Origin of the sequence: Enterobacter sp. ECC-249 (assembly GCF_043965265.1) — a bacterium.
GTDB lineage: Bacteria > Pseudomonadota > Gammaproteobacteria > Enterobacterales > Enterobacteriaceae > Enterobacter > Enterobacter quasiroggenkampii.
Genome location: NZ_CP143660.1, coordinates 2235196 through 3157941, shown reverse-complemented (window position 1 = coordinate 3157941; position 922746 = coordinate 2235196). Strand labels below are relative to the sequence as shown.

The 922746-nt window shown below is 55.6% G+C and carries 885 protein-coding genes, 2 tRNA genes, 1 other RNA gene, 7 pseudogenes and 2 other annotated features (1 of these 897 only partly in view); of the genes and pseudogenes, 428 read left to right on the top strand and 467 right to left on the bottom strand.

The genetic code is table 11. From position 1 onward, the window contains the following. Window positions 1-40 precede the first annotated feature (40 nt). Window positions 41-676, top strand: coding sequence for a leucine efflux protein LeuE (gene leuE, locus V1587_RS15140; RefSeq protein ID WP_371898719.1), 636 nt, complete (start codon window positions 41-43; stop codon window positions 674-676). Between the two features lie 93 nt (window positions 677-769). Further along, window positions 770-1723: a GNAT family N-acetyltransferase gene (locus tag V1587_RS15135; protein ID WP_371898579.1), complete on the top strand. Its 954-nt coding sequence runs from the start codon at window positions 770-772 to the stop codon at window positions 1721-1723. A gap of 40 nt (window positions 1724-1763) precedes the next feature. On the opposite strand, the gene V1587_RS15130 is transcribed toward V1587_RS15135, so the two are convergent. Continuing rightward, the gene (locus V1587_RS15130) at window positions 1764-2060 is read right to left on the bottom strand and encodes a YciI family protein (protein ID WP_023327637.1); all 297 of its coding nucleotides are present in this window, start codon (window positions 2058-2060) and stop codon (window positions 1764-1766) included. 220 nt (window positions 2061-2280) lie between these two features. Here V1587_RS15130 and tonB point away from each other — a divergent pair, with 220 nt between their 5' ends. Next, on the top strand, window positions 2281-3003 hold the full coding sequence (tonB, locus tag V1587_RS15125) for a TonB system transport protein TonB (RefSeq protein WP_371898718.1): 723 nt from the start codon (window positions 2281-2283) through the stop codon (window positions 3001-3003). Between the two features lie 38 nt (window positions 3004-3041). On the opposite strand, the gene yciA is transcribed toward tonB, so the two are convergent. The 4 genes from yciA to V1587_RS15105 form a co-directional block, all read right to left on the bottom strand. After that, entirely contained in the window at window positions 3042-3437 is a 396-nt protein-coding gene (gene yciA / locus V1587_RS15120; protein ID WP_008502796.1) for an acyl-CoA thioester hydrolase YciA, read from the bottom strand. Between the two features lie 104 nt (window positions 3438-3541). After that, window positions 3542-4081 (bottom strand): septation protein A, encoded by a 540-nt coding sequence (locus tag V1587_RS15115; RefSeq protein WP_025756566.1) that lies wholly within the window; start codon window positions 4079-4081, stop codon window positions 3542-3544. A 57-nt stretch (window positions 4082-4138) separates the two neighbouring features. Then, window positions 4139-4882 carry a YciC family protein gene (locus V1587_RS15110; RefSeq protein ID WP_371898578.1) on the bottom strand — a complete coding sequence of 248 codons (744 nt, stop codon included), beginning with the start codon at window positions 4880-4882 and terminating at the stop codon, window positions 4139-4141. Between the two features lie 25 nt (window positions 4883-4907). Further along, on the bottom strand, window positions 4908-5312 hold the full coding sequence (locus V1587_RS15105) for a YkgJ family cysteine cluster protein (protein WP_021240310.1): 405 nt from the start codon (window positions 5310-5312) through the stop codon (window positions 4908-4910). 282 nt (window positions 5313-5594) lie between these two features. Between V1587_RS15105 and ompW the strand changes: the two genes are divergently transcribed. After that, complete coding sequence (gene ompW / locus V1587_RS15100) at window positions 5595-6227, top strand: outer membrane protein OmpW (protein ID WP_371898577.1); 633 nt, start codon at window positions 5595-5597, stop codon at window positions 6225-6227. Window positions 6228-6273: 46 nt separating this feature from the next. Here the strand turns inward: ompW and V1587_RS15095 are convergent, their stop codons facing one another. The 9 genes from V1587_RS15095 to trpL all read right to left on the bottom strand — a co-directional run bounded on the left by V1587_RS15095 (window position 6274) and on the right by trpL (window position 15033). After that, entirely contained in the window at window positions 6274-6612 is a 339-nt protein-coding gene (locus V1587_RS15095) for a hypothetical protein (protein WP_126328725.1), read from the bottom strand. A 126-nt stretch (window positions 6613-6738) separates the two neighbouring features. Then, window positions 6739-6972, bottom strand: a complete 234-nt coding sequence (yedF, locus tag V1587_RS15090; protein ID WP_371898576.1) for a sulfurtransferase-like selenium metabolism protein YedF — start codon at window positions 6970-6972, stop codon at window positions 6739-6741. Next, on the bottom strand, window positions 6969-8180 hold the full coding sequence (gene yedE / locus V1587_RS15085; RefSeq protein ID WP_371898575.1) for a selenium metabolism membrane protein YedE/FdhT: 1212 nt from the start codon (window positions 8178-8180) through the stop codon (window positions 6969-6971). The genes yedF and yedE overlap by 4 nt, the downstream gene beginning before the upstream one ends. A 181-nt stretch (window positions 8181-8361) precedes the next feature. Beyond that, window positions 8362-9171, bottom strand: a complete 810-nt coding sequence (trpA, locus tag V1587_RS15080) for a tryptophan synthase subunit alpha (protein WP_371898574.1) — start codon at window positions 9169-9171, stop codon at window positions 8362-8364. Then, window positions 9171-10364, bottom strand: a complete 1194-nt coding sequence (trpB, locus tag V1587_RS15075) for a tryptophan synthase subunit beta (RefSeq protein ID WP_024907111.1) — start codon at window positions 10362-10364, stop codon at window positions 9171-9173. The genes trpA and trpB overlap by 1 nt, the downstream gene beginning before the upstream one ends. A 10-nt stretch (window positions 10365-10374) precedes the next feature. Next, window positions 10375-11733, bottom strand: a complete 1359-nt coding sequence (gene trpCF / locus V1587_RS15070; RefSeq protein ID WP_371898573.1) for a bifunctional indole-3-glycerol-phosphate synthase TrpC/phosphoribosylanthranilate isomerase TrpF — start codon at window positions 11731-11733, stop codon at window positions 10375-10377. Window positions 11734-11736: 3 nt separating this feature from the next. Further along, entirely contained in the window at window positions 11737-13332 is a 1596-nt protein-coding gene (trpD, locus tag V1587_RS15065) for a bifunctional anthranilate synthase glutamate amidotransferase component TrpG/anthranilate phosphoribosyltransferase TrpD (protein WP_371898572.1), read from the bottom strand. Then, window positions 13332-14894: an anthranilate synthase component 1 gene (locus V1587_RS15060; protein ID WP_048990764.1), complete on the bottom strand. Its 1563-nt coding sequence runs from the start codon at window positions 14892-14894 to the stop codon at window positions 13332-13334. The genes trpD and V1587_RS15060 overlap by 1 nt, the downstream gene beginning before the upstream one ends. A gap of 23 nt (window positions 14895-14917) precedes the next feature. Then, window positions 14918-15012, bottom strand: a sequence feature (Trp leader region). After that, window positions 14989-15033, bottom strand: a complete 45-nt coding sequence (gene trpL / locus V1587_RS15055; RefSeq protein ID WP_106993556.1) for a trp operon leader peptide — start codon at window positions 15031-15033, stop codon at window positions 14989-14991. It overlaps the preceding feature by 24 nt. A 139-nt stretch (window positions 15034-15172) precedes the next feature. Here trpL and rnm point away from each other — a divergent pair, with 139 nt between their 5' ends. Beyond that, window positions 15173-16054: an RNase AM gene (gene rnm, locus V1587_RS15050; protein ID WP_371898571.1), complete on the top strand. Its 882-nt coding sequence runs from the start codon at window positions 15173-15175 to the stop codon at window positions 16052-16054. Continuing rightward, the gene (locus tag V1587_RS15045; RefSeq protein WP_003856793.1) at window positions 16051-16671 is read left to right on the top strand and encodes an L-threonylcarbamoyladenylate synthase; all 621 of its coding nucleotides are present in this window, start codon (window positions 16051-16053) and stop codon (window positions 16669-16671) included. The genes rnm and V1587_RS15045 overlap by 4 nt, the downstream gene beginning before the upstream one ends. Before the next feature lie 64 nt (window positions 16672-16735). Here V1587_RS15045 and V1587_RS15040 read toward each other — a convergent pair whose 3' ends face one another. Further along, window positions 16736-17011 (bottom strand): hypothetical protein, encoded by a 276-nt coding sequence (locus tag V1587_RS15040; protein WP_371898570.1) that lies wholly within the window; start codon window positions 17009-17011, stop codon window positions 16736-16738. Continuing rightward, window positions 16995-18146 carry a PAAR domain-containing protein gene (locus V1587_RS15035; RefSeq protein WP_371898569.1) on the bottom strand — a complete coding sequence of 384 codons (1152 nt, stop codon included), beginning with the start codon at window positions 18144-18146 and terminating at the stop codon, window positions 16995-16997. The genes V1587_RS15040 and V1587_RS15035 overlap by 17 nt, the downstream gene beginning before the upstream one ends. 383 nt (window positions 18147-18529) lie before the next feature. On the opposite strand from V1587_RS15035, the gene rluB reads away from it, so the two are divergent. Further along, window positions 18530-19405 carry a 23S rRNA pseudouridine(2605) synthase RluB gene (gene rluB / locus V1587_RS15030; RefSeq protein WP_023312076.1) on the top strand — a complete coding sequence of 292 codons (876 nt, stop codon included), beginning with the start codon at window positions 18530-18532 and terminating at the stop codon, window positions 19403-19405. A 35-nt stretch (window positions 19406-19440) separates the two neighbouring features. Here the strand turns inward: rluB and cobO are convergent, their stop codons facing one another. Together cobO and V1587_RS15020 are read right to left on the bottom strand one after the other, a co-directional pair. Beyond that, a complete protein-coding gene (gene cobO, locus V1587_RS15025; RefSeq protein WP_371898568.1) occupies window positions 19441-20031 on the bottom strand; it encodes a cob(I)yrinic acid a,c-diamide adenosyltransferase in 591 nt (196 codons plus the stop codon). Beyond that, the gene (locus V1587_RS15020) at window positions 20028-20789 is read right to left on the bottom strand and encodes a YciK family oxidoreductase (RefSeq protein WP_371898567.1); all 762 of its coding nucleotides are present in this window, start codon (window positions 20787-20789) and stop codon (window positions 20028-20030) included. Before V1587_RS15020 ends, cobO begins: the two co-directional genes overlap by 4 nt. A gap of 251 nt (window positions 20790-21040) precedes the next feature. Here V1587_RS15020 and sohB point away from each other — a divergent pair, with 251 nt between their 5' ends. After that, window positions 21041-22087, top strand: coding sequence for a protease SohB (gene sohB, locus V1587_RS15015; protein ID WP_371898566.1), 1047 nt, complete (start codon window positions 21041-21043; stop codon window positions 22085-22087). A gap of 34 nt (window positions 22088-22121) precedes the next feature. On the opposite strand, the gene V1587_RS15010 is transcribed toward sohB, so the two are convergent. After that, the gene (locus V1587_RS15010) at window positions 22122-22373 is read right to left on the bottom strand and encodes a YciN family protein (protein ID WP_023312072.1); all 252 of its coding nucleotides are present in this window, start codon (window positions 22371-22373) and stop codon (window positions 22122-22124) included. A gap of 399 nt (window positions 22374-22772) precedes the next feature. On the opposite strand from V1587_RS15010, the gene topA reads away from it, so the two are divergent. The 6 genes from topA to acnA all read left to right on the top strand — a co-directional run bounded on the left by topA (window position 22773) and on the right by acnA (window position 30258). Further along, window positions 22773-25370: a type I DNA topoisomerase gene (gene topA, locus V1587_RS15005; protein ID WP_234649576.1), complete on the top strand. Its 2598-nt coding sequence runs from the start codon at window positions 22773-22775 to the stop codon at window positions 25368-25370. Window positions 25371-25557: 187 nt separating this feature from the next. Then, on the top strand, window positions 25558-26532 hold the full coding sequence (cysB, locus tag V1587_RS15000; protein ID WP_024907120.1) for an HTH-type transcriptional regulator CysB: 975 nt from the start codon (window positions 25558-25560) through the stop codon (window positions 26530-26532). Between the two features lie 338 nt (window positions 26533-26870). Continuing rightward, entirely contained in the window at window positions 26871-27011 is a 141-nt protein-coding gene (locus V1587_RS14995) for a YmiA family putative membrane protein (RefSeq protein ID WP_213327741.1), read from the top strand. A 2-nt stretch (window positions 27012-27013) separates the two neighbouring features. Further along, window positions 27014-27184 (top strand): hypothetical protein, encoded by a 171-nt coding sequence (locus V1587_RS14990; protein ID WP_032656727.1) that lies wholly within the window; start codon window positions 27014-27016, stop codon window positions 27182-27184. Window positions 27185-27322: 138 nt separating this feature from the next. Continuing rightward, the gene (ymiC, locus tag V1587_RS14985) at window positions 27323-27421 is read left to right on the top strand and encodes a small membrane protein YmiC (protein WP_032623144.1); all 99 of its coding nucleotides are present in this window, start codon (window positions 27323-27325) and stop codon (window positions 27419-27421) included. A 161-nt stretch (window positions 27422-27582) separates the two neighbouring features. Further along, a complete protein-coding gene (acnA, locus tag V1587_RS14980) occupies window positions 27583-30258 on the top strand; it encodes an aconitate hydratase AcnA (protein ID WP_371898565.1) in 2676 nt (891 codons plus the stop codon). Between the two features lie 182 nt (window positions 30259-30440). On the opposite strand, the gene ribA is transcribed toward acnA, so the two are convergent. Beyond that, window positions 30441-31031 (bottom strand): GTP cyclohydrolase II, encoded by a 591-nt coding sequence (gene ribA / locus V1587_RS14975; RefSeq protein WP_008501210.1) that lies wholly within the window; start codon window positions 31029-31031, stop codon window positions 30441-30443. A 197-nt stretch (window positions 31032-31228) separates the two neighbouring features. Here ribA and pgpB point away from each other — a divergent pair, with 197 nt between their 5' ends. From pgpB to yciH, 5 genes are all read left to right on the top strand, one after another. Further along, a complete protein-coding gene (gene pgpB / locus V1587_RS14970) occupies window positions 31229-31996 on the top strand; it encodes a phosphatidylglycerophosphatase B (RefSeq protein ID WP_371898564.1) in 768 nt (255 codons plus the stop codon). Window positions 31997-32144: 148 nt separating this feature from the next. After that, window positions 32145-32453 (top strand): LapA family protein, encoded by a 309-nt coding sequence (locus tag V1587_RS14965; protein ID WP_023312067.1) that lies wholly within the window; start codon window positions 32145-32147, stop codon window positions 32451-32453. Between the two features lie 6 nt (window positions 32454-32459). Next, window positions 32460-33629: a lipopolysaccharide assembly protein LapB gene (gene lapB / locus V1587_RS14960; protein WP_023335944.1), complete on the top strand. Its 1170-nt coding sequence runs from the start codon at window positions 32460-32462 to the stop codon at window positions 33627-33629. Window positions 33630-33814: 185 nt separating this feature from the next. After that, entirely contained in the window at window positions 33815-34552 is a 738-nt protein-coding gene (pyrF, locus tag V1587_RS14955) for an orotidine-5'-phosphate decarboxylase (RefSeq protein ID WP_395314407.1), read from the top strand. Next, window positions 34552-34878: a stress response translation initiation inhibitor YciH gene (gene yciH, locus V1587_RS14950; protein ID WP_371898562.1), complete on the top strand. Its 327-nt coding sequence runs from the start codon at window positions 34552-34554 to the stop codon at window positions 34876-34878. The genes pyrF and yciH overlap by 1 nt, the downstream gene beginning before the upstream one ends. Before the next feature lie 105 nt (window positions 34879-34983). Here yciH and osmB read toward each other — a convergent pair whose 3' ends face one another. The 3 genes from osmB to V1587_RS14935 form a co-directional block, all read right to left on the bottom strand. After that, window positions 34984-35202 (bottom strand): osmotically-inducible lipoprotein OsmB, encoded by a 219-nt coding sequence (gene osmB / locus V1587_RS14945; RefSeq protein ID WP_008501216.1) that lies wholly within the window; start codon window positions 35200-35202, stop codon window positions 34984-34986. A gap of 263 nt (window positions 35203-35465) precedes the next feature. Then, on the bottom strand, window positions 35466-36218 hold the full coding sequence (locus V1587_RS14940; RefSeq protein ID WP_063145057.1) for a DNA-binding transcriptional regulator YciT: 753 nt from the start codon (window positions 36216-36218) through the stop codon (window positions 35466-35468). A 44-nt stretch (window positions 36219-36262) separates the two neighbouring features. Continuing rightward, window positions 36263-36445, bottom strand: a complete 183-nt coding sequence (locus V1587_RS14935; protein ID WP_371898561.1) for a hypothetical protein — start codon at window positions 36443-36445, stop codon at window positions 36263-36265. Between the two features lie 193 nt (window positions 36446-36638). Between V1587_RS14935 and V1587_RS14930 the strand changes: the two genes are divergently transcribed. Continuing rightward, complete coding sequence (locus V1587_RS14930) at window positions 36639-37508, top strand: crotonase/enoyl-CoA hydratase family protein (RefSeq protein ID WP_371898560.1); 870 nt, start codon at window positions 36639-36641, stop codon at window positions 37506-37508. Here V1587_RS14930 and pdeR read toward each other — a convergent pair. The 5 genes from pdeR to V1587_RS14905 form a co-directional block, all read right to left on the bottom strand. After that, window positions 37505-39496, bottom strand: coding sequence for a cyclic di-GMP phosphodiesterase (gene pdeR, locus V1587_RS14925; RefSeq protein WP_371898717.1), 1992 nt, complete (start codon window positions 39494-39496; stop codon window positions 37505-37507). The genes V1587_RS14930 and pdeR overlap by 4 nt on opposite strands. A 323-nt stretch (window positions 39497-39819) precedes the next feature. Beyond that, window positions 39820-41754, bottom strand: a complete 1935-nt coding sequence (locus V1587_RS14920) for an exoribonuclease II (protein ID WP_126328714.1) — start codon at window positions 41752-41754, stop codon at window positions 39820-39822. An 88-nt stretch (window positions 41755-41842) separates the two neighbouring features. Next, window positions 41843-42829: a CMD domain-containing protein gene (locus V1587_RS14915; protein ID WP_395314406.1), complete on the bottom strand. Its 987-nt coding sequence runs from the start codon at window positions 42827-42829 to the stop codon at window positions 41843-41845. A 154-nt stretch (window positions 42830-42983) separates the two neighbouring features. Continuing rightward, window positions 42984-43772: an enoyl-ACP reductase FabI gene (gene fabI, locus V1587_RS14910; RefSeq protein WP_003856831.1), complete on the bottom strand. Its 789-nt coding sequence runs from the start codon at window positions 43770-43772 to the stop codon at window positions 42984-42986. Between the two features lie 961 nt (window positions 43773-44733). Then, a complete protein-coding gene (locus V1587_RS14905; RefSeq protein WP_371898558.1) occupies window positions 44734-45471 on the bottom strand; it encodes a helix-turn-helix domain-containing protein in 738 nt (245 codons plus the stop codon). Between the two features lie 413 nt (window positions 45472-45884). On the opposite strand from V1587_RS14905, the gene V1587_RS14900 reads away from it, so the two are divergent. From V1587_RS14900 to V1587_RS14860, 9 genes are read left to right on the top strand one after another with little or no spacing between them, the layout of a single operon-like run. Next, the gene (locus V1587_RS14900) at window positions 45885-46421 is read left to right on the top strand and encodes a fimbrial protein (protein ID WP_371898557.1); all 537 of its coding nucleotides are present in this window, start codon (window positions 45885-45887) and stop codon (window positions 46419-46421) included. Window positions 46422-46476: 55 nt separating this feature from the next. Continuing rightward, the gene (locus tag V1587_RS14895; protein ID WP_371898556.1) at window positions 46477-46995 is read left to right on the top strand and encodes a fimbrial protein; all 519 of its coding nucleotides are present in this window, start codon (window positions 46477-46479) and stop codon (window positions 46993-46995) included. A gap of 19 nt (window positions 46996-47014) precedes the next feature. Next, window positions 47015-49534 (top strand): outer membrane usher protein, encoded by a 2520-nt coding sequence (locus tag V1587_RS14890; protein WP_395314405.1) that lies wholly within the window; start codon window positions 47015-47017, stop codon window positions 49532-49534. A gap of 26 nt (window positions 49535-49560) precedes the next feature. Further along, on the top strand, window positions 49561-50313 hold the full coding sequence (locus tag V1587_RS14885) for a fimbria/pilus periplasmic chaperone (protein WP_371898716.1): 753 nt from the start codon (window positions 49561-49563) through the stop codon (window positions 50311-50313). A 4-nt stretch (window positions 50314-50317) separates the two neighbouring features. After that, entirely contained in the window at window positions 50318-50887 is a 570-nt protein-coding gene (locus V1587_RS14880) for a fimbrial protein (protein ID WP_371898554.1), read from the top strand. Continuing rightward, a complete protein-coding gene (locus V1587_RS14875; protein WP_371898553.1) occupies window positions 50887-51411 on the top strand; it encodes a fimbrial protein in 525 nt (174 codons plus the stop codon). Before V1587_RS14880 ends, V1587_RS14875 begins: the two co-directional genes overlap by 1 nt. Window positions 51412-51421: 10 nt before the next feature. Beyond that, the gene (locus V1587_RS14870) at window positions 51422-51964 is read left to right on the top strand and encodes a fimbrial protein (RefSeq protein WP_371898552.1); all 543 of its coding nucleotides are present in this window, start codon (window positions 51422-51424) and stop codon (window positions 51962-51964) included. Next, on the top strand, window positions 51964-52470 hold the full coding sequence (locus V1587_RS14865; RefSeq protein WP_371898551.1) for a fimbrial protein: 507 nt from the start codon (window positions 51964-51966) through the stop codon (window positions 52468-52470). Before V1587_RS14870 ends, V1587_RS14865 begins: the two co-directional genes overlap by 1 nt. Further along, window positions 52457-53392, top strand: a complete 936-nt coding sequence (locus V1587_RS14860; RefSeq protein WP_395314404.1) for a hypothetical protein — start codon at window positions 52457-52459, stop codon at window positions 53390-53392. The genes V1587_RS14865 and V1587_RS14860 overlap by 14 nt, the downstream gene beginning before the upstream one ends. A 31-nt stretch (window positions 53393-53423) precedes the next feature. On the opposite strand, the pseudogene V1587_RS14855 reads toward V1587_RS14860, so the two are convergent. Next, a pseudogene (locus V1587_RS14855) lies at window positions 53424-53762 on the bottom strand (efflux RND transporter permease subunit); the annotation flags it as partial. A gap of 16 nt (window positions 53763-53778) precedes the next feature. Here V1587_RS14855 and V1587_RS14850 point away from each other — a divergent pair. Beyond that, on the top strand, window positions 53779-54702 hold the full coding sequence (locus tag V1587_RS14850; RefSeq protein WP_371899907.1) for a hypothetical protein: 924 nt from the start codon (window positions 53779-53781) through the stop codon (window positions 54700-54702). On the opposite strand, the pseudogene V1587_RS14845 reads toward V1587_RS14850, so the two are convergent. Next, window positions 54665-55071, bottom strand: a pseudogene (locus V1587_RS14845) (efflux RND transporter permease subunit); the annotation flags it as partial. The gene V1587_RS14850 and the pseudogene V1587_RS14845 sit on opposite strands and share 38 nt — an antisense overlap. 1 nt (window position 55072) lies before the next feature. On the opposite strand from V1587_RS14845, the gene V1587_RS14840 reads away from it, so the two are divergent. Continuing rightward, a complete protein-coding gene (locus tag V1587_RS14840) occupies window positions 55073-56008 on the top strand; it encodes a hypothetical protein (RefSeq protein WP_395314596.1) in 936 nt (311 codons plus the stop codon). A gap of 31 nt (window positions 56009-56039) precedes the next feature. Here V1587_RS14840 and V1587_RS14835 read toward each other — a convergent pair whose 3' ends face one another. Both V1587_RS14835 and V1587_RS14830 read right to left on the bottom strand, forming a co-directional pair. Further along, window positions 56040-59135, bottom strand: coding sequence for a multidrug efflux RND transporter permease subunit (locus V1587_RS14835; RefSeq protein ID WP_395314403.1), 3096 nt, complete (start codon window positions 59133-59135; stop codon window positions 56040-56042). Between the two features lie 95 nt (window positions 59136-59230). Then, complete coding sequence (locus tag V1587_RS14830) at window positions 59231-59617, bottom strand: transporter (RefSeq protein WP_371898324.1); 387 nt, start codon at window positions 59615-59617, stop codon at window positions 59231-59233. A gap of 271 nt (window positions 59618-59888) precedes the next feature. Here V1587_RS14830 and V1587_RS14825 point away from each other — a divergent pair, with 271 nt between their 5' ends. Together V1587_RS14825 and V1587_RS14820 are read left to right on the top strand one after the other, a co-directional pair. Further along, window positions 59889-60593 carry a response regulator gene (locus V1587_RS14825; protein WP_371898323.1) on the top strand — a complete coding sequence of 235 codons (705 nt, stop codon included), beginning with the start codon at window positions 59889-59891 and terminating at the stop codon, window positions 60591-60593. Beyond that, a complete protein-coding gene (locus V1587_RS14820; protein ID WP_371898322.1) occupies window positions 60590-61654 on the top strand; it encodes an ATP-binding protein in 1065 nt (354 codons plus the stop codon). The genes V1587_RS14825 and V1587_RS14820 overlap by 4 nt, the downstream gene beginning before the upstream one ends. On the opposite strand, the gene V1587_RS14815 is transcribed toward V1587_RS14820, so the two are convergent. The 10 genes from V1587_RS14815 to pspF form a co-directional block, all read right to left on the bottom strand. Beyond that, window positions 61635-62576 carry an ATP-grasp fold amidoligase family protein gene (locus tag V1587_RS14815; RefSeq protein WP_371898321.1) on the bottom strand — a complete coding sequence of 314 codons (942 nt, stop codon included), beginning with the start codon at window positions 62574-62576 and terminating at the stop codon, window positions 61635-61637. The two genes, V1587_RS14820 and V1587_RS14815, sit on opposite strands and share 20 nt — an antisense overlap. Window positions 62577-62724: 148 nt before the next feature. Next, window positions 62725-63531: a putrescine export ABC transporter ATP-binding protein SapF gene (sapF, locus tag V1587_RS14810; RefSeq protein ID WP_023312051.1), complete on the bottom strand. Its 807-nt coding sequence runs from the start codon at window positions 63529-63531 to the stop codon at window positions 62725-62727. Between the two features lies 1 nt (window position 63532). Next, complete coding sequence (sapD, locus tag V1587_RS14805; protein WP_008501228.1) at window positions 63533-64525, bottom strand: putrescine export ABC transporter ATP-binding protein SapD; 993 nt, start codon at window positions 64523-64525, stop codon at window positions 63533-63535. Further along, entirely contained in the window at window positions 64525-65415 is an 891-nt protein-coding gene (gene sapC, locus V1587_RS14800; RefSeq protein ID WP_045908876.1) for a putrescine export ABC transporter permease SapC, read from the bottom strand. Before sapC ends, sapD begins: the two co-directional genes overlap by 1 nt. Next, the gene (gene sapB / locus V1587_RS14795; RefSeq protein ID WP_395314402.1) at window positions 65402-66367 is read right to left on the bottom strand and encodes a putrescine export ABC transporter permease SapB; all 966 of its coding nucleotides are present in this window, start codon (window positions 66365-66367) and stop codon (window positions 65402-65404) included. Before sapB ends, sapC begins: the two co-directional genes overlap by 14 nt. Continuing rightward, window positions 66364-68004 (bottom strand): ABC transporter substrate-binding protein SapA, encoded by a 1641-nt coding sequence (sapA, locus tag V1587_RS14790; RefSeq protein WP_371898318.1) that lies wholly within the window; start codon window positions 68002-68004, stop codon window positions 66364-66366. Before sapA ends, sapB begins: the two co-directional genes overlap by 4 nt. Before the next feature lie 368 nt (window positions 68005-68372). Continuing rightward, a complete protein-coding gene (locus V1587_RS14785; RefSeq protein ID WP_371898317.1) occupies window positions 68373-68651 on the bottom strand; it encodes a hypothetical protein in 279 nt (92 codons plus the stop codon). Between the two features lie 15 nt (window positions 68652-68666). Further along, complete coding sequence (locus V1587_RS14780; RefSeq protein ID WP_371898316.1) at window positions 68667-68882, bottom strand: hypothetical protein; 216 nt, start codon at window positions 68880-68882, stop codon at window positions 68667-68669. Next, window positions 68879-69418 (bottom strand): DUF2778 domain-containing protein, encoded by a 540-nt coding sequence (locus V1587_RS14775; protein ID WP_370883573.1) that lies wholly within the window; start codon window positions 69416-69418, stop codon window positions 68879-68881. The genes V1587_RS14780 and V1587_RS14775 overlap by 4 nt, the downstream gene beginning before the upstream one ends. Before the next feature lie 206 nt (window positions 69419-69624). Next, entirely contained in the window at window positions 69625-70602 is a 978-nt protein-coding gene (pspF, locus tag V1587_RS14770) for a phage shock protein operon transcriptional activator (RefSeq protein WP_371898315.1), read from the bottom strand. Window positions 70603-70768: 166 nt separating this feature from the next. Here pspF and pspA point away from each other — a divergent pair, with 166 nt between their 5' ends. From pspA to V1587_RS14695, 15 genes are all read left to right on the top strand, one after another. Further along, the gene (gene pspA, locus V1587_RS14765) at window positions 70769-71437 is read left to right on the top strand and encodes a phage shock protein PspA (RefSeq protein ID WP_033145729.1); all 669 of its coding nucleotides are present in this window, start codon (window positions 70769-70771) and stop codon (window positions 71435-71437) included. Window positions 71438-71486: 49 nt separating this feature from the next. Further along, window positions 71487-71711, top strand: coding sequence for an envelope stress response membrane protein PspB (gene pspB / locus V1587_RS14760; protein ID WP_023312045.1), 225 nt, complete (start codon window positions 71487-71489; stop codon window positions 71709-71711). Beyond that, the gene (gene pspC, locus V1587_RS14755) at window positions 71711-72070 is read left to right on the top strand and encodes an envelope stress response membrane protein PspC (RefSeq protein WP_371898314.1); all 360 of its coding nucleotides are present in this window, start codon (window positions 71711-71713) and stop codon (window positions 72068-72070) included. Before pspB ends, pspC begins: the two co-directional genes overlap by 1 nt. Before the next feature lie 12 nt (window positions 72071-72082). Beyond that, entirely contained in the window at window positions 72083-72307 is a 225-nt protein-coding gene (pspD, locus tag V1587_RS14750) for a phage shock protein PspD (RefSeq protein WP_023312043.1), read from the top strand. Between the two features lie 196 nt (window positions 72308-72503). Then, window positions 72504-74201: a sugar phosphorylase gene (locus V1587_RS14745; protein ID WP_371898313.1), complete on the top strand. Its 1698-nt coding sequence runs from the start codon at window positions 72504-72506 to the stop codon at window positions 74199-74201. Between the two features lie 14 nt (window positions 74202-74215). After that, window positions 74216-75508, top strand: a complete 1293-nt coding sequence (locus V1587_RS14740; protein WP_371898312.1) for an ABC transporter substrate-binding protein — start codon at window positions 74216-74218, stop codon at window positions 75506-75508. Between the two features lie 22 nt (window positions 75509-75530). Then, window positions 75531-76412, top strand: a complete 882-nt coding sequence (locus V1587_RS14735) for a carbohydrate ABC transporter permease (RefSeq protein ID WP_371898310.1) — start codon at window positions 75531-75533, stop codon at window positions 76410-76412. After that, window positions 76399-77241 carry a carbohydrate ABC transporter permease gene (locus V1587_RS14730; RefSeq protein WP_159514331.1) on the top strand — a complete coding sequence of 281 codons (843 nt, stop codon included), beginning with the start codon at window positions 76399-76401 and terminating at the stop codon, window positions 77239-77241. Before V1587_RS14735 ends, V1587_RS14730 begins: the two co-directional genes overlap by 14 nt. A gap of 29 nt (window positions 77242-77270) precedes the next feature. Further along, complete coding sequence (locus V1587_RS14725) at window positions 77271-78323, top strand: zinc-binding alcohol dehydrogenase (RefSeq protein ID WP_371898309.1); 1053 nt, start codon at window positions 77271-77273, stop codon at window positions 78321-78323. Window positions 78324-78340: 17 nt separating this feature from the next. Beyond that, complete coding sequence (locus tag V1587_RS14720; protein WP_371898307.1) at window positions 78341-79129, top strand: sugar phosphate isomerase/epimerase family protein; 789 nt, start codon at window positions 78341-78343, stop codon at window positions 79127-79129. 11 nt (window positions 79130-79140) lie between these two features. After that, a complete protein-coding gene (locus tag V1587_RS14715) occupies window positions 79141-80199 on the top strand; it encodes a Gfo/Idh/MocA family protein (protein WP_086374937.1) in 1059 nt (352 codons plus the stop codon). Further along, window positions 80193-82472, top strand: coding sequence for a glycoside hydrolase family 65 protein (locus V1587_RS14710; RefSeq protein WP_371898306.1), 2280 nt, complete (start codon window positions 80193-80195; stop codon window positions 82470-82472). The genes V1587_RS14715 and V1587_RS14710 overlap by 7 nt, the downstream gene beginning before the upstream one ends. After that, window positions 82462-83127, top strand: a complete 666-nt coding sequence (gene pgmB / locus V1587_RS14705) for a beta-phosphoglucomutase (protein ID WP_371898305.1) — start codon at window positions 82462-82464, stop codon at window positions 83125-83127. Before V1587_RS14710 ends, pgmB begins: the two co-directional genes overlap by 11 nt. A 13-nt stretch (window positions 83128-83140) precedes the next feature. Then, on the top strand, window positions 83141-84223 hold the full coding sequence (locus tag V1587_RS14700; RefSeq protein ID WP_371898304.1) for an ABC transporter ATP-binding protein: 1083 nt from the start codon (window positions 83141-83143) through the stop codon (window positions 84221-84223). A gap of 66 nt (window positions 84224-84289) precedes the next feature. Continuing rightward, window positions 84290-85204, top strand: coding sequence for an OmpG family monomeric porin (locus tag V1587_RS14695; RefSeq protein ID WP_371898303.1), 915 nt, complete (start codon window positions 84290-84292; stop codon window positions 85202-85204). Window positions 85205-85238: 34 nt separating this feature from the next. On the opposite strand, the gene V1587_RS14690 is transcribed toward V1587_RS14695, so the two are convergent. After that, window positions 85239-86249, bottom strand: a complete 1011-nt coding sequence (locus V1587_RS14690) for a LacI family DNA-binding transcriptional regulator (RefSeq protein ID WP_371898302.1) — start codon at window positions 86247-86249, stop codon at window positions 85239-85241. Between the two features lie 155 nt (window positions 86250-86404). Here V1587_RS14690 and V1587_RS14685 point away from each other — a divergent pair, with 155 nt between their 5' ends. The 3 genes from V1587_RS14685 (at window position 86405) to tyrR (ending at window position 90505) form a co-directional block, all read left to right on the top strand. Next, window positions 86405-87802 (top strand): YcjX family protein, encoded by a 1398-nt coding sequence (locus V1587_RS14685; RefSeq protein ID WP_371898301.1) that lies wholly within the window; start codon window positions 86405-86407, stop codon window positions 87800-87802. Then, complete coding sequence (locus V1587_RS14680; RefSeq protein WP_371898300.1) at window positions 87799-88851, top strand: TIGR01620 family protein; 1053 nt, start codon at window positions 87799-87801, stop codon at window positions 88849-88851. The genes V1587_RS14685 and V1587_RS14680 overlap by 4 nt, the downstream gene beginning before the upstream one ends. Before the next feature lie 112 nt (window positions 88852-88963). Beyond that, a complete protein-coding gene (tyrR, locus tag V1587_RS14675; protein ID WP_023312028.1) occupies window positions 88964-90505 on the top strand; it encodes a transcriptional regulator TyrR in 1542 nt (513 codons plus the stop codon). A 37-nt stretch (window positions 90506-90542) separates the two neighbouring features. Here the strand turns inward: tyrR and V1587_RS14670 are convergent, their stop codons facing one another. Together V1587_RS14670 and tpx are read right to left on the bottom strand one after the other, a co-directional pair. Then, the gene (locus V1587_RS14670) at window positions 90543-91751 is read right to left on the bottom strand and encodes an aldose 1-epimerase family protein (RefSeq protein WP_371898299.1); all 1209 of its coding nucleotides are present in this window, start codon (window positions 91749-91751) and stop codon (window positions 90543-90545) included. Window positions 91752-92026: 275 nt separating this feature from the next. Further along, entirely contained in the window at window positions 92027-92533 is a 507-nt protein-coding gene (tpx, locus tag V1587_RS14665) for a thiol peroxidase (protein ID WP_023335907.1), read from the bottom strand. Window positions 92534-92640: 107 nt separating this feature from the next. On the opposite strand from tpx, the gene ycjG reads away from it, so the two are divergent. Next, window positions 92641-93606 carry an L-Ala-D/L-Glu epimerase gene (ycjG, locus tag V1587_RS14660; protein WP_371898298.1) on the top strand — a complete coding sequence of 322 codons (966 nt, stop codon included), beginning with the start codon at window positions 92641-92643 and terminating at the stop codon, window positions 93604-93606. On the opposite strand, the gene mpaA is transcribed toward ycjG, so the two are convergent. Next, complete coding sequence (mpaA, locus tag V1587_RS14655) at window positions 93597-94310, bottom strand: murein tripeptide amidase MpaA (RefSeq protein ID WP_371898297.1); 714 nt, start codon at window positions 94308-94310, stop codon at window positions 93597-93599. The two genes, ycjG and mpaA, sit on opposite strands and share 10 nt — an antisense overlap. Window positions 94311-94495: 185 nt before the next feature. Here mpaA and V1587_RS14650 point away from each other — a divergent pair, with 185 nt between their 5' ends. The 3 genes from V1587_RS14650 (at window position 94496) to V1587_RS14640 (ending at window position 99213) form a co-directional block, all read left to right on the top strand. Further along, window positions 94496-96112 carry an ABC transporter substrate-binding protein gene (locus V1587_RS14650; RefSeq protein WP_371898296.1) on the top strand — a complete coding sequence of 539 codons (1617 nt, stop codon included), beginning with the start codon at window positions 94496-94498 and terminating at the stop codon, window positions 96110-96112. Window positions 96113-96374: 262 nt separating this feature from the next. Continuing rightward, window positions 96375-98792: a glycogen/starch/alpha-glucan phosphorylase gene (locus tag V1587_RS14645; RefSeq protein ID WP_371898295.1), complete on the top strand. Its 2418-nt coding sequence runs from the start codon at window positions 96375-96377 to the stop codon at window positions 98790-98792. 82 nt (window positions 98793-98874) lie between these two features. Further along, window positions 98875-99213 (top strand): STAS domain-containing protein, encoded by a 339-nt coding sequence (locus V1587_RS14640; RefSeq protein ID WP_157189288.1) that lies wholly within the window; start codon window positions 98875-98877, stop codon window positions 99211-99213. Between the two features lie 130 nt (window positions 99214-99343). Here V1587_RS14640 and V1587_RS14635 read toward each other — a convergent pair whose 3' ends face one another. From V1587_RS14635 to V1587_RS14620, 4 genes are all read right to left on the bottom strand, one after another. Continuing rightward, complete coding sequence (locus V1587_RS14635) at window positions 99344-99910, bottom strand: DJ-1/PfpI family protein (protein ID WP_032647513.1); 567 nt, start codon at window positions 99908-99910, stop codon at window positions 99344-99346. A 217-nt stretch (window positions 99911-100127) separates the two neighbouring features. Then, entirely contained in the window at window positions 100128-100268 is a 141-nt protein-coding gene (locus V1587_RS14630) for an Ecr family regulatory small membrane protein (protein WP_021240268.1), read from the bottom strand. A 74-nt stretch (window positions 100269-100342) separates the two neighbouring features. Next, window positions 100343-101575: a diguanylate cyclase domain-containing protein gene (locus tag V1587_RS14625; RefSeq protein WP_371898294.1), complete on the bottom strand. Its 1233-nt coding sequence runs from the start codon at window positions 101573-101575 to the stop codon at window positions 100343-100345. Between the two features lie 92 nt (window positions 101576-101667). Further along, window positions 101668-103791 carry a putative bifunctional diguanylate cyclase/phosphodiesterase gene (locus V1587_RS14620; RefSeq protein WP_371898293.1) on the bottom strand — a complete coding sequence of 708 codons (2124 nt, stop codon included), beginning with the start codon at window positions 103789-103791 and terminating at the stop codon, window positions 101668-101670. Between the two features lie 456 nt (window positions 103792-104247). On the opposite strand from V1587_RS14620, the gene V1587_RS14615 reads away from it, so the two are divergent. The 4 genes from V1587_RS14615 (at window position 104248) to dbpA (ending at window position 108386) form a co-directional block, all read left to right on the top strand. After that, the gene (locus V1587_RS14615) at window positions 104248-105390 is read left to right on the top strand and encodes a methyl-accepting chemotaxis protein (RefSeq protein ID WP_371898292.1); all 1143 of its coding nucleotides are present in this window, start codon (window positions 104248-104250) and stop codon (window positions 105388-105390) included. A gap of 154 nt (window positions 105391-105544) precedes the next feature. Next, on the top strand, window positions 105545-106528 hold the full coding sequence (gene zntB / locus V1587_RS14610) for a zinc transporter ZntB (protein ID WP_371898291.1): 984 nt from the start codon (window positions 105545-105547) through the stop codon (window positions 106526-106528). A gap of 292 nt (window positions 106529-106820) precedes the next feature. Then, window positions 106821-106985, top strand: coding sequence for a hypothetical protein (locus V1587_RS14605; RefSeq protein WP_371898337.1), 165 nt, complete (start codon window positions 106821-106823; stop codon window positions 106983-106985). A gap of 27 nt (window positions 106986-107012) precedes the next feature. Then, a complete protein-coding gene (gene dbpA, locus V1587_RS14600) occupies window positions 107013-108386 on the top strand; it encodes an ATP-dependent RNA helicase DbpA (protein ID WP_371898290.1) in 1374 nt (457 codons plus the stop codon). 42 nt (window positions 108387-108428) lie between these two features. On the opposite strand, the gene ttcA is transcribed toward dbpA, so the two are convergent. The 10 genes and pseudogenes from ttcA to V1587_RS14550 all read right to left on the bottom strand — a co-directional run bounded on the left by ttcA (window position 108429) and on the right by V1587_RS14550 (window position 117696). Further along, window positions 108429-109364 carry a tRNA 2-thiocytidine(32) synthetase TtcA gene (gene ttcA / locus V1587_RS14595; RefSeq protein ID WP_395314401.1) on the bottom strand — a complete coding sequence of 312 codons (936 nt, stop codon included), beginning with the start codon at window positions 109362-109364 and terminating at the stop codon, window positions 108429-108431. A 49-nt stretch (window positions 109365-109413) separates the two neighbouring features. Then, on the bottom strand, window positions 109414-110652 hold the full coding sequence (locus V1587_RS14590; protein WP_395314400.1) for an Arm DNA-binding domain-containing protein: 1239 nt from the start codon (window positions 110650-110652) through the stop codon (window positions 109414-109416). 1 nt (window position 110653) lies between these two features. After that, window positions 110654-110866: an excisionase family protein gene (xisR, locus tag V1587_RS14585; RefSeq protein ID WP_014884030.1), complete on the bottom strand. Its 213-nt coding sequence runs from the start codon at window positions 110864-110866 to the stop codon at window positions 110654-110656. A gap of 64 nt (window positions 110867-110930) precedes the next feature. Beyond that, a complete protein-coding gene (locus V1587_RS14580) occupies window positions 110931-111173 on the bottom strand; it encodes a DUF4060 family protein (protein ID WP_020882485.1) in 243 nt (80 codons plus the stop codon). Window positions 111174-111211: 38 nt separating this feature from the next. Further along, complete coding sequence (locus V1587_RS14575) at window positions 111212-112297, bottom strand: RecT family recombinase (RefSeq protein ID WP_248211092.1); 1086 nt, start codon at window positions 112295-112297, stop codon at window positions 111212-111214. A 9-nt stretch (window positions 112298-112306) separates the two neighbouring features. Continuing rightward, the gene (locus V1587_RS14570) at window positions 112307-115444 is read right to left on the bottom strand and encodes a RecE family exodeoxyribonuclease (RefSeq protein ID WP_395314399.1); all 3138 of its coding nucleotides are present in this window, start codon (window positions 115442-115444) and stop codon (window positions 112307-112309) included. Between the two features lie 140 nt (window positions 115445-115584). Next, window positions 115585-115749, bottom strand: coding sequence for a YdaE family protein (locus tag V1587_RS14565; RefSeq protein ID WP_061098049.1), 165 nt, complete (start codon window positions 115747-115749; stop codon window positions 115585-115587). Next, a pseudogene (locus tag V1587_RS14560) lies at window positions 115742-115897 on the bottom strand (hypothetical protein); the annotation flags it as partial. The gene V1587_RS14565 and the pseudogene V1587_RS14560, both read right to left, overlap by 8 nt. A 321-nt stretch (window positions 115898-116218) precedes the next feature. Next, window positions 116219-117160 carry a hypothetical protein gene (locus tag V1587_RS14555; RefSeq protein ID WP_248211102.1) on the bottom strand — a complete coding sequence of 314 codons (942 nt, stop codon included), beginning with the start codon at window positions 117158-117160 and terminating at the stop codon, window positions 116219-116221. A 122-nt stretch (window positions 117161-117282) separates the two neighbouring features. Beyond that, window positions 117283-117696 (bottom strand): helix-turn-helix domain-containing protein, encoded by a 414-nt coding sequence (locus V1587_RS14550; protein WP_248211103.1) that lies wholly within the window; start codon window positions 117694-117696, stop codon window positions 117283-117285. 72 nt (window positions 117697-117768) lie between these two features. Here V1587_RS14550 and V1587_RS14545 point away from each other — a divergent pair, with 72 nt between their 5' ends. The 7 genes from V1587_RS14545 to V1587_RS14515 all read left to right on the top strand — a co-directional run bounded on the left by V1587_RS14545 (window position 117769) and on the right by V1587_RS14515 (window position 128060). Next, window positions 117769-117996 carry a YdaS family helix-turn-helix protein gene (locus V1587_RS14545; RefSeq protein ID WP_248211104.1) on the top strand — a complete coding sequence of 76 codons (228 nt, stop codon included), beginning with the start codon at window positions 117769-117771 and terminating at the stop codon, window positions 117994-117996. 2 nt (window positions 117997-117998) lie between these two features. Beyond that, entirely contained in the window at window positions 117999-118550 is a 552-nt protein-coding gene (locus V1587_RS14540; protein WP_248211106.1) for a toxin YdaT family protein, read from the top strand. Window positions 118551-118634: 84 nt separating this feature from the next. Further along, entirely contained in the window at window positions 118635-119552 is a 918-nt protein-coding gene (locus V1587_RS14535) for a replication protein (RefSeq protein ID WP_395314398.1), read from the top strand. After that, window positions 119549-120235, top strand: coding sequence for a replication protein P (locus V1587_RS14530; RefSeq protein WP_248211115.1), 687 nt, complete (start codon window positions 119549-119551; stop codon window positions 120233-120235). The genes V1587_RS14535 and V1587_RS14530 overlap by 4 nt, the downstream gene beginning before the upstream one ends. Window positions 120236-120791: 556 nt before the next feature. Further along, on the top strand, window positions 120792-124613 hold the full coding sequence (locus tag V1587_RS14525) for a hypothetical protein (RefSeq protein WP_248211121.1): 3822 nt from the start codon (window positions 120792-120794) through the stop codon (window positions 124611-124613). A gap of 1343 nt (window positions 124614-125956) precedes the next feature. Beyond that, complete coding sequence (locus tag V1587_RS14520) at window positions 125957-127324, top strand: DUF3696 domain-containing protein (protein ID WP_108453080.1); 1368 nt, start codon at window positions 125957-125959, stop codon at window positions 127322-127324. Between the two features lies 1 nt (window position 127325). Beyond that, window positions 127326-128060 (top strand): hypothetical protein, encoded by a 735-nt coding sequence (locus V1587_RS14515; protein WP_313148647.1) that lies wholly within the window; start codon window positions 127326-127328, stop codon window positions 128058-128060. Between the two features lie 1061 nt (window positions 128061-129121). On the opposite strand, the gene V1587_RS14510 is transcribed toward V1587_RS14515, so the two are convergent. Next, entirely contained in the window at window positions 129122-129532 is a 411-nt protein-coding gene (locus V1587_RS14510; RefSeq protein ID WP_395314397.1) for an ASCH domain-containing protein, read from the bottom strand. Window positions 129533-129739: 207 nt separating this feature from the next. Between V1587_RS14510 and V1587_RS14505 the strand changes: the two genes are divergently transcribed. The 9 genes from V1587_RS14505 (at window position 129740) to V1587_RS14465 (ending at window position 135464) form a co-directional block, all read left to right on the top strand. Then, a complete protein-coding gene (locus V1587_RS14505) occupies window positions 129740-130030 on the top strand; it encodes a hypothetical protein (RefSeq protein WP_371898241.1) in 291 nt (96 codons plus the stop codon). 203 nt (window positions 130031-130233) lie between these two features. After that, window positions 130234-131757 carry an EAL domain-containing protein gene (locus V1587_RS14500; protein ID WP_371898240.1) on the top strand — a complete coding sequence of 508 codons (1524 nt, stop codon included), beginning with the start codon at window positions 130234-130236 and terminating at the stop codon, window positions 131755-131757. 96 nt (window positions 131758-131853) lie between these two features. After that, a complete protein-coding gene (locus V1587_RS14495; protein ID WP_371898239.1) occupies window positions 131854-132195 on the top strand; it encodes a DUF1294 domain-containing protein in 342 nt (113 codons plus the stop codon). Window positions 132196-132271: 76 nt separating this feature from the next. Further along, window positions 132272-132712 (top strand): VOC family protein, encoded by a 441-nt coding sequence (locus V1587_RS14490; RefSeq protein ID WP_371898238.1) that lies wholly within the window; start codon window positions 132272-132274, stop codon window positions 132710-132712. 152 nt (window positions 132713-132864) lie between these two features. Then, window positions 132865-133314 (top strand): hypothetical protein, encoded by a 450-nt coding sequence (locus V1587_RS14485; protein ID WP_371898237.1) that lies wholly within the window; start codon window positions 132865-132867, stop codon window positions 133312-133314. Between the two features lie 258 nt (window positions 133315-133572). Next, window positions 133573-134604 (top strand): methyltransferase, encoded by a 1032-nt coding sequence (locus V1587_RS14480; RefSeq protein WP_395314396.1) that lies wholly within the window; start codon window positions 133573-133575, stop codon window positions 134602-134604. 90 nt (window positions 134605-134694) lie between these two features. After that, the gene (locus tag V1587_RS14475; protein WP_023312007.1) at window positions 134695-134892 is read left to right on the top strand and encodes a hypothetical protein; all 198 of its coding nucleotides are present in this window, start codon (window positions 134695-134697) and stop codon (window positions 134890-134892) included. Window positions 134893-134895: 3 nt separating this feature from the next. Then, window positions 134896-135318 carry a GFA family protein gene (locus V1587_RS14470; RefSeq protein WP_371898235.1) on the top strand — a complete coding sequence of 141 codons (423 nt, stop codon included), beginning with the start codon at window positions 134896-134898 and terminating at the stop codon, window positions 135316-135318. A gap of 68 nt (window positions 135319-135386) precedes the next feature. Beyond that, window positions 135387-135464, top strand: a complete 78-nt coding sequence (locus tag V1587_RS14465) for a hypothetical protein (RefSeq protein ID WP_223239581.1) — start codon at window positions 135387-135389, stop codon at window positions 135462-135464. A gap of 63 nt (window positions 135465-135527) precedes the next feature. Here the strand turns inward: V1587_RS14465 and V1587_RS14460 are convergent, their stop codons facing one another. The 3 genes from V1587_RS14460 to nifJ all read right to left on the bottom strand — a co-directional run bounded on the left by V1587_RS14460 (window position 135528) and on the right by nifJ (window position 140822). Further along, window positions 135528-135653, bottom strand: a complete 126-nt coding sequence (locus V1587_RS14460) for a hypothetical protein (RefSeq protein WP_371898234.1) — start codon at window positions 135651-135653, stop codon at window positions 135528-135530. 147 nt (window positions 135654-135800) lie between these two features. After that, a complete protein-coding gene (ompC, locus tag V1587_RS14455; protein ID WP_371898233.1) occupies window positions 135801-136910 on the bottom strand; it encodes a porin OmpC in 1110 nt (369 codons plus the stop codon). A 387-nt stretch (window positions 136911-137297) separates the two neighbouring features. Next, window positions 137298-140822: a pyruvate:ferredoxin (flavodoxin) oxidoreductase gene (gene nifJ, locus V1587_RS14450; RefSeq protein WP_371898232.1), complete on the bottom strand. Its 3525-nt coding sequence runs from the start codon at window positions 140820-140822 to the stop codon at window positions 137298-137300. A 271-nt stretch (window positions 140823-141093) separates the two neighbouring features. On the opposite strand from nifJ, the gene V1587_RS14445 reads away from it, so the two are divergent. Further along, window positions 141094-141360, top strand: coding sequence for a DUF333 domain-containing protein (locus V1587_RS14445; RefSeq protein ID WP_023312003.1), 267 nt, complete (start codon window positions 141094-141096; stop codon window positions 141358-141360). On the opposite strand, the gene hslJ is transcribed toward V1587_RS14445, so the two are convergent. The 4 genes from hslJ to V1587_RS14425 form a co-directional block, all read right to left on the bottom strand. Continuing rightward, entirely contained in the window at window positions 141361-141798 is a 438-nt protein-coding gene (hslJ, locus tag V1587_RS14440; RefSeq protein ID WP_371898231.1) for a heat shock protein HslJ, read from the bottom strand. A 128-nt stretch (window positions 141799-141926) separates the two neighbouring features. After that, window positions 141927-142055, bottom strand: coding sequence for a DUF2474 domain-containing protein (locus V1587_RS14435; RefSeq protein WP_371898230.1), 129 nt, complete (start codon window positions 142053-142055; stop codon window positions 141927-141929). Beyond that, entirely contained in the window at window positions 142055-143065 is a 1011-nt protein-coding gene (gene cydB / locus V1587_RS14430) for a cytochrome d ubiquinol oxidase subunit II (RefSeq protein WP_395314395.1), read from the bottom strand. Before cydB (V1587_RS14430) ends, V1587_RS14435 begins: the two co-directional genes overlap by 1 nt. After that, window positions 143065-144465, bottom strand: a complete 1401-nt coding sequence (locus V1587_RS14425; protein ID WP_371898228.1) for a cytochrome ubiquinol oxidase subunit I — start codon at window positions 144463-144465, stop codon at window positions 143065-143067. Before V1587_RS14425 ends, cydB (V1587_RS14430) begins: the two co-directional genes overlap by 1 nt. 391 nt (window positions 144466-144856) lie before the next feature. On the opposite strand from V1587_RS14425, the gene V1587_RS14420 reads away from it, so the two are divergent. The 9 genes from V1587_RS14420 (at window position 144857) to V1587_RS14380 (ending at window position 153374) form a co-directional block, all read left to right on the top strand. Then, window positions 144857-145045 (top strand): cold-shock protein, encoded by a 189-nt coding sequence (locus tag V1587_RS14420; RefSeq protein WP_371898227.1) that lies wholly within the window; start codon window positions 144857-144859, stop codon window positions 145043-145045. Between the two features lie 82 nt (window positions 145046-145127). Beyond that, on the top strand, window positions 145128-146537 hold the full coding sequence (locus V1587_RS14415) for a PLP-dependent aminotransferase family protein (protein ID WP_021240253.1): 1410 nt from the start codon (window positions 145128-145130) through the stop codon (window positions 146535-146537). Window positions 146538-146808: 271 nt separating this feature from the next. After that, entirely contained in the window at window positions 146809-147954 is a 1146-nt protein-coding gene (gene ydcS / locus V1587_RS14410; RefSeq protein ID WP_371898226.1) for a putative ABC transporter substrate-binding protein YdcS, read from the top strand. Between the two features lie 17 nt (window positions 147955-147971). After that, complete coding sequence (locus tag V1587_RS14405) at window positions 147972-148985, top strand: ABC transporter ATP-binding protein (protein ID WP_371898225.1); 1014 nt, start codon at window positions 147972-147974, stop codon at window positions 148983-148985. Window position 148986: 1 nt separating this feature from the next. Beyond that, a complete protein-coding gene (locus tag V1587_RS14400; protein ID WP_371898224.1) occupies window positions 148987-149931 on the top strand; it encodes an ABC transporter permease in 945 nt (314 codons plus the stop codon). Beyond that, on the top strand, window positions 149921-150727 hold the full coding sequence (locus V1587_RS14395; RefSeq protein WP_371898223.1) for an ABC transporter permease: 807 nt from the start codon (window positions 149921-149923) through the stop codon (window positions 150725-150727). Before V1587_RS14400 ends, V1587_RS14395 begins: the two co-directional genes overlap by 11 nt. 24 nt (window positions 150728-150751) lie before the next feature. Next, window positions 150752-152176 (top strand): aminobutyraldehyde dehydrogenase, encoded by a 1425-nt coding sequence (patD, locus tag V1587_RS14390; protein WP_371898222.1) that lies wholly within the window; start codon window positions 150752-150754, stop codon window positions 152174-152176. 182 nt (window positions 152177-152358) lie between these two features. Continuing rightward, on the top strand, window positions 152359-152532 hold the full coding sequence (locus tag V1587_RS14385) for a GhoT/OrtT family toxin (RefSeq protein WP_013096478.1): 174 nt from the start codon (window positions 152359-152361) through the stop codon (window positions 152530-152532). An 86-nt stretch (window positions 152533-152618) separates the two neighbouring features. Beyond that, window positions 152619-153374 (top strand): alpha/beta fold hydrolase, encoded by a 756-nt coding sequence (locus V1587_RS14380; protein WP_371898221.1) that lies wholly within the window; start codon window positions 152619-152621, stop codon window positions 153372-153374. Between the two features lie 121 nt (window positions 153375-153495). Here the strand turns inward: V1587_RS14380 and V1587_RS14375 are convergent, their stop codons facing one another. From V1587_RS14375 to V1587_RS14365, 3 genes are read right to left on the bottom strand one after another with little or no spacing between them, the layout of a single operon-like run. After that, complete coding sequence (locus V1587_RS14375) at window positions 153496-155673, bottom strand: virulence factor SrfC family protein (RefSeq protein ID WP_371898220.1); 2178 nt, start codon at window positions 155671-155673, stop codon at window positions 153496-153498. After that, window positions 155670-158651, bottom strand: coding sequence for a virulence factor SrfB (locus V1587_RS14370; RefSeq protein WP_371898219.1), 2982 nt, complete (start codon window positions 158649-158651; stop codon window positions 155670-155672). Before V1587_RS14370 ends, V1587_RS14375 begins: the two co-directional genes overlap by 4 nt. A 4-nt stretch (window positions 158652-158655) precedes the next feature. After that, the gene (locus tag V1587_RS14365) at window positions 158656-159996 is read right to left on the bottom strand and encodes an SrfA family protein (RefSeq protein WP_395314394.1); all 1341 of its coding nucleotides are present in this window, start codon (window positions 159994-159996) and stop codon (window positions 158656-158658) included. 283 nt (window positions 159997-160279) lie between these two features. Between V1587_RS14365 and V1587_RS14360 the strand changes: the two genes are divergently transcribed. Together V1587_RS14360 and V1587_RS14355 are read left to right on the top strand one after the other, a co-directional pair. Continuing rightward, entirely contained in the window at window positions 160280-161878 is a 1599-nt protein-coding gene (locus tag V1587_RS14360) for an ABC transporter substrate-binding protein (RefSeq protein WP_371898217.1), read from the top strand. A gap of 102 nt (window positions 161879-161980) precedes the next feature. Next, window positions 161981-162214, top strand: a complete 234-nt coding sequence (locus V1587_RS14355) for a YdcY family protein (RefSeq protein ID WP_371898216.1) — start codon at window positions 161981-161983, stop codon at window positions 162212-162214. A 3-nt stretch (window positions 162215-162217) separates the two neighbouring features. Here the strand turns inward: V1587_RS14355 and V1587_RS14350 are convergent, their stop codons facing one another. After that, window positions 162218-162667, bottom strand: coding sequence for a DMT family transporter (locus V1587_RS14350; RefSeq protein ID WP_008501299.1), 450 nt, complete (start codon window positions 162665-162667; stop codon window positions 162218-162220). Then, on the bottom strand, window positions 162664-163182 hold the full coding sequence (locus V1587_RS14345) for a GNAT family N-acetyltransferase (protein ID WP_023292298.1): 519 nt from the start codon (window positions 163180-163182) through the stop codon (window positions 162664-162666). Before V1587_RS14345 ends, V1587_RS14350 begins: the two co-directional genes overlap by 4 nt. Window positions 163183-163328: 146 nt before the next feature. Here V1587_RS14345 and V1587_RS14340 point away from each other — a divergent pair, with 146 nt between their 5' ends. The 3 genes from V1587_RS14340 to V1587_RS14330 all read left to right on the top strand — a co-directional run bounded on the left by V1587_RS14340 (window position 163329) and on the right by V1587_RS14330 (window position 165934). Continuing rightward, window positions 163329-163904, top strand: a complete 576-nt coding sequence (locus V1587_RS14340) for a helix-turn-helix domain-containing protein (RefSeq protein ID WP_371898215.1) — start codon at window positions 163329-163331, stop codon at window positions 163902-163904. A 65-nt stretch (window positions 163905-163969) separates the two neighbouring features. Beyond that, window positions 163970-165010: an NADP-dependent oxidoreductase gene (locus tag V1587_RS14335; protein ID WP_371898214.1), complete on the top strand. Its 1041-nt coding sequence runs from the start codon at window positions 163970-163972 to the stop codon at window positions 165008-165010. A 255-nt stretch (window positions 165011-165265) separates the two neighbouring features. After that, complete coding sequence (locus tag V1587_RS14330) at window positions 165266-165934, top strand: GntR family transcriptional regulator (protein WP_044596524.1); 669 nt, start codon at window positions 165266-165268, stop codon at window positions 165932-165934. A gap of 120 nt (window positions 165935-166054) precedes the next feature. On the opposite strand, the gene pqqU is transcribed toward V1587_RS14330, so the two are convergent. Then, window positions 166055-168169 carry a TonB-dependent receptor PqqU gene (gene pqqU, locus V1587_RS14325; RefSeq protein ID WP_371898213.1) on the bottom strand — a complete coding sequence of 705 codons (2115 nt, stop codon included), beginning with the start codon at window positions 168167-168169 and terminating at the stop codon, window positions 166055-166057. 242 nt (window positions 168170-168411) lie between these two features. On the opposite strand from pqqU, the gene V1587_RS14320 reads away from it, so the two are divergent. Next, window positions 168412-169473, top strand: coding sequence for a YncE family protein (locus V1587_RS14320; RefSeq protein WP_371898212.1), 1062 nt, complete (start codon window positions 168412-168414; stop codon window positions 169471-169473). Window positions 169474-169565: 92 nt separating this feature from the next. On the opposite strand, the gene ansP is transcribed toward V1587_RS14320, so the two are convergent. Together ansP and V1587_RS14310 are read right to left on the bottom strand one after the other, a co-directional pair. After that, on the bottom strand, window positions 169566-171062 hold the full coding sequence (gene ansP / locus V1587_RS14315) for an L-asparagine permease (RefSeq protein WP_023311978.1): 1497 nt from the start codon (window positions 171060-171062) through the stop codon (window positions 169566-169568). Window positions 171063-171366: 304 nt separating this feature from the next. Then, the gene (locus V1587_RS14310) at window positions 171367-172281 is read right to left on the bottom strand and encodes a LysR family transcriptional regulator (RefSeq protein WP_371898211.1); all 915 of its coding nucleotides are present in this window, start codon (window positions 172279-172281) and stop codon (window positions 171367-171369) included. 108 nt (window positions 172282-172389) lie between these two features. Here V1587_RS14310 and V1587_RS14305 point away from each other — a divergent pair, with 108 nt between their 5' ends. Continuing rightward, complete coding sequence (locus tag V1587_RS14305) at window positions 172390-172788, top strand: cupin domain-containing protein (RefSeq protein ID WP_235404779.1); 399 nt, start codon at window positions 172390-172392, stop codon at window positions 172786-172788. On the opposite strand, the gene V1587_RS14300 is transcribed toward V1587_RS14305, so the two are convergent. After that, window positions 172785-174320, bottom strand: coding sequence for a methyl-accepting chemotaxis protein (locus V1587_RS14300; protein WP_371898210.1), 1536 nt, complete (start codon window positions 174318-174320; stop codon window positions 172785-172787). The genes V1587_RS14305 and V1587_RS14300 overlap by 4 nt on opposite strands. Before the next feature lie 342 nt (window positions 174321-174662). Between V1587_RS14300 and V1587_RS14295 the strand changes: the two genes are divergently transcribed. The 11 genes and pseudogenes from V1587_RS14295 (at window position 174663) to V1587_RS14245 (ending at window position 184937) form a co-directional block, all read left to right on the top strand. After that, on the top strand, window positions 174663-175202 hold the full coding sequence (locus tag V1587_RS14295) for an AAA family ATPase (RefSeq protein ID WP_371898209.1): 540 nt from the start codon (window positions 174663-174665) through the stop codon (window positions 175200-175202). Window positions 175203-175312: 110 nt separating this feature from the next. Next, a complete protein-coding gene (locus tag V1587_RS14290; protein WP_371898208.1) occupies window positions 175313-176314 on the top strand; it encodes an LLM class flavin-dependent oxidoreductase in 1002 nt (333 codons plus the stop codon). Next, a complete protein-coding gene (locus tag V1587_RS14285) occupies window positions 176311-177432 on the top strand; it encodes an amidohydrolase (RefSeq protein WP_371898207.1) in 1122 nt (373 codons plus the stop codon). Before V1587_RS14290 ends, V1587_RS14285 begins: the two co-directional genes overlap by 4 nt. A 16-nt stretch (window positions 177433-177448) precedes the next feature. Then, window positions 177449-179712, top strand: a pseudogene (locus tag V1587_RS14280) (NtaA/DmoA family FMN-dependent monooxygenase). 9 nt (window positions 179713-179721) lie between these two features. Next, window positions 179722-180231 (top strand): GNAT family N-acetyltransferase, encoded by a 510-nt coding sequence (locus tag V1587_RS14275; protein WP_008501765.1) that lies wholly within the window; start codon window positions 179722-179724, stop codon window positions 180229-180231. A 9-nt stretch (window positions 180232-180240) separates the two neighbouring features. Beyond that, entirely contained in the window at window positions 180241-181167 is a 927-nt protein-coding gene (locus V1587_RS14270) for an amino acid ABC transporter permease (protein WP_371898206.1), read from the top strand. After that, window positions 181151-181924 (top strand): amino acid ABC transporter ATP-binding protein, encoded by a 774-nt coding sequence (locus tag V1587_RS14265; protein ID WP_371898205.1) that lies wholly within the window; start codon window positions 181151-181153, stop codon window positions 181922-181924. Before V1587_RS14270 ends, V1587_RS14265 begins: the two co-directional genes overlap by 17 nt. Before the next feature lie 9 nt (window positions 181925-181933). Beyond that, window positions 181934-182821 (top strand): ABC transporter substrate-binding protein, encoded by an 888-nt coding sequence (locus tag V1587_RS14260; protein ID WP_371898204.1) that lies wholly within the window; start codon window positions 181934-181936, stop codon window positions 182819-182821. Window positions 182822-182868: 47 nt separating this feature from the next. Then, on the top strand, window positions 182869-183486 hold the full coding sequence (locus tag V1587_RS14255; protein ID WP_371898203.1) for a glutathione S-transferase family protein: 618 nt from the start codon (window positions 182869-182871) through the stop codon (window positions 183484-183486). A 37-nt stretch (window positions 183487-183523) separates the two neighbouring features. Beyond that, window positions 183524-183754, top strand: coding sequence for a tautomerase PptA (gene pptA, locus V1587_RS14250; RefSeq protein ID WP_371898202.1), 231 nt, complete (start codon window positions 183524-183526; stop codon window positions 183752-183754). A 181-nt stretch (window positions 183755-183935) separates the two neighbouring features. Further along, a complete protein-coding gene (locus V1587_RS14245; protein WP_371898201.1) occupies window positions 183936-184937 on the top strand; it encodes a Kdo(2)-lipid IV(A) acyltransferase in 1002 nt (333 codons plus the stop codon). 44 nt (window positions 184938-184981) lie between these two features. Here the strand turns inward: V1587_RS14245 and V1587_RS14240 are convergent, their stop codons facing one another. After that, a complete protein-coding gene (locus V1587_RS14240; protein WP_371898200.1) occupies window positions 184982-186667 on the bottom strand; it encodes an NAD-dependent malic enzyme in 1686 nt (561 codons plus the stop codon). 412 nt (window positions 186668-187079) lie between these two features. Here V1587_RS14240 and V1587_RS14235 point away from each other — a divergent pair, with 412 nt between their 5' ends. Continuing rightward, window positions 187080-188411 (top strand): 2-hydroxycarboxylate transporter family protein, encoded by a 1332-nt coding sequence (locus V1587_RS14235; protein WP_395314393.1) that lies wholly within the window; start codon window positions 187080-187082, stop codon window positions 188409-188411. A 121-nt stretch (window positions 188412-188532) separates the two neighbouring features. Next, on the top strand, window positions 188533-189174 hold the full coding sequence (locus V1587_RS14230) for a helix-turn-helix domain-containing protein (protein ID WP_048029846.1): 642 nt from the start codon (window positions 188533-188535) through the stop codon (window positions 189172-189174). Here V1587_RS14230 and V1587_RS14225 read toward each other — a convergent pair. Next, window positions 189167-189466: a helix-turn-helix transcriptional regulator gene (locus tag V1587_RS14225; RefSeq protein WP_008501755.1), complete on the bottom strand. Its 300-nt coding sequence runs from the start codon at window positions 189464-189466 to the stop codon at window positions 189167-189169. The genes V1587_RS14230 and V1587_RS14225 overlap by 8 nt on opposite strands. 160 nt (window positions 189467-189626) lie before the next feature. On the opposite strand from V1587_RS14225, the gene fusA reads away from it, so the two are divergent. After that, complete coding sequence (gene fusA / locus V1587_RS14220; RefSeq protein WP_371898198.1) at window positions 189627-191726, top strand: elongation factor G; 2100 nt, start codon at window positions 189627-189629, stop codon at window positions 191724-191726. A gap of 77 nt (window positions 191727-191803) precedes the next feature. Here the strand turns inward: fusA and V1587_RS14215 are convergent, their stop codons facing one another. The 3 genes from V1587_RS14215 to V1587_RS14205 all read right to left on the bottom strand — a co-directional run bounded on the left by V1587_RS14215 (window position 191804) and on the right by V1587_RS14205 (window position 193290). Then, window positions 191804-192229, bottom strand: a complete 426-nt coding sequence (locus V1587_RS14215; protein ID WP_371898197.1) for a DUF3828 domain-containing protein — start codon at window positions 192227-192229, stop codon at window positions 191804-191806. Beyond that, a complete protein-coding gene (locus V1587_RS14210; protein ID WP_371898196.1) occupies window positions 192229-192591 on the bottom strand; it encodes a CHAP domain-containing protein in 363 nt (120 codons plus the stop codon). The genes V1587_RS14215 and V1587_RS14210 overlap by 1 nt, the downstream gene beginning before the upstream one ends. A 126-nt stretch (window positions 192592-192717) precedes the next feature. Further along, a complete protein-coding gene (locus V1587_RS14205) occupies window positions 192718-193290 on the bottom strand; it encodes a flavin reductase family protein (protein WP_371898195.1) in 573 nt (190 codons plus the stop codon). A gap of 108 nt (window positions 193291-193398) precedes the next feature. Between V1587_RS14205 and nhoA the strand changes: the two genes are divergently transcribed. After that, window positions 193399-194244: an N-hydroxyarylamine O-acetyltransferase gene (nhoA, locus tag V1587_RS14200; RefSeq protein WP_371898194.1), complete on the top strand. Its 846-nt coding sequence runs from the start codon at window positions 193399-193401 to the stop codon at window positions 194242-194244. A gap of 54 nt (window positions 194245-194298) precedes the next feature. Here nhoA and V1587_RS14195 read toward each other — a convergent pair whose 3' ends face one another. After that, window positions 194299-194892, bottom strand: a complete 594-nt coding sequence (locus V1587_RS14195; RefSeq protein WP_395314392.1) for a TetR family transcriptional regulator — start codon at window positions 194890-194892, stop codon at window positions 194299-194301. Window positions 194893-195008: 116 nt separating this feature from the next. Between V1587_RS14195 and V1587_RS14190 the strand changes: the two genes are divergently transcribed. Both V1587_RS14190 and V1587_RS14185 read left to right on the top strand, forming a co-directional pair. Then, complete coding sequence (locus V1587_RS14190; RefSeq protein WP_371898192.1) at window positions 195009-196496, top strand: MFS transporter; 1488 nt, start codon at window positions 195009-195011, stop codon at window positions 196494-196496. Window positions 196497-196585: 89 nt separating this feature from the next. Further along, window positions 196586-198469: a potassium transporter Kup gene (locus tag V1587_RS14185; RefSeq protein ID WP_371898335.1), complete on the top strand. Its 1884-nt coding sequence runs from the start codon at window positions 196586-196588 to the stop codon at window positions 198467-198469. 35 nt (window positions 198470-198504) lie between these two features. Here V1587_RS14185 and V1587_RS14180 read toward each other — a convergent pair whose 3' ends face one another. The 7 genes from V1587_RS14180 to V1587_RS14150 are packed head-to-tail and all read right to left on the bottom strand — an operon-like array spanning window position 198505 to window position 204955. After that, the gene (locus V1587_RS14180) at window positions 198505-199731 is read right to left on the bottom strand and encodes a Zn-dependent hydrolase (protein WP_371898191.1); all 1227 of its coding nucleotides are present in this window, start codon (window positions 199729-199731) and stop codon (window positions 198505-198507) included. After that, on the bottom strand, window positions 199728-200210 hold the full coding sequence (locus V1587_RS14175; protein ID WP_371898190.1) for an L-2-amino-thiazoline-4-carboxylic acid hydrolase: 483 nt from the start codon (window positions 200208-200210) through the stop codon (window positions 199728-199730). Before V1587_RS14175 ends, V1587_RS14180 begins: the two co-directional genes overlap by 4 nt. 17 nt (window positions 200211-200227) lie before the next feature. Beyond that, window positions 200228-201385 carry a branched-chain amino acid ABC transporter substrate-binding protein gene (locus tag V1587_RS14170; RefSeq protein WP_371898189.1) on the bottom strand — a complete coding sequence of 386 codons (1158 nt, stop codon included), beginning with the start codon at window positions 201383-201385 and terminating at the stop codon, window positions 200228-200230. A 28-nt stretch (window positions 201386-201413) separates the two neighbouring features. Then, window positions 201414-202133: an ABC transporter ATP-binding protein gene (locus V1587_RS14165; RefSeq protein ID WP_371898188.1), complete on the bottom strand. Its 720-nt coding sequence runs from the start codon at window positions 202131-202133 to the stop codon at window positions 201414-201416. Next, entirely contained in the window at window positions 202126-202893 is a 768-nt protein-coding gene (locus tag V1587_RS14160; RefSeq protein WP_371898187.1) for an ABC transporter ATP-binding protein, read from the bottom strand. The genes V1587_RS14165 and V1587_RS14160 overlap by 8 nt, the downstream gene beginning before the upstream one ends. Further along, window positions 202890-203996 (bottom strand): branched-chain amino acid ABC transporter permease, encoded by a 1107-nt coding sequence (locus V1587_RS14155; RefSeq protein ID WP_371898186.1) that lies wholly within the window; start codon window positions 203994-203996, stop codon window positions 202890-202892. The genes V1587_RS14160 and V1587_RS14155 overlap by 4 nt, the downstream gene beginning before the upstream one ends. 8 nt (window positions 203997-204004) lie before the next feature. Then, entirely contained in the window at window positions 204005-204955 is a 951-nt protein-coding gene (locus V1587_RS14150; RefSeq protein WP_395314391.1) for a branched-chain amino acid ABC transporter permease, read from the bottom strand. Window positions 204956-205125: 170 nt separating this feature from the next. On the opposite strand from V1587_RS14150, the gene V1587_RS14145 reads away from it, so the two are divergent. Next, window positions 205126-206070 (top strand): LysR substrate-binding domain-containing protein, encoded by a 945-nt coding sequence (locus tag V1587_RS14145; RefSeq protein WP_371898184.1) that lies wholly within the window; start codon window positions 205126-205128, stop codon window positions 206068-206070. Here the strand turns inward: V1587_RS14145 and V1587_RS14140 are convergent. The 3 genes from V1587_RS14140 to yddG form a co-directional block, all read right to left on the bottom strand. Further along, a complete protein-coding gene (locus V1587_RS14140; RefSeq protein WP_313148703.1) occupies window positions 206060-206500 on the bottom strand; it encodes a GFA family protein in 441 nt (146 codons plus the stop codon). The two genes, V1587_RS14145 and V1587_RS14140, sit on opposite strands and share 11 nt — an antisense overlap. Window positions 206501-206577: 77 nt before the next feature. Next, entirely contained in the window at window positions 206578-207660 is a 1083-nt protein-coding gene (gene ompC, locus V1587_RS14135) for a porin OmpC (protein WP_313148704.1), read from the bottom strand. Window positions 207661-208282: 622 nt separating this feature from the next. Beyond that, window positions 208283-209161, bottom strand: coding sequence for an aromatic amino acid DMT transporter YddG (yddG, locus tag V1587_RS14130; RefSeq protein WP_371898183.1), 879 nt, complete (start codon window positions 209159-209161; stop codon window positions 208283-208285). Window positions 209162-209382: 221 nt separating this feature from the next. Between yddG and fdnG the strand changes: the two genes are divergently transcribed. Genes fdnG through fdnI form a run of 3 tightly spaced genes read left to right on the top strand, consistent with a single transcriptional unit; the run spans window position 209383 to window position 213963 of the window. Then, window positions 209383-212430: a formate dehydrogenase-N subunit alpha gene (gene fdnG / locus V1587_RS14125; protein ID WP_395314390.1), complete on the top strand. Its 3048-nt coding sequence runs from the start codon at window positions 209383-209385 to the stop codon at window positions 212428-212430. Window positions 212431-212441: 11 nt separating this feature from the next. Next, window positions 212442-213326, top strand: a complete 885-nt coding sequence (gene fdxH, locus V1587_RS14120; protein ID WP_371898181.1) for a formate dehydrogenase subunit beta — start codon at window positions 212442-212444, stop codon at window positions 213324-213326. Continuing rightward, on the top strand, window positions 213319-213963 hold the full coding sequence (gene fdnI / locus V1587_RS14115; protein WP_395314389.1) for a formate dehydrogenase-N subunit gamma: 645 nt from the start codon (window positions 213319-213321) through the stop codon (window positions 213961-213963). The genes fdxH and fdnI overlap by 8 nt, the downstream gene beginning before the upstream one ends. A 63-nt stretch (window positions 213964-214026) precedes the next feature. Here the strand turns inward: fdnI and V1587_RS14110 are convergent, their stop codons facing one another. The 3 genes from V1587_RS14110 to ppk2 all read right to left on the bottom strand — a co-directional run bounded on the left by V1587_RS14110 (window position 214027) and on the right by ppk2 (window position 215459). Then, on the bottom strand, window positions 214027-214350 hold the full coding sequence (locus V1587_RS14110; protein WP_371898179.1) for a CcdB family protein: 324 nt from the start codon (window positions 214348-214350) through the stop codon (window positions 214027-214029). Further along, window positions 214350-214538, bottom strand: a complete 189-nt coding sequence (locus tag V1587_RS14105; RefSeq protein WP_371898178.1) for a hypothetical protein — start codon at window positions 214536-214538, stop codon at window positions 214350-214352. The genes V1587_RS14110 and V1587_RS14105 overlap by 1 nt, the downstream gene beginning before the upstream one ends. A 102-nt stretch (window positions 214539-214640) precedes the next feature. After that, window positions 214641-215459, bottom strand: coding sequence for a polyphosphate kinase 2 (gene ppk2, locus V1587_RS14100; protein WP_371898177.1), 819 nt, complete (start codon window positions 215457-215459; stop codon window positions 214641-214643). Window positions 215460-216087: 628 nt separating this feature from the next. On the opposite strand from ppk2, the gene V1587_RS14095 reads away from it, so the two are divergent. Both V1587_RS14095 and araJ read left to right on the top strand, forming a co-directional pair. After that, complete coding sequence (locus tag V1587_RS14095) at window positions 216088-216594, top strand: YbjP/YqhG family protein (protein WP_371898176.1); 507 nt, start codon at window positions 216088-216090, stop codon at window positions 216592-216594. A 189-nt stretch (window positions 216595-216783) separates the two neighbouring features. After that, window positions 216784-217959, top strand: coding sequence for an MFS transporter AraJ (gene araJ, locus V1587_RS14090; RefSeq protein ID WP_371898175.1), 1176 nt, complete (start codon window positions 216784-216786; stop codon window positions 217957-217959). Between the two features lie 6 nt (window positions 217960-217965). Here araJ and V1587_RS14085 read toward each other — a convergent pair whose 3' ends face one another. From V1587_RS14085 to V1587_RS14055, 7 genes are all read right to left on the bottom strand, one after another. Next, entirely contained in the window at window positions 217966-219057 is a 1092-nt protein-coding gene (locus V1587_RS14085) for an alkylhydroperoxidase domain protein (RefSeq protein WP_371898174.1), read from the bottom strand. Between the two features lie 10 nt (window positions 219058-219067). Then, on the bottom strand, window positions 219068-220057 hold the full coding sequence (locus V1587_RS14080) for a putative FMN-dependent luciferase-like monooxygenase (protein WP_371898173.1): 990 nt from the start codon (window positions 220055-220057) through the stop codon (window positions 219068-219070). Then, window positions 220054-221661 (bottom strand): dipeptide ABC transporter ATP-binding protein, encoded by a 1608-nt coding sequence (locus tag V1587_RS14075; RefSeq protein ID WP_371898172.1) that lies wholly within the window; start codon window positions 221659-221661, stop codon window positions 220054-220056. Before V1587_RS14075 ends, V1587_RS14080 begins: the two co-directional genes overlap by 4 nt. Beyond that, window positions 221658-222509 (bottom strand): ABC transporter permease, encoded by an 852-nt coding sequence (locus V1587_RS14070; protein ID WP_371898171.1) that lies wholly within the window; start codon window positions 222507-222509, stop codon window positions 221658-221660. Before V1587_RS14070 ends, V1587_RS14075 begins: the two co-directional genes overlap by 4 nt. Next, window positions 222506-223450, bottom strand: a complete 945-nt coding sequence (locus V1587_RS14065; RefSeq protein WP_371898170.1) for an ABC transporter permease — start codon at window positions 223448-223450, stop codon at window positions 222506-222508. The genes V1587_RS14070 and V1587_RS14065 overlap by 4 nt, the downstream gene beginning before the upstream one ends. Before the next feature lie 10 nt (window positions 223451-223460). Then, the gene (locus tag V1587_RS14060; RefSeq protein ID WP_371898169.1) at window positions 223461-225080 is read right to left on the bottom strand and encodes a TIGR04028 family ABC transporter substrate-binding protein; all 1620 of its coding nucleotides are present in this window, start codon (window positions 225078-225080) and stop codon (window positions 223461-223463) included. A 139-nt stretch (window positions 225081-225219) separates the two neighbouring features. Continuing rightward, window positions 225220-226422 carry an NAD(P)/FAD-dependent oxidoreductase gene (locus V1587_RS14055; protein WP_371898168.1) on the bottom strand — a complete coding sequence of 401 codons (1203 nt, stop codon included), beginning with the start codon at window positions 226420-226422 and terminating at the stop codon, window positions 225220-225222. A gap of 130 nt (window positions 226423-226552) precedes the next feature. Here V1587_RS14055 and V1587_RS14050 point away from each other — a divergent pair, with 130 nt between their 5' ends. Then, the gene (locus V1587_RS14050) at window positions 226553-227059 is read left to right on the top strand and encodes an Rrf2 family transcriptional regulator (protein ID WP_371898167.1); all 507 of its coding nucleotides are present in this window, start codon (window positions 226553-226555) and stop codon (window positions 227057-227059) included. Between the two features lie 41 nt (window positions 227060-227100). On the opposite strand, the gene adhP is transcribed toward V1587_RS14050, so the two are convergent. The 6 genes from adhP to V1587_RS14020 all read right to left on the bottom strand — a co-directional run bounded on the left by adhP (window position 227101) and on the right by V1587_RS14020 (window position 233851). Next, window positions 227101-228111 carry an alcohol dehydrogenase AdhP gene (adhP, locus tag V1587_RS14045; protein WP_023311899.1) on the bottom strand — a complete coding sequence of 337 codons (1011 nt, stop codon included), beginning with the start codon at window positions 228109-228111 and terminating at the stop codon, window positions 227101-227103. 196 nt (window positions 228112-228307) lie between these two features. Further along, a complete protein-coding gene (locus V1587_RS14040; RefSeq protein WP_371898166.1) occupies window positions 228308-230020 on the bottom strand; it encodes an ABC-F family ATP-binding cassette domain-containing protein in 1713 nt (570 codons plus the stop codon). Window positions 230021-230444: 424 nt separating this feature from the next. Beyond that, entirely contained in the window at window positions 230445-232142 is a 1698-nt protein-coding gene (locus tag V1587_RS14035) for an NAD-dependent malic enzyme (RefSeq protein ID WP_023311897.1), read from the bottom strand. Window positions 232143-232318: 176 nt separating this feature from the next. Continuing rightward, on the bottom strand, window positions 232319-232456 hold the full coding sequence (sra, locus tag V1587_RS14030) for a stationary-phase-induced ribosome-associated protein (protein WP_008501714.1): 138 nt from the start codon (window positions 232454-232456) through the stop codon (window positions 232319-232321). A gap of 95 nt (window positions 232457-232551) precedes the next feature. Next, window positions 232552-232767, bottom strand: a complete 216-nt coding sequence (gene bdm, locus V1587_RS14025; protein ID WP_013096534.1) for a biofilm-dependent modulation protein — start codon at window positions 232765-232767, stop codon at window positions 232552-232554. A gap of 232 nt (window positions 232768-232999) precedes the next feature. Further along, window positions 233000-233851: a Vmh family MBL fold metallo-hydrolase gene (locus V1587_RS14020; RefSeq protein ID WP_395314388.1), complete on the bottom strand. Its 852-nt coding sequence runs from the start codon at window positions 233849-233851 to the stop codon at window positions 233000-233002. Between the two features lie 110 nt (window positions 233852-233961). Between V1587_RS14020 and V1587_RS14015 the strand changes: the two genes are divergently transcribed. Both V1587_RS14015 and V1587_RS14010 read left to right on the top strand, forming a co-directional pair. Next, on the top strand, window positions 233962-234843 hold the full coding sequence (locus V1587_RS14015; protein ID WP_371898164.1) for a LysR family transcriptional regulator: 882 nt from the start codon (window positions 233962-233964) through the stop codon (window positions 234841-234843). A gap of 75 nt (window positions 234844-234918) precedes the next feature. Further along, the gene (locus V1587_RS14010; RefSeq protein ID WP_023311893.1) at window positions 234919-235347 is read left to right on the top strand and encodes an OsmC family protein; all 429 of its coding nucleotides are present in this window, start codon (window positions 234919-234921) and stop codon (window positions 235345-235347) included. Window positions 235348-235370: 23 nt separating this feature from the next. Here V1587_RS14010 and V1587_RS14005 read toward each other — a convergent pair whose 3' ends face one another. Continuing rightward, complete coding sequence (locus tag V1587_RS14005) at window positions 235371-236276, bottom strand: LysR substrate-binding domain-containing protein (protein WP_371898163.1); 906 nt, start codon at window positions 236274-236276, stop codon at window positions 235371-235373. A gap of 115 nt (window positions 236277-236391) precedes the next feature. Here V1587_RS14005 and V1587_RS14000 point away from each other — a divergent pair, with 115 nt between their 5' ends. Continuing rightward, complete coding sequence (locus V1587_RS14000; RefSeq protein WP_371898162.1) at window positions 236392-237141, top strand: SDR family NAD(P)-dependent oxidoreductase; 750 nt, start codon at window positions 236392-236394, stop codon at window positions 237139-237141. Here V1587_RS14000 and V1587_RS13995 read toward each other — a convergent pair. Genes V1587_RS13995 through V1587_RS13965 form a run of 7 tightly spaced genes read right to left on the bottom strand, consistent with a single transcriptional unit; the run spans window position 237138 to window position 243972 of the window. Beyond that, window positions 237138-238067, bottom strand: a complete 930-nt coding sequence (locus V1587_RS13995; protein ID WP_371898161.1) for an ABC transporter ATP-binding protein — start codon at window positions 238065-238067, stop codon at window positions 237138-237140. The genes V1587_RS14000 and V1587_RS13995 overlap by 4 nt on opposite strands. Continuing rightward, window positions 238060-239046 carry an ABC transporter ATP-binding protein gene (locus V1587_RS13990; protein WP_371898334.1) on the bottom strand — a complete coding sequence of 329 codons (987 nt, stop codon included), beginning with the start codon at window positions 239044-239046 and terminating at the stop codon, window positions 238060-238062. Before V1587_RS13990 ends, V1587_RS13995 begins: the two co-directional genes overlap by 8 nt. Next, window positions 239046-239939: a D,D-dipeptide ABC transporter permease gene (gene ddpC, locus V1587_RS13985; protein WP_371898160.1), complete on the bottom strand. Its 894-nt coding sequence runs from the start codon at window positions 239937-239939 to the stop codon at window positions 239046-239048. The genes V1587_RS13990 and ddpC overlap by 1 nt, the downstream gene beginning before the upstream one ends. Further along, window positions 239936-240958 carry an ABC transporter permease gene (locus V1587_RS13980; protein ID WP_371898159.1) on the bottom strand — a complete coding sequence of 341 codons (1023 nt, stop codon included), beginning with the start codon at window positions 240956-240958 and terminating at the stop codon, window positions 239936-239938. Before V1587_RS13980 ends, ddpC begins: the two co-directional genes overlap by 4 nt. Window positions 240959-240981: 23 nt before the next feature. Continuing rightward, window positions 240982-242514, bottom strand: coding sequence for an ABC transporter substrate-binding protein (locus V1587_RS13975; RefSeq protein ID WP_371898158.1), 1533 nt, complete (start codon window positions 242512-242514; stop codon window positions 240982-240984). A 15-nt stretch (window positions 242515-242529) separates the two neighbouring features. Next, entirely contained in the window at window positions 242530-243105 is a 576-nt protein-coding gene (gene ddpX / locus V1587_RS13970; RefSeq protein ID WP_371898157.1) for a D-alanyl-D-alanine dipeptidase, read from the bottom strand. A 12-nt stretch (window positions 243106-243117) separates the two neighbouring features. Beyond that, window positions 243118-243972: a MurR/RpiR family transcriptional regulator gene (locus V1587_RS13965; RefSeq protein ID WP_045410261.1), complete on the bottom strand. Its 855-nt coding sequence runs from the start codon at window positions 243970-243972 to the stop codon at window positions 243118-243120. 265 nt (window positions 243973-244237) lie between these two features. Here V1587_RS13965 and V1587_RS13960 point away from each other — a divergent pair, with 265 nt between their 5' ends. From V1587_RS13960 to V1587_RS13925, 8 genes are all read left to right on the top strand, one after another. Then, on the top strand, window positions 244238-245719 hold the full coding sequence (locus tag V1587_RS13960) for an alpha/beta hydrolase (RefSeq protein ID WP_371898155.1): 1482 nt from the start codon (window positions 244238-244240) through the stop codon (window positions 245717-245719). A gap of 95 nt (window positions 245720-245814) precedes the next feature. Continuing rightward, a complete protein-coding gene (locus tag V1587_RS13955; RefSeq protein WP_371898154.1) occupies window positions 245815-247026 on the top strand; it encodes a diguanylate phosphodiesterase in 1212 nt (403 codons plus the stop codon). A gap of 88 nt (window positions 247027-247114) precedes the next feature. Then, window positions 247115-248005, top strand: coding sequence for an aminoimidazole riboside kinase (locus tag V1587_RS13950; RefSeq protein WP_371898153.1), 891 nt, complete (start codon window positions 247115-247117; stop codon window positions 248003-248005). 172 nt (window positions 248006-248177) lie between these two features. Then, complete coding sequence (locus V1587_RS13945; RefSeq protein WP_395314387.1) at window positions 248178-249695, top strand: carbohydrate porin; 1518 nt, start codon at window positions 248178-248180, stop codon at window positions 249693-249695. Between the two features lie 66 nt (window positions 249696-249761). Continuing rightward, window positions 249762-251132, top strand: a complete 1371-nt coding sequence (locus V1587_RS13940) for a sucrose-specific PTS transporter subunit IIBC (RefSeq protein ID WP_023619263.1) — start codon at window positions 249762-249764, stop codon at window positions 251130-251132. Continuing rightward, window positions 251132-252538, top strand: a complete 1407-nt coding sequence (locus V1587_RS13935) for a sucrose-6-phosphate hydrolase (protein ID WP_371898151.1) — start codon at window positions 251132-251134, stop codon at window positions 252536-252538. Before V1587_RS13940 ends, V1587_RS13935 begins: the two co-directional genes overlap by 1 nt. A 28-nt stretch (window positions 252539-252566) precedes the next feature. Then, entirely contained in the window at window positions 252567-253583 is a 1017-nt protein-coding gene (locus V1587_RS13930; protein WP_371898149.1) for a LacI family DNA-binding transcriptional regulator, read from the top strand. Between the two features lie 89 nt (window positions 253584-253672). Next, the gene (locus V1587_RS13925; protein WP_371898148.1) at window positions 253673-255223 is read left to right on the top strand and encodes a methyl-accepting chemotaxis protein; all 1551 of its coding nucleotides are present in this window, start codon (window positions 253673-253675) and stop codon (window positions 255221-255223) included. A gap of 377 nt (window positions 255224-255600) precedes the next feature. On the opposite strand, the gene V1587_RS13920 is transcribed toward V1587_RS13925, so the two are convergent. Further along, complete coding sequence (locus tag V1587_RS13920; protein WP_371898147.1) at window positions 255601-256392, bottom strand: hypothetical protein; 792 nt, start codon at window positions 256390-256392, stop codon at window positions 255601-255603. 166 nt (window positions 256393-256558) lie between these two features. On the opposite strand from V1587_RS13920, the gene V1587_RS13915 reads away from it, so the two are divergent. The 7 genes from V1587_RS13915 to dsbG all read left to right on the top strand — a co-directional run bounded on the left by V1587_RS13915 (window position 256559) and on the right by dsbG (window position 261894). Next, window positions 256559-256798, top strand: coding sequence for a hypothetical protein (locus V1587_RS13915; RefSeq protein WP_395314386.1), 240 nt, complete (start codon window positions 256559-256561; stop codon window positions 256796-256798). Window positions 256799-256957: 159 nt separating this feature from the next. Further along, a complete protein-coding gene (locus V1587_RS13910) occupies window positions 256958-257377 on the top strand; it encodes a hypothetical protein (RefSeq protein WP_023335772.1) in 420 nt (139 codons plus the stop codon). Window positions 257378-257382: 5 nt separating this feature from the next. Continuing rightward, window positions 257383-257943 carry an RNA polymerase sigma factor gene (locus V1587_RS13905; protein ID WP_371898333.1) on the top strand — a complete coding sequence of 187 codons (561 nt, stop codon included), beginning with the start codon at window positions 257383-257385 and terminating at the stop codon, window positions 257941-257943. Window positions 257944-258030: 87 nt separating this feature from the next. Continuing rightward, the gene (locus V1587_RS13900; RefSeq protein WP_371898145.1) at window positions 258031-258402 is read left to right on the top strand and encodes a hypothetical protein; all 372 of its coding nucleotides are present in this window, start codon (window positions 258031-258033) and stop codon (window positions 258400-258402) included. 48 nt (window positions 258403-258450) lie between these two features. Continuing rightward, entirely contained in the window at window positions 258451-260475 is a 2025-nt protein-coding gene (locus V1587_RS13895) for a protein-disulfide reductase DsbD family protein (protein WP_395314385.1), read from the top strand. 7 nt (window positions 260476-260482) lie between these two features. After that, entirely contained in the window at window positions 260483-261094 is a 612-nt protein-coding gene (locus tag V1587_RS13890) for a DsbA family protein (protein ID WP_371898143.1), read from the top strand. A 41-nt stretch (window positions 261095-261135) separates the two neighbouring features. After that, window positions 261136-261894: a thiol:disulfide interchange protein DsbG gene (gene dsbG, locus V1587_RS13885; protein WP_371898142.1), complete on the top strand. Its 759-nt coding sequence runs from the start codon at window positions 261136-261138 to the stop codon at window positions 261892-261894. 40 nt (window positions 261895-261934) lie between these two features. Here the strand turns inward: dsbG and V1587_RS13880 are convergent, their stop codons facing one another. The 9 genes from V1587_RS13880 to V1587_RS13840 all read right to left on the bottom strand — a co-directional run bounded on the left by V1587_RS13880 (window position 261935) and on the right by V1587_RS13840 (window position 274944). After that, window positions 261935-263227: a glycoside hydrolase family 10 protein gene (locus tag V1587_RS13880; protein WP_371898141.1), complete on the bottom strand. Its 1293-nt coding sequence runs from the start codon at window positions 263225-263227 to the stop codon at window positions 261935-261937. 7 nt (window positions 263228-263234) lie between these two features. Continuing rightward, complete coding sequence (locus V1587_RS13875) at window positions 263235-263522, bottom strand: VF530 family DNA-binding protein (protein ID WP_045415848.1); 288 nt, start codon at window positions 263520-263522, stop codon at window positions 263235-263237. A gap of 94 nt (window positions 263523-263616) precedes the next feature. Then, the gene (locus tag V1587_RS13870; protein ID WP_371898140.1) at window positions 263617-265791 is read right to left on the bottom strand and encodes a glycoside hydrolase family 2 TIM barrel-domain containing protein; all 2175 of its coding nucleotides are present in this window, start codon (window positions 265789-265791) and stop codon (window positions 263617-263619) included. Beyond that, window positions 265788-268454 carry a response regulator gene (locus V1587_RS13865; protein ID WP_371898139.1) on the bottom strand — a complete coding sequence of 889 codons (2667 nt, stop codon included), beginning with the start codon at window positions 268452-268454 and terminating at the stop codon, window positions 265788-265790. Before V1587_RS13865 ends, V1587_RS13870 begins: the two co-directional genes overlap by 4 nt. 11 nt (window positions 268455-268465) lie before the next feature. Continuing rightward, window positions 268466-268891 carry a globin gene (locus V1587_RS13860; protein WP_371898138.1) on the bottom strand — a complete coding sequence of 142 codons (426 nt, stop codon included), beginning with the start codon at window positions 268889-268891 and terminating at the stop codon, window positions 268466-268468. Next, a complete protein-coding gene (locus tag V1587_RS13855) occupies window positions 268888-270282 on the bottom strand; it encodes a DUF3131 domain-containing protein (protein WP_371898137.1) in 1395 nt (464 codons plus the stop codon). Before V1587_RS13855 ends, V1587_RS13860 begins: the two co-directional genes overlap by 4 nt. Then, entirely contained in the window at window positions 270267-271814 is a 1548-nt protein-coding gene (locus V1587_RS13850) for a DUF3131 domain-containing protein (RefSeq protein WP_395314384.1), read from the bottom strand. The genes V1587_RS13855 and V1587_RS13850 overlap by 16 nt, the downstream gene beginning before the upstream one ends. Continuing rightward, window positions 271811-273130, bottom strand: coding sequence for a DUF3131 domain-containing protein (locus tag V1587_RS13845; RefSeq protein WP_371898136.1), 1320 nt, complete (start codon window positions 273128-273130; stop codon window positions 271811-271813). The genes V1587_RS13850 and V1587_RS13845 overlap by 4 nt, the downstream gene beginning before the upstream one ends. Beyond that, entirely contained in the window at window positions 273127-274944 is a 1818-nt protein-coding gene (locus tag V1587_RS13840) for a glycosyltransferase (protein WP_395314383.1), read from the bottom strand. Before V1587_RS13840 ends, V1587_RS13845 begins: the two co-directional genes overlap by 4 nt. A 280-nt stretch (window positions 274945-275224) precedes the next feature. Between V1587_RS13840 and opgC the strand changes: the two genes are divergently transcribed. From opgC to V1587_RS13815, 5 genes are read left to right on the top strand one after another with little or no spacing between them, the layout of a single operon-like run. Next, window positions 275225-276442 carry an OpgC domain-containing protein gene (opgC, locus tag V1587_RS13835; protein WP_371898134.1) on the top strand — a complete coding sequence of 406 codons (1218 nt, stop codon included), beginning with the start codon at window positions 275225-275227 and terminating at the stop codon, window positions 276440-276442. 11 nt (window positions 276443-276453) lie between these two features. Continuing rightward, window positions 276454-277353, top strand: a complete 900-nt coding sequence (locus V1587_RS13830; RefSeq protein WP_371898133.1) for a hypothetical protein — start codon at window positions 276454-276456, stop codon at window positions 277351-277353. 9 nt (window positions 277354-277362) lie between these two features. Then, complete coding sequence (locus V1587_RS13825) at window positions 277363-278577, top strand: PP2C family protein-serine/threonine phosphatase (protein WP_395314382.1); 1215 nt, start codon at window positions 277363-277365, stop codon at window positions 278575-278577. Continuing rightward, window positions 278567-278905, top strand: a complete 339-nt coding sequence (locus V1587_RS13820) for an STAS domain-containing protein (protein WP_371898131.1) — start codon at window positions 278567-278569, stop codon at window positions 278903-278905. The genes V1587_RS13825 and V1587_RS13820 overlap by 11 nt, the downstream gene beginning before the upstream one ends. Then, a complete protein-coding gene (locus V1587_RS13815; RefSeq protein ID WP_371898130.1) occupies window positions 278906-279331 on the top strand; it encodes an ATP-binding protein in 426 nt (141 codons plus the stop codon). A 28-nt stretch (window positions 279332-279359) separates the two neighbouring features. Here V1587_RS13815 and V1587_RS13810 read toward each other — a convergent pair whose 3' ends face one another. Beyond that, window positions 279360-280847, bottom strand: coding sequence for a UbiD family decarboxylase (locus V1587_RS13810; protein WP_371898129.1), 1488 nt, complete (start codon window positions 280845-280847; stop codon window positions 279360-279362). A gap of 113 nt (window positions 280848-280960) precedes the next feature. On the opposite strand from V1587_RS13810, the gene V1587_RS13805 reads away from it, so the two are divergent. Further along, a complete protein-coding gene (locus V1587_RS13805) occupies window positions 280961-281845 on the top strand; it encodes a LysR substrate-binding domain-containing protein (RefSeq protein ID WP_371898128.1) in 885 nt (294 codons plus the stop codon). Here V1587_RS13805 and V1587_RS13800 read toward each other — a convergent pair. The 4 genes from V1587_RS13800 to V1587_RS13785 all read right to left on the bottom strand — a co-directional run bounded on the left by V1587_RS13800 (window position 281836) and on the right by V1587_RS13785 (window position 285257). Then, window positions 281836-282747 (bottom strand): LysR family transcriptional regulator, encoded by a 912-nt coding sequence (locus V1587_RS13800; protein ID WP_371898127.1) that lies wholly within the window; start codon window positions 282745-282747, stop codon window positions 281836-281838. The two genes, V1587_RS13805 and V1587_RS13800, sit on opposite strands and share 10 nt — an antisense overlap. A gap of 4 nt (window positions 282748-282751) precedes the next feature. Continuing rightward, complete coding sequence (locus tag V1587_RS13795) at window positions 282752-283738, bottom strand: MBL fold metallo-hydrolase (RefSeq protein ID WP_126533858.1); 987 nt, start codon at window positions 283736-283738, stop codon at window positions 282752-282754. A gap of 142 nt (window positions 283739-283880) precedes the next feature. Further along, on the bottom strand, window positions 283881-284630 hold the full coding sequence (locus tag V1587_RS13790) for a 5'-nucleotidase, lipoprotein e(P4) family (RefSeq protein ID WP_371898332.1): 750 nt from the start codon (window positions 284628-284630) through the stop codon (window positions 283881-283883). Window positions 284631-284729: 99 nt separating this feature from the next. Further along, window positions 284730-285257 (bottom strand): N-acetyltransferase, encoded by a 528-nt coding sequence (locus V1587_RS13785; protein WP_041909946.1) that lies wholly within the window; start codon window positions 285255-285257, stop codon window positions 284730-284732. Between the two features lie 132 nt (window positions 285258-285389). Between V1587_RS13785 and treZ the strand changes: the two genes are divergently transcribed. From treZ to glgX, 3 genes are read left to right on the top strand one after another with little or no spacing between them, the layout of a single operon-like run. Beyond that, complete coding sequence (gene treZ / locus V1587_RS13780; protein ID WP_371898125.1) at window positions 285390-287177, top strand: malto-oligosyltrehalose trehalohydrolase; 1788 nt, start codon at window positions 285390-285392, stop codon at window positions 287175-287177. Continuing rightward, the gene (treY, locus tag V1587_RS13775; protein ID WP_395314381.1) at window positions 287174-289642 is read left to right on the top strand and encodes a malto-oligosyltrehalose synthase; all 2469 of its coding nucleotides are present in this window, start codon (window positions 287174-287176) and stop codon (window positions 289640-289642) included. The genes treZ and treY overlap by 4 nt, the downstream gene beginning before the upstream one ends. 15 nt (window positions 289643-289657) lie before the next feature. Further along, complete coding sequence (glgX, locus tag V1587_RS13770) at window positions 289658-291733, top strand: glycogen debranching protein GlgX (RefSeq protein WP_371898123.1); 2076 nt, start codon at window positions 289658-289660, stop codon at window positions 291731-291733. Here glgX and V1587_RS13765 read toward each other — a convergent pair whose 3' ends face one another. Further along, window positions 291734-292279, bottom strand: coding sequence for a winged helix DNA-binding protein (locus V1587_RS13765; protein WP_023311843.1), 546 nt, complete (start codon window positions 292277-292279; stop codon window positions 291734-291736). Between the two features lie 199 nt (window positions 292280-292478). Here V1587_RS13765 and V1587_RS13760 point away from each other — a divergent pair, with 199 nt between their 5' ends. The 6 genes from V1587_RS13760 to V1587_RS13735 all read left to right on the top strand — a co-directional run bounded on the left by V1587_RS13760 (window position 292479) and on the right by V1587_RS13735 (window position 296758). Continuing rightward, complete coding sequence (locus V1587_RS13760; RefSeq protein ID WP_023327494.1) at window positions 292479-293201, top strand: DUF969 domain-containing protein; 723 nt, start codon at window positions 292479-292481, stop codon at window positions 293199-293201. Further along, window positions 293198-294184: a DUF979 domain-containing protein gene (locus V1587_RS13755; RefSeq protein ID WP_115875082.1), complete on the top strand. Its 987-nt coding sequence runs from the start codon at window positions 293198-293200 to the stop codon at window positions 294182-294184. The genes V1587_RS13760 and V1587_RS13755 overlap by 4 nt, the downstream gene beginning before the upstream one ends. 9 nt (window positions 294185-294193) lie before the next feature. Further along, complete coding sequence (locus V1587_RS13750) at window positions 294194-295189, top strand: DUF2891 domain-containing protein (RefSeq protein WP_395314380.1); 996 nt, start codon at window positions 294194-294196, stop codon at window positions 295187-295189. A gap of 128 nt (window positions 295190-295317) precedes the next feature. After that, window positions 295318-295839 (top strand): polymorphic toxin type 44 domain-containing protein, encoded by a 522-nt coding sequence (locus V1587_RS13745; protein WP_395314379.1) that lies wholly within the window; start codon window positions 295318-295320, stop codon window positions 295837-295839. Further along, window positions 295817-296251 (top strand): hypothetical protein, encoded by a 435-nt coding sequence (locus tag V1587_RS13740; protein ID WP_371898119.1) that lies wholly within the window; start codon window positions 295817-295819, stop codon window positions 296249-296251. The genes V1587_RS13745 and V1587_RS13740 overlap by 23 nt, the downstream gene beginning before the upstream one ends. A 21-nt stretch (window positions 296252-296272) precedes the next feature. Beyond that, window positions 296273-296758, top strand: a complete 486-nt coding sequence (locus V1587_RS13735; RefSeq protein ID WP_371898118.1) for an Hcp family type VI secretion system effector — start codon at window positions 296273-296275, stop codon at window positions 296756-296758. 38 nt (window positions 296759-296796) lie between these two features. On the opposite strand, the gene V1587_RS13730 is transcribed toward V1587_RS13735, so the two are convergent. Next, entirely contained in the window at window positions 296797-298200 is a 1404-nt protein-coding gene (locus V1587_RS13730; RefSeq protein ID WP_371898117.1) for an MFS transporter, read from the bottom strand. 117 nt (window positions 298201-298317) lie between these two features. Between V1587_RS13730 and V1587_RS13725 the strand changes: the two genes are divergently transcribed. Then, window positions 298318-299223, top strand: a complete 906-nt coding sequence (locus V1587_RS13725) for a LysR family transcriptional regulator (RefSeq protein ID WP_395314378.1) — start codon at window positions 298318-298320, stop codon at window positions 299221-299223. A 3-nt stretch (window positions 299224-299226) separates the two neighbouring features. Here the strand turns inward: V1587_RS13725 and V1587_RS13720 are convergent, their stop codons facing one another. Beyond that, window positions 299227-300681 (bottom strand): Cu(+)/Ag(+) sensor histidine kinase, encoded by a 1455-nt coding sequence (locus V1587_RS13720; protein ID WP_371898116.1) that lies wholly within the window; start codon window positions 300679-300681, stop codon window positions 299227-299229. Further along, entirely contained in the window at window positions 300671-301354 is a 684-nt protein-coding gene (locus V1587_RS13715; RefSeq protein WP_371898115.1) for a copper/silver response regulator transcription factor, read from the bottom strand. The genes V1587_RS13720 and V1587_RS13715 overlap by 11 nt, the downstream gene beginning before the upstream one ends. Window positions 301355-301516: 162 nt before the next feature. On the opposite strand from V1587_RS13715, the gene V1587_RS13710 reads away from it, so the two are divergent. The 5 genes from V1587_RS13710 to yjjJ are packed head-to-tail and all read left to right on the top strand — an operon-like array spanning window position 301517 to window position 309069. Next, a complete protein-coding gene (locus V1587_RS13710; RefSeq protein ID WP_395314377.1) occupies window positions 301517-302902 on the top strand; it encodes an efflux transporter outer membrane subunit in 1386 nt (461 codons plus the stop codon). Window positions 302903-302929: 27 nt separating this feature from the next. Further along, window positions 302930-303271, top strand: a complete 342-nt coding sequence (cusF, locus tag V1587_RS13705) for a cation efflux system protein CusF (protein ID WP_371898113.1) — start codon at window positions 302930-302932, stop codon at window positions 303269-303271. 11 nt (window positions 303272-303282) lie between these two features. Next, a complete protein-coding gene (locus V1587_RS13700) occupies window positions 303283-304533 on the top strand; it encodes an efflux RND transporter periplasmic adaptor subunit (RefSeq protein WP_371898112.1) in 1251 nt (416 codons plus the stop codon). 10 nt (window positions 304534-304543) lie between these two features. After that, window positions 304544-307720 (top strand): Cu(+)/Ag(+) efflux RND transporter permease subunit SilA, encoded by a 3177-nt coding sequence (gene silA / locus V1587_RS13695; protein WP_371898331.1) that lies wholly within the window; start codon window positions 304544-304546, stop codon window positions 307718-307720. Window positions 307721-307764: 44 nt separating this feature from the next. Then, window positions 307765-309069, top strand: coding sequence for a type II toxin-antitoxin system HipA family toxin YjjJ (gene yjjJ / locus V1587_RS13690; RefSeq protein ID WP_371898111.1), 1305 nt, complete (start codon window positions 307765-307767; stop codon window positions 309067-309069). Window positions 309070-309324: 255 nt separating this feature from the next. Here yjjJ and V1587_RS13685 read toward each other — a convergent pair whose 3' ends face one another. Continuing rightward, the gene (locus V1587_RS13685) at window positions 309325-310233 is read right to left on the bottom strand and encodes a LysR family transcriptional regulator (protein WP_371898110.1); all 909 of its coding nucleotides are present in this window, start codon (window positions 310231-310233) and stop codon (window positions 309325-309327) included. 94 nt (window positions 310234-310327) lie between these two features. On the opposite strand from V1587_RS13685, the gene V1587_RS13680 reads away from it, so the two are divergent. From V1587_RS13680 to V1587_RS13665, 4 genes are all read left to right on the top strand, one after another. Next, complete coding sequence (locus tag V1587_RS13680) at window positions 310328-311290, top strand: NAD-dependent epimerase/dehydratase family protein (RefSeq protein WP_395314376.1); 963 nt, start codon at window positions 310328-310330, stop codon at window positions 311288-311290. 74 nt (window positions 311291-311364) lie between these two features. Then, complete coding sequence (locus V1587_RS13675; protein ID WP_371898108.1) at window positions 311365-311808, top strand: PACE efflux transporter; 444 nt, start codon at window positions 311365-311367, stop codon at window positions 311806-311808. 94 nt (window positions 311809-311902) lie between these two features. After that, window positions 311903-312274 (top strand): VOC family protein, encoded by a 372-nt coding sequence (locus tag V1587_RS13670; protein ID WP_371898107.1) that lies wholly within the window; start codon window positions 311903-311905, stop codon window positions 312272-312274. 149 nt (window positions 312275-312423) lie between these two features. Then, window positions 312424-312786 carry an NUDIX hydrolase gene (locus V1587_RS13665; protein ID WP_371898106.1) on the top strand — a complete coding sequence of 121 codons (363 nt, stop codon included), beginning with the start codon at window positions 312424-312426 and terminating at the stop codon, window positions 312784-312786. Window positions 312787-312824: 38 nt separating this feature from the next. Here the strand turns inward: V1587_RS13665 and V1587_RS13660 are convergent, their stop codons facing one another. Continuing rightward, window positions 312825-313598: a DeoR/GlpR family DNA-binding transcription regulator gene (locus tag V1587_RS13660; RefSeq protein WP_371898330.1), complete on the bottom strand. Its 774-nt coding sequence runs from the start codon at window positions 313596-313598 to the stop codon at window positions 312825-312827. Window positions 313599-313684: 86 nt separating this feature from the next. Here V1587_RS13660 and V1587_RS13655 point away from each other — a divergent pair, with 86 nt between their 5' ends. Further along, a complete protein-coding gene (locus V1587_RS13655; RefSeq protein WP_371898105.1) occupies window positions 313685-314269 on the top strand; it encodes a GDP-mannose pyrophosphatase in 585 nt (194 codons plus the stop codon). A 306-nt stretch (window positions 314270-314575) separates the two neighbouring features. Next, window positions 314576-315268, top strand: a complete 693-nt coding sequence (locus V1587_RS13650; RefSeq protein ID WP_371898104.1) for a LuxR C-terminal-related transcriptional regulator — start codon at window positions 314576-314578, stop codon at window positions 315266-315268. 14 nt (window positions 315269-315282) lie between these two features. On the opposite strand, the gene V1587_RS13645 is transcribed toward V1587_RS13650, so the two are convergent. Further along, complete coding sequence (locus V1587_RS13645) at window positions 315283-315921, bottom strand: acyl-homoserine-lactone synthase (protein ID WP_371898103.1); 639 nt, start codon at window positions 315919-315921, stop codon at window positions 315283-315285. 428 nt (window positions 315922-316349) lie between these two features. Between V1587_RS13645 and tam the strand changes: the two genes are divergently transcribed. After that, complete coding sequence (tam, locus tag V1587_RS13640; protein WP_048224425.1) at window positions 316350-317108, top strand: trans-aconitate 2-methyltransferase; 759 nt, start codon at window positions 316350-316352, stop codon at window positions 317106-317108. A gap of 5 nt (window positions 317109-317113) precedes the next feature. Here the strand turns inward: tam and V1587_RS13635 are convergent, their stop codons facing one another. The 7 genes from V1587_RS13635 to V1587_RS13605 form a co-directional block, all read right to left on the bottom strand. Then, window positions 317114-318304: a cytochrome c biogenesis protein/redoxin gene (locus V1587_RS13635; protein ID WP_371898102.1), complete on the bottom strand. Its 1191-nt coding sequence runs from the start codon at window positions 318302-318304 to the stop codon at window positions 317114-317116. A 140-nt stretch (window positions 318305-318444) separates the two neighbouring features. After that, window positions 318445-319743 carry an ATP-binding protein gene (locus V1587_RS13630; RefSeq protein ID WP_395314375.1) on the bottom strand — a complete coding sequence of 433 codons (1299 nt, stop codon included), beginning with the start codon at window positions 319741-319743 and terminating at the stop codon, window positions 318445-318447. Next, entirely contained in the window at window positions 319740-320480 is a 741-nt protein-coding gene (locus tag V1587_RS13625) for a response regulator (protein ID WP_371898100.1), read from the bottom strand. The genes V1587_RS13630 and V1587_RS13625 overlap by 4 nt, the downstream gene beginning before the upstream one ends. A 44-nt stretch (window positions 320481-320524) precedes the next feature. After that, window positions 320525-321520, bottom strand: coding sequence for an alpha/beta fold hydrolase (locus V1587_RS13620; protein WP_371898099.1), 996 nt, complete (start codon window positions 321518-321520; stop codon window positions 320525-320527). A gap of 145 nt (window positions 321521-321665) precedes the next feature. After that, complete coding sequence (locus V1587_RS13615) at window positions 321666-322106, bottom strand: GNAT family N-acetyltransferase (protein ID WP_395314374.1); 441 nt, start codon at window positions 322104-322106, stop codon at window positions 321666-321668. Between the two features lie 12 nt (window positions 322107-322118). Then, window positions 322119-322589 (bottom strand): GNAT family N-acetyltransferase, encoded by a 471-nt coding sequence (locus V1587_RS13610; RefSeq protein ID WP_371898097.1) that lies wholly within the window; start codon window positions 322587-322589, stop codon window positions 322119-322121. A gap of 11 nt (window positions 322590-322600) precedes the next feature. Then, window positions 322601-323176: a hypothetical protein gene (locus V1587_RS13605; RefSeq protein WP_371898096.1), complete on the bottom strand. Its 576-nt coding sequence runs from the start codon at window positions 323174-323176 to the stop codon at window positions 322601-322603. Between the two features lie 132 nt (window positions 323177-323308). Between V1587_RS13605 and V1587_RS13600 the strand changes: the two genes are divergently transcribed. Beyond that, window positions 323309-323857: a GNAT family N-acetyltransferase gene (locus V1587_RS13600; RefSeq protein ID WP_054829724.1), complete on the top strand. Its 549-nt coding sequence runs from the start codon at window positions 323309-323311 to the stop codon at window positions 323855-323857. Here the strand turns inward: V1587_RS13600 and V1587_RS13595 are convergent. The 9 genes from V1587_RS13595 to sad form a co-directional block, all read right to left on the bottom strand. Further along, a complete protein-coding gene (locus V1587_RS13595; RefSeq protein WP_371898095.1) occupies window positions 323845-324759 on the bottom strand; it encodes a bestrophin family protein in 915 nt (304 codons plus the stop codon). The genes V1587_RS13600 and V1587_RS13595 overlap by 13 nt on opposite strands. A 202-nt stretch (window positions 324760-324961) precedes the next feature. Further along, the gene (locus V1587_RS13590) at window positions 324962-326413 is read right to left on the bottom strand and encodes a tagaturonate reductase (protein WP_371898094.1); all 1452 of its coding nucleotides are present in this window, start codon (window positions 326411-326413) and stop codon (window positions 324962-324964) included. 117 nt (window positions 326414-326530) lie between these two features. After that, window positions 326531-327058: a GNAT family N-acetyltransferase gene (locus tag V1587_RS13585; protein ID WP_395314373.1), complete on the bottom strand. Its 528-nt coding sequence runs from the start codon at window positions 327056-327058 to the stop codon at window positions 326531-326533. An 82-nt stretch (window positions 327059-327140) separates the two neighbouring features. After that, window positions 327141-328106 (bottom strand): sensor domain-containing diguanylate cyclase, encoded by a 966-nt coding sequence (locus V1587_RS13580; RefSeq protein ID WP_371898092.1) that lies wholly within the window; start codon window positions 328104-328106, stop codon window positions 327141-327143. Between the two features lie 119 nt (window positions 328107-328225). Beyond that, entirely contained in the window at window positions 328226-329665 is a 1440-nt protein-coding gene (locus tag V1587_RS13575) for a GGDEF domain-containing protein (protein WP_371898091.1), read from the bottom strand. Window positions 329666-329778: 113 nt separating this feature from the next. Next, entirely contained in the window at window positions 329779-330135 is a 357-nt protein-coding gene (locus V1587_RS13570) for a DUF4186 domain-containing protein (RefSeq protein WP_371898090.1), read from the bottom strand. Continuing rightward, window positions 330135-331061 (bottom strand): glutaminase B, encoded by a 927-nt coding sequence (glsB, locus tag V1587_RS13565; RefSeq protein WP_371898089.1) that lies wholly within the window; start codon window positions 331059-331061, stop codon window positions 330135-330137. Before glsB ends, V1587_RS13570 begins: the two co-directional genes overlap by 1 nt. 62 nt (window positions 331062-331123) lie before the next feature. After that, window positions 331124-332713: a methyl-accepting chemotaxis protein gene (locus tag V1587_RS13560; protein WP_371898088.1), complete on the bottom strand. Its 1590-nt coding sequence runs from the start codon at window positions 332711-332713 to the stop codon at window positions 331124-331126. A gap of 112 nt (window positions 332714-332825) precedes the next feature. Beyond that, complete coding sequence (gene sad / locus V1587_RS13555) at window positions 332826-334214, bottom strand: succinate-semialdehyde dehydrogenase (RefSeq protein ID WP_371898087.1); 1389 nt, start codon at window positions 334212-334214, stop codon at window positions 332826-332828. Between the two features lie 98 nt (window positions 334215-334312). On the opposite strand from sad, the gene V1587_RS13550 reads away from it, so the two are divergent. After that, window positions 334313-335191, top strand: a complete 879-nt coding sequence (locus V1587_RS13550; RefSeq protein ID WP_371898086.1) for a LysR substrate-binding domain-containing protein — start codon at window positions 334313-334315, stop codon at window positions 335189-335191. Here the strand turns inward: V1587_RS13550 and V1587_RS13545 are convergent. The 3 genes from V1587_RS13545 to V1587_RS13535 form a co-directional block, all read right to left on the bottom strand. Continuing rightward, the gene (locus tag V1587_RS13545; protein WP_371898085.1) at window positions 335145-335627 is read right to left on the bottom strand and encodes a GNAT family N-acetyltransferase; all 483 of its coding nucleotides are present in this window, start codon (window positions 335625-335627) and stop codon (window positions 335145-335147) included. The genes V1587_RS13550 and V1587_RS13545 overlap by 47 nt on opposite strands. 91 nt (window positions 335628-335718) lie before the next feature. Continuing rightward, window positions 335719-336510, bottom strand: a complete 792-nt coding sequence (locus tag V1587_RS13540) for a PhzF family phenazine biosynthesis protein (protein WP_371898084.1) — start codon at window positions 336508-336510, stop codon at window positions 335719-335721. A gap of 27 nt (window positions 336511-336537) precedes the next feature. Continuing rightward, a complete protein-coding gene (locus tag V1587_RS13535; protein ID WP_371898083.1) occupies window positions 336538-337326 on the bottom strand; it encodes a PhzF family phenazine biosynthesis protein in 789 nt (262 codons plus the stop codon). 177 nt (window positions 337327-337503) lie between these two features. On the opposite strand from V1587_RS13535, the gene V1587_RS13530 reads away from it, so the two are divergent. Beyond that, window positions 337504-338700: a sugar transporter gene (locus tag V1587_RS13530; RefSeq protein ID WP_371898082.1), complete on the top strand. Its 1197-nt coding sequence runs from the start codon at window positions 337504-337506 to the stop codon at window positions 338698-338700. 95 nt (window positions 338701-338795) lie between these two features. Here the strand turns inward: V1587_RS13530 and V1587_RS13525 are convergent, their stop codons facing one another. Then, window positions 338796-339461, bottom strand: a complete 666-nt coding sequence (locus tag V1587_RS13525) for a MarC family NAAT transporter (protein ID WP_371898080.1) — start codon at window positions 339459-339461, stop codon at window positions 338796-338798. A gap of 255 nt (window positions 339462-339716) precedes the next feature. Between V1587_RS13525 and marR the strand changes: the two genes are divergently transcribed. Genes marR through marB form a run of 3 tightly spaced genes read left to right on the top strand, consistent with a single transcriptional unit; the run spans window position 339717 to window position 340804 of the window. Next, window positions 339717-340151, top strand: a complete 435-nt coding sequence (gene marR, locus V1587_RS13520) for a multiple antibiotic resistance transcriptional regulator MarR (protein WP_008502236.1) — start codon at window positions 339717-339719, stop codon at window positions 340149-340151. 20 nt (window positions 340152-340171) lie between these two features. Then, a complete protein-coding gene (gene marA, locus V1587_RS13515) occupies window positions 340172-340552 on the top strand; it encodes an MDR efflux pump AcrAB transcriptional activator MarA (protein ID WP_008502237.1) in 381 nt (126 codons plus the stop codon). 33 nt (window positions 340553-340585) lie between these two features. Next, window positions 340586-340804, top strand: a complete 219-nt coding sequence (gene marB, locus V1587_RS13510; RefSeq protein ID WP_029741246.1) for a multiple antibiotic resistance protein MarB — start codon at window positions 340586-340588, stop codon at window positions 340802-340804. Between the two features lie 32 nt (window positions 340805-340836). Here the strand turns inward: marB and eamA are convergent, their stop codons facing one another. Next, complete coding sequence (eamA, locus tag V1587_RS13505; protein WP_371898078.1) at window positions 340837-341742, bottom strand: O-acetylserine/cysteine exporter; 906 nt, start codon at window positions 341740-341742, stop codon at window positions 340837-340839. Window positions 341743-341936: 194 nt separating this feature from the next. Here eamA and ydeE point away from each other — a divergent pair, with 194 nt between their 5' ends. Next, on the top strand, window positions 341937-343154 hold the full coding sequence (gene ydeE / locus V1587_RS13500; RefSeq protein ID WP_371898077.1) for an efflux MFS transporter YdeE: 1218 nt from the start codon (window positions 341937-341939) through the stop codon (window positions 343152-343154). 47 nt (window positions 343155-343201) lie between these two features. On the opposite strand, the gene zinT is transcribed toward ydeE, so the two are convergent. The 8 genes from zinT to V1587_RS13460 form a co-directional block, all read right to left on the bottom strand. Continuing rightward, complete coding sequence (gene zinT, locus V1587_RS13495) at window positions 343202-343843, bottom strand: metal-binding protein ZinT (RefSeq protein ID WP_371898329.1); 642 nt, start codon at window positions 343841-343843, stop codon at window positions 343202-343204. A 52-nt stretch (window positions 343844-343895) separates the two neighbouring features. Continuing rightward, window positions 343896-344594: an urea ABC transporter ATP-binding subunit UrtE gene (urtE, locus tag V1587_RS13490; RefSeq protein WP_371898076.1), complete on the bottom strand. Its 699-nt coding sequence runs from the start codon at window positions 344592-344594 to the stop codon at window positions 343896-343898. 9 nt (window positions 344595-344603) lie between these two features. Beyond that, on the bottom strand, window positions 344604-345401 hold the full coding sequence (gene urtD / locus V1587_RS13485) for an urea ABC transporter ATP-binding protein UrtD (protein WP_371898075.1): 798 nt from the start codon (window positions 345399-345401) through the stop codon (window positions 344604-344606). After that, window positions 345401-346474 carry an urea ABC transporter permease subunit UrtC gene (urtC, locus tag V1587_RS13480; RefSeq protein ID WP_371898074.1) on the bottom strand — a complete coding sequence of 358 codons (1074 nt, stop codon included), beginning with the start codon at window positions 346472-346474 and terminating at the stop codon, window positions 345401-345403. Before urtC ends, urtD begins: the two co-directional genes overlap by 1 nt. Then, window positions 346474-348048, bottom strand: coding sequence for an urea ABC transporter permease subunit UrtB (gene urtB / locus V1587_RS13475; RefSeq protein ID WP_371898073.1), 1575 nt, complete (start codon window positions 348046-348048; stop codon window positions 346474-346476). The genes urtC and urtB overlap by 1 nt, the downstream gene beginning before the upstream one ends. A 24-nt stretch (window positions 348049-348072) precedes the next feature. Then, a complete protein-coding gene (urtA, locus tag V1587_RS13470; RefSeq protein WP_023618714.1) occupies window positions 348073-349344 on the bottom strand; it encodes an urea ABC transporter substrate-binding protein in 1272 nt (423 codons plus the stop codon). Window positions 349345-349546: 202 nt separating this feature from the next. Beyond that, window positions 349547-350650, bottom strand: a complete 1104-nt coding sequence (locus tag V1587_RS13465) for a cobalamin-independent methionine synthase II family protein (protein WP_069719246.1) — start codon at window positions 350648-350650, stop codon at window positions 349547-349549. A 155-nt stretch (window positions 350651-350805) separates the two neighbouring features. After that, the gene (locus V1587_RS13460; RefSeq protein WP_371898072.1) at window positions 350806-351219 is read right to left on the bottom strand and encodes a rhodanese-like domain-containing protein; all 414 of its coding nucleotides are present in this window, start codon (window positions 351217-351219) and stop codon (window positions 350806-350808) included. A 73-nt stretch (window positions 351220-351292) separates the two neighbouring features. Between V1587_RS13460 and ftrA the strand changes: the two genes are divergently transcribed. Both ftrA and V1587_RS13450 read left to right on the top strand, forming a co-directional pair. Continuing rightward, entirely contained in the window at window positions 351293-352300 is a 1008-nt protein-coding gene (ftrA, locus tag V1587_RS13455; protein WP_371898071.1) for a transcriptional regulator FtrA, read from the top strand. A 40-nt stretch (window positions 352301-352340) separates the two neighbouring features. Further along, entirely contained in the window at window positions 352341-352877 is a 537-nt protein-coding gene (locus V1587_RS13450; protein WP_395314590.1) for a dihydrofolate reductase family protein, read from the top strand. Between the two features lie 161 nt (window positions 352878-353038). Here the strand turns inward: V1587_RS13450 and V1587_RS13445 are convergent, their stop codons facing one another. Beyond that, complete coding sequence (locus V1587_RS13445) at window positions 353039-353401, bottom strand: hypothetical protein (RefSeq protein ID WP_371898070.1); 363 nt, start codon at window positions 353399-353401, stop codon at window positions 353039-353041. Between the two features lie 242 nt (window positions 353402-353643). Between V1587_RS13445 and V1587_RS13440 the strand changes: the two genes are divergently transcribed. Beyond that, the gene (locus V1587_RS13440; RefSeq protein ID WP_371898069.1) at window positions 353644-353874 is read left to right on the top strand and encodes a DUF2554 family protein; all 231 of its coding nucleotides are present in this window, start codon (window positions 353644-353646) and stop codon (window positions 353872-353874) included. Here V1587_RS13440 and V1587_RS13435 read toward each other — a convergent pair whose 3' ends face one another. Together V1587_RS13435 and V1587_RS13430 are read right to left on the bottom strand one after the other, a co-directional pair. Continuing rightward, a complete protein-coding gene (locus tag V1587_RS13435; RefSeq protein WP_371898068.1) occupies window positions 353875-355839 on the bottom strand; it encodes a U32 family peptidase in 1965 nt (654 codons plus the stop codon). An 80-nt stretch (window positions 355840-355919) separates the two neighbouring features. Then, on the bottom strand, window positions 355920-356447 hold the full coding sequence (locus tag V1587_RS13430) for a helix-turn-helix domain-containing protein (protein WP_371898067.1): 528 nt from the start codon (window positions 356445-356447) through the stop codon (window positions 355920-355922). A gap of 71 nt (window positions 356448-356518) precedes the next feature. On the opposite strand from V1587_RS13430, the gene V1587_RS13425 reads away from it, so the two are divergent. Then, window positions 356519-357706 (top strand): benzoate/H(+) symporter BenE family transporter, encoded by a 1188-nt coding sequence (locus V1587_RS13425; protein ID WP_371898327.1) that lies wholly within the window; start codon window positions 356519-356521, stop codon window positions 357704-357706. Here the strand turns inward: V1587_RS13425 and V1587_RS13420 are convergent. Next, complete coding sequence (locus V1587_RS13420; protein WP_371898066.1) at window positions 357686-358558, bottom strand: helix-turn-helix transcriptional regulator; 873 nt, start codon at window positions 358556-358558, stop codon at window positions 357686-357688. The two genes, V1587_RS13425 and V1587_RS13420, sit on opposite strands and share 21 nt — an antisense overlap. Before the next feature lie 173 nt (window positions 358559-358731). On the opposite strand from V1587_RS13420, the gene V1587_RS13415 reads away from it, so the two are divergent. After that, entirely contained in the window at window positions 358732-359628 is an 897-nt protein-coding gene (locus tag V1587_RS13415; protein ID WP_371898065.1) for a DMT family transporter, read from the top strand. Window positions 359629-359662: 34 nt separating this feature from the next. Here the strand turns inward: V1587_RS13415 and V1587_RS13410 are convergent, their stop codons facing one another. Both V1587_RS13410 and V1587_RS13405 read right to left on the bottom strand, forming a co-directional pair. Beyond that, window positions 359663-360337, bottom strand: coding sequence for a DUF3313 domain-containing protein (locus tag V1587_RS13410; RefSeq protein WP_371898064.1), 675 nt, complete (start codon window positions 360335-360337; stop codon window positions 359663-359665). A 135-nt stretch (window positions 360338-360472) separates the two neighbouring features. Further along, complete coding sequence (locus tag V1587_RS13405; RefSeq protein WP_371898326.1) at window positions 360473-362068, bottom strand: ABC transporter substrate-binding protein; 1596 nt, start codon at window positions 362066-362068, stop codon at window positions 360473-360475. Between the two features lie 111 nt (window positions 362069-362179). Between V1587_RS13405 and pepT (V1587_RS13400) the strand changes: the two genes are divergently transcribed. Next, window positions 362180-363409 (top strand): peptidase T, encoded by a 1230-nt coding sequence (gene pepT / locus V1587_RS13400; protein ID WP_395314372.1) that lies wholly within the window; start codon window positions 362180-362182, stop codon window positions 363407-363409. Here the strand turns inward: pepT (V1587_RS13400) and tehB are convergent. Next, window positions 363406-363999, bottom strand: a complete 594-nt coding sequence (gene tehB, locus V1587_RS13395; protein WP_371898062.1) for a tellurite resistance methyltransferase TehB — start codon at window positions 363997-363999, stop codon at window positions 363406-363408. The genes pepT (V1587_RS13400) and tehB overlap by 4 nt on opposite strands. 135 nt (window positions 364000-364134) lie before the next feature. On the opposite strand from tehB, the gene ydcK reads away from it, so the two are divergent. After that, a complete protein-coding gene (ydcK, locus tag V1587_RS13390; protein WP_395314371.1) occupies window positions 364135-365115 on the top strand; it encodes a YdcK family protein in 981 nt (326 codons plus the stop codon). Here the strand turns inward: ydcK and rimL are convergent. The 4 genes from rimL to V1587_RS13370 form a co-directional block, all read right to left on the bottom strand. After that, on the bottom strand, window positions 365110-365649 hold the full coding sequence (gene rimL, locus V1587_RS13385; protein WP_371898060.1) for a 50S ribosomal protein L7/L12-serine acetyltransferase: 540 nt from the start codon (window positions 365647-365649) through the stop codon (window positions 365110-365112). The two genes, ydcK and rimL, sit on opposite strands and share 6 nt — an antisense overlap. Window positions 365650-365751: 102 nt before the next feature. Further along, on the bottom strand, window positions 365752-367407 hold the full coding sequence (locus V1587_RS13380) for a glucan biosynthesis protein D (RefSeq protein ID WP_371898059.1): 1656 nt from the start codon (window positions 367405-367407) through the stop codon (window positions 365752-365754). Window positions 367408-367649: 242 nt separating this feature from the next. Beyond that, window positions 367650-368423, bottom strand: a complete 774-nt coding sequence (locus V1587_RS13375) for a transporter substrate-binding domain-containing protein (protein WP_371898058.1) — start codon at window positions 368421-368423, stop codon at window positions 367650-367652. A 22-nt stretch (window positions 368424-368445) separates the two neighbouring features. Then, on the bottom strand, window positions 368446-369615 hold the full coding sequence (locus V1587_RS13370; protein ID WP_371898057.1) for a pyridoxal phosphate-dependent aminotransferase: 1170 nt from the start codon (window positions 369613-369615) through the stop codon (window positions 368446-368448). Window positions 369616-369729: 114 nt separating this feature from the next. Here V1587_RS13370 and V1587_RS13365 point away from each other — a divergent pair, with 114 nt between their 5' ends. Continuing rightward, window positions 369730-370572 (top strand): LysR family transcriptional regulator, encoded by an 843-nt coding sequence (locus V1587_RS13365; RefSeq protein ID WP_371898056.1) that lies wholly within the window; start codon window positions 369730-369732, stop codon window positions 370570-370572. On the opposite strand, the gene V1587_RS13360 is transcribed toward V1587_RS13365, so the two are convergent. Continuing rightward, on the bottom strand, window positions 370559-372064 hold the full coding sequence (locus V1587_RS13360; protein WP_395314370.1) for a carboxylesterase/lipase family protein: 1506 nt from the start codon (window positions 372062-372064) through the stop codon (window positions 370559-370561). The genes V1587_RS13365 and V1587_RS13360 overlap by 14 nt on opposite strands. Before the next feature lie 43 nt (window positions 372065-372107). Further along, complete coding sequence (locus V1587_RS13355; RefSeq protein ID WP_371898054.1) at window positions 372108-373451, bottom strand: VOC family protein; 1344 nt, start codon at window positions 373449-373451, stop codon at window positions 372108-372110. A gap of 527 nt (window positions 373452-373978) precedes the next feature. Here V1587_RS13355 and V1587_RS13350 point away from each other — a divergent pair. From V1587_RS13350 to V1587_RS13315, 8 genes are all read left to right on the top strand, one after another. Beyond that, entirely contained in the window at window positions 373979-374164 is a 186-nt protein-coding gene (locus V1587_RS13350) for a general stress protein (protein ID WP_004150795.1), read from the top strand. A 94-nt stretch (window positions 374165-374258) separates the two neighbouring features. Next, window positions 374259-374753: a ferritin-like domain-containing protein gene (locus tag V1587_RS13345; protein WP_023311678.1), complete on the top strand. Its 495-nt coding sequence runs from the start codon at window positions 374259-374261 to the stop codon at window positions 374751-374753. Window positions 374754-374776: 23 nt separating this feature from the next. Next, window positions 374777-374980, top strand: a complete 204-nt coding sequence (locus tag V1587_RS13340) for a hypothetical protein (protein WP_013096662.1) — start codon at window positions 374777-374779, stop codon at window positions 374978-374980. Between the two features lie 25 nt (window positions 374981-375005). Next, window positions 375006-375512 carry a ferritin-like domain-containing protein gene (locus V1587_RS13335; protein WP_014883791.1) on the top strand — a complete coding sequence of 169 codons (507 nt, stop codon included), beginning with the start codon at window positions 375006-375008 and terminating at the stop codon, window positions 375510-375512. Window positions 375513-375529: 17 nt separating this feature from the next. After that, window positions 375530-376402, top strand: a complete 873-nt coding sequence (locus tag V1587_RS13330; protein ID WP_008502274.1) for a manganese catalase family protein — start codon at window positions 375530-375532, stop codon at window positions 376400-376402. 67 nt (window positions 376403-376469) lie between these two features. Next, a complete protein-coding gene (locus V1587_RS13325; RefSeq protein WP_371898052.1) occupies window positions 376470-377873 on the top strand; it encodes a cytochrome ubiquinol oxidase subunit I in 1404 nt (467 codons plus the stop codon). After that, a complete protein-coding gene (gene cydB / locus V1587_RS13320) occupies window positions 377873-378883 on the top strand; it encodes a cytochrome d ubiquinol oxidase subunit II (protein ID WP_213374098.1) in 1011 nt (336 codons plus the stop codon). Before V1587_RS13325 ends, cydB (V1587_RS13320) begins: the two co-directional genes overlap by 1 nt. A gap of 8 nt (window positions 378884-378891) precedes the next feature. After that, the gene (locus V1587_RS13315) at window positions 378892-380517 is read left to right on the top strand and encodes an alpha-amylase family protein (RefSeq protein ID WP_371898051.1); all 1626 of its coding nucleotides are present in this window, start codon (window positions 378892-378894) and stop codon (window positions 380515-380517) included. On the opposite strand, the gene V1587_RS13310 is transcribed toward V1587_RS13315, so the two are convergent. From V1587_RS13310 to V1587_RS13295, 4 genes are read right to left on the bottom strand one after another with little or no spacing between them, the layout of a single operon-like run. Continuing rightward, entirely contained in the window at window positions 380518-381504 is a 987-nt protein-coding gene (locus V1587_RS13310; protein WP_395314369.1) for an SDR family oxidoreductase, read from the bottom strand. 17 nt (window positions 381505-381521) lie between these two features. Then, the gene (locus V1587_RS13305; RefSeq protein ID WP_371898049.1) at window positions 381522-382040 is read right to left on the bottom strand and encodes a 2-oxo-tetronate isomerase; all 519 of its coding nucleotides are present in this window, start codon (window positions 382038-382040) and stop codon (window positions 381522-381524) included. Window positions 382041-382054: 14 nt separating this feature from the next. Continuing rightward, on the bottom strand, window positions 382055-382498 hold the full coding sequence (locus tag V1587_RS13300) for a DUF421 domain-containing protein (RefSeq protein WP_371898048.1): 444 nt from the start codon (window positions 382496-382498) through the stop codon (window positions 382055-382057). Window positions 382499-382507: 9 nt separating this feature from the next. Then, window positions 382508-383011, bottom strand: coding sequence for a hypothetical protein (locus V1587_RS13295; RefSeq protein ID WP_371898047.1), 504 nt, complete (start codon window positions 383009-383011; stop codon window positions 382508-382510). A gap of 138 nt (window positions 383012-383149) precedes the next feature. Between V1587_RS13295 and V1587_RS13290 the strand changes: the two genes are divergently transcribed. The 4 genes from V1587_RS13290 (at window position 383150) to V1587_RS13275 (ending at window position 388230) form a co-directional block, all read left to right on the top strand. Then, window positions 383150-383539, top strand: coding sequence for a YdeI family stress tolerance OB fold protein (locus V1587_RS13290; protein WP_063142825.1), 390 nt, complete (start codon window positions 383150-383152; stop codon window positions 383537-383539). Between the two features lie 64 nt (window positions 383540-383603). Then, on the top strand, window positions 383604-384488 hold the full coding sequence (locus tag V1587_RS13285) for an SDR family oxidoreductase (protein ID WP_045910502.1): 885 nt from the start codon (window positions 383604-383606) through the stop codon (window positions 384486-384488). 180 nt (window positions 384489-384668) lie between these two features. Next, window positions 384669-385592 (top strand): LysR substrate-binding domain-containing protein, encoded by a 924-nt coding sequence (locus tag V1587_RS13280; RefSeq protein ID WP_371898046.1) that lies wholly within the window; start codon window positions 384669-384671, stop codon window positions 385590-385592. 256 nt (window positions 385593-385848) lie between these two features. Further along, window positions 385849-388230, top strand: coding sequence for a glucose/quinate/shikimate family membrane-bound PQQ-dependent dehydrogenase (locus V1587_RS13275; RefSeq protein ID WP_371898045.1), 2382 nt, complete (start codon window positions 385849-385851; stop codon window positions 388228-388230). An 89-nt stretch (window positions 388231-388319) separates the two neighbouring features. On the opposite strand, the gene V1587_RS13270 is transcribed toward V1587_RS13275, so the two are convergent. From V1587_RS13270 to V1587_RS13260, 3 genes are all read right to left on the bottom strand, one after another. Further along, window positions 388320-390014 (bottom strand): methyl-accepting chemotaxis protein, encoded by a 1695-nt coding sequence (locus tag V1587_RS13270; RefSeq protein ID WP_371898044.1) that lies wholly within the window; start codon window positions 390012-390014, stop codon window positions 388320-388322. A 160-nt stretch (window positions 390015-390174) separates the two neighbouring features. Then, window positions 390175-391293, bottom strand: coding sequence for an S-(hydroxymethyl)glutathione dehydrogenase/class III alcohol dehydrogenase (locus tag V1587_RS13265; protein ID WP_021242543.1), 1119 nt, complete (start codon window positions 391291-391293; stop codon window positions 390175-390177). A gap of 31 nt (window positions 391294-391324) precedes the next feature. Then, a complete protein-coding gene (locus tag V1587_RS13260; RefSeq protein ID WP_008502288.1) occupies window positions 391325-391600 on the bottom strand; it encodes a metal/formaldehyde-sensitive transcriptional repressor in 276 nt (91 codons plus the stop codon). A gap of 899 nt (window positions 391601-392499) precedes the next feature. On the opposite strand from V1587_RS13260, the gene V1587_RS13255 reads away from it, so the two are divergent. From V1587_RS13255 to V1587_RS13245, 3 genes are all read left to right on the top strand, one after another. Continuing rightward, complete coding sequence (locus V1587_RS13255; protein ID WP_371898043.1) at window positions 392500-393651, top strand: LTA synthase family protein; 1152 nt, start codon at window positions 392500-392502, stop codon at window positions 393649-393651. A gap of 372 nt (window positions 393652-394023) precedes the next feature. After that, window positions 394024-394692: an epoxyqueuosine reductase QueH gene (locus tag V1587_RS13250; protein WP_048030544.1), complete on the top strand. Its 669-nt coding sequence runs from the start codon at window positions 394024-394026 to the stop codon at window positions 394690-394692. Window positions 394693-394811: 119 nt separating this feature from the next. Next, on the top strand, window positions 394812-395084 hold the full coding sequence (locus V1587_RS13245; protein WP_045910495.1) for a YqjD family protein: 273 nt from the start codon (window positions 394812-394814) through the stop codon (window positions 395082-395084). 28 nt (window positions 395085-395112) lie between these two features. Here the strand turns inward: V1587_RS13245 and V1587_RS13240 are convergent, their stop codons facing one another. After that, window positions 395113-396576 carry an EAL domain-containing protein gene (locus tag V1587_RS13240; protein WP_371898041.1) on the bottom strand — a complete coding sequence of 488 codons (1464 nt, stop codon included), beginning with the start codon at window positions 396574-396576 and terminating at the stop codon, window positions 395113-395115. Window positions 396577-396852: 276 nt separating this feature from the next. On the opposite strand from V1587_RS13240, the gene V1587_RS13235 reads away from it, so the two are divergent. Next, the gene (locus tag V1587_RS13235) at window positions 396853-397737 is read left to right on the top strand and encodes a MarR family transcriptional regulator (protein ID WP_371898040.1); all 885 of its coding nucleotides are present in this window, start codon (window positions 396853-396855) and stop codon (window positions 397735-397737) included. 35 nt (window positions 397738-397772) lie between these two features. Here V1587_RS13235 and V1587_RS13230 read toward each other — a convergent pair whose 3' ends face one another. The 4 genes from V1587_RS13230 to V1587_RS13215 form a co-directional block, all read right to left on the bottom strand. Next, the gene (locus V1587_RS13230; protein ID WP_371898039.1) at window positions 397773-398948 is read right to left on the bottom strand and encodes an HlyD family type I secretion periplasmic adaptor subunit; all 1176 of its coding nucleotides are present in this window, start codon (window positions 398946-398948) and stop codon (window positions 397773-397775) included. Further along, the gene (locus V1587_RS13225) at window positions 398945-401125 is read right to left on the bottom strand and encodes a type I secretion system permease/ATPase (RefSeq protein ID WP_371898038.1); all 2181 of its coding nucleotides are present in this window, start codon (window positions 401123-401125) and stop codon (window positions 398945-398947) included. The genes V1587_RS13230 and V1587_RS13225 overlap by 4 nt, the downstream gene beginning before the upstream one ends. A gap of 177 nt (window positions 401126-401302) precedes the next feature. Continuing rightward, the gene (locus V1587_RS13220; RefSeq protein WP_395314368.1) at window positions 401303-419308 is read right to left on the bottom strand and encodes an Ig-like domain-containing protein; all 18006 of its coding nucleotides are present in this window, start codon (window positions 419306-419308) and stop codon (window positions 401303-401305) included. 121 nt (window positions 419309-419429) lie between these two features. After that, window positions 419430-420767 (bottom strand): TolC family outer membrane protein, encoded by a 1338-nt coding sequence (locus V1587_RS13215; protein WP_371898036.1) that lies wholly within the window; start codon window positions 420765-420767, stop codon window positions 419430-419432. A gap of 739 nt (window positions 420768-421506) precedes the next feature. Here V1587_RS13215 and V1587_RS13210 point away from each other — a divergent pair. After that, window positions 421507-422250, top strand: coding sequence for a DeoR/GlpR family DNA-binding transcription regulator (locus V1587_RS13210; protein ID WP_371898035.1), 744 nt, complete (start codon window positions 421507-421509; stop codon window positions 422248-422250). A gap of 13 nt (window positions 422251-422263) precedes the next feature. After that, the gene (locus tag V1587_RS13205; RefSeq protein ID WP_395314367.1) at window positions 422264-423331 is read left to right on the top strand and encodes an oxidoreductase; all 1068 of its coding nucleotides are present in this window, start codon (window positions 422264-422266) and stop codon (window positions 423329-423331) included. A 97-nt stretch (window positions 423332-423428) separates the two neighbouring features. Here the strand turns inward: V1587_RS13205 and cybB are convergent, their stop codons facing one another. Further along, window positions 423429-423959: a cytochrome b561 gene (cybB, locus tag V1587_RS13200; RefSeq protein WP_371898033.1), complete on the bottom strand. Its 531-nt coding sequence runs from the start codon at window positions 423957-423959 to the stop codon at window positions 423429-423431. Between the two features lie 189 nt (window positions 423960-424148). Here cybB and gap point away from each other — a divergent pair, with 189 nt between their 5' ends. After that, the gene (gap, locus tag V1587_RS13195) at window positions 424149-425150 is read left to right on the top strand and encodes a type I glyceraldehyde-3-phosphate dehydrogenase (RefSeq protein ID WP_063408900.1); all 1002 of its coding nucleotides are present in this window, start codon (window positions 424149-424151) and stop codon (window positions 425148-425150) included. A 408-nt stretch (window positions 425151-425558) separates the two neighbouring features. Here the strand turns inward: gap and V1587_RS13190 are convergent, their stop codons facing one another. Further along, window positions 425559-426359 carry a YdcF family protein gene (locus V1587_RS13190; RefSeq protein WP_395314366.1) on the bottom strand — a complete coding sequence of 267 codons (801 nt, stop codon included), beginning with the start codon at window positions 426357-426359 and terminating at the stop codon, window positions 425559-425561. 326 nt (window positions 426360-426685) lie between these two features. Between V1587_RS13190 and V1587_RS13185 the strand changes: the two genes are divergently transcribed. From V1587_RS13185 to V1587_RS13165, 5 genes are all read left to right on the top strand, one after another. Next, complete coding sequence (locus V1587_RS13185; protein ID WP_395314365.1) at window positions 426686-428005, top strand: MFS transporter; 1320 nt, start codon at window positions 426686-426688, stop codon at window positions 428003-428005. A 158-nt stretch (window positions 428006-428163) separates the two neighbouring features. After that, the gene (locus tag V1587_RS13180) at window positions 428164-429816 is read left to right on the top strand and encodes an MFS transporter (RefSeq protein ID WP_395314364.1); all 1653 of its coding nucleotides are present in this window, start codon (window positions 428164-428166) and stop codon (window positions 429814-429816) included. 22 nt (window positions 429817-429838) lie between these two features. Further along, complete coding sequence (locus tag V1587_RS13175; protein ID WP_395314363.1) at window positions 429839-430918, top strand: HlyD family secretion protein; 1080 nt, start codon at window positions 429839-429841, stop codon at window positions 430916-430918. After that, a complete protein-coding gene (locus V1587_RS13170) occupies window positions 430918-432297 on the top strand; it encodes an efflux transporter outer membrane subunit (RefSeq protein WP_395314362.1) in 1380 nt (459 codons plus the stop codon). Before V1587_RS13175 ends, V1587_RS13170 begins: the two co-directional genes overlap by 1 nt. A 147-nt stretch (window positions 432298-432444) precedes the next feature. Further along, window positions 432445-433104 (top strand): O-methyltransferase, encoded by a 660-nt coding sequence (locus V1587_RS13165; RefSeq protein WP_371897477.1) that lies wholly within the window; start codon window positions 432445-432447, stop codon window positions 433102-433104. Window positions 433105-433185: 81 nt separating this feature from the next. Here V1587_RS13165 and hrpA read toward each other — a convergent pair whose 3' ends face one another. After that, a complete protein-coding gene (hrpA, locus tag V1587_RS13160; protein WP_371897478.1) occupies window positions 433186-437088 on the bottom strand; it encodes an ATP-dependent RNA helicase HrpA in 3903 nt (1300 codons plus the stop codon). A 205-nt stretch (window positions 437089-437293) separates the two neighbouring features. Between hrpA and azoR the strand changes: the two genes are divergently transcribed. Then, a complete protein-coding gene (azoR, locus tag V1587_RS13155) occupies window positions 437294-437899 on the top strand; it encodes an FMN-dependent NADH-azoreductase (protein ID WP_008502313.1) in 606 nt (201 codons plus the stop codon). A gap of 90 nt (window positions 437900-437989) precedes the next feature. Continuing rightward, window positions 437990-438676 carry an RluA family pseudouridine synthase gene (locus V1587_RS13150; RefSeq protein WP_371897479.1) on the top strand — a complete coding sequence of 229 codons (687 nt, stop codon included), beginning with the start codon at window positions 437990-437992 and terminating at the stop codon, window positions 438674-438676. A gap of 7 nt (window positions 438677-438683) precedes the next feature. On the opposite strand, the gene V1587_RS13145 is transcribed toward V1587_RS13150, so the two are convergent. Further along, on the bottom strand, window positions 438684-439223 hold the full coding sequence (locus V1587_RS13145; protein WP_021242569.1) for a DUF2058 domain-containing protein: 540 nt from the start codon (window positions 439221-439223) through the stop codon (window positions 438684-438686). 277 nt (window positions 439224-439500) lie between these two features. Here V1587_RS13145 and V1587_RS13140 point away from each other — a divergent pair, with 277 nt between their 5' ends. Together V1587_RS13140 and V1587_RS13135 are read left to right on the top strand one after the other, a co-directional pair. After that, entirely contained in the window at window positions 439501-440475 is a 975-nt protein-coding gene (locus V1587_RS13140) for a DUF1852 domain-containing protein (protein WP_395314361.1), read from the top strand. A gap of 23 nt (window positions 440476-440498) precedes the next feature. Then, the gene (locus V1587_RS13135) at window positions 440499-441530 is read left to right on the top strand and encodes a methionine synthase (protein WP_325818413.1); all 1032 of its coding nucleotides are present in this window, start codon (window positions 440499-440501) and stop codon (window positions 441528-441530) included. Window positions 441531-441577: 47 nt separating this feature from the next. Here V1587_RS13135 and V1587_RS13130 read toward each other — a convergent pair whose 3' ends face one another. From V1587_RS13130 to V1587_RS13120, 3 genes are read right to left on the bottom strand one after another with little or no spacing between them, the layout of a single operon-like run. Continuing rightward, a complete protein-coding gene (locus V1587_RS13130; protein WP_371897481.1) occupies window positions 441578-443362 on the bottom strand; it encodes an aryl-sulfate sulfotransferase in 1785 nt (594 codons plus the stop codon). Between the two features lie 29 nt (window positions 443363-443391). After that, complete coding sequence (locus V1587_RS13125; RefSeq protein WP_395314360.1) at window positions 443392-444135, bottom strand: ABC transporter ATP-binding protein; 744 nt, start codon at window positions 444133-444135, stop codon at window positions 443392-443394. Further along, window positions 444132-445700, bottom strand: a complete 1569-nt coding sequence (locus tag V1587_RS13120) for an ABC transporter permease (RefSeq protein ID WP_395314359.1) — start codon at window positions 445698-445700, stop codon at window positions 444132-444134. Before V1587_RS13120 ends, V1587_RS13125 begins: the two co-directional genes overlap by 4 nt. Before the next feature lie 221 nt (window positions 445701-445921). On the opposite strand from V1587_RS13120, the gene V1587_RS13115 reads away from it, so the two are divergent. Continuing rightward, window positions 445922-446980, top strand: coding sequence for an ABC transporter substrate-binding protein (locus V1587_RS13115; protein ID WP_371897484.1), 1059 nt, complete (start codon window positions 445922-445924; stop codon window positions 446978-446980). Here the strand turns inward: V1587_RS13115 and V1587_RS13110 are convergent. Further along, window positions 446977-447918: a LysR family transcriptional regulator gene (locus V1587_RS13110; RefSeq protein ID WP_395314358.1), complete on the bottom strand. Its 942-nt coding sequence runs from the start codon at window positions 447916-447918 to the stop codon at window positions 446977-446979. The two genes, V1587_RS13115 and V1587_RS13110, sit on opposite strands and share 4 nt — an antisense overlap. Before the next feature lie 69 nt (window positions 447919-447987). Then, on the bottom strand, window positions 447988-448929 hold the full coding sequence (locus tag V1587_RS13105) for a LysR substrate-binding domain-containing protein (RefSeq protein WP_371897486.1): 942 nt from the start codon (window positions 448927-448929) through the stop codon (window positions 447988-447990). 95 nt (window positions 448930-449024) lie between these two features. Here V1587_RS13105 and V1587_RS13100 point away from each other — a divergent pair, with 95 nt between their 5' ends. Then, a complete protein-coding gene (locus V1587_RS13100; RefSeq protein WP_127730743.1) occupies window positions 449025-449459 on the top strand; it encodes a DMT family transporter in 435 nt (144 codons plus the stop codon). Window positions 449460-449462: 3 nt separating this feature from the next. Next, the gene (locus V1587_RS13095; protein WP_371897487.1) at window positions 449463-449921 is read left to right on the top strand and encodes a DMT family transporter; all 459 of its coding nucleotides are present in this window, start codon (window positions 449463-449465) and stop codon (window positions 449919-449921) included. 424 nt (window positions 449922-450345) lie between these two features. Here V1587_RS13095 and V1587_RS13090 read toward each other — a convergent pair whose 3' ends face one another. The 8 genes from V1587_RS13090 to V1587_RS13055 are packed head-to-tail and all read right to left on the bottom strand — an operon-like array spanning window position 450346 to window position 456214. Next, entirely contained in the window at window positions 450346-450870 is a 525-nt protein-coding gene (locus V1587_RS13090; RefSeq protein ID WP_371897488.1) for a DUF3833 domain-containing protein, read from the bottom strand. Continuing rightward, on the bottom strand, window positions 450867-451388 hold the full coding sequence (locus tag V1587_RS13085; protein ID WP_262777615.1) for a chalcone isomerase family protein: 522 nt from the start codon (window positions 451386-451388) through the stop codon (window positions 450867-450869). The genes V1587_RS13090 and V1587_RS13085 overlap by 4 nt, the downstream gene beginning before the upstream one ends. Further along, complete coding sequence (locus V1587_RS13080) at window positions 451385-451870, bottom strand: DUF2878 domain-containing protein (RefSeq protein WP_069719274.1); 486 nt, start codon at window positions 451868-451870, stop codon at window positions 451385-451387. Before V1587_RS13080 ends, V1587_RS13085 begins: the two co-directional genes overlap by 4 nt. Then, window positions 451867-453087 carry a class I SAM-dependent methyltransferase gene (locus tag V1587_RS13075; protein ID WP_371897489.1) on the bottom strand — a complete coding sequence of 407 codons (1221 nt, stop codon included), beginning with the start codon at window positions 453085-453087 and terminating at the stop codon, window positions 451867-451869. Before V1587_RS13075 ends, V1587_RS13080 begins: the two co-directional genes overlap by 4 nt. Next, on the bottom strand, window positions 453084-453806 hold the full coding sequence (locus V1587_RS13070; protein ID WP_371897490.1) for a DUF1365 domain-containing protein: 723 nt from the start codon (window positions 453804-453806) through the stop codon (window positions 453084-453086). The genes V1587_RS13075 and V1587_RS13070 overlap by 4 nt, the downstream gene beginning before the upstream one ends. A gap of 1 nt (window position 453807) precedes the next feature. Further along, entirely contained in the window at window positions 453808-455067 is a 1260-nt protein-coding gene (locus tag V1587_RS13065; protein WP_371897491.1) for an NAD(P)/FAD-dependent oxidoreductase, read from the bottom strand. Next, window positions 455064-455783: an SDR family NAD(P)-dependent oxidoreductase gene (locus tag V1587_RS13060; protein ID WP_371897492.1), complete on the bottom strand. Its 720-nt coding sequence runs from the start codon at window positions 455781-455783 to the stop codon at window positions 455064-455066. Before V1587_RS13060 ends, V1587_RS13065 begins: the two co-directional genes overlap by 4 nt. Continuing rightward, window positions 455780-456214, bottom strand: a complete 435-nt coding sequence (locus tag V1587_RS13055; RefSeq protein ID WP_371897493.1) for a nuclear transport factor 2 family protein — start codon at window positions 456212-456214, stop codon at window positions 455780-455782. Before V1587_RS13055 ends, V1587_RS13060 begins: the two co-directional genes overlap by 4 nt. A gap of 257 nt (window positions 456215-456471) precedes the next feature. Here V1587_RS13055 and V1587_RS13050 point away from each other — a divergent pair, with 257 nt between their 5' ends. Together V1587_RS13050 and V1587_RS13045 are read left to right on the top strand one after the other, a co-directional pair. Further along, window positions 456472-456669, top strand: coding sequence for a hypothetical protein (locus tag V1587_RS13050; protein ID WP_008502331.1), 198 nt, complete (start codon window positions 456472-456474; stop codon window positions 456667-456669). Window position 456670: 1 nt separating this feature from the next. Next, window positions 456671-457459, top strand: a complete 789-nt coding sequence (locus V1587_RS13045; RefSeq protein ID WP_395314357.1) for a hypothetical protein — start codon at window positions 456671-456673, stop codon at window positions 457457-457459. Here the strand turns inward: V1587_RS13045 and V1587_RS13040 are convergent. From V1587_RS13040 to V1587_RS13025, 4 genes are read right to left on the bottom strand one after another with little or no spacing between them, the layout of a single operon-like run. Beyond that, complete coding sequence (locus tag V1587_RS13040) at window positions 457440-457952, bottom strand: N-acetyltransferase family protein (RefSeq protein WP_371897495.1); 513 nt, start codon at window positions 457950-457952, stop codon at window positions 457440-457442. The genes V1587_RS13045 and V1587_RS13040 overlap by 20 nt on opposite strands. An 18-nt stretch (window positions 457953-457970) precedes the next feature. Beyond that, window positions 457971-458375 carry a VOC family protein gene (locus V1587_RS13035; protein WP_028015889.1) on the bottom strand — a complete coding sequence of 135 codons (405 nt, stop codon included), beginning with the start codon at window positions 458373-458375 and terminating at the stop codon, window positions 457971-457973. A gap of 30 nt (window positions 458376-458405) precedes the next feature. Beyond that, window positions 458406-459038, bottom strand: a complete 633-nt coding sequence (locus V1587_RS13030) for a TetR/AcrR family transcriptional regulator (RefSeq protein WP_371897496.1) — start codon at window positions 459036-459038, stop codon at window positions 458406-458408. Further along, complete coding sequence (locus V1587_RS13025) at window positions 459035-459430, bottom strand: DoxX family protein (RefSeq protein ID WP_023292497.1); 396 nt, start codon at window positions 459428-459430, stop codon at window positions 459035-459037. Before V1587_RS13025 ends, V1587_RS13030 begins: the two co-directional genes overlap by 4 nt. A gap of 172 nt (window positions 459431-459602) precedes the next feature. Here V1587_RS13025 and V1587_RS13020 point away from each other — a divergent pair, with 172 nt between their 5' ends. Then, window positions 459603-460160: a histidine phosphatase family protein gene (locus V1587_RS13020; protein WP_371897497.1), complete on the top strand. Its 558-nt coding sequence runs from the start codon at window positions 459603-459605 to the stop codon at window positions 460158-460160. A gap of 113 nt (window positions 460161-460273) precedes the next feature. Here V1587_RS13020 and V1587_RS13015 read toward each other — a convergent pair whose 3' ends face one another. Next, window positions 460274-460852: a TetR/AcrR family transcriptional regulator gene (locus V1587_RS13015; RefSeq protein ID WP_371897498.1), complete on the bottom strand. Its 579-nt coding sequence runs from the start codon at window positions 460850-460852 to the stop codon at window positions 460274-460276. Window positions 460853-460956: 104 nt separating this feature from the next. On the opposite strand from V1587_RS13015, the gene V1587_RS13010 reads away from it, so the two are divergent. After that, a complete protein-coding gene (locus V1587_RS13010) occupies window positions 460957-461424 on the top strand; it encodes a nuclear transport factor 2 family protein (protein WP_032674724.1) in 468 nt (155 codons plus the stop codon). A 39-nt stretch (window positions 461425-461463) separates the two neighbouring features. Here V1587_RS13010 and V1587_RS13005 read toward each other — a convergent pair whose 3' ends face one another. The 3 genes from V1587_RS13005 to V1587_RS12995 form a co-directional block, all read right to left on the bottom strand. After that, window positions 461464-462003 (bottom strand): ester cyclase, encoded by a 540-nt coding sequence (locus V1587_RS13005; RefSeq protein ID WP_395314356.1) that lies wholly within the window; start codon window positions 462001-462003, stop codon window positions 461464-461466. 65 nt (window positions 462004-462068) lie between these two features. Further along, a complete protein-coding gene (locus V1587_RS13000; RefSeq protein WP_371897500.1) occupies window positions 462069-462788 on the bottom strand; it encodes an SDR family oxidoreductase in 720 nt (239 codons plus the stop codon). Further along, window positions 462785-463900 (bottom strand): alkene reductase, encoded by a 1116-nt coding sequence (locus V1587_RS12995; protein WP_371897501.1) that lies wholly within the window; start codon window positions 463898-463900, stop codon window positions 462785-462787. Before V1587_RS12995 ends, V1587_RS13000 begins: the two co-directional genes overlap by 4 nt. A gap of 99 nt (window positions 463901-463999) precedes the next feature. On the opposite strand from V1587_RS12995, the gene V1587_RS12990 reads away from it, so the two are divergent. The 7 genes from V1587_RS12990 (at window position 464000) to V1587_RS12960 (ending at window position 471732) form a co-directional block, all read left to right on the top strand. Then, entirely contained in the window at window positions 464000-464911 is a 912-nt protein-coding gene (locus tag V1587_RS12990; RefSeq protein WP_371897502.1) for a LysR substrate-binding domain-containing protein, read from the top strand. An 83-nt stretch (window positions 464912-464994) separates the two neighbouring features. After that, window positions 464995-465309, top strand: a complete 315-nt coding sequence (locus V1587_RS12985) for a PTS sugar transporter subunit IIB (protein WP_371897503.1) — start codon at window positions 464995-464997, stop codon at window positions 465307-465309. 237 nt (window positions 465310-465546) lie between these two features. After that, the gene (locus V1587_RS12980) at window positions 465547-466161 is read left to right on the top strand and encodes a TetR/AcrR family transcriptional regulator (RefSeq protein WP_371897504.1); all 615 of its coding nucleotides are present in this window, start codon (window positions 465547-465549) and stop codon (window positions 466159-466161) included. 74 nt (window positions 466162-466235) lie between these two features. Beyond that, window positions 466236-467345 (top strand): efflux RND transporter periplasmic adaptor subunit, encoded by a 1110-nt coding sequence (locus tag V1587_RS12975; RefSeq protein WP_371897505.1) that lies wholly within the window; start codon window positions 466236-466238, stop codon window positions 467343-467345. Then, window positions 467342-470431, top strand: a complete 3090-nt coding sequence (locus V1587_RS12970; RefSeq protein WP_395314355.1) for an efflux RND transporter permease subunit — start codon at window positions 467342-467344, stop codon at window positions 470429-470431. The genes V1587_RS12975 and V1587_RS12970 overlap by 4 nt, the downstream gene beginning before the upstream one ends. A 34-nt stretch (window positions 470432-470465) precedes the next feature. After that, on the top strand, window positions 470466-471059 hold the full coding sequence (locus V1587_RS12965; protein ID WP_371897507.1) for a TetR/AcrR family transcriptional regulator: 594 nt from the start codon (window positions 470466-470468) through the stop codon (window positions 471057-471059). A gap of 73 nt (window positions 471060-471132) precedes the next feature. Beyond that, window positions 471133-471732: an NAD(P)H-dependent oxidoreductase gene (locus tag V1587_RS12960; RefSeq protein WP_395314354.1), complete on the top strand. Its 600-nt coding sequence runs from the start codon at window positions 471133-471135 to the stop codon at window positions 471730-471732. An 84-nt stretch (window positions 471733-471816) separates the two neighbouring features. On the opposite strand, the gene V1587_RS12955 is transcribed toward V1587_RS12960, so the two are convergent. After that, on the bottom strand, window positions 471817-472293 hold the full coding sequence (locus V1587_RS12955) for a WbuC family cupin fold metalloprotein (protein ID WP_371897509.1): 477 nt from the start codon (window positions 472291-472293) through the stop codon (window positions 471817-471819). A gap of 140 nt (window positions 472294-472433) precedes the next feature. After that, on the bottom strand, window positions 472434-473111 hold the full coding sequence (locus V1587_RS12950; protein ID WP_371897510.1) for a DUF1963 domain-containing protein: 678 nt from the start codon (window positions 473109-473111) through the stop codon (window positions 472434-472436). A 250-nt stretch (window positions 473112-473361) separates the two neighbouring features. Here V1587_RS12950 and V1587_RS12945 point away from each other — a divergent pair, with 250 nt between their 5' ends. After that, entirely contained in the window at window positions 473362-473832 is a 471-nt protein-coding gene (locus V1587_RS12945; protein ID WP_371897511.1) for a hypothetical protein, read from the top strand. A 47-nt stretch (window positions 473833-473879) separates the two neighbouring features. Here the strand turns inward: V1587_RS12945 and V1587_RS12940 are convergent, their stop codons facing one another. Next, window positions 473880-474803 carry a LysR substrate-binding domain-containing protein gene (locus tag V1587_RS12940; protein WP_371897512.1) on the bottom strand — a complete coding sequence of 308 codons (924 nt, stop codon included), beginning with the start codon at window positions 474801-474803 and terminating at the stop codon, window positions 473880-473882. Window positions 474804-474827: 24 nt separating this feature from the next. Further along, the gene (locus V1587_RS12935; protein ID WP_371897513.1) at window positions 474828-475364 is read right to left on the bottom strand and encodes a MarR family winged helix-turn-helix transcriptional regulator; all 537 of its coding nucleotides are present in this window, start codon (window positions 475362-475364) and stop codon (window positions 474828-474830) included. A gap of 130 nt (window positions 475365-475494) precedes the next feature. Here V1587_RS12935 and V1587_RS12930 point away from each other — a divergent pair, with 130 nt between their 5' ends. From V1587_RS12930 to V1587_RS12915, 4 genes are all read left to right on the top strand, one after another. Continuing rightward, on the top strand, window positions 475495-476652 hold the full coding sequence (locus V1587_RS12930; RefSeq protein ID WP_371897514.1) for an MFS transporter: 1158 nt from the start codon (window positions 475495-475497) through the stop codon (window positions 476650-476652). A gap of 85 nt (window positions 476653-476737) precedes the next feature. Then, window positions 476738-477175 (top strand): VOC family protein, encoded by a 438-nt coding sequence (locus tag V1587_RS12925; RefSeq protein WP_371897515.1) that lies wholly within the window; start codon window positions 476738-476740, stop codon window positions 477173-477175. A 260-nt stretch (window positions 477176-477435) separates the two neighbouring features. Next, window positions 477436-478374: an omptin family outer membrane protease gene (locus V1587_RS12920; RefSeq protein WP_371897516.1), complete on the top strand. Its 939-nt coding sequence runs from the start codon at window positions 477436-477438 to the stop codon at window positions 478372-478374. Window positions 478375-478672: 298 nt separating this feature from the next. Then, window positions 478673-479263, top strand: coding sequence for a hypothetical protein (locus tag V1587_RS12915; protein WP_371897517.1), 591 nt, complete (start codon window positions 478673-478675; stop codon window positions 479261-479263). Between the two features lie 219 nt (window positions 479264-479482). On the opposite strand, the gene V1587_RS12910 is transcribed toward V1587_RS12915, so the two are convergent. Continuing rightward, window positions 479483-479965, bottom strand: coding sequence for a glutathione peroxidase (locus V1587_RS12910; RefSeq protein WP_371897518.1), 483 nt, complete (start codon window positions 479963-479965; stop codon window positions 479483-479485). 137 nt (window positions 479966-480102) lie between these two features. Here V1587_RS12910 and V1587_RS12905 point away from each other — a divergent pair, with 137 nt between their 5' ends. Next, window positions 480103-481338 (top strand): serine hydrolase domain-containing protein, encoded by a 1236-nt coding sequence (locus V1587_RS12905; protein WP_371897519.1) that lies wholly within the window; start codon window positions 480103-480105, stop codon window positions 481336-481338. A gap of 22 nt (window positions 481339-481360) precedes the next feature. Here the strand turns inward: V1587_RS12905 and V1587_RS12900 are convergent, their stop codons facing one another. The 14 genes from V1587_RS12900 to paaA form a co-directional block, all read right to left on the bottom strand. Continuing rightward, entirely contained in the window at window positions 481361-482104 is a 744-nt protein-coding gene (locus V1587_RS12900; protein WP_371897520.1) for an SDR family oxidoreductase, read from the bottom strand. A 102-nt stretch (window positions 482105-482206) separates the two neighbouring features. Then, on the bottom strand, window positions 482207-482803 hold the full coding sequence (gene paaY / locus V1587_RS12895) for a phenylacetic acid degradation protein PaaY (protein ID WP_023619119.1): 597 nt from the start codon (window positions 482801-482803) through the stop codon (window positions 482207-482209). Between the two features lie 9 nt (window positions 482804-482812). Beyond that, window positions 482813-483748 (bottom strand): phenylacetic acid degradation operon negative regulatory protein PaaX, encoded by a 936-nt coding sequence (paaX, locus tag V1587_RS12890; protein WP_028016008.1) that lies wholly within the window; start codon window positions 483746-483748, stop codon window positions 482813-482815. A gap of 206 nt (window positions 483749-483954) precedes the next feature. Continuing rightward, window positions 483955-485271: a phenylacetate--CoA ligase PaaK gene (gene paaK / locus V1587_RS12885; RefSeq protein WP_133294331.1), complete on the bottom strand. Its 1317-nt coding sequence runs from the start codon at window positions 485269-485271 to the stop codon at window positions 483955-483957. A 27-nt stretch (window positions 485272-485298) separates the two neighbouring features. Continuing rightward, on the bottom strand, window positions 485299-486504 hold the full coding sequence (pcaF, locus tag V1587_RS12880) for a 3-oxoadipyl-CoA thiolase (protein ID WP_371897521.1): 1206 nt from the start codon (window positions 486502-486504) through the stop codon (window positions 485299-485301). Next, window positions 486504-486926 (bottom strand): hydroxyphenylacetyl-CoA thioesterase PaaI, encoded by a 423-nt coding sequence (paaI, locus tag V1587_RS12875; RefSeq protein WP_395314353.1) that lies wholly within the window; start codon window positions 486924-486926, stop codon window positions 486504-486506. The genes pcaF and paaI overlap by 1 nt, the downstream gene beginning before the upstream one ends. Further along, entirely contained in the window at window positions 486916-488340 is a 1425-nt protein-coding gene (gene paaH / locus V1587_RS12870; protein WP_395314352.1) for a 3-hydroxyacyl-CoA dehydrogenase PaaH, read from the bottom strand. The genes paaI and paaH overlap by 11 nt, the downstream gene beginning before the upstream one ends. A gap of 1 nt (window position 488341) precedes the next feature. Beyond that, the gene (gene paaG / locus V1587_RS12865; protein ID WP_371897766.1) at window positions 488342-489130 is read right to left on the bottom strand and encodes a 2-(1,2-epoxy-1,2-dihydrophenyl)acetyl-CoA isomerase PaaG; all 789 of its coding nucleotides are present in this window, start codon (window positions 489128-489130) and stop codon (window positions 488342-488344) included. After that, window positions 489130-489897: a 2,3-dehydroadipyl-CoA hydratase PaaF gene (gene paaF / locus V1587_RS12860; protein ID WP_371897524.1), complete on the bottom strand. Its 768-nt coding sequence runs from the start codon at window positions 489895-489897 to the stop codon at window positions 489130-489132. The genes paaG and paaF overlap by 1 nt, the downstream gene beginning before the upstream one ends. Further along, window positions 489894-490964 carry a 1,2-phenylacetyl-CoA epoxidase subunit PaaE gene (paaE, locus tag V1587_RS12855; protein ID WP_371897525.1) on the bottom strand — a complete coding sequence of 357 codons (1071 nt, stop codon included), beginning with the start codon at window positions 490962-490964 and terminating at the stop codon, window positions 489894-489896. The genes paaF and paaE overlap by 4 nt, the downstream gene beginning before the upstream one ends. A gap of 7 nt (window positions 490965-490971) precedes the next feature. Beyond that, complete coding sequence (gene paaD / locus V1587_RS12850; RefSeq protein ID WP_157189095.1) at window positions 490972-491469, bottom strand: 1,2-phenylacetyl-CoA epoxidase subunit PaaD; 498 nt, start codon at window positions 491467-491469, stop codon at window positions 490972-490974. Window positions 491470-491480: 11 nt separating this feature from the next. Next, entirely contained in the window at window positions 491481-492227 is a 747-nt protein-coding gene (gene paaC / locus V1587_RS12845; RefSeq protein WP_371897526.1) for a 1,2-phenylacetyl-CoA epoxidase subunit PaaC, read from the bottom strand. Between the two features lie 8 nt (window positions 492228-492235). Continuing rightward, the gene (gene paaB / locus V1587_RS12840; RefSeq protein WP_371897527.1) at window positions 492236-492523 is read right to left on the bottom strand and encodes a 1,2-phenylacetyl-CoA epoxidase subunit PaaB; all 288 of its coding nucleotides are present in this window, start codon (window positions 492521-492523) and stop codon (window positions 492236-492238) included. 11 nt (window positions 492524-492534) lie between these two features. Continuing rightward, on the bottom strand, window positions 492535-493464 hold the full coding sequence (paaA, locus tag V1587_RS12835) for a 1,2-phenylacetyl-CoA epoxidase subunit PaaA (RefSeq protein ID WP_371897528.1): 930 nt from the start codon (window positions 493462-493464) through the stop codon (window positions 492535-492537). A 284-nt stretch (window positions 493465-493748) separates the two neighbouring features. On the opposite strand from paaA, the gene paaZ reads away from it, so the two are divergent. The 3 genes from paaZ (at window position 493749) to V1587_RS12820 (ending at window position 499985) form a co-directional block, all read left to right on the top strand. Next, a complete protein-coding gene (paaZ, locus tag V1587_RS12830) occupies window positions 493749-495791 on the top strand; it encodes a phenylacetic acid degradation bifunctional protein PaaZ (RefSeq protein WP_371897529.1) in 2043 nt (680 codons plus the stop codon). A gap of 695 nt (window positions 495792-496486) precedes the next feature. After that, a complete protein-coding gene (gene tynA, locus V1587_RS12825) occupies window positions 496487-498760 on the top strand; it encodes a primary-amine oxidase (protein WP_395314351.1) in 2274 nt (757 codons plus the stop codon). A 118-nt stretch (window positions 498761-498878) separates the two neighbouring features. After that, window positions 498879-499985: a membrane-associated sensor domain-containing protein gene (locus tag V1587_RS12820; RefSeq protein ID WP_371897531.1), complete on the top strand. Its 1107-nt coding sequence runs from the start codon at window positions 498879-498881 to the stop codon at window positions 499983-499985. Window positions 499986-500073: 88 nt separating this feature from the next. Here V1587_RS12820 and V1587_RS12815 read toward each other — a convergent pair whose 3' ends face one another. Then, entirely contained in the window at window positions 500074-501573 is a 1500-nt protein-coding gene (locus tag V1587_RS12815; protein WP_371897532.1) for an aldehyde dehydrogenase family protein, read from the bottom strand. Between the two features lie 241 nt (window positions 501574-501814). Between V1587_RS12815 and feaR the strand changes: the two genes are divergently transcribed. Further along, entirely contained in the window at window positions 501815-502723 is a 909-nt protein-coding gene (feaR, locus tag V1587_RS12810; RefSeq protein WP_371897767.1) for a transcriptional regulator FeaR, read from the top strand. Here feaR and V1587_RS12805 read toward each other — a convergent pair whose 3' ends face one another. From V1587_RS12805 to V1587_RS12790, 4 genes are all read right to left on the bottom strand, one after another. Further along, complete coding sequence (locus V1587_RS12805; RefSeq protein ID WP_371897533.1) at window positions 502724-503041, bottom strand: YdbL family protein; 318 nt, start codon at window positions 503039-503041, stop codon at window positions 502724-502726. A gap of 7 nt (window positions 503042-503048) precedes the next feature. After that, window positions 503049-503240: a YnbE family lipoprotein gene (locus V1587_RS12800; protein WP_008502388.1), complete on the bottom strand. Its 192-nt coding sequence runs from the start codon at window positions 503238-503240 to the stop codon at window positions 503049-503051. After that, the gene (locus V1587_RS12795) at window positions 503237-505876 is read right to left on the bottom strand and encodes a YdbH family protein (RefSeq protein WP_371897534.1); all 2640 of its coding nucleotides are present in this window, start codon (window positions 505874-505876) and stop codon (window positions 503237-503239) included. Before V1587_RS12795 ends, V1587_RS12800 begins: the two co-directional genes overlap by 4 nt. 215 nt (window positions 505877-506091) lie before the next feature. Then, a complete protein-coding gene (locus V1587_RS12790) occupies window positions 506092-506415 on the bottom strand; it encodes a hypothetical protein (RefSeq protein WP_371897535.1) in 324 nt (107 codons plus the stop codon). Between the two features lie 326 nt (window positions 506416-506741). Here V1587_RS12790 and V1587_RS12785 point away from each other — a divergent pair, with 326 nt between their 5' ends. After that, window positions 506742-507731: a 2-hydroxyacid dehydrogenase gene (locus tag V1587_RS12785; RefSeq protein ID WP_028013015.1), complete on the top strand. Its 990-nt coding sequence runs from the start codon at window positions 506742-506744 to the stop codon at window positions 507729-507731. Between the two features lie 19 nt (window positions 507732-507750). Here the strand turns inward: V1587_RS12785 and V1587_RS12780 are convergent, their stop codons facing one another. Next, window positions 507751-508956: an MFS transporter gene (locus V1587_RS12780; RefSeq protein ID WP_371897536.1), complete on the bottom strand. Its 1206-nt coding sequence runs from the start codon at window positions 508954-508956 to the stop codon at window positions 507751-507753. 455 nt (window positions 508957-509411) lie between these two features. Here V1587_RS12780 and V1587_RS12775 point away from each other — a divergent pair, with 455 nt between their 5' ends. Both V1587_RS12775 and V1587_RS12770 read left to right on the top strand, forming a co-directional pair. After that, window positions 509412-510083 (top strand): MgtC family protein, encoded by a 672-nt coding sequence (locus V1587_RS12775; RefSeq protein WP_371897537.1) that lies wholly within the window; start codon window positions 509412-509414, stop codon window positions 510081-510083. Window positions 510084-510105: 22 nt separating this feature from the next. Then, window positions 510106-510312 (top strand): annotated as a pseudogene (locus tag V1587_RS12770) (universal stress protein); the annotation flags it as partial. A 44-nt stretch (window positions 510313-510356) separates the two neighbouring features. Here V1587_RS12770 and dcp read toward each other — a convergent pair. Further along, window positions 510357-512390 carry a peptidyl-dipeptidase Dcp gene (gene dcp, locus V1587_RS12765; RefSeq protein WP_395314350.1) on the bottom strand — a complete coding sequence of 678 codons (2034 nt, stop codon included), beginning with the start codon at window positions 512388-512390 and terminating at the stop codon, window positions 510357-510359. Window positions 512391-512532: 142 nt separating this feature from the next. Here dcp and ydfG point away from each other — a divergent pair, with 142 nt between their 5' ends. After that, window positions 512533-513279 carry a bifunctional NADP-dependent 3-hydroxy acid dehydrogenase/3-hydroxypropionate dehydrogenase YdfG gene (ydfG, locus tag V1587_RS12760; protein WP_023292548.1) on the top strand — a complete coding sequence of 249 codons (747 nt, stop codon included), beginning with the start codon at window positions 512533-512535 and terminating at the stop codon, window positions 513277-513279. Between the two features lie 91 nt (window positions 513280-513370). Then, window positions 513371-514057 carry a GntR family transcriptional regulator gene (locus tag V1587_RS12755; protein WP_008502405.1) on the top strand — a complete coding sequence of 229 codons (687 nt, stop codon included), beginning with the start codon at window positions 513371-513373 and terminating at the stop codon, window positions 514055-514057. 35 nt (window positions 514058-514092) lie between these two features. Here the strand turns inward: V1587_RS12755 and V1587_RS12750 are convergent, their stop codons facing one another. Then, on the bottom strand, window positions 514093-514524 hold the full coding sequence (locus V1587_RS12750) for a universal stress protein (RefSeq protein ID WP_023292549.1): 432 nt from the start codon (window positions 514522-514524) through the stop codon (window positions 514093-514095). Between the two features lie 287 nt (window positions 514525-514811). Between V1587_RS12750 and ydfZ the strand changes: the two genes are divergently transcribed. Next, entirely contained in the window at window positions 514812-515015 is a 204-nt protein-coding gene (ydfZ, locus tag V1587_RS12745; protein WP_014883679.1) for a putative selenium delivery protein YdfZ, read from the top strand. Between the two features lie 43 nt (window positions 515016-515058). Here ydfZ and V1587_RS12740 read toward each other — a convergent pair whose 3' ends face one another. The 5 genes from V1587_RS12740 to V1587_RS12720 all read right to left on the bottom strand — a co-directional run bounded on the left by V1587_RS12740 (window position 515059) and on the right by V1587_RS12720 (window position 520870). Beyond that, window positions 515059-516522: a mannitol dehydrogenase family protein gene (locus V1587_RS12740; RefSeq protein ID WP_371897539.1), complete on the bottom strand. Its 1464-nt coding sequence runs from the start codon at window positions 516520-516522 to the stop codon at window positions 515059-515061. 220 nt (window positions 516523-516742) lie between these two features. Beyond that, on the bottom strand, window positions 516743-518110 hold the full coding sequence (locus V1587_RS12735; protein WP_371897540.1) for an MFS transporter: 1368 nt from the start codon (window positions 518108-518110) through the stop codon (window positions 516743-516745). Between the two features lie 73 nt (window positions 518111-518183). Next, entirely contained in the window at window positions 518184-519203 is a 1020-nt protein-coding gene (locus V1587_RS12730) for a Zn-dependent oxidoreductase (protein WP_371897541.1), read from the bottom strand. Between the two features lie 14 nt (window positions 519204-519217). Beyond that, window positions 519218-520432 carry a D-mannonate dehydratase ManD gene (gene manD / locus V1587_RS12725; protein WP_371897542.1) on the bottom strand — a complete coding sequence of 405 codons (1215 nt, stop codon included), beginning with the start codon at window positions 520430-520432 and terminating at the stop codon, window positions 519218-519220. 111 nt (window positions 520433-520543) lie between these two features. Then, complete coding sequence (locus V1587_RS12720; protein ID WP_048989542.1) at window positions 520544-520870, bottom strand: YnfA family protein; 327 nt, start codon at window positions 520868-520870, stop codon at window positions 520544-520546. 152 nt (window positions 520871-521022) lie between these two features. Between V1587_RS12720 and V1587_RS12715 the strand changes: the two genes are divergently transcribed. Next, the gene (locus tag V1587_RS12715; RefSeq protein WP_323189894.1) at window positions 521023-521361 is read left to right on the top strand and encodes a DUF1283 family protein; all 339 of its coding nucleotides are present in this window, start codon (window positions 521023-521025) and stop codon (window positions 521359-521361) included. Beyond that, window positions 521361-521921 (top strand): spermidine N1-acetyltransferase, encoded by a 561-nt coding sequence (gene speG / locus V1587_RS12710; protein WP_048030664.1) that lies wholly within the window; start codon window positions 521361-521363, stop codon window positions 521919-521921. Before V1587_RS12715 ends, speG begins: the two co-directional genes overlap by 1 nt. Before the next feature lie 17 nt (window positions 521922-521938). Here the strand turns inward: speG and V1587_RS12705 are convergent, their stop codons facing one another. Next, the gene (locus V1587_RS12705; protein WP_371897543.1) at window positions 521939-522649 is read right to left on the bottom strand and encodes a YnfC family lipoprotein; all 711 of its coding nucleotides are present in this window, start codon (window positions 522647-522649) and stop codon (window positions 521939-521941) included. A 219-nt stretch (window positions 522650-522868) separates the two neighbouring features. On the opposite strand from V1587_RS12705, the gene V1587_RS12700 reads away from it, so the two are divergent. The 4 genes from V1587_RS12700 to dmsD all read left to right on the top strand — a co-directional run bounded on the left by V1587_RS12700 (window position 522869) and on the right by dmsD (window position 527426). Beyond that, window positions 522869-523624 carry a glycosyltransferase family 25 protein gene (locus tag V1587_RS12700; protein WP_371897544.1) on the top strand — a complete coding sequence of 252 codons (756 nt, stop codon included), beginning with the start codon at window positions 522869-522871 and terminating at the stop codon, window positions 523622-523624. A gap of 132 nt (window positions 523625-523756) precedes the next feature. Then, window positions 523757-524023, top strand: a complete 267-nt coding sequence (locus V1587_RS12695; protein WP_371897545.1) for a DUF1161 domain-containing protein — start codon at window positions 523757-523759, stop codon at window positions 524021-524023. Between the two features lie 256 nt (window positions 524024-524279). Further along, on the top strand, window positions 524280-526718 hold the full coding sequence (ynfE, locus tag V1587_RS12690; RefSeq protein ID WP_395314349.1) for a selenate/tellurate reductase subunit YnfE: 2439 nt from the start codon (window positions 524280-524282) through the stop codon (window positions 526716-526718). Between the two features lie 93 nt (window positions 526719-526811). Further along, window positions 526812-527426 (top strand): Tat proofreading chaperone DmsD, encoded by a 615-nt coding sequence (dmsD, locus tag V1587_RS12685; RefSeq protein WP_371897547.1) that lies wholly within the window; start codon window positions 526812-526814, stop codon window positions 527424-527426. Window positions 527427-527466: 40 nt separating this feature from the next. Here the strand turns inward: dmsD and V1587_RS12680 are convergent, their stop codons facing one another. Beyond that, on the bottom strand, window positions 527467-529182 hold the full coding sequence (locus V1587_RS12680) for a SulP family inorganic anion transporter (protein ID WP_371897549.1): 1716 nt from the start codon (window positions 529180-529182) through the stop codon (window positions 527467-527469). A gap of 247 nt (window positions 529183-529429) precedes the next feature. After that, a complete protein-coding gene (locus V1587_RS12675; RefSeq protein ID WP_371897550.1) occupies window positions 529430-529648 on the bottom strand; it encodes a hypothetical protein in 219 nt (72 codons plus the stop codon). 221 nt (window positions 529649-529869) lie between these two features. On the opposite strand from V1587_RS12675, the gene V1587_RS12670 reads away from it, so the two are divergent. Then, a complete protein-coding gene (locus tag V1587_RS12670) occupies window positions 529870-530355 on the top strand; it encodes a GNAT family N-acetyltransferase (protein ID WP_371897551.1) in 486 nt (161 codons plus the stop codon). A gap of 192 nt (window positions 530356-530547) precedes the next feature. Here the strand turns inward: V1587_RS12670 and V1587_RS12665 are convergent, their stop codons facing one another. Next, window positions 530548-530973 (bottom strand): VOC family protein, encoded by a 426-nt coding sequence (locus V1587_RS12665; protein WP_371897552.1) that lies wholly within the window; start codon window positions 530971-530973, stop codon window positions 530548-530550. 257 nt (window positions 530974-531230) lie between these two features. On the opposite strand from V1587_RS12665, the gene V1587_RS12660 reads away from it, so the two are divergent. Further along, window positions 531231-531779 (top strand): hypothetical protein, encoded by a 549-nt coding sequence (locus tag V1587_RS12660; protein WP_371897553.1) that lies wholly within the window; start codon window positions 531231-531233, stop codon window positions 531777-531779. A gap of 123 nt (window positions 531780-531902) precedes the next feature. Here V1587_RS12660 and V1587_RS12655 read toward each other — a convergent pair whose 3' ends face one another. After that, entirely contained in the window at window positions 531903-532739 is an 837-nt protein-coding gene (locus tag V1587_RS12655; RefSeq protein WP_371897554.1) for a MipA/OmpV family protein, read from the bottom strand. 203 nt (window positions 532740-532942) lie between these two features. Here V1587_RS12655 and V1587_RS12650 point away from each other — a divergent pair, with 203 nt between their 5' ends. From V1587_RS12650 to V1587_RS12640, 3 genes are all read left to right on the top strand, one after another. Beyond that, window positions 532943-533620: a response regulator transcription factor gene (locus tag V1587_RS12650; protein WP_025911426.1), complete on the top strand. Its 678-nt coding sequence runs from the start codon at window positions 532943-532945 to the stop codon at window positions 533618-533620. Continuing rightward, a complete protein-coding gene (locus V1587_RS12645; protein ID WP_371897555.1) occupies window positions 533620-535008 on the top strand; it encodes a sensor histidine kinase in 1389 nt (462 codons plus the stop codon). Before V1587_RS12650 ends, V1587_RS12645 begins: the two co-directional genes overlap by 1 nt. A gap of 137 nt (window positions 535009-535145) precedes the next feature. Next, window positions 535146-535625 carry an Rrf2 family transcriptional regulator gene (locus V1587_RS12640; protein WP_025760257.1) on the top strand — a complete coding sequence of 160 codons (480 nt, stop codon included), beginning with the start codon at window positions 535146-535148 and terminating at the stop codon, window positions 535623-535625. Window positions 535626-535690: 65 nt separating this feature from the next. On the opposite strand, the gene oqxB is transcribed toward V1587_RS12640, so the two are convergent. Together oqxB and V1587_RS12630 are read right to left on the bottom strand one after the other, a co-directional pair. Continuing rightward, window positions 535691-538846 carry a multidrug efflux RND transporter permease subunit OqxB gene (gene oqxB / locus V1587_RS12635; RefSeq protein ID WP_371897556.1) on the bottom strand — a complete coding sequence of 1052 codons (3156 nt, stop codon included), beginning with the start codon at window positions 538844-538846 and terminating at the stop codon, window positions 535691-535693. 24 nt (window positions 538847-538870) lie between these two features. After that, entirely contained in the window at window positions 538871-540046 is a 1176-nt protein-coding gene (locus tag V1587_RS12630) for an efflux RND transporter periplasmic adaptor subunit (RefSeq protein WP_371897557.1), read from the bottom strand. A gap of 336 nt (window positions 540047-540382) precedes the next feature. Here V1587_RS12630 and V1587_RS12625 point away from each other — a divergent pair, with 336 nt between their 5' ends. Beyond that, the gene (locus tag V1587_RS12625; RefSeq protein WP_196346236.1) at window positions 540383-540736 is read left to right on the top strand and encodes a helix-turn-helix domain-containing protein; all 354 of its coding nucleotides are present in this window, start codon (window positions 540383-540385) and stop codon (window positions 540734-540736) included. Between the two features lie 70 nt (window positions 540737-540806). Further along, window positions 540807-541124 (top strand): YebG family protein, encoded by a 318-nt coding sequence (locus V1587_RS12620; RefSeq protein WP_371897558.1) that lies wholly within the window; start codon window positions 540807-540809, stop codon window positions 541122-541124. 454 nt (window positions 541125-541578) lie between these two features. Here the strand turns inward: V1587_RS12620 and V1587_RS12615 are convergent, their stop codons facing one another. Next, window positions 541579-542412 carry an HNH endonuclease gene (locus tag V1587_RS12615; protein ID WP_395314348.1) on the bottom strand — a complete coding sequence of 278 codons (834 nt, stop codon included), beginning with the start codon at window positions 542410-542412 and terminating at the stop codon, window positions 541579-541581. A 282-nt stretch (window positions 542413-542694) separates the two neighbouring features. Here V1587_RS12615 and V1587_RS12610 point away from each other — a divergent pair, with 282 nt between their 5' ends. Next, window positions 542695-543105 carry an SgcJ/EcaC family oxidoreductase gene (locus tag V1587_RS12610; RefSeq protein WP_371897560.1) on the top strand — a complete coding sequence of 137 codons (411 nt, stop codon included), beginning with the start codon at window positions 542695-542697 and terminating at the stop codon, window positions 543103-543105. A gap of 44 nt (window positions 543106-543149) precedes the next feature. Here V1587_RS12610 and V1587_RS12605 read toward each other — a convergent pair whose 3' ends face one another. Further along, entirely contained in the window at window positions 543150-543605 is a 456-nt protein-coding gene (locus V1587_RS12605) for a hypothetical protein (RefSeq protein WP_371897561.1), read from the bottom strand. Window positions 543606-544032: 427 nt separating this feature from the next. Between V1587_RS12605 and V1587_RS12600 the strand changes: the two genes are divergently transcribed. The 7 genes from V1587_RS12600 (at window position 544033) to clcB (ending at window position 550675) form a co-directional block, all read left to right on the top strand. Next, window positions 544033-544656 carry a glutathione S-transferase family protein gene (locus V1587_RS12600; RefSeq protein ID WP_371897562.1) on the top strand — a complete coding sequence of 208 codons (624 nt, stop codon included), beginning with the start codon at window positions 544033-544035 and terminating at the stop codon, window positions 544654-544656. A gap of 159 nt (window positions 544657-544815) precedes the next feature. Next, window positions 544816-545553 carry a YoaK family protein gene (locus V1587_RS12595; RefSeq protein WP_371897563.1) on the top strand — a complete coding sequence of 246 codons (738 nt, stop codon included), beginning with the start codon at window positions 544816-544818 and terminating at the stop codon, window positions 545551-545553. A gap of 276 nt (window positions 545554-545829) precedes the next feature. Beyond that, window positions 545830-546540, top strand: a complete 711-nt coding sequence (gene osmY / locus V1587_RS12590; protein WP_371897564.1) for an osmoprotectant ABC transporter permease OsmY — start codon at window positions 545830-545832, stop codon at window positions 546538-546540. Between the two features lie 18 nt (window positions 546541-546558). Beyond that, window positions 546559-547458 carry an osmoprotectant ABC transporter substrate-binding protein OsmX gene (osmX, locus tag V1587_RS12585; protein ID WP_371897565.1) on the top strand — a complete coding sequence of 300 codons (900 nt, stop codon included), beginning with the start codon at window positions 546559-546561 and terminating at the stop codon, window positions 547456-547458. Window positions 547459-547466: 8 nt separating this feature from the next. Continuing rightward, on the top strand, window positions 547467-548114 hold the full coding sequence (gene osmW, locus V1587_RS12580; protein ID WP_023311514.1) for an osmoprotectant ABC transporter permease OsmW: 648 nt from the start codon (window positions 547467-547469) through the stop codon (window positions 548112-548114). Continuing rightward, the gene (gene osmV / locus V1587_RS12575; RefSeq protein WP_371897566.1) at window positions 548114-549262 is read left to right on the top strand and encodes an osmoprotectant ABC transporter ATP-binding protein OsmV; all 1149 of its coding nucleotides are present in this window, start codon (window positions 548114-548116) and stop codon (window positions 549260-549262) included. The genes osmW and osmV overlap by 1 nt, the downstream gene beginning before the upstream one ends. A 102-nt stretch (window positions 549263-549364) precedes the next feature. Continuing rightward, the gene (clcB, locus tag V1587_RS12570; protein WP_371897567.1) at window positions 549365-550675 is read left to right on the top strand and encodes a voltage-gated ClC-type chloride channel ClcB; all 1311 of its coding nucleotides are present in this window, start codon (window positions 549365-549367) and stop codon (window positions 550673-550675) included. On the opposite strand, the gene bioD is transcribed toward clcB, so the two are convergent. From bioD to V1587_RS12555, 3 genes are all read right to left on the bottom strand, one after another. After that, complete coding sequence (gene bioD / locus V1587_RS12565) at window positions 550610-551305, bottom strand: dethiobiotin synthase (RefSeq protein ID WP_371897568.1); 696 nt, start codon at window positions 551303-551305, stop codon at window positions 550610-550612. The two genes, clcB and bioD, sit on opposite strands and share 66 nt — an antisense overlap. Before the next feature lie 130 nt (window positions 551306-551435). Continuing rightward, entirely contained in the window at window positions 551436-552656 is a 1221-nt protein-coding gene (gene mlc / locus V1587_RS12560) for a sugar metabolism global transcriptional regulator Mlc (RefSeq protein ID WP_023311510.1), read from the bottom strand. Between the two features lie 94 nt (window positions 552657-552750). Then, a complete protein-coding gene (locus V1587_RS12555) occupies window positions 552751-553683 on the bottom strand; it encodes a LysR family transcriptional regulator (protein WP_371897569.1) in 933 nt (310 codons plus the stop codon). A 121-nt stretch (window positions 553684-553804) separates the two neighbouring features. On the opposite strand from V1587_RS12555, the gene V1587_RS12550 reads away from it, so the two are divergent. Further along, the gene (locus tag V1587_RS12550) at window positions 553805-555058 is read left to right on the top strand and encodes an MFS transporter (RefSeq protein WP_371897570.1); all 1254 of its coding nucleotides are present in this window, start codon (window positions 553805-553807) and stop codon (window positions 555056-555058) included. Window positions 555059-555126: 68 nt separating this feature from the next. Here the strand turns inward: V1587_RS12550 and V1587_RS12545 are convergent, their stop codons facing one another. Both V1587_RS12545 and V1587_RS12540 read right to left on the bottom strand, forming a co-directional pair. Then, complete coding sequence (locus V1587_RS12545; RefSeq protein WP_371897571.1) at window positions 555127-556518, bottom strand: APC family permease; 1392 nt, start codon at window positions 556516-556518, stop codon at window positions 555127-555129. Window positions 556519-556874: 356 nt separating this feature from the next. Further along, a complete protein-coding gene (locus tag V1587_RS12540) occupies window positions 556875-558293 on the bottom strand; it encodes a glutamine synthetase family protein (RefSeq protein WP_371897572.1) in 1419 nt (472 codons plus the stop codon). Between the two features lie 214 nt (window positions 558294-558507). Between V1587_RS12540 and puuD the strand changes: the two genes are divergently transcribed. The 9 genes from puuD to V1587_RS12495 all read left to right on the top strand — a co-directional run bounded on the left by puuD (window position 558508) and on the right by V1587_RS12495 (window position 568157). Continuing rightward, window positions 558508-559272: a gamma-glutamyl-gamma-aminobutyrate hydrolase gene (puuD, locus tag V1587_RS12535; protein WP_371897573.1), complete on the top strand. Its 765-nt coding sequence runs from the start codon at window positions 558508-558510 to the stop codon at window positions 559270-559272. Window positions 559273-559297: 25 nt separating this feature from the next. After that, window positions 559298-559855, top strand: a complete 558-nt coding sequence (gene puuR / locus V1587_RS12530; RefSeq protein WP_008502454.1) for an HTH-type transcriptional regulator PuuR — start codon at window positions 559298-559300, stop codon at window positions 559853-559855. Window positions 559856-560012: 157 nt separating this feature from the next. Further along, window positions 560013-561506 (top strand): aldehyde dehydrogenase PuuC, encoded by a 1494-nt coding sequence (puuC, locus tag V1587_RS12525; protein WP_371897574.1) that lies wholly within the window; start codon window positions 560013-560015, stop codon window positions 561504-561506. Further along, window positions 561503-562783, top strand: coding sequence for an NAD(P)/FAD-dependent oxidoreductase (locus tag V1587_RS12520; protein ID WP_371897575.1), 1281 nt, complete (start codon window positions 561503-561505; stop codon window positions 562781-562783). The genes puuC and V1587_RS12520 overlap by 4 nt, the downstream gene beginning before the upstream one ends. Window positions 562784-562808: 25 nt before the next feature. Next, window positions 562809-564080 (top strand): 4-aminobutyrate transaminase, encoded by a 1272-nt coding sequence (gene puuE / locus V1587_RS12515; RefSeq protein WP_371897576.1) that lies wholly within the window; start codon window positions 562809-562811, stop codon window positions 564078-564080. 150 nt (window positions 564081-564230) lie between these two features. Beyond that, window positions 564231-565718, top strand: coding sequence for a carboxypeptidase M32 (locus tag V1587_RS12510; RefSeq protein WP_371897577.1), 1488 nt, complete (start codon window positions 564231-564233; stop codon window positions 565716-565718). 156 nt (window positions 565719-565874) lie between these two features. Then, window positions 565875-566414 (top strand): thioredoxin fold domain-containing protein, encoded by a 540-nt coding sequence (locus V1587_RS12505; RefSeq protein WP_371897578.1) that lies wholly within the window; start codon window positions 565875-565877, stop codon window positions 566412-566414. Between the two features lie 174 nt (window positions 566415-566588). After that, window positions 566589-567056, top strand: a complete 468-nt coding sequence (asr, locus tag V1587_RS12500; protein WP_371897579.1) for an acid resistance repetitive basic protein Asr — start codon at window positions 566589-566591, stop codon at window positions 567054-567056. A 279-nt stretch (window positions 567057-567335) separates the two neighbouring features. Continuing rightward, window positions 567336-568157 carry a serine protease gene (locus V1587_RS12495; protein ID WP_371897580.1) on the top strand — a complete coding sequence of 274 codons (822 nt, stop codon included), beginning with the start codon at window positions 567336-567338 and terminating at the stop codon, window positions 568155-568157. 1 nt (window position 568158) lies between these two features. Here V1587_RS12495 and V1587_RS12490 read toward each other — a convergent pair whose 3' ends face one another. From V1587_RS12490 to mdtJ, 3 genes are all read right to left on the bottom strand, one after another. Beyond that, window positions 568159-570321, bottom strand: a complete 2163-nt coding sequence (locus V1587_RS12490; RefSeq protein WP_395314347.1) for an EAL domain-containing protein — start codon at window positions 570319-570321, stop codon at window positions 568159-568161. A gap of 84 nt (window positions 570322-570405) precedes the next feature. Next, a complete protein-coding gene (gene mdtI / locus V1587_RS12485) occupies window positions 570406-570735 on the bottom strand; it encodes a multidrug/spermidine efflux SMR transporter subunit MdtI (RefSeq protein ID WP_008502462.1) in 330 nt (109 codons plus the stop codon). Continuing rightward, the gene (gene mdtJ / locus V1587_RS12480; RefSeq protein ID WP_371897582.1) at window positions 570722-571084 is read right to left on the bottom strand and encodes a multidrug/spermidine efflux SMR transporter subunit MdtJ; all 363 of its coding nucleotides are present in this window, start codon (window positions 571082-571084) and stop codon (window positions 570722-570724) included. The genes mdtI and mdtJ overlap by 14 nt, the downstream gene beginning before the upstream one ends. 421 nt (window positions 571085-571505) lie before the next feature. On the opposite strand from mdtJ, the gene V1587_RS12475 reads away from it, so the two are divergent. After that, window positions 571506-572540 (top strand): AI-2E family transporter, encoded by a 1035-nt coding sequence (locus V1587_RS12475; RefSeq protein WP_104948717.1) that lies wholly within the window; start codon window positions 571506-571508, stop codon window positions 572538-572540. Window positions 572541-572543: 3 nt separating this feature from the next. Here the strand turns inward: V1587_RS12475 and V1587_RS12470 are convergent, their stop codons facing one another. Continuing rightward, on the bottom strand, window positions 572544-573491 hold the full coding sequence (locus V1587_RS12470) for a zinc-dependent alcohol dehydrogenase family protein (RefSeq protein WP_371897583.1): 948 nt from the start codon (window positions 573489-573491) through the stop codon (window positions 572544-572546). A 25-nt stretch (window positions 573492-573516) separates the two neighbouring features. Next, on the bottom strand, window positions 573517-574542 hold the full coding sequence (locus tag V1587_RS12465; RefSeq protein ID WP_032651088.1) for an LLM class flavin-dependent oxidoreductase: 1026 nt from the start codon (window positions 574540-574542) through the stop codon (window positions 573517-573519). 196 nt (window positions 574543-574738) lie between these two features. Here V1587_RS12465 and V1587_RS12460 point away from each other — a divergent pair, with 196 nt between their 5' ends. The 3 genes from V1587_RS12460 (at window position 574739) to V1587_RS12450 (ending at window position 576378) form a co-directional block, all read left to right on the top strand. After that, on the top strand, window positions 574739-575632 hold the full coding sequence (locus V1587_RS12460) for a PhzF family phenazine biosynthesis protein (protein ID WP_196346222.1): 894 nt from the start codon (window positions 574739-574741) through the stop codon (window positions 575630-575632). A gap of 76 nt (window positions 575633-575708) precedes the next feature. Beyond that, a complete protein-coding gene (gene yajD, locus V1587_RS12455) occupies window positions 575709-576056 on the top strand; it encodes an HNH nuclease YajD (RefSeq protein ID WP_371897584.1) in 348 nt (115 codons plus the stop codon). A gap of 52 nt (window positions 576057-576108) precedes the next feature. After that, window positions 576109-576378: a hypothetical protein gene (locus V1587_RS12450; protein ID WP_371897586.1), complete on the top strand. Its 270-nt coding sequence runs from the start codon at window positions 576109-576111 to the stop codon at window positions 576376-576378. 12 nt (window positions 576379-576390) lie between these two features. On the opposite strand, the gene V1587_RS12445 is transcribed toward V1587_RS12450, so the two are convergent. Further along, entirely contained in the window at window positions 576391-577176 is a 786-nt protein-coding gene (locus V1587_RS12445) for a MipA/OmpV family protein (RefSeq protein ID WP_371897587.1), read from the bottom strand. A 124-nt stretch (window positions 577177-577300) separates the two neighbouring features. On the opposite strand from V1587_RS12445, the gene V1587_RS12440 reads away from it, so the two are divergent. From V1587_RS12440 to V1587_RS12425, 4 genes and pseudogenes are all read left to right on the top strand, one after another. Then, a complete protein-coding gene (locus V1587_RS12440; protein WP_371897588.1) occupies window positions 577301-577996 on the top strand; it encodes a response regulator in 696 nt (231 codons plus the stop codon). Beyond that, window positions 577993-579189 carry a sensor histidine kinase gene (locus tag V1587_RS12435; RefSeq protein ID WP_371897589.1) on the top strand — a complete coding sequence of 399 codons (1197 nt, stop codon included), beginning with the start codon at window positions 577993-577995 and terminating at the stop codon, window positions 579187-579189. Before V1587_RS12440 ends, V1587_RS12435 begins: the two co-directional genes overlap by 4 nt. A 78-nt stretch (window positions 579190-579267) precedes the next feature. After that, window positions 579268-580416 (top strand): efflux RND transporter periplasmic adaptor subunit, encoded by a 1149-nt coding sequence (locus V1587_RS12430; RefSeq protein WP_395314346.1) that lies wholly within the window; start codon window positions 579268-579270, stop codon window positions 580414-580416. Further along, window positions 580413-583490: pseudogene (locus V1587_RS12425) on the top strand (efflux RND transporter permease subunit). The gene V1587_RS12430 and the pseudogene V1587_RS12425 overlap by 4 nt, the downstream one beginning before the upstream one ends. Before the next feature lie 22 nt (window positions 583491-583512). Here the strand turns inward: V1587_RS12425 and V1587_RS12420 are convergent. Then, on the bottom strand, window positions 583513-584280 hold the full coding sequence (locus V1587_RS12420; RefSeq protein ID WP_371897592.1) for an arylamine N-acetyltransferase: 768 nt from the start codon (window positions 584278-584280) through the stop codon (window positions 583513-583515). A 96-nt stretch (window positions 584281-584376) separates the two neighbouring features. Between V1587_RS12420 and V1587_RS12415 the strand changes: the two genes are divergently transcribed. Then, complete coding sequence (locus V1587_RS12415) at window positions 584377-585831, top strand: PLP-dependent aminotransferase family protein (RefSeq protein ID WP_371897593.1); 1455 nt, start codon at window positions 584377-584379, stop codon at window positions 585829-585831. On the opposite strand, the gene V1587_RS12410 is transcribed toward V1587_RS12415, so the two are convergent. Further along, window positions 585803-586687, bottom strand: a complete 885-nt coding sequence (locus V1587_RS12410; RefSeq protein WP_371897594.1) for a LysR family transcriptional regulator — start codon at window positions 586685-586687, stop codon at window positions 585803-585805. The genes V1587_RS12415 and V1587_RS12410 overlap by 29 nt on opposite strands. A 128-nt stretch (window positions 586688-586815) precedes the next feature. Between V1587_RS12410 and V1587_RS12405 the strand changes: the two genes are divergently transcribed. Next, window positions 586816-587796, top strand: a complete 981-nt coding sequence (locus V1587_RS12405) for an NAD(P)H-dependent flavin oxidoreductase (RefSeq protein ID WP_371897595.1) — start codon at window positions 586816-586818, stop codon at window positions 587794-587796. Between the two features lie 66 nt (window positions 587797-587862). Here V1587_RS12405 and V1587_RS12400 read toward each other — a convergent pair whose 3' ends face one another. Together V1587_RS12400 and V1587_RS12395 are read right to left on the bottom strand one after the other, a co-directional pair. Beyond that, window positions 587863-588309 (bottom strand): hypothetical protein, encoded by a 447-nt coding sequence (locus V1587_RS12400; protein WP_371897596.1) that lies wholly within the window; start codon window positions 588307-588309, stop codon window positions 587863-587865. A gap of 75 nt (window positions 588310-588384) precedes the next feature. Beyond that, on the bottom strand, window positions 588385-589440 hold the full coding sequence (locus V1587_RS12395; RefSeq protein ID WP_371897597.1) for an SDR family oxidoreductase: 1056 nt from the start codon (window positions 589438-589440) through the stop codon (window positions 588385-588387). Between the two features lie 97 nt (window positions 589441-589537). Here V1587_RS12395 and V1587_RS12390 point away from each other — a divergent pair, with 97 nt between their 5' ends. Together V1587_RS12390 and V1587_RS12385 are read left to right on the top strand one after the other, a co-directional pair. Continuing rightward, window positions 589538-590425, top strand: coding sequence for a LysR family transcriptional regulator (locus tag V1587_RS12390; RefSeq protein ID WP_371897598.1), 888 nt, complete (start codon window positions 589538-589540; stop codon window positions 590423-590425). 82 nt (window positions 590426-590507) lie between these two features. Then, on the top strand, window positions 590508-590777 hold the full coding sequence (locus V1587_RS12385) for a hypothetical protein (RefSeq protein WP_371897599.1): 270 nt from the start codon (window positions 590508-590510) through the stop codon (window positions 590775-590777). 12 nt (window positions 590778-590789) lie between these two features. On the opposite strand, the gene umuC is transcribed toward V1587_RS12385, so the two are convergent. From umuC to V1587_RS12370, 3 genes are all read right to left on the bottom strand, one after another. After that, the gene (umuC, locus tag V1587_RS12380; protein WP_371897768.1) at window positions 590790-592052 is read right to left on the bottom strand and encodes a translesion error-prone DNA polymerase V subunit UmuC; all 1263 of its coding nucleotides are present in this window, start codon (window positions 592050-592052) and stop codon (window positions 590790-590792) included. After that, window positions 592036-592470 carry a translesion error-prone DNA polymerase V autoproteolytic subunit gene (gene umuD, locus V1587_RS12375; protein WP_371897600.1) on the bottom strand — a complete coding sequence of 145 codons (435 nt, stop codon included), beginning with the start codon at window positions 592468-592470 and terminating at the stop codon, window positions 592036-592038. Before umuD ends, umuC begins: the two co-directional genes overlap by 17 nt. Window positions 592471-592629: 159 nt before the next feature. Further along, window positions 592630-593496, bottom strand: a complete 867-nt coding sequence (locus tag V1587_RS12370) for an aldo/keto reductase family oxidoreductase (RefSeq protein ID WP_371897601.1) — start codon at window positions 593494-593496, stop codon at window positions 592630-592632. Window positions 593497-593640: 144 nt separating this feature from the next. Here V1587_RS12370 and V1587_RS12365 point away from each other — a divergent pair, with 144 nt between their 5' ends. Next, the gene (locus V1587_RS12365) at window positions 593641-595302 is read left to right on the top strand and encodes a methyl-accepting chemotaxis protein (protein ID WP_371897602.1); all 1662 of its coding nucleotides are present in this window, start codon (window positions 593641-593643) and stop codon (window positions 595300-595302) included. A gap of 27 nt (window positions 595303-595329) precedes the next feature. Here the strand turns inward: V1587_RS12365 and smrA are convergent, their stop codons facing one another. Both smrA and V1587_RS12355 read right to left on the bottom strand, forming a co-directional pair. Then, window positions 595330-595893 (bottom strand): DNA endonuclease SmrA, encoded by a 564-nt coding sequence (gene smrA, locus V1587_RS12360; RefSeq protein ID WP_371897603.1) that lies wholly within the window; start codon window positions 595891-595893, stop codon window positions 595330-595332. A gap of 354 nt (window positions 595894-596247) precedes the next feature. Next, window positions 596248-597159, bottom strand: coding sequence for a LysR family transcriptional regulator (locus V1587_RS12355; protein WP_371897604.1), 912 nt, complete (start codon window positions 597157-597159; stop codon window positions 596248-596250). Window positions 597160-597334: 175 nt separating this feature from the next. Between V1587_RS12355 and V1587_RS12350 the strand changes: the two genes are divergently transcribed. From V1587_RS12350 to uspE, 7 genes are all read left to right on the top strand, one after another. Then, on the top strand, window positions 597335-598645 hold the full coding sequence (locus V1587_RS12350) for a M20 family metallo-hydrolase (RefSeq protein ID WP_371897605.1): 1311 nt from the start codon (window positions 597335-597337) through the stop codon (window positions 598643-598645). Then, entirely contained in the window at window positions 598645-600090 is a 1446-nt protein-coding gene (locus V1587_RS12345; protein WP_371897606.1) for a M20 family metallopeptidase, read from the top strand. The genes V1587_RS12350 and V1587_RS12345 overlap by 1 nt, the downstream gene beginning before the upstream one ends. A 28-nt stretch (window positions 600091-600118) precedes the next feature. Beyond that, window positions 600119-601645 carry a p-aminobenzoyl-glutamate transporter gene (gene abgT / locus V1587_RS12340; protein ID WP_395314345.1) on the top strand — a complete coding sequence of 509 codons (1527 nt, stop codon included), beginning with the start codon at window positions 600119-600121 and terminating at the stop codon, window positions 601643-601645. Between the two features lie 10 nt (window positions 601646-601655). Then, on the top strand, window positions 601656-602171 hold the full coding sequence (ogt, locus tag V1587_RS12335) for a methylated-DNA--[protein]-cysteine S-methyltransferase (protein WP_045401311.1): 516 nt from the start codon (window positions 601656-601658) through the stop codon (window positions 602169-602171). Window positions 602172-602354: 183 nt separating this feature from the next. After that, entirely contained in the window at window positions 602355-603107 is a 753-nt protein-coding gene (gene fnr, locus V1587_RS12330) for a fumarate/nitrate reduction transcriptional regulator Fnr (protein WP_006174991.1), read from the top strand. Between the two features lie 146 nt (window positions 603108-603253). Continuing rightward, complete coding sequence (locus V1587_RS12325; RefSeq protein WP_014883604.1) at window positions 603254-603436, top strand: hypothetical protein; 183 nt, start codon at window positions 603254-603256, stop codon at window positions 603434-603436. 109 nt (window positions 603437-603545) lie between these two features. Beyond that, on the top strand, window positions 603546-604496 hold the full coding sequence (gene uspE, locus V1587_RS12320) for a universal stress protein UspE (RefSeq protein WP_023335478.1): 951 nt from the start codon (window positions 603546-603548) through the stop codon (window positions 604494-604496). A gap of 122 nt (window positions 604497-604618) precedes the next feature. On the opposite strand, the gene pntB is transcribed toward uspE, so the two are convergent. Together pntB and pntA are read right to left on the bottom strand one after the other, a co-directional pair. Next, the gene (gene pntB / locus V1587_RS12315; RefSeq protein WP_024909329.1) at window positions 604619-606007 is read right to left on the bottom strand and encodes a Re/Si-specific NAD(P)(+) transhydrogenase subunit beta; all 1389 of its coding nucleotides are present in this window, start codon (window positions 606005-606007) and stop codon (window positions 604619-604621) included. Window positions 606008-606017: 10 nt separating this feature from the next. Next, on the bottom strand, window positions 606018-607547 hold the full coding sequence (gene pntA, locus V1587_RS12310; RefSeq protein ID WP_371897608.1) for a Re/Si-specific NAD(P)(+) transhydrogenase subunit alpha: 1530 nt from the start codon (window positions 607545-607547) through the stop codon (window positions 606018-606020). Window positions 607548-608082: 535 nt separating this feature from the next. Between pntA and ydgH the strand changes: the two genes are divergently transcribed. From ydgH to folM, 3 genes are all read left to right on the top strand, one after another. After that, on the top strand, window positions 608083-609027 hold the full coding sequence (ydgH, locus tag V1587_RS12305; protein WP_371897609.1) for a DUF1471 family protein YdgH: 945 nt from the start codon (window positions 608083-608085) through the stop codon (window positions 609025-609027). 184 nt (window positions 609028-609211) lie between these two features. Beyond that, window positions 609212-610594, top strand: a complete 1383-nt coding sequence (locus tag V1587_RS12300) for an amino acid permease (protein WP_371897610.1) — start codon at window positions 609212-609214, stop codon at window positions 610592-610594. 39 nt (window positions 610595-610633) lie between these two features. Continuing rightward, a complete protein-coding gene (folM, locus tag V1587_RS12295; protein WP_371897611.1) occupies window positions 610634-611356 on the top strand; it encodes a dihydromonapterin reductase in 723 nt (240 codons plus the stop codon). Here the strand turns inward: folM and V1587_RS12290 are convergent. Continuing rightward, window positions 611353-611688: a GlpM family protein gene (locus V1587_RS12290; RefSeq protein ID WP_045910346.1), complete on the bottom strand. Its 336-nt coding sequence runs from the start codon at window positions 611686-611688 to the stop codon at window positions 611353-611355. The two genes, folM and V1587_RS12290, sit on opposite strands and share 4 nt — an antisense overlap. 128 nt (window positions 611689-611816) lie before the next feature. Here V1587_RS12290 and rstA point away from each other — a divergent pair, with 128 nt between their 5' ends. The 4 genes from rstA (at window position 611817) to tus (ending at window position 615417) form a co-directional block, all read left to right on the top strand. After that, complete coding sequence (rstA, locus tag V1587_RS12285) at window positions 611817-612533, top strand: two-component system response regulator RstA (RefSeq protein WP_021241154.1); 717 nt, start codon at window positions 611817-611819, stop codon at window positions 612531-612533. Window positions 612534-612779: 246 nt separating this feature from the next. Next, complete coding sequence (locus V1587_RS12280) at window positions 612780-613040, top strand: hypothetical protein (protein WP_371897612.1); 261 nt, start codon at window positions 612780-612782, stop codon at window positions 613038-613040. 75 nt (window positions 613041-613115) lie between these two features. After that, window positions 613116-614414 carry a two-component system sensor histidine kinase RstB gene (rstB, locus tag V1587_RS12275; RefSeq protein WP_045910344.1) on the top strand — a complete coding sequence of 433 codons (1299 nt, stop codon included), beginning with the start codon at window positions 613116-613118 and terminating at the stop codon, window positions 614412-614414. A 73-nt stretch (window positions 614415-614487) separates the two neighbouring features. After that, entirely contained in the window at window positions 614488-615417 is a 930-nt protein-coding gene (gene tus, locus V1587_RS12270) for a DNA replication terminus site-binding protein (protein WP_371897614.1), read from the top strand. Here the strand turns inward: tus and fumC are convergent, their stop codons facing one another. Both fumC and fumA read right to left on the bottom strand, forming a co-directional pair. Further along, on the bottom strand, window positions 615418-616812 hold the full coding sequence (gene fumC, locus V1587_RS12265; RefSeq protein ID WP_371897615.1) for a class II fumarate hydratase: 1395 nt from the start codon (window positions 616810-616812) through the stop codon (window positions 615418-615420). Window positions 616813-616994: 182 nt separating this feature from the next. Continuing rightward, complete coding sequence (fumA, locus tag V1587_RS12260; RefSeq protein WP_395314344.1) at window positions 616995-618641, bottom strand: class I fumarate hydratase FumA; 1647 nt, start codon at window positions 618639-618641, stop codon at window positions 616995-616997. Between the two features lie 199 nt (window positions 618642-618840). Between fumA and manA the strand changes: the two genes are divergently transcribed. Then, the gene (gene manA, locus V1587_RS12255; protein WP_371897616.1) at window positions 618841-620016 is read left to right on the top strand and encodes a mannose-6-phosphate isomerase; all 1176 of its coding nucleotides are present in this window, start codon (window positions 618841-618843) and stop codon (window positions 620014-620016) included. 99 nt (window positions 620017-620115) lie between these two features. Then, window positions 620116-621648 (top strand): YdgA family protein, encoded by a 1533-nt coding sequence (locus tag V1587_RS12250; RefSeq protein WP_371897617.1) that lies wholly within the window; start codon window positions 620116-620118, stop codon window positions 621646-621648. A gap of 121 nt (window positions 621649-621769) precedes the next feature. Here V1587_RS12250 and V1587_RS12245 read toward each other — a convergent pair whose 3' ends face one another. Beyond that, window positions 621770-622798 carry a Mal regulon transcriptional regulator MalI gene (locus V1587_RS12245; RefSeq protein ID WP_371897618.1) on the bottom strand — a complete coding sequence of 343 codons (1029 nt, stop codon included), beginning with the start codon at window positions 622796-622798 and terminating at the stop codon, window positions 621770-621772. Window positions 622799-622976: 178 nt separating this feature from the next. Between V1587_RS12245 and malX the strand changes: the two genes are divergently transcribed. The 3 genes from malX to add all read left to right on the top strand — a co-directional run bounded on the left by malX (window position 622977) and on the right by add (window position 626888). Beyond that, window positions 622977-624569: a maltose/glucose-specific PTS transporter subunit IIBC gene (gene malX, locus V1587_RS12240; RefSeq protein ID WP_111965675.1), complete on the top strand. Its 1593-nt coding sequence runs from the start codon at window positions 622977-622979 to the stop codon at window positions 624567-624569. A 48-nt stretch (window positions 624570-624617) separates the two neighbouring features. Further along, window positions 624618-625790 carry a MalY/PatB family protein gene (locus V1587_RS12235; RefSeq protein ID WP_371897619.1) on the top strand — a complete coding sequence of 391 codons (1173 nt, stop codon included), beginning with the start codon at window positions 624618-624620 and terminating at the stop codon, window positions 625788-625790. A gap of 96 nt (window positions 625791-625886) precedes the next feature. Then, window positions 625887-626888, top strand: a complete 1002-nt coding sequence (gene add, locus V1587_RS12230) for an adenosine deaminase (protein WP_371897620.1) — start codon at window positions 625887-625889, stop codon at window positions 626886-626888. Window positions 626889-626942: 54 nt separating this feature from the next. Here the strand turns inward: add and V1587_RS12225 are convergent, their stop codons facing one another. After that, complete coding sequence (locus V1587_RS12225; protein WP_371897621.1) at window positions 626943-627983, bottom strand: oxidoreductase; 1041 nt, start codon at window positions 627981-627983, stop codon at window positions 626943-626945. Window positions 627984-628226: 243 nt separating this feature from the next. Here V1587_RS12225 and blr point away from each other — a divergent pair, with 243 nt between their 5' ends. The 12 genes from blr to gstA all read left to right on the top strand — a co-directional run bounded on the left by blr (window position 628227) and on the right by gstA (window position 638582). Next, complete coding sequence (gene blr, locus V1587_RS12220) at window positions 628227-628352, top strand: division septum protein Blr (RefSeq protein ID WP_168112406.1); 126 nt, start codon at window positions 628227-628229, stop codon at window positions 628350-628352. A gap of 231 nt (window positions 628353-628583) precedes the next feature. After that, entirely contained in the window at window positions 628584-628799 is a 216-nt protein-coding gene (gene ydgT, locus V1587_RS12215) for a transcription modulator YdgT (protein ID WP_013096896.1), read from the top strand. A gap of 86 nt (window positions 628800-628885) precedes the next feature. Further along, window positions 628886-629326, top strand: coding sequence for a DUF2569 domain-containing protein (locus V1587_RS12210; protein WP_371897622.1), 441 nt, complete (start codon window positions 628886-628888; stop codon window positions 629324-629326). 76 nt (window positions 629327-629402) lie between these two features. Next, window positions 629403-629984, top strand: a complete 582-nt coding sequence (rsxA, locus tag V1587_RS12205) for an electron transport complex subunit RsxA (protein WP_008500564.1) — start codon at window positions 629403-629405, stop codon at window positions 629982-629984. Further along, entirely contained in the window at window positions 629984-630562 is a 579-nt protein-coding gene (gene rsxB, locus V1587_RS12200) for an electron transport complex subunit RsxB (RefSeq protein ID WP_032657710.1), read from the top strand. Before rsxA ends, rsxB begins: the two co-directional genes overlap by 1 nt. Continuing rightward, complete coding sequence (gene rsxC / locus V1587_RS12195) at window positions 630555-632768, top strand: electron transport complex subunit RsxC (RefSeq protein WP_371897623.1); 2214 nt, start codon at window positions 630555-630557, stop codon at window positions 632766-632768. Before rsxB ends, rsxC begins: the two co-directional genes overlap by 8 nt. Continuing rightward, complete coding sequence (gene rsxD / locus V1587_RS12190) at window positions 632769-633821, top strand: electron transport complex subunit RsxD (RefSeq protein ID WP_371897624.1); 1053 nt, start codon at window positions 632769-632771, stop codon at window positions 633819-633821. A gap of 10 nt (window positions 633822-633831) precedes the next feature. Further along, window positions 633832-634452 carry an electron transport complex subunit RsxG gene (gene rsxG / locus V1587_RS12185; protein ID WP_371897625.1) on the top strand — a complete coding sequence of 207 codons (621 nt, stop codon included), beginning with the start codon at window positions 633832-633834 and terminating at the stop codon, window positions 634450-634452. Between the two features lie 2 nt (window positions 634453-634454). After that, window positions 634455-635141 carry an electron transport complex subunit E gene (locus tag V1587_RS12180; protein WP_008500569.1) on the top strand — a complete coding sequence of 229 codons (687 nt, stop codon included), beginning with the start codon at window positions 634455-634457 and terminating at the stop codon, window positions 635139-635141. Then, a complete protein-coding gene (gene nth / locus V1587_RS12175) occupies window positions 635138-635773 on the top strand; it encodes an endonuclease III (RefSeq protein WP_008500570.1) in 636 nt (211 codons plus the stop codon). The genes V1587_RS12180 and nth overlap by 4 nt, the downstream gene beginning before the upstream one ends. A gap of 590 nt (window positions 635774-636363) precedes the next feature. Further along, window positions 636364-637872, top strand: a complete 1509-nt coding sequence (gene dtpA, locus V1587_RS12170; protein ID WP_023311373.1) for a dipeptide/tripeptide permease DtpA — start codon at window positions 636364-636366, stop codon at window positions 637870-637872. Between the two features lie 104 nt (window positions 637873-637976). Then, on the top strand, window positions 637977-638582 hold the full coding sequence (gstA, locus tag V1587_RS12165; RefSeq protein ID WP_371897626.1) for a glutathione transferase GstA: 606 nt from the start codon (window positions 637977-637979) through the stop codon (window positions 638580-638582). Between the two features lie 77 nt (window positions 638583-638659). On the opposite strand, the gene pdxY is transcribed toward gstA, so the two are convergent. The 5 genes from pdxY to anmK all read right to left on the bottom strand — a co-directional run bounded on the left by pdxY (window position 638660) and on the right by anmK (window position 643242). Then, a complete protein-coding gene (gene pdxY, locus V1587_RS12160) occupies window positions 638660-639520 on the bottom strand; it encodes a pyridoxal kinase PdxY (protein WP_371897627.1) in 861 nt (286 codons plus the stop codon). 66 nt (window positions 639521-639586) lie between these two features. Beyond that, window positions 639587-640861 (bottom strand): tyrosine--tRNA ligase, encoded by a 1275-nt coding sequence (gene tyrS, locus V1587_RS12155; protein ID WP_028012910.1) that lies wholly within the window; start codon window positions 640859-640861, stop codon window positions 639587-639589. A gap of 125 nt (window positions 640862-640986) precedes the next feature. Then, on the bottom strand, window positions 640987-641643 hold the full coding sequence (gene pdxH, locus V1587_RS12150) for a pyridoxamine 5'-phosphate oxidase (RefSeq protein WP_024909355.1): 657 nt from the start codon (window positions 641641-641643) through the stop codon (window positions 640987-640989). Between the two features lie 57 nt (window positions 641644-641700). After that, the gene (gene mliC / locus V1587_RS12145; protein ID WP_023311369.1) at window positions 641701-642024 is read right to left on the bottom strand and encodes a C-type lysozyme inhibitor; all 324 of its coding nucleotides are present in this window, start codon (window positions 642022-642024) and stop codon (window positions 641701-641703) included. A gap of 93 nt (window positions 642025-642117) precedes the next feature. Next, window positions 642118-643242 carry an anhydro-N-acetylmuramic acid kinase gene (anmK, locus tag V1587_RS12140; protein ID WP_371897628.1) on the bottom strand — a complete coding sequence of 375 codons (1125 nt, stop codon included), beginning with the start codon at window positions 643240-643242 and terminating at the stop codon, window positions 642118-642120. 255 nt (window positions 643243-643497) lie between these two features. On the opposite strand from anmK, the gene slyB reads away from it, so the two are divergent. Next, window positions 643498-643965 (top strand): outer membrane lipoprotein SlyB, encoded by a 468-nt coding sequence (gene slyB / locus V1587_RS12135; RefSeq protein WP_008500578.1) that lies wholly within the window; start codon window positions 643498-643500, stop codon window positions 643963-643965. A gap of 194 nt (window positions 643966-644159) precedes the next feature. Then, window positions 644160-645521: an MASE4 domain-containing protein gene (locus V1587_RS12130; protein WP_371897629.1), complete on the top strand. Its 1362-nt coding sequence runs from the start codon at window positions 644160-644162 to the stop codon at window positions 645519-645521. A gap of 35 nt (window positions 645522-645556) precedes the next feature. On the opposite strand, the gene slyA is transcribed toward V1587_RS12130, so the two are convergent. Next, a complete protein-coding gene (slyA, locus tag V1587_RS12125; RefSeq protein WP_021241135.1) occupies window positions 645557-645997 on the bottom strand; it encodes a transcriptional regulator SlyA in 441 nt (146 codons plus the stop codon). A 186-nt stretch (window positions 645998-646183) separates the two neighbouring features. Between slyA and V1587_RS12120 the strand changes: the two genes are divergently transcribed. The 3 genes from V1587_RS12120 to V1587_RS12110 are packed head-to-tail and all read left to right on the top strand — an operon-like array spanning window position 646184 to window position 649316. After that, on the top strand, window positions 646184-646420 hold the full coding sequence (locus V1587_RS12120) for a DUF1656 domain-containing protein (protein ID WP_371897630.1): 237 nt from the start codon (window positions 646184-646186) through the stop codon (window positions 646418-646420). Window positions 646421-646422: 2 nt separating this feature from the next. Next, window positions 646423-647283, top strand: a complete 861-nt coding sequence (locus V1587_RS12115) for an efflux RND transporter periplasmic adaptor subunit (protein ID WP_371897631.1) — start codon at window positions 646423-646425, stop codon at window positions 647281-647283. Beyond that, window positions 647283-649316 carry an FUSC family protein gene (locus V1587_RS12110; protein ID WP_371897632.1) on the top strand — a complete coding sequence of 678 codons (2034 nt, stop codon included), beginning with the start codon at window positions 647283-647285 and terminating at the stop codon, window positions 649314-649316. The genes V1587_RS12115 and V1587_RS12110 overlap by 1 nt, the downstream gene beginning before the upstream one ends. On the opposite strand, the gene sodC is transcribed toward V1587_RS12110, so the two are convergent. The 3 genes from sodC to V1587_RS12095 form a co-directional block, all read right to left on the bottom strand. Continuing rightward, the gene (gene sodC, locus V1587_RS12105) at window positions 649295-649813 is read right to left on the bottom strand and encodes a superoxide dismutase [Cu-Zn] SodC (protein WP_371897633.1); all 519 of its coding nucleotides are present in this window, start codon (window positions 649811-649813) and stop codon (window positions 649295-649297) included. The genes V1587_RS12110 and sodC overlap by 22 nt on opposite strands. Window positions 649814-649893: 80 nt before the next feature. Next, window positions 649894-650790 carry an aldo/keto reductase family oxidoreductase gene (locus V1587_RS12100; RefSeq protein WP_371897634.1) on the bottom strand — a complete coding sequence of 299 codons (897 nt, stop codon included), beginning with the start codon at window positions 650788-650790 and terminating at the stop codon, window positions 649894-649896. 48 nt (window positions 650791-650838) lie between these two features. Beyond that, window positions 650839-651078 (bottom strand): DUF1289 domain-containing protein, encoded by a 240-nt coding sequence (locus V1587_RS12095; protein ID WP_023335439.1) that lies wholly within the window; start codon window positions 651076-651078, stop codon window positions 650839-650841. Window positions 651079-651227: 149 nt separating this feature from the next. On the opposite strand from V1587_RS12095, the gene eptA reads away from it, so the two are divergent. The 5 genes from eptA (at window position 651228) to rnt (ending at window position 655908) form a co-directional block, all read left to right on the top strand. Then, the gene (gene eptA / locus V1587_RS12090) at window positions 651228-652853 is read left to right on the top strand and encodes a phosphoethanolamine transferase EptA (RefSeq protein WP_371897635.1); all 1626 of its coding nucleotides are present in this window, start codon (window positions 651228-651230) and stop codon (window positions 652851-652853) included. Between the two features lie 41 nt (window positions 652854-652894). Continuing rightward, window positions 652895-653494, top strand: a complete 600-nt coding sequence (locus V1587_RS12085) for a TetR/AcrR family transcriptional regulator (RefSeq protein WP_371897636.1) — start codon at window positions 652895-652897, stop codon at window positions 653492-653494. Between the two features lie 53 nt (window positions 653495-653547). After that, entirely contained in the window at window positions 653548-654645 is a 1098-nt protein-coding gene (locus V1587_RS12080; protein ID WP_371897637.1) for an alkene reductase, read from the top strand. A gap of 100 nt (window positions 654646-654745) precedes the next feature. Beyond that, window positions 654746-655153, top strand: coding sequence for a lactoylglutathione lyase (gloA, locus tag V1587_RS12075; RefSeq protein WP_048960368.1), 408 nt, complete (start codon window positions 654746-654748; stop codon window positions 655151-655153). A gap of 95 nt (window positions 655154-655248) precedes the next feature. Further along, a complete protein-coding gene (rnt, locus tag V1587_RS12070) occupies window positions 655249-655908 on the top strand; it encodes a ribonuclease T (protein WP_371897638.1) in 660 nt (219 codons plus the stop codon). A gap of 74 nt (window positions 655909-655982) precedes the next feature. Here rnt and grxD read toward each other — a convergent pair whose 3' ends face one another. Then, window positions 655983-656330: a monothiol glutaredoxin 4 gene (gene grxD, locus V1587_RS12065; RefSeq protein WP_003832760.1), complete on the bottom strand. Its 348-nt coding sequence runs from the start codon at window positions 656328-656330 to the stop codon at window positions 655983-655985. A gap of 338 nt (window positions 656331-656668) precedes the next feature. Between grxD and V1587_RS12060 the strand changes: the two genes are divergently transcribed. Continuing rightward, entirely contained in the window at window positions 656669-657442 is a 774-nt protein-coding gene (locus V1587_RS12060; RefSeq protein WP_371897639.1) for a C40 family peptidase, read from the top strand. A 122-nt stretch (window positions 657443-657564) separates the two neighbouring features. Continuing rightward, complete coding sequence (sodB, locus tag V1587_RS12055) at window positions 657565-658146, top strand: superoxide dismutase [Fe] (RefSeq protein WP_029739795.1); 582 nt, start codon at window positions 657565-657567, stop codon at window positions 658144-658146. A gap of 38 nt (window positions 658147-658184) precedes the next feature. On the opposite strand, the gene V1587_RS12050 is transcribed toward sodB, so the two are convergent. Together V1587_RS12050 and V1587_RS12045 are read right to left on the bottom strand one after the other, a co-directional pair. Further along, window positions 658185-659351, bottom strand: a complete 1167-nt coding sequence (locus V1587_RS12050; RefSeq protein ID WP_371897640.1) for an MFS transporter — start codon at window positions 659349-659351, stop codon at window positions 658185-658187. A 163-nt stretch (window positions 659352-659514) separates the two neighbouring features. Beyond that, on the bottom strand, window positions 659515-659604 hold the full coding sequence (locus tag V1587_RS12045; RefSeq protein WP_008500596.1) for a YnhF family membrane protein: 90 nt from the start codon (window positions 659602-659604) through the stop codon (window positions 659515-659517). A 297-nt stretch (window positions 659605-659901) separates the two neighbouring features. Here V1587_RS12045 and purR point away from each other — a divergent pair, with 297 nt between their 5' ends. Then, window positions 659902-660927, top strand: coding sequence for an HTH-type transcriptional repressor PurR (gene purR / locus V1587_RS12040; protein WP_008500597.1), 1026 nt, complete (start codon window positions 659902-659904; stop codon window positions 660925-660927). Window positions 660928-660944: 17 nt separating this feature from the next. Here purR and punR read toward each other — a convergent pair whose 3' ends face one another. After that, window positions 660945-661856: a DNA-binding transcriptional activator PunR gene (punR, locus tag V1587_RS12035; protein WP_023311350.1), complete on the bottom strand. Its 912-nt coding sequence runs from the start codon at window positions 661854-661856 to the stop codon at window positions 660945-660947. A 114-nt stretch (window positions 661857-661970) separates the two neighbouring features. Here punR and punC point away from each other — a divergent pair, with 114 nt between their 5' ends. Then, window positions 661971-663170, top strand: coding sequence for a purine nucleoside transporter PunC (gene punC / locus V1587_RS12030; protein WP_371897641.1), 1200 nt, complete (start codon window positions 661971-661973; stop codon window positions 663168-663170). Between the two features lie 298 nt (window positions 663171-663468). After that, window positions 663469-664617 carry a cyclopropane fatty acyl phospholipid synthase gene (gene cfa / locus V1587_RS12025; RefSeq protein WP_371897642.1) on the top strand — a complete coding sequence of 383 codons (1149 nt, stop codon included), beginning with the start codon at window positions 663469-663471 and terminating at the stop codon, window positions 664615-664617. A 31-nt stretch (window positions 664618-664648) separates the two neighbouring features. Here the strand turns inward: cfa and V1587_RS12020 are convergent, their stop codons facing one another. Further along, window positions 664649-665293 carry a riboflavin synthase subunit alpha gene (locus tag V1587_RS12020; protein ID WP_371897643.1) on the bottom strand — a complete coding sequence of 215 codons (645 nt, stop codon included), beginning with the start codon at window positions 665291-665293 and terminating at the stop codon, window positions 664649-664651. Window positions 665294-665518: 225 nt separating this feature from the next. On the opposite strand from V1587_RS12020, the gene mdtK reads away from it, so the two are divergent. The 4 genes from mdtK to V1587_RS12000 all read left to right on the top strand — a co-directional run bounded on the left by mdtK (window position 665519) and on the right by V1587_RS12000 (window position 668917). Next, window positions 665519-666892 carry an MdtK family multidrug efflux MATE transporter gene (gene mdtK / locus V1587_RS12015; protein ID WP_371897644.1) on the top strand — a complete coding sequence of 458 codons (1374 nt, stop codon included), beginning with the start codon at window positions 665519-665521 and terminating at the stop codon, window positions 666890-666892. Window positions 666893-667045: 153 nt separating this feature from the next. Continuing rightward, window positions 667046-667122, top strand: a tRNA-Val gene (locus tag V1587_RS12010). Between the two features lie 4 nt (window positions 667123-667126). Beyond that, window positions 667127-667203 (top strand) — tRNA-Val (locus V1587_RS12005). A 118-nt stretch (window positions 667204-667321) separates the two neighbouring features. Next, entirely contained in the window at window positions 667322-668917 is a 1596-nt protein-coding gene (locus V1587_RS12000; RefSeq protein ID WP_371897645.1) for an FAD-NAD(P)-binding protein, read from the top strand. Between the two features lie 28 nt (window positions 668918-668945). On the opposite strand, the gene V1587_RS11995 is transcribed toward V1587_RS12000, so the two are convergent. Together V1587_RS11995 and V1587_RS11990 are read right to left on the bottom strand one after the other, a co-directional pair. Next, window positions 668946-669581 carry a carbonic anhydrase gene (locus V1587_RS11995; RefSeq protein WP_109844381.1) on the bottom strand — a complete coding sequence of 212 codons (636 nt, stop codon included), beginning with the start codon at window positions 669579-669581 and terminating at the stop codon, window positions 668946-668948. 72 nt (window positions 669582-669653) lie between these two features. Further along, window positions 669654-670436: an MBL fold metallo-hydrolase gene (locus V1587_RS11990; RefSeq protein ID WP_395314343.1), complete on the bottom strand. Its 783-nt coding sequence runs from the start codon at window positions 670434-670436 to the stop codon at window positions 669654-669656. A 125-nt stretch (window positions 670437-670561) separates the two neighbouring features. On the opposite strand from V1587_RS11990, the gene V1587_RS11985 reads away from it, so the two are divergent. Further along, window positions 670562-670702, top strand: a complete 141-nt coding sequence (locus V1587_RS11985) for a hypothetical protein (RefSeq protein ID WP_003857665.1) — start codon at window positions 670562-670564, stop codon at window positions 670700-670702. A 92-nt stretch (window positions 670703-670794) separates the two neighbouring features. Here the strand turns inward: V1587_RS11985 and V1587_RS11980 are convergent, their stop codons facing one another. Next, window positions 670795-670962, bottom strand: coding sequence for a hypothetical protein (locus V1587_RS11980; RefSeq protein ID WP_032666818.1), 168 nt, complete (start codon window positions 670960-670962; stop codon window positions 670795-670797). 245 nt (window positions 670963-671207) lie between these two features. Here V1587_RS11980 and V1587_RS11975 point away from each other — a divergent pair, with 245 nt between their 5' ends. From V1587_RS11975 to V1587_RS11960, 4 genes are read left to right on the top strand one after another with little or no spacing between them, the layout of a single operon-like run. Beyond that, window positions 671208-672038 (top strand): ABC transporter substrate-binding protein, encoded by an 831-nt coding sequence (locus tag V1587_RS11975; protein ID WP_371897769.1) that lies wholly within the window; start codon window positions 671208-671210, stop codon window positions 672036-672038. Between the two features lie 2 nt (window positions 672039-672040). Then, window positions 672041-672856 (top strand): amino acid ABC transporter ATP-binding protein, encoded by an 816-nt coding sequence (locus tag V1587_RS11970; RefSeq protein ID WP_371897647.1) that lies wholly within the window; start codon window positions 672041-672043, stop codon window positions 672854-672856. Then, window positions 672856-673632: an amino acid ABC transporter permease gene (locus V1587_RS11965; protein ID WP_371897648.1), complete on the top strand. Its 777-nt coding sequence runs from the start codon at window positions 672856-672858 to the stop codon at window positions 673630-673632. The genes V1587_RS11970 and V1587_RS11965 overlap by 1 nt, the downstream gene beginning before the upstream one ends. After that, complete coding sequence (locus V1587_RS11960) at window positions 673616-674302, top strand: amino acid ABC transporter permease (protein ID WP_371897649.1); 687 nt, start codon at window positions 673616-673618, stop codon at window positions 674300-674302. Before V1587_RS11965 ends, V1587_RS11960 begins: the two co-directional genes overlap by 17 nt. Here V1587_RS11960 and fumD read toward each other — a convergent pair. From fumD to V1587_RS11940, 4 genes are all read right to left on the bottom strand, one after another. Further along, window positions 674283-674492 (bottom strand): fumarate hydratase FumD, encoded by a 210-nt coding sequence (gene fumD / locus V1587_RS11955; RefSeq protein WP_008500615.1) that lies wholly within the window; start codon window positions 674490-674492, stop codon window positions 674283-674285. The genes V1587_RS11960 and fumD overlap by 20 nt on opposite strands. A gap of 110 nt (window positions 674493-674602) precedes the next feature. Beyond that, window positions 674603-675415, bottom strand: a complete 813-nt coding sequence (locus tag V1587_RS11950) for a MetQ/NlpA family ABC transporter substrate-binding protein (RefSeq protein ID WP_008500616.1) — start codon at window positions 675413-675415, stop codon at window positions 674603-674605. 23 nt (window positions 675416-675438) lie between these two features. Next, the gene (locus V1587_RS11945) at window positions 675439-676107 is read right to left on the bottom strand and encodes a methionine ABC transporter permease (RefSeq protein ID WP_008500617.1); all 669 of its coding nucleotides are present in this window, start codon (window positions 676105-676107) and stop codon (window positions 675439-675441) included. Beyond that, the gene (locus V1587_RS11940; protein ID WP_371897650.1) at window positions 676100-677122 is read right to left on the bottom strand and encodes a methionine ABC transporter ATP-binding protein; all 1023 of its coding nucleotides are present in this window, start codon (window positions 677120-677122) and stop codon (window positions 676100-676102) included. The genes V1587_RS11945 and V1587_RS11940 overlap by 8 nt, the downstream gene beginning before the upstream one ends. A gap of 400 nt (window positions 677123-677522) precedes the next feature. Between V1587_RS11940 and V1587_RS11935 the strand changes: the two genes are divergently transcribed. The 4 genes from V1587_RS11935 to lpp all read left to right on the top strand — a co-directional run bounded on the left by V1587_RS11935 (window position 677523) and on the right by lpp (window position 682395). Continuing rightward, a complete protein-coding gene (locus tag V1587_RS11935) occupies window positions 677523-678893 on the top strand; it encodes a pyridoxal-phosphate dependent enzyme (RefSeq protein ID WP_395314342.1) in 1371 nt (456 codons plus the stop codon). 11 nt (window positions 678894-678904) lie between these two features. Then, a complete protein-coding gene (locus V1587_RS11930; protein WP_371897770.1) occupies window positions 678905-680050 on the top strand; it encodes a PLP-dependent aspartate aminotransferase family protein in 1146 nt (381 codons plus the stop codon). 377 nt (window positions 680051-680427) lie between these two features. Next, entirely contained in the window at window positions 680428-681849 is a 1422-nt protein-coding gene (pykF, locus tag V1587_RS11925; RefSeq protein ID WP_029739779.1) for a pyruvate kinase PykF, read from the top strand. Between the two features lie 309 nt (window positions 681850-682158). Next, entirely contained in the window at window positions 682159-682395 is a 237-nt protein-coding gene (gene lpp / locus V1587_RS11920; RefSeq protein ID WP_010430241.1) for a murein lipoprotein Lpp, read from the top strand. Between the two features lie 60 nt (window positions 682396-682455). On the opposite strand, the gene V1587_RS11915 is transcribed toward lpp, so the two are convergent. The 9 genes from V1587_RS11915 to V1587_RS11875 all read right to left on the bottom strand — a co-directional run bounded on the left by V1587_RS11915 (window position 682456) and on the right by V1587_RS11875 (window position 691535). Next, entirely contained in the window at window positions 682456-683469 is a 1014-nt protein-coding gene (locus V1587_RS11915) for a L,D-transpeptidase family protein (protein WP_371897652.1), read from the bottom strand. Between the two features lie 97 nt (window positions 683470-683566). Continuing rightward, window positions 683567-683983, bottom strand: a complete 417-nt coding sequence (gene sufE / locus V1587_RS11910) for a cysteine desulfuration protein SufE (protein WP_248098446.1) — start codon at window positions 683981-683983, stop codon at window positions 683567-683569. A gap of 14 nt (window positions 683984-683997) precedes the next feature. Then, complete coding sequence (gene sufS / locus V1587_RS11905; protein ID WP_371897653.1) at window positions 683998-685218, bottom strand: cysteine desulfurase SufS; 1221 nt, start codon at window positions 685216-685218, stop codon at window positions 683998-684000. Further along, entirely contained in the window at window positions 685215-686486 is a 1272-nt protein-coding gene (gene sufD / locus V1587_RS11900) for a Fe-S cluster assembly protein SufD (RefSeq protein ID WP_371897654.1), read from the bottom strand. Before sufD ends, sufS begins: the two co-directional genes overlap by 4 nt. Further along, entirely contained in the window at window positions 686461-687207 is a 747-nt protein-coding gene (sufC, locus tag V1587_RS11895; RefSeq protein ID WP_024909391.1) for a Fe-S cluster assembly ATPase SufC, read from the bottom strand. Before sufC ends, sufD begins: the two co-directional genes overlap by 26 nt. Before the next feature lie 9 nt (window positions 687208-687216). Beyond that, window positions 687217-688707 carry a Fe-S cluster assembly protein SufB gene (gene sufB, locus V1587_RS11890; protein WP_024909392.1) on the bottom strand — a complete coding sequence of 497 codons (1491 nt, stop codon included), beginning with the start codon at window positions 688705-688707 and terminating at the stop codon, window positions 687217-687219. Window positions 688708-688715: 8 nt separating this feature from the next. Continuing rightward, a complete protein-coding gene (sufA, locus tag V1587_RS11885) occupies window positions 688716-689084 on the bottom strand; it encodes a Fe-S cluster assembly scaffold SufA (protein ID WP_028017260.1) in 369 nt (122 codons plus the stop codon). Between the two features lie 313 nt (window positions 689085-689397). Further along, window positions 689398-690126, bottom strand: a complete 729-nt coding sequence (locus V1587_RS11880; protein WP_033145300.1) for a MerR family transcriptional regulator — start codon at window positions 690124-690126, stop codon at window positions 689398-689400. Between the two features lie 188 nt (window positions 690127-690314). Then, complete coding sequence (locus tag V1587_RS11875; RefSeq protein ID WP_395314341.1) at window positions 690315-691535, bottom strand: diguanylate phosphodiesterase; 1221 nt, start codon at window positions 691533-691535, stop codon at window positions 690315-690317. Window positions 691536-691873: 338 nt separating this feature from the next. Between V1587_RS11875 and ycgZ the strand changes: the two genes are divergently transcribed. The 4 genes from ycgZ (at window position 691874) to fdhF (ending at window position 695089) form a co-directional block, all read left to right on the top strand. Beyond that, a complete protein-coding gene (gene ycgZ, locus V1587_RS11870; RefSeq protein WP_024909397.1) occupies window positions 691874-692113 on the top strand; it encodes a regulatory protein YcgZ in 240 nt (79 codons plus the stop codon). A 4-nt stretch (window positions 692114-692117) separates the two neighbouring features. Beyond that, a complete protein-coding gene (locus tag V1587_RS11865; protein WP_371897656.1) occupies window positions 692118-692438 on the top strand; it encodes a hypothetical protein in 321 nt (106 codons plus the stop codon). 28 nt (window positions 692439-692466) lie between these two features. Beyond that, the gene (locus V1587_RS11860; protein WP_048977426.1) at window positions 692467-692745 is read left to right on the top strand and encodes a biofilm/acid-resistance regulator YmgB/AriR; all 279 of its coding nucleotides are present in this window, start codon (window positions 692467-692469) and stop codon (window positions 692743-692745) included. A gap of 193 nt (window positions 692746-692938) precedes the next feature. Beyond that, window positions 692939-695089, top strand: coding sequence for a formate dehydrogenase subunit alpha (gene fdhF, locus V1587_RS11855; protein ID WP_371897657.1), 2151 nt, complete (start codon window positions 692939-692941; stop codon window positions 695087-695089). A gap of 85 nt (window positions 695090-695174) precedes the next feature. Here the strand turns inward: fdhF and V1587_RS11850 are convergent, their stop codons facing one another. The 3 genes from V1587_RS11850 to V1587_RS11840 form a co-directional block, all read right to left on the bottom strand. Beyond that, window positions 695175-695369, bottom strand: a complete 195-nt coding sequence (locus V1587_RS11850) for a YdiH family protein (protein WP_003857766.1) — start codon at window positions 695367-695369, stop codon at window positions 695175-695177. 85 nt (window positions 695370-695454) lie between these two features. After that, the gene (gene menI / locus V1587_RS11845; protein WP_371897658.1) at window positions 695455-695865 is read right to left on the bottom strand and encodes a 1,4-dihydroxy-2-naphthoyl-CoA hydrolase; all 411 of its coding nucleotides are present in this window, start codon (window positions 695863-695865) and stop codon (window positions 695455-695457) included. Next, window positions 695862-698918 carry an FAD-binding and (Fe-S)-binding domain-containing protein gene (locus V1587_RS11840; protein ID WP_371897659.1) on the bottom strand — a complete coding sequence of 1019 codons (3057 nt, stop codon included), beginning with the start codon at window positions 698916-698918 and terminating at the stop codon, window positions 695862-695864. The genes menI and V1587_RS11840 overlap by 4 nt, the downstream gene beginning before the upstream one ends. A gap of 199 nt (window positions 698919-699117) precedes the next feature. Between V1587_RS11840 and ydiK the strand changes: the two genes are divergently transcribed. Together ydiK and rprA are read left to right on the top strand one after the other, a co-directional pair. After that, on the top strand, window positions 699118-700233 hold the full coding sequence (gene ydiK, locus V1587_RS11835) for an AI-2E family transporter YdiK (RefSeq protein WP_371897660.1): 1116 nt from the start codon (window positions 699118-699120) through the stop codon (window positions 700231-700233). A 208-nt stretch (window positions 700234-700441) separates the two neighbouring features. Next, an RNA gene (gene rprA, locus V1587_RS11830) (antisense sRNA RprA) lies at window positions 700442-700549 on the top strand. 5 nt (window positions 700550-700554) lie between these two features. On the opposite strand, the gene V1587_RS11825 is transcribed toward rprA, so the two are convergent. The 3 genes from V1587_RS11825 to ppsA all read right to left on the bottom strand — a co-directional run bounded on the left by V1587_RS11825 (window position 700555) and on the right by ppsA (window position 706946). Beyond that, a complete protein-coding gene (locus tag V1587_RS11825) occupies window positions 700555-702930 on the bottom strand; it encodes a glycoside hydrolase family 3 N-terminal domain-containing protein (RefSeq protein WP_371897661.1) in 2376 nt (791 codons plus the stop codon). 3 nt (window positions 702931-702933) lie between these two features. Continuing rightward, window positions 702934-704334, bottom strand: a complete 1401-nt coding sequence (locus V1587_RS11820) for an MFS transporter (protein WP_371897662.1) — start codon at window positions 704332-704334, stop codon at window positions 702934-702936. 233 nt (window positions 704335-704567) lie between these two features. Next, window positions 704568-706946: a phosphoenolpyruvate synthase gene (ppsA, locus tag V1587_RS11815; protein WP_371897663.1), complete on the bottom strand. Its 2379-nt coding sequence runs from the start codon at window positions 706944-706946 to the stop codon at window positions 704568-704570. Window positions 706947-707281: 335 nt separating this feature from the next. Between ppsA and V1587_RS11810 the strand changes: the two genes are divergently transcribed. The 8 genes from V1587_RS11810 (at window position 707282) to V1587_RS11775 (ending at window position 715410) form a co-directional block, all read left to right on the top strand. Next, window positions 707282-708115 (top strand): pyruvate, water dikinase regulatory protein, encoded by an 834-nt coding sequence (locus V1587_RS11810; RefSeq protein WP_023311315.1) that lies wholly within the window; start codon window positions 707282-707284, stop codon window positions 708113-708115. 152 nt (window positions 708116-708267) lie between these two features. Next, a complete protein-coding gene (gene aroH / locus V1587_RS11805) occupies window positions 708268-709314 on the top strand; it encodes a 3-deoxy-7-phosphoheptulonate synthase AroH (protein ID WP_311390632.1) in 1047 nt (348 codons plus the stop codon). Window positions 709315-709521: 207 nt separating this feature from the next. Continuing rightward, the gene (gene hemP, locus V1587_RS11800; RefSeq protein ID WP_024909414.1) at window positions 709522-709704 is read left to right on the top strand and encodes a hemin uptake protein HemP; all 183 of its coding nucleotides are present in this window, start codon (window positions 709522-709524) and stop codon (window positions 709702-709704) included. A 77-nt stretch (window positions 709705-709781) separates the two neighbouring features. Then, window positions 709782-711764 (top strand): TonB-dependent hemoglobin/transferrin/lactoferrin family receptor, encoded by a 1983-nt coding sequence (locus tag V1587_RS11795; protein WP_371897664.1) that lies wholly within the window; start codon window positions 709782-709784, stop codon window positions 711762-711764. A 35-nt stretch (window positions 711765-711799) separates the two neighbouring features. Then, on the top strand, window positions 711800-712828 hold the full coding sequence (gene chuS / locus V1587_RS11790) for a hematinate-forming heme oxygenase ChuS (RefSeq protein WP_371897665.1): 1029 nt from the start codon (window positions 711800-711802) through the stop codon (window positions 712826-712828). Further along, complete coding sequence (locus V1587_RS11785) at window positions 712825-713646, top strand: hemin ABC transporter substrate-binding protein (protein WP_371897667.1); 822 nt, start codon at window positions 712825-712827, stop codon at window positions 713644-713646. Before chuS ends, V1587_RS11785 begins: the two co-directional genes overlap by 4 nt. Beyond that, window positions 713646-714638 (top strand): FecCD family ABC transporter permease, encoded by a 993-nt coding sequence (locus V1587_RS11780; RefSeq protein ID WP_371897668.1) that lies wholly within the window; start codon window positions 713646-713648, stop codon window positions 714636-714638. Before V1587_RS11785 ends, V1587_RS11780 begins: the two co-directional genes overlap by 1 nt. Continuing rightward, window positions 714631-715410: a heme ABC transporter ATP-binding protein gene (locus tag V1587_RS11775; RefSeq protein ID WP_371897669.1), complete on the top strand. Its 780-nt coding sequence runs from the start codon at window positions 714631-714633 to the stop codon at window positions 715408-715410. The genes V1587_RS11780 and V1587_RS11775 overlap by 8 nt, the downstream gene beginning before the upstream one ends. Here the strand turns inward: V1587_RS11775 and V1587_RS11770 are convergent. Then, on the bottom strand, window positions 715356-716300 hold the full coding sequence (locus V1587_RS11770; RefSeq protein ID WP_371897670.1) for a LysR family transcriptional regulator: 945 nt from the start codon (window positions 716298-716300) through the stop codon (window positions 715356-715358). The two genes, V1587_RS11775 and V1587_RS11770, sit on opposite strands and share 55 nt — an antisense overlap. Window positions 716301-716440: 140 nt before the next feature. On the opposite strand from V1587_RS11770, the gene V1587_RS11765 reads away from it, so the two are divergent. Genes V1587_RS11765 through V1587_RS11745 form a run of 5 tightly spaced genes read left to right on the top strand, consistent with a single transcriptional unit; the run spans window position 716441 to window position 721206 of the window. After that, window positions 716441-717148, top strand: a complete 708-nt coding sequence (locus tag V1587_RS11765; RefSeq protein ID WP_371897671.1) for a CoA transferase subunit A — start codon at window positions 716441-716443, stop codon at window positions 717146-717148. Window positions 717149-717150: 2 nt separating this feature from the next. Further along, complete coding sequence (locus V1587_RS11760) at window positions 717151-717807, top strand: CoA transferase subunit B (RefSeq protein WP_371897672.1); 657 nt, start codon at window positions 717151-717153, stop codon at window positions 717805-717807. A gap of 9 nt (window positions 717808-717816) precedes the next feature. Then, the gene (locus V1587_RS11755) at window positions 717817-718998 is read left to right on the top strand and encodes an acetyl-CoA C-acetyltransferase (protein ID WP_371897673.1); all 1182 of its coding nucleotides are present in this window, start codon (window positions 717817-717819) and stop codon (window positions 718996-718998) included. Window positions 718999-719042: 44 nt separating this feature from the next. Beyond that, entirely contained in the window at window positions 719043-720425 is a 1383-nt protein-coding gene (locus tag V1587_RS11750; RefSeq protein ID WP_395314340.1) for a GntP family permease, read from the top strand. Between the two features lie 10 nt (window positions 720426-720435). Further along, window positions 720436-721206, top strand: coding sequence for a 3-hydroxybutyrate dehydrogenase (locus tag V1587_RS11745; protein WP_371897676.1), 771 nt, complete (start codon window positions 720436-720438; stop codon window positions 721204-721206). 42 nt (window positions 721207-721248) lie between these two features. On the opposite strand, the gene selO is transcribed toward V1587_RS11745, so the two are convergent. From selO to thrS, 14 genes are all read right to left on the bottom strand, one after another. Beyond that, complete coding sequence (gene selO, locus V1587_RS11740) at window positions 721249-722691, bottom strand: protein adenylyltransferase SelO (RefSeq protein ID WP_371897677.1); 1443 nt, start codon at window positions 722689-722691, stop codon at window positions 721249-721251. A 61-nt stretch (window positions 722692-722752) separates the two neighbouring features. Continuing rightward, window positions 722753-723469, bottom strand: a complete 717-nt coding sequence (locus tag V1587_RS11735; RefSeq protein WP_371897678.1) for an EAL domain-containing protein — start codon at window positions 723467-723469, stop codon at window positions 722753-722755. Between the two features lie 294 nt (window positions 723470-723763). Next, complete coding sequence (locus V1587_RS11730; protein ID WP_028017229.1) at window positions 723764-724228, bottom strand: NlpC/P60 family protein; 465 nt, start codon at window positions 724226-724228, stop codon at window positions 723764-723766. Window positions 724229-724302: 74 nt separating this feature from the next. Next, window positions 724303-725058, bottom strand: coding sequence for a vitamin B12 ABC transporter ATP-binding protein BtuD (btuD, locus tag V1587_RS11725; RefSeq protein ID WP_371897679.1), 756 nt, complete (start codon window positions 725056-725058; stop codon window positions 724303-724305). Beyond that, entirely contained in the window at window positions 725058-725609 is a 552-nt protein-coding gene (locus V1587_RS11720; RefSeq protein ID WP_371897680.1) for a glutathione peroxidase, read from the bottom strand. The genes btuD and V1587_RS11720 overlap by 1 nt, the downstream gene beginning before the upstream one ends. 22 nt (window positions 725610-725631) lie before the next feature. Then, window positions 725632-726612 (bottom strand): vitamin B12 ABC transporter permease BtuC, encoded by a 981-nt coding sequence (gene btuC, locus V1587_RS11715; RefSeq protein ID WP_371897681.1) that lies wholly within the window; start codon window positions 726610-726612, stop codon window positions 725632-725634. 103 nt (window positions 726613-726715) lie between these two features. Continuing rightward, window positions 726716-727015, bottom strand: a complete 300-nt coding sequence (gene ihfA, locus V1587_RS11710; protein ID WP_003857805.1) for an integration host factor subunit alpha — start codon at window positions 727013-727015, stop codon at window positions 726716-726718. A 4-nt stretch (window positions 727016-727019) separates the two neighbouring features. Then, entirely contained in the window at window positions 727020-729407 is a 2388-nt protein-coding gene (gene pheT / locus V1587_RS11705; protein ID WP_371897682.1) for a phenylalanine--tRNA ligase subunit beta, read from the bottom strand. A gap of 15 nt (window positions 729408-729422) precedes the next feature. After that, complete coding sequence (gene pheS, locus V1587_RS11700) at window positions 729423-730406, bottom strand: phenylalanine--tRNA ligase subunit alpha (protein WP_371897683.1); 984 nt, start codon at window positions 730404-730406, stop codon at window positions 729423-729425. A gap of 62 nt (window positions 730407-730468) precedes the next feature. Next, window positions 730469-730593, bottom strand: a sequence feature (Phe leader region). After that, complete coding sequence (gene pheM / locus V1587_RS11695; RefSeq protein ID WP_001386830.1) at window positions 730544-730588, bottom strand: pheST operon leader peptide PheM; 45 nt, start codon at window positions 730586-730588, stop codon at window positions 730544-730546. Its footprint overlaps the feature before it by 45 nt. A gap of 116 nt (window positions 730594-730709) precedes the next feature. Next, window positions 730710-731066 (bottom strand): 50S ribosomal protein L20, encoded by a 357-nt coding sequence (gene rplT, locus V1587_RS11690; RefSeq protein ID WP_000124850.1) that lies wholly within the window; start codon window positions 731064-731066, stop codon window positions 730710-730712. 51 nt (window positions 731067-731117) lie between these two features. Beyond that, window positions 731118-731315: a 50S ribosomal protein L35 gene (rpmI, locus tag V1587_RS11685; RefSeq protein WP_003030583.1), complete on the bottom strand. Its 198-nt coding sequence runs from the start codon at window positions 731313-731315 to the stop codon at window positions 731118-731120. Window positions 731316-731412: 97 nt separating this feature from the next. Further along, window positions 731413-731955 (bottom strand): translation initiation factor IF-3, encoded by a 543-nt coding sequence (infC, locus tag V1587_RS11680; RefSeq protein ID WP_014069901.1) that lies wholly within the window; start codon window positions 731953-731955, stop codon window positions 731413-731415. 3 nt (window positions 731956-731958) lie between these two features. Continuing rightward, the gene (gene thrS / locus V1587_RS11675; RefSeq protein WP_008500657.1) at window positions 731959-733887 is read right to left on the bottom strand and encodes a threonine--tRNA ligase; all 1929 of its coding nucleotides are present in this window, start codon (window positions 733885-733887) and stop codon (window positions 731959-731961) included. 214 nt (window positions 733888-734101) lie between these two features. Between thrS and yncL the strand changes: the two genes are divergently transcribed. Next, entirely contained in the window at window positions 734102-734302 is a 201-nt protein-coding gene (yncL, locus tag V1587_RS11670) for a stress response membrane protein YncL (RefSeq protein WP_395314339.1), read from the top strand. A gap of 97 nt (window positions 734303-734399) precedes the next feature. After that, window positions 734400-734507, top strand: coding sequence for a small membrane protein YniD (yniD, locus tag V1587_RS11665; RefSeq protein ID WP_008500658.1), 108 nt, complete (start codon window positions 734400-734402; stop codon window positions 734505-734507). 80 nt (window positions 734508-734587) lie between these two features. Here the strand turns inward: yniD and V1587_RS11660 are convergent, their stop codons facing one another. Next, entirely contained in the window at window positions 734588-735346 is a 759-nt protein-coding gene (locus tag V1587_RS11660) for a YdiY family protein (RefSeq protein ID WP_032639869.1), read from the bottom strand. Between the two features lie 295 nt (window positions 735347-735641). Between V1587_RS11660 and pfkB the strand changes: the two genes are divergently transcribed. The 3 genes from pfkB (at window position 735642) to V1587_RS11645 (ending at window position 737937) form a co-directional block, all read left to right on the top strand. Continuing rightward, window positions 735642-736574 (top strand): 6-phosphofructokinase II, encoded by a 933-nt coding sequence (gene pfkB, locus V1587_RS11655; protein WP_371897771.1) that lies wholly within the window; start codon window positions 735642-735644, stop codon window positions 736572-736574. Between the two features lie 106 nt (window positions 736575-736680). Continuing rightward, window positions 736681-736971 (top strand): type V toxin-antitoxin system endoribonuclease antitoxin GhoS, encoded by a 291-nt coding sequence (gene ghoS / locus V1587_RS11650; protein WP_395314338.1) that lies wholly within the window; start codon window positions 736681-736683, stop codon window positions 736969-736971. A 105-nt stretch (window positions 736972-737076) separates the two neighbouring features. Beyond that, on the top strand, window positions 737077-737937 hold the full coding sequence (locus tag V1587_RS11645; RefSeq protein ID WP_024909435.1) for a fructosamine kinase family protein: 861 nt from the start codon (window positions 737077-737079) through the stop codon (window positions 737935-737937). A 36-nt stretch (window positions 737938-737973) separates the two neighbouring features. Here V1587_RS11645 and V1587_RS11640 read toward each other — a convergent pair whose 3' ends face one another. Continuing rightward, a complete protein-coding gene (locus V1587_RS11640) occupies window positions 737974-738510 on the bottom strand; it encodes a YniB family protein (RefSeq protein WP_371897685.1) in 537 nt (178 codons plus the stop codon). A gap of 148 nt (window positions 738511-738658) precedes the next feature. On the opposite strand from V1587_RS11640, the gene hxpB reads away from it, so the two are divergent. The 3 genes from hxpB (at window position 738659) to V1587_RS11625 (ending at window position 741541) form a co-directional block, all read left to right on the top strand. Beyond that, on the top strand, window positions 738659-739330 hold the full coding sequence (gene hxpB / locus V1587_RS11635) for a hexitol phosphatase HxpB (RefSeq protein ID WP_371897686.1): 672 nt from the start codon (window positions 738659-738661) through the stop codon (window positions 739328-739330). A 101-nt stretch (window positions 739331-739431) separates the two neighbouring features. Beyond that, a complete protein-coding gene (locus V1587_RS11630; RefSeq protein ID WP_371897688.1) occupies window positions 739432-740022 on the top strand; it encodes a metal-dependent hydrolase in 591 nt (196 codons plus the stop codon). Window positions 740023-740149: 127 nt separating this feature from the next. Then, window positions 740150-741541, top strand: a complete 1392-nt coding sequence (locus V1587_RS11625; RefSeq protein ID WP_045336125.1) for an L-cystine transporter — start codon at window positions 740150-740152, stop codon at window positions 741539-741541. A gap of 48 nt (window positions 741542-741589) precedes the next feature. Here the strand turns inward: V1587_RS11625 and cedA are convergent, their stop codons facing one another. After that, complete coding sequence (cedA, locus tag V1587_RS11620; RefSeq protein WP_071786526.1) at window positions 741590-741844, bottom strand: cell division activator CedA; 255 nt, start codon at window positions 741842-741844, stop codon at window positions 741590-741592. A 188-nt stretch (window positions 741845-742032) separates the two neighbouring features. Between cedA and katE the strand changes: the two genes are divergently transcribed. Next, the gene (gene katE / locus V1587_RS11615; RefSeq protein ID WP_371897689.1) at window positions 742033-744282 is read left to right on the top strand and encodes a catalase HPII; all 2250 of its coding nucleotides are present in this window, start codon (window positions 742033-742035) and stop codon (window positions 744280-744282) included. 129 nt (window positions 744283-744411) lie between these two features. Here katE and chbG read toward each other — a convergent pair whose 3' ends face one another. The 7 genes from chbG to osmE form a co-directional block, all read right to left on the bottom strand. Then, window positions 744412-745161 (bottom strand): chitin disaccharide deacetylase, encoded by a 750-nt coding sequence (chbG, locus tag V1587_RS11610; RefSeq protein ID WP_395314337.1) that lies wholly within the window; start codon window positions 745159-745161, stop codon window positions 744412-744414. An 11-nt stretch (window positions 745162-745172) separates the two neighbouring features. Continuing rightward, window positions 745173-746528: a 6-phospho-beta-glucosidase gene (locus tag V1587_RS11605; protein ID WP_223540308.1), complete on the bottom strand. Its 1356-nt coding sequence runs from the start codon at window positions 746526-746528 to the stop codon at window positions 745173-745175. Window positions 746529-746637: 109 nt separating this feature from the next. After that, a complete protein-coding gene (gene chbR, locus V1587_RS11600; RefSeq protein ID WP_029740446.1) occupies window positions 746638-747456 on the bottom strand; it encodes a transcriptional regulator ChbR in 819 nt (272 codons plus the stop codon). A 29-nt stretch (window positions 747457-747485) separates the two neighbouring features. Then, entirely contained in the window at window positions 747486-747833 is a 348-nt protein-coding gene (gene chbA / locus V1587_RS11595; RefSeq protein ID WP_023335359.1) for a PTS N,N'-diacetylchitobiose transporter subunit IIA, read from the bottom strand. A 46-nt stretch (window positions 747834-747879) separates the two neighbouring features. Further along, the gene (chbC, locus tag V1587_RS11590; protein ID WP_371897691.1) at window positions 747880-749238 is read right to left on the bottom strand and encodes a PTS N,N'-diacetylchitobiose transporter subunit IIC; all 1359 of its coding nucleotides are present in this window, start codon (window positions 749236-749238) and stop codon (window positions 747880-747882) included. A gap of 79 nt (window positions 749239-749317) precedes the next feature. Then, on the bottom strand, window positions 749318-749635 hold the full coding sequence (gene chbB / locus V1587_RS11585; RefSeq protein WP_371897692.1) for a PTS N,N'-diacetylchitobiose transporter subunit IIB: 318 nt from the start codon (window positions 749633-749635) through the stop codon (window positions 749318-749320). A gap of 281 nt (window positions 749636-749916) precedes the next feature. Then, on the bottom strand, window positions 749917-750261 hold the full coding sequence (osmE, locus tag V1587_RS11580; protein ID WP_371897693.1) for an osmotically-inducible lipoprotein OsmE: 345 nt from the start codon (window positions 750259-750261) through the stop codon (window positions 749917-749919). 232 nt (window positions 750262-750493) lie between these two features. Between osmE and nadE the strand changes: the two genes are divergently transcribed. Both nadE and cho read left to right on the top strand, forming a co-directional pair. Then, the gene (gene nadE / locus V1587_RS11575) at window positions 750494-751318 is read left to right on the top strand and encodes an ammonia-dependent NAD(+) synthetase (protein ID WP_371897694.1); all 825 of its coding nucleotides are present in this window, start codon (window positions 750494-750496) and stop codon (window positions 751316-751318) included. Between the two features lie 180 nt (window positions 751319-751498). Further along, window positions 751499-752377 carry an excinuclease Cho gene (gene cho / locus V1587_RS11570; protein ID WP_371897695.1) on the top strand — a complete coding sequence of 293 codons (879 nt, stop codon included), beginning with the start codon at window positions 751499-751501 and terminating at the stop codon, window positions 752375-752377. Here the strand turns inward: cho and ves are convergent. The 7 genes from ves to V1587_RS11535 all read right to left on the bottom strand — a co-directional run bounded on the left by ves (window position 752355) and on the right by V1587_RS11535 (window position 760066). Then, window positions 752355-752912 carry an environmental stress-induced protein Ves gene (gene ves, locus V1587_RS11565; protein WP_371897696.1) on the bottom strand — a complete coding sequence of 186 codons (558 nt, stop codon included), beginning with the start codon at window positions 752910-752912 and terminating at the stop codon, window positions 752355-752357. The genes cho and ves overlap by 23 nt on opposite strands. A gap of 297 nt (window positions 752913-753209) precedes the next feature. Next, window positions 753210-753704, bottom strand: a complete 495-nt coding sequence (gene spy, locus V1587_RS11560; protein WP_371897697.1) for an ATP-independent periplasmic protein-refolding chaperone Spy — start codon at window positions 753702-753704, stop codon at window positions 753210-753212. Between the two features lie 338 nt (window positions 753705-754042). Then, a complete protein-coding gene (astE, locus tag V1587_RS11555) occupies window positions 754043-755008 on the bottom strand; it encodes a succinylglutamate desuccinylase (RefSeq protein WP_371897698.1) in 966 nt (321 codons plus the stop codon). Window positions 755009-755018: 10 nt separating this feature from the next. Continuing rightward, window positions 755019-756344: an N-succinylarginine dihydrolase gene (gene astB, locus V1587_RS11550; protein WP_196364725.1), complete on the bottom strand. Its 1326-nt coding sequence runs from the start codon at window positions 756342-756344 to the stop codon at window positions 755019-755021. Beyond that, window positions 756331-757818, bottom strand: coding sequence for a succinylglutamate-semialdehyde dehydrogenase (astD, locus tag V1587_RS11545; protein WP_371897700.1), 1488 nt, complete (start codon window positions 757816-757818; stop codon window positions 756331-756333). Before astD ends, astB begins: the two co-directional genes overlap by 14 nt. Next, complete coding sequence (astA, locus tag V1587_RS11540) at window positions 757815-758849, bottom strand: arginine N-succinyltransferase (protein WP_023311275.1); 1035 nt, start codon at window positions 758847-758849, stop codon at window positions 757815-757817. The genes astD and astA overlap by 4 nt, the downstream gene beginning before the upstream one ends. Continuing rightward, window positions 758846-760066: an aspartate aminotransferase family protein gene (locus tag V1587_RS11535; RefSeq protein WP_371897701.1), complete on the bottom strand. Its 1221-nt coding sequence runs from the start codon at window positions 760064-760066 to the stop codon at window positions 758846-758848. The genes astA and V1587_RS11535 overlap by 4 nt, the downstream gene beginning before the upstream one ends. A 433-nt stretch (window positions 760067-760499) precedes the next feature. Here V1587_RS11535 and xthA point away from each other — a divergent pair, with 433 nt between their 5' ends. The 6 genes from xthA (at window position 760500) to V1587_RS11505 (ending at window position 766675) form a co-directional block, all read left to right on the top strand. Then, the gene (gene xthA / locus V1587_RS11530; protein WP_032667291.1) at window positions 760500-761306 is read left to right on the top strand and encodes an exodeoxyribonuclease III; all 807 of its coding nucleotides are present in this window, start codon (window positions 760500-760502) and stop codon (window positions 761304-761306) included. 6 nt (window positions 761307-761312) lie between these two features. Continuing rightward, window positions 761313-761996: a TVP38/TMEM64 family protein gene (locus V1587_RS11525; RefSeq protein WP_371897702.1), complete on the top strand. Its 684-nt coding sequence runs from the start codon at window positions 761313-761315 to the stop codon at window positions 761994-761996. A 15-nt stretch (window positions 761997-762011) separates the two neighbouring features. Further along, a complete protein-coding gene (locus V1587_RS11520; protein WP_371897772.1) occupies window positions 762012-763172 on the top strand; it encodes an ABC transporter substrate-binding protein in 1161 nt (386 codons plus the stop codon). Then, window positions 763145-764674, top strand: coding sequence for a thiamine ABC transporter permease (locus V1587_RS11515; RefSeq protein ID WP_371897703.1), 1530 nt, complete (start codon window positions 763145-763147; stop codon window positions 764672-764674). Before V1587_RS11520 ends, V1587_RS11515 begins: the two co-directional genes overlap by 28 nt. After that, a complete protein-coding gene (locus V1587_RS11510) occupies window positions 764674-765294 on the top strand; it encodes an ATP-binding cassette domain-containing protein (protein ID WP_371897704.1) in 621 nt (206 codons plus the stop codon). The genes V1587_RS11515 and V1587_RS11510 overlap by 1 nt, the downstream gene beginning before the upstream one ends. A 73-nt stretch (window positions 765295-765367) precedes the next feature. Further along, window positions 765368-766675 carry a sulfurtransferase gene (locus tag V1587_RS11505; RefSeq protein WP_371897705.1) on the top strand — a complete coding sequence of 436 codons (1308 nt, stop codon included), beginning with the start codon at window positions 765368-765370 and terminating at the stop codon, window positions 766673-766675. On the opposite strand, the gene V1587_RS11500 is transcribed toward V1587_RS11505, so the two are convergent. Both V1587_RS11500 and V1587_RS11495 read right to left on the bottom strand, forming a co-directional pair. Continuing rightward, on the bottom strand, window positions 766672-767289 hold the full coding sequence (locus V1587_RS11500) for a CDP-alcohol phosphatidyltransferase family protein (RefSeq protein ID WP_371897706.1): 618 nt from the start codon (window positions 767287-767289) through the stop codon (window positions 766672-766674). The genes V1587_RS11505 and V1587_RS11500 overlap by 4 nt on opposite strands. Next, window positions 767282-767851: a carboxymuconolactone decarboxylase family protein gene (locus V1587_RS11495; RefSeq protein WP_371897707.1), complete on the bottom strand. Its 570-nt coding sequence runs from the start codon at window positions 767849-767851 to the stop codon at window positions 767282-767284. Before V1587_RS11495 ends, V1587_RS11500 begins: the two co-directional genes overlap by 8 nt. A gap of 75 nt (window positions 767852-767926) precedes the next feature. Between V1587_RS11495 and V1587_RS11490 the strand changes: the two genes are divergently transcribed. After that, a complete protein-coding gene (locus V1587_RS11490) occupies window positions 767927-768343 on the top strand; it encodes a pyrimidine (deoxy)nucleoside triphosphate diphosphatase (RefSeq protein ID WP_371897708.1) in 417 nt (138 codons plus the stop codon). Here V1587_RS11490 and V1587_RS11485 read toward each other — a convergent pair. Continuing rightward, window positions 768303-768581, bottom strand: coding sequence for a DUF1496 domain-containing protein (locus V1587_RS11485; RefSeq protein ID WP_371897709.1), 279 nt, complete (start codon window positions 768579-768581; stop codon window positions 768303-768305). The genes V1587_RS11490 and V1587_RS11485 overlap by 41 nt on opposite strands. A gap of 229 nt (window positions 768582-768810) precedes the next feature. On the opposite strand from V1587_RS11485, the gene gdhA reads away from it, so the two are divergent. Then, window positions 768811-770154 (top strand): NADP-specific glutamate dehydrogenase, encoded by a 1344-nt coding sequence (gene gdhA / locus V1587_RS11480; RefSeq protein ID WP_371897710.1) that lies wholly within the window; start codon window positions 768811-768813, stop codon window positions 770152-770154. Between the two features lie 71 nt (window positions 770155-770225). Here gdhA and V1587_RS11475 read toward each other — a convergent pair whose 3' ends face one another. The 3 genes from V1587_RS11475 to V1587_RS11465 all read right to left on the bottom strand — a co-directional run bounded on the left by V1587_RS11475 (window position 770226) and on the right by V1587_RS11465 (window position 773849). Continuing rightward, window positions 770226-772133, bottom strand: a complete 1908-nt coding sequence (locus V1587_RS11475; RefSeq protein ID WP_371897711.1) for a DNA topoisomerase III — start codon at window positions 772131-772133, stop codon at window positions 770226-770228. Between the two features lie 4 nt (window positions 772134-772137). Further along, window positions 772138-773181, bottom strand: coding sequence for a selenide, water dikinase SelD (gene selD / locus V1587_RS11470; RefSeq protein WP_371897712.1), 1044 nt, complete (start codon window positions 773179-773181; stop codon window positions 772138-772140). A gap of 116 nt (window positions 773182-773297) precedes the next feature. Beyond that, a complete protein-coding gene (locus V1587_RS11465) occupies window positions 773298-773849 on the bottom strand; it encodes an NAD(P)H nitroreductase (protein WP_045285253.1) in 552 nt (183 codons plus the stop codon). Between the two features lie 167 nt (window positions 773850-774016). Here V1587_RS11465 and sppA point away from each other — a divergent pair, with 167 nt between their 5' ends. From sppA to V1587_RS11445, 4 genes are all read left to right on the top strand, one after another. After that, complete coding sequence (gene sppA, locus V1587_RS11460) at window positions 774017-775873, top strand: signal peptide peptidase SppA (RefSeq protein WP_371897713.1); 1857 nt, start codon at window positions 774017-774019, stop codon at window positions 775871-775873. A gap of 63 nt (window positions 775874-775936) precedes the next feature. Further along, window positions 775937-776953, top strand: coding sequence for an asparaginase (ansA, locus tag V1587_RS11455; RefSeq protein ID WP_008500705.1), 1017 nt, complete (start codon window positions 775937-775939; stop codon window positions 776951-776953). Window positions 776954-776962: 9 nt separating this feature from the next. Next, window positions 776963-777604, top strand: a complete 642-nt coding sequence (gene pncA, locus V1587_RS11450) for a bifunctional nicotinamidase/pyrazinamidase (protein WP_325813338.1) — start codon at window positions 776963-776965, stop codon at window positions 777602-777604. A gap of 222 nt (window positions 777605-777826) precedes the next feature. Beyond that, complete coding sequence (locus tag V1587_RS11445; RefSeq protein WP_371897714.1) at window positions 777827-779083, top strand: glycoside hydrolase family 18 protein; 1257 nt, start codon at window positions 777827-777829, stop codon at window positions 779081-779083. Between the two features lie 60 nt (window positions 779084-779143). Here V1587_RS11445 and V1587_RS11440 read toward each other — a convergent pair whose 3' ends face one another. Then, a complete protein-coding gene (locus V1587_RS11440; RefSeq protein ID WP_371897715.1) occupies window positions 779144-779422 on the bottom strand; it encodes a YeaC family protein in 279 nt (92 codons plus the stop codon). A gap of 41 nt (window positions 779423-779463) precedes the next feature. Continuing rightward, entirely contained in the window at window positions 779464-779877 is a 414-nt protein-coding gene (gene msrB, locus V1587_RS11435) for a peptide-methionine (R)-S-oxide reductase MsrB (protein ID WP_395314336.1), read from the bottom strand. Between the two features lie 340 nt (window positions 779878-780217). Here msrB and gapA point away from each other — a divergent pair, with 340 nt between their 5' ends. Next, complete coding sequence (gapA, locus tag V1587_RS11430) at window positions 780218-781213, top strand: glyceraldehyde-3-phosphate dehydrogenase (protein ID WP_014831506.1); 996 nt, start codon at window positions 780218-780220, stop codon at window positions 781211-781213. A gap of 73 nt (window positions 781214-781286) precedes the next feature. Next, window positions 781287-782171, top strand: a complete 885-nt coding sequence (locus V1587_RS11425; protein WP_371897716.1) for a D-hexose-6-phosphate mutarotase — start codon at window positions 781287-781289, stop codon at window positions 782169-782171. A gap of 78 nt (window positions 782172-782249) precedes the next feature. On the opposite strand, the gene V1587_RS11420 is transcribed toward V1587_RS11425, so the two are convergent. Further along, window positions 782250-782996, bottom strand: coding sequence for a MipA/OmpV family protein (locus tag V1587_RS11420; protein ID WP_371897717.1), 747 nt, complete (start codon window positions 782994-782996; stop codon window positions 782250-782252). A gap of 430 nt (window positions 782997-783426) precedes the next feature. On the opposite strand from V1587_RS11420, the gene yeaG reads away from it, so the two are divergent. From yeaG to V1587_RS11405, 3 genes are all read left to right on the top strand, one after another. Further along, entirely contained in the window at window positions 783427-785361 is a 1935-nt protein-coding gene (gene yeaG / locus V1587_RS11415; protein WP_008500713.1) for a protein kinase YeaG, read from the top strand. Window positions 785362-785435: 74 nt separating this feature from the next. After that, window positions 785436-786719: a YeaH/YhbH family protein gene (locus V1587_RS11410; protein ID WP_371897718.1), complete on the top strand. Its 1284-nt coding sequence runs from the start codon at window positions 785436-785438 to the stop codon at window positions 786717-786719. Between the two features lie 98 nt (window positions 786720-786817). Beyond that, window positions 786818-787318 carry a YbaK/prolyl-tRNA synthetase associated domain-containing protein gene (locus tag V1587_RS11405; protein ID WP_008500735.1) on the top strand — a complete coding sequence of 167 codons (501 nt, stop codon included), beginning with the start codon at window positions 786818-786820 and terminating at the stop codon, window positions 787316-787318. A 21-nt stretch (window positions 787319-787339) separates the two neighbouring features. Here V1587_RS11405 and yoaI read toward each other — a convergent pair whose 3' ends face one another. Further along, window positions 787340-787444, bottom strand: coding sequence for a small membrane protein YoaI (yoaI, locus tag V1587_RS11400; protein ID WP_111965575.1), 105 nt, complete (start codon window positions 787442-787444; stop codon window positions 787340-787342). 145 nt (window positions 787445-787589) lie between these two features. Between yoaI and V1587_RS11395 the strand changes: the two genes are divergently transcribed. Next, window positions 787590-788036, top strand: a complete 447-nt coding sequence (locus V1587_RS11395; protein ID WP_024908579.1) for a DUF441 domain-containing protein — start codon at window positions 787590-787592, stop codon at window positions 788034-788036. Here V1587_RS11395 and V1587_RS11390 read toward each other — a convergent pair. Beyond that, on the bottom strand, window positions 788020-788811 hold the full coding sequence (locus tag V1587_RS11390; protein ID WP_371897719.1) for a helix-turn-helix transcriptional regulator: 792 nt from the start codon (window positions 788809-788811) through the stop codon (window positions 788020-788022). The genes V1587_RS11395 and V1587_RS11390 overlap by 17 nt on opposite strands. A 99-nt stretch (window positions 788812-788910) precedes the next feature. On the opposite strand from V1587_RS11390, the gene V1587_RS11385 reads away from it, so the two are divergent. Next, complete coding sequence (locus tag V1587_RS11385; RefSeq protein ID WP_371897720.1) at window positions 788911-790098, top strand: CynX/NimT family MFS transporter; 1188 nt, start codon at window positions 788911-788913, stop codon at window positions 790096-790098. A gap of 97 nt (window positions 790099-790195) precedes the next feature. Here the strand turns inward: V1587_RS11385 and V1587_RS11380 are convergent, their stop codons facing one another. Further along, entirely contained in the window at window positions 790196-790906 is a 711-nt protein-coding gene (locus V1587_RS11380; protein ID WP_371897721.1) for a CTP synthase, read from the bottom strand. Between the two features lie 101 nt (window positions 790907-791007). On the opposite strand from V1587_RS11380, the gene V1587_RS11375 reads away from it, so the two are divergent. Then, window positions 791008-791352, top strand: coding sequence for a DUF488 domain-containing protein (locus tag V1587_RS11375; protein ID WP_371897722.1), 345 nt, complete (start codon window positions 791008-791010; stop codon window positions 791350-791352). On the opposite strand, the gene V1587_RS11370 is transcribed toward V1587_RS11375, so the two are convergent. Then, window positions 791353-791658, bottom strand: coding sequence for a hypothetical protein (locus V1587_RS11370; RefSeq protein WP_371897723.1), 306 nt, complete (start codon window positions 791656-791658; stop codon window positions 791353-791355). A gap of 80 nt (window positions 791659-791738) precedes the next feature. Then, window positions 791739-791993, bottom strand: a complete 255-nt coding sequence (locus V1587_RS11365) for a DUF333 domain-containing protein (protein ID WP_371897724.1) — start codon at window positions 791991-791993, stop codon at window positions 791739-791741. A gap of 309 nt (window positions 791994-792302) precedes the next feature. On the opposite strand from V1587_RS11365, the gene V1587_RS11360 reads away from it, so the two are divergent. Beyond that, a complete protein-coding gene (locus V1587_RS11360) occupies window positions 792303-793331 on the top strand; it encodes a sensor domain-containing diguanylate cyclase (protein ID WP_371897773.1) in 1029 nt (342 codons plus the stop codon). Window positions 793332-793376: 45 nt separating this feature from the next. Continuing rightward, window positions 793377-793475: a YoaK family small membrane protein gene (locus tag V1587_RS11355; RefSeq protein WP_014883431.1), complete on the top strand. Its 99-nt coding sequence runs from the start codon at window positions 793377-793379 to the stop codon at window positions 793473-793475. A 129-nt stretch (window positions 793476-793604) separates the two neighbouring features. Here the strand turns inward: V1587_RS11355 and V1587_RS11350 are convergent, their stop codons facing one another. From V1587_RS11350 to V1587_RS11340, 3 genes are all read right to left on the bottom strand, one after another. Further along, on the bottom strand, window positions 793605-793853 hold the full coding sequence (locus tag V1587_RS11350; RefSeq protein WP_008500746.1) for a GlsB/YeaQ/YmgE family stress response membrane protein: 249 nt from the start codon (window positions 793851-793853) through the stop codon (window positions 793605-793607). A 283-nt stretch (window positions 793854-794136) separates the two neighbouring features. Continuing rightward, on the bottom strand, window positions 794137-795621 hold the full coding sequence (locus V1587_RS11345; protein ID WP_395314335.1) for a diguanylate cyclase: 1485 nt from the start codon (window positions 795619-795621) through the stop codon (window positions 794137-794139). Window positions 795622-795734: 113 nt separating this feature from the next. Continuing rightward, window positions 795735-797285, bottom strand: a complete 1551-nt coding sequence (locus V1587_RS11340) for an EAL domain-containing protein (RefSeq protein WP_395314334.1) — start codon at window positions 797283-797285, stop codon at window positions 795735-795737. 206 nt (window positions 797286-797491) lie between these two features. Between V1587_RS11340 and V1587_RS11335 the strand changes: the two genes are divergently transcribed. After that, window positions 797492-798991, top strand: a complete 1500-nt coding sequence (locus V1587_RS11335; RefSeq protein WP_371897727.1) for an EAL domain-containing protein — start codon at window positions 797492-797494, stop codon at window positions 798989-798991. A 290-nt stretch (window positions 798992-799281) separates the two neighbouring features. Here V1587_RS11335 and V1587_RS11330 read toward each other — a convergent pair whose 3' ends face one another. From V1587_RS11330 to V1587_RS11320, 3 genes and pseudogenes are all read right to left on the bottom strand, one after another. Beyond that, window positions 799282-799527: a DUF2543 family protein gene (locus V1587_RS11330; protein WP_371897728.1), complete on the bottom strand. Its 246-nt coding sequence runs from the start codon at window positions 799525-799527 to the stop codon at window positions 799282-799284. 74 nt (window positions 799528-799601) lie between these two features. Further along, window positions 799602-799949 (bottom strand): DUF1304 domain-containing protein, encoded by a 348-nt coding sequence (locus tag V1587_RS11325; protein WP_371897729.1) that lies wholly within the window; start codon window positions 799947-799949, stop codon window positions 799602-799604. Between the two features lie 77 nt (window positions 799950-800026). Further along, window positions 800027-800197 (bottom strand): annotated as a pseudogene (locus V1587_RS11320) (NADP-dependent isocitrate dehydrogenase); the annotation flags it as partial. A 221-nt stretch (window positions 800198-800418) separates the two neighbouring features. Here V1587_RS11320 and V1587_RS11315 point away from each other — a divergent pair. Together V1587_RS11315 and V1587_RS11310 are read left to right on the top strand one after the other, a co-directional pair. Further along, window positions 800419-801090 (top strand): SOS response-associated peptidase, encoded by a 672-nt coding sequence (locus V1587_RS11315; RefSeq protein WP_395314333.1) that lies wholly within the window; start codon window positions 800419-800421, stop codon window positions 801088-801090. 184 nt (window positions 801091-801274) lie between these two features. Then, window positions 801275-801523: a hypothetical protein gene (locus V1587_RS11310; protein WP_395314332.1), complete on the top strand. Its 249-nt coding sequence runs from the start codon at window positions 801275-801277 to the stop codon at window positions 801521-801523. 139 nt (window positions 801524-801662) lie between these two features. On the opposite strand, the gene V1587_RS11305 is transcribed toward V1587_RS11310, so the two are convergent. The 3 genes from V1587_RS11305 to V1587_RS11295 form a co-directional block, all read right to left on the bottom strand. Further along, window positions 801663-802931 carry a Y-family DNA polymerase gene (locus tag V1587_RS11305; protein ID WP_395314331.1) on the bottom strand — a complete coding sequence of 423 codons (1269 nt, stop codon included), beginning with the start codon at window positions 802929-802931 and terminating at the stop codon, window positions 801663-801665. A gap of 2 nt (window positions 802932-802933) precedes the next feature. After that, window positions 802934-803353, bottom strand: coding sequence for a translesion error-prone DNA polymerase V autoproteolytic subunit (locus V1587_RS11300; protein WP_020884462.1), 420 nt, complete (start codon window positions 803351-803353; stop codon window positions 802934-802936). A gap of 229 nt (window positions 803354-803582) precedes the next feature. Continuing rightward, the gene (locus V1587_RS11295) at window positions 803583-805169 is read right to left on the bottom strand and encodes a tail fiber domain-containing protein (protein WP_395314330.1); all 1587 of its coding nucleotides are present in this window, start codon (window positions 805167-805169) and stop codon (window positions 803583-803585) included. Window positions 805170-805295: 126 nt separating this feature from the next. Between V1587_RS11295 and V1587_RS11290 the strand changes: the two genes are divergently transcribed. Continuing rightward, the gene (locus V1587_RS11290) at window positions 805296-805658 is read left to right on the top strand and encodes a hypothetical protein (RefSeq protein ID WP_047364318.1); all 363 of its coding nucleotides are present in this window, start codon (window positions 805296-805298) and stop codon (window positions 805656-805658) included. Here V1587_RS11290 and V1587_RS11285 read toward each other — a convergent pair. From V1587_RS11285 to V1587_RS11135, 31 genes are all read right to left on the bottom strand, one after another. Then, the gene (locus tag V1587_RS11285) at window positions 805623-806264 is read right to left on the bottom strand and encodes a hypothetical protein (protein ID WP_047364317.1); all 642 of its coding nucleotides are present in this window, start codon (window positions 806262-806264) and stop codon (window positions 805623-805625) included. The two genes, V1587_RS11290 and V1587_RS11285, sit on opposite strands and share 36 nt — an antisense overlap. Continuing rightward, window positions 806261-806569 carry a hypothetical protein gene (locus V1587_RS11280; RefSeq protein ID WP_395314329.1) on the bottom strand — a complete coding sequence of 103 codons (309 nt, stop codon included), beginning with the start codon at window positions 806567-806569 and terminating at the stop codon, window positions 806261-806263. Before V1587_RS11280 ends, V1587_RS11285 begins: the two co-directional genes overlap by 4 nt. Next, window positions 806563-810135 carry a host specificity protein J gene (locus V1587_RS11275; protein WP_395314328.1) on the bottom strand — a complete coding sequence of 1191 codons (3573 nt, stop codon included), beginning with the start codon at window positions 810133-810135 and terminating at the stop codon, window positions 806563-806565. The genes V1587_RS11280 and V1587_RS11275 overlap by 7 nt, the downstream gene beginning before the upstream one ends. 42 nt (window positions 810136-810177) lie before the next feature. Continuing rightward, the gene (locus V1587_RS11270; protein ID WP_048993969.1) at window positions 810178-810795 is read right to left on the bottom strand and encodes a tail assembly protein; all 618 of its coding nucleotides are present in this window, start codon (window positions 810793-810795) and stop codon (window positions 810178-810180) included. Next, entirely contained in the window at window positions 810788-811507 is a 720-nt protein-coding gene (locus tag V1587_RS11265) for a C40 family peptidase (protein ID WP_395314327.1), read from the bottom strand. Before V1587_RS11265 ends, V1587_RS11270 begins: the two co-directional genes overlap by 8 nt. A gap of 2 nt (window positions 811508-811509) precedes the next feature. After that, complete coding sequence (locus tag V1587_RS11260; RefSeq protein ID WP_395314326.1) at window positions 811510-812247, bottom strand: phage minor tail protein L; 738 nt, start codon at window positions 812245-812247, stop codon at window positions 811510-811512. A gap of 55 nt (window positions 812248-812302) precedes the next feature. Then, window positions 812303-812641, bottom strand: coding sequence for a phage tail protein (locus V1587_RS11255; RefSeq protein ID WP_048980334.1), 339 nt, complete (start codon window positions 812639-812641; stop codon window positions 812303-812305). Continuing rightward, complete coding sequence (locus V1587_RS11250) at window positions 812638-815775, bottom strand: phage tail tape measure protein (protein ID WP_395314325.1); 3138 nt, start codon at window positions 815773-815775, stop codon at window positions 812638-812640. Before V1587_RS11250 ends, V1587_RS11255 begins: the two co-directional genes overlap by 4 nt. Further along, entirely contained in the window at window positions 815759-816031 is a 273-nt protein-coding gene (locus tag V1587_RS11245; protein WP_010429901.1) for a phage tail assembly protein T, read from the bottom strand. The genes V1587_RS11250 and V1587_RS11245 overlap by 17 nt, the downstream gene beginning before the upstream one ends. A 50-nt stretch (window positions 816032-816081) precedes the next feature. Further along, complete coding sequence (gene gpG, locus V1587_RS11240) at window positions 816082-816513, bottom strand: phage tail assembly chaperone G (protein ID WP_395314324.1); 432 nt, start codon at window positions 816511-816513, stop codon at window positions 816082-816084. A 10-nt stretch (window positions 816514-816523) separates the two neighbouring features. Beyond that, complete coding sequence (locus tag V1587_RS11235) at window positions 816524-817267, bottom strand: phage tail protein (RefSeq protein ID WP_395314323.1); 744 nt, start codon at window positions 817265-817267, stop codon at window positions 816524-816526. Window positions 817268-817276: 9 nt separating this feature from the next. After that, window positions 817277-817678 carry a phage minor tail U family protein gene (locus V1587_RS11230; RefSeq protein ID WP_395314322.1) on the bottom strand — a complete coding sequence of 134 codons (402 nt, stop codon included), beginning with the start codon at window positions 817676-817678 and terminating at the stop codon, window positions 817277-817279. After that, the gene (locus V1587_RS11225; protein ID WP_395314321.1) at window positions 817675-818253 is read right to left on the bottom strand and encodes a phage tail protein; all 579 of its coding nucleotides are present in this window, start codon (window positions 818251-818253) and stop codon (window positions 817675-817677) included. Before V1587_RS11225 ends, V1587_RS11230 begins: the two co-directional genes overlap by 4 nt. 9 nt (window positions 818254-818262) lie before the next feature. Next, complete coding sequence (locus tag V1587_RS11220; RefSeq protein ID WP_395314320.1) at window positions 818263-818505, bottom strand: DNA breaking-rejoining protein; 243 nt, start codon at window positions 818503-818505, stop codon at window positions 818263-818265. Window positions 818506-818530: 25 nt separating this feature from the next. Further along, window positions 818531-818857, bottom strand: a complete 327-nt coding sequence (locus V1587_RS11215; RefSeq protein WP_063118277.1) for a DUF2190 family protein — start codon at window positions 818855-818857, stop codon at window positions 818531-818533. Window positions 818858-818939: 82 nt separating this feature from the next. Beyond that, window positions 818940-820973 (bottom strand): ClpP-like prohead protease/major capsid protein fusion protein, encoded by a 2034-nt coding sequence (locus V1587_RS11210; RefSeq protein WP_395314319.1) that lies wholly within the window; start codon window positions 820971-820973, stop codon window positions 818940-818942. Continuing rightward, a complete protein-coding gene (locus V1587_RS11205) occupies window positions 820900-822399 on the bottom strand; it encodes a phage portal protein (protein ID WP_395314318.1) in 1500 nt (499 codons plus the stop codon). Before V1587_RS11205 ends, V1587_RS11210 begins: the two co-directional genes overlap by 74 nt. Continuing rightward, complete coding sequence (locus V1587_RS11200; protein WP_001704123.1) at window positions 822396-822611, bottom strand: hypothetical protein; 216 nt, start codon at window positions 822609-822611, stop codon at window positions 822396-822398. Before V1587_RS11200 ends, V1587_RS11205 begins: the two co-directional genes overlap by 4 nt. Beyond that, window positions 822608-824710 (bottom strand): phage terminase large subunit family protein, encoded by a 2103-nt coding sequence (locus V1587_RS11195; protein WP_395314317.1) that lies wholly within the window; start codon window positions 824708-824710, stop codon window positions 822608-822610. The genes V1587_RS11200 and V1587_RS11195 overlap by 4 nt, the downstream gene beginning before the upstream one ends. Continuing rightward, a complete protein-coding gene (locus V1587_RS11190; protein WP_020884621.1) occupies window positions 824710-825198 on the bottom strand; it encodes a DUF1441 family protein in 489 nt (162 codons plus the stop codon). The genes V1587_RS11195 and V1587_RS11190 overlap by 1 nt, the downstream gene beginning before the upstream one ends. Window positions 825199-825386: 188 nt before the next feature. After that, on the bottom strand, window positions 825387-825935 hold the full coding sequence (locus tag V1587_RS11185) for a hypothetical protein (RefSeq protein WP_395314316.1): 549 nt from the start codon (window positions 825933-825935) through the stop codon (window positions 825387-825389). A 42-nt stretch (window positions 825936-825977) separates the two neighbouring features. After that, window positions 825978-826532, bottom strand: a complete 555-nt coding sequence (locus V1587_RS11180; protein ID WP_395314315.1) for a hypothetical protein — start codon at window positions 826530-826532, stop codon at window positions 825978-825980. Continuing rightward, window positions 826529-827065, bottom strand: coding sequence for a lysozyme (locus V1587_RS11175; protein ID WP_395314314.1), 537 nt, complete (start codon window positions 827063-827065; stop codon window positions 826529-826531). The genes V1587_RS11180 and V1587_RS11175 overlap by 4 nt, the downstream gene beginning before the upstream one ends. After that, complete coding sequence (locus V1587_RS11170) at window positions 827062-827280, bottom strand: class II holin family protein (RefSeq protein WP_121340370.1); 219 nt, start codon at window positions 827278-827280, stop codon at window positions 827062-827064. The genes V1587_RS11175 and V1587_RS11170 overlap by 4 nt, the downstream gene beginning before the upstream one ends. 49 nt (window positions 827281-827329) lie before the next feature. Beyond that, entirely contained in the window at window positions 827330-827623 is a 294-nt protein-coding gene (locus tag V1587_RS11165; protein ID WP_395314313.1) for a hypothetical protein, read from the bottom strand. Window positions 827624-827930: 307 nt separating this feature from the next. Then, window positions 827931-828536 carry a hypothetical protein gene (locus V1587_RS11160; RefSeq protein ID WP_395314312.1) on the bottom strand — a complete coding sequence of 202 codons (606 nt, stop codon included), beginning with the start codon at window positions 828534-828536 and terminating at the stop codon, window positions 827931-827933. 13 nt (window positions 828537-828549) lie between these two features. Continuing rightward, window positions 828550-829569, bottom strand: coding sequence for a DUF968 domain-containing protein (locus tag V1587_RS11155; protein ID WP_395314589.1), 1020 nt, complete (start codon window positions 829567-829569; stop codon window positions 828550-828552). After that, entirely contained in the window at window positions 829569-829937 is a 369-nt protein-coding gene (locus tag V1587_RS11150; protein ID WP_395314311.1) for a RusA family crossover junction endodeoxyribonuclease, read from the bottom strand. The genes V1587_RS11155 and V1587_RS11150 overlap by 1 nt, the downstream gene beginning before the upstream one ends. Next, entirely contained in the window at window positions 829928-830128 is a 201-nt protein-coding gene (locus tag V1587_RS11145; RefSeq protein ID WP_395314310.1) for a hypothetical protein, read from the bottom strand. The genes V1587_RS11150 and V1587_RS11145 overlap by 10 nt, the downstream gene beginning before the upstream one ends. A gap of 130 nt (window positions 830129-830258) precedes the next feature. Further along, window positions 830259-830537 (bottom strand): hypothetical protein, encoded by a 279-nt coding sequence (locus tag V1587_RS11140; protein ID WP_395314309.1) that lies wholly within the window; start codon window positions 830535-830537, stop codon window positions 830259-830261. A 6-nt stretch (window positions 830538-830543) separates the two neighbouring features. Beyond that, window positions 830544-830777: a DinI-like family protein gene (locus tag V1587_RS11135; protein WP_395314308.1), complete on the bottom strand. Its 234-nt coding sequence runs from the start codon at window positions 830775-830777 to the stop codon at window positions 830544-830546. 289 nt (window positions 830778-831066) lie between these two features. On the opposite strand from V1587_RS11135, the gene V1587_RS11130 reads away from it, so the two are divergent. After that, window positions 831067-832401 (top strand): hypothetical protein, encoded by a 1335-nt coding sequence (locus V1587_RS11130; RefSeq protein WP_395314307.1) that lies wholly within the window; start codon window positions 831067-831069, stop codon window positions 832399-832401. A gap of 14 nt (window positions 832402-832415) precedes the next feature. Here V1587_RS11130 and V1587_RS11125 read toward each other — a convergent pair whose 3' ends face one another. The 8 genes from V1587_RS11125 to V1587_RS11090 all read right to left on the bottom strand — a co-directional run bounded on the left by V1587_RS11125 (window position 832416) and on the right by V1587_RS11090 (window position 838525). Further along, complete coding sequence (locus V1587_RS11125) at window positions 832416-833522, bottom strand: BsuBI/PstI family type II restriction endonuclease (protein ID WP_395314306.1); 1107 nt, start codon at window positions 833520-833522, stop codon at window positions 832416-832418. Next, window positions 833522-835315, bottom strand: coding sequence for a class I SAM-dependent DNA methyltransferase (locus V1587_RS11120; RefSeq protein ID WP_395314305.1), 1794 nt, complete (start codon window positions 835313-835315; stop codon window positions 833522-833524). The genes V1587_RS11125 and V1587_RS11120 overlap by 1 nt, the downstream gene beginning before the upstream one ends. 184 nt (window positions 835316-835499) lie before the next feature. Beyond that, the gene (locus tag V1587_RS11115) at window positions 835500-835751 is read right to left on the bottom strand and encodes a DUF977 family protein (RefSeq protein WP_395314304.1); all 252 of its coding nucleotides are present in this window, start codon (window positions 835749-835751) and stop codon (window positions 835500-835502) included. Between the two features lie 3 nt (window positions 835752-835754). Beyond that, window positions 835755-836174 carry a PerC family transcriptional regulator gene (locus V1587_RS11110; RefSeq protein WP_395314303.1) on the bottom strand — a complete coding sequence of 140 codons (420 nt, stop codon included), beginning with the start codon at window positions 836172-836174 and terminating at the stop codon, window positions 835755-835757. 14 nt (window positions 836175-836188) lie between these two features. Continuing rightward, on the bottom strand, window positions 836189-836734 hold the full coding sequence (locus tag V1587_RS11105) for a replication protein P (RefSeq protein WP_395314302.1): 546 nt from the start codon (window positions 836732-836734) through the stop codon (window positions 836189-836191). Next, on the bottom strand, window positions 836646-837704 hold the full coding sequence (locus V1587_RS11100) for a DnaT-like ssDNA-binding domain-containing protein (protein WP_395314301.1): 1059 nt from the start codon (window positions 837702-837704) through the stop codon (window positions 836646-836648). The genes V1587_RS11105 and V1587_RS11100 overlap by 89 nt, the downstream gene beginning before the upstream one ends. A gap of 36 nt (window positions 837705-837740) precedes the next feature. Beyond that, on the bottom strand, window positions 837741-838295 hold the full coding sequence (locus V1587_RS11095; protein WP_395314300.1) for a toxin YdaT family protein: 555 nt from the start codon (window positions 838293-838295) through the stop codon (window positions 837741-837743). A 2-nt stretch (window positions 838296-838297) separates the two neighbouring features. Further along, on the bottom strand, window positions 838298-838525 hold the full coding sequence (locus V1587_RS11090; protein ID WP_029485136.1) for a YdaS family helix-turn-helix protein: 228 nt from the start codon (window positions 838523-838525) through the stop codon (window positions 838298-838300). Window positions 838526-838656: 131 nt separating this feature from the next. Here V1587_RS11090 and V1587_RS11085 point away from each other — a divergent pair, with 131 nt between their 5' ends. The 6 genes from V1587_RS11085 to V1587_RS11060 all read left to right on the top strand — a co-directional run bounded on the left by V1587_RS11085 (window position 838657) and on the right by V1587_RS11060 (window position 841807). Then, entirely contained in the window at window positions 838657-839067 is a 411-nt protein-coding gene (locus V1587_RS11085; protein ID WP_045350084.1) for a helix-turn-helix domain-containing protein, read from the top strand. Window positions 839068-839320: 253 nt separating this feature from the next. Next, window positions 839321-839443 carry a hypothetical protein gene (locus V1587_RS11080; RefSeq protein ID WP_395314299.1) on the top strand — a complete coding sequence of 41 codons (123 nt, stop codon included), beginning with the start codon at window positions 839321-839323 and terminating at the stop codon, window positions 839441-839443. Then, window positions 839440-839622 (top strand): DUF1482 family protein, encoded by a 183-nt coding sequence (locus V1587_RS11075; RefSeq protein WP_395314298.1) that lies wholly within the window; start codon window positions 839440-839442, stop codon window positions 839620-839622. The genes V1587_RS11080 and V1587_RS11075 overlap by 4 nt, the downstream gene beginning before the upstream one ends. A 176-nt stretch (window positions 839623-839798) precedes the next feature. Beyond that, window positions 839799-840401 carry a 3'-5' exonuclease gene (locus V1587_RS11070; RefSeq protein WP_395314297.1) on the top strand — a complete coding sequence of 201 codons (603 nt, stop codon included), beginning with the start codon at window positions 839799-839801 and terminating at the stop codon, window positions 840399-840401. 52 nt (window positions 840402-840453) lie between these two features. Then, window positions 840454-840699, top strand: coding sequence for an excisionase (locus V1587_RS11065; RefSeq protein ID WP_071785721.1), 246 nt, complete (start codon window positions 840454-840456; stop codon window positions 840697-840699). Continuing rightward, window positions 840680-841807: a phage integrase Arm DNA-binding domain-containing protein gene (locus V1587_RS11060; RefSeq protein ID WP_395314296.1), complete on the top strand. Its 1128-nt coding sequence runs from the start codon at window positions 840680-840682 to the stop codon at window positions 841805-841807. The genes V1587_RS11065 and V1587_RS11060 overlap by 20 nt, the downstream gene beginning before the upstream one ends. 21 nt (window positions 841808-841828) lie before the next feature. Here V1587_RS11060 and V1587_RS11055 read toward each other — a convergent pair whose 3' ends face one another. From V1587_RS11055 to icd, 3 genes are all read right to left on the bottom strand, one after another. After that, a complete protein-coding gene (locus tag V1587_RS11055; RefSeq protein ID WP_395314295.1) occupies window positions 841829-842395 on the bottom strand; it encodes a hypothetical protein in 567 nt (188 codons plus the stop codon). After that, window positions 842392-843912 (bottom strand): AAA family ATPase, encoded by a 1521-nt coding sequence (locus V1587_RS11050; RefSeq protein WP_395314294.1) that lies wholly within the window; start codon window positions 843910-843912, stop codon window positions 842392-842394. The genes V1587_RS11055 and V1587_RS11050 overlap by 4 nt, the downstream gene beginning before the upstream one ends. 168 nt (window positions 843913-844080) lie before the next feature. Beyond that, window positions 844081-845331 carry an NADP-dependent isocitrate dehydrogenase gene (gene icd / locus V1587_RS11045; protein ID WP_003857898.1) on the bottom strand — a complete coding sequence of 417 codons (1251 nt, stop codon included), beginning with the start codon at window positions 845329-845331 and terminating at the stop codon, window positions 844081-844083. Between the two features lie 117 nt (window positions 845332-845448). Here icd and rluE point away from each other — a divergent pair, with 117 nt between their 5' ends. The 8 genes from rluE to V1587_RS11005 all read left to right on the top strand — a co-directional run bounded on the left by rluE (window position 845449) and on the right by V1587_RS11005 (window position 853256). Continuing rightward, window positions 845449-846102, top strand: a complete 654-nt coding sequence (gene rluE, locus V1587_RS11040; RefSeq protein WP_371897730.1) for a 23S rRNA pseudouridine(2457) synthase RluE — start codon at window positions 845449-845451, stop codon at window positions 846100-846102. Between the two features lie 9 nt (window positions 846103-846111). Beyond that, window positions 846112-846585 carry an NUDIX hydrolase gene (locus V1587_RS11035; protein WP_223563139.1) on the top strand — a complete coding sequence of 158 codons (474 nt, stop codon included), beginning with the start codon at window positions 846112-846114 and terminating at the stop codon, window positions 846583-846585. A gap of 40 nt (window positions 846586-846625) precedes the next feature. Then, window positions 846626-847738: a tRNA 2-thiouridine(34) synthase MnmA gene (gene mnmA, locus V1587_RS11030; protein ID WP_371897731.1), complete on the top strand. Its 1113-nt coding sequence runs from the start codon at window positions 846626-846628 to the stop codon at window positions 847736-847738. Window positions 847739-847764: 26 nt separating this feature from the next. After that, window positions 847765-848394, top strand: coding sequence for a high frequency lysogenization protein HflD (gene hflD / locus V1587_RS11025; RefSeq protein WP_013097081.1), 630 nt, complete (start codon window positions 847765-847767; stop codon window positions 848392-848394). Between the two features lie 19 nt (window positions 848395-848413). Next, window positions 848414-849784 carry an adenylosuccinate lyase gene (gene purB, locus V1587_RS11020; protein ID WP_008500757.1) on the top strand — a complete coding sequence of 457 codons (1371 nt, stop codon included), beginning with the start codon at window positions 848414-848416 and terminating at the stop codon, window positions 849782-849784. Between the two features lie 123 nt (window positions 849785-849907). Further along, complete coding sequence (gene phoP / locus V1587_RS11015) at window positions 849908-850579, top strand: two-component system response regulator PhoP (protein WP_024908594.1); 672 nt, start codon at window positions 849908-849910, stop codon at window positions 850577-850579. Next, window positions 850580-852043: a two-component system sensor histidine kinase PhoQ gene (gene phoQ, locus V1587_RS11010; protein ID WP_371897732.1), complete on the top strand. Its 1464-nt coding sequence runs from the start codon at window positions 850580-850582 to the stop codon at window positions 852041-852043. It begins immediately after the preceding gene. A gap of 91 nt (window positions 852044-852134) precedes the next feature. Further along, window positions 852135-853256, top strand: coding sequence for a cupin domain-containing protein (locus tag V1587_RS11005; RefSeq protein ID WP_045401586.1), 1122 nt, complete (start codon window positions 852135-852137; stop codon window positions 853254-853256). An 89-nt stretch (window positions 853257-853345) separates the two neighbouring features. On the opposite strand, the gene V1587_RS11000 is transcribed toward V1587_RS11005, so the two are convergent. Continuing rightward, complete coding sequence (locus V1587_RS11000) at window positions 853346-853837, bottom strand: transposase (protein WP_371897733.1); 492 nt, start codon at window positions 853835-853837, stop codon at window positions 853346-853348. 99 nt (window positions 853838-853936) lie between these two features. Continuing rightward, window positions 853937-855160: a peptidase T gene (pepT, locus tag V1587_RS10995; protein WP_371897734.1), complete on the bottom strand. Its 1224-nt coding sequence runs from the start codon at window positions 855158-855160 to the stop codon at window positions 853937-853939. Window positions 855161-855397: 237 nt separating this feature from the next. Here pepT (V1587_RS10995) and potA point away from each other — a divergent pair, with 237 nt between their 5' ends. The 4 genes from potA to potD are packed head-to-tail and all read left to right on the top strand — an operon-like array spanning window position 855398 to window position 859200. After that, window positions 855398-856540 (top strand): spermidine/putrescine ABC transporter ATP-binding protein PotA, encoded by a 1143-nt coding sequence (potA, locus tag V1587_RS10990; protein ID WP_371897774.1) that lies wholly within the window; start codon window positions 855398-855400, stop codon window positions 856538-856540. Continuing rightward, a complete protein-coding gene (gene potB / locus V1587_RS10985) occupies window positions 856524-857381 on the top strand; it encodes a spermidine/putrescine ABC transporter permease PotB (protein ID WP_290094757.1) in 858 nt (285 codons plus the stop codon). The genes potA and potB overlap by 17 nt, the downstream gene beginning before the upstream one ends. Beyond that, entirely contained in the window at window positions 857378-858169 is a 792-nt protein-coding gene (gene potC / locus V1587_RS10980) for a spermidine/putrescine ABC transporter permease PotC (protein ID WP_023617893.1), read from the top strand. Before potB ends, potC begins: the two co-directional genes overlap by 4 nt. After that, window positions 858166-859200 carry a spermidine/putrescine ABC transporter substrate-binding protein PotD gene (gene potD, locus V1587_RS10975; RefSeq protein ID WP_371897735.1) on the top strand — a complete coding sequence of 345 codons (1035 nt, stop codon included), beginning with the start codon at window positions 858166-858168 and terminating at the stop codon, window positions 859198-859200. Before potC ends, potD begins: the two co-directional genes overlap by 4 nt. A gap of 47 nt (window positions 859201-859247) precedes the next feature. On the opposite strand, the gene V1587_RS10970 is transcribed toward potD, so the two are convergent. Continuing rightward, a complete protein-coding gene (locus tag V1587_RS10970; RefSeq protein WP_371897736.1) occupies window positions 859248-860477 on the bottom strand; it encodes an EAL and HDOD domain-containing protein in 1230 nt (409 codons plus the stop codon). 237 nt (window positions 860478-860714) lie between these two features. Here V1587_RS10970 and V1587_RS10965 point away from each other — a divergent pair, with 237 nt between their 5' ends. Beyond that, entirely contained in the window at window positions 860715-862646 is a 1932-nt protein-coding gene (locus V1587_RS10965; RefSeq protein ID WP_371897737.1) for a methyl-accepting chemotaxis protein, read from the top strand. A gap of 45 nt (window positions 862647-862691) precedes the next feature. On the opposite strand, the gene cobB is transcribed toward V1587_RS10965, so the two are convergent. The 5 genes from cobB to lolC are packed head-to-tail and all read right to left on the bottom strand — an operon-like array spanning window position 862692 to window position 867630. Further along, complete coding sequence (cobB, locus tag V1587_RS10960; protein WP_032657982.1) at window positions 862692-863513, bottom strand: Sir2 family NAD+-dependent deacetylase; 822 nt, start codon at window positions 863511-863513, stop codon at window positions 862692-862694. Window positions 863514-863527: 14 nt separating this feature from the next. Further along, a complete protein-coding gene (gene nagK, locus V1587_RS10955) occupies window positions 863528-864439 on the bottom strand; it encodes an N-acetylglucosamine kinase (protein ID WP_395314293.1) in 912 nt (303 codons plus the stop codon). Between the two features lie 53 nt (window positions 864440-864492). After that, entirely contained in the window at window positions 864493-865737 is a 1245-nt protein-coding gene (lolE, locus tag V1587_RS10950; protein WP_371897739.1) for a lipoprotein-releasing ABC transporter permease subunit LolE, read from the bottom strand. Continuing rightward, window positions 865737-866438, bottom strand: coding sequence for a lipoprotein-releasing ABC transporter ATP-binding protein LolD (gene lolD / locus V1587_RS10945; protein ID WP_112781858.1), 702 nt, complete (start codon window positions 866436-866438; stop codon window positions 865737-865739). The genes lolE and lolD overlap by 1 nt, the downstream gene beginning before the upstream one ends. Next, window positions 866431-867630: a lipoprotein-releasing ABC transporter permease subunit LolC gene (gene lolC / locus V1587_RS10940; protein WP_032668182.1), complete on the bottom strand. Its 1200-nt coding sequence runs from the start codon at window positions 867628-867630 to the stop codon at window positions 866431-866433. Before lolC ends, lolD begins: the two co-directional genes overlap by 8 nt. Before the next feature lie 256 nt (window positions 867631-867886). Here lolC and V1587_RS10935 point away from each other — a divergent pair, with 256 nt between their 5' ends. The 3 genes from V1587_RS10935 to V1587_RS10925 all read left to right on the top strand — a co-directional run bounded on the left by V1587_RS10935 (window position 867887) and on the right by V1587_RS10925 (window position 874103). Next, complete coding sequence (locus V1587_RS10935) at window positions 867887-868960, top strand: acyltransferase family protein (RefSeq protein WP_371897740.1); 1074 nt, start codon at window positions 867887-867889, stop codon at window positions 868958-868960. Window positions 868961-869109: 149 nt separating this feature from the next. Next, window positions 869110-872556: a transcription-repair coupling factor gene (mfd, locus tag V1587_RS10930; protein WP_371897741.1), complete on the top strand. Its 3447-nt coding sequence runs from the start codon at window positions 869110-869112 to the stop codon at window positions 872554-872556. 581 nt (window positions 872557-873137) lie between these two features. Next, the gene (locus tag V1587_RS10925) at window positions 873138-874103 is read left to right on the top strand and encodes a L,D-transpeptidase family protein (protein ID WP_371897742.1); all 966 of its coding nucleotides are present in this window, start codon (window positions 873138-873140) and stop codon (window positions 874101-874103) included. Between the two features lie 71 nt (window positions 874104-874174). Here V1587_RS10925 and bhsA read toward each other — a convergent pair whose 3' ends face one another. After that, a complete protein-coding gene (bhsA, locus tag V1587_RS10920; RefSeq protein ID WP_045406614.1) occupies window positions 874175-874432 on the bottom strand; it encodes a multiple stress resistance protein BhsA in 258 nt (85 codons plus the stop codon). A 244-nt stretch (window positions 874433-874676) separates the two neighbouring features. Here bhsA and comR point away from each other — a divergent pair, with 244 nt between their 5' ends. After that, window positions 874677-875312 carry a TetR family copper-responsive transcriptional repressor ComR gene (gene comR, locus V1587_RS10915; protein WP_371897743.1) on the top strand — a complete coding sequence of 212 codons (636 nt, stop codon included), beginning with the start codon at window positions 874677-874679 and terminating at the stop codon, window positions 875310-875312. Window positions 875313-875371: 59 nt separating this feature from the next. Here comR and V1587_RS10910 read toward each other — a convergent pair whose 3' ends face one another. The 8 genes from V1587_RS10910 to hinT all read right to left on the bottom strand — a co-directional run bounded on the left by V1587_RS10910 (window position 875372) and on the right by hinT (window position 881460). Further along, complete coding sequence (locus V1587_RS10910) at window positions 875372-875911, bottom strand: glycine zipper 2TM domain-containing protein (protein WP_008500779.1); 540 nt, start codon at window positions 875909-875911, stop codon at window positions 875372-875374. A gap of 193 nt (window positions 875912-876104) precedes the next feature. Continuing rightward, entirely contained in the window at window positions 876105-877409 is a 1305-nt protein-coding gene (locus tag V1587_RS10905; RefSeq protein WP_024909038.1) for an NAD(P)/FAD-dependent oxidoreductase, read from the bottom strand. 238 nt (window positions 877410-877647) lie between these two features. Then, window positions 877648-878190, bottom strand: a complete 543-nt coding sequence (gene ycfP / locus V1587_RS10900; RefSeq protein WP_008500781.1) for an alpha/beta hydrolase YcfP — start codon at window positions 878188-878190, stop codon at window positions 877648-877650. A 34-nt stretch (window positions 878191-878224) separates the two neighbouring features. Continuing rightward, window positions 878225-879250, bottom strand: a complete 1026-nt coding sequence (nagZ, locus tag V1587_RS10895) for a beta-N-acetylhexosaminidase (RefSeq protein ID WP_395314588.1) — start codon at window positions 879248-879250, stop codon at window positions 878225-878227. Window positions 879251-879261: 11 nt separating this feature from the next. Next, window positions 879262-880086 (bottom strand): thiamine kinase, encoded by an 825-nt coding sequence (gene thiK, locus V1587_RS10890; RefSeq protein ID WP_371897744.1) that lies wholly within the window; start codon window positions 880084-880086, stop codon window positions 879262-879264. Then, a complete protein-coding gene (gene lpoB / locus V1587_RS10885; RefSeq protein ID WP_023311160.1) occupies window positions 880067-880714 on the bottom strand; it encodes a penicillin-binding protein activator LpoB in 648 nt (215 codons plus the stop codon). The genes thiK and lpoB overlap by 20 nt, the downstream gene beginning before the upstream one ends. A 10-nt stretch (window positions 880715-880724) precedes the next feature. After that, window positions 880725-881099, bottom strand: coding sequence for a YcfL family protein (locus V1587_RS10880; RefSeq protein WP_371897745.1), 375 nt, complete (start codon window positions 881097-881099; stop codon window positions 880725-880727). Window position 881100: 1 nt separating this feature from the next. Beyond that, window positions 881101-881460, bottom strand: coding sequence for a purine nucleoside phosphoramidase (gene hinT / locus V1587_RS10875; RefSeq protein WP_008500786.1), 360 nt, complete (start codon window positions 881458-881460; stop codon window positions 881101-881103). 350 nt (window positions 881461-881810) lie between these two features. Here hinT and fhuE point away from each other — a divergent pair, with 350 nt between their 5' ends. After that, window positions 881811-884000 (top strand): ferric-rhodotorulic acid/ferric-coprogen receptor FhuE, encoded by a 2190-nt coding sequence (gene fhuE, locus V1587_RS10870; RefSeq protein WP_395314584.1) that lies wholly within the window; start codon window positions 881811-881813, stop codon window positions 883998-884000. A gap of 141 nt (window positions 884001-884141) precedes the next feature. Here the strand turns inward: fhuE and ptsG are convergent, their stop codons facing one another. The 14 genes from ptsG to yceD form a co-directional block, all read right to left on the bottom strand. Continuing rightward, window positions 884142-885575, bottom strand: coding sequence for a PTS glucose transporter subunit IIBC (gene ptsG, locus V1587_RS10865; protein WP_023311158.1), 1434 nt, complete (start codon window positions 885573-885575; stop codon window positions 884142-884144). A 297-nt stretch (window positions 885576-885872) separates the two neighbouring features. Beyond that, a complete protein-coding gene (locus tag V1587_RS10860) occupies window positions 885873-886667 on the bottom strand; it encodes a metal-dependent hydrolase (protein WP_371897747.1) in 795 nt (264 codons plus the stop codon). Between the two features lie 10 nt (window positions 886668-886677). After that, window positions 886678-887682 (bottom strand): DNA polymerase III subunit delta', encoded by a 1005-nt coding sequence (gene holB / locus V1587_RS10855; protein WP_371897748.1) that lies wholly within the window; start codon window positions 887680-887682, stop codon window positions 886678-886680. Further along, a complete protein-coding gene (gene tmk, locus V1587_RS10850; RefSeq protein WP_134349841.1) occupies window positions 887679-888320 on the bottom strand; it encodes a dTMP kinase in 642 nt (213 codons plus the stop codon). The genes holB and tmk overlap by 4 nt, the downstream gene beginning before the upstream one ends. Beyond that, window positions 888310-889332, bottom strand: coding sequence for a cell division protein YceG (gene yceG, locus V1587_RS10845; protein ID WP_371897749.1), 1023 nt, complete (start codon window positions 889330-889332; stop codon window positions 888310-888312). The genes tmk and yceG overlap by 11 nt, the downstream gene beginning before the upstream one ends. Before the next feature lie 2 nt (window positions 889333-889334). Beyond that, on the bottom strand, window positions 889335-890144 hold the full coding sequence (gene pabC / locus V1587_RS10840) for an aminodeoxychorismate lyase (RefSeq protein WP_371897750.1): 810 nt from the start codon (window positions 890142-890144) through the stop codon (window positions 889335-889337). Window positions 890145-890264: 120 nt separating this feature from the next. Continuing rightward, entirely contained in the window at window positions 890265-891506 is a 1242-nt protein-coding gene (gene fabF / locus V1587_RS10835) for a beta-ketoacyl-ACP synthase II (RefSeq protein ID WP_371897751.1), read from the bottom strand. A gap of 91 nt (window positions 891507-891597) precedes the next feature. Next, a complete protein-coding gene (acpP, locus tag V1587_RS10830) occupies window positions 891598-891834 on the bottom strand; it encodes an acyl carrier protein (RefSeq protein ID WP_003857954.1) in 237 nt (78 codons plus the stop codon). Window positions 891835-891987: 153 nt separating this feature from the next. Beyond that, window positions 891988-892722: a 3-oxoacyl-ACP reductase FabG gene (gene fabG, locus V1587_RS10825; RefSeq protein WP_008500795.1), complete on the bottom strand. Its 735-nt coding sequence runs from the start codon at window positions 892720-892722 to the stop codon at window positions 891988-891990. 12 nt (window positions 892723-892734) lie between these two features. Continuing rightward, window positions 892735-893664: an ACP S-malonyltransferase gene (fabD, locus tag V1587_RS10820; protein ID WP_371897752.1), complete on the bottom strand. Its 930-nt coding sequence runs from the start codon at window positions 893662-893664 to the stop codon at window positions 892735-892737. Window positions 893665-893679: 15 nt separating this feature from the next. Continuing rightward, window positions 893680-894633 carry a beta-ketoacyl-ACP synthase III gene (locus V1587_RS10815; protein ID WP_008500797.1) on the bottom strand — a complete coding sequence of 318 codons (954 nt, stop codon included), beginning with the start codon at window positions 894631-894633 and terminating at the stop codon, window positions 893680-893682. A 6-nt stretch (window positions 894634-894639) separates the two neighbouring features. Then, on the bottom strand, window positions 894640-895674 hold the full coding sequence (plsX, locus tag V1587_RS10810) for a phosphate acyltransferase PlsX (protein ID WP_059290957.1): 1035 nt from the start codon (window positions 895672-895674) through the stop codon (window positions 894640-894642). Window positions 895675-895754: 80 nt separating this feature from the next. Continuing rightward, window positions 895755-895928 (bottom strand): 50S ribosomal protein L32, encoded by a 174-nt coding sequence (gene rpmF, locus V1587_RS10805; protein ID WP_003857964.1) that lies wholly within the window; start codon window positions 895926-895928, stop codon window positions 895755-895757. 16 nt (window positions 895929-895944) lie between these two features. Then, complete coding sequence (gene yceD / locus V1587_RS10800; protein ID WP_014883375.1) at window positions 895945-896466, bottom strand: 23S rRNA accumulation protein YceD; 522 nt, start codon at window positions 896464-896466, stop codon at window positions 895945-895947. Between the two features lie 140 nt (window positions 896467-896606). On the opposite strand from yceD, the gene V1587_RS10795 reads away from it, so the two are divergent. Beyond that, a complete protein-coding gene (locus V1587_RS10795) occupies window positions 896607-897191 on the top strand; it encodes a nucleoside triphosphate pyrophosphatase (RefSeq protein ID WP_371897753.1) in 585 nt (194 codons plus the stop codon). A 134-nt stretch (window positions 897192-897325) separates the two neighbouring features. Here the strand turns inward: V1587_RS10795 and rluC are convergent, their stop codons facing one another. Continuing rightward, the gene (rluC, locus tag V1587_RS10790) at window positions 897326-898273 is read right to left on the bottom strand and encodes a 23S rRNA pseudouridine(955/2504/2580) synthase RluC (RefSeq protein ID WP_021240761.1); all 948 of its coding nucleotides are present in this window, start codon (window positions 898271-898273) and stop codon (window positions 897326-897328) included. 572 nt (window positions 898274-898845) lie between these two features. On the opposite strand from rluC, the gene rne reads away from it, so the two are divergent. Beyond that, the gene (rne, locus tag V1587_RS10785) at window positions 898846-901974 is read left to right on the top strand and encodes a ribonuclease E (protein WP_371897754.1); all 3129 of its coding nucleotides are present in this window, start codon (window positions 898846-898848) and stop codon (window positions 901972-901974) included. A gap of 41 nt (window positions 901975-902015) precedes the next feature. Here rne and V1587_RS10780 read toward each other — a convergent pair whose 3' ends face one another. Next, the gene (locus V1587_RS10780; RefSeq protein ID WP_371897755.1) at window positions 902016-902918 is read right to left on the bottom strand and encodes a LysR family transcriptional regulator; all 903 of its coding nucleotides are present in this window, start codon (window positions 902916-902918) and stop codon (window positions 902016-902018) included. A gap of 145 nt (window positions 902919-903063) precedes the next feature. Here V1587_RS10780 and V1587_RS10775 point away from each other — a divergent pair, with 145 nt between their 5' ends. Beyond that, on the top strand, window positions 903064-904278 hold the full coding sequence (locus tag V1587_RS10775; protein WP_371897756.1) for an MFS transporter: 1215 nt from the start codon (window positions 903064-903066) through the stop codon (window positions 904276-904278). 75 nt (window positions 904279-904353) lie between these two features. Here the strand turns inward: V1587_RS10775 and flgL are convergent, their stop codons facing one another. From flgL to flgB, 11 genes are all read right to left on the bottom strand, one after another. Beyond that, window positions 904354-905307: a flagellar hook-associated protein FlgL gene (gene flgL / locus V1587_RS10770; protein WP_371897757.1), complete on the bottom strand. Its 954-nt coding sequence runs from the start codon at window positions 905305-905307 to the stop codon at window positions 904354-904356. A gap of 14 nt (window positions 905308-905321) precedes the next feature. Next, window positions 905322-906962: a flagellar hook-associated protein FlgK gene (gene flgK, locus V1587_RS10765; RefSeq protein ID WP_371897758.1), complete on the bottom strand. Its 1641-nt coding sequence runs from the start codon at window positions 906960-906962 to the stop codon at window positions 905322-905324. A 75-nt stretch (window positions 906963-907037) separates the two neighbouring features. Then, the gene (gene flgJ, locus V1587_RS10760; protein ID WP_371897759.1) at window positions 907038-907991 is read right to left on the bottom strand and encodes a flagellar assembly peptidoglycan hydrolase FlgJ; all 954 of its coding nucleotides are present in this window, start codon (window positions 907989-907991) and stop codon (window positions 907038-907040) included. Then, window positions 907991-909088 (bottom strand): flagellar basal body P-ring protein FlgI, encoded by a 1098-nt coding sequence (locus tag V1587_RS10755; RefSeq protein ID WP_029740346.1) that lies wholly within the window; start codon window positions 909086-909088, stop codon window positions 907991-907993. Before V1587_RS10755 ends, flgJ begins: the two co-directional genes overlap by 1 nt. 12 nt (window positions 909089-909100) lie before the next feature. After that, window positions 909101-909799 (bottom strand): flagellar basal body L-ring protein FlgH, encoded by a 699-nt coding sequence (gene flgH / locus V1587_RS10750; protein WP_024909015.1) that lies wholly within the window; start codon window positions 909797-909799, stop codon window positions 909101-909103. Between the two features lie 57 nt (window positions 909800-909856). Next, entirely contained in the window at window positions 909857-910639 is a 783-nt protein-coding gene (gene flgG, locus V1587_RS10745; protein WP_008500810.1) for a flagellar basal-body rod protein FlgG, read from the bottom strand. Window positions 910640-910650: 11 nt separating this feature from the next. Beyond that, the gene (locus V1587_RS10740) at window positions 910651-911406 is read right to left on the bottom strand and encodes a flagellar basal body rod protein FlgF (RefSeq protein ID WP_023311138.1); all 756 of its coding nucleotides are present in this window, start codon (window positions 911404-911406) and stop codon (window positions 910651-910653) included. 20 nt (window positions 911407-911426) lie between these two features. Continuing rightward, window positions 911427-912677, bottom strand: coding sequence for a flagellar hook protein FlgE (gene flgE / locus V1587_RS10735; RefSeq protein ID WP_371897760.1), 1251 nt, complete (start codon window positions 912675-912677; stop codon window positions 911427-911429). A gap of 26 nt (window positions 912678-912703) precedes the next feature. Beyond that, window positions 912704-913414 carry a flagellar hook assembly protein FlgD gene (gene flgD / locus V1587_RS10730; protein ID WP_371897761.1) on the bottom strand — a complete coding sequence of 237 codons (711 nt, stop codon included), beginning with the start codon at window positions 913412-913414 and terminating at the stop codon, window positions 912704-912706. An 11-nt stretch (window positions 913415-913425) separates the two neighbouring features. After that, window positions 913426-913830: a flagellar basal body rod protein FlgC gene (gene flgC, locus V1587_RS10725; RefSeq protein ID WP_008500814.1), complete on the bottom strand. Its 405-nt coding sequence runs from the start codon at window positions 913828-913830 to the stop codon at window positions 913426-913428. 3 nt (window positions 913831-913833) lie between these two features. Next, window positions 913834-914250: a flagellar basal body rod protein FlgB gene (flgB, locus tag V1587_RS10720; RefSeq protein ID WP_023311135.1), complete on the bottom strand. Its 417-nt coding sequence runs from the start codon at window positions 914248-914250 to the stop codon at window positions 913834-913836. 157 nt (window positions 914251-914407) lie between these two features. Here flgB and flgA point away from each other — a divergent pair, with 157 nt between their 5' ends. The 3 genes from flgA (at window position 914408) to flgN (ending at window position 915884) form a co-directional block, all read left to right on the top strand. Beyond that, the gene (gene flgA / locus V1587_RS10715) at window positions 914408-915067 is read left to right on the top strand and encodes a flagellar basal body P-ring formation chaperone FlgA (RefSeq protein ID WP_371897762.1); all 660 of its coding nucleotides are present in this window, start codon (window positions 914408-914410) and stop codon (window positions 915065-915067) included. 93 nt (window positions 915068-915160) lie between these two features. Further along, entirely contained in the window at window positions 915161-915454 is a 294-nt protein-coding gene (flgM, locus tag V1587_RS10710) for a flagellar biosynthesis anti-sigma factor FlgM (RefSeq protein WP_023335261.1), read from the top strand. 4 nt (window positions 915455-915458) lie between these two features. Further along, window positions 915459-915884 (top strand): flagella biosynthesis chaperone FlgN, encoded by a 426-nt coding sequence (gene flgN / locus V1587_RS10705; RefSeq protein WP_008500818.1) that lies wholly within the window; start codon window positions 915459-915461, stop codon window positions 915882-915884. 59 nt (window positions 915885-915943) lie between these two features. On the opposite strand, the gene murJ is transcribed toward flgN, so the two are convergent. From murJ to rimJ, 4 genes are all read right to left on the bottom strand, one after another. Continuing rightward, entirely contained in the window at window positions 915944-917479 is a 1536-nt protein-coding gene (gene murJ, locus V1587_RS10700; protein ID WP_023311131.1) for a murein biosynthesis integral membrane protein MurJ, read from the bottom strand. A 129-nt stretch (window positions 917480-917608) separates the two neighbouring features. Beyond that, a complete protein-coding gene (locus tag V1587_RS10695; RefSeq protein WP_371897763.1) occupies window positions 917609-918532 on the bottom strand; it encodes a Gfo/Idh/MocA family protein in 924 nt (307 codons plus the stop codon). A 2-nt stretch (window positions 918533-918534) separates the two neighbouring features. Next, window positions 918535-919185, bottom strand: a complete 651-nt coding sequence (locus V1587_RS10690; protein ID WP_371897764.1) for a YceH family protein — start codon at window positions 919183-919185, stop codon at window positions 918535-918537. 9 nt (window positions 919186-919194) lie between these two features. Then, entirely contained in the window at window positions 919195-919779 is a 585-nt protein-coding gene (gene rimJ / locus V1587_RS10685) for a ribosomal protein S5-alanine N-acetyltransferase (protein ID WP_008500822.1), read from the bottom strand. A gap of 236 nt (window positions 919780-920015) precedes the next feature. On the opposite strand from rimJ, the gene mdtH reads away from it, so the two are divergent. From mdtH to pyrC, 3 genes are all read left to right on the top strand, one after another. After that, a complete protein-coding gene (mdtH, locus tag V1587_RS10680; protein WP_371897765.1) occupies window positions 920016-921224 on the top strand; it encodes a multidrug efflux MFS transporter MdtH in 1209 nt (402 codons plus the stop codon). A gap of 623 nt (window positions 921225-921847) precedes the next feature. Continuing rightward, complete coding sequence (locus V1587_RS10675; RefSeq protein WP_371899875.1) at window positions 921848-922408, top strand: lipoprotein; 561 nt, start codon at window positions 921848-921850, stop codon at window positions 922406-922408. Window positions 922409-922533: 125 nt separating this feature from the next. Further along, window positions 922534-922746, top strand: partial view of a dihydroorotase gene (gene pyrC, locus V1587_RS10670; RefSeq protein WP_371899876.1) — the start only. 834 nt of this gene lie beyond the right edge of the window; the window shows 213 of its 1047 coding nt (coding positions 1-213); the start codon lies at window positions 922534-922536; its stop codon lies off the right edge, out of view.

Sequence of the window (922746 nt, the reverse complement as noted above, 5' to 3'; positions counted from 1 at the left end):
GCAGCGCTATTCCTGCTGTATTGAGCAAAAGGAGGGAGAAGTGTTTGCGGAGTTTGGCGTACTGAATTTCTGGACGTATGTTGTTGGCGCGTTGTTTATCGTGCTGGTACCGGGGCCGAATACCCTGTTTGTGCTCAAAACCGGAATTGGACACGGCGTTAAAAAAGGATATCTTGCCGCGTCAGGCGTATTTATCGGCGATGCGGTACTGATGTTTCTGGCCTGGGCGGGCGTCGCGGCATTAATTCAGACCACCCCGGTGCTGTTTAATATCGTGCGCTATCTCGGGGCTTTCTATCTGCTCTGGCTGGGGGGCAAAATGCTCTGGTCGGTGGTGAATCGTCAAAAAAACGCCCATGAGAGCGCCCCCGAACCTGCCAGTATGATCATGAAACGTTCGCTGGTGTTAAGCCTGACCAATCCCAAAGCGATTCTGTTCTACGTATCGTTCTTTGTTCAGTTCATTGACGTGAACGCACAGAGCACCGGCACCTCTTTCCTGATCCTCGCGACGACGCTGGAGTTAATAAGCTTTATGTACATGAGCTTCCTGATCTTCTCCGGTGCGTTTGTCACGCGCTATCTCAAAACGAAAAAGAAACTGGCAAAGCTGGGGAACGGGCTGATAGGGCTGCTGTTTGTCGGGTTTGCGGCGAGGTTGGCGTCGCTGCATTGATTGATGAAAGGCTCCTGCGGGAGCCTTTTTAATTCTGTTTGACAATCCCTCATCATTTGGTTGTATAGTACAACTAAATGATGAGGGCATAATATGCACAGCGAAACCCCGGTAGTCAGTGTTATTCGACGTTCCTCGCGCCTGATGGTGCGAGAGTTAGGTTTTATGGGTTCTACCCTGGCCTCAACGAATTACTCGCCTTCGGCCGTCCATACCCTGGTTGAAATTGCGCTACGCAAAGAGATGACGGCGAGTCAGCTGGTGCAACTGCTGGGTCTGGAAAAGTCCAGCGTCAGCCGGATGCTGGCTCGCCTGATCGCCGCAGGCGAACTCGAGGAAGTCATTTCTACTGAGGATGCGAGAGCAAAGAGCCTCAGGCTGACCGCGAAAGGTCACGAGACGGTCAGCAAAATTAATGCCTTCAGCAATGAGCGCGTGGTTACAGCAATAAAGCGTCTTGCTCCTGCCCAGCAGCAGACCATCTCTGAGGGGCTCTCCCTTTATGCTAACTCGCTGCTGGCATGTCGTGAAACGGGCAACGATATGCACCCCGACGAGCTGAAGATAGTGCAGGGGTATATCCCCGGCATGATTGGCCGGATCGCGGAGATGCATGGCAGCTATTATTCGCGGGAGCATAATTTTGGTCGCTTCTTCGAGGCCAAAGTGGCTTCAGGGCTGGCCGAGTTTAGTGAAAGACTGGAGAAGCCCTGTAACCAGATTTGGCTGGCGGTACTCAACGACAAAATTGTCGGCTCGGTGGCGATAGATGGCGAAGATTTGGCGCCGGGTGAAGCCCATCTTCGCTGGTTCATTCTTGATGATGGCTGTCGGGGACATGGCGTGGGGAAAAAACTGCTGAATGAAGCGATGCGGTTCTGCGACAGTGTCGGTTTTTCTGCCATGCACCTCTGGACGTTCAATAAGCTGACCGCCGCCCGACGTCTGTACGAGTCGTTTGGGTTTACGCTGGTAAAGGAGTGGGAAGGTGACCAGTGGGGAAGTCTTATTACAGAGCAGCAGTTTACCCGGTACAGAGGCGTGTAATCGCGCCTAAAAAAAGGCTCCTTTCGGAGCCGCTTTGGTATTAGAACACTTTCTTGTACGGTCTGACCGTTACTTTTGCATACACACCCGCAGCAACGTACGGGTCTGCGTCGGCCCAGGCCTGAGCGGCTTCCTGGGATTCAAATTCAGCAATAACCGTGGAGCCGGCAAAACCGGCAGCACCCGGATCGTTGCTGTCTACTGCAGGCATGGGGCCAGCGGTCAGTAATCGGCCTTCATCCTGAAGCAACTGCAAACGTGCCAGATGCGCAGGGCGCACAGACTGGCGTTTTTCGAGCGAATCAGCAACATCTTCAGAGTAAATCACGTAAAACACGGCGAAGCTCCTTAACCGGTAAAAGTGTCAGTTACGTTATGTGAAAGGGCAAACGACTGCAATGTAAAATAAAAACAATGTTAATACCCTGATCTGAATGCGCCTTTTTTGGCCTCTCAGGCGCTAAAGTTGCGCCAGAACAAAGTGTCTTATTGAATATGATTGCTATTTGCATTTAAAATCAGGGTTCGGTTTTTTAACGTTGATGAATATGACTTCGATGACCCTTGATTTACCTCGCCGCTTTCCCTGGCCGACGCTGCTTTCTGTCGTTATTCACGGTGCCGTGGTGGCGGGTCTGCTGTATACCTCGGTTCATCAGGTTATTGAAATGCCCGCGCCCGCGCAGCCGATTTCCGTGACGATGGTATCGCCAGCGGACCTTGAACCGCCGCAGGTTACCCCTCCGCCGCCACAGCCGGTGGCTGAACCGGAGCCAGAACCCGAGCCCGTTCCGGAGCCACCGAAGGAAGCCCCGGTGGTGATCCACAAACCTGAACCGAAGCCAAAACCTAAGCCGAAGCCAAAGCCGGTGAAGAAGGTCGAGGAGCGTCCGAAACGTGAGGAACGTCCGGTTGAACCGCGCGCCGCCCAGCCGGTAGAAAATGCAGCGCCTTCACGTCCGGTGATGAACAATACGGCAACGACTTCAAAGCCAACGGTTACCGCGCCTGCGGGCCCGCGAGCCGTAAGCCGCAATCAGCCTCAGTATCCGGCGCGAGCTCAGGCCTTGCGTATTGAAGGCCGCGTACGGGTGAAATTTGACGTGACCGCGGATGGACGCGTGGATAACGTGGAAATCTTGTCTGCGCAACCGTCTAATATGTTTGAGCGCGAAGTGAAATCTGCCATGCGCAGATGGCGCTATGAGCCAGGCAAGCCGGGCAGCGGATTGATCGTCAATATCGTTTTCCGCCTCAACGGCGGGGCGCAGATGGAATAAAAAAAGCCTCCGAAAGGAGGCTTTTTTTTGCCTGTCGATCAGGCCTGTGGAAGTTGACGAGGTTTGCCCTCGCTGTCCACGGCGACATAAATAAACAGCGCTTCAGTGGCCTTATAACGTTGCCCAATCGGCTCAGAAGAGACTTTCTTCACCCAGACTTCGATATTGATGGAGATGGAGGTATTACCGCGTTTCACGCAGCGCGCGTAGCAGCAAACCACATCACCCACCGCCACCGGGCGAAGGAAGGTCATGCCGTCCACTCTCACGGTAACCACGCGCCCGTGGGCGATCTCTTTTGCCAGAATTGCCCCGCCCATATCCATCTGCGACATCAGCCAGCCGCCAAAAATATCGCCATTGGCATTGGTGTCAGCGGGCATTGCCAGTGTGCGTAAAACCAGTTCGCCCTGAGGGGCGTTAGTTGTTGTCATTGTTTTAACTCGTAACGGAAGACTTCAGGCGGGATGCTACTATGATTTCACAGCGGAGAGAATAGACCAGAACGCCTGTCGTTGACGTTCTGGTCAGTCATTAATCAGTGCTTGTCGTCCTGCGGCATATGGCGATAGATGTATACACCGCTTAACAGCGTAAAGATAAGCGTCAGCGCGGTCAGGCCGAAGACCTTAAAGTTGACCCAGATATTCTGCGGCAGCCAGAAGGCGATATAGATATTAGCGAGTCCGCAGAGAATAAAGAACACCGCCCATGCGATATTCAGACGCGACCAGACTTCCTGAGGCAGCGTCAGCTCTTTGCCCAGCATGCGCTGGATCAGCGGCTTTTTCATCACCCACTGGCTGATTAACAGTGCGCCCGCAAACAGCGCGTAAATCACGGTCACTTTCCACTTGATAAATTCATCGTTGTGGAAGAACAGCGTAAGCCCGCCAAATACGGCGACCAGGACGAAGGTGACAAGCGCCATTTTTTCGACTTTACGATAGCGAACCCAGCTGTAGATCAGTACGACGGCGGTTGCAACGATCAGCGCTGTGGTCGCGGCATAAATATCGTAGAGCTTATAAAAAGCAAAAAAGACCACGAGCGGTAAAAAATCAAGAAACTGCTTCATTCTGTGATTCCATCTTATGAGCGGGGCGGGAGACTGCGATGTCTCCCCGCCTCGGGATTACTGACGAATTAACATATACAGGCGGAACAGATAGACGAGCAGTACCGCTGAAATGAGATTGCTCAGCGTATTCGCCACCACGGCGCCAACATTAGGCGTTAATACCGCAAAATTCGGCGCAAACAATAACAGCAGCGTTTTGGCCAGCAGCCAGCCGATCACGGCGGGCGCCACCAGACGCATATTAGCCCATGCCAGCCTGATGCTGCTGCGCATCGCGGTAAAAATACCCATCTTACCCTGCACGACCATCACCGGGGCAAATGAGAGCACGATAGCCAGTAATACCCCCGGCACCACGACCAGCATAATCCCCATCTGCACCAGCAGGGTGGTCAAAAAGATCAGTATAAACAGCTTAGGTAAGACCGGCGCGCTGGCACCAATCGCCCGTAAGGCGCTGACCCGGTGACCCGCCGATACCAGCTGAATCATCAGCAACACGCCGCCCGCCAGAATTGCATTACCAATCAGGCCCGAGAACGTGGATGCGGCAGAAGCGCGCAGCAGAATTTGCTGCTGTTCCGGCGTCATATTTTGCACCAGCTCAAACAGCCCCACGCTACCCGCAAGATGGTCGCCCTGGCTCAGGCTGGCAATCTGTTCTTCACTCGGTGAGAACGCATGACCCAGCACCACCGTGATAAAGGCGCAAAGCAACGCGATCAGTAAAAAGGTAATGAACTGATTGCGGAAAAAGTTTCCCGTGTCACGGTAGACAGACTTCGCCGTGATAGACATGCACTCTCCTTGAGTATTGCAGGTGTTAATTAGCCGGCAATTGTACACCGGATGCACCTGCTGTGGCAGCATCAAGGCTTGTATGGAAAAGCATATCTTTGTAAAGCGGCGGTAATCCAACGCGCGCGCGGGCTCGGTTACAGGCTTCGTTGACCTGCCCATCTTCCCCCGACATGGCAAATTCCCGGCACGGGCTGGGGCGATCCTCATAGATGGAACATCGGGTAGAGACCCCAGGCTCACCCTGTAGCGCCACGCAGCGGGCCTGCTTTTGGTTCGTGCCGCTCATGCAGCGCAAGAAGGGGGTTAACGGCTCGGTAAGATGAACCGGAACGGTACCGCCGCCATCGCTGGCTTCGGCCCAGTAGAAAGAGACTCGAAAATACGCACAACAGGCTCCGCACGTCATGCACGGGTTAATATCACTCATGGCACACCTGCAAAAGAAGAACGCATCAAATCAACTTGTGAGAGCGATAAATTATCCAGCCGCCAGAGGAAGAGCAAGAGGGGGAAAAGGGAAAATTTTGTAACTGTGAAATGCCAAAAATTGACATGGAAACAACTTATTGGTTTTGGATGCGTAACAAAAAATTAATCCAGATCAATGAATGTTAAGTTACTGGTTTTAATGTGATCTGTGGCAGATCACTTATTACTCTTTTGTGAGTATATTCTCATCCGCGATTAAAACCACAACGATGGAGTGGATATGAAAAAATTAGCGGTGGCAGCCCTTGTATTAAGCAGTCTCTCTGGCGGCGCATATGCGCATGAAGCAGGCGAATTCTTTATTCGTGCCGGTTCGGCTACGGTTCGCCCAACTGAAGGATCGGATAACGTGCTGGGAATGGGCGGTTTTAACGTCAGTAATAATACCCAGTTAGGTTTAACCTTTACCTGGATGGCGACGGATAACGTGGGCGTTGAGCTTCTCGCTGCAACGCCGTTCCGTCATCGCGTAGGTTTAGGACCAACCGGCGATATCGCCACGGTTCACCATTTACCGCCAACGCTGATGGCGCAATGGTACTTTGGCGACTCAAGCAGCAAGTTACGTCCTTATATTGGCGCCGGTGTGAACTACACCACCTTCTTTGATGAGAAATTCAACGATACCGGTAAAGAGGCGGGTCTGACGGACCTCAGCCTGAAAGATTCGTGGGGCATGGCGGGACAGGTCGGTCTGGATTACCTGATTAATCGCGACTGGCTGATCAACGCCTCGGTCTGGTATATGGATATTGATACGGATGTACGCTTCAAGGCGGGCGGTCAGCAGCAAAGCATCAATACTCGTCTGGATCCGTGGGTGTTTATGTTCTCTGCGGGTTACCGTTTCTGATCCCCCATCAAACTGGCCACAGGGTGGCCAGTTTGCTTTGCTCACTTCAAAACGACGGATAAACCGGCCGCTCATCAAGCTTTACGCAGTGCCTCAGGATCTTTTCCCCATCATATAAATAGCTAAAAGCGTCGCTGGACAGGGAATGGAAGAGAATATCGCCGTTGGCAAACGGGATAATTTCAGTATCACCCGCACGTTTATGTCCCGCGCCGGTTTCAAAATGACCGTGCCACCGTTCCTGGGTATGGTCATAAACGTGAAGAATAACCTCGACAAGTCCTCTTTGCGGACAATTAAGGCGCAGGAAGGTAGAAGAGAAATTCAGGGACAGCGCATGGAAGGGAATCAATAAGGCGAAAACCAGTAAAGCTCGTAAATACATCAAACCGCGAAAACCTCCTTCAAAAGGGAAATGAGATTTTACTTAAGTCAAAAATCGCGTTTTTGCCGTGGATCAAGATGTCTTATTATTCAATACGATAAAGGCCCCTTACGAGGCCCTTAGCGATCATTTTTGAATCAGATAGCGAATGGTTGGGCCATCCTGCTGGATATCCAGCACCATATAACCGTGGTTTTTCGCATCCAGCGGTATGTTGTTGATGGACTGCGGGCAGTCGCTGACCACCTCCAGAATCTCACCTTTCTTTAGCTGCGGTAGAGCTTCAAGCGTAGCAACCGCAGGATATGGACAGGGCTCGCCAACCATATCCAGACGATAATCAGGCACGATCTCTTTCATGCTGCATTCTCCTGCGTTTCAGTTTTAACGCTCGCACGGCGGAAGAAACGTTTCTCCTGTGCGACGACCAGTAAAAAAGCGACCAACAGCAGGGCGTAGGTGACGAGCAGGCCGCCGAGAGGCCCGAAGGCGTTTAGCAGGTTGACCTTGTCCCAGCTGGTGGCCAGAACGGGAGACACGTCATCCCAGTAGTACGCCAGGATTGTAGAGCCAATCACATTTCCCAGCCCCACCCACCAGTAGTGCACCTGGCCTTCGACGGCGCGATACATCCAGCCGGTTTCACACCCGCCAGCCAGCACGATCCCGAAGCCGAACAGCAGGCCGCCAATGACCGCGTTAGGACCGGCCCACATGATTTTCGGTTCGACGCCCAGTTGGACATAGCTGAAGATGCCGATGGCGCTGACCGCCATCCCGGCGATAATCGCCTTAGCCATCATCGTACGCCCGGTGATCCACATATCGCGAAACGCGGAGGTAAAGCAGATCTGCGCGCGTTCAATGAGCAGACCAAAACCCACGCCGAACAGCATCGCCAGACCGAGCTTAGGCTGGTTCATGGCGGTGCAGAGCGCCCATGCAACCATGGCGAAAAAGACCAGCATTCCGAGACGGAAACGGCGGCGTGCCTGAGAGAGCTTCTGGGTTAACGGAGACGCTGCGCTGACTTTCGTCATTTTCACTGGAATGCGAAACAGCGGCAGCAGGGTGAATTTTGCGCCAAAGTAAGAGCCGATGGCCGTAGCAACGGCAAAGAACCAGGCGTGAAGCGAAAACTGAGGAATCCCGGTAAAGAAGGCGGCAAGGTTACACCCCATCGCCAGGCGCGCGCCAAACCCGGCAATGATACCGCCGACGATCGCCTGCAAAATGCGGATCCGGCTTTTAGGCATCCGCAACTTAACGTTGTTTGCCCACAGCGCGGCAGCGAAACAGCCGCCGAACATGCCGATGATCATCATCCCATCGATGCGGGTAAGCGGGGTGCCGTCCAGATGAATGAGTTTAAAGTATCCCCACTCTTCGGCATGCACGCCAGCGAGCTGCAGCAGCTGTCCACCCCAGCGGGTAAACTCGCCGGTCACGGCCCAGAAGGTACCGGTGATGCCAAAATAATAAGTAGAGAGAATGCCTGCCGCGATAACGGCCGGAACGGGTGACCAGAACTTAACCAGGTAAGCCTGTTTGAAGGATTGCCATGACATGAATAAGCCTCTGAACTCAGAAGGATTAAATATAAAAAAGAGTTCAGATCATACGCTTACACGACAGTTTGAAAAGCCATTCACACCGAAAATATCGAAAGGATCAATTTTAACGTCATCCTTTTTTGATGGCGGGGAATAAAGAGTAACCGTCTGGCAGGGATGCCAGACGGTGGAGGGGTTAGGCTTTACGCGTCGCCGCTTTCATGGCGTTCACAAACGCCTTAAGCTCGGCCAGCATCTGCTCGGGCTTGTCCACGTTCTTCTCGATGATCTTCACAATTGCAGAGCCGGAAATTGCGCCCGCAGCCTTCGCGTCAATCGCCGCGGTGACCTGATCCGGAGAGGAGATCCCGAAGCCCTGCAGCGGCGGTGCGGCATGGTACTCGGCCAGCTTTTCCACCAGATGATGCAGCGGCAGGGCCGCTTTATTCTCGGCACCGGTCACGCCTGCGCGGGAGAGCAGGTAGGTGTAACCGCGCCCGTAAGAGGCAATCTGGCGCAGCAGCTCATCGTCCGCGTTTGGTGGGCAGATAAAAATAGGGGCGACATTGTGACGCATTGCCGCCTGACGGAATGGCGCAGACTCCTCAACCGGCACGTCGGCGACCAGAACGGAGTCGACGCCCACGCGCGCGCACTCTGCGTAAAACTCATCGATACCGCGGTTGAACACCAGGTTGGCGTACATCAGCAGGCCAATCGGGATAGCGGGGTGCTTCTGACGGATTGCCGCCAGCATCTCGAAGCACTGGGTCGGCGTGACGCCTGAGGCAAACGCGCGCAGCGTCGCATTCTGAATGGTCGGGCCATCCGCCAGCGGGTCAGAAAACGGGATCCCCAGCTCCAGCGCATCGGCACCGGCTTCAATCAGGGTGTCGATGATCTTCAGCGACTGTTCAGGGCCAGGGTCGCCAAGGGTGACGAAGGGAACGAACGCGCCTTCCTGGCGGGATTTCAGTTCTGCAAATACGTTATCGTAGCGTTCCATCAGATTTCCCCTCGTGCTTTCAGAATATCGTGGACGGTGAAGATATCTTTGTCACCGCGTCCGGAAAGGTTGACTACCAGCAGCTGCTCTTTTTCCGGATTGTCTTTCATCATTTTCAGCGCATGGGCCAGAGCGTGTGAAGACTCCAGCGCCGGGATGATCCCTTCGCTGCGGCACAGCGTTTTGAACGCTTCCAGCGCTTCGTCATCGGTAATGGAGACATAGTCCGCACGACCTGTGCTGTTCAGATAGGCGTGCTGCGGCCCGACGGACGGGAAATCGAGGCCGGCAGAGATAGAGTAAGACTCTTCAATCTGGCCTTCATCGGTCTGCATCATCGGGGACTTCATGCCGAAGTAGATCCCTACGCGGCCATGCTTCAGCGGCGCGCCGTGCTCGCCGGACTCAATGCCGTGTCCCGCAGGCTCGACGCCAATCAGACCCACGCTGGTGTCGTCGATAAAGTCAGCGAACATGCCGATGGCGTTAGATCCGCCGCCGACGCAGGCGATGACCGCATCCGGGAGGCGTCCCTCTTTTTCGAGGATTTGCGCCTTGGTCTCTTCCCCGATCATGCGCTGGAATTCACGCACGATGGTCGGGAACGGGTGCGGGCCCGCCGCGGTACCGAGCATATAGTGCGCGGTTTCGTAGCTGCCAGACCAGTCGCGCAGCGCTTCGTTACAGGCATCCTTCAGCGTCGCAGAGCCGCTGTGCACCGGGATCACTTCCGCACCCATCAGACGCATACGGAAAACATTTGGAGACTGACGCTCAACGTCTTTCGCCCCCATATAGATGCGGCATTTCAGACCGAGCAGGGCGCTGGCGAGCGCCGAGGCCACGCCGTGCTGGCCTGCACCGGTTTCGGCAATGATTTCGGTTTTGCCCATACGCTTCGCAAGCAGCGCCTGGCCCAGCACCTGGTTAGTCTTGTGCGCGCCGCCGTGCAGCAGGTCTTCACGCTTAAGATACAGCGTGGTTTTCGTGCCTTCCGTCAGGTTGCGGCATTTGGTCAGGGCCGTTGGGCGGCCTGCATAGTTTTTCAGCAGGTCGGTAAATTCAGCCTGAAACGCCGGATCTTTCTGCGCGCTGACAAACGCTTCTTCCAGCTGGCGCAGCGCGGGCATCAGGATTTGCGGGACGTACATCCCGCCGAACTCGCCAAAATACGGGTTAAGTAATGTCGTCATCTTCTCTTCCTTAATATGCACGCAGAGTTTTAAAAACCGAGGCCAGTTTGCTGGCATCTTTAATACCCGGCTGGGACTCTACGCCTGAATTGAAATCGAGGCCTGCGCAGCCGGTTTTCGCGGCTTCTACGCAGTTGTCCGGGCTTAATCCGCCCGCCAGCAGGACGTTGTCCAGCTTTTCGCCGTTCAACAGAGACCAGTCAAAACGCTGGCCGGTTCCGCCCCGGCCGTTATCGAGGACGTATTTATCCACGTGGTTCAGGTTACGCGGGGGTAACGTATCGTCAACGCGTTGCGCTTTCCAGATCTGTACCTGCGGTGCCAGCGCGGCGCGCAGGGCATCGATATAGGCCTGATCTTCATCGCCGTGAAGCTGCACCGCGCTAAGGGATAACGCGTCGGCTTTTTCAACCACCTCCGCGATATCCGTATTGCGGAACACGCCAACATAGCTGAGTGGTGCTGCGGCTATGACCTTACGCGCCTGCTCTTCGTTCACCGCGCGAGGAGACGAATCCACAAAAATCAGCCCGCCATAAATCGCTCCGGCTTCATATGCGGCCTGGGCGTCCTGTTCGCGGGTTAAGCCGCAGACTTTGTTTTCACCCAGCAGCACGCGGCGTACTGCCGCATTGAGATCGTCATGTTCCATCATGGCGGAGCCAATCAGGAAACCGTTGGCGAAGTGGCTCAGCTCGCGCACCTGAGCGTAGCTGTTAATGCCGGATTCGCTGATCACCGTGACGCCAGCGCCCAGACGCGGCGCCAGCTGGCGCGTGCGGTTCAGGTCAATAGACAGGTCACGCAGGTCGCGGTTGTTGATGCCAACCACTTTGGCTTCCAGCGCAATCGCGCGTTCCAGCTCCTCTTCGTTACTCACTTCGGTCAGCACGCCCATTTTCAGGCTGTGCGCGACGGCAGAGAGCTGGCGGTACTGCTCGTCGTCAAGCACCGAGAGCATCAGCAGGCAGGCGTCGGCCTGGTAAAAGCGCGCCAGCCAGATCTGATATGGGTCAATGATAAAGTCTTTGCACAGGATCGGCTGCGGCGCGATGCCGCTGACGATCGGCAGAAAATCGAAGCTGCCCTGAAAATATTTCTCATCCGTCAGCACGGAGATGGCGGACGCATGATGCTTATAAATGCCGGCAATACGTGCCGGGTCGAAATCGTCACGAATAACGCCTTTAGACGGGGACGCTTTTTTGCACTCAAGAATAAACGCGGTGCGTGCACCCTGCAGGGCATCATAGAAACGACGGCTGCTCGGGACGACGTCATTCTGGAAACTGGCAAGCGGCTGCTGATGCTTGCGGGCTTCCACCCAGATGGCCTTATCGGCAACGATTTTCGCTAAAACGGTCTGCATTCTTTACCCTCTTGCCGCAAGTGCGGTAACGCGATCGTAAGCTGCACCGGAGCGCAGTACATCCAGAACTTTTTGAACGTTGGTCTTCAGGTCTTCCTCACCGTGCAAACGCATTAGCATGGCGACGTTGGCAGCAACGGCGGCCTCATGAGCGACCTCTCCCTTACCTTGTAATAAGCGCGTCAGAATGTCACGGTTTTCTTCCGGCGTACCGCCGGCCAGCGCTTCCTGGTGATACGGGGTTAAACCAAAGTCAGCGGCTTCCAGCTGATAGCTGAGGATTTCACCGTCGCGCAGTTCGGCTACCAGCGTCGGCGCATGCAGTGACACTTCGTCCATTCCGCCGCTGTGCACCACGGCGGCACGCTGGTAACCCAGCACGCGTAGCGTCTCTGCAATCGGCAGAACCAGCTCCGGGCTGTAGACACCGATCAGCGCCAGCGGCGGGTGCGCCGGGTTGATCAGCGGGCCGAGCACGTTAAACAGCGTGCGGGTTTTAAGCTGCTGACGAACCGGCATCGCGTGGCGGAAACCGGTGTGATACTTCGGCGCAAACAGGAAGCAGACGCCCAGGTCATCCAGCGCTTCACGGGAACGCTCGGCGTTCATATCGAGATTAATGCCGAATGCGGCGAGCAAATCGGACGAACCTGACCGGCTGGACACGCTGCGGTTACCGTGTTTCGCGACCTTTAAACCACACGCCGCCGCCACGAAGGCGCTGGCGGTGGAGATATTGATGCTGTTACTGCCGTCTCCCCCGGTGCCAACGATATCGGCAAACTGATAGTCCGGGCGCGGGAACGGGGCGGCATTTTCCAGCAGGGCCGTAGCGGCACCGGCGATCTCCTGCGGGCTTTCGCCGCGGACCTTCATGCTTACCAGCGCGGCCGCCAGCTGCTCAGGCTTCAGCTCGCCGCGAACCACGGCGGAGAAGAGCTGGTGGCTCTCCTGCTGGCTCAGGGTTTGCGCCTGATACAGTTTTTCCAGAATCGGCTGCAGGGTGTTGGTCTGCTCCAGCTTCTGTAACGCCCAGTCGAGCGTCTGCTCCAGCAGGCGGGCACCGTGGGAAGTCAGGATCGATTCCGGATGGAACTGCATCCCGCAGACGCGATCCGCGTCGTGACGTACCGCCATCACCATCCCTTCAAACGAGGCGTTGATGGTCAGCCCGGCGGGAATATTGCTGCCAACCAGCGAGTGGTAGCGCGCGACCGGGAGCGGATTCGGCAGCCCGGCAAACATCGCCTGGCCGTCATGTTCGATGCTGGACGCTTTACCGTGCAGGATCTCACCCGCCTGGCCGACGTAGCCGCCGTAGGCTTCCACAATCGCCTGATGGCCCAGGCAGATGCCGATAATCGGCAGCTTGCCGCGCATGCGGGTCAGCAGCTCCGGCATACAGCCCGCTTCGCTCGGTGCCCCTGGCCCCGGGGAAAGCATCAGCACCGGGTTTTGCATGGTTGCCAGACGGTCAATCAGGGTCTGGGCCGGGACATGGTTGCGGTAGATAACGACGTTGTGGCCATTCGCACGCAGCTGATCTGCCAGGTTATAGGTAAAGGAGTCGATATTATCGAGCAGCAGAATGTCAGCCATCAGAAAATCTCCTGTGCGTGGTGTGCGGTAGCAATGGCGCGAAGGACCGCACGGGCTTTGCTGCGCGTTTCGTCAGCTTCAGACTGCGGAACAGAATCAAGAACAATTCCGGCACCCGCCTGAACGGTGGCAATCCCGTCTTCGACATAGGCGGAGCGGATCACGATGCAGGTATCAAGGTCGCCGTGGGCGGTGAAGTAACCCACCGCGCCGCCGTAGCTGCCGCGACGACGCCCTTCGGCGGCGGCAATCAGCTGCATGGCGCGCACTTTCGGCGCGCCGCTCAGGGTGCCCATGTTCATACAGGCGCGGTAGGCGTGGAGTACGTCGAGGTCGTGGCGCAGCTCGCCGACCACGCGGGAGACCAGGTGCATCACGAACGAATAGCGGTCGACTTTAGTCAGGTCCGCCACGTAGCGGCTGCCCGGGGTGCAAATACGGGCCAGATCGTTACGCGCCAGGTCAACCAGCATCAGGTGCTCGGAGAGCTCTTTATGGTCGGTACGCATTTCCAGTTCGATGCGGCTGTCGAGATCGCGATCCAGCGAGCCGTCGGCGCGACGTCCGCGCGGACGGGTTCCGGCAATCGGGTAGATCTCAATCTGACGGCTGGTGGCGTCATATTTCAGAGAGCTTTCCGGCGAGGCGCCGAACAGCGTGAAGTCGTTGTCCTGCATAAAGAACATGTACGGGCTTGGGTTACTCTTTTTCAGCACGTCGTAGGCTGCGAGCGGCGACGGGCAGGGAAGGGAGAAGCGACGGGACGGTACAACCTGGAAAATTTCCCCGGCGCGAATCGCTTTTTGCATCTGGCGAACCACGGCGCCGTACTGGTCGTCAGTCTGGTTAACATCGCAGGTCATTTTTTCCACACGCTGTACCGGCAGCGCAGGCGGCGCTTCCGTCATCTGCTGCTGAAGCTGCGCGATGCGGTGCTCAAGACGGTTTTTCTCAGCGGTCGAAGGCGTGAACAGGCTTGCCTGGATGCGGGTGTATTGCTTCTGGTGGTCGATCACCAGCAGCGTTTCAGCCAGATAGAAACAGTAGTCCGGGCAGCGATTACCCTGCTCGGTTTCCGGCAAATCTTCAAATCCGGCGACCAGATCGTAGGCAAACAGCCCACCAAAGAACATCGCCTCACGCTCGTCTTCAGGCACGGTGACCAGGTTCTGCAGCAGGCGGAAGGCATCAAAGACGGAAAGGGAGCACAGGCGCGCGTCTTCATCCAGCAGCTGGCTAACCGGCGGGAAATGCAGAATGCGCATTTCTGGATGACGTTCGTTTTCAATGCCTGAAGGCAGGGCGGCATCCAGCAGCGGCAGCAGCGATGCGCCATTGTCTGACAGCGCCTTGATTGTGACGGTGTCACCTAGAGCGGTAATGCGCAGCGCGCTGTCGACCAGCAGCAGGCTCTTGAGATCGTCCTTGCTGTCGATATCCGCAGACTCCAGCAGCAGAGTCGCCGGACGTGCACCGCAGACCTGATGAAACAGCGCGGTGGGGTTGTGGCGATAGGCCGCCTCGCAGGTCAGCAATTCGAGGTGTGGTTTGGCTGTTTGCATTATATTGTTCTCATTTTCTGTTCAAAAAAAAGCCCGCTTGGAAGCGGGCTGGGTATCTGTTTGCATTTCGCAGACGCGTGACACTGCCCGAAGATCAGGAAGTACGCCACCAACCGTGCAGAGTGAAATGTGCTGTCATTTTCAGATACCTTTCTCGTGTGAACTTGCGTACTAGTTAACTAGTTCGATGGCGTATTGTCAACCCTTGATTTCAGAATTTCGATATAAGTCGGTATCATGATGGTTTCGGATGTCTCCAACCTGTTATGGGAAGTGCTTTGAGCGATACCACCTACGCTATTATTTATGATTTACACAGCCACACTCAGGCCTCTGATGGCCTGCTGACACCCGAAGCCCTGGTTCATCGTGCCGTTGAAATGCGCGTCGGTACGCTTGCGATAACCGATCACGATACGACGGATGCCATTCCTGCGGCCCGCGCCGAGATTGCCCGCAGCGGGCTGGCGCTTGATCTGGTGTCCGGCGTCGAAATTTCGACCGTCTGGGAAAACCACGAGATTCATATCGTTGGGCTGAACATCGATATAGACCATCCGGCACTTATTGCCTTTTTGCAAGAACAAAAAACGCGCCGCAACCAGCGCGCAGAGATGATCGGCGAGCGTCTGGAAAAGGCGCATATTCCGGGCGCGCTGGAAGGCGCGCAAAAGCTGGCGAACGGCGGGGCGGTCACGCGCGGTCATTTCGCCCGTTTTCTCGTAGAGGCGGGTAAAGCGACGACCATGGCGGACGTCTTTAAAAAGTATCTGGCGCGAGGGAAAACCGGATACGTTCCGCCACAGTGGTGTACAATAAAACAAGCTATTGATGTGATTCATCATTCTGGCGGTAAGGCCGTGCTGGCCCATCCGGGACGGTATAATCTTTCTGCTAAATGGCTGAAAAGGCTGCTGGCGCACTTTGCTGAAAGCGGTGGCGAGGCGATGGAAGTCGCCCAGTGCCAGCAGGCACCCAACGAGCGTGCGCAGCTCGCGACCTATGCCCGCCAGTACGGCCTGCTTGGCTCACAGGGTTCTGATTTCCATCAGCCCTGCGCCTGGATCGAACTGGGGCGCAAGCTCTGGCTGCCCGCTGGCGTTGAGCCGGTCTGGCAGCTCTGGGAACAGCCGCAGCAAATTGAAGAGAGGGAAGTATGAGTCAGTTTTTCTATATCCATCCGGATAACCCGCAGCCACGTCTGATCAACCAGGCCGTGGAGATCGTCCGCAAAGGCGGCGTGATTGTCTATCCGACCGATTCCGGCTACGCGCTGGGCTGCAAAATTGAAGATAAAGGGGCGATGGAACGCATTTGCCGCATTCGCCAGTTGCCGGACGGCCATAACTTTACCCTGATGTGCCGCGATCTCTCTGAGCTGTCGACCTATGCGTATGTCGATAACGTGGCGTTCCGCCTGATTAAGAACAACACGCCGGGTAACTACACCTTTATCCTGAAAGGGACGAAAGAGGTGCCGCGCCGCCTGCTGCAGGAAAAGCGTAAGACTATCGGCATGCGCGTGCCGTCGAACCCAATTGCGCAGGCGCTGCTCGAAACCCTCGGCGAACCGATGCTGTCTACCTCGCTGATGTTGCCGGGCAGCGAGTTTACCGAGTCCGATCCGGAAGAGATCAAAGATCGTCTGGAGAAGGTGGTCGAGCTGATTATTCACGGTGGTTATCTCGGCCAGCAGCCGACCACCGTGGTCGACTTAACCGAAGATGCACCGGAAGTGATTCGTGAAGGCGTGGGTGACGTAAAGCCTTTCTTGTAATGAAGGTTTTTAATGCCTCAAATTAAGAGAAGAGCGGAGGCTGGATCTCTCCAGCCTTTGGCGGTCATCTTACTTTCTTAAAGATGAATAAGACCAAAACAAGGCAGATAGCACTCCCGAAAAATGCTGTAATTAAGAGGTTATCCACTGAACGCGATAAGTCATCAATGATCGCTTCACATAGACGGGCTTCCATCTCACCTGTTGAAGGGGGGCCGTTGTATTTTCGGGTTAACCCAAAATCAAGCACTGGGATCATCAGGGCGATAGCGTAGATGGCGAAAACTAAAGCAATGCCTCCCCACCGAAGAATCGCCTTTGCTCTACTCGTCAATGTCATACGATCCACCTAAAACGCCGCCAATCGTGCCACCAGAATAACCCGTAGATGATCCAACTGTTGACGCACTGTTAGCAAGTCCTTCCTCCACTCGTCCTGTGAGACTTTCAGAATTCGGCCTGAAGTGTTCGATGTTCAGATACTGTTCTCTGAATGTGCTGGTAACTTCCATAACGTTCATTGAAGACAGATCGCCGCTCTTCTCCGTCAGGTAACGCTGTAAAGATAAAGGAATAGTGAACTCTTCTTCACTACCGATACGAAGTTGCGTTGTTGTTGATGTGTAACTGGCATCGAAGATTTTAGTCCCAGCCTCTCTAATCACTTGCACTGTGTGGGTTGTGCAGTTACTGCCAGTCAGATCGTAAACGTCAATCACTTTTCCGCGTCGTTTGGTACGATCTCCCATCACATCCGTGAAAACTGGTGTTTTACCGGAGTTCCATAGAGATTCAAAAATCCTGCGGGTTTCGTCAGGTGTAACATCATCGATTTGGAATACTCTCGCATGGTATTTGTAGAGTTCTTCACGGTAGTAAAGACGCGCATCATCGCCAGTTAGGAAGTTAAGAATCCCATCGCCCGTCAATGTAGCGGGGCCTTTCCTACCAAAGCGCCCGTAGGTGTAAACGTAGATCGAGTTATTCTCATGCACCGAAACGAAAGCGTGTCCTGCGTCGGTGATTTCAGTCCAGATGTAAACGCCGTTCAATAGCGAGTTATCTTCTTGCTTGCAGGTGTCAGCAAAGCTGTTTTGTTTCTTCGCTGCCTGTGCATGTTCTTCAGGATCTAACTGTGGGAGAAATGTTGATGCAAGGATTTCTTCTGTGATACCTGAATGTTTCAACGAAGAGAGAGTATCTTGTTCATAACAGTCAGGAATAGTAGGGATGAACCTGGCCTTACACGGACAGGAACTGACGCTGTCCAGTGTTCCCGCCAGTCTTCTACCATCGTCCCACGTGTCAGATGTGCCTCCTAATATTTTATATGTCCCCGGATGATTGCCGCATGAAACCAGGTCACCTTCCCGCGCTCCGGCTACACCATACCAACTTAGCGTTTCATCCCCGGTCAGTATCTTCCCTCTACAGGTAGTTGGGTCACCCACCCGAAGGTAAAAACCCATTGCCATAAATCCCTCTATTCTTAATGGATATTAACCGAGTGACTATTTTACATACAATTACTTCATGAGCAATAATGGTCGAACTAAAGTAAAATAATATCAAAGGCTCGTTCACTCTTTTCGGAAAAGAAGGCTGTTTCGGGAAACCGGGTTCATAACCAACGAGTCCTGGTCCAGACTATCAGCAGCCAGACTTAAACAAATGAAACGTGAAGAAGCATTCCTTTCGAAGTTAATGTAATATGCCAGGTCACTTTTATGCGGGTGTACTAAATGAGACACCCTTTAATGTAATAAGTACTTACATGACAATGAGATGCTTTTTAAATTAGCTCATTATTTCATAAAGTACACCAGACGCCTGTGAAGGCGACACCTGAGGAAGCTCAATGAGCGAGAAGTTACAGAAAGTGCTGGCGCGTGCCGGCCACGGTTCACGCCGTGAAATCGAAGCCATTATTGAAGCAGGTCGCGTGAGTGTGGATGGTAAAATCGCCACGCTGGGTGACCGCGTTGAAATCGTACCGGGGCTGAAGATCCGCATCGACGGTCATCTTATCTCCGTGAAAGAGTCTGCTGAACAAATCTGTCGCGTGCTGGCTTACTACAAGCCTGAAGGCGAGCTGTGTACCCGCAATGACCCGGAAGGTCGCCCGACGGTGTTTGACCGTCTGCCTAAACTGCGTGGTGCTCGCTGGATTGCCGTTGGTCGTCTGGACGTGAATACCTGCGGTCTGCTGCTGTTTACCACCGATGGTGAACTGGCAAACCGTCTGATGCACCCAAGCCGTGAAGTGGAACGTGAATACGCCGTGCGTGTGTTCGGCCAGGTTGACGAGAATAAACTGCGCGACCTGTCACGTGGCGTTCAGCTGGAAGACGGTCCTGCGGCGTTCAAAACCATCAAGTTTACCGGTGGGGAAGGCATCAACCAGTGGTACAACGTGACCCTGACCGAAGGCCGCAACCGCGAGGTACGTCGTCTCTGGGAAGCGGTAGGCGTCCAGGTTAGCCGCCTGATCCGTGTCCGTTACGGCGACATCCTGCTGCCAAAAGGTTTGCCACGTGGGGGTTATACCGAACTGGATCTGACCCAAACCAACTACCTGCGCGAGCTGGTCGGCCTGACGCCGGAAACCACCTCTAAAGTGGCGGTGGAAAAAGATCGCCGCCGGATGAAGGCGAATCAGATTCGCCGTGCGGTTAAGCGTCACAGCCAGGTGAGCAGCAGCCGCCGCTCCGGCAGCCGTAATAACAACGGTTAATGTAAAAGCCCGGTGAAGACACCGGGCTTTTTTCTTTAGTAATCAATCCCGATTTGCGCTTTAATGCCTGCATCAAACGCATGTTTAACCGGACGCAGCTCGCTGACGGTATCGGCCATCTCAAGTATATCCCGATGACACCCGCGGCCCGTGATGATGACCGTCTGATGGGCGGGACGGTTTTTCAGTGCCTTAAGCACGGCGTCCAGCGGCAAATAGTCGTAGGCGACCATATACGTGATCTCATCCAGCAGAACCATATTGAGTGAAGGATCGGCCAGCATTCTTTTAGCGTGCTCCCAGACGGCCAGACAGGCTGCGGTATCGGTTTCGCGGTTCTGGGTGTCCCACGTAAACCCGGTCGCCATCACCTGAAACTCAACGCCGTGAGGCTCAAGCAGATTACGCTCGCCGTTGGGCCATTCGCCTTTAATAAACTGGATAACGCCGACCTTCTGCCCGTGGCCGACCGCGCGTGTCGCCGTGCCGAATGCCGCAGTGGTTTTCCCTTTGCCGTTGCCGGTAAAGACGATGACGATCCCGCGCTCGTCCTGAGCGGCCGCGACGCGCGCATCGACCTGTTCTTTCAGCCGCTGCTGGCGCTGCTGGTGACGTTCTTCACTCATTGCGAGATTCCTGGTTTACGGCCCGGCTGGGCGTCAAAGGTCATTCCGGTTTTGCGGCGGCTGTCGTCGCCCATCAGCCAGAGATAGAGCGGCATAATGTCTGCCGGGGTTTTCAGCTTTTGCGGATCTTCCGTTGGGAAGGCGCTGGCACGCATTTTGGTGCGCGTACCGCCCGGGTTAATGCAGTTGACGCGCAGATGGCGGCTCTGATACTCCTCCGCCAGTACCTGCATCATGCCTTCGGTCGCGAATTTTGATACGGCATAGGCTCCCCAGTTTGCGCGTCCCTCGCGGCCAACGCTTGAAGAGGTAAAGACCAGGGACCCCGACTCGGATTTCAGTAATAAAGGAAGCAATGCCTGGGTCAGGAAAAACGTCCCGTTGACGTTTACCTGCATGACCTCCTGCCAGATCTCGGGATCCTGTTCATCCATCGGGCGAACTTCGCCAAGCAAGCCGGCATTGTGCAGTACGCCGTCCAGGCGCGGGTAATGGGTGCTGATGCGGTGGGCAAGCTCCTGACATGACGCGGGCGTGCAGGTGAGCAGATCGAGCGTGTACCAGCGAGCAGGAATCCCACCTGCGGCTTCAATCTCCTGCGCCACCCCTTTAAGTTTTTCTTCGTTGCGGCCGGTCAGGATGACGCTCGCGCCATACTCAGCGTAGGTCAGCGCCGCTTCACGGCCAATCCCGTCGCTGGCCCCAGTGACAAGAATGATGCGGTTCTGCAGCAGATTTTTTTGCGGTTGGTAATGCAAGGTGACTCCTCGGCGCACGGTGACTCAAAGACGCCTTCTTTTGTGACTTTTCGGCTTTATGCCCGAATTCGCCTGATAATTCAATCAGTCTACAGGACGCATTGCTGTAAAATTAACAATTTGCAAATATTTAAACTCCAGTTCGGGGATTCCTGAAGGCGGCTCGCAGAGGTAATGTCACGAGCGAGACGCATGGGCAGGGCTGTTGTACACTCCCGTGAAAGATTCGTGGTTAAATCAAGGTGGAACGCGTGGAATTACTTTCTCAATATGGGTTGTTTTTGGCGAAAATCGCGACGGTGGTGATTGCCATTGCGGTGGTTGCCGTTCTGATTGTCAACCTGACGCAGCGCAAGCGTCAGCGTGGGGAGTTACGCATCACCCGCCTGAGCGAGCAGTATAAAGAGATGCAGGAAGAGATGTCTCTGGCGCTGCTGGATAGTCATCAACAGAAACTCTGGCTGAAAGCGCAGAAGAAAAAGCATAAACAGGAAGCCAAAGCGGCAAAGGCAAAAGCAAAGCTCAATGCGCCGCAGGATAAGGCGACGCCCCGCGTCTACGTGCTCGATTTTAAAGGCAGTATGGATGCGCATGAGGTTTCCTCGCTGCGGGAGGAAGTGACTGCCGTTCTGGCCGTGGCGACACCGCAGGATCAGGTTGTCGTGCGTCTTGAGAGCCCGGGCGGGGTGGTTCACGGTTACGGACTGGCCGCCTCACAGCTGCAGCGCCTGCGTGACAAACAGATCCCGCTGACCGTGGCCGTAGATAAAGTGGCGGCGAGCGGTGGCTACATGATGGCCTGCGTGGCGGACAAAATTGTGGCCGCACCGTTCTCTATTATTGGCTCAATCGGCGTGGTCGCGCAGATCCCGAACTTTAACCGCTTCCTGAAAAATAAAGAGATTGATATCGAACTTCACACGGCGGGTCAGTACAAACGCACCCTGACGCTGCTGGGGGAAAACACGGAAGAAGGGCGCCAAAAATTCCGTGAAGATCTCAACGAAACGCATCATCTCTTTAAAGATTTTGTGCACCGTATGCGCCCGACGCTGGATATTGAGCAGGTCGCGACGGGTGAGCACTGGTACGGCGTTCAGGCGCAGGAGAAAGGGCTGGTGGATGAAGTCGGAACCAGCGACGATCTTCTGCTCAACCTGATGGAAGGCCGGGAACTGGTTGGCGTGCGCTTTACACAGCGCAAACGACTGATGGACCGCTTTACCAACAGTGCCGCAGAAAGCGCGGACCGCCTGCTGCTGCGCTGGCTACAGCGCGGACAAAAACCGCTGCTGTAAACAAAAACGCGAGGCTTATGCCTCGCGTTTTGCGTTAATCGACCAGGTGATATTTCTCGGAAAGCGTATGCGCCAGGTATTTAAACATGTTAAACACGGCGGTGCTTTTCGGGGTCGGCAAGCCCTGTTCATCAAGGAAGTATTCTCCGCTGAAAATCAGCACGCCATTACGCTGCTCTACGCCGGTGGCTTCAATGCCCGCCAGCGTATCTTCATGGTCACGGATAAGCTTGTTTGCTTCGATAAGCAGAGAGGCTCGGTCAATAGGTTGGGTCGTATTCTGCATAATCCACTCCTTAAACAGTGACAATAGTCTACGCCGCGGGCGCTTTGGGGGCAAATTTTCCCTGTAATGTGAGGGGATAAGGTGCAGGGGCCTGGCTGGCGGGATTTGCTTTTGCATGCTAATAAAGTTGCGTAACGAATTTTATCAGGTAGAGTGTGCGCTTTCGTCATTCTGGCAACAGAATTGCTTGACATTCAACCGGGAATTCGTCACGAATTACACGAGATGTGAGAAAAATACCCGAAAACTCAATCACCTGGGCGGGTTTTCTTTAACGCCCGGTAAGACAAAGGGGTTGATATCTCCTGACGCAGTCTCAATATCATTGGCTCGTCGTCAGCGGAAGGGAAATCAACGTGCGGCGTATTCCTGGAAGAATTAAATTAGGTAAAGGTGAATATGGGTAAAGCTCTCGTCATCGTTGAGTCCCCGGCAAAAGCCAAAACGATCAATAAGTATCTGGGTAATGACTACGTGGTTAAGTCCAGCGTGGGTCATATCCGCGATTTGCCGACCAGTGGCTCAGCCAGCAAAAAGAGCGCAGACTCTACCTCCACCAAAGGGGCTAAAAAGCCTAAAAAGGATGAACGTAGCGCGCTTGTCAACCGCATGGGTGTGAACCCATGGCACAACTGGGATGCACAATATGAAGTGCTGCCCGGGAAAGAAAAAGTCGTTAACGAGCTGAAGCAGCTTGCTGAAAAAGCAGACCACATCTATCTCGCAACCGACCTTGACCGCGAAGGGGAAGCCATTGCGTGGCACCTGCGGGAAGTGATCGGGGGTGATGACAAACGCTACAGCCGTGTAGTGTTTAACGAAATTACGAAGAATGCGATTCGTCAGGCGTTTGAGAAGCCGGGCGAGCTGAATATCGACCGTGTAAACGCCCAGCAGGCGCGTCGCTTTATGGACCGCGTCGTGGGCTACATGGTTTCTCCACTGCTGTGGAAGAAGATTGCCCGTGGCCTGTCCGCCGGGCGTGTGCAATCCGTCGCCGTGCGTCTGGTCGTTGAGCGTGAGCGCGAAATTAAAGCCTTCGTGCCGGAAGAGTTCTGGGAAGTTGACGCAAATGTGACCACGCCGGGCGGTGACGCTCTGCCGCTGCAGGTCAGCCATCAGAACGATAAGCCTTTCCGTCCAGAAAACCGCGACCAGACCATGGCCGCCGTAGCGCTGTTGGAAAAAGCACGCTACCAGGTGCTGGAACGTGAAGACAAACCGACCAGCAGCAAGCCGGGTGCGCCGTTTATTACCTCAACGCTGCAACAGGCCGCAAGCACGCGTCTGGGTTACGGCGTGAAGAAGACCATGATGATGGCTCAGCGCCTGTATGAAGCGGGCTACATCACCTACATGCGTACCGACTCAACCAACCTGAGCCAGGACGCGGTCAACATGGTGCGCGGCTACATCAGTGACAATTTCGGTAAGAAATACCTGCCGGAAAGCGCTAACCAGTTCGCCAGCAAAGAGAACTCTCAGGAAGCACACGAAGCGATTCGTCCTTCTGACGTCTCGGTGTTAGCGGAATCGCTGAAAGATATGGAAGCCGACGCGCAGAAGCTGTATCAGCTGATCTGGCGCCAGTTCGTGGCGTGCCAGATGACTCCGGCACAGTATGACTCCACCACGCTGACCGTTGGCGCGGGTGATTTCCGTCTCAAAGCGCGCGGTCGTATCCTGCGTTTCGACGGCTGGACGAAAGTGATGCCAGCGCTGCGTAAAGGTGATGAAGACCGAACGCTGCCGGCGGTGAACAAAGGGGATGAACTCTCGCTGGTTGACCTCGTGCCAGCCCAGCACTTCACCAAGCCGCCTGCGCGCTTCAGTGAAGCATCCCTTGTAAAAGAGCTGGAAAAACGCGGTATAGGCCGTCCGTCGACCTACGCGTCCATCATCTCGACGATTCAGGATCGTGGCTACGTACGCGTTGAAAACCGTCGTTTCTATGCGGAAAAAATGGGTGAGATCGTCACCGATCGTCTGGAAGCCAACTTCCGCGAGCTGATGAACTACGATTTCACCGCGCAAATGGAGGACAGCCTCGACCAGGTTGCAAGCCATCAGGCGGAATGGAAGAAGGTACTCGACAGCTTCTTCAGCGATTTCACCGACCAGCTTGAAAAAGCGGAGAAGGATCCTGAAGAGGGCGGCATGCTGCCTAACCAGATGGTTCTGACCAGCATCGACTGCCCAACCTGTGGTCGCAAGATGGGGATCCGTACTGCCACGACGGGCGTGTTCCTTGGCTGCTCCGGCTATGCACTGTCACCAAAAGAGCGCTGCAAAACCACCATCAACCTGGTGCCTGAGAACGAAGTTCTCAACGTGCTGGAAGGTGATGATGCGGAAACTAACGCTCTGCGTGCCAAACGCCGCTGCAAAAAATGCGGCACGGCAATGGACAGCTACCTGATCGATCCAAAACGTAAGCTGCACGTTTGTGGTAATAACCCAACGTGTGACGGGTATGAGATCGAAGAAGGCGAATTCCGCATTAAAGGCTATGACGGCCCGATTGTGGAATGCGAGAAGTGCGGTTCTGAAATGCACCTGAAAATGGGGCGTTTCGGTAAGTACATGGCCTGTACCAACGACGAGTGTAAAAACACGCGCAAAATTCTGCGTAACGGCGAAGTCGCTCCGCCGAAGGAAGATCCGGTTCCGCTGCCAGAACTGCCGTGCGAGAAATCGGACGCGTACTTCGTGCTGCGTGACGGCGCTGCGGGTGTCTTCCTGGCCGCCAACACCTTCCCGAAATCGCGTGAAACGCGCGCGCCGCTGGTGGAAGAGTTGCATCGCTTCCGCGATCGTCTGCCTGAGAAACTGCGTTATCTGGCCGATGCGCCACAGCAGGATCCGGAAGGCAACAAAACCGTGGTACGGTTTAGCCGTAAAACCAAGCAGCAGTATGTTGCGGCCGAGAAAGAGGGTAAAGCGACCGGATGGTCAGCCTTCTTTGTCGATGGCAAATGGGTTGAAGGCAAGAAATAATCTTCCCTTACCGTAACTTACCTGTAAAAGGGCCGGATTTCCGGCCCTTTTTTATTGCCTTGTTATTATTTTTTGTTCCGTACTATACAGTCAGGCTATAAATGATATAGTGGTTATAGTTAACCTGTTTCTTATTATTAAATCGTCTTAAGCGATTGACCGCGTGCGCTAAATCGGATGGTCTGGCATGAAATTACAGCAGCTTCGTTATATCGTTGAGGTGGTGAATCATAACCTTAACGTCTCTTCAACCGCCGAGGGGTTATATACCTCACAACCGGGCATCAGCAAACAAGTTCGTATGCTGGAGGATGAGTTAGGTATCCAGATATTTGCCCGCAGCGGTAAGCATCTCACTCAGGTGACGCCCGCGGGGCAGGAAATCATCCGCATTGCGCGGGAAGTCCTCTCTAAAGTCGATGCGATTAAGTCAGTGGCAGGGGAACACACCTGGCCGGATAAAGGTTCGCTGTATATTGCCACGACGCATACCCAGGCGCGCTATGCGCTTCCCGGTGTAATCAAAGGCTTTATCGAGCGCTATCCACGCGTCTCTTTGCATATGCACCAGGGCTCGCCAACGCAAATTGCTGAAGCCGTTTCTAAGGGTAATGCAGACTTTGCCATCGCCACCGAAGCGCTTCACCTGTATGACGATCTGGTAATGCTTCCATGCTATCACTGGAACCGTTCTATCGTGGTGACCCCGGATCACCCTCTGGCGGGCAAAGGGTCGGTCTCTATCGAAGAGCTGGCGCAATATCCGTTGGTGACGTATACGTTTGGCTTTACCGGCCGGTCCGAGCTTGATACGGCCTTTAACCGGGCAGGGCTAACGCCGCGTATTGTGTTTACCGCGACGGATGCGGACGTGATTAAGACCTATGTCCGGCTTGGTCTGGGGGTGGGCGTCATTGCCAGCATGGCGGTGGATCCGGTGTCAGATCCTGACCTGGTGCGTCTTGATGCTCATGATGTATTCAGTCATAGCACGACAAAGATTGGCTTCCGTCGCAGCACCTTCCTGCGCAGCTATATGTATGATTTTATTCAGCGCTTTGCCCCTCATTTAACGCGTGACGTGGTCGATACCGCCGTTGCATTACGCTCAAATGAAGATATTGAAGAGATGTTTAAAGACATCAAACTCCCCGAAAAATAATCACACCCGGTATCTTTCCCTTAGGGAAAGATACCGAAATAACGCCTCAAAGCTAAATTAGAATTATCATCATCTACGCATCCCCTGTCATATAATGTCATTATCCATTTAATCCGTAAGGTTATAATGTCGTGAATTGGCGACAAAAGTAGAAACTAATTTACGCCTTCGCAAATTTTTCTTTTCAATTATTTATTTCTGGTCAAAAGATTGAATATTTCATACCTCCCGGTGCGTAAATTCACTGGCTTTTCGGCTAAAGTTTCTTTAGGATTTATCTCAACAGATGATTAATTGTACCAATTGTTTGGTCCTAAATGATAAGCGATGTCGATTGTATGAGGTTAGCAATGCCTTCAGGAAGTGAAGAACCGCAAAGGGATCCTGCGCTCAAGCGTAAAGCCTGGCTGGCGGTCTTTCTCGTCTCTACCCTGTTTTGGGTGGTGGTTGCTCTCCTGGCCTGGAAATATTGGGGTTAAATATGGCAGTGACGGTACGTACAGAAACGGTAAAACAGATGTGTCAGCATCGTGACAACGGCCACAGAGGGCGTAAAGCACCTGCGACTGTTGTACCCGCGTCCTGGAAACTGACGCCGCAGCAGCAAGCGTTTATTGATGTGTTCGCAGAAGACGAACCCAAAAAACAATAATTTAGTTAATTGCGTAATGATGCAAATAGTCTGAATATCGACTCTGCACTTTTGTACTCTTTAATAAATACACATCAGCAATATAGCACTGAGGATTTACCTCAGAACTTTTTATAAATAATGCCTGGTGTCCCTATGATGAATAACATGACGTCTCACAAATACTGGTCATGGATCGGCGTTTTTACCGTGTCGATTCTGTTCTGGAGTCAGCTCATCTGGTTGGCCCTCCACTAAATTGTAAAACCTCGCTACGGCGGGGTTTTTTGTTTTCCCATTCTGGACCAATCCTAAATTTATCAATTTGGGTTGTTATCAAAACGTTACGACATCTTTGTGTTATCTTTAATTACGGCCCTGATGATTGTCAGGGCATCTCTGTGATTAAGGAGGAGCTTATGTCGTTAACCCTACGCGAAGCCAGTAAGGACACATTACAGGCAGAAAATAAAACCTGGCATTACTACAGCCTGCCGCTGGCTGCCAGAACGCTTGGGGACATTTCGCGTTTACCCAAGTCATTGAAAGTTTTACTGGAAAATCTATTGCGCTGGCAGGACGGTGACTCTGTCACCCTTGACGATATCCAGGCGCTGGCAGGGTGGCTTGAAAATGCCCATGCCGACAGAGAAATCGCTTACCGCCCGGCCAGGGTTCTGATGCAGGACTTTACCGGCGTCCCGGCCGTCGTGGATTTAGCCGCGATGCGCGAGGCCGTTAAGCGTCTCGGCGGAGATACGGCAAAAGTTAATCCGCTTTCCCCTGTTGATCTCGTCATTGACCACTCCGTAACCGTTGACCGCTTTGGTGATGACGACGCCTTTGGCGAGAACGTGCGCCTGGAGATGGAACGTAACCACGAGCGCTACGTCTTCCTGAAGTGGGGGCAGCAGGCGTTCAGCCGGTTTAGCGTGGTCCCGCCGGGTACCGGTATTTGCCACCAGGTTAACCTTGAATATCTGGGGAAAGCCGTCTGGAGTGAATTGCAGGATAAAGAGTGGGTCGCCTATCCGGACACGCTGGTGGGCACGGACTCCCATACCACCATGATCAACGGTCTGGGCGTGCTGGGCTGGGGCGTCGGCGGTATCGAAGCGGAAGCGGCCATGCTCGGCCAGCCGGTGTCCATGCTTATCCCGGATGTGGTGGGCTTCAAGCTGACCGGAAAGCTCTCTGAAGGTATTACTGCCACCGATCTGGTGCTCACCGTCACCCAGATGCTGCGTAAGCATGGTGTGGTGGGCAAGTTTGTCGAATTCTACGGTGATGGTCTGGATTCGCTGCCGCTTGCCGACCGCGCCACCATTGCCAATATGGCGCCGGAGTACGGCGCAACCTGCGGCTTTTTCCCCATTGATGATGTCACGCTTGAATACATGCGCCTTAGCGGGCGCAGCGAAGAGCAGGTCGCACTGGTGGAGGCGTATACGAAAGCGCAGGGCATGTGGCGAAACCCGGGCGATGAACCGGTCTTCACCAGCACGCTTGAACTCGATATGGCAAGCGTCGAGGCGAGCCTCGCCGGGCCGAAACGTCCGCAGGATCGGGTTGCGCTGAGTGACGTGCCAAAAGCATTTGCTGCCAGCAATGCGCTGGAAGTGAACGTGGCGCAGAAAGACCATCGCCCAGTCGACTATGTTCTGAACGGACATCAGTATCAGCTTCCGGATGGCGCGGTGGTTATTGCCGCCATTACCTCCTGCACCAACACCTCGAACCCCAGCGTATTAATGGCGGCCGGTTTGTTGGCTAAAAAGGCGGTAGAGCTTGGGCTAAAACCTCAGCCATGGGTCAAGGCCTCGCTGGCACCGGGTTCCAAAGTGGTATCGGATTACCTGGCGCAGGCCAAACTGACGCCGTACCTTGATGAACTGGGCTTTAACCTCGTGGGCTACGGCTGTACGACCTGTATTGGTAACTCCGGTCCACTGCCTGAACCCATTGAAACGGCGATTAAGCAGGGTGACCTGACGGTAGGCGCGGTCCTTTCCGGTAACCGAAACTTTGAAGGGCGCATTCACCCGCTGGTGAAAACCAACTGGCTCGCCTCGCCGCCGCTGGTTGTGGCTTATGCCCTGGCAGGGAACATGAATATCAACCTGGCGACCGACCCGATTGGCCACGATCGCAAGAATGACCCTGTCTACCTGAAAGATATCTGGCCATCTGCACGTGAAATTGCGCTGGCCGTTGAAAAGGTCTCAACCGAGATGTTCCGCAAAGAGTATGCGGAGGTCTTTGAAGGCACGCCGGAATGGAAAACCATTAACGTTGTGGGCTCAGATACCTATGACTGGCAGGATGACTCGACCTATATTCGTCTGTCGCCGTTCTTTGATGAGATGCTGGCCGAGCCTGCGCCGCTTAAGGATATCCACGGCGCGCGTATCCTGGCGATGCTGGGAGATTCCGTCACAACCGACCATATCTCTCCAGCGGGGAGCATCAAAGCCGATAGCCCGGCTGGCCGTTATCTGCAAAGCCGGGGCGTCGAACGCCGCGATTTTAACTCCTACGGCTCGCGTCGCGGCAACCATGAAGTCATGATGCGCGGAACGTTTGCCAACATCCGCATTCGGAACGAAATGGTACCGGGCGTGGAAGGGGGCATGACGCGCCATCTGCCGGGAACGGAAGTCGTGTCGATTTATGATGCGGCGGTCAAATATCAGCAGGAAGGTACGCCGCTGGCGGTGATTGCCGGGAAAGAGTACGGTTCCGGCTCAAGCCGCGACTGGGCGGCGAAAGGTCCGCGCCTGCTTGGCGTTCGGGTGGTCATCGCCGAATCGTTCGAACGTATTCACCGTTCGAATCTGATCGGCATGGGGATCCTGCCGCTTGAGTTCCCACAGGGCGTGACGCGTAAAACGCTGGGCTTGACCGGGGAAGAGCAGATTGAGATTCGCGGTCTGCAAAACCTGCAGCCGGGTAAAACGGTGCCGGTGACGTTAACGCGGGCAGACGGGAAAACCGAGGTGCTGGATTGCCGGTGCCGTATTGATACGGCAACCGAGCTGACCTACTACCAAAACGACGGCATTTTACATTATGTGATTCGTAAGATGCTGGATTGATGAACGAGCCCGGCACGCGTGCCGGGCTCATACTGCTGACAAAGTGCTTAATGTACGTTTCGCCCGGCGGCGCTACGCTTGCACGTGCCTACAAATAACAGTAGGCCGGGTAAGCGCAGCGTCACCCGGCAAAAAACGGCTAAGTTGTTGATAACAGGCTTTGTCATCAATTTCAGGTAGCATCACTCTTTCAGCAGATGGCCCATTTTGGCGGCTTTGGTATCCAGGTAGTGGGCGTTTTTCGGGTTACGGCCGACAATCAGCGGTACACGCTCGACGATGTTGATCCCCGCTTCGGTCAGGATCTCCACTTTTTTCGGATTATTGGTCAGCAGGCGAACTTCGTCCACGCCCAGCAGCTTGAACATATCGGCGCACAAGGTAAAGTCGCGTTCGTCAGCCGCAAAACCAAGCTGATGATTTGCTTCAACCGTATCGTAGCCCTGATCCTGAAGCGCGTAAGCGCGGATTTTATTCAGCAGACCAATATTACGACCTTCCTGACGGTGATAAAGCAGCACACCGCGGCCTTCTTCTGCAATATGAGACAGGGCGGCTTCCAGCTGGAAACCACAATCACAGCGCAGGCTGAACAGCGCGTCGCCGGTAAGACACTCTGAATGGACGCGGGACAGCACCGGCGTCTGTCCTGAAATGTCGCCATACACCAGCGCGACATGATCCTGTCCGGTTGCCAGTTCTTCAAAACCCACCATCAGGAAATCGCCCCATGGGGTTGGCAGTTTGGCTTCTGCCACACGTTTAAGCTGCATGTGATTCTCCAGAGTAGGCTGACACGTTTCGTGCCTTTGCCCTGTTTTGCTTTCTGTATCAGATCATTTTGCCACAAGCTCAGCAGGTTCGCCTAATGGGCACCATGCTATATGAACGTTAAACGCACGATCCGACATATCCACCCGGTGGATTAATTTCAGTTATGATTGTGATGCTTAGCGAAAAAGGAGAAGACATGCTTTCAATCGCCAGACGTACGGCAGCAGGTGCGGCCATTTTACTGATTATGCCCCTGGCCGTATGGCTTTCAGGCTGGATGTGGCAGCCCGGGCAGAACGCCACGTGGCTGAAAACGTTATACTGGATTACGGAAACGGTCACCCAGCCGTGGGGAATTATTACCCATGTGCTCCTCTGCGCCTGGTTTCTGTGGTGCCTGCGCTTTCGTCTGCGCGCGGCGCTGATGCTTTTTGCTATCCTCGCTGGCGCTATCCTTGTCGGTCAGGTCGTGAAGTCCTGGGTTAAAGATCGCGTTCAGGAACCGCGTCCTTTTGTCGTCTGGCTGGAAAAAACGCATCATGTTCCGGTGGATGAGTTCTACAATTTAAAGCGTAAAGATCGCGGTGCGCTGGTGAAAGAACAGCTTGCGGAACAGCAGGATATCCCGAAATTCTTGCGTCAACACTGGCAGAAAGAGACCGGATTCGCGTTTCCTTCCGGTCACACCATGTTTGCGGCCAGCTGGGCGTTGCTGGGGGTTGGGCTGCTTTGGCCAAGGCGTCGAACGATCACTATCGTGATTTTACTGGTCTGGGCGACGGGAGTCATGGGCAGCCGCTTGCTGCTGGGGATGCACTGGCCGCGGGATCTGGTCGTCGCCACGCTCATCTCATGGCTGCTGATCGTGCTGGCGACCTGGCTCACTGAACGATTCTGCGGCCCGCTCACACCACCGCCGCAAGAGAAAGAAGAAATTGCCGAAAGGGACCAAACGGACGCCTGACGGTTGATAAACCGTATTTTGCCCATAGATAGATGACTGGCGCGTCACTTTTTCCGTTTCGCGCCCGTCGCTAAAATGATAGTTTATAAGGCTGATTGCGGTGAGTTGAACACACTTTATTCGCTTGAACCACATAACGGGAAGTAATGTGAAATATTTACTCATTTTCTTACTGGTATTGGCGATTTTTGTCATTTCAGTCACGTTGGGTGCACAAAACGATCAGCAGGTGACGTTTAACTATCTGTTGGCTCAGGGTGAGTATCGCGTCTCGAGCCTGCTGGCGGTCTTATTTGCTGCCGGCTTTGCTATTGGCTGGCTGGTTTGCGGTCTGTTCTGGTTGAAAGTCCGTGTTTCTCTTGCGCGCGCTGAACGTAAAATTAAGCGACTCGAAAATAACATTGCCCCTGCGTCTGACATCCCGGAAAGCTCTGGCGTGCCGGTCGTGAAGGAATAATCGACTATGCTGGAGTTGTTGTTTCTGCTTTTGCCTGTAGCCGCAGCCTATGGCTGGTATATGGGCCGCAGAAGTGCGCAACAAACAAAACAGGATGAGGCCAACCGACTCTCCCGCGACTACGTTGCGGGGGTGAACTTCCTCCTGAGCAATCAGCAGGACAAAGCGGTAGACCTGTTCCTCGATATGCTGAAAGAGGATACGGGGACGGTTGAAGCGCATCTCACCCTGGGAAACCTTTTCCGCTCGCGCGGTGAGGTTGACCGCGCCATTCGTATTCACCAGACCCTGATGGAAAGCGCCTCGCTGACCTACGATCAACGACTCCTTGCGGTGCAACAGCTGGGGCGGGATTACATGGCTGCGGGGTTATACGATCGCGCTGAAGACATGTTCGCGCAGCTGGTGGATGAAACAGATTTCCGCATCGGCGCGCTGCAACAGCTCCTGCAGATTTATCAGGCCACCAGCGACTGGCAGAAAGCCATTGATACGGCTGAACGTCTGGTGAAGCTCGGTAAAGATAAGCAGCGCGTTGAGATAGCCCATTTCTACTGTGAGCTTGCGCTTCAGCAGATGGGCAATGACGACATGGACAAAGCCATGGCGCTGCTGAAGAAAGGCGCCGCCGCGGACCGCAACAGCGCGCGCATCTCCATCATGATGGGGCGCGTCTTTATGGCGAATGGCGACTACGCCAAAGCCGTTGAAAGCCTGCTGCGGGTTATCGACCAGGACAAAGAGCTGGTCAGTGAAACGCTGGAAATGCTGCAAACCTGCTATCAACAGCTGGACAAGCAGGAAGAGTGGGTGGCTTTCCTGCGTCGCTGCGTGGAAGAAAATACCGGCGCCACCGCGGAACTGATGCTCTCAGACGTTGTTGAGCAGTATGAGGGAAGCGACACCGCGCAGGTTTATATTACGCGCCAGCTGCAGCGTCATCCGACCATGCGGGTTTTCCATAAGCTGATGGATTACCACCTGAACGATGCTGAAGAAGGGCGCGCCAAAGAGAGCCTGATGGTGCTGCGCGACATGGTTGGCGAGCAGGTGCGCAGCAAGCCGCGCTATCGCTGCCAGAAGTGTGGTTTTACCGCATATACGCTCTACTGGCACTGTCCTTCCTGCCGCGCCTGGTCCACCATCAAGCCAATTCGTGGCCTGGACGGGCAGTGATTTTTTAAAAGCCTTCACTTTAGTTACAACATACTTAAGGCTTTTAGCACTGTCTCAACACCGTGCGGTTTGCCGGCCTGGCAGACGCGTAAATGGACCCTGTCAATTTGCGGCGTCGGCAGGTAGAATGCTGGCCGTTTATCTGTTCCGCGCCGCTGCGCGCCCATAGACGAAAAGGGCTGGTCATGACGTCTGTTACATCCTCCACTTCCCGCGTAATTACGGATTCTCCTGTTGTTGTTGCGCTTGATTACAATAAGCGTGACGCCGCACTGGCGTTTGTCGACGGCATCGACCCTCGCGACTGCCGTCTGAAAGTTGGCAAAGAGATGTTCACGCTGTTTGGACCGCAAATCTTACGCGATCTGCAGCAGCGCGGCTTTGACGTTTTCCTCGATCTAAAATTCCATGATATCCCGAATACCACGGCGCACGCGGTTGCCGCAGCCGCAGAGCTGGGCGTATGGATGGTCAACGTCCATGCATCGGGTGGGGCAAGAATGATGACCGCTGCCCGTGAGGCGCTCCTGCCGTTCGGTAAAGACGCGCCGCTGCTGATCGCCGTCACCGTGCTGACCAGTATGGACGAAAGTGATTTACGCGACCTTGGAGTGACATTGTCACCTGCGGAACATGCCGAACGTCTCGCGCGCCTCACGCAGCAGTGTGGCCTGGATGGCGTCGTCTGCTCCGCGCAGGAAGCGGTACGTTTCAAATCAGCGCTGGGCAAGGATTTTAAACTGGTTACGCCAGGCATCCGTCCTGCAGGCAGCGAAGTGGGCGATCAGCGTCGCATTATGACGCCTGAGCAGGCGCTTGATGCTGGCGTTGACTACATGGTCATCGGGCGTCCGGTGACGCAGTCTGCAAACCCGGCGGAGACGCTTAAGGCTATCAACGCATCGCTGAAGAAGGGGGCGTAATGACCGATTCCAACAGCCGTCTGGTCTATTCAACCGATACCGGGCGTATAGACGAACCAAAAACGAAAGTGGAACGTCCGAAGGGGGACGGCATCGTTCGTATCCAGCGCCAGACCAGTGGACGAAAAGGGAAAGGGGTTTGCCTTATCTCCGGTATTGATCTGGATGATGCAGAACTGACAGCGCTGGCGGCCGAGCTGAAAAAGAAATGTGGCTGCGGCGGTGCAGTGAAAGACGGCATTATTGAAATCCAGGGCGATAAGCGCGATTTAATAAAATCACTGCTGGAAGCCAAAGGCATGAAAGTCAAACTGGCAGGCGGCTGAAATAAATGAGCCACGGCAAATGCCGTGGCTCGTGTTATATACGTGCGTATGTCAGACCTGAAATGCGTTCAAAAATCGCATTACCGGGGAAGGCTTAGATAATTATTATTTGCCAACCTGGTGACCGATAATACCACCGACAGCAGCGCCACCTAATGTACCCAGCGTACTACCATCCGTTAATACTGCACCACCGAGAGCACCGGCACCGGCACCAATCGCGGTGTTACGATCACGTTTAGACCAGTTAGAGCATGCGCTCAGGGACATTGCTACAGTGATTGCCAGAACAGCGGCGGCTAATTTTTTGCTGGTTAAGGTCATAATACTTTCTCCTGAATTATCGATTCACGGAAAGATGTACACGTTAAGTATAGACGAATCGAATACTTAATTCTGTTCTCCGTGAAAGCTGGTCGCGCAGGCGTTACGTAATCACGCAGGTGATAGTCACTTCCTGTTATATCGCTAACATTAATTTTACGACTTTAATGCAGCTTAAACAGGTAAAAACTCTTAAAGAAGTACCAGGAATCATCTCAGAGAAAGAAGGGCGTTTGCGCCCGAAATTCGGGCGCGGAGGGGACTCAGGCGGTCGTTTTAATAATATTGACGATCAGCCCGTCATCTTCCAGTTTATTACGGTGCACGTCGCTCAATCTTTCGTCGGTAATCACGCGGCTAAAGCGTGAAACGGGGCCCATCGTATAAGGGTGAACGGCGCCAAATTTAGAGCTATCGGTGAGCACAATTGCTTCACATTCTTTTTCCAGCACGGCATTCACGACGTCGGAGCGCATCATATCCCGGCCGGTAAAACCTGTCTCCGGCTGCCAGCCGTCAATCCCGATAAAGGCCTTGCTGAAATGCACCTGCTGGACGTACTGACGGGTCAGCGGGCCAACCATGCTTTCGCTTTTTTTCTGGTAAATACCGCCGAGCAGAATCACCTCGCAGCGCGTCTCTTTGAGCAAATGCGCGATATAGCTGCTGACGGTGATGATAGTAACGTCCTTTTGATCGGCAAGCGTGCGCGCCAGAAGGGCATTACTGCTGCCGTTTTCAATAAAGACGGTCTCGCCGTTGTTCACCAGGGACGCGGCAAATTCCGCCAGTTCACGCTTGAGCGCGTAGTTGTTCATCATGCGCGTCTCAACGTCATCACTGTCCAGCGGGACAGCATAGCCGTGCGCGCGACGCAGGTAGCTCTGTTTTTCCAGCAGATTAAGATCCTGACGGATGGTGACTTCAGAAACGCCGGTGGTTTTAGCGAGATCGACTACGCTTACGCGTCCCTGATCGATGACCATCTGCAAAATGAGTTGTTGTCGGGAATTCATAGCATCCATTTAATAAAGCGAAACGAGGTCGGAGACGGTGGGAGTCAAACTTCCCACGGCGCTTTTGGCTGTCCGTTTTCTGGCGCATTGTCAGCACCATGCTGAGCAAGAAGTTCAGACTTCAGGATCTCAAGATTACGGATAGCAGAGTGATAATCGCCCGCCACCAGGATATCCAGCACGGTATCAATTCGTTGTGCTACAGCTTGTGCGTCAATAGTCGACATAATCTCACCCCAGGCGCGAAAAGTTAATATTTTCAATGATGCAGAAATTAGGTTCAAAAGAGAAGGGAAAAAATGCAATAACTAAATTACTTAAACGGAAGTGATAAAATTATTCCCCTTCATACAGCGGGCTTATTGAGTGGATTAGTCTAAAACTGCGCGCAACGCGCTTTTTTATAGGAGGAATTAGACTATGACAGTTATCAATCAGCCTACCTGCACACTGTTTACCGATACTGAACGGTTCACGCAGCTGTCAGGGTATTACGAGGCGGAGCGGCATACCGTCTGGATGATGCTGCGGGCTCAGCCACGGCCTTGCTTTAACCATGCGTTAATTGAAGAGATCATGAACTTTTCATGGTTGGTTCGCCAGTCTGGTTTTGCGGTTGATTTTTGGGTAACCGGATCGCTGGTTCCCGAGATGTATAACGTGGGCGGCGATCTGCAGTTCTTCGTTGAGTGCATTCAGCATGGTCGACGTGAAGCGCTACGGGCCTATGCGCGCGCCTGCGTTGATTGCGTCCATGCGGCCTCGCGGGGGTTTGACACGGGGGCCATCTCTCTGGCCATGGTCGAAGGCAGCGCGTTAGGGGGCGGGTTTGAGGCCGCGCTGGCGCACCATTTCGTTCTGGCGCAGCGCGATGCCCGTTTAGGTTTCCCCGAGATTGCGTTCAACCTGTTTCCGGGCATGGGAGGATATTCCCTGGTTGCACGCCGTTCAGGTATGAAGCTTGCGGAGGAGCTCATCTACAAAGGCGAATCCCATACGGCTGAATGGTACGAACAGCACGGGCTGGTGGATGTCCTGTTTGAACCCGGACAAAGCTATGTCTCCACCCGAACCTTCATCGATACGCTGCGGCCAAAACTGAATGGCGTAAGGGCAATGCTGCGCGCCCGTACGCGCGTTCTGCAATTGCCTCGCAGTGAACTGATGGATATCACGGAAGATTGGGTTGATGCCGCTTTTTGCCTGGAGCAGAAAGATATCGCCTACATGGAGCGTCTGGTCACGCTGCAAAACCGCCATCACGCGGCTGGCCTGCGTAAAGCCAGTTAACGTTGATTTCGCGCTTGATATCGTTTTAGCCATCGCTCGAATGCGGCAGCGGGCATAGGCTTAGCAAACAGAAAACCCTGCCGTTCGTTGACGCCGTTCTTGGTCAGAAAGGCGTCTTCTTTTGCACTTTCCACACCTTCGGCAATCACCTGCAGATTTAACGCCTGCGCCACCGCGACGATAGCGCGCACCAGTGACTGGGAAATAGACTGCTTATGGATATCCCTGACAAAAGATTGATCGAGTTTAATGGCGTCGATCGGGAAGCGGGCGAGCTGCGAAAGAGAAGAGTAACCGGTGCCAAAATCATCCAGATGAATTTGCGCCCCGAGCCGGCTGAACTGCTGGATAACGGACAGCGCCAGTTCTTCGTTCTCGATAAGACAGCTTTCGGTTAATTCGACGTCGATAGGGCAGTATTCAAAATTCAGATCCTTCAGCGCCTGCTTTAAGTCGCTGAAGATAGTCTGGTCTGCCAGCTGTCGCGCAGAGACGTTCACCGCCACGCGCAGGTTTATTCCCTTATCACGCCATTTCGCCACCTGGCGAACCACATCGAGCATTACCCAGCGGCCCAGCGGCACAATCAACCCCGACTCCTCGGCATAAGAGATAAACTCCAGCGGCGGGATCAAGCCGCGTTCTGGTGATTGCCAGCGGACCAGCGCTTCAAGGCTTCTGACTTCTCCGCGCCAGGTTATTTTCGGCTGATAGTGGATCAAAAGCTGATCGTTATCGAGGGCCTTACGCAGGTTGGTATCCAGCCAGAGATACTCAAACACGCGCTGGTTCATCTCGGGCGAGAAGACGCAGAACTTGCCCCGACCGTTCTCTTTGGCGGTGTACATGGCGGTATCGGCGTTACGAATGACGCTTTCCCGGTCGTTCCCATGCTGCGGGGCGAGGGCGATACCCAGAGAGCAGCCGGTATAAACCTCAATCAGACCGATGCGGAACGGCTGGCGCAGGCGGGTTAAAATGCGCGATGCCATCGCCTCCAGAGAGCCCTGAGAGGTATTGGTGGCCATGACGATAAACTCATCACCGCCAAGTCGCGCCAGCACCTGCTCTTCATCCAGACAGCTCAAAATGGCGAGGGCGACAGCCTGTAACAGCTGATCGCCAAACATATGCCCGTAAGCGTCGTTAACCTTTTTAAAGTTATCCAAATCGAGATACACCACGCCTACCTGCGTGTCGCCGCGGTTGTCGATGGCGTCAGAAATCAGATCGTGGATCGCATTGCGGTTTGGCAAGCCGGTGATGGTATCGGTATTGGCCAGCACGCGCAGCCGCTCCTGAGCGCGGCGCTCCTCGGTAATATCAGTCCCGGAACAGATAAGGAAAATTTCATTTTTACCGCTGCCGCTGTGAACGAATTTGTTTCTGAACAGAAACAGCCGCTGCCCTTTACGCGTTTTGATCCAGCGTTCAACTTCGTAGGAGCTGCCGTTGCGAAAAAAACCGGTAATATTGCGCTTTGAGGCTGCCGCTTCGCTGCGGCTCATAAACAGCTTAAAGACGTTCTGGCCAATGACTTCTTGCTCTTTCAGACCGGTGTACTCTTCGCTAAGCCGGTTAAAACGCTGAATATTGCCGTTCTGATCGAGAATAACAATGACGGAGTTTGCCTCTGAGACAACCTGTTCCGCGAAAGAGAGCCCATGAGCCAGATCGCGCGCCACGGAGGGCGTATCGTTCCAGGCGGAAGCGGTACCGGCCCACTCGTTACGCGTAATTTTCCGTCCAACAAGGTGAACCGGAAGATCTTCCCCGAATAGCGAGAGCGTCATGGAAACGCTGGAGGTAATAACGGTTAAATGACGGATGAGATCGGCCTGATCGTCGTCCAGCGCAATCACCTGAGTGACATCGGCATTTTCACTGGCGGCAAGGTGCAGAGCATTGCTGTCAGCTGACAAGCGCCACCACGGGCTGTGAGTCCCCATGTAGCGAAACAGCAAATTCTGCTCCAGATCGTCCATTATGTTTTCTCCCGCAGCTGTTCATTAGCGCACAAATTATTCATTTGTTGTCGACTTTTTCGTTGAGAAATAGCGGCAAAACCGAAGTGAACCTGTTGTTTTTCCCTGCTTTCTTATATTAAAACGAGTCAGGTGAAAAAGGGTACTGAGCGTATTGAAATTCACGTAACCGAATATAACAACACTCTTTTACTGTAGATAATTATGGCGGTTTTGGGTGAAGGGATACTGAAAATAGTAAGGAAAAATAATGATTTTGTGGCGGGGATAAAAAGAAAAATTGTCGGCCCTTCCGGAAAGGAAATGACCGACAATTGAACCGGTTATCAGGCGACAGGACGCGCGATAATACTGCGGGTTTCCATGCGAACTTCGGCGATAGTGACGTCAATCACGTCGGTGACTTTGTAAACTGTTTCACCTTTAATTTGCACGGTACCGTTTTCCTGACTGCAGACCATTTCGTCACGAACCGCGTGCAGGAACGGCGCAGGAATAAACGCGACAGCACCGTTATCGACCAGACGGACGCGCATACCCCCGCGGCTGATATCGATGATCTCTGCGGCGAAACGGGTATCCGTTCCGGCTTTATCCTGCAGGAAGCGCGCGTACAGCCAGTCGCCAACGTCACGTTCCGCCATACGGTTCAGACGTCGGCGATCGGCCATCTGCAGGGTGGTGTCCTCCTGAGGGCGAGCAATGGTTTCACCTTTGATAATCGCTTTCAGCAGACGGTGGTTAACCATATCGCCATACTTACGGATCGGCGATGTCCAGGTGGCGTAAGCTTCGAGGCCGAGACCAAAGTGCGGGCCAGGCTCGGTGCTGATTTCCGCGAAGGACTGGAAGCGACGAATGCGGCTGTCCAGGAAGCCCGACGGCTGCGCGTCCAGTTCGCGGCGAAGCTTGCAGAAGCCCGGCAGCGTGAGCACTTCTTCCGGATCAACGTGCACGTCGTGATTCTTCAGCAGGGCCGCCAGCGCTTCGGTATTCGCCGGATCAAAGCCGGTATGGACGTTGTAAATGCCAAAGCCCAGCTTGTCACGCAGCACGCGTGCGGCGCAGATGTTGGCGGAGATCATCGCCTCTTCAACGATGCGGTTTGCAATGCGTCGCGGTTCGGCCACGATATCCAGCACTTCGCCTTTCTCACCCAGAACAAAGCGATAATCCGGGCGGTCTTTGAACACCAGCGCGTGAGTTTTACGCCACTCGCCGCGGTTGAGGCAGATGCGATGCAGCAGACGGATCTGCGCGGCAATGGCGTCTGATTCAGGTTTCCAGCTACCGGTATTTTCCAGCCAGTCGGAGACGTTATCGTAGGCCAGCTTGGCTTTTGATTCGATAGTAGCGGCAAAGAACTCGATATCGTCTTCAATCGCGCCATCTGCGGCAATGGTCATGCGGCAGGCAAGGACCGGGCGCACTTCATTTGGACGCAGCGAGCAGAGATCGTCTGACAATTCGCGCGGCAGCATTGGAATGTTGAAGCCCGGCAGGTAGTTGGTGAACGCACGGATTTTCGCCGCGTCATCCAGCTTGCTGCCTTCGGCAATCCAGGCGGTGGGATCGGCAATGGCGACGGTCAGATGCAGTTTGCCGTCGGCGCTCTCTTCAGCGTACAGCGCGTCATCCATATCTTCGGTGCTGGCGCTGTCGATGGTGACAAACTCCAGCGCGGTGAGATCGCGGCGCGTCAGACCTTCGTCCTGCATCTCGGTCGCTACGCCGTTCGGCGCTTCTTTTTCAAGATTGTGGCGTGCCAGCGTGACCCACCATGGCACGAAATGATCGGCGCCAAAGGTGATGAACTGGGTCAGCTCAGCATAAAAACCGCGATCGCCTTTCAGAGGATGACGGCGCATTTCTGCTACAGCCCAGTCACCTTCTTTAAAATCATGCTCAACGCCACGGGCGGCGCGGCAGGGAATGGCATCTTTCAGCAGGGGATGATCCGGCACGATAGAAAGACGATCGTCTTTTCTCTGCACTTTACCCACAAAACGGGTCAGGAACGGTTCGATCAGTTCTTCCGGCTCGGCAGACTCGCGATCCTTCTCGGTATGAATGACGGCCATGACGCGATCGCCATGCATCACTTTCTTCATCTGCGGAGGCGGAATGAAGTAGCTTTTTTGCGCGTCAACTTCAAGGAATCCAAAGCCCTTTTCCGTGGCTTTTACGACCCCTTCTGCACGCGGCGTCTGGGAATGCAGTTGCTGTTTAAGCTGCGCTAGCAGCGGGTTGTCCTGAAACATAATGTTCTATTTTCGTAGCCATTGAGCGGCTGACAGTTTTACGCGATTCTCACTGTCTCAGCAAGCGGTCTTTGGGTAATTAGTATGGTTATTCCTCTTTACCAAACGCGAGTTTCAGACGATTGAGCCAGCCTTCAAACGCGCTTTGGGTAAGCAGCGTGATGGCATGTTCGCCGGAGAGCCCTTGATCCGTGAGAGGTGTAAACTGCGCGGCGCTAAAGCGGTCCGGAGAGCGTGTCAGCAGTTCGACCGCCGCCGAAAGTGCGGGGGGCGTCAGCGGGATCTCGTCGCGGGTGTTTAACAGGATTTCTCCGGTCAGGTCGAGCAGCGACGGCTCATGACAAAGGACCGGGGTCAGCGCTTCCAGCGCGGGTTCAGCCTGCCAGCGAGACAGCGACTCAAGCTGATGCGCACTCGCATAGCGCAGCTCGACGACGGGCAAAAGCGGCGTCCACGCGGCGTGGCGCGTGGGCAGAGTGTGCGGCTGAATATGATGGCCTGGCAACCAGCGAACGGGATGTCCCAACAGCGCCTGAAAAATCGCGACTACGCGCGCCTGAAAACCGATAAACCCAATAATCTGGTTAATCACCACAATGTCATACGTTGACAGGCCAACCTCATCAAGCTGGTTCTGCGCTTTATCATCAATGACATCAGGGGAGCTGGCGAGCTGGCGGGCATACTGCGTGATTTGCGCCAGACGCCGGTTACTTTCGCGCGAGGAGTCCGGGCCGGGAAGCGGGGCGAGGAGGGCGGCGTAATGGTTACAGAGCCGCTGAACGCCACAAGCCTGTGCGACCGTTAGCGCGGTACTGAGCCGATCGTAAGCGCTGAGCGTATGCAATCGGTTCACGGGAATCGAGAGCGGGAACAGCTGGTGACATAAGGCTCTGGCAGGAGTTAGCCAGCCAGAACAGGCGGCGACAATCTTTTCAGGCAGGGCTAAATCGAGCAAAAAACGATCGTCGACGTTAGCGGCTTCGGGCACCAGTGGCAGAACATCCGTCTGCGCGTGGTTCGACTGGGTCTCGTGATACCAGTGGCCTTTGCCGGAAAAACGGCGTTGTTCCATGTGCGTTCCTTGATCTCAAAATGGCGATCAATATCCTGGCGTAAGGCAGATAAAGGGAAAAATATTGTTAGGTGATAACAAATAGCAGAACGGAATAACGAAGGGATGACGCGGGGAGAAATACTCTCTTCCCGGGCGGGAAGAGAGTCACAGCTTATTTAATTTCCAGCTCGTTCATTGCAGCGATGTTGAAGCCGCCGTCAACGTGAACCACTTCGCCGGAGATACCTGCGGAAAGGTCAGAGCACAGGAATGCTGCAGAGTTACCCACATCTTCAATGGTAACGGTACGACGAATCGGGGTAACCGCTTCGCAGTGTGCCAGCATTTTACGGAAATCTTTAATACCGGAAGCGGCCAGGGTGCGGATCGGACCTGCAGAGATGGCGTTAACGCGCACGCCTTCAGGACCCATTGCGTTCGCCATGTAGCGTACGTTGGCTTCCAGAGACGCCTTAGCCAGACCCATAACGTTGTAGTTAGGGATAGCACGTTCTGCGCCCAGGTAGGACAGGGTCAGCAGGGCTGCGCCCGGGTTCAGCATCGCGCGGCAGGATTTCGCCATCGCAACGAAGCTGTAGGAGCTGATGTCGTGCGCGATTTTGAAGCCATCACGGGTAACCGCGTTCACGTAGTCGCCGTCCAGCTGATCGCCAGGAGCGAAGCCGATGGAGTGAACGAAACCGTCGAATTTCGGCCATGCTTTTGCCAGTTCAGCAAACATGCCGTCGATGCTTTCGTCTTGTGCAACGTCACATTCCAGAACAATGCTGGAACCCAGCTGCGCGGCAAACTCTTCAACACGGCCTTTAAGCTTGTCGTTCTGGTAGGTGAACGCCAGCTCAGCGCCTTCGCGATGCATTGCCTGTGCGATGCCGTATGCGATGGACAGTTTGCTGGCAACGCCAGTCACCAGAATGCGCTTACCGGAAAGAAAACCCATAGCTTTAATCCTTATATTCATTGCTTATTTTGCCTTGTAATTCATAGCGTTACAGGCAGTATTTCAAAATCATTCGAAATTAGCTCGAAATTATAGCCCACTCACAGCCCCTTGTGTCACGAATTTTCTCGCACTTCTCACGCTACACAAGCCCCGGATGGTGCCGGGCAAACTCATCATCAGGCTGTTTCGCAAGCAGCCGGACAGACAAAGTCGAAGCGCGGGAACGGTGAACAGGCAATTTCCCGAACCAGTCCTGCAGCATTGCGTGCAGTGGCTAAGTGAGTAGTAACATCCGCTGATGAAATCCTCGTATGCGAGCGTAAGAAAGGGTGTGAGTACCTTTGATATCTTCCAGCATTCGTCCAGTATATCATTGAGCCTTAGATTCGCCTCATCCAACCAGAAGAGCAAAGTGGGCGCTCCTGATATGTCTCACGAATAGCAGACCATCCTTTATAGATCCCTTAAGCTATGGTTTCTCTGAAATAAACATCACTGGTGTATTGGCTGGAGGAACATCGCGCTGCATTTGTTAAATATTTGTTTTGCTGTTGAGTCGGCGAATAACATAATGTCTATTTATAAACAAAATTCGCCCTGTTATATCTGGCTATTGTGTGTTGCTATGTAAAAAAAAGCTAAATGAAGCTGTAACCTTTTTTATTATCGGTGCGTGTTTAATGTCGCTTCCATTATTGTGGAGCAATAGGAATGTTATGATACTCGCATTGCCAGGATTTGCTGCTCTCTGATGTAGCGTGCTTTTTACCTGGCGCTACTGCAAATTCCAATACGATTGTTGGAACAGTGGAGAAAGAAGATACGAACGCTGAAGGGTGGAGAAGAATTACTATAACCTTATCGATGATTCAGAAGCATCCTTTGAGTGGTTGGGGTTATAAATACGTTACGTTGATTGGGGTAAAACCATGAGGGGCCGTTGTGGCCCTTCATTTTGTCAGAAATTTTTGGGGAGTGGCTTTGTGATTTCGACGAGTTTCCCGTTGCTGGTCTTGATGTATCCACCCTCAGCCAGTTGCGAAATGATGTTATAAATCATACTGCGCGACAGGTGCGTTGTCTCCTGGATGTAAGCCACAATGCCTGTTCGACTTAAATCACTTACCTCTCGTTTTTTCATGTACTCAAGCAGTTTGGCTCGAATTATCGAGTAAGACGTTTTACTCACCAAATGTTCGTCCCGGTAGACCATCATATGAACTGTAAAGGCGAGTACTTCTGCAACTTCCTGCCAGAGGTGCTGCTCAGTGATAATTGATTTGGCATATTCACTTGGCATGTAAGAAACCTTCGAACTTCGCGAAGCTCGAAAGTAGTAACGGCCAAGAGGGGAAAATAAGTCTCCAAGGCCTGCAACAATGGGGCCTGCTGTTACTGATACCTTAAGGTCATCATAAGATCTGTGAATTGATACGGAACCGTTGCTCACAAGCCAAAGTGTGTTCGTAGGCTTTGGCGATTTAATCATGGCCCGATTGGATGTTGACTCGTAAGGTGTTGAAAACGGGAGTAATGCATCATGAATTTTTCGCAAGGCCCCGCCTGGAAGCGTGATCGCATCTAACGCCATATAGCTTTGTCGGGGGAGTAAATCAGGCGAAACCACCGGTGATACGCTCCCTTCTATTGCGATGGCTTTTGTATTCTCATTTATTGATTTTGGTTTCGTTGACATAGTGTCACCCTTCGGTATCGAACCAGTACTAATGATAGAAGCAAGAATCAGTACTTATGATAGCAGCAAATAGTCCAGCCACTCATGAAACTTCAAGAAATAGAGGGCTGACCGCAATATGGACCTTTTTTTGGGGAGGGGGATTATCGCTTAATATAAAAGGACGTCAACAATGATATTTTTATGTTGATTTTTAACAACATCACAACAATGATTCCAAAAGTGTACGCTTTATCTTCTTTAGCCAGTTTATGTTTCTTTATAGAATAATATTTGTCTGGTGACATTAGTCATTTGAATGTATCGGTATCAAAGTTGTGAGGTTTTTTTAAAGGATTTGCCAAATGAAAACTTCTTCAATCTGATATCTCATCATAGTCATAAAATATGAATTTTAATACAGGATTTATGTAATGAACGCAAAAAAAATACTGCTGGCAATGGCACTCTCTTCCTTAATGGCCGCAGGCGCTCATGCGGCAACCGATCAGGGACACGGTAAAATTACATTCCTTGGTTCTGTTATTGATGCACCGTGCTCAATCGATGCAAAAAGCCTCGATCAGACCGTTCAGCTGGGTGCAATTTCTAAAAACCAGCTCGCTGATGGTGGTAAATCCACACCGGTAGGCTTTGATATCCAACTCCACGACTGTGATGCTGCAACGGCGAATAAAGCGTCCATCACTTTCAACGGTCTGGCTGGCGATCAAACTGGTGGTCTGGACGGTGCTTTTGCTGTTACCGGTCAGGCAGCGGGTGTGGGTGTAGTAATTGCCGATATGGGTGGCAAAGTGATTAAGCCGAGCACCAAATCAGCTCTCGCAGCCATGAATGATGGGGACAATGACCTGCAATTTCTGGCCTACGTGCAGGGGTCAACTGTATCAGGCGCTGTCGTCCCAGGTAACTTTACCTCTATCGCTAACTTCATGATGACTTACGAATAAGTAAATACTGTCTACCCGAAAGGGTAGACATCTATTCATGGAATTGTGGGGGCCTATGTTGACAGCCGTAGTTCTTCGCCAGTGCTTTGCTGTTAGTGTGTTTTTTTTGTTTTCTTTCGTATGTCACGCTTCAGAAATCGGACGCGTTAGCGTGGCAGGCAGCATTTTTGAGAGTTCATGCTCAATTGATATGGCTTCGAAGAAACAGTTGGTAGTGATGAAAACCGTTTCTGTAGGCCAATTAATGCATGATGGTGAGGCTGGAAGCACATTGCTCAGAATTCATCTAGTGGGATGCTCAACTCAATTAGATTCTCGCCGTTTTTATATAACTTTCAACGGTTCTAAAGATGATCGTGAAACATTCCATGTTTTTGGCAATACGCAAGGTGTGGGCATACGTATTACAGATGCAAGTGGGGTACGTATTAAACCGGGTGAGCCATCTTATATTAATCAGTCGATGGCTAAACTAAATACCCTGGACTACACCCTCACATTAACAGGTAATGGGGAAATACTACATCCTGGTTTCTATGCCACTGTTGTACGCATGAGTCTGGATTATTTTTGACTGATTAAAGGTGATGTTAGTGTATAAAATACAGATATCGCGTCGGTCAATTATTGCCAGCGTGTTAATTGCCGTATTAGCCAGATACGCATATGCTGAAGAAAAAACTATTCAGTTTAATACTGACGTCCTGGACGTGCAGGATCGTGGCCATATCGATTTAAGCCAGTTTTCGCGTGCGGGTTACATTATGCCCGGCACATACGCGTTATCGATTCAGATTAATAATAGTTCATTGCCCGAACAGCAAATCACATTTTTGGTACCCGATAATGATAAAAATGGAAGCGAAGCGTGCCTGACTAATGACATTGTTGCTCAGTTTGGGCTAACCACGGCTGCAAGTAAAAACTTATCCTGGTGGCATAACGGTGAATGTCTCGACCCGACATCACTGCAGGGAATGGTTATGCGGACCGACATGGCCAGCAATACGCTTTTTATTAATCTTCCGCAGGCCTACCTTGATTACGTGGCCGAGAACTGGGATCCACCTTCACGCTGGGATGAAGGGGTCGCAGGCATTCTGTTTGACTATAATCTGAACGGCCAGGCTATAAGTCAGCACGATAGTAGCAGTAATGAAGAAAGCAAAACTCTCAGCGGTAATGGCACTACCGGGATGAACGTTGGCGCATGGCGTTTACGCGCAGACTGGCAAGGTCAGATTGATAAACGTTCCGGGAGCATGGCAAGAAATACTCAAGATTTTGAATGGAACCGCTATTACTTATACCGGGCAGTGCCCTCTATGCGGGCAAAAATGACATTGGGTGAAGATTACCTCACCTCAGATATGTTTGACAGCTTTCGCTTTACCGGCGTGAGCCTCGTATCCAGCGACAATATGTTGCCGCCGAACCTTCGTGGCTACGCTCCGGAGGTCACGGGCGTGGCGAAAACAAACGCCAAAGTGACGATTAGCCAACAGGGACGTGTGCTCAATGAAACTACGGTTGCTGCCGGTCCTTTTCGTATTCAGGATTTGAACAACGCTGTGTCTGGAACGCTTGATGTCAAAATTACTGAACAGGATGGCTCAGTACAGACCTATAAGATAAATACGTCGACGATTCCCTATCTGACTCGCCCAGGGATGGTTCGATACAAATTAGCCGCAGGGAAACCCTCAGATTTTGATCATCACAGTGATGGTCCGGTCTTCGGTACAGGAGAATTCTCCTGGGGGGTCAACAACGGGTGGTCACTGTACGGCGGCGCGCTGGTTGCCGGTGATTACAACGCGATGTCTATAGGGATCGGGCGAGATTTATTGGCTCTCGGAGCAATATCTCTGGATGCAACTGAATCTCGAGCTCGTCTGCCGCAGCAGGAGTCCCGGCAGGGTGGGTCGTACAAAGTAAGCTACTCAAAACGATTTGACAGCACTGATAGTCAGGTGACCTTTGCCGGGTATCGCTTCTCTGAGCGCGGCTTTATGAGTATGACTGATTATCTGGATGCGCGTTACCATGATAATGACAACGGTGGCAGCGGCAAAGAAATGTATACGGTGTCATTCAACCAACAAATAAAACCGTTGAACATGAGTATTTATTTGGACTACAGCCGTCAAACCTATTGGGATCATCCAGCTAATACAACGTATAACGTGTCGGTTTCGCACTATTTTGATTTCAGAAGTTTTAAAAATCTTAGCCTGAGTATTTCAGCGTTCCGTACTACGAATAGCGACACTGACGATCGTGGTGCCTATATGAGTTTATCCGTTCCATGGGGAGACTCTGGCTATTTTAGTTATGGCAATCAGGTTAGCCAGGATGGAGCCAGTCATTCCATCTCATATAGCGATCGCATCAACAAGGATAACTCGTATCAGATTAGCCTCAACTCCGATCAAAACGGCGTGAAAGGCGGTAGCGGATATCTTACGCATGATGGTGATACTGCTGAAGTAACGGCCACAGCAACGCAGCAGGGTAATAAATACAGTTCGATGGGATTGTCAGTACGCGGTGGCATGACGGCAACAGCGCAGGGCGCGGCCCTGCATCGTATGTCGGTGGCAGGAGGCACGCGCATGATGGTGGACACTGATGGTGTAAGTGGCGTGCCCGTTAAAGCCGGTGGAAACAATACCCATACTAATGCTTTTGGTAAGGCCGTGGTCGGCGATGTGAGTAGCTATTACCGCAACAGCATGAATATCGATATGGATGAACTGGGTGATGATGTGGACGCCAGCCGTTCAGTGGTGCAGGGCACCCTGACTGAAGGGGCGATCGGCTATCGCAAGTTCGGCATTATTGCCGGTAAAAAAGCAATGGCGATATTGCGCCTCACGGATAATAACGTGCCGCCTTTTGGCGCTACGGTGGCTAACAAGGATAAGGAACAGACCGGGCTGGTCAGTGAAGACGGTATCGTTTGGCTGACGGGAATAAAGCCTGGTGAGGAGATGAGCGTGAGTTGGGACGGTTCAGAACAGTGTCACATAAACCTCCCGGCAATGTTGCCCTCCGACCTGGATAGTCAAAAATTGCTGTTGCCATGCACCACGACAGACAGCATCCATTAATCCTATTTGTTGAAGAGAAAAGAGTCATGATTCGCAATACATTGAAACGTAATAGTTGTTTGCTCGCATTGGCATTAACTACCCTGATCGCGCAGCAGGCAAATGCAGCACTTGCGCTGGATCGTACCCGCGCGATCGTTAATGCAGGCGATAAATCATTAAGCCTTCGGGTGACTAATCAAAACCGTGAGCTGCCTTATCTGGCACAAGCGTGGGTGGAGGATGCTCAGGGTAACAAGGTGAGCGATCCCCTGGTCGCACTCCCGCCGGTACAGCGTATTGAACCGGGCAGTAAAAGCCAGATCAAAATTCAGATTACGCCTGCAATGAAACTGTTAGCGCAGGATAAAGAAACGCTTTTCTTCTTTAACCTGCGTGAAATCCCGCCGAAGACGGACAAACCGAATACCCTGCAGATAGCACTGCAAACACGCATCAAGCTGTTCTATCGTCCGGCATCGCTGGCGGTGGAGCAGAACAGCAAACCGTGGCAGGAGCAAATGACGCTGACGCGCCAGGGTGAAGGTTACACGGTGAATAATCCTACTCCGTATTATATCTCCGTAGTTGAAGTTGCCCCATCGCTAAAGGGTGAGCCGTTTAAAAGCGTGAAGCCGTTGCTGGTCGCTCCAAAAAGCAGCGCCCGGTTAGAAGGTGATACCCACAATCTGGGAAACAACCCGGTTATTACCTATATAAATGATTACGGCGGACGCCCGAAGCTGGTCTACAGCTGCAGTGGTAATAGCTGCAATCTTACATCTGCGCATGCTGGCTAAACAGATGGAAAAAGTATGCGTGCTGTTATCTCTGCTGTTGAGCATAAGCTCCACGACGCTGGCTTCTGAAAAGAGCGAGAGCGGCGATGTTCCTTTTATTATTGCAGGAATAATGGTTGAGGGGGCATGCATACTAGAAATGCAATCAGCATCACAGGAAATTTCACTCAGCGCCGTGTCTGCATCGTTGCTAAAAAAAATCGGTAATCGCGGAGCGCCTTTACCAATAGTCCTGCACCTCAAAAATTGCATAAGAATGCAGGGCTCAATTACGGACAGACGCACCGGCAGTCGTTCCTGGGATGCCATCCAACCCATCGCCAGCTTAACGTTTTTGGCTCCTGCTGATAGCGATAACCCAGCACTGGTGCAGGTTACCGGGGCTCGAGGCATAGGGCTACGCATCACTGATGCCGGGCAGAATGACATACGCTTAGGGGAACGCAGTAAGCCACAGTTTCTAACGCCTGGTAGTGATGACCTCGTGTTTTACGTCGCGCCTGAGAGAACCTCTGAACAGTTGGTTATGGGCCCCTATAAGGCAGTGGTGAACTTTTCTCTGGAGTACGATTGATGACGCGTTTTTTATGGCTGTTGGGTTTTATTTTTCTTATGCCCTATGCTTATGCGGGGAATAATAACGTCAAAATCAGTGGTGCTCTGGTTTCAGAGCCCTGTACGTTATCTGAAGCATCATCAGATATTCAACTTGATTTCGGTAACCTGGTAAGCACCTTCTTCTATCACAGCAATCGTACGCCGGGTCAACCGTTCATTATTACGCTGGTTAACTGTGATACGACACTGGGCAGCAGCGCCACTATCACCTTTAAGGGGAGCGAGAGCCAGGCCTTGCCGGGTTTATTAACGCCGAATGGGGGTAATACGCAGGGTATCGCCATTGGTATCGAAACCAATAGCGCAGACCCACAACAGCTGGCGCTGAATAAGCCAAGCCCCGTATTCAGTTTGACGAGCGGTAATAATGTCATCGCGCTGAAGGGATATGTCCAGGCTGAGCCCGCCGCTATTGCCGCTCACAGCATCGCGGCGGGGGCATTTACGGCTACAGCCACATTTGAGATTGCGTATCCATGAGGTTAATACGATGAAATTATGGTACCCGATGATTATTGCTGCAGGGCTTTTTGCGGGTGTGTTACACGTGAGTGCGGATGAACCTGCCAAATTAAACCTCAATATTACAGGAACTGTAGTAGTGAACGGTTCCTGTACGTTTAATAGAGGCAAGATCTTAACCGTGGATTTTGGTGATGTGAATTTTTCAACCGTTAACGGAAACTCGACACTTGACGGAAACTATCGCAAGCCTTTGCCATCAACGATGACCTGTACGGGTGATAGTGCTGGAAAAACTCAGTTCACTTTTAAATCAGTTGCGGGTGGGACGGTTGATTTTAAGGGACAGAAATTGTTACCCGTAAGCATAAATGCATCAAATCCGGGTAAGCAGCTGGGAATTAGATTACTGGTTGATGGTGTTGAGAAGGATGTTGATGCAGCATTTGCTGTTGATATGCTCGCTCAGCCTGGGTTAGAGGTAGAACTAGTGCAGGTAGGTGATGGCAGCGGTTTAATTAATGGGGCCTCTATTAGTGCCAGCGCAACGCTGGTAATGGAGTTTCTGTAATGCGTTTAAAGACATTAATCCTTACATGTTTTACGGTCTTGCTTTGTGCGCAGACGAATATAGTAACTGCTGCCCAAACGGGTGATACGTTGTCAATAACTTTTACCGGTCGGCTAAATAATCATAAACCTTGTGTGGTAAACAACAACCAGGATATTAACGTCGCTTTCGGTAACGTGAATATTGCCAGGGTTTCTACCGATCATATTACCCACGCTATGGATTACAGCTTAGACTGTTCAGGAACTCAGGCGAGCAATACGGTGGAGATGACCATTAAGGCTACACCTGTCACAGGTGACACAGCTGCAATTGCGTCGAATATACCGGGGTTATGGCTCAGGTTTATCAAAGATGGGCAGCCGCAGGCTTTAAATGCATCGTTTATTGTTACGGACTGGCAATCTCCTCCCAGGCTTGAGATCGAGCTGGAAAAAGATCCTGCGGTAGAATTACAGGCGGCAGAATTTTCAGGAACGGCAACATTGATAAGTGAGTATTTTTAAAATGAGAAAAAATAAATGTCTTATTAATTTTATGATGCTCGCTTCCTTTTTGTTGTTAGGTTTTGTTTTTCTGCCAGCAACTTGTTTTGCTTCATGGAAAAATGCCCTGGGAGTATATGAAAGAAGCAAAGGTATAGTCGTTTGTCCTGAAAGCCCTAGTACACAAGTGCCAAATTTGACTTATGATGACTACTACACGTCGGCATGTGTTTTCAATGTGGGGGAGGGTAATAAAGTTCCATCCTCAGGAAATTATACTCTTGATATTAGTACTACTGACGATGACAAGGTTTTTGCTAATACACACAGGAGTAGACCATTTTATATTGAGGCTGGTGTTGAATTAAATACATTGAATATTACGTTGTCTAGTCCTGATGACAGGGGCGGACTCGGAAATCCTAAGCTTTATATGTGCTATCTCTTAAGAGATAGCAAGGGTAAACTTTATTCTTTCAATAATACTCCGGCGAGTTGTTTTCCTGGTTCTGGAGGATCAGATGTGCTACCTGCACCGCTGCAGTGTGCATTTGCAGACGGGAGCACACTGAATATTCCATTAGGAGAGGTAGACAGATCTTTAGTAGGAGCAGTTCCCGGTACACTTCCTGGGGTCGAGAAAAATATAAACATCACCTGTACTGGTGACGGTGAGGCGACCTACACAATTGGTTTTCAATACACCGCCGTAAATATAGCCGGGACGGAAATGATTACTTCAACGGCAAACGGACTCGCGGTGGCTTTGTCGTTGAATGGTGGATTAGTCAGCCCAACGGATACCTATACCCGAACCTACAGTACGGGTACTCAAACAGAGAAATTAACATTCGAACCTGTGCGCGACCCTTCGGTGAAAATCAGTGATATCCCAACGGGTGCCTTTTCGGCAAATGCAGTCATGATATTAACTCTTCAATAGCTTGAAGATAAGCGTGATCCCTCAAGGGGATTCACGCTTTCCTGATGTTGACGATGAAACGCGCGATGACGATAAAGAAAACCGGCACGAAGAAGATCGCGAGAAGCGTACCGCTAATCATGCCGCCAAATACTCCGGTACCGATGGCATGCTGCGTACTGTCGCTCGCCCCGCTGGCCAGCATCAGCGGAACAACCCCTAGAGTGAAGGCCAACGATGTCATCAGAATGGGCCGCAGGCGCTGGCTGGCGGCATGAACGGTTGCCGCCAGCAGGGGCTGCCCCTGACGATGGAGCTGCCTGGCAAATTCAACAATCAGAATGGCGTTTTTGGCCGACAGGCCGATAAGCGTGATCATTCCAAATTGATAAGTGAGTGTTTTTGAAATGAAAAAAAACAAATGTTATATTGATTTTATAATGCTTACTTCGTTTTTGTTTTTAGGTTTTGTTTTTCTGCCGACCACTTGTTTTGCTTCATGGACAAATGCATTGGGAATATATGAAAGTAGCTCAAGGCAACTTGTTTGTCCTTTAAGCGCTGATACACCCATGCAAGATTTGACCTATGATGACTACTACACGCCGGGGTGTGTTTTCAATGTGGGGCCGGGTAATAAAGTTCCATCTTCTGGCAATTATACTCTTGAAATTAGTACGACTGATGCTAATCGGACTTTTACTCATACACACGCTAGTGGTCCATTTTATCTTGAGGCTGGCGTCGAATTAAATACATTGAATATTTGGTTATCTCCTGGTCCTGAAGTTGGGTACTACATCGGAGATGATAAGGTTTATATGTGCTATCTCTTAAAAGATAGCAAGGGTGATCTTTATTCTTTCAATAATACTCCGCAAAGTTGTGATGCTGGTTCTGGAGGATCAGATGTGCTACCTGCACCGCTGCAGTGTGTATTTGGAGACGGGAGCACACTGGATATTTCATTAGGAGATGTAGACAGATCTTTAGTAGGAGCAGTTCCCGGTACACTTCCTGGGGTCGAGAAAAATATAAACATCACCTGTACTGGTGACGGTGAGGCAACCTACACAATTGGCTTTCAATATACCGCCGTCAATATCGCGGGGACGGAAATGATTACTTCAACGGCAAACGGACTCGCGGTGGCTATGTCGTTGGATGATGAGTTAGTCAGCCCAACGGATACCTTTACCCGAGTCTCCAGAACGGGTATTCAGACAGAGAAATTAACATTCGAACCTGTGCGCGACCCTTCGGTGAAAATCAGTGATATCCCAACGGGTGCCTTTACGGCGAGTGCAGTCGTGATATTAACTCTTCAATAGCTTGAAGATAAGCGTGATCCCTCAAAGGGCTGCACGCTTTACTGATGTTGTCGATGAAACGCGCGATGACGATAAAGAAAACCGGCACGAAGAAGATCGCGAGAAGCGTACCGCTAATCATGCCGCCAAATACTCCGGTACCGATGGCATGCTGCGTACTGTCGCTCGCCCCGCTGGCCAGCATCAGCGGAACAACCCCTAAAGTGAAGGCCAACGATGTCATCAGAATGGGCCGCAGGCGCTGGCTGGCGGCATGAACGGTTGCCGCCAGCAGGGGCTGCCCTGACGATGGAGCTGCCTGGCAAATTCAACAATCAGAATGGCGTTTTTGGCCGACAGGCCGATAAGCGTGATCATTCCAAATTGATAAATGCGTATTTTTGAAATGAAAAAAAACAAATGTTATATTAATTTTATGATGCTTACTTCGTTTTTGTTTTTAGGTTTTGTTTTTCTGCCGGTAACTTGTTTTGCTTCATGGATAAATACCCCTGGAGTACATGTGTATAGGACGGGAGAAATCGTTTGCCCTCTAAGCCCCAGTACAAAGGTGAATTTGGCTTCTGAGGATTATAGCGTGGGGCAATGTAATTTATCTGTGGGGGAGAGTAATCAAGTTCCATATTCTGGTGATTACTCTATAGTCCTTGGCGTTGCTGACACTAATGGGGTTTATAATTATACTATCACTAGTGGTCGTATGCATCTCGAGGCTGGTGTTGAATTAAATACATTAAATATTACATGGCCTAACCCTGTTTTTCAGGTTCAAATGGGAGCAGATCGTATATATATTTGCTATCTCTTAAAAAGAGAGACTGGAGGTCAAATGTATTCGTTCAATAATACTCCGCAAAGTTGTGATGCTGGTTCTGGAGGATCAGATGTGCTACCTGCACCGCTGCAGTGTGTATTTGCAGACGGGAGCACACTGAATATTCCATTAGGAGAGGTAGACAGATCTTTAGTAGGAGCAGTTCCCGGTACACTTCCTGGGGTCGAGAAAAATATAAACATCACCTGTACTGGTGACGGTGAGGCGACCTACACAATTGGTTTTCAATACACCGCCGTAAATATAGCCGGGACAGAAATGGTTTCCACTTCGGCAAACGGACTCGCGGTAGCTTTGTCGTTGAATGGTGGCCTGGTCAACCCAATGGATACCTATACCCGAACCTACAGTACGGGTACTCAGACAGAGAAATTAACATTCGAACCTGTGCGCGACCCTTCGGTGAAAATCAGTGATATCCCAACGGGTGCCTTTTCGGCGAGTGCAGTCGTGATATTAACTCTTCAATAGCTTGAAGATAAGCGTGATCCCTCAAAGGGATTCACGCTTTCCTGATGTTGTCGATGAAACGCGCGATGACGATAAAGAAAACCGGCACGAAGAAGATCGCGAGAAGCGTACCGCTAATCATGCCGCCAAATACTCCGGTACCGATGGCATGCTGCGTACTGTCGCTCGCCCCGCTGGCCAGCATCAGCGGAACAACCCCTAAAGTGAAGGCTAACGATGTCATCAGAATGGGCCGCAGGCGCTGGCTGGCGGCATGAACGGTTGCCGCCAGCAGGGGCTGCCCCTGACGATGGAGCTGCCTGGCAAATTCAACAATCAGAATGGCGTTTTTGGCCGACAGGCCGATAAGCGTAATCATTCCAACCTTGAAGAAAACGTCATTCGTCATGCCGGCAATAGCCACTGCCATGACCGCGCCGATAAGACCCAGCGGAACGACCAGCATCACCGCAAATGGAATAGACCAGCTCTCATACAGCGCGGCGAGCACCATGAATACGACCAGTATCGACAGGGCGATAAGGCCCGGAAGCTGAGATTGCGATTTTATCTCCTGTAGCGAACTCCCGGCCCACTCGCCAGCCATGCCCTGAGGCAGGCTCCTGGACAAACCCTCCATAACCTTCATTGCGGTGCCGCTGGACTCTCCCGACGCCGCATTTCCGGTAATGCGAATAGCAGAATATCCCTGATAACGCGTCAGCTGCTGCGGCGCAACGTTCCATGAAAGCGTGGCAAATGTCGATACCGGCACCATCTGACCCATTTGGTTTTTCACTGATAACTTCAGTATCTGCTCGGGCTGCATTCGGTAGGGTGCATCGGCCTGGATAATCACCTGCTGAACGCGGCCGTTGTTCGTATAGTCATTGACGTAGTTTGAGCCCAGGGTGACGGAGAGCGTCTGGTTGATTTCATCAAATGAGACGCCCATCGCTTCCGCCTTCTCCCGGTCAACCTGGAGCGCGAGGCTTGTTCCTTCCGGCAGACCGTCTATATAGACGTCACTCAGTTCAGGACGCTGATTAGCCTGCAGGACCAGCGCGTCGGCAGCTCGCTTTAACGCCTCGTAGCCAAGCCCCGCTCTGTCCTGCACGTACCAGGTGAAGCCCGATGAGGTGCCCATATCCGAAATGGCCGGCGGAAGCAGGCTCATCGTGACGGCATCAGAGACGTTCGCCATGCTGGCCTGTATATGGTCGGCTTCATCCTGGGCCGTCGAGCCCTGCCGATTTTTCCAGTCCTTCAGCGTGGTGAAGGCCATAGCCGAATTTGGTCCTGAACCTGAAAACCCAAACCCCAGGATCATAATGTTGCTTTCAATATCCGGCCGGGCCGAAATTTCCTCTTCAAACTTTTTAACCACCTTGAGGGTGCGCTGCATCGTGGCATCAGAAGGCAGCTGGATTGAGGACATAAAGTAGCCCTGATCTTCGTCCGGCAGAAAGGACGACGGTAACGAAGACATTCCCAAAAACAGCGCAGCACAAAGCGCAGCGTACAGGAGCAGCATACGTCCGGTTCGCCTCAGAACGGCACCCAGACCGGCTTCGTAACAGGCGGTGAGCGAACGGAAGCGCGCGTTAAACCCGACCGCGAACCTTCCACCTCCGCTCTTTCCTGCATTGTGCGGCTTAAGTAACGTTGCGCACAGGGCAGGCGTCAGCGTCAGGGCAAGAAACGCCGAGAGCAGTATGGAGACCGCCATGGAAATACAAAATTGTCGGTAGATAATTCCGACGGATCCTTCAGCAAACCCCATGGGGATAAAGACTGCGGTTAACACCAGCGTGATGCCTATAATCGCCGGGGTGATTTCCTGCATGGCCTGCCGGGTAGCATCACGTGGGGAGAGTTTTTTTTCCTCCATCAGTCGTTCAACGTTTTCTACGACCACGATGGCATCATCAACAATAATCCCTATCGCCAGCACCATGCCGAACATCGTCAGAATATTGATGGAGTATCCGCTCAATAGCATTACCGTGAAGGTGCCCAGAAGTGCGACGGGAGCAACAATCGCCGGGATAAGCGTGCAGCGTAACTTGTGCAGAAACAGCAGCATTACCAGGAAGACGAGGACCATCGCTTCCACAAATGTCTGAACCACCTTAATGATAGAAAGTTTCACAAACGGCGCGGTATCGAAGGGAACCGTAAACGCCATTCCTTCGGGTAACACCCGGGAAAGCTCGTCGATTCGCGCGCGTACGCCTGAAGCCGTACTCATTGCGTTGGCACCCGGCGAGAGCTGGATTGCCGCCGCCGTTGCAGGCACGCCATTTTCGCGGATTCCGAAAGCGTAACTTTGCAGGCCAGATTCAATGCGTGCAATGTCGGACAATTTCAGGCGGGCGCCGGATGCTTCAGATTTCAGGGTGATATTCCTGAACGCCTCGACCGAGGAGAGTTGTCCCTTCACGGTGATGGGATACGTCACCCCTTGTCCTGCAGATGCTGGCTCGTCTCCCGTTTTGCCGGGCGAAACCAGGGCATTTTGCTGGCCAACAGCGGTGAGCACATCGCTCACCGAAAGGCCGTAGCCGTGGAGCTTCATGGGATCCAACCAGATGCGCAGCGCTTTTTCGCCGCCAAACAGCTGAACTTTCCCGACGCCTGGCACGCGACGAAGCTCGTCACTGACGTTTCTGGCAAAATAGTCGCTTAAGTCGGCTTCCTCAAATTGGCCCGTCGCGGACTTCAGCCCCACCATCATTAAAAATCCAGAATTAGCGGCCTCGACGTTAATGCCGTTTTGTCTCACCGCCTGAGGGAGACGAGGCTCGACGATCTTAATCTGATTCTGCAGGTCCATCTGCGCCAGCTTGATGTCCGTGCCGGGTTTAAACGTGACGGTAATTGATGCCGAACCGGTTGTGTCACTGGATGATTCGAAATAGAGCAAATTATCGACTCCAGAGATTTCGCGCTCAATTAACGACACCACCGACGTATTCATGATATCGGGGCTGGCCCCCGGGTAACTGACGGAAATAATGATGCCCGGCGGAGCCACCGCCGGATACTGCGCAACCGGCAAACGGGGAATAGACAGGAGACCCGTCAGGACGATAAACAGCGCCACTACCCAGGCGAAAACGGGGCGTTCAATAAAAAAATGAGGCATTGGGTTATTTTTGTGCGAAAGAGTGAGGGAGAAAGTCTACCGCGCACCTGTTTAGCGGAAGTGGGCGGTTTATGGAGAACGTGTGGAGCAAGGGCTCAAATCATTCTCATAATCAGGTACAGCGGCGCTCCGCCAAAAAAAATGATCAAATAACACTCGTAGTAAAAGAGCAGATCCTCGATATCGGGCATCGTGTTTAACAGCACGGTGAACGTAATAATGAGATAAACAAATATCACTATTAGCCAGAAGGCGATGACAAGCAGCTCAGTCAACGCGCCAGCTTTATTTTGAACGATCAGAGAGACCACCGACAATGCGATGCAGCCATAAATAATGGGTGAAGAGAGCAGCGTCGAGGCGACTTTTTCATCCATTCTGTGTACCAGCATCAGCCAGGTATAAAGTAATCCCCACGACAGCAGCAGAAACAGGAAATATATGCCCAGTTTTTTTGGGGAAAAATATTTAGAAAGTTCCATGTTCATTATTTCAGCCAACTTCATAAAATCTTTAAGAAACAGTGGTAATTTGCAGCGCGCAATGCACAACGCGTTATGCCTCAATAGCGATTTTGAACGGACATTGTCGAGTCTTTATTGACTGAATGTGTAGGCTGTGTGGAGAAATAACCGGGCATTTAAATCAACCGGGAAATTTTCGTGACTACGGCACTTTTTCCCGGAGGCTGTGTCTTATTGTGCTAAAGATATCTGATAGCGTGCTTAAAGGGATTTCACCCGCGGAGATAATATGAACAAAAATACGCTGATCCTTGTTGTTGAAGATGAAGACGAAATCGCCGATATACTGATGAGCTACTTAGAGCGTTCGGGGATGAAAACGCTGAGGGCCAGGCAGGGCGAGCAGGCGATAACGCTCAATCGCCTCCATAAACCGGATCTCATCTTGCTGGACATTCACCTGCCCGTGTGTGACGGCTGGAGCGTGCTTACCACGCTTCGTCAGGAAAGTTCTGTCCCCGTCATTATGGTTTCCGCTCTCGATCAGGACGTCGATAAGCTCATGGGCCTGAGGCTCGGCGCGGATGATTACGTAATCAAACCCTTTAACCCGGCTGAAGTTGTCGCAAGAGTTGAGGCGGTGCTGCGCAGGACAAAACCCGCGCTTCAGCAGGCGGGTTCTCTGCCGCTCAGAACGCCATTTATTACGGTCTATCCGGATGACTTCTACGTGGAAGTCACCGTGGGCGCAGAGGTTGTCTCACCGGTATTAACGACGACCGAATTTAAATTGCTCACCTGGCTGGTGAGGTATCCGCGAAAGGTCTGCTCCCGCGAAGAGTTACTCAACGCGTGTTTGCCGGAAGGCGATACGCTCGACAGAACCGTTGACAGCCATATGAGCAAGCTGCGAAAAAAACTTGAGCTGGCCGGTCTTTATGGCGTTCCCGAGAGCATCAGGGGCATGGGCTACCGGCTTGGGGAAAAGAAATGAATAAAGAGTCTGTCCTGAGCCGTCAGATCTTAACGTATATGCTGTTGCTGACGTTTACGATAATTGCCATCGCCATACTGGGCTCCTGGTTTTTTTACTCCTTTATTCTGGATCATCTTCCGGGCGGTCCTGCTGCGGGCGATGACGAGCAGATGACGATGTGGGACTGGGCATGGATTGGGACCGCGACAACGATCAGCCTGATCATTGCCGTTTTCTTTACGGTCAAACTTTCATCGCGAATACTCACCCCGCTAAACGCGGTCGCGTCCAGCCTGAAAAAAATTTCTCAGGGCGATCTGGACGCCAGGGCATTCTGCGCCAGTTCCCGGCTGGGAGAGATCAATCACCTGGTTACGGATTTCAATGAAATGGCAGAAAAGCTGCAAACCCTGGATATCCAGCGGAAATCCTGGAATGCCGCGATTGCGCATGAACTCAGAACCCCGGTCACCATTTTACGCGGACGGCTTCAGGGACTGGTTGACGGTGTGTTTACGCCGGATCCGGTGCTGTTTAATAACCTCCTCAAACAGACGGAGGGATTAACCCGTCTGATTGAAGATCTCAGGGTTATCAGTTCGGATGGCGGGGCAGGATACACGTTATACCGGGCCAGAACGGATCTAAAAGGGACAATCCAGGACGCGCTCGATACTTTCATGCCCGAGTTCAACCGTAAGGCATTTACCGTCAATACCGAATTAAGGAAGCAGCAGTGCGTATTCGATCCCTTACGCATTAATCAGTGTCTGACCGTTTTATTTGACAATGCCTTACACTATTCAACCTCGCGGAAGCTCACGGTAAAAAATGGTGTTTCGGATAAAGGCAATTATATCCTTATTCAGGATGGGGGGCCGGGTATCCCCAGGGAGTTTCATGACTTCCTGTTTCAGCCCTTTCAGCGCGATGATGGCGCCAGACAGTTGAACCCGGAAGGCTGTGGTTTGGGCTTGTCGGTGGTAAAAGCCATCATGCTCGCGCATGGTGGCGATGTTACCTATACGTTATCGACGCATAACCACTCGATATTTAAACTCACCTGGCCCGACTCGTGAGCTTCAGCGGCAGGTCAAATGTGCCTGCCGGTGATAAATGCCATATTTTTCCTAGTTTAGCATCCCATTCCTGCGGGGTAATCGACAGTTTACCGCGTCTCGGGCTTAAGGTTATTTCACTGAAATAGATTTCATCTTTTTTTAGCATGAGGTCAACGCGGCAGTAGTCAATTCCATGCGCCAGCTCCTGGGATGCCAGCAATGCCTGTCGGAACAAGAGCGGTTCGCCTGGTTCTACTGGAGTATTCGGATATTCCATCCGGAAGGGTTGTAAGTGCCAGTGCCTGTCATAAACGTTGATAAACCCTTTGCCGTTATCATCCGTAAAATCCGCTTCAACATAGTGGGCAACGCCATGAAAACAGTGGATCCTCAGCATTTCCGGCGTTGTGTTTCTGTCGGCATCATCGAAGAGATCGACAAACGGCTCGCAGAGTATACTGGGCGTAATGTTTTTGTATTGCCATTCGCGCGTGGTGTAGTACAGATTTTTCTTTAACGCGAGACTCAGTTTTTTACACGCTTCCCTGACGTTAAATTGCGCTTTGTTTGTACATATTATTGTGCTGCCGCTGTCATGGTTGCACTTAAGGACGAATTTTTCAGGGAGTACTGAAAAATCAATCTGCGACGCTCTGGTATAAACACCAATTAATGGCACCGTTTTCACGCGCGTTGTTCTGGATGAAACGTATTCCCTAACGGCGAGTTTATCGGCAAGCATGGTATAGACGTTATTGTGGTCATAAACCAGACGATGACATATTTTTTCACTCAACGTCGTGGGCGAGTTAATGTCAGGTTCTTTTCCGGTTGTTTTCTTAAGCCTCATAGTATGAAAATGCAGGTCCGTCATTAAAAATGAACGACATTTTCTGATGAGGTACTCGGTATATTTGAGAACGTAAGTGGCGTTGTTCATTTCTTCTCCTCCGTAATGTCCGGATATTTTGGAGAAGAACTGTTGATGTATTTTGCTTAGAATATGGAGCCACAATGGAGATGAAAAAATTAAGGATTAAACAGCGTGTAAAGGCTATTTAATCCTTATTAAGCGGTGCAACGTTTGTTTACCGGTCTTTGCGCCACGCATCGGCTGTCAGTGCTTCACCGAAATGACCGGCAATCAGCCGTTTTGTCAGCTCGTGAAGCGGGGAGGCCATCACGTCCGCCGTGCTGCCGCGCTCGACCACTTCACCTTGATGCATAACCATCACCTGATCGCTGATGTGTTTCATCATTCCCAGATGCTGGGTAACGTAGATATACGAGATCCCCTGTTTTTCCTGCAATTCCAGCATCAGGTTAATCAGCTGCGAGCGCATCGACATATCCAGCGAGGCAAGCGCTTCATCAGCAATGATCACTTTTGGTCGCAAAATCAACGCACGCGCCAGACCCAGACGCTGTTTCTGGCCGGGGGCCAGCATATGCGGGTAGTAGCTTTCGTGATCCGGTAACAGCCCAACCATACGCAGGGTTTCAAACACGCGCTTACGGCGCGCCTCCGGCTCCAGGTCGGTGTTCAGACGCAGCGGAAAATCGAGGATCTGCGAAATGCGCTGGCGCGGATTGAGCGAGGTAGACGGATCCTGGAAGATCATGCGGATGCGCTGGCTGCGGAAAGAGTAATCCCCGAATGTAAGAGGATGATCGTCAATCAACACTTCGCCTGCCGTCGGTTCAACCATGCCGGCAAGCATTTTCGCCAGGGTCGATTTCCCGGAACCGTTCTCGCCGATGATCGCCAGAGTCTGTTTTTCACGCAGCGTAAAGCTCAGCGGTTTTACCGCGTCGACAGTTTGGCGATGAAACAGCCCCGTGCGGTAGCGAAAGGTCTTACTCAGGTTACGGACTTCCAGTAAGGTTTCGACCATTTCACTCTCTCTCCATGTTCAGCGGGAAATGACAGGCGTAAAGATGATTTTTGGCCCCGGTCAGGCGTGGCGTCTCGATACATTTACGCTGAGCATAGGGGCACCGCGGACCCAGACGACAGCCAATCGGCAACGATTCCAGCAGCGGAATCGCCCCCGGCAGGGTGTTCAGGCGGCTTTTATGCGGCATCGCGCTGCCAAAATCGGGAATAGCGCGGATTAGCGCCTGCGTATACGGGTGGTGCGGCGCGGTGATCAGGTCTTCACTCGGCGCGGTTTCGACCGTTTGTCCGCAGTACATCACGTCAATTTTATCCGCCCATTTGCTAAGCATTTGCAGGTCATGGCTGATCAGCAAAATGGTGGTGTTGTTGTTCTGGTTAAGACGCGACAGCAGGCGGAAGATTTGCGCCTGCGTGGTGGGTTCCATCGCGTTCGTCGGTTCATCCGCGATCAGCAAACGCGGCTGATTGGCCAGCGCGATGGCAATCATCACTTTCTGACATTCGCCGTCGGTTAGCTCGTACGGGAAGCTGCGCATCGCATCTTTGTGATCTTTGATCCCGACGCGGTGTAAAAGCTCAATGGCGCGACGCTTGCGCCAGCCAACGCGTTGCCACCAGCGGCCTTTATAGGTCCAGCCGGGGATGTTCTGCATCAGCTGTTTGCCCACGCGTTCGGACGGGTCGAGACAGGACTGCGGCTCCTGGAAAATCATCGAGACGTTATGCCCGACCAGCTTGCGCCGCTCGCGGGGAGAGAGGCGCAGCAGGTCGATGTCATCAAACCGCATACGGTCGGCGGTCACGCGCCAGTTATCTTTCGCCACGCCGCAGATAGCTTTGGCAATCAGGCTTTTTCCTGAGCCGGATTCCCCCACCAGCCCGCGAATTTCACCCTCCGCGAGGGTGATGCTGATGCGATCGACGGCTTTAACCCAGCCTTCACCGGTTTTGAATTCAATGGTGAGGTTGCGAATATCAAGAAGCGGCATTATTGCACCCCCGCGTTAATTGCACGGCGAATACCGTCGCCCAGCAGGTTGATCAGCAGCACGCTCACCATAATGGCCGCACCCGGCAGCATAACCGTCCACGGCGCCACGTAAATTAACTCCAGCGCGTCACCGAGCATCGCGCCCCATTCGGGCGACGGCAGCTGCGCGCCGAGGTCAAGGAAGCCGAGCGCAGCGATGTCCAGGATCGCCATCGACAGGGCGCGGGTGATCTCGGTGACCAGCCCGGAGGCAATGTTAGGCAGCACGGCAAACCACAGAATGTTGAAGGTGGTCGCACCGTCCAGACGCGCGGCGACGACATACTCTTTTTCCAGCTCGTCATGCACCATGCTGTAAACCGAGCGCACGATGCGGGGCAGGATAGCCAGCCAGACGGCGAACATGGCATGCGACAGATGCGGACCGGCAAAGGCAACCACAATGATCGCCAGCAGCAGGGACGGAATCGACAGCAGCGTATCCAGAATGTGGTTAAGCACCGCCGAGCGCAGGCCATGCGTAGATCCCGCAAAAATACCCAGCGCCAGCCCGCAGATCGTGGCCGCGAGCGTCACCACAAATGCGCCGCCCACCGTCGGGGCTGCACCGCTCAGCAGGCGGCTCAACACGTCACGTCCGAGGTCGTCCGTTCCCAGGAAGAAGGAGACTTCGCCGTAGCGCGACCAGGACGGCGGCAGCAGCTGATAGCCGAGGAACTGCTGATCGATGCCATACGGCGCAAACCACGAGCCAAAGACGCACAGCAACACCAGGCCTGCACAGCCATAAAGGCCGATCATTGCCGTGGTGTCACCATAGAATTTACGCCACACGGTACGCAGCACGCCGGGCGTGCGCTTTTCACTGTATACGCTATCGTAAGGCATACCATTCCTTATGCTTCAATGGGTTAGCCATGGCACCCAGAATATCGGACAACACGTTAACAATAATCACCAGCGAACCAATCACCATCACGCCTGCGGAAATAGCGGCGTAGTCCTGCTGGCGGATAGCGTTAATCAGCCATCGCCCCAGCCCTGGCCAGCTAAAGACCATCTCGGTGATCATGGCCAGCGTGAGCATGGTGGAAAACTGTAATCCCAGACGCGGAATAACCGGCGGCAGCGCGTTGTGCAGGACGTTGCGGCGCAGTATGGTCAGGCGCGACAGACCGCGCGTGGCGGCGGCTTTGACATAGTTCTGGTCAAACACCTCGATGGTGCTCAGGCGCATCAGGCGAATCACTTCGGTTGTTGGCGCAACCGCCAGCGTCAGCACCGGCAATACCATATGGCGCAGGGCGCTGACGATCATCTCGTGGCGCCACACCGAATCGGACAGCCACGCGTCAATGATGGCAAAACCGGTCACCGTTTTAACCGTGTAGAGCAGGTCAAAACGGCCAGAAACCGGCAGCCAGCCCATCGTCAGAGAGAAGAAAACCGTCAGCAGCAGCGCCAGCCAGAATACCGGGATAGAAAAGCCCAACAGGGCGAGGGCGCTGATAAACTTATCCTGCCATTTATTGCGATAGATCCCGGCCAGCATGCCTACGGGAATGCCAACCATCAGGGCAAAGCCAAAGGCCAGAATGCACAGTTCCATCGTGGCCGGGAAAACTTCTTTCAACTGATCGGAAATAAGCTGCCCGTTAATGCTGGATACGCCGAAATCCCAGTGCAGCAGCCCGTTAAACCAGAACAGCCAGGCATCCCACAGCGACGACCCCTGGAGCGGGGCGTGGGGCGTAAAATAGCTCAGGCTGAAGCCGACAAAGTTCAGGAAAAAGAGCGTCACCAGCAGCAAAAGGAGCCGACGTAAGGTAAAAATAATCATGGTTTTTTCACCTCTTGTTCTTTTTCACGCGACACGCCGGCGAACGAGGCGTTGCCGAACGGACTCAGCACCAGACCTTTAATATCATAGCGATACGCCTGAAGGCGCAGGGAAGAGGCCAGCGGCAGCACCGGCAGTTCCTGGGCAAGGATCTTCTGCGCTTCATCATAGGCATCGATGCGCGAGGCCAGCTGCTGGGAAGCCAGCGCTTTTTGCAGCACGGCGTCAAACTCCCGGTTGCACCAGTGGGCATAGTTGGTCTGCGAGTTTATCGCCGCGCAGCTCAGAAGTGGCCGGAAGAAGCTGTCCGGATCGTTACTGTCGGTCGCCCAGCCGGTCAGGGTTAAATCATGATTCATGTCCATCAGGCGCGCCTCCTGGAAACGGCCCTCAACCGGTACGATGATCACTTTCACGCCCACCTGCGCCATATCCGCCTGCAGCAGTTCGGCGGTCTTGAGCGGGCTCGGGTTCCACGCCTGGGAGCTGGTGGGCACCCAAAGCTGCAGCGTGAGGTTTTCCGCCCCCAGCGCCTTCAGCTGTTCACGCGCTTTTGCCGGATTGTATTCGGTAATTTTAGCTTCACCGTCATAGGCCCACGAGGCGCGCGGTAAAATTGAGGCGGCGGTTTCCGCCGTGCCGTAGTAGATCGACTGCATCAGGCGCTGGTTGTTAATCGCCAGCGCCAGAGCGTGACGAACGGCAGGGTTATTCAACGGCGGCTTATCCGTGTTAAAGGCCAGATAAGCGATATTCATGCCGGGGCGTAACGTCAGGCGCAGGCGCGGATCGTCGCGCAATATGGTGAGCTGGCTGGCCGCGGGCCAGGCGAGAACGTCACATTCCCCGGTGAGCAGTTTCGACAGACGTCCCGTCCCGCCAGAACCGAGATCGACCACCACCTGCGGCATCAGCGGCGTGCCGCGCCAGAAATGCTCGTGGCGCTGCAGACGAATGTACTGCCCGGCACGGTATTCGGCCAGCTGGAACGGACCGGTGCCGACCGGCTGACGATCGAGCAGCTCCTGACGATCTTTTTTCGTCAGGTTCGCCGCGTATTCAGCGGACATGACCGACGCATAGTGGGTCGCCAGGTGCCAGAGGAAGGAGGCATCCGGGCGCGTCAGCGTAAATTCGACCGTCCGGTTATCCAGCTTACGCACGCTTTTGACGGTGTCGGCAAACTGCAGGCTGTCGAAATAGGGGAAGTTACCGCCGTTAACGTTGTGCCACGGATGGTTGCGGTTAAAAATGCGCTGGAAGGTGAAGACCACGTCATCCGCGTTCAGCTTGCGCGTGGGGGTAAACCACGGTGTGCGCTGAAATGCGACGTCATCGCGCAGGTGAAAACGGTAGGTTGCGCCGTTATCCAGCACTTCCCAGCTTTCCGCAAGCTCGGGTACAAGACGGTAGGTGTACGGGTCAACGTCAAGCAGACGGTCATAAAGCTGCGCGGCAAGGGTATCCACAATCAGGCCGCTGCCCGCTTTTTGCGGGTTGAAGGTATCCACCTGGCCGCTTACGCAATAGACGAAGCCGCTGTCACGAATGTCAGGCTGCGGCGTTTGCCCGGGCGCGGCAAAAGCCTGGCTGCTAAACAGACCAAGTGCAAAAAAGGACGATAAAAACAGACGCATAATTTTTAAGGTATTATATATGAAGTGGCTATCCTACTAATTTTAAACGACATTATCCAGTGTCGTTTAAGCCTGAGGGCATAATGGGGGCAGTAACGTTTGCAGTCGGTCACTCAGCGTCACAACCAGATGCACGTTCATACCTGCAATCCACTTTGAATATACCTCATGGACTATCTTAGCATTTTCGTGGCGCATCTGACTCGCTATATACGAAGGATTTGCTCCGGCGGATAGCATCAGGCAAGCGCATATATACCGCGAAATACAGGAAGAAACGTTCTCACTATAAGGTCTGGGATCGTCTGCGGACAGACATGATTGAGGTCGCTGCAGGAAGGCATCCGAACACCACATAGGCTCAAAGACTACTTAAAGTATTTGTCCAGTGGATCGTGATACCTGTACTTTCTGAAGAAAAAAAGCCAGTAAAAAAAGCCAAGCACAGCACCTAACCCGGCAAACTTCAGGAAAAGAACTTTGCGAAAACTGAGAAGGTCTGCGAAAGAGTATACTCCCTTCCATATATCAATAACGCCGCCGTTTATTACCAGATCTGAGAACAGAGCAAGCACTGGTAACGCAATGGCATACGCACAGACTAAATAGCATAAAGTAAAAATCCTTACTTTATTGTTCACGTGCATACCAGCCACCCTGGTTCACTTTTTCAGCGCTTTCATTAGCATTATCAGTACAAACGCTATCGTTGCAGACAGGCCAAACTTAATCAGAATTGCTGTGAAATCATAGTTATTCATGGCTTCTTCACCATCGCCTGAAATCTGGATATGTTGCATGAAAACATCATTAATCCAGCTGTCCGGTAAGAGGATAAAACAGGCAATAAGTAAAACAACGAATATTATGATTTTCATCTCACACCACATTTACTGAAGTCAGGTACACCACGAACATCAATACGTCCGTAAGCCATCAATCCTTTACCGCCGGGTACAATCACTTTTTTCCGGTTGAGTAACGCATTCCGTAAAATCTGGAAGTCGGCCGCTCTGTAAAGGGTGATACAGCCCCACGATACACCAGAACCATCGGTGTTGAGAGGATGAAGTCTGAAACTTCCGCGTCTCGCTCCATTAACATAGACGTAATCGCTCATGGTTTGTGCGCTATACAAACCGAACCATTCAGAGTGATGGTTTTTGTACAGGTGCACCATATCGATAAATTCTGCTCTGACCTGGTTAACAAAACTGCCAGCGGGGCGGTCAACAATCCAGTAAGTACCCGGCGGTATAGCGGCTTTTTCGATATCTGAACAGTTTGGATTGTTTATATACCGTTCAATTCCTGACAGTACGTCAAACGATCCAATACCATAACAATCCAGCTTGAGCGTTTTCCCATCTGGCGACAGCCGACCATAATCCATCATGCAAATCTGCAAGCTCATACTCCCGTTTCGATTGTCATTTTGCAGAAATGATAATTGATAATAAATGGCTGGTTAACCTACTAAATTTTCATTACAGGCAGGTTAGTGATTAAGCATGTTTGGTAGTAACGGGGTGAGGATGCCAGCAGAGTGCTGTAAACCTTATGAAGAATATCAATCAGACCATGCTCCGTAAAAATCTCTGCGGTTAAGTGCTGATATTGTCAGCGCATTTGATGCTTTTTGAGCAATGCCCTTAACTGATGGTAGGTCAGACCCAGCAGTTCAGCCGCCCGTTTCTGGTTATATTTCGCCGTCTTAAGGCTTTGCTCCAGCAGCTGTTTTTCCTGGTCGTGCTGGAACTGGCGTAAATCAAGGGGAAGAGCAGGGGCATCGCCTGGAGATGCTGGTGCGGGCAAGGGCGGCGCGCTGCGCTGAAAAGGATCGATAATGATATTGTCCAGCTCGGTCTCGCTGCTGCCGTGGCGATAGACGGAACGCTCCACGACGTTTTTCAGTTCGCGGATATTTCCCGGCCAGTGGTAAGCAAGCAGCGTCTCCCGTGCATAATCGCTGAAGCCGGGGAACAGCGGCAGTCCGAGCTCGCGGCACATCTGAATCGCAAACTGGTCTGCGAGCAGCATGATGTCGCTTCTGCGTTCACGCAGGGGAGGAAGCTGAACGACGTCAAAGGCCAGGCGATCGAGCAGGTCGGCACGGAATTTCTCCTGTGCCACCATCTCCGGCAGGTTGGCGTTAGTGGCACACACCAGACGCACATTGACCTGCAGCGGCTGGCTACCGCCGACGCGCTCCAGCTCGCCGTATTCAATCACGCGCAGCAGCTTCTCCTGCACCAGCATGGGCGCGGTGGCAAGCTCATCAAGAAACAGCGTACCGCCGTCGGCGCGCTCAAAGCGTCCGGGATGGCGTTTCTGGGCGCCGGTAAACGCGCCCGCTTCATGGCCGAAGAGCTCGGTATCAAGCAGGTTTTCATTCAGCGCCGCGCAGTTAAGGGAAATAAAGGGGCCGTCCCAGCGCCCGGATAAATAGTGCAGACGATTGGCGATAAGTTCCTTACCCGTACCGCGCTCGCCGATGATTAGCACCGGTTTGTTGAGCGGCGCCAGACGAGAAACCTGTTCCAGCACTTCCAGAAAACTGTTTGCTTCGCCGAGTAAATTGTCTTTGTATCCAGGCATGATGAAATTAACCACTCCTTAGCGATATTCACCAGGGAAGAATAGTTCTTCACTGCGTGAAAATCAATCATGGCTTTTTAAATCAATAAGATAAAAAGTTGGCATGATGTTTGTATTATCTGTACAGCAGGGCATAGCCCAATAACAGAACTATGAGGATTAGATTATGGGTATTTTTTCTCGTTTTGCCGACATCGTGAACGCCAACATCAACTCACTGCTGGAGAAAGCGGAAGATCCGCAGAAGCTGGTGCGTCTGATGATTCAGGAGATGGAAGACACGCTGGTTGAAGTGCGCTCTACCTCCGCCCGCGCGCTGGCGGAGAAAAAACAGCTTACGCGTCGTATTGAACAGGCCACTGCTCAGCTGAACGAATGGCAGGAAAAAGCTGAACTTGCGCTGCGCAAAGACAAAGAGGATCTGGCCCGTGCGGCGCTGATCGAAAAACAGAAGCTGGCTGATATGGTCGCTACGCTCGAGCATGAAGTCACGCTGGTGGATGACACGCTCACCCGTATGAAGAAAGAAATTGGTGAGCTTGAAAACAAACTGAACGAAACCCGCGCGCGTCAGCAGGCGCTGACTTTGCGTCACCAGGCGGCAAGCTCCTCCCGCGACGTGCGTCGTCAGCTGGACAGCGGTAAGCTTGATGAAGCGATGGCGCGTTTTGAATCGTTTGAACGTCGTATCGACCACATGGAAGCGGAAGCCGAAAGCCACGGCATCGGCAAGCAAAAGTCGCTGGATCAACAGTTCGCCGATCTGAAGGCTGATGATGAAATCAGCGAACAGCTCGCGGCACTGAAAGCCAAAATGAAGCAAGACAACCAATAATAATTCCTGCGGCACCTGAGCGTGCCGCATCGTAAGACAAGGAGTACACATGAGCGCGCTTTTTCTGGCCATTCCCCTGACAATTTTCGTGCTGTTCGTTTTGCCGATTTGGCTATGGCTGCACTACAGCAACCGTTCTTCACGGGGCGAACTTTCCCAGAGTGAACAACAGCGTCTGGTTCAGCTCTCTGATGAAGCGAACAAAATGCGCGAACGCATTCAGGCGCTGGAAGCCATCCTGGATGCTGAACATCCAAACTGGAGGGACCGTTAATGTCTGGACTGAATCTGAAAAAAAAGCTGTGGCGAATTCCACAGCAGGGCATGGTGCGCGGCGTCTGTGCCGGGCTGGCTCATTATCTTGACGTCCCGGTTAAGCTGGTACGCGTGGTGACGGTGCTGTCGATCTTCTTTGGTCTGGCATTTATTACCCTGGTCGCGTACATCGTGCTGTCGTTTGTTCTTGACCCGATGCCGGAAGGAGAACTGGCAGCGGAAGGCGCCCCCACCAGCAGCGATCTCCTGAATGCGGTTGATGAACAACTCGCTGCCGGGGAGAAGCGGTTACGGGAAATGGAACGCTATGTCACGTCGGATACCTTTACGCTGAGAAGTCGTTTTCGTCAGCTTTAAGAGAGAGAAGAGATGAAACAACACTGGCAACAGGCCGGTCAGAAGGTTAAACCCGGCCTCAAAATCGCAGGTAAACTGGTCCTGCTGACCGCGTTACGTTTCGGCCCGGCAGGCGTGGCGGGTTGGGCGATAAAATCCGTTGCCCGCAAGCCGGTCAGAATGGTACTGGCAGTGGCGCTCGAACCGCTGTTGCAAAAAGTGGCAAAACGGCTGTCTCGCCGCTACTTATCCCAGTAATTTCCGCACGCGTTAGCCCTTACTCTTCCGGGAGAGGGGCTGGCGACGATTAACCACACTTCCTCGTTTCCCCTGCTTTCTTTGCGGCAGCTCACAATATTGTTCTGAGCTGCTTTGCAATCGTGTTTTTCTCCTGCCCGGTCCGTTGACAGATATTTTTCATGGGAGTAGATTGCCACTTCGTGGGACCGCTACCATGGAAAATCAAGTGAACGAAAAAATTAAAGCACTCATTAATCTTATTTATGGAAAAACGTTTTCTGAAGCGCATCTTCACGTGTTGCTGGAAAATATTGAAAAGGCCGCCTCTGTTATTACGGAAAGGCGTAAAATGGGCTGGGATGAAAAAGATGTCGTTTTGATAACCTATGCCGACCAGATTTCAGCGAAAGGGGAGAAAGCACTCCCGGTTTTTACACGTTTTTATAACAAATGGCTTTCGCATTCTTTTTCTCATGTCCATCTTTTGCCTTTTTATCCTTGGTCTTCGGATGACGGATTTTCTGTCGTTGATTATCATGAAGTTGCGCCTGAAACGGGAACGTGGCGAGATGTTGCTGAATTAAAACAGTCAGCCAGCCTGATGTTTGATTTCGTCTGCAATCATATGTCGGCCAAAAGTGCCTGGTTTGCTAATTACCTGAAGCAAATGCCAGGGTATGATGATTTCTTTATTTCTGTCGATCCTGAAACAGATTTATCCGCGGTGACGCGTCCGCGTGCCTTACCGCTTCTTACGCCTTTCACGCTTCATGATGGCAGCGTACGATACCTGTGGACCACCTTCAGTGAGGACCAGGTTGATCTCAACTTCGCCTCTCCGCAGGTGCTGATTGCGATGGTCGACGTGCTGCTGCGTTACCTTATTGAAGGGGCGCGATATATTCGACTGGATGCCGTTGGGTTCATGTGGAAAATACCTGGAACGAGCTGCATTCACCTTGAGCAAACCCACCAACTCATCCAGCTTTTCCGCGCCATTACCGAGGCGGTTGCCCCTGGCACGGTGATTATCACCGAGACGAACGTTCCGCATAAAGATAACGTCTCTTACTTCGGTGACGGCGAAAATGAAGCGCAGATGGTTTATCAGTTCTCTTTACCCCCGCTTGTACTGCATGCGGTGCATTGTCAGGATGTGCGCACGCTAAGCCAGTGGGCTGCGTCGCTTGCGTTGCCTTCCACAAAAACGACCTGGTTCAACTTCCTGGCCTCGCATGATGGCATCGGTCTTAACCCATTACGCGGAATATTACCTGAGTCGGAGATCATCTCGCTTGTAGAGAAGCTTCAGTCCGAAGGCGCGTTGGTTAACTGGAAAAATAACCCGGACGGCACACGAAGCCCTTATGAAATTAATGTGACCTATCTGGATGCATTAAGCACACGAGAAAGTCATGATAGCGATCGCATTGCCCGGTTTATTCTGGCCCATGCCGTCCTTTTAAGCTTCCCCGGCGTTCCTGCGATTTATATTCAGAGTATTCTCGGCTCCCGTAATGATTATGACGGTGTAGAGCGTCTGGGATATAACCGTGCGATAAATCGCGAAAAATATACCGCGGGACAAATTGACCGCGCGCTTGAAGATAAAAGCAGCCTGCGTTATCAGGTCTATTGTGCGTTAAGCCAGCTAATCGTGCTTCGTCGTGCGGAAAAAGCATTTCACCCTGACAGTCAGGCTTATTTTAGCACGTCAGGTGAGCATGTATTAAAAATTGTTCGCGTGGCGGATTGTTGTGAAAAAATAACAGCGCTATTTAATTTCAGTGATTCTCCTCAAACGGTTGAATCAGATATTCACTCCGGACGGGAATTGATTAGCGGAGAAGATATTACCGATACGACTCTGACCCTAAATCCATGGCAGGTTTTGTGGATTAAAGAAAACTAAAAAGGACCTTAAACATGAAAACACCCAGAATTGTGCTGATATCAGCACTGGTTTCGTGCGCCCTGTTATCAGGCTGTAAGGATGACAAAGCGTCCTCTGTCACCATTGAGTTTATGCACTCGTCGGTAGAGCAGGAGCGTCAGGCCGTTATTACGAAACTGATCGAAAAATTCGAGAAAGAGAACCCTGGCATCACGGTAAAACAGGTACCGGTGGAAGAGGATGCCTACAACACCAAGGTGATTACGCTGGCGAGAACCGGCGCGCTCCCTGAAGTGATTGAGGTCAGCCATGACTACGCAAAAGTGATGGATAAAGAACAGCTTCTGGATCGTGACGCTATTGCTGAAGCCGTTAAAGCGGTGGGGGAAAAGACCTTCTATGACGGAATTTTACGCGTAGTCCGTACGGAAGATGGTGCAGCCTGGACGGGCGTGCCGGTCAGCGCCTGGCTTTCGGGCGTCTGGTATCACAAAGATGTGCTGGCCGCGGCGGGCATTGAGGAGCCGCATAACTGGGAACAGCTTCTGCAAGCCAGCCAGCGCCTGAACGACCCGGCTAAAAAGCATTACGGCATCGCGTTGCCGACGGCGGAAAGCGTGATGACCGAGCAGTCATTTTCCCAGTTTGCCCTTTCTGGTGGCGCGAACGTGTTTGATGCAAAAGGCAATGTCGATATCGATACGCCGGAAATGGCAAAAGCGCTGGCGTTTTATAAAGCGCTGGCTGCGACCACCATGCCGGGTTCGAACGATGTCATGGAGATCAAAGACGCCTTCATGAACGGTTCTGCGCCGATGGCGGTTTACTCCACCTACATCCTGCCTGCCGTCTACAAGGACGGAAACCCTTCTAATCTGGGCTTCGTTGTCCCGACTGAAACGTCATCGGCGGTGTACGGCATGATCACCTCACTGACGATCACCACCGGGCAAACCGAAGAGGAGACCAAAGCGGCCGAGAAGTTTGTTACATGGATGGAACAGGCTCAAAACGCGACGGACTGGGTCATGATGTCGCCGGGCGCGGCGCTGCCGGTGAATAAATTGGTGGTGGGCACGGATACCTGGAAAAACAACGACGTGATCAAAGCGTTTGGGCAGTTGCCTTATGAGCTGATTGCGCAGTTCCCGAACGTGCAGGTGTTTGGCGCAGTGGGGGATAAAAACTTCACCCGCATGGGCGACGTGACGGGCTCCGGCATCATCAGTTCCATGGTGCATAACGTTACGGTGGGGCAGAAGGACCTTAACACAACGTTAAGCAGCAGCCAGAAGCGACTGACTGATCTCATTACACAACGATAGGAGCGCTCTGCGGAAGGAAATTATGAAGACGTTGTTTTCTGGTCGTTCAGATATGCCTTTCGCCATGCTGCTGTTGGCCCCCAGCCTGATTCTGCTGGGGGGCCTGGTGGCCTGGCCAATGATTTCCAATATTGAAATCAGTTTCTTACGCTTGCCGCTCAATCCGCGCATTAGCGCCGTGTTTGTCGGACTGGACAATTACATTCGCATTCTCAGCGATGCCGCTTTCTGGCACTCGCTGTGGATGACATTCTGGTACACGGCGCTGGTAGTGATTGGCAGCACGGTGCTGGGTCTTGCCGTCGCCATCTTCTTTAATCGCGAGTTTCGCCTGCGCAAGACGGCACGTTCACTGGTGATTTTATCCTACGTCACGCCGTCTATTTCGCTGGTGTTTGCCTGGAAATACATGTTCAACAACGGCTACGGCATCGTGAACTATCTGGGCGTAGACCTGTTGCACCTGTATGACCAGGCTCCGCTGTGGTTTGACAACCCGGGCAGCAGCTTCGTGCTGGTGGTGCTGTTCGCTATCTGGCGTTACTTCCCGTACGCGTTTATCTCATTCCTGGCGATTTTACAGACCATTGATAAATCCCTGTATGAAGCGGCGGAAATGGACGGCGCAAATGCCTGGCAACGTTTTCGTATCGTCACGCTGCCCGCGATTATGCCGGTCCTGGCCACGGTGGTCACGCTGCGCACCATCTGGATGTTCTACATGTTTGCTGACGTCTACCTGCTGACCACCAAGGTCGATATTTTAGGCGTCTATCTCTACAAAACCGCATTCGCTTTCAACGATTTAGGTAAAGCAGCGGCGATCTCTGTGGTGCTGTTCGTGATCATCTTCGCGGTGATTCTGCTGACCAGAAAAAGGGTGAACCTCAATGGCAACAAATAAACGCGTACTGAGCCGTATTGGTTTTTATCTCGGGCTGGCGGTATTCCTGATCATCACGCTTTTCCCGTTCTTCGTGATGCTGATGACGTCATTCAAGAGCGCTAAAGAGGCGATCTCGCTCAATCCTACCATTCTGCCGCAGGCGTGGACGCTGCAGCATTATGTAGACATCTTTAACCCGCTGATCTTCCCGTTTGTGGACTATTTCAAAAACAGCATGGTGGTGTCGCTGACCTCCTCGGTAATTGCCGTGTTTCTCGGCACGCTGGGTGCTTACGCTTTATCCAAACTGCGTTTTAAGGGCCGCACGACGATCAATGCGAGTTTTTACACCGTCTACATGTTCTCCGGCATCTTGCTGGTGGTGCCGCTGTTCAAAATCATCACTGCCCTTGGGATCTACGACACCGAGCTGGCGCTGATTATCACCATGGTGACGCAGACGTTACCGACGGCGGTGTTCATGCTTCGCAGCTACTTCGACACCATCCCGGACGAAATAGAAGAAGCCGCAATGATGGACGGCCTTAACCGCCTGCAAATTATCTTCCGAATTACCGTGCCGCTGGCGATATCCGGGCTCGTATCAGTGTTTGTCTACTGCTTCATGGTGGCGTGGAACGACTATCTGTTTGCGTCCATTTTCCTGTCCAGCGCCAGCAACTTCACCTTGCCGGTCGGGCTGAACACGCTCTTTAGCACACCCGATTATATCTGGGGTCGCATGATGGCGGCATCGCTGGTGACGGCACTTCCGGTGGTCATCATGTACGCCCTGTCTGAACGTTTTATTAAAAGTGGTTTGACCGCCGGTGGCGTGAAGGGCTGAGGCGGCCAATTTTTAACAAGGAGTCAATCATGAAAAAATTAGTTGCGACAGCGCCACGCGTGGCGGCGCTCGTAGAGTACGAAGATCGCCCGGTTGCGGGACATGAAGTAAAAATTCGTGCCTGCTTTGGCGCACCGAAACACGGTACCGAAGTGGTGGATTTCCGCGCGGCAAGTCCGTTTATCGATGAAGAGTTCAATGCGGAGTGGCAGATGTTTACCCCGCGCGAAGAGGGGACGGCCCGCGGGATCGAATTCGGTAAGTTCCAGCTGGGCAATATGATTGTTGGCGACATTATCGAATGCGGCGCTGACGTCACGGAATACCGGACTGGCGATCGCGTCTGCTGTTACGGGCCGCTCCAGGAGACGGTCATCGTCAATGCCGTCAACAACTACAAGCTGCGCAAAATGCCGCAGGGTGCCTCCTGGAAGAACGCCGTCTGCTACGATCCGGCACAGTTTGCCATGAGCGGCGTGCGTGATGCCAACGTGCGGGTCGGGGATTTTGTCGTGGTGGTAGGCCTCGGCGCGATTGGGCAGATTGCGATCCAACTGGCGAAAAAAGCCGGCGCGTCAGTCGTCATCGGTGTGGATCCTATCGAACACCGTTGCGACATTGCCCGCCGTCATGGCGCGGACTACTGCCTGAACCCTATCGGCACAGATGTCGGTCAGGAAATTAAAAAGCTGACCGGGAAGCAGGGCGCAGACGTGATTATCGAGACCAGCGGCTTTGCAGATGCTCTGCAGTCTGCGCTGCGCGGCCTGGCCTACGGCGGCACCATTTCCTACGTTGCGTTCGCTAAACCGTTCGCTGCAGGTTTCAATCTGGGGCGTGAAGCGCACTTCAACAACGCGAAGATTGTCTTCTCCCGCGCCTGCAGTGAGCCAAACCCGGATTACCCGCGCTGGAGCCGCAAGCGTATTGAAGAGACCTGCTGGGAACTGCTGATGAACGGTTATCTGAATTGTGAAGATCTGATCGACCCGGTTGTGACCTTCTCCACCAGCGCTGAAAGCTACATGAAATATGTGGACCAGCATCCGGAACTGAGCATCAAAATGGGCGTCACTTTTTAAGCTAAGGAAAGCAACTCATGAAAATCGCAACACAAAATCAGACCTTTTTCCCGGGCAATATCCTGGAGAAATTCAAGTACATCAAAGCGATGGGTTTTGATGGCTATGAAATTGACGGCAAGCTGCTGGTGGAAAACCTCGCCGAAGTGAAAGCGGCGATTAAGGCCACCGGCCTGCCGGTCACAACCGCCTGCGGCGGATACGATGGCTGGATTGGTGACTTTATCGAAGAGCGTCGTCTGAACGGCTTAGCGCAGATTGAACGCATTCTGGAAGCGCTGGCCGAAGTGGGCGGCAAGGGCATTATCGTGCCTGCAGCCTGGGGAATGTTCACCTTCCGTTTGCCGCCAATGACCTCACCACGCAGCCTCGAAGGCGACCGTAAAGCGGTGAGTGCTTCGCTGCGCTGGCTGGATGAGGTTGCAGCGCGCACCGGAACCACCGTCTACCTGGAGCCGCTGAATCGCTATCAGGATCACATGATCAACACCCTGGCTGACGCACGACGCTATATCGAAGAGAACGGCCTCAAGCACGTGCAGATCATCGGTGATTTCTATCATATGAACATTGAAGAAGATTCGCTGACGGAGGCACTGCATCAGCATCGCGATCTGCTGGGCCATGTGCACATCGCTGATAACCACCGTTACCAGCCGGGAAGCGGTAGCCTCGATTTTGCCAGCCTGTTCGATCAGCTGCGTGCGGATAATTACCAGGGCTATGTGGTTTACGAGTGCCGCGTACGTTCTGAAGATCCCGCTCAGGCTTATCGGGATTCACTCACTTATTTACGCGAATGCTAAGGATGAGGAGCGTGATGAGTGCTTCAACAACGTCGCCACTGCGCGTCGCCATCATTGGCGCCGGGCAGGTTGCGGACAAAGTGCATGCCTCGTATTACGCCACGCGCAGTGATGTTCAGATGGTGGCTGTCATGGACAGCCGCCTCGAACAGGCACAGGCTTTTGCGGAGCGGCATGCCATACCGTCTGCGTGGCAGGACGCGTGTGCCATGCTGGAGGCGGTTAAGCCGGACGTGGTGAGCGTTTGTTCGCCAAACCGATTTCATTTTGAGCATGTGATGGCGGCGCTCGAGGCTGGTTGTCATGTGATGTGCGAAAAACCGCCCGCCATGACGCCGCAAGAGGCCGATGAGATGCGAATGGCTGCCCGCAAGGCGGGGAAAGTGCTGGCATATGATTTTCATCACCGCTTCGCGCTCGATACGCAACTGCTGCGCGAGGCCGTGATGAACGGAACGCTGGGCGAAATCTACTTCACCTCGGCGCAGGCGTTACGGCGCTGCGGCGTGCCGGGCTGGGGCGTCTTCACCAACAAAGCCCTGCAGGGCGGTGGGCCGCTGATTGATATTGGCATTCACATGCTGGATGCCGCGATGTACGTGCTGGGTTTCCCGGCGGTCAAAAGGGTCACGGCGCACGGCTTCCAGAGGCTGGGAACACAAAAAAGCAGCGGCCAGTTCGGCGCGTGGGATCCCGCACAGTTTACGGTTGAAGATGCCCTGTTTGGCACCATCGAATTCTGCAACGGCGGCATTTTGCGTCTGGACACCTCGTTCGCGCTGAATATTCGCGAGCAGTCGATCATGAATGTCGCCTTTTGCGGTGAAAAGGCGGGGGCGACGCTTTTCCCGGCCCACGTTTATCAGGATGACGCCGGGACGTTACAAACCCTGGTCCAGCGTGAAGAGGCTGACGACCAGCGCCATTTACGCAGCATGGAGGCCTTTGTCCGTCACGTGCAGGGAGAGCCCGTAATGATTGCAGATGCTGAACAGGGGCTGGTGATTCAGCAGCTTGTCGCGGCGCTTTATCAATCGGCAGAAACAGGGGAAAGCGTAACATTATGCTGAGCGTGTCTGTATTAACCGATCCGGGCTTTTGTCCGCACAGTCTGAATAAGTACGCATCCATTATGGCATGCGGTAACGGCTACATGGGCATTCGCGCTGCGCACGAAGAAGATTACACCCAGCAAACCCGAGGGATGTATATTGCGGGCCTCTATCATCAGGCGGGTCGTAACGAGACCACTGAGCTGATCAATTTGCCCGATATCACCGGTATCGAGGTTGAGCTGGACGGGGTGAATTTTACCCTTCTGGCCGGGGACATTCTCGAATGGCAGCGCGAGCTGGCATTTGCCAACGGCGAACTGCATCGCCGCGTCGTCTGGCGTTCGCCTAACGGAAAGCGCTATCGCCTGGAGAGTCGTCGTTTTGTCTCTCTGGATCAGCTGCCGCTCGTTGCCATGCAGCTTGCGATCACCCCGCTTGATGATGCCACGCAGGTGGTGATGAAAACCGGCATTGATGCGACCCAAACCAATACGGGCCGGCAGCATCTGGATGAAATTTCCGTCAGGGTGTTTGACCAGCACTATATGCAGGGTGTGTATGAAACGCAGGACCGGCGCGCTGATGTTGTTATCTCAGCCTTTTGTCAGCTATCAGCCGATAGCGAAAGTTGCTTTACCGCTAAAAATCGTCGTGTCTCTGCCCACTATTCCCTGACGATACCGCAGGGTGACACTGTCACGCTGGATAAGTTTGTCTGGGTGGCCCATCGCAATGATAAAGCCCTGTCGCAGGAGTCGTTCGCGCGCAGGAACCTGGCGGATCTCAAGGTTTGCGCGGCAAGGGGTTATGCCTCGCTGCTGGAAAGTTCAGCCTGCGCATGGGAAGACGTATGGCGTGACGCCCGGGTTGAAGTGGCTTCTGCAGCTCCTGACGATCAGATGGCGCTGGACTATGCCGTCTGGCATCTGACCACCATGACGCCAGCCCATGATGAGCGGAGCAGCATTGCCGCGAAGGGCTTGACCGGCGAAGGATATAAAGGTCACGTCTTCTGGGATACTGAAATATTCCTGCTGCCTTTCCATCTTTTCACTCGGCCGCAGGTGGCCCGAAGTCTGCTGCGCTATCGCTGGCTGAACCTGGCCGGGGCCCGGGAAAAAGCGCGCCGCAACGGCTGGCCGGGCGCACTGTTCCCATGGGAGAGCGCCGCGAGCGGCAAAGAGGAAACGCCGGAGTTTGCGGCTATCAACATCCGTACAGGCATGCGGCAGAAAGTGGCCTCCGCCCTGGCCGAACACCACATCGTGGCGGACATTGCCTGGGCCGTTGTGGCCTACTGGCAGGCCACGCGCGATGACGCGTTTATGCGTAATGAAGGGCTGACCCTGCTGGTGGAGACGGCAACGTTCTGGATGGGCCGCGCCACGGAGGTCAACGGGCGCCTGGAGATTCATGATGTGATTGGGCCGGACGAATACACCGAGCATGTGAATAACAACGCCTACACCAACTATCTGGCCTGGCACAACGTGGCCAGCGCATGCCGGTTCATGTCGATGTTTGAGCGTGAAGAGGCCTGCTTCATGGAGAAGGCGACCACCTTCCTGGCCCGCTTGTGGCTGCCGGAAGCCGACGACGGGGGAGTGATCCCGCAGGACGATTCATTCATGGCGAAACCATCGATCGATTTAAGCCGCTATAAAGCCAAAGCGGGCAAGCAGACCATCCTGCTGGATTACTCTCGCGCGGAAGTTAACGAGATGCAAATCCTCAAGCAGGCCGACGTGGTGATGCTTAACTACCTGTTGCCGGAGAAATTTACCCCAGCCCAGTGTGCGGCCAACCTGGCGTTTTACGAGCCGCGGACGATCCATGACTCTTCGCTGAGCAAGGCTATTCACGGCATTGTGGCCGCCCGCTGTGGCGATACGGAAGGGGCCTACGCCTTCTGGCGCGCTGGCGTGGCTATCGATCTTGGCGACGATCCGCACAGCAGCGACGACGGCATTCATGCCGCGGCCACGGGTGCCATCTGGTCCGGCGTCATTCAGGGGTTTGCCGGCATGCAGATTGTTGATGGCGAGCTGCATCTTGCGCCGAAGCTCCCCGCCCGCTGGCGAAAACTTACCTTCCCGCTGCGCTGGCAGAACGCACGCCTGCGCTTCACGTTTGAAAATGACGTTTTAACCATCGATACCTCCGCACCCGTCACGTTAACCCTGTGGGGAGAAACGGTTTGCGTATCGGAGCGGCAGGCACTGTCTCGTAGGGAATTTCTTACATCTATTGATGGGACCGCTACCACGGAGGCCAGCCATGAAGCCTGAAGCCGTTGTATTCGATCTTGATGGGGTTATCACCGATACCGCGCATCTGCACTTTCTCGCATGGCGTTCGGTCGCGCAGGAGATCGGCATCACTATCGATGAGGTGTTTAACGAGGAGCTTAAGGGAATTAGCCGCATGGAATCCCTGCAGCGGATCCTGCGACACGGTAGAAAAGAGGGGGCGTTTGACGACAAACAGTGCCTGGCGCTGGCGGGGAAGAAAAATGCGCTCTACGTCGCATCGCTGTCGTCATTGACCGAGGCGTCGCTGCTGCCGGGCATCCGGGAGGTGCTTGCGGACATTCGGGCGGCAGAGGTCAAAATTGGGCTCGCCTCCGTTTCCCTCAATGCACCTCGAATACTGCATGCCCTGGGTATTAATGGCTCCTTTGATTTTTGCGCTGACGCCTCCCGCATTGTCTGTTCAAAACCGGATCCGGAGATCTTCCTCGCCGCGTGTGCTGGCCTGAAAGTCCGCCCTGGTGCGGCCATCGGGGTCGAAGATGCGCCCGCAGGCGTGGCGGCGATCAACGCGGCGGGCATGCTGTCGGTCGGGATTGGCGCTGGCCTGACCCAGGCGGGATTACAGCTTCATTCAACGCAGGAACTGACCTGGAAATGCCTGACCGATTTCTGGGCCTCCCGGGCGTATTGATAAGGAATTAAAAATGGCACAACTGTCACTGAAACATATTCAGAAAATTTACGATAACCAGGTCCACGTGGTGAAGGATTTTAATCTCGAAATCGAGGACAAGGAGTTTATCGTTTTTGTTGGCCCGTCTGGCTGCGGTAAATCGACAACGCTGCGCATGATTGCCGGGCTGGAGGAGATCTCCGCCGGCGAGCTGGTCATCGACGGCGTTTGCATGAACGACGTGCCCGCCAAGTCGCGCGACATCGCTATGGTGTTCCAGAACTATGCGCTTTACCCGCATATGACGGTCTACGACAACATGGCGTTTGGTCTGAAGATGCAGAAAATCGCCCCGGCGGTTATTGAAGAGCGCGTTAACTGGGCGGCACAGATCCTCGGCTTACGGGAGTACCTCAAGCGTAAACCCGGCGCGCTGTCCGGCGGCCAGCGTCAGCGCGTGGCGTTGGGCAGGGCGATCGTGCGCGAAGCGGGCGTCTTCCTGATGGATGAACCGCTCTCCAACCTCGATGCCAAGCTTCGCGTGCAAATGAGGGCTGAAATCAGCAAGCTGCACCAGAAGCTCAACACCACGATGATTTATGTGACCCACGATCAGACGGAAGCCATGACGATGGCGACCCGCATCGTGATCTTAAAAGACGGCATTATTCAGCAGGTTGGTGCACCGAAGCAGGTCTACAACGAACCGGCGAACATGTTTGTCGCGGGGTTCATTGGATCGCCTGCCATGAATTTCATTCGCGGCGCTATCGATGACCGCTACTTCGTCACGGAAACGCTGCGTCTTGAGATCCCGGAAGACAAGCTCGCGTCACTGAATGCCAGAGGGTATCAACGCAAAGCCGTGGTCTTTGGGATCCGCCCGGAAGATATTTTCACGTTGCAGAGCCGAGGTGAAAACATCGCGGCGAAAGTCAGCGTAGCCGAACTGACTGGCGCGGAGTTTATGCTCTACGCCACCGTTGGGGGCCATGAGCTGGTTGTTCGAGCTGGCGCCGCGAATGATTATGCTGCCGGGGATAATATCGATATCCAGTTCGATATGAATAAGTGCCATTTCTTCGACGCTGAAACCGAAGCGGCTATTAGATAAGAAAGGTGTTCGCCGGAAATGCGAATTTCCGGTTTTTTTGTTTGTTACTTATAAAGGGAATATTTGATGAGTACTCTACTAAAAAGTGCTGCGCTCGTGCTGTGCGCAGGGGTTAGCTGTGCACATGCAACAGAAACGGCTAAAAAGTGGGAATTTAATATTGGCGCGATGTATGAAATAGAAAACGTCGAAGGCCAGGGGGAGGATAAAGATGGATTATATGAACCCTCCGTCTGGTTTAATGCTACCTGGGATGCGTGGACTATTTCGCTGGCGATGTATCAGGAGGGGCCGGTTGATTACAGCAGTATGACCCGTGGAACCTATTTTGACCGTCCTGAATTTGAATTACGCTATCGCTTTATCGGAACCGATGATTTTACGTTAGGTCTGACCGGCGGTTTCCGTAATTATGGTTATCACTTTAAGGATGAACACGGCGCCAGAGACGGCAGCGCTAATATGCAACGCTATAAAGTTCAGCCTGACTGGGATATTAAATTAACCGATGACTGGCGATTTGGCGGCTGGTTTGCCATGTATCAGTTTGCCAACGATCTGGAAAAAACCGGTTATGCTGACAGCCGCGTCGAAACCGAAACGGGGTTTACCTGGACCATTAACGAAACCTTTGCGGCGAAAGTGAATTACTATTTAGAGCGCGGTTTCAATATGGATAGTTCCCGTAATAACGGCGAGTTTTCTACCCAGGAAATTCGCGCCTATCTGCCTATTTCATTGGGCCAGACGACCTTAACGCCTTACACCCGACTGGGGCTCGATCGCTGGACGAACTGGGACTGGCAGGACGATCCTGAGCGTGAAGGGCATAATTTCAACCGACTGGGTATGCAGTACGCCTATGACTTCAACAACGGTTTATCCATGACGCTTGAGTACGCCTATGAATGGGAAAACCATGACGAGGGTGAAAACGACCGCTTCCACTATGCGGGCGTTGGGGTTAACTACGCGTTCTGACCGATGGCATGCCAGGGGCAGTATGCCCCTGGTTTTAGCGAAGGGAAGCGGCCAGCAAAAAGTGGGTATCAACCAGCACTTTTTGCGGGGCGGACTGACCCGCAATTCGCCTGAAAAGAAGATCGCAGCTCTCTTCCCCCAGTTTTCGGGTGGGGATATCAAAGCCGCCAGGAGCGGGCGTTAAGATGAGAGACAGCATCGGGTCACTGTATCCGGCTATCACCACCTGCTCAGGGATCATCAGGTTCAGTTCATCCGCCGCACGATAGAGGCTGAGCAACTTCATGCTGTCGGTCGCAAATACCGCATCAGGCGGCGTGGGTGAAGAGAGCAATTCCAGAGCCGCCGCGAGCGCGCTCTCATGGGTATAACCGCCATCCCTGATCCAGTCCGGATTAATGGCAATGTGGTGCTTTTCCAGGCTGGCTTTATAGCCTGCCAGGCGATCGATCGAAACATGATAATCAAGCGGCGCATGCAGGCAGGCAATTTTTTTGCGGCCGTTTTTAATAAAGGTTTCCGTCAGCGTAGCGCTGTCATGGAAATTATCCGTATCGACGGAGTAAATATTCTGATACTCACCTTCCACTTTACCGATAACCACTACCGGTACGCCATACGCATCAAGCGTAGTGAAAAAGGATTCATTTGCCGGTGAACTCAGCATAATGATCCCTTTGATCATTTTCTGTTTTATTTTACTCACGCATTTCAGCAGATCGTCTTCGCTGCTTTTTGACGTTTGTAAAATAACATCAAAGCCTTCCTCTTCCGCTTTTGCCGTAATGGCATGAAGGACATCGGAGAAAAAAGGATTGCCGGCGGTGGTTTTGGTTGAACGGGTCGAAATAACCATAATGGCATCGAAGCCTGAAGAGGTCAGGGCGCGCGCCAGTTTGTTGGGCTGATAATTTAATTCGTCAATCGCCTTCAGCACTTTGTCACGCGCTTCGGGAGAAATATTCGTTTGTTTATTCAGAACGCGGGAAACGGTTGATTTCGATACGCCCGCAACCCGTGCGATATCATAGATGGTGGGTGACATACACCTTACTCACTCCGGACTGACAGCAATGTCGTTCATCTTACTGGAGAGAAAACGGCAATAGCAATAAATAAGAATTGATAATCAACGATCTGCCCCCATTTATTGTATTCTGAAGCCATGCATTCAAGGCTTCCAGGCAACGAAGGACGGCGATGAAGCGACTTAAAAACGAAATCAATTCACTGGTGAACCGTGGCGTTGACCGTCACCTGCGTCTGGCCGTGACGGGGCTGAGCCGCAGCGGTAAGACGGCGTTTATCACCGCGATGGTAAACCAGCTCCTGAACCTGCACGCCGGGGCGCGTCTGCCGTTGCTTAGCGCGGTGCGTGAAGAACGCCTGCTGGGCGTGAAGCGCGTCCCTCAGCGTGATTTTGGTATTCCACGCTTTACCTATGACGAAGGGCTGGCGCAGCTCTACGGCGATCCGCCCACGTGGCCGACGCCGACGCGAGGAGTCAGTGAAATCCGCCTCGCGCTGCGCTTTCGCTCGAATGAATCCCTGATGCGCCACTTCAAGGATACCTCCACGCTGTACCTGGAAATCGTCGATTACCCCGGGGAATGGCTGCTGGACCTGCCGATGCTGGCGCAGGACTACCTCAGCTGGTCCCGGCAAATGACGGGATTGCTGCAGGGGCAGCGCGCCGGGTGGTCGGCCAAATGGCGGCAGCTGTGCGAAGGCTTAGACCCGCTTGCCCCGGCCGATGAAAATCGTCTGGCGGTCATTGCCGACGCCTGGACGGCGTATCTGCATCAGTGCAAGCAGGAAGGGTTGCACTTCATTCAGCCGGGTCGCTTTGTCCTGCCGGGAGATTTAGCGGGCGCGCCTGCGCTTCAGTTCTTCCCCTGGCCGGATGTTGATGGGGTGGGCGAGTCGAAGCTGGCGCAGGCCGACAGGCACACTAACGCCGGGATGCTGCGCGAGCGTTACAATTACTACTGTGAAAAAGTGGTCAAGGGATTTTATAAAAACCACTTTTTGCGATTTGACCGTCAGATTGTGCTGGTGGATTGTCTGCAGCCGCTCAACAGCGGGCCACAGGCCTTCAACGATATGCGCCTTGCGCTGACGCAGCTGATGCAAAGTTTTCACTACGGGCAGCGGACGCTGTTCCGCCGTCTGTTCTCTCCGGTGATCGACAAACTGCTCTTTGCGGCCACGAAGGCCGATCACGTCACGGTCGACCAGCATGCCAATATGGTATCGCTGCTGCAGCAGCTGGTTCAGGACGCCTGGCAAAACGCCGCCTTCGAAGGGATCGGCATGGATTGCCTTGGGCTCGCGTCGGTGCAGGCAACGCAAAGCGGGCTGATTGACCTTAACGGCGAGAAAATACCGGCATTACGCGGGAACCGGCTCAGCGACGGTGAACCACTTACCGTCTATCCGGGCGAAGTGCCTGCTCGGCTGCCGGGGCAGGCCTTCTGGCAGAACCAGGGCTTCCAGTTTGAAGCCTTCCGCCCGCAGGCAATGAGCGTCGACAGGCCATTACCGCACATCCGTCTGGATGCGGCGCTGGAGTTTTTGATTGGAGATAAATTGCGATGACGGAACCTTTAAAACCGCGCATTGATTTTACCGGAACGCTTGAGCAGGACCCTCAGGAGGCGTTCAAAACCGCGCAGACGTTCAGCGGCACGCAGGCTGATAACTTTGCCCCGGCCCTGACTGAGGATCCGGGCGTCGAGGAAGGTCCAGCGGAGGCGGTTGTGGAAGCCGCTCTGCGTCCCAAACGCAGCCTGTGGCGCAGGATGGTTACCGCCGGTCTGGCGCTGTTTGGCGTAAGCGTGGTGGGTCAGGGCGTGCAGTGGACGATGAATGCCTGGCATACTCAGGACTGGGTCGCGCTGGGCGGATGCGCCGCGGGCGCGCTGATTGTGGGGGCGGGCATCGGGTCGGTTGCCACCGAGTGGCGTCGGCTCTGGCGTTTGCGCCAGCGCGCGCACGAGCGTGATGAAGCGCGGGATCTGCTCCACAGCCACGGCACCGGGAAAGGTCGCGCATTCTGTGAAAAGCTGGCCAGCCAGGCCGGAATCGATCAGTCGCATCCGGCGCTTCAGCGCTGGTATGCCGCTATCCATGAAACCCAGAATGACCGGGAAGTGGTGACGCTCTACTCCCATATGGTTCAGCCGGTACTGGATGCCCAGGCGCGACGCGAGATAAGCCGTTCTGCGGCGGAATCCACCCTTATGATTGCCGTCAGCCCGCTGGCGCTGGTCGATATGGCCTTTATCGCCTGGCGTAACCTGCGTCTGATCAACCGTATCGCGAACCTTTACGGCATAGAGCTGGGTTACTACAGTCGGCTCAGACTGTTTAAGCTGGTCCTGCTCAATATCGCGTTTGCCGGGGCGAGTGAGCTGGTGCGCGAAGTGGGAATGGACTGGATGTCGCAGGATCTGGCGGCGCGTCTTTCTGCCCGCGCGGCTCAGGGTATCGGTGCGGGATTATTAACCGCGCGTTTGGGGATTAAAGCGATGGAAGTCTGCCGTCCGCTTCCGTGGATCGATGGCGATAAGCCCCGTCTGGGGGATTTCAGGCGTGAACTGATCGGCCAGCTCAAAGAGACGCTCAATAAAAAACCTGCGCCCTGAGGTTTTGTTCACTAATCGTGCTGGCTGTCAATATTTGTTGACAGCCATCTTCCGGATCACCGTGTTCTGACATATCATTTTAGTGTTATTGGCTTAGAACGGTGAATTTCCCATGCGTCTTGAAGTCTTCTGTGAAGACCGTCTCGGTCTGACCCGCGAATTACTCGATCTTCTTGTTTTACGTAGCATTGATTTACGTGGCATTGAGATCGATCCTGTCGGGCGAATTTACCTCAATTTTGCCGAAATTGAATTTAACACCTTCAGCAGCCTGATGGCGGAAATCCGCCGTATCGCTGGCGTTACGGATGTACGCACCATTCCATGGATGCCCTCTGAGCGTGAGCACCTGGCGCTGAGCGCGCTGCTGGAAGCCATGCCTGAACCGTTCCTCTCTTTGGATTTGAAAAGCAAAGTTGAGCGCGTTAACCACGCGAGCTGCCAGCTTTTCGCGCAGAGCCAGGAGAAGCTCAGCAATCATAACGCCGCGCAGCTGATCCCCGGCTTTAACTTCCAGCGCTGGCTGGACAGCAATCCGCAGAACACGCTTAGCGAGCATGTGGTGATTAACGGGCAGAATTTCCTGATGGAGATCACGCCGGTCTATCTGAAAGGGGAAGGGAATACCCGCGTGTTGACCGGGGCGGTGATCATGCTGCGCTCGACGCTACGCATGGGGCGCCAGCTGCAAAACCTCTCCAGTCAGGACGTTGGCGCATTCAGCCAGATTATTGCCGTCAGCCCGAAAATGCGTCATGTGGTTGATCAGGCGCGTAAGCTTGCAAGCCTGACCGCGCCGCTGCTGATTACCGGGGATACCGGCACCGGGAAAGACCTGCTGGCTCACGCCGTGCATCTGGCGAGTCCGCGTGCGGCTAAGCCTTATCTGGCACTTAACTGCGCCTCTATTCCGGAAGATGCCGTTGAAAGCGAGCTGTTTGGTCACGCGCCGGAAGGCAAGAAAGGGTTCTTTGAGCAGGCTAACGGCGGCTCCGTGCTGCTGGACGAGATCGGCGAAATGTCGCCGCGTATGCAGGCTAAGCTGCTGCGTTTCCTGAACGACGGCACGTTCCGTCGCGTCGGTGAGGATCACGAAGTACATGTGGACGTGCGGGTTATTTGCGCTACTCAGAAAAACCTGGTTGAACTGGTGCAAAAGGGGATCTTCCGCGAGGATCTCTATTACCGCCTTAACGTCCTGACGCTGAACATTCCACCGCTGCGCGATTGTCCGCAGGACATCATGCCGCTCACGGAGCTGTTCGTTGCCCGCTTTGCCGACGAGCAGGGAGTGCCGCGTCCGAAGCTGTCTGCCGATCTTGGCACGGTGCTGATGCGCTACGGCTGGCCGGGCAACATTCGTCAGCTTAAAAACGCCGTTTATCGCGCGCTGACCCAGCTTGAGGGCTACGAACTGCGTCCGCAGGATATTCTGTTGCCGGATTACGACGCCGGAACGGTATCGGTAGGTGAAGAGGCGATGGAAGGGTCGCTGGATGATATCACCAGCCGTTTCGAGCGCTCTGTGCTGACGCAGCTGTACCGCAGCTATCCCAGCACCCGCAAGCTGGCAAAACGCCTGGGCGTGTCGCACACCGCGATCGCAAATAAGCTGCGTGAATATGGTTTGAATCATAAGAAAGGTGACGAATAACAAAAAAGCCTCTGCAAAGAGGCTTTTTACTTTAGGTTTATTCCTTCGCCAGCGGCGTGCTGATGATGTCTGTTTTTGTCTCGCCCTGAATCGACGCAATCCTGCTTTCAACCTCTTTCACCTGCTGCGGGCTGTGGAGCAGGGTATAGGTCAAATCAAACTGCGCGCTGGCGCCTGGCTCCAGCTGCTTAACCCGCTTCTGTTCGCGTTCAATCGTGACGGGGTAGGCGTAGCTGGTGCCCGGCTCAATGCCCGTGACGTAGCCCTGCTTCAGCGTGTGGGTATTTTTCCATAAGGTCAGCACGGGCAGCTGGCGCGTATCAAACTGGATTGATGCGCCTTTATCTCCGGCTTTATTGACCACTGCCGCGAGCGTTTCGTGGTTATTGTCCGCGAGCGGCTGAATGTTAAAGACCATCTCATCAAAGCCTTTTGTCGGCCCGGCGTAGGTTTGCCAGTCGTTAACGCCTGCTTTGGCGTAGTCATTGAATGGGCTCACGCTCGCCGCCGGCGCAAGGAAACGTGCGCCTTCTTCGAGGATCGGCGTACCGAAGTTGCTGTGATAGATGATTTGGTAATCATGAGGGTAATCGGCATGGTTGGTCAGAACATCATGCAGGCTGAACTGATTGGTTCCGGGAACGTAGCGCAGTTCGGTCATGGTCTGCAGATCCGCTTTTTTGAACGTGCTCTCTTTGATCAAACCCCGAACGCGGATCTCATGCGGGGCGGCATCGGCCACCTCAATTTCCACCTGCGATACCGGCGTATTTCCGGCCCTGCCATGAAGGGTGTAAATTTGCCCGTCCGCGGTGACCGGATGACCTGTCCACTCGTAGCCACAGCGCACCATCATCTCGTTGAATCCATCCAGCCAGCCGAGACCGTTTCGGCTTTCAAGGTTGATATAAGCCGGATTAACGACCTCTTTAACGGGTGAATTCCATCCCAGTCGGGTGCCAAAACCTTCTACGTGCAGAAGGTTCATCCCGCGTGTCGGGCTTAGGGTGATGGTGAGGCCATCTTTGCTGCTAATAGTGATGACTTTGCTGCCTTCCTGCTTACCGCCGTGTAAGACTTTTTGCTCAATGCTGAACGTCTGATCCTTAACTTTCAGCTCATCACTGGAAATCTTCCAGTTTCCTTTCTCTACGCTGCTTTCAGCGCTTGTCAGCACCCAGGTTTTAGCCGCGGCATGGCCAGAAATCAGGATCGCAAGGAGCGTAAAAGCGAATTTGATCTTCATATTTTATCCTTTTTGCTGAAACGATTATTTTCTTTCGTAAGCAAATCTAATGTTTAGACAAAAAGGGAAATGTGATGGGCTTCACTCGGGGTAAAAATAGGGGATTTTAACGATTATTATGCGCTATTGATCACGCTCATGTTACATATTGCCTTAGCTATTGCATGATTAATGTGATTTACGACCATTAAAGCTTTAACGATTCAGCTTAGAAGCAATAAAAAACCCCGCCGTAGCGAGGTTGAGAATAAGTTGTATAGAATGCTAAGGACTTATTATGCTTTCAGCACGTCCAGCGCGGCAGTGTAGTCCGGCTCGGTGGTGATTTCGTTAACCAGTTCGCTGAAGACAACGGTGTCGTTTTCATCCAGAACCAGTACAGCACGTGCTGCCAGACCTTTCAGTGGGCCTTCCGCAATGCTAACGCCGTATTTCTCGAGGAAATCTGCGCTGCGCAGGGTGGAGAGGGTGATAACGTTGCTCAGGCCTTCGGCACCGCAGAAACGGGACTGGGCAAACGGCAGGTCAGCGGAAATGCACAGCACAACGGTGTTGTCCATTTCAGTCGCCAGCTGGTTGAATTTACGCACGGATGCGGCACAAACGCCGGTATCAATGCTTGGGAAAATGTTCAGTACTTTGCGTTTGCCCGCAAACTGAGCCAGTGTGACGTCAGACAGATCTTTAGCCACCAGAGTAAAAGCCTGCGCTTTGCTGCCAGCCTGCGGAATGGAACCTGCTACAGCAACCGGGTTGCCCTGGAAATGAACGAGTTGTGACATAGATATCTTCCTGTTTACATATAGTTAACGTCGTGGCTAGTGTATGCCATCAGCGGATAACACGGCAAACCAAATTTTTCGCCTTACCGGGCCGCAAGGAGTCAGTGATGAGAAGCGTTAAGGTCTATGAAGAAGCCTGGCCATTGCATACCCCGTTTGTGATCTCTCGCGGCAGCCGAAGTGAAGCCAGCGTGGTCGTGGTTGAAATTGAAGAAGAGGGTGTGAAAGGCGTCGGTGAATGTACGCCTTATCCCCGCTATGGGGAAAGCCTTGCATCTGTAATGGCGCAGATCATGACCCTGGTGCCAGACCTGCAAAAAGGGCTCACGCGCGAGGCATTACAGCTGCGTTTACCCGCCGGGGCGGCGCGCAACGCCATCGACTGCGCGCTCTGGAGCCTTGAAGCCGCTCAGCAGCAAAAATCGCTGACGTCATTGCTGGGCGTGGTTATGCCCGAATCGATCGTGACCGCGCAAACGGTCGTGATTGGTGAACCGGAGCAGATGGCCGCCAGTGCGAAAGCGCTCTATGACGCCGGAGCCACGCTGTTAAAAGTGAAGCTAGACGATCGTCTGATCAGCGAGCGGATGGTCGCTATTCGCTCGGCGGTCCCCTCAGCCACGCTGATTGTGGACGCCAACGAGTCGTGGCACCCCGAAGGGCTCGCCGCGCGATGCCAGCTGCTGGCCGATCTGGGCGTGGCGATGCTGGAGCAGCCTCTGCCGGTAAAAGATGATGCGGCGCTGAAGAATTTTATCCATCCGTTGCCCGTGTGCGCGGATGAAAGCTGCCACACCCGCGAGAATTTAAGCGAGCTTAAGGGCCGCTATGACATGGTCAATATCAAGCTCGATAAGGCAGGCGGACTGACAGAAGCCCTGGCCCTGGCGGCGGACGCCCGGGCGCAGGGGTTCGCCCTGATGCTGGGATGCATGCTTTGCACCTCCCGGGCGATTGGCGCGGCGCTGCCGCTGGTCAATCAGGTTCGTTTCGCCGATCTGGATGGCCCGACGTGGCTGGCGGTTGACGTTTCACCGGCCCTTAAATTTACCAGCGGCGTGCTTCATCTCTGAGGCTGCCAGCGCAGAAGCTCCATCATGGCTTTTAAGTATTTTTCGCTGGCTTCGTCGGAGGAGATCGCCGGGAACTCAGCGGTAATGCAGGGCAGGCTTAAGTCGGCGCACCAGCTTCCGAATGATCCAGGTGTTTCATAACCCACGCTGGTGACGAGCGGCAGGTCGAACGACTGGGCCAGCCACGCGCCCAGTTCAGAGTGGAGCGGATCTTCAATGCAGGCCAGCGGATCGTGGAAGGAGACAACCCAGGCGGGGTGGATCTTATGGATAAGCTGGCACAGCGCCTGCGTTTCCGGCTCTGAGCCTGGGTTGTCTCCCGTCAGCAACACTACGTCCCGCTCCTCGGCGGAGCTGTTCCAGCGATAAACCGTTTCGCCGGCGCGCCAGTTTGCCGCCGGGAAATTACGGTTGAGGTCGACTCCCCGCGCATTCGCCCGCAATCCCAGCTGACAGCCATCCGGATTGACGGCAAGAATCACGTGATGACGTCGTAATGAAGGGGTCAATGTCCGCAGCGCGCACGAGAGCGTGACGACTGATGAGTTTTCATCACCGTGCGTGCCGGCAATAATCAAACCGCTGTCGCGATCGGCATCGGGTGCCGGGAACCAGATCAGCGATGCGCCTAAAAATGAGCGGCCATATTGTTCAGCGCCCGGAGGAAAGGCGCCGCGCTCCGCGCGTGGTCGGGTAGTTGCCATACGAAATCCTGATAAAGAAGTCTCTACTGGCAGTGTTGTGCAAAAGCCGCTGTTAATCAAATAGTTTCCGTAACGGCTGAGAATTGCCTTAAATCACTATTCAGGCGTAAGTTATTTGCATTTCTTATTGTCGAAACAAATAATTACGCATCTGCTTGTTACCTGAATTCTTCAAAGGGGATCTTATGAAGCATCCTGTTTCGCGTCTTTTCACCGCACTGTGCCTGTGCGGGCTCTCTACACTCTCGTTTGCTGCTGATGTGCCGAAGGGCACGGTACTGGCACAAAAACAGGAGCTGGTCAGACATATTAAAGACGAACCGGCTTCGCTCGATCCGGCAAAAGCGGTGGGGTTGCCAGAGATTCAGGTGATTCGCGATCTTTTCGAAGGGCTGGTGAATCAGAATGAGAAAGGGGAACTGACCCCGGGCGTGGCGACGCGCTGGCAGAGTAACGATAACCGTACCTGGACATTCACCCTGCGCGATAACGCAAAATGGTCTGACGGTACGCCGGTCACCGCGCAGGATTTTGTCTACAGCTGGCAGCGTCTGGTTGACCCAAAAACAACCTCTCCTTTTGCCTGGTTTGCGGCGCTGGCGGGTATCTACAACGCCCAGGCCATTATCGATGGCAAAGCGGCACCAGATACCCTGGGCGTGACGGCGGTGGATGCCAGGACATTACGCGTCCAGCTGGACAAACCGCTACCGTGGTTTAGCAACCTGACGGCAAACTTTGCCTTCTATCCGGTGCAAAAAGCGAACGTTGAGAGCGGGAAAGAGTGGACGCGTCCGGGAGCGCTGGTGGGCAATGGCGCCTACGTCCTGAACGCGCGCGTGGTGAATGAAAAACTGGTTGTCGTGCCGAACACCCACTATTGGGACAATGCGAAAACTGTCCTGCAAAAAGTGACCTTTATTCCGATTAATCAGGAATCGTCCGCCACCAAACGCTATCTGGCAGGGGATATTGATATTACCGAATCGTTCCCGAAGAACATGTATCAGAAGCTCCTGAAGGACATTCCGGGACAGGTATATACGCCGCCTCAGCTCGGGACCTATTACTACGCGTTTAACACGCAAAAGGGGCCGACGGCCGATGCCCGGGTTCGTCTTGCCCTGAGCATGACTATCGATCGCCGCATTATGGCGGAAAAGGTACTGGGCACCGGCGAGAAACCGGCCTGGCATTTCACTCCAGACGTGACGGCGGGCTTCACGCCTGAACCTTCGCCGTTCGAGCAGATGTCCCAGCAGGAGCTGAACGCTCAGGCGAAAACCTTGCTCCAGGCCGCAGGCTACGGCCCCCAGCGTCCGCTGAAGTTGACCCTGCTGTACAATACCTCGGAAAACCACCAGAAAATCGCCATTGCGGTGGCGTCCATGTGGAAGAAAAATCTCGGTGTGGATGTCAAACTTCAAAACCAGGAGTGGAAAACCTACATCGACAGCCGCAACACCGGCAATTTTGACGTGATCCGCGCGTCATGGGTGGGGGATTACAACGAGCCCTCGACCTTCCTGTCCCTGCTGACCTCAACCCACAGCGGCAATATCTCGCGTTTCAACGACCCGGCTTACGATAAAATTATCCACCAGGCGACGCTGGAAACCACGGCCAAAGCGCGTAATACGGACTACAACATGGCGGAGAAAATCCTCATGGAGAAAGCGCCCATCGCGCCAATTTACCAGTACACCAATGGTCGCCTGATTAAGCCATGGGTGAAAGGTTATCCCATCAATAACCCGGAAGACGTGGCGTATAGCCGGACAATGTATATTGAGAAGCACTGATGTGTAGGGGTTAATACGACTAAATCCAGAACTGGCGCGGAGTTCAGCGCCAGTTGCTCCTTCTGATCCTCTCTCGCCACCGCAGAAAGCGGGATTTTCCTGACGATACACACTGCTGACATTTCTCAGGCGATTCAAAAACAACGCAATATGCAATTGTGGGTAAAAATTGCATGAGTTGAATATCGCCGTCTACACTTGAACAAAATAATATCTTGTGTTCTGCATATTAAAAACATGCAGTAACTCCAGTGAGGTCAACATGTCTTTCACTAACAGAGAGTTGCGTGAACTTGTCGAAACACAATTAAAATATACGTTATGCGTTAGCCTGGACAAGGCGACCAATGGCGATATATTCAATGCTGTTGCGCTGGCAGTGCGGTATTTTCAGCAAGATCGCTTTCTCGATAGTCAGGCCCGGCAGCGCGCGGAAAAGAAAAAACGCGTTTATTATCTCTCAATGGAATTTTTACTCGGACAGTCATTGCGTAACAACCTGATGAATATGAATTTGATAGATGATATGCGTCAGGTTGTCAATGAGCTAGGATTCGATTTCGATAATATTTTTGATGAAGAACCCGATGCGGCACTTGGGAATGGTGGGCTAGGACGCCTGGCCGCCTGCTTCATCGATTCTATGGCTACGTTAGATATTGCTGCGTCAGGGCATGGTATCAAATACGAATATGGTTTATTCAGGCAGACGTTTGAGAATGGTCAGCAAGTCGAACATCCGGATGACTGGCATTCCAGGCACTCCCCATGGCTGGTTGAACATCATAGTCAGGCAATGCTGATCCCTATTGGCGGTTTTATTGAACATGCAGATGATGCTGACGGGAATTACAATCCAATGTGGATGGGATGGAATACCATCGTCGGCATTCCTAATGATTATTTCGTTTCGGGTTACAGAGGCAGCACCACTAATAAACTTCGTTTATACAGTGCCGTAGCTTCTAACTCTTTCAATATTCATATTTTCAATCATGGCGATTATATAAAAGCAGTCAGTGAAAAAATAGCTTCTGAAAATATTTCAAAAATACTCTATCCCTCTGATGAAATTCTTTCAGGTAAGGAGCTCAGGCTTACTCAGGAGTATTTTCTTGTAGCATGTACCTTGCGCGATATTTTTCGCGAATACGCTGAGATTGAAACTGACATTTCGTTACTGCCGCGGCATGTCGCCATCCAGCTAAATGATACGCATCCCGCGCTGGCTGTTGTCGAGTTGATGCGAATTCTTGTCGATGAATACAGCCTTCCCTGGCACCAGGCCTGGGATATCACCCAAAGAACCTGTGCATACACCAACCATACGTTGATGCCCGAGGCTCTGGAGACCTGGCCAGTGGCGTTGTTCGAAAAACTGTTGCCGCGGCACTTGCAGATTATTTTTGAGATTAATCACCGTTTTCTTGCGGATGTCGCCTCCCGATGGCCAGATAAACCGCACTTGTTGACCTCCTTGTCTCTGTTTTCGGGGGACAACGAGAAAAGTATCAGGATGGCAAATCTGGCCATCGTCGGGAGTCACTGTGTCAATGGGGTGGCGATGCTCCATTCCGAGCTTATCAAAACGCACCTGGTTCCCGATTTTTACTTTATTACGCCAGATAAATTCATTAATCAGACCAACGGCATTACGCCGCGCAGATGGTTGCAGCAGGCTAACCCAAATCTTGCTGCGTTTCTTAATCAGCAGCTGGGTACCCGATGGCCGACGGATTTAAATATGCTTCGACAGCTGGAGAAGCATGCGGATGATACGGGGGTGTTCGATCTCATCCGCGGCATTAAATTCAAAAATAAATCCGCACTGAGCCAGATTGTTTCACAACGTTACGGGATTATGTTGGATCCGATGGCAATGTTTGATTGCCAGGTAAAACGCATTCACGAATATAAGCGCCAGCTCCTGAATATTCTGCACGTCATTTCTCTCTATATAGATATCAAAGAGAATGGGAGAACCATAGCACCTAAAGTACATCTTTTTGCAGGTAAAGCGGCACCCGGTTATCGAATGGCAAAGCTGATTATTCAGTTAATCAATGCTGTTGCGAATAAAGTTAATAGCGATGCGCGTATTGCCGGGCAGTTGAAAGTCGTTTTTCTTGAGGATTACAAAGTCTCGTTAGCCGAAAGCATAATACCGGCAACAGACCTGTCTGAACAAATATCCACAGCAGGTACGGAGGCATCTGGAACCAGTAATATGAAGTTCGCGTTGAATGGTGCGTTAACAATCGGTACGTATGATGGTGCCAACATTGAAATTCTTAATGCTGTTGGAGCGGAAAACTTCTATCTTTTCGGCGCGACGGCTGAAGAAATTAATGAAATTCGCTCAAATGGCGATAATAATCGTTTCTATCACCAGAGCGATCCGCGAATAATGCGTATAGTGGATACGCTTATTTCTGGCGTATTTACCGCCGATCGCGAACTCTTTGCACCGTTACACCATATGTTGACAGCAGCCGATCATTATTGCCATCTTCTGGATTTTGACAGCTACAGCCAAACCCAACGTCAGGCAATGGCGGATTTTGAACACCCCCGCCAGTGGCATCGAAAAGCGTTGCTAAATATTAGCCGAATGGGGGAGTTTTCGAGTGACAGAACCATTCAGGGCTATGCAAAGGATATTTGGGGCATAAACTGCTGATGGTTATGTTTCCAGGCTTCTTTCAGAAGCGATGTCGGTGATTCGAAAAGCTAGCTTACTGCAGCCAATGCCGGGGGTGAGTATGAACTTTGAAATACAGAGTGAAAATGACGTACAGATTGTCGTTCCGCTGGTTCGCCGACTGGATGCTTCTGTCGAACAGACCTTTAAGCAGCAGGTGCTGGAGGTGATTGAAAAAAGTAATAAAAAGATATTGCTGGATTTCAGCCACGTAGATTTTATTGACAGCAGCTGTCTCGGCGCGCTGGTATCCATACTCAAGAGTTTAAACGGTAAGGGTGAGCTGGTGCTGTGTTCGCTTAATAGCAATACACACGATCTTTTTAAGCTGACCAGAATGGATCGTATATTTTCTATCAAGGCCAATCGGCAGGATGCCCTGCAGGTGTTGATGGGCTGATATCACAGTGCTTTTCGGGTTGAAGGCGGGATGTTGCCAACGGTTAGAACGAGAACTGACGCTTTCTCGCGTCAGTCCTGAAAACATTGCACCGCTCCGCCCGGTATCCGCGCGGGCTGATACCGGCGCGCTATTGTGCTAACAACGCACTAAACTTCGCCAGCCACTGCGGATGAGCGGGCCAGGCGGGAGCCGTCACCAGGTTGCCGTCTACATGGGCCTGATCGATGCCGATAGTGGCGTAGTGTCCACCGGCGAGGCGTACCTCAGGCGCACAGGCCGGGTAGGCGCTACAGGTTCGTCCTTTCAGGATACCTGCGGCAGCGAGCAGCTGTGGGCCGTGGCACACCGCTGCAATCGGCTTACGCGCGGCGTCAAATGCCTGCACCAGCTTTAACACGTCCTCATTTAGCCGTAGATACTCGGGCGCTCTCCCGCCGGGGATGAGCAGCGCGTCGTAATCCTGTTCCTTTACGGTGGAAAAATCGGCGTTGAGGGTAAATCGGTGACCCGGTTTTTCGCTATAGGTCTGGGCACCGTCAAAGTCATGGATTGCCGTCATGATGTAGTCGCCCTTCGGTTTGTCGGGACAGACCGCATCCACCTGATGGCCAATCATCTGCAAAGCCTGAAAAGGCACCATGGTTTCATAATCTTCGGCGTAATCGCCAACCAGCATCAGGATCTTCTTGCTCATCTTTCCTCACCTTTATCAATAAAGATGATTAAGATATAGCCTGGCGTGGCTGAATTGCCGGGAATAAAAAAGCCCGTCAGAGCACGGGCAACATAAGCAAATGAATAAGTGATTCGTTATCAACGTTGTTGGAGGATAACGATGCGTATTTTACGCGGCTGCAAGGGAGGCAGATACCTGACATATTCGGTAGGTGAAACAAGCGATTAAACGTGCGTTACGGTGCGTCGAAGGTTGGGTAAAGGCTATTTTCAAGAAACTCGACGAGATACCAGATCTCACCGCTAAAAATAAACCAGAAGCCAAATATAATAAGGAGTAAAATAATTAAGGTGAGTATTATTTCAGTTTTTCCCATTGCGGTTTTTACCCACCTGAAGCTAATTGATTCGAGGTGGGCATTGTAGCGGGGCTTTTCCGGATACTCCAGTTTCATGCAGCAAGGACTTTATTGCGTCCGTCATTTTTAGCGCGATACAGCGCATCGTCTACACGCTTAAACAGCTCATCAATACTCTCTCCCTGATTGTGCCGCGCTACGCCAATACTGACGGTAAACCGCGGCAAGCCCGGAATCGTAATGCGGGCAACGGCTGCGCGGACTGACTCGGCAATCTGCATCGCGGTATCGAGAGAGGTAAGCGGCAGCAGGATAACAAACTCTTCGCCACCCCAGCGAAACACCATATCACCCTCCCGGCTACAGGCTTCCAGGGTCCGGGAAAGGGCGATAAGTACCTCATCGCCTTTCAGATGGCCGAAAAGGTCATTAATGTTTTTGAAATGATCGGTATCCACCAGCAGCAGGCTAAATTGCTGCCGGGAAGGAAGGTTATTCTGGCTGCTTTGATCGGTAATCGCGTAGAACTGGCGCCGGTTGAGTAACCCCGTCATGGAATCACGTAACGCCGCATGTTCCAGCTCCTGCTCCAGCCTTTTTTGCTCGGTAATATCGTGGATGATGCACAGCATCAGCTTGTCACCGTAGATCTCAATGGGCCCGGCATACGTCTGAACGTGGCGGGTAGAGCCATCGGCAAGCCGGTGAATAAAATTGAGCGGCTTATGTCCGCCGGGCAGCGCGGCAATCGCAGTCATAATGGGCATCACATCTCGCCCCAGCGTATTGATTTCCCAGGTATGCTTATTGCACATGTCATCGTGTGAATAACCATAAAAATTAAGCGCGGCCAGATTCGCATCGACGATTTGCCCGTCGCGGGCCGGATCGATTAACAGCATCGGGGCGCTGTTGGTCAGAAAAAAGCGCGCATAGAAACCCTGTTTTTTTCGCCGATAGGTGGCGGAACGGCTCGCCTTCAATCCCGAGAGTATTTGTTGGGAGATGCCCTCGAAGATAATGACCTCTCCCCAGGGAGCGTAGTGGGCAAGCGAGAGGCGACAGCTTAACGGCGTATCCTGTCCATCACGGCTCGTTGTCCAGATTTCGACGATCTCCTGCTCTATTTTCAGTTCAGGTACATACATCGTCAGGAGGGTTTGCGCCCTGGCAGAGTAGATCCCTTTGCGCAGGTCATCGAGCGTTTTATTCCCCATGATCTGCGTTGCGGCCACATTCGCAAAAATGATCTTTTCCGACACGGGTGAAACGAGCCACACGGGTGTTTTAATTACATTCAACGCATCAAAACAAGGTTGCGACATAGGCGTTTCCTGTTCATCGACAACATGTGCCTGACAATCATGACAGAATTGACTCGCGTCTACTCCCTTGAAACATACTCCACTTAACCCCGTCAGGCATGATTTTTTTGAGAAATAAATGCGGGGTCCGTTTGAATTTTATTAATGGGTATAATCTGCCTGTCGGAGTTTATCTGCAGCAGTAGCCACGGCACCTGTTCGGCAGGTAAGGGGCGGGAGAAAAGGTAACCCTGCAGGTAGTCGCAGCCGAGACGGGTGAGAACCTCCTGTTGTGCTTCGGTCTCAATTCCTTCTGCCACCACGTTCATCTCCATGGTTCGGGCGATACTGATAATGGTTTCAACCAGCTTGTAGCTTTTTTCATTTTCCAGCATCGACGTTACAAAGCTTCTGTCGATCTTGAGCTCTTTTGCCGGCAGCACGCTCAGCATCAGCAGGTTCGAGTAGCCCGTACCAAAATCATCAATCGAGACGACGATCCCCGCCTGATTAAACGCGTTGAGTAACTCAATGCTGCGGTCGAGATTTTTCAGCGCGGTGCTCTCCGTGACCTCAAGGATCAGCCTGGACGGAGAAAGGCTATATTTCTCCAGCATCGACGAGATGATCTGGAAAATGTCCGGCTGTTCGAACTGGACGGGGGATAGGTTGAGCGACAGCGTCCACTGGCTGAACCCTTGTTCAGTCCAGAAATGAAGCTGTCGGCATGCCGCTTCAATGGCCCAGTTACCCACCGGAATAATTAAGCCGGTTTGTTCCAGCGACGGGATAAACAGGCCCGGCAGCACAACGCCTTGCTCAGGATGCCGCCAGCGCAGAAGGGCTTCAAAACCGTGAATGGTTTTCTCTCCCGCATGCCAGGTTGGCTGGTACCACAGTTCAAACTGATCGCGCTCAAGCGCCTGAGAGAGCTCCTGCAGGAAGCCGGGTTTCGCCGGGATCGCTGTTGACATCTCGGCCCGGTAAATCGCCCAGCCGTTGCGGCCATCTTCTTTGACGTGATGTAAGGCTGCATCCGCCTTGAGCTTCAGCTCGTGCAGCGTTTCGCCATCCTGAGGATAGAGGCTGACGCCTGCGCTAATCGTCGTGCTCAACGTATGTCCGCAGATAGACAGGGGGCGTCGTACATCCCCGAGCAACGAGGTGAGCAGGGCGTTGAGCTTGTCGTCGTCACATTCAGGAACCAGCAGGATAAAGGCGTCACCTCCCAGCCTTGCCAGGGTCATTTCACGCGTGAGTCGGGCCGTAATGCGCTGAGCAACGGCGATCAATAACTCATCGCCGACGCTATGGCCCCAGGTATCGTTGACGCGTTTGAAATGATCGACGTTCAGGAAAATGACGGCAAATTGCCTGTTACCCAGCAACGCGCTGCGCAGGCAGTCCTGCATGCGGATATCCATCTGATGGCGATTCGCGAGTCCGGTGAGCGCATCAAAGCGCGCCTGGAGCTCAAGCTGCCGATTGAGCTGCCGCAGATTGTCGGTCAGCCGGCCGGTGCGCCGGTGAGAATCAACAAGGGAAATAATCAACATCACGCCAAGCAGGCAGAGCGTGGTGACCGAAACCCAGATGGATAAACCGAGCTCGCCGATCCCGCCCGGGAGGGTATGCGACATTTCCGGGTAATGCGCGGCACTCATGCCGGTATAGTGCATCGCACAAATGGCGGCGGCCATGACCAGGGCTGCGAGAAGGCGCTCGATAAAAACCCCTTTGTCTCGCAGGCGGAAAGCCAGCCACAGCGCAGTGCCGGAAGCCACCACGGCAATGACGACGGACAACCCCACAATACGGCGATCCCAGATGATGCTGCCATCCAGCATCAGGGCAGCCATACCGGTATAGTGCATGGACACCACGCCTGCGCTCAGGATCGCGGTGGCAACGATCGGTCGAAAGAGAGAGCGTTTTTTTCCCGCGACGGCAATATTAAGGGCCGTGGCCGAAGCAACCACCGCGACGCCCAGGGATGCAAGGGTTAACCAGAGGTCGTAGCTCATCATCATGGGCATTTGCATCGACAGCATGCCGATAAAGTGCATCGACCAGATGCCGATGCCGAGCGAGATGCCTCCGGCCATACGCCAGAACAGGGCAGCCTTTCGGCTGGAAAGGGGGATCTTTCCGGCGCTGTCCAGCGCCACAAAGGAGGCTATAAACGCCACCAGATAAGAGATAGCGATTAACACAGGGTCCCACGATATATTGAGCATTATGCAATCCCACGCCTGAGAGGGTTACCGATTTCGCCTGCCGGGTACATTTTTATCGGGCAACGAACATGCGCATTCAAACCATATTAGTTATTTATCGTGAAAAATGACCGGTCATATTAATACTCTATAACTAATTAAGAATATAAAATATATTCTCTTGTTAATATATTAAGCATTGCTAAACAAGATCGAATAAAAGTAGCAAAGCTCCTTAAATATAACGGCGATTGTATCGGTACGCCGCAGAGGATGGTATCGCTTAACGTGGTGGCAGACCAGTATCACAGCATGCTGCGAAGAACATTTTCACTAATACGCTCTTTTTATCTGACTTAAGTTAAATCCCAGGTTGCTAACGGCGAAAAAACAAACCCGTGAAGTTTGCGAGGAAAAACGGCAAAGCCAATGCTATAAGTCTAGATGCCGACCAAAATATAAAACGTGGGTATCATCATGCTAAGAAATATTAGTGTCAGGACCTTTATTATCGGGTTCCTTTTATCGCTATTTTTGGTAAACGCAGGTGTCGTTGTTCTAATTTCCAGCAAGTCCTCTCTCTTTATTTCCATAAACGTTATCAATTTCGTTGCGCTATTTTTGCTTTGGGTCTACATGACCCGCTATCTTGTGACGCCGATCAATACGGTAAAGAGAAGTATTGAAGAGGTGACAGCAGGCAACCTTGGGGTCTCTATCCCGGAGTTTGGCAATAACTGCGCGGGTCGACTTATTCCCGGGATCAATAGCCTGTCCGGCAACATTGCGACGCTGGTGCGTGAGATCCGGGCGTCGTCGCAAACCGCCATGACCTTATCGGATCAGCTCTCAACCCGTAGCGCTCAGCTCTCGGTGAAAACCGAGCAGCAGTCTGCGTCTTTGGTGCAAACCGCAGCCAGCATGGAGCAAATGGCTGCGAGCACCAAAAACAATGCCGATAACACCCGCCTGGCGAGCGAGCAGGCTAATGTGGCGACGCTGCAGGCGCGCAAAGGCGGTGAGCTCATGGGGCAGGTCGCCAGCAATATGCAGTCCATTACCGAATGCGCCCAGCAGATGACGGAGATTATTTCGCTGATTGACGGCATTGCGTTCCAGACGAATATTCTCGCGCTCAACGCGGCCGTAGAGGCGGCGAGGGCGGGCGATCATGGAAAGGGTTTTTCTGTGGTCGCGGAAGAGGTAAGAAACCTGGCACACCGCAGCGCAGAGGCCGCCAAGAATATCAAAACGCTGATTGAAGTCACCAGCAGTAACGTCACGCAGGGCGTTGGCGTTGTGTCACAGGCTGAGAAAAACATGCATGAAATCGTGACGGGTTCGGGGAATGTCAGCCGCTTGATGGACGAAATTTCCGCGTCAACGTCAGAGCAGGAGAAAGGCATTTCTCAGATTACCCTCGCGCTATCGGAGCTGGAGCGAGTCACTCAAAGTAACGTGGCGATGGCAGAAGAGCTCAACGGTTCCTCTGATGTATTGCGCAATCAGGTGATTGAGCTGCAGGCCCGAACGCGTAATTTCAGACTGGACCAGGGCTCTTCTTCCTCATTACCTGGCGGCTCGCCATCCTTCCTTCAGCGGCCAGAGCACTCTCTTTGACAGTACCTCAAAGCCTGGCATGCCAGGCTTTTTTTACGCCTCTGGCCACTATGTACAATTCCTGAGCGATTTCAGCGCGATGGCATACATAGTTGTTGCTTAACCCCTGATGAAAGCTAGACTGACACCGAAGAGCTAAAAAGGCGGAGGCGCTGTGGAAAGCATTAAAGGATCTGAACTTAACGTTCCTGACGCAGTTTTTGCGTGGGTGCTGGATGGTCGCGGCGGTGCGCGACCGCTGGAAGATAATGATGTGATCGATAGTGCGCATCCCTGCTGGCTACATCTGAACTATACCCACCCGGACAGCGCTGACTGGCTGGCATCGACCCCGCTTTTGCCCAATAACGTGCGCGATGCGCTGGCGGGTGAAAGCCTGAGGCCCCGCGTGAGCCGAATGGGTGACGGAACGCTGATCACCCTGCGCTGTATTAACGGCAGCACGGATGAACGCCCGGATCAGCTGGTTGCGATGCGTGTCTACATGGACGATGGGCTCATTGTGTCGACCCGGCAGCGAAAAGTCCTGGCGCTGGATGACATCGTCAACGATCTGAAAGAGGGCACCGGGCCGGTGGACTGCGGCAGCTGGCTGGTGGACGTCTGTGACGCGCTTACCGATCACGCGAGCGAGTTTATCGAAGAGCTGCACGACAAAATCATCGACCTGGAAGATAACCTGCTCGATCAGCAGATCCCGCCGCGCGGTTTTCTGGCCCTGTTGCGTAAGCAGTTGATTGTGATGCGCCGCTACATGACGCCGCAGCGCGACGTGTATGCGCGGCTGGCCAGCGAAAGGCTCGCCTGGATGAACGACGACCATCGACGCAGAATGCAGGATATTGCCGACAGGCTGGGCCGCGGGCTGGACGAGATTGACTCCTGTATTGCCAGAACGGCGGTAATGGCGGACGAAATCGCGCAGGTGATGCAGGAGTCGCTGGCGAGAAGAACCTATACGATGTCCCTGATGGCGATGGTGTTTTTACCCAGCACGTTTCTTACCGGGCTGTTTGGCGTCAACCTGGGCGGAATTCCGGGGGGCGCTTATCGCTACGGCTTTACGGCCTTTTGCGTGATGTTAGTTGTTTTGATTGGGGGTGTTGCATGGTGGTTGCATCGTAGTAAATGGCTGTAAATTTACGCTTTTTTCATCTTTTTCCGGGATCAAAACGCTCTTTTAATTGAGCGAAGTCAATAAACATCTACCCCGTAAGGTGCAATATTACTTCCGCAGGTGAATGCAACGTCAAGCGATGGGCGTTGCGCTCCATATTGTCTTACTTCCTTTTTTTGAATTACTGCATAGCACAATTGATTCGTACGACGCCGACTTCATAGTCGGCTTTTTTTTGCCTCCTGATTCTCAGCGTCTACCCTAAAAGGTACGACAGCAAATTCTGGAGGGAATGATGAGCATCCTTAACGCTCTGCTACTGCCACAATCGCGTCAATCCGATCCTATCCCGACCGATCCGGTGCCAATGCCCGATCCCATCCCGCGTCCGCAGCCGATGCCCGACCCGCCGCCTGATGAAGAACCGATTAAATTGTCGCATCGAACCGCGAGATCTGCGAGGATACGCGCCATCTGACTGCTAAGATGACCACGAGAGACTACAGTGACCGCTTTTTCTACCCTGAATGTTCTGCCCGCCGCCCAACTCGATAACCTCAACGATTTGGGATACCTCACGATGACGCCTGTTCAGGCGGCCGCGTTGCCCGCCATCCTCGAGGGCCGTGACGTGCGCGTACAGGCGAAAACGGGCAGCGGGAAAACGGCGGCATTCGGCCTTGGCCTGTTGCAGCACATTGATGCGGCGCTATTTAAGACCCAGTCTCTGGTGCTGTGTCCGACCCGCGAACTGGCAGACCAGGTCGCGGGTGAACTGCGTCGCCTGGCGCGTTTTCTGCCCAATACCAAGATTTTAACCCTCTGCGGCGGACAGCCGTTCGGTGCGCAGCGTGATTCACTCCAGCATGCGCCGCATATTATTGTCGCCACGCCCGGTCGCCTGCTCGATCATCTGCAGAAGGGCACCGTCTCGCTGGATGCGCTACAAACGCTGGTCATGGATGAGGCCGATCGCATGCTGGACATGGGTTTCAGCGATGCCATTGACGAGGTGATTCGTTTCGCCCCGGCCGATCGCCAGACGCTGCTGTTCTCCGCGACCTGGCCGGAGGCCATCGCCGCCATCAGCGGACGCGTGCAGAAAAATCCACTCACCATTGAAATCGACAGCGTAGATGCGCTGCCCGCTATCGAACAGCAGTTCTTTGAAACCTCGCAGCAGGGGAAAATCCCGCTCCTGCAGAAACTGCTGAGCCAGCATCAGCCAGCGTCGTGCGTGGTGTTCTGTAATACCAAAAAAGACTGTCAGTCGGTCTGTGATGCCCTGAATGCCGCCGGCCAGAGCGCATTGTCGCTGCATGGCGATCTGGAACAGCGCGATCGCGATCAGACGCTGGTCCGTTTCGCGAACGGCAGCGCCCGCGTTCTTGTTGCAACTGACGTCGCTGCGCGCGGTCTGGATATTAAATCCCTTGAGCTGGTGGTGAACTTTGAGCTGGCGTGGGATCCTGAAGTGCACGTGCACCGTATTGGCCGCACCGCGCGCGCCGGGAACAGCGGTCTGGCCATCAGCTTCTGCGCACCGGAAGAGGCGCAGCGCGCCAATATTCTCTCTGAGATGCTGCAGGTTAAGCTGAACTGGATGAATGCCCCTGCTGGCGTCAGCCTGGTGCCGCTGGAAGCCGAAATGGCGACGCTGTGTATCGATGGTGGTAAAAAAGCCAAGATGCGTCCAGGCGACGTATTAGGCGCGCTGACCGGGGATGTGGGGCTGGACGGGGCAGATATCGGTAAGATTGCGGTCCATCCGGCGCATGTCTACGTAGCGGTTCGCCAGGCGGTGGCCCATAAGGCATGGAAGCAGCTGCAAAACGGAAAAATTAAGGGTAAAACCTGTCGCGTACGTCTGCTGAAATAAAGAATCAAGCGTCTCAGAAGGGCTTTCTGAGACGCTAATCGCTTACTTCACTTCAAGCACGTTGAGACGCAACTCTTCAAACTGATTGTCATCTTCTTCCGGCTGCCAGCCGGCTGGCTGCATCGGAATATCTTCCCGGTCAAACGCCAGGTCACCGCCATTCACCACGTCTGAGTCATGGTTGATGCCTTTGAAGTCGAACAGTTCCACATCGGCGAGATGGGAAGGGACAACGTTCTGCATCGCGCTGAACATGGTTTCGATACGACCCGGATAACGCTTATCCCAGTCGCGCAGCATGTCGCCAATCACCTGACGCTGCAGGTTCGGCTGAGAACCGCAAAGGTTACATGGAATGATCGGGAATCCTTTAGCCTGAGAAAAACGCTCAATGTCTTTTTCACGGCAGTAGGCCAGAGGGCGGATCACAATATGTTTACCGTCATCGCTCATCAGCTTAGGCGGCATGCCTTTCATCTTGCCGCCGTAGAACATGTTGAGGAACAGCGTTTGCAGAATATCGTCGCGGTGATGGCCCAGCGCAATTTTGGTCGCGCCCAGCTCTGTCGCGGTACGATACAGAATGCCGCGGCGCAGACGAGAGCACAGAGAGCAGGTGGTTTTCCCTTCCGGGATCTTCTCTTTCACAATACCGTAGGTATTTTCTTCGACGATTTTGTACTCAACGCCCAGATTTTCGAGGTATTCCGGCAGAATGTGCTCCGGGAAACCCGGCTGTTTCTGGTCAAGGTTGACCGCCACCAGGGAAAATTTCACCGGTGCGCTTTGCTGAAGATTACGCAGGATCTCCAGCATGGTATAGCTGTCTTTACCCCCTGACAGGCAGACCATGATGCGGTCGCCTTCTTCAATCATGTTGAAGTCTGCAATGGCTTCGCCCACGTTACGGCGCAGTCGCTTTTGCAGTTTGTTCAGGTTGTATTGCTCTTTCTTTGTATTTGATTGATTTTCTTGCATTTATTACTACCTTCGGAGCCAATAGGGGCATAATAGGGGCAAAAATTTTTCAGCGTGCGAGCTTATCGTTAAGCATCAGCACCTGTTCGCCATTCATTTCTTCAATCCACGCACCGTAGACTTCATAAACCATTTGCGCGTTTTCATGCCCCATCTGGCTGGCTATGAAAGACGGGTTAGCGCCGGCAGATAAAAGCCAGCAGGCAAAAGTATGCCGCGTATGGTACGGATTCCGGCGGCGAATACCAGCACGTTTTACAGCTGCGTTGAATCTCGCACCGATGCTCGATAAAGAGTAGTAGGCTTTCTGTTCTCCTTTGCGCATCCTGGGCATGAAAACAAACCGCAGGTTCTGATATTCCATCGCACCATACTCTCGGTGATGAAACACAATCTCGGTTTTGGGCTGTAACGAAGTCAGCGTACGCTGTGCCTTCAAGGCCTCTAGTGCTGGCTCTAATAGCGTGATAACTCGATCACCTGCATCGGTTTTTGGTGGGACGAACATTCCTAGCGCATTAAGGTTGCGCTGTATATGAACCGTACCTTTTTCCCAGTCGATATCTTCCCAGGCAAGAGCTGCAAGCTCCCCATGACGGACACCAGTATAAACTGCGAACGTCCACATATTGAGGCTTTGGCCACGCTCGGATTCCGAAAGCAAACTAAACTCCTGCTTCGTTAAAGGATCCGGTTTTACTTTCCCTTTGTGTAGTTTCTTGATCCCTTCAAAGGGTTTGCCACTGATAAAGCCAGATTTGTGTGCAAACCGAAGAAGGGAGCACAGAAGCGATATATAGTTGTTCACGGTACGCACAGTGCGTCCCTGTTTGTTACTTCTGGGATTTGCCAGGTAAAGTGTCTCACCGTTCAACAGCTCCTTTCTGTATTTCAGAATGTCGCTGTGGCGTATAGTTGAAACAGGCGTATCTCCGTTAATGATGTGCATTAACGTACCGAGTTGTGAACGAGTCTTACGCATGGTATTCGCGCTAATTTCGGTTTCTTTAATGCTCGTCCACAGTTCACACAGCTCTGAAAAGGTTTGAACTGAAACAGTGGTTACGGTTTTTTTTGCTCTGGACGATGAAGGAAAGCGCTGGTGGTAATCAAACTCTCCAAGGTTGATCTCACTAACGATCACAGCCCGAAGATTCCCGGCTTTTTTGATGTTCGCCGGGGTGTTAATCCAACCTTTGAGAATTTCGCGGCAACGCTTTCCCCGGTACATAAACCAGATACAAATCTTATTGTTTCTGATTTCGACACCTGTAGGCAAAGCTGCCATCTTACGCATCCCTTATTAACTGATTAATTCTCGGATAGTTGTACCAGGTTGTGCCACGCAACGTTTTTTCTCCAGAAGGAGATACTCGTTTAAAATGGACACCTTCCACCCAACAGCCCTGGCGATACTTCTCAATCTGTCGTTCGGTCAGGCCTGTTTTTTCTGTGAGCCTTGCGCCAACAACCCATTCTTCGTTAAAAATTACCTGCGACATGGTTCACCTCAGGTAACCGGCATGAGTATAGATATGCCGGTCCGTAGTTGTTGATATTTCAGTTTCAGTTTGCCTGGCCGGGCAGGGAGCGTAGTCGGCGCATGCCAGTCATTGCTGTGGCCACGTAGCTTGCCTTGCAGTTCACTACCTCGACCCAGACCTTCACGCCTTCCACTCTCACCGTATAGGTCTCTTTCATCTTGCTGCGCCCGTAGTCACCATATCTCTGCTGGTGGGCTGCGAGTGCGATTTCACATGCCTGGCGAGCCAAAGGGGATTGCTTACTGCCTCGATTAATCAGTCGCATTTCTTCTCCTTGAGGGAGGGTTTCCCCTCCCGATCTCGTTAGTCCACGTATTCCGGTTTCATATCCGCCAGGGTGATGCTGAACTGACCATGCAGTTCGTCGCCCAGATGGCGTTTCACAGATGCCAACACGCGTTCAGCTTCGCCAAAGCGTTCTGCCGCACCGGGTTCATCTGGAGACGGTAGGGAATTGATTGCCGCTTCCACCTTGTTACGAGCATCAACCAGGTAATAACGCTTCACAGCTTTGTTCTTCAGTTCAGTGAACAGGGCAGAACCCAGCGTTGCTTTCACGGTTTCAATATCTGCGCGCAGAGCTTTAGCGCTATCCACATCCTGAGCCGCCTCGATGCGGTCACGGAAATCATCAGCAAGTGCATCAATATTTTGAGCTGATTCCTGAGCCGTTTGAGTCGTAGTGACGCTGTCACCTGAAATATCAGCGAGGCTAACGTGCTGCGCCGGTGCGGGATTTACCTCTCGTTCTTCATGACGATCATCGAGCTCATCAGGTGTATACACGCCCAGAATCACATCCGGGCAGAACAGCCTCGCCCAGCGTTTGACGGCCAGGTACGCCAGTTGCTGGCGAGGGTCGTCAGCCCAGAGGGTAGAATTTCGGGTACGGGCCTGAGCCAGCAGCAAATCGAGTTCCCTTGGCTGATCTTCACCTTTCAGGGTTGCGCGGATAATAATGCCGATCCCGGCTTCGTCAGCCAGGGTCCAGCCCGGGACGCGGTACTCGCCTTTGTCGCCTTTACGGATGTGGAATTTTCCAACGACCTTTTCCCATGGCCCGTACCATTCATATTCAAAGCGGCTGGCCAGCACGCCGCTTCGTGAAATGACGGCATTAACCAGCTGAGCTTCATACCCGAGCACACCGTTAATCAGGTGCGTCTTCTGCGCCACGGCAAAGGGATTCATCTGCCACTGTGCCGCTTGCATCGCTACAGCCATGCAATCGGCCTGATTGCCCTGCAGGTGCTTAGGAACAGTAGCGGTGCCTTGGGCCATAATCTGTGCGAACGTGCTGATGGCGTTCAGATACTGGGAATCGAACAAAGCCACGTTGGAGTTAATAACGGTATTCTGGTCAGCAACGGTAACGTTTGTGTTATGCATAAATCCCCCTTAAGCCTGAGCGCGCAGCGCTTCGAGGCGGCGCAGGTCGAAGTCGTTCAGTTCATCGGTGTAATCGGTAGTGATCGGCACTGGCCATTCGCCAGTGTCGAATCCGGTTGCGATGGCGCGCATCGTTTTGCGGTACTCGAGCATGCCCAGTTCCAGAAGTTCGGTGGACGCCTCAATGATGGCGATCCAGTGGTAGTTCTCGTCTTTGTTGACGAAAATCCAGAAGAACTGGTCCAGCGCCGCTGTCTCGCAATACATAGCCGCGCTGAGGTGATAGTCACGGTCAATGATTTCCCGGTGCAGCCTGGCGCGCAGACTTTCCTGCTTAACGTTCCACATGCTGATAGTTTTCAAGTCAGCACCGATGCGCACGCCATCCAATTCGATTTCGAGATCCGGGCGTACACGCACTTCTAATCCGGTTTCGTCGTCGAAACCGAAATAGCTCACTTCAACGGCGCGGCTTGGATGTGTCAGCAGCATGCCGGCGGTCGGGTGCCCTAGGAGTGCAGACTGAATTGCCCGCGCTGTGGCCAACTGCTGGCGGGTAACCAATATCTTTTCGCCAGGATTGTTGCGCCAGGCATCCAGCAGTTCGTCGGCGAAGATGGCATCGGGCTTAACTGATTTAACTGCCTGGATCATGTCTGCTTTGGTACCGGACACTTTCAGCGGTGTCGGTTTCTGCGCTTCTTGCGCCACCAGGTCTGGATTGATGATCGCTAATTGCTCGAGTAGCGCATCACGGCTGCCGTTGGTTTTAACCGGTACGGGCAGGGTGACGTTGTACTCTTTAATGCATGCCTTCATTGCCGTTGCTGTCTGCTTCTGGCCTTCTTCAATTCGCTGGTACTCAGCAGGGAGAGCCATATAGCTTTGACCCGTTTCTTCCAGGCTGGTGCCAAGTGGCACTGGAGCGGGAAGGGATGCGTTATGTTCTTCAAGCAACGCTTTAATCTCGTCAGCGCTTAGCAGCGCCGGCAGGCTGGCGTTGAACGCATCGATGAACTCGCGCAGAGTTGCGGTGGTGGTGAAGGCACCCTCCGGGATCTCAGGTTCTACGCTGAACTCTGCTTCGAGGTTTTCCGGCTGCAGTGCAAGGGCATGCACCAGATTTCCCATATCCAGCACTTTGGATGCTGTGCGTGGGATAGTTTTAGCCACATGGCGCGCGTTGAAGTACATCAGGCTGACGCGGGCATCTTTTACCTGGGTTGAGCTAATACCGTTTGCTGCGTGATAAACATCATTCGGCAGACCTTCGTAGCGGCCTGGCTCGAAATAGGCCGGGTGTTCGATTACTGGCTCTGACTGTTGCTCTTCCTGCGCTACGGAATCTGTCTGCGTATTAGCTGCATCAGTGCTTTCGCCCGGTGGTATCGAACCAACATCTTCGTCTTTCTCTGGCTTAGCCGTTTCCATCTGCACATTGCTGGTGGTCTCCGCTGTGTTTTCCGTTTTTTCGACTTCATTTGAGGTGGTGTTGATAACCGGATCGGTATTTCCACCCATAAGACCATCGATGGAGAACATGCCGCTGCCGAGATTTGCAACCTTCGGTTGTTCAACCTGGGCTACGGTCTCAGCTGCCGCTGCAGACAACGGCAGTAACTCCACAGCAGAGTTAAACTCAGCCGTCATGATTTTATTAACAAACTCAAGATGAGCTGCTGGCGTGTGGTGGATGTTTTCCGGCGCGATGCGGATCAGATTGAAGATTGCCGCACGGTTCACCGCCAATATGCCTGGTTGATTGCGTAAGATTGCGCTCCATGACTTCCATGGTTCTTCTTTCTTAGCCACGATTTCTTTGGCACGTCGTAACACGCTCGAAGGAATTTCGAAGTGGTGGAAGTCCATAGGCAGTATTGCGCATGCGATCTCAAGATCGAGAGTGTCCAGAGTGTGATGCGCGCCTTCGCCGCGATCCGTTACGCAGCCACCGTCGGCATTAGTACCAGAATCGGTGCGCTGAACATTACTGATGCGATTACCGGCTACCCACTCGCGAACGAGAATGCCGCGATCGATATAATCAGTCGCCGCCCAGATTCTGGTGAAACGGAGAACCAAAGCGAGTTCGTGACGCTTCTCCTGGCTGAACACCTTGCGAATGGCGTTGGTATAGCGCCAAAGGTCTTTGGTATCGTAACCTTTCACCTCTTCGCAGTTTTCTGCCGCCAGCAGCAGGTTCTGGACATAGCCGTTGTCAGTGTCCATTTCAAGCGCGCTGATACCTTCGTATTCTTCGCGGGTTAAATGGTGGCGCAGTTCGTCGGCAGTGAACTGGGCGAGTAGCTGCTTGCGGAACGGCATACGAACGACTGGATAACGTGTGGTTTCGTCATCATTCTCGTCAATCTGGATACCGTTATCAGGTTCCAGAACCTGATCGGTTGTAACATCGGCGTCGCTGGTGCTAGCTGATTTGATAAGAGCAAGCTTTCCGCTTCTCCATTCTTCAGCTAACTGTTTGTGATCGCTGGCATCTACTTTCACCCAGTCAGCCATGAATGCAGCGATAATTTCAGCTTCGTGCGCTTCATCTGGCGCGAATACCTGCTTTATCGCCTGTACGAGTTTCCACTCAGCGTTAAGGCTGAGTTCGGCAACTTCAGGGATATAGTTCTTTGCCAGCAGCAGGTTCTGGAGATAGGTGTTGCCTTCATCCAGTGACATTTCGCTGGCAGCCAGCTGCTGCTCTTTAGTGATATGTGACTGGTATTTGTCGCTGGTCAGATGGACGGCAAAACGGACCGCTGGAGTGCGGTTTTCAAGCGGGACACTCTCGACGGTAGTTTCGACAGTAACGGACGTCTCCGGTGTGGCAGTGTTGTCCACGGCACTAGTCGACTCAGCGCCAGCCTTTGGCAGCCAGGTGCGTCCATCGTCCTGCAGTTCGTAGCGTTTGCACCAAGTGTAATCCACTGTGCTTTCTTCAGGCAGATCGTTGTAAACAGGGAAATCGGTGCGAACCGGTTTGGCGTAATCCTTACCGCGGCCGGTTTCAATACCGGCATCTTCCAGCTCAACATCGAGCTGCAGGTTTGCACGGGCTTCTGATTTCGCAGTGAACCAAATCACTGCGTCTTCTTTGCCTGATTTCTGCGTAGCCTTAACTACATAGAAAAATTCCATGTGAGATCCTCTTTTTTGGATGTAAGATCCCCGGGCCAGAGATAGCGCCCATTGGGTGAACTTTGGTTTTTTAAGTAGTTTTCCGGTGTAACTTTGGTCGGGAGCACCGGACGTACGGGCCGCCTTGCGCGGCTTTTACGTTATGCCTCGTGGGCCATCTGGTCGTACGAAGCACAACGTTCAGAGCAGTATTCTTTTTCTTTGCGCGCCAGCTGTGCGCCGTTGCGATAGAGAAGGGTACTTTTGACTACTTCCTCCGGTTCAACCGGCTTGCCGCAGTACCCGCATTTCGTTGAGTTACACATCTGGATTCCCCTTTTGCGCCAGCAGGTAGCACAGGCGGCGAAGAATCACTTCGAAGAAATTGAGTTTTACGGCCTGCTGCCGTCCTGGTTTGCGTGCGAAATCAATCATTCTCACCCTCATTTGCCTTATCGCCGGCCAGCGGAACGTTTACACCTGATGCGCGTTAATCTCTCCACCTCATCCGAATATTCGTATGCCATCGGCGGCTACTTCGTGGGCGTCCTGCCTTGGTGGAACGTAGTGCGTCTTGGTTAGTTAGATTAAATCACTGGTTTATACGTGTGTCAACTAATGGTTAATGCTAATTGTAAATCTGAGGTTTATATTGCTGGTTTTTGTGACGTGTCTGCCGAATCGCAGGCAAAAAAAATCCCGACGGAAAGGTCGGGATGGGGTGTTCTGGGCGTTAGTTTGGCGGAAGAGTTGAAGGGTGAAAGTATAAAAAACCGGCGCAGTGGCCGGATGCATTTATTCGAATGGGAGATCTATTTGTCTCTGTGGATTCAGCTGTTTTTTTACATGCTCAATTTCGAATGTGGTTTTTATAGTATCACCAATCATGTATTGGGTTACCTTTAGGTCAACAAGCAACATATCGCCTTTAGAGAAGTTTAGGGTATTGTTATCAATATCACTGATAAACTTCTGGTCTTTAATCTCAGCCAAAAAGCTACTAGCTCCATCCGAAAATCTCCATCGGCTGCCTTCATTAAAAGAAATGTTCTTAATCTGAAGGGCTTTCTCTACCGTGGACTCCGAAATTATTGATTCAGCAGGAAGCTCAACTTTGAAATAATGCGCCTCTTGTTTGTCGATCGTCATGAACGTCAGTCCATCATCGACAGTGGAAGCAAAACTGTCGATACCTTCCTGCTCTAGCGGCTTGCATATAACTTCTTGCAATGAAGAACGAAGTTTAATGTTTCTATACAGTTCGATTACTTTGCTATCGAAAACTTCACTTTCGTCATCAACAAAGACTTCAATGTTGCTATCAGGCAGATTGTGTAACTTTTTAATTTCTCTTGGTCCGATCCATTTAACCAACTGGATCAGACCCTTACAAATTTTTTCTCTGGGACCAGGGCAAAAACCAATTAAAGCAATAAGATTAGCGGCGGCTGTTACTGAATCGCCCGAAAAGAAATCAACTGCCTGTTTGAACCAAGATGTCGATGAGGCAATCAGATCTATTCCAAATGAGCCAGCTTTGAATGATGCATTAACCTTTACTGAAACAACGGTCTTGTTACCATAAACTGTTTTTCCGGCTTCCTCTAATGCATCTGACAGTGATAGGAGTGCAGGGGCAAGGTCACGCACGTTCATTTCGTGCGTCTCCAATGCTGGTCCGTCGTATACTATCCTGAACTTCATATCATTAGTTTCCGAATTGCTGCCTGCATCCATTATGGCACTCACCTGATCGCATATACAGTAAATTTACTTTTTACCCCGACACAATGCTTGATGCCGGATGGAAATCCCTACCGCTTCTCGATTGTAAAAGTCAATTCTACCTTCGCCGGTTATCAATCCTCCTGCGACCGAATCCGCCCCTTTATGTACTTCTCATACAGGTCATCCAGTTCTTTCAGGCGAATCGCGAATATGCGGAGCATGTTCTGCTGCTCTTCTTCCGGTAACTGGCGGTAGAGCTCCAGCAAGCGCTGTTCGTCCGGCTTTAGTCCGTCTTTTTCACCAACGTCCTCACCGAGTAGCCAGGCGACAGAAATGCCTACAGCGTCGGCTATGGCCAGTGCCGATTTCTTACTAATCACGCCTTTTTTGAACCAGCCGTTTACGGCCTGAGGAGTGACTCCAGCTATTCGTGCCATGTCTGCTTTTGTAACGCCGCGATCAGTGATCTCAGTAAGGCGCTCTACCAGAACGAGGTTGGGTTCTTCTTTTCTCATAGGTTCATTGTAAATATTTGGTTTATACACACAATAAATCCATAGTTTGCATGATTTATAAATCTGTGGTTTACTTCCGCTATTAATAAGCAGGAGAAGCACATGTCCGCACTTGATAAAGCAATTAAAGCCGCTGGCTCAGCCAGAAAGCTCAGCATCGCGCTTGGTGTGACGAGTATGTCTGTAAGTCATTGGAAGAATCGTGACCAAGGGATCGTCCCGCCAAGTTATATCTTCCCGATTTTCAAAATGACAGGCGTAACTCCCCACGAGTTGCGCCCCGACCTCTATCCAAACCCAACTGATGGTTTACCTCAACAGGAGCCTTAACAATGCAAACTGTTTCATTTCAACAGAGTAGCAGAGCTTCCTCTAATTCACTGATATTCCAGTGTCATCAAAGCGAATCGGCAGTGAAGGATATAAATCATCGCGATATTTGCTCAGCGGTCCGAGCCTGGGCAGCGGCAGAAGGGCGCGTAGCTGTTGCGCTTCAAATCCAAGAAGCGGCGGAAGAACTCCAACTTGATAGCGTGTATGTGTCTGGTCAGGCAGATGTCTGGAACGTGAAGCTGTTCCGATGGCTGGACAACAAAGAAGACTCCGCATCTTACCGAAAGAATGTCGAACAGCTGGTGCCAGCGATCATGTCTGTATTACCGCTTCGATACCGCGACCGTGTCGTAAAGAACGACTCCTTTGCCTACCGGATGGCCAGGCTGGAGAAAGAGGTGAGTGAGGCGAAGCAAGCTCTGATGCTCGATGCACCGAAGAAGGAAAAGCTGAAGGAGTTAGGCGAGGGGATTTTTGAGATGTTCCGTGTCGATCCGGACCTTACTGCGCCGCTGCTGGCGATGGTCACAACCATGCTGGGGGCAATGTGAAGACTTCTGAAAAGGCGAAAGCCGGTCTGCGCTAACAGAACCGACTTTCAGGTGCAAAAACGGAGTGTAATTGCGGAGCTAAGTATGTCAAACACAGCTGAAATTATCAATTTCCCCCACAGAACCGAACAACCGGGAGGTCGTATGGCCGACCTGTCGAACGGGTATACCAAGGTCGCTAACGAGATCCAACAGCTCAAGCCTCGTCTGAGAATGTCAGGCCGGGAGTGGCAGTGTTTTGAGGCGGTGATCTGGCTTACCTACGGCTGGAACAAGAAACAGGACCGCGTTACGAACACAGTGATCGCTGAGCTTACAGGGCTAAGTGATTCCCACGTTTCGGATGCGCTCAAATCGCTCGCAGAACGCAAAATTATCTTCAGTCAGAAACAGGGCGTGATGAAAACGGTCGGTATAAATACTGACCTTTCCGCCTGGATTTTAGACAAACCGAAAACGGGAAAAGTCTTCCCGAAATCGGGAAAAGTGTTACCGAAAACGGGAAAAACCTTCCCGGAAACGGTAGACACCCAAGACTATAACAAGAACAATATTAAAATATCCTCGTCTCGGAATTCTGACGAATCCCGAAACCAGAAAACTCAAAAGTTTCTCTCACGCCATCCAGAAGCTGCCGCCGGGATATACACCCCGGCAGGTAAATCATGGGGATCCGCTGACGACCTCAAGGCCGCACGCTGGATTTACGACAGGCTTCTCACCGTCAACGCATCGCTATCCGAACCAAACTGGGCTGAATGGGCAAACACCATCAGGCTGATGCGTGTCCAGGACAAGCGTACTCACTACGAAATCTGTGACCTGTTCCAGTGGGCCAACCGGGACGAGTTCTGGAAAGACAACATCTTGAGCCCCTCGAGTCTGCGAAAACAGTGGGATCAGCTCACCACCAAGCGGCTGCGTGCAACCGGAACGGCAAAGCCATCCCGGGGCGGCATTGACCTGCATAACACCGACTGGATTGACGGGGTGCTGGAATGAAAAACCTCGCAGAGAGCATTCGCGATTTTGACCGGGAACAGGCTCGCCGGGTAGCGCACAACATGCCTGAGCAGTACACCGAACGCGAACAAACGCAGCAGGTGGCTCAGATTATCAACGGGCTGTTCGTACAGCTGGCGGCCGCGTTCCCGGCAAGCCTGGTTAATCGAAGCCAGGAAGAAGTAAACGAGATCCGCCGGCAGTGGGTGCTGGCCTTCAAAGAAAACGGGATCACAACCATGGAGCAGGTCGAAGCCGGCATGCGTGTGGTGCGTCGCCAGGAGCGTCCATTCTTGCCATCGCCTGGCCAATTCATCAAGTGGTGCAGGGAAGGGCGCAGCGTGCTGGGGATCACCGCCGCTGACGTCATGGCTGAGTACTGGAAGTGGCGTAAGCTGGTATTCCGGTACCCGAGCAGTGAGCAGTATCCGTGGCCTAAGCCGGTTTATTACCACATCTGTCTGGAACTGCGGCGCCGGGGAACTGATGGCCAGTTGAGCCACAAAGAACTAGAGCGTGAAGCCAGCGACATTCTTGATAGGTGGGAAAAGCGGGTGCTGGCCGGGCAGCCGATTCCGCCTGTACGTAGAGCGCTGGCGGCGCCAGTATCGCCAAAGGGGCCGACACCTGCTGAGCTTTTGAAAGCTAAATATGAGCGGATGAAGGCGGAAGGGAGGGCATAGAAATGAAATGGTCTGCTATGAGCTAATAGCGGAAGTACACAGTTAGCCTCGCAGTCAAGGCATAGCTGGTACTGCTTATTTAAATCACGTTGGGCTGTATTAAGCAAGAATGACAGGGATATTTATAGATCCAGTGACGTGCTACCCCTTGATTAACCCTGCCGTGGCAGTGTAAGCATCCCTGCAAAACGAACCATTCACCTTATGAGATCCCGGCAAATACTGCATCAGTCGGTATTTTTCCGGTGTCAGATAACAGGTAAATCGCTCGTATTCCCTAAAAGAGATCTTATATTGATAAACTTGTTATTCTTCAGTTGAGAACACAGTTAGTATTGGCGTAGATTATTCTTAAGTCGCGTTTTGGCGTGACCTGCGCCCTTCAACTTATCACACTACGCTTTTAGCAACGTCTGCCACTGGCATGGAAAGGCAGAAATCAAGGTCACTAGTTCCGCTGCAAGCGAAGAGTGAGCATTGCTAACTGCATTTTGTGTGAATCAAAGGGGAGCAGTTCACCGATATCAATTGGCAATATAAGGACTTTTGAAACCTAATGATATTTTTTGAACTTGAACCTTCTGATATTTCCAATCTCAATGATGCTGATCTAAGAGAGTTGGTCGCTAGGTTGTGTGAAGCGGAATTGATTCGTCAAGAACTACAGCCATCTCGTGTTCTATGGGGGGGAGCTCAGGAAGCTGCTGACGGCGGTCTCGATGTTCGAGTTGTCGATGCTATTCCTTTACTAAAGCCGGGCTTTATAAGTCGTGAAAATACTGGCTTTCAAGTGAAGAAAAACAGTATGAGTAAGGCGGCTTGCAAAAATGAAATGCTTGATAAAGGGAAGCTAAAAACTGTTATAGCTGATCTCTTAGAAAAAAAAGGGGCTTATATAATTGTTAGTGGCAAAGATGATTGTTCTGACAAAATGCTATCAGAACGCCTTCTAGGAATGAAATCTGCGCTCGAAGGTTTACCAGATAGCGAAGAGCTTCTCCTTGACTTTTATGGTAGGGATCGGCTAAGCGCATGGTTGAGACAATTTCCCGAGGTTGCCTTGTGGGTCCGCTCTAGACTAGGCAAGCCATTATCCGGATGGCGACCGTTTGGGAGATGGGCTTCCACCCCAGTCGATAAAGATGATGAGTTTTTGCTTGACGAACACCCATGTGTCATTGATATGAACTCAAACCACAAAGAGCCTTCAACGATTTCGGATGGAATCAGGCTTGTGCGTGAAAGATTAAAAAGATCTGGCTCGGCTGTAAGAATAACTGGTCTATCAGGAGTTGGAAAAACACGCTTTGCTCAGGCTCTCTTTGAAAGTGATGTATGCGATAACTCGCTACCGAAAACGAATGTAATATATGCGGATCTTGGTGATGAATTAACTCCAACAGCATCAGAGCTTGTCTCATACTTGATAGCTAATGATTTTTCAAGCTATTTGGTATTGGATAACTGCCCACCAGATGTTCATAGAAAACTTCAAAAACAGGTTTCGTCAAATCAAGCAAAGTTGAGTCTTCTCACTATCGAATATGATATTTCGGATGACCGCCCAGAAGAAACAGAAGTAATACATATTGAACCATCAAGTGAACAGACCGTATCTAAACTTATCCAAAAGAGGTTTCAGTCTCTAGGGCGTGTTAATTCCGATAAAGTTGCAGAGTTTTCCGGAGGGAATGCACGTGTTGCGATTGCATTGGCGAGTCGAGTGGGTCCAGATGAAACCTTGACAAATTTTTCTGATGAGGACTTGTTCCAGAGGCTCTTCAATCAAAGAAAAGGTACAACCGAAAGCTTGCTTGAAAGCGCAGAGATCCTATCCTTGGTTTATTCGTTCAATATTTCCCCGAAAGAGTACAATGATGAATTGAGCGCTCTTTCTAGAATTGGCGGATTTGAACGTGACAGGTTGAATCGCAATCATGCAGAGCTATTGCGAAGGCAGCTATCGCAAAAGCGGGGAAACTGGCGAGCAGTGCTTCCGCATGCAATAGCTAACCGTCTCGCACGACGAGCACTTCAGAATATCGATCCTGATAAAATTAATGCTGAGTTATTAAAGGCTGATAATTTTCGTTTATTCAAGTCATGTGCCCATCGACTAGGATATCTGCATGACTTTGAACCTGCTAGATATCTCGCCCATACATGGATGAACATTGATGGGCCATTTCATAACATTGCACGGTGCGATGCTGAGATGCTTACGGCACTAACTCACATCGCACCAGTGTTTCCAGAAGTAGTGTTAACCGCTATAGAGAATGCTTCGGAAGCTCGAGATTTCTGCTCACGAGATAATCAGAATTTTTCTACGCTCGTTAGATTGCTTAGAAAAATAGCATATGATGATCAGTACTTCGACCGTTCTGCCGGGTTAATTCTTCGCTTTGCGGAAACTGAACAATCTGGGGAGAACAATAATAGTATCGCTCGTCAATTGGCGAGCCTTTTTTCATTATACCTTTCTGGAACCCAGGCTACACCAGCGCGAAGACATTGCTTTGTCAATAGGATGTTAAATTCCGGCAGCTTGAGACAGCTTGAAATTGCGCAGGATATTCTTCGGTCTGCATTTCAGGTTTCTCACTGGAGCTCATTTGGAGGATTTGATTTTGGCGCTCGTAGCAGGGACTTTGGGTGGGAACCGACAACGAATGAAGATATATTAAACTGGTACGTAGGCTATATTGAGCTGTTAGTACCGTTTTTAGATTCTGGTAATGCTCCACTATGCAATTGGGCAAAGGCGATACTAGCTAACCACTTTGTTGCATTATGGAGCTATGCAGGCTGCTTTGAAATTCTCGAAAACATAGTGCTGAAATATGGTGCTGGCGGTAAATGGCCAGATATATGGATGGCCGTTAAGCGGACAATCCATTACAACGGGAAGAAACACGTTCCCGAAATATTAAAAAGGATTGAAGCACTCGAACATTTAACCGCACCGGCTGATCCGTATTTCGAAATCGAGGCATATGCCCTGACTAACACCTGGGATCACGTAGAAGTATTAAGTGGGGATTACACAGAAAATTCTGAAAAAATTCATCAGAAGATCGAAGAACTAGGTGAGCTTGCGTCATCTGAACCTGACTACCTTGAAAGATTGGCACCAAGGTTATGGGAAAAACGTATTGATGCGCTTTGGTCATTCGGCAAAGGATTGGCCAAAGGATCATCAAACCAAGGTTTAACCTTTGAGATGCTTGTCCGTCTAATGCAAAAGCAAGAGTTAGAAGTCGTACAACCTATTCTCTTTTGCGGTTTTATTGTTGGCGTTCATGCCGGTGACCCTGGCTTGTCTCGGAAGCTCCAAGAGTCTGTATTAGATGTGCCGGAGCTTAAACAGTATTTTGTTGATATTTTGTCTGCAACGCCGATAGCCCCATGGGGAACAAAAAAGCTTATTGAGCTGGCGAAGACAGGTGAACTGGAAGCACGGAGGTTTCAACAGATAAGTTACGGTCGAGTTCATGAATCCATTTCTGATGATAATTTATCAGAATTACTTGCCGCACTTAATGATTTGGCCGATGGGATATTTTCAACTATTGAAATTTTGAGCATGCGATTCTTTACTGAAAAGGGTGGCAACAGTCCTAGCGATAACCTACGATCTGTTGGAAGGCAGGCCATTTTGAAACTGTTATCAATGCACAGGGATGAGATTAGTAGGCGACATCTCCATGGAATGGACCGTGTTGTTGCAGAGTGTTTATCAGAGCCAGCAGCGGAGAATGAAGTTCGCGATATTATTAACTTGCTTTGCAATGGCGTAGAGACGTATCGCTTATATAGCTTTGAATTAGAGACTATCATATCCTATCTAGTGAAAACTTATCCAGAATTTGTATTGGATAGAGTGTTAATAAATAGTGAGAATAGTGAACAACTTATTTATTTGCTTTTCCAAGATAGGATTAATCGTAGTAGCTCGCCATTAAACTTAGCGCCGATAGAGCGCTTGCTGAAATGGTGTAATGGATATCAAGATAGGATTTATAAAGTTGCAGGTGCCGTTTCGGCATACACATCCTTAGACAAGGAATCACAGCCACTAGACAATCCAAAGAAAGTAATTCTCAGTCATCATATTACATCACTTTTGGATGCCGCAGATAACAAAGCCGCGATAGTTGAAACTATTTACTCAAGGACTTTTCCTAGTGGGTGGTCAGGATCACTTGCCGATATTCTTGAAGTTCGTTTGGAGGCATTCGAAGTCCTATTAAATCATGTCTCTCCTGAGGTGCGAGAGATGGCTAAGACCAAGCTTTCTCTTCTAAATAGGTCTATTAGAGAGAGTAGAGCGAGTGAGGCCGAAGAGTACAACCGGCGGGAGCAAAGATTTGAGTGACCATTTTCTTTTGATCGGGATTCGTATACTAAAGCGCTGCTGTCAGGCAATTTTTCAGCTTTGGTCCAAAATTGCCGCATAGCGCGGCGTCCACCGTCCGCTTCTGGCACAAAGCTGACATCCCAGCCTGTGTATGACCGTAAAAACTACCTTCACGTGATAAGCCGCTTCGGGTAATGACGAGACGCTTGTGTGACATGCTGGAAAACCAACTTAGATGTTTACTGAAAGCCTGATTGTCCTCAAGCGAAACGACCCTTAGAAATTTCTATGGCGTAATAATCACATAAGTTTTTTCTACGTGTGTTATAAGCGAGTTTGAAATCGCCACCACTGGCGGTTAAGAGGCATCTCATGAAACTACGTATCACAAGAGCAATCGGCCTCAGCAAGTTCTCGCCACGTTGGGTTAAGGTTATCTGTTTACGGTTGACTAAAAACGATATTGAGCGCTCCCTCAACGCTCTTCTGGCCACAATCGATGAATCTGAACTTACCCCTGAGCAAGTCAAAGCATTAAGGGAATGCATTGACAGAATTAACCAGGCGAGGGGGAAGGGGTTTCAAGTGTAAGCAATTTTTGTTAAGAATGTTTCGATGTTGGGTGGGTAATGATGGCTTTTATACAAAAACAGTGATATTTGAGATGTGGCTAAACGTTAGAAATTAGCTCAGTCTGCTGGATGCGCAAGTCGCATCAAATGGATCGAGACCGGCGGAGTTGATTATGGCAATATATGTGCGCATCAAGGTTGTTGGGAGAGTATGCATAATGCGATTAACTACCTCTGGACTAATTTCCAGATTATTAAGAAAGATGATGAAATCCATTTCTGTGATTCAGGCCCTTTATTGAGAACTAACAGTATTTGGGTGGCCGAAATAATTAATAATGTATTCGTTATGGAACCAAACGGAAGAAACTTATAAATATGATGCATGTGAAGTGCTAGAAAGTTTACTTCGTATAAGTATACCAAAAGAGCAGGTAGGCCCATCAAATCGACAATATTATCTTGATTGCTGGGTATGTTCCACGGGAAAAAAATTTTCTGTAGCACTATGAAAGTCGTTTGGTTGTCTATTCGAAAAGAATGACTATGTAACGCTTTGTCATGTTGGGATAGTTCTGCTCTATTCTTACTGCGGAACGCATAGGTTTAATAATCATGTAAATTTCGCTTAAGGGCGAATGGATGGTCGATTTAATGAAAACACTTTAAAAACAAAAGGTTATTTTGCTTGGTGTAATGTAATTTTGTACTTGATCTATATTAGAATTTGTATATGCTAATGTAACATTGCTCAGTTGACATTTAAAATAACATCCACTAGGCGTTTATATGATCAAAACAATATCCTTGCGCAATTTTAAATCATTTAAGAATTTGGATGATTTAATTGTAAATAATCTTACGGTTATTGCTGGTAAAAATAGCTGTGGGAAGTCTTCTATTTTTCAAAGCCTTTTGTTACTCAAGCAGACGCTATCAAGTAAATCAAAGGAACAGCTCGAACTTGATGGGGAATACCTTACTTTTACAAACTTAAAAGAGTTATCTTTTTCTATTCCAAGCATTGACAGAGCCAGTATAGAGTACGGGTTTAAACTAGCATATAAAGGCGATGAAGCCAATATCAAATTCAGCTTTAAAAATAAAAAAAGATTTAATCATTATTCTCCAATGGTTAATTCATTTTCTATTGCTGCCCAAGGAGAAGATAGAAAAATTGATTTTTTAAAATTAAGAATTAACAAAGGTGATATGCCATCCTTTCTCAAAGATATTATCGTTGATAATAATGTTAAGTTTAAAACAAGTTCTGAGTTTGAATATTTTTATCCTAGTTTCATTCAAATTAAACGACAGGATTTGACATATAATAATGAACGATTTACAGAATTCGGGCTACCAGTATCTGCTTTTTACCCTCAAGAAAGTTTTATGATGTCAAGACTCATTGCTGATATCATTAACATTAAATATTTAGGACCCTTGCGTGCTATTCCGAAACGTGCATATGTTCATTTTAGTGAAGTGGCAAAGGAGTTGTTACCGTCTGGTGAAAATGCAGCTCATATCTTGTGGGCTCGACAGAATGATTCAGTTAAGTTTGATGGAAAAGAGTTAAAACTTAAAGATGCATTAAATGAATGTATTCATGTTATGGGATTAAGTCAGCGTATTAGCCCCGCAAGAGTAGGTGAGTTAATTTATCAAATTAATTTAAGTAATGCTGATTGTTCATCTGAAGTAACTATTTCAGATGTCGGTTTCGGATATTCTCAAGTAATTCCTATAATTCTAATGTGTTTGCTCAGTTCTCCCGGTGATTTAATATTGCTTGAACAACCAGAAATACACTTGCATCCATCAAGTGCAGCAAATCTAGCTGATCTTTTTTTACGATTCATTAAAGACGGACGCAGAATAATGGTTGAAACACATAGTGCTGAATTAATAAACCGATTAAGGCTGCGAGTTATTGAAGAACCAAGTATTAAAGATGATATTAATATCGTCTTTGTTGAGAATACTGGAGATGGTAAAAAGTCTGGGGCTACTATAATGCAATTTAAAATAGACGAAAATGGAATGTTCCCAGAATATCCTGATGGCTTTTTAGATGAGTCGACTAAGTTAGCCGATGCAATTTTACAAGCAAGAGTAAAAAAGAATCAAGAGTTGAAGGCGCCTTGGGAAAAATAACATGCCAAAAATCACATTTTGCCCACATCATATTTTAAACATTGATCCTAACCTTGATCCAAGGGTAATAGAAAAGTTTTATGTAATGCCATTGGTTGACTTTATTAAAGCCTGTAAAGTCATGGGGTTGAAAGTTTCTATTTCACAGACTTTGCTTGAGATGTTTGAGGAGCTGCACCCTTGGTCTTTAGGTGAAGACGTAAAATGGACCAAGTGGCTGGCTGATTGGCATGCAGTATTAAAACCGTTGTTAAATGACATGGATATTGTTGTACATCCTATAACAGGCAATGTTAGTAAAGTTAGATGTGCAGGTATCACAAAAAAAGTGAATGATATTTTTTGTGATTTTATAAACTATATTTCTACTCATACATTTCACGATAAAACAAATGAAGAGGCTATTTATACACCTACACCTATGTGCATAAATTACAACGATTTCATTAACATAAAAGAAGTGAAAGATATAAAACTTGCCAAATACACGTGGTACAAAATTTATCCTGATAATCTTCCATCGCAAGGTGATTTTCCTTTTGTGCCCCCTCAACATTGGCGTAAAAGTGCGAAGCCTTTAAAGGCTGGAAAACCGAATTATGGTTTTTTGGATGATAAGCGGCGTGAATGGCATTGGGATAAGTTTCATAAAGATCATTGGGATGTTCAAAACCCTGGTGGAGGTTTAGATGATTATACCAATGTAACACCAGAAGGTAAGATTCTTCGGGAGTGATTTTTAACTTTCCAAACGTGTTTTTTTGCATGAAAAATTTTTCAAATTTCATTATGCTAGTTAATGTATAAGTTCCTAGGATTAAATACTTAGGGGCTTATGCTTATAAAGGCTATTCTTAATTTTTTTATAGAGCTATTATTTGGTTTGGTATTTCGACCATACCAAGACGGATGATATTTAAATGGCAATTAAATGCAAGGATAGTAAATTTATTTGATGATTTTTGATATTTATCGTTTGCTTATACTTATTATTTGCAATCAACGCTAAGACCTGCACGCCGCAGAAGACTTCGAATATGTCTCTAAACAAAACATTGACGTGCCAGCTCAACCATGTGAAGAGTTTGCTTCGTATTATCAATCGAAGGCTGAGCCTAAAACATAATTTTCAAGGGGTTAATGCTTCTGGTCTGTCTCCACAAATTACGTTGTGGGTCATTTGAAGCGACTGAGCATGATTTAAACGAATTATTTTCAGTACATATGCTCTCCTTATCGAAGGGCGCTTCACTTCTAGGACTTTTATACCTTCATTTTTCCTTCGCCAATTGTAAGAGTGTTTTCTTCATTAACATGTATGCTGATGAGTGCCTATGCAAAATCTTGGCTTCGGCATGCGGGAAATACAAGTTAAATTGTTGTCTGAAAGCGCTTCTTCATAGGAATATCCTGATGTGGGTTATGCAAACAGTACTAACATAGCGGTGTTTTAATCATCGGGAGTTGATCACTAAATCGTTGCAAAATCCGTTACATAAGTTTATAAATATACTGTACATGCATACAGTAATTCATTGCGGAGGGAAAAATGAACATCGAGCTAACCATTGATCGTATGAAGAAACTTCCTGATGGAGTTATACCTGCACTCGAGTCTGTGCCCGATTACTGTTTACCGCGTCAATAAGTCACTCTGGGGGGGAGTTATCTGGACTTGGGCATGAAAACAAATCGCAGATTTTGATACTCCCATGAGGACCAGCGAGGGGGTACTTACGTTGTGTTTTACCGGAACGAGTTCAGCGAAGGTACTATCTTCAGCCGCTTTAGCTCCGCTTACAGCACCTCAACCAGTTCAAATTCTTCTGCGATCAGTTCCATTTCTTCAGAAAAATGGCCTTCGCGTAAGAAAAAACGCTGATGCTCTATCTGCCAGTATTCAAGGCTTAAATTACCTTCACCCTCTTTACGAGCAAATTCCTCATTTACATCGCAAAAACGTACCAGTCGCATTGAAACCAGCCGGATCACACAGGCCGGGACATTCTGACCATCAAGAATGATGTTATAGCTCCCCATCCGCGGAGCGGATACATCCTGCGAGTACGAGGTAAAAGATCCGCAGGTAGCCGTTTTGATTCCTTTTTTAATCAGGCCCGCCAGCTCGTTCGCCAGTTCCGGGCTGTCACCCATTTGCCAGGCCTGTGCGCCCGGGTATTTCATTTTTAATTCATCAACCGTCACCATTCAACTTCCCTCATAACTTTTGTCAAAAGAAACATACCTGCGGTTTTAGCATAAACATTGTCGATACCAGAAGCGTACTCTGCTTTCCTGACACCTTTTTTCACTGGTGGGCAGGAAAACAAGGCGTTGCGCTTATTACCCGAGTAAATATATCCTTGTAGGGTTATCTGTGTGGTGAATCTGCTGCCTGTAGCCAGGTGCGTGACGTTGTATAACAAAGAAAAGTCACCGGGAAAGAGCCGACACCACGCTTTTTCTGTAACTTTTATCCCATTGGAAGGGGTTAACGTGTTCAAGCTTAATTCATCGCTACTGGCCATTTTCTTGCTGTCGGGTTGTAGTTCAGATCTGGTTCTCAATCCACCTCAACAACCCGAATACAAGGCTATGCCAGAAATAACCCAGTCTGTGACGCCATCACAGCAGCGTGCAATCATGGCAGGCGAGCGGCCTGACTGGTCAGAAAGAACGCCGGTCAAGACAATAAAGCAATACTAATAAGTGCTTATCAACCAGGGCTGCCATTCGGCGGCCTTTTTATTTCCCCATTTGAGATGGTGCAAAGATGGAGCCTTGTTTGCGGGAAAATTTCTGACGGCTGACATGGTATTTCTTTCTTTATCAACCATGCTTAAGACGAAGACAATTCAATCACTTCAGCATCGTTGAAGCGGCAACTTTACTTAAATCGAGAACCCTAAATGCGCCATGCATCTATCCCCGTAGCTGCAGCCACGACAATGTTTTTGCTGGGCGTTTTTATCATCAATTTACAGGTTTGGTATTCTGCACGGGCGGACAGTCTTGCAGGGGCGCACTATGTCGTGCGGAACATAAACGTCATTCTTAAGGAAGCCCGTCATGCAACTCAACTGGCAATGCAACTTGCTGAGAATGAGTGTGATGCTGAAGGGCAATATCGGCTGGGTACCGAGGCGGCATTACAGCCTCACCTGAGAACGATCGTTATTCTGAAAAATGATGCGGTCTGGTGCTCCTCTTTACCGGGAAACCGCGTGTTGTTGGTTAACGGCTCGGCGCTGCCTGAAGCATCGTTACTACTCGTTCCAGCGAAAAGTACGGTCAACGGCCTGCCGGTTCTCTTATACCAGACAAACCATTTCGGAAGCCGAATCATGGTGAGCATCAGCGACAGCCATATCCGGGATGCGCTGAATATGCCATTACGTGGCGTGGGATATTCACTGAACGTCGGCGATCGTATCCTGGGCCAAACAGGCGATGTGGTGACGGCAGCCCATTCGAACAAAGATGTACTGACGGTAAAAGACGCTGATTATCCCTTCGCGATTCAATTTAACGCTCCGCCTCTTTTTAGCCTGACGAGATTATTCGACCAGGCCGGTGGGGTATTGTTATTTCTGTTGCTCATTTCCTTTCTTCCTGCTTATCTTTTGCAGCGATATCTCTCAAAGGATATTTCGCCTGAGGAATCGCTGCGTACCGCCATCTACAGAAATGAAATTATTCCCTATTACCAACCCGTCGTGAGCGGCAAAGAGGGAACCTTGCGAGGTGTAGAAGTACTGGCCAGATGGAAGCATCCGCAATCAGGGTTTATTTCTCCCGCGTCTTTCATTCCTCTCGCTGAAAAATCAGGGTTAATTATTCCGTTAACGCAAAGTTTAATGAGACAAGTTGCAAAGCAGATGAATTCTATTTCTACACTGCTGCCAGAAGGGTTCCACATAGGGATTAACTTCAGCGCTTCTCATATCGTTGCGCCCACCTTTGTTGAAGAGTGTCTCCACTACAAACACAGTTTTATTCAACGGGATCTTAATCTTGTCGTTGAGGTGACCGAGCGCGAACCGCTCCATATCGATGAACATCTCGTCAAGACGCTCAATGAGCTGCATAAGAACGGATTTGCTATTGCCCTGGATGACTTTGGTACGGGATACTCAGGTCTATCCTATCTGCAAGCGCTGCATATTGATTACATTAAAATCGACCAAAGCTTTGTTGCCAGGGTTAATGCGAATGAGGATTCAACGTTGATCCTGGATTCGGTGCTGGAGTTGGCAAAAAAACTTTCAATTAGCATCGTGGCGGAAGGTGTTGAAACAGAAGAGCAGCTTGATTATCTCACGCGCAATCATATCCGTTTTTTACAGGGTTTTTACTTCTATAAACCTCTTCCTTTCAAGGAACTGCTCAAAGTTCTCTTGTCGAAGCCAAAAGTTAAGGTGAGGGTGGAATGAGGTTTAACCCGCTATCCGCATTTCACCCTGAAACATTTCTAAGATAGCGTATAATCCCTTTTCCAAAACCGCCCAACAACCCAGTGGCTTTGTGCTATGACCCTCAATCGTTTTTGTTACTTACTTCTGATCTTTGCTGCGATCGGAAGCTTTCTGGCCTCGAATCCTGTGGTGATGTGGTTTCTGCTGATCAATGTGCTGACGATGGCTCTGTATGGCGCTGATAAAATGGCGGCGCGTAAAGGGATGCGCAGGGTACCGGAAGCGACGTTGCTGGTATTTGGCGTGACGGGAGGTTGGCCTGGCGCCATTGTGGGCCAGCAGCTTTTTCGTCATAAAACCCAAAAGCAGCCCTTCAAAACCTACTTTTTCTTAAGCGTCGTGGTCAGCATCGCCATGATGGCGGCGGTTTACCATTTCTCTCCTGTTTCTTCTTAATGAACGTATTGACATCAAGTTAACTTGAGCTTTTAAGATGCCGGCACCACGTCGAAAAGGGAGTAACATCATTAAAATGAAAGAGATTGATGTAGGATTCACTCATGTCGCGTTTATGGTCAGAGACCTGGAAAAGAGTATTGCTTTCTATCGTCGCTATGCCGGTATGGAGGTCATTCATTTGCGTGAACCCGATATGCCTGATGCAAGAAAAGTGGCATGGCTTAGCGACCATACTCGTCCTTTTGCACTGGTCCTGGTGCAGGCCGATACCGTGACTGATACGCCGCTGGGTAGCTTTGGGCATCTGGGAATTGCCTGCGCGACCCGCGACGAAATTGACAGAAAAACAGCGATGGCCGCCGCTGAAGGTGTGCTAAGGAAGGCGCCTGAGAATTTAGGCGATCCCGTCGGCTACTATGTCTTTTTCGCCGATCCCGATGGAAATACGTTAGAGCTGTCATTCGGGCAGCGCGTAGGCCTGGAAGCGATTCGAACGATGAACCAGGATAAATAACGCAGGTAACCGTCAGGAACGAAGAAGTAGGGCGCATCGCACGTCGTTAAATAATCATCCATCACTGCCAATAGTAGTAGGACTATTCTTAAGGGGTTGCTGTTTTTTGCACAATCTGAATAATACGTGCAACAACACGGACGACAACATCCATGAAAATAAAATCTATTCTACTGGCAGCGCTGGCGTTCTTTTCTGCGCCTTCCTGGTCTGCTTTTCAGGAACGGGAATATAATACCTGGTATATCAAAAATGCGGTTCTTTATGATATGACGCAGACCTCGGAAGGTTTCCCTGTCATGGTGAGTGTTTCCCAGCCAGGGAGAAAATCCGCTAATTTACTGGTGTCCTATATTACTGAAGGCCGCTGTGGTGAGAATAACCTGCCGCTTAATGTGAATGGTAAAGTGCTGCCCGCCAAATATGATTGTTTCCAGATAGGGCGGAACAGAATTGAACATTTTTCAGTGGTAGATGCGGACAGCGTCAATGGTATGGTGACGCATTTGAAATCTGACTTCACTATTCTGCTGCAAAACGATATCAAAATTTGGGCGGCAAATATCAAAACCCCCAAATACGGACTGGCACCGAGATTCTAACTATCAAATGTCTGTCTCACGACAGGCATTTTTTCTATTATGGCAATCATTTATGAAATAATAGTCTCGTGGTGTTATTAATCAAAATAAAGAGTAAGTGGCCCTGTTTTTTTACGTATTTAAATAGACTGTATGCTAAACGGTACGAAGCCGCACAAATAATCCTTTCTGAAATTATGGATAAAGCTCACTACCAGACTTACGCTTGCTAGCGGCGTTTTAGTTGTTCAGCACATCTTTACTGGTAAGGAGCAGAAAATGTCGCAACGTAATAGTCTGGATTTACTAAGCCGTAAAGAAGGAATGTGTCTGTTAGAGCAAAGCATGGGTTTTGTCTGGCAGGCAGCACTTCGGGCGGTCGCGGTATTAGGGGTCGCAGATCGTCTGGTTGGAGGAAAAAAATCCGTTACGCAACTGGCGGAGGAGCTTAATGTCGATGGCAACTATCTTCATCGGATCATGCGCTTGCTGTCCTCTCGTGGAGTTTTCAACGAATTATCTGAAGCTGAATACAGTCTAAGCCATTCAGCACAATTCCTCTGTTCTGAGCATGAATTTTCCTTGCGCGCGGCGGTGCTCATGCTGACAGACCCCACATTCTGGCAGCCAGCGGCTAAAATGGATGAGATATTGCAAGGCAAACCTGTTTTTAATGATTTGTTTGGCAAGCCTTTTTACGACTACTGGCAGCATGACGACACGATGACTGACAGCAACATCTTTCATGCGGGTATGGCCTCTATGTCATCCGTAGAAAATGAAGTCATCGCAGAAAGCTATTCGTTCCCGCAAAACGCCGTGGTTGCCGATATCGCCGGTGGGCTGGGTAACTTATTGCTGGCTGTTTTACGTCGAAATCCGACTCTGACGGGGATCCTTTTTGATCAAAAAGATGTGCTTGAGCGAAATCGACTGCACCTGTTAAATGATAATCGTCGATGGGAAACCGTTAATGGGAGCTTTTTTGACGCCTGTCCTGTAGCGGACATTTACCTGCTTAAGTATATTTTGATGGACTGGTCTGATGAGAAGGCCATTCAGATACTTCAATGCTGCAGAAATGCAATGAAAGAAAACTCCCGGCTATTAATTTTTGAGCCGCTTATTAAAAAAGAAAATAATGAACAGGGACGATTTGAAATTGACCTTCTTCTGTTAACAAGCTTTGATGGAGGACGAGCACGAACAGAGTCTGAATATCAGGCCTTGTTTGAACAGACCAATCTGAAGCTGAATAAAATAATAGACACCCGTTCGTATCTGTCGATTCTGGAAGTCGTACCTGTCTGAACTGTTTAAATAATATTCACAGAGCATGTGTCCTGCATTCCGTTTTACCGTATTCCTGCTACTCTTGTTTGTTGTACCAGGAGCATGAATATGAAAAACAAAGATGAACAAACCGGATTAGTGGGGCTGGCGATTGGAGCCGCCGTTATTGGGCTGGTTTCAGCGCAAAAACCGATCCATCGCAACAGTATTGTCGATGAGCTGGTCAGGCTTGGCAGGCAAAAAGGCGACGGTGTAGAAGATGAGGTTTTCGTGAAAGCCGCCGAGCTGGTGAGAAAAGGGGTATAGCCCATGGCTGAAAGACGTAATGCGAAGTGCCATTGCGGCGCGGTGGCATTCACCGTTGAGCTTACCGATGGCCTGAACACCGCGCGGCGCTGCAGCTGTTCTTTTTGTCGAATGCGAGGCGCGGTCGTCGTTTCTGCGCCGCTGTGGGGGATTACGGTGACCAAAGGTGAGGATAAGCTCACCGAATACCGCTTTAACACGGGTACGGCACGGCATTTTTTTTGCTCGGTGTGCGGAATTTACACGTTCCATCAGAGGCGTTCTAATCCTAATGAATACGGCGTGAACGTCGCCTGTTTTGAAAGTGTTTCTCCGTTTGATTTCCCTCAGGTAACCGTGATGGACGGTGTCAACCATCCCACAGATGGGGAAAGTGGAGTATTTGGCTATCTCACTTTTCGAAAGAAAGGGGAAGAGCAGGCATGATTGCCGCCTGGCCACTCTTTAATAAGCCTGGCTATAGTGGAGAATGGTTATCTGAAACAGGAGAAACTATGCTCTGTGTTGAAAAAGACGATCCGCGTGAGGCCCCTGAGTCAGGGGATAAAAAGCCTCAGCCTGTGAAGAAATAACGCGACCTGTGCGTTTACCCGCCACCGGCACTGCTGGTGGCTTTTTGTTTACAGGGAACGCGGTTAATTGCCATCCAGATGGTTTAACAGCGCGCCGAGATGCCCGACAATATCACCAAAATCAAAAATTAACGCCATCCACAGTACGGCTAAAAGGGTAAGTACGGCAAGGGATACACGACCAAACAACGCTGTTATCCTTAGTGACAAAAAGGCTATCCCCTGAGTTTAACCAGCTTTCTTTCAACTTACCCTCAACCAACCCCTTTCTGAAACTGTCATTTGTGACGGACTTCAAAAAAAAACGAGCCCGCATCATAATGCGGGCTCTGATAATCAGAACTGGTAAACCAGACCTAACGCTACGACATCATCGGTGCCGATGCCGTTGTTTTTGTAGAAGCTGTCATCTTCATCCAGCAGGTTGATCTTGTAATCAACGTAGGTGGACATGTTTTTATTGAAGTAGTAGGTCGCGCCGATGTCAGCGTATTTAACCAGATCCCGATCGCCCTGACCGTTGCCCAGATCCTTACCTTTAGACTGGAGGTAGGAAAGGGTCGGACGCAGGCCGAAGTCGAACTGGTACTGGGCGGTCACTTCGAAGTTCTGGGTTTTGTTCGCCACGGCGTCGGTGTTATCACCATACGGGGTCATATTGCGGGTTTCAGAATACATTGCTGCCAGGTAGATGTTATTGGCGTCATATTTCAGACCCGCAGTCCATGCATCCGCTTTGTCGCCGCCCGCTGTGGTATTCATCACCTGCTCGTTGGTACGGTCAGAAGAGGTGTAGGCTGCACCCGCAGTAATGCCCATGCCGAAGTCATAAGTGGTAGAGATACCGAAGCCGTCGCCGTTCTCGTGACGCGTGTCGCGACCGTTGTTGGTGCCTTCCTGATTGTTGCTGGCATCTTCATTTTTACCCTGATACTGCAGCGCAAAGTTCAGACCCTGCACCAGACCATAGAAGTCGGTGTTGCGGTAGGTTGCCACGCCGTTGGCGCGGCCGGTCATGAAGTTGTCGGCTTTGGTATAGGAGTCGCCGCCGAACTCAGGCAGCATATCGGTCCAGCCTTCCACGTCGTACAGCACGCCATAGTTACGGCCGTAATCAAAGGAACCGTAGTCACCCACCTTCACACCGGCGAAGGCCAGACGCGTCCAGGACTGATTATCAGACCCTTCTGTGTTATTGGCCTGAATGTTGTATTCCCACTGTGCGTAGCCGGTCATCATGTCGCTGATCTGGGTTTCGCCTTTGAAGCCCAGACGCATATAGGTTTGATCCCCGTCAGCGCCTTTATCGTCGGAGAAATAGTGCAGACCATCTACTTTTCCGTACAGATCTAATTTGTTGCCGTCTTTATTATAAATCTCTGCTGCATGAGTTGCGCCAGCCATTAACAGAGCCGGAATCATCAGGGCCAGTACTTTTCTTTGCATTGTGATATTCCTTTGCAGTTGTTTTTATTTAATTACCTGTTGAACTTTCCGAGTGAGAAAGTTGTCTCATGCTAAATCACTCCTGTGTAAGAGTAATAAATTATAATTGTTACGAACTAAGTAAAATCTAAACCGAATAAATCAATGGTAATAGTCATTGGTTTTATGAATGTTTTAATGCCAAGCATATTAAATTAAAATTATTAATCAGTCATTAAATAAGCTATTGTTGGCAGCGTTATATGCCTTTACATTATTTGTCCATAATTCGTGTGAATGTTATTTGGGAAACTAAATAGATATTTAATGATTATCTGGATTCGCCCGGTGTGAATACACCGGGTTTTTTTATGGCAAAAAAAAGCCCGGACACGCCGGGCAGGGGAACTAGTCGCTGGTCGATTTTTCGGCTTTACCCGCCAGCTGCGCCAGGAAGTCATACCGTTTTTGCAGATCGGCCGCGGCATCTTTCCAGAGCTGTTCGGCCACTTCCGGCTGCTGCGCGTTAAGGCGACGGAAGCGTTGTTCCTGCATCAACGTCTCGGCCAGGGCATCTGACGGTGGACGCGAATCCAGCGCCAGCGGTAATTTACCCTCGTCAGCACGACGCGGGTCGAACCGGTACAGCGGCCAGAAGCCGGTCGCTGTCAGCTGACGCATCTGGTCGTGGCTGAGTGCCAGATCGTAGCCGTGCTCTTCGCAAGGGCTATAGGCAATGATCAGCGACGGGCCAGGATACGCTTCCGCCTCCTGGATGGCTTTTACCGTCTGGTTAAGCTGGGCACCCAGCGAGATTTGCGCGACGTAAACGTGACCGTACATCATCATGCTCACACCGAGATCTTTGCGCGCCTTGCGTTTACCGTGTTCCCCGAATTTCGTCACGGCGCCTAACGGTGTGGCTTTCGACGCCTGCCCACCGGTGTTGGAATAACACTGCGTATCCAGAACCAGGATGTTGACGTTTTCGGTCAGGCTCAACACGTGATCCAGTCCGCCAAAGCCGATATCGTAAGCCCAGCCGTCCCCGCCAATCAGCCAGATCGATTTTTCGACCAGGGCGTCAGCGTCGGTCAGCAGCTGTTCAGCGCCCGACACGCCCTGAAGCGCCTGGCGCAGCTCAGCAACCTGCTCACGACGTTTTTCTGGCGATGCGTCCGCATGAAGCGCCTCATTGAGCTCCGCAGGGATCTGCCCGGCAAACTGTTCCAGCAGGCGCATCACGCGCGCGCGGTGCTGGTCGACGGTGAGGCGGAAGCCCAGGCCAAATTCAGCGTTGTCCTCGAATAACGAGTTTGCCCACGCCGGACCGCGCCCGTTCGCGTCGGTGGTGTACGGCGTCGAAGGCAAATTGCCCCCGTAGATGGATGAACAGCCGGTTGCGTTGGCAATCAGCATCCGGTCACCGTACAGCTGGGTAAGCAGCTTGATGTACGGCGTTTCACCGCAGCCTGAGCAGGCGCCGGAGTATTCAAACAGCGGCGTGATCAGCTGTGAAGTGCGAATATCAATGCGTTCCAGTTTGCTGCGATCGATTTCCGGCAGATTCAGGAAGAAGTCATAATTGACCTTCTCCTCTTCAACGTGCTCCAGGCGCGACATCATATTGATGGCTTTGATCTCCGGGTTCTGCCTGTCTTTCGCCGGACAGACCTCGACGCACAGGTTACAGCCGGTGCAATCTTCCGGTGCGACCTGCAGAACGTATTTCTGTCCGCGCATATCGCGGGATTTCACATCCAGAGAGTGAAGGCTGGCCGGCGCGGCCTCCATATCTTCCGGTGACACCACTTTGGCGCGAATGGCAGAGTGCGGGCAGGCCGCCACGCAGTGGTTGCACTGGGTACAGAGCTCTTCCTTCCAGATGGGGATCGCTTCGGCGATGTTACGTTTTTCCCAGCGGGTGGTGCCCATCGGCCAGGTGCCATCCGGCGGCAGCGCAGAGACGGGCAGGGCATCGCCCAGCCCGGCCAGCATCGCCGCCGTCACGGTCTTAACGAAATCAGGCGCCGCATCGGACACGACCGGAGGGCGGTTCGGGCTTGTCGCGTTCACCGGCTGCAGCGGTACCTCAAACAGAGATTCGCGTGCCAGCGCCAGCGCCTGCCAGTTACGTTCGACCAGCTCCTGCCCCTTGCTGCTGTAGCTTCTGGCAATCGCACCCTGCAGTTCCGCCAGCGCGCTGTCGCCCGGCAGGATATTCGTCAGATGGAAGAAGGCCATCTGCATAACGGTATTGATACGCGCGGCGAGGCCACATTCGCGGGCAATTTTCGCCGCATTCACCACAAAGAAACGGGCTTTTTTCTGGTTCAGCACCGCCTGTACTTCCTGCGGCAGCCGCGACCAGACTTCATCTGCGCTGTATGGCGTATTCAGCAGGAAAATACCGCCAGGCTTCAGGCGCTCGGCCATCTGGTATTTATCGATAAACTGCAGCTGGTGACAGCCAACAAAATCAGCCTGAGAAATAAGATACGCAGAGCGGATGGGCTGTTCGCTCACGCGCAGGTGGGAAACGGTCAGACCGCCTGCTTTTTTGGAGTCGTAGACGAAGTATCCCTGGGCGTACCACGGCGTTGAGTTGCCGATGATTTTAATGTTGTTTTTGGTCGCAGAGACGCTGCCGTCGCTGCCCAGACCATAGAACAGCGCCTCAAGTTTTGCGGTCGAGGGCAGGGTGTTTTCCGTCAGCGACAGGGACAGATTCGTCACATCATCATAAATGCCGACGGTAAAGCGCGGCTTAGGTTTCGCCTCGCTTAACTCATTGAATACCGCCAGCACGCAGTCCGGCCCAAACTCCTTGGAGGACAAACCATAGCGACCCCCAATTACGCGCGGTAGCGTCTCACGTTCGCCCTGATTAAAGGCTTCAGCAAGGGCCGTCATCACATCCAGATAGAGCGGTTCCGCCTGCGCGCCCGGCTCTTTGGTGCGATCGAGCACCGCAACGGTACGCGCGCTCTCCGGCAGCGCAGAGAGCAGATGTTTCGCCGAGAACGGGCGATAGAGACGAACTTTCAGCACGCCAACTTTTTCGCCGCGCGTCAGCAGCTCGTCAACAACTTCCTCGCAGGTGCCAATGGCAGAGCCCATCAACACAATGACCCGTTCCGCCTGCGGATGGCCGTAATACTCAAAGGGTTTGTATTCCCGACCGGTCGCGGCGGCAAAGTCATTCATCGCCTGTTCAACATGGTCGTAAACCGCGTTGTACCACGGGTTCGTGGCCTCGCGGGACTGGAAATAGGTATCCGGGTTCGCCGATGTCCCGCGAATAACCGGATGTTCCGGGTTAAGGGCGCGGGCTCGGTGCGCGTCAATATCCGCCTGCGGGAGGAGATTCAGGATGGTATCGTCAGCCAGCGGGACGATTTTGTTAATTTCGTGAGAGGTGCGGAAACCATCAAAGAAATGAATAAACGGCACACGGCTTTTGAGCGTGGCGATATGCGAAATTAAGGCAAAGTCCTGAGCTTCCTGAACGCTGCTGGCGCACAGCATCGCGCAGCCGGTCTGGCGAACGGCCATCACGTCTGAGTGATCGCCAAAGATAGAGAGCGCGTGGGTGGCAACGGTACGCGCAGCAACGTGCAGAACGAAGGGGGTCAGCTGACCGGCGAGTTTGTACAGCGTCGGGATCATTAACAACAATCCCTGAGAAGAGGTAAACGACGTGGAAAGCGCGCCGGTCTGAAGCGCGCCGTGCACCGTGGCAATCGCACCGGCTTCGGACTGCATTTCAACCACTCTCGGGACATCGCCCCAGACGTTTTTTAACCCGTTACCCGCCCAGGCGTCCGCCTGCTCAGCCATGGTAGAACTTGGCGTAATCGGATAGATGGCGATAACTTCACTGGTGCGAAACGCGACTGAGGCAACTGCACCATTACCGTCAATAGTTTGCATAGGACAACACCCTTACATTGCGCAAAAAATAGGGGTCTGTATTACGACGACAAACCCTGAATATTATCTGTGTATTCTAGCAAACGGGGGATTTTACGATTTTCGCTTTTGTGTCCTCGGTATTCTCGCCATCAATGAGTAGATCAAACTTTTGGCGAAAAAATTGCGAGAAATTGTTTCTGGAGCGCATAAATACGCACTTCTGCTCTCGACGACACGGGATGTGATGCCTATTATGCATAGGTTTCGCATTATTCATGGGGGAGAGAGCATGCGCTCAGCATTTTGGGTAGGGTGTGCCGCATTATTGTTGTCGGCATGTAGCAGTGAGCCAGTCCAGCAGGCAACGGCAGCCCACGTGGCGCCGGGAATGAAGGCGGCGATGTCCAGCTCTGGTCAGGCTAACTGCGCTATGATTGGCGGTTCTCTGTCTGTCGCCCGCCAGCTTGATGGTTCTGCTATTGGGATGTGCGCCTTGCCAAACGGCAAACGCTGTAGTGAACAGTCGCTTGCCGTCGGAAGCTGCGGTAACTACTGATTATTCTGCACGCTTAAACATCAGCGTTTTATCGGCTGTGGCCAGCGTTAACTGGTCCTCAGTCAGGTCGACCTGCGCCCCTGTGCGCAGCATGTCGGCGATGGCCTGATCCAGCTCATTCAGCTGCGGTTCAGTACAGAGCTTGCGCGTCATGGCCAGCGTTTTCACCTTAAGCTCGCCTTCGGACAATTTCCCCTGTCCGTTGAAGCGGTTACACATCTGGCCAGAAACGCTGATGTTATTCACCAGGCTGATATCAGGCAGGGCGCTAAAACTGATCTCAGGTTGCGTTGTCGCGGTCTTAACGGCCTTACCGTTCACATTTTCAAGCACAAAGCGGTGGCTTTTAAGCTGCTCCGGCTGTACGGAGGCTTTACCCGGATTAACACACCCGGAAAGGACAAGACTGATAACACTTAACGCAATGAGCTTTTTCATTTTTCTTCTCAAACTATAAACACTGTGAATCTTTTTCCAGTGTAACGATACTCTGCCGTGCGTTAATGGGGTTTATCTGAAAGTGCGGGGAGAGGTACCGGGCAACGCTGCGGCTGCCCGGGATAAAGTTAATGCGATTTAAACCCTGCCGCCGTCATTAGCATACGGAAGAGCATACTGACCGCAGCCAGCGCCAGTACGCTGCCGCCCCAGATAATGACCAGCCACAGTATTCTTTTCCAGACCGGTTGTTGCATCAGTGATAACCCTCCCCATGCTGAACTTTGCCGCGAAACACGTAGTAGCTCCAGAAGGTGTAGACCAGAATAACGGGAATGATCAACAGCGCGCCCACCAGCATAAAGCCCTGGCTTTGCGTCGGTGCGGCCGCCTGCCACAGGGTGATCGACGGTGGGATAATATGCGGCCAGATGCTGATCCCAAGCCCGCTAAAGCCGAGGAAGATCAGCCCCAGCGTCAGGATAAACGGACGGCTATGGCTGGCTGGATTATTCAGGCAGCGCCACTGGTACAGGCTAAACATCACCACCAGAGCAGGAACCGGTAGCAGATAAAACAGATTCGGCAGCGTAAACCAGCGCGCGGCGATGGCCGGTTGCGCCAGCGGCGTCCAGAGACTAATGGCGGCAATAAACGCCAGCAGCACGATTAACAGCGTTTTCGATACTTCACGCATCCGCTGCTGCAGCGCGTTTTCGCTTTTCATCACCAGCCAGGTCGAGCCTAACAGCGCGTAGGCCACCACCAGCCCCGCGCCGCAAAACAGGTTAAACGCGGTAAACCAGTCAAAGGGGCCGCCGGTATAGGCCCTACCGGTGACGGTAAATCCGTTAATGACGGCGCCCACCGTCACGCCCTGGGTAAACGTCGCCAGAATGGAACCGCCTATAAACGCCTTATCCCAGAAGGGGCGGTGGGCCGGAGTGGCCTTAAAGCGAAACTCAAATGCTACCCCGCGGAAAATAAGTCCGATCAGCATTAACGTCAGCGGAATGGTGAGAGCATCAACGATCACCGCATACGCCAGCGGGAATGCGCCGAACAGGGCGGCACCGCCCAGCACCAGCCAGGTTTCATTCCCGTCCCAGACCGGCGCGACGCTGTTGACCATCACGTCGCGATCGTCGGCGTTCTGCGTAGCCGGGAAAAGAATACCGATTCCCAGATCAAAACCGTCCATCACGATATACATCAGCGTGGCAAAGACGATTATGACAAACCAGATAATGGAAAGATCGATCCCCATTATGGCTGCTCCTTATGTTCAGTTGTGACGGCAGAAAGCGGGCGCGCCGGACGTCCGTCGGACTCGGTGGCGAAAGATTCATGCGGCTGCGGGCCTTTTCGGATCAGGCGCACCATATAGCTGTAACCCACGCCGAATACCGAGGTATAGACGATGAAGAAGGCCAGCAGGCTCACGCTCATATGTAAATCGCCATGGGCAGAAACCGCATCCTTCGTTCGCTGGAGCCCATAGACCACCCACGGCTGGCGGCCTACTTCGGTGGTGATCCACCCGGCCAGAATGGCAATCAGCCCGGTTGGCCCCATCAGCAGCGCAAACCACAGGAAAGGGCGCGACGAATAAACGCGTTTTTTGTAGCGCAGCCAGAGTGCCGTCACCCCAAGCAGCAGCATCAGCATGCCCAGGCCCGCCATAATGCGGAACGACCAGAAGACGATGGTGGAGTTCGGACGGTCTTCTTTTGGAAACTCTTTCAGCGCCGGAACCTGTTTATCCAGGCTGTGCGTCAGGATAAGACTCCCCAGCGCGGGGATCTCCAGCCCAAAGCGGGTGCGCTCCTGTTCCATATCCGGCCAGCCAAACAGCAGCAGCGGGGTAGGCTCACCCGGCGGGTTCTCCCAGTGGCCTTCAATGGCGGCAATCTTGGCGGGCTGGTGCTTTAAAGTGTTTAAGCCGTGCATATCGCCAACCATGGCCTGGATGGGGGCGACAATTAGCGTCATCCACAGCGCCATCGAAAACATCGCCCGGATAGCGGGGGTATTATTCCCGCGCAGCAGGTGCCATGCAGCGGATGCGCCCACAAACAGGGCGCTGCTCAGGAACGCGGCTATCGACATATGCAGCAGGCGGTAAGGGAAGGAGGGGTTAAACACCACCGCGAACCAGTCCACCGGTACCACCTGACCGTTGACGATCTCATAGCCCTGCGGGGTCTGCATCCAGCTGTTTGAAGAGAGGATCCAGAAGGTGGAAATAATGGTGCCCAGCGCCACCATGCAGGTAGCAAAAAAGTGCAGCCCAGGCCCGACTTTGTTCCAGCCGAACAGCATCACGCCGAGGAACCCGGCTTCGAGGAAGAAGGCGGTAAGCACTTCATAGGTCAGCAGCGGGCCGGTAATACTGCCCGCAAACTGTGAAAAGCCGCTCCAGTTGGTGCCAAACTGGTAGGCCATCACCAGCCCGGATACCACGCCCATGCCAAAGTTAACGGCAAAAATCTTCGACCAGAAATGGTACAGCGAGCGCCAGACCGGATTTTTTGTTTTCAGCCACAGCCCTTCGAGCACGGCAAGGTAGCTTGCGAGACCAATGGTGATGGCCGGGAAAATAATGTGAAAGGATACGGTAAAGGCAAACTGTATCCGTGCAAGGTGAAAAGCATCTAAACCAAACATGCACAGCCTCAATGTCAAACGGTGTGCTGTTATGGTATAGGGGCAACGTTCGGACTATCAGACGCAGAAAAGTGATTTTTAACCATAACAGTTGGCATAAAACTCATGCTTTAGCTATCTGATATACCTCGCCGATGAGGAATAAAAACACTGTTTTTATGAATTTTGCGCATAAAACTGCTTGCCTTGTCGTCAGCGCCGTGCGTTAATGGTCCTCTGGTTTTGAGTCCAAATAAATATCTGACGTAGTTTTATAAAGCAGTTCTCATCACGTTGTGCCTCTCCGCAGCCTCTCTTGGGTCTTTATCTACTTTCCGATTCGTTTTGTTTAAAACCATTATGCCCAATCGGCCCATTAGTAATTTACGTTTTAACGTTTCAGGAGAATCCTATGACTTCTTATATCCATTTTCGCTGCCCATGCTGCCATGGTTCGCAGTACCGTACCTCAGCCTTTGACGTGTCTGAGAAAAACCCGTTTGGCGCGAAATGCATCTTTTGCAAATCGTCGATGATTACGCTCGATCACCTGGCCGCTGCGCGTCAGGCGCAGAGCCACGTTACTGAATACCGTAAGTAATTCATTTCCCGAACCATAACAGTTAGCTAAATCTTCTCTTTTTCTCCTGCTGATATACACTGTCGGTCACAAGGAGAATTTGATGAAAAAATACCAGCGTCTGGCGCAACAAATTATCTCGCAGATTGAGCTTGGCGTATGGCTGCCGGGCGATAAGCTGCCTTCCCTGCGAGAGCAGGTGGCGAGCAGCGGCATGAGTTTTATGACCGTTGGCCACGCGTATCAGATGCTGGAAAGTCAGGGGCGCATTGTCGCCAGACCGCAGTCGGGCTATTACGTTGCCTCGCGCCCGACCGCACAACAGCCTGCGCCACCCGCTCAGGTGATGCGTGACGAAGCAGTGGATATCAATACCTATATCTTCGATGTCCTACAGGCCAGCCGCGACCCCTCCGTTGTTCCCTTTGCTTCCGCGTTTCCCGACCCCCGGCTTTTCCCGCTTCAGCAGCTCAACCGCTCGCTGGCTAACGTCAGTAAAACCGCGACGGCGATGAGCGTGATTGAGAACCTGCCGCCGGGAAACGTCGATCTCCGCCACGCCATTGCCCGCCGCTACGCGCAGCAGGGGATGAACATCTCTCCGGAAGAGATCGTGATCACCGCTGGCGCCCTCGAGGCGCTGAATCTTAGCCTGCAGGCGGTGACCGAGCCGGGTGACTGGGTGATCGTCGAAAACCCCTGTTTCTACGGCGCGCTTCAGGCGCTGGAGCGCCTGAAACTCAAGGCTTTGTCGATTGCGACGGACGTCCGCGAGGGGATCGATCTCAACGCCCTTGAACAGGCGCTGAATGAGTACCCGGTTAAAGCCTGCTGGATCATGACCAACAGCCAAAACCCGCTCGGCTTCACGCTGAGCGCGGAGAAAAAAGCGCAGCTAGTCGCGCTGTTAACGCAGCACAACGTCCCGCTGATTGAAGACGATGTCTACAGCGAGCTCTATTTTGGCCGGGAAAAGCCGCTCCCGGCGAAAGCGTGGGATCGTCAGGACATGACGCTGCACTGCTCGTCCTTTTCAAAATGTCTGGTGGCCGGTTTTCGCATCGGCTGGGTCGCGGCAGGAAAACACGCGCGGCGCATTCAGCAGCTGCAGCTGATGAGCACGCTCTCGACCAGTTCTCCCATGCAGCTGGCGCTGGTGGATTACCTGGCGACCAAACGCTACGACGCGCACCTGCGCCGCCTGCGCCGTACGCTGGCCGAGCGAAAGCAGCAGGCCTGGCAGTCACTTTTGCGCCATATGCCTGCCGGCGTCAAAATTCACCATAACGACAGCGGCTACTTTTTATGGCTGGAGCTTCCGGCGCAGCTGGACGCGGGGCTGCTGAGCGAAAAAGCCTTAACGCACCACATCAGCATTGCTCCCGGAAAGATGTTTTCCACCTCCGACGCATGGACACCGTTCTTCCGGTTTAATACCTCCTGGGCCTGGGGAGAGCGGGAAGAGCAGGCGGTCATTCAGTTAGGAAAATTAATTAGCACGATGCTGGAATAAACTTATCTGCGTTATTTAAATAATCAATTCTTATCCTGATGACGGCGCTGCGAATATTTCGCGGTGCCCTGTCATAGGAAATCTGCATACCGTCTCTCGCGCCTAACTCCTTGTCTATAATCCAGTTAACGGGGAATGCGCCCTCGGTCACACCTTGATGAAATTTCCTGAAGCCGTACGGTGCGGCGCATTTGCGCGGTCTACGTTTAATAAGGGAGATATTTTTACGGCACGGCTGCCGCTAAATTTCATTGCGACAGGAGTAACTCTTATGAGCAAACATTTTGCCCGCAGCAGCCTGTGTGCGCTCGGCATGACTATCATGACAGCGCAAGCCGCAGAACCCCCCAGAGCCATTGGCGACGGGGAAGGTCGACTGGATATTATCGCCTGGCCGGGATACATCGAGCGGGGGCAGACGGATAAAAACTACGACTGGGTCACCCAGTTTGAAAAAGAGACAGGTTGTGCGGTCAACGTCAAAACGGCGGCCACGTCGGATGAAATGGTCAGCCTGATGGCGAAAGGGGGATACGATCTGGTCACAGCCTCGGGTGACGCCTCCCTGCGGCTGATCATGGGCAAACGCGTCCAGCCGATTAACCCCGATCTTATCCCCAACTGGAAAACCCTCGACGAACGGATTGTAAAAGGGGAATGGTTTAACGTCGGGGGCAAGGTCTACGGCACGCCGTACCAGTGGGGGCCAAACCTGCTGATGTACAACACCAAAACCTTCCCGACGCCGCCGGACAGCTGGAGCGTGGTCTTTACTAAACAGGATCTGCCTGACGGTAAAACCAATCAGGGACGCGTGCAGGCGTACGACGGTCCGATTTATATCGCCGATGCCGCGCTGTTCGTCAAAGCCACGCAGCCGCAGTTGGGTATCAAAGACCCGTACCAGCTCACCGAAGCACAGTATGCCGCCGTGCTTAAGGTGCTTCGCGACCAGCATGCCCTGATCCACCGCTACTGGCACGACACCACTGTCCAGATGAGCGACTTCAAAAACGAAGGCGTCGTGGCCTCCAGCGCCTGGCCGTATCAGGCGAATGCCCTGAAAGCTGAGAACCAGCCCGTTGCCACCGTCTTCCCGAAAGAGGGGGTGACCGGCTGGGCGGACACCACCATGCTTCACGCGCAGGCTAAACACCCGATGTGCGCCTACAAATGGATGAACTGGTCGCTGACGCCAAAAGTGCAGGGCGATCTGGCAGCATGGTTTGGCTCCCTGCCCGTGGTTCCGGAAGGGTGTAAAGCCAGCACGCTGCTGGGCGATAAAGGCTGCGAAACAAACGGTTATAACGAATTCGACAAAATCATGTTCTGGAAAACCCCCATCGCCGAAGGCGGCAAATTTGTCCCTTACAGCCGCTGGACGCAGGATTACATCGCCATTATGGGCGGTCGTTAATTGCCCGGGAGCAGAACATGACGTACGCGGTCGAGTTTAATAATGTTTCCCGCCTGTACGGCGACGTCCGGGCGGTGGATGGGGTCACCATTGCAATTCGTGACGGAGAGTTTTTCTCCATGCTGGGGCCTTCTGGCTCCGGCAAAACCACCTGCCTGCGGCTGATCGCCGGTTTTGAACAGCTGTCAGGCGGGACGATTTCTATCTTCGGTAAAGAGGCGAGCGAACTTCCCCCCTGGGAGCGGGATGTGAACACCGTGTTTCAGGACTACGCGCTGTTCCCGCATATGTCGATCCTCGACAACGTTGCCTACGGGCTAATGGTCAAAGGCGTCGACAAGAAAAAACGTCATGCCCAGGCTCGCGATGCCCTGGAAAAAGTGGGCCTGAGCTTTGCCGTTGCCCGCAAACCTTCGCAACTTTCCGGCGGCCAGCGTCAGCGTGTCGCCATCGCCCGCGCGCTGGTGAATGAACCGCGCGTCCTGCTGCTGGACGAGCCTTTAGGGGCGCTCGATCTCAAACTGCGGGAACAGATGCAGTTCGAGCTGAAGAAGCTTCAGCAGGAACTCGGCATCACCTTTATTTTTGTCACCCACGATCAGGGCGAGGCCCTTTCTATGTCAGACCGGGTGGCGGTGTTCAATAACGGGCGCATCGAGCAGGTGGATACCCCGCGCGATCTCTACATGCGTCCGCGCACGCCGTTTGTCGCCGGTTTTGTTGGCACCTCTAACGTTTTTGATGCGGGTCTTGCGCAGACGCTTTGCGGGATGGAGGGCACCTTTTCCCTGCGCCCGGAACATATTCGCCTCAATGAACAGGGTGACGTTCAGGTTCAGGGCGTTGTGCAGGCCGTTCAGTATCAGGGGGCCGCCACGCGTCTGGAGCTGAGGCTCGCCGATGGCGCCAAACTGCTGGTGAGTCAGGCTAACTTCAGTGACGTCTCGCCGCTGAGCGGCATTGCGCCAGGGCAGGCGGTCATGGCGTCATGGTCACGCGACGCGATGATCCGCCTGCATGAGGAGAGGTGAAATGGATATGAGTGTCGCGCATCCTCCCGCCCCGCGCGGCCGCCTGAGCCGCATGACCGCACTGTTCTGGCGAAAACCGTCGCTTGGTCTGTTCCTGCTTCTGCTTGCGCCCCTGATGTGGTTTGGCATCGTCTATTTAGGATCGCTGCTGACGCTGCTGTGGCAGGGGTTTTACACCTTTGACGATTTCACCATGTCGGTCACGCCGGATCTGACTCTGGCGAATATTCAGGCGCTCTTTAACCCGGCAAACTACGACATCATCCTGCGCACGTTAACGATGGCGATTGCGGTGACCATTGCCAGCGCCGTCCTCGCATTTCCAATGGCCTGGTACATGGCGCGATACACCAGCGGCAAGTGGAAAGCGTTTTTCTATATCGCCGTGATGCTGCCAATGTGGGCGAGCTACATCGTCAAGGCCTACGCCTGGACGCTGCTGCTGGCGAAGGACGGCGTGGCCCAGTGGTTTCTCAGCCATATGGGGCTGGAGCCGATTCTGACCTCAATCCTGACGCTCCCGGCAGTGGGCGGTAACACCTTGTCCACCTCCGGGCTGGGACGGTTTCTGGTGTTCGTCTACATCTGGCTGCCGTTTATGATCCTGCCCGTCCAGGCGGCGCTGGAGCGCCTGCCGGCCTCGCTGCTTCAGGCCTCGGCCGATCTCGGCGCGCGTCCCCGTCAGACGTTCCGCTATGTCGTTCTGCCGCTGGCCATTCCGGGCATCGCGGCGGGGTCCATTTTCACGTTTTCCCTGACGCTGGGGGACTTCATCGTTCCTCAGCTGGTCGGCCCGCCGGGCTATTTCATCGGTAACATGGTCTACTCCCAGCAGGGCGCTATCGGCAATATGCCGATGGCCGCCGCGTTCACGCTGGTACCCATCGTGCTGATTTCTCTTTATCTGGCGTTCGTGAAACGTCTGGGGGCATTCGATGCACTCTGAACGCGCACCGCTGTTCCTGAAAGTGGCAGCGTGGGGAGGCGTTATCTTCCTGCACTTCCCGCTGCTGATTATCGCGACCTACGCCTTCAACACCGAAGACGCCGCCTTCAGCTTTCCGCCCCAGGGGCTAACGCTGAAGTGGTTTAGCGTGGCGGCAGGGCGCGGAGATATTATCGAATCCGTGACGTTGTCACTTCAAATTGCCGCGTTTTCCACCGCCATTGCCCTTGTGCTTGGCACGCTTGCTGCAGCGGCCCTGTGGCGAAGCGAGTTTTTTGGCAAGAATGCGATCTCTTTGCTGCTGCTGTTACCGATTGCGTTACCGGGGATCATCACCGGCCTGGCGCTGCTGACGGCTTTCAAAACGATCAATCTTGAGCCGGGGTTTTTCACCATCGTGGTCGGACACGCCACATTCTGTGTGGTGGTGGTGTTTAACAACGTGATTGCCCGGTTCCGACGCACCTCCTGGAGCCTGGTGGAAGCGTCGATGGATCTCGGGGCTGACGGGTGGCAAACCTTCCGCTATGTGGTGCTGCCCAATCTGGGTTCCGCGCTGCTGGCCGGGGGAATGCTGGCGTTTGCCCTGTCGTTTGACGAGATTATCGTCACAACCTTTACGGCGGGACACGAGCGCACGTTACCGCTGTGGTTGCTCAACCAGCTCGGGCGTCCGCGCGACGTGCCCGTCACCAACGTCGTTGCTCTGCTGGTGATGCTGGTGACAACTATCCCCATTCTGGGTGCCTGGTGGCTAACCCGCGACGGCGAGAATATTGCCGGCAGCGGGAAATAACAGAGAATTCAACAGGAAAATGCTATGCAAAAACATCTGCTGATAAACGGTGAGCTGGTTGCCGGTGAAGGTGAAAAACAGCCGGTTTATAACCCGGCCACCGGAGAGGTACTGCTGGAGATTGCTGAGGCGTCAGCGGCCCAGGTCGACGCGGCGGTTCTGGCGGCCGATCGTGCTTTTGAGGTGTGGGGACAAACGACGCCGAAAACTCGCGCCGAGTGCCTGCTGAAGCTGGCGGATGCGATTGAAGCGCACGGCGAGGAGTTTGCCCGGCTCGAGTCTCTCAACTGCGGCAAGCCGCTGCACTGTGCTCTGGGTGATGAAATTCCGGCGGTGGTCGACGTTTTCCGTTTCTTTGCCGGGGCCGCGCGTTGTCTGAATGGCCTCGCCGCTGGCGAGTACCTTGACGGCCACACGTCAATGATTCGCCGTGACCCGGTGGGCGTGGTGGCCTCTATCGCGCCGTGGAACTACCCGCTGATGATGGCGGCCTGGAAGCTGGCCCCCGCGCTGGCGGCAGGGAACTGCGTGGTGATTAAGCCCTCAGAGATCACGCCCCTGACCGCGCTTAAGCTGGCGGAACTGGCAAAAGATATCTTCCCGGCGGGCGTTCTGAACGTTCTGTTTGGCCGGGGGAAAACGGTCGGCGACCCGCTTACCGGACACGAGAAGGTCCGTATGGTCTCGCTGACCGGTTCGATTGCGACCGGGGAACATATCATCGGACATACCGCGTCTTCCATTAAACGCACCCATATGGAGCTGGGTGGCAAAGCGCCGGTGATTGTGTTTGATGATGCTGACCTGGATGCGGTGGTTGAAGGGGTACGGACGTTTGGCTTTTACAATGCCGGGCAGGACTGTACGGCGGCCTGCCGCATTTATGCCCAGAAGGGCATCTATGCAGCGCTGGTAGAAAAGCTCGGCGCAGCGGTCGCCAGCCTTAAAATGGGGGCGCCGGAGGACGAGGCTACCGAACTCGGTCCGCTCAGCTCGGCCGCCCATCTTTCACGCGTCTGCCAGGCCGTCGATGAGGCGAAAGCGCTCGGCCATATCCGCGTTGTCACCGGCGGGAGCAAAAAAGAGGGGGCGGGCTACTACTACCAGCCAACCCTGCTGGCGGGTGCAAAACAGGACGATGCCATCGTTCAGCGCGAGGTGTTTGGCCCGGTGGTAAGCGTCACCGAGTTTGATGACGAGGCGCAGGTGTTGGCCTGGGCGAACGATTCGCAGTATGGCCTGGCGTCATCGGTCTGGACCAAAGACGTGGGCCGCGCCCATCGCCTGAGCGCGCGCCTGCAGTACGGCTGCACCTGGGTGAATACCCATTTTATGCTGGTGAGCGAAATGCCGCACGGCGGCATGAAATTATCCGGCTACGGCAAAGATATGTCGGTCTACGGGCTTGAGGATTATACGGTCGTACGGCATGTGATGATCAAACACTAATCCGCTCAGCCTGGCCGCTTGCGCGGCCAGGCATTCTCTTTTCCCGCCACGCGTGTTACGAAAGATACCCAATTGTTATTAGCCGTAGTTTTTAAGTGGTTATTCTGTAACGAAAAAACTTGATCTGTGTCAACATATGACGCATATTGCGTGCGGTTATTTTTTCGGCTCTGGTATACAGAATGACGTTGTATCAAAAGATGTTGGTTTTTTACGCAATCATGGCTTCCATCTGCGCATTAATCACCTGGTTCCTCTCTAAAGACCGCAAACGTATCCGCCTGCTCAGCGCTTTCCTGGTCGGGTCAACCTGGCCAATGAGTTTTCCCGTTGCGCTGCTGGTCTCGCTTTTCTGAAGCACGCTTCCAGTTTTAAAAGATGAACATAGCATTCCTGATGTGATGACTGTATAAATAAACAGTACGTCGTAAAAGGAGTGCTTATGAACAGTTTTTACTCGCAGCAGGCCGGTTGCATCGTGCGCTGGCACGACTTGCCCGGTTCCGGCGATCCCGTGGTGTTCATTCACGGGCTGGGCTGCGCCTCTTCCTATGAATATCCCCGCGTCGTTCGTGACCCGCTGTTTGGCGCGCGCAGAGCGATTCTCATCGACTTGCCCGGCAGCGGCTACAGCGACAAACCTGAGCACTACAGCTATAAAACCACTGACCAGGCGCACGTTGTCGCGGAACTGATTGACCACCTTAAGCTGGAGACGTTCTGGTTATACGGCCACAGCATGGGCGGCAGTATTGCTATCGAAACGGCGGGGCTGCTGGCAACGCGCGTGAAGGGACTGATGGTGTCAGAACCCAATTTTCACGCGGGTGGGGGCATGTTCAGCCGGTCTATAGCGGCGCAAACCGAGCAACAGTTTCTGGACCAAGGTTATGACGCCATGCTCAGCGCGGAAAAAACGGCGTGGGCCGGGTGCCTGCAGAGCAATGCCGCTTATGCCCTCTGGCGCGGTGCATCCAGCCTGGTGGCGGGCGTTGAACCGGAATGGGAAGCGCAGTTCCTGTCACTCTCTTGCCCGGTAACCCTGATTTTTGGCGAGCTCTCTCTTCCGGATGACGATGTGGATAATCTGAAGCAAAAGGGTGTTGAGGTAAAAATCATCCCTGCGGCGGGGCATTCAATGTCGTGGGAAAACCCCTCTGCGCTGGCAGAGACGTTAGCCGGGTGTATGGAGGTGTGATGAGCGCAAAAGTTTCGCCCGGCGGCGCTACGCTTGCACGGGCCTACAACGATGAAGAATGTAGGCCGGGTAAGCGGCAGCGCCACCCGGCAAGAAATGCGGCTACATTGTTAATCAGCGTTCAGCGTAATAACGCGTGTAAGGCCTGGCGCGCACCGGGCTGAACATCATGCGGGTGCTGGTAATCAATGTTCTCTATTGCGCGGCTATAGAGTGCGACCAGCCAGTCGTAAACGTACGCGGTAGCCGCATGGACCGGCTGTTCCCCCAGGCGCGTCAGGCGAGTCTCGGCGCTGCTGACCACTGGCGTGACGAAGATGGCCTGGCCCTTGCGGATGCGGCTTGCCGGACGCGTCGCCACGGGCGTCTGGTCGTAACCCAGCCAGCCAACGAAATTGCCCATCACGGCATGCAGTTGCGCAGCGCTACTTTTATCAGCTTCGACAATGCGCTGAAGCTGTTGAGGCAGATTAAGCCGGTAGCTGGTGACGATCAGCACATCCGCGATTTGCTGTAATACCGCTGGTTCCAGCCCAAGGCGTGCCGCCGTGGCCTCATTGCGGCTCCACTGGCGCAGATGATTTATCCAGACTCTGTGCGCCAGACGCGCTTTGTCTTTTGTCTGGAACAGGCCGTTGCTTTCCTGCGCATTCTCGGCAAACAGGTCAATGGTGTCCGTAAACAGCCCGTTCACCTGCTCCTCGCGTGGCTGCTGAACGGCGAGCAGCGTTTCAAAGGCTTTCAGCGGCGGCAGCAGACCTTCAAGCAGTTCGCCGTGGCGCGCGGCGCTGCTTTGCAGCGTGCGCACCATGTTTTCGGCCTGAGTACGTCTTGGCCCCGGCTCCTCCACCAGCGGTGCCAGATAGCTTTGCATCAGTGATGAGAGCTCCTGTCGCAGCAGGCCTTTCAGCGTGCTGAGACGCTTCTGTCGCTGCGCGGGAAGCGTGGCCTGAGACAGCCACTCGATGACGCGCTGCATGCTGTGACTGTCCAGCGCCTGCAGCGTGCCCCAGCGTAAACCCGGTTTTCCGAGCAAATGCTGTACGGCTTCATCGAGATTCTGCCGGGTGGTAAAGCGGGCGTCATGGGGGGTAATCGCCCAGACCAGACCTGGAAGAGCAGATTCTTCAGCAGGCTGCGTCTCCTTCACCCAGTTCATCAACACTTTTGCTTTTTTGGCCGTCTGTTCGTGCTGCGCCGTCGCATTACAAATTACCAGCACGTCTGGCTGAAGCTGCTGACGATAATGCTCGAGCAGCCACTGGGACTTCGCCTGGCGTAGCGGGTCGGCACGGTTATCTTCAAAAACCGGAATATCAATAATATCGACGTTATCCAGCGCGCCGTTCTCAACCGGCAACACCAGCTCGCGGGTCAGGAAGGCCAGCACATCGACGGGGATGCTGATGGCGTTGAGCATTTCACCGCTATTCAGCGGATGAAGCAGCGTCTCCTGCGCGTCCTGAAGGTCTAACGTGCCGTCGTGCGTCAGGAACCCTTCACCCGGCAGCCCAAAACTGTCCACCAGCAGGCTAAGCGGGGCAGCAAGCTCGTCGGCATGGCTGGTCTGGTGCAGCACGTGGGCCAGTTTTAACCACTGCTGGGTCAACTCCTGCTGCTCGCCCCACAGCAGCGACCAGACGCTGGCCCGCGTGCTGAGATCGAGTGAAGGCACCAGCTGGGCAAACGCATGCCACAGGGCATCATCAATTTGCTGCTTAGCGGCAGGTACGGTGCTTTGCCAGAAGCGGGCTATCGTACCCACTTCCTGAGCCGTGATGCCGGGCACGCCCTGCGGCTGGCGCAGCCCGCGCCATTTCTCTAGGCGTGTCTCAATGACCGCCTTATCCACCGCGCGCATCTGCGGATGCAGGGTCGTGCGGGCAATGAACAGCTGTACCAGCTCGGCCTCGGTGACCAGACGCAGGCGCAGCGGGAACGCCTCATCCGCTACCTCCGTGTTTTCCCGGGTAAAGCGGACGGCCATGTTGGTCAGGGCATGTCCCGGATTGATATGCGAAAAATAGTCAAAGGTGCGCTGGCCCGGCGTCACGTTCAGGCGTCCATTGCCGCTGCCGCACAAAGACAACAGCAGGTGCGCTTTCGCGCTCTGCGAATGGCCGTAAAGCCCAATGCTGCTCTGGCGGGTCATGGCGCGTTCAATAGCCTGCTCCCGCGCCTGCGCCGCGTTGATGCGAGCAAGCAGGGCGTCAGCATCGTTATCCAGCACAGGGGCGTTCAGGCGCGTCTCGTTAATCCACCCGATTAAGGCCTGAGTGGTGGTCGTCGTCGCTGTCATTTCAGATATACGCTCCCGCTGTCGATCCAGTAGTGGCTACCGCTGTGTCGGCGATCGGCCAAAGTATTCAGTTTGAAGGTTAGTGCGTCAGGCGCAACCGGCGTGCCGTCCTGCAGCCAGGCATCGCTCAGCTCGAAGGCCTCCGGGCCTTCCTGCTTGCTGCCGCCGCAGAGCCTGAGCCGCACGTTCAGCACGCCGTCGCCGGCAATGGCTTTCGCCAGTTCGGCCGAGTTAATGCTGAGCGTGTAGAGCGGCGTGGCGGGCCAGCGCGCGTTCGCCAGCTGGCGGAAGCCGAGTGTGACGTTACCGCGCAGCGGGAAGTGCAGACGTGCGTCAAGCTTCGCGCCGGGTTTATCAAGATCGATATCCTGATACCAGACGTTCTCCTCACGCAGGGTATTGACGGTGTTATCCAGCACGCCCAGATAGCGCACGGTGGAATACGCGCCAATGTCCGCGGCTTTAAAGTTGAAGCGCGGCAGACGCAGATCGAGCGCCAGGCTGCAGAGCATGGCCCCGACGGCAGCTGTGGATTTAGGGTTGCCAATGCGCCCCTGCTGGCTGAACGGATACCACTCGTGCACCTGGTATTTATCCAGCCAGACGATGCGATTGACCGGCACCGGCTGCAGGTGGCGAATCAGCGCCTGAACCCCAGGCAGGCAGCCAGGGCGTCCGGTGATCAGCAGAATGTCGCAGCTGTAATGGGAGATCGCCTCACACACCGCGTGGAGCGGCGAGGCCAGCGTAAACTGCCCGGCCAGCATCGCATCCTGCATTTCGCGGAAATTCACATGCAGCGGCACGGCGAACAGATCAAACGCGTCTGAACCCGCAGGCAGGGCATGATCGATCGCCTGCTGCAGATAGTTCATCACGTTGCGGGTTGGCTTCTGCGGCAGCAGATCGCCAAAGGTGGCATGCAGACCGGCCAGCGGATCGTCAACGTCGCTCGATTCCCACGCGGCAAGAATGGCATGGCCAATCGGCATAAAGAGCTGCAGCGCCGTTTGCTGGCGCAGTACGGCCTGGGTATCAATGCGCCCGGAGTCGCCGAACAGCGAAGCCATCAGCAGCGAGGCGTCCGCAATACCGGATTTCTGCAGCTGCGTTTGCAGAGCGGGCAACACGTAGCGCTGAATCACGTCCAGAAGCGTATCGTCGCCCGCGACCTTAAACCCTTCGCGGAAAAGCAGCTGCGGGGTGATTTTAACGTTATTGCCGGAACCGTCGTCCAGCTGGTAATGGGTGATCGCCATATCCGTTGTGCCGCCGCCGATGTCGATGGACGCGACGCGCAGCGCGCGCCCCGGCTGGCTACCCGGCTCAGGCTCACGGTCAGGACGGGCAAGGGAGGCGAAGAAGGCTTCGGTTTGACCGCCAAAGCGGGAGATGGCTTCGTTATACAGCCAGACCAGCTGACCGCAGCTGGCTTCATCCCACTCCATCTGGATTTCAGGAACCGGCACCACGCTTTTATCCTGCTGTTTGCGGGTGACAAAATCCTCATCCTGCGGATGCCAGCCCATCGCTTTCCAGACGATGGCGATAGCTTCAAACATGCGGCGACGGAAGATCTCGCGCTCCTGCTTTGGCATGGCCGAGGGCAGCGTCAGGATCAGAGTGCGCAGCTGGCGCGGCGACGCCGGGAAGCCCAGACGCAGGCGCGTGTTGACGCTGTTGATCTGCCCCAGCGCCTGCGCCAGCAGCTCGCATAGCATATGGGTCATCAGGGTGCTGCGGCTGTACTGCGGCGAGAAGACCGGCAGGCGCTCGTCCTGCGGCAGCGTGAAGAGCGGCTCGCCGTCATCGTTCATCAGGTTCATCAGCGGAAACGCGGTGGCAAGCGGTTCACGCTGGGTCTTGCTGTTCATCTGGCTAAAGCGCCAGTCCTGCACGACAGGGGTTTCATCCCACAGGTAGCGACGCGGGCTGGAGATGCCGCTGTTGCCTTCGGTCCCCAGACGCTGCATCGCCAGCTTGCGGGCTTCATCACCCACGCGAACAATCGACGGCCAGACAAAGGCATCTTCGCGACCGCTTTCAACCGAGAAGTGCTGCTTGCCAAAACGCGCTTCCGAAAACTCGAGACGGCTGGTGAACAGCGGCTCGTTCAGGAACTGCGGCTCGCTGAGCGAGCGAACCTGCAGCTCGGCGGTCTGACGCAGCCCATCGTTCGCATCGCCGTGGTCTTCAATAATGACGCCGCAGGTGTGGGTGTTACCCACGTCGAGGATCAGGTCAACCGGAATGGCAGGCGTGCTGAGCGTATGGGTAACAAATTTCACTTCCGGCACGGTGAGCTGTTCACCGAGCATGGTCATCAGGTTGAGCCAGTGGGCCTGATACTCAAAGCCGCGCATCGCCTGCTGCAGGTCGCGTTCGGAGCGGTTTTCAACGCCGTCCGCATACTGGGTAAATGCTTCGCGTAGCCAGCCGTCAATCCACGTCTGGTCGAGGAAACTTTCAACCTCATTGTCTCGCCAGGCCAGCGCGAAGCGGGTCCCGTTCAGAATATCGTTTTCAACCGGGGAGAGCGCGGACGTGGCATGCCCGGCAATCTGGCTGTCAAGCGCGAGCGTGACGCGGTGCGTATTGCCTGCCGTGTCCGGGGTATCAAGCCTGCGCACCTGAACGCGCGCCCAGTTATCAGGCCCTTCAACAAAGGTCCGCGGCGGGTTGAAGCGCAGGAACGGAACCGGAAGCCAGACGCCGTCCAGTACCGCCAGCGACTGATGCAGCGGGATGGTGGTTTCAGGTTTGACCACTTCAGGCTGCCCGCCATTCATGCCGGGCAGGGTATAGCGCCCGTTGACCAGGTCGAAATCGAGTCGCAAAAGCGGGCCGTTCGCGGTTTTACGTACGAAGCGCCCGTTGCTGGCGGTGTCCTGCGGCGTCAGACCGAAATCAAGGAACTGCACGCCGCTGTTGGCAATAAGCGTGACGCTTTGTTTATAGTCGCAAAGATTTACCAGCATAGGATCAGGCACCTGCTTTCTTGAACGTCAGTGGAACGACGGTATTGGCATCATAACGGGCGCGACATTCTGCGATATCGCTGGCGCCTGCTTTACAGGCAATCTCCGGCATCGGGTAGCGGGAACCGTCGGTGCAGCGGGCAGTACCACGACTCTTAATCATCAGCTCGCCATTGCTGTGCAGCCCGGAGAAGACCTCCGCGCGGCAGACAACGTTGTCGCCGTGGACAACCCGGGCGAAACCTTTATTGTTCTGAATCTGATAGCGCATTGACGGCGGTTTGCCGGTGACCGGATCTTTCACGTCGAGAACCGCACGCCAGGTGCCGTTCAGGAAACGCGTCGATCCCGCTTTCACCTGATTTGCTTCCATTACCATGGCGTCTTTCGGGATGGCGACAATCACCACCGGGGCGGGCTGTGGCTCAGGAGCAGGCTCTTTTTCCTTGCTGGCCACGACCTCTGCCTGATGCAGCGGTAATTTCATCGCCAGCGGCTCAACCGCTTTGATCGGCTTTGGCGCAATCTCCACGGGCGCAGGTGCAGGCGCCGGAGCGGGCTCAGCGGAAGGCGACTGTTTTGGCCATAGCAGCGGTGCGGCAATGGCGGCAACGATCGCGACGGCAACCGGCAGCGTCCACAGGGGAACGCGGCGCTTTTTCGCGACGATCGGCACGGCCGGTTCCTGAACGGGTTGCGCAACCGCCGGGGCCGGCTCTGGCTCATAGAGATCTTCCGGCGTGATGCGCACCACCGTGGAAGGGGCGATCAGCGGCTCGTCGGCATGTTCAAAGGCTACAACCGGTTCAGGCTCAGGCTCGGGTTCAGGATCTTCAATCACAACGGGGGCGGGCTCAGGGACAAGCGATTCACGCAGGCAGTCGAGGACATCGTCGCGCGCATTTTCGTTCAGGTTTACAAAACCCCAGAAGCTGATGACCGGCTTTCCGTCCACCATGAAGAGGAAGTTTTCGCCGGGGAACTGAAACGCCTTCGACAGTAGAGAGCCAAAAAGCTGCTGCGCGGTTTTGGGCGACTGGAGGCATTTCTTGCTTAACGACTCGACGCTGGCGAGCGTGTTTTCCAGATAGCGCAGGGCGCGATAGCGATCATCTTCATCGGCCGCTTTCCAGCTGGTTACGCTCCCTTCGACAGGGGAATACCAGTCCACGCGGTCGCCGCTGTCATTGACCTGAGGAATAGCCAGACAGTCGACGATGGCCTGTTGTTTGCGCAACCGGAGCGCTTCCCGGATTTGCAGCGCTGATTCGAAAACGGCTTGTCCGCCGCCGCCAACGGCCTGAAAATCATCCAGATTACCGCTGCGTAAAAGAGTTTTTGCCACGATTTGATCCCATATACTTCTTCACACCGTTACTTTAACGAAACGAGGAAGCAACCAAACGGGGGAAGAGACGCTAAAAGGGCCGATTTCTTGCGGCATAGAAAGTGACGGTTGTGCTTGACGAATAATGGCCCTTAAGGCAAATCATCTTTTTGGGCGCTGGCGGTTAAAACAGCAAAAAAAGCTGCTTTAGAATAACCTGATAGTGTTTCGTTATTTGCCAGGTCAAAACGCCTGTGCTGTTATTACTGTCCTATATAATAAAACTGTCAGGGTTATAACCATGTCTACAGGGAAAACACTGCTCGCCCTTGCGCTGAGCGCTCTTCTACCAGCCGGTGCCGCATGGGCGGCAAACAACGACACCCTCATTTACTGTTCAGAAGCGTCCCCCGAGTCCTTCAACCCGCAAATCGCCAGCTCTGGCCCGTCTTTTGTGGCCAGCTCTCAGGTACTGTACAACCGCCTGATCAATTTCGACCCGGTAAAAAACACTCCGGTGCCGTCGCTGGCGGAGTCCTGGACCATCTCGCCGGACGGCAAAACCTATACCTTTACCCTGCGTAAAGGGGTGAAGTTCAACAGCAACAAATACTTCAAACCGACGCGCGACTTTAATGCCGATGACGTTATTTTCTCGGTCATGCGTCAGAAAGACCCTAAACACCTGTACCACAACGTGTCGCAGGGCAACTACGAATACTTTAACGATGTGGGTCTCGATAAGCTGATCCAGGACGTTAAAAAGGTCGATGATTACCACGTCCAGTTCACCCTCAGCGAACCCAACGCCGCGTTTCTGGCCGACTGGGGGATGGATTTCGCCTCGATTCTCTCCGCTGAATACGCCGACGCAATGCTGAAAAAAGGCACACCTGAGAACGTGGACACCTGGCCGATTGGTACCGGGCCTTACGTGCTGCAGCAGTACAAAGTGGATTCGCTGATCCGCTACGTCGCGAACCCGAACTACTGGGAAGGCCAAGTGCCGACGAAGCATCTCATCTTCTCGATTACGCCAAATGTGGAAACCCGCCTGGCGAAGCTGCAGACCAACGAGTGCCAGATCATTCCTGCGCCATCCCCGGTTCAGTTTGACGCCATCAAGAACAACAAAGACCTGACGCTGCACTCGGTCGACGCGCTTAACGTAGGTTATCTGGCGTTTAACACCGAGAAAAAACCGTTTGATAACGTGCTGGTGCGTCAGGCGCTCAACTATGCGACCGACAAGAAGGCCATCGTTAATGCGGTCTTTATGGGATCTGGCACGGTGGCAAAATCGCCGATCCCGCCAAATATGCTGGGCTTCAATAAAGACCTGAAGGACTACAGCTACGATCCCGAAAAAGCGAAAGCCCTGCTGAAGCAGGCGGGTCTGGAGAAGGGCGCGGAAGTCACGCTGTGGTCAATGCCGGTTCAGCGTCCGTATAACCCGAACTCGCGTCGTATCGCTGAGATGATCCAGAGCGACTGGGCAAAAGTCGGCGTGAAGGCCAAAATTGTCTCTTACGAGTGGGGCGAATATCTCTCCGGAATGCGTAAAGGCGAACATGACTCCGCGCTGTTTGGCTGGATGTCCGACAACGGCGACCCGGACAACTTTGCCGACGTGCTGCTCGGCTGCAACAGCATTAAAACTGGCTCAAACGCCGCGCGCTGGTGCGATAAGGGGTATGATGCCCTGGTACAAAAAGCGAAGCTGACCAGCAGCCCGGCTGAGCGCGCGAAGCTCTACGGCCAGGCGCAGGAGATCTTCTACCAGCAGGCGCCGTGGATCGCACTGGCCAACGGGAAAACGTTCTACGCGACCCGCAGCAACGTGACCGGGTACAGCGTAAGCCTGATGGGCAGCGATTTCTCGAAAGCGAAGCTGAACTAAACCTTTTTAGCCGGGTGGCGGCTCCGCCTTACCCGGCCTACATTTGGCACCTGTAGGCCCGGTAAGGCGGAGCCGCCACCGGGCACATTACAAGGAGTGACAATGTCACATTTAAACGAAGTTATCGCCCGCGTCGATGCCGCTATCGAAGAGAGCGTGATTACCCACATGAACGAGCTGCTGATTGAATTAAGCGATGATGCAGAGCTGAGCCGTGAAGATCGCTACGCCCAGCAGCAGCGTCTGCGCACCGCGATTTCGCACCACGGCAAGCAGCATAAAGAGGAGATGGACGCGCGTGAGGAACAGCTGACCAAAGGCGGCACCATACTGTAACCATCAAAACTGGCGTCGCGCCACCAGCCAGGCCCCGACCACCAGCATCACCGCGCCGCATACCGGGCCAATCAGGGCGCGCAGCGGGATGCCATGGCTCCTCAGCACGTCCAGCACCAGCCCGCCAATCAGCTGGCTTGCGACCAGCACGGCGATGGTCGTCGCCGCGCCAACGTTCTGATATCCGCTGATGCTGGCAAACACGAAAAACGACCCCAGCAGCCCCGGGATAAGCGTCCACCAGCGCACCGTCGCGGCCAGCTCGCTGAATCCGGCCACGCCCTGTTTCAGCAGCAGAATACTGACAAACAGCACGATGCCGACCAGGGAGTTCAGCAGCATCGCGATAAGAATGGTGGAGGAGGACTGGGTGATACGCACCATCAGGGTGTTTTGCACCACCAGACCGATGCCCGCCGCTACCAGAAACGCCAGGGTCAGGGACTGATTCATGGGATAGCGTCCGGATCGCTGCGCTCGTCCAGCTGCAGCTGCATAAAGGTTAAGTCCAGCCAGCGGCCAAACTTGGTTCCCACCTGCGGCATTTGTCCTGTCGTCACAAAGCCGAGCGTTTCATGGAGGTGAATCGAGGCGTGATTTTGCGCTTCAATGCCGGCCACCATCACGTGTTTACCAATGGCGCGGGCCTCGTTAATCAGCGCCTTCATCAGCGTGCGGCCAATCCCTTTGCCCTGATGGGCCGGGTGGACGTAGACCGAATGCTCAACCGTATGACGGAAGCCGTCAAAGGCGCGCCAGTCGCCGAAAGAGGCGTAGCCGGTGATTACGCCGTCTTCCTCGCTCACCAGAACCGGGTAGCCCGCAAGCGAGCGCGCCTCAAACCATGCGATTCGGTTATCGGTATCGACGGTTTTATCGTTCCAGATCGCGGCAGTATGCAGCACCGCGTGGTTGTAAATCTCTCCTATCGCAGCGCAGTCTTCTTTGCAGGCATGACGAACGATCATGATGAAACCTCTGTGTTGTTCACTATAGTATTACGTTATTCCTACGATATTACACAACCGTATAGCCCGAACGCTACGGCATAAGGCATATTTTTTTGTTATCAAAAGCCCATTGAAATGCCGTTCATACACTATAGTATGACGTCATGAACACCATAACAGACACAATGAATCAACGGATTAGCGCAAGAATTCGCCTTGAACGCGAGTCTCGCGGCTGGTCCCTGAGCGAGCTTGCTGACCGGGCAGGGGTTTCACGCGCGATGATCCACAAGATAGAGCGCGGAGACAGCAGCCCAACGGCTACCTTGCTTGCCCGTCTGTCGGGCGCGTTTGGCATCAGCATGTCTACGCTGATTGCCCGGGCCGAAGTGCAGGAGGGCAAGCTGCTGCGCCTTGCAAACCAGCCCGTCTGGCGAGATCCGCAGACGCACTACCTCCGCCGCCATGTTTCTCCCCGCACCGATCTGCCCATCGACCTTGTTCAGGTTGAACTGCCTGCGGGCAGCGATGTTCCGATGCCTGCATCCTCTTACGCGCTGGCACGTCAGCTTATCTGGCTCCAGTCCGGCGAGCTGGTGTTTCAGGAGGGCGATACGCGCCACGAAATGCACGCCGGCGACTGTCTGGAGCTGGGGCCGCCAAATGACTGCCGGTTCATCAACGAAACGAATGAAACCTGCATCTATCTGGTTGTAAGGCTTAACCAGTCTGGCTCGTAATGCTAATGCGATAACGCCAATCGTGAGCCAGGCTGTAATGACATTTGTACCAGAAGGAGATCCCGATGAATCAACCTGTTTCGCAAAATCGCCGCTGGGTGCTGGCCTCTCGTCCACAGGGCGCACCGGTTGCGGAAAATTTTCGTCTGGAAACGCAGCCTGTTCCGGAACCGGGTGCGGGGCAGCTTTTGCTTCGTACCGTCTGGCTATCGCTGGACCCATATATGCGGGGTCGCATGAGCGACGCGCCATCCTATTCACCGCCGGTTGAGCTTGGTGCGGTGATGGTAGGGGGAACGGTCAGCCGGGTTGAACTGTCAAACCATCCCGACTTCAAAGCCGGTGAATGGGTGCTGGGCTACAGCGGCTGGCAGGAGTATGAACTTTCGGACGGCAGCGGCCTGGTGAAGCTGGGCGAAAATCCGTCTCATCCTTCCTGGTCGCTGGGCGTACTGGGTATGCCGGGCTTTACCGCCTATATGGGGCTGCTGGATATCGGGCAACCGAAAGCGGGTGAAACGCTGGTGGTGGCTGCGGCGACCGGCCCGGTTGGCGCGACGGTTGGGCAGATCGGCAAAATCAAAGGCTGCCGGGTGGTCGGCGTGGCCGGTGGCCCAGAGAAATGCCGCCATGCCGTTGAGGTTCTCGGCTTTGACCTGTGCCTGGATCACCACGCCGCCGATTTTGCCGACCAGCTGAAACGCGCCTGCCCGAACGGGATTGATGTCTATTATGAAAACGTCGGCGGGAAAGTGTTTGACGCCGTGCTACCTCTGCTGAACACCTCCGCGCGCGTGCCGGTCTGTGGCCTGGTGAGCGGCTACAATGCGACGGGCTTGCCCGAGGGGCCGGACCGCCTGCCGCTTCTGATGGCGACCCTTCTTAAGAAACGCATTCGGATGCAGGGCTTTATCATCGGCCAGGATTACGGGCACCGCATTCATGAGTTCCAGGAAGAGATGGGGCGCTGGGTGCAGGAGGGGAAAATCCACTATCGCGAACAGGTGACGGACGGGCTGGAAAACGCCCCCGAGGCGCTGATTGGCCTGCTGGAAGGACGAAACTTCGGCAAAGTCGTGATTCGCGTCGCGAGTGACAATAAATAAAGAGCAAGATGGCGGGGTTTCCCGCCATATTTATTTGTGAAGATACGATATATTGTCTTTAATTACTGGACACGGTTTTTCGCGCCATCATTCCGGATGAGCGCGAAAACGATAAAAAAAATGATGTTTGCTTTTTTTGCTGTTTTACGTACTTCCCACCACCAGGCATGACGATACAGGATATATCGTACCGGCGCCGTTTTATTAAAACTGGCGTTTAAAAATAGCATTAAGTTTTAGCTACAGGAATTCCACATGCTTGATTTGGATCACTTAGAAAAAGCCCAAAGGGTTAGCCTTACCATGCAGGTTGAACACAGTTTGAAAGGGGCGCTAATTACAGGCTCCCTCAAACCAGGAGCACGACTGATTACGAAAGAGATTGCTGATAAATTAGGCACCAGTATTACGCCGGTCCGCGAAGCGCTGCTGCGTCTGGTCTCCTCAGGCGCGCTTCACGCCACGCCAGCGCAGGCATTTCTGGTCCCTGAGGTGACGCTGGAGCGTTATAACGAGATTAACGCCATCCGAAAACAGCTTGAGCCAATGGCGGTTGCCGCTGCATGCCAGAATATGTCAGACGGCAAGCTGGAGGCGTTGCGCAAAATGTCAGAGGCCTTCCATGAGGCCATGCGCAATGGAAATGTTCAGCAGGCCTTGCATGCGAATCGTGTCTTCAGGTTTACGCTGTATCAGTATGCGGAAATGCCGACGCTCAATGCCTTAATTGAACAGCTATGGGTCCGCATTGGCCCCTGTATGAACTATCTGCACCAGGAGCTTAGCGACATCAAAACGGCAACATATCACTATGACGAGCTTCTTTCAGCCCTTGAGCGGAGAGATGTGGAGGCCAGCCAAAAGGCGATTGATAAGTTGATTGATGAAGCGGATTCTCTTTTACAGCGACAATATTTTAACTGAGAGATTATTTATCAGAGCGACTATATACCGCCGCTAATTATTTATCTGGTGAATAACTCCTGATGGCTTATTGCCATCAGGAGGGTTATTTCATTTATAAAATAAACTTTTCTTTTTTGCTTACTCGAAGCGATAAGAGACCGACAGCCCGACGCCATAGTTACGGCCTGGTGCAGGCTCGTAATAACGACCGTTGGACTCGTTGACAATAACCGATCCCGCATACTCTTTATCGAACAGGTTATCGACGCGGCCAAAGACGTCCATTCCCCAGTTGCCGTAGTTAAACTTATACCCGGTATTCAGCCCGACTACCGTATATGACGGCGCTTTCGCGGTGTTTTCGTCGTCGGCCATGATATCGCTCATGTAACGCACGTCCGTGCCCGCGTACCAGCCTTCTTCCGGCTGCCAGCCAAACGAAGCGAAGCCCATGTTGCGCGCAATCCCCGGCATACGGTTACCGTTACAGTCTGCGTCGCTGCAGACGTTAGTCCGGTAGGTGGCATCCAGGTACGTCCACGCCATCTTCAGCTTCCAGTTCTCCGCGAACTGCTGATCCAGGGAAACTTCTACACCCTGACGGCGGGTTTTCCCGGCATTTTTATAGGTTGTGCGGCCGCCGGAACTGGAGTCCACCACGATCTCATCATCCGTATCGGTGCGGAACAACGCCGCCGTCAGCAGGCCGTTGCCGATGCGGGTTTTGCTGCCCACTTCATAGGTGTTATTCGTGGATGGCTTCAGGCCAATATTCAGACCGCCCTGATTATCGGCACGGTAGGAGAGTTCGTTGATGGTTGGCGTTTCAAATCCACGCCCTGCGGCAGCGTAGAGGTTCCATGCGTCCGTCACCGCATACTTCACGGAGCCCGCCGGGAGCCACTTGTGATAGCTCGCGTCACCGCTGTCATCGCCGTTGCCCGGCGTAACGTAATGGTCGTTGGAGTCAAACCAGACCGAACTGTAGCGGACACCCGCATCGACAGAGAGTTTCTGTGTCAGCTGCCAGCTGCTCTGCAGATAAGGATCGACGTTCCACATCAGGTTGCGTTCGTCGCGACGTTTATCGCCTTTGACGCCGTAGTCCGGCACGCCATTGCTCATGACGAAGTTCTCGTAGCCGCGACGATCTTCACTCAGGTTTTCGTAGTTCAGACCGGTGGTAAAGGTCACCGGCACCAGCAGCTCGCCGCGGTGCGTCCAGCGGGTATCCACGCCCTGATAGTGGCGCTGCATATCAATCACCCCGCCGGAGTGAGTGGCTTTTAGCTGCGGCTGATACGGAATCGACTGGTACTGCGTCATTTCACGCTCGCCGGCGTACATCATCACGCTGAGGTCGTCCTGCGTGCTGAGCTGGCGATCGTAGCGCAGACCGGCCTGGGTCTGCTTGATGGTCTTGCGGGTGTTGTACTGATCGCCGCGCGGAGACTGACGCGGATTATTCTGCCACTCCTGATAGCTCAGTCCGCCCGGATCGTTGGCCTTCATGTCCACGCTGTTGAAGATCAGCGTCAGCTTGCTGACGTCATCAATACGCACGCCCAGCTTCGCGTTGGCAAGATTCTTACGCGCGCCGCTGTGGTCGCGGTAGCCTTTGGTGGTGAAACGGGTGGTGGAAACGGTGTAATCCACATCCCCCGCGTGGGTGCCATCACCCATCGCGCCGGTGGCTTTCATACCGTAGCGCCAGGTACCGTAGCTGCCGTAATAGCTGCTGGCCTCAATGGTCGGCGGCTGCTGCCCGGTCTGGGTGTTGATGTTAATCACGCCGCCAGAGGCGTTACCGTACAGGGCAGAGAAGGGGCCGCGCAGCACTTCAACGCTCTCCACGCTGGAAAGATCGATGTTGGAGGTCTGGCCCTGTCCGTCCGGCATGGTGGCAGGGATACCGTCGACGTACATACGGATACCGCGCACGCCAAACGTTGAGCGAGCGCCAAACCCGCGCATCGACAGCTGGAGGTCCTGGGCGTAGTTCTGACGGTTCTGGATTTGCAGTCCCGGGACGCTGCCGAGGGATTCAGACAGGTTGATGCGTGGCGCGGCGTGGCGCATGTCGTCGCCATTGACGACGCTGACCGCGGCCGGGGTATCGAGTTCCGATACGGTTTGCGGCGTGGCGCTGACGATCATGGTCTGTTCCTCTGCGCTCATGGCGGTGAGCGGCGCAAAAATAACAGGAACCAGCAGCAGCGGGAGAGAAGCCTTACGGGCAGAAATGATTTTCATGAATAAAACCGGTTGTGGTATGTAAACGAACCAAATGGAACATGTCCATACATGTTAAAGGTTTTGTAAATGTTTTGAAAACTATAACCGCACATTGCGTTAATGAAAGGCAAGAGGGGAAAGAAAAACTCCACATTCAACTGATTAATGATTACTATTCTCATTATCAAAAGACAATGCCATGACGTTGTCTGCCGGAAGTGATGTCAGCCCAAACCCCACTCTTCAGAAAAGGAATTGTTATGTATTTACGTCATCTGTGCTCGCCGCGTCTGAGCCTGTCACTGCTGTCTGCCACCTTACTGCTTGCCGGGACGTTCCAGGTGCATGCCGCCGAAGAGGTGCTGCGTAAAGCGGTGGGCAAAGGGGCGTATGAAATGGCAGTGAGCCAGCAGGAGAATGCGCTGTGGGTGGCGACCTCGCAAAGCCGTAAAACCGACAAGGGCGGGGTTGTTTACCGTCTTGATCCGGTCACGCTGGACGTGACGCAGGCGATCCATAGCGATCTCAAACCTTTTGGTGCCACCTTTGACAACGCGACGCAAACGCTGTGGTTCGGCAATACGATTAACGGCGCGGTAACCGCTATTGATGCAAAAACGGGCGACGTAAAAGGGCGACTGGTGCTGGACGGGCGTCAACGCAGCGAAACCGTTAAACCGCTGCAGCCGCGCCAGCTGGTGGCGGATGACGCGAGCAACACAATTTACATCACCGGTGTCGGCAAAGAGAGCGTGATTTGGGTTGTGGATGGCGCCACGCTGAAGCTGAAAGAGACCATTGCCAATACCGGCACCTACAGCACCGGTCTGGCGCTGGATGCGCAGGCGAAACGTCTGTACACCACGAATGCGGACGGCGAGCTGTTAACCATTGATACGGCCACGAACAAAATCCTGAGCCGTAAAAAAGTGCAGGATGACGGTAAAGAACACTTCTACCTGAACCTGAGCCTCGATACAGCCGGTCAGCGTGCGTTCCTGACTGATTCAAAACAGCCGGAAGTGCTGGTGGTGAGCCTGAAAGACGGCAGTGTGATCGAGAAAATCGCCGCGCCGGAGTCCCTGGCGGTCCTGTTTAACCCGGCCCGCAATGAAGCCTATGTGACGCACCGTGAAGCCGGTAAGGTGAGCGTGATTGACGCGAAAACGTATAAGGTCACAAAAACCTTCGACACGCCGGTTTACCCGAACAGCCTTGCGCTCTCTGCGGATGGCAAAACCCTGTACGTGACGGTGAAACAGAAATCGACTCGCCAGCAGGAAGCTACCCAGCCTGACGATGTGATTCGTATTGCGCTGTAAGATGGGAATTGCCCGGTGGCGCTGCGCTTACCGGGCCTACAAAACCATGAAATGTAGGCCGGGTAAGGCGAAGCCGCCACCCGGCATTTTTATTAACGCGAGGTTTCTTCTACCAGCGGCGCGTCGTGTTTTTCATCGTCGTGATGAACCGGCGCGGTGCTATGGATCTCGTGAACGCGCTTGCGCACGCCGAACCAGCCGGCAATCAGCAGTACCGCCAGCAGCGGAATCGTCGCGATGGTGTAAGTACCGTTCGGGTAGTCAAACGCCATCAGCACCAGCACGCTGAACAGGAACAGCAGGGTGAGCCAGGAGGTCACCGGTGCGCCCGGCATCTTGAAGCTCACATCAGCCGCTTTGCCTTCTTTGATCGCTTTACGCAGACGCATCTGGCAGACCACAATAAAGGCCCAGGAGGCGATAATCCCCAGTGCAGCCACGTTCAGAACGATCTCAAATACGCGGGACGGCACCAGATAGTTCAGGAACACGCCAAAGACGTAAACCACCAGCGTTGCCAGAATCCCCGCATAGGGAACCTGCTGCTTGCTCATCTTCGACATGAACTTCGGCGCGGAACCGCCCATCGACATCGAGCGCAGGATACGACCGGTAGAGTAAAGGCCGGAGTTCAGGCTGGAGAGCGCTGCCGTCAGGACCACGATGTTCATGATGCTGCCAACGTAAGGTACGCCCAGCTTAGAGAAGAAGGTTACGAACGGACTCTGACCTGCCTGATAGGCAGTCCACGGCAGCAGCAGAACCAGCAGTACCACGGAACCGACGTAGAACAGACCGATACGCCAGATAACGCTGTTGATGGCCTTTGGCACCATCGTCTGCGGATCTTTACATTCACCTGCTGCGGTGCCCACCAGCTCGATAGAGGCGAAGGCGAACACGACGCCCTGAACCAGGACCAGCGCAGGCAGCAGACCGTGCGGGAAGAATCCGCCGTTATCGGTTATCAGGTGGAAGCCGGTGGCATTGCCGTCCAGCGGCTTACCGCTGCCGAGGAAGACGGTACCCACGACCAGGAACACCACGATGGCCAGCACTTTTACCAGCGCAAACCAGAACTCCATCTCCGCGAACCACTTCACGCCGATCATGTTCATGGTGCCGACAATCGCAAGTGCGCCAAGCGCAAAGACCCACTGTGGCACATCGCCAAACGCGCCCCAGTAGTGCATATACAGCGCAACGGCGGTGATATCGACGATACCGGTCATCGCCCAGTTGACGAAGTACATCCAGCCCGCGACGTAAGCGGCTTTTTCACCGAGGAATTCACGGGCGTAAGAGACGAAGCTGCCGCTGGAAGGGCGATGCAGTACCAGTTCGCCCAGCGCGCGAAGAATGAAGAAAGAGAAGATCCCGCACACCAGATAGACCAGGGCGAGAGCCGGGCCAGCCATCTGCAGGCGTGCACCAGCACCTAAAAACAGACCCGTTCCGATAGCGCCGCCGATGGCGATCATTTGAACCTGACGGTTGCCCATCGCTTTGTGGTAGCCCTCTTCGTGGGAGTTCAACCAGCGACGTTTAGCAGCGTGATGATCGGCTGCGCTTTTATTGCTTGTTTTCATTGAGTTACCTGTTTGCCTGTCTGAACCATTATCGTGATAGTCCTGCCTGGCAGAGCGCAATACAAACGATTGCTTCTGCGCAAACACATGTCGCCTTCCCAGTCATTCTGCGTATGGATAAGGCGAAACATGGCGAGGCATCCTACCTGCAATTCATAAGCGACGCAAAATATAACCGTGCCGAAAGTGATGCACGTCGAAGGAAATCGTGTGGTCAGAGCAGACGGGGATCACAACACGCTGAAACGTGATGAGTTTTTAGTCAAAACAATGGCGGGGTTGATTATTTAATCATCAGGATCTCTTAATTATTACCAGATGGTATAAAATTTTGCTGCTGCAGGGCATCGAGAAGTAACCTGAACGCGGTTGTATGCTGCCGTCGGCTCGGATAATAGAGGTGATATCCTTCAAAAGTGGGGCACCACGACTCAAGGACCCTGACCAGCCGTCCGTGATTAAGCGCGTCCAGAACCGAGGACTCGGGCACGTAGGCTAATCCGAGGCCATTCTCCGCGGCGTCGATGCGCTGCGACAGGTTATTCAGCGTAAGCTGTCCGTCAACCCTCACCCGAAACTCGCGCCCGTCGCGCTCAAATTCCCAGTCATACAATCCCCCTCGGGTGGGCAGGCGGAGATTGATACAGCGGTGTTCACCCAGCTGCTCCGGCACGAGCGGCACGCCAAAACGTGCCAGGTAATCCGGGGAGCCGACGACCGCCATGCGCATGTCCGGCGCAATCCGCACCGCAATCATATCTTTAGCCACCTGTTCACCCAGGCGAACCCCCGCGTCGAAGCGACCATCGACGATATCTGTCAGGCCATTGTCGACCGTCACTTCGACGTTAATGTCAGGATACTGCAGCATAAAAGGCTTCAGTACCGGCCAGAGCACGGCGTCCATCGCGTGCTCGCCGGCGACGATGCGGATAGAGCCTGCGGGTTTGTCGCGGGTGCTGCGAAGCGCCGTGAGTTCCTGTTCGATCTCCAGCAGATGCGGGCTGAGGCGCGAAAAGAGCTGCTCACCCGCGGGTGTCGGAACCACGCTGCGGGTTGTGCGGGTTAACAGGCGAACGTCTAATCGCGCTTCAAGCTTGCGCATCGCATGACTCAGTGCCGATTGCGAGACGCCCAGCTGCGCCGCTGCGCGCGTAAAGCTGCGCTCGCGGGCCACCACCATAAAGGAGAGCAGATCGTTGAAATTATCTTTTAGCATCGCGGTTCTATTTATGAGTTTCAGTCATGTGTTCTATCTGATTATGCACCCTAATGCTCCGGAGTGCTTTGCGCTACTGTTAACGCAACAGTCAACGAGGAGCAAAAGATGAAAATTATCCGCAGCGGTTCATTACCTTCAGCACGAGGACCGGAAGCCTGGTTTACCGGCACTGTTCGCATTGACGCACCCTTTCAGGCGACCGAACCTGCCAGCGTCGGCGGGGCAACCGTAACCTTTGAGCCGGGGGCTCGCACGGCCTGGCATACGCATCCCTTGGGACAAACGCTGATTGTGACGCAGGGTCGTGGCTGGTTACAGGAGTGGGGCAAAGAGGCGGAAATCCTGAATCAGGGCGATATCGCCTGGATCCCACCCGGCGTGAAGCACTGGCACGGCGCAAGTGCGCAAACGGCGATGACGCATCTCGCCATCGCCGAAGCGGTGAACGGCAGCCCGGTAACCTGGCTGGAAAAGGTGACCGACGAGCAGTACCCGAACGGCTAACCGCCAAAAACGGCAATCGCCTGCTGCAGGCGCGTCGTCCGCTGCGTCAGATGATTCGCGGCGTGAGTGACGTTATCCACCATCCCCGTATTGCTCTGGGTCATTGCGCCGATACGGGAGAGGGAGGCGTTGATGAGCGTCAGCGCCTGGGTTTGTTCCTGCGTGGCGTGGCCGATCTCCTTAATCAAGGTGGAAACCTGCAGAACATGGTCAATCATGACCGTCAGCTGTGATTCGGTTTGTACCACCTTCTCCACGCCAGCGTTGACGCTGGCGACGTTTTTCTCGATCAGCGCTTTGATCTCCTTCGCCGCCGTCGCGGAGTGCTGCGCAAGATTGCGCACCTCAGCCGCCACCACGGCAAAACCGCGGCCGGCTTCACCCGCGCGCGCCGCTTCCACGGCAGCATTCAGCGCAAGAATGTTGGTCTGGAAGGCAATACGATCGATAACGCTGATAATATCGACGATCTGGCCGTTATCCTGCGAAACGGACTGCATCATACCGATGGTCTCTTTCATCATCGCTTCACCGCAGTGGGCGCTGTCGCGGGTGCGATCCGCCATCTGAATCGCCTCGTTCGCTGTTTCGGCCGTCTGCTTCACCGCGCTGGCGATCTCTTCTACCGCCGACGCGGTTTGCTGCAGAAAGTCTGCGGTCTCTTCTGAACGCGCCTGCAGCGCTGCACCTTCTTTCGCGACCTGCTGGCTGATGGTGCCAATCCCGCTGATTTGCGCCCCGACATCGTCAACCAGCGAGTTCAGGTTTAAACCTGACTGATTCACCAGGCGCATCATCAGCCCGATATCATCGATCCTGTCAAAATGGTAATAGTCCGTTATACGTCCTGAAACCACGCGCTGCATCTGTTGAACAATGGATTTTACCGGCCGGGCGATCTGCGCATGAAGATAACAGGACAGCGCAGAAAAAAGCAGAACCAGAGTGGCGGCCTGAACGAGGCGATCGCGGAATAAATAGATCGCCATGCAGGAGAGTATCGCTGTCGCAGTAATACCAAGCTGAATTCGTTTTCCGGTACTGAGACATTTAAATAGCGACAAAAATGAAAATAAACCGCGTCGAACTAACAGTCCTTTATAAAAGCGATAATGTTTTAATTCGTTATTCCGCACTTTTGCATACAGTTTTTCACTGGCCGCGATCTCCTCCCGTGCGGGGATATTACGCACCGAAATATAGCCGGTCAGGGATCCACCCTGCCATACCGGCGTCACGTTGGCCCGCACCCAGTAGTGATCGCCATTATGACGACGATTCTTCACCAGCCCTGTCCAGGTCTCGCCCTGCTGGAGGGTAAACCACATATCGCCAAACGCTTCGGCAGGCATGTCGGGATGGCGGATGAGGTTATGCGGCTCACCCAGAAGATGCTCTTCTTTATATCCGCTGGCTTCTATAAAAGCGGAGTTGGCATAGGTAATATGACTTTTTGTATCGGTGGTGGACATTAACGTCGAACCAGCGTTAAGTAAATACTCGTTTTGTGTAACGGGGGTGTTACGCCTCATGAGTAACTCCATGATGTTGTGCAAGAATAAAAAAGTCCGGAAAGCGCTCCGGCAAGATAAGATTGATTATTTTAATAACGGTCTGCGCATATTCTCGCTGAAATTGAGATTCTCCGAAATACCCGGCATTCATTATTTTTAATGTGTTAATCTTTTCGAATGTAATAAAATTGAAAATATTTTGGTGGGTGTTATTTTGAATCGATTTAAATAAATGACATAAGCCAAACTTCAAGAGGGAGATCGTCTCCCTGGAAAAATTGTCATGCTGAAATAGCGTTTCGTTAACAGGATGAAAACGCTATGATTTGGTTCCATTTTCGTAAATACAGGGAGGCTGAGGTGAAAATTAACGTCATAGGAACCAGCGGAAGTGGAAAAAGCACGCTGGCGAAGCGGATTGCAGCCGAACTGGCGATCCCCTGTATCGAAATGGACAGGCTCTACTGGCAACCTGACTGGCAGGGCACGCCGGACGATGAGTTTCTGGCAAAGCTGGAGCAGGCGCTACAGGCTTCGCCAGACTGGGTGCTGGACGGTAACTACAACCGCACGCGGCCTGTGAAATGGCGCGATGTCGATGTGGTGGTGTGGGTGGATTACGGGTTTACCCGCACCCTCTGGCAGGCCGTCACGCGAGCAATGAAGCGGGCCTGGCATAAGCACGAGCTCTGGCCGGGAACGGGGAATAAAGAGAGTTTCCGGCGCGCGTTCTTCAGCAGAGAATCCATTATCATCTGGACGATGAAAACCTGGCGTAATAACCGTACGCGCTACGAAGCCGACCTGCAAAACCCGCAATATAGCCATATTCGCTTCGTCCGCATTACCCGTCGGGAGCAGGTGGAAACGCTGATCGCCACCCTAAAGTCTTATTCTTAGCATGGTTTTATATATCTGATTTCCGGCAAACTAAATGTAAATTAATTGTTTCTCAGTGGTGAAATGCGCCTTTAATAATGTCGACATGTTAAGTCAAACGAGAACGCAACATGTCATGGCGAATCAGCATTCTGGATAAAAGCCCCATCGCTGAAAACGAAACGGCTGCCGATGCGCTGGCGCGTACCCTGGCGCTGGCGCAGCAGGCAGAAAATCTGGGCTATCACCGCTTCTGGATTGCCGAACACCACAACACCCCACAGCTTGCCAGCCCTTCGCCGGAGCTGCTGATTGCCTGGATCCTCGGGCAAACCGCGCGCATTCGCGTCGGGTCCGGCGGCGTGATGCTCCAGCATTACAGCCCCTATAAAGTCGCCGAGAACTTCAACGTGCTGGCCGCGCTGGCGCCCGGCCGCGTGGATCTCGGCGTCGGGAAAGCCCCCGGCGGATTACCGCTCTCAACCCGCGCGCTGCAGCAGGGCCTGAATCAACAGGAAAAGGGCAGCTTTGCCGAACAGCTGGCCCAGCTCGACCGCTGGATCCGTCCTGAGCATCACGCTATTGAAGAGGCCGTCCGCGCCACGCCGCTGCCGCCGTTGCCTGCTGAAGGTTTCCTGCTGGGCGCGAGTACCGAAAGCGCGCTGCTGGCCGCCAGGCTCGACTGGCACTTTGTGTTTGCCGCACACCTGAACGGTGACCCGGAACTGCTGCGCGAGGTGGTATCGACCTGGCGCGAGAACAGCGCGCGGGACGTGCTTGTGGCGGTGCAGGCGATTGTCGCGCCAACGCAGGCCGAGGCAGAAGCCCTGGCGCAGAAGGTCGAAGTGTGGGGCGTTGAGCTGGCAAACGGGCAGCGTGTCACCGTGGCCAGCGAAGAGCAGGCCTACGCCTTTGCACGCCAGGCGGGCAGCGAGCCGGTGCGCATTGCACGCCGGGCGCAGTCGCTGCTGGCGGGTACCGCTGAGTCGGTAGTGGAACAGCTCAACGCGCTGCACCAGCAGTGGGGCATTGACGAATTTATCATCGACACGCCGGTGGCGGAGGGAGCAACGCGCGTCGCGTCGCTGCGTCTGCTGGCCGAGGCGCGTCTTAACAGGGAGGTCACCGTATGAGCTTTGGCGAACAGCTGATTGCCTGGCGTCGCGAACTGCACCAGAACCCGGAACTGTCCGGCCAGGAAGTGGAGACCACAACGCGCCTGCGCCAGTGGCTGACGAATGCCGGGATTACCCCGCAGCCTTACGATCTGTCTACCGGACTGGTGGCGGAAATCGGCTCGGGCAGCAAACTGATTGCGCTACGGGCGGATATTGATGCCCTGCCGATTGAAGAGCGCAGCGGCGTGCCGTTTAGCTCCCGGCGTGCAGGCGTAATGCACGCCTGCGGACACGATATCCACACCAGCGTGATCCTCGGCGCCGCGTTGAAGCTAAAAGAGCGGGAAGCCTCGCTTAACGGCCGGGTGCGGATCCTGTTTCAGCCTGCCGAAGAGAACTTTGGCGGTGCGAAGAGCATGGTGCGCGCCGGAGCCTTACGCGATGTCAGCGCGATTTTTGGTATGCACAACGAGCCCGGCCTGCCGGTCGGTGAGTTCGCCACCCGCGGCGGGCCGTTCTATGCCAACGTCGACCGCTTCGTGATCCGTATTACCGGTAAGGGCGCGCACGCCGCACGTCCGCATGAAGGCAACGACGCCATTGTGCTGGCGAGCCAGCTGGTGACGGCGCTGCAAAGCGTCGCCAGCCGCAACGTCAACACGCTGGATTCGGTGGTGCTGAGCGTGACGCGCATTGCGGGCGGCAACACCTGGAACGTGCTGCCGGAAAGCGTCGAGCTGGAAGGCACGCTGCGAACCCATCGCACGGAAGTGCAGCAGAATGTGAAAGCCCGCGTGGGCGAAATTGCCGCCGGGTTTGCCAGCGCCTTTAGCGCGCAGATTGATATCACCTGGTATGCCGGGCCCACCGCGCTGGTGAATGACGAGCGCTGGGCCGATTTTGCCACCTCGGTCGCGCGTGAGGCCGGATATGAAACCCGGCACGCCGAGCTGCATATGGGCGGGGAAGATTTCGCGGTCTATCTGCAGCAGATCCCGGGGGCGTTTGTCAGCATCGGCAGCAACAGCCCGTATGGTTTACATCATCCGTCGTTTAATCCGGATGAAGCCTTAATTGAGCCCGCTGCCCGCTATTTTGCACAGCTTGCGGAAAAAGCCCTGCAACACGTTTAATTCTTAAGAGGTGAATATGTCTGCACATCGTCAACTGCGGCTGGGGACCATTTTGCATGGTGCATCCGGAAATATGTCCGCCTGGCGTCACCCTGAGGCCGTCGCCGATGCCAGTATCAATTTTGATTTCGTCAAAGCGACGGCGTTAAAGGCGGAGGAGGGCAAACTCGATTTTTTATTCGTTGCCGACGGTCTCTATATTAACGAGAAATCGATTCCCCATTTTCTGAATCGTTTTGAACCGCTGACCGTGCTTTCCGCTTTGGCCAGCATCACCTCGCACCTGGGGCTGGTGGGAACCTTATCCACCTCCTACAGCGAGCCCTTCACCACGGCGCGCCAGTTCGCGAGCCTCGACCACCTGAGCAACGGACGCGCGGGCTGGAACGTGGTCACTTCCCCGCTGGAAGGTTCGGCAAAGAACTTCTCTCGCGAAAAACACCCCGAGCATGCGCTGCGCTATCGCATTGCCGATGAGTATCTCGACGTGGTGAAAGGGCTGTGGGATTCCTGGGAAGGGGACGCGTTTATCCGCAACAAAGAGAGCGGTCAATTTTTTGACCCGGCGAAACTGCATACGCTCGATCACCACGGTGACTTCTTCCAGGTCGCCGGCCCGCTGAATATTGGCCGCACGCCGCAGGGACGTCCGATTGTCTTTCAGGCCGGGGCGTCGGACGACGGGAAAAAGCTGGCGGCGAAGCATGCCGACGCCATTTTTACCCATCACGAGACGCTCGACGAGGCAAAAGCCTTTTACCGTGACGTGAAGCAGCAGCTGGAAACAAACGGCCGCCGCGCCTCTGATCTCCATATTTTCCAGGGCGTCAGCGTGATTGTGGGAAAAGACGCCGAGGACGTGGAAAACCAGTACCAGACCACGGCGGCGCTGGTGTCGATTAACGATGCCCTCAATTACCTGGGGCGCTATTTCGAACATCATGATTTCAGCCAGTATCCGCTCGACGAGCCATTCCCTGATATCGGCGATTTAGGCAAAAACAGCTTCCGCAGCACCACCGATGAAATCAAGCGTAACGCCCGCGAGCGCAGCTTAACCCTGCGTCAGGTGGCCCTTGAAGCTGCATCACCGCGCCCGCGCTTTTCCGGTACGCCAGAAGAGGTGGCTGACGGTCTGCAGGCCTGGTTTGAAGGCTATGCCGCAGACGGCTTCATCATTCAGGGCGGTACGCCGGACACCTTCCCGCGCTTCGTTGACCAGGTGGTGCCCATTCTTCAGACCCGCGGCCTGTTCCGCACCGACTACCCTGGCACCACGCTGCGCGAAAGCCTCGGTTTAGACCAACCGAAAAATCAGTTCACACAACAATAAAAGAGAACACCGCTATGCAGAAAACATCGCTTATTCTGGCGCTCGCGCTGGCCTTTACCCCTGCCGTCTGGGCAGAGAATGTGAATATTAACGGCACCGGCGTGAGCATCGAGGCCAATAAAACGCCGATTAACACTGCCAAAAACAATGATGCGGTAGCGCAGCTGCCAAAAGATTACCGCTTTGCCGTACCGGGAAAATTCACAGTAGCAGTGGCTGCGCTTAACTCACCGCCGCTGACGGTCTTCTCCGATGACAACAAAACGCTGCTGGGAAGTGAAGTGGACGTCGCCCGTCTGGTGGCCGACAGCCTGGGGCTGGAGCTGAACGTGGTGCCGACCTCCTGGGAAGACTGGCCGCTGGGCGTGGCCTCCGGGAAATATGATGCCGCCATCAGCAACATCACCGTCACCAAAGAGCGTAAAGAGAAGTTTGACTTTGCCACCTACCGAAAAGATTCCCTCGGGTTCTACGTGAAATCAACCAGCCCGATCAAGTCGCTTGAGAAGGCTGAGGACATCGCCGGGCTGCGGATTATCGTCGGCTCCGGTACCAACCAGGAGGCCATCCTGCTCGCATGGAATGCCGAAAACCTGAAGAAGGGGCTGAAACCCTTTACCCCGATCTACACCAAAGACGATGCGGCACAAACGCTGGCGCTGCAGTCCGGACGCGCGGATGCGTACTTTGGCCCGAACGTGATTGGCGCGTGGAAGGCGGCGCTGAACGGCAAAACCAAACTGGTAGGTAGCGTCGACGGCGGCTGGCCGAAGGCGGCGCACATTGCCGTGACGCTGAAAAAAGGCAGCGGTCTGGTTGAGCCGGTGCAAACCGCGCTGAACGGCGTCATCAAAAACGGCGATTACGACAAAGTGCTGAACCGCTGGGGGGAAGGGGTTGAGCGTATTCCTCAATCAGAAGTGAACCCGGCGGGCCTGGGTGATTAAGGAGGCGTGATGAGCGAACGATTTCGTGATGTTTCACCGGAAGACGCCGAGCTTCAGCCTATTATCGAGGGGCTGTTCGGGGAATACGCGGCCCGCTACGGGGACTACTTCTCAAAAGACGCGGAAGTGGAGCTTACCGAGTGGTATTTAGCGCCGCAGGGGCTGTTTATCGTCCTGGAGCGCGACGGGAAGATTATCGCCACCGGCGCGTACAAACCGTTCGACGAACGCACCGCGGAAATCAAACGCATCTGGACCGACAAAACCCTGCGTCAGCAGGGGCTTGCCGGGCGCGTAGTGCAGGAGCTGGAGCGCAGGGCGGTGCTGGCAGGGTACAGTCAGATCTACCTGACAACCGGCTTTCGTCAGCCGGAGGCGGTCAGGCTCTATCTTAGCCAGGGCTATCAGCCGCAGTTCGATCTGAACCGCGATCCGGAAGAGTATAGCCAGCCGCCGTTTGACGGTCGGCTGCGATTCACCAAAACGCTGGTACGTGAAGCGTTCAGTAAAACCGCATGAGGAACGACGATGAGCAACGTTGAAACCATTAAGGTGGTCCCGGCGCGTTATCCGCTGCGGACCGTCGGCGCCGCGGTGGCGCTGTTTGTCCTGGCGGTCGTGATTCAGTCCGTGGCCTTTAACCCGCGCTGGGAGTGGGCGGTGTTCGCACGCTGGTTTTTTGACCCGGTGATACTTGAAGGTGTCGGTCAGACGCTGCTGCTTACCTTGATCGGCACCGCGCTGAGCGTGGTGTTGGGCGGCATGCTGGCGCTGGCGAGACTGTCCTCGTCATGGCTTCTGAGCAGCCTGGCATGGGGCTATATCTGGCTGTTTCGATCGCTGCCGCTGATTGTGGTGCTGATCATCCTGTACAACTTTTCCTATCTCTACGACACGCTCTCTCTCGGCGTGCCGTTCACCGGCATCACCTGGGGCAGCTTTGAAACCATCAACGTGCTGGGGCAGTTTTCTACCGCCGTGGTGGGGCTAACCCTGGTGCAGAGCGCCTATACCGCCGAGATCATTCGCGGCGGGTTCCTCGGAGTCGATCACGGCCAGTATGAGGCCGCCGCCGCGCTCGGCCTGCCGGCCTGGCGCCGCACGGTGCGCATCATTTTGCCTCAGGCGCTGCGCACCATCCTGCCTTCGGGCTTCAATGAAATCATCAGCCTCGCCAAGGGCACGGCGATGGTGTACGTCCTGGCGATGCCGGAGCTGTTCTATACCATTCAGATGATCTACAACCGCACGCAGGAGGTGATCCCGCTGCTGATGGTCGGTGCCGCCTGGTACCTGGCGATCACCACCGTCCTGTCCGCTATTCAGTACGGTGTTGAACGTGCACTCGCCCGCAGCGAACGCCGCTCTGCGGTTAATCAGAACCGTAACACCCGTCGTACCCGTTCTGTCACCACCACGCCAGCACAGGAGCCTATCCATGCAAGCCTCTCCTGAAGGACATATTTCGATTACCGGCGTCAGCAAGTATTTCGGTCGCCATAAGGCGCTCGACAACGTTTCTCTTGAGATCCCGCCCGGGTCCGTGACGGTCATCCTCGGGCCGTCCGGGTCGGGCAAATCGACGCTGCTGCGCACCATTAATCACCTGGAGCGCGTCGATGAAGGCTTTATCCAGATCGACGGGGATTACATCGGCTATCGCCGTCAGGGCGATAAGCTCTACGAGCTGAAGGAGAAAGAGATCCTCAAACAGCGCGTCAACGTCGGCTATGTATTCCAGAACTTCAATCTCTTTCCCCATCTCACGGTGCTGGAAAACCTGATTGAGGCGCCCATTGCGCATAAAAAGCTCAGCAAAAAAGAGGCGGTGGAAAGGGCGTATAGCCTGCTGGACGTGGTCGGGCTGAGGGACAAAGCCGATGCCTGGTCCCGCCATCTCTCCGGCGGGCAACAGCAGCGCATTGCGATTGCCCGCGCGCTGGCGTTACGTCCCCGCGTGATGTTGTTTGATGAACCCACGTCGGCGCTGGATCCGGAGCTGGTAGGGGAAGTGCTGGATGTGATCAAAAAACTGGCCCGGTCCGGTACCACGCTGGTGGTGGTGACCCACGAGATCGGCTTTGCCCGGGAAGTGGCGGATCAGGTGGTGTTTATGGTCGACGGAAAAATTGTCGAGCAGGGAAGCAGTGACGCGGTATTAACCCGTCCGTCACATGCGCGAACGCGCCAGTTTCTCTCCAAAGTCTTGTAAGGAGTGCCAATGAAATATGGACTTCTGGCGGGGCTGGTCTTCACGACGGCGAGCCACGCCAGCATTGATTTGAAAGCCAACGAGCAGCCGCTGCCGGTGACGGTGGATCGGCAGGCCGTGGCGAAGATCCCCGCCAGTTACAAATTCGTTGAGCCGGGAACGCTGACGGTCGCCGTTTCGGCGCTGAACTCCCCGCCGCTGGCGCTGCTGGCCAGCGATAACCGCACGCGAATCGGCAGCGACCCGGATATTGCCCGCCTGCTGGCGGGCAGCCTGGGGCTGAAGCTAAAGCTGGTGCCGACGGCGTGGGAAGACTGGCCGCTGGGGATCGCTTCCGGGCGTTACGACGTGGCGCTGGTGAACATTGCGGTGACCGAACAGCGTAAAGAGAAGTTTGATTTTGCGACCTACCGCGTCGATTCGCTGGCATTTTCGGTGAAATCCACCAGCGAAATTCAGTCAATCAAAAGCGCGGAAGATCTGGCCGGGAAAAGGGTGATTGTCGGCTCGGGTACCAATCAGGAGCGCATCCTGCTGGGCTGGAACGAAGAGAATAAAAAGGCGGGGCGGGCGCCCGCGCTGCCGGTCTATCTCCACGACGATGCCTCGGGCAATCTCTATATCCAGTCCGGCAGGGCAGATGTGTTCTTCGGACCGCAGTCGGTTTCATCTTACAAAGCGGCGCTCACCGGTAAAACCCGCGTGGTCGGTTTAGGGCCGAAGAAAGCCTATGTCGCGACCACGACCAAAAAAGGCAATGAGCTGGTGTACGCGCTGCAGGCCGCGCTGGACGGCGCGATTAAGCGCGGTGATTACCAGAAGGTGCTGGCGCGCTGGGGCGAACAGGGCGAAGCGGTAGCGCAATCGGAGGTCAACCCGCCTGGGATAACCTACTAATGGTGCTCTACACTTAGGGTTTTCATCCCTCACCCTCAGGGGGCAACATGATTAAACTTTATGGCGTACCCGGCTGGGGATCGGCGATCGGTGAGGTGATGCTGACCCTGGCTGATATCCCTTATCAATTTATCAACGTGGACGGGTTTGACCAGCCCGGCCCGCAGCGTGAATTGCTGCAAAAGCTCAACCCGCTGTGTCAGGTACCCACGCTGGAGCTCGAAAATGGCGCCATCATGACCGAAACGGCGGCGATTGCCCTGATGGTGCTCGACAGATGTCCCGATCTCGCTCCGCCCGTGGGGCAGGCCGAACGTCAGCAGTTTCAGCGTCTGCTGATCTGGTTTGTGGCCAACGTCTATCCCACGTTTACCTATGCAGACTATCCCGAGCGCTGGGTGCCGGATGCGCCAGAACAGCTGCAGAAAAACTGCATCGCATACCGGAAATCCCTCTATTTGTGGTTCGAAACTCAGCTCAAGGCCGCCCCGTTTGCGTTGGGGGAACGGCTGACGCTGCTCGATGTGTATATTGCGGTGGCGCGCACCTGGGGGCCGCGTCACGACTGGTTTGCCGGGAACACCCCTAAATTTACGGCGATTGCGGACACCGTATGTCAGCTACCGGAACTGCACAAGGTGTTAAAGGCAAACAATATTATCTGATAACGTGTAACCCTCATTCACAACCGGAAGCCTGCACATGCCACACGTAGATATTAAATGTTTTCCCCGCGATTTGAACGACGAACAAAAAGCAGCCCTGGCCGAGGATATTGCTGAGGTCATTATTCGCCATTTCAACAGCAAAGACAGTTCCGTGTCCGTTGCGTTGAATCAGGTGAACCAGGAGGGCTGGAAAGCGCAGGTCTGGGATACCGAAATAGGACCGAAGCTGGACGAGTTAATTAAAAAGCCCGGCTATTCAATGTAAGATCTTCTGCCGGGGAGCGAATAAGTGCCCCGGCTTGTTTTCCCGTTTTCGCAAAAATCGATAAAAATGCGTTTTGTCTTATCCGCTACACTTAACGTTTCTGGCTGACTTTTTATTCATCCTTAGGAAAGATCTTCAACAGAATCAATTAAGGACAGACACGTTAAAGGATAATTTTCTGATGACAAAATTACCCCGTTTTTCACTCGCCTTTCTTCATCCCCGTTACTGGCTAAGCTGGGCCGGCATTGCCGCACTGTGGCTTATCATGCTGCTCCCTTATCCGCTGTTGTTCAAAATCGGTCATGGCCTTGGTCGACTGGCGATGCGCCTGCTTCCTCGCCGCGTCGAGATTGCCCGCCGCAACCTGGAGCTCTGTTTTCCGGAGATGAAAGAGGATGAACGCGAGTCACTGCTGCAGCGTAATTTTGAATCGGTAGGAATGGGGGTGATCGAGACCGGAATGGCATGGTTCTGGCCTGCATGGCGAGTGCGGAAATGCTTTACCGTGACGGGATATGAGCACATGGAAAAGGCCAGAGCGCAAGGAAAGGGCGTGGTGCTGGTGGGGATGCATTTTCTGACGCTTGAGCTGGGCGCGCGGATATTTGGCATGCTTAACCCCGGTATTGGGGTCTATCGTCCCAATAATAATGCGCTGCTGGACTGGCTTCAGACGCGCGGACGCCTGCGCTCAAATAAAACCATGCTCGATCGCCATGATTTAAAGGGCATGATCCGCTCGCTGAAGCAGAATGAAATTTTGTGGTACGCCCCGGACCACGACTATGGCAAAACCAACAGCGTGTTTGTGCCCTTCTTTGCGGTTCCGGATGCCGCGACGACCGCTGGAAGCTATATGCTGGTCAAAAGCGCTAAGCCTGCCGTCATTCCCTTTGTGCCTCGCCGCAGGGCGGATGGCTCCGGTTACGAGCTGATTATTCTTGAGGATATCAGCGAGGCGTTGCAGGGCGGCGATAAAGAAGCCGTGGCGACGCAGATGAACAGGGCAATTGAGCAGGCCGTACGCATGGCGCCAGAGCAGTATATGTGGCTGCACCGTCGCTTCAAAACGCGTCCTGAAGGGGTACCTGACCGGTATGCCCGTCTGAAAAAGGCGGCAACTCGGGGTGATAGTCTCTCCGCCAGCGATTTTTCTGACCGCTCAGGCATACAGCACTAAAACCACAGCGATGCCCTCACCCTGCGGTGAGGGCACGATCGGCGCTACAGCGCGGATCGGCGGTACGGCGCATAGTCCGCCTGCCACCAGGTCTTCTCAATGCGCGCCATTAACGTTTCATCATCTATCGCCGGTGCCACGCCCTGTTCAATCGCGGCCCGGGCGACGGCAACGGCAATCTGGCGCGAGACCGTTTCAATCTGATCTACCGGCGGCAGCAATCCTCCTTTTTCTGTGGTCACCAGCGGTGACTGTGCGGCCAGGCTGCGGCTTGCTGCCATCAGCATCTCTTCCGTCACCCGGCGCGCGTTACAGGCCAGCACGCCCAGTCCCAGGCCCGGGAAGATATAGGCGTTGTTACACTGGGCGATCTCGTAGTGCGCATTTTCCCAGAATACCGGGGCGAACGGGCTGCCGGTGGCCACCAGCGCGGCTCCCTGGGTCCAGGCGATGAGATCCTGCGGCTGGGCTTCCGCCCGCGACGTTGGGTTCGAGAGCGGCATGATGATTGGGCGCGGACAGTGGCGATGCATCTCTTTGACGATCTCTTCGCTGAAGAGTCCCGGCTGACCTGAAACGCCGATCATCACCGTGGGATGCGCGTTCTTCACCACGTCCAGCAGGGAAATATTCTTCGCGTCTACCTGCCAGCTGCAAACGGCGTCGCGCGCGGTAAGCAGGTTTTTCTGGAAATCGAGCAGGTTGGTCATGTCGTCGGTCAGCAGGCCGAAGCGATCGACCATGAAGATCCTGCTGCGGGCTTCGGACTCGGTCAGGCCGTCGTCGACCATCAGCGCCACAATTTTTTCAGCGATCCCGCACCCGGCCGAGCCGCTGCCGAGGAAGACCACGCGCTGATCGCGAATACGCGTTCCCGCCGCGTGGGCCGCAGCGATCAGGGTCCCTGCGGTGACGGCTGCCGTGCCCTGGATATCATCATTGAAGCAGCACAGCTGGTCGCGGTAGCGCTGGAGAAGTCGGGTGGCGTTTTTCTGCGCAAAGTCTTCAAACTGCAGGAGAACGTTGGGCCAGCGCGCTTTAACCGTGCTGATAAACATATCCATAAATTCAGCGTATTGATCGTCGCTGATGCGCGGATGACGCCAGCCCATGTACATCGGGTCGTCGAGGTGTTGCTGATTATTGGTGCCGACATCCAGCATAATCGGGAGGGTAGAGGCCGGATGGATCCCGCCGCAGGCGGTATAGAGCGACAGCTTGCCAATTGGGATACCCATTCCGCCGATACCCTGATCGCCAAGCCCTAAAATACGTTCTCCGTCCGTCACCACAATCACGCGAACGTCGTTGCGCGAAAAACTTTGCAGCATCTCATCAATACGATGGCGGTTAGGCCATGAAATAAACAAGCCGCGCGCCCGGCGATAAATCGTAGAAAAATGTTCGCAGGCTTCACCGACCGTCGGGGTATAGATAATCGGTAACGTCTCTTTCAAATGTGAACGCAAGAGGTTGTAAAAGAGAGTTTCATTTGTGTCCTGAATATTGCGCAAATAAACATGACGTGAAATATCGCTTTTAAAATGGCAGAACTGCACCCAGGCGCGCTCGGTTTGCTCTTCAATGGTTTCAACGTTATGCGGCAATAATCCATGCAGGTTAAAATTATCCCGCTCTTCCTTAATAAAGGCGAGACCTTTATTTAGTAGCGGGTTTTCCAGCAATACGGCCCCGTTATAGGGGGTGTAAAGAACTTCTTTCCGGGACATGGTTAACTCCTGAATTTTTAAACGAAGCAGAAATAAGATGAGCAGAAACAGTGACTTTAAGGATGATAAAGGCACGGAGTTTTCTGTGTTTTGTTGGAGGGCTAATTTAGCGCTTAGCTAACGGAGCAGGAGTGACAAGGTTCACATTCTTTATGGTTTTATTAATTTCAAAAGGATTGCATCGATCGTCGTAAATAACTTTAGTTACATAATAATGAATTAAATTATTTAAAAGGGAAGGGCTATTGTGTTCACATTTCTCTTTGGCGGCTCATGTTAATTTTACGCTGAGCCTGTTTTTAGAAAAGGCCATCTAAGTCATTAATTTATATTTAAGAACATTTATTCGTATCAGGAATAGTTCCAGTTTATTCCTTTCTCTGTTTATCCGAACACAAATTCAGGTGATTATATGAAAGATAATCCTGTACCGACTTCTGAACTGGCGACCTCGCGTTTTGCCTTTGGGCTCAACAATACCGAGGTCGGCACGGTCCCGTTGATGCTGTTCGTCGGGATTGCCGCAATTGTGGCGACGTCCGCCTGGGCAGGGCTGCTGCCGAAAAATATGATCGGTGGTCTCGCGGTCATCATGACCCTCGGTTTCGCGTTTGCCAAAGTGGGGCGTCAAATCCCGGTGCTGAAGGATATCGGCGGCCCGGCGATTCTGTGTCTGATGGTGCCTTCCGTGCTGGTCTATTTTGGCGTCTTCGGGAAACATACCCTTGATACCGTGCATCTGCTGATGAAAGAGGCGAATCTGCTCTATTTCGTCATCGCCTGCCTGGTGGTCGGCAGCATTCTGGGGATGAACCGGGTGCTGCTGATCCAGGGGATGATGCGCATGTTTGTTCCGCTGGTGGCGGGAACATGCATGGCCGTGCTGAGCGGCCTCATTGTGGGCTCACTGTTTGGTTATACGCCTTACCACACCTTCTTCTTCATCATTGTGCCTATCATTGGCGGCGGGATTGGAGAGGGGATTTTGCCCCTGTCCCTGGCCTATTCGGCAATACTGGGGCAGACGCCGGACGTCTACGTGGCGCAGCTGGCACCCGCTGCGGTCGTCGGGAATATCTTCGCCATTATTTGTGCGGGCTCGCTGGCGCGTCTCGGCGCGAAACGTCCTGGGCTTTCGGGAAATGGCATGCTCACGCGGAGTAAAGACGACGCCAGCCTGTTTGCCGGAGCGCAAAGCGCGCAGCAGACGGATTTTCATCTGATGGGCGGCGGATTGCTGATGGTATGCGCGTTTTTCATCGTCGGCGGATTGTTTGAAAAACTGGTCCACATTCCCGGCCCGGTGCTGATGATACTGATTGCCGTCCTGTGTAAATACTTCAGGGTGATCCCGGCCTCAATGGAGCAGGGCGCACACAGCTGCTATAAATTCGTCTCGGCTGCGCTGGTCTGGCCGCTGATGATCGGCCTCGGGATGCTATACGTGCCGCTTGAGAGCGTGGTGTCGGTCTTCTCGGTGGGCTATGTCGTGGTATGCGGTTCGGTGGTGATTGCGATGGCGCTGAGCGGCTACTTTATCGCGTCGCGTCTGAATATGTATCCCGTTGAAGCGGCGATTGTAACCTGCTGCCACAGTGGGCTGGGCGGGACGGGGGACGTGGCCATTCTGTCCGCGTCTAACCGGATGTCGCTCATGCCGTTCGCGCAGATCGCCACCCGCATCGGCGGCGCGTCGACGGTCATTTTCGCCACCCTGCTGATGGGCTGGATTATGGCGCACTGATTCAAAACGTCAGGATACTGAATCGCAACGACATTTACAGCGTGTCGCTGCGGTTCAGTCCTTTATAAAACTCACCGCGCTGTATAGAATTACCGCAGCCACAGCGACGGGACACCACACGATGACCGGAAGAGTTGATTATCAGATTGAAAAATATCTCCTGACCGAAGCCGCCGAACCGGAGCGCCTGACGCGCCAGTGGGCGGAGGTGCTGGAGGAGTGTCGTGAGCAACAGTCCGGTGCGGAGGATCGTCTGCGTCTCGCGTTGCTTAATGTGGACTACGTCACCAGCTTCGAGCTGCCCTTCAGGCTACTTCTCACCCGCGCGCCCCAGTTGATTGACGCTGTCAGAAAAGAGCTTCAGCTCAGTCAGAAAAATGTTCTGTTTAACGGCAAGCGCTTTGGCTGCGTCTACAGCCTTAAACGGGATCTGGACGGTATACCTGACGAGTTTACCTATCACCTGAAGACGCGTATCCAGCGCAGTGACGCCACGGGCGCGACGGAAGCGTCTTACCGGCAAATTGCCCAGCAGGTGAAAGCCCCAAAGGAGCGCCTCAAGCTGGCGCTGGAAAACGGACTGTCTGTGACCGCGCTCGACGGGCTTTTCTGGTTTGGCATTCAGCGCATCGCGGCTGATGTACAACGTCTACGCAAAACAGGGATGCGGATCGTGACGTCCAACGCCGAGGTGTTCGATACGCTCACCAAAACAACCCGGCAGATCCCGGTCTATCGCCTGGAAGGGACTGAAATTACTTAACCTGCAGCAGGATCGCCATCAACCCTGGAAAACGGGTATCCAGATCGTCTCGTCGCAATGAAATCATGTTTTCGCGTCCCTGCGGACGCTGCCAGATGACCCCGCTGTCGCGCAATACGCGCCAGTGATGGGTCATCGTGGACTTCACCACATCTTCCGGGCGCAGCGCGTTGCAGCTGAGTTCGCTGCCGTCGGCGAGCCGGCGAATAATCGATAGCCGGAGCGGGTTGCCGAGGGCAAAGAGCACATTTTCCAGCAGTATTTGTTCAGTTTCAGGGTGGTTAGGAATCATCGTTTTCCTGCGTATGGCGTCAGATTGAGCTATATCAACAATAGGTCAACCCTTAAAAAATAGTTCGATAATACTCGTACAATAGGACTATTATAGCAAACGAACGAATGCACGACCATCCTGGTCGTCACAAACATGTCATAGTGACTAAGGAAATATCATGCCCCGACCCATCCCTCTCGAACGTTATCGCAACATCGGTATCTCCGCGCATATCGATGCCGGTAAAACTACCACCACTGAGCGCATCCTGTTTTATACCGGGATGAGCCACAAGCTGGGTGAAGTACACGATGGCGCGGCAACCACTGACTGGATGGCGCAGGAGCAAGAGCGCGGGATCACCATTACGTCCGCGGCGGTTAGCTGCTTCTGGCCAGGCATGGACAGAGGCTATGAACCGCACCGGATCAACATCATCGACACTCCGGGGCACGTGGACTTCACCATTGAGGTGGAGCGTTCCATGCGCGTACTCGACGGTGCCGTGATGGTGTATGACTCCGTGGGCGGCGTGCAGCCGCAGTCGGAAACCGTCTGGCGTCAGGCCAATAAATATCACGTTCCGCGTCTGGCCTTCGTCAACAAAATGGACCGTCCGGGTGCCGATTTCTTCCGCGTCGTGCGGATGATGCAGGAACGCCTGAAGGCCAATCCGGTGCCGATTGTCATCCCGGTGGGGGCCGAAGATCACTTCACCGGTGTGGTGGATTTGATCAAGATGCGCACCATTCTGTGGGACGACGCGACGCAGGGCATGGTGTTTACCTATGCGCCCGTGCCGGACGATTTGGTCAGTACCGCCCAGGAATGGCGGGAAAAAATGGTCTCTGCGGCGGCGGAAGCCAGCGATGAACTGATGGACAAATACCTGGAAATCGGCGATCTCGACGAAGCGGAAATCATCAAAGGGCTGCGTATCCGAACCATCTCAGGTGAAATCCAGCCGATGCTGTGCGGCAGCGCGTTCAAAAACAAAGGCGTACAGCGCATGCTCGATGCGGTCATTGAGCTGATGCCGTCGCCGCTGGACGTGCCGGCCATTGATGGCGTGGATGAAAAAGGACAGCACGCGGAGCGTCATCCAAGCGATGATGAGCCGTTCTCGGCCCTGGCGTTCAAGCTGATGAGCGATCCATACGTCGGGCAACTGACCTTTATCCGCGTGTACTCTGGCGTGCTGCGCAAAGGCGACGCGGTGTATAACCCGGTGAAAGGGAAGAAAGAGCGCATCGGGCGTATCGTGCTGATGCATGCCAACGATCGCCACGAGGTGGATGAACTGCGCGCCGGTGATATCGCGGCCTGCGTTGGGCTGAAAGATGTGACCACCGGCGACACGCTCACCGATCCGAATGCAGTGATCACGCTTGAACGCATGGAGTTCCCGGACCCGGTTATCTCGCTGGCGATCGAGCCGAAAACCAAAGGCGATCAGGAGAAAATGGGGATCGCGCTGCAGCGTCTGGCGGCGGAAGATCCGTCTTTCCGACTGCATACTGACGAAGAGTCCGGCCAGACCATTATCTCCGGGATGGGTGAGCTACACCTTGAGATCATCGTTGACCGCATGAAACGTGAGTTTGGCGTCGAGGCAAATATCGGTCGTCCACAGGTGACCTACCGTGAAACCCTGCGTAAAACGGTGAAGGATATCGAAGGCAAATTTGTCCGACAGTCCGGCGGTAAAGGCCAGTACGGCCATGTGGTACTGAGCCTGGAGCCGCTTGAGCCTGGAAGTGGTTTTAAATTTGAAGATGCCACCAAGGGCGGCGTGGTGCCGCGTGAGTATATCCCGTCCGTTGAGAAAGGGCTGCGGGAAGCGATGAACAGCGGGGTGCTGGCGGGCTATCCGGTAGTCGATGTCAAAGCGACGCTGACGTTTGGCTCGTATCACGACGTCGACTCCTCGGAGATGGCGTTCCGCATGGCGGCGATCCTCGGCTTTAAAGAGGGCGCCCGCAGGGCGGATCCGGTGATTCTTGAGCCGATCATGCACGTGGAGGTGGAAACACCGGAAGAGTACGCCGGTAACATTATGGGCGATCTCTCTTCCCGCCGCGGCATGGTGCAGGGGATGGCGGAGCAGTACGGCAGTCAGATTATTCGCGCTGACGTGCCGCTGGCAGAGATGTTTGGTTATGCCACCACATTGCGCTCGATGTCCCAGGGACGCGCGACGTATACGATGGAGTTCCATCATTTTGCGGAAGCCCCGCGGAATGTTGCGGATGAGATTATTTCACGGCGTGCGAAGTAGTTAATGCATTGCACATGGTAGTCGCTGGGCTACCATGTGCTTTTGCCGCTGTAGCAGAAGGCTTTCATATACGTTTATTACTTGATCAGCGTGGCCGATCGAACTTTCCATTTCCCTTTTTCCTGAACGAGACAATCTGCTACAACGTGATCTTGTTTCTTACCAAATGCGATATAAACGTTTGTGCAAACGGCATCAAAATCAGAATGCAGAACGGTTATCTGATCCCAGTCCTCATCCCAGTCCTGCGCTTTAATGAACATATCAGCATCGGGCATGTCTTTTTCGTTACTGTCCTCTGAGTACATATCCTTAATTGCAGCAACTGTCCCTGAGGCAACGTATTCATTCATAACCTCTGGATTCAGCACTGGCGGTTTGTCCTGATTCAGCTGAGCGATATACCATTGATTGAATTTAAGCGCAGCCTGGCCTGGGGCATAATCAGTTTGGGCTACCGCGAATGGAGACAGGGCAAAAAGAAAAAAGCAGAGTATTTTCATTAGTCGTGCCTGAACAGTTCGTAATGAGGCTGTATATTTCGGTAAGCCTGTCCCGGATACAGGGTGCGTTGTACGAAATCGCTTATCCACTGCTGGCCATCATAAATGCAAACGTGCCCGCTATCGTGACCCACTATATTTTGGATAACGGCTACGTCTCCGGCATGAGGTTGATCGTATACCAGGCGGAATCCAGCGTTGGCCAATGTACGCCCCATATCTTTTGCCAGACGCGTATTGGGAATTTTTAATTTTCCCCCCGTTCTGATCGCTTCGGTGACGTAGCGAGCACAATAACCGGTGCTCTTCGGTTGGGCGTGTGATTTGGCATAGGAGATTGCGCCATCTTTATTCCATGACATTGATATTTCCTTAACGGGAGAGTGCTAATGCAGCAACTCCGGAAATATCCTCCGTTTTACAACGCAAGAGTAAACATAAAATGCCATAGAAATTTAATATAATTCAGCCATATATGATTTAAACAATCAATCCAGCGCCTTCACCATCTTCCCACTTGCCACAAACGTCCCGGCCCCAAGATGATGCAGGGTATTGAGCTTATCCTCGTCAAACTGCCAGCGTCCGGCGATAAACGCCCGCTCATCCGCTGCCGCTGAAACCACTTCCCCAAACAGCGTGTCGTATTTCTCCGCTGCTGATGTGGCGGGTAATAACCGGCACTCCATCCACGCCAGACATTTTTCTTCAATCACCGGCAGGCCAAGTTCAGGACCGTTCACCACCGGGATCCCGTAGCAGTTGAATTTGTCCTCATCGCGCCCGCTGACGCTGCCGACCGCGTAAGTCCAGTTGGTTGCCGCCACGCCGGGGATGACGATGCCAAATTTCCCGCTGCGTTCAATCAGCTCGCGCGACCAGGTACTTTTGTCCACCACGATTGCGATACGCGGCGGTTCAAACTCAACCGGCATTGACCATGCGGCGGCCATCACGTTACGTCTGTCGAGGCTTTCATCCCGGCTGGTGATAAGCACGGTAGGGCCGTGGTTCAGCAGACGGCTGGCATGACGTAATTCAACAGGGCGAAAGTGGCTCATAGGATCTCCTCATCTACATCGATGAGTATGACGAAAAAGCACGGAAATCAAAGTGAGCGCGTAAAATTAGTTTATAAACAGAACATCACAATCAAAGGAAACTGATTCATGTCCCCATTCCTGACCGCCTATTTCGCCCGCATCGGCTGGACGCAACCAACTCAGGTGGATATCGATACCCTGCGCGCGCTGCATTTACATCACAACTGTGCAATCCCCTTTGAGAATATTGATGTCGTTCTGCCGCGCGAAATCCAGCTTGACGATCGGTGTCTGGTCGACAAGCTGGTCACCGCACGTCGCGGAGGATATTGCTTTGAGCAAAACGGCCTGTTTGAGCGGGCATTGCGTGAAGTCGGCTTCACGGTACGCAGCGTGCTGGGACGCGTGGTATTAGCGAGCCCGCCGCAAATGCCGCCGCGCACGCATCGCCTGCTGCTGGTTGAGCTTAACGGCGAGCGCTGGATTGCGGACGTGGGGTTTGGCGGCCAGACGCTGACGGCGCCAATTCGTCTGCTCGCCAGTGAAGAACAGGAAACGCCACACGGCCTGTATCGTTTGCTGAGCGAGGGCAACGATTGGGTGCTGCAGTTCCGTCACCACGAGCACTGGCAGTCGATGTACCACTTTGACCTGACGACGCAGTATTTTAGTGATTACGTGATGGGGAATTTCTGGTCGGCGCACTGGCCGCAGTCCCATTTCCGCCATCATCTGCTGATGTGCCGCCATCTGCCGGACGGCGGCAAGCTTACGCTGACCAACTTCAACTTTACCCACTGGCAGAACGGTCATGTGGAGGAGCAGATCCACCTGCCGGATGCAAAGGCGCTTTACCAGCTGATGCAGGAACGCTTTGGGCTCGGCGTTGACGATGCAAAGCACGGTTTTTCTCTGACAGAACTGACGGCGGTAATGGCGGGCTTTGATACGCACCCTCAGGCCGGGAAATAATGCGCAAAGAGGTGGGCTGTAGGCCGGGTAAGGCGTCGCCGCCACCCGGCAACATCACGGCTGAGACGGGGGAGTAAACAATTCGAGCGTGATTAACTTATCCAGATGATTGTTAAACGCGGCCTCATCCATTTCGGGCATGTTTAAGATATACATCCCGTCAAGACCGCACACCAGGCCAATCAAGCGCCAGGCGATATTTTCCGCCCGATCGCCGGGACGAAATACCCCGGCTTCCGTTCCCGCGTTGATCAGCGCCACCGTTTCCTGGTGCCACATCTCCATGGTCATCACATAGGCGCCCTTGATGTCGGCATCGCGGCTGGCAAGGATCTGGGCTTCACGCCACAGTCGAATATAAGGCTCGAACCTGCCGTCATCGCTGCCGAGCATGGCATGAAGCTGCTCCCGCCAGCCGGCCTGTTTGCCCGCGACATCCGCATCCAGCAGCTCGCGGATTAGCCGCACGAAGGCCAGCGATTTTAGCTCCCCGCCGGACGTGAAGTGATGGTGAACCTGTCCGGTCGCGACGCCGGCTTCAGCCGCAACGCGGCGTACCGTCATTGCCGCCAGTCCTTCGGCCAGCGCCACGCGCATGGCGGCCTGTAAGATGGCCTCGCGCCGTTCATCCTTGCTCAGATATCGCATCTTTACTCACTCTCAATGGGAACGAAACGAGTGTAACAAAAAGCTGGACACGCGTTCAACTTTACGTAGGATCGCAACCTGGACATGTGTCCAGGTTTAAAATGAAAAGGAAATTTATGTTTCGTCAGTGGTTAGCGTTAGTGATTATCGTGCTGGTGTATATCCCGGTGGCGATTGACGCGACGGTGCTGCACGTGGCGGCGCCAACATTGAGCATGACGCTGGGCGCCAGCGGTAACGAATTATTGTGGATCATCGATATCTACTCGCTGGTGATGGCGGGTATGGTGCTGCCGATGGGTGCACTCGGTGACCGGATTGGTTTTAAACGACTGCTCATGATTGGCAGCACGCTGTTTGGCCTGTCGTCGCTGGCGGCAGCGTTTGCCCCGTCAGCAGGTTGGCTGATTGCGGCGCGCGCCTCGCTGGCGATCGGTGCGGCGATGATTATTCCGGCCACCCTGGCAGGGATCCGCACGCTTTTTACCGACGCGAAAGATCGCAACATCGCGCTCGGCGTCTGGGCAGCGGTCGGTTCCGGCGGGGCGGCGTTTGGCCCGCTGATTGGCGGTATGCTGCTGGAGCATTTTTACTGGGGATCGGTGTTTTTAATCAACGTGCCGATTGTGCTGGTGGTCGTGTCGCTGGCCGCGCGTTTTGTACCCCGTCAGCAGGGCCGCCCGGAGCAGCCGCTGAATATCAGCCATGCCATCATGCTGATTGTGGCGATTTTGCTGCTGGTCTACAGCGCCAAAACCGCGCTTAAGGGCGTACTGTCGCCGTGGCTGGTGGTCGCCGCGCTGGTTACCGGCTCGGTGCTGATGTTTATCTTTGTGCGTATTCAGCTTCGTGCCCGCGTACCGATGATCGATATGCGTCTCTTCTGCCATCGCATCATTTTGAGCGGCGTAGTGATGGCGATGACCGCCATGATTGCCCTGGTCGGGTTTGAGCTGCTGATGGCCCAGGAGCTGCAGTTTGTTCACGGCTTTACGCCGTTTGAAGCGGGCATGTTTATGCTGCCGGTGATGGTCGCCAGCGGCTTCAGCGGGCCGATCGCGGGCGTGCTGGTTGGACGATTAGGGCTACGCATCGTCGCGGCCGGCGGCATGGGGCTCAGCGCCGTCAGTTTTATCGGTCTGTCGACGCTCGACTTCAGCACGCAGCAGTGGCAGGCGTGGGGGCTGATGGTGCTGCTCGGCTTCAGTGCCGCCAGCGCGCTGCTGGCCTCGACCTCGGCAATTATGGCGGCCGCGCCGAAGGAGAAAGCCGCCGCCGCAGGGGCCATTGAAACCATGTCCTATGAGCTGGGCGCCGGGCTGGGGATCGCCATTTTTGGTCTGCTCTTGACCCGCAGCTTCTCGGCCTCAATTGAACTGCCGCAGGGGCTGAATGCCTCGCTCGTCGACAAAGCCTCGTCATCCATTGGTGAGGCGATGAAGGTGGCGCAGGATCTGACCCCGACGCTAGCCGAGCCGGTGATTGAGGCGGCGAAAAGTGCGTTTATTACCTCCCACAGCGTGGCGCTGGGAAGTGCGGGCGGCATGCTGCTGTTGCTGGCAGTAGGGATCTGGTTCAGCCTGGCGAAGGTCAATCCGCAGTAAAAAACGCGGTAAAACAGGGGCGGAGGTTGGCGCGGGCGGGGCAGATGGGCTATGTTTTTTAAAGGATTATCTGACTCTTGCTGGAAAATATGAGCCCGCGCCACGGCAGTGAACCGTCCCAACCTCTCTCCCGGTTAACCCTGCTTGCAGGGGGCGCGCTGGGCGTCGTTTTTGGTGATATCGGCACCAGCCCGCTTTATACCTTCCGGACCGTGCTCTCGCTCTCTGAGCATGCCCCGACGCCCGACGTCATCCTGGGCCTGCTCTCCCTGATTACCTGGACGCTCATCCTGGTGACCTCCATCAAGTATGCCGCCTTCGCCATGCGAATTGATAATCATGGCGAGGGGGGCATTATGGCCCTGATGTCGCTTCTGGTGGAAAAAGGCAAAGGCGGGCGCTGGGTCATTTTTGCCGCCCTGATCGGCGCCGCGCTGATTTACGGTGACGGCGCGATAACCCCGGCCATCTCCGTGCTTTCCGCCCTGGAAGGGCTGGAGATGGTCATTCCGCAATCCCTGCCGTACATATTACCCCTGACGGTGGCGATTTTGCTGGCGCTGTTCCTCATCCAGCCTTTTGGCACCGCCCGCATAGGAAAAATATTTGGCCCGGTGATGGCGCTGTGGTTCCTGGCGATTGCGGCCCTGGGCGTGCGGGGGATCGTTCAGCACCCCTCGGTACTGTTGGCCCTTAATCCTGCTTACGGCATCGCGTTTTTGTTTTCGAACGGGTACACCAGTTTCCTGGTCCTGGGAGGCGTATTTCTCTGCGTGACGGGGGCCGAGGCGCTGTACGCCGACATGGGTCATTTCGGTAAAAAGCCCATCTGGCTTGCCTGGTACGGCGTCGTTTTTCCTTCGCTGCTGCTCAACTATGCTGGTCAGTCAGCGTTGATTCTGGCCGGTGCCGACAGCAAACAAAATCTATTCTATACGCTCTGTCCACCAGCGCTGCAGGTGCCGCTCATCATTCTTGCCGCGCTGGCGACGATCATCGCCAGTCAGGCGATTATTACCGGCGCTTTTTCCATGACCCGCCAGGCCATTCAGCTTGGCTGGTTACCCCGGTTACGCATTAAACAGACGGCGGCGGAAAGCTACGGTCAGATTTATATCGGGATAATAAACTGGCTGCTGATGGTGGTGACGATAGGCCTGGTGGTGTTCTTTAAATCCTCCGATAAGCTTGCCGCGGCGTACGGCATTGCCGTGTCGTTAACCATGCTGATGACGACAGGACTGCTGTTTGTTGCCATGCGGGAAGTATGGCGCTGGAGCCTGTTCAGCAGCGGGATTATCGCCCTCTGTTTCCTGACGATCGATGCCACCTTCTTATTTGCCAATCTGATTAAGGTTCTTGAGGGCGGCTATATTCCGCTGCTCATGGCCGCCGCCATTTGTACGGTGATGCTGATCTGGCATCGCGGCGTTAAGGCGGTATCCGCATCGGTGGGCGAGAAGGGCGTCAGCGTGGATGCGTTCTTTGCTCAGCTTCAGCAAAAAACGGTGCCCAGAGTGACGGGTTCTGCCGTCTTTTTGACCCGCACGCAGAACAATATCCCGCCGGTGATGCGCTGGCACGTCGCGCGAAACCGGGCGCTTCAGCAGGACGTATTGTCGCTGACCATTGATATTCTCAACGTGCCCTACGTCGGCGAAGAGCAGCGTATCAGTGTGGAGCAGCGCGCGCCGGGCTACTGGCACGGCGTGGCGCAATATGGCTTCATGGAACACCCGAACATCCCGCGTTTGTTGCAGGGCGTCAGCGAGATTAACGCAATTTTTGCCACGGACGATGCCACCTGGTACGTCGGGCATGAAACCATTGTGGCAGGTGAAAGCGGGACAGGCATGGCGGCCTGGCAGCGACACATTTTTGCCTTCATGAAGCGCAACTGCACCCACGTCATCAACCACTACCACCTTCCCAGCGATCGGGTGGTTGAAATCAGCCGGCGCGTTGCCGTCTAGCGTCGCGCGAAAGCAGGGGCTGCTTTCGCGCCGTTCTAGCTCTCCTGGGCCGCGGACAGGACGCTGTGCAACAGCACGTTCGCCCCTTTCTCCGACCACTCCGGCAGGATCCTTTCCGCTTCGTTATGGCTGATGCCTTTCACGCAGGGGATAAAGATCATGCTGGCAGGGGCAATTTTGCTGACGTAGCAGGCGTCATGTCCCGCACCCGAGACCATCGGTTTCGACGAATAGCCCAGTTCTGCCACCGCCTTCTCCGTGCGGGCCAGACATTCGGCATCAAACGCGATGGGCGCGTAGTCAAAAATGCGCTCAACGAGAGCCGACACGCCGCGCAGGCTCAGGCTCTCAGCCACCTTATGCAGCGCCGCTTCCATGGTTTCCAGAGCCTGCTGCGCCGGATGGCGAAACTCCACGCTGCATACCACGCGAGACGGCACGACGTTGCGCGAGTTTGGCGTAACCTGCGCCATACCGATCGTCGCGCGTCCGTCCGCCGCATGCCGATAGCCAATTTCTTCCACCTTCAGCGCCAGCTCTGCGAAGGCGGTCAGCGCGTCGCGGCGACTGTGCATCGGCGTGGTGCCCGCGTGGGCGGCAAATCCGTCCAGCGTCAGGGTAAACCAGCGCTGGCCCATTGCCGCGCGGACTAACCCGATATCCAGGGCTTCGTCTTCCAGAATCGGGCCCTGTTCGATGTGCAGTTCGTAGCAGGCGTGAACCGGAAACGCACGGGCAGGGGCTTCACCCCGGTAGCCAATGCAATCCAGCGCTTCACCCACGGTGATGCCATCGTTATCCGCGCGGGCATGAGCGTACGCTTCGCTAAACTGCCCCGTCCAGACCCCTGAAGCGAGCATGGCTGGCGCAAAGCGCGCGCCTTCTTCGTTAGTCCAGTTCACCAGCACGATGTCACGCTCCGTCTCAACGTGATGGTCATTGAGGGTACGCAGCAGCTCCAGCCCGGCCAGCACGCCGTAAACCCCGTCATAGTTTCCGCCCAGCGGCTGGGTATCCACGTGTGAACCCGTCAGGACCGGGGCAAGCTGCGGGTTTTTCCCCGCGCGGCGGATAAACATATTGCCCATGCTGTCGACGTCACAGGTAAAACCGGCTTCCCGCGCCCAGTCGCGCAGCAGGTTACGCGCAATACGATCTTCTTCGCTCAGCGCCAGACGGGTGACGCCACCGGCGGGCGTGCCGCCGATCTGCGCCATCATCTCAAGCGTTGACCATAGCCGTTCTGCGTTGACGCGGATCATGGCTTGTCCTTGCTGCTGCGGTAGCGGAAATCACAGCACGAACCGCCCTGCATGATGGTGGTAGTGCGGGTCAGCTTCACGTCAGGCGCATAGCCAACGATGAATTTTTCATCGCGCGCGCAGGAGAGCAGGTGACCAATCTCGCCCAGCCCCATCTCGTGATACATCTCCGCGTAGCGACAGCGGGTCACGTTGTAGTTGTACTGCTGGTCGTCGGCGTCGATCACCTTTACGTCAAGGGCGTTATCTTTCTCCCACAGATACTGCAGGGCGATAAAGCTCTTCACATCCGCGCCGTTGGGTTCTTTGCTGGCAAACGCTTTGCCAGCGTCAATCGCGGCCTGCTCAATGGCCTCGCCAATCACCGCCTGGGCGCGGGCTTTCCCTATCTCGCGCACCAGGATTTCATAAATTGGCTTAATAATTTCGGCTTCAATTTTGCGGCGGGCGAGAATGCCCAGCTCGTTATTATCACTCATCACATTGCCTCGCTGCGTTACTTCGCTTTTGCGCCGCCCAGCACGGTCTGCGGCTGCCATTTGCCGTCGACAACCTTGTAGACCGTGAACGACGGCGATTTTAGGTTGCCCTCTTTATCAAACGCGATCTGTCCGGTGACGCCGGAGTAGCTGATGGCGCGCAGGGCGGGCAGATAGTCGGACGGCTCAACGGAGTCTGCTTTTTCCATCGCCGCAACCAGCACGCGGGTGGCGTCATAGGCGAACGGGGCGTGCAGTTCGATATGGGTGTGGTAGCGGGACTGATAGGCCTGCTCAAACGCTTTGCCGCCCGGCATCTGGTCAACGGGCAGACCCGGCTCCAGCGCCACAACGCCTTCGCCTTCTTTCTGCGCCAGCTTCAGGAACGTCTGGCTGACGAATCCGCCTGCGCCCATCAGCGTGGCGTTCATGCCCAGCTGTTTGATGCGACGCGCCAGCGGTGCGGCCTGGCTGTCGACGCCGCCGAAGAAGATCAGATCGGCGTTTTTACTGCGGATGGCGGTCAGTACGGCGCTGAAATCGACCGTTTTGTCATCCACGTACTGACGATCGACAATTTTCACGCCCTGCGCTTCCAGCGATTTTATAAACTGGTCTGCAAGCCCCTGACCAAATGCTGTGCGGTCGTCGATCACCGCAATGCGTTTGGCTTTCAGGGTATTCACCGCGTACTGACCGGCAAGCTGACCGCCGTCATCGTCATGTCCCATCACGCGGAAGCTGGTATCAAAACCTTGTTGCGTATAGGCGTGACCGGTCGCGACCGGTGCAACCTGGGCGATGCCTGCATCGTGATAGATGCGGGCCGCCGGAATGCTGGTACCGGTGTTCCAGTGGCCGACCACGCCCGCCACGCCGCTGTCCACCAGACGCTGCGCCACGGCCACGGCGATGCGCGGGTCGGACTGATCGTCTTCGGACTGCAGTTTGAAAGTCACCGCTTTGCCGCCGATGGTCGGGTGCTGCTTGTTAATGTCGTCAATTGCCAGCTGCGCGCCGTTCTCCAGATCTTTCCCGATACGGGCGGACGGGCCGGTCAGCGGCCCCGCCAGACCAATAACCACGGTTTCACCGTCGGCAGCCCAGGCTCCGGTAGAGACAACACTACTGAGCAGAATAGCGGCGCTGAGCGCACTGATTTTTACTGTTTTCATTGTATTTCCCTGATGTTGGCTGGTGTTGTTAAACGGGCATTTCGCCCAAATAAATCTGTACAATCTGGTCGTCATCGAGCAGCGCTTTCGATTCGCCATGATGAACAATGCTGCCGCTGTCCATCACCCACGCGCTGTCGGTCACTTCCAGCGCGAGACGGGCGTTTTGTTCGATGAGCAGCAGGGCGACGCCGCGTTCGCGCAGTCCGGCAATGACGGCAAAAATGTTTTCGACCATCTTCGGGGCGAGGCCCATCGACGGTTCGTCGAGGATCAGCAGGCGCGGGCGGCTGAGCAGGGCGCGGTTAAGGGCCAGCAGCTGTTGCTCGCCGCCGGACAGCAGCCCGGCAAGCTGATGCTGGCGTTCGCCCAGACGCGGGAACCGTTCGAAAATCTCGTTCATCTCGCGCTTAACGGTGACAGTGTCACGCCTGAGCCAGGCGCCCATCTGCAGGTTTTCCAGTACCGTCATGCGGGAGAAAATCCCGCGGCCTTCCGGGACCATCACCAGCCCGTCGCGAAGCAGGGTCTCCGGGCTCTGTTTACGCACCGCTTTACCGCTGAATTCAATACTGCCGCTAAAGCTTTCCAGCCCGGTAATGGCGCGTACGGTGGAGCTTTTCCCCGCGCCGTTAGCGCCGATCAGCGTCGCCTGTTCGCCCTCGCGCAGGCTAAAGGAGACGTCGCGTACGGCCTGAATGCCGCCGTAATGCACGTCCACACGTTCCACCTTCAGTAATTCAGACATGAGCGTTACCTCCAAGCCAGGCGGCGATCACTGCCGGGTCGCGCCGCACGCTCTCCGGCGTGCCGCTGGCAAGCGTTTTGCCGTAATCAAGGACCGTCAGGCGGTCGCAGATGCCCATCACCAGCTTGACGTCATGCTCAATCATCAGCAGGGTTTTGCCGTCATCACGGATGCGGATGAGCAGCTCGCCGAGCGCCACTTTTTCCGCCGCGTTCATCCCGGCGGCGGGCTCGTCCAGCGCCAGCAGCAGCGGATCCGTTGCCAGCGCGCGGGCGATTTCAAGGCGACGCTGATGACCATAGGCCAGATCGCAGGCGCGATAGTGGGCAAACTGCGCAATGCCGGTGTACTCCAGCCAGTGCCAGGCCAGTTCGCGGGTTTGCTTTTCTTCTTCGCGAGCGCGTAGGTGACGGCTCAGCGCTGCCCACAGGCCGTTACGGGTGCGCACGTGGCGGCCCACCATCACGTTTTCCAGCACCGACATCTCGTTAAACAGCCTGACGTTCTGAAACGTGCGGGCGATCCCGGCGGCGGTGACTTTCTCAATGTGCTTTGGAAAATAGGGCTTATCGGCAATGGAAAATTCGCCGCTGTCCGCCGGATAAAGCCCGGTGATCAGGTTAAAACAGGTGGTTTTTCCCGCGCCGTTAGGGCCAATCAGGCCGTAGATCTCACCCTTGTTCACGGCGATCGAAACGTCATCCACGGCGGTAAGCCCGCCAAAGCGTTTTGTCATGTTGCGAACGGTTAACAGGCTCATGCCTTCGCCTCCTTGTGGCGTACCGGCCAGATCCCGGCAGGACGCACCAGCATGACCAGCACCAGCGCCAGGCCGTAAAACAGCTGACGCAGCACTTCCGGGTCAATCAGCACCGTACCGAACAGCGCCTGCTGAACCGGCGCTGCCTGGCTGCGCAGCAGTTCCGGCAGGGCGGTCAGCAGTACCGCGCCCAGGATCACGCCGGGAATATGTCCCATACCGCCCAGCACCACCATCGCCAGCACGGCAATGGATTCCTGTAACGTGAAGGATTCCGGGGAGACAAAGCCCTGAAACGCGCCGAACAGGGCACCCGCGACGCCGCCAAACGAGGCACCCATCGCAAAGGCCAGCAGCTTATAGTTACGCACGTTGATGCCCATCGCGCGCGCCACATCCTCATCTTCACGGATGGCGTGCCAGGCGCGACCAATACGGGAATGCTGCAGGCGCAGGCAGACAAAAATAATCGCCACAATCACCAGCATCAGCAGGTAGTACCACAGCCACAGCGCGGGCACTTTGAAACCAAACCAGTGGTATACGCCGCTAAACTTCAGGCCGAACAGGTTTAGCGTATCCACCCCGGTAATGCCCTTTGCGCCGTTGGTGATGTTCACCGGACGGTCGAGATTGCGCATCAGGATGCGGATAATTTCGCCAAAGCCGAGGGTCACTATCGCCAGGTAGTCCCCGCGCAGCTTGAGCGTAGGAGCACCGAGTAAAATCCCGCAAACTGCCGCGACGAGGGCGGCCAGCGGAATAATGAGCAGATACGAGGTGTGAAGCCCGTCCGGGAACCAGACGCCGAGGATTGGAAACACCTCCAGCAGGTGCGGGGAGGCCATCAGCGCAGCGAGATAGGCGCCGACCGCGTAAAAGGCGATAAAGCCCATGTCCAGCAGGCCGGTATAGCCCACCACAATATTAAGCCCGAGCGCCAGCATGATGTAGAGCAGGGCGAAGTCGATAACGCGCACCCAGTAGTTGCCGCCAAGCTGCGTTGCCACCACGGGAGCAATCAGCAGCGCGAGGCAGAACAGACTCATGCCTGACCAGAATTTGCGCGTGGTCGCCGGGGTCTGGAGTTGAAGTGTTGTCATGGTATTCCTTACGCCCTGTGCGCCACGCGCTCGCCCAGCAGGCCAGCCGGACGGAAGACCAGCACCAGGATCAGCACCATAAAGGCAAAGACGTCCTGATAGTTGCTGCCAAATACGCCGTGGGTCAGTTCACCCAGATAGCCAGCGCCCAGCGCTTCGATAATGCCGAGCAGGATCCCGCCAATCATTGCGCCACGAATGTTACCGATGCCCCCCAGAACGGCGGCCGTAAAGGCCTTAATTCCGGGCAAAAAGCCCATCGAGAAACTGGCGTTGCCGTAATTGCTCGCCATCATCACGCCTGCCAGCGCGGCGAATACGCCGCCAATGGCAAACGTCAGGGTAATAATGGCGTTTGGGTTAACCCCCATCAGCGTGGCCACGCGCGGGTTTTCCGCCACGGCGCGCATGCCGCGTCCCAGACGGGTGTATTCCACCAGCAGCCACAGCCCGGTCATCACCGCCAGCGCCAGGACAACGGTGACGATACCCGTGACGGTGACAATGGCAGGAGGATGCGCTTCGCTGCCGGACGTGACGGCGATAGGGTCCATCGGCAGGATCTGCGGGAACATCAGCGGGTTACGCGTCCAGATAATCATCGCCACGGTTTGCAGCAGAACGGAGACGCCGATACCCGAGATCAGCGGCGCCAGGCGCGGGGCGTTGCGCAGTCGACGGTAGGCAAAGCGCTCCACGGCCATTGCCAGCAGGGCACAGACGGCCATGGCTATCACCAGGGCAACGCCAAGCTGCAACAGCAGCGGCATGTGTGGAAAGGTGGTGTTGAGGGCGTTAATCGCGGAGAGCGTGGTGAGCGCGCCGACCATCAGAATATCGCCGTGAGCAAAGTTAATAATGCGCAAAATGCCATACACCATGGTATAGCCCAGCGCGATCAGCGCGTAGATGCTTCCCAGCATCACACCGTTGATCAGTTGTTGTATGAGTGTATCCAACGTCTGTACCCGCAAAGTGCTCGTTCTGCGGCTACCATCCAATAAATGAATTAAATTGTAAAATACACATATATTATTTCTTATGATAAACCGGTATTGCTTTATCTTAATGATTTATATGAAGATGATGTAATCGCGCTTCCGGCTAAAAAGCCTAAAGAAATCAATATATGAATAAAACAGAACAATTGGCGAGCCTGGCTGCGTATGCAGAAAGCCGCCTGGCAAACGATCCGCCGCTGCGGGCTGTCCGTGCCTTTGAGGCAATAGCCCGGCTGGGCAGCGTCACGCTGGCCGCACAGGAGCTGGATATCTCCCCGTCGGCGGTCAGTCATCAGCTCAGGGTGCTCGAAGGGTATCTGCAAATGCCGCTCACGGAGCGTCAGGGGCGCAGGCTGGTGCTGAGCCAGCACGGGCGGGAATATTACCGCTCCATCCGCGCGGCGTTTAACGTGTTGCGCCAGGCGACGGAGCACCTGGCAGAGCAGGCACAAACGCGTCAGGTCACCATCAGCCTGATCCCGCTTTTTGGTATGGGGTGGTTTATCCCGCGTCTGCCTGATTTTATGCGTGCCAATCCGCAGACCGAGATCAACGTAGTGTATGCCAACCATCGCAACTATCTTAGCGATGCGTCGGATATGTCGATTCGTTTTGGTAATGGTCAGTGGGCGGGCTATCAGAGCGAAAAGCTGATTTCCGGTCAGATGGTGCCGGTGTGCAGCCGCGCGTTTTTACGCATTCATGGCCATATCGACACGCCTGAACAGCTGCTGCAAATGCCGCTGCTGCATGACGAGGAGCGCACAACGTGGGCGCAGTGGTTTCTGCAGCAGGGGGTAAAACGTCCTCTGCGGCGCAGCGGCCCTCTGTTTGAAGACGGGCTGTTAACGCTGGCGGGCGTGCAGGCCGGGCTGGGCTGTGCGCTAATGCGCGAGCCGCTGATTGCGCCGTATCTTGAGAGCGGCGAGCTGGTGAAGATATTTGACTTACCCATTGATGACGGGCGCGACTATCACCTCTGCGTGCGTTCAGATTCAGGGATGACCGAGGACGGTAAGCTGTTGCAAAACTGGCTGCGCCGGGCGGCGGGCGTTGATTCGTCTACGGCGTAAGCAGGCAGTGTTTATCCAGCGCTTCAATTTCCGAACCGCTGTAGCGTGCGTATTGCCCGGTCAGACCAAAAAACGCAGGTTGGGTTTCGGTATAGATTTCTGCTGCGAGCACCAGTCGACGTCGCTCATCTTCGCTCATCTCAAGCAGCGTCCAGGGAATGAAATAGCGTGCCGTGGAGGTGAGTTTGAACCACAGCGGGCAGCCGCAGCCGGGGCAAAACCAGCGTTCTCCTCGAGTCGACGAGCAGAAATGAGAAGGGGCAATTGAGTCTTGCTCCAGAAGCGGTTCGCCCTGAGGCTCAAGATACATGGCAATGCCACCTGACCACTTCTGGCATTGCGTGCAATGACATGCGTACACGTCAAAATTGTTGAGGCTCACGCTGAACTGACTCATTCCGCACAGGCAGCGTCCTTTGAATATATGCATGGCGTACTCCTTTTTGACGCCAGAAATCCGTATAAAAAAAGCCAGCCACATGGGCTGGCCTTTTATCGTGACAAATCTTAGAACTGGTAGGTCAGGCCTACAGCTACGATGTTGTCGGTAGCAACGCCAGTTGCTTTGGTGAAGCTGTTGTCGTCAACCAGGTTGATTTTGTAATCAACATAGGTAGACATGTTTTTGTTGAAGTAGTAGCTCGCGCCAACGTCAACGTATTCAACCAGATCCTGGTCGCCGTATGAACCCAGGTCTTTACCTTTGGATTTCAGGTAAGCGATGGATGGACGCAGACCGAAGTCAAACTGGTACTGAGCAACAACTTCGAAGTTCTGAGCTTTGTTCGCGATATAACCGCTACCGAAGTTGGTCATGTTGCGGGTTTCAGAGTAGGTGGTTGCCAGATAGATGTTGTTCGCATCATATTTCAGGCCAGCAGCCCATACTTCTGCGTTCTCACCGCCAGCGTTAACGGTGTTAGCAACGCGACCTGCAGCAACCTGACGGTCAGTACGGTCAGATTTCGCGTAGGTTGCACCGACGCCGAAACCGTTCATTTCATAGGTAGAAGACAGACCCCAGCCGTCACCGTTCGCTTCGGTGATGTCATTACGGTCGTTTTTACCCTGGTACTGAGCGGCAACGTTCAGACCGTCAACCAGACCGAAGAAGTCGGTGTTACGGTAGGTTGCAACGCCAGTCGTACGGCCAGTCATAAAGCCATCAGTCTGGGTCCAGGTATCACCACCGAACTCTGGCAGAACGTCAGTCCACGCGCCGATGTCGTAAGCAACACCGTAGTTACGACCGTAGTCGAATGAACCGAATTCGTTGAATTTCAGACCCGCGAATGCCAGACGGGTTTTGCTGCCGTCAGTGCCCTGGGATTCAGAACGGTTGCCTTTGAACTCATATTCCCACTGGCCGTAACCGGTCAGCTGATCGTTGATCTGAGTTTCGCCTTTGAAGCCCAGACGCACGTAAGTTTTGTCGCCGTCGTTGCTGGTATCATCAGAGAAATAGTGCAGACCCGTTACTTTACCGTACAGATCCAGCTTGTTACCGTCTTTGTTATAAATTTCAGCCGCGTTTACAACGCCTGCTGCCAACATGGAAGTCACTGCCACTGCAACTAATTTAAGTTTCATCTTAAATATTCCTTATAATTTTCTTAGGTATTTCCTGAGCCACTTTGAACAATTTCTAAACGAGGCTAATCGTCAATGGCATGCTATTTTTAAAAATCTTGTAGTCCTATTTCAATAATAAGTTTCAAAATATTAGTAATAATTTCAGTTAGTGTGATCGAGATCGGGTAAATGGCGAGTGAATAGCGTGAAATGGCGGCTATTTAATCAATTTTAGGTGGGTTTGATTGCTGTGAATATAGTTTCATTGCGGTTTAATAAAAAGTGGTAATTATCGATATTTACGTGCTTTTGCCGCGTCTTAAATCCTGTATTTAGCCCTAAGGTATTGTTTATACACTGTCGAGTGTACGGATTTTTCGATGTTTTCATGGAAATACACAGAAACATACTATTGCACTTCGTGCTATTAACATTGTGAGTATTTGCAAGAAACTAATCACCCTCCGGTGTCAATTTATGTCAATAAAAGAAGACGGTTGTTTACGAAAAGGCGGTAATATAAACAGAATCTAAACGCGTGCTCTACTTGCCTGATAAATATTTTGGTGCGCGCTCACATATTAAATTTATGTTAATTTTTCGTTGTCGGGATAAATATTACCCGACAGCGAAATCAATATTATTTTCTGGTTGCGTACCAGCAGAGCAACGACCCGGCGCAGACCATCAGCGCGCCTTGCCAGAACGAGAAAGAGAGGGGGGAACTCAGCACCGCGGCGGCAAGCGCGGCTGAAAGGACAGGGGTAAAATACGATACGGCAGCCAGTACCGTGACGTTACCGTGAAGAATGCCAATATTCCATGCGGCGTAACCGAACCCAAGCGCGATCCCACACATAACAAGCTTCACCACCACCGGAAGCGTGAACTCCATCTCGGGCTGATCGCTTAGGGCATATTTCACCCACAGGCTCAGTGCGGTGAGCAAAACAAACAGGGTAATGCCGTTTTGTCCTTTCGCAAATTTGCTGGTGACCGTGCAGTAGGCGGCCCAGATAAATGCCCCGGCAAACGCCAGCGCGTAACTCAGCGGGCTGGAAACGATATTGCGGGTTATTTCATCAAGATGTAAACCCTGTTCACCGCCCAATACCCAGCAGACGCCCAGCAATGAGACGGCTAAGCCGGGGATCACCCACAGGGTTGATTTCTGTCCGTTGAACAAAATGGCAAACACAATGGTCAGGCTTGGCCAAAGGTAATTGACCATGCCCACTTCTATTGCCTGCGAGCGCGTTGCGGCATAACCCAGCGACAGCGCCAGGCATATTTCGTAACTGACAAATAAAACGCTGCCGGCAATAAGATAGCGGGGGGAAAACCGTCTGATATCAGGAAATCCTACCGTCATCAGGCACAGCAATCCGCTGAGGGTGTAGATCATTGCTGCACCGCCTACCGGCCCCAATCCCTCACTCACGCTGCGAATAAGGCCGACCATGGTGCTCCATAACAATATCGCCGCCAGCCCAATAAGCGTTGCTCTTTTTCTGTCCATTACTTCGCCATCACAATAAAAATCAAAGGAAAAATGTATCGCATTACGCCTGTCGCTGTCGTGAATTTTTCTCTTAAGCCGTTAATCAAAAAGGGGTAATGAAATATTGCGGGGGTGACTATTAAGGGGGGGAAGACAGATGACCTTGATTTGACGCAAAAAAATCAGGGGCTTTGCTGTTAGTTTGCGGCGCGAAGTCTTTTCAGATAACGAGGACAACAATGGACGTCAGCCGCAGACAATTTTTCAAAATCTGCGCGGGCGGTATGGCCGGAACAACGGCAGCCATGCTGGGATTTGCTCCCAAAATGGCGCTGGCTCAGGCACGCAACTATAAGCTACTGCGCGCCAAAGAGATCCGTAACACCTGCACATACTGCTCCGTAGGTTGTGGGCTATTAATGTATAGCCTGGGCGATGGCGCGAAGAACGCCAGAGAAGCGATTTACCATATTGAAGGGGATCCGGATCATCCGGTGAGCCGCGGGGCGCTTTGCCCGAAAGGGGCGGGGCTGCTGGACTATGTTCACAGCGAAAACCGCCTGCGCTACCCGGAGTACCGCGCGCCGGGTTCTGATAAATGGCAGCGTATCTCCTGGGATGAGGCCTTCTCCCGTATTGCAAAATTAATGAAAGCCGACCGCGACGCCAACTTTATTGAAAAGAACGCGCAGGGCGTAACGGTTAACCGCTGGTTATCAACCGGCATGTTATGCGCCTCTGCGGCGAGCAATGAAACCGGCATGCTGACGCAAAAATTTGTGCGCTCTCTCGGCATGCTGGCGGTAGACAACCAGGCGCGCGTCTGACACGGACCAACGGTAGCAAGTCTTGCTCCAACATTTGGTCGCGGTGCGATGACCAACCACTGGGTTGATATCAAAAACGCTAACGTCGTGGTGGTGATGGGCGGTAACGCCGCTGAGGCCCATCCGGTGGGGTTCCGCTGGGCGATGGAAGCGAAAAACAACAACGATGCGACGCTGATCGTCGTCGATCCGCGCTTTACGCGTACGGCATCGGTGGCCGATATCTATGCGCCTATTCGCTCCGGTACGGACATTACGTTCCTGTCCGGCGTGCTGCTGTACCTGATCGAAAACAACAAAATTAACGCGGAATACGTTAAGCACTACACCAACGCGAACCTGTTGGTGCGGGATGATTTTGCGTTCGATGATGGACTGTTTAGCGGCTATGACGCCGAAAAGCGCCAGTACGACAAAACGTCCTGGAACTATCAGTTCGACGAAAACGGCTTTGCGATGCGCGATGAAACCCTGACGCATCCGCGCTGCGTGTGGAACCTGCTGAAGCAGCACGTTTCCCGCTACACGCCGGAGGTGGTGGAAAACATCTGCGGCACGCCGAAAGCGGACTTCCTGAAGGTGTGTGAGGTGCTGGCCTCCACCAGCGCCGCCGACAGAACCACCACGTTCCTGTACGCGCTGGGCTGGACGCAGCACACCGTTGGCGCGCAGAACATCCGCACCATGGCGATGATCCAGCTATTGCTCGGCAATATGGGCATGGCGGGGGGCGGCGTGAACGCGCTGCGCGGTCACTCCAACATACAGGGGCTGACCGATCTCGGCCTGTTGTCGACCAGCCTGCCGGGCTACCTGACGCTGCCGTCTGAAAAGCAGACGGATCTGCAAACCTATCTGACGGAAAATACGCCGAAGGCGACGCTGCCGGATCAGGTGAACTACTGGAGCAACTATCCGAAGTTCTATGTCAGCCTGATGAAATCCTTCTACGGCGACGCGGCGCAGAAAGAGAACGACTGGGGCTTTGAGTGGCTGCCGAAGTGGGATCAGGCTTATGACGTCATCAAGTATTTCAACATGATGGATAAGGGCAACGTCACGGGCTATATCTGTCAGGGCTTCAACCCGGTGGCGTCATTCCCGGACAAAAACAAAGTCGTTCGCAGCCTGAGCAAGCTGAAGTACATGGTTGTTATCGATCCGCTGGTGACCGAGACTTCTACCTTCTGGCAGAACCACGGGGAATCAAACGATGTCGATCCGGCGTCGATTCAGACCGAAGTGTTCCGCCTGCCGTCGACCTGTTTTGCCGAAGAGGACGGCTCCATTGCCAACTCCGGCCGCTGGCTGCAGTGGCACTGGAAAGGTCAGGATGCACCGGGTGAGGCGCGCAACGACGGCGAGATCCTGGCCGGGATTTACCATCGCCTGCGCGAGATGTACCGCACCGAAGGCGGCAAAGGCGCTGAGCCGCTGCTGAAGATGAGCTGGAGCTACAAGCAGACGGATCGTCCCGAGTCTGAAGAAGTCGCGAAAGAGAACAACGGCGTGGCGCTGGCGGATCTGTATGACGCGAGCGGCAATCTGCTGGCGAAGAAAGGCCAGCTGCTGAACAGCTTCGCGCTGCTGCGCGACGACGGCACCACGGCCTCGTCCTGCTGGATCTACACCGGCAGCTGGACGGAGCAGGGTAACCAGATGGCCAACCGCGACAACGCCGATCCGTCCGGGCTGGGCAACACCCTCGGCTGGGCATGGGCGTGGCCGCTGAACCGTCGCGTGCTGTACAACCGCGCATCGGCGGACCTCAACGGCAAGCCGTGGGATCCGAAGCGCATGCTGATCCAGTGGAACGGGGCGAAATGGACGGGTAACGATATCCCGGACTACGGTACCGCCGCGCCGGGCAGCAACACCGGGCCGTTTATCATGCAGCCGGAAGGGCTGGGGCGCCTGTTTGCTCTCAACAAGCTGGCGGAAGGGCCGTTCCCGGAGCACTACGAGCCTATGGAAACGCCGCTGGGCACCAACCCGCTGCACCCGAACGTGATCTCCAGTCCGGTGGTGCGTATCTACGAAGACGACGCGCTGCGTCTGGGCAAAAAGGACAAATTCCCGTACGTGGGAACAACCTACCGCCTGACCGAGCATTTCCACACCTGGACCAAGCACGCGCTGCTTAACGCTATCGCGCAGCCGGAACAGTTTGTGGAAATCAGCGAAACGCTGGCGAAAGCGAAAGGGATTGCCAACGGCGACCGCGTGAAGGTGAGCAGCAAGCGCGGCTTTATTCGCGCGGTGGCGGTGGTGACCCGTCGTTTGCAAAGTCTGAACGTGCACGGGCAGCAGGTGGAAACCGTCGGTATCCCGCTGCACTGGGGCTTTGAAGGCGTGGCGCAGAAAGGCTACATCGCCAATACCCTGACGCCTAACGTCGGCGATTCCAACTCGCAAACGCCAGAGTATAAGGCGTTTCTGGTCAACATCGAGAAAGCGTGAGGAGCGATTCAATGGCGATGGAAACACAAGACGTTATCAAACGCTCCGCGACTAACCCGATAACTCCCGCACCCCGCGCGCGGGACTACAAGGCAGAAGTCGCCAAGCTTATCGACGTCTCCTCCTGCGTGGGCTGTAAGGCCTGCCAGGTGGCGTGCTCAGAGTGGAACGACATCCGCGACGAGGTAGGGCACTGCGTTGGGGTCTACGACAATCCGGCGGATCTGAGCGCCAAATCCTGGACGGTGATGCGCTTTAGCGAAACCGACCAGAACGGCAGGCTGGAGTGGCTGATCCGCAAAGACGGCTGCATGCACTGCGAAGATCCGGGCTGCCTGAAGGCGTGCCCGTCTGCCGGAGCGATAATTCAGTATGCCAACGGGATCGTCGATTTCCAGCAGGACAACTGCATTGGCTGCGGCTACTGCATCGCGGGCTGTCCGTTTAATATTCCGCGCCTCAATAAAGAGGATAACCGGGTATACAAATGCACCCTGTGCGTGGACCGCGTCAGCGTTGGACAGGAGCCTGCCTGCGTCAAGACCTGTCCCACCGGGGCGATCCACTTCGGCACCAAAAAAGAGATGCTGGACGTGGCGCAGCAGCGCGTCGATAAGCTCAAAGCACGGGGCTACGACAAAGCGGGCATTTACAACCCGCAGGGCGTGGGCGGTACGCACGTGATGTATGTGCTGCACCATAGCGACCAGCCGGAGCTGTATCACAACCTGCCGAAGGATCCGGCCATCGATACGTCCATCAACCTGTGGAAAGGGGCGCTTAAACCGCTCTCGGCGGCGGGCTTTATCGCCACCTTTGCCGGGCTGATCTATCACTATATCGGTATCGGGCCGAATAAAGAGGTGGATGACGACGAGGAGGAGCATCATGAGTAAGTCAAAAATGATAGTGCGCACGAAGTTTGTCGATCGCGCCTGTCACTGGACGGTGGTGATCTGCTTCTTCCTGGTGGCGGTGTCGGGGATTTCGTTCTTCTTCCCGACGCTGCAGTGGCTGACCGAAACCTTCGGTACGCCGCAGATGGGGCGCATTCTGCACCCGTTCTTCGGCGTGCTGATCTTCGTGGTGCTGATGTTTATGTTCGTGCGCTTCGTCCATCACAACATTCCGGACAAGCAGGACATCCCGTGGGTGAAAGGGATTGTCGAAGTCCTGAAGGGTAACGAGCATAAGGTCGCGAAGGTGGGGAAATACAATGCCGGACAGAAGATGATGTTCTGGACCATCATGAGCATGATATTTGTGCTGCTGGTGACCGGCGTGATTATCTGGCGTCCGTATTTTGCGCACTATTTCCCGATTCAGGTGATTCGCTACGCGCTGCTGATCCACGCCACGTCAGCGATCGTTCTGATCCACGCCATCCTCATCCATATGTATATGGCGTTCTGGGTAAAGGGATCGATTAAAGGGATGATTGAAGGGAAGGTGAGCCGCCGCTGGGCGCAGAAACATCACCCGCGCTGGTATCGTGATGTGGAACGGCTGGAAGCAAAACAGGAAAGTACGTAAGGGATTAAGTAAGACCTGCGCCGTCGGCTTTGTCCGGCGGCGCTGCGCTTGCGCGGGCCTACGTTATGTATTGGTCACTAACGCATCTATCGCCGCAATCACGGTACTTCTCGCGCTGCGAAGATTGCATACAAAATCTTTATTATTTAGTTTCTTTTTCTCCACGTGTGTTATGCCAGATGTATTTAGAAAATATCGCTCAAAATCAATATTAACTAACGGCGCTGCGGCGTTGATATGTCCACGTAAATAGTTGTGGTAACTTAATGGAATAATGAGTCTCGTTGATAAATCATCATAATAGTCATGTTGAATTATCATAAAATAAGGCTGGTAATCCCGTGTTCTCTCTGAAGGGTTACGGTAAACGTCAAATTGAAAACACATTAAATCCCTCCAAAGAAAGGATCGTCTGATAATCGTCCCGCTTTAGCCGTAAATTCATTCATGGCTCTTATGAACTCTTTATCTTGCTGATGCCGACTTCTTCGCACCTCTGGGGTCAGGGCCTCACGGGACACGCCACTCGCCACGCTCTCCCTTTTACCAGCGTCTTTACTGCGGTTTGGTTTCATTTTTATCTCCTCTGTTGGAGCGGTTATTATCAACCGCAGCCAACAAAAAACAATACTGTATCCCCTGGTAATATCTATTCTGCGAGGCGTATTCCAGTAATTTTAGAATCGCTCCTCCACATAGCGGAACGGATATTTTGTGGGTTTGACTTTGCCGATTTTGCGTTTCGGTAAATCCACCTTGTCTACGTGAATTTCTTTATAGGGGATTTGTGAAAGCAAGTGCGAAATAATGTTCAGTCTAACGCGTTTTTTATCCTCTGACCGCGCCACAAACCACGGCGCCCATGCGGTATCAGTGGCTTCAAACATGGCGTCGCGGGCGCGGGTGTACTCGTCCCACAGGTTAAAGGATTTAATATCCATCGGTGACAGCTTCCAGATCTTACGCCCATCGTTAATACGGTCGCGCAGGCGCCGCTCCTGCTCTTTCGGCGTCACCTCTAGCCAGTACTTCAGCAGGATAATCCCGGCATCGACCATCGCTTTTTCCATAACCGGCGCGCCGTCTAAAAATTTCTCCGCCTGTTCCTCCGTGCAGAACCCCATTACCCGTTCGACACCCGCGCGGTTATACCAGCTGCGATCGAAGATCACGATTTCACCGGCCGAGGGCAGGTGGGGCACATAGCGCTGGAAGTAAAGCTGGCTTTTTTCCTTTTCAGTCGGAGCAGGGAGCGCAACAACGCGAAACACGCGAGGGCTGACGCGCTCGGTGATCGCTTTGATGGTGCCGCCTTTGCCGGCGCCATCGCGTCCTTCAAAAACAATACACACTTTTAACCCTTTGGCGACGACCCACTGCTGGAGCTTAACCAGTTCAACGTGCAATCGGCGGAGCTCTTTTTCGTAGTCTTTGGTCTTAAGCGGTGCATTTGTTACGACATCAACAGCGACAGGGGTTTTCTTTTTGCTTCCCATGATTGTCATCCTCAGGTTGTCCGGCGCGGAAAAAGCGAGACCGCACTATGAAGTGTAATCCACCTGATATTATGCGTATTGTTTTTAGGTAATTAATGTCACGACACTTTTTTCAGATACTGAGGTATGCAAGAAGATGCTAAGCACCTGTTCCTCTATTAGAAAGCAGCGGATGCAATAAAATCAGCATTTTTAACCCCTTTTGCTATGTATGGTTAATGTAATAATTGATTTTTATTTACTTACTTAAGGAACTAAGAATGAGTTGGAATAAAGAAACTGCGGTTTCGTATCTCCGTTCACACGCTCTAGGGCGCTCTCATAGTGAATGAGCTAAGTTTACCCGCCTGGCCATTCTGGCTGGCGGTGTTAAGGTAGCAAACACAGATTATGCAAAAGATTATGGGGCGGAATTATTACGTGCTGGATTCAGTGAGCTGCCGCCCGGTTCAACGTTAATTTCTGGCGATGTGGCTGTAATACAGCCATACCCTGGTGGAAATGGCATAGGTCACATGACTATGTATGACGGTAAGCAGTGGATTTCTGATTTTGTTCAAAAAAGCATGTATCCGGGGCCAGGTTACCGCAAAATGCAACCATCCTTTAAAATTTACAGGATGCATTGATGAAAAGAATATTCCTATCATTCGCTATATTGCTGGTGGGGTGCAGTTCGGCTACCAACCAAGATCATAGTGCGCAAGACGCTACCGAATCATTTTATAAATCCTATCTTTCCGTATTCGGCAGCGATGAAGCCAGGCCTTATCCTGCCGACGAACTGCGTAAATATGTTTCTGCTGATACTATTGCTCGCATTAATGTCATTCAGGAAATCTCAGAACAAGAGTTAATAGAGTCTGACTATTTTACATATACCCAGGATTACTCTCGCGAATGGATACCCTCGTTACGAGTTGAAAACGCCAGGTCATTTTTAAACGGTGAAGTAGTCCAGGTCATTGAGGGCGCGGGTAACGGGAGAAGCATCCATCTTGAGGTTTTTCTTCGTCGTGAAGATGATGCATGGAAAATCTACCGCGTCCGTGACATAACGAACAATCACGAGCACCCTATTTTCAGTGCTGGTGCTATTACAGGCGCTAAAGCAGCGGCAGAAAGCGCACTGTAAAAGCTACACCTCAAATCCTTTCAAGCCCTGACACATGCCGGTGCTTTTTGTTTTCCATTCCCACGGCGTAGCAGTTGGAGAAAATTCCTGAATCAATGGATGAACCTGTCAGCCAGCTGATTTGAACTGGCTCACCATACAAGATTATTCAATAATGCCCGCTGCGAGTGATTAACCCGTGGTTGAGGTATGAAAAAGACAATATTTTCGTTGGCGCTTGGCACATTTGGTCTGGGCATGGCCGAATTTGGCATTATGGGCGTGTTAACCGAGCTGGCGCATGACACCGGTATTTCGATTCCCTCCGCCGGGAATATGATCTCGTTTTATGCCTTCGGCGTGGTGATTGGCGCCCCGATAGTGGCGCTCTTCTCAGGCAAGTTCTCGTTAAAGACCACGCTGCTGTTTCTGGTGGCGATGTCCGCTGTCGGCAATGGCCTGTTTACGTTCTCCACGTCGTACTTCTGGCTGGCGTTGGGAAGGTTGATTTCCGGTTTCCCGCACGGCGCGATTTTCGGCGTCGGGGCGATTATCCTGTCTAAAATTGCGCCGCCGGGGAAGGTGACGGTCGCGGTGGCCGGGATGATCGCAGGGATGACCGTGGCGAACCTGGTGGGCGTCCCGCTTGGCACCTGGCTGGGGCACCAGTTCAGCTGGCGTTATACCTTTTTCCTGATTGCGGTGTTCGACGCGCTGGTGATCCTCTCGGTTCTGCTCTGGGTGCCGGACATCCATGACAAATCAGAAATCAAATTGACCGAGCAGTTCCACTTTCTGAAAAAACCAGAACCCTGGCTGATTTTTGCCGCCACCATGTTTGGCAACGCCGGGGTGTTCGCGTGGTTCAGCTTCGTTAAGCCGTTTATGGTCAACGTTTCTGGCTTTTCCGAAGGGATGATGACGGCCATTATGATGCTGATGGGCCTTGGCATGGTGTTGGGCAATCTGCTGAGCGGAAAACTCTCGGGGCGCTTTAGCCCGCTGCGCATTGCGGCCACCACAGACATGGTGATTGTCGCCTCGCTGCTGCTGCTTTTCGCCTTTGGCGAACTGAAAACGGCCTCGCTGGTCATGGGCTTTATCTGCTGTGCCGGGCTGTTCGCGCTCTCAGCGCCGCTACAAATTCTGCTTCTGCAAAATGCGAAGGGCGGTGAGATGCTGGGGGCTGCCGGGGGGCAGATGGCGTTTAATCTTGGGAGTGCGATTGGGGCGTATTTTGGCGGGATGATGATTACCCTCGGCTTTAGCTGGCGCTACGTCACGCTGCCTGCGGCGATACTCTCGTTCTCGGCCATGAGCGCGCTGTTGGTATACGGTTACCTGCGGGCCAGACAGGCTCAGGCTAACGCTCGCGCGCTAGCCTGATTGAAGTCAGGCAAGCCAGGGCTCGCCCAGGGTCAGCATCAGGCGGTTGGCCCAGGCGAAGAACGCGGCGGACTGCACCAGGTCGAGCTGGGCTAAGGTGTCCAGCCCCTCTTTTTCCAGCGCGGCAAGGTGCAGCGGCGTGGCGGCAGGTGGGGTAACCGACAGCGCTGCCGCAAAATTAATCTCCGCCTGCCAGCGCGCAGATTGCCCCTCGCTCAGGGATTGTCCTGGACGCACGGCCAGCAGGGCCTCTACCGCCGCGTCATCCTTTGACAGCTGGCTGGCTTTCCGCGCATGGACAGATGCGCAGTAGATGCAGCCGTTAATTTTACTGGCGACCGTTGCGGCCAGCTCGCGCTCGGCGCGCGGTAATCCTCCCGGTGTATAAAAAATCCCTTTATCCGTTAGCGTGCGCTGTTCAAGCACCGGCAGGTTGCGCCCCAGCAGGCGGAAATAGTCGGAATCGGTATGGCCAAATTTCGCCAGGATGGCAACCTCATCGTCACGGAAATCCGCAAGCGGTTTTGCTGCTATCCATGGTTCCCATCCCAGCTCCTGCTGGGTGAACGCGACGGGGGCCGACTTCCCGGTGATCGTTGTTGCGGTCGTGTGCCAGACGCCTGCCGCCACCGGCGCATCGCTTTTGGCGACGGGTTTGTCGTTCAGCAGCCGCAGCCCGGTGATGAGTCGGCTCTGGAAGCTGACAAACGCGATAAGCTGCGCCAGGGTAACAATGCCTTCCTTGCTCCATCCCGCCTGGGTTAGCGCCTTTAACGCTGCAGGCGTCGCTTCGACGGGGGAGAACGTCAGCAGACGTGCAAAATTGAGCGCAGGAGTCAGACGGTCTGAGGTGGGGTCGGCCAGGCCAAACCCCGCATAGTGCGCGGCCAACGCCTCCGCGCCGTGCCACCGGGCGACTTTTGCCGCCACGGCGAAGCGCTCGTCGAGTGCGAAATTATCATCCTGCTGGCTAAACAGGATTTCGTAGCTGCCCTGCGCGTGGCGCGTGGCGGCATCACGCGTGGCGCGCGCCTCTGCCAGAGGGGAACCGGGTTGAATTTCCGCCAGCTCGGCGAGAATGTCCTGACTTAATGACATAGGTGTCTCCTCAAAGTATGTGGGGGGCAATACGTTCGGCGATCAGTTCGATGGAGCGCAGCGTGTCGCGATGGGTGGGCTCGACCGAATGGACCTGGAATGAGATGTCCGTGGCGCGCCGGATAACGGAATCAGCCTGCAGAGAATGCAGCACCGTTTCTGGCGATCCGATGTGGGCGTCGAACTGACGGCGATAATCAGTGACACTGTCACCTTTAACAATGTGCCCGGCAGCGCGATGCTGCTGGGCCTGCCTGGTGAGACCCGGTGCGGCGACCTTCAGCGCATAGTCATCGCTGTCGGCGACGAATGCCGTACGGGAGGCCAGAATGCGCGGCGCGATACCGGCGGGCAGTGCCTCAAGGTAGGCATCCACAATCGGGTTCTGGATCGCGTCGAGCGTTAAATCCAACTGGTCTGCAGGGCGCGGCTGCGTGCGGGAGAGCATTAAACCGTGTCCGGCCCGCGCGGCGCGAACGGCACCGTCGACGGAAAAGGTGGCAATCCAGATCCGGTCAGCAAGCTGTGGCGCAGGCGGGTAAAGGTGGTTATCCGGATGGGTGAGCGAATCCCCGCGCCAGGCGCTCTGGATCACATGCAGATGGTCGGCAAAGGCCGCGCCGCGCTGTTCAAACGTCAGTCCGAACGGCAGGAAAGAGGTCGGCGTGCCGCCCGAACCAAAGCCGACTTCGAGTCGTCCATCGGCGAGTAAATCCAGAACCGCGGCGTCTTCCGCCACGCGCAGCGGGTTTTCCATCGGCAGGGTTATGATGGCCGTACCCAGCCGAATGGTTTCGGTATGCGCCGCTACGTGCGCCAGAAACAGCAGCGGCGACGGCAGGCCGCCTTCACTTTCGTGGAAGTGGTGCTGGGCAATCCAGGCGCTGTCAAAACCGTGGCGTTCGGCGTGGCGGATCTGTTCAGTTGCCAGACGATAGCGCTCCTTCGGCGTGGCGTCGTCAAGCAGACGGGTGAAAAATCCCAGGCGTTTTCGCGTCATGCGAACTCCTCCGTAGCGGGTGAAAAATGGGGAATGGCGTCAATCAGCTCGCGGGTGTAATCGTTCTGCGGAGACGCGAATAAGGTTCCGACGTCACCGTGTTCGACCACCTGACCGCTGCGCAGCACCGTTACGCTGTGGGCGATCCGACGGACGGTAGACAGATCGTGCGTGATGAACAGGTAGGTTAATCCCAGCTGCTGCTGCAGCTGCTGAAGCAGAGCCAGAATCTGCGCCTGCACGGTGACGTCCAGCGCGGAGGTGGCTTCGTCCAGCACCAGAATGGTCGGCTCCAGGATCAGCGCCCGGGCGATGGCAACGCGCTGACGCTGTCCGCCTGAAAGTTCCCGGGCGGTGCGGGTCAGGAGTTCGACGGGCAGGGCAACCCGCTGCGCCACGGTCTCCACCCGGACCTTTCGCTCCGCTTTACGCAGGCGGGAAAAGTTCTTCAGAGGCTCTTCGATGATGTCAAACAGCGTCTGACGCGGATCGAGAGAGGCAAACGGGTTCTGGTAGACAAACTGGATCTTCTGGCGCAGCTGTCGACGGGCTTCGCGGCTGAGCGTGGTGGCATCAATATCATCAATGATGACCTGTCCGCTGTCCGCCTGTTCAAAACCCAGCAAAATACGGGCGAGGGTGGTCTTCCCGGAACCGGATTCACCGACCAGCGCATGCGTGCTGCCGCGCCTGACGTCAAACGTCACCCGATCCAGCGCCTGAAGCTGATGACCTTTGCCCAGCGAGAACCGTTTGCTTATGGCCCGGGCGCGAATGGCCGGTGACGAGAGCGGAAGACCTGAAACCGGGGCGATGGTCAGGCGCTGGCCCTGGAGATCGCTCAGTAGCTGACGGGTATAGGCGTGCTGCGGCGTGCGGACGATGTCGGCGGTTTCGCCGTGCTCCTGAACCTCACCATTGCGAAAAACCAGCAGCCTGTCCGCACGCTGGGCGGCCAGGGCCAGATCGTGCGTGACAAACAGAACGGCAGTACCCGATTCCCGGCGCAGAATATCCAGCAGATCGAGAATGCGTTTTTGCACCGTCACGTCCAGCGCGCTGGTGGGCTCATCGGCAACGATCACGTCCGGGCGCAGGGCAATGGCGATGGCAATCAGCACGCGCTGCTTCATCCCGCCGGAGAGCTGATGCGGATACTGCGTCATGCGCTGTTCGGGGTGGCTCAGGCCGACCTTTGTCAGCAGGGCGAGCACCTGCTCGTCGCGCTCGGCGCGGGTCACTTTCTGGTGTAACTGAATAATTTCTCCGACCTGCGCACCGATGGTTTTCACCGGGTTGAGCGAATTACCCGGATCCTGCGGAACCAGGCTGATTCGCGCCCCGCGAAGGGTATCGAGACGCTTCGCTGACCACCGGCTAATCTCCTCGCCGTTGAGCACGATTTTTCCCGCATCGCGCCGGGCGTTATCCGCCAGCAGGCCAATGATCGCCTGTGCCGTGGTCGTTTTGCCGGATCCGGATTCGCCGACAAACGCCAGCATTTCCCCTCGCCTGAGGGTAAAGCTGACGTTATGTACCACCTCGCGCCACTGGCGCGCGGTACGGTAGCTGATGGTCAGGTTTTCTACCGAGAGTACGGTCATTTCAGGCCTCCGCTGAACTGCTGGCTGATACGGTTGGTGGCAAGCACGACGGCGATGACGACCACGCCGGGGAAGGTGGTTAACCACCAGGCGGTAGAGAGATAGTTACGGCCTTCGGCAATCAATAAGCCCCATTCCGGCACGGGCGGCGGGGTGCCGTAGCCGAGAAAGCTCAGCGTGGAGAGCGCCAGGATGGCCTGGCCAAACTGCAGCGTGGCAAAGGCGAGGACGGCGGTTAAGGCGTTGGGCAGGATGTGTCGCCACAGCACGGCGAAAAACGTCCCGCCGCTGCCAAACGCCGCCTCGACGTAATCCGTGTGGCGGATGCGCACGACTTCACCGCGCGCGAGGCGGGCGAAGCTGGCAATGGAGGCCACGCCGACGGCAATCGCGGCGTTAACGGTGCCAAACCCGAGCAGAATAATCACCGTCAGCGAGAGCAGCAGAGACGGAATGGACAACAGCACGTCGACAAAACGCATCAGGAAAGACTCGACGCGTCCGGCGAACGCCCCGGCGATGACCCCCAGGCCGGTGCCTGCCACCAGCCCCATCGTGACGGCGGCGAGCGCCGCGCTCAGCGAGTGTGATGCGCCGTAGACAATACGGGTATAAACATCGCGGCCAAGCTGATCGGTACCGAGCCAGTGTCCCGCCTGCGGTGCCAGGCGCTGTGCGCCGGCGATGCCCTCGATCGGGCTGTAGTGAGTTAACAGGCCGGGTACTACGGCGGCAAAAACCGCAATAATGATCACCGCCCATGCCAGCCACAGTCCGGGCTGCCACGCGACGCCCTGCCAGGCTGGAACGCGTTTTCGCGCGGCGGCAGCGTAATCGACCAGGCTCATGATGCACCTCCGGTAATGGTTTGCAGACGGGGATCCAGCAGCGGCATCAGCAGATCAACCAGCAGATTGATCAGGACAAAACCGAGGGCGGAAATCATCACAACCGCCTGAAGCACGGCGATGTCCTGGTTGTTCACCGCCTGCTGGGTCAGCTGTCCGAGCCCGCTGCGGCCAAAAACGGTTTCGGTGATCAGCGCCCCGGCAATCAGCTCGCCCAGCAGCAGCCCGGCAATGTTCAGGACCGGTAGCAGGGCGTTGCCGGTAACGTGACGCCACAGGACGGCGGTTTCACTCAGACCTTTGGCGCGGGCCACGGCGACAAACGGCTGCGTCGCCACCTGGTCCAGACTGCGCATGAGAATTTGCGCCAGCGGGGCGGAGATCGGGATCGCGACGGTCACGATCGGCAGGATCAGCCCCTGCAGCGGCGTCGGGTTAATCACCGGGATCAGCCGCAGCTGAAAAGAAAAAAGCTGGATGAGGGCAATCCCCAGCCAGAACGTCGGTAAAGAGATAAACAGGACCGGCAGAGACTGTAGGGTATTACTCAGCCAGCGCAGACCCGGCAGACGCGATGCAAAGGCCAGCACGAACGCCAGCAGGACCGCGAGTACAAACGCGGGCAGGGCGAGGCTCAGGGTATCCGGCAGATTGCTGGCAATCAGCTCGCTGACCGGCACCCCGGCCTGTAGCGAATAGCCGAAATCCCCGCGCAGCATTGCCAGCAGCGTGTGGCCGTACTGCTGCCACAGCGGGCTGTTCGCGCCGTAGGCCACGCGCATCTCCTCGATCTGCGCCGGGCTCAAGCCCAGGTCCGGGTTCTGAAATTTAATCAGCACCGCGTCGCCCGGCAGCACCTGGAGCAACACAAACGAGAGGGTAAAGGCGGCCCACAGCACCAGCAGCCCGTGCCCAAAACGTTGAAGAAGTGCGTGGCGCATCGTCAGCTCCTCAGTGTTTCTCGATCCACGCGCCGTAGAACGACGGGCGGCCGACCGCTTCAAAATTGACGCCTTTCAGCCATGGGGCACCGGCAAAGACCTGCGGCTCTTCGAAAATCGGAATGACGTAGGCGTTATCCAGCAGGTAGCGCTGGGCATCGCCGGTCAGCTGCAGGCGTTTTTGCGGATCGACCTCAGCAGAAATGTTCACCAGCAGTTCATTCAGCTTGTCGTCACGGAAGTTTTTGACCTTGTCGCTGGATCCGCCTTTTTGCAGCAGCGCGTCGCGGTTCGCCGGGTAGAACATGCTTTTCACCACGTCAGGATCGGCGCGGCCTACTTCGGAGACGGTTAACGGGGTTTTCAGCGGATCAAGGTTATCCAGCGTGCGGCTGCCTGCGTCACCGGCTTTAACGCTGAGCGCCACGCCCACCTGTCGCCACTGCTGGGCAACCAGCTGCAGCACCTCTTTGTTTTGCGGCTGCGGAAGGGATTCATATACCGTCAGTGCCAGACGTTGTCCGTCTTTGGCGCGGATCCCGTCGCTGCCCGCTTTCCAGCCCGCCTCGTCCAGCAGCTGATTGGCTTTTGCCGGGTCAAAGGTCAATTTGTCGCTGAGGTCGACAAAGCCTGCGGCGGAATCGGCAATCACCGACTTCGCCTGCGGATAGTTGGCCGAGAAGAGGGTCTCGACCACCTGTTTTGCATTGGTGGCATGCAGCAGCGCCTGGCGGACGCGAATATCGGAGACCAGCGGGTTATCCGGGCGGAAGCTGATGCTGTCATTCACCCCGCGCGTTGGGGCGGCGTAGATTTTATAGCCCTGATCGGTTGCCTGCTTTTCGTCATACGCCTGCACCTGACGAATAAAGTCGGCCTGACCGGCCAGCAGGGCGCCGACGCGCACGCTGTCTTCCTGAGTCACGATAAACTTGATGCCGTCAAGATTGGCTGGCCCCTGTTGCGCCAGATTTTTGGGTCCCCACTGATAGTCTTTGCGCGCTTCGAGCGTCACTTCACGGCCCAGCTTCTCGTCCTTCACCACAAACGGGCCGGAGCCAATGATATGCCGGGCATCACCCAGCTCTTCAAAGTTGCGCTTCAGCGTGCTGAGCGAGACCAGACCCGATCCTATGGTGGCGGTGCCCTGCAGAAATCCCGGCGACGGTTTTTTGAAGTAGAACTTCACGGTCAGCGGGTCGACCACTTCGCTGCGATCGTAGTTATTGATCACTTCTGACACCGGCAGGCGCTGCGCCTTGTTGCCTAAGCCGTAGGTATCAAAGTTTTTCGCCACGGCGTTGGCGTCGAGCGGCGTGCCGTCGGAGAAGGTTATGCCGGGACGCAGTTTAAAGGTGTATTCGGTTTTATCTGCATTGGTGGTCCAGCTTTCTGCCACCCACGGTTCCACCTGCAGCGTCCTGGGGTTCTGCCACGTCAGTTTGTCGGTGATTTGATTCAGAATGCCGCCGTTCGGGTAAAAGCCACCGGCAGGCGGATAGAGGTTAGTGTGCGCCTGTTGCTCCAGATAAATCAGCGTGCCGCCTTTGACGGGCGCATCTGCTGCCCAGGCGGCGGTTGTCGCCAGAATCAGCGCCGCCAGCAGCGGCAGACGAAATGGGGTTTGCATGGTGAATTCCTTTGTTATCTTCTTGTTAGCGTCGGATTCATCATCGGGCGCGGGGGAAAGCAAGGGAACAAAGGAATTAAGATAAGGATTGCCGGAAACTGAAAATATAAACGCCCCGTAATCGGGGCGAGAGCGGGAGCTAAACGAATTTCGCCAGCGGGTCCGCGGCGGCAAACGCGACCACTTTATCCGCTGCTGGGGGGTAGATCAGCTCGTTAGTGATGGCGATTTTGATCTTCTTCGCCTCGTCGCGGACGGATTTGACGGCCTGTTCCCAGCCCTCGGTATAAACCGCGCCCCACGCGCCTAAATCCAGGCAGGTAACATAGTTCACCTGACGATAAGGATATGGCGCGATGTTTAGCAGGCTGGCTGCCGCATTGTGTCCGGCAAATTTTCCAAGCTGGATCGCGTGCTGGCAGGTCATCAGCGCCGTGTTGCCCGCATCGTCTGTTTTGGCGTGCGCCATGTCGCCGGTGGCATAGATGTCCGGATGGGCTGGGACCTGCAACGACTCGGTAACGATAAGTCGCCCCTGGTTGTCACGTTCGCCGTCAATCTGCTGGCTTAGAGGGTTGGCCTCGACGCCAGCCGTCCAGACCACGGTAGAGGCGGCAATACGTTCGCCATTTTTTAAGATAACGCCGTTTGCGTCGATGGCTTCCACTTCACTGTTAAGACGCCATTCAACGCCCAGCTCGCGGCTTGCGTCTTCAATGGTCTTGCGCAAGGCTTCGCTGTAACGTCCACCGATAACTGCACCGCGTTCAACTACGACTACTTTAATCTTTGTATCTTCACCTAATCGAGAACGAATCCGTGCAGGGAGCTCGGTCGCCAGCTCAATGCCGGTGAAACCGCCGCCGCAGACCACAACGGTGTTACGTTCTGGTGAGGCAGGGCGTGAAGCGAGTGAATCCAGGTGCTGCTCAAATACCAGCGCCGATTCCAGCTGATCGATATCAAACGCGTATTCGACAAGCCCGGCAATGGGAGGGCGTTTGGTCTGGCTACCCGTTGCCAGCACTAAACGTTCGTAAGTCACCGAGGATGTCATCCCCTGATTATCACGCCATACCACCTTTTTTTCATGAGTATCAATATGTTCAGCACTTCCTGCAATAAACTCAATATCCAGCTCTGCGAACAGTTCGGTCAGCGGCGCGACAAGCGTTGATACCTTTTCTTCATAGAAGCGCGGGCGAACGCGCAGCTCAGGAACGGGCGCCAGCACGGCAATCTTAAGATTGTTTTTTCCTTCCAGCGCCGACAGGCGAGCGGCGCTGACCGCAGCCCACATACCGGAGAAGCCGCTACCCACAATTAAAATTTGCTTTTTCATACTCGATCCTTTTGATCGCCAGGCTCTGTACCTGACATAACTGCCACTATACTTGTCGGAGTTAACTGCGACAACTTCTTTCTGAGTTAAAAATCGTTATAATGGCCTGAACAGCAAACTGGGGTTAACCATGGCGTTTTACAGTTCCGGTGTGGAATACGGCATTCACAGCCTGATGTGTATGGTGGATGCAAAGGGTAATGAGCGGGAGATGAGCGTCAGGGAGATGGCTGCCCTTCAGGGCGTGCCGTATGATTATCTCGGTAAAATATTCACCCGCCTGTCGCGTGCCGGTCTGGTCATCAGTACGGAAGGCAAGGGTGGGGGCTTTAAGCTGGCGCGTCCGGCGGAACTGATCACCGTGCTGGACGTAGCACACGCCATCGACGGCGAGAAAAATATGTTTGAGTGCAGGGAGATACGCCAGCGGCTGGCCGTGTTTGATGAAACGCCGCCTGCATGGGTATGTGACGGTCCGTGCGGGGTGCGTTCGGTGATGGACAGCGCGCAGCAGCGAATGGAAGAGGAGTTAGCCCGACATACCATTCTCGATCTGGCGCGCAAAATGTACCGAAAAGCGCCGGACACGTTCCAGATTGAGGTGCAGGAGTGGATTTCGGACCGGCGTTCGTCGTAACAATACCGGGTAGGGCGAAGCCGCTACCCGGCGAAAGGTGTTTACGAGCGGAGATCAATGACCATACGGCCGCGGATCTGGCCCTGTTCCATCTCTTTAAAGATGGCGTTGATGTCCTCGATTGGACGCATAGTGACTTTCGGCACCACCTTACCTTCAGCCGCAAACTGGAAGGCTTCCTGCAGATCCTGACGAGTGCCAACCAGCGAACCCACTACCTGAATGCCGTCCAGCACCAGGCGAGGAATGTCGAGGCTCATCGCTTCCGGCGGCAGGCCAACCGCGACCACGCGGCCACCGGCGCGCACGGCATCAACGGCCGAGTTGAATGCTGCTTTTGCAACGGCAGTGACGACAGCGGCATGCGCGCCGCCGGTTTTCTCCTGCACAATTTTAGCGGCATCTTCGCTGCGGGAGTTGATGGTTAAATCTGCACCCATGCTGGCCGCCAGCTTCAGCTGTTCGTCGTTGACGTCAAGGGCGATGACTTTGGCGTTAAAGACGTTTTTGGCGTACTGCAGCGCGAGGTTGCCCAGCCCGCCCAGACCGTAAATCGCAATCCACTGGCCCGGTTTAATACCCGATACCTTCACCGCTTTGTAGGTGGTGACCCCGGCGCAGGTAATGCTGCTGGCTGCAGCGGATTCCAGACCGTCCGGCACTTTTACCGCGTAATCCGCGGTGACGATGCACTCTTCCGCCATGCCGCCATCAACGGAGTAACCGGCGTTTTTCACATCACGGCACAGAGTTTCATTGCCGGTATTACAGTATTCGCAGTGGCCACAACCTTCAAAAAACCAGGCCACGCTTGCGCGGTCGCCGACTTTCAGCGACTTCACGCCTGGGCCGACTTCTTTTACGATACCAATCCCTTCGTGGCCCAGGATAACCCCGGTTTTATCCCCAAAATCACCGTTCTTCACGTGGAGGTCGGTGTGGCATACGCCACAGCACTCCATCTTCAGCAGGGCTTCCCCGTGCTTAAGCGGGCGTAAAGTTTTTTCGGTGACATTAACCTGATGATCCTGAGTGACAACAGCAGCCTTCATGTGTATCTCCTTGTTCATGATAAGAATCTGCATAGCAGGTGTAGTACCTCTTAAGGATTAATACATTAGCCTGGTAATGCAAGACTGCAGCAACATAATGTCATCATTTGATTCGATTTCAGAATAAGAATACGGCGTTCCTCTAATAATTAAGGGGGAACATTCTGGCCCGGCGAGGCGCTCGCCGGGCGCAGACTTACAGCAGTGCTTCTATTTCCTCAATCTCTTTACGCCATTGCGCCTGCAGCTGCGGCTTTTGATGCTTTGGCTTACGCGCCAGATCGTCTTCCAGCAGCGTTTCCAGGGCGACCAGCCGCTCGAGCAGATCGTCATACGGTGAGGATTGAACCGCCGCAGTATCGATGACAGGCGCGGTGGGTGTCACCAGCCCCGCGCTTTCACGCAGGCGCTCAAACACCGCTTCTGCATCGTGCCACTCGCTCAGCTTTCCCTCTTCAATCAGCCAGAAACGATTGCAGCTTTGGCTAATTAACTGACGGTCATGGCTGACCAGCAGGACGCCGCCCTCAAACTGCTGAAGGGTTTGCGCCAGCGCCTCTTTGCCTTCCATGTCGAGGTGGTTGGTCGGCTCATCCAGCATCAGCAGGCTGTAGCGGGCAAGCGTCAGGCCAACGAACAGCAGGCGCGAGCGCTCGCCGCCGCTGAGCGTGCTGACCGTTTGCCCGTGACGCGCCCACGGGAAACCCGCGCTTATCAGCGCCATTTTGCGGTTCTGCGGATCCGGAGCGAAAGGCTCCAGCGCGTCAAGCAGCGTGGCGTTGTCCGGCAGCTGATTCAGCGTCTGGTCGTAATAGCCCGGCGACACGCGCGGGTGCAGCTTCAGCCCGTCGTGGGTCAGTTCATCGGTAAACTGTCGCCAGATAAGCTTCATCAGCGACGATTTACCGCAGCCGTTACGACCGACAATCGCCACGCGATCGCCGCTTTTTAACCGCGCAACGTCGATGCTGAACAATGCCGGCAGGCCAGGCGCAGGCGGTACGCCGAGGTTTTCCATCTCCAGCAGACGATCTGCCCGCAGCGCGTCGCCGCGCAGGGTTAACGTCCACTGGCTGCCTGCCGTGAGTTCCGTCTGGCTCTCCTTCAGCCGTTCGACCTGTTTTTCCATCTGTTTGGCTTTGCGGGCCAGGTCTTCGTTGTCGTAAACCTTGCCCCAGGTCGCCAGCCGCTTCGCGCTCGCGGTCACGCGGTCGATCTCCTTTTGCTCTGCCTTGTGGCGCTGGGCATCACTTTCATCCTTTGCTTCAAGCGCCTTGCGGGCGGCCGTGCAGGGAAGGGCGAAGTAGTGCAGCGTTTTGTCGCGCAGGATCCAGCTGCCGTTGGTGACGGCATCCAGCAGCTGTCGGTCATGCGAGACCAGCACGAAGCTGCCCGACCAGTTCTGTAGGAAGTGTTCCAGCCAGAGCATGGTCGGCAGGTCCAGGTGGTTGCTGGGTTCATCCAGCAGGAGCAGGTCCGGCTCGTGAATCAGCGCCCGCGCCAGCAGCAGGCGGGTGTGCTGCCCGCCGCTCAGGGTGGCGGATTGCAGCGCCATATCCTGCGGCGTGAAGCCCATGCTTGCCAGCAGCGTTTCGGATTTCCAGCGCAGGCTATCGCGCTCAGCAAAAGGCAGCTGCGCGAGTACCGCATCCAGCATCGTCAGCGGAAAAATAGCGTCCGGGAGATGTTGCTCCACGCGCGCCATCAGGCAGTGCCCGGCCAGCGCTACCGTTCCGGCGGCGGGGGAGTCCGTGCCGTCCAGCACCTTCAGCAGCGTACTTTTGCCGCAGCCGTTGTCGCCCAGCAGGCCAATGCGGTCGCCTTTTTTCAGCGTAAAGGAGAGTGAGTCGAAGAGCGTGCCAAACGCCGTATCAACGCGTAAAGATTGTGCAGTGAGTAAAGTGCTCATTGTTGCTTACCCAAGAGTTACAGGCATGTTTATGCCTCGTCAAACATCGCTGACGATAACTCAGTAAGCCCGAGAGAAGGGATTTCAGGGGTTGGTGTCTTCGCTCAAGCAGAAGTTATCGCAGCACGATACCGATAACGCTTGAGCTGGTGCGATCACCAAATGTATGTGAAACATTGAAAATTTCACGATACAGCATAATTGGCCTCCTTATATATTCAGTGGGTTAATGGATGAAAGGAGTGTAGCGGGGGAAAAGGAGTTTGGCTAGTGGGTATTCGATGGTTCGGTTTGTTGCCCTCACCCTAACCCTCTCCCAGAGGGAGAGGGGAAACACCCAGCCCGTAGGCCCGGTAAGCGAAGCGCCACCGGGCGATTGGGCCGCACCGCGTCTCCCACTGGGAGAGGGAACGGTCAAAGCGGATTAAATCGAAGTACGGCGATAGCTGCGGTATTCAGGCTTCCAGAAGTTGTCGTCGATGGCCTGCTGCAGCGCGTCGGCAGAGGTTTTCACCGCCACGCCCTGCTGCTGCGCCATTTTACCTACCGCAAACGCGATAGCGCGCGACACCTTGTGAATGTCTTTCAGCTCCGGCAGCACCAGCCCTTCACCGTTGTTGACCAGCGGCGAGTAGCCCGCAAGGGTTTCGCTCGCCGACATCAGCATCTCATCGGTAATGCGGGACGCGCCGGAGGCGATCACGCCCAGACCAATGCCAGGGAAGATGTAAGAGTTGTTGCACTGGGCGATCGGATAGGTTTTATCCTTCCACACCACCGGGTCGAAAGGGCTGCCGGTCGCGACCAGCGCGTTACCTTCGGTCCAGGCGATGATGTCCTGCGGCGTCGCTTCCACGCGGGAGGTCGGGTTGGAAAGCGGCATGACGATAGGGCGCTCGCAGTGCTTGTGCATCTCGCGAATAATCTCTTCGGTAAAGAGGCCGGTTTGCCCGGAAACGCCGATCAGAATATCCGGCTTCACGTTGCGCACCACGTCCAGCAGGGAAAGAACTTCGTTGTCGGTATCCCAGTTTTTCAGGTTCTCACGCTTCTGCACCAGCTTGTTCTGGAACGGCAGCAGGTTTGGCATAGCGTCGGTCAGCAGGCCGAAACGGTCGACCATAAAGACGCGGGAGCGGGCCAGCTCTTCGCTTAAGCCTTCGCGCTGCGTCTGGGCGATAATCTGCTCGGCGATACCGCAGCCCGCAGAGCCTGCGCCCAGGAAGACGATTTTCTGGTAGCTCAGCTGGCTGCCGGCTGCGCGGCTGGCGGCGATAAGCGTACCCACGGTCACGGCTGCGGTGCCCTGGATGTCGTCGTTAAAGGAGCAGATCTCATCGCGATAGCGGTTCAGCAGCGGCATCGCGTTTTTCTGCGCGAAGTCTTCAAACTGCAGCAGAACGTCCGGCCAGCGGTGCTTCACGGCCTGAATGAAATCGTCGACAAACTGATAGTACTCGTCGTCGGTAATACGCGGATGACGCCAGCCCATATAGAGCGGGTCGTTGAGCAGCTGCTGGTTGTTGGTGCCGACGTCCAGCACCACCGGCAGGGTATACGCCGGGCTGATGCCGCCGCAGGCGGTGTAGAGAGAGAGCTTACCGATTGGGATCCCCATCCCGCCAATGCCCTGGTCGCCGAGGCCGAGAATACGTTCGCCGTCGGTCACCACAATCACTTTGATATTGTGGTTCGGCACGTTCTGCAGAATGTCGTCCATGTTGTGACGGTTCTGATAAGAGATGAATACCCCGCGTGAACGACGGTAGATCTCTGAGAAGCGCTCGCACGCCGCACCCACCGTCGGGGTGTAGATCACCGGCATCATCTCTTCGAGATGGTTCTGCACCAGGCGATAGAAGAGGGTTTCGTTGGTGTCCTGGATGTTGCGCAGGTAGATGTGTTTGTCGATTTCAGTTTTGAAACCCTGGTACTGGATCCACGCGCGCTCTGCCTGTTCTTCAATGGTTTCAACCACTTCGGGCAGTAAACCCAGCAGGTTAAAGCTGCTGCGCTCTTCCATGCTGAAGGCGCTGCCTTTGTTGAGCAGGGGGAATTCGAGTAAAACCGGTCCGGCGTATGGGATGTATAAGGAACGATGTTTTTTCAGTTTGTTGTCCATGTCACTCACTCTTTTTATGAAGATCCGTCCCTGACACTGCTGTTTGTCATCTTTCTGGCCTGTGCGATGGGGTGCGGTCCGGCGGTATTATAAAGGAGCTAAATATTAATTACCGCAACACATAAACAAAAACACCATCGGGATTACCGATGGTGTTCTGGATCTCAGTCTGGAACTTACTTGCCGGCGTGGCGTTTTCTGCCGGTGGCGTGAGTGACTTGCGTTTCATGGTCGCCTTCAATCACCACTTTGCGCTGATTAGAAAGCTTGTAGTTCAGTCCCAGAATATGGCGTGCCTGACGGTTCGATTTCATATTAACTCCTCAATCCTGTTGATAGTTTTAAGGACCAGTTTGCTTACGCAAACGAAATGTAACCCCTTAGGTTGCAGATCCAGCTTAGCAGGTTTTTACAAGGGTGCGTTTTGCCCGCTGACGACGTAGTTAATGGTCTGCTGGTAGATGTCACTGAGGATGTCATTATCTGTGGATTCCACCCATTTGGTCAGTTCCATCAAAATGTCATCTTCAGTCACAGCACCGTGCTCGGCGTGAAGACCCTGTGCAATCGCGTTAACGAGTTCAGGTTGTGCTGCTGCGGTATTAGCCGGGTAATAAGTAAACATGCTGCCTCCGTGTCGTTGTCTGTTTAATGGTACGGCTCGCAAAAAATTTAATTCATAAACAGAATGGCAAATATTTTCCCGGTTGTGGCTCAGATTCATCTTAGAAATAAAAATGACATAAGTGTATGCTTTTGTGTGCTTTTGAAATGTGGGGGTAAATTGAAGTGGAGTTGAGAGGATATTAAGGCGGTGCTCCTGCTATCAAGAAAATATAGCAGGTGCAGATTTTAAATTACCACTTCATTTCGCCGGTATTCACCTTAGCGCTTAATTCCAGCGAGCTCTCTTCGGCCAGGTTCGGATACTGCTTTTTCAGGGTGCTGATGACGCCTGCGGAATCTTTATGAACGGCTAAAGCCTTTTCAAAGCGCTGCAGATAGTCACGGGTAAAATCAATCGCGCCCGTTCCGGCTGGCGGGGTTCCCAGATAGTGACCCGGGATCACGCGCTCGGGTTTGTGCGCCGCCATATTCACCAGCGTTTCCTGCCACTGCTTACGGCTTGCTGCCGTCTGGGTATCAGCCGTCCAGACGTGGATCCCCCAGGCTACACCGGTGCCGCCGAGGATAGTTTTCGCTGACGGGATCCACACATAGGCCGCGTAGCTGTCAGGCTGTTCGATATCGATCTTTTCTCCGTCCACCATAAACGTGGTGGAGACGAGCACCTGCGGGACGACCAGCTCGGTTGGCGCGCCGTCTTTCATCTGCGGACCCCAGAAGGCGAGCTTGGCGTCTTTGGTGGCCTTGATGTGGTCAACCACGTGCTGCGTGGCCACCACTTTGGCGTTCGGGAAGGCTTTGACCAGCGGCTGCAGGCCAAAATAGAAATCCGGATCGCCGGAGGTGATCACAATCTTGTTCAGTGTCTTACCGCTTTGACGAATTTTCTCTACCAGCGCTTCGCCATCCTTCACGCTGAACTGTGCGTCAAACAGCACCGCTTCTTTCGGGCCGGAAACCAGCGTGGAGGAGACAGCGAAAATGCCTTTCTCCTGCGGGTTATAGGTATCAATGCTCAGCGGCGCGGCAAAAACAGCCGGAGTAAAAAGCGTGGAAAGCAGGGCAATGTGAGTGAGTTTCATGCTGTTGTCTCTGTTGTTCAGGAATGTCTCTATTGTACGGATATTCGCATTTGCCAGAATTCCTGAAACAGGACATGCTTAGTTTCATAAATCGAGCAAATGGAGCTTATATGGATCGCGTTATTGCCGCTCAGGTTTACAACCGGATATGCGAGCTGGGAAGCTTGAGCGCGGCGGCCCGCGCGCTGGGTATTTCCCGACCGATGGTGAGCCGCTACCTTGAACAAATGGAGAAGTGGGCGGGTACACGTCTGGTAAATCGCTCCACGCGCAAGCTGACGCTGACCGCGGCAGGGGAAAAGGTGCTGCAAAAAACGCGGACGCTCACGCAGATATCGCAGGAAATCGAAGGCCAGTCGGAGAAAGATCTGCCGTCCGGCACCCTGCGGGTGGCGTGCGCGCACTTTACCGCGATGCACCTGATTGCGCCGGTACTGCCCAGTCTGCTCTCGCGTTACCCGCAGCTGCGCATTGAGCTCGACGTGAACAACCACCCGGTGAGCCTGGTAGGAGAGCGCATTGACGTCGCCGTGCGCATTACCGACAACCCCGAACCCGGCATGATCGCCCGCCGTCTGGGGGAGTGTCGCTCGGTGCTTTGCGCCTCGCCGGACTATCTGGCACAGCACGGCACGCCCGTCAGTCCTCAGGAGTTATCTCAGCATAACTGCCTGCACTACAGCTTTTTTGCCGGGCAGTCCTGGCACTTCCTGACGCCGGAAGGCGAAAGCCTGAGCGTGGCCGTCAGCGGCAACCTGAGCGCCAGCATCTCTTCGCTGCTGATGGACGCGGCGGTTAAGCACTGCGGTATCGCCATGCTGCCGGAGCGCGAAGCGCGTGCCGCGCTGGAGCAGGGATTGCTGGTGCCGGTACTGGAGGCGCTGGAGCCGAAACCGCTGGCCATCCATGGTATTTATCAGTCCCGTGAATACCAGCCTGCCGCGCTGCGGGTGTTCCTCGACGCGCTGGCACACCATTTACTCGGTGACTAAGACTCGTCTGTCTTCCCCGCAGAATCCGGACAGCCTTCTATACTTAACCCTTTGTAAGCCAAAAGGAGAGCAAGAATGACTATTCATAAGCACGGTTCGGCACACTGGTCTGGCGACATTAAGCGCGGTAAAGGGACGGTTTCCACCGAGAGTGGCGTTCTCAATCAGCAGCCTTATGGCTTTAACACCCGCTTTGAGGGCGAAAAGGGAACCAACCCGGAAGAGCTAATCGGCGCCGCACATGCGGCCTGCTTCTCAATGGCGCTGTCGCTGATGCTCGGCGAAGCGGGTTATACCGCCGATTCCATTGATACCACCGCGGACGTCTCGCTGGATAAAACCGACGGCGGCTTTGCCATCACGAAGGTTGCCCTGAAAAGCAAGGTCACCGTTCCCGGCATCGCTCCTCAGCAGTTCGACGGTATTATTCAGAAAGCCAAAGCGGGCTGTCCGGTATCGCAGCTCCTGAAGGCTGAGATTACGCTGGACTATAAGCTTAACTAAGCCACAGCCGGGTTTGCGCCCGGCTATCCCTTCAGCGCGGTAGGAAACACCTCCGCCAGCCAGGCGATAAATACCTTCAGTCTGTGCGTCAAATGCCGGTTCTGCGGGTAAACCACATGAAACGGATAGGCGGCAGGCCGCCAGTCGCCCAGAATCGCCGTCAGCGTACCCGCCCGTAAATACGCGTTTGCCGAATACTCAAACGTCTGAACGATCCCCAGCCCCGCCGCGGCAGCCGCCAGATGGGCATTACTTTCGTTTACCCCGAGATAATGCGGAATGTTGATTTCCAGCGCCTCGCCGTTCTGTCTGAAGCGAAACGGAAACGCCCGCCCGGTGACGGGCGAGAGATAGCTAATGAGCTTGTGGCCGTTGCACAGCTCCTGGGGATAGGCCGGAACGCCATGGTTTTTCAGGTAACCCGGCGTCGCGCAGGTGACCATTTCGGCGTTGCCAATATGGCGGGCGATGAGGGTCGAGTCGTTCAGCGGGCCGCCGCGAATCACACAGTCTACGTTACCGCTGATGAGATCCACCGGACGATCGGCTACCCCGAGGTCGATGCGGATTTCCGGATAACGCTGCATAAAATCCGGAAGCAGGGGGATGAGCACGTCCCGGGCGGTGGAGCCCCCCACGTCAATCCGCAAATGACCCTTTGGCGTCGCGCGGGAAACGCGAAACGCGGTGTCGATATCTTCGATATCGATCAAAACCCTGAGCGCTTTTTCATAGTAATCCGCCCCTTCAGGCGTCGCGACCACCCGGCGCGTCGTTCGGTGCAGGAGACGTATCTCCAGATGCGCCTCAAGCGATTTCACCAGCTTGCTCAGGGTGGCGATGGGCATGTTTAGCGAGTCCGCCGCGCGGGTAAAGCTGCCGGTTTCCACCACCCGGGTAAAAGCGCGCATCGCCATTAGCTGGTCCATTAGGCTCCCCTGATTATTTCTGTGTGTGAATAGTCATTTTCATTTTTGCCGGTTTTTCACTAATCCCGCAAGGGCTAAAGTTTGTCCAACGCAAACCCAGCAAAAGGTAAATGACATGAACACGACTCTCTCAGGAAAAATTGCACTGGTCACCGGCGGCAGCACCGGCATCGGTCTTGCTACGGCGCAGGAGCTGGCGGCCCAGGGCGCTAAGGTATACATCACCGGACGTCGTCAGGCCGAGCTGGACGCGGCGGTGGCTGAAATTGCTTCAACGGCAGTGGGTATTCGCGCTGACGTGTCAAAACTGGCGGACCTGGACGAGGTCTATGCCCGGATAGCCAAAGAAGAAGGCCGCCTCGATATTTTGTTCGCCAATGCGGGTGGCGGCGATATGCTGCCGCTGGGCGCAATAACCGAAGAGCAGTTTGACCGGGTTTTCGGCACCAACGTTCGCGGGGTGCTGTTCACGGTACAGAAGGCGCTGCCGCTGCTGTCCGCCGGATCCTCGATTATTCTGACCGGCTCGACGGTGTCCATTAAGGGTACGGCAAACTTCAGCGTCTACAGCGCCAGCAAAGCCGCCGTGCGCAACTTTGCCCGCTCCTGGGCGCTGGATTTACAGGGCCGTGGGATCCGCGTCAACGTGGTCAGCCCGGGCCCGATCAAAACCCCCGGCCTCGGCGATCTGGTGCCGGAAGAACATCGTCAGGGGCTGTACGACGCGCTGGCCGCTCAGGTGCCGCTGGGGCGTTTAGGCGCGCCGGGTGAGGTGGGTAAAGCGGTGGCGTTTCTGGCCTCCGACGCGGCCAGCTTTATTAACGCCACCGAGCTGTTCGTGGACGGTGGGATGGCGCAAATTTAGCCCAGACTGCGCCAGCAGCGCACGTCACGGCCCTCGCGAGAGGGCCGTAACGGCTGAGGACGTTCGCACCCCTGCGCGGCCATCGGGCATCGGTCACGGAAAAAACAGCCTTCGGGCAGGCGGCGGTTGCCGGGAAGCTCCGTTTTGCGTAAGGCCAGCGTCTCATCCAGCGGTTCACCGGTGCGGGGAACCGAATCGAGCAGCAGACGGGTGTAAGGATGGCGCGGCTCGCCAAGCACCTGCGCGGCGCTGCCCAGCTCCACAATCTGCCCGAGGTACATCACCGCCACGCGGTCGCTCATGTGTCTGACCACCGAGACGTTATGCGAGATCAATACGTAGGTCAGATTACGCTGCCGTTGCAGGGTCACCAGCAGGTTGAGGATCTGCGCCTGAACGGAGATATCCAGCGCGCTGGTGGGTTCATCGAGCACGATGATATCCGGATCGGACGAGAGCGCCCGGGCGATGGCAATGCGCTGGCGCTGCCCGCCGGAGAAGGCGTGCGGAAGCCGTTCGAGATATTCCGGGCGAATGCCCACCTGTAGCGCCAGGTTTTCAGCCAGCTGACGGCGTTCGCGCTCGCTGCTGCGCTTTTGCACCCACACCGGCTCGGTGATAATGCGCCAGACCGGCAGGCGCGGGTCGAGCGAGGAGAGCGGATCCTGAAACACCATCTGCATGCCGCCCGCACGGTGCGTCCGCTGACAGGCGCCGGTGCTGGGCTTAAGCATGCCCATCAGCAGCTGGGCCAGAGTGCTTTTCCCGCAGCCGGACTCCCCGACAATGCCCAGCGTTTCTCCCCGACGGATCTCAAGGTCGAGCCCGTTGAGCGCGTGGACTTTTTCCGTCACGCGGCCCAGCCAGTTTTTACGTGCCGCAAAATTGACGTGAACGCTTTCCAGTTCCAGCAGTACATCAGACATGGACTTTCTCCCGTTGTGGATACCAGCAGGCAGCCTGTTGGCCTTCTGCGCCATGGGGCTGCAGGCGCGGCGTTTCGCTGCATTTCACCCCGGCGGCAAAGCAGCGCTCGCGGAACGCGCACCCCTGCGGTAGCTGGCTGAGGTTGGGCACCGTGCCGGGAATGGCGGGAAGCGGGGCGCGCGGTTGGCCGTTTTCCGGCGCGCACTGCAGCAGGCCGATGGAATAGGGATGCACAGGCTGGTGGATCAGCGTTTGCGTGGCACCGCTCTCGATCACGCTGCCCGCATACATCACGTACATTCTGTCGCAGAGCTGGGACACCACGGCCATATCGTGGCTGATAAACAGCACCGAGGTGCCGCTGGCCCGTGCCTTGTGCTTCAGCAGGCGCAGCACCTGAAGCTGGACGGTAACGTCCAGCGCGGTGGTCGGTTCGTCGGCGATAATCAGCTCCGGCTCGCAGGAGAAGGCAAGGGCGATCATCACCCGCTGGCGCATGCCGCCGGACAGTTCAAACGGATAGCGCGCCATGACCTCTTTCGCATCCGGGATTTGCATCTCTTCCAGCAGGGTAATCGCCTTCTGCTGCGCCTCACGGCGGGAAAGCGGCTGATGCTGGCGGATCACCTCCACCATCTGTTTGCCTATTCGCCGCGTCGGGTTGAGGGCGGTCATGGGCTCCTGAAAAATCATCGCGACCTTTGCGCCGCGCCACTGGCGAAGCTGTTTCTCGGACGCCGTCAGGACGTTCTCGCCGAGTAATTTCACCTGACCATGATGAATGCGGTAGCTGCCTTCCGGCAGCAGACGCATGGCGAGCATGGCGGTCACCGATTTACCTGAACCGGATTCGCCCACCACGCCGACAATTTCCCCCCTGCCGATCTCCAGCGAGACGTGGTTCAGCGCGTGGACCTCGCCGCGAAAAATCGGGAAGCTCAGATGCAGGTCTTCAATCTTGAGTACCGGGTCGATTATCACTGTTTACCTCCCGATTTCGGGTCCAGCAGATCGCGGATGCCGTCCCCAAACAGGTTAAAGCCCACGGCGGTAATCAAAATCGCCGCACCGGGAAACGCGCAGTACCACCACTGGTCCAGAACGTAGTTACGTCCGACGGCCACCATCGCGCCCCACTCGGCGGTCGGCTGCTGCGCACCAAGGCCAATAAACCCCAGCGTGGCGGCCATCAGAATGGCGCTGCCGATGTCCAGCGACGCCTGCACGATCAGCGGCGGCAGGGCGTTGCGCAGGATATGCCAGCGGATCAAATGCCAGCGGGAGGCGCCAAACGTGCGGGCGGCCTGCACGTAGGTAAACTGGCGCACCACCAGGGTTTGCCCGCGTCCCAGGCGGACGTAAAACGGAATGCGGACAATCGCAATCGCCAGCATGGCGTTAAACAGGCTCGGCCCGAGCGCGGCGGCCAGCGCCATGGTCAGCACCAGGGAAGGAATGGAGAGCATAATGTCCATCACCCGCATGATAATGGCGTCGCCGCGCCCGCCGAGCACGCCGGACAGACAGCCCAGCAGCGAGCCGATGCCGCCCGCAATTACCACCACCGCCAGTCCGGCGGTAATGGACTGCTGGCTGCCCGCCAGCACGCGGCTGAACAGATCGCGGCCCACCTCGTCGGTACCAAACCAGTGCTGCCCGGAAGGCGCCTGCAGGCGCGCGGTCAGATCCAGCGCGTTCGGGTCGTGCGGCACGATCCACGGTGCGGCCACCATAATGAAAAGCATCACGAGCATAATGACGCCGCCAACGATCGTGAGCGGGCTTTTACGCAGCATCCAGAACAGCTTTGCCCAGTTGATGCGTTGTCTGACGGGTTTAACCGGGACGGGCGTTTCCTGCGTTAACATCATTCGGCACCTCCGCGCCCGATTCGCGGGTCAATCCACAGGTAAAGCAGATCGACCACCAGATTAACCAGCACGTAGGCCAGCGAAACAACGACGGCAAAGCCCATCACGGCAGGGAAATCGAGCGCCTGAATGGACGTCACCACCCAGGCGCCCATGCCCGGCCAGGCAAAGACGGTTTCGGTCAGCACGGCGCCGTACAGCAGATCCCCCAGCGCCAGCCCGAGCACGGTAATCGACGGGATCATCGCATTCGGCAGGGCGTAGCGCAGGACGATATACCAGCCGGGCAGGCCGCTGGCGCGGGCCGTGCGAATGTAGTCTTCGCCAAGCTGCTCCAGCATTGCGGAACGGACCTGCCGCGCCACAATGCCCAGGTGAACAAACGCCAGCGTCAGCGAGGGCAAAATCAGGTGCTGCAGCGCATTGAAAAAGACCTCACCGTTGCCTTCCAGCAGGGCATCCAGCAGATAAAAGCCGGTGACGTGCGTCGGCGGGTCGAGCCAGTCGTCCAGCCTGCCGCCGCCCGGCAGGATCTGCAGGTGCCCGTAGAACAGCACGATGACGCCCAGACCGAGCCAGAAGGCAGGAGTGGAGATCCCGGTCATCGCCATTAAACGCACCAGGTGATCCAGCCAGCGGTTGCGGTACACCGCCGACAAAATCCCCAGCGGCACGCCGATGACCAGCGCCAGCAGCAGGGAACAAAAGGCCAGCTCCAGCGTGGCGGGGAAAAAGGCCTTCAGGTCCTCGGCGACCGGACGGCCGGTCCGGATGGAGGTGCCTAAATCACCGTGGGCCAGGGCGTCCACGTAGCGGCCAAACTGAACGTACAGCGGCTGATCCAGCCCCAGCTGCTGGCGAATGTTCTGCACGATATCGTCGCTGGCGCGGTCGCCGGCCAGCAGACGGGCCGGATCGCCGGGGATCAGATGCGAAATAATAAAAGTGATAATACAGACACCGGCCACCACCAGGAGTAACCCCCAGCAGCGCTGGCGCACGATGCTCCAGAACGTCATACCCTTTCCCCCGGCGATAACCGTTATTTACTCATGGTGGCGATGTTGAACACCTGCTCGAGCATTGGATTAAAGGTGAAGCCTTTGACCTCTTTGTTCATCGCCAGCTGGTAGTTCTTCTGGAACAGATAAACGTAGGCCGCCTCGTCGATAACCACCTTCTGCGCCTGCTGATAATCTTTAGTCCGTTCCGCCTGGTCGGTGGTTTTCAGCGCCGCCTGCAGCAGGGAATCGACCTCTTTGTTCTCATAGAACGAACGGTTGCCCGGCAGACCTTTCTTGTCCGATTCGAACCAGTAGTTCATGAACATGTACGGGTCGGCAAAGTCCGGGCTCCAGTTGCCGATGGCGATGTCGTAATCGCCTTTGCCGACGCGGTCGCGCATGGTGGCGTTAGCCAGCTTTTCCAGCTTGACGTTAATGCCGATCTTGCCAAGGCTGGCCTGCGTTGAGAGCGCGATAGGCTCCCAGTTAGGATCGTTGTCCGAGTAGAGGAAAGTCAGGCTGGCGGGTTTGTCTTTGACTTTCTCCAGCGCCGCTTTGGCTTTCGCCTCGTCGAGGCTGTACTGCATTGCCGTGGCGTCAAAGCCCCACATGCCTTCCGGGATCGGGCCGCGCATCTGCTTGCCGTTGCCGCTCAGAATGCCTTTCACCATCCCCTGATAGTCCGTCGCCCAGGAGACCGCTCGGCGTAAATCGACCTGATTGAGCGGCGCTTTGCTGTTGTTGAGGTAGAGATAGGTCACGCGCAGGGACGGATATTCGGCGACGGCGACTTTCCCTTCCTGCTTCAGGGCCGACAGCTGATCGACCGGCAGGGAGTCGGCAATGTCCAGGTCACCGCGGGAAAGCTGCAGACGACGCGACGCGCTCTCACCGATAATTTTCACCGAGACGCGCTTGAAGTGCGGCTTGTCGCCCGACCAGTGCGGGTTTGGCACCAGCACCAGCTGCTGGCCTTTCTGCCAGCTCTTCAGCATAAACGGCCCGGAGCCGGCGGTGTTTTGCGCCAGATAGCCGCGCGCGTCGTCCGCGGCATTGGCCTTCAGCACCGTCGGGTTAATGATGGAGGCGCCGTCGTTCGCCAGGGTGTAGAGGAAAGGCGCGAACGGCTGGCTGAGGGTGAACTTCACCGTATGGTCATCCACGGCATCAATTTTCAGATCTTTGGGAAAGGCTTCTGACGGCCCCTGGCTGAGCTTCAGCAGGCGCTCAAAAGAGAGTTTGACCGCCTCGGCGGTGACCGGCGTGCCGTCGGAAAATTTGGCGTTATCCGCCAGGGTAAAGGTCCACTCTTTCTGGTCGTCGGAGGCTTTCCAGCCCGTCGACAGATCGCCTTCCACCTCGGTTGAGCCTGGCTTGTATTTGACCAGACGCTGGTAGGATGGATAGGTGACGGTCCAGTCGTTGTTATCAATGGTGATGGCCGGATCGAGCGTTTGCGGGTCGGCGGCTTTACCAATGACCAGCATGTCTTTCGGGACGGCAGCCAGCGCCAGCGGTGCGCTCAGGGCCAGCGCGGCGGCAATGACGGTCGAGAGAAGCGATGTTTTCATGGCAGTGCTCCAGGTTTAAAGAGGGGTGTGCGTCAGGGGAAAACAGGCAAAACGGTCCTCAAGCAGCGGGTAGCTGGCGGCGTTCGGCAGTTCGAAGTGCCACCATTCGCTGCCGATCCCGACAAAACCGCCGCCGAACATGATGGCGTTCAACAGCAGACGGTTGCGCTGGGCGTGCGGCGGCACGGAAGGGTGATACGGATGCGAGCGGTCATGCATTTCGTCAAAACCGGCGCCCATATCCAGCACGGCGTTATGCTCGTCCATCAGGGTCACGTCGATGGCCGTGCCGCGACTGTGGTTGGAGCCTATCGCCACGTCGACCACGTATTCCGGATTCGGGCAGGCCTCCCACAACTGGGCCTGCGCCTGCTGCGGCCGATAGGCGTCGTAGACCACCAGCTTCAGTCCGGCCAGCGTGGCAATGCTGATGGCTTTTGCCAGCGCGGTGGCCGCGTCGGTATGCAGCAGGCACAGCGCCTCCTGGTAAATCGGGCGGCCGGTAATATTGTCGGCGGTGGCGTACTTCAGATCGATATGCAGCGTGGGGAACGTCTTCGCCACATCAATCAGTTCACTCTCTACGGGCATAGCTCCGCTCCTTTAGCGTTCGAATTGACCAAACTCTTGTTGTAATTGTCGGTTTACCGCCAGGCGCGCCGGGAGCGCATCACCCAGCGCTTCCACCACGCCCGACAGCAGCAGGTTGAACAGGCAGCTCACGGGGGCAAGTGAATCCCAGAAATGACCGGTATCGGTTTTCACCTGCAGTAAATCAATCGGGTAATCCCGCGCCCACGGGCACCAGATATCGGTGATTAAGGCCAGCGGAATGCCTTTCTCGCTCGCGACGCGGCAGTACTGTCGGGCCATCGTGGAGTAGGTGCGCGTATCGGTCAGCACGACATAAGGGTGCGCAAACCCGGAGTTCAGGGATTCCACCCAGCTACCGGATGCCCCTTCGGAGTAGCTCACCCGCGGGCGGAGGTATTCAAGGTGGCTGAAGAAGGCGTTGGCGATCCCGCGCGTGGACTGGATCCCCAGCACAAAGACCGCGTCCGCGTGGGCCAGATGGTGTACCACCTGGCGGAAGGCGTCCGTTTGCGCCAACTGATACACCTGCGTGATGGCGTCCACTTCCAGCGAAAGGGCGTGCTGAAGGCGATTGGGCAGGGGGCGCTGCTGCTGCCAGGAGTCGAGGCGCTCGTTCATGCCCCAGGGCTGATACGGATCGCGCAGGCTCTTTTTGGCATCCTCAAGGTTGCGATACCCCAGCTTGCGGAGAAAGCGTCCGACGGTAATCCCGCTGGTTCCGCTCGCCAGCCCGACGCTCTCCGCCGTTTCAAACGGGATTTGCGCGGCGTGCGCCAGCAGCCAGCTTCCGACCCGCTTTTCGCTGGGGGTCAGCTGGCTGAAGGTCGCTTCGATACGGCTCAACATCTCAGGTTTCGTCGTCATACCGCCTCGCTGTTAACAGGCTGTCAATGGCCGAAATTGTGTTACCTGGTTAACAATGCATGACGCGTGCCATTTTCACAGGCGGGTCAAAACCCGCTGCGTAGTAAACTTCATGCAATATTTGGTTAACCAATGATCAACATTTGTGCATCGTAGTTCACTTTTGGTGCACTGGCTGACCGGACAGGTATGAATTTGGTGAATACGTCAGGCCGTTCACATTTTTGATAAGATAGAAGCACTGAGAACATAAAAGGGATCCCTCATGGCGAATTTGCCCTGGCGAGTCAGCGTGCGCCTGATCGCGCTTGCAAAGAAAACAGGAATGGTCGTGGGGATCGTCCTGATCGTCCTGCTGGCGGTGCGGGTGTATCTCTCGCAGCAGGGGCCGGAACTGCATCTGTGGCACACCTGGCGGGCGGACGAGATGTCCGTGCGCGAGCTCGACAAAGCCGATTTTGCCGGGTATCAGGCCCGGGAAAAGGCGATTTTCACCGATCTGGATAACGCGGTGACGGCGAAAACAGCGGGCGAGGAGCAAACCCCGTTAAACCGCTACTACCGCCAGAGCCTGGTGTGGCCCGGTCAGTTTGCCCCCGATGCCAACCGCTCCTTTGTGCTGATGCCGGCCGGAAAGCCGCGCGGCGCGGTGGTGCTGCTGCACGGGCTGACGGATTCGCCTTACAGCGTCAGGCGCCTTGCCGTGAACTACCAGCAGCACGGCTTTGTGGCCGTGGTCCCGCGTCTTCCCGGACACGGCACCGCGCCCGGTGCGCTGACGGACGTTGACTGGGAGATGTGGCTGGCTGCCACGCGTCTTGCCGTACGGGAAGCCACGCGCCTGGCGGGTGAGGCTGTACCTCTGCATCTGGTGGGTTATTCCAACGGTGGGGCGCTGGCGATGAAATATGCCCTCGATGCGCTGGACGCGCCCGCGCTACGTAAACCGCAGCAGGTGATCCTGCTCTCACCGATGATCGGCGTGACGGCCTTTGCGCGGTTTGCCGGCTTCGCCGGACTACCGGCGCTGCTGCCACCGTTTGCCAAAGCGGCATGGCTGAATATCGCCCCGGAATATAATCCGTATAAATACAATTCGTTCCCGGTCAACGCCGCCCGCCAGTCGTGGCTGCTGACGAAGGCCCTGCAGGAGCAGATTGGCCGCGCGGCGCGGGAAAACAGGCTGGCGAATTTGCCGCCGGTACTGGCGTTCCAGTCGGTAATGGACTCCACGGTCAGCACCCGCGCGGTGGTCAGCGCCCTGTTTGACCAGCTTCCGGCAAACGGCAGCGAGCTGGTAGTGTTTGATATCAACCAGGCCGCGAGCTTCCGTCCGCTCTTCAAACCGTCATCATGGACGGCCACCTCGGCGCTGCTGCCGGTCGCTCAGAGACGTTACGGTGTCACGATTGTCACCAATGCTGGCGAGCACAGTTTCTCGACGGTGGCGAAAATAACCCCGGCAGGCAGCACGCAGGAGACGGTCGTGCCGCTTGCCCAGTCCTGGCCGCAGGATGTCTATTCCCTGTCGCACGTTGCCGTGCCGTTCCCGCCGGATGACGATCTTTATGGCCGCGATCCTGGGGTGAAAAACCGCTACGGCATCAGTCTCGGAACGATTGCGCTCTGGGGCGAAACCTCCGTATTGAGCGTCGGAAAAGAGGCGCTGATGCGGGTCACCTCGAACCCGTTTTATGACTATATGCAGGATAGGATTAACAGCCGGATCGGGGACGGGGAAAAGTAACGTTCCCCTGTGGCGTGAATATGTTAGGTCGCATTGATTAAGTATGTTAAATAGAAGCTTCAAGGCACCTCTTTTTCTCATCGGAACCCATTTTTGTGCTGACGACTCTGATTTACCGAAGCCAGTTGAATTTATCCCGCCCGTCCACCGAACTGCGGGAGCTGGTGGAGCGCGCCAGGGGCCGCAACACAAAACTGGATATTACCGGCGTCCTCCTGGCTAAAGGGAACGACGTTCTGCAAATCCTCGAAGGGTCCGAAGAGAGTGTGGTCAAACTGTTCCATACCATCCGTGAGGACAAGCGGCACAGCGGGGTGGTAGAACTGCTGCGGGACTATGGTCCGCGCAGACGCTTCGAAAACGTCGGTATGCTGCTGTTCGATCTGCAAACGCAGTCTCCGAAAGAGGTGCTGCAGTCGGTGCTGCGTTACAGCAAGCTGGACAGCTATCTCACCTCCGACGATCGGGTGTTCAAATTTATTCAGACCTTTATAACCGGTAAACGTCCGGTCCCGTCGGGGGCACGCTACACCGCGGACAAATGGACGCTCTCGACCGAAACGCTACCCTTTGGCGAACACCTGGGCCTGATTGCCGGGCAAACCTGCCAGTTTGCGCTGCAGCCTATTGTCGAGCCCTCGGAAGGGAAGATCAGCTCCCTTGAGGCGCTTATCCGTAGCAACGACGGCGGCAGCCCGGAGCATTTCTTCAGCACTGTCGACCCGGACAGAATCTACGAAGTCGATCTCCAGACAAAAGCCTATGCCTTTGCGCTGGCGGAAAAGCTGGGCATTGGCAGCCATAAAATCGCGGTAAACCTGCTGCCCATGTCGCTGGTGAATGTCCCCGGCGCCGTGGAATTTCTGGTCGATGAGATTAAGAAACATGGCCTGCAGCCGGAGCAGGTGGTTATTGAAGTCACTGAAAACGAGATGATCTCCGGGTTCAACCAGTTTAACAGCGCGATTAAGCAGCTTCGCGGTGAGGGGATTGGCCTGGCGATCGATGATTTTGGCTCGGGCTATGCCGGGCTTTCGCTGCTTACCCGCTTCCAGCCGGACAAAATTAAAATCGACCGTGAGATTGTCAGCAACATCCACCTGAGCGGCCCCAAACAGGCGATTGTGCGCTCCATCATCAGCTGCTGCTCCGATCTTGAAATCACCCTGGTGGCGGAAGGCATCGAGAAAATAGAGGAGTGGTGCTGGCTCGAATCTGCCGGGATCCGCCGCTTTCAGGGGTTTCTCTTTGCCCGGCCGCAGCTGAATGGCGTCGGCGATATCCACTGGCCGCACCTGGTGCGTTAAGTCAAATTTTCCTCCCGTTATTTCCCCTTTGCCCGGCCTGTGCTTAAATAGCTAAATCGGTTTAACATGGTTTAGCTAAGAGGATTACATGAAGAAAATCTGGGTACTTGGCGATGCGGTAGTGGATTTGCTGCCTGATGGAGAAGGTCGATTACTGCAGTGTCCCGGCGGCGCACCGGCGAACGTTGCGGTAGGTATTGCCCGGCTGGGCGGCCAGAGCGCCTTTATCGGCAGGGTTGGCGACGATCCTTTCGGGCGCTTTATGGCGAAAACGCTCGCTGAAGAGCGGGTTGACGTGACGTGGATGCGCCTTGACCCGGCGCACCGAACCTCAACGGTGGTGGTCGATCTCGACGACCACGGCGAACGCTCGTTTACCTTTATGGTGCGTCCGAGCGCCGATCTGTTTCTGGAACCCGCCGATCTGCCGACGTTCAGCGCCGGGGAGTGGCTGCACCTCTGCTCCATCGCCTTAAGCGCCGAGCCGAGCCGTTCTGCAACATTTCAGGCGATGGCCGCCATCCGGGAAGCGGGCGGTTACGTCAGTTTCGACCCCAATATTCGCCCGGATCTCTGGCCGGATGAGAACGAACTTCTCCGCTGTCTCGAACAGGCCCTGCAAAGCGCAGACGTAGTGAAACTCTCGGTAGAAGAGCTGGCCTTTTTCACCGGCAGCGCGGAGGTCAACGCCGGTCTGGAGGTGCTGATGCAGCGCTGCCCGGCGCGCCTGGTGCTGGTCACGCAGGGTAAAGAGGGGGTGATCGCCTGGCATAAGGGCACTGTGAAACACTACCCGGCAACGCCTGTGCAGTGCGTTGATACGACCGGCGCTGGCGACGCCTTTGTGGCGGGTCTGCTCTACGGCCTTGCTGACGGTCAGGCTCTGCCCCCGGTTATCGCGCTCGCCCAGCGCTGCGGCGCGCTGGCCACCACGGCCAAAGGGGCGATGACCGCGTTGCCCTGGCAGCACGACCTGTAATTCTTCCTCTCCTGGCCGCCATCCGGCGGCCTGAATTGTCGCCTCGATCACACTTACTAAATCGGTTTAGCAAAAAAGATTGGCGATCCAAAATTCACAGGTTTAGTATCAGCAACCTAAACCGGTTTAGCAATTTAGCACGTTTAATGACTTCTTTTAGGGATGCGACAAAATGTATAAAAAACGCAGACTTGCCGTGATGATAGGCATGCTGGCCGGAAGTACCTCTGTATTTGCCCAGACGGATATGACAAGTATCGAAGCGCGCCTTGCCGCGATGGAGCAGCGACTCCAGGCTGCGGAAACGCGTGCGCAGGTGGCCGAGAAGCGCGCCACCGATGCAGAACAAAAAACGCAGCAGCTGGTTGCCGCGCAGCAGCAGGCGCAAACGACGACCCAGGAGGTGGCGCAGCGCACCACCGCGCTGGAGAAGAAGGCGGATCAGACCGGCGGGTTAGAATTCCACGGCTATGCCCGCTCTGGCCTGCTGATGAACGATGCGGCCTCCAGCAGCAAAAGCGGCCCTTACCTGACGCCAGCCGGTGAAACCGGCGGTGCGGTGGGGCGTCTGGGTAACGAAGCCGACACTTACGTCGAGCTGAACCTGGAGCACAAGCAAACTCTGGATAACGGGGCGACCACGCGCTTCAAGGCGATGCTGGCCGACGGTCAGAGAACCTATAACGACTGGTCAGCCGATACCAGCGACCTCAATATTCGTCAGGCCTTCGCGGAGCTGGGCAACCTGCCTGATTTTACCGGCGCGCTGAAGGGCAGCACCTTCTGGGCGGGTAAACGCTTCGACCGCGACAATTTTGACATCCACTGGCTGGATTCCGACGTGGTGTTCCTGGCCGGTACCGGCGGCGGCGTGTATGACGTGAAATGGAACGATTCGCTGCGCAGCAACTTCTCCATTTATGGCCGCAACTTCGGCAGCGTGGAGCAGACCGACAACAACGTTCAGAACTATATCCTCAGCATGAACCACTTCGCCGGCCCGTTCCAACTGATGGTGAGCGGCCTGCGGGCGAAGGATAACGACGACCGTAAAGACACAAACGGCGATCTCATCAAAACGGATGCCGCCAATCACGGCGTTCATGCCCTGGTGGGCTTGCATAATGACAGCTTCTACGGCCTGCGCGAAGGGACCGCCAAAACGGCGCTGCTGTATGGTCACGGCCTGGGTGCGGAGGTGAAAAGCATCGGCTCCGACGGCGCCTTGCTGTCTGAGGCGGATACCTGGCGCTTCGCAAGTTACGGTGTCACGCCGATCGGCGGTGGCTGGAGCGTTGCGCCCGCCGTTCTGGCACAAAGCAGTAAAGATCGCTACGTCAAGGGCGATAGCTATGAGTGGGTAACGCTCAACACCCGCCTGATCAAAGAGGTCACCCAGAATTTCGCGCTGGCGTTTGAGGGCAGCTATCAGTACATGGATTTAAATCCGGAAGGCTATAAGGACCGCAACGCCGTGAACGGCAGTTTCTACAAGCTGACCTTTGCGCCGACCTTAAAAGCGAGCAAAATCGGCGATTTCTTCAGCCGTCCTGAACTGCGCCTGTTTGCCACCTGGATGGACTGGAGCAGCAAACTGGATCATTACGCCAGCGATGATGCCTTTGGCAGCAGCGGCTTCAACGCCGGCGGGGAATGGAACTTTGGGGTCCAGATGGAAACCTGGTTTTAACCCATCACGCTCCCGCCAGGCGGGAGCGTTTCGCACATCATAAAAAGAAGTCAGGCAGAGGTATCTATGGATTTTAATCAAATCGCCCGCGAGCTTATTCCGCTGCTCGGTGGCAAGGAAAATATCGCCAGCGCGGCGCACTGCGCAACGCGTCTTCGTCTGGTGCTGGTCGATGACGCGCTGGCGGATCAGCAGGCTATTGGCAAGGTTGACGGCGTGAAGGGCTGCTTCCGTAACGCCGGGCAGATGCAGGTGATTTTTGGCACGGGCGTGGTCAACAAGGTGTACGCCGCGTTTATTCAGGCGGCGGGGATTAGCGAATCCAGTAAATCTGAGGCTGCAGACCTGGCGGCGCGCAAGCTGAATCCGTTCCAGCGCATTGCCCGTCTGCTCTCCAACATCTTTGTGCCGATCATCCCCGCGATTGTGGCGTCCGGCCTGCTGATGGGCCTGCTCGGCATGGTGAAAACCTACGGCTGGGTCAATGCGGATAACGCCATTTACATCATGCTGGACATGTGCAGCTCGGCGGCGTTTATCATTCTGCCTATTCTGATTGGCTTTACCGCCGCGCGCGAATTTGGCGGTAACCCGTACCTCGGCGCGACGCTGGGCGGCATTCTGACCCACCCGGCGCTGACCAACGCCTGGGGCGTGGCGTCGGGCTTCCACACCATGAACTTCTTCGGCCTTGAGATTGCGATGATTGGCTATCAGGGCACGGTATTCCCGGTGCTGCTGGCCGTCTGGTTTATGAGCATCGTGGAGAAAAACCTGCGCCGCGCGATCCCGGACGCGTTAGACCTGATCCTGACGCCGTTCCTCACCGTGGTTATCTCCGGCTTTATCGCCTTGCTGATTATCGGCCCGGCGGGGCGCGCTCTGGGGGACGGTATCTCCTTTATTCTGAGCACGCTGATCGCCCACGCGGGCTGGCTCGCCGGGTTGCTGTTCGGCGGACTTTACTCGGTGATTGTGATCACCGGTATTCACCACAGCTTCCACGCGATTGAAGCCGGGCTGCTGGGGAATCCGTCGATTGGCGTTAACTTCCTGCTGCCGATCTGGGCCATGGCGAACGTAGCGCAGGGTGGCGCCTGTCTGGCGGTGTGGTTCAAAACCAAAGACGCCAAAATCAAAGCCATTACCCTGCCGTCGGCGTTCTCTGCAATGCTGGGCATCACCGAAGCGGCCATTTTTGGTATCAACCTGCGCTTCGTTAAGCCGTTTATCGCCGCGCTAATCGGCGGTGCGGTGGGCGGGGCCTGGGTGGTCTCCGTGCACGTGTACATGACCGCTGTCGGGCTGACCGCGATTCCGGGCATGGCCATCGTGCAGGCCAGCTCGCTGCTGAACTATATTATCGGCATGGTGATTGCCTTCGGCGTGGCGTTTACCGTCTCACTGCTGCTGAAATATAAAACGGATTCTGAATAATGACGTTACCTTCCCGCTGGCCTGCGATCCTGCAGGCCGTTATGAAAGGCCAGCCGCGGGCGCTGGCGGATAGCCACTATCCGCAGTGGCACCCCGCGCCGGTGACGGGGCTGATGAACGACCCGAACGGCTTTATCTGGTTTGCCGGCCGCTATCACCTGTTCTATCAGTGGAACCCGCTGGACTGCGAGCATCGCTTTAAGTGCTGGGGGCACTTGAGCTCTGCGGACCTGGTGCACTGGCAGCACGAGCCGCTGGCGCTGATGCCTGACGAAGAGTATGACCGCAACGGCTGCTACTCCGGTAGCGCCGTCGATAACGAGGGCGTTTTGACCCTGTGCTACACCGGCAACGTCAAGTTCGATGACGGCAGCCGCACGGCCTGGCAGTGTCTGGCCGTGGAGCAGCCGGACGGAACCTTTACGAAGCTGGGACCGGTGCTGGCCCTGCCTGAAGGCTACACCGGCCACGTGCGCGACCCGAAGGTGTGGCAGCACGAGGGGATGTGGTACATGGTGCTCGGCGCGCAGGATGCCCAGAAGCGCGGCAAGGTGCTGCTGTTTAAATCAGCCGATTTGCACACCTGGACATCCTGCGGGGAGATCGCCGGTCACGGGGTTAACGGCCTGTCGGACGCGGGTTATATGTGGGAGTGTCCGGACCTGTTCGCCCTCGACGGGACGCACGTCCTGATCTCCTGCCCGCAGGGGCTGGCGCGCGAGCCTCATCGCTACCTCAATACCTATCCGGCCGCCTGGATGAGCGGGGCGTTTGACTATGCCAATGCGGCATTCGATCACGGCGAGCTGCACGAGCTGGACGCGGGGTTTGAGTTCTACGCCCCGCAAACCACGCTGGCGGAAGACGGGCGACGCATTCTGATCGGCTGGATGGGCGTACCGGACGGGGAAGAGATGCTTCAGCCCACCCGGGCGCACGGCTGGATGCATCAGATGACATGCCCGCGCGAGCTACGCTATCGCGACGGCAGGCTCTGGCAAACCCCGGCGCGCGAGCTGGCGGCGCTGCGTGAAGATGAGCAGCACTGGCAGGGGCGCGCCAGCGACGCGCCCGAACTGGACGCGACGCGCCTGGAGTTTGAGCTGGACGCCGCGCACGTGAGCGTCGATTTTGCCGGCGCGCTGCGTCTCAGGGTTGATGAGCAGGGCGTGCGTCTGGAACGCGCGAGCCTGAAAACCGGTGGAACGCTGACCCGCTACTGGCAGGGTGACGTCCGTCATTTGCGCGTCCTGTGCGACCGCTCCAGCGTCGAAATCTTCATTAACCACGGCGAAGGGGTGATGAGCAGCCGCTATTTTCCTGACCATCCGGCCCGGGTGCGATTCGAAGGTGCGTCCGATATCACATTACGCTACTGGTCGCTGCGCGCCTGCATGATAGAATGAGGGTTTTGGCAGCCGGATCTAAGTCGTTGTGAGAAAAACAAAACGCGTCACCATTAAAGACATCGCGGAGCTGGCGGGTGTGTCAAAAGCCACCGCCAGCCTGGTTCTGAACGGTCGCAGCAAAGAGCTACGCGTGGCGGAAGAGACGCGCGAGCGCGTGCTGGCGATTGCAAAAGAGCACCACTATCAGCCCAGCATTCACGCCCGGTCGCTGCGCGATAACCGCAGCCACACCGTTGGTCTGGTGGTCCCGGAGATCACCAACTACGGATTTGCCGTCTTTTCTCACGAGCTGGAAACGCTGTGCCGCGAGGCGGGCGTGCAGCTGCTGATCTCCTGCAGCGATGAAAACCCGGGGCAGGAGACGGTGGTGGTGAACAACATGGTGGCGCGTCAGGTAGACGGGCTGATTGTGGCCTCCAGCATGCTCAACGACGCGGACTACCATAAGCTGAGCGAGCAGCTGCCGGTGGTTCTGTTTGACCGCCACATCAATGACAGCGCGCTGCCGCTGGTGATCACCGATTCCATTACCCCGACGACCGAACTGGTGGCGGACATTGCGCGCCAGCATCCGGATGAGTTCTACTTCCTCGGCGGCCAGCCCCGCCTGTCGCCCACGCGCGACCGCCTGGAAGGCTTTAAGCAAGGGCTGCGTGATGCCGGCGTGGAGCTGCGTCCCGAGTGGATCATTCACGGCAACTATCACCCGAGCTCCGGATACGAGATGTTTGCTGAACTCTGCGCCCGCCTGGGGCGTCCGCCGAAAGCGCTCTTTGCCGCCGCCTGCGGGCTGCTGGAAGGAGTGCTGCGCTATATGGGCCAGCATAACCTGCTGCAAAGCGATATCAGGTTAGCCAGTTTTGACGATCACTATCTCTACGATTCGCTGACGATCCCGGTGGATACCATTCGTCAGGATAACCGCCAGCTGGCGTGGCACTGCTTTGATTTGATTAGTAAATTGATTGAGGGCGAGACCCCGGAACCGTTGCAACGCAAGCTGGCTGCCACCCTGCAGCGGCGCTATAAGTCCGCGGTATAGTCCGCTTCAAAACATCAATAACTTTAATTAATTTAAGTTTTGGAAGCGCCGATAACCATAAGGAATAATTCTCCTTGAGGTATTGGTTTATGTCGTTGAAAAAGTCGTCCCTGATTGTCCTGTTCTCGCTGCTTTTCTTCTTTGTCGTCAGCACCGTCACCAGCGTTGGCCTCATCATTAAAAGTAATAATTCGCTGGATAACGTCAACAAAGAGATCCAGGTTGTGCTGTCCATTATTGACCCCATCAACCACAGCCGTACGCTGCGCGTTCGGGTGATGGAGTATGTGAAGATGGTGGAAGCGGGCAACGCGGCGGACGGCGCTGCAAAGCTTACCGCCGTGAAAGAGGCGCTGACCAAAGCGGACCACGCCTTTGCGGCCTTTATGGCGTCGCCGCGCCTGAACGATGAAGCGCCTCTGGTGACTGCCTATCAGGATGCATGGCAAAACTACCGCAACCAGGGGCTGGCGCCGCTGATCGATGCCGCCGAGGCGCACGATGTCGCCAAATTCAACGCGCTGATCCCGGAAGTATCCCGCCTCGACCGCCAGTACGAGATCGTTCTCGACCAGGTCCTTTCCGTCCACCAGAAATACGCCAAAAGCCTGAACGAAGATGCGAGCAGTAACTTCGTCTCTGGCCTGGCGATCATTGCCGCTATCGCCAGCCTGTTTGTGGTGGTGATTGTCGCCGTCAGCCTGCTGATGAAGCGCTTTGTCTTTGCGCCGGTCAACCTGGCGCGCGAGCACTGCAGCCAGATTGCGGCAGGCAAGCTGGACATTCCGGTGCCGGTGAAGGGGAGTACAGGCAACGAAATCGACCATCTGATGGGATCGATGGAGCAGATGCGTCAGGCGCTGCTGGCGACTATCGCCCAGGTGCGCGATGCGAGCCATACCGTAACGCACGCGGCCCAGGAGATTGCCTCCGGTAATATCGACCTGGCGTCACGCACCGAGCAGCAGGCTTCGGCGTTAACCCAGACGGCGGCCAGCATGGAAGAGCTGAGCGCGACGGTGGCGAACAATACCGACAACGTGTATCAGGCCGGGAAGCTGGTGCAGGACGCGGTGAAAAATGCCCACACCGGTGAAGCGGTAACCCGTGAAGTCATCGACACGATGAATACCATCGCGGCGAACTCGAAGCGCATTGAAGACATCACCAGCGTGATTAACAGCATCGCCTTCCAGACCAACATCCTGGCGCTGAACGCGGCGGTAGAAGCGGCGCGCGCTGGCACGCAGGGCCGCGGCTTTGCGGTCGTGGCCAGTGAAGTCCGCACCCTCGCGCAGAAAAGCGCGGTGGCGGCCAAGGACATCGAAAGCCTGATCGCGCAGTCGGTCTCCAGCGTGAAAAACGGAGCGGAGCTGGTAAGCCGCTCGGGGGAGGTGATTGATTCGATCATTTCGTCGGTGAATAAAGTAAATACGCTGATGGAGCAGATCTCCGTCGCCTCTGAAGAGCAGAGCCGTGGGATTAGCCAGGTCGGGCAGGCGGTGACCGAGATGGATGGCGTGACCCAGCAGAACGCCGCGCTGGTGCAGCAGTCCGCCGCGGCAGCGGCATCGCTGGAAGAGCAGGCGCAGCAGCTTTCACGCAGTATTTCGAGTTTTAGTTTGCCGGTGCAGGCTTGATTTGAAGCGAGGCCCCTGAGAGGGCCTCGTCGTTTACTACTTCCACCACAATTCTATAATTCTGACAGTTTTCGGCGGTGATTATTACATTTGTAACGACTAACATGTTTTTTGATTTGCTATGGAGCGAGGTAGCTATTCGCACATGTAGTGAACATTTTTAGTGTTCGGTAGATCTTTTTATTAATCTATTTCTCCGGAATATGTTTGTAATTTGCCCTGTCTGAAATTACAATCGAAATAAACAACACAAAGCAAGGCAACTGTGGAATATATGGATCTAAAATGGGTAGGCTTTCAGTAATAATACCTTTCTCGGGGGCATTTTCGAAAGCCACCTTCTATAAAAGTGGTCGAAGGTGGTCTTTTACTTCTCTCTATGAAGTCTGATTTTGCATTGATAACTTATAATTTACGACATGAGTGCTGGCACGATTGAATTGGTATAATGAAAACCCCCACAAAACGCTAGTGATACAATAAATGTAAGATATAAGTTTTAGCATATTTTTTCTACTATTTACAGACTGGATTTCTTTTTCAAGCCACCATATATACGATAATCTATCATCAAGTAGCTTTGTGCATGCTATAGAGAACATTGAGTCCTTAGCGATTGAGTTCGGGATACTCTTGCAATCCTCTTTACTGTGAACGGTGGCGTTATCAGTGGATCTGTTAAGTGATGTTATGATCAGCTTTTCTTTAGAAAGGTAATAACTAAATTCCTTGTAGTCGATTTTGACGAATCCATCTAGAATTCTGGTTTGCTCAATCCATGCATAATTCCCCATGCAAAATATAACCAACCCCATTAAAGAGGATAAGATTAATTTCTTTTTCGACATTTTTATGGTGATGTCTCCCCATGAACTGGTAAATAAAAACCATGATGGCTTTAACACCCCCTCATTTAACCCTCGTTGTATTAGTCGCGCGTCTCTTAGGTTGGTGGTGTTAATTCCATTTGTGATTTTGAATAGTTGGACATCAAACCATTTATTATCAAGTTCTTTCATTCTTACATCTGAGTAGCCAATTGCCAGGTAGCGAAAGACAAATCTTAGCAAATTAGACATTCCGCACGCTCTATTTACAATTAATATAAATATAGTGCCATATAGAAAATAAATAATAAAATCTTTGTCTTTAAAAATATCAGTGAGCATTTTGGGGCCTCAAAATTAAGTGGTAACTCATAAATCGGCAGTTTTTAGTAAAACTTTAATACGTCGAATAGGATGTGATTTATGAGTTTTGTGCTATTTTATATAACCTTGCAGTATCATTACCTTATTATCATTGATCATGTTTGATAGAGGGGCAACATCGAAAATGGGAAAGCGTAAGAGTGCTCTGGTTTATGTCCTGACCGTCATTATTTTTTTGCTTATTATCCCTGAGATCATTCTGCGTGTATGCACGTCCGAGCAACTTGGCCGTATCAGCGACTTCACCAGTTTAGGTGGCTTGTTAAATCCATTATTATCCTTGCTCATCTTCCTGGCATTGTTATCAATCATACTGGCCGTCATTGCTATCGCATTGGTTAAGCGACTTCTTCGTCCGCGATGATTTGCCTGCAAGCGACTCATAGCATCCGCCAGCCGTTACCGCTATGAGTCCAAATCCGACAGCACAAAAAAATTTATATTCACCCCAGCAATATTTTCCTCCCTCATCCGTCTACCTCATCACAAGCCATAATCAGTTACTGTAAACGAGGTAAACACCATGAGAGATTTTGAACTGCACGGCAGAGGTCACGGGCGCGGATTTGGTCGCCACCGTATGGGCAAAGGCTTAGTCATCGGCGCGGTGATTTTCATCGTGCTCGGCCTGCTGGTGATGACCCTGTGGAACGCCTTGCTCCCGGCGATACTGGGCGTGAAGGCCATCGGATTCTGGCAGGCGCTGGGCATTCTGGTGCTGAGCCGCATTCTGTTTGGTGGGTTAGGTTTCCGCCCCGGGATGTTTGGCGCGCACCGCCGGATGCACGAGCGCTGGATGAACATGACGCCCGAACAGCGTGAGGCGTTTATTCAGCAGCGCCGCGAAGGGTTTGGTCGCCACGGTCGCGGGCACTGCGGCTGGCACGGTCATCGTGACGATAAGCGCGATGACGCCACGCCAAAAGCGCCGGAAGCAGAGTGAGCGAGATGAAAGCCGGGGAGGCGGGCGGCTCCATGCTGATGTCGGCGCTAAACGCCTGCCGCGCCCGGCTGAAAGCCTTCATTCGCGGACGGACGTCCGTTCGCGATGATGCCGACGACATTTTGCAGGAAGTGACGTATCAGCTGATGAAAGTGGAGCAGCCGGTCGAAAACGTCGCCGCCTGGCTGTTCCGCGCGGCGCGTAACGAGATGACCGACCGGGCGCGTAAAAAGCGCGAGGTGTCGCTCTCCGGCTATTTTACGGGCGAAGACGATGAGGGTTATCCGGAAGACGAGCTGGCCGAAACCCTGTTCGGCGTACCGCACACGCCGGAAGAGGAGTACCTCAAAACGCTGCTGTGGGAAGAGCTGGGGCAGGCGCTGTCTGAACTTCCTCCGCCGCAGCGGGAGGCGTTTGAAAAGACCGAACTCCACGGCTACAGCATTAAAATGCTGGCAGAGGAGACCGGCGCCAGCGAACAGGCGCTGTTATCCCGCAAGCACAAGGCGGTGCTGTTTCTGCGCACGCGGCTGCGGGACGTCTATGATGCGCTGACGGGCGAATAGCGGCGGCAGACAAAACCTTACACTTCCGGCACTTGTAGATTCATCACTATCGTTTATGATCGGGGCGTCTTGTCACTCTGGAATGTTATGCGCAACCGTCAGCTTCTCGGAAAATGGCTTTTAATTATCACCTGTCTCGCGATGGCGCTTTGCCTCGTGCAGCGTGCGGTGATGCTCAACCATTTTTTACAGGGACTGGATCCGCAAATTTCGCTGAGTGCAGATGCCCCGGCTCAAACCAGCACCACTGAACAATCCGGCCCGTCGCCATGTCAGCTCGGCGCGCACTCGCTGCTTTGCGCGCAGCCGCTGTTCTTCGACGGCGCGCTGCCGGCCATTATTATCTTCTTCGCGCTGCTGCAGCTGTTTACGCAAGGGCGAGCATTTGCTCCCGTGGAACAGCCCGTTCAGGCGCCGCCTCCCCGAATACACCTTAAAAACTGCGTTTTCCGTGAATGAAAAACATCGTCACCACACGATAATTTTTCACTGTTCACGGAGTACAACATGGTTAACCTCTTCAGGGGATTCGTCTTCCTGTGGCTGTCATGCATCGGCATTGTCCATGCGGCAGACACCGGCTGGCTGGTCTCCCCACAAAACGATCACGCCCGCATCCGCTTTCAGGCGGAGAGGGAACAAACGCACGTTAAAGGCCTGCTCACCGTTGAGCTAAAGCCCGGCTGGAAAACCTACTGGCGATCGCCGGGCGAGGGCGGCGTGGCGCCGAAAATCAGCTGGCCGGAAGGCGTAACGGACAGCTGGTCCTGGCCGGTGCCGTCGCGCTTCGATATCTCCGGCATGACCACGCAGGGCTATCACGATAAGGTGACGATCCCGATTACGCTCGACGGCGCGAAGGGCGACGCGCTCGACGGGACGTTGACGCTCTCTACCTGCAGCAACGTCTGCCTGCTGACGGACTACCCGCTGCACCTCGATTTTACCCAGCCGGTGGATGAGGGCTTCCGCAGCGCCTTCGAACAGGCGATGCGCGCCGTGCCGGGCACGTCGGGCGTTTCTGCCGATCTGTCCGCCTGGCTTTCTGACGGTAACCTGGTGATGACGGGGACGACGGACGGAAAATGGGAGAATCCGGGGATCTATTTTGACCCGCTGGAGGGCGATATTCTGCCTGGCGAACCGGTGATTAAACATGACGGCACTGCGCTTCGGGTCACGGTTCCCGTGACCGACGAATGGGGCGATAAGCCCGCCTCGCTGGCAGGTAAAAGGCTGTCGTTTGTGCTGACCAACGGCGATCGGGCGCAGCAAACCACCATGACCGTTGGGACAACGCCCGAAGAGACCTCCGCGCCGGACGGCACGGGAAAAATGGTGCTCTTTGCTCTGCTGGGTGGGCTGATCCTGAACCTGATGCCCTGCGTGCTGCCAGTTATGGGCATGAAGCTTAACAGCATCCTGCTGGCGGGATCGAACAGTCGCGCCATCAGGCTGCGCTTTCTTGCCACCAGCGCCGGGATCCTGACTTCCTTTATGCTGCTGGCCGGGATGGTTACCGCGCTGAAGCTGGCCGGAGCGTCGCTGGGGTGGGGCATTCAGTTCCAGAACCCGTGGTTTATCGGCCTGATGGTCGCCGTGACCTTCCTGTTTGCGCTGAACCTTTTTGGGACGTTTGAAGTGCTTCTGCCTTCTTCTGCCGCAGGTCGGCTGGCGACGGCAGGGGGATCGGGGGTCGGGGGCAGCTTCTGCGAAGGAATGTTCGCCACGCTGCTGGCGACGCCGTGCTCCGCGCCGTTCCTCGGTACCGCGGTCGCCTTTGCCCTTGGCGCGCCGCTGCACGCCCTGTGGCTTATCTTCCTGATGCTCGGCGTGGGCATGAGCCTGCCGTGTCTGTTCGTTGCCCTGGTACCGAAAACGGCCATGCTGCTGCCGAAACCCGGTCGCTGGATGAACATGCTCAGGGTCATCCTCGGCATGATGATGCTGGCCTCCAGCCTCTGGCTGGCGACGCTGTTGAGCGTGCATCTGGGCGAGGCGGCCAGCCAGATCGTGATGCTGGCGCTGACTGCCGCTGCGCTGGTAGCGTTCGCGCTGAAGGGGCAAAAATCCTCGCCCTTGTTCTGGCTGGTAGTCATCGTGCTGTCGGCGTTCGGCGGGTATCAGCTGCGCGGTCTGCTTAACGCGCCGCCTGACGCTCCGCCACAAAGCGTTGCGCAGACCATCCCGTGGCAGCCGCTTAGTGAAGAGGCCATTGAGCAGGCGCTGGCGCAGGGGAAACGGGTGTTTGTAGATATCTCGGCGGACTGGTGCGTGACCTGCAAAGTCAACGAGCATCGGGTGCTCAGCCAGCCGGACGTTATAGCCACGCTGCGCCAGCCGGACGTGGTGGCCCTGCGCGGAGACTGGAGCCAGCCGTCCGCGTTTATCGCGGATTTTCTGGCGAAGCGAAACCGCTACGCCATTCCGTTTAACGCGGTGTATGGCCCCGGTCTGCCTGAAGGGGAAATCCTCTCGCCGCTGCTGGACAAGCGCACCCTGGTCACCACCCTGAACAACGCAAAAGGCTAACTGTGTCATGAAAAAATTCCTTATTACGCTTCTGCTCCTGCTGGCCCCGGTTCAGGTATTTGCCGCCCAGCCGCTGACGCCGGACCAGGAGCAGCGCGCGCAGAAGACGATCGCTGATTTCCTGTTTAACGATCCAAACTCCCCGCGCATCGGCGCGAAAAACCCAAAGCTCACCCTGGTGGTGTTTACCGACTACAACTGCCCGTACTGTAAAAAATTCGATCCGTACCTGGAGAAGATTGTCGAAAAACATCCGGACGTGGCGGTGGTGTTTAAGTTTTTACCTTTCCGCTCGGAAAGTTCGCTGACCGCCGCGCGAAACGCCTTAACGCTCTGGCGAAAAGATCCCGGGCAGTTTATGAAGCTGAACCATACCCTGATGGCGAAAAAGGGGTACCACGATGACGCCAGCATTCAGGAGGCGCAAAAGCGGGCGGGCGTCAGCGTGACGACGCCGGACGAGGAGAGTTTTCTGACGATCAGGCGCAGCCTTATCGTCGCGGAAAAAATGGGGATCCAGGGCACGCCCGCCACGCTTATCGGCGAGGGATTGCTGCCCGGCTGGGTGCCGTACGAACAGTTCGACGAAATGGTCAGTGAAGCACTGAAAAACCGCTAACCTGAAGGGGGCGTGATGCCCCCGACAAACCGGAGAGGGAAATGAAAAAATTACTGTTACTTTCGGCGCTGGCGACGTCAGGGCTGGTACAGGCGGCTGAAGCCATACCGGATGTGGTGAAGCACTTCAGCGAGCAGCAGAATATTAAAATCATCAAGAAGCTGGATGCCCCCGGCGGCGCGCCCGCCTGGCTGGGGCAGTATCAGGATATGGGCGTGACGCTCTTTTTAACACCGGACGGCAAACACGTCATTTCGGGCTATCTGCATGATGAAAAAGGAAAAAACCTCAGCGAAGGCTATTTCCAGAAAGAGATCTACGCCCCGATGGGACGCGAGATGTGGAAGAACCTCAGCGCGGCGCATCCCCTGAAGGAAGGGGCGGATAACGCCCCGCGTAAGGTCTTTGTTTTTGCCGATCCGTTCTGTCCGTACTGCAAGCAGTTCTGGGCCGAAGCGCAGCCGTGGGTCAAGGCCGGTAAGGTTCAGCTCAATACGCTGCTGGTGGCGTTCCTCAACCCCAACAGCGGGCGTAACGCCGCCGCCATATTGAATGCGAAAGATCCGGTCTCGGCCTGGCGCGAATACGAGCTCTCCGGCGGCAAAAAATTGCCCAAGCCTGAAGGCGAGGCTTCACGCGAAACGGTAGCGATACTGCAGAAGCACCAGGCGCTGATGGACAGCCTGGGCGCTAACGCCACGCCGGCCATTTACTATCTGAATGCGGAAAACGAGCTGCAGCAGGTGGTGGGGATGCCGGATGCGCAGCAGCTCGAGGCGATGTTCGGGCCGAAGCCGTAAAAAAAACAGGCAGAAACGGGCGTTTCTGCCTGACCGTCACTTAGCTACCCCAGCGTCCACGAAGGTAGTTTACCGCCTGCTGGGTCTGCGGCTGGTTCAGGTAATCTTCCCGGAACAGGATGGTGCCGTTGACGTTGGGCAGAGAATCGTTGAGATCGAGCTGCTTTTTCAGCTCCGGCACGCCGCCCTGAACCGTCCAGTCCGGCTCGTTTCTCGACGGCTCGCCCACCTTATAGAACGCAATGCCGATATACAGGCGCGTGTGGGTCGGCTTCACGACGTCGGCCCACCATTTGGTCAGCACGTCGTAGCGCGCGGCATCCCGGGAGAAGGGCCAGTAAATCTGCGGAGCGATGTAGTCCAGCAGGCCCTGCTGCACCCACTGACGCGTATCGGCGAAGGATTCATCATAGGCCGCGGCGCCGCGGGTGTCGGAGCCTGCCGGGTCAAAGGATCGGTTACGCCACACGCCCGCCGGGCTGACGCCAAACTCCACGTTGGGCTTTGTTTGCTTGATCGCGCGGGAGACCTGGACGATTAGCTGCTGCGTGTTGTGCCTTCGCCAGTCGGCTTTTGAGGCAAATCCCTGGCCGTACTGCCGCCAGGTCTGGGAATCATTCAGCGCGGATCCCGGCGATTCGGCATAGAAGTAATCATCAAACTGCACGCCGTCTACCGGGTAGTTCGCCACCACTTCGGTCACCACTTTGGTTATCCAGTCCCGCACTTCAGGAATACCCGGATCGAGTACAAAGCGGTCGCCTGAGATGCGCACCCACTCAGGGTGCTGGACATAGACGCTGGACGGCGTCTGATAGGCGGTCCGGTTGAGCGCGGCGATGGTGGACGGCTTCGTGTTGGTCGACACGCGATAAGGGTTGAACCAGGCGTGAACCTTCATGCCGCGCTTGTGCGCTTCATCAAGCATAAACTGCAGCGGGTCGTATCCCGGATACTCCCCGATGTTGCCCGTCAGCATATCTGACCACGGTAATATCTTTGATGACCAGAGGGCCGTGCTGTCCGGCTTCACCTGGAAAAAGACCGTGTTGATGCCGAGGTGCTTAAGGTTGTCGAGCTTTGCGATCAGCGCCTGCTTTTGCATCGCGATGCGCTGGTCCGCGCTGCGGCCATTCACCGAGGCCACCGGGGGCCAGTCGAGACGCGAGACGGTCGCCAGCCAGATGCCGCGCATCGGCTCGTTTGCCTGCGGCGTCGGTTTGCTGACGGTGGGGAGAGGGGTAACCAGCGATTTCGGTGGTTTTGAGGAGCAGCTCACAAGTAAAAGCGCGCAGGCAGCCAGCGCGCCGATCCGTTTTACGTGTCGCGTCATTTGCGTATTAGCTCTTGATAATCCGACTGTTGGCCCAGGGATTAAAGGCGGGCGCCGCCTGCGCTGTATTTCCCTCATCGTTGAGAGAGTCCAGATACAGGGCTTCCACTTCCGCGCGCGCCCATGGGGTGCGGCGCAGAAATTTCAGGCTCGATTTAACGCTGGGGTCTTTTCTGAAACAGTTAATTTTGATGCGGTCGCCCAACTCGCTCCAGCCATATTTCGCCACCAGGGCGTTGACCATCATCTCCAGCGTTACGCCATGCAAAGGATCTTTAGAAATATGTGCAGTCATAGGCGTCCGGAAGTCTCGATTTTTAGGGGATTGGGGTAAACGCTGAAAGGGTACAAGAAAGCAGGGGAAGCGGCAATTTTCCTTTTCCCCTCGCTCACTTTATGACGGACTCCGTGCGCTGATTTTCGCCGACAATTTTTCCCGCATTGTTTTTTATCGTAAACCGAATCGACACGTCATCCTGGCCCGCGGGCGTAGCCGTGACCGCTTTTACCATCGTTCCCGAGTCTGCTGCGATCGTCATCGTCGTCGTGCCTTTTGCCAGCACCTTATCGCGCTGGGTGATGCGCCATGTCAGACGGCAATCGCGGCACGGTTTCCAGGTGTCGTTGATGGCCCACAGACGCACGGTCGCCGCCGCCCCGGATTGCCACTGCGCCGTGACCGGTTCAATGGACGGCAAAACAGGCTGGTACGCGCGCTGGAGCGCGTAAAACCCGGCCTTAGGTTTACGCAGGTAGTCCACCACGCCCCAGTTGATGGAGGGCCAGGTTTCCACAAACATGAAGTGGAACAGGGCCGTCACCGGCTGGTAGCGCTGTCGGCGATAGCTTTCTGCCGCCGTGGCCACCAGCTGAGACTGGTACGCCTGAGTATTGCGGATCATTTCCTGAATGTTGTTTCCGCGCGGGATAGCGGCAAACTTAAAGGTCTGGAAGGGCTGAAAATTATGGTATTTCCAGACGGTCCAGCCGGGATCGTCAGCGGCGGTGGTTTTTGGCCAGAGCGACGCCGCCGGGATGATGGTTTTTAGCGTTGACAGGCGGGGAAGCGCCTGCGCGCCGAACTCGGTAATGATCCCCGTTTTGGCCGGCGTCAGCAGGTCGCGCACGGTACCGAAGTACCAGCCCGCCCAGTAATGCTCCTCAACGGCGGAAAAGCGATGCACGATGCGCGAAGTATCTTCGGCAAGCGTATCCGCAACCCGCTGCGTGAGCTCGCGATTCAGATCTTTATTCCAGTCCGGGAAGCGTTTTTCCATCCACGGCGAATTCCACGGCGGTTCGTTATGCCCGCCCCAGACGATGATGGCGGGGGAATTGCCAAACTGTTCGATCATCTCCCGCGTCTGGCGAACCGCGTTTTTCGTAAAGGCGTCGCGGCTGTCGTAGCCCCACTGCAGCGGGACGTCCTGCCAGATCATCATCCCCATCTCATCGGCAACGTCATACAACGCACGTCCGGCAACGTGTCCGTGCACGCGTATGGCGTTGGCGTTCATGGCCTCCACCAGACGAAGATCGCGACGGTATTTTTCTCGCGTCATGGTGCCGAGCCAGGGGGAACCAATGTAATTGCTGCCCTTAATAAAAAGGCGTCTGTCGTTAATGAGCCAGCCCTTATTGTCGGACTGCTCGACGATCTTGCGCAGCCCGGTGCGGGTCACCGCCGTGTCCATCACGCCGTTTTCATCGCGTAATGCCACGCGAATGGTATACAGGTGCGGTTTTCCCGTGCCGACGGGCCACCACAGTTTTGCCTTCGGCATGGGCAGCGTCACCTGCACGGAATGGGCGCCGCTTTCGAGGGTAACCGGAAAGTCTGCCTGATAGCGCTTGCCGCTGAAATTGGCGGGCGTGGCGGTGAGCCGCACGGTCGCCGTGCCCTGGCCGAGCGCGCGATAGCGAATCTCCGCCTTTAGCGCCGGGCGAGTCAGCCCCTGCGTCCAGTCGGGACGCAGAATGGTCTCATCAAGGGTAGCGCCCCGGCTAAGATGCAGACGAACCGGTGCCCAGATGCCGCCAGAGTTGGCGTCCTGTCCCTGCGGCGACCAGGCCCCGCCGGGGCGCGTATCATGCTGGTTAAGGATCCCCTTCATAAGCGTTTTATGCAGCGGCCAGATCTTAGTGGGATCTTCGTAAGGGCTGTCCACCCTGACCACGAGCTTATTGTGACGTTGTAACGCCGGGCTGGCATCCAGCGAAAAGCGCTGAAAATAGCCCTCGTGCTTGCCCAGCGGCTGGCCGTTCAGCGTCACCTCAGCCAGGTAATCGACGCCATCAAACACCAGGGTACTCATCACGTCAGGCGGCTGCACGGGCAGGGAAAACGCGTGCTTATACCACAGCGCGCCCTGGTGATCGTACCCGGCGCTGTACCAGTTGGCAGGAACCTGAAGCGGGCGCCAGCCTGATGCGGCAGGGTGCGCGCTACTATTGGCGTCCTGAACCTGCCACTTTCCAGCAAGAGACCAACTGACCGGCACAGAGTTCGCCACCGAGTGGGTGGTCAACAGGGCAAAAAACAGCGCGCAGCTGCGAGTCATCATGCGTTTACCCCGCGTGCGGTGAGCCAGGCCGTGAGGCGCTGCGATTCCTGGCGAAGGTTGTCATTCAGGGCCGAAAGCTGTTGCCCATCCAGCGCGTGTGCGTCGCTTTCCAGCACCTGCAGCTGCTGTGCGAGCGTGCTGAAGTCCAGGGTGACGGCTTCTCCCCGCAGCTTGTGGGCCGCGCGGCGCAGCGCGTCGCGATCGTCGCTGTCGATAGCCCGGGTGATGGCCTTCATGGCCTCCTCCAGCCCTTCGCCAAACAGGGCGAGCAGCTCCTGCACCAGGGCGGGATCGTCAGCGCACTGCTTCAGCAGGCGTGCTTCATCCGGAAAACCGGAGGAATCTTCGTGACGCTGAAGCACGCGGTCAATCTCTTCAGCGAGACGCTCCTGGCTGATGGGCTTGGCAATATAGCCGTCGAAACCCATGTTGAGACAGCGCTCTTTGTCTCCCTGCATGGCGTGTGCGGTCATGGCGACGGTGGGCTGCGCCGGGCCGGGGCGGGACCGTTCTTCTTCACGCAGCAGGCGAATGGCGGTCTCACCGTCCATCTCCGGCATCTGAAGGTCGATCAGCAAAACGTCCCACGCCTCCGCGCGCCAGCGTTCCAGCAGCGCGACGCCGTTATCGACGATCTGACAGGTGTGCCCGAGCCGCTCGAGCAGGCGCGCGGCGACCTTCTGGTTAACCAGATTATCTTCCGCCAGCAGGATCCGTAGTTCCGTAGCCCCTGGAGAGGCGACAGGCGCGGGCGTACTTTCACCCACGGGGGCCGGCGAACGTTCAAACGCGGCGGCAATCGCCTGATGTAATTCATCCTGGGCGATAGGCTTATGCAGATAGGTTTTGATCCCGATCCGCTTCAGCATATTGATATCAAAATGTCGGCTCATGGAGCTCAGCATGATGATATGGCTTTCAGCAACCTGTGGCAGCACCGAAAGCTCAAGGGCCAGAGACACGCCGTCCATATCCGGCATCTGCGCGTCCAGCAGGATCAGCGGCCATAATGTTCCAGCTTTAACCCGGTCGATGGCCTCGCTGGCGTTGTTAACGCAGGTGGGCTTCAGCCCGATCTGGCTGAGCATTGCTGCCAGCAGCCGCAGGTTGGTCTCGTTATCATCAACCACCAGCACGGGTTCACCGTTAAAGCGCTGGCTATGTGGACGCTCTCCGGGCGCAAGGGTCTGTGCCGCCAGCGGCAGCGAGAACGAAAATTCGCTGCCTTTTCCCGGCTCGCTGGAGACCGTTAATTCGCCCCCCATCGCCGCAACCAGCCTCGCAGAGATGGTTAGCCCGAGCCCTGTACCGCCGTAGCGGCGGGTGGTTGAGTTATCCGCCTGGCTGAAGGCTTCAAAAATGGCCTTCTGCTTATCTGCCGGTATGCCAATGCCGCTGTCGCGCACGCCAAAACGCCATCGATCCGCGCTATCGCCGGGTTCAACAACCAGGATCACTTCTCCCTGATGGGTAAACTTCAGCGCGTTACCCAGCAGATTGGTCAGGATCTGGCGCAGCCGCGCGCCGTCGACCAGCAGCACGTCGGGCACGTCGGGCGCAATATCAACCAGCAGCTCGATACCTTTTTCGCTCGCCCCCGGCATGTGCGGGCGAATAAGCGACTGAATGAAGGGGCGAACAGGCACGGGGTCCGTCTCCAGCTCCACTTTGCCGGCTTCAATACGGGAAAAATCGAGAATGTCGTTGATGATATGCAGCAGAGATTGGGCTGAACTCATCACCAGGGTCAGATAATCGCGCTGATCGGCACTGAGAGACGTATCCAGGCACAGCTGGGTCATGCCAATTATGCCGTTCATCGGGGTACGAATTTCATGGCTCATATTCGCCAGGAACGCGCTTTTCGCCTCATTGGCTTTTTGCGCCTCAATGGCCGAGGCGAACGCCTGAATTTCAGCCTCTTTGCGCCGCGTAATATCCTGCAGCGTACCGATCACGCGCTCGGCGTTTCCCTCAATGGAGAGCGTGACCACCTGGCCGGACAGCAGCATCCAGCGCAGCCCTTCGGTAGGGTGATGCACGCGAATTTCACATTCAAAGACCGGGCGGTGATCCTGCTTAGAAGCCTGCAGCGCCTTGCGCAGCGGTGCGCGATCGTCCTCGTGGACCTGATTGAGCAGAAAACGCACCGGATATCGCCACTGCGTGCGCGACTGGCCCAGCATGGCAAGCAGGGTGTCGTTCACCTGGAGCGTGTCGCCGGAAACCTGCCAGTCCCAGATCCCGATATGAATGGATTCCGCCGTCAGTAGAAAATCCTCATGCAGCTGGTGGCGCGCGCGCTGCGCTTCATCCAGCTCCGTGATATCGCTGTGCAGGCTGACAATGCCGCCGTCCGCAAGCCGCTGATGCTGGACGAAGATCCGCCGTTGGCCCGCCTGCCGCACTTCGCAGTGTTTATCCTGCCGACAGTTACGCACGATCGACTCGCGCAGCGTCTGGCGCAGTCCGGGGTCGACGTTGTAAACGGCATCGATAAAGCGTTCCGCCAGCGCCTCAAGGGTCGTCCCCACCTTCAGCCACGGAGTGATGACCGGATAAAACAGGGCAACGTTGTGATTCCAGGCCTGCAGGCGTTCCTCGCGGTCATAAATCATGACGGCGGCCGGCAGCGCGTTAAGATCGTACGTGAACGAACTCATCGTCATCCTCCCTACGCGCGGTAGTGCAGTTCTGCCTGTCGGCGCAGATATTCCAGCCCGGGCGCGATCGCCATGGCCCAGGCCGTCAGGATCTCATCGTCGCACTGCGGATCGCGTTCGCTCACCGCGTTCAACATCGCTTCGCGCCACAGGGCAAAAAATCGCGGGGGAAGGTGGAGACCGTCGTCGCTTTGCTCCCGCGCCAGGCGTTCGAGAAAATCAGGGACGATCAGGGCGCCGTCCACCGCAAGCATGGCGAAGAAGCTTTTAAACAGGGTCTGCTGACCTTCCCGATCCGGCAGGCGAGAAAAATGCGCCTCAGTTTCGGGTGTCATATGGACGAAGGCGTCATAGAATGTCTGAAAAAACGCGGTTTTTTCATTATTCGGAAAGACGCGGTTCAGGCTGGATTCAAACAGATCGCGATAAAACTTCACGGCGTCCTCCTGATGGTGCTTTCGCCCGGCAGACAGTGCCCGATGGGCGTGTATTCCTCTGCCAGACGGCGTGAAAAATAGCTCTCTTTCTTCGACCGACGAACGTCAAACAGCGGCCCGGCGTTGTGTTTAAAGAAAAGGGCTTCCAGAACCGTGGCATTGGTTGAGAGGGTTAACGCAGCGTTGGTATCGCCCGTGGCTTCCTGACGGCCTTCGTACCAGCCTTTCTGCGGATCGTTAAGGTGTTTTGTGACCGTCATCAGCACGTCGGTGTACGGGGTGTCCCACAGGGCCCACAGGGCAAAGACTGCTTTGGTCGATACCTGCGCGAAACGGGTGTAGTCCCGACCATCGTCGCCGACAGAGTTCCAGGCGTAGCCATTTCCCCAGACGGTATCCTGGATATGCCAGGGCGCCTGAGGGAGCGAGAAATCTGCCCTGGCCGTCAGGATCTTATCGGTCTCCCAGCGGGTCTTCTGGCTTAGCCAGACGTTTTCGGCCTGCTTGCGCAGACGCTTTTGCAGATCGGCCGCAACGCCTTCTGGCTCCCAGCCAAACTCCAGGCCCGGCAGCATATAGGGAAGGGTGCTAATCAGGGAGGGCTGCCACGTGGTGCGCGGATCCCGGGCATCAACGGCCAGACGCCGCTGGGCGATGATGACGTGGTGCGCAGGGGGCGAAAACGCTTTATCCGGAGAAAATCCCCACAGCTGAAACGCCGTCGCGGCATATTCGCTCTCGCCCAGGCGCAGTTCCTCCCTTACGACCGGCTGGCCGTTTTGCAGGGAAGATGACCACAGTTCGCCTTCGCCGTCGATGACCGGGCAGAAATTCCAGCGCAGGATAATTTTATCGAGGTATTCGCTGTACTGCGGCTCCCGTTCTGCGGTGAGGCGCAGGGCTAGCATCAGACGCGCCATGTCACGCGCGGACCAGCCATTTTTGATGGGCTTGCCGCTAAAGTCGACGGGTGCCGCCGTCTGGCTGGAATAGAGTCGGCCCGGCGTCCGGGCATCGGTCAGCATCAGGCGGTTAAGGGTGCCCATGATGCGGGTTAAGCGAGCGTCATACTCGGCATCATCAATTAGCCCCAGCTCTTTTGCCGCCAGCAGGGCGATAAGCGTATCGCCCATTTGCCAGAGCGTGACGCGGGGCTGCTTGTCGCTCCCGTTGACCAGCCCCGTTTGCGGCTGGGTATTATTGACGAAATAGCGCCAGGCGATCGCCGCCCACTGTTGCTCTTCCGGCGTCAGGGCGGCAATACGCGCGCTGGAGTGCCAGCCGCCATTGATGAGCCAGCGCCAGCCTGCTCCCTGATGGCCAAACAGAGCAAAGACGATCGCGCCTGCGAGGAGTAATCCCGCGAGCCCTCTGGCTATGGTTTTAAGCATTGCGCAGTCACCGGAGGCAGTTTAACGGGCTCGTCCGCGCTGCATGACGCGCACTGGCAGGCCTGACAGGCGGGTTTGGTACGCTGCGTGACGCCGATCCGGTCGCACCAGCTTTTTACGGCCGGTGTGCTGGTCAGGAACGGACGGCTGCGCAGCGCGTTGTTCTCTTCAAACTGGTCGAGCAGCTTTTGATCCCACAGGGACGGGGCAAAATCCTTGCTCTTCGGGTTGTCGGTGTTGAAGGCCAGCAGTTTTCCCTCTTTTTTGAACAACAGGGCCTCCAGCATGATGCCGTTATTGTTCGCGGTGAACTCTTTGATCGGGCCGTCACCGTTTTCATACAGCCCTTCGTAGTAGCCTTTTCCCTCTTCGTTGGCATTCTCAATGGTATTCAGCAGGCGGTCGGTATAAGGGGAGTTCCACAACACCCACATGCCCAGCGCAGCCTTCAGCGATATCGCGGCAGCGTTAGGGACGAACTGGCCTTTATCGGTAATGGTGTTCCAGTTGTACCCGTCGCTGAAGACGGTGTCATAGACGAAGTAAGGCGCCTTATCGAGCTGGTGCTCGGAGCGTGCGGTGAGGACGCCGGTAATGGTATAGCGGTTCTCCTGCGCCTGATAAACGCGGTCGGCAAAATTTTTCATCCACGTCAGGGAGTAGTCGCGCGGGGCGTTATCCCGGTCGGTCGGTTTATCAAAGCCGAACTCCAGCCCGTAGAGCAGGTAGGATTCCGTCACCACGTAGTTATGCTGCGACGTGTTGCGCGGGTCGCGCGTATCGTACGGGACCAGCACGCAGTAGATCTCGGCCAGCTCGTAAGGCTGCGGACGGCTGGCTTTGCAGGTATTAAACCCCCACAGCTGGAAACCGGCCGCGCCGTACTCTTCATAGCCCAGCCGACCTTCCTGAACGTACTTCGGCTGTCCGTTCTCCAGATAGGCCCCATACAGCGTGCCGCAGGGGTCGATCGCGTGGCTGAAATCCCAGCCGAGCACCACGTTATCAATGCTGTTGCCGTATTCCGGGTACCGCTCTTTGATGATTTTCAGCCAGACCAGCATTCGCCCGATATCCAGCGCCGAGAAGCCAATTTCGCCGGGCTTGTTGGTGTAGTCCACCTTCTGACCGCTGATGGTGTTATAGGCTTTGTTGGGGAGCTCGTTGCGAAACAGTACCAGGGTGTTTAACGTGGCGAGGAATTTCAGCATCCGGCGGTCAAATTCCGCTTTATCAACGATCCCCAGCTCGCGCGCCGCCGTCAGGGCGGCCAGATAGGAGGCGCTGTCCCACATGGTGGTGGAGGGATATTTGTTGACCGCATTCACCAGGCCCGTCGTGGGCTGATAGTTGGTGACGAAATACTGCCAGGCGTTTTTCGCAATGGTCATCTCCCGGGCCGTCAGCTCGCCGCTGCGCGGGGAGTAACCTGATGCAGGCAGCTCGGTATCCGCACGCACGGTCGATAACGCCAGCCAGCAGATCGTTATTCCCGTGAGCAGGTGGAAAAGGATCGGGGATCGTGGCTTCATGGCGTTGCTCCTGCTGAGGGGGAAGTGTAGAGGCAGGCCAGACAGAGCATCTGGCCATGCGCGATGTAAGACAAACTTTCGAGCACAATGGCATTGGTATCGGCGTCCACGACGGCATTGACGCTGTTGTTGAGATTTAACCCGCGCTGCCAGCCTTTACCCGCAACCTGAAGCGGCAGAACCTGCTGGCGCAGCGCTTCGCTCCAGCCGTTGCGGAACAGGGCATACCAGGCAAACGCGGTGCGAGTGGAGGTGATCGCCACTTTCTCCGGAACCTCCTCACGCAGGTTGCGCGCCTGAACCGGCTGCCTGTCCGGCAGATCGTTAACGTAATCCGGCGCCGGTTCGGCATAATCCGTGCTGACCGGCGGTTTTGGGGTGCGCAGGCTATGGCGCCGCTGCTGGATCTGCATAATCCGCCACGCGATTTCAGCGCTCTGCGCATCAAAGCCCAGCTCAAGACCGGTTAACAGATAGGGGAGACTAATCAGGGAGGTTTGCTTGCCCCATGGCGTACGTAGCCCCTCATCGGGCACCATCACGCCATCCAGATCGATCATCTTTTGCCCTTCAGGCGGGTTGGTCACCGCGAGGCCTGCCGCGCTGTCGATCAGGCGCAGCGTATGGCTGGCATAGAGACGATAGCCAAAGCTGTCCCGCTGTTCGTCATCGGTCAGCGTCCAGTGATGGAGCGGAACGGCCGCCTGACTTTGAACGTTATTTTCAATCAGAGCGCTGGTGTTCCAGAGGCTAAACAGATCGTGGATAGCCGCCGCGTGCTGAGGATAGCGCCACAGGAGGGTCTGAAGCGCCGTCAGCAGGCGGCTCAGCCCAATTGCCGAGGCGTCGGGTTTGCCGAGGATCTTCAGGGTGTCCGCATGGTAATACGCGGCAGGGAGGCCTCGCTCGTTGAGCGGCAGCTGCCCCAGCGCAAACAGGGCCGTGCCGATCCTCTCGTCAAACTCATCGGCGGAAATAATGTTGAGCTGCTCTGCGGCAGCGGTCGCAAACAGGTAGCTCCCGACGCTCCAGAGGCTCAGCCACGGTTCGCCGTCGCTGGCGTTCGCCAGGCCGTTTGGCTGGGTATTATTCACGTAGTATTGCCAGGCGACCCGCGCCCAGATGGCTTCGTCATAGGTCAGCGGGCGTTTTGCAGGCAGCGGCGGGAAGTCTTTACTGAGCGCGATGCCGCCGCTGCTTTCCACGCGCGTGGGCATCTGTTTCTCCACCCAGACCACAATGGCAAAGCCGAGCAGGAAGCCGAGCAAAATGGTGAGGTAGCTGCGCGCGGGCAGCAGGGCATCACGTATCCTCATTGGGTGACCTCATCCTCTTCGGCGGGCGTCCACATGGCCGCGAAAATCAGCGGCAGCATGGCGGCGATGTTCACCCCTCCCCAGAAAATATTGATGACGTAGCCGGAGGGGTCGTCCACCTGTCCACGCGCCACCTGGATACCGCCCCAGATGAGCCCTGCGAGGGTCAGCACCACGATGGCAATCTGCGGCTTTACCAGGTAGAGAAAACGGCCCGTCTGCCGCTCTTTTGGCGTGACGTGAAATTTGATCTGCTCGCCCCGCAGCACCGTATTGAGCGCGCGCAGGTTCATGGAAAAGAAGGAGAGGTAAGAGGCCCTGCCGTCCCAGGCCGAGATCCCCCAGGTACCAAACATAAAGGCCAGTTCGGAGAAAATAAAAAACGGAAGAAAATGCAGATAGAACGGCGTCGACCAGGCGGACACCGGCGGAATGCCGGTAAAGAGATAGATAATGGGCGAAATCAAAAATACCGTGTTCCACACGCAGGCCATGTACGACCAGAAGGTGGTGGCATACATCAGCGTCTGGGGGAGGGAAAGCCTGAAGCGGCGACGGCTGAAGATGTTGTCATGAAACAAAATATCCAGCGAACCGGCGGCGTACTTAAAGCGCTGGATCATCCAGGTGAGCATATCCTGCGGAGAGAGCATCTTCGACTCCACCCGCGGATGCATAACCGAGCGCCAGCGTCGCGCGGCGTCACCGTGCAGCAGCACCGAGGTGTAAATATCTTCCGAGACGTGGAATTTGTAGGGGGTGAGCTCGGTGTCAAACGCCACGTGCGGGCGCATTGCATTCTGCAGCGCGTCCCGCGTTTCGTCATCACGAATGTCGCGCGTATGGCGATGGATCTCCTCTTCGACGGACCAGACGTAGCTGCGCAGCGCGGCCTGCATGACCGCCTCGCGACGGTGAATGGACGCCGCGCCGCAGCAGAAAGCCGCGTTTGCCCAGTTGCGCCGCCGCAGGATCACGTCATAGAACATGCGCGGATCGTTAAAAAACGGGTCGCGGCCAACTGTCACAGGGCCAACACACTTTTGAATCAGCCAGCCCAAGCCGTAGCCCACTTTGCCGGCTTTTCGCTGGCCCCAGCGCGACAAATTCTCTCCTTCCGGAAGATCGAAGAACCACTGCGGCGTCTGCACCCAGGCCACGTCCGGGTCGCGGAAGTAGCCCAGCGTATGGCTGAGCAGGGTAGGAAAAACGCGGGTATCGGCGTCGCAGATAACAATAAAATCGCCGTCGGTTTGCTCAAGGCCGTTGCGCAGGTTGCCGGCCTTAAAGCCGATGTTGCTCTGGCGAGTGATATAATTAACGCCTTCCTCTTCACAGACGGCTTTCATCTCCGGGCGTCGGCCGTCATCAAGCACGTGGATGCGGTAGTCAATCGGGAACGGGTACGCCATCTTCAGGGCATCGCGAATGGATAGCCTGACCAGCTCGGTGTCTTCCGAGTAGGTGGCAATGAACAAATCCACTTTTACAGGACGAGGTTCTACGGCCTCCTCTGGCGACAGGCATTCGTTAATTTCGCCGGGCGGCGGGCACTGGGGAGGGTCCTGTTCTTTCCATAAATTGATGGTAAACAGCACGGTGCCGATCCAGGCCAGGGTTTCGGCGAGGACCAGCGGTATGGCATACCATAATGCGTCAGTATTCAGGGAGGCGGTCCAGCGCCAGTAAATATAATTGGCACCCAGAATAAGCGCCGCGACCGCTAACACCTGCCAGGTCATCATTACCCAACGCGGTGTTGTTAGCGGCTCCGGAGGACGACGATCTTCAAAACGGGAAAAATAAAAATCCATAGTTCCGGCGTTCCTGATTCCGTGAAAATGCAGACCCATTCTGCTGCGCAGAAAGTTGCCCAAAAGCGAAAGAAAATAGCGATTAAACAAGATTTAAGATAAGTGTAGAACGCCGAATAAAAGTGTCCAGCCGCGTTTTTATTAATATGTAGCAGGGGTTAATCCAGCTTAAACTCCGCTTAATATGTTTCATCTGTCGCCGATAAATTGCAGTTACTATTCCTTTAGGCTATCTACTTTATTTAGACCTTAATTTTCGTTTTCAGGCAAAGGACACCCTATGAGCCATGTTGCGCCGTCGATCGCGCAAGAAGATAGCGCTAAATCAACAGCATGGCGTTATGCCGTTGCAGGTGCCCGGGACCTGAGAATTGACTTTATGCGCGGCATTGCCCTCGTCATGATGGTCGTGGCGCATACGGAGGTGATGTCGGTATTTAATATATTCTCCTGGGAGCGTTTTGGGCTAACAACCGGTGCAGAAGGCTTTGTCATTCTCTCGGGGTTTATGCTGGGAATGCTGAATCGCGCGCGTCTGCAAAAAGTGGTTTTACTCACGGTTTCCTGGGGGCTTTATCTCAGGGCGTGGAAAATATATCGTGTAAATATCATTATCATAGTGTCGTTTATTCTCCTGGCCTATATCCCACATATTAATGTTTTCGAAGTCACTCATTTTACCGACCGTTTTTCGGGTCAAAGCTGGTCGCTTTATCCTGTTACGCCGCAAATTAAAGAGACCTGGTTCAACATTATTCTCTATTTGCAGATCGGCCCCCATCAGACGCAGATTCTGGGGCTGTATATCTTTTTGCTGCTCTTTAGCCCCCTTTTTTTAGGGATGCTGCAGAAAGGAAAAGTCTGGTGGCTGTTAGGGCTGTCGCTGCTGGTGTACGGCCTGTGGCAGCGGTGGCCGCTTCGGCTGACGCCGTCGGAGTTCGAATTTGCCTTTCCGCTGCTGGCCTGGCAGTTCATCTTTGTGCTGGGCATGGCCAGCGGCTGGTATAAAGCCGAACTGCTCTCTTTCGCCCGTACGCCGCCGGGAAAAGTGGTGGTGGTTGCGCTGGTGATGGTGGCGCTCATTCTTGGGTTCGTCGCACAGAACCATACCAACCCGTTTATGCCACCCGCGCTGCTCATGCACGTCATCCCGCCCGACAGCTTCAATACGTTTTATCACACCTGGGCGGCGAAGAACGGGCTGGGCCCGGTGCGGGTGTTAAACGATATCGCCCTGATGGTTACCGTCTACCTGGTGCTGACGTATTGCTGGACGCCGCTCAACCGCCTGCTGGGATGGTTCCTGATCCCGCTAGGCCAGCACTCGCTTTATACCTTTATTTTGCATGTGTACGTGGTGCTGCTGGTGAGCCAGTTCATTACCTTCGACTTATGGCGTCACGCCTGGATAGAGAACACGTTAGTGCATGCGGCGGCACTGGGTATTTTGTGGCTGATGGCAAAATACGACGTCGGCGCACGCTGGATACCTAACTAAGGATGGCGGTTATGCGCGAAAAATGGCTTCTGGCGGGCGTGCTGCTCGCCGCGATCCCCGCCGCAGAGGCGGCGCAAAGCAGTGATAAAGAAACCCTGCGCGATAAGAACGGTGAACCCGTTCAGGCAGGCGTGTTTACCAGCCGGTGGGGGCGTTTGTTCTCGGGAAATGACAAGAAATTTTCAGGGGCTTTGAGCTTCAGTTCAGGGCTGAAAGAGCAGATGGTGAGCGTGCCTAATAGCTCTGACAGCGCCGCGCAGGAAAAAAAAATTAACCAGACGCTGAATCTTAGTCTGCAGTATTCGCCCTACAGCTTCTGGTTTGCCAACATTACCTCCCGGTTGCCGGTCAGAGATACCACGCGCTATACCGCCGATTTTCGCTACAGCTTCGGCTATGACGACTGGCATGCCAATACGTTCAGCCTGGTATACGGCAACTACGGCGATAACCACTTCTGGACGTCGGGCAGCCGGAGACATACCTATTTCGAACAGGGCGCCTTTACGCTTGCCTATAAGTTTTCGCTACCGAAACCGGTTGAAAACACGCTCCTGATTAATAAAGGGGACTCTATCATTTGCCAGGTCGGGTACAGCTGGGTTCCGCGGTACTACGACCTCAGCAGCGATGACATCCGCAAAAATAAAAACGTCATGCTCGGCGGCTGCGGATACACCTTTAAACAACATTTCTTCGTTCGCGCAACGGCGTTCTGGTTCCCGGACAGCAGCCAGCAGCAGCCCTGGAACGGCGATTACAGCTACAGCTTCGGCTATGCGGGCTATACGCCGGGATCGTTTTCCGTCCAGTACGCAAACTATGCCGGGACGCGCTATCCGGGGCACGGCAACGGTAACGCAAAATTCAGGGAAGGGACCGTGAGCCTCATCTGGTTCTTACCGCTATAGGAGGGATACATGTCGGCGCTGCACGTGTTAATCGTTGAAGATTCGCTGATTTATCGTCGTCTGCTCTCCCGGATGCTCACCCAGTGGGGGTATCTCGTGAGCGAGGCGGAAAATGGTGTTGCCGCGCTGGAAATCTTGTCCAGCCAGCCGGTCAGCATGGTGATAAGCGACTGGGAAATGCCGGAAATGGACGGGCTGACGCTGTGTCAGACCATCCGCAACCGTCAGTTTGGTCGCTACGTGTATATCATCCTGTTGACGGCCCGCGAGAATGCCGGGGACGTGACGCAGGGTTTTGATGCCGGGGCGGATGATTTTTTGAGTAAGCCCGTTGAACAGGCCGAACTCCGGGCGCGGCTCCACGCCGGGGTCCGTATTTTGACGCTTGAAGCGACCCTCGCGGCGCACAACAAGCGCCTGAGTGAAGCGTTGGGGCAGATTGAAAAAGATCTTGAACTGGCGGCGCGCGTTCAGCACTCGGTGCTGCCTTCACGCCGCTTACGCTATGGCGACTACTTCTCCGACTGGCTTTTCTTACCCTCAGCCTGGGTCTCGGGCGACGTGTTCAATATCTTTCCGCTGGATTCCCATCTGGGATTCTATTGCGTTGATGTCTCGGGTCACGGCGTAGGAGCCGCGATGATGTCCCTCGCGGTGGCTCGCCAGTTTTTACACGGCCGGGTGGTGGATCGCTTTCTGTTTACCGATGAGGGCGGCATTCAGTCGCCCGCGGAGGTCGTCAGGATGTTGAACAGCCGCTTTTGCAGTGAAGAGAGCGATATCACCAGTTATTTCACGCTCATTTACGGCGTGATCGATCCAGAAACCGGGCAGGGGTTGCTGTGCCAGGCAGGACATCCTACTCCCGTCATTGTGAACGCGGACAGCGCCGTCACGTCCGTGGGCGATGGCGGCCCGCCGGTCGGGCTGATCCCAGACCTGAGCTGGGAAGATGTCGCGTTTACCCTCAATCCGGGGGATCGCTTATGCTTATTCAGTGACGGTATTACGGAGTGTGAGAACGTCAGCGGCGAGCAGTTTGGCCCGCTGCGTCTCGAACGCTGGCTTCATGAGCATGCCCGGCTCCCGGTTGACCAGCTCCTGCCGCGGTTCGGTGACCACCTGACCGGCTGGCGCAACGCAAATCGTGATGAACCGATCGCCTTAACCGACGACGTATCACTGCTCGTGATTGAACGTCAGGGAGAACAGAATGATTATTAACACCGAGCGATTAACGCATGCCAATATTCTCACGCCCGCAGTCCGGCGGCTGGATGCCTCCGTTGCCGCGAGGTTTAAAGCGTCCGTGACGGAGGAGATTGGCAGCGATCGTAAAGCCTTAATCGTCGACTTTAGCAAAGTGGATTTCATCGACAGCAGCGGGCTGGGAATGCTGGTGTCGTTGTTCAAGCTAATGAACGGGAAAGGCGAAATGGCGCTGTGCTCCCTTAACCCCGGGATCATGAACATGTTCACCCTGACCCGAATGGATCGCATATTCCGCATCTATCCGGATAAACATAGCGCGCTCGCGCAGCTGGGGCAGTAGATGCAGAGGCCGGAGCAGGCTGAATTTCCTGCGGCGATCGATTCCCTGACGCCGCTGTCCGGCTGGCTGGGAGACAGGTTGAGCGCGCTTCCCGTAGATGATGAGTGGCGTTTCGCCTTCGATCTCGCCGCCTGTGAAGTGGCGACGAATATCATCCGCTACGCGCTTCACGAGGATAACTCGCGCGTCTTTAGCGTCCAGTTCGACGTCCGCGGCAATGACGTCTGCGTTGTTTTTAGCGACGCGGGTGACGCGTTCCCGCAGGAGCGGCTTGAGGCCGCCAGGCGAGACCGCTTCTGCGAAATGTCGCCGCTGCTGGAGAGCGGCAGGGGGCTGATGCTCATTTTGCTGAGCGTCGATCGTTTCACTGTGGAACGCGTGGCGGGTGAAAATATCGCCACGCTTGAAAAGAAAATAAGCGTATGACCTGCGGGCCATACGCGCGTGATTTTCTCTATTTTTTACCGGCAAACAGCTCTGGTGCCCACGGACGCGGATCCACCTCCATAAACGGCGCGCGCTCGAAGCGGTCCTTCAGCGCCCACGGCACCGTGCAGTCGAAGATCGTCTTGCAGGAAATGCCGTTGCCGCGAATCGAGGTGCTGTAATCCGGCGACTGGGACGGGTCCAGCTGGTGGCCGCGGATCCCCGGAATGTTAGTGATGCTGACATCGCCCTGCATGCGGGTGGTCATTGCCCACAGAATGTCGTCGCTGTCGAAAATATCCACGTCTTCGTCGACAAGAATAATGTTTTTCAGCTCCGAATAGGTGGCTAAGGCGATGAGCGCCGCCTGGCCCTGGCGTCCTTCGTCTGACGGCTGGCGTTTTTTCACCTGCAGTATCCCGAGAAACTTACCGCCGCCCGCGGTATGGGCATAGACGTTCTGCAGGAAGCCCGGAATAGCCTCTTCAACGGCATTACGGATGCTGGCCTCGGTCGGCAATCCGGCCAACGTGGTATGTTCTTCCCCCGGTCCCACCAGCGTCTGGAGGATCGCGTGGTTTCGCATGGTCACGGCTTTAACTTTGATCACCGGCAGGGAGGGATTCGCCTCGCCGCAGTAGCCCGGGAACTCCGGCATCGCGTGGCCGGTGTTGGTGTGCTGATCCTCTCTCACGCGCACGCCCGGAAGCAGTTCGCCTTCGATGATGATTTCCGCCCGCGCGATGGCTTTCTCTTTGACCGCCACGCCCTGCACCAGCTCGACCGGCTGCTGGCGCAGCGCCCCGGCGACGCCCAGCTCGTTATAACCAAACGGCGTGGTTGGGGCCTCAAAGCACGCGCCGATATAGATGGCGGGATCGAGCCCCATGTTGATCGTCACCGGCAGCGGTTTTCCAGCATCTTCCGCCTTTTTGCGGAACACTTCGATATGGCGCCCGGCGGCAAGGAACATGGAAAGCTCGTCGCGCTCCTGCACGCAGAGGCGGTGAATGGTGACATCCGTCAGCGAGCTGTCTTCCGGATCGCTTGCCAGCACCAGCCCCAGACAGAAGAACGGACCCGCATCAATCGGCGTGTTGGTTGGGGCCGGAAGCAGCTTGCGAAGGTCGAAGTCAGGATCGTCAGCGTAGAAGACCTGCTCCTGACAGGGGGCCTGCGAGGCCGGAACGACAACCGGCGCAACCGGCTTTTTCACCGCCTGGCCGACGTGCTTTGCCAGTTCCGAAGGCTCGCAGCCTAACAGCAGCGCCGCGCGCTCGCGGCTGGCGTGCATGCCCACCAGGATGCGGGAGTGCGGATAGCCCTTAATGCTGTTGAACATCATGGCCGGGCCCGTACGGGTTGGGCGTTTGACCGTGCCGCCCGCGCCGATATGGCGATAGACGCCAGCCAGCTCCGCGTTGGGATCGACCGGATGCTCGGTTTCAATATACTGCCCTTCGTGGCGCTGCAGTAAGGCGATGGCGCTGCGGAGATCGTTAATCTTGTGTTCCATATTTTCCTCCCTCGGTTGAATACCTCCATTTTTATGGCAATGACCAATAGCATCAATTGCATCATTACTGTTAAATTAATAAGTAAATTCATATCAATTCAGGAAGTCGTCTCGTGCAGTTTCGTCAGATGCGCCACTTCATCGTCGTGGCCGAAGAGCTCCATATGCACCGGGCCGCCGAGCGTCTGAACATGGCACAACCGGCGCTGAGCCAACAGATAAAGGCCCTGGAAGAACGTTTAGGCGTCACGCTTTTCAGCCGTGCGAACCGACGCTTAACCCTGACGCCCGCGGGCGAAGCGTTCCTGGTAAAAGCCAGGCTTGCCATCTCGCTGACCGAGCAGGCGGTGCTGGACGCCAGACAAACGGCAAGGGGCGAGCAGGGCGTGTTAAACCTCGGGTGCGTGTCGAGCGCGATGTTCGACGGCAGGCTGCCCGCCGCGCTTCGCCAGATGCACAGCCGCTGGCCGGCCATTACCATGTCCCTGATGACGGGAAACGTGCAGACGCTCTATGCCGCCGTGCAGAGCAACCAGCTGGATGTGGCCATCATCCGCGCGCCGCTGCCGTCGCTGCCGGACGATCTGCAAAGCCGTCCGTTCGCCTCGGAGAAAACGGTGCTGGCGCTGTATCGTCAGCATCCGCTGGCCGGGTCCGCCGCGCTGACGCTTTCGTCAGTAAAAGACGAAAAATGGATCTCCCTGCGCGACCCTGAGGGCATGGGGCTGGAACAGTATTTCTATGACGCCTGCAGCGGGGCGGGCTTTCAGCCGGACGTGGTGCAAAACGCGACCGACGTGCCCACGGTGATAAGCCTGGTTTCGGCAGGGTTTGGACTGGCGCTGTTGCCCGCGTCGGCAAAGGCGGTGAGCGTCGAGAACGTCGTCTACGTGGACATCCTCGACCGGCTGGGGGAGAGCGAACTTACCCTGGTTTGCCACCGGATTATTCGCTCAGAGGTGCTTAAAAAGTTTCTGGTTACCCTCGATCACACCTGACGTCCTGCGGCCCGCAGCAGCTGCTCTCGCAGCCACGCATTAGCCGGATCCTGACTGTTTTTCGGGTGCCAGTACATGTTGATGGTAATCGGCTGGAGAGGAAGCGGCGGTGGAAAAATATCCAGCGTGCTGGCGAACCGTCGCAGCATCCGTTCCGGCAGGGTACAGACCAGGTCGGTACCGGCAACCAGCGGCGGCGCCATGGCGTAGCTCTGGGTGGACATGGCGACGTGCCGCTGATAGCCCAGCCCGGCAAGGGTTTGGTCGATAAAGCCGGTAAACGGATCGCCCGCCGACGACACCACCAGATGGGAAAGCGCGCAGTAGCTCTCCAGATCCAGCGGACCTGTTCCGCGCGGATGGCCTTTACGCTGGGCGGTGGCAAACGCGTCGTCGAGCAGTTTACGCCTCACCCAGCCGTCATGAGCGCCCGCGCTCACGCCGATGTAGATGTCCACATCACCGTTTTCCAGCTGCTGCGGCAGGTCAGCCATCTCCGGCAGGGCGAAGCGCAGGCGGATGCCGGGGGCGTCGGTTCCCACCTGGTTAAGCAGCCCGGTGCCGAGCATCAGCGCCGGGTTCTCATGCAGCGCGATAACAAAGGTCCGGCTGCTGGTTTGCGCCTCAAACGCGGTGGGCGCAAACATCGCGCTGATCCCGCGCAGCACGCTCGCCACCTGCGGCCTGAGCGCTTCCGCTCGCGGCGTGGGTAATACTCCGCGTCCATGCGGGGAGGGAATGAACAGCGGTTCGCCAAACAGCGTGCGCAGACGCGCGAGACGGGCAGACAGCGCGGGCTGGCTGATGCCCAGCCGCGCGGCCGCATGGGTGATGTTCCTGTCCTGAAGCAGGGCGTCCAGCGTCAGGAGCAGGTCTATGTCCATGTCAGATATCCGCGTCATCGCTCTATTTCGCGCCGCTGGCGTCCCGGTTGGTATAGGTGACAGGGACCCAGGCATAGCCGCCTTTCTCGCCTTTCGTCACATAGCCGATGCCCGGGAAAGGCAGGTGCGGGGCGGCAACCAGGTCCTTGTTTTTCACAAAGTCAGCGAACGCATGCTCGCGAACGCTTGCCGCTTTGTTCTGATCTTCATCGTAGGTGATGGTCACCGCAGGCTGCGGGAACTGAACCGCCGCGGCATGAATAATGTCGCCGACAAAGGTGATCTTCTCGCCTTTACTCGTTAGCGTATAGAAGGCTGAACCCGGCGTATGGCCGGGATGAACCGTGCCGGTCAAACCCGGGAGAATCTCCGATGTGCCGCTAAACGGCACCACTTTCCCCGCGTCAAGATAGGGCTTTAAGGTCTTCTGCGCGACGTCAAAGTAGTTCTTGCCGTAGCCGGTTTTCTTCTGATTGTCGTCGTTAAAGAAAAAGTCGATATCCGGTTTGCCAACGAAAACGCGCGCGTTGCTGAACACCACTTTTCCGTCCTTCACCAGGCCACCCGCGTGATCGGAGTGGGCGTGGGTCAGCAGGACTTCAGTGATGTCCTCGGGCTTTATCCCCTGCGTGGCGAGGCTTTCAACCAGACGTCCGCCGGTGTCAGGGCCAAAGAGCTGGCCCGAGCCGGTATCCACAAGGATTTTATGTCCGGGTATCGCAATCAGGAACGCGTTGATGGAGACCTCAGCCGGGTTGGTCTGGACGTTTTTCGCGAGCAGCGCATCAATGTTTTGCGGCGTTGTCCGGCGCAGCAGCTTGTGCAGATCCTGCGCGACGGTCCCGTCGGTAAACGAGGTGACCAGAACGTCCCCAACCTGAACGCTGTATCCGCCCGCCGGTTGTTTAACGACGTGCTGGGGCGTCTCTGCCGAGGCCTGGAGCGCAGGGTAGAAAAGCAGTGAACTGGAAATCAGCGTGGAAAGAGCAAGTTTTTTCACGGTAAGCATACGAGTCTCCTTTGAAAGTGCTCATCTTACTGCTCCGTAAAATTATAAGAACCTGCCCAGAAATGATAGGACCTATAAACGGGATGGATAGCCAACCGAAGGGTCGGGAAGGCGCTCAATAGCTTTCCCGGCCCGTAAGACCTTATTTTGTCAGCGGTGCGTTCCAGCTGTCCAGCGTGGCTTTGGACCATGCGCCATAAGCGGCATTAGGCAGCACAATCCAGTCGTTGCCGAAGCGTTCGGCGCTGGCCTCAACCAGCTCACGCTGCTGCTCGCTCGGCTTTTTGTTTTTAAACTGCACGGCGAAATCCGGCAGGCTGTCGCCGAACAGCATCACGATCTGCTGCTTCTTGAGGATATTCTGGCGACGCTCTTCCTTGCTGACCGTATCCAGCAGCACGCTTTCGTCAGACACCTGCGGCAGGCCGAGAGCGTTTAACGTCTTCAGCGTGTCGGCTTTATTTTCCTGCATGCGGTCCGAGACGTAGTAGATCCGGACCTTGCTCTGATTCACATGGTCAAGAAACGCCTTCGCCCCCGGAATTAGGCCGGGTTTTCCCTGCTTCTCCCAGTCGCTCCAGGTGTCCCATTGTGTATAGTCGTGACACTGCTCCGCGTCGCGCACCAGCAGAGGGGTGTTATCCAGCACCGTTTCGTCGAGGTCCATCACTACGGCGTAATTTTCGGGCGTTTTCAGATCCTTTAACTTTTCGTTGAAACGCTCGGTGGCAAACCGATAGGTTTGCAGCTGAAGGGCCATAATCTCTGCCGATTTCTGCTGATAGCGCAGCGCCATTTCGTACGCTTTCGGTTCACACAGGTCGCGCCCGGCAGCCGTCGCGGTTGCCGCTGCACTCATAACAGGTAATGCCAGCAGTAATGCCTTAGCCATTGAATTCACGCTTTTTTCCTCAACACCCTGGTTAAAATCCCGAAAGCGTAATGAAATTCAGTGACAGAAATATGACCGCGATGTGGCAATGTGTTTCCGCTAGACCAGCATGTAATACCAGAACAGGGCGACCTCGTCTTTTTCCGGTAAGGCGTTATAGAGATAACGATCGTATCCGCCCAGGGTGAATCCGTAGTTACGGTAAAACAGACAGGCGGAGACGTTCACATTTTGTGTTTCAAGCCGTAATCCGGGCGCGTTTACGCTGCGGGCCCAGACGTGGGCGGCGGCCATTAATTTTTGCGCGGCGCCGGTTCTGCGTCTGGTGCGATCAACGGCAATATAATCCACTGAAATAAACTTATTCCAGCCGATTGACGCGGTAATAAATCCGGCTAATTCACCGTCATCCGTTTCCGCCACAAGAAATATGGCGTCCGGATTAACGCAGTGGTTTTCAAGGGTTTGAATGTCGAGTTCGTAGGTTTTTATCCACGGCTCGGCGACGGCTTCAATATGCAAATCACAATGGATAAAGGGCTCTCGCGCAATGTGGCTAATGGTGAAAGAAAAGTCACAACATTCAAGACGGACGAGGTCCGTATTTAATCCTTTTCGAATCTGCATAGTATTCCCGATAGTGAGTTATTTCATAAAGAATAGACGAAGCGGTTAAATCCGCTGAGCTCACGCACTTTTAATCCTGAACTAAGCTTGTACTTCGTTCCGCGTAAAATGTGGGTCATTCGAGGACAATGAATGGAATTCAGGACATTTCAAAAGCAGTGGGGTGCTGAGTTTATTTCCGATGACGTTGTACGTTTTCGCGTCTGGGCACAAGGACAGAAAGAACTTACGCTACGTCTTGCCGCCACCGATATGCCGATGACGGCAACCGGCGACGGCTGGTTCCAGGCAGACGTCCCTGGCGTCACGCACGGTGCAGAATATCAGTTTGTTCTTCAGGACGGCATGGCGGTGCCCGATCCCGCCTCGCGGGCGCAAAAGGGCGACGTTAACGGACCCTCGGTGGTGATCGATCCCCGACGTTACCAGCCGGTCAACCGCGACTGGGCAGGGCGGCCGTGGGAAGAGACAATCATTTACGAACTGCACATCGGCACCTTTACCCCGGAGGGCACCTTCCGGGCGGCCATCCACAAGCTGCCGTATCTGGCAGAACTCGGGATTACTCAGCTTGAAGTGATGCCCGTCTCTCAGTTTGGCGGTTCCCGCGGCTGGGGGTACGACGGCGTGCTGCTGTATGCCCCACACTCCTCCTACGGTACGCCGGAGGATTTCCACGCGTTTATCGACGCCGCGCACGGGCTGGGGCTTTCCGTAGTGCTGGATATCGTGCTCAACCACTTCGGTCCGGAGGGGAACTATCTGCCTTTGCTGTCGCCCGCGTTTTTCGATGCACAGCGTATGACGCCGTGGGGCAACGGCATTGCCTACGAGCGCGAGCCGGTGAGGCAGTACATGACCGACGCGCCGCTCTACTGGCTGACGGAATATCGCCTGGACGGCCTGCGCTTTGATGCCATCGACCAGATTAAAGACGGCTCGGACCCGCATATTCTCGAGGAGATTGCCGCAAAAATTCGCGAGGCCATTCCGCACCGTCACGTTCACCTGACCACGGAAGACAGTCGTAACGTGATTTTTCTGCATCCGCGCGATGAACAGGGCAACGCGCCGCTGTTTACCGGCGAGTGGAACGATGACTTCCACAACGCCGCTCACGTGTTTGCCACCGGTGAGACGCACGCCTACTACCAGGATTTTGCCTTTGAGCCGGAGAAAAAATTCGCCCGGGCGCTGGCGGAAGGCTTTGTCTATCAGGGCGAGATTTCGCTGCAAACCGGCGAATCCCGCGGGGTGGAGTGTCAGACGCAGCCGCCGCAGTTCTTCGTCGATTTTATTCAGAACCACGATCAGACCGGGAATCGCGCCCAGGGCGAGCGGCTTATCTCCCTGGCCGGTGCCGACAAGACGCGGGTGCTACTTGCCGCACTGCTGCTTTCCCCCCATATCCCTCTGCTGTTTATGGGCGAGGAGTTCGGTGAAACGCATCCGTTCCTGTTCTTCACCGATTTTCACGGCGATCTGGCTAAGGCAGTGCGGGAAGGGCGCGCAAAAGAGTTTACCGGCCATGCCGGGCACGATGAAACCGTCCCGGATCCGAATGACGTGAACACCTTTGTTCGCTCAAAAATCGACTGGAATAAGATTGCCACCGACGAAGGTAAAACGTGGCTACGCTTCACGCGCCACCTGCTGACGCTGCGTCATCGCCATATCGTTCCGCTTCTGCGTCATGGCGGCACCGTTCAGGGCAAGGTGATCAAGACCGCGCCCGGCATGGTGGCGGTGTGCTGGCGCTTCCCATCGGGGACGCTCTCACTGGCGCTTAATATCGGCATTAAGCCCGTCGGGCTGCCCGATTTCGCGGGTGAGACGCGCTTTGCCTGGCCGGAAGTCGCTGACGTTTTACCCCCGAACGGTATTGTCGTTCGCTTTGCTGATGGAGAAGCATCGTTATGATCCCTTCCGCCACGTACCGTATTCAGTTCCGTAACGGCATGACCTTCGACCGCGTTGTGGCGCTGGTGCCGTATATGAAGGACCTCGGCATTAGCCACCTTTACGCGTCGCCCGTATTCACTGCCACGACGGGGTCTACCCACGGCTATGACGTGACCAACCCGAATGAAATCGACCCTGCCATCGGCGGGCGAGACGGGTTTGACCGCATGGCAGCGGCCCTCAAGCAGGCCGGCATGGGATTGATTCTGGATATTGTCCCGAACCATATGTCGACCTCGCTGGAAAACCCCTGGTGGCGGGACGTGATTGAATACGGCCAGCAGAGCCGCTATTTCCGCTATTTCGATATTGACGGGTCGCGACCGCTTACGCTGCCGTTTCTCGGCGATACCTTTGAGGCGGAGCTGGAGAAGGGCGCCATCACCCTAAAACGTGACCCTGTCACGGAAAAGGCCGCGCTGGTCTACTACGACACCGAGTATCCGCTCAACCCGGGTACGTACAGCGAAGAGAAGAGCATTGAGGAACTGCACGATGCGCAAAGCTGGCGGCTGATGTCCTGGCGGGAAGCGCCGAAGCAGCTCTCGTGGCGTCGCTTCTTTGAAATCACCGGGCTGGTCGGCGTTCGTGTTGAAGATGACGCGGTCTTCGACGACACGCACCGGCTGATCCTCGAGCTGGTCAACGCGGGCGTGGTGGACGGCCTGCGCATTGACCATGTCGACGGCCTGGCGGATCCGCTGGGCTATCTGCAGCGCCTGCGGCAGGCCACCGGGCCCGACTGCTACATTACGGTCGAAAAGATCCTCGCCAAAGGGGAACAGCTCCCCGCTGACTGGCCGGTATCCGGCACCACCGGCTACGAGTTTATCGCCTCGCTGACGGAAGTGCTGGTCGACGACGATAGCCTGGGGCGTCTGGAGAAAATCCACGACGAGACGCTCGGCGTGACGGTCGATCGCCACGCGGAGCTGCGCGATGCCAAAGGCCTGATGGCCGATCGCAATTTTGAGGGTGAATTCACCACGCTGCTAAACCTTGCTGACGATCTGGCCCGCCGCAATGAGGTTGCGCTGCCGCGCGAGGATATTCGCCACGCGCTGCGCGAGCTGCTTATTGCGTTTCCGGTCTACCGCACCTACGGCACCCGGGAAGGATTAACCCCGACGGACGTGGCGCTGCTTAACCGCGTAGTTGCCAGCGTGGAGACGTCGGAAGCGGCGCTAAGCCTGATCGTGCGCATTCTTACCGGCGATCTGTCGGAAGATTGCCGCGATACCGCCGCACTTTTCAGGACCCGCTTCCAGCAGCTCACCGGGCCGCTGATGGCAAAGTCCGTTGAAGACACGCTTTTCTTTCGCCACAACCTCGAGCTCGCGCTCAATGAAGTGGGCGCCGACCCGACGCCGCGCGCGTTTTCCTTATCCCGCTTCCACCAGGAGATGCGCATTCGCCTGGCCCGTCAGCCCGACGCGCTGCTGGGTACCTCCACGCACGATACCAAGCGCGGGGAAGATGCCCGGGCGCGCCTTTACACCCTGACGGAAGCCCCGGAACGCTGGGGGGAAAATCTGGCCCGCTGGCGGCAGATGAATCAGACCCAGGTGCGTTTTCTCAATGACGGTACCGCGCCTAACGCCGCCGATACGTGGATGATCTACCAGGCGCTGGCGGGCGTCTGGCCCGCCACGCTTTCACCGGACGACGCTGACGGGCTGAAATCACTGGAAGAACGTTTCCTTGGCTTCCTCGAGAAAGCGCTGCGCGAGGCGAAGCAGCGCACCGACTGGATCGACAGCAACGAGAGCTACGAGAGCGTGGTGTTGAGCTACGCGCGTCACCTGCTTTCACCGGACAACAGCCTGTTCCTGCACGATTTCAGCGAGGCGATGCAGCCCTTTATCCGCGCCGGGCTGATGAACAGCCTCAGCCAGACGGTGATCAAGCTGACGGCGCCCGGCGTGCCGGATATCTATCAGGGCAGCGAGGCGCTCAACTTTAGCCTCGTCGACCCGGATAACCGACGGGAGCCAGATTTCCCGACCCTGGTGCACAACCTCAGCGCGGCGGATGCCGGGGTGTTTGACAACCCGGCCTGCTGGCGAGACGGGCGTGTCAAACAGTTCGTTACCGCCACGCTGCTGCGGCTTAGACCGCACTACGACGCTCTTTTCCGCTACGGCGACTGGCTGCCGCTTAAGGTCACCGGCGATCGTGAGGAGAACCTGATTGTCTATGCGCGCGTTAAGGACGACGAGGCGATGATTGTTGCCGTGCCGCGTCTGGTTTTTGACGTCACCGATAATCATCAGCTGTGGGTCAATACCACGGTCGCGTTACCCGACGAACTGGCCGGGAAGCGCTATCGGGATCTGTTCAGCGGCGAAAGCCGCATGCTGCAAGAAACGCTGGAGTTAACGTCAGAAAAGGGATGTGTACTGGTTCTGCTTACCTGCGAATAATCGTGGAGAACGAAAATGGCAAAGGATACAACGTTTGAAATTCGGGCCGGTCATGGCCAGCAGCTGGGTGCGAATTATGACGGGAAAGGGGTCAACTTCGCGCTGTTCTCCGCTCACGCCGAGCGGGTGGAGCTCTGTCTGTTCGATCCGTCCGGGAAAACGGAAATCGCCCGGCTGGAGCTGCCGGAGTATACCCATGAGGTATGGCACGGCTATGTGCCTGACCTGAAGCCGGGGGCGCTGTACGGCTATCGCGTCTACGGCCCCTACGACCCGGAAAACGGTCATCGCTTCAACCCGCACAAGCTGCTTATCGACCCCTACGCCCGCGAACTGGTGGGCGATATCGACTGGAACGACGCCCATTTCGGCTATGAGCTGGGGCACGACGAGCTGGATTTGAGCTTTGACACCCGCGACAGCGCGCCGTATACGCCGAAATGCAGGGTCATTGATCCGAACGCCTTTGACTGGCAGGACAACAACCGCCCGAACGTGCCCTGGCCGCATACCGTTGTTTATGAGAGCCACGTGAAAGGCTTTACCCAGATGAACCCGGCCATTCCGCCCGAGCTGCGCGGCACGTTTGAAGGCATGGGGCATAAAACCTCGGTCGACTATATTAAAAGCCTCGGCATTACCTCGGTGGAGCTGCTGCCGGTTCACTGGTTCCCGGACGATCAGCACCTGCTCGACCGCGGCCTGAAGAACTTTTGGGGCTATAACACGCTCGGCTTTTTTGCTCCGGCGTCGCGCTACTACGGCCCGGCGGGGATCCAGGGCTTTCGCGACATGGTGCGCGCCTATCATGACGCGGGCATCGAGGTGATTCTGGACGTGGTGTACAACCACACGGCGGAAGGAAACGAGCTTGGCCCGACGCTTTCGTTTAAGGGGATTGATAATTACAGCTATTACCGCACGCTGCCCGACCAGCACCGGTACTACATCAACGACACCGGGACGGGAAACACGGTCAACACCTCGCACCCGCGCGTGCTGCAGATGGTGATGGACTCCCTGCGCTACTGGGCGGAATCGATGCACATTGACGGCTTTCGTTTTGACCTCGGGACGATTCTGGGCCGCGAGCCCGAAGGTTTTGACCCGCGCGGCGGTTTCTTCGACGCCATGACTCAGGATCCGGTCTTATCCCGACTGAAGCTGATTGGTGAACCCTGGGATATTGGTCCCGGCGGCTATCAGGTGGGCGGATTCCCGCCGGGCTGGGGGGAGTGGAACGACAAATACCGCGATACCGTTCGCGAGTACTGGAAGGGGGATAACGTCTCTACTGATTTTGCCGCGCGCCTGCTCGGTTCCGGCGATCTGTACGATCTGCGCGGCCGCCGCCCGTGGGCCAGCGTCAATTTCATCACCGCCCATGACGGCTTTACGCTGAATGACCTGGTGTCGTACAACGAAAAGCATAACGCCGATAACGGCGAGGACAATAACGACGGCCATAACGATAACCGATCGTACAACTACGGCGAGGAAGGGCCAACCGAGAATCCGGACATCATCGCCACCCGCGAACGGCAGAAGCGTAACTTCCTGACCACGCTGCTGTTCTCCCACGGCACGCCGATGCTGCTGGCCGGAGACGAGTTTGGCCGTACGCAGAAGGGGAACAACAACGGGTACTGCCAGGACAGTGAGATCTCATGGATCGACTGGAAAGGACTGTCCGAAAACGACGCCGCGCTGTGCGAGTTTACCCGGCGGTTGATTGCTCTGCGCGCATCGCAGCCGTTATTGCGTCGTGAAAGCTGGCGCGACGGGCTGGAGATCCGCTGGTTCAATGCCGGAGGTGGCGCGCAGCAGGCCGAGCAGTGGGATGAAGGCTCGACGCTTGGAGTCTCCATCAGCAGGCCGGATCTTCAGCAGGAAGACGGTATCTGGCACGACGTGCTGATGCTGTTCAACCCGTTTGAAGGCACCGTGCCGTTCCAGATCCCGCAGTTTGGCGAAGGGGGATGGGTGCTGGAGCTGTCTACGGCGGATGACGCTGCCACCGGGACAGCGATCACCGAAACCGTTGAGTACGATCTGGCCGGGCGCAGCATTACGCTGTTCCGACGTCCTTAATTACAGTGACGCCGCCGCCCGGGCGGCGGTGTCATACAGGGAGGAGATCGTGCGTAACAGCTGCGCGGTCTCGCCAATCGACTTCCCGGCAATGCCGCTCTCCGCGTGGATCGCAATCAGACACGCTTCCCGCACGTCCCGGTATTTCATGCACAGCGCTTTCCCTTCCTCCGTGGTAGAGAAAAAGAGCTCTTTACCCGCTTTCTCGCTCGTCACATAGCCTGCTTTGACCAGTTTTTTCAGGGCATAAGTCACCACGTGAGTATCTTCCACGTTAAGGACGAAGCAGATATCGGCCAGCTTTTTCTTGCGGTCGCGGTGGTTCACGTGATGCAGCAGCGAAACGTCAAAAGCGCCCATGTCGGGCTCGCCGGCAGCCGTCATGCAGCGCACCATCCATTTGTTGAACGCGTTGCTGGTCATGATCAGGGCGTACTCCAGCTCTGATAGTTCCGCGCAGCGCTCGGACACCAGATGGCGGGATGAGACGATCCGGCCATCGTTGATATCGTCGCGATCGGGTGAAGCACTCTTCTTCGAGGTCATAACGTTCCTTAGCCAGAAATGTAAACTCATCGATAAAATAAGAACATTTTATTGATAATTTGTTTACATGTTTTTGAGGTTCAGATATAGCTTTTTAGCGCAGGTTTTCCGAAACCTGACGAAAAACACAACATCGCTCGCCGCAAATTAAAAAAATAGCCGTCGGCGCGCAACGCTCACTTTGGATAGGGTAAACGTTATGGACGGTACTACGCTGTTGCCGCTGATCGGGATACCGATCGTGGTTATTGGTTTTGCACTGCGCTTCAACCCGCTGCTGGTGGTCGTGGTGGCGGGGCTGGCGACGGGTCTGCTGGTCGGGATGGATTTCGGCATGCTGCTGGAGACCTTTGGCGAAAAGTTCGTCAATAGCCGGTCGCTGGCTACCTTCATCCTGATCCTGCCGGTGATTGGCCTGCTGGAATATTACGGGCTTAAGGAGCGCGCCCAGGCCTGGGTGGCGAAGATCGCCAGCGCTACCTCGGCGCGTATTCTGATGCTTTACTTCGTGGCGCGGGAAGGCACCGCCGCGCTGGGGCTGATGTCGCTGGGCGGTCATGCCCAGACGGTCCGTCCGCTGCTGGCGCCGATGGCCGAAGGGGCGGCGCTGAACGAATATGGCGAGCTGCCGCAGCACATTCGCGACAAAATCAAAGCCCACGCCGCCGCGTGCGACAACATCGCGGTCTTCTTCGGGGAAGATATCTTTATCGCCTTCGGGGCGGTGCTGCTGATCGACGCTTTTCTGAAAGAGAACGGTATTCAGGGGATTGAACCGCTGCATATCGGACTGTGGGCCATCCCAACCGCCATTGCGGCATTGGTTATTCATATGACGCGCCTGCTGCGCCTCGATGCCAGCATCCGTCGCGACGTCATGGCCTGGCGCGCCGAGCAGGGTACGCAGGAGGCCGCGCAATGATGACGCTTATCACCATTAACCGCGTGTACTACCTGATTGGCTTTGTCGTGATGCTGCTGGTCGTGATGACCCTGCGCGATCGCGCCAATCCGAAGCGCTTTACCACCGCGCTGTTCTGGTTCTTGTTTGGCGGGATCTTCCTGTTTGGCGATCTGATGGTGCAAGAGCTCGGTAAATCGCTGGCGTACCGGATCATCGGCGGCGGCGTTATCGTCATCGCGCTGCTGGCGGGGTTTGGCCTCGTCGGGAAAGGGCACTATAAAATGTCGACCGAGGAGGAGCGCGTCGCGTCGTCAAACCGGCTTAAAAACTGGCTGTTCCTGCCCGCGCTGATGATCCCGGTGGTGACAGTGCTGGGCACGTTATTCCTGAAGGGCGTTTCGATCGGCGGCGTGTTTCTGCTCGATCAGAAGCAGCTCACCCTGGCGGCGCTTTGCGTGGCCTGCGTCGCGGCGATCCTCACCGGCTGGTGGCTGACCAAAGGCACGCCGCTGCATGCCGTTCGTCAGTCCCGTCGTCTTGTCGATACCATCGGCTGGGCGGTGATCCTGCCGCAGATGCTGGCCATGCTTGGCGGCGTGTTCGTGGTGGCCAACACGGGCGACTCGGTACAGAAGGTGGTGAGCCTGTTCGTGAACCCGGATAGCCGCTTCATGCTGGTGGTGATTTACTGCGTGGGTATGGCGCTGTTTACCATGATTATGGGTAACGCCTTTGCGGCCTTCCCGGTGTTAAGTGCCGGTATCGCCTTGCCGTTTCTGATCAACGTGCATCACGGCAACCCGGCGCCGCTGCTGGCGATTGGCATGTACGCGGGCTACTGCGGCACGCTGATGACGCCGATGGCCGCGAACTTCAATATCGTTCCCGCCGCGCTGCTGGAGCTGAAAGACAAATATCAGGTGATCAAGATCCAGATCCCGACCGCGTTAACCCTGCTGGTGGTGAACGTGTTCTTAATGTATTTCCTCGTGTTTCGCTAAGGAGCTGTCATGGAATTAACGCAACATCAGGCCGACGCGTTTGCCCGCATGCCTTTGACCTATTTGCGCCAGGAATACCCGAACCACATCATGCACCTGCTTAATGATGATGGTGACGTTCTCCCACCGCGCGAACTGCACCCGATTTTCTACGGCTGTTTCGACTGGCATTCGGCGGTGCACGGCTACTGGCTGCTGCTGCGCTGCGTGCGCCTTTACCCGGAACTGCCGAGCAGGGACGCAATCGTCGCGCTTTTCGACGAGCACCTGACCGAAGAGAACGTGGCGAAGGAGCTGGCCTATTTCACCGCGCCGTTCCGCGCCTCGTTTGAGCGTCCGTATGGCTACGGCTGGCTGCTGGCGCTGGCCCAGGAGCTGAAACAGTCGTCGCTGCCGCAGGCCGCGAGCTGGTACGAGACGCTGGAGCCGCTCACCCAGGATATTCGCAACCGGCTGGTGGATTATCTCGGTAAGCTCACCTATCCGATCCGCGTCGGGACGCACTACAACACCGCGTTTGCCCTCGCGCTGGCGCTCGATTACGGTCGCGCAGTGGGAGATAAGGTGCTTGAACAGGCGATTGTGGCAGCGGCGGAGCGATTTTATCTCGCCGATACGCGCTATCCGGCACACTACGAACCCGGCGGAGACGAGTATATTTCCGGCGCGCTGACGGAAGCGCTGCTGATGAGCAAGGTGTCTGAAGACTTCCCGGCCTGGTTTGACGCGTTTCTGCCGGAGGTGGGGGCCGTTACGGCGCTGATGAACCCGGCGGAAGTGAGCGATCGTACCGACCCGAAAATTGCCCATCTGGACGGATTAAACCTCAGCCGCGCGTGGTGTATGAAGCACATTGCGAAAGCGCTTCCTGCCAGCCACCCGGCGCAACCGGCGCTGCGCGAGGCGGTGACGAAACATCTGGCCGCCAGCGTCGGGCATGTGGTCGGCAGCCACTATAGCGGCGGGCACTGGCTGGCGAGCTTTGCGCTGCTGGCGCTGGAGTAAATAAACGCGCCGTCTTTCTTGCCGGGTGGCGCTGCGCTTACCCGGCCTACATTGTGCAACACTTGCCCTTAGGCCGCGCCGGGCGAATCAGGCGGATGCCCGAACCGCAGGGCGCAGCCTAAAAATCTTTGATTTTTAATGAGATTAATACCTTAGTCGAATATTTTTCCGTCATTTCTCTGGAAACAGATATCTTTTTTACCATCGCAAAAGTGTACGATATGCGGCCATATACCCACATTGAACGAATGGTTAATATGGCTGTTATACCTTTGTTACCTAAAGAAGGAATCGCACTTGTGCTGGCAAACATGAGGATTGCAAGAGCGCATGGTATGAGTAGAAATATGGCTATCCCTACAACCTATCTTTGGTTTTATCAAAAAGTAAGAAATAAGGGGACGTGGGATTACAAGCAAGGACACCCTGAGTTAGCAAATTTTGGGAATTTCAATTATGGTTCGGCTGGCTTTGCTGCCGGGATACCATCAGAAACGCTATTGATGGGTGCTGGATGGGCGCAGGAAAGAGCTAAAACCTCCAAAAAGAAATGGGGACACTGGTATCAAAAACCACCTTATGGGGATGATCCTCACGATCAGTTTTGGATAAGGCAAGGTATAGAATATGCCAAGAAATACGGTTATTAAACGGCTCCATTGCTTACTGACAACAATTCTATTGCTCGTTGTTTGTGGATTTCTGATATATCAATACTATTTTAATGTACCTCCTCACGATAGTTTTGTCAGCAAACAGAAACTATCTGATACCGTCACGCTGTACATAACTAAGTATGATGATGGAGGCGCTACGGTGTCGGATGTTTACCGCTTCTATTTAGATAAAGACAACAGCGGGAACATTATGAAAGCCCTTGAAGATCGATCACCATTCCTTGAAGCCAATACAAGCAATGCTACTGTTTCAGCTTATGGGAACACGGTAAATGTAAAAATTACCGGCAAGGTTTATTCATTTACTAATTCTGATCTGTTCTATGCAGATGGTGTAGCGATCATGCCTGTAATTAACCTCATAGCCAATGGAATAAGAGATTAATTAACATAAGGAGTTATAGAAATGGCTGTACCAGTACACCTCTTTTTAAAAGACGATGGCGGAGCAATGATCCGTGGCGGTTCTGATGTTGCAGACCGTGAAGGAAGTATAGAGCTCAGAGATCTGATTCATAACCTGAGTATTCCAACAGATGATGCAACGGGTAAACTTACAGGTACAAGGCAACACTCAGCTTTCAGTCTAACAAAAGCAATTGATTCATCTTCACCCTATCTATACAAAGCAGTGGCTACAGGTCAGACGCTTCATAGTGCTGAATTAAAGTTCTATCACATCAATGATGCTGGTCAGGAAGTGGAATACTTCAATATCCTTATGGAAGGAGTGAAGATCATTTCAATAACTCCAATAATGCATGATACAAGAGATTGTCCCGGTACTGGTCACATGGAAAATGTATCTTTGCGATATGCAAAAATCACATGGAAAATTCTGGACGGAAATATTCAGTACACTGATGCGTGGAACGAACGCCCTACAGCGTAGGCGTAAAAACGAGCAGCGCCGAGAGGCGCTGCAACAATTTACGCGGATGCCCGAACCGCAGGGCGCAGCCTGCTCAGGCTAAATACCACCGAACCCGCCGAGGCGATGACGGCTAGCCACAGTGCAACCTGGATAGCATGTTGATGGTCCCATCCTGCCGCTGCTCCCAGCAGAACCCCCACCACGGCGGCGCCGAGACACTGGCCGAATGTCCTTACTATCGACAATACGCCTGACGCATAGCTGGCATTTTCCCGCGCGACATTAGCGAGCATTTCCCGATTATTGGGGCTCTGGAAACAGCCAAACCCTATCCCACATACCAGGCTGCGCAGGCAGATATTCCACACGGAAGGATTCTCCGGCAACGTGGCCAGCAGGACCAACCCACCGACAAAAACGATCAGCCCGAGGGTCGATATAAGCGGCGCGGAAATCGTATCCGCCCAGCGACCCGCGTGCGGCGCGATCAGCACGATGCCAATCGGCCATGGGGTGAACAGCAGCGCCGATACCACCGGGCTGTAGCCATACACGCTCTGAAACAGGAACGGCAGCGCGACAAACGCGATCCCCTGGCTCACAAACGACGCCAGCGAGGTCAGCGCGGCGAGGGTGAAGCGCCCGTTTTTGAACATCACCGGCGGCAGTAAAGGATGTTGCGCGCGGCGGATACGCAAGGTAAACGCGAAGGCGCTGACCAGCGCGAGAACGCCCCAGCAGATGGCCTGCCGGTTTATGTGTTGCGTCACGTGCTGAAGACTGTCGGCAAGCATGATCGCCGAACCTAACAGCGCGGCGGAGAGCACGGCGCCCGGCGCGTCAAAGGGAGTGCGGTTAACGACCGATTCCCGCGGCATGGCCCGCCAAGCCAGCAGCAGGGCGATGCTGCCCGGAATAAGGTTAATGGCGAACAGCCACTGCCAGCTCAGGGCGTCCAGTATTGTTCCGCCCAGCACCGGGGCAATCGCCGTGCTGGAGGCGATAAGCAGGGCGTGCAGCCCCAGAATGCGGCCCAGCAGCCGACCCGGAAAAACGGAGCGCAGGATCGCCGGGGCGATACTGAGGGTAGCCGCGCCGCCGATCCCCTGCAGAATTCGCATCGCGGTTAACATTTCCGGCGTTGTTGCCAGCGCGCAGCCGAGCGAGGTGAGTGTAAAGGTGGCAAGCCCGGCCAGAAACACCGGGCGATAGCCCACGCGTGCCGCCAGCGCGGCGAAGATGGCTAGCGTCATTGCCGCTGACAGCAGGTAACCGTTGGCGAACCAGACCGCAATGTTTGCGGGAACCTGCATCGCCCTTGCCATAGAGGGCAGCGCGATGTTGATCATGGTACCGTCAAAAACGCCCATCAGCGTGGTGGTCATAACGGCGGCCATCACCCTGGCGCGTTCATGCCCGGGTAAACCCTCATCGCCGGGCTGGTTTGAAAAGAGCGTCATCGTCGTTACTCCGTATAAGAATCGTGATGACGAAACTATAATCATGCGGTATACCGGGCGGAAGACGCAGCATTTGCACTTAATCATTGCACGTAACGCCATATCTGAGGAGCCACCGTGTCCGATCCTGATTTTAACCTTCTGGTTGCGCTCGACGTTTTGCTGGCAGAAGCCAGCGTGGCGGGCGCGGCGCGACGTTTGAACCTGAGCACCTCCGCCATGAGCCGCACCCTGAGCCGGCTGCGGGAGGTGACCGGCGATCCGATCCTGGTACGGGCCGGTCGTCACATGGTGCTGACGCCCTGGGCCGAAGCCACCCGTGACCGCGCCAGAAGCGCCGTGCACGAGGCGAGGGCGGTGCTGCAGCCTTCCACCGACGCGCTGAAGGTTGAAAGCCTCGAACGGCTGTTCACCATCCGGGCCAACGACGGTTTTGTGGTGGCGTTTGGGCCTCTGCTTATTGCTGCGGTGGCGAGCGTTGCGCCCGGGGTGTGCATCCGCTTCTCTCCGAAACCGGAAAAAACGTCGCGCTACTTGCGGGAGGGGCTTGTCGATCTGGAGATTGGCCTGCAGGGCAACATGGGGCCTGAAATACGGCTGCAAAGGCTTTTCCAGGATCGGTTTGTTGGCACGGTGCGCAAGGGGCATCCGCTCTCAGAGCAGCCGGAGGTCAGCCTGAGTGACTATGTTGCCTGGGGTCATGTGGTGGCCTCGCCGGACGGATCGCTGCACGGGTTTGTCGATGAGGCGCTGGCGGAGCGCGGGATGAAGCGCAAGGTCGCCAGCGTGGTGCCCGGCTTTCCGACGGCGTTATCCGTGGCGCTGGCCTCCGATCTGATTGCCATGGTGCCGGCATTATACCTGCTCAACCAGGCGATGACCGAGCGCGTGCACGTCTTTGAACTGCCCTTTAAGACCCGGACCATTACGGTGTCCCAGATGTGGCATCCGCGCATGGAACGGGACCCGGCGCATCGCTGGCTCAGGGAAAAGGTCCTTGAGGTGTGCCGCGCTGTTTGCTGAGGCTCAGAGCACTTTCCCCGGCACGGTGAGGATGAAGCGCGTCGACGCCGCATCCGATTCCACGCGGACTTTTCCGCGGTGTGCCGTGACGATGGACTTAACGATGGCAAGCCCAATGCCGCTGCCTTCGCCTTTACGCTGCCTGGACGGATCGACGCGATAAAAACGGTCAAACAGCTTCGGCAGATGCGCCTGCGGGATCGGCGTGCCGGGGTTTTCTGTCACCAGCTCAACGTCGTTATCCCGTTTTCTGATGGAGACCGTTACCGCTTTCCCTTCCGGCGTATAGCGCAGGGCGTTGGAGAGCAGATTATTGATTGCTCTTCTGAACATCTGCGGATCGCCTTCTATCAGGCAGGGCATCCCGTTAAATTTCAGCGCGATGTGGCGTTCTTCCGCCCAGGCTTCGAAGAAATCAAACACCTTGATGACCTCGGCGCTTAAATCAAACATCACCCGATCCGGGATGAGCTGATTATTATCCGCCTGCGCCAGGAACAGCATGTCGCTGACCATGCGGGTCATCCGGTTGTACTCTTCCAGGCTTGAGTACAACACATCCTCCAGCTCCTTCGGAGAACGGTTCTGACTCAGCGCGATTTCGGTTTGCGTCACCAGGTTGGTGATAGGGGTTCTGATTTCGTGCGCGATATCGGCGGAAAAGTTAGCCTGACGGGTAAAGACATCTTCAATTTTCTCGATCATCTGGTTGAAAGAGATGACCAGCTGTTCCAGCTCAACGGGGACGCGGGACGGCTCCAGTCGTGCATCCAGATTTTCGGAGGTGATGTTTTTAATGGCGTTGCTGACGTTACGCAGGGGCAAATGTCCCTGACGCACCGCGATGCGGATGACAAGAATAATCAGCAGGCTGATAACCGCGGCAATCGCCAGAAGGTTTTTTTTCAGCGCCTCAAGATAGTGGAGATGAAAATTTATGGAGAGCCCGATCAGCATGACGTAGTCCTGGGTTTTGCCCTGCAGCGTCGCCGTTCCTGAGGAGGCGATAATCCGGTACGTTTCCATTTTCATCCCCGACCCGGCATGTATGGGGTTGGCCGGGTCTTCTACCGCCCAGAGGAACACATCCTGCGCGCGACGGTGTTCGCTAAAGTCCGCCGTATTCATCGCCGGGCGCAATGCCGCGCCTTGCGCCGAGCTGAACAGGGTATTGCCCTGCGGATCCAGAAGCAGGACGGCCACGTTACGGTAGCTGGCGATCGACTCTTTGATCTTACTGATTTTCTTTTGGTCGGGGTCTGCCGGTGAATGCAGTATGCGGTGCATCGCGGTGCTGATCTGCTCAAGGTCGCTGATATCCTGCTCGGCAAAGTGCTTCTCAACGGAGTGCAGCATGAACCAGGTAAAGGCGAAGAAGGCCAGAATGGTGGAGAGGCTGATAAAAAAGGTCAGCCGCAGCGCAAGTGAGAACGGGCGTCGGAGGGGCTTAACGCGCATCCGGTACCTCCAGCATATAGCCCACGCCGCGCACCGTCTGGATCAGCTTCGGTTCAAAGTCATTATCGATCTTTGCGCGCAGTCGCTTTACCGCCACGTCAATCGCGTTCGTGTCGCTGTCAAAATTCATGTCCCATACCTGGGAGGCAATCAGGGAGCGGGGTAGCACTTCCCCCTGATGACGCATGAAAAACTCCAGCAGGCTGAACTCCTTGCTGGTGAGCAGGACGCGGCTTCCGGCCCGGCTGACCTTTCTCGACACGAGGTCAACCATCAGGTCTGCTACCTGTAGCTGGCTTTCCGCGATCACCGTATTTCCGCGTCTTAGCAGCGTCCTTACCCGGGCGAGCAGTTCGGCAAAGGCGAATGGCTTAATCAGGTAATCATCCGCGCCCAGCTCAAGCCCTTTAACCCGGTGTTCTATCGTACCGAGAGCCGTCAGAAGCAATATGGGCATCCCTTTTCCGGCAGAGCGGAGCATGCGGACAATATCCCAGCCGTTCACATCGGGCAGCATGATATCCAGAATCAGCAGATCGTATTCAGCGGTCATGGCGAGATGGTAGCCGTTCAGGCCGTTATCAGCGTGGTCCACGACAAACCCCGCTTCAGTGAGCCCCTTGCTGAGGTACTCACCGGTTTTCATTTCGTCTTCAACGATCAGTATTTTCATCTTGCTCCCCTGACTGGCTGCTGATGACATTCTATGGCGCCCGCCACCGTTCACAATGACTTACGTTAAAAATGACAACATTGTCATTATCCCGTCACCCGTCAAACAGGAAGCGTTCCGTAGAGTAGCCCTAAAACTACTCTGGACTTCATTTGAACCGTTATGTTCCTGTTAAAACGACTAAGCATTAGTACGGTATTTATTCTGGCAGGTTGCGTCTCGCTGGCCCCCGAATATCAGCGCCCGGCGTCACCGGTACCCCAGCAATTTTCGCTCTCGCGCAACGGCCTGACGCCCGCGGTGGCGGGGTATCAGGAAACCGGCTGGCGCACCTTTTTTGTCGACCCGCAGGTAGCCGGGTTGATTAGGGAAGCCCTGAGCAATAATCGCGATATAAAAATGGCCGCTCTGAAGGTCGAAGAAGCCCGGGCGCAGTTCAACGTGACTGATGCGGATCGCTATCCTCAGCTGAATGCCTCCTCGGGCATCACGTACAGCGGTGGGCTGAAAAGTGACAAACCCACCACGCAGCAGTACGACGCGGGCCTTGCGCTTAGCTATGAACTCGACTTCTTCGGCAAGCTGAAGAACATGAGCGAGGCTGACCGACAAAACTATTTCGCCAGCGAAGAGGCCCGTCGCGCGGTACATATTCTGCTCGTCTCTGGCGTATCGCAGAGCTATTTCAACCAGCAGCTGGCGTATAAACAGCTGCGCATTGCGCGGGAAACGGTGACAAATTACCAGCAGTCTTATGCATTCGTTGAGCAACAGCTGGTGACGGGCAGTACGAACGTCCTGGCGCTGGAACAGGCCCGGGGACAGATCGAAAGCACGCGGGCAGAGATTGCCAAACGAGAGGGGGAGCTGGCGCAGGCCAATAATGCCCTGCAGCTGGTCCTCGGGACGTATCGCGCGCTGCCGGGCGACAGCGGAATGGACGCCAGCGATATTGCGCCGGTAAAACTCCCGCCCCATCTTTCCTCAGCGATACTGCTGCAGCGCCCGGATATTATGGAGGCGGAGTATCAGCTTAAAGCGGCCGATGCGAATATCGGCGCCGCGCGTGCCGCTTTTTTCCCGTCCATATCTCTAACCAGCGGGCTTTCAACAGGCAGCACGGAATTATCCAGCCTGTTCACCGCCGGCAGTGGGATGTGGAATTTTATCCCTAAAATAGATATTCCCATTTTTAATGCGGGCAGGAATAAGGCCAACCTGAAGCTGGCTGAAATTCGCCAGCAGCAATCGGTCGTAAATTACGAACAAAAAATACAGGCCGCCTTCAAACAGGTAGCCGATGCGCTCGCGCTGCGGGACAGTATTAACCAGCAGCTAGCTGCGCAACAGAGGTATCTTGATTCGCTCCAGATCACGCTCCAGCGTGCCAGAGGGTTATATTCCAGCGGCGCTGTCAGCTATATCGAAGTGCTTGATGCGGAACGCTCTCTTTTCTCCACGCAGCAAAATATTCTCGATCTTACTTATGCCCGGCAGGTTAATGAAATTAATCTTTTCACCGCGCTCGGCGGCGGTTGGGTCGAATAACGTTACTAATTAAACAGGAAAATAAATATGCGCAATTCACTTAAGGCTGTTGTATTCGGTGCGATCTCTATTGTGTTTTCTGCCGACCTGCAGGCTGAAGTTCATCAGCACGAGGCGATGAGCGACGCCCGTGAAGGGGCCGCAGAGCAGGTTATTACCGGGACCGGCATCGTGAAAGACATTGATCTCAAGAATAAAAAAGTCACGATTTCTCATGAGGCCATCCCGGCGATTGGCTGGCCCGCGATGACCATGCGTTTCACCTTTATTCAGGCCGATGGGAGCATCAGCGCCTTAAAGGTCGGCCGTCAGGTTGATTTTTCATTTGTTCAGCAGGGCAATATCTCTTTACTGAAGAGCATTAAATAGCGAGAAGCGGCATGGCCTCATTAAAAATAAAATACGCTGCCATGATAGTCAGCAGCCTTATTGCGGGAGGGCTTATATCCGTGACGGCATGGCAGACGCTTTATTCATCTGAAAAAACAGAAAATAGCGTTGCGGAAAGAAAGGTTCTTTTCTGGTATGACCCGATGAAACCTGACGTGAAATTCGATAAGCCCGGTAAATCACCGTTTATGGATATGGATCTGGTGCCGAAATATGCGGACGAAAATGACGATAAAAGCAGTGGCGGTATCCGTATCGATCCGACGCAGGTCCAGAATTTAGGATTAAAAACGCAAAAAGTGACGCGCGGAACGCTGAACTATGCCCAGACGATCCCGGCCAACGTCAGCTATAACGACTATCAGTTTGTCATTGTGCAGGCGCGCGCGGAGGGGTTTGTTGAGAAAGTCTACCCGCTGACGATCGGCGATAAGGTGAAAAAAGGCACGCCGCTGATTGATATTACTATTCCGGACTGGGTCGAAGCGCAGAGCGAGTTCCTGCTGCTATCCGGCACCGGTGGAACGCCGACGCAGATTAAGGGCGTTCTGGAACGGCTGCGGCTGGCGGGTATGCCGGATGACGATATTCAGAGGCTGCGTGCGACCCGAACGATCCAGACCCGATTTACCATCAGGGCGCCCATTGACGGGGTGATCACGGCCTTTGACCTGCGCACCGGGATGAATATTTCGAAAGATAAGGTCGTGGCGCAAATTCAGGGGATGGATCCGGTATGGATCGGCGCGGCGATCCCAGAATCGATTGCGTATCTGCTGAAAGACACCTCGCAGTTTGCTGTTTCCATACCGGCTTATCCGGATAAATCCTTCCCGGTTGAAAAGTGGAGTCTTCTGCCAAGCGTGGATCAAACCACCCGTACGCTGCAGGTGCGCCTGCAGGTCTCCAACAGGGATGAGCTGCTGAAACCGGGAATGAATGCCTACCTGAAGCTGAATACCCAAAGTGAGGAAATGCTGCTGATTCCGTCACAGGCGGTTATCGATACCGGCAAAGAGCAGCGCGTCATTACCGTTGATGCAGAAGGGCGCTTTGTGCCGAAATCGATCCACGTTCTGCATGAATCTCAGCAGCAGTCAGGCATCGGTAGCGGGCTGGAAGAGGGGGAGTCAGTCGTGGTCAGGGGTCTGTTCCTGATTGACTCGGAGGCCAATATTACCGGTGCGCTGGAGCGCATGCGCCACGCGGAAACACCTGACGACGCGCATTCTGGCCATTAAGGAGACGATGATGATTGAATGGATTATCCGCCGGTCAGTGGCCAATCGTTTCCTGGTCATGATGGGTGCGCTGTTCCTCAGCGTCTGGGGAACATGGACGATTATTAACACGCCGGTCGATGCCTTGCCCGATCTGTCTGACGTTCAGGTGATTATCAAAACCAGCTATCCCGGTCAGGCCCCGCAGATTGTTGAAAACCAGGTGACCTATCCACTCACCACCACCATGCTGTCTGTTCCCGGCGCAAAGACAGTGCGCGGTTTTTCGCAGTTTGGCGATTCGTATGTGTATGTCATTTTTGAAGACGGTACTGATTTGTACTGGGCCCGTTCGCGCGTTCTGGAGTACCTGAATCAGGTTCAGGGCAAACTCCCTGCCGGCGTAAGTTCCGAGATCGGCCCTGATGCCACCGGCGTGGGCTGGATATTTGAGTATGCGCTGGTGGATCGCAGCGGAAAACACGATCTCGCCGAGCTGCGCTCACTGCAGGACTGGTTCCTGAAGTTTGAGCTGAAAACGATCCCGAACGTGGCTGAAGTGGCCTCCGTCGGCGGCGTGGTCAAGCAATATCAGATCCAGGTCAATCCCTTAAAACTGGCTCAGTACGGCGTCAGCCTGCCGGAGGTTAAGCAGGCCCTTGAATCGTCTAATCAGGAAGCAGGGGGATCGTCCGTAGAAATCGCGGAAGCGGAATATATGGTGCGGGCCAGCGGCTATCTGCAGACCATCGATGATTTCAATAGTATCGTCCTGAAAACCGGCGAGAACGGCGTCCCGATTTATCTCCGTGACGTTGCACGCGTACAAACAGGGCCGGAAATGCGCCGCGGCATTGCCGAGCTGAACGGGCAGGGTGAAGTGGCGGGCGGCGTGGTGATCCTGCGTTCGGGCAAAAATGCGCGTGAAGTCATCACGGCGGTGAAGGATAAGCTGGAGACGCTGAAGGCCAGCCTGCCGGAAGGCGTTGAGATTGTGACCACCTACGATCGCAGCCAGCTCATCGACCGGGCCATAGATAACCTGAGCGGCAAGCTTCTCGAAGAGTTTATTGTCGTGGCCATCGTCTGCGCGCTGTTCCTCTGGCACATTCGCTCGGCGCTGGTGGCGATTATCTCACTGCCGCTTGGCCTGTGTATTGCCTTTATCGTCATGCATTTCCAGGGGCTGAACGCCAATATTATGTCGCTCGGAGGTATTGCCATTGCCGTCGGCGCAATGGTGGATGCCGCCATCGTGATGATTGAAAATGCGCATAAACGGCTGGAAGAGTGGGATCACCAGCATCCGGGCGAGCAGATTGACAACGTAACCCGCTGGAAGGTGATCACCAATGCCTCCGTTGAGGTGGGGCCAGCACTGTTTATCAGCCTGCTGATCATCACCTTGTCGTTCATTCCCATCTTTACCCTCGAGGGGCAGGAAGGGCGGCTGTTTGGTCCGCTGGCCTTCACGAAAACGTACGCCATGGCGGGTGCGGCCGCGCTGGCCATCATCTTGATCCCCATTCTGATGGGATTCTGGATCCGGGGTAAAATCCCCGCTGAGACCCGTAACCCGCTGAACAGACTGCTGATTAACGCCTATCATCCGCTTCTGATTCGGGTGCTCCACTGGCCTAAAACAACCCTGCTGGTTGCGACCTTATCCATCTTCACGGTGATCTGGCCCCTGAGCCAGGTGGGCGGCGAGTTCCTGCCGAAGATAAATGAAGGCGACCTGCTGTATATGCCGTCAACATTGCCTGGCGTGTCTCCGGCAGAAGCGGCGGCGCTCCTGCAGACTACGGACAAACTCATCAAAACCGTGCCTGAGGTGGCGTCGGTGTTCGGTAAAACCGGTAAAGCCGAAACGGCCACGGATTCCGCGCCGCTCGAAATGGTGGAAACCACCATTCAGCTAAAGCCTGAAGAACAGTGGCGACCCGGCATGACGATTGACAAGATCGTTGACGAGCTCGATAAGACCGTTCGTTTACCTGGCCTGGCGAATCTCTGGGTTCCGCCCATCCGCAACCGCATCGATATGCTTTCAACCGGGATTAAAAGCCCCATTGGCATCAAGGTGTCAGGTACCGTTCTGGCTGATATCGACGCCACGGCGCAGCGCATAGAGGCCGTCGCCAAAACGGTGCCGGGCGTGGTGTCCGCCCTGGCTGAACGTCTGGAAGGCGGGCGCTACATCGATGTTGATATTAACCGGGAGAAAGCCTCCCGCTATGGAATGACGGTGGGCGACGTGCAGCTGTTCGTCTCCTCGGCCATCGGCGGCGCGACGGTGGGTGAAACGGTTGAAGGCGTGGCCCGCTACCCGGTTAATATTCGTTATCCTCAGGACTACCGGAACAGCCCGAATGCGTTGAGGCAGATGCCGATCCTGACGCCGATGAAACAGCAGATTACGCTGGGTGATGTGGCGGATATAAACATCGTTTCCGGCCCCACGATGCTAAAAACGGAGAATGCCCGACCTGCGAGCTGGATTTATATCGATGCCCGCGGCAGGGATATGGTGTCGGTCGTGAACGACATTAAAACGGCCATCGGCCAGAACGTAAAGCTGAGGCCGGGTACCAGCGTGTCATTCTCCGGACAGTTTGAACTGCTTGAGCACGCTAACAAGAAACTGAAGCTGATGGTGCCGATGACGGTGATGATCATTTTCATTCTGCTCTATCTGGCGTTTCGTCGCGTAGATGAAGCGTTGCTGATCCTGATGAGCCTGCCGTTCGCGCTGGTCGGCGGGATATGGTTCCTCTACTGGCAGGGTTTTCATATGTCAGTTGCAACCGGTACCGGATTTATCGCCCTGGCCGGGGTGGCGGCAGAATTTGGGGTGGTCATGCTGATGTATTTGCGTCATGCCGTTGAAGCGCAACCGGCGTTATCCCATCGGGAAACGTTCACTGAGCAGGGGCTTGATGACGCTCTTTATCATGGCGCCGTGCTGCGCGTGCGGCCAAAGGCAATGACCGTCGCGGTGATCATCGCGGGTCTGCTGCCCATTCTCTGGGGGACCGGCGCAGGATCAGAAGTCATGAGCCGGATAGCGGCGCCGATGATCGGCGGGATGATTACGGCACCGTTGCTATCGCTGTTTATTATTCCTGCGGCGTATAAGTTAATTTGGTTGCGCAGGCATAAAACAAAGACAGCCTTTGGAGAAGATGACAGGGGAGTCAACAACTGATAAATTAGCTATTCAATAACCTATTCAAAAAGCGATTCAACGCCATGATAAATCGATCCGAAACGCTACGTCAATTGCTGAGGCAAGGACCAGTATCGGTAAGGCAACTTACTGATATTATGGGAATTAGTCAGCCTACCATTTCGCGATCGATTAAAGCGCTTGGCGATGAAGTTGTTCGCATTGGCTCCGGTCCATCTATTCACTATGTGCTGCGCGACCCGCATCGTGGATTCAGTTCGGCCCCCATCTACCGCATAACGGAAGAGGGGCAGGTTAAACCGCTGGGTAAACTCGTTCCGGTGTATCCAGACGGATTTGTCATGGAGCAAACGGACAATGTATGCCTCCACAGCGACGGGTTGCCGTGGTGGTTGTTTGACATGCGGCCTCAGGGATACCTTGGCCGCGCGTATGCCTCCCGATTTTCATCCGAGCTTGGCCTGCCGGCAAATCCGGAAAACTGGACTGACTCCGATGTTATCAGGGCGCTGCTGGCCCATGGGCATGATGCAGTAGGGAACCTGATAATTGGTGAACAGGCGCGGAATCATTTTGTTGAGATGCCGTCGCCAGTTGAAGTGGACCGGGCAACCGCATATCCGTCACTGGCGCTGGCCGTTAGCGCCGGCGATGTACCGGGTTCCTCCGCAGGCGGTGAGCAGCCCAAATTCTGTACTTACACAGAACGCGGTCACGTCATTGTGAAATTCACTGCACCGGACGATAACCCTGTAAGTGAACGCTGGCGAGACCTGCTGCTGGCGGAACATCTGGCGTTAAACGTGCTCGGCGTCGAAACAGAAGTGTTTGATTTTGGTGGACAGCGCTTCCTTGAGATACCGCGGTTCGACCGCACGGGACCACTTGGTCGTAAGGGGCTCTTTTCATTACGTGCGCTTGAGGCGGAGTTTGTCGGTCGTGCAAGAGAAACCTGGCCGGTACTGGTGAACGAGCTGGCAAAGCAGGGATGTGTTCACCCGGATGCGGTCGCCAGCACGGCAAGGCTTTGGGCGTTTGGAATGCTTATCGGCAATACCGACATGCACCATGGCAATCTGTCGTTTATCAGTTCCCATGGACGTCCTTACGATCTTGCGCCAGCCTATGACATGCTGCCTATGGGCTTTGCGCCGAAGTCAGGTGGCGGAATGGTGAATACGCTTCGCCCGATTGCGCTGATCGACGCGATCGAGACAGGGACCTGGCATCAGGCGCTTGAGCTGGCTGAACGCTTTTATGCACTTGCGAACGGTTGCAGCCGTTTTTCCGCCAATTTTGCGCCATGTCTTGCAGCATTGCGAAGCCATCTGGACGAAGCGAGGCAAAAAATCTCGCGTCTGGGATAATGAGTATTTGATACGCTCCTTAAAAGTGGGGCGTTTTTTATGGGCAAGACCAGGGGATGTAACGGAAGGTATTGAGGTTATGATTACTGCAATATCTCATTTAACATAATATACATTATGCGCACTGATATGGAATCAGGGAAAATCTGGCGTTTTGCTGACAACGTTGGCCTGAATACTTATGGGTTCTGAATTGACTATCTCACTGTGCGTCCAGCGCACGTCAGCTTAACGGTGCCGCCTTCCAGGGTTTACTTACCGTTTTTCTCTGTTGATATAAGCCTGTAAACCCTCTGCAAGAAAATCAAACACCGTCTTACAGGCCTGGCTGTGGCGTAAATCTTCATGCATCACCAGCCATGTGTCGAGATGAAATGCAAAGAAATCAGGCATTATCCTCTGTAACGGCGGAGAAAATTCGGCCAGATGCACCTGGCACATACCGATACCTGCTCCGGCACGTATGAGGTTTAATTGCGCAATATCGCTGTCGGTTCGCACGGTAAATAGCTCGCGGTTGATCTGTGGGTACTGTTTAAGCGCTTGTAAAATAAAGGGTGTCATATTATCGAAACCCACAAGCGTATGGGTGAATAACTCATCAATACTTTCCGGTGCACCATGTCGTGACAGATAGGCTGGCGCGGCATGCAGACCTATTTCAACCCTGCCCATTCGACGAGCAATTAGTTGCTCCTGCACCGGTGTGGTCATGCGTACTGCAATATCAGCTTCCCGGTTCAGTAAATCCTGAACGCGATTAGACAGAACCAGTTCAACGGTTATTTGCGGGTATTCCTCCTTTATTTGTGCGATCACGGGAGGCAGAACCTCAGTGCCGATGATTTCACTTGCGGCAACGCGCACCACGCCTCGTATTCCGGCTGCGCCGGAACTGAAGCTGGCAGCCGACCGCTCAATCATCATGGCCGTATTTTCCATCGCTTGTGCGTGGCCCTTCAGTTCGACGGCTGCGTCCGTGGCCTGCAATCCTGTCTGTGAACGTGTAAATAAAACAAGGCCGAGGGCTGATTCCAGTGCTGCAATATGACGTCCGGCGGTTGGCTGGGTAATGGCAAGCCTGCGTGCGGCCCCTGACAGAGACCCTTCCCTCATCACGGCCAAAAATGTGCGATACCATTCCCACGGGATATTTAGCTTCATACAAAAATGCATACCTGCTGGCTTATATTATGCAATTACATTTAGCCCGTGCGGTCATTAAGATGTCAAGCAGATATCCAATAAGGGTCAGACGATGAAAAGCATAAATAAGGTACTAATACTGGGCGCAACGGGTGGTATCGGTGGCGAAATAGCCCGTAAACTGATCCGGGACGAATGGGATGTGCGTGCATTGCGCCGCAGTACTCCGCAAAATAGCGTTCGCAACAATAGCATTTCGTGGATAAGCGGAGATGCGCTGAATGCTGAACAGGTTGAGGCGGCTGCGTCAGAATGCAGCGTGATCGTCCATGCCGTTAACCCGCCGGGTTATCGAAACTGGGAACAGCTGGTTTTGCCCATGCTGCATAACACCCTCAACGCAGCGGAGAGAAACGGTGCATTAATCGTTCTGCCGGGCACGATTTACAACTACGGTCCGGATGCTTTTCCCCTCTTGCGTGAGGATTCTCTTCAGAATCCGGTTACCCGAAAAGGCGCCATACGAGTGCAAATGGAGCAGGAACTTGCAGCCTATGCACAGCGTGGCGGAAAGGTGCTGATTTTGCGGGCTGGAGACTTTTTTGGTCCGCATGCTGGCAACAACTGGTTTTCACAGGGATTGGTCAAATCGGGGTATCCACCGAAGGTCATTAAAAACCCAGGGAAAACCGGCGTAGGCCACCAGTGGGCTTATTTGCCGGATGTCGCCGAAACGCTCGCAGCGCTGTTGGCGCGTCGGGATGAACTCGAACCGTTGGCCCGTTTCCACATGCGCGGGTATTGGGATCCTGATGGGACAGCAATGACCACCGCCATAAAGCTCGTCGTGGAACGTGCCGGCATAAAGGCGAAAGTGAAATCGTTTCCCTGGTGGCTTATCTCTGCGATGAGTCCCTTTAACACCACACTGCATGAAATACGGGAGATGCGTTATCTTTGGGAGCAGACAATAGAGATGGACAACTCAAAACTGATTGGGTTTTTAGGCCACGAACCTCAGACCCCTCTTAATGAGGCCGTACATGCAACATTAGTTGGTTTGGGCTGTATTTAACATAACCTGCAGTTTAGAAAGAGTTGAAATATGTCTGATATACTCAATCTTTTGAAAAACATAGCCCTAAGCAAATGGAAATTGAATTAAATAAAAGTGTTAAAGAGAGACTCTTCCATGCAGTCATTTTTGAGGTGATGGCCAACGTTATTATCGCCCTGTCACTTGCCTGGCTGATGAATGTGTCTGTTCTCCAGTCAGGCTCGTTGTCCGTCATATCCGCACTTACCGCAACGATCTGGAATTTTATTTTTAATAAACTCTTTGATTCCCTTCAGAAAAAATACCAGTTTGAAAGAACATTTCTCATTCGTGCGATCCATGCAGTAGGTTTTGAAACGGGACTCATCATAACCTTAATGCCTGTCGCGATGATTATGCTGAATCTTACAGTAACGGAGGCTTTTTTTGTTGAGATCGGTCTTGTACTGTTTTTCCTGCCGTACACGATGCTGTTTAACTGGATCTACGACTACCTGCGCTGGACATTTGTTGGACGGAAACGGTCTGCTCTGTAGCGAGACATCTGTCACATAGACACGCCGTTGATCTTATTCGACTCCTCTCACCTTCTATACTCTTCATTTCTCTATCTCTTTTGAGGAGTCGATAATGTTTGACCATGTTAAATTCGGCGTTAGCGATTATGAAAAAAGTAAAACCTTCTTCCTTGAGGCGCTTCGCCCGCTTGGTGTGGAGCTCATTGATGAAGGCGCACCAGATTATGGTGTCGAAATGAGCGCTGGCGACGTTTCACTTTGCCTTTTCCAGACAAACGACACACCCGCGCCTCTGCATCTGGCGTTTGTGGCTAATACGCGCCAGCAGGTAGATGATTTTTACCACGCCGCGCTGCGCGTTGGCGGACGTGATAACGGCGGACCGGGATTACGACCGTACGGTGAAAATTATTATGCCGCTTTTGTCATCTCACCTGATGGTCATAACATCGAGGCCGTGTGCCATGCACCGGAGAGCCCGTAGCCCAACGCCTTTTTCAAAAGTCGTCAACCGATCTGCTCATGCGTCTTTTTGCACGAAAATACACGAATTGTTGTATTTAAGGCCGATAGTGACGTAAGGTATCCTCTGTAAATGTGCAGTTTCATGCAATAACACTGACAGAGGTATCAATGAAACAACAGTTGATTTTAATTGCCGGTCCCTATCGCAGCGGAACCGATGGCGTTCAGGCGCGAGTAGATGAGAATCTGGCGCGTCTCGAAAACGCAGCATTAGCCGTTTACCAGCGTGGCCACATCCCGGTGATTGGTGAATGGCTTGCGTTGCCGCTGGCAAAAGCCGCAGGCTCAAAAACGGTGGGTGATGAAATCAGCGAAGCGATGCTGTACCCCGTTGCTCACCGGCTCATCGCAAAATGCGATGCGATTTATCGTATTGCCGGTGCGTCTAAAGGTGCCGATATGGACATTGAGGTAGCCAGAAAATATGGTCTCAGCGTTTATACCGCGCTTGAGAGCATTCCAGAAGCGTAAGCCAGGACGTCAGCCAGCCTGTCGTTTAAGGCTGGCTGTCAGAGGCTGTCACGATCTGAGCTCAGCACGACGGATACCCCCTTTTGCGATACCGCGCGGATCCACTCCTTATCCGTACCGTCTTCAACGACGATGGTATTCACTGAAGATACATCGCCAATCACAAACGACGACGCGGTGTTGATTTTTTCCGGAGACGCCAGAACGACCGTTTCCGCGGCTCTGCCGGAAAATGCACGTTTGATACATGCCTCTTCGAAATCACCGGTTGTCAGCCCCGCATCGGGATGAATACCGGTCACCCCCATAAAGAACAGGTCTGCATGTATATTCTCTATGCCTTCGATGGCCGCAGCGCCGACCGCAACAATCGAGTGTTTATACAAGCGTCCGCCGATTAAAATCACCTCAATGGAAGGATGATCAACGAGCCCCAGAGCAATGCTCGGGCTGTGCGTCACCACGGTGATGCGCAAGTCAGGTGGGAAAAAGGTAATCAGCTCCGAGGTCGTCGTGCCACCGTCGACAATCACCACCTGGCCTGATGAAATCAGCTGTGCTCCTTTTCGGGCCACCCTTTTTTTCGCATCCATCTTTACGGATTGCCGTTCGGCAAACGGAGCAATAGCGGAAGATGACGGCAGCGCGCCGCCGTGAACACGCTGCAAACGCCCTTCTGCCGCCAGCTCGCGCAGATCGCGCCGGATGGTGTCTTCAGAGACATCAAAGAGAATGCTGAGCGCTTTTGACTGGACCTGCCCTTCGGCACCCAGCTTTTCAAGGATCAATTGTTTTCGCTGACTGGTGAGCATCATGGATTCCTGATGTTGCATGTTTTATCTTGAACATGCATGATATTGCTGTTTATGACCATTACTCTACGTAAGGAGGAACAATCGTGCAATCAAAACGTGCAGATGTGCGCATCATCGACAGTGAAACCCTCTCCGACAACTGGTACATCCTTAAAAAATATACCTTTGACCTGCAGCGACGTGATGGCGAATGGCAACGGCAGCATCGGGAAGTCTATGACCGTGGCAACGGCGCGACGATTCTTCTCTATAACCGTGAGAAAAAGACGGTGATCCTGACGCGCCAGTTCCGCTTCCCTGTCTTTATCAACGGCCATGAGGACGATTTAATTGAAGCTGCAGCGGGATTGCTGGACAACATGGATCCCGAAAGCCGCATAAAAGCAGAAGCGGAAGAAGAGACCGGCTTTCACGTTTCGCGCGTGCAGAAAATCCTTGAAGCCTATATGAGCCCAGGCTCGGTCACAGAAAAACTCTATTTTTATCTTGCCGAGTACCAGCCAGATGACAGAACCGGCGCAGGCGGCGGGCTCAAGGCTGAGGGTGAAGATATCGGCGTGCTGGAAATGACGCTTGAAGAGGCATTACGCAGCATTGAAACGGGCAAGATTGTCGACGGTAAAACCATCATGCTGCTTTATCATGTTGCCCTTAAAGGTATTCTGTAACCTACTGGTTTAAATCCTTATTTGAAAGCGCATGAAGGTGGTTCGCTTGTTCGTTACGGGGATAAAAAGCAGAATACCTCCTAAATTTTGCAGCCTACTATATTTAGTGAACGATTTCGAAATTCGATAAAATCATCAACATTTCCCTGAGTCACCTGCATTTATCATTCAAAAATGCCAAACGTTCACGAGGCTGCCTGCTGAGGTAGCCTGTCTTATCTTTTGTCTGGATTAAAATGCGACTCGCTACAGATAACGAAGCATATTATACTTGGTCCTCCACTCGAACAGGAGGCAGCAACTCACGTGAAGGATACATATTACAACGACATAACGATCAATACGCAAATTCAGAGTGAGCTGGACGCGTTTTTTGAGGATTTCAAAGGGATCGTCTTCGCCTACGCTATTATGAACAAGAAAGATCCTTCACAGATGAGGATACTCAATAATAATTCTGAGTGGTTTAATATCTATCTTGAAAGAAAATATCAGTTCATTGACCCTGTCATTATTCGGGCTTTGCGCTGTGTTGAAGATTTTTTCTGGGAAAGTGATGTCGTCCTGTCGGATGGTTATAACCTGACACGCATTTTCGACGAAAGTGTCCAGTATGATATTTACCAGGGACAGACGTTTCCTCTGCATGACTATCTGAATAATCTTGTGGTCTTATCCGTCATCAGCCCTAAGCATTCAGGCATTGACATTGATAAATATCGACCGCAATTTCTACGCTTCCTTGTTCAGTTACATCAGAAGACGCTCAATCTTTACAGTCAGCATCAGCAGAAAAAGAATGTTTTCTTGTCGCCACGCGAGCGCCAAATCCTTAAATGGGTCAGCGCCGGGAAAACGTACGCCGAAATTGCGGTTATTTTGTCTATTGCTGAGCGCACCGTTAAATTCCATATGGGCAATATAATGAAGAAACTCGGTGTGAATAATGCCAGACACGCAATAAAACTTGGAACGGAACTCCGGTTACTGGACGACTGACCCTCAGCCACTGGTTATAAATGGCGTAAATGTTCGAGCATTTCGCGAAGCCAGTGACTGGATTTGTCTTTGCTAATAATGTCTTCAATAATGCTGGTGCTGGCAGGCATATAAATATAGTAAATAGCCTCCCCTTTTTCAGAGACACCGCGCTGAATGACTTCAACTTTCCAGTTTGCATGGCGAAATATGGCATACATACCACGACTGGCTACTGCGTACATCCCGTGATATTTTTTCTTTATGCAATAAATATTCATCGCTAGAAACAATGCCTTACTGGCGGGTACACCCTGCAGACTTGCAGAGTCTCGTGTTTCTTTATCTAAAAATAAACGACTCACTTCACAGCAGGGAACATCTGCTGGAAAAACAATGGGATTATCGAAATAGTTGTGAAAGATTTCGCTTATCATTGTCGGCTGCGTTGCGTTAATAAATCGCGCGCCGCATAACAGCTGTCCATCATACATACCCAGCAAGTAGGTCGTGTTATGGGAATCAAACCGATCCTTTTCCATGCCTTCGATGCATTCAACTTTCCAGTCGAGTCGGTCCCGAAAAGTTTTTCTTCTGAGTCGGTAGAGTTCGTATGCTAATGCTGGTGGCAAATCATCGTAGTCGTGTAAAAAAAATTCAATGACAGAATTCATGCTCTTGTTCCTGATAATAACACCTGAAACTATTATCACCTGTCTTTTAGGACAGCTTTCATTGTGCCGCATATTCCCTATACTTAAAAAGTACCTGACCACGAAGTTCTCGCAAAACTAAGCGGTCAGGAGGTCAAAGACCTACGAAACACCAGGGATATACCCATCGATGATTATCTAATAATTAAAGTTTCGGGTACAGAGCATAAGAAGCACTTTGCCGATAAAATATTAAAAAACAATAATTACAATAAAAACATTGCCCCTTAATCTTTTAAGGGGTAATATTTCTGTTTTATTATTTTTCCACCCTCCCTTCGTTTTACTGACTCTAGTGATTTTCTTCTGCCCGAAACCCTCGTCGGTACCGTTTTACAGGCATCTGCCTGTGCTATTCTTGCTGAATCATGTAAGACGGAGAATTGATGATGGCTGACTGGAACCCTTCTCTTTACCTGCAGTTTGGCGCGGAAAGAACGCGTCCAGCCGCTGAATTGCTCGCCAGAATTCCTCTTGATGAAGCCGCTACTATCGCCGATCTGGGCTGCGGTCCAGGAAATAGCACGGCGCTGTTAAAGCATCGCTGGCCTTCTGCGCACATTACCGGGGTCGATAACTCCCCTGCCATGCTTGAGGAAGCACGCGCCGCCTTACCTGACTGCCACTTTGTTGAGGCCGATATCCGTCAGTACAAGCCTGGCCAGCCGCTGAGCCTGATTTATGCCAACGCGTCGCTGCAATGGGTTCCTGACCATTACGATCTCCTGCCGCATCTTGTCTCCCTGCTTAAGTTAAATGGCGTGCTGGCGATCCAGATGCCCGACAACTGGCTGGAACCCACCCATGTGGCGATGCGTGAAGTGGCGCTGGAGCAAGACTACCCGGACCGTGGCCGCGAACCTCTGCCGGGCGTACATGCTTACTACGATATTCTGTCGGAGGCTGGCTGTGACGTGGATATCTGGCGGACAACCTATTATCACAAAATGAGCTCTCATCAGGCTATTATTGACTGGGTAAGCGCCACCGGCCTGCGCCCCTGGCTCCAGGAACTGAATGAGAGCGAGCAGAAACGTTTCCTGAAACGCTACCATGAACTGCTGGAAGAGCAGTATCCGCTCCAGGAAAACGGGCAGATACTGCTGGCTTTTCCTCGGTTGTTTATCGTGGCTCAACGCCAGCCCTGATCCGATTATAAGCGGGCTTCTTTAAGCAACTGCTGGATAACCTTTTCCTGCTGCTCATAATCACCCTCGCCAAAGGCGGTATAGCGCAGCTGGCCTTTGGCATCAAAGTAGTAATGCGCTGGCCAGTACTGATTGCCGAAAGCATTCCAGATTTGGTAGTTATTATCCGTCACCACCCGATAAGGCAATTGCCATTTCGTTACCGCCTTTTGTACCGAAGAAAGCGGTTTTTCCCAGGGGTATTCCGGCGTGTGAACCCCAATCACCACCAGACCCTGCGATTGATACTTTGTAGCCCAATCCCGCACATGTGGGAGCGTATGCTGGCAATTAATGCAGTCCCAGGTCCAGAAATCAATCAGAACAACCTTCCCTTGCAATGCTTCAGACGTGACAGGGTCACCGTTTAGCCATCCTGTTCCGCCGCTTAGCGAAGGAAGCTGGCTGCTGGGCTCAGCGATCGCTACCGGCTGGAGCTTCACCGGCGCGGCTGTGGGTTTTGCCAGATTTAAGAGCGCGGTCTCAAGACGATCTGCGACGCCGTTAGCCCCTTTCAGCTGCGAGGTCATCCCCGTCGCGTTCAGGATGACCGCCGCTAACATCGCTACCCCCGCCCCCTGACGCAGCTTTGCCATGAGCGCCGATTTTGCTCTCAGCGGGGTCACTAGCGTGCGGCCTCCGATGACGAGTAATCCCAGCATCAGCGCGCATCCGCTGCCATAGGCGGCCAGCAGTGCGCCGGTGGTAATAGCGGAATGCCCCGCAATGTTAATGCTGAAGATCGCCCCCAGAATGGGTCCGGCGCAGGGAGACCAGAGCAGTCCTACCGCAAGCCCGGCCAGAAATGCCGATGCCATTCCGCGCGTTTGTCCGCTTCGGGTGTTCAGGACATTACCCGCGCTGACGGCCGGACCCGCAATACGCTGGGCGAAAGAGGGGAAAATTAAGGCCAGCGCGGCGGTAGCCAGAATGACGAGCGCGATCCAGCGCCCGACAATGGTCGCCTCTGTTATCCACTCGCTGGCGACGGTAACGACCATCGCCACCAGGGTGAACATCACGACCATCCCTGCTAGCAGGGCCAGAATATGTCGTCGTTGTCCCTGAAAACCGGCAAACAGGAGTGGAATAACCGGGAGCGTACATGGGCTGAGCAGGCTTATCATCCCGCCCAGAAAAGCGATTACCAGAAACATAATGACCTCACGTTATACGTCCTGCGACACTGCAGTGAGGCTATTTCATCGTGCTGATGTGTTCAGGGTATATGTAAACGCGCGGTTTTTGTCTGGCTCTGTATCACCCTGGCCGGGAGATACAAAGCCGTACAATTTTACTAACGACGCGGTAGCGTAATGGCGACATCCAGTCCGCCACCGGCGAGGTTCGCCAGCCTGAGTTTTCCTTCCAGCTGTGCGGTCAGCTGCGCGGCAATCGCCAGGCCGAGTCCTGTCCCGCCGGTATCGCGATTACGCGAGGTTTCAACCCGATAAAACGGCTGCAGAACCGCCTCCAGTTCGGCTTCGGGTATTCCCGGCCCGTCGTCCACAATGTGAATCACCACCTCTTCGGCAGACGAAATATCAATGGCAATGACGGCACCGCCGCCGAACTTCAGCGCATTATCCAGCAGGTTAGTCATCACTCTACGAAGCGCCTGTGGACGCGTGACGATCGGCAAACGGACTTCGTTTGCCTGAAATTGCACGTTTTTACCAATGTCCTGATAATCGCAGGCGATGCTGTTGACCCAGGCGTTCAGCTCCAGCTTCAGCGACGTCTCTTCCAGTGATTCTGATGACCGGGCATACGCGATACCCTCCCGCACCAGACGAGACATGCTATCAAGGTCGTTCAGGAGCTTGTCGCGTATTTCCGGTTCCCCGGCCATTTCGACGCGCAGCTTCATGCGGGTAATGGGCGTCTGAAGATCGTGGGAAATCGAGGCCAGGATCTGCGCGCGTTCCCTTAGATAAGACTGAATGCGCGCCTGCATGGCGTTGAAGGCATGCGCTGCCCGCTGCACCTCAAGCGGCCCCTTTTCCGTCATTGGCGTGCTAGACGCCGGATCCAGCGCATCCACCGCGCGGGTAAAGTGTGAAAAAGGTCGTACAACCTGCCGCACGGCAATCCAGGCGCAGGCCGCCAGAACCAGCAGCTGCAGGATGAGAACGACCGGTAGCCAGCTGGCGACGGGCGGCATGCGCGGGATCAGGTCAATGGTCAGCGGTGCGCCATCGCGTAACGTAAGATGGGCCTGAATATGTGAAATGGTGCCGGGAACCGCGGTAAAGCTAAGCGGGTAATGCGCGGCCAGCGCCGCTTTTAAGGTTCGGATAGCATCCTGCGAACGTTTATCCGTCGGTGCAGCGCCGGGTTCCCCTGTGCCCAGAATATAACGATAGTTACCTCGTTCAAGCCGCGGCAGCCAGGCAGCGCGTTCGCTGGCCGGCAAGCGGTCTAAAATAGCGACGCTGGTTGCGACATCGTTTTCCAGATTACCGAGCATCACCGTGCGGGCGCTGTGCATGCGTTCAATCATCACCAGCGTCAGGCTCAGGGCGTTAGCCAGCAGCAAACCGGACAGTACGACGATCAGCAAACGGGCCAGCAGCGAGCGTGGCCAGAGCGTCATTCGTTAACCTCTTTGATGGTCACCGGCATCGTAAAGACGTAGCCTTCGCTTCGCACGGTTTTGATATAGGCGGGCGTGCGGGCATCTTCATTGAGACGCTGGCGAACCCGGCTTACCAGCAGATCGACAGAACGTTCAAACAGTTCTGCGTCACGCCCCTGCGTCAGGTTGAGCAGCTGGTCACGGGTAAGCACGCGCTGTGGATGATCCAGGAAAACGCGCAGCAGACGATACTCCGCCCCGCTGAGCGCCACAATCACCCCTTCCGGATCGATTAAGTGGCGGGCGACGGTATCGAGCTGCCATTCACCGAACATCACCAGCCGCCCGGCTTCTGTCACCTGCAGATTCGGCGGCATCGTGCGAAAACGTCGTAAAATCGCTTTGATACGCGCCAGCAGTTCGCGGGCGACAAACGGCTTCACCACGTAATCATCCGCCCCCATTTCCAGACCGAGGATCCTGTCCGTTTCCTCATTGCGGGCCGTCAGCATCAGAATGGGCAGATCTTTATATTTCCCGACGCGGAGCTCTCGGCACAGCGTAAGGCCGTCATCGCCGGGCATCATGACGTCCAGCACCACCAGGTCGATATGCTGTTTATCCAGCACGCTACGCATCTCTTTACCGTTGGCCGCGCCCGTCGCGCGATAGCCAGACTTACCGAGATAATCGACAATCAGTTCACGAATATCCCTGTCGTCATCGACGACAAGGATATGATCAATATGCTCCACCGAACTCTCCAGACCGAGGGGTAACGTACTGAAAATAGCATATTTCAGAGTTTGTCAGCGTCAACGACGGCTTTGACGAAATCCTGAGGATCTTCCTGAGGCGGATTGTGCCCCACGGTTGCGCCGAAGGTGCGGTGCTCATATTTGCCGGTAAATTTAGCCGCATAGGCCTGCGGTGCCGGGTGCGGCGCGCCGTTGTTACCGCCTTCGATGGTGATCGTTGGAACGGTGATATTCGGCAGCGTGGCCAGTTTTTGCTCATAGCGGTCGTATTTGCCCTCGCCTTTTTCCAGCCCTAAACGCCAGCGATAGTTGCTGAGCGTCACGGCGACGTGGTCCGGGTTATCGAGGGATTTGGCGCTGGCGTTAAAGACCGCATCGCTAAATTTCCAGTCAGGCGAGGCCTGCGACCAGATTAAGCGCGCAAAGTCATGCGTGTTTTTGGCATAGCCTTCAGCGCCGCGCGCGGTGGCGAAATAGAACTGATACCACCACTGCTGCTCTGCTTTTGGCGGCAGCGGCTGTTTGCCAATCTGCTGGCTGCTAATGAGATACCCGCTCACCGACACCAGTGATTTTACGCGCTCTGGCCACAGCGCCGCGACGATATCCGCCGTCCGGGCGCCCCAGTCATATCCTGCAAATACCGCCTGCTTAATATTCAGGGCATCCATCAGATTAACGATATCTTTCGCCATCGCCGACGGCTGGCCGTTGCGCGGTGTGTTTGCTGACAGGAAGCGCGTGGTGCCGTAGCCGCGCAGAGACGGCACAATGACCCGGTATCCTTTTGCCGCCAGAGCGGGTGCAACCTCGGCGTAGCTGTGAATATCGTAGGGCCAGCCGTGCAGTAAAATAACCGGTTGACCGTCTTTCGGGCCAATGTCGACATATCCAACATTCAGATCGCCGGCGTTAATTTGCTGAGGATGATCGAAGGCTGCGGCGACGTTTGCGCCGGTGACTTCGGCCTGACAGGACATCACGGTGCCGAGCGAAACGGTCAGTGCGAGGGTTGAGTAAGCAAGTTTGCTGAACATGTTGGTATCTCCGGTTGAGTACAATTCACGGGGATATAACAACACCTCAATGTATAGCGGATATTTGCTAAAGCAGGTTTATTGCAAGCCTGTGTATGTACCCGGGACGCAGATACAGTGTGATACAAACACAGGCGCTGAAGTCTTAGAGGGAGAGACGATAGCGGACGTAATCGTCAGCTTCACCATATTTATCATAGAGTTTACGCGCCGGGTTGTTCTCCCGGGTGACCCAGTACAGTTTAAACCACCCTTCGCGCTTGCCTTCCTCAACCAGAGCGTCAATGAGCGCCTTACCGGCTCCCGCCCCGCGTTCGGCAGCATCAACAAACAGATCTTCCAGGTAGCAGACGGGGGCCGTTGACCAGGAGCCTTCATGCAAAATGCACATCGCGAAACCGATGACCTTTTCGTCCTTCTCCACGACCCGGCAGAACATCGATGAATGCGCTGAGAGCGCCCTTTCCCACGTTGCCGCGGTAACGGATTCCTCAAGGAAGCAATCATAAAAATGGGTGTAACCATCCCACAGCGGTCGCCATTGGGAATAATCCTCTGCGCGTAAAGGTCTTACCGTAACTGCCATGTTTTCCTCACATTACAGATAAATTGCCATTTCAAAACAGCGTAAATCAGCCCTCGCCATACGCGAGTAATGATTATGTTCTCTCAGCGTCACAAACCCCAGCTTCTGATAAAACGCCTGGGCGTTAGGCGTCGCATCGAGTGTCAGGCGGGTTATCCCCCGGCTGCGGGCTTCCTGCTTGAGCGCCTCGATAATCCGGGTAGCCATGCCTTTACCCGATGCCGCGGGCAAGGTGAAAATCGCCTCCAGACAGTGGGTATCAAGATCCAGATAGCCGGTTGCCGCAGCATCGCCCTTTTCATCTTCAACCACGTAAAAAGGGTATTCAATGACCATTTGCCGATAACGTTCGGGCATCAGTTCTGGCGTCCAGCGCGCAATGACGTCAGCGTTGTAACTCGTTTTACAGCCGTGACGAATCGCCTGGTTGCGAATATTCCAGAGTGTTTCGGCTTCATGTGGCGTGGCTTTTCGTAACGTCATAACCTCCCCCTTTAACGGCTTTTTAGCCGCATTTCCCGTGCCAATCTGGCAAGACGCTGAGTACGACAATAGAGCGTAAACAGAACAAAGCCGCTGCCGTTCATCACCACCCGACAAAGTAACAGCGCGAAAGATGCAATGACGAGTGGCCAGAGGCTTCCATCATGAGAAAGCAGGATGTGTAGAACCTGAACGAGGGTCGTTATCAGCAGGATGATGAACAACGCCATAAAGCCCGACAATCCCGACGTATTCCCACGAGCCAGTAGTACGCTTGTCACAATGAGCGCGCCTGTCATCGTCAATGATGGTAAGAAAAAGCTCAATGCATGATGTAAAGGTGACAAACCCTGCAACCTGCTGAGAAAAGGCAAAAGGTTTAGTGCAAACGCCACTAAAAACAGAGGTAACAGCATAGCTACCCGGTAAGGATTTTGAAGCGGAAGCTCGCTGAGGGGGCGCGAAAAATACCGTTCCAGCTCGGGAGTGGGTCGGGTATCCCCACGGGTAACAGCTTCCTCTATCTCTCTGCCATGCTGCAAGAGATTCTGGAAAACACGTCCAACTAAAAGAGACAAAAATTCCATTAAAATTTCGCCATTAGAGATGCAACCCATCTTTGGTAGTGAATAACCACAGCACGTCTCAACAGAATGTGATAGAGATGAAAATACCAGAACGCAAACAAAAGCATAACGCCTAAAAAGGGAGATCCGCGCATGACGATACCGACGCTCACGACAGAACGTTTACTGCTGAAACCGCTGGTTGCCGAAGATGCGGCCCAGATACAGAAGCTGTATCCGCGCTGGGAGATCGTCCGCTATATGGTCTCTTCCGTGCCCTGGCCCTATCCGGATAACGGCGCGGAAAACTATGTCAACAACGTGGCGCTGCCGGATATGGCGAAAGGGATTGCCTGGTTCTGGAGCATCCGGCGACGTGAGGTGCCGGATGAATTGATGGGCATTATTTGCCTGTACGACGTCGAGGATAACAACCGTGGATTCTGGCTGGCCCCTGAGTTTCAGGGCCAGGGATATATGCGCGAGGCCAGCATTGCCGCGACGGATTACTGGTTCAATACGCTAAACAAACCCGTATTACGCGCTCCGAAAGCCGCCGCAAACAGCCGCTCACGGCGTATTTCAGACAGTAGCGGCATGCGGCTTATCAGAACGGAACAAAAAGCCTACGTCAGCGGCATGCTGGACTCCGAGCTGTGGGAGATCACCCGCGACGAGTGGAACGCCCGTCAGGTTAGCTGATAGTGTTTATCCGGCATCAGCCTTTCCGGAATGTTCTCTTCGTCGTTCATCTGCAGCAGATCGCGTTCCATCATATTGCAGATGGCGTCCAGCGGCAGGTCGTTATCTTCTGTGCCAAACGGATCTTCCAGCTCTTCCGCCAGGGTATCCAGCGAGATAAAGGTGTAGGAAATCAGGGCCGAGACGAAGGGCGTCATGTAATGCAGATCTACAACCAGTGCGAACGGCAGCATGATGCAGAACAGATAGACCGTACGGTGCAGAATCAGCGTGTAGGCAAACGGTACCGGCGTGGTCGCGATGCGCTCGCAGCCGGACAGGACGATGGACATATCGTTCAGGCGGTTATTCAGGCTGTGAAACAGGATGTCTGAGAGTTGCCCGTTACGTCGCCGCACGGCCAGCCACTCCCCCATGATCAGTAAAATACGGTTCGCGGGCGCGCTGGCGTTCATCACCTGACGTAAATCATCAGGAGAAAGATAGCGAGAGAGCTGCTCGGCGTTCAGTTCACGTCGCAGGGTCATGCGCAGGCAGTTGGCAAAAGCAATCTGCAGTCGTACGAATTCGCCGAGGTGCTTATCGTCAGGCAAGGTGTTTTTTACCTCGCGAAACAGCGAGCGTGCCGCTATCATCAACTGCCCCCAGAGCAGGCGAGCCTCAACGTAGCGTGAATAACAGGCGTTGTTTCGGAAACCCAAAAAGATAGCGATCGCCACGCCGAGAATGCTGAATGGCGCCACGGTAAATTTGATGCCCAGCGAGGTATACCACGGCAGCATCAGGATAACGGCGATAGAAAGCAGGAAGTTGAGCAGCAATCGGGTATAGATCTTAGGCAGTACCGAACCGTGCCAGACAAAAATCAGTTGTAGCCAGTGCTGTTTTGGACGAACGATCATAGTGAGTTTCAGGAAAGAAAAGAGCGAGGCTATTAAACGTGATCCCCGTCACCGTTGCAAGCTTGTTAACGGGACATTGCATTTTCTCCCCTGATTAGCGAAAACCGCACGGTGCTGCATATGCTCTTTTAAAAACAAAGCACATAGTATGTTGTAACTAAAATAAGGTGTATTCAAACCCGGCCGTAGCCGGGTGAACGTTTTAGCAAAGCGGTTTAACTGCAGCGCGCATCCCTTTCAGTAAGATGGCATCAAGGTCCAGCGTCACCTGGTCGACAAGCCCACTCACCTGCGTCAGATCCTGTTCCCAGTGCTCTCTCACGCTCAGCACCGACTGCACCAGCTCACGGGTGCTCAACTGCCGATCGCGGTGCTGCGCCCAGAGCTGCTGATAGCGTTCCAGCCAGAATGCATCATCCTGCACCGGGTAGTTCTCCCCGTTACGCTCCGCGCGGTAGAACGCGATCAACGCGGCTAAGGCAAACGTCAGACGTGCCGGTAATTGTCCGCTTGCCTTTTGCCCTGCCAGCAGCTGCGGCAGGATGCGGGTACGGAATTTAGTCATGCCGTTAAGCGCAATGGAAAGCAGCTGGTGTCTTATGTAAGGGTTACGAAAACGCCCTGTCACCGCACTGGCGAACGATTCCAGCTTTTCACGCGGCAGATCGAGGACCGGAACGATTTCCTGATAAATCGCTTTTTCGACGAACGCGCAGATCTCCGCATCATTCATCGCCTCACCTACCGTATCCAGTCCGGCCTGGAAGGCGACAGGCACCAGCGCCGTGTGCGCGCCGTTCAGAATAGCGACCTTGCGTTCTTTGTAGGGCCTGATGTCGTCGACAATCAGCACGTTTAACGGGTATTTATCCAGACGAAGTTCGCGGGCAAGGGATGCAGGCCCCTGGATAACAAACAGATTGAAGTGTTCGGCCGTGTCCAGGAACCCATCGTGATAACCCAGCTCGGCTTCCAGCGCAGCCGCTTCGTCACGAGGATAGCCTGTCACGATACGGTCAACCAGCGTAGAGCAAAAGCTGTTCGCGTCGTTGAGCCACTGAATAAAGGCGGCGGGCAGCGCCCACTCCTGCGCATAGCGCAGGACGAGTCCACGCAGTGCGTCACCGTTATAGTCAATCAGTTCGCACGGAATGATGATCCAGCCCTTGTCAGCCGCACCGTTGAAGTGGCTAAAGCGCTCAAACAGCAGACGCGTCAGCTTTGCCGGATAGCTCACCGCAGGGGCATCGTCAAACCTGTCACCCGCGTGGTAGCTGATACCCGCTTCGGTGGTATTCGAGAAAACAAAGCGCATATCCGGATTGTGTGCCAGCTTCAGGAACGCGTCATACTGGCCGTAAACGTCGATTTCCCGGTTAACGGAGCGGATAAGCCGGCTTTCGCTCACCGCCTCACCCTTCTCATTCAGACCGCGAATGAGCGTGGTATAAAGACCGTCCTGCGTATTCAGCGACGGCGGGAAGTCGCTCTGAATCGGACGGACGATAACCACGCCGGCATTAAGATCGGTATGTTCGTTTAACAGGTCAATTTGCCAGTCGACAAACGCGCGCAGGAAATTGCCTTCACCAAACTGAATGATGCGTTCGGGATACAGAGCACCGGGAAAATCGCGACGGTTGAGCGTGTTCACAAGAGGTTCCTTTTATGATTAGTCATACAGCCTGATAAGATTGGTATGATAACTTATCAAAACTTAACGACCAGAAACCCTGTTTTGATCAATACGTCGCGTAGTTGTGCAGAAAAATTATAAGAACTTATAAAAGACAGACGTGGCCGTCATGGCACCGTCCGGCATCAGGGCATAGCGCGGGATCTCACCCACCTTTTGCCAGCCGGCGCGCTGGTAGAAGGTCTCGGCCCCGCTGCCGGTGGAGGTATCGAGCACCAGCACCGAAATCTCTCTGGCCCTGGCCTCAGCTTCCAGCGCTTCCATCAATGCCATCGCGGCCCCTTTCCGGCGCGCTTTCTCGTGAACCAACAGCTTTGCCACATCGGCCCGGTGCGGCTGGTTTTCCGGCTGGTCTGTGATCAACTGCACCGTTCCGATAACGCCGTCCTGCGCATCGACGCAGGCAAGCACCAGCCGCTCGCCTCGCGCGACGCTTTCGGCAATGCCGCGCCAGAAAATACGAGCCTTATCCAGGCTATAAGGAAGCATAAAGCTGACGGATGCCCCGCCGTTCACACAGTTTTCGAGGATCCCGGCCAGCGCATCAAGATGGGTGAGAATTTCATCTCGGGTGAGATTTTTGATTTGCAGTGAGGTATTCATTGTTTTTCCTTACGTTGAATACCATCACTGTGCATTTAACATCTTCTTAACGCAAACGGATCGAACATAGGCTTTTGTTATGTCACCGGGCGCGCTGGCGCTGCTGTTTCATCGCGTACATTTTTTCATCGGCATCTTTTAACCACTGCTGCAGGTCGTTGCCGTTATGATCGAATTCACTGAGCCCCCATGAGAAAAGAAGCGACCAGGGATGCAGCTTGCGGGCGTTATAGTTTTCCACCTGCTCGGCGAGATACTGCATGGCTATCCAGGCGCCCTGCTCATCCGTATCCGCGAACAGCACGGCGAATTCGTCCCCGCCAAAACGAACCAGCAGATCCGCTTCACGGAAAGAGGCGCGCATCAGCTGCGCCATCGCTTTCAGCGCCTTATCCCCCTCTTCATGGCCGTAGCGATCGTTAATTTCCTTAAAGCGATCCAAATCCAGCCAGCCGAGCGTCAGCGGCTCAGCCCGGCGCCGGGCAACGGAAAGCGTGAAACGCACGAGCTGATTAAAGCCCCGACGGTTGAATAGCCCGGTTAATTCGTCCGTGGTCGCCGCGCTGATGGCAGCAAATTCATCTTCCGCCAGCGCGCCAAGGTCTCCCAGGACGGCGAGGTCAGCGGCAGAAAACTCACGGGGAGCGTAATCAATCAGGCACAGCGAGCCAACGCTTGCACCGTCGCGCAGGCGTAGCGGGAAGCCCGCGTAAAACCGCACGCGAGGTTCACCGGCCACCAGCGGATTATCCGCAAAACGATCGTCCTGCAGCATGTCTCCCACCACCAGCGGTGCTTCGGTGAGGATCGTATGGCCACAAAACGAAATGTTACGCGGTACGGAATTGGGCGCCTGCCCGTCGGCCGACTTCACAATAAGTGAATGCTCATCAATGAGATTGACCATCGCCAGCGGCACCTGGAAGAAGCGTTTTGCCAGACGGGTTAACCGGTCAAACGCCGGAGAACTGTCGATCTCAAGCAGACCGGATTCTCGCAGCGAGTTGAGTCTGTCTGTTTCATTTTCAGGGGTTGCAGGTGCTTTCATAATGTCTCCTGACGTAAAGCGTTACTAAAAGCGTAGCTTAAACAGAGGCATTGTCAGCGTTCTGACAGCCTGTTAAGTCGCTTACTATTCACGTCAATGCCTTATGACGATTAACGCAGCTAAGTTTCGCTCCCGGAGGGCGCGGCAGTTTGCTCGTCCGCCACCCGGGCGCTGGTACGGTTTCGACCCGCTTTTTTTGAACGATAGAGATGATCGTCCGCCTCGGCCATGAGCTTGTTGAAGACCTCGGTCAACTGCCATGACTCAGCCTTTCCGCTTCCAAGGCCAATACTGACCGTCAGAAAGAGCGTCTGGTGACGCCATGTAAAAGGATGGCTGGCAACGGTGGAACGGATACGCTCAGCCAGTTCAAAACCGTGCTGCGCGTCGCCTGAGTTGACCACCACAGCGAACTCTTCCCCGCCCATGCGCGCCACCATGCCATCTTCGCCGACGACCTGCTGAACCTGTCGGGCAAACGACGTCAGCACGCGGTCTCCGCACTCGTGGCCGTAGTTATCATTAATGCTTTTGAAATAATCAATATCCAGCAGCATGACGGTCAGAAAACGCGTATGCCGGTACGTCTCTTCATGCTTTAACGCCTCGTAAAGCCCGGAGCGCGAGTAGACGTGCGTTAAAAAGTCATAATCTGCCCTCAGCGAAACCTGGCGGATCAGGGAGTTAATCGCCGCCATGCTGACGGAAACCATCACCGGGCAAATCGCCATCGTGGCAATGCCCAGCCGGGCTGAAAACATCATTGGCGTCGTAAACGGCGTCGCCACGGCGATATTAATAATCGAATTGGCGACCAAAATGATTTCAGTGGCGCCCGTGATAAACGTCAGCAGACAGGTCGCAGGCAGCGAGTAGCGAACCGCGCACCAGATAAGCGCAGGCAGAGGAAATGAGAGACTCCCCGCTCCGCCAATCACCACCGAGGCGATCACCGAGACGATCAGCGCAATCACCGGCAGCAGCTGCTCCAGACGTAACCTGAGCTCGCGCCCGGGCATACGTAGCGTGAGCATACAGGGCACAACAAGCACGCCGGTTGAGAACTGCTCGCTAAACCAGTCGGCAAACAGCGGCCAGAAGGTGTGACTGTCAATCCCGACCGACCCCACCGCGCCTAGCAAGGCGCAAAGCAGCGCGGCAATCAGACAGTAGTTAAACAGGCGTAATGCGTTAAGCGGATCGGGGGTTTTCTTCATCAGCCGCTTGTCGCGCTGAACCAGCACGGCGACGACAACGATAAAGATCATGTTAGACAGATTGATCACCACTGAGGCTATACCCCAGCTGGTTGTCACCGCGTCGTACAACAGCATCGCGACATAACATACCGCATAGTAATGCAGGCGATTCAGGTAAACATAGCGGGCGAAGATCCCTGCCATAACGCCATTCAGCGGCCAGAACAGCGACAGGGCCTCAACGAGCCGTAATTCCGCACCCACAAAATAGAATAAGGTGGTGAGAATGAAAATCGTCGTTGCGTTTCGCAGCGGCGTGTCAACCTGGAACGGCCTGAAGGCGGTAAGAGCAGAACGCATTAAATATCATTCCATATGAAAGCTTATGGCAATTATTGCGGTCGTCAGCAAGATCGGGACTAACCTGGGATGCATCTATAACACAAATACCACTGGAGCATAACTCGTCAAATTTAGGCGTTCATTTGCAGCACCAGCCAGTGGTGGATAACGCTGACGATATAATTTTTTTGCGGCGCCGTCAGCGTTACGCCTTGTGGAATGTTATGCCATTTTGCCAGACAGCCCCGACAACAGGTGGCGGTTGCATGCTGGGCGATAAACACCGGGTGACCGCGCATAGGCGTCTGTTTCCCGTCGTTTGCGGGTTGTGCAGGCGCAAGGCGCTTTTCAACAAAATCCGCGGCATGCTGGTCAATGGTTTCGGGGCCTTTGTCCCAGCAGTACTGTCGTTCTTTATCGCCTAAACGAAAGCGCGAGCGAAATGTCGATCGCGCCAGTCGGGAAAAGAGAGGATCCAGATCGGCCATCAATATACGGAACGTCCCAGACGCTGGGTCAGTTTCTCCAGAATCGCGACGCCGGCAAGCGAATTTCCCGTTTCATCCAGCTCCGGGCTCCAGACGGCTATCGCCATTTCATGCGGCACAATCGCCACGACCCCGCCGCCGACACCCGATTTAGCCGGGAGACCAACGCGCCAGGCAAACTCACCGGCATTTTGATACATCCCGCTGGTTGCCATCAGCGCGTTAACCTGACGGGCCTGAAGCGGAGAAACGACTTCCTGATCGAGATGCGGCGCGTGCCCCTGGTGCGCAAGGAACAGGAACGTCTGGGCCAGCTCAACGCAGCTCATTTTCAGGGCGCAGTAATGGAAGTAGTTTTGCAGCACGGTCGCCACATCGTTGTGGAAATTACCGAAGGATTTCATCAGCCAGGCGATGGCCGCGTTACGGGCGGAGTGTTCAAACTCCGAACGTGCCACCACCGGATCGTAGGCAATGTCGTCGACGCCCGAGAGCTGGCGCACTATCTCCAGCATTCGCTGACGCGGCGCGCTGAGGCGGCTTTGCAGCATATCGCAGACCACCAGCGCCCCAGCGTTGATAAAGGGATTTCGCGGTTTACCCTGTTCTATCTCGAGCTGAAGCAGCGAGTTAAAAGGCTGGCCGGACGGATCTTTGCCCACCCGCTGCCAGATCTCGTCTTCTTCATACTGGCGCATCGCCGCAACCAGACTGAGCACTTTCGAAATGGACTGAATGGAAAAACGTTCTGTTGCATCCCCTGCCTGGTATCGCTGTCCGTCGATGGTACAGATAGCAATGCCCAGCTTATTCCCGCTGACCGAGGCAAGGGCCGGAATATAGTCGGCAACCTTCCCCTTTCCAATTAACGGACGAACCTGCGCCAGAATCTCGTCCAACATCTCATTATGGATGACCGCAGCCACACTTTGCTCCTTGCCCTCAGGCTAAAACGGGCTGCGAGTATAACAGAGGCTTATGTATTGCGTCAGGCGCTAAGACGAAAACGCGAAACGGCCTGCAATAAAAGATCGGATTGCTTTTGCAGACGTTCAGAAGCATCAGAAGCGTCAGAGACCAGCAGGTCCGTCTGACGGGAGACCTGGTTCAGCGCCTGAAGCTGACGCGTCATCTGGTGAATACTCTCTCCCTGGCTGAGCGTGGCGGTGGAGATCTCATTAAGCAAACTGCTTAAATTGCCCACCAGACCGGTGACCTGCTGCAGATTCTCTTCCATCAGGGTAACGGCGCGGGAACCGTCCTCAATGCCCTGCAGCGAGCGGTTGATCAGCTCCTGAATGGTCTGCGTCGAGTGGCTGCTCTTTCTCGCCAGCAGCCCAACCTCCCGGGCGACGACGGCAAAACCGCGCCCCTGATTTCCGGCATGGGCCGCCTCAATAGCGGCATTCAGCGCCAGGATGTTGGTCTGAAACGCCACGCTGTCGATCATCGCCACGATCCCGCGCATCTCTGACGATCGGTCGACGATCGCCTGCATGGACGCGTTCACGGTCGACATCATCTGGTCTCCCCCCACGGCTGCCTGGCGCGCTTCATCGGCCCGGGAGCTGGCGAGTCTGGCATACCCGGTATTGCCTTCAACGTGGCTTTCCAGCGCCGCGATATGCGCCGTCACATCCTCAAGCTCTTTCGCCTGGCGCGCTGACTGCTGATACAGCTTCTGGTTACCTTCCGCCAGGGAGCCAATATTCTCCACCATGGTGGCAGTAGCATGGCTGACCTGCGTCACCAGCTGCTGAAGACCGTGCTGCATCGTCGCAATACTGTCGCTAAGCTGCCCTATCTCCCGGTTGAAGCGCATGACGTTCGGCGGCGTGCCGGAGAGATCCCCTGCCGCCAGCCGGTTAATATGCGCAATCAAACGACGCAGCGGCGTAATTACCCATCTGGACATGCCGAACCAGACGGCAACCGCAATGGCGAGCAGCAGCACCGGCGCAAACAGGAACAACGTTTGCAATCCTGAGAGCTGCGCCATGAGGCTCTGACGCCCCTGCATGGCCTGCTTCTCGCTTGCCTGCTGATAGCGCGCATAGTTGTCGTTAAAATCAGACTGAAACGCCTGAGCCGGTACGGCAAAAAAAGCGTCGATGGTGTTGGTTTTTATCAGACCGTCTGCCTGCTCTTTGATTGCACCATAGAAAAGCTGATAGCTGTTCACCAGCGCGTCGTCTTTCGGCGGATTCAGCGCCAGCCAGGCCTTCCACGCCTGCTGCGAAACCGTCAGCGCCTTTTGCGCATCATCCATCAGACTATGCCAGCTTCCGTCGGATCCGGTCTCTTTATCCTGCATAAACCAGACGCCGGACCGGTTAAGAAGATCGCTTGCCGCCAGCAGAGAAACACGGGCCAGATCCAGCTTGCTCTGCTGCTGCCAGGCCAGAAGGTTTTGCTGCTCGTTGCGCTGGGCGTCGTTCAGGGAGGCGTTAAGCAGGAATGACGAGGAGAGCTGCAGCGCGGAGAAAAGGCCAATAATGCAAAAGATACCCGTCAGCAGACCAAAGTGACGAGGGGTGAGACGCTGCGCAATACGGCGAAAAATTTGCGTTAGGTTCATAATTAGCTTCATTTACAAGGCGTTAGACGCGTGCGAGTCTACGAAATGAAAATGACAGAACCATTGCAGATAAATGACAACGGCCCTCGCGAGGAGGGCCGCAATCACGGGATTACACGCGATCCTTCCACACCGTCTGCACATTGCAGAATTCGTGCAAACCAAAGTGGGAAAGCTCGCGGCCAAAGCCGCTTTTCTTCACGCCGCCGAAGGCTACACGCGCATCGCTGGCGCTAAAGCCGTTGATAAACACGCCGCCGCACTCCAGTTCGCGGGAGAATTTATCCGCAAGCGCTGCGTCAGCGGTGAAGACCGTCGCCGACAGGCCAAAATCGCTGTCGTTGGCCAACATCAGGGCGTGCTCCGCGTCTTTCGTAACAGTAATGGCCGCGACCGGCCCAAACAGCTCCTGGCGGAACGCCGTCATCGACGGGGTGACATTCGCCAGCACGGTTGGCGCATAATAATTCCCCTCGCCGCTGATTTTCTCTCCGCCCAGCAGCAGCGTTGCCCCTTCTGCCAGCGTCGCCTGCACCTGCTGATGCAGTTCATCGCGCAGATCGAAACGCGCCATCGGGCCCAGGTAGTTTTCTTCCTGGTCCGGCGCGCCCAGCTTCAGAGCCGCAACCGCATCGACAAAGCGTTGGGTAAAGGTGTCCGCAATGCCCTCCTCCACAATGAAGCGTTTGGCCGCCGCGCATACCTGTCCGGTGTTCTGGTAGCGCCCCGCTACCGCCGCCTTCACGGCAAGATCCAGGTCGGCATCGTTGAGAACAATGAACGGGTCTGAGCCGCCCAGTTCAAGAACGCATTTCTTCAGCGCGGCCCCCGCCTGAGCGCCAATGGCTGCCCCGGCACGCACGCTTCCGGTGACGGTCACCGCCGCAATACGACGATCGTTAATCGCCTGGCTGACGCCGTCGTTGGTGGCGTTCACCCAGCCGAACACGCCTTCAGGGAAACCCGCATCCGCAAAAATCTGCGCGATAAGATCCGCCGAGCCGAGCACGTTGGGAGCGTGTTTGAGCAGATAGCTGTTCCCTGCCAGCAGAATCGGCACCGCGCCGCGCAGCACCTGCCAGAGCGGGAAGTTCCACGGCATTACCGCGAGGATCGGTCCCAGCGGACGGTATTCAATAACCGCGTTCTGGTTTTCCACCTGCGTAGGTTCCGCACGCAGCATCGCCGGGCCGTGCTCGGCGTACCAGTCGCACAGGCCGGCAGATTTCGCCACTTCGGCCCGCGCCTGCTGAACAGGTTTGCCCATTTCACGGGAGATCGTCTGCGCCATCTCTTCTGCGCGGTGTCGCAGCGCGGCGCCAAGATCGCGCAGCTTTTGCGCCCGGTGGGAGACGCTTTCGCGACGCCACTGGCGATAGCCCGCGTCTGACTGAGAAATCGCGCATTCAACCTGTTCCGGCGTCGCCCACGGATACGCGGCGAGGGTTTCACCCGTGGCCGGGTTGACTGAGAAGGCATGTGTTGCAGAGGAATAAGTCATGGTGTTCTCCACGTTTTTCGGTTGATTAATTGTGGACCACTCTGCTATTTCTTAAAAATGAATAATACTAACCACCTTATTCACAAAACGAGAATATTATGGATTTAACCCAGCTTGAGATGTTTAACGCCGTCGCGCTGACTGGCAGTATCACCCAGGCGGCGCAGAAGGTGCATCGCGTGCCGTCCAACCTGACGACCCGCATCCGCCAGCTGGAAGCCGATCTGGGCGTTGAGCTGTTTATTCGTGAGAACCAGCGTTTGCGTTTATCCCCGGCTGGCCATAACTTCCTGCGCTACAGCAAGCAGATCCTCGCGCTGGTGGATGAAGCGCGCATGGTTGTCGCGGGTGATGAACCGCAGGGGTTATTTGCCCTCGGCGCGCTGGAAAGTACCGCCGCCGTGCGCATTCCTGAAACGCTGGCGCAGTTTAACCAGCGCTATCCGCGCATCCAGTTTGCCCTTTCGACCGGACCATCCGGGACGATGATTGATGGCGTACTTGAGGGAACCCTGAGCGCCGCCTTCGTCGACGGGCCGCTGTCGCACCCGGAGCTTGAAGGAATGCCGGTCTACCGGGAAGAGATGATGCTGGTCACGCCTGCCGGGCACGCGGAGGTGACGCGTGCCGCGCAGGTCAGCGGCAGCGACGTTTATGCCTTTCGGGCAAACTGCTCGTATCGCCGACACCTGGAGAGCTGGTTTCACGCTGACCGCGCCGCACCCGGCCGCATTCATGAGATGGAGTCCTACCACGGCATGCTCGCCTGCGTCATTGCGGGCGCGGGCATCGCGCTGATGCCGCGCTCGATGCTTGAGAGTATGCCTGGGCATCATCAGGTGGAAGCCTGGCCGCTGGCGGAGAACTGGCGCTGGCTTACTACCTGGCTGGTGTGGCGACGCGGAGCGATGACCCGCCAGCTGGAGGCCTTTATAGCGCTGCTAAACGAACGTCTTCAACCAGCGCCTTCTCCATAAACAGGCTGAGCGGGTCGTCAACGTATGGGGGAAACGCCGGGCGCAAATCGTATCCGCACTGCTCATAAAGACGCACTGCGGCATGCTGTTTGATACCCGTCTCCAGCCTTACGGTATGACAATGACGGCTCAGGGCCTCATCTTCCAGGGCGGCCAGCAGCGTCTCGCCGAGATGCTGCCCGCGATGGGCCGGATCGATATAGACCCGTTTCATCTCGCCCGTACCGTCGCCGTTGAGCACGATAGCACCACAGCCAACGGCATGCAGCTGCTGGTCGCGAATGATCATCAGGATCAGCGAGGCTTCCGGCAGTGCAGCCAGATCGAGCAGATGATTACTTTCGGCGGGATAGAGTTCACTCTGATAGCGGTCAAGCGCCGCGATCAGGCTGAGAATGTCCGGGTGACGAGCAGATTCAGAGGTAATGGAATACATGGCAGGCTCCTTGCTTTTTTATGAGGCTAAATTTCAACATAGCGCAGGCCTGCCGGGGTGCTTCATAGTATTAACTTATCGCTGCGCCCTGTTAGCGCAAAAAGACCCGCCCTTTCAGATACAGGGTGGCCTGTCCGCCAATCAACACGCGGTCGCCCTTCAATTCGCAGCGCAGATCCCCGCCACGGTGTGACACCTGACGGGCGTTGAGTGACGTTTTACCCAGCTTTTCGCTCCAGTAAGGGATCAGCATGCTGTGGGCAGATCCGGTAACCGGGTCTTCCGGCACCCCTTCGCCCGGGCAGAAGAAGCGGCTGACGAAGTCATAGTTTTCTCCCGGCGCCGTCACGCAGACCATTTTATCCAGCGGAAGCATGGCCCCAATATCCGGCGTTAGCGCTTCCACCTGCTGCTGGCTCTCCAGCACCACCATGTAATCCCGACCCACGCGCACCTCTTTTGCCTCTGTGATGCCCAGGCCGCTAAACAGCAGCGCAGGTGGGTTCTCGACCACCTCCGTTGACCACGCGGGGAAGTTCAGCGTCAGCCAGTCGCCGCTGCGTTTGACCGTCAGCTCGCCCACGAAGCGCGTGGTGAAGGTGATTTCAGTGTGCGGATAGTCAAGGTATTCAAAAATAACGTGCGATGCGGCAAGCGTGGCGTGGCCGCACAGGTTAATTTCATCCAGCGTGGTAAACCAGCGCAGCTCAAAACCACCGTCGGTACGGACGAAAAAGGCGGTCTCAGACTGGTTATGCTGCTGCGCCATTTTGAGCAGCGTCTCGTCCGGCAGCCACTCTTCCAGAGGACATACCGCTGCCGCGTTGCCGCCAAAGGTTTTGTCGCTGAAGGCATCCACCAGATAAAAATCAATTTCCTGCATTGTCTCTTCCTCTTTTGTTATGGCTATTTAGCGCAGAAAAACTGTGCCTTTCAGATAAAGTGTGGCCTGCCCGCTCATCAGCACCCGCGAGCCTTTCAGTTCACAGCGCACGTCGCCGCCGCGCGCGGAAACCTGACGGGCAAACATCATCGTTTTACCCAGCTTTTCGCTCCACCAGGGGATCAGCATCGTGTGTGCGGAGCCGGTGACCGGATCTTCCGGGACGGAAACGCCCGGTGAGAAAAAGCGGCTGACAAAATCGTATTCCCCCTCACCCCGCGCCGTCACGCTCACCTTATGCTCGCCCGGCGTCATCGCCGAAAAGTTTGGCGTGAGGGCCTCGACCTGCTGGCGATTTTCCAGAACGATCATCCAGGCGCGCCCTTTCCGGGCTTCAGCGTAGCGGCTGACACCCAGCGCCGAAAGCATCTCCGGCGGGGGCGTAGCTTCACGAGTTGGACATGCCGGGAAGTCCAGCGTCATCCAGTCCCCCTCGCGGCTAACCGTCAGGCGGCCAGAAGCGGTATCAAAGTGGATCCGCGAATCCGGGTAATCCAGCTCGGCAAACAGTACGTGCGCGGCCGCAAGCGTAGCGTGGCCGCAGAGATTGACTTCGCCAAGCGTGGTAAACCAGCGTAGCTCAATGCCCCCTTTGCTGCAGACGAAAAAAGCCGTTTCCGACTGATTATGCTGCTGCGCCATCTTCAGCAAGGTCTCATCGGGTAACCATGCTTTCAGCGGACATACGGCGGCCGGATTACCGCCAAACGTAATATCGCTGAACGCATCTACCAGATAAAAATCAATCTCCTGCATTGTCTTACCGCCTGTTTTTATTGTGTTGTTCTTTTATATTCAATGAAAACAGCGTTCCCGGCTACCGCTTTCATAAGGTAAATATTGAGATCTGCATCACATAATGGTTGAGTTTTCGCCGTTTGACGTTTTAAGATCGTCTCCTCTTCTTTTCAGCAACGAATCTCCGACATCCCTATGACAACGAACACAGTTTCCCGCAGGGTTGCGTGGCTACGCGTGGTCACGCTGGCCATTGCCGCGTTTATTTTTAATACCACAGAATTTGTTCCGGTTGGGCTGTTGTCTGACATCGCTGAAAGTTTCCAGATGGAAACGGCTCAGGTGGGCATTATGTTGACCATCTACGCCTGGGTGGTAGCGCTGATATCCCTGCCGTTTATGCTGCTGACCAGCCAGATGGAGCGGCGCAGGCTGCTGATCGGTCTGTTTGTCTTGTTCATTGCAAGCCACGTGCTGTCGTTTATGGCGTGGAACTTTACGGTGCTGGTCATGAGCCGCATCGGCATTGCCTTTGCCCATGCGGTGTTCTGGTCGATCACCGCATCGCTGGCGATTCGCCTTGCACCGGCGGGAAAACGCGCCCAGGCGCTGAGCCTGATTGCCACCGGTACCGCACTGGCGATGGTGCTGGGTCTGCCGATCGGCCGCATCGTGGGGCAATACTTCGGCTGGCGCACGACCTTCTTCGCCATCGGCATGGGCGCGCTGGCGACGCTGGTGTGTCTGATTAAACTGCTGCCCGCGCTGCCGAGCGAACATTCCGGCTCGCTGAAAAGCCTGCCGCTGCTGATGCGTCGCCCTGCGCTGCTGAGCATCTACCTGCTGACCGCCATCGTCGTGACGGCCCACTACACGGCGTACAGCTATATTGAACCGTTTGTGCAGGTGGTGGCGGGCTTTAGCGCCAACTTTGCCACCGTATTACTGCTGATCCTCGGCAGCGCGGGCATTGTTGGCAGCGTGCTGTTCGGCAAGCTGGGTAACCGGCACGCCTCCCTGCTGGTGAGCAGCGCCATCGGCCTGCTGCTGGCCTGCCTGCTGCTGCTGATGCCCGCCGCGGGCAGCGAAAGCCATCTGGCGATCCTCAGCCTGTTCTGGGGCGTGGCGATCATGATTATTGGCCTGGGTATGCAGGTGAAAGTGCTGGCCCTGGCGCCGGATGCGACGGACGTCGCCATGTCGCTGTTCTCGGGGATTTTCAATCTGGGCATTGGCGCGGGGGCGCTGGTGGGAAATCAGGTCATACTGCACGTGTCGATGTCGGCGATTGGCTATCTGGGGGCTATTCCGGCCCTGGTGGCGCTGATCTGGTCGGTACTCATCTTCCGCAAGTGGCCGGTGGCGCTGGAGGAACAGGGGCAGCACGGGTGAGGGTTGTTGGTGCCGGGTGGCGCTGCGCTTACCCGGCCTACAAAAAGACGGATTTCGCAGGCCGGGTAAGGCGAAGCCGCCACCCGGCAATGAACTTAATGATAGGTCTTAATAATTTCCAGCACGCCGTTAATAATAAACTGCACGCCCATACAGACCAGCAAGAAGCCCATCAGACGGGAAATTGCCTCGATACCGCCCTTACCTACCCAGCGCATAATAGCGCCAGAGCTGCGCAGCGACACCCACACGATAAGACCGATAATCGCAAAAATCAGCGGTGGCGCAATCGTCAGCACCCAGTCCGGGAAGGTTGCGCTATCGCGCACCGTTGACGCGGAGCTGATGATCATCGCGATGGTCCCCGGCCCCGCCGTGCTCGGCATGGCAATCGGCACAAAGGCGATATTCGCACTCGGTTCGGTTTCCAGCTCTTCCGATTTGCTGGTCGCTTCCGGCGACTCATGCGCTTTCTGCGCCGGGAACAACATGCGGAAACCAATAAAGGCCACAATCAGCCCCCCGGCGATACGCAGACCAGGGATGGAAATCCCGAAGGTATTCATCACCACCTGTCCGGCGTAATAAGCCACCATCATGATGGCAAACACATACACCGAGGCCATCATCGACTGATGGTTGCGCTCGGCGCTGTTCATATTCCCTGCCAGCCCGAGGAAAAGCGCCACCGTCGTTAACGGGTTAGCCAACGGCAGCAAGACCACCAGCCCGAGGCTGACTGCTTTAATTAAATCCAACATAGTGCGTTGTCGTCCTTATCCATATTTAACACAGCAATTATAGGGGGAAAGTGCGACATTCAGCCATGGGCGCAACGTAACGATTATTTTCCTTCAGAAAAGATAACTGTCAGTTATCTATATGATTTGAAAGACCTCAAAAAAAGTTCATGAAACGTTTTAGCAATTCGTGGCATCGGCTGACTCATTCAGTTGACTTATACTTGCCTGAGCAATAATATCTGCCGTGACTAACTACTTGCCAGGGCAATCATTGTGAAAAGCACCAGTGATATCTTTAACGACGTTGTTCCGCTGGGTCGTCTTATTCATATGGTAAATCAGAAAAAAGACCGCCTGCTCAATGACTACCTGTCACCGCTGGATATCACCGCAACACAGTTCAAAGTGCTGTGTTCCATTCGCTGCGAAGTGTGTATCACGCCGGTTGAGCTGAAAAAGGTGCTCTCTGTCGATCTGGGTGCGTTAACCCGCATGCTCGATCGTCTCGTCTGCAAAGGATGGATAGAACGAAGCCCTAACCCGAATGACAAACGCGGCGTACTGGTGAAGCTAACCAGCGATGGCGCGGCCATGTGCGAGCAATGTCATCAATTAGTAGGACAAACACTGCATCAGGAACTAACAAAAAACTTAACGGCAGATGAAGTGGCAACTCTTGAGCTTCTGCTCAAAAAAATACTGCCGTAAACAGAAAAAGAGGTATGACGATGTCCAGACGCAATACTGACGCTATCACCATTCATAGCATTTTGGACTGGATCGAAGATAACCTGGAATCGCCGCTCTCCCTTGAAAAAGTGTCAGAGCGTTCAGGTTACTCCAAATGGCACCTGCAACGGATGTTCAAAAAAGAGACCGGTCATTCATTAGGTCAATACATTCGCAGCCGCAAGCTGACGGAAATTGCCCAGAAACTGAAAGAAAGCAATGAGCCGATCCTTTATCTGGCGGAGCGTTACGGCTTTGAATCGCAGCAAACCCTGACGCGTACGTTCAAGAACTATTTTGACGTGCCGCCTCATAAGTACCGAATCACCAGCGTGCCGGGCGAATCCCGATACCTGTATCCGTTAAAACACTGTAGCTAATCATCGCCTGTAACAGACGTAACCGAGGAAATCATGAAAGTTACCGCCTCCGCCGCCCTCGCCTTGCTGGTGCTATTCTCCAGCCAGACCTTCGCGGAGCAAACCCCTCGTGCAACGCAGCAAAATAATCCTGATACGATGATTTTGCCGTCAGCACATGACCAGTCGCCTTATGATTTCAACCATATGGGTGCTGGTAGCGACAAATCCGACGAATTAGGCGTGCCTTATTATAATCAGCACGGCCTCTGATTCGTTTTTGCCCCGCAGATGCGGGGCTTTTTTTATGCCTTTTCGCTTACCCGCGTCGTCCGACGAACCCGCAGACCAAACACGTTAATGTACAGCCCGGCCATGATCAGCACGGCGCCAAACAGCTGCAGCGCGCTCAGCGTTTCATCCAGCAATATCGCCGCACTGGCAAGTCCTACCACCGGCACCAGCAGAGATAACGGTGCGACGCGCCAGGTTTCATACCGCCCCAGCAGCGATCCCCAGATCCCATAGCCCACAATGGTGGCGACAAAGGCCAGATAGACGAGAGACAGGATCGTGGTCATATCGATGTCGACCAGACTGTGCAGCATCACCGCCGGACCGTCCAGAAGACTCGACGCCAGCAGAAACGGGATAACCGGGATCAGCGCGCTCCACACCACCAGCGACATCACCGCCGGGCGCGCCTCGTGCTGCATGATCAGCTTGTTGAAGATATTCCCGCAGGCCCAGCTCAATCCCGCCGCCAGCGTCAACATAAACCCGAGCAGCGCCACGTGCTGACCATTCAGGCTGGCCTCGATGAGCACCAGCACGCCGAACACCGCCAGCGCGATCCCCGCCAGCTGTTTGCCCTGCAGACGCTCGCCAAACACAAACGCCCCGAGAATAATGGTAAAGAACGCCTGCGCCTGCAACACCAGCGAGGCAAGACCCGCCGGCATTCCGAACTTGATGGCGCAAAAGAGAAACGCGAACTGGCCAAAGCTAATGGTCAGACCGTAGCCCAGCAGCAGTTTAAAAGGGATCTTTGGACGCGCCACAAAGAAGATGGCCGGGAAAGCGACCAACATAAAGCGTAAACCGGCCAGCATCAGCGGCGGCATATTATGCAGCCCCAGCTTAATGACCACAAAATTGAGCCCCCATACTACGACCACCAGCAACGCCAGCAGCCCGTCTTTCCGCGTCATATCCAGCCCCTGAATTATTAATAATTTGTTAACACTTCAAGGTAACAGAAAAAAGTACGTCACGAGAAGATCATTATTTCTGGCAGGCAGCTGAAGCACTTAGGGATAAATCAGGTGCTATACAAGCCCCTTATGTCATGGTAATCCTGTTAACACACCTCTAATAAAAGCATAAGCAACTGTCGGGCAGGAATATGAAACCATCTCTCAGGCGCTCAACCGCAGCGCTGCTGGCATCGTCATTGTTGTTAACCATCGGTAGAGGGGCAACGCTGCCGTTCATGACCATCTATCTCACGCGCGTCTACAGCATGAGCGTTGAGAATATTGGTTATGCCCTGACCGTGGCGCTGACCATTGGCGTGGTATTCAGCCTGGGATTTGGCATTCTGGCCGATAAGTTTGATAAAAAACGCTACATGCTGATCGCGATCGTGGCCTTTATCGCGGGGTTTGTCGCGATCCCGCTGGTCCATAACGTCACGCTGGTGGTGCTGTTCTTTGCGCTGATCAACTGCGCCTACTCCGTCTTTTCGACGGTGCTGAAGGCCTGGTTCTCCGACGTGCTCACCACGAGCCAGAAGGCGCGCGTCTTCTCGCTGAACTACAGCTTCCTGAACATTGGCTGGACGATCGGACCGCCGATTGGCACCCTGCTGGTGATGTACAGCCTGCAGCTGCCGTTCTGGCTGGCGGCCTTCTGCGCCGCCCTGCCGCTGGGATTCATCCATTTCTTTGTGCAAAAAAGCGTGGCGTTAGATACCGCAGAGGAGAAGATGCCCTGGCAGCCGTCTGTGTTGCTGAAAGACCGCGCGCTGTTCTGGTACACGCTCTCTGGCCTGCTCGCGTCCTACGTCGGCGGCTCGTTCGCGACCTGCATTTCGCAATACGTTCTGGCCGCGCATGCGGACAGCGATTTCGCCGAAAAGGTGGTGGCCGTGGTGCTCCCGGTCAACGCCGCCGTGGTGGTAACGCTGCAATATGCGCTGGGACGCAAAATCTCAGCCAGCAATATCCGCCCGCTGATGACCCTCGCCACCCTGTTTTTTATCCTGGGGCTAGGCGGCTTTATGCTCTCAGGTGAAAACCTGGTTTACTGGGGCATTGCTGCCGCCATCTTTACCCTGGGTGAGATTATCTATGCGCCGGGTGAATACATGCTGATCGACAATATTGCGCCACCGGGAATGAAGGCGAGCTATTTCTCCGCGCAGGCGCTGGGCTGGCTCGGCGCGGCGGCAAACCCGATGATCACCGGCATCATCCTGACCAACCTGCCGCACTGGTCGCTGTTTGCGATCATGATGGTCGCCATCGTTATGGCCTGGCTGATGATTTTGCGCGGGATGAGCGTGAAAAGTGAAGATAGCGTGTCGGGTGGCGCTGCGCTTACCCGACCTACAAAACCCTAATCGTAGGCCGGGTAAGGCGCAGCCGCCACCCGGCAAAAGCACAAGCATCAGTGGTGCAACATCTCCTCCACCACCTGCTCTTTATACATCTCGTTCGGGTAATAGGTCGGCCAGTTGTCCATCTCTTTCAGCAGCGCCTCGTGGGAGGTGTTGCCCATGAAGATATGGAAGTGAGAGGAGGCCTTCGGTCCGATGGTATGGTCGCTGAACTGCACGAACTTCGGCGCTTTGCTAGCGGCGTCCTTACACTCGAACAGATAGCGCACGCCTTTCTTACCGGACGCGTAGGTCAGAATTTTGTAGCCGCTGTAATCATACTGACAGCGGCTGACCGTTTTCCCCTGATGGAATTCCATCACGTTATTTTCGATGCCGATGGCATCCACGTCCGTCGCATAACCCTTGCGGTAGTAGGCTTTCACCTCATCAAAGGTTTTGCTTTTATCCTTCTGGGATTTCTGTTTAAAGACCGGATCCAGCGAACCATCGAGCAGGAACGGATAGACCGACTGCCAGGTTCCGTCCCAGTCAGAAAGCGTTCTGTCCTTCACATCTTTATCCTCAAACACGCCGTTCGCCGCTTTCTGTTCCGCTTCGGTCATCTGATGGCCGTGCGAGTGTGCAAACAGCTGGCCGCTGACCAGCAGCGCCCCCAGAGTCATGGCAAATTTTGCAATATGTGCAGCCAACATAACATCCTCATTCCGTTTTATAAGAATGGGAATGTTATATTATAACATTTCAGATCGCAACCAGACCGCGAACGCCCTCCTGCTCCATGTTTTCGCCCCGCCCGCGCTGAATAATGCTGCCGCGGGACATCAGCAGATAGCTGTCTGCCAGCTCGGCGGCGAAGTCGTAAAACTGCTCCACCAGCAGGATCGCCATGTCACCTCTGTTTGCCAGGGTGCGGATCACGTGTCCGATCTCTTTAATGACGGAAGGCTGAATGCCTTCGGTCGGTTCATCCAGGATCAGCAGCTGCGGACGACTCGCCAGCGCGCGCCCAATCGCCAGCTGCTGCTGCTGCCCGCCGGAGAGATCGCCCCCGCGACGATGCTTCATCTCTTTGAGCACCGGGAACAGCTGCCAGATCTCCTCCGGCACCTGCTTCGCCTCGCGGGCGGAAAATCGCGACAGCCCCAGCTGGAGGTTCTCCTCCACGGTCAGGCGCGGGAAAATCTCCCGTCCCTGCGGGACATACGCCACGCCGGACTGCACCCGCTGGTGCGGTTTACTGTGGGTAATCGTTTTTCCCAGCCAGATGATCTCCCCGGTTTTCGCCGGGATCAGCCCCATCAGACACTTCAGCAGCGTGGTTTTTCCCACGCCGTTGCGACCCAGCAGGCAGGTGACTTCGCCGGTGACGGCCTTAAAGCTCACGCCGCGCAGGATATGGCTGCCGCCGTAATACTGATTCAGTTCGTTGACCTGTAACATTCCCTCTCCTTAACGTCCCAGATAGACCTCAATCACCTGCTCGTTGGCCTGAACCTCGCGAAGCGATCCTTCCGCCAGCACCCGCCCCTGATGCAGCACCGTCACATGGTCGGCGATGGTTTCAACAAAGCCCATATCGTGCTCCACCACCATCAGAGAGTGTTTGCCCGCCAGCGTTTTGAACAGCTCTGCGGTGTACTCCGTTTCCGCATCGGTCATCCCGGCGGCGGGTTCATCCAGCAGCAGCAGGTGCGGGTCCTGCACCAGCAGCATGCCAATCTCCAGAAACTGCTTTTGTCCGTGGGAAAGCAGCCCGGCGCGGCGGTCGCGCTCGCCGGTCAGCCGCAGTAAAACCAGCATCTCATCGATCCGGTCGCGCTGCGCGCCGTTGAGTTTTGCCCGCAGGCTCGCCCAGACGGACTTATCGCTTTTCATCGCGATCTCCAGGTTTTCCCACACCGTCAGCGCCTCAAAGACAGTGGGTTTCTGGAATTTACGCCCGATGCCCAGGCGGGCAATGGCCGCAGGCTCCAGCGCGGTCAGGTCGATGGACTGGTCGTAAATCGCCCTGCCGCTCTTTGGCCGCGTTTTGCCGGTAATGACGTCCATCAGCGTGGTTTTACCGGCACCGTTGGGACCGATCACGCAGCGCAGCTCGCCCACGCCGATATTCAGCGAAAGATCGGTCAGGGCCTGAAAGCCATCAAAATTGACGTTAATCGCCTCAAGCTGCAGGACCGGATCGGTCTGCTCGCGGTAACGATCGCCGGGTAGCTGGCGGGTAAATAATCCTTCGGCTGGCTGCATTATTTTTCTCCCTTACGAAACAGTCCGTAGACGCCGCGCGGTAAAAACAGCGTAACGGCGATAAAAATCAGCCCCAGAAACAGCTGCCAGTATTCCGGCATCGCGACGGTGAAGAAACTTTTCGCTCCGTTCACCAGCGCCGCGCCAATCACTGGCCCCACCAGCGTGCCGCGCCCGCCCAGCGCTACCCAGATGGCGGCCTCAATCGAGTTTGTCGGCGACATTTCGCCCGGGTTGATAATGCCCACCTGTGGGACATAGAGCGCCCCCGCGAGGCCGCACAGCACGGCAGAGAGCGTCCACACCAGCAGCTTGAACCCGCGCGGATCGTAGCCGCAAAACGTCAGGCGGTTTTCCGCGTCGCGAACGGCGGTCAGGATGCGGCCAAACTTGCTCTTTGCCAGCGCAAATCCGGTGCCCAGGGCCAGGAGCAGCAACAGCACGGTGGCCAGAAACAGCGCGATACGGGTAGTCGTTTCTGTTACCGAAAACCCGAGCAGCGTGGTGAAGCCGGTAAAGCCGTTATTGCCGCCAAAGCCGGTTTCGTTGCGAAAGAACAGCAGCATCCCGGCATAGGTCAGCGCCTGGGTCATAATAGAGAAATAGACCCCTTTGATCTTTGAGCGGAAGGCAAACCAGCCAAACACCAGCGCCAGCAGTCCCGGCACCATCACAATCAAGACCAGCGCCCAGGCAAAGTGCTGGGTGCTCCACCAGAACCACGGCAGTTCGCTCCAGGAGAGAAACGACATAAACGCGGGCAGACCGTCACCCGCGGCCTGGCGCATCAGGTGCATGCCCATCGCGTAGCCGCCCAGCGCGAAGAAGATCCCGTGCCCAAGCGACAGCATACCGGCATAGCCCCACACCAGATCCAGCGCCACCGCAACGATGGCATAGCAGAGGATCTTGCCAATCAGCGTCAGCATCCAGGTCGACAACGCAAGCGGATGCGTCGCAGGCAGTAAGGCGAAGAACGGTAATATCAGCAGACATACCACCAGCAGGCTGCCTGCAAGTTGCGTTGTGCGTGGCGCTTTGCGCGCCAGCGTTAAGGTCAGCGGCTGGCTCATCAGTCAATTACCCTCCCTTTCAGCGCAAACAGGCCCTGGGGACGTTTCTGAATAAACAGCACGATCGCCACCAGAATCACGATTTTGCCCAGCACCGCCCCCATCTGTGGTTCAAGGATTTTATTAAAGATCCCCAGACCAAACGCTGCGGCCACGCTGCCTGCCAGCTGGCCTACGCCACCGAGAACGACCACGAGGAAGGAGTCAATAATGTAGCCCTGGCCCAGCTCCGGCCCGACGTTACCCAGCTGCGATAGCGCCACGCCGCCTAACCCCGCAATCCCTGAGCCAAGTCCGAACGCCAGCATATCGACGCGGCCTGTCGGTACCCCGCAGCAGGCGGCCATGCTGCGGTTCTGCGTTACCGCCCGCACGTTGAGCCCCAGACGGGTTTTATTCAGAATCAGCCAGGTGAAGAACAGCACCAGCAGCACGAAGCCCAGCACCACGATGCGGTTCCACGGCAGCGTCAGGTTGGCAAAAACCTGCACCCCGCCGGAGAGCCATGCCGGGTTCGCCACCTCCAGGTTCTGGGCGCCAAAGGTCATGCGCACCAACTGGATAAGCATCAGGCTGATGCCCCACGTCGCCAGCAGCGTTTCCAGCGGACGACCGTACAGATGACGGATCACCGTGCGCTCCAGCACCATTCCAATGCCCGCCGTCAGGCAGAACGCGACCGGCAAGGCGATAACGGGATAGAGCGCCAGCCACTGGGGCGCAAGCCCGGCCATCGCCTGCTGCACCATCCAGGTGGCATATGCCCCCAGCATCAGCATCTCGCCGTGGGCCATGTTAATCACGCCCAGCAGGCCGTAGGTGATAGCCAGCCCCAGCGCGGCCAGCAGCAGCACCGACCCGAGGGACAGCCCCATAAACGCCTGGCCCAGCAGATCGCCCCACATCAGTCGGTGCTGGATCTGGCTAAGACTCTCTTCTGCGGCCGCGCGAACGCCGCTATCCGGCTCCGCCTGTGGCTGGGTAAAGGGGGTGAGTCTGGACTGTACGTCCGGGTCGTCTGACTGGCCTAACAATTCGACGGCCCTTCGGCGCACCTCGGCCTGCGGGCTAGCCAGCTGGAGATTCGCGACCGCCAGCAGCAGCGCCTGACGCGCCACGGCATCCGTTTCAGCGGTCACACGCTTTTCCAGAAAAGCGAGCATCCCGGGCTGGGCATCGCGCTGCAGCTGGCGCGCCGCTGCCCGCCTTTCGGTGACACTGTCACTCACAAGCTGATGCGTGGCGATAGCGGTTGCAGCAAGCACGCGAAGCCGGTTCGTCAGGCGCACGGCTTTGGTTTGCCCTCCTGCCGTCTGGCTTTCACCCAGCGGGATGACGTTGCCATCGCGTTGTGCAAAGGCGTGCTTTTGCGTATCGACGTAGAGGTTTTCCTTTTGCAGCGCCTCAAGGAGCGGCAGCCTGGACGCATCCGGCGCGGCGGCCCACTGCGTCAACAAATCCGCCTGCTGGCTGCGGCTGGCGGCAACAAAACGATCGGCATCCGATGCCTGCGCCATCCCTGGCAGCAGTCCGGAAAGCCATACAAGAGCGATGAACAGGCGCATGGCGTTCATGACGTTTCTCCCTGCGGTGATGGCTTAGTTGCTGGCGGTTTTCATCGGCTGGTCGGGCTTTTTGTCATTCCCGGCGATGAACGGGCTCCACGGCTGGGCGCGTACCGGCTGTTCGGTCTGCCACACCACGTTAAACTGACCGTTGCCTTCGATTTCACCGATCATGACCGGCTTATGCAGATGGTGGTTGGTGGCATCCATGGTGAGCGTAAAGCCAGACGGCGCCTTAAAGGACTGACCGGCCATCGCCGCACGCACTTTGTCCACGTCGGTAGTGCCCGCTTTTTCCACCGCCTGCGCCCACATATGAATTCCCACGTAAGTCGCTTCCATCGGGTCGTTGGTCACCACGGTATCGGCGTTCGGCAGCTTGTGCGCCTTCGCATAGGCTTTGTAATCCGCCACGAACGCCTGGTTAGTCGGATTATCGACGGACTCAAAGTAGTTCCACGCCGCCAGGTTACCCACCAGCGGTTTGGTGTCGATCCCGCGCAGCTCTTCTTCACCCACGGAGAATGCCACTACCGGCACGTCGGTCGCCTTCAGCCCCTGGTTAGCCAGCTCTTTGTAGAACGGTACGTTGGAGTCGCCGTTGATGGTCGACACCACGGCGGTTTTGCCGCCTGCGGAGAATTTTTTGATGTTGGCGACGATGGTCTGGTAGTCGCTATGACCAAACGGGGTGTAAACCTCTTCGATATCCTTATCCTCCACCCCTTTCGAATGCAGGAACGCACGCAGGATCTTGTTGGTGGTGCGCGGATAGACGTAATCGGTTCCCAGCAGGAAGAAGCGTTTCGCCGCGCCGCCGTCTTCGCTCATCAGGTATTCCACCGCCGGGATCGCCTGCTGGTTCGGCGCCGCGCCGGTATAGAAGACGTTTGGCGACATTTCCTCGCCCTCATACTGCACCGGATAGAACAGCAGGCCGTTCAGCTCCTCAAAGACCGGCAGTACGGATTTGCGCGAAACCGAGGTCCAGCAGCCGAATACCACCGCCACTTTATCCTGGCTCAGCAGCTGACGGGCCTTCTCGGCAAACAGCGGCCAGTTTGAGGCCGGATCCACCACCACCGGCTCCAGCTTCTTGCCCAGCACGCCGCCTTTGGCGTTGATCTCGTCGATAGTCATCAGGGCGACATCTTTCAGCGGAGTCTCAGAGATAGCCATCGTGCCGGAAAGAGAATGCATGATCCCCACTTTGATGGTATCGGCCGCCTGCGCGCCAAAACTCATCCCCATCGCCACAACGGACGCAGACAACGCGAAGGCTTTTAATAAAGTACGACGGTGCATATTTTCACTCCTGAAAAAGAACGCTGTGCGAAAACGTCCGTTACGGCGTGGACGCGGAAATAAATGTGTCAGCGAAGCAGGAGCAAAAAGAATGCCAGAATGGAGATAGCGCTATTTATGGGAAGGGAACGCCGGATGTAAAGAGAACGTCTCAGAATGGCACAGCGCTGCACTTTTATAATGCAGCGCTGAGGAGGAAGTTTTACCAGACTTCGCTGGCGATCTGCGTGACCAGACGGACTTTGTCCCACTGCTGGGTTTCGCTCAGGCTATTACCCTCTTCGGTAGAGGCAAAGCCGCACTGCGGGCTGAGGCAAATTTGCTCTTTCGCCACGTATTTCGCCGCCTCTTCCAGACGGGCTTTAATCCCCTCCGGGTTCTCCAGCTCGCCGTTTTTCGTGGTGATAAGACCCAGCACCACCTGCTGCTTGCCCGGGCGAACAAAGCGCAATGGCGCGAAATCCCCGCTGCGGTCGTTATCATATTCGAGGAAGAAGGCGTCAACGTTAACCGTTCCGAACAGCACTTCCGCCACCGGCTCGTAGCCGCCTTCGGAAATCCAGGTGGAGCGGAAATTGCCGCGACAGACGTGCAATCCGATGGTCAGGTCGTCCGGCTTGCCCTCCAGCGCCTTGTTCAGCACGCGGGCATAGATGCGCGCCAGCTCATCGGCATCATCGCCGCGCTCGCGGATCTGACGGCGCTGGTCGTCCGAACAGAGATAGGCCCAGACGGTGTCATCCAGTTGCAGATAACGGCAGCCCGCATCGTAGAAGGCCCGAATGGCGTCGCGCCACGTGGTGGCCAGATCGTCAAAATAGACGTTCAGGTCCGGATAGACGGTCGCATCAATGTCTTTACGACCGCCGCGGAAATGTAGCACGCTCGGGCTGGGAATGGTCATTTTCGGCTGGGCGTTCCCGCTGATGCTTTTCAGATAGCGAAAGTCTTCCAGCATCGGATGCTCCCCAAAGCCCAGCTTGCCGGTGACGCGCACGCCGTGGGCTTTGGTTTGTACGCCGTTAAACTGAATGCCTTGCTGCGAATCGTAACGCTCAACGCCCTGCAGACCGTCAAAGAAGTCGAAGTGCCACCACGCGCGGCGAAACTCGCCGTCGGTGACCACATGCAGACCGCACGCACACTGCTGCTCAACGACGTGGCGAATGGCCTCGTCCTCCACCGCGCGAAGCTGTCCGGCGTCAATTTCGCCGCTGGCGAACTTCAGGCGAGCCTGCTTGATGGCATCCGGGCGTAAAAAACTGCCGACTACATCGGCGCGGAACGGGGCGTGGTGTCGTTGCATAAAATCTCCTCAGTCTGCCGGCGATAATTGCCCGCAGTGATAATTCATTATTTGAAGTTTTAGACTTCTGGATGTCTAAATGTCCAAAAACAATGTCATACCTCACCGGCGCGGGCAAACGAGAAAATTTCACGGGTGTTGAAAAAAATTCATCTTCACAGCGCGGCAGCGGTTTCGCTGCTGGCAAAGGCGAATCGTTCATCTTCCCAGCCGGTGATCCCACCGAGCATGATTTTGACCGGCAGCCCGAGACGCGCCAGCTTCAGCGCGGCTCTGTCCGCGCCGTTACAGTGCGGCCCTGCGCAATAGACGACGAACAGCGTCCCTTCGGGCCATTGGGCCATGCGCTCAGCGGTCATCTGGCTCCATGGCATATGGAGAGCGCCCGGCACGTGACGGCGGGCAAACTGCTCCGGGCTTCCCACCACGTGCAGCAGGACGAAGTCCTGCTCATTATTGGCGATGGCATGGTGCACATCGGCGCAGTCGGTTTCGACGCTCAGGCGGCGCAGGAAATGGGTAACGGCTTCCTGCGGCTCGGCAGCCGGAAATTCAGTAACATAGCTCATGATCCTTCCTCATCTTTGGCGTTTGTGTTAACACTACTCTATCCACAAATTCAGCCCGTGAATGCGCTCGCTTATGCCAGAAAACAGCAAAAAGATGACAACGTTAAGACAGATTGCCCGCCCGAAGGTGGTAGTGCTGGCGTATGACGGTCTGTGTACCTTTGAGTTTGGGGTGGCGGTGGAAATCTTCGGCCTGCCGCGCCCCGAGCTGGGCGACGACTGGTATCGTTTTGCCGTCGCAAGCGTTGACAGCGGTGAGCTTCGGGCGACAGGCGGGATCCGTATTATTACCGATGGCGATCTCTCCCTGCTTGAGTCTGCCGATCTGATCGTAGTGCCGGGCTGGCGGGGGCTGGACTCGCCGGTTCCGGACGCGCTCTGCAACGCATTACGTCAGGCCAGCGCGCGAGGGTGTCAACTGCTCTCCATCTGCTCGGGCGTGTTTGTGCTGGCCGCCTCGGGGCTACTGGACGGACGTAAAGCCACGACGCACTGGCGCTACATTGAGACGCTAAAGACCCGCTTCTCTGGCATCGACGTGGTCGAGGATGTGCTCTACCAGGACGAAGGCGATATCTTGACTTCCGCAGGCAGCGCGGCGGGGATCGATCTCTGCCTTCACGTTGTACGAAGAGATTATGGGATGGAAACCGCCAACAGCGTGGCGCGTCGGCTGGTCATTCCTCCTCACCGGGACGGTTCACAGCCGCAGCAGCTGAGCCGCCCGGTGGCGCAGCTGCGGGAGAGTCAACGTCTCGGCCAGCTGTTTGATTTTCTGCACACGCATCTTACCGAGCCGCACAGCGTCGACTCGCTGGCGCGCCGCGTCGGTATGAGTCAGCGCACGTTTCTTCGTCGCTTCGAGTCGGCAACAGGGACGACGCCCGCGCGCTGGTTACTCAACGAGCGTCTGCTGCGGGCGAAAGATTATCTGGAAAGCAGCCGTTTAAGCATCGACAGCATCGCGGAACAGACCGGGTTTGGCCAGGCATCGACGCTGCGTCATCATTTCCGCCAGCAGTTCGCAATTTCTCCGGCCCAGTACCGCAAACAATTTTCTCATTCCGGTACTGCTCGCTGAGGCGTCAGTCTTTTGGTTTCGCATGAATATGGAGAGCATGATGGTCACCACACACGTTTTTATCGCAACCAGTCTCGATGGCTATATCGCCCGGCATAATGACGATATCGAGTGGCTGCTGCAGCGCGATGACCCGACTGAGGATCATGGCTATGCGGCGTTCATCGCGGACAAAGAGTGGATTGTCATGGGCCGGGGGAGCTATGAGAAGGTACGGACTTTTGACACCTGGCCGTATGACCGGCCCGTGCTGGTGCTCTCCCGGCAGCTGGCCAACACGCCCGTGCCCGACGCATTGAGGGGCAAAGTACAGTTTTCCGACCGCACGCCCAGGGAAGTGCTCGACGATCTGGCGATGCAGAACGTGCGTCGCGTCTATCTGGATGGTGGGCAGGTGATACAGTCGTTTCTGCGAGAAGGACTGGTCGCCGATATGGTGATCACGACCGTTCCTGTCCTGCTCGGCTCGGGTAAATCGCTGTTTGGCGCCCTGTCCGGAGATATCGATTTGACGCTGGTATCCAGCCTCAGCTTCCCTTCAGGCCTGGTGCAGTCGCACTATCGACTGATGCCGTAAAACCTCGGTAAACGCTGCGCAAAAAAAACCGCCAAAAATGGCGGTAAATGCTTGCATGGATAGATTTGTATTTTGGTCTCTACGTCCCGACGCTCCATGGCCGGGCTGCGGATCGCTTACAACCTAACACCTGTAGCCTTAACGAACGCTAAACAACCTTATTAACCTGTGTGGGTGTTTATCTGCAAATAACGCATAAGACCCTGCTCAGCGCTCTCTTTTGCGTCGTCATTAATGGCTTCAAGATAAAAGGAGCGAGCGACACCATAAGGTGCTTTTTCAGAGGGATACACCGCGAACTGGAATGTTTTTCCTTTTGCCTGATGAGTGCAGTCTAATTCCCAACGCTGATCGTTCACTTTTTTGCTGGCGCAGGCAACGCCACCATAGTCGCTGGTTAAATAAGAACCCACGCGCGTTTCTGCTGATTGAATATATTCTGGTTCGCCATTGCCTGCATAACGAACCGCTGCAACGGCTCCAACAGCCGCCACCACAAGCGCAAGCGCTATTATCTTTTTCATTTATAAATGACCTGTTCCTTAGCCTAAGAGCACTATTATATAAGATTAATCCGTTATGCATACGTCCGATCGTGAACCAGAAATGGTAGTTTACAAAGTTTCAGTTGTTTTTAGGAAATGTCTTAACCGCCATTTCGAACGCACAATATTTGACATCTTCTTTGCGCTAATTTTAATTTTTGAATAATAACCCTTAAAAATAATCGACATGATTATCCCGAATTGTTTTAAGCGGTGAATCCATGATTAAAAAAGGGTTATCTCTCGTCATGCTTATCTGTGCGCTGTTTTCGGGCGAGCTTATGGCCGGGCACAAAGGACATGAATATCTGTGGGTAAAGAATGTGGCGCATCAGCTTCGGCATGAAGCCGACAGCGATGAATTGCGAAGCGCTGCGGAGGAATCGGCGGAGGGTTTGCGCGAACACCACCTGTGGCAGAAATCGCGCAAACCCAACACGCACGTTCGGTAATTAGCTGCCCTTGCGTTTTGGCAGGGTTTTCATCAGATCGTCCGGGCTGACGGACGCCACGATACTGCCGGGCTGCGGCATTTTGAAGATGTGGTTTTTCATCTTACCAATCACATGCATTTCGCAAGGACGGCAGTCGAACTTGAGGGTCAGGACTTCATCACCGTTTACCAGCTGCATTGGGGTGGCCTTCCAGCTCTTTATGTTGCCTTTCGCCTGCTTAGGACACAGGTTAAACGCAAAGCGCAGGCAGTGCTTGGTGATCATCACCGGCACATCGCCCTTCTCTTCATGCGCTTCATAGGCCGCGTCGATCAGCTGCACGCCGTGGCGATGATAGAATTCACGCGCTTTATGGTTGTAGACGTTGGCGAGGAAGGATAAATGGGTGTCCGGGTATACCGGCGCAGGGACGGCTTCCGCTTTACGGCTACCGCGTGGATACTGTGCCAGGCGCGCGGCATCCAGCATCTCAGCCGTTTCGCGGCGGAACTGGTTAAGCAGGCTGTTCGGCACGAACAGCGCGTCCGGCAGATTGACGTCGATAGCGCGCGCATAGTAAATCGTCTGGCCCAGCTTCGCCACGCCATCCTTCAGGTTGTTAAGCGCTTTTTCCGCGTTGTTTGCCACCTCGAAAAGGCCATCGAGCGTATGCGTCACGCTAATGCCGTCTTCACAGGTCATGGTCAGAATCAGCTGCTCTTCCCAGCCGCCCAGCTCAATATCCACGCCGATACGGCGTTCGCTGGAGGTTTTCAGCAGCGCCTGCTGCCAGTTGTGATCGAGGTTACGGTTAAGCGCCGCGTTCGGTCGCGCCTTGTAGAGATCGGCGGGCATTTCGTTCGGCCAGACACGGTAGCGGTTCTCACCGGTTTTCTCGACCGTATTGGCGCGAAAGCCCACGACTTCACGCTTAATCATCACGTTAAGGCCATCGCCGTTCGCCAGCGGCTCCGTCACTGCGACATCAAGGTGATCCTTCGCCACTTTCAGCACTTCACCCACCGGTAAACCGATAAACTTCGGTGAGTCAAACGCGCCGATATCCCCTTTACGGGCATTCACAAAATAGTCCGTGCTGCCGCGGTGGAACGTTTTGTCCGTCGACGGAATAAAGAAATGCTCGGTGCGACCGGCTGACGCGCGCGCCAGATCGCCGCGATCTTCGATGATGGCGTCAAGCATCTGGCGATAGTGCGCGGTGATGTTCTTCACGTAGCTCATGTCTTTATAGCGCCCTTCAATCTTGAAGGAACGCACGCCCGCGTCAATCAGCGCGCCCAGGTTGGCGGTCTGATCGTTATCCTTCATCGAGAGCAGGTGCTTTTCAAATGCCACGACGCGGCCCTGATCGTCTTTCAGGGTATACGGCAGACGGCAGGCCTGTGAACAATCGCCGCGGTTGGCGCTGCGCCCCGTCTGCGCGTGGGAAATATTGCACTGGCCGGAATAGGCGACGCACAGCGCGCCGTGGATAAAGAATTCAATCGTCGCGTCTGTTGCCTGGTGAATATCGCGGATTTGATTCAGGTTCAGCTCGCGCGCCAGAACGATCTGCGAAAAGCCGACGTCGGAGAGAAACTTCGCCTTCTCGACCGTACGAATATCGCACTGGGTACTGGCATGCAGTTCAATGGGCGGAATATCCAGCTCCAGAACGCCCATATCCTGAACGATCAGGGCATCAACGCCGGCCTGGTAGAGATCGGTAATCAGACGTTGCGCGGGCTCCAGCTCATCATCATGAAGAATGGTGTTCAGGGTCACGAACACTTTCGCCCCGAAACGGTGGGCGAACGGCACCAGTTCAGCAATATCGCTCAGGCTGTTGCTGGCGTTATGGCGGGCACCGAAGCCTGGGCCGCCAATGTAGACGGCGTCTGCGCCATGAAGGATCGCTTCACGGGCAATGGCGGCGTCACGGGCCGGGCTTAAAAGTTCAAGATGATGGGATTGCAGGCGCATACTTCGTCGTTATCCGTTATGGTCAAAATGGCGGCTATTGTAGTCAGAAGTATGCGTCAGCGAAACAGTTTTGCGTAGCCTCAGCGGGGATAATGAATCAGGGAGTGAAAATGCACCGTCCGGTCGCTGCTGTTGCGGTAGGCATGCGGTTTATCGCCGGCGAAACGGACGCCCGAATCGGCTGAAATCGTCTGCCATTTGTCGTCGAGCTTCATCTCCAGCTCGCCGCTGACCACCACCACATGTTCAATCACTCCCGCCTCGTGCGGCGTGGACTCGCTCAGGGCACCGGGTGCCAGGGTAATGGAGAAATAATCAAACCGGAGCGCCTCGTCCCATGGAAAGAGCGGCTTGACGACCATCGCCTGCTGCTGCGGGTCAAATACCGCCTGCTGGTCCGCCTCCGGGGTGATGAAGGCGGAAAACGGCACGTTCAGTCCCGTGGCTATTTTCCACAGCGTCGACACCGTGGGGCTGGATTCATTGCGCTCGATTTGTCCGAGCATGGCCTTTGACACGCCGGTCTCGTCCGCGAGCTTCGACAAACTCCAGCCGCGCGCCTGGCGCAGCGTTTTCAATGTGGTTGCAAGATGTCGTGTGATGTCCATGTTCCCTCCTGGTGAAGTACAGCATACCACTTGTACGCTATAGCGCACAGTGCTACCTTACTCCGGACGCTATAACGCACAACGGAGTTTTCATGCGCCCTTCTTCTCATCTTATTCCAGTCGCACTGGCTGGATTTGTCGCCGTGCTGGTCGGTTACGCCAGTTCGGCCGCCATCATCTGGCAGGCCGCCGCCGCGGCAGGCGCCAGCGCGCAGCAGATTGCGGGCTGGATGACCGCGCTGGGGATTGGGATGGGCGTCAGCACGCTGGCGCTTTCCTGGTGGTACAAAGCGCCCGTAATGACCGCCTGGTCGACGCCCGGCGCGGCGCTGCTCGCCACCAGCCTGCACGGCGTCACGCTGGCGGAAACCATCGGCGTGTTCATCTTTGCTAACGCGCTTATTTTACTCTGCGGCATTACCGGGCTTTTCGCCCGTCTGATGAAGCTGATCCCCCATTCGCTTGCTGCCGCCATGCTGGCCGGAGTATTGCTGCAGTTTGGCCTGCACGCGTTTGCGCATCTGGAAGGGCACTTTCTGCTGTGCGGCAGCATGATTGCGGCGTGGCTGATCGCCAAAGCGCTGTCGCCGCGCTATGCCATCGTGGTCACGCTGCTGGTAGGCGGTATTGTGGCATGGACGAGTGGTGACGTTGTCACGGATAAGCTCACGCTCTCCCTTGTGATGCCCGAATTTATTGCGCCCACGTTCACCTTCACCAGCCTGGTGAGTATTGGCGTGCCCTTCTTCCTGGTAACCATGGCCTCGCAAAACGCGCCGGGTTTCGCCACGATGAAAGCCTCCGGTTACCCGCTGGCGGTGTCACCGCTCATTATCGTCACGGGGGGACTGGCGCTGCTGTTTTCTCCGTTTGGCGTATTTTCAATCTGCATTGCGGCCATTACCGCCGCCATTTGCCAAAGCCCGGATGCACACCCGGATGCGGATAAACGCTGGCTGGCGGCCATCGCAGCGGGAGGGTTTTATCTGCTGGCGGGAATTTTCGGTGGATCCATTACCGGGCTTATGGCCGCGCTGCCGCTCAGCTGGATCCAGACGCTGGCCGGCCTGGCGCTGCTGGGCACCATCAGCGGGAGTTTATATCAGGCGCTGAATCACGAAGCGGAGCGCGACGCGGCTATCGTCACGTTTCTGATGACCGCAAGCGGCGTGACAATCCTGGGCATCGGTTCGGCATTCTGGGGGCTGGTGCAGGGCGGGGTATGTTACGCCCTGTTTTCACGCGCTCGCCGCGCGTAGCTGCGAAGGCGTCATGCCCGTCGCACTGCGAAAGCGGTTGCTGAAGTGGCTGGCGGAGTTAAACCCGCAGGCAAGCGCGATCTCCGTCAGCGGCTTCGTCGTATGCTGGACAAGGGCTTTCGCTTTATCCATTCGCCTCTGCATCACATACTGATGCGGCGCCAGCCCCGTCGACTGGCGGAACATGCGGGCAAAATGGTATTCGCTGAGGGCAGCCTGCGCCGCCAGTTCGGCCAGCGTCAGAGGCTGACCGAGATTCTCTTCGATAAAGGCCAGCACGTTGCGCAGCACGAATGGCGATAGCCCGCCGGTGACGACCGGCAGCTTCCACTGCACGTTTGAGTAGTTTTGCAGCAGATGGGTCAGGAGCAGCGTAGAGGCCGTGCTCAGGGTCAGCTGGTTGGCATGCTGCTGCCAGTCGCAGCCCAGTAAAAACTGGCGATACAGCGCAGTGATCTTCGGATCGCTGCCAAAAATACGCTCGTCCAGGGTGAGCGAAAGCGGCCGCTTGTCCCAGATTTTCTCCCCCACGTCGCGCAGGTGTTCATCGGTGCAGTAGAGATGCACAAACGACAGGTCATCACGGATATCCCACGTTGATTCGCTCTCTTTCGGCATCAGGCAGAAACGGTCCGGCCCCCCGCCGTTCTTCCAGCCGCCCGGCGTTTTTTGATAGCTTTCGTAGCCGTCCGCCACGTACAGGCTGAGGGTATGATGGTTGCTTTTAACGGTTATCGTGTCGTGCTTGTTGTACCACGCCGCCAGCTGAATACCCGAATTCAGCGAGACGGTTTCCCGCAGGACTGCATTCTGTTGGCAAAGCGTTTCAAAGGTATCGTAAGCGTGAGACATAACCGTTAGCGCATGATTGATGGGAATATCAGTCTAAGAAGAGTTGTCCCCCGTTGCCAGACCCCTGGGAAGAAAAAAGCGCAAGATTTTGCAAGTCACCCGCAAGCGGGTGAAAGCCCGTTACGAAGCTCTGCGCCATACTGCGGGCTTCCGCGGTTTGAGAAGAGACAACTATGAACGCATTATTATATGGACTCGTGGTCATTATCTGGGGAACCACCTGGATTGCGATTTTTCTTCAGCAGGGCCCCGTCGCGGCGCCGGTGTCGATTTTCTGGCGCTTCGCCGTCGCCAGCCTCACCATGATGGTGGTGTTACTCGCCCTGCGTCGCCTGCGCGCGCTGGCGCTACGGGATCATCTTTTTTGCCTGCTTCAGGGATGCTGTGTTTTCTGCTTTAACTTCTGGTGTTTTTACACGGCAGCAGCACATATCAACACCGGGCTGGAATCGGTGATCTTCTCCATGGCCGTGCTTTATAACGCCATTAACAGCTTTATTTTCTTCGGGCAGCGCCCGCCCGCGCGTTTCTGGACGGCGGCGGCATTGGGCCTGGTTGGGATCGTCACCCTCTTCTGGGACGATCTGCTGGCCAGCGGCTGGAGCGCGTCTCTCCTGACCGGCATTGGGCTTTCCGCACTCGGTACCTACGGCTTCTCGCTGGGCAATATGATCAGCATGCGCCATCAGCGCAGAGGCCTTGAAACCATGACCACCAACGCCTGGGCGATGCTCTATGGCACGCTGGTGATGGGCTGCATTGCGCTGTTCAGAGGCGATAGCTTTGTGCCGGAATGGACGGTGAGCTATCTCGGCGCGCTGGTGTATCTGGCCCTGTTTGGCTCGGTGATTGCTTTTGGCGCCTACTTCACGCTGGTGGGACGCATTGGTCCGGGCAAAGCGGCCTACAGCACGTTGCTCTTTCCGCTGGTGGCGCTCTCCATCTCCACGGTCTACGAAGGCTACGTCTGGCATATCAACGGTATTGTGGGGTTAGTGCTGATTCTGGGGGGAAATATGGTGATGTTTACCAAACCGGAAACCTGGTTCAGACGCTTACGGATGGCGTAAATAAAAAGGCCTGCATTACGCAGGCCTTTTTATTTTATTTTGCGGTCTTTTTCACATCAAACATGGTGGCATCCGTCGCCATATCATCAACAACCTGCTTCAGCGTCGCAAAGGTCATTGGCGTGCTTTCGTTATTCAGCTCTTTACCTTCGCCTTTACGTACCACCTTCATAACCGGTTTGTTGGTGGCCGCATCGATCAGCTCGCCTTCAAAGAAGAGATGCGTATCCATGGTGCGGTGCCCGGTTGCCATCTGCGTACCGGCAACCACCAGCGCAACAGGCACCACTTCATAGAACTGCAGCCCCTCTTTCTGCGAACTCACCCCGGTAATCGCGCCGCGGAAAATCAGGCTGTGTTTGCCCGGCGTGGTCACAATTGGCTTACGCGTACCAATCGCAGTTTTCATTTTGTTATTGGTATAGTTCAACAGCTCATCAAGCGTTTTTTGACCGATTTGCGTAGTCGGTTTTGGCGTTGGATAGTAGGTAATTGGTGTCCAGAGAATGCTGTCGTAGTTAGCTTCATTATAAGAAGGGTCAACCCAACGCAGCGTTGGTTTTCCCGTCGCCGAAGTCGTTTGCTGCAAGCCTGAGTAATCTTTTAAAAAGCCGGAGTATTGTTCTGGCGCAGCGACTTTTGAAGAACAACCCGCTAACGCCAACAGACCAGTAAGCACTGCAACTTTAAAAAAAGTTTGAGTACGCATGATAGTTTTCCATGTTATCTGCAAGTATGCATTTGAAGTTATAGCAAAAGACGGGCGGGTTTGTTGTGACAAAAAATGATGCGGGGAGCACAAATTGCAAAAAGATTGCCCGGACGCATGCCGGGCAGTGAAAAATTATTGATTTATATCCACTTGCCAGAACAGATGTTTGCCAAACGGGTCGATTTCATAGCCCTTCACCTCCTTGCGCACCGGTTCGAAAATCGTTGAATGCGCAATCATGACCGCGGGCATCTGGTCATGCATCATCTGCTGAGCCTCTTTATACAGCGCCACGCGTTTATCATGATCGGTTATCGATTTCGCTTCGGCGATGATGCTATCAAAAGGCTTGTAGCACCATTTCGCCGAATTTGACCCGCCGTTCGCCGAGGTGCAGGTAAAGAGCGGGCCGAAGAAGTTATCCGGATCGCCGGTGGCTGTCGTCCAGCCCATCAGCGCGGCCTGATGCTCTCCGCCCTTCACGCGTTTAAGATACTCGCCCCATTCGTAGGTGACGATTTTGGTCTGCACGCCTATTTTCGCCCAGTCGGCCTGAATCATCTCCGCCATGCGTTTCGCATTGGGATTGTACGGACGCTGAACCGGCATCGCCCACAGGTCGACGCTCACGCCATTGGCAAACCCGGCCTCTTTCAGCAGCGCTTTGGCTTTTTCAGGATCGTAGTCGTAATCCTTAAGCTCGCTGTCGGCACTCCAGACGCCCGGCGGCAGCAGATTCTTCGCCACGGTGCCGGTACCGTGGAACACCGCATCAATAATGGCCGGTTTGTTGATGGCCATCGCCAGCGCCTGACGGACCTTCACGTTATCCAGCGGCGGCTTCTGGGTGTTGAACGCCAGGAAGCCGGTATTCAGACCCGCCTTACTCATCAGATTAATATCTTTGTTGGCCTTCATGCGCGGCAGATCGGCCGGGTTCGGGAACGGCATCACCTGACATTCGTTCTTCTCAATTTTGGCAAAACGCACGGAGGCATCCGGGGTGATGCTGAACACCAGCCTGTCCAGCTTCGATTTCCCCTGCCAGTAGTCGGCAAAGGCCGTGAACAGGATCCGGGAATCCTTCTGATACTGCGCCAGCTTAAACGGCCCGGTGCCGATGGGCTCCATATCCACCTTCTCCGGCGTGCCCGCTTTCAGCATCGCGTCGGCATACTCCGCTGAAAGGATCGAGGCAAAATACCAGGCCAGATCGGCGACAAACGGCGCTTCCGGGTGCGCCAGGGTAAAGCGCACGGTGTGGTCATCGACTTTATCAATGGCGGTTATCAGGCTGCCGAACTCCAGGCTTTCGAAGTTGGAGTAGCTGCCGTTAGAGACGTTGTGGTAGGGATGATTCACGTCTTTTTGCCGCATAAACGAGAAGATCACGTCGTCGGCGTTAAAGTCGCGGGTCGGGGTGAAGGATTTATTGCTCTGGAACTTAACGCCCTTACGCAGATGGAAGGTGTAAACCTTGCCGTCGTCGCTCACCTCCCAGCGCTCCGCCAGGCTCGGCACCAGCTCCGTGGTGCCGGGCTTGAAATCGACCAGACGGTTATAGACCGGCACGGCGCTGGCGTCGACGCTGGTTCCCGAGGTGTAAAGCTGAGGGTTAAAGTTTTCCGGCGATCCTTCGGAGCAATACACCAGCGTTTTGGCGGCGACGGCGGAACTGACCGTGAGTGCCGCGAGCGCCAATGTGAAAGTTGTGAGTTTGCTTGTCATCATTTATTCCTGTCTTTTTAATTCGACGGCTAATTAATTCTTTTGCCATTTCATAAATAACATTAAAGTGATGTGGCAAACACCTGAAAAATAAATAAGGAATAAATCACTATGGGCTCGCCGCTTTCCAGACAATTAACGCATCGTTTTTTCCGCTATCTCTCTATCACCAGCCAGAGCGATCCTAAAGTCAAAACCTTGCCCTCAACGCCGGGCCAGCATGACATGGCGCGCGAGCTGGCGCAGGAGCTGGCACAGCTGGGGTTAGACGACATTGTGATTGATGAATTCGCCACGGTGACGGCGGTGAAAAAAGGCAAAGTGCCCGGTGCGCCGCGCATCGGCTTTATTACCCATATCGATACCGTCGACGTGGGACTTTCACCGGATATTCATCCACAAATATTAACGTTTACCGGTGAAGATCTCTGTCTGAATAAAGAGAAAGACATCTGGCTGCGGGTTAAAGAGCACCCTGAAATTCTGGCTTATCCGAACGAGGAGATTATTTTCAGCGACGGTACCAGCGTATTGGGTGCCGATAATAAATCCGCCGTCACGGTAGTCATGACGGTGCTGGAAAACCTGACGGCGGAGCATCGGCATGGCGATATCGTCGTGGCGTTTGTGCCTGACGAAGAGATCGGCCTGAACGGTGCCAAGGCGCTGGATCTTAAGCGCTTCGACGTCGACTTTGCCTGGACCATTGACTGCTGCGAGCTGGGTGAGATTGTCTACGAGAACTTTAATGCGGCAGCCGCGGAGATCCGCTTTACCGGCGTGACGGCGCACCCGATGTCCGCCAAAGGCGTGCTGGTGAATCCCCTGCTGATGGCGACTGATTACATCAGCCATTTTGACCGCAAGCAAACGCCCGAGTACACCGAGGGACGTGAAGGCTATATCTGGTTTAACGGCATTCAGGCCGGACAGAACGAGGCCGTTCTTAAGGCCAATATCCGCGACTTTGACAAGGAGAGCTTTGCCGCCCGCAAGCAGCAGATTGCCGACGTTGCCGCACTGATTGCCGCCCAACATCCGACGGCCAGAGTGGACTATCGCATTGAAGATACCTACAGCAATATCAGCAATGCGATTGGCGAAGACCGGCGCGCCATCGATCTGATGTTCGAGGCGATGGAATCGCTCGGCATCACGCCGAAACCGACGCCGATGCGCGGCGGCACCGACGGCGCGGCGCTCTCGGCAAAAGGGCTACTCACGCCTAACTTCTTCACCGGGGCGCATAACTTCCACTCGAAGTTTGAATTCCTGCCGCTCTCCTCGTTCGAGGCGTCTTACAAGACAGCCCTGCAGATCTGCCTGCTGGCCGCCCGTTAAGCGGGCTTGCGTGCCAGCATCGTGGCAAAGCGCAGCCTGATGCGGTTGCCGTGTTCATCGGTGCGGTGCAGTTCGCCAACGTCTTCGTTGTATTTGAGCAACTCCCAGCCTTCGTAGTAGTTGCTCAGCTCACCGCTCCTGAACGCAAACGGGAAGCCGACCGTGCAGGGGTAGTCTGCCGTATCCATGGCGGCAACAATCAGATTGTAACCGCCCGGCGTCGTGCAGCGCTGCATATTGGCGATAAGGACCGGTATGGTTTTTGCCTCCAGGAACATCATCACCACGGTAGAGAGAATAAAATCGTACTGGCCGTCAAAGCTAAGGTTGTTGAGATCCTTAATCGCCGTATGGAGATTAGCAATCCCTTCTTCCGCCTTGATGCGCTCGATATTGTCGATGCTCATCGGGTTCTTGTCCCACGCGGTCACATCGTAGCCGTTAGCCGCAAGGTAGAGGCTGTTACGGCCGTTGCCGCAGCCCAGATCCAGCGTTTTACCGGGCTTCACAATCTCCGCGCTGTACAGCACCTCTGAATGGGTACGGGTTAAGCCATATTTCTCTGTGAAGTAATTCTCATCGACGGTCATTATTTTTTCCTGGGCCTACATAAGCTGAAAGTGCATTCTGGATGCCATTTTAAGGCGTTTACCGTCTGGTTTCCAGCCGCTCGAAAAGCGAAAACTTTGCTACGTTTAGTGAAGACGCTTAGCAGAGACATGAAGATGAACAAATATCGCCTTAGCGACGAGACACGCCTCTGGCAATGGAAAAACGGCGAAACCACCCACGCCACCACGCTGCGGCAGATTATCGCCACGGCGGACTTTAACGACGTGACGGTCGGCACGAGAGGCGGCTGGATTGACGATGAGCGCGCCCTCGCGCAGGACGGCGACTGCTGGATCTACGATGAAAACAGCGTGGTGTTCGCGGGTGCAGTCGTCTCCGGCAACGCGCGTCTTACCCTTCCATGCATCATTAGCCATAACGCGCATATCGGCGACAGCTGCTGGCTGGACGGCGCGGAGGTCAGCCACGGGGCGCGAATAAGTGACAACGTCACCATTCAGCAATCCTGCGTACGGGGCGAGTGTCATATCTACGGCGAAGCGCGCGTGCTGCATCATAGCGTGGTCGTTGCAGCCAAAGGGCTGACGCCGGACCATGAACAGATCCTGCAAATTTACGACAAGGCGACGGTGAGCCAGTCGCGGATTGTGCATCAGGCGCAAATCTACGGCGAGGCGATGGTCAATTTTGCCTTTGTTGAACACCGGGCCGAAGTCTTCGACAACGCGATCCTCGAGGGTAACGATCTGAACAACGTCTGGGTATGCGACTGCGCAAAAGTCTATGGTAACGCCCGCGTGATTGCCGGGTTTGACGACGATGCCATCCCGACGGTGCGCTACAGCTCGCAGATTGCTGAGAATGCCGTGGTCGAAGGCAACTGCGTCATCAAGCATCACGTCCTGATTGGCGGCCAGGCATGGCTACGCGGCGGGCCGATCATGCTGGATGATAAAGTGGTCATTCAGGGGCGCGCGCGCATCAGCGGAGATGTGCTGATCGAACATCGGGTTGAAATCACCGACGATGCGGTCATTGAAGCGTTTGCCGGCGAGAGCATTCACCTGCGCGGCGAAAAAGTGATTAACGGTGACCAGCGCATCACCCGCACGCCGCTGCTGGGCGCGTTATAGGGTATAGATCCGGCCGTAGATATTCACATCGTCAAAGCGGCCGTTCAGGTATTCTGCTTCCCGCAGGCACCCTTCCAGCATAAAACCGTTGCGCACGGCAACGCTGTTGCTGTGCTGATTCGCCACCCGACACTTGATCACAAAACGACGGATCTCACCGCGTTCAGCGTAGTAGCGCATAAACGCCTGCAGTGACTGAGAGAGTATGCCCTGCCCCTGGTGGGCTTCATCCAGCCAGTAGCCGATGTAGCCGGCTTTATTGGTCGGTTCAATGGTGTTGAACGACAGTACGCCAGCCAGCGCATCATCCTTGAAGATCAGAAACATTTTGGCATAGCCGCGCTGGTGCAGCATCTGGTTGCTCTGCACGTTACGGCGGGTATCCTCTTCGCTGCCCACGTGCTGCGCCCAGTCAAAGGCGGTTTGCAGAAAGGCTCTGTTTTTGACGACGAGATTGTGCAGGTCGGCGGTGTAGCGTTCTTCGACGGAACGTAGTTCGATGTGTTGTGAAACGGGGATGATTTCAGATGTCATGGTGCCTCGTCATCGCCCGGTGGCGCTGCGCTTACCGGGCCTACAGTACTGAAACGTAGGCCGGGTAAGGCGAAGCCGCCACCCGGCACAAGCCCACAAGCGTTAACGCATTACCCTGTCATCAACATACTGACGTTTATCAGGCGCCGGTGGGAAATACTGGTACAGCCAGGTTTCACTGATGGCGTCGCCCTGGCAGCGCAGGAACAGGCGCATATCCACCGGTTCCGTCGAATCCGACGTCGGGTACCAGTCAAACAGAATGCGATAGCCGTCAAACGGTTCAACGTAGAGGATTTCAACCTGCTTCGCTTCACCGCTGGAGAGCGTAATCACCGGCTCAATGCCTTTTGGCGCGGCGGCCTTAAGGTCGCCGCCGACGAAATCAATCGCAAAGCGACGGGCCCACACTTTCGGGTAGTTTTCGCCCGGCGCCCAGCCTTCCGGGAAGCCGCCCATGCCGGTGCGGGTGGCGTAGACGTTGGCCAGCGGGGAGCGCACCGGCGGCATCGCGCTCCAGTAGAGGCGATATTTGAAGTCCAGCTCGTCGCCCGCTTTGACGGCTTTTTCCGGCTGCCAGAAGCAAACCACGTTATCCAGCGTTTCACCGGTGGTTGGGATCTCCATCAGGCCAACCGCGCCTTTACCCCAGTCGTTACGCGGTTCCACCCACAGGCTTGGACGCTTGTTGTACCACCCCATTACGTCCTGATAGTGCGAGAAATCGCGATCGAGCTGCAGCAGGCCGAACCCTTTCGGGTTCTTATCCATATAGGCGTTAAACTGCAGCTTCTGCGGGTTGTTCAGCGGACGACAGATCCACTCCCCGTTGCCGCGCCACATCGCCAGGCGGTCGGAGTCATGGATTTGCGGGTGAATAGTGTCACACATGCGGCGTTCGTTATTGCCGCAGCTGAACATGCTGGTCATCGGCGCGATGCCGAGCTGCTTGATGTCCTTCCGTGCGTAGAGGTGGTTCTGCACCTCCATGATTACCTGGCTCTTCTCGCAGTGGATCACGAATTTATAGGCACCCGTGATGCTCGGGCTGTCGAGCAGCGTATAGACGGTAAAGGTCGTGTCGCCGGGCTTGACGGTTTCAAACCAGAAGGAGGTAAAGTCCGGGAACTCTTCCGGCGTGTCGGTGAAGGTGTCAACCGCCAGGCCGCGAGCGGAAAGGCCGTACTGGTAGGTGTCATCCACCGCGCGGAAATAGCTCGCGCCCAGGAAAGAGACGATATCGCGACGCGCCAGCTCCGGCGCCTTAAAGGCGCGGAAGCCCGCAAAGCCGAGATCGCTTTGCCCTTCCAGCTGTTTGGTATCCACCCCCGTTTCACCGTAGCTGAAGAGCTCCGGACGGAAGTGGATCTCGCGCGCCATAGAGGTGGACTGATCCAGAGAGAACATCCGTACGCGACGGCGGAACCCCATTCCCATATGGAAGAACTGCACGTCCAGCTGACGCCCTTCAATGTTGTTCCACAGTGACTGTTTTTCATCGTAGCGGATGGCGTTGTACGCCTGCGGCGTCATGGTCGCCAGCGTCTCCGGCAGCGGACGCGGCGCGCCACCCCACGGGGTTTTCGCCAGGTCATGCGCCATGGATTGCAGTACGGAGAAGTCAAAACGACGGCTCTGGCCGTCAGCAATGTCAGAGTCGGCAGCGTATGCCGCTTTGGAAAACAGGGAAGCAAGGCCGGATGTGCCGCTCAGGGCTGCCACTGCCAGCGAGCCTTTTAGAAAACGTCTGCGATTCATGCCTGGAAAAACGTCCTTATGGTCGTGTGAATGTGTTTCGCGCTCGGCGAAATGACGGCAAGAAAGAACGCACAGCCTAAACAAAAATGGTTAAGAATCCAATTGTTGGCCGGTGATTATCTGAACAAAGTGAGAAATATTTTCTGTCGACCAGAACGGCCCGAAAGTGGTGTAAAGAAAGCCTGGAAAATGTGTAGAAAAATGCCCCGGCGCGACATCGTTCGCCGGGGCCAATGAGGCGGTTATTTTACGCTGACATCGATACCCGGGAAGTACTTATCAGCGAGTTTAGCGATCGTGCCGTCGGCACGTACTTTATCAATCGCGGCATCAAGCTGCTTTTTGGTAACCTCGTCCCCTTTACGCAACCCAAAACCGATCCCACTGCCGAGGATAGTGTCGTCAGATACCGGCTTGCCGATGAAGCCAAACCCTTTCCCCTGCGGCTTGCTGAGGAAACCTGCCTGCCCGGCCGCGGACATGACCAGCGAGGCGTCGATACGGCCATTCAGCAGATCGCCCCAGGCCATATTCTGATCTTTATAAGACACCACGGTGACACCCTGCTTTTCCCAGTGCTCCTTGGCATAGGTTTCCTGAATGGAGCCCTGCAGCACGCCGATGGTTTTCCCCTTCAGCCCTTCAGGCGTCGCCTCTACCGCCGTGCCGGCCTTGCCGACCAGCTGCGACGGAATACGGTAAATCGGCTGGGTAAAATCAATGCTCTTGCGGCGCTGCTCGGTGATATTCATCGCCGAGTTGATGGCGTCGAATTTCTTCGCCACCAGGCCCGGGATCAGCGCATCAAACGAGGTTTCCACCCAGCTGCACTTCAGCGCTGCCGCTTTGCAGATGGCATTCCCCAGCTCAACGTCAAACCCTTCCAGTTCGCCTGCCGCATTGCGGCTTTCAAACGGCGGATATTCGGCTTCCAGACCGTAACGCAGCTCGGACGCCGCGAAGGAGGAAAAGGTACACAGCAATCCCATGCCGACAACTAGCGCGCGTATTTTCATCTCAAACTCCTCAGAGCCTATCTCAGCGTGGTTTAACCCGACACAGGGCTTGGGCACCTGCCCGTAACGTCGCCTCATCTTTCGCAAAAGAGAGACGAATCAATTTATTATCCGTACCGTCCGCATAAAACGCCGACAGCGGAATGGTAGCTACACCGTACTCAACGATCAGCCGTTTCACCAGCTCGCTGTCGCGCTCGTTGCTGAACTGGCTGTAGTCCGCCAGCATGAAGAACGATCCGGCGCTGGGCAGCAGCGTGAACGGCGAATCGGCCAGCAGACTGTGCAGCAGATCGCGCTTGCGCTGGTAAAACGCCGACAGCGACAGCCAGGTTTGCGGATCGACCATATGTTCAGCAAACGCGTGCTGCATTGGCGTATCGGCAGAAAACATTAAAAATTGATGGACTTTACAAATCTCGTCCATCAGCACCGCCGGTGCAACACAGTAACCCACGCGCCACCCGGTGACGTGATAGGTTTTTCCGAAAGAAGATATAATCACGCTACGCTCCGCCAGCTGCGGGTGCGTGGCCATCCCGTGGTGCGGCTCACCGTCAAACACCACGTGTTCATACACTTCGTCAGACAAAATAATGATGTCGGTATTGCGCGTCAGCGCCGCCAGCTGCTGCAGGTCGTTGGCTGAAAAAACCTGGCCGCTCGGGTTGTGCGGCGTATTGATGATGATCATGCGCGTGCGCGGGGAGATGGCAGCCCGAACTTCGTCCCAGTTGACGGCAAAATCCGGCACGGTGAGCTTGATGGCAATCGGCGTTGCCCCCTGCAGACGGACAATCGGCGCGTAGCTGTCAAATGACGGCTCAAAGTAGATCACCTCATCGCCCGGATGCACCAGCCCGCTAATCGCCGAATAGAGCCCTTCGCTGGCGCTGGCGGTCACCAGCACCTCGCTGGCCGGGTCATACCGCGTGCCGTACAGCGTGGCAATTTTATCGGCAATACGCTCTTTGAGCGGCTGCAGACCGGTCATCGACGCATACTGGTTATGTCCTGCCTCCATTGCGCGGGTGACGCCTGCAACAAGCTTCGGATCGCAGGAAAAATTCGGTGCACCCTGAGAAAGGTTAATCGCGTTATGCTGCGCCGAAAGCTGGCCGATAACGGTAAAAATGGTGGTGCCCACATCGGGCAGTTTAGAGCGCGTTTGCACTGGCGTTCGTAAAGTCATCCTCTTTCCCTTCTCATGGACATTGCATAACTATTCAAACAACATCTCTGTTGTCGGGACAATCGAATTGTTGTCATAATAGCCATGAGAAAAATGCATAGCTGAGGGTTTTCCATGTCGCGCCGTTCGCTCCCGCTCAATGCCATTGACGCATTTTTAGTCACCGCGCGTCATCTGAATCTGACCCATGCTGCCGCAGAACTTTGCCTGACGCAGGGGGCCGTGAGCCGCAAGATAGCCTCCCTCGAGGCGTGGTTTGGCTTTCCGCTTTTTGAACGCCACGCGCGCGGCCTGCGCCTCTCTTCGCAGGGCAGCGCACTGCTTCCGGAACTGCAGTCTGCTTTTGAACAATTGCTGACCGTGGCCGATCGGGCCCGCAGCCAGCAGACCGTGATCCGGCTCAAGGCGCCCACCTGCGCCATGCGCTGGCTGGTGCCGCGCCTGCTGGAAGTGGAGCGCGAGCAGCCGGACCTGCAAATCGCCCTGACCACCACCACCGATCACAACGTCAATTTCAAAACCGAATCTTACGACGCGGCCATCGTGTTCGGCACGCACATGAGCGCAGGCGACCTGCTGTTTGAAGAAGCGCTCACCCCGGTAATAAGCCCGGTTCGGGCAGGTGCAGCGCTGGGATCGTTAACGTTTCTTCACCCGACAAGAGATAAGACAGACTGGTCGCTGTGGCTGACGAAACAGGAAGGTCCGGGCTTTGCCATGCACAAAAATCAACACTTCGACACGATGGATCTCGCCATCACGGCCGCCATTCAGGGGCTGGGCGTTGCCATTGCCGACGAAACGCTGGTGGCCGAAGATGTTCGCGCGGGAAGGCTGATGCGGCCTTATGAAACCAGCATAAAAACCGGCGCGAGCTACCGTCTGGTGCTGCGCGAAACGCCAGGGGAGGAAAATGGACTGGCGGCGTTTCGCGCCTGTTTGCTTAATCGAGGCTGACGTGGTGCTTCATCACCCGTTTGAAGAGGCTCATGCGGGCGCGCATAAAGCGGTTTTCAAGCCGGAAACCTGCATGTTTATTCACACCAATGCGTAATAAAACGTCCCGCCCTTTTCGGCATGCAGGCCAGTGCGTCGGCCCCGGCAGGCTGTCGCGACGACCTGCGTCTCGCGCAAAGCTCACCCAGTAATCCGCCACCTGAGCAGCAAACTGTAAATCCCGTTCGTTGACATACTGGCGTGAAGGCTCCACCTGGCCGAGGGTATCAAAGACGTAGGGCACCTCATTGCCGTGCCAGGCGCCGTTGATGTAGGTGGCATGTTCCGCTTCCGCGACATAGTCAAACCAGTAACGCCAGCACAGTCCGCCTGCGCGCTGCTGGGCCTGCATCACGACGTAGCCCATCGTGGTGAACGCCATGTCGCGGCACACCTGCCTGCCCAGCTCTTCATCGCCTTTGACGCCCGGATAGAGCAGCTTAATCAGCCCCAGACCGAAGCGCCGCTCCCGGCGAAGCTTCTGGATTTGCCCGGCCAAATCGATACCAAACACCGCCATCACGCTGGCCTCATCGCTGTTCGACCCAATCATCACCGGTACGGGATGCTGGCGGGCAGCGAAAAAGACGTCCAGCATCGCTTCGGGCAGAACGCAGTCCCCGACGATGGGCGCCGGGGCGACGTTCAGCGGCGCGGTTAACGGCCAGAACGCCTCGGGCGGAATGGCGCGCAGCTGCTCGGCAGTCGCCTTCTCCAGGCCAAAATGGGCGGCCAGCGCCTCCCCTTTTTGCAGGGCCTGTTCACGCGGCGTGTCCGGCAACGTGTACCCGCTTTGCACAATCGCCTTATGGAATAATCCTGCTGCCAGCGGAGAGGCCAGCAGAGAGAGCACGCTGCGCGCGCCGGCGGATTCGCCAAACAGGGTCACATTAGCGGGATCGCCACCAAATGCGGCGATATTGTCTCTTACCCATTCGAGGGCCGCGATCTGATCCAGCAGGGCAAAATTATGCACCACGCGACCTTCCTCGCCTTCCAGCGCGGGATGGGCGAAAAAGCCGAGATGGCCGAGACGGTAGTTAATCGTGACCACAACCACCCCGCGCGTGGCCAGCGCTTTGCCGTTATAAGGCGGCAGGCCGCCGGCACCAATCGTAAACCCACCCCCGTGCAGCCATAACATGACCGGAAGCGCCCCGGCGCGCTCTTTGGGGGACCAGACGTTCAGATAAAGACAGTCTTCCGAGAACTGTCCGGGATCGCCCCCGCCCAACTCCTGACAATATTCGCTGCTTTGCCAGCTTGAGGCCGAAAAGGCGGTGGCCTCACGAACGTCATCCCACGGTTCAGGGGGGCGCGGGGAACGCCAGCGCCACTCGCCCACGGGCGGTGCGGCGTAAGGAATACCGCACCAGACGTGGACATTTTCATCGGTTAAACCAGACAGTGCGCCCTGGCGCGTTTCAACCACAGGGGCGGAAGGATTTTGCATAACGACCTTATTTTTTCCATCACACCCCAGCAGAGTAACGATTTCAGAGCAAACCGCAACGCTGTTTGCTGCGGGTTTCAGCCTCCTGATAGAGCGCAAACTCGTCATACACCGGGCAGCCGAGCGCGTCTTCAAACGCATCGCGGCTGGCGTTACCGTGGCTGCGGGCCTGGGTTTCGTTCCCGAGATTGGACTGGAAAATCCCGGCGGCGCTGACCGGGAGGAAATCTTCGTAGGTGATCGGCTGGGCGACCACCCATCCGCGCTCTATGAGCGGTTGCGGATCGTCACCCGGACGGAACGCATGGCGATGCGCTTCACCCGCAGGCGTCAGACGGTAGCGGAAATACGCCAGCTCCTGGCGGCGCATTAACAGCTCACTGTCCGGGAAGGCGCTAAAGATTTCCCGCAGATGCAGCTGATGCGTCAGGTTATCTTTGCCGGTACCGGCCTGGGAAAGCAGGCTATCGTACAGTTCACGGCCTTTCGGGGTCAGCGCCACGCCGCGCTGTTCAATCTCACCGAAGCGCGCGGTGTGGGTGCCTTTATGTTCACCGGCAAACAGCACCGGCTCTTCCAGGGCTTTAAAGCTCGTTTGACGCAATAAGACGGGCACCTCGCGACGCGGCGGCCCTTCAATCAGAATTTTCGGCTCGATACCGTACTTCGGCATCAGCTCCTGCACCCGGTCAATATCCAGCGTGCGCGGCGTGAGGTGGTTAATGTGGCAGCCCGGGAAGCAGACCACGTCTGCAATCAGGCGGTGCTCGTTATGCAGCGCCTGATAGGTTTCCTGATCGACCGTCGCGTGACGGTGCCAGCGGAAGGTTTCCAGCGCTTCCTGCACAAACTCGTGCGCCTGTTCGTCAGTGAACTGCCCTTCCGATTCATACAGATCGAGCAGCGCCAGACAGCGCGGGGTGAAGATGTTCCGGTGAGAGAGGATTTCCGCCGCCCGTTCGCGCAGCGCGACGTTGTCAATCAGCTCAAGGCGCAGCAGCGACGTAAAGATACGGAACGGATTACGGCACAGCGCCGCATCATCGATCGGGCGAAACGCCGTTGAGTGAACCGGCACCCCCGCCTGGGAGAGATCGTAATAGCTGACCGGGTACATCCCCATAATGGCAAACATACGGCGCAGGGTTGAAAGTTCTTGTGCTGTGCCAACGCGGATCGCTCCGTGACGCTCAACGTTCAGGCGGGCAAGCTCATCGGCGTTTGCCAGTTGTTCATGTAATAGTGGGTTATTTTCCAGTACCGCCAGGTTTACGTCCGCAACCAGTTCAAGCAAGGTGCCGTACTGCGGAACTTCCTGCTGGTACATCGCCGACATAGCCTGCGAAAAGTGTTCCCGTATGTCATCAGCCGTGATGGTGTTCGCCATGATGTCATGCCTCCAGTGAATATTACCTGGAGTGTAGAGAAACCCGTTCCTTCCGGGGGGAAGAATTTCTGATTTGTGATCTTAAGACGACAGTGGTTAAACCGTGTGCTACTGGCCCCTGAACAGCTCCGAACGGAACCGCCCTTTCTACCTGAACGCTTTTATCCAGGATTTTCCTTATAATTATTTAGGGTTCCGCTTTCTAGCTATAAAGGAGTATTTTTTGCTTTTCTACTGACTGCAAATTAACCAATTTGAGCACGCCGTAATTATTTCCTCACCTTTCAAATTTATAGTTCGAAGTTAGGATTAATCCGAATGGTTGTTTACAAGTCCTTCCTGCTTATCCATATTTCCATTTTAAGCGAAGCGCAAATTTACAAATATTTAAAAATAACGCAACCGCAAATAGCAAAACGCATTTGACGGATGACGCACAGCGACTAGAGTTATTACTCGAACGACGAGTGATACGGAATATTTTCGTATCGTACTGACATAACCAATATATGACTATGAGGTTTAATATGGCAGAGCATCGTGGTGGTTCCGGTAATTTCGCTGAAGACCGTGAAAAAGCATCAGAAGCTGGACGTAAAGGTGGCCAGCACAGCGGTGGTAATTTTAAAAACGATCCGCAACGCGCATCTGAAGCGGGTAAGAAAGGGGGACAGAACAGTCACGGCGGAGGCCGTAAGTCTGATAACTCCTGATCTTATTTAGTACTCTTTTAATAAAACCAGAGAGCATGCTGCGGGCTGAAAAGCTCGCAGTACCCTTTCGTTATTTTACCGGAGCGTAATTATTATGAATATGAAAAGCGTCGAGGATGTTTTTATTCATTTACTATCGGATACCTACAGCGCAGAAAAGCAGCTTACCCGCGCGCTGAGCAAGCTCGCCCGCGCCGCGTCCAGCGAGAAGCTCAGCGCCGCCTTCACCGCACACCTTGAAGAGACGCAGGGTCAGATCGAACGTATCGACCAGATTGTCGAGCAGGAAGACGGTATTAAGATCAAACGCATGAAGTGCGTGGCGATGGAAGGCTTAATTGAAGAAGCCAACGAAGTTATTGAGAGCACGGAAAAAAATGAAGTGCGTGATGCCGCGCTTATTGCCGCTGCACAAAAAGTTGAGCACTACGAAATAGCCAGTTACGGTACCCTTGCCACATTAGCAGAACAGCTGGGCTATAAAAAAGCCGTTAAACTTCTGGCCGAAACGCTGGAAGAAGAAAAAGAGACCGACCTTAAACTCACCGACCTGGCCGTTGGAAATATTAACCAAAAAGCGCAGAAATGACGCGATAATACAGGTTAAATAAAATGAGCATCAGTCCCAGGACAATTAAACGGTGCCATTTAACGGCAGCCATAATATGGTTCATTCTCGCTATTCCTTCCGTAATATGGTGGAAGAACAGCGTACTATGGGTCATTATCATCAGCATTTACGCCAATATTGTCGGCCATTTATCTGGCTACAGTGCCGCACGAGCCGATCAGGCTGCTGAAAGTGAGACCAAATAAGCGAACCCCTAATGAGGATACAATGATGAATCACGTAGAACACTACCATGACTGGCTACGCGATGCCCATGCGATGGAAAAGCAAGCCGAATCAATGCTGGAATCCATGGCCAGCCGTATCGATAATTATCCTGATGTTCGCGCCAGAATAGAACAACATATTAATGAGACAAAACGGCAAATTACATTGCTGGAGGAAATCCTCGATCGTAATGATATTTCTCGTTCGGTCTTAAAAGACTCAATGAGCAAAATGGCGGCGCTGGGACAATCCATCGGCGGCATGTTCCCTTCTGATGAGATCGTTAAAGGCTCCATCAGCGGCTATGTCTTCGAACAGTTTGAAATAGCCTGCTATACCTCCCTGCTGGCAGCGGCTAAAAAAGCCGGGGACACCGCTTCGATACCCGCTATTGAGACGATCCTCGCAGAAGAACGTGAAATGGCCGACTGGCTGATTCGCCATATCCCGCAAACGACGGAACAGTTCCTGCTGCGTTCAGACGCATCGGGTGTCGAAGCGAAAAAATAATCCACAGGAGAGTGCCTATGTTTCGACACGTCAAACAGCTGCAATATACGGTTCGCGTCGCCGAACCCAACCCTGGCCTTGCCAACCTTTTACTGGAACAGTTTGGCGGGCCGCAGGGCGAACTGGCCGCAGCCTGCCGCTACTTTACGCAGGGGTTAAGCGATGACGATCCGGGCCGCAAGGATATGCTGATGGATATCGCGACCGAGGAGCTAAGCCATCTCGAAATCATCGGTACCCTTGTCGGCATGCTGAATAAAGGTGCCAAAGGCGCGCTGGCGGAAGGGGTGGAAAATGAGGCCGAGCTGTATCGCTCCATGACCGAAAACGGCAATGACAGCCACATCACTTCCCTGCTCTACGGCGGCGGTACCCCGCTCACCAACTCGGCGGGCGTGCCCTGGACGGCTGCCTACGTCGACACCATCGGCGAGCCGACGGCGGACCTGCGCTCAAACGTGGCAGCCGAGGCCAGAGCGAAAATCATCTATGAACGGCTGATCAACGTGACCGACGATCCCGGCGTTAAGGACGCGCTGGCGTTCCTGATGACGCGTGAGGCGGCGCATCAGCTCTCCTTTGAGAAGGCGCTGCAGTCCATCCGTAATAATTTCCCGCCGGGAAAACTGCCGCCAATCGAGGAATTCACCAACAAGTACTACAATATGTCTGAAGGTGGAGAGGTTCGCGGAAGCTGGAACAGCGATAAACATTTCGATTACGTTGAGTCCCCCCAGCCTGCGGTGGATGGCGGCGATGGCAGTGCCAGCGTAACGCTCACGACCGAACAGGCAACCCTGGTCAAGGCGATGTCTGCCCGCACTAAATCCGATCCACATTCCGATCCGCTGACCGGTGCCGAGCTGGGTGCCGGTAAGACTAAACCGTAATCGGTTTGCCGGGCAGCACTGAACTGCCCGGCAATTCGCGTGCCCCATCGTCTCAGAGGTACGGACCATGTTCGAACTCGATGCATTTCATCTGGCCAGAATTCAGTTCGCTTTTACCGTCTCGTTCCATATCCTGTTTCCCGCGATTACCATCGGTCTCGCCAGCTATCTGGTGGTGCTGGAGGGCATGTGGCTGCGCACCAAAAACGACGTCTGGCGATCGCTATACCATTTCTGGCTAAAGATATTTGCCGTTAACTTCGGCATGGGGGTCGTTTCCGGGCTGGTGATGGCTTACCAGTTTGGCACCAACTGGAGCGGGTTCTCCCAGTTCGCGGGCAGCATTACCGGCCCGCTTCTGACCTATGAGGTGTTAACCGCCTTCTTCCTGGAGGCCGGATTCCTCGGCGTCATGATGTTCGGCTGGAATAAGGTCGGCCCAGGCCTGCATTTCTTTTCGACCTGCATGGTGGCGCTCGGCACGCTGATGTCAACCTTCTGGATCCTCGCCTCAAACAGCTGGATGCACACGCCGCAGGGTTTCACTATCGAAAACGGGCAGGTGATCCCGCAGGACTGGCTGGCGATCGTCTTTAACCCCTCCTTCCCTTACCGTCTTATTCATATGGCTATCGCCGCGTTTCTGAGCAGCGCGCTGTTTGTCGGAGCATCGGGCGCATGGCATCTGCTGCGCGGTAACGATACGCCCGCCGTTCGCACCATGTTTTCGATGGCGATGTGGATGGCGCTGATCGTCGCGCCCATTCAGGCGGTGGTGGGCGATATGCACGGCCTGAACACGCTTGAGCATCAGCCGGCAAAAATTGCCGCCATTGAGGGGCACTGGGAAAATCCCCCCGGAGAGGCCACCCCGCTGCTGCTGTTTGGCCTGCCGGATATGGAGGAGGAGCGCACCAAATACGGACTGGAAATCCCCGCGCTCGGCAGCCTGATCCTGACGCACAGCCTGGACAAGCAGGTGCCCGCACTGAAAGACTTTCCGAAAGAGGATCGGCCAAATTCGACCATCGTTTTCTGGTCGTTCCGCGTGATGGTCGGGATGGGACTGCTGATGATTACCCTTGGTCTTATCAGCGTCTGGCTGCGCTATCGCCATCGACTTTACCACTCGCGCCCGTTCCAGTGGTTTGCCCTGTGCATGGGGCCTGCCGGACTGCTGGCGCTGCTCGCCGGCTGGGTGACCACCGAGGTGGGACGTCAGCCGTGGGTCGTCTATGGCTACCTGCGCACCATCGACGCGGTATCGCTGCACAGCACGCTGCAGATGAGCATCAGCCTGCTGGCCTTCTTTGTCGTCTACTCGTCCGTGTTTGGCGTGGGCTATGTTTATCTCATCCGGCTGATTAAGAAAGGGCCGCAGCCTGTCGATACGCTGACCTCAAACACTTCGGGCACGCCAGCCCGTCCGCTGTCTGCCGCTGAGTCTGTTCCGGAAGAGGAGAGAATCTGATGGGCGTCGATATCTCAGTTATCTGGTTTGCCATCATCGTCTTTGCCACGCTGATGTACATCATCATGGATGGCTTTGATTTGGGCATCGGCCTGCTGTTTAACTTCGTGGGCGATGCGAAAGAGCGCGATGTGATGGTCAACAGCGTAGCGCCCGTCTGGGACGGCAACGAGACCTGGCTGGTGCTCGGCGGCGCGGGTCTTTTCGGCGCGTTTCCGCTGGCCTATGCGGTCATTATTGATGCGCTGACGATCCCGCTCACCGCGATGCTGATCGGCCTCATCTTTCGCGGCGTCGCCTTTGAGTTCCGCTTCAAAGCCACGCCGTCGCACCGCAAATTCTGGGACTACTCCTTTGCAGGCGGCTCTCTGCTCGCCACCTTTAGTCAGGGCGTGGTGGTGGGTGCCGTGATCAACGGCTTTGACGTGGAGGGCCGACGTTTTGTCGGCTCGGCGCTGGACTGGCTCACCCCCTTCAACCTCTTCTGCGGCATCGGTCTGGTCGTCGCCTATACGCTGCTGGGGACCACCTGGCTCATTATGAAAAGCGAAGGCGCGCTGCAGGTCCGCATGCGCGAGCTGACCCGCCACGTGCTGCTGGCCCTGATGGTGGTAATCGCGGTAGTCAGCGTCTGGACGCCGCTCGGCTGGCAGTACGTCGCCGACCGCTGGTTTACCTTACCCAACTTCTTCTGGTTCCTGCCGGTTCCTCTGCTGGTCGGGATCTTCAGCGTGCTGATCTGGCGCCTCACCCGCAACCCGGCCAGCCACGCGCGCCCTTTCCTGCTGACGCTGGGGCTTATTTTCCTCGGGTTTAGCGGGCTGGGCATCAGCCTCTGGCCGAACATTATTCCGCCGCGCATCACCCTGTGGGAAGCCGCGGCACCGCCTGCCAGCCAGCTGTTTATGCTGGTAGGCACGTTGCTGATTATTCCGGTGATCCTGGTGTACACCGCCTGGAGCTACTACGTCTTCCGGGGCAAGGTTTCGGATACTGAAGGCTATCACTGAGGAACGCTATGACGGACTGGCATACACGGGCCATTATTTACCAGATTGATACCGCACTCTTCTATGATTTGAACGGCGATGGCTGCGGGGACATCGCCGGGATCGCGGCCAAGCTGCGCTACATTCGCCGGATGGGGGCGACGGTTATCTGGATCACCCCGTTTTATCTCACGCCCTTTCTCGATGAAGGCTATGACGTCAGCGACCATCTCCAGGTGGACCCCCGCTTCGGAAAGCTGGCCGATATCATCGCCCTTATCGAACAGGCCCGCGAGCTGGGCATGCAGGTGATTATCGAACTGCTGATCCAGCACACCTCCGACGCGCATCCCTGGTTCCAGCAGGCGCGACGCAACCCGACGTCACCCTACCGGGACTACTACCTCTGGTCAGATTCTGACGAGGACGATACGCCCCCCATGTTCCCCGGCGTGGAGAAGAGCATCTGGAGCTGGGACGATGAGGCGGGACAATACTACCGGCATATGTTCTATCGCCACGAACCGGATCTGAACCTCACCTCGCCCGCGGTGCTGAAAGAGATTGAGAACATCATCCTCTTCTGGCTCAAGCTGGGCGTGTCGGGATTCCGCCTCGACGCCGCCTCCCACCTCACCACGCAGGCGGGAAACGGTGATGAAAAAAAGGGGCTGTGGATCCTCGAGCATATGCGGCGTCTTATCGAAGAGCACAATCCGGAGGCGATCCTGCTGGGTGAGGTGGACGTCGAGGTGGAGGCCTATCAGGACTACTTCGGCAATAACGATCGCCTGAATCTGGTGCTCAATTTCTGGCTCAACAAGTATTTCTACGTCAGCCTGGCCCGAAAAAGCGCCCGCCCGCTGCGCAACGCGGTGAAAAAGATGATCGTCCCGCCTGACTCCTGCTGTTTTGCCAACTGGCTGCGCAATCACGACGAGCTGGATCTGGAAGGCATCAGCCAGAAAGACAAACAGTTTGTCCTCGATACCTTCGCCCCTGATGAGGAGATGAACGTCTATCAGCGCGGGATCCGCCGCCGCCTGGCGCCGATGCTCAATGGCGATCGGAAGCGGCTGGCGTTCTGTCACGCGGTGCTGTTTTCCCTGCCGGGTGTTCCGGTGATGCGCTACGGCGACGAGATCGGCATGGGGGATGACCTCGATCTGGAGGAGCGCTACGCCGTCCGCACCCCCATGCAATGGGCGGGATCGCAAGGCGGCGGTTTTTCGGCGGCCGACCCGGAAAAATTTATCGCGCCGATTATCGACCACGGCCCCTATCGCTATCAGAAAATCAACGTCGCCGATTCGCTGCTCCACCGCAACTCGCTTCTGCACCGGATCATTGATATCGCCAATACCCGCTCGGAGTTCCCCGAAATCGCCGTTGCACCCTTTCGGCTCCTCACGGTCGATAGTGATGCGGTGCTGGGGATCTATTACGAAACCGAAGAACGCAGCATCCTGACCTTTGTTAACTTCAGCGACCAGTCGGTACGGTTCACCGTCAAGGGGATCCGCAACGCCACCTGGACCGCCTGTCTCGCGGACAAACGCTACGATGACGCGTTGGTTTGCGGTAAAACCGTTGAGCTCAGCCTTGGCGGCTACGGCTATCGCTGGTTCTGGACGCACCGCAGCGCGCTGCGCTGATTATGGTTTCCGGCGGGTTAGCAAACGCGTTAATACAATCCCCGCCACCGCCAGCCCGCCTAACGCCACTTTGCCCGGCATCCCGGAGCTCACGGACGTCGCGCGGGTTTTCGCTTCGTCAGTGAAACGGCCATGGATTTTGTGCAGGTCGTTAACCGGCTGGTCAAGATAGTCCCGCCGCTCCGGCGCGTTCAGATCGTCGGTCATCTGGCCTTCCCAGGCTTTCTTCACCATCAGCCGGTCCAGAAAGCCCGGGAAGAGGAACTGCCCGACAATCGACTGAATGGTGCTGCTGCCAACCCACAGCTCGCGCACCGGCTTTTGCGCCACCCTGAAGATGGCGCTGGCGGCGACTTCAGGCTCGAAAACCGGCGGCACCGGGCGCATGGCCCAGGCGAACTTGTTCCTTGCCCATTCAAACTGCGGTGTGTTAAGCCCCGGCATCTGCACCATCGAAAGCTGAACCCGGCAGTTCTCATGCATCAGCTCGGTACGCACCGCATCGGTAAACCCGCGGATCGCCGCTTTGGCCCCGCAGTAGGCGGACTGCAGGGGAATGGAACGGTAGGCCAGCGCGGACCCAACCTGGATAATCACGCCCCTGTCGCGCGGAACCATAAGCTCCAGCGCCGCGCGGGTACCGTTCACGTAGCCGAGGTAGGTCACCTCAGTCACGCGCCGAAACTCGTCCGGCGTAAGGGTGCGAAACGGCGCCAGCACGGCCCCCATGGCATTATTTACCCAGACATCAATCGCGCCGAGGCGATACTCAATCTCGTTAGCCGCATCCACCACAGCCTGGCTGTCGGCGACGTCCGCCTGGACGGCGTGGGCATTAACGCCGAAGCGGCGCAACTCTTCCTGGGTAGAATGCAGGCTTGCTTCATCGCGGGCGATGAGGCCGACATCGTAACCTGCTTTCGCAAAGTGCAGCGCCGTGGCTTTTCCCACGCCCGCCGTCCCGCCGGTAATCACTATGACAGCCATAGAACCTCCACGTGAGTTTATCCGTTATGCCCGTCCGACAAGGCTGTCACCAGCTCGGCCAGCGAAAAATGCACCGCTTTTTCCACTACGTCCTGACAGTCTCCGGAAAACAGTACGGTGCGGGTTTGCGTCTCGCCGCGGATGTTCCACGCAAAGCAGACCGTCCCCGCCGCCGTGCCGTCGTCGCCCCCTTCCGGGCCTGCGTATCCGCTAATGGCGATGCTGATATCCGCCTGGGCGATGTCGCGGATGCTGGCGGCCATCTCGGTCACCGTCTGCTCACTGACGGCGGTATAGCGCGCGAGCGTCTCAGGATGCACGCCGAGGATCCGCGCTTTGGCTTCGTCGCTGAATACGACCAGGCCAACATCATAAAAATCGGCCGTGTTCTCTTCGGCACAGAGAGCTACCGAGAGCTTTCCCCCGGTACAGGATTCTGCCGTGGTTAAGCGAAGCCCGAGATCGGTTAATTTGCTCGCCAGTTTTTTCGTCAGTTCACCCACGGTATAATTGTTGTCGTGAAAAAGATTGCTCATCTTTTCGCCTCTTATTACTCGAAAGGAATGATTGAAATATGCCCATTGCGTTCAAGTATGGCATATTTAATTTCACTCATTTGCGTGATGCCATTATTCTGGCGCGCCGAAACCAGAATATCCTCACACGACACGTCGACTTTTTTAATTTTATCTGCTAAAGGCACGCCGTTCTCAACCAAAATGACGGGAGTGCCGTCCAGAATATTCTCCACCGGGGAAAAATATTTCTTCAGCAGGCCAAATATAATATCCACTACCACCAGGGTGGTAATCGTAATCATCGCACCGGTGACGGAAAAATCTTGTCCGAGAAGCGCCTGTTGAGTCGCTTCACTAATTATCAGGAGCAGAATGAGATCGAAGCTGGTCATCTGCAGCAGCGCGCGCCGCCCGGCCACTTTAAATACCACCACGAGAAACAGATAAATCGCCAGCGCACGAAAGACCATATCCATATCAGCCTCCTAGGGGTAAATAAATTGCCAGAGGGTTATCTCCGGCTCGCTGTTTACACGGAGGGTCGTGTTCCATTTACCGGCTCTCGAAGGCGTGGTGAAAAGTAACACTGAAAAGCGGTCTGACTTTTTCAGGTTGTTATAGACAAAATAGAGGGTCTTACCACGGCTGAACATGCTGTCAGGCTGCGGCCAGACGCTGCCGGGTTCGTAAACATCGCTGCTCTCGCTGGTCATGCTGAGAACATACTTTCCCTCTGTTTGCACCGGGAACGCCAGCTCCATTCGCGTCTCCGTCTCCCGTCGGCCAAACCGTTCATAGCTTATGGTCAGTGATTTAGCGGAATTGGTTTTGACCGTATCGCTGACCCACCCGCTTGAAAACAGACCGGCAATCGCCGCGATGATTATAGCCAGCAGAACAATAAAACCTACCTGACGAAACGCGTATTCAAACGTCAGCAAGCGATAACTCTCATCTATCCCGGGCAACTTTTCATTTTCACGCTTCATAGTCATCGTCACCGTTTCGCTTATTATCCGATAAGTTTGATTTCTCACGCGAATGTTTTTAGGACTTATCACATTTGCCACATAAAGGAATAGCAACAATACTTAATAAGTCAAGACACGCAAAATGAAGGATATCGGATGAAATTATCACTTATTTCCGCTTTATTGATATTTCTGGTTCCAGCCGCATGGGCTGATAATAACGGCGGGTTACAAAAGGGCGAAGCCCCGCCGCCACCGCATGCGCTGGATAGCGGATATCGCGGAACCGACGACGCGCGTATTATGACCATCGATCAGGCCAAACAAATGCACGACGGTGCGACAATTTCATTGCGCGGTAATCTTATTGACGGTAGCGGCGATAAGTTTGTATTTCAGGATAAAACCGGAAAAATCGACGTTATTATTCCCCAGGCAGTCTTTGACGGCAGAACGGTAAAACCCGACCAGATGATCAGTATCAACGGTTCGCTTGATAAAAAATCATCCCCTGCCGTCGTCCGTGTCGATCGTTTGCAGAAATAATTCAGCGAAGCGTTAACGCTGCAGTTATCCATCAAATCTCACCCCTTGGCTTAAGGAGTCAGCTATGAGTGATACCAAACAACGTACGAACGCTTACCCGCAGCCCCCGTTCCCGGAACAGCCACAAACGCCACCGGGACTGGCATCCGAAATGCAGCCTGTACCCGACCACGGGGAAACCAGCTATAAAGGGCACGGCCGCCTGGCGGGCAAAAAAGCCCTGATCACCGGCGGTGACTCGGGTATTGGTCGCGCAGTGGCCATCGCCTATGCCCGTGAAGGCGCGGACGTGGCCATTAACTACCTGCCTGAAGAGGAAAAAGACGCCGCTGAGGTCATCGACCTGATCAAAGCCGAAGGGCGGAACGCCGTCGCGCTGCCGGGGGACGTCCGGGACGAAACCTTCTGCCAGAATCTGGTCGAAGAAGCCGTCTCGAAGCTGGGCGGGCTGGATATTTTGATCAACAACGCCGGTCGCCAGCAGTTCCGTGAATCGCTTGAAGAACTGACCACCGAAGATTTTGACGCGACGTTTAAAACCAACGTGTACGCGCCTTTCTGGATCACGAAGGCGGCTCTGCGCCACCTGAAAGCCTCGTCCGTTATCATTAATACCTCCTCCGTTCAGGCGGTGAAGCCCAGCCCGGTGCTGCTGGACTACGCCCAGACGAAGGCCTGTCTGGCGGTATTTACCAAATCCTTAGCCAAGCAGCTGGGTCCGAAAGGCATTCGCGTCAACGCGGTCGCGCCCGGTCCCTACTGGACGGTACTGCAGTCCAGCGGCGGCCAGCCGATGGAAAAAGTGAAGGAGTTTGGCGGAGATACGCCGCTGGGACGTCCGGGTCAGCCCGTCGAGATTGCCCCGCTGTACGTCACGCTGGCCTCGGATGAATGTTCATTTACGTCCGGCCAGGTGTGGTGTTCTGACGGCGGAGACGGTGTGATCTAACCGCTTAACCCTTACCCTCAGCAATGAGCAATAAATGAACAAGGACGTTCGCTCTTATTCCCCTGCCGAAAAACATGTTGTAACTCAAACAGATCAAATGTTAAAAATATTTTGCTATCAGGTTATCAAAATTAAACAACTTAACTTGTCACCCGCATCGCTCTGTTTTTAACATCGCCTATGGAAAAAAATGGTCTGTTCAGTCAGCGCATACGCTTGCGCCATTTGCATACATTTGTGGCCGTCGCTCAACAGGGAACGCTGGGGCGTGCGGCTGAAACTCTCAACCTGAGCCAGCCTGCGCTCTCGAAAACCCTCAACGAGCTCGAACAGCTGACCGGCGCCCGTCTTTTTGACCGCGGTCGGCTGGGGGCGCAGCTTACCATCGTGGGCGAACAGTTCCTCACGCACGCCGTTAAGGTGCTGGATGCGCTCAATACCGCAGGCCAGTCCCTGCACCGAAAAGAAGAGCAATCCAGCGAGGTGGTGCGCGTAGGCGCCTTGCCCACCGCGGCGCTCGGCATTCTTCCGCCGGTGATTGGCCAGTTCCACAAGCAGCAGCGGCATACCACAATTCAGGTTGCCACCATGAATAACACCATGCTGCTCGCGGGGCTGAAATCGGGTGAGCTGGATATCGGTATCGGCCGCATGTCCGACCCCGAGCTGATGGGCGGCCTCAATTATGAACTGTTGTTCCTGGAGTCCCTGAAGCTGGTGGTTCGTCCCGATCACCCTCTGCTGCAGGACACGGTGACGTTAAGCCGCGTGATGGAGTGGCCGGTGGTGGTGTGTCCGAAAGGGACCGTCCCGCGCCAGACCGCCGAAACCTTGCTGCAAATGCAGGGGTGTACGCTGCCCTCAGGGTGCATCGAAACGCTGTCGGCCTCGCTTTCACGCCAGCTCACGCTCGATTATGACTACGTGTGGTTCGTCCCCTCCGGGGCGGTAAAAGATGATTTGCGCCAGGGCACGCTGACCGCACTCCCGGTAACGGCCCCCGGCGCCGGGGAGCCGATTGGTATTTTGACCCGGGTAGACACCCCGCTTTCCACGGGCGCGCAGACGCTTCTGAGCGCCATCCGTAAATCGATGCCGGTATAACACCTTTTCACCCCTCACCCTAACCCTCTCCCCTCAGGGGCGAGGGGGCTATCCTGTGCGTTAATCAAATAATGCGGAATAAATCATTAACAATTGCGTAAAACAATTTAACAGTTTTATCATAGCGGTGAATTCACCAAATGGTTCACAAATTATTTGATATAAACGAATTCACCTGTATCAATCATCATTCCCACCGCATTTATTACCCAACTGGTACATACCCGACACGGCGGGGGGAGCTAAGGAGAGAGAAATGGCATTTGGCAGCGCGCCGCGCGGGATACCTCGTATTCTGCAGTGGCTTCTTGCCGGACTGATGATGCTCATCGGTCTGGCCGTCGGCGGGTTGGGCTTTAAGCTCGCCACCGTGGGCGGAAGTAGTTACTTCCTGATCATGGGCGTGGTAATGGTGATTGCCGCGATCCTGATATTCCTTAACCGCACCAGCGGGATCGTGCTTTACGGCATCGCGTTTATTGCCTCGCTGTTCTGGGCGGTAAGCGATGCGGGCTGGGATTTCTGGCCGCTCTTCTCCCGCCTGTTTACCTTTGCCGTACTGGCGTTCCTGTGCGCCATCGTCTGGCCCTTCCTGCGCACGGCAAACCACACTGCACCGAACAAGGCGCCCGCTTTTGGCGTCGCGGCGCTGCTCGCGGTGGCCATGCTGGTCAGCCTGGGCTGGATGTTTAAGCCGCAAACCCTCGTGGCAGCGAACGAACCCGTTCCGGTGAAACCCGTCGCACCCGGTGAGCAGCAAAAAAACTGGGAACACTGGGGCAACACCACGCACGGCGACCGTTTCGCCGCGCTGGATCAGATTAACAAGCAAAACGTCAGCGACCTGAAAGTCGCGTGGGTTGCGCACACCGGCGATATTCCGCAGAGCAACGGCTCGGGCGCGGAAGATCAGAACACGCCTCTGCAGATTGGCGACACGCTGTATGTCTGTACGCCGTACAGTAAAGTGCTGGCGCTTGACGTGGATTCCGGTAAAGAAAAATGGCGTTATGATTCCAAAGCCACCGCGCCTAACTGGCAGCGCTGCCGCGGTCTGGGCTATTTTGAAGATCATGCAAACGTGACGGCGTCACAGACCGGGACGCAGCCAGCGGCATGCCCTCGCCGCCTGTTCCTGCCCACCACCGATGCCCGCCTGATTGCCATCAACGCGGATAATGGCAAGGTCTGCGACGACTTTGGCGACCATGGTACGGTGGATCTGAGCGTTGGCATGGGCGAGATTAAGCCCGGATATTATCAGCAAACCTCCACGCCGCTGGTTGCCGGGAACGTTGTTGTCGTCGGCGGTCGCGTCGCGGATAACTACTCTACCGGCGAACCGCCGGGCGTGGTGCGCGCCTACGACGTTCACACCGGTAAGCTGGCGTGGGCGTGGGATCCGGGTAACCCGAACCTGACCGGCCTGCCGCCGGAAGGCCAGACCTACACCCGCGGTACGCCGAACGTCTGGTCTGCGATGTCTTACGACGCCAAACTGAACCTGATCTACCTGCCTACCGGCAACGCCACGCCAGACTTCTGGGCGGGTGAGCGTACCGCGCTGGACGATAAGTACAGTTCCTCCATCGTCGCCGTCGACGCGGCCACCGGTCAGGTTCGCTGGCATTTCCAGACCACCCACCACGACCTGTGGGACTTCGATCTGCCTTCCCAGCCGCTGCTGTACGATCTGCCAGACGGTAAAGGCGGCACCACGCCTGTACTGGTGCAGACCAGCAAGCAGGGCATGATCTTCATGCTTAACCGCGAAACCGGCAAGCCGGTGGCGAAGGTGGAAGAACGTCCCGTTCCGGCGGGTAACGTTGAAGGTGAACGCTACTCCCCGACCCAGCCGTACTCCGTAGGCATGCCGATGATTGGCAACCAGACGCTCACCGAGTCCGACATGTGGGGGGCGACGCCTGTTGACCTGCTGCTGTGCCGCATTCAGTTTAAAGAGATGCGTCATCAGGGCGTCTTCACCCCACCGGGTCTCGACCGTTCCCTGCAGTTCCCTGGCTCTCTCGGCGGGATGAACTGGGGCAGCGTCTCCGTTGACCCGAACAACAGCCTGATGTTCGTCAACGATATGCGCCTGGGTCTGGCAAACTATATGGTGCCGCGCGCGAACGTGGCGAAAAACGCCAGTGGCATCGAGATGGGGATTGTTCCAATGGACGGCACGCCGTTCGGCGCGATGCGTGAACGCTTCCTGTCACCGCTGGGCATTCCGTGCCAGAAGCCGCCGTTTGGCACCATGTCAGCCGTTGACCTGAAAACCGGCAAGCTGGTGTGGCAGGTCCCTGTCGGCACGGTGGAAGATACCGGTCCACTGGGCATTCGCATGCACATGCCAATCCCAATCGGTATGCCGACCCTGGGCGCGTCGCTCTCTACCCAGTCCGGCCTGCTGTTCTTCGCCGGCACCCAGGATTTCTACCTGCGCGCGTTTGATACCGCCACCGGGAAAGAGATCTGGAAAGACCGCCTGCCTGTCGGCAGCCAGTCCGGCCCGATGACCTACGTGTCGCCGAAAACCGGTAAGCAGTACATCATCATTAACGCCGGTGGCGCCCGCCAGTCACCGGATCGCGGTGATTACGTTATCGCGTACGCGTTACCCGATAAGAAATAAGATGAGAAAAAGGGACCGAAAGGTCCCTTTTTTGTAGGTCAGATTTTGTAGGTCGGGTAAGCGAAGCGCCACCCGACGCAACACGCCACTCAGAACGTCTCCCAGTTATCTCCGTTATCTGCAACCGCCGGACGTAGTGCAGCCGGTTTTACTGCCGCAGAACTCTGCGGTTGAGTACGCCCCTGAGTCTTACCGCTCAACCGAAACGCGCCAACCGCCTCGGTCAGACGCGCGCCCTGTTCTTCCAGAGACGCCGCCGCCGCGGAGGCTTCTTCTACCAGCGAGGCGTTCTGCTGGGTCACTTTATCCATCTCAGAAATCGCCTGACTCACCTGCACAATACCGCGGCTCTGCTCATCGGACGCCGCCGCGATCTCCAGCATAATGTCGGTAACGCGTTTCACCGCGTCGACGATCTCATTCATGGTGTTACCGGCGGCAACAACCTCGCCGGAGCCCTGGTCGATCAGCGATACCGATTCGTTGATCAGGCTTTCGATCTCTTTTGCGGCATTCGCACTGCGGCTTGCCAGGGTGCGCACTTCGCTTGCCACCACGGCAAATCCGCGCCCCTGTTCACCCGCACGGGCCGCTTCTACCGCCGCGTTGAGCGCCAGGATATTGGTCTGGAAGGCGATGCTGTTAATCACGGCGGTGATTTCAGAGATCTTCTTCGAGCTGCTGGAGATATTGCCCATAGTTTTCACCACGCCGGAGACCATCTGGCCCCCTCGGCTGGCTTTACCGGAGGCATCTTCCGCCAGCTTGCTGGCATGATGGGCGTTATCGGCGTTCTGCTTCACCGTCGCGGTCAGCTGTTCCATGCTTGCGGCGGTTTGCTCGATGGCGGCAGCCTGCTGCTCGGTGCGGGAAGAGAGATCGGTGTTACCGGCAGAAATTTCGCTAGTGCCACGGTAGATTTCCTCTGCCCCCTGACGTACGGTGCCCACGGTGGTTTCAAGCGAGTGCTGCATGGTTTGCAGATCGCGCGTCAGGCGACCAATTTCGCTGCGCCCCGCCACGTCGTCCGGCATCGTCAGGTCGCCCTTAGCGATATTCTCGATACGTTTCGCTGCACGCTGCAGCGGATTGATTACCGTGCGGCGCAGCACGACAAAGGTCATCGCCGTCAGCACCAGCGCCAGGGCAAACGCGCCTACCATAAACATCAGGCCCAGCTGCGTGCGGCTATGCGCCTGCGCCGTCAGCGCATTGGCACGGTCGGTACGGATCTTAATCGCCTTCAGCAGCACGGCGTTATAGGCGTCATCCAGCGGGCGCGCCGTTTCGTTTTCATGGTTGATAATGGCTTCGAACATGCCGTTTTTGGCGAATTTCACCATCGGCTGCATGCCTGCGATATAGGCGTCGTAACGCGCCTTGAGATCCGCATCCAGCGCTGCGCCCTCGGCGGTGCGCACGGCGCGATTCATGTAGGCGGTAAAGCTCTCCTGAGACTGCTTAATGCGCGTTTCCGCCTCGCTGATGTTCTGCTTCATGGCGTCCATCTCCGCGATACGGCTTGCCGCACCGGCGTGGATCAGATTGATACGCGCGGTTCGCAGATGGTTTGAACTGTTCGACAGCCCCATACGCACCTGAATTTCGGATGTGACATCTTGCTGATCGCGATCGGCCTGCAGCAGGAAATAGCCCGCAAGACCCGAGCTCAAGGCAAACAGAAGAATAATGCCACCGAGAATGGAGGAAAACAGCGGAACCAGCCTGATGTGATGCAAGAAGCCCAGCTTGCGCTGCGCCAGCATCGAAGTAGTGTTGTCCATGACCGTCGACTCTCTTGTAGGTAAGATGCGTAAAAACACGCCTGTTAAATAGTCATCGGCACGGCAGGGATTTAGATTACGGCTAAAAACGCCGCACTGGTCACACTTTAGAGAAGATTATTAAAGAAATGCCAGCGGCGAAAAACCGCTGGCAGAAGAGTTACTTGTCGCCGAAATGGATAACGGTACGGATGGATTTTCCTTCGTGCATCAGATCGAACGCCTCGTTGATCTGCTCCAGCGGTAAACGGTGGGTGATGAACGGGTCGAGCTGGATCTTGCCGACCATCGCATCTTCAACCATACCCGGAAGCTGGGTACGGCCCTTCACGCCGCCAAACGCGGAACCGCGCCACACGCGCCCGGTCACCAGCTGGAATGGACGGGTTTTAATCTCCTGACCCGCACCGGCCACGCCAATGATAATGCTCTCGCCCCAGCCTTTGTGGCAGCACTCCAGCGCGGAACGCATCACGTTGACGTTGCCGATACACTCGAAGCTGAAGTCCACGCCGCCGTCGGTCATCTCAACGATGACGTCCTGAATCGGCTTCTCGTGATCTTTCGGGTTCACGAAATCGGTCGCGCCCATCTCACCCGCCAGCCTGAATTTCTCCGGGTTGGTGTCGACAGCGATGATACGCCCGGCCTTCGCCTGCACCGCGCCCTGAATCACCGCCAGACCAATGCCGCCGAGACCGAACACCGCCACGGTATCGCCTTCTTTAACTTTTGCCGTGTTGTGCACCGCGCCAATACCGGTGGTTACGCCGCAGCCCAGCAGGCAGACTTTGTCCAGCGGCGCCTGCGGGTTCACCTTCGCCAGCGAGATCTCCGCGCAAACGGTGTATTCGCTGAAGGTGCTGGTGCCCATGTAGTGATAAACCGGCTCACCGTTATAGGAGAAACGTGTAGTGCCGTCCGGCATCAGCCCTTTCCCCTGCGTGGCGCGAACAGCCTGGCAGAGGTTGGTTTTACCGGATTTACAGAACTTACACTCGCCGCACTCCGCGGTGTAAAGCGGGATCACGTGATCGCCAGGCTTCAGGCTGGTAACGCCCTCGCCCACTTCCACCACAATCCCGCCGCCTTCATGACCCAGCACCGCCGGGAAGACGCCTTCAGGATCGTCACCGGAGAGCGTAAACGCATCGGTATGGCACACGCCGGTATGGGTGATTTTGATCAGCACTTCGCCTTTCTTCGGCGGTGCCACGTCGATTTCAACGATTTTAAGCGGCTGGCCGGGACCGAATGCAACTGCAGCGCGAGATTTCATATGCCTTCCCTTTTTTGTCAGGTATGTGGATTTATTTTAGATAAGAGCGCAGTAAATGGCCGACTTCCGCCATGCGTACGGCTCGCTGATCCGGCGTGGTGTCCCCCGCTACCAGCTCATCTTTGAGGTGAATTTCAACCATTTCGCCCATCAGGCCATTGGCAGCCCCGCGCACGGCGGCAATTTGCTGCAGGATGGCCAGGCAGGGGTCGCCCGATTCCAGCGCGCGTTCAAGGGCATCAACCTGGCCCCGAATGCGACGGACGCGGGTAAGAATACGTTTTTTATCTTCGGGTGAATGCGGCATACGCCCTCCTGATACTATAGGGGGGTATGGTATATTTTAAAACGACCTTATGTAAACCTTAAGTTTCATATGGCTATCACGCAGTTACACAGTCGCTTATCAATGTATGCATCTACATGGCGGCCATACATACTGATTCCTGAGGCTATCCCGGTAATGTTAATGTTTGAGTATTGGCAGTGGTTAACTATTGAGATTGGCTCTTACACTGCCTCTAAGAACATGATAAACTAAGAATTCTTAATTTTATGGCTCGAGAAATAAACGTGCTCTTCAATACTGCGTCTCTCACTACAATTAATTATTCAAAAAAAATAAAATCTTCACTCTTGGATTTCATTTTTATTGTTCTTTTTTTTATAATAGCCATAGCAGGCATTAGAAATTCAATACCATTGCCGAACTATTTATACATAATAATACACTATATCTGGCTTGCAAGCCCTTTACCTTTAGCCTATATTTCACTTCGGCTATTAAGAATACCATCATTAATTTCAGCTTTTGCTGTCTTTATGATTTTCAAATTGCTAGAATATATAAGCAACACTAAGTTATCCCTCACGGGCGAGGTTCTGTCCTGGAATGACTTATTTTCTCACTCAAATATATCCATTGCAAAACATTACCTTACACCCTGGTCACTGTTTTATCTATTTCTCGGGATATCATTCTGTATATTTTTGTTCTTTATTAGCCGATTTTTTTACACAACGAAGAAAAACCAATTATTTCTTGCTATTAGCTTTGCCATAACATTACCCTTTTCATTTTATTCCCACTTTAGCGCTCTCTTAGGAGAAGATAATATCTTCGCCAGAAAAATGACATTGATCGCTATTAAAATGAATGTGAGCTATATATCGTGGAATTGGCCTGTAAACTTACAGGAAAACGGCATGGCAATGCATATTTTGATGACAGGCTCACGTAAATCTGCACCATTTGCTGATAAGACTAGCAAAGAGATTTACTCTCTTGAAAAGTCAGCTGGTAGTTCATCATCACCAAAACCTAAAACTATTATTTATGTGCTCTGCGAGTCATGCTGGTATGACAATGAAAACTTTAAAGAAATTATCAATCCTTTATTAAAGGAAGGCTTTGTAACTTTCCGTGCAACCTCTCCAGTTTATGGCGGAGGCACTGCAAATGTTGAATTTGAAATGCTAACCGGGCTACCAAGCAACTCACGCGTTTTATCTGGCACAATTTATCAAGAATATGCCTCGCAGTTCAAATCGGATTCAGACACTATTGCAAGCGTTTTAAAAGAGAAAAACTTCATCACTTATGCGGCACATAATTATATAAAAGAATTTTGGCATAGAGATATTGTTTATAAAAAATTTGGTTTCGAACAATTTGACGGCCTCAATGAAATGTCTAATATAAAGCTACCCGATCAAATTGTCGCAACCAAAAAGAAATGGCAGTGGCAACCTGATGATTATCTTCTTTATAGGTCAGCAATTGAACGTCTAAAAAAAGCTGACGGAAAAAGTATTTTCATGAATTTAATTACTATGTCTACGCATGGCCCATACCCTAGAGAGAATGATTCAGGGGAGTATGTATATACCTATGAATTAAAACAGGCTATTGACCGGTTCATTGATTTTTCCAAAGAAGTACGAGAAATAGATCCTAATGCTGTGATAGTTATTTATGGTGATCATAAGCCCGCCTTAAATAAATTTTTTATGGACAAGAATGTCTTACCTGCTAATCTTTTCAGCAAAACAGGCGATCTCGACAACGACTTCGTATTTAAATGGGATATAAAACCGACTGATTATGGTGATGTTCCTGTGTTTATCACTGCAGGCAACAATACTAATTTACAACAACTAGTTAATGAAGCAAATAACCAGCCTTACTTTTGCGTTTCATCTCTTATAGATAAACACTTAATTAACTCTGGTCTACCAAGCTTCAGATACAATATTAAAAATGATTGTTCCAATACAGGTCACTCATATGAAAGAAAAATCAATGCAATGCCTTCATGGGTATATTCCATGGCGTTGTTCGAAGGTAATGAAAAATGAGATTTCAGATTGTATTGGACAATGTTCGACATGTCATAAGAAGATTAGCTTCTTATAATCTGCCCCGGCAGCAGTTATCGTGATGGCGTAACTGATAATTCTAAAGGTGAAAATATGACAGACAGCGCATGTTACTATATTCATCACCTTCAGAAACGGCCACCGGTGGAGCGCATTACATGCCACCGGGAGCCGAACAGGCCGGAATAACGCGCCAGCGTTCGCTGGCTGCTCCTTAAGCCATTGGGTAACACGTGTCACCGGAGAAGACCTCGCCCCGCGGAATCGCTCTTTCCTGCGTCGATCCTGTCTCAACAAATTCTGAATTTATGCTACCCTTCCATAAATTTCATAAACATAGTGCAGAACGCCATGACGACAGCTCCTTTTATTCGCCCACAACTTACCCTGCCCGACGGTGCCGACAAGCTTCTGCTGCACTCCTGCTGCGCCCCCTGCTCGGGTGAAGTGATGGAGGCTATCCAGGCGTCGGGTATTGAATACACGATTTTTTTCTATAACCCCAATATCCATCCGCAAAAGGAATATCTGATTCGCAAAGAGGAGAATATTCGATTTGCGGAAAAACACGGCGTGCCGTTTGTTGATGCCGATTACGACACCGATAACTGGTTTGAGCGCGCGAAAGGCATGGAATGGGAACCCGAGCGAGGTGTCCGCTGCACCATGTGCTTCGATATGCGTTTCGAGCGTACCGCGCTCTATGCGGCAGAAAATGGATTCAGCGTTATCAGCAGCTCGCTGGGGATCTCCCGCTGGAAGAATATGCAGCAGATAAACGACTGCGGCCAGCGTGCGGCCGCGCGCTATCCGGGTATGGTTTACTGGGACTATAACTGGCGAAAACAGGGCGGATCCTCACGCATGATTGAGATCAGCAAGCGGGAACAGTTTTACCAGCAGGAATATTGCGGGTGCGTTTATTCGCTAAGGGACAGTAACCTGCACCGTAAGTCTCAGGGTCGCCCGCTGATCCGCATAGGGAAACTGTATTACGGTCAGGATGACAATGAGAAATAACGGGTTTCGGGTATAGAGATATATCCTAAAACTGCCCTGTCAGGTGCCGAATTTAGCCTTGCGTCTCCCATATCCACAAAGAGCGGCTATCCTTTAACTATCAACAAAAGGAGGCAAAAATGTCTGATATCGGTACTGATAAAAACACCCAGTTTGCTGAAGACAAGGCAAAAAATAAATTTGATGAACTCGCAGGTTCAGCGCAGCAGCAGTTTGGTGAATTCGTCGATTCACCAAAACATCAGGTAAAAGGTGCCGCGAAAAAGTATGCCGCTCAGGCCAGCGATGCCGTTTCCGACGTCACAGAAGCGGTCAGAAATAATCCCCTCACCGGCCTCATCGCCGCGGGTGCTGTCGGTATTGTTCTCGGCCTGCTGCTGGGTAGAAAATAACAAAAGGCCCTTCGGGGCTTTATTTTTACTAGCTAAACATCCTGACCATGCGATCTAACTCCTCCTCTTTCACGGCTCGCGATAAATAATACCCCTGAAAGTTTTTGACGCCCAGCGCGACTAATTTCTCAAACTTTTCCTCACTATCAACCCCCTCTGCAATACAGTCCGTTCCTGTCATGTCGCTATAAATCTGTATCGCTTTAATCAAGTTATAGTCATTGTCGTTTGCCACAAAATGCTCAACGATGTCGCGATCCAGCTTGAGCCCATCGAAATGGACCTGACGAACCGGGAACATGGTTTGGTGGTTAGAAAAGCAGTCATCCAGAAACAAACGACACCCCGTATTGCGTAAATGCCGCATGGTTTCAGGGATCCTTTTGTCCTTCGTCACGTCAATATCCTCTGCAAATTCAAAAACCAGCTTTTCGGCCCACTGCGGTTTAAGCAGCATATCGATGGCCTTTCGTGCCATATCAGGCAAGGCATTTCCGGAAGCCAGCCGAGGCGGGATGTTCACAGAAAAATAATATTTCCCGTTATACTTATTAATACCTGAAACGGCGGCATGGATGACCAGCGCCGTAATTTTCAGCCATATTTCATGGTTGGAAATATCCGTTAAAAAACTGGCGGGCTTGACAATTTTACCATTTTTATTCCAGCGAATCAGTATTTCAAAACCAACACCCTTTTTATCCCGATCGGTGATGATCTGATATGCCGGAAATATCTCGCGATTACGTAGCGCATTAAAAACGTCGGTTTCTTTCTCCGTGAGCCCCGTTTGGGGACGTGTTTGTTTAGCAGACACTTCCGCTTTAAAATTATGCGGATCGTGTAGCCAACGCTTAATTAAGTGTAATTTAAGCACGCCTTCCTTACGGTGGGTATACACCGTTTTATTAGACAAGCCCATTCTATCGCACATTTCTTTTACGGACATGCCGCGGTAGAAACTTAATAATACGTCAATTTCTCTTCGTGTTAACCACTTGAGATTATCTTGCGGGGAAATATCCATGTAGCGTTCGCGTAATACGCGGGAGCGATCCTTAAAACTTTTGTAATGGGTATGAAAACAAGCGATTACATCAGAAACGCTGGCTACGCGAATCAATGATAGTTGATAGCGGTTATTTAAAAGACTGCCCAGCGTGCGATACAGCCAGCCATCGGGAATATCACCATACAGTGTGACGTGCCGGATGACGGGCAGTGCATTAAGTACGGATGCCAGTCGCTTCAGGCTTTCCAGAAGGTTGACAACACCTTTTCCGAGAAACACCACGATATGCGCTTCCTGATTTTTAAGGATATTTTCAATATCCTGTTGAGATGCTTCATCTCCGTCAAAGTGGATCCGGGAAGCATGGATTCCGTATTTATTAAGGATCGAACAATATCCCTGGAATGTGAAACCGCAGGCTGAGATGACAAACTTATGTTCATCGCAAGCCCCATTTCTGAGAGAAATTTGGTGGGTCATAACCTGCTCCTGGGCACCAAAGCGCCATTTCCATTTGAGAATGCGTAAAATTAATTGTACCTGTTGCGTAGTTTAATTTTACCGTACCCCCTCTGGTTAATAAACTGTTATCAACCGAACTCGCCGGAACATCTTTGCGTTAATCACCAGCATTTAAATATACTTTTCTTTTCAAATAACCACGGCAAATGTTTTGTTCTCAGGGTATAATGAAAATTCCGAAAAAGAAGACTGGATACTTCATCTATCGGTTCATTCAAATACGAGAAAAATGCTATGGATAATCACATCTCATCCAGGGCCTTGCTACATCGAAGGGATGTTATAAAGAACAATCCGCGATTCGGTGAGGCAATATTAGAGCACTACGCAATTAATGACACCATCTACAAAAAACAACCTTTGTTCTACAAGACCATGCTGCAGGAATCACGATTTAACATTATTCTCTCCATGTGTTGTTTTATTTTTGGAAATCAGGCCGAGTCAGTTTCAGAGATTAAAGAATTATGCTCTCGCTATAAGATAGCCAGCCCCAACAGCGTCATTGCGATCATTACGATACTGAGAACCACCGGGCGCATCAAGACCTGGCGCTGTACTGAAGACCGACGTAAAACGAGAATCGCGCCAACCGAAAAAGGCCTGAATGAACTTAAGCGATATATGTCCGGCGCTTTTTTGCCCGTCAGTATTCTTTACCCGACATTCAATATTAACGTAAACCTGCTGGATAATGATATTTTGAGAAATAACTTCTTCCGCCGCGCGGCAGAATATCTTTTTCGGGGATTAACGTTCAGAAAGGTATTGCCGGAAGTGGGATTATTTATTGATAAAGATGGCGGGCGTATGATTATGCTTTATCTTTACCTGCAGGCTATGAAAAACAAATCTGCCCATGGTGCCGTCATTGACTATTCAGCAAGCATGCTCGCAAAAGAATTTTTCGTTTCGCGCATCCACGTCAACCGGATTATCAAATCAGCTCAAGAGGCGGGCTATCTGAAAGATCGGGGTGATGGTCGGCTATCGGTATACCCGGCGTTTATCGAACTCGTCGAAAATTATGCCGGTTTATATTTTGCGTATGTTACGCATTACATTAACGTTGTCCCTAAAGAGCGACGCCACGCTCACAGCGTGACGTCAACCGTATAATCCACCAGGCGTTCGGAATTCCGAACGCCACTCATCTATCGTTCCCGCAGCGCCTCTTTTGCCTTGTTCAGCGGTTTTAACAGATAATCCAGAATGGTTTTGCTGCCGGTTTTAATATCAACGGTGGCAATCATGCCCGGAAAGACCGGAAATTCCTGACTTTGCTTATTGGTCAGATGGTTACTGTCGGTACGAATATAGACGCGATAGTAGTAAACATCCCTTTTCACCTCATCCTGCAGGGTGTCCGGGGAAATCATGGTCACCTCGCCTTCCAGCCCGCCGTAAATGGAGTAGTCATAGGCCGTCACTTTCACCAGCGCTTTCTGGCCGGGATGGATAAAGGCCACATCGCGCGGCGAAATTTTCGCTTCAACCACCATCTGGTCGTCAAGCGGGACCAGGCTCATCAGCTTGCCGTTCGGCGGGATAACGCCGCCCACGGTCGTGACGTCAATATCCTTCACGATCCCGCGAACCGGGGCATTGAAGGTCAGCCGGGTCAGAGAGTCTTCCCGCCCCTTCATCACCGAACGCTGGGCTTCAATCTCGGCATTGGCTTTCGCCAGCTCTTCGCGGGCGCGAACGTAATACTGGTTTTTCATCTCGGTGATTTTGTTCTCAAGCTCGTTTTTTTGACGCTCAAGACGCAGCACCTCCACCTTGCTGGCCGCCCCCTGGGTCACCAGCGGACGGGTTAACGACAGCTCGCGCTGCACCAGCTCGGCGCCCTGACGTAATCCGGCCAGCCCTTTTTCGAGGCTTTCACGACGGGACTGGTAGAGCGCCGTTTCCTGTTTGACCAGCTCAACGTCGTCGTCCAGCTCATCCGGAAACGCGAGTTCCGTGTCGTTCACCTCGGCCTTGAGTCGCGCGGCCGTTGCCAGCGCCGCATTCAGGCGAGACTCGCTCTCCAGCACGCTCGACTCGGTTTTCGTCCGGTCAAGCTGCGCGAGCTGCTGGCCGCGTTCCACAATGTCGCCCTCGCGCACCATCAGGCTGTGGATAATGCCGCCTTCCAGGGACTGAATGACCTGCTCATGCGAAGACGGTATTACCTTGCCGCTGCCGGTCGTCACTTCATCAAGATGAAACAGGCTTGCCCAGGCGATAAACACCGCCAGCAGGGCGAAAAGCGACCATGCCACCAGTGACGATCGCGGCAGGCGTGGCTCCTTCAGCCGGCTATTGAAACGAGAGAAATCATTCATGCCGCGCCCTCCTCTGCAACCGCAGCTGGCTTCATGGTCACGGTGCGCTGGGCTGTCTTTTGCGGCGCCATGCCGTGCTGATGTAGGATCGCATCGCGCGGGCCGTCCATCACCACCCTGCCGTTTTCCAGCACAATGATGCGGTCGACCAGGTCCAGAATCGGCAGGCGATGGGTCGCCACCACAAGCGTCCGGCGTTTACCCAGCCATTTATGAAGATGCTGTATAAACTGCTTCTCGCTCATTTCGTCCAGCCAGGCCGTTGGCTCATCCAGCAGCAGAATATTCGGCGAGGTAATCAGGGCGCGCGCCAGCAGCAGCGCCTGACGCTGTCCGCCGGAGAGGCCAGCCCCGCCCTCGTTGATGATATAGTTCAACCCCATTTTCTGTTTACGCACAAACTCCAGCGCGCCGCTGTTAACCAGCGCCTGATGAATTTCGTCATCGGTCGCCAGCGGGTTCCCCATCAGGATGTTGTCCCGCACGGAGCCAAAGAACAGCCGGGCCTGCTGGCTCAGCAGCTGCATGTCGCGACGCACGTCGGCCGGGTCGAGGTGATTGAGGGCAATATCGTCCAGCAGAATGCTGCCCTGCTGCGGCTCCTGCATGCCCGCCAGAAGCTGTAACAGCGTGCTTTTTCCGGAGCCATTCCGCCCGAGCACCGCCACACGCTCTCCGGCGCGGATCCGCAGCTTGCTGATGTTGAGCACGGTAAGTTTCTCTTCCTCGTCGTAATAAAACCCGACGTCCTCCAGGGCATAGTCGCCGCGCAGGTGGGCTTTGTGCACCTTCTTGCCGTGCTGCGGATCGTCAATCGGCCGCTGCATCAGGTCGTCCAGCCCCTTGCGGGCCACTTTTGCCGACTGCCAGCGCGAGAGCACGCCTGAGATCTGCGACAGCGGCGCGATAGTGCGCGACGCCAGAATCGAGGTACCTACCAGCGCACCGGTGGTCATATCGCCGCTGATGACCAGATAGCACCCCACCAGCAGCACTACCGCATAAACAATGGACTGCACCTCCTGCGTCCAGGTGAGCAGCAGGCCCGTCAGCCAGCGCTGCTTCATGCCGACGCTGGCGGCAACGTCGTTGGTGTTATTCCACTGGTTCTGGAAACGCTGCTCGGCGCGCATCAGTTTGATGTCCTCAATGCCCTGCACCGCTTCCACCAGCGTGGCGTTACGGATGGCGGATTCACGCATCCCTTCGCTGGAGAGTTTCCCCAGCGGGCGCTGCACCAGCAGGCCGGGGATGAGCAGCAGCGGCACGGCAAGCAGGACCACCAGCACCAGCGGGCCGCCAATCATCCACAGAATAAAGACGAACAGCAGGAAGAACGGCAGATCGGAGATAGCCGCAATGGTGGTCGAGGTGATGAGCTCGCGCACCGACTCCAGCTCGCGGATCTGCGCGATAAACGATCCGGTTGATTTCGAGCGCGCGCCGTTTTTAATCCGCAGCGCGTGGGCAAACACGCGTTCAGAGATACGCAGGTCGGCGCGTTTCCCCACCACGTCGGAAATGTGTACGCGCAGCATGCGCATGATGAATTCGAACACGATGGCAATCATCACGCCGCCAAACAGCACCCACAGCGTGGCTTCAGACTGCGACGGAACCACCCTGTCGTAGACCTGCATGGAGAAGACCATGCCGGAAAGCGCCAGCACGTTGGCGACCAGCGCCACCAGCATGATGTCGCTGTAGCGTCGCCAGTCCTTCAGCGCCAGCTGCCAGAACCAGTTTTTTTCATACGGTTTGATGTAGTCGTCTACGCGGGCATCCGGCGTGGATTCGAGCGGACGCAGCACCATCAGGCCCTTTAACCGCGTCCCGAGCTCATCACGCGTCAGCGTCGTCTCCAGCCCCGCGTCGCCGTTAAACTGCAGGCTGACGTTGCCTTCGCTGTCCATGCGGTTGATGACCGCGATTTGTCCGCCGGTGAATTCCGCCAGCAGCGGCAGGCGCCACGGATCGAGGGATACCGCTTCAGCCGCCAGCACACGCATCCCCAGCCCAAGCTGGCGCGCCATCTCCTCCAGCACCAGCTGGCGCGGAGACTGGCTTTCGTGGTTAATCGTGACCCGAACATGCTCCGCGGAAAAATCCAGCCGGTAGTGCTTCGCGATGATGAGCATGCCCTGCAGCCAGGGTTCGTACTGTGGATGTGTCTTCATAAGGCTACGTCCTGTCCAGAGCGGTAATTTCGCACTGAAATGATACCTTTACGGGATGATTAAAAAACGAACGCTTTCTAAACGAGCCCGCAAAATAATCTTGTGAAATATAGGGTTATGACTATTCGTGTAAAGAAACGCCAAAAGGCCGCGGGGATCGCTCCCCGCGGCGTTGTTTTACGCAATTAACAGCTGATGGTTCGCCAGCAGCGTCGCCAGATCCGTCTGCACGCCGTTCAGGGTCACCAGAGTGGTCGGCGAGAACTGGCCGCCCGTACCGTCCAGGTCAACCTGGATCTCGGTATTGCTGCCGTTCTGCACCACGCGGATGTAATCGCTGATATTGCCCGCGCTGCTGTCCAGCGTCGCCACGCCGTTCACATAGCTCGCCGAGCCCGTGCCGGTATAGCCGCTGCCGGAAAGCAGATCGCGCAGGTCAATGCGATCCGTGTCCGCGGTCCCTTCCCAGGTGCCGACCGTAAAGCCGTTCACCACGTCGTGACCGTTACCGCCCGTTGCATCCGAAGCGTTGATCAGCTTGTAGAGCAACGTATCGTGACCGCCGCTGCCGATGTTGAAGGTGTCGTTCCCGCCGCGACCTTCGAACTGGTTATCACCGCTGTTGCCGGTAATGACGTCGTCGAAGTTCGAGCCGTTGATGCCCTCAATGTTGAGCAGTCGTGACGTGCCGAACCCGGTGTTCTGCGCGGTAGAGAGGCGCAAATCAACGGTAACGCCGGAGGTCGCATTGCGGTAATCCACTACGTCCATCCCACCGGTGTTGCTCCAGGTGTCGTAGTCGGAATGGGTATTCCATCCGCCGGAGCCGTTGTAGGTATAAGTGCCATCCTCTGCGATAAAGGTGTCGTTATACCCGGTCCCGGTGATGGTTCCGCTGTGGCCGCCGGTGGCCGCTTCGGCCGTCAGGACGTAGCCCTCTTTGCCGTTGCCCGCCTCCAGACCGCTCCAGGTGACGTTATCCGACACGCCGTTGGTGATCTTCAGGATCTCGGCCGAATAAGTTTCATTCGGATCCAGCCCGTAGAAGCTCACCAGCGCGGAGGTGTCGTTCGACCCGATACCGGACTGGGCGTTAATGATCTGCGAGGCCACCAGCACGCCCGCGGCGTTGTACAGGTTGACCGTATTGCCGTAGTAGGCGTTGATGCCCTCGCTGTCGACAATGTGCAGATGCATCGCGGTGCCGTCAGCAATGGTTTTGCTGTTTTGCACCAGCACCACCTTGCCGTTCTGCTGAGAGACCAGCAGATCCTGCGCGCCGTCCCAGTTGTAGTCCACTGCCGCCACGCCGGTGACGTTCGCCAGTCCGGAAGCCAGCTGGCTTGAGGTCCAGGTCGAGCCGTAACCGCTGTTGGTGAACAGGGTTGCCGTCTGCGAGCCGCCGTAGGTGCTGAGCTTGACGATGTCCATCTGCCCGTCACCGTTCCAGTCCACCGCCACCGACAGATACCCCGCCGTGGCGTTAGAGGCTTCCACCGCGCTCTTGGTGGCCGAGAGCTTCCCGGTACCGTCGTTGTAGTAGATCACCCCGCCGTTGTTGTTGTAGCTGCTGCCCAGGTACAGATCCATATAGCCATCGCCGTTGAAGTCCGCCCACGTCATCGACGCCGCCGTGGTGGTATTCGAGGCGTTAGCCACAAACACGTTCGTCAGGTTCTGACCGATGGATAACGTCCCGTTGCCGTTGTTGTTGATCACGGTTAACGAGTACGCGCCGCTGCGGTTGGTGTGCTGAACAATATCCACCGTACCGTCGTTGTTCAGGTCAACGCCGGAGATTTCGCGCCCGGAATCAAACTGACCGTAGAAACCGCCTTCGCCGCCGGTGCCGTCCGGCGACAGAACGCCGTTGTTGTTCACCAGGTAGGTCAGTGAGTCCATGCCGGCATCGCCGTACGCCAGATCCAGATAGCCATCGCCGGTTTTATCGTACGCAATCACGCCGCCGTACCAGATGGTGGTCCCCATCGCCAGCTGGCTGGCGTTATAGGTGCTGCCATCGTAGGTCCACATCACCTGCGTTGACCCGGCGTAGGTATTTTCCGTCGCGAAAATATCCTGCGTGCCGTTACGGTCAAAGTCGGCGGCGGTCTGGCTCACCACGTAGTAGCCGCGGGTGTTGGTCAGCGTATTGCCGGCATAGGTTGAGCTATCGCTGCTGGAGTAAGACTGTCCGTTAGCGATGATATTCCACAGGCCGCTGCTGTTCGTCCCCACCGTCATGGTCGAGTTGTTGCTGTTCCCCGCCGTGGTTGCCCAGTCGGTATTCACCGAGGTGGTATCAATCACCAGGCTGCCGGTCGCCGTACCCGTGGTGTTGCCGTTCCCCGCGCTGCTCTTCACCTGCGCCGTGACGCTGTAGCTCGCCACGCCCAGCGCATCGCCGTCCGGGATCTGCAGATACCAGGTGTTGTGATCCGGGTCGACCACCACCGCGCCGCCGGTCTGCGAGGTGTAAGTTTTGCCGTTCACCGTCACCACCAGGTATTCACCGTTCACCAGGTCAGCGGAGACGGTACCGGTGACGATCGGCGTGGTATCCGACGTTGTCTGCGCGGTAATCACCGCCGTGGTGGTCGGTATGCTGGTATCGACGTTCAGCACAAAGCCGTCGGATTCCGTGTAGTTTCCGGCTCTGTCGGTGACGCGCACGATGTAGGTGTGATTCCCGTCGCTCAGGCCGTTGTCCTGGAAGGACCAGCTTGCGCTGCCGTTCATGGTCACCTGGCCGAGCAGAACCCCGTCACGGTAAAGCTGCACGATCTCACCGTCGTCCGGTGCGCGGTTAAGCGTCCCGTTGATCAGCGGCGAGTTATCGTCCGTTGCCACCGAGCTGCCAAAGGTGCCCTGACGCTCGCCTTCGCCATCGGTGTAGCTCACTACCGTGCCCACCGTGGTCGGCGGCGTGGTGTCTACCGTGACGACCTGTGAGGCCGTGGATCCCACGTTGCCCGCCTGGTCGATAATCCGCACCTGGTAGGTGTAGTCACCGTCAGCCAGATCGCGGGTATCGGTGTAGCTCCAGCGCTGGTTGGTGACCGTGGCATCTGACCAGGTATTCCCGCCGTCGAGGCTTATCTGCACGCGCTCGTCGCTTGCCAGCGCGCTGCCCAGCGAACCGTTGATGGTCAGCGTGGTGTCCATGGTGATGAAATCACTCCCGGACTGGCCGGTGTCTTCGCTGATGCTGTCGATGGTGATGCCGTACTGCGGCGCCTGCGTATCCACAGTCACCGCCTGCGAGGCGGTTGCCCCGACGTTACCCGCCAGGTCAACGACCCGCACCTGGTAGCTATGGCTGCCGTCGGTCAGGGTACGCGTATCGCTGTAGCTCCACTGCGTCCCGCTGACGGTGGCGTACACCCAGGTGGTGCCGCCGTCCACGCTCACCTGCACGTACTCACCCGCCCCTAACTCTGCGCCAAGCGTTCCGTGCAGCGTGTACGAGGTCGAACTGGTCAGGAAGTCGTTATTGTCGAAGCCGGTATCGACGGTGATGTTATCCACGGTCACCGTAATCGCCGCATCCGGGGCGACCGTATCAACAGTCACCTGCTGATGGGCGCTGGCGCCCACGTTACCGGCGGCATCCACCACGCGAACGTAGTAGTCATAGGTCTGGTTACCCAGCGTGCGGCCATCCACGTAGTACCAGCTGTTGCCGGTGACGATCACGTTCTGCCAGGTGACGCCGCCGTCGATGCTGATCTGGGCATATTCGCCGTCGGCCAGCGTCGCGCCGAGCAAGCCGTGCAGCGTCAGGGACGTATCTTTCGTGACAAAGTCGCTGCTGCTCAGGCCGGTATCGTCGCTGATGCTGTCGATGGCGATCGTTTTGCTGGCGTCCGGCGCAACGGTATCAATAGTCACCACCTGAGAGGCAGTGGCGCTGATGTTGCCCGCATCGTCAATCACGCGCAGCTGGTAGTTGTAATCCCCGTCGGCCAGCGTGCGGCCATCGACATACGTCCAGCTCAGGCCGCTGACGCTGACGTCGGTCCAGGTGACGCCGCCGTCAAGGCTGATCTGCGCGTGGTCGCCGCTGCCCAGCGCCGCGCCGAGCGTGCCTTTCAGGCTGATCTGATTGTCGCTGGTGATAAAGTCGCTGCCGGACAGGCCGGTATCCTGAGTAATGGAGTCCACGGTAATGGTGGTTGCCGCAGGCTTCGTCAGGTCAATCACCACGTCCTGGCTGTCCGTGGCCCCCACGTTGCCCGCGTTATCAATCACGCGGACCTGGTACTGATACGTACCGTCCGTCAGGGTGCGGCCATCGGCGTAGCGCCAGGTGGTGCCGGTCACGGTCAGGTCAATCCAGGTGACGCCGCCGTCGAGGCTGATCTGCGCCTTCTCGTTATTGCCGAGCTGCGCGGTCAGCGAGCCGTTGACCACTACCTGAGCATCGTTGGTGATGAAATCACTCGCGCTCAGGCCGGTGTCGTTTTGCAGCGAATCAATGCTAATCCCCATCGACGGCGCGGTAAGATCGACCGTGACGGTATGGTTATCGCTGGCGCTGTTGCCGATGGTGTTGCTGACCTGCGCGTTAATCACGTACGAACCGCCGTCCGCCAGCGCGGTCACGTCTGCGCTGCCCACCGTATAGCTCCAGGTGCCGTCATTCTGAACGGTCGCCGTGTAGGTTTTACCGTTCAGCGTGATGGTCACCGTCTGGCCCGCCGGCGCGTCGGTGGTGCCGCTGATGACCAGCGGCGTGCCGTGCTCGGCGGCGTTGACGATATCGTCCTGCGCAAAGGTGTTAATGGTGATGGTTGGGACATCGCCGTTCAGCGTCACGTCGTGCGTTGCGCTGCCCGGGTTGCCCGCCCTGTCGCTCACCGAAGCGGTGATGGTGTACTCCCCGTCGCTCAGGCCGAGGAAATCACGGCCCGGCACGAAGACCGACCACGATCCGTCCGCCCCGACGGTCGCCTGATAGCTATGCCCGTTGAAGGAGACGGTCACCGTCTGGCCCTGTTCCGCCGTGGTGGTGCCGCGGATAGTCTGGCCCGCCAGCTGCTCCGCGTTGTTGACGATATCGTCATCGGCCACGGTGCTGATGGTCACGGTTGGCGCGACGGTATCCACCGTTAAGGTGTGCGTGGCCTGGCCGCCGTTGCCGGCTTTGTCGTTGACCGAGGCGGTGACCGTCAGCGCGCCCTGGCTCAGGGCGGCCAGGTCGGCTGCAGGTACGTCGAGCGTCCAGGTGCCGTCGCTGCCGACAAGCGCAGTGTAGGTTTTGCCGCCCAGCGTCACGGTAACGGTCTGACCCGCCTCCGCGCTGGAAGATCCGTGCACGGTCAGCGGCTGCTGCGCTTCCGCGGCGTTCAGCATGTCGTCAACCGACAGCGTCCCCATGCTCACCACCGGCGCAGTGGTATCGACGCTGATACCGTGCGTCGCCGACGCGCTGTTGCCCGCGCTGTCCTGCGCCGACACGGACACCTGATAGCTCGCGCCATCGGCCAGGGCACCTACGTCTGCGGCGGGAACGGTGGTCGTCCAGCTGCCGTCGCTCTGGATGGTGGCCGTATAGCTCTTGCCGTTCAGGGTCACGGTGACCTGAGTCCCGCTGGCGAACTGGGCGCTGGAGCCGCTAATCACCAGTGACGAACCGGCTTCAGCCGCGTTGATCACGTCGTCACCGCTAACGGTGTTCACCGTCAGCGCCACGGAGGCGGTGTTGACCACCACGTCATGGGTCTGGGTGCTGCTGTTACCCGCGCTGTCGGTAATGGTCGCGCTGAGGGTCACGGTGCCGTCTGTCAGGGCGGAAATCACGCTGGCCGGAACGCCCACGCTCCAGTTACCGCTGGCGTCAACGGTAGTGGTGTACTGGTGCGAACCGATGGTGATAACCACTTTATCCCCGACGTTCGCGCCGGTTGCCGACCCGCTGACGATCTGCGCCTGGCCGTGCTCCACGCTGTTAATCACGTCATCGCCCGCGACAACGTTAAAGCTGACGGTCGGCGGCGTGGTATCAAGCGTAATCGCTTTGCCCGCGCTGCCAGGGTTCCCCGCGGCGTCGCTCACGCTGACCTGCACGGTGTAGCCGTTATCCGCCAGCGCGGACAGGTCGGTACCCGGCACGTTCACGCTCCAGATGCCTCCCTGCTGCACCTGGGCGGTATAGCTCTTACCGCCCAGCGTCACGGTGACCGTCTGCCCGGCTTCCGCCGTGGTGGTGCCGGAGATGGCCACGCCCGCAGCCGCTTCGCTGCCGTTAATCACGTTATCGCCTGCGACCGTATCAATGGTCACGGTTGGCGCAGTCGCGTCCACGCTATACTCACGGCCCGCCGAGGCGCTGTTGCCGTGCGCGTTGGTGACGCTCACCTGCACGCTGGCATCGCCGTCCTTCAGGCCCGCGAGATCCGCAGACGGCACGGTGGCCGTCCAGTTACCGTCAGCATCCACCTTCGCGGTGTACGTCTTGCCGCCGAAGGTAACCGTAACGGTCTGGTTTTCCTCCACGTTCGAAGTGCTGCCGGAGAGCACCAGATCCGCACCTTTCTCCGCCGCGTTAATCACGTCGTCGGTGGCAATTGCATCGATGCTGATAGCCACCGCCGCCAGGTCGACGGTCACGTCATGGCTGATGGTCACCGGGTTGCCCGCCGTGCTCTGGCCCGCAACGGTCACGGTGACCGTACCTGCTGCGAAGGCCCCGACATCAGCCGCCGGAATCGCCGCGCTCCAGGAACCGTCCGCCAGCACGGAGGCCGCATAGGTTTTGCCATTGACGGTCACGGTGAGCGTTGTGCCTGCCGCCAGCCCGTCGCTGGTGCCGGAGACGATCAGATTTTGAGTATGTTCGATGCTGTTGATGACATCATCGCCCGCCACGGTATCGACGCGCAGGCCCGGCAGGCTGGCGTCGATAACGATTTCGCGATCGCCTGCGCCCGTGTTGCCATGGCCGTTGGTGACGGTTGCTGACACCGTCAGGTCACCGTTGCCCAGCGCCGTCAGGACGGACTCCGGCACGCTCACAGACCAGGTCAGATCGCTCTGTACCGTCGCGGTGTACGTGTTGCCGCCAATGGTTACGGTGACGGTATTGCCCGCTTCCGCGTTCGTTACCTTGCCGCTGATGGTCTGGCCCGCGGCCACTTCCGCCGCGTTGATGACGTTATCGCCCGCGATGGTGTTGATGGTGACGCCCGGCAGCGCGGTGTCCACCAGCAGGTTCGCGGTGTTGCTCACGCTGTTGCCCACGCCGTTGGTCGCAGCCGCGCTCAGGGTGTAGTTTGCTTCGCCCAGGCTCGCGAGATCCGCCGCCGGAACCGTCAGGCTCCAGGTGCCGTCCGCCGCCGTCGTGGCCGCGTAGTTTTTACCGTTCAGAGTCACGGTCACCACGGTGCCTTCCGCCAGGTTGGCGCTGGTGCCGCTGACGCTCAGATCCTGACCCTTCTCCACCGCGTTCAGCACGTTGTCGCCGCTCATGGCGTTGAAGGCCACGGACGGCAGGCCGGTATCGACGGTCACGTTATGCGTGCCGGTGCCGGTATTGCCCGCCGCGTCGGTGACAGACGCCGTGACGGTCACTGTGCCGTCGCTGAGGCCGGAAATCACGCTCGCCGGGACGCCCACGCTCCAGTTGCCCGCCGCGTCCAGCACGGTGGTGTACGTCTGGCCGCCGATGGTGACGGTCACCTTATCGCCCGCTGCCGCGCCGGTGGCGGTGCCGCTGACGATTTGCGCCTGAGCGTGCTCAGTGATGTTAATCACGTCGTCGCCCGCTACGGTATTGATGGTCACCGCAGGCACGGTCACGTCCACCGTCAGAGTGTGATCGACCGACGCCGGGTTGCCCGCCTTGTCGCTGACGCTCGCCGTCACGGTGACGCTGCCGTCGCCAAGCGCCGCCAGATCCGCCGCCGGAACGCTCAGCGTCCAGCTGCCGTCCGCGCCTGCGGTTGTGGTGTAGTCTTTGCCGTTCAGCGTCACGGTGACCGTCTGGCCCGCTTCGGCGGTGGTGGTGCCGGACACGGTCAGATCGCTCTTCGCTTCGGCGGCATTGAGAATGTCGTCCGTCGCCAGGGTATTGATGGTCACGGTCGGCGCGGTCGCATCCACGCTGTACTCGCGGCCCGCCGAGGCGCTGTTGCCGTTCACGTTGGTGACGCTCACCTGCACGCTGGCATCGCCATCCTTGAGGTGTGCCAGATCCGCAGACGGCACGGTCCAGGTCCAGTTGCCGCTGTCGTCTACTGTCGCGCTATAGATTTTGCCGTTCAGGCTGATGGTCACGGTTTGCCCGGCTTCCACGTTAGTGGTCGCACCGGACAGCACCAGATCCGCGCCCTTCTCCGCCGCGTTAATCACGTCGTCGGTGGCGATGGAGTTGATGCTGATGGCAACGGTCGCCAGATCTACCGTCACATCGTGGCTGATGGTAATCGGGTTACCCGCTGAACTGTCGCCGGTAACGCTGATTTTGACGGTGCCTTCCGGCCACGCGCTCACGTCGGTGGACGGGATCGCCGCGCTCCAGGTGCCGTCCGCCAGCACCGTGGCCGCATAGTCTTTACCGTTGACGGTGACGGTCAGCGCCGTACCCGGTGCCAGCCCGTCGCTGGAGCCGGTAACAATGAGGTTCTGCGTATGCTCGATGCTGTTGACCACGTTGTCGCCCGCCACGGTATCGACGCGCAGGCCCGGCAGGTTAGCGTCGATAGCGATCTCGCGCTCGCCGGTGCCGGTATTGCCGTGGCCGTTGGTGACGGTCGCCGTCACGCTCAGGCTTCCGTTGCCCAGCGCGGTCAGCACGTCAGACGGCACGCTGACGGACCAGGTCAGATCGTTCTGCACCGTCGCGGTGTACGTGTTGCCGCCAATGGTCACGGTCACGGTGTTGCCCGCTTCGGCATTCGCCACGGTGCCGCTCAGCGTCTGGCCTGCGGCCACTTCCGCCGCATTAATGACGTTATCGCCCGCCACGGTGTTGATGGTGACCGTTGGCAGCGCGGTGTCTACCAGCAGGTTCGCGGTGTTGCTCACGCTGTTGCCCACCCCGTTGGTGGCGGTCGCGTTCAGGGTGTAGTTTGCCTGACCCAGACCGGCCAGATCCGCTGCCGGAACGGTCAGGCTCCAGGTGCCGTCCGCGGCGGTCGTGGCCGTGTAGTTTTTACCGTTGAGGGTCACGGTGACCACGGTGCCTTCCGCCAGGTTGGCGCTGTTGCCGCTCACGCTCAGATCCTGACCCTTCTCTACCGCGTTCAGCACGTTATCGTCGCTGATGGCGTTGAAGTTGACCGATGGCAGACCGGTATCGACGGTCACGTTATGGCTGCCGGTGCCGGTGTTGCCCGCCGCGTCGGTGACAGACGCCGTGACGGTCACGGTGCCGTCGCTGAGGCCGGAAATCACGCTGGCCGGGACGCCCACGCTCCAGTTGCCCGCCGCGTCCAGCACGGTGGTGTACGTCTGGCCGCCAATCGTGACGGTGACCTTATCGCCCGCTGCCGCGCCGGTGGCGGTGCCGCTGATGATTTGCGCCTGGCCGTGTTCTGCGATGTTAATGACATCGTCGCCCGCCACGGTATTGATGGTCACCGCAGGCACGGTGATATCTACCGCCAGGTTGTGGTCCACCGATGCCGGGTTGCCCGCCTTATCGCTGACGCTGGCGGTGACGGTCACGCTGCCGTCCGTCAGGGCCGCAACATCGGCCGCCGGGACGTTCAGCGTCCAGCTGCCGTCCGCGCTGACGGTTGTGGTGTAGTCTTTGCCGTTCAGCGATACGGTTACCGTCTGGCCCGCTTCGGCGGTACTGGTGCCGGACACGGTCAGATCGCTCTTCGCTTCGGCGGCATTGAGAATGTCGTCCGTCGCCAGGGTGTTGATGGTCACGGACGGCGCGGTCGCATCCACGCTGTACTCGCGGCCCGCCGAGGCGCTGTTGCCGTTCACGTTGGTGACGCTCACCTGCACGCTGGCATCGCCGTCTTTCAGACCCGCCAGATCGGCGGCTGGCACCGTGGTCGTCCATTTGCCGTCGGCGCCTACGGTCGCGGTGTAGCTCTTGCCGCCGAAGGTGATGGTGACGGTCTGGTTTTCCTCAACGTTCGAGGTCGCACCGGAGAGCACCAGATCCGCGCCCTTCTCGGCGGCGTTAATCACGTCGTCGGCGGCAATCGCATCGATGCTGATGGCAACGGACGCCAGATCCACCGTCACATCGTGGCTGATGGAGACCGGATTACCGGCGCTGCTCTGGCCTGCAACGGTCACGGTAACCGTGCCTGCTGCGAGAGCACTCACGTCTGATGCCGGGATCGCCGCGCTCCAGGTGCCGTCCGCCAGCACGGTCGCCGGATAGGTTTTGCCGTTGACGGTCACGGTCAATGCCGCGCCAGCCGCCAGCCCGTCGCTGGTGCCGGTGATAATCAGGTTCTGCCCGTGTTCGATGCTGTTGATCACGTCGTCGCCCGCGACGGTATCCACGCGCAGGCCCGGCAGGTTAGCGTCTATCACGATTTCGCGCTCAGCGGAACCGCTGTTGCCGACGCCGTTGGTCACGCTGGCCGACACCGTCAAATCGCCGTTACCCAGCGCGGTCAGCACGTCCGACGGCACGTTAACGGACCAGGTGAGATCGCTCTGCACCGTTGCGGTGTAGCTGTTACCGCCAATGGTCACGGTCACGATATTGCCCGCTTCGGCATTCACTACCTTACCGCTGATGGTCTGGCCGGCTGCCAGCTCCGCCGCGTTAATGACGTCGTCGCCCGCAATGGTGTTAACGATCACGCCCGGCAGAACGGACTCCACGTTCACGGTGTGCGACGCGCTGGTGCTGTTGCCGACGCTGTCCGTTGCCGAGGCGGTGACGGTATAAAGCGCCTCGCCCAGCTGACCGACTTCGCTCGCCGGAACGGTGGTGGTCCATTTTCCGCTATCGTCCACCTGCGCGCTGTACGCTTTGCCGTTGAGCATCACGGTCACCACCGCGCCTGCCGCCAGGCCGGAAGCCGTACCGGAGAGGGTCAGATCCTGGGTTTTCTCTGCATTGTTGATCACATCGTCACCGGAAACGGTGTCAATGGTCAGCCCCGGCGCGGTCAGGTTCACCTCCACGCCGTGCGTGGCGCTGTTGCTGTTGCCCGCTTTATCGGTCAGCGCTGCGGTAATAGCGTGATCCCCGGCAGCCAGCGCGGTGACGTCCGCCGCAGGCACGCCGACGCTCCAGTTGCCAGAGGCATCCAGGGTGGCGGTGTACGATTTGCCGTTGAGGGTAACGGTGACCACGTCGCCCGCCGCCGCGCCGGTCACGGAACCGGTGACAATCAGGGCCTGCGCATGCTCGGCGCTGTTGATCACATCGTCGTCCGAAACGGTGTGAATGGTCAGCTGTGGAACGGTGGTATCAACCAGCACGTCGCGGTCCGCGGAGGCCGGGTTACCCGCTTTATCCGACACGGCGGCGCTGACGGTGTAGTTCCCGTCGGTAATACCGCTCAGATCCGCGGACGGCACGGTCACGCCCCAGCTGCCGTTGGCCTGCACGGTGGTGGTGTAGTCCACGCCGTTCAGCGTCACGGTGACGGTCTGGCCCGCTTCGGCGTTGGTCACGCCGTTAATCACCAGATCCTGCTGCGCTTCGGCCGCATTGATGATGTTGTTGTCGCTGATGATTTCAATAGACACCGTCGGCGCGGTCGCGTCCACGCTGTACTCGCGGCCCGCCGAGGCGCTGTTGCCGTTCACGTTGGTAACGCTCACCTGCACGCTGGCATCGCCGTCTTTCAGACTGCCCAAATCGGCAGACGGTACGGTCGCCGTCCAGTTGCCGCTGGCATCCACCGTCGTGGTGTACGACTTGCCGCCGAAGGTGATGGTGACGGTCTGGTTTTCTTCCACGTTGGTGGTGGAGCCGGACAGCACCAGGTCCGCGCCTTTCTCCGCCGCGTTAATCACGTCGTCAGAGGCAATCGGGTTAATGCTGATGGCGACTGCCGACAGATCCACCTTCACGTCATGGCTGATGGAAACCGGGTTGCCCGCCGCGCTCTGGCCTTCCACGGTCACGGCGATCGTACCCGCATTCAGCGCGCTGACGTCTGCCGCCGGAATAGCCGCCGTCCAGGTGCCGTCCGCCAGTACGGTGGCCGCGTAGGTTTTACCGTTAACGGTGACCGTCAGCGCGGAGCCGCTCGCCAGTCCGTCGCTGGAGCCGGTGATAATCAGGTTTTGTGCGTGCTCAATGCTGTTGATGACATCGTCACCCGCCACGGTATCGACGCGCAGGCCCGGCAGGTTGGCATCAATGGTGATGTCGCGCTCGCCCGTTCCGGCGTTGCCGTGGCCGTTAGTGACGCTGGCTGACACCCTCAGATCGCCGTTACCGATGGCGGTTAAGACCGTAGACGGCACGTTGACCGACCAGCTCAGGTCGTCCTGAACCGTCGCCGTATAGGTATTGCCGCCGATTGAAATAGTGACAGTGTCACCGCTCGCCGCACCGCTCACTTTGCCGCTCAGGGTCTGCCCGGCAGCCACTTCCGCCGCGTTAATGACATCGTCAGTCGCGACCGGGTTGATGGCGATCTGCGGCAGCGCGCTGTCGACCAGCACGCTGTGGCCGGTGCTTGCGCTGTTGCCCGCGCTGTCGGTCACGCTCGCCGTCACGGCGTAGCTCGCTTCGCCCAGCGCCGAGACGTTTGCCGCCGGAACGGTCACGCTCCAGTTCCCGCTCGCGTCGGTGGTGGCCGTATAGCTGATGCCGTTCAGGGTCACCGTAATGGTCGTGCCGTCCGGCTGGTTACTGGTGCCGGACACCTGCAGATCCTGGCCTTTCTCGGTCGCGTTGATCACGTCGTCAACCGCCAGGGTATTAATGGCAATCACCGGCGCGGTCAGGGAGACGTCAAACTCGTGCGTCGCGGTGGTGCTGTTACCGGCTTTGTCGGTGAGGGTCGCGGAGATCGTCTGCTCGCCATTTGCCAGCGCGCCCACGTCCGCCGCCGGAACGCCCACGCTCCAGCTGCCGGATGCGTCCAGCATGGCGGAATAGTCTTTACCGTTCAGGGTCACGGTAATCACGTCGCCCGCCTGCGCGCCCGTCACCTTACCGGAGACGATCAGCGCCTGGCCGTGCTCGGCAATATTCACGACGTCGTCGCCCGCAACGATGTTGAACGAAATCTGCGGTACGGTGGTGTCGACCAGCACTGAAGAGCCCGCGCTGGCCGGGTTACCTGCTTTGTCGGAGACGGTCGCCGTTATCGCCGCGCTGCCGTCGGTGATGCCAGCCATATCCGCCGCCGGAACGTCGAGCGTCCAGCTGCCGTCCGCCTGCACCTGGGCCGTGTACTGGTTGCCGTTGAAGGTCACGGTGACCGTCTGGCCTGCTTCGGCAGTTGAAGTGCCGCTCAGGGTCAGATCCTGCGCTGCCTCAGCCGCGTTCAGCATATTGTCATTGCTGATGGTGTTGATGGTCACCGTCGGCGCGACGGTATCAACGCTGAATTCCTGCGCCGAAGACGCCGCGTTGCCGTTCACGTTGGTCACGCTGACCTGCACGCTGGCGTCGCCTTCTTTCAGGCCGCTCAAATCGGCAGCCGGAACGGTCCAGGTCCAGTCGCCGTTGCCATCCACCGTCGTGGTGTACGTTTTCCCTGCAAAGGTGATGGTGACGGTCTGGCTCGCTTCCACGTTGGAGGTGGTGCCGGACAGGACCAGATCCTGGCCTTTTTCCGCCGCGTTAAGCACGTTGTCGTCGGTCACGCTGCTGATGGTGATGGCGACCGGCGCGAGATCGACGTCCACGACGGTCCCGATGGTTACCGGGTTGCCGGAGGCATCCTGCGCGCTTGCCTTGATATCCAGCGAGCCATCCGCCCACTGGGACACGTCCGCCGCCGGTACCGCTGCCTGCCAGGTGCCGTCGGCCAGCACCGTTGCGGAATACGCTTTGCCGTTGATGGTCACGGTGACGGCGCTGCCCGCCACCAGATCGGTGCTGGTGCCGGATACAATCAGGTTCTGCGCGTGTTCAATCACGTTGATCACGTCGTCACCTGCGATCGTATCAATACGCAGTCCCGGAAGCTGGGCGTCGATGGTGAAGTCGAGCGAAGAGGAGCCGGTATTGCCGTGCGCGTTGGTGACGCTGGCCGATACGGTGAGATCGCCATTGCCCAATGCGGTGAACTGGCTCTGGGTTAACGGCAGGCTCCAGGTGAGATCGTCCTGCACGGTAGCCGTGTATGTCTGGCCGCCGAGAATTATCGTGACATTGTCACCTGACGCCGCGTTCGTTACCTTACCGGACAGGGTTTGCCCTGCCGCCACTTCCGCCGCGTTAACAATATTGTCGCCCGCCAGCGTGTCGATCGTTACCACCGGCAGCGAGCTGTCCACCAGCACATCGTGCGAGGCTGAGGCGCTGTTGCCTACGCTATCGGTGACGCTCGCCGTCACGGTGTAGTTCGCTTCGCCCAGAGACGAGACGTTTGCCGCCGGAACGGTCAGGCTCCAGTTTCCGCTCGCGTCAGCGGTGGCCGTATAGTGAATGCCGTTCAGCGTCACCGTAATGGTCGTGCCTTCCGGCTGGTTGCTGGTGCCGGAAATCTGCAGATCTTCGCCTTTCTCGGTGGCGTTAATCACATCGTCCACCGCCAGCGTGTTGATACCGATGACGGGCGTCACGGTATTCACTACCACGTCCAGCGAACTGCTTCCTGTATTGCCGGACCTGTCGGTCACGGAGACGTCGATTGTCCAGGTGCCGTCAGTCAGCCCCTGCACGACGGACGCCGGCAGGCCAAGGCTCCAGTTGCCCGCCGCATCCACCACGGTGGTGTAATCGACGCTGTTAATGGTGATGGTCACAAGGTCGCCCGCCGCCGCACCGGTGACGGAGCCGCTCAGGATCTGCGCCTGCGAATGGGCGAGCTGGTTAACGGTATTGGTGTCGGTGACAAAGTCGTTGATGGTCACCTGCGGTACGGTCGCATCCACCAGACCCACGCGATCGGCGCTGCTGGCGTTGCCCGCCACGTCGCTCACGGTGGCCGTCACGATCACGATGCCATCGTTGAGGGCGCCGACGTCAGCCGCCGGCACGATCAGCTGCCAGGTACCGTCCGTCTGGACCGTGGTCTGATACGTTTTGCCGTTCAGCGTCACGGTGACCGTCTGGCCTGCTTCCGCACTGCTGGTGCCGCTTAAGGCTAAATCCTGCTGCGCCTCGGCCGCGTTGATGATGTTGTCGGCGGTCAGGTTATCGAGCGTAATCGCTGGCGGCAGCGTATCCACCGTGACCACGCGCGACGCGTCGGCGCTGTTTCCGCTGACGTTAGTGACGCTGACGCTCACCTGCGCGCGGCCGTCGATCAGGGTTTCCATGGCGCTGGCGGGCACGGTCAGGCTCCAGGAGCCGTCCTGCTGCACCTGTGCGGTAAAGGTCTGGTCGGCGAATTTCACCACCACGGTCTGCCCCGCCTCCACGCCCTGCGTCTGGCCGGAAAGGGTTAAATCTGCGCCTTTTTCTGCCGCATTCAGCAGGTCGTCGCCGGAGACGGTATCAATGGTGACCGCCACGGCGTTCAGATCGAGTTCGATCGGGTGTTCAGCCGCAACGGGATTGCCCCAGGCATCGACCGCACTGACGCTAACCGTCATGCCGCCCGCCGTCCAGGACTGCAGGTCCGCTGCCGGAACGCCGATCTGCCAGTGGCCGCTGGCGTTAACCGCGGTAACGTACTCAACGTTGTTGATGGTGACGGTAATCTGCGTGCCGGCAGCCAGATGGGTGCTGGAGCCGGTAACGGTCAGATCCTGCTGCTGCTCAATGGCGTTGATCACGTCATCGCCGGAAATGGTGTTCACGCGCAGACCCGGCAGCTCGGCGTTGATATTGATATCACGCTCGCCGGTGCCGGTATTGCCGTGCGAATTGGTCACCGACGCGGTGAAGGTTAAATCCCCGTCGCCGAACGCCTGAAGATCCGCTGACGGGATTTTCACGCTCCAGGTCAGATCGTTCCCCACCGTGGCGGTGTAGCTCTTGCCGCCCACGGTGACAGAAACGGTATCGCCCGCCGCCGCGCCGGTGACGCGACCGCTGAGCGTTTGATCCACACCCGCTTCGGCGTTATTGACCAGGTTGTCGCCCGCAAAGGTGTTGATAATCACCTGCGGCAGCACGGTATCCACCAGAAGATTCGCTTCGGCAGAGCCGCTATTACCCACGCTGTCAGTACCGCTGACGCTGACGGTGTAAAGGGTGTTCGCCAGATTCAGGACGTCGGAAACCGGCACCTGAACTGCCCAGATGCCGTTTTCAACGGTGGCCTGATAGCTGACGTTGTTCAGCGTCACGGTGATGGCGCTGCCGTCCGGCAGGTTGCTGGTACCGGTCAGGCTCAGCGGCTGCATCGCCTCCTGGGCATTCAGAACATTATCCTGGCTGATGGCGTCAATCGTAAATTCTGGCGGGTGTCCACTCAGCGTAATGCCGTGCGTGGCATTGCCGGTGTTGCCTGCCGCGTCGGTGACGGAAACCGAAATCGTGTGGTTGCCTTCACCCAGCGCGCCCAGCACGGACGCCGGAACGCCAACGCCCCAGCTGCCATCCGCCAGCACCACGCCGGTGAAGGTCTGGCCGCCAAGGGTCACGGTGACCACATCGCCCGCGGCTGCACCGCTCGCCTGGCCGGAAATAATGTGCGCCTGACCCTGCTCGCTGATATTGAGGATATCGTCGCCCGCCACGGTATGGATGGTGACGACCGGCGCGGCGGTATCAACCGTGAATTCTGTGGTGACAGACGAGCCGTTGCCCGCTTTGTCGCTAACGTTCACCGTCAGGCTGTGATTGCCCTCGCTGAGCGCCTGCACGTCGTTCGCCGCCAGCGTGACGGACCAGGTGCCGTCGCTGCCCACCGTGGCGTTATAGTTTTTGCCGTTCAGCGTGACCGTGACGATCTGACCGGCTTCCGCATTCGTTTTGCCGGTCAGGGTCAGCGGCTGGTTGTGTTCAGCCGCATTAATGATGTTGTCCTGCGCGAGGGTATCGACAGAGAGGGTTGGCGCGGCGGTATCCACGCCGATCGTCTGGCTGCCGCTCACGGTATTACCCGCCGCGTCTTTGCCGCTGACGTTAACCGTCCAGGTGCCGTCGCCTAGCGCCTGCGCGTCTGCTGCAGGCACGTTCACGCTCCACGCGCCGTCTGCCCCTACTTCAGCCGCGTAGGTTTTGCCGTTCAGCGTCACGGTAAGTTCAGTGCCCTGCGCCAGATTCTTGCTGGCACCGGAGAGCGTAAAGCCCGCGGATTGCTCGCTGGCGTTAAGCACGTTATCGCCCGCGGTGGTGGCAAGCGTAATGGCGGCCTCGGCGGTCGAGACCGTTACGGTGATGTTGCCCGCATCGGTGGTCTTACTGCCGTCGATCTGCACCACAGACCAGGTGTGTTCCCCGTCCGTCTGGGTCGGTAATTTTACCGTCCAGGTGCCCTCTTTACTCACCATGGCGCTGGCGATGGTGCTGCCGCTGCTGTCTTTGATCTGGATCGTCGCCCCCGGCTGACCGGTACCGCTAAAGGTTGGCGTGTTGTCGTCCGTGATCGCGTTTGCTGTCAGCACGCCCTGCCGGTCACCCGCATTGTCCGTCAGCAAAAAGGTTGGCGTGGCGCTTTCTACTTCCTTTGTATTATCAATAACTTTTGTTTTAGTTTCGCCATCACCGCCGTTTGCCAGCAGTGCCCCGATGGCGCCGCCGCCTAACGCAGCCCCGGCAATCCAGCCCCACGGGGCATCGCTTAAGACGCTTTCCTGCGCCAGGAAAGGTTGAATGCTGCTAATTGGTGTGGCCTGCGCGGTTAACTCGGTCACCGCCACGCCCGATGCTTCCCCGGTATCGGCAAAAGAAATATGCGTCAGTTCCTGACGATCGTTGAATACCAGCTCTGACTGATTATGCGTTTCAGGATCTTCAACAAAATAGTTATTGCAGCGAATCACGCTGCCATCTTTCATATAAATGAGGAGGTCTTTACCCTGGCGGACATAACGCACCACATCCTGAGCAGAACCCTGGATTTCAATGACGCTCGGAGATGAAATAGAGACCGACAAATTCCCTTCGCCGGTTAATTTCGTTTTCTCCGCCGTTTTGCGAATGATGACATCAACAACCTTTATGTTACTCATATTTCTCTCCTTGCAGGTGTACGGATTCCTGTGGATATGTCCACCAGACGGATGTAGCTATCCCTGGGAAAAAACACCCATTATTTTCAGTCTTACTTTGCGCAACACTGCGCGTCTTTTATTAACTCAAATCGGGTAATTTTGCGGCTGCGTTTTTCTCTATCCCAATAAGCGGCATTAAATTATCAACCGCGGAAGCATAATTAATTGCCGAACTCCAGCCGTCATACTCAGCGATTATTTTCGCCGAGGTGGCCTGCCAGACATCCTGCTCAACGCTGAGCAGATCGTTAATGCTCCGCTTGCTCAGGGTGTATTCATTTTTATAGACATCGCGGGCGCGCAGGGCATTTTCCAGCTGTTGCTTCCCGGCCTCCATTCTTCCCCGTGCGCCGGTCCAGTCCGCCTGCGCAACGGAGGCTTTTTGCAGGACATCGAAACGCGCCTGATCGACCTGAGAGGAGGCCATTGCCCGTGCTCCTTCAGCCTGCCGCACGCGTGCGGAGACCGCGCCCCCCTGATAAAGCGGTGCGTCAATATTGAGCTGGATCTGGTCGTCCCAGTACGAACGGTTGTCCGACTCGTAACGGGTACGCCCCCCCTTCAGGCTTAAGGTTGGCCAGTGCTGGGACTTAGCGGTTTCCACGCCATACTGGGCAGAGCGCTCCATGTTTTGCGCGGCCATGACCGCCGGTATCAGCGAATAATCAATGCGGTTGAGCGAATCAGGCTCGACCGCGAGGTTTGCAGGTACAGGCGAAAAGTTATCTGCCTGCATGCCGGTTAATACCGCGAGCCTTGCGCGGGCGCTGTTTAAGGCGGCTTGATACTGCGCGACCGTCGCCTGCATGCCGGCAATACGCGTGCGGGTCTGGAGCTCATCAGAGGTGGAACTCACGCCCGCGTCGGCGCGCAGCTTTGCCAGCTGCTCAACATTTTTAAGCGCCTGAACGTTCTCTTTTGCCGCCTGCAGCAGATCGGAATAGCGTTTGACCTCGACATAGCTCAGCGCGGTTTTTTCCGCCACGTCAGAGAGCGTGCCCATCAGCTGATAGCGGTAGCTATCGCGCCGGGAGGAGGACTGGCTGATGCTGTTATTGGTCTTGCCAAAATCGTACAGCAGCTGCGTCAGGCTCAGCCCCCAGGCGGCTGAATTCTTCAGCGACCCGCTGGAATCGGTGGTCTGGCTGTGCCCTGTACTCCCGTTCAACGATATTTGCGGCATCCAGCCGCTGCGCGCTTCATCTATTTGTGCCTGGCCAATACCTAATTGCGCAGCCTGCTGACTAATTGACGGATCGCGATCGATAGCAAAAAGAATACTTTCTTTTAAGGTTGTCGTGGCAACCGGGGCAATGCCCACCTGGCTACTATTGGCGTACGCCGTATGTATGGCTAATGAAATGAATGCCAGTGCTGCTGTAAATTGGCGTAACATAGGCTTTCGCAATATCGTCATTTTTATCTCCCTGACTCTGAGTGACACTGAAGCAATTACCCAAAAAGAGGTACAGATAATTAGACAAATATCTTATTTAGCATCCTTGCCGAATTTTAGGTAAAACTCCCCATACCCATTTCCTCTGGAGATGAGATCTGCCTGCTCCTATTTAAATTAAGAATTTACTTATTTCTTAAAGTGGTTAGCAGCATAACAAAATGAGTTATAGGCCACTACACCCACAATGTTAATGCGGTGTTACAATTAAGAAAAAAGATGGGGTTTCTGGACAAAACTCTGAAAATGACCTTTCAGATGAAACATATAAACCGACTGTTATTTAAGGAAAATTCTTAATTCGTTACCTGCACATTTTTGGGTTAATTTCCGGTCGGGTCAGACACAAAGATTTTCAAAGAAATGTCAATTTAAGTAACCGAGTCAAACTCAACAAAACTTAATGCTATTAATAAACTAATTGAAGCGATTTAAAACCACATTAAAGCAATTATTGAGAATTAAAATCCACCCAATGGTTATGAAGTGGTTACATAACCCAAACCATTAAATAAAACATAACAATAACATTATGGTTAACATTCAAAACGGCTTACTTATACCTCCTTAATAAAATTTTAATAATCACGCATCTCAATCATCACGCCTCTCCACGATATCAAAATGACGTTGCCCTTTTCTCTGCGTCAAAATGCTGTATTATGCAAATTATTGCGACATTTTGCAGGAATGCACACCGATGCACAAAACCGCACGACAACGCCACGTTCTGGATATCCTGAGCGAGCAAGGCCAGGCCAGCATCACCGAGCTGGCAGAAAAGCTGCAGGTTTCAGCCGACACCATCCGACGGGATCTGACCGACCTGGAAAACCAGGGGCTGGCGCAGAAGAACCACGGCGGGGCCATCGCGCTGAATCTTTCCGCCATGAATCGCCAGGGCCGAAATACGCTGCTGCCGGAAACCAAACGGCGCCTGGGAAAACAGGTCGCACAGCAGGTTCCTGCGGGTTCTACCCTGTTTCTGGATGCGGGAAGCACGGTGATGGCTGTCGCTTCCTTTCTTCGCGGGCCGCTCACCGTCATTACCACGTCTCTGGATATTGCCCAGCACTTTAGCGACCGGGAAGACGTGGAGCTGATCCTCCTCGGCGGGAAATGGGACCACCAGCAGCGCCTGTTTGCCGGAAGCGCCACGTTGTCCTTGCTGTCCCGCTATCGGGCAGATATCGCCATCCTCGGCGCGTGCGCCATTCATGCTGAACTCGGTTTGAGCGCCGGTAAAGAAGCGGATGCCGAGGTTAAACGCGCGATGCTTGAAGCAAGCCATGCGCGCTGGATTGTGGCCGATCACCTGAAAGTCAACCGCTGCGAACCGTATCTGGTTTCCGGGTTATCCAACATTCAACAACTCTTTTTAGATCGTCCCTGGCCTGAGCTTGGGGACCCCGGCGCATTGCAGGTCACGGTGTGCGCGAATTAACGTGGAGAAGTTCATGAGTACAGTTCGAACAATCAACATTGCGCTGATCGGGTATGGATTTGTGGGTAAAACCTTCCATGCCCCGTTAATCCAGTCTGTGGACGGGCTTAAGCTGGCGGTGGTCTCTTCTCGTGATGAAGAGAAGGTTAAACGCGATCTGCCGGACGTACAGGTGGTGGCGACACCGGAAGAGGCCATTGGGCATCCTGATATCGATCTGGTTGTGATTGCCTCCCCCAACGCCACGCACGCCCCGCTGGCGACGCTGGCCCTGAACGCGGGGAAACACGTGGTCGTGGATAAGCCTTTTACCCTCGACATGCAGGAAGCCCGCGACCTGATTGCGCTGGCGGATGAAAAGCAGCTACTGCTTTCTGTCTTTCACAATCGCCGCTGGGACAGCGATTTCCTCGGCATTAAGCAGATCATTGAGCAAGGCACGCTCGGCAAGGTTAAGCACCTGGAATCGCACATCGACCGCTTCCGCCCGGAAGTGCGCGTGCGCTGGCGCGAGCAGAATGTCCCCGGGAGCGGCCTGTGGTTTGACCTGGGGCCTCATCTTATTGATCAGACGCTGCAGCTCTTTGGCCTGCCGCAGTCGGTTCAGGGGAATATCGCGACGCTGCGCGACGGTGCAGAAATCAACGACTGGGCGCACGTGGTATTAAACTACCCGGAGCATAAGGTCGTTCTGCACGCCAGCATGCTGGTGGCGGGCGGTACGGCACGCTTTGCCGTCCACGGGGACAAGGGCAGCCTGGTGAAGGCCAGAATCGATCAGCAGGAAGCGCAGCTGCTATCCGGGGTTATCCCCGGCAGTGAAGCCTGGGGCGAAGACAGCGACAGCATGGTGTTCTTTGGCGCTGACGGCACGCCGCAGACGATCCCTACCCCGAAAGGCGATCAGCGCCAGTATTACATCAACGTGCGTGACGCGCTGCTTGGGAAAATCGACAATCCGGTCCACCCGGTCGAGGCATTAGCGGTGATGGCCGTGCTGGAAGCGGCGGTGAAGTCGTCTGAGACGGGGTCAACGCAGGCGCTGGCATTAACAGCTGAAGAACGTGCTTTGCTGGGTTAAAAACAAGCCGGGTGACGCGTAGCGATCCCGGCCTACGATTCTGGAATTGCATCGTAGGCCGGGTAAGGCGTAGCCGCCACCCGGCAAGCGTTAATGACTACGAACGCTTTTTCGGCATCATGCGCAGAAGAGTATTATCTTTCCAGAAATAGTGATGCACCAGCGCCGCCGCCGCGTGCAGGCCAATCACAAAATAGCCCAGGTTTGCCAGCGTCTCGTGCCACTCCTTCAGCGTATCAACCAGGTCAAAATTGGACTCTGCCGCATGCGGCATCGCCAGTCCGAAAGCAAACCAGTCGCTGCCACGGTTATACATCATCACAATGCCGATCAGCGGCAGCGCAATAAACAGCAGATACACCACCAGATGCCCCAGATGAGACATCCCCGTCACCATCGCTTTTGGCTTCGGCTGAATCGGCGGCGCGCGGAACTTCAGGCGAACCAGCAGACGCGTCACCATCAGCACCAGAATACCGATACCGCATGAGACGTGAATCATATTGATTGCCGGACGCGCGGTGCGCGGGAAGAAACCTCTGAACTCCATGGCGCAGTAGGCGACGATGATTAACAGAAACACCAGCCAGTGGATGCCGATTTGCAGGCTTGTATATTTAGTGCGCATGTGATTTCTCGATTAAAAACAGTTACCGCGCCAACATAATCCCCTTTCCTTAAAAATTCATTAACTTTTCTGTATGGTTTTTCAAATACTTCCCCCCGCATGAATCATCTTCAATTGCCGCCCTGCCCGTGATGGTCTAAGCCTGGATGAGTTCAAACTGTCGCATCGACACGTTTACAGGAGAACACCATGAGTAAAATTGGCATTAACGGATTTGGACGCATTGGACGTCTTGTTCTGCGCCGCCTTCTTGAAACCCAGGACAGTAATACCGTCGTCGCCATCAACGACCTCACCTCTCCCAAAGTGCTGGCCTACCTTCTCAGGCATGATTCTAACTACGGTGGCTTCCCGTGGAGCGTGGATTTCACCGAGGATGCACTGATCGTTGACGGTAAAACCATAGCGGTCTACGCCGAAAAAGAGGCGAAGCACATTCCGTGGAAAACCGCAGGCGTGGATATCGTCGTGGAGTGCACCGGCTTTTATACGTCTGAAGAAAAATCACGGGCGCACCTGGACGCTGGCGCGAAGAAAGTGCTGATCTCTGCGCCTGCGGGAGACATGAAAACGATCGTCTACAGCGTGAATGACGACACCATTGACGCCAGTGACACCATTATTTCCGTGGCATCCTGCACTACCAACTGCCTCGCCCCGCTGGCGAAAGCCCTGAACGATGCGTTTGAAATAAAAGTGGGCACCATGACCACCATTCACGCCTATACCGGTACCCAGGCGCTGGTAGATGGTCCGCGCGGGAAAGACCTTCGCGCCTCGCGGGCGGCGGCAGAGAATATTATTCCGCATACCACCGGCGCCGCCAAAGCCATCGGTCTGGTGATCCCTGCGCTCAGCGGCAAACTGAAGGGCCACGCGCAGCGCGTGCCGGTAAAAACGGGTTCGGTAACCGAGCTGGTAGCGATTCTGGGCAAGAAAGTAACCGTTGAGGAGATCAACGCCGCGCTGAAAAAGGCGACGCAGGGCAATAAATCGTTCGGGTATACCGACGAAGAGATTGTGTCGTCCGATGTGATTGGCTCGCACTATGGTTCGGTGTTTGACGCCACGCAGACGGAGGTATCAGAAGCGGGAGAACTTCAGCTGGTGAAAGCCGTTGCCTGGTATGACAACGAGTATGGGTTTGTGACCCAGCTTGTGCGGACGCTGGATAAGTTTGCGGCGCTGTGATTTTTTTCTTTATTCAGGGCTAATATGAGCTGTGAACCATCCCCTCTCCCTAAGGGAGAGGGTTAGGGTGAGGGGAACATACGGCTCTGGTGGTCATTCCGTTCACGTTATGTTCCTTGCTACTCTGTAACGACATGACCGGTGAACGTGCCAGGGTGGCTCAATCGCCACCACCCTGGCGACCCAGGCTTCCGGCGGTAAATCGCCGCTTTGCGGTGCCCTCAGCTTATTCCTTCAGGCTATCGGGTCGGGCATGAGCCTGCATCCCTGCAGGCCACGCCCTCTCGGCGCATCCCTGCGCCTCGCCCCGGCCTTACGGAAACGCTTCGGCGATTTACAGCCGGACCAGGGTGTCGCTGTAAGCCAAATGTTATTCTGAAGCGGTTGTTATTGCTTCTAATTACGTCCTTAAACCGAGCGCCTTAACAACGCATCCGCAAGGACCGGATCCTGCTGTAGCTGTTTCCATGCGGCGGTGAGGGCCTCGGGGAATTCAACGTGAGCAATATAATCCCGCCCGGCCGGGCCATAGCCGCTGGCGTCATCATACAGGCGCGGCAGTTCCCCCATAACGAGTGAAAGATAACGGTCAACGGGCCACAGTCCTGTGTTGCTCTCACTGAATTCCACGCCCTCTTTACCGTTTCGCAGCGTCGGCGTAAACCCCGGATGGCTGACCCACTGCGGTGAAACGGGCTCATCCCGACAAACTCGGGCAAACGTCGCCATCGTGCGGCGCTGCATCGTCGGATCCTGCACCACCAGCACCCGCCCCGTCGTTCGATGGTGCTGTTTCAGCATGTCCCAGCTAAAGCGCGCGTTTTCACCGCAGTTGGTGGATTGATCCTCAACCCACAGATGCGCCTCGGGGATCTGCCAGAACGCCCGCGCAATGTCGGCAAGAATGCTCGCTTCGGCCCGCCCTGCAGCCGGTACGGTGTGATAACGCGGATGACTGCCGATGGCGTCATATAAAAAGGGGGTTGAATGCCCGATGCCGCCGCTAATCAGAAGCGGCACGTCTTTCTGAGAGGCAATCCGGCAGGCCGCGTCAATGGTTGGGATCACCGCGTTTCCTGCCAGAATCACCGCATCGACTTCCGGGATCGGACGGGTCGCGCTCAGGTCGTCCTGCGCCAGCCATTCACCGACAGTATTAATAGCCGCCAGCGTGGCATCCGCCAGAACGGGAAAATGGGGCTGAACCATGGTGAACTCCTCACGTTGTTGAAGCGCCGAATTTATCATTTTTCTGAAATAACCAGAAACATCCAAAAATCATCGGGTTGCACCTGCCTATTATGCTTTTGATTTCCTGCCTTACAAAACATTGTATTGTGCAGGCGTCATGAAAAAGCACCCGGCGCTGCTTATTTCATCGTGATCTGACCAGTTTTATCCCCCCCGCGCTTGCCAAACACAACATCCAACCCTAAGTTGCTTAACAATTTCACAACCTTTTCATCATCACAGGTTGCACCTGAAGCGCGCCAGGTGACACCTCTCACATCATCAAACTGGCGGGGTTTCAGGTCATGACAGAACATGAAAGTACGACGACGGTATTACGTAAAAATAAAAAGGTGTTAATCGCCAGCCTTACCGGGAGCGCCATTGAATGGTTTGACTATTTTCTCTACGGTACGGCGGCCGCGCTGGTCTTTAATAAGATTTTTTTCCCGATGGTCGATCCGGTGATCGGGCTCATTCTCTCGTATCTCTCTTTCTCATTAACCTTTTTTATTCGCCCCATTGGCGGGGTACTTTTCGCCCACATTGGCGACCGCATCGGACGTAAAAAGACCCTCGTGCTGACCCTCTCTTTGATGGGAGGTGCAACCGTTATGATTGGCCTGCTGCCTACGTATGAGATGATCGGCCTGTGGGCTCCCGCTCTGCTGATCCTGATGCGCATCATTCAGGGGATGGGCATCGGCGGTGAATGGGGCGGCGCGCTGCTGCTGGCCTACGAATACGCGCCCGAAAAACGTAAAGGCTTTTTCGGCAGCATTCCGCAGGCGGGCGTGACCATCGGCATGCTGATGGCGACCTTTATCGTCTCGCTGATGACGCTGTTCAGCGAGGAGGATTTCCTCTCATGGGGCTGGCGCATCCCGTTCCTGCTGAGTTCGGTTCTGGTGTTGCTCGGCCTGTGGATCCGTAAGGACATCGACGAGACGCCTGATTTCAAGAAGGTAAAAAAATCGGGCCAGGTGGCGAAAGCGCCTCTGCGCGATACCCTGATATACTACTGGCGCGAAGTGTTGATTGCCGCCGGTCTGAAGGTTGTCGAAACCGCGCCGTTCTACATCTTCTCTACCTTCGTGGTGAGCTATGCCACCACTACGCTGACGTATCAAAAATCTCAGGCGCTGGAAGCCGTGACGCTGGGAGCCCTGGTGGCCACGGTTATGATCCCGTTAATGGGGTTACTTTCGGATAAAATTGGCCGTCAACGCATGTATGCCGCGAGCGTTTTCATCCTGGGTTTGTTTATCGTGCCGTGGTTTATGCTGCTCAACACCGATACCACCTGGGGCATTGTGCTCGCGACGGTGATCGCCTTTGGCGTGTTGTGGGCACCGGTAACGGCGGTACTCGGCACGCTGTGCTCTGAAATTTTTAGCGCAAACGTGCGCTACACCGGCATTACGCTCGGCTATCAGCTGGGTGCCGCGCTGGCAGGCGGTACCGCGCCGCTGATTGCCACCGGACTGCTGGCGAAATATGACGGCGACTGGGTTCCGGTGGCCTGGTATCTTGCCGTCACGGTAGCCATCTCCTTAATCGCGATTTTCTGCGCCAGCCGCGTTAAGCGAGCCTCCCCTCTGCAGGCGCAACCCGAACGTCTCTGATTGCTGTCGGCCCGACTTTCGGGCCGCTCTTTTTCCTTAAATTTCCCTTCACCATTTGATTAACATGCGTAAATCATATTCACTTGAATTATCATTTGCGGCAGACGTAGAATCGCTAGCCCGCTAATTATTCAATCATTTCTAAGGTAAACGACGTTATGCGCCTGCCCGAACGCGACCCTTATGCTCCTCGCGAGTGGCAGCCACATGAGAAACCCGCCCTGCTGGGTTCGCCCTCCACGCCCGAACACAGTACGCCAAAACGCATTGCCTACGGCGTCGTGGGCCTGCTGGTTTGCCTGACGGGGGCGCTGGGGAATGCGGTGGTGACCGCCAACCTGCAAAATTTGCAGGGGACTTTCGGGGCCTGGTCCACCGAAATCGCCTGGCTGCCCGCGGTCTATGTGATGACCAACATCTCCATCAACCTGCTGCTGGTCAAGTTCCGCCAGCAGTACGGTCTGCGCGCCTTCACTGAAGGTTTCCTGGTGCTGTACGTGCTGGTCACCTTCTTCCATCTGTTCGTAAACGACCTCAGCTCGGCGCTGATGGTTCGCGCCGCGCACGGCATGGTGGCCGCCGCGCTCAGCTCGCTGGGGATTTACTATCAGATCCAGGCCTGGCCTGCGAAGCACCGCCTGAAGGCGCTCACCATCGGCATCACCGGATCGTCACTCGCCATCCCGCTGGCCCGCCTGTTTTCGACAGAGCTGCTTCAGCTGGACGAGTGGCGCGGGCTCTATTTCTTCGAGCTGGGGCTGGCGCTGATCTCCCTGGCCTGCGTGATAGCCTTAAAACTGCCGCCGGGCGACAGGCGCAAGGTCTTCGAGAAGAAAGACTTTATCACCTTCTTTTTAATGGCCCCCGGGATGGCCCTGCTCTGCGCCGTGCTCTCGCTGGGCCGTCTGGACTGGTGGTTCGAAGCGCCGTGGATCGGCTGGTCGCTGGCGCTATCGCTGGTGCTGATTGTGGCTGCCATCGTCTTTGAACATAACCGCGCAAACCCGCTCCTGAACACCCGCTGGCTGTCGAGCGGCAGCATCGTCCGTCTGGGACTCATCATGCTGCTGATCCGTATCGTGCTGGCCGAGCAAAACACCGGCGTCATCGGCTGGCTGCAGTACGTGGGGTTACAGAATGAGCAGATGACCCACCTGGCGTGGTCTATTTTTGCCGGGATCGTCTGCGGGATTGTCACCAGCTGTCTCACGATTAAGCCGACCAAACTGGCGTGGCCGATTATTACCTCCCTGGCGCTGATGATTGTTGCCTCGCTGCTGGACAGCCAGTCCAACAACCTGACCCGACCGGATCAGCTGATGCTCAGCCAGTTCCTGCTCGGCTTCGGCAGCGCCTTCTTCCTGGCGCCCGCCATGCTGGCCGCCATTGGCGGGGTGATCGCCGACCCGCGCAACCTGGTCAGCTTCTCGGTGATGTTTGGCATGAGCCAGAACCTCGGCGGCCTGCTGGGCTCCGCGATCCTCGGCACCTTCCAGACCTGGCGCGAGAAATACCACTCCAGCCTGCTGGCGGACCAGCTCACCACGCTCAACCCGCTGGTCAACGAGCGAATCCAGCTTTATACCCAGATGTATAAAAGCCTGATTGGCGACAGCGCGCTGCTGAGCACCCAGGCGATAACGCAGCTGCAAACGGTGACCGCGCTGGAGGCGAATATTCTGGCCTACAACGATACTTATCTGCTGACGGCGAGCATCGCTGCCGCCACGCTGGTCTGGATTTTATGGCGCTTGCTGCGCCTGCGCATCACTGCCCGTCTGGCGCTTAAGAACGCCACCGGCAACAAATAATTGAAATATTTCTGGAGAGTTTATGAGTCAGCAGGATGCCGCTAAAGAGCAGGCCAACACCCGCAAAAATGTGCGCATTGTTTCCGTTTTCACCGCCGCCGCCATCGGTATCGTCGGCGTGCTGGTGATCCTTTATGCGTGGCAGCTGCCGCCGTTCACCCGCCACGCGCAGTTTACCGACAACGCCTACGTGCGCGGTCAGACGACATTTATTAGCCCGCAGGTGAACGGCTATATCACCGAGGTGAAGGTTCAGGACTTTGTGCAGGTCAAAAAAGGCGACCTGCTGATGCAGATTGATGACCGTATCTATCGTCAGCGGGTACATCAGGCCGAGGCGCAGCTGGCGATGAAAATAGCCGCCCTCAATAACAACCTGCAGCAGCGTAAAAGCGCCGAAGCGACGATCGCCAAAAATGACGCGGCGCTGAAAAATGCCCGCGCCCAGAGCCTGAAAAGCCAGGCGGATTTAAAGCGGGTGAAAGAGCTGACGTCTGACGGCTCGCTTTCCATTCGCGAGCGCGACGCGGCGCTGGCCAGTGCCGCCCAGGGCAGCGCCGACATCGACCAGGCGAAAGCCGCGCTTGAGATGTCGCGTCAGGATCTGCAGACGGTGATTGTCAACCGCGGTGCGCTGGAGGCGGATGTCGAAAACGCCAAAGCGGCGCTGGAGCTGGCGCAGATTGACCTGCAAAACACCCGCATTGTGGCGCCGCGCGACGGCCAGCTCGGCCAGATCGCCGTGCGCCTCGGGGCATACGTGACCGCAGGAACCCATCTCACCACCCTTGTGCCGCCTCAGCACTGGGTCATCGCCAATATTAAAGAGACCCAGCTCGCGGAGCTGCGCGTCGGTCAGCCGGTGAAATTCACGGTGGATGCCCTGAACAACAAATCCTATCAGGGCCGCGTGGAGAGCATCTCCCCGGCAACCGGAGTGGAGTTCAGCGCCATCACGCCGGACAACGCCACCGGCAACTTTGTCAAAATTGCCCAGCGTATTCCGGTGCGCATTGAGGTGCTCGGTAAGCCAGAAGATTCCGCGCTGCTGCGTCCGGGTATGTCGGTACAGGTGACCATTGATACGCGGGAGGCGAAGTAATGATCCTTCGCCCGATAGCCGCGCTGGTGGCGGCGGTCATGCTGGCCGGATGCCAGTCCGTTGACGTCAAGCCGGCTCAGACGACGCTGCATATCCCCACCCAGTGGCGAGCAGATGCCGGGCCTGCCAGCCCGACGGAGCAGCTCTGGTGGCGCAATTTCCATGACAACCATCTCAACCGCTATGTGGACCAGGCGCTGCAGAATAACAGCGACGTGCTGATCGCCCGCGAACGGATAAGCGAGTATCAGGCGCGGGTCTATGCGGCCGACGGTAGCCTGTTTCCCTCGCTTGATGCGGGCGTAACGGGGACGCGCGCCCGTTCACAATCCGCCGCGACCGGGCTGCCGGTTTACGGCACGCTGTACAGAGGGAGCCTGACGGCGAGCTATGACGTGGATATCTGGGGCGTCAACCGCAGCACGGCCAATGCCGCCGAGGCCTCGCTGGCGGCGCAAAAAGCCGCCGCCGCGGCTGCGGATTTGATCGTTGCCTCGTCCGTTGCATCCGGCTACGTCACCCTGCTCTCGCTTGATGAACAGCTGCGCGTGACCGAATCCACGCTGAAATCGCGCGAGGAGGCGTTTAACCTTGCGAAGCGTCAGTTTGAGACGGGCTACAGCTCGCGCCTGGAGCTGATGCAGTCAGATTCCGAGCTTCGCTCCACGCGGGCGCAGGTGCCCTTGCTGCAGCACCAGATTGCACAGCAGGAGAATGCCCTGAGCCTGCTGCTGGGAAGCAACCCCGGCGACGTGGCGCGCAGCGCAAGCTTCGCGGCACTGACGCCGCTGACGCTGCCGTCGCAGCTGCCTTCTTCGCTCCTGAACCGCCGCCCGGATATCGTTCAGGCCGAACGCCAGCTGGTGGCGGCTGACGCCTCGCTCGCGGCGTCGCGCGCCAGCCTGCTGCCGTCGATCAACCTGACCGCCGGCGGATCGGTTCAGGATCGCACCCTTTCCGGCCTGCTGGACAACCCGCTTCAGCTCTGGAGCGTCGGAGGCAGTATCCTTGCCCCGCTCCTGAACCGTCAGGCGCTAAATGCGCAGGTGGACATTTCCCAGTCCCAGCGAAACCAGGCGCTGTACGCCTATGAAAAGACCGTGCGTAACGCGTTTGCCGAGGTGAATAACAGCCTTGATGCGATTACGCGCTATCAGGAACAGCTGACAGAACTGCTTGCCCAGCAGGATGTTGCCCAGGAGACGCTGCGCATTGCGCAGAACCGCAATCGCAACGGCTACTCCTCCTATCTGGACGTGCTGGACGCGCAGCGCACGCTGTACTCGGTTCAGACCAGCGTGGTGCAGGTAAAAAATAACCTGCTGCTGGCGCAGATTGATTTGTACAGAGCGCTGGGCGGCGGCTGGGTCAGTGCCTGAAAACCTGCCCGGTGGCGCTTCGCTTACCGGGCCTACATTTCGCCCCGTAGGCCGGGTAAGCGAAGCGCCACCCGGCGTTTATTCCTCAGCCCTGTAGGCCGGGTAAGGCGTAGCCGCCACCCGGCAATCCCAACAAGGAGTCAATCTATGCAACAACAGTGGTCTGCAGTAGATAATTACATGATTTCTTCGCTTATTCCTGAAGATGACGTACTGAGTCAGGTACTGGAAAACAACAAGCGCGCCGGGCTGCCCGAACACGATGTCGCAGCCAATCAGGGGCAGCTGCTGGCGCTGTTCGTGCGCATGACGCAGGCAAGACGCATTCTTGAGATCGGCACGCTGGGCGCCTATAGCTCAATCTGGATGGCGCGCGCCCTGCCGCCGGACGGAAAGCTGATTACGCTTGAGGCAGATCCGACGCATGCCGGGGTTGCCCGCCAGAATATTCACCTCGCGGGGCTAGACGAACGTATTGAATTAATTGAAGGCCCGGCCCTGAGCTCGCTGGAGAATTTCGGTGAGGTTCCGCCGTTCGACCTGATCTTTATTGATGCCGATAAGCCAAACAATCCCGGCTATCTGGAATGGGCGCTGCACTACTCCCGCCCCGGCACGGTAATTATCGGCGATAACGTGGTCCGGGATGGCGAGGTAATCAACGGGGAAAGCGACGACGCGCGCGTGCTGGGCGTGCGGCGTTTTATTGAGATGATGGCGGATAACCCGCGCTTAACCGCCACCGCGCTGCAAACGGTGGGGATTAAGGGTTGGGATGGGTTTACGCTGGCGATTGTAGAACGATAACCAGCCGGGTGGCGGCTACGCCTTACCCGGCCTACCCGTTCTACCGTAGGCCCGGTAAGCGCAGCGCCACCGGGCAAGGGTTTAACCGGAAATCTGCTCCATCGCCTGCAGGATACGCTTATCCGAAATCGGATACGGCGTACCGAGCTGCTGGGCAAAGAAGCTGACGCGCAGTTCCTCGATCATCCAGCGGATCGCCTGCACGTCTTCATCGTCGCGGCGCGCCGGCGGCAGCTTGTTCAGCCACTGCTGCCACGCCTGCTGCACGCTCTCCACTTTCAGCATCTGCGCGCGGTCGCGGTGCGGGTCGATAGCCATTTTCTCCAGGCGTTTTTCAATCGCCTGCAGATAGCGCAGCGTATCGCCAAGACGGTTAAAGCCGTTGCCGGTAACAAAGCCGCGGTAAACCAGTCCCGCCATCTGCGCCTTCACGTCCGACAGCCCCAGCGCCATGGTCATATCCACGCGCCCCTTCAGGCGCTTGTTGATGTTGAACACGGCGGTGAGGATCTGCTCGACCTGTTTGGCAATCTCCACCACGGTGTCGTTCAGCTCCGCGCGCACCTTTTCGTGAAGCTGTGCAAAGCCCTCTTCCGTCCAGACCGGACCGCCAGCCTCGTGGATGAGTTTGTCCACGCCGCAGGAGATGCAGTCGTCAATCAGATCCAGCACCTTGCCGTACGGGTTAAAGTAGAGCCCCAGCTTGGCCTTGTTAGGCAGCTTCTCGTGCAGATACTTGATCGGCGACGGGATGTTCAGCAGCAGCAGGCGACGCAGCCCGCGCCACATCATCTGCTGCTGTTCCTGCGGGTTATCAAACAGTTTGATCGCCACGCTGTCGCGCTCGTCCACCAGCGCAGGCCAGGCTTTCACCTTGTAGTTGCCGCGCTTCTGCTCGTAGCTTTCCGGAAGCTGACCAAAGCTCCAGATGTGCAGCCCGCTCTGCTCGATGCCGTCGTCGGCCACCGCAGAGAGCGTCTCCTGGACTTTGCCTTTGAGCGCCTCTTTCAGCTCGCTCAGGGAACGTCCTTCCAGCAGCTTTTTGTTTTTATCGTCCACCACGCGGAAGCTGATTTTCAGGTGATCGGGCACCTGATCCCAGTTCCAGTCGTCGCGGTCGATGGTGGTGCCGGTCATTCGGCGGAACTCACGCTCCAGCGCGTCCAGCAGCGGCAGCTCCAGCGGCGTGACGCGGCCTAAAAACGCTTCCGCGTAGTTTGGCGCAGGCACGAAGTTGCGGCGCACCGGTTTCGGCAGGGATTTGATCAGCGCAATCACCAGCTCGCGGCGCAGGCCGGGGATTTGCCACTCGAACCCGCTCTCGTCAACCTGGTTTAACAGCGGCAGCGGAATGTGAACGGTCACGCCATCCGCGTCGGCACCCGGTTCAAACTGATAGGTCAGACGCAGCTTGAGGTTGCCCTGATGCCAGAAGTTCGGGTAGTCGAGCTTGCTGACCGACTCCGCGCCCTCTTTAATCAGCATGCTCTTTTCAAAGTTGAGCAGGTCCGGCGTCTCTTTGCTGGCCTTCTTCCACCAGCTGTCAAAATGGCGGGCGGAGATGACGTCGTGGCTGATGCGCTGGTCGTAAAACTCGAACAGCGCCTCATCGTCCACCAGAATGTCGCGGCGGCGCGATTTATGCTCCAGCTCTTCCACTTCAGCACGCAGCTTCAGGTTTTCACGGAAGAAGGCGTGCCGCGTCTGCCAGTCACCCTCCACCAGCGCGTGGCGGATAAACAGCTCGCGGCTGAGCGCCGGATCGATCTGGCTGTAGTTGACCTTACGCGCGGCGACCACCGGCAGGCCGTAAACGGTCACTTTTTCGGTCGCCATCACCGCGCCCTGCGCGCGCTCCCAGTGAGGCTCGCTGTACGAGCGCTTAAGCAGATGCTGCGCCACCGGCTCTACCCATTCCGGATCGATACGTGCAGCAATGCGTCCCCACAGGCGGCTGGTTTCCACCAGCTCCGCGACCATGGTCCACTTTGGCGGCTTTTTGAACAGACCGGAACCGGGGAAGATGGAGAAACGGGCGTTGCGCGCGCCGGTATACTCCTGCTTCTCGGCGTCCTTCATCCCAATGTGGGACAGCAGGCCGGTCAGCAGCGCGATATGGATCTCGCGGTACTCCGCCGGTTCGCTGTTGACCGGAATGCCCAGCTCTTTCACCACCTGACGCAGCTGGGTGTAGATATCCTGCCACTCGCGCACGCGCAGATAGTTGAGGAAATCCACCCGGCACTGGCGGCGGAACTGATTCGAGGAGAGCGCCTTCTGCTGCTCGCCGAGGTAGTTCCACAGGTTCACAAAGGCGAGGAAATCGGACTCTTTATCGTGGAATCGGCGGTGCTTTTCGTCCGACGCCTGCTGTTTGTCCATCGGACGCTCGCGCGGATCCTGAATGGAGAGCGCCGATGTAATGATCATCGCCTCGCGCACGCAGCCGTGCTTTTGCGCTTCCAGCACCATGCGGGCCAGACGCGGGTCGACCGGCAGCTGGCTGAGCTGACGACCCAGCGGCGTCAGCTTATAGACCGTCGCCTGCTCGTCGGTGGTGATCGCCCCGAGCTCTTCCAGCAGACGTACGCCGTCCTGAATGTTGCGTTTGTCCGGCGCCTCGACGAACGGAAACGCCGCGATGTCGCCCAGCCCCAGGGCGGTCATCTGCAGGATAACGGACGCCAGGTTGGTGCGCAGAATTTCCGGGTCGGTAAATTCCGGGCGCGACAGGAAATCGTCTTCGGAATAGAGGCGAATACAGATCCCTTCCGACACGCGGCCGCAGCGGCCCTTACGCTGGTTAGCAGACGCCTGGGAAACGGGCTCAATCGGCAGCCGCTGAACCTTGGTACGGTAGCTGTAGCGGCTGATGCGCGCCGTCCCCGGGTCGATCACATATTTAATGCCCGGCACGGTTAGCGAGGTTTCCGCCACGTTGGTCGCCAGGACGATGCGGCGTCCGCCGTGCGGCTGGAATACGCGGTTCTGCTCGCTGTTCGACAGGCGCGCGTAAAGCGGGAGGATCTCCGTGTGGCGCAGGTCGCGCTTGCTGAGCGCATCGGCGGTATCGCGGATTTCGCGCTCGCCGCTCATGAAGATCAGAATGTCGCCCGCGCTCTCGTTGCCCAGCTCGTCTACGGCATCGAAGATGGCCTGCAGCTGGTCGCGCTCGGTATCATCCGCTTCCTCCACAATCGGGCGATAGCGCACTTCCACCGGATACGTGCGGCCTGACACCTCGATAATCGGCGCATTGTTGAAGTGCTTCGAGAAGCGCTCCGGATCGATGGTCGCGGAGGTGATGATCACTTTCAGATCCGGGCGACGCGGCAGCAGCTCTTTCAGGTAGCCGAGCAGGAAGTCGATGTTCAGGCTGCGCTCGTGCGCTTCGTCAATGATGATGGTGTCGTACTGCATCAGCAGGCGATCCTGCTGGATTTCCGCCAGCAGAATACCGTCGGTCATCAGCTTGACCATGGTGTTATCGCTAACGTGGTCGCTGAATCGCACCTTGTAGCCGATGCGGCCGCCCGGCTCCGTTTGCAACTCTTCGGCAATACGGTTCGCCACGGTGCGCGCCGCGAGACGGCGCGGCTGGGTGTGGCCAATCAGCCCTTTCAGGCCGCGCCCAAGCTCCATGCAAATTTTCGGCAGCTGGGTGGTTTTCCCCGAGCCGGTTTCCCCCGCGACAATCACCACCTGGTGGTCGCGAACGGCCTCAAGGATGTCCTGTTTTTTCTGGCTAACGGGGAGGTTTTCCGGGTAGGTAATCGCCGGACGTGCGGCTTCGCGCAGCACAACTTTCCCTGCCGCCTGTTCAATCTCTTTCGCCATCTCCTGGTAAATGGCCTGTTGTGCATCAGGATTTTTAACCTTCTTGACGCCGTGCAGACGGCGGGCGAAGCGCTGTTTATCGCGCAGCGTCAGGGAATCAAGCTGTTGCAGGAGCATCGGGAAGGTTAATTTTTGTTGTTCTGTCATAGCGTTAAAGGGCAGTACACGCCCTGATAAATTCTCTTTTTAATGATTGCTATAGAGTACCACACTGACGTCTTTCGCGCCTTATTCAAAAAATTCGAACATAGGCTTCGATATATTGCGCTATCTCTCTGGCAGGATTGTGAATAGAGTGTCAACAAGCAACGGGGCAACCCCCTTCAATCAAATGCAACAACAGGAATCACCCATGAGCAAAGTATTAGTTTTGAAATCCAGCATTCTGGCAGGGTACTCTCAGTCTGGTCAGCTGTCTGATTACTTCGTTGAACAGTGGCGTGAACAGCATTCTGCTGACGAAATCACCGTGCGTGACCTGGCTGCAAACCCAATTCCTGTGCTGGACGGCGAGCTGGTTGGCGCGCTGCGCCCAAGCGATGCGCCGCTGTCTCCACGTCAGCAGGAAGCGCTGGCCCTGTCCGACGAGCTGATTGCTGAGCTGCAGGCGCATGACGTTATCGTCATCAACGCCCCAATGTACAACTTCAACATCCCAACCCAGCTGAAGAACTACTTCGACCTGGTAGCGCGCGCTGGCGTAACCTTCCGTTACACCGAGAACGGCCCGGAAGGTCTGGTGAAAGGTAAACGTGCGATCGTCCTGACCAGCCGCGGTGGCATCCATAAAGACACCCCAACCGACCTGGTTGCGCCGTACCTGAGCCTGTTCCTGGGCTTCATCGGCATCACTGACGTGAACTTCGTGTTCGCGGAAGGTATCGCTTACGGTCCTGAAGTGGCGACTAAAGCGCAGACCGACGCGAAAGCCGCAATCGACAGCCTGGTTGCAGCGTAAGACTTCACCCTCTCACCGCCCGGTGGGAGGGTTTTTCTTTTCCCCCGCATTTCGTTATCATCCGCTCCCACTCTCCAGCCGGGCGGCCTGATGTCTGCGATTATTGATTCTTTTATTGCCCCACCGTGTCACGACGACATTGAGATCCTCTGGCAGGATGAACATCTGCTGCTGATCAATAAGCCTTCCGGCCTGCTGAGCCTCTCGGGCAAAAATCCGCAAAACCTTGATTCAGTCCACTATCGTCTGGTCCAGACGTTCCCGGGCTGCACGCTGGTACACCGCCTTGACTTCGGCACGTCCGGGCTGATGGTGGTTGCGCGAAATAAGGCCACCAACGCGGCGCTGTGCCAGCAGTTCAGCCAGCGCCGCGTGGCGAAAGTCTACAGCGCCCTGCTTTGCGGACATGTGGAAAATGACGAAGGTGTAATCGATGCGCCGATTGCCAAAGACCCGGCGCTGTTCCCGCTGATGTCGATCTGCGCCATCAACGGAAAACCCGCCCGCTCCCGCTATCGGGTAGTGGAACGGTTTTATCAGGAGACGGGACTGCCGTTAACACGGGTGGAACTGACTCCGGAGACCGGGCGAACCCATCAGCTGCGTATTCACTGCCAGCAGCTGGGGCATCCAATTCTGGGCTGCGATCTGTATGGCGGTCTTGACGCGCCGGGGACTGAGGAAACGCCCCGGCTGATGCTGCATGCCAGCGAGCTGAATTTTATTCATCCCGCGAGCGGCGAGCCGGCTAACGCCCGTCACGCCGCCCCGTTCTGAATGCGGTTTACCACATCAAATCGTCAGGGATTTTGAAGTCTGCGTACGGATCGTCTTCGTCCTGCTCTTCCTGGCTGAGCGCGCTGTTCAATACGATGCTGTCGGCATCGCGCTGGGCAATTTTGTCGGCCACTACCGCCGGGATAATCGCATATTCGCAGTCGCCGCTGGCGTTAATCACCAGACGGGCAATCGCCAGGCGGCCATTGATAAGCTGAGCCTGGGTTTGTTTGTCGACCTCGATTTTTTTGATCAGATTACCGTCGGTGAAGTTAAAGGTGATGTTACCTTTCGCAACGGTGATGCGGTTCATCTCAATCAGCTGCTTCACCTGCGCCTTAAACTCTTTCGCCAGCACGGCCTGCTTCTGCTGTTCGCTCAGCAGCTTGTCACGCTCGATCTGCGCCTTTTTGTTCTCTTCTACCGCTTCCCGAGCCTCACGCGCCTGAACGCGTGATTTCTTTGCAGTACGCTGCACTTTCGCCGCTTTCTTGCTGCTGACCAGGCCCGCTTTCAGCATCTGCTCTTGTAAGGTGAGTTTTGTCATGATTGTTTCTAAACCGGTTGGAAATTTTGGGGATTATAGCGGGAATTAAACGGAAATAAAAAATCCCTCTCCCCTGCAGCCGGTTAACGACGCTGAATCGTAGGCCGGGAAAGCGCAGCGCCACCCGGCAAGAAGGCAGCGCCACCTCGAGCGTTACACTTCATGAACTTCCCTCATGTTGCATTGAAATTAAGTCACTTCCCCTGCGACGCGGGCTCAGGCATAAATTATGCATTGGTAACTTCTTAGCAACATGAACTTAGGATGCATAACCACAATGAGCAAAGCTTTCACATATACCCTTAAGCGCAGTTGCTTCGATGAGAATTACAACCCGTCAGAAAATACGCGCACGACGACCAACTTTGCCAACCTGGCGCGCGGCGAAAAACGTCAGGAAAACCTGCGCAATACGCTGGTGATGATCAATAACCGCTTTAACGCCCTGGCGCGCTGGGATAACCCAAACGCCGATCGCTACGCGGTTGAGCTTGAAATTATTTCTGTCGACCTGAATATTGGCGCGGAAAAGCCGTTCCCGGCCATCGAGATTTTGCAAACCACTATTGTCGACAAGAAAAACAACCAGCGAATCCCCGGCATCGTCGGGAATAACTTCTCGTCTTACGTGCGGGATTATGATTTCAGCGTCCTGCTGCTGGAGCAAAACAAGAATCAGCAGCACTTCAGCATTCCGGAAAAGTTTGGCGAACTGCACGGCAATATTTTCCGCCACTTTGTGAATTCGCCGGAATACAAAGAGAACTTCAGCAAGGGTCCGGTGATTTGCCTGAGCGTCTCCAGCAAAGACACCTACCGCCGCACCGGTAATCAGCACCCCGTACTGGGCATTGAGTATCAGCCGGATGGCGAATCGCTAACGGAGCAGTACTTCGCGAAGATGGGCCTGCAGGTTCGCTATTTCATGCCGGAAAACAGCGTGGCGCCTTTCGCGTTCTTCTTTACCGGAGATTTGCTGAGTGATTACACCGATCTGGAACTGATCGCCACCATCAGCACGATGGAGACGTTCCAGAAGATCTATCGCCCGGAAATTTATAACGCCAACTCGGCGGCGGGACTGTGCTACCGACCGGATCTAAACCAGCAGGATCACTCCTTAACCAAAATTGTTTATGACCGGGAAGAGCGTAGCCGTCTGGCGATTGAACAGGGTCGCTTTACCGAAGCGTATTTTATTAAGCCTTACCAACACATTCTTGAGCAGTGGTCTGATAACTACACGCTTTAATACATCAAAAAAGGTCTTTTATTATGAAAACATTGCTCCCGACTTCTACCGCTGGCAGCCTGCCAAAGCCGACCTGGCTTGCGCAACCTGAAACGCTGTGGTCACCCTGGAAATTGCAGGATCAGGAACTGCTGGCGGGCAAGCAGGATGCGCTGCGCCTGTCTCTGGATGAGCAGATCCGCGCGGGCATCGATATCGTCAGCGACGGGGAACAGACCCGCCAGCATTTCGTCACCACCTTTATTGAACACCTGAGCGGCGTGGATTTTGAAAATCGCCAGACGGTGCGCATTCGTAACCGCTACGACGCCAGCGTGCCGACCGTGGTTTCAGCCGTCGCGCGTCAGAAGCCGGTCTTCGTCGACGATGCGAAATACCTGCGCCAGCTCACGGACAAGCCGATCAAATGGGCTCTGCCGGGGCCAATGACCATGATCGACACCCTTTACGACGCGCACTATAAAAGCCGCGAAAAGCTGGCCTGGGAATTCGCCAAAATCCTCAACCAGGAAGCGCGAGAGCTAGAGGCCGCAGGCGTGGATATTATCCAGTTCGACGAACCGGCGTTTAACGTCTTTTTTGATGAGGTTAACGACTGGGGCATCGCCGCGCTGGAGCGCGCCATTGAAGGGCTGAAGTGCGAAACCGCTGTACACATTTGCTACGGCTACGGCATCAAGGCCAACACCGACTGGAAGAAAACGCTCGGATCCGAGTGGCGCCAGTACGAAGAGGCCTTCCCTAAGCTGCAGACGTCTAACATCGACATCATCTCCCTGGAGTGCCACAACTCACGCGTGCCGATGGATCTACTGGAGCTGATCCGCGGTAAGAAAGTGATGGTCGGCGCGATTGACGTGGCAACCAACACGGTTGAAACGCCGGAGGAAGTGGCCGATACGCTGCGTAAAGCGCTGCAGTTTGTCGACGCCGACAAGCTGTATCCGTCAACGAACTGCGGTATGGCTCCGCTTTCACGTGAGGTTGCTAACGGTAAGCTGAGAGCCTTAAGCGCGGGCGCGGAGATCGTCAGACAGGAAATCCTGGCGAAATAGTCATCCGGTTTCCGGGTGAGGCGTTAACGGCCTCGCCCGTAGAGCCGTCATGCAGAAAGATTTCTCAACCAGCCGTGCACGCTTTCTGAAGTCAGATGTGCTGGTGCCCGCGATATCTCATTCCCTCCCCTGAGCGCCAGCAGCGCAGGTAGGCCGCGCACGCCGAGGCGGGCGGCCAGCGCCGGGTTCAGGTCGGCATCAAGATAGCGCGTATCAAGCCGGTCGGTCAGCGGGATGACCGCCTCCTGAGCCAGAATATGCCAGAGTTTTCGGCAATGTACGCAGCGTTCTGCGCCGACAAACAGCAGCACCGTCCCCTCCTGTTCCAGCTCGCTTTCATTCTGAATCGGCCTGAACCGGCTCTCCGCCACGCGGAACAGTTTCGGACTGCGGTGAAGCGTATCGTTATCCGTCGCGACGCACAGCGCATCGGCACCTTTACTGTAGGGCTGTACCCCGGCAACCCGAACCACGCTTTGCGCCGGGCCCGCCGCCGCACCCGGCTGCCGCAGCGTTCGCACGTCCACCGGCTCAATCGGCGTCTCCTGTGGCGAGCTCAGCTGCGGGATCCAGGCGTAGGGAATGCGGTAGGCGCGGTACACCATATTGTTATTCAGCGTTTTTCCCCACCAGGGAGAGATATACTCCCAGACGATTTCATGATCGCGCGTCACCTCGAAGATCCGTCCGTTTGATCCTTCGTTAATCAAGGTATTGCCGTTCTCCAGGCGCTGCATATTGCTGATGTAAGGGCTGTAGAATCGGTAGGAATCGGTCGGTTGGGGCAAGTTTGCCTCGTACGGCGAGTAGCGCCACTCGATGTCCAGCGTGACCGGGTTGATTTCCAGGATCCGCGAATAATCTCGCCAGGCGTTTTTCACGCCGTCCGCCGAGGCCGGGTTTGGCGCGCCGTATCCGGCCCAGCCGCCGTTGTCAAAGATCAGGATATTACCCGCCCCGGGCAGCCCGTGGGGGATCATATGGGCGTGATGCTGGCCGATAATCCAGCCGATGTGTTTAAGCTCCGGCTTGCTGTAATCGGGACCAAGCTGCCAGACGATGCGTCCGCTACGCTTATCGATAATGGCGATGATGTTGGATTCGCGCGCATCCCAGATAATGTTGTCGGGATGGAAGCGTTCATCTCCTGCGTCATACCATCTGTTCGGCCCGAGCGCCGACATCGAGTTGATATGCATCCAGTCGCCCATTCCGCCGCCGCTGGCGCGCATGTTCGGGTTATTGTAAAGCGCGGTTTTCGCCGCGTCGTCGAAGCCCAGCTCGTGAAAATGGTCGCTACAGCGCCACTCCCACACCACGTTCCCCTCCCAGTCGACTTCGATGATGGCGTCATCCAGCAGGACCTTGTCTGAAATTGCCTCGTTGACCAGATTGGTATGGGCGAGGATCAGCGTATTCCCCCCGTCGACCTGCGGCTCCAGCCCCGGCGCATAATAGCCAACCGGATTGCCCGCGCGCTGATAGTCATGATGCGCCCTCGCCATCCAGCGCGGCTCATGGCCCGGATCGGCGATCTTTTCGTAGCGGTCAAATTTCCAGGTGACATTCCCCTCCCAGTCCACCTGAATCAGGTCAAGCATGTCCTGCATTCCGTAGCGCGGGTCGCGTTCGCCGCTGTGCCCGAGGATAGCCCCACCGGGCAAGATCTTGTTCGGAAAACCGTGCAGCTCCGGCCATTCCCGCACTACCGTGCCGTTCATGTCCACCAGTACGGCACCGTGTTCAGTGGCCTGAAAAAGCGTATAGCCGCTCCAGGCACGCGCCGGATCGTAAAGCGTAGCGCCGGTGGGGAAGACGGAAGGATGTCCCATGTTATTACTCCTTAATTGAAATTGAATAGTCAGGATGAGGTAATCAGGTTTCGTATCTGGCGACAGGCAGCCGTGAAGGCGACATCGTCACGCTGGCGAGGATGAGGCAGCGCCAGGCTAATCACGTCGCGTATGCGTCCGGGACGCGGGGAAAGCACCACGATCCTGTCCGCCAGCGCTACCGCCTCCTCAACGTCGTGAGTGACCAGCAGCGTGGTGGTGCCTTCACTCTGGTGGAGGTGCAGCAGCTCCTGTTGCAGGGTGTGGCGAGTCAGCGCATCCAGCGCGCCAAAAGGCTCGTCCAGCATCAGTATCTGCGGGCGCGCCACCAGGCCTCGCGCAATGGCCACGCGCTGGGCCATGCCGCCGGAGAGCTGCGCGGGGAGTGCGTTGGCAAATTCGGCAAGCTGCACGCGCGCCAGCATCTCCTCTGCGCGCTGGCGCCTGGCTGCCCGGCTGAGTTTTTCATCCGCCAGGCCCAGCATGACGTTGTCAATGACGCGCAGCCATGGGAACAGGCGAGGCTCCTGAAAGACCATGCCGCGCGTCTTGCCCACGCCGCACACCCGCTCGCCGTTAACGCGGATTTCACCTTGAGTCGTGGGTTCAAGGCCAACCAGCATCCGCAGCAGAGTCGACTTTCCGCAGCCGCTGCTTCCCACCAGCGCTACCAGCTCGCCGGCGGCGATATCAAGACTAAAGTTCTGCACGGCGGTTACCTGCTGCCAGGATTTGCGCACCTGCTGAAACGAGACCAAAGGTATGTTGCTCATGATGGCTCCTGTATGCGCCAGCGGGTGACGCGGATTTCCAGTAAACGTCCGGCTTTATCCAGCGCTGCGCCGGTAATACCGACGAGCACCATGCCGCAGAGGATGGTGGGCATGTCCAGCAGCTGCTGGGCATTGATCATCAGGCTGCCAATTCCGGTCCCGGAGGACATGAAATATTCCGCACCAATATTGCCAAGCCAGGCGTAAATCAGCGCCAGCCGTAGACCGGCAAAGATACCGGGCGCTGCGCCGGGAAGGATCAACGTGCGCAGTCGCGTCAGCCCGCTTAAGCGCAGCACCCGGGCCACCTCGTCCAGATGCGGATTGCGCTGCAGAACGGCCTGCAGGGTGTTGAAGAACATCGGGAAAAATGAAGCCAGAGCGATAAACACCATCTTTCCGCCGTTATCATTACCGACCCACGCGGTCAGAAGCGGCAGCCAGGCGAACAGGGCAATATGGCGCAGGACGTTTAGCGTCGGGGTGACGATCTCGCCGGCGCGCGGGCGCAGGGCCAGCAGCAGGCCGCATAAAAATCCCGCGGCTATCCCCACGGCACCGCCAACGAGGGTGCGCTCCAGGCTCGCCAGCATGGCTGATGCCAGCTCACCGCTCGTCGCGCCCTGCACAAAGCGCGCGACAACCGCCTGCGGGGATGAAAACAGCGAGGCATCAATCCAGCCCCACTGGCTGGCGGCCTGCCAGAGCACCAGCAGCGCGGCAGGCAGTTGAAGCGCCTGCCAGCTGGCCTGCGGCTTCCAGGCCAGCCGCCCGACGGCAGCCTGGGGCCAGAACACCAGTCGCGAACCGACACGGCTGGCCGCCCAATCCATTACCATGCCGCTAATGCCGACGACGATAATGGTCACAAAGACAATATCCAGCTGGAACAGCTGACGTCCCCAGACCATCAGGTAGCCAATGCCCTCCGAGGAAGCCAGCAGTTCAACCACAATCAGCGATACCCATGCCTGCGAAAGCGCCAGCCTGAGGCCGGTAAACCAGCCCGGCAGGCTTGCCGGGATCACCAGCCAGCGCAGGCGCTGCCAGCGGGAAAAGTGCATGACTTTTCCCGCCTCGCTCAGCGCCTCTGGCACGCTCGCTACCGCCTGCTGCGTGTTGAGGGTCAGTGGCACAATCGTGCTTTTGATGATAACCGCCAGCTTCAGGCCGTTATCAATCCCGAAGAGCACCATAAACAGAGGGATCCAGCCCAGCGTCGGGATCTGCGCCAGCGCATAAAAGAGCGGCTCCACGCGGCGGGCCGCCCCGGGCATCAGACCAAACAGCGCGCCCAGCACGGTACCGATGATCGCCCCCAGCAGCAGGCCGAGCGCCAGATGCTGCAGGCTGAAGGCCCACTGCCCCAGCAGATCGCCGCGCAGAAGCGAGAGCGCCGTGTCAGCCACCGCGCCGGGGGCGGGCAGAATTTGTTCGGGCATCCACCGCGCATACGCGGCGACGTACCACAGCAGCAGAAGGAGCGCGGGCATAAGCCACGGCCAGCCGTTAAGCCGGATCCCTGACCTGCCGGAAGGTGCAGTTTTTAAAATCATTTGCGACATAGCAGTTCACTGATTAACGAGCCATGCCGTTATCAAATCCCCTCTTACCGCCCGTCGTCATTGCGTTACGCGAATAATCCCGATGCAACAAATGCATGTGAACCTGCCGGGTGCACGGACGCTGATTTAGCTTTTTTTCACCTGTTCTTTTCCACTAAAAGCATTTAACAGCCGGGCGACGAGATCTCTAGGGTGAAAAAAAACAACAGGAGTTACTCGTTATGATGAAAGCTTTTATCAACCGCACCCTGCTGGCGCTGACAGCCGTAATGATGCTGACGGCGAATGCCAGCGCCGACCCGCTGCGCACCATACGTATCGGCGTACCGGACCAGAGCGCAGGCAGCAAACCCTTTATCGGAGGCCCGCTCGGCATGGCGTATATCCGCCATCAGCTGGAGGACGTGTTTAAACCCCAGGGCGTTAGCGTTGAATGGCAGTTTTTCAAGGGCGCGGGACCGGCGGTGAATGAGGCGCTGGCTAACCAGCAGCTTGATTTTGCCTGGCTTGGCGATCTTGCGGCTATTATCGGAAAGGCAAACGGTCTTCCGACGCGCCTGCTGCTCGGCAGCCGCGGGTCCGAATCCTATCTGGCGGTGACCCGAGCTTCGGGCATTCGCTCTCTGGCAGACCTGAAAGGGAAACGGGTCGCGGTCTATCGCGGCACGGCGGATCAGCTGGCGTTTGACCGCGCCTTGCGCACGGCGGGGCTTACGGAGCGCAGCCTGCAGGTGATTAATCTCGACTGGAATGCCGGTAAGGCGGCGCTGGCCGCTGGCCGCGTGGATGCCGTCTGGGGCGGCGTATCGCTTCTTGCCTTACGCGGCGAGAAAATAGACGTGGTGGCCAGAAGCGGCGACTCTGGCCGCCAGAATACGACGCAGGCTGCGCTGCTCGGTACGCAACACTTTATCGACGCGTGGCCGCAGGCTACCCAACAGATCGTCGACGTTCTGGTGAAAAATGCGGCTGAGATAAGCGACCCGTCCGGCCGCAACGCCTGGTCCGCTGAAATGGCGCAGCAAAGCCAGATCCCCCAGGCGCTCTTCCTGGAAGAACTCCGCCCCGATGACCTTAACTTTACCACCTCACCGCGCATCGACCCGTTCCTGACGGACAGTTTCAGCCAGAGTGTTGAACAGGCACAGGCGTCTCGCCTGATCCGCAGCGCCTTTGATGCCCGACAGTGGGCCGAGGGAAAATTCGTCGAACAGGCACTCACCACGCTGAAGCTGGAAACCCGCTGGCCGCAGTACGATGCCGAAGGTCAGCCGCGCTAAACCTCCTCCTGCTCCAGAATCTGAAGAGCGTGCTGGCGGTCAACGTGGAGAATAATCTCGATCATCTTCTCGACCAGCGGCGTCTGAGTCGCATGAACCGGAGAGATAATCCCAAACCGGGTCTGCATCAGACGCCACTCTTCCGGCAGATCGCTGAGCTCCAGCTTGACCAGGCGGTGGCTCTGCTGGCACAGCGCAAAGCCGTCCTCGCTGGCGAAGCTGACGGCGTGCGTATGGGCCAGCGTAGAAAGCAGTGCATAAATGTGGTCACACTGGATTGCCGGCGAAAAATCCTGCTGCTCGCTCAGGGTTGCCAGCACTTTGCGCACGCCGGGCGGCAAATAGGGTGCAGCAAACGGATAGCGGAGCATGGTCTGGACGGAAACGGGCCCCTCGTTCGCCAGCGGGTGATCGACGTGGCAGATAAAGAAGCAGCGCTGCGGGCTCAGCGGCTGAACGCGAAGCTGGGGATCGAGTTCGGCCTGCCAGCTGTCGGCGACGACGAACGGATAGTGGCGAGAGGTCAGCGCCTGATGGAGGGCAAACCAGTTATCAACCTGAAACCTTACCTTCGCCTGGGGCATGCTGCGGTGGAATGCCCCCACCGCGGCGGGGATCAGCCGCGCCGACGGTGCCGGGCCGCAGCCGAACATCACCTCGCCGGTGAGCGCCTCCTCCGCCTCGCGCATCTGGCTGCTGAGCTCAACGTTCAGGGCCTGAAAGCGGCGGGCATAAGGAAGCAGCGTTTGTCCGTGCAGCGTGAGGGTGGGAAGCTTGCTCTGGCGATCGAATAAAGGATGCCCTACGCTCTGCTCCAGCGCCTGAATGCTTCGGCTAAATGCGGACTGCGAGAGGCAAACCGCCTCCGCCGCCCGGTTAAAACTGCCGTATTCAACCAGCGCGACAAAGTTGCGAAGTTGGCGAAAATCAAGGTGCATGGCCGAATCATCCTCAGTTGATATCCCTTAACACTACTGGATGCCGGACCTGTCACGCAATCCCGGCGGTCAGTCGCGCCCGGTTTGCCAGTACGGCGGCGTGCCGAAACGCTCGACGTAATAATCAATTACCGCCCTGACGTTCAGGGGCGGATGTCGGGCATCGGGATAGATCGCCGCAATAGCCTGCTGTTCCGTATTGATGGCACACTCCAGCGCGGGCAGGAGCGGAATCAGCTCACCGCGCTGGAGCGGCTCGCTCACCAGCCAGTCCGGAAACAGCACAATCCCCATCCCGCCCAGCGCCGCAGCGAGTAACGCCTCCGCATTATTGGAGGTCATCAATGGCGTCACGGGATAGTGTATCCACGCCTCGCCCTTCCTGCGAAAGAGCCAGCGGTTTGGCCCTGACGATCCGCGATAGACAAGACAGTGATGACGGTTCAGATCGTCCGGCGCTTCAGGTGCACCGTGTTTACGCACGTAATCTGGCGACGCGGCCAGATAATACACCTGCTGCCCGAACACCCGCGCCCGAAACGAGGAGTCCGTCAGTACGCCAATGCGGAATATAAGGTCTGCCGCATCCCGGTGGGGATCGATAAAATCATCGGTCAGCGTCAGCTCTACGTTCAGGCGGGGATAGCGTTCCGACAGGCCGGGAAGCCCGGGGGCGATGTGCTTCTGGCCGAAAAACACCGGTCCGTTAATGCGGATCGCACCGGACGGTTCCACCGCACGCGCGTCCAGCTCCCGTCGCGCCTCTTCCAGGTTTTCCGCCATTGACCGGGCGTAGCGGATAAACAGATGACCGCTTTCCGTGGGAATGACGGCCCGCGTATTGCGATAAAAAAGCTGCTGCCCGAGCGCATCCTCAAGCTGGTGGATCACGCGCGATATCTGCGAGGCCGATATCCCCTGCCGCCGCGCCACGACGGAGAAGTTCTGCGCTTCATACACGTCGATAAAGATCAGCAGCGCGCGGATGTTGATGTTGCTGGCGTCAACCATTAATGCATTTCTCGCAAAGGTGTTTACTGCATTATGGCATTTTTCTCATTGAACAACCCACGTAATCTTCTTCGCCTGAAAACGGAGGAAGAAGAATGCAGTTTGTTTTGATTTTACTGGTGATTGCTGGCGGGATGGGCCTCTCCGTCGAGGCGGGCCTGCTGGGACCGCTGGGGGGAAAGGTCGGGGATTTATGGGCGACGTTCAGTATTTTTGGTGTTGGCGCCGCGCTGACGTTTCTGCTGATGCTGTTTTTCAGCCCGCGCAACAGCCCGTCGTTTTTCGCACAGCCCGGCTGGCAGCTGCTCGGCGGCGTGCTCGGTCCGGTGTACGTGGTCATCCTGACCGTGGCGACACCCGCCATCGGCATCGCCATGACCATGATTGGCATTCTGGCTGGTCAGGTCTTTAAAAGCCTGATCATTGACCACTACGGTCTGCTGGGTTCACCGCACAGGAAGATAAACGCGAAGCGCATTATTGCACTGGGGTTCATTATTGCAGCACTTGTTCTGGTCGCACAGGGGTAACGTATGACACTGATTATGATTCTTCTGGCCGTCTGCGGCGGCGCAACGCTGAGCATTCAGGCCGCCATTAACGGCCAGCTCGGCAGCAGCGTGGGGGTATTCAAAAGCGCGTTTCTGACCTTCTCCGTCGGCGCGCTGGTGACCGCCCTGCTGATTTTCTTCTTTGAGCCTAAGCAGGCGGTCACGCTGCTGGACGTGCCGAAATGGCAGCTCCTCGGGGCGATGTTTGGCGTGCCTTATATTGTGATTATGGTACTCGCCGTACAGCGCATCGGCACCGCCGTCGCCACGGTGGCGGTGATCTTCGGCCAGCTCGCCATGAGCATGTTGATTGATAACTTTGGCTGGCTGGGTAATGCGGCCATTCCCTTTTCGCCCAGCCGTCTGGGGGCAGTAGTCTGCCTGGGGATTGCGCTTGTCTTTATTTACTCGGGTAGTAAAACCCGTTCTGCCGGGGCATAACATCACACCTTGCGGACACAGCGTAGACACGAAACAGTTCCCTCGCCCCTTTGGGGAGAGGGTTAGGGTGAGGGGGAACATACGGTTGTAGTGGTCATTCCGTTCACTTTATGTTCCTTGCTACTCTGTAACGACATGACCTGTGAACGTGCCAGGGTGGCTCAATCGCCACCACCCTGGCGACCCGGGCTCCCGGCGGTAAATCGCCGCTTCGCGGTCCCTTCGGCTTATTCCTTCCGGCTTATCGGGGACGGGCGGAGGTAACATCCCTGTAACGCCCGCCCTCTCGGCGCATCTCTGCGCCTCGCCCCGGCCTGCAGGAAACGCCTCAGCGATTTACAGCCGGACCAGGTCATCGCTGCAAAATAATCATGTCATTTAAAAAATCCGAATCGCTTCTGGTTACAAATTGAGTGGGGATCCCTTATCCCTTGGTGAAAAACAACGTCACCGTGGCGACGGTGACGCCCAGTTTCTTCATCTCGGTTTTATTAAACAGATGGTTCTCATCCTGCAGGTACATCCAGTCGTCAAAGTTCAGTAGCCAGGTGCTGCCGTTGGCCTTCACGTTCATACTGTAATGCCAGTTGAACGCGTTGCCGGCGGCCTGCCCCGTCGCTACCCCTTCGATATCCCCTGCCGTGCCCTCATAGCGATCGTTCCCCACGCGCCGGATATGCCAGACCCGCTGCTGCTTCTCACCGTCGTCGTAAACGAAATGTTCGTTGAGCGTCAGCGTATCGCCGATAACGTCTCCAGCAATCTCAACGTGGAAACGTCGGATCTGCTTGCCGCTGCGATCCTGCACCATCCCCCACGCTTCGGTTTTGCCCTGGAAGAAGTGGAAGATATCAAGCCGCGGCTGCTGCTGGCGGTACTCGGCCACCTCCGTGCTACAGCCCGCCAGCAGCATCGTCAATGCCAGCGCCATCATCAGGATACGTTTCATTTTTGGCCTCCGATTAACTGCTGACGCAGCTCAGGATATTGCGTACGGGGAGCCAGCCAGATGGCCAGAAAACGGGTACTGAACGCTTCTGACTGGCGTGGTCCCAGGGGAATAAAGGTTTTCTGAAGGGTCGGATCGCGGTACCAGAACTGCCCCTGCTGGTCATCAAGGACAAACGCCAGCTGCGAGCCCGGTCGGACATCCGGCCACAGCGTCCGGAGCATCCGCAGCCAGGCTTCGCTTTGCGGTTCCTGCGCCAGGATCCCCTGCGCCTGCCACTGGTCGCGGGTCGCCTCGACCAGCTCATCGCGATCGATGTCGCGCGCATAGGTAATAATCAGCGCCTGATCCTGGTTCTCCCGACCGTAACGCCCGTCCGGCGTACGCAGCTGGGAGGTATAGACGGTGAACGGTCCCCAGGTGAGCGTGGCATCGCCCACCTTACGCCACGCCAGCCAGTCGGCGGCCTGTGCCGCGGGCATGGCGATCAGCCAAAGCAGCAAAATCGCAGCTCTCATTTTTGTCTCCCCATCAGCAGGTGGAAAAACAGCATCAACACCAGCCAGCCCGGCGCCATCCAGCTGACGACGATAAAGGTCGGCTCCAGAAACGTGATGGCATCCAGCCGCTCGCCAATCAGGTATGCCACCGGGCCTCCCACCGCGGCCAGCAGGGTCAACAGCCAGCCGGGCAACGTGGTGGTGCGCGTCAGCTGCGTCCAGACGGTGGCGAACATCAGCCACAATGCCACCATCCATAGCGGCATCAGGGAGTCGCCCGTGAAGGCTATCAGTCCCGTCAGCGCCCAGAGCGTATCGAGCAAACTGCCCGCCGCGGCCAGCCCGATGGCGTAAAAACGGTATACAGACGGCAAGAGCAGGCATGCCAGGATCGCCAGCGCGAGCCAGATAATCAGGCCCTTTTCGCGAAAGAGCACCACCAGCGCCCAGTAAAGATCGAACGCGACGGCCAGCAGAAAGACCTGAAGATATCGTTTCATACGCGCTCGGCGGTCAGCTGCACCACGCTGATGGTGCGGGCGTTAAACCCGGCTTCGCAGTAGCCAAAGTAGTACAGCCACATGCGGCGGAACCGCTCATCGAAGCCGAGCTTTTCAATCTCCTGCCAGGCATGGACAAAGCGCTGCCGCCAGTGCGCCAACGTGCGGGCGTAGTCCGGCCCCATGTCGAACAGATTGCGCACCACGAAATCGGTGTGGCGCGTCATCAGATCGTTCATCGCGGTGATGCTCGGCAGGAAGCCGCCGGGGAAAATGTAGCGCTGAATAAAATCGACGCTTTTGCTGTAGTCGCGATAGCGCTGGTCCTGAATAGTGATGGCCTGAATCGCCATGCGTCCTCCCGGTCGCAGCCGCGCCTGGCAGGTACGGAAGAACGTGGGCAGATAGCGCTGCCCGACGGCTTCAATCATCTCTATCGAGACCAGCTTGTCGTACTGCCCGGAGAGGTCGCGATAGTCGCAGAGCAGCACCTCGACCCGATCCTGCAGTCCGGCGCGGGCGATCCGCTCGGTCGCCCAGACGTATTGCTCCTGCGACAGCGTGGTGGTGGTCACCCGACAGCCATAATGACGGGCCGCATATTCCGCCATCGCGCCCCAGCCGGTACCGATTTCCAGCAGATGATCGCCCGGCTTCAGCGCCAGCTGTTCGCACAGACGCGCCATTTTGGCCTGCTGGGCCGCCGTGAGATCCTGCTCGTCCTCCGTAAACAAGGCGCTGGAATAGAGCAGCTCCTTATCCAGAAAATGGGCATAGAAGGTGTTACCCAGATCGTAATGGGCGGCAATATTTTCACGCGCCTGCGCGCGGGAGTTTCGTCGCGTCCAGTGGCGTAGCCGCTCCAGCGGCCTGCCGAACAGACGGAACCCGTTTTCCAGACGGCCAAGCACCTCGCCGTTGAGCGCCAGAAGTTCCAGTAGCGGCGTAAGGTGCGTAGTTTCCCATTCGCCGTCCATCCAGGCTTCTGCCGCGGCAAGGCTCCCGCCCGTTAAGACGCGCCAGTAGACGCCGGGCGTCAGGATCTGTACATCGGCATGCAGCGCGGAGGCTGACTCACCAAAATGAAAGGTCTGCGCCCCTTCACGCAGCGTGAGCGAGCCGCCGCGGATACCGCTTAACAGACGAAAAAGCAGCCAGCGCGCAAGGCGCACGTTGCGCGGGATATCGGGTTCTAACGCAAAGACGGGATCGGTCATGAGCGTTCACTCCTGCTGACGGGATGGTTATACAGCGGCACGCGCTTGAGCCACAGGCGCAGCGCCTGCCAGTAAATGGCAAAAACGGTTTTCAGGGTCATGAGCGGGATGCGCACCAAAAGCGAACGCAGCGCGGGGCGCGTCAACGGCTCCCTGCGCAGCGCCAGCGTGGCGTCGAACACCTTCGCTTCCTGATGATTTTCAATGTGCATATGCAGCGTGTTATCCGGCTCGTTAAAGCGCCAGTGGTAAGTCATGTCCATTGGATTGAAGGGAGAAACGTGAAACGCTTTTTCCGTGGGCTGTGCCTCCCGTCCGTTGACGGCATAGTAATGACGTTCATTCCACGGCGTGTTGCGAACCTCCGCCAGCACCCAGCGCAGGCTTCCTCTCCCGTCATAGCAGTAGTAAAAGTTGACCGGATTGAAATGAAAGCCGAAATAGCGCAGCTGCGTCAGGAGCATGACCCGGCCGGCCGGACGTTCTCCGGTCAGGCTCTCCAGCCTGCTCAGCACGTTCTCTTTGAGCGGCGTGCCGAGCGGATAGTCCGCGTCGTGGAACGAGGCGGCGGCAAAGCGATTGCGCCGCACGCCGACGGACGGCAGCAGCGGCAGTTCATCGAGATCCAGCCAGGCCATAAAGACGCTGTAGCTGAATTCGTGGGTTTTCGGCTGGAGGCGGCGGTGGCGTAATACGCCGTGGTAGAGGCAGCTGTTCATCTCAGTTCCCCTCTCCGGCCGCTATCGCGTTGACCACGTCCAGCGCGCTGCGCACGCCATCCTCATGAAAACCGTTGTACCAGTAGGCCCCGCAGTACCAGCTCCGGTTATGACCGTTGATCTCGCCGCGCCGCGCCTGCGCCCGCCAGCTTTGCGGGTTAAACAGCGGATGTTCATAAACGAAGCGTTGCAGAACGAAGCGTTCATCTACCGGCGCGTCAGGGTTCAGGGTGACGCAGAAAAGCGGACTGCCTGCAGGCAGCCCCTGCAGAATGTTCATGTTGTAGGTAACACAGGCGCTGGACTGCGCCTGAGCGCTCAGGCGGTAGTTCCAGCTCGCCCACGCGCGAGGCCGCACCGGCAGCCAGCGCGGGTCGCTGTGCAGCACAACCTCGTTGCGCTGCCAGCCAATATCGCCCAGCACCTCGCGTTCTGCGGTGGTCGGGTCGTTAAGCATGGCCAACGCCTGAGCGGAGTGGCAGGCAAATATCACCCGATCGAAAGTATGGCTGCCGTTTTCGAGCTGGAGGGTGACCCCGCGCTCGTGGCGGCTCACCCGCTGCACCGGCGAATTGAGATGCAGCGTCAGACGGTCTCCCAGCTTATCCAGCATGGCGCGGATATACTCCCGCGAGCCGCCCGGCACCACGTACCACTGCGGGCGCTGGGTGATATCCAGCAGGCCATGATGATGAAAGAAGCGTAAAAAAAGCGGCAGCGGGAAGCGCGTCATCTCCTGCAGCGATGAGGACCAGATGGCGGCCCCCATCGGCAGAATGTAGTGGCGCGCAAAAAACGGCGTGAAGCCGTGCTGGTCCAGAAACGTCTGCAGCGTGGCGTTCGGATCCACCTCCCCGTCCAGCGCCGCTTTCGCCAGGCGGTTAAAGCGAACGATCTCGCCCAGCAGCCGCCAGAATGCCGGATTCACCAGGTTTCGACGCTGGGCAAACAGCGACGTCAGGGTGTGGCCGTTGTACTCAAACCCCGTCGCGGGGTCGTGCACCGAAAAGCTCATCTGCGTTTTTTGCCCGCTGATGCCCAGCTCGCTGAGCAGGCCCATAAAGCGCGGATAGGTGCGATCGTTGTAGACGATAAATCCGGTATCGATCGCGTATGTGCCCTGTGGCGTCGTCACGTCAACCGTTGCGGTATGGCCGCCCGGCGTGGATCCCGCTTCAAACAGGGTCACCTGATGGTGTCCGGCCAGGCGCCAGGCGCAGGTCAGCCCGGCGATGCCGCTGCCGATAATCGCAATGTTCATGAACGCACCATCCTGCGCAGCAGCGCGCGCTGAAGAAACGCAGGCAGCCCGGAGAGCAGCCGTAAAATGAAGCCAAACCCGGACGGAAACGCGATGTGCATTTTCCCTGCCGCCAGTCCGATACGGATCGCCTTGACCGCCTCGTCGACGGTCACCCTGCCCGGCATGGCAAAATCGTTTTTTTGCGTCAGGGGCGTATCGACAAAGCCCGGAGAGACAAGCGTGACGGCAATCCCTTTAGGCTCCCAGTCCAGGCGCAGGCTGTCGGCAAACCAGCTCAGCGCCGCTTTGGACGCGCCGTAGGCCTCCGCGCGGGGAAAAGGCAGCCAGTGGGCCATCGAGCTCACCAGCACCACGCGGTTGCCTCGAACCAGCTGCGGCTGCAGCGCCTCAAGGCAGTTCACCGGCCCAAGGAAATTGGTGTTTATGACCCGCTCCACCAGCGCCGCATCCACCACGCCACCGTCGAGGTATTCGCAGGTACCCGCGCAGAGAATAATCAGGTCGGCGTAGCTGCCCGTCAGCGCCTGGCGACAGGCGTCCCTGTCCGTCATATCGAACAGGCGCACGGTGAGATTGGGGCAGGTCTGATGCAGCGCTTCCAGACGCGCCGGATCGCGCCCGCAGGCAATCACATGGTAGCCGTCAGCGGAAAAGGATTTCGCCAGCCCGGCGCCAATCCCCGAGCTTGCGCCGGTAATCAACACCGTCTTCATGATTTGACCCTCCGCTTCACGCCGCGAACCGCCCAGCCCAGCAGAGGAAGATGTTCGTAGATCATCTCTCCCGCATCGTAGTAGTCGCGCTGGCGCGTGATGAGATCGTTTTCCGTCTCCACCACCGAACATCCGGGCAGGTCGAGCGGTTCGCCTCCGGCAATGCGCGGATGCGACCAGTGCATCACCCAGGTGACAACAAACCGGTTCCCGCTGCACAGCGGCGGATCGATAGAAAAGCGGCAGTTCTCGACGTTGGCCAGCAGATGAGTGAAATAGCGCTGAAGCGCGAAAAGCCCGTCATGCTGGCCAAACGGATCGATAAGCGTGGCATTCGAATGATAAAGCCCCGCCAGCGCGGACGGCGGCTGGCTATCCAGTGCGGCGTAGTACTCAACAAACCGACTCACGACAGAGGGCAAAGTGCTCATGGGTCACATCCTGGCTGTAAACAACGTGGCGTAATCGCATACTTAAAACTTACACAATTAACGTTATTTGTCCAAGTTTGTGCAAAATTATTTTTTATTACTTATAAATATCAACAAGTTGACAACTCAATAATTTGACGTTTTTTTAGGCCGGGTAAGGCGTAGCCGCCACCCGGCTTTCACTTTCAGGTTATCCTTAAGGCAAATTCAGCGGTCATCTTCCAGGCTTATCCTTTTTATTCATAAGGATGCCTGACATGAAACGTTTCTTTCTCTCCCTATTCTCCAGCCCGGAATCCTTATTGCAGGTGATGAGCCAGCAGGAAATTATTGAAGCCGTCGAAGATGGCGATCGCATCATCATCGACCAGGACGGGAACGCCTCGGTGAACTACAAGAGCAACGAGGTGCGGCAGGACTTTCTGCGTCACGTTAACGCGCTGAAGAGGGCCTGATATGGGAACGGCAATATTTATGGTGCTGATGGTCTGCGGGTACTGGTACACCAGCCGCGACCTTTCGACCCGCTTTAAAATCAAGCGTTCCTTCGGCTGGGACGTCTATTTTCTCGTTGCGCTTTACGGCTGTATTTTCGTTTTGCAGGGGGTGATTGCGACGGGGTTGCTCTGGCTGCTGCTGCTCACCCTTTCTGCCGCTAACAACGCTTTCCACTTTGCCTCACCGAAATACACCGACTGGCAAATCGACTTTATGAACTGGAGTTTTTTAGGCATTCAGGCGCCGGTGGTGGTGATGCTGGCGTTTGCCATCCTGTTTTGTCTCTACCGGTCTAACTGGGCAGGCAGCGCCAGGCTGGACGGCGAGAGCCGGAAAAAACTCTACAAACGGCTAGCGCAGGCGAGCGGGATCGAACAACTGCTGTACCAATGTATGGAGCAAGGCGAGCTGGCGCAGGTCACGCTTCGCTCGAGACGAATTTACGTCGGTATGATCCACACCGCGACGCTGGAATATGAAAAAACGGCCAATATCGTGCTGATCCCGATGTTGAGCGGGTACCGGGACGCGAAAACCATGAATCTGCGCATCGAGAATAATTACAGCCGGTGGTATGCGGAGCATGACATTACGCTCGACTCGGAACCCCGCAGCGCCATGTCATTCCGCAAGGTGATTTTACTCAATCAGATTGAGAGCATCTCGCTGTTCGATCCCGCCAGCGCCAGCGCGCTGTCGCTGGCACAGCGGGACGAGAGCACGGGGCCTAAAGAGACATCCCCATAATTCTGAGTACGCTCTGCTGTGAGGCTGTTTCAAAAAGGACGTTCTTAATGCAGAGCATGCCCTGCTTCTGGTAGAACCGGTACGCTCCTGCGTTCTGCTCAAGCACTTCCAGCCAGAGATAGTCCTTTCCCCTGCTCCGGGCCATGTCGATAATTTTATTGAACATGTCCTGACCATAGTTCTTGCCGGTCTCGGCAGGATCGAGGTAGAGCTTGTTGAGGAGAACGCCCCTCTTGTCCGTTTCTGGAAGCATGGCGTCCCAGGTCACTTTCATAAATCCCACTGGCCGATCGGTCTCTGCAACATACCAATAAACAGCGTTATCTTTCAGGCTCTGTTCAAGTACAGAAACGGCGTACTCGCCGTCCAGAAAGGCCTTCATCTCGGCGTCGGATACCCACAGATGCTGAAAATGGGCGGGGTATATGCGGTATCCAAGTTCGCATACGAGCGCAGAATCGGCCCCGCTGGCCTGTCGAATTCGATGAGTCATGGAAGGTATCCCTGGTCATCACCCGCGTTGGGCATGTTGATAGAGGTCCCAGCGGTTGCCGTAAATATCTTCAAACACCACCACCATACCGTACTCTTCCTCACGAGGTTCTTCACAAAAATGAACGCCTTTTGCTTTCATGGCATGGTAATCGCGCCAAAAATCATCCGTCTGAAGGAACAGGAAAACTCGGCCACCGCATTGATTACCGATAAAACCTTCCTGCCTTTCGTTAGACGCACGAGCCAGCAAAATATTGCAGTCGCTTTCCGGGTTGGGTGAGACGACTACCCAGCGTTTCCCCGGTTGGGGCGTATCCTCTACAAGGGTAAACCCCAGCTTGTCGGTGTAGTATTCAATGGCGCGATCATAGTCATCAACCACAATAGCCACGCAGCCGAGGCATCGTTTCTGTGTTCTCATTTCCGTTACCTTTACTCTAAATGGTTATGCTCAGCGCTTTTCCACTGAATACGCGCACATAAAAACAGCGATCGCATGCGTAACCCGACGAGCAATTTCTTCATCAGATAAGCTTTTTCTGGCGCCAAGCTTTATCTCAAGGCTTGTCATCCCGAGCCACAACCCGGCCAGGTCGTCAGCCGCTTCGCGCGGGGAGCACGCGATCAGTAAGCCCTTTTCAACGGCTTCACCGATAATTGTCTCCAGCATCTGCTGCGCCCTGCCGGGACCTGCCGCATAAAAACGCGCGGGTAACTCCGGATGACGAATAGCGGCGGAGGCAATTAAGCGGTCCCAGCCCGTCAGCTCGCGCTGGTTGATGAAGCGGACAAAACGGTTGCCAAACGCGGTTAAGACCTCGGTCAACGACAGATGATGCCGCTCGGAAAAATCACTGTCACTGATGGTCAGATCCGATTCCTTACGGAGTACGGCCTCAACAAGCAGATCTTTATCCGCGAAATTGGCATAAAGCGTGGCTTTTGCCACCCCGGCAACGCGGGCAATTTCTTCCGTCGTGACATCGAGGCCTTTCTCGAGAAACAGGCTTCTTGCGGCCTGCAGTATCGACTGCTCCTTTGACGGATCTTTTGGGCGGCCTTTCTGCCGAACCTTTTCTCTCATCGTTTACGACCTGACAAAAGCATGCTCATCATGAGCCCCCCGATAACGGTTATGTGTTCAAGCGCGATATGAAACTCCTGGGTGCGCTGGGGCTCGCTAAATTTCCAGAATGGATGCCCCACCGGAATGGTGAGTAATGTAAACACAATCAGCATTGCCGATCCAATCCATCCGTAGCCCGCAAAATTCGAAATCACCAGAGCAGAGCCTACAAGCTGACAGAGAATGGTGCCTGTCGCGAATAAGACGGGCCAGGGGAGACCCACGTCCACCATTTCCAGCACAATCTCTCCAAAGTTGAACAACCCGTAAAAGCCTGCCATCCAGAAGAAAAAGGTCAGTAAAATTCTTGAAAGACAGAGTGTAGTGATAGATGACGTGATTTTTGACACTGAATTATCTCTTTGATCATTTAAAAGACTGGCAAGTCTACTTATTAATTACCAGACCGACAAGTCTGGTAAGTTCGATCAACGCCCTGACACACCAAAACGGGTGGGTGAACATCAGTGTGAGAACGCGCTAGTCTGCCTCAGGTGAATGGATGATGAGCGATGGAGACATATGGAAATTATTTTGATGCGACACGGCGAACCTGAATACAGGGGCGCGGGAAAGGTGTCGTACAGGGAAATGGTGGGATGGATCGACAGCTATAACCGCTCTTCAACGGGACGCGACAGACCTTCGGAGATGGCTCAAATCCTCGCGTGCCGCGCGCTGACGTTTCTCAGCAGCCCTCTCCCGCGAGCCCTTTCATCATTGAAATCGCTGGGGTGTGAACCAGGCTTAATTAATGAGGTTTTTCGGGAAGCAGAGCTGCCGGTGTTCCGTATTCCGGGGTTACGGCTATCGCCTTTTTACTGGGCAGCGTTGTTTCGCGTTCTTTGGCTCTGCGGCCTGTCTGGCGAGTCAGAGCGCGTAAGCGCCGTAAAAAAACGTGCCGCTAAGGCGGCTGAGATCCTCATGTCGGCGGCAAGGGGCGCCGACGGACCCGTCTTGCTCATGGGGCACGGGGTCATCAACCGGTTCATTGCAAAAGAACTGATCGCATCAGGCTGGAAAGAACAGACTCTTCCGGGTAAGGGGTACTGGGGAGCGGGGGTTTACAGCATTGTATAGCGGCACATGCTGAGGCCGAGGATTGTTCATCCTCGGCGCACGCCAGCCGACTGTTATTCGCAAATGCTGAATGCACCTGTCAGCCATCGTCTGGAGAACTAAGAGGAGCCTCGCTAGCCCCCGATTAATTCTGCCATCGCCCTCTTCAGCGACGTGATGACCTCATCCGTCTCCATGCCCATTTGCGCATGAATAATGGCACCGTCAATGAGCAGCATGATTTCATTGACGACGCGCTCATCCGCGATGGTCGTCAGCGACGCAATAATATTCTTTGTTTCGATTTTATGATCGCGGCATATCGCTTTTATTTCGCTTTCAATATCTTCGGATTTGGCTTCTGCGCTGGCATTAATAAACGCACAGCCGTGGAACTCGGGCGAAATAAACCATTCAAAGAGCGTTGCAGAAATCGCATCAGCGGGTATTTCGCCTTCATCGAGATGTCGGCGCAGCGTGGATTCAAACCAGCTAATCCATATTTCATGCCGATAGTTCAAATAGGCGAGAATAAGTAAACTTTTGCTCGGAAAATAGCGGTAAAACGTCACCTTCGTCACTTTCGCCTCTTTAATCAGCGTATCCACCCCCGTCGCCCTGAAGCCCGTTGAATAAAACAGATCGTGCGCCGTGAGTAATATTTTATCCCGGACGCTAATTTTTGTTTCGTTGCCTGCGTGTTCGGTTTTCATTTTTTCGACAGCCTCAAAAAGGGTGTTGACAGCGTTATTTTTCAGGCATAGATTACCCCAAGTAGACAGACCTGTCTACATAAAATCACACTGAGGTAACCGCCATGAACACACGTCCTCCTTTACCGCCCTTCACCCGTGAAAGCGCCATCGAAAAAGTCAGGCTGGCAGAAGATGGCTGGAACAGTCGCGACCCGGCGAAAGTCGCGCTGGCCTATACGCTGGATACCCAATGGCGCAACCGCGCAGAGTTCGCCACCAACCGTGAAGAGGCCCGGGCGTTTCTCGAGCGGAAATGGAAAAAAGAGCTGGACTATCGTCTGATTAAAGAGCTGTGGGCCTTTACGGATAACCGCATCGCGGTCCGCTATGCCTATGAATGGCATGATGATTCAGGCAACTGGTTCCGCTCGTACGGCAACGAAAACTGGGAATTCGCCCCGGACGGCTTGATGAAGCGCCGCTTTGCCTGCGTAAACGATATGCCGATAAAAGAATCCGAGCGCCTGTTCCACTGGCCGTTGGGCAGACGCCCGGACGATCACCCGTCGCTGAGCGATCTGGGCTTATAGAATTTTCGCATCACTCCGGGCCGCCCCGGAGTGATGAATTTACAGCGCGCCCAGCTGTTTCATCAGCGTCAGGTTGTCCTCAATATGCCAGTTTGCCGCAATTTTACCGTCGCGGACTTCATAAATATCCGTAGCGATGAAATCTATTTTCTGCCCTTTTCCCTTTAGCTTGCCAAATATCCCGGTGAATGTGCCGTAAAAATGCAAATGCGAAACCACGCGATTGCCTGAAATAATCATCTGCTCAACGTCACAGCGTAAATCCGGCACGGCGGCACGAAACGCCCGGGAGGCTAAAATAGCGCCTTCAGGCACCTGTTTACGACCTTCCGGGGGCGTTTTATCGATGAAATTCACCGCCAGCGCATCACGCGCCAGGGACTCTTCTCCCGTATTCCAGAACGTTGCATATTCTCTGGCAACGGCTTCATTCGCCCTTAATTGCGCCTGGGGCAGGCTCTTATCAACAATAAGCTGTTTCGGCTGAAGCCATTCCAGCTGCGCCGAAAATGTGGTGCCGGACAGACCGGCAAGAATAAGCATCGCTATAGCTGGACGAAAACACGTCGTATATTTCATGATGTCTCTCAACAGAGTATTACGTTACCCGCAGACGATTACCTGCGGCTTAAACCGGAGTGGATTCAGTTAATTAACGCCCCGCCCTCAATATCAATGACCGAGCCCGTGACAAAGGGATTGTCGATAGCGAAAAGATACCCTTGCGCGATGTCCGCCGCCCTTCCCCAGGCTTTGGCCGGCAGGGTTTCCGCCGCGCCGGCGAGCATTTTTTCCCGCGCGGCGGCGTCCATCCCCGCATACGCTTCCGTATCGGTCAGGCCAGGACTCACGACGTTGACGCGCAGCGGGGAAAGCTCCTTCGCCAGCACTTTTGTCGCGGCCTCAATGGCGGCATTCATCGTGGTTTTTACAATGGCGCCCGCCACGGTGCGGCGCGCCACAAAGCCGCTGGTGAACGTCAGCGTACCGCCGGGGGCGATGTTCCCGCTGAGATAGCGGGCGACATTTATGCTTCCCCAGAATTTTGTATCAAAGGCCACTCTTGCCGCACGGAGATCCAGTCCGGAAAGGAGCCCTCCCGGTGCCTGTGAACCTGCCGTAACGACAATATTATTGACCTTGCCCAGCGTCTCACCGAGTGCAACAAGCTCTGCCTCACGGCTGATATCCAGCACGAGGGTGTGAACAGACGCGGCGTGGGCGCTCAGTCGTTGCCGCGCGGCGTCCAGCTTCGCGCTGTCGCGTCCCGCGAGAATAATCTCCTCGCCGCGCCCGGCAATCAGGCTGCCCACGGCGAAACCGATGCCGGAAGCGCCGCCAATAATTAAGGTTTTACGGGTCATAACGTTTCCTCCTGCAGGGTGTACGTTGGGTAATCGGTGTACCCCGTTGCGGTACCGCCAAACAGCGTGGCGGGGTCGCGTACCTGTGCCAGCGGCAACCGGTGCGCCAGACGGTGAGGTAAATCCGGGTTGGCAATAAACGGTCGGCCGAAGGCAATCAAATCGGCATAGCCAGCCGCAAGGATCTCTTCGGCTTTATTCAGGTCATAGTTACCCGCGACGATCAGGGTTCCGCTGAACGTCTCGCGAAGGGATTGACGGAAACGCTCGGGTATCTTCGGCGCGTCGTCCCAGTCGGCCTCCGCCAGGTGGATGAACGCAATCCCCTTTTGTTCACACCAGGCCGCAAGCGCGAGTATGGCTTCAGATACCTGCGGGTCGTTCATCCCGCGCTGGGTAATAAACGGCGAAAGGCGGATGCCCGTGCGCTCGCGGCCAATGGCCTCGGCAATGGCGCTTAACACCTCCTGGGCGAAGCGGATCCGGTTCGCCAGCGTGCCGCCGTACTCATCCGTGCGTTTGTTGGATGTCTGACGCAGGAACTGGTCGATCAGATAGCCGTTTCCGCCGTGAACCTCCACGCCATCAAACCCGGCCTGAACGGCATTGAGTGCCGCCTGACGGTAGTCCGCGATGATGCTGTGAATGTCCTTGCGCGAGAGGGTTCTCGGCTGCGGGCAGTCAACCATCTGGCCTTCCCCACGCTCATTCACCACCCACACCTGCGCGTCCGGCGCCAGCGCTGACGGGGCGACGGGCTGACCGTCCGGGTGAAAGCTGGCGTGCGACATTCGCCCAACGTGCCAGAGCTGAGAAAAAATCACCCCGCCCGCCTGATGCACGGCGCCAGTCGTGAGTTGCCATCCCGAAACCTGCTCCGGCGAATGGATGCCGGGCGTCCATGAGTATCCCTGGCCCTGAGGCGAAATCTGGGTGGCTTCCGTGATGATTAACCCGGCGGTGGCCCGCTGCCGGTAATACTCCGCCATTAGCGCGGAGGGAATATTGCCCGGCTGAAGTGAGCGCGCGCGGGTCATCGGCGCCATGACGATACGGTTTTTCAGCTCTTGCTGACCCAGCCTGTAGCGTTCAAAAAGAGAGGTACGTTGCATATTTTCATCCCTTATGGTGTGGATGAAATCACTTTACAGGCGACATCTGATTTTGATAATTACGCTAAAAGCAGATGCACTTTTCGGAAAAGATGAATAATGGGTAAACTCGAAGACATGGCCTTACTGGTGGAAGTTGCCGGGGCCGGAAGTCTTTCCGCCGCCGGACGACGCCTGTCGCTTTCCCCCGCCACCATGACGGCCAGGCTGAAGGCGATTGAGGAGCGTTACCAGACGCGCCTGTTTCATCGCTCAACGCGATCTCTCACCCTGACCCGCGCAGGCGAAGAGTTTTACCACGCCGCGCTGCGCGTGCTGGAAGAGATGCATCACGCCGAGTCGTTACTGATGCAAAAAGAGGGCGTGCTCAGCGGCAACATTCGCCTTTCCGCGCCCTCGGACTTTGGCAGACAGTACCTCAGCCCCGCCGTCATTGAATTTTCCCGACGCCATCCTGCCGTAAAATTTTACATCTCGCTAAATGAACACGTTGAGGATCTGGTTGCTAACCGGCTGGATATGAGCGTGCGTTTCGGTAACCTGCCGGACAGCAGCCTTGTCGTCAGAAACATCCGCCCGAACCATCGGGTGCTGGTTGCCTCCGGGGCGTATCTTAACGACCGCGGCATCCCCGCCACGTTTGCGGATTTAGCCCGACACCGGTGCCTGGCGCTGGAGTCTCAGGGCGTGGTGATGAACGAATGGCGTTTTGAAAAAGAGGGAGAGGAAAACGTTGTGCGCGTGGAGCCCGCCATGGTGTGCGACGACGGTGCAGTGCTTCGCCAGTGGGCTCTCAGCGGAGCTGGCATCGCGGGAAAATCGTGGTGGGACGTCAAAGACGACGTTGAAGCCGGAAGACTCACGGTGCTGTTTGCCGACAGCTTCACGGGCTTTAGCCGATACGATCGCAAAGATGTCGGGCTGCAGTTTGTTTATCCGCAGCGCAAGCTGCAGCCGCTTCAGGTTACGGCGTTCAGCCAGTTTTTTCTCGAGTGGCTAAAAGAACATTAATTCGTCGCCAAAATAAGAGACAGCGCGCATTTCGGTGCCACCCTCAGGACTACCCTATGAGCGGTTTTCAGGAGGAACAAAACATGAAAAAGCTTCTGATATGTTGTTTGTTTGGTAATACCGCAAACTCACTCGCCAAAAAGATGCAGTCTCTGGCAGAACGCGACGGCTATCCGCTGATGATTAGCGCTGTAGGGCTGGATAACTTCGCCAGCGTCGCTCCCGCGTTCGATGGGTTTCTCATCGCGCCGCACATTCAGTACAAACTCGATGAGATAAAAGAAACGGTGGGTAATACGCGTTCAATCGCCATCGTTGAGAGTCTTCCCTATGCCTCTCTGGACGCGAGGAAGGTATTGGACTTCGTAAAGGAACAGATGCCTGAGCTGGCTGCCTGAAATATAAGGCCGCATCGGTTCTGCGGCCTCCTCAAACAGTTATGTTCAGTGCAAGGCAACTGCGCCGAAACCCTCGCTTATCGTCGACAGATAGATGCCATAGTGCACGAAAAACAGTGATACACTTACCCCACCTGGTTGATCGTCCCGTCTGAAGGGCTCATGATGAATGACGGTAACCAAATTACGAAATGGTCACTCGTTGTTAATCGAAGCCTGTCACGCTAAGCTTAAATAATGACTAAAAATATGAATCCCCCATCAGCACGTGGTCCACTTGACCACGCTGTCAGAGAGCAAATTGTCGAAGCCGCCTTTGAGCACTTCGGTCACTACGGCTATGAAAAAACCACCGTCGCCGAGCTGGCGAAATCGATCGGTTTTTCAAAGTCCTACATTTATAAGTTCTTCGATTCCAAGCAGGCTATCGGCGAGGTGATCTGCGCTAACCGCCTGGAGCTGATCATGGCGGCAGTGCTTTCCGCTCTTGAGGGTGCACCGTCAGCAAGCGAAAAACTCCGCCGTCTCTTCAAAGCGCTTACCGAGGCCGGAAGCGAGCTGTTTTTCCACGATCGTAAGCTTTACGACATTGCCGCCGTCGCCGCACGCGAGCAGTGGCCGTCGACAGAACGGTATGCAGAAAGCCTGATGAAGCTGATTGAGAGCATCATCATCGAAGGCAGGCAGGCCGGAGAGTTTGAAAGAAAAACGCCGCTGGATGAGGTCACTCAGGCTATCCACATGGTGATGTGTCCTTACATTAACCCCGTTCAGCTGCAGTACAACCTTGAAATGGCCCCCACCGCGGCGGTGCTTCTCTCTTCACTCATTTTAAGAAGCCTGGCCCCCTAATTTGTGACCATTGACATTTTTGGTCACCAGTCAGAGAATGCGGAAACCGTCCTGTTACGTTGAAAAGGTTTCCCATGCTCAGGCTCACTTCAGCCCGCGTTGCCGTTTGTCTCCTGCCGTTTGCCCTGGCGGCATGCGGCGATATTTCCGCGAGTGACGATCCGCGCACAAAGCCACCGCTTGTCAGATCCGCATCCGTCGAGCTTGCGAACAATACTGCCCGCGCCTTCACGGGTGTTGTCGTCGCAAGAACGCAAAGCGACCAGGGCTTCCGGGTTCAGGGTAAAATCCTTGAGCGGCTGGTTGATACCGGGCAGACCGTCAAACAGGGTCAGCCCTTGCTGCGCCTGGATCCGGTTGACCTGAAATTACAGGCCCAGGCGCAGCAGCGCGCGGTGGATGCGGCCCAGGCGCGCGCGCGAAAAGCCACCAGCGACGAGTCGCGCTATCGCGGTCTTGTTGCGTCCGGCGCCGTGTCCGCCGCGGAGTATGACCAGATCAAAGCGGCGGCCGATACGGCCAGGGCGGATCTCAGCGCTGCCCGGGCGCAGGCCAGCGTGGCGCAAAACGCCACGGGCTATGCCGTGCTGCTGGCGGATTCAGACGGCGTTGTGATGGAGACGCTCGCCGAGCCGGGTCAGGTCGTCAGCGCCGGACAGGTGGCAATCAGGCTCGCCAGAGCGGGACAACGCGAAGCGCTCGTCCAGCTTCCGGAAACGCTGCGCCCTGCCGTCGGCAGCGAAGCGCAGGCCACGCTGTATGGCAATGAAAAACATCCGGTCAGCGCAACGCTGCGCCTGCTGTCTGACTCAGCCGATGCCACAACCCGCACGTACGAAGCCCGCTACGTGCTGGATGGCCCGCTGGCAAACGCGCCGCTGGGGGCGACCGTCACGCTGAACATTCAGGACAATAAAGCGGAAGGTCAGGTCATGCAGGTCCCGTTGGCCTCACTCTACGATGCGGGTAAAGGGCCAGGCGTCTGGCGCATTTCCGCCCGGCCGGCAAAGGTCGCATGGACCCCAGTTAAGGTGCTGAGCGTAGGCGAAGATACGGTCCAGGTCACGGGTGGCGTGAAGCCCGGGGAGACGATCGTTGCGTTAGGGGCCCATCTTCTGCACGAAGGTGAAGTCGTCAGGCTTGCAGAACAACGCCATGCCGCTCCGGCGGAGAACGCGCCATGAGCCAAAGTCGATTCAACCTGTCAGCGCTGGCCGTCCGCGAACGTTCCGTCACGCTGTTTCTGATCGTTCTGGTCACGATTGCCGGTATTTACGCCTTTTTTGGACTGGGACGCGCGGAAGATCCGCCCTTCACGGTAAAGCAAATGACGGTGATAACCGTCTGGCCGGGTGCGACCGCGCGGGAGATCCAGGATCAGGTAGCCGAACCGCTGGAAAAGCGCCTGCAGGAGCTCAAGTGGTATGACCGTACGGAAACCTATACCCGCCCCGGCATGGCTTATATCACCTTGTCACTGCAGGACAAAACCCCGCCTTCTGAGGTGCAGGAGGAGTTCTATCAGGCGCGTAAGAAGCTTGGGGATGAATCCCGGCGTCTTCCGGCGGGCGTCATCGGCCCGATGATCAATGACGAATTCGCGGATGTCACCTTTTCCCTCTTTGCCCTGAAAGCGAAAGGCGAACCGCAGCGGCAGCTGGTACGCGATGCCGAAGGCCTGCGACAGCAGCTTCTGCACGTTCCCGGGGTGAAAAAAGTGAACATTATCGGCGAACAGGCCGAGCGGATTTATATCGCCTTCTCCCATGACCGTCTGGCGACGATGGGCCTCTCACCGCAGGATATTTTTAATGCCCTCAACAGCCAGAACGCCCTGGCCGCGGCGGGTTCGATTGAGACCCGGGGCGCGCAGATTTTTATCCGCCTGGACGGCGCGTTCGATGAACTGCAGAAAATTCGCGATACGCCTTTAGTCGCCCAGGGCAAAACGCTCACGCTGTCGGATGTGGCAACGGTTGAACGAGGCTACGAAGATCCCCCGACGATGCTGATACGCAATCAGCATGAACCCGCCCTGCTGCTGGGCATTGTCATGCGTGAGGGCTGGAACGGCCTGGCGCTGGGTAAAGCGCTGGATGCGGAAACGGCGAAAATCAACGATAGCCTGCCGCTTGGCATGACCCTGACCAAAGTCACCGATCAGTCCGTGAACATTCGCTCGTCGGTCGATGAGTTCATGATCAAATTCTTCGTCGCCCTGCTTGTGGTAATGGTGGTCTGTTTTGTCAGCATGGGCTGGCGCGTGGGGGTGGTGGTTGCAGCGGCGGTACCGCTGACGCTGGCGGTCGTTTTCGTGGTGATGGAAGCCGCGGGAATAAACTTTGACCGCGTCACGCTAGGCTCCCTGATCCTCGCCCTCGGCCTGCTGGTTGACGATGCCATTATCGCTATCGAAATGATGGTGGTGAAGATGGAGGAAGGTTACGACAGAATCAAAGCCTCGGCCTACGCCTGGAGCCACACCGCCGCGCCGATGCTGGCCGGTACCCTGGTGACGGCCATTGGCTTTATGCCGAATGGGTTTGCGCAGTCGACCGCCGGGGAATACACCAGCAATATGTTCTGGATTGTCGGCCTCGCCCTGATTGCCTCATGGTTTGTCGCGGTGGTGTTCACGCCCTATCTTGGGGTGAAGATCCTGCCGGCGATCCCCAAAGTAGAAGGAGGTCATGCCGCCATCTATAACACGCCTCGCTATAACCGTTTTCGAGAGCTGCTTGCCCGCGTTATCGCCAGAAAATGGCGGGTGGCCGGGTCAGTGGTCGCCATTTTCATTCTGGCCGTGCTTGGCATGGGGCTGGTCAAAAAACAGTTCTTCCCGACCTCCGATCGCCCGGAAGTGCTGGTTGAGGTGCAGATGCCTTATGGCACCTCGATTGCGCAAACCAGCGCCGCAACGGCAAAAATAGAAGCGTGGCTGGGCCAGCAGCCGGAAGCCAAAATCGTCACGGCCTATATTGGTCAGGGCTCGCCCCGTTTCTATCTGGCAATGGCTCCAGAGCTGCCCGACTCCTCTTTTGCGAAAATCGTGATCCTGACGGACAGCGAGACGTCGCGCGAGGCGCTTAAGTTCAGGCTCAGGGAGGCTGTCGCCAGCGGCCTTGCGCCCGAAGCCCGCGTGCGGGTGACGCAGCTGGTGTTTGGCCCCTACTCGCCCTTCCCGGTTGCCTGGCGCGTGTCGGGGCCGGACGTCAAACAGGTACAGGACATCGCCGATCGGGTGAAAGCCGTGCTTCAGGCAAGCCCGATGATGCGAACCGTCAACACCGACTGGGGGTCGCGCGTTCCGGTATTGCATTTCACTCTCGATCAGAACCGCCTGCAGGCGACCGGCTTAACCTCCAGCGCCGTTGCAGAGCAGCTTCAGTTCCTGTTATCAGGCGTGCCTGTCACCTCCGTGCGGGAAGATATTCGATCGGTAGACGTCGTTGCCCGCGCGGCGGGTGATATCCGCCTCGACCCGGCAAAAATCGAAGGCTTTACCCTGGTCGGCAATGCGGGACAGCGCGTGCCGCTGTCTCAAATCGGTGGGATTGAGATCGGCATGGAAGATCCGATCCTGCGTCGTCGCGATCGCACCCCCACGATTACCGTACGGGGCGATATCGCCGACAATCTTCAGCCGCCGGACGTGTCGGTCGCCATCATGAAACAGCTCCAGCCGATCGTTGATGCGCTGCCGGCCGGGTACCGTATCGACATGGCGGGTTCGATTGAGGAGTCGGGTAAAGCCACGCAGGCCATGTTACCGCTGTTCCCAATCATGATTGCCCTGACGCTGCTGATCATCATTTTGCAGGTGCGCTCACTCTCCGCGATGGTCATGGTGTTCTTAACCGCGCCGCTGGGGCTGATTGGCGTCGTGCCGACCCTGCTGATATTTAATCAGCCGTTTGGCATCAACGCGCTGGTCGGTTTGATTGCCCTCTCCGGCATTCTGATGCGCAATACGCTGATTCTGATCGGTCAAATCGATCATAACCAGAAGGACGGCCTCGACCCGTTCCAGGCCGTTGTCGAGGCGACGGTCCAGCGAGCGCGACCGGTCTTACTGACCGCCATGGCCGCCGTGCTGGCGTTCATCCCCCTGACGCATTCGGTGTTCTGGGGCACGCTGGCCTGGACGCTGATCGGCGGAACGCTGGGCGGGACGATCATTACCCTCGTCTTCCTGCCCGCGATGTATGCGATCTGGTTCCGGATCCGCCCGGTTGAACAACGCGTGCAGCACGGCACGGAAAACGTGTAAACTACCATTAGTAGATAACTAATCTGAGGAAAGCATGGTTGTTAAGCGCTTAAGAAAAGAGGACCGCCGCGTGCAGCTGCTGGAGGTTGCGCGTGGGATCGTGCGTCAGCAAGGCACCGAGGCGTTGACCCTTGGCTATCTGGCAGAACGGGCCAACGTGACCAAGCCTATCCCCTACGACCATTTCGGCGATCGTGAAGGGCTGCTGATGGCGCTGTATCAGGACTATAGCGATCGGCAGCTGGCGAAATTCCGCGAGACGCTGGCGGTTGACAGCAAAACGCTGGAGAAGACGATCCGCTTTTTCAGCGCGGCCTATATCGACTGCGCGATTGCCGCCGGGCCTGAAACCGGACCAATCGCCGCGGCGCTGTCCGGTTCTCGCGCGCTGCAGACGTTCCGGGAAGCATGCGTGGCCGAATGTGCCGACTGCCTGCGCACCGCGCTTGCGCCTTTTATCGTCTTAAAAGGCGTTCAGGGGGAAGCGGTACTGACGGCCATCATTGGCGCGGCGGAGGCGCTCAGCACCGCCGCGGGCAGCGGCGTGCTCGCCCGAAACGTTGCGGAAGATACGCTCAGCGGTGCCATGACCGGGGTGCTGGAGACCTACGCGAATAGCACAAAATGATCGTCGGTGGCGGATTGACACCTAAGTTACCAATAGTAATATAGGAGTCAATTCTCACCCATCCGAGGTCGCTATGTCTGCTACAAATGCCATTAAAAACGCGCTGATCGTGACGGCACACCCAATCGACAATTCGTTATCCCATACGCTGGCAGCCCGTATTGCCGGGAAATTACGCGAGCAAGGAACACAGGTTGAGATCGCCGATCTGCATGCTGAAGGGTTTAATCCAGCCATGTCTCGTCCCGATCTCGATTTGTATCACGGCGATCCCAGCGCCCTTCCCGACGATATCCTGCGCGAGCAGCAGCGCGTCGAGCGAGCGGATATGCTGGTGTTTGTCTTCCCGGTGTACTGGTGGTCGGTCCCCGCGCTGTTGAAAGGCTGGTTCGATCGCGTATTAACCCTGAACTGGGCGTATAAGGTGGCCGACGATGGCCGGATTGTAGGCAACTTACGTGATGTTCCCGTCCGTCTGATTGCCACCGGCGGCAGCGATCTCGCCGGATTCGACAAACACGGCTACTCAACGGCGATTCAGACGCAGATAATCGAAGGCGTATTTGGCTTCTGCGGGCTGAAGAACGTTAAGCTCGATATCCTTTACCAGGCAGACACGGCGACGCCTGGTCAGGTTGAGGAATTCCTGAGCAAGCTCGGGAGCCTTAAATAAAATCGGCTCGCGCGAGTTGAATCGGCGAGATCTTATCTCTTAACCCGGCTCGCCTTTCCGCGCGCCGGGCACAAAAGAGAATAATTACAGGATAAAACCAGCGTCACCCACCTGTGCCTGAGCGTACCATTTCATCAGTTTCTCGGTGCCGGGCTCGTTTTCTGCAGGTGACCATGGGGCGGTATCATGCTCCGGAACAGGCTGGTAGCCGCCGTGTTTTACTTCAAAAATGACGCCGCCTTTATCCAGCGACAGCACGGCATGCCAGATACCGGCCTCCATCTCCACCACTTTGCAGTCTTCACCTAACACCACGCGCTGGGTCACGCTACCGCTGTCATCAAAATTCAGCACCAGAAAGCGACCGCTCAGCGCCGTCAGCAGTTCAAAGGTGTGCGGATGGCGATGGGGGCGGACATAGGTACCGGGTTCCATTGCAATGGCCAGGCGCTGCACCGGGTCGCTCAGTTCAGGGTGTAAATTACGATGAGCGCGTAAGCGAGGAGAATTTGCGGCCTGCTCGCTTTGCTGCTGCAGGTCACTGAAAGTAATTTGTTTCATATACACCTTTAGGAATGTGGGCTGTCTACGGCAACCCGATTGCCGCAGGACGTTATACCATCCTGAACGGTCGAAGAGCGATGGGATTTGTGAAACAAATCACTGCCGGGCGAGTGGTCAATCCCCCGGCAGGAAGCTCATCAGTAGAACTGACATGAAAACCGCCATTCCCCTTCTGATGACCGGTGAAAGTAACCTATACCGTTATCCGCCCACATCCAGTTTACTTTTTCTTCTGACCCAACCTGAAAAACAAACTCTTCGATACCCACACCGTGTTGTATCTCAGTCGGAAATCCCCCTACCTTGGTTCCCCTGTAGCGATTGAAATCTTCAAAAAAACTATCACTGGCCTGCTCATCATCATTTACGCAAGAGAGATCAATAATATCCCAGGCATCTTCCCATCCAGGAGCATCGTCAATGACACTCAGCCATTGAACTGGAAACGGCCGATACGGCGTGTCCAATTCAGGCAATAGCTGAAGCCCTTCAAGGGTGGCATACTCGCGAATTAACCATCCTTCACCGTGCGGTTCGTCAAAGGGATGTTGTTCCAAATTGTGAAACAACACCAGAAGGGCTATGCCCTTCAACTGGTCAGGAATAACAGAAAGCTCGTCGACCCTTATCTGAAGAAGTGGAAACATTGGTTTGCCCTTCCAGGTGGGTAATCCTTCATCTGCACGAGAAGCGCCCTTCAGAAACCATGACGTAATGGGATCTTCAGGCGGCCGGAACCCACCGACCTGCGCGACCGATGCGGGTCTTAGCCTGGTCCGGAGTTCTTCTAAAACTGACGCACTCTCTAATTTCATGTTTGCTCGCCTCTGTAGACGCTTGTCGGATAGATATTCTGCTGTTCATTGCAAGTTAATCATCACATCTGGAGAATCTCATTGAATAATAAAACCTATGTTGAGTAAAACTCACATTGATTCCGACTATTTCTCGTTTTTCAAACCCGATCGCATTGAAATACCATCCCTTTATTCCCGGTCTCTTCCTGGCCTGGAACAGAGAACGAAATTCAAATAATAAATAAACCTGCATGTATATGGAGTCCCAATGACACTCGATGTTTTATTTCATCTAATGAAAATGATCTCACCTGAAAAAAACATCGCGGGTGAAAATATACATGCGTTAATAACGTTACTTTCGTCAGAAGGCGATAGCGCCGAGGTGCTTTCACCCTTTATTCATCGCCTGCATCTGCTCTCTTTCGCTCAAAACAATCCGGGTAACGCAGAAGAGTTGCTTTCTGCGCATTTACCAAAAGAAGACGGGATCCTTCCGGTTCTGGACTTCGCGGACTGGCCCCGGGTGCGTTACGTGGGGTCAGGTGAAGTTCAGACGCCTGGTTCCGAGGATTATTTCCGAACAATCACCGCTGCCGCCAATGTGTTACGCTCAGCGCTGATTGAAGCTGAGCGCGAAAAAGGTACGCCTGCGCTTTATATACTGGATAAATTACTCAACCTGAACAGCGCCCTGCCGGAAAGATATAAAAAGATGGCGAATATTCCCTACGCATAAATACGTTCATTTTGCGGAATATCCCATAATAAATATTCCGCTATTTATTAAACCCGCTTTTCATTGTAATCAAGACAGACAATATCCAAAGAGGGCACCACTGGCGCATTAAGGTTAAGCCAGGTCAGCAACCGTTCAATACTCTGTCCTCTGAGGGAATTTTTGGGCCAGACAAGGTAGTAACCGTCTCCTGTTGCTATCGCCTCCCTGAAGGGCAGCGCGAGCAGGCCGCTTTTCAGCGCGTCGAGCGTGAGCCGGAGATCGGCCATCGCCACGCCGTGACCGTGCATGGCCGCAAGGCTTCCCTGCTCCAGGGTGTCGAACACGATCCCACCGCTCATGTCGAGGCCGGGGAATAAGCCCGTCCTTTTCAGCCAGCGCTTCCAGTCCCGTCTGTCCGGTGACGGATGAATAAGATCGCACTCAGGAAGCTGATGCCGGGCCGACTCCAGCAGAGTCGGAGTACAAACCGGAATAAGCCATTCGCTGAACAGTAGCCGACTCTCGGTTGACTCGCCGAAATAGCCGTTACCGAGGAGGATCGCACAATCGTAAGGTTCCCGGCTGAAGTCAACCGTGTCGAAGTCCATCCAGACGCTGGCAATTTCGATTTTCGGCTTCGCGTGGTTCTCGCGAAAGGATTTAAGCACATCCAGAAGCCATCGCATCGTCAGCGAGCTGGGCGCTTTGAGGCGCAGAAGATGGTTTTCACTTTTGAATGCGCGACAGGCCCACTCAATGTTCGAGAAACTTTCGCTAAGCTGCCCGGCCAGAATACGCCCGGCGTCGCTGACCTCCACTCTCGGCCCCTGCCGCTTAAACAGCTCGCAGTCGAACCACATTTCAAGCGTCTGGACATGCCTGCTGACCGCCCCCGGCGTGATATTCAGGACTTCAGCCGCTTTGCTGAAGGAGTTCAGCCGTGCGGCAACTTCAAACGCGCGCAGCGCATACAGTGGCGGTAAAGACATACATTTCCTTTCTGTAAGGTGTAATCATGCAGTTTTTGTATTATCGGCGCTCGGTGACGTTTCCCCCCACTCCTCAGCCGGAAACGTCAGCAGCAGCACCCTGAGCAGGGACTCAAGCTGCGCGCGCTGCGCCTCAGAGAGGTTTCTCAGCAGCGCATTTTGCGTTTGCGTATGCACGAGCAGCGCCTGTTCGATACGAGCCTGCCCGTGCGGCGTCAGGCTGACGAGCGAGCTGCGCTTGTCATCGGGATCGGCAATCCGCCTGATAAGGCCTTGTTGTTCAAGATGGTTGAGCCGGTTCGTCATCGCCCCTGAGGTGATCAACAGCGATGTATACAGCTGCGTGGGAGAAAGGCAGTACGGCTCACCGGCGCGGCGCAGCGTGGCGAGCACGTCAAACTCGCCCTCGCGAAAGCCAAACTGCGCCATCGCCTCCGCCCATTCTTTTCCCAGATGCTTCATCAGCCGGAGCATTCGGCCAAAAATCTTCATCGACGAGGCGTCCAGCTCCGGCATAGCGCGGCTCCACTGGCCGACGACGAAATCTACATGGTCTTTCATTTTCACCTCTAATGGGGTGGGTATTTATCCTGTTGTGCGGTACACCTTACGCAAAAACACATTTTATCTTAACGTTAAGATAAATGCTCGCAGCGATTTACCCGGGCCATTCACAACCGAAAAGGATGCCATGTTGAAACGCACACCGCCGTTACTCTTCGCCGTTATCGCTTTTATCGTCGGGCTGAACCTGCGCCCCATTCTGGCCTCGGTCGGACCACTTTTCTCCGTGCTGCAGCGCGAAGCGGGACTCACCGCGACGCAATTCAGCCTGCTGACCACCCTGCCGGTGGCGATGATGGGACTGGCTGCCCTGTCGGGACCCTGGCTTTTAGCCAGAGTCGGCGCCATACGGGGAATTATGTTCGGGCTGTTCATCCTGCTGGTAGCCTGCTTATTACGCGGTTTTAGCGCCTCACCGGAGAGTCTTATGGGCACCGCGTTACTCGGCGGGGCCAGCATAGGCACTATCCAGGCGTTAATGCCTGCCCTGATAAAAAAGGAGTATACGCAAACGGCCAGCACGATTATGTCGCTATTCAGCACGGGCATTATGGCCGGAGCTGCAGTCGCCGCCGCCAGCGCCGAGCCGCTGTTTTCATGGCTCACGCTCAAGCCCGCACTGGCTATGGCAGGGCTGTTAGCGCTGCTGGCGTTGATAATGTGGTTAACTCTGGTTAAGCATACTCAAGGGGAAAAACCAGCACGCGAAACCGTTACGCTCTCGTCCTCCCGTACAGCACTGCTGTTGCTCTTTTTCGGCGTGGGAACAGGAGCCTACACTCTGGTATTGGCCTGGCTGCCCCCGCTCTATATTCAGGCGGGATGGTCCGCACGCAGCAGCGGCTACATGCTGGCCTGGCTGACGTTAACCGAGGTTGTCGCAGGGTTTGCCGTCTCCGCGCTGATCGGTAAATTCCCCGACCGTCGCGTGCCGCTAATCGCCGTATTGTTGCTGCTGCTGGCGGGATTACTGTGTCTGGTCTTTTCGCCGGGTACGACGCCTGTGTTATCCACGCTGCTGCTTGGCACCGGGATCGGCGCCCTCTTCCCGCTGTCGCTCATCGTCACGTTCGATCATGCGCGAACGCCCGCGCAGGCCGGCAAGTTACTGTCTAAAGTTCAGGGAGGTGGATACATGATTGCCGCGCTTATGCCGTTAATTGCTGGGATCGTTCGCGACAATTCGGTCTCGCTGACCAGCGCATGGCTGATCATGAGTGCGGGAGTCGTGCTGCTGATCGTCATCGCGCTGAATTTTAAACCCGTCGTGGACGTGCAGGCATGATGAATGCGATACCAGAATTGAGGGTCGTTTTTCAGCCGATCGTAAGATAAATTCAGGGTGGATTTCACCTCATTCAGGAGTGGATATGTCGCAGACGTTACCAGCAATTGATGTCTTATTTGTCGCCGGGTTCGGGCCCATTTCGCGGGATACGGAGTCCAGCGCCGCGTTTTATGTCCAGACACTCGGCCTTCCGCTGAAGCCGATGGAGGGGAACAGTGATTATCTGCTCACTGAAGAGGGCAAGCTGGAAGGCGTGAAGCATTTTGCCGTGTGGCCGCTCGCGCAGGCGGCTACGTCCTGTTTTGGAGAAGAACAGTGGCCAGTTGAGCACCCGATACCGCAGGGATGGGTTGAGTATGAGGTGCAGGATCTGGACTCGGCTACCCGCATTCTGAGTGACAAAGGCTATCGGCTGCTGGTGGCTAACCGCACCGAACCGTGGGGCCAGACCGTTACTCGCCTCCTCAGCCCGGAAGGTTTGCTTACCGGGCTGACGATTACACCGTGGCTGCGGGGGTAATGAGGAAGCGTTTGTGGTGCCGTTTTCAGAGGCGCGAACCACAATTAAAAGCGAATTTTTTCCCGCAGCTGACCCTTATTTCGCATCGAGACAGTAATGATTTAAATATTACCGGCCTCCTCCTCAGGTGGCCTAAAGTCAAATATTGCTCCTTACGTCAAATTATAAAAAAATTACCAAAACTGGCAGTTGATTCTTATTTGTGTGACTTTTAATATTTCCCTGCAACTCATTGATTAATTTGTTTTAGGGAAATAAAAATGACAAGAAATATTGTTGCGGGAATGATGATGGCCGCGTTTTCAGGGGCAGTATATGCAGGTTCCTCACAAGCCATACCGGATTTTTCACCGGAAAGTTTAACGGTTTCAGCCTCTGCCGGGATGCTGAGCGGAAAATCCCACGAGATGGTTTATGACGAAGTCACAGGAAGAAAAATTAGCCAGCTGGACTGGAAAATAAAAAATGTTGCTATTCTGAAAGGCGATATTTCCTGGGATGCATACTCATTTTTGACACTTAACGCTCGCGGTTGGACATCTCTGGCATCAGGCTCTGGTCATATGGATGACTATGACTGGATGAATGCAAAACAATCCTCCTGGACAGACCATTCAAGCCACCCGGCAACCAACGTGAATTATGCCAATGAATACGATCTCAACGTTAAAGGCTGGATCTTCCAGGGCGACAACTATAAAGCGGGCGTAACCGCAGGTTATCAGGAAACCCGCTTCAGCTGGACGGCGACCGGTGGCTCTTACAACTACGACAACGGCGCCTATCAGGGGAACTTCCCGGCAGGCGAACGCGGTATTGGCTATAGCCAGCGTTTCTCTATGCCGTATATTGGTCTTGCAGGTCAGTACCGCTTCAATGACTTTGAATTTAATGCCCTGTTCAAATTCAGTGACTGGGTACGTGCACATGATAACGACGAACACTACATGCGCGATCTGACCTTCCGCGAAAAGACATCGGATTCCCGCTATTATGGTGCGTCTGTTGATGCGGGATATTACGTGACGCCGCACGCCAAAGTTTTTGCTGAATTTACCTATAGCAGTTACGAAGAAGGTAAAGGCGGTACGCAGATTATTGATACCAATACCGGTGACTCCGGCTCTATTGGTGGGGATGCGGCAGGTATTTCTAACCATAACTATACCATTACAGCGGGTCTGCAATATCGCTTCTAATTCAGGCGAAACGCAGTCGATTGTAAAAGCAGACAAGGCCCCTGACGGGGCCTTTTTCGTTACGTTGAGCTAATTCTCATCAATGTGAAAAACGTTTGGATTGACAGGGTCTGATTCTGAAGTACGCCTTTGCCAGGGACAGCCCCAGAATGCCTGCCATCCAACCCCAGGTGTTGGCGCCAGCTTCATTTCCTTTAACTGGCGCGTTTCAAAAAATAACAGTTTTAACTCAAAACAAGAGATTGTAATATGGTTGCAAGGTGCTAACAATCAATTACAGACATGGCGTTAGTTATTGATGAGCCTGGCACACCAGCAACGTCAAACCCCAAAAAATGAATTTAACTTATCAAGGAAACAAATGAAAGTCATCATATCGAGTGTAATAATTGGCGCGTCAGTATTGCTATCAGCTGCGATGTTATCAGGAAATATAGAATTTAAGAAACAGAACATTTTAAGTAATGATAACGGTCATGTATCATTAGGAAAGGTTTATAGTGAAAATGCATTTATCGATGTTGAATTAAAAACTGACAGCGATAACTCATCCATCTTCAAACTTACCGATTTATCTATCGGTTCTTATCAAAACGGCATTAAGAGCGAAATTCAGTCAATTATTGATGAGTATAACAAAGATAAACCCGATGATAAAAAAACAACTGTAGACAGACTTTCTTTAAAAGTCCCTGCAACACTGACATTGAAGATCCACAATGTATATCACTCTGAAAACATGCCGGCGTACAATCTCACAATAGATACCCAATCCATAAAATTTGGCAAAGAGACTGCAATTTTAAAATCTGTTTTAGAAGCATCAGATAAAATAGTGAAGGATAATAACCAACGAATTCAGGACACCTTTTTCTTGTCGAAAAAATAGCTCTATAATTCATATGCTCGCTATGCTAGTGTGGACCACCTACTTTGCGTTCCTCTTCATTAGCGAGCCGTCTGCTGTTATAAACAATAACGTCCGCTCCCGGCACAACGCGTAAAAAATAGCGTTTAGTCCGACAGGAGCACAGAGCGGGCGTTATCTTCTCTCGAGTATGAGTATTTCGGCATGCTCTAAAGGAGAACGGTTCGGCTATCAGAAACCTTACATTTCCAGTGCCGCAAGAATTACAGGGTCTATTTTTTCTGGCGTCGTCATCGGAGCAAAACGCTTGAGTGGTTTACCGTCGCGGCCGATCAGAAACTTAGTAAAGTTCCACTTGATCCGCCCACCCAACACGCCGGGCAATTCGTTTTTCAGATAACGAAACAGCGGGTGCGCTGCGCTACCGTTAACCTCGACCTTCTCAAACATCGGGAAGCTCACGCCGTAGTTGATGAAACAGGTTTTCGAGATTTCGTCGGTGCCGCCGGGTTCCTGTTTACCGAACTGGTTACATGGGAAGCCCAGCACCACCAGCCCTCGATCGGCGTATTTCTTGTATAGCGCTTCAAGACCAGCATATTGCGGCGTGAATCCACACTGGCTGGCAGTATTCACGACTAAAACCACCTTTCCCGCATAGTCGGCCATTGAGGTAAGCTGCCCATCGAGACGGGCGGCGCTAAGTTGATAAAAGCGAGTCATATTAAAATCCTTCAATTCAGGCCGTAAAGTCACGGTGACCATCAACAATGCCGTCACCGTGTAGAAAGTTTACATTCAAGCAGGCTAAGTGTGATACATTCCTGGCGCGCCAATGACCCCTACACTTGCTATCAGGTATGCAGAACATAACAAAAAAAATTCACTGGCTTCTGCTTACTCTCCCACTCCTCAGCGGCTGTGGCACACTCTCACAAATGTCCTCCCCGGAAGGTACTCAGGAACTTCTCACCCATGACTCGCTGGATGGCGACGTTGACAGCGTAGTGCGTCACTATATGGCGCAAAAATCCGTGCCTGGAATGACGGTCGCGGTGATCCATAATCACAGCTCGCCGCAGTTTTACACCTGGGGCGTAACCGATGCGGTCAATCGCTATCCGGTCAGGCCCGACACCCTGTTTGCACTCGGCTCGCTCAGCAAAGGGATCACGGCGGAAGTGGTGACTTGTCTGGTCAATGAAGGGCAACTGAACTGGAACGATAACCTGGCGACATTGCTACCGCCGGGTACGCCGCTTAGCGCGGATGCACAAAAAATCACCCTGCTTGAACTGGTAACCCACACCTCCGGCCTGCCGCGTCAGAATATGGATGTTCCGATGCTTGGAAAATTTATCGGCTATTTAAGCACGGGCGATAATTTCTACGGTGAGCTGGATAGCGATAACGTGCTGAGCTACCTCGCCGACTGGCGAGCGCCAAAGAATAAAGTTCCGCAATACTCCAATACCGGCTACGCGCTGATCGGCTACATCCTGAAACACAAAACCGGCGAAGATATCCAGAGTTTAGCCTCGCGCTACATTTTCCATCCGCTGCAGATGGCTAACAGCAGCTTTACGCCGCAGCAGCTAAAAGGATACCCCCAGCGGGCGCTAGGCCACGCGGGCGATCAGCCTAAATTTATCCCGCGCGGGCAGCTCACGCCGGACTGGCATTTTTCCAATAATATGGTGGCGGCAGCGAGCTTATACAGCAACGCTGAAGATCTGGCGGCCTATGCGCGCTATCACGTATCGACGACTCACAATCGCCTACTGGACAGCGTCTTTGCCGAAGTCAGGGATACCGACATTCAACGACCTGACGGAGTACAGGGTATTGCCTGGACCACCGACTTTATCGGTCTGGAGAAAATCACCTATCAGGTCGGCTATATCGGCGGCTACTCCAGCTTTATCGGTTATGACAAAGAAAGAGGCAATGCGGTGGTAGTGCTGCAAAATACCTTTAACTGGAGTAATTACATTGGCATCGCGCTTTTGATGGATATGGCGAAAAAAGACGGCCTTATTACCTCTGGCAACCGTTTTGCGAATAATAGGATGCCTGAACGCGTTTATCAGCAATAACGGTGAACGCCCGCCGTCAGATTCAGGCCTGATGTGCCAGATCTTCACGAGTCGGCCCCTGAAAGTAGATAGTACTAATATGGCAACTTCGAGGCTGAGTCAGCACAAAACGCATCGTTTCCCAGATTGACCATCCATTCATCAGACGCTCCCCCATTCTTGTTTGATTATCGACATGCGCATCTAAACCGGTCAGTTCAAAATCAGGCGGATATAACCCGGTTACCCGAATATTTTCTTTGGATGCGTTTTCTGACAGTTTCGTTGTAAAGCCGCTGAGCCCGTGTTTGCTGGCAAAAAAAGCGGGATGGGCAATGGAATCTGTAAAATTCGGAATACCGCATGCGGAAATAATCGCAATGATGTCAGCGCTCTCTGAGCGTCGCAATCCTGGAAGCAGTGCCTGGGTGAGCAGGATTGAACCAGTCAGGCCTGAACTGACGGTACTGACGATTTCTGTGCTCGATTGTTCGTCTATCGTCCCTGACAGCCACTGAGCAGCATTCAGTATTAAAATATCGATTGGCTTTTCTGAACGTAAGACCTGTGAAGAGAACTGAGAAACGGATTCCGGCTGGGCTAAATCGCAGAGATACCCTCTTGCCGCCCCCCCTTCAGCCGCGATGAGGGCGCAGGTTTTTTCAATATCCTCGACCCGACGGGCGCTAAAATCCACGTCAACGCCCTCTCGCGCCAGCCAGACGCAAAGCGCCTGACCAAATCCCCCACCGCCACCCGTGATAACAGCGCGTTTTCCTCTCAGCATAACTCTGCGTCCTTTATCGTGATGAGTCTGTGTTGGAGGATTTATAGCATGGTGAGGCGGGGGAACATCTTCCCGTTAGTGCCGTGGCGCGATCTTCCCGTCTTACACCGCCGACTTCGGCCGTAAATTCTCGTCAAACGTCAGCCGTTTCCGGTCAGGCTCAGCCTCGCGCAGCGGCTCGACCTGGTGCATAGTGAGCTTGCAGCGTTCCACCAGCACCTGGTATTCCCGCGTGCCCTGCTGCTTCCAGGCCAGCTCCTGCTCGCTCAGCTCACGGATCGCTTTGGCCGGGCTGCCGATGATCAAATGGTTGGCGGGCATCTCCGCTTTGGCCTTCACGAACGCCGCCGCGCCGACGATGCTGTTTTCACCGATGACCGCGCCGTCCATCACCACCGCGTTCATGCCCACCAGCGCATTGCGGCGGATCACGCAGCCGTGGAGAATGGCGCTGTGACCGATATGCCCGTCCTCTTCCACCACCGTGTCCTGCTCCGGGAAGCCGTGCATCACGCAGTTATCCTGAATGTTGGCGCCGTCTTTCACCACGATACGGCCAAAATCACCGCGCAGGCTGGCGTTAGGACCAACGTAAACGCCTTTGCCCAAAATCACGTCCCCAATCAGCACCGCCGTCGGGTGAACGTAGCTCTCGTCAGGCACGACCGGCGTCAGACCATCAATTTGATAAACTGGCATATTCACTCCTTATGCGCTTGTAAGACCACCAAAGCGTTGATAGTAGAGCGTGCCGGGCACGGGCAGTTCGCCGACAGAGGTTTCGCCCTTCTCGCTGACAAACGCCAGCGCCCCCGGCGCGACACGCTGATAGATATTAATGCAGAGCTGTCGGGCGCTTTGCCCCGCCCAGTGCGCGGGCAGTAACTCTTCCGGCAGCAGCGGGTCCTTCAGCACTACGCGACGATAAAAGTGAATCAGCAGCAGCTGGATCTGGAAGCAGCGTTCCGGCGTCAGCTCCTCTGGCGCGGCCTCTTTCAGCAGCGGCAGCAGCGGCCGGAATGAGCTGATAAACGACTCGTACATCGCGTTTTGCTCGGTTAACTGCCAGCACTCTTCTACGCGTGAACGCAGCGCGGCGCGCGAGAGCGCCAGCGGCGAGTGGGCTTCAAAGAAAATCACGTTTTCCGCCACGCCGGCATCGTGAAGCAGGGACTGCACGTCCGCCAGATGCTGCGACGGCGAGGCCATCAGGCTCGGCGCCAGCGTGCCAAACCCCTGCCAGATCAGCTGCTTTTTGACATCGGCGAGAGTGGTTTTGTCCAGCCCTTCTGAGAGCAGCAATAGCCATTTGCCGTCCCAGGCGGGCAGTTCCGCGCGGTAGATCTTATTCTCCGCACGGCGCGTCAGGCGCAGCCCCTTATCGCTCAGGCGGTAAAAGCTGCGTCGCCCGATGCGCGAGACGTCCAGCCAGCCCTCTTTGTTGAGGCGAAACAGCGCGGTACGCACGAACCGTTCGCCAAACCCCATACCTTCCAGCAGGGCGGCCAGGCTGCCGAGCCAAATCTCACCGCCGCGATGGGAAAGCGCGTCACCGTATAACGAGGAGATAAGCGAGGTCCCGCTGACGGGAACGGAGCTGACCGCGTGCTGGATAAAGGCGTCGAGTTTATTCATGTGATTCATTCTGTTGTTATTTTTGTCCTGGATGAATCATAGCATAGGAATTCGGGGTAGATATCCTCACCCCTCACCCTGACCCTCTCCCCTGAGGGGAGAGGGGAAAAGGCCGCACCGAGCTGTCTCTTATCCCCTTTCTGGGGAGGGAAAAGGCCGCACCGTACCGTCCCTTCTCCCCTTCGGGGAGAAGGCCAGGATGAGGGGGTGTTGTTTTAACCGTTGGCCGCCGCCTTACGCAGATCAAACACCCGGCAGGCTTTGCCCTCAGAGCGCGGGATGCTGCCACAGTTCACGATCGTCACGTCGGTGGAAATCCCCACCATCGACTTAATGCGGTGGCGCAGCTGATGACACACCTGACAACGCTGCTCGTGGGTCAGCGTGAGGCTGCTCTCTTTTAGCTCCACCTTCACGGAAAGTGAATCAAGATGCCCGCGACGGTTCACCTCCAACTGGTAGTGCGGCGAAAGATGTTCGAACTTGACGATCTCCTCTTCCAGCTGCGACGGGAAGACGTTGACGCCGCGGATGATCAGCATATCGTCGCTGCGGCCGCTGATCCGGTCCATACGGCGCATGCTGCGTGCGGTGGCCGGGAGCAGGCGCGTCAGGTCGCGGGTGCGGTAGCGGATCACCGGCAGCGCCTCTTTGGTCAGCGTGGTGAACAACAGTTCGCCCTGCTGACCGTCATCCAGCGGCGTGCCGTCGTTCGGGTTGACGATTTCAGGGTAGAAGTGATCTTCCCAGATGGTCGGCCCGTCGACGGTTTCGATACACTCCATCGCCACGCCCGGCCCCATCACCTCGGAGAGGCCATAAATATCCAGCGCCGTAATGCCTAAGCGTTTTTCAATTTCGCGGCGCATGGCCTGCGTCCACGGCTCGGCGCCGAATACGCCCACGCGCAGGGAACAGGTGCTGGCGTCGCCGCCCATCTGGCGCTCCAGCTCTTCTATCAGATTGAGGCAGTAGGATGGCGTCACCATGATCATGTCCGGCTGGAAATCGCGGATCAGCTGCGCCTGTTTCTCCGTCTGGCCGCCGGACATTGGGATCACCGTCGCGCCTAAACGCTCGGCGCCGTAGTGCGCCCCCAGCCCGCCGGTAAACAGGCCATAGCCATACGCCACGTGAATTTTGTCCTTCGCGCTGCCGCCCGCCGCGCGCAGGGAGCGCGCCACCAGGTTGGCCCAGTTATCAATGTCGCCCTGCGTGTAGCCGACAACCGTCGGTTTGCCGGTGGTGCCGGAAGACGCGTGAATGCGTACGACCTGCTCCATCGGCACGGCGAAGGTATCGAACGGATAGTTATCCCGCAGATCCTGCTTGGTGGTGCACGGGAATTTACGGATATCCGCCAGCTCTTTGAAATCGTCAGGGTGAACGCCCGCGGCGTCAAACTTGCGTTTGTACATCGGCACGTTGTTATAGGCGTGATGCAGCGTCCATTTCAGACGCTCGGTCTGCAGCGCCTGTAACTCGTCAAGGGAGGCCGTTTCAATCGGATCAAGCTTTGTTGTATTTGTCATTGTAGGGTACTCACATTGTTTTTATGCTCAAACACGCTCAAGGATCATGGCAATGCCCTGACCCACACCGATGCACATCGTACACAGCGCGTAGCGCCCGCCGCGTCGGTGCAGTTCGTTACTCGCGGCCAGCGCCAGCCTGGCGCCGCTCATGCCCAGCGGGTGGCCCAGCGCAATCGCGCCACCGTTCGGGTTGACGTGCGCGGCATCATCCGGCAGGCCCAACTGACGCAGCACGCCCAGCGCCTGCGCGGCGAAAGCTTCATTAAGCTCGATCACGTCCATATCGTGAATACTGAGTCCGGCGCGCTCCAGCACCTTGCGGGTGGCGAGTACCGGGCCGAGCCCCATCAGACGCGGCTCCACGCCCGCCGTCGCCATCGCCACGATCCGCGTGCGAGGAACTAACCCCTGCGCCAGCGCCATCTTCTCGCTGGCGACAATCAGCGCCGCCGCGCCGTCGTTGACCCCGGAGGCATTTCCGGCCGTGACCACCCCGTTCTTACGGAACGGCGTTTTCAGCCCGGCAAGCTGTTCGAGCGTGGTATCCGCACGCGGATGTTCATCCACGCTGAACTCCGTGATTGCCCCTTTTTTACCCGGCACCGGCACCGGGACGATCTCCTGCGCCAGAATGCCGTTCTGCTGCGCCCGAGCGGTACGCTGCTGGCTGCGCAGCGCGAAGGCGTCCTGATCGGCACGGCTGATATTTAACAATTCAGCTACATTCTCTGCCGTTTCCGGCATACTGTCAGTTCCGAATTGCTGATGCATGAGCGGATTCACAAATCGCCAGCCGATGGTGGTATCGAAGATCTCCGCCTGTCGCTGAAACGCCGCGGTGGCTTTGCCCATCACAAACGGCGCGCGGGACATCGACTCCACGCCGCCCGCAATCAGCAGGTCGCCGTCGCCCGCCTTAATGGCGCGCGCCGCAAAACCAATCGCATCCAGCCCCGACCCGCACAGGCGGTTAATGGTGGTTCCGGACACCGTCTGCGGCAGCCCGCCCAGCAGGGACGACATGCGCGCTACGTTGCGGTTATCTTCCCCCGCCTGGTTGGCGCAGCCGAAAATCACGTCGTCAATCCGCTCCAGGTCGAGCTGCGGGTAGCGGGCCAGCAGCGCGCGCAGCGGCACGGCACCGAGATCGTCAGTTCGAACAGCGGAAAGTGCGCCGCCGTAGCGGCCCACCGGGGTTCGAACACCATCACAAATAAATGCGTCACGCATCAGGCCTCTCCTGTCACACTGCCGCCGATGCGGTGAGATTTTCCGCGAAAAAGGGCGACGGTTTTCTGTTGCTGGTTTTGGATTTCAATGTCATACACGCCTGTCAGCTTGCCCTGATGCATCACCCGCGCGGTGGCGGTGAGCGTGTCCCCGGCAAAGCCCGGCCGCAGAAAATCAATCGAGCAGCCAGAGGCCACCGCCGCCAGCCCCTGGCTGTTGCAGGCGTAGGCAAAGGCGGTGTCCGCCAGCGAAAAAAGCTGCCCGCCGTGGCAGGTTTTATGGCCGTTCAGCATCTGCGGGGTGATGGTCATGGTCACCACCGCGTAGCCCTCGTCCATCTCGACAATGTCCATCCCCATCGCCTGCGCGCAGGCGTCCCGTTCGTACATGGCGCGGGCGTTATGCCAGGCGTTATGACTCATAGCTACTCTCCAGAAGCGCGCGCTGGCGCAGCAGTGAACAGGGGCGATAACGCTCTTCGCCGTAATGGCGCTGCAGGTTCTCCAGCAGCGTCAGCAGGCGCTGCCAGCCCAGGCGCTCGCCCCAGGCGATCGGCCCGCTCGGGTAGTTCACGCCCAGGCGCATGGCCGTGTCGATGTCCTTCTCGCTGGCGACCCCTTTTTGCAGGGCATCCAGCGCCTCGTTGGCAATCATCGCCAGCGTGCGCCAGATAAGCAGGCCGGGATAATCGGCAATTTGCACCACCCGATGTCCCTGCAGCTGCAGGTAGCGGATGGCTTTTTGCGTCGCGGTATGCGGGTTGCTGGCGGCGGCGGCAATGACCGCCACGTCGCGCTCAATGCGGTCTACAACCACCACCGGGCCGTTGAGCCGCAGCGCCAGCGCCTGCGCGGTTTCGCCCTGCGTTTCAATCAGGTACACATCATCAATTTCGGTGACACCGTCACCTCTTTTTTCCACGCGCATCGCGCTGTAGCTGTCGTTCACGGCGGTCATCCACCGCACCTCAGGTTTGTCGCCCTGCCAGTCGTATACGCCCTTCCCGCTCTTTTTACCCAGCCTTCCTGCCAGCACCAGCTCCTGCTGAACCAGCGAAGGCAGGAAACGACGCTCCTGCCAGAAGGCGTTAAATACCGAGCAGGTCACCGCGAAGTTCACATCCTGACCAATCATGTCGGTCAGCTCCAGCGGCCCCATCGGGAAGCCGCCGCCTTCGCGCAGGGCGACGTCAATCACCTCAGGCGGAGCGACCTGTTCTTCCAGCGCGCGCCAGGCTTCGGAATAAAACGGACGCGCGACGCGGTTGACGATGAACCCCGGCGTCGACTGGCAGCGAACGGGCTGTTTGCCCCAGTTCAGCGCCAGCTCGCACAGCGCGTCGGCCACTTCCGGAGAGGTCGCCAGCCCGCTGACCACCTCCACCAGCTTCATCACCGGCGCCGGGTTAAAGAAGTGCAGCCCTGCGACGCGTTCCGGGTGGTGGACGTCCGCCGCAATCGCCGTGACGGAGATGGAAGAGGTGTTGCTGGTCAGCACCGTCTGCGGCGGGCAGATCTCAGCCAGCCGGGCAAACAGCGCCTTTTTCACCTCCAGACGCTCGGAGGCCGCCTCTATGACCAGATCGGCTCCAGAGAGCGCCTCGATATCCGTGACCGGAACCAGCCGGGCAAGGATCTGGCTCCCGGCATCGGCGGAGAGCTTTCCGCGCGTTACACGGGAGGCCAGACGCTGGCGGATCCCGTCGATGGCGCGCGAAATCGCATCGGTAGAAATGTCGTAGATCAGAACCTGATGACCATGGCTGGCGGCAACTTCGGCAATCCCTGCGCCCATCGTGCCGCTGCCAATTACGGCAACAGTGCGTATGTTCAGCATCTTATTTCCCCGTAAAGTTCGGCGCGCGCTTCGCCAGGAAGGCGCTGACGCCCTCGCGGTAGTCGTCGCTGCGCCCGGCCAGGCGCTGATAGTCGCGCTCAAGATCGAGCTGGGCGTCCAGGGTGTTGGTTTCCGCAGCATTGATGGCCTGCTTGATCAGCCCCAGCCCGAAGGTCGGCTGCGACGCAAAATGCAGGGCCATCTGCTGCGCCGTAGCGGAGAGCTGCTCGTCATCCACCACCTGCCAGATCATCCCCCACGCCTGCGCCTGTTCGGCGCTGAGCTTGTCGCCGAGCAGCGCCAGCCCCATGGCGCGGGCGCGTCCGGCCACGCGCGGCAGCAGCCAGGTGCCGCCGCAGTCCGGCACCAGGCCAAGCTTGCTGAATGCCATCACGAAGTTGGCCGAACGGGCGGCAATCACCATGTCGCACCCGAGCGCCAGCGTGGCGCCCGCGCCCGCCGCCACGCCGTTAACGGCACAGATGACCGGCTTCGGCAGCTTTGCAAGGCGGCGCACCAGCGGGTTATAGAAGGTTTCAACGGACATCCCCAGATCCGGCGCCGGGCCGTTGGGGTCGACGTTGCGGTCGTTCAGGTCCTGACCGGCGCAAAAGCCACGTCCCGCTCCGGTGAGCAGCAGGCAGCGAACGGTGTCATCGCGCTCGGCCTGTTTCAGGCACTCGGCAAGCTGCTGGTGCATCACGTCGTTGAAGCTGTTCAGTCGCTCCGGACGGTTCAGCGTAATGGTCATTACGCCCTGCTCAACATGACTGAGAATAAATTCCACAATTAGCGTCCTTTAAAGTCGGGGGTGCGTTTTTGTAAGAAGGCGTCGATACCTTCCCGGCGATCTTCGGTGGCAGAAAGCAGCGTAAACAGCTGGCGCTCCTGTGCCAGACCGGCCTGGAGCGGTACCTCCTGCGACTGGCGCAGCGCCTGTTTGGCCGCCTGCAGCGCCAGCGGCGAGTGGCGCGCCATCAGGGCCGCCTGCTTCAGGGCATACTCCAGCGTCAGCGCTGCCGGGAAAACGTCGCTGACCAGCCCGGCGCTCAGCGCCTGCTCAGCGGAAATGCTCTCGCCCGTCAGCACCATTTTGCTGGCCAGAGATTTACCGACGCAGCGGATAAGACGCTGGGTGCCGCCCGCGCCGGGCATGATGCCGAGCGTGATTTCCGGCAGGCCGAAACGGGCGTTGTCACCGGCAATCACCACGTCGCACAGCAGCGCCAGCTCGCAACCCGCGCCCAGCGCGAAGCCGTTCACGGCGGCAATCATCGGTTTAGGAAAAGCGTTGATGCGTGCCCACAGCAGCGGGCGGATATCGTTCAGGGTGGCAGGCAGGTCTTTCTCCGCCATTTCGTTGAGATCGGCCCCGGCGGCAAAGCAGCGCTCGCTGCCGTAAATTACGCAGACGGCAATGTCGGCATCCACGGCGGCGGCCTCAAGCTGCTCCGCAAGCTGGGTCAACAGCGCGTTGTTGAGGGCGTTGCGCGCCGCCGGACGGTTCAGCGTCAGCTGCAGCACGCGGCCATGACGGGTAACAATCAGCTCGCTCATGCCATCCCCTTCGCGTCGAAGTCGACGATCACGTCGGCGGTTAACGGCAGCGACTGGCAGCTCAGGACATACCCGGCGGCCAGCTCGTCCGGCTCCAGGCTGTAGTTGGTCGCCATGTCCACCTTCCCGCGCAGCACTTTGCATTTACAGGTGGCGCAGACACCGCCCTTGCAGGCATACGGCAGATCCGCTCCCTGACGCAGGGCGGCATCCAGAATGCTTTCGTCGTCCGCCGTCAGGGTGATTTCGCGGTCGCGCCCGTCCTGGCGGACGGTGACTTTCTGGCCTTCCACCTGCACGTGCGCCGCGCGCTTAACGGTGATTCCGGAGGTGTTAAAGCGCTCAAGGTGAATGGATTTGTCCGGCATCCCCAGCGCCTTCAGCGTGGCTTCGGCGTCATCCATCATCGCCGACGGGCCGCAGATAAACGCCTCGTCATACTGGCGGAAGTTGATCAGGGTTTTCGCCAGCGCCTGCAGTTTTTCCCCGTCGATGCGGCCAAAGAGCAGATCGCTGTCCAGCCGCTCCTGGCTGAAGATGGAGACCAGCTGCAGCCGCTGCGGGTATTTGTCCTTCAGGTCCGCCAGCGCCTGGCGGAACATCATGCTCTGGCTGCTGCGGTTGCCGTAGATGAGGGTGAAATGGCTGTTGGGTTCGGTCGCAAGCGTCGCGGAGATAATCGCCAGCATAGGGGTGATCCCGGAGCCTGCCGCAATCGCCAGGTAGTGGCCTTCGCGTTCGGCCCGCGGCTGGTAGCCAAACTGCCCCTGAGGAACCATCACCTCCAGCGCCATACCCGCTTTGATCTCATCCCGGGCATAGCGGGAGAAGCGCCCGCCTTCAATCGCTTTGACCGCCACGCTGATTTCGCCCGGAGCGGCACTCCGGCAGATGGAGTAGCAGCGGCGCAGCTCGTCCCCGCCAAGAGTCGTTTTTAACGTCAGGTGCTGGCCGGGACGGAAGCGGTAGGCCTCCTGCAGCGCCTGCGGCACCGCAAAGGTGATGGTCACCGCGTCGCGGGTTTCGGGTTCCACTTTTGCCACTGTTAATGAATGAAACGTTGTCATGGCAGCCTCAAATACATTTGAAATAGTCGAAGGGCTCGCGGCAGGTATTGCAGCGGTAGAGCGCTTTGCAGGCCGTCGAACCAAATTCACTGATAAGGGAGGTGTCGGTGCTGGCGCAGCGCGGGCAGCTCACCTCCACCGGCGCGTGCGCGTGACAGCTATGCCCCACCGGCGGACTGATACCGTACGCCCGCAGGCGCTCGCGCGCGTCGGCGGTCATCCAGTCGGTGGTCCAGGCGGGTTCAAGCTGAAGTACAATGTGCACCGGGGTAAAGCCGTGCGCGGTCATCGCCTCGCGGATCGCCCCCAGCAGATGTTCCGTTGCAGGACAGCCCGAGTAGGTTGGCGTGAAGCCGATAACCCAGCCTTCCCCCTGCGCCTTCACGCTGCGCACCATGCCTAAATCGGTGATGGTTAACACCGGCACTTCCGGGTCCGGGATCTGGCTTAGCAGCGCCCAGATCTGCGGGATTTGCGCGGGCGCGATGTCGACGAGGCGTTGCATAGCGTTCTCCTTTACCACTGCTGACCGGGATACGCGCGCTGGAGATACTGCATCTCCGCCAGCATCGGACCCAGATGTTCGGTATGCAGCCCCTGCTTGCCCCCGGTGCGGTACGCCACCTCTGCGGGCACCTGCAGGCAGGCTTCATTCAGACCGGCATACACTTCGCTTTCCCACGGCTGGCGCAGGAGGCGCGGGTCAACCGCCACGCCGGACTCAATCAGCTCCCGCTCGACGTCATCGGCTTCAAATAGCTCGGCCGTAAAACGCCACAGGCTGTCGATGGCCTGCTGCATTTTTTGCGCGGAGGTTTCGGTCCCGTCGCCCAGACGCACCAGCCAGCCGCGGCTGAAGCGCAGGTGGTAGCGCGCCTCTTTAATCGCTTTGGCGGCAATGGCGGCAAGCTGGCCGTCGCGGCTTTGGGTCAGGCGTTCGTACAGCGCCACGTTCCAGGCATCCATCAGGTACTGGCGGGCAATGGTGTCGGCGAAGCTGCCGTTCGGCTGCTCCACCAGCAGGACGTTGCGGAACTGGCGCTCGTCGCGGCCAAACGCCAGCGTGTCTTCATCGCCCCGGCCTTCCAGCTCCGCGGCATAGGTCAGGAAATTGCGCGCCTGGCCCAGCAGGTCGAGACCGATATTGGCGAGCGCGAGGTCGATTTCCAGCTCCGGCGCGTGGCCGCACCAGGCGCCGAGACGCTGGGAAAGGACCAGACCGTTATCGCCCAGACGCAGGGCATAGGCAGTCACTGAATTCATTCTTTGCCTCACATATGCTCGATGCCGTCAGGGATGCTGTAGAACGTCGGATGGCGGTAAACCTTGCTCTCCGCCGGGTCGAAGAACTCGCCGCTCTCTTCCGGCTGAGAGGCGACAATCTCGCTCGCCTTAACCACCCAGATAGAACACCCTTCGCTGCGGCGGGTGTAGGCATCACGCGCATTTTCCAGCGCCATGCGATCGTCGGCGGCATGCAGACTGCCCACGTGACGGTGGGATAACCCTTGTTTGCTGCGTACGAACACTTCGTACAGCGGCCAGTAGACATTGCTCATCGTGATTCCTCTCAAGCCACTTTGCGGGCGTGTTGTTTTTCCGCGTGCGCCAGTGCGGCTTCCCGCACCCACGCCCCCTCTTCCCAGGCTTTACGCTTGGCGGCCAGGCGTTCGTGGTTGCAGATGCCGCGCCCGTTAATGACCTCGTCAAACTCCTGCCAGTCGATCTCGCCGAAGCGGTAATGACCGCTCTCTTCATCAAAGCGCAGGTCGGGATCGGGCACCGTCATGCCCAGCATCTCCACCTGCGGCACCGTGTTGTCGACAAAGCGCTGGCGCAGCTCGTCGTTGCCGAAGCGTTTGATTTTCCACGCCAGGCTGCGGGCGCTGTTCGGCGAATTGTCGTCGTTCGGCCCGAACATCATCAGCGCAGGCCACCAGAAGCGGTTGATGGCGTCCTGAAGCATCTGGCGTTGCGCTTCACTGCCCTGCGCCAGCGCCATGCAGGCTTCAAAGCCCTGACGCTGGTGGAAGCTCTCTTCTTTACAGATTTTCACCATTGCACGGGCATAGGGACCGTAGGAGGTTCGACACAGCGCCACCTGGTTGACGATGGCCGCGCCGTCCACCAGCCAGCCGATCACGCCGATATCGGCCCAGCTCAGGGTCGGATAGTTGAAGATGGAGGAGTATTTCATCTTGCCGTCGAGCATCTTCTGGTAGATGTCTTCCCGCGCGCAGCCCAGCGTTTCCGCCGCGCTGTAGAGGTAAAGCCCGTGTCCGGCTTCGTCCTGCACCTTCGCCAGCAGGATCGCTTTTCGGCGCAGCGTCGGGGCGCGGGCGATCCAGTTTCCTTCCGGCAGCATGCCGACAATTTCGGAGTGCGCATGCTGACCGATCTGACGGATCAACGTCTTACGGTAGGCGTCAGGCATCCAGTCCTGAGGCTCAATCGCCGTCTCCTGCGCTATGCGCTGCTCAAACCGTTGTTCTTGCGTCACGTCATCACCTTTATGATTCGTTAGTTTGCAAATTAAAGCGTAATGTTGAATCACTTTGTTTTTTAAAAGTTACACAAAGGTTAAATATAACCCCAAGAATTGTTTCCTGATTATGTGACGTTGCTCGCAAGGCTTTTACAGCAGGCGCGTTGAAGGCCGTCCTGGCGCACCGCGTTTCATCAGAGCGGATCACAATGTTAACAATTCATTAAAACTCAGCTTGATTTTTATGATTCATGATCAAACTATTAATGAGTAAATTACGTAACATTTGGAGATAAGCGATGCAGCAGTTAGCCAGCTTCTTATCCGGTACCTGGCAGTCTGGCCGGGGCCGCGAACGCACTATTCATCACGCCATCAGTGGCGAAGCGCTGTGGAGCGTGACCAGCGAAGGGCTGGACATGGCGGCCGCCCGTCGCTATGCGATTGAGCGCGGCGGCGAAGCGCTTCACGCGATGACCTTTATCGAACGCGCGGCAATGCTGAAGGCGGTGGCAAAGCACCTGCTTAGCGAGAAAGAGACGTTTTATGCCCTGTCCGCCCAGACCGGAGCGACGAAAGCGGACAGCTGGGTCGATATCGAAGGCGGGATCGGCACCTTCTTCACTTACGCCAGCCTGGGCAGCCGCGAGCTGCCGGACGACACCGTGTGGCCGGAAGACGAGCTGATCCCGCTTTCAAAAGAAGGCGGCTTTGCCGCGCGCCACGTGCTCACCTCAAAATCCGGCGTGGCGGTACACATCAACGCCTTTAACTTCCCCTGCTGGGGGATGCTGGAAAAGCTGGCGCCGACCTTGCTTGCCGGCATGCCCGCCATCATCAAACCCGCCACCGCCACCGCACAGGTGACGCAGGCGATGGTGAAATCCATCGTCGACAGCGGGCTGGTGCCGGACGGCGCTGTCAGCCTGATCTGCGGCGGCGCGGGGGATTTGCTCGACCAGCTCGACAGCCAGGACGTGGTGACCTTTACCGGCTCCGCCAGCACCGGGCAAAGCCTGCGCGTGCACCCGAATATTGTGGCGAATTCGATTCCGTTCACCATGGAGGCCGACTCCCTGAACTGCTGCGTGCTGGGGGAAGACGTAACGCCGGAGCAACCGGAATTTGCCCTGTTCATTCGGGAAGTGGTCCGCGAGATGACCGCCAAAGCCGGGCAAAAATGTACGGCCATTCGCCGCATTATCGTCCCGCAGAGCCAGATTGACGCCGTGAGCCAGGCGCTGGTTGCCCGGCTGGAAAAGGTGGTGGTGGGCGATCCGGCGCAGGAAGGGGTAAAGATGGGGGCGCTGGTCAACGCCGAACAGCGTGCGGACGTGCAGGAGAAAGTGGAGCAGCTGATCGCCGCAGGCTGCCAGGTCCGACTGGGTGGCAAAGCGGATTTGCAGGCCGCGGGCGCGTTCTACCCGCCGACCCTGCTGTTCTGCCCGCAGCCGGATGAAACTCCGGCAGTGCACTCAACCGAAGCCTTTGGCCCGGTTGCGACGCTGATGCCGTATCGCGACGCGCGCCACGCAATGCAGCTAGCCCGCGCGGGCGGCGGCAGCCTGGCGGGCACGCTGGTCACCGCAGATCAGGCCATTGCCCGCCAGTTTATTGTTGGCGCAGCGCGCGCCCACGGGCGTATTCAGATCCTCAATGAGGAAGCCTCGAAAGAGTCCACCGGCCACGGCTCCCCGCTGCCTCAGCTGATGCATGGCGGCCCGGGGCGCGCGGGCGGCGGCGAAGAGCTGGGTGGCCTGCGCGCGGTGAAACACTACCTGCAGCGCACCGCCATTCAGGGCAGTCCGACCATGCTGGCCGCCATCGGCAAGCAGTGGGTGCGTGGCGCAACGGTGCAGGAAGATCGCGTGCATCCGTTCCGCAAATACTTTGAGGAGCTGCAGCCGGGCGACAGCCTGCTGACGCCGCGCCGCACCCTGACGGAAGCGGACATCGTGAACTTTGCCTGCCTGAGCGGCGACCACTTCTACGCCCACATGGACAAGATCGGCGCGGCAGAGTCGATCTTTGGCGAGCGCGTGGTGCACGGCTACTTCCTGATTTCCGCCGCAGCGGGGCTGTTTGTTGATGCGGGCGTCGGGCCGGTGATTGCCAACTACGGCATGGAAAACCTGCGCTTTATCGAGCCGGTTAAACCGGGCGATACCATTCAGGTGCGTCTGACCTGCAAGCGTAAAACGCTGAAGAAACAGCGCACCGCCGAGGAAAAACCAACCGGCGTGGTGGAATGGGCGGTTGAGATCTTCAACCAGCACCAGCAGGCCGTGGCGCTCTACTCCATCCTGACGCTGGTGGCGCGCCAGCGGGGTGATTTCAGCTAGTTCCCTGCTCCTAATCCTCCCCACAATGGCTGAGCGCTCTCAAGTAATGAGCAAGCAGAAGCAATAACGCTGCTTTTAGAATGGCTGAGGGCCTTCAGCGATGCCCTGGTCCGGCTGTAAATCGCTGAGGCGTTTGCCTTCCGGCCGGGGCGAGGCGCATGGATGCGCCGAGAGGGCGGGCTTTACAGGGATGTTACCTCCGCCCGTCCCCGATAAGCCGGAAGGAATAAGCCGAGGACAAAATTGCCGGGAGCAATTTTGGACAGCCCCTGCGCTGGCCCTGAAAGGGTGAGCCCCAGGGATGGGGCGAACAATCCGCGAAGCGGCGATTTACCGCCGGGAGCCCGGGTTGCCAGGGTGGTGGCGACTGAGCCACCCTGGCACGTTCACCGGTCATGTCGTTACAGAGTAGTAAGGAACATAAAGTGAACGGAATGACCACCACAGCCGTATGTTCCCCCTCACCCCAGCCCTCTCCCTCAAGGGAGAGGGGGCCGTCTGTGCTGACATCATTTGTGGGGTTCCCTCAGCCTCAATGGGAAGAGGAAATGGCGCGGCATGTGATTTATCCCCGCTCTTTTTTTAACCTGGCAAGACTGACAAATAATCTGGCAGATGCAGGCAAACGCTTTTATCAGGCGCCTGTCAGGATAAGGCTGTCACAACACAATAAACACAACAAGATGAGGTCTACGATGGGAAGCAATTCTTCTTTTTCTGCCCGTAGAACGGCGCTGGCTATGGCCGTTGCGCTGTGTTGCGCCTGGCAATCCCCTGTTTTCGCCCACGGCAGTGAGGCGCATATGGTCCCGATGGATAAGACGCTGCAGGACTTTGGCGCCGACGTTCAGTGGGATGATTACGCACAGATGTTCACCATTGCGAAAGACGGCGCCTTTGTGAAGGTCAAACCGGGCGCTAAAACCGCCATCGTCAACGGGAAAACCCTCAAGCTCGAGGTGCCGGTGGTGATGAAAGGCAAAAAAGCCTTTATCTCTGACAGCTTCATCAACGATGTTTTCCAGTCCGGCCTTGACCAGACTTTCCAGGTTGAAAAACGTCCTCACCCGCTAAACGCGCTGACGGCGGACGAAATTAAGCAGGCCGTTGAGATTGTCAAAGCCTCGGCGGATTTTAAACCGAATACCCGCTTTACCCAGATCGCCCTTGCTGAGCCAGAGAAAGCCAAAGTATGGGACTTTGTGCTTAACGGAACGCCGGTGGATGCCCCGCGTCAGGCGAAGATTGTGATGCTCGATGGAAAGCACGTTATCGAAAGCGTGGTGGATTTGAAGGATAAAAAAATCCTGCGCTGGGAGCCGGTGAAAGACGCGCACGGCATGGTGCTGCTGGATGATTTCACCGTGGTACAGCAGATCATCAACGACAGCACCGAGTTTGCCGAGGTGCTTAAAAAACACGGCATTACCGACCCGAAAAAAGTGATTACCACGCCGCTGACCGTCGGCTATTTCGACGGTAAAGATGGCCTGAAGCAGGAAGATCGCCTGCTGAAGGTGGTGAGCTATCTGGATGTCGGCGACGGCAACTACTGGGCGCACCCGATTGAGAACCTGGTGGCCGTGGTCGATCTTGAGCAGAAGAAAATCCAGAAGATTGAGGAAGGTGCCGTTGTTCCGGTTCCGATGACGCCGCGCCCCTACGATGGCCGCGACCGTATAGAGACGCCGAAAAAACCGCTCGACATCATTGAGCCGGAAGGCAAGAACTATACCATTACCGGCGATATGGTGCACTGGCAGAACTGGGACTTCCACCTGAGCCTGGACTCCCGCGTCGGCCCGATGATTTCAACCGTCACCTATAACGACAACGGCAAAAAACGCCAGATTATGTATCAGGGGTCGCTCGGCGGCATGATTGTCCCCTACGGCGATCCGGACGTGGGCTGGTACTTTAAGGCCTATCTTGATTCCGGCGACTACGGCATGGGCACCCTGACCTCACCGCTGGTACGCGGTAAAGACGTGCCGTCAAACGCCGTGATGCTCAATGAAACCATCCCGGACTACACCGGCGCGCCGATGGAGATCCCGCGCGCAATCGCCATTTTCGAACGCTACGCGGGCCCGGAATATAAGCATCAGGAGATGGGCCAGCCTAACGTCAGCACCGAGCGCCGCGAACTGGTGGTGCGCTGGGTGAGCACCGTGGGTAATTACGATTACATCTTCGACTGGGTGTTCCATGAAAATGGCACCATCGGCATTGACGCAGGTGCGACGGGTATCGAAGCGGTGAAAGGCGTGCAGGCGAAAACCATGCACGATGCCACCGCCAAAGACGATACAAAATACGGCACGCTGATCGACCACAACATCGTGGGCACCACGCACCAGCACATCTACAACTTCCGTCTCGATATGGACGTGGACGGCATCAACAACAAGCTGGTGGCCATGGATCCGGAAGTGAAGCCGAATACCGCCGGTGGCCCGCGCACCAGCACCATGCAGATCAATCAGTACGATATTGATACCGAGCAGCAGGCGGCGCAGAAGTTCGACCCGGGCACCATTCGACTGCTGAGCAACATAAGTAAAGAGAACCGCATGGGCAACCCGGTTTCGTACCAGATTATCCCTTACGCGGGCGGCACGCACCCGGTGGCGACGGGGGCGAAATTTGCCCCGGACGAGTGGATCTACCATCGCCTGAGCTTTATGGACAAACAGCTGTGGGTGACCCGCTACCACCCGGATGAGCTCTACCCGGAAGGCAAATTCCCTAACCGCTCCATCCACGACACGGGCCTCGGACAGTACAGCAAGGATAACGAGTCGCTCAACGACCAGGATGACGTGGTCTGGATGACCACCGGCACCACCCACGTAGCGCGCGCGGAAGAGTGGCCGATTATGCCAACGGAATGGGTGCATACCCTCCTTAAACCGTGGAACTTCTTCGACGAGACGCCAACGCTCGGGAAGAAGAAAGACGAAAAATAAACATCCGCCGGGCAATAGCCCGGTTTTTTTTGCCCTGGCGTTTGAGGATCGCCCTGGCTTGCTTATAGTTACTGATATCTCACCTGCATGATTTATCCCCCGGACGGGAAAGGGCTTTATGGAAAAAAGAAAAAAACCGACACTTGAACGGGCAACATGGCCAACGCGCCATGCCATGGTCATGCACGGGCTGGCGATGAACCTGCCGTGGCTGGCCTTCGTCAATATCAGCTTCGCGGTGATGATCCTGCTGCGACACGTCCTGCTTAAGGCCAGCGATCCCCTTTATCCCCACTCGCCGCAGCTGACGAGAATGGTCGATGCCTCCATGCTCGGCATTATCATCCTCTCGGCCGCGCTGATCCTCATGGCCTGGCGGCGTATCGCCGGAATCAGCGTGGTGCTGTTTATCTGTAGCGCCATCTGGTCGGTCTCCTGCTTCTGGTTCATTACCCAGCTGCTGCTGCCTCACGTCTGGCCGCTGTGCGTCATTTTATTACTCGCCGGTTTAACGGCGCTCTATTTTTACCCTGAAGGGCTGCTCGCCTTTGTGCTCCCGCTCTGGATCACCCTGCCGATAGCAAGCTGGATACGGAACGATGGCCTCAACCTTCACTTCGTGGTTATCTGGAGCGTCTTTACGCTGATCCTGGTCTGCGGGCGTTTCATTCTGCTGAGCTGGTTTGACGAGGCCTGGCGACGTAACCAGCAAAATCAGCTGCTGATTTCGCGGCTGGACGCGCTGGCGCATCAGGATCCGTTAACCAAAACCGCCAATCGCCGGAAAATGGAGGTGGTACTGGAGAACGCGGTTGAGCAGAAGAAAACCTTCTCGGTGATTATGCTGGATATCGACTATTTCAAGCGCTACAACGACACTTACGGGCACCAGGCAGGCGACGACTGTCTGACCCGCGTCGCGCGGGTGCTGAAGCAGTCGGTGCGCACACCTGACGATGTGGTGTCGCGTTACGGCGGCGAGGAGTTCGTGGTGATTCTGTTTAACTGCCCGGAAAACATCGCGGAGAAGGTTGCCCTGCGCATTCAGGACGGCCTTCGTACGGAAGCCATACCGCACGGCGCCTCAACCGTTAGCGACCATGTCACCGTGAGCATGGGGATTGCGAGCATGGCGGAGGGGCTGGCGGGCACCGAGATCATCGCCCGCGCCGATGCGGCGCTCTATCGGGCGAAGGAGGCCGGGCGGGATCGTTGGTCGCTCTAAATAAAAGCCGGGTGGCGCTGCGCTTACCCGGCCTACGGTTAGAGGTGTTGTAGGCCGGGTAAGGCGTAGCCGCCACCCGGCTTGCTTTTTAATACCGCACGCACACCGACTTGGTTTCACACCAGCCGTCCAGCCAGTCCGGGCCAAAGTCGCGGCCGGTGCCGGACTGCTTCATGCCGCCAAACGGTAAGTTAGCGTCAATCAGCGTATGGCTGTTCACCCAGACGGTGCCCGCCTGCAGCCGGTCGGTGTACTCCAGCGCCTTGCTGATATTCTGAGTCCAGACGCTCGCCGTCAGGCCATAGTCGCTGTCGTTTGCCAGCTGAAGCGCCTCTTCCCCGTCGGCGACGCGCACCACGTTGACCACCGGACCAAACACCTCTTCGCGGGTCAGGCGCAGCGCGGCATCCGGGTTCACCACCAGCGTAGGCGAAACGTAGTAGCCTTTGCCTTCCGGCCCCCGGTTACCGACGATCAGCTCCGCGTTGCGCGACTTCGCCTCATCAAGGAAGGTCTGCACCTTGTCACAGTGGGCGCGCGACACCAGCGGGTTGATAAACGCCTCCGGCGACATGCCCGGCCCGACGCTCAGGGATTTCACCGCCTGCTCAAACCCGCTGACCAGCGTGTCAAACAGCGGCGCTTCAATATAGATGCGCGAGCTCGCCGCGCACACCTGCCCCTGGTTCAGGAAGCTGCCGGTCATCAGGCCTTCGATTACCCACGCCGGGTCCGCATCCTTGAGTACAATTGCCGGGTTTTTCCCGCCCAGCTCAAGGGTCACGCCGGTGAGCGTGTCCGCCGCCGCGCGGGCAATTTGCTTACCCGTCGCCGTTGAGCCGGTGAAGCTCACCTTTGCAATATGCGGGTGCGAGGTCAGCGCTGCGCCGCACACCGCGCCGCTGCCGGTCACCACGTTGAACACCCCGTCAGGGATGCCCGCTTCACTGGCCAGTTCCGCCACGCGGAGCATGGTCAGCGGCGTGGTTTCAGACGGCTTAATGACGATAGAGCAGCCCGCGGCAAGCGCTGGCATCACTTTCCACATTCCGATCATCAGCGGGAAGTTCCAGGGCACAATCCCGGCCACCACGCCAACCGGCTCTTTACGTGTCCATGCCTGATAGCGTGCGCCCTGCGGCAGCGGTATGGAAAGGTCGAGGGTCTTACCCGTAATTTTAGTGGTCAGCCCGGCGGTATAGCGCATCCAGTTCAGGGTACAGCTGACTTCAAACATACGGGAGATGTTGATGGATTTGCCCTGCTCCAGCGTTTCAAGCTGGGCCAGCTCCTCGCTGTGCTGTTCCACCAGATGGGCGAAATGGAGCAGGATCCGCTCGCGCTCCGCCGGCAGTTTTCCGGCCCAGCTGCGGGCGACAAACGCGCGCCAGCCGGACATAACGGCGCGGTCAACGTCGTCGACGCTGGCATCGGCAGTTGAGGCAATGACCTCGCCCGTGGCCGGGTTGTAGACGTTCAGCCGCTTTTCACTGTCCGACGCGGCCTGACGCCCTTCAATCCACAGGCCATGCTGTCGGTCTAAAAATTGTTGCACGGCAGGCTGAATAGCCACCAGTGATTCAGACATAGGATACTCCTTCGTTATTCTTCGCAGGGTGTTCATCCAGTCTAAGTGGGGTTTTGAGTTCTCGCTTTTGTCTCTGTGACATTCGCTTTGCCACCTGTGACAGGCTCCGCAAATCGCGATAATTGCCGCTTATATCGCTGTTACCGGTGAGTGTTCTTTCCTATAGTCAGCCTCATAGCTCTGACAAAATGCAACACAAATGCAACAATGCGAAAACGTTGACGGTGCAGTGAGAGAAACGATGGCGTGTGCAAGCGAGCAGGAACAGTATCAGCAGTGGCTGGCGCAAATTAACCAGGTTTGCGGGCGTTTTAACGCGCAGCCCACCGGGGGCAAATTTTTCGGCGAGCTGGAGACCAGCTATGCGCGCAGCCTGAAGCTCAGCACCGTGACCGCAGGCGGCGTTAACCTGTTCCGCTCCCGTCAGGAGATCGCGCAGAGTAACGATGCCTGGTTTTATACCGTGTTCCAGCTTGAAGGCAGCGCGGAAATTGAGCAGGATGACCGTCGCGCGCTGCTCAGAACCGGTGATATCACGCTGATTGACGCGTCGCGTCCCTGCTCGATCAACTGGCGGGAAAAATCACGCCAGATTTCGCTCCTGGTTCCCCGTCAGATTATTGAGCAGCAGTGTCGTTTCCAGGAGATAAGCTGCGCGACCGCCCTTTCCCGCACCTTGCCCACGGTACAGCTGAGCCATCGCCTGTTGATGGAGAGCATGAGCAATGCCGACCTGAGTGACCGGGAGAGCGAAGCGGCGCTCGAAGCGATGATCTGCCTGCTGCGCCCCGCTTTCCAGCAGCGTGACATCATTCAGCCGCGCAAGGAGCGCCAGTTCCTGCACGTGGTGGCGCTGATTGACGATAATATTCAGTCTGAATCCCTGCGCCCGGAATGGATTGCCGCCGAGAGCGGTATGTCCGTGCGCAGCCTTTACCGCATGTTTGCCGAGAAGGGGCTGGTGGTGGCGCAGTACATCAAAAACCGTCGTCTGGATCTCTGCGCGCAGGCACTGCAATCTACCGGTGATGATGAAAAGCTGGCGGGCATTGGCTACAGCTGGGGGTTCACCGACCATAGCCATTTTTCAACGGCGTTTAAGCAGCGCTTTGGCGTTTCGCCGGGTGAATACCGCAGGCGCTACCGCTAGCTACTTTTTGAGCCACTTTCCGTTAATGCCCCTCACGTATTCGCCCGGCTGCGCGCGGGCAACCAGTTTCTGCCCTGCCATTTTGGCCACTTCATCGACCGGCAAATTATTGCTGTCAGCCAGCTTCTGGTAGTTTTCCGTGCGCGCCGCATTGATACGGTTGACCAGCGCCAGCGTTTCGGCATCCTGTTGAATAGGGGCAAGATAACCGCTGAGGGTTTCCCCCACGCGCCCCTGCGCCCGGGCATCGTTCAGGGTGAGCGTAGCCGCCTGTACGTTCATCCCCAGCGCCAGTAAAATCAGAGCTAATCGTTTCATGGCGTCCTCAGAACAGATCGCTGCGCGATTTCAGCAGAGTTTCAACGTCTTTATCGACCTTAATATGGATCTCATGTTCGATTTTGACATTCATATTGATGGTAATCGGCTCCTTTGGCGCAGCGACTTCAATGCGCGGCGTACAGCCGGACAGTAGCGCGGCAACGGCAACGGTGAGCGCACCAGCCATCTTTTTCATTGTTGTTCCTCACTTTCCTTGCCGGTCGAACTGCGGGGAGCAGGTATCGCCGCATGTTGCTCAAACCAGCTTTGCAGGTTGTCCCCAAAACGCAGGCTGCGCCAGAGGGTAAAGACATTCTCGTCGTGGGTATAGTTCAGGTTGACGGAGCTGCTTTTGCCATCGACCCGGCTGGTCCCCTTGATGGTCGCCTGCATGGTTAATTCACCGAGGTTATCTAAATTGATTCTCGTCCACGAACGCGAAATTTCCATATAGCGGAGCCAGTTAATCGCGGCGCCCGCAACCATATTATCTTTCACGATGGCGTCGGCCGTATCTTTGTCGATGCGCAGTGTCATTGGCCCAGGATTGGTCAGCCAGCCATCCTTGATAATCCATTTTTCGTTGTCCAGCCAGAACGGCAGCGCCCCGCTCACCGGCCCCGACATGGCAAACTGTTTCGGATTGACGGCGCTAATCAGCTCGCTGGAGGAGATATTGTCCACCCGCAGCAGGGCCGGATCGTGCTGCGGCATCCGCAGCTGCTGCATGGTGATCTTCCCGCCGAGGGCCTCCACCTTCACGTTGGTGAGCAGCAGCGGATTGTCCTCCGTCCAGGGATAATCGCCCTGTAAATCCGCGGTAATGTTGCGCGCGGTCACCAGGTTTACCACTTCGCCGATGCGCAGCGTCACCGGACCGCGCGTGCCCAGAGACCAGGTTCCCTCGCTGAAGCGGAACGGCAGCACAAAGTCGACGCCGTTAATCTGGTTATCCGGCATCCAGGCGCTGCCGGATTTCAGCACGCCGTGCCCGCCCGCTTCAAAGCCCTGATCGGCCGCCGCCGAGAAAGCTACCTGCGCATAAAGCTCCCCGTCGCGCAGCGTCATTTTCCAGTCCGGCGGGATCAAAGGCTGGAACACGGTGAGCGACTGTTTCGGCCACCAGGCCTGTCCGCGAAGGCGCACGCCATCCCAACGACCGTTCACCTGTACCGGGCCGATTTTGTCCGCATGGAGGTCGCCCTTAAACTGAAAAATTGTCGGGTCGGTGCCGTCGACGCTGAAGGTCAGGACCGAGGGCGGCAACACGCTGCCGCCGGAGAAACGGGTTTGCCCGGCATTGAGCGACAGCGCGCCGCTGAAGGCCGGTTTTTCGGCATCGCGCAGCCAGCGCACCGGCCGATCCAGCACCAGACGCGGCTTGCTGACCTCCATCGTGCCGTACTGGAGCTTGTCAAAACCGGTGGAGAGCGCCGTCAGCTCAATCAGGTTGTCGCGCCACTCGCCTTTCCCGGCGACATCCCAGCGGGCATGCATCGGCGTAAAGCCGCCTTTCCCCCAGTAGCGCCACTGCCACAGGCCGTTATCGGGTAAAAAGTCGTTGGCCTGGCCGTCCAGGTGGAGTTCAAAATCGCCCATCTCGTTCTCATGGGCGCGCAGAATCGCCTGTAAACGACCGTCCACGCCCTTCTGGGTGAGCTTCACGCCCGCCAGCGGCCAGCGGATTTCATCGATATCGAGGGAGTTAATGATGCGTCCGCGCGAGCGGAGCAGCGCGCCCGGCTCAAAGGTGAGCTGCGGTTCATACAGGCTGCCGGTCAGCGTTGCGGGCAATTTGGCGTAAAGGATGAGATCGTTTTGCTTCGCCTCGCCGCTCAGATGCAGCGGCATATCGCTGTTTTCCATGCTGAGCCTGCCGGGCCCAATATTCAGTACCGCGTTGCCTTTCCCCGCATCGCCTTGCGTCAATACGTTCAGTCGTCCGGTCAGCGTGGCTTTCTCCAGCCCCTGCTGCCAGTTGTCGGCGCGAAGGGACACCCGCCCGCTCAGCGGCATACCCGAGAGATCCCAGTTCCAGCGTCCGTCGCTGATGTTGAGCTGTTCCGCCGTGATCTGCCACGGCAGGTCGAGAAGCGGTTCGGGGTTGTCTCTCGCCATCACCACCAGCTGTCCCTGATTATCTTCCCAGTCGAGATCGGCGTCGACCAGAGACGTTAACTGTGGCACGTTAAAGGTCGCAACCGCGTGGCCTTTCACCGGCACGCCATCCGGAACCAGCGGCAAGGTAAACTCGCCCACCAGCTTAATCGGCTGCGGCTGGTCCGGGAACCGTATATCGAACTGGCTGACCGAGAGCGTCTGGCCGCGAAGCGTGCCTTTAATGCTGACCTGCTCGCCTTTATAGGCGATTTCCTGGCTGGACGGGGTTAGCGACGCGTGAAGCTCACCCTGCCACTGCTGCCAGGGCGACAGCGTCAGACGGTGAACCGTGAGCCAGGTATTGGGCAATACCGCCTGCCATTGGGCCAGCGTTTTGGGTGCGACCGTTGAGGGCGCCGACTGGGGAATTTTGCTCAGGCAGACGGAGTTAAGATCCAGCGCGCCGATATCGAGCTTCCAGCGGCTGGGATGTGACAGCGTCACGTTATCGATGCGGGCAATTTCGCAGTCTTCAACCAGATAGCGAAGGTCGGGGATCACCAGCGCGCGGCGAGTCAGTTTCGGACTCTCTTCGAAAGCGATGCGCGTCCCGACGGGAAGCCAGATCCCGGCGAGCGTCGGTACCCACTGGGCGAGCGTCATCAGCAGCGTCAGCGGCACCAGTATGAACAGCAGTAAAAGCGCAAGAGCGGCTTTGTATTTACCCTTCATGGGCAGTTAATGTCCTGATTTAGCGAAAGAATTAAGCCGGCAGTGCCGATCATTGTCGCATGTTTAGCGGTTAAGTTGAAGTTAACGCCAGGATTAAGGATAGATGCTGTAAATAGTATGAGGTAACTTTTTTGCTATGCGTAACCTAAAGAACACAATTTAGATTCAGTGGGTTACGCATAATTTCAGGCGAAGAAACCGGAATAACTGAGTAATTAATACCTGTTCCTGGGCATTGCCAGCAGGTAAAGCATTGCGAATATCAATGACCCCCAGTACACCGAGTCGTACCGCCAGGGATCAAAATCAATATGTAAAAAACCGCGAACAAAATCATAGCCGTTGGCAAAAACGTTAATCTGGATGGCTGCAATGGCTATCACAAACAGCGTATAGGCAATCAACAGAGGATATTTACGAAGCCTGTTGACCTTGAGTTTTCCGAGATACAACAAGCAAAAAATGACAATAGATACAATAAAATAGTACAAAGCAGGCAGCACCGGCGGAGATAAGGACAACTCCAGCTGTTGCGACATACACCATTCTCCCTCTTTATCAGAAATTCACCCAGTTCCTGATACCGTCCCATCACATCCGGAAGGATTGCAGTTTTTGCACCCTCTTGCCATTCTTTAACGTAATTCAGACAGGCGTTTTTCGCATCCTCTACCCAATGAAATTTCCTCTACATCCCCTGACCAGATACGCGCCAAAGATTCTTCGTAGCAAGAATATCATGGAGTTAGGGTGTACATATGCTCTAGAATAATTGATAGAACTTATTGAATTCAATAATATTTTAGAAATTGTAAGATAATTTTAATCATGCTAACGTGAATGCAAAATCACTGGAGAAAGTCTTATGAAACTCGCGGTATACAGCACAAAGCAGTACGACAAAAAGTATCTGCAACATGTTAACGAGGCTTACGGGTTTGAGCTTGAATTTTTCGACTTTCTGCTGTCCGAAAAAACCGCTAAAACGGCGCACGGCTGTGAAGGCGTCTGCATTTTCGTAAACGATGACGGCAGTCGTCCGGTGCTGGAAGAGTTGAAAAAACAGGGGGTGAAGTACATCGCCCTGCGCTGTGCAGGCTTTAACAACGTGGATCTCGACGCGGCAAAAGAGCTGGGTCTGAAGGTAGTGCGCGTCCCGGCGTACTCCCCGGAAGCGGTGGCGGAACATGCGATTGGCATGATGATGTCGCTCAACCGTCGTATTCACCGCGCTTATCAGCGCACCCGTGACGCCAACTTCTCGCTGGAAGGCCTGACCGGCTTTACCATGTACGGCAAAACCGCTGGCGTGATCGGGACCGGTAAAATTGGCGTGGCTGCCCTGCGCATCCTGAAAGGCTTTGGCATGCGTCTGCTGGCATTCGATCCGTACCCAAGCGCCGCAGCGCTGGATCTGGGCGTGGAGTACGTCGACCTGCCGACGCTGTTCTCGCAGTCCGACGTGATCTCCCTGCACTGCCCGCTGACGCCGGAAAACTACCACCTGCTTAACCAGGCGGCATTTGACCAGATGAAAGATGGCGTGATGATCATCAACACCAGCCGCGGCGGGCTGGTTGACTCCCAGGCCGCTATCGAAGCGCTGAAGACCCAGAAAATTGGCGCGCTGGGGATGGACGTCTACGAGAACGAACGCGATCTGTTCTTTGAAGACAAGTCTAATGATGTCATCCAGGACGACGTGTTCCGTCGCCTCTCTGCCTGCCATAACGTGCTGTTTACCGGACATCAGGCGTTTCTGACTGCCGAAGCGCTGATCAGCATTTCGGAAACCACGCTGGGTAATCTCCAGCAGTTAGAAAAGGGTGAGCCTTGCCCTAACGAGCTGGCTTAAGTGCTACGCCGGGTGGGGGCTAAGCCTCACCCGGCGCGTTTGTTTCCCAGCTGCGGTGCGCAACGCGCCACCAGATCAGAACGGCAGCCAGCGCAATCGCGCTCAGGACACTGAATGCCGTCGCAAACGAGTAATGACCGGCGATCGTCCCGGTTAACGCCGGGCTCATGGATGCCCCTACTCCCTGCATCAACATCACCACACTCTGCCCGGCATTGACGTGCCCGCTTCCGCGCAGCAGCACCACAATAAACGATGGTACGACGACTCCCAGGATCCCGGCGGCCAGGCCGTCGAGAATTTGTACCGGGATCATCATTAACGGCGCGTCCGTGGATGCCGCCAGCGCCGCGCGCACCGGCATAACCAGCAGCGCCAGCATAATCAAGCGCCAGTAGCCAAAATGTTCGATCCGGCGCGAAGCCCAGATGGCGACGGGGATCATCACGGCCTGAGAAATGATGACGGTACCGGCTGCATATAAACCGGGGTTGATCGTGGCAGGTGCCGCGGCAACCCTCATGCTCAGCATCGGCAACAGCGCCGCGTTCGCCAGGTGGAACAGCAGCAGCGTCAGTCCGGTCACAAACAGCGCCCGGTTTTTCATCAGCACGGCAAAACCGGGGACCGGCAGGCTCGCAGAAGAGGACAGCCCGCGCGCCGCATCGTTATCAATATCGCTGTTGCGAATGGCAAGCAGCGCACACAGCGTTAGCAGCGTGGTACAGGTCATCAGCAGGAAAATCCCGCCCACGCCCCAGTACCACGCAATGCCGCCCGCAAGCAGCGCGGTGACAAAATTGCCGCCGTGGTTGAACGCCTCGTTTCTGCCCATCTGCGCGCTGAACCCGCTCTGCCCGGTCAGCCCCAGCGTAATCCCGGCGATCAACGGCCCGACAAATGCCGCACAGATACCAGTGACGATTTGCGACAGGGCGACAACGCCGCTCTGCTGGCTAAACCAGAGCAGAAGCGTGCTTAGCGTAATCAGAATGCACAGAAGCGCGAGCACAGCGCGCTTGTTGCGGGAGGTGTCGGTGATGAACCCCGCCGGCAGCGTGGCCAGTAACCCCGCCAGCCCGCCGGCCGTCATCAGGATGCCGATATCATCAGGGGTCCAGTGGCGTTCGGTCAGAAAAATACCGAGAAAAGGCCCCAGGCCATCGCGGACATCCGCAATGAAAAAACTTGTCAGGCATAACGCCCGCAGCGAACGAAGAGACATACTTCCTGCCTTGCCTGTTATCGCCTGAAAAATAGAAAATGTAGTATACCGGGTATTTTTGAAAATCAGATGACGTCTTAAAAAACATCTCTTCCGAACTTAAACAATTCATAACGGACGTTGTTTTTTCACTTTACTCATTATCGGCCCTGACTATACTGGCAATAAATTTTCACAGGAGTCCTTCGTTGGAAAGTTATTTTATCGTCGATACGAAGGTAAGCTGACGCGATTTCTCGCTGCTTACCTTAACGGTGGGCAGCAATCCTCCTGACGTGATTGCATCCCAATACATTAAGAACGACCAGGTTTGTGGGGCATCGCGATGTTCATGTTTAATCATTCACTCTTTCCACCACCCTCGCGCTGACATGCTTTGCGTTTTAACGGCGTCATACTGTGCTTTGTAAAGCGCTGACGCTTATCGTTTAATCATGTTAACAGGCGACAGGCTGATGTTCCCTTATATCTCTCATCTGCTCGCAGCGATGCTGCTGGGCGCAATTATCGGCGCGGAAAGACAATGGCGCCAGCGTATGGCGGGGCTTCGTACCAATGCACTGGTTGCGACGGGCGCTGCCGTGTTTATTTTAAGTTCCCTCTCGACGTCACCCGATAGCCCGGGGCGCATTGCAGCGCAGATAGTCTCTGGCATAGGCTTTCTTGGCGCAGGCGTTATTATGCGTGAAGGGATGAATATTCGGGGTCTTAATACCGCAGCAACGCTGTGGTGTTCAGCCGGAATTGGTGTGTTATGCGGCTTAGGCCAATTCTGGAATGCCGGTATGGCCAGCGTGATTATTCTGTGCGCCAACATCCTGCTTCGCGAAGCTGCGCAGCGGATTAATCAACTGCCCGCGCTCCATGAAGGCGAAAAATGCTATGTCCTTAAAATTACCTGTAATGACGAGCATGAAGATGCGGTGCGGCAGAATATTGTCAATATGGCGAAAGAGTTAACGTTAAGCCTGAAAGCCATTTATTGCGATACGGCGCAGGCAGAAGGTAAAACCGAAATACGGGCCGAGGTGATGACCCGTGAGGAATACCGGAAATTACTCGAGCTGATTATGGATAATATTGGCGGGAATAAAATTATGGCATCCGTAAGCTGTCACGCAGTATGAACACGATACCGGGCATTGCGCTAAGCAATTCAAAATCCCTGCAGGCAAGATACAGACGCATGTCGTGACGGGCTCTCCGAAGGATCAGATTCTTAAGCTCGCAGATACCATTGGCGCCGACCTGATTATCATCGCTTCCCATAAGCCGGACATCTAGACCTATCTGTTGGGTTTAAACGCTGCGGCAGTGGTACGGCATGCGAAATGTCCTGTGCTGGTTGTAAGATAAAAAACCGGGCGCAAAGCCCGGTTCTGTTTTCAACTAAAAGTAACCTACGCGCTCAACCCACGATTCTCCAGCATCGGTTCAATCTTCGGATCGTGCCCGCGCCAGTTGCGATACAGTTCGGCTAAATCCGTGCTGTTCCCGCGGGACAAAATCGCCTCGCGGAATTTCTGTCCATTTTCGCGAGTCAAACCACCCTGCTCGACAAACCACTGATAGCCATCGTCCGCCAGCATTTGCGTCCACAGATAGGCGTAATACCCCGCCGCGTAGCCGCCGCCGAAAATATGGGCAAAATAGCTGCTGCGGTAGCGCGGCGGCACGGCGGGCAGATCCAGCCCCTCTTTTTTCAACGCCGCGGCTTCGAATTCTTCAACGCTCGACACGGCCTCGCCGATGCCGTGCCAGTTCATGTCCAGCAGCGCCGCACTCAGCAGTTCCGTCATGTCATAACCCTTGTTGAAATGGGTCGCGTTGAGCATGCTTTCCCGCAGCGCGTCCGGCATCGGCTCACCGGTTTCGTAATGGCGTGCATAATGGGTAAACACCTGTGGATGGCTGGCCCAGTGCTCATTGATTTGCGACGGGAATTCAACAAAATCACGCGGCGTATTGGTGCCGGAAAGGGTGGCGAAACGCTGGCTGGCAAAGAGACCGTGCAGCGTATGGCCAAACTCGTGGAACAGGGTTATCACGTCGTCCCAGGAGAGAAGCGCGATCCCGCCATTCGCCGGTTTTTGGTAGTTACAGACGTTGTAGATCACCGGACGGGCAACAAACTCGAAGGATTGTTCGACGAAATTCCCCATCCATGCCCCGCCCTGTTTGGAGTCGCGGGCAAAGAAGTCGCCGTAAAACAGCGCCATGCCCTCACCGGTGTGGTCGAAGATTTCCCAGACCCGGACGTCCGGGTGATACACCGGGATATCGAAGCGCTCAACGAAGCGAATGCCAAACAGCTGGCTTGCCGCCCAGAATACGCCGTCCTGCAGCACGGTATTGAGCGCAAAATAGGGTTTGATTTGCGATTCATCAAGGGCATATTTTGCCTGGCGCACGCGTTCGGCATAAAAGGCCCAGTCCCAGGACTGCACGGTGAAACCGCCCTGCTCGTCGTCGATGACTTTCTGAATATCGGCCTGCTCGCGTTCCGCGCGGGCGCGGGCGGCGGGCACAATGCCGCGCATAAACTCCAGCGCGGCGGCCGGGGTTTTCGCCATCTGATCGGCGATGCTCCAGCTGGCGTAATCCTCAAAGCCCATCAGACGGGCCTGTCGCGCCCGTAGCGCCGTCAGACGAAGGATCAGCGCGCGAGTATCGTTTTCATCCCCTTTCTGGGTACGCGTCCAGCCTGCGTTGAACAGGTTTTCGCGGGTCTGACGATTGCGCAGCGCGGCAAGCGCGGGCTGCTGGGTGGTGTTCAGAAGCGGGATCAGCCAGCGATCGTTTAGCCCTCGCTCCGCGGCAGCCTGCGCCGCATCGGCAATCTCACCGGGGCTGAGCCCGTCAAGCTGGTGCGCGTAATCCACCACCAGCCCGCCCGTCTTATCGGCAGCCAGCAGACGCTGGTTAAATTGGCTGATAAGGGTCGCCGCCTCGGTATTCAACGCCTTCAGCTCGGCCTTTTCCGTCTCATTCAGACGCGCACCGGCCAGAATAAACCGCTGATACGTCTCCTCAACCAGACGACGGGATTCGGCGTCCAGCGCGGCACGGTCCTGCCAGACGCTCTCCACGCGGGCGAACAGCACGTCATTCAGCCAGATATCGTTTGCCAGCGCGGCAAGCTCGGTGGAGAACTGTTCCTCCAGCTCCTGTAAATACGGATTGGTGTGCGCGGAAGTCATGGCGAAGAACACGCTGCTGACGCGCGCGAGCATGGCGCCGCTTTTCTCCAGCGCCAGCACGGTGTTAGTGAAGTCAGGCGCAGCGGACTGAGAGACAATCGCGTCAATGTCCGCCCGCTTCTGGCGTAGGGCTTCATCGAAGGCCGGACGATAGTGGCTGTCGTTGATTTCATCAAAATGGGGAGCCTGATATGGCAACAGGCTGATTTCAAAAAAGGGATTGGTGGCCGTCATCTTTCACTCCTGAGTACGGGTATCCTCCCAGAGTAGGCCAGGCCGCCATCCCCTGCAACGCCGTCATACAAATGTTGCCTTAACGCACCCTCTGCGGCCGTGCTATGTTAATACAACACAAAAAGCGTTGAGGAACAGTGAGATGATTATTTTAGTTACCGGGGCAACGGCAGGTTTTGGTGAGAGCATCACGCGTCGCTTCGTCGCCAACGGGCACAAGGTTATTGCCACAGGCCGTCGTCAGGAGCGCCTGCAGGAGCTGAAAGATGAGTTAGGCGACAGCATCCTGACCGCGCAGCTGGACGTGCGTAACCGCGCGGCGATTGAAGAGATGATTGCCAACCTGCCCGCCGAGTGGCGCGCCATCGACGTGCTGGTCAACAATGCCGGTCTGGCGCTTGGCATGGAGCCTGCACACAAAGCCAGCGTGGAAGACTGGGAAAACATGATCGACACCAACAACAAAGGCCTGGTCTATATGACACGCGCGGTGCTGCCGGGCATGGTCGAGCGCAACCGCGGCCACATTATCAATATTGGCTCCACCGCCGGAAGCTGGCCGTACGCGGGCGGCAACGTTTATGGCGCGACGAAAGCGTTTGTGCGCCAGTTCAGCCTTAACCTGCGGACCGATCTGCACGGCACCGCCATTCGCGTCACCGATATCGAGCCGGGCCTGGTGGGCGGCACCGAGTTTTCCAACGTGCGTTTCAAAGGCGATGACGCGAAAGCGGACAAAACCTACGAAAACGCTAACGCCCTGACGCCGGAAGATGTCACCGAAACGGTCTGGTGGGTGGCGACGCTGCCAAAACACGTCAACATCAATACCGTAGAAATGATGCCGGTCAGCCAGAGTTTTGCCGGACTTAGCGTCCATCGTGGCTAAATCTGCCGTTCCCGGCCTGCGGGCCGGGTCTGTTTCGGGTTATAAAAGAATGGTAGTATGTTCGGGCTAACTCTCTGAGAAATGACAACTCATGGCCGCTGAATCGCAACTCAATCCCACCCAGCCCGTAAACCAGCAAATCTATCGCATTTTGCGACGTGATATTGTCCATTGCCTGATCCCACCGGGAACGCCGCTTTCTGAAAAAGAGGTGTCCGTGCGTTTCGACGTTTCCCGTCAGCCGGTGCGTGAAGCTTTTATTAAGCTTGCGGAAAACGGTTTGATTCAGATCCGCCCGCAGCGCGGCAGCTATGTGAACAAAATTTCACTCTCTCAGGTGCGCAACGGCTGTTTTGTTCGCCAGGCCATTGAGTGCGCGGTGGCGCGCCGTGCCGCAACGCTCATCAACGACAAGCAGTGTTACCTGCTGGAGCAAAACCTGCATCAGCAGCGGATTGCGATTGACCGCAAGCAGCTGAATGATTTCTTCCAGCTTGATGATGAATTCCATCAGAAACTGGCGCAGATTGCGGATTGCCAGCTGGCCTGGGATACCATCGAGAACATCAAGGCCACCATTGACCGCGTGCGCTACATGAGTCTCGATCACGTCTCCCCGCCGGAAATGCTGCTCCGACAGCATCACGACATTTTCAGCGCGCTGGAAAAACGCGACCCGGACGGCGTGGAAAAAGCGATGACGCTGCATCTGCAGGAAATTAGCGAATCCGTACAGCTGATTCGTCAGGAAAATAGCGAGTGGTTTAGCGAAGAGTAATATTACGCCGCCCCCTTTCGGACGCGGCGATGGATTTAGCGAACGACTAACACCGGAATTGTGGCGTAGCGCAGGATAGATTCGGCATTTGATCCCAGCAGATGGGTGGTGATGCCCGGATTTTTCGACCCGATGACGATCGCGTCATATTCCCCCTCTTTGCTCAGCCTGATGATTTCATCGCGGACGTTGCCAAAGCGCACCAGGCTGTCAATTTTCTCCGGCGAGATATCGAACAGTCTTTTTAACGCGTTCATTTTCTTGCCGGATTCCTCCGTCATATACTCTTCGAACTTTTTAATATCGGCGTTAAATCCGCGCAGCAGGGAGCGGCTGCTGGTCGGCAGAATGTTGACCAGGGTAATCGAGGCGCCCTCCGCCTTCGCAAGGTTTGCCGCGTGGCGAACCGCTTTGTCGCTCAAATCCATTTCAAACACGTCAACAGGCATCAAAATCTTCTTATACATAAGCCTGACTCCTTATTCCGATGAAAGGGTTATTTCCTGTACCCAGAATGGCACCGGGAATATAAACCAACCCTCAACGTTTCCCTTCTGAAACTATCAATAAATGAAAATAACGGTCTGGTTTGTCAATTGCTGTCGTGAATCGTCAGCGCCCGGCACAATAAAGAAAAAAGTGTGAGTTTGATCAAAAACAAAAACATGTTGTGCAGACAGGCGTATTTATATGCTCCGTGAACGGCAACCCTGAAATAACGCCGTAACGAACAGGTTAGAGAGGAGAAAATACCATGATGACATACGACCGTAACCGCAATGCAATCACCACCGGCAGCCGCGTCATGATTAGCGGCACGGGCAAAACTGGCGTGATTAAAGCGATCCACAGCGACGGGCTGGATGCCGCGCAGGTGCGCCGCAGCAAAACGGTTGAAGTGGAAGGATGCGAAGGTAAGTTCGAACCGATTGAGCTGATTCGCCTGGGTATGCACTAAACGGTGCGCAGACATGCCGCCGCGAACGGCGGCATGTGCTGAATTACCGTTGAGACACGTACTGCGCCACGGTCGCTTTCGCGCCCTTTTGCAGCAGCGTCTGGTACGCCTTCATCACCGCATCAACAAAGACGGCTTCACGCGGTAACTCCTTGCCGAAGATGGCTTCGATGCCGAGCAGCGCCCTGACCCGGCTTTCCCCTTCCGCACTGCCCTTTACCGCCGCCTGAATCACCGCCAGCTGAGGATCGCTCACGTCAATCGCGTTACCCTGCTCGTCCACGCCGCCGACATAGCGCATCCACCCTGCCACGCCCAGCGCCAGCAGCGGGAAAGGTTTCTGATGCACCAGGTGCCAGCGCACGGAATCAAGCATGCGCTGCGGAAGCTTCTGGCTGCCGTCCATCGCGATTTGCCAGGTCCGATGGCGCAGGGCCGGGTTGCTGTAGCGAGCAATCAGGAGATCGGCATAGCGTCCTAAATCGACGCCTTTGACCTTCAGCGTAGGCGCCTGCTCGTTAAGCATCAGCGCGTGCGCGGCGGCGCGGTAGTTCGCATCTTCCATACAGTCGTTAATATGCTGATAGCCCGCCAGATAGCCCAGGTAGGCCAGGAACGAGTGGCTGCCGTTGAGCATGCGCAGCTTCATCTCTTCAAACGGGATCACGTCCGACACCAGCTCGGCACCGGCTTTTTCCCACTCGGGACGCCCTGCAACAAAGTTGTCTTCAATCACCCACTGGCGGAACGGTTCACAGGCCACTGCCGCCGGATCGCGCACGCCGGTCAGTCGTTCGATTTTATCCAGCGTGTCGGGGGTCACCGCAGGCACGATGCGATCCACCATGGTTGACGGGAAGGTGACGTGGGATTCGATCCAGTCCGCCAGCTCACCGTCTACCGCACGGGCGTACGCGCAGGTGACATTGCGCATCACGTGACCGTTCTCCGGCATGTTGTCGCAGGACATCACGCTAAACGCAGGCAGACCCGCCGCCTTACGGCGCGCGAGCGCTTCCACGACGACGCCCGGCGCAGATTTTGGCTGGTGCGGGTTTTGCAGGTCGGCGACGATAAACGGGTGATCGAGCATCAGTTTCCCGGTCGCCGGAGAGTGGCAGTAGCCTTTCTCGGTGATGGTCAGCGAGACAATCGCTACCTGCGGGTCACACATCGCCGCCAGCACCGTCTCCAGCCCGTCAACCTGCGCATGGAGAGCCTTTTTGACCACGCCCACCACGCGGGATGTCCATGCATCGGCAGACATTTCAGCCACGGTATAGAGCTTATCCTGCGCGTTCAGATCGGCAATCTGCTGCTCACCGCCAATCAGGTTAACCTCACAGTAGCCCCAGTCGCTGCCGTGCTCAGCGGCGAGGATGTCGGCGTACACCGCCTGATGCGCGCGGTGAAATGCGCCAAAGCCTAAATGAACGATGCGTGCCTTAAGGCTGTCGCGATCGTACTGAGGCAGCGTCGCGTTGGCCTGTAATAACGTATTTTCCATGATTAAGACTCGTTAATTAGAAAGCTGTGGATCGCTGCCGCTCATGTTGAAGCGGCAGCGCCTGCTGACTACACCAACTAGAATGGCAGCTGGAGTAAAAAGAGAACTGCCATCAACCATACTGATACTGCCGTTTGAGATTTTGATTTATATTAACTTTTGGTCATGTGGTGTGACATAAAAACAAAGTTGTGTGACAGGTAGCGCAAGCTATAAACCACTAGCGTCGTGAGGAGACAGCGCCGTACCCAACCGTCTCTTTTGGCGCAGACTCGGCCGCGTCATGCGCCGCGCTCAAATCACGGTCTCGCACTTCCGGCATCAGGATTGCCGAGACCAGTCCTGTCACGGAATAGGCCACCAGCATGGCGACAATCGGCCACCAGGAGCCGGTCATATTGCAGAAGATCCCTGCCAGCACAGGACCAAAGCCCACCGCCACCAGACCGCCCGCCTCTTTGGAGATGGCCATACGCGTAAAGCGATTTCGCGAGCCAAACATCTCCGCCATGGTGATATTTTCCAGCGCGAACAGCCCCAGAACGGCGAAGTTATGGATAACGATGATAGAGAGCATGATCGTCCCCGTCGCATAGCTCTTATCAACGATGATCGACAGCATCGGGTAGGCGAGCAGAATGGCTGAGATATTGAGAATAATGTACGGCAGACGGCGCCCCACTTTATCGGAAAGCCAGCCCAGCAGCGGAATGGAGATAAACCCGAGAATGGAGCTGATCATCAGCGCATCGGTAGGGATGGCCTTATCGAACAGCAGCGTCTGGACCAGATAGCCCGCGAGGAAGGTCTGGATCAAACCTGAATTGCCCGCCTGGCCGAAACGCAGGCCGGTCGCCAGCCAGAAGGATTTACTTTTCACCATGGAACCCAGCGACGTGTCCGGCTGCACGGTTTGTGCATCGTTCACTTTCTCAAAGACCGGGCTCTCCTTGAGGTTCATACGCAGCCAGATGGCAAAGATCATCACCACGACGCTGGCGAGGAACGGCACGCGCCAGCCCCAGGCGAGCAGCTGTTCACGGTCAAGGGCAAAGAACATGATGGCCCAGATCGCCGTTGCGCTCAGCGTCCCGCAGTTCGTGCCCATCGCCACCAGCGAGGAGATGATGCCGCGTTTTCCTTTCGGCGCGTACTCCGCCAGCATGGTTCCGGCTCCGGAAATCTCCGCCCCGGCACCGAGGCCCTGAATGATGCGCAGCGTCACCAGCAGCACGGGGGCAAAAATCCCGATCTGCGCGTAGGTTGGCAGGACGCCAATCAGCGTGGTACAGATCCCCATCATGGTGATGGTAATGAACAGCACCTTCTTACGGCCAATGCTGTCGCCCATTCTGCCGAAGATAAAGGCCCCGACGATGCGCGCAATATAGCCTGCTCCGTAGGTGCCCATCGCGAGGATCAGCGCCATCGCGGCGGACTGTTCCGGGAAGAAGATCTCATGGAAGACAAGAGCGGCGCCCAGCGAGTAAAGCTGGAAATCCATAAATTCCAGGGCGGTGCCCAGCCAGCCGGAAACGGCGGCTTTCACCAGATCGGATGTGGTTCTTTGAGGTTGTACTTGCGTCATAATGGCTATCTCTGAAAGGTAAGATGCGTACCACATAGCGCCTGTCTGCGCAGGCGCTTAACCGCGTAAATGATTATTGGCCGAACGTGAGTAAGACTTTGCAGCACTGCCGCTGGTCTTTCTCAAACAGTTCGATGGCGTCTGTTACGTGGTGATAGTCAAAGGTATGGGTGATCAGTTTTTCCGGGTCGATCAGCCCCCTCTTCAGCCAGTCGATAACGACCGGGAATTTGTTGGCATTGAGGCGCGAGGAGAAGATCGCCAGCTCTTTGCCGGTGATGCCCTGCTGAACAATCTGGCTCGGCTCGCTGGAGAACCCCATCAGCACGATGCGCGCCGCCGGTGAGGCCAGGGTTATCGCTTCCTGCAAAATAGATGGATGGCAGGCGGCATCAATGATTAGCGTCGGTTTGACGCCTTTTTCCTCCAGCGCGGCCTGCAGCGACTGCTCGCCGTTATTAAAGACCCAGTCCGCGCCGCTGCGCCGGGCCATCGCCAGGCGCTCGTCTATGCGGTCAACCACGATTACCTGCTTCACCTGATAGACGCCTTTCAGCGCCTGCACGGTGACCAGCCCCATCGGGCCAGCGCCGTAGATCAGCGCAACGTCCTGCCCTGTCGGGTTGGCCTGCCCCGTCACGTTGGCGGCGATGGTGAAGGGCTCAACCATCACGGCGTGTTTATCAGGAATGTCATCCGGGATAGGCCAGGCATTTTTAGCGGGCACTGCCGCATATTCGCTGAAGCCCCCGTCGCGGTGTACGCCCAGCACCACCAGCGAGGTGCAGACGTTCGGTTTTCCCACGGAGCACGGGTAGCAGTGCCCGCAGCTGATCACCGGGTCAACCGAGACGCGCTGGCCCAGACGTGCGCTGTCAACGCCCTCGCCTGTGGCGTCAATCACGCCAAAAAATTCATGCCCGATGACGCGTGGATACTTCGCAAACGGGTTATGCCCGCGATAGATGTGGCTGTCTGAACCGCAAATCCCGGCCAGTTTAATCTTGATGCGCACTTCGCCTGCGCCTGGCTCCGGGCGTGACCGCTCTTCAATCACCAGTTCGTTCGGCTGCTGAATCACTACGCTTTTCATCGTTCGCTCCTCGCTTACCAGTTCCACAGCGTGCCGTCTTCAAGACGGGCCACCGGCAGATAGGCCGGGTCGTACGGGTATTTCGCCGCCAGTTTTTCATCAAACTCAATGCCCAGCCCCGGCTTGTCGCCCGGATGCATATAGCCGTTTTCGAAGCGCCAGCTGTGCGGGAAGACTTCCAGCATCTGTTCGGAGTAGCCCATGTATTCCTGCACGCCAAAGTTCGGCACCCACAGGCCGAAATGCAGCGCGGCAGCATGGCAAACGGGCGACAGATCCGACGGGCCGTGTGAGCCGGTGCGCACCTGGTAAAGCGAGGCGAAATCGGCGATGCGACGCATCCCGGTAATGCCGCCCGCGTGGGTAATGGTGGTGCGGATATAGTCGATAAGCTGCTCTTCGATAAGCTGCTTGCAGTCCCAGATGCTGTTAAACACTTCCCCCACCGCAATGGGCGTGACGGTGTGCTGGCGGATCAGGCGGAAGCAGGCCTGGTTTTCCGCAGGCGTTGGATCCTCCATCCAGAACATGCGGAATGCTTCGATGCTCTTGCCGAAGCGCGCCGCTTCGATTGGCGTCAGGCGGTGGTGCATGTCGTGCAGGAGATGTTCATTGAAGCCGAATTTACTGCGCACCGCGTCGAACAGCTTCGGCGTGAAATCGAGGTATTTTTCGGTGGACCAGAGCTGCTCTTCCGGCCAGTCGCCTTTGGTCGCAGGCTCGTAGGCCAGCCCCTTTCCTTTGGCCATACCGTAGGTGGTTTTCATGCCCGGCACGCCGCACTGCACGCGGATCGCCTTAAAGCCCATCTCTTTATGACGGGCGTAATCTTCCAGCACGTCGTCAATGGTGTGGCCGGTAGTATGGCAGTAGACCATCACCCCTTCCCTGGAGGCGCCGCCCAGCAGCTGGTAGAGCGGCATGTTTGCCGCTTTGGCTTTGATATCCCACAGCGCCATATCCACGGCGGAGATGGCCGACATGGTGACCGGACCGCGACGCCAGTAGGCGCCTTTATAAAAGAACTGCCAGATGTCTTCTATGCGGTGCGCATCGCGGCCAATCAGCTGGGGGCAAAGATGATCCTTCAGGTAAGAGGCCACGGAGAGCTCGCGTCCGTTTAGCGTAGCGTCACCGAGACCGACAATCCCCTCATCGGTGGTGATTTTAAGGGTGACAAAGTTGCGCCCCGGGCAGGTAACAAACACGTCAGCCGCGACAATCTTCATAATTCCTTTCCTTACATCGTTCGTTGTGATGCTGGAAATTTACCCACCAACCCTACTACCATACAAGTATAATGATCATAAAATCAGCTAACGATCACAAAACACGGACGCTCACGCGCGCCCCCATCCCGCCACAATAATCAGCATACCGCACAGGGCAATTAGCGCCCCGGCCCAGTCGTATGCGCTGAGCTTGACGCCGTCCACCACGCGTAACCACAGCAGCGCAGTACAAACATATACGCCACCATAAGCGGCGTAAACGCGCCCGCTGGCAGCCGGATGCAGCGTTAACAGCCAGACAAACAGGGCCAGCGCGACGCTTGCCGGGATGAGCAACAATACGGTTCCTCCCTTCTTCAGCCAGAGCCAGGGCAGGAAGCAACCGATGATTTCGCATAGCGCGGTGGCAAAAAAAAGCAGCGTCGTTTTCAGCATATTTCACGTCAGGTGAGGATCTATTTAACCATCATACCTGATGATGTCCTTTACTTTTCCATACTTGCTCCGCGGGTATGCCGTCATTTCGCTTTAGTGTAGAATCTGTACGGGGTAACTTGATTATCTTCACCCATTTAAAAGGAAACGCTATGACCACATTAAGCAAACGCCTTTGTCTGACAGCCCTGATGGCGCTGTCATCGTTCGCCTTTGCCGCCTCTGCGACAGCGGAAACCAGCAAGCTCATTATTGAGTCTGGTGACAGCGCGCAAAGCCGCCAGAACGCCGCTATGGACAAAGAACAATGGAATGACACACGCAGCCTTCGTCAGAAGGTCAACAAACGTGCTGAAAAAGAGTGGGACAAAGAAGATGTCGCTTTTGACGCGCGCGATAAGTGTCAGCAAAGTGCAAACGTCAATGCCTACTGGGAGCCTAATACCCTGCGCTGCCTGGATCGCCGCACTGGCCGCACGGTAGCACCGTAATGTCGGTGTCCTGCGACGTCAAACTCCGTCCGCTGGAGCGTGAAGACCTGCGCTTTGTCCACCAGCTCGACAACAATGCCAGCGTGATGCGCTACTGGTTCGAAGAGCCTTACGAGGCGTTTGTCGAGCTGTCCGATCTCTACGATAAGCACATTCACGATCAGAGTGAACGTCGTTTTGTGGTGGAGTGTGAAGGTGAAAAAGCCGGTCTTGTGGAGCTGGTTGAGATTAACCACGTTCACCGCCGGGCGGAGTTTCAGATAATCATCTCCCCTGAGCATCAGGGAAAAGGCCTTGCTTCACGGGCGGCTAAGCTGGCAATGGATTACGGATTCAACGTTCTGAATCTCTACAAGCTTTACCTGATTGTGGATAAAGAGAACGAGAAAGCGATCCATATCTACCGCAAGCTGGGCTTTATGGTGGAAGGCGAGCTGATTCACGAGTTCTTTATCAACGGCGAATACCGCAATACCATTCGCATGTGCATCTTCCAGCATCAGCACCTGGCCGGACACAAGCCGTCAGGCGCCAGCCTGCTGAAACCGACCGCGCAGTAACCTGCGCGGCTTTACTCTCAGTAATATTCAATCGTATTTTTGATGGTGTACTTGCGCTCAACGGCGGGTTTGACGCTGTCGTCCGTGATCGTCAGGTCGCAGCTCACCGGGTTATTGTGCCGATCGTAATCGCAGCTCTGCTTCACGTTGCCCAGCGGCTTGTCATTCAACATGCTCACGGCCGAGTAATCCATTCTTTTGCGAAGATCTTTAGACGGCGTCGACTGAACGGACAGGTGCTGATCCCCGGAGACGGTGGTTTTGCCCAGCGGGTAGCCATCCGCATCGTAGCGATACATCACTTCCATCTCTTTGCCGTGCGCCGCCACTACAAAACCGTTATCGTCGGTATCCCACGTTATCCCGGCTGACGGCAGTTCGGCCAGCTGGCATTTTCCCTGCAGCTTCACTTTGCGCTGCTGGGTTTCGGCATCAAGGTAGTAATTGGCGTCCAGCACCAGCGCCACGCCGGTGTTGGCCTCCAGGTCGTGCAGCTCCAGGCTATCGAAACACCCTTCCGTAGACACGGTGCCGGTGACCCGTTTGGACACTTCGCCCTTCTCGTTGAACAGCGTCTGGGTAAAGTCTTTGACCGGGCCGCGCAGCGGGTCAAAATCAAATTCGTTCGAGAAACTCGCCATCTCGGGCGTAAACGACAGCGGCGCGGAGCTGTTGTCACAACCCACCAGTGTTGCTGCCAGTAGCGTTATCGCTGCGTATTTCATCACATCATTTACCAATAGAATGAAAGGATTGTTGTTCTCATAGTATCAAATAGAATGGTAACGATGGATAGCATTTTGGAAATTCATACCTTTACGTTCACTACGGCTAAAAATTATTTTTTCCCCCACCGGATATGCACTTACTGATGTTGAACAGCCCCAAATACTGGTAAAATGCCCGAAATTGGTCCAGCTATTCAGTCTTTAAGGTACGTTCAAAGGATGATAACTTTTATAATCAATCTTAAAAACTCGCGCGAACGTCGTGCCAAAATGGAGTCTCAACTGTTAAAGTTGAATATTGCACACGAGTTTGTTGAAGCAGTTGATGGTCGGGAAATGACGGAAGCTGAACGTAAAAATGTTACACGTGAGGTAAATTATGCTTTTCTCCCAGGGGAAGTGGGTTGCGCGTTAAGCCATCAAAAAATATATAAAAAAATCATCAGCGAAAATATCGAAGCAGCCCTGATTCTCGAAGATGATGTTATACTTAGTAGCGATCTTCGTGAAATATTAAATAATATCACACTTAGCAAGACTAAGCCTGAGATTATACTTCTTAGTCGAGTCAATAAATATCACAAAAAGTCAATTAAAAACATATGCGGCTCTTATAATCTACATAAGACGCATCAGGCCACAACAGCGCATGCTTATATTATTAATCAAAAAGCTGCCGACAGGCTCCTGACAAACCTTTATCCTGTGTGGATGGTTTCTGATAAATGGAGCTTATTCGAAGATCTCTCTTTGGCAAAAATTCACTCTTTAGTACCTTATCCAGTTCGTCTTTCTGAAGAGGCTAATGCGTCAACAATTAATGAATCCAAAGGCGATGCCGTGATAGATGCTAAAAAGAAACAAATTTGGGATGCACTGATGCAGGAAAGACCTTTTGCTGCAAAACTTCGTCACCGTTATCGACGTGCCATTACTCCGTTATTCAATACAATTATCAACCAGGGTAAAGGATAAGCTTGGTTTTGTGTTTTGATTACTACCAGGGCGTCAAGCTACTTCCAGGACTATTCAGAAAGACGCACACAAAACAAAAGGTTACCTTTATCCTGCTATGCTTAACGTTCACACAGAGAAAAGGAGCTACAGATGAAACGGTTACCCTGGATTACCGCCCTGCTGTTAATGAGTGCCTCAACGGCCGCGCTGGCGGCACCGGATTCCTGCGAGCGCGTGAAAAGCGACATTCAGCAGAAAATCATCAACAACGGCGTGCCTGAGTCAGGCTTTACGCTGAGCATTGTGCCAAACGATCAGGCCGATCGGACGGGCACGCAGGTGGTAGGCCACTGCGCCAACGACACCTTTAAAATTTTGTACACCCGTACAGGCAACGGAGCTGCTGAAGCTCAGTAATTTATCCTCAATTCCCTTGGATTTGATGAGGATTAAGATCTAATACACCCAAATCAGTAACACTCCCCCCATCATTAGCCCGGTTATCATTTCGGGAAAAATAATACGCAATTATAGACCCTAAATAATTCGGGTTGCAGGAAGCCGGCAAGGGCACGAATCCCCAGGAGCGTACATAAGTACGTGACTGGGGTGAGTGAGTGCACCCAACGCACCTGCAACTTGAAGTATGAAGGGTAAAATGATGGGGTGAGCCATGTCCGATACTGAACATCACGGCGGAATTAGCCGTCGAACTCTCGTGAAATCTACGGCAATAGGTTCTCTGGCGCTTGCCGCCGGCGGGATCTCGCTTCCTTTCGGCTTAAAAAGCGCCGCCGCGGCGGTGAAGAACGCCGTCCAGCCTTCTGAAGATAAAGTTGTGTGGGGCGCCTGCTCGGTCAACTGCGGCAGCCGCTGTGCGCTGCGTCTGCACGTGCGCGACAACGAAGTATACTGGGTCGAAACGGATAACACCGGTGAGGATGTCTATGGCGATCATCAGGTGCGCGCCTGCCTGCGCGGACGTTCTATTCGCCGTCGGATCAATCACCCTGACCGTCTCAACTACCCGATGAAACGCGTGGGCAAACGCGGCGAAGGCAAGTTCGAGCGCATCACGTGGGATGAAGCGCTCGACACGATCGCCGCCAGCCTGAAAGACGTGGTGACCAACTACGGCAATGAAGCGGTGTACATCAACTACTCGTCCGGGATTGTCGGCGGCAATATCACCCGCTCCTCCCCTTACGCTTCGCTGGTGGCTCGTCTGATGAACTGCTACGGCGGTTTCCTGAGCCACTACGGTACCTACAGCACGGCGCAAATTGCCTGCGCGATGCCCTACACCTACGGCAGTAACGACGGCAACAGCACCTCGGATATCGAAAACACCAGGCTGGTGGTCATGTTCGGCAATAACCCGGCGGAAACGCGCATGAGCGGCGGGGGAATTACGTACTATCTGGAGCAGGCCCGCGAGCGGTCCAACGCGCGAATGATTGTTATCGACCCGCGCTACACCGATACGGCAGCCGGACGCGAAGATGAGTGGATCCCGATCCGTCCGGGAACCGATGCCGCGCTGGTGGCGGGCATTGCCTGGGTGTTAATCGACGAAAACCTGGTCGACCAGCCGTTCCTCGACAAATACTGCGTTGGCTATGACGAAAAAACGCTGCCGGAAGGCGCGCCTGCTAACGGTCACTTCAAAGCGTATATTCTCGGCCAGGGCGATGACAACACGGAGAAAACACCGGAGTGGGCCTCACGCATCACCGGCATTCCCGCAGAACGCATCGTTAAGCTTGCGCGGAAAATCGGATCCGCGAAGCCGGCCTGTATCTGTCAGGGCTGGGGGCCTCAGCGTCAGGCAAACGGCGAGCTGACCTCCCGAGCCATCGCGATGCTACCGATCCTCACCGGAAACGTAGGGATCAACGGCGGGAACAGCGGCGCGCGCGAGTCGACCTACACCATCACCATCGAACGTATGCCGCTGCCGGATAACCCGGTAAAAACGCAAATTTCCTGCTTCAGTTGGACGGACGCCATCGTCCGAGGGCCGGAGATGACCGCCCTGCGCGACGGCGTGCGCGGCAAGGATAAGCTGGACGTGCCGATTAAGTTCATCTGGAACTACGCGGGCAATACTCTCATCAACCAGCACTCCGATATCAATAAAACCCACGAAATTCTGCAAGATGAAAGCAAGTGCGAGATGATTGTCGTCATCGATAACTTTATGACGTCGTCGGCGAAGTACGCCGATATCGTGCTGCCGGACCTGATGACCGTCGAGCAGGAAGACATCATTCCTAACGATTACGCCGGGAACATGGGCTACCTGATTTTCCTCCAGCCCGTGACTGCGCCGAAGTTTGAGCGCAAGCCCATTTACTGGATCATGAGCGAAGTGGCGAAACGCCTCGGGCCGGATATCCATCAGAAATTTACCGAAGGACGCACGCAGGAGCAGTGGCTGCAGTTCCTGTATGCCAAAATGCTCGAAAAAGACCCTAAGCTGCCGTCCTATGACGAGCTGAAAAAAATGGGCATTTACAAGCGCAAAGATCCGAACGGACACTTTGTGGCCTATAAAAAATTCCGCGAAGACCCGGAAGCCAATCCGCTGAAAACACCCTCGGGCAAGATTGAAATTTACTCCAGCAAGCTGGCGGAGATTGCGGCCACCTGGGAGCTGGCAAAAGATGAAACCATCAGCCCGCTGCCCGTCTACGCATCAACCTTCGACGGCTGGGATGCGCCCGAGCGCGCGCAGTTCCCGCTGCAGCTGTTTGGCTTCCACTTCAAAGCCCGCACCCACTCGAGCTACGGTAACATCGAGGTGCTGAAAGCGGCCTGCCGCCAGGAGGTCTGGCTTAATCCCGTCGATGCTGCAAAACGCGGCATTAAGAACGGTGATATGGTGCGCGTCTTTAACGATCGCGGCGAGGTACGAATTGAAGCGAAGGTCACGCCACGCATCATGCCCGGCGTGAGCGCCATGGGCCAGGGGGCCTGGCACGACGCCAATATGAACGGCGACCGCATCGACCACGGCTCATGCATCAACACGCTGACGTCCCATCGACCTTCTCCGCTGGCAAAAGGCAATCCGCAACACACCAATCTGGTGCAGATCGAGAAGGTCTAGAAAGTGAAGCGCATGACCGTGGTTTATTCTATGGTCTATGAATTGGTTTAACACAGTCGCGCGGGCGAAATCCGCGCGAGCAAGGAAGATTTAATGAAAGACGTCTCATATCGTGAATCGTTCGCGTTCAGCGCCCGGGTGCTGGGCGCGCTGTTTTATTTCGCACCGGACAGCGAGCAGGCCGCGCCGCTGGTGCAGGCCCTCACGGCGGGCGAATGGGTTCAGGACTGGCCCCTGCCATCGGAAACGCTGCAGCCCGTTGCCGATACGTTTGCCTCCTCTTCCGATGAACCGCTGACCGACGCCTGGCAACGGCTGTTTATTGGCCCTTACGCCCTGCCCGCTCCGCCGTGGGGATCCGTCTGGCTTGACCGTGAATCCGTGCTATTTGGCGACTCGACCCTCGCCCTGCGCCAGTGGATGCGGGAGAATAATATCGCGTTTGAGATGCAGCAGAATGAGCCGGAAGATCATTTTGGTACGCTGCTGCTGCTGGCGGCGTGGCTGGCCGAGAATGGCCGCGAGTCGGAGTGCGCTCAGCTTCTGGCGTGGCACCTGCTGCCGTGGAGCACCCGTTTCCTGTCAGTGTTCGTCGACAACGCCGGGCATCCGTTTTATGCCGCGCTGGGTAAGCTCGCGCAGCTGACGCTCGCGGACTGGCGATCGGGGCTGCTTATTCCGGTTGCGGAAAAGACGTTGTATCGTTAAAAGATGTGGCTTGCTCGCGGTTGGCGGGCAAGCCTTTATCTTACACCTCTCCACCTGATTCACTCACGCTCTCTTTGCTTTGAATGAACCGAAGTGCCAGGTAGAGGTCTGGCGCCAGAATCATGTCATCATCATTCATTGTTGGCCGACTGTCTTTAAACCAGCGCGTTAATTCCGTTTTCCTGCCCGCAAGGATTAACTTAATCTGTCGACCTTTCAGATCGCGCTTTAACTCATTAATGGTTGCCAGAACGCTGATGTCTGAATAGGTGAAGCAGGCAACGGCATCAATGACCACCCATTTAGGCTGTAAGGCTGCACCATCAACCAGGTTCAATACCCGACGTTTAAAATAAGCCACATTAAAATAGGTCAACGGTGAGTTAAATCGATACATCAGCACGCCAGGGACCATTTTAATATCGGTTGTATTACCTAACGAGTGAATCATTCCATCTTCGTCAGTGCCCAGCAGGTGCTCAGAGGGACGAAATACTGTACGAAGGAATTGTAATAACCCAAGCAACACCGCAAGGCCGATCCCCTGGATCACGCCGATAATTAAAACGCAGCCAAACGTGAAAAAGGCCAGACGAAATGCCTGCTTATTTCTGCGCCTCAGGTTCCATAATCCACGTAAATCGATTAATGACCACGAGGCATACATTAGAACTATACCTAACGCAGATACCGGAATGTATTGTAATGGCTGAGTGAAAAACACCACGACAATACCGATGATCAAAGCTGCAACCACCGAAACCAGCTGACTTTTCCCCCCAACCGAATCATTAACCGCGGTCCGGGAATCGGCACCACTGATAGCAAACCCCTGAGATAACCCCGACATAATGTTCGCAATACCCAGCGCCCGGAACTCTGCATCAGCATTTATTTCATAGCCATTTTTCGCGGCGAAACTCCTGGCGGTCAGCATCAGGCTGACAAAACTGACCAACGCCAGGTTCAGCGCCGGGATCACTAAATCACGCATCGGACCGGGCTGGAACGCCGCCCAGTTAACGACGGGTAAACCGGGCTGGAAGCCATCCCCTCCAATAGTGGCAATACCATACTGTTGGGCAGATGTTCCCCAAACCAGTGCCGTTGTTATTACAATGGCGATTAAAGGTGCTGGCCACTGGCTGCGATACGTTTTGATAACCATCAAAATAATTAACGTAAAAAGGGATATTCCTACGGTTAATAAATGGCTTTCTGAAAGTCGACCTGGCAGGGCCATTATTTTCTCTATAACCTGCGCCTCATCAAGCTTGATCCCCAACACCTTGCCTAATTGTCCGACAATAATCGTCACGGCTACGCCATTAAGCAATCCCGTTAGAATGGGATGAGAAAGCAGATCGGCGAGCGCGCCCAGGCGGAATTTACTGGCGAGCAGACACCACCCGCCCATCATCAATGTCATGATGATTGTCAGTTGCCAGTGCAGTTCGGGATTACCTGCAGAGAGAGGATACACGACGGCCGCAATCACCGCGCAGGTCGTGGCATCAGGGCCAACAATAAGCTGGCGTGAAGAGCCAAACAGTGCGTAAGCTATCATTGGTAAAACGCAGGAATAGAGCCCTACAATTGCCCCAACACCCGCCAGTTCAGCGTAAGCAATAGCAACGGGTAGCGCTACAGCCGCAACAGACAACCCGGCTTTAACATCATGTTTTAGCCAGCTTTTATCGTAGGCTAACAAATTTTGTAAGCCTGGCATGTAGTTTAATAAAACTTTTCCGAACACGTTATTCTCCGGACATTAATATTACTCACGAAATGTTGACACACTTTTATGTGAGGTTCTGGCTTTCAAATGCTCCGGACTGAGGCCGCCGCCTCTCAGTACCTAATAAAACTACAGCCCCCGTCGTATTCTGACTGGTATTAAACATAGTTCAAAAACTACCGCTTAGCCGGGGGTTGGCCTGGCCGGACGCTGCAGTGTGCTACGTGCCGGGAGCGGACTCAATGTCGTGCTGTCCGTTACGCCCTTATTCGATGCGTTCCACATTTGGATGACGCGCGGTTGCGGCTTCATGGAATATGTCACCCAGCCAGCTGGCAATCTCGCCTTCTCTCATATCGTCTGGAATAGCGATATCATAGAGTCGAGAAAACTTTCTCTCGGTCAGGTCAGCACGAAATACCAGCCACCGATCGTTCTTACGCTGAACGCCAATATGACGTCCAAAAACGTTATAAATAAGCATATGCAATCTCCGCTCATACTAATGAGGCCATGAATCTGTGGTACATACGTCGGACAGATCAGAGAGTATAAAAGTACAGCGTCCGCTCCTCGCTCAATACTGCTTCAGCAACTATGGAACAACTGCGTTATTTTCACAATTTGCGGTAGATACATTTATTGATATCGCTTTATTGCTTTTGTGTTAATTTTAAATTGATACAATTGTTTAAGGAGACATGCGTGAACATCACCATCTGTAAACCACACGAATACCCTGATTTGGTTGATATTTTTATCGAGATGGAAAACTATTATAATCAGAAACTTTGCTTATCCAGGAGTGACATGACCGCATATCTGAGGGATAAGGTCTTCGCAGTCGATTCTAATACCGAAGTTCACAAAGTGGTTTGTGAAGGGGTAATTGCTGCGTTTTCATGTGTATCAGTGATGTACCCCTCACCCCGTTTCAGCGGGCAAATGTTTATCAAAGAGCTTTTTGTTTCTGCACCTTTCAGGAGGACTGGAGTTGGTAGAAAACTGATGAGTTTTATAGCCTGCCGTGCTCAAGAGCGTGAGTGTTTACAACTCGATTGGTTATCTGTGGCAGCAGACCCATTGGCACAGAAATTTTATGAGTCCCTCGGTGCTCAGGTTATCAAGAGTGTTAACTATCATCGGGTTTTTGGCACAAAAATAAATGAGCTTGCCCGCAGTGGTGGCTGAAGCACTCAGGCAAAAACACTCACCGTTGGTAAAATTAGCATAATGGCAGGCCTGCTGTTCGCTCACTGCGGATCTTAAGCTCAGTCAAATCGTACGCATCGAGCCGCCAGCCGTTCACTGAATTGAGATTACTCTCAGGGAACGCCCTATCGCACGGCTGATTTCGTCACCACTCAACATCCTAAAATGTAACTATTGTTCCTTTGAATACTCATCTGCTTCCGGAGAATAATGCTGACAAACACTTGCCAGCTTATTCCCATCAGGATCGCGCAGATAGGCAACATAAAAATCGGGGCCGTACGCGCTTCGTGTACCCGGCGCGCCTTCATTCTTCCCTCCCGCAAGGAGGCCTGCCGCATGGAACCGTCTGACAAGGTCCGCGTTATCTGCACGGAATGCAAACATTGTCCCGTTTCCCGCCGTTGCGGGATGCCCGTCAAAAGGAGGGCAAATACAGAAGCTGAACCCCTCCTCCGGATTATTTTCATCTCCCCACATTGCCCAGTCTTCTGTCCAGGCAGGCACACGTGAATAGCCAAGCACGTTAAAAACAGCGTCATAAAACGCCACTGCGCGCTGAAGGTCATTTGTACCTATAGTGATATAAGTCAGCATCTTGTTACGTCCTTTTTGCCGTTTATCTGAGCAGCGATTATACGTCAGAGTCTATGATTCAATGGGCTGTAAAAATGCGGCTTTTGACCATTGTAGAGCGTGGGGTACGGTTCGCAGAACCTGCTCTGTAAGGTCATATCAGCCCTCCAGCCCGTGACGTGAAGACCTCAAGTTTCCGTATGTATGCTAAAATTTGTACAGCTGCAGGCCGAAAATAACCCCTTATAACATCAGTATGTTAGCCAAAGTGAGCGAATATGGATAATATTCCACATAAGCAGACAGCCCTGAAAAGATACCCCGCATGGCTGTGGTGCGGAAGTTTTTATCTGGTTACATTAAATTGCTCTGCAGATGAAATAAATCTGTATTCAATAAACACTGGCTCATACGTTTATCATCTGACGCATAATCACGGACAATACACGGAGAACTTTGAAAATAAGTTTATATCCGTCGAGAGGAAATTCTCGGACACGTCGAAATATAGTGTAGTGCTAGGCACAATGAAAAACAGCTTTAATGACAGATGCCTGGCTGCCGGCGTTAGAAGAGACTGGGCTGGATGGGATAACGGTTGGGTTTTTAAGGGTATCTATGGATATGTAGGTGAGTTTTTCTTTGATACTTTCGATGATTGTGGCGACCATGGTTCATACCATGATTTTAAAAAAGTAACAGGGATAGGGTTCTCTCCGTATATATATCATGGATTCCAGTATAATTTTACGTCTTATTTTGGGATGGATGTGGGTATTATCATACCCTCCGTGTTTGTCATTACAGCACAATGGAGCTTTAGATAAATCCGTCAACCACGTGTGCAGTGCTGTAACTGTCTGCAAGTGGAACCGCCCCACCGTCTCAACCGGAGGGGCTTAAATTACCGCTAGTGCGCTCTCAACACTTTTAGCCACCGCAGCCAACAATCAAAAACTATACGTCACCTTCAAACTCCCCGCAGGCGACGTTTTGCGTTGCACAATCGGGCTGTCGCCTGCATCTCCCGTCAGCTGCGTCACGCCCGCAGAGGCAAGTACGCTCCAGCGCGAGGTGAGCTTATGGGTCCAGTCAAGGTTCATCGACCAGGCATAAATTCCGGCCCCGGCGTCATGTCGGGCAAATCCCGACGCGCTCGACTGAGCGGCACTGACCCCGTAGTAGGTCTGCATGTACTTGCTGGATCCCCAACTGCCGGTCAGCGCCAGACTCACCTCATTTTTTGGTGAGGTATAGAACGGGCTGGAAATGCCGAAATGCACGGCTTCACCGTTGTCTCTCTCAGAAACCGGTACCTCTGCCTGCAGCTGCAGGTGAAGCCAGTCGGTCACCTTGTACTCCAGCCCGGGCACAACGATTGCCGAGCCTTTTATCTCGCCCATCCCTCGTAGCTCGTCGCTGCCGGAGGCGATCGAATCGCTGCTCACGTCTTTATCTTTACGGCCAACTCGATAGCTCAGCGCGGCGCTGTAATCCAGGTTACCGATGTTGTTGCCGTAACCGATCCCGCGCGTGGTGCCGATAAAAAAGCCGTTTGCCATGGCGTAATCCACCACCTGAGCCGCACTGACGCGGGTTTTATCTGAACCCGAGTAGCGCGGCCCAACATCCACGCCGCCCCCCAGGGTTAAGACGTTACCCTGGCTCTGTTCTGCCGCCAGAACGGGCGTGGCCAGTAACGCCAGAACGACGCCCGGCACGATGTTTTTCAGGCTGCGGCCCGAGAGTAAATGGGGGAACGTATGACGCAGTTCGATGTTTCTCATTAAAGAAGCCCTTCTGGATTCAAATGATGACGATGCAAGCGGTTAACCGCCGGAACGCCCATTTTGAATACTGACCCTAAGGTTCTTATGAGCCGAAAATGAAGAAAGACTGAAGCGCGGGCAGGTGCTGTCATCCGGACAGATTTCCTGCTACCGTTTTTTTCTTAAGTTATTCTTCATTCACGGTTGATACCGTTACCAATGTGAAAATTCTACTTATCGAAGACGACCTGGATCTCGGCAATGGCGTACGTATCGCCCTCTCAGATCAAGGGTTTGACGTCATATGGGTTCGCCGGAAAGAGGATGCGCTGCATCAGCTTGACGTCTGCGTGCCGGAACTTATTTTGCTCGACCTGGGGCTACCCGACGGCGATGGCATGAGCCTGATGACGCGTTTGCGTCAGCAGCTCAAGGGGATCCCCGTCATCATCCTGACGGCACGAGGGACATTGCAGGATCGCCTGTGCGGTCTGGATGCCGGCGCGGACGACTATCTCGTCAAACCCTTTATTCTCGCCGAGCTGCTGGCGCGAGTGCGAGCCCTTGCCCGGCGCAGCTACGGTTTTGAGAATGAGGCGATAGAAATTCGCGGGCTATCCCTTCATGTCCCGACGCGCCGCGTGACGGTGAGCGCGCGCCATATCGATTTAACGGCCAGTGAATACGCGCTGCTGGAGACGTTGATGCTGCGCGCGGACCGCGTACTGACCCGGCGGTTTCTGGAAGAAAGGATATTCGGCAACAAAGAGAACCTCAGCAACGCGCTCGACGTGCATATGGGGAATTTACGGCGAAAAATCGGCGACGGCTATGTGCGAACGGTCCGGGGCGTCGGGTACGTTATTGATACCGTCTCAATACAAAAGGTGACCGGTTAATGCAAAACGTCTGGTATCACCTGAGGCGCCCGACGCTGGTACGGCGAATTATCATCGCCCAGATGCTGCTTCTAACCCTGCTGTGGTGTCTTTTTGTAACCTTCATTCTGTGGGAGGACCTGCGTAGCCCTCCTATTCTCACGGGCAGTAAAACGTACGAAACCGTTTTCACCCTGGCTGAGCGTATGGACGGGCGTCCGCAGGATCGTACCGCCGTGCTGGAGGCCTTCAGCAAGGCGCTGCGTGAAGGTTACGGCGGAGGGGACGATCCCGTGCTGTCGATTAACCTCATCGTTCGCAAAAATAATACCGTTATTTTTGCCTCAGACGGTGCGCCCGCGGGGATTACAAACACCCGGTTCGGCGAGCTGGAGCACGTTCAGAGTGGAGATCGTACCTGGACCAGCCGCACCCTTAAATCCCCTCACTCCGACGTGGAGGTTACCCTTTTCACCCCAGCCAGCGGCTGGAACTTCTTTATCTACCTTAACTCTCGCGGATACTACATCCTGCCGCTGCTGGTTTGCTTCCCTTTCCTACTGTTTCCCGCGTGGCTGTCAATACGCATTGCGATGCGTCCCTGGAATAAGGTGGTCAATGAGATTACCTTACGCACGCCGGACGATCTCTCCCCGTTAAGAGCCGTACCGAAGCACAGAGAGCTTCGCCAGATGGTGGACGCGATCAATGACTTCCTTGCCAGGGTGCGTGAAAGCGCGGAAAGGGAGCGGGTTTTCATCGCGGATGCCGCGCATGAGCTGCGTACGCCCCTCGCGGCGATGCGCATCAACGTGGAAGCGCTGCAGTCCTGGGTCATCAGCGAAAGCCAGCAGGAGCTGCTTGCCGGCGTGATCCGCAGCAACAGCCGCGCCGCGCGTCTCGTCAATCAGCTGCTGCTGATGATGCACAGCGAAGCGCGTATTGATACGGCCATGGAGCCCGTGCCGCTGACGACGCTCATCCAGGAGCGCATGGCCGAGCTGGAGCCCTTAGCATCTGCGCGCAGGATCGAGCTGGAATTCTTTGCCGAGGATGAGGTGTGGATCTCAGGCGTCAGGGAACGCCTGGTGTCGCTGATTGATAATCTCATTGAGAACGCCGTGAAGTACAGCCCCGAGGGCGGGCGGATTCAGGTCGACGTGCGTGCAGGCGATCGCGTCGTTCAGCTGCGCGTCTCCGATGCGGGCCCCGGTATTCCGGATGAACTGCAGGAGCGCGTGTTCGACCGCTTTTTCCGCGATCCCAATCAGGTGCAAAGCGGCAGCGGGCTGGGGCTTGCCATCGTCAAAGCCGTGGCGCAGCAACACAACAGCAGCGTAAATCTGAGTACCTCTTCAGAAGGTGGCCTCCTGGTCACGGTTGACTTCCCGAACCGCACGTTTAGCTAAAGCAGAACAGGGGGTTTGATCGCAAATGCCGCAGATTGCTTCAAAATAATTACCGTATTTGTTATATTGTTGTTTATTGCTTATTCACCTCTGCGGTGCCAAAAAGAACAAGATTCACCGCAACCCAGGACAGAGAAATGTTAGATTACCGCTTCCCGACAGCTTTGCAGATGGTTCTCAGCGTAGCGATGGCGGAGCAATTGGGTGAACGTTCAACGAGTGCGATTCTGGCCTACGGCCTGGAAGCGAACCCGAGCTTCATCCGCAAATTGATGGTTCCGCTGACGCGAGACGGCATTATCGTCTCAACGCTTGGCCGTAACGGCTCCATTCATCTTGGTCGCCCGCCGGAAGAGATCACCCTGCGCGACATCTACCTTTCGGTCATCGAAGATAAAAAGCTGTGGGCGTCGCGCCCTGACGTACCGGCCCGCTGCGTGGTCAGCGCTAACGCGTGCTGGTACTTTAAATCAATTTCCGAAGAAGCCGAGCAGGCGTCGTTAGCGGTACTGGCCCGCCATACCGTGGCAAGCGCCCTGGAAGCGGTAAAAAACGCCGACAGCAGCGGCTGGGATCCGCTTCCCGACCTCATCGCCCAGTATCAAAAAACGTCGTAACGTTACCTGATGCGAAAAAAAACCGCCTTCACTGTGAAGGCGGTTTTTTATTATCGGCAACGTCCCTACGCGGGAAGCACGTCCCTTTCCTCTTTCTTCCCACGCGTGACGAACTTACGCAGCGTCACGTAGAACACCGGCGTCAGGAACAGACCAAACAGCGTCACCCCCAGCATACCGGAGAACACCGTTATACCAGTGACGCCACGTACTTCTGCGCCCGCACCGTGGCCGAGGATCAGCGGAATGGTCCCGGCAATAAAGGCGATGGAGGTCATCACAATCGGGCGTAAACGCAGGCGGCACGCCTCCAGCGCCGCCTCCATGATGCCTTTACCCTGAATTTCCAGCTCGCGGGCAAACTCCACGATAAGAATGGCGTTTTTACAGGCCAGCCCCATCAGCACCACCAGCCCCACCTGCACGAAGACGTTGTTATCGCCCCCGGTCAGCCAGACGCCAAACAGCGCGGAAAGCATCGTCATCGGCACGATGAGGATCACCGCCAGCGGCAGCGTCCAGCTTTCATACAGGGCCGCCAGGACCAGGAATGCCAGCAGCACCGCGACCGGGAAGACGATCAGCGCCGTATTGCCCTGGGTGGCCTGCTGGAAGCTCAGATCGGTCCATTCAATGTTCATCCCGTTCGGCAGGATCTGCTTAGACATCGCGTCCAGCTGCGTCATCGCCTGTGCTGATGAGAGCACGCGCGGGTCGGCATCGCCAATCAGGTCCGCCGCCGGGTAGCCGTTGTAGCGGATCACCGGATCGGGCCCGTAGGTGGTCGTGATGTTAACCATACTGCCAATCGGCACCATTTCGCCCTGGCTGTTGCGGGTACGCAGATTCGCAATATCTTCTACGCTGTCGCGGAACTGCCCGTCAGCCTGCGCCATCACGCGCCAGGTACGTCCGAACTGGTTGAAATCATTGACGTACGACGAGCCCAGATAGGTTTGCAGCGTCCCGAAAAGATCGGTCAGCGACACGCCCTGCGCTTTCGCCTTATCGCGGTCAACCTGCACGTCCAGCTGCGGCACGTTAGCCTGGTAGGTTGAGATCGGGAAATGCATCCCCGGCGTCTGCATAATCGCACCGGACATGGTGTTCACCGCGTTTTGCAGCGCGCCATAGCCCAGACCACCGCGATCCTGAATGTACAGGGAATAGCCCGACCCCTGACCCAGCCCTAAAATCGGCGGCGGCAAAATGGAGAAGCCAAAGCCTTCCTGAATTTGCGCGATTTTCGCGTTAATCTCCGCGTTAATTTCCGCCGCAGTATGTTTACGCTGGTCGAACGGCTTCAGGCCGAAGAACACCGTCCCGGTGTTCGGCGTATTGGTGAACTGCAGCGCATTCAGCCCCGGAAACGCGACCGCATAGTCCACGCCTTCGGTATTCATCCCGATTTCGCTCATTTTGCGGATCACCGCATCGGTGCGGGCCAGCGAAGAACCTTCCGGCATTTTCACGCCGCCAATCAGGTAAAGCTTGTCCTGGGTCGGAATAAACCCGCCGGGCACCGCTTTAAACATGACGCCTGCGGCACAGAGCAGCAGCAGATAAACCACGAATACCGCGCCGCGTCGTCCCAGCGTTTTGCCCACCAGCCCCTGATAGCCGTTTGAGCTACGGAGGAAGAAGCGGTTAAACGGACGGAAAATCCAGCCGAACAGACGATCGATAAGCCGGGTCGGGAAATCTTTCGGCGCGCCGTGCGGCTTTAACAGCAGTGCCGCCAGCGCCGGAGAGAGCGTCAGCGAGTTAATCGCTGAAATCACCGTCGATATCGCGATCGTCACCGCAAACTGCTTGTAGAACTGCCCGGTAACGCCCGAGAGAAACGCCATCGGCACAAACACCGCGCACAGCACCAGCGCAATCGCGATGATCGGCCCGGACACTTCACGCATCGCCTGGTGCGCTGCGGCAAGCGGCGCAAGCCCCTCTTCGATATTTCGCTCGACGTTTTCCACCACCACGATGGCGTCATCCACCACGATACCGATGGCGAGCACCAGCCCGAACAGGCTGAGGGTATTCAGCGAGAAGCCGAGCAGGTAAAGAATGCTGAAGGTACCCACCACCGACACCGGCACCGCGATCAGCGGAATGATCGACGCGCGCCAGGTTTGCAGGAACAGAATGACCACCAGCACGACCAGCACCACGGCTTCCAGCAGCGTTTGCACCACCGCACGGATGGAGTCGCGCACGAAAACGGTCGGATCGTAAGGTGCCGCCCACTTCATGTCCGCCGGGAAGCGCGTGGACAGTTCGTCCATTTTCGCGCGCACCGCGTTAGACAGGTCGATGGCGTTCGCCCCAGGAGACTGGAAGATACCAATCCCGACCGCGTCTTTATTGTTCAACTGGGAACGCAGCGCATAGCTCCCGGAGCCCATTTCAATCCGCGCCACGTCGCGCAGGCGGACGACCGTACCGTCCTGCGTTGTTTTCAGGACAATATTGCCAAACTCTTCTTCGGTATGCAGGCGCCCCTGGGCGTTAATGGAGATCAGGAAATCGCTCTCTTTCGGCAGCGGCTCGGCGCCAAGCTGCCCGGCGGAGACCTGTACGTTCTGCTCCTGCATCGCCGTGACCACGTCAGAAGCGGTCAGCCCGCGGGCCGCCACCTTATTTGGATCCAGCCAGACGCGCATCGCGTACTCGCCGGAGCCGAAAATCTGGATCTGGCCGACGCCGGGCAGGCGCGCCAGCTCATCCTTCACCTTCAGCGTGGCGTAGTTGCGCATATACAGCGAATCGTACTTACCGTTTGGTGAAAACAGATGCACCACCAGCGTCAGCGTGGGCGACTGCTTCTGGGTGGTAATGCCCAGACGCCGCACGTCCTCCGGCAGACGCGCTTCGGCCTGCGCGACGCGGTTTTGTACCTGAACCTGCGCCTGATCCGGATCGGTTCCCGGACGGAAGGTGACGGTGGTCACCAGCACGCCATCGGAACCCGCGACGGACTTCATGTACATCATGTTCTCAACGCCGTTGATCGCCTCTTCCAGCGGCGTCGCCACGGTCTCGGCAATCACTTTCGGGTTGGCGCCCGGGTACTCCGCGCGCACCTGCACGCTTGGCGGCACGACGTCAGGGTATTCGCTCACCGGCAGCAGCGGGATGGCGATTAACCCTGTGATAAAAATCAGAATCGACAGGACGGCAGCAAAGATCGGCCTGTCGATGAAAAAGCGGGAAAAGTCCATGGGTTGGATTCTCAGGTCAAGGGATCAGTTGAGGGCGCTGGTGGCGGTCATGGCAACGGTTTTGGCGTTAACCGGCATACCCGGCATAAACACTTTCTGTAAACCCTCGACGATGACTTTGTCGCCAGGGTTCAGCCCCTGCCGCACGATGCGTAAACCGTCTGCCAGACGACCCGGCGTAATGTCGCGACGCTGCGCTTTCCCCTCTTTATCCACGATATAGACGTATTTACGATCCTGATCGGTCAGCACCGCCTTGTCGTCGATAAGCGTGGCTTTGAACTCCGCGCTGCCCGGCAGGCGTACGCGGGCAAACAGTCCCGGCGTGAACTGACGCTGTGAGTTATCCAGCAGCGCGCGCATGCGGATTGTCCCGGTGCTCGGCGTGAGCTGGTTATCCAGGAAATCCACTTTGCCCTGGTGGGGATAGCCGTCCTCGCCCGTCAGGCCAATCTCAACCGGCAGCGCCGTGTGATTGCTGGACGCTCCCTGCCCGCTGCGGGCCAGGTTTTGATAGTGAAGGTAGGTTGACTCGTCCACGTCAAAGTAGACGTAAACCGTTTTCTGCGAGACCAGCGTGGTGAGGACGCTGGCGGTGTCGCCCGCAGTCACCAGGTTGCCGCTGGTGATCAGCGCCCGGCTGGCGCGACCATCGATAGGCGCGGTCACTTTGGTGAAGTCCAGGTTGAGCTGCGCTGCGTCAACCGCCGCCTGCGCGGCGCGAATGTCGGCCTGCGCCTGAACGGCAGCCGATCGACGCTGCTCCCACTCTTCCCGGGAGACCAGATGGGTATTGATCAACTTATCGGTACGGTTAGCCTCACTTTGCGCGAGGCTGGCCTGCGTTTTGGCTCTTGCCAGGTTCGCCTGCGCCTGTTCCAGCGCGGCGCGATAGGTACGGTCATCAATGGTGAACAGCACCTCGCCCTTCTTCACTTCCTGGCCGTCGGTGTAATTCACCTTATCAATGTAGCCGGACACGCGCGGGCGCAGCTGAACGCTCTCCACTGCTTCAATCCGACCATTAAAGCTATCCCACTGGCTAATCGATTTCACCACTACATCAGCGGCACTCACGGCGGGCGCAGGCGGCGCGGCATTTTGCGCGACGCTGTTATCGCATCCGACGAGCAGCACGGAGAGCAACATTGCCCCCAGCGCGCTCAGATGAGAATTACCCCAGGTTTTTTGCAGGCTCATTATTTTTATTCCGATAATTGTCGCCACCGGGCAAGACGCAGCAGGAGGCACCGCGCCACTTCCTTTGTCCGGGAGCTGTCTTAAGGCATTTGTGTCGTTCATCGCCACAAAACTGTAACAGTTGCGAATACACTATTCGCGGCGATTGTAGGAAGGCGCTTAACTAAGTGCAAGAATAATTGTTGCACTTTATGTGCTATTTGAGCGGATGTGAAAAGACCCGTTTCGGTCAGGGATTTAAATGCAACAATAAAACTTGCAATTACTGCAAAAACGCGCCACCTTTAAATGCAACAGACAAAGATACCTTTTAATCCGCTGCGTGGGGGTAACCAGATGAACACTGGCGCATTTATGCATGATTTACTCGACTGGATAGACAACAACCTCGACAGTCGCCTGGACATTGAGACCGTCGCAAGACGTTCCGGCTACTCGAAATGGCACCTCCAGCGCCTGTTCAAAGAGCATACTGGCTACCCCCTCGCCGGGTATATTCGCGCGCAAAAGCTGCAAAAATCGGTTGAGCGGTTATCCCGCAGCGATGAACCGATTCTGAACGTGGCGATCGCGCTGGGCTTTGACTCCCAGCAGTCCTTCAACCGCAGCTTTAAGCGCCAGTATGGTCAGGCGCCCGGGGCATGGCGACGCAGTATGGGTGGCCCGGAAACGCAGCAGCTACGCCAGTAATGCATATTTTGCTGCAACGTCGATCCGATGCTGCTATACTGTATATAAATACAGTATAGCGAGGTGCACGATGGCTGTTGAAACAAAATTTGTTGTCGTAAGAAAAGGTGAAGAGAAAATGACTTTTGCCAGTAAGAAAGAGGCTGACGCTCACGACAAGCTGCTCGATATGGCAGACGCCTTCACCGACTGGCTGTTGCAAAGCGGAATGCAGATGGATGAAACGCAGGCTGAAAACCTTGGCCTGTATCTCGCCGAGCAGAAAGAGACCGTGCAGCATATTCTGCGTACCAGCAAGCTTCCCGATGTCACTGCTCCAGCTGTAGCGGATAAAACAGAATCCGACGCGGCTGACGCCAAAAAAATCAGGGCTGTGAAAGCGGCCTGATTGTCAGAAAATCATCACCGTTCTGGAAGCCGTAAGCAGATAACTGCTTGCGGCTTTTTTTATTCTGAACATGAAAAGAGTAAAGGAGATGGCGTGCGGCAAGGAATGAAGGAAAAGATCAGAAACCTGTCTCAGCCCTGTAACACGCTAAAGCGGGATGGCCGGTAACATTCCGGGATTTCATTGCTCTGGCCGTCGCTTAACCCCTCTGAGACCAGTCTGCCAATCGTCGCTGCACACGTAACGGCTGGGTGCATTGAGGCGACGTAAACCGTCCTGGTCTCATCGAAACCAGAATCGGGTTCGAGCAAAATTTTTCTATATTAGTTACGGTCGGGAAAGAAGAACCATCGGCACGAATAAGAATGTATTGTTTAGGGCTCATCTCGAGTAGTCCACAATCGGTAAATCGCTAATGATGCCCACCTAAAGATTACTCTAACAAGACTACTGCTTACTTATGTAATCTATCTATTTTAATATAAAGCATCTCAATTAACTCTTTTGCATTTTGGCTATAATGTATGGCCCTATGGCAATTAGGACATAGAGCTACACAGTTGCTTATGGTATCAGTACCGGATAACGAAAGGGGTACTACGTGATGTACTTCAAGATATGGGATGCCATCATTTACATAAAAGGGTGCATTTTCCCCACAACATTCACAAACTCCATTACTTTTCTGTAATACCCAAGTCTTTACTCTTGGATCTCGAGCATAGACCTTTTGAAGCCGCTCTACAGCAACTGGTACTTGATAACCTTCAGGCTCACTTAAATTGTGTTTGATTAACTTACTAACCCTTGCATTTAGAACAGCCTCATCTTCTGTAGGTTGAATGAGATCTGATAGTTCCCCAAGCACTATCTGTTCCCAAAATTCGCCGCTATTAATACCAGGAACGTTTATCATTATTCGTTTTGCCCTGTTCCCGGAAGGAACATCTTTTTTGCCTGTACTACTAAAATGAGCCTGATAACTACACAATTCCAGTCGAATGCCTCGAGGATTATCACCTTTTAGAGAGAAAAATTCGCCCGGATGGATTTTCCTTTCTGTTATGGATAAAATATGTTGTCTAACTCTAGATGAGGCCAGATATACCACAACGTTAACTACACCGGACTCAATCAGTCTCTCAATGATACAATCTAGGGCTATGTTGTTATCTTTGTTCCTGTGCGTTGGCCCCCAAGAGTCTAGGATTAGCCCATAAATGCCATCTTCTTCACACACAGAGCACTCTGCATCAAGTTTATTTCCATTCTTATCAAAAACATACATTACATTGGCCTTTTCAGAAGGTTTTCTACAAAAATACTATTCTTCGATATAAATACACAATACTTAGTAGAAGTAATGTCATATTTACGCTTATTAATAATTTCTTGCATGAAGTTGTGTCTGGTTTAAGGGTACCGCCACTATCGTCTAACGCTGACGTAACATTATTAACTATATCTTTCGCCCCAAACCCAGCGCCTTACAGCCATAAAACCTGGTAGCTATACAAACGCGCCAAGCTGTTACGTTAATAACTGCTTACCCCATAACGAGGAATCGCGCATGACCCCACACCCGCTACGCCAGATAATCGAATCCTGCGATCGCGCCATCACTACCAAAAACTATGACGTGCTGATGGAGTATTACGCCGACGACGCGGCTCTGGTCGTTAAGCCCGGCATGACGGTTAAAGGTAAAGAAAACATTCGCAGCGCGTTTATTGCCATCTCGGATTATTTCCAGAACCAATTGGTTGTGGAACAAGGAGAGATGCAGGTGATCGAAGGTGGCGGCAATGCCCTCGTTATCATGGAAACCGTTCTGCGTTTTCCTGATGGTCAGGGTGGGATAACGGAAATATCGCGCCGCGCGACCTATGTTTTTCGACAGGAAAGCGACGGTCGCTGGCTTTGTACCATCGATAACTCCTACGGTACGTCGCTTCTGGATACCGGGAACCGATCGCGTTAATCACAGTCTCAAAGGGGCGCTGCCGCCCCTCCATGCCAGCGCCCTTAATGCGCAGTAATGCGCGGCTCCTTCAAAAACTCAGCCAGCAGCCACACCATATCGTGCAGCAGGCCCGTCATCTCTTTCGCTACGTGAGCGGGCAGCGTCCCACCCATCACCGCCTGCGTCAGCGCCAGAACGTAGTCCACCTGCGTTAAGGTGTCCTGCCAGCAGTCCGGCACGCAGGAGTTGATTTTCTCACCCATGATCAACTGTTCAATCAGGTATGGAGGAAGATCGACATCACAGAGTTCACGCAGCCTGCGCATGGCCTGAAGGAGACGCTCGCACAGTGCTGTACGGCTCGCGACATCATCGGTTTCGACCAGCACGCTCACCAGTGCGGCGCAGTTGTCTGCGACGTCAAAGAGATCCGCATCGGCCGGAAGCGGTCGGGAGATAAGTTGTAGAATGACGTTTTCGTCAGACGGGAGATAAGTCAGGGTTGGGATAGTCGCCATACAAGGCTTCCTTCTATATGGAGTTTATTTAACCACCCTTTGAGTTCCTACGCTCGGGGGGTAGCGCTGACAGAGGTAGGAATACCGCCCATATAGAAAACGGCCAGCCTTGCGGCTGCTCCGTCAGCGCCACCGTTATTGTAACGAGATCGGCACTGCTGCGACATACGTAATGTCACTATATGGTTGACGGGTTCCTACGCCCGATTGCGGATGTGCCGCAACGCAGCCACTTTACGACCGCGGCCCGTTGAAGAAAAGACATAACCCTGAATTTCACGCGGTTAATTTGTGGTTTGCGAGGCGCCTTCCAGAAACATTCACCGGGGCCAGGCACAGCACGCCCCACCAAATTTTGCCCCAACCTCACCCATGCAACTGGTGTATTGTTTTTAGACAATTCATTCCTCTAAAGGACACCTGCGCAATGATCACCATCCTCGGCAAAACCACCTCCATCAACGTGCGTAAAGTACTCTGGACCTGCGAAGAAGCAGGCATCGCGTATCAACAGGAAGATTACGGCAGCGGTTTTGCCTCGACGGAAACGGATGCCTTCCGCGCCCTGAACCCCAACGCCATGGTGCCGGTGCTGATTGATGGCGATTTCGTGCTGTGGGAGTCCAATTCCATCTGCCGTTATCTGGCGCGCAAGGCCGAACGTCACGATCTGCTGCCTGCAGAACCGCGGGCCTGCGCCAACGTTGAACGCTGGATGGACTGGCAGGCCACCGAATTTAACAACGCCTGGCGCTATGTCTTCCCGGCGCTGGGGCGTAAAAACCCGGACTTTAACGACCCTGAGCGCATCGCGGCAGGAATCAAAGAGTGGAATCACTGCATCACCATTCTGGAAAACCAGCTGCAGCGCACCGGGGCCTTCGCGGCGGGCGAGACGTTTACCCTCGCGGACGTGGTGCTAGGGCTGTCGGTGAATCGCTGGAAAATGACGCCGTTTGATAAGCCAGACGTGCCCGCCATTGAGGCCTGGTTCGAGCGCCTAAACCAGCGTCCGGCTTTTTTGCGTCACGGCAATAACGGCATGGTGTGAAACTTAATATCTGAATGAATACCGCAGCGAGGCTGTTTTATTTAATTACTAAACCCTGAAAGTCGTCAGAGGGAATAATAATTAAGCCATATCCTGGACAGCCCGTTGCACCGCTTTGCTAGCCTGAATAATCAGGCAAAGCTCAACCCGGAGGTATTCTTGCTGATTAAACTCAAGAAAGAACGAACGCATAAGGAGGATCGCCGGCTTGCTCTCTGGCTGGCGACCTCGGCAGGTTTGCTGAACGCCATCGCCCTCGGGGCATTTGGTTTTTTTCCCTCACATATGACCGGCAACACCTCACAGTTATCCAGCGAAGTCTCCTCCACCGACCTCAGCGATATTATTTTCTTCGGCTCGATTATTCTCTCCTTTGTCGCAGGTGCCATTCTTGCCCGCACGATAGTGATATGGGGCATTATCCATAACGTCAGGCTGGTTTTTTGCCAGATCCTTTTTGTAGAGGGGATATTACTGACCGGCGTTTCCTTCTACGAAATGTATTTTCATGCGCTCACAAGCAACCGCGAGATTATTCTTTTTCTCTGCTTTCTGATGGGCATTCATAATTCCACCTCCACGCAACTTTCCGGCGGACGGGTAAGATCGACGCACATTACCGGCACGCTAACGGACGCGGGGATTTCCCTGGCCTCCGTAATGGTGGCGATGCTGCGCAGGGATTACTCCAAAGATACGGCGGCGCAAAAAAGTCAGCTAAAAACCCACTTAACCACCCTGTTTTCGTTCATTACGGGCGGTATCGCGGGACTGATGCTGTTCAGATGGATTGGCTTCAACGCCATGCTGGCGCTGGGTGTGATGCTCGCGGTTGTCGCCACCGTCTCAATTATCACCGTCTCGTCGCGAGTTCGACGGGTTCGCGCCCCTCTATGATGATAATGGCCTGTATTCGGCGTAAGAGCCTTTTAGATGTGACAGTGTCACATCTAAAAGTTCGCTTTAGGACTATTCTGCCTCCCCCTCAGTCAGCCCTTACGCCATAAGGCTTAACCCGAGGTTGTCACTGTTTTCATAGGGTTACTGATTTTACCCCTTCGCTGGAACCCTTCCCAAACGCTTGCTATAGGTGAAATACCCCTGCCGAAACATGGCATAACAACAGGCAACCGGTGGTTGCTATAACGCATGCGCACAGGGAGACACACCGCAATGCACCCATTACTCAAACGTTCGCTGCTGTTTGTCGGCGCCATTTTCGTGGTCCTCGCCCTTCTCGTCTGGGGCATTGGGCTTGAGACGATAAGGGCGCGCCAGGTTGACCTGGTCTATCTCGGGCAACAGCACATGATTCTGGTTTTCTCGTCGATGTTTTTTGCCCTGCTGGTGGGTATTCCAGCTGGCATTCTGCTGAGCCGTCCGGCCGCGCGGGGTATCGCCGAATATGTGATGCAAATCTTCAACGTCGGCAACACGCTGCCGCCGCTGGCCGTGCTGGCGCTGGCGATGGTGGTGATTGGCATTGGCGATACGCCCGCCATCATTGCCCTGTTCCTCGCCTCGCTGCTGCCGATCGTGCGTAATACCTATGCCGGGCTGTGCTCGGTCCCGCCGTCGCTGCTGGAAGCGGCAAATGGGATTGGCATGACCAAATGGCAGCGTCTGCGTCAGGTTGAGCTGCCAGCCGCCTGGCCGGTCATGCTCTCGGGGATCCGCATCGCCACCGCCATTAACGTCGGTACCGCGCCGCTGGCGTTCCTGATTGGTGCCAGCAGCTACGGCGAGTTGATTTTCCCCGGTATTTACCTGAACGATTTCCCGACCCTGATCCTCGGCGCGGCGGCCACCGCCCTGTTCGCCCTGATCCTCGATACCCTGCTGGCGGCACTGGGTCGCGTGATGAGTCCCCATCTCGCTCGATAACAATAACAAGGAGCTTTTATGAGACTGATATCCGGCCTGACGGCGATGTGTGCCGCGGCGCTGTTCACCAGCCAGGCGATGGCGGCCCCGCTGATTCTGGCGACCAAGAGCTTTACCGAGCAGCACATTCTCTCGGCAATGACCGTGCAGTACCTGCAGAAGAAAGGATTCCAGGTGCAGCCGCAAACCAATATCGCCACGGTGATTTCCCGTAACGCGATGATCAACAAACAGATTGATATGACCTGGGAATATACCGGCACGTCATTAATCATCTTTAACCACATCAACAAGCGCATGTCGCCAGAGGAGTCTTACGAGACGGTGAAACGCCTGGACGCGAAGCACGGTCTGGTCTGGCTCAAGCCCGCCGACATGAATAACACCTACGCTTTCGCCATGCAGCGCAAGCGCGCCGAGGCGGAACACATCAACACCATGTCGGAGATGGTGGCGAAGATTGAACAGATCCGTAAAACCGATCCGGACAAAAACTGGCTGCTGGGCTTAGACCTGGAATTCGCCGGGCGTAGCGACGGCATGAAGCCGCTTCAGGCGGCCTACAAGATGGATCTGGACCGCCCGCAGATCCGTCAAATGGACCCCGGTCTGGTCTATAACGCGGTGCGAGACGGCTTCGTTGACGCCGGTCTGATTTACACCACCGACGGGCGCGTGAAGGGCTTCGACCTCAAGGTGCTGGAGGACGATAAAGGCTTCTTCCCGAGCTATGCGGTCACCCCGGTGGTCCGTAAGGACACGCTGGAGGCCAACCCCGGTCTGGAAGAGGCGCTCAACACCCTCTCTGCCCAGCTCAACAACGACGTTATCACCGAGCTGAACAAAAAGGTGGATATCGACCATCAGTCACCGCAGCAGGTCGCCCGTGATTTCCTGCGTAGCAAACAGCTGTTGTAGGAGGCGCTATGGAGACGATTCACTACATTCTGGACAACTGGGACTACCTGTTAACCCTGACGCTGCAGCATCTGTGGCTGGTGGCGCTGGCCGTAGGTTTAGCCATCATCATCGGCGTCCCGCTGGGCATTCTGATTGTCCGCCACAGGTGGCTGGCAACGCCGGTGCTCGGCATTGCCACCATCGTGCTGACCATTCCGTCCATTGCGCTGTTTGGCCTGATGATCCCGCTGTTTTCGCTGATCGGTCAGGGGATTGGCGCCCTGCCCGCGATCACGGCGGTGTTTCTCTACTCGCTGCTGCCGATTGTGCGTAACACCCATACGGCGCTCGACAGCCTGCCGCCGGGACTGCGCGAAGCCGGACGCGGCATCGGCATGACCTTCTGGCAGCGTCTTCGCTGGGTCGAAATCCCGATGGCGCTGCCGGTTATTTTCGGCGGGATCCGCACCGCCGTGGTGATGAACATCGGCGTGATGGCGATTGCCGCGGTGATCGGCGCGGGCGGTCTGGGCCTGCTGCTGCTCAACGGCATCGGCGGAAGTGATATCCGCATGTTGATTGCGGGCGCGCTGATGATTTGTCTTTTAGCGATTGTGCTCGACTGGCTGCTGCACCGTCTGCAGGTGGTTCTGACTCCAAAGGGGATTCGATAATGATAAAACTGGAAAACCTCACCAAGCAATTTTCACAGAAGCACGGCCAGACCTTTAAGGCCGTGGACAACGTCAACCTGAACGTGCCCGAAGGGGAAATGTGCGTCCTGCTCGGCCCGTCCGGCTGCGGGAAAACCACCACACTGAAGATGATTAACCGCCTCATTACCCCGAGCAGCGGGACGATCCTGATCAACGGCGAAGACACCAGCGGAATGGACACCGTCACCCTGCGCCGCAACATCGGCTACGTGATCCAGCAGATTGGCCTGTTCCCGAACATGACCATCGAAGAGAACATTACCGTCGTGCCGCGCATGCTGGGCTGGGATAAAGCGCGCTGCAAAACCCGCGCCGAAGAGCTGATGGATATGGTGGCGATGGATCCGCATAAGTTCCTCAACCGCTACCCGCGCGAGATGTCCGGCGGCCAGCAGCAGCGCATCGGCGTGATCCGCGCCCTGGCGGCAGATCCTCCGGTACTGCTGATGGATGAACCCTTCGGCGCGGTGGACCCGATCAACCGCGAGGTGATCCAGAACCAGTTCCTGGAGATGCAGCGCAAGCTGAAAAAAACCGTCATGCTGGTGAGCCACGATATCGACGAAGCCCTGAAGCTCGGCGACCGTATCGCGGTATTCCGTCAGGGGAAAATCGTGCAGTGCGCCAGCCCGGATGAGCTGCTGGCGAAACCGGCGAATGAGTTTGTCGGCTCGTTTGTCGGTCAGGACCGCACCCTGAAGCGCCTGCTTCTGGTATCGGCGGGCGACGTTACCGACCAGCAGCCGACCATCACGGTGCGGGGCTCCACTCCGCTTCCCGAAGCCTTTGCGACTATGGATGATAACGATATTCGCGCGATTACCGTAGTTGACGAGCACGGCAAACCGCTGGGCTTTGTGAAGCGTCGCGAAGCGCGTAATGCCAGCGGGACCTGCGCCGACATCCTGCATCCGTTCCGCATGACCGGCAAAGCGGAAGACAACCTGCGCGTGGTGCTTTCGCGTCTGTATGAGAGCAACACCAGCTGGATGCCGATCGTGGATGAAGACGGGCGCTACAACGGCGAGATTTCTCAGGACTATATTGCCGAGTATCTCAGTTCAGGTCGTACGCGCCGGGCGCTGAATATTCATAGCGACATCTAACCTTTCTGGCCGGGCATCGCCCGGCTTTTTCGCACGCATACCTTTTGCTAACCCCACGATTTGCCGCCACAATATCGTATCGTCCCCGTTTACTCGCGACCCATGCAACGTCTTCATACGTACCCCGACATCTGCGCGATGTTTCGCCGACTGCTGATTGCCACCGTCATCGGCGTGCTGGCCGCGCTGGCCGTTGCGGTATTCCGCCACAGCATGTACCTGCTGGAGTGGCTGCTTCTCAGCAACGACAGCGGCAGCCTGGTGAATGCCGCCGCCTCGCTCTCACCCTGGCGGCGCGCCCTGACGCCCGCTCTGGGCGGGCTGGCTGCCGGGATGCTGCTCTGGGGATGGCAGCGTCTGACCGCACAGCGGCCTCATGCGCCCACCGACTACATGGAAGCGCTGGAGACCGATGACGGTCAGTTTGACTACGGCGCCAGCCTGGTTAAATCCCTTGCCTCACTGCTGGTCGTTGCCAGCGGCAGCGCCATCGGGCGTGAAGGGGCGATGATCCTGCTTGCCGCCCTCGCCGCCTCCTTTTTTGCCCGGCGCTTTACGCCCAAATCCGAATGGAAATTGTGGATAGCCTGTGGCGCCGCCGCCGGGATGGCCAGCGCTTACCATGCGCCCCTTGCCGGAAGCCTGTTCATTGCGGAGATTCTGTTTGGCACCCTGATGCTGGCCTCGCTGGGCCCCGTGGTTGTCGCGGCGGTGGTGGCGCTGCTCACGACGCAGATTCTGGCCCCGGGTGCCGGCACGCTCTACGTGGTCCATCTGAGCGGCCTCCTCACCGGGGCTGATTATGCCCTGCTGGTCGCGATGGGGCTGGTGGCGGGTCTCTGCGGGCCGCTGCTGATGTGGCTGATGGCGTTCAGCCACGGTCTTTTCCTGCGCCTCAGGCTTTCGCCGCCGTGGCAATTAGCGCTGGGCGGTGCGATCGTCGGGCTGCTGTCTCTCCTGACGCCAAAGGTATGGGGAAACGGCTACAGCGTGGTGCAGGCTTTTCTGCTCGCGCCGCCGCTGCTGTCGGTGATTGCCGGGGTATTCATCTGTAAGCTGCTGGCGGTTCTGGCGAGCAGCGGATCGGGCGCGCCGGGCGGGGTGTTTACGCCCACGCTGTTTGTCGGTATGGCAACGGGGATGCTCTTCGCGCAGCTTTTCGCGCTGTGGCTGCCGGGTTCTGAAACGGCTATTTTGCTGGGGCTGGCAGGGATGGCAACGCTACTCGCCGCGACCACGCATGCGCCCATTATGTCGGCGCTGATGGTCTGTGAAATGACCGGGCAGTATTTTTTACTGCCCGGCCTGCTGGTCGCCTGCGTGGTGGCGTCAGTGCTGTCGCGGACGTTACGCCACGACTCTGTCTACGGTCAACACGCCACCGAGGGCAGAGAGATCGATGTACTGCGCTAGCTCGCGCTGCTCGGCGCGTGGCAGATAAGGCAGTTCACCCACCAGCGGTCCGGGCAGTTTAGCGCTCAGCACGTCGATGATCTCCGCGTAGTGCGCGAGGCCCGGGTTGATGCGGTTGGCTACCCAGCCAACCAGCGGCAGGCCGTCATTGGCGATCGCCTGCGCCGTCAGCAGCGCGTGGTTGATGCACCCTTCCTGGATCCCCACCACCATCACCACCGGAAGCTGCTCCTGCACGACCCATTCAGACAGCGGGCGCAGGTCGTTCATCAGGCTGCGCCAGCCGCCCGTCCCTTCAACCACCACGTGGTCAACCTTCTCGCTCAGGTTCGCCAGGCCGTCGGACAACAGGGGATAATTAATCAGGCCGCTGTGCGCTACGCTGCTCTCTTCTTCGCTTAACGCAATGGGATTGACCGCGTGATAAGGCAGTTCCAGTGACGAGACGCTTTGCAGCACCAGGGCGTCTTTATTGCGCAATCCCTCTGGCGTCTCTTTACTGCCTTTTGCGACCGGTTTGTACCCTGCCACGCGTTTACCGCTTGCTGCCAGAGCCTGCAGCAATGCGCGGGATACGACGGTCTTGCCGACAGAGGTATCTGTACCAGTAACAAAGAAACGCTTAAGCATGACTCACTCCACCTCTTGGGTATGCTTCGAAAATATAAACCAGGTAAATAATTCAGTGGAGGAAGTCTACGGGATGCGTGCGCTACCCGGCTTGAGATAGCGCAATTTTTCTTACATCTGCGGAAAAGAGTTAACCCTGCAACAGGCGGATCAACAGCGAGCCGTTATACATGGCATCTTTGACCAGCGCCGCGCCAGCCATGGTCCCCTGGTTGGAAAACTGGGTGCTTTCTACCGCAATATTTTTGCTGTAGGCGGGAAGCGACTGCTGATGAATACAGGCCGAGATCGCCGGGAAGAGGATCTCCGCTGCCTGGCTGAGCGGTGAACCGATGAGGATTTTTTGCGGGTTGAAGAGGTTCACCATAATGGCCAGAATGCGGCCAACGTTATTCCCCACCCCGGTAATGATGTCCTTCGCCAGCAGATCGCCCTGACGCGCGGCGGCGCAGAGAGAATCCACCGTTAGGGGTTGTCCGTGCAGCGAGGAGCTCATGGACTGGCTGAGCCGGACCTGCGCCAGCTCCAGCACGCTTTCCACGCTGGCAATGGTCTCGAGACAGCCGTGGTTCCCGCAGTAGCAGCGCTTGCCGTACGGGTCGACCTGGGTGTGGCCGATTTCCACCAGACTACTGCTCCCGGCGTGAAGAAGTCGTCCGTCGGTAATCACGCCCGCCCCGACGTTATGGTCGATAACCACCTGAATCACATCCCGCGCCCCGCGGGACGCGCCAAACAGCGCCTCCGCCATCGTCCAGGCGCTGATGTCATGCTGAATATAGACCGGCACGCCGGTATGATTTTTCAGCACCTCGCCCAGCGGCATCTCTTTGACATCGTCGTAAAACGGCATGCGGTGAACAATACCGTTTTCGGTATCAATAATCCCCGGCATGGTGATGGCAATCGCCGTTAAGCGTTCAAGCCGCTGCTGATGGCGGATAAAGAAATGATCGATGTGCGAAACAATCGCGTCGAGGAGCGGTTCCTCCGCGTTGAGCGGCAGTTCAAGGCGGTCTTCCACCACCAGCTTGCTGCTCAGATCGCGCAGCGCAAGAAAGATCTCCCCCCGGCTAATGCGCAATGAAAGGTAGTGCCATGCTTCCGTCTCAACCACCAGCCCGACTGCCGGACGGCCACGGCTGCCCGGCTCCTGAATTTCCGTCTCCTGAACCAGGTGCGCTTCCAGCATCTCGCGGACAATCTTAGTGATACTGGCAGGTGCCAGTTGTGCCAGGCGCGAAAGATCGATACGCGAAACCGGACCAAGCTGATCAATCAGGCGATACACCGCGCCAGCGTTGGTCTGCTTAATCTGATCGATATGCCCTGGCTGACTATCAGCAACCACCTCGTACTCCCTTATTTTCGAGCTTCGAAATAAACTGTTTGCTATGGTGAAGCACTTCCATGGCCGTCGTCAAATATTTACTTAGCCATGTGATTTACCGCACATTTTCACCCTCTTTTCCGTGGAAATCCCGCCTGACAGAGGCGCTAATTAGCTGCTGTTTGAAGCGCTGTGCGGCATGGCTCTGTTCGCGATGTTTTGACCAGACCAGCCACATCTCTGAAACGGCATCCTCTTCGGCGATGGTCACCCAGCGCATTTCGCGCAGTTGTACCCGTTTAAAGGAGGCCGGAAGAATAGACACGCCCAGACCGGCGGCGACCAGGCCGATAATGGTCATCGCCTCCCCGACTTCCTGGGTAATGACCGGGGCAAGATCGTAGCGGCGCATCAGCCCCAGGATATCGTCATACAGACCCGTTCCGACCTGCGGGTCAAAAAAGACAAACGGCTCTTTTGCCAGCTCTGCCAGCGAAACCGCCGGACGCGACGCCAGCGGGTGATCGTGCGGGATCATGGCCATCAGCGGCTCGCGCAGGATCACCTCCCACGCCAGCGTGTCCGGGAGCTGGGTGTTACGCATCAGCCCCAAATCCAGCGAACCTTCATTCAGCGGCGCAATCTGCTCGCGGGTGTTGATTTCGCGCGTCTGAATGTGAACATCCGGAAAGTGGCGACGGAATGACGACAGGGTCTCCGAGACGGCGCTGATAAACGGCGCTGACGAGGTAAACCCGATGCGCAGCTCTCCGGCTTCCCCGAGATACAGCCGTTCTGCCCGGGCGGCGGCGTCATCGACCATGCTCAGAATTTGCCTGCTGTCGTTCAGAAACTGTTTACCCGCCGCCGTCAGGCTTACGCTGCGGTTGGTGCGGGCCAGCAGGCGCGCCCCGACCTGCTGCTCCAGGATCTGTATCTGCTGGCTTAACGGCGGCTGAGAGATATTCAGCCGTGCCGCCGCGCGACCAAAATGCAGCTCTTCGGCGACGGCGACAAAGTAGCGGAGATGACGCAGCTCGATATTCATATTTTTAACGTATCATTTGAGATTATTAATATATTAGACAGAATATTTACATTTTCCTACCCTGAAGAGGTGGTCATACCCGTCACCAGAAATCACGGGGATGTTTAAGCAAGGAAACTGTGTGAGTCGTACAACTACCATTGATATCGATCCGGCAAGCGATATCAATGATTTACCTTCATCATCGCAGCCGGTTCAGTTCATTAAACGTGGTACACCCCAATTTATGCGCGTCACGCTGGCGCTCTTTTCCGCCGGTCTGGCCACCTTCGCCCTGCTCTATTGCGTTCAGCCGATCCTGCCCGTGCTCTCCCATGAATTTGGCGTATCGCCTGCCAGCAGCAGCGTTTCACTCTCCATTTCTACCGGGATGCTGGCGATTGGCCTGCTCTTTACCGGTCCGCTGTCCGACGCCATTGGCCGTAAACCGGTGATGGTAACCGCGCTGATGCTGGCTTCGGTCTGTACGCTACTCTCGACCATGATGACCAGCTGGCACGGCATTCTGGTGATGCGCGCGCTGATCGGACTCTCGCTCAGCGGCGTGGCGGCGGTCGGGATGACCTACCTCAGCGAGGAAATCCACCCGAGCTTTGTTGCCTTCTCTATGGGGCTTTACATCAGCGGGAACTCGATTGGCGGGATGAGCGGTCGCCTGCTGAGCGGGGTCTTTACGGACTTCTTTAGCTGGCGTATTGCGCTGGCGGTCATCGGCTGTTTCGCGCTGGCATCTGCCCTGATGTTCTGGAAAATTCTGCCGGAATCGCGTCATTTCCGCCCGACATCGCTGCGCCCGAAAACGCTCTTTATCAACTTCCGCCTGCACTGGCGCGATAAAGGTTTGCCGCGACTGTTTCTGATCGGCTTTCTGCTGATGGGCTCCTTCGTCACGCTGTTTAACTATATAGGCTACCGCCTGATGCTCTCCCCGTGGCATCTAAATCAGGCCGTTGTCGGTTTGCTTTCTGTGGCCTATCTCACCGGCACCTGGAGCTCACCGAAAGCCGGAGCGATGACGGCACGCTATGGACGCGGCCCGGTCATGCTGTTCTTCACGGCGGTGATGCTGGTCGGCCTGCTGCTGACGCTCTTTTCCTCGCTGTGGTTTATCTTTGCCGGGATGCTGCTCTTCTCCGCGGGGTTCTTCGCCGCTCACTCGGTCGCCAGCAGCTGGATTGGCCCGCGCGCGCGTCGCGCCAAAGGTCAGGCATCGTCTCTTTATCTGTTTAGCTATTACCTGGGGTCCAGCATCGCCGGGACCCTCGGCGGCGTGTTCTGGCATAACTACGGCTGGAACGGCGTGGGCGGGTTTATCGCGCTGATGCTGTGCGCGGCGCTGCTGGTGGGGGCCAGTCTTCATAGACGTCTTAGATAGTAAGGAACCGATGCCCGGTAAGACGAGCTCCAGCTAAACGGCACCAGCATACTGGTGCCGTTTTTCGTTCAGGAATCCCAGGCCTGCTCTATCTTACCGGCTTCAAACTGCGGAGGCGGTTTTCGGAAACGGCGCGTGAGCCATGTCAGGTAAAGGATCCCCAGTGCCGCCCAGATGAGGCCAAGCGTCAGGGACGTCGCTTCGAGGTTTATCCACAGCACGCCGACCGTGACGGCACCAATGAGCGGCAGCAGGAGATAGTGGAACCGATCTTTCCACGTTTTGTTCAGCCCCTTACGCCGCCAGAAATGGTTGTACACCGAGAGATTAACAAACGTAAACGCCACCAGCGCGCCGAAGTTGATCAGCGCCGTCGCGGTCACGAGATCAAAGTACAGGGCCGACAGCGCCACTATCCCTACCATAATGACGTTCAGGGCTGGCGTACGCCATTTCGGATGCACGTAGCCAAACACCCGCTCCGGAAAGACGTTGTCACGCCCCATCACATACAACAAGCGTGAGACGCTGGCGTGCGAGGCCAGGCCTGAAGCGAGCGTATTGACAAACGTGGTACACAGAAACACCGACTGGAAGAGCTTGCCGCCCACGTACAGCGCGATTTCCGGCAGCGCGGCGTCCGGGTTCTTGAAGCGCGCGATCGTCGGGAAAAAGAGCTGCATGAAAAACGAGGCAACAATGAATATCAGCCCGCCATACAAAGCGGTGAGGAAAATGGCTTTGGGAATCACCCGCGCCGCGTTTGGCGTCTCTTCCGACAGCGTGGTGACCGCGTCAAAGCCGAGGAAAGAGAAGCAGACGATAGTCGCGCCGGTAATAATCGGGATCAGGTGTGCGTTCTCGCTGATAAACGGCTGGAGCGACCAGACGGTGCCGACCCCCTCCCCCTTGTGCAGGCCATGCACCACGAGAATGACAAACACCACCATGATGGCGACCTGCACCAGCACAAACAGGGTGTTAAAGTTGGCGACCAAATTAACGCTCTTCAGGTTCGCCAGCGTCAGGATCGTCACAAACCCCACTACCCAGACCCACGGCGGGACTTCAGGGAACAGCGCGGAAAGGTAGATCTTCGCCAGCAGCACGTTGATCATCGGCAGAAAGAGGTAGTCCAGCAGCGATGACCAGCCGACCATAAAACCTAAGTGGGGGCCGATCGATTTCTGCGTGTAGGTGTACGCAGAGCCCGCTTCCGGGAACTGTCGTACCAGTTTGCCGTAGCTGATGGCGGTAAACATGACGCCAGCCAGCGCCAGGAGATACGAGGCGGGCACGTGGCCATTGCTGATACCGGACACAATGCCGAAGGTATCAAACACGGTCATGGGGGTGAGGTAAGCCAGCCCCATCATGACTACCTGCCAGAGCTTGAGGGAACTGCGCAGCCGGGTTCTTCCGGCCATGCCCGGCGAGTCAAGAGAGGTGTTAGTCGCCATAAACCGTCCCCCCCATGCTTACCGTGGTTTGCAATTGCGTTGACCTTAACGCAAACCTGCTTAGCAAAGGGGGAAGTTGTAAAGAACACACGCGATCGTACCAGCGCACCGTCTCTGGCTCGCACTCACAGCAGGAGCCTGACTGGCCCCCTTCGCCCTGCGGATAGTTGAACATCTGCATCATTTCCTACCTCGTCACACAGTGTCGTTAAGAAAATCCCTGTGCCGCCTGCGCTCCATAACGCGACTCCCGGGAGATAGCTGGCGTGCCAGCAAACAGTTAGGCCAGGCTCCGCGCAGGCCGTTGGGTGATACATATGCGATGAAACAAAGCGGCCCCTTACCGGGGCACGTTATCAGGCGTTTTTCAGCATCCACTCAATTTCAGTTTCGGTAATCAGGCGTTCAAACTGCAGCAACTCATCATTTTTGCAGGCGTGATAGACGTGGCAGAAACGCTCGCCCAGCCGCTCGCGAAGACTATCGTTTTGCATAAATTCCCACAGCGCATCGCTCTGACGGATCGGGAACGGCAGTCCGTCCTGCTCCAGACCATTGCCTTCAACTTCTTCCTGCAGGGGTAAATCGTTATCCAGCCCATGTAGAATGCCGGCAAAAATCGCCGCCATCACCAGATAGGGATTCGCGTCTGCTCCCGCCACCCGGTACTCGACCCGATGGTTATGGCGATCGCCGCAGGGGATACGCAGGGCAACGGTGCGATTATTGTGTCCCCATGACGCCTGCGTCGGCACGTACATTCCCGGCTGGAAACGGCGGTAGGAGTTGACGTTCGGTGCCAGCAGCGCCATGGACGCCGGCATCAGATCGATCATCCCGGCCAGCGCGCGTTTCAGCAGCGCGGAATCCTCGCCGCTGGCGTCTGCGAGCACGTTTTCGCCTCGGTTGTTTTGTATGCTGATGTGGATATGCATCCCGCTGCCCGCATGCTCTTCATACGGCTTTGCCATAAACGTGGCGTGCATCTTATGTTTTTCCGCCATCTGCCTGACGAGACGTTTTAGCGCCAGCGCATCGTCGCAGGCATCGAGCACGTTTGCCGTATGGTGCAGGTTAATCTCAAACTGGCCCGGGGAGGCCTCGGCCACTGCCCCGTCGGCAGGGATCAGCTGCAGCTGCGCCAGCTCGTCAATGTCGTTCAGCACGTCAGCAAAGTGGTTCAGGTTATCAACCGAGTAGACCTGACTCTGCGTGTTACGCACGTCGGTGCCCGGCGCGCAGGGGGGCTGCAGATAGCCTTCGGCATCGCGTTTACGGTCAAGTAAATAGAACTCCAGCTCTACCGCTACCACGGGGAACAGACCGCGCTGGCGCAGCTGCTGCCAGAGTCGGTTGAGTACGTTCCGCGGCTCAACGTCAAAGGGAGCGCCATCTTCATCGACCATGGTGAGCTGCACCTGACCAATGTATTCCGGGTCGGCGGCGGACGGTGTCAGGGTGCCCGGTACCGGCACGCAGATGCAGTCCGGCTCGCCGAGCTCCTGCCCCAGGCCCGCCTCTTCCACGACGTTACCCAAAATGTCCATGGCGAAAACCGATGCCGGGAAATAGCAGCCTTTTTCAAGCTTGCTCAGTCCGGCAACCGGGATGCGTTTGCCGCGAAAACAGCCGTTCAGGTCGGTCAGGAGGACGTCAATAAACTGGGTGTCAGGATACTTTTCTAAATAGCGCTTCACTTCCTGCGTAAAGGCGCTGCCCCGCCTCTCATCCGTGTGCTGCACAAAGTTCTCAACTTCTACGATATTGGTTTCCATGATTTACCACCGTTTTTGGGTTTTGCGTTCGCTGCTCAGGACTGTCAAATATAATGTCCACCCTATCGAATCTGTATGCAAACAAATTGTTTGTCAAATGTTAAATTAAGTTTGCAAAAGGCAGATCCCGTTGCTAGATTGAGAAAATATTGAACGAAAAGGCCGTTTCAGAGGTGAGAATGGCCTAAATTTAGTCCACTTTGTGAGGGCGATCATGGAAAATATAATGAACAAGCCAGTTATTGGCGTGGTGATGTGTAGAAACAGGCTTAAGGGTCATGAGACCCAAACCCTGCAAGAAAAATACCTGAATGCCGTTATTAACGCGGGGGGCTTACCTATCGCCTTACCGCATGCGCTGGCAGAGCCAGAGTTAATGACCGCTCTGCTGCCAATCCTGGACGGGATTTACCTGCCGGGCAGCCCAAGTAACGTGCAGCCGCACCTTTATGGTGAAAACGGCGATGAGCCTAACGCCGATCCCGGGCGAGATCTTCTGAGTATGGCGCTGATTGCCGCCGCGCTCGAAAGGCGCATCCCCATTTTCGCCATCTGCCGGGGGCTGCAGGAACTGGTTGTTGCGACGGGAGGAACGCTGTATCGCCGCCTGTTCGAGCAGAACGACCTGCTTGAACACCGGGAGGATGCTGAACTGCCGGTTGAGCTACAATACGCCCCTTCTCATGAAGTTCAGGTTCAGGAAGGAGGACTGCTGTCTCAATTAATACCAGGCTGTAACAAATTTTGGGTAAACTCGTTACACGGGCAAGGCGCACGAACGTTAGGACCACGGCTCCGCGTGGAGGCCCGCTCGACGGACGGACTGGTCGAAGCGGTTAGCGTTCATGACCATCCTTTTGCCCTCGGCGTGCAATGGCACCCCGAATGGAACAGCAGCGAGTACGCCCTGTCACGCATGTTGTTTGAAGGTTTTATCACCGCCTGTCAAAGCCACGTTGCCGAGAAGCAACGGCTTTGACCACTATCGTAAAGGAAATGCAACTATGAGCGATGACGGACTGGCGCCAGGGAAACGTCTGTCAGAGATCCGCCAGCAGCTGGGTCTCTCGCAGCGGCGTGCCGCCGAACTGTCTGGGTTAACACACAGTGCCATCAGCACCATTGAGCAGGATAAAGTTAGTCCTGCCATCAGTACGCTGCAAAAGCTGCTGAAAGTCTATGGGCTGTCGCTCTCGGAATTCTTTTCGGAACCGGAAAAACCTGATGAACCGCAGGTGGTTATTAATCAGGAAGACCTTATCGAAATAGGCAGTCAGGGGGTTTCGATGAAGCTGGTTCATAACGGAAATCCGAACCGTACGCTGGCGATGATTTTTGAAACTTACCAGCCTGGGACCACGACCGGAGAGAGGATCAAACATCAGGGTGAGGAGATCGGTACGATACTGGAAGGTGAAATATTGCTGACCATTAATGGCCAGCAATATCACCTGGTTGCGGGGCAGAGCTATGCCATCAATACCGGCATACCGCACAGCTTCAGTAACACCTCGGCAGGCATCTGCCGCATTATCAGCGCCCACACCCCCACCACGTTCTAATTACCACTCGGTCCCGGCGTAAGCACGCTTACGCCGGGACACATAAAAACGATCGATGTCGGCATTTAACGGGTTAATTCCCGGGATGCCCCACGGCTTCGTATTGCCTGAAACGGCCATGCCTTTATTTATCTGATTGCGAAAGAAAGGAGTGAATATGCATTTTAAGCACCTGACTTACTGGCAGGATAAAGCAAAAAACAGCGCCATTGAGGCCCGGTTATTTATTAACGGTGCCTATTGTGACGCCGCCGATAATTCCATGTTTGAAACCGTCAATCCCGCTACCCGGCAGACGCTGGCGAACGTGGCCCGGGGCAAGCAGGCGGACGTGGACCGCGCGGTTCATGCCGCGCGTGAGGTATTTGAGCGCGGTGACTGGTCGCAGGCGTCTCCGGCGCAGCGCAAGGCCGTGCTAAATACGCTCGCCGATTTGATGGAACGCCATAGTGAAGAGCTGGCCTTACTGGAAACGCTGGACACCGGTAAACCCATCCGCCACAGCCTGCGCGACGATATTCCCGGCGCGGCGCGCGCCATTCGCTGGTACGCCGAAGCGGCGGATAAAGTCTATGGCGAAGTGGCGCCTACGGGTCCGGGCGAGCTGGCGATGATCGTGCGCGAGCCCATCGGGGTTGTCGCGGCCATCGTACCCTGGAACTTCCCGCTGCTGCTGGCCTGCTGGAAGCTGGGCCCGGCGCTGATCGCGGGCAATAGCGTGATATTGAAACCGTCGGAGAAATCACCGCTCACCGCCCTGCGGCTGGCCGGGCTGGCGAAAGAAGCGGGCCTGCCGGACGGCGTGCTGAATGTGATAAGCGGCTATGGCCACGAAGCGGGCCAGGCGCTGGCACTGCATCCGGAGGTCGAGGTGCTGACGTTTACCGGCTCTACCCGTACCGGCAAGCAGCTGTTGAAGGACGCGGGTGATAGCAACATGAAGCGCGTCTGGCTGGAAGCAGGCGGCAAGAGCGCCAACATTATCTTTGCCGACTGTACTGACCTGGACAAGGCCGTGAGCGCGACCGCCGCCGGGATTTTTTATAACCAGGGACAAGTCTGTATCGCCGGTACCCGCCTGCTGCTCGAAGACAGCATCGCCGATGACTTCCTGGAAAAGCTAAAAGCGCAGGCTCGTCACTGGCAGCCGGGCGATCCGCTCGACCCCGACAGCACGATGGGCATGCTCATCGACGCTGCGCACGCCGATACCGTCCACACGTTTATTCGCGAAGGAACCCGGAAAGGCACGCTGCTGCTGGACGGGCGGGAACAATCATGGCCTTCCGCAGTCGGTCCAACCATTTTTGTCGACATCGAGCCCGACTCCCCGCTGTGCCGGGAAGAGATTTTCGGTCCGGTGCTGGTCGTCACCCGTTTTAAAACCGAAGAGGAAGCCTTAGCGCTGGCCAACGACAGTGAATACGGGCTTGGCGCGGCGGTATGGACCCGCGATCTCTCCCGCGCGCACCGCATGAGCCGCCGTCTGAAGGCCGGCTCGGTCTTCGTCAATAACTATAACGACGGTGATATGACCGTTCCCTTTGGCGGCTATAAGCAGAGCGGCAACGGTCGCGATAAGTCCCTGCACGCGCTGGAAAAATTTACCGAACTGAAAACCATCTGGATTGCCCTGGAGCCTCAATCATGACCGAACATACCACCAGCTACTACGCGGCCAGCGCTAACGCTTATGAACCCTTCCCGACGCTTAACGAGTCCATCAGCTGTGACGTGTGCGTGGTGGGCGGCGGCTATACCGGCCTCTCCTCCGCGCTGCATCTCGCCGAAATGGGCTACGACGTGGTGCTCCTTGAAGGGGCGCGCATCGGCTTCGGCGCCAGCGGACGCAACGGCGGCCAGCTGGTTAACTCCTACAGCCGCGATATCGACGTGATCGAGAAAAACTACGGTCCCGATGCCGCCAGAATGCTCGGGAGCATGATGTTTGAAGGCGGGGATATCATTCGGGAGCGTATCCAGCGCTATCAGATCCAGTGCGACTATCGTCCCGGCGGGCTGTTTGTGGCGTTAAACCATAAGCAGATGGAGACGCTGGAGGAGCAAAAGGCGAACTGGGAACGCTACGGCAATACGCAGCTGGAGCTGCTGGACGCCAGCGCCATCCGCCGGGAAGTCGACAGCGAGCGCTATATCGGCGCGCTGCTGGACCGCAGCGGGGGGCATATTCATCCGCTGAACCTGGCGATCGGCGAAGCGGACGCCATTCGCCTGAACGGCGGGCGGGTGTATGAACAGTCCCCGGTGACCGCCATTCAGCACACCAGCCCGGCCGTGGTGAGCACGCAGCATGGTCAGGTGACGGCCCGCTACGTGATTGTCGCCGGGAATGCCTATCTGGGCGATAAGATAGAACCTGAACTGGCAAAACGCAGCATGCCCTGCGGCACCCAGGTGGTGACCACCGCCCCGCTGCCGGAAGAGGTCGTCCGCACGCTGATCCCCAACAACTACTGCGTGGAAGATTGCAACTACCTGCTGGATTACTACCGTCTCACCGCCGACAACCGCCTGCTGTACGGTGGTGGTGTAGTCTATGGCGCGCGCGATCCGGACGATGTCGAGCGCCTGGTGATGCCAAAGCTGCTGCAAACCTTCCCTCAGCTGGCAGGCGTCAAAATCGACTACCGCTGGACGGGCAACTTCCTGCTGACCCTGTCGCGTATGCCGCAGTTTGGTCGTCTGGATAAAAACATCTATTACATGCAGGGCTACAGCGGCCACGGCGTGACCTGCACCCACCTGGCCGGACGGCTGATCTCGGAACTATTGCGCGGTGACGCTGAGCGCTTTGACGCGTTTGCCAAACTCCCGCACTACCCCTTCCCGGGCGGTCGCAGCCTGCGGATTCCATTCACGGCGATGGGCGCGGCGTATTACAGCCTGCGCGATCGTCTTGGCGTATGATCGTTTCGACAAAAGGGTATCTGACATGAGTAACCAGGAATTTCATCAGCGCAGACTTTCTGCCACCCCGCGCGGCGTAGGCGTAATGTGTGATTTCTTTGCCCGCACGGCGGAGAATGCCACGCTTACCGACGTGGAAGGCAACGACTACATTGATTTCGCCGCCGGGATCGCGGTACTGAATACCGGCCATCGTCATCCTGAACTGGTGGCCGCAGTGGAAAAACAGCTTCACCAGTTCACCCACACGGCCTATCAGATTGTGCCGTATGAAAGCTACGTTTCATTAGCCGAAAAGCTTAACGAGCTGGCCCCGGTGCAGAGCCCGGCCAAGACGGCGTTCTTCACAACGGGCGCGGAAGCGGTGGAAAATGCCATTAAAATCGCCCGGGCCCACACCGGCAGACCGGGTGTGATCGCCTTCGGGGGAGGCTTTCACGGCCGAACCTATATGACCATGGCGTTAACCGGCAAGGTCGCGCCTTACAAGCTGGGATTTGGCCCCTTCCCGGGGTCGGTTTACCACGTGCCGTATCCCTCCGAGCTGCACGGCATCACGACGCAGGATGCCATCACGGCGATAGAACGCCTGTTCAAAGCGGATATTGAGGCGAAACAGGTAGCGGCGATTATTTTTGAACCCATTCAGGGTGAAGGCGGATTCAACGTCGCCCCGCCAGAGCTGGTGGCCGCCATCCGCCGTATCTGTGATGAGCACGGGATCGTGATGATTGCCGACGAGGTGCAGAGCGGCTTCGCCCGAACGGGTAAACTGTTTGCCATGGAACACTACGCGGACAAACCTGACCTGATGACGATGGCTAAAAGCCTGGCAGGCGGAATGCCGCTGTCCGGCGTGGTGGGCCGCGCCGAAATCATGGACGCGCCGGCTCCCGGCGGTCTGGGCGGGACCTATGCAGGCAACCCGCTTGCGGTGGCCGCCGCGCACGCGGTGCTGAAGATTATCGACAACGAGTCGCTTTGCTCGCGCGCCCGTCAGCTGGGCGATCGACTGAAAGCCACGCTGGAGGAGATTCAGGGCAGCTTCCCTGCGCTCGTGGCGATAAGAGGAAGAGGATCGATGATTGCGGCGGAGTTTTTTGATCCCGAAAGCCGCGCGCCTTCGGCCGCCATCGCGCAGGCGATCCAGCAAAAGGCGCTCGCCCGGGGCCTGCTGTTATTGATCTGCGGCCAGTACGGCAACGTGATCCGCTTCCTCTATCCGCTGACCATCCCGGATGCCCAGTTCACTCAGGCGCTGGCGATCCTGCAACAGGTTATGCGTGATAAGGACTAAGTGCCCACCGAAAACCGTCTCCCGGAATGCCGGGGACGGTTTCAACGGAGGAAATCGACACGGATTTCCTCCGCGTGGGAAATGTTGGGGAATTTGGTCGGTTTCATTGTATGCTCCCTGAAACACATCCCCGGCATGAGGAAATAAGAATTGCAAAAAATATCAGCCTATCAGTCACTTGTGAAAACCTTCCAGCGCCTCTCCCGCTTCTCGCACCTCTCCTCCATCGCCAGCTGGGACATGTTCACCATGATGCCGCCGGGCGGCAGCGCCGCGCGGGGTGAAGCACTCGCGGAGATGAGCGTCCTGCAACACCAGATCCTGACCGATAAAAAAGTCGGCGACCTGTTAGCGACGGCGGCAGGTGAAGATCTGAATGATGTCGAACAGGCCAACCTGCGCGAAATGACGCGCCACTACCAGCAGGCCACCCTGCTGCCGGAGTCGCTGGTGGAAGCGAAATCCCTGGCAGGCAGCAGGTGTGAACACGCCTGGCGTACTCAGCGCCCCGCCAACGACTGGCAGGGTTTTTCCGCCAACCTGAAAGAGGTGGTCAAACTCAGCCGCGAAGAGGCTCGCCTGCGGGCGGAAGCCAAAGGCTGTACGCCGTACGACGCGCTGCTGGACATTTTTGAACCCGACATGACCAGCGCGCGTCTGGACGTTCTGTTCGGCGATATGAAGTCCTGGCTACCGGACCTGCTGGCAAACGTGGTGGAAAAACAGGCTCAACGGTCGTTTATTCCCCCGCAGGGTCCCTTCCCGACGGCAACCCAGCGTGATCTGGGCCTGGAAGCCATGAAGATGCTTGGCTTCGATTTTAACGGCGGTCGCCTTGACGTGAGCGCGCACCCGTTCTGCGGCGGCGTCCCGGAAGACGTGCGCATTACCACGCGCTATGACGAGGATGAACTGCTCAGCGCGCTGTTTGGCGTGATCCACGAAACCGGACACGCCCGCTACGAACAGAACCTGCCGCGCGCGTGGGCAGGACAGCCGATTGCCCTGGCGCGCTCAACCGCGATCCATGAGTCACAGAGCCTGTTCTTTGAAATGCAGCTGGGACGCAGTGAAGCCTTCCTCAGGCATCTTCTCCCTGCGGTACACGCCCGATTTGGCAGCCAGGCGGCGTTTAGCGAAGAGAACTTCATTGCCTGGAACCAGCGCGTCAAACCTGGCTATATCCGCGTCGATGCGGACGAAGTGAGCTACCCGGCACACGTGGTGCTGCGCTATGAGATTGAGCGTGCGCTGATTAACGGCGAGATCGAAGTGGACGACATTCCCGCCCTGTGGGACGAGAAAATGCAGGCCTGGCTCGGGTTATCCACCAAAGACAACTACCGCAACGGCTGTATGCAGGATATTCACTGGACCGACGGCGGTTTTGGTTACTTCCCGTCATATACGCTTGGCGCTATGTACGCCGCGCAGCTGTTCCATGCCGCCAGAACCGCACTGCCAGGTCTGCAGGCCTCCATCGCTGAAGGCGATTTTTCCGCACTCTTTGAGTGGCTGCGTCAGAACATCTGGCAGCACGGAAGCCGCTTCAGCACGTCGCAATTAATCACCCAGGCGACGGGCGAAGATCTGAATATCCGTTACTTCCGCGAACATCTGACTTCCCGCTATCTTTAATCCCTCTGCCGGAGCCTGCTCCGGCACTCTTCTCATCCTTTTTAATAAGAATATGATTTAGCACATATTGCCATGATTGCGCCGGGTGTATGAATGCGTGTCCTTCCGACACAATTAGACTGCTATCAGGCCAGGATTAAAAAAATAAAGGGATCAATGATGAAAGGCATAATGAAAACGATGTTAGCGATTCTGTGTGCGACCAGTTTAAGTACTTTCGCAGCCACGGATAATACCCCGCAAGACGCGTTCAACGATATTACCCGCTCTCTTGCAGACCTCCAGCCCATCACGTTCCAGGCTCCCGCTGAAAAATATAAGCTGCTGGTGTTTATTGATAATCAGTGCATTTACTGCAGCAATGTAGTGAAAAACGTTAAGCAATATACGGATGCCGGCTTGACGATGTCTTTTCTGACCGTTGCGCCCAACGCCATTCGCGACTCGGTAATTGAAGATATGGGGCGCGTCTGGTGTTCAACCGATAAGATCAAAAGCCTGCAACAAGCGATGGCGGGATTTTTACCGAATAACGACACCACGACAGCGTGCTCCGATTTGATCGCGCGGCAATCTGCACTGGCAGAACGTTTGGGCATTAGCATCACCCCGGTAATGGTGGTTATTGAGCCTGAATCGCGGTCGATTATAGGCAGTCAGTCTCCGGCGGCTATTCTGGCCACACTGAAAAGATAACAAAGACCCGTACGAGCAGCGGCGTTTGGCCTGTTCGTACACTTTTCTCCCCTCTGTACATTCCGTTACACGCCGATACCAATCACTCACGGAAACCTCGAATTTACAGGGATATAGTTATTTCAACGGCCCCGCAGTGGGGTTAAATGAAAAACCAAATTCGAGGGTATGAGAATGAATAAAGTATTAGCTCTGGTTGTTGCCGCTGCTATGGGTCTGTCTTCTGCTGCATTTGCTGCTGACACTACCGCAACTGCTGCACCAGCTGCCGCACCTGCTGCAACCACCACCGCTGCGCCAGCAAAAGCGGTTCACCATAAGAAACATCACAAAGCTGCAGCGAAAAAAGAAGCCGCTGCACCAGCAACCGCAGCACCAACCGAGCAGAAAGCTCAGGCTGCCAAAAAGCACCACAAAAAAGCCGCTAAACCGGCTGTAGAGCAGAAAGCACAGGCCGCTAAAAAGCACCACCACAAAAAAGCCGCTAAACCGGCTGTAGAGCAGAAAGCACAGGCCGCTAAAAAGCACCACAAAAAAGCGACCAAACCGGCTGTAGAACAGAAAGCTCAGGCTGCTAAAAAGCATCACAAAAAAGCAGTAAAACACGAAGCTGCTAAACCAGCTGCACAGCCAGCTGCGTAAGAGTACAAGCTTAACCGTGCCCTTCGGGGCACGTTGGTAAACCGGCGCTGAACCGGACAGGTTCCGCGCCGTTTTTTTATATCCGGAGGGCGTATGCTGCGACGCTATCGGTTTGAGCTGATTCTGATCCTGCTTATTTTATGCGCGCTCATCGCAAGCCATTTTTATCTTTCCTGATTGTAGCACGCTGATTTTACTCCCACTTTAGCGCTGTCCCGTCTATAGTATTTTCATAGGGTTCACTTTTAATAATCATAATTACCCCCACCAGAGTGTGATATGCGTAAATCTGTTGTGTTGTTACTGGGAACGTTTGGTCTTTTTTCTGGATTCTCACATGCGGATGATGGCGGTGATGACACCATTAGCGCGAAAGAGCTAAAGACGCTTTTTTTCGGTCATGACGATCGTACGCGCGTCGCCGATCCCACCCAGGCCCCCTGGGATGCTATAGGTCAACTGGAAACCGCCAGCGGTAACTTATGTACTGCGACGTTGATCACCCCTCAGCTTGCCCTGACGGCAGGCCACTGCTTGTTAACGCCGCCAAACGGCAAGCCGGATAAAGCGGTGGCCCTGCGGTTTGTGTCGCAAAAAGGAACCTGGCGTTATGAAATTCACGGCATTGAAGGCCGGGTCGATCCGTCTCTCGGCAAACGCCTGAAACCGGATGGTGACGGCTGGATCGTGCCCCCGGCAGCCGCCTCATGGGACTTTGGCCTGATCGTTTTACGCTACCCGCCTTCCGGCATTACGCCGCTTCCGCTATTTGACGGCGACAAAGACGCGCTCACCGCCGCGCTAAAGGCCGCCGACCGAAAGGTGACTCAGTCAGGCTACCCTGTCGACCATCTGGATACGCTTTATACGCACTCCGACTGTATTGTGACGGGCTGGGCGCAAACCAGCGTACTCTCGCACCAGTGCGATACGTTGCCGGGTGACAGTGGCTCACCGCTGATGCTGAGAACAGATAACGGCTGGCAGTTGATTGGTGTCCAGAGCTCTGCACCGGCAGCCAAAGACCGCTGGCGTGCAGATAACCGGGCCTTGTCCGTGACCGGTTTTCGCGACAAGCTGGAAGCGCTGGCGCAGCAGTAAATCAGCAGCGTCTGACCTTACGTAACGCTCTTATTGACTCAATCGGCATCGGCTGGCTGAACCAAAAACCCTGCAGTTGATCGCAGCCGGCCAGCCGCAGCAGTTTCATTTGCTTCTCGGTTTCCACCCCTTCTGCCACCACCGCCATGCCCAGCGCATTGGCGATCCGCACCGTGCCGCTCACCAGCGCGGCCGCCTGTTCATCGTGGTACACCAGCCCGGCCAGGGATTTATCGATCTTGATAGTGTCGAAGTTAAAACGCCGCAAATAGCCAATGCTGGAATAGCCGGTACCAAAATCATCCAGCGCCACCGCGGTCCCCAACGCTTTAAGATTGGCTATCGCCATGCGGGCACGCTCCGGGTTTTCCAGCACATAGGACTCCGTGACCTCAAGCTGCAGTCGTTGGGCCGGGAAACGGGTGGTCTCCAGCACGCTGGCCACTTTGTCTTCGAAGGCGGGATCGCGAAACTGCGCGGGGGAGATATTAACGGAGAGCTTTAAGTCGCCGTACGGCTGCAGATCCTGGCAGGCCCGCTGCAACACAAACTGGCCCAGCTTGTAAATCAGACCGCTGGTCTCCGCGATGGTGATAAAAATATCCGGCCCAAGCGGCCCGTCCGGGCGACGCGGCCAGCGGACCAGCGCCTCGACGCTGATCATTGTCTGGCTGTGGGCGTGAATAATCGGCTGATACCAGACATCAAACTCATCGCGTTCCAGACCGTCACGAATCTGATTTTCGATCGCCAGCTTGCGTTCCCGGACGTTGTTCAGCTCCGCGTCGTAGTGGGTAATACGCCCTTTCCCGCTCATTTTGGCATGGTACATGGCAATATCGGCGCGGCGAAACAGCTCGGAGCTGGTGCATTCAATCAGGGTTCCGCTGGCGATACCGATACTGGCCCCGATATGGATCGTGCGTTCCCCCAGCTGAATCGGGGTAGTGAGAAAATCCAGCACCGAAACGGCAAAGGCGGTGGCCTGCGCCTCTGCATCATCACCGCCGATGGTCATCGCAAACTCATCCCCGCCCATACGCGCCAGCATTCCCCCCGGCGGCACGCGTTCACTCAGCGTTTTCGCAATCGCCACGATGAGATCGTCTCCCACGCTGTGGCCGTAGATATCATTCACGTCTTTAAAACCATCCAGATCGATAAACACCACGCTTTTGACGTCGGTATCCCCGCGCAAACTCACCCGATCCAGCGCTTCGATGAGCGCTCGTCGGTTCGGCAGATGGCTTAGCCAGTCCGTTCTCGCCACCAGACGCGCCTGGCTTTCTCCTCGCGCAAGCTTGTACAGCCCCACGCTGCTCACCAGAATAAAGAGCAGGATCAGGGCCGATGCCAGCACAACAATCTGCGTGATATCAGAGGATGCCGCGCGGGCGGCCTGCGCCCCCGGAAGCCGCGCCTGCCAGTTAAGATAGCCCAACAGCTCCCCTGCCGAACTGCGTAGCGGCATACTCAGTTCGTTAATTTTTTCCGGCGTAAAGTGAAGATTATCGATCTGAAAGGTCGCCCCCAGGTCGGACAAGATTCTGGCGTTCAGATGTCGGGTGATCACCAGATAGCGGCGCGTTTCGTCGGTCACCTGTAATCTTCCGACCATCGGGCGAATCAGCCCAATACCCACAAAGGCGACGCCGCTTCGCGTTTTGCTGATCCCGGCATAGATATTTTTATCGCGTGATAGGGCGCGCGCGTGCTGAGCAATAAGGGCTTTAAGCCCCTTACCGAAAAAATCGAGGTTGGTCTCCCGAAATGGCTGACTTTGATACGATCCCCAGATGACAATGAAATGCTCATCAAGCACGAAGGTGCCATCATAGAGGTTGTTGATTTTAAAGCCTGCGCCCCAGGTGTTATACAGCCAGTCGGTATCGAGCGTGGGACGGTAGACCTCCCGCACCGCATCGTCCCAGACGGCGTTATCCAGCACCAGCGAGGAGACGCGGTTAACCGATGTCTGAATGGCACCCTGTACGGAAAGCGCCGTGCGGTGTTCATCAATTTCATTGGTTTTGGTGCTGATAAGATGCAGGGAAAGATAGAGGAGTGCGACGACGGAGATGATTAAGCCGATGCCCGCCATAAAGACCATGGCAAACAACGTTCTCGCGGTGGGAATATTGCGCCAGCTTAACGTGCGATACATCAGCCATCCTCTTCAAGGTTTTGCTTTTCTAAGCGTAATACAGGCAGCGAATTTCGCTGCCTGTAAAGGATGGCTTTATGAACGTCAGGCAAGTTTTATCATGATCATACCTGCAAGCAGCAGGATGAGTCCCATCCAGCCCTTGTTGTTTAAACGCTGACCGAAGAGCACCCAGCCTGCGGCCAGCGTGGCGGCGATACCAAAACCGCCCCACAGCGCATAGGCCACCGAAAGATCGATCCCTTTTACCGCCTGGGACAGCGCGCTGAACGCCCCCAGTACCGCGGCAATCGACATCAGGCCGTAGAGTTTACGGCGAAAACCATCGGAGAATTTCAGCAGTACGTTCGCCAGAATTTCCAGCACGATGGCGAACCCCAGCCAGGCAGCATGAACCCACTCAAACTGTTGCATGGTTCTGCTCCTTCTGCACTTTAGACGGCTTACGGGTACCTGATTTAATCAGCACAATACCCGCGACCAGCGTCGTTAACCCGACGACCTTCATTGTTGTTAATGTTTCGTCAAATATCAGCACGCTGAACAGCGTAATCAACAAAATACCAATCCCTTCCCACAGTGCATACGCGACGCCCAGCGCAATTTTTTTCACCGCAAACGAGAGGAAAATATAAGAAAGCGAAATCATTACCAGCATCAAAATAAAACCGGTGTTGCCATCGCTGACGCTTGCCCATTTCATAGACAGCGTGCCGGTAATTTCAGCGATGATAGCCAGCGCTAATAGGATCCAGTAAAACATGTTTTTCTCCTGCTTGAGAATATAATCCATCATGGCCCGCTGCGTGCAGCAAACCAAAAAATACAAATTGAAATCAGATAGCTAAGCGCTTAGCGCCAGCTCAGGCAGAAGAAATGACTATAGTGCGGTGCGCCAGTGTTGCTCACCAGAAAGCAGGCAGAAAGAGGTGGAGTATACAGCAGTATTGTTTGAAGAGTACGTCCTGAACATATTGTCCATAAAATTACAATTATCCGCGTTGTTGCTTCTCGTCTTTGCGGATGAAAATTGTCCTCGGTAGTTAAACACACCAAATTTGTACCATAAGCCAGGATTTTACTCAAAGTCTTTGCAATTCTTTACCCATCCCGTTTGATTTTGGTTAGTTTATTGCAATGCCTTTCACCTTTATTATAAATATAAAGAAAATTTCGGAGTCACCATGGCTAAACCCATCATTACCCTGAACGGGTTAAAAATTGTCATCATGCTGGGCATGCTGGTGATCATACTGACGGGCGTGCGCTTCGCCGCCGACATTATTGTGCCCTTTATTCTGGCCCTGTTTATTGCGGTGATCCTCAACCCGCTGGTGCAGCGCATGACGCGGCTACGCATTCCGCGCGTGCTGGCCATCACGCTGCTTATCAGCATCATTATCGTGGCGATGGTACTGCTGGTGGCTTATCTGGGTACCTCGCTCAATGAACTGGCGCGAACGCTGCCGAAATACCGCTCTTCGCTGGCAATACCGCTGCTGCAGCTGGAGCCCTGGCTGCAGCGTGCGGGTATCGAAGTCTCGGTTGAAGAACTGCTGAAATATATCGACCCCAATGCGGCGATGACGATCGTCACCAGCCTGCTGGCGCAGCTTTCCAATGCCATGACCTCCATTTTCCTGCTGTTCTTAACGGTGGTGTTCATGCTGCTGGAGGTGCCGCAGCTTCCTGCAAAGCTGCAGCAGATAATGGTCCGTCCGGTTGAAGGAATGGGGGCGATTCAGCGCGCGCTGGACAGCGTCTCCCGCTATCTGGTGCTGAAAACCGCCATTAGCCTGGTGACGGGCGTTGTCGTCTGGGTGATGCTTCTGGCGCTGGACGTTCGCTTTGCTTTCGTCTGGGGGTTACTGGCGTTTGCGCTTAACTACATTCCCAACATCGGCTCCGTGCTGGCGGCGATCCCCCCTATCCTTCAGGTGCTGGTTTTCAGCGGGCTTTATGACGCGCTGATCCTGCTGGCCGGATATCTGGTCATCAACCTGGTGTTCGGTAACATTCTTGAGCCACGCATGATGGGTCGAGGGCTGGGACTGTCCACGCTGGTGGTCTTTTTGTCCCTGATATTCTGGGGCTGGCTGCTCGGGCCGGTTGGGATGCTGCTCTCCGTCCCGCTCACCATCATCGTCAAGATTGGCCTGGAGCAGACGGCGGGCGGGCAAAGCATCGCCGTGCTGCTGAGCGATATGAGCCATAAATAGCCGTCATTCCGCCATCGACAGGAGGGGCTTGCGGGTCCTTCCACCTTCACGATAAGCGTTGAGCGCCTTCTGCCAATCCGCCAGCGGGTACACCTTAACATCGCTGTACTCACTGTCGGGCAACGTCAGCCAGATGCGATCGAACTCCGCGCGCCACGCCTCAGCGCCGAGCGCATCCAGACCGTTTCGGATATGGAACCACGCCACGCGCGGCACGGGCCGCCGCTGTGTGAAAGTTTGCCCGGACAGCAGCCCGTAGCAGACAAACATGCCCTGCTCAGGCATGACGCTGAGGATCGCTTCCGCAAGCGGCCCGCCGGTGGCATCGTAGACGATATCGCTACGGGCGGCGACGGTGCCGATTCTGTTTGCGTCATGCTGCGCGACGGGCGTGATGCCCATCGCTTCCAGCCGTTCAGCATGCACGGCAGAACGGTGAATCCCGTACACCGCTTCCGCCCCCGCCTGACGCGCCCACTGCCCCAGCAGAATGGCGCAATCCGATCCGGCAGCCGTGAGCAAGACCCGCTTTCCACGAGGCGGGTAGCGGGTCAGCATCATCTGCGCCGCCAGCGGGTTGATATAGGCCCGTGCGGCCAGGCGCGAGTCGACAGTGTCCGGAACGGATATCGCATACTCTGCCGGGCAATCCACATAGCGCTGCCAGGTGCCCTGACCGCGCAGCGGCAGGACGCACTTACCCAGCAGATGCGCAAACGAGGCGGGCGCCTCGGTGACAACCCCGACACCTTCATACCCCGCTACCGCCGGTAACGGGGTTCTGTGGCGATAGGCGCCGGTGATGGGGATAAGATCGGACGCGTTGACCGGAGAAAACAGCATCCGCACGCGGAGCTGTCCCGGCGCAAGCGCGCCCGGCGGCGCGGTTTCAGGTTGCAGAACAGATTCTGGCTCGCCAAACCGGCGATACCAGAGGGCCAGATTTTCCATTACGATCTCAAGGCTGATAGCGGAACTACTCGCGCCAGCCCATTGCCGGTGCGACATGTTTGAGAATAGACTCAATCACGTGCGCATTATAATCCACACCCAGCTGGTTCGGCACGGTCAGTAAGAGCGTGTCCGCCTCGGCAATCGCCTCGTCCTTTTTCAGCTGTTCAACCAGCTTGTCCGGCTCCGCGGCATAACTGCGCCCGAAGATGGCGCGCGTCTTCTCGTCAAGATAACCCACGCTATCGCTGTCGTTGCGGCTGGCACCGAAGTACATCCGGTCACGGTCGTCCATCAGCGCAAAAATACTGCGGCTAACCGACACGCGCGGCTCGCGCGTATGCCCAGCCTCTTTCCAGGCCTGACGGTACGCGCGGATCTGTTTTGCCTGCTGGATATGGAACGGCTCACCGGTTTCATCGTCCTTCAGGGTTGAACTTTGCAGGTTCATGCCCAGTTTTGCTGCCCACACGGCCGTCGCATTGGAACCGGCGCCCCACCAGATACGCTCGCGCAGCCCTTCTGAATAAGGCTCCAGGCGCAGCAGCCCCGGCGGATTCGGGAACATTGGCTGCGGGTTCGGTTTGGCAAACCCTTCCCCACGCAGCACCTCAAGCAGCACCTCGGTATGACGACGCGCCATATCCGATTCGTTTTCCCCTTCCTGCGGGACATAGCCGAAATGACGCCAGCCATCAATGACCTGCTCCGGGGAGCCGCGGCTGATGCCCAACTGCAGGCGACCGCCGGAAATCAGGTCCGCCGCGCCCGCATCTTCAGCCATGTACATCGGATTTTCATAGCGCATATCGATTACGCCGGTGCCGATTTCGATGGTCTTCGTTTTTGCACCAATGGCGGCCAGCAGTGGGAACGGCGAGCTAAGCTGTCGCGCGAAGTGATGCACGCGGAAATAGGCGCCGTCTGCCCCCAGCTCTTCAGCCGCCACGGCTAAATCGATGGACTGCAGCAGCGTGTCTGCCGCCGAGCGCGTGCCGGACTGCGGCGAAGGCGTCCAGTGACCAAAGGATAAAAACCCGATCTTTTTCATAACCATGTGTCCTGATAATGCATTGCGTTCTGTCCACTTTACGCATTACCCGGTAAGAATAAATGCCGTTTATTTAACGGAATGATTCAAATAAATTGATTGAAATAGTTTCATGTCCCTCAGGTAAAAACCCGTTGGTTATCCGTTTGAATTAACGTTACTACTATAGGTCGGGACCTTTCACACTGGATAAAAAATGAAAAGACGCTATGTTGTGGCGGATGTTTTTACTGACACGCCGTTTCTGGGGAATCCTGTTGCCGTCGTACTCGATGCGGAAGGCATGAGTAAAGCACAAATGCAGCAGGTCGCCGTTGAGTTTGGTTACAGCGAAACGACGTTTGTGCTGCCGCCAGACAACCCATCCAATACAGCACGCGTCCGAATTTTTACGCCCTCGCGCGAAATCCCCTTCGCCGGGCACCCGAATGTGGGTACCGCCTACGTGCTCGCTCATCACACTGCGATGAATCATCAGCACCTGCCTGATACACTGCACTTCGAGGAAATCGCTGGCCTGGTGCCCGTGCGCCTGCTGCGTGACAACGATACGGTGACTGGCGCAGAACTTCTGGTGCCAGAGGCACTCTCCTGCCGCTCTGAAGTTAGCCCGGAAAACGTGGCTGCCTGCTTGTCCCTGAACGCAGAAGATATCCGTACCGAGGTACATATGCCCGTCGTCGCGTCGGTGGGTCTGCCCTTCCTGATAGCCGAGCTGGCCTCTCGCGAGGCGCTCCGTCGATGCGTGCCCAATTTACAGGGTTTTCGTGCGACGTTACCGCTGGACGGTGCAGTTTCACTCTATGCCTATACCCTGGATTCAGATTCCGATGCGCCCTGCGATGTGCAAGCACGCATGTTTACGCCCCGAATGACGGAAGATCCTGCAACAGGCAGCGCGACCGCCGCTGTTACGGCGCTACTGGCATTACACCGCGATAAAACGACGCTTGACCTGACAGTCAGTCAGGGAGTCGATATGGGACGAGCAAGCGTACTGTTCACGGGATACGATGCCACCTCAGGAAAGGCGGTGGTTCGCGTCGGCGGAAAATGCGTAATTACGCTTGAAGGTACATTCTCACTCTAACGGAGGAAGCGTATATACATTTACAGTGCCTGATGAGATATATTGGCTCACTATTTTATGACAGGTAAAACCGGCAATGGCTTTGCTCCCCAAAAACTACGCGCGGCTGGAAAGCGGCTATCGCGAAAAAGCATTAAAAATCTATCCCTGGGTGTGTGGACGCTGCTCGCGCGAGTTTGTCTATTCCAATCTGCGTGAACTCACGGTTCACCATATCGATCATGACCATACCAACAACCCGGAAGATGGCAGCAACTGGGAGCTGTTGTGCCTGTTTTGCCACGATCACGAGCATTCGAAATACACCGAAGCAGATCAGTACGGCACCACCGTGGTGGCCGGGGAAGACGCGCAAAAAGACGTGGGCGTCGCCACGTTTAACCCGTTTGCCGATTTAAAAGCGATGATGGATAAAAAGAAATAATCGTTCACCGCCCATACCTGCCGTATGGGCGGCTCAGGAAAGGATAAAGGCCATGGACACCCTCCGCTTCTACTGGGATACGTTTTATACCGCCTACGGTTTACTTTTCACGAGAATACTTAGCCTCATACTTCTGGTCTGGCTGTGCCATGATATTCTGCGCCGCCCAGGGAAAAACGCTGCTGATGCCGCTGGCCCGATCGCTGAAGCCGATGCCCGAGAGCGGTATCAATGGCGTTTTCACCTGTGGTCATTGCGAACCGTACAACTCCTCTGCCTGCTCTCACTTTTCTGGATGCTTATTAAGGGGCTCTTTGCCTGATCCTTTCCCTGGTTAAAATGTCCAGGTGATAGCGGCGGTTGCAGACCCTTCATTGCGCCGCATTACGATCGGGCTGTCATTCGCACGATCGCTAAGCCAGGTATAGTCCGCGCTCAGGACCGTCCCCCAGTGGGTATCGAACTGATGGCTCCAGGTCAGGCTGGTGTCGACGCCATAAAATCCACCCGACGCTGAATAGCGGCGATAGGCGGTGCGGCGGCTCTGCTGCTCGCTGACCCCATACCACGTATTCAGATAACGGCTGTCGCCAAACAGGGCCGCAGACTGCAAGGCGATCGTGTCCTGGTTATTTTGTACCGGGATCAGCGTAACGGAGGCCTGATAGCTTGCCCCCTGACTGTCCGTTAACGGCAGCGTCGCTTTGCCTTCCATACTCAGCCATGGCTCGGCCTGCCAGCCGACGGCAAGGCCGGTATTCAGGGTGGCATCAATGTCCCCCATCCCTTTCAGATTGTTTGCCCCCTCACGCCAGCCAGAATTTTTCTCAGCCCTTCCGAAGTCATAGCCCAGCGTGTGTTCGAAATACCAACCGCTGTCGTTTTGTAGGTCATATCCCACCCCTTTTTGCGCATCAATAAAGAAAGCGCCTTTACGACCCTGCAGCACCGGAACCACCTGCCACACCTGCTTGTCTGAGCCTGAGTAACGCGGGGCATATTGTCCCCCCAGCCCGACGGTTAAGGAATCGGACGCGGAGGCGTCATCCGCCTGCGCGCCGGAGGTCACGACCATCAGAAGCGGGACGGACATATACAGGACTTTTTTTATCGCTATCATACTGCTCTCCTTACAGACGCTGGCGTCTCCTGAGACAGGGACAGCCACACAATGTTGGCGCAGTATGATTTGGCTGAATCAATGAATCGTCGGGATAGTGTTAAGAAATGGTCAAGGTGAACGGATGTTGTCCAGAAGAGTGCTGATTATTGAAGATGACGCCGATGCGGCTGGCGTGCTCGAAGCCTATTTACGGCGTGAAAATTACGACGTGACCATTACCGGGGACGGTCTTTCCGGCCTGGATATGGCGCAGCGGTGGAAGCCCGACCTCATTCTGCTGGACGTGATGCTGCCGGGACTTAACGGCACCGAGGTACTGGCTGGCCTGCGTCGTAAAAGCGATGTGCCGGTGATTATGGTTACGGCCATGGGGGATACTCCCGATCGCATTGGCGCCCTGCGCTACGGTGCCGATGATTACGTTGTGAAGCCTTATCATCCGGGCGAAGTGGTGGCGCGGGTGCAGGCGGTGCTGCGGCGCAGCAGTAAAAAAGAGACAGAGGAAAAGATACTTCGCTGGCAAACGCTGGCGGTGGATGTCGCCGCCATTGTGGCAAGCGTGGATAACGGCGACGACGCGCCCGTGATGCTCGATCTTACGCCAACGGAATTCTCGCTTCTGGCAACGCTGCTGCGTTCGCCTGCGCACCCGTTCTCCCGCCAGTATTTACTGGAACACTGTTTGCCGGAAAGCGAGGCGCTGGAGCGCGTGGTGGACACCCATATTTATAACCTGCGTAAAAAACTCGAAGCTGCGGGTATTTCCGGCGTGCTGATCAACGTTCGCGGCGTGGGTTACAGGTTCAGACAGCCATGATAAAAAACCGGCACTCCTCTCTGTGGCGCTGGATTTGCGCGCGCATCTTAGCGCTGGCTATCGGCAGCGTGATCGTTATTGCCACCTGCATGTGGCTACGTTATGCGGTCCAGAACTACTGGATCATGGGAAGGATGCCGTCGGCGGTCCGGCAGGAGTTTCTCACGCTCAGCCAGAATCCGCAGGCCAATCCGGCCCGCTTCCACGCGATTGTGGACACCTGGTGGGGCCTGAGCTATTCCACGCCGTCTATCGCCTCAGCCGACTGGGTCACGGTGGCCCTGCTGGTGCTGGTAATGATCCCGTTTATTGTGGTGATGGGGCTCAAACACGCCCGCCCGCTGGCGCTGCAGTTCAGCCGCCTTCGCGATGCGGCAAAGGATGTCGCCGAAGGGCAGTTTGGCCGTCAGGCGGAACTGATCAAGGATGCACCGGCGGAAATGGTCAGCTTTGCGACCGACTTTAACTCTATGACGGGACAACTTGCCCGCTACGAAAAAGAGCTCCGCGCCTCGCACGTCGCTATGGCGCACGAGCTGCGCTCGCCCCTGACGGCCGCCATCGGGCGTCTGCAGGGCATGTTAGACGGCGTGTTTGATGCCAGCCCGGCGCAGCTGGGAATGGTGATGAAACAGCTCCAGCACCTCAACCGCCTCACCGATGAGCTCCACCTTCTCTCCCTGGCCGATGCGGGTAACCTTGTGCTGGAAGACCAGCCGTTCTGCCTGGATGAGCTTGTTCAGGAGCGGGCTGCCTGGCTCATGCCCCAGGCAGATGCGCATCATTTCCGGATAACGCTGCGTAACCCGCGCAGTTGCCCCTTCAGAGGCGACGCGTTCCGTATGGGACAGGTCGTGACTATCCTCATGGAAAATGCGCTACGTTACGGGCGCGAGGGCGGACATCTTGAGGTGGCGCTGCACTACGCCAGCGGACGCTACGCTCTCGACTTTATCGATGACGGGCCGGGGGTGTCGCCCCAATTCTTACCGGAAATGTTTAAACGTTTTAGCCGCGAGGAGCAGTCCCGCGCGCGGCATTCAGGCGGCAGCGGCCTCGGATTGTCCATCGCCCGGGCGATTTGCCAGGCCCATGGGGGTGAAATTAGCGCGTCATTACCGGAAACGGGCGGCCTCGCCGTACGCATTTTATTGCCCTGGCATCCGTCCAATAATGAAAATTTCAGCTCTTGATAAAGCCTTGACACAACATCGAATCTTTCTCGACGTAGCGCGCATTTAATAACGCCATTCCCTTTATGGAGCGGCGTTATGTCAGACGAATTTTTTATCTCCCTCCGCCACTGCCTGCATCATTTGTACGGCGTGGCGCGCACCCTTTCCTGGCTGCATTTTCTTCCCCTGGCCCTGCTTGCGCTGGCAATTTTTCCGCTGACCGGCTGCGGTGATAAACACGAAAACATGCCTGACCCTGTGCGGACGGTACGCTACGTCGTCGTCGGGACCGCCCACTCCCTTCCCGCGCTGGAAAGAACCGGTGAGATCCATGCCCACGATGAAACGACCCTGAGCTTTCGTACCGGAGGCCGGATACTGACGCGCAGCGTTGATATAGGTGACAGCGTCACTTCCGGACAGCTGCTGGCCACGCTTGACAATACGACCGGTCAAAACCAGCTCGACAGCGCTGCGGCCGACTATGAAGGCGCGAAGGCCTCTGCGCAGGTCGCCGCGCTTAACGTCAGTCGCATGCAAAAGCTTATGCCAACGGGCGCGATAGCCCGCACGCAGCTCGACAGCGCCCGTGCAGACTGGCTTGTCGCCCGCGCGCGCTTAAAAAGCAGCGAGGCCGCATGGCGCAACGCGCGGGAAAGTCTCGGCTGGACGCGCCTGATCGCGCCGCAAGCGGGCGTCATCACGGCCGTGAGCGCCTCTGCGGGGCAGGTTGTCAGCGACGGTCAGTCCGTGCTGACGCTGGCAACCGGGGAAGCCCGCGACGTGGTGTTTGATATTGCCGCGCCCGATGCGATCCCGTCTCTGGACAAGACGGTTTTGCAGGTTTCCCTGCTCAGCGCTCCGTCGGTACAGGCGTCTGCCCTGCTGCGGGATATCACCCCGCAGGCCGATCCTCAGACCCGCACCTGGCGCGTCAGGACCACCCTGCAAAACCCGCCAGCGGCCATGGCGCTGGGTGCCAGCGTTACCGTCACGTTGCCATCGTCATCCCCGCACGGGTACACCCTTCCCGCGTCGGCGCTCACCCGCGTCGGCGACAAACCGGCCGTTTTCGTCATTACCACGCAGTCGAAGGCGCAGCTGCGCGTGGTGGTGCCCGTCGGCTATACGGCCACCTCCGTCATGATTGCCTCCGGCCTTGAGCCAGGCGATCGGGTGATTACGGCGGGCGTGAGCACATTACGATCCGGCGAGCGGGTCATGGCCGGAGAGGTTCAGCCATGAACACAGAACCGGAAGCGAAATTTAACCTCTCCGCCTGGGCGCTTAAGAACCAGCAGATGGTCAGCTTTTTCATGCTGCTGGTGATTGCGATGGGCGTGTTCTGCTATGAAAAGCTGCCGCGTAACGAAGATCCGGCATTCACCATTAAAACGGCCGTCGTCTCCGCGCAGTGGGCGGGAGCATCCGTGGCGGATACCACCCGTCTTTTGACCGATACCCTGGAAAAAAAGCTGCAGGAAACGCCCTGGCTGGATTACCTCGAAAGTGAAACCCGGGCCGGACGCACCGTTATCCACGTCAACCTCCGTGACGATACGCCCCCGCAAAGCGTGCCCGATATCTGGTATCAGGTCCGCAAAAAAATGCAGGACATCGCGCCGTCCCTGCCTGAAGGAGTGCAGGGCCCTGCCGTGGATGACGAGTTTGACGACACGTTCGGCACAATTTACGCCTTTATTCCCGAAGGTTTTACGCTTCGGGAGGTGCGGGATCGCGCAGAGACAATACGGCGCGAGCTCATGTCCCTGCCGGATATGGGTAAAACCACCCTGCTGGGCGAACAGCAGGAGCAGTGGGTTCTCGCCTTTTCTCCGGCGCGCATGGCCGGTATGGGGCTGGATATTCAGGAGGTTGCCGACACCCTCCGGGCGCAAAACGCCGTTGTCCCGGCAGGAACGATGCGTACCGAACAGGAGAACATGGCGATAAAGGTCAGCGGGGCGCTCACGACCGAAGAGAGTTTACGTGCCGTCACGCTGCACGTTAACAATCGCTATATTCCGCTGACCGACATTGCCACCGTCACCCGGCAAATCGCCGAGCCACCGGCCCCGGCCTAACGGGTGAACGGCAAGCCGGCGATCGGACTGGCGGTGTCGATGGCGCCAACGGGCAACATGCTGCGTTTCGGCGCTGCGCTGAACGCCAGAATGGCGGCGCTTGGCGCCGGGCTGCCGCACGGTATCGAGATGGTGAAAGTCGCCGATCAGTCAGCGGTGGTCAGTGACGCGGTAAGCGGGTTTATCCGCGTGCTTATCGAAGCCGTTGTTATCGTGATGGCGGTTTCATTTGTCTCACTGGGTTTACGGGCCGGACTTGTTGTGGCGACGGCCATCCCGCTGGTGCTCGCCATGACTTTTGCCGGCATGATGCTCGCAGGTATCGGCCTTCAGCGCATCTCGCTCGGGGCGCTGATCATTGCCCTGGGCCTGCTGGTGGATGACGCCATGATCGCCGTCGAAACGATGGTCTCCCGGCTGGAAGCCGGGGATTCCCGTCGGCACGCGGCCGCCCATGCATTCAAAACGACGGCCTTCCCGATGCTCACCGGTACTCTGGTAATGATTGCCGGTTTTATTCCCGTTGGGTTTGCGGCCTCCAGCGCCGGTGAATACTGTTTTTCCCTCTTTGCGGTGGTGCTCATTGCCCTGCTCTGCTCCTGGGCTGTCGCGATCCTGTTTTCGCCGCTGACCGGCACGTGGCTGCTGCCGGAAAAAGTCAGACATCACGCGGCAGGACCTGGAAAGATCGCGCGCGGATACGGACGGCTTTTACGTCTGGCACTCCGCCACCGGTTCTCCACCGTGCTGATTGCGCTTGCCGCGCTGGGGCTGTCAGCGTACGGCACGACGTTTATGCAGGGCGAGTTTTTCCCCGCCTCCGACCGGCCTGAACTGCTGGTCAGCCTGACGCTTCCGGCCAACGCCTCGCAGCCGGAAACCCTCAGAGAGGTGGAAAAGCTGGAAAAGGCGCTGGCCGGCAACAGCAATATCGAGCGCTTTTCGACCTACGTCGGGTCGGGTGCCATCCGTTTTTACCTGCCGATGGACGTGCTGCTGGAAAATGAAAATATCGCCCAGATGGTTGTGGTGGCTAAGGATCTTGAGGCTCGGGATCGTCTGCACGCGCAGCTGAACAGGCTCCTGGCGACACAGTTTAGCGACATCATCACGCGCGTGTCGCCCCTTGAGCTGGGCCCCCCCGTCGGCTGGCCCATCAAATACCGGGTGAGCGGGCCGGATTATCTGCAGGTCCGGGCCCTCGCGAACCGTCTCACGGACGCGATTGGCCGGTCTTCGTTCTCACGCGACGTTAACCAGACGGCCGGAGAGCCGGAGAGGGTCATCACCCTTAAGGTGAATCAGACGGCGGCCAGAGCAGCGGGAATATCGTCAGAAAGTCTCGCCCGCACGCTGAATACCGTCTGGTCCGGCAGCGTTGTCACGTCCATCAGAGATAACGACCGCCTTGTCGACGTGGTGCTCCGGGCCACGGACAATGCGCGCCACAGCACCGCCACACTCTCCTCGCTCACCATTCAGGGAAATGACGGTAAAAAAATTCCGCTCAGCGCCGTTGCGACGCCGGTCTGGGGCGTGGACGATCCGGTCATCTGGCGTCGGCAGCGCTTGCCCTTTATCACGGTGCAAACCGACCTTGCCCCGGGGCTGAGGGCTGAAGCAGTTTCAGCCGCGCTGCGTCCGGCGGTGGATAAACTGCGCGCGAGCCTGCCAGCAGGTTACAGCATTGAAGAAGGCGGCGCGGTCGCCGAATCGGATAAGGGGAACAGTTCCGTCTTTACCGTTCTTCCGGTAACGCTGGTCATCATGCTGTTGCTGCTGATGCTTCAGCTGCGGCGATATTCCCGGATGCTGCTGGCCCTTCTGATGGCCCCTTTTGGTTTACCGGGGATCGTGCTGGCTATGCTGCCCGGCGGCACGCCGATGGGGTTTGTCGCGCTGCTGGGCGTCATCGCCCTGGCGGGGATGATCGTGCGTAACGCGGTGATATTGATTAGCGAGGTTGACAGCAATCTAGCTCAGGGGATGACAAGCGATGCCGCGATTATGGCGGCTGCGGAGCACCGGGCCAGACCCATCTGTCTGACCGCCTGTGCCGCCATTCTGGGCATGATCCCCATTTCTCACCAGGTCTTCTGGGGCCCAATGGCCTATGCCATTATCGGCGGGCTGCTGGTGGCGACGCTGGTAACGCTGACCGTGTTACCCGCGTCGTTTAGCCTGTTGTTACAGTGGGGGTCTAAGCGTAAAGCCGCAGAAGACAGGCTAAACTGAGCCCCCATCTCTGCCCGACAAATTACGCGGCGGTCAGCGCAAAACGGTTCTTCAGGACATGGCGGATTTCATCCTCCGCCAGTTTCCGCGTTTCAGTGCCGTTTGCGGTGATGGTTTTCAGCATATCGCCCAGTAAAATCTGGCGTCCTTCCGGGCTGTGCTGCACTACCACCCGCTTCTGCACAAAGATCGCATCCGGGTGCGTGGAGTTCAGGTAGTTGGCCGGAACGAAATCAATCCACTCCTGAGGCGTGAGATCGAAGCCGTATTGCCGGGCCCATTCGCCTTCCACCTTCGCCTCGAGCAGATACTCACCCTCCGCGCTGCGGCTCAGGCGAAACGTGTCGAAATCCTGGGGGATATCCACGTCAAGCGTGTCCAGCGCCATCGGCGCACGAATGCCGTAGCTGCCGAACCCGAGATCGCAAAGCCACAGTCGGCTATCTACCTCAGCGATGAGCGCCATATGGGTTTTCGGCCGCCGCGCAGGGTAGAACATCGGACGCGCCGCCACGAAGCGGTAAGGAATACCGAGTGCTTCCAGCGCCATGGCGAAAAGCCCGTTCACCTCATAGCAGTAGCCGCCGCGCCCTTTCTTTAACACCTTATCGGCAATGTCGTCTGGCGCCAGCGAAACAACTTTGCCCGCCTGCACGTCCAGATTTTCAAAGGGAACGGAAAAGAGCTGATGGCGCATCAGCGCATGCAGAGTGGCCGTATCGGCAGCCGCCGGTCCGGTGTAGTTTATGCGTTTGAAATAGTTGGAAATATTGAAATTATCACTGTGCATAATGCCTCCTTGTCCTGAACATGCCGGACACTATAGATGGCGCGCATCATTGGCTGTATAGTCAGTTTTATCGAAAATTAGCCTGAACAGATACCCATGTCTGCCCCGTCCCACTCCTCTCCTCACTATCGCCGAATTGCGGATATGCTGCGTCTTACCATTACGTCTGGCGCGCTGCGCGCCGGTGACAGGATGATCTCCGCGCGTAAACTCGCCGAGCGCGAGCGCGTTAGCCTTCCGACGGCGCTGGAGGCCCTTCGCTGCCTTGAGGCTGAAGGGCTGATCGTTGCGCGTCCGCGTTCGGGTTATTACCTCCGCCAGACCAGCCTGCCGCCGCGTGCGGAGCCCGCGCGTTCCCCGGCAGGCCCGGTCCCCGTCACCCTCTCCGCCGTGGCCAGGTCGCTGTTCAGCAGTGCAGAAGCCCGTCTGGTCCCGCTGGGCGCCGCTCTGCCCGATCCCGCGTGGCTGCCAGGAGATGCGCTGCAGCGGGCGTTGCACTCCGCGGGGCGTCGTCTGGACGCGCATGGGCAGAGCTACAGCCTGCCTCCGGGAAGGCGGGATTTGCGAAGTAAGATTGCCGCGCGTTCTGCACAGTGGGGAGCCCGTTTCGGCGCGGACGATCTTATTATCACCGCAGGCGCGACGCAGGCGCTGCGTCTGGCCCTGCGTGGCGTTTGTCAGCCGGGTGATGTGGTGGCGATTGAGCAGCCCGCCTACTTCGGCACGCTCCTGCTGCTGGAGGATTTAGGCCTGAAGGCCCTGACGATCCCCACCGACCCTGTGGAAGGCCTGCTGCTGGAACCGCTGGCGGACGCCATTCGCTGCCATCGCCCCGCTGCCGTCCTGGCCTCACCCACCGTGCAAAACCCGTTGGGTGCCAGCATGCCCGTCGCGCGTAAGCAGGAACTGGTTGCTCTGCTTGAAGAGGCCGGTATTCCTCTGATTGAGGACGATGTTTACGGTGACCTGGTCGGCGAGGGGCAACGCCCTCCGGCCTGCAAAGCGTTCGACCAGAACGGGAATGTGATTTACTGCAGCTCCCTGTCTAAAACGCTTGCGCCGGGGTGGCGAATCGGCTGGATCGCCGCCGGACGCTATTACACGCAGGTCCTGCAGGCCCGCATGGCCGGAGACTGGGCAGGTGCGCCGCTGCTGGAAGCTGCGACGAGCGACGTTCTGGCGAACGGCGACTACGATCGCCATCTGAGGCGGCTGAAGCGCCGGATCGCAGAAGGCGTTCGCGCCGTCGTGGCGCAGGTCAAGGCGAGCTTTCCGCCCGGTACGCGCGTTAACGTGCCCGCTGCCGGTTTCCTGCTGTGGGTAGAACTGCCTCAGCAGGTCAACGCGCTGGAGGTGCATCGTCGCGCGCTGGCGCTGGGTATTGGCGTCAGCCCCGGCCCCCTGTTTTCTCCTGGCGCAGAACTCACGCACTTTCTGCGGCTAAACTGCGCAAACGAACCGACGCCCCGACTGCTTAATGCCGTAGGGCAGATTGGGACTTTATGCCATGAACTGGCCGTATTCACACCAGACTCTCCAGCCATTCGGTAAAGACCCGCACCTTGCGGGAGAGATGACGGTGTGGGTAGAGCAGTGACAGCTTGCGGTCCGGCGAGCGATAGGCTGGCAAGACCTCAACCAGCAGGCCGCGGTCAATGTAAGGCTGGAGAAAGAGATTCATCCCCTGCATTAACCCGAGCCCGGCCAGGCCTGCCGCGATGTAGGCCTCGGAGTTATCCACCACGAGCTTACCGGGCAACGTCATCTCTGCGACGCCTTCGGGCGTGGTAAACGTCCACGGCTGAATGTGTCTGCTGCTGGTATTAATCCAGTTGATGGCCTGATGCTTGCGTAAATCCTCCGGCGTTTCTGGCGTACCGTGTTTTGCCAGCCAGGCCGGGCTGGCGCAGGTCGTGATTTTGATGTTCCCGATTTTACGCGCGATATAGTCGCCGTCGTCCAGTTCGCCCACCCGCAGCACGCAGTCCAGGCCATCCCGCAGCATATCCCGACGGCGGTCAGAGCTGCTCAGAATGATGTCTATCTCAGGATGCTGACGATAAAAATCAGGCAGATTGGGTATCACCCGCAGCGTCGCAAAAGAGACCGGCATATCCACGCGCAGCTGGCCGTGTATTGCCCGGTCAGCGCCAAACGACTCCAGTAATTCATCCGCCTGCGCCAGCAGGGGTTTGCTGCGGCGATAAAACGCTTCCCCATCCGGCGTCAGGCTAATCCGACGCGTTGTGCGCTGCAGGAGCCGCGTGCCGCTGTGTTGCTCCAGAAGCTGCAGCGCTTTGGTCACTGCCGGACGATGGACCTGCAGATTCTCCGCTGCCTGGGTAAGACTGCCTGACTCGACAATTTCAATAAAAATTCGAATAGATTCAAAGAGATTTATTTGCATAAAGGGTTTCAAACCGCGAACGGGATATTGTTATTGATTTTATAACAGTGATGAATCTTTTAGGCTATTTTTCCTAACAATATTGCGCCCTACACTCTTCCCCATTCAAACGTAAGGGAGAGTCTGCTATGAAAAATAACCGTATCTGTCAGATCCTGGGTATCGAAAAGCCTGTTATTCAGGGACCGTTATCCTGGCTTACTGATGCCCGTTTAGTTGCCGCAGTCAGCAATGCCGGAGGACTCGGCGTGCTGGGCCCCAACGCAGGGTTAACCGCCGATACCGCGGTCTCCACCCCGGAAGCGACCGCCGAAAAAATGCGGGAGGAAATTCGGAAAACCAAACGGCTGACCGAAAAACCGTTTGGCGTGAACCTGATCCCCACCGCCGTTAATGACGTCTGGACCGGGCCAATTCTTAAGGTGGTAAAAGAGGAAGGCGTCAGGGCCGTTGTGTATACGGGCTACGGGGAAGGCAGCATTATTCCCGCGCTGTTCAATGAGTTAAAAGAGGCAGGTATCGCCATTATCTACCGCGACATCAATCCCACGCCGGAGAACACACGCCTTGCAGAAGAAATCGGGGCTGACATCATCGTCGCCACCGGTTTTGACGAGGGCGGGACGCTACCCGCAACGGCGCTGGGGACCTTTTCCATCGTGCCGCTGATTGCCGACGCCGTGAAGCATGTTCCGGTGATGGCGGCGGGCGGTATTACCGATCGCCGCACCGCCAGAGCGGCGCATGCGTTAGGTGCGGAAGGCGTGTTTGCCGGTTCGGTCTTTATCAGTACCGAAGAAAGCCGCGTGCCGCAGGAGGTCAAAGAGAAAATTGTTGCCGCCAACGGCCTTGACCTGCTGCTTTTCCGTACCGTTCCCCACTACTATCGTTCTCTTCCCGGCAAGCTGGCGGAAAAACTGGCGGCGATGGATAAAGCTGGCGCAAGCAACGAAGCGCTGGGCAAGGCGATGGGAGGATTACGGGGCCTGCGCCTGGGAATGCTGGAAAATAATACCGATGAAGGCTATATCGCGCTCGGCACGGGGATCGGGAATATCCGCAGCGTGAAAAGCGTGGCCGAGGTTGTCGATGCGTTAACGGTTGAGTAAGCCCTTAACCCTGATGCTATGGACGCTGCCCGCGTGCGGCGTCCGCAAAGCGTCTGCGGTCCTTTTTCATAGATTGAGGAATGAGCGTTCTTTAATGACAGCGTCAGGATTGGCACTTTTTATCGCCGCCAGAAAAGCCGTGAAGTTATGATTCCAGAGGGTGAGATTGTTATAAAACTGCACCTGCTTTTCACTAACACCATCCCGGTAAATAACAATCCAGACCCGTCTGCTGTTTATCTCTGTATTCCCCGGTCCGATTTTGATGATGTTAGCCAGCGCAATTTTACGGATGGCGTTGTTTTTAACTTCATATAAAAACTGGTCATCATAAAACCAGTTTTTACCTGCATTCCCGCCAAATATTGAGGGGTTGGCAGAAATCTTTTTCATCCCGTTACGGTCTGAAATGATACGTTTTGCCTGGCGGATGCGTCTGACCAAAAAGCTTAACAGAATGAGAAGCGCAATGAGGGGCAGAGCGACTGATATCATTTTTAGACTTTCGTGCATATCCCTGCCCCACAATATATTCATTTTAACGCGTGAGTATAACGCGCCGATCGTTGATGACAACAACCCTTACGGTCAGGGAATAATCCGCGCGGCTCTCAGCTGCGCGAACAGGCGGAAAAACATCTCATCCGTCGCCTGCATTTGCGTAAAGCCCGCCCTGCGCAGCTTGCTCCCGTCACCAAACATGTCGTAGTTCCAGCTAAAGACAAAATCGGCAAACCGCCCGTCGCTCAGCTGCAGAATATCCGCTTCCACCAGCCGCGCTTCGGCAAGTTCGCGCCATACGCCGCGATAGTCCGTAAACAGCTGATGAAATGACAGCCTCACCGGCGGTGCAGAGTCCAGGTCAAACCAGCGTGCGATGCGCGGCCAGAGCTCGCTCCAGCGCCAGATATCGCCATTATTCACGTTGAACGCCTGATTCTGTGCCGCAGGTGACGTGGCGGCCCACAGAGTGGCGTCGGCCAGCAGCCCGGCGTCGGTATGGTCAACGATGCTGTGCCAGGTCTGTTCCGAACCGGGAAAACGCAGCGGTAAACCCAGCGCCTTGCACAGGGAGGCGTACAGGGCGATGCTCAGCGCAAGGTTCATGGCATTGCCCGGTACCGCACTCCCTACTACGCCCGGCCTGATGGCATTCCAGTGCCAGCGCTTTCCCCGCTGAAACTGGCTGAGCCACGCAAGCTGCGCGGCGTTAAATTCGGCACCCGGTACGCCGGGATCGCTTTCGCGCGCCGGGGTTTTAAACGGTCCCAGATGCGCACCATAAACTTTGTATCCCTGCATCAGGCTTACCGTCCGCAAAGGTGCCGTTTTTTCGAGGATGCTGACCAGATTACGCAGCATGGTGACGTTCGGCTCAACCATGTCTGTCCAGTTCGCCGCGTTCGCCCAGGCGCTGTAAAAGAGATGGGTGACACCGTCCAGGGAGCGCAGCGCCCGGGCGCTGTCCTTTTCATCCAGTAAATCGATTTTGACCATCGAAATGCCGTCAGGATGCGACCCGGCATGGCGGCTAAGGCCGATCACCTGCCACTGATGGTGCAGGAGCGTGTTGACCAGCTGTCTGCCGACAATGCCGCTGGCGCCCGCGACCAGGGCGACGCTGTGTTGCTGCCTATTATTCATGGTGTTTCTCCGGAAAGGGTGACAGACGCAGTGTGATATATTATTTTTTCTGGAGATATCCCCTCAAACCGATGGCACTCATAAGCAAAATCATTAAATGAATAATAAGCTCAATGCCATTTCTACCTTTCTGCGCGTCGCTGAAGCAGGCTCGTTTTCGGCGGCTGCCCGTCAGACCGGTATTAAGCAGTCCGCCGTCAGTCAACAGATCGCGGCGCTTGAGGAATCGCTGGGTGTGGTACTCCTGCACCGTACGACGCGTACGATGAAGCTGACCGAACAGGGGGAACGCTACCGGCGTGATATGCAGCTCGTGCTGGACGCCATGGAGGAAGCGGAGAGGCGATTACATCCTGTCGATCATAGCGTTCAGGGACGCGTCCATGTCCAGTTGCCGAGCGGCCTGGGGCAGATCATTTTGCCGCATCTGCTGGCGCTACAGCGCCTGCATCCCGAACTGCAGCTGATGCTTTCCCTGGATGACCGCCTTGCCGATCTGGTGACGGAGGGCGTGGATGTCGCGATACGGCTGAGCAGCGAGCCTCCGCAGGCGCACGCGGCTCGCGTGCTGGGACGGATTGAAGCCGCACTGTTTGCCGCTCCCGGTTTTCAGGCAGTACACGCGGTCAGCGAGCTGGCGACGCTGCCACACGTACGGTTCAGCGGCATTCCGTCGGATGCTCCCCTGCGCCTGATGTCTGACGAGGAAATGGTCGAGGTCAAGGTGAATACCGTTTTCCGTGCCAACACCAGTGTGGCGCTGCTACAGGCGCTGGAGTCAGGCATCGGTATCGGCGGCATGCAGCGACCGCTCGTGACCCGCGCGTTGCAAACCGGCACGCTGGTGCCGGTATTGCCCGACTGGCGGTTACCCGATCGCTTCCTCTACGCCGTCTATCCTGATGCCCGCTTTATACCGCAACGCGTCAGAAAAGTCGTCAGCGTGATTGAGCAATTACTGCCTGAAATAATAAAGAAAAGCTGATTGTTTCCGCCGTAAATCACGTGCATTTTTTAACCGCAAAGAATAGAGTGTTTTTACCGTATTCCCTCTTTCTGGAGCACGTATGCCGGATTACCGTTTTTTCCAAAAAGGCCCGAACCTCATTGCGATTGAGAGCGCAAACACCGATGCGGCTGCTCAGCTCATCGCTCAGGGGTTTGATAAACAGTTTGAGGAGATCGGCGCTGCGGATGAAAAAGAGGCGCTTACCCGCCTTGCGGATATCCGCAAAAATAATGAGATCGATCGCCATAACTTTCTGGCCGGAGCGGGCCAAATGCCGCTGATCGGCGTACTGACGGCTGCGGCAACCTGGTTGACGCAAAAGAAATAACGCAACCATCCTCTACTTCGCCACCGGCAAATCGGCGTACCGCGTCGTATAGGCCGGTGACAGCATCTCACGCTTCATCGCCCAGGATTTCTCAATCCCCTGCCCGGCAAACCATATCTTCCCTTTGCCGGAGTGATTTACGCTGTCGATCATCTCCATCAGCGCCGCGCTGTTGGCGCGCAGGCGATTATCGTCAAACAGGTTAAGCTGGGCGACGCCGCTGCTGAAAAAGTCCGCCAGCATGACCCCGGCCTTCATATAGCGATACCCGTCGAGCCATATCCGCCCCAGCGCCTCCGTGGCGGCGCGGATGATATCCCGCGAGTCATTGGTGGGCGTCATCAGGGTGACAGAAGCCTGATTGCCGTAATAAATTTCGTTGTCAGCATGCGGGCTGGTGCGCACAAACACGCTGATAAAACGACAGTATTGATGCTCGCCGCGTAGTTTCTCTGCGGCGCGTTCCGCGTAGGCGCAAATCGCCTGGTGCATCTCTTCATATTGCGTAATACGGTGTCCAAACGAACGGCTACAGATGATTTGCTGCTTCGTGGGGGTGTACTCTTCCAGGTCAAGACAGGGCTCACCGCGAAGCTCGCGTGCTGTACGTTCCAGCACCACGTTAAAATGTTTGCGAATGACCCAGGAGGAGGCCTCCGCCAGCTCCAGCGCCGTGGTAATCCCCATCGCGTTCAGTTTTTTCGTGATGCGCCGCCCTACGCCCCATACCTCCTCTACCGGAACCTTTGCCAGCAGTTTACGCTGCCGCTCCCGGCCCGACAGATCGACCACGCCGCCGGTACTGGCCCACCGTTTCGCCGCATAGTTGGCCAGCTTCGCCAGCGTTTTTGTCGGGGCAATGCCGACGCCAACGGTTAAGCCCGTATTTTTTAAAACCTGAGTGCGCATCTGGTGTCCGAACGTTTCCAGAGCAAGGCAGTTACCGATCCCTGAAACGTTCACAAACGCCTCGTCAATCGAGTAAATTTCTATGGCCGGAGCGAGATCGGTCAGCGTCTGCATCACCCGACTGCTGAGATCGGCATACAGCGCATAGTTCGAGCTAAAGACGTAAACCCGCGACGGGTATAGCTTCTCTTTGAATTTAAAATAGGGCTCACCCATTTTTATGCCGAACTGCTTTGCCTCCCGCGACAGTGAAATAATGCAGCCGTCGTTGTTGGACACCACCACGATGGGCTTCCCCTCCAGATCGGGGCGAAATACCTTCTCGCAGGAGGCATAGAAGCTGTTCACATCAACCAGCGCGAACATGTTTATGCGTTTTAAGCGTGTGGGTGACGACACCGAAGATTTGCAGCTCCTCTTCGGACTGAAAGGTGATCGGCTGATAGCGGGCGTTATGTGGCAATAGCCTCAGAACCGGGCGCGTCTGTAGCTCCTTCACCGTAAACTCACCGGCAACCGACGCCACGACGATGTCCCCATGTTCGGCATTTAACGAGCGGTCAACCACCAGCAGATCGCCGTCGCCGATCCCCGCGCCAATCATGGAGTCTCCACTCACCTTGATAAAATAGGTCGCACTGGGGTGTCTCACTGCCAGCCGGTTAAGATCGAGACGATCCTCCACATAATCCTGCGCCGGGCTGGGGAAACCACAGGCTACACGCTCTGCAAACAACGGTAATTCAATGCATTGGTTTGGGTGATAAGAAAAGAGAGTGTCCATAATGCCTTTCTCGCCAGATACTGTATATAAATACAGTATTACGGATTATGGCCAGGGATCAAGGCCATTTCCGGAAGCGAACCCAAACGCGTTGAAGTGTCAGAAGATTTAAAACGCGCAAAGCCCGGAAGCGCATGTCGGGCTTTGCGCCTGTGACGATCAGTCCAGCAGCGTATTCAATGTTTCCAGCGCCTCAGGCGGCAGCTGCAGTTCCCCCGCCGCGAGGTTTTGCCGCAGATGCGCCACGGAAGAGGTCCCCGGGATCAGCAGAATATTCGGGGAACGCTGCAGCAGCCATGCCAGCGCTACCTGCATTGGCGTTGCGCCCAGTGAATCCGCGACGGCCTTCAGCCCGGAAGATTGCAGTGGCGTAAAGCCTCCCAGTGGGAAGAACGGCACATACGCAATCCCCTGCTGCGCCAGCAGATCCACCAGCGCATCATCCCCCCGGTTCACAATGTTGTACATGTTCTGCACGCACACCACCGGGACCATCTTCTGCGCTTCCGCGACCTGTGTGGCCGTGACGTTGCTCAGGCCAATATGGCGCACCAGACCCTGCCGCTGTAATTCTGCCAGGGTGGAGAGCGGTTCAGCAATCGACCCTTCCGCCGGCCCGTGTGCGCTAAACATGATCCGCAGATTCACCACGTCCAGCACGTCCAGCTGCAGATTACGCAGGTTGTCATGCACCGCCTGCGTCAGTTCCTGCGCGGAAAAGGCCGGCAGCCAGGCGCCTTTATCGTTGCGACGGGCGCCAATCTTGGTGACGATCGTCAGATCGTCCCGGTACGGGTGAAGCGCCTCGCGGATCAGCTGGTTAGTGACATGAGGGCCGTAAAAATCACTGGTATCAATGTGGTTCACCCCCGCTGCCACCGCTTCGCGTAGCACGTCCAGCGCGGCCTGCTTATCCTTCGGTGGACCAAAGACGCCCGGCCCGGCGAGCTGCATCGCACCGTAGCCCAGTCGTTTAACCGTCCGCGTCCCGAGCGCGTACGTCCCGCTTTTATCAATGCTGCTCATGTTGACCTTCCTCATAAAAATGATCCGGATTTACAACAGGTTCCTCACCGGAGCCCTTAGTTAAGCGCGAGTTAAATTAAAGTTTAAATTCTATACGACGATAGTATTGGTGTACCTCTGCATCCTTTCTAACGGACGACCGCTATGCTGAAAAATTTGCACGTGATTACCGGTATTATCTTTGCCCTCACCATATTCTGTCTGCTGCAAGTTGTCACGGGAGGGTTGTTCTACTCTGCCGTCAGCAACGATCGCCATAACTTCCAGAATTCCGGCGTGCTCAATGCCCAGCAGGAAAGCCTGAGCGACAGCGTGAACACGCTGGTGAAAACGCGCGTCACCGTCACCCGCGTGGCGATACGCTATCTGAAAAACCAGCGTGACCCGGCTTCCCTTGCGGCGATCAATAAACTGCTTGGCACGGCAAGCGACTCGCTGGCAAAAGCCGAAGCCTATAACAAAGAGTGGCAGAAACTGCCGCAGGTTAAGGGCCAGGAGGCGGCATTGACCGACGAAATGCAGAAATCCTGGAACCAGATGCACGAAGTCATGCGTTTATCGATTGAGTATCTGCGTGCCGACAACTATCAGGCCTATGGCGATCTGGACGCCCAGCAGGCGCAGGACGATATGGAAGCGGTTTATAACCGCTGGCGCGCCGAAAACAACACCCTGCTGAAGGCCGCAACCGAAGAGAACCAGAGCAGCTTCACGCAGATGCAGTGGACGCTTGCGGCTATTCTGCTGGCCGTTATCGCGGTTCTGGTGGTCATCTGGCAGGGTTTACAGCACCTGCTGTTAAAACCACTCCACTCCATTATGAACCATATTCGCGCCATTGCAGGGGGCGACCTGACGCAGGATATCGCAATCTCTGGCCGCAACGAGATGGGTCAGCTGGCCGCCGGACTGCATGAGATGCAGCAGTCGCTGGTGACCACCGTCAGCGCCGTACGTGGAAGTACCGATTCCATCTACACCGGCGCAGGTGAAATTGCCGCAGGGAGCAACGATCTTTCCGCCCGCACCGAGCAGCAGGCCGCCTCGCTCGAAGAGACCGCCGCCAGCATGGAAGAGCTGACCGCAACGGTTAAACAGAACTCCGATAACGCCCGTCAGGCCACGCTGCTGGCGAAAAACGCCTCTGAAACGGCCGCGCGCGGCGGTCACGTCGTGGATAATGTGGTTCGCACCATGAACGAAATCGCCGACAGTTCGCAGCAAATTGCGCATATTACCGGCGTGATTGACAGCATCGCGTTCCAGACCAACATTCTGGCGCTTAACGCAGCGGTGGAAGCGGCACGCGCCGGGGAACAGGGCCGTGGTTTTGCGGTTGTTGCAGGTGAAGTCCGTACGCTGGCGAGCCGCAGCGCGCAGGCGGCGAAAGAGATCAAAGGGCTTATCGAGAACTCCGTCAGCCGGGTGAATACCGGTTCTGAGCAGGTCAGCGAGGCGGGCACCACCATGAAGGAAATTGTCGCTGCCGTCACCCGCGTGACCGATATCATGGGTGAGATTTCATCGGCCTCTGACGAGCAGAGCCGCGGTATTGAGCAGGTGAGCCTGGCCGTTTCGCAGATGGACAGCGTGACGCAGCAAAACGCCGCGCTGGTGCAGGAGTCCGCCACGGCGGCAGCGGCGCTGGAAGATCAGTCCGAGCAGCTGCGCCAGGCGGTAGCCGCGTTTCGTCTGAACGGCAAAGAAAAAGCGGTCGCTCCACGCCCGGCCAGTCTGAAAACGCCACAGCTGCTGCGCCCGGCAACAACAACCGCCGCCACCGACAGCAACTGGGAAACCTTCTGAGTTTCAGGCGGGCGAGGATATCGCCCGCTAGCGGCTGCGCTTGGCGTGCCGCTCCCAGTTTTCCTGTTTTGCTTCATCAGATTTTCGCAGTGAAACATAACATGCCCCGCTGCCGCCGTGATGCGGCAGCGCCACGCAGAAGGCCTGCACTTCCTCAAACTCGGTTAACCAGCGCGCCAGATAGCTGCGCACCACATTGGGATGCGAGTTCTGCTCGCGCCCTTTCCCGTGAATGATAATCAGATTGCGTAACCCGTCTCGTCCGGCCTGGCGAATAAAAGAATAGAGCATCTGACGGCAGCGTTCGGCGGGCTGACGCAGGAGGTTTAAGCTGGCCTGGCGGGCGTATTTACCCGAGCGCAGCTTATCGATAACGCCCTGCTGTACCCCTTCGCGCTGGAACGCCAGCGGTTCTTCCAGGGGAAGCATGTCAAGAAAATCCAGCGTCAGGAAGTTATCCAGCTGTTCACTATCCACCTCCTGGCGCGTCCGCGTATTGCGGCTGGGCTGCCAGTGAATATCCGCGCAGCGCTTCAGGGGCTGGACATCTTCCATGGCGTCAAGAAAAAAGGATTTGTCGTCAGGGTTCATGGATATCCTCCGGCTACAACTGAGGACGGTACTATACCTGCGCCCGAGACTGGCCTCAATCACCGTTACAGGCCCTCATGCGCCACAAATATTAAGCCGATGAATATATATAGTATTTATTAAATGAATTTAAACCCGACTTAACTAAAACTTCAGCAAAGATGAAATAAGTGATTTGTGTTAAATTTTCGTAAAATCAACCACTCAATAGCCTTTCTTTTTGCGAGAAAGGTGTTATACCTAAATATACCTGCCCCATGGAAATAATACCCAGGATTGGCGAAAGGACGCACTGCTGTGTGTACTATAGGGTCTGTCTGATGTCGGGCAGATCCTGTTTTTTTAATATCTGTTTTACGAGCCGATTAATTTTCTCGCTTCCCTTCTGAATTGCGTAATTAATGATTCCGCCAGGGGTGTCTGACGTGAATCACGGCGCTGAATTAAATAATAGGCCGCTTTAGGAAGCGATTCGACGACCGGCAGCATAACCAGGCGGTGCGCCAGCAGCGGGTCACAGCCTAGCTCCTGCGGCAATATGCTTAGAAAATCACTTTGCGCGACAAGGCTAATACAGGAAGAAAATGTTTCGCAAACCACACCAATTCGCGGTATTTGTGAGCGATCGCTAAATACCTCTTCCAATTGCTTGTAATAGCTTCCCCGCGGCGTCGGCATTGTCCAGTTATAATGCAGAAGTTCATTAATCGACGTTGCCGCCGTTGCCGGATGCCCTTCGCGACAAAATACCGCAAACGGCTTTTCGAAGAGTTTTTCAAACGTAAATTCCTGGTCGTAAGGCCCCTGATAATAGGTATTTATGGTGAAATCCAGCTCTCCCTGCCGTAATTCGTTGATCATCGACACCAGCTGTCCTTCCATTATCCGCACTTTGACCTGCGGATGTTGCGTGTGAAAGCGGGTAATGACGGCGGGCATCAGGCTGCGCGAAACGCTGGCCCCCATCCCGATGTTGATCTGCCCGGCCAGCTCACCCTGCCGCTGGCGGATATCATCCTGCGCCGCGCGCAGCTCTTCCAGAATTAACCGGGCGCGCTGGTAAAAGCCCTCACCGCATTCGGTCAACGCGACGCCCTTACTCCTGCGCACGAAAAGCTGCGCCGCCATGCCCTCCTCCAGCTCTTTAATGGACTTGGTCAGCGCTGGCTGGGAAAGATTCAGCGTCCTGCTGGCACCGCGAATGCTGCCCTGACGCGCAACCTCAACAAACGCCCGGATTTGATGAAATTTAATCTGGAATGTCATAGCCCGACCGATAACCGTTGTTTATCAGAGTAAAGAAACTGTCATCTACTTTAATGGAAAGGGATGTGCGAGGGTAATTCCTGAACGGTTAAAACTGTGAAAAATCGGTTAGTGATAAGTAAAAACTATCACAGCGTGAAGCAGTTCACATATTTTAATGATGACAGGAACAGATATGGACACACTGGCGCAGTACATCCAGACGTTATCCCCGCAGCTGAGCGCATGGCGTCGTGATTTTCACCATTATGCGGAATCCGGCTGGGTAGAGTTTCGTACCTCCGCGAAAGTCGCGGAAATCCTCGACTCGCTGGGTTACGAACTGGCGATGGGTCGCGACGTGGTGGATGCCGAAAGCCGGATGGGGCTGCCCGATGCCGCAACCCTGGCGCAAGAGTTTGCCCGGGCGCGCAAGCAAGGCGCGCCTGAGAAATGGCTGGCGCCGTTTGAAGGCGGCTTTACCGGCATTGTTGCCACCCTGAATACCGGCCGCCCGGGCCCAACCCTGGCGTTTCGCGTCGACATGGATGCCCTTGATTTAAGCGAAGCGCTGGATGAAAGCCATCGCCCGTTCCGCGACGGGTTTGCCTCCTGCAATCCGGGAATGATGCACGCCTGCGCGCACGACGGCCACACCACCATTGGTCTGGGACTGGCACAGGTGCTTAAGCAGAATGAAGCCCGGCTGAACGGCACCATCAAGCTGATCTTCCAGCCTGCCGAAGAAGGCACCCGCGGCGCACGCGCCATGGTTGCCGCCGGGGCGCTGGACGACGTGGACTATTTCACGGCTATCCATATTGGTACTGGCGTCCCCGCCGGTACGGTAATCTGCGGCAGCGATAACTTTATGGCCACCACCAAGTTCGACGTGAGCTTTACCGGCGTGGCCGCACACGCGGGCGGTAAACCGGAGGACGGCCGTAACGCCCTGCTCGCCGCCGCGCAGGCCGCCCTCGCCCTGCACAGCATCGCCCCGCACAGCGACGGCGCATCCCGGGTGAACGTCGGCGTGATGCAGGCGGGCAGCGGACGCAACGTGGTGCCCGCGAATGCGCTGATTAAGGTTGAAACGCGCGGCGAAAGCGAAGCGATTAATCAGTACGTCTTTGAACGCGCGCAGGCGGTGATTACCGGCGCGGCGGCGCTCTACGGCGTGCGCGCCGAGATGCGCCTGATGGGTGCCGCGACGTCAAGCGCGCCGACGCCGGCCTGGGTTGATTATCTGCGCGAACAGGCGAGCCGGGTTTCCGGAGTTATTCACGCCATCGATAAGGTGAAGGCGCCAGCAGGCTCCGAGGACGCCACGCTGATGATGGCCCGCGTGCAGGAGAACGGCGGCATGGCGTCCTATATGGTGTTTGGCACGGATTTGAGCGCCGGACATCACAACGAAAAATTCGACTTCGATGAGCAGGTCATGACCATCGCCATTGAAACGCTGGCGCGAACTGCGCTCAATTTCCCGTGGACGCGAGGTGTGTAATGCAGGAGAACTACGCTTTTATTGCCGATGCGATCGACACGCGATGTCGGACGTTAACCGATATTGCCGACGCGATCTGGGATCGTCCTGAAACCCGCTTTGAAGAGTTTTGGTCCGCCGAACGGCTGGCCAGCGAACTTGAAGCAGAAGGCTTCACGCTGACGCGCGAGGCTGGCGGTATTCCAAATGCCTTTATCGCCAGCTTCGGCAGCGGGAAACCGGTCATCGCCCTGCTGGGCGAATACGACGCGCTGGCCGGATTAAGCCAGCAGGCGCACTGCGCAACGGCGCAATCCGCCACGCCGGGAGCCAACGGCCACGGCTGCGGGCATAACCTCTTAGGCACCGCGGCGCTTGCGGGCGCGGTGGCGGTGAAAAGCTGGCTGGAGCAGCACGGCGGCAGCGGAACGGTGCGTTTTTACGGCTGTCCCGGCGAGGAAGGCGGCTCCGGAAAAACCTTTATGGTGCGCGAAGGTCTGTTTGATGACGTCGATGCCGCCGTCACCTGGCACCCGGAAGCCTTTGCCGGGATGTTTAACGTCAGCACGCTGGCGAATATTCAGGCCGCCTGGCGTTTTCACGGCGTGGCGGCGCACGCGGCCAACTCCCCCCATCTGGGACGCAGCGCGCTGGACGCCGTGACGCTGATGACCACCGGCACCAACTTCCTCAACGAACACATCATTGAGAAAGCGCGCGTCCATTACGCCATCACCGACACCGGCGGGATTTCCCCCAACGTGGTACAGGCGCAGGCTGAAGTGCTGTACCTGATCCGCGCTCCTGAAATGGCCGATGCGCAGCAGATCTACGAACGCATCGAGAAAATTGCCCAGGGCGCGGCGATGATGACCGAAACCACCGTCGAGTGTCGCTTTGATAAAGCCTGCTCCAGCTATCTGCCGAACCGCACGCTCGAGGCGGCGATGTATCGCGCCCTGCAGCACTACGGTACGCCTCTCTGGACCGAGGAAGAACGCGCCTTCGCCCGCGAGATCCGCGCCACCCTGACGTCCAACGATCTGCAGAACAGCCTGAAAAATATTGCCGCTACGGGAGGTGAAGCGGGGAAAGCCTTTGCTCGTCGTCATCAGGAGACGCTGCTGGTGGATGAAGTCGCGCCCTACGCTATTACCGACAACGTGCTGGCGGGTTCAACCGACGTGGGCGACGTCAGCTGGAAAATGCCGGTCGCCCAGTGCTTCAGCCCCTGCTTTACCGTCGGCACGCCGCTGCATACCTGGCAACTGGTGTCTCAGGGGCGAACCTCTATTGCCCACAAAGGCATGCTGCTGGCCGGGAAAGTGATGGGCGCAACCGCGCTCAATCTGCTGCAGGACGCCGCGCTGCTGAAAAAATGCCGTGAAGAGTTTGAACAACAAATACAAGAAAAACCGTACGTGTGTCCGATCCCACAGGGCGTGACACCGTCACCTTTAAAATAAAAAAACACAACACTCCCGAGGAACGCCCATGAGTATGTCATCCATACCTTCGCATTCCCCATCCGGTAAGCTCTATGGCTGGGTTGAAAGGATCGGCAATAAAGTGCCGCATCCTTTCCTGCTGTTTATCTATCTGATTGTGATTTTGATGGTCGCCACCGCCGTGCTCTCCGCTTTTGACGTAAGCGTGCGCAGCCCGGCCGACGGCAGCCTGGTGGCGGTAAAGAACCTGCTCAGCGTTGACGGGCTGCACTGGTTTTTACCCAACGTCATCAAAAACTTCAGCGGTTTCGCCCCGCTGGGCGCCATTCTGGCGCTGGTGCTGGGCGCCGGGCTGGCGGAACGCGTGGGCCTGTTGCCCGCATTGATGGCGAAGATGGCTTCTCACGTCAGCGCGCGTTACGCCAGCTATATGGTGCTGTTTATCGCCTTCTTCAGCCATATCTCCTCCGACGCCGCGCTGGTGATCATGCCGCCGATGGGGGCGCTGATTTTCCTCGCCGTCGGGCGTCATCCCGTGGCGGGCCTGCTGTCGGCGATTGCGGGCGTGGGCTGCGGCTTTACCGCCAATCTGCTGATCGTGACCACCGACGTGCTGCTCTCGGGCATCAGTACGGAGGCGGCGAAAACCATTGATGCGGGGATGCGCGTCAGCGTGATCGACAACTGGTACTTTATGGCAAGCTCGGTCATTGTCCTGACGATTGTCGGCGGGCTGATTACCGATAAGATCGTCGAGCCGCGACTGGGTAAATGGGAAGGCCGCAGTGATGAAAAGCTGGAAACGCTGAGCAAAGAGCAGCGCTTCGGCCTGCGCGTGGCGGGGATTGTCTCGCTGGCGTTTATTGCCGCGGTGGCGCTGATGGTGGTACCGGAAAACGGCATATTGCGCGATCCGGTTAAACATACCGTCCTGCCGTCACCCTTTATTCAGGGCATCGTGCCGCTGATTATTCTCTTCTTCTTTGTTGTTTCGCTCGCCTACGGTATCGCTACCGGCAAAATCCGCCGTCAGGGCGATCTGCCGCAGTTGATGATCGAGCCGATGAAAGAGATGGCGGGCTTTATCGTGATGGTGTTCCCGCTGGCCCAGTTTGTGGCGATGTTTAACTGGAGCAACATGGGCAAGTTTATGGCCGTGGGCCTGACCGACGCGCTGGAGGCTGCCGGATTAAGCGGCGTACCGGCGTTTGTCGGCCTGGCGCTGCTGTCATCCCTGCTGTGCATGTTTATCGCCAGCGGCTCCGCCATCTGGTCGATTCTGGCCCCGATCTTTGTGCCGATGTTTATGATGCTGGGTTTCCATCCGGCGTTTGCCCAGATCCTGTTCCGCATCGCGGACTCTTCGGTCATTCCGCTGGCGCCGGTTTCGCCGTTTGTTCCGCTGTTCTTAGGCTTCCTCCAGCGCTATAAACCCGAGGCCAAACTGGGTACCTACTATTCGCTGGTTTTACCCTACCCGCTTATCTTTTTAGGGGTATGGCTGGTGATGCTGGTGGCATGGTATCTTGTCGGCCTGCCGATTGGGCCGGGAATATACCCGAGGCTGAACTAAAGGAATGAGGATGCTGAGATTACTCGAAGATAAGATTGCGACGCCGCTCGGGCCGCTGTGGGTGATCGCGGATGAGACGTTCAATCTGCGCGCCGTTGAGTGGGAAGAGCACAGCGACCGCATGGAAGAACTGCTCAATATTCATTACCGCCTGCAGGGTTATGAACGCATCAGCGCCACCAACCCGGGCGGGCTGAGCGACAAGCTTGCGGCGTACTTCGAAGGCGATCTCAGCATCATCGACACGCTGCCCACCGCCACGGCAGGCACCCCTTTTCAGCGTGAAGTATGGCAGGCGCTGCGGTCGATTCCGTGCGGGCAGGTCATGCATTACGGCCAGCTCGCGGAGCAGTTAGGTCGCGCTGGCGCCGCACGCGCGGTGGGTGCCGCGAACGGCTCTAACCCGGTCAGCATCGTAGTGCCCTGCCATCGCGTCATTGGCCGCAACGGCACCATGACGGGCTATGCCGGTGGCGTGCAGCGAAAAGAGTGGCTACTGCGCCATGAAGGGTATCTCTTGCTCTAGTTCCCAGGCTTTTTGTGCTTAATTTTCTACCGGTTAGGCTAAAAATCCATAATCAAGCTGTGGAATTTCAAGAAGATGGCGACACGTTGCCGTCTCTTGTCCTTATTGAGGGTTTGTCAGGCTTACGTACTTACCAAAAAGATGTTAAAATTGACCAATATCAATTAAGGCTTGAGCAAACCTATGATCCCGGAAAAGCGAATTATACGACGCATTCAGTCTGGCGGTTGTGCTATCCATTGCCAGGATTGCAGCATCAGCCAGCTCTGTATCCCGTTTACCCTGAATGAGCATGAACTCGATCAGCTTGATAATATCATCGAGCGCAAAAAGCCTATTCAGAAAGGGCAGACGCTGTTTAAAGCGGGAGACGAACTGAAATCGCTCTATGCTATCCGTTCTGGCACCATCAAGAGCTACACCATCACCGAACAGGGTGATGAGCAGATCACCGGCTTCCATCTGGCGGGCGACCTGGTGGGCTTTGATGCCATCGGTACGGGCCATCACCCGAGCTTTGCTCAGGCGCTCGAAACCTCAATGGTTTGCGAAATCCCGTTTGAAACCCTGGACGATCTGTCCGGTAAGATGCCTAACCTGCGTCAGCAGATGATGCGTCTGATGAGCGGTGAGATCAAAGGCGATCAGGACATGATCCTGCTGCTTTCTAAAAAGAATGCCGAAGAGCGCCTGGCCGCGTTTATCTACAACCTCTCCCGCCGCTTCGCCGAGCGTGGCTTCTCGCCGCGTGAATTCCGTCTGACGATGACGCGTGGCGATATCGGTAACTACCTGGGTCTGACCGTGGAAACCATCAGCCGTCTGCTGGGGCGTTTCCAGAAAAGCGGGATGCTGGCCGTTAAAGGTAAATACATCACTATCGAAAACGGTGAAGCGCTTGCCGTTCTTGCCGGGCACGCCCGCAACGTGGCGTAACACTCCGCATATTGATGACCAGACTGATAAATTCCTGTGATTTATTGGTCTGGTGTAATCTCTTCCGTTTCAAGATATTTTCACCGTAGCACGTCCCCACACAGCGCCCAAAAGGTTCTCGTTGAGGTTATGAATTGAGAGAAAGTTTGTTTTTCGTTTCAGTCGTGATTGCCTCTGTGACCTTTATCTTCATCTGGATCATGCTTGTCGGCCCGATGAAGGGGGAGGAAAAAACCTACGTCCAGGACTCCACGACCTTTGCGATTGCGGTGATGGTGCTGCTGTTTATTGCGTTCATCGCGGTGACGACCACGGTGCTTTTCCTCTGATAAATTTTCATGAATTATTGATCTGGCAAAACCTCCCCTCTGTTTCATTCAGGATATATAGGTTACTCTTTTAATTACAGACTGTGGTGACAGTAGTAAGGAGACCTGTATGGCCAAGTATCAAAACATGCTGGTAGCTATCGATCCGAATCAGGACGATCAGCCGGCATTACGACGTGCTGTGTATTTACATCAACGGATTGGTGGCAAAATCAAAGCGTTTTTGCCGATCTATGACTTCTCGTATGAGATGACCACCCTTCTGTCGCCTGACGAGCGCACCGCTATGCGTCAGGGCGTCATCAGCCAGCGTACCGCGTGGATCCGTGAACAGGCGAAGTATTACCTGGAAGCGGGCGTGCCCATTGATATTAAAGTGGTCTGGCATAACCGACCTTTTGAAGCCATCATCCAGGAAATTGTCGCCGGTGGGCACGACCTGCTGCTGAAGATGGCGCACCAGCACGACAAGCTGGAATCCGTGATCTTCACCCCAACCGACTGGCACTTGCTGCGTAAATGCCCTTGCCCGGTCTGGATGGTGAAAGACCAGCCGTGGCCTGAAGGTGGGAAAGCCGTTGTGGCGGTAAACCTCGCGAGCGAAGAGGATTACCACAACTCCCTGAACGAGAAGCTGGTGAAGGAGACTATCCAGCTTGCCGATCAGGTCAATCATACCGAAGTACATCTGGTTGGCGCCTATCCGGTCACCCCGATTAACATTGCCATTGAGCTGCCTGAATTTGACCCAAGCGTGTACAACGACGCGATCCGCGGTCAGCACCTGCTGGCCATGAAAGCGCTGCGCCAGAAATTCAGCATCGATGAGAAAATGACCCACGTGGAAAAAGGGCTGCCTGAAGAGGTGATCCCGGACCTGGCGGAACACCTGCAGGCAGGGATTGTGGTGCTGGGCACCATTGGCCGGACCGGTATTTCTGCCGCGTTCCTCGGTAATACCGCGGAACAGGTGATCGACCATCTGCGCTGCGACCTGCTGGTCATTAAGCCGGATGAGTACCAGACGCCGGTCGAGCTGGACGATCCGGAAGACGATTAACCCGCAGGATGAAAAAAACCGTCGGAGAACCGGCGGTTTTTTTTTGCCGGGTGGCGGCTTCGCCTTACCCGGCCTACGGGTTTGGTAGGCCCGGTAAGCTTGCGCCACCGGGCTTTACCCTGTCAGAGTGATTTCAGAATCGCATCCACGCTGGCTTTAGCATCGCCAAACAGCATGTGGGTGTTCTCTTTGAAGAACAGCGGGTTCTGAACCCCGGCATAGCCGGTATTCATGGAGCGTTTAAACACGATCACGTTCTGCGCTTTCCACACTTCCAGAACCGGCATCCCGGCGATTGGGCTGCCCGGGTCGTCCTGTGCAGCAGGGTTAACGGTATCGTTGGCACCAATGACCAGCACGGTGTCGGTGTCGGCGAAATCATCGTTGATCTCATCCATTTCCAGCACGATGTCGTAAGGCACTTTCGCTTCCGCCAGCAGCACGTTCATATGGCCCGGCAGACGCCCAGCCACCGGGTGAATACCAAAGCGAACCTTGATGCCCCGCGCGCGCAGCTTCTCGGTGATTTCCGCCACCGGATACTGCGCCTGCGCCACCGCCATACCGTAGCCCGGGGTGATGATCACGGAATGCGAGTTTTTCAGCATGTCTGCGGTATCTTCCGCAGAAATTTCACGGTGCTCACCCACTTCTTCATCCGCACTGGAAGAAGATCCGTCGGTCCCGAAACCACCGGCGATAACGCTAATGAACGAGCGGTTCATCGCCTTACACATGATGTAAGACAGGATCGCACCGGAAGAACCCACCAGCGCACCGGTGACGATCAGCAGGTCGTTGCTCAGCATAAAGCCTGCCGCCGCTGCCGCCCAGCCGGAGTAGGAGTTCAGCATCGAGACCACCACCGGCATATCCGCACCACCGATGGACGCCACCAGGTGCCAGCCGAACGCCAGCGCGATGATGGTCATTACCAGCAGCGCCAGCACCTGCAGACCGACGCTTTCGGTACGCACAAAGACCACCAGCAGTACAAACGATACGACCAGCGCCGCCAGGTTCAGCTTATGACGGTTTGGCAGCATCAGCGGTTTGGAGGAGATCTTCCCGCGCAGTTTGCCGAACGCGACAATAGAGCCGGTGAAGGTCACCGCACCGATGAAGATACCGAGGAACACTTCCGTCAGGTGGATATTCACCAGAATCGGTTCCAGGCCCGGTTCGTGATACAGGTAGCTGTTGAAGCCCACCAGCACCGCCGCCAGACCCACGAAGCTGTGCAGAATAGCGACCAGCTCCGGCATCTCGGTCATTTCAACGCGTTTTGCCAGGCGAATACCAATCGCGCCGCCGATGATCATCGCCACCAGGATCCACGCCACGTTGCCGGTATCCGGCCCGAAGATGGTGGCAATCAGCGCAATCGCCATCCCGGCGATACCAAAGTTATTCCCCTGCTGAGACGTTTCGTGTTTGGAAAGCCCCGCCAGACTGAAAATAAACAGGATTGCAGCAACAATGTATGCGGCTGTCACTAATCCTCCAGACATATGCTACCCCTTACCCTTTACGAAACATTTTCAGCATGCGCTGAGTCACGGTGAAACCACCGAAAATATTGATACTGGCGATCAGCACCGCAATAAAGCTCAGGAAGCTGATCCAGCCGCCGTGACCAATCTGCAGTAACGCCCCCACGACGATGATCCCGGAGATGGCGTTGGTTACCGACATCAGCGGCGTATGCAGCGCATGGGAGACGTTCCACACCACGTAGTAGCCCACGACGCAGGAGAGCGCGAACACGGTAAAGTGGCCGAGGAACTCTTTCGGCGCAACGTCAGCCAGCCAGCCGAACAGAATAATTACCAGCGCCATGATCGCGTATTTACGCCACGGAGAAGCCGGTTTGGCGGGCTCTTTTGGCGCAGGTGCCGCTTTCGGTGCCGCCTGAGGCTGAGCAGAAACCTGAATAGGCGGCGCAGGCCAGGTAATTTCACCGTCACGGACCACGGTGACGCCGCGCACCACCACATCGTCGAAATCAACGGTGACGCTGCCGTCTTTCTCTTTGCAAAGCAGCTTCAGCAGGTTGACCAGGTTAGTGCCGTAGAGCTGGGAAGACTGCGTTGGCAGGCGGCCCGGCAGATCGGTATAACCAATCACCTTCACGCCGTTAGCGGTCGTGGTCACTTGATTCGGTACGGTATATTCACAGTTACCGCCGTTTTGGGCGGCCAGGTCGACAATCACGCTGCCCGATTTCATGGAGTCAACCATCTCACGGGTAATCAGCTTCGGCGCCGGTTTGCCCGGGATAAGCGCGGTGGTGACAATAATGTCGACATCTTTCGCCTGGGCGGCGAAGAGTTCCATTTCGGCTTTGATAAACGCTTCGGACATCACCTTCGCGTAACCATCGCCGCTGCCCGCTTCTTCCTTGAAGTCCAGCTCAAGGAATTCGGCCCCCATACTCTGGACCTGTTCTTTTACTTCTGGGCGGGTGTCAAAGGCGCGTACGATAGCGCCCAGGCTGTTTGCCGCACCGATTGCGGCAAGGCCCGCCACGCCCGCGCCAATCACCATCACTTTCGCCGGAGGAACTTTACCCGCGGCGGTGATTTGACCGGTAAAGAAGCGACCAAATTCGTGGGCCGCTTCAACAATGGCACGGTAGCCGGCAATGTTTGCCATGGAGCTTAAGGCATCCAGCGACTGCGCGCGCGAAATACGCGGCACGGAGTCCATTGCCATCACGGTCACGCCACGGGCTGCCAGCTTCTCCATCAGCTCCGGGTTTTGCGCAGGCCAGATGAAGCTCACCAGGGTCGTCCCCGGATTCAGCAGCGCAATCTCACTCTCTTCCGGTGCGTTGACCTTCAGAATCACCGGCGACTGCCAGACGTCAGCAGCATCGACCACTTCTGCGCCAGCCTGGATAAAGGCCTCGTCATCGAAACTCGCCAGTTTGCCTGCGCCGCTTTCAACCGCGACCGTAAAACCCAGTTTAAGCAGTTGCTCCACCGTTTTCGGTGTTGCCGCTACGCGGGTTTCATTGGCTAACCGTTCTTTTGGTACCCCAATACGCATAGTTTTCCCTTCCATCGGTTTTTGATGATGGTTTATCGATAAATGCCCGTGGTTTGTATCAATTTTCGCCATCGCGCGAGCGACGCGATATGATTAACCCCGGAAAATAAAACGGTAACAAACTGTCTATAACCTACTGAAAATAGCGCCCGCGATCTACCGCCAGAAAACACTATTTCTTATTTTATCTGTGAAAAATAAGCGATCGGCGTCACTGACAGTGATATTTACCTTAAATTGATTGTCAGAACCGATAAAACGCGCAAGCGAAGCGGTAAAAACATGATATAGCGCCATAAGAGAACAACTTATTAACATTAAATTAACTTGTAAAAGTCATATGCTTTATCAGTTTTACTTGTCAAATGCGTGTTTTTTCAACATATCACTAAATGTTATCGAATAAGGTGATTCAGTAAGCACAGGCAGTGAAAAATGGCGCAGACAGCGACGGGTTTTAAATGCAATAATCGGGACCGTCTCAAATTAACAACAATACCAGTACATGGTTTGCGCAAGGCGAAGGATCATTTTTATGAAGCTTAAGAACACACTCCTGGCGTCCGCACTTCTTTCCGCGACCGCCCTGTCTGCGAATGCCGCAACAGAGTTAACGCCGGAGCAAGCGGCAGCGTTAAAACCTTTTGACCATACGGTCATTGTGGGTCGTTATAATTCTATTGGCGACGCCGTCGCCGCGGCATCAAAAGCTGCTGATAAAAACGGGGCCGCCTCGTTTTATGTCGTTGACCAGTCCGATTACGGCAACAGCGGCAACCAGCGCGTGACCATTGCGCTGTTCAAAGACAATGCGCCAAAAGCTGATGCACCAAAAAACCGCGTGATCAACGGTGTTGTTGAGCTGCCGAAAGATCAGGCGATTGAGCTGGAACCTTACGATACCGTCACCGTTCAGGGCTTCTACCGCAGCCAGCCTGAAGTGAACGATGCCATCACCAAAGCCGCGAAAGAGAAAGGGGCTTACTCGTTCTACATCGTGCGTCAGGTCGATGCTAACCAGGGTGGCAACCAGCGTATTACCGCGTTCATCTATAAAGAAGATGCGAAAAAACGTGTTCTGCAGAGCCCGGATGCGATTCCGGCGAACTCAGAAGCCGGTCGCGCGGCAATAGCGAAAGGCGGCGAAGCAGCGAAGAGAGTTGAAATTCCAGGCGTAGCAACGACCGCTGCCCCGAGCGCTGAAGTGGGCCGTTTCTTCGAAACGCAGTCCACGAAAGGTGGCCGTTATTCGGTTACGCTGCCGGACGGTACCAAAATTGAAGAGCTGAACAACGCCACTGCCGCGCAGATGGTGCCGTTCGACAGCATCAAATTTACCGGCAACTACGGCAACATGACGGAAGTCTCTTACCAGGTCGCGAAGCGTGCGGCGAAGAAAGGGGCGAAGTTCTACCACATCACCCGCCAGTGGCAGGAACGTGGTAACAACGTGACCATCAGCGCCGATCTGTACAAGTAACAAAATCGTTTACGAAAGGCGGCGCAATGCCGCCTTTTTTGTTACTTTTTTTGAATTTCTGCCCCACGTCATTGCATGCTTTCGTTACACTCCGTAAAATCCCGCGCCTTAGTGTGATCCACCATTTTTATGCGCCTGAGCGAAATAATTATTCTGGATTTTGACCTTTCATAACAGGAAGCCAATGGAAAAGAAACTTGGCCTGAGTGCTCTGACTGCACTCGTTTTAAGCTCAATGCTGGGTGCGGGCGTATTCAGTTTGCCGCAAAATATGGCGGCCGTCGCCAGCCCTTCCGCGCTCATCATTGGCTGGGGCATTACCGGTGTCGGCATACTGCTGCTGGCCTTCGCCATGCTGCTGCTCACCCGCATTCGCCCGGACCTGGACGGCGGCATTTTCACCTATGCGCGTGAAGGTTTCGGCGAGCTGATTGGCTTCTGTTCCGCGTGGGGATACTGGCTGTGTGCGGTTATCGCCAACGTCTCCTATCTGGTTATCGTCTTCTCGGCGCTCAGTTTCTTTACCGATACGCCTGAGCTGCGTCTTTTTGGCGACGGGAACACCTGGCAGTCTATTGTGGGCGCCTCGGTGTTACTGTGGTTCGTCCACTGGCTGGTATTACGTGGCGTACAAACGGCCGCCAGCATCAACCTGGTGGCGACGCTGGCGAAACTGGTTCCGCTCGGGCTGTTTATCGTTCTGGCCTTTATTGCGTTCCGTCTCGACGTGTTTAAGCTCGATTTCAGCGGCGTTGCGCTGGGCGTTCCCGTCTGGGAGCAGGTGAAAAACACGATGCTGATTACCCTGTGGGTGTTCATCGGCGTTGAAGGCGCGGTCGTGGTTTCTGCTCGCGCCCGCAACAAACGCGATGTGGGCCGCGCCACGCTTCTGGCCGTACTGGCTGCGCTCGGGGTCTATCTGCTGGTGACGCTGCTGTCGCTCGGCGTCGTGGCGCGTCCTGAGCTCGCGGAAATGCGTAACCCGTCAATGGCTGGCCTGATGGTGAAAATGCTCGGCCCATGGGGCGATGTGGTGATTGCCGCTGGGCTGATCGTTTCCGTCTGCGGCGCTTACCTGAGCTGGACCATCATGGCGGCTGAAGTGCCATTCCTGGCCGCGACGCACAAGGCGTTTCCACGCCTGTTTGCCCGTCAAAACAAAAACAGCGCGCCGTCGGCATCACTCTGGCTGACCAACATCAGCGTTCAGGTCTGTCTGGTGCTGATCTGGCTCACAGGTTCAGACTATAACACCCTGCTGACCATCGCCTCGGAGATGATTCTGGTACCCTATTTCTTAGTGGGTGCGTATCTGTTAAAAATTGCCACTCGCCCGGCGCATTATCTCGTGGGTGTCGGAGCCTGTATTTACGGCCTGTGGTTGTTGTATGCTTCCGGACCTATGCATCTGCTGCTGTCGGTGGTGCTGTACGCACCGGGTCTGCTGGTGTTTATCTACGCCCGCCGCACGCATCAGCTGGAGAACGCGCTGAAACGCCGTGAGATGGCATTAATTGGACTGTTACTGGTTGCTGCCCTACCGGCAACCTGGATGTTAATGGGATAGCAACGCCTTTCCCATTGTTGAACTGTTAAGGAGAATACGATGGGAAATGCACCGCTTCGCCCAATACTGATTACCGGCGGAGGCCGCCGTATCGGCCTCGCCCTCGCCCATCATTTTCTCAACCTTCGCCATCCGGTCATTGTCAGCTACCGTACGGAATATCCGTCGATTGAAGGGTTACGCAAAGCCGGTGCTGTCTGCATTCAGGCTGATTTTTCAACCGATGAAGGCATTCTGGCTTTCGCCGAAAAGGTAAAATCCACCACGACGGGGCTGCGCGCCGTGATCCATAACGCCAGCGCATGGCGTGCCGAAAAGCCCGGTACGTCACTCAGCGAAACGCTCTCCTCCATGTTGCAGATCCACGTTAATGCCCCTTATCTGCTTAACCACGCTCTGCAGGATCTACTGCGCGGCCACGGGCACGCGGCGGGCGACATCATTCACTTCACTGATTATGTGGTTGAGCGCGGCAGCGACAAGCACATCGCCTATGCGGCCAGTAAAGCCGCACTGGATAACATGACCCGATCGTTTGCCCGCAAGCTCGCCCCCGAGGTGAAGGTGAACGCCATCGCACCGGCGATGATTTTATTTAACGAGAACGATGATGCGGAGTATCGCCAGCAGGCGCTGAATAAGTCGCTTATGAAAATCGCCCCGGGCGAGAAAGAGGTCATCGACCTGGTGGATTACCTGCTCACCAGCTGCTACGTCACCGGCAGAACCTTTGCCGTGGACGGCGGCCGACCGCTGCGCTAGTGAAAGCGGCTCCAGAAGAAAATTAATAGCCAGGCGCTGAGCCCCCAGCAGACCACCGCCCCGCTCAGCGCCAGTGGGAGACGCAGAAAACCGGTGAAATACCAAAGCGAAAGCAGGTAGAGAAAATACGGGATGATTGACCACATGCCAAACACGATGGTCGTGCGTAACGCTTCCGTACCGCGTTCAGACGCCACGATATAGTGGGCAATGAGTGCAAAGGTCGGGAAGAGAGGGATCAGCCCGGCAATATAGTAGTTTTTCGTTTTCGCCAGCATGCCAATCAGCAACACCACCAGCGCGCCCAGCCCGGCTTTGATCACCAGCCCCATCTTTTTCCCTGGAATAATCAACTCACAATATCAGCCAGAATAACGGAACCGGCGTTAATTTTGAAAGATTAATGGAAGGTTAAGGTTTCGCGGTGTATGTTGGCTTTTTTCACGAAAACAGACGCTGTATGAATAAGATTGTTTATGTTGAAGACGAACCTGAAGTCGGGCAGCTGATCGCCGCCTATCTGGGTAAACATGATATGGACGTCATTGTTGAACCTCGCGGCGATCGTGCCGAAGAGGTGGTCGTCCGTGAAAACCCGGATCTGGTACTGCTGGATATCATGTTGCCAGGCAAAGACGGCATGACGCTCTGCCGTGACCTGCGCGCCCGTTGGGAGGGCCCTATCGTCCTGCTCACCTCACTGGACAGCGATATGAACCATATTTTGTCGCTGGAGATGGGTGCCAATGATTACATTCTGAAAACCACACCGCCTGCCGTCCTGCTCGCTCGCCTGCGCCTCCATTTGCGCCAGCACGCCAGCATCGAACGCGAAGCACCAGCGCCGTCTCTGACGCCGCACAAAGCGATGCGCTTCGGTACGCTGTCTATCGATCCGATTAACCGTCAGGTGCTGCTCTCTGGCGAGCTTATCGCCCTTTCCACCGCAGATTTTGACCTGCTGTGGGAGCTGGCAACGCACGCCGGGCAAATCATGGACCGCGACGCGCTGCTGAAAAACCTGCGTGGCGTGAGCTATGACGGAATGGACCGCAGCGTTGACGTAGCGATTTCGCGTCTGCGCAAAAAGCTGCAGGATAACGCCACCGAGCCCTACCGCATTAAAACCGTGCGTAACAAGGGCTATCTGTTTGCCCCACATGCGTGGGAAACCTAAACGCCGGATAAGATAACCTGCGCGAAATGAAGGCGTAGTGAGACGATGCCTTCTCTTTCGCGCGTTTATTTTTACGTTTGCGCAACAATTAATTTGCTAAGCACACGAACTGTTCCATAATTACCTTCTCGACTCTCCTTTTTTCAGCGCGCCCCGCTCTCGCAACCGTTTTACTCATTTTTCGCCGTGAAGTTTTCACGACATCTCTCCCATAAATCTTGAAATGAGGATTTAAGCCCATGACATATGTATAGCTACAATCGGATAGAAGCCATCAAAACCAATCTCGAGTGGATTGTTAATCAGGCAACCCTGAACCATGCCTCCCCCTCACGCACCGATCAAAAAGCGCTCTTTGACCTGCTGGAACTCATCCAGTCTTACGAAATACTGCTCGACCTCATCAGCGAATACGGGATGGATGTGATTGATACGCACATCGCAGAAGGCCTGGCCGTGACGGAAACATTCATCGCCAAGGTAAAAAACAGCGCGAAAGCCATGTAATACGCTCCACAGACGTGAAAAACTCGAAGGGTTTTCATGTATATTCTGCACAAAGCGTTTCTTCGGTGAGATCCAATGAAAAAGCTGTTTGTGCAGTTTTATCTTTTACTTTTTGTCTGCTTCCTGGTGATGACCATGCTGGTCGGGCTGGTTTATAAATTTACCGCCGAACGCGCGGGCAGGCAGTCGCTGGACGATCTGATGAAAAGCTCGCTCTATCTGATGCGCAGCGAGCTGAGAGAAATCCCGCCGCACGACTGGGCGAAAACCCTGAAAGAGCTGGATCTGAATCTGTCATTCGATTTACGCATTGAGCCGTTGAAAGATTTCGATCTGGATCCGCCCGCCATGCAGCGTCTGCGCGACGGGGACATCGTCGCGCTGGATGAGAAATACACCTTTATCCAGCGTATTCCGCGCAGCCATTACGTGCTGGCCGTCGGGCCGGTGCCCTATCTCTATTATTTGCACCAGATGCGTCTGCTGGACATGGCGCTGATGGCCTTTATCGCCATTTCGCTCGCGTTTCCGGTCTTTATCTGGATGCGCCCGCACTGGCAGGACATGCTGAAGCTGGAATCCGCCGCGCAGCGTTTTGGTGAGGGACACTTTACCGAACGCATCCACTTTGACAGCGGTTCCAGCTTTGAACGTCTGGGCGTGGCCTTTAACCAGATGGCCGATAACATCAATGCCCTGATCGCCAGTAAAAAGCAGCTGATCGACGGAATTGCGCACGAGCTGCGCACGCCGCTGGTCCGCCTGCGCTATCGTCTGGAGATGAGCGAAAATCTGACGGAAGCGGAGTCTCAGGCCCTGAACCGCGACATTGGCCAGCTTGAGGCGCTGATTGAGGAGCTACTGACCTACGCGCGCCTCGATCGTCCGCAAAACGAACTGAACCTCAGCACGCCGGACCTGCCCGCCTGGCTGCAAACCCACATTGACGACGTTCAGAGCGTGAACCCGCAGCGCACGCTGTTGACGCGCGTCACGCCGGGTGACTACGGCGCGCTCGATATGCGCCTGATGGAGCGCGTGCTCGACAATCTGATGAACAACGCCATGCGCTACAGCGAAAGTACGCTACAGATTGGGCTGGATTTGCAGGGCAATCAGGCCAGCCTGACCGTTGAGGATGACGGGCCGGGGATCGCCCCGGAAGCGCGAGAAACCGTGTTTGAACCGTTTGTCCGCCTCGATCCCAGCCGCGATCGCGCCACCGGCGGATGTGGTCTGGGGCTGGCGATTGTCTACTCTATCGCGCAGGCGATGGGCGGCACGGTACATTGCGAGGAGAGCGAGCTTGGCGGCGCGCGCTTCTGCTTTAGCTGGCCGGTATACCATAACATCGCCCTTCCCGTTCCTGCCTGACCTTAACCGCACGCTGGCCTGACCCGGCGTGCTGTGCTATATGATAAGTATGTTGTAACTAATGAGAGTGCTTATGGCGACCTACGATCTTATCGAACGGCTGAACAGCACGTTTCGGGAAATAGAACACGAGCTCCTGACCCTGACAGAACGTTTGCAGACCTGCCGTCTGCTGGCCGCGCGCGTCTTTACCCTGCCCGAGGTGGCCAAAGGGGCCGAGCACGATCCGCTGGACACCATCGACGTGAAGCAGCACATCGGCAAGGCCGCACTGGAGCTGGCGATGAAACACTATCGCCATCTTTTTATCCAGCAGCAGTCTGAACAGCGCAGCAGCAAGGCAGCCGTGCGGCTGCCCGGCGTGATCTGCCTGCAAACCGATGCGACAACGCGCGAAGCGCTGGAAAGCCAGATTGCCCATATCAACAGCCTGAAAGCGGCATTTGAGAAAATCGTTACCGAGGAGTCGGGCCTGGCCCCTGCCGCCCGGTTTGAATGGGTGCACCGTCAGCTTCCGGGGCTGATTACCCTGAATGCCTATCGCACGCTGACGGTACTGCGTCACCCCGCCACGCTGCGCTTTGGCTGGGCGAATAAGCACATCATTAAAAACTTCACCCGGGATGAAATTCTCGCGCAGCTTGAAAAAAGCCTGAAGACGCCTCGCACCGTTGCGCCGTGGTCGCGTGAGCAGTGGATTGAACGCCTGGAGCAGGAGTACCACAGCATCGCCTCGCTACCGGCGGATACGCGCCTCAAAATTAAGCGCCCGGTGAAGGTTCAGCCTATCGCCCGCGTCTGGTATTCCGGTCAGCAAAAACAGGTACAGTATGCCTGTCCAACGCCGCTGATTGCGCTCTATGATGACGATCGGGGGGCTATCGTGCCGGATATTGGTGAGTTGCTGAATTACGATGCCGAAAATGTCCAGCACCGTTACCGACCTCAGGCGCAGCCGCTACAGCTGATTATTCCGCGACTGCACCTGTACGTGGCGAGTTGATTATTTCAGGCTGCCGACCATCGCCTCAGGGCGCACCCAGGCATCGAACTCCGCTTCCGTCAGATAGCCCAGCGCCAGGGCGGAGGCTTTCAGCGTCAGCCCCTCCTTATGCGCTTTTTTGGCGATCTCGGCGGCTTTGTCGTAGCCAATGTGGGTATTGAGCGCGGTCACCAGCATCAGCGACTCATTTAACAGCTGGCTGATGCGCTCGCGGTTTGGCTCGATCCCCACCGCGCAGTGTTCGTTAAAGCTCTCCATGCCGTCCGCCAGCAGACGAATCGATTGCAGAACGTTGTGGATCACCATCGGGCGATAGACGTTCAGCTCGAAGTTGCCGGACGCGCCGCCCAGGTTGACGGCCACGTCGTTGCCCAGCACCTGACAGCAGAGCATGGTCATGGCTTCGCACTGGGTCGGGTTGACTTTACCCGGCATGATGGAGCTGCCCGGCTCGTTTTCCGGAATGCTGATTTCACCGATGCCGCAGCGCGGGCCCGAGGCCAGCCAGCGCACGTCATTGGCGATTTTCATCAGCGAGGCCGCCAGCCCTTTCAGCGCGCCGTGGGTGTGGACCAGCGCATCGCAGGTCGCCAGCGCTTCGAACTTGTTGGGCGCCGTAACGAACGGCTGCCCGGTGATGTTTGCAAGCTCCTCCGCCACGCGCACCGCATACTCCGGATGGGTGTTTAACCCGGTGCCCACCGCCGTGCCGCCGAGCGCCAGCTCCGCCAGGTGCGGCAGGCTGTTCTCAATGTGCTTCAGGTTGTGTTCCAGCATCGCCACCCAGCCGGAAATCTCCTGGCCGAGCGTCAGCGGCGTGGCGTCCTGCAGGTGCGTACGGCCAATTTTGACGATGTCGCGGAAGGCCTGCGCCTTCTCGTTGAGCGTAGATTTCAGGACGTTAAGCTGTGGGATAAGCTGTTCGCGAATAGCAATCACCGCCGCCACGTGCATGGCCGTGGGGAAGACGTCGTTAGAACTCTGGCTCTTGTTGACGTCATCGTTCGGATGAACCTTACGCTCCATGCCGCGCACGCCGCCCAGCAGTTCGCTTGCCCGGTTCGCCAGCACTTCGTTCATGTTCATGTTGCTTTGGGTGCCTGAACCGGTCTGCCAGATGGCGAGAGGGAATTCGTCGGGATGCTTGCCCGCCAGCACTTCGTCGGCGGCGTTGATGATGGCATTGGCCTTGTCTGCCGCCAGCAGGCCTAAATCCTGGTTCACCTTCGCGGCTGCACGTTTGGTGAGGGCCAGCGCCTGAATCAGCGAGACGGGCATTTTTTCAGTCGAGATACGGAAATGCTCCAGCGAACGCTGGGTTTGCGCGCCCCAAAGCTTGTCGGCCGGGACGTCGATGGCGCCCATCGAATCTTTCTCATGGCGTACCGTGGTCATTACTTTCTCCTTGATAACAAAAGAGGGATTGCTCACATGCTTAAGGGATAAGTATTGATGACTTCTGGGAAACGTTATGGCGCTTTGTGCGCTCTTTTTGGTGTCGGGTGGCGGCTGTGCCTTACCCGACCTACGAGAATGCAGGCCGGGTAAGCGTCAGCGCCACCCGGCAATTTAAAGAATTACTTCACACACGCCGAACACTGGGACGACTGGATCTGCTTGAAGAAGTCGTTGCCTTTGTCATCCACGAGGATAAACGCCGGGAAATCTTCCACTTCAATTTTCCAGATCGCTTCCATACCCAGTTCCGGGTATTCCACGCACTCCAGGCTCTTGATGCTGCCCTGCGCCAGAACCGCAGCCGGGCCGCCGATGCTGCCGAGGTAGAAACCGCCGTGCTTGTGGCAGGCGTCCGTCACCTGCTGGCTGCGGTTGCCTTTCGCCAGCATGATCATGCTGCCGCCGTTGGCCTGCAGCTGGTCAACGTACGAGTCCATGCGGCCAGCCGTGGTCGGGCCTAGCGAGCCGGACGCGTACCCTTCAGGCGTTTTCGCAGGGCCAGCGTAGTAGATCGGGTGATCTTTAATGTACTGCGGCAGCCCTTCGCCGTTGTCCAGGCGCTCTTTCAGCTTCGCGTGCGCGATGTCGCGGCCCACGATAATCGTGCCGTTGAGGGAGAGACGGGTCGAAACAGGATACTGAGACAGCTGCGCCAGAATCTCTTTCATCGGACGGTTCAGGTCCACGCGAACCGCTTCGCCCTCGCCCGCTTTGCGCAGCTCTTCCGGGATGTATTTGCCCGGGTTGTTCTCCAGTTTTTCGATCCACACGCCTTCGCGGTTGATCTTGGCCTTGATGTTGCGATCCGCAGAGCAGGAGACGCCCATCCCGACCGGGCAGGAAGCGCCGTGACGCGGAAGACGGATCACGCGCACGTCGTGAGCGAAGTATTTGCCGCCAAACTGCGCGCCGAGGCCCAGGTTACGCGCTTCTTCCAGCAGCTCCTGCTCAAGCTGCACATCGCGGAACGCCTGGCCGTGCTCGTTACCTTCGGTAGGCAGGCCGTCATAGTATTTGGTTGAGGCCAGCTTCACGGTTTTCAGCGTGCTTTCCGCCGAGGTACCGCCAATCACAAACGCGATATGGTACGGCGGGCACGCTGCGGTGCCGAGGGTGCGCATCTTCTCAACCAGGTAGTTCTTTAGCTTGCCCGGGGTGAGCAGCGCTTTGGTTTCCTGATAGAGATAGGTTTTGTTGGCTGAACCGCCGCCTTTGGCGATACAGAGGAATTTGTACTCATCACCGTCGACGCTGTAGAGGTCAATCTGTGCTGGCAGGTTGGTGCCGGTGTTGACCTCTTTGTACATGTCCAGCGCGGCGTTTTGCGAGTAGCGCAGGTTGTCTTCGGTGTAGGTGTTGTAGACGCCGAGCGCCAGGGCCGCTTCATCACCGCCGCCGGTCCAGACGCGCTGGCCTTTTTTACCGACGATGATCGCCGTACCGGTATCCTGACAGGTTGGCAGAATGCCTTTCGCCGCGATATCGGAGTTACGCAGGAACTGCAGGGCAACGTACTTATCGTTTTCGCTGGCTTCCGGGTCGCTCAGAATATCGGCCACCTGCTGCTGATGCGCAGGACGGAGCATAAACGAGGCGTCGTGGAAAGCGTGCTGCGCCAGCAGCGTCAGCGCCTGGGGATCCACCTTGAGGATCTCTTGTCCTTCAAACTCAGAGACGGAGACGTGATCGCGGGTTAACAGGTAATACTCGGTCTGATCCTTACTGAGGGGAAAAGGATCCTGATAATGGAAGGGTTTATTCGACATTGTTCTCTCACTTACTGCTTCGGTCTGTTTATTCAGGGCAGATGTTCCGCTGCCCGGCTTAAAAGCGAGTCAGCTTATCCTACACAATTTTTTAACAAAAACTGAGACTAGTACGACTTTTTACATCCACAGGTTACTTCCATGAGGTTTATTGCTTTAATACCCGGAGTTAATTCCACAATTGAATCAGGGCTTGATAATGCAAAAACTCATTAACTCAGTGCAAAACTACGCCTGGGGAAGTAAAACTGCGTTAACGGATCTCTACGGTATCGCGAACCCGAACAACCTGCCGATGGCAGAACTGTGGATGGGGGCACACCCGAAGAGCAGCTCAAAAATTGAAGACGCCAGCGGCCAGGTGCGCAGCCTGCGTGACGTGATTGACGCCGATAAAGCCGCGCTGCTGGGCGACAAGGTGGCTCAGCGCTTTGGCGAACTGCCGTTCCTGTTTAAGGTGCTGTGCGCCGACCAGCCGCTCTCCATACAGGTTCACCCGAACAAGAAAGCGTCTGAAATCGGCTTTGCGAAAGAGAACGCGGCGGGTATCCCGTTAGACGCCGCCGAGCGTAACTACAAAGATCCTAACCACAAGCCGGAGCTGGTGTTCGCGCTGACGCCGTTCCTGGCGATGAACGCGTTCCGCGAGTTTTCAGAGATTATCTCCCTGCTGCAACCTGTCGCGGGTGCCCATAACGCTATCGCGCATTTCCTCGAAAACCCGAACGCCGACGCGCTGAGCCAGCTGTTTGCCAGCCTGCTGAATATGCAGGGTGAAGAGAAATCCCACGCGCTGGCGGTGCTGAAAGCCGCTCTGGACAGCCAGCAAGGTGAACCGTGGGAGACCATCCGTCTGATCTCCGAATTCTACCCGGACGACAGCGGCCTGTTCTCCCCTCTGCTGCTGAACGTGGTGAAGCTGAACCCGGGCGAGGCAATGTTCCTGTTCGCTGAAACCCCGCACGCCTACCTGCAGGGCGTGGCGCTGGAGGTAATGGCCAACTCCGATAACGTGCTGCGCGCGGGCCTGACGCCGAAATACATCGATATTCCTGAGCTGGTCGCCAACGTCAAGTTCGTGGCGAAACCTGCCGCGGAGCTGCTGACTCAGCCGGTGAAAAACGGCACAGAGCTGGACTTCCCGATTCCTGTTGAAGATTTTGCCTTCTCCCTGCACGACCTGAGCAGTGCCGAAACGTCGGTGGCTCAGGAGAGCGCGGCGATCCTGTTCTGCGTGGAGGGCGAAGCGACGCTGCGCAAAGGCGAACAGCGTCTGGTGCTTAAGCCCGGTGAGTCAGCATTCGTTGCAGCCAACGAATCACCGGTCAGCGTAAGCGGCACCGGTCGCCTGGCGCGCGTTTTCAATAAGCTTTAACCACTTACTGAATTTTTTAACAACTCTTGCTAAGCTAGTTGCAGGCTTAATATCTCCAGGCGGTTTTTACCGCCTGGTTTCATTTTAGGGATAGTCGCAATGAAAAAATCGGTCGTAGCGGTTGGAGTGATTGTAGCGTTAGGCGTGGTCTGGACGGGTGCCTCCTGGTTTACCGGGAAACAGCTGGAAGGCCGTCTGGCTGAGATGGTGGCGCAGGCTAACGGAGAAATTAAGCGCAGCGCGCCGGAGGCGGGCCTTGAGCTGAGCTACCAGAACTATCATCGCGGCGTGTTTACCAGCCGTATGCAGCTGGTGGTGAAGCCAGTTGCCGGTGCTGAAAACGGCTGGCTGAAACCGGGCCAGAGCGTGGTGCTGGACGAGGTGGTGAGCCACGGCCCGCTGCCGCTGGCGCAGCTGAAGTCCTTTAACCTGATCCCGTCGATGGCATCCGTTCATACCGTACTGGTGAATAACGACGTCACCAAACCGCTGTTTGACCTGGCGAAGAATGAATCGCCTTTCGACATTAATACCCGAATTAGCTATGCCGGTGACACGAGTTCCGATATTGCTCTGAAAGCGCTGAACTACGAGAAAGAGAATGAGAAAGTCGCCTTCAGCGGCGGCCACTTCAAACTTGACGCGGACCGCGACGGAAACGTGTTCTCCCTGACGGGTGAAGCGGAAAGTGGCCTGGTCAACGCCGTGAACGAATACAATCAAAAAGTTCAGCTCACCTTCAACAACCTGAAGGCCGACGGCAACAGCCGAATGACCGATTTCCAGGAGCGTATCGGCGACCAAAAACTGTCTCTCGACAAGGTTGCCATTGCGATTGAAGGGAAAGAGATGGCCGTGCTGGAAGGCATGGACGTCAACGGCAAATCCGACGTTTCCAAAGACGGTAAGAGCATCAACACCCAGCTGGATTACACTCTGAAGAGCCTGAAAGTGCAGAATCAGGATCTGGGCACAGGTAAACTGTCGCTGAAGATCGGCAATATCGACGGCCAGGCGTGGCACGAGTTTAGCCAGAAATACAGCAAAGAGAGCCAGGCGCTGCTGACCGATGCCGCGCTGCAGCAGAACCCTGAGGTGTACCAGCAGCAGGCGATGGCGGTGCTGTTCAACAACCTGCCGATCCTGCTGAAAGGCGAGCCGGTGGTAACCGTTGCGCCGCTGAGCTGGAAAAACAGCAAAGGCGAAACCAGCTTCAACCTGTCTCTGTTCCTGAAAGATCCGGCCACCGCCACGGGTGAACCGCAGACGCTGGCGCAGGAAGTGGATCGCAGCGTGAAGTCGCTCGACAGCAAGCTGACCATCCCCATGGATATGGCGACCGAGTTTATGACCCAGATTGCGAAGCTGGAAGGCTACGGCGATGAAGATGCCGGCAAGCTGGCGAACCAGCAGGTGAAAGGTCTGGCGGCGATGGGCCAGATGTTCCGCATCACGAAGGTGGACAACAACACAATTTCCACCAGCCTGCAGTACGCCAACGGCCAGGTTACGCTTAACGGCGACAAAATGCCGCTGGAAGACTTCGTCGGCATGTTTGGTATGCCGACGCTGGGGATGCCGGAACCGGCTGAACCGGCAGCGCCAGCCGAACCGGCGGCACCGCAGCAGTAAACGTCAAAGCCCCTCGCATGAGGGGTTTTTTATTGCCGGGTGGCGCTGACGCTTACCCGGCCTACGATCGACCTTGTAGGCCCGTGCAAGCGCAGCGCCGCCGGGCGATGTGCAGCGGTGATTACTTCACAGTCACCAGCCGCGCCGCCACAATCTGGTGCCCTGCCTGCACGTCCGTATTGTCGATGCGCTGCATGATCCTGTCCGCCAGGGTGTAACCCATCTCCCGCGCGGGGGTGGTGGCCCAAACGATCGGCAGGTCGTCGAGGGCGTTCTCACCAACGTCGGCGAACGCTCCCAGCGCCACCTGGTGGCCGAAGAAGGTTTCCACCCCGCCCTCGCCGCTTTGACGCCCGGCTCGGATCAGGCCAAACCAGGCGCCCATGGCGATCACATCGTTGTAGCAAATCACGGCGCTGATCGTCGGACTGCTTCGCAGCAGCGCGCCTATCGCTTCCGCCGCCATCTTCTGGCTGGATTCACACTCCACGACCCATTCGCTGTGGAACGGCAGGCCGTACTTAATTAGCGTCGCGCAGTAGCCGCCTACCCGCTCGGCGCGCGTCAGGGACGAGCTTTTCCCACCCAGCCAGGCAATGCGCTGATGCCCGCGACGAATAAGATGCTCGGTCAACATTTGCGCCGCCTGCATGTTATCCGGGCGCAGCGTATCGGCTTCGTCGAGGTAGCTGGCGCGCGAGGCAAACACCAGCGGCACGCCTTTTTCGGCGGCGCGCTCGCACAGCTCGCTGCCCACGCCCGACGCCCCGGCGACGATCACCCCGTCCACCCCCTGGCTCAGCAGCATATCGAGCCGGGAAAGCAATTGCCCGGCCTCGCGCCCGCCGTGCAGCAGAAAGACCATCCGTCCCTGCGCTTCAAGCGCTTCGGTTAACCCGGCTGTTAACTCCGCATAGAAAGGTGACGTCAGATCGCGAACAATCAGGCCAATCACCCCGCTTTGCCCACCGCGCAGCGCCGACGCCTGGCGGTTACGCACAAAGCCCAGCTGTTCAACCGCCTCGTTCACCCGCTGACCGGTCGCAGGAGAGATGCGCCCTTTCCCGCTCAGCACCAGAGAAACGGTGCTGACGGAAACGCCCGCCGCCAGCGCGACATCGTTGATGGTGACTTTTTTCGCTACAGCCATGTGTTGGCGTGACTCCCTGAAAATGAGATCGGTAAAACGTTTTATCAATACGTTATCTTTATACTACCAGTCAAAGCCTGAGAATGTGATTTAGCGCGCACTAAACTTTGATAAAACGTTTTATCTTCTCGCAGCATTGATGCAGACAAATTGATTTTAACAATAAAGGAGTCGTTTTATGACGGCGAAAGCAGCACAAAAAATATCGCTGTGGGAATTTTTCCAGCAACTGGGTAAGACCTTTATGCTGCCCGTGGCACTCCTCTCGTTCTGCGGGATCATGCTCGGGATCGGCAGCTCGCTAAGCAGTAAAGACGTCATTACGCTGATCCCGTTCCTCGGCACCCCCGTGCTGCAGGCGATCTTTATCTGGATGAGTAAAGTCGGCTCCTTTGCCTTTAGTTTCCTGCCCGTCATGTTCTGTATCGCTATCCCGCTGGGCCTGGCCCGCGAGAACAAAGGCGTCGCGGCGTTTGCCGGTTTTGTGGGTTACGCGGTGATGAACCTGGCGGTTAACTTCTGGCTGACCGCGAAAGGCATTCTGCCGACCACCGACGCTGCCGTGCTGAAAGCTAACAACATTCAGAGCGTGATTGGTATCCAGTCTATTGATACCGGGATCCTCGGGGCGGTGATCGCCGGGGTGATTATCTGGATGCTGCACGAGCGTTTCCACAATATCCGTCTGCCGGATGCCCTGGCCTTCTTCGGCGGTACCCGCTTTGTGCCGATTGTGACCCTGGTGGTCATGGGCCTGTTCGGTTTAATCATTCCGCTGATCTGGCCGGTCTTTGCGCTGGGCATCAACGGCATTGGCCGCATTATCAACGGCGCGGGAGATTTTGGTCCGATGATCTTCGGCACCGGCGAGCGTCTGCTGCTGCCGTTTGGCCTGCAGCACATCCTGGTGGCCCTGATTCGCTTCACCGAAGCGGGCGGTACGATGGAGGTGTGCGGTCACGACGTGAGCGGTGCGCTGACCATCTTCCAGGCGCAGCTGAGCTGCCCGACGACCCACGGCTTCTCCGAAAGCGCGACCCGCTTCCTGTCTCAGGGTAAAATGCCTGCCTTCCTCGGCGGCCTGCCGGGTGCCGCGCTGGCGATGTACCACTGCGCGCGCCCGGAAAACCGTCATAAAATTAAAGGCCTGCTGATTTCCGGCGTCATTGCCTGCGTCGTGGGCGGAACCACCGAGCCAATCGAATTCCTGTTCCTGTTCGTTGCGCCGGTGCTGTATCTGATTCACGCGGTGCTGACCGGTCTGGGCTTTACCGTGATGGCGGTGCTGGGCGTCACCATCGGCAACACCGACGGCAACGTGATCGACTTCGTGGTGTTCGGGATCCTGCACGGTCTGTCCACCAAGTGGTATCTGGTGCCGGTCGTGGCGGCTATCTGGTTCGTGGTGTACTACGGGATCTTCCGCTTCGCCATCACCCGCTTCAACCTGAAAACGCCTGGCCGCGATACCGATACCGCCACCAGCGTGGAACAGGCGGTTGCCGGCACCGTGGGCAAATCCGGCTATAACACCCCGGCCATTCTGGCGGCGCTGGGCGGTGCGGATAACATCACCTCTCTGGACAACTGCATTACCCGCCTGCGTCTGTCGGTGGCGGATATGTCGAAAGTGGATACCAACGCCCTGAAAGCCAACCGGGCCATCGGCGTGGTACAGTTAAATCAGCACAATTTGCAGGTGGTTATCGGCCCGCAGGTACAGTCGGTGAAGGATGAGCTGGCTACCCTGATGCGAACAGTAGAAGCCTGATGCATCAGCCCCCTCTCATGAGGGGGTTTTACTTTAAGGATTACCGTCATGTTTGATTTTTCTACCGTCGTGGATCGACACGGCACCTGGTGTACGCAGTGGGACTACGTCGCAGACCGCTTTGGCGCGGCCGACCTGCTGCCCTTCACCATCTCGGATATGGATTTCGCCACCGCTCCCTGCATTATCGACGCGCTGCATCAGCGCATCAATCACGGCGTGTTGGGCTACAGCCGCTGGAAGAACGATGAGTTTCTCGCCGCCGTCGCGCACTGGTTCCAGCAGCGCTTTAGCAGCCGGATTGATACTGAAAGCGTGGTTTATGGCCCCTCCGTCATTTACATGGTCTCTGAACTGATACGCCTCTGGTCAAACCCTGGTGACGGCGTGGTGGTACACACCCCGGCATACGATGCGTTTTACAAAGCCATTGAAGGCAATGCGCGTCATGTGGTGCCCGTAGAGATGGAAAAGCATGCCGCAGGCTGGCAGGGCAATATGGCGGCCCTCGAAGCGGCGCTGGCGAAACCGGAAAACAAAATTTTGCTGCTGTGCAGCCCCCAGAACCCGACCGGCAAGGTCTGGACGCGGGATGAGCTGACGCACATGGCGGAACTGTGCGCACGCTATGACGTAGCGGTTATCAGCGATGAAATCCATATGGACATGGTGTGGGGAGAACATCGTCACACGCCGTGGAGCGCCGTGGCGCGGGGCAAATGGGCGCTTCTGACCTCCGGCTCGAAAAGCTTTAACATTCCGGCGCTGACGGGAGCTTACGGCCTGATCGGCGATGAAGAGAGCCGTAACGGCTATCTCAGCGCGCTAAAAGGACGGGACGGGCTCTCTTCCCCTTCCGTGCTGGCGCTGACCGCGCATATCGCCGCCTACCAGCAGGGGGAGCCGTGGCTGGATGCCTTACGCCGTTATCTCGAAGAGAATTTGTTGTATATCGCTCGCGAATTAAACGGCGCTTTTCCGAATCTGAACTGGCAGCCACCGGAAGCGACCTATCTGGCCTGGATTGACCTGCGTCCGCTGCATATAGACGATCGGGCGCTGCAAAAGGTGCTGATCGAGCAGCAAAAGGTCGCTATCATGCCGGGATATACCTACGGTAAAGAAGGAACAGGTTTTGTACGGCTTAACGCCGGCTGCCCGCGCAGCAAGCTGGAGCAAGGGGTTCAACGCCTCATCGCCGGGATTAACACGCTCCTGTAATCAATTTGCGCAACGGAATATTCCCTTGCGCAAATAGCTTTTTACCCCGTTTTGTTTTTATAATATGGCGCACTTTAACCAGAAAAGAGTGCGACCATGATTGATACACGCCTGCCTTTAACTGATATTCATCGTCACCTTGACGGTAACATTCGTGCCCAAACCATCCTCGATCTTGGCCGCCAGTTCAATTTAACGCTTCCTGCTCAGACCCTTGAGTCCTTGATCCCTCACGTACAGGTGACCTCCAATGAACCGGACCTGGTCAGCTTCCTGAGCAAACTCGACTGGGGCGTGAAGATGCTGGCGTCGCTGGATGCCTGCCGCCGCGTGGCGTTTGAGAACATAGAAGATGCGGCCCGCAACGGCCTGCACTACGTCGAGCTGCGCTTCTCGCCGGGCTATATGGCGATGACTCACGGCCTGCCCGTAGCGGGCGTGGTGGAAGCCGTCATTGAAGGCGTGCGTGAAGGCTGCAAAACCTTCAACGTTCAGGCCCGCCTGATCGGCATCATGAGCCGTACGTTCGGTGAAGCCGCCTGCCTGCAGGAGCTGGAAGCGCTGCTGGCCCATCGTGATGCCATCACCGCCGTCGACCTCGCCGGTGACGAGCTGGGCTTCCCGGGCAGCCTGTTCCTCTCCCACTTCAACCGCGCGCGCGATGCCGGCTGGCATATTACCGTGCATGCGGGTGAAGCGGCTGGTCCGGAAAGTATCTGGCAGGCCATCCGCGAGCTGGGCGCCGAGCGCATCGGCCACGGCGTGAAGGCGGTCGAAGATCGCGCCCTGATGGATTTCCTGGCGGAGCAGCGTATCGGGATTGAGTCGTGCCTGACGTCTAACATTCAGACCAGCACCGTAGCAACGCTGGCGCAGCACCCGCTGAAAACGTTCCTTGAACACGGCGTACTGGCCTCACTGAATACGGACGATCCGGCGGTTCAGGGCGTAGATATCATCCACGAGTACAACATCGCCGCTCCGCAGGCGGGTTTGAGCCGCGAGCAGATCCGTCAGGCACAGATCAACGGGCTGGAGATCGCCTTCCTGACACCTGCTGAGAAGCAGGCGCTGCGGGATAAGGTGGCAACCGCGTAACCCCTTTGCCGGGTGGCGGCTTCGCCTTACCCGGCCTACAACAACGTCGAAAACTTATGCCAGACAGAGCGTGGCGCGATGTTTGGCAGATTCGATGCCCAGCTCAATCAGCTCCATAATCTGTATCGCCTGGCTGGCCGGAACCGGATTTTCTCCCGTGCCGTTCAGCGCATCGCGGATAGCGGCATAAAACGCCGGATAGTTACCCGGTATGGTCAGCAAGGTCTCCTCGACCAGCTCCTCGCCTTCCACCCGCGTGACGACGCCGTCGCGCATATCATAGCCCCAGTCTTCCTGCGGCAGACGCTCACCGTTTTTCAACCTGTCTTCCTGCGGATCGAGACCAAACTTCACGTAGCTGCCGCGCGTGCCGTGAATAATATAGCGGGCAGATTCTGCAGCCGCGACCATCGTACCGTGCAGCACAATCCGCCGCTGCGGGTAACTGAGCACCGCGTGAAAGTAATCGGTTGTCTGCGCCCCGGGTCTGAGCTGGGCCAGATCGACCGTCATGCTCACCGGCAGACCAAACAGATTGACGGCCTGATCCAGCAGATGCGGGGCTAAATCATACCAGATACCGCTGCCCGGGCCGGCCTGCTCGCGCCAGCGGTTTCGTACCTGCGGACGGAAGCGGTCAAAGTGCGATTCAAAAAAGAGGATCTCCCCTAACGTGCCTTCACTGAGAAGCCTTTTTACCGTCAGAAAGTCGCTGTCCCAGCGGCGGTTATGGAACACCGACAGCAGTCTGCCCAGACTCTTTGCCAGCGCATCCAGATCGCGAGCCTGGGACAGCGTGACGGTAAAGGGCTTATCAACAACCACGTGCTTACCGGCTTCCAGCGCAGCTTTTGCCAGCGGGAAATGGGTGTCGTTCGGCGTGGGGATAATGATTAAATCAATATTCGGATCGTTGAAAAGATGTTTTGGCTCAGATACAACCGGCACGGAAGGCCAGTCGGCATGGACTTTAGCGGCATCGCTGCTGGATACCGCAGCCAGGCTCATCCCCGGCGTCCCGGCTATCAGAGGCGCATGAAACGTTTTGCTTGCATACCCATAGCCGATAAGCCCAACGCGAATATTATCACTCATAGTGCCATCCTCTTTTATGACGTTCTTATTTCACACTGGCTAGCCTGGCATTGCCACAGATTAATAATGTGCCATATGACTTAAAATAGCAGGTTGTACGGGTTGTTTTTGTTACATAGTATTAACCTACTGATTTTGTTTAAGGGAACCGTTCCCAAAGCGCTTGCCGTCGGGGAATCGTCGCTGTAACATTTGCACCCTGTATTTATGGATAAAGTACAATTACGAATCATGACGTCAATTATTAATCGAATCATTGAATTAGCGGGATGGATTGTCCTTGGGGTTTCGGTCATTTTGCTGGGCGTTGCCAGCCATATCGATAACTACCAGCCGCCGGAGCCTGTCACAGTCGCCCAACCTAAGTAACCGGTTACTGCAATAAAGAGTGACATAATATGTCAGTTACTTATTGCCAGCCCTGGTGAACACGGTTAACCTTCTCTTCCAGGCATCGTCTGATGCCTGAATTTCAGCAAAGAAAACTCCTAATTTCGTCGCGTTACCTGAGTGGGCTGTTTACGTCTTTATTAATCCGTTTATTATTCGAACGAATTACCTTAACTGGTATTACTCACTTTTATATGGAAACTTATTAATATGACAGTTCAGGACTATTTATTAAAATTTCGCAAGATCAATTCGCTTGAGAGCCTGGAAAAACTGTTTGACCATCTGAACTACACCCTGTCGGATAATCAGGACATCATTAATATGTATCGCGCCGCTGACCATCGCCGTGCGGAGCTGGTCTCCGGTGGTCGTTTGTTCAACGTCGGCGAAGTGCCTAAGTCCGTATGGCGTTACGTTTTATAAGAAAGTAGCCATCCGCGCGAAATGTTATATACTCTCCGCCCTGCCAACTGGCTGTACAACATTTCGCGCAGATTATGGGAGAGTTCATGACCGCAACGCCTGGAGAACGCATTGGAGGCTGGTTAATCGCCCCACTGGCATGGCTGCTGGTTGCCTTATTAAGCGCATCACTTGCGCTGCTGCTGTATACCACTGCACTGATTACCCCTCACGCCATCCAGACCCTGATGTCGCAAAGCGTGCTTAATATTACTTTGTGGTTTGTGTCGTTCGTTTTCGCGATCGCGATGTGGTACTACACGCTGTGGCTGACCATCGCCTTCTTTAAGCGCCGCAAGAGTGTGCCAAAACATTACATCATCTGGCTGCTGGTTTCGGTCCTGCTGGCGGTGAAGGCATTTGCTTTTTCGCCCGTTTCAGACGCGCTGGCCGTTCGTCAGCTGCTTTTCCCGTTGCTGGCCGCGGCGCTGCTGGTGCCCTACTTCAAGCGTTCAACGCGGGTGAAAAACACCTTCGTGAACCCGTAATAACCCTACAGATAACCTGTTGTCGCCTGCGTGTGTTTGTCCGATAATAGGCGGCTTTTTTATTTCAGGCTAAATAATGACCGATTACTTACTGCTCTTTGTCGGCACCGTGCTGGTTAACAACTTCGTTCTGGTGAAGTTCCTTGGCCTGTGTCCGTTTATGGGCGTTTCCAAAAAGCTGGAAACGGCAATGGGCATGGGGCTGGCGACGACCTTCGTCATGACGCTGGCGTCCATCTGCGCGTGGTGGATTGATACCTGGATCCTCATTCCGCTGGGGTTGACCTATCTCCGTACGCTGGCCTTTATTCTGGTTATCGCGGTGGTGGTGCAATTTACCGAAATGGTGGTGCGCAAAACCAGCCCGGCGCTCTATCGCCTGCTGGGTATCTTCCTGCCGCTGATCACCACCAACTGCGCCGTTCTCGGCGTGGCGCTGCTGAACATCAACCTTGGCCATAATTTTATGCAGTCGGCGCTGTATGGCTTTTCTGCGGCCGTCGGTTTCTCGCTGGTCATGGTGCTGTTTGCCTCTATTCGCGAGCGCCTGGCAGCAGCAGATATCCCTGCGCCCTTCCGCGGTAACGCGATTGCGCTGGTGACCGCAGGTTTAATGTCTCTGGCCTTTATGGGCTTTAGTGGTCTGGTGAAGTTGTAATGAATGCTATCTGGATTGCCATCGCCTCTATCAGCGTTCTGGGGTTGGTGTTTGGCCTTATCCTGGGCTACGCCTCCCGCCGTTTCGCGGTAGAGGACGATCCCGTTGTTGAGAAAATTGATGAGCTTCTGCCGCAAAGCCAGTGCGGGCAGTGCGGCTACCCGGGCTGTCGTCCCTATGCCGAAGCGGTAGGGATTCAGGGTGAAAAAATTAACCGCTGTGCGCCCGGTGGCGAAGCGGTGATGCTGAAAATCGCGACCCTGCTTAACGTTGACCCGCAGCCCGTTGACGGCGACGCGGACGTGCAGGAGCCGGTCCGCGCGCTGGCCGTGATCGACGAGGCCAACTGCATCGGCTGCACCAAATGTATTCAGGCCTGCCCGGTTGACGCCATTGTCGGCGCGACCCGCGCCATGCACACCGTCGTGGCGGACCTCTGCACCGGCTGTAACCTCTGCGTGGCCCCCTGCCCGACGCAATGTATCGAGCTGCGCCCGGTTGAAACGACTACCGAAAGCTGGAAGTGGGATCTTCAAACCATTCCGGTTCGCAATATTCCTGTGGAACAACATGCTTAAGTTATTTTCTGCTTTCAGAAAAGAGAAGATCTGGGACTTTGACGGCGGTATTCACCCACCGGAGATGAAAACCCAGTCTAACGGCACGCCGCTGCGTCAAATTCCGCTGGCCACCCGTTTCGTTATGCCGCTCAAGCAGCACATCGGCGCTGAGGGTGAGCTGTGCGTAAAAGAAGGCGATACGGTTCTTCGCGGCCAGCCGCTGACCTTTGGTCGCGGACGCATGCTGCCGGTGCACGCGCCAACCTCCGGTAAAGTGGTCGCCATTGCCCCGCATACGGTAGCTCACCCGTCCGCGCTCTCAGAGCTGAGCGTGATTATTGAAGCCGACGGCGAAGACCGCTGGATTGACCGTGACGGCTGGAGCGATTACCGCGCCCACACCCGCGAAGCGCTTATCGAGCGCATTCATCAGTTCGGCGTCGCCGGGCTGGGAGGCGCGGGTTTCCCGACCGGCGTCAAGCTGCGCGGCGGTGGCGATAACATTCAGACGTTGATTATCAACGCCGCCGAGTGCGAGCCGTACATCACCGCCGACGATCGTCTGATGCAGGACTGCGCTGCGCAGGTAGTGGAAGGCATCCGCATCCTTGCCCACATTCTGCAGCCGCGTGAAGTGCTGATCGGTATCGAAGACAATAAACCGCAGGCTATTTCAATGCTGCGCGCCGTGCTGGCGGGCAGTCACGATATTAGCCTGCGCGTTATCCCGACCAAGTACCCTTCTGGCGGCGCAAAACAGCTGACGCAAATTCTCACCGGCAAGCAGGTCCCGCACGGCGGACGCTCTTCGGATATCGGCGTGCTGATGCAAAACGTCGGCACCGCGTATGCCGTGAAGCGCGCGGTGATTGACGGCGAACCGTTAACCGAGCGCGTAGTGACGCTGACCGGGGAATCAATTTCTCGTCCGGGCAACGTCTGGGCGCGTCTGGGCACGCCGGTGCGCCATCTGCTGGAACAGGCTGATTTTTGCCCGGGCAGCGACCAGATGGTAATCATGGGCGGCCCGCTGATGGGCTTTACCCTGCCGTGGCTCGATGTGCCGGTGGTTAAAATCACCAACTGTCTGCTCGCGCCTTCCCCGACCGAGATGGGTGCAGAGCAGGAGGAGAAAGGCTGCATCCGCTGCAGCGCCTGCGCCGACGCCTGCCCGGCGGATCTGCTCCCGCAGCAGCTTTACTGGTACAGCAAAGGCCAGCTGCACGACAAGGCTAAATCCCATAACCTGGCCGACTGCATCGAATGCGGCGCCTGCGCCTGGGTCTGCCCAAGCAACATCCCGCTGGTGCAGTATTTCCGCCAGGAGAAGGCTGAGATCTATGCCATCTCCATGGAAGAAAAACGCGCTGCGGAAGCCAAAGCGCGCTTCGAAGCGCGCCAGGCGCGACTGGAACGCGAAAAAATCGCCCGTCAGGAACGCCATAAGCAGGCCGCCGTTCAGCCTGCCGAAAAAGATCAGGATGCGATTAACGCCGCACTGGCGCGCGTTCGCGAGAAAAAAGCGACCGCGGCACAGCCTGTGGTGATCCCGGCGGGTGAGAAACCTGATAACAGCGAAGCCATCGCCGCGCGTGAGGCTCGTAAGGCCGCAGCGCGCGCCCGTCAGGCTGAAAAAGCGCAAACGGTCCAGGCAGAAGCGGAGATCGACCCGCGTAAAGCCGCCGTTGAGGCGGCGATTGCCCGGGCCAAAGCCCGCAAAGCCGGTGAGCAAAACGTGGTCGTCGAGCAGGATGCGGTAGACCCGCGTAAAGCGGCCGTCGAAGCGGCGATTGCCCGTGCTAAAGCCCGTAAAGCAGCGCAGCAGCCCCCTGCGGCAGAACCCGAAGCACCGGTAGACCCGCGTAAAGCGGCCGTCGAAGCGGCGATTGCCCGCGCAAAAGCCCGTAAAGCAGCGCAGCAGACCCCTGCGGCAGAACCCGAAGCACCGGTAGACCCGCGCAAAGCGGCCGTTGAAGCGGCGATTGCCCGCGCTAAAGCCCGTAAAGCAGCGCAGCAGACACCTGCGGTAGAACCCGAAGCACCGGTCGACCCACGTAAAGCGGCCGTCGAAGCGGCGATTGCCCGTGCTAAAGCCCGTAAAGCGGCGCAGCAGGAAGAGCAACCTCAGGCCGCCAACGATGACCCGCGCAAAGCCGCCGTCGCCGCCGCCATTGCGCGCGTTCAGGCAAAGAAAGCCGCACAGCAAGCAGTTAACGAGGATTAAATGGTTTTCAGAATCGCAAGCTCCCCTTACACCCACAATCAGCGCCAGACATCGCGCATTATGATGCTGGTCTGCCTGGCGGCGCTGCCGGGCATTGCCGTTCAGTGCTGGTTTTTCGGCTGGGGAACCCTGTTCCAGATAATCCTGGGCTGTGCCAGCGCCCTGGCGGCGGAAGCCATTGTGCTTAAGCTGCGCAAGGCGGCTGTCTCCCGCATTCTTGCCGATAATTCCGCGCTGCTCACCGGCCTGCTGCTGGCGATCAGTATCCCGCCGTTTGCCCCGTGGTGGATGGTGATCCTCGGCACCGTGTTTGCCGTGATCATTGCCAAACAGCTGTACGGCGGGCTCGGCCATAACCCGTTTAACCCGGCGATGATTGGCTACGTTGTGCTGCTGATCTCCTTCCCGGTACAGATGACCAGCTGGCTGCCGCCGCACGAGATTGCAGCCACGGTTCCGGGCTTCATGGATGCTCTGCACGTTATTTTTACCGGCCATACGGCACTCGGTGCCGATATGAACGCGCTGCGCATGGGCGTGGACGGTATCAGCCAGGCGACGCCTCTCGATACCTTTAAAACGTCCCTGCATGCCGGGCACAGCGTTGAGCAAATCATGAAATCCGCGATCTACAGCGGCATGCTGGCGGGAGCCGGCTGGCAGTGGGTCAATCTGGCGTATCTGCTGGGCGGCCTGTTCCTGCTTCAGCAGAAAGCCATTCGCTGGCATATTCCGGTCAGCTTCCTCGTGACGCTGGCGGTTTGCGCCACGCTGGGATGGGTCTTCTCTCCTGAATCACTGGCCAGCCCACAGATGCACCTGCTCTCCGGCGCGACCATGCTGGGTGCCTTCTTTATCCTGACGGATCCGGTGACGGCGTCAACGACTAACCGCGGACGCCTGATCTTCGGCGCGCTGGCCGGCCTGCTGGTTTGGCTCATCCGCAGCTTTGGCGGCTACCCGGACGGCGTGGCCTTTGCCGTCCTGCTCGCCAACATTACCGTTCCGCTCATCGACTATTACACGCGTCCGCGCGTGTACGGCCATCGCTAAGGGTTTCGCCATGTTAAAAACGATGCAAAAACACGGCGTCACGCTGGCTGTCTTCGCCGCGGTGCTGACAGGGCTGACGGCGCTGGTTAATGCGCTGACCAAAACGACCATCGAAGAACAGGCCTCGAAGCAGCAAAAGGCGCTATTCGATCAGGTGATCCCGTCCGATTTCTACGATAATGACCTGCAAAAAAGCTGCTTTGTGGTAGACGCGCCGCAGCTTGGAAAAGGCCCGCACCGCCTCTTTATCGCCCGCAAAGGGGATAAACCGGTCGGCGCGGTGATGGAAGCGACGGCGCCCGACGGCTATTCCGGTGCCATTCAGCTGCTCGTGGGCAGCGATTTTTCCGGAACCATACTGGGCACCCGCGTAACTGAACACCATGAAACGCCGGGTCTTGGCGATAAAATTGAAACCCGTCTGAGCGACTGGATTTTGCACTTTGCCGGTAAAGTGATCCATGGTGAAGGTGACACCGCGTTTGCGGTGAAGAAAGATGGCGGCGAGTTCGACCAGTTCACCGGCGCAACCATCACGCCGCGCGCCGTGGTGAACGCCGTAAAACGAGCCGGGCTGTATGCTGAAACGCTGCCCGTGCAAATCAACAATCTTCCGGCCTGTGAGGAGTAATCATGAGCCAGGTTAAAGAGGTTATTGTCCAGGGGTTGTGGAAAAACAACTCCGCGCTGGTTCAGCTTCTGGGCATGTGCCCACTGCTGGCGGTAACGTCCACCGCCACCAACGCGCTCGGTCTGGGTCTGGCAACCACGCTGGTATTGACCCTGACCAACCTCTCCATCTCTGCCCTGCGCCGCTGGACGCCGTCGGAAATTCGTATTCCGATTTACGTCATGATCATTGCGTCGGTGGTCAGTATTGTTCAGATGCTGATCAACGCATACGCGTTCGGTCTGTATCAATCGCTCGGGATCTTTATTCCCCTTATCGTCACCAACTGTATCGTGGTCGGGCGTGCGGAAGCCTTCGCGGTGAAAAACAGTCCCGCCATGTCGGCGCTGGATGGTTTTTCCATTGGCATGGGCGCCACGTGCGCCATGTTCGTGCTGGGCTCCCTGCGTGAAATCCTCGGCAACGGTACGCTGTTTGACGGCGCAGATGCGCTGCTCGGCGGCTGGGCCAAAGCGCTGCGCATTGAAGTGTTTCACACTGACACGCCGTTCCTGCTGGCGATGCTGCCGCCCGGCGCATTTATTGGCCTTGGCATGATGCTGGCGATAAAATACCTGATTGATGAGAAACGTAAGCGCCGCGCGGCTGAGCGCAGCGTTCTGGAAGGGACACCCGAGAAGGCTTCATGAATAAAGAAAAGCGCATTGCGATCCTGACCCGTCTGCGGGACGAGAACCCGCACCCGACGACGGAGCTGAATTTTACCTCCCCGTTTGAGCTGCTGATCGCGGTGTTGCTCTCTGCACAGGCTACCGATGTGAGCGTCAATAAAGCCACTGCCCTGCTCTATCCGGTTGCCAACACGCCGAAAGCCATGCTGGAGCTGGGCGTGGAAGGCGTGAAGTCGTATATCAAAACCATCGGCCTGTTTAACAGTAAAGCCGAAAATGTCATTAAGACCTGCCGGATCCTGCTGGAACAGCACGGAGGCGAAGTGCCGGAAGACCGCGCCGCGCTGGAAGCCTTACCGGGCGTAGGTCGTAAAACTGCGAACGTGGTGCTCAATACCGCGTTTGGCTGGCCCACTATCGCCGTAGATACGCATATATTTCGCGTGTCTAACCGGACCAACTTCGCGCCGGGGAAAAACGTCGAGCAGGTCGAAGAGAAGTTGCTCAAAGTGGTTCCGGCTGAATTTAAGGTTGATTGCCACCACTGGTTGATTCTGCACGGGCGCTATACCTGCATAGCCCGTAAGCCTCGCTGTGGCTCCTGCATTATTGAAGATCTCTGCGAATACAAAGAAAAAGTCTATCCCTGATTATCCAATCCCTTACCAAAAGAAGGGCAATCGAGCGCTCTTCTTTTGGCCGTTATTTGTCCGCCATTCCCTTCCATTGCCCCGTCACTTGTTCGGTCGTTTAACGCTCAAACAGGTTAATACTTTTTTCATAGCCGAAAATTTCTATACATCTGTGATCGAGATCACTCTGATAACTTCATGTTGTTTTTTTGTTGTCAAAATCGAACTAAAGCCTTTGTCTGACAAGACACTCTTCTTTTTTTACCGACGATAAGACCAGCTATTTTTCAGAATATGGGCTATATCACTGCAAGAAGCGGCAAATAGCAGAACATATCGCCAAACACCGGTCCTGACGGGTCTTTGCCAGTCGAAAAAACTACCTTTACACATCGTATAAAATTTAACGCTGAATAACATTTGCATGAACCGACGATTATACCACTCCAGATATATGTAACAGATTATTACAAACGTATTGCCAGATGGGGCAGGATAGTGAACATTACCCGCCGTTTCTCCTCCCAATATAACTATAAGGCGTATGGACTACGGCCATCACGCTATGAACACCCCCGTTAATATGGGATGTAAAAAAAGAGGTATATGTGTCTACTGCAAACAATAAACCAACAGATGAAAGCGTGAGTCTTAACGCTTTTAAACAACCAAAAGCGTTCTATCTCATCTTCTCTATCGAGTTATGGGAGCGTTTTGGTTATTACGGCCTGCAAGGGATCATGGCAGTTTACCTGGTTAAACAGCTGGGTATGTCCGAAGCCGATTCCATCACGCTGTTCTCTTCCTTCAGTGCTCTGGTGTACGGTCTGGTCGCGATCGGCGGCTGGCTGGGCGATAAAGTCCTCGGGACAAAACGTGTCATCATGCTGGGCGCCATTGTCCTGGCAATTGGCTATGGTCTGGTTGCATGGTCAGGGCACGATGCCGCTGTCGTGTATATGGGTATGGCGACGATTGCCGTCGGTAACGGTCTGTTCAAAGCGAACCCGTCCTCCCTGCTCTCTACCTGCTACAGCAAAGACGATCCGCGTCTGGACGGTGCATTTACCATGTACTACATGTCCATCAACATCGGTTCGTTCTTCTCAATGCTGGCCACTCCATGGCTTGCAGCAAAATTCGGCTGGAGCGTGGCGTTTGCGCTGAGCTTCGTGGGTATGCTGATTACCGTGGTGAACTTCCTGTTCTGCCGCAGCTGGGTTAAAGACTACGGTTCAAAACCTGACTTTGAGCCTGTGCATATGGGCAAACTGCTGGCCACCATCGTGGGCGTTGTTGTCCTCGCGGCAATCGCCACCTGGCTGCTGCATAACCAGGGTATCGCACGTGCCGTTCTGGGCGTGGTAGCGCTGGGTATCGTGGTCATCTTTGCGAAAGAAGCATTCGCCATGCAGGGTGCTGCCCGTCGTAAGATGATTGTGGCGTTCATTCTGATGCTGGAAGCGATTATCTTCTTCGTACTGTACAGCCAGATGCCAACCTCTCTGAACTTCTTCGCCATTCGTAACGTTGAGCACTCAATTCTGGGCATCGCGTTCGAGCCGGAACAGTATCAGGCCCTGAACCCGTTCTGGATCATGATTGGTAGCCCGATTCTTGCCGCTATCTATAACAAGATGGGCGACCGTCTGCCAATGCCGCACAAGTTTGCTATCGGTATGGTGCTGTGCTCCGGTGCGTTCCTGGTGCTGCCGCTGGGTACCAAATTTGCCACCGACGCCGGTATCGTGTCCGTTAACTGGCTGATCCTGAGCTACGCGCTGCAGTCTATCGGCGAACTGATGATCTCCGGTCTGGGTCTGGCGATGGTTGCACAGCTGGTGCCACAGCGTCTGATGGGCTTTATTATGGGTAGCTGGTTCCTGACCACTGCCGGTGCGGCAATCATCGCGGGTAAAATTGCGAACCTGATGGCTGTGCCTGAAAACGTCACCGATCCACTGGTTTCGCTGAACGTCTACGGTACCGTGTTCATGCAGATTGGTATCGCGACTGCGGTTATTGCCGTTCTGATGCTGCTGACCGCACCGAAACTGAATCGTATGACTCAGGACGATGACAAGACGGCGGAAGCGACCAAAACCGCTACCGCGTAAGATTGTTGAGAAACGACTGAACAGAAGCCGCTATGCATTAGCGGCTTTTTTTTTGTCCGTATGCGCACTAACATAGCTGAAACCTCAGCAAAAAGGAGTTACCGATGAAACTGTTCTACAAACCGGGCGCGTGCTCTCTTGCTTCCCATATCACCCTGCGCGAGAGCGGCAAAGATTTCACGCTGGATGGCGTTGATCTGATGAAAAAGCGTCTGGAGAATGGCGATGATTTTCTTGCCATTAACCCCAAGGGACAAGTTCCGGCGCTCTTGCTGGATGACGGTACTCTGCTGACCGAAGGCGTCGCGATTATGCAGTTCCTGGCCGATAACGTGCCCGATCGCCAGCTGCTGGCGCCGGTCAGTACCATTTCTCGCTATAAAACGCTGGAATGGCTGAACTACATTGCCACCGAGCTGCACAAAGGCTTTACCCCCCTGTTCCGCCCGGATACGCCGGAAGAATTTAAGCCGACCCTGCGCGCCCTGCTGGAGAAAAAGCTGCAGTACGTTAACGAATCGCTGAAAGACGAACAGTGGATTTGTGGTTCGCGTTTCACGATTGCCGATGCGTACCTGTTTACCGTGCTGCGCTGGGCGCGCGCGGTTAAGCTGAACCTGGAAGGGTTAGATCACATTGCGTCGTATATGAAACGCGTGGCAGAGCGCCCTGCCGTGGCTGCGGCGCTGAAAGCGGAAGGGCTTAGCTAATATCGCCCGGCGGCGCTTCGCTTGCACGGGCCTACGGGTTTTGTAGGCCGGGTAAGCGCAGCGCCACCCGGCATCGTTTAAAGCTGGGTTGCGCTGAAATAGTGCTCCGGCTTCGCAATGCGATCCTGTGCCGCAACCACCTGCAGTTCATATTCCTGCATCTCTTTCGTCGCCATCATGATTTCGTATACCGCCGCAGTAACGTGCTCGAGCGCATCGCGCATTGTCGCCCCTTGCAGTAATTTCACCAGCAGCAGACCGCTGGTGACATCTCCGACCCCAACCGGTTGGCGCAGGCCAAAATCCACCAGCGGACGGCTGATATGCCAGGCGTCATCTTTCGTCACCAGAAGCATCTCAAAACGGTCCTGACTCAGCCCTGCGCGGGCGAGATGTTTTACCAGTACAACCTCAGGCCCCTGCGCGATCAACTCGCGGGACGCGCTTACGGCCTCTTCAACGCTATTAACCGGACGCTCGCAGAGAATTTCCAGTTCGACCAGGTTTGGCGCAATGATATCGCTGGCGGGCAGCGCGTGGCGGACGTGAAACTCTGCAACGCCTGGCGCCACGATGCAGCCTTTCTCCGGATGGCCCATAACGGGGTCGCAGAAGTATTTTGCCGACGGGTTAGCAGCCTTCACCTGGCGTACGATGCCGAGGATATGCTCCCCCTGCTCCGCTGAACCAAGATAACCGCTCAGTACGGCGTCACAGCGCTTGAGCTGGCCGATATCGGCAATGCCCTGCACGACCTCGGTGAGGTGTGAAGGGGGCATCACGCAGCCGGTCCATTTGCCGTACTGCGTGTGGTTGGAAAACTGAACGGTATTGAGGGGCCAGACGTTGGCGCCGAGGCGGCGCATCGGGAATTCCGCTGCGCTATTGCCAGCATGTCCAAAAACAACGTGGGACTGAATGGCGAGGATGTTCTTCATTATTTTCTTACCAAACCCTGAAAAAACAAAAGGGGCGTGGTTTCCCACGCCCCTGGAGACTGTGACTTATTTCCAGCAGACAAGGCAGTAGTTTTTCTTACCGCGACGCAGCAGGGTGTAGCGGCCATACAGACGGTCGCCATCAACGAAGGTATATTCCGGGTCGGCCTGCTTTTCACCGTTGATGGTGATGGCATTGGACGCGATGGTTTTACGCGCCTGACCGCGGGAAGGCTGGAGCTCAGAGTCCACCAGCGCCTGCATCAGGTCAGCCCCTTTCTCCATCTCAACCATCGGCACGCCGTCCTGCGCCAGCTGTTCGAAGTCCGCTTCGCTCAGATCGCTCAGGGTACCGTTGAACAGGCTAGCGGTAATGCGTTTTGCCGCGGCCAGACCTTCTTCACCGTGAACCAGTTTGGTCACTTCGTCCGCCAGCACGTACTGCGCGCGCGGCGCTTTACCGCTGTTCTTGTCTTCTTCTTCCAGAGCATTGATCTCTGCGATATCCATGAAGGTGAAGAACTTCAGGAAGCGATAAACATCAGCATCCGCCGTGTTGATCCAGAACTGGTAGAATTTGTACGGACTGGTTTTCTTCGGATCGAGCCATACCGCGCCGCCCTCAGTCTTACCGAATTTGGTGCCGTCTGCTTTGGTAATCAGCGGAACTGTCAGACCAAACACCTGATTCTGGTGCAGACGACGGGTCAGATCGATACCGGATGTGATGTTACCCCACTGATCGGAGCCGCCAATTTGCAGGGAAACGCCGTGCAGTTTGTTCAGGCAGGCAAAGTCATAACCCTGCAGCAGGTTGTAAGAGAACTCGGTAAAGGAGATACCCTGGTCGTCGCGGTTCAGACGCTGCTTCACGGCTTCTTTGTTAATCATCTGGTTAACAGAGAAGTGCTTGCCGATGTCACGCAGGAAGGTCAGCACGTTCATGCCACCAAACCAGTCGTAGTTGTTCGCGGCAATGGCAGAGTTATCACCACAGTTGAAGTCGAGGAACGGTGCAACCTGTTTGCGGATCTTATCCACCCACTCCTGCACGGTATCTTCGGTATTCAGCTTACGCTCAGCGGCTTTAAAGCTTGGGTCACCTATCAGACCGGTCGCGCCGCCCACCAGGGCAACAGGCTTATGGCCCGCCATCTGGAAGCGTTTCAGGCATAACAATGGAACAAGATGCCCCAAATGCAAGCTGTCAGCGGTGGGATCGAAGCCGCAATAGAGCGCGATCGGGCCTTGCGCCAGTCGCTCTGCTAACGCTTCCTCGTCCGTCACCTGGGCCACGAGGCCCCGCTCTTGCAATTGTTTAATCAAGTTACTGCTTGCCATCAAATTCTCCATGTATAAACGACTGCACCTTTGCCGGTACACGACTTTTCGCCTGATGCGAAAGGAACATAGAATAAAGCGCAAGCGCGGTGTGCGCTAGCGCTTAAATCAACAAATTTCGGGGATTATGGTGCCAGTCTGTCGATTTTCCAGCCGCCATTCTCGCGCTGGTATAAAAAGCGGTCATGCAGGCGATGTTCGCCCCCCTGCCAGAACTCCATCTGCTCAATCGGGATGCGGAACCCGCCCCAGAAGCTTGGCAGAGGAATTTCACCCTGCTGGAACTTCTGCTTCAGCTCCAGGAATTTACTTTCCAGCACGCCGCGAGCAGAAATTCGACTGGACTGTTTGGATACCCAGGCGCCAATCTGGCTGTCACGCGGGCGGCTGTGGAAATACTTCACCACTTCCAGCGTCGAGAGACGTTCCGCCTTGCCGGTGACCATTACCTGACGCTCCAGCATGTGCCAGGGGAACAGCAGGCTGATACGCGGATTGTTTTCTAGATGGTGCGCCTTGCGGCTGCCGAGGTTGGTATAGAACACCAGCCCTTTCTCGTCATAATGCTTGAGCAATACGATGCGCTGATACGGTTGACCGTTTTCATCCACCGTCGCGACGACCATAGCCGTTGGGTCGGCGAGTTTCGCTTCGCAGGCCTGTTTCAGCCAGCGTTCAAAAAGCACGAGAGGTTCAGCGGGAAGATCCTGGCGACGCAGGCCGCCTTTAGTGTATTCACGGCGCAGATGCGCAATTTGCTGCAGTTCGTCGTTATCTGACATGGCGTTAGCTGACATTGAGAGTAGGTGGCGCTATTGTGCGCCGCCCCTGTAAAAATCTCAACGCTTCGGATTTTCGAGCTGGCAATTGTTCAGCACAATGCGGTCGCGTTTGTAGACCGTGGCGCTGTCGCCTTTCGACCAGAAGACGTAGATACCGTCGGAATAACGTGCGCCGGAGGCTGACATCCCCTGCTTCAGCGTCAGCAATTTATTGTCATAAACAAAACTGGCTTCCTGGCGTGGATTGTTCAGCTTTACGGTCAGCGGTTTTTCGTCACAGCGATACTCCAGCGTATCGGTCTGCATGCGCTCAAGGAGCTGGTTGTAGACGCTGCATCCTGACAGCAACAAAGGGGCGGCAATAAGAAGAAGTTTTTTCATGGGCGTATTCCGAAGACTTTCCTGGTCCTGGAGGGCATGGCTGCCCCCCTGTTTCGTTCCATTCTAACGACGACGCGCCGCGCTGAATTTCAGTTAACTCTGATTATGACGAGGATTTGCCGGGAAAATCGCCCCGAGGACGCTCGCCTCTCGCGCACCGGTGACCGACGGCAAGTTGCCCGGCAGTCCGGCAATCGTGCGCCAGGCAAGCCAGGCGAAGGCCAGCGCCTCCATATCATCACCGCTGATGCCGGCCTCATCGGTCGTCGTCACCTCGGTACCCGGCAGCAGCCCGGCAAGACGCGCCATCACCAGCGGGTTGCGGCTTCCCCCGCCGCACACCAGCAGGCGTTCACATCCGCCGCTGAGCAGAACCTGTTCGGAGATCGACACGGCCGTCAGCTCGGCAAGCGTCGCCTGGACATCCTGCGGCACAAGCGCCGGGAATGGCGCCAGCTGGCGCTCAAGCCAGCCGAGGTTGAAGTATTCACGCCCCGTGCTCTTAGGTGCCGGTAAGGCAAAATAAGGATCGCTCAGCATTGACTGCAGCAGCGGAATAATCACTTTCCCCCCGCTCGCCCACTCCGCGTTTTTATCATACGGTTGTCCGCACTGCCGCCAGATCCAGGCATCCATTAACATATTGCCCGGGCCGGTATCGTAGCCGCGTACGGGCTGCCCCGGGATGAGCATCGACAGATTGGCAATCCCACCAATGTTAAGCACCATGCGGCGCTCTGTTGGGTGAGCCAGTAACGCCTGATGGAACGCGGGAACCAGCGGCGCGCCCTGTCCGCCAAGGGCGATATCGCGACGACGGAAATCGCCAACTACCGTCACGCCCGTCTTCGCTACAATCTGGTTGTTATCACCAATTTGCAGAGTATGCGGGGCATCTCCGCCGGGCTCATGCCAGACCGTTTGTCCGTGACACCCGATGGCCACTACATCCTGCGGGCGAAGATGTTCTTTTTGCATCAAAGCCTGCACCGCATCCGCAAACAGCGCCCCAAGACGGACATCAAGCTGTCCAAGCTGGGAGAGGGTCAGCTGCTGCCCCTGACAGATACTCAGAATATCCTCTTTCAGTGAAATGGGTATTGGCCAGGTCAGGCTCGCCTGCTGCGCCACCATGTTTTCGTCAATGGCGGCTAAAACGACATCTACCCCATCCAGACTGGTGCCTGACATCACACCAATGTAGCGACCCGATTTCATGCGCTTTCCTTACGTTGCGTGGGCTAAGGATATCCACTCAACCATAAACGGCGCAGCTTTGCCATCCGGCGATAATATTTTTTAACAATGTCAGACGCGTAACACTGGCGGATCCTGTTTATGTCTCGTTAAGTCAAATTCAAGTACAATTTTCTTATTGTTGATGCAAAGATATGAACTATGGCTCCTTATGCCATATAATTTAGCCATAACGGATGCCCCCAATCGGGCGTTTTTGGTGAACAGGAGATTCAAATGATTTTACGTGTACTGGGCGTTTCGCTGATTGGTTTAACTCTGGCTGGCTGTGTGAATGACAGTTCACTTTCTGGCGACGTTTACAGCGCTTCTGAAGCGAAACAGGTTCAGAACGTGACTTACGGTACCGTTGTTAACGCACGCCCTGTACAGATTCAGGGTGGTGATGAAAACAACGTGATGGGTGCAATCGGCGGTGCCGTTCTGGGTGGTTTCCTGGGTAATACCGTCGGTGGTGGTACGGGACGCTCTCTGGCGACAGCCGCAGGTGCCGTTGCGGGTGGCGTAGCAGGCCAGGGCGTTCAGGGCGCAATGAACAAAACTCAGGGCGTAGAGCTGGAAATTCGTAAAGACGACGGCAGCACTATCATGGTTGTCCAGAAACAAGGCAGCACTCGCTTCTCTGCAGGCCAGCGCGTTGTTCTGGCAAGCAACGGAAGCCAGGTTACCGTTTCTCCACGTTAATTAAAAATGGATGTGGTCATCAGACCACATCCATTTACAATATATATCACTCTCACAAATATATTTACAAAATATATTCGCCACACCTATTATTAATCACAACGTATATTGTTTCTGCGCAAAGTATTTTTTTGCCAATTGATTAGACTCTTCGCAATCACCTCTCTCCTTTCATTATAATATTGTTAAATTTTATGCTTGCGAAAAATCGTTCTTTGAAGAGTCGTTATATCTCATTCTGTTTAGGTTGCATTATTGTCATCGGGATATTACAAGCTCTATTTTCAAAACTCGTTGAATGGGTGCCGTCCTTTTCACCGCTTTTATTCCCTACGCTCACCATTTTCCTGCTGGTGTTTCACCTGTTTATTGCCTGTTTTATGGCGATGAAATACTGGTGTGACAGAAGACGCTTGTATCTCATCGCTATCGCTTTCGCCTTTGCCGGTTCAACATTGCTGATGGTCGGGACGCTGTCTAGCTTTCCAGCCTGGCTGGATCTCTATCAGTTCAACGTTGTGAACTATAACGATGCAATGATTTACTATATGTTCCGCCATCTTTTAATGGCACTGATGCTCATCATTGCGGCAATACTTTATATCACGCGCAATCATCCTCTCTCACGGCAGGCGCATATCTTCATCGTGAGCGGAGCATTTCTTTTTACCGCCGGTACAGTAGCGTTGGCCTGGATGTACTCCAGTCATTCACCTCTTTTGTCGATTGACCTGGTTGATAATGAAACTCGTCAGTTTATGGTTCTCTGGAGCCATTTCATTAATATTTCATTAATCGTTCTCTGGGTGGTGACATTAGCAACGCTGATGTTTGTTACCCGCGTACGCAATTTATTCTGGGTTGGCGGTAATTTTCTGTGCGTCTGCTATATCGTCACGCTTTCAATGCTCTTAGCGGGGGGGCATGCCGAAGATATTTCCTGGTATCGCGCCCGGTTATTTGAAACTGTCGCCACGCTGCTAATTATTTTTGTTCTGCTTTACGATGTCTTCAGACTGTATCGTGACTCGCACGTAAAATATCAGCAGTCCTATCAGAACTCGATTCGCGATCCGCTCACGCGCCTTTATAACCGCAGCTATTTTTATGAATCGTTAAACCAGGCGCTGGATATCGCCAGACCCAACCGCCCCGTTTCCGTCATCGTCAGCGATCTCGACCGCTTCAAGCGTATTAATGACACCTACGGGCATCTCCAGGGCGATAAGGTCCTGCAGTTTGTCGCCAACCTGCTGATGGATTCCGTGCGCCCGCAGGACATCGCGGCCCGCATCGGCGGCGAGGAGTTTGTGCTGATGCTGGCCAATACGTCGGCAGACTCCGCCTACCAGGTGGCTGAACGCATACGCCTGAAGCTAAGCAGCTTTGATAAAACCAGCAGCGGCGGTCAGTTGCCGGAGCCCATCACCATCAGTATGGGGGTATTTACGGCAACGTCATCAACGATAACCGCAGAAGCGTGCGTGGAAAGTGCAGACAAGGCGATGTATGAAGCGAAGGAGACGGGTCGTAATCGTGTGGTCGTCTTTAAGTAAAAAAAGGCCTTGCTGATGCAAGGCCCTGGTGTTTATCAGTCGCGAGACTGCAGCTCATGGATATTTTGCTCAAGGCGAGCAATGAGGCTGATGAGCATTTCCAGCTCCGCCGGTGAAACGCCTGAGAGGATTTCACCGCGGGTTTTGGTGATGACGGCTTCCATTTCGGTGATGATAGGCGCCGCTTTCTCAGTGAGTTTAATCCGCTTAGCACGACGATCGCTGGCGCAGGTTTGTCGGGAGATCAACCCCTTCTCTTCCAGCTGATCAAGCGTGCGCACCAGCGACGGTTGCTCAATGCCTATCGCTTTTGCCAGCTGAATTTGTGACTGATCGGGCGGCAGCTGATGAATGTTGTGCAGCGTGACCCAATGCGTCTGTGTTAATTCCAGAGGTTTCAGGCGATGGTCAATCAGAGCACGCCAGACGCGTACCAACCTTGCCAGATCAGAACCTAATGGCGATTCCAATTTCATCTCCTTATAATTAGCTTGCTAAGTTATTATACTGATTTTAGAATAGTGTGCAGCATTTGTATTGCCAAAACAAATGCAATACTGCATTCATCGAACTTAAAAGTATGACTTACACTGAATTGTGATGCTTCATCATACTATGACAAGCCAACGCGGCATTCTGTTCACTGCAAAGGATTTCTGCCCGTGACGTTTTTTCATCGCTCAGAGGGTTTACCCCTTCAGGATCTGATCTTCGGTGCGTCAGTCTACTTTCCTCCCCTGTTTAAGGCCGTTCTGGTGGGCTTTATCTTCTGGCTCATCGCGCATCGTCTGCTTCGCGACTGGATGTACTCCGGTGAAATCTGGCATCCCATGCTGATGGATCTTTCCCTGTTTGCCCTTTCCGTATGCCTGGGCCTTGCCGTTTTGACTGTGTGGTGAATATGTCCCTGAAAACGCTAAAGTACTTTTCCACTCTGTTTATTCTTGCCCTCGCGCTAATTGCGGGCTGGTGGGTGTGGAATTTTTATATGCAGTCGCCGTGGACCCGGGACGGCAAAGTTCGCGCTGAGCAGGTCAGCATTACCCCTCAGGTGTCGGGAAGCATTACGGGGCTGTTGGTTAAGGATAACCAGTTCGTCAAAAAGGGAGACATTTTATTCCGCATCGACGACACCCCTTACCACATTGCGATCCTGAACGCCCAGGCGCAGCTGGCAAAAGCCGAGTCGGATCTGGCAAAGGCCAACAACGAGGCCAACCGCCGCCGCCACCTGTCGCAAAACTACATTTCAGCGGAAGATTTAGATACCGCCAATATCAACGTTAAGGCGATGCAGGCTAACGTCAACGTGGCGGAGGCAACGCTGAAGCAGGCGCAGTGGCAGCTCACACAAACCGTAATTACGGCACCTGTCGATGGCTGGGTGACCAACCTTTCTGCCCGCGTGGGTAATTATGCCACCACGGGACAACCGATATTCGCCCTCGTTGACAGCCACTCCTTCTACGTCGTGGGCTATTTCGAAGAGACTAAGCTTCGGCATATCCGCGAGGGATCGCCCGCCACCATTACGCTTTACAGCGGCCCACAGAAGTTACAGGGTCACGTAGCCAGCATTGGCCGCGCCATTTACGATCAAAGCGTCGAAACGGATTCCGGCCTGGTGCCGGACATCAAGCCGAACGTGCCCTGGGTTCGTCTGGCCCAGCGCGTTCCGGTTCGCGTGGAGTTTGACAATTTACCGCAGGACATCACGCTGGTCTCCGGCACCACCTGTACTGTCTCAATCGGAAACCGGTGATGAAGCTGCCGGCACTCTCCTGGCAAAACACGCCGTGGATCAAAGCCACGCGTCCTCAGTGGCGCTACGCGCTGCGTAACGGCATTGCCATGTGTCTGGCGCTGACCGTCGCCTATTACCTGAACCTGGATGAGCCCTACTGGGCGATGACGTCTGCGGCGGTGGTCAGTTTTCCGACGGTAGGCGGGGTGATCAGTAAAAGTCTTGGCCGTATCGCCGGCAGCCTGCTGGGCGCCACCGCGGCGCTAATTATAGCCGGCCATACGCTGAACGATCCGTGGCTGTTCCTGCTGAGCATGGCCGCATGGCTGGGGTGCTGTACCTGGGCCTGCGCCCATTTTACCAATAACGTCGCTTACGCTTTCCAGCTGGCGGGCTATACCGCCGCCATTATCGCCTTTCCGGTGGTTAACGTGCTAGACACCACCGAGCTGTGGGATATCGCCCAGGCGCGCGTTTGTGAAGTGATTGTCGGGATCCTCAGCGGCGGCTTCATGATGATGATCCTCCCAAGCACATCCGACGGCACCGCGCTCATCACTGCGCTAAAGACCATGCATACCCGGTTGCTGGAACACGCGAGTCTGCTGTGGCAACCGGATACCAGCGACGATATACGCCTGGCGCATGAAAAGGTGATCGGGCAGATCCTGACCATGAATCTGTTGCGTATTCAGGCGTTCTGGAGCCATTACCGCTTTCGCCGCCAGAACACCCTGCTAAATTATTTACTGCACCAGCAGCTGCGTATGACCAGCGCTATCTCCAGCCTGCGCCGGATGCTGCTCAACTGGCCGACGCCGCCAGAAAATACCCGAGCCGTGATTGAAACGCTGCTCGCGGCCCTCGCGCGCCCGGATGCGGACATTTACACCGTAGCGAGAATAATCGCCCCGCTCGCCCCGGTTGATGAGTACGACTATCGCCATCGCGCCTTCTGGCAGCGTCTGAATTACTTTTGCCGACTCTATCTGCGCAGCAGCCGCTGGATTAACGCGGTTGAGAATGCCACGCCGGTCACGGAGTTCAACGTTCCCGGGAGCCCGGCTCTCGCCCGCCATACCGACTATCTGGAAGCGCTGTGGAGCGGTTTTCGCACCTTCTGTGCGCTGATGCTGGTGGGAGCGTGGAGCATTACCACGCAGTGGGAGTCCGGTACGGCGGCCCTGACGCTTGCCGCCATCAGCTGCGTGCTTTACTCCGTCGCGGCTTCGCCGTTCAACTCGCTTACGCTGCTGCTGCGTACGCTGGTGCTGCTGTCGCTGTTCAGCTTCGTGGTTAAATTTGGCCTGATGGTGCAGATAAGCGATCTGTGGCAGTTCCTGCTGTTTCTGTTTCCGCTCTTGACCACCATGCAGCTACTCAAGCTGCAAATGCCAAAACAGGCGGGCCTCTGGGGGCAGCTGATTGTCTTTATGGGCTCGTTTATCTCCGTGACCAATCCGCCGGTTTATGATTACGCCGATTTTCTCAATGACAACCTGGCAAAAATCCTTGGCGTGGGGCTGGCGTGGCTGGCTTTCGCGGTGTTGCGACCCGGCTCCGATGCACGCAAGAGCCGCAGGCATATTCGGGAATTACGCAAAGGGTTTGTCGACCAGCTCAGCCGTAAACCGCATCTGAGCGAAAACGAGTATGAATCGCTGGTCTATCATCACGTCAGCCAGCTGAATAACAGCCAGGACGCGCTGTCCCGGCGCTGGCTGCTGCGCTGGGGCGTGGTGCTATTGAACTGCTCACACGTGGTCTGGCAGCTTCGCGGGTGGGAAACACGTTCCGACCCGCTGTCGCAGGTTCGTGATGTTTGCATCTCCCTGCTGCGCGATGTGATGAGCGAACGCGGTGTCCAGCAGCGCCCGCTGGCAACCACGCTGAATGAACTGCAGCGGATCTGCGATACGCTTGCGCGACATCATCTCCCTGCCGCCCGTGATTTGGCCTCGATAATCTGGCGGCTGCACTGCTCGCTGTCGCAGCTGGAGCAGGCACCACCGCCGGGCACGATTGGGGATCAGATCACACCGCAGGCATAACGCGCCCCGCCGCCGCCGAGCGGTTTAGGCCGATCGGACATATTGTCGCCGCCGACGTGAATCATTAGCGCTTTACCTTTTACCTCGTCCAGCTTTTTCAGACGCGGCGCGACAACGGGATCGGTGGCTTTACCGTCGTTATTGACCACCAGCACGGGCAGATCGCCCAGATGCCCCATTCCATCCGGGCCCTCATGCTTGCCGGTATGCTGGGGATCCAGGTGCCCCCCTGCCGCTTCCGCCGCCGACGCTTTACCCTCTTTTAATGCGGGCTGACAGCTGCCTTTGGCGTGAACATGAAAACCATGCTCACCGGGAGGGAGTGCTTTGAGGTTGGGAGCGAACTCCAGTCCTTTGTCGGTTTCCGTGATTTTCACCGTACCGATGGACTGGCCCACACCCTGAGAGGTGACGAGATTCATTTCCACTTCGTCGCTGGCTGCCTGCGCCCCTGCGCAAACAACCAGCGTGACCAATGCCAGAGCAAAACGCTTCATATGACCTCCGCTGGTTATTTTTTGCCCCTTAAGTGTATACCAGGGGCAAAGATTTCACCGGAAAGTCACCTTCTGGCGGTTTATGGTACGTCGTAACCCAGCGCGGCCTTACGGATGCGGAACCACTGCTGACGGGTCATATCCAGCTCTTCAGCGGCCAGTGCAGAACGCACGCGTTCTATTTTGCCGGAACCGATAATAGGCAGCGGTTTTGACGGCAGGCGCAGGATCCACGCGTAAACCACCTGTTCGATGCTCTCCGCGTTCAGTTCGCGGGCGATGGTTTCAAGCTCGTTGCGCAGCGGCTGGAATTCATCATCATTAAACAGGCGTCCGCCTCCCAAGCATGACCAGGCCATCGGGCGAATGCGCAGCTGTTGCAGCTGGTCGAGGGTACCGTCCAGCAGCAGCGGCTGGTGTACCGGGGAGATCTCTACCTGGTTAGTGGCCAGGGTAAACGGCAGACGAGACTGAAGCAGTGCAAACTGCGCCGGGGTAAAGTTAGAAACGCCGAAGTGACGCACTTTCCCACTCTGATGCAGGTTCAGGAAGGCTTCTGCCACCTCATCGGCATCCATCAGCGGATCCGGGCGGTGGATTAACAGCAGGTCGATACGGTCGGTCGCCAGATTGACCAGCGACTGCTCAGCGCTCTTGATGATATGCGCGCTGTCGGTGATGTAATGCCCAAGGGCGTGTTCCGGTTTTGCCGTGGTGGCAATCCCGCATTTGGTGACAATCTCCATGCGGTCGCGGAGAGCCGGAACAAGCTTGAGCGCCTCGCCGAATGCGGCTTCACACTGATAACCACCGTAGATGTCCGCATGGTCGACCGTGGTGACGCCCAGATCGAGGTGCTCTTCAATAAAGCTCGCCAGCTGGAGGGGGGACATATTCCAGTCCATCAGGCGCCAGTAGCCCATCACAAAACGGGAGAATTCTGGCCCCTGGGGGGCAAGGGTAATTCGCTGAACCATAACATTTTCCTCAAGGACGTGATGTCATGAGTATACGCAATTACCGTGTTAAAAAAGTGAAGGTTGCTGGGGTTCTTCGGTCTCACCGGCTTTGTTTGCGCGTATTTTGCGCAGAAAACGCTGTCGGCAGAGGCGTAGCACCTCCTGCTTTTGCGTGTCGCTAAAGTTTTGCCAGTTGAAACGCTCGTCACGGGTACGCATGCACCCGCGGCAATATCCGCGCTCATCCACCTGACAAATCCCCCGGCACGGGCTCTGGATGGGGAAAAACTCCAGCTGCTCTGCCACACTCACCTCCAGAAAGCCATTCTCACCTACAGTGAAGACGCTAAATGCGCCACGTGCAAGGCCTATACCACAGATTTGTGGCATTAAGGTTTCACTAATCTTCCCTCTTTATACTCGGCCCAACATGACAATGACAGGTTTACCGATCGATGTGGTTAATCAAAAAGTTACAATGTAACGATATTAAATTTACTCTGGGCTGTGCTCTCTTCTTTACGCTAATCAACGGGCTGTTTATCCAGCGCAGCTGGGCCATTATCGCCCCTGCGCACCTGCACGACATCCTCTTTGCCGCGTCCGTACCGCTGGTGCTGTTTTGCGGCTGGGTGATTGTCTTTAGCCTGCTGAATATCCCCTATATCCGCAAGCCGCTGCTGGTTGTATTGACGATCGGATGCGCCGCGGCAACCTACTTTATGTACACCTACGGCGCGGTGATCGATCAGAACATGATTGTGAACGTGTTCGAAACCAACTCTCAGGAAGCGACAGCCCTGGTGACGCCGCAGATGATTCTGTGGATTGTTATTGCTGGCCTGGTGCCTTCCGTGGTGCTGGCTCTGACCCGCATTCGTACCGGGAAATGGTGGTATGCCCTGCTGACGCGCGTAGCCGCGATGCTAGGCGCCCTGCTGGTAATTATCCTGATTGCCGCCGTGTTTTATAAAGATTACGCCTCGCTGTTCCGCAACAACAAAAGCATCGTCAAAATGGTGACCCCGGCCAACTATGTCAGCGCCGTGGTGAAGTACAGCAAAATGCGCTGGTTTGCCGGCGATCAAACGCTGGTACGGATTGGCGAAGATGCCCATAAAGGACCGTTGATTTCGGGTCAACAAAAGAAAACCGTTCTGGTACTGGTCGTCGGGGAAGCCTCTCGTGCGGCGAACTACTCCCTGAATGGTTACGATCGTGAAACGAACCCGGAGCTGAAAAAGCAGGATGTGATTAACTTCCCGCAGGCCTCCTCATGCGGCACTGAAACCGCCGTTTCCGTTCCGTGCATGTTCTCCGGCATGACGCGCAGCAAGTACGATGCCGACCTGGCTCACCATCAGGAAGGCCTGCTCGATGTTCTGAAACATGCGGGTATCAACCTGCTGTGGCGCGACAACGACGGAGGCTGTAAAGGTGCCTGCGATCGCGTGCCGCATACCGATATGACGCAGTGGAATCTGGATCAGTTCTGCAAAGACAAATCCTGTATTGATGATGTGAATTTCTACCGTCTGGACAACGTGCTGGATGGTCTGAAGCAGGACACGGTGCTGGTTATTCACCTGATGGGGAGCCACGGCCCGGCGTACTATCGCCGTTACCCGGACAATTTCCGGAAATTCACCCCAACGTGCGACACCAATGAAATTCAGGATTGCGACCATCAGGCGCTGTTAAATACCTATGACAACACCATCCTGTATACCGACAGCATGGTCAGCAAAACCATTGATGCGCTGAAAGCGCGCCAGGCGAGCATGAACACCGCGCTGATTTATCTCTCAGATCACGGTGAGTCACTGGGTGAAAGCGGCATTTATCTGCACGGTACGCCGTACATGCTGGCGCCGGAGCAGCAAACGCATATTCCGTTTATGTTCTGGCTGTCGCCGGACTACGTGAAAAACTTTGGCGTTAATGAACAGTGCTTACGCGACCATGCAGCAAAAAATGCGGTATCTCAGGACAATTTATTCTCAACCGTATTGGGCATGATGGACGTGAAATCAACGGTTTATCAACAGCAGCTGGATATACTGAGCGCATGTCGGCACTAAACCCGCTTGCATTAGACCGAACGGTCTATTAGAGTGCGGCCATGAGCAGAAATACTGAACACGATACCCGCGAACATCTACTGGCAACCGGCGAGCGTCTTTGCATGCATCGCGGGTTTACCGGTATGGGGTTGAGCGAGTTATTAAAAACCGCTGAGGTACCGAAGGGGTCGTTTTATCACTACTTCCGGTCCAAAGAGGCCTTTGGCGTCGCGATGCTGGAGCGTCATTACGCGGGCTACCACCAGCGTCTGGCGACCCACTTTGCGTCGGGCGAAGGAAACTATCGGGATCGTGTTCTGAACTACTATCAGGAAACGCTGAACCAGTTCTGTCAGCAGGGCATTATCAGCGGGTGCCTGACGGTCAAACTGTCTGCCGAAGTGTGCGATCTTTCCGAAGATATGCGCTCGGCGATGGATAAAGGTGCCCGCGGCGTTATCGCTCTGCTGGCCCAGGCGCTGGAGAAAGGCCGCGACGAAAAAACGCTGGCCTTTTCCGGCGACCCCTTAATGCAGTCTCAGGTGCTCTACTCCCTCTGGTTAGGGGCCAACCTGCAGGCAAAAATTTCGCGCAGTGCCTTGCCGCTGGAAAGCGCGCTGGCACATGTGAAAAACAGCATTACTGCGCCTGGCATTTAACAGGCGTTTTTATTTACCCAACTACTAGTCGACTGGTCTACTCAGGAGTCTTTATGTCAGCTGAAAAATTATTTACCCCACTGAAAGTGGGTGCCGTCACGGCGCCAAACCGCGTGTTTATGGCTCCGCTGACCCGTCTGCGCAGCATTGAGCCGGGTGACATCCCAACCCCACTGATGGGCGAATACTATCGTCAGCGCGCAAGCTCTGGCCTGATCATCACCGAAGCCACACAGATTTCTGCCCAGGCTAAGGGTTATGCCGGTGCGCCGGGCCTTCACAGCCCGGAACAGATCGCCGCATGGCAGAAAATTACCGCGGGCGTTCACGCTGAAGAGGGTCGCATTGCGGTCCAGCTGTGGCATACCGGCCGTATCTCTCACCACAGCATTCAGCCTGGCGGCCAGGCTCCGGTTTCCGCTTCGGCTCTGAGTGCCAATACCCGTACCTCCCTGCGCGATGAAAACGGCAATGCGATCCGCGTGGATACCTCTATGCCGCGCGCGCTTGAGCTGGACGAAATCCCGGGGATTGTTAACGACTTCCGCCAGGCCGTGGCCAACGCACGTGAAGCCGGTTTTGACCTGATTGAGCTGCACTCCGCGCATGGCTATCTTCTGCACCAGTTCCTGTCACCGTCTTCTAACCACCGCACCGACCAGTACGGCGGCAGCGTTGAAAACCGCGCTCGCCTGGTGCTGGAAGTGGTTGACGCCGTATGCCAGGAGTGGAGCCCGGACCGTATCGGCATTCGCGTTTCCCCAATCGGGTCCTTCCAGAACGTCGACAACGGTCCGAACGAAGAGGCCGATGCCCTGTATCTGATCGAAGAACTGGCTAAACGTGGCATCGCTTATCTGCACATGTCCGAGCCGGACTGGGCTGGCGGTAAGCCTTACACGGACGCTTTCCGTCAGAAAGTGCGCGAGCGTTTCCACGGCGTGATCATCGGTGCGGGGGCCTATACCCCGGAGAAAGCCGAAGACCTGATCGGCAAAGGGCTGATCGATGCCGTCGCGTTTGGCCGCGACTACATCGCCAACCCGGATCTGGTTGCCCGCCTGCAGAAAAAGGCGGCTCTGAACCCGCAGCGTCCGGAAAGCTTCTACGGCGGCGGCGCGGAAGGCTACACCGACTACCCTTCACTGTAATCTCGCCATTGTACATTGATAGCGGCGACAGTTCGCCGCTATACTAAAACATCGTTTCTGTTCAAAAAGCTATTTTATTCCATTGGTTAATGAGGAAATTATGCGCCTACTTCACACCATGCTGCGCGTTGGCGACCTGCAACGTTCTATCGATTTCTACACTAACGTCCTGGGCATGAAGCTGCTGCGCACCAGCGAAAACCCGGAATACAAATACTCGCTGGCGTTTGTGGGTTACGGCCCTGAAACGGATGAAGCGGTGATCGAGCTGACCTACAACTGGGGTGTTGAAAGCTATGAGCTGGGCACCGCCTACGGTCATATCGCGCTGGAAGTGGACAACGCGGCCGAAGCGTGTGAGCGTATTCGCAGCAACGGCGGTAACGTCACGCGCGAAGCGGGCCCGGTAAAAGGTGGCACCACCGTGATTGCGTTTGTGGAAGATCCGGACGGTTATAAAATCGAGCTGATTGAAGCCAAAGACGCCGGTCGCGGTCTGGGCAACTGATCCTTCAGGGCGCAACGTGCGCCCGTAGTTTTACTGCATCACCCCGCAAAATTTGCCATAATGCGCTCTGCTTTTTCCCCATGTAAGAGACCCTGATGTCCGATAACGCTCAATTTAGCGGTCTGTGCGACCGTTTTCGTGGTTTTTATCCCGTTGTCATTGATGTAGAAACAGCTGGATTTAACGCTAAAACCGATGCGCTGCTTGAAATTGCGGCCATCACGCTGAAGATGGATGAACAGGGCTGGCTTATCCCGGACACCACGCTGCATTTCCACGTTGAACCTTTCGAAGGGGCAAACTTACAGCCGGAAGCGCTGGCGTTTAACGGTATCGATCCGCATAACCCGCTGCGTGGTGCAGTCAGTGAATATGACGCGCTGCACGCCATTTTTAAAATGGTGCGTAAAGGCATGAAAGAGAGCAACTGCAGCCGCGCCATCATGGTGGCCCATAACGCCACCTTTGATCACAGCTTTACCATGGCCGCAGCCGAGCGCGCCGCGCTCAAACGCAATCCCTTCCATCCGTTTGTGACCTTCGACACCGCCGCGCTGAGCGGCCTGGCGCTGGGACAAACGGTGTTATCAAAGGCCTGTATTACGGCTGGCATTCCGTTCGACGGCACGCAGGCGCACTCCGCGCTGTATGACACGGAGCGCACCGCAGAGCTGTTCTGTGAGATCGTCAACCGCTGGAAACGTCTGGGCGGTTGGCCGCTGCCGATGGGTGATGAGGACGAGCACCAATCGTAGATCGGGTAAGCGCAGCGCCACCCGACAAAAAAAAGCGACCACATAGCGGGTCGCTTTTTTATTTGCGCAGTAAATTACTCTGCGTCCGGCTCTTCAGTTTTGTACTTAGCCGCGGTTTCTTTGATCAGCTGCTGCAGTTCGCCGCGCTGATACATTTCAATCAGGATATCGCAGCCGCCAACCAGCTCACCGTCAACCCATAGCTGTGGGAACGTCGGCCAGTTAGCATACTTCGGCAGCTCAGCGCGGATGTCCGGGTTCTGCAGAATATCAACGTAAGCAAAACGCTCACCACAGGCTGACAGCGCCTGAACCGCTTGCGCGGAGAAGCCGCAGCTTGGCAGCTTTGGAGAACCTTTCATATACAGCAGAATCGGGTTTTCAGCGATCTGGCGCTGGATTTTTTCAATAGTGGTGCTCATGTCTTGCTTCCTTTAACTTCTGTTACGGCATTCGTCTGACATTGTAGCGGTTCAGACTGGCATCGGAAAATAACATTTTTGTCACGTTTATACATTCTACCCCGAGTCACGAAAAGTTGCATTGCAAATGGTGTTTACCCCTGCGGCAGTCAGGGTTTTGCTTAGGGAGTGGGCAAATGTGCGACAGAACGATGAATTTTTTTGCACTTGCTAACGAAACAGGATTGTAGATTGAAAAATGCTATTAACTTTCTGGGTTTTTATAGATTAGAATCGACGGGCTTTGTAAATCACACGCGGGTATTATTGATGACCTGCATTTATCAGGGGACTGCCCAGTGGCGCGGATAAATAAAATCTCGATCACGCTCTGTGCTTTACTGTTTACTTCACTCACTTTCACGCCAGTGGCAAACGCCTCTCAGCAGGCGCGGCATTCTGCTGTACAAAAAAACCATCTGGTGAAAGCCACAGAACGTAAGAAAAAAACCACCGCTAAGAACGACAAGAAAAAAACACCGGCTCAGACGAAACAGACCGCTTCCAGCAAGACGAAAACAAAACCTTCCCGCACTGCCCACTCCGCTAAAAGTAAAGCTTCGCAAACCGCCGCTAACCTCGTTACTGAAAAATGCGTCACCCGTAAAGGCCACAAGGCGAAATGCACAAAGATCACAAAAATAGCGGAAGTGCATAAAGTGCGCGTACAGAAAGCGCAAAAGACCGCGATGAACAAACTGATGGGGCAGATTGGCAAACCTTATCACTGGGGTGGCAGCTCGCCGCGTACCGGGTTTGACTGCAGCGGCCTCGTTTATTATGCCTATAAAGATCTGGTCAAGTTCCGCATTCCTCGTACTGCAAATGAAATGTACCACCTGCGCGATGCCTCACCGGTTGACCGCGGTGAGCTGGAAAACGGCGATCTGGTGTTCTTCCGGACTCAGGGTCGCGGCACGGCTGACCACGTCGGCGTCTATGTCGGCAACGGGAAATTCATCCAGTCACCGCGTAGCGGCCAGGATATTCAGATCACCTCTCTCAGTGAAGATTACTGGGTACGCCACTACGTCGGCGCGCGTCGCGTGATGACGCCGAAAACCATTCGCTAACCCCTGCCCTGCCACATCCGTGGCAGGGTGAGTTCCTCTTTTGCATACCCTTTCAATTTGCTATCCTGTCCCTGTTGTCTGTGTGGTTATTGACAACGCAAAATACAATAAGGAGAGAAGCAATGTCGTTCGAATTACCTGCACTACCGTATGCAAAAGACGCCCTGGCCCCGCACATTTCTGCGGAAACCCTGGAATATCACTACGGCAAGCATCACCAGACTTACGTCACCAACCTGAACAATCTGATCAAGGGCACCGATTTTGAAGGCAAAACGCTGGAAGAGATCGTTCGCAGCTCAGAGGGTGGCGTGTTTAACAACGCGGCTCAGGTATGGAACCATACCTTCTACTGGCACTGCCTGGCGCCGAATGCCGGCGGTGAACCTGTCGGTGAACTGGCTACCGCTATCAATGCCGCATTTGGCAGCTTCGCGGATTTCAAAGCGAAATTCACCGATGCCGCCATCAAGAACTTCGGTTCTGGCTGGACGTGGCTGGTTAAAGAGGCGGATGGCAAACTGGCTATCGTGTCCACCTCTAACGCGGGCACCCCGCTGACCACCAGCGCTAAGCCGCTGATGACCGTGGACGTGTGGGAACACGCTTACTACATTGATTACCGCAACGCGCGCCCGAACTACCTGGAGCACTTCTGGGCACTGGTTAACTGGGACTTTGTGGCGAAGAACTTCGCCGCGTAAGAGACACGCAGAAGGGTTTGCCCTTCTGCGTTTTTGGTTTATTCCGCAGCGCAGGCGGCTTCTGGCTGCTTACGACCCGACATCATCACCAGCAGCAGGCCGAGCGCGGCAATAATCGCCCCCATCACCGGCACAAAGCTGTACCCCAGTCCCCCCGAAATGACGGCCCCACCGGCCGCCGCACCGAGCGCATTGCCCAGGTTGAAGGCACCAATATTGACCGAAGATGAGAGACCCGGCGCTTCATGCGCGACGCGCATCACGCGCATCTGCAGCGGCGGCACCACGGCGAAAGTGGCAGCACCCCAGACGACCATCGCGATCGCGGCCCCGAACTCATTACGCGCCAGCCACGGAATGGCAATCATGATGACAATCAGCAGGGTTAAGAAGCCCTTCAGCGTCCCGCTCACGGAACGGTCGGCAAATTTCCCGCCGAGATAGTTGCCGATCGAGAAGCCCACGCCAATCAGCACCAGCATCGCGGTCACAAAGAGAGGCGTTGCGTGGGTGATGTCATGCAATACCGGTGAAATATAGGTGTAGAGGGTAAACATCGCCCCTGCCCCCAGCACGGTGGTGAGTAGCGCAGAGAGCACCTGCGGGCGCACCAGCACCGATAGTTCTTTGCGCACGTCAGGACGTTCCCCCGCGCTGCCTTTCGGCAAGGAGAAGAAAAGCGCCACCATCGCAACCACGCCCAGTCCGGCAGTCGCCAGGAAGGACATACGCCAGCCGATCGCTTCTCCCAGCCAGGTTGCCGCAGGCACCCCGCCGATATTTGCAATCGTCAGCCCCATGAACATAGTTGCCACGGCGCTCGCCTGCTTATGTTTAGGCACCACGCTGGCAGCCACGACTGACCCCAGCCCAAAGAACGCGCCGTGGTTAAGGCTGGTCAGAATGCGTGACAGCATCAATGTGGTGTAGTCCGGCGCAATGGCCGAAAGCACGTTGCCCAGGGTGAAAATCGCCATCAGGAAAATCAGCGCATTGCGGCGCGCGCGGTGCGAAAGTAAAAGCGTCATCAGCGGCGCCCCCACCATCACGCCGATAGCGTAGGCGCTGATTAACATGCCTGCCGCAGGAATCGAGACGTCCACGCCGCGGGCGATGACGGGCAGTAATCCCATCGGGGAGAATTCAGTGGTGCCAATCCCAAAAGCGCCAATCGCCAGGGCCAGCAGGGGAAAATTGATTTTCATGCGTCAACTCCGGATGCCGTGTCATGTGGTGACACAGAACAAAGAAGCAGAAAGCATGACATCAATCACAAAAAATGAGAAGTTAACAAAATGGCAAAAGATTTTTGCCAGAGAAGTAACAATCGGGACGATCGGGAGGGAGAAGGCTCTCCCTCCGCGTAAATCAGTGCAGCGCAGCCGTCAGACCGGCCGCAACAATCAGAGCCAGCACAACAACGGTGGTGAACAGCGAAAACTTCAGATCGGAACTCATCAATTTTTCTCCTTTTAATCCCCCCACGAAAAGTGAGCTTGCTCATTTTTGCACAGATTACGTCAAAAATCTTCCTGGATTTATACCGATAACCACTTTACCTCTTCCCCTTTTCATCAAGATAGGACAAAATTCCACGCTAAATTTATTAGCGTACCGGCCATTGACCCCCTCCTGACGTCCCGTGTCGTTTTCCCGGCGTGCCGCAGTTCAAAATTGCGTGATAAGGGTGAGAGAAGGCAAACGTTTACCTTCAAGTTTTTCAGGAGTTTAGGATATGGTCTGGAGTGACATTTAATGGCAACAATTAAAGACGTAGCAAAACGCGCAAACGTTTCCACTACAACCGTATCACATGTAATTAACAAAACCCGCTTTGTGGCGGAAGAGACGCGCAACGCCGTCTGGGCAGCGATCAAAGAGCTGCACTATTCGCCAAGTGCGGTTGCGCGTAGCCTCAAGGTTAATCACACCAAATCCATTGGATTGCTGGCAACCAGCAGTGAAGCGGCCTATTTTGCCGAGATCATTGAAGCGGTTGAAAAAAACTGCTTCCAGAAAGGCTATACCCTGATTCTGGGCAACGCGTGGAACAGCATTGAAAAACAGCGCGCCTACCTGTCGATGATGGCGCAGAAGCGCGTGGATGGCCTGCTGGTGATGTGTTCCGAATATCCGGAATCCGTGCTGTCGATGCTCGAAGAGTATCGCCACATTCCTATGGTGGTCATGGACTGGGGCGAAGCGCGCGCGGATTTCACCGATTCCGTTATCGATAACGCCTTTGAAGGCGGCTATATGGCCGGTCGTTACCTGATCGAACGCGGTCACCGCGAGATTGGCGTGATCCCGGGTCCGCTGGAGCGTAACACCGGCGCGGGCCGTCTGGCCGGTTTTATGAAAGCGATGGAAGAAGCGCTGATCACCGTGCCGGAAAACTGGATCGTGCAGGGCGACTTTGAGCCGGAATCAGGCTACCGCGCAATGCAGCAGATCGTTTCCCAGCCGCACCGCCCGACCGCCGTTTTCTGCGGGGGTGACATCATGGCCATGGGTGCGCTCTGCGCCGCCGATGAGCTGGGTCTGCGCGTACCGCAGGATATTTCCGTGATCGGGTATGACAACGTGCGTAACGCGCGCTTCTTCACCCCGGCGCTGACAACCATTCACCAGCCAAAAGATTCGCTGGGCGAAACGGCCTTCAATATGCTGTTGGACAGAATCGTCAACAAACGCGAAGAGTCGCAGTCCATTGAAGTTCACCCACGCCTGATTGAACGCCGTTCCGTTGCGGATGGTCCGTTCCGCGACTACCGTCGTTAATCCTTTGACGGGGCCAGCTACGCTGGCTCCCGTAACCATTCCCGGTTTAGCGTTTCGCTGTCTCCCAGATAGTCCAGCAGCCAGGCCATGGCGGGCGAGACATCATTTTGTTGCCAGGTCAGGCAGCAGGCCGCGTCAGGGAACGGATTCTCCAGCGTCAGCTCAACCCATTCTCCGGTATCGATGCGCGGACGCGCGAAATGAACGGGCACCATCGCGACGCACAGCCCGGCGCTGAGGCACGTTGCCGACGATTCCCAGTCAGGGGCCACCACCCGCCGCTGGTTGTCCAGAAGCCAGGTGATACGCTTGGGCAGTGAACGGGACGTATCCTCCAGCACCAGCGAGGGCCAGTTGCGTAGCGTATCGTCGCTCAGCGGCCCTTCCATCGCCGCCAGCGGATGGTCGCTTGCCACCACGCATTTCCAGCTCAGCATCCCCATATCGCGAAAGGCGTAACGCCCCCCGACCGGGATCGCCTGCGTGGCCCCAATCGCCATTTCTGCCCTGCCGTCCGCCAGCGCATCCCACACCCCGTTGAACACCTCCTGCGAGACCCGCAGCTCGACGTCAGAAAAATGACGGTAGAAATCGACGATCATCTGCCGGGTACGTTCCGGCTTAACGATGTTATCCACCGCGATGGAAAGATGTCCCCGCCAGCCGTTAGCGATCTGCTGACACTGTTCGCGGGTGATCTGCATTTTTTTGATAACAGAACGCCCTTCCTTCAAAAACCACGCGCCTGCGGGCGTTAATTCCACGTCGCGATGCCGCCGTTCAAACAGCGGAACCGCCAGCCACTCCTCCAGCTGACGCACCGTATAGCTGATGGCCGAAGGGACGCGGTGCAACTCCTGCGCTGCACCGCTGAAGCTGCCGTTACGCGCAACAGCATCGACCACTTCAAGAGAATAATCTGACCACATTTTCTGCCTGCAAAAAATTTGAATGCACCCGCCAAATATTAGCGTTTCACAAGCCGCTTTGCACTCCCTACACTCTGCGCCAACGTACACCTGCCTCCTCAGGAGAATAAGAGAATGCAACCCAGGAAAGGATTTTTAGTCTGGCTCGGCGGCTTAAGCGTGCTGGGCTTTTTGGCCACCGACATGTACCTGCCCGCGTTTGCCGCGATGCAGGAAGACCTGCAAACCCCTGCGGCGGCCATCAGCGCCAGCCTGAGCCTGTTCCTTGCCGGTTTTGCTTTCGCGCAGCTCCTGTGGGGACCGCTATCGGATCGCTTTGGCCGTAAACCGGTACTGCTGCTGGGTCTGGCCATTTTTGCCGTGGGCTGTCTGGGGATGCTGTGGGTGCGCGATGCTACCTGGCTGCTGGTGCTGCGCTTTATTCAGGCCGTGGGCGTCTGTGCTGCGGCGGTGACCTGGCAGGCGCTGGTGACCGACTACTATCCGGCTAACCGCACAAACCGTATTTTCGCCACCATTATGCCGCTGGTGGGTCTTTCCCCTGCCCTGGCTCCGCTGCTGGGCAGCTGGATCCTCGCGCACTTTGACTGGCAGGCCATTTTTGCCACGCTGTTTGCCATCACGCTGGTGCTGATGCTGCCGGCGTTTGCCCTTAAACCCGCGCATAAAAAAGAGGCGCATGCCGACGCGAAGCCGATTACCTTCACCTCCCTGCTGAGCGCCAAGGCGTATCGCGGGAATGTCCTGATCTATGCCGCCTGCTCGGCAAGTTTCTTCGCGTGGCTCACCGGTTCGCCGTTCATTCTGCACGATATGGGCTACAGCCCGGCAGCCATCGGCCTGAGCTATGTTCCGCAGACTATCGCGTTCCTGGTGGGCGGGTACGGCTGTCGCGCGGCGCTGCAAAAGTGGGAGGGTCAGCAGATGCTGCCGTGGCTGCTGGTGCTGTACGCGCTTAGCGTCATCGGCACCTGGGCAGTTGGCTTTATTCCGGGTGCCGGTCTGGCCGAAATTTTGATCCCATTCTGCGTGATGGCCATTGCGAACGGGGCAATTTACCCTATCGTTGTAGCTCAGGCGCTGCGTCCGTTCCCGCAGGCGACGGGCCGCGCCGCCGCACTGCAGAACACCCTGCAGCTGGGGCTGTGCTTCCTGGCAAGTCTGGTGGTCTCGGCGCTGATTGCGACGCCGCTGTTAACCACCACCAGCGTGATGCTGGTCACCGTTGCGCTGGCGGTATTGGGTTACCGCATGCAGGCGTCCGCGCAGCGTGAGCAGGATAGCGGTGCGCAGGTGGAAACCTCGCATGCCTGATTGCGCCAGAAATCATGTTACATTTCAGTGATTAGGTTGCTAACAATTTTCTATTGAATCACCAAATTTTGAGGCCTATACTAAATTTGGTTCGATTAAATACGATAAATATTAAGTGTTAACGGGAGCCGGAGTGCTCCCGTTTTACCATGGAAGGCATTTCGGCAAGGGTTATCTCCCTTCCTCTGTTCTACGTCGGATACTAGCCTCGCGGTATTTACCGTGAGATTTCTCACAAACCAAAAAAAGCGTCTACGCTGTTTTAAGGTTCTGATCACAGTAGGGTGATGGAGAAGCTATGAGTTCATCGTGTATAGAAGAAGTCAGCGTTCCGGACGATAACTGGTCCCGGATCGTCAGTGAACTGTTAGGTCGAGCAGGCATCACTATCAATGGATCATCGCCATCCGATCCTCAGGTTAAACATCCCGACTTTTTTAAACGCGTGTTGCGGGAGGGATCGTTAGGCCTGGGTGAAAGCTATATGGACGGCTGGTGGGAGTGCGAACGTCTGGATACCTTTTTCGCCAGCGTGCTGCGTGCCGGTCTTGAAAATCAACTCCCTCGCAATCTGAAAGACACCCTGCGTGTCGCCTCTGCCCGACTGTTCAATCTGCAAAGTAAAAAACGCGCGTGGATCGTGGGCAAAGAACACTACGATCTTGGCAACGACCTGTTCAGCCGTATGCTGGACCCTTTCATGCAGTACTCCTGCGCCTACTGGAAAGAGGCGTCAACGCTTGAAGAGGCCCAGCAGGCCAAGCTGCGTCTGATTAGCGAGAAGCTGCAGCTACAGCCCGGTATGCGCGTGCTGGATATCGGCTGCGGCTGGGGCGGGCTGGCGTATTTTATGGCGAAGCACTATGGCGTCAGCGTCGTCGGCGTCACGATTTCAGCGGAACAGCAAAAAATGGCGCGGGAGCGCTGCCAGGGCCTTGATGTGGATATTCGGCTGCAGGACTACCGTGACCTGAACGAGCAGTTTGACCGGATCGTTTCCGTCGGCATGTTCGAGCACGTCGGGCCGAAAAACTACGCTACCTATTTTGAGGTGGTGGATCGTAATCTGAAACCAGACGGCATCTTCCTGCTGCACACCATCGGCTCTAAGCGGACCGACAATAACGTTGACCCGTGGATCAACAAATACATCTTTCCGAATGGCTGTTTGCCGTCCGTTCGCCAGATTGCCAACGCCAGTGAACCCCATTTCGTGATGGAAGACTGGCATAACTTTGGCGCGGACTACGACACCACCTTAATGGCGTGGCATGAACGTTTCCAGAAAGCCTGGCCTGAGATTGCGGACAACTATTCTGAACGATTCAAGCGGATGTTTAGCTATTATCTGAATGCCTGCGCGGGGGCGTTTCGCGCGCGGGATATTCAGCTCTGGCAGGTGGTATTCAGCCGAGGTATTGAACACGGACTGCGTGTCGCACGCTAAAAAAATAACCCCGGATATCCGGGGTTATTTTTTATTCTTCTTCTGCGGCGGTCTTTATTATTGCGGCTTCTTTTGCTGCCAGCACGCGCTCAACCGTATCCACTACCGCCTGGGTTTGCGGATCGATTTCGATATTCACGCGATGCCCGAGTTTTTTGGCACCCAGCGTGGTGCGCTGCAGCGTTTCAGGAATTAAATGTACGCAAAAACGCGTTGGCGTCACTTCTCCCACCGTCAGGCTAATCCCGTCAATGCCAATAAATCCTTTATAGAGGATGTATTTCATTAATGACGGATCCTGCATTTTAAACCAGATTTGACGGTTATTTTCCGAGGTTACGATTTTCGCCACTTCAGCGGTGGTCATGATGTGCCCGGACATCAGGTGGCCGCCAATCTCATCGCTGAACTTCGCCGCCCGCTCAACGTTGACGGTATCTCCCACCGCCAGCTCGCCCAGATTGGTGATGCGCAGCGTCTCTTTCATTAAATCAAAGCTAATCTGGTTGCCGTTAATTTCGGTAACGGTCAGGCAGCAGCCGTTATGGGCAATCGACGCGCCTGTTTCAATGCCCTCAAGCATATATTCCGGCAGCTCAACAACATGAGTACGGAAATTAGGTTTTTCATCAATGGACACCACTTTGGCGATGCCCTGCACAATACCAGTAAACATGCTTACAACTCCTGTTTTTTCCGGACGGTGGTGACACCGTTTAATCCCACCACAATAACAGTTGGAAAAACAGGTTGCCAGCGGAGCGCATTTTCTGGCGATTTTTTCACTAGATTAATAGCTAAAGCCCGCTACAATAGCTGGCACCCCCCTGCATTTTCTTCTTGCTGCCCGTTTCGGCGGCTTTTTTAGTCTCTCAAATAACTACAAAATAAAGGTGTTCACGTGCAGAAGTACATGAATGAAGCGCGCCAGTTATTGGCACTGGCTATACCAGTGATCGTCGCGCAAGTGGCCCAGACCGCAATGGGATTTGTGGATACGGTAATGGCAGGTGGCTACAGCGCCACCGATATGGCGGCCGTTGCTATCGGCACGTCGATCTGGCTTCCGGCCATCCTGTTCGGTCACGGTCTGCTGCTCGCGCTCACGCCTGTTATCGCTCAGCTCAATGGCTCGGGTCGTCGCGAGCGCATTGCACATCAGGTCCGTCAGGGTTTCTGGCTGGCAGGATTTGTCTCCGTGCTGATCATGGTCGTGCTCTGGAACGCGGGCCACATCATTCGCACTATGCATAACATTGACCCGGCACTGGCGGATAAAGCCGTGGGCTATCTGCGCGCTCTGCTCTGGGGTGCGCCCGGCTACCTCTTTTTCCAGGTGGCGCGTAACCAGTGTGAAGGCCTGGCGAAAACCAAGCCCGGCATGGTGATGGGATTTATCGGGCTGCTGGTCAACATTCCGGTGAACTATGTCTTTATCTACGGTCATTTCGGGATGCCGGAGCTGGGCGGCGTCGGCTGCGGCGTGGCGACGGCAGCCGTTTACTGGGTAATGTTCTTCTCGATGCTTACCTTCGTGAAGCGCGCCCGCTCCATGCGCGACATTCGTAACGAGAACAGATTCAGCACGCCGGACTGGAACATCATGACGCGTCTGGTGCAGTTAGGGCTGCCTATCGCGCTGGCGCTGTTCTTTGAGGTAACCCTGTTTGCCGTGGTCGCCCTGCTGGTCTCCCCGCTGGGCATTATTGATGTCGCGGGCCACCAGATTGCGCTGAACTTCAGTTCCCTGATGTTCGTCCTGCCGATGTCGCTGGCCGCGGCGGTGACGATTCGCGTGGGCTTCCGCCTGGGCCAGGGCTCAACGCTGGATGCGCAAACGGCTGCCCGGACCGGGCTGGGCGTCGGCGTCTGCATGGCCATTTGCACGGCGCTTTTTACCGTTGCGCTGCGCGAGCAGATTGCCCTGCTCTATAACGACAATCCGGAAGTCGTCACGCTGGCATCGCATCTGATGCTGTTGGCCGCGATTTACCAGATTTCGGACTCCATCCAGGTGATTGGCAGCGGCGTGCTGCGTGGCTATAAAGACACGCGCTCCATCTTCTTTATCACCTTCATCGCCTACTGGGTGCTGGGTCTGCCGTGTGGTTATATTCTGGCCCTGACCGACCTGGTGGTTGACCGCATGGGGCCGGCGGGGTTCTGGATGGGCTTTATCATCGGCCTGACGTCGGCGGCGATTATGATGATGATGCGCATGCGCTTCCTGCAGCGCCAGCCATCAACGATCATTTTGCAACGCGCTGCCCGTTAAATACGCAGTAGCCGCCACCCGGCGGCTACTTTCTCTTCACTTTGCGCGGTAATACAGCAATCGCGTGAAATCAGAGAGAAAATTGCATTTTCCCTCTTGCCACCTCGGGGTTGTGCCGCTAATATTCGTCCCCGTTGTCACCGACAACACGTTGCGTTCATAGCTCAGTTGGTTAGAGCACCACCTTGACATGGTGGGGGTCGTTGGTTCGAGTCCAATTGAACGCACCATTCTGCGTCCGTAGCTCAGTTGGTTAGAGCACCACCTTGACATGGTGGGGGTCGGTGGTTCGAGTCCACTCGGACGCACCATTTCAGTCCTGAAATGGTGCAAATTCCCCTCTGATATCCTGAATTTTCTTAATCCTTTATTTTCATCATTATTCTCCTGCTACGCTATTCCTATGGAAAAAACACAGGAAACGTGTCGATGAAGAAAATCGCGATTATCGGCTCCGGCCCCACAGGGATTTACACCTTTTATAACCTGCTTCAAAACAGCACTCCGCTCTCCGTTTCCGTTTTCGAGCAGGCAGATGAAGCTGGCGTGGGCATGCCCTATAACGATGACGATAATTCCCGGCTGATGCTGGCGAACATTGCGAGCATTGAAATCCCGCCCATTTTTATGACCTACCTCGACTGGCTCAAGGAACAGAGCGATGCCCATCTGGCGCGCTTTAAGGTGGACAAAGCCAGCCTGCATGACCGACAGTTCCTGCCCCGGATCCTGCTGGGGGAGTATTTTCGCGACAGCTTTCGTTCAATCGTAAAAGAGGCTAATAAGCTGGGGTTCGAGGTTAAGGTCCATGAATCCGCGAAGGTCACCGACATCATCCCTTCGACAACCGGCGTGACGATTTCGGTCAACGACCGCACCTTACCGGATCAATTCGACCTGGCGATTATCGCCACCGGCCACGTCTGGCCAGAGGAGGATGAAGCCACGCGCACGTTCTTCCCAAGCCCGTGGTCCGGTCTGATGGACGCCAGTATTCCTCCCTGCCGCGTCGGTATCATGGGGACATCGTTAAGCGGTCTCGATGCGGCTATGGCGGTGGTGATGCAGCACGGCGCGTTTCGCGAGGGTAAATTCATCCTCGACAAAGGTAGAGAAGGGTTAAACATCACGCTAATGTCCCGGACGGGCATTCTGCCGGAAGCCGATTTTTACTGCCCTATTCCTTACGAGCCGCTATCGGTATTGACCGAATTGGTGGTGGAAAACGAGATCGCCAAAGGACCTGATGGCCTGCTTGACCGCATCTTCGACCTGATGGTCAAAGAGATTCAGCTTGCCGACCCGGCGTGGTGCGAGGAAATGTCTCTGCATACGCTGAATGCGGACACGATTCGTGAGGCCTGGTTTGAGGATCGTAAACGCCACAGCCCCTTTACCTGGGCGGAAGAGAACCTCAACGAGGTTGAACGCAACAAACGGGAACGCCGTACCGTGGCCTGGCGCTATACCGTCCTTCGGCTGCATGAAGTGGTTCAGGAGATTGTTCCCCACCTCAACGAACGGGACAAAGAGCGCTTTAAGCAAGGCCTGGCCCGGGTATTTATCGACAACTATGCCGCTATCCCTCCGCAGTCTATCCGCAGGCTGCTCGCGCTTCGCGAAGCCGGCATCATCAGCGTGGCCGCGCTCGGGGACGACTACACGCTCGACGTTGGCGGCGATCGAACGGTGATAACCACAAAAGAGACCGTCTATCGTTTCGACGTGTTTATTGACGCTCGCGGACAAAAGCCGCTCAAAACGAAAGATCTGCCCTTCCCGACGCTGCGAAAACAGCTGGAAGCGACCGGCGATGAGATACCCGATATCGGCGAGGATTACACCTTAAAAGCGCCTGACACCGTTCGCGGGCGCATCGCCTTCGGTGCGATACCGTGGCTGATGCACGATCGTCCCTTCGTTCAGGGGCTGGCGGAGTGTGCAGAGATTGCAGAGGCGATGGCGAAAGCGGCGGAAAAACCCGCATCGCGCGTGCGGCGGAGATTACACTATTTTGAAAACTGACAGGGCTTCCGTGCCCTGCTGTTGCGGATTACTCGAAGAAGACTTCCGGGTTTTCCGACAGCGAGACGAAGCTTTTCGTCGCTTTATCCAGCGCGAGGATTTCGCCGCTTTCAATGTCGTACACCCAGCCGTGCAGTCGGATGGAGTTATTACGCAGGCCCACGGCGACGGACGGATGGGTCTTGATGTTGCTCAGCTGCGCAAACACGTTCTCCTGCACCATCGCATTGACTTTATCGATCGGCTTATCCCAGGTTTTCTTCTCCACCACGGCTTTCGCCGCGTCGGAATAGCGAAGCCAGTGCGACACGGCAGGCATCGGCTCCAGGTTCGCGTTATCGGCAATCGCCTTCATCGCGCCGCAGTTGGAGTGACCGCAAATCACGATATCCGTGACGCCCAGCGCCACAACGGCGTATTCGATGGTTGCGGACACGCCGCCTGGCTCCGGTCCGAACGGCGGCACAATGTTGCCAGCATTACGAATGACAAAGAGTTGTCCCGGCTCTTGCTGGGTGACCAGTTCCGGGACCAGACGGCTGTCGGAGCATGAGATGAACAGCGCTTTGGGATTCTGGCTGGACGCTAAACTGCGGAAGAGTTCTTTACGTTGCGGGAAAATCTCTTTTTGAAAGCTGAGAAAACCTTCAATGATATGTTGCATAGCAATGTCTCTTTTATCTGTTTTAGTTTAGGTATGATCGAGATCACACTCGTAAAGTTTACCCATCGTCGTTTACTTCAGACAAGCAATATATTTTTGGCCCGACCGCTGCACAATTTCGTCCGCGTTAGCGAGGATGTTCTGCCCTTCGAACGCGCCGTACAGACGTTCAAACGTTCTGCCTTCCAGACGACTTACGACGGACGCCACGGCGCGAGCCGGCAGCGGAAGATAGTTCGGGTAGCTCCACATAAACGAGACGGCGTCTTTACCCGGCGTGACCTGCAGAATATCGCCCACCAGCAGCACCCCGTCCCCCTCCTGCCAGTGCAGCACCGTTCCCCCGGCAAAATGCCCGCCCAGACGCAGCAGGGTGACAGACGGGAAAATCTCCAGCGCATCGCCTTCCCAGAAATGAATGGCCGGGCTTTCGCGCATCACCCACTCTCTGTCGCTGGCGTGCAGGTACACCGGCGCGTCAAACGCCGCAGCCCACTCCTGCATCGTGGTGTAATAGTGCGGATGTGAGATCGCTATCGCGCTGATGCCGCCGAGGGCGTTAATAAGCGTTTTGGTTGCCGGGTCAATGTTGGCGATGCAATCCCAGAGGATATTGCCGTGGGGCGTTTGCAGAAGCAGCGCCCGCTGGTTGATAGCAAACGCCGGGACCGTTTTGATACCGAACAATCGCGGCTCCAGCTGCTGCCATTTGTTGCTGTGCGTCGCGTTGACGGTATCGAGATCGGTCCACGCCTGGCCCGTGGCGGGCACATACTGGCGTTCATCCTCACAAATCGGGCATCTGTCCGGCTGCGTATCGTAGGCGGTTCCACAGGTTTTACAGAGTGTAATCATGTGCTCTCCTCAGCGATAAAGCACTGAGTATGGCAGGGATTATCCTTATGTGCTGCGAGGTACATTGCTGGCTTTTTTTGCCCTATACTGTGCCAGTATCGAAAACTGAACAGAGCAGGTGCCACATGGAAATTGATCTCGATAACTTAGTGTTTAACGGTCTGGATGAAGCAGAAGAGCGTAATGCGGAACGTCTGGACGACGCGGATAAAAAAGCGCAGGCGATTGTCGCCGACGACGACTGCGGCGACGCCTGCAAGATCTAATAAACAAGCACCGGGAAACCGGTGCTTTTTTATTTCACTCGTTAAACGTCACGCACACCTCGTTCCAGTACGTTTCGCGCGTGCGGCGCAGTTCAGCGTGGCGTTTTATCATGGAACCACTCCGGGTCAATGTTGGCAACGTCTACGCCATACAGGCTGGCGACAGGCAGTATCGACTCAAGAACACGTTGCGCGCTGTTCTCCGCATTCGCTGGCCGGGCCGCAAAAAACCGCCGTAACGTGCTGATCCACTTTTTCATCGTCTTACCCTCTCTCGCCGTGTCTGCCTTCAGTTAAGCATCCAAATCCCGTGCAGGGGAAATACCAAAATCCACTGTCGATGTGCAGGATCTGCAAATAGCATCCCGTTCTTTTCACTCTTCATTAACACCTTGTTCACTAATGCTTTTTTGCTCATAGCAAAGAACGATTTCTTATTTGGCGATAGCTTTCCCTTATGGGAGCGTAACGGGGTAAAACAAAAACAACGGGATGGCGAATGACTATGGCAGCAAACATGAAAGGGTTTACCAAACGGACACTGGTTCTGGGATTACTGGCGGCGGGGAGCCTGCTTTCAGTGCAGGCACAGGCGGATCAGCTGGCGGATATTAAGGCCGCAGGGGTGGTGAAAGTGGCCACCTTTGACGCCAACCCGCCGTTTGGCTCGATTGACGCCAAAACGCACGAGATCGTGGGTTATGACGTGGACTTCGCCAAAGCGCTGGCAAAATCGCTCGGCGTGAAGCTTGAACTGGTTGCCACCAATCCGGCCAACCGCATTCCGCTGCTGCAGTCCGGCAAAGCCGACCTGATCGTAGCGGATATCACCATCACCCCGGAACGCGCACAGGTCATTGATTTCTCGACGCCTTACTTCGTCACCGGCCAGCAGTTCCTGGTTCCGGCGAAATCACCGGACAAGCTCGATGACTATAGCCGGGCGCGCATTGGTGCAGTCAAAGGCACAACAGGCGAGCAGGCGCTGCACCAGCGTTTCCCGCAGTCCCGCGTCCTCTCCTATGACGACATTCCCCTGGCGCTGACCGCACTGCGCAATGGCAACGTCCAGGCCATTACCCAGGACAGCACCATTCTGGCCGGCCTGCTGGCGCAGGCGCCGGACAAAGCGAACTTCAAAATCCTGCCCGATCTGCTCAGTAAAGAAGAGATTGGCGTAGGGGTGAAGAAAGGTGAAACGGCGCTGCTGAAAGCCGTTAACGACGAGCTGGTTAATCTCGAGAAGACCGGTCAGGCGGCAAAAATCTATGATGTCTGGTTTGGTCCTGGCACCCCTGCTCCACAGCCGCGCGCCTTTAAAATAGAAGCCAGGTAATTATGCTCTCAGGTTTATTTTCACACTCCGCGGCCGGTGCCGCGGATTTTTCACATCTGGAACAGGCCAGCGTCGAGTTTCGTCATGTGGACAAACGCTACGGTGACCATCAGGTTTTAAGCGACATTAACCTGACCATTACGCCCGGTGAAGTGGTTGCCATCCTCGGCCCGTCGGGTTCCGGTAAATCCACCCTGATTCGTCTTATCAACCAGCTTGAACCTCTGAGCGGCGGAGAGATTCTGGTCGACAATAAGCCTACCGGAAAGCTATCCGGCAGCGGGCTGCGCCAGCTGCGAAGCCGCGTGGGGTTTGTGTTCCAGCAGTTCAATCTTTATGCCCATCTCACCACCAGCCAGAATATCACCCTGGCCCTTGAGCACGTTCACGGCTGGAAGCCACGGCCAGCCCAGGAGCGCGCGCTGGCCCTGCTGGAGAAGGTCGGGATGCTGGAAAAAGCCCACCATTTTCCGGCAGAGCTATCCGGCGGGCAGCAGCAGCGCGTGGCAATTGCTCGTGCCCTTGCCTCGTCGCCGCAAATCATTCTCTTTGACGAGCCGACGTCGGCGCTCGATCCCGAGATGATTGGTGAAGTCCTGTTCGTGATGAAAGCTCTCGCCCACAGCGGAATCACGATGATCGTGGTGACTCACGAGATGCAGTTTGCCCGGGAAATTGCCGACCGGATTGTCTTTATCGACGGCGGAAAAATTCTGGAAACCGCGCCGCCGGCGCAATTTTTCAGCCAGCCAGCGCATCCGCGCGCGCAGCGTTTCCTGCAAAAGGTGCTCAACCCGCTGCATCAGGAGCATCTGTAATGCCCGCGCTCGACTGGCAGGGGGTACTGACCGGACAGCCTCTGCAGTGGATACTCTCCGGATTCCTCACCACCCTGTGGGTGACGCTGGCGGGGATCGTGCTAGCCAGCCTGCTCGCACTGCTCTTTATGCTCCTGCGCCTTTCCGGCGGACGCGTCGGGAAAGCGATCGTCAGCGGCTGGGTATCGCTTTTTCGCAATACCCCGCTGCTGGTGCAGCTGCTGTTCTGGTATTTTGCCGCCTGGAACGGCCTGCCGCAGGCGTTTCGCGACGTGGTCAACGCCGATCACAGCTGGTCCATTCTGCCCGGCGACGTCTGGTGGTTTACGCCCGAGTTTTTATGTTCTGCCTGGGGGCTGGGCGTCTTTACCTCGGCGTTTTTAATCGAAGAGGTGGAAGCAGGATTGCGTTCGGTGCCAGCCGGGCAGCGGGAGGCGGCGCTCGCCCAGGGATTCTCCGCGTGGCGTTTGTTTCGCTACATTCTTCTGCCGCAGGGCCTGGCCAACGCCTGGCAGCCGGTTGTGGGCCAGTACCTTAATCTGATGAAGCTCTCCTCGCTCGCCAGCGGGATTGGCTTCGCCGAGCTCACCTATCAGGTCAGGCAGATCGAAAGCTATAACGCGCACGCGCTTGAGGCATTTACCCTTGGTACCGCACTCTATCTGCTGACCGGCCTGATCATGGGGATGGCGCTGGTACGCCTTGGTCCACAGGCTAAACGTAAACGCCCGAACGTCGTCATCGCAGGGAGTGAAAAACATGATTGCCGGACTTAATGTCATCACCGATAACCTCGATTATCTGCTGTGGGGACGCGCGGCAGCCGGTGAACCAGGAGGCGTATTGCTTTCGTTAATGATGGCGACAGGCGCTGCGGCTATCGCTCTGCCCGGGGGGATAGTGCTCGCGTGCCTGGCCTGGCGCTTTACCGGGCTCGTACGAAAAGCCCTCTTTGTATGGGCAGAGCTGATTCGCGGGATCCCGCTCATCTTCGTGATCTTCTGGATGTGGTATCTCCTGCCGCTCATCACCGGAGGCGATCTGCCGGGGGCGCTGACCGTCACGCTGGCGCTGGCCTGGTTTACGGCGGCCACCGTGATGCACTCGGTCCTGGCCGGGCTGAGCGCGCTGCCGACCGGGCAGTACGAAGCCGCACTGTCACAGGGATTCAGCACGCAGCAAACCCTGTGGCGCGTGCTTCTGCCGCAGGCGCTGAGGAACATTCTGCCGTCGCTGGTGGGGATTTTTATCAGCCTGCTGAAGGATACGTCGCTGGCGTTTATCGTGAACGTCCCGGAGCTGACCACGGTGGCGGGACAGGTCAACAACCGGGTGCAAATCTACCCGGCGGCCATTTTTATCTTTACGGGCGTGGTCTACTACCTGCTCTGCTGCTCGCTCGAGCAGCTTGCAAAACGCTGGCGCCTTACCCGGCCAGCGCTTTAACCACCGTTTCCATTGCCTCGGTTGTCAATTCACTGCGTTTCACGCGCTGGTTCGCCAGCGCGGTACGCAGTACCCCGGCAATGACAATATGCTTTGGCTCCTGCCCTAAATCACGCATCTCAAGCACGACCTTCCCGACCACCCGGCACATCTCCTGATACAGCGCTTCATCTTTGGTCACGTTACCCATCGTCATCACTCCATTGCCTGTTAAACGTTGAGCTTAAATGATTCTCCTGCCGGATACAAAAAAGAAGCCCGGCGAGAGACTCGCCGGGCTTCATCAGTAAAATCAGTAAATTAGTTGTTTACTGGAATGACCGCGCCTTTGTACTTGGTGCGGATCCAGTCCTGAATCTCTTTCGAGTGCAGCACGTTCACCAGCGCGACGATGTCTTTCTTCTTCTCGTCACCGCGATGCACGGTAATGATGTTAGCGTACGGGTTGTTTTCACCGCTCTCTACCGCAATCGGGTCGTGAACCGGATCCAGACCGGCGTCAATCGCGTAGTTGGCGTTAATCACCACCGCATCGCCTTCGTTGTTGTTGTACATCTGCGGCAGCAGAGACGCTTCGACGTTAGGCGTGAACTTCAGCTTTTTCGGGTTCTCGACGATGTCGCTGATGCGCGCGGTCACTTTATCGATGCCCGGCTTCAGCTTGATCACGCCCTCTTTCTCGAAGATGGAGAGAATACGCCCCTCTTCAGAAACCGCGTCACGCATGATGATCTTGCCACCTTCCGGCAGGTCTTTCAGCGACTTGTATTTCTTGGAGTAGATGCCGATTGGCTCAATGTGGATCGCGCCCGCGCTGACAAAATCGTAGTCCTTATCGCCCGCATGATCTTTCAGCACGCTGTTCAGGTAAGGAATGTGCTGGAAATAGTTCGCGTCGATGTCATGACCCGCCAGCGCGGTGTTCGGCAGAATGTAGTCCTGGAACGGTTTAATCTCCAGGTCGATACCCTGCTTCGCCAGAATCGGCTTTGCCTGCTCCAGAATTTCGGCGTGCGGCGTGTTGGATGCGCCCACGGTCAGGGTGTCGGCCCAGGAGGCGAAGCTCAGGGCGCTCAAGGTTGCAGCGGCGATCAGTGTCAGTGTCTTTTTCATGATGTGGTTCCTGTGTGTATTTATTAGCGTTTATCTAACAGTGAAGTAATGACATCGCCGCAGAACTGGATAATGAAAACGATGATCAGAATGGTCACCGTTGCCACCAGCGTGACGTCACCATGGTTGCGCTGGAATCCTTCCAGATAAGCCAGATTTCCCAAACCGCCGGCGCCAATCACCCCCGCCATTGCGCTGTAGCTCACCAGCGCAATCAGCGTCACCGTAATACCCGATACCAGGGCAGGTGATGATTCCGGCAGTAAAACCCGAAACACTAACGTGCTCAGTCGTGCGCCCATCGAGCGCGTTGCTTCTATGACGCCTTTATCCACTTCACGCAGGGCGATCTCCACCAGGCGTGCGTAGAACGGTGCAGCACCCACAATCAGGGCCGGCAGCGCCGCGTTGGCGCCAAGAATGGTGCCGACAACGGTCTTGGTGAACGGGATCAGCAGTACGATCAGAATGATGAACGGAATCGAGCGGAACACGTTCACCACAATCGAAATGACGCTATACACCGTACGGTTGTGGAACAGCCCGCCGCGCGCGGTTAAAAACAGCGCCAGACCCAGCACGATGCCCAGCACAAAAGTCGCCACGCCGGACAGCGCGGTCATGTACAGCGTCTCCAGCGTCGCCGCCCAGAGCTGATCCCACTTGAGATGCGGAAAGAGATTCTCAGCCATGTTTAATCACCTCGCCTTCAATATCGCTGTGCTGCAGGTCGGCGAGGATATTGTTCAGTTGTTCATCAGATGCCACGACGTGCACCCAGAGTTGACCAAACACGCCGTGGGCGGTTTGCGTCATTTTTCCGTGCAGGATGTTAAACGGCAGGCCGTAGCGCAGCGTCAGTTCGCCCACGATCGGCTTATGCGTGCTGTGCCCGGTAAAGGTCAGCCTGATGACCGTACCTTCCAGATCGTTTGCCAGTTCGGTATTGAACGTTTCTTCTTCCGCGTACTGGCTCACCTGACGGACAAACTGCTGCGTAATCGGCTGCTGCGGATGGGTAAAGACGCTCAGCACGTCTCCCTCTTCCACCACTTTACCGTTCTCCATCACCGCCACTCGGTCGCAGATTTTGCGCACCACGTGCATCTCGTGGGTGATCAACACGATGGTCAGCTTGAACCGACGGTTAATATCCAGCAGCAGATCGAGGATCTGATCGGTGGTCTGCGGGTCAAGCGCGGAGGTGGCTTCATCGCAGAGCAGCACGTCCGGATTATTAGCCAGCGCACGGGCAATGCCTACGCGCTGCTTTTGCCCACCGCTCAGCTGCGACGGGTAGGCATGCTCGCGGCCTTTCAGGCCAACGAGTTCAATAAGCTCGGCCACGCGGGCCTTAATTTCGGCTTTCGGTACGCCAGCAATTTGCATCGAGAACGCAATATTCTCGCTGACCGTGCGCGACCACAGCAGGTTGAAGTGCTGAAACACCATGCTGATCTTCAGACGCGCCTGGCGCAGTGCCTCACCTTTTGCGGCAGAAATGTTCTGCCCGTTGATGGTGACGCTTCCGGCGCTGGGTTTTTCCAGGCCGTTCAGCAGACGAATCAGCGTGCTTTTCCCGGCTCCGCTGTAGCCAATAATTCCGTAAATCTGTCCCTGCTCTATCGTCAAATTGACGTTATCAACGGCAGTCAGCGCGACCTTTCCGTTGTCAAAAACCTTCGAAATATTCCTGAGTACGATCATTCTTATTCTTTATCCGTTTCGCGCATGGCTGTTTAGCAGTATGGATGTCCAAACGATAGTAAACAGGCGTTATCAGCTTTTAAATGAACAAAAAAGAATGTGTTATAACTTTAAGAAATAAACACCGGATTTACCGGGTGGGAAGCATTTAGACCAATTTCAGCAATGATTATCTGCCGGATGCATATCCTCTGGCGGACGGGCGCAAAAAACGGTCATTTTTGCAGCATTTTATCCCGATATAGCCATCCTCACATCCAGACAACTTTACGTCTTGCTGTCCTGCCATCCAGAAATGGCATTTATATTCCTTTCTGTTCTAAACGGCAGTGAATGGTTCTTTATTGAGAAAATTTCACCGCCCTATCATCCCGTCATGACATCCAGAAAGGAAAACATCATGACGATTTATCACTCCGTCACCGAACTGATTGGTCGTACCCCGCTTATCCAACTGCATAAGCTTAATACCGGTCCCTGCTCGCTGTTCCTGAAGCTGGAGAACCAGAATCCGGGCGGGTCCATTAAGGATCGCGTTGCGCTGTCGATGATTAACGAAGCAGAGCGTACCGGACAGCTGCAGCCGGGCGGCACGATTATTGAGGCCACGGCGGGCAATACCGGTCTTGGCCTGGCCCTGATCGCCGCTCAGAAAGGCTACTCGCTGATTCTGGTAGTGCCGGACAAAATGAGCCGCGAGAAAATTTTCCACCTGCGCGCGCTGGGTGCCCAGGTGGTGCTGACCCGCTCCGACGTCAACAAGGGCCATCCTGCCTATTACCAGGATTACGCCCAGCGCCTGGCGAACGAACTGCCCGGCGCGTATTACATCGACCAGTTCAATAACGAAGCCAACCCGCTGGCGCACCGCACCACAACGGCACCGGAACTGTATGAGCAGCTTGACGGCAGGATCGACGCCATCGTGGTGGGCGTCGGCTCAGGCGGTACCCTGGGCGGCCTGCAGGCATGGTTCGCCGAGCACTCTACGCATACGGAGTTTGTCCTGGCTGACCCGGCCGGCTCGGTTCTGGCCGACCAGGTGGAAACCGGACGCTACCGTGACGCGGGCTCCTGGCTGGTTGAGGGAATTGGCGAAGACTTTATTCCTCCGCTGGCCCACATTGAAGGCGTAAATCGCGCCTGGCGCATCACCGACCGCGAAGCGTTCACCACCGCGCGCGAGCTGCTGAAAACGGAAGGCATTCTGGCGGGCTCCTCCAGCGGCACGCTGCTGGCGGCCGCGCTGAAGTATTGCCAGGCGCAAACCACGCCGAAGCGCGTGGTGACCTTCGCCTGCGACAGCGGCAACAAATATCTCTCGAAGATGTTCAACGACGACTGGATGCGTCAGCAGGGGCTCATCACCCGCCCTCAGGCCGGCGATCTCTCCGACTACATCGCCCTGCGCCACGATGAAGGCGCTACCGTCACCGCCGCCCCGGACGACACGCTCTCCACCGTCCTGGCGCGCATGCGCCTGTATGACATCTCCCAGCTGCCGGTGCTGGAGAACGGCAAGGTGGTGGGCATTATCGACGAGTGGGATCTCCTGCGGCATATCGGCGGCGACGGCGATCGCTTCGCGCTTCCGGTTACGGCAGCTATGACGCGTCAGGTGGAGTTCCTGGATAAACACGCCCCGGAAAGCGCCCTGAACGCCATCTTTGACCGCGGTCTGGTGGCCGTCATTAATGACAACGACCGTTTTCTCGGTCTGATTACGCGCAGCGACGTTCTGACCGCCTGGCGCAACCGTCTTCAGCAATAAAGGAATAGATGATGAAAAACCTGGCTACCCTGAGCGTCCACAGCGGCGAATTCAACGACCAGCACGGCGCCGTCATGCCGCCGATTTACGCCACCTCGACGTTTGCGCAACCCGCGCCCGGCGAGCATACCGGCTATGAGTATTCCCGCAGCGGCAACCCCACCCGCCACGCGCTGGAAACCGCCATCGCCGAACTGGAGGGCGGCACGCGCGGCTACGCCTTCGCCTCTGGTCTGGCGGCCATCTCCACGGTGCTCGAACTGCTGGATAAAGACAGCCATATTGTCGCTATTGATGACGTTTACGGTGGGACGTACCGCCTGATCGAGAATGTGCGCAAGCGCAGTACCGGGCTGCAGGTCAGCTGGGTTAAACCGGACGACCTGGCTGGGCTTGAGGCCGCCATTCGCCCGGATACCCGCATGGTATGGGTTGAAACGCCGACCAACCCGCTGCTGAAGCTGGCGGATCTGGCGGCCATTGCGACGATCGCCCGTCGTCATAACGTCATCAGCGTGGCGGATAATACCTTCGCGTCGCCGGTGATCCACCGTCCGCTGGAATCGGGCTTCGATATCGTGGTGCACTCCGCCACTAAATATCTGAACGGCCATTCTGACGTGGTGGCCGGGCTGGCGATTGTCGGGGACAACAGGGAGCTGGCGGACAAGCTGGGCTATCTGCAAAACGCGGTGGGCGGCGTCCTGGATCCGTTCAGCAGCTTCCTGACGCTGCGCGGTATTCGCACGCTTGCGCTGAGGGTCGAAAAGCACAGCACCAACGCGCTGGCGATTGCGCAATGGCTCGATCGGCATCCTCTGGTCGAAAAGGTGTTCTATCCCGGCCTGGAATCACATCCGCAATATCAGCTTGCCCGTACGCAGATGGCCCTGCCCGGCGGAATGATTTCCGTCGTGGTCAAAGGCGATGCGCAACGCGCCACCGAGGTGATTCGCAACCTGAAGCTGTTTACCCTCGCGGAGAGCCTCGGCGGCGTGGAAAGTCTGGTGAGCCAGCCTTACAGCATGACGCACGCCTCGATTCCGCTGGAGCAACGCCTGGCAAACGGCATTGTGCCGCAGCTGATCCGTCTGTCAGTCGGGATTGAAGATCCGAAAGACCTGATTGCCGACCTCAGCCAGGCGCTGCAAAAATAAGCAAAACGCGGCAGGTCAATCACCTGCCGCCACAAGTTGTCATCATGGCTTAACGCCTTGATAACAATATTATGTGAAACTGCATTGATTATTTCTGAAACACCGTTTCCATTTTCCTTTTATCTTAAAATCAGCGTATAATGCGCGCCAAATCCCTGGTGAATGGTTTCAGCGCTTGGAATACAAAAAACAACGTACAACTTCTCCTCTCCTTCGTTGGGCTGTCACTCAGGCACACTTTCTTCTGCACGCTCATTTGATGTCTCCTATCCTTAGTGCGTGTCATATACTCTTTTGCAACACAGGTTTGACTCCGCGGCGGTGCGCCCCCGGAGCGAGATATCCATATCCTTCCCAACTTAAAGACTAAGACTGTCATGAAAAAGACGAAAATTGTTTGTACTATCGGCCCGAAAACCGAATCTGAAGAGATGCTGACCAAAATGCTGGACGCCGGCATGAACGTGATGCGTCTGAACTTCTCCCACGGTGATTACGCAGAACACGGTCAGCGCATCCAGAACTTGCGCAACGTGATGAGCAAAACCGGCAAAAAAGCTGCCATCCTGCTGGACACCAAAGGTCCAGAAATCCGTACCATCAAACTGGAAGGCGGTAACGACGTCTCTCTGAAAGCGGGCCAGACCTTCACCTTCACTACCGACAAATCCGTCGTCGGCAACAGCGAAATCGTTGCAGTAACCTATGAAGGCTTCACCAACGATCTGTCCGTCGGTAACACCGTGCTGGTAGACGATGGTCTGATCGGTATGGAAGTCACCGCGATCGAAGGCAACAAGGTTATCTGTAAAGTGCTGAACAACGGCGACCTGGGCGAAAACAAAGGCGTTAACCTGCCGGGCGTCTCCATCGCGCTGCCAGCCCTGGCTGAAAAAGACAAACAGGACCTGATCTTCGGTTGCGAACAGGGCGTTGACTTTGTTGCAGCCTCCTTCATCCGTAAGCGTTCCGACGTGGTTGAAATCCGTGAGCACCTGAAAGCGCACGGCGGCGAGAAGATCCAGATCATCTCCAAAATCGAAAACCAGGAAGGCCTGAACAACTTCGACGAAATCCTCGAAGCGTCTGACGGCATCATGGTTGCACGTGGCGACCTGGGCGTTGAAATTCCGGTTGAAGAAGTGATCTTCGCGCAGAAGATGATGATCGAGAAATGCGTGCGCGCGCGTAAAGTGGTTATCACCGCAACGCAGATGCTGGACTCCATGATCAAAAACCCACGCCCAACCCGCGCTGAAGCAGGCGACGTGGCAAACGCCATCCTCGACGGTACTGATGCGGTTATGCTGTCCGGCGAATCCGCGAAAGGTAAATACCCGCTGGAAGCGGTGTCCATCATGGCCACCATCTGCGAACGTACCGACCGCGTGATGAAAAGCCGTCTGGACTACAACAACGACAGCCGCAAGCTGCGCATCACTGAAGCGGTGTGCCGCGGTGCAGTAGAAACCGCAGAGAAACTGGAAGCACCACTGATCGTGGTTGCCACCCAGGGCGGTAAATCTGCTCGTGCGGTGCGTAAATACTTCCCGGATGCGACTATCCTGGCGCTGACCACCAACGAAACCACTGCCCGTCAGCTGGTGCTGAGCAAAGGCGTGATCCCACACCTGGTGAAAGAGATCGCCTCTACGGATGATTTCTATCGTCTGGGTAAAGAAGTGGCTCTGGAGCTGGTTGATCGCGGTCTGGCACAGAAAGGTGACGTTGTGGTCATGGTTTCTGGCGCGCTGGTACCAAGCGGCACCACCAATACCGCATCTGTTCACGTGCTGTAATAATTCCCGAACGAATTAATTTGGATAAAAAGCGCCCGTCGGGCGCTTTTTTTATTCCTGGCATTAGCCAAAGTCATTCAAAATGCAAATCGGGTTTTTCTATTTAATTGCGAATTATCTAAGATGAATCCGATGATAAATGCCTTTTTTTCCTTAGATTTTTACCCGAAACCGGCTGATTCGATGCTTCTTTGAGCGAACGATCAAAAATAGGTGTATTCCCATCAAAAAAATATTCTCAACCCAAAAAACTTTGTGTAATACTTGTAACGCTACATGGAGATTAACTCAATCTAGAGGGTATTAATAATGAATCGTACTAAACTGGTACTGGGCGCGGTAATCCTGGGTTCTACTCTGCTGGCTGGTTGCTCCAGCAACGCTAAAATCGATCAGCTGTCTTCTGACGTTCAGACTCTGAACGCTAAAGTTGACCAGCTGAGCAACGACGTGAACGCAATCCGTTCCGACGTTCAGGCTGCTAAAGACGACGCAGCTCGCGCTAACCAGCGTCTGGACAACCAGGCTACTAAATACCGTAAGTAATAGTACCTGTTAATAAAATGGCGCACATTGTGCGCCATTTTTTTTGCCTGCGTCAAACGGCTACTGCGTCACCTTCTCCCCTTCTTCTTCCGCGACCGCTGCGGACACCCGGCTGTTCTGCACCGACAACACGCTATTGCTGGCCGACGAGCCGCTGCCTGACGACACGATCACCGGGATGCCGGCGCGACGTGACAGGGCTTTCTCAATTAGCGCCTTATCGCTTCCCGCCTGAGAAACAAAGGTCGCAAAGTCGGCGGAGTGGGTAATGGGCGAGACCTGTGGATTTTCCCCTTCTACCTGCGCCAGCGGACGGTGGACTTCAATATAGCGTTTACCGTCCGGCTCAACGGAGAACTTCACGGGTTCATTGACGATCTGTACCCGCGTGCCAACCCGCACCTGCTCGAACAGGGCTTTGATATCCGGGGCGTTCATCCGCATACAGCCGGAGCTGACTCGCAGGCCGACGCTGTCCGGCGCGCTGGTGCCGTGGATGAGATATTCCCCGTTGCCCACGCCTAAACGCAGTGCGAAGCGTCCCAGGGGGTTATTTGGCCCGGCAGGGACCACCGGAGGCAGTTTAATGCCCTGCTCCAGAGAGCGTGCTCTGATGCCCGGTGTAGGTGTCCAGGTGGGATTCGGGATTTTCTGGCTTACGCGCGTGGTCGTGACCGGTGTTTCCAGCCCCAGCTGTCCGATGCCGAGCGGGAAAACCTGAACGATGTTTTGCCCCGGCGGGAAGTAGTAGAGCCGAAGCTCAGCGAGATTCACCACAATTCCCTCGCGGGGCGTATCCGGCAGCAGCATTTGCGACGGAATGGTAATAACAGTTCCCGGCGCAGGGTTTACCGGCGCAATGGTATTGTTGGTTTCGAGGATCACCTGCGCCGCCGTATTAAACCGACGGGCAATGGTCTGCAGCTTATTATCCCCTTCCTGTATCGTGTAGGTTTGATTTTGCCCAATCAGACGGCTGCCTGCGGGCGGCAAGGGATAGTCCATCGCGCGGGCCGAATTAAGGGCACCGAGCGAACTGAGGAGTAATAGAGTAATGAGAGACGCGCGCTTCATGCTGAGATTCCTTATTCACTGACAGAACGCCAGAAAGCTGAAAAACCAGCGAGGCGGGAACCACCTCGCGAAACAGAATGAATGCTGTTCTGTAAGTCTAGCTAAGGATTGCAGCTTTGGCGCGGATGGCGCGAATCATCGCTTCCAGTCCCTGAGAACGGGACGGGGTGAGGTGTTGGGTTAAGGCCATTTTTTCAAACCACGGGCGGACATCGAACGCAACAATATCCTGTGCCGACATCTGCTGGTAAAGGCTAAAGACGACCGCAATAAGCCCTTTTACAATGGCGGCATCGCTGTCGCCGCGCAATTCGATCGTGCCGTCATCAGACTGAGCCATCACAATCCACACCTGGCTCTGACAGCCCTGAATAATATTTTCCGGATTATGCGCCTCTTCACCGAGCGGCGGCAGACGCTGCCCCAGCTCGATGATATAAAGGTACTTCTCCTCCCAGTTTGCGCAACGCGAAAAGTTGCGCAGTAATTTATCTTTGTCCGGCAGCTCTGCCATCTTTCGCCTCTCCGTTAGCCCAGCAGCTGGTGAATGCGCTTAAGCCCCGCCACCAGCCTGTCGACCTCTTCCGTCGTGTTGTACATCACCAGCGATGCGCGGCACATTGCCGGTACCTGGTAAAACGCCATCAGCGGCATGGCGCAGTGGTGCCCGGTGCGGACAGCCACGCCGTAGTTATCGAGGAAACTTCCCACGTCATAGGCGTGGTGTTTCCCGAGATTAAACGCAATCACCCCTTGCCGATCGGCAGGCCCGTAGAGGATCAAATCCGGCACGCTGGCAAGTTCCGCTAGCGCGTAGTGCATCAGCAGCTGTTCGTACTCCTGAATGCTTTCAAGGCCGATCGCGGAAACGTAGGAAACCGCGGCCCCCAGCCCGATAATTCCGCCGGTATTGGGCGTACCCGCCTCAAAACGCCACGGCGCGCGCGCGTAGGTCGTGCCTTCCGTCAGGCTGACGGTGGCGATCATCGATCCGCCCCCTTCCCACGGCGGCATCGCCTGCAGGATGTCTTCTTTCACGTACAGCACGCCGATCCCGGTCGGCCCGTAGAGCTTGTGGCCTGAAAAGACGTAGAAATCACAGTCGAGAGCCTGGACGTCAACCGCGTGGTGCATCACCGCCTGCGCGCCGTCAATCAGCACCTTCGCGCCCGCCTGGTGGGCCTTTTCAACGATCTCTGCCACCGGGTTTTCAGTCCCCAGCACGTTGGAGACCTGGGTGACCGCCACCAGCCGCGTGCGGTCATCCAGCAATGCGTCAAGCTGGTCGAGCTGCAGCGTCCCGTCAACGTTGAGCGGAATGACCCGCAATTGCGCACCCACGCGCTCGCAAAGCATCTGCCACGGCACGATATTGGCGTGGTGCTCCATCTGGGTGATGATGAGGTTATCCCCCGCGCGGACCTGCGCGTTGCCCCAGCTGTTAGCGACAAGGTTGATCCCTTCGGTGGTTCCCCGCACGAAGACCAGCTCCTCAGGCGATTTGGCATTGAGGAAGGCGGCAATTTGCGTGCGCACGTTCTCCATCCGCTGGGTCGCCTCGGCGCTCAGGGTATGAATACCGCGATGCACGGCGGCATAGCCGTGGCGATAGAACTCGGCTTCGGCATCCACCACCTGATTCGGCTTCTGCGCGCTGGCCGCGCTGTCCAGATAGGCCAGCGGCAGACCGTTTATTTCACGGGTCAGAACCGGGAAATCTGCCCGTACTTTCTCGACGGGAAAACTCATGCTTCGCCTCCAGGCAGGCGCTGACCGATCCGATCCAGCACCTGCAGTTTTAACTGACCATCGTGCAGCGCTTCCGTCAGTTCGGCGGCAAACGCGTAGATAATCATTTTCTGCGCCGCCTGCTGGTCGATACCTCGCGAGCGCAGGTAGAACATCTGCTCGTCGTCGATGCGCCCGACCGTTGCACCGTGGCTGCATTTCACGTCGTCGGCGTAGATCTCCAGCTGCGGTTTGGTGTCCACCTCCGCCAGTCGCCCTAACAGCAGATTGTTGTTGGTCATCTGCCCGTCGGTTTTAATGGCGTGCTGCGCCACGTTAATCAGGCCGTTAAACACCGCGCGCCCTTTATCACTGACGATGGTTTTGTGCAGCTGGCGGCTGTTGCAGTAGCCTTTGTTGTGCTCCAGCCACGTGCGTGTATCACACACTTCCGATTTAACCGGCATCGCCAGGCTGTTAATGCGCAGCGTGGTGTTTTCACCGTTAAGCTGCGTGCTGGTGTTGTGGCGCAGCACCGCCCCGCCGAGCAGGAAGCTGTGGCTGTACGCCGCGGCATCCTGGCCCAGGACAATATCGTTATGGGCAAAGTGGTGGCTCTGCGCATTCTCAAACGCCAGCTTGACGTGGTGAAGCTGGGCATTCGCGGCAACATTCATCGTCAGACGCGACCCGGTAAAGTGACGAGTATCATTGAGGCTGACGTAATGTTCGATGACCGTGGCCTCCGCGCCCTCCGCCAGCTCCAGATGGTGGCGATAGTGCGCGGTATTGATTTCATCGCCGTCCAGCCCCTGAGTGATGTGCATCAGCAGCAGCGGCTTTGCCGGACGCTGGTTACGCTTCACGGCGATATGCGTCACGCTGCGGGCCAGGCTCTCGGTCAGGTGCAGGAAAACCTCGGGCTGAACCGGGGCGCTCAGGCGCTGGCGATCGTCGTTTACCTCAATCTCAAAGCCGCTCTCCTGAACCGTGTCGCTCAGTTCCGGACGAAACTGGCCATCGACAAACACCAGGCGCACGGCATCGACACGCAACGCCAGCGCGTCGCGCTGCGCGGGGGTGAGATCCGCCAGACGGGTTACAAACTCGGCATTCAGCAGGCCATCGAGCGGGGTATATTTCCAGTTCTCATGCTTACGCGTCGGCAGGCCAAGACGCAGCATCTGCTGCAGATGCTGCTGCGCCTGCTCAGAGCGCGTGCCGCCCTGGGCTTCAAACAGCCGGTGCCACTGCTGGAGCGCATTACTGCTGTTCGGTAAGCCAGCCATAGCCCTGCTCCTCCAGTTGTTTAACCAGCGTGAAATCACCGGATTTCACAATGCGCCCCTGGTAAAGCACGTGGACGTAATCCGGCTTGATGTAGTCCAGAATGCGCTGGTAGTGGGTGACGATAATAAACGAGCGTTTGCCGTCGCGCAGGGAGTTCACTCCGTCAGCGACAATCTTCAGAGCGTCGATGTCCAGACCGGAGTCGGTCTCGTCCAGAATGCACAGCTCGGGTTCCAGAACCGCCATCTGCAGAATATCGTTACGCTTTTTCTCACCGCCGGAAAAACCAACGTTCACCGAGCGGGTCAGCAAATCTTCCGGCATTTTCAGCAGCCTGATCTTCTCTTCCATCAGATCCTGGAAGTCGAAGCGGTCCAGCGCCTCCAGCCCGCGATACTTACGCACCGCATTCAGCGCCGTCTGCAGGAAAAACTGGTTGCTGACGCCGGGAATTTCGACCGGGTACTGGAAGGCCATAAAAATGCCCTCTCCCGCACGATCTTCCGGCGACATCTCCAGCAGATCTTTGCCGTTAAACTCGACCGAGCCGTGGGTCACCTCATAATCTTCGCGTCCGGCCAGCGTCGCAGAAAGCGTACTTTTCCCGGAACCGTTCGGCCCCATGATGGCGTGGACTTCGCCCGGCTTGACGTCAAAATTGAGGCCACGCAGGATGGCTTTATCTTCTACGCTGACCTGTAAATCTTTAATGCTTAACATGTGCTTTCCTTAACCGACGCTGTGTTCAAGACTAATGGCGAGGAGTTTCTGGGCTTCAACGGCAAATTCCAGCGGCAGTTCAGAGAACACGTCCTTACAGAAGCCGTTAACTATCATCGAGATGGCATCTTCTTCGCTGATCCCGCGCTGCAGGCAGTAGAAGAGCTGGTCTTCCCCAATCCGTGACGTGGTCGCCTCGTGCTCCAGCTGGGCCGTGTTATTGCGGCATTCGACGTACGGGAAGGTATGTGCGCCGCAGTCTGCGCCAATCAACATCGAGTCACACTGGGTAAAGTTTCGCGCATTGGTGGCCGTCGGCATGATTTTCACCAGCCCGCGATAGCTGTTCTGGCTGTGACCGGCGGAGATGCCTTTCGAGATAATGGTCGATTTGGTGTTTTTACCAATGTGGATCATCTTGGTGCCGGTATCCGCCTGCTGATGACCGCTGGTGAGCGCCACCGAGTAAAACTCGCCGATGGAGTTATCCCCGCGCAGGATGCAGCTCGGGTATTTCCAGGTGATGGCCGAGCCGGTTTCGGACTGGGTCCACGACATTTTGCTGTTTTCCCCTTCGCACAGCGCACGCTTGGTTACGAAGTTCAGGATACCGCCAGTATTGCCGTCGCCCGGGAACCAGTTTTGCACCGTCGAGTATTTCACCTCGGCGTCTTTATGGATGATGACCTCCACCACCGCCGCGTGCAGCTGATAGCTGTCGCGGACCGGGGCGGAGCACCCTTCGATGTAGCTGACGTAGCTTCCCTCATCGGCCACCAGAATGGTACGTTCGAACTGGCCGGTTTTTTCGGCATTAATACGGAAATAGGTGGAAAGCTCCATCGGACAGCGCACGCCTTTCGGCACGTAAATAAAGGTACCGTCCGAGGCCACCGCCGCGTTAAGCGCCGCAAAGAAGTTATCGTTTGAAGGTACAACGGTCCCGATGTACTTTTTCACCAGTTCCGGATGATCGTGAATCGCTTCGCCGAAGGAGCAGAAAATGATCCCCTGCTCTGCCAGCTTCTCGCGGTAGGTGGTGGCCACCGAGACCGAGTCAAAGATAGCGTCCACCGCTACCTCTTTCCCTTCGCGCACCGGTACGCCCAGCTGGTTAAAGGCTTCTTCCACCTCTTTGCTGAGGAAACTGTTCTCCGCGCCGGTTTGCTGCACCGCGCCGGGCTGCGAGGCACAGGTGTCGTCACAGCTGCCGCAGGACGGCGCTGAGTAGTAGCTGTAATCCTGGTAGTTCAGCTTGTCATAATGCGCTTTCAGCCAGTGCGGCTCTTCCATCTCCAGCCAGGCGCGGAAGGCGCTCAGGCGAAACTCCAGCATCCACTCTGGCTCATTGCGTTTCGCCGAGATCGCCCGCACGACATCTTCGTTGATGCCTTTCGCCAGCTCATCGGTCTGCAGCTGGGTGAAGAACCCCTCTTTATAGTTGAGGTGCCCGCCGCTCCAGGTATTTACTTCACTCGTTGCTTCAGTATTACGAGACATAGTTCCGCCTATACCCCAAAGCTTTCGCCGCAGCCGCATTCATTCTGGGCTTTCGGGTTATGGAATTTGAATAACTGGTTTAAGCCTTCGCGGACGTAGTCCACTTCGGTGCCGTCGATAAAGGGCATGGCCTGCAGCGCGACGTACAGTTTCGCGCCGTCGGTCTCGAACACCAGGTCATCTTTCTCGGGTTCGGTGACGGTATCGAGCACGTAGCCAAAGCCTGCGCAGCCGGTCTGTTTGACACCCAAACGCACGCCGAGGATCTCGGGCTTTTTCGCTACCAGCTCGTGAATATGTGCCGCAGCCGCTGGCGTGAGCGTTAACCCGCGCCAGGTGAAATCGGCAGGATTAAAGGTTTCTGAATGCAGTTCCATAGGTCCACCTCATCTGATAAGCCATCAGGGCATAACACCATGTTAGTGATAACGATTATCACTTCAACCCTCTGTCAGCAGGGGCATTCGGCTTAACCGCCCTTTTTGCCTACTTTTATTAAGCATAGACCCTGTGAGAGGATGCAGTCAGGATGGATTTAATTGTTCAATACATTGATTAATAATGCATTTCGTCGTGGCATTTATGGCGGACAGGCGAAAAGTAAAATATGCATCGGAAATGCCTATTTTTAAGATAGCTTTTGCGCAGAAAGTGATGAAAACAAAAAAAGGCCCTCAAGGCCTCTTACACTCAGTGATGGAATGAGACAGCAAAACCCTGCTCACGCCAGTGGTCGAGCTGTTCCTGCTGGCGAGGCGTGGGGGATTTTCCCGTCCAGACGAAGATTTTTTGCCCCGGGAAAAGTTCAGGACGCGGCGAATCAATCGGTTCTGCCAGGACGTCAATGTGCCAGCCCTTCTGCGACAGGCGCGCGGCTTCCAGCCACAGGTGGGTGCGGTCATCGCATTCCCAGCCAATCAGGAGCGCGTCTTTACCGGCTTTTTTGCGGGACTCCGCCAGGCTTGCAATCGCAAATTCGATCAGGACACCGTCAAACAGGCTCGCCATGTGACGCACGGTGTTTTGGTCCTGGTTCATCCGCTGACGGACGGGAGAAATAATATTGTCAATCAGCGCATCTATCGCGTGATCGCGGCGGAATTCGCCCATTTTGGCGCGCAGCTTTGCCGGGCTGGCGTAGCGCAGAACGGTCATCATCTCTTCCTGGAACGAGACCCAGTTGCCCTGAGTCAGAACTTCCTTGTTTTCCAGCAAGGCTTTAACTTTTCCGACCGAGACGCCGCTTTTCATCAGGCGCTTGATCTCTTCTATGCGGAGGATATCTTCATCGTCAAACTGACGATGCCCCCCTTCGCTTCGCTGCGGCTTCAACAATCCATAACGGCGCTGCCAGGCACGCAGCGTAACGGGGTTGATACCGCATCGTTCGGCCACTTCGCCGATACTGTAATAGGCCATTAACTCCCTCACGCTCAGAACTTCCATACCTAACTGCACCAACCTTATCAGATTGTACACATCATTTGTATAACTAAGACCGCATTTTGCTCAGGTGAATGGGCTGCTCCTCCCTTCACCTGTTAATACATTGTTGTATAAAATTTGCCGTTCGTACAGTTAACTCTGTCCGATTGTGTACAGCTTTATCATAACTCGAACTTTTTCTCCGGCCAGGCAATAGCGGGAATACCGCCGTGTCGTGGGCTGGCAAAAAGATGTCCCTGGAACTGGGAAATTCCCGCGGATTCCAGCCACATCCACTCTTCCGCCTTCTCTACACCTACCGCGCAGAACTGGATCTCAAGCGAGGAGCAGCATTTAATAATCGCCTGAATAATGGCCTGCCTGGGGCCACTTTTATGCACGTTCGCGACCAGATCGCGATTAATCTTAATTCTGTCCGGCTGGAACTGAGCCAGCAGCTGTAGCCCGGCAAAACCGGCACCAAAGTGATCGATCGTCACGCTGATACCCGCGCTTTTTAACTGCCTGACCGAATCCGTGAATTCATCAAAACGGGAAATGGCTTCGCTCTCGGTGAACTCCACCACGATTTGCTCGGGCACAAACCCATTTGCTTCTATCGCGGTGAGCAGAAAGTCCACGGCGTTGGGAATGTTAACCAGCGTCATAGGCAGCAGGTTAAGGGATAACGTCTGGTCCTGTAGCCCCAGCGCGCTGGCCATGGAGAGCGCCACCTGCTTGCTTTGTAAATCAGATGCGTAAACTGCCTCATGCGGAAGGCTGGCAAAATAGGCCCCCGGCGAGTCGCCGGACGGGGTGCGGAGAAGCGCCTCCCAGGAGACAACCTGCTGCATAAAAGGATCGACTATCGGCTGGAACGCGAAGCTGCAATCCGCCCCCTTTGCGACCACCTCAGGCTGCGCGGACAAGCGCGTTTCTTCGCGAACGAATTCCCATGAGTCCGCAGGCGGCAGTTCAAAATAGTTCGCTTTTTCCGTGGCCTCGACAAAGGTGCGGAAGAACTGGAGAGGGCGGTCGTTGTAGGTCAGCTGATAGCGTGTCGTCCCCTTATTGAGTACCTGCTGCAGTACCTCGTCCCTGTCGAAGTGGCGCAAATCAAAAAGCTCCATCCCCACGTTGCCAAAACGCCGGACAGGCCCGTGATCGCGCATTAACTCGACCACGTTATGGTGGCGCGGGTCGTTGCAGATCTGCTCATAGATAGCCGAAACGTGCTCAACCGGCCCTTCAAGCAGTTGAAAAAAATGCGTGCCGTTAAACAGCAGGATCCCCGTGACGTTGGAATGCCGGTTTTTACTATTTGCAGCAGCGACCATTGCTTCCAGCGCCTTCACTGGAACGTCCTCGCAGATATGACTGCGGTAAATGATGGTTGTGAGCATGCTATTCCTGGGGTTAGGGTTTTGACCACGAAAGACGTGGGGAAGGTTCATTTATAGCACATTATTTGCCTGACAAATAATTTACATCTCAACCATTTACAGCAGTTAATGAGACCTTTTTCCTCGGTTGTACAACTTACCAGCACCCGCGCTTTTTGTACAATATATCCTGCACTACCACCGCTTCACCCACCTCACATAACAATATGAAAAATAAGTTATTTATAAAATATATCGTAAAAAATTTAAAAAATTGTACATTTTAGATGTACAGATTTGAAAATTATGTATACCTTAAATGTAACGTTACTGATTACAAAATTTTACAGGAGCGAAACATGCAGCAGAAAGGTTACGCCACAGATTCCGCAGCAGCGATCGCACAGTACTTCGAAAAGGCCGCGCTACCTACTCAACAAGAGACGCTGGGACAGGTAGTTGTCGAAATCCTCAGCGACGGGCGAAATCTCAATCGCAAATCGCTCTGTACCAAACTGCTCAGTCGCCTTGAAAAGGCCGATGGGCCAGAAGAGGAAGAGCATTACCACATGCTGCTTGGTCTGCTCTTCGAACGGTAAGGTTATGAATAGCAGTGACGCAGACCGACTGATTGACACGCTTATCGGTGAAGCCGTTCTTTCTCTTCTGAAAGAGCGGGGGCCAGTGACAACCGAAGGATTGCTGCAGCGTCTGCGGGTAATGAAAGAACATGAAAAGGATCCCCGGCGGCGGGAGACACTAGCGGTGGTGATTGCCGAGATCGGCTCAAACAGCATCGCCTTTACACGTCGCAGAACCGCGCAAGGACGAACGAAAAGAGAGGGACCTCTCAACGATAACAGAGACAATGTAGTGCCGTTATTTGGAAGTGGAAAACCGTCCGACCCCAAAAAAATACATTGACTGCAATTAACAGCTACGGTGAGAACAAATGAGACAAAATATTCAGCTTCAACCCGAATACCACTCTGCTTTTTTAGACAGTGCGCTGGCGGAATATTTCCGTCATGCAGGCGATCGTTTTGCTGAAGAGTCCGCTATTTTTTCTACTGCAGTACGCTGTGTTCTGGCCTCCGAGGGGCATCTGTCTAATAAGGCGATCATCCTCTGGCTCATTCAGACGCTGGAAGCCACTCACGACGTGGTTCAGGCGGATGTGATTCGTAAGACCCTGGAAATCGTGGTGGGTTACACGATGGACGATCTCTAAGCTCCTGCACTCAACGCCCCCCCCTAACGTGTCATCGTCAAAACTGACGAACAGCCTGACGATGACACGCGCCTTTCCCGCGTAACACTTTGTAAAACCAGTAAAGCCAACCTGGCACGGTTCCTGCTTACCTCCGCATACGGGACTGGATTTCCAGTCAACTTTGCTTCATTTCTTAACAGGTCTGTTATTGATGAAAAAGATCGCCAGCGTCTGCCCGTACTGCGGTGCAGGCTGTAAATTGAACCTTATCGTTGAAAATAATCGTATCATCCGTGCCGAAGCGGCAGAGGGGGTCACAAACCAGGGCACCTTATGTCTGAAAGGCTTTTACGGCTGGGACTTCCTTAACGATACCCGTCTGCTCACCCCTCGCCTCACCCAGCCGATGATCCGCTACCACAAAGGCGAAGCATTCACCCCCGTAACCTGGGAAGAGGCGATCCGCTACACCGCTAACAAGCTCAGCAGCATTAAAGCGCAGCACGGGCCGCGGTCGATCATGACCACCGGCTCCTCCCGCGGAACCGGCAATGAAACCAACTACGTGATGCAAAAGTTTGCCCGCGCGGTGCTGAACACCAACAACGTGGACTGCTGCGCGCGCGTCTGCCACGGCCCTTCCGTGGCCGGTTTACAGGAAACGCTCGGCAACGGCGCGATGAGCAACTCAATCAACGATATTGAAAACTCAAAATGCCTGCTGGTATTTGGCTATAACTGCGCGGACTCCCACCCTATCGTTGCCCGCCGCGTGCTGAAAGCGCGTGAAAACGGCGCGAAAATTATCGTCTGCGATCCGCGGCGCATTGAAACGGCGCGTATTGCCGACCAGCATCTGCAGCTGAAAAACGGCAGCAACATGGCGCTGGTTAACGCTTTTGGCTATGTGCTGCTGGAAGAAGAGCTCTACGACAAAAGCTACGTGGCGCGCTTTACGGAAGGGCTTGAGGCCTACCGCCAGACGGTGAAAGACTATGCCCCGGAGAAGGTCGAGCATCTTACCGGCATTCCCGCCCGCGACGTCCGCCAGGCAATGCGCACCTTCGCGGCGGCCCCTTCCGCCACCGTAATGTGGGGTATGGGCGTGACCCAGTTTGGTCAGGCCGTTGACGTGGTCAAAGGGCTTTCCAGCCTGGCGCTGCTGACCGGCAACCTCGGTCGCCCTGCCGTCGGCGTCGGGCCGGTACGCGGTCAAAACAACGTCCAGGGCGCCTGCGACATGGGCGTTCTGCCGAATATGTTCCCCGGCTATCAGGATGTTACCGATCCGGCGGTCAGGCAGAAGTTCGCCGACGCCTGGGGAATTGACGTCACTAAAATGGACGATCGGGTCGGGACGCGCATTACCGAGGTGCCTCATCTGGCGCTGGAAGGCAAGGTCAAGGCCTACTACATCATGGGGGAAGATCCGCTTCAGACCGAGGCCGATCTCGGTCTCGTTCGCAGCGGTTTTGAGGCGCTCGACTTTGTCGTGGTTCAGGACATCTTTATGACCAAAACGGCAGAGGTGGCGGACGTTCTGCTCCCGGCCACCTCGTGGGGTGAACACGGCGGCGTCTTTACCTGTGCCGATCGCGGGTTCCAGCGTTTCGGCAAAGCCATCGACGCCAGCGGCAACGTGAAGCGCGACTGGGAGATCATCAGCCTGCTCGCCACCGAGATGGGCTACCCGATGCAGTATGACTCCAACCAGCAGATCTGGGATGAGATGCGCGAGCTGTGCCCGCTCTTCTTCGGCGTGACGTATGAAAAAATGGGCGAGATGGGCCACGTGCAGTGGCCGTGCCCGACGCTGGATCATCCGGGTACGCCGTACCTGTACAAAGACAATCAGTTCGACACCCCAACCGGTAAAGGGCAGCTTTTTGCCGCCCCGTGGCGCGAGCCGGCGGAAACCCCGGATGCAGATTTCCCGCTTGTGCTGTGTACGGTACGCGAGGTGGGGCACTACTCCTGCCGCTCGATGACCGGGAACTGCGCCGCGCTGCAGAGCCTGGCCGACGAGCCGGGCCGGGTGCAAATGAACCCTGCCGATGCGGAAAAGCTGGGCATCACGGAGGGTCAACTGGTCTGGGTGCGTTCGCGTCGCGGCAAAGTGATTACCCGCGCCAGCATCAGCGAGCGTATCAACAAGGGCGCGGTTTATATGACCTACCAGTGGTGGATTGGCGCCTGCAACGAGCTGACCCAGGATAACCTCGATCCCATCTCCAAAACGCCGGAAACGAAGTACTGCGCGGTGCAGCTGGAGGCGATTGAGGACCAGCGCTGGGCGGAGGATTTTGCGGCGTCGGCGTATCAGTCCATGAAGTCGCGGCTGATTAACGCGGTGAATGTCTGAAGAAAATGTCGGGTGGCGTCACCGCCCGATACTGAATTTCAGACACAAAAAAGGCCGCATCCGCGGCCCTTTTATTCTCATGTACTCAATGGACGTGAACGCCCAACCGCCAGGCAAAGTAGATCTCTTCTTTCAGCTCATTCGAAGAGAGCGCCAGCAAATCCGTAAACTCCAGCTCAAGCTGTTTCAGCTTTTTCAGGTACTGCGCCGGAGACAGGTTGCTCTTATCGCGACGTAAATATTCAATTGCCAGCTGCGTTGGGGTTATTTCAGTATCCATGATGTCCTCGCTTATGTACAAAACCTGACCAGTATATCACAACGCGCTGGCTAGTTTTTGACCAAAGGCAAAACATCTGAAAACTTTACACAACCGCCGTGGTCAGCCGCGACGAGCAGCACAGGCGATCCTGCTCATCGAGAATATCTATCTGCCACACCTGATGGCGGCTTCCGGCGTGCAGCGCGCGGCAAACACCGCGAACGCGCCCGCTACGCACCGAGCGAATGTGGTTAGCATTCACCTCGAGTCCGACAACCTTCTGCTCACCTTCGGTACAGAGATACCCCGCCACCGAGCCCAGCGTTTCGGCCAGCACGACGGACGCTCCGCCGTGCAATAAACCAAACGGCTGGTGGGTGCGACTATCGACAGGCATGGTGGCCTCAATCTCATCGTCGCCAATGCGGATAAACTGGATATCCAGCAGCCCCACCATATTTCCCTCGCCCATGGCGTTCAGCGCCTGCAGCGTCATGGCACGTTTCCAGATCATCCAATTATCTCCAGTAAAGCCTGTAATGGGTGACGTACGCCGTTGCCTTCGACCCGTTTTACCTGGCTGCGGCAGGAGTACCCCGTCGCCAGACAGCGGTTTCTCGGCAAACGCTGCATCGCCTGATGCCAGGACAGCTCATAGATGCCGAGCGAGTTGGCGTGGTTTTTCACTTCGTGTCCGTAGGTTCCGGCCATGCCGCAGCAGCCTACGTTGACGCTCTCCAGCTTCGCACCGAAGCGGGCAAAAACAGACGCCCACTGCGCGGGGGCACCCGGCAGCGCGGTCACTTCCGTGCAGTGGCCGAACAGATACCACGGTTCACCGCTGACATCCTGAACAGCTTTGCCTTCCAGCGCCATCGGCAGCCACTCGTGCACCAGCATGACGTTGAAATCGCCGCGCTTGTCGCCCAGGGTCTGCTTGTATTCATCGCGATAGCACAGCACCAGCGCAGGATCGACGCCGACCATCGGTATTCCGAGCTGCGCCACGCGGTTTAAGAAGTCAGACGTTTTCTGCGCGGTCTTCGCAAAACGGTTCAGGAAACCCTTAATGTGCTGCGCCTTGCCGTTCGGAGAGAACGGCAGAACCACAGGCTGGTAACCCACTTTCTCCGCCAGACGGACGAAATCGGCCACCACCTGCGCATCGTAGTAGCTGGTGAACGGATCCTGCACCACCAGCACCACCTTCGCTTTTTGCTCAGGCGTGAGTGCCTCCAGCTGTTCCAGGGTCATGTTTGCCGAACGGTGACCGACGAGCTGACGCTGCAGAGACGGGACCGACAGCAGCGGCAGATCGACCATGCCAATGTGTTTTTCGGAGAGCTTGCGCACCAGCGGCTGGTTGATAAAGAAGTTGAAGGTCTTCGGCGCGCGCGCCATCAGCGGCGCGTAGCTTTCCACCGTTGCCACCAGATGGTCGCGCACCGGGCGGAGGTAGCGGGTGTGATACAGCTGCAGGAAGCGCGAGCGGAATTCCGGCACATCGATTTTAATCGGGCATTGGGTGGAGCAGGCTTTGCAGGCCAGACAGCCGGACATCGCCTCTTTCACCTCATGGGAGAAATCGTACTCGCCCTTGTTGGCATGCCAGCTGTTGCGGGTGCGCTCAATCAGCGAGCGCAGGCTGGCCCGTTTTTCCGGCAACTCCTGCTCCAGCCTGAGCGGATCCACCCCGCGGTCGGCCAGCAGACGCAGCCACTCGCGCACCAGCGTCGCCCGCCCTTTCGGCGAGTGGATACGGTTGCTGGTGATTTTCATCGACGGGCACATCGGGCTTTTCACATCAAAGTTAAAGCACAGGCCGTTGCCGTTACACTCCATCGCGCCGCGCCAGGAGGAGCGCACCGCAATCGGGATCTGTCTGTCGTACGTGCCGCGCTTGACGGCATCCACCTGCAGCATCGGGGCATCAACACCTTCAGGCGGGCAGATTTTACCCGGGTTAAGGCGGTTATGCGGGTCGAAAGCCGCTTTCACCTTGCGCAGCTCCGCGTAGAGCTGTTCGCCGAAGAATGCCGGGCTGTATTCCGCGCGGAACCCTTTCCCGTGCTCCCCCCACAGCAGACCGCCGTATTTGGCGGTTAAGGCCACCACGTCGTCGGAGATCTGCTTCATCAGGATCTCCTGCTGCGGGTCGCACATATCCAGCGCCGGACGCACGTGCAGTACCCCGGCGTCGACGTGGCCGAACATGCCGTAGCTCAGGCCGTGGCTGTCCAGCAGGGCGCGAAACTCAACGATATAATCTGCCAGATGCTCAGGCGGCACGCAGGTATCTTCGGCAAAGGGAATCGGCTTCGCCGCCCCTTTCGCATTGCCGAGCAGGCCCACGGCTTTTTTACGCATCGCATAGATACGCTCAATACCGGCCAAATCGTTACAGAGCTGCCAGCCGATCACGCCGCCTTCACCCTGCGCAATCAGCTCATCCAGCCGCTGGCATAGCGTGGTGACCTGGCGTTCAATCAGCTCCGCATCGTCGCCGGCAAATTCCACAATATTGAGACCGAGCATCTCTTTATCCGGCACGTCGGTAATCAGCTCGCTGACGGAGTGCCAGACTATGTCTTCCCGGGCCAGGTTGAGCACCTTAGAGTCGACCGTTTCCACCGACAGCGCTTTCGCTTCCACCATAAACGGCGCATTGCGCAGCGCGGAGTCGAAGGAGTCATATTTAACGTTCACCAGACGACGCACTTTCGGCAACCGGGTAATATCCAGCCGCGCCTCGGTGATAAACGCCAGCGTCCCTTCGGAACCGGTCAGCACGCGGGTTAAATCAAACTGGGTCAGGTCGTCGTTAAAGACGTGACGCAGATCGTACCCGGTCAGGAAGCGGTTTAGTTTGGGGAATTTATCGAGGATAAGCTGGCGGTTGTCGCGACAGCGCTCCAGCACGGTACGATAGATGCGTCCGCTGGCAGTGTTATCTTTGCCCAGGGTTTCCGCCAGTTCGACCGGCATCGGCTGGGTATCGAGGATATCGCCGCCCAGCAGAACGGCGCGCACGCCCAGCACGTGATCGGAAGTTTTACCGTAGACCAGCGAGCCCTGCCCGGAGGCATCCGTGTTAATCATCCCGCCAAGGGTCGCGCGGTTACTGGTGGAAAGCTCCGGGGCAAAAAAATAGCCGTAAGGCTTGAGGTACTGGTTAAGCTGATCCTTGATGACGCCCGCTTCGACCCGCACCCACCCCTCTTCCGGGTTGATCTCAATGATGCGGTTCATGTAGCGCGACATATCAACAATGATGCCCTGGTTCAGCGCCTGACCATTGGTCCCGGTGCCGCCGCCGCGCGGCGTAAAGACCAGCGAGGCAAAGCGCTCCTGTGTGGCCAGCCGGGCGATAAGCGCCACGTCAGCCGTTGAACGAGGGAAAACGACGGCATCGGGAAGAAGCTGGTAAATACTGTTATCGGTCGCCATCGTCAGCCTGTCGGCATAGTTCGTGGCGGTATCACCTGTAAAACCCTGTTGCTCCAGTGCTTGCAAAAAATTAAGCACCAGCTGAACGACGCCAGGTGCCTGAGAAATCTGTGGGATCATGACTGTCGACCCTGATTAGAGTTGTATGAAATCGTTTGCGTGTATCTTAAAAGTTTTATCACATTTTTTTCTTATAATCTCTGCCGAATTACAGGCAAAATCCGCCTGTCAAAAACCGCTGAGATCATCAATGATTAGAGAGACGCGGTTTTCCGTTCCCGCCAGCCACGCTGGCGTTCTTTTAAGGAAAGTTTCATTTATGGTCAATCTTCGCCAGCCCAGGGATGTTGCGCAAATTTTGCTGTCGGTGCTGTTTCTGGCCCTCATGATTATTGCGTGTCTGTGGATTGTTCAACCCTTTATTCTCGGCTTCGCGTGGGCCGCGACCGTTGTCGTCGCCACGTGGCCTTTGCTGCTGCGCTTGCAGAAGCTGCTGTTTGGCCGCCGCGGGTTAGCCGTGCTGGTCATGACGCTCCTGCTGTTCCTGCTATTTATTATTCCTGTTGCCCTGCTGGTGAATAGCCTGGTGGATTCCAGTGGCCCGGTTATTCGTGCCATAACCAGCGGTGACCTGACGCTGCCGGATCTCGGCTGGCTGAACAGCATTCCGGTAGTGGGCGCCAAGCTCTACAGCGGCTGGCATAGCCTGCTGGAGATGGGCGGCAGCGCGCTGATGGCAAAAGTCCGCCCGTACATTGGCACCACCACGACCTGGTTTGTGGGTCAGGCGGCGCATATCGGCCGGTTTATGATGCACTGTACGCTGATGCTGCTCTTCAGCGCCCTGCTCTACTGGCGCGGCGAGCAGGTCGCTTTAGGCGTTCGTCATTTTGCCACCCGCCTGGCGGGCAAACGCGGTGACGCGGCGGTACTGCTGGCTGCGCAGGCCGTGCGCGCGGTGGCGCTGGGCGTGGTGGTCACCGCGCTGGTGCAGGCGGTGCTGGGCGGTATCGGTCTGGCGATTTCCGGCGTACCGTACGCCACCGTATTCACCGTTGTCATGCTGATGACCTGTCTTGCGCAACTGGGACCGCTGCTGGTGCTGGTCCCTAGTATTATCTGGCTGTACTGGACGGGTGATACCACGTGGGGAACGGTGCTGCTGGTCTGGAGCTGCGTGGTCGGCACCATGGATAACGTCATTCGTCCGATCCTCATCCGAATGGGTGCAGACCTGCCGCTGATCCTGATCCTCTCCGGGGTAATTGGCGGACTGATTGCCTTTGGCATGATAGGCCTGTTTATTGGCCCGGTACTGCTCGCCGTTACCTGGCGTCTGTTCTCTGCCTGGGTGCATGAAATTCCGCCTCCGGGAACAGACCCGGACGTGATTTTGAGCGAACTGGAAGAGCTGGAAGAGAAGAACACGCATTAAGTTTTTTGCCGGGTGGCGCTAACGCTTACCCGGCCTACATTCCCCCTCACAATACTTTAACGCTGCTAAAGTATTTATTCGTTGCACACTGGTCAGACCCGCCTTTATTGCTCTAAGTCCGCTATTCACCTTAAAAAATCTTTACGTCTCTTTAACTATTGAGACGAATCCGATCGACGCTAAAAGATGACATGCCTACTATTAGGACACGGTTATAGATCAACACCTTGATTTATAAGCATGGAAATCCCCTGAGTGAAACAACGAATTGCTGTGTGTAGTCTTTGCCCATCTCCCACGATGGGCTTTTTTTTATCCTGACTACGCGCGCTTAACCTCACAGGTACTGAGCATCCGCCACTCCACCGGCAGCACCCGCGTTTCCCCTGTCACATTAACCGTCACCGCCTCGCGGATATCCGCCGACGATGCGCCAACCTGAAGTTCAAACTCGCCCGGCTCAACGATGCGTTTCCCGTCCCGGCGGGTAAAGTTGAACATCTCAACCGGTAGCGTAAAGCTAAGCGTGGCGGTTTCGCCCGGCGAGAGCGTGACGCGCTGGAAGGCCTTCAGCTCCTGAAGCGGCCGCACCTGGGTGGCGATCTTATCCCTGACGTAAACCTGCATCACCTCGCTGCCGCTGCGTTCCCCGGAATTGGTGATATCCACGCTCAGCGTCACCTCGCCGTCGACCGGCACGCTGCTTTCTGCAACGCGGGCAGCCCCCCAGCTAAACCTCGTCCAGCCGAGGCCGAAGCCAAACGGATAGCGTGAACCGAAGTGGAACGCAAACGGCGTGCCGCCGCTTTTGAGCTTGTGATTGTAGTAATACGGCATTGCCCCGGCGCTTTTCGGCACGCTCACCACCAGACGGCCCTGCGGCTCTGCGCGTCCCGTTAGCACGTCCGCAATCGCCCAGCCCCCTTCCTGCCCCGGCGCCCACGCCACCAGCAGCGCCGCGACCTTATCCTCCAGCCCCTGAAGGTTGTACGGGCGCCCACCGGTCATCACGACGATCACCGGTTTGCCGGTCGCCACCAGCGCCTCCAGCAGCTGTTGCTGCACGCCCGGCAGGTTCAGGGAATCGGTATCGGAACCTTCCCCTACGGTGCCGCTCTGGAACAGCCCGGCGAGATCGCCCACGCAGGCAACCACCACGTCACTCTCCTGCGCGGCGTTTACCGCCTCGGGGATCAGTGCGGCGCTTAGTGAAACCGGCGACTGCTGCATCGGTTTGCCGCCGCTGTCGCCCGGGAAGACCGGCGCGCCCGCCATTCGTTTCTCGATGATGTGACATCCTTTGGCATAGCGGACGTTCGATGCACCGAGATACTGCTCCAGCGCAGCGCGCGGGGTCGTGACCTGCGAGGTCTCTTCCACCATATCGCTGATGATCAGATGCACCGGGAAGCTGTAGCCGCTGAGTAACGCCAGCGGATCGTCTGCCGTCGGCCCCACCACCGCCACGCGGGGCTTACCGCCGAGCGGTAAAATACCGTTGTTTTCCAGCAGCGTGAGCGATTTTGTCGCCACCTCCCGCGCAACCTGCCGGGTGTTGTCATTTTGCAGATCGATACCGTTTTCATCCGCGTACGGCTTTTCAAACAGGCCCAGGCGGAATTTTTCCGTTAGCACGCGCGCCACGATCTCATCCACTTTCGCCATAGAGATCAGCCCGCGCTCTACCGCTTCCGCCAGATGGCGCGCGCAGTCGTCTTTCGGCAGCTCAACGTCCAGCCCGGCGTTGAACGCTAGCGCAGCAGATTCGGCTGCATCGTGGGAAATCCCGTGATGCTGGTGCAGCAGGCTGACGCCGCCGTAATCTGCGACAATAATCCCGTCGAATCCCCACTGTTCGCGCAGGACGGTAGTCAGCAGGAAGCTGTCGCTGTGCCCCGGCTGATTGTCAATATCGTGATAGGCGGGCATCACCGACCCGGCGTTTGCCAGCTTGACCGCCATTTCAAACGGCAGCAGGAAGGTGTCGTTCAGCTCGCTGAAACCCAGGTGCACCGGGGCATGATTGCGCGCCCCTTCGCTGAACGAATGGCCCACGTAATGTTTCAGGGTTGCCAGCAGGTCGCGCTTATCGCTCTGCAATCCTTTCACGTAGGCGGTTGCCATCACCCCCACCAGCCACGGATCTTCGCCGAAGGTCTCTTCGGTCCGCCCCCAGCGCACGTCGCGAGACACGTCCAGCACCGGCGCCAGCCCCTGCTGGCAGCCGACGGATCGCGCCTCTTTACCGATCTGCTCTGCCGCACGCTGCACCAGTTCCGGGTCCCAGGTCGATCCGTAGTTCAGCGACGACGGGAACAGGGTGGCGTCCTTGCACAGCAGTCCCACCAGGCACTCTTCATGGAACAAGGCCGGAATGCCGAGGCGCGTCTCCTCCATCATCATGCGCTGCAGGCGGTTCGCGGCGCGCACGCCGGTTTTTGCATCAACAATGTGGGTACCCAGAGGACGGGTGATCTGCCCGACGCCAAGCTTGAGCCGTTCGCTCAGCGCAGCCTGCTCGCTCACGCCGGCGAATTCATCGCTCAGATCGCTGCGCTCGCGGTGGTTGCCGTTTTCATCGAGGATCAGCCAGTACGCGTGCATCTGGGCGAACTTCTCTTCCGGGGTCATACGCGCCAGTAAATCGGCGACGCGCTCGTGCACGGGACGTCCCGCGTCCTTATAGATAGCTGTCATGTTTTACTCCTGTAGTGCGGAAGGGGTTGCCGGGCTGAGCTGCCCCGCGTCGGGTCTGACTTCACGCTTGCTGGCCAGCTCCCGGGCGATGGAATCCACCAGCCGGCTGTTAAGCTTGTAGATTGAAAGCAGCGCGACCATGCAGAGGAACAGCGCGCAAGGGATAAGGGTGAACAGCGCGTTGATGGTCGAGAGAACGCCTGGCGCCTGGGTTGCCTGTCCCGGGGCGTAATCCACCATGCCAAGCACCCAGCCGACAACCGCGCCGCCCAGCGCCAGGCCGAATTTGATGGCAAACAGCGCGGTGGAGAAGACCAGCCCGTCCAGACGACGGCCGCTGCGATGTTCTTCGTAGTCGACCACATCGGAGAACATGGTCCACTGCAGCGGCGTGGTGAGGTTTTGCACAAAGCTAAAGATGATGTTGAGGCCAAAAATCAGCCACACCTGCGAAGGCGGCAGGAAGAAAATCAGCGCGCCGAAAATGACGAAGGAAATAATGGTCCACTGGTAGGCGCGGACGCGGTCAAATTTCCCCAGCAGCCGTTCAGATAATAATGCGCCGCTTAGGGAGGCCACCATTCCGGAAACAATAAAGGCAAAAACCAGCTCCGGGCGCAACAGCACGTAGTTCACGTAATACATGGTGGCGGAACCGCGCGTCACCACCGCCGTTAACAGCAAAATATTAAACAGGAACACAATGCGCCACTGGCTGTTGCCGGCCAGCAGCTTTAAATCGGTGAGCATCGAGCCAGAGGTATCATTGCGCGGAGAATAGCGCTCGCGGGTCATCAGGAAGCAGCAGAAAAAAAGCACAATGCCCAGTAGCCCCATCAGGCTCATGGCATAGAAATAGCCTTTCTGCACGTTGCCCTGGCCTAACAGTGAGACCAGCGGCAGAGCAATCACCGTCACAATCAACCCGCCGATAAACGACAGGCCAAAGCGCCACGACTGCAGGGAGTGACGCTCGCGCGGATCCAGCGTCAGCGCGCCGGGCATGGCGCAGTAAGGCACGTTAATGGCGGAATAAATCAGGCTTAAAATCGCGTAGGTCACACAGGCATAAACGATTTTTGCCGTCGGCCCCACGTCGGGTACATAGAAAGTGATAAGGCAGCTTACGCCAAACGGAATGGCGAACCACAGCAGCCAGGGACGGAAGCGTCCGTGACGCGTCTGGGTGCGATCCACCAGGGCGCCAATGCACGGGTCGACAAACGCATCAACCACGCGCACCACTAAAAACATGGTGCCCATAATCGCGGCGGGCAGCCCAAAAACGTCCGTATAGAAATAAGCGAGAAATAACGTTGCCGTTTGCCAGACCAGCGCGCTGGCCATATCACCTAAGCCATAACCTATTTTATCTTTGGTACGCAATACAGAGGAGAGTGTCATTGTTATTTGCCTTTTTATCAGGTTAAAACGTATTTCAACCAGTTGCGCATCTTCTTATGGGAAATGCGCAGTAAGGCTCAAGTATTAGCAACGCGTTGCGCGCTAACAATTGTCTAAATTGACAGACAAATTATGATATTTGGTTTTTTACTTTATTTGTGATGGGGAGCATATTCGGGAGGAAATAAAAAAGGCGAGGAGATATCTCCTCGCCTTTATCCGTTTTTAAGCGGTTACTTATTCAGTTCCGCCAGGCTCAGCCAGGTTTGCACCACGGTGTCCGGGTTCAGGGACAGGCTATCGATCCCCTCTTCCATCAGCCATGCGGCAAAGTCTTCATGGTCGGATGGACCCTGACCGCAGATCCCGACGTATTTACCCTGCTTCTTCGCGGCGCGGATGGACATGGAGAGCAGCGCTTTCACCGCCTCGTTACGCTCATCGAACAGCTCGGAGACCACGCCGGAGTCGCGGTCCAGACCCAGCGTCAGCTGCGTCATGTCGTTCGAACCGATAGAGAAGCCGTCGAAGTGCTCCAGGAACTGCTCGGCCAGCAGGGCGTTGGACGGAATTTCACACATCATGATGATCTTCAGCCCGTTCTCGCCGCGCTTCAGACCCTGACGCGCCAGCTCGTCCACAACCGCTTTCGCCTGATCCACGGTACGTACGAACGGGATCATGATCTCCACGTTGGTCAGCCCCATGTCGTTGCGCACGCGCTTCACCGCCTCACACTCCAGCGCGAAGCAGTCGCGGAAGCTGTCGGACACGTAGCGTCCGGCCCCGCGGAAGCCCAGCATCGGGTTCTCTTCTTCCGGCTCGTAGCGCTCGCCGCCGACCAGGTTGGCGTATTCGTTAGACTTAAAGTCAGACAGACGCACAATCACGCGTTTCGGATAGAAGGCGGCACCCAGCGTCGCGATCCCTTCGGTCAGACGGCCAACGTAGAACTCTTTCGGCGAGTCGTAGCCTTTCATCATCTCGCGGATTTCGTTCTGCAGCTTCGGATCCTGGTCGTCAAACTCCAGCAGCGCACGCGGGTGAACGCCGATCATACGGTTGATGATAAACTCCAGGCGCGCCAGGCCTACGCCTTCGTTCGGCAGGCAGGCGAAGTCGAACGCGCGGTCCGGGTTACCGACGTTCATCATGATCTTCAGCGGCAGGTCCGGCATGGTATCCACGCTGGAGCTTTTCACGCTGAAGTCGAGGATATCGGCATACACGTAGCCGGTATCGCCTTCTGCACAGGAGACGGTCACGTTCTGTCCGTCCTTCATGCGCTCGGTAGCATCACCGCAGCCGACAACCGCAGGAATACCCAGTTCGCGGGCAATGATCGCCGCGTGACAGGTACGACCGCCGCGGTTGGTGACGATAGCCGCCGCTTTCTTCATGATCGGTTCCCAGTCCGGGTCGGTCATGTCGGTCACCAGCACGTCGCCTGGCTCAATGCGGTTCATCTCGCTGATGTCGTGGATCACTTTAACCGGACCGGCACCGATGCGGTGACCGATAGCACGGCCTTCCGCCACGATTTTGCCCTGCGCGTGCAGCGTATAACGCTCCATCACCTGACCGCGTGAGCGGACGGTTTCCGGGCGCGCCTGCACGATAAACAGCTTGCCGGTGTTCCCGTCTTTGGCCCATTCGATATCCATCGGACGGCCGTAGTGTTTTTCAATCTGCACCGCCTGCTTCGCCAGCTCCTGCACTTCGGCGTCGCTCAGGGAGAAGCGGTCGCGCTGCTCCTGCGGGACATCTTCAATTTTAACCTGCTTGCCATGCTCCTGGGTCGGGGCATAGATCATGCGGATTTTTTTCGAGCCCATGGTGCGGCGCACCACTGCCGGACGGCCAGCGGCCAGCGTTGGCTTGTGGACGTAGAATTCGTCAGGGTTTACCGCGCCCTGCACGACCATCTCACCCAGGCCCCACGCGGAGGTGATAAACACCACCTGGTCGAAGCCGGATTCGGTATCAATGGAGAACATCACGCCAGATGAGCCCACGTCCGAGCGCACCATGCGCTGCACGCCAGCGGAAAGCGCCACGCCGCGATGGTCGTAGCCCTGGTGCACGCGATAGGAGATGGCACGGTCGTTGAACAGGGAAGCAAATACGTGCTTCACCGCCACCAGCACCGCATCGTAACCCTGGACGTTCAGGAAGGTTTCCTGCTGCCCGGCAAACGAGGCGTCCGGCATATCTTCTGCGGTTGCAGAGGAACGCACGGCAAAGGAGGCCTGCGCATCGTCAGCAGAAAGCTGGTTGTACGCGTCGTGAATGGCTTTTTCCAGTTCCGGCTGGAAAGGTGTGTCGATGATCCACTGGCGGATTTGCGCCCCGGCTTTGGCAAGCTCGGTGACGTCATCAATATCCGTTTTATCCAGCAGGTCGTAAATGCGCTGGTTAACACCGCTCTGGTCTAAAAACAGGTTAAAGGCATCGGCGGTGGTGGCAAACCCGTTCGGTACGGAGACACCCATACCCGACAGATTTGTAATCATTTCACCCAGGGAGGCATTTTTGCCCCCAACTCTGTCTACATCATTCATGCCGAGTTGGTTATACCAAAGCACCAGCGGTGACGAGCCATTGTTGGACATCGAAACAATCCTTTTGTGATATTTGATCGGAGTAAGTAACACCTGACTACGTATTTATACTGGCATATTTATTTCCGCTAAAAAAACGGTGAATCGTGTAAGCAATTTTAAAATTCAACTTTTCGGATACTTTCCCATCAACGATTAACCCGATGATTCCTCTATATTCAGCCAGAAACCCCAAAAATAAAGTCGCTATTTGAAAAATGAAATCCACTTTTCAGGAAAATCAAAAACAGCGTTTCATTCATAATTAGGATAAGTTCTTTGCTGTGTAAATTACTTTTTTAATTTATGCTTTCAGACAATTACGTCTGATATTCAGGGTTGGTAAAATGGATAGTGCTGTCGATCGTCACGTTTTTTATATTTCTGATGGTACGGCGATCACCGCCGAGGTGCTGGGCCACGCGGTGATGTCGCAGTTTCCCGTATCGATCAACAGCATTACGCTGCCGTTTGTCGAAAATGAGAGCCGTGCCAAAGCGGTGAAGGATCAAATTGACGCCATTTACCAGCAGACCGGCGTCCGCCCGCTGGTGTTCTACTCCATCGTGATCCCCGAGATTCGCTCCATCATTCTGCAGAGTGAAGGCTTCTGCCAGGATATCGTGCAGGCGCTGGTAGCTCCGCTGCAAAGCGAACTTAAGCTTGACCCTACGCCTATCGCCCACCGTACCCACGGGCTGAACCCCGGCAACCTGACCAAGTACGACGCGCGTATCGCCGCCATCGATTACACCCTCGCGCACGACGACGGTATCTCTCTGCGTAATCTCGACCAGGCGCAGGTGATCCTGCTTGGCGTGTCGCGCTGCGGCAAAACGCCGACCAGCCTCTACCTGGCGATGCAGTTTGGTATTCGCGCCGCAAACTACCCGTTTATCGCTGATGACATGGATAACCTGGTACTGCCTGCCGCCCTTAAGCCGCTGCAGCACAAGCTGTTCGGCCTGACGATCAACCCGGAACGCCTCGCGGCCATCCGCGAAGAGCGACGCGAGAACAGCCGCTACGCCTCCATGCGCCAGTGCCGAATGGAGGTCTCCGAAGTGGAAGCCCTGTACCGCAAAAATCAGATCCCGTGGCTGAACAGCACCAACTATTCGGTGGAAGAAATTGCCACCAAAATTCTCGACATCATGGGACTTAACCGCCGCATGTACTAATATGCTAGTACATTAACTCAGATTCAGGTATCATCATCGGCAACCACGGGGCGGTGTCGCCCCGAACTTGAAATCAGCAGGGATTGGTTTAAGGTGATGCCCATCACTTCCCGGTAGTCTGCCGATGAAGCAAAAATTTTCTGAGACATTCCATGAATAAAACCGATGAACTCCGCACTGCGCGCATTGACAGCCTGGTCACGCCGGCTGAACTGGCCCAGCGGCATCCTGTTTCCGCCGCCGTTGCGGAACACGTAACGGCCTCCCGCCGCCGCATTGAAAAAATCCTCAACGGTGAAGACAAACGTCTTCTGGTGGTGATTGGGCCTTGCTCCATCCACGATCTGGATGCCGCGATGGATTATGCAAAACGACTTCAGGGCCTGCGGGATAAGTACCAGCATCGCCTTGAGATCGTGATGCGCACCTACTTTGAAAAACCGCGGACCGTGGTGGGCTGGAAAGGGCTGATTTCCGATCCTGACCTCAACGGCAGCTATCGCGTGAACCACGGCATCGAGCTGGCGCGGAAGCTGCTTTTGCAGGTCAACGAGCTGGGCGTGCCGACGGCGACCGAGTTTCTTGATATGGTGACCGGGCAGTTTATCGCCGATCTGATCAGCTGGGGCGCGATTGGCGCACGCACCACCGAAAGCCAAATCCACCGCGAGATGGCCTCCGCCCTCTCCTGTCCGGTCGGCTTTAAAAACGGGACCGATGGCAATACCCGTATTGCGGTTGATGCCATCCGCGCTGCCCGTGCCAGCCACATGTTCCTGTCGCCGGATAAAAGCGGTCATATGACCATCTACCAGACCAGCGGAAACCCGTACGGGCACATCATTATGCGCGGCGGCAAGAAACCCAATTACCATGCTGAAGATATTGCGGCGGCCTGTGAAACCCTTGCCGAGTTCGACCTGCCGGAACATCTGGTGGTGGACTTCAGCCACGGCAACTGCCAGAAGCAGCATCGCCGCCAGCTGGACGTCTGCGATGAGATCTGCCAGCAGATCCGCAGCGGTTCAACCGCCGTTGCAGGGATTATGGCAGAGAGCTTTATCAAAGAAGGCACGCAGAAAATCGTTGCTGGCCAGCAGATGGTATACGGCCAGTCGATCACCGACCCGTGCCTGAGCTGGGAAGACAGCGAGCTGCTGCTGGAGAAGCTCGCTGCTGCGGTTGATTCTCGCTTCTGATGTTTGTCGGGTGGCGCTGCGCTTACCCGACCTACGATTCTTGCCCTTCTCCCTCTCCCTGTGGGAGAGGGTCGGGGTGAGGGCATCAGACCCTACCTCACCCCAGATTTGATCCTCTCACCCTTTTTTCACAAAAACGCTTGCCGTGAATTTGCAGTTTATTGATAATGATTATCATTGTTACATTGATTGTTATTTATAAACATTATGTCACGTACGGATAACAGCGCGGCAACGCCAGCAAAAACAGACACAGCACCAGCCCCTACCGAGCGTCGGATTGACAGCAAAACCCTGCTCGGCGATGAGGGCCGGGTCATTATCGAGCATGACGGCCAGCGCTATCTTCTGCGCCAGACCCATGCCGGAAAACTGATCCTCACAAAATAAACAACACCTAAAAATACGCCAGCCACCCAGGTAACACCCAGGCAGCCAGCGCTTTTCACTTCTTATGGAGAGTTGCTATGCCACACCTGCCTTCCGCATCTTTACGTCCGTCACTCCTGGCGCTGGCGATTGTCAGCACCCTGCCGGGCGTCGCGTTCGCCGCCACAGACGACATTACCGTCACCGCCACGGGCAACGCCCGAAGCACCTTTGAAGCGCCCATGATGGTAAGCGTGATTGACGCCAGCGCGCCGGAGAAACAAACCGCCAGCTCGGCGGCCGACCTGCTGCGTAACGTCCCCGGTCTGACGCTGGACGGCACCGGACGCACCAACGGGCAGGACGTGAACCTGCGCGGCTATGACCGTCGCGGCGTGCTGGTGCTGGTTGACGGCGTGCGTCAGGGCACCGATACCGGTCACCTGAACAGTACGTTCCTCGATCCTGCGCTGATTAAGCGTATCGAAGTGGTTCGCGGCCCGTCGGCCCTGCTGTACGGCAGCGGCGCGCTGGGCGGCGTGATTTCCTATGACACCGCTGATGCGAAAGATCTGCTCGAACCGGGTAAAAACAGCGGTTATCGCGTGTTTGGAACGGGCGCGACGGGCGATCGCAGCCTCGGGATGGGGGCGAGCGCCTATGGCCGCACCGACACGCTGGACGGTCTGGTCTCCTGGTCCAGCCGGGATCGCGGTGATATCCGCCAGAGCGACGGTGCATCCGCGCCTAACGACGAATCCATCAACAACATGCTGGCGAAAGGCAGCTGGAAACTCGACCCGGCCCAGACCCTGAGCGGCTCCCTGCGCTACTACAACAACGCCGCTCAGGAGCCGAAAAACCCGCAAACCACCGGGACGGACAGCAGTAACCCGATGACCGACCGCTCCACCATCCAGCGTGACGCGCAGGTGGGCTACCGCATCGCCCCGGAAGGTAACGACTGGCTGAACGCCGACGCGAAGGTCTACTGGTCCGAAGCGCGCATTAATGCCCAGAACATCGACGGCAGCGGTGAGTTCCGCAAGCAGACCACCAAAGGCGGCAAGGTGGAAAACCGCACCCGCCTGTTCAGCGACACCTTAGCATCACACCTTCTGACCTACGGCGGGGAATACTATCGTCAGGAGCAGCATCCGGGCGGAGCAACCACCGGCTTCCCGGACGCGAAAATCGACTTCAGCTCCGGCTGGCTGCAGGATGAGATCACCCTGCGCGATTTGCCTGTTACCCTGCTGGGCGGCACGCGCTATGACAACTACCGCGGCAGCAGCGACGGCTACAACGATGTGGATGCCGACAAGTGGTCTTCCCGCGCCGGGTTAACCGTTAGCCCCACCGACTGGCTGATGCTGTTTGGCTCTTACGCGCAGGCGTTCCGCGCGCCCACCATGGGTGAGATGTACAACGACGCCAAACACTTCTCCATTGGCCGCTTCTATACCAACTACTGGGTGCCGAATCCGAACCTGCGCCCGGAAACCAACGAAACGCAGGAGTTTGGTTTTGGCCTGCGCTTTGACGATCTGATGCTTGCCAACGATGCGCTGGAGTTTAAAGCCAGCTATTTCGATACCAAAGCCAAAGACTATATCTCCACCACCGTCGATTTTGCCGCCGCAACCACCATGTCGTACAACGTCCCGAACGCCAAAATCTGGGGCTGGGACATGATGGCAAAATACTCGGCAGACCTCTTCAGCCTCGATCTGGCCTATAACCGCACGCGCGGGAAAGACACCGAGTCGGGCGAGTATATCTCCAGCATTAACCCGGATACCGTCACCAGCAAGCTGGACGTTCCGGTGGCGCAAAGCGGGTTCTCCGTCGGCTGGATTGGCACCTTTGTCGATCGCTCAACGCATATCAGCAGCAGCTACAGCAAGCAGCCGGGCTATGCGGTCAACGATTTCTACGTGAGCTACAAAGGCCAGGAGCGACTCAAAGGCGTGACCACCACGCTGGTGCTGGGCAATGCCTTTGACAAAGCGTACTGGTCACCTCAGGGCATTCCGCAGGACGGTCGTAACGGCAAGATTTTCGTAAGCTATCAGTGGTAATTCCCTTCGGGGCAACTATTCAGAAGGAAGAGACAATGAATCACTACACGCGCTGGCTTGAGCTAAAAGAAGCTAATCCGGGTAAGTACGCGCGCGACCTCGCAGGGTTAATGAACATCAGTGAAGCAGAGCTGACCTTTGCCCGCGTGGGCCACGACGCCTGGCGACTGCGCGGAGAAATCCGCGAGATCCTGAGCGCGCTGGAGGCGGTGGGCGAAACCAAATGCATCTGCCGCAACGACTACGCCGTTCACGAGCAGGTCGGGAATTTCACCAACCAGCACCTGAACGGCCATGCCGGGCTGGTGCTGAATCCTCGCGCGCTGGATCTGCGCCTGTTCCTCAACCAGTGGGCGAGCGCGTTTCACATCAGTGAAGCCACCGCCCGCGGCGAGCGGCAGAGCATTCAGTTCTTCGACCATCAGGGCGATGCCCTGCTGAAGGTCTACGCCACGGACAACACCGACCGTTCCGCCTGGGGCGACGTGCTGACCCGTTTTATCTTTGCCGATAATCCACCGCTGGCGTTAAAGGTGCCCGACGCGCCTGCTCACGCGGAAAGTCCGCAAGCCGCCCTCGTGGACAAAGAGTGGCGCGCCATGACCGACGTGCATCAGTTCTTCAGCCTGCTGAAACGTCATAACCTCAGCCGCCAGCAGGCGTTTCGCCTGGTGGGGGACGATCTGGCCTGTCGGGTAGAGAACAGTGCGCTGGCGCAGCTCCTGGAGACGGCGCGTCGGGACGGCAATGAAATCATGGTTTTCGTCGGCAACCGCGGCTGCGTGCAGATCTTCACCGGCGTGGTGGAAAAGCTGGCGCCGATGAAAGGCTGGCTGAACATCTTCAACCCAACCTTTACCCTGCACCTGCTTGAAGACGCGATTGCCGAGACATGGGTCACGCGCAAACCGACCGCGGACGGGCATGTCACCAGCCTGGAGCTGTTTGCCGCCGACGGAACGCAAATCGCCCAGCTGTACGGCCAGCGTACGGAAGGCGAACCGGAGCAGAGCCAGTGGCGCAGCCAGATTGACGCCTTAACGGCGAAAGGGCTGGCCGCATGAAACGGTGGCTTGCCCTGCTCGGCGCCCTGCCCCTGCTGGCGTTTGCTGCGCCGCAGGAAAAAATCGTTACCCTCGGCGGCGACGTTACCGAGATTGTCTACGCTCTCGGCGCCGCGTCTTCGCTGGTGGCCCGCGACAGCACCAGCCAGTGGCCGCAGGCGGCGAATTCGCTGCCTGACGTGGGCTATCTGCGCCAGCTTAATGCTGAGGGGATTTTGTCCATGCGCCCCACGCTGGTGCTGGCCAGCGCTCAGGCGCAGCCGTCTCTGGCGCTAAAGCAGGTTGAGCAAAGCCACGTCAGGGTAATCGTTGTTCCTGCCCGTAACGATCTGAACGTCATTGACGAAAAGGTGCGGATCGTCGCTGAAGCGACGCACCGCGAGGCCGAGGGGGAAGCCCTGCGCAAGACGCTGCGTCAGGCGCTGTCGGCGCTTCCCGCCTCACCGCTCAATAAGCGGGTGCTGTTTATTCTCAACCACGGCGGGATGACTGCCATGGCAGCCGGACAACAGACCGGCGCGGACGCGGCCATTCGTGCGGCGGGGCTGAAAAACGCGATGCAGGGGTTCACCCGCTATCAGCCGCTGTCTCAGGAAGGCGTGATTGCCAGCCAACCCGATCTGGTGTTGATTTCTCAGGACGGCATCAACGCCCTGGGCGGGGAAGCGAATCTGTGGACGCTGCCCGGTCTGGCGCAAACCCCGGCGGGACGAAACAGGCAGGTGCTGGCGATTGACGATATGGCGCTGCTGGGCTTCAGCGTGCGAACGCCGCAAGCCATCCAGCAGCTGCGTGCCAAAGCGGAGCAGCTGCCCTGATGTCGCGGCGGATAGCCTTATCGTTATGGATGCTGGCCGCGATCCTGACCATCATGACGCTCGCAGCTAGCGGGGTTGGGGCATTACACCTGCCGGTCAGCCTGCTGTGGAACGGCACCGACGAGGCGCTGCGTCAAATCTGGCTGACGATCCGCCTGCCTCGCGTGCTGCTGGCGCTGGCGATCGGCGGTTCGCTGGCGCTGGCGGGCTGCGTAATGCAGGGGCTGTTTCGCAACCCGCTGGCGGATCCGGGCCTGCTCGGCATCAGCAGCGGCGCTGCGCTTGCCGTTGCGCTGTGGGTGGTGCTTCCGCTCTCGCTGCCTGCCCTGGTGATGCTGTATGCCCCGATGCTGGCGGCGTTTCTCGGCGCGCTTGCCGCCACCTTCGTCATTTTCCTGCTCAGCCGGCAGCGTGACGCTTCCCTGTCGCGCCTGCTGCTGGTGGGCATTGCCATCAACGCCCTGTGCGGCGCCGCCGTAGGCGTCCTGTCGTGGCTCAGCAATGATGCCCAGCTTCGCCAGCTATCGCTCTGGGGAATGGGTAGCCTCGGCCAGGCGCAGTGGTCAACGCTGCTGGCCGTCGCGTCGCTGATGGCCCCCACCGCGCTGGTTATCTGGCGTCTGGCAGGCGCCCTCAACCTGCTCCAGCTGGGGGACGAAGAGGCGCATTACCTCGGCGTGGAAGTTGCGGCCGTGCAGCGGATCCTGCTGCTGTGCAGCGCCCTGCTGGTGGCTGCCGCCGTTGCGGTCAGCGGCGTGATCGGCTTTGTCGGCCTGGTGGTGCCGCACCTGGTGCGCATGTGGCTGGGAGCCGACCATCGGGCCGTGCTCCCCGGCTCGGTGCTGGCCGGCGCGCTGCTCCTGCTGGTTGCCGATACGCTGGCGCGCAGCCTGGTCGCCCCGGCGGAAATGCCGGTCGGCTTATTGACCAGCCTTCTCGGCGCGCCGTGGTTCCTGTGGCTTATCTTTCGTCGCGGAGGTGCGCATGGCTGAACGCTACTGTGCAGAAAACCTTGTTTTTCGCGCCGGACAACGCACGCTGATTAACGACGTGTCGCTGACCTTATCCCAGGGCGAGCTGGTGGCGCTGATTGGCCCCAACGGCGCCGGGAAATCGACGCTGTTGCGGCTGCTGACCGGCTACCTTAAACCTGCGGAAGGACGGTGCAGCCTGGCGGGTACACCGCTTGCGGCCTGGCAGCCGGAAACGCTCTCCCGCTACCGGGCGGTGATGCGCCAGAACACGCAGCTCGGATTTGACTGGCCGGCTGAGGCGGTCGTCGGTATGGGGCGTGCGCCCTGGACCCGCACGCCAGAAACGTCGGTTATCGAGGAGGTCATGGCCGTCACCGGCTGTTTACCGCTGGCGGGCAGGCAGTTTGCCGCGCTCTCCGGCGGCGAGCAGCAGCGCATCCAGCTTGCCCGCGCGCTGGCTCAGCTCTGGTGCGACGGCGCGCCGCGCGGCTGGCTGTTTCTTGATGAACCCACGTCTGCGCTGGATCTCTATCACCAGCAGCATCTGCTGCGCCTGCTGAAATCCCTGACCGGCCGGGGACATCTGCACGTGTGCGTGGTGCTGCACGACCTCAACCTGGCGGCGCTGTGGGCGGACCGCATCCTGCTGCTGCACAGCGGCAGGATCGTCTCCCGGGGAGAACCGGAAGCCGTTTTGCAGGCCGATACGCTGGCGCGCTGGTACGGCGCGCAGGTTCACGTCGGCAGGCATCCGGCTCGCGCCGTGCCGCAGGTGTTTCTCGCCCCCTGATCGGGCTGGTAAAAATCTTTCAGCGTTTCCAGCAGGGCATGCGCCGCTTTAGAGAGCTGCGTGTGCCCTGGATGGATCGCCCCGATGCACTTTTCAATCGGCGGATTATCCAGCGGGATACAGACCGCGCCCAGCGCCGTCATCTGCGCCTCGCAGAGCGCCGGGACGGCGCTGCCGCCCAGCCCGCTCGCGACCATTCGCCCGACCGTCACCAGCTGATGGCTCTCCAGCGCCACGTCCAGCTTTCTGCCGCTTCGCGCCAGTTCTTCTTCCATCATCAGACGCACCGCGGAGGGGCGCTGCAGGGTGATGAAATCCAGCGTCAGCAGCTCTTCCCATGCCAGACGTTTTTTGCCCGCCAGCGGGGAGTCTTTCGGCACAATGGCAACAAACCGGTCGAGACCCAGCGGGGTAAACAGCAGGTTGTGCGTGGGCGCGGGCTCAAAGGCGATGCCCATCTCGACCCGCCCTTCCCGCACCATCTCAATCACCTGCTCGTTAATCACGTCATGCACGGTGACGTTGATCCCGGCATGGCGATCGCGAAATGCTTTCAGCACCTCGGGCAAGACGTTCGCGGCAAACGACGGCATGGCCGCGACCGAGATTTTACCGCGCTGAAGCGTAAAGCACTGGTGCATCGCCTCTTCAACGCTATCCCAGTCGGCAAGCAGCTGGCGCGCCATCGGTAAAAACGTCTCGCCCTCCTGCGTCAGCGCGACCTTGCGCGTGCTCCGCTGCAGCAGCGGTCCGCCGAGCGCGTCCTCCAGCGCTTTAATCGTCAGGCTCAGGGCCGGCTGGGAGAGATTCAGACGTTCGCTGGCGTGGGCGAAATTCAGAGTGTGAGCTACCGCTAAAAACGCGCGTAACTGTTTGACACTCATTCTCATTTTTCTTCCTGTTAACTAATTGAAAAAATTTAGTTAACAGGAAATTAATAAAAAAACCAAATGAGTGGGTCACAAATTCAAAATTAACAAATGAGTTGCCGCCCCTAATGATACCGCCACGGTTAAGAGGAGGAATGACGATGGCGGGACTGGATAAGCGCGTCGACAGCTATGCGCAGGCGCTGGATGGGCTGACGGACGGGATGACTTTGCTGGCGGGCGGCTTCGGCCTGTGCGGTATTCCGGAGAACCTGATTGCAGAGGTCAGACGCCGTCAGGTGAAAGATCTGACGGTGGTATCAAACAACTGCGGCGTGGACGGTTTCGGTCTAGGGCTTCTGCTCGAAACGCGGCAGGTTCGCAAAGTGGTGGCCTCTTACGTCGGCGAGAACGCGCTGTTCGAGCGGCAGGTGCTGAGCGGCGAACTGGAGATTGAACTCACGCCTCAGGGCACGCTGGCGGAAAAGGTGCGCGCGGGCGGCGCGGGTATTCCGGCATTTTACACGGCCACCGGCTACGGCACGCCCGTGGCTGCTGGCAAAGACGTGCGCCAGTTTGCCGGTAAGCACTACATCCTCGAAGAGGCCATTACCGGTGATTTCGCGCTTGTTAAGGGCTGGAAAGCGGACTGGTACGGCAACGTCGTCTACCGGCATACCGCACAAAACTTTAATCCGCTGATGGCAACGGCGGGCCGGATAACGGTCGTCGAGGTGGAAGAGATAGTTCCCCCGGGCGAGCTGCCCCCGTCGGCCATTCATACCCCGGGCATTTACGTCGACAGGCTGATTGTCGGCCAGTTTGAAAAACGTATTGAACAGCGCACGCTGCGCGCGGAAGGAGTGTGACGATGTTAACCCGTGAACAGATGGCTATGCGCGTCGCCCGCGAGCTGCGCGACGGATATTACGTCAACCTGGGGATCGGCATTCCTACCCTGGTGGCGAACTACATTCCGGAAGGAATGGACGTGATGCTTCAGTCGGAAAACGGGCTGCTGGGAATGGGCGCGTTCCCTGACGAGCAGAGCCTCGACGCCGACATGATCAACGCCGGTAAGCAGACCGTGACCGCACGCACAGGCGCGGCCATTTTCGACTCGGCCCAGTCGTTTGCCATGATCCGCGGCGGCCATGTTGACCTGACCGTGCTGGGCGCGTTTGAGGTGGACGTCGAGGGCAATATCGCCTCGTGGATGATCCCCGGAAAGATGGTCAAGGGGATGGGCGGCGCGATGGATCTCGTCGCCGGGGCGCAGAACATCATTGTGGTGATGACCCACGCGTCAAAAAGCGGCGAGTCAAAGCTGCTGCCGCGTTGCACGCTGCCGCTTACGGGCGCGGGCTGCATCCGTCGGGTCTTAACCGATCTCGCATTGCTGGAGATAGAGGACGGCGCGTTCATCCTGCGGGAATACGCCCCCGGCGTCAGTATCGACGAAATTGCGTCTAAGACGGCCGGAAAAATGATTGTGGCGAACGACGTTCGCGAGATGCGCTTTAGCTGAGGACTCAGGATGAAAGAGGTCATGATTGTCGGGGCAACGCGAACCCCTATTGGCAGTTTTCGCGGATCGCTCGCCCCCCTCTCTGCGGCCGAGCTGGGGGCCGTTGCGGTTCGTCGTTTGCTTGAAAACAGCGGTCTTCCTGCTGAGACGATAGACGAGGTGATTTTCGGCCAGGTGCTGACGGCGGGATGCGGACAAAACCCTGCGCGCCAGACGGCCATCGCCGCCGGATTGCCCGTCAGCACGCCAGCGACAACGGTCAACCTTGTCTGCGGCGCGGGCTTGAAAGCGGTGCAGCTCGCCGCGCAGGCGATCCGCTGCGGTGACGCGGACGTGCTTATCGCAGGCGGTCAGGAGAGCATGAGCAACGCCCCCTATCTGCTGGACGGCGCGCGTGCAGGGCTGCGTTTTGGCCATACGGGCCTGCAGGACAGCATGATTACCGACGGTCTGTGGGACGCGTTCAACGATTATCACATGGGGATCACCGCTGAAAACGTCGCCCGGCAGTACGGCATTTCCCGCGAACAGCAGGACGCCTTCGCTGCCCGGTCGCAGCAAAAAGCGGCTTCCGCCGCCGAAGCGGGCCGGTTTGACGATGAGATTGCGCCGGTGACGGTGAAACAGGGTAAAAAACCGCCGCTTGTCGTCAGCCGTGACGAACAGCCCCGGCCTGGGACCACCGCTGAGCAGCTGGCGCAGCTGCGCCCCGCCTTTTTGCAGGTTGAAGGCACGGTCACGGCGGGAAATGCCTCCACGCTCAACGACGGCGCCGCTGCGGTACTGCTGATGAGCGGCGAAAGAGCGCGGGAGAGCGGTTTGCCGATCCTCGGTCGCATCGTGAGTTACGCCGTGACGGGCGTTGACCCGTCGGTGATGGGCATCGGTCCGGTCAGCGCCTGCCAGACCGCGCTGGCGCGGGCGGGCTGGACGCTCGATGACGTGGATCTCATTGAAGCCAATGAAGCCTTTGCCGCGCAGGCGCTGGCGGTGGGCCAGCAGCTCGGCTGGGATGAACGCAGGGTGAACGTTAACGGCGGCGCTATCGCCCTCGGTCATCCGATTGGCGCCTCCGGCTGCCGCATCCTCGTGACGCTGCTGCACGAAATGCAGCGCCGTGACGTTAAAAAAGGGCTCGTCACCCTGTGCGTAGGCGGCGGGCAAGGCATTGCTCTGACCGTCGAGCGTTAAGCATCTCGTTGGTACCCGAATAATAATTAAAGTGAGGAGTCGTAATGAGCGTGTTAATTGCCCTGGCGGCGCTGGCGCTGCTGATGCTGGCGGCCTATCGCGGATATAGCGTGATTTTGTTTGCGCCGATTGCGGCGCTCGGCGCCGTACTGCTGACCGACCCGGGCGCCGTCGGTCCGACGTTTACCGGCCTGTTCATGGAAAAGATGGTGGGCTTCGTCAAGCTCTACTTCCCGGTGTTCCTGCTGGGGGCGGTGTTTGGCAAACTGATTGAGCTTTCCGGCTTCTCGCGCTCGATCGTCGCCGCCGCGATCCAGATCCTCGGCCGTCGCCACGCGATCCCGGTGATTGTTCTGGTGTGCGCGCTGTTAACCTACGGCGGCGTGTCGCTGTTTGTGGTGGCGTTTGCGGTTTATCCGTTTGCCGCCGAACTGTTCCGCCAGAGCGGCATCCCTAAACGGCTGATCCCGGCCACCGTGGCGCTCGGGGCATTCTCGTTTACCATGGATGCCCTGCCGGGCACGCCGCAGATCCAGAACATTATCCCCACCAGCTTCTTTGGTACCAACGCCTGGGCCGCGCCGTGGCTGGGGCTTATCGGCTCGCTGTTTATTATTGTCTTTGGCCTGCTCTGGCTGGAGCGCCAGCGGCGTAAGGCGCTCAATAACAATGAAGGTTACGGCACGGATCTGAAAAATGAACCGGAAACGCCGGACAACATTAACCTCCCTCACCCGCTGATTGCCATCGCCCCGCTGCTGGTGGTGGGCATACTGAACCTGCTGTTTACCCGCTGGATCCCCGGCTGGTACGGCACGACCCACGAGCTGACCCTGCCCGGTCTGGCGAAACCGATTGTGACCGAGGTGGGCAAGATCACCGCCATCTGGGCCGTTGAAGCGGCGCTGATCTCAGGTATCGTGCTGGTGCTGATTTTTGGCTTTCGCAACATCCGGGGGCGTCTGGCTGAAGGCAGCCGGACCGCGGTAAGCGGCGCCATTCTTGCGGCGATGAATACCGCCTCGGAGTACGGTTTCGGCGCGGTTATCGCCGCCCTGCCCGGTTTTCTGGTGTTATCCCACGCGCTGGCGGCCATTCCGAATCCGCTGCTGAATGAAGCTATCAGCGTAACGGTGCTTGCGGGGATCACCGGCTCGGCGTCCGGCGGGATGAGCATTGCGCTCGCCGCCATGTCCGACACGTTTGTCGCCGCCGCCAACATCCCGCTTGAGGTGCTGCACCGCGTGGCGTCAATGGCGAGCGGAGGAATGGATACCCTTCCCCATAACGGCGCGGTGATTACCCTGCTGGCGATTACCGGCCTGAGCCATCGCCAGGCCTACGGCGGCATTTTCGCTATCACCATCATTAAAAGTCTGGCAGTGCTTTTTGTCATCGCCGTGTTCTATCTGACCGGCATTGTGTAAGGAGAGAAAGATGAATCTGAACGGAAAAACCGCCCTGGTGACGGGCTCAACCAGCGGCATTGGCCTTGGGATCGCCCGCGTGCTGGCGAAGGCCGGGGCGCAGCTGATCCTCAACGGTTTCGGCGACAGCGAATCAGCAATAGAAGAGATTGCGCAACTGGGCAAAAAGCCGGGGTATCACAATGCGGACCTGCGAGACGTCCTGCAAATTGAAGACCTGATGCGCTACGCCGAATCGCAATTTGGCGGCCTAGACATTCTCGTCAACAACGCCGGGATACAGCATGTCGCCCCGGTTGACGCGTTTCCGGTGGAGAAATGGAACGACATTATCGCCATTAACCTCTCTTCGGTCTTTCACACCAGCCGGCTGGCGCTGCCCGCCATGCGCGAGAAAAACTGGGGGCGTATCATTAATATCGCCTCCGTTCACGGGCTGGTCGCATCAAAAGAGAAGTCGGCCTACGTTGCCGCCAAGCATGGCGTAGTGGGCTTTACGAAATCGCTGGCGCTGGAAACCGCACGCACCGGCATTACCGCCAATACCATCTGTCCCGGCTGGGTGCTGACCCCGCTGGTGCAGCAGCAAATCGACAAACGTATCGCTGAAGGCGTACCGCCGGAGCAGGCTCGCGAACAGCTTCTTGCTGAGAAACAACCTTCGGGCGAGTTTGTCACGCCGGAGCAGCTGGGTGAACTGGCGCTGTTTTTGTGCAGCGACAGCGCCGTTAACGTTCGCGGCGCCGCGTGGAATATGGACGGCGGCTGGGTCGCGCAGTGATGTTCAGGCCGGGTAAGGCGAATCCGCCCCCCGGCCAAAAGACTAGCTTGAGCAGCTGACCTCCAGCCGCTTGCCCCAGTCAGGCGGGCGGCTGACGTAGTCATCATCCCGGTCGGCAAACGGCGTGCGCAACGCCACGTGCAGACGGTGTAGCTCGTCGTACTCGCCCTGCTCTGCCTGCTCAATCGCCCTCTGCGCCAGCCAGTTGCGCAACACCATCGCCGGATTCGTCGCGTTCATCTGCGTCTGACGGGTCGCGTCATCCACCTGCTCCTGCTGCAGCCGCATGCGGTACGATGCAAACCAGTCGTCAAACGCCTGCCTGTCAATAAACTCATCGCGCAGCGGCGAGGCGGCGCTGCGCTGCTCCGTTTGCCCCAGCATCCGGAAGGTGCGCGTGTAATCGCTGCCCTCGCGCGCCATCAGGGCAAACAGGCCGTTGAGGATGTCGTTATCGCCCTTCTCCTGCGTCACCAGCCCCAGCTTGTTGCGCATCAGCGTGCCATATTCCCGCAGTAAGATCTCCTGATAGCTGTCGAGCGCATCATTGAGGGCATCAACGTCAATAAACGGCGACAGGGTTTGCGCTAGCCGCTGCAGATTCCACAGGCCCACCGCGGGCTGATTGTCAAAACTGTAGCGCCCCTGATAGTCGGAGTGGTTGCAGATATAGCCAGGCTGGTAATCGTCCAGGAAACCGAACGGGCCGTAGTCAAAGGTCAACCCGAGAAGCGACATATTGTCCGTATTCATAACGCCATGGGCAAAGCCTACCGTTTGCCAGCGGGCAATCAGGGCTGCGGTTCGGGCAACCACATCCCTGAACCAGAGAACGTATTTATCCGCCTCGTCCTGCAAATGCGCCCAGTGGTGACGAATGGCAAAGTCAGCCAGCTGGCGAACGTTGTCCGGCTCGCGGCGATAGTAAAAGTGCTCAAAATGGCCGAAGCGCAAATGGCTTTGCGCAATACGCATCAGCATTGCCCCTTTTTCTACCGTTTCGCGCGCTACCGGCGTGTCGCTGGTAACGATCGACAGCGCGCGGGTAGTGGAAATACCCAGGGAATGCATCGCCTCGGAGCCCAGGCACTCGCGAATCGTTGAACGCAGTACCGCGCGCCCGTCGCCCATCCGCGAATAGGGAGTAAGGCCCGCGCCTTTCAGGTGCCAGTCAACCGTCTCCCCGTTGGGAAGCTGTTGCTCGCCGAGCAGGATCCCCCTGCCGTCGCCCAGCTGTCCCGCCCAGACGCCAAACTGATGTCCGCTATAGACCTGAGCCAGAGGTTGCATACCGGCGAGAAGCGTTTCACCGCCCCAGACGCCTGCGCCCTCTGAATGCTGAAACAGCTCAGGCGGAATGGCCAGTTCTTCTGCCAGCAAATCGTTATGCCAGATAAGGCGTGAATTTTGTAACGGTGTTGGTTTGAGTGCGGTGTAAAAGCCAGGCAACTCGTCATGCCAGTGAGCAGTAAAAGACAGGGTCATAAGTCCTCCTGCTTTTAGTGTAGAGGGTTTACCCGCACTTAAACACGGGCGAAAGCAAGGGTTATCGCTGCTGAACCAGCGTAGTGACGTGTTCTGCAGAGACGGCAGGCCAGAGAGCCCCCTGCATGGCGCCAAAATTGAAGGACAAAACGCGTTGCAACAGGCCGTGGTCATCAATGCCTGAGACAATCACAGACTGGCAGTGCGGCGTAATTTGCCAGAGGATGGCGCGCATAAAAGGCTCAAAAGAGAGCTCCGGAGCTCGCTGCTGAATGAATCCTTTATCAAGGATGACCCGTTTGAATAATCCATCATAGACCGCTTTGAGCGATGCGGCGCCCGCGCCAAAGTTTGCCAGCACCAACGGAAAATGGATTGCCATTCTCGCCAGCTGCAGATCGTCCTTTCCGTTATTTAAACCTGGATAATTCTCATTAACAGTAAACTCAAGAAACGGATAACGCTCAAGGATTGAAACAGCGTTTCCATTACTTAATAAAAACTCAACTATTGCAGGTGTAATATTGATCCATGCAATTAACTGATGCTGAATAAAAAACAGTTTACAGGTATCAAGCAATTGCAGTTTTTCGTTAAACAGCGCTAACTCTTCGGCTGCTGAAAGTCGTGGGATAACAAGCTCAGTGGGGATCCGCACCTCGCTGCCGACGCCAGTAAAGTTAACCAGAATTTCTAAACCTTTAAGCTCCCCTGCGCTATTACGGGCAGGCAGAAGCAGCAGTTCAGACTGGTAAGCATTATCTAGCGTAATAATCATTGCACTCGCCCCGCATTAAAGATGAAAGAGGACATCCTGGAGCAATTGCCGACACAATTCCACTGTCTTGATTTTAATAAGATTAATTTCATTAGTTCCGTATTTATTTTCAGATTTATCCCTGAATCTTAAATAATTTTATCCTGGTTGCTGAATAATAGCCAGTTTTAGATAAAACAGACACATGCAGGTTTCGCTAATTTTAGGCAAATTTAACTTTAAGCATCTTATTTGAGAAAAAACGGCATGATTTATTACTTACCATGCCGTCATAAGAGAAGTATCCGACAAAGACTATATACGCCGTGCCTGCCAGAAATTTTTACGCCAGTAAACATTATCAAGAGAAGAGCGCATCACGCCGCGGCTGGTCGAAGCGTGAATGAACTGATTATCTGTATCATATATGCCCACATGAAGACCGCTTTCACCCGATCCGGTTTTGAAGAAAACCAGGTCCCCGGGCAGGAGCTCGTCTTTATCAATTTCAGTGCCAATTTCTGCCTGTTTGCGCGTTTCGCGCGGAAGCTGTAAATCAAACTTATCGCGAAACGTCATCAGAACGAAGCCGGAGCAATCTACGCCACCGCGGCTCATGCCGCCGTAGCGATAAGGCGTGCCGCGCCAGTTGCTCAGCTGATCGTTAAGGCTGGCAATGACGGTGATCGAATCTGAAAGCCGTGGGTTAGGCGGCGGCGCACGATGGCTACTGCATCCCGCAAGAAAAAGTGCGGCCATCAGGAGAAACCAGAATCGCATTTTCAGACGAATCCTCTGCTTTTTTTGTTCTTTTCGTAATTTAGCGTGCAATTGTGCTCACAGGCAAGAAACGGTTACGTCTGCCCGGTAGAAATCAGCATCTTATGTCCCTCTATATCCAGCCTGCGGAACGACATGTTGTACGCGCGGGCAAGGTTGGGCGGCGTAAGAACTCGATCCCGCGCACCGCTGGCAATCATCTTTCCCTTCGACAGCAGCCACACCCGGTGGGCATGACGCAGGGTGTGGTTGAGATCATGGCTGCTCATCACCACGGCAATACCTTTTCGGCTCAGGGCGCTGAGTAGCGTATCCAGTGCCGCCTGCTGCGCTACGTCCAGACCGCTCATGGGCTCATCGAGAAGCAGCATCCGCCCGTGAGAATTGCCGGCAGGGTGGATCTGAAGGATGACGGCCGCCAGGCGCACCCGCTGCCACTCTCCACCGGAAAGCTGGCTGGCATGCCGGGAAAGTTTATCTTCAAGCCCCAGGGCCGCGGCCACGTCCGTCAGCAGTGCCGTCTGTTGTTTGTCGTGCAAATGCAGCATCAGATAGTGCCAGACCGGCATCGCAAAGGGCGGCACCTGCTGCTGCACGAGGTAACTGCGCCGATGCGCCAGCGAGGCCGGTGACCAGTCGGCGAGCGTATGCTCCAGCAGCGTTATCTGCCCTTCTCCGTCGGTCATGCCTGCCATCCTTGCCAGCAGCGTGCTCTTCCCCGCACCGTTTGGCCCAACAAGATGCAGGATTTCTCCCGCATTGATGGTACCGGTTATCGGCTCCAGACGTCCCCTCTCGGCAACGTCCGTGAGCTGCATCAGCAACGACATTATTTCGCCAGCGCCAGCTTGATCGATTCCATAACGATTGGATCCTCAGGGGTCATATCCGGCGAAAAGCGTTGAACCACCTGGCCGTCGCGACCAATCAGGAATTTTTCGAAGTTCCAGAGTATATCGTCCGGGTAAAGCGGCGCGCGGCCTTTGCTGGCCATGCGTTCATAAAAACCACTGCCTTCCGGCGCAACGGCCTTCGGCGCGGCAGCGATAAGCTTCGCATACAGCGGATGGCGGTCTTCACCGTTGACATCGATTTTGCTGAACAGCGGAAACGTCACGCCGTAGGTCGTGCTGCAGAAGGTTTTAATCTCCTCTTCGCTGCCCGGCTCCTGGCCGAGGAACTGGTTGCAGGGGAAGCCCAGCACGGTGAAACCGTCTTTCTCCCAGGCCTTCTGAATGTTTTCCAGCTGCTCGTACTGCGGCGTCAGGCCGCATTTGGATGCCACGTTGACGATCAGCAACACGTTGCCTCTGTAGCCTTCCAGCGTGGTTTTCTCGCCGTCAATGGTGGTCACTTCAGTATTCAGGATATCTGACTGCATAGCATTTCCTCAGGTTATCGATTTAACGTCCAGCTTTTAATAGTAGCCAGATAAAGACCGGCGCGCCCAGCGTGGCTGTCACCACGCCGATGGGCAGCTCTGCAGCCGTCAGGGCAAGCCGGGCGATGATGTCAGCCACCAGCAGCGTCACGGCCCCGGCAACCGCCGAGGCCGGAAGCAGGGTTCGATGGTCCGTGAGGCCGCACAGACGGAGCATGTGCGGGATCACCAGGCCAATAAAGCCAATCGCGCCCGCCAGGGCCACGCTGACGCCGACCAGCCAGCCAATGGCAATTACCAGTACATTACGCCAGAACCCAATCGGCATGCCCAGCTGGCGGGCAGAGGTTTCACCCAGCGCGAGCATATTCAGCGGCTGCGCCTGCAGTGCAGCCCACACGATGACCGGTACCAGCAGCGCCATCAGCCAGCCCTGGTGCCAGTCAACGCCGCCAAAGCCGCCCATCATCCAGTACATGAGCTGTCGCAGGTCAAAGGATGTTGAAAAGTAGACCGCCCAGGTCATCAACGCGCTACAGATGATCCCGAGCGCCACGCCGGCAAGCAGCAGACGACTGGTCGATAAGTGCCGTCTGGCAAAACGAAGCAGAATGAGCGTTATCAGTAATGCGCCGAGAATTGCACTCAGGCTAATACTCCATCCGGTGAGTTCTCCTCCGCCCAGCATCACCGCCGCAATCAGGCCTACGCCAGCTCCGTTCGACACGCCGAGCAGCCCGGGCTCCGCCAGCGGGTTATCAAACAACGCCTGCATTATGGTGCCGCACAGCGCCAGCGCGGCACCGACCAGAACCACCGCAACGGTGCGCGGCAGGCGAATTTGCCAGACGAAGAGCTGCCCGTCCGGCCCCCACCAGCTTTCAGGCCCAATCCATCTGTCTCCCGCGCAGAGGCTCACGCCCGCGGCGACAATGAGCAGCAGCACCAGCAAAAGCAGGCGACGCTTATCGGAACGGTGCTGGCGATGGGCATAATCAAGCATGTGTACGGTTTTAGTAGCGTGAGATGTAATTGATTTTACGGCGGGTTTGCCGGAGAGCGCAAAGAAAAAAGGCCGCGTGGGCGGCCTTTTTAGTTAGTTCATATTACTCTGCTTTGGGCGTTGCGTTTTCGACACGGCTTTTTAACTTCTGGCCGGGTCTGAAGGTCACCACGCGGCGGGCTGTAATGGGAATATCTTCCCCCGTCTTCGGGTTGCGGCCCGGACGTTGGTTTTTGTCTCGCAAATCAAAATTGCCAAAACCGGAGAGTTTTACCTGCTCACCATTTTCCAGAGCACGACGGATCTCTTCGAAAAACAGCTCTACCAGCTCTTTGGCATCCCGTTTGCTAAGCCCAAGCTTATCAAACAGATATTCTGACATTTCAGCTTTTGTAAGCGCCATAGGTTCAATCCCTCAATGATGCCTGGAATCGCTCTTTTAATGCCTCTACACATTTGGCGACGGTAGCGGCAATCTCCTCTTCTTCGAGTGTACGGCTGGTATCCTGAAGGATAAGGCTAATAGCGAGGCTCTTGAAACCTTCTGCTACGCCCTTGCCGCGGTACACGTCAAATAAGTTTACGCCAACTACCTGATTTACGCCAACTTTCTTACATTCGGCCAAAATATCTGCTGCAGGCACATTTTCCGCGACTACAACCGCGATATCACGGCGGTTTGCCGGGAAGCGGGAGACGTCCTGAGCCTGAGGAATAACGCGGTCAGCCACCGGGTTCCATTCCAGCTCGAACACGATGGTACGGCCGTTCAGGTCCAGCTTGCGCTCCAGCTCAGGATGAACAACCCCAATAAAACCAACGCGTTTGCCGTCTAAATAGATAGCTGCGCTCTGGCCCGGATGCAGTGCCGGGATGGCTTCTGCGCGGAATTCAATTTCAGATAATTTACCGGTCAGATCCAGAATCGCTTCCAGATCGCCCTTCATATCGTAGAAATCAACCGTGCCTTTTGCCAGGTCCCAGTGCTCTTCATAGCGGTTGCCGCTGATGGCGCCAGCCAGCATGAGATCCTGACGGATGCCTAAATTTGCCTGATTATCCGGTACAAAGCGCAAACCGCTTTCGAAAATTCGCACGCGGTTTTGCTGGCGATTCTGGTTATAAACGACAGTGCCCAGCAGGCCCGTCCACAGGGACAGACGCATCGCGGACATTTCGCTGGAGATTGGGCTTGGCAGGATCAGCGCTTCCTGGCCCGGGTGGATCAGCTGCTGCAGTTTTGGATCAACAAAGCTGTAGGTGATCACTTCCTGGTAGCCTTTGTCGTTCAGCATGGTTTTCACACGCTTCAGGGACAGGTCGGCTTCACGGTGGGTGCCCATCACCAGACCTGCCTGGACAGGCTCGTCAGGGATATTGTTGTAGCCGTAAACGCGGGCCACTTCTTCCACCAGATCTTCTTCAATTTCCATGTCGAAACGCCATGATGGCGCAACGGCTTTCCACTCGTCCTGGCCTTCAGTCACTTCACAGCCCAGACGCTTCAGGATGTCGGTCACCTGCGCATCGGCAACGTGGTGACCAATCAGGCGATCCAGCTTGCTGCGGCGCAGGGTGATGGTCGCACGCTTCGGCAGCGTCTCTTCGTTGGTGACGTCGATAACCGGGCCCGCTTCACCGCCGCAGATGTCGATCAGCAGGCGGGTAGCACGTTCCATCGCTTTGTACTGCAGCGCCGGGTCAACGCCGCGCTCGTAGCGGTGAGAGGCATCGGTATGCAGGCCGTGACGGCGTGCGCGACCGGTGATGGAGAGTGGGCTGAAGAATGCGCATTCCAGCAGGACATTTTGCGTCTCGTCGTTTACGCCTGAATGCTCGCCCCCGAAGATGCCGCCCATTGCGAGCGCTTTGCTGTGGTCAGCAATCACCAGGGTATCGGCGTTCAGTTTCGCTTCGCTGCCGTCCAGCAGAACCAGGGTTTCGCCCTCTTTCGCCATGCGCACAACGATGCCACCGTCGATACGATCTTTATCGAACGCGTGCATTGGCTGGCCCAGCTCCAGCAGAACGTAGTTAGTCACGTCAACCACGGCGTCGATAGAGCGAATACCGCAGCGGCGCAGCTTCTCTTTCATCCACAGCGGGGTTGGCGCTTTCACGTTGATGCCTTTCACCACGCGACCGAGGTAGCGCGGGCAAGCATCCGCAGCGTCAACCTGAATAGGCAGCACGTCACTGATGGTCGCTTCAACCGGAGCAATGTCCGGCGCGTTCAGTTCGGTCTGGTTCAGCACGGCCACGTCGCGCGCCACGCCGATGATCCCTAAGCAGTCGGCACGGTTTGGCGTGACGCTGATTTCGATGGTGTTGTCGTCAAGCTTCAGGTATTCACGGATATCGGTGCCGACTGGCGCGTCCAGCGGCAGCTCAATGATGCCGTTGTGATCGTCGGAAATACCCAGCTCGGAGAAGGAGCACAGCATGCCTTCAGACGGCTCGCCGCGCAGCTTAGCCGCTTTAATTTTGAAATCGCCCGGCAGCACTGCACCGACGGTCGCCACGGCCACCTTCAGGCCCTGACGGCAGTTTGGCGCGCCGCAGACGATATCCAGCAGACGTTCACCGCCCACGTTTACTTTCGTCACGCGCAGTTTGTCAGCGTTAGGATGCTGGCCGCACTCTACCACTTCGCCGACGACCACGCCGTTGAATGCACCGGAAACCGGCTCAACGCCGTCCACTTCCAGACCCGCCATGGTGATCTGGTTAGAAAGCGCGTCGCTGTCCAGCGTGGTGTTCACCCACTCGCGTAACCACAGTTCACTGAATTTCATTGTTCTGTCCTGCCCTTATTTAAACTGTTTGAGGAAACGCAGATCGTTTTCGAAGAATGCACGTAAGTCGGTCACGCCGTAGCGCAGCATGGTCAGACGCTCCATGCCCATACCGAAGGCAAAGCCGGAGTAAACTTCCGGATCGATACCCACGTTGCGCAGCACGTTTGGATGCACCATGCCGCAGCCCAGCACTTCCAGCCACTTGCCGTTTTTGCCCATCACGTCAACTTCCGCAGACGGTTCGGTGAACGGGAAGTAGGACGGACGGAAACGAACCTGCAGATCTTCCTCAAAGAAGTTGTTCAGGAAATCGTGCAGCGTGCCCTTCAGGTTGGTGAAGCTGATGTTTTTATCAACAATCAGGCCTTCCATCTGGTGGAACATTGGGGTGTGGGTCTGATCGTAGTCGTTACGATAGACGCGGCCCGGCGCGATAATGCGGATTGGCGGCTCCTGAACCTTCATGGTACGGATCTGAACGCCGGAGGTCTGAGTACGCAGCAGACGCGTAGCGTCGAACCAGAAAGTGTCGTGGTCAGCGCGTGCCGGATGATGGCCTGGAATGTTCAGGGCGTCGAAGTTATGGTAATCATCTTCGATTTCCGGGCCAGTCGCCACGGTAAAGCCGAGCTCACCGAAGAAACTTTCAATACGATCGATGGTACGGGTAACCGGGTGCAGACCGCCGTTTTCGATGCGGCGACCCGGCAGAGAAACGTCGATCGTCTCTGCGGCCAGACGCGCATTCAGCACCGCGCTTTCCAGCTCGGCTTTGCGTGCGTTCAGCGCCTGCTGTACCTGCTCTTTGGCTTCGTTAATCACCGCCCCCGCTGCCGGTCGCTCTTCTGACGGCAGCTCACGCAGGGTTGTCATTTGAAGGGTCAGGTGCCCTTTCTTCCCAAGATATTCGACGCGGACATTGTCTAACGCGGCAACATCTGAGGCCTGATTAATGGCGGCTGTTGCACTGGCAACCAGCTCTGCGAGATGTGACATGATTTTCCTCATTGTGTCGGTGCAGACACCGATTTGGTGGAGTTATTCTCTCAAATTCAGGCACAAAAAAAGCCTCCATCGGGAGGCTTATCTGGCGCTGTTTTTCGTTTCATCTTTCACGCGCTAGCCTCCTGAAGTCAGGTGCTAAAGTAAAAGAAGAAGCGGAAAATAGCAGCATTCATGCTTGCGTTACCTTGTTGGGTAGAACCGTTGAGACCTTATTGAAAAGCCTGCACGGGTAAATGTCAATCTTCTTACAGGGTTATATGAAAAGAGGGAGCCAGGCCCCCTCTCTCAACTGGCTTATGCCAGTGCTGCTTTCGCTTTTTCGACCAGAGCGGTGAACGCTACTTTGTCGAATACTGCGATGTCAGCCAGGATCTTACGGTCGATTTCAACAGAGGCTTTTTTCAGGCCGTTGATGAATTTGCTGTAAGAAATACCGTTCTGACGTGCTGCTGCGTTGATACGCGCAATCCACAGTTGACGGAACTGACGCTTACGCTGACGACGGTCACGGTAAGCGTACTGACCTGCTTTGATAACAGCCTGGAAGGCAACGCGGTAAACGCGTGAACGCGCACCGTAGTAGCCTTTAGCTTGTTTCAAAATTTTCTTGTGACGTGCACGTGCAATTACACCACGTTTTACGCGAGCCATGTGTGCTCTCCTGTATCTATATTCTTAGTAAAAAAATTAAACGTTAACGGCTTATGCGTACGGCAGGCACGCGATAACCAGACCCAGATCGCCTTTAGAAACGAGGCCTTTTGGACGCAGGTGACGTTTACGCTTAGTAGATTTTTTGGTCAGAATATGACGCAGGTTTGCGTGCTTACGCTTAAATCCACCACCACCGGTTTTTTTGAAGCGCTTAGCAGCACCGCGTACGGTCTTAATTTTTGGCATCTTAATAACTTCCACTTCGCATTGTTAAATAAACGAAACATAGGCGAACAAAACCTATGAAACCCGAAGGCTCCACAGATTTTGCTGCTTGAAGGCCTTACTGTTTCTTCTTAGGAGCGAGCACCATGATCATCTGGCGGCCTTCGATCTTCGTAGGGAAGGATTCGACTACTGCCAGTTCACTCAGATCGTCACGGACGCGGTTAAGCACTTCCATACCAATCTGTTGGTGGGCCATCTCACGACCGCGGAAACGCAGTGTGATCTTGGCCTTATCGCCATCTTCCAGAAAGCGAATCAGGCTGCGGAGTTTTACCTGATAATCGCCATCGTCGGTACCAGGACGGAACTTGATTTCCTTAACCTGGATAACTTTTTGCTTCTTCTTCTGTTCCTTAGAAGACTTACTCTTTTCATAAAGGAACTTGCCGTAGTCCATGATACGACAAACTGGCGGTTCGGCGTTAGGGCTGATTTCAACTAAATCTACTCCAGCTTCTTCAGCTTTTTCGATCGCTTCTCTCAGACTCACAATCCCCAGTGGTTCACCTTCAAGATCTGTTAAGCGAACTTCCTGGGCGCGAATCTCGCCATTGATACGATTCGGACGTGCCGTTTGAACTCGTTTTCCGCCTTTAATACCTTATTCCTCCAGTTGTTGAAGACTGCGGCTGCGAATCTCTTGTTGCAGCTTCTCAATCACTTCACTTACGTCCAGGCTGCCCAGGTCTTTACCACGGCGGGTGCGAACGGCAACTTTGCCTGCTTCCACCTCTTTATCACCACAGACCAACATATACGGGACACGACGTAAAGTGTGCTCGCGGATTTTAAAGCCAATCTTCTCATTTCTCAAGTCTGCTTTTACGCGAATGCCCGCATTTTGTAGTTTCTGCGTCAATTCTTTAACGTAATCCGCCTGAGAATCGGTAATGTTCATCACCACAACCTGCACTGGCGCAAGCCAGGTTGGGAAGAAGCCGGCGAACTCTTCGGTCAGGATGCCGATGAAGCGCTCCAGTGAACCGAGAATTGCGCGGTGAATCATTACCGGTACCTGACGCTCGTTGTCTTCGCCAACATAAGAGGCGCTTAAACGCTGCGGCAGGGAGAAGTCCAGCTGTACAGTACCGCACTGCCATGCGCGATCGAGGCAGTCATACAGGGTAAATTCAATTTTCGGACCGTAGAATGCGCCCTCGCCCAGCTGGTATTCGAACGGAATGCCGTTCTCTTCCAGCGCCACGGCGAGATCCGCTTCTGCGCGATCCCAGGTCTCATCGCTACCGATACGTTTTTCCGGACGCGTTGAGAGTTTGACCACGATCTTCTCGAAGCCAAAGGTGCTGTACATATCGTAGACCATACGAATACAGGCGTTAACTTCGTCACGGACCTGATCTTCAGTACAGAAAATATGTGCATCATCCTGAGTAAAGCCACGAACACGCATCAGACCGTGCAGCGCACCTGATGGTTCGTTACGGTGGCAGCTACCGAACTCCGCCATACGCAGCGGCAGGTCGCGGTAGGATTTCAGACCCTGGTTGAAGATCTGAACGTGGCCCGGGCAGTTCATTGGCTTGATGCAGTATTCACGGTTCTCAGACGAGGTGGTGAACATCGCATCTTTGTAGTTGTCCCAGTGGCCGGTTTTTTCCCACAGCACACGGTCCATCATGAACGGGCCTTTCACTTCCTGATACTGGTACTCTTTCAGCTTGGAGCGTACGAAAGTTTCCAGTTCACGGAAGATAGTCCACCCGTCGTTATGCCAGAACACCATACCTGGCGCTTCTTCCTGCATGTGGTACAGGTCAAGCTGCTTACCGATTTTACGGTGATCGCGCTTCGCCGCCTCTTCCAGGCGCAGCAGGTACGCGTTCAGGGCTTTTTTATCGGCCCATGCGGTACCATAAATACGCTGCAACATTTTGTTGTTGCTGTCGCCACGCCAGTAGGCGCCCGCGATCTTCATCAGCTTAAAGTGATGACAGAAGCGCATGTTCGGCACGTGCGGTCCACGGCACATGTCGACGTATTCTTCGTGATGGTACAAGCCAGGCTTGTCATCATGGGAAATATTTTCGTCAAGAATAGAGACCTTGTAGCTCTCGCCGCGCTTCACGAAGGTTTCACGCGCTTCGTGCCAGCTGACTTTCTTCTTGATGACGTCATAGTTTGTTTCGGCGAGCTCGTGCATACGTTTTTCGAGCGCGTCGATATCTTCCTGAGTCAGGGTGTGGTCAAGGTCAACGTCGTAGTAGAAACCGTTATCGATAACCGGACCGATCGCCATTTTGGTGTTTGGCCACAGCTGTTTGATGGCATGGCCTAACAGGTGCGCGCAGGAGTGACGAATGATCTCCAGACCTTCTTCGTCTTTTGCGGTGATGATCGCAAGCGTCGCATCGTTTTCGATCAGATCGGAGGCATCCACCAGCTCACCGTTAACGCGGCCAGCGATAGTCGCTTTCGCGAGACCAGGACCAATGTCCAGGGCAACATCCATTGGGCTAACAGCACGGTCGAAATGGCGTTGGCTGCCATCAGGAAGAGTAATTACAGGCATTTTATATCCTTATTTGCAGTGATGCCCCACACATAAGAGCATATACAAAGAAAATAATCGTGATTTGACAATAGATTACGAAACCATCTGACCAACAATCGTCAAATTGGTTCGTCATCATTCACCTGCCGAATTCAGATTAATTCGGATTTACGGCAAGCGACGTAATGTTAACACTAACGCAAAGGAGATTGCACCCTCTGCGGCCAGATTGATGGGCTGGCACTTTCATACGAATTTGCAGGTTGCTTCTCCCCTGCGCTCGCATTTCGAAGATGCTGGGCTACTCTTGAACAGGTCTTTAAACCCAAAGGTGCATACCATGAACGTATCCAGCAGAACGGTTGTGATATTGAATGTCCTTTCCGCCACAGGTTTATTGTTGATTCTCGCCGAACGATTCCACTGGTTCTGAACCGCTCCTGCGCTGGCATAACCTAATCGATCCTGAAAAGGGGCATATTTCGGCCCTGTTTGGTAGACTGGGGATATCAACCAACAAGGATTAGGTTATGCCGACAAAACGATTTGCCGTAAAACACTGGAAAATGGTGCTGGTGCTGATTGCCATCTGCGGCGCAATGCTGCTACTCCGTTGGGCGGCAATGATTTGGGGCTAGGGGCGAAAGCAAGTCTTCAGAAGGGACGTCAAAAAGCCACAGACAATAAGCGGGCCGACATTATCATCGGCCCGCTTTTATTACATTCTATAACCCAGTGAAACCGTAGTTCTACGGTCGGTATGATCCGGCGCAGATTCTGGTGGTGAAGAGTTCCAGGTCACGTTGTAAGCGACTTTCAGACCAAAGTGTTCGTTGATAGCCACGTTTAGCGCCGTTTCAGAGTTAAGCGTCGTGTCGTCGGCACCAAATACAGAAACACCCTGGGTAAATTTGGTGTTGTCAGTCATCTGCCAGGCATAGGTACCGGAAGCGTAACCGAGCGGTTGGGTTTTGGTATCACCATTGGTGTACTCGTCATAACGCACACCCGGACCGAATTCAAAACGGAGGCTGTGTACCGGACCGTTCAGGAACTGGCGACCATAACCGGCGGTGAACACATCGCGCTGGCGATAACCGTTGTAACGGTCGGTTAACCAGCTTGCCTGTCCAAACAAATAGTCATAGTCGGTCATGTTGTAACGGCTACGTCCACCTACCGCATATTTCTCGGAAGAACGTTCGTCATTAGCGGAAGTGTTGCTGGCATTACCCCACAGCGACCAGGCCGTGGTGTTACCGTACCAGGTAAGCGTACTGTCCGCCGTCAGAGAAGAGCTTTTCGTGTTACCGGATTGTGCCAGATATCCGGCGTTCAGGTTACCTTCAAACGGTTTTTTCGCGGAGGAAGGATCGTCCATGACAGTAAAAACGGAATCATCAGCGGTCGCGTTCATAGCCGCAAACACGCCACCCGCCAGCATCAGTGCAGCGGGCACTGTCTTTAAAAGCTTCATTTTATTAAGGAGTCCGTACAACAAAAAAAGAGACCACACGGTCCCGGAATCTTTCTTGAGGATCAATGACAAGGCGTCCAGAGAAAGGTAACAAATTATAAAAAGCCGCAAATAACATAGCAATGTTTTCTTATTTCATTTTTTGAATAAGAACGATCTCAAAAAGCGTTTTATTTTATATATCCCCCGCCTCACTTTTTGTCAGTATTCATATTTAAAATCATACTGTTATTTACATTGCCTTCCTGACAAATGGTGCCAGACTAATAAGAACCCATGCTAAAAGGAGGTAATGATGGTTTCTATCTATACCCTGACGCTCTCCCCTTCCCTGGATTCCGCCACCCAGACGCCGCAGATTTACCCGGAAGGTAAATTACGCTGTAGCGCCCCGGTCTTTGAGCCCGGCGGCGGCGGGATCAACGTGGCGCGCGCTATTAACCACCTCGGGGGCAAAGCCACGGCCATTTTTCCCACGGGCGGTGCCACCGGTGAACACCTGGTCTCTCTGCTGGCAGATGAACAGGTAGCCGTAGAGACCGTCGAGGCCAAAGACTGGACGCGGCAAAACCTGCATGTCCACGTGGGATCCAGCGGCGAGCAGTACCGTTTTGTCATGCCGGGGGCGAAGCTCAGCGATGACGAGTTTCGTCAGCTTGAAGAGAAAGTGCTGACGATAGAAAGCGGCGCGCTGCTGGTGGTAAGCGGCAGCCTGCCGCCCGGCGTCAGCACGGAAAAATTAACGGCGCTGATTCAGGCGGCACAGCAGCGTGGCATCCGCTGCATTGTCGACAGCAGCGGCGAGGCCCTGCAGGCGGCCCTGGTGCCGGGCAATCTTGAGCTGGTCAAACCCAACCAGAAAGAGCTAAGCGCGCTGGTCAACCGCGAACTGACGCAGCCTGATGATGTTCGCACCGCCGCGCAGGAGCTGGTACGCAGCGGCAAAGCGCGGCGCGTAGTCGTCTCCCTTGGCCCTCAGGGGGCGCTGGCAGTCGATGAATCGTCGGCCGTTCAGGTTGTCCCGCCGCCGATGAAGAGCCAGAGCACGGTTGGCGCGGGTGATAGCATGGTGGGCGCGATGACGCTTAAACTGGCGCAGGGCGCGTCACTGCTGGAGATGACGCGCTACGGCGTGGCGGCGGGTAGCGCCGCCACCATCAACCAGGGCACGCGTCTCTGTTCACTTGCCGATACGCAAAAAATCGTCGATTACCTGTCCCGAAATTAACCCCTGTTCCCCTTCGTCTTGACGTTGGGGAATGTCATCACCGAGTCGCCAAACGCAAACTATCGACTATGCTAAGAAAATTTCCATGATAACAATGAGGTGAATTATGAGCAGTGGTGACATCACACGCTACGTCGTGACCATCAACCTTCATGAGGCATCGCTGACCGAGCTGAATGAGCTCAACAATGCTTTCACCCGGGCTAATTTTCTCCTCACGCTGACGGATTACGAGGGCAACATTCATGATTTAGGCACTCTGGCATTTGGTCTGATCGGCGCCCTGAGCAAGGAAGAGGTTCATGCGCTGGCCGCCAGTCTGGTGGAGAGCGTGACCGACAAGCCAGCTGAAATTGACGTGGATACCTGGGAAAGCTGGCGGAAAAAAGAACAATAAGTGCGCTGCATGAATTTAAACCGCTCAGGTGTGCGTTAGTTCGTATTTTTTTACCGCAGTTTTGCGCTAACTTTATGATCTGGCAGACAACATGGGAGAGACAACATGTGGCAGGCTATCAGTCATCTTTTACGTGAGCAGCTGGGTGAAGGTGAAATTGAACTGCGTAACGAACTGCCAGGCGGAGAGATCCACGCCGCGTGGCATTTACGCTACGCAGGGCGCGATCTTTTCGTTAAGTGCGATGAGCGAGAGCTGCTTCCAATATTTACCGCCGAAGCCGATCAGCTGGAGCTGCTGTCGCGCAGTAAAACGGTGACGGTCCCGCAGGTTCTGGCCGTGGGAAGCGACCGCGACTACAGCTTCCTGGTGATGGAGTATCTCCCCGCCCGGCCGCTGGATGCCCATAATGCATTCATTCTCGGCCAACAGTTAGCGCGCCTGCATCAATGGAGCGACCAGCCGCAGTTTGGTCTCGATTTTGACAACGATCTCTCCACCACGCCACAGCCCAATGCCTGGCAGCGTCGCTGGTCGACGTTTTTTGCCGAGCAGCGCATTGGCTGGCAGCTTGAGCTGGCCGCCGAGAAAGGGCTGGAATTTGGCAACATTGATGCCATCGTCGAGCACGTTCAACAGCGTCTGGCCTCCCACCAGCCTCAGGCGTCTCTGCTTCACGGCGATTTATGGTCCGATAACTGCGCGCTGGGTCCCAACGGCCCCTACATCTTCGACCCGGCCTGCTACTGGGGTGACCGAGAGTGCGATCTTGCGATGCTGCCGCTTCATCCTGAGCAGCCACCGCAGATATACGACGGATACCAGTCTGTTTCTCCCCTGCCGCCCGGTTTCCTCGACCGCCAGCCGGTGTATCAGCTTTATACGCTGATGAACCGTGCCATTCTTTTTGGTGGGGAACATCTGGTTAACGCGCAGCGGGCGCTTGAGCGTATGCTTGCCGCATGAGAAGAGAACGGGTGGCTATGCCGCCACCCGTATCGCTTACAGAAAACCGAGTAGTGAGAAGAAGAAGTATCCCGCCACAATGATAATCACGGGAAGAATATAGAGCGGTAAAATTTGTAGGAATATGGTGTGACGCGGCACAACAATGCGGGATTCAATCTGCTCCCGGCTCATGCCTTCCGGGCCTTTGGCCTGCTCCAGAATGAGCTGGTCCTCAACGCCTTCGCGTAAAAAGCGTGTCTGACGGCTCATTCGCGCGCCAGAGGCCTGCAGCGCCAGCGCGACAAAGATCAGGGCGTATATCACCCAAAAGCCGATATTCAGCTGTTGATGAAAATCCGGGGTGGGTGAGTTAAACCAGAAGACATTCAAAAATGGCGTATTGAAACGCATCATCTCAATCATCACATGCGCAAAATCAAGCATTACCGCATTGATACCCGGCTGTTTTTCGCTGTGATCGTACATAAATTTGAGTACAGAAATCAGCGTAGAAATGACGGCAGGAATAAAAATCACCCAGCCAGCAATACGTTTTAAGACCGCAATGCGTCCAGCTTGTTGATACGTCATCAGTTCCTCTTCATAAAGACGCGTTATTTGTGCCTAAGTCTACCTGCTGGTCATCAATTTCGCCCGCTCTTTAAAAGCAATATGCTAAATTGCAGAGTGTGCTTAGCACTTATCGTCTGTCGAACACCCTGGATAAGGAGACGTTGTGATGTCGACACCGCGCCAAATTCTTGCCGCAATTTTTGACATGGATGGATTACTGATCGATTCCGAACCGTTGTGGGATCGCGCTGAACTGGACGTCATGGCCAGCCTGGGCGTGGATATCAGCCGCCGTAATGAACTTCCCGATACGCTGGGCCTGCGCATCGATATGGTAGTTGACCTGTGGTTTGCCCAACAGCCGTGGGCTGGACCGGGTCGTGATGAAGTGACGGCGCGCATTATCAGCCGCGCCATTTCGCTGGTTGAAGAGAGCAAGCCGCTGCTGCCCGGCGTACGTGAGGCCGTCGCGCTGTGTAAAGCCCAGGGGCTGAAGGTCGGCCTGGCCTCGGCGTCACCGCTGCATATGCTGGAAAAAGTGCTCGTCATGTTTGAACTGCGCGACAGTTTCGACGCGCTGTCATCCGCTGAGAAATTGCCTTACAGCAAGCCGCACCCGCAGGTCTATCTGGACTGTGCCGCTAAGCTCGGCCTGGATCCCCTCAACTGCGTTGCGCTGGAAGATTCCGTTAACGGCATGGTGGCCTCTAAAGCCGCGCGGATGCGCTCCATTGTGGTGCCTGCGGAAGAAGGCCGCCACGACCCCCGGTTTGCGCTTGCCGATGTGAAGTTACAGTCACTGGCAGAACTTACGGCGCACCACCTGCAGGGCGGTTAACGCCCTCCTCCGGTTTGTGACAAACAGTTACACCGTCACCTCTTCCGCCTACTGTATAAAAACCCTATACTGTATGAATTGACAGTTTTGTGGGTTTTATCATGACGGCGGAAGGCCACCTGCTTTTTTCTATCGCGTGCGCAGTATTTGCCAAAAACGCTGAACTCACCCCCGTGCTGGCACAGGGGGACTGGTGGCATATCGTCCCTTCCGCCGTATTGACCTGCCTGCTGCCGGACATCGATCACCCTAAGTCCTTCCTCGGACAACGCCTGAAGTGGGTGTCGAAACCCATCGCCCGCGCGTTCGGCCACCGTGGGTTCACGCACAGCCTGCTGGCCGTGTTTGGCCTGCTGACGCTTTTCTATTTAAAAGTGCCCGAAAGCTGGATCGTCCCCGCTGATGCCATTCAGGGGATGGTGCTGGGCTATTTAAGCCATATTCTGGCCGATATGCTGACGCCCGCGGGCGTACCGCTGCTGTGGCCCTGCCGCTTGCGCTTCCGTTTTCCTATCCTCGCACCGCAGAAAGGTAACCAGCTTGAGCGCGTCTTGTGCATGGCGCTGTTTGCATACTCCGTCTGGATGCCGCAAACCTTGCCCGAAAACAGTGCAGTCCGCTGGTCTTCTCAAATGATTAATTCGCTGCAATTTCAGTTCAATCGCTTTATTCATCACCAGATTGAACAGTAAACCAACAAAATTATCCCGTTTGTCATAAACCATTCCATTTGGATATAAGCGCTACATCACACTTCTGCTAACCTTCCGCCAACAGGATCGGTAAAAACCGACCCGATAATAAATCAGGAGAACGGGGATGAATTTTCCACTCATCGCGAACGTCGTTGTGTTCGCTGTATTGCTATTGCTTCTCGCGCAGGCGCGCCACAAACAGTGGAGCCTGGCGAAAAAGGTGCTGGTTGGTCTGGCCATGGGTGTCGTATTCGGTCTGGCATTACAGGCAATTTATGGCTCCGATAATCCAGTTCTGAAAGATTCCATTCAGTGGTTCAACATTGTCGGTAACGGCTATGTCCAGCTGCTGCAGATGATCGTTATGCCGCTGGTGTTCGCCTCTATTCTGAGCGCCGTGGCCCGCCTGCATAACGCGACCCAGTTAGGAAAAATCAGTTTCCTGACCATCGGCACGCTGCTGTTCACCACGCTGATTGCCGCGCTGGTGGGTGTGCTGGTCACCAACCTGTTTGGCCTGACCGCAGAAGGTCTGGTTCAGGGTACCGCTGAAACGGCGCGTCTGACCGCGATTCAGACCAACTACGTTGGAAAAGTGGCTGACCTGACCGTGCCGCAGATGGTGCTCTCCTTCATTCCGAAGAACCCGTTTGCTGACCTGACCGGCGCGAGCCCAACCTCGATCATCAGCGTGGTTATTTTCGCCGCGTTCCTGGGCGTAGCGGCGCTGAAGCTGTTGAAAGACGACGCGCCAAAAGGCGAACGCGTGCTGACCGCGATTGACACCCTGCAGAGCTGGGTGATGAAGCTGGTCCGTCTGGTTATGCAGCTCACCCCTTACGGCGTGCTGGCGCTGATGACCAAAGTGGTTGCAGGCTCTAACCTGCAGGACATCATTAAGCTGGGCAGCTTCGTTGTCGCCTCTTATCTGGGCCTGGGCATTATGTTCGTGGTGCACGGCATCCTGCTGGGCGTGAACGGCGTCAGCCCGCTGAAATACTTCCGTAAGGTCTGGCCGGTGCTGACCTTTGCCTTCACCAGCCGTTCCAGCGCCGCGTCTATTCCGCTGAACGTGGAAGCGCAAACCCGTCGTCTGGGCGTGCCAGAATCCATCGCCAGCTTCTCTGCCTCCTTTGGTGCCACAATCGGTCAGAACGGCTGTGCGGGTCTGTACCCGGCGATGCTGGCCGTGATGGTCGCGCCGACGGTGGGTATCAACCCGCTGGATCCGGTCTGGATCGCCACGCTGGTCGGGATTGTCACCGTAAGCTCCGCAGGCGTTGCGGGCGTTGGCGGCGGCGCAACCTTCGCCGCGCTGATTGTGCTGCCTGCGCTGGGTCTGCCCGTGACGCTGGTCGCCCTGCTGATCTCCGTTGAGCCGCTGATCGACATGGGTCGTACCGCGCTGAACGTGAGCGGCTCCATGACCGCCGGTACGCTGACCAGCCAGTGGCTGAAGCAGACCGACAAAGCGATTCTGGAAAGTGAAGACGACGCCGAGCTGGCGCACCGCTAATCACGTTAGAAATAAAAAAACCGCCTGATGGCGGTTTTTTTATGGCTGTTATTCTTCAACCTCTTCATCCTGGCGGATCTGCATCGCCCACCGCTGTGCGGACTCCGGTACCGTAAAGGTGGGAGAGCGACGGAAATGCTCACCTATCAGCACAAAGGCCACGTATTTCCCCCGCAGCTGCCACACATCGCGAAAGCCCTCCACTTTCAGGGCATGGTCTGGCGGCGCGGGCTCGACGCGGGGCACATAGCTAATAACCTGGCGGTTTTGTTGACGAAGAGGTTTCATAAGCGACTGGTTCACTAAAGCAAATTCTTGAAGCAGGAAAATTCTATGATAGCCGATCCTGCGGCCTTCCGTCGCGCTCCGAGTGGGTGAGATGGCTCCTTTCGCTAATCACGGCATGTGAAAACTCTTAGTTCGCGAGCCATCTCGCGACATTGTTCTATCCTTAATAGGGTTTTTAGCAATGGATAAAGGAGAAGCGTGCAATGTCGAACAAAGATAAAACACATCAATCACCGATTCATGGCACTGAGGAATCTCAACCGGGCATGGACTCTCTCGCCCCTGCCGACGGCTCTCACCGCCCCTCCCCTGGCCCTTCCGCACCGGGAGAACAGCCTACTGCACCGGGAAGCATGAAATCGCCGGACGCGGGAAACGAGAAGCTGAAATCTCTTGAGCCACACCGTAAAGGTGGCGAAGGTTTTGCGCTCACCACCAATCAGGGCGTGCGCATTGCTGACGATCAAAACTCACTTCGCGCAGGCGCGCGCGGGCCAACCCTGCTGGAAGACTTTATCCTGCGGGAAAAAATCACCCATTTTGACCACGAACGGATACCGGAACGCATCGTCCACGCGCGCGGTTCCGCCGCGCACGGCTACTTCCAGCCCTACAAGAGCCTGAAAGCGATCACCAAAGCGGATTTCCTCTCCGACCCGGATAAAATTACCCCGGTGTTTGTGCGTTTCTCCACCGTGCAGGGCGGCGCGGGCTCGGCAGATACCGTCCGTGATATCCGCGGCTTTGCCACCAAGTTTTATACCGAAGAGGGTATTTTCGATCTGGTAGGTAACAACACCCCGGTGTTCTTCATTCAGGACGCGCATAAATTTCCTGACTTTGTCCATGCGGTAAAACCGGAGCCTCACTGGGCCATACCGCAGGGACAAAGTGCGCACGACACCTTCTGGGACTATGTTTCCCTGCAGCCTGAAACCTTACACAACGTGATGTGGGCGATGTCAGACCGCGGCATTCCGCGCAGCTACCGCACCATGGAAGGGTTTGGCATCCACACCTTCCGTCTGATCAACGCTGAGGGGAAAGCCACGTTTGTCCGTTTCCACTGGAAGCCTGTCGCGGGTAAAGCGTCGCTGGTGTGGGACGAGGCGCAGAAGCTGACCGGGCGCGATCCGGACTTCCACCGCCGCGAGCTGTGGGAGTCCATTGAAGCGGGCGACTTCCCGGAATACGAACTGGGCCTGCAGCTCATTCCTGAAGAGGATGAATTTAAGTTCGATTTCGACCTGCTTGACCCGACGAAGCTGATCCCGGAGGAGCTGGTGCCGGTGCAGCTGGTGGGTAAAATGGTACTCAACCGCAACCCGGATAATTTCTTTGCCGAAAACGAGCAGGCCGCGTTCCACCCGGGCCATATCGTGCCGGGGCTGGACTTCACCAACGATCCGCTCCTGCAGGGACGCCTGTTCTCCTATACCGATACGCAGATCAGCCGACTCGGCGGCCCGAACTTCCACGAAATTCCGATTAACCGCCCAACCTGCCCGTACCATAATTTCCAGCGCGACGGGATGCATCGTCAGGATATTGATACCAACCCGGCGAACTATGAGCCGAACTCCATCAACGATAACTGGCCGCGTGAAACGCCTCCCGGACCGAAACGCGGTGGCTTCGAATCCTATCAGGAGCGTGTCGACGGCAACAAAATTCGCGAGCGCAGCCCGTCTTTTGGCGAGTATTACGCTCACCCTCGCCTGTTCTGGAACAGCCAGACGCCGATTGAGCAACAGCACATCATCGGCGGCTTCAGCTTTGAGCTGAGTAAAGTGGTGCGCACCTACATCCGCGAGCGCGTGGTCGATCAGCTGGCGCATATTGATATTCAGCTTGCCCAGAGCGTTGCGGATAACCTGGGCATTACGCTGACCGACGAGCAGCGCAACCTTGCTCCGCCGAAAGAGGTTAACGGCGTGAAGAAAGATCCGTCGCTGAGCCTGTATGCCGTGCCGGGCGGCTCGATTAAAGGCCGCGTGGTCGCCATTCTGCTGAACGACAAAACCCGCGCCAGCGACGTGCTGGGGATTATGCAGGCGCTGAAAACCCAGGGCGTGCATGCCAAACTGCTCTATTCCCGCATGGGTGAAGTGACGGCCGACGATGGTTCTGTGCTGCCGGTCGCGGCGACCTTTGCCGGGGCGCCATCGCTGACCGTCGATGCGGCGATCGTGCCGGGCGGGGATATTGCCAGCCTGCTGACCAATGGCGACGCCGTCTATTATCTGCTGGAAGCCTATAAGCACCTGAAGCCGATCGCGCTTTCCGGCGACGCGCGGCAGTTCAAAGCGCAGCTGAAGGTGGCAGATCAGGGTGAGGACGGCATTGTCGAGGGCGATAACGTTGACGATGCCTTTATGACGAAGCTGTTTGATTTGCTCGCCGCGCACCGCGTGTGGTCGCGAAGCAGCAAGATCGACCAGATACCGGCGTAAAAAATACCCTCACCCCGGCCCTCTCCCTGAAAGGGAGAGGGAGAAATGCAGACCTGTACCGGCATTACAGACCGCACCGCCCAGTCCCCTCGCCCCTTTGGGGAGAGGGTTAGGGTGAGGGGAAATTTCTCAAAGATCCCCGAACGTCCCCAACCGATACCCACGCTCGGCAATCGCGTACTTCAGCGACGGCGACGTCAGGACATCCAGCTCCGCAAGACGCGGCCAGCAGTAGGCGCTTTTACGCACGGTGTTATCGACAAAGGCAGGATGTGCCATGACCTCCAGCGACCGTTCACCCCGCGCGGCGGAATCATCCAGCACCTTCAGGAACAGCGCGTCGTCGATCTCGTCGCCGTAAAACGCGCTGCTGAACCCCTCTGAGGTGGTGACAGCGCAGTCCGGCAATCCCCGCACCTCGCGATCCACGCGCATCGCCACGCCTTTGCGCTGTACAAACCCGGCGACAATCGGGAAAATCGCCGGGATCATATGCACGTGGTGATGGCTGTCGATGTGCGTCGGCGCCTTACCAAACACATCAACGAAGCGGTTGAACTGACAGTCCAGCTCGCGGGCAATCTCTTCGAGCGGCAGAGCCCCCTGCTCCGCCAGCTCCCAAATCCATTTACCCAGTTGGCCATCGCGCGTCAGGCCCGGCATTGGCGAAAGCGGCACCCCGAGCGTCAGAACAAAATGCATGCCGACGCCCAGCTCCGGCACCTCGCGGCTCAGCTGCGCCGCGTGTTCAACCGCCTCACCATTAACCAGTGCCGTTGTAGAGGTCACACCCCCCCGGCGACAGGCTTCAATAATGCCGTAGTTCTGACCTTTCGAGAGGCCAAAATCATCAGCATTAACGATCAGCAGGTTTTCCATTGTGCGTCCTCTTATTGCTGTTTGAACTTCAGCTTCTCGATCGTGGCGGCAAAGTTTGGCAACCATTTTTCATGCGCCAGGATCATCTCGCTGGCCAGCTGCTCCGCGTCGCGGTCAGAATGCACCAGCGGGCTGAGGTTCAGCGCCAGCAGAACGTCATTGAGCTCGCCGCTCAGCGCCGCGTTGCTTGCCGCCACTTCAAAGCCCTTAATGGTGTGGATCAGGCCCATGACCTTATCATCGAAGTGGGTGATGCGTGGATGCGGTTTAGCGCCCTCGCGCCCCAGGATGCAGGTCATCTCGACGGCCCAGTCCGCCGGGATATTGTCGATATGGCCGTGGTGCGGCACGTTGACATAGTGCTCCGCCTGCTTGTCGTTGTAGATGGCGTTGATCACTTCACATGCCGCATCGGAGTAGTAGGCCCCGCCGCGCTGCTCCAGTTCTTTCGGTTTGACGTTCAGGTTCGGGTCTTTATACAAATCGAACAGCTGCTTCTCAACCTTCTGAACGATCTGCGCACGCGCGCCGCCCTTATAATACTCGCCCATTTCGATGGCCAGCATCTCTTTCTGCTTGAAGTAGTAAAGCAGATATGAGCAAGGCAGCAAGTTCAGCGAGCGGATCAGCCCTTCGCTGAACGGCAGGTCAAAGATGTTTTTCACCGATGCCGCCGTCAGACGACCGGAGGCTACGCCGTCGAGGAGCTCGGCAAAGCGCGATTTTCCGTTCACGATAACGTCTTTAATAAATACCATGTGGTTCAGGCCGAACAGATCGATGGAGAGATCGTCGCTGTCGGTCAGCGCCAGCACGTCGCGGATAAACATCTTCATGCCGATCGGAATGTTGCAGACGCCGATAAAGCGTTTGAAGCCGGTATGACGATAGACCGCTTCGGTGACCATGCCGGCCGGGTTGGTGAAGTTAATCACCCACGCGTTCGGGCAGATCTCCTGCACGTCTTTGACGATGTCGAAAATGACCGGGATGGTACGCAGGCCTTTAAACAGGCCGCCCGCGCCGTTGGTCTCCTGCCCGAGATAGCCGTGGCTCAGCGGAATACGCTCGTCCAGCTCGCGCGCCTTCAGCTGGCCAACGCGCAACTGGGTGGTGACGAAATCCGCATCTTTCAGTGCCAGACGACGGTCCAGGGTTTTATGCACGGTCAGAGGCACGCCGGCTTTCTCTACCATGCGCTTGCACAGGTCGAAAATAATATTCAGCTTTTCCTGTCCTTCCTCAACGTCCACCAGCCATAATTCGCTGACCGGTAATTCATGATAACGTTTCAGGAAACCTTCCAGTAATTCCGGGGTATAGCTGCTGCCGCCACCAATGGTTACGACTTTTAATTTCTTCTGCATAATATCTCCCTTAGCGTATCAGGTTAATCGCCTGCAAGGTATAGCGTACTCTTCCCGCTATTTGGGCAAGCCATTAAAGCAATATTTGTGGCGGGTAATCCGCCGAAAGTTAATTAATTACCGTCAAATTCTTCCGGTAACTGTTCGGTGTAAATGACGTCAATTTCTTGAAGGTTTTAATAAACAGGCTGGGACTGCTGTATCCTGACTCGTAAGCAATGTCGGTGACAGAATAGTTGGTAATTTCCAGCTGTTTTTTAGCAAAATTAATGCGGATTTCATTAATAATTTGCACGGGCGTTTTACGATAATAACGCTGCGTCGCACGGGTCAGATATTCCTGGGATTTTCCCGACAGGGAGACCATATTTTCCAGCGCATTTTCGCTGAACTGGCCTTTATCGTGCATCAACTCAACGGTGCTGCGCAGCCATTGCGGAATATCATCCGTCACCTGCTGCTCTTCACGATGGTGGCGCAGTCGGTTCATCACGTAGAAGGTCACCGTTTCAATAAACTCATCAAATTCATTGTCACGGAAGTTAAGCGAGGCGATCACCGTTTCAATCCAGGTCATGAACTCGTTTTTGACCCGATAGACCTGGGAGGCCACAAAGCAGAACGGCACCAGCGGCAGATAATGCTTCTCGAAGAAACGTCTGCTGACGCCCACGTTCAGAATGCGGGTGGCACCAAATTCGTAAAAGCTCTGGTGATAAGACCCCATCGGCAGGAAGACGAAATCCCCTCGTTCAAGCAGGACGCGCTTACCGTTGATCTCCTGATAGTAGCGGCCGGTCAGAACAATCGTGAACTCGTAGTAGTCATGCTGATGCAGACCGCTAGCGCTCTCCGTCTTGTTGTAGATAACCACGTGAAAATTTTTGCCATTAAACAGCTGCTGTTCAAGTGCGGTTTTAATTTCCATCGTGCTGACCTCCTGCTAATCAGTCTGACTTACTGCATCTTCTCGTGAAGCTCAATGAGCTCCGCCACCAGCTCACGTGCCAGCATCGAGGTCATCAGGTGATCCTGAGCGTGAACAAGCACCAGGCTGACCTTCATCTTCCCTTCGCCCTGATCGCTTTCAATCAGCTTTGTTTGTACCAGGTGCGCTTCGTTCAGCGCCGTGCGGGACTGTTCCATCATGGTTTTCGCGGCGGCGAAATCCCCCTGCTTGGCCTGCTTCAGTGCGGCATACGCCAGGCTGCGGGCCTGTCCGGAGTTGATGATAAGCCCCATCACCACTTCTTCGAGATCGTTCTCGACGGCTTCGTCTGCGACAATACTATCCAAATCTAACATGTTTAAGCTCCTTGTGGCTGGCGCGGGCTTCCCCGCGCCGTCAATCTTAGAATTTCAGTGAGAGGGCGATATCCTCTTCGCTCTCTTCTTCATCAATGATGGTGGCGGCTTTGTTGGCGATCGCCACGAACGGCATGTACAGCAGGGTGGCAACCCCGAGGTTGAATATCGCCAGCAGGAACGCCGCGACGCTACCGTTGGTGTTGAAGAAGGCGCCCAAACCCGCCGGCATGGTCCACGGTGCAATGTTGGTGACCGGTGGAATGATGCCCAGGTAATACGCCGTCAGGGTAATGGCGGCCAGCAGCGGCTGAATCAGGATGAACGGAATGAACATTACCGGGTTCATGATGATTGGCAGACCGAACAGAATCGGTTCGTTAATCTGGAAGATGCCTGATGGCAGCGCCAGCTTCGCGACCTGACGGTAGTCAGCACGACGAGAGACAATAAAGACCGCGATGATCAGACCCAAGGTCGCCCCGGTACCGCCCAGGAAGATATAGGAGTCAAGCATCGGCTTCGCCCACACATGGAAGGTTTTACCCGCCGCCAGCGCCGCGTCAACGGAGCCGTACTGCTGATAAAGCGCAACGTTTTCCAGTGCCCATGGGGTCATAATTCCGCTGTCCAGCGCGGCCAGTGCCAGTGAACCATGCACGCCAAAGAACCACAGCAGAGAGGTGAAAATCACATACGCCCAACCGACCACGCCACCCATCGACGCCAGCGGCGTAGAGATAGAGTCCATGATGATCTGGTGGAAGTTTGTGCCCCAGTGGGAGAGCGCCCAGGCAATAATCCCCATGATGGAGAGAATAATGAAGCCTGGAATCAACGCGGAAAATGAACGAGAAACGGAAGCCGGTACGCTATCCGGCAGGCGGATCACCCAGTTGCGACGGATAATAAAGGTGAACATTTCTGCCACCACCAGACCGATAACAATACCGGAGATGATGTTGGCCCCGCCCAGCCAGTTGGCGCCAACGGCATAGGCTTCGCCCACGCTGTATGGCGTTACGGTCATAAAGGCAGCGACGGATAATAACCCGGCGGCCAGCGGATCCACTTTTCGCTCTTCTGCCAGTGCCATCCCAATAAAGAAAGGCGCCATCAGCGACATAATCCCCAACGTACCGTTATAGACGTTGCCGCCGATGGCTTTAAAACCATTAAGGGTTTCAATAGTGGAAGCGTCTAACCGAATTCCTAATGAATAAAAGAAGGAACCTTCACCAAAGCTCAGAAAAACGTTGTTAATTAAAACGAACATGGCCCCGGCCAGCGTCAACGGCATTAATTTAATAAAGCCGTTTTTGATGGCGTTAACGTGAGGCTGCTTTCCTATTTTAACAGCAAAAGGAAGGAGTACCTTTTCAAGTGAAGCGATGACTTTACTCATAGGAAAATACCCTTAAATGCCGCAACGCATGTTACGGCGTATTGTGTGTGAAATAACTCTTTGACGGGAAAAATAAAAATTAATTAGCAGCTTTTTTAATTGCTGCCACAGCAGCTTTAAGAACACCTAAACCATCAATCTTGCCGTACAGTCCCGAGTCAATTACTTCGACCGGTTTATTCGGTAACAGTCGTTTAATTTCGGGCAACATATAGGCAATTTGCGGCCCCAGTAATATGACATCGGCTGTCTGGCCTTTTTCGCCCGCCAGCGTCTCTGGAAACGCTTCAATCACCACAGGGACTTCATACTTTTCAGCCTGCGCACGCATCTTTGATACCAGAAGCGACGTAGACATGCCCGCTGAGCAGAACAGGTAGATATGTTTCTTTTCCATCGTGATTTCCCTCTTGTATGACTACCTGCCATCGCGCTATCACTCGACTCGCTGTCCCGGCAGACAGGTAGCTTGCGTACTGTTGTTTATCGTTGGAGTGAGTATACGCAATGGTACAGACAGGGGATAATTCTGGATAGGCACAAATTGTCTCTCATTGACCTGGCTTGTTGACTCCCTTCACATTTCGGGCAAATAATTCGCGCAAAGAAATAAGATTTTCTGATGCATAAAAAAACCGGCCCACGGGCCGGTTCGTTAACATCCTCAGGCAAGGAGGGTTACTGCGCCTTAGGTGCCTGTGGATCGGTGTCGTATTCAGCACAGGTTTGATAGCCGGAGTTAATCACATGACCGGTATCATCCAGGGCGACAAAGTAGGTTTCTGCCTTACCATCACGTTGACCCAGAATATAGGTCTGGCAGGTCCCTTTCGCATGAATCATGGTGATTTCAGAAGAAGGTTTACCGGCAATCGCAGCCACCTGCGAACGGGTCATCCCCTTTTTAACGTCTTTTACTACGGGCTGCGTAAACTGATCCTTGGTGCGATCGTAAGCCGTACACCCTGCCAGCATAGTCATTACCGCCGCTGCGCTAAGAATTCCTGCTACGTTCTTGTTCATATTCCGTCCTCTTGTTTATCAGCGTGTTATATAAGCATGGGATAAAAAGTACTATTGTTCAACTTTGTGAGTTACGCCAGACGAATTTCGGAAAATTCTAATAAAACAACGATAACCTGCTAAAACGGCGCAAATTAGCGCACTCGAAACTGTGATCCTTGTCGTTTCTCGCCCAAAGGGTTAGTTTTAACAGTTAACACATTCTGTTTCTGTACTGCATATGGAGGGCGTGATGGCTCTGCAACAAGAGATTATTCAGGCACTGGGCGCGAAGCCTACGGTAGATGCACATGAAGAGATCCGCCGCAGCGTGGATTTTTTAAAATCGTACTTAAAAAAGAACGCTTTCCTGAAATCCCTGGTGCTGGGCATCAGCGGCGGCCAGGACTCTACCCTGACCGGTAAACTCTGCCAGATGGCGATTTCAGAGCTCCGCGAAGAGACGGGCGATGAGACGCTGCAGTTTATCGCTGTGCGCCTACCTTACGGCGTACAGGCAGACGAGCAGGATTGCCAGGACGCCATTGCCTTCATTCAGCCTGACCGCGTGCTGACCGTGAATATTAAAGGCTCGGTGCTGGCAAGCGAGCAGGCGTTACGCGAAGCGGGCATTGAGCTGAGCGATTTCGTTCGCGGCAATGAAAAAGCACGCGAGCGCATGAAAGCGCAGTACAGCATCGCCGGGATGACCAAAGGCGTCGTGGTCGGTACCGACCATGCGGCAGAAGCGATCACCGGATTCTTCACCAAATATGGCGACGGCGGCACCGACATTAACCCGATCTTCCGCCTGAACAAGCGTCAGGGTAAGCAGCTGCTTGCCGCGCTCGGCTGTCCTGAGCATCTTTATAAGAAAGCGCCAACGGCGGACCTTGAAGACGATCGCCCTTCCCTGCCTGATGAAGCGGCCCTTGGCGTCACCTATGACAACATTGATGATTATCTGGAAGGCAAAAAGCTGGATGAAAGCATCGCGAAGATCATCGAAGGCTGGTATCTGAAAACCGAGCACAAGCGCCACACGCCAATTACGGTGTTTGACGACTTCTGGAAATAAATGCAAAACGGTAACCCAGGTTACCGTTTTTTGTGTTTGCGCCCTCTCCCGTGGGAGAGGGTTGGGGTGAGGGCATCAGGCCGCACGTCCTGGCCGGGTAAGGCGTCGCCGCCACCCGGCTCTTTTTTAACCACCACACTCCTGCTACACTGTATACCTGAACAGTATATGGAGCAGTATGTGAGCAGGCGTCAATCCGCCCCGCGTCTTGAGTTTGAAGCGGCGGCTATCTACGAATATCCCGAGCACCTTCGCCCCTGGCTTGAAACATTGCCTAAGCAGCCGGGCGTGTACATCTTTCACGGCGAAAGCGACACCCTGCCGCTCTACATCGGCAAGAGTGTTAACATTCGCAGTCGGGTGTTATCCCATCTGCGCACCCCGGACGAGGCCGCCATGCTGCGACAGTCGCGACGCATTACCTGGTTCCAGACGGCAGGAGAAATGGGCGCGCTATTGCTGGAAGCGCGTTTGATTAAAGAGCAGCAGCCGCTGTTCAACAAGCGCCTGCGCCGCAACCGTCAGCTCTGCTCCCTGCAGATTAACGAGGGCAAGCCGCAGGTCGTCTACGCGCGCGACGTCGATTTTTCTCATGCTCCGAATCTCTACGGACTGTTCGCCAATAAACGTGCCGCACTTCAGGCGCTGCAGACGCTGGCGGACGAGCTCCAGCTTTGCTACAGCCTTTTAGGTCTGGAGGCGACCACCCGCGGACGCGCCTGTTTTCGATCCGCGCTGAAGCGCTGTGCCGGTGCCTGCTGTGGGAAAGAGAGCGTTGAGGCGCATCACACCCGGCTCCTCTCCGGTCTGGCGGCCATCAGCGTTAACTGCTGGCCCTGGGAAAGCGCCGTTGCGCTAAAAGAAGTGGGCGAGGCAATGACCCAGTATCACATCGTCAATAACTGGCTCTGGCTGGGCGCTGTCGACGACATCAACGACGCGGCAACCCTGCTGCGCACGCCCGCCGGATTTGACCACGATGGCTATAAAATTCTCTGTAAACCGGTATTAGCCGGTAAGTTTGAAATCATTGTGCTCAATGACCTGGCAGCCACGTGATTTCGCTGAACAATAAGGTACCCTGCGTCTCCAGCAGACGCAGAGTATGGGTTCCCTCCTGCCAGCTGGCACCCTGATTGGCCGTCAGCAATTTATCACCCAGCTGCCACGCCCCGCTTAACACAAACACCACGCCCCCGCTTGAACCAAAGGTGGTAAAAGTACGGTCAGCAACCCGTACCTTCGCCTTGCAGCAGTCGCGCCGGGTCATGATGTTGAAGTCCATCGCCATCCGTCCATCGGACAGCAGCGCTTTCACCGGTAAATCGCCGGCAAAACTGTAGGGCTGATGGTGCTTTAGGGTATGGATGAACGCCTGACCGGCATCCAGCGTCACCTCCCCTCCTTCCAGCAAGGTAATCACCCGGTCGACGCCGGGGAAAGAGGAGAATTCGCCGTTGCTGGCGATAGTCGCGATACTGGCACGCCAGTGAAAATCACGCGTCGCTGGAGGGAAACAACAAATCTCACGCGTTTCACCCGCACCATTGCGCCACAGGCTGACCGGCATCTTACGGATATCAAAGAACTCCATCACCACTCCTGAATGGCACAACCCGTGCCAGGGCAAGGATATCGCTATCGTTGCTGTCTTGTTTGTTATCGTTGGGTATTCACAGACACAGTATCGGCAGCAGAGCGGGCAGGCCTTAGCGCAACGTTAATAAAAATGCTAACGCCATGACTCTACAAACATTCTCTGATGCGACTACAGGAGCATACCGCGCTGGCGGCGGCAGACAAGAGGGCAGGAAAGAAAAACCGCCGGTCCTGTCCACAGCGTTTGCGCTTTTGTGGACAGGATCCCGGCGGTCTTAAGAGTGTGAAACGATTATTCGGTTGGTGCTGGCATTTTACCTTCCATCGCCGGACGTTCTGTCAGACGCTTCTCAAAATTCGCATTAAATTGCTTTTTCTGTTCCGGGGTCAGAATGTTGTAGATCTTGTTCTGGGTTTCCATGTGAGCCAGCATGCGGGCTTTGTGCTGCTCGGCCATTTTGTCGATCTGCGCTTCGGCTTTCGCCTTATCGAAGCTGTCGCTGGCGATAATGTCATGCATCGCACGGCGCTCTTCAAGCGGAGGACGTTTCATCTGGTCGCGTTCGCCTTTCCGGATATCGCGGATCTGCTGCTTCTGCGCATCCGTCAGGTTGAGATCCTTAAACATCATCATCTCGTTGTGCATACCCGGGCCTTTATGATGCATCATCATTTTGCCTTCAGCAGGCGCAGCAGGTGTAGTGGTCGCAGTATCTGCGGCGAACGCCATGCTGGTAGCGCCCAGAGCCAGGGTAGAAGCAACAAACAGTGCAGTAAACTTACGCATAATTTATTTCCTTTCTTTCAGTTATTCTTCGGCGCTATGCCGTGTTGACGAGATTAACTTTACGGGTTTTATCGTCAATTAGTCAGAGCAACGGTAAAACAATGAAAGTGTAAAAAACAAATTTTCGCCAAATGTGGAGGAAATAAGGATAAAGCGTGGAGAGTTGCAACAAAAAATATTCAATACGATGATTTTAAAGCGATTTAGAAAAAGTATAACGGAGTGAAGAACAATAATAAAGCAATTCACCAGGAATATTCTGCAAAACAGGTGCAGGTGCTTTAATCGTTAAGAAAAGTTTTTTACTTGCCCCTCCCGAATGATGAGAGGGGCAAGGTTCAGGATATTTTTTCCAGCATCAGACCGGCCCGCAGGCCAAACGCGACGGTGGGGTTAGGGAATAAAACATACTCGGTGGATTTCTGCACCTCGTAACGCTCCTCACCATCCTCGGCCAGCAGCGCCCCTTTGCGGAACGGCGTGAAGTTCAGGGTATGCGCGGCCATATGGAGCAGGAAGGCATCGCTGCGGCGCGTGATCTGCTGTACGACCCGGTACCGCTCAACGGGCTGATGCGTAGGCTCGGGAGCCGACCCGCCCAGCAGCGCCCGCAGGGCGAGATGAGTGGGTGCAAAGCGGGATAAATCGTTTTGCCCAAACGGCAGCGCTTTCCCCAGCTCCAGCGTACAGGACAACGCGCCAAAGTGCTCACAAGTGAAGTGCGTAAAGGTTCCGCCCGGCGACTGGTGAAACACCAGCGCCTCCAGCCCGGCGTCACCCAGCCAGCTCAGGAAATCTTCCTCCCACGGCTGATTACGCTGCGGCAGAACGCCGAAGCGAACGTGGTAGGACGCGCGGATGGCCGTATGCAGATCCAGATGCCAGCGCGCCGCTCCCGCAGCGGCAAAAAACACGGTCACGACGTTCTCCAGCCACGCTGCTCGCGCCGTTTCGTCACTCTGCGGAAACTGCGACCAGCGGCCGCCGAACATGCGGTTAATGTCGCTCACCAGATACCGTTTGTTTTGCGCCAGCGCAGGGGGATTGCCGAGCACCACCAGCACGCGGCACTTCAGGGCGATCTCATTGCGGTACAGCGCACGCAGCAGTAGATCGACAATCTCAACGGGTGCGGTTTCATTCCCGTGAATGCCCGTTGAAAGCAGCAGCGACAGATCGCTCTTTGCTGTCGGCGTCAGCTCAAGCACCCCGCGCCCCAGCCACCGCCAGCGAAATGAGGGGCCATCCCCCTCTTTCTGTTCCGGCGTTTCATCGGCCAGGGTCAGCGCCAGTAAATTTTCCATATCCCCTCCTTTAGCGCTGGAACGGATAAACCGATCCCAGCTGCAGGATTGTCGATAACGCGTCCAGCGCCTCGCGTCCTTCACGCAGAAGCTGAGGGTCAACCAGATCCGCCTGCGTCAGACGATCGCGATAGTAGCGATCGACCCAGTCATTCAGCCGCGTAAAGAGCGTATCGTTCATCATGACCGCCGGGTTCACCGCCTGCATTTCGTCCTGGGTCAAGACCACGCGCAGACGCAAACAGGCTGGACCACCGCCGTTGGCCATGCTTTCGCGCAGGTCAAACACGCGCAGTTCGTCAATCGGGTTATCGGCCTTCACCAGCTCGGTCAGGTAGCGCCACACGCCCTGATGATCCCGGGACTCCTGCGGCAGAACCAGCATCATGCTGCCGTCATCGCGGCTTAGCAGCTGGCTATTGAACAGATAGGTTTCAACCGCGTCCTGCACGCTCACCGCCTCCGTTGGCACCTGGATTGGCGTAAAGCCGCGCACGCGCTCATGCAGCGTGGCGAGCAGCTTTTCCTGATGGGCAAACGCCTGCTCGTGACAGAACAGCACCTGGCGGTTAGAGACGGCAATCACGTCGTTGTGGAACACGCCCTGGTCGATCACATGCGGGTTCTGCTGGGCAAAAATCACCTGGGAAGGATTGACCTGGTTCAGGCGGGCAACGGCCTGGCTCGCCGCCAGCGTCTGACGCGCAGGATAACGGGTTGGCGCGGCGTGGCCCCCCTCTTCGCGCCCGTAAATAAACAGCTGCAGACCCGGCTCGCCGTAATCGCCCCCCAGGCGGTTATGGTTGGCCGCGCCTTCGTCGCCAAACATCGCCACCTGCGGCAAGGCCTGATGCACCGCGAAATGGGCGTCCTGGTTGAAAATGGCGCGCAGCACGCGCTCGGTGGTTTCCGCTTCGGTGGCGCGGTGGAATTTGTTATTCAGGTTCGCCACCGTCAGATGGACTTTGCCATCCAGCGTATCGGCTGACGGCGCGACGGTTGCCGCGTTGGCGACCCACATCGAAGAGGCCGAGCTTGCCGCCGAGAGCAGGTGCGGCGTCTGCGTACCCGCTTTTTCGACCACCTGCTCATCGGTGCCGCTAAAGCCGAGCTGACGCAGCACCGCAACGTTCGGACGCTCCTGCGGCGGGATCACCGCCTGCGGGAAACCGGCATCCGCCAGCGCTTTCATCTTCAACAGCCCCTGCTTCGCCGCCAGCTTCGGGTTCGAGACCTGAAAACGGTGCTTCGTCGAGGCTTCATTACCAAAAGAGAGACCGGCATAGTGATGCGTCAGCCCCACCAGCCCGTCAAAGTTGACTTCACGCGCTTTCATGACGATCCCCTCCGGTAAAATCCAGCCCCGGATTAAGCGTCTCCGGCAGCGTCAGCGCCGGGGTTTCCAGGCTCGCCATCGGCCACGCGCAGTAATCGGCGGCATACCACGCGCTGGCGCGATGGTTGCCCGACGCGCCCACGCCGCCGAACGGGGCGGTGCTCGCGGCCCCGGTCAGCGGTTTGTTCCAGTTCACAATCCCGGCGCGCGCTTCCAGCAGCAGCCGATCGAACTTCTCGCGATGAGGCGAAATCAGCCCGCTCGACAGGCCGTAGCGGGTGTTATTCGCCATCGCAATCGCCGCATCGAAATCGTCATAGCGCCAGACGCACAGCAGCGGGCCAAAGACCTCTTCATCCGGCACGTTGCTCGCGCCGCTCATCTCAACGATGCCCGGCGTCAGCAGCGAGGTCCCCGGCTGAACCTGCTTCGGTTCGAGCAGGGTTTTCGCGCCGCGCGCGACGTGGTCCTGCCAGGCCTTCAGCACGTTCAGCGCGGCCTGTTCGGAAATCAGCCCGCCGATAAACGGCTGCGGATCGGCATCCCACGCGGCTGGCACCAGGCGCGCGCTTACCTCTACCAGACGCTTCAGGAAAGCATCACCCTGCGCGCCTCTTTTCACCAGCAGGCGACGGGCGCAGGTGCAGCGCTGTCCGGCGGTAATAAAGGCGGACTGAATCGTCAGGTGCACCGCGGCGTCAATATCATCCGGGTCTTCCACAATCAGCGGGTTGTTGCCCCCCATCTCCAGCGCCAGTATTTTTTCCGGCTGCCCCGCCAGCTGGCGGTGCAGCTGATAGCCCGTCCCGGCGCTGCCGGTAAACAGCAGGCCGTCGATATCGCTCAGCGCGCTCAGCGCCTGACCGGTTTCACGTCCGCCCTGCACCAGGTTCAGCACGCCCGGCGGCAGGCCAGCCTGTTCCCACAGCTTAATCACCGCTTCGCCGGTGAATGGCGTGAGCTCGCTCGGTTTAAAGATGACGGTATTGCCCGCCAGCAGCGCGGGCACAATGTGACCATTCGGCAGATGACCCGGGAAGTTGTACGGCCCAAACACCGCCAGCACGCCGTGCGGACGGTGGCGCAGCGTGGCCGCGCCGTCCGGCATCTCGGTATGCTGTTCGCCGGTACGGGTGTGGTACGCCTTGATCGAAATGGCGATTTTGTTGATCATCGCCGTCACTTCGGTTGCCGCTTCCCAGCGCGGTTTACTGGTTTCTGACGCGATGATGCGCGTCAGCTCGGCCTTGTTTGCCTCCAGCAGCCCGGCAAACTTTTCAACAATCTCCTGGCGCGCGGCGAAAGGCTGTTTTGCCCACGCCGGAAACGCGCGGCGCGCGGCATGGCAGGCTTGTTCCACCTGCGCAACGCTGGCGTCATTCCCCTTCCAGAGCGCCTCTTTTCCTACCGGATTGGTCTTTACGCGCTGTTCGCCTTCGCCCGTGACCCAGTCACCGTTAATCCATAATGTCATGCTGTTTTCTCCTCAGGGCAGAGACGCACCAGGCGAACCGTATCGCCGGCGTTACATTTCAGGGCATCCAGTTCTGCAGCCGTCAGCACCAGACGTTCACATTTCGGGTTGGTCCGCACCAGCATGGCGCGGAAGTTGGCGTAATTTTCGTTCGACACCAGACAGGCGGGCCAGTCGCCCGGCGCGGGCTGGCCTTCAGAGACCTCAACCAGCCGGCTCTTACGGATCGCGCGCACGCGGTCGATATCGCACTCAAGCGTAGGCCCGCCGTCAAAGATGTCGACATAGTTGCGGTAGCGGAAGCCTTCTTTCTCCAGCACCGCGCGGGCAGGCGCGGTTTGCGGATGCACTTCGCCGATCACCGCCTGCGCTTCCGGGCTGAGGAAATGGGTATAGATAGGATGCTTCGGCATCAGTTCGGCAATAAAGGCTTTCTGGCCGGTGCCGCAGAGATAGTCCGCCCGGCTGAACTCCATTGAGAAGAAGCGCTCGCCCAGGCTCTCCCAGAACGGCGAGTAGCCGGTGTCGTCGATCACGCCGCGCATCTCCGCAACCACTTTTTCGTTAAAGCGATCGCGGAAGGCGGCCATAAACATAAAGCGCGATTTGGAAAGCAGGTAGCCGTTGCCCTCTTTGCGCCACGCAGGATCGAGGAACAGCGTGCAGAGCTCGCTGGCGCCCGTGTGGTCATTGCAGAGAAACAGCGTGGGCAGCGCGTTATAAACGTTCAGCTCTTTCGAGGCGTGAACCATGGTGCCGACGCGGTAGTTGTACCACGGGTCGTTAAGCCCGACGGCCACTTCAATGGCGCAGATCCCGGCCACGGTTCCCGTGTCGGTGTCTTCCAGCACGAACACATACCCCTGCTCGCTTTTTGGCAACGTCCCCTGCCAGGTTTGCAGGGCGCGCTCGATGCGCGCCGACAGCGTTTTTTCATCGGCAGGAAGCGAGGTCAGCCCGCCTCCCGTCTTACCGGCAAGCTGCATGAGCCCGGCGAGATCGCCGCGCTCAACGGGACGGATGACCATCATGATGACACCCCGGATTTCACCTTTTCACACGCCAGCGCAAAGCGGTCCAGACCGGTTTGCACTTCTTCTTCGCTGACGATCAGCGCAGGCGCAAAACGCACCACGTTGGCACCGGCAATCAGCACCATCACGCCCACTTTTGCCGCTTCCTGTGAAATAAGTTTAGCTTTTCCGGCAAACTCAGCGGTGAGCTCGCAGCCGATTAACAGCCCCAGGCCGCGAATTTCTTTAAACAGCCCCGTTTTGCTGTTGATGGCGTTCAGACGCTCAACAAACCAGTCGTGGCGCTGCTTAACGCCCTTCAGCACCTCAGGGGTGTTAATGATGTCGAGAACCTGTCCTGCAACGGCGGTGGCCAGCGGGTTGCCGCCGTAGGTGGTGCCGTGGGTGCCGACGGTCATCACGCTGGCGAATTTATCGGTGGTCAGCGTCGCGCCAATCGGGAAGCCGCCGCCCAGCGCTTTGGCGGTCGAGAGCACGTCCGGCGTCACGCCGTAGTGCATATAGGCATACAGCTCGCCGGTGCGGCCCACGCCGGTCTGCACTTCGTCGAAAATCAGCACCGCGTTATGACGATCGCACAGCTCGCGCAGCCCCTGCAGGAAGGCTTTTTGCGCCGGAAGCACGCCGCCCTCGCCCTGCATCGGCTCGACGATCACCGCACAGGTGGTGTCGTTAATCAGCTCGCTGGCGGACTGCAGATCGTTATAGACGCCGTGGCGAATATCCGGCGGCAGCGGTGCGAAATCCTGCGAATAGGAAGGCTGCCCGCCCGCGCTGACGGTAAAGAGCGTGCGTCCGTGGAAGGCATTTTTAAACGCCACGATGCCGCTCTTGTGGGTACCAAATTTATCGTGCGCATATTTGCGCGCCAGCTTCAGCGCCGCCTCGTTGGCTTCCGCCCCCGAGTTACAGAAAAAGACCTTCTCCGCAAACGTCGCGTCGATCAGTTTTTTTGCCAGGCGCAGCGCGGGCTCGTTGGTAAAGCCGTTACCGGTATGCCAGAACTTCGCCGCCTGATCGTTCAGCGCCTGACGCAGCGCCGGGTGCGCATGGCCCAGCGCGTTCACCGCAATCCCACCTGCAAAGTCGATATACTCTTTACCCTGCTGATCCCACAGGCGCGAGCCTTCCCCACGAACCGGAATAAAAGCCGCCGGAGCGTAAACCGGCATCATCCATTCATTGAAATTTTCACGCGTAATTGACAGAGACATAGCGACCTCATCCGGTAAATAAAAGGTTATTTGAATGTTAAATAATTGAGTGTTTGCACTGTGAATGTAGATTGCAGCCTTCGTGCCAGCCAGCGATAAAAATGCATAAACGGGTTGAGGTAACAGAATATCAATGAGTTACAATATGGAGTTATTCACTGTTAGTGCATAAAAAGTGAATATTTTTACGACAAGCGGCGCTTTGCCGCATGAAAATCAGAAAGAGTATGCACAGACCAAATATAATTCTGGAATTGTGATCGCTCGCGAAATTTATCGGCCATTTATGCCCTGTTTGGGGGCGAGGCGCGTCAGAATGGTGCAAATTTTGCACCACCGGCATTATCTGTTGCAGTTATTGGTCGAAGCCGGTAACAGTTGACGCAAATTCTGCTACCATCCTTGCACTATTCACCTTGCACTGGCAGCGACTATGAAATTTGTCTCTTTTAATATCAACGGCCTGCGTGCCCGCCCCCATCAGCTTGAAGCTATCGTTGAGCAACATCAGCCAGATGTGATCGGCCTGCAGGAGACAAAGGTTCACGACGACATGTTCCCCCTCGAAGAGGTGGCGAAACTCGGCTACAACGTCTTTTATCACGGCCAGAAAGGTCACTATGGCGTCGCGCTGCTCACCAAAGCGCCGCCGGTTTCCGTGCGTCGCGGCTTCCCGGGCGACGGTGAAGAAGCGCAGCGTCGCATTATCATGGCGGAAGTCCCTTCTGCGATCGGGAATATCACGGTCATCAACGGCTATTTCCCGCAGGGTGAGAGCCGTGACCATGAAACCAAATTCCCGGCGAAAGCGAAGTTTTATCAGGACCTGCAGGACTACCTGACCACCGAGCTCAAAAAAGAGAATCCGGTGCTGATCATGGGCGACATGAATATCAGCCCGACGGATCTGGATATCGGTATTGGCGAAGAGAACCGCAAACGCTGGCTGCGCACCGGCAAATGCTCCTTCCTGCCGGAAGAACGTGAGTGGATGGAGCGCCTGCTGGGCTGGGGCCTGGTGGATACGTTCCGCAACGCCAACCCGGAAACGCAGGATCGCTTCTCCTGGTTTGACTATCGCTCTAAAGGCTTTGACGACAACCGCGGCCTGCGTATCGATCTTCTGCTCGCCAGTACACCGCTGGCCGAGCGCTGCATCGAAACCGGGATCGACTACGACATCCGCAGCATGGAAAAACCGTCTGACCACGCGCCGGTGTGGGCTAAATTCAAGCTGTAATGACGCGTGAACATTCCAAAAACACTCTTCCTGTGCGCCCTTCTGGGCGCATTTATTCTGACATTTGTCATGCTTCCCCCGGGAACCCTCTCCCTGGAAGGGATTAAAACTCACCAGCAGGCGTTACTCGCCCATGTCGACCAGGCGCCGTTGCGCAGTGCGCTGATCTTCTTTGCGATCTATGTGGCGGTCTCCGCCCTGTCGATACCCGGCGCGGCGATCCTCACCCTGCTGGGCGGGGCATTGTTTAGCCTGTGGGAAGGTACCGTGCTGGTCTCCTTTGCCTCCACGCTCGGGGCTACGCTGGCCATGCTCGCCAGCCGCTATCTTTTGCGCGACTGGCTGCAACGACGGTTTGCCCGGCAGATGGATACTGTGAATACCGGCATGGCGCGCGACGGCGCAAACTATCTTTTTGCCCTGCGCCTGATGCCGCTGTTCCCGTTTTTCCTGGTGAATTTGCTGATGGGGCTGACCCGCATTGGCGTATTTCGCTACTGGTGGGTCAGCCAGGTCGCCATGCTGCCCGCGACGGTTGTCTTTCTGAACGCCGGGCGCGAGCTGGGGAAAGTGACGTCGCTGCGCGATATTTTGTCGCCGGGCATGCTAATCGCCTTTACACTACTGGGGTTATTGCCGCTGGCGACGCGCCGGCTGTTTTCCCGTTATCTCCCGTCTGCTAAAAAGTGAGGCATTATGCGCCGTGTGCGTTTTTGCACGTTTCTGACCGGGCTGCTGCTGGCAGCCCCTCTGTATGCCGCCGACGGCTGGCAGGCCATTCAGCAACAGGCCAAAGGCCAGACCGTCTGGTTTAACGCCTGGGGCGGCGACCCTGCGGTCAACCGCTACCTTGAGTGGGTCAGCGGTGAGATGCAAACGCACTATGCCATTACCCTTAAAATTGTCCCGCTGGCGGATGCTGCCGACGCGGTAAAACGTATTCAGACCGAAGCCGCCGCGGGGCGTAAGACCAACGGCTCCGTCGACCTGCTGTGGGTTAACGGCGAGAACTTCCGCACGTTAAAAGAAGCGAATCTGCTGCAAACAGGATGGGCGCAGACGTTACCCAACTGGCGCTATGTTGATACCCGTAAACCCGTCACGGAAGATTTTGCGATTCCCACAGACGGGGCGGAATCGCCGTGGGGCGGCGCGCAGCTGACCTTTATCGCCCGCAAGGCCAGCATGCCGACGCCACCGGAGGATCCTAAGGCGCTGCTGGCTTACGCGCAGCAGCACCCGGGCAAGATCAGCTATCCTCGCCCGCCCGATTTTACCGGCACGGCATTTCTTGAGCAGCTGCTGCTGACGCTGACCGCTCACCCGGACGCGCTGCAAAAGGCTCCCGATAACACCTTTGCCCAGGTGACGGCCCCGCTCTGGGATTATCTGGACAAACTCCACCCTCTGCTGTGGCGCGAAGGGAAAGATTTTCCCCCTTCTCCTGCACGGATGGATGCCCTGCTTGCAAGCGGCAGCCTGAACCTGTCGCTGACCTTTAACCCCGCACATGCGCAGCAAAAAGTGGCGAGCGGCGAACTTCCCGCCGACAGCTACAGCTTTGGTTTCCAGAGCGGGATGCTCGGCAACGTCCATTTTGTGGCGATTCCGGCCAACGCCAGCGCGAGCGCGGGGGCGAAAGTGGTCGCTAATTTCCTGCTTTCACCGCAGGCGCAGATCCGCAAGGCCGACCCGGCCGTCTGGGGCGATCCGAGCGTGCTGGATGCCAAAATGCTGCCCGTAGGTGAAGCCAAACAGCTGCTCACCCACTCGCCGCAGGGGCTGCCGAATGTGCTTGCAGAGCCGCAGTCCTCCTGGGTGAACGCGCTGGAGCAGGAATGGCTGCGTCGTTACGGCACCCGCTGAGCGGGCTTGTCTGGCTGGCGATGGCGGTGATTTATCTGCCGATCCTGCCCGCAGGCGTCATGCTGTTCGCACCGGCGTTTTCGATGGCAAACTGGCAGCAACTGCTGAACGATCCGCAGCTGCCGCAGGCAACCATTGCCACGCTGGTCTCAACGCTCATCGCCACGCTGGGGGCGTTGCTGATTGCCCTTTTCCTCGTCAGCCTTCTGTGGCCCGGTAAGCGCTGGCGACGTCTCACGACCCGCCTGCCGTGGCTGCTGGCGAGCCCCCATGTGGCGTTCGCCACCGGCGCGTTACTGCTGTTTGCCGAGGGCGGTCTTTTTTATCAGATCTGCACCGTCTGTTCGCCGCCGCTTGACCGCTACGGCGCCGGGCTGGGGCTGACGCTCGCGGTCAAAGAGAGCGCGTTTGTCCTGTGGGCGATATACGCCGTGCTGCCGGAAAAACGGCTCGCGCAGCAGAAGATCGTCCTGCAAACCTTTAGCTATGGGCGTTTTCAGACGCTCAGCTGGCTGATCCTCCCGGCTATCGCGCCCGTTCTCGGGGCGGTGATGCTGGCGGTGCTGGCGTGGTCGCTGTCGGTCGTGGACGTGGCGATCGTTCTCGGGCCCGGCAACCCGCCTACCCTGGCCGTGCTGGCCTGGCAGTGGCTGAGCCAGGGCGACGCGCAGCAGCAGGCAAAAGGAACGCTGCTGTGCCTGCTTCTCCTTCTGCTGCTGGCCGCGCTGGCCGCACTTGGGTACGGTTTATGGAAGGCATGGCGCCGCAGGGTTCCGGACCTAAGCGGGACACGCCGCAGGTCTGAGCGCGTTCTGCCTGAACGTACGCTCAGCGGCTTTCTGCCCGCGTGCGGCATCCTGTGCGCCGCGGTGCTGCTGATGCTGGCGCAGAGGGATGACGTGGGTCCCGTGGGGACCAGCCTTTCCTTCGGCCTGCTGTCGGGCGCGATCGCTCTGGTCGTCGGCTTACTCTGGCTGGAATGGGGCCCGCAGCGCGGCGCGGTGTGGGTGTGGTCACCGCTCGCCCTTCCGGCCCTCCCGCTCGTCACCGGCCAGTATGCGATTGCGCTGCACCTTGGCGTCGACGGGCAATACGCGGCCGTGCTCTGGAGCCACCTCCTGTGGGTATTGCCGTGGACGCTGCTGGTGCTGCAACCCGCCTGGCGGCGGATCGATCCCCGGCTCATCCTCACCGCCAGAACGCTCGGCTGGCGACGGGGAAAAATATTCTTGCTGCTGAAATGCCCCCTGCTGGTGCGCCCTGCGCTGCTGGCCTTTGCCACCGGCTTTTCCGTCAGCATGGCGCAATACATGCCGACGCTCTGGCTCGGCGCCGGGCGTTTCGCCACGCTGACGACCGAAACCGTCGCGCTCAGCAGCGGGGGCAGCATCCCGATTCTCGCTAACCGGGCGCTGGGATTACTGCTGGTCACGGGCACGGTGTTTGGTGCTGCCGCCCTGCTATCCCGGCTCGTAGGCCGCTACCGACAAGGATTACGTTAATGCTGAAGGTAAAAAATCTCACCATCGAACCGCTTTTCCGCGAGGTCAGTTTTTGCGTGCCCCGCGGGGAGATCGTCACCCTGATGGGGCCGTCCGGGAGCGGCAAATCGACACTTTTTGCCTGGATGGTCGGCGCGCTGTCAGAGGATTTCCAGGCGCGGGGCGAACTGTGGCTCGACGCGCGTCGCTGCGACGGTCTGCCCGTGGAGTCCCGAGGGCTGGGTATTCTTTTTCAGGACGCGCTGCTGTTCGATCAGTTCAGCGTCGGGCAAAATTTGCTGCTGGCGCTGCCCGAGCGCATCACCGGAGGCGCGCGGCGGGAAGCGGTCGAGCAGGCGCTGGATTCCGCCGGGCTGAGCGGTCATTACGCCAGCGACCCGGCCACCCTTTCCGGCGGGGAGCGCGCCCGGGTCAGCCTGCTGCGGGCTCTGCTCGCGGAGCCGCAGGCGCTGCTGCTGGATGAACCGTTCAGCCGCCTCGATAAAGCGTTGCGGGCCTCGTTTCGGGCATGGGTGTTTGACGCCGTCCGCGCGCGCAATATTCCGGTGGTGCTGGTCACGCACGATGAGGACGATATTCCGCCCGGCGGCGAGCTGATTGAGATTTCTCACTGGCAATAATGTGCTAACGCAATGTTTTCCGATTCGGGAGAGACGACAATGCCCCCCTCTTTTACTGACGTCAGGTTATTCGATGAAACGTGTTTCTCAACTGACCGCGATGGCCCTGCTCTGCGGCCTCGCTTCCTTTTCCTCGCTGGCGGCTGATATGCCCAACGCCATCACGCTGTCTCAGCTTCAGGCGCAGCACGGCACGCCTGTCGACACCCGCGCCAGCGCCTTTTATAACGGCTGGCCGCAGACGCTCAGCGGCACCTCCGGGCATGAACCCGCCGCACTCAACCTTGCTGCCGCGTGGCTTAGCGCCATGAGCGACGAGCAGATTGCGAGCTGGGCAAAACGGCATCAGCTTACGCCTGCAACGGCCATCGCCCTGTACGGCGACGAGAACGATAACCGGGCGGTGAAAGCCCGCCTGGAGAAAGCCGGATACCGCCACGTTTCGCTGCTCAGCGACGCCCTGCAGACGCCCGACCGCCTTCAGCGCCTGCCCCATTTTGAACAGCTGGTTTACCCGCAGTGGATCCACCGGCTCCAGCAGGGTAAACCCGTGACCGCCGCGCCGACGGGCGACTGGAAAGTGATCGAAGCCGCCTGGGGCGCACCGAAGTTTTACCTGCTGAACCACATTCCCGGCGCGGGCTATATCGACACCAACGAGGTGGAAAGCGAGCCGCTGTGGAATAAAGTCTCCGACGACAAGCTGAAAGCGATGCTGGCGAAGCACGGGATCCGTCACGACACCACCGTCATCTTGTATGGCCGCGACGTCTACGCCGCCGCGCGCGTGGCGCAGATTATGCTGTATGCGGGGGTGAAGGATGTGCGTATTCTCGACGGCGGCTGGAAGGCGTGGTCAGATGCAGGCCTGCCGGTTGAGCGCGGCACGCCCGGCAAAGTGACGCCAGCCCCCGATTTTGGCGCGCCGATCCCCGGCCAGCCGCAGCTGATGGTGGATATGGAACAGGCGCGCGGCATGCTGCACCGTCAGGATGCCTCCCTGGTCAGCATTCGCTCGTGGCCGGAGTTCATCGGCGAAACCAGCGGCTACAGCTACATCAAGCCAAAAGGTGAAATTGCCGGTGCCCGCTGGGGCCACGCGGGCAGCGATGCTACCCACATGGAGGATTTCCATAACCCGGACGGCACCATGCGCAGCGCGGACGACATCGCCGCCCAGTGGAAGCGCTGGAATATTCTGCCGGAACAGCACGTCGCGTTTTACTGCGGCACCGGCTGGCGGGCGTCCGAAACCTTTATGTACGCCCGGGCGATGGGCTGGAAGAATATCGCCGTCTATGACGGCGGCTGGTATGAATGGAGCAGCCACCCGCAGAACCCGGTAACTACCGGTGAGCGCGGGCCAGAAAGCGCTCTCTAAGGGTTAAGTGACTTCAGCGTCACGTAGCCGCTCCAGACGCGCGTTGTGGTGGTCAGCCAGCACAGCGCGCCGAATATCCACGCGAAAAGCGTAAAGTGCGCAGGGAAGAGGCAGCACAGCACAAACAGCGCGATGGTCTCCGTCCCTTCCGTTAACCCGCCGATGTAATAAAACGACTTATGCGCATAGCCGGGGTTGTCGATGTCGTGCTTCGCGGCCAGCGCCGCAAACGCCAGAAAACTGCTGCCGGTCCCGATAAACGCAAACAGCAGCCAGGCGGCCGCCAGCGCATTCTCTGCGGGAGCAGCGAGCGCAAAGCCAAACGGCACCAGGGCGTAGAACAGAAAGTCGAGCGCGATATCGAGAAATCCCCCCGCATCGGTCAGCCCTCTGCGGCGCGCCAGCGCCCCGTCCAGACCGTCCAGCAGTCGGTTCAGCACGATGGCGACCAGCGCCGCCGGATACCAGCCGCGAGCCAGAAACGGCAGCGCCAGCACGCCGATGGCAAACCCGGTCAGGGTTAATCCGTCGGGCGTTGTTCCCGGTCGGTCCAGCACGGAGACCAGACGATTCAGGACGGGTTTTATTCGTGGATGGAGGTGGCGATCAAGCATGAGGCGTCTCGTTAAAGGTGGTGCACAGCCCCTGCGCCGGAATATCCAGCGCGGCGTTAAAGCGGGCAGAGAGATTCTGAAAGGCAATAAGCGCCGTCATCTCGGTGATGACATCATCCGTAAAGTGGCGCTTCAGCGCCGTTCTGATGGCCTCATCCGCCCGGGGCGGCGTGGCGGTCACCGCCTCGGCGTAGGCCAGCGCCGCGCGTTCCTGCTCGGTGAACAAAGTGGAATCCTGCCAGTCGCTCACGGCCTGCACCTTATCCAGCGCCCCGCAGCGCTCGGCCAGCCGCAGGCTGTTGGCATCAATACAGAAAGCGCAGTGGCAGAGCTGGGATACCCGCGTCATGAGCAGCGAACGAAGCACGGGCGTCAGGCGCGCGCGACGACGCTCCAGAAAACCGACGAACAGCGCCACCAGCCAGAACAGACGCGGCATGCGCCCCCACCAGCGCGTGGGATTCAGCACGGAGCCAAAGTGCTTTTTCTGCATGACGGCAATGGGTTTAAGGCTGGCGGGAAGGGATTCGATAGGTGCAACCCAGGCGGTAGTCTCTTTCACCTGATTCTCCTGATAGCTGGACTCTGAGAAAGGGCACGATAATATGTCTTTTTTTGCCATCAAATATTGACGACCATGCTGAAAACACTCGATGTCGTTGCCGCCATCATCGAAAAAGACGACAAAATTTTACTGGCACAGCGCCCTGCCCACGCCGACCAGCCGGGCATGTGGGAATTTGCAGGCGGCAAAGTCGAGGCGGGTGAAACCCAGCCCGAGGCGCTTATCCGCGAGCTGCGTGAAGAGTTAGGAATTGACGCGTTGCCTGCGCAATACGTGGCCAGCCACCAGCGCGAAGTCTCGCAGCGGATAATCAACCTGCACGCATGGCACGTTCCCGCGTTTAGCGGCGAGCTCACGGCGCACTACCACAGCGCGCTGGCGTGGTGTACGCCGGAAGAGGCGTTTGGCTACGCCCTGGCCCCCGCGGATATTCCGCTGCTGGAAGCGTTTATTGTTTTACGCGACGCCAGACCAGCGGGTTCGTGCTGATGGCGCGCTCGTCGCGCTGGCACTGCAATAGCACACCTTCCGCCTTCACCACGGCCCCTTCCGAGTAGTTCTGATTCTGATAGATGCAGCACTGATTACAGGGCTGCACCGTTTGATTCTGGCCGCTGGAGCTAAACACTTCCGGCGGCACATTCACTTCCACATCCGGGCGAATGCGGTCAGCCTGCGCGCCTGCGGCAAAGATCGCACATAACGCGGTGAGTACATAACGGTTCATAGACACATCTTCCTGTTGTTCCCTTGATAATGACTATAACGGTAAACCGGCGCGGAACCTTTAATATATCTCGTCATCGCTTTTGGTTATGACGCCCGCCCTCTCATTAATTTCCCTTTCGCCCTAAATTTCTGCTTGCCAGACAAAGCAGTACGGGTGGTATAGTCAAAAAAACAACACAAAACGCATAAGTCATATACAAACATTATTATAAGAGGTTCTTATATCTATGGATCAGACACGCTCTCTGGAAAGTTTCCTTGCCCATGTTCAGCAGCGCGACCCGCATCAAAGCGAGTTTGCGCAGGCCGTGCGTGAAGTGATGACCACCCTGTGGCCCTTCCTTGAACAAAACCCGCGCTATCGCCAGATGTCGCTGCTTGAACGCCTTGTCGAGCCAGAGCGCGTGATCCAGTTCCGCGTGACGTGGGTTGACGATCGCAATCAGGTGCAGGTCAACCGCGCGTGGCGCGTACAGTTTAACTCGGCCATCGGTCCGTTTAAGGGCGGCATGCGTTTCCATCCGTCCGTGAACCTGTCGATTCTGAAATTCCTCGGCTTCGAGCAGACCTTTAAAAATGCGCTGACCACGCTGCCGATGGGCGGCGGGAAAGGCGGCAGCGATTTCGACCCGAAAGGCAAAAGCGAAGGCGAAGTGATGCGTTTCTGCCAGGCGCTGATGACCGAACTCTATCGCCATCTTGGTCCCGACACCGACGTTCCTGCCGGTGATATCGGCGTGGGCGGACGTGAAGTGGGCTTTATGGCCGGGATGATGAAAAAGCTCTCTAACAACAGCGCCTGCGTCTTTACCGGCAAAGGGCTGTCGTTTGGCGGGAGCCTGATCCGCCCGGAAGCGACCGGGTACGGCCTGGTTTACTTCACCGAAGCCATGCTCAAGCGTCACGGCCTGGGCTTCGAAGGTATGCGCGTCGCGGTGTCCGGCTCCGGTAACGTGGCGCAGTACGCGATTGAGAAAGCGATGCAGTTTGGCGCTCGCGTGGTCACAGCCTCTGACTCCAGCGGAACGGTGGTGGATGAAGCGGGCTTCACGGCAGAGAAGCTGGCGCGCCTGTGTGAAATCAAAGCCAGCCGCGATGGCCGCGTGGCGGATTACGCCCGGGAGTTTGGCCTGACCTACCTGGAAGGGAAACAGCCGTGGGGCGTGCCGGTGGATATCGCCCTGCCGTGCGCCACCCAGAATGAGCTCGACGTGGACGCAGCGCGTACGCTGATTAGCAATGGCGTGAAGGCGGTAGCCGAAGGGGCGAATATGCCGACCACCATCGACGCGACGGATCTGTTCCTGGAAGCGGGCGTACTGTTTGCACCGGGCAAGGCCGCTAACGCGGGCGGCGTGGCAACGTCCGGCCTCGAGATGGCGCAAAACGCCGCGCGTCTCGGCTGGAAGGCGGAAAAAGTGGATGCGCGTCTGCACCATATCATGCTGGATATTCACCACGCCTGCGTGGAGTACGGCGGCGAGGCGTCGCAAACCAACTACGTGCGCGGGGCGAATATCGCCGGGTTCGTGAAGGTGGCGGATGCGATGATTGGGCAGGGTGTGATTTAAGGTTTATATCGTGCGGCCGGGTGCCCTCACCCCGGCCCTCTCCCACAGGGAGAGGGAGAAAACCGGGCGTATCAGGCCGCGCTCTTTTTCTTTTTGAATGGTTTCTTCGCGCCACCACCTGGTGCAACCATCCCTCTGAAGCGCTTCACCGGCGTGCTGCGCGCCTGGTCGATCAGCTGGTAAAGCGTCCCGACCAGCGGCTGCATAAAGTCCTGATAGCGACACTGCTTCTCGCTGATCTGCGTTAGCACCGATTCCCAGTGCGCGGTCATGTCCGGCCGCGCGGCCAGCTCCGGCAGGGAATGAATCAGCGCGCGGCCCGGCTCGGTCGAATGGATATAGCGCCCCTTTTTCTCAAGAAAACCGCGCTTAAAGAGCAGCTCGATGATCCCCGCTCGCGTCGCTTCCGTACCCAGACCGTCGGTGGCGCGCAGGATCTTCTTCAGATCTTTATCCTGCACGAACCGGGCGATCCCGGTCATCGCCGACAGCAGCGTCGCATCGGTGAAATGGCGCGGCGGCTGGGTCTGACGCTCCACCACTTCGCCCTTCTCGCACAGCAGTTCGTCATCTTTAGCGACCACCGGCAGCGGCGTGCCGTCATTCTCCTCGTCACGCTCTTTGCTCCCCAGCAGCGTGCGCCAGCCTGCTTCTGCAAGGAAACGGGCTTTAGCAATGAATTTCCCTTTCGCGATTTCCAGTTCGATTACGCATTTGCGGAACACCGCGTCCGGGCAGAACTGCATCAGGTACTGGCGGGCGATCAGGTTATAGACCTTCGCTTCGTTGTCGGTCAGGTTGACGCTGCTGGCGCGCGCCGTCGGGATAATCGCGTGGTGGGCGTCCACCTTTTTGTCGTCCCAGCAGCGGTTATGGGTGTCCGGATTCACCGCCGGCTGCGGCAGGAGATCCGGCGCGTGCACGCTAATGGCGTTCATCACCGAATGACGTCCGGCAAAATGCTCTTCCGGCAGATATCGGCTGTCCGAGCGCGGATAGGTGATAAGCTTATGGGTTTCATAGAGCTTCTGGCAGATGTCCAGCACGTTCTGCGCGCTGAGGCCAAAGCGCTTCGCGGCCTCAATCTGCAGGGCCGACAGCGAGAACGGCAGCGGCGCGGGTTCTGATTCCCGTTTATCGTTATAGCTGGTGACGATAGCGGGCTGTCCGGTAATGCGGTTAACCACATGCTCCGCCAGCGGGCGGTGCAGCAAACGCCCCTCTTCATCCTGATACGATTCGCAGGCATCGCTCGGCTGCCAGACGGCGGTAAAGCGTTCGTCTTTAGGCGTGACGATATGCGCTTTCACCTCAAAGAAATCTTTAGCGACGAAGTTCTCAATCTCTTCGTCGCGACGCACGACCAGCCCCAGCACCGGCGTCTGCACGCGCCCCACGGAGAGCACGCCCTGATAGCCCGCGTTGCGCCCGAGGATAGTGTAGGCGCGGGTCATGTTTATCCCGTACAGCCAGTCGGCACGGGCGCGGGCTAAAGCCGAGACGCACAGCGGAATAAACTCGCTGTTGGCGCGCAGGCGCGAAATGGCTCGCTCCACCGCCTGCGGGTTGAGGTCGTTAATCAAACAGCGCTGCACCTGCTGGCGCTTTTCCGGCGCCAGCTCAAGATAGTCCAGCACCTCATCCACCAGCAGCTGTCCTTCCCTGTCCGGGTCACCCGCGTGCACGATTTCTTCGGCTTCATGCAGGAAGCGCTTGATCACGTTGAGCTGTTTGGTGACTGAAGGCCGGGGCTGCAGGCGCCATTTTTCAGGCACGATGGGCAGATCGTTTAAATTCCAGCGGGCGTAGCGGCTGTCATAGACATCCGGCTGCGCCTGCTCAAGCAGGTGACCGATACACCAGGTGACCACCTGCCCGTTACCGCATTCGATAAAGCCGTCCCCTTTGCGATGCGGCTTGGGCAGCACATCGGCAATGGCACGGGCCAGGCTCGGCTTTTCGGCAATAAACAACCGCATCGAATTAACGGATCTCAATCATCGGTCGGCCACCGCGCGCGGTCACCAGCTCGCCGATCGCCGTCAGGGTAATGCCAAACTCGGCGGCCGCGGCCTGGACCTCGGCTTCGGATTCCGGCGTCACCGCCAGCAGCAGGCCGCCGGAGGTTTGCGGATCGCACAGCAGATTGCGCCATTCTTCTGGCATTTCGCCCATCAGGTGACCATAGCTGGCGAAGTTGCGCTGGGTACCGCCCGGGACCGCGCCCTGAGCAATGTACTCTTCCACGCCCGGCAGCTTCGGCACGTCCTGATACCAGACCTGCGCCTGCACGCCTGCGCCCTGGCACACTTCGGAGAGGTGCCCCAGCAGACCAAAACCGGTGACGTCGGTCATCGCCTTCACGCCGTCGATATTGGCGAACGCCGCACCGGCGAGGTTCATCTGGCACATGACTTCCGTTGCCAGCCCTTTGTGCTCCGGTTTCAGCAGGGATTTTTTCTCGGCGGTGGTCAGCACGCCAATGCCCAGCGGCTTGGTGAGGAACAGCTTGCAGCCCGCCTGCGCGGTGCTGTTGCGCTTCACGCGTTCGGTCGGCACCACGCCCGTGACGGCCAGGCCGAAGATAGGCTCCGGCGCATCGATAGAGTGACCACCGGCCAGCGCAATTCCCGCCTGCTGGCAGGCGAAACGGCCGCCATCAATCACTTCACGGGCCACTTCCGGCGGGATGGTGTTGATCGGCCAGCCCAGAATGGCGATCGCCATAATCGGCTTACCGCCCATGGCAAAGATATCGCTGATGGCGTTGGTGGCCGCAATGCGCCCGAAATCGAACGGATTGTCGACAATCGGCATAAAGAAGTCGGTGGTACTGATAATGCTGGTGCCGTTACCTAAGTCATAAACTGCAGCATCGTCGCGCGTTTCATTGCCGACAAGCAGGTTCGGGTCGACAAACTTCGCCTGTTCACTGTGCAGGATGGTCTCCAGCACTTTCGGGGAAATTTTACAACCGCAACCAGCTCCGTGGCTGTACTGCGTTAAACGAATGGTTTGCTCGCTCATGGACGTCTCCTGTCATCTCAATCGCGCTATGGTAGCGCTCATTCCATAAAGAGGTAAGTATGACTGTCTGAATTCTGCGGCAGATGCTCAGAATCCAGACAGTTTAGCGTGGGTTATCAGAAACGGCTGACGAAAGGCGTGGTGTCCGGCACGCTGATGGTGCTGGAGGCTTTAAGCTGCGGGGTACCGAGATAGAGGAAGCCGACAATTTTGTCATGCTCACCGCAGCCAAAACCGTCACGCACCGCCGGGCTTTCGGTCAGCGGACCGGTGCGCCAGATACCGTTGAAGCCCTGCGCGACGGCGGCCATTTGCATCGCCATCACCGCACAGCCCGCGGACATTTCCTGCTCCCAGACCGGGACCTTATGGTCGGCCTGACATTTCGCCACGACGGCAATAATCATCGGTGCGCGGAACGGAGCATTGCGCGCCTTGTCGATCCCTTTCTCATCCTGCCCTGCGGCCACCGCCCCCTGCTCCAGCAGCTGGCTGAAACGATCGCGGCCTTCGCCTTCAATCACAAAGAAGTGCCACGGTTGCAGCGTACCGTGATCGGGGGCACGCATGCCGGCACGCAGAATGTTCTCCAGCTGCTCGCCTGCCGGGGCAGGTTCGGCCAGACGGGAAGCGCTACGGCGGTTAACAAGCAGTTCGAGTGCGTCCATTGGTTAACTCCTTTCTTGAAATTTACTCACAAAATTAACACGACGGCAGATTTTGTTACAGCCTGGCAGGCGATTCCTGCTGACAAGTGGCGGTTGGGTCATTACGATAACCCAACATTACCGTCCAGTGGCGACGGAAACAGTCATTTTCTGGTTAGGGAGAATACATGCGAACCCTTTGGCGAATTATTGCCGGTTTCTTTAAATGGACGTGGCGACTGCTCAACTTCGTCCGCAACCTGGTGATGAACATCTTCTTCATCCTGCTGGTTCTGGTTTGCGCGGGTATCTGGATGCACATCAGCAACGCGAATCAGGCGCAGCATTCGACTCGCGGGGCCCTGTTACTTGATATCACCGGCGTTATCGTTGATAAGCCGTCCACCAGCAGTCGCCTGAGCGTGATTGGTCGCCAGCTGTTTGGCGCAACCTCAGATCGGCTGCAGGAAAATTCCCTGTTTGATATCGTCGATGCCATCCGTCAGGCCAAAGATGACCGCAACATCACCGGCATCGTGCTGGATCTGAAAGATTTTGCCGGAGGCGATCAGCCTTCAATGCAGTACATCGGTAAAGCGCTGCGCGAATTCCGCGACAGCGGCAAGCCGGTAATTGCCGTGGGCGACAGCTACAGCCAGGGACAATATTATCTGGCGAGCTTCGCCAATAAAATCTGGCTCTCCCCACAGGGTACGGTCGATCTGCACGGCTTTGCCACCAACGGCCTGTACTACAAATCGCTGCTCGATAAGCTGAAGGTCACCACCCACGTCTTCCGCGTCGGTACGTACAAATCTGCCGTGGAGCCGTTTATCCGCGACGATATGTCCCCTGCCGCCCGCGAAGCGGACAGCCGCTGGATTGGCGAGCTGTGGCAGAACTATCTGGGCACCGTTGCCGCGAACCGCCAGATTACACCGGAGCAGGTGTTCCCTGGCGCGCAGGGCGTGCTGGAAGGCCTGCGTAAGGTTGACGGCGATACCGCGAAATATGCGCTCGATAACAAACTGGTTGATGCCCTGGGCACCAGCGCCGAGATTGAAAAATCCCTGAGCAAACAGTTTGGCTGGAGCAAAGAGGACAAAAATTACAGCGCCATCAGCATGTATGATTACTCGACGAAGAAACCGGATGAGAGCGGTGACAGCGTCGCGGTGGTCTTTGCTAACGGTGCGATCATGGACGGTCAGGAGACGCCGGGGAACGTGGGCGGCGATACGACCGCGTCACAAATCCGCGATGCGCGCCTGGATCCAAAAGTGAAGGCGATTGTTCTGCGGGTCAACAGCCCTGGCGGTAGCGTCAGCGCCTCCGAGGTGATCCGCGCTGAACTGGCCGCGGCCCGCGCCGCCGGCAAGCCGGTCGTCGTCTCAATGGGCGGAATGGCCGCCTCCGGAGGTTATTGGATCTCAACGCCAGCCAACTACATCGTGGCTAACCCAAGCACGCTGACCGGCTCGATCGGTATCTTCGGGGTGATCAACACCGTTGAGAACAGCCTGGATTATCTGGGCGTGCATACCGACGGCGTAGCGACTTCTCCGCTGGCGGATGTTTCGGTGACAAAATCCCTGCCGCCGGAAGTCTCTGAGATGATGCAGCTCAGCATTGAAAACGGCTACAAACGCTTTATCACCCTGGTCGCCGATTCGCGTAAAAAGACGCCTGAGCAGATCGACCAGATTGCACAGGGCCACGTCTGGACCGGTCAGGATGCGAAGAGCAACGGACTGGTGGACAGCCTGGGTGACTTCGATGACGCGGTGAAGAAAGCCGCCGAACTGGCGAAGCTGAAGCAGTGGCATATCGAGTATTACCAGGACGAGCCTTCGTTCTTCGATATGGTCATGGACAGCATGTCCGGCTCGGTACGCGCGATGCTGCCGGAGGCGATGCAGGCTTACCTGCCTGCGCCGGTCGCCACGGCAGCGAAAGCGATGAAGGCGGAAAGCGATAAGCTTGCAGCCTTTAACGATCCACAGAGTCGTTACGCGTTTTGCCTGACCTGCGCGAACGTCCGTTAAAAACCGTCCCCTCTTCCCGCGAAGAGGGGATTTTTTTCTTTTGAAGAACAAGAACTCACTACCATGCAGAAGAAATCGATTTATGTAGCCTACACTGGCGGTACCATCGGTATGCAGCGCTCCGAAAACGGCTATATCCCCGTCTCCGGCCACCTTCAGCGTCAGCTTGCGCTGATGCCCGAATTCCACCGTCCGGAAATGCCTGACTTTACCATCCACGAATACGAGCCGCTGATGGACTCCTCCGACATGACGCCGGAAGACTGGCAGCACATCGCGGATGACATTAAAGCCCATTACGACCAGTACGACGGCTTCGTGATCCTGCACGGCACCGACACCATGGCGTTTACCGCCTCGGCGCTCTCCTTCATGCTGGAGAACCTGAGCAAGCCGGTTATCGTCACCGGGTCGCAAATTCCGCTGGCGGAGCTGCGCTCAGACGGGCAGATCAACCTGCTGAACTCCCTGTACGTAGCGGCGAATTACCCGATTAACGAAGTGTCGCTGTTCTTTAATAACCGTCTGTATCGCGGCAACCGCACCACCAAAGCCCACGCCGACGGCTTTGACGCCTTTGCCTCACCTAACCTGCAGCCGCTGCTGGAGGCCGGGATTCATATCCGTCGTCTGGGAACCCCTCCTGCGCCTAACACCGCGGGCGAGCTGATTGTGCATCCGATTACTCCGCAACCGATTGGCGTGGTCACCATCTATCCGGGTATCTCTGCAGACGTGGTGCGTAATTTCCTGCGCCAGCCGGTGAAGGCGCTGATCCTGCGCTCCTACGGCGTGGGCAATGCGCCGCAGAACGGCGAATTCCTGAAAGAGCTTCAGGAAGCCAGCGAGCGCGGAATCGTGGTGGTGAACCTGACCCAGTGTATGTCCGGTAAAGTGAATATGGGCGGCTATGCCACCGGTAACGCGCTGGCGCATGCGGGGGTGATCAGCGGTTTCGATATGACCGTTGAGGCAACGCTGACTAAACTTCACTATTTACTGAGTCAGGATCTGGACATTCAGTCCATTCGCAGCGCGATGATGCAAAACCTGCGCGGCGAACTGACGCCTGACGAATAAGGAGGTCTCATGAAGCAACGCGCCCTGCTCCTGGTCGATTTGCAAAATGATTTCTGCGCGGGCGGTGCGCTGGCCGTCGCCGAAGGTGACAGCACCGTTGACGTGGCCAACACGCTGATTGACTGGTGCAAAGCCCGCGGTGAAGCGGTTGTCGCAAGCCAGGACTGGCACCCGGCGAATCACGGCAGCTTTGCCAGCCAGCACAACGTCGAGCCGTTCACCCAGGGGGAACTCGACGGGCTGGCGCAAACCTTCTGGCCGGATCACTGCGTACAGCAGACGGAAGGCGCGGCGCTGCATCCGCTCCTGAATCAAAAGGCCATCGACGCGGTGTTCCACAAAGGCGAAAATCCGGCTATCGACAGCTATAGCGCGTTTTTTGATAACGGGCATCGTCAGAAAACCGCTCTCGATGCGTGGTTGCGTCACCACGAAATCACCGAGCTGATTGTGCTGGGGCTGGCAACGGACTACTGCGTGAAGTTCACCGTGCTGGATGCGCTTCAGTTAGGCTATACCGTCAGCGTTATCACCGACGGCTGTCGCGGGGTAAACATTCAACCGCAGGACAGCGCTCAGGCGTTTATGGATATGGCAGCGGAAGGTGCGACGCTGTATACGCTCGAAGACTGGCTGGAAACGCAGGCGTAAGCCTTTTAAGCCAGGTGGCGGCTGCGCCTTACCCGGCCTACTTCTTTGGTTTTGTAGGCCGGGTAAGCGTCAGCGCCACCCGGCAAAACTCCCCCTCCGATCCCCATAAAGTGAACTCCCTCGCAACCTCAGCGAAGCGGCAATGCTATTCTCTTTAGGCTGTTTTTTCGCCACGCCTTTTCCGTGGCGTGGTTAATTTTATTAAGTCAAAGAGGAACTTGTATGAAACGTTTGCCCTTGCTGGCAGCATTACCCTTGCTTTGCGCGTCAGTTGCCTCCGCCAGTTCCCTGATGTCCGTGGGCTACTTTAACGGGGGTGGCGATGTCACCGCCGGACCGGGTGGCGATATCAATAAACTGGACGTTCGCCAGATCACCCACCTGAACTACTCATTTGGTCTGGTCTATAACGACGAAAAAGACGAAACCAACGCCGCGCTGAAAGATCCGGCGAAGCTGCATCAAATCTGGCTATCGCCAAAAGTGGCGTCCGATCTGGCCTTAATCCCCACTCTGCGTAAGCAAAACCCGAACCTCAAAGTGCTGCTTTCCGTAGGCGGCTGGGGCGCGCGTGGCTTCTCTGGCGCAGCGGCAACCAAAGAGACGCGCGCGGTGTTTATCCGCTCCGCGCAGGAGATTGTCGACAAATACGGCCTGGACGGGATCGACCTCGACTGGGAGTATCCGGTCAACGGCGCATGGGGGCTGGTGGCAAGCCAGCCCGCCGACAGGGATAACTTTACCGCCCTGCTTAAGGAGATGCGCGACGCGTTCGGGCATAAAAAGCTGGTCACCATTGCGGTAGGTGCGAATGCGGAAAGTCCGAAAAGCTGGGTGGATGTGAAAGCCATTGCGCCCCTGCTCGACTATATCAACCTGATGACCTACGACATGGCATACGGTACGCAGTATTTTAACGCCAACCTGTATGACTCCAGCGCCTGGCCGACGGTGGCCGCCGCGGACAAATACAGCGTCGATTTTGTGGTGAACAACTATCTGGCCGCCGGGCTGAAGCCGCAGCAGATGAACCTCGGGATTGGTTTCTATGGCCGCGTACCGAAACGCGCCGTGGAGCCGGGGATCGACTGGACAAAACCGGATGCGCAAAAAAATCCGGTAACCCAGCCCTACTTCGGGCCGCAGGAAATCGGATTGTTCAAGTCACTCGGCTATGACCTGACCAAAGATACCTACGTGAAGTACAACGATATCGTGAAAAAGCTGTTGAACGATCCGCAGAAGCGCTTTACCGAGCATTGGGACGATCAGGCGAAAGTACCGTGGCTCTCGGTGAAGGGTGCCGATGGCAACGCGCTGTTCGCGATTTCGTATGAGAACCCGCGATCCGTTGCGATCAAAGCGGACTACATCAAAAAGAAGGGTCTCGCCGGAGCGATGTTCTGGGAGTACGGGGCTGATGACAACAATCAGTTAGCGAAGCAGCTGGCGGAGTCGCTCGGGATCCCGCATAAATAGTATGACAATCAAGCCCTCTCCCCATGGGAGAGGGTTGGGTGAGCGCATCAACCCGCACCGTTATTGCATTTTAATCGTCGCAATCGGCTTCGGCGTGATACCGAAGTCCTCTTTCAGCTCACGCTTGCTCTTCATCACCATCTGACCCTGGGTGTCGATAGTCATGTGCTGCGCATCGGTGTTATTGCGCGCCTGCCACAGCATCACCAACTGCAGGCTGTTTTCTTTTTGCTCCGGGGTCAGCGCGACGCCATCGGGCCATTTTCCCAGCTCTACGGCGGTCACCAGACGCTGATAAATTTCCGGCGTCATACCGCTAATCATGTCTTCAATATTCACAATCCCGCCCTTTCAAAGGAATAATTTGCTGAATCGTTTTTTCAACCCTTGATCTGGTCGCCATTCTCATCATCGGTGAAGCTCATTGAGGCTGAATTCACGCAGAAACGCTCGCCCGTTGGCTGAGGGCCATCCGGGAAGACGTGCCCAAGGTGCGCATCGCAGTTGCCGCAGCGAATTTCGGTGCGCACCATGCCGTGCGACGAGTCGGTCAGATAGCGGATGGCCTCATCGCTCACCGGCTCGTAAAAGCTCGGCCAGCCGCAGCCAGAATCAAATTTCGTTTGTGAATTGAACAGGGGCGCATCGCAGACCAGGCAGTTGTAGACACCGTCCCGCTTGTTGTGCAGCAGGCGCCCGGTGAACGGCGGTTCCGTTCCGTGATTCTGCGTCACGTAAAACTGCATTTCTGTGAGGTTTTTTTTCAAATCGTCAGGGTTACGTTGGTTCGACATATGCTTACATCTCGCTGTAGAAACAGACATCTTTTACCCCGCATTCTAACAAAACATTAACACCCTTGCGTGCACTTTTGATCTAAACTTATGTGTCGCGAAAAGGCGGTCAGGCAATTGTGATCATATTCACATTTTTATCCTGCGAGGACTTTAAAATCCCGGCGCAGCCCCCATATGGGTGCAAGCTCAAAGGGAAAGTGAGGCGAGTCAGTCGCACAAACGTTAGTCACAGGATTGATTTGTCGCAATGATTGACACGATTCCGCTTGACGCTGCGTAAGGTTTTTGTAATTTTACAGGCAACCTTTTATTCACTAACAAATAGCTGGTGGAATATATGACTATCAAAGTAGGTATCAACGGTTTTGGCCGTATCGGCCGTATTGTTTTCCGTGCTGCTCAGAAACGTTCTGACATCGAAATCGTTGGTATCAACGATCTCCTGGACGCTGAATACATGGCGTACATGCTGAAGTACGACTCAACTCACGGTCGTTTCGACGGCACCGTTGAAGTGAAAGACGGCCACCTGGTTGTTAATGGCAAAACCATCCGCGTTACTGCTGAAAAAGACCCAGCTAACCTGAAATGGAACGAAATCGGTGTTGACGTTGTTGCTGAAGCAACCGGTATCTTCCTGACCGACGAAACTGCGCGTAAACACATCACCGCTGGTGCGAAGAAAGTTGTTCTGACTGGTCCTTCCAAAGACAACACCCCAATGTTCGTTCGTGGTGCAAACTTCGAAACTTACGCTGGCCAGGATATCGTGTCTAACGCATCCTGCACCACCAACTGCCTGGCACCGCTGGCAAAAGTTATCAACGACAACTTCGGCATCATCGAAGGTCTGATGACTACCGTTCACGCAACCACCGCTACTCAGAAAACCGTTGATGGCCCGTCTCACAAAGACTGGCGCGGCGGCCGTGGCGCGGCTCAGAACATCATCCCATCCTCTACCGGTGCTGCTAAAGCTGTAGGTAAAGTACTGCCAGAACTGAATGGCAAACTGACTGGTATGGCGTTCCGCGTTCCAACTCCTAACGTATCCGTTGTTGACCTGACCGTTCGTCTGGAAAAAGCTGCTTCTTATGAAGAAATTAAGAAAGCAATCAAAGCTGCTTCCGAAGGCGCAATGAAAGGCGTTCTGGGCTACACCGAAGACGATGTTGTTTCTACCGATTTCAACGGCGAAGTGTGCACTTCCGTGTTCGATGCTAAAGCAGGTATCGCACTGAACGACAACTTCGTTAAACTGGTTTCCTGGTACGACAACGAAACTGGCTACTCTAACAAAGTACTGGACCTGATCGCTCACATCTCCAAATAAGTTGAGATGAGTGCTTGATCCAAAAAGGCGACCTCGGTCGCCTTTTTTTATTTATAAGACAGAGGATTGCTTAATGATTAATAAAATTTTTGCACTTCCGGTAGTCGAACAACTTACCCCTGTGCTCTCCCGCCGCCAGATTGACGGTGCTGACGTTATCGTCGTTGACCACCCGCGCGTTAAGGCCTCCGTGGCGCTGAACGGCGCCCACCTGCTCTCCTGGAAACCGGAAGGCGAAGCTGAAGGCTTATGGCTGAGCGATGCGACCTCTTTCAAAAAAGGGGCAGCGATCCGCGGCGGCGTACCGATCTGCTGGCCGTGGTTCGGCCCTTCCGCACAGCAGGGTTTGCCTTCTCACGGGTTTGCCCGTAACCAGCAGTGGACGCTGAAAGCGCACAACGAAGATGACAACGGCGCCGTGCTGACCTTTGAGCTGCAGGCTAATGATGAAACCCGTGCCCTCTGGCCACAGGATTTCACCCTGTACGCCCGCTTTAAGCTGGGTAAAACCTGTGAAATCGAACTGGAAGCCCACGGCGAGTTTGAAACCACCGCAGCCCTGCACACCTACTTCAACGTGGGTGATATTAGCGCAGTGAAGGTGAGCGGCCTTGGCGATACCTTTATCGACAAAGTCGATAACGCCAAAGAAGGGAAGCTGAGCGACGGCGTACAAACGTTCCCTGACCGTACCGACCGCGTCTATCTGCACCCGGAAGCGTGCAGCGTGATCCACGACGGTGCCCTGAACCGCGGCATTGAAGTGGTCCACCATCATCACAGCGACGTGGTAGGCTGGAACCCGGGTCCTGCGCTGTCCGTCAGCATGGCCGACATGACGGATGAGGGTTATAAAACGTTTGTCTGCGTGGAAACAGCCTGTGTGACCACTCCGCAGAAAGCGAGTGAAGAAAAGCCATCACGTTTAGGGCAGACGATTCGCATTGTTAAGCGCTAATTTCTCTGCACCACACTAAAGCAAACGGGGCGCAAGCGCCCCGTTTTGATGCATAGATTGCACTAAATTAATGCACAATCAGAACTTGTAGCTCACGCCGACAGAGAAAATACCTGCCCAGGACTTATCGACCATCGGGCTATCCTTCACTTCGTCACTCAGACGCTCGTAGCGGCCGGTGCCGTACACGCTCCAGTCGCCAAGGAAGTTGTAGCTCGCGGTCAGCTCCAGGTAAGGATCCCAGCCGTCATCTGCACTGTAGCTTTTCAGACCACTGCGGCGGGACTCGTTTTTAGAGACACCGTAGTAGTAGTCATTGTAGTTCTCGCTGTTGTACTGCACACCGATACCCGGCGTCAGGGTGAGCCCACCGTTGGTGTAGCGGTACAACCATGCCAGATCCCAGATAAAGCCGTTGCTGTTATCCAGCGTGTCACCCGCCAGGGCCGTACGCAGGAAGCCATACTCGGTGTTATGCACGTATGAGAGCCCGGCCATCATCGAGCTTTTGCGCTTGTCGAGCTGGCGAAGCGCGTGGCTGTCGCTGTCACCCGGCTTGAAGTGCGTTGGGTCGTAGTAGGCCATGATGGAGAGCTTATCGGCCTTATCGTTCCAGAGATAGTAGCCGCCGCCGAGCCCGCGGAACCAGAAGTTATCGCCTTCATAAGTGATAACGGGAACAGGATAAACATCTCGGTCATACTGTTTGTACGGGCTGTTAATGACGCCAACACCCGCGCCTACCGTCCACTGACTTTCCGCCTGTGCGGTGCTTACTGCGGTCGCGGCAAGGATGCCTAATGCCAGAAGTTTGAGTTTGGTCACAATCCATTCTTTCCTGTAGTCAAATAATCAGCGGGTGAAGTGTAACCGCCATTCCCGTACATCCCAAAATTTTTTGCCTGCTAATCAGCCTAATTAACCCATTATTTTTAACTTATCAGATGACAACCTGCTTTCATTTACATGACCGCTGAATGAAAAACGTGCATTTGTCTTATAACGACAGTGGAAATTTTTGGATGAGTTATTGATATGTCATTGAAAGTAGATTTTGTGGGCATGCAAGTTTTGCAAATGCCATCTACGCTTTAATTTAAGAAGAGTTTTCCTGAACACCTGCGGTTCTTAGCGTCTGACCTGGCACACAGGTTGCTGCTCTGGCAGTGAGGTGCGAGAGATTCTCTTCCGGGAGCCTCCACTACTCATACGAACGGCTCTTATCCTGTGCTAAAAAACGAAAGGACGGCATGCCATGAATATATTCGATCACTATCGCCAGCGCTATGAAGCTGCCAAGGACGAAGAGTTCACACTGCAGGAGTTTCTTACCATCTGTCGGCAAGATCGCAGTGCCTATGCCAATGCGGCAGAACGGCTATTGATGGCTATTGGTGAGCCAAACATGGTTGACACTGCCCTGGAGCCTCGGCTTTCCCGTCTCTTTTCGAATCGGGTGGTCGCCCGATACCCGGCGTTTGAAGAGTTCTATGGTATGGAAGATGCCATCGAACAGATTGTCTCCTATCTGAAGCATGCCGCTCAGGGTCTGGAAGAGAAGAAACAGATCCTCTACTTACTCGGCCCGGTGGGCGGCGGTAAATCCTCGCTCGCGGAACGCCTGAAGTCGCTGATGCAGCGCGTGCCTATCTATGTGCTGAGCGCTAACGGTGAACGCAGCCCGGTGAATGACCACCCGCTGTGCCTGTTCAATCCGCAGGAAGATGCGCAGATTCTGGATAAAGAATACGGTATCCCGCGTCGCTATCTCGGTACCATCATGTCGCCGTGGGCGGCCAAACGCCTGCACGAGTTTGGTGGCGACATCACCAAATTCCGCGTGGTGAAGGTCTGGCCGTCGATCCTGGAACAGATCGCCATCGCCAAAACGGAACCCGGCGATGAGAACAACCAGGATATTTCGGCCCTGGTCGGTAAGGTCGACATCCGTAAGCTTGAAAACTTCGCGCAAAACGATCCGGATGCCTACGGTTACTCCGGCGCGCTGTGCCGGGCTAACCAGGGGATTATGGAATTCGTCGAGATGTTTAAAGCACCGATTAAAGTGCTGCATCCTCTGCTGACGGCTACCCAGGAAGGCAACTACAACGGGACGGAAGGTATCTCCGCCCTGCCGTTTAACGGGATTATTCTCGCCCACTCGAACGAATCTGAATGGGTGACCTTCCGTAATAACAAAAACAATGAGGCCTTCCTTGACCGCGTGTACATCGTCAAGGTTCCTTACTGCCTGCGGATCTCCGAAGAGATCAAAATTTACGAGAAACTGCTTAACCATAGTGAGCTGGTGCATGCACCCTGCGCGCCCGGCACGCTGGAAACGCTGTCACGCTTCTCCATCCTTTCGCGCCTGAAAGAGCCGGAAAACTCCAGCATCTATTCGAAAATGCGCGTCTATGACGGTGAAAGCCTGAAAGATACCGACCCGAAAGCGAAGTCGTATCAGGAATACCGTGACTATGCCGGGGTTGATGAGGGGATGAACGGTCTGTCCACGCGTTTCGCGTTTAAGATCCTCTCCCGCGTCTTTAACTTCGACCATGCGGAAGTGGCGGCCAACCCGGTTCATCTGTTCTACGTGCTGGAACAGCAAATCGAGCGTGAACAGTTCCCGCAGGAGCAGGCTGAACGCTACCTTGAGTTCCTCAAAGGTTACCTGATCCCGAAATACGCCGAGTTCATTGGCAAAGAGATCCAGACGGCCTACCTGGAATCCTATTCAGAGTACGGGCAGAACATTTTCGACCGTTACGTTACCTACGCTGACTTCTGGATCCAGGATCAGGAGTACCGCGACCCGGATACCGGCCAGCTGTTTGACCGTGAATCCCTGAACGCGGAGCTGGAAAAAATCGAGAAGCCTGCCGGGATCAGCAACCCGAAAGACTTCCGTAACGAGATTGTGAACTTCGTCCTGCGCGCCAGAGCGCATAACAACGGGCGCAATCCGAACTGGACCAGCTACGAGAAACTGCGCACGGTCATTGAGAAGAAGATGTTCTCCAATACCGAAGAGCTGCTGCCGGTGATCTCGTTTAACGCCAAAACCTCAACCGATGAACAGAAAAAACACGACGATTTTGTCGACCGTATGATGGAAAAAGGCTACACCCGCAAACAGGTCCGCCTGCTCTGCGAATGGTACCTGCGCGTGCGTAAATCGTCTTAAAACAAGTGCCCGGCGGCGTTTAGCGCCTGCCGGGCCTACAAAATGCAAGTTGGCAAATGCAGTACGGGGGGTATATGACCTGGTTTATTGACCGGCGTCTTAACGGCAAAAACAAGAGCACGGTGAACCGCCAGCGCTTCTTGCGTCGTTATAAAGCGCAAATTAAACAGTCTATCTCCGAGGCCATCAACAAACGCTCGGTGACCGACGTCGACAGCGGCGAGTCTGTCTCCATCCCCACCGATGACATCAGCGAACCGATGTTTCATCAGGGGCGAGGCGGCCTGCGCCATCGCGTACACCCAGGTAATGACCACTTCGTTCAGAACGACAGAATTGAGCGTCCTCAGGGCGGCGGCGGTGGTTCAGGAAGCGGTCAGGGACAGGCCAGCCAGGACGGTGAAGGTCAGGACGAATTTGTCTTCCAGATTTCGAAAGATGAATATCTCGATTTACTGTTCGAAGACCTGGCGCTGCCAAATCTGAAAAAGAATCAGCATCGTCAGCTTAATGAATATAAAACCCACCGCGCGGGCTATACCGCCAACGGCGTGCCCGCTAACATCAGCGTCGTACGTTCGCTGCAGAATTCGCTGGCGCGACGCACGGCCATGACGGCAGGAAAACGGCGCGAGCTGCGCGAGCTGGAGAGCAGCCTGAAGGTGGTGGAAAACACGGAACCGGCGCAACTGCTGGAAGAGGAGCGTCTGCGTAAAGAGATTGCAGAGCTAAGGGCGAAGATCGAACGGGTACCGTTTATCGACACCTTTGACCTGCGCTATAAGAACTACGAAAAACGCCCCGAGCCCTCCAGCCAGGCGGTGATGTTCTGTCTGATGGACGTGTCCGGCTCGATGGATCAGGCCACCAAAGATATGGCGAAGCGTTTTTATATCCTGCTCTATTTGTTCCTGAGCAGAACCTATAAGAACGTGGAGGTGGTCTATATCCGCCACCACACCCAGGCGAAGGAGGTGGATGAACATGAGTTCTTCTACTCGCAGGAGACCGGGGGCACCATCGTCTCGAGCGCGCTGAAGCTGATGGATGAAGTGGTGAAAGAGCGTTACGACCCGTCGCAGTGGAATATTTATGCCGCGCAGGCGTCTGATGGCGATAACTGGGCCGACGACTCGCCGCTGTGTCATGAGATCCTGGCGAAGAAAATTCTGCCGGTCGTGCGTTACTACAGCTATATCGAAATCACCCGCCGCGCTCACCAGACCCTGTGGCGGGAGTATGAGCATCTGCAGGCGATGTTCGATAATTTTGCCATGCAGCATATCCGTGACCAGGATGATATTTACCCGGTGTTCAGGGAGCTGTTTCACAAGCAATCTTCTACCAGCAACGCATAATCCAACAGCCAGCGAACACGCTGGCTGTTTTCTTTCGACCCCGCTCATCCCGTGCTAATGTAGAACGCTGCATACTGGATTATCACCGGGAAATCGTTATGACTGACGACGTTATTGGAACAGGAACCCACCAGCAGCTCATTACCTTACTCACCGAGCAGGGCGCGCGTTTTCGCGTCATGGAGCACGAGGCGGTCGGGAAATGTGAAGCGGTAAGTGAAATTCGCGGAACCGATCTGCGGCAAGGCGCAAAAGCCCTGGTCTGCAAGGTGAAGGGAAACGGCGTAAAAAAACACGTTCTGGCGATCCTCGCCGCCGATCTGCAGGCTGACCTGAGCCAGCTCGCCAGCCATTTTGGCGGGCTAAAGGCCTCTCTCGCCAGCCCGGCTGAAGTCGATGCCCTGACCGCCTGCGTTTTCGGCGCTATCCCGCCCTTTAGCTTTCATCCTGACCTGGCGCTGGTTGCTGACCCGCTGCTGTTCGAGCGCTTTGACGAAATTGCGTTTAACGCCGGCCTGCTGGAGAAATCCGTGATTATGGATACCCAGGACTACCTGCGCATCGCCCGTCCTGAGCTCGTCACCTTCCATAAAGCGTAACTGTGATGGCTGGCGCTCCTGTCAGCCTTTTCGTTCCAGAAAAAGCACGGAGGCAACGAGAATAGCGGCAATAGCGAAAAACGATGAGGAGATAATCAGCGTTTCCACAAACATGTGATCGTTCATGATGGCGACCCCTTTTGCGATATCTGCTTTCGTTTTAATCCGCGTAAATGACAAGGTTATGACAACGACAAAATCTTTTTAAAACTGTTCTCTGCTGCGTTTGCGCGTACAGTAAACAGAACAATTTTTCTGGCAAGGATTCCCTATGTTTGACCCTACTCTGCTCATTCTTCTGGCACTGGCCGCGCTCGGCTTTGTCAGCCATAACACCACCGTCGCCATCTCGATTCTGGTGCTTATTATTGTGCGCGTGACGCCGTTAAATACCTTTTTCCCGTGGATCGAAAAACAAGGCCTCACCATCGGGATCATCATCTTAACCATCGGGGTGATGGCGCCGATCGCCAGCGGCACCCTTCCCGCCTCAACGCTGCTGCACTCGTTTGTAAACTGGAAATCGCTGGTGGCGATCGCGGTAGGGATTTTTGTTTCGTGGCTGGGCGGACGCGGCGTTACGCTGATGAGCAGCCAGCCCTCACTGGTGGCGGGCCTGTTGGTGGGCACCGTGCTGGGCGTGGCGCTCTTTCGCGGCGTGCCGGTCGGCCCGCTGATTGCGGCAGGCCTTGTCTCTCTGTTTATCGGGAAGTCGTAGTCAGGCTGGCCATATAACGCGCCGGCGTCTGGCCCAGTCCCTTCCTGAACATGGTGATAAACGCGGTGGTCGAGTCATAGCCCAGTGACTGGGCCACCTGCTGTACCGATTTCCCGCCGATCAGGTGCTGTAACGCCACAATCAGCTGCAGCTGGTGACGCCAGCGGCGAAAGCTTAAGCCGGTCTCTTTCACCACCAGCCGCGCCAGGCTGCGCTCGCTCATGGCGAAATGGCTCGCCCACTGCGCCAGCGTCTGCCAGGCGGCGGGCTCTTCCGCCATTTTCTCGCTCATCAGCCGAATTTTGGGATGGGGAGAGACGGGCAGCTGCAGATGCTCCTGCCGCTGGAGCGGCAGCTCGTCAAACAGGACGTCCACCAGGCGCGATGTGGCCGCAAGAGGAAGTTGTTCACGCGATTTTTCCGCCAGGGATAAAATTAGCTCCCGCACCAGAGGAGAGATTTTCAGGGTGCAGCAGCGGTCGGGCAAGCTGGCGGCACCCGGTTCAATGAACAAAAAGCAGAGCTGCGCGCCCGGCGTGGCCCTGTTGCTGTGCGGCATCTGGCCGGGGATCCAGACGGCGTACTGGGGCGGCACCATCAGCATGGCATTTTCCACTTCACAGGTGATTGCGCCGCCGAGGGCCAGAATCAGCTGCCCCTTACGGTGATGATGTCGGGGAATATACTGTTCCTCCGCCACCACGCGGATGCGAAATGCGACGGCCGCATCGTGCTGGCTATCGGGATCATAGCCGTCCAGTCCCAGACCAATCATCAATTTGTCCGATATTAGCGATAAACTGTCATTTTAGCCTGATTTCAACCGCTGAGAAAATCGGTATTGTGAGCGCTCGCTTGAACGTATGAGAACATAATGACTACTGCTATTCGCACCTCAGGAAAACACGGCGCGCTGTTGATTGCAGGCATCCTGATGATTGCCACTACGCTTCGCGTCACATTTACCGGCGCAGCCCCGCTGCTCGACACTATTCGTCTTGATTATGGATTAAGCACGGCGCAAACCGGTCTGCTGACCACCCTGCCCCTGCTGGCTTTCGCTCTCGTCTCGCCGCTCGCCGCAGGCGTTGCCCGGCGTATCGGCATGGAGCGCAGCCTGTTTATCGCCCTGCTGCTGATTTGCGCCGGGATTGCCGTTCGCTCGCTGCCTTCCGCCGCTTTGCTTTTCACCGGAACGGCGATCGTCGGCTGCGGTATTGCGCTCGGGAACGTGCTGTTACCCGGATTAATTAAGCGTGATTTTCCAGGCCAGGTGGCGAAGCTCACCGGCGCCTATTCCCTGACGATGGGCGTCTCGGCGGCATTTGGCTCAGCGATGATTGTTCCCCTGGCACAGGGGAATGCGGGCTGGCATGGTGCACTGCTGATGCTGATGGCGTTTCCGCTGGTCGCACTGCTGCTCTGGCTGCCCCAGTGGCGTCAGAAACATGTCGCAACGGTAACGGGCGCAGGCGCGCTGCATAACCGCGCGATCTGGCGCTCGGCCCTCGCCTGGCAGGTCACGCTCTTTTTGGGGATTAACTCGCTGATTTACTACGTCATCATCGGCTGGCTGCCGGCGATACTGCTGAGCCACGGCTACAGCGAAGCGCAGGCCGGCTCGGTGCACGGTCTGCTGCAGCTGGCCACGGCCGTGCCGGGACTCGCCGTTCCGCTGATCCTCCACCGTCTGAAAGACCAGCGGGCGATCGCAGGCGCGGTGGCGCTGATGTGCGCGATAAGCGCGGCGGGATTATGGTTTATGCCCGGCATGGCGGTGATGTGGACGCTGGTATTTGGCTTTGGCACAGGGGCAACGATGATCCTCGGCCTGACGTTTATCGGTCTGCGCGCCAGCACTGCACACCAGGCGGCGGCGTTGTCAGGCATGGCGCAGTCGATTGGCTATCTGCTCGCCGCCTGCGGTCCTCCGCTAATGGGGAAAATTCACGATAGCGCGGGAGACTGGCGGATCCCGCTTCTGGGCTGCGCGCTGGCCGCCGTGATAATGGCCCTCTGCGGCATCTTAGCCGGGCGAGACCGGGAGATCGCGCCCCGTTAAGCCCCCGTTTCGCCCAGCGGCGCTGCGCTGAATTGTGCAATCTGTTGATATGTAGGCCGGGTAAGCGCAGCGCCACCCGGCGAGAAAAGCGGCGACGTTATGAATCGCGCGCCGCGCGCAGCATCGCCTGCACCAGCACGACCGGGCGTCCTTCCAGCGCAGCACGCTCGTGCTGGAATAAGGTGATCACGAAGAACGGGTGCGTGACCAGTTCTGCGGCACGGATTTCACCCCTATCGTCCCATCCCGTCACATGCATATCTCCGTTTTCCAGCGCCTGTGCAAACGCCGGCGACACGCCATAGTTACAGTGATATCCCTCTTCAATTTCCGGCTTGCCGTACGCTTTGGCGATCAGCGTATTCCTGCGCAGTTCAATCGCATCGGTTTTTTCCACCAGCGAGCAGGCTAACGGCGCAATCACCATGGTGCCTTCGGTATCCGTCTCAGCGTGTGCCGCATCAGCCCAGCCCAGCACGTTTCGGGCATACTCAATCAGCGCATGCTGGAATCCGCCGCAGGTGCCCAGAAACGGGATGCTATTTTCACGGGCGTAGCGCGCGGCGATAAAAGCGGCCTCCGTGTTTTTGTAGGGGCTGGCAGGAACCAGCCAGATGGCATCGTAGCCCACCAGATCTTCAGGGCTTGTCAGCTCCGTGGTGGCAAGCCAGTCGTAATCGGCGGTGAGGTCAAGGACTGCGGCGGCGTCGTCAATGGCCAGCGGGATCGCCTGATGCGCAATAACACTGGGATTGTAATCGCCAACCAGCGCAATGCGCAGCGTCGTTTTAACCGGGAGGTGTTCCATGAAAGGTTCCTTATGCCAGAGTATTATCAGATAACATAAGGAACCTCAGACTACCGATCTTTTGCAGTTATCACAATACCTTAAATTTGGAGGGTGGAATCATGATTCAGTGCAAACGCGTCTATGAAAAGGCAGGCCCTGACGACGGCTATCGGGTGCTGGTGGACAGGCTGTGGCCGCGCGGCGTTAAGAAAACGGACCTCATGCATGACGAATGGTGTAAAGCGCTCGCGCCCTCGAATGAACTACGCAAGGCTTTTCATAGCGAAACCATTGATTTCACCGCCTTCAGCCAGGCCTATCGGGAAGAGCTGGCGCAGCAGGCTGAGGAGGGCGCGCGTCTGGCGAGGCTGGCGCACGGGCAGACCGTCACCCTGCTCTTTGCTGCCAAAAACGCGGAGCAAAACCACGCCCTGGTCTTAGCCGACTGGCTGCGCCATCTGTGATCAGCCGATCGTCAGTTCATAGAGGATTTGCGGTGCGTCATCCGGGGTGAGCGGCATCAGATGTTCGGGGCGGACAAACGCAAAGCCGTGCTGGTTGTCAAAGGCGTAGACATCCCCCGTCACCAGCCAGAGCGCGCGATCGGCGGTGACGGGTAATTGCGTCATCACGCCGTTGACCGGGTTAACGAAACGCTGGCCAGGCTGGCACAGGCCAAACAGCTCAACAGATTTACCTATATTGCGACGGCCTGACGCCGTGCGGGCACCCACGATCATCGCCATGCTGCCCGGTTTTAGCTGAAACATACTTCTCTCGCGGAAACGAACGCCAGAAACTGGCTAAGATTAATCCTAAAGAGAAGTGTATCGCAGGCGGTATCCGTCTGTCACCTGGTCGGTTGTGGACGATCGCGACGATAGAGCGCCCATTCATCGATCACTTCGCCACCCGGTAATTTGCACTCGGTGCGAACGCCCTGCGGGCTTTGAACCGGGATCTGTTCCCCGCCTTTCTCCAGGCAGTAGACGGAGGCTGGGTTCGCCATACCGATAACGTGCGGCGGTTTCGGCGCATCGGGTGGCGTAGTTTTTGCGGTGCAGGCGGCCAGGGGAAGCGCCAGCGTCAGAAGCAGAAATCTCATCTCATTGATCCTTTTGACGTCATTACAGCCTAAGGGTAACGGGTCATCGCCGCGTTCTCCATGATTTCTCCATTTTAACTGCACTTTTCAGCACTATAGTGTGGCGTGTTCTCGATATGACCAGAGAACATCATTCCGTAATCAAGATGTCTTTGCCCCGGTCTCAACAACGGGGCTTTTTTTCTCGCCTGCTGCTCGCTCCCTGCATATATTAAATTTTCTGTATTCGTGTTTTACTATGCCTGAAGCCTAAAAACTCAGCATAACATGCAGATGCAGACGTCTTCTGCCTGGGAGTCATTCTACGTCATGTCGGATCTTATCCTCGCTCGCGTTTCAGAAACCCTTGCCACCGAGCAATCCCTTGAAAGCCTCGTTCGCCAGCTGCTGGAGATGCTGGAAATTGTCACCGACATGGAGTCGACCTACCTGACGAAGGTGGATATCGAGGCACGGCTGCAGCACATCCTCTACGCCCGTAATAGCAAGCAGATGACAATCCCGGAGGGGCTGAGCGTCCCATGGGATGAGACGCTGTGCAAACGCGCGCTGGATAGTGACACGATGTTCAGCAATGACGTGCCAGAACGTTGGCCAGAGTGTGAAGCCGCAAAAGCGCTTGGCATTACCACCTACATGAGTATTCCTGTCCATCTTGCGGATGGTTCACTTTACGGAACGCTCTGCGCCACCAGCACGGCCAGAAAGCCGCTAAGCGAGCGCGGTGAACAGGTTCTGAAGCTCTTCGCCGGGCTGATTGCCCAGTCCATTCAGAAAGAGTCGCTGGTGACCCAGCTTCGCGAAGCCAATGCGGCCCTCATCGCGCACTCCTATACGGATGCCCTTACCGGTTTACCTAACCGTCGCGCCATTTTTGAAGATCTGACCACCCTCTTTTCTCTGGCCCGGCACCTGAAGCGTAACGCCATCATCGCGTTTATCGATCTGGATGATTTCAAGCTGATTAACGATCGTTACGGCCACGAAGCTGGCGACCAGTTCCTGATAGAAGTGGGCAAGCGTTTGACCGAAGAGAAACAGCAGGACGATATTATCGGTCGTCTGGGCGGGGATGAATTTCTGGTCGCATCGTTGAGCCAGCCCCACCAGGAGGGGGATAACGCGCAGCTTACGCTGCTCAAAACGCGTCTCAGCGCCTGTATCGCCGGCGAATACTGGCTGGGCAGCGTTCATATTATTTATCCGGGCGCCAGCTTCGGCGTTATCGAAGTGGACCCTGCCGCAACCGATCCTGACAGCGCGTTACGTGCTGCGGATGTAGCGATGTATCAGGATAAGAAAGGAAAAAGCAAAACACGCTTTCTCCCTATGGATTAACCCCGTACACTCTACGGCGTTATTGAAACCGAAACAGGTGATGGTATGAGAATAGGGATCCTCTTCCCGGTCGTTATTTTTATAACGGCGGTGGTTTTTTTAGCGTGGTTTTTTGTCGGCGGCTACGCGGCTCCAGGGGCATAAATGCGGAAGACAACCGTCATTATGCTGATCGTTGCCATCGCAGCGTTTGCCGGCACGCAGCTTGGCTGGTGGTAAACCCAATACGTAAAAAGGCCGCCATCCGGCAGCCTTTTTCAACGCTTTCAGAACTTAGCTTTTGATCTTTCTGTAGATAAACAGAACAACCAGAGCACCGATCACCGCGACGGCGAAACTGCCGAAGTTAAAGCCATCGACCTTGCCAAAACCGAACAGCGTACTGATCCAGCCGCCGACTACCGCGCCGACAATACCCAGTATTACGGTGACGATAAACCCACCGCCATCTTTGCCCGGCATGATCCACTTCGCCAGAATACCCGCAATAAGCCCAAAGATAATCCAGGATAAAATTCCCATAACTTTCCTCTCTGTATGGTTTTTGTCATTAAATCAACGACACAAAAAGAATAGCACAGGATTCCAGAAAGGAAATTTGTGATAAGCATCACAATGAGAGAGTGCGTAATTATTCACCAACAAAAAGAACGGGCCACATAAACTGTGGGGTTGCATCTTTTGTTGAGAAAGATTATCTTTCTCAACGCTGAATAGTTGAGAGAAACACTCAGGTATTCAGTACGACATTGCTCACATTGCTTCCAGTATTTCTTGCCCACTCCTGAGTGGGCTTTTTTTTAGTTCATACCCCAACAAACGCGTACCGGTTACGTCCCGCGCGTTTCGCCTGATAGAGCGCCTGGTCTGCGGCAATAATGATATTTTGCTGGCTGCCCGCGATGTCGACGGCACGGGCGGTCGAAATCCCGACGCTTACCGTCACCCGGCCGAAGGGGCTAAAAGCATGGGCAATTTGCAGCGAGAACACATTGCGAATAATCGTCTGGGCCAGACGAAGCGCCTCCTGAATATCCGTATCCGGCAATATCAGCGCAAACTCCTCTCCGCCGTATCGCGCCACAAGCTGATTATCACGGGTAAGGCTCTCCCTGAGGCTGTTTCCGAGCATAGCCAGACACCGATCCCCTTCCGGATGGCCGTAGTTATCGTTGTATTTTTTAAAGTAGTCCACGTCCACGATCAGTATCGAAATCGGCGCGTCATGCGCGGCACACATAGCGATGTCTGAGAGGATTTTTTCATCAAAGACGCGGCGATTGTACAGCCCGGTCAACGCATCTTCTGAGGCAATAATCTTCAGCGCTTTGTTATCACGTGTTTTTCGGGACAGGTCGGAATAGAGGAAGTATGACGCTACGATGAGTATCGCCGTGAACACGAAAATGAGTACCGCCAGCTGAATCGCCTGCTTGCGCCAGGGAGCAAGAGCCTCATCAATGCTAACCGCCACGGTGGTGACCAGTCCGTAGCGTCTGTTTTTCTCATAGGCATAGATGCGTTCGATTTTATCAAACCGCGAGATGGAGCTGGCTATCCCCGTATTTTGTACCTTGAGATATTTCCTGAAGAGCGGTGAATCAGAAACAATCGTGCCGATATAGGTATTTTTAAAGGGATACCGGACCAGCAGCACGCCTGTTTGCGTCGTTAAGCCGATGACGCCCGAGTGACCGATATTAATCTGCCCGTAGAGCGCCAGAAAGTTTTCGATACCCAGCGTCACCACCACCACACCGTTAAATGCCCCGGTCTGGGTTTCAAGGCGCCGGCTGATAGTGATAACCCATTTGCCATTTGTTCTGCTTACCACCGGCTCCCCAATAAAAATCGCCTGATTTTTATTTGCTTTGTGATAGATAAAAAACTCTCTGTCCGAGCCTTTACGTGGCCCCGTAAAACTTTCATGCAGCGCGGTAAAGATATCGCCCTGAGCATTGTAAACAACCACATTATTAATCTGGGTAAGAAGGTTATCCTGATTATTGATCATGTGCTGAATATTGGTCGCCTGCTGCGGGGTCATGCCATAAATTTCGATTATGTCGGAAACGGTAGTAATTAACATTTCACTCTGGCGCATGATCCCTTCGGTGTAGACATCAAGGGTATGGCTCAGGTTAGCGACGCTGGTATTAATTTGCTGGATTGACTGCTGTCTGGACGTGGCAATTTGGACAGCAAGCGCCAGCGAGATGATCAATGAGACAATGATGACGGTAATGGTTGTTGTGTAAAAAGTATTTTTCACATGCACGAGCTTTTCCACCTTATCACGCCTGATATCCCTGGCTGACAACTCTTGTCACTGTAACAAAGCTCAGGATAAGAGGAAAATGAATTGCACTTAAGCATACAACAGAAGCTCGTCTTAATTTCGTTTTACAAACTTACCGTCTCCCGGGGCTTAGATAAAATGACTTTAATAAAATCGATATACGAGACGGGTTTACCAAAATAATAACCCTGCAGCAGGGTAATCTCATTACGGTTGAGATACTCCAGCTGCTCTTTCGTTTCTACGCCTTCGGCCACGATCCGCAATGAAAGTTTTTTCGCCAGGTCAATAACGCAGTCCAGCAGGATCGTTGAGTCCTTCTCCTCTGATACCCGGTTAACAAAGCTTTTATCAATTTTAATATAATCTATGGCAAGCGCATTGAGACATGACAGCCCGGAATACCCTGTACCAAAATCATCCAGGGCAATAACAAAACCGGCGTTATGCAGCGCGTTGAGGTTTTCCACCAGATGAGGATTATCGATCAACGGTTCACGTTCGGTCACCTCAAGAACCAGCTTCACGGCTTTACCCTGAAACCCCTTGCCGAAGATTCGGCAGTCACCGATGAAAGAAGGGGCATTGATGTGTCTGGCGCTGATGTTCACCCCGATATGGAACCCGTCCGGCAGCTTAGGCAGGAGCGGCTTAAGCTGTGTGACCACTTTCGCCATCAAGCCTTTGGTCAGCAGAATAATCAACCCGCTACGTTCAGCTATCGGGATAAAGACGTCCGGCGGGATAAAGCCTGACTTAGGATGCTTCCACCTTGCCAGGACTTCAACACCGTATAACCCGCCGGTATCGCCGTTCACGATCGGCTGGTAATAAGGCACGATCTCTCCCTGCAAAATGGCCTTACGCAAATCGTCTTCAAAGGTGGTGCTTTTCCCCTTGTAGCGGCGGATCAAAATGCCCACCGCCACGGATAGCGCGAGAATCAGCAGGATCAGGCTCCATCCCTGTTGCAGTAGCCGCGTCAGGCTAAAAAAGGCAGGCGGTTGCCAGGCCAGACTAAAGGGGAAGAGCGAAGAGGTCGTCAGTGACCCCGCCCACGAGGCCGCTTTCCAGCCGGTCACATCACCGTTGCGCGTAAACATCCTGTCGCCGACAACCAACCCGAGCTCAACGCTGTTTGATGCGTTCGCGATGACGTCCTGCAAATGCGCATCACTGACGCTGACGATGACGCGCCCTCCCGCGATGGGCATCTGGAAGACAAGCACCGGGATGCCGTTCACCAGTCGATTACCGGGTAGCAGCATTAATTTTTGTTCAGGTAACGTCTCCGGATGCACAATCAAAACGCCATTCCCGGGAAGGGAAGTACAGATGATTTTCCCCTGCTGCTGGATCATGATGGCGCGCAGATGCGGTTTGAGCGCGGCTTCTGTCCCTAGCGCCAGCTGTCCGCTGCTGCTACACCCCTGCTCCGCAACCCGCTTCGCCGTGCTGGCCGCGCTGACGGCTTCCGCCAGAATGCTCTCTATTTTCTGGGTGCTTACCGTGGCGGTATGAACATTATTCATTTTCGCCATCTGCCATAACTGCCAGTTAATAATCAGTATGCCGATCAGAAAAAGAAACAAGGCACTGAGAACAGGGATCATCACGTTACGCACGATGTTTTCCTTAATAGAATAAACAAGCATGGAGGATCGGAAAGAAGAACCCGTGGTTTACCCGGCGTTGCTTATCACAATAAAAATAGCTTAGCTGAGAATTGTCTTAAAAAACTGATGCTTTCGTATGAGTTCCCTCGCTCAAATTTGCCCACCCGACGTGACTATCAGGCTTGTGCCTTGCCCTGGCTGTGTTAAGCTTTGTGAAATCAGGGAGCGGACAGGATAACTGGAAAATGAAAAAGCGCATTGCCGTTGCGATCGTTTCAACGCTTCTGGTCATCCTGTCTCTTTATGCGGTCAACGTGGTTATCATCGGTCAGCAAAAAACCAAACAGCTTGAAATATCCCAGACCCTTTTACATTATTCAGAAGATCTGTCCCAAAGCGTGGCGCTGGGCCTCAAAAGCATAACGACGCAGGGATGTGATAAAACCAGCCTTGATAGCTACAGGCAAATAAAGCTTAATAACCTCTATTTCAGCGATATCGGTTTTATCGAAAAGGGAAAAATTGTCTGTACAGCTTTTTGGGGTAAACTCGCGACGCCCGTTCCACTTCCTGCGGAACTGCATAAAACGCCGAGAGGTTTTCTCCTGGCGCAATTTTCCAGAAAAGACTTTTTCACAGGCAATGCGGCAATTTATAATAATATTATTATCTTCACCTCCCGCTATGCTTACGATAAATTCACCCCGGTTACCGCAAGCTATTCTCTGAGCGCCACCACGAAGGATTTTGGCCGGACCTTTTTTTCAGCCGCCCCGGAGCTGAAGCCGCGGAGCTGGCTGCATGCGACATTGTTCACCCTGACCATTACACAGTGCAGCGCCTCGTGGGATTTATGCGTGATTGTAAAACACCACGATGCGGGACTGGCCTCGCTCCCCCCGTTTATCTTTACGTTTCTCGCGGTCATACTCTTTTTTATCTGGGTCGCGATAACGTTATTTATCTTCCGTCTCTATGAAGACCGTTTTTCACTGGAACGCACGCTGATCAAAGCCGTGATAACGAATACCTTCAGCGTTAATTATCAGCCCATTATTCGTATTCGCGATCAAAAAATCGTGGGAGTAGAAGTTCTTTCGCGATGGCGCGATCAAAAGCACGGAGACGTCTCGCCGGAGCTGTTCATCCCATTAATTAAGAAAATCGGTCTGTATAAAAAATATTACAGCAATATTATCGGGAAGTCCCTTTCAGAAATTGCCCCGCTGGCGATTAAGCATCAGCTGATCGTTTCAATCAACGTTGGGCGAAAGGAAATTGAAGACGGACAGTTTATTAACATTTTGCGTCGCGAGTGCTTAGCCAATCGCCTCCCCCTTTCCTTGATGAAGGTCGAGCTTTCCGAGAAAGCCGTTTCCGCGGCGGATATCCTCGAGGGGTTCTGTCAGGAACTGAAGTCGCTTGGCGTTAAAATTTCAATCGATGATTTTGGCGTGCAAAATTCAAATCTGGCCCGGCTGTCGCAGCTTGAATATGATGAAATTAAAATTGATAAGTCGCTGGTGGATGGCATCAGCGAGCATTATAAGCAAAACATCTTTGTTATCTTCAGCGATGCCCTTGCGAAGTTGAATAAAACCCTTGTTTTCGAGGGCGTGGAAAATGAAATTCAATATTGCTTCATTGCGGACAGATATCCCGATGCCCTTATCCAGGGTTGGTATTTTTCAAAAGCACTCACCCGGAGCGAGCTGGCGAAGCGACTCACCGGCGTCGCCCCGTAACCAGAAGCCTGCCATGCGCGTTTTTTTACACTCAGGCATTTCTATTTTTTCCGCCAAAACATATAGTCGTCATATTCAGACGGTAGATTACCCTGAAGCACACTCTTATTTTGGTTAAAAACGTGAAATTATCCTTACTTTTTCCAGTGGTACTGTTCTTTCTGATCGTTATTTTCGCGCTGCTTATCGATAAACCCGCTTCTCATATTCTGCGGAAAAAATGCATGTGGTCCGATAGCGTGATGCTGAGCTGTATCGCAAAGCATCAGCATAACGGTTTTTGAGGCAGGCTATTCATTTCCCCATTGATTGAGGAAGTTCGCGACATCATCAATGCGACCCGCACGGATCCCGGCTTCAGTGGCCATCTCCTGCTGGGCTTCCTCGCTGATCTCTTCATTATTCGCTAAGCGGGTGAGCAGCAGCTGGAAATAGTGCGCCAGCGCGTCGCGCTCAGACTCCGCAACTTGCTCAGCGGCTTCCGTCGCGTACTCATCGGCAATGTCATAATATTTCAGGGGGATATCGTTATTCATAACAGTCTCGTCTCAGGCCTTTAAGGGTAACGTCACGAGTATATCGGACGCGTTATCTCAACCAAAGCATTGCTTCAGATGAGTAACGCAAGCAGCGCTGCGAGCGCGGGCACGGCCTGTACATACAAAATTTTTCGGCTGGCGGTGGCCGCGCCAAAAAGTCCGGCAATCAACACGCAGGCCAGGAAGAAGATGGCCACCTGAATCCCCTTTTCGCCGAGCCAGAGGCTCCAGAGCAGACCGGCTGCCAGAAAACCGTTATACAGCCCCTGATTTGCAGCCAGCACGCGGGTGTCGCGCGCAAACTCGGGACGCAGATTAAAGGCCTTATGCCCTGTTTTGGTATTCCACAGGAACATTTCCAGCACGAGAATGTAGAGATGAATGAGTGCAACGACAGCGATAAGGACAGTGGCTAACATCGTGTTGTCTCCCGCAGGCAGAGGCAAAAAAAACGGGAACCCTCAGGCCCCCGTTCTTGTTTAACCCAGAATCTGGATTACATGTTCGCGATGATCGCGTCGCCAAACTCTGAACATTTCAGCAGCTTAGCGCCTTCCATCAGACGTTCGAAATCGTAAGTTACGGTTTTCGCGTTGATCGCGCCTTCCATACCTTTAACGATCAGGTCTGCGGCTTCGAACCATTCCATATGACGCAGCAGTATTTCATTAAATCATTCATGATGCATTGATTTTTCAGTTAAAAATTCATAATTGTCGCGTTCATCACACTTCATTGACCACGAGCTAACCTATTGATTAATTACAATGATTTTTGGGTTTTGATAACCACTTTTGGCTTTATTAATTAATCTCTTAATGGGTTCGCTGCTATCCTCCTTCGCTCCCTGCCCTATACTTTGAGTCTGACACTTGGCTGGAGGTTTCTATGTGTGGACGTTTTGCACAAGCCCAAACTCGTGAAGAATACCTAGCGTATCTCGCCGATCAAGCCGACCGTGACATCGCATTTGACTCGGAACCAATTGGACGCTACAACGTTGCTCCTGGTACAAAAGTCCTGCTGCTTAGTGAACGTGATGAGCAACTGCACCTCGATCCGGTGTTCTGGGGTTACGCGCCAGGGTGGTGGGATAAACCGCCACTGATTAACGCGCGTGTCGAAACTGCGGCCACCAGCAGAATGTTTAAACCTCTCTGGCAGCACGGTCGGGCAATTTGTTTCTCCGATGGATGGTTCGAATGGAAAAAAGAAGGCGTAAAGAAACAGCCATACTTCATTCACCGGGCAGATGGAAAGCCAATTTTTATGGCAGCGATCGGCAGCACGCCATTTGAGCGTGGCGATGAAGCAGAAGGTTTTCTCATCTTGACATCGGCTGCTGATAAAGGGCTTGTCGAAATCCATGACCGCCGACCGCTTGTTCTATCACCTGAAGCTGCAAGGGAATGGATGCGCCAGAGTGTGGGCGCGAAAGAAGCGGAAGAGATAGCTGCCGATGGTGAAGTGTCCGTCGACAAGTTTATCTGGCACACCGTTTCGCGCGCTGTAGGAAATGTGAGAAATCAGGGTTCAGAGTTAATCGAGGCGGCCAACTAAAGTAAAAAGATTAGTTATTATTTTCGCTGAGAGCGGATTTTTTACGTTACATGCATGATTGTTAAAGATTATTTTACGGCAAACAATCCATCTCATTGAGATTATGATAAATTAGCCACCGTAGTTTTGCTATGAGACCTTATTTCTCTTACTAGATAAAATTTATCTTCATGAAGGAATGCATATGAACAGTAAAAGTGTTGACCTTAAGGCTGCCACAGAAGAACTGGTAAAATTAGTTGAGAAATTGCAAGTACAAGAGCGTGCATACGACGAAGCGATTGAACATTCTGTAAACTATATGGGATATGATGAAAAAATAGAAAATGTCAGGGACGAAAGGGCTAGAAGTGCGTTCGAGAGTGTCGAAAAAGTCAAAAAAGAGATAGAGAACCAAACAAATTTAATTGCTGCATTTGTAAAGAAATCTTAACAAATCTCATACTACCTTTAAACAGCTGGCCTCGCGCCAGCTACCTTGTTAACCATAACGTCTTTAAGGTACATTTATCAAAATGATCTTAAATCCTATGTATATTATTGATATGCAAGGACAAAACCATCCGATAAAGTTATCTAACCATGAGAAGATCAGAATACCTTGTAGTGTACCTCGGCGAAAGCATCTCGCGTTTCATCTGCCACCGTTGCTGAATGCCCTGCCCCGCGAAGTAGAGCGTTCCTTTCCCGTCTTTCGCGTTCAAGTGATCAAGTACTTCCATTAAGCGGTCACTTCCAGCACGCGGCGCGTTCTCGTCGAACAAATTAATCTGGGCCACACCTTGGCTGAAGAAGTCACCCAGCATTATTCCTGCCTTCTGGTACCGGTGACCATCCTTCCAGATTTTGTCCAGGCACTTTACCGCGGCGTTGATAATGTCTCGGGAATCCTGAGTGGGAGTAAGAAGTTTCATGGATGCACTATTACCGTAATATGGCTCGTTAAGCGCAAAGGGAGAGGTTTTCACGAATGCGGAGATAAAGCGGCAATACTGATGCTCGCCGCGAAGCTTTTCGGCGCCACGCGCCGCATAGCTGCAGATAGCCTGACGCATCAGCTCATACTCAGTAACGCGTTCGCCGAATGACCGACTACAGACGATTTCCTGCTTTGCCGGTGCAAACTCCTCCAGATCCAAACATGGTTCGCCGCGCAGCTCCCGGACAGTTCGCTCCAGGACGACATTAAAGTGCTTTCGAATAATCCACGTACTCTGCTCAGAGAGGTCCAGAGCCGTTTTGATGCCCATGGCGTTCAGCTTCTTGCTGATGCGCCTTCCGACTCCCCATACGTCTTCTACCGGCACTATAGCCAACAACCTACGCTGCCGATCGACATTTGACAGGTCAACTACCCCGCCCGTCTGTCTCTGCCATTTCTTGGCTGCGTGGTTTGCGAGCTTCGCCAATGTCTTTGTCTGGGCAATGCCAACACCGACCGTCAGGTGCGTACGCTTCAGAACTGTAGCGCGGATTTCTTTCCCGAAGTCTGTCAGGTCACGACAATTTCGAACACCAGTCAGGTCACAAAAAGCTTCATCGATGCTGTAAATTTCGACGCGGGGGCTCATTTCCTCCAACGTTGTCATTACCCGGTTCGACATGTCAGCGTAAAGCTCGTAATTGCTGCTGAAGCAAACAACGCCAGCCCGCCGGAAAAGCTCTTTTTGCTTAAAGAACGGCTCTCCCATAGTAATTCCAGCGGTTTTGGCCTCGGCACTGCGTGCGATTACACAGCCATCATTATTCGAGAGAACGACAACCGGGCGCCCTCTCAGGTCAGGCCTGAATACGGTCTCGCATGATGCGTAGAACGAATTCACATCACAGAGCGCAAACATACTCAGCTCGCCGATTTGACGATGAAAGTAACAACGCCGAAAACGTCCAGCGTATCTTCGCTGCCTACAACAATCGGACTGTAGGCGCTGTTCATAGGATTGAGCTGCACGGTCGGGCGTAGCTGCAGGCGTTTAACAGTAAATTCCCCTTCCACCGCGGCGATGACAATGTCACCGTGCTCAGCTGTGCGCGAGCTGTCCACCACCAGCAGATCACCATCGCTGATCCCGGCTTCGATCATTGAATCACCTGCGGCTTTGACGAAATAGGTGGAGCTCGGATGAGCGACAAGTAACTCATTGAGATCGATACGCTGTTCAACGTAATCAGCCGCGGGACTTGGGAAACCACACTGAACTAAGTCACTGAAAAGCGGGAGAGCGATAATTTCTCGCAGTTCTGTTGGCCTGATGAATTCCATTGCACACACCTCAAATACTGTTTTTATATACAGTAGTTTTATTTGTAAGTGTCCGCAAGATACAGGCCCTATCGTCACTGCTTAAAGCTTCGCCGTTTCGTTTCTAAGTTTCTCTCTCGTTTCGAATTATCTCTTTTGTAAATTTTTCGATAATGGCAGAGTGTAAGTAGACCTGAGTGAGACAAAGCCAGTTGAGTACCAGCACGGGCTGCGGCTGAAAGCTAAGACTTTATGATTCCGCTATTTTTAGCTTAAGCTCCTGGAGCTCTTTCTGTGTTGTCTGCAGCTGTTTAATGACGTAGTTCAATGCCAGCACGGTATCAAGCATGATGACGTTGTTATCTAGTGCCAACGTATCATCAGCATCAACCCTGTTTCCTTCGCTATCAAACTTTGGCGCAGCAGGGACCAGCTTTACGTACTCACTATCAATCTTCATGACGTCCTGAGCGATTACACCTCGGCGAACCCTCTCACGAGGATCATCGTTGTAGACGTAAGTTGCTGGCAGGAATTTCCTGATATTCTCGTATGACTGATAACCATCATCATATTTAATATCGTGCTTCAGCGTAATGTCACAGTTAGGCTGCTTCTGGAAAATATAGTTACCGGAAAGATTTCCACCAGCGTTGGCGTATATATCACCGTTTGCTGTCGTGAATTGAAATATACGTTGTCCGGCAGAACCACCATCCCCGAGCGTTGTTATTGCTACATCCGCCCACGAACTAGGCCCGGTAGCTATAGAACCAAGCCCTACTGTTGAAGAATATCCACCACTGCATTGACTATGCCAGCGGGCAAAAGGAATAAACCCTGCATCATTATTAACGGATACGTTACCTCGGAAAAAAGAGATATTTCTTTGCCATGTGTTAATGTCTGACCATGAGCCACCATAACCAGCCCCATCAGCTCCACACGAAGATGATTTGAATCTCTCATCGGGGTAAAACAAAAATGAACCCGCAGTACCAGTTCCGCTATTAACATTTAACTGCGCTCTGTCTAAATTAGTCCCACTCCCCCGAACGCCGCCAAGAGACCAGTTCCCGTTATACCAGGCCCCTCCCACAGCGTTTACATAACTTCCTACAGTCCCATCCCCTGTGATGTTGTATAGCTTAACAGTCTTATCACCACCTTCCTGAGTAGATACGCCAATGCTGCTACCCTGAGTTACCATCAAACTGCCGGTAACATTTCCCCCTGTTTTTTTATCGACAGTATTCAACCGCGAATCATCCCCGGCCGCCACGGTTCCGGCAGCCGTTCCAACGTTCCTTGTGGCGCTGTTTCCCAAACCGAGGTTTGCGCGAGCGTCAGCTTCAGTCTTTGCCCCAGTCCCGCCCTGTGCAACAGAAAGCGCAGTAGTGAGCCCTTTCAACTCGGTGATATCGCTGTTGGGCCCCTTTCTGGCAAGCGCGCCAATACTTGGAATATTAACGGAGGTTCCGTTGATGGTAACGGTGATGGTCTGGTTTGCTGAGGTAGTGGCGAATGTCTCCCACGCGCCAATGTTCTCGTCATACTCTTTGATAAGCTGCGACATCGCCTGTGCCAGTCCGTCGACAGAGATATTGTCGGACACCAGTATTCCATACTTCTGGCCGCTCAGCGCCGGGGAAGCAGCAGGCGTAACCGTCATTGACGTGGCGCTGTTCACAGATGAAATCTGGAACATCTGCACCGGGTTAGACATGACGATGATCGTCTGGCCAGCGCGGACCTGGCTGGCTGGCGCAGTCCAGTTCGTACCCGTTCCGGTGGCGGTATTTCCGTTGATAGCAATAGTGCCGGTGTTATAAAGCATGAACTACCTCTCAATAATAACGATCGTTTAAAGCGATCAATAATGTAAAATTGATCGCTCTTATCAATCTGACTAATTTTTAAACTCGAATAAAATGGATATTCCCGCAGATACAGGAATGTAGAAATGAAACGATTATTCGCCGTGGCACTTTTGCTGGCGGCTGGCTGTGCCGATAAAGACAGAGACTATGCCTTTAAAATGGATTACCCGGTGGATGCGGCGCGCTTATCTCTGGGGGGAGATATTCACGTAAATATCGACTGTGCCACGAGGGAAGTTAACGTAATTTCAGACAGCAGCAATGGCATTTTCAGCCGACATATAAATAAGCGGTTCAGCAACATCTGTTATAAGAAAACGGATAAGCTTGATGTCGTATACCGCTTCGAACCTGCAAAAGGTGTTAAGCAAAACATGATCGCTACTCAATACCCACGCGTCCCGCCAGTATCAAATTCCGACAAACTGAGCGATGGGAATTCGTAGCCCTCGCCCCTGAAGTGTCTGGCTCCAGTTGCGCTGATTTTTTGAGATGTACCTCCCCTGCAGCTGTGAGCCTGTCCATTTGAGTGCGATTCCTGAATAACCAACGACAGTTCCGTCGTCACTGAGGTTGCCTGGGCAGTTGTTAACCAGAATCCACGGATCAAAACTCAGGTTTATCGCAAAGGTATTGTTCTGCAGATCGTAATTGGCAGGCACGTCGAAAAAGCCCACCACGCGAGGCATTTTCGATGCCGAGGCGGCGCTCCAGATAAGATTCCCCGCGCTGTCGAAAACATCCATATATCCGCTCTGCATTCCAACGTTTCTGGACGTGCGTATCATGCTGCCCGCATTGTCTTCCAGAAGGTCAGCGCCTGGTAAGCCATACTTATTAATATCCAGCTGCAGCCAGCGCAAATTCCCATCATTCCAGAATTGCGGCTGGGTAATGCCCAGTGTGCTTCCGTTTCCGAACGGGCTATCCACGCGGTAATAACCTTTGTCAGTCACTGCACCGAGCGCACGCTGATCATAAAAAAGTGTCGACCTGTTTTGTGAATCAACCAGCAATTTTCCAGCGCTGTTATAAACTTCGAATCCACTCATTGAAAGTTATAAACCTCCAGATTAAGAGTTATCGAAATACTGCCACCGCTCGGTAAATAAAAAACGGTAAAGCCACCATTAAAAGCCCGGCAATAATATTCATTTATTACTCCTGCCGAACTCGCCGATACGATTGATATAAATGACCCGTCCTGCGTTACCCCGGAAAAGGAAACGTCCTTAGCCGTTTCCCCCGCTGCAAATGTTACAGACGTGCTTCCAATATATCGGATAGCATAATCACTTAAATCAACGGCAATACGGCCTGCACCGTCCCAGCATTGCAAACCCTGTGGCATTACCATAACCCCATTCTGACGCGCAGCACGTTGTTGCTGTCGTAGATACGAATGAGGGTGCTGGATATCAGCATCCTCCCGCCCCCGGCAACGCCGTTAATTTCGAACGTTCCACCCTTATCAAGCTTCCAGCCTGCAGAACCAGCCACATAGTTATTCGACTGGATATAGTTGCCGATTTTGGCGTTCTCAATGGTGCCGTCCTGGATGAAGCTGGCCCGGATGAATGTCTGCCCGTTCTGGATCACGAACGGCAAAGCCACGCTGTTACCGGCCGCCGTGGTGACTGCGAAGCGATCTGCCAGGAAGATAACCTGCGACTGCATGCCGGATGGCGTATTCTCAACGCCGATCCCCATCCCCGCGGCGTAATACTGCCCGTTGCTGGAGACACCAACCTTGATGTTGTACATCGCGCTGAGGTCGCCGTTTACGTTCGCTATGGCCTGAGCGTTGGTGGTGATGGCTGAGGTATGCCCGTTCACCGTCGCCGTGATGCTGTTTACCTGCGTGGCCATAGCCTGCTGGTAATCGGAGAACGTCTGGTTCAGGCTGTTGATGGATGCCTTGTTGCCGTTAACGTCCGTCTGCAGACTCAGCAGCGAGCGCGCCGTTGCCTCCCTGTCGTTGACTATCACTTCATCAATGCGGTCCAGATTCGCGCTGTTGCCAGCGACCGATGCAGACAGGGTTTTACGCGCAGCCACCTGCGCCAGCCCGTTCTGGATAATGGCAATGGCTGAGTTCTTGACCCCGCCCGTCATGCCGTCCATAGAAACGCTGATGTTGTCGATTCGCTGGCCTAGGGCGGTATCAGCCGTCGCAACGGTCTGCTCAAGCTGACTGAGTGAAGACGAAACATTCCCGACCGTGCTGGAAAGCTCATTAACGCTGGTCTGAACTTTCCCGACGTCCTGGGCATTTTTGGCGATATCTTTCGCTTGCTGCTCCAGTTCGTCGTTGGCCTGTTTGATATCGTTAGCCATGCCAGCAATTTTTTCGTTGCTGTCCACCGCGTTCTCGATCAGGTCTTTGAACGTTTCCGACTCTTTCATATCCTCCAGAATGTCATTGGTTATTTCGCTGACATCTATCGAGGACGTGCCCATGACCCAGTCGGTCCAGTCCCCGGCGTTACCAATACGGTCAATCAGGCGCGCGCGGTACCACTGGCGAACGCCGGCAGGCATGGGACCATGCTGATAATCTGCAGCCGGGTACGGCACCAGGACCAGCAGTTCAGGATTGGCGTAGTCGGCAGTTGTGGCGCGCTGAATCTCTGTATAGGCCGTGTCGCCTGAGCCATCCGGAAATTTCCAGGTCAGATCGATATGCCAGACCACATCTTCGGTCACCAGGAAGTTGAGCGGAGTACCCGGTTTTCCCGTTTTACCGGAGAGATAAGTTGTTTCACCGTATCCCCATGGTGAAGACGTATCCTGCGCATTCAGCGCCCGGACGCGCACGTCATAGCTGCCCGAATAAATGCCCTGAACCGAGAAACCCTGCGCGCTGGTAACCGGAACGTTTATCCAGTCCCCGTTGTCCTTACACCACTGGCCAACATACCTGATTGCGCCCTCTACCTTATCCCATGACACGTCCAGTCTTGCTACAGTCAGGCCCTGAGACACATGATCGCTCTCAGTCACCACGATATTCTTCGGAGCAGACAGGACGCTTATCGGCGTGACGGTAATCGGGGGCGACTCGACCCGAACGCCGTCATCGATGTAACGATATTTGTTTGGATCGTGCTGAACGGCCGTAATAGTGAAACCGCCAGTGCTGTCGTCGTTAGCCGCGATTGAGGTGACCCTGAAGTACTGTATTGCGAGGTTATCACTGTCTATCGCCCAGACAGCGCCCGCCACAGGAACCTGACTGAATGCCGTAGCCACCGTCACCGTTTTTTTATCGGCGCTCACCGCACTGATTGTCCGCGTCTGGGCTTTTCCGTCGGGAAGGTTAACCACAAGCCGGTCTTTCGCCGCGTAGTCTATTTCTCGATCGAGGGTAATCTGGCGGCCATTGACCGCGCTTATGCGGCCCCCGTTCTCCTTACCAGAGCGGAAAGGATCGGCGACACCGATAATTTCAGCGGGCAGAGGGATATAACCGTCCAGCCCCACGCCAAACGATACAGTCCCGTCTTTGGCATTGGAGAGCAATACCCAGCGACCGCGTCGGTGCGCTTCACTTTGCGAGGTGCAGCCGATTGCGGTGAGGGACGTCTGCCGGACGTCGTAACGTTCTACAAGCGCAGAATCGTAAACCCCCTCAACGGTATCGCTGTAATGGTTCTGCGGATCGGACCAGGACACCAGGCAGGAGCTGTAGCGATTCTTGTATGAGCCGCCCGCATAAGTAAACAGCCCATCGATAACGTTTGAGACGTTATAAACCCAGTCAACATCGTCCTGCGGGACGTCTGCCTGGACATAAATCTGATCGTTGCCCCAGAACGTTATTCCACGAAATACCGCGGCGAGATCGTTAAGTACCTGCCAAGCGTCCTCCTGACTCTGAATGAAAACGTTGCAGGTGAAACGCGGTTCGGTGCCACCGGCGCCGTCGGAAACCATTTCGTCGCAATACTGGGCGATTGAATACAGCGCCCACTTATCCACCATGGACGCATCCACGCGCGTGCCCATGCCGTAAATTTCATCCAGAACCAGATCGTAAAAAATCCAGGCAGGGTTATTGGACCAGGCCATTTTGAACCCGCCGGACCATGAGCCAGAATAGGTTCGGGTTATCGGATCGTAATTATCCGGAACCTTAATCAGCTTGCCTTTTATCTTACAGGTCACTTTCGGCGCGCTGCCGTTGAACTGGCTGCTGTCCACTTCGACATACAGGAGCGCGGTTAAAGGATAACGAAGCTTGCTGTCGATGACTTCCGCATACGAAAACACCTTGAAGGCGTTAACCAGTTTCGAATTTGATCCGCTGGTATCAGCCGTAATACGCCTGACCCTGACAGACCAGCCGGACATGGATTTTGGCAGATCGATACGGTGGTCACGCTGATATTCCGTCGTGGTCTTTCCGTCAAACTTGCCGTTTACAACCGTTTTCCAGGCGCCGCCGTCCGTTGATAAATCGATCGCATACTCGGTGACCGTGCCCACCATATCGCCATTATCTTTATAGAGATACTGGACCGGAAGGCTGAGCTTGATGCGGATGGCATCCAGGGAAAGGTTGGTAAACTGGCGCGTCCAGGGCGCGGTGGTGGTGACAGTTGTGCCCACCGCCAGCTCGTTATCGACCTGGGGTATCCCGGCAATATAGGTCTGGTCCTGTGTGCCCTTGCGGAACTCCCATTTCACGCCGCTGAAGTTGTATTCCCCGCTGTCGTTTGCCAGCGGCGTATCGTTGAGAAAAATGTTCTGAGCGGTCAGGTCGCCCTGAATTTCCCCCTCAGAAACGGCAATGAGCATTTTTAATTTTGCGACCGACAGCAGATCGTCAGGCTGCTCAACCGGAGTATGTGAACTGCCACCTCCCCCTTTGGCACCCTGCAGGATGGTTTCTTGTTTAAGAAGCTGCATTTTCTCACCCATAAAAAAAGGTGCCGAAGCACCTTTAAGTTAGTGGCCGCTGGCCTACTGCTGATCGCTCGAGTACATACCGGCGCTGACTATCGCTCCCCCTGCCTCGATCAGACCGTAGGCCAGGGGGACAGGATGCCCCATAGCGACCGTATTAACCGGTGCCCCGAAGGCGTAGTTAGGCGTGTTGTCCGTGCTGGAGGATTTACCCGCGCCGAAGGATGGCTGGGGCGTGAGCATCTGGACAACGCCACCCAGCATCATTGACACCCCGACCCCGGTCAAAATTGACGTGGCGCTGATGGCTGTTGCACTCATCGCCGCCCCCCAGGCAGCCATACTCGCACCCGCGGTAAAGAATGCAGCGACCAACGCAACGGCACCGACAACTATCTGCAGGACGCCAGAACTTTTGGCCCCCTCATAAACGGGCACGATCCGGTACACGCTTCCACCGCGGGTCATATCAAACTCTTCCAGCCCGATATTGTTGTCACCGTTAAAAAAGGCGAAACGGATCCCCTTCATATGAGCTTCCGACATATATTTTTTGAATCCGGGAACCTGTGAACACATGGCCCTGAGCATTTCGCGCAGATCGGCAACATCAAACTGAACGCGTTTACCGAATTTTTTAGCCATTTTCCCTTCGAGAATAAGCGTCTTAACCATGCATTCTGTCCTTATGCCTGACCACCCGGACCGTTCTGTCGCGATAATATTTTCCATAAGGCGTCCGCGAAGAAAGGTGCCCGAAAAGATGATGGAGAATGATGTTGTCACCCACATATACTGCGGCGTGATTAGTCACCGATGCCTGCACGCTCATCATGATGATGTCCCCTGGCTGCATTGCACCAGCGGCAATCTCAACAAATCCCTCACGCTCCCAGTTGTCGTCGTAGAGCCGTTCCTTGCCACTCTCCCACCATTCGTAAGGTACTGAATAGTTCCCGAGAACAATGCCGTATTCGCGCAGATAAAATTCACGGATAAGCGACCAGCAGTCGGCGTACCCCAGTACCCACTGCCGCCCGGCATAATCCCGGTCATCACGCGGGGAAATCGTACAAAAATCCCCGTCCGGCCAGGACATGATCCCCCACTCAATCCCCGACCAGTCGCACTGGATCCGGTCCAGCTCCGAGGGCACCAGCCGAACCACATCCGGATGGGAATGAATGAGCATGATGATCTCACCGCGCGCGCGGGCAGCGAGCTGATCTTCCGGGGAGAGCGTGAATGTCTCCTCGGGCTTATCTGCAATGTTGCGGCAGGGAATATAGATTTGTTGCTGGCCTGACTGAACAATCAGACCGCAGGCTTCTTTGGGGTATTCAGCAGCGACGTGCTGACGGATAGCATCCAGCAATTTTTCACGCATCTTTATTTCCCCTGCAGGTTAGCGGCCGGAAAACCACCGAACGGCAGCGGCGCGTCCGGGCCGTGACGATCCTGACAATCCTGCCGGCGGCCGCCACAAACGTCTTTCGACGGGTCATTGGTCGGCATACCGTCTTTGGTAAAGTATTTCGTGCCGTTGTAATCGCATCCGGTCCCGCTTCGGTACCAGCCCCGCATACACCAGGTGCAGACAGGAGTAATCTGCCGTGTCGGCAGCTGCAGGCTCTGAATATCGAAAGGAGAACACAGCTCGAAATCAACCTGTACCCGCGTCTCTGCGGTTTTAGCATTGACGTAAAAGAGCTGAAGGCGCTCATCGGTCGGGCTGGCACCCGGATTACCGTTTTTCCAGTTGGCGGCATCGAGATACTTCGAAAGCGTGGTATGGATTTTGACCTTAGCCCTGACCATATCGTCATATTCAAGACACAGCGCGGTGACATAGTTTCCGACATTCCCGACGGACAGCGTGGGCGTTGGCTGGGAACCTGTACTCGACAACTCCATCCCCTTCAGTTCGTAGGGATGGGGATCGTACTGGTTTCCCTGCCAGATAATGGCGGGCAGATTTTCTGCAGCGAAGGCTGCCCACCCCTCTTTCTGAATATTGTGCGCATGGAAACGCAGCACCTGATCCATACCGAATTCAGTGCCGTCGATCTCAATCAGCTGAATAACGCTACCGGGCTCAAGCTGTTGGATGTCTGCCGTAAAACTCATACTCCCTCCATAAAAAAAGCTGCCCGGAGGCAGCTTTCAGTGTTTGTCGAGAAAATCAGGGCGCGAACGCCTGTTCAAAAGTGAAGGCCACTGTGGCTTTTTTCCCGGTAGGGAAAGAAACGCTGAACGAATCGGCCTTCATTCTGAACAGCTTTTTTTCACCCCATGGCGTGGTCCACCAGAACGATTTAGTAACGTGAGACATCAGAAAAGCGCGCAGCGCAGCCGCCTCCTGTCTGGTGCCCGTCCAGTCCAGGTTCCACGTTTCCTGTTTGTCGTTGATACCCATCCCTGCTATCTGTTTGTAGCCATCCCCGAACTGGGTCTGCAGCGTTCGGGCTGTTTCAGTGCCCTGCGCTGTTTTTCGCGTGCGCCAGGTAAACGTGTCCGTCACTGTGTCCTCCTCGAATAAAGCACGCCGCCTGCGGACATTTCTTTTTTCAGTCGCTCGGTGATTGTCTGCTGAACAATCGCCTGCAGCTGTTTCGCCGTCCCCGTGGCGTTCGCCTGATTTATGCTCCCGTCACTCCCCTGCTGGCTGATGCTGACTGGGGCATAAACACTGATCCCGCCCATGCCATTACCGGCTGCGCTCCCGCCGCCGACCAGACCACCCAAGGCATACCCGCGCATCAGGCGATAGAGATTAGCCACGCCGATGCGGCTGGTTGATTCTTTGGTGAAGACGAATTCCCCGCGGTGAACGATACCGGCTGGCTCGTACTTGCCGCCGTGCCCGGTAAAACCGCCCACGTCAAAACCCTGTGGCCGGTATGACGGGACCGCGAATGACTGACCTGCAGAGGAGGTTTTCGCCCCGCCGCTAACCCAGCCCATTGCGCTCTGGATGGTGTACGCCACCAGCAGCTGGTTGATAACGGACACTATCATTTTAAGGATCGAGCTGGTGAAGTCCCTGAAGCTCGCCTTCCCGGTTGTCGTCAGGCTAGTAAGCTGGCCCGCCAGCCCGCTGAACGTAGCCTGCGAAATCTGCTGAACAGAGCTGAAAACGTTTGTCGCAGAATCCTGATATTCGGCCCAGCCCTGTTTCGCACCGGCCAGCCAGTTTGCGCGCAGGGCATCTTCAGCCTCAAACGTCGCCCTTTGCTCTTCGAGAACCTTTTGCTGCGCCTGAGGGTTGTACGAATAGCTTTCGCTGAGACGCTGCAGCGTAGTTTGTCGCCCGGCTTCCCGGGTGGATACCCCTTCAGACTGAGCCTGCAGGCCCGCCCTGGCGGCTTTTTGCTGCTGTTCAAACTTCACGGCCTGATCGGCCAGCTGGTTGAGCTTTTGCTGACTGGCAACCTTATCGCCCAGGTCGGCCAGTTGCCGCTTGTACTCGAGCGTTTCTTCCTTGTGCGCCAGCAGGGATTTTTCCTGCGCCGTAAGCTGACGACGACCAGCAGCCTCCTGCAGAACGGTGAACTGATTTTCAGTTTGCCAGAGGTCCTGACGCTGTTTGCTTATGACGTCGTTTATGCTGGAATGCTGCTCGAGCGTTTTAAGCTGGGCCTGAAGAGTGAGGAGTTCGGCCTGGGCCTTTTCTTCGGCCTTGTCTCCGGCGGGCGTTGAGTAGCTTTTGCCTTTCGGCGTTTTTGGATCCTTCCACTGCTTTTCAATCCCGGCGCGGGCAGCGGCAATGTCCTTTTCAGTCCACAGCGTGGCGATGCCGTCTTTCGCATCCTGGCGGTTTTTCTCAATAAGCTGACTGAGCTTTTTCTCTGCTGAAGCCCGCTTTTCTGCCGCCGTCGCGCCGGACTCCACCAGCTGGTTAAACTGCTGCTGGTTGCGGATTGCCTGAGCCTGCAGATCCGTCCGCATTTTTTCCCGCGCGGCTGCCAGCCCTTCCTGAGCGTATTGCTGATCGGCAATATCGTAGGCCTGCTTTTTCAGCTCCACCTGCAGGCGCGCGTTTCTCAACCTTTCCGCATCAGCTTTCTGCAGAACGTTGTTACCGGCATAATCCGGGTCGACTTTAAGATTGCTGGACAGCGCGCGGTACTCTTTCTCTGCTGCCTGCCATTCAGCAAAAGAGTCCTGGCGCTTCATCGCGGTGTCAGGATTACGCCCGACGCCCAGCATCGCATCCCACGCACCGGAGGCGGCATTCTTTACCCAGTTCCAGGCTTTTTCGAGGGATCCGAGATTATCCTCGACCGCACCGGCGCGCTGAATGACCGCGTCGGAATATGCCCGCATTGCCAGCTCGGCAGCTTTCTGCGAATCCCCCAGCGCCTGAGCAGAAGCTATCTGTTCATACTGGGTGGCCGTCAGAAAGTGAAGGGAATCGTTGAGCGTAGCGACCGCGTTAACCGGATCATCCTTCAGGCGTTTAAACTGATTTATGGTTTCGTCAACGGCCTGCCCGGTAGCCTGCTGCAGCCTGGCGGCAACATTGCTGACCATGCTGACGTCATTCCCGCTGAACGCGCCGCTTCCAACGACCTGCGCCAGCACGCCTGCAGCGGCATGCTGCATGATGCCATTACCGGCCAGCGAGCGCGCCAGCGCCTGAAGCTGCCCTGACGTTTTCCCTGCGTGGTTCCCGGTCAGGATCAGCTGCCTGTTAAATTCCTCAGACTCTTTGCTGCCGTCATACCAGGCCTTACCCAGCCCGAATACCGCCGCGGCAATCCCACCAACCAGGCCGGCGATCCCCAGGCCGCGCAGTGACAGCAGCTGGTCTATCCATCCTGCCCGGTTCGCCAGCGTGATCCCGGAGCCGCGCAGCGCACCGAAGTTACCGCGCATGACCTCGCCGATAAGTACCCCCAACTCCTGCCGGGCAGCAGCACTTTGCAGCCCCAGACCGTGAGTGGCCACTTTGGCAGCTTCAAGCTTGCGGATACAGACCTCAGCCGCATCGCTGGCACCGACCTGCGCCGCCTTCATGCGTAGCAGCTCGGTACCTGAGAGCTTTTGCTCTGCAACCTGTTGCTTCAGCTGGCTGAGGAATCGCGTACGCGCGGCGGCCGATTTCTCCTCCACGACCTGCAGTTCTTTTTGCCGGGCCGTGGTGCGGGAAATAAGGGCGAGATAATCCTGCTGGGTTATGTTGCCCTGTGCCCTCGCTGCGCGAAAGCGCGCCTGCACGTTCGCAAGCGACTGTGTCTCACCATTAAGCTGGCTAACTCCGTCAATCTGGCGGAAAAATGATGCCGCCAGTTCATCCTGTCGACGGGCAAGCGCTGCGGCCTGCCCGTCATTCTCACGCATGCGCTGATTAAGCTCGGTCACGCGGAGGTGAGTTTCATCAACGGACCTGGAAACGTTCTGCCAGTCTTTGGTCAGCCCTTCCATTGCGGCCGACTGGCGGGATTTCATATCTGCGGCAGCCGCCGCGCCAGCGTCGCCCACGGTTTTAAACGCAGCCGCCTGCCGCTCGGAAGCGCGCTGCATTCGCGTCTGGACTTTTTCAGAGTCCTCAGCCATCCCGGTGAGCTGGCCCTTTATGCGGGCAACCTGCTCACTAAACGTGGCGCTGTCGACGTCAAGGTTGATGACCAGATCGCTAATCTGCTGGGCCATATCGGATACCTCCTGTTATCCCCTCAGCGGCGGCCATCAGCGCATCATCATCCGGCTCGTCATCGCTGATGACGATACCGGAAGGAGAAAGCAGGCTGAAATGTGCGGGGGTAAGTTCCGGGTCGCGGAAGAAAAGAGTGGAGATGGAATAAAGCAGCTCTGAGAAATGCGCATCGAGCTGCGCGTCCTGAAAATAATGCTCCCGGTAGAACTGGTGCCAGTCGCCCAGCTCACTGGAAGTCATTCCAGCCAGCATGGCGCGCCAGTCGGGTCGCCCGAACTCGCGCGCCAGATTCAGGACAAACTTCAGCTCGCTGGCAAGGGCTTTTCCGCCGTAACGGGTTCAGCGCTTTCGGCCTCCGCTGAGGCATCCGGATCGGCAACGTTGTCATCCTCAACCGGAACGAGCATGCCGGAGAGCAGCTTTATTTCCATTTCTGCTTTACCGATCGCCTCCGGCGGCCAGCCGCTAAGCACCTGCTGATAAAGCGTTTCCACATCCGTGCCAGCCGGATCGTTATGCCACAAAGACATCGCGATCAAACGCGCACCGCAGCGAATATTTGAGCCTATCAGCTTGGCCGTCATTTCCTGATCGCTGATGCCGTCGCTGTCAGCGCTGACGGCCTTTTCCTCTGCGGCCATAAACGTGATGTACTCAATACGCTGCAGCGCCGACAGTTCGAAGATGGTCAGGGATTCTGTTTGCCAGGTGAACTTCTCTTTTTTCAGAAACATGCGTCCTTCCTTACGCTGCAGTTACGGTGACTTTGCAGACCGCAACGAAATTACCGTCGCTGGTCATAACAATAACGTCAGCGGTGCCTGCCGCCACGCCGGTGACGGTGATCGCGTTGCCGCTAACGGTGACCGTTGCTTTTGCCCCGTCGGAGGTTGCCACGCGGAACGAGGTATCTGAGGCACTGGCAGGGTTAACCGTCACATTGAGCGTTGTGGTTGCGCCCACGACCACGCTTGCCGTGGCTTTATCGAGCGTAACGCCGGTCACGGAGATATTCGGGGTCCCGCTTTCTTCAGCCAGCTCCGGCTTGCCGGTATTGGTGATTTTCGCTGTACGGGTAATGACCTCTTTTGCCGGAATGGCTTTACCCAGGCTGCTGCACCAGCCGCGGAAAACGTCGACGGTACCGTTCGGGTATTTGATTTTGTAATAGCGTACTGAGCCATCAATAAACCATGCGACAAGGTCTTTTTGGCCTTCTTCGCCCGGCTTCCAGCCGAGGGTGAACGAGGTATCGCCAGCAGATTTTGCCCCCTGGGCCGTCGCGCTCCAGTCGGCATCCTCGTCGTCGAGGTAAGTGTCGTCATACGATTCGGCGGTCATTTCGCCCGGCGTTAGCTCTTTAATTTTCGCCAGGCGGTTCCAGTCGATATCCGAGAGTGGGTTAGCGAAAGCGTTGCCCGTTCCGGTGTAAAGCCAGAGAGTGGTACCGGCACCTTTCACGGGGGCCAGCGGGTTTGGAGTAGGCATAAGTACCTCTTAAATTGAATAGGTGATTAAGTACGTGAAGTCGACTGAACCCCAGGTGGCCATTTCATCATCCCGCTGATAGTCATAACCCTGCGGGGTGAACGTCTCGACCTGTTCGGTCAGACCGGGGATGAAGGCCATTGCCGGATACACTTTCTCTTCCATCCAGGAATCAAGCGCGCTGTCGGGGCTGGAGGCTTTAAGAAATACCTCGATGTGAACAACCGCCTGCCACGAATCTTCATCAAGCGAATCACCGGTGTACTCCGCGTCAGAAAGGTATACAGCCACGGCAGGGAGATCCTGCTCTTCAAGAAAAACAGGGCGCCCGTCAAACCAGTTGACCGTGTCGGTGATCTCGGCTTTCAGTTTTGCCAGAATGGCTGCACGAATTGCGCTGTGTCTGTTCATCGCTTCAGGTGGATCCTCAGTTGGTTTTTCAGGGCTGCGGAAAGTTCTTTGGGCATATCGCTTTCAATAAGGCGCTTTGAAATAGCGGTGAAGGCCACGGTGAGCGGTGTCTCAAGAGGAACTTTGACCACATCAATCGGATAACGGGCCTGACCTTCGCGCCGCATAACCTGCCAGCGCCCGTTCGAGAGCTGTTGGATAAAAGCGTTACGAAAGGTATAGGGCCCGATTTTAAGGACGCTGCCCGCTCCGTTTCTGGCCCCTTTTTTACGCGAGAGCCGGACGCGCGCCGTGCCGAGCTTTATCGCAGGAAGATTACCGCGGTTGATTTTTATCGACGCGACCGGGCGATCGTGACGGGCCTTGCGCAGACGGGAACGCTGGCGGACCAGACGAACCGGAAGCCCCTTTTTCCGGTTATCATCAACTGTTGCTTCTTTCGCTACAGCTTTGCTCCCCTGGCTTATCGTTCTGCTGGCCACCCGGTTTAGTGCTTTTGCGGTTGCCTCAGGAACGATTAACCGGCTGAGGCTGTTCAGGTTCTGAATAGCCCTTTCCAGTCCTTTCACAGACATAGCGCCTCCTCATTCGAGGTGGATGCGGGGTTTTCCGTTGAACATTTCATAGCGGGTAACGGTTAGGTTCTTACCGTCGTAGTCGACGCTGTCGTTTCGGCGTGGCTGGTAAAGCTCAGAGAAAACCACCAGCGAAGTACCTGTTCCCGACAATGGCCCCATTTCCTCGAACTGCTCGGCGGGAACAACGTCATAGCTGCTGCCATTGATGATCGCTGTCTTTCCCATCTTTTTTATGGTGGCCGCGTCCATGCGCGCCGCCATCCGGTCAAAGGGGTTAGGCATTGATCTTAACTTCAACAACGGTGGTGTTTGCCCCTGCATCTTCCCAGGCGATGCCCGCGGCAACGGCGTCCGTTTCTTCGATCGTGATATTGCCGTCCTTCAGATACACCTGCGCCCCGGCAGTAACCGCATCTGCGGATACTTTTGGCAGAAGGAAAACACCCTCAGTAAAACCATCCCCGGTATCGCCAGCCGGGATATCGGTAATTGCCACCGCGATAAGTTTTCCAACAACAACCGGGTCGCCGCTGTGAACATCGGTTGCACCACTGTTCACCAGAGGGATCGTTTTCCCGTCCTGCGCATAGTTCTTAGCCATAACTTCTCCATTCAGCCCCTTGCGGGGCTGGTTTCAGGTATAAAAAAAGCCCTTACGGGCATCTGTTTGTCAGGACTGTTTTTTACTGACCAGAGGATTTGGTCATGCCGCGATAGTCCAGCGGCGCCACACCTGCATCAATACGCACTTTCGTGGCGATACCGTCAGTGGTGAAGCCTTCCTGCTGATCGATGTACGGCGTGTCGACGCCGTTGAGATAAGCGACCTCGATGGTGTCGGTGCCCTTCGCGGCAGCCAGATACCAGGCTTTCGCATCAGCTTCATCCAGGCGCGGTTCGGCAATGACTTCTGCAAAGTTCTGGATAGGGTTAACGATCCCGGCATTGATGTCTGCACCTTTAACACTGGCCGACTTGATGGTCTGATTTGCCAGAGTTTCCAGGGCGACGGGCACCAGCATGTAGGCCGGACGGATATTCAGGGTTCGCTCCCCCTCCTTCTGCAGACGCATCAGCTTGCGCGTTTCGTCCAGGCTGGCCACAGAAATTGCGCCCGAGCTCAGGTTCTTGTGATCGGCATGGAACAGCGCCTTTCCGTCTGAGAGTTTCGGGTTTTTGGTCAGAATGGCGTAAACCAGATCGCCAATCGTTGCTTTCGCCGCGCGCCCCATCTTCATCGGTACGTCGGTAAGCTGGTTCAGATCGTCGTTGATGATCGCCTGGCGGGTTACTGAGAAGATTTCACCATATGTGGCAAGCGCGATGGTTTCGCCTTTGTCACTGGTAGTGATGTACTTGTACTCAGCCCCTTCGCGAACCTGTCGCAGAGAAGGGAAACCACCCATACCGACACGATGCGCCGTTTTGAAGTCCGACAGCTGGCCTTTTTTGGTCCACTGCTCGAAGGTTTCCTGCGCCTCGTCCCAGCCCTGAATCAGCGCTTTGTTCGCAACATCAAGCAGAATGTTGCCAAAGTCAGAGGTGCTGTGGGTCAGCGCCAGGCCAACCATCTGCATCGGGTTGTAGCTGGCCACGCCGATACCTTTTTCTGTCAGGGCCATACGCGCATACTCGCGCAGCGTCATACCGTTATAAACGTTATCCCGCTCCTGACCTTCGAACCCGGCACGCGCCATCAGTGCCTGGCGAATACCATCCGCGACGAAGTTACCGTTGCCCGCATGAATATGCGGCTGGGTGGTTTTATTGGACGGCGTGGCCGTTTTACCGAGTTCTGCCAGCAGCAAATCTTTCGCCTTATCGACGGAGCAATCAGGGTCGGCCACACACTGATTCTGCAGTTCCATGTGCTTATTGCCGAACATGGCAAAGAGATCGCCGATACCGTTAACACGGGCTTTCTGCTCAGCCAACACCTGCGCGCGGATCGCATTTTCATCCGGTGCCGGGTCTGTTTTTGCCTGCGGTGCCTGAGGCTGGGTAATAACCGGGTCACGCTGGGTGGTGTTGCGCGGCGGGGTGATCATGTTGCGAATGCTTTTTGGCATTTTTTCAAATTCCTCAATACGTTTTGAATGAATACAGGCCATAGCCTGAAGGGATGGTGTCACCTGGTCGGCAAAACCCAGTTCAAGGCACTCGCTGCCGTTCATCCAGGTTTCGTCCTCCAGCATTGCCGCAATTTCTTCGGTGGATTTTCCGGTTTTCTGCGCATAAGCCGGGATCAGAACGGATTCAACCTTGTCGAGAAGATCCGCATAGTCGCGCATATCGCTCGCGTCACCACCAGCAAACCCCCAGGGTTTATGGATCATCATCATCGTGTTTTCAGGCATGATGACCGGATTGCCTACCATCGCAATCACCGAGGCCATGGAGGCCGCCAGACCGTCGATATGCACGGTAATCGCCGCACCGTGGTGCTTCAGCGCGTTATAAATAGCAATACCGTCGAAGACATCACCACCGGGCGAGTTGATATAAAGGTTGATGTGGGTGACGTCCCCAAGTGCCCGGAGATCATTGACGAACTGTTTCGCCGTTACGCCCCAGTACCCGATTTCGTCATAAATAAAAATGTCGGCCTCGCTGTTATTGCTGGCCTGCATGCGGAACCACGAATTACTTTTTGCGCTGGCTTTCGGACGGTTGCGCGCCCGGTTCTTTGGCTTCGGCACTGGTGCCTCCTTTATCATTGGCGGGGTCGGTGTCAAACACCAGGCCCTGTTCACGGTTCTCGTCAACCTCCGCTTTACGGCGTGACTTAACATCATCCGGGTTGCGACCGCTGGCACGTATCCAGTCGGATTCAGTAGCAGCACCGCCGCGGATCTGCGTTTTCCAGGCATTCGCTTCTTTAACGGGATCAATCCACGGCATAACTGGCCCCGAATAAACCGCGTTATAAAGCGAGTCCATATCGATGCCTCTCGGCAGCTTGATTTCTCCGGCAGCAATAGCCATCTTCAGCCAGGCCCGATACATGGGCCGGGTCACTGAACCGATGAACCAGTCCTGAAGAATCAGATATCCGTCGGTTGACTCGACAAGCTCCTGCCGCTGGGCACTGTACGTTCCGTTGTAGTTTCTGGATGTGCTGGAAAAGCTGAGGCGACTGCCGGCGGACACGGCACGCAGCTGTCCGTTACGAAACGACTCGAGGTTAGGGTTCGGGCGATCGGATTTAATCATCCCGATTTCTTCCCCGGCCTGCAGCTCGTCATAGAGCATACCGGGCTGAATCATCAGCTCGCGGTCATCGCTGCTGGAATCAGACTCGAAGCTCTGTCCGTCGCCTTTTTTGATATACATGCCGAGTGCGGCAGCAATTCTGGCAGCGGTAAGCTCCGAGTCCTCGTACTCTTTCAGCGCGCTCAGACGCATCAGAACACCTGACAAAAGAGACGTTCCGCGGTTCTGGTGCAGGCGTCGGGTAAATTTGAGATGAAGCATGTTTTCTGCATCTATCTCTTTGGTATCGAACTGACGCCCGGATACTGGCAGGCTTTTATAGACCTGATATTTTTTCGGGCGCCCCCAGTTATCAACAAAAACGCCCTGATTGAGCTGGGTGGCGGCATCGCTGTTCATCGGCACGAAGTCCGGCTCCAGCGCTTCCAGCCAGAACGGCACGCCAGCAACCGGCTGAAGACCATTTCCGGTACCGCGAACCAGCTGAGCAAATACCTCACCGTCCCGGAGCCACGTTCGCAGCATCAGCCGCTCCAGCATGGGGCGGGTAAACTGGGTTGTAACATCGGGTCTTACGGACCATTCGCCCCACTTTCTGCGGATATCAGTGGCCAGCTTTTTAGCTATCTTCCCGTTAGTCAGCATCGGATGCGGTTCAACTATGATGCCCTTCGCACCCACCACCCTTTCTTCCAGCTTGTCGAAAACGCCAATAACCAGATCGTGGTTGTTGTCCAGCCAGCGCGCCTGCTGCCTCAGTGAAACCGCCCCCATCTGGCTGAGCTGATCGGCTGAACGATTTTCCTTCTGGGCTTTGTGGGTACGCGTTTGCTTTACCGCCTCATACGCCTTAATAACCGCGCGGGCACGCAGGCGTGAGGCTTTCCAGCCCGGTGAAAACAGGCCAATCGCATCATCTAAAAAACTCATCCAAACCTCGCCAGCCTGTAGCCGGGTCGCCCTCGGCGTTTGTTATTGAGCGTTGCCAGTCGTCGCTCCCATTCCTGACGGCCTTTTCTGATTTCCGACAGGTTTTCGAGCGTCATCTGCTGCCCGTTGAAAGTGATTGATTTCCCCTCCAGAACAGACAGCTCGGCTGCAGCGTAGCGGTCGATCATGTTTTGAATATCTGCTGGATTCACACCCAACCTCCTGACGAAGACCACGGATTAGCCTGCTCGGTTACGGGCTTCTCACGTTTTGGTTTTGATTTAGATTTCGGCGCAGGCGGCGGGGATGGCATTTCGCCAGTTTCCGTCTGCGTGTCCTCGATCCACGTTTCCCGTCGTGCCCACTCAGGAGCTGACGGCCATTTGATTTTTTCGTAACCACTAAGGATGGCGAGCGCGTCGGCATAAACGAGCAGGTCAAATGCTTCGTTTGCGCCCCGGCCGGGCTTACTCCATTTCCCTTCATTCGAGCGTTCCTCATACGTCAGTTCGTCATAGAACCAGCTGCCCAGCCAGGCGGGGAAATGCACATAGCCAGGGCCGGGTGAATCACGCCACAGCGCATTATTCACCCGGTCTTTAAGGGCATCGGTCTGGAGAAGATAAAGAGGCACATCACCCGTCGCCTGTGCGCGGCGCGTTGATCTGCCCGTGTTGTCGGGAAACGTTCGCTGGATAAGTTTGCTGCGCCTGACGCTGTCCCCCTTGAAGAGATAGATACGCTTACCCAGCCCCTCACGGCGACATCTGCGCCAGAACTTGTAGGCATTATCCGTCACGCCATCTTCGCCCCCTGAGTCCACGGCCATCGACATCAGCCGCATGCCCTTTGACGGGTCAGTTGCGAGTGGCCACGTTTTATCAAAGACGTCGGTGAGTAACAGATCCCAGTCCTCCGGATAGCTTGCCGGATCCACCTGTAAGCTTTCCCCGTTGCCGTCGCAGCGCAGCGAATGCCGGATGTTGTAACGGTCAACAATCCAGCGCTCACCCATACTTCCATAACCCGTAATCTGCACAACAAAGCGCCGATTGCGCCCGGCCTGCACGTCCACGGTCGCAGTGAGAAACTGCACGCCATCCGGTACCGAACGTTTTGGGACTTCTTCGGCACGCTGCTCGAGCAATTCACTTTTACGCTGCTCCATGCTGGCCCGCGGTAAATAGGGCCTGCCGAAATCGGTGTTGATCACCGTCTTCAGGGTTTCTTCGCTGCGCGTGGATTCATATTCCTGCTCGGCGGTCAGGAACTTATAAATAAGCTGCGCCCAGGTCTGGTAAGCAGCTGCCGGACCTTCCATCCAGAAGGAGGCAATACGGGAACGACGGCCATCACCGCTAACCTGGCCATTACTGTCGATGGTTTGCCCGTCCCGGAGCCAGACACATTTCATGTTCAGCGCACGCTTCATGTCAGGTGTGATCCTGCCTTTACAGGCAGGGCACTGAAGAAACGCCGCTTCGCTGGCAAGCACAGGATCGCTGCTGTCGCGGTATCCGGTCATATTGTCCATTTCCGGCTGGAAATATTCGCCGCAATGCGGGCATGGCCAGTAAAGACGACGGCGGTCACCACGGTTATAGAGCGATAAAATTCCGGTGGTCGGAGGGGCTTCATGGGGCGTGGAGCGCCGCCATTTTGTGTCTCTGATATCCCTCCCGGGCGAGCTCTCAACCAGCGTCATCCCGGAGGACATGAATGTCGTGGTACGCTTCGATGCCAGTGAAAAAGCATCCCCCTCCCCGTCGATATCTTCCGGAAAGCGGTCATAATCCGTCAGCGCCACACTCTTATAGTCCGAGGACGACATGATATTGACGGATGGCCAGCCAAGCTTCAGATAGTTACCGGCACGGAATGTACGGTCGTAGACGTTGTTATCGTTACGTCTTGGGCTTAGCCGGGTTTTAACTTCAGGGCTACAGCGAAAAGTACGGTCCAGGCGTTTTTTGGAATGCTCGCGCGCTTTTTCCTCAGATACCTGAATCACAAGCATATCTGCCGGATCGCAGACAATGTTATAAACAATCCAGCCGTCAATCAGCCCGATGGTTTTACCCGTTCGCGCCGGGCCCACAAACACCACCGCATCGTATTCACGCGATGCCAGGCAGTTCATCGGCTCAATCACATAGGGTGCCAGATCCGGATCCCATGGAACTGAGTTTCCCGCCCCCATTGGCACGCGCATATAAGTACTGACCGCATCGGCCACCGGCATACGACGCGGGGCTCGTAAAATACCGGAGACATCGCGGCGGATGTCCCTGGCGGATGCCCGCTTTGCCATCAGTCCTCCTCAGGCTCTTCCTCCTCTTTTTCAGCGTCCTGCACCCTCTCCGCCATCTGGTCGCGCAGATCATCAATAACGCTTTGCACACGAACTACCGCAGCAGGCGTTAAAGCACAGTCGCGCTCGAGCACATCCGGGAGGGTTTCAAGTACCATGACGACGGCTTTCGCCATCAATGAGAATTCTCGCGCCACTTCATCTGCAGGTATTAACTGCCCCGTATCCTGTTCGAACTTCAGCCTCTCATTCTCTGCTTTCCAGTGGGACAGCCTGTCAGAGGGGGGCATATCATCGATGTTGGCCGAAACGGTAGGGATCATCAGTTCGGTCAGAATGTCGGTCACCAGATAGAGCTTTAACTTGCTGTTGCTGCCTGGAGCAGGTTCAACATTTTTCAGTCTCGCGGCAACCGTCTGACGGTGTACGCCGGTTATCCCTGCCAGCTGGTTGATATTGAGTTTTAAAGTGGCAATTTCCTGGTCCATGATGGTGAACACTTTTTGAACGATTCGACATCTTGCGAAAATGGCCTCTAATTAAATCAAAGGCCTGCGCACATGATGATGATGACCCTGGATCCGAAAAACTAGCCGTTTCCCGCGAGCGCGCCGCCCCGTGGCAGGGGCCTTCCTAAGGAGGACCCAAGTAATTGTGATTACTTAATAAATAGGATTTAGAATATGAATTTAGCATCTAAAATTTCCTTTAATTTCGATTGAATATCGTTTTTATCCTTATTCCCTCCAATGTAATTACTATATAGCGTCTCCAGTTCTTTAAATTTTAAGGATATATCTGTCTTGGCAAGACTGGACTCACACATAACCCAACAGTCCGAAACATGTTTCCAAGCAGCGACTGTTTCATTGTATTTTTCAAGGACGCTTAAAATATGGTTATTACTTTCTTTAACTTCACTACCTAGTCTTAATAAGGATCTTGCTGCATTTATATGTATAAAATTCCATTTATCCGGCATAGTAGTGATTGCATGATTAAGCCTAAGTATTGCCTTTTTAAAGTCCATTTTTACTTTTGCTTTTTCTTGTTTTTTCCAAGAAGACAAAGCAAAACATGCAACACCAGTAGTAGCAAATGCACCTATGGCACTAGCCCACATTGCTAACATTGATGAGAAACTCCATTTTTCTGAAGATAATGCTACTTCTAAGGTCTGCCTAGCGACTTCTAAATTCTGATGAGAAATGTAGCTTTCGATCACGGTCTGATTCCATATAATAGAAAGGATGTCAATTTAGCACTTTCAATAATAAAGTTCATTCCGCATCTTAACAAAATTACTTTGCTGACGCTCACTCTCTATTTGTCGAATACCGTTCAAACTATGATTACCCTTCTCAATAGTTGACAACAAAGGCTTGATCCACAAAACAGCCTGGCAGTACGTCATTGAGCTGGCGGCAGCGGAACGATCATCGGCTGCGTCAGGTCTGCTGGTATCGGTGTGCATGGCGCTGGCACGTAAACGGTGCGCGTATTTGAGCAGCCCACCAGCGACATCAGCAGGAACAGGCAGATCACAGGTTTTTTCACGGCGGAGAATCTCCCGGTATTCGATTACGGTTTCTTCGGTGCTGGTGTCGATCAGGGAGTTAAGCTTAGTGGCATGTTCTGCAACCTGATTGAACCGATTGAAGTTGAATGCCTGAGTGGCAATTACCTGCCCCTGCAAAGTGTTATCACTTCTCAGAACGTTGTTATCACTCTGCAGGCTGCTGGCATCTGAACAACTTTTAACGAGTGCTACTGACAGGGCAGCAATGATGACAATCGCAACTGGGAAAAGATTAAATTTCACTGTTCTATCCCCCAGCATGTCAGAGCGCTTTCCTGATCCCGTCGTTCTACCTGACCGTAGCAACCATTTTTCTGGCCTTTGGTTAGACGGCAATCACGGCCACCGTCTCTAATCCACCAACGGATCGCTTCACAAGCCCCCTTTTTGTCACCGGCGTTAATACGCTGGTAAAACGTCGATGGGAAACATTTACCTGGCCCGATGTTGTAGGGGCAGAAAGAAGCTATTCCCGCCTTCTGAGGTTCACTAAGCGGGATGTGAATATTGCGGTCTACCCATGCCAGCGCCCTATCGCGCTCAATAGCGTTCACCTGATCACATTTGGCCTGCGAGAGAGTCATGCCCTTAACGACTTTCTTCCTGTCAACCAGTGTCGCACCCCGGCAAATTGTCCAAACCCCTGAACCATCCTGGTAAGCTGTGGTGGTATTCCCCTCTTTCTCATCAAGAAATTTATCGAGAATTACTGTGGCCGGTGCTCCAGCGAGCACAAGCCCCAGAACAGCCGTACTCAGTTTAGCTCTGGTTTTCATTGCTCACCTCGGGCCTCTTTTCTTCTGTCATCTTTTACTTTGAAATACAGATTGGTCAGAAAGGTCAGTAAGCCAAACAGTAAACTTCCAATCACACCTATGGCCGCCCATTGTTCAGGGCTGTAACCATCAAGCAGCCTTTTAAACCAATAAAGGGCACTACCTCCTGACGCGCCGTAGGAGATGCCTGTAGTTATTTTGTCCATTCGATACATACTCTCACCTCGCTTTGTGCGAGTGCGTTTGAAGTAATAAAAAAGGCCCTTATTGGGCCTTTCGACGGGTAATTTTTTTTAGGAAGGTAAAGAGGCTAGGTTTTGGTTTTTTTCGATGGGACTCGGATGTCTCAACAAAGAGTTTTGCCTCTTCATCGCTGTATCCAGCGTCTGTCCATATTTTCAGAAGCTTTTTTTTATGTGATCTGTCGGATATTTTTTCAAGGACCCAAAAGAAAGGGGGGACTAAAATTTTCAAAATTGCAATCACGAATACGATCGTCGTCATCGCTTTGTAGTGATCTAATATTCCGTTTACATATTCGTAAATCCAATCAAGCATGCTGTCTCCTTCATCAAAAAAAAAGATTTTCTCACATGCTTGATGTGTCCGGCAAAGCTTACTCCCTTCTTGAATACAACGACGATATGACAGGGGTACTGGTGCAATGCACCTTCGCGAATACCCCTGTCGTATCGCCGGATAACAAAAAACCCCGACAGGCGGGGTTTAAAGTTTTTTCAAATTGTCGCTTAAGTTCGCTGCCATCGCGGCGCAGCTCTGCCAAGCATGAATAAATTATCTAAATTCCTGGCTCGTTTTCAATATATAAATAGAAATAGAGCACGAAAAGTCAAAGACCAATCATTCAGCTCTGCTCAGCCAAGAGTTTCCGCGTAGATAAAAAGACCTTAGCCCTGAATATTTCCAGGCACCAGCGAACTCTTTTTCTGGCCTCCCAATCCGTTAGCCACGGTGCGATCGACTGTAACTCCCGCGTAATGTCTGAGATTTTTTTGCGTGTGGTGTAATACTGCAGACCGACGATATACACTGGGTCATTTACATCAAGTGCCTGCAGCACCGACTGCTTTACAAAATCAACATCATCATCATGCATGGCTTCATCAATGATGCTGATGGCGGGCTGTGGCCACAAAATGGCGTGAGCGCGATTAAGCGCCTGCGGCCCTCTAAATCCTTCAGCTCGAGCTTGTTCCAGTGCAGCTGTAAAGCGAGACAAAGCCTTATCCGACCATCGCCCCCCCTTAAGAACATCCCAGCACGTATGAGAGCGAGGCAAGCGCGGCGCAGTTCCACCGCTTACCCCGTCTCCCCATGTTGTCAGTAGAGACTTAATCCATGCGGATTGAATACTGGTCAGGAGCATGCTTTTACCTAACCAGCTTTTGCGTGGCGCAGAAGCTGCTTTGCCCAGGGCTTCAATATGATTACGGCGTTGACGTGGTGTCATCCTAATTAGCTCCTTACGCCAGAACGCCGAGCGCGTAGGCCCGGTCCAGCACTCTAATGATCATTTCCAGCTGCGAGCCATATTTGCGCTCGAATGCCAGGCGGTCGTTATGCAGTTCGGTGTGATGTTTTCGGCAAAGTGGTATGGAGAAGATGTCGTGCGCTTTTGTTGCCATACCACCCTGCCCCCACCCGATTAAGTGATGCGGGTCGTCTGATTGCTGCTGGCAGCATTCGCAGGGCAGCGTTTTTACCCAATTCAGATAATTGCGACTTACCCAGCGCAAACGCTTTGGTCGACGCATGAAAGACTGAGGAGGCGCTGGATCCACCATCACGCCCACCAACGGTTCTGTCAGCGCTTCAGGCAAGTCGACCGCTGAAACTAATTCCCCAAGGATGCTGGTGGCCGGTACTTCGGGAATTATGTAACTTTCTCGTCCAATCGGACTTTCGTCACGCAAACTAAGCGCTTCACGAACGCATGATTCTGGAAGTGCATCCGTAACTCCTTTACGAACTGCCCACCAGCAAAGCTCTGCAAGTGAGATCTCTCGGCTTTTGTCCAGGCAAAGATAAATGCGGACAGAATCCAGCACATAGGCAACCACGTTATTACAGGCCAGGTCTGCCAGACCCTCGGTATGTTGTTCACGCAGCTGATTATCACAATAACCACAAAGTAAAATGGAACCCGGCTCATGGTGCATGATGGTTAATTCGTGATAGTGGTAATCGCTATGAGCGTACTGGCAATTTCCTCCTCCATACTTCAGCAACCAGTAATCAAGCCCGCTAATACCACCAGCAACAGTCAGGACCTTTTCATTCAAAAAGAAGCTTCGCAACTGCTCATTTTCAGCCAGTGGCTGCCTAGCATCGGGAACACGGCCTGTGTGATATTCGCGCATGCTTTCAGGCTGACGCTCGATCAACACTCTACCTGCGGTGAACAACTCCATCAGCTCTCTGCCTGGCTTCAACAGTACGACACCCAGCTCCCGCGCAATCACAGGTTGAAGAAGCGCACGCATCACACTCTCTCCCTGATAATGATCTGCCCATTCTCGCCCCAGAGCTTTGTTATCCTTGAATCCCAGATATGTGTGTCGTCTTCAAAGAGCGCATCCATTAAAGACTTCATCAGGTTATCGAGATCGGGTTTACCCTGATGGGGCTTCCCGTTCATCTCTGCACGCTTTTTCTGGCTCCAGCTCTTCGGCATTGGAAGAACGAAGGTAACGTGTGAATTCGATTCGGGCATGCTAATGCCCAGGAGCCGGACGTGATCGCAAAAGGCCCGGTAACGCATAACTTCAGGGCGCTTCTTCCATAAGTCTGCACGCGTCATACGTGGCTTACCCATAGGGAGGATGTTGTAGACTGTCACGATCACCCCCATGCCCGGGAACGCATACTTTGCGCTGTCTTAGCTGAGGATTTTTGCTGAGGTAGTAATGCGCTGACTATCCAAACACGAGGGTCAATATCGAGGCTTTTCTCGACGGGGACGCCTTTAGACTTATAGCGAGCCACCAGCTCATTGGCTTCTTCGGTTGTCAGCCCGGTGTGAGTGAACCAGCTTTTCTTCATGCTGCCTCCTGCAGGAGTGACATCAAAAGAAAATTGCTGGCCCTTTGAAGGGTCAGTAAGGATTTATTCTGGTTTGGTATTTGCGCCATGGCATCTCTCCAGTGGCGCAGCAGGTAAAGGGTGTTCAGGCCTATGACGGGAGTGTAACAGAATTCTTGGAAACTCGATAACCAGCCCGTTCAAGCATCAGCGTAAAGAGTGTCGGTGTTCCTACTATCTCATCATCCTGTAACGGCATAAATGATACTTCATCCCCACGTCTATACATGAGCGCGCGACCACTATCAGGAAATGAGTGCAGTCGCGCAACGATAACCCCATCGTTGCATCTGATGACCGCATAGCCCTTGTTTGGTAATTTTTCTTTTTGTTTCACAAATCTCCCCTCCAAACTGGAAAATTTCTGCATGCTGTATCAATAAAACCAGTCGTCAGCACTTTCCCGGGTCTGCTGGAGGATTTCCTCAACTTTCTGCCTAGCTTCCTTTACGCCACCCAAAATACTTACTCCATCGGATCCTGCGCGGTGCATAATCAGCGTGCACTCACCGAACTGACTCTGGAGTTGTTTTAGCAATTCTCTGTCAAGCGCAGGGAGTACACCCTCTGGAAGTTCTTTTGTACGATCAATGGTTAATTCAAATTTCATAAGTGCCTCCGACAAAATTACTGTACATACATACAGTACAATGTTAGTGCATTCTCTTCAATAACTTATGGGCTCGGTTTGTAGGGAAAGTGGATGTGAATCGATGATAAGTTCTTAACAAAGAGTCTTCCTGGAGCGTCTTAATGAAATTATGCTGCCTTATTCGTTCCGAATGTTTATAAATATCGCTTGTTGCTGAATTGATGCTTTAGTAAGCTTGGCGTATAAATTTGTCACGTAACATCTTTAATTTACATGTGATTTTTGAGATCAAGGAGATAGTAATTCAATGGCGGATCATAAACTTGCGATAGGTAAGCAATTAATAAAAGGGATCATCGATTTAGGAGTTATTCTTGATTATCATATTGAAAAAGAATTCCCTGTAGATGAATCATCATTCGGAGAACCTCCAGCAGTTGACGTCGCGTGGTTTTCAAAAAAAGGGGATCGCTTCCCTCTTTTTATTTTCGAGGTTGAAAGCAAAGCCACAAACGGCATGACTAACAACCCATTAAAAGTATATGCTCAAGAAAGTAAGAACTTTGAAAAACCTCTTTTTTTCTTTCATATTGTAGCACAAGGCGGGTTTAATTCCGCCCGTCCCAGAAACCTGGAATCATTATTTGGTAAGCATAACTATAGAATTTACATGTTTGCAAACCATGATGCCAGCGAATTTATCAAGGATGTTTTATGCCAGCATGCAAGATTAAGAAGCGATTTAAGCTATATTGAATTATACGAAACACTTACATCCGAAGCTTGGGCAAATAAAGTCAATTATCTTCAAGTGATAAAAAAGGCTGTTGAACTTAACCTTTCAAGAGAAAATATCATCTCTTCCTTTGTCAGCCTATGCCGTAAAGATTCAATCTTTTTCACAGACTTAAAATTATTACTGGAGCTTGATTCCAAGGAATTTTTCGAACATACAAACCTCTATTCTTATCTTGGCACAACTTGGCTAACGCCGATAATATCCGCTTTTTTTTGCGGTTTAAGCCAAACCACAGAAGAAATGAATCACTGGTCAAGATATTTTATGGATTGGCAGAATAAATCGGATTCTATGCCAATGATTTCAGCTTCGTTTGGACTTTCACTTGATTATGATGAATTTCTTATAGGATGCGCCCCTCAATTAATCACATTATGTATTTCTCTATCTCATAAAAATAAAACCATAAGCAACAACCTTGTGAAGGTGTTGTGCGAAATATTGGACAAAATAAATATAAACTGGGAAGGATTGAATGCTGCAATTTACCTACTTCACATAAGCGCCGCTTTAAATTTAAAAGAATCATTCGACAATGCGAGAGATTTTATTTCAAACTTCAACAATCTTGATAATGTAAATATTTATAATCCACCGTCATGTTTTTCTTTTACTGAAAGCGAGTTCAATGATATTTTTACCATGGGAAATTTAGGAGCAATTCCCGAACTCGATGTTTTCACAGAAAAGAGTAAAGAGCAGTTTGCTAAACAAGAGTTTGATTTAGTTAATTTAGCTCTAAAGTCTATTGACGATGATGCATATATTTTTTCGTGGTCCACCGATTTATTATATGCACTTTGGTCTGAGTACTACTCAGATGAACATGGGAGCAATGAATAACCCGCAGAAGCGGGTCATCTTTCCTCGGCTATAAGCGACTTAAATGACAACTTTATAGGGTTGTTATTTCTTAGCTCAATCAGATGTTCCGGTTCTGATGCAAACCAAGCATATGACCCCCATGCAAGTTCGGATATAGATTTTTTAAATTGTGAGGAGGCTCTATCTGAAAACGCAGTGAGAAACGCAAGATTTCTTTCACTAAATCCTGCTTCTACTGCTAATTTTGTTAATATGATTTTACGTTCTCTGTTGATTGGTCCGTCTGTAGCAACAACCTCTATAAAAACAACGAGCATGTCATTTCCTGTTTCATCATCGCCCAAATCTATCAGGATGATGTCAGGTAATGCCTTCGAAGGTTCGATGACCAAACCCAGCTCCGTTGCCAAAAGTTCGTCCCGTGCAACAACTTTATTACCAGATTCTGACAACCAAAGTACTGCTGGATTCTTAAGAAATCTTATAGCAAAACTTTCGATTACAGCTTTAGCTATTACACTCGACGGCCCCGGTGCAAGCATACGCATCTCGCCGTTTGGAAAGGTGACTGCTACGGAATCGGATGCAATCGCGGCACCAGATTTTAGTAATCGAATCCTTGATAGAGCTGCTTTGTTTAAGTAATTTTTCTGCCAATTATCAATGGCTAATTCCAATTCATCACCAGATACATGTTCATCAAAGAGATTTGCAAAAGCCCTATTTAGACAGTAACGAGGTTCGGAGGAAGTTGTCGGGATACCTTCCCGTATCAGAACAGCCCGACATGGAACGAGACCATTCTTGATGGTCTCGTCACGAATAGGCTCACGAGTATTCTCAGCGTACCAAGCATCAGCAGGCTGTAATCTTTTTTTCTTACTCTTAAGAGAATTTTCAATCCATAGAAGCCTATCAACTTCATCAATTTTAGCTGTCTGGGTATCTCCCATGTTTACCACTTGGTTAGGACGAATCCACCTTCCTTCCCCCTCAATCGCCCCCGCATAGAACATGACGAAAATAGTCTTTGCGGCCATTTCTCTAATAAGATAGTTACGATTTTGTGTACCTTCCGGGAAAATCTTAGGCAACCTTTCCATAATAATACTCAGCGCTGGAACTTTAAATAAGCTCATTATGAAATTACTCCATAGAAACTGGCGATCGCTTTCTCGATAGCATCCTTTTCAGCACCTGAGGCCAGCATATTTTGTATTACAATAAGCTGCTCAGGAGCAGGCAGAGGGATTGAGTTAAGCTCAAAAGCAGATACTGCAACGCTTCCACTGATACACCTGAATGCTCTGTCAACTACTCTTGAATTTAACAACTCAGCAATAACGCCTGAGTCAATGTTTGTTAACAAACCATTTGAGTACACGATGTTAATATGGTTTTCAACAACTACGCCACCTGATTTGTCTATAAAACTCTGGGGTAAGAGAGCAGCTAAGATCCGCTTGTTCTGTTCTTTCGACGTAGTTCTCTGCACTAAAACACATTCTGATGAAGTTATGAGGTACTCTTGTTTCTTTTTAACTTCAACATATGGAACATGGTTCTTGCGTACGGCGCTAAAACTGAAACCTGAAGGCGTAATAGATTCAGCCCAAATCAGCGGGTACGAGGTGGCATTTTTCGTAGTACGTAACTGATCTTTAAGTCTATTCCAAACCAATTGTCCAGTTGAAACTGAGTATCCTAAATCAGCCAGTCGGGTAGGCATTTTTTTCAAAGCGTTCAAAAAAAGTAAATCATCCTTACCGCGTGGCAATAACCAAGTTTTACCGCCTTTCTCTATAGATACACTGCCTATTTTCTCTACTTTAGCTTTGTTAAGCCCTTTAGGGATTAGCAAAGAGACTGCAGTCTGTTTATTATGTTTGCCTGCTTTAAAAACAGTGAGCATTGTTTCTTGCAAAACATCGTCAAAAACTCCATCTCGGTCAGCTACAAAATCAAACGAAACAGGTGTCATTTCTTCAGTGAGCAGTGTTCTCAGTGCAGTGAAGTATTGGCCGCCTAAGAATGACGTTGGTGTAAGGAATGCAACTACACCTGTGTCCTTACATGTAAACCTCGTCGCTAAATCAGTGAACAAGCCGTAGAGATTTGCATGTCCAAACAATGAACGAGAGAATTTACTTCTCATATCAGGATCAAGAGTGACCCTTCCATATGGCGGATTGCCTACAACCAAATCGAAGGTACCTACATCTTCCTGCTTAAGTGCATCACCAACGATGATAATATCAGCAGGCAATCTTCTCTTAGCTTTTATGCAAAGGTTAATCAAAACAGACTCAAGTAGTACGGCACTCATCCATGCTGCAAAAGGATCAAGCTCAATCCCTTTTAGTCTCTTTACTAAACGGCGGAAAATCCATTCGGGTGAATTGCCTTTTTCCTTGCTAAGCATTCTTAATGCAACAGGAGCAAGAAAAGCTCCGCCCCCACAGGCTGGGTCAATGACACTTGCTTTTGCAAAGTCTATTCCTGCTTTTTCTGAGAGATCCAGCAATCTTGCTACTAAAGGAGGCGGAGTATAATAAGCCCCCATTTCCGATCTATATGGAACCGGTAGCATGACAGTATAAATAGAACCGATCAGATAGCCTGCGTCCTCAGGAGGGAAACGAGTAATCATTACACCTGTAGCTGCTGCCAAGTCCTTGACTTCAGGAGAAAGCAGACAGAAATCAACTGTCTTTGGAGTTGGTCGAATGCGTATAGCGCTCTTGTACTTTTTGCACAGAGCTTGCCAGTAAGCTGCCACAATACCGGAGCAATATGAACGAGCATAAATCAACCGCTCTTGGTCAGTCTTTAAGGCATTAGCATAATTTCTAGCCATGGCTTTGCACGTTTGATATTTTTGCAGAATGGTGGTGTCTTTTTCTTTCAAAAAATCAAATGGTTGCGCGCTCATAATTAAAGTCCCAAAAAATCAAGTATGTGGCCATGGTATGTGATGGTAACGCTAAAAAGTTGCCAAGAAGAATAACATGCGCATAACCAATCACATACCAAGATGACGTTTAATTAAGTTATTCTTTAGCCATTCAGAATGGCTGAAGATGCAAGACTTAAGCATTTTAAGCTCGATCGCAAAACTACTTTTTAACCGTATAGCGCTTAAGATCAAAGTCGATGACCGCACGTAAGTCACGAAACACTCCACATCGACCGTAGCGAATCAGTTCGCCCCGTACAATGGCTGTCCGTATGTATTTCTCTGCGGTAGTACGATGCAAATCGAACATCGCACTGACATCTTTCGTCGTGACACGACCATGCTCTTTCACCAACTCGATGATCCGGGCGATGATTTGAACTCGCTCACTGTGTGATTTTGGTCTCGGCATCGGTTACGCCCTCCCCGCCTGGCGTAAGCAGTCTTTACGACGCTTGGCTATACGTGCAACCTCAACAGCGCTACCAGCTATGCCGAACATTTCTGAATATACCGCAGCAGCTCTTCGCCACAGTCCCCTCTCCTCTAGCTCCTTCGCTTTCTGCTCGGCTGCCTGCATCCTAACTGGATCGCTTTTTTCCACCATGCATGGGAGGATAACGTTTGGAATATCCGCGTGTGGTACCGCCCTGTATGTGTTCTGAACGCTATCACGTGAACGAATGATCACACCTTCGTCACTCAGCTCGCGCAGCAACCTGCCAGCTGCGCCGCCAGCCAAGTCCAACGCATCAGAAACATCGCCTACGGCGCAGTTCGGTTGGTAGCGCACGAATACCGCTACCTGCTCTTTTTGGGTTAATGTTTTGGTCATTGGTCAATACTCGATTAGTTTGTTAAACCTGCCGCTTTGCGGCGTTGGTATTCTTCCATCAGCAGCTGTGCCGGAGTAGGTCCTGCCGGATGCTGCGGTGCAGCTAGCTGTCGACGGATTGGTGGAACTGAAAGCCCGTTGCTTACGTGCTTCGTCCATTTGGTTAATAACTTCTCTGCCAGTTTTTTAAATTCCCCCTCGGTCATCTGACGCTCAACACCAGTTCTGCGCATTTCGATGCAGATGTGATAGAGCACCGGCTGGGGCCAGGGATATTTGTCACTACCCGAAAAACGATACGACTCGTTACGCCAGCGACGGTATTCACTCATCACCCGGTCAGATGTCAGCCCGAACGGATTGGCACCACTCTCTGAAACCAGCGAAACGAACTCAGCAAGATCCGGGGGCCATGTATTACCTACTGCGCAACGGTCCATGCATTGCTGACAAACCAGTTTGATCTGGTTCTCAGTCATCGAACCTATCTGAGCTATCCACAGGGCAGTGGGTTCTGCCCCATTCTTCTGCGTCCAGCGGTTCGAGAAGATTTCCCCCATCACCTGCCATAACCGCCACGCTGTCTCCGTCGCCATCAAGTCCGTTCCGGCGTCGCCACTCTGCGTGTGCTGACTGTATTTGCTGAACAGCTCGGGATGCTGCTGGCTGTGGTCTAACTGATGCATTCTCGGTACCTCCCGTTTGTGGTGCTTTCAGAACCTTTGCGCGATCCAGGTGGCGAGCGAACTTCTGCTCCCACTGAATTTGATGAAACACTTTCCCTTCGGCTTGCCAGTAAGCGATGAAACTGCTGAGCTCGGCTTCAATATTTATGCCCGCCTTGATCGGCATGCCCCACAGGTTTGCCTGTCGTGCAAAGTCGGCTGTTGGATTCCAGTTTTTAAACATCCGGAATTTGCCGAATGGCTGCTGTTGCCCAATTCCGATACCTGGCTGATCCGGATAATCAGGAATAACAGGTTCGACCAGTTCTCTATGTGTGGGGTTTAGATCTTTATGGTTCTTTGGTAGATTCCGTGTCCCGTTTTTGGGACTGTTTAAAGGGAAAAACGGTACTCTTTGGTTGAAATCCGAACTGTTAACAATCCCTTTTTTGGTACCCTTATCACCTGAAACAGTCCCGTTAATGGCACTGTTTGTATTAACAGTTCCGTTTTCGGTATCGTTCAAATTAACCGTCCCGTTTTTGGGATCCTTTAAAGAGTTCCGGTTTTGGGTCTGTTCGGCATCGGGGATGCTTTCCTCAACACCGACCAACTTGTACACGGGTATTTGCTTTGTCCTGCCGCGCCGTTCACCTGTATCGACAACCAGGCCAATTTCCTGCAGATGCTGCAAGCCTGCAAGCACCGTCTTTCTGTCCATCTCAGTAGCCTCTGCAAGCGCAGCGACGGATGGGTAAGCGCACAAGTCAGCGCCGCACATATCAGCCAGCCAGGTCAGGATCGCCTTACTGGAGGATTTTCCGGTCTTAACTTTCTTGGCCCACCGCATTGCATCAATGCTCATGAAGCCTCCGGGTTGAATTCATTGGTCAAAACTCGATTAAAAAAATTGCGGCGCTACGGCGCTGATGCTCGCCAGTAGTGGTCCCGCCGCGTCAGCAGGTAACATGTTGAATAAAGCGATTGCCGCTTCACGAATTTCTTTTTCAAGCTTTTGAAGGGGGGCGCCCAGCAACTTAGCTTGATGCGCCTCACTGCATTCTTTGATTGCACTCGCCACCAGCTCGGCTTCCGTTCTGGCGTTACTGAGTCCATGCTTTCTTGCAAGCTCAATGGGCATAGCGGCGACGATTGCCCCCGACAGCTGCATGACGTAAGCGGTGTATTTTTCCGAGCCACCTTCGTTTTTCAGATATCGGAATAAATTCTGCTTATTGACCGCGATACCGCGTCCCCCTTCCTTCGCCCACTGCTCAGCCACCATCTGAGCGATTTTCTCCTGCGCCTGGCCGGGCAAAGTGGATTCCCACTCCCGAACTGCAACATGTATTGAACTGTGCTTAAAGCTATCTCGCCGATGCGCCATAAATTGATTTTGAGTTTTCAGCGGTTCGGCCAGACGTTGGTTATGATGTTGATATGTAGCTGACTGCATGATTAAGCCTCCTTCTGAGGTAAACCATCTTTTGGATTGGGATAAAGATCAGGACGTAATTCATTAGGAGTAACTTGCCAATCGACGGCCTTACTCACTTTGAGCACCAGCTCTCCGGGAATTTTGTTTTTAAACCAGCCGTTTACAGTTTGGGCTCTCCTTTTCATCCGGCGTCCTAGCTCAGCCTGACTGCAAATCGATAAGAGCTTTTTTTGAATTGATGTCTTCATCGGTTGTTCTCAGTAGTTAACGATGAGTGACAATAAAACAAATTAAATCGATATCGTCAAATTATTTCGATAGTAAGAGCTACAGAAAAAATCTGTATAATTGCTAATAACTAGATGAATTGGATGAAGAGATGAACTTCGGTAAGAGATTGCAAAAGGCGATAAAAGATCTCGAAATATCACAATCTGAGCTGGCACGCAGACTGGGAGTCAAGGCTCAATCTGTTAACGGCTGGTGCAATTCTGACATTTTACCCAGATCTGAAATACTGAATCTTCTTCCCGCTGCGACTGGGTATCCACTCTCATGGTTCTTTATGGAGGATGGTGAGACCCTCGAAGAGCACGATCCTTGGGCACCAAAACCAAAAGTTAAGCCGTCAACAGAACTTCAAGAAAGACTTCTGGAAGCATTCGAACAATTGCCAACAGATGATGAAAAAGAACGAATTATCAAGATAATAGATCTTAGACTTGAAGAGCTCGATAATTTTGCAAAGACTTATCTGCAGAAACGTAATCTGATCCCGCCAACCAAATAGCCTTTCTTTTAATTCACCCTCTTGTGCTCGGGTCATCAATGACCCTAGGTTTTTCTCGCCCCAAACTATCAATTTAATTTGACACATATCGATTGTATTGATAATAATGTTTCTATCGCAACGAGTCATCGAGGCAGGACGCCCACGAAGTAGCTGCCGGCGGCATACGAAACACCGGATGAGATGGCAAGACAATCGCGCAGCAGGTTTACCGTTCCGCCAGCCTGGCGTTAAAGGCACACAGGAGTTAACCATGATCGATTTCGCACGCAAAAAAGCTGGCTGCCAAGCCGTACACTTAAATCTGTTTGAAGTGCTTGTTCGTAAGCTTTGCTACTTACTGGCACAAAAAGGGAATCCAGAGCTAAAAGCATGAGCTCGTACTTTGCCCTGATCGTTACCGTCTGCGCCCTCACCGGGGAATGCTCAAACATCATGTTTGGTGTTTACCAAACAGAAGCTGGTTGTGATGCAGCTGCCAAAGAGCAGCACGTTAAAGGAGAGTGTTACCCGTACAAATCAGCTGACGACCATCAGCCAGCTTTCAAATATTAATCGAGTTGTGACCAATGGCTGTTACCAGCCCCTTAAAGCACAAAACCCGCGCAAGGCGGGTTAAGTACCCGGTCAGCCGACCAAAGCTTTCCGGAATCGAGTTTTGACCAATGACCACTACCCAAGGCGGCAATCACTAGCTGCGGGTATCTTACAACCAAAATTAAGGACCCGATATGGAATTCTTTAATCAGAATCCCCCCCCTTCTGAAATGATATGCACGCACCTAATGGTGGATATTGAGGCATTTGGCAAAAAACCAGACTCACCTGTCGTAGCTATCGGGGCCGTATTCTTTGATCCGTCGACGGGCAAAACAGGTTCGAAATTTTACAAAGTGATTAGCCTGGAATCTGCCATGGCCAGCGGCGGGGTTCCGGATGCATCTACCATAATCTTCTGGCTTAAAGCTTCCCCTGAAGCTCGTTCAGAGTTAGTGATGGATGATGCTATTCCTCTGGATGACGCCTTGCTACAGCTAAATGAGTTTATAGCTGAGAATGCGGCTAACGGTCCTGATTCTGTACAGGTCTGGGGGAATGGTGCCACTTATGACAATGTCCTGCTTGAGGCATCTTATGACCGGACGGGGATCCCCTGCCCATGGAAGTTCTGGAATAACCGGGATGTAAGAACCATTGTCGAGTTGGGTAAAGTGGTTGGCTGCAAGCCTCGCTATGAGATCCCATTTGTGGGAGAACCTCACAAGGCTATTTCAGATGCTCTTCATCAGGTCAAATACGTGTCAGCAATCTGGCAGCGTCTGACTGAACACTGATTTTTTAATTTCAGAAAATGGCCATGATATGGGCCACTATGAGGTAAATCACATGCTTCAAATGCTGACTTTAGAAGAATGGGCTGCGGAAAAATACCGGAGTAATCCTCCAAGTCTGAATACTTTACGCCGATACGCTAAAGAGAGCATGTTCACTCCCCCGGCCACCAAAGAAGGAAGATACTGGCGGGTAAGAGAAGATGCCGAGATTACAGGTAATTTAACCCAGCCCGTTATTAAAAAATCTGATTCTCCTATGCTTCAAAGGATACTGTCTGATGGCTGCCCGACCACGTAAAAACAACGTTAAGATACCTAATCTTTATACGCTCTACAGTCGTAAGGTAAATAAAATCTACTGGCGGTATAAGCATCCCGTTACAGGTAAGTTTCATAGCCTTGGAACTAACGAGGCCGAAGCAACAGCAATAGCAATCGAAGCCAATGAGAGACTAGCTGAACAGCGCACCAGGCAGGTTTTGGCTATCAGTGACAAGATCGCTACCAGCAAAGGAAAGGCTATAACAACAAATACGTGGTTAGATCGTTATTGGAAAATTCAGAGTGAAAGACTGGAGAATGGTGATATCAGGCCGAACACTCATAAGCAAAAGGCCAAACCCGTCGCCCTGCTTCGCGAGAGCGTAGGAATGAAATTGATATCAGCCGTCGACGTTCGGGATGTAGCCCAAATACTGGAATCCTATGTTGCAGAAGGTCAACCTAGGATGGCCCAGGTAATTCGCTCTGTTTTAATCGATGTTTTCAAGGAAGCCCAACATTATGGCGAGGTACCGCCGGGTTATAACCCGGCACTTGCTACAAAACAACCGCGCCGGCGGATTACTCGACAGCGTCTTAACCTCGAAGAGTGGCAAAAAATTTTCGAGATCGCCGACGCCCACCACCAGTATATGGGTAATGCAATGCTATTGGCGCTCGTCACTGGTCAGCGCCTCGGTGATATTTCGAATATGAAGTTCAGCGATATTTGGGATGACCATCTTCATGTAGTTCAGGAGAAGACTGGTACCAAGTTGGCAATCCCCCTATCCCTTAAACTTAACGCGATTGGCTGGAGTTTGAGAGATGTTGTTGCACGTTGCCGCGACTACGCAGTCAGTCCGTACCTGATCCACTTTTTCCGGGCTACTTCAATGGCAGAACGAGGGGCACAGGTGAAGTCGAATACAATAACAATGAATTTCAGTAAGGCTCGAGATAAAGCAGAAATAACTTGGGGGAATGGCACACCTGCTACCTTCCATGAACAGCGGTCTTTAGCAGAGCGTCTATACAAAGAACAAGGTATAGATACGCAGAAGCTTCTTGGCCATAAATCATCGAATCAAACTGCACAATATCATGATGACCGAGGTAAGGATTGGATTAGAATAAAAGAGTAAAGAGGGGTTCCCCCCTCTTTACTAACAGACTTCAGTGCCTGAAAGTTGAAAAGTTATAGGAGAAATCTTCCCACCGAATTTATACGGTTTCGAAAGTAACAGTTTTTCCATTACTCCTCCTTTTAAAACTTTTTTTTCATATTCTTCATCTGATAAATCAGCCCCAAGGAATGAAAATCTATTACATACAATCCACACATTAAAATCAGTAACCTTTGAACCGTCTTTGATAAAGCATTCTCGAAATCTGTCAGACATGAAATCATCAACCGCCGTTGTATATTTACAGCGTATATTTTCATGATCTAATCTAGATACTCGCGCAACATCTTTTAACTCTATAATATAGATAGAGTATTTATTTTCACCTCTCCGAATTACTAGTAAATTATCTGGCGAAGGAGGTGTGGAAGGCATCCGCAAGCTATTATAGTAACTATCAACTGATAAATTTATAATTTTATCGTTATTTAAACAACCATCTTCACAGTAGAAGTCGTGGTCTAATTTTACAAAGACACTATTTTCACTTACTTCATGCCGCATTATTTCACGTAATTTTTCCACAGATAAAATCGAGGATATCATTTATTTTTATCCTCTTCTTCCATATCTTCATTTATGGAGTTATAAATATCCATTTTTTCTTCGAAAAGTTGTTCTGTTGCAGGCCCAAAGTTATTATCTTCAATACCTAACTCATCTATTGCTAATGGCAATGCAATACTACCATGTACGCTTTTCTTAAATACCATTGAAGAAACGTTATTTTTATGGATGCCCGATTCACATCCATCGGCCGTATTTTTAATAACTAAATTATTAACTTTATTAAAGATAAAATTACTATGGGACGTAATAATCAATTTTACGTCAGCGTCTATCAACTTAGCAAATATTTCAGTTAATCTAATTTGAATTTCAGGATGTAAATGTGCCTCAGGTTCCTCAATCATAATAAGAGATTTGGGTTCAGGATTTTTGGTTTCTCTCTGATTAGATAATGTTTTCCTAAGAACACTATCATCTGATTTAGTCAAAACATATCGGAGATATGATACGATCGGCGCTAATTCAGAAACCATCGACGATGTTGAAGATAATTCTAAGCGAAGACTTGTATTGTTTGGGAAAAACAATAATTGTTTTGTCTGTGGGTTAAATTCAACCTTACCATCTAATATGGTATCTTCAATCTCTTTAGCAAGGAAATTTATTTTTTTATCTTCATAATTCCGTTTTACAACTCTAATATCAGACAACTTGATAAAGTAGTCACTAACTGGCTCAGAAATGCTCGGAAGCTCAATTTTTTTAGAGAGGAAGGATCGATTTTTTGATAATTCTGCAATGATTTGTCCAAAAGCACTCAAAGCTTGATATAAACCCGAGCGACTTGCAGGCAAGTAATGAACATTTTTAAGGTTTGCAGTTAATGAATAAATTATACTTAGAACATTACGCTGCACGAAAAAATAACTATATTCAGTAACTAGCTGTGTAAGTGATTCATCAGGCGTAGTAGAATTTTCTCGGTAATATATGTAAGTAGCATTTACTCCCTGGTGAAGATTTCTATTCCTTTTAGATTTTTTCACATGATAATTATTATCATGCTTAATATTTGAAACAACAAACTTGTTATTCTCCAGCTTGAGAGTTATCTCAATGTCACCACCTACTAATTCTATGATTGCAGGTTCATTGTTAAACTGGTTTTGAAGATTATTTATCGAGGTAAATGTATTAGTAAATGAATTAGTTAATTCATTTGAAAGCAAAACAGTAAAAAATCGCTTTAAATCATCATCAACATATTCTGTTACGTCTTGTTCATTTAACTCACTATCAATAAATTCTTTAAGACGTTTTTGGGTATCTCCATTTTTATTATCATTATGCTCAAGATCCATATAGTAATCGTAATGAGAAAAAGAAATGGACCGCCGAGATTTAAATTGAAGTAATGTTTTTACGATAAGATAGATAGCCGTAATAGCATATGATTTACCAATACTATTTTGCCCAATCAGAAAATGAAAGTCTTTCTCTAAGTCGATGGAGAAACTTCTAATCGGCCCGAAATTTTTTAATGTTATTTTCATAAATTCCCTTAAAAAAACAACGTGAAAAGTTGCCTCATTCTAACATTGATGTACTCTGTGAACAGAATTTTGATAACAAAATTTGATAAAAATTTGATAACCGTTCGAAAGCTAATAATAAAAACGGGAACCAATCGGCTCCCGTTACGATTTAATCTAACATCATGATTACATATTCGCGATAATCGCGTCGCCAAACTCTGAGCATTTCAACAGCTTAGCGCCTTCCATCAGACGTTCGAAGTCATAGGTGACGGTTTTCGCGTTGATCGCGCCTTCCATACCTTTGACGATCAGGTCTGCGGCTTCGAACCACTCCATATGACGCAGCATCATCTCTGCGGACAGGATGATAGAGCCTGGGTTCACTTTGTCCTGACCTGCGTATTTTGGTGCAGTACCGTGGGTCGCTTCGAACAGGGCGCACTCGTCACCGATGTTCGCGCCAGGGGCGATACCGATACCGCCAACCTGCGCAGCCAGGGCGTCAGAGATGTAGTCACCGTTCAGGTTCATACAGGCGATTACGTCGTATTCAGCAGGACGCAGCAGGATCTGCTGCAGGAACGCATCGGCGATAACATCTTTAATGATGATCTCTTTGCCGGTGTTCGGGTTCTTGATCTTCTGCCACGGGCCGCCGTCGATCAGCTCACCGCCGAACTCTTCTGTCGCCAACTGGTAGCCCCAGTCTTTGAATGCGCCTTCGGTGAACTTCATGATGTTGCCTTTGTGAACCAGGGTCACAGAGTCACGGTCGTTGGTGATTGCATATTCGATGGCTGCACGCACCAGACGCTTGGTCCCTTCTTCGGAGCACGGCTTAATGCCGATACCGCAATGCTCAGGGAAGCGAATTTTCTTCACGCCCATCTCTTCGCGCAGGAATTTAATCACTTTTTCTGCGTCAGCAGAGTCCGCTTTCCATTCGATACCCGCGTAGATGTCTTCTGAGTTTTCGCGGAAGATAACCATATCGGTCAGTTCAGGGTGCTTAACCGGGCTTGGGGTGCCCTGATAGTAACGAACCGGACGCAGACACACGTACAGGTCCAGCTCCTGACGCAGTGCCACGTTCAGGGAACGGATACCGCCGCCAACTGGCGTCGTCAGTGGGCCTTTAATAGCAACACGGTAGTCGCGGATCAGGTCCAGCGTTTCTGCTGGCAGCCAGACGTCCTGGCCATAAACTTGAGTAGATTTCTCACCGGTGTAAATTTCCATCCAGGAAATTTTACGCTCGCCTTTGTAGGCTTTCTCAACAGCGGCATCAACCACTTTCAGCATTGCCGGGGTAACGTCTACACCGATACCGTCACCTTCGATGAACGGGATAATCGGATTGTGAGGAACGTTAATCTTGCCGTTTTGCAGGGTGATCTTTTTACCTTCCGCCGGAACAACTACTTTGCTTTCCATTAACCTCTCCTTCGAGCGCTTCTGGTTGTTACTGATCTTATGTTAATAAATTGTAATGAGCCCTTCGATAGTACCTGATTGTCCTGCGCCATGAAAGGTCTTCGTTATTAGGCTATAATGCGGCAATTGATAACGCCTGAAAATACCATGAAGAAAACTTCTTTTACAAAACACCGGGTTGAGCGATTCAGCTCGCGACAAGCCGCCAGAAGACCGCAGGAAACCCAGCCGAAGCGGGTTATTTTGTTCAATAAACCCTACGATGTTTTGCCGCAGTTCACCGATGAAGCCGGGCGCAGCACGCTGAAGGACTATATACCTGTCCAGGGCGTCTACGCGGCCGGACGCTTGGACCGGGACAGCGAAGGCCTGCTGGTCTTGACCAATGACGGCGCTTTACAGGCGAAGCTCACGCAGCCGGGAAAACGCACCGGCAAAATTTACTTCGTCCAGGTGGAAGGCGAGCCGGACGAAGAAACGCTGGAAAAATTGCGCAGCGGCGTGACGTTGAACGACGGCCCAACCCTGCCGGCAGGTATTGAACGCGTGAATGAACCGGAGTGGCTGTGGCCGCGCAATCCGCCGATCCGCGAACGCAAATCCATTCCGACAAGCTGGCTCAAAATTACCCTCTATGAAGGCCGCAACCGCCAGGTTCGCCGCATGACCGCGCACGTCGGCTTCCCTACCCTGCGTCTGATTCGCTACGCCATGGGCAGCTACACCCTGGAAACGCTGGCAAACGGCGAATGGCGCGACGTCACCTCTTAAGGAGTCACTATGTTTAAACCTCATGTCACGGTTGCCTGCGTGGTCCACGCCAGGGGTAAATTCCTTGTTGTCGAAGAGAGCATTAACGGCAAAGCGCTGTGGAACCAGCCTGCCGGACATCTTGAAGCCAATGAGACCCTGCTGCAGGCGGCGAAACGCGAGCTATGGGAAGAGACCGGAATTCACGCTGAGCCCCAGCACTTCATCCGTATGCACCAGTGGATTGCACCCGACAGCACCCCCTTCCTGCGTTTTTTATTTGCCGTTGAGCTTAGCGAAACGTGCGCCACTGAGCCGCAGGATGACGATATCGACCGCTGCCTGTGGGTCACCGCCGACGAGATCCTGAACGCGCCAAACCTGCGCTCGCCGCTGGTTGCGGAAAGCATTCGCTGCTGGCAGTCTGCTGGCCGCTTGCCGCTGGATGTCATCGGCGCATTTAACTGGCCGTTTACAGAGGGTGTCAATGGTGGGGGGGCGTGATAGAATACGCCGCCTTGAAGTTCAATGTCGTGAGTATTCCATGTCAGATAACAGCCAGAAAAAAGTAATCGTCGGCATGTCCGGCGGTGTCGATTCCTCCGTTTCCGCCTACCTGTTACAGCAACAGGGCTATAAGGTGGAGGGCCTGTTCATGAAGAACTGGGAGGAAGATGATGGCGAGGAATATTGCACTGCCGCAGCGGATCTCGCCGATGCGCAGGCCGTGTGCGATAAGCTCGGCATTGAACTGCACACCGTTAACTTTGCCGCAGAATACTGGGACAACGTTTTTGAACTGTTCCTGGAAGAGTACAAAGCGGGCCGCACGCCGAACCCGGATATTCTGTGCAACAAAGAGATCAAATTTAAAGCCTTCCTGGAATTCGCTGCGGAAGATCTGGGCGCAGACTACATTGCGACCGGTCACTACGTGCGTCGCGCAGACGTGAATGGCAAAAGCCAGCTGCTGCGCGGTCTGGACGGCAACAAAGACCAAAGCTACTTCCTCTATACGCTGAGCCACGAGCAAATCGCCCAGAGCCTGTTCCCGGTCGGCGAACTGGAAAAGCCACAGGTGCGTAAAATCGCCGAAGAGCTGGACCTGATCACCGCGAAGAAAAAAGACTCTACCGGCATCTGCTTCATCGGCGAGCGCAAATTCCGCGATTTCCTCGGACGTTACCTGCCTGCACAGCCGGGTAAAATTGTCACCGTCGACGGGGAAGAGATTGGCCAGCATCAGGGGCTGATGTACCACACGCTCGGCCAGCGTAAAGGGCTGGGTATCGGCGGGACCAAAGAAGGCAGTGAAGATCCATGGTATGTTGTCGACAAAGATGTCGAAAACAATATTCTGATTGTTGCCCAGGGTCACGATCATCCGCGTCTGATGTCCGTTGGCCTTATCGCGCAGCAGCTGCACTGGGTCGATCGTGAGCCGCTGAAAGGCACGCTGCGCTGCACGGTGAAAACCCGCTACCGTCAGACCGATATTCCTTGCACCATTACCGCGCTTGATGACGATCGCATTGACGTGCGTTTCGACGAGCCGGTCGCAGCCGTCACCCCAGGTCAGTCCGCTGTCTTCTACAGCGGTGAGATCTGCCTGGGCGGCGGGATCATTGAACAGCGCCTGCCGCTGCCTGCTGTTTAATACGATTCACACATAAAGGAGACCGTGTGGCGAAGAATTACTATGACATCACCCTGGCGCTGGCGGGAATTTGCCAGTCAGCCCGTCTGGTGCAACAGCTGGCGCATCAGGGTCATTGCGACGCTGACGCCCTGCACGTTTCACTCAACAGCGTTATCGACCTCAACCCCGGCTCGACCCTGGGCGTATTCGGCGGCAGTGAAACCAATCTTCGTCTCGGTCTTGAAACCCTGCTTGGCGTGCTTAACGCCAGCAGCCGTCAGGGGTTAAACGCGGAGCTGACCCGCTACACGTTGAGCCTGATGGTGCTGGAGCGTAAGCTGAGCGCAGCAAAAGGCGCGCTCAATACCCTGGGCGATCGTATTGCCGGGCTACAGCGTCAGCTAGACCATTTTGACCTGCAGTCCGAAACGCTGCTGAGCGCCATGGCCGGCATTTATGTTGACGTCATCAGCCCGCTAGGCCCGCGTATTCAGGTCACCGGCTCCCCTGCCGTGCTGCAAAGTCCGCAGGTACAGGCAAAAGTGCGCGCGTCCCTGCTGGCTGGGATCCGCGCTGCCGTGCTGTGGCACCAGGTTGGCGGTGGCCGCCTGCAGCTAATGTTTTCTCGTAATCGCCTGACCACTCAGGCAAAACAAATTCTTGCTCATTGTTAACCTCCCGGAGTTGCGAATTATGGAATTATCCTCACTGACCGCCGTATCCCCTGTCGATGGACGCTACGGCGATAAAGTCAGCGCGCTGCGCGGGATCTTCAGCGAATATGGTTTGCTGAAGTTCCGTGTTCAGGTTGAAGTACGCTGGCTGCAAAAGCTGGCCGCCCAGGCAGCAATCAAGGAAGTTCCTGCTTTTGACGAAAAGGCAAACGATTACCTTGATAAAATCGTTGCCGAGTTTAGCGAACAAGACGCCGCGCGCATTAAAACCATTGAACGCACCACCAACCACGACGTGAAGGCGGTTGAGTACTTCCTGAAAGAGAAAGTGGAAAGCGTCCCTGCGCTGCACGCCGTGTCTGAGTTCATTCACTTCGCCTGTACCTCTGAAGACATCAACAACCTGTCTCATGCGCTGATGCTCTCCACCGCGCGCAAAGAGGTGGTGCTGCCTTACTGGCGTAAAATCATCGACGCGGTGAAGGCGCTGTCCGTGGAATACCGCGACATCCCGCTTCTCTCCCGTACCCACGGCCAGCCGGCCACCCCATCCACGATGGGTAAAGAGATGGCGAACGTCGCGTACCGTATGGAGCGCCAGTACCGTCAGCTGGAACAGGTTGAAATTCTTGGTAAAATCAACGGCGCGGTCGGTAACTATAACGCCCACATCGCCGCTTACCCGGAAGTGGACTGGCACCAGTTCAGCGAAGAATTCGTGACCTCTCTCGGCATTCAGTGGAACCCGTACACCACGCAGATTGAGCCGCACGACTATATCGCCGAGCTGTTTGACTGCATCGCACGCTTCAACACCATCCTGATCGACTTCGATCGTGACGTGTGGGGCTACATCGCCCTGAACCACTTCAAACAGAAAACCATCGCCGGTGAAATCGGCTCTTCCACCATGCCGCACAAGGTAAACCCAATCGACTTCGAAAACTCCGAAGGCAACCTGGGTCTGGCGAACGCCGTGCTGCAGCATATGGCAAGCAAACTTCCGGTATCCCGCTGGCAGCGCGACCTGACCGACTCCACCGTGCTGCGTAACCTGGGCGTGGGCATCGGCTATGCGCTGATCGCGTATCAGTCCACCCTGAAAGGCGTGAGCAAGCTGGAAGTGAACCGCGATCGTCTGCTGGACGAACTGGATCACAACTGGGAAGTGCTGGCGGAGCCGATTCAGACCGTGATGCGTCGTTACGGCATCGAAAAACCGTACGAAAAACTGAAAGAGCTGACCCGCGGCAAACGCGTTGACGCGGAAGGTATGAAGCAGTTTATCGACGGCCTGGCGCTGCCGGAAGAAGAGAAAACCCGCCTGAAGGCGATGACTCCGGCGAACTACATTGGCCGCGCCATCACTATGGTTGACGAGCTGAAGTAATCTCCCCTCCCCCCTTTCCGCCCGGAAAGGGGGTTGCTTTTCCCCGGTTTACTCAATGTTTATCCCCACAGCAACATAATCAGCGTTAAACTATTCATACTATTCATTCTGGGAGAAAAGATGATGCGCGTACTGGTTGTTGAGGATAACGCATTGCTACGTCATCACCTGAAGGTTCAGCTTCAGGAGATGGGACATCAGGTGGACGATGCTGAAGATGCAAAAGAAGCCGATTATTATCTCAATGAACACCTGCCGGATATCGCCATTGTCGATTTAGGGTTGCCTGACGAAGACGGTCTGTCGTTAATTCGCCGCTGGCGCAGCCACGATGTCTCCCTGCCGGTACTGGTGCTGACCGCCCGTGAAGGCTGGCAGGATAAGGTTGAAGTGCTCAGCGCGGGCGCAGATGATTACGTCACCAAGCCGTTTCATATTGAAGAGGTGGCGGCCCGCATGCAGGCGCTGCTTCGGCGCAACAGCGGGCTGGCGTCTCAGGTTATCTCCATCCCGCCTTTCCAGGTTGATCTCTCCCGCCGGGAATTATCCATCAATGATGAAGTGATCAAGCTCACCGCCTTCGAATACACCATCATGGAGACGCTGATCCGTAACAATGGCAAGGTCGTGAGCAAAGATTCCTTAATGCTCCAGCTTTATCCTGATGCTGAACTGCGCGAGAGCCATACCATTGACGTGCTGATGGGACGTTTGCGTAAGAAAATTCAGGCGCAGTATCCGCAGGATGTGATTACCACCGTCCGTGGCCAGGGCTACCTGTTTGAATTACGCTAAATGAGACGGATTTTACGCCACATTCTGCCCCTCTCGCTGCGGGTTCGCTTCTTGCTGGCAACAGCCGCAGTCGTGCTGGTGCTGTCGCTCTCCTACGGCATGGTCGCCCTGGTGGGCTACAGCGTCAGCTTTGATAAAACCACCTTTCGCCTGCTGCGTGGCGAAAGCAATCTGTTTTATACCCTGGCGAAGTGGGAAAACAATAAAATCACCGTCGAAATGCCGGAAAACCTCAACCAGCAGAGCCCTACGCTTGCTCTGATTTATAACGAAAAAGGGAAGTTACTGTGGGCGCAGCGTGATATCCCGTGGCTGGTTAAAAGCATTCGTCCGGACTGGCTCAAAACCAACGGGTTTCACGAAATTGAAGCCGATCTCAACACCACCAGCTCGCTGATCCGTGAAGATCGCTCCCTGCAGCAAAAGCTGAACGAGATCCGTGCCGACAACGCCGATACGGAGATGACGCACTCCGTCGCGATTAACCTCTATCCGGCGACGCTGAACATGCCGCAGCTGACCATCGTGGTGATCGATACCATTCCGGTCGAGCTGAAGCGTTCTTATATGGTCTGGAGCTGGTTCATCTATGTTCTGGCTGCGAATCTTCTGCTGGTGATCCCGCTGCTGTGGGTGGCGGCCTGGTGGAGCTTGCGCCCCATTGAATCACTGGCGAAAGAGGTTCGAGAGCTTGAAGAACATCATCGCGAGAAGCTCAACCCGGAAACCACGCGCGAGCTCACCAGCCTGGTGCGAAACCTCAACCGCCTGCTGAAAAGCGAACGCGAACGCTATGATAAATACCGTACGACGCTTACCGACCTGACCCACAGCCTGAAAACTCCGCTGGCCGTCATGCAAAGTACCCTGCGTTCAATGCGCAGTTCGAAGCTGAGCGTTGACGATGCCGAACCGGTGATGCTGGAGCAGATCAGCCGTATTTCCCAGCAAATTGGCTATTATCTCCACCGCGCCAGCATGCGTTCCGGCAGCGCGTTGCTGAGCCGCGAGCTGCATCCGGTCGCCCCGCTTCTGGATAACCTCACGTCAGCCCTCAACAAGGTGTATCAGCGTAAAGGGGTGAACATCAGCCTCGATATCTCACCAGAGATAAGCTTTGTGGGTGAAAAAAATGACTTCATGGAAGTAATGGGTAACCTGCTGGATAACGCCTGCAAATACTGTCTGGAGTTCGTGGAAGTGTCAGCGCGGCAGACGGATAACGAACTGCATATCATCGTTGAGGATGATGGCCCGGGGATCCCGCGCAATAAGCGTGACGTAGTGTTCGATCGCGGCCAGCGCGCCGATACCCTACGTCCGGGCCAGGGCGTTGGATTAGCCGTAGCGCGCGAGATTGTCGACCAGTACGACGGGAAAATCGAAACCAGCGAGAGCTTGCTGGGAGGCGCGCGAATGGAGGTCATTTTTGGCCGCCAGCAGCCCACATTGAACGATAGTTAACCCGTTATGTGAAAAATGCGAGGATCTCGCAGCCGGGGGGCTGAGCTTCCGTTATAATCCGAGTCAGTAAGAGCCTGCGGAATAAAAAAATATGGATTATCACTTAACGCTTAACTGGCCCGAGTTTATTGAACGTTACTGGCAAAAACGCCCGGTGGTTCTGAAACGCGGATTCAGCAATTTTGTCGACCCTATCTCGCCTGACGAGCTGGCGGGTCTGGCCATGGAAAACGAAGTCGACAGCCGTCTGGTCAGCCACCAGGACGGGAAATGGCAGGTCAGCCACGGTCCTTTCGAAAGCTACGATCACCTCGGTGAAAATAACTGGTCGCTGCTGGTGCAGGCGGTCAACCACTGGCACGAGCCGACTGCCGCCTTAATGCGCCCGTTCCGCGCCCTGCCCGACTGGCGCATGGACGATCTGATGATCTCCTTCTCCGTACCTGGCGGTGGCGTCGGTCCGCATCTGGACCAGTACGACGTGTTTATTATTCAGGGTACGGGCCGCCGCCGCTGGCGCGTGGGTGAAAAAGTGCCAATGAAGCAGCACTGCCCGCATCCGGATCTGCTCCAGGTTGACCCGTTTGAAGGGATTATCGACGAAGAGCTGGAGCCGGGTGACATTCTCTACATTCCACCGGGATTCCCTCACGAAGGTTACTCCCTGGAGAATTCCCTCAACTACTCCGTCGGGTTCCGTGCGCCAAGCGGCCGCGAGATGATCAGCGGATTTGCCGACTATGTTCTGCAGCGCGAGCTGGGCAGCTATCGTTACAGCGACCCTGATGTGCCTGCGCGCGAGCATCCGGCGGATATTCTGCCAGAAGAGCTGGATAAGCTGCGCGGCATGATGCTGGATCTGATTAACGAGCCGGAGCACTTCAAACAGTGGTTTGGTGAGTTTATCAGCCAGTCTCGTCATGAGCTGGACGTTGCGCCGCCGGAGCCGCCTTATCAGGCTGACGAAATTTATGATGCGCTCCAGCAGGGCGACAAGCTGGTACGCCTGGGCGGATTGCGCGTGCTGCGCATTGGTGAGGAGGTGTTCGTCAACGGCGAGAAGCTGGACTCTCCGCACCGTCCGGCGCTGGAAGCCATTGCCAGCCATCTGGTGCTGACTGCCGACACCTTTGGCGATGCGCTGGAAGATCCGTCCTTTCTCGCGATGCTGGCCGCGCTGGTCAACAGCGGGTACTGGTTCTTTGAGGACTGAGTCGCCTTAATGCCCGGTGGCGCTTCGCTTACCGGGCCTACGTTCACTGGTTTTGTAGGCCGGGTAAGGCGTAGCCGCCACCCGGCATTTTACTTCCGCTCACCCGTCGCAAAATCCTCGATCTCTCCCGCCCAATCCGCCTGATACACTCCTTCCCGCACATCGCGATGAAACGTTGAATACGGCCAGTCGATGACTTTGCTGACAAAGCCGTGCTTCAGCGGATTGATGTAAATGTAATCCACATGCCGCCGGTAGTCCTCTTCGTTACGGATAGTGTGTTCCCAGAAGCGAGGCTGCCAGATATGACGCATGTCGATGCTGCGGCTGAACGTCTTTTTGATATCCCGCCAGCGGGCGGAAAAATCACTGTCACCTTCCGGTAAGGTCCAGATACAGTGCATATGTTCAGGAAGGATAACCCACGCGTTGATAGTGAAGGGCTTCGCACGTTTAACCGTTGAGGTGGCGGAACGCAGGCTGTCGATATGGCGGGTAAGCAAATCGCTCTGGCGGTTTTGCAGGTTGACGGTAAAAAACCATGTGCCGCCGGGAACGTAATGGCGACGGTAGTTTGACATGGGCACTCCTTGCCTTTCTGCCCGGTGGCGCTTCGCTTACCGGGCCTACAATTTTAACGTAGGCCGGGTAAGGCGTAGCCGCCACCCGGCTTAAAGCGGCTACCGCTTCGCGGTCAACTCCGCGATCCGCACAATCACCTTCACCGCCTTTTCCATCCCTTCCAGCGTCACAAACTCATGTTTGCCGTGGTAGTTATAGCCACCGGTAAACAGGTTCGGGCACGGCAGCCCCATGAATGACAGCTGAGAACCGTCGGTGCCGCCGCGAATCGGCTTCAGCTGCGGTTCAATATCGCAGTCGCGCATCGCCTGCTGGGCGATATCGAGAATATGCGGATGCGCCATCACCTTCTCACGCATGTTGTAATAGCTGTCTTCAATTATCAGCTCAATATAGCAGTCAGGGTGTAATCCCTTACCGACCTTCTTGGCGATCTCCATCATCTTACGCTTGCGCGCCTCAAAGGCTTTGCGGTCGAAATCGCGGATGATGTAGTGCATCTGCGCGCTGTCCACGGTGCCTTTGATGCTGGTCAGGTGATAGAACCCTTCATACCCTTCGGTCTGTTCAGGGCTCTCTGCCGCGGGGACTTCTGCATGAATTCGTGACGCCAGCGACAGCGCGTTCACCATGACGCCTTTCGCCGAACCGGGATGAACGTTGTTGCCGACAATTTTGATCGTGACGGACGCGGCATTGAAGTTTTCATACTCCAGTTCACCGACGCCGCCGCCGTCGACGGTATAGGCCCACTGCGCGTTAAAGGCTTCCACGTCGAAGTGCTTCGCCCCCTTGCCGACCTCTTCATCCGGCGTAAAGGCCACGCGGATATCGCCGTGCGGGATATCTTTGCCCTTCAGCACCGCCAGCGCCGTCATGATTTCCGCGATCCCCGCTTTATCATCCGCCCCCAAGAGCGTTTTTCCGTCGGTGGTGATCAGCGTCTGGCCCAGGAGCTGGTGCAGCACCGGGAACATGACGGGCGAGAGCACTTCGTCGCCTATGCCCAGCGCAATGTCGCCGCCGCGGTAGTTTTCAACAATCTGCGGGTTCACATGTTTACCGCTAAAATCCGGAGAGGTGTCGACATGGGAGATAAAGCCAATCGCCGGAATGTCACCCGGGACATTCGCCGGCAGCGTTCCCATCACAGTGCCTTTCTCGCTTAACGTGACGTTGACCAGCCCCATGGCGTCAAGCTGCTCTTTAAGCAGGTTTAATAACTTCCACTGGCCTTCGGTGCTCGGCACCTGGCGAACACCCGGTTTAGATTGGGTATCCAGCGAAACGTACTGTAAAAAACGCTCAAGTAATTTATCCATGCAGTCACCCTCACTTTTTGTGACAACATTATCAATAAGCATCAAAACGCAAATATTGCGTCAGGTCACTTTTATCCCGCAAACGAGAATATTTTCCGTTTATATCGTTATGCGTTAGTAAATGTAGCTTATGAATCAGTGACAAGGATTGGCGATTGCAGGGGATTGCCGTAGAATGTCCGCCCTCATTACGAGTCACCAAGGTGGTTACACACAAACCCCGCTTCAGTCTGCTGCCTGAGGCGTCTATATGGGACAGCGCAAAAATTGAATACACAAACCCGTTCACCGCTGGTGAAACTGGAACGAATTCGTAAAAGTTTTGATGGCAAAAACGTCATTTCCGACCTCACGCTCACCATCAATGACGGTGAGTTTCTGACGCTGCTTGGCCCCTCTGGCTGCGGCAAAACAACCGTACTGCGCCTTATCGCCGGGCTGGAAAGCGTCGATGACGGCCATATCCATCTTGAGAACCAGGACATCACTCGGGTTCCCGCCGAAGACCGCCACGTCAATACCGTCTTTCAGAGCTATGCCCTGTTCCCGCACATGACCGTATTTGAAAACGTGGCGTTTGGCCTGCGGATGCAAAAAACCCCGGCGAATGAAATCGAAACGCGCGTTACCGACGCCCTGCGCATGGTGCAGCTTGAGACGTTTGCCCAGCGAAAACCGCATCAGCTTTCCGGCGGCCAGCAGCAGCGCGTGGCCATTGCCCGCGCCGTGGTCAATAAGCCGCGCCTGCTCCTGCTGGATGAATCCCTCTCGGCGCTGGATTACAAGCTGCGCAAGCAGATGCAGAACGAGCTTAAAGCCCTGCAGCGCAAGCTCGGCATTACCTTTGTCTTCGTCACCCACGATCAGGAAGAGGCCCTGACCATGTCTGACCGCATCGTGGTGATGCGCGACGGCAAAATCGAGCAGGACGGCACGCCGCGTGAAATCTACGAAGAGCCGAAAAATCTGTTTGTCGCCAGCTTCATTGGTGAAATCAATATCTTCGACGCCACGGTGATTGAGCGTCTGGACGACCAGCGCGTGCGCGCCCGCGTCGAAGGACGCGAGTGTGCAATCACGGTGAATTTCCCCGTCGAAAAGGGACAAAAGCTCAACGTTCTGCTGCGCCCGGAAGATCTGCGTGTCGATGAAATCCACGGCAATGCCGAGGCCGAAGGATTAATCGGCTATATCCGCGAGCGCAACTACAAAGGGATGACGCTGGAGTCTGTCGTCGAGCTGGAGAACGGCAAAATGGTGATGGTCAGCGAATTCTTTAACGAAGACGATCCTGACTTCGACCACTCTCTCGACCAGAAAATGGTTATCAACTGGGTAGAAAGCTGGGAGGTTGTGCTGGCTGATGAAGAACACAAGTAAGTTCCAGAATGTGGTGATTGCCACGATCGTCGGTTGGCTTGTGTTGTTTGTCTTTTTACCCAACCTGATGATCATCGCCACCAGCTTCCTGACCCGCGACGACGCTAACTTCGTTTCGCTGGTCTTTACGCTGGACAACTACGCGCGCCTGCTCGATCCGCTCTATTTTGACGTGCTGCTGCACTCGCTCAATATGGCGCTGATTGCCACTATTGCCTGTCTGGTGCTGGGTTATCCCTTCGCATGGTTCCTCGCGGGCCTGCCGCAAAAGGTGCGCCCCCTGCTGCTGTTTTTACTGATTGTGCCGTTCTGGACCAACTCGCTGATTCGCATCTACGGGCTGAAAATCTTCCTCAGCACCAAAGGCTATCTCAATGAGTTTCTGCTGTGGCTGGGAGTGATTGATACGCCGATTCGCATCATGTTCACCCCGAGCGCGGTGATCGTCGGTCTGGTCTATATTCTGCTGCCGTTTATGGTGATGCCGCTCTATTCCAGCATTGAGAAGCTGGATAAACCGCTGCTGGAAGCGGCAAAAGATCTGGGCGCCAACAGGCTCCAGACCTTTATCCGCATTATCATCCCGCTGACCATGCCCGGCATTATCGCGGGCTGTCTGCTGGTGATGCTCCCGGCGATGGGCTTGTTCTACGTTTCAGACCTGATGGGCGGGGCGAAAAACCTGCTGATTGGTAACGTGATCAAGAGCCAGTTCCTCAACATCCGCGACTGGCCGTTCGGGTCCGCGACCAGCATTACGCTGACGGTGGTGATGGGGCTGATGCTGCTGGTCTACTGGCGCGCGTCACGGCTGCTGAATAAGAAGGTGGAACTCGAATGATCGGTCGACTGCTTCGCGGCGGTTTTATGACCGCCATTTACGCTTACCTGTATATCCCGATCGTTATTTTGATCGTGAACTCGTTTAACAGCTCGCGCTTTGGGATTAACTGGCAGGGCTTTACTACCGACTGGTACAGCCTGCTGATGAACAATGACAGCCTGCTGCAGGCCGCTCAGCACTCGCTGACGATGGCGATCTTCTCCGCCACCTTCGCCACGCTGATTGGCTCCCTGACCGCCGTGGCGCTCTACCGCTATCGCTTTCGCGGTAAGCCGTTCGTCAGCGGCATGCTGTTTGTGGTGATGATGTCGCCGGACATTGTGATGGCGATTTCGCTGCTGGTGCTGTTTATGCTGCTGGGCGTACAGCTTGGCTTCTGGTCGCTGCTGTTTTCCCATATCACCTTCTGCCTGCCGTTTGTGGTGGTGACCGTCTTCGCGCGCCTGAAAGGGTTCGACGTGCGCATGCTGGAGGCGGCGAAGGATCTGGGCGCCAGCGAGATGACCATCCTGCGTAAAATCATCCTGCCGCTGGCGATGCCCGCCGTGGCGGCCGGATGGCTACTTAGCTTCACCCTGTCGATGGATGACGTGGTCGTGTCCTCTTTCGTCACCGGTCCGAGCTATGAAATTCTGCCGTTGAAGATCTATTCAATGGTGAAAGTCGGCGTCTCACCTGAGGTGAACGCGCTGGCGACCATTCTGCTGGTATTTTCGCTGGTTCTGGTGATCGCCAGCCAGGTTATTGCTCGTGATAAAACAAAATCTCAGGGGACAATGAAATGAAAAAAATGCTCGCCGCTGCGGCGCTGGTGCTTGGCATGGGTGCCGCGCACGCTGATGACAGCAAAACGCTCTACTTCTACAACTGGACCGAATACGTGCCGCCGGGCCTGCTGGAGCAGTTCACGAAGGAGACGGGCATCAAGGTGATCTACTCGACCTACGAGTCGAATGAAACCATGTATGCCAAGCTCAAAACCTACAAAGACGGCGCGTACGATCTGGTGGTTCCTTCCACCTACTTTGTCGACAAAATGCGCAAAGAGGGCATGATCCAGAAGATCGATAAAACGAAGCTAACCCATTTTTCAAACCTCGATCCGGCGATGCTCAACAAGCCGTTTGACCCGAATAACGACTACTCCATTCCGTATATCTGGGGCGCGACCGCGATTGGCGTTAACAGCGAGGCCGTCGATCCGAAATCGGTGACTAGCTGGGCAGACCTGTGGAAACCGGAGTACAAAGGCAGCCTGCTGTTGACCGACGACGCACGTGAAGTGTTCCAGGTGGCGCTGCGCAAGCTGGGCTACTCGGGCAACACGACGGATCCTAAAGAGATCGAAGCGGCGTATACCGAACTGAAAAAGCTGATGCCTAACGTGGCGGCATTCAACTCTGATAACCCGGCAAACCCGTATATGGAAGGCGAAGTGAACCTGGGGATGGTGTGGAACGGCTCCGCGTATGTCGCCCGCCAGGCCGGTACGCCGCTTGAAGTAGTCTGGCCGAAAGAAGGCGGGATCTTCTGGATGGATAGCCTGTCGATTCCGGCCAACGCGAAAAACGTGGACGGGGCGCTGAAGCTGATTAACTTCCTGCTGCGCCCTGACGTGGCGAAACAGGTCGCCGAGACGATTGGCTACCCGACGCCCAACCTCGCCGCACGCAAGCTGCTGAAGCCTGACGTGGCTAACGATAAGTCGCTCTACCCGGACGCCGAAACCATCAGCAAAGGTGAATGGCAGAACGATGTCGGCGACGCCAGCCGCCTCTACGAAGAGTATTACCAGAAATTAAAAGCGGGCCGCTAGCCGGTATCGCGTCCTTCCTCACGCCATCTGCACGGCGTGAGGGGGGATTAACTGACCGTATTCTCTCCTGCCCAGATCGTTGCCTTTCGCATCGCCTCCACCACCTCCTCATCTGACAGACCCAGCGCCTGACGAACCCGTGTCGCCTCGTCCCACCGCTGCTGTTCATAGTAACGACAGAGGTTAATCATGTCGGCTAGCTGCCCCTCCTGATGGCACAGCGCGTTGCTCACGCTCTGCGGAACCGCAATTTGCTTCATCAACTCGGCCATCGGTAGCTCCAGGAGGGTATCGAGCAATGAAAACAGGCCACACATGAACGCATTTTCAGCCAGAATCGGGTCTTTCATCGTCTCTGCGATCAGTTCGCAGAACTTGCCGCGCATCATGCTTAGCGGGTAAAGCTCGCTGACGGTGTCATTGCCCGCACTGGCGAGGACTACGACGGCAACAAACCGTCGGAGCTGATTTTCGCCAAGATACCTGAGCACCTCGCTCAGGGTTAACTTGCTGAAATTACAGGCGCCGACATGCTTAAACGCCGTATGCTTCATATAGCGCATGATTTTATAGGAGAGCGTGAGATCGGTTTTTATCAACGACTCGATAATTCGAAAATCAGGTTTATTGCGTCCGACCTCCATTTGCAGCCGGAAAATCGCCAGCTGATTTTGCGACAGCCGTTTATATTTAATGACCTCCGGGCGGCAGAAAAAATAGCCCTGAAACAGAGAGAAACCCTCGTCCCTGTATTGGTTGAATTCCTCTTTAGTCTCAACTTTTTCAGCGAGATATTTAATATGACCGGTCAGATGTTTACGCGCTTTCAGATACTGTTTAATTTGCGCTAAGGAATAATTCCTGACGTCGAATTTCAGTATTGAAATATAGGGTAAAAAGGCATCCCATTCTGGCGCAAGGGTGAAATCATCAAGCGCAAACTGATAGCCATGCGCATTCATCTCCCTGACGGCCTCCAGCAGCTCGGCCCCCGGCACAGCATCTTCAAGGATCTCAATCACCACGCTCTCTTTATCCAGCGCTTCGCCACTGCGGTCAATGACCATCCTTGAAGGGAAATTAATAAACGACGTATGTGCCCCGGCGATGCGCTGGGACGGCACGCATAAAAACTGGTCTGATATCATTCTGGATGTGGCATATTCCGCCGACACATCCGGAAAACGGTTTGTCATCCCGTCTCTGAAAAGCAGCTCATAGGCCACCGTATTCATTTCAGGGTTAAAAATGGGTTGTCGCGCGATAAATCCGTACATATCCCATCCTCCTCTACCACTTAATATTTATTAGCATCCTCTTTCTACACCACGATAACGAGCATTATCGAGCGCTATTTTGATTGAATGCACAAAATAAAAGCATCCACACTAATTAACGGGATTTAATATTCTGGAATTTAAATTAAATATACCCGGCGATCTACAGAAAGAAGGAAATATATCCGATAAGTAATGAGTGCCTGCCCGACACGCACAACATTACGGGAGATGAGAATGAAAGACGCCATGGTCCGAAGAAAAAAAATAAGAGTCAAGACGTTGATGCTATTGTCCATTTTCCTCACCGTGACGGTGGGCTTTACGGCAACGATCGGGTTTATGATGTGGCAGTGGATGGCGCAGCAAGAGGTGCTGGCCAAAAAACATATCCGCCAGATAGCCGAGGTACAGGCTTTACAGGTCAGCAAACAGCTGGATTCCGCCCTGACTGCCGCCCGGGATATGGGCAACAGCGCCCTGGCGCTGCGCGAGGCGGGCGTATCCGATCGCCAGAGCCTGAACCAGCTGCTCATCCACTACCTCTCGGCTCACCCATCGTTTCTCTCCATGTCGATGGCCTTTGAGCCCAACGCGTTTGACGATAAAGATGCCGCCTTTGCCGGTCAGAGCGGTGAAGATCCTGCCGGGCGCTACGCCCGCTACGTCGACCACGATGCCACCGGCAAACCGGCATTGCACCTGCTGACGGACATCGAAACGCCCGGCAGCGGGGATTATTATCTGCTGCCGAAACAGCGGCATAAAGATGTGATCATCGAACCCTATATTTACCCCTACAACGGCGTGGACGTGATGCTCACTTCGATTGCCGCCCCCATCATGCGTGACGGTCAATTTCTGGGCTCGGTCACCTCTGACTTCTCGCTCGCCACGCTGCAGTCCACGATCGGCGCAATTAAACCGTGGAACGGCACGGGCTACGCCCTCCTCCTGTCTGCGGGCAATAACGTGGTGTCCAGCCCGGACAAACGTGCTGCAGGCAAGCCTTACGCGGGCCAGATTGCCGGACATGACGTCACCCGGGTAAACGATCCGCTGCTGAAGGAAGAGGTGTTTATCACCTGGCAGGACATCGCCGTCGGCAACAGCCAGACGCCGTGGAAACTGGCTATTATCACCCCGGTCAGCGAAGTGATGGCCGAAGCGCGCGCATTTTTACTGAAGGCCATCGTCCTGATGGTGTTAAGCATCGTGGCGGTCAGCCTGGTGATGGCCCAGATCTTTACCCGCAAGGTTGACCGTCCGGTGGGGGGAGAACCTTCCGAGGCCGCCGGTATTGCCCTGGCCGTCGCCCGGGGAGATTTGAACAACACCATCCCGGTGCGTTCCGGGGATACCCACAGCATTTTTTATGCCCTGCACACTATGCAGACGCAGCTCAAGCGCATCGTCGGCAACATCAGCGAAGCCAGCCATTCGGTGCACGGCGGGACCAGCGAAATTTCGGCGGGCAACCTTGACCTCGCCTCGCGTACCGAAGAACAGGCGGCGGCGATTGTTGAAACGGCAGCCAGCATGGAAGAGATTTCGGTCACGGTGAAAAATAACGCCGACTATGCGCACAAGGCCACTTCGCTGACCCATCGCGCCGCGACGCTCGCCGGGCATGGCGAAACGCTGGTGAACGACGTGGTCGTGGTGATCGGCGAGATTGACGAGAGCGCACGCAAGATCGGTGAGATTAACAGCATCGTGGATGGCATCGCCTTCCAGACCAATATCCTGGCGCTGAATGCGGCCGTTGAAGCGGCGCGTGCAGGTGAACAGGGACGCGGTTTCGCGGTAGTCGCAGGGGAAGTGCGCAACCTTGCCCAGCGAAGCGCTAACGCAGCCAAAGAGATCTCCCAGCTGATTGCCGAGTCCTCAGGCCGCGTCAGCAAAGGCGTTGAGCTGGTCAATGAAACCGGGGTGATGATGAAACAGGTGATTGAAGCCGTGTCGCACGTGCATCTGGTCATCAACGATATCTTTCAGGCGCTAGACGAGCAGAACCGGGGGATTAGCCAGGTTAGCACCGCCGTTAACCAGATGGACAGCACCACCCAGCAGAACGCTTCACTGGTTCAGCAGATCTCCGCGGCAGCACTCTCGCTGGACGAGCAGGCTAAATCGCTGGAGAAGACGCTGGCGTTCTTTCATTCATAAATAAAAAGGCACCCGCCGGGCGGGTGCCTTTTCACGCGATTGCCGTTACAGCCCTTTCAGCAGCTTGTCGACAAACTCCGGAACAACCGTGCTTGCCAGGCCGTAGTGTTTCTCTTCAAACTCGCTGCCCACCTGGCTTGGCTCAAGATTGAGTTCTACCGTATGCGCGCCGTGCAGTCGCGCTTCGTGGACAAACCCCGCCGCCGGGTAAACATGACCGGAGGTGCCGATGGCGATAAACACGTCGGCCATCGCCAGCGCGCTGTAGATCTCATCCATTCCCAGCGGCATTTCGCCGAACCAGACCACGTGCGGACGCAGGCGCGACGGGAACTGGCAGCAGTGGCACTTATCCTCCGGCAGCACGTCCTCTTTCCAGTCCAGCACCTGACCGCTCCAGGCGCAGCGAACCTTGAGCAGCTCGCCGTGCATGTGGATGATGTTCTTGTTACCGGCCCGCTCGTGCAGGTTGTCGATATTCTGCGTTACCAGCAGAAAACGATCGCCGAGCTCCTCTTCCAGCTTTGCCAGCGCCAGATGCGCCGCATTCGGCGCGACGTCAGGCTGCTGAAGCTGGCGACGACGGGCGTTGTAAAACGCCTGGACGAGATCAGGGTCGCGGGCAAAGCCTTCCGGCGTGGCGACATCCTCCACGCGGTGCTCTTCCCACAGCCCGTCCGCCGCGCGGAAGGTTCGAATTCCTGACTCGGCGGAGATCCCCGCCCCGGTCAGCACCACCACTCTGGGTTTATCCATCGCTTCTGGCATCATTCTGTCTCTGAAAAAGATCCGCTGGCGCAGACGCTCACGCAAGCGGCGTTTGTTTTTGCGAAAACGGCTGAGTCGACCCTGGCGACGCGACAGCATAGTAACCTCGTAAACTAATCGGTGAGATGAAGGAATGCGGCTCCGCGCATGCCTCCTGCGTCCCCGTGTCGCGCGCGTTCAATACGCGGCACGCGGGCAACCGGCAATAAGTGTCGGGGCAAACGCCCGGACAACCGTTCCGTAATCGCGGTAAAGTTTGAGAGCCCTCCCCCGATCACCAGCAGATCCGGGTCGACGATGGTGAGAATATTTCCCAGACACACCGCCAGCAGATCCAGATAGCGCTCGACGTGCTCACGCGCCTGCGCATCCCCTTGCTCCCACAGGGTAATGATTTGAGGGGCCTCAAGTTTCTGATGATAGAAGTGTTCGTAAAGCCATGCAAACCCGCGGCCGGAAAGGTAGTTCTCAATACAGCCGTGCTGGCCACAGCCGCAGCGGGTTAGCGGAAAATCACGTCCCACCACCTCGAGGGCATCCACCGGCAGGCGAATATGACCAAACTCGCCGGTGATGTAGCTGCGGCCGGTGATGGCTTTACCGTTGATGACGATTCCGCCGCCGACGCCGGTACCGAGGATCAGCCCCATCACCAGCGGAAATTGACGGAACTCATCATCCCAGGCTTCGGAGAGCGCAAAGCAGTTGGCGTCGTTATCTAAACGCACGTCGCGTTCAAGGAGAGCAGAGAGATCGGCGCGCAGCGGTTTACCGCTGGCGGCAGGCACGTTGGCCGCGTAAAGCGTACCGTCGTCGGTTTCCGGCATGCCCGGAATACCAATGCCGACGCTGCCTTTCACGCCAAAGCGTTCATCAGCCTGCGCCACCAGCGCGGCAATGGCGGTTAAAAATTCGTCGTAGCTGTCGCGCGGCGTGGGAACGCGGGTTTCCCACTGCAGTTTGAGGTCTTTATCAAACGCGCCGAGCGCAATCTTGGTGCCGCCAATATCAAATCCATAATACATAACGCATTCCTCTTTCGATCTGGCGACCCGAAAGCCGCTAGATCATGACGTAATTACTGGCCACTTAATACCCTCGCCGGATCAATTCGGCTTGCGCGACGCGCCGGATACCAGCTTGCCAGCAGACTCAGTAAAAGTGCCGTAAGCAGCACATAAAAAACATCCAGCCAGTGCAGTTCAGACGGCAGGAAGTCAATAAAATAGATATCACCCGACAGGAACTGGTGACCAATAAGCTTTTCAATCCCGTTGATGATCGGCGTCAGCTGCAGGGAAACCACCACGCCAATCACCACGCCGCACAGGCTGCCGAACAGCCCAGCCAGCAAACCGTACCAGACGAAGATGGCGCGAATAAGACCGTCTTTTGCTCCGAGGGTACGCAGCACGGCGATGTCGCCACTCTTGTCCTTGACCGCCATGACCAGCGTCGAAACGATATTAAAGCACGCGACGCCAATCACCAGCACCATCGCCAGATACATGATGGCGCGGATCATCTGGATATCACGGTACATATATCCGTAAGTGCCGATCCAGCTTTTGATGTAGACATAGTTATTGGTCACGCTGCCCGCGTCGCGTACCAGCTTGTTGGCGTTAAAGACGTCGTTAACCTTGATGGCAATGCCCGTCACGCTGTCGCCCATATCAAGATACTGGCGCGCATCTTCCATTGGCACCATGGCGAAGCTGTGGTCAAGCTGGCCGCTCAGCTGAAGAATACCGGTGACGTGAAGGCGCACGCGCTTAGGCTGCTGCAGTTTGTGATCGGCGCTGGCGTTCGGGATCATGATTGACACCCAGTCGCCCTGCTTCACCTTCAGGGCATCGGCAACGCCTTTACCCATGATGATCTGTTGCTCGCCCGCCTTAAAGTTGGCCCACGCGCCGTTCTGCACATAGTTTGGCAGCGCGCTGAGACGCGCTTCCTGCGTCGGATTCACCCCTTTCACCTGAATGGCGCGCAGGTTTACCCCGCTCTCCACCAGCCCGGTAAAGTTGATGTAGGGCGCGGCCGCGGCGATGCCCGGCACTTTTTCAACTTTGGCGAGCGCATCGCTCCAGTTCGTCCACGGCTGGTTAACCGGTTCGATCTCCCCGTGCGGCACCACCGCCAGAATACGGTTATTCAGCTCCCGCTCAAAACCGTTCATCGCGCTCAGGCCAACAATCAGCACCGCCACACCCAGCGCGATACCGATGGTCGAGATGACGGAGATCAGCGACACCATGCCGCCGCGACGGCGGCCGCGGCTAAAACGTAAACCGATGAGTAACGATAACGGTGACGCCATTACTCTGCTCCCATCAGGGTCAGTTCCGCGTTCAGATGGCCGTCGCGCATCTCAAGCTGACGCCCCATGCGTTTTGCCAGCTGCAGATCGTGGGTCACCACCAGAAACGCGGTGCCCTGCGAAGCGTTCAGCTCGCCCAGAAGCTGGAAAATACTGTCCGCATTGCGGGCGTCCAGGTTACCGGTGGGCTCATCCGCCAACACCAGACGCGGGTTGTTGACCAGCGCACGGGCAATCGCCACGCGCTGGCGCTCGCCGCCGGACAGCTCCGACGGACGGTGGTTACCGCGATGGCCCAGCCCTACCGCTTTCAGCATGTCGCTGGCGCGGGCGTTAATTTCTGCCGGTTTCTTTTTGCCAATCAGCAGCGGCATCGCCACGTTTTCCAGCGCCGTGAAATCCGGCAGCAGGTGGTGGAACTGGTAGATAAAGCCCAGCTCGCGGTTACGCAGCTCGGCCTTCGCCGCCGAGGACATTTTGCTCATCGGCTGGCCGGAGAAAATCACGTCGCCGCTGGTTGGGGTGTCCAGCCCGCCCAGCAGATGCAGCAGCGTACTTTTGCCCGAACCTGAGCTGCCGACAATCGCCATCATCTCGCCTTCGCCCACGCTAAAGCTCACATTGTGCAGCACGTCGGTTTGGACAGTGCCTTCCTGATAGCGTTTGGACAGGTTGTCGCATTGCAACAGGATCTTATTCATAACGTAAAGCCTCAGCGGGTTGAGTGGCGGCGGCGCGCCAGGAAGGATAAAGCGTAGAAAGCAGCGCAATGGCCATCGCGGCCAGCGCAATACCGACAACCTGCAGCGGCTCGATAGCCACCGGCAGCGCCGCGCCGTCGAGCAGCGCGCCGATGATCGGCATTAAGTTATTGAGCTGGCTGGCAAGCAGTGCCCCCAGCACGGCGCCGAGCAGCGCACCGATGATACCGGCGCTGGCGCCCTGCACCATAAACACGGCCATGATCTGGCGTGGCGTCAGCCCCTGGGTTTGCAGAATGGCGACTTCGCCCTGCTTCTCCATCACCATCAGCCCAAGCGAGGTGATGATGTTAAATGCCGCCACGGCGACGATCAGGCTCAGCAGCAGCCCCATCATGTTTTTCTCCATCCGCACGGCCTGGAACAGCTCGCCTTTGCGCTCGCGCCAGTCCTGCCATTTGGTGCCGTCCGGCAGTTTTTGCTGGCTGAGAGTATCGACCTTCAGCGGCGCGTCAAGCCACAGGCGCCAGCCGGTGATATTCCCTGCCGGGTAGCGCATCAGGCGTGACGCATCCTGGATGTTAACCAGCATCTGGTAGCCATCGACTTCGCTGTTGGCGGCAAAGGTACCAATCACGTTGAACAGGCGCTGGCTTGGCAGGCGCCCCATCGGCGTAAACTGGCTGGCAGAAGGCACCATAACGCGTAGCTGGTCGCCTCGGTTGACGCCAAGCTGACCGGCAAGCTGCTCGCCCAGAATCACGTTGTATTTCCCGGCTTCCAGATCGGTTTGCTTCACGTTAACCAGATACGGCGTCAGCGGATCGTTTTGCGCCGGGTCGATACCCAGCATCACGCCGACCGCCACGCTGCGGGCGCTTTGCAGCACCACGTCACCGGTGGTCAACGGCGCTACGCGCGTGACGCCCTGTAACTTCGCCGCGCTTTCCGGCAGCTGTTGAGGGTTAACCGAACCGTTGGATGATGAGAGAACGGCCTGCGGCATCAGCCCCAGGATATTGTTTTGCAGCTCGCGTTCGAAGCCATTCATGACGGAAAGCACCGTCACCAGTGCCATCACGCCAAGCGTAATGCCAATAGTCGAAAGCCAGGAGACAAAGCGACCGAAGCGGTCCGCGGCGCGCCCACGCATGTAACGTAAGCCTATGAAGAGTGCGACAGGTTGATACATGAAGTCCGTCTGTTTGCTGATAGCAGACCCACGAGTATATAAGCGAATCCGTTAAGCGTAAATGACTGAAACAGTAAGCTTTGGTAATCATTTATCCGAAAAATTCAGATAAATCAGGGTGCTAATGTCTGAATAGTTACATCGCAACCTCCACCTTTTCCGAAAAACCTCCTGATACAGACTGTTACCCATTACATCCTGGCTTCGTTTTACAACAATTGCTCGTTCGTTTATGGCAATAAGGTAGTGGCGAACAATGAAGCAAAAAGCATTATGGATTAACCAGATAAAAGGGCTGTGTATCTGCCTGGTGGTTATCTATCATTCGGTTATCACGTTTTATCCGCATCTGATCGGGCTGCAACACCCGCTCTCCGGCCTTCTCGCCAAATGCTGGGTCTATTTTAACCTCTATCTCGCACCGTTTCGTATGCCGGTCTTCTTCTTTATTTCCGGCTATCTGATCCGTCGTTATATAGACGAGGTGGACTGGCGAACCAGCCTCGACAAGCGAATCTGGAGCATTGTCTGGGTGCTGGCGCTGTGGGGCGTCCTGCAATGGCAGGCGCTGACCCACCTCAACGCCTGGCTTGCGCCCGATCGTGAGCTTGCCACCTCGTCGAACGCGGCCTACGCCGACTCGTTCTCAGGATTTGTGCTGGGGATGGTCACCGCCAGCACCAGCCTGTGGTATCTGTATGCTCTGGTAGTCTACTTCACGCTGTGTAAACTGCTGAGCCGCTGGAAGCTGCCGGTACTGGGACTGCTGGCGCTGGCAAGCATCGCGATCAACTTCCTGCCGCTGCCGTGGTGGGGAATGAACAGCGTGGTACGCAACATGATCTACTACAGCCTCGGGGCGTGGTATGGCGCAGAGCTGATGGCGTGGATGAAAAGCGTCAACCTGCGCCGCATCTGGCTGACAACCGGCGCTTTCGCCGCAGTCTCCGTGGTGCTGTGGTTTGCTAACGTTCCGCTGCTGCTCTCATTGCTGTCGATCGTGCTGATCATGAAGCTGTTCTATAGCCTTGAGCAGCGCTACGCCGTTCACCCTAACAACCTGCTGAACGTGATTGGCTCCAATACGATTGCGATTTATACCACCCACCGCATATTAATTGAGGCCTTCAGCCTGATCCTGATTGGCGAGATGAATGCCGCTTACTGGCCGGTCTGGGCCGAACTGGGCTTAATCCTTGTCTATCCGTTTGCCAGCCTGCTGATCTGTACCCTGGCCGGGCTGGGGGTGCGTAAGATCTCCACCGCGCTATTTGGCGACGTTTTCTTCTCTCCTCCCGCTAAGCTGGTCCCATCACCTTCAACGCGCTAGTGCCCTCGCCGCCCCCGTTTCGGGGGCGTTTAGCCCTGCAGTGCGGTTACGATTTGCTTATGTAAAACGATCGAGGATAATAAAGACATTGCGTATCAGTGATATGCCCCAATACTGTTGGTATATCCATAAGAGACTCTGACATAGCCATGCCTGAACACTATCGTTATTCCTTGCCTGTCAAAGCGGGCGACCAGCGCCAGCTGGGTGAACTCACGGGCGCGGCGTGCGCCACGCTGGTGGCGGAAATCGCCGAGCGTCATCCTGGCCCGGTGATCCTGGTTGCCCCGGATATGCAAAACGCCCTGCGCCTGCACGACGAAATTCGCCAGTTCACCGATAGCCTGGTGTTCAGCCTGGCCGACTGGGAAACGCTGCCGTATGACAGCTTCTCTCCGCATCAGGAGATTATCTCCTCGCGCCTGTCGACGCTCTATCAACTCCCGACCATGCAGCGCGGCGTGCTGATTGTGCCGGTGAATACCCTGATGCAGCGCGTCTGTCCGCACAGCTACCTGCACGGTCACGCGCTGGTGATGAAAAAAGGCCAGCACCTGTCCCGTGACGCCCTGCGGGCGCAGCTTGACGGTGCCGGCTATCGCCATGTCGATCAGGTCATGGAGCACGGGGAATACGCAACCCGCGGCGCGCTGCTCGACCTTTACCCGATGGGCAGCGACCAGCCGTATCGTCTGGACTTCTTCGATGATGAAATCGATAGCCTGCGCGTATTCGACGCCGACACGCAGCGCACGCTGGAAGAAGTGGAGTCCATCAATTTACTGCCCGCGCATGAGTTCCCGACGGACAAAACCGCTATCGAACTGTTCCGCAGCCAGTGGCGCGATAAGTTCGAAGTGAAGCGCGACGCGGAACATATTTATCAGCAGGTCAGCAAAGGCACGCTGCCTGCCGGGATCGAATACTGGCAGCCGCTGTTCTTCAACGAGCCGCTGCCTGCCCTGTTCAGCTACTTCCCGGCGAATACGCTGATTGTTAACACCGGGGATATTGACGCCAGCGCCAGCCGCTTTGAAAGCGAAACTCGCGCTCGCTTCGAAAACCGGGGCGTTGACCCGATGCGTCCGCTGCTGCCGCCGGAAGCGCTGTGGCTGCGTACCGACGAGCTCAACGCCGAGCTGAAGCGCTGGCCGCGCATGCAGCTGAAAACCGATTCGCTTGCCGATAAGGCCGCCAATACCAACCTCGCCTTCCGGACGCTGCCGGATCTGGCCGTACAGGCGCAGCAGAAATCCCCGCTGGATAATCTGCGTAAGTTCCTCGAGTCCTTTACCGGCCCGGTGGTGTTCTCCGTTGAGAGTGAAGGCCGCCGCGAAGCTTTGGGTGAGCTGCTGGGACGCATTAAGGTGGCGCCAAAGCGCATCCTGCGACTGAGCGAAGCGACCGGAAACGGTCGTTACCTGATGATTGGCGCCGCCGAGCACGGGTTCATCGACACGCTCAACAACCTGGCGCTGATTTGCGAAAGCGACCTGCTGGGTGAGCGCGTCGCGCGTCGCCGTCAGGACAGCCGTCGAACCATCAACCCGGACACGCTGATCCGTAACCTGGCCGAACTGCATCCGGGCCAGCCGATTGTTCACCTGGAGCATGGCGTTGGACGCTATCAGGGGATGACCACGCTGGAAGCGGGCGGCATTAAAGGTGAATACCTGATGCTGACCTACGCTAACGACGCCAAACTGTATGTTCCGGTGTCGTCCCTGCATCTGATCAGCCGCTACGCGGGCGGTGCCGAAGAGAACGCGCCGCTGCACAAGCTGGGCGGCGATGCCTGGGCGCGCGCGCGCCAGAAGGCGGCGGAAAAAGTACGCGACGTTGCCGCCGAGCTGCTGGATATCTACGCCCAGCGCGCGGTCAAACAGGGCTTCGCCTTTAAGCATGATAAAGAACAGTACCAGCTGTTCTGCGACAGCTTCCCGTTTGAAACCACGCCGGATCAGGCCCAGGCCATCAACGCCGTGCTGAGCGACATGTGCCAGCCGCTGGCAATGGACCGTTTAGTCTGCGGCGACGTCGGCTTCGGTAAAACCGAGGTGGCGATGCGCGCAGCCTTCCTTGCGGTGGAAAACAACAAGCAGGTGGCGGTGCTGGTGCCGACCACCCTGCTCGCTCAGCAGCACTTCGACAACTTCCGCGACCGTTTCGCCAACTGGCCGGTACGCATCGAGATGCTGTCGCGTTTTCGCAGCACCAAAGAGCAGACGCAGATCCTGGAGCAGGCAAGTGAAGGCAAGATCGATATTCTGATCGGCACCCACAAGCTGCTGCAAAGCGACGTGAAGTGGAAAGACCTGGGGCTGCTGATCGTCGATGAAGAGCACCGCTTCGGGGTGCGTCATAAAGAGCGCATCAAAGCGATGCGCGCCGACGTCGATATCCTCACCCTGACCGCAACGCCGATCCCGCGCACCCTGAACATGGCGATGAGCGGCATGCGCGATCTGTCGATTATTGCCACGCCGCCGGCGCGCCGTCTGGCGGTGAAAACCTTCGTCCGCGAGTACGATAATCTGGTGGTGCGTGAGGCCATTCTGCGTGAAGTGCTGCGCGGGGGTCAGGTCTATTACCTGTACAACGACGTGGAAAACATCCAGAAAGCGGCCGACAGGCTGGCGGAGCTGGTGCCGGAGGCGCGCATTGCTATCGGCCACGGACAGATGCGCGAGCGCGAGCTGGAACGGGTGATGAACGACTTCCACCACCAACGCTTTAACGTGCTGGTGTGTACCACGATTATCGAAACCGGGATCGACATTCCGACGGCGAACACCATCATCATTGAGCGTGCGGATCACTTTGGTCTGGCGCAGCTTCACCAGCTGCGCGGACGCGTCGGGCGTTCGCACCATCAGGCTTACGCATGGCTGCTGACGCCGCATCCAAAAGCGATGACCACCGACGCGCAAAAGCGTCTGGAAGCCATCGCTTCGCTGGAAGACCTCGGTGCAGGCTTCGCACTGGCCACGCACGATCTCGAGATCCGCGGTGCCGGCGAGCTGCTGGGTGAAGACCAGAGCGGCTCGATGGAGACCATCGGCTTCTCGCTCTATATGGAGCTGCTGGAAAACGCGGTTGATGCTCTTAAGGCCGGGCGCGAGCCGTCGCTGGAAGATCTCACCAGCCAGCAGACAGAGGTTGAGCTGCGCATGCCTTCCCTGCTGCCGGATGATTTTATTCCGGACGTGAATACCCGACTGTCGTTCTACAAGCGCATCGCCAGTGCGAAGACGGAAAACGAGCTGGAAGAGATTAAGGTTGAGCTGATCGACCGCTTTGGCCTGCTGCCCGATGCGGCGCGAAATCTGCTGGATATCGCACGCCTGCGCCAGCAGGCGCAGAAGCTGGGCATTCGCAAGCTTGAAGGCAACGAAAAAGGCGGCGTGATTGAGTTCGCGGAGAAGAATCACGTCAACCCGATGTGGCTTATCGGTCTGCTACAAAAGCAGCCGCAGCATTTCCGTCTGGATGGCCCAACGCGTCTGAAATTTACCCAGGAGCTGACGGAGCGCAAAACCCGTATGGACTGGGTACGTAACTTTATGCGCCAGTTGGAAGAGAACGCGATCGCATAACCTCCATTCCCCTCTTAACTGAGGAATTTCATGTAGTTTATTAACCGGAAGCGATGAAAGTTGCTTCCGGAAAATGAATAGCTTACAGCGACACCCTGGTCCGGCTGTAAATCGCTGAGGCGTTTCCTGCAGGCCGGGGCGAGGCGCAGGGATGCGCCGAGAGGGCGGGCTTTACAGGGATGTTACCTCCGCCCGTCCCCGAAAAGCCGGAAGGAATAAGCCGAAGGTACCGCGTAGCGGCGATTTACCGCCGGGAGCCCGGGTCGCCAGGGTGGTGGCGACTGAGCCACCCTGGCACGTTCACAGGTCATGTCGTTACAGAGTACTAAGGAACATAAAGTGAACGGAATGGCCACCAGAGTCGTATGTTCCCCCTCACCCCAGCCCTCTCCCTCAAGGGAGAGGGGGTCGTCCGTGCAGGCATTATTTTATGGAGATCCCTTCCCCTGTTAGCCCAGCGCTACGGGGGACAATTTACAAACTCTTTGCATTTCACCCGATCTTCCCGACACACCCATTCGCCATAATTATGTTTAACGCCTTATAAAACAATAACCTTATCATTTGCATGGATTATGGTGATGATGACCTCTTCGCGCTTTACTCGCTGGTTAACCCTGTTTGCGCTGGCAGCCACCGTCGCGGTTGCGCTTCCCGCTCGGGCAAACACCTGGCCCCTTCCCCCTCCAGGCAGCAAGGTGGTGGGTGAAAACCGCTTTCATGTGGTTGAAAATAATGGCGGTTCTCTGGAAGCGATTGCCAAAAAATATAACGTCGGTTTTCTGGCCCTGCTGCAGGCGAACCCCGGCGTCGACCCTTACGTCCCGCGTGCGGGCAGCGTATTGACTATCCCGTTACAGACTATCCTGCCGGACGCCCCGCGCGAGGGGATGGTGATAAACCTGGCGGAGCTACGCCTGTACTATTACCCGCCGGGTAAAAATGAGGTCACCGTCTACCCTATCGGTATTGGCCAGCTGGGCGGCGACACGCTGACGCCGACGATGGTCACCACCGTCTCGGACAAACGCGCGAATCCAACCTGGACTCCAACGGCCAATATTCGCGCCCGCTATAAGGCCCAGGGGATCGAACTTCCTGCCGTAGTGCCGGCAGGCCCGGATAACCCGATGGGTCACCACGCGATCCGCCTCGCGGCATACGGTGGCGTTTACCTGCTGCACGGAACGAACGCGGACTTTGGTATCGGCATGCGCGTCAGCTCCGGCTGTATTCGTCTGCGCGATGACGATATCAAAACGCTGTTTAACGTCGTTACGCCGGGAACCAAGGTGAATATTATCAATACGCCGATTAAGGTTTCTGAGGAGCCGGGCGGCGTGCGGCTGGTTGAGATTCACCAGCCGCTATCGAAAAACATTGGCGATGACCCGCAGACGCTGCCCATTAACCTGAATGCCGCAATGGTAAGCTTCAAAACGAATGCGAATACCGACAGCGTGGTGATGGAGCGCGCGATGGAAGCCCGGTCAGGCATGCCGACCGATGTCACCCGGCATCACGATGTAATCCAGCAATCGATGTAAATCAGAAAAAAACGCCCTGCTCAGCAGGGCGTTTTTTATTGCAGTGGCATAAATGAGGGTTTATGCCCGGCTTATTTGTAGATGACAGCCGTGCCGTGCAGGGTGTTAGGACCGGTCACAGAGGTGATGCGGTAAGATTTTGCACCCATCTCTTGCGCTTTTTGCGCCAGCTGATCTTCCAGGGAACCCAGGTTAGTACCGGCAGACGCGGAGATTGTCCCGACTTTGTGCTGGTCAGCAGGGGTGGATTGCACCTGTACAGCAGCAAAGCTTGCGAAAGAGAGTGAACTCAGAACAGTGGCAGCGATGAGGGTTTTTACGTTTTTCATGATGTTTACCTTTAGCAGATGAATTTGAAGGTCGTTAATCATTTAGTTAACGATCGATAGGTAAATAATAAGTGTGATCCAGGTCACGCGTCAACATAATTTTATAACGAGCGTTAACTAAATTTTAAAGTTGTTATTTTTCATACATATATGATTAATTTATTTTTAAGCATTCTGCACTGGTGGTGGGTTGCGTTTATTTTTATAATGGTCGTTCACCAAACCAACAGAGGACCAACGGCAAATGACAACCGATGTCACGAGTTGTGCGAAGAAAAGCCGTGGCCGACCAAAAGTGTTTGACAGGGATGCAGCGCTTGATAAGGCCATGACTCTCTTCTGGCAACATGGGTATGAAGCAACCTCGCTTTCCGATCTGGTAGAAGCCACCGGAGCCAAAGCGCCGACGCTGTATGCCGAATTTACGAATAAAGAGGGGCTGTTCAGGGCGGTGCTGGACAGATACATTTCACGCTTTGCGGCGAAACACGAAGCCCAGCTGTTCTGTGAAGAGAAAAGCGTCGAACAGGCGCTTCGCGACTATTTCACCGCCGTCGCGACCTGCTTCACCAGTAAAGATACGCCTGCGGGCTGCTTTATGATTAACACCTCTGCCACCCTTGCGGCGTCTTCCAAAGAGATTGCCAATACGGTGAAATCGCGGCATGCGATGCAGGAAGAGACGCTCAGCGCATTTCTGGCACAGCGCCAGCAGCGCGGTGAAATCCCTGCCCACTGCAACCCTCAGGTGCTGGCGCAATACCTGAGCTGTATTTTGCAGGGGATGTCGATCAGCGCCCGTGAAGGGGCCACGCTGGAAAAACTGCAGAACATTAGCGAAACCACGCTGCGGCTGTGGCCTGAGCTACTGAAAATCTGAAGCAAAAAAAAGCTCCTCAGCCTGAGCGCATGAGGAGCTAAATTCAAAGAACATCTTTTTTACACTTTGTTATTCAGAACCAGCTGGCCATTTCCATCCAGTGGAATTTGCGTGCCCGGGTCTTTATCCATGCGGATTTTGCCCTGCTGATCGCCAATTTTGTACGTCACGTCATAGCCCAGCATTTTTTCCGACTTGTCATAGACGGTTTTGCAGCGTTGCTGAGTCGTGGTGTAGGTATCATTATCCTGCATCGCGCCCTGCACCTGGTTACCGGCATAGCCGCCACCCAGCGCGCCGACCACGGTCGCCACATCTTTACCCCGGCCGCCGCCGAACTGGTGACCAATCACGCCACCCGCTACCGCACCAAGAACAGATCCGGCGATACGGTTTTCATCCTGCACCGGACGACGATGCGTGACTGAGACGTTACGGCACTCCTGACGAGGTGTTTTTACCGTTTCTTTGATCGGTGTAGCAGAAACTACCTGCGCATACTGCGGGCCGCGATCTAATACGTTGAGACTGGCAACGGCAGCCACACCTAACGCAGCCGCGACGCCAATCCCTATACCCGCCAACATTGATTTATTCACGGGACTTCCTCCTTTGTTGCTATTGGTAACAATTTTGCAATGGAGGCACGGCTTCGCCAATCAGATAAAGGATCAAAAAAGGGACGTTCAGAGGAGATATATTGTATTTAGGAGAACTCTTAAGCACTCAATCTGTGATCTACAGCATGAAATGCTAAAAACTCCCTCCGGAGAGCCCGGAGGGAGTGAAAGATTAGTGCAGCTTCAGACGCGGACGGATCACGCGGTTGATTCTGCCCACCAGCATCATCAGCCCGGTTTTGAAGTAGCCGTGCAGCGCAATCTGGTGCATACGGTACAGGGAGATATACACGAAGCGGGCAATGCGCCCTTCTACCATCATCGAGCCGCGCATCAGGTTGCCCATCAGGCTGCCGACGGTTGAGAAGTTTGACAGCGACACCAGTGAACCGTGGTCTTTATAGACATAGGCCTTCATTGGCTTGCCTTTGTACTGCGCCAGAATGTTGTGCAGGACCAGGCTTGCCATCTGGTGTGCGGCCTGCGCGCGCGGCGGCACGAATCCGCCTTCAGGACGCGCGCAGGAGGCACAGTCACCGATAGCAAAGATTTCAGGGTCACGCGTGGTTTGCAGCGTTGGCTCGGTTACCAGCTGGTTAATGCGGTTGGTTTCCAGGCCGCCGATCTCTTTCATAAAGTCTGGCGCTTTGATACCTGCCGCCCAGACCATCAGATCCGCTTTGATATATTCGCCGTCTTTGGTGTGCAGACCGCCTTCGTCGGCGCTGGTCACCATGGTCTGCGTCAGCACCCGCACGCCCAGCTTGGTGAGCTCATTGTGCGCCGCACCGGAAATACGCGGAGGCAGCGCAGGCAGAATGCGTTCACCGGCTTCGACCAGCGTGACGTTCAGCGCTTCGTTCGTTAACCCTTTGTAACCGTAGCTGTGCAGCTGTTTCACCGCATTGTGCAGCTCCGCAGAGAGCTCAACGCCCGTCGCGCCGCCGCCGACAATGGCGATATTCACCTTACCGTTCGCACCCATATTGCTGGTGTACTTCAGGAACAGGTTCAGCATTTCCTGATGGAAACGACGCGCCTGGTGCGGGTTATCGAGGAAGATACAGTGCTCTTTCACGCCCGGCGTGTTGAAGTCGTTGGAGGTACTGCCGAGCGCCATGACCAGCGTGTCATACGGCAGTTTGCGCTCAGGAACCAGCAGCTCCCCTTTTTCATCACGCAGTTCTGCCAGAGTGATGGTTTTGCTTTCACGGTTGATGTCCACCACCGAGCCCAGCTGGAACTGGAAATGATGGTTGCGCGCGTGCGCCAGATAGCTGAGCGCGTCCACGCCCTCATCCAGAGAACCGGTCGCCACTTCGTGCAGCAGCGGTTTCCACAGGTGGCTGTGGTTACGATCCACCAGCGTAATTTTGGCTTTTTTACCGCGACCCAGCTTCTTGCCCAGCTGTGTAGCCAGCTCCAGCCCGCCAGCACCACCGCCTACAATCACTATCTTTTTCAATGGCGTAGTCAACGTGACCCCCTCAAATTATTAACCAATTGTTAATTAAAAGTTATAAAAATAACCCTTAATTAACAACAGGTTACAGCACTGAAACCATTCAAGTGCATTGAGAATAACACGTCAGGCGCATTGGTCATACCAAAATTGATATGCATCAAGTTTTGATGGCTTAAAAGTAGACAATTCTGGTCAAAAAGAAAGCCCGGTACGCTTTCGCGACCGGGCTTTGACGCCTGCTGATAAGGGATTAACCCAGCGTTTTAAACGCTTTGATTCGCTGCAGGTGCGGGGAGATGTTTTTGAACTTATGGGTCTGTTCTTCGTCCCAGACGATCTCATAGTAATGATGGAGCAGTTCTGCAGCCCGGTGGCTGTTGAGCGCTTCATCATTACGGGAAAGGATCACCAGACAGCGGTCACGGTTTTTCTCACGAAAATTGCTGACGCACTTGGTCGCAATATCGACATACTCTTCCGGGCGGTCAATTTTGCCTTCCATGTTCTCGTTCGGGAACAGGTTAGGATTGAACACCACCTGGCGAATGTCGCACAGGAAGCCAATCCGCTCTGCCCAGTAGCCGCCCAGCCCCACGCCGCAAATCAGCGGGCGATCGTCGACGTTGAGCTGCAACATCTTGTCCACCTCTTTGAGCAGATGCTGCATATCATGCTTCGGATGGCGCGTGCTGTAGCTGATCAACCGTACATCCGGATCGATAAACTGCAGCTGCAGCACCTTCTCATGATTACCAGGACTGTTTGAGTCAAAACCGTGTAAATAGATGATCATCGTCTTATCACCACGCTACGCCTTCCGGGAGGGTTTACAGGCTGGCTTTATGTGCCTGCCAGCGCTCATTCAGGTCTTCAAGCCGGGCGTTGACCGTCTTCCAGCGCGCCGAATCCATCAGCTCCTGACGGCTAAATGAACCTTTATGATACAATTGTGTAACACGCTCTGCTTTGATCGGCGACAGGTTATCCAGCACGCTGACGGCACCTTTACGATTATTGCAGACCAGGATCATATCGCAACCTGCATCCAGCGACGCCTGACCGCGTTCAGCATAGCTGCCCATAATCGCCGCCCCTTCCATGGATAAATCGTCAGAGAAGATCACGCCATTGAAGCCCAGTTCCTGACGCAGAACGGTTTTCAGCCAGTGCGGAGAGCCGCTGGCAGGGCGCGGGTCAACGTCGCTATAAATCACGTGCGCAGGCATGATGGCATCGAGCTTGTTGTCGGTGATAAGCGACTTGAACACCGACATATCTTTGGCGCGAATTTCCGCTTCCGGGCGCGGATCGCGCGGAGTCTCTTTATGTGAGTCCGCCGTCACCGCCCCGTGGCCCGGGAAGTGTTTCCCGGTGGTTTTCATCCCGGCATCGTGCATGCCGTCGATGAACCGGGTCGCCATTGCCAGCGCAATACGCGGATCGTCATGGTAGGAGCGCTCGCCAATGGCGGCGCTGATATGCCCCACGTCCAGAACCGGGGCAAAACTGATGTCGATATCCATGGCAATCATTTCGCTGGCCATCAGCCAGCCGGCCTCCTGCGCCAGTTTCCCACCCTCCTCCGTGCCGAGCAGCGCGGCAAAAGACTGGGCCGCCGGCAGGCGGGTAAACCCTTCGCGAAAACGCTGCACGCGGCCGCCTTCCTGATCGACGGCGACCACCAGATGATTGCGCGACGCGGCGCGGATCTGACGCACCAGCTCGCGCAGCTGCGCCGGATCGTGATAGTTGCGGGTAAACAGGATCAGGCCACCCACCAGCGGATGCGCCAGAATTTCACGCTCCTCCGCATCCAGCTCAAACCCTTCTACATTCAACATGACTGGACCCACATCCACCTCTCTTATCCTTTCGTTTGTAACTGACGCCAGGCATCGTCTGCCAGCGCAATAAAGTGTTTGTCTCTGGACTGCCGATAGCGCATTTCAAACCAGCCAGCCATTAACATGACGACCCACGGTCGCCAGCGTTTGACCTGCCGCCTCAGCGTGTCGACGTCAATGTGTGCTGTCTCGGCGTAGTCCCTGATAAGCGTCTGCCGCGCGGCTTCACTCTCCGTCCAGACTGCCGCCAGTTCCAGCGCCACGTCGCCATCTCCGGCATATTCCCAGTCGATAAGCCTGATGCCCGCTGGCGTATGCACAATATTTCCGGCATGAACATCCATGTGCAGCGGCGAGAGCCGAATCGGCTGGGGCTCGCCCGTTTTACGCAGCCGCCTGAGATGCGCCAGCCATACTGGGGTACGCCTGTCCGGCAGGGCTTGCTGCCAGTAATGTTCAAGCAGCGGGAATAACGTAATTCGCCACCCCAGACGTGGCTGCCGGTGCAGATGATACAGCATCGCCGCGAGCGCCGGCGTGTCCGGCAGCGCGCTTTTAACGTCACCGTCCAGATAGTCGACGGCCATCCAGCCCTCTTTGAAAAAACGGGGCGCAGGCACGAGATCTGACGGAAGACGCCTCAGGGCACGAAACTGACGACGGAAATGGGAGGCAGGCGCAAAGGGGTCGTGATTTTGCCGCAAGACCAGACGTCGTTCGCCCTGCGCTATAATGCAACTCGCGCCGCCAAGCCCGGAGTGGGCCTGCGGCGCGATAAGGCGATACTGAGGAAAATAGCGCGTCAGAATCTCTTCACGCGTGCTGTCATTGTTGCGTAACCGCACCTTTACCTGACCAGATAATTTCGCCAGTCTGAACCAGCATCAGCTGCATCTGCAGGGCCGGTGTATTCACGTTACCTGTGGCGTTAGAGTACAGCACATACTGTGCGCCAACGTTACGGGCGATGCCGATCGCCTTGCTGCGTGTGCCGAGGCTATCCTGCGGCGACAGGCCCAGCTGCTGTTTGGCTACCGCGAGCTGCTGAGCCGAGACCAGCGTAAACTTACCGTTGTTAGCCAGAGCATTGCGCAGGGTTTCCGTCGCCTCACCCGCGTTCAGCGAACCGTTGGTACGGTTGTTGACGCTGTCGACCAGCAACACGCTGCCCGCCGTCACGCCCTGCGCCTGCAGCATTTTGCCTACCATCGGCTGCATTGCCCCGTTCCAGTCGTAATGGCGCACGCGCGGCGTGGGCTGTGACGTCTGGTCCGGATGCTCAATCGGGCCTGGCTGTGCCGGAATAGACGGTACAGACGGCACGGTTGGCTGCTGCTGCGTTGGCGGTGTCGGCTGTTCAGTACCCGGTTTAGCCTCTTCCACAGGCGCAGGCTGTTCAGTTCGCGTCACACACCCTGCCAGAAACAGAGCGAAAGCTGTCACGAGCGCATAGCGGCTCAAATTTTTAATCAAGGTTCCCCCCTCAGAGATAAAGATAAAGTCTCACCTTATGCGCACCCAGATAGTTGGCGCTGCCATAGAGCGTTACCGACGACCTGGCCGGAATGGTGACGCTGCGCGGCGCCTCCAGCGGATGCATTTCAAGACCTCTTACGTCATACCAGAAAAAACGGTAGTGGACCGTCACGGGTTCGTGTCTTTCATTAAAGAGCGTAGAGGAGGCGGATGAGTTGATTTCACTGATGGTCAGCGTGGGTTGTTGCGCCGTGATGCCCGCGGCAAGCACGGAGGATTCCATCACCAGCGTCTGTTCATCATTCACGGGGATCGCCGGGCGCGAGCTGCACCCCACAATCATCATCGCCATTACCAGCGCTGCAATACGCCCTTTAAGCATGTCAAAGACCTTTATGTGCCAGCATCGGCCCCAGAGGACGTCCACCCAGCAGATGCATGTGAATATGATAAACTTCCTGGCCACCGTGACGGTTGCAGTTCATGATCAGACGGTAACCGTCTTCTGCAATTCCTTCCTGTTCAGCGATTTTCGCGGCCACCGTCAGCATACGACCTAACGCCACTTCATGCTCGGTTTTTACGTCGTTTACGGTCGGAATCAGAATATTGGGAATGATAAGGACGTGCGTCGGAGCCTGAGGGGAAATGTCCCGAAAAGCCGTTACCAGTTCATCCTGATAGACGATATCCGACGGAATTTCGCGGCGAATAATTTTACTGAAAATCGTTTCTTCAGCCATGACCTTTTCCTTTTTTGTTTAATCTGGCGCAATGCGTCCGCTGTAAACACACTCCCGGGATCGGCGTGTGACACAATTCAAGAGTATGAGCGAGTTTCTCCTGTCCTTTCAACCTCCTCCCTCGATTTCTTTGCTGAATGTTCATCACCTGAGTGAAGAGTGACCGCTCGCGGGCCTTAACGGGCTGAAACATTATTTCAGTTCCGGTCGACACATCTGTTTACAGCATTAATAGCAATGCGTATATTTCGCATTTGCATTTTCATGCGCATTTTTAACATAGAAAACGACGCCAGCCCGTGTCCGCGGGACTGACGCATACCCTCTTCATCGTTCATAAGGGTTTAATCATGTCTTTCATTCATCACACCAGGGATGGGCAACGTCAGCCTGTCGCAACGCCTTCGTTGCTGGCAGTCTGCATTGCTATGGCACTGACGCCAGCCGCCGCTTTCGCTGCATCAACAGCCGAAGATACCGTTGTTGTTGACGGCGGTTTTGACCAAACGCAGGATCCTTCCGCAAGTCAGGAGCGGGATTACAGCGTCAAAACTACCACCACCGGCACGAAGCTGTTGCTGGTTCCCCGCGATATCCCGCAGTCCGTCAGCGTGATTAGCCAGCAGCGCATGGCCGATCAGAACCTGCAGTCCATCGGTCAGGTGTTAACCAACACCACGGGCGTAACGGCGCAGGTGCAAGACAGCGACCGTACCGTGTTTTACTCGCGCGGATTTTTCGTCAGTAATTACGCCTATGACGACCTGCCAACCTCCATCAGCGAAGTGTGGAACTTTGGTGATACTGCCGCCGATACGGCGATTTACGATCGTATCGAAGTAGTACGCGGCGCAACCGGCCTGATGTCCGGTACGGGCAACCCGGCGGCGTACGTCAACATGGTGCGTAAGCATGCGGACAGCACGGAATTTAAAGGTAACGCCTCCGCCAGCTACGGCAGCTGGGACAAGCAGCGCTACGTGCTGGATTTGCAGGCGCCGCTGGTGGAGTCAGGCAAGGTACGGGGCCGCCTGATTACGGGTTATCAGGATAACGACAGCTTCGTGGATAACTACCACTACCGGAAAAAATTCCTCTACGGCGTGATGGACGCGGACGTCACCGACAGCACCACCCTCTCTGTGGGATACCAATATCAGGAAAGCCATACCGCTGACCCAACCTGGGGCGGACTGCCGACCTGGTACAGCGACGGGAGTAAAACCCATTACGATCGCAGCCAGACCGTGGCGCCTGACTGGGCATATTCTGATAAAGACAGCACCCGCATCTTCGCTAACCTGACTCAGCGTTTCGATAATGGCTGGGAAGCGCACATTAACGGCATGCATGCCGAAACCAACTTCGACTCTAAGCTGATGTATATGTCCGGCTATCCGGATAAAGAGACCGGCGCGGGCATGGTAGGCTACGGCGGCTGGAACCGTGGCGAACGGAAACAGGATGCCGTGGACGCTTTCCTGCGCGGCGATTTCGATCTCTTCGGCCGTCAGCACGAAATGATGTTCGGCGGCAGCTTTAGTCGTCAGCGTAACCATTACGACAACTCAATGCCTGACGCGGTTTACGGCATGGTTGATGTGGGTAACTTTCAGAACTGGAACGGGAACATTGCCGATCCGCAGTGGACGCCTTGGAAACTCTACAGCCAGGACGACATTCGCCAGTCCTCAGCGTATACCTCCGCCCGCTTCTCGCTGGCCGATCCGCTGCATCTGATCCTTGGCGCGCGTTATACCAACTATAACATTCGCTATAACCCTGCGGGCTCCCCGGACACCCGTCTGGAAAGTACCAAAGATGACGTAACGCCTTACGCGGGCCTGGTCTACGACATTAATGAAGACTGGTCGACCTACGTCAGCTATACCTCCATTTTCCAGCCCCAGGATAAGCGGGACGCCAGCGGACGCTATCTCGACCCCACTACGGGCAAAAGCTACGAAGCCGGTGTAAAAGCAGACTGGTTCAATACCCGTCTTACCACCTCGCTGGCGATTTTCCGCATTGAGCAGGATAACGTTGCAAGCAATACGTATACCTACATGCCGAGCGGTGAGTCGATTTATCAATCGCTGGACGGCGTAGTGAGCAAAGGGATTGAGTTCGAGCTGAACGGCGCGTTGACCGATAACTGGCAGCTGACCTTTGGCGCGACCCGCTACATTGCTGAGGATAAGAATGGCAACGCCGTCAGCTCCGATCAGCCGCGCACAACCATGAAGCTGTTCACCCGTTATCAACTGCCAAAGCTGCCGGAACTGACCGTGGGCGGTGGCGTAAACTGGCAGAACAAAGTGTGGACGGACGTGGAGGGCGGCCCGGCAGGACGTTCCCGCGCGGAGCAAGGCAGCTACGGGCTGGTTAACCTGTTTAGCCGTTATCAGGTCACCAAAGATTTTGCTGTTCAGGCGAACGTCAACAACCTGTTCGACAAAGAGTATTACGATTACGTCGGCTCTTATGTGGTTTATGGCGCGCCGCTGAACGTCTCGGTGAGCGCGAGCTACGACTTCTGAGTGGCAGAAGCCCGGTGGCGCTACGCTTACCGGGCCTACCCATCACGTAGGCCGGGTAAGGCGCAGCCGCCACCCGGCACCACAAACCGCAGGAATAAAAAAGGCAGCCATTCGGCTGCCTTAGTCTCCCCAGGTCACAACTTAGTTGCTGCGGATGTACTCATCCATTTCGGTTTTCAGGTTATCGGATTTGGTACCGAAGATTGCCTGTACACCAGAACCTGCAACAACTACGCCCGCTGCGCCCAGTTTTTTCAGACCCGGCTGGTCTACTTTCGCTACGTCGGCAACGCTCACACGCAGACGAGTGATGCACGCGTCCAGGTTAGTGATGTTCTCTTTACCGCCGAACGCTGCAACCAGTGCCGGAGCCATTTCGCTGGTCGCACCAGCTTTGCTGTCTTCTGTCGCATCTTCACGACCCGGAGTTTTCAGGTCCAGTGCTTTAATCAGCACGCGGAAGATGGTGTAGTAAACAACGGCATAGCACGCGCCCACGATTGGGAACAGCCACAGTTTGCTGCTGTTACCGGACAGAACGATGAAGTCGATCAGGCCGTGAGAGAAGGATGTACCGTCACGCATACCCAGCAGGATACAGATTGGGAACGCCAGGCCCGCCAGAATCGCATGGATAACGTACAGGATCGGCGCAACGAACATGAAGGAGAACTCGATCGGCTCGGTGATACCGGTCAGGAACGAGGTCAGCGCTGCGGAGATCATGATACCGCCCACTTTTGCACGGTTCTCTGGCTTAGCAGAGTGCCAGATAGCAATCGCCGCTGCTGGCAGACCGTACATTTTGAACAGGAAGCCACCAGACAGTTTACCTGCAGTTGGGTCGCCCGCCATGTAACGTGGGATATCGCCGTGGAATACCTGACCTGCTGCGTTGGTGAATTCACCAATCTGCATCTGGAATGGAACGTTCCAGATGTGATGCAGACCAAATGGCACCAGGCAACGCTCGATGAAGCCGTAGATACCAAACGCCACAACCGGGTTCTGGTAAGCAGCCCACTGAGAGAAGGTCTGGATAGCGGAGCCGATTGGTGGCCAGATGAAGGACAGGATCACGCCAGTGAAAATCGCTGCCAGACCAGAGATGATCGGAACGAAACGCTTGCCCGCGAAGAAGCCCAGGTACTCAGGCAGCTTGATGCGATAGAAGCGGTTAAACATATACGCTGCAATCGCACCGGAGATGATACCGCCCAGAACACCGGTGTCTGCCAGGTGTTTCGCAGCGATCTCTTCTGCCGGTAAATGCAGAACCAGCGGCGCAACCACAGCCATGGTTTTCACCATGATGCCGTAGGCAACCACTGCAGCCAGCGCAGAAACGCCGTCGTTATTGGTGAAGCCCAGAGCCACACCGATCGCGAAGATCAGTGGCATGTTAGCAAAGACAGAACCGCCTGCTTCGGCCATCACGTGTGAGACTACGGCTGGCAGCCAGCTGAAGTTAGCAGAACCGACACCCAGCAGGATACCTGCGATAGGCAGTACGGATACTGGCAGCATCAGCGATTTACCGACCTTTTGCAGGTTAGCAAATGCATTCTTAAACATAATTGAGAGTGCTCCTGAGTATTTGTGCTTTTTTTACGCTTTCACGCATTGGCCCGGGGGGAGTACCGTGCCGTGGACAGGACATCTAAGCGCCCTTTATTTATTACACAGAGTAAAATAATTCCCTCTGAGTTTGTTTGACGGCTATCACGTTTCAGCTTAAGGCGGTCGAAAAACTTTCAGTTATTTACAAAAAGCATGTCCGGATGTGTCTAAAAACACCCTCACCGCCCCAAATGAGGCGGTGAACTTTACTCGCTTTACTTATTAATTACGAGCCTAAAAAAAACAGGTGTATCAGACAGATTGCAGGCGGGCGGGGTCGATATGGAACAGCGTGGAGAAGTTTTCCGTTGTCACGCGGGCCAGCTCATCGATGCTGACGCCCTTCAGAACGGCCATGTACTCAGCCACATCTCTCGTCATAGCAGGCTGGTTCTCTTTACCGCGATGCGGCACTGGTGCGAGATACGGAGAATCTGTCTCCACCAGAATGCGATCGAGCGGAACATAACGGGCGGCATCACGCAGCTGCTCAGCGTTACGGAACGTCACGATCCCCGAAAACGAGATATAAAACCCCAAATCAAGCAGCTTACCCGCCGTTTCTCTGTCTTCTGTGAAACAGTGTAGTACGCCACCGCAATCCGTCACGTTTTCTTCCCGGAGGATCGCCAGGGTATCCGCACGCGCATCGCGGGTGTGGACGATAACCGGCTTGTTCAGTTCCCGGCCAATGCGGATATGGTTGCGGAAGGACTCCTGCTGGCGCGGTTTGGTTTCCGGCGTGTAAAAATAGTCCAGCCCGGTCTCGCCCATTGCCACCACGCCCTCTTCTGCGGCCAGACGACGCAAATCGTCAACGTCATATTCTTCATCCTGGTTCAGGGGGTGTACGCCGCAGGAGAACACCACGTTATCGCGGACGCCCACCAGCTCGCGCATCGTGCGATAGCCCGGCAGCGTCGTCGCTACCGCAAGGCAGAATTTCACATCGCGGGCGGCGGCTTTTGCCAGCACGTCATCCACGTTTTTATGCAGGGATTGATAATCCAGGCCATCAAGATGGCAGTGTGAGTCGACTAAAAACATAATGTCTCTCTCAGAGATGGGAAACCGGCGGTGTGACGCCGGGTTGCAGGTAGTGTTCAATACGCAGTAACTGGTCGGTCAGTAAAAGCTCGCGATTAAGACCCGTCACGGTTAAAAGCTGTTCTCGGCTCTGGCAAATTTCATGAAGCATCGCATGAAGAATCTTCCCTGAAAGGCGGTTCGCCAGCGTGTTCACCAGTGGCCACGCGTCCGGGTTGGTCAGCAGCGTTGCCCCTTGCTGAATTTTGAGTGCATCCAGCAGCAACGAGGCCAGCCAGTGCAGACGCTCAACGGCCCGATCGCTGTTAAGCGCAGGCAATACGCTTAGCCAGTCGTGGTTATTCAGTGCCGTTTCGACGGCCCGGCAAAGCGCTTCTCGCTCTGACCAGACGTCAGGTTGCAGCAATGCCAGCGCCGCCGCGGGCGCGCCGCTGCTCAAGCGCAAGGCGGACAGCGCGCTTTCAGGTGACGTTGTTACCTCTCGCTCCAGCCAGCTCAGCGCCCACGACTCCTGAGGCACCGCAAGGTGATGAAGACGGCAGCGGCTGCGCAGCGTCGCCAGCAAGCGTCCCGGGTCGCGGCACGAGAGGAAAAACCACGTTTTAACCGGCGGCTCTTCCAGGGTTTTCAGCAGGGCGTTAGCCGCCGCTTCGGTAAGCTGCGTGGCTTCTTTGAGCCAAACCACTTTAGCGCCGCCCAGCCGCGCGTGTTCATACAATTTTTCACTGACTTCCCGCACGGCATCGATACCCAGCGCGCTTTTCCCCTTCTCAGGTTCAAGGGTGTAGTAGTCAGGGTGCGTGCCCGCCTGCATCAGCTGACAGCCGCGGCATTTGCCGCAGCTCTTATGCCCTTCCGGCTGCTGACACATCAGAAAACGGGTGATGGCATAAATCAACGCATCATCACCCATCCCCGGCAATGCCTGAATCAGTAACGCATGATGCCCCCGACCCGCCTGATAGCTGCCGATCAGCTGTTCAAAGTGTGGGCGCAACCATGGATACCATTTCATGCCTGCTGCTCCTGCACCCACTGCGTCACGGTTTGCTGAATGTCACGCGTGACGTCGTCCAGGGATTGCGTCGCATCGATGGTACAAATTGAGCTGTCCTGTGCGGCCAGTTCAAGATAGCGCGCACGGGTACGGTTAAAGAAATCAAACGACTCTTGTTCAATGCGGTCCAGCTCGCCGCGAGCGCGGGCACGCTTGAGGCCCACTTCCGGAGTCACGTCCAGATAGAGCGTCAGGTCGGGGCGAAAATCACCCAAAACGGCATTACGTAGCGTGGCCAGCATGGTCTGGTCGATACCGCGTCCTCCGCCCTGATACGCCTGAGTCGACAGATCGTGACGGTCGCCGATCACCCACTTGCCGTCGGCCAGGGCGGGTTTGATCACCGTCTCAACCAGCTGAACGCGTGCCGCGTAGAACATCAGCACTTCGGCTTTGTCAGTGATAACTTCGTCGCCGACGGATTTGATATCCAGCACCAGACTGCGCAGCTTTTCAGCCAGCTGCGTGCCGCCCGGCTCGCGGGTAAATACCATGTCCGCCACGCCAAGCGCTTTGAGCGTATCCACCACCACGTTGCGAGCCGTAGTTTTACCCGCCCCTTCGAGTCCCTCAATGACAATGTATTTACTGCGCATTTTTTTCCTTAAGTGCCTTCAGATAGTCCTGAACAGAGCGATTGTGGCTGGCAAGGTTGGTGTTAAAGGTGTGTCCCCCTTTTCCATCAGCCACAAAATAGAGATACGGTGTTTTCGCTGGATGCGCGGCGGCTTTGAGTGACGCTTCGCTCGGCGTGGCAATCGGACCAGGCGGTAAACCGCTAATCACGTAGGTATTATACGCCGTTGGCGTCTCCAGATCTTTTCTGGAGATCTTGCCCGTATAGCTCTCGCCCATGCCATAGATGACGGTAGGGTCGGTTTGCAGGCGCATGCCAATGCGCAAACGGTTGATAAATACTGACGCCACCCGATCGCGCTCGGCGGCAACGGCGGTCTCTTTCTCGATAATCGAGGCCATGGTGACAAACTGGTTTTGATCTTTATAAGGTAAACCATCCATTCGCCCTTCCCAGGCGGCATCCACGGCGGCGACCATTTTTTTGTGCGCCCGCTTCAGGATCGCCACATCGGTCGTGCCGGCGGTGTACATCCAGGTATCTGGCCAGAACCAGCCTTCCACCCATTCGGGATGCTCAAACTTGAGCACGTCGGCCACCGTCTGGTAGCTGTCATCCTTCAGGGTATGTTTGATATAGGGCGCATCGCGCAGCTGTTTGAGGTAATCGCTCAGGCGCATCCCTTCCACAAACCGCAGGGGGAACTGGGCTTCTTTGCCGCTTTCCAGCAGCTGTAGCATCTCTCTGACGGTCATTCCCGGCGTAAAGCGATAGGTACCGGCTTTGAAATGTGACAGCTCAGGCTCCACGCGCAATAACCACTGGAATACCCGTGGACGATTGATAATCTTGTCGCCATAGAGCTGTTCCCCAAGCGCCTGGCGGCCGGTTCCCGCTTTCAGGGTAAAGATCGTTTCGTCTTTAACCAGGATCTTGCTGTCAGCCAGCTGGCGAACTTTCCATACGCCAGCTCCGCCAGCGACGCCCAGCGCAACGATGAGGATAAGGACAAAGCGCAACATTTTTTTCATGACTATCTGGTTTGCTCACATATCGGGGCTAAAAACTGAAACAGCTCGCGCGAAGACCAGCGTTGTTGGCCATACGCACGGACGGGTACAACAGGCATCAGCGCATTGCAGATGATGACTTCATCTGCGGTCTGTAACGCGGTTTCTCCTGCGCTAACTTCGACAACGCGAAAGCCAGAGCGTGCCAGCTGCTCCAGACAAAACTGGCGCATTAACCCATTTACGCCAGCGTGCTCAAGCGATGGAGTGAACACCTCTCTCCCCTGCCGCCAGAGTAAATTAGCCGCACAGCATTCCGTAATGAACCCTTCGCTGTCAAGAACCAGCGCCTCATCGGCGTCCGTCTGTTCAAGATGAGTACGAATGAGCACCTGCTCCAGGCGATTGAGATGCTTAAGCCCGGCCAGCATTGGGTTTCGTCCCAGTCGTACCGGGCTCAGCGTCAGCGTGACGCCGCCTTCTCGCCAGCGAGAGTAATGCGCGGGATAAGCAGAAACGGAGAGAATACGCGTAGGGTTGATACACGATGCGGCACTGTACCCCCGGCCACCACTGCCGCGGCTAATGATGACTTTGAGTACGCCGCTGTCCTTCCCGGTTGCCAACTGGCACATTTCCTGACGCAACGTGTCCCAGTGCGTAAAGGGGATCATTAGCTTTTCACAGCCATGCTGCAGGCGTCGAATGTGCGCCTCCAGCAGGCAGACATCGCCGTTCAGAATGCGCGCCGTCGTAAAGCAACCATCACCGAACTGTATCGCCCTGTCGCTGGCAGGCAGCGTTTCCTGCTCAAGGCCATTGATTAAAAACATGGTGGCTCCTTATGCGTGGGCGTTTAGTCTGGCAGCATGTCTTGCAGCCGACAAGAAGATTAGCCTTAATAAAAAAGGCCCGGCAAGCGGACCTTTTTAAAAGCTATCGGGACGTCAGGATCAGATCTTTTTGAAGATCAGAGAGCCGTTGGTGCCACCGAAGCCGAAGGAGTTACACAGGGTGTACTCCATACCGCTAACCTGACGCGCTTCGTGAGGAACGAAGTCCAGATCGCAACCTTCATCCGGGTTATCCAGGTTGATGGTTGGCGGAACAGCCTGATCGCGCAGCGCAAGGATGGAGTAGATTGACTCTACTGCACCCGCCGCACCCAACAGGTGACCGGTCATGGACTTGGTGGAGCTCACCATTACGCGGCTGGCGGACTCGCCGAAGATAGACTTAACCGCCTGAGCTTCAGCTTTATCGCCTGCTGGCGTAGAGGTGCCGTGTGCGTTCACGTAGCCAATTTGTGCTGGGGTAATACCCGCATCACGAATCGCGTTTTCCATCGCCAGCGCAGCACCCGCGCCGTTCTCAGGAGGAGACGTCATGTGATAAGCATCGCTGCTCATGCCAAAGCCAACGACTTCAGCATAAATTTTCGCACCACGTTTTTTCGCGTGTTCGTACTCTTCCAGTACGATCATGCCCGCCCCGTCGCCCAGCACAAAGCCGTCACGGTCTTTATCCCACGGACGGCTCGCCGCCTGCGGGTTATCATTACGGGTAGACAGCGCACGCGCCGCACCAAAACCGCCAACACCCAGTGGGGTACTGGCTTTTTCAGCACCGCCGGCAACCATAGCATCTGCATCGCCGTACGCAATAATGCGCGCGGCCTGGCCGATGTTATGTACGCCAGACGTACAGGCGGTCGCGATAGAAATGCTTGGCCCACGCAGGCCGAACATGATGGTCAGGTGACCCGCCACCATGTTAACAATCGTGGACGGAACGAAGAACGGGCTGATCTTACGCGGGCCGCCATTCATCAGAGATGTATGGTTTTCCTCGATCAGGCCAAGACCGCCAATCCCGGAGCCGATAGCGGCGCCGATACGGGTTGCGTTCTCTTCCGTAATCTCAAGGCCAGAATCCTGCATGGCCTGAACGCCAGCGACAATTCCATATTGAATGAAGGCATCCATCTTGCGCTGTTCTTTACGCGAGATGATCTCTTCACAGTTAAAATCCTTTACTAAGCCAGCAAATTTCGTTGCATAGGCGCTAGTATCGAAATGGTCGATTAGGCTGATGCCGCTCTGACCGGCAAGGAGAGCTTTCCAGGTGGACTCTACGGTATTGCCGACAGGAGACAACATGCCAAGTCCGGTCACAACTACACGACGCTTAGACACGTTTGTCCTCCAGGGAGGGATAAAAAAAGAGATTCGTGGGACTAAAAAAGATAAAACTCAGGCGGTCGAATGACCGCCTGGAGATGTTCACTTACGCCTGGTGACCGTTGATGTAATCAATGGCAGCCTGAACGGTGGTGATCTTCTCAGCTTCTTCGTCCGGAATCTCAGTATCAAACTCTTCTTCCAGAGCCATTACCAGCTCAACGGTGTCAAGAGAATCTGCGCCCAGGTCTTCAACGAAGGAAGCGGAGTTCACAACTTCTTCCTGCTTAACGCCCAGCTGTTCGCCGATAATTTTCTTAACGCGTTCTTCGATAGTGCTCATACTCTTAAATTTCCTATCAAAACTCGCTTTCGCGATGGTTTTCGTAGTGTATAAAATGTTGAAAAATTTGCAACTAAATCCCGGCAGTTCTTACCACGATTTTACGTTATTTTGAGGCCTTTTACCCAAATAACGCAAATTTTTTTATCGTGGTTAAACCATATACATCCCGCCGTTGACGTGGAGGGTCTCACCAGTGATGTAACCCGCTTCGTCAGAAGCTAAAAATGCAACCGCACTGGCGATTTCTTTAGGGTCGCCAAGACGACCCGCCGGAACTGCCGCCAGCGTACCCGCACGCTGCTCATCAGTCAGCGCACGCGTCATGTCCGTTTCAATAAAGCCCGGAGCAACAACGTTTACCGTAATACCGCGGGACGCAACTTCACGCGCCAGCGACTTACTGAAACCAATCAGACCTGCTTTCGCCGCAGCGTAGTTAGCCTGACCAGCATTTCCCATGGTACCAACCACAGAACCGACAGTGATAATACGACCATGACGCTTTTTCATCATAGCGCGCATTACCGCTTTTGACAGACGGAATACAGATGACAGGTTGGTTTCGATGATATCGTTCCACTCGTCGTCTTTCATTCGCATTAACAGATTATCTCGAGTGATCCCGGCGTTGTTTACCAGAATATCCACTTCGCCAAACTCTGCGCGAATATTTTCCAGAACAGATTCGATAGATGCAGGTTCAGTCACATTCAGTACCAGACCTTTACCGTTTGCACCCAGATACTCGCTGATGGCCTGAGCGCCATTCTCGCTGGTTGCTGTACCAATCACCTTCGCGCCGCGCGCAACCAGTGTTTCAGCAATTGCACGCCCGATACCGCGGCTTGCGCCAGTGACCAGGGCGATTTTTCCTTCAAAACTCATGGTATTCCTCTTTTATTGCGAGAGTGCCGCTGACATCGCTTCCGGCTCGTTAATCGCCGAGGCTGTCAGGGTGTCAACAATACGTTTTGTCAGGCCGGTGAGGACTTTACCTGGACCGACTTCATACAGATGCTCAACGCCCTGAGAGGCCATAAACTCAACGGTTTTGGTCCACTGTACCGGGCTGTAGAGCTGGCGAACCAGCGCGTCGCGGATAGCTTCCGGCGCGGTTTCGCATTTCACATCGACGTTGTTCACAACGGAAATCGTCGGTGCGTTAAACGTAATTTTTTCCAGCTCAACCGCCAGTTTTTCAGCAGCAGGCTTCATCAGCGCACAGTGCGAGGGCACGCTGACCGGCAGCGGCAGCGCACGCTTAGCACCCGCTGCTTTACAGGCCGCACCCGCACGTTCAACCGCTTCTTTATGACCGGCAATAACCACCTGGCCCGGCGAGTTGAAGTTCACCGGCGAGACAACCTGGCCTTCAGCGGATTCTTCACACGCTTTTGCAATTGCAGCATCATCCAGACCGATGATGGCAGACATGCCGCCCGTGCCTTCCGGCACAGCTTCCTGCATGAACTTACCGCGCAGTTCCACCAGACGTACCGCATCAGCAAACGCGATCACGCCGGCGCACACCAGCGCAGAGTATTCACCAAGGCTATGGCCCGCGAGCAGCGCTGGCGCTTTACCGCCCTGCTGCTGCCAGACACGCCACAGCGCAACGGACGCGGTCAGCAGCGCTGGCTGGGTCTGCCAGGTTTTGTTGAGCTCTTCGGCCGGACCCTGCTGGGTCAGCGCCCATAAATCATAACCCAGTGCATCAGAAGCTTCACGGAAAGTCTCTTCAATGACCGGATAGTGTGCTGCCATTTCAGACAACATCCCAACGGTTTGAGAGCCCTGGCCCGGGAACACAAAAGCAAATTGCGTCATTTTTTATTCCTTATCCTAGAAACGAACCAGCGCGGAACCCCAGGTGAACCCGCCACCGAAGGCTTCAAGCAAGACCAGCTGGCCCCGTTTGATTCGTCCATCGCGTACCGCTTCATCAAATGCGCACGGTACCGACGCCGCAGAGGTGTTGCCGTGACGATCCAGCGTCACTACAACGTTATCCATCGACATGCCCAGCTTTTTCGCGGTTGCGCTGATGATACGCAGGTTCGCCTGATGCGGCACCAGCCAGTCGAGGGCGGAGCGCTCAAGGTTATTCGCTTCCAGCGTTTCATCAACGATGTGTGCAAGCTCAGTCACCGCCACCTTGAACACCTCGTTCCCTGCCATGGTCAGGTAAATCGAGTTGTCCGGATTAACGCGATCGGCGTTAGGCAGGGTTAACAGTTCGCCATAGCTGCCATCAGCATGCAGATGCGTAGAGATGATACCCGGCTCTTCGGACTGCCCCAGCAGCACCGCACCCGCACCATCACCAAAAATAATGATCGTCCCGCGATCGGTTGGATCGCAGGTACGCGCCAGCACGTCAGCACCGATCACCAGCGCATATTTAACGGCACCGGATTTCACGTACTGATCGGCAACGCTCAGCGCATAGGTGAAGCCTGCGCACGCGGCAGCGACGTCAAACGCCGGACAGCCTTTAATGCCGAGCATGTTTTGCACCTGGCACGCCGCGCTTGGGAAAGCGTGCGTGGCGGACGTCGTGGCAACCACGATCAAACCAATCTGTTCTTTATCAATGCCCGCCATTTCGATAGCACGCTGTGCGGCTTCGTAACCCATGGTCGACACGGTTTCGTCTGGCGCGGCAATACGACGTTCACGGATACCTGTGCGCGTGACAATCCACTCGTCAGACGTATCTACCATTTTTTCCAGATCGGCGTTGGTACGCACTTGTTTTGGCAGGTAGCTGCCGGTACCTAAAATCTTCGTATACATGTACGCTCAGTCACTTTTAGCTAATACAGATTCCAGGCGAGCGGCAATCCGCTGAGGGACTTGTCGCTGCACCGCCTGCACTGCCTGTTCAATCGCGACAGCAAATGCTCGCTGATTGGCGGCGCCATGACTCTTAATCACGATGCCGCGCAATCCTAACAGACAGGCGCCATTATACTGGTCGGGGTTGAGGTGACTGAATCGCCGCGTCAGGCTCTTTTGTAACCAACGCTTCAATAAAATTAGCCACCAGGCGCTTTTTTTGCCTTCTCCCTGAGATTTCAGCAGAGAAAGAAACATGCGCACGACCCCTTCCATGGTCTTCAACGTTACGTTTCCGGTGAAGCCATCGCACACCAGAACATCCGTTTTACCCGTCAACAACTCATTGGCCTCGAGATAACCAATATAGTTGATGGAGGGAACCTGTTTGAGCAATTCAGCCGCTTCGCGAATGCTGTCCAGGCCTTTGGTCTCTTCTTCACCAATGTTCAGTAACGCAACACGGGGAGTGTTGATCCCGACCACTTCTTCTGCCAGCACCGATCCCATCACGGCAAACTGAGCCAGCATAGTACTATCACAGTCGACGTTAGCGCCCAAATCGAGCACCACCGTCTTGCCCTTCTGCTGATGCGGTAACACCGTTACCAGCGCCGGACGCTCAATACCTTCAATAGGTTTGAGCAGCAATTTCGACAGCCCCATCAGCGCGCCGGTATTCCCCGCGCTGACGCAAGCCTGAGCTCGCCCTTCTTTCACCAGCTCCAGCGCTATTCGCATAGAGCTGCCACGACTATTGCGAATCGCCTGCGAGGGTCGGGCATCACTGGCAATAACTGACTGCGCAGGAATAATCTGCAGACGCGAACGTTGTTCAAAGTCAGCTTTTGCGAGTAATGGCGTGATTGTGTCGGGATTGCCGACTAAAAGAAGTGTGAGTTGCGAATTAGAATTCAGTGCCTGCAATGCTGCAGGCACTGTCACGGAAGGGCCAAAATCGCCCCCCATGACATCTAACGCCAGGGTTAGACGTGTCAAGGTATCGTCGCAGCCTGGTTCGGTAAATTCCCCGTTTGCACGGGGAAATCCTCACTAAGCCTAATCACGCTTGCGCGTGATTACTTAGTGATAACCTTGCGGCCGCGGTAGAAACCGTCAGCGGTGATGTGGTGACGCAGGTGTTTCTCACCAGAAGTCTTGTCTACAGACAGGCTGGTAACTGCAGTCAGCGCGTCATGGGAACGACGCATGCCACGTTTGGAACGGGTTGGTTTATTCTGTTGTACGGCCATGGACCTTACTCCTCAATTACTTACGCTTTAAGCTGGCTAATACGGCAAATGGGTTTGGTTTTTGCGCTTCATCAGGCAGTTCCCCAAAGACCATGTCCGCCTCGGACACTTCACAGTGTTCAGAATCATGCACCGGAACCACTGGCAAGGTGAGGATAATTTCATCTTCAACCAGAGCCAGAAGATCGATTTCACCGAATTCGTTAACCTCAATCGGCTCATACGCTTCCGGGAGTGCTTCAGCCTGTTCGTCAGAACGAACGGGACTGAAACAATACGTTGTGTGAACATGCTGTACAAACGGTTTCCCGCAACGCTGGCACTCGAGCGTTACCGTCACCTTTGCATCACCGGTTAAAACGGCGAGACGCTGGTTGTCGATAGCGAACGACATGGAGCATTCTACATCACTGTCCACACTGACTACGGATTCGGCAATACGCTCAGCCTGATCGGAAGTATAGATACCTTCGTAATCGAGGCGTTTTTGAGCCGTACGAACCGGATCAAGAGTCAGGGGTAATTTTACCTTTTGCATAGGGCGCGCATATTAACTTTGTAACGTCATAGAGTCAAAGAAAAAGGCAACCAGAGCTGCCTTTTGCCAATTATTCGCACACATTGCGGCCTGTAGTTTAAAATGGCTGGCATCGATACGCTATATCTGGTGATAAAAATATGCCAAATCTCGTCCTTGCTTCCACGTCTCCCTACCGCCGAATGCTGCTGGAAAAGCTCGGGATCCCGTTTGAATGCGCCGCGCCAGAGGTGGATGAGACGCCACAGCCGGGCGAGTCACCGCGTCATCTGGTGACGCGTCTTGCTAAGGAGAAGGCGCAGTCGCTGGCCGCACGTTACCCAGCACATTTGATTATAGGCTCCGACCAGGTTTGCGTGCTGGACGGCGAAATCACCGGCAAGCCCCATACGGAGGAGAACGCTTGCCAGCAGCTTCTCCGTGCGCGAGGCACTATCGTGACCTTTTATACCGGCCTGGCGCTCTATAACTCCGCCTCCGGTCATCTGCAAACCGAATGCGAGCCGTTCGACGTACACTTCCGCCATCTCAGTGAGCAAGAGATTGTGGATTATGTGCGTCGGGAACGTCCGCTGAACTGCGCGGGGAGCTTTAAAAGTGAAGGACTGGGGATTGCGCTGTTCGACAAGCTGGACGGTCGCGATCCCAACACGCTGGTGGGGTTACCGCTGATTGCCTTGTGTCAGATGTTACGGCGAGAAGAGTGTAATCCGCTGACGGTGTGACCTTCGCCCAGCGGCGCTTCGCTTGCATGGGCCTACTAAACTGCGGGCTGATGCCCTCCCCCCCCGGCCCTCTCCCAAGGGGAGAGGGAGCAAACATTAAAAACGGCAACGAATGTTGCCGTTTTACGTTTACCTTAGCCGCGCAGCACCTTAAGACAGCGTTTCAGCTGCTCATCCAGCGGCGCTTCAATACGGATGACTTCACCGGTATTCGGATGGGTAAACTTCAGCGCTGCCGCATGCAGGAACAGACGCGACAGTCCCGTACCCGCCAGCTGCTTATCAAACTCGCGGTCGCCATAGCGGTCATCAAACGCAATGGGGTGCCCTGCGAACTGCGTATGCACGCGGATCTGGTGGGTGCGACCGGTCACCGGACTGCAGCGCACCAGCGTGGCAAACTCATAGCGCTCTTCAACCTTAAAGCGCGTCTCAGACGGTTTCCCTTCCTGGCTCACGCGGACAATGCGCTCACCGCTTTGCAGAATGTTCTTCAGTAGCGGCGCCTGCACCACTTTTACATGGGACTGCCACTGGCCGCGCACCAGCGCCAGATAGTCTTTCTGCATCCCTTTCTCACGCAGCTGTTCGTGCAGAGAACGCAGCGCGGAACGCTTTTTCGCTACCAGCAGTACGCCAGATGTGTCACGGTCAAGGCGGTGCACCAGCTCAAGGAAGCGCGCTTCCGGGCGCAGGGCACGCAGCCCTTCAATCACGCCGAAGCTCAGACCGCTACCGCCATGGACTGCCGTTCCTGACGGTTTATTCAGCACCAGAATATGGTCGTCTTCGTAAAGGATGACATCGCTAAGGGCCGCCACTTTCTGTAGCTTCGGTGAAACGGTCTCTTCTTCACGTTCTGCAACGCGCACCGGCGGAATACGCACTTCATCGCCCGCCTCGAGCTTGTACTCAGGCTTCACGCGTTTTTTGTTAACCCGCACCTCGCCCTTACGCAGGATGCGGTAAATCATGCTCTTCGGCACCCCTTTGAGCTGGGTACGCAAAAAGTTATCGATACGTTGCCCCGCTTCATCTTCGGCGATGGCAACCATTTTTACGGCTGGAGTCTCTGTTTTCATGGTTGGCGATTCTAAATATCGACAGCCATTAGCGCCACTCATTTTTCTATGCTTATATTTACTTTTATCCGGCCTGTCCCCCGTTTCGCGCAACCGATTTGGTGGTTATTAAACCAATCGCCATTCTGAAGTGAAGAAACTGTGAGTAACCGGGTGATAATTGGTAAAAGTCATCTTGCTATAACCCGGCGAGCAGTGGAATAATGAGGCTGTTTTCCGTGTTAAATCCTGGTTAAGTAAGGATGTTGACGGAATGACCAATTTTGTCTGACCGATCATCCACGCAGCAATGGCGTAAGACGTATTGATCTTTCAGGCAGTTAGCGGGCTGCGGGTTGCAGTACTTCCCGGTATAAGGATTGTTCTCTGGAGAGTTCTACCCAGGCAATTCCCCTGATAATTGCGCTGTGTTTCCGTATGAAATACAGGCAACCGACACTCTGCGCCTCTTAAGCGAGCGACAACCGTGAGGTTGGCGACGTGAACAGACACGAGGCCATCGGTTCATACCCCGGAAAGCGTCACCTTGCCCGCAGCTTTGTCGTCAATGTAAGAATAACGAGTAAGTTACGATGAAAAGAATGTTAATCAACGCAACTCAGCAAGAAGAGTTGCGTGTCGCCCTTGTGGATGGGCAGCGCCTGTACGATCTGGATATCGAAAGTCCTGGACACGAACAGAAAAAAGCGAACATTTACAAAGGTAAAATCACCCGCATTGAACCAAGCCTTGAAGCTGCATTTGTCGATTACGGTGCTGAGCGTCATGGTTTCCTCCCTCTGAAAGAAATCGCCCGCGAATATTTCCCTGCAAACTACAACGCCCATGGCCGACCAAACATCAAAGATGTTCTGCGTGAAGGTCAGGAAGTTATCGTTCAGATTGATAAAGAAGAGCGTGGCAACAAAGGTGCCGCACTGACTACCTTTATCAGCCTGGCAGGGAGCTATCTGGTTCTGATGCCTAACAACCCGCGTGCGGGTGGCATCTCTCGCCGTATCGAAGGTGATGACCGTACCGAGCTGAAAGAAGCGCTGGCAAGCCTTGAACTGCCTGATGGCATGGGGCTTATCGTGCGTACCGCGGGCGTGGGCAAATCAGCCGAAGCGCTGCAGTGGGACCTGAGCTTCCGTCTGAAGCACTGGGAAGCTATCCAGAAAGCAGCGGAAAGCCGCCCTGCTCCGTTCCTGATCCACCAGGAAAGCAACGTGATCGTGCGTGCCTTCCGTGACTATCTGCGTCAGGACATCGGTGAGATTCTGATCGATAACCCGAAAGTGCTTGAGCTGGCGCGCCAGCACATCGCCGCACTGGGCCGTCCAGATTTTACCAGCAAAATTAAACTGTACACCGGTGAAATCCCGCTGTTCAGCCACTATCAGATCGAATCCCAGATTGAATCCGCCTTCCAGCGTGAAGTGCGTCTGCCGTCCGGTGGTTCTATCGTTATCGATACCACTGAAGCGCTGACCGCTATCGACATCAACTCCGCTCGCGCAACGCGCGGTGGCGATATCGAAGAGACCGCCTTCAACACCAACCTTGAAGCCGCTGATGAAATCGCCCGCCAGCTCCGCCTGCGCGACCTGGGCGGTCTGATTGTTATCGACTTCATCGACATGACCCCTGTTCGCCACCAGCGTGCGGTAGAAAACCGCCTGCGCGAAGCGGTGCGTCAGGATCGTGCGCGTATCCAGATTAGCCATATCTCACGCTTTGGCCTGCTGGAGATGTCCCGCCAGCGTCTGAGCCCGTCGCTGGGCGAGTCCAGCCATCACGTTTGTCCGCGCTGCTCCGGCACCGGTACCGTGCGTGATAACGAATCTCTGTCCCTCTCTATCCTGCGTCTGATTGAAGAAGAAGCGCTGAAAGAGAATACCAAAGAGGTTCACGCGATTGTTCCTGTGCCAATTGCCTCCTACCTGCTGAACGAAAAACGTGCAGCGGTAAGCGCGATTGAAGCGCGTCAGGGCGGCGTTCGCTGCATCATCGTGCCAAACGACCAGATGGAAACCCCGCACTATCACGTGCTGCGTGTCCGTAAAGGCGAAGAGACGTCAACGCTCAGCTACCTGCTGCCGAAGCTGCACGAAGAAGAGATGGCCCTGCCTTCAGATGAAGAGCCAGCCGAGCGTAAACTGCCAGAGCAGCCTGCGTTAGCCACCTTCATCATGCCAGAAGCCCCACCGGAAGCAGCCCTGGAAAAACCAGCGGCCAAACCTGCGGCGCAGAAACCAGAAGCCGCGGCAGAGAAAGCCCAGCCGGCGCAGCCGGGTCTGCTGAGCCGCTTCTTCGGCGCGCTGAAGAAGATGTTTGCTGGCGAAGAAGTTCAGCCAGAGCAGCCGAAAGAAGAGCCAAAAGCGGCCAAGCCTGAACGTCAGCAGGACCGCCGTAAGCGTCAGAACAACCGCCGCGACCGTAATGACCGTAGCGACCGTAATGACCGTAATGACCGCAGCGAGCGTCGCGACAACCGTGACAACCGCTCTGAGAATAACGAAGGCCGTGAGCAACGCGAAGACAACCGCCGCAACCGTCGCGAGAAACAGCAGCAGAATGTTGAAGATCGTGAAATTCGCCAGCAGGCGGGCGATGAGTCTGAGAAGAGCAAACAGCGTGACGACCAGCAGCCGCGCCGTGAACGCAACCGTCGCCGTCACGACGAGAAGCGTCAGGCACAGCAGGAAGTCAAAAACCTGAACCGCGAAGAGCCTGTTGAACAGCAGGACGGCGAGCAGGAAGAACGTACTCAGGTTATGCCGCGTCGTAAGCAGCGTCAGCTTGCTCAGAAAGTCCGCTTCGCTTCTGAAGCAACCGAAGAGTCAGCAATCGTCCCGGTTGAAACCGGTGAGAGCGCAACCGGTACGCAGCTGGCAAAAGTTGACCTGCCAGCGGTCGTTGATAACAACGTTGATCAGGATGAAAACGGTGAAAACCGTGATAACGCCGGCATGCCGCGCCGTTCACGTCGTTCCCCACGTCATCTGCGCGTCAGCGGCCAGCGCCGTCGTCGCTATCGTGACGAGCGTTACCCGACTCAGTCGCCAATGCCGCTGACCATTGCCTGTGCTTCGCCAGAAATGGCTTCCGGCAAAGTCTGGATCCGCTACCCGGTTGCTCGTCCGGAGCAGGTTGTTGAAGAACAGCCTGTAACCGAAGAGGTGATTGCACCTGTGGCAGCGGTAGAAGACGTTGTGACTGAAGCGGCAACCGTGGTTGAACCTCAGGTTGTTGAAACGGAAGCACCTCAGGCAGTTGAAGTCGAAACCACGCATCCGGAAGTGATTGCCGCGCCGGTTGATGCCGCACCGCAGCTTATTGCTGAAGAAGATGCCGTGGTGGCTGAGGAAATCGCTGAAGAGGCTGAACCTGTAGCCGCAGCGGAAGACACCGCTGAAGCCATCGTCGAAACTACCACTGAAGAAGTCGTTCAGGACGTTGAGATTGAGGTTGAACCGGTTGTTGAAGAACCGAAAGCGCCTGAAGTGAAACCAGAGCCGGTTGTTTCTGCGCCAGCCGCTGCCCACGTGGCGACAGCACCGATGACGCGCGCTCCGGCGCCGGATTACGTGCCTGAAGCACCGCGTCACAGCGACTGGGTTCGCCCGGCGTTCAGCTTCGACGGTAAAGGCGCTGCAGGCGGCCACAGTGCAACGCATCAGGCGACTGCACCGGCAACGCGTCCGCAGTCTGTCGAATAACGACGCTGAAAGTAAAAAGCCGACCTTTGGGTCGGCTTTTTTTATGGCTGCTGCACGGGCTTTCTCATCCCGGTGACTTCCGGCATGACCTGCCGCATCAGCTCCAGAAAACGCCGCAAGCGCGCCGGATAATAACGGGACCAGGGATAAACCAGATGCACCGGTAGCGCCGCTGGCTGCCACTCCGGCAGCAAATGCACCAGCCGCCCTTCCCGAATATCGTCCTGTACCGTCCAACTGGAGACCACCGCCACGCCAAGGCCGGTAAGTGCCGTATTACGTGCGACATACAGGCTGTCGGTGCTGAGGCGTGGCGTAATAGCAATCCGCGCGGTAGCGGGCGAGGCATCGTGAAAAAGCTCCACGTGGCGCTGGTAGAAAGAGCTAATGGCTATCCAGGGAAACTGCTGTAAATCTTCCGGCGCATTCACCGCCGGGAAGCGGGCCAGCAGTGCCGGCGCGGCCACCACCGAGCGCGGCACTTCCGCCAGCAGCACTGACACGGTCGCCGGATCGACCTCCACGCCCACCCGAATAGCACAGTCAAGGTTGTCGCCGAGGAAGTCCGCCGACCGATCGTTAAGCATCCACTCAATCGAAAGCTGCGGGTAGCGTTGCAAAAATTCGGTTACCGGTTTCAGGAGCTGATCCTGACCAAACGCGTGCGGAGCGCGCACCCGCAGCACGCCTACGGGCTCATCTTCCGTCTGCCCCACCTCATCTTCCAGCGCCAGCCAGCTGTCAATCACCCGACGGGCGTGCTGGTAGCAGCGCTCACCGTCATCCGTCAGCCGCGTCGTATGGGTGGTGCGCAATATCAGGCGTACGCCCAGCATCGTCTCAAGCGACTGTAACCGTCTGCTCACCGTGGCCTGGGTGGTGGCCAGCTGCCGCGCCGCCGCAGAGAGGGAACCCGCCTCCACGATGCGCACAAACGTCCGCATCAACTCCACCCTGTCTATACGCTCAGCTCTTTTCATCGCATTTTCACCTATACGCCCAACGTATAAGCGTTTTACCACCGGGCCCGCTACCGTCGCAAGGCGTACTGATAAAAAATAGCCTCACACGACGAATGAGGAACTTCTTATGAACACAACAACCGCCGCCCATGCCGTGAGCCGCTGGGTAATCTTAATGCTGGCGATCGGTGCTGGTTTCAGCGTGGCATCTATCTATTATGCCCAGCCTCTGCTGCCGCTGATGGGCGCAGATCTGCATCTGAGCATTGAAGGTATGGGCCTGGTGCCAACATTAACGCAGGCAGGCTACGCGCTCGGCATACTGTTCCTGCTTCCTCTGGGCGATCGCCACGACCGCAGGACGTTAATTCTGATTAAAAGCGCAGCGCTGGCGCTGTTTCTTCTCGGCTGTAGCCTGACCGGGCAGATCCATTCTCTGCTGCTGGCAAGCCTGCTCATCGGCATGGCCGCCACCATGGCACAGGATATCGTCCCTGCCGCGGCCATTCTTGCGCCGGAAGGTAAGCAGGGGAAAACCGTGGGCACGGTAATGACCGGGCTGCTGATGGGCATCTTATTATCAAGAACCGTGAGCGGCGTGGTGGGTGAAGCGTTTGGCTGGCGCGTCATGTACCAGCTGGCGGCGGCGAGCATTGCGTTCATCGGCGTGATGATGTGGTTTGTGCTTCCCCGTTTTGCCATTCACTCCACGCTGAGCTACCCCGCGCTGATGCGCTCAATGGAACATCTGTGGCGTCGTTATCCGGCGCTGCGCCGCGCGGCGCTGGCTCAGGGTTTCCTGTCGATTGCCTTTAGCGCCTTCTGGTCAACGCTCGCGGTCATGCTGCTGGAACGCTATCACCTGGGCAGTGCCGTAGCGGGTGGTTTTGGTATTGCCGGTGCCGCCGGTGCATTAGCTGCCCCGCTGGCGGGGGGTCTGGCGGATAAACTGGGCGCAGGAAAAGTCACGCAGCTTGGTGCCGTTCTTGTGACCGTCTCCTTCGCCCTGATGTTCCTGATGCCCGCCTTGGGCGTTCATGGACAGCTGATTCTTATCGCCATCTCCGCCGTCGGGTTCGATCTGGGCCTGCAGTCCAGCCTGGTCGCTCACCAGAACCTGGTCTACAGCCTTGAACCGCAGGCGCGGGGTCGTCTCAATGCCCTGCTCTTTACGGTGGTCTTTATCGGGATGGCGCTGGGTTCCGCGTTAGGCAGCAATATCTATTCGCTGGCTGGCTGGACGGGCGTGGTTGCGCTGGCGACAGTCTGTGGCGTCATTGCGCTGGCAATCCGTTTGATAGAAAGCGCACGAGTCGCCTCCATACCGGCGGAAGTTGCATAAAAAAAATGCCCAATCCAGACGGATTGGGCAGCAAAACATGCCCAGTTTCAAGACATGCTCTAAGAGGTCAAGATGTTATTTGTTCAGCTGGAACAGAGACATGCCCTGCATATCGCTAAACGCTTTATAAGACGCCTGCAAGGCCGCCTGCTGCATGGTGTAAGAGGAAATCGCTTCGTTCCAGTCAACATCCACCAGATCGCTCATCTGCTTGGTCTGACCCAGCGCGCGGTCATCACCCAGCGTATCGAGTTTTTCCAGCTCGTTCATCTTGGTTCCCACATCCGCAACGACCGTCAGGACGTTGTTCTGGGCGTTTTGGATGCCGATTTGCGCATTGGCAATCACCTGATTTTGTGCCGTTGCGGCAGCCGGATCGTTCTCAATCGGTGTTTTCAGCGCAGCGACAGCAGAATCAAGGATTTTGAACATGTTTGTTTCACCATAGCCACCACCCGGCAATTGCTCCGCATTACTGGTAATGCTTTCGAAAATCTGCTGGCCGGTATGACTAATCGCCATATTTCGCGCCGTATCGACCTGCTGGGTGATGGCTTCAGCGCCGCCCTTGTAGTCGCCGGTTACGGAATCAAACGGTGCGCTCTCGGTTTTGTACCCGGCAAAGATAAAGCGACCATTGCCATCCGTCGTGTTGGCCAGGTTCATCAGCTGATCGCGAATCCCCTGGATATCGGTCGCCAGAGCAAGACGATCGTCATCGTTTAATGTGCCGTTCGATGCGTAAACCAGCTTCTCGCGCACGCTTGAGATCGCGCTATTCACCTGAGCCAATACGTTATCTTCCAGCGAGACCTTTTGCGTGGCAAAGGTTCGCGCCAGAGCAAACTGACTGTTTTGCGACTGAGATTGTGACAGAACGATGGCCTGCGACGCGGCGATAGGATCGTCCGAAGGACGATTGACGCGCTTACCGGTGGACATCTGCTCGCCGTAGCTCAGCCATCTGCTCTGGGAATCGGTGATCCCACGCATGTTCTGCTCGTACATCATCTGGGTGCTAATACGCATTGTTCACCTCAACCTTAACGAATGTTGATAATTGCATCGAAGAGCGTGCTGGCAGTCTGGAGAACCTGGGCGTTCGCCAGGTAATACTGCTGATAACGCTGCAAATTGCCATACTCTTCGTCGAGGTTTACCCCAGATATGGTCTGCTGCTGTCTGATCAGCTGCGTTTCTACATCGGCTTTCGTCTGGCTGCTTACTTTCAGTGAGGCCGTGGAACTTCCGACAGTACTTACAAGCGAGGCATACGCATCGTTGAAGCTTTTGTTCCCGCCTACCACTTTACTGTTTTGCAGTTCGAGCATTTTCTTGCCATTGCGGTTGTCGCTCTCACCGCCGTTCTGCACCGATGCCATCGCCAGCTTGGACTCGTCGCTGATCGCCAGATCCATGTTCATGATGACGTTGGTAACCGGCTTCACGGTAAAGCTGTCTTTGGTATTTGCCGTGCCGCTCACGTTAACGTTAAGACCATCAAACGACAGATTACCGCTGGCATCCGGGCTCATCGTAAAGCTGGTTTTGTCTGATGTGCGGGTGACCGTCCAGTCAGTGCCGTTAAACTGCAGCTTATAGTCTGTCGCCTGGACCTGTTTGCTGTCCGCCACCGAAGCCGTAACAACCGCCGATCCGCCGTTCTTGCTGTTGGACAGCACTGCCGGAGAACCAAAGTTGAACAGCTTACCGCCCGCATCACCGTTTGCATCAAAACCGGCTTCATGCTGCGTGTTCATCGCATCGGCAAAGGCCAGCGCCATCTGGTTCAGGCTGTTACGGGCTTTATCCAGATCTTCATTACGGAAGGTCAGTAAACCGCCTAAAGAACCGGTAGTGATAAATTTCTCGGGGATCTCAATATTACCCGCAACGTCATCGACGTAGGCGATGGTCGTACGAGCCGGATCGGCGCTGGACTTCACGGCAGCCAGCTGGCTGGCTTTGCTGCCCTGCACCAGGCTGTAACCATTGCCGAGAGAGATATTAAACGTGCCGCTGTCCTGTACGGAGACTTCCACGCCGACGATTTTGTTCAGTTCAGTCACGAGCTGATCCCGCTGGTCGAGCAGGTCGTTAGGCGATGCGCCCGCACCGACGCCGGTCAAACGAGAAATCTGATCGTTCAGATTCGCAATCTGCGTCGCGTAGTTGTTGATCTGAGACACGCTGCTTGAGATGGCGGTATTGACCTGCGTATCCTGGTCACGAAGATACTGATCGTTGGTTTTGAACTGATTGACCAGACCGCCCGCTTTCCCCAGCACCGTCTGACGTGCAGCCGGATCTTCCGCGTTGCTCACCAGCGTTTGCAGACTTTTGAAGAAGTCCTGCAGCGTGGTGGAGAGCGAGTTGGTGGTATCGGAGAGCACGTCGTCGATTTTTGACATCTGCTGATAGCGCGTCGTCAGACCGCTGCTCTGCGTCTGCGCAGCGCGCAGCTGGTTGGTGATGAAGGCGTCATACTCACGCTGGACACCGGAGACATAAACCCCGTTACCCACCCAGCCACCGCCGGTCAGCGTGCTGTTAGATGCGCCCAGCACCGTGGTCTGGCGGGTGTAACCTGCCACGTTATAGCTTGAAATATTATTACTGACGGTATTGAGTGCCGACTGCGCAGCACTGAGGCCACTCATGGCGCTGTTAATCAAACTGGACATGGGGGTTCCTTTTATACGTTCAGACACGAGTCCTGATGAAGGTTATCGGCAACCTCCACCGGGACTTGAGAACTTTCAGAACAGATTTTCAATATCTGTGCTATAGGCTTTGCTGACCTTCTCGCCCATGGATTTCAGCTGCTGGATCATGCTGGTGAGCTTACGAGCATAGTTCGGGTCGGTCGCGTAGCCCGCGTTTTGCAGCGCCTGAGCGCCCTGCTCCGCCGTCGCCGCCTGCGTTACGGCGGTATAGCGCGGATTTCGGCTCAGCAGGCCAACATAATCGGACAAGGCTTCCAGATACGAGCTGTAGACGCGGAATTTGGCTTTCACCTTCACCGCCGCACCGTTCTCGTATTCCGTGGTCGTAATCTCCGTGGTTGGCCCCTTCCAGCTGGAGGTAGCCTTCACGCCGAAGATGTTGAAGCTCGGCTCGCCGTTTTCCTTGCGGATCTGGCGCTGACCCCAGCCCGACTCCAGCGCGGCCTGCGCCAGAATCAGGTGATGCGGCACGCCGCTCTGTTGGCTGGCAAGACGCGCAGGCAGAGAAAGCTGCGCCAGGAAGTCTTTGCTGTCACCGGAGAGCGGCTCATCGCCGCTGCCCGTGGCTTTCGGCATGGCTTTACGCACCATTTGCGTCAGGGCCTGGTTCTGATAGCTGGTCACCGTTTCCAGGTCGAACTTCATCGGCACCTGCTGCGGCTGATCCTGAGGCTGGATGCCCTGCGCGGCTTCGGTCTGTTTCACAATCATGTCAGCCAGACCGAGGCCTTTACCGGCCGTCATCTGCTGCGCAATCTGCTGGTCATACATGCTGGTGTAGAGACGCGTTGAATCACTGCTGAACATCCCGTCTTTCGGCAGGGTTTCACGCATGCTTTTCAGCATCATCTGTACAAACATCCCTTCCACCTGGCGGGCGACCGGACGGATATTCGCCGCCGGGTCTTTTCCTGCTTTGGTTTTCAGCTCGTTGAGCGACTGGGCGTCCCAGGCTGCACTGGTCAACAGTTTGCTATCGGTCAGCATTAGATGATTTCCAGTTTGGCGCGCAGGCAGCCCGCGCTTTGCATCGATTGCAGGATGGACATCAGATCCATCGGCGTTGCGCCCAGGGCGTTCAGGGCACGCACCACGCTGTTCAGGTTGGCGCTGGAGCGAACGCTTTGCAGAGACCCGCCGCTCTGGCGCATATCAATCTGCGTTTGCGGCGTCACCACCGTCTGACCGCCACCAAATGGCGTGTTCGGCTGACTCACGTTCGCGGAGCGGTTTACCGTCACGGAGAGATTACCCTGCGCCACGGCGCAGCTGTCGAGCGATACTTCCCGGTTCATAACCACCGAGCCGGTGCGGGAGTTGATGATGACCTTCGCATCCTGGACCGGAACGTTCACTTCCATATTCTGGATATCCGCCAGCATGCGCACCTGGTTGCTGCTGCCGGTGGAGGTACGGATCTGCACGGTGCGCGCATCAAGTGCCGTTGCATTACCGTAGCCGCGGCTGCGGTTGATGGTATCGGCAATCTGCTGCGCCATCGTGAAGTCTTCATTATTGAGCTGCAGGTTAATGGTGTTGCCCGCGCCAAACTGGGTCGGCAGTTCACGCTCAATGATCGCTCCGTTGGTGATACGTCCGCCGTTGAGCTGGTTCACCTGCACGCTGCTTCCGCCTGCGGATGCACCCGCACCGCCGACCAGAATGTTCCCCTGCGCCAGCGCATAGACCTGGCTGTCGACGCCCTTCAGCGGGGTCATCAGCAGCGTACCGCCGCGCAGGCTTTTGGCGTTACCCATTGAGGATACCACCACGTCAATGGTCTGCCCCTGACGCGCAAACGCCGGGTAAGACGCGGTAACCATTACCGCAGCCACGTTTTTCAGCTGCATGTTGGTTCCCGCCGGCACGGTAATGCCGAGCTGGGAAAGCATGTTGTTCAGGCTTTGGGTGGTGAACGGCGTCTGGGTCGTCTGGTCACCGGTACCATCCAGACCCACCACCAGGCCGTAGCCAATCAGGGAGTTTTCGCGAACGCCCTGAACGCTGGTGAGGTCGCGAATACGGTCAGCCTGGGCAAAGGTTGCCACCAGCGCGAGCGCCACGGCGAAGATCGATTTAAACATGGGTCACCTCGCTTACATCGGCGATAAGTTAAGGAAGAAGCGCTGCAGCCAACCCATATTTTGCGCTTCATTGATATAGCCGTTACCGACGTACTCAATGCGCGCATCCGCCACCTGAGTGGATGGAACGGTGTTGGTGCCGCTGATGGTGCGAGGGTTAACCACGCCCGAGAAGCGAATGAATTCAGTGCCCTGGTTGATGGCGATCTGTTTTTCACCCACAACGTGTAGGTTGCCGTTAACCAGAACCTGGTCAACCGTGACCGTTAGCGTGCCGCTGAAGGTGTTGCTGGCGTTCGCGCCGCCTTTACCGTTAAAGGTATTGCCGCCGGACGCGTTCACATCAGCACGCGCGTTGCCGAACAGCCCTTCGAGATAGCGTGGCACGGTATCGAAGCCAAAATTGGTTTTGCCATCGCGGCTGGCGTTCGCCGACGAGCTCTTGCTCGCGCTGACGTTTTCCTGCAGCACAATGGTCAATGTATCGCCGACGTTACGCGGGCGGCGATCTTCAAACAGCGGCTGATAGCCGTAATTAATCGGCTGCGCGGTCTGGAAAATGGAGCCGTTTACCACTGGCGCGGGGCCAGGAACGGGCTGGGCAGTCGTCGCACCCTGGACCAATGGTTTAGACGGAATCAAAGCACACCCGCTGAGGGTGACAGCCAGAACAGTCAGTATCGGATAACGAAACGCCGCGTTTTTTTGCATTGCCTTCATCTTCGAAAACAGGGAGCCGGCGCGGCGTTTACCGCACCGGGCTACACCTTAGAGTTGCGTCAGTTTCTGCAGCATCTGGTCGGTCGTCGACACTGCTTTACTGTTAATTTCATACGCGCGCTGGACCTGGATCATATTCACCAGCTCTTCCGCCACGTTCACGTTGGAGGTTTCAACATAGCCCTGATACAGCAGGCCCGCGCCGTTCAGGCCCGGGGTGCTCTCATTGGGCGTACCGGAGGATTGCGTCTCGGTGTAGAGGTTCTCACCAATGCTTTCCAGACCGGTATCGTTCATGAAGGTGGTCAGGTTGAGCTGCCCGACCTGAACCGGTGCGGCCTGTCCCTGCTGGGTCACGCTGACCACACCGTCACGTCCAATGGTGATGCTCAGGGCGTTCGCCGGGATGGTAATCGCAGGCTGAACCTGGAAACCGCCCGCCGTCACCAGCTGGCCGTTCTGATCGACCTGGAACGAGCCGTCGCGGGTATAGGCAGAGGTACCGTCAGGCAGCTGCACCTGGAAGAAGCCCTGGCCTTTGATTGCCACGTCTTTGCTGTTGTTGGTCTGAGACAGGTTGCCCTGGCTGTGCAGACGCTCGGTAGCCACCGGACGAACGCCGGTACCGATCTGCAGACCCGACGGCAGCGTCGTCTGTTCAGAAGACTGCGCGCCCGGCTGGCGGATGGTTTGATAAAGCAAATCTTCGAAAACGGCGCGCTGACGCTTGAAACCATTGGTGCTCACGTTTGCCAGGTTGTTGGCAATCACGTCCATATTGGTTTGCTGGGCGTCCAGGCCTGTTTTCGCGATCCATAAAGAACTGATCATAAGGAGTCCTGTTAACTCATAGCCAGAAGTTGGTTAGCCTTGCCCGCGTTTTCATCCACGCTGCTGATGATCTTCATCTGCATTTCAAAACGACGGGCGCTGGCAATCATGTCGCTCATGGCGGCTACCGGCTTAACGTTGCTGCCTTCCAGAACGCCGGACATCACGCGGATGCTCGGATCGGCCTGTAACGTGGCACCACGCGTCGCCTGAGCCGCCTGGGTCAGACGGAACATGCCGTCGTCGCCGCGCTGCACCTCTTTGCCTTCCGCCTTAACCAGCTTCAGACGCCCGACGGGCGCAACGGTATTGGCCGGGTCGCCCGGGTTCAGCGCCGAAATGGTGCCGTCCGCGGCGATAGTCAGCTCAGAGCCTTCCGGCACGGTCAGCGGACCCGCTTCCCCCATCACCGGATGCCCCTGAATCGTCAGCTGGCCCGTCGCGCTCACCTGGATATTGCCGTTACGGGTATAGCCTTCGCTGCCGTCCGCCGTTTGCACCGCCAGCCAGCCGTCCTGCTGCAGGGCAACGTCCAGCGGGCGTGAGGTGTAGTCCATCTGCCCTGGCGTCATATCTGCGCCAGGGGTTGATGCCGTCACCAGCGTACGGGTCGGCAGGGAAAGCCCTTCTACCGGCACCGCGCGCAGCGCATTAAGCTGCGCACGAAAGCCCGGCGTAGAGGCGTTTGCCAGGTTGCTGGCGGTAACGGCCTGCTGATTGAGCGTCTGACTTGCCGCGCCCATCGCGGTATATATTGCGTGATCCATTGCGCTTTCCTGTTAGCCGCTTAACGCAGGTTAACCAGCGTGTTGAGGATCTGGTCCTGGGTTTTGATGGTCTGCGCGTTCGACTGATAGTTACGCTGCGCGACAATCATGTTCACCAGTTCTTTACTCATATCCACGTTGGAAGCTTCCAGCGCCCCGTTGGTCAGCTTGCCGAAGTTACCGGTGCCTGCGGTACCCAGCAGCGCCACGCCGGAGGCCTGAGAGGCAGACCAGACGTTGTCGCCTTCCGATTTCAGACCTTCGTTGTTGGCAAAGTTTGCCAGTACGATCTGACCCAGAACCTGTGACTGCTCGTTAGAGTAGCTTCCCACCACGGTGCCATCGTCATTGATCTGGTAGCTCACCAGATCGCCTGGCTTGTAGCCGTTCTGATTGGTTGCCACCACGCTGTTCGCACCGGTGTTTTGCTGCATGGAGTTCAGGAAGCTCAGGGAGAAGGTCGCCGCCGTCGCACCGCTGACAGAACCCGTGGTGATGTTAATGGCCGGCGTGGCGTTTGGCGTTGCGCTCAGTACACCCGCCGCGTCGTAGTTATAGACACCCGCCAGGTTACCGTTCGCATCAAAGTTCATCTGCGCCGCTTTCGCTGCTGTAGAACCCGCAACGCTGCCGTCCTGAGTGTAAAGATCCCATTTATTGTTGGCTGTCTTAACGTAGTAGACATACATGTTATGGGCGTTACCCTGGCTGTCGAATACGGTCACGGTCCCTTTTTTGTTGTAGGTATCCGGGTTAGTCGCATCGAAGGGAGCGGTTTGAACAGGATCGGTTGAGTTCAGGTTGATCTGCTGCGTCGCGGTGGTGGTCGATTTTGCCGCCATCAGGGTATTCGGGATAGTAATCGCCTGAGGGTTCGCACCGGTCTGAACGGTTGGCGGCGTACCCGCTACCGGGTAGCCCGTCAGCTGCATGCCCTGCATGTTAACCAGCGTACGGTTTTCGTCCAGCTTGAACTGGCCGTTACGGCTGTAGAAAACAGAGCCGTTGGAATCAACCATACGGAAGAAACCGTTCTGGCTGATGGCGACGTCCAGACCACGACCGGTGTTGGTGGTGGTGCCGTCGGTAAAGTCCTGAGTGATGCCCGCAACTTTCACGCCCAGGCCGACTTTGGAACCGGCAAACATGTCTGCAAAGGAAGCAGAACCGGATTTAAAACCATAGGTCGCGGAGTTGGCGATGTTGTTGCCAATGACGTCCAGGTTGGTGGCCGCAGCATTCAGGCCGCTGACCGCTTGAGAAAAGGCCATGACTTACTCCTGATAAGTGTTAAGGCTTAGATAATCTGCCGAACTTCGTCGAGTGTGGTGGAACCAGAGGTTCCCAAATCCAGTTTGTTGCCGTCGCTTCCTTTAATCACGCCCTGGACCAGCGCGAACTGCAGCGGCTGCGCTACCAGCTGGGTCGTCCCGTTGCTGGCGCTGATTGCCACTTTGTAGGATCCGTTTGGTGCTTTAGTGCCGTCGGTCAGGCTGCCATCCCAGGTAAAGGTGTGAACGCCCGCCTTCAGCTCGCCGATATCAATGGTGCGCACGACCGTGCCGTTGCCATCGGTAATGGTTGCGGTAACTTTCTCTGCTGGCTGCTGCAGCTCAACGCCAAACGGCGTGGTGGTCGTGGTGGCGTTGCCATCGGTGGTGCTGGTGCCCGCCAGGATTGTAGTCCCCGGGATCATCACCCCGTGACCAATCAGGCTTGCCGCCTGCAGTGACTGGGCGCTGTTAATCTGTCCAGAGACGGAACCGAGGGTGGTGTTCAGTTTCTCAATGCCGCTCACGGTACTAATCTGCGCAAGCTGCGTGGTCAGTTCGTTGTTCTGCATCGGGTTAGTGGGATCCTGGTTCTTCAGCTGCGCCACCAGCAGCGTCAGAAAGCTGCCCTGAAGATCGGCGGCATTGCTCCCGGTGAGGGAGTTAGAACCCGTCGTACTCTTTGTGTTGTTAACACCCGAGTTCGTAGGATCATTCACATTTACGGCGATGGACATGCATGTCTCCTTTACTGGCCGAGAGTGAGTGTTTTGAGCATCATGCTCTTCACGGTATTAAGCACTTCGACGTTGGCCTGGTAGCTACGGGATGCCGACATGGAGTTCACCATCTCACCCACCACATCCACGTTTGGCATCTTCACGTATCCGCTGGCATCCGCAAGTGGGTTACCCGGCTCATACACCAGCCTGTCCGGCGCCTGGCTCTCTACCACATCAGAGACCTTCACGCCGCCCGTCGCCGCGCCCGGCGCAGCATCGACCTGAAAGACAACCTGTTTGGCACGATAAGGCTGGCCGTCGGGTCCGGTTACGCTGTCGGCGTTCGCCAGGTTACTGGCGGCCACGTTCAGGCGTTTGGACTGCGCGGTTAACGCCGAACCGGCAATATCAAAAATATTCAACAAGGCCATCTATCAGTTCCCCCCCTGCAGGACGTTCATCATGCCTTTGATTTGTCCGCCGAGTACGGTCAGGCCCGTCTGGTATTTCAGGCTGTTATCGGCAAACTGGGTACGCTCCCGGTCCATATCCACGGTGTTACCGTCGAGTGAGGGCTGATCGGGAATGCGGTAAAGTAAATCGGTCGCTGGCGCAGTCATCGCCTGAGCAGGAATATGGCGAGAGGATGTCATGGCAAGTGCAACACCCGTTCCTTCGGCACGTCCACGCTCCATCACCTTTTTGAGTTCACTGGAAAAATCAATATCGCGCGCCTGAAACCCTGGGGTATCGGCGTTAGCGATGTTGGCGGCTAAAATCTCCTGCCGCTGGGCGCGTAAATTGAGCGCTTCCTGCTGAAAACGTAACGCGGCGTCGAGTTTATCGAGCATGTCTCCTCCGCTGATGGCAAAATTTCAGTTCACAGCTTAAATCTCACCCGGTCTCCCCTATCGACGGAATAAGCGCAAAATGCGTCGCTATTTATTCCGTTGATGCAAAACCACTGCAGGTAGAATTCGTTCAACTCTGGAAACGGTGGAACTTGCGATGCAAACGTTAAAACGGGGTCTGGTGGCGGCTCTCTTGCTGTTAAGCCCGCTGGTGCAGGCTGAAGGCTTACAGGATCGGTTGACGACTTTCTTTGCTGAGAAGCTGGCAGGCTTTAGCGATGACGTTACCGTTACCGTGCGCACGCCACCGAATCTGTACCCTGGCTGTGACCAACCGTCATTCAGCGTGACGGGGACCACCAGGCTGTGGGGGAATGTGAACGTGCTGGCCCGCTGCGCCAACGAAAAACGCTATTTACAGGTTGCAGTTCAGGCGACGGGCAATTATGTTGTCGCCGCCGTGCCCATTGCGCGCGGCAGCGTGCTGCAGACGAACAGCGTGACGTTAAAGCGCGGCCGTCTGGATCAGCTGCCACCACGCACCATGCTGGAATTAAACCAGGCACAGGACGCCGTCAGCCTGCGTGATGTCGCCCCCGGCCAGCCGATACAGCTCTCCATGCTGCGTCAGGCATGGCGGGTAAAGGCGGGCCAACAGGTGATGGTGGTGGCCAACGGAGACGGCTTTAGCATCAACAGTGAAGGGAAAGCGTTGAACAATGCCGCGGTAGCGCAAAACGCCCGCGTCAGAATGTCCTCAGGCCAGGTGGTGAGCGGAACCGTCGATGCTGATGGGAATATTCTGATTAACCTATAATCTTTTTAAAGATTTCGCGGCGCGTGCCGATAAATATTCCATTAATGATGATGTCAGGCGCAAACGCCGCGAACCCTCGATGAGGACAACACTATGAGCATTGATCGTACATCAGCCCTGAAGCCGGTAAGCGCTGTACAACCTCGCGAAACGAATGACGCGACGACGCAGAAAACGCGTCTGGAAAAACCGTCAACGTCCAACAGCACCAGCGTGACCCTGAGCGACGCGCAGGCAAAACTGATGCAGCCGGGCAGCAACGATATCAATATGGAACGTGTTGAAGCGCTGAAAACAGCTATTCGTAACGGTGAGCTGAAAATGGACACCAGCAAAATCGCTGACGCCCTGATTCAGGAAGCACAGAGTTTCTTACAGAGTAACTAACCGTATGAGTCGACTGTCAGAAATACTGGATCAAATGACGGTTGTCCTGAACGACCTGAAAACGGTAATGGACGCTGAACAGCAGCATCTCTCTTCCGGTCACATCAACGGCAGCGCGCTGCAGCGTATTACTGAAGACAAAAGTTCGCTTCTGGCAACGCTGGATTATCTGGAGCAACAGCGACGCGCTGAGCAGGATCCTAAGCGCAGCGCCAATGACGATATTATTGAGCGCTGGCAGACCATTACCGAAAAAACCCAGCACCTGCGCGATCTTAACCAGCATAACGGCTGGCTACTGGAAGGTCAGATTGAGCGTAATCAGCAGGCGCTTGAGGTGTTGAAACCGCATAAAGAAACCGGACTGTACGGTGCGGATGGTCAGACAGCGACTGCGCGTATTGCGGGTGTGAAAAAGATTTCGATTTGACGCATCAGCGACAAATCATGCAGTGGGGAGCACCATAAGGTGAACTCCCCTTTTGGCGTTTATGCCGTCCGGCGGGCAAACTCTTTCACTTTGAAGCCCAGCACCGCCAGCGTGGCAAAGTAAGCCACCACCCCGACGCCCACCACGGCCATGAGTCGCATCAGACGGTAGGGCATAGTGCCCAGGGACCACTCCGGCATCACGTACATCATGCCGAGCAGCGCGGCAGACATCACCAGTACCGCAACGATCAGACGCACCAGGAAACTACCCCAGCCCGGCTGCGGCGTGAAAATATCCTGCTTGCGCAGCTGCCAATACAGCAGCCCGGCATTCAGACAGGCCGCCAGACCAATCGATAATGACAGACCCGCATGCTTCAGCGGACCAATAAACGCCAGGTTCATCAGCTGCGTCATAATCAGCGTCACGATGGCAATTTTTACCGGCGTTTTGATGTCCTGACGCGAGTAAAAGCCCGGCGCCAGCACTTTCACCACGATCAACCCCATCAGTCCCACCGAGTAGGCAATCAGCGCGCGCTGGGTCATGGCGGCATCAAAGGCGGTGAATTTCCCGTACTGGAAGAGCGACACCGTCAGCGGTTTGGCCAGAATACCCAGCGCCACCGCGCTTGGCAGAGCCAGCAGGAAGCAGAGACGTAACCCCCAGTCCATCAGGCGGCAATACTCATCATGATTGCCGCTGGCAAAACTTTTCGACAGCGACGGCAGCAGGATGGTCCCCAGCGCCACGCCCAGCACCCCGGACGGGAACTCCATCAGGCGGTCGGCATAGTACATCCAGGAAACCGAGCCGGACACCAGGAACGAGGCAAAGATGGTGTTGATGATAAGCGAGATCTGGCTGACGGAGACGCCGAGAATGGCGGGCCCCATCTGCTTGATGACGCGCATCGCTCCGGCATCTTTGAGGTTGATGCGCGGCAACACCAGCATGCCGATTTTTTTCAGATGCGGCAGCTGATACGCCAGCTGCAGCACGCCGCCCACGGTGACCGCCCAGGCCAGCGCCAGCACCGGCGGGTTGAAGTGCGGCGCGGCAAACAGGGCAAAGCCGATCATGCTGACGTTAAGGAACGTCGGCGCAAACGCCGGTACAGAGAAGCGGTTCCAGGTGTTGAGGATCGCCCCCACCAGCGAGGCCAGCGAGATCAGCAAAATATAGGGGAAGGTGATGCGCAGCAGCTGCGAGGTCAGCGCAAACTTGTCGGCCGTATCGGCAAAGCCGGGCGCGGTCACCATAATCACCCAGGGCGCGGCCAGCATCCCGAGGACCGTCACCACCGCCAGCGCCAGCGTCAGCAGGCCGGAGACATAAGACACAAAGACGCGCGTTGCGTCCTCGCCCTGCTTGCTTTTATATTCCGCGAGGATCGGGACGAATGCCTGAGAGAACGCCCCTTCCGCAAAAATACGACGCAGCAGGTTCGGCAACTTGAACGCGACGAAAAAGGCGTCCGTGGCCATCCCTGCACCAAATACCCTTGCCACAATGGCGTCGCGCGCAAAACCCAGCACGCGGGAAAACATGGTCATCGAGCTGACGGCCGCCAGCGATTTTAATAAGTTCATTAACGTGAATTTCCAGAACCATACGGATTTGTAGGCCGGGTAAGCGTAAGCGCCACCCGGCAAAGCCAACAAGCGGCGCTTAGTCTAACCGGATTTCAACGAATTACTATCCGCAGATGTTACAGCGAGTTATTCACTCATGGCCTCGCGCCAGAGCCTTTCCACAATGCGCTGCGCCATGATGGCCTGCTCGCCGGACGTTTCAGGAACCGTCTGATTTTGCACGCAGGAGATGAAGTGACGGGCGCAACCGGCAAAACCGCGCTGTTCAAGCGTGCTCTGCCAGCCAGGAGCAGGTAGCGTCACCACGCCGCTGCCCTTCTCTTCCCGCCATTCACGCATGTCGGTTATGTCGTACAGCGCGCCGTCGGTGACCGCCTGCACGAATTCACGCTGACTTCCCGCACGACGATGCATGCTGGTCGTGATCTGCAGATGGTCAATCGCGAAATGATGTTCGGCGTAGACCATTTCACCCTGCTCGTTCGTCAGTAGCGTGCCGCTTTGCAGCTGTGCATTGCCGCTGGCGAGCCATAGCGCCGTATCCACAACGTGCAGATAGTCATCCAGCAGCGTGAAGCGCAAATCGTTTGGCCCGATGCTGTCGGTACGGTGCTTATCCATCCGCAGCGAGGCGAGCGTGCCCGACTGCGCCTTCAGCTGTTGATAAAGCGGCGCAAAGCGGCGGTTGAAGCCGACCATCAGCGTCAGTTTTTTACGCGCCGCCAGCTCAATCAGGCGTTCCGCGTCCTGAACATTTTCCGCCAGCGGTTTGTCCACGCAGACGTGAACCCCCAAACTGAGCAGCTCGCTCACCACCTGATAGTGGGTTGCCGTTGAGGTATGCACAAAAACCGCATCACACTCGCGGGCCAGATCCTGCAATGAGGCAGCATAAGGCATGCGCCAGGTTTCGCAGATCCGCTCGGCCTTCTCGCGCGTGGGCGACCATGCCCCTTGCAGGGTCCAGTCCGTCGCCGCACCTAAAACAGGCAGCCAGGCTTTTTGTGCAATACCACCTAGTCCCACCACGCCTACGCGTAATTTTTTCACCGTCAGTCTCCCAAATGTGCCAGCAAGGCATCCAGACGCTGTTTCAGCACGGCGACTTCGTCTTCCAGCGCCTCTACGCGCGCGGCAAGAGTGTCATTACTTGCTGAAGATCCCGCGTCGCTCTCCACGGTAGCGACATCAACTTCGCCGCTGAACAGATGCATATAGCGGCTTTCACGCTTGCCCGGCTCGCGCGCCAGACGCACCACGTATGGGCCGTCTTCACGGGAGGCCAGCCCTTCCAGGGTCTGCTCAACCTCCTGCATATCGCTGAACTCATGCATACGGGAAGCGCGGGTGCGCAGTTCCCCCGGCGTCTGCGCTCCGCGCAGCAACAGCGTGGTGATGACCGCCACTTCCGCACTGCTCAGCTTCAGGTCGCCAAATTCAGAGTTGCAGAAGCGCTGTTCGTATTTGGTCACGCGGTTGCCGAAGCCGCTGACGGTGCGCAGATAGTGGCGTTTTACCAATGCATCAAGCACGTCCTGGACCTCATGCTCGCTGAGGTTCATCACCGGCTCGCGGTTGGTCTTCTGGTTGCAGGCCATGGTCACGGCGTTGACAGAGAGCGGATACTGCTCCGGCGTGGTGACCTGTTTTTCGAGTAAGCACCCAATCACGCGCGCTTCTGTACCGTTTAGCTGATACTTCATCTTTTCTCCTTAACGACCTGCGGTCCAGTCCCGGGTGGTTAATGCCGTCAGAACGTGGTCGCGCCACTCTCCGTCTATCAGCAGATAGTCTTTGGCGTAACCCTCTTTCTCGAACCCTAAACGCGCCAGCAGATTTCCGCTGCGCTGGTTATGCGGCATATAGTTCGCCATGATGCGATGGATATGCTGCGTGCGCTGCATATAGCGGATCGCCACCGTTAACGCCTCGTACATTAGCCCCTGCCCCTGCCATTTCTGGCCGATGGAGTAGCCAAGGTAGCAGGCGTGAAACGACCCGCGCACCACGTTTGAAAAATTGGCGATCCCGATAATCTCTTTCTCTTCAGGATCCAGCAGCGCGAAATAGAACGCGCTGCCCTGCTTGTGAAATTCCGTAATCATGCTGAGGCGCGCCTGCCAGCCGGAAGGGTAACAATGGCTCTCATCGCGAACGGGTTCCCAGGGTTTTAAAAACTGGCGATTCTCGGCGTAATAATCCGCCAGACGCCAGGCATCACGCTCATGCACCAGACGAACGACCAGCCTGTCCGTTGTCAGACGCACTTTTGGCACATTACTGCGATAGCCAAACATCGATACCACTCCTTCCCGTTACTTCTGCTTACCCATTAGCTTTACTATACCTGCGCCTGCGCCGTCTGTGAAAACAGTGACATACCATTTTGCCCTCTTTTCTCTATTTTCGATGAGAACTCTCTATCAAAGCACCCTTTTGATAAAAAAATATTGTCACCCCCGGGGGTGGGAAAAAACGCGGCGACACCGCAGAATGTTAGCGTGCTCACCTTCTTATTTTCCCTGGAGGGAAAATGTACCGCGTATCACAGGCCAGGAGCCTGGGTAAATATTTCCTGCTCGTCGATAACATGCTGGTCGTGCTCGGCTTTTTTGTCGTTTTTCCGCTTATTTCGATCCGCTTTGTCGATCAGATGGGCTGGGCGGCATTAATGGTCGGCATTGCCCTTGGGCTACGCCAGTTTGTCCAGCAGGGTCTGGGCGTCTTTGGCGGGGCCATCGCCGACCGCTTTGGCGCTAAGCCGATGATTGTGACCGGTATGCTGCTGCGCGCGGCAGGTTTTGCCACGATGGCGGTCGCCCAGGAGCCCTGGCTGCTCTGGTTCTCCTGTTTCCTCTCCGGTATCGGGGGCACGCTGTTCGATCCGCCACGCACCGCGCTGGTGGTAAAGCTGATTCGCCCGCAGCACCGCGGCCGCTTCTTCTCGATTCTGATGATGCAGGACAGCGCCGGGGCAGTTGTCGGCGCCCTGCTGGGAAGCTGGCTGCTGCAGTATGACTTCCGTCTGGTCTGCGCCGCCGGTGCGGTGCTCTTTATTCTGTGCGCGCTGTTTAATGGCCTGTTCCTGCCCGCCTGGAAACTGTCGACGGTCAAAGCGCCGGTTCGGGAAGGGCTTGGCCGCGTTCTGCGCGACAAACGTTTTGTCACCTATGTTTTGACCCTGACGGGCTATTACATGCTGGCCGTGCAGGTCATGCTGATGCTGCCGATCATGGTTAACGACATTGCGGGGACGCCTGCGGCGGTGAAATGGATGTACGCCATCGAAGCCTGCCTGTCGTTAACGCTGCTTTATCCGATTGCCCGCTGGAGCGAGCGGCGTTTTCGTCTGGAGCATCGCCTGATGGCCGGACTGTTCCTGATGACGCTGAGCATGATGCCGATCGGCCTGGTGAACTCTCTCCAGCAGCTGTTTACGCTGATTTGCACGTTCTATATTGGCTCGATCATCGCCGAGCCTGCCCGTGAAACGCTGAGCGCCTCGCTTGCGGATGCGCGTGCGCGCGGCAGCTATATGGGTTTCAGCCGGCTGGGGCTGGCGCTTGGCGGCGCATTAGGTTACGCCGGTGGCGGCTGGTTGTTTGATGCCGGAAAAGCGTTAAACCAGCCCGAACTTCCGTGGATGATGCTCGGCGTTGTGGGCTTTATGACGCTCCTTGCCCTGTGGTGGCAGTTCAGCCAGAAACGCAGCGCGAGCGGCATGCTCGAGCCAGGCGCGTAGCCTTTCCTGAGGTATCCCCACGGATTAATGTGGGCAGGGAACAATCCCCTCGCCCCTTTGGGGAGAGGGTTAGGGTGAGGGGAACATACGGCTGTGGTGGTCATTCCGTTCACTTTATATTTCTTGCTACTCTTTAACGACATGACCGGTGAACGTGCCAGGGCGGCTCAATCGCCACCGCCCTGGCAACCCGGGCTCCCGGCGGTAAATCGCCGCTTCGCGGATTGCTCGCCCCATCCCTGGGGCTCACCCTTTCAGGGCCAGCGCATGCGCTGTCCAAAATTGCTCCCGGCAATTTTGTCCTCAGCTTATTCCTTCAGGCTATCGGGTCGGGCATGAGCCTGCATCCCTGCAGGCCACGCCCTCTCGGCGCATCCCTGCGCCTCGCCCCGGCCTTACGGAAACGCCTCGGCGATTTACAGCCGGACCAGGGCATCGCTGTAAGCTTTATATTAATCTGAAGGCCGTGTTAATGCTTCTGGTAACAAATCCAGTGGGATTCATCCGCTCCAACGGGAGCCGCTCCCGCCCCACTTCTCAGTTTTTTCTGCTGGTTTCTACCCATTCACGCTGACATACTGGCCAAACAGGACAGTAGCGCCGATTTTTCGTTGAGGAACACTATGAAGAAAATTGTCTTAGCCGCGGCATTCGTCGTCAGCGGTCTGCTGGTTGGCTGTAACCAGCTCACGCAATATACCGTCAGTGAACAGGAAATTAATCAGGCGCTGGAAAAACATAACAATTTCTCGAAAGACATTGGCGTGCCGGGCCTGGCGGACGCGCATATCGTGCTCACGAATCTAACCAGCCAGATCGGACGTGAAGAGCCAAACAAAGTCACCCTGGCCGGTGATGCGGACCTCGATATGTCCTCCCTCTTTGGCAATCAGAAAGCCAACATCAAGCTCAAGCTGAAGGCGCTCCCTGTTTTCAACAAAGAGAAAGGAGCCATTTTCCTGCAGGAGATGGAAGTGGTCGACGCGAAGGTGTCTCCGGACAAGATGGCGCCGGTTCTGCAAACCCTGATGCCCTATCTGAATCAGTCGCTGCGGAATTACTTTAACCAGCAGCCCGCGTACGTCTTAAGTGAAGACAAAAGCAAGGGTGAAGCCCTGGCGAAAAAATACGCAAAAGGGATAGAGGTTAAGCCGGGTGAAATTATCATTCCTTTCACCGATTAACCTGAAGGGCGCTGCGGCGCCTTTTTTTTACGGAAAAGTGTGCAAACGAAAACGTTTCCGCTTATGATTTGTGTCCGGCAAAAACAGCCATCCTTATGACTGATTCCTGACAAGCCGGAGCTTCCATGACTGCACAACCCCAGGTTCTTAAAATCCGCCGCCCTGACGACTGGCATATTCATCTGCGTGATGGCGATATGCTGAAAACCGTCGTGCCTTATACCAGCGAAATTTATGGCCGCGCGATTGTCATGCCTAACCTGGTTCCACCAGTCACCACCGTCGAAGCCGCGATGGCCTATCGCCAGCGCATCCTGGATGCCGTACCTGCGGGACAC

Coding starts and splice junctions, on each gene's coding strand:
- V1587_RS15135 (WP_371898579.1), top strand. CDS start 770: ATGCACAGCGAAACCCCGGTAGTCAGTGTTATTCGACGTTCCTCGCGC.
- tonB (WP_371898718.1), top strand. CDS start 2,281: ATGACCCTTGATTTACCTCGCCGCTTTCCCTGGCCGACGCTGCTTTCT.
- yciA (WP_008502796.1), bottom strand. CDS start 3,437: ATGACAACAACTAACGCCCCTCAGGGCGAACTGGTTTTACGCACACTG.
- V1587_RS15115 (WP_025756566.1), bottom strand. CDS start 4,081: ATGAAGCAGTTTCTTGATTTTTTACCGCTCGTGGTCTTTTTTGCTTTT.
- V1587_RS15110 (WP_371898578.1), bottom strand. CDS start 4,882: ATGTCTATCACGGCGAAGTCTGTCTACCGTGACACGGGAAACTTTTTC.
- V1587_RS15105 (WP_021240310.1), bottom strand. CDS start 5,312: ATGAGTGATATTAACCCGTGCATGACGTGCGGAGCCTGTTGTGCGTAT.
- ompW (WP_371898577.1), top strand. CDS start 5,595: ATGAAAAAATTAGCGGTGGCAGCCCTTGTATTAAGCAGTCTCTCTGGC.
- V1587_RS15095 (WP_126328725.1), bottom strand. CDS start 6,612: ATGTATTTACGAGCTTTACTGGTTTTCGCCTTATTGATTCCCTTCCAT.
- yedF (WP_371898576.1), bottom strand. CDS start 6,972: ATGAAAGAGATCGTGCCTGATTATCGTCTGGATATGGTTGGCGAGCCC.
- yedE (WP_371898575.1), bottom strand. CDS start 8,180: ATGTCATGGCAATCCTTCAAACAGGCTTACCTGGTTAAGTTCTGGTCA.
- trpA (WP_371898574.1), bottom strand. CDS start 9,171: ATGGAACGCTACGATAACGTATTTGCAGAACTGAAATCCCGCCAGGAA.
- trpB (WP_024907111.1), bottom strand. CDS start 10,364: ATGACGACATTACTTAACCCGTATTTTGGCGAGTTCGGCGGGATGTAC.
- trpCF (WP_371898573.1), bottom strand. CDS start 11,733: ATGCAGACCGTTTTAGCGAAAATCGTTGCCGATAAGGCCATCTGGGTG.
- trpD (WP_371898572.1), bottom strand. CDS start 13,332: ATGGCTGACATTCTGCTGCTCGATAATATCGACTCCTTTACCTATAAC.
- V1587_RS15060 (WP_048990764.1), bottom strand. CDS start 14,894: ATGCAAACAGCCAAACCACACCTCGAATTGCTGACCTGCGAGGCGGCC.
- V1587_RS15045 (WP_003856793.1), top strand. CDS start 16,051: ATGAGTCAGTTTTTCTATATCCATCCGGATAACCCGCAGCCACGTCTG.
- V1587_RS15040 (WP_371898570.1), bottom strand. CDS start 17,011: ATGACATTGACGAGTAGAGCAAAGGCGATTCTTCGGTGGGGAGGCATT.
- V1587_RS15035 (WP_371898569.1), bottom strand. CDS start 18,146: ATGGCAATGGGTTTTTACCTTCGGGTGGGTGACCCAACTACCTGTAGA.
- rluB (WP_023312076.1), top strand. CDS start 18,530: ATGAGCGAGAAGTTACAGAAAGTGCTGGCGCGTGCCGGCCACGGTTCA.
- cobO (WP_371898568.1), bottom strand. CDS start 20,031: ATGAGTGAAGAACGTCACCAGCAGCGCCAGCAGCGGCTGAAAGAACAG.
- V1587_RS15010 (WP_023312072.1), bottom strand. CDS start 22,373: ATGCAGAATACGACCCAACCTATTGACCGAGCCTCTCTGCTTATCGAA.
- topA (WP_234649576.1), top strand. CDS start 22,773: ATGGGTAAAGCTCTCGTCATCGTTGAGTCCCCGGCAAAAGCCAAAACG.
- cysB (WP_024907120.1), top strand. CDS start 25,558: ATGAAATTACAGCAGCTTCGTTATATCGTTGAGGTGGTGAATCATAAC.
- V1587_RS14995 (WP_213327741.1), top strand. CDS start 26,871: ATGAGGTTAGCAATGCCTTCAGGAAGTGAAGAACCGCAAAGGGATCCT.
- V1587_RS14990 (WP_032656727.1), top strand. CDS start 27,014: ATGGCAGTGACGGTACGTACAGAAACGGTAAAACAGATGTGTCAGCAT.
- ymiC (WP_032623144.1), top strand. CDS start 27,323: ATGAATAACATGACGTCTCACAAATACTGGTCATGGATCGGCGTTTTT.
- acnA (WP_371898565.1), top strand. CDS start 27,583: ATGTCGTTAACCCTACGCGAAGCCAGTAAGGACACATTACAGGCAGAA.
- ribA (WP_008501210.1), bottom strand. CDS start 31,031: ATGCAGCTTAAACGTGTGGCAGAAGCCAAACTGCCAACCCCATGGGGC.
- pgpB (WP_371898564.1), top strand. CDS start 31,229: ATGCTTTCAATCGCCAGACGTACGGCAGCAGGTGCGGCCATTTTACTG.
- lapB (WP_023335944.1), top strand. CDS start 32,460: ATGCTGGAGTTGTTGTTTCTGCTTTTGCCTGTAGCCGCAGCCTATGGC.
- pyrF (WP_395314407.1), top strand. CDS start 33,815: ATGACGTCTGTTACATCCTCCACTTCCCGCGTAATTACGGATTCTCCT.
- yciH (WP_371898562.1), top strand. CDS start 34,552: ATGACCGATTCCAACAGCCGTCTGGTCTATTCAACCGATACCGGGCGT.
- osmB (WP_008501216.1), bottom strand. CDS start 35,202: ATGACCTTAACCAGCAAAAAATTAGCCGCCGCTGTTCTGGCAATCACT.
- V1587_RS14940 (WP_063145057.1), bottom strand. CDS start 36,218: ATGAATTCCCGACAACAACTCATTTTGCAGATGGTCATCGATCAGGGA.
- V1587_RS14935 (WP_371898561.1), bottom strand. CDS start 36,445: ATGTCGACTATTGACGCACAAGCTGTAGCACAACGAATTGATACCGTG.
- V1587_RS14930 (WP_371898560.1), top strand. CDS start 36,639: ATGACAGTTATCAATCAGCCTACCTGCACACTGTTTACCGATACTGAA.
- V1587_RS14920 (WP_126328714.1), bottom strand. CDS start 41,754: ATGTTTCAGGACAACCCGCTGCTAGCGCAGCTTAAACAGCAACTGCAT.
- V1587_RS14915 (WP_395314406.1), bottom strand. CDS start 42,829: ATGGAACAACGCCGTTTTTCCGGCAAAGGCCACTGGTATCACGAGACC.
- fabI (WP_003856831.1), bottom strand. CDS start 43,772: ATGGGTTTTCTTTCCGGTAAGCGCATTCTGGTGACTGGCGTTGCCAGC.
- V1587_RS14905 (WP_371898558.1), bottom strand. CDS start 45,471: ATGTCAACGAAACCAAAATCAATAAATGAGAATACAAAAGCCATCGCA.
- V1587_RS14900 (WP_371898557.1), top strand. CDS start 45,885: ATGAACGCAAAAAAAATACTGCTGGCAATGGCACTCTCTTCCTTAATG.
- V1587_RS14895 (WP_371898556.1), top strand. CDS start 46,477: ATGTTGACAGCCGTAGTTCTTCGCCAGTGCTTTGCTGTTAGTGTGTTT.
- V1587_RS14885 (WP_371898716.1), top strand. CDS start 49,561: ATGATTCGCAATACATTGAAACGTAATAGTTGTTTGCTCGCATTGGCA.
- V1587_RS14880 (WP_371898554.1), top strand. CDS start 50,318: ATGGAAAAAGTATGCGTGCTGTTATCTCTGCTGTTGAGCATAAGCTCC.
- V1587_RS14875 (WP_371898553.1), top strand. CDS start 50,887: ATGACGCGTTTTTTATGGCTGTTGGGTTTTATTTTTCTTATGCCCTAT.
- V1587_RS14870 (WP_371898552.1), top strand. CDS start 51,422: ATGAAATTATGGTACCCGATGATTATTGCTGCAGGGCTTTTTGCGGGT.
- V1587_RS14865 (WP_371898551.1), top strand. CDS start 51,964: ATGCGTTTAAAGACATTAATCCTTACATGTTTTACGGTCTTGCTTTGT.
- V1587_RS14850 (WP_371899907.1), top strand. CDS start 53,779: ATGAAAAAAAACAAATGTTATATTGATTTTATAATGCTTACTTCGTTT.
- V1587_RS14840 (WP_395314596.1), top strand. CDS start 55,073: ATGCGTATTTTTGAAATGAAAAAAAACAAATGTTATATTAATTTTATG.
- V1587_RS14835 (WP_395314403.1), bottom strand. CDS start 59,135: ATGCCTCATTTTTTTATTGAACGCCCCGTTTTCGCCTGGGTAGTGGCG.
- V1587_RS14830 (WP_371898324.1), bottom strand. CDS start 59,617: ATGGAACTTTCTAAATATTTTTCCCCAAAAAAACTGGGCATATATTTC.
- V1587_RS14825 (WP_371898323.1), top strand. CDS start 59,889: ATGAACAAAAATACGCTGATCCTTGTTGTTGAAGATGAAGACGAAATC.
- V1587_RS14820 (WP_371898322.1), top strand. CDS start 60,590: ATGAATAAAGAGTCTGTCCTGAGCCGTCAGATCTTAACGTATATGCTG.
- V1587_RS14815 (WP_371898321.1), bottom strand. CDS start 62,576: ATGAACAACGCCACTTACGTTCTCAAATATACCGAGTACCTCATCAGA.
- sapF (WP_023312051.1), bottom strand. CDS start 63,531: ATGGTCGAAACCTTACTGGAAGTCCGTAACCTGAGTAAGACCTTTCGC.
- sapD (WP_008501228.1), bottom strand. CDS start 64,525: ATGCCGCTTCTTGATATTCGCAACCTCACCATTGAATTCAAAACCGGT.
- sapC (WP_045908876.1), bottom strand. CDS start 65,415: ATGCCTTACGATAGCGTATACAGTGAAAAGCGCACGCCCGGCGTGCTG.
- sapB (WP_395314402.1), bottom strand. CDS start 66,367: ATGATTATTTTTACCTTACGTCGGCTCCTTTTGCTGCTGGTGACGCTC.
- sapA (WP_371898318.1), bottom strand. CDS start 68,004: ATGCGTCTGTTTTTATCGTCCTTTTTTGCACTTGGTCTGTTTAGCAGC.
- V1587_RS14785 (WP_371898317.1), bottom strand. CDS start 68,651: ATGCACGTGAACAATAAAGTAAGGATTTTTACTTTATGCTATTTAGTC.
- V1587_RS14780 (WP_371898316.1), bottom strand. CDS start 68,882: ATGAAAATCATAATATTCGTTGTTTTACTTATTGCCTGTTTTATCCTC.
- V1587_RS14775 (WP_370883573.1), bottom strand. CDS start 69,418: ATGAGCTTGCAGATTTGCATGATGGATTATGGTCGGCTGTCGCCAGAT.
- pspF (WP_371898315.1), bottom strand. CDS start 70,602: ATGCCTGGATACAAAGACAATTTACTCGGCGAAGCAAACAGTTTTCTG.
- pspA (WP_033145729.1), top strand. CDS start 70,769: ATGGGTATTTTTTCTCGTTTTGCCGACATCGTGAACGCCAACATCAAC.
- pspB (WP_023312045.1), top strand. CDS start 71,487: ATGAGCGCGCTTTTTCTGGCCATTCCCCTGACAATTTTCGTGCTGTTC.
- pspC (WP_371898314.1), top strand. CDS start 71,711: ATGTCTGGACTGAATCTGAAAAAAAAGCTGTGGCGAATTCCACAGCAG.
- pspD (WP_023312043.1), top strand. CDS start 72,083: ATGAAACAACACTGGCAACAGGCCGGTCAGAAGGTTAAACCCGGCCTC.
- V1587_RS14745 (WP_371898313.1), top strand. CDS start 72,504: ATGGAAAATCAAGTGAACGAAAAAATTAAAGCACTCATTAATCTTATT.
- V1587_RS14740 (WP_371898312.1), top strand. CDS start 74,216: ATGAAAACACCCAGAATTGTGCTGATATCAGCACTGGTTTCGTGCGCC.
- V1587_RS14735 (WP_371898310.1), top strand. CDS start 75,531: ATGAAGACGTTGTTTTCTGGTCGTTCAGATATGCCTTTCGCCATGCTG.
- V1587_RS14730 (WP_159514331.1), top strand. CDS start 76,399: ATGGCAACAAATAAACGCGTACTGAGCCGTATTGGTTTTTATCTCGGG.
- V1587_RS14725 (WP_371898309.1), top strand. CDS start 77,271: ATGAAAAAATTAGTTGCGACAGCGCCACGCGTGGCGGCGCTCGTAGAG.
- V1587_RS14720 (WP_371898307.1), top strand. CDS start 78,341: ATGAAAATCGCAACACAAAATCAGACCTTTTTCCCGGGCAATATCCTG.
- V1587_RS14710 (WP_371898306.1), top strand. CDS start 80,193: ATGCTGAGCGTGTCTGTATTAACCGATCCGGGCTTTTGTCCGCACAGT.
- pgmB (WP_371898305.1), top strand. CDS start 82,462: ATGAAGCCTGAAGCCGTTGTATTCGATCTTGATGGGGTTATCACCGAT.
- V1587_RS14700 (WP_371898304.1), top strand. CDS start 83,141: ATGGCACAACTGTCACTGAAACATATTCAGAAAATTTACGATAACCAG.
- V1587_RS14695 (WP_371898303.1), top strand. CDS start 84,290: ATGAGTACTCTACTAAAAAGTGCTGCGCTCGTGCTGTGCGCAGGGGTT.
- V1587_RS14690 (WP_371898302.1), bottom strand. CDS start 86,249: ATGTCACCCACCATCTATGATATCGCACGGGTTGCGGGCGTATCGAAA.
- V1587_RS14685 (WP_371898301.1), top strand. CDS start 86,405: ATGAAGCGACTTAAAAACGAAATCAATTCACTGGTGAACCGTGGCGTT.
- V1587_RS14680 (WP_371898300.1), top strand. CDS start 87,799: ATGACGGAACCTTTAAAACCGCGCATTGATTTTACCGGAACGCTTGAG.
- tyrR (WP_023312028.1), top strand. CDS start 88,964: ATGCGTCTTGAAGTCTTCTGTGAAGACCGTCTCGGTCTGACCCGCGAA.
- V1587_RS14670 (WP_371898299.1), bottom strand. CDS start 91,751: ATGAAGATCAAATTCGCTTTTACGCTCCTTGCGATCCTGATTTCTGGC.
- tpx (WP_023335907.1), bottom strand. CDS start 92,533: ATGTCACAACTCGTTCATTTCCAGGGCAACCCGGTTGCTGTAGCAGGT.
- ycjG (WP_371898298.1), top strand. CDS start 92,641: ATGAGAAGCGTTAAGGTCTATGAAGAAGCCTGGCCATTGCATACCCCG.
- mpaA (WP_371898297.1), bottom strand. CDS start 94,310: ATGGCAACTACCCGACCACGCGCGGAGCGCGGCGCCTTTCCTCCGGGC.
- V1587_RS14650 (WP_371898296.1), top strand. CDS start 94,496: ATGAAGCATCCTGTTTCGCGTCTTTTCACCGCACTGTGCCTGTGCGGG.
- V1587_RS14645 (WP_371898295.1), top strand. CDS start 96,375: ATGTCTTTCACTAACAGAGAGTTGCGTGAACTTGTCGAAACACAATTA.
- V1587_RS14640 (WP_157189288.1), top strand. CDS start 98,875: ATGAACTTTGAAATACAGAGTGAAAATGACGTACAGATTGTCGTTCCG.
- V1587_RS14635 (WP_032647513.1), bottom strand. CDS start 99,910: ATGAGCAAGAAGATCCTGATGCTGGTTGGCGATTACGCCGAAGATTAT.
- V1587_RS14630 (WP_021240268.1), bottom strand. CDS start 100,268: ATGGGAAAAACTGAAATAATACTCACCTTAATTATTTTACTCCTTATT.
- V1587_RS14625 (WP_371898294.1), bottom strand. CDS start 101,575: ATGTCGCAACCTTGTTTTGATGCGTTGAATGTAATTAAAACACCCGTG.
- V1587_RS14620 (WP_371898293.1), bottom strand. CDS start 103,791: ATGCTCAATATATCGTGGGACCCTGTGTTAATCGCTATCTCTTATCTG.
- V1587_RS14615 (WP_371898292.1), top strand. CDS start 104,248: ATGCTAAGAAATATTAGTGTCAGGACCTTTATTATCGGGTTCCTTTTA.
- ttcA (WP_395314401.1), bottom strand. CDS start 109,364: ATGCAAGAAAATCAATCAAATACAAAGAAAGAGCAATACAACCTGAAC.
- V1587_RS14590 (WP_395314400.1), bottom strand. CDS start 110,652: ATGGCAGCTTTGCCTACAGGTGTCGAAATCAGAAACAATAAGATTTGT.
- xisR (WP_014884030.1), bottom strand. CDS start 110,866: ATGTCGCAGGTAATTTTTAACGAAGAATGGGTTGTTGGCGCAAGGCTC.
- V1587_RS14580 (WP_020882485.1), bottom strand. CDS start 111,173: ATGCGACTGATTAATCGAGGCAGTAAGCAATCCCCTTTGGCTCGCCAG.
- V1587_RS14575 (WP_248211092.1), bottom strand. CDS start 112,297: ATGCATAACACAAACGTTACCGTTGCTGACCAGAATACCGTTATTAAC.
- V1587_RS14570 (WP_395314399.1), bottom strand. CDS start 115,444: ATGGAATTTTTCTATGTAGTTAAGGCTACGCAGAAATCAGGCAAAGAA.
- V1587_RS14565 (WP_061098049.1), bottom strand. CDS start 115,749: ATGTGTAACTCAACGAAATGCGGGTACTGCGGCAAGCCGGTTGAACCG.
- V1587_RS14555 (WP_248211102.1), bottom strand. CDS start 117,160: ATGGATGCAGGCAGCAATTCGGAAACTAATGATATGAAGTTCAGGATA.
- V1587_RS14545 (WP_248211104.1), top strand. CDS start 117,769: ATGTCCGCACTTGATAAAGCAATTAAAGCCGCTGGCTCAGCCAGAAAG.
- V1587_RS14540 (WP_248211106.1), top strand. CDS start 117,999: ATGCAAACTGTTTCATTTCAACAGAGTAGCAGAGCTTCCTCTAATTCA.
- V1587_RS14535 (WP_395314398.1), top strand. CDS start 118,635: ATGTCAAACACAGCTGAAATTATCAATTTCCCCCACAGAACCGAACAA.
- V1587_RS14530 (WP_248211115.1), top strand. CDS start 119,549: ATGAAAAACCTCGCAGAGAGCATTCGCGATTTTGACCGGGAACAGGCT.
- V1587_RS14525 (WP_248211121.1), top strand. CDS start 120,792: ATGATATTTTTTGAACTTGAACCTTCTGATATTTCCAATCTCAATGAT.
- V1587_RS14520 (WP_108453080.1), top strand. CDS start 125,957: ATGATCAAAACAATATCCTTGCGCAATTTTAAATCATTTAAGAATTTG.
- V1587_RS14515 (WP_313148647.1), top strand. CDS start 127,326: ATGCCAAAAATCACATTTTGCCCACATCATATTTTAAACATTGATCCT.
- V1587_RS14510 (WP_395314397.1), bottom strand. CDS start 129,532: ATGGTGACGGTTGATGAATTAAAAATGAAATACCCGGGCGCACAGGCC.
- V1587_RS14500 (WP_371898240.1), top strand. CDS start 130,234: ATGCGCCATGCATCTATCCCCGTAGCTGCAGCCACGACAATGTTTTTG.
- V1587_RS14495 (WP_371898239.1), top strand. CDS start 131,854: ATGACCCTCAATCGTTTTTGTTACTTACTTCTGATCTTTGCTGCGATC.
- V1587_RS14490 (WP_371898238.1), top strand. CDS start 132,272: ATGAAAGAGATTGATGTAGGATTCACTCATGTCGCGTTTATGGTCAGA.
- V1587_RS14485 (WP_371898237.1), top strand. CDS start 132,865: ATGAAAATAAAATCTATTCTACTGGCAGCGCTGGCGTTCTTTTCTGCG.
- V1587_RS14480 (WP_395314396.1), top strand. CDS start 133,573: ATGTCGCAACGTAATAGTCTGGATTTACTAAGCCGTAAAGAAGGAATG.
- V1587_RS14475 (WP_023312007.1), top strand. CDS start 134,695: ATGAAAAACAAAGATGAACAAACCGGATTAGTGGGGCTGGCGATTGGA.
- V1587_RS14470 (WP_371898235.1), top strand. CDS start 134,896: ATGGCTGAAAGACGTAATGCGAAGTGCCATTGCGGCGCGGTGGCATTC.
- V1587_RS14465 (WP_223239581.1), top strand. CDS start 135,387: ATGCTCTGTGTTGAAAAAGACGATCCGCGTGAGGCCCCTGAGTCAGGG.
- ompC (WP_371898233.1), bottom strand. CDS start 136,910: ATGCAAAGAAAAGTACTGGCCCTGATGATTCCGGCTCTGTTAATGGCT.
- nifJ (WP_371898232.1), bottom strand. CDS start 140,822: ATGCAAACTATTGACGGTAATGGTGCAGTTGCCTCAGTCGCGTTTCGC.
- V1587_RS14445 (WP_023312003.1), top strand. CDS start 141,094: ATGCGCTCAGCATTTTGGGTAGGGTGTGCCGCATTATTGTTGTCGGCA.
- hslJ (WP_371898231.1), bottom strand. CDS start 141,798: ATGAAAAAGCTCATTGCGTTAAGTGTTATCAGTCTTGTCCTTTCCGGG.
- V1587_RS14435 (WP_371898230.1), bottom strand. CDS start 142,055: ATGCAACAACCGGTCTGGAAAAGAATACTGTGGCTGGTCATTATCTGG.
- cydB (WP_395314395.1), bottom strand. CDS start 143,065: ATGGGGATCGATCTTTCCATTATCTGGTTTGTCATAATCGTCTTTGCC.
- V1587_RS14425 (WP_371898228.1), bottom strand. CDS start 144,465: ATGTTTGGTTTAGATGCTTTTCACCTTGCACGGATACAGTTTGCCTTT.
- V1587_RS14420 (WP_371898227.1), top strand. CDS start 144,857: ATGACTTCTTATATCCATTTTCGCTGCCCATGCTGCCATGGTTCGCAG.
- V1587_RS14415 (WP_021240253.1), top strand. CDS start 145,128: ATGAAAAAATACCAGCGTCTGGCGCAACAAATTATCTCGCAGATTGAG.
- ydcS (WP_371898226.1), top strand. CDS start 146,809: ATGAGCAAACATTTTGCCCGCAGCAGCCTGTGTGCGCTCGGCATGACT.
- V1587_RS14405 (WP_371898225.1), top strand. CDS start 147,972: ATGACGTACGCGGTCGAGTTTAATAATGTTTCCCGCCTGTACGGCGAC.
- V1587_RS14400 (WP_371898224.1), top strand. CDS start 148,987: ATGGATATGAGTGTCGCGCATCCTCCCGCCCCGCGCGGCCGCCTGAGC.
- V1587_RS14395 (WP_371898223.1), top strand. CDS start 149,921: ATGCACTCTGAACGCGCACCGCTGTTCCTGAAAGTGGCAGCGTGGGGA.
- patD (WP_371898222.1), top strand. CDS start 150,752: ATGCAAAAACATCTGCTGATAAACGGTGAGCTGGTTGCCGGTGAAGGT.
- V1587_RS14385 (WP_013096478.1), top strand. CDS start 152,359: ATGACGTTGTATCAAAAGATGTTGGTTTTTTACGCAATCATGGCTTCC.
- V1587_RS14380 (WP_371898221.1), top strand. CDS start 152,619: ATGAACAGTTTTTACTCGCAGCAGGCCGGTTGCATCGTGCGCTGGCAC.
- V1587_RS14375 (WP_371898220.1), bottom strand. CDS start 155,673: ATGACAGCGACGACGACCACCACTCAGGCCTTAATCGGGTGGATTAAC.
- V1587_RS14370 (WP_371898219.1), bottom strand. CDS start 158,651: ATGCTGGTAAATCTTTGCGACTATAAACAAAGCGTCACGCTTATTGCC.
- V1587_RS14360 (WP_371898217.1), top strand. CDS start 160,280: ATGTCTACAGGGAAAACACTGCTCGCCCTTGCGCTGAGCGCTCTTCTA.
- V1587_RS14355 (WP_371898216.1), top strand. CDS start 161,981: ATGTCACATTTAAACGAAGTTATCGCCCGCGTCGATGCCGCTATCGAA.
- V1587_RS14350 (WP_008501299.1), bottom strand. CDS start 162,667: ATGAATCAGTCCCTGACCCTGGCGTTTCTGGTAGCGGCGGGCATCGGT.
- V1587_RS14345 (WP_023292298.1), bottom strand. CDS start 163,182: ATGATCGTTCGTCATGCCTGCAAAGAAGACTGCGCTGCGATAGGAGAG.
- V1587_RS14340 (WP_371898215.1), top strand. CDS start 163,329: ATGAACACCATAACAGACACAATGAATCAACGGATTAGCGCAAGAATT.
- V1587_RS14335 (WP_371898214.1), top strand. CDS start 163,970: ATGAATCAACCTGTTTCGCAAAATCGCCGCTGGGTGCTGGCCTCTCGT.
- V1587_RS14330 (WP_044596524.1), top strand. CDS start 165,266: ATGCTTGATTTGGATCACTTAGAAAAAGCCCAAAGGGTTAGCCTTACC.
- pqqU (WP_371898213.1), bottom strand. CDS start 168,169: ATGAAAATCATTTCTGCCCGTAAGGCTTCTCTCCCGCTGCTGCTGGTT.
- V1587_RS14320 (WP_371898212.1), top strand. CDS start 168,412: ATGTATTTACGTCATCTGTGCTCGCCGCGTCTGAGCCTGTCACTGCTG.
- ansP (WP_023311978.1), bottom strand. CDS start 171,062: ATGAAAACAAGCAATAAAAGCGCAGCCGATCATCACGCTGCTAAACGT.
- V1587_RS14310 (WP_371898211.1), bottom strand. CDS start 172,281: ATGCTAAAAGATAATTTCAACGATCTGCTCTCCTTTATGGTGGTGGCC.
- V1587_RS14305 (WP_235404779.1), top strand. CDS start 172,390: ATGAAAATTATCCGCAGCGGTTCATTACCTTCAGCACGAGGACCGGAA.
- V1587_RS14300 (WP_371898210.1), bottom strand. CDS start 174,320: ATGAGGCGTAACACCCCCGTTACACAAAACGAGTATTTACTTAACGCT.
- V1587_RS14290 (WP_371898208.1), top strand. CDS start 175,313: ATGTCATGGCGAATCAGCATTCTGGATAAAAGCCCCATCGCTGAAAAC.
- V1587_RS14285 (WP_371898207.1), top strand. CDS start 176,311: ATGAGCTTTGGCGAACAGCTGATTGCCTGGCGTCGCGAACTGCACCAG.
- V1587_RS14275 (WP_008501765.1), top strand. CDS start 179,722: ATGAGCGAACGATTTCGTGATGTTTCACCGGAAGACGCCGAGCTTCAG.
- V1587_RS14270 (WP_371898206.1), top strand. CDS start 180,241: ATGAGCAACGTTGAAACCATTAAGGTGGTCCCGGCGCGTTATCCGCTG.
- V1587_RS14265 (WP_371898205.1), top strand. CDS start 181,151: ATGCAAGCCTCTCCTGAAGGACATATTTCGATTACCGGCGTCAGCAAG.
- V1587_RS14260 (WP_371898204.1), top strand. CDS start 181,934: ATGAAATATGGACTTCTGGCGGGGCTGGTCTTCACGACGGCGAGCCAC.
- V1587_RS14255 (WP_371898203.1), top strand. CDS start 182,869: ATGATTAAACTTTATGGCGTACCCGGCTGGGGATCGGCGATCGGTGAG.
- pptA (WP_371898202.1), top strand. CDS start 183,524: ATGCCACACGTAGATATTAAATGTTTTCCCCGCGATTTGAACGACGAA.
- V1587_RS14245 (WP_371898201.1), top strand. CDS start 183,936: ATGACAAAATTACCCCGTTTTTCACTCGCCTTTCTTCATCCCCGTTAC.
- V1587_RS14240 (WP_371898200.1), bottom strand. CDS start 186,667: ATGTCCCGGAAAGAAGTTCTTTACACCCCCTATAACGGGGCCGTATTG.
- V1587_RS14235 (WP_395314393.1), top strand. CDS start 187,080: ATGAAAGATAATCCTGTACCGACTTCTGAACTGGCGACCTCGCGTTTT.
- V1587_RS14230 (WP_048029846.1), top strand. CDS start 188,533: ATGACCGGAAGAGTTGATTATCAGATTGAAAAATATCTCCTGACCGAA.
- V1587_RS14225 (WP_008501755.1), bottom strand. CDS start 189,466: ATGATTCCTAACCACCCTGAAACTGAACAAATACTGCTGGAAAATGTG.
- fusA (WP_371898198.1), top strand. CDS start 189,627: ATGCCCCGACCCATCCCTCTCGAACGTTATCGCAACATCGGTATCTCC.
- V1587_RS14215 (WP_371898197.1), bottom strand. CDS start 192,229: ATGAAAATACTCTGCTTTTTTCTTTTTGCCCTGTCTCCATTCGCGGTA.
- V1587_RS14210 (WP_371898196.1), bottom strand. CDS start 192,591: ATGTCATGGAATAAAGATGGCGCAATCTCCTATGCCAAATCACACGCC.
- V1587_RS14205 (WP_371898195.1), bottom strand. CDS start 193,290: ATGAGCCACTTTCGCCCTGTTGAATTACGTCATGCCAGCCGTCTGCTG.
- nhoA (WP_371898194.1), top strand. CDS start 193,399: ATGTCCCCATTCCTGACCGCCTATTTCGCCCGCATCGGCTGGACGCAA.
- V1587_RS14195 (WP_395314392.1), bottom strand. CDS start 194,892: ATGCGATATCTGAGCAAGGATGAACGGCGCGAGGCCATCTTACAGGCC.
- V1587_RS14190 (WP_371898192.1), top strand. CDS start 195,009: ATGTTTCGTCAGTGGTTAGCGTTAGTGATTATCGTGCTGGTGTATATC.
- V1587_RS14185 (WP_371898335.1), top strand. CDS start 196,586: ATGAGCCCGCGCCACGGCAGTGAACCGTCCCAACCTCTCTCCCGGTTA.
- V1587_RS14180 (WP_371898191.1), bottom strand. CDS start 199,731: ATGATCCGCGTCAACGCAGAACGGCTATGGTCAACGCTTGAGATGATG.
- V1587_RS14175 (WP_371898190.1), bottom strand. CDS start 200,210: ATGAGTGATAATAACGAGCTGGGCATTCTCGCCCGCCGCAAAATTGAA.
- V1587_RS14170 (WP_371898189.1), bottom strand. CDS start 201,385: ATGAAAACAGTAAAAATCAGTGCGCTCAGCGCCGCTATTCTGCTCAGT.
- V1587_RS14165 (WP_371898188.1), bottom strand. CDS start 202,133: ATGTCTGAATTACTGAAGGTGGAACGTGTGGACGTGCATTACGGCGGC.
- V1587_RS14160 (WP_371898187.1), bottom strand. CDS start 202,893: ATGAGCCTGTTAACCGTTCGCAACATGACAAAACGCTTTGGCGGGCTT.
- V1587_RS14155 (WP_371898186.1), bottom strand. CDS start 203,996: ATGACAACACTTCAACTCCAGACCCCGGCGACCACGCGCAAATTCTGG.
- V1587_RS14145 (WP_371898184.1), top strand. CDS start 205,126: ATGAATAAAACAGAACAATTGGCGAGCCTGGCTGCGTATGCAGAAAGC.
- V1587_RS14140 (WP_313148703.1), bottom strand. CDS start 206,500: ATGCATATATTCAAAGGACGCTGCCTGTGCGGAATGAGTCAGTTCAGC.
- ompC (WP_313148704.1), bottom strand. CDS start 207,660: ATGAAACTTAAATTAGTTGCAGTGGCAGTGACTTCCATGTTGGCAGCA.
- yddG (WP_371898183.1), bottom strand. CDS start 209,161: ATGGACAGAAAAAGAGCAACGCTTATTGGGCTGGCGGCGATATTGTTA.
- fdxH (WP_371898181.1), top strand. CDS start 212,442: ATGGCGATGGAAACACAAGACGTTATCAAACGCTCCGCGACTAACCCG.
- fdnI (WP_395314389.1), top strand. CDS start 213,319: ATGAGTAAGTCAAAAATGATAGTGCGCACGAAGTTTGTCGATCGCGCC.
- V1587_RS14110 (WP_371898179.1), bottom strand. CDS start 214,350: ATGTGTTTTCAATTTGACGTTTACCGTAACCCTTCAGAGAGAACACGG.
- V1587_RS14105 (WP_371898178.1), bottom strand. CDS start 214,538: ATGAAACCAAACCGCAGTAAAGACGCTGGTAAAAGGGAGAGCGTGGCG.
- ppk2 (WP_371898177.1), bottom strand. CDS start 215,459: ATGGGAAGCAAAAAGAAAACCCCTGTCGCTGTTGATGTCGTAACAAAT.
- V1587_RS14095 (WP_371898176.1), top strand. CDS start 216,088: ATGAAAAGAATATTCCTATCATTCGCTATATTGCTGGTGGGGTGCAGT.
- araJ (WP_371898175.1), top strand. CDS start 216,784: ATGAAAAAGACAATATTTTCGTTGGCGCTTGGCACATTTGGTCTGGGC.
- V1587_RS14085 (WP_371898174.1), bottom strand. CDS start 219,057: ATGTCATTAAGTCAGGACATTCTCGCCGAGCTGGCGGAAATTCAACCC.
- V1587_RS14080 (WP_371898173.1), bottom strand. CDS start 220,057: ATGACGCGAAAACGCCTGGGATTTTTCACCCGTCTGCTTGACGACGCC.
- V1587_RS14075 (WP_371898172.1), bottom strand. CDS start 221,661: ATGACCGTACTCTCGGTAGAAAACCTGACCATCAGCTACCGTACCGCG.
- V1587_RS14070 (WP_371898171.1), bottom strand. CDS start 222,509: ATGAGCCTGGTCGATTACGCTGCCGCCGCGCGAAAACGCGTTCCAGCC.
- V1587_RS14065 (WP_371898170.1), bottom strand. CDS start 223,450: ATGCGCCACGCACTTCTTCAACGTTTTGGGCACGGGCTGCTGGTGCTG.
- V1587_RS14060 (WP_371898169.1), bottom strand. CDS start 225,080: ATGCAAACCCCATTTCGTCTGCCGCTGCTGGCGGCGCTGATTCTGGCG.
- V1587_RS14055 (WP_371898168.1), bottom strand. CDS start 226,422: ATGAAAAAGCAAATTTTAATTGTGGGTAGCGGCTTCTCCGGTATGTGG.
- V1587_RS14050 (WP_371898167.1), top strand. CDS start 226,553: ATGGCGTTTTACAGTTCCGGTGTGGAATACGGCATTCACAGCCTGATG.
- adhP (WP_023311899.1), bottom strand. CDS start 228,111: ATGAAGGCTGCTGTTGTCACTCAGGATCATCAGGTTAATGTCACCGAA.
- V1587_RS14040 (WP_371898166.1), bottom strand. CDS start 230,020: ATGAGCACTTTACTCACTGCACAATCTTTACGCGTTGATACGGCGTTT.
- V1587_RS14035 (WP_023311897.1), bottom strand. CDS start 232,142: ATGGACAACAAACTGAAAAAACATCGTTCCTTATACATCCCATACGCC.
- sra (WP_008501714.1), bottom strand. CDS start 232,456: ATGAAATCGAACCGTCAGGCACGCCATATTCTGGGACTGAACTACAAG.
- bdm (WP_013096534.1), bottom strand. CDS start 232,767: ATGTTTACTTATTACCCGGCTAATACCGCAGCAGCACAACCTGAACTC.
- V1587_RS14020 (WP_395314388.1), bottom strand. CDS start 233,851: ATGAAACTCACTCACATTGCCCTGCTTTCCACGCTTTTTACTCCGGCT.
- V1587_RS14015 (WP_371898164.1), top strand. CDS start 233,962: ATGGATCGCGTTATTGCCGCTCAGGTTTACAACCGGATATGCGAGCTG.
- V1587_RS14010 (WP_023311893.1), top strand. CDS start 234,919: ATGACTATTCATAAGCACGGTTCGGCACACTGGTCTGGCGACATTAAG.
- V1587_RS14005 (WP_371898163.1), bottom strand. CDS start 236,276: ATGGACCAGCTAATGGCGATGCGCGCTTTTACCCGGGTGGTGGAAACC.
- V1587_RS14000 (WP_371898162.1), top strand. CDS start 236,392: ATGAACACGACTCTCTCAGGAAAAATTGCACTGGTCACCGGCGGCAGC.
- V1587_RS13995 (WP_371898161.1), bottom strand. CDS start 238,067: ATGTCTGATGTACTGCTGGAACTGGAAAGCGTTCACGTCAATTTTGCG.
- ddpC (WP_371898160.1), bottom strand. CDS start 239,939: ATGATGTTAACGCAGGAAACGCCCGTCCCGGTTAAACCCGTCAGACAA.
- V1587_RS13980 (WP_371898159.1), bottom strand. CDS start 240,958: ATGACGTTCTGGAGCATCGTGCGCCAGCGCTGCTGGGGGTTACTCCTG.
- V1587_RS13975 (WP_371898158.1), bottom strand. CDS start 242,514: ATGAAAACATCGCTTCTCTCGACCGTCATTGCCGCCGCGCTGGCCCTG.
- ddpX (WP_371898157.1), bottom strand. CDS start 243,105: ATGCCCGTAGAGAGTGAACTGATTGATGTGGCGAAGACGTTCCCCACG.
- V1587_RS13965 (WP_045410261.1), bottom strand. CDS start 243,972: ATGACGACGAAACCTGAGATGTTGAGCCGTATCGAAGCGACCTTCAGC.
- V1587_RS13960 (WP_371898155.1), top strand. CDS start 244,238: ATGGCGAATTTGCCCTGGCGAGTCAGCGTGCGCCTGATCGCGCTTGCA.
- V1587_RS13950 (WP_371898153.1), top strand. CDS start 247,115: ATGAAGAAAATCTGGGTACTTGGCGATGCGGTAGTGGATTTGCTGCCT.
- V1587_RS13945 (WP_395314387.1), top strand. CDS start 248,178: ATGTATAAAAAACGCAGACTTGCCGTGATGATAGGCATGCTGGCCGGA.
- V1587_RS13940 (WP_023619263.1), top strand. CDS start 249,762: ATGGATTTTAATCAAATCGCCCGCGAGCTTATTCCGCTGCTCGGTGGC.
- V1587_RS13935 (WP_371898151.1), top strand. CDS start 251,132: ATGACGTTACCTTCCCGCTGGCCTGCGATCCTGCAGGCCGTTATGAAA.
- V1587_RS13925 (WP_371898148.1), top strand. CDS start 253,673: ATGTCGTTGAAAAAGTCGTCCCTGATTGTCCTGTTCTCGCTGCTTTTC.
- V1587_RS13920 (WP_371898147.1), bottom strand. CDS start 256,392: ATGCTCACTGATATTTTTAAAGACAAAGATTTTATTATTTATTTTCTA.
- V1587_RS13915 (WP_395314386.1), top strand. CDS start 256,559: ATGGGAAAGCGTAAGAGTGCTCTGGTTTATGTCCTGACCGTCATTATT.
- V1587_RS13910 (WP_023335772.1), top strand. CDS start 256,958: ATGAGAGATTTTGAACTGCACGGCAGAGGTCACGGGCGCGGATTTGGT.
- V1587_RS13905 (WP_371898333.1), top strand. CDS start 257,383: ATGAAAGCCGGGGAGGCGGGCGGCTCCATGCTGATGTCGGCGCTAAAC.
- V1587_RS13900 (WP_371898145.1), top strand. CDS start 258,031: ATGCGCAACCGTCAGCTTCTCGGAAAATGGCTTTTAATTATCACCTGT.
- V1587_RS13895 (WP_395314385.1), top strand. CDS start 258,451: ATGGTTAACCTCTTCAGGGGATTCGTCTTCCTGTGGCTGTCATGCATC.
- V1587_RS13890 (WP_371898143.1), top strand. CDS start 260,483: ATGAAAAAATTCCTTATTACGCTTCTGCTCCTGCTGGCCCCGGTTCAG.
- dsbG (WP_371898142.1), top strand. CDS start 261,136: ATGAAAAAATTACTGTTACTTTCGGCGCTGGCGACGTCAGGGCTGGTA.
- V1587_RS13880 (WP_371898141.1), bottom strand. CDS start 263,227: ATGACGCGACACGTAAAACGGATCGGCGCGCTGGCTGCCTGCGCGCTT.
- V1587_RS13875 (WP_045415848.1), bottom strand. CDS start 263,522: ATGACTGCACATATTTCTAAAGATCCTTTGCATGGCGTAACGCTGGAG.
- V1587_RS13870 (WP_371898140.1), bottom strand. CDS start 265,791: ATGATGACTCGCAGCTGCGCGCTGTTTTTTGCCCTGTTGACCACCCAC.
- V1587_RS13865 (WP_371898139.1), bottom strand. CDS start 268,454: ATGAGTTCGTTCACGTACGATCTTAACGCGCTGCCGGCCGCCGTCATG.
- V1587_RS13855 (WP_371898137.1), bottom strand. CDS start 270,282: ATGCTTAAAACCATAGCCAGAGGGCTCGCGGGATTACTCCTCGCAGGC.
- V1587_RS13850 (WP_395314384.1), bottom strand. CDS start 271,814: ATGAAGCCACGATCCCCGATCCTTTTCCACCTGCTCACGGGAATAACG.
- V1587_RS13845 (WP_371898136.1), bottom strand. CDS start 273,130: ATGAGGATACGTGATGCCCTGCTGCCCGCGCGCAGCTACCTCACCATT.
- V1587_RS13840 (WP_395314383.1), bottom strand. CDS start 274,944: ATGGATTTTTATTTTTCCCGTTTTGAAGATCGTCGTCCTCCGGAGCCG.
- opgC (WP_371898134.1), top strand. CDS start 275,225: ATGAGCCATGTTGCGCCGTCGATCGCGCAAGAAGATAGCGCTAAATCA.
- V1587_RS13830 (WP_371898133.1), top strand. CDS start 276,454: ATGCGCGAAAAATGGCTTCTGGCGGGCGTGCTGCTCGCCGCGATCCCC.
- V1587_RS13825 (WP_395314382.1), top strand. CDS start 277,363: ATGTCGGCGCTGCACGTGTTAATCGTTGAAGATTCGCTGATTTATCGT.
- V1587_RS13820 (WP_371898131.1), top strand. CDS start 278,567: ATGATTATTAACACCGAGCGATTAACGCATGCCAATATTCTCACGCCC.
- V1587_RS13815 (WP_371898130.1), top strand. CDS start 278,906: ATGCAGAGGCCGGAGCAGGCTGAATTTCCTGCGGCGATCGATTCCCTG.
- V1587_RS13810 (WP_371898129.1), bottom strand. CDS start 280,847: ATGGAACACAAGATTAACGATCTCCGCAGCGCCATCGCCTTACTGCAG.
- V1587_RS13800 (WP_371898127.1), bottom strand. CDS start 282,747: ATGACGCGGATATCTGACATGGACATAGACCTGCTCCTGACGCTGGAC.
- V1587_RS13795 (WP_126533858.1), bottom strand. CDS start 283,738: ATGCTTACCGTGAAAAAACTTGCTCTTTCCACGCTGATTTCCAGTTCA.
- V1587_RS13790 (WP_371898332.1), bottom strand. CDS start 284,630: ATGGCTAAGGCATTACTGCTGGCATTACCTGTTATGAGTGCAGCGGCA.
- V1587_RS13785 (WP_041909946.1), bottom strand. CDS start 285,257: ATGCAGATTCGAAAAGGATTAAATACGGACCTCGTCCGTCTTGAATGT.
- treZ (WP_371898125.1), top strand. CDS start 285,390: ATGGAATTCAGGACATTTCAAAAGCAGTGGGGTGCTGAGTTTATTTCC.
- treY (WP_395314381.1), top strand. CDS start 287,174: ATGATCCCTTCCGCCACGTACCGTATTCAGTTCCGTAACGGCATGACC.
- glgX (WP_371898123.1), top strand. CDS start 289,658: ATGGCAAAGGATACAACGTTTGAAATTCGGGCCGGTCATGGCCAGCAG.
- V1587_RS13765 (WP_023311843.1), bottom strand. CDS start 292,279: ATGACCTCGAAGAAGAGTGCTTCACCCGATCGCGACGATATCAACGAT.
- V1587_RS13760 (WP_023327494.1), top strand. CDS start 292,479: ATGGACGGTACTACGCTGTTGCCGCTGATCGGGATACCGATCGTGGTT.
- V1587_RS13755 (WP_115875082.1), top strand. CDS start 293,198: ATGATGACGCTTATCACCATTAACCGCGTGTACTACCTGATTGGCTTT.
- V1587_RS13750 (WP_395314380.1), top strand. CDS start 294,194: ATGGAATTAACGCAACATCAGGCCGACGCGTTTGCCCGCATGCCTTTG.
- V1587_RS13740 (WP_371898119.1), top strand. CDS start 295,817: ATGCCAAGAAATACGGTTATTAAACGGCTCCATTGCTTACTGACAACA.
- V1587_RS13735 (WP_371898118.1), top strand. CDS start 296,273: ATGGCTGTACCAGTACACCTCTTTTTAAAAGACGATGGCGGAGCAATG.
- V1587_RS13730 (WP_371898117.1), bottom strand. CDS start 298,200: ATGACGCTCTTTTCAAACCAGCCCGGCGATGAGGGTTTACCCGGGCAT.
- V1587_RS13720 (WP_371898116.1), bottom strand. CDS start 300,681: ATGCGCGTTAAGCCCCTCCGACGCCCGTTCTCACTTGCGCTGCGGCTG.
- V1587_RS13715 (WP_371898115.1), bottom strand. CDS start 301,354: ATGAAAATACTGATCGTTGAAGACGAAATGAAAACCGGTGAGTACCTC.
- V1587_RS13710 (WP_395314377.1), top strand. CDS start 301,517: ATGTTCCTGTTAAAACGACTAAGCATTAGTACGGTATTTATTCTGGCA.
- cusF (WP_371898113.1), top strand. CDS start 302,930: ATGCGCAATTCACTTAAGGCTGTTGTATTCGGTGCGATCTCTATTGTG.
- V1587_RS13700 (WP_371898112.1), top strand. CDS start 303,283: ATGGCCTCATTAAAAATAAAATACGCTGCCATGATAGTCAGCAGCCTT.
- silA (WP_371898331.1), top strand. CDS start 304,544: ATGATTGAATGGATTATCCGCCGGTCAGTGGCCAATCGTTTCCTGGTC.
- yjjJ (WP_371898111.1), top strand. CDS start 307,765: ATGATAAATCGATCCGAAACGCTACGTCAATTGCTGAGGCAAGGACCA.
- V1587_RS13685 (WP_371898110.1), bottom strand. CDS start 310,233: ATGAAGCTAAATATCCCGTGGGAATGGTATCGCACATTTTTGGCCGTG.
- V1587_RS13680 (WP_395314376.1), top strand. CDS start 310,328: ATGAAAAGCATAAATAAGGTACTAATACTGGGCGCAACGGGTGGTATC.
- V1587_RS13675 (WP_371898108.1), top strand. CDS start 311,365: ATGGAAATTGAATTAAATAAAAGTGTTAAAGAGAGACTCTTCCATGCA.
- V1587_RS13670 (WP_371898107.1), top strand. CDS start 311,903: ATGTTTGACCATGTTAAATTCGGCGTTAGCGATTATGAAAAAAGTAAA.
- V1587_RS13665 (WP_371898106.1), top strand. CDS start 312,424: ATGAAACAACAGTTGATTTTAATTGCCGGTCCCTATCGCAGCGGAACC.
- V1587_RS13660 (WP_371898330.1), bottom strand. CDS start 313,598: ATGCTCACCAGTCAGCGAAAACAATTGATCCTTGAAAAGCTGGGTGCC.
- V1587_RS13645 (WP_371898103.1), bottom strand. CDS start 315,921: ATGAATTCTGTCATTGAATTTTTTTTACACGACTACGATGATTTGCCA.
- tam (WP_048224425.1), top strand. CDS start 316,350: ATGGCTGACTGGAACCCTTCTCTTTACCTGCAGTTTGGCGCGGAAAGA.
- V1587_RS13635 (WP_371898102.1), bottom strand. CDS start 318,304: ATGTTTCTGGTAATCGCTTTTCTGGGCGGGATGATAAGCCTGCTCAGC.
- V1587_RS13630 (WP_395314375.1), bottom strand. CDS start 319,743: ATGACGCTCTGGCCACGCTCGCTGCTGGCCCGTTTGCTGATCGTCGTA.
- V1587_RS13620 (WP_371898099.1), bottom strand. CDS start 321,520: ATGTTCAGCAAACTTGCTTACTCAACCCTCGCACTGACCGTTTCGCTC.
- V1587_RS13615 (WP_395314374.1), bottom strand. CDS start 322,106: ATGGCAGTTACGGTAAGACCTTTACGCGCAGAGGATTATTCCCAATGG.
- V1587_RS13610 (WP_371898097.1), bottom strand. CDS start 322,589: ATGACGTTACGAAAAGCCACGCCACATGAAGCCGAAACACTCTGGAAT.
- V1587_RS13605 (WP_371898096.1), bottom strand. CDS start 323,176: ATGGAATTTTTGTCTCTTTTAGTTGGACGTGTTTTCCAGAATCTCTTG.
- V1587_RS13600 (WP_054829724.1), top strand. CDS start 323,309: ATGACGATACCGACGCTCACGACAGAACGTTTACTGCTGAAACCGCTG.
- V1587_RS13595 (WP_371898095.1), bottom strand. CDS start 324,759: ATGATCGTTCGTCCAAAACAGCACTGGCTACAACTGATTTTTGTCTGG.
- V1587_RS13585 (WP_395314373.1), bottom strand. CDS start 327,058: ATGAATACCTCACTGCAAATCAAAAATCTCACCCGAGATGAAATTCTC.
- V1587_RS13580 (WP_371898092.1), bottom strand. CDS start 328,106: ATGAAAGCACCTGCAACCCCTGAAAATGAAACAGACAGACTCAACTCG.
- V1587_RS13575 (WP_371898091.1), bottom strand. CDS start 329,665: ATGCGTTCTGCTCTTACCGCCTTCAGGCCGTTCCAGGTTGACACGCCG.
- V1587_RS13570 (WP_371898090.1), bottom strand. CDS start 330,135: ATGGCCGATCTGGATCCTCTCTTTTCCCGACTGGCGCGATCGACATTT.
- V1587_RS13560 (WP_371898088.1), bottom strand. CDS start 332,713: ATGAACCTAACGCAAATTTTTCGCCGTATTGCGCAGCGTCTCACCCCT.
- sad (WP_371898087.1), bottom strand. CDS start 334,214: ATGACTTATTCCTCTGCAACACATGCCTTCTCAGTCAACCCGGCCACG.
- V1587_RS13550 (WP_371898086.1), top strand. CDS start 334,313: ATGGATTTAACCCAGCTTGAGATGTTTAACGCCGTCGCGCTGACTGGC.
- V1587_RS13545 (WP_371898085.1), bottom strand. CDS start 335,627: ATGTATTCCATTACCTCTGAATCTGCTCGTCACCCGGACATTCTCAGC.
- V1587_RS13540 (WP_371898084.1), bottom strand. CDS start 336,510: ATGCAGGAAATTGATTTTTATCTGGTGGATGCCTTCAGCGACAAAACC.
- V1587_RS13535 (WP_371898083.1), bottom strand. CDS start 337,326: ATGCAGGAGATTGATTTTTATCTGGTAGATGCGTTCAGCGATATTACG.
- V1587_RS13530 (WP_371898082.1), top strand. CDS start 337,504: ATGACAACGAACACAGTTTCCCGCAGGGTTGCGTGGCTACGCGTGGTC.
- V1587_RS13525 (WP_371898080.1), bottom strand. CDS start 339,461: ATGTTGGATTTAATTAAAGCAGTCAGCCTCGGGCTGGTGGTCTTGCTG.
- marA (WP_008502237.1), top strand. CDS start 340,172: ATGTCCAGACGCAATACTGACGCTATCACCATTCATAGCATTTTGGAC.
- marB (WP_029741246.1), top strand. CDS start 340,586: ATGAAAGTTACCGCCTCCGCCGCCCTCGCCTTGCTGGTGCTATTCTCC.
- eamA (WP_371898078.1), bottom strand. CDS start 341,742: ATGACGCGGAAAGACGGGCTGCTGGCGTTGCTGGTGGTCGTAGTATGG.
- ydeE (WP_371898077.1), top strand. CDS start 341,937: ATGAAACCATCTCTCAGGCGCTCAACCGCAGCGCTGCTGGCATCGTCA.
- urtE (WP_371898076.1), bottom strand. CDS start 344,594: ATGTTACAGGTCAACGAACTGAATCAGTATTACGGCGGCAGCCATATC.
- urtD (WP_371898075.1), bottom strand. CDS start 345,401: ATGCAGCCAGCCGAAGGATTATTTACCCGCCAGCTACCCGGCGATCGT.
- urtC (WP_371898074.1), bottom strand. CDS start 346,474: ATGAGCCAGCCGCTGACCTTAACGCTGGCGCGCAAAGCGCCACGCACA.
- urtB (WP_371898073.1), bottom strand. CDS start 348,048: ATGAACGCCATGCGCCTGTTCATCGCTCTTGTATGGCTTTCCGGACTG.
- urtA (WP_023618714.1), bottom strand. CDS start 349,344: ATGCACCGTCGTACTTTATTAAAAGCCTTCGCGTTGTCTGCGTCCGTT.
- V1587_RS13465 (WP_069719246.1), bottom strand. CDS start 350,650: ATGCAACGACACCACGCCCCGTTCCGCGCCGATGTAGTCGGCAGTTTT.
- V1587_RS13460 (WP_371898072.1), bottom strand. CDS start 351,219: ATGAGCTATGTTACTGAATTTCCGGCTGCCGAGCCGCAGGAAGCCGTT.
- ftrA (WP_371898071.1), top strand. CDS start 351,293: ATGCCAGAAAACAGCAAAAAGATGACAACGTTAAGACAGATTGCCCGC.
- V1587_RS13450 (WP_395314590.1), top strand. CDS start 352,341: ATGGTCACCACACACGTTTTTATCGCAACCAGTCTCGATGGCTATATC.
- V1587_RS13445 (WP_371898070.1), bottom strand. CDS start 353,401: ATGAAAAAGATAATAGCGCTTGCGCTTGTGGTGGCGGCTGTTGGAGCC.
- V1587_RS13440 (WP_371898069.1), top strand. CDS start 353,644: ATGATTAAAAAAGGGTTATCTCTCGTCATGCTTATCTGTGCGCTGTTT.
- V1587_RS13435 (WP_371898068.1), bottom strand. CDS start 355,839: ATGCGCCTGCAATCCCATCATCTTGAACTTTTAAGCCCGGCCCGTGAC.
- V1587_RS13430 (WP_371898067.1), bottom strand. CDS start 356,447: ATGGACATCACACGACATCTTGCAACCACATTGAAAACGCTGCGCCAG.
- V1587_RS13420 (WP_371898066.1), bottom strand. CDS start 358,558: ATGTCTCACGCTTACGATACCTTTGAAACGCTTTGCCAACAGAATGCA.
- V1587_RS13415 (WP_371898065.1), top strand. CDS start 358,732: ATGAACGCATTATTATATGGACTCGTGGTCATTATCTGGGGAACCACC.
- V1587_RS13410 (WP_371898064.1), bottom strand. CDS start 360,337: ATGCGTACTCAAACTTTTTTTAAAGTTGCAGTGCTTACTGGTCTGTTG.
- V1587_RS13405 (WP_371898326.1), bottom strand. CDS start 362,068: ATGACAAGCAAACTCACAACTTTCACATTGGCGCTCGCGGCACTCACG.
- pepT (WP_395314372.1), top strand. CDS start 362,180: ATGGGCTCGCCGCTTTCCAGACAATTAACGCATCGTTTTTTCCGCTAT.
- tehB (WP_371898062.1), bottom strand. CDS start 363,999: ATGACCGTCGATGAGAATTACTTCACAGAGAAATATGGCTTAACCCGT.
- ydcK (WP_395314371.1), top strand. CDS start 364,135: ATGAACAAATATCGCCTTAGCGACGAGACACGCCTCTGGCAATGGAAA.
- rimL (WP_371898060.1), bottom strand. CDS start 365,649: ATGACATCTGAAATCATCCCCGTTTCACAACACATCGAACTACGTTCC.
- V1587_RS13380 (WP_371898059.1), bottom strand. CDS start 367,407: ATGAATCGCAGACGTTTTCTAAAAGGCTCGCTGGCAGTGGCAGCCCTG.
- V1587_RS13375 (WP_371898058.1), bottom strand. CDS start 368,423: ATGAAAATACGCGCGCTAGTTGTCGGCATGGGATTGCTGTGTACCTTT.
- V1587_RS13370 (WP_371898057.1), bottom strand. CDS start 369,615: ATGACTTTACGAACGCCAGTGCAAACGCGCTCTAAACTGCCCGATGTG.
- V1587_RS13365 (WP_371898056.1), top strand. CDS start 369,730: ATGTCGCGCCGTTCGCTCCCGCTCAATGCCATTGACGCATTTTTAGTC.
- V1587_RS13360 (WP_395314370.1), bottom strand. CDS start 372,064: ATGCAAAATCCTTCCGCCCCTGTGGTTGAAACGCGCCAGGGCGCACTG.
- V1587_RS13355 (WP_371898054.1), bottom strand. CDS start 373,451: ATGGCGAACACCATCACGGCTGATGACATACGGGAACACTTTTCGCAG.
- V1587_RS13350 (WP_004150795.1), top strand. CDS start 373,979: ATGGCAGAGCATCGTGGTGGTTCCGGTAATTTCGCTGAAGACCGTGAA.
- V1587_RS13345 (WP_023311678.1), top strand. CDS start 374,259: ATGAATATGAAAAGCGTCGAGGATGTTTTTATTCATTTACTATCGGAT.
- V1587_RS13340 (WP_013096662.1), top strand. CDS start 374,777: ATGAGCATCAGTCCCAGGACAATTAAACGGTGCCATTTAACGGCAGCC.
- V1587_RS13335 (WP_014883791.1), top strand. CDS start 375,006: ATGAATCACGTAGAACACTACCATGACTGGCTACGCGATGCCCATGCG.
- V1587_RS13330 (WP_008502274.1), top strand. CDS start 375,530: ATGTTTCGACACGTCAAACAGCTGCAATATACGGTTCGCGTCGCCGAA.
- V1587_RS13325 (WP_371898052.1), top strand. CDS start 376,470: ATGTTCGAACTCGATGCATTTCATCTGGCCAGAATTCAGTTCGCTTTT.
- cydB (WP_213374098.1), top strand. CDS start 377,873: ATGGGCGTCGATATCTCAGTTATCTGGTTTGCCATCATCGTCTTTGCC.
- V1587_RS13315 (WP_371898051.1), top strand. CDS start 378,892: ATGACGGACTGGCATACACGGGCCATTATTTACCAGATTGATACCGCA.
- V1587_RS13310 (WP_395314369.1), bottom strand. CDS start 381,504: ATGGCTGTCATAGTGATTACCGGCGGGACGGCGGGCGTGGGAAAAGCC.
- V1587_RS13305 (WP_371898049.1), bottom strand. CDS start 382,040: ATGAGCAATCTTTTTCACGACAACAATTATACCGTGGGTGAACTGACG.
- V1587_RS13300 (WP_371898048.1), bottom strand. CDS start 382,498: ATGGATATGGTCTTTCGTGCGCTGGCGATTTATCTGTTTCTCGTGGTG.
- V1587_RS13295 (WP_371898047.1), bottom strand. CDS start 383,011: ATGAAGCGTGAAAATGAAAAGTTGCCCGGGATAGATGAGAGTTATCGC.
- V1587_RS13290 (WP_063142825.1), top strand. CDS start 383,150: ATGAAATTATCACTTATTTCCGCTTTATTGATATTTCTGGTTCCAGCC.
- V1587_RS13285 (WP_045910502.1), top strand. CDS start 383,604: ATGAGTGATACCAAACAACGTACGAACGCTTACCCGCAGCCCCCGTTC.
- V1587_RS13280 (WP_371898046.1), top strand. CDS start 384,669: ATGGAAAAAAATGGTCTGTTCAGTCAGCGCATACGCTTGCGCCATTTG.
- V1587_RS13275 (WP_371898045.1), top strand. CDS start 385,849: ATGGCATTTGGCAGCGCGCCGCGCGGGATACCTCGTATTCTGCAGTGG.
- V1587_RS13270 (WP_371898044.1), bottom strand. CDS start 390,014: ATGGACAACACTACTTCGATGCTGGCGCAGCGCAAGCTGGGCTTCTTG.
- V1587_RS13265 (WP_021242543.1), bottom strand. CDS start 391,293: ATGAAATCTCGCGCTGCAGTTGCATTCGGTCCCGGCCAGCCGCTTAAA.
- V1587_RS13260 (WP_008502288.1), bottom strand. CDS start 391,600: ATGCCGCATTCACCCGAAGATAAAAAACGTATTCTTACCCGCGTCCGT.
- V1587_RS13255 (WP_371898043.1), top strand. CDS start 392,500: ATGGCAATGCATATTTTGATGACAGGCTCACGTAAATCTGCACCATTT.
- V1587_RS13250 (WP_048030544.1), top strand. CDS start 394,024: ATGACGACAGCTCCTTTTATTCGCCCACAACTTACCCTGCCCGACGGT.
- V1587_RS13245 (WP_045910495.1), top strand. CDS start 394,812: ATGTCTGATATCGGTACTGATAAAAACACCCAGTTTGCTGAAGACAAG.
- V1587_RS13240 (WP_371898041.1), bottom strand. CDS start 396,576: ATGACCCACCAAATTTCTCTCAGAAATGGGGCTTGCGATGAACATAAG.
- V1587_RS13235 (WP_371898040.1), top strand. CDS start 396,853: ATGGATAATCACATCTCATCCAGGGCCTTGCTACATCGAAGGGATGTT.
- V1587_RS13230 (WP_371898039.1), bottom strand. CDS start 398,948: ATGAATGATTTCTCTCGTTTCAATAGCCGGCTGAAGGAGCCACGCCTG.
- V1587_RS13225 (WP_371898038.1), bottom strand. CDS start 401,125: ATGAAGACACATCCACAGTACGAACCCTGGCTGCAGGGCATGCTCATC.
- V1587_RS13220 (WP_395314368.1), bottom strand. CDS start 419,308: ATGAGTAACATAAAGGTTGTTGATGTCATCATTCGCAAAACGGCGGAG.
- V1587_RS13215 (WP_371898036.1), bottom strand. CDS start 420,767: ATGACGATATTGCGAAAGCCTATGTTACGCCAATTTACAGCAGCACTG.
- V1587_RS13210 (WP_371898035.1), top strand. CDS start 421,507: ATGCACAAAACCGCACGACAACGCCACGTTCTGGATATCCTGAGCGAG.
- V1587_RS13205 (WP_395314367.1), top strand. CDS start 422,264: ATGAGTACAGTTCGAACAATCAACATTGCGCTGATCGGGTATGGATTT.
- cybB (WP_371898033.1), bottom strand. CDS start 423,959: ATGCGCACTAAATATACAAGCCTGCAAATCGGCATCCACTGGCTGGTG.
- gap (WP_063408900.1), top strand. CDS start 424,149: ATGAGTAAAATTGGCATTAACGGATTTGGACGCATTGGACGTCTTGTT.
- V1587_RS13190 (WP_395314366.1), bottom strand. CDS start 426,359: ATGGTTCAGCCCCATTTTCCCGTTCTGGCGGATGCCACGCTGGCGGCT.
- V1587_RS13185 (WP_395314365.1), top strand. CDS start 426,686: ATGACAGAACATGAAAGTACGACGACGGTATTACGTAAAAATAAAAAG.
- V1587_RS13180 (WP_395314364.1), top strand. CDS start 428,164: ATGCGCCTGCCCGAACGCGACCCTTATGCTCCTCGCGAGTGGCAGCCA.
- V1587_RS13175 (WP_395314363.1), top strand. CDS start 429,839: ATGAGTCAGCAGGATGCCGCTAAAGAGCAGGCCAACACCCGCAAAAAT.
- V1587_RS13170 (WP_395314362.1), top strand. CDS start 430,918: ATGATCCTTCGCCCGATAGCCGCGCTGGTGGCGGCGGTCATGCTGGCC.
- V1587_RS13165 (WP_371897477.1), top strand. CDS start 432,445: ATGCAACAACAGTGGTCTGCAGTAGATAATTACATGATTTCTTCGCTT.
- hrpA (WP_371897478.1), bottom strand. CDS start 437,088: ATGACAGAACAACAAAAATTAACCTTCCCGATGCTCCTGCAACAGCTT.
- azoR (WP_008502313.1), top strand. CDS start 437,294: ATGAGCAAAGTATTAGTTTTGAAATCCAGCATTCTGGCAGGGTACTCT.
- V1587_RS13150 (WP_371897479.1), top strand. CDS start 437,990: ATGTCTGCGATTATTGATTCTTTTATTGCCCCACCGTGTCACGACGAC.
- V1587_RS13145 (WP_021242569.1), bottom strand. CDS start 439,223: ATGACAAAACTCACCTTACAAGAGCAGATGCTGAAAGCGGGCCTGGTC.
- V1587_RS13140 (WP_395314361.1), top strand. CDS start 439,501: ATGAGCAAAGCTTTCACATATACCCTTAAGCGCAGTTGCTTCGATGAG.
- V1587_RS13135 (WP_325818413.1), top strand. CDS start 440,499: ATGAAAACATTGCTCCCGACTTCTACCGCTGGCAGCCTGCCAAAGCCG.
- V1587_RS13130 (WP_371897481.1), bottom strand. CDS start 443,362: ATGGGACATCCTTCCGTCTTCCCCACCGGCGCTACGCTTTACGATCCG.
- V1587_RS13125 (WP_395314360.1), bottom strand. CDS start 444,135: ATGAGCAACATACCTTTGGTCTCGTTTCAGCAGGTGCGCAAATCCTGG.
- V1587_RS13120 (WP_395314359.1), bottom strand. CDS start 445,700: ATGTCGCAAATGATTTTAAAAACTGCACCTTCCGGCAGGTCAGGGATC.
- V1587_RS13115 (WP_371897484.1), top strand. CDS start 445,922: ATGATGAAAGCTTTTATCAACCGCACCCTGCTGGCGCTGACAGCCGTA.
- V1587_RS13110 (WP_395314358.1), bottom strand. CDS start 447,918: ATGCACCTTGATTTTCGCCAACTTCGCAACTTTGTCGCGCTGGTTGAA.
- V1587_RS13105 (WP_371897486.1), bottom strand. CDS start 448,929: ATGGTTGACGCCAGCAACATCAACATCCGCGCGCTGCTGATCTTTATC.
- V1587_RS13100 (WP_127730743.1), top strand. CDS start 449,025: ATGCAGTTTGTTTTGATTTTACTGGTGATTGCTGGCGGGATGGGCCTC.
- V1587_RS13095 (WP_371897487.1), top strand. CDS start 449,463: ATGACACTGATTATGATTCTTCTGGCCGTCTGCGGCGGCGCAACGCTG.
- V1587_RS13090 (WP_371897488.1), bottom strand. CDS start 450,870: ATGAAACGTATCCTGATGATGGCGCTGGCATTGACGATGCTGCTGGCG.
- V1587_RS13085 (WP_262777615.1), bottom strand. CDS start 451,388: ATGAGAGCTGCGATTTTGCTGCTTTGGCTGATCGCCATGCCCGCGGCA.
- V1587_RS13080 (WP_069719274.1), bottom strand. CDS start 451,870: ATGAAACGATATCTTCAGGTCTTTCTGCTGGCCGTCGCGTTCGATCTT.
- V1587_RS13075 (WP_371897489.1), bottom strand. CDS start 453,087: ATGACCGATCCCGTCTTTGCGTTAGAACCCGATATCCCGCGCAACGTG.
- V1587_RS13070 (WP_371897490.1), bottom strand. CDS start 453,806: ATGAACAGCTGCCTCTACCACGGCGTATTACGCCACCGCCGCCTCCAG.
- V1587_RS13065 (WP_371897491.1), bottom strand. CDS start 455,067: ATGAACATTGCGATTATCGGCAGCGGCATCGCCGGGCTGACCTGCGCC.
- V1587_RS13060 (WP_371897492.1), bottom strand. CDS start 455,783: ATGAAGACGGTGTTGATTACCGGCGCAAGCTCGGGGATTGGCGCCGGG.
- V1587_RS13055 (WP_371897493.1), bottom strand. CDS start 456,214: ATGAGCACTTTGCCCTCTGTCGTGAGTCGGTTTGTTGAGTACTACGCC.
- V1587_RS13050 (WP_008502331.1), top strand. CDS start 456,472: ATGAAACGTTTCTTTCTCTCCCTATTCTCCAGCCCGGAATCCTTATTG.
- V1587_RS13045 (WP_395314357.1), top strand. CDS start 456,671: ATGGGAACGGCAATATTTATGGTGCTGATGGTCTGCGGGTACTGGTAC.
- V1587_RS13040 (WP_371897495.1), bottom strand. CDS start 457,952: ATGACTCATCGAATTCGACAGGCCAGCGGGGCCGATTCTGCGCTCGTA.
- V1587_RS13035 (WP_028015889.1), bottom strand. CDS start 458,375: ATGAGAACACAGAAACGATGCCTCGGCTGCGTGGCTATTGTGGTTGAT.
- V1587_RS13030 (WP_371897496.1), bottom strand. CDS start 459,038: ATGAGAGAAAAGGTTCGGCAGAAAGGCCGCCCAAAAGATCCGTCAAAG.
- V1587_RS13020 (WP_371897497.1), top strand. CDS start 459,603: ATGGAAATTATTTTGATGCGACACGGCGAACCTGAATACAGGGGCGCG.
- V1587_RS13015 (WP_371897498.1), bottom strand. CDS start 460,852: ATGAAAACCGAACACGCAGGCAACGAAACAAAAATTAGCGTCCGGGAT.
- V1587_RS13010 (WP_032674724.1), top strand. CDS start 460,957: ATGAACACACGTCCTCCTTTACCGCCCTTCACCCGTGAAAGCGCCATC.
- V1587_RS13005 (WP_395314356.1), bottom strand. CDS start 462,003: ATGAAATATACGACGTGTTTTCGTCCAGCTATAGCGATGCTTATTCTT.
- V1587_RS13000 (WP_371897500.1), bottom strand. CDS start 462,788: ATGACCCGTAAAACCTTAATTATTGGCGGCGCTTCCGGCATCGGTTTC.
- V1587_RS12995 (WP_371897501.1), bottom strand. CDS start 463,900: ATGCAACGTACCTCTCTTTTTGAACGCTACAGGCTGGGTCAGCAAGAG.
- V1587_RS12990 (WP_371897502.1), top strand. CDS start 464,000: ATGGGTAAACTCGAAGACATGGCCTTACTGGTGGAAGTTGCCGGGGCC.
- V1587_RS12985 (WP_371897503.1), top strand. CDS start 464,995: ATGAAAAAGCTTCTGATATGTTGTTTGTTTGGTAATACCGCAAACTCA.
- V1587_RS12980 (WP_371897504.1), top strand. CDS start 465,547: ATGACTAAAAATATGAATCCCCCATCAGCACGTGGTCCACTTGACCAC.
- V1587_RS12975 (WP_371897505.1), top strand. CDS start 466,236: ATGCTCAGGCTCACTTCAGCCCGCGTTGCCGTTTGTCTCCTGCCGTTT.
- V1587_RS12970 (WP_395314355.1), top strand. CDS start 467,342: ATGAGCCAAAGTCGATTCAACCTGTCAGCGCTGGCCGTCCGCGAACGT.
- V1587_RS12965 (WP_371897507.1), top strand. CDS start 470,466: ATGGTTGTTAAGCGCTTAAGAAAAGAGGACCGCCGCGTGCAGCTGCTG.
- V1587_RS12960 (WP_395314354.1), top strand. CDS start 471,133: ATGTCTGCTACAAATGCCATTAAAAACGCGCTGATCGTGACGGCACAC.
- V1587_RS12955 (WP_371897509.1), bottom strand. CDS start 472,293: ATGAAACAAATTACTTTCAGTGACCTGCAGCAGCAAAGCGAGCAGGCC.
- V1587_RS12950 (WP_371897510.1), bottom strand. CDS start 473,111: ATGAAATTAGAGAGTGCGTCAGTTTTAGAAGAACTCCGGACCAGGCTA.
- V1587_RS12945 (WP_371897511.1), top strand. CDS start 473,362: ATGACACTCGATGTTTTATTTCATCTAATGAAAATGATCTCACCTGAA.
- V1587_RS12940 (WP_371897512.1), bottom strand. CDS start 474,803: ATGTCTTTACCGCCACTGTATGCGCTGCGCGCGTTTGAAGTTGCCGCA.
- V1587_RS12935 (WP_371897513.1), bottom strand. CDS start 475,364: ATGAAAGACCATGTAGATTTCGTCGTCGGCCAGTGGAGCCGCGCTATG.
- V1587_RS12930 (WP_371897514.1), top strand. CDS start 475,495: ATGTTGAAACGCACACCGCCGTTACTCTTCGCCGTTATCGCTTTTATC.
- V1587_RS12925 (WP_371897515.1), top strand. CDS start 476,738: ATGTCGCAGACGTTACCAGCAATTGATGTCTTATTTGTCGCCGGGTTC.
- V1587_RS12920 (WP_371897516.1), top strand. CDS start 477,436: ATGACAAGAAATATTGTTGCGGGAATGATGATGGCCGCGTTTTCAGGG.
- V1587_RS12915 (WP_371897517.1), top strand. CDS start 478,673: ATGAGCCTGGCACACCAGCAACGTCAAACCCCAAAAAATGAATTTAAC.
- V1587_RS12910 (WP_371897518.1), bottom strand. CDS start 479,965: ATGACTCGCTTTTATCAACTTAGCGCCGCCCGTCTCGATGGGCAGCTT.
- V1587_RS12905 (WP_371897519.1), top strand. CDS start 480,103: ATGCAGAACATAACAAAAAAAATTCACTGGCTTCTGCTTACTCTCCCA.
- V1587_RS12900 (WP_371897520.1), bottom strand. CDS start 482,104: ATGCTGAGAGGAAAACGCGCTGTTATCACGGGTGGCGGTGGGGGATTT.
- paaY (WP_023619119.1), bottom strand. CDS start 482,803: ATGCCAGTTTATCAAATTGATGGTCTGACGCCGGTCGTGCCTGACGAG.
- paaX (WP_028016008.1), bottom strand. CDS start 483,748: ATGAATCACATGAATAAACTCGACGCCTTTATCCAGCACGCGGTCAGC.
- paaK (WP_133294331.1), bottom strand. CDS start 485,271: ATGACAAATACAACAAAGCTTGATCCGATTGAAACGGCCTCCCTTGAC.
- pcaF (WP_371897521.1), bottom strand. CDS start 486,504: ATGCGTGACGCATTTATTTGTGATGGTGTTCGAACCCCGGTGGGCCGC.
- paaI (WP_395314353.1), bottom strand. CDS start 486,926: ATGAGTCATAACGCCTGGCATAACGCCCGCGCCATGTACGAACGGGAC.
- paaH (WP_395314352.1), bottom strand. CDS start 488,340: ATGCTGAACATACGCACTGTTGCCGTAATTGGCAGCGGCACGATGGGC.
- paaF (WP_371897524.1), bottom strand. CDS start 489,897: ATGAGCGAGCTGATTGTTACCCGTCATGGCCGCGTGCTGCAGCTGACG.
- paaE (WP_371897525.1), bottom strand. CDS start 490,964: ATGACAACGTTTCATTCATTAACAGTGGCAAAAGTGGAACCCGAAACC.
- paaD (WP_157189095.1), bottom strand. CDS start 491,469: ATGCAACGCCTCGTCGACATCGCGCCCGCGCAAATCCCGCAGATCTGG.
- paaC (WP_371897526.1), bottom strand. CDS start 492,227: ATGAATTCAGTGACTGCCTATGCCCTGCGTCTGGGCGATAACGGTCTG.
- paaB (WP_371897527.1), bottom strand. CDS start 492,523: ATGAGCAATGTCTACTGGCCGCTGTACGAAGTGTTCGTACGCAGCAAA.
- paaZ (WP_371897529.1), top strand. CDS start 493,749: ATGCAGCAGTTAGCCAGCTTCTTATCCGGTACCTGGCAGTCTGGCCGG.
- tynA (WP_395314351.1), top strand. CDS start 496,487: ATGGGAAGCAATTCTTCTTTTTCTGCCCGTAGAACGGCGCTGGCTATG.
- V1587_RS12820 (WP_371897531.1), top strand. CDS start 498,879: ATGGAAAAAAGAAAAAAACCGACACTTGAACGGGCAACATGGCCAACG.
- V1587_RS12815 (WP_371897532.1), bottom strand. CDS start 501,573: ATGTCTGAATCACTGGTGGCTATTCAGCCTGCCGTGCAACAATTTTTA.
- feaR (WP_371897767.1), top strand. CDS start 501,815: ATGGCGTGTGCAAGCGAGCAGGAACAGTATCAGCAGTGGCTGGCGCAA.
- V1587_RS12805 (WP_371897533.1), bottom strand. CDS start 503,041: ATGAAACGATTAGCTCTGATTTTACTGGCGCTGGGGATGAACGTACAG.
- V1587_RS12800 (WP_008502388.1), bottom strand. CDS start 503,240: ATGAAAAAGATGGCTGGTGCGCTCACCGTTGCCGTTGCCGCGCTACTG.
- V1587_RS12795 (WP_371897534.1), bottom strand. CDS start 505,876: ATGAAGGGTAAATACAAAGCCGCTCTTGCGCTTTTACTGCTGTTCATA.
- V1587_RS12790 (WP_371897535.1), bottom strand. CDS start 506,415: ATGTCGCAACAGCTGGAGTTGTCCTTATCTCCGCCGGTGCTGCCTGCT.
- V1587_RS12785 (WP_028013015.1), top strand. CDS start 506,742: ATGAAACTCGCGGTATACAGCACAAAGCAGTACGACAAAAAGTATCTG.
- V1587_RS12780 (WP_371897536.1), bottom strand. CDS start 508,956: ATGTCTCTTCGTTCGCTGCGGGCGTTATGCCTGACAAGTTTTTTCATT.
- V1587_RS12775 (WP_371897537.1), top strand. CDS start 509,412: ATGTTCCCTTATATCTCTCATCTGCTCGCAGCGATGCTGCTGGGCGCA.
- dcp (WP_395314350.1), bottom strand. CDS start 512,390: ATGACGGCCACCAATCCCTTTTTTGAAATCAGCCTGTTGCCATATCAG.
- ydfG (WP_023292548.1), top strand. CDS start 512,533: ATGATTATTTTAGTTACCGGGGCAACGGCAGGTTTTGGTGAGAGCATC.
- V1587_RS12755 (WP_008502405.1), top strand. CDS start 513,371: ATGGCCGCTGAATCGCAACTCAATCCCACCCAGCCCGTAAACCAGCAA.
- V1587_RS12750 (WP_023292549.1), bottom strand. CDS start 514,524: ATGTATAAGAAGATTTTGATGCCTGTTGACGTGTTTGAAATGGATTTG.
- ydfZ (WP_014883679.1), top strand. CDS start 514,812: ATGATGACATACGACCGTAACCGCAATGCAATCACCACCGGCAGCCGC.
- V1587_RS12740 (WP_371897539.1), bottom strand. CDS start 516,522: ATGGAAAATACGTTATTACAGGCCAACGCGACGCTGCCTCAGTACGAT.
- V1587_RS12735 (WP_371897540.1), bottom strand. CDS start 518,110: ATGACGCAAGTACAACCTCAAAGAACCACATCCGATCTGGTGAAAGCC.
- V1587_RS12730 (WP_371897541.1), bottom strand. CDS start 519,203: ATGAAAAGCGTAGTGATTCAGCAGCCGAACGAACTGGTGATTGAAGAG.
- manD (WP_371897542.1), bottom strand. CDS start 520,432: ATGAAGATTGTCGCGGCTGACGTGTTTGTTACCTGCCCGGGGCGCAAC.
- V1587_RS12720 (WP_048989542.1), bottom strand. CDS start 520,870: ATGCTGAAAACGACGCTGCTTTTTTTTGCCACCGCGCTATGCGAAATC.
- V1587_RS12715 (WP_323189894.1), top strand. CDS start 521,023: ATGACCACATTAAGCAAACGCCTTTGTCTGACAGCCCTGATGGCGCTG.
- speG (WP_048030664.1), top strand. CDS start 521,361: ATGTCGGTGTCCTGCGACGTCAAACTCCGTCCGCTGGAGCGTGAAGAC.
- V1587_RS12700 (WP_371897544.1), top strand. CDS start 522,869: ATGATAACTTTTATAATCAATCTTAAAAACTCGCGCGAACGTCGTGCC.
- V1587_RS12695 (WP_371897545.1), top strand. CDS start 523,757: ATGAAACGGTTACCCTGGATTACCGCCCTGCTGTTAATGAGTGCCTCA.
- ynfE (WP_395314349.1), top strand. CDS start 524,280: ATGTCCGATACTGAACATCACGGCGGAATTAGCCGTCGAACTCTCGTG.
- dmsD (WP_371897547.1), top strand. CDS start 526,812: ATGAAAGACGTCTCATATCGTGAATCGTTCGCGTTCAGCGCCCGGGTG.
- V1587_RS12675 (WP_371897550.1), bottom strand. CDS start 529,648: ATGCTTATTTATAACGTTTTTGGACGTCATATTGGCGTTCAGCGTAAG.
- V1587_RS12665 (WP_371897552.1), bottom strand. CDS start 530,973: ATGCTGACTTATATCACTATAGGTACAAATGACCTTCAGCGCGCAGTG.
- V1587_RS12660 (WP_371897553.1), top strand. CDS start 531,231: ATGGATAATATTCCACATAAGCAGACAGCCCTGAAAAGATACCCCGCA.
- V1587_RS12655 (WP_371897554.1), bottom strand. CDS start 532,739: ATGAGAAACATCGAACTGCGTCATACGTTCCCCCATTTACTCTCGGGC.
- V1587_RS12645 (WP_371897555.1), top strand. CDS start 533,620: ATGCAAAACGTCTGGTATCACCTGAGGCGCCCGACGCTGGTACGGCGA.
- V1587_RS12640 (WP_025760257.1), top strand. CDS start 535,146: ATGTTAGATTACCGCTTCCCGACAGCTTTGCAGATGGTTCTCAGCGTA.
- oqxB (WP_371897556.1), bottom strand. CDS start 538,846: ATGGACTTTTCCCGCTTTTTCATCGACAGGCCGATCTTTGCTGCCGTC.
- V1587_RS12630 (WP_371897557.1), bottom strand. CDS start 540,046: ATGAGCCTGCAAAAAACCTGGGGTAATTCTCATCTGAGCGCGCTGGGG.
- V1587_RS12625 (WP_196346236.1), top strand. CDS start 540,383: ATGAACACTGGCGCATTTATGCATGATTTACTCGACTGGATAGACAAC.
- V1587_RS12620 (WP_371897558.1), top strand. CDS start 540,807: ATGGCTGTTGAAACAAAATTTGTTGTCGTAAGAAAAGGTGAAGAGAAA.
- V1587_RS12615 (WP_395314348.1), bottom strand. CDS start 542,412: ATGTATGTTTTTGATAAGAATGGAAATAAACTTGATGCAGAGTGCTCT.
- V1587_RS12610 (WP_371897560.1), top strand. CDS start 542,695: ATGACCCCACACCCGCTACGCCAGATAATCGAATCCTGCGATCGCGCC.
- V1587_RS12605 (WP_371897561.1), bottom strand. CDS start 543,605: ATGGCGACTATCCCAACCCTGACTTATCTCCCGTCTGACGAAAACGTC.
- V1587_RS12600 (WP_371897562.1), top strand. CDS start 544,033: ATGATCACCATCCTCGGCAAAACCACCTCCATCAACGTGCGTAAAGTA.
- osmY (WP_371897564.1), top strand. CDS start 545,830: ATGCACCCATTACTCAAACGTTCGCTGCTGTTTGTCGGCGCCATTTTC.
- osmX (WP_371897565.1), top strand. CDS start 546,559: ATGAGACTGATATCCGGCCTGACGGCGATGTGTGCCGCGGCGCTGTTC.
- osmW (WP_023311514.1), top strand. CDS start 547,467: ATGGAGACGATTCACTACATTCTGGACAACTGGGACTACCTGTTAACC.
- osmV (WP_371897566.1), top strand. CDS start 548,114: ATGATAAAACTGGAAAACCTCACCAAGCAATTTTCACAGAAGCACGGC.
- clcB (WP_371897567.1), top strand. CDS start 549,365: ATGCAACGTCTTCATACGTACCCCGACATCTGCGCGATGTTTCGCCGA.
- bioD (WP_371897568.1), bottom strand. CDS start 551,305: ATGCTTAAGCGTTTCTTTGTTACTGGTACAGATACCTCTGTCGGCAAG.
- V1587_RS12555 (WP_371897569.1), bottom strand. CDS start 553,683: ATGAATATCGAGCTGCGTCATCTCCGCTACTTTGTCGCCGTCGCCGAA.
- V1587_RS12545 (WP_371897571.1), bottom strand. CDS start 556,518: ATGGCGACTAACACCTCTCTTGACTCGCCGGGCATGGCCGGAAGAACC.
- V1587_RS12540 (WP_371897572.1), bottom strand. CDS start 558,293: ATGGAAACCAATATCGTAGAAGTTGAGAACTTTGTGCAGCACACGGAT.
- puuD (WP_371897573.1), top strand. CDS start 558,508: ATGGAAAATATAATGAACAAGCCAGTTATTGGCGTGGTGATGTGTAGA.
- puuR (WP_008502454.1), top strand. CDS start 559,298: ATGAGCGATGACGGACTGGCGCCAGGGAAACGTCTGTCAGAGATCCGC.
- puuC (WP_371897574.1), top strand. CDS start 560,013: ATGCATTTTAAGCACCTGACTTACTGGCAGGATAAAGCAAAAAACAGC.
- V1587_RS12520 (WP_371897575.1), top strand. CDS start 561,503: ATGACCGAACATACCACCAGCTACTACGCGGCCAGCGCTAACGCTTAT.
- puuE (WP_371897576.1), top strand. CDS start 562,809: ATGAGTAACCAGGAATTTCATCAGCGCAGACTTTCTGCCACCCCGCGC.
- V1587_RS12505 (WP_371897578.1), top strand. CDS start 565,875: ATGATGAAAGGCATAATGAAAACGATGTTAGCGATTCTGTGTGCGACC.
- asr (WP_371897579.1), top strand. CDS start 566,589: ATGAATAAAGTATTAGCTCTGGTTGTTGCCGCTGCTATGGGTCTGTCT.
- V1587_RS12495 (WP_371897580.1), top strand. CDS start 567,336: ATGCGTAAATCTGTTGTGTTGTTACTGGGAACGTTTGGTCTTTTTTCT.
- V1587_RS12490 (WP_395314347.1), bottom strand. CDS start 570,321: ATGTATCGCACGTTAAGCTGGCGCAATATTCCCACCGCGAGAACGTTG.
- mdtI (WP_008502462.1), bottom strand. CDS start 570,735: ATGCAACAGTTTGAGTGGGTTCATGCTGCCTGGCTGGGGTTCGCCATC.
- mdtJ (WP_371897582.1), bottom strand. CDS start 571,084: ATGTTTTACTGGATCCTATTAGCGCTGGCTATCATCGCTGAAATTACC.
- V1587_RS12475 (WP_104948717.1), top strand. CDS start 571,506: ATGGCTAAACCCATCATTACCCTGAACGGGTTAAAAATTGTCATCATG.
- V1587_RS12470 (WP_371897583.1), bottom strand. CDS start 573,491: ATGGAAAATCTGGCCCTCTGGTATCGCCGGTTTGGCGAGCCAGAATCT.
- V1587_RS12465 (WP_032651088.1), bottom strand. CDS start 574,542: ATGAAAAAGATCGGGTTTTTATCCTTTGGTCACTGGACGCCTTCGCCG.
- V1587_RS12460 (WP_196346222.1), top strand. CDS start 574,739: ATGAAAAGACGCTATGTTGTGGCGGATGTTTTTACTGACACGCCGTTT.
- yajD (WP_371897584.1), top strand. CDS start 575,709: ATGGCTTTGCTCCCCAAAAACTACGCGCGGCTGGAAAGCGGCTATCGC.
- V1587_RS12450 (WP_371897586.1), top strand. CDS start 576,109: ATGGACACCCTCCGCTTCTACTGGGATACGTTTTATACCGCCTACGGT.
- V1587_RS12445 (WP_371897587.1), bottom strand. CDS start 577,176: ATGATAGCGATAAAAAAAGTCCTGTATATGTCCGTCCCGCTTCTGATG.
- V1587_RS12440 (WP_371897588.1), top strand. CDS start 577,301: ATGTTGTCCAGAAGAGTGCTGATTATTGAAGATGACGCCGATGCGGCT.
- V1587_RS12435 (WP_371897589.1), top strand. CDS start 577,993: ATGATAAAAAACCGGCACTCCTCTCTGTGGCGCTGGATTTGCGCGCGC.
- V1587_RS12430 (WP_395314346.1), top strand. CDS start 579,268: ATGTCAGACGAATTTTTTATCTCCCTCCGCCACTGCCTGCATCATTTG.
- V1587_RS12420 (WP_371897592.1), bottom strand. CDS start 584,280: ATGCACAGTGATAATTTCAATATTTCCAACTATTTCAAACGCATAAAC.
- V1587_RS12415 (WP_371897593.1), top strand. CDS start 584,377: ATGTCTGCCCCGTCCCACTCCTCTCCTCACTATCGCCGAATTGCGGAT.
- V1587_RS12410 (WP_371897594.1), bottom strand. CDS start 586,687: ATGCAAATAAATCTCTTTGAATCTATTCGAATTTTTATTGAAATTGTC.
- V1587_RS12405 (WP_371897595.1), top strand. CDS start 586,816: ATGAAAAATAACCGTATCTGTCAGATCCTGGGTATCGAAAAGCCTGTT.
- V1587_RS12400 (WP_371897596.1), bottom strand. CDS start 588,309: ATGCACGAAAGTCTAAAAATGATATCAGTCGCTCTGCCCCTCATTGCG.
- V1587_RS12395 (WP_371897597.1), bottom strand. CDS start 589,440: ATGAATAATAGGCAGCAACACAGCGTCGCCCTGGTCGCGGGCGCCAGC.
- V1587_RS12390 (WP_371897598.1), top strand. CDS start 589,538: ATGAATAATAAGCTCAATGCCATTTCTACCTTTCTGCGCGTCGCTGAA.
- V1587_RS12385 (WP_371897599.1), top strand. CDS start 590,508: ATGCCGGATTACCGTTTTTTCCAAAAAGGCCCGAACCTCATTGCGATT.
- umuC (WP_371897768.1), bottom strand. CDS start 592,052: ATGTTCGCGCTGGTTGATGTGAACAGCTTCTATGCCTCCTGCGAGAAG.
- umuD (WP_371897600.1), bottom strand. CDS start 592,470: ATGGACACTCTCTTTTCTTATCACCCAAACCAATGCATTGAATTACCG.
- V1587_RS12370 (WP_371897601.1), bottom strand. CDS start 593,496: ATGAGCAGCATTGATAAAAGCGGGACGTACGCGCTCGGGACGCGGACG.
- V1587_RS12365 (WP_371897602.1), top strand. CDS start 593,641: ATGCTGAAAAATTTGCACGTGATTACCGGTATTATCTTTGCCCTCACC.
- smrA (WP_371897603.1), bottom strand. CDS start 595,893: ATGAACCCTGACGACAAATCCTTTTTTCTTGACGCCATGGAAGATGTC.
- V1587_RS12355 (WP_371897604.1), bottom strand. CDS start 597,159: ATGACATTCCAGATTAAATTTCATCAAATCCGGGCGTTTGTTGAGGTT.
- V1587_RS12350 (WP_371897605.1), top strand. CDS start 597,335: ATGGACACACTGGCGCAGTACATCCAGACGTTATCCCCGCAGCTGAGC.
- V1587_RS12345 (WP_371897606.1), top strand. CDS start 598,645: ATGCAGGAGAACTACGCTTTTATTGCCGATGCGATCGACACGCGATGT.
- abgT (WP_395314345.1), top strand. CDS start 600,119: ATGAGTATGTCATCCATACCTTCGCATTCCCCATCCGGTAAGCTCTAT.
- ogt (WP_045401311.1), top strand. CDS start 601,656: ATGCTGAGATTACTCGAAGATAAGATTGCGACGCCGCTCGGGCCGCTG.
- fnr (WP_006174991.1), top strand. CDS start 602,355: ATGATCCCGGAAAAGCGAATTATACGACGCATTCAGTCTGGCGGTTGT.
- uspE (WP_023335478.1), top strand. CDS start 603,546: ATGGCCAAGTATCAAAACATGCTGGTAGCTATCGATCCGAATCAGGAC.
- pntB (WP_024909329.1), bottom strand. CDS start 606,007: ATGTCTGGAGGATTAGTGACAGCCGCATACATTGTTGCTGCAATCCTG.
- pntA (WP_371897608.1), bottom strand. CDS start 607,547: ATGCGTATTGGGGTACCAAAAGAACGGTTAGCCAATGAAACCCGCGTA.
- ydgH (WP_371897609.1), top strand. CDS start 608,083: ATGAAGCTTAAGAACACACTCCTGGCGTCCGCACTTCTTTCCGCGACC.
- V1587_RS12300 (WP_371897610.1), top strand. CDS start 609,212: ATGGAAAAGAAACTTGGCCTGAGTGCTCTGACTGCACTCGTTTTAAGC.
- folM (WP_371897611.1), top strand. CDS start 610,634: ATGGGAAATGCACCGCTTCGCCCAATACTGATTACCGGCGGAGGCCGC.
- V1587_RS12290 (WP_045910346.1), bottom strand. CDS start 611,688: ATGGGGCTGGTGATCAAAGCCGGGCTGGGCGCGCTGGTGGTGTTGCTG.
- rstA (WP_021241154.1), top strand. CDS start 611,817: ATGAATAAGATTGTTTATGTTGAAGACGAACCTGAAGTCGGGCAGCTG.
- V1587_RS12280 (WP_371897612.1), top strand. CDS start 612,780: ATGTATAGCTACAATCGGATAGAAGCCATCAAAACCAATCTCGAGTGG.
- rstB (WP_045910344.1), top strand. CDS start 613,116: ATGAAAAAGCTGTTTGTGCAGTTTTATCTTTTACTTTTTGTCTGCTTC.
- tus (WP_371897614.1), top strand. CDS start 614,488: ATGGCGACCTACGATCTTATCGAACGGCTGAACAGCACGTTTCGGGAA.
- fumC (WP_371897615.1), bottom strand. CDS start 616,812: ATGACCACGGTACGCCATGAGAAAGATTCGATGGGCGCCATCGACGTC.
- fumA (WP_395314344.1), bottom strand. CDS start 618,641: ATGTCGAATAAACCCTTCCATTATCAGGATCCTTTTCCCCTCAGTAAG.
- manA (WP_371897616.1), top strand. CDS start 618,841: ATGCAAAAACTCATTAACTCAGTGCAAAACTACGCCTGGGGAAGTAAA.
- V1587_RS12250 (WP_371897617.1), top strand. CDS start 620,116: ATGAAAAAATCGGTCGTAGCGGTTGGAGTGATTGTAGCGTTAGGCGTG.
- V1587_RS12245 (WP_371897618.1), bottom strand. CDS start 622,798: ATGGCTGTAGCGAAAAAAGTCACCATCAACGATGTCGCGCTGGCGGCG.
- malX (WP_111965675.1), top strand. CDS start 622,977: ATGACGGCGAAAGCAGCACAAAAAATATCGCTGTGGGAATTTTTCCAG.
- V1587_RS12235 (WP_371897619.1), top strand. CDS start 624,618: ATGTTTGATTTTTCTACCGTCGTGGATCGACACGGCACCTGGTGTACG.
- add (WP_371897620.1), top strand. CDS start 625,887: ATGATTGATACACGCCTGCCTTTAACTGATATTCATCGTCACCTTGAC.
- V1587_RS12225 (WP_371897621.1), bottom strand. CDS start 627,983: ATGAGTGATAATATTCGCGTTGGGCTTATCGGCTATGGGTATGCAAGC.
- ydgT (WP_013096896.1), top strand. CDS start 628,584: ATGACAGTTCAGGACTATTTATTAAAATTTCGCAAGATCAATTCGCTT.
- V1587_RS12210 (WP_371897622.1), top strand. CDS start 628,886: ATGACCGCAACGCCTGGAGAACGCATTGGAGGCTGGTTAATCGCCCCA.
- rsxA (WP_008500564.1), top strand. CDS start 629,403: ATGACCGATTACTTACTGCTCTTTGTCGGCACCGTGCTGGTTAACAAC.
- rsxB (WP_032657710.1), top strand. CDS start 629,984: ATGAATGCTATCTGGATTGCCATCGCCTCTATCAGCGTTCTGGGGTTG.
- rsxC (WP_371897623.1), top strand. CDS start 630,555: ATGCTTAAGTTATTTTCTGCTTTCAGAAAAGAGAAGATCTGGGACTTT.
- rsxD (WP_371897624.1), top strand. CDS start 632,769: ATGGTTTTCAGAATCGCAAGCTCCCCTTACACCCACAATCAGCGCCAG.
- rsxG (WP_371897625.1), top strand. CDS start 633,832: ATGTTAAAAACGATGCAAAAACACGGCGTCACGCTGGCTGTCTTCGCC.
- V1587_RS12180 (WP_008500569.1), top strand. CDS start 634,455: ATGAGCCAGGTTAAAGAGGTTATTGTCCAGGGGTTGTGGAAAAACAAC.
- nth (WP_008500570.1), top strand. CDS start 635,138: ATGAATAAAGAAAAGCGCATTGCGATCCTGACCCGTCTGCGGGACGAG.
- gstA (WP_371897626.1), top strand. CDS start 637,977: ATGAAACTGTTCTACAAACCGGGCGCGTGCTCTCTTGCTTCCCATATC.
- pdxY (WP_371897627.1), bottom strand. CDS start 639,520: ATGAAGAACATCCTCGCCATTCAGTCCCACGTTGTTTTTGGACATGCT.
- tyrS (WP_028012910.1), bottom strand. CDS start 640,861: ATGGCAAGCAGTAACTTGATTAAACAATTGCAAGAGCGGGGCCTCGTG.
- pdxH (WP_024909355.1), bottom strand. CDS start 641,643: ATGTCAGATAACGACGAACTGCAGCAAATTGCGCATCTGCGCCGTGAA.
- mliC (WP_023311369.1), bottom strand. CDS start 642,024: ATGAAAAAACTTCTTCTTATTGCCGCCCCTTTGTTGCTGTCAGGATGC.
- anmK (WP_371897628.1), bottom strand. CDS start 643,242: ATGAAATCGGGTCGCTACATTGGTGTGATGTCAGGCACCAGTCTGGAT.
- slyB (WP_008500578.1), top strand. CDS start 643,498: ATGATTTTACGTGTACTGGGCGTTTCGCTGATTGGTTTAACTCTGGCT.
- V1587_RS12130 (WP_371897629.1), top strand. CDS start 644,160: ATGCTTGCGAAAAATCGTTCTTTGAAGAGTCGTTATATCTCATTCTGT.
- slyA (WP_021241135.1), bottom strand. CDS start 645,997: ATGAAATTGGAATCGCCATTAGGTTCTGATCTGGCAAGGTTGGTACGC.
- V1587_RS12115 (WP_371897631.1), top strand. CDS start 646,423: ATGTCCCTGAAAACGCTAAAGTACTTTTCCACTCTGTTTATTCTTGCC.
- V1587_RS12110 (WP_371897632.1), top strand. CDS start 647,283: ATGAAGCTGCCGGCACTCTCCTGGCAAAACACGCCGTGGATCAAAGCC.
- sodC (WP_371897633.1), bottom strand. CDS start 649,813: ATGAAGCGTTTTGCTCTGGCATTGGTCACGCTGGTTGTTTGCGCAGGG.
- V1587_RS12100 (WP_371897634.1), bottom strand. CDS start 650,790: ATGGTTCAGCGAATTACCCTTGCCCCCCAGGGGCCAGAATTCTCCCGT.
- eptA (WP_371897635.1), top strand. CDS start 651,228: ATGTGGTTAATCAAAAAGTTACAATGTAACGATATTAAATTTACTCTG.
- V1587_RS12085 (WP_371897636.1), top strand. CDS start 652,895: ATGAGCAGAAATACTGAACACGATACCCGCGAACATCTACTGGCAACC.
- V1587_RS12080 (WP_371897637.1), top strand. CDS start 653,548: ATGTCAGCTGAAAAATTATTTACCCCACTGAAAGTGGGTGCCGTCACG.
- gloA (WP_048960368.1), top strand. CDS start 654,746: ATGCGCCTACTTCACACCATGCTGCGCGTTGGCGACCTGCAACGTTCT.
- rnt (WP_371897638.1), top strand. CDS start 655,249: ATGTCCGATAACGCTCAATTTAGCGGTCTGTGCGACCGTTTTCGTGGT.
- grxD (WP_003832760.1), bottom strand. CDS start 656,330: ATGAGCACCACTATTGAAAAAATCCAGCGCCAGATCGCTGAAAACCCG.
- sodB (WP_029739795.1), top strand. CDS start 657,565: ATGTCGTTCGAATTACCTGCACTACCGTATGCAAAAGACGCCCTGGCC.
- V1587_RS12050 (WP_371897640.1), bottom strand. CDS start 659,351: ATGAAAATCAATTTTCCCCTGCTGGCCCTGGCGATTGGCGCTTTTGGG.
- V1587_RS12045 (WP_008500596.1), bottom strand. CDS start 659,604: ATGAGTTCCGATCTGAAGTTTTCGCTGTTCACCACCGTTGTTGTGCTG.
- purR (WP_008500597.1), top strand. CDS start 659,902: ATGGCAACAATTAAAGACGTAGCAAAACGCGCAAACGTTTCCACTACA.
- punR (WP_023311350.1), bottom strand. CDS start 661,856: ATGTGGTCAGATTATTCTCTTGAAGTGGTCGATGCTGTTGCGCGTAAC.
- punC (WP_371897641.1), top strand. CDS start 661,971: ATGCAACCCAGGAAAGGATTTTTAGTCTGGCTCGGCGGCTTAAGCGTG.
- cfa (WP_371897642.1), top strand. CDS start 663,469: ATGAGTTCATCGTGTATAGAAGAAGTCAGCGTTCCGGACGATAACTGG.
- V1587_RS12020 (WP_371897643.1), bottom strand. CDS start 665,293: ATGTTTACTGGTATTGTGCAGGGCATCGCCAAAGTGGTGTCCATTGAT.
- V1587_RS12000 (WP_371897645.1), top strand. CDS start 667,322: ATGAAGAAAATCGCGATTATCGGCTCCGGCCCCACAGGGATTTACACC.
- V1587_RS11995 (WP_109844381.1), bottom strand. CDS start 669,581: ATGCAACATATCATTGAAGGTTTTCTCAGCTTTCAAAAAGAGATTTTC.
- V1587_RS11990 (WP_395314343.1), bottom strand. CDS start 670,436: ATGATTACACTCTGTAAAACCTGTGGAACCGCCTACGATACGCAGCCG.
- V1587_RS11985 (WP_003857665.1), top strand. CDS start 670,562: ATGGAAATTGATCTCGATAACTTAGTGTTTAACGGTCTGGATGAAGCA.
- V1587_RS11980 (WP_032666818.1), bottom strand. CDS start 670,962: ATGAAAAAGTGGATCAGCACGTTACGGCGGTTTTTTGCGGCCCGGCCA.
- V1587_RS11975 (WP_371897769.1), top strand. CDS start 671,208: ATGGCAGCAAACATGAAAGGGTTTACCAAACGGACACTGGTTCTGGGA.
- V1587_RS11970 (WP_371897647.1), top strand. CDS start 672,041: ATGCTCTCAGGTTTATTTTCACACTCCGCGGCCGGTGCCGCGGATTTT.
- V1587_RS11965 (WP_371897648.1), top strand. CDS start 672,856: ATGCCCGCGCTCGACTGGCAGGGGGTACTGACCGGACAGCCTCTGCAG.
- V1587_RS11960 (WP_371897649.1), top strand. CDS start 673,616: ATGATTGCCGGACTTAATGTCATCACCGATAACCTCGATTATCTGCTG.
- fumD (WP_008500615.1), bottom strand. CDS start 674,492: ATGGGTAACGTGACCAAAGATGAAGCGCTGTATCAGGAGATGTGCCGG.
- V1587_RS11950 (WP_008500616.1), bottom strand. CDS start 675,415: ATGAAAAAGACACTGACACTGATCGCCGCTGCAACCTTGAGCGCCCTG.
- V1587_RS11945 (WP_008500617.1), bottom strand. CDS start 676,107: ATGGCTGAGAATCTCTTTCCGCATCTCAAGTGGGATCAGCTCTGGGCG.
- V1587_RS11940 (WP_371897650.1), bottom strand. CDS start 677,122: ATGATCGTACTCAGGAATATTTCGAAGGTTTTTGACAACGGAAAGGTC.
- V1587_RS11935 (WP_395314342.1), top strand. CDS start 677,523: ATGACGATTTATCACTCCGTCACCGAACTGATTGGTCGTACCCCGCTT.
- V1587_RS11930 (WP_371897770.1), top strand. CDS start 678,905: ATGAAAAACCTGGCTACCCTGAGCGTCCACAGCGGCGAATTCAACGAC.
- pykF (WP_029739779.1), top strand. CDS start 680,428: ATGAAAAAGACGAAAATTGTTTGTACTATCGGCCCGAAAACCGAATCT.
- lpp (WP_010430241.1), top strand. CDS start 682,159: ATGAATCGTACTAAACTGGTACTGGGCGCGGTAATCCTGGGTTCTACT.
- V1587_RS11915 (WP_371897652.1), bottom strand. CDS start 683,469: ATGAAGCGCGCGTCTCTCATTACTCTATTACTCCTCAGTTCGCTCGGT.
- sufE (WP_248098446.1), bottom strand. CDS start 683,983: ATGGCAGAGCTGCCGGACAAAGATAAATTACTGCGCAACTTTTCGCGT.
- sufS (WP_371897653.1), bottom strand. CDS start 685,218: ATGAGTTTTCCCGTCGAGAAAGTACGGGCAGATTTCCCGGTTCTGACC.
- sufD (WP_371897654.1), bottom strand. CDS start 686,486: ATGGCTGGCTTACCGAACAGCAGTAATGCGCTCCAGCAGTGGCACCGG.
- sufC (WP_024909391.1), bottom strand. CDS start 687,207: ATGTTAAGCATTAAAGATTTACAGGTCAGCGTAGAAGATAAAGCCATC.
- sufB (WP_024909392.1), bottom strand. CDS start 688,707: ATGTCTCGTAATACTGAAGCAACGAGTGAAGTAAATACCTGGAGCGGC.
- sufA (WP_028017260.1), bottom strand. CDS start 689,084: ATGGAACTGCATTCAGAAACCTTTAATCCTGCCGATTTCACCTGGCGC.
- V1587_RS11880 (WP_033145300.1), bottom strand. CDS start 690,126: ATGGCCTATTACAGTATCGGCGAAGTGGCCGAACGATGCGGTATCAAC.
- V1587_RS11875 (WP_395314341.1), bottom strand. CDS start 691,535: ATGCTCACAACCATCATTTACCGCAGTCATATCTGCGAGGACGTTCCA.
- ycgZ (WP_024909397.1), top strand. CDS start 691,874: ATGCAGCAGAAAGGTTACGCCACAGATTCCGCAGCAGCGATCGCACAG.
- V1587_RS11865 (WP_371897656.1), top strand. CDS start 692,118: ATGAATAGCAGTGACGCAGACCGACTGATTGACACGCTTATCGGTGAA.
- V1587_RS11860 (WP_048977426.1), top strand. CDS start 692,467: ATGAGACAAAATATTCAGCTTCAACCCGAATACCACTCTGCTTTTTTA.
- fdhF (WP_371897657.1), top strand. CDS start 692,939: ATGAAAAAGATCGCCAGCGTCTGCCCGTACTGCGGTGCAGGCTGTAAA.
- V1587_RS11850 (WP_003857766.1), bottom strand. CDS start 695,369: ATGGATACTGAAATAACCCCAACGCAGCTGGCAATTGAATATTTACGT.
- menI (WP_371897658.1), bottom strand. CDS start 695,865: ATGATCTGGAAACGTGCCATGACGCTGCAGGCGCTGAACGCCATGGGC.
- V1587_RS11840 (WP_371897659.1), bottom strand. CDS start 698,918: ATGATCCCACAGATTTCTCAGGCACCTGGCGTCGTTCAGCTGGTGCTT.
- ydiK (WP_371897660.1), top strand. CDS start 699,118: ATGGTCAATCTTCGCCAGCCCAGGGATGTTGCGCAAATTTTGCTGTCG.
- V1587_RS11825 (WP_371897661.1), bottom strand. CDS start 702,930: ATGACAGCTATCTATAAGGACGCGGGACGTCCCGTGCACGAGCGCGTC.
- V1587_RS11820 (WP_371897662.1), bottom strand. CDS start 704,334: ATGACACTCTCCTCTGTATTGCGTACCAAAGATAAAATAGGTTATGGC.
- ppsA (WP_371897663.1), bottom strand. CDS start 706,946: ATGTCCAACAATGGCTCGTCACCGCTGGTGCTTTGGTATAACCAACTC.
- V1587_RS11810 (WP_023311315.1), top strand. CDS start 707,282: ATGGATAGTGCTGTCGATCGTCACGTTTTTTATATTTCTGATGGTACG.
- aroH (WP_311390632.1), top strand. CDS start 708,268: ATGAATAAAACCGATGAACTCCGCACTGCGCGCATTGACAGCCTGGTC.
- hemP (WP_024909414.1), top strand. CDS start 709,522: ATGTCACGTACGGATAACAGCGCGGCAACGCCAGCAAAAACAGACACA.
- V1587_RS11795 (WP_371897664.1), top strand. CDS start 709,782: ATGCCACACCTGCCTTCCGCATCTTTACGTCCGTCACTCCTGGCGCTG.
- chuS (WP_371897665.1), top strand. CDS start 711,800: ATGAATCACTACACGCGCTGGCTTGAGCTAAAAGAAGCTAATCCGGGT.
- V1587_RS11785 (WP_371897667.1), top strand. CDS start 712,825: ATGAAACGGTGGCTTGCCCTGCTCGGCGCCCTGCCCCTGCTGGCGTTT.
- V1587_RS11780 (WP_371897668.1), top strand. CDS start 713,646: ATGTCGCGGCGGATAGCCTTATCGTTATGGATGCTGGCCGCGATCCTG.
- V1587_RS11775 (WP_371897669.1), top strand. CDS start 714,631: ATGGCTGAACGCTACTGTGCAGAAAACCTTGTTTTTCGCGCCGGACAA.
- V1587_RS11770 (WP_371897670.1), bottom strand. CDS start 716,300: ATGAGAATGAGTGTCAAACAGTTACGCGCGTTTTTAGCGGTAGCTCAC.
- V1587_RS11765 (WP_371897671.1), top strand. CDS start 716,441: ATGGCGGGACTGGATAAGCGCGTCGACAGCTATGCGCAGGCGCTGGAT.
- V1587_RS11760 (WP_371897672.1), top strand. CDS start 717,151: ATGTTAACCCGTGAACAGATGGCTATGCGCGTCGCCCGCGAGCTGCGC.
- V1587_RS11755 (WP_371897673.1), top strand. CDS start 717,817: ATGAAAGAGGTCATGATTGTCGGGGCAACGCGAACCCCTATTGGCAGT.
- V1587_RS11750 (WP_395314340.1), top strand. CDS start 719,043: ATGAGCGTGTTAATTGCCCTGGCGGCGCTGGCGCTGCTGATGCTGGCG.
- V1587_RS11745 (WP_371897676.1), top strand. CDS start 720,436: ATGAATCTGAACGGAAAAACCGCCCTGGTGACGGGCTCAACCAGCGGC.
- selO (WP_371897677.1), bottom strand. CDS start 722,691: ATGACCCTGTCTTTTACTGCTCACTGGCATGACGAGTTGCCTGGCTTT.
- V1587_RS11735 (WP_371897678.1), bottom strand. CDS start 723,469: ATGATTATTACGCTAGATAATGCTTACCAGTCTGAACTGCTGCTTCTG.
- V1587_RS11730 (WP_028017229.1), bottom strand. CDS start 724,228: ATGCGATTCTGGTTTCTCCTGATGGCCGCACTTTTTCTTGCGGGATGC.
- btuD (WP_371897679.1), bottom strand. CDS start 725,058: ATGTCGTTGCTGATGCAGCTCACGGACGTTGCCGAGAGGGGACGTCTG.
- V1587_RS11720 (WP_371897680.1), bottom strand. CDS start 725,609: ATGCAGTCAGATATCCTGAATACTGAAGTGACCACCATTGACGGCGAG.
- btuC (WP_371897681.1), bottom strand. CDS start 726,612: ATGCTTGATTATGCCCATCGCCAGCACCGTTCCGATAAGCGTCGCCTG.
- ihfA (WP_003857805.1), bottom strand. CDS start 727,015: ATGGCGCTTACAAAAGCTGAAATGTCAGAATATCTGTTTGATAAGCTT.
- pheT (WP_371897682.1), bottom strand. CDS start 729,407: ATGAAATTCAGTGAACTGTGGTTACGCGAGTGGGTGAACACCACGCTG.
- pheS (WP_371897683.1), bottom strand. CDS start 730,406: ATGTCACATCTCGCAGAGCTGGTTGCCAGTGCAACAGCCGCCATTAAT.
- rplT (WP_000124850.1), bottom strand. CDS start 731,066: ATGGCTCGCGTAAAACGTGGTGTAATTGCACGTGCACGTCACAAGAAA.
- rpmI (WP_003030583.1), bottom strand. CDS start 731,315: ATGCCAAAAATTAAGACCGTACGCGGTGCTGCTAAGCGCTTCAAAAAA.
- thrS (WP_008500657.1), bottom strand. CDS start 733,887: ATGCCTGTAATTACTCTTCCTGATGGCAGCCAACGCCATTTCGACCGT.
- yncL (WP_395314339.1), top strand. CDS start 734,102: ATGGGCTGGCACTTTCATACGAATTTGCAGGTTGCTTCTCCCCTGCGC.
- yniD (WP_008500658.1), top strand. CDS start 734,400: ATGCCGACAAAACGATTTGCCGTAAAACACTGGAAAATGGTGCTGGTG.
- V1587_RS11660 (WP_032639869.1), bottom strand. CDS start 735,346: ATGAAGCTTTTAAAGACAGTGCCCGCTGCACTGATGCTGGCGGGTGGC.
- pfkB (WP_371897771.1), top strand. CDS start 735,642: ATGGTTTCTATCTATACCCTGACGCTCTCCCCTTCCCTGGATTCCGCC.
- ghoS (WP_395314338.1), top strand. CDS start 736,681: ATGAGCAGTGGTGACATCACACGCTACGTCGTGACCATCAACCTTCAT.
- V1587_RS11645 (WP_024909435.1), top strand. CDS start 737,077: ATGTGGCAGGCTATCAGTCATCTTTTACGTGAGCAGCTGGGTGAAGGT.
- V1587_RS11640 (WP_371897685.1), bottom strand. CDS start 738,510: ATGACGTATCAACAAGCTGGACGCATTGCGGTCTTAAAACGTATTGCT.
- hxpB (WP_371897686.1), top strand. CDS start 738,659: ATGTCGACACCGCGCCAAATTCTTGCCGCAATTTTTGACATGGATGGA.
- V1587_RS11630 (WP_371897688.1), top strand. CDS start 739,432: ATGACGGCGGAAGGCCACCTGCTTTTTTCTATCGCGTGCGCAGTATTT.
- V1587_RS11625 (WP_045336125.1), top strand. CDS start 740,150: ATGAATTTTCCACTCATCGCGAACGTCGTTGTGTTCGCTGTATTGCTA.
- katE (WP_371897689.1), top strand. CDS start 742,033: ATGTCGAACAAAGATAAAACACATCAATCACCGATTCATGGCACTGAG.
- chbG (WP_395314337.1), bottom strand. CDS start 745,161: ATGGAAAACCTGCTGATCGTTAATGCTGATGATTTTGGCCTCTCGAAA.
- V1587_RS11605 (WP_223540308.1), bottom strand. CDS start 746,528: ATGCAGAAGAAATTAAAAGTCGTAACCATTGGTGGCGGCAGCAGCTAT.
- chbR (WP_029740446.1), bottom strand. CDS start 747,456: ATGGAAATTAAAACCGCACTTGAACAGCAGCTGTTTAATGGCAAAAAT.
- chbA (WP_023335359.1), bottom strand. CDS start 747,833: ATGTTAGATTTGGATAGTATTGTCGCAGACGAAGCCGTCGAGAACGAT.
- chbC (WP_371897691.1), bottom strand. CDS start 749,238: ATGAGTAAAGTCATCGCTTCACTTGAAAAGGTACTCCTTCCTTTTGCT.
- chbB (WP_371897692.1), bottom strand. CDS start 749,635: ATGGAAAAGAAACATATCTACCTGTTCTGCTCAGCGGGCATGTCTACG.
- osmE (WP_371897693.1), bottom strand. CDS start 750,261: ATGAACAAGAACGTAGCAGGAATTCTTAGCGCAGCGGCGGTAATGACT.
- nadE (WP_371897694.1), top strand. CDS start 750,494: ATGGCTCTGCAACAAGAGATTATTCAGGCACTGGGCGCGAAGCCTACG.
- ves (WP_371897696.1), bottom strand. CDS start 752,912: ATGGAGTTCTTTGATATCCGTAAGATGCCGGTCAGCCTGTGGCGCAAT.
- spy (WP_371897697.1), bottom strand. CDS start 753,704: ATGCGTAAGTTTACTGCACTGTTTGTTGCTTCTACCCTGGCTCTGGGC.
- astE (WP_371897698.1), bottom strand. CDS start 755,008: ATGGAAAATTTACTGGCGCTGACCCTGGCCGATGAAACGCCGGAACAG.
- astB (WP_196364725.1), bottom strand. CDS start 756,344: ATGAAAGCGCGTGAAGTCAACTTTGACGGGCTGGTGGGGCTGACGCAT.
- astD (WP_371897700.1), bottom strand. CDS start 757,818: ATGACATTATGGATTAACGGTGACTGGGTCACGGGCGAAGGCGAACAG.
- astA (WP_023311275.1), bottom strand. CDS start 758,849: ATGATGGTCATCCGTCCCGTTGAGCGCGGCGATCTCGCCGGGCTCATG.
- V1587_RS11535 (WP_371897701.1), bottom strand. CDS start 760,066: ATGTCTCTGTCAATTACGCGTGAAAATTTCAATGAATGGATGATGCCG.
- xthA (WP_032667291.1), top strand. CDS start 760,500: ATGAAATTTGTCTCTTTTAATATCAACGGCCTGCGTGCCCGCCCCCAT.
- V1587_RS11515 (WP_371897703.1), top strand. CDS start 763,145: ATGGCTGCGTCGTTACGGCACCCGCTGAGCGGGCTTGTCTGGCTGGCG.
- V1587_RS11510 (WP_371897704.1), top strand. CDS start 764,674: ATGCTGAAGGTAAAAAATCTCACCATCGAACCGCTTTTCCGCGAGGTC.
- V1587_RS11505 (WP_371897705.1), top strand. CDS start 765,368: ATGAAACGTGTTTCTCAACTGACCGCGATGGCCCTGCTCTGCGGCCTC.
- V1587_RS11500 (WP_371897706.1), bottom strand. CDS start 767,289: ATGCTTGATCGCCACCTCCATCCACGAATAAAACCCGTCCTGAATCGT.
- V1587_RS11490 (WP_371897708.1), top strand. CDS start 767,927: ATGCTGAAAACACTCGATGTCGTTGCCGCCATCATCGAAAAAGACGAC.
- V1587_RS11485 (WP_371897709.1), bottom strand. CDS start 768,581: ATGAACCGTTATGTACTCACCGCGTTATGTGCGATCTTTGCCGCAGGC.
- gdhA (WP_371897710.1), top strand. CDS start 768,811: ATGGATCAGACACGCTCTCTGGAAAGTTTCCTTGCCCATGTTCAGCAG.
- V1587_RS11475 (WP_371897711.1), bottom strand. CDS start 772,133: ATGCGGTTGTTTATTGCCGAAAAGCCGAGCCTGGCCCGTGCCATTGCC.
- selD (WP_371897712.1), bottom strand. CDS start 773,181: ATGAGCGAGCAAACCATTCGTTTAACGCAGTACAGCCACGGAGCTGGT.
- V1587_RS11465 (WP_045285253.1), bottom strand. CDS start 773,849: ATGGACGCACTCGAACTGCTTGTTAACCGCCGTAGCGCTTCCCGTCTG.
- sppA (WP_371897713.1), top strand. CDS start 774,017: ATGCGAACCCTTTGGCGAATTATTGCCGGTTTCTTTAAATGGACGTGG.
- ansA (WP_008500705.1), top strand. CDS start 775,937: ATGCAGAAGAAATCGATTTATGTAGCCTACACTGGCGGTACCATCGGT.
- pncA (WP_325813338.1), top strand. CDS start 776,963: ATGAAGCAACGCGCCCTGCTCCTGGTCGATTTGCAAAATGATTTCTGC.
- V1587_RS11445 (WP_371897714.1), top strand. CDS start 777,827: ATGAAACGTTTGCCCTTGCTGGCAGCATTACCCTTGCTTTGCGCGTCA.
- msrB (WP_395314336.1), bottom strand. CDS start 779,877: ATGTCGAACCAACGTAACCCTGACGATTTGAAAAAAAACCTCACAGAA.
- gapA (WP_014831506.1), top strand. CDS start 780,218: ATGACTATCAAAGTAGGTATCAACGGTTTTGGCCGTATCGGCCGTATT.
- V1587_RS11425 (WP_371897716.1), top strand. CDS start 781,287: ATGATTAATAAAATTTTTGCACTTCCGGTAGTCGAACAACTTACCCCT.
- yeaG (WP_008500713.1), top strand. CDS start 783,427: ATGAATATATTCGATCACTATCGCCAGCGCTATGAAGCTGCCAAGGAC.
- V1587_RS11410 (WP_371897718.1), top strand. CDS start 785,436: ATGACCTGGTTTATTGACCGGCGTCTTAACGGCAAAAACAAGAGCACG.
- V1587_RS11405 (WP_008500735.1), top strand. CDS start 786,818: ATGACTGACGACGTTATTGGAACAGGAACCCACCAGCAGCTCATTACC.
- yoaI (WP_111965575.1), bottom strand. CDS start 787,444: ATGAACGATCACATGTTTGTGGAAACGCTGATTATCTCCTCATCGTTT.
- V1587_RS11395 (WP_024908579.1), top strand. CDS start 787,590: ATGTTTGACCCTACTCTGCTCATTCTTCTGGCACTGGCCGCGCTCGGC.
- V1587_RS11390 (WP_371897719.1), bottom strand. CDS start 788,811: ATGATTGGTCTGGGACTGGACGGCTATGATCCCGATAGCCAGCACGAT.
- V1587_RS11385 (WP_371897720.1), top strand. CDS start 788,911: ATGACTACTGCTATTCGCACCTCAGGAAAACACGGCGCGCTGTTGATT.
- V1587_RS11380 (WP_371897721.1), bottom strand. CDS start 790,906: ATGGAACACCTCCCGGTTAAAACGACGCTGCGCATTGCGCTGGTTGGC.
- V1587_RS11375 (WP_371897722.1), top strand. CDS start 791,008: ATGATTCAGTGCAAACGCGTCTATGAAAAGGCAGGCCCTGACGACGGC.
- V1587_RS11370 (WP_371897723.1), bottom strand. CDS start 791,658: ATGTTTCAGCTAAAACCGGGCAGCATGGCGATGATCGTGGGTGCCCGC.
- V1587_RS11365 (WP_371897724.1), bottom strand. CDS start 791,993: ATGAGATTTCTGCTTCTGACGCTGGCGCTTCCCCTGGCCGCCTGCACC.
- V1587_RS11360 (WP_371897773.1), top strand. CDS start 792,303: ATGTCGGATCTTATCCTCGCTCGCGTTTCAGAAACCCTTGCCACCGAG.
- V1587_RS11355 (WP_014883431.1), top strand. CDS start 793,377: ATGAGAATAGGGATCCTCTTCCCGGTCGTTATTTTTATAACGGCGGTG.
- V1587_RS11350 (WP_008500746.1), bottom strand. CDS start 793,853: ATGGGAATTTTATCCTGGATTATCTTTGGGCTTATTGCGGGTATTCTG.
- V1587_RS11340 (WP_395314334.1), bottom strand. CDS start 797,285: ATGCTTGTTTATTCTATTAAGGAAAACATCGTGCGTAACGTGATGATC.
- V1587_RS11335 (WP_371897727.1), top strand. CDS start 797,492: ATGAAAAAGCGCATTGCCGTTGCGATCGTTTCAACGCTTCTGGTCATC.
- V1587_RS11330 (WP_371897728.1), bottom strand. CDS start 799,527: ATGAATAACGATATCCCCCTGAAATATTATGACATTGCCGATGAGTAC.
- V1587_RS11325 (WP_371897729.1), bottom strand. CDS start 799,949: ATGTTAGCCACTGTCCTTATCGCTGTCGTTGCACTCATTCATCTCTAC.
- V1587_RS11315 (WP_395314333.1), top strand. CDS start 800,419: ATGTGTGGACGTTTTGCACAAGCCCAAACTCGTGAAGAATACCTAGCG.
- V1587_RS11310 (WP_395314332.1), top strand. CDS start 801,275: ATGAACAGTAAAAGTGTTGACCTTAAGGCTGCCACAGAAGAACTGGTA.
- V1587_RS11305 (WP_395314331.1), bottom strand. CDS start 802,931: ATGTTTGCGCTCTGTGATGTGAATTCGTTCTACGCATCATGCGAGACC.
- V1587_RS11300 (WP_020884462.1), bottom strand. CDS start 803,353: ATGGAATTCATCAGGCCAACAGAACTGCGAGAAATTATCGCTCTCCCG.
- V1587_RS11295 (WP_395314330.1), bottom strand. CDS start 805,169: ATGCTTTATAACACCGGCACTATTGCTATCAACGGAAATACCGCCACC.
- V1587_RS11290 (WP_047364318.1), top strand. CDS start 805,296: ATGAAACGATTATTCGCCGTGGCACTTTTGCTGGCGGCTGGCTGTGCC.
- V1587_RS11285 (WP_047364317.1), bottom strand. CDS start 806,264: ATGAGTGGATTCGAAGTTTATAACAGCGCTGGAAAATTGCTGGTTGAT.
- V1587_RS11280 (WP_395314329.1), bottom strand. CDS start 806,569: ATGGTAATGCCACAGGGTTTGCAATGCTGGGACGGTGCAGGCCGTATT.
- V1587_RS11275 (WP_395314328.1), bottom strand. CDS start 810,135: ATGGGTGAGAAAATGCAGCTTCTTAAACAAGAAACCATCCTGCAGGGT.
- V1587_RS11270 (WP_048993969.1), bottom strand. CDS start 810,795: ATGGTTAAGACGCTTATTCTCGAAGGGAAAATGGCTAAAAAATTCGGT.
- V1587_RS11265 (WP_395314327.1), bottom strand. CDS start 811,507: ATGCGTGAAAAATTGCTGGATGCTATCCGTCAGCACGTCGCTGCTGAA.
- V1587_RS11260 (WP_395314326.1), bottom strand. CDS start 812,247: ATGAGTTTTACGGCAGACATCCAACAGCTTGAGCCCGGTAGCGTTATT.
- V1587_RS11250 (WP_395314325.1), bottom strand. CDS start 815,775: ATGGCCCAGCAGATTAGCGATCTGGTCATCAACCTTGACGTCGACAGC.
- V1587_RS11245 (WP_010429901.1), bottom strand. CDS start 816,031: ATGCTGGCTGGAATGACTTCCAGTGAGCTGGGCGACTGGCACCAGTTC.
- gpG (WP_395314324.1), bottom strand. CDS start 816,513: ATGTTTCTGAAAAAAGAGAAGTTCACCTGGCAAACAGAATCCCTGACC.
- V1587_RS11235 (WP_395314323.1), bottom strand. CDS start 817,267: ATGCCTACTCCAAACCCGCTGGCCCCCGTGAAAGGTGCCGGTACCACT.
- V1587_RS11230 (WP_395314322.1), bottom strand. CDS start 817,678: ATGAACAGACACAGCGCAATTCGTGCAGCCATTCTGGCAAAACTGAAA.
- V1587_RS11225 (WP_395314321.1), bottom strand. CDS start 818,253: ATGTCTGTGAAAGGACTGGAAAGGGCTATTCAGAACCTGAACAGCCTC.
- V1587_RS11220 (WP_395314320.1), bottom strand. CDS start 818,505: ATGGACGCGGCCACCATAAAAAAGATGGGAAAGACAGCGATCATCAAT.
- V1587_RS11215 (WP_063118277.1), bottom strand. CDS start 818,857: ATGGCTAAGAACTATGCGCAGGACGGGAAAACGATCCCTCTGGTGAAC.
- V1587_RS11210 (WP_395314319.1), bottom strand. CDS start 820,973: ATGATAAAGGAGGCACCAGTGCCGAAGCCAAAGAACCGGGCGCGCAAC.
- V1587_RS11205 (WP_395314318.1), bottom strand. CDS start 822,399: ATGAGTTTTTTAGATGATGCGATTGGCCTGTTTTCACCGGGCTGGAAA.
- V1587_RS11195 (WP_395314317.1), bottom strand. CDS start 824,710: ATGGCAAAGCGGGCATCCGCCAGGGACATCCGCCGCGATGTCTCCGGT.
- V1587_RS11190 (WP_020884621.1), bottom strand. CDS start 825,198: ATGGACCAGGAAATTGCCACTTTAAAACTCAATATCAACCAGCTGGCA.
- V1587_RS11175 (WP_395314314.1), bottom strand. CDS start 827,065: ATGAAAACCAGAGCTAAACTGAGTACGGCTGTTCTGGGGCTTGTGCTC.
- V1587_RS11170 (WP_121340370.1), bottom strand. CDS start 827,280: ATGTATCGAATGGACAAAATAACTACAGGCATCTCCTACGGCGCGTCA.
- V1587_RS11165 (WP_395314313.1), bottom strand. CDS start 827,623: ATGCTTGATTGGATTTACGAATATGTAAACGGAATATTAGATCACTAC.
- V1587_RS11160 (WP_395314312.1), bottom strand. CDS start 828,536: ATGACACCACGTCAACGCCGTAATCATATTGAAGCCCTGGGCAAAGCA.
- V1587_RS11155 (WP_395314589.1), bottom strand. CDS start 829,569: ATGCGTGCGCTTCTTCAACCTGTGATTGCGCGGGAGCTGGGTGTCGTA.
- V1587_RS11150 (WP_395314311.1), bottom strand. CDS start 829,937: ATGGGGGTGATCGTGACAGTCTACAACATCCTCCCTATGGGTAAGCCA.
- V1587_RS11145 (WP_395314310.1), bottom strand. CDS start 830,128: ATGAAGAAAAGCTGGTTCACTCACACCGGGCTGACAACCGAAGAAGCC.
- V1587_RS11140 (WP_395314309.1), bottom strand. CDS start 830,537: ATGCAGAAATTTTCCAGTTTGGAGGGGAGATTTGTGAAACAAAAAGAA.
- V1587_RS11135 (WP_395314308.1), bottom strand. CDS start 830,777: ATGAAATTTGAATTAACCATTGATCGTACAAAAGAACTTCCAGAGGGT.
- V1587_RS11130 (WP_395314307.1), top strand. CDS start 831,067: ATGGCGGATCATAAACTTGCGATAGGTAAGCAATTAATAAAAGGGATC.
- V1587_RS11125 (WP_395314306.1), bottom strand. CDS start 833,522: ATGAGCTTATTTAAAGTTCCAGCGCTGAGTATTATTATGGAAAGGTTG.
- V1587_RS11120 (WP_395314305.1), bottom strand. CDS start 835,315: ATGAGCGCGCAACCATTTGATTTTTTGAAAGAAAAAGACACCACCATT.
- V1587_RS11115 (WP_395314304.1), bottom strand. CDS start 835,751: ATGCCGAGACCAAAATCACACAGTGAGCGAGTTCAAATCATCGCCCGG.
- V1587_RS11110 (WP_395314303.1), bottom strand. CDS start 836,174: ATGACCAAAACATTAACCCAAAAAGAGCAGGTAGCGGTATTCGTGCGC.
- V1587_RS11105 (WP_395314302.1), bottom strand. CDS start 836,734: ATGGGGGAAATCTTCTCGAACCGCTGGACGCAGAAGAATGGGGCAGAA.
- V1587_RS11100 (WP_395314301.1), bottom strand. CDS start 837,704: ATGAGCATTGATGCAATGCGGTGGGCCAAGAAAGTTAAGACCGGAAAA.
- V1587_RS11095 (WP_395314300.1), bottom strand. CDS start 838,295: ATGCAGTCAGCTACATATCAACATCATAACCAACGTCTGGCCGAACCG.
- V1587_RS11090 (WP_029485136.1), bottom strand. CDS start 838,525: ATGAAGACATCAATTCAAAAAAAGCTCTTATCGATTTGCAGTCAGGCT.
- V1587_RS11085 (WP_045350084.1), top strand. CDS start 838,657: ATGAACTTCGGTAAGAGATTGCAAAAGGCGATAAAAGATCTCGAAATA.
- V1587_RS11080 (WP_395314299.1), top strand. CDS start 839,321: ATGATCGATTTCGCACGCAAAAAAGCTGGCTGCCAAGCCGTACACTTA.
- V1587_RS11075 (WP_395314298.1), top strand. CDS start 839,440: ATGAGCTCGTACTTTGCCCTGATCGTTACCGTCTGCGCCCTCACCGGG.
- V1587_RS11070 (WP_395314297.1), top strand. CDS start 839,799: ATGGAATTCTTTAATCAGAATCCCCCCCCTTCTGAAATGATATGCACG.
- V1587_RS11065 (WP_071785721.1), top strand. CDS start 840,454: ATGCTTCAAATGCTGACTTTAGAAGAATGGGCTGCGGAAAAATACCGG.
- V1587_RS11060 (WP_395314296.1), top strand. CDS start 840,680: ATGGCTGCCCGACCACGTAAAAACAACGTTAAGATACCTAATCTTTAT.
- V1587_RS11055 (WP_395314295.1), bottom strand. CDS start 842,395: ATGATATCCTCGATTTTATCTGTGGAAAAATTACGTGAAATAATGCGG.
- V1587_RS11050 (WP_395314294.1), bottom strand. CDS start 843,912: ATGAAAATAACATTAAAAAATTTCGGGCCGATTAGAAGTTTCTCCATC.
- icd (WP_003857898.1), bottom strand. CDS start 845,331: ATGGAAAGCAAAGTAGTTGTTCCGGCGGAAGGTAAAAAGATCACCCTG.
- rluE (WP_371897730.1), top strand. CDS start 845,449: ATGCGGCAATTGATAACGCCTGAAAATACCATGAAGAAAACTTCTTTT.
- V1587_RS11035 (WP_223563139.1), top strand. CDS start 846,112: ATGTTTAAACCTCATGTCACGGTTGCCTGCGTGGTCCACGCCAGGGGT.
- mnmA (WP_371897731.1), top strand. CDS start 846,626: ATGTCAGATAACAGCCAGAAAAAAGTAATCGTCGGCATGTCCGGCGGT.
- purB (WP_008500757.1), top strand. CDS start 848,414: ATGGAATTATCCTCACTGACCGCCGTATCCCCTGTCGATGGACGCTAC.
- phoP (WP_024908594.1), top strand. CDS start 849,908: ATGCGCGTACTGGTTGTTGAGGATAACGCATTGCTACGTCATCACCTG.
- phoQ (WP_371897732.1), top strand. CDS start 850,580: ATGAGACGGATTTTACGCCACATTCTGCCCCTCTCGCTGCGGGTTCGC.
- V1587_RS11005 (WP_045401586.1), top strand. CDS start 852,135: ATGGATTATCACTTAACGCTTAACTGGCCCGAGTTTATTGAACGTTAC.
- V1587_RS11000 (WP_371897733.1), bottom strand. CDS start 853,837: ATGTCAAACTACCGTCGCCATTACGTTCCCGGCGGCACATGGTTTTTT.
- pepT (WP_371897734.1), bottom strand. CDS start 855,160: ATGGATAAATTACTTGAGCGTTTTTTACAGTACGTTTCGCTGGATACC.
- potB (WP_290094757.1), top strand. CDS start 856,524: ATGAAGAACACAAGTAAGTTCCAGAATGTGGTGATTGCCACGATCGTC.
- potC (WP_023617893.1), top strand. CDS start 857,378: ATGATCGGTCGACTGCTTCGCGGCGGTTTTATGACCGCCATTTACGCT.
- potD (WP_371897735.1), top strand. CDS start 858,166: ATGAAAAAAATGCTCGCCGCTGCGGCGCTGGTGCTTGGCATGGGTGCC.
- V1587_RS10970 (WP_371897736.1), bottom strand. CDS start 860,477: ATGTACGGATTTATCGCGCGACAACCCATTTTTAACCCTGAAATGAAT.
- V1587_RS10965 (WP_371897737.1), top strand. CDS start 860,715: ATGAAAGACGCCATGGTCCGAAGAAAAAAAATAAGAGTCAAGACGTTG.
- cobB (WP_032657982.1), bottom strand. CDS start 863,513: ATGCTGTCGCGTCGCCAGGGTCGACTCAGCCGTTTTCGCAAAAACAAA.
- nagK (WP_395314293.1), bottom strand. CDS start 864,439: ATGTATTATGGATTTGATATTGGCGGCACCAAGATTGCGCTCGGCGCG.
- lolE (WP_371897739.1), bottom strand. CDS start 865,737: ATGGCGTCACCGTTATCGTTACTCATCGGTTTACGTTTTAGCCGCGGC.
- lolD (WP_112781858.1), bottom strand. CDS start 866,438: ATGAATAAGATCCTGTTGCAATGCGACAACCTGTCCAAACGCTATCAG.
- lolC (WP_032668182.1), bottom strand. CDS start 867,630: ATGTATCAACCTGTCGCACTCTTCATAGGCTTACGTTACATGCGTGGG.
- V1587_RS10935 (WP_371897740.1), top strand. CDS start 867,887: ATGAAGCAAAAAGCATTATGGATTAACCAGATAAAAGGGCTGTGTATC.
- mfd (WP_371897741.1), top strand. CDS start 869,110: ATGCCTGAACACTATCGTTATTCCTTGCCTGTCAAAGCGGGCGACCAG.
- V1587_RS10925 (WP_371897742.1), top strand. CDS start 873,138: ATGATGACCTCTTCGCGCTTTACTCGCTGGTTAACCCTGTTTGCGCTG.
- bhsA (WP_045406614.1), bottom strand. CDS start 874,432: ATGAAAAACGTAAAAACCCTCATCGCTGCCACTGTTCTGAGTTCACTC.
- comR (WP_371897743.1), top strand. CDS start 874,677: ATGACAACCGATGTCACGAGTTGTGCGAAGAAAAGCCGTGGCCGACCA.
- ycfP (WP_008500781.1), bottom strand. CDS start 878,190: ATGATCATCTATTTACACGGTTTTGACTCAAACAGTCCTGGTAATCAT.
- V1587_RS10880 (WP_371897745.1), bottom strand. CDS start 881,099: ATGCTTAAAGGGCGTATTGCAGCGCTGGTAATGGCGATGATGATTGTG.
- hinT (WP_008500786.1), bottom strand. CDS start 881,460: ATGGCTGAAGAAACGATTTTCAGTAAAATTATTCGCCGCGAAATTCCG.
- fhuE (WP_395314584.1), top strand. CDS start 881,811: ATGTCTTTCATTCATCACACCAGGGATGGGCAACGTCAGCCTGTCGCA.
- ptsG (WP_023311158.1), bottom strand. CDS start 885,575: ATGTTTAAGAATGCATTTGCTAACCTGCAAAAGGTCGGTAAATCGCTG.
- V1587_RS10860 (WP_371897747.1), bottom strand. CDS start 886,667: ATGTTTTTAGTCGACTCACACTGCCATCTTGATGGCCTGGATTATCAA.
- holB (WP_371897748.1), bottom strand. CDS start 887,682: ATGAAATGGTATCCATGGTTGCGCCCACACTTTGAACAGCTGATCGGC.
- tmk (WP_134349841.1), bottom strand. CDS start 888,320: ATGCGCAGTAAATACATTGTCATTGAGGGACTCGAAGGGGCGGGTAAA.
- yceG (WP_371897749.1), bottom strand. CDS start 889,332: ATGAAAAAAATGTTGCGCTTTGTCCTTATCCTCATCGTTGCGCTGGGC.
- pabC (WP_371897750.1), bottom strand. CDS start 890,144: ATGTTTTTAATCAATGGCCTTGAGCAGGAAACGCTGCCTGCCAGCGAC.
- acpP (WP_003857954.1), bottom strand. CDS start 891,834: ATGAGCACTATCGAAGAACGCGTTAAGAAAATTATCGGCGAACAGCTG.
- fabG (WP_008500795.1), bottom strand. CDS start 892,722: ATGAGTTTTGAAGGAAAAATCGCCCTGGTCACTGGCGCAAGCCGCGGT.
- fabD (WP_371897752.1), bottom strand. CDS start 893,664: ATGACGCAATTTGCTTTTGTGTTCCCGGGCCAGGGCTCTCAAACCGTT.
- V1587_RS10815 (WP_008500797.1), bottom strand. CDS start 894,633: ATGTATACGAAGATTTTAGGTACCGGCAGCTACCTGCCAAAACAAGTG.
- rpmF (WP_003857964.1), bottom strand. CDS start 895,928: ATGGCCGTACAACAGAATAAACCAACCCGTTCCAAACGTGGCATGCGT.
- yceD (WP_014883375.1), bottom strand. CDS start 896,466: ATGCAAAAGGTAAAATTACCCCTGACTCTTGATCCGGTTCGTACGGCT.
- V1587_RS10795 (WP_371897753.1), top strand. CDS start 896,607: ATGCCAAATCTCGTCCTTGCTTCCACGTCTCCCTACCGCCGAATGCTG.
- rluC (WP_021240761.1), bottom strand. CDS start 898,273: ATGAAAACAGAGACTCCAGCCGTAAAAATGGTTGCCATCGCCGAAGAT.
- rne (WP_371897754.1), top strand. CDS start 898,846: ATGAAAAGAATGTTAATCAACGCAACTCAGCAAGAAGAGTTGCGTGTC.
- V1587_RS10780 (WP_371897755.1), bottom strand. CDS start 902,918: ATGCGGACGTTTGTGCGCATCGTGGAGGCGGGTTCCCTCTCTGCGGCG.
- V1587_RS10775 (WP_371897756.1), top strand. CDS start 903,064: ATGAACACAACAACCGCCGCCCATGCCGTGAGCCGCTGGGTAATCTTA.
- flgL (WP_371897757.1), bottom strand. CDS start 905,307: ATGCGTATTAGCACCCAGATGATGTACGAGCAGAACATGCGTGGGATC.
- flgK (WP_371897758.1), bottom strand. CDS start 906,962: ATGTCCAGTTTGATTAACAGCGCCATGAGTGGCCTCAGTGCTGCGCAG.
- flgJ (WP_371897759.1), bottom strand. CDS start 907,991: ATGCTGACCGATAGCAAACTGTTGACCAGTGCAGCCTGGGACGCCCAG.
- V1587_RS10755 (WP_029740346.1), bottom strand. CDS start 909,088: ATGTTTAAATCGATCTTCGCCGTGGCGCTCGCGCTGGTGGCAACCTTT.
- flgH (WP_024909015.1), bottom strand. CDS start 909,799: ATGCAAAAAAACGCGGCGTTTCGTTATCCGATACTGACTGTTCTGGCT.
- flgG (WP_008500810.1), bottom strand. CDS start 910,639: ATGATCAGTTCTTTATGGATCGCGAAAACAGGCCTGGACGCCCAGCAA.
- V1587_RS10740 (WP_023311138.1), bottom strand. CDS start 911,406: ATGGATCACGCAATATATACCGCGATGGGCGCGGCAAGTCAGACGCTC.
- flgE (WP_371897760.1), bottom strand. CDS start 912,677: ATGGCCTTTTCTCAAGCGGTCAGCGGCCTGAATGCTGCGGCCACCAAC.
- flgD (WP_371897761.1), bottom strand. CDS start 913,414: ATGTCCATCGCCGTAAATGTGAATGATCCTACGAACTCGGGTGTTAAC.
- flgC (WP_008500814.1), bottom strand. CDS start 913,830: ATGGCCTTGTTGAATATTTTTGATATTGCCGGTTCGGCGTTAACCGCG.
- flgB (WP_023311135.1), bottom strand. CDS start 914,250: ATGCTCGATAAACTCGACGCCGCGTTACGTTTTCAGCAGGAAGCGCTC.
- flgA (WP_371897762.1), top strand. CDS start 914,408: ATGCAAACGTTAAAACGGGGTCTGGTGGCGGCTCTCTTGCTGTTAAGC.
- flgM (WP_023335261.1), top strand. CDS start 915,161: ATGAGCATTGATCGTACATCAGCCCTGAAGCCGGTAAGCGCTGTACAA.
- flgN (WP_008500818.1), top strand. CDS start 915,459: ATGAGTCGACTGTCAGAAATACTGGATCAAATGACGGTTGTCCTGAAC.
- murJ (WP_023311131.1), bottom strand. CDS start 917,479: ATGAACTTATTAAAATCGCTGGCGGCCGTCAGCTCGATGACCATGTTT.
- V1587_RS10690 (WP_371897764.1), bottom strand. CDS start 919,185: ATGAAGTATCAGCTAAACGGTACAGAAGCGCGCGTGATTGGGTGCTTA.
- rimJ (WP_008500822.1), bottom strand. CDS start 919,779: ATGTTTGGCTATCGCAGTAATGTGCCAAAAGTGCGTCTGACAACGGAC.
- mdtH (WP_371897765.1), top strand. CDS start 920,016: ATGTACCGCGTATCACAGGCCAGGAGCCTGGGTAAATATTTCCTGCTC.
- V1587_RS10675 (WP_371899875.1), top strand. CDS start 921,848: ATGAAGAAAATTGTCTTAGCCGCGGCATTCGTCGTCAGCGGTCTGCTG.